A 920823-nucleotide genomic window follows, 5' to 3' on the forward strand; every position below is an offset into this window, starting at 1 on the left:
GGACGAATGCCGTCCTACCCCAACCCTGCCTCGATCGCATCACGCGCCTATCCCCTTGAGTGCGGAATCCCCATTTAAATCGTTCTAAATTTGGAATGTCAAACCGCGCTGCAACACGGCGCCGGTCACTCGCGCCAGTAGCGATCCTTCGGGCGGCGCCACTCGCGGACCCGCCGGGGACCGTTCCGGACCGGAAAATCGATGCGAACGGCACCGGTATCCGCGGTGACGACCACGTCGCCACCGGCCGCCCGGTAACGCTGCACGACCGCGGGATGCGGATGGTGGAAGCGGTTGCGATAGCCGGCCGAAGCCACGCCGAGGACCGGAGCCACCGCGGCCAGCCACGCGTCGCTCGAGCCATGACGGCTGCCGTGATGAGCGACCGTGGTCACGGTCGGGACGTCCATGGCGAGCGACGCCGGATCCATGCGTCGCTCGGCACGATCGCTGATGTCCCCGGTGAGCAACAACCGGCCCCCTTCCCCTTCGATCGACAGGACGCAGGAACGGTCGTTGCCCGGCGTCTTGCCGCTGCGCTCGCGCGGCACGACGAGGAAGCGGAAGTCCACGCCGTCCCACGACCAGGATCGATCGGGGGTACACGGCTCCGCCTCAAACGACAGCCGGCGACGCTCGCCGGACAGGCGCTCCGCGGACGGATAGCGCGCGGCGATCGATGCCGCGCCGCCGGCATGGTCGCGATCGCCATGGCTGATGACCAGTCGGTTCACCGGCGACAGACCCAGTGCCGTAACGGCGGGAAGCACCACGCCGCTACCGGCGTCCCGCCCTCCCGCCCATGCCGGGCCCGCGTCGTAGACCAGCGTATGCGAGCGTGTGCGCACCAGCACGGCCAGGCCCTGCCCCACATCCAGCACCCATGCGCGAAACGCGCCGTGCGCCGGTTCGTCTCGCGGAGGCAGCAGCAACGGAAGGCAGAGCAAGGCACCATAACCGCGCAACGGGACACCCCGGGGAATGAACAGCCACGCCGCGCCGAACGTCGCCAGCAGGACTGTCGACAGCCCCGCTTCGGAGACGCCCAGGCGCGCGGCAGGCCACTGCGCCATCACCGCCAGCCCTTGCCACAGCGCTTCCAGCAACCACGCCGCGCCGTCGAACAAGGGGCCTGCCAGCACCGGCCACGCCAGCAGCGCGCAGCCGACAAGGCACATCGGCACGACGACGAAACTCACGAGCGGCGCGGCCACCAGGTTGGCGATGAAGCCGGCCAGCGAGGCGCTGCCGAACCACCACAGCGACATCGGCAGCAGGATGAGACTCATCGCGGCTTGCGCACGCAACAGCTCGCCGACCCAGCCCCACCAGCCTTGTGCGCGCGGCGCGACACAGACCATCAGGAAGCCGACGCCCGCGAACGACATCCAGAAGCCCGCCGACAGGACGGACAGCGGCGCCACGATCAGCACCACCAGCAACGCGAGGGCAAGCATCGTCAGGCCATGGGTCCGCTGACGAAGACATGCCGCGATACCCACCACCGCGATCATCAACAGTGTGCGCGTGGTCGGCAGCCCCATCCCCGCCAGCAGGCCGTAGACACCCGCAACGGCGAGGCCTGCGACCGACTGTGCGATGGGCCGTGGCACGCGCAGCGCCAGCCACGGCAACAGCGCATAAAGCAGGCGGACCAACAGCAGACCACCGCCGGCGGCGACCCCCACATGGAAGCCGGAAATGGCGATGAGGTGGGAGACGCCCGTCGCGCGCGCGACGTCCCAGTCCGACGCGTCGAGACCTCGCGTGTCGCCGACGGTGAGTGCCCTGACGACACGGGAACCACGCGGGCCGAGCTGCCGGTCCAGCGCATCCGCGATCGCGGATCGCCATCCGTCGACGCACGTGCCTGTCGCCAGTCGTTCGTTGCCTGCCGAGGGGCGCACGTAGCCCGTCGCCACCACACCCCGTTGCAGCGCGCCGCGCTCCGCATCGTTGCCCCCGGGATTGAGCGAACCGCGTGGACGACGCAGACGTACGGTGAGTCGCCATCGCTCGCAGGCGCGCGGCGCTGCCTCGGCCCGGTACCACGTGAGACGGAGTTTGCCCCGCAAGGCCGCGTCGTTGCCGGTGGCGTCGTCAGGAACGAACACGAAGCTGGTGTCGGCATCGATGCGGCGGGGTAGCTCGATGACATGTCCGACGAGTGTGACATCGTCGCCTTCGCGCTCACGCGGCAGCCTTGCCTCGAAGGCTCGCACGCCGTGCAGTGCCGCCCATGCCGCGAAGGCCGACACGAGGGCGACATGGCATAAGGCCGGGCGTCGTCGCGCACGCAGCGCCGCGCAGAGCGATACGCACGCCGTGAGCGCACATACCGGCCACGGAGGAAGCGACCGCGCCGCTTGCACCCACGTGCAACCAAGCAGCGCGGCGACCGCCACGGTAATGAGGGAGACAGCAGGGACGCGAAACACCGTTGGTCATCGACTCGGAGAGTCGCCAGCGTAGGTGGCGACGACCTCAGCGTGGTCCGCGTTGCGGCGTCAGCGTTTACCGATCGCGATTGCCGCGGCGATCGTTACGCGCGCCATTGTCGTCCCGCATACGCTGCCCGGGAGGGTGCGCATTGGGGTTGCCGCCGGCAGGACGGTCACCGCCGTGCCAGCCGCCGGGCGGCGGCGGACGGTTACCGCCTCCGGCACCGCCGTTTTGCGGCGGACGCTGGCCCTGCCAACCGCCAGGCCGTTCGCCGCCGGGACGGCCACCTTGCCACCCCCCGGGGCGATCGCCACCGGGACGGCCACCCTGCCAGCCGCCGGGACGATTTCCCCCTTGCCAGCCGCCGGGCGGCCGGTGATCGTCATCGCCACCGTGCCAGCCGCCGGGAGGCGGTCGCCGATCGCCGCGACCCGGAGGCGGGCCGCGATGCCCGTCGCGGTCGAAGTAATTTCCATCGCGCCCGCGGTAATACCGACGACCGCCATAGTCGTACCACACCGCCCCAACCGTGACGCCCGAATAGCAGCAACCCGGACCGTAGCCATAGCCATTGTCGTAGTAGCCGTAGCCGGGATCGACGACCGTCGTCGTGGTCTCTTCACCGTAGTAGGCGTCTCCGCCCGAGCCGTTACGGACATAGCCGTAGCCCGGGTCGTAGTAGCACCCGGTGAGCGGAAGGCAGACAGCCAGGGTCAACAACAAGACGCGCGCGGTACGCATGGGGAACCTCGGCAGATGGCGCTTTGGACACTGCGCTCGCGCGATTGAATGGCCGCTAAAACGAGAAGGGCCGCACGTGGCGGCCCTTGCCTTTCATTCAGGCTGCATCTCAGCCCTTGTCTTTCTGCTGATCGCCGCGCTCGTGCGCCGCGTTGGCGTGAGTCGCTTCCGCCGATGGCGACTTCGGTGCTGGATTGGGCTCATTGCCTGGCTGCACGGCCGGCGTACCGTTGCCGTTTTCGCCCGTGGGCCATGTCGGTGGCTGACGATCGCGTTCGCGCTTGGCATCGAGCAACGCCTGGATATGCGCTACCGCTTCTTCCTGGCTGATGTGCTGAACCGGCTCGTCGGCCGAAGGCTCAGCGGCGGGTGAAGGTGCTGGAGCGGGTGTCGGAACGGGTTTCGGACGCGGCCTGGGGGCGGCCTTCGCGACGGGCGTCGGGCTGGCGCCCGACGTGGGCTTAGGCGCCGGCGCTGGCGCCGATGTCGGTGTCGCCTTCGGCTTCGCCACTGACGGGGACGCCTGACGTGCGGCCCTGGTTTCCGGTGCCCGCTGGACGGGCTTGTGCTCGACGGGGTGCGCAGCGGACGAACGCGGCGCGGACTTCCTGGACGCGGCTGCCGCCGTAGCCGACGTCGTCGGGACCGCCGCTTTCTTCGCCGGTGCCTTACGTACGACCGACTTACTCGCGGACTTCTTTACCGCCGCCTTTTTTGCCGGGCTCTTGGTGGCGGCGACGTTCCGGGCCGGCGCCTTTGTTGCGACCTTCTTCGCGGCAACGACCTTGCGGGCGGGCGCCTTCTTCGCCGCCGACTTGCGCGTCGACGGCCGGTTGGCGACCTTCTTCGCGGCGGCTTTCTTGCCTGCGACCTTACGCACAGCGGTTTTGCTGACGGCTTTCTTCGCAGCGACCTTGCGGGTCGGCGCTTTCTTCGCCGGCGATTTCTTTACGGCCGCCTTCTTCACAGCAGCCTTCTTCGCCAGCGACTTCTTGACGGCGGTTTTCCTGACCGTGCCCTTCTTCGCCACCGCTTTTTTCGCCACAGTCTTCTTAGCGGCAGTCTTCTTAGCGGCAGTCTTCTTAGCGGCAGTCGTATTAGCTGCCGTCTTCGTCGCTGCCGGACGTGCGGCACTCTTACGGGCCGTCTTCTTCGCGGCGGCGGCGACGCCGGCCTTCCTGACGGCGGTCTTCTTCGTGGCCGTCTTCTTTGCCGCGGACTTCTTCGCGGCGGACTTGCGGGTCGTAGCCATGCGTTCATTCCTCCTGCGGTAGTAGCCGACGCGAACCACCCCACCGGGGGAAACCCGCGTGCATGCCGGACGACTCAAAAGTGATAGGTCTTCGTCGCGGACAACCGCATGATGTATCAGCCGTCGCCCGAAGTCACACAAATCCGTCGGAAAGAATTCAGGTTCGGGGTGATCAGAACCGCGGATTCATCAGCGTCTGCAGGAAATACGGCAGCACGCGCGGCTCCAGTGCGATCGTAAAGATGACGCCATAAGCCGCGCCCCACAGGTGCGCGCTGTGGTTGACGTTGTCACCGCCGCGCTTGTCCATGTAGATCGAATAGACCACGAAAAGAACGGCATAGAGGATCGCCGGCATCGGCACGATGAACACGATAATGCGTGCCCAGGGCTGGACCAGGATGAACGCGAAGAGGATGGCGGAGACCGCACCCGACGCCCCCAGGCTGCGATAGCCCGCGTTGCGACGGTTGGCCATGTATGACGGCAGGATCGAGAAGACCAGCGCACCGATGTAGAAGGTGACGAAGCCCAGCGGCCCCATTTCCTGCGTGAACAGCTGCTCCATGCTGCGGCCGACGAAGTACAGCGAGAACATGTTGAAGAACAGGTGGCCCATGTCCGCGTGGACCAGGCCATAGGTCACCAGCCGGTAGTACTCACGGCTTCGCGACAAGGCCGGCGGCCAGAGGATGAGGTCGTCCAGCAGGCGCTGGTTGCGGAATGCGACGATCGAGACCACGCAGGTCACGAGGATGATGATCAGCGTAATCATGCCTGGAACAGTGTCCTTCAGGGGTCGAGCCAGCGCGCATCTTCGCGCTTGCGGGGCCCGATGTCGAATGATGCGGCTATCATGGCGCCCTCCCCCATCGATCCGGTCCCACCGATGCCTTCGACCCGTTACAAGCAGCTCGACGTCTTCGCCGCCCGTCACGGCGGCGGTAATCCTCTCGGTGTCGTCGTCGAAGCCGACGGCTGGTCGGACGCGCGCATGCAGCGCTTCGCCCACTGGACCAATCTGGTCGAAACCACGTTTCTGATGCCCGCGCGCGCCGCCGGTGCGGATTATCGTGCGCGCATCTTCACACCGACCAAGGAGATCCCCTTCGCCGGCCACCCGACGATCGGCAGCGCGCATGCCGCGCTCGATGCCGGCCTGGTGAAACCCGATGCCGCCGGCGTCATCTGGCAGGAATGCGGCGCCGGCGTGCTGCCGATCCGCGTCGAGGGCGAAGGTCCCTCGCGTGAACTCTTCGTGCAGTCGCCGAAGGCCCGCATCGTCGGTGACGCATCGCACGGCGGCGAGACCCTGTCGGCCGTTCTCTACGGCGTGCAGCCAGGCGCACTGCCTCCGGCCTGTGTCGAAGGTGGCCGTCGCTGGTGGATCGCTGAATTCGCCGACGAAGCCGCGCTGCGAAGCTGGCGCCCCGACCACGCGGCCATCCGCGGTCTCGCCCTGGCCACCGATACGCTGGGCCTGTGCGTGTTCGCACGCTCGGCCGAGGGCCTGGCCGTGCGCGCGTTCCCCGCCGGCGTCGGCATCGTCGAAGACCCCGCATCGGGCGCCGCCAACGGCCTGATCGCCGCCTACGTCGCCGAGCGCGACCGGACCGGTCAGCTGGCGAAGGGCTACATCGTCAGCCAGGGTCGCGAAGTCGGGCACGACGCACGCATCATCATCCGCATCGACGGCGAGGCCGTGTGGGTCGGTGGTCGTACCAACACCATCATCGACGGCCACGTGGACTGGATCGACGTCTGATCGTGAACATCTGGGTCGACGCCGACGCCTGCCCCAACGTCATCAAGGACATCCTGTTCCGTGCCGCCGAGCGCGAGCAGGTCGAGGTCACCCTGGTCGCCAACCAGTGGATCCGCACACCGGCCTCCCGTTTCATCAAGTCGATCCAGGTTCCGGGCGGCTTCGACGTCGCCGACGACGAGATCGTCCGCCGCGTGCATCCGGGCGACCTCGTGGTGACGCAGGACATTCCGCTGGCGGCTTTCGCGATCGAGAAGGGCGCGCTGGCGCTGCATCCGCGCGGCGAGATGTACACGAAGGACACGATCGCGGCGCGCCTCTCGATGCGTAACTTCTTGGAAGAGCTCCGCGGATCGGGCGTCGACACCGGTGGGCCCGCCGCGATGCATCCACGCGATCGGCAGAACTTCGCGAATGAACTCGATAAATGGCTGGCTCGGCGGAAGAAGAGCTGAGGAGCTTTGCGTTGTGGCACGGGTGCCGTTGGGTGCCATTCTCGTCGCTAAGTCCTCCTACGGCCTTCGCCTTCGTGCGGAAGCGCTCCGCGAACGACACCCAACGGCACCCTCCAGCCCGTGACGCCGCCGGTCGGAGAGCGTCGAGCGCAGAGCACCGATATGCCAGCATACGGTGGCGTTGCGGGGATGCCCCGAGTGCAACGCACGCTCGGCTCGGCTCGCCAAATCAACCTGCGGCAGCGCTGGAGGGGAGTCGTCGGCTGCCGTTCCTGGAGCGCTTCCGCACGAAGGCGAAGGCCGTAGGAGGACTTAGCGACAGAAACGGCAGCCGACGGCTCCCTGCCCCAACGCCGAGCCGTTAGACCCCAGTGACCTCATCCAGCCGTAAAGTCAGGCACTTGGCGGCGCCGCCAGACTTCATGAACTCATCCAGCGCCACTTCGATAAGCATGAAACCCGCGCCCTCCAGCCGCGACCGCAGATCCCGCCCCGCACGATTGAGGATCACGACCTTGCCGAGGTTCACCGCATTGCAGGCGAAATCGAGCGCATCGTGCTCGCTGACCGGAATGCGCAGATGCGGCGCGATATGCTTCTCGATCGACGCCAGGGACGCCGCATCGAAAGCATCCGGGAAGTACAACGTGTAGCCGCCCGCCAGCGGACAGAAACACGTGTCCAGGTGGTAGAAACGAGGATCCGCGAGCTTCAGCGGAATGACTTCGATATCCAGACGCGTCGCCAGTTCGGATGCTGCCAAGGGATCGGACCGATGTCCGTGCCCCATCCACAAACGACGCGACACACCGCGGTCGAACAACGCATCACCCGCCCCTTCGAAGAAGACGTCTTCAGCGATATCGACGATGTCGAATCCATGACGTGAGAACCACGCCCGGGCATGCGCTTCCTCGCCCTGCCGTTCGGCATAGCGGAAGCGACTCGGTACAAAAGCATTGCCGAACACGAGGCCCGCGTTGGCCGCGAAGCACATATCCGGGAGCCCTTCCGCCGGCGGCTGGAGAGCCACGTCTGCATGGCGCGACACGGTGTCGCGCAGCGCGTCCCACTGGCGGCGCGAGCGCTCGCTGGTGGTGTCATGCACGTGGTCGGTCATCCACGGATTGATGACGTAGCTGACCTCGAAGAATGTCGGAGCGCACATCAGCACGCGTGGAACCGTGCGCTCGATCGTCGGGGACATCGTTTCTGCCATGGACGGGATGCGCCTGTATGGGGGAACGAACCCCCATCATGGCAGAAACGGCTACCGGTCCGTCAGTGCATTTTGCCGAGAATCGCCTTGACCGATTCCGACGAGAAATGCAGTTCCTTCAATGCCTCTTCGAGCGAATCGCGCGAGTTCACCTCGCTTTCGACCTGCTCGCCGACGCTGGCCGGCGAGACGTGGACGTAGCGGTCGCCCTCCTGGTAGGCGATGCCTTCATCGTGGAAGTTCTGCTTCGTCAGTACCTTGAAGGTGTGGTCGTTGGATTCCTTGATCGTGACCGAGCGGCCTTCGTGTTCTCCCTCGTAAACCGTCTTCCAGGTTGCCGACATGACTTCGTTCCCAAGACAGCACAACAGCGTGCGAGCCCCATTGTTGCGGACCCGTCGGACTGGAGATTGTGAAGACTTGCGTAAATCGGCTCTAACGTTTCAGTCCTTGAGGTGGGCGCGGGCCGCCGCCACGCGGGCCATGCCTGCCCAGTCGATGTCGCCGTCGCCCTGTGCCAGCGACTCCAGCAGAGTGTCGTGCAAGAGGCTGGCCAGCGGCATGGGCACGCGCTCGGCGTCGGCCGCCGAACGGGCCAGACCCACGTCCTTGAATCCCAGGCTGAGCTTGAACCCCGCCGGTTCGTACGTGTTCTTCGCGATCTGGCCGCCGTAATTCTTGAAGACCGGCGCGGCGAACAGCGAATTCGACATCACGTCGAGGAAGTCGGCGGCCGAGACGCCGTGAGCGCGGGTGAGCGCCGTGGCCTCGGCCATGCTTTCGATGGCGGCGCCGATCATGAAGTTGCCGCCGATCTTGACGATGACCGAGCGGATCGGGTCGTCGCCCATCGGCCAGATCTTGCCGGCAAGCAGATCCAGCAGCGGCTGCACCGTGGCGACGGCATCCGGCTTGCCGGCGACGACGATGTTGAGCGCGCCGGCGGCAGCCACGTCGGGACGACCGAATACGGGCGCGGCGACGAAGCCCAGGCCGCGCGTCTCGTGCGCTTCGACCAGCTCACGCGCCAACGCGACGGAGATCGTCGCGTGGTTCACGTGGACCGCCCCCCTGGGCAAGGCGTCGAGCACGCCGCCGTCGATCAGCACCTGGCGCACGGCCGCGTCGTTGGCCAGCATGCAGTGAATGACCTCGGCGCCCGCGGCGGCTTCGGCCGGGGTGGCGGCGACCGTGGCGCCCTGCTCCGCCAACGGCTTCGCGGCATCGGCCGAGCGATTCCAGACGGTGACTTCGTGGCCGGCCTTGATGAGGTTGGAGGCCATGGCCGCGCCCATGGCGCCGAGGCCGAGAAAACCGATACGCATGTCGTGCTCCTGTCAGACGGCCAGGCCGGCGGCATGTCCGCAAGCCCAGGCCCATTGGAAGTTGTAGCCGCCGAGATGGCCGGTCACGTCGAGAACCTCCCCGACGAAATACAGGCCCGGATGTCTTTTCGACATCATGGTGGAGGAAGACACCTCATCGGTATCGACACCACCGAGGGTGACTTCGGCGGTCCGGTAACCTTCGGTGCCGCTGGCGACGATGGGCCAGTCGGCCAATTGTGCGCCGATATCGTTCAGCTCGGCGGCGCGGTATTGACGCATGGGCTTATTGGGCAGCCAGATCTCGCAGAGGCGCTCGGCCAGACGGCGCGGCAGCAGCGACGACAGCACTGTCTTGAGCTCGGCGGCCGGACGCTCGGCCTGCCCCTGGCGCAAGGCCTCGGCGGCGTCCACGTCCGGCAGCAGGTTGACCCGCAGGTCGGCACCGGGCTGCCAGTACGAGGAGATCTGCAGGATCGCCGGGCCACTGACGCCGCGATGGGTGATGAGCAAGGCATCACGGAACGAGGTATCGCCAACCGTCGCTTCGACGGGAAGCGCCACGCCAGCCAGGCCGTCGAAGCGTTCCTGGTGCTTGCCGCTGAGCGTCAGCGGCACGAGACCGGCGCGCAGCGGCAGCACGGCATGACCGAACTGCTTCGCCACCTCATAGCCGAAGCCGGTGGCCCCGAGGCTGGGAATCGACAGCCCGCCCGTGGCGATCACCAGCGACGGGGCGCGCACAGGGCCCAGCGGCGTGTCGCAGGCGAAGCCACCGTCGGTCGCACGCAGCCGCGATACGCCGCAGTTCGTCTCGACACGCACGCCCGCCGCGGCGCATTCGTCCAGCAGCATGCGCACGATCAGCTTGGACGATTCGTCACAGAACAGCTGGCCTGGCGACTTCTCGTGCCAGGCGATCCTGTGGCGGTCGACCATGGCGATGAAATCCCACGGCGTGTAGCGCGCCAGCGCGGACTTGCAGAAATGCGGGTTGGCCGAGAGAAAGTTGGCCGGCGTGGTGGCGGTATTCGTAAAATTGCAGCGGCCGCCGCCGGACATCAGGATCTTCTTGCCTGCCCGGTTCGCATGGTCGACCACCAGCACGCGCCGCCCACGGCCGCCCGCGACGATGGCCGTCATCAGGCCCGCCGCGCCTGCCCCGATGACGAGTACGTCGTATTCCATGCGTGGTTTCCGTGGTGCAAACGCACATGGTACCGCCGTCGCGTAAACTTGGTCATCGCCACCTTAGACAAGGACCCCGCCATGCCCTCCTTCGACATCGTTTCCGAAGTCGACAAACACGAGCTCGTCAACGCCATCGACCAGGCCAACCGCGAGGTCACCACGCGCTTCGATCTGAAGGGCACCTCGGCGAAGATCGAGCAGGAAGAGAACGTCCTGACCCTGCGTGCCGACAACGAGTTCCAGGTCGGCCAGATCATGGACATCCTGCGCGCCCGCCTCTCCGCGCGGCAGATCGACGTGCGCTCGATGGACGTCGGCAAGGTCGAGACCAACCTGGCCGAGGGCCGGCAGAAGGTCACCATCAAGCAGGGGATCGAGCAGCCGGTCGCGAAGAAGATCATCGCGAAGATCAAGGAAGCGAAGCTGAAGGTCGAGGCGCAGATCAACGGCGAGAAGATCCGCGTCACTGGCAAGAAGCGTGACGACCTGCAGACGGCGATGGCGCTGCTGCGCAAGGCGGACGTGGAAATTCCGCTGCAGTTCGAGAATTTCCGCGATTGAGGTGACGGGTGTCGCGCGCGGGGCGCGCTTCTACAGAGGCCTTGCGCGCTTCTACAGCCCCGCGATGCGGCTCCGGTTGCGGCCGTCGTTCTTGGCCTCGTACAGCGCCTCGTCCGCGCGTCCCAGCAGCGAATTGAGCGACTCGGGCGAACGCCACATGGCCACGCCCGCACTCACGGTGATGCGGATCCGGTAGTCGCCGTGCACGATCGTCATCGCGCCGAGCGCATGACGCACGCGCTCGGTGATATCCAGCGCATGCTCGGCCAGCGCGCCCGGCAGGCAGAGGATGAATTCCTCACCGCCGAAGCGTCCCGCGAGATCGTCCGCGCGGCACATCGACGAGATCACGCGCATCGTCTCGCGGATCACCGTATCGCCGGCCAGATGGCCGAACGTATCGTTGACCGACTTGAAGTCGTCGATATCGAGCAGGACCACGCTGAACGGAATCCCGTCCGTGGACGCCCCCTGGCGTACGCGCTCGGCCTGTTCGAGGAAGCGGCGACGGTTGAGCGAGCCGGTCAGTTCGTCGGTGCCGGCGAGGTGATCCAGCCGCTCGTTGGCCGCCTTCAGATCCCTTGTGCGCGCGTCGACCTGGACCTGCAGCAACTCGGCGCGACGGCGCAGGTACAGCGTGCGCAGATAGACCAGCCCGAAGAACGCGACGACGCCGAGCGCCACGCCGGCGAGCAGCGTCCACGGGCTTTCGTACCAGCGCGGCACCACCGTCACGCGAACGGACGACTCCACGGTACGCCCATCCAGCCCGCGCATGGTCGCGCGCAGTCGCAGGGTGTAGCTGCCGCTGGCGAGGTTGGTATAGATCGCACTGGGCGGCAGGCCACGGGCCACCTCGTTCCAGCCACCATCCGCATCGTCCATGCGATAGGCGTAATGGGTTTCCGACGGCGCCCGGAAGTCCAGCAGCGCGAAGTCCACACGTAACCGCCGGCCATCGCCATCGAGTGTGATGTGGCCGCCATCGTCAGGCAGGTCGGCGAGTGGCAGCGGTTTGTCGTTGGTCGACACATGCGTGATGGCGAGACGCGGCGGCGGCACATGCGGGGCCACCCAGTACGGACGGACCACGGTCAGGCCGCCCAGACCGCCGAACATCAGTTCGCCGCCCGGCGCCTCGGCGGCGGAGCGATGGATGTAGCTCGGAATACGCAGGCCGTCACGGATACCCAGGTCGGAGACGCGGCGGCTGTTCGCATCGACCATCGCTACACCGTTGGCCATCGAGGCCCAGATGCGATCGTCGTGATCGACCAGCAACGCGTTGATCTTGGTATTGACCAGACCCTCGCGCGCACCGATCACGCCGAAGCGGAACGGTCCTTCCGGCTTGAAGTCGTCGAGGTAGGCGATGCCGCCGAACGTCCCGATCCACAGGCGGTGGTGCGAATCGAACGCCAGTGAGCCGGTGTAGTCGTGCGGCAGGCTGGTCGGGTCGGCCGGGTCGTGATGCAGGTTCACGAAGCCGGGCTTGCCGTCATACGCGATGCTGATGCCGCTGATGGTGGAGAACCACCAGGCCCCGGGCATGCGCGTGATGTAACGTACCTGGTCGCCGACCAGACTCTTAGGGTCGGACGCGTCGTGGCGCATCTGCACCAGCGCGCCGGTCGCCGTGTCGTAGCGGAACAGGCCGTCATAGCAGCCGATGAGGATATCGTCACCATCGCGCTGCATCGACAGGATCAGCTTGCCGTCCAGGCTCGGGATCACCGAGCTCTTCAGCTCGAAGGTCTCAGGATCGATCCGCGAAATGCCCTGCGCACCCGCCCAGATCGACCCGTCGGGCGCCACGACGAAGGCCTGCACGTCGCGCTCGGCCTGTTCGCCACCGAGTTGCAGGTGACGCATGCTGCCCTTGCCCAGGTCGAGCAGATCGATGCGGCCCATGCCGAGACCGAGCCAGACCCTTCCGCGCGGATCGACGAACACCGAGTGCACGTTGGCGTTGGACAGCGTGTGGGTCTCCAGCGGCGACGGCAGCACGGAAAACACCTTGCGCCCGTTCGGGTCGTAGCGCGCCGCGCCGAGTTCGGTCGCGACCCAGATGTTGCCCGCGGTGTCCTGGTAAATGTCGCGGGTAATGTCGCCCGGCAGCGACGACGGCATCGCCGCGTCGTGGCTGAGCGGACGCAGGCGACCCGTGTTCATGTCGAAGGTGACGACCCCCGCGCCATCCGTCGCGGCCCAGAGTACGCCCTGCGGTGTCTCATGGAACGCGCGCACGGTGCGCCGGTGGGCGAGGCTGTTCTTGCCCGACAGGCCCGGCACCGCATGGCCCTTCCCGGCGGTGTCGATGTAGATCGCCCCGGACTGCCCGGTGCCCACCCACAGCTGCCGCTTGCTGTCGGGCAGCAGGGCCCAGACCTGATCGTGCAGGATCTCGTCGATCGCCGGGTCCGACGAGACGACGCGCTCGAAATGACCGCCGCGACGACGCACGAACAGGCCGTTATCCGCCCCGGCCCACAGATTGCCGACTGCATCCTCCGCCACCACGAAGGTGCGCGGCAGCATCTCCTTCTCGTCGCCCGGCAGCCCCGAGACGCGCTCGATGTGGCCGCTGGTCACGTCGATGCGATCGATGCCGCCTTCCGTCGCGACCCAGTACACGTTGGGCTCGCGCGACGCGGCGATCGAGAAGATCTTCGCGTGCGATGTCCCGCCGGGACCCACCGGATAAACGTGGAAGCGCATCGTCTTCGGATCGAAGCGCACGAGGCCACCGGTGTTGGTGCCGATCAGCAGGCCTCCGTCGTCCAGCGGCATCAGGGCGCGCACGTAGGCGTCGGGCAGCACGGCGCCCGCATAGGAATCGGGCTCCTGCCCGAACACCTGCGTGCGGTAGCCGTCGTAGCGGACCAGGCCACCGAACGTGCCGATCCATATCAGCCCGCGCTTGTCCTGCACGATGGCGGTTGTGGTCGAATGGGGCAAGCCATCCGCCACGCCCAGCGTGTCGAACCACGAGGTCTCGTAGACCGCCCACGGATCCACGCCCACCGTCGACGCGTTCCCCGTCGGAGTAACCTGCGCGGAGACCGCCGAAACGACGACAAAGCACAGCAGGGCCGCGAAGGCGACCAGACGTGCTCGGAGGCGCGGTGAGCGAACGGGCCGCGGTGCGCGGTCAGCCAGCATAGGCCATCGTCGGGTCGAGGTAACGACTGAAGGCATCCGCGGTCATCGGCCGGGCGAAGAAATAGCCCTGGCCGATGTCGCAGCCGAGATCGCGCAGCCAGTCGGCCTGCGCTTCGGTTTCGACGCCTTCGGCGATCGTCTGCATGTTGAGCTTCTTGGCGAGGCCGACGATCGCTTCGGTGATTTCGCGATCCGCCAGATTGAGCGAACTGCCACGCACGAACGACTGGTCGATCTTGATCGTGCCCACCGGGAGTTCCCGAAGGTGACCGAGGTTCCAGTAACCCGCGCCGAAATCGTCGATCAGCAGATCGAACCCGTGCGAACGCAGCTTGACCAGCTGGCGCATGGTCTCTTCCGGCTGGCGCATCGCCGTGGATTCGGTGAGCTCGAAACGGATACGCATCGGATCCACGCCATACGAGCGCACCACGCGATGCAGCGTTTCGACGAAGGCCGGGCGGGTCAGCTCGTGCATGGACAGGTTGATCGCCACGTAGTCGACCGCGATGCCGGCGGCATCCCAGGCCTTGACCTGCGTGAGCACCGCGCGCAGCACGTATTCGCCCAGCGCGTGGATCAGGCCGGAGCGCTCGGCCACCGCGACGAAGACGGCCGGAGGCACCTGGCCGCGCGTGGGATGGTTCCACCGGGCCAGCGCTTCGACGCCGGCCAGCGTGCCGTCGCGCAGGTGACGCTTAGGCTGGTATTCGACACCCAGGTTGCCCTGCTGCAGGGCTTCCCGCAGTTCGACGGTGAGCGCGACGCGCTCGCGGGCCTGCTCGAGCATGCCCTCCTCGTAGAAGCGAAAGTCGGCCTTGCCGGTTTCCTTTACCGCGTACATCGCTGCGTCCGCGTTGCGGATCAGCATGTCGGCCACCGTACCGTCCTTGGGCGATACCGCGACGCCGATACTCGGGCTTACCGCAACGAACTGGCCGGCCACGCTGACCGGCTGCGATACGAGATCCAGCACCTTCCGGCAGACGCGAACAAGGTTTTCCATGCCGCCATAGGCCTGCACCACCACGACGAATTCGTCGCCACCGAAGCGCGCGACCGTGTCGCGCTCACGCACACTGCTGCGCAGGCTGGTGGCGACCGCCTGAAGGAAAGCATCGCCCGCTTCATGGCCGAGCGTGTCGTTAATGGATTTGAAGCCGTCCAGGTCGATGAACATGACCGCGAGCGAGTCGTCGGAGGAGTCGGCCAGGGCCTGTTCCAGCGTCTGCAGCAGGAAGGCACGGTTCGGCAGCCCGGTCAGCGTGTCGTGATACGCGTGAAAGGCCAGCACCCGGCGAGCCTGCTCGCGCGGATCGCGCAGGCGGCTGCGCAACTGGCGGCGCTGCCCCACCAGCCAGACGATGGCGGCAGTGGCCACCGCGACGACGACGATCAGACTGACCACCCAGCCCGGTCCAGCGCCAACGGTGCCGAAATTGGCACAGCGCGTACCGTCGCCCGACCACGGAAGGGTCCAGCGGGCACACTTCGATGCGGCCAGGTGCAGGCCACTCTCGACGCTACGATGGTTCAACACACCACGCTCCGGCCCGGTATCCGGGGCACGTCTTGCTTTAAAAACGGAACGACCGCGCCCGGGAGCCTGGAAACACGCCAGGCGCGAAACGACGTCTCCCTAGGTCTAACGGCCACCACCGCCCCCGACTTTAGCCCTGCGTGAGAAAAAGAACGCCATCACTGATCGGATGATGATAGACCGGCAAAAAAACGCAATCCGCCTGAGGACCTGCCTTTCCGAAAATGTGCACTACCTGCGTACTTGTCCGGAAGCCGGCTCAGTTCCCACTGGCCGGCAGATAGCGATCGAACCAGGCCAGGGCGCGGGCCAGCACGTCACGGCGGTTCTCATCGCGCGCAAAGCCGTGACCCTCGCCCGGGTAGACCACCAGCGAAGTCGGCACGTTCTGGGCGCGCAGCGCATGCCAGAACTCGAACGACTGCGGGGCGGGCGTCTCGGCGTCACGCTCGCCGACCACGATCAGCGTCGGCGTCTTCACCTGCTTGATGAAATTGATGGCCGAACTCTTCGCATAGACAGCCGGATCGTCATACACCGACGCACCGAAGTACGGCGTCATCCACTGGTCGATGAGGTTCTGGCCGTAATAGCTCTGCCAGTTGGAGATTCCCGCGCCCGCGACCGCCGCGCGGAAACGGTTGGTCTGGGTCACTCCGAACATCGTCATGAAGCCGCCGTAGCTCCAGCCCGTGAGGCCGAGGCGCTTGTCGTCGACCGGGTGATTCTTCTCGATCGTATCGACGCCCGCGAGAATGTCGCGCATGTCGCCGTAGCCGAAATCCTTGCGGTTGGCCTGGACGAACGCCGCGCCCTGCCCGTAGCTGCCACGTGGGTTGGGCATGAACACGAAATAGCCCAGCGCGGAAAGCGGCGCACCGCCGTAGCCGACACCGGGCCAGCGCGGCGTGACCGCCGCGGCAGGACCGCCGTGCACCGAGACGATCATCCCGTAGTGCTTTTTCGGGTTGTAGCGCGCCGGATACAGCAGCCAGCCCTGCACCTCGTGGCCTTCGAAGGTCCACGAGATCGATTCGGCCTTGCCCCACGACGGCTTGAGCGCGGCGTTGAATGAGGTCACCGCCACCGGCGCGTGCGCGGCGGCGAGCGTGGCGACCTGTACCTCATAGGCCTTGTCGAACGAACTGCCGACGAACGCGGCCTTGGTGGCCTTCGCATCCAGCGACAAGGACATCGAGAGGCGACCGTCACCGATCGTCATGGGCAGATCGAACAGGCGGGTCGCCGTGGCGACGCCTTCAGCCGGCAGCGCATAACGGGACACGCGGCTCGACCCGCCCGTGTGCTCACCCACCAGCAAGGCGTCGTTCGCCGTCCAGGTGAGCCAGGCCGGCGTGGTGTGGATTTCCGGGGTGACGTCCACGGGCGCGGCACCGCCGGTGGCCGGGACCGTCCAGATGTCACCACCGGTCGAGCCCTGATCGCTCATGAGGCCGCCGATAAAGGCGATGCGTGAGCCGTCCGGCGAGAAGCGCGGCACCGCCACCTGCAGCCCCTTGAGGGGACCGCTGAGCGTTGCGGTGTCGACGACGACGTCACCCTTGCCACCTTCGGTCGACGGCTGGACGTAGAGTTTGGCAACCCACCAGTTGTTGTCTCCCGGCGGCTCGGCCGCGACGTACGCGATGCGCGCACCGTCGGCCGAGAAGCTGAACTCGTAGACGTGCAGGCCAGCGGGCGTGAGGACGTGGACGTCCCCGCCCGCCGCGTCGACGCTGGCCACCTGCTGCACTTCGATACCCTCGACGCCGACTTCGCCCAGCTGCGGCTTCGCCGCCGCGGTGGCGCTGGCGCGGCGGGTCGCGTTCGGCACGTAGAGGAAGCCAAGCTGCTTACCGTCAGCGCGCCATTCGAGGCCGCTGACGTAGCCGGTAAGGTGGGTCAGCCGCACGGGCGCGGCGCGGGTACCGGTGTCGACGGTGTAGATGTCGTTCTGCTTGCCCTCCTCCACGCCCGGGGCGCTGCCCGCGCAATCGGACAGGAAGGCGAGGTGGCGGGAGTCGGCGGCCCAGGCGACCGAGGTCTCGCTGCACCCCTTGCTCGCGGTGATGCGGTGGGCATGCTGGCCCTGCGCGTCGGCGATCTCGATCACCGGCTTGCCATCGGTCTTCACCGCCCAGGCCAGCTGCCTGCCATCGGGCGAAAGCGCGACTGACTCGATCGTGCGGACCTTGGCCAGCGACGAGAGGATGGCCGCGATACGCGGGTCATCGGCGGATTTCGTCGGGGTGTCGGCGAGGCTGGCCTGGGTGAAGGCGAGCGCGACGGCCGCGGCGATCCACTTCGTACGCATGGGGTGACCTGGTGTGTGATTGAGGTGTGAAAACTATCACGACACTCATTACTCTCGCGAGCACCCCTTCGCTGGTGGCCGTCTGGGAGATGTGACCGAAGCCCGCCTCCGGCGGGAGACAGGCTCTGGTGGGAGCCCGGCTCCGGGAGACAGGCTTCGCCGGGGCCCAACCCTGTCGGCGAGCTGGACTCCGTCAGGCCAGCAAGTGGGAAAACTCCGGATTGCGCTTGAACCAGGTCGCCGCATAGGAGCAAGCGGGCTGGACCTTCCAGCCCCTGGCTTCTGCGGCCTGCACGGCGGATTTCGTCAGGATGGAGGCAATGCCCCGCCCGCCCACGGGCGATGGCACACCGGTGTGCGTGATCGTCATCACGTTGCCGGCGAGGCGGTACTCCACCTCGCAGGTGTGACCGTCCACCACGGTCGTGAACACCTGGTTTTCGGTGTCATGCGTAATTTCCAGCGGTTTCGCGTTGTCGCTCATCGATCATCTCCATCAGAAGGACAGCCGCACCTTCGCATTCTCTGGATGGGCGGGCCGTTAAGGTCAGCCGATCATCCCCCCACCGAAGGAGAATCTCCATGCAGAAGTCAGGCTCAGCGGTCTGGAAAGGCGGCATCAAGGATGGCCAGGGCACGATCTCCACGCAGACCGGCGTACTGAAGGAAGCCCCCTACGGCTTCAAGTCGCGCTTCGAAGACGGCCCGGGCACCAATCCCGAGGAACTGATCGGCGCCGCGCACGCTGGCTGCTTCTCGATGGCGCTGTCGCTCATGCTGGGCAACGCCGGCCTCACCCCCGACAGGATCGAGACGAAGGCCGACGTCACCCTCGACAAGGACGGCGAAGGTTTCTCCATCACCAAGGTGCATCTCACCGTGAAGGCGAAGATCCCCGGTACGGACCAGGCCGGCTTTGAAGCCATCGCCAGGCAGGCGAAGGAAGGCTGCCCGGTATCCAAGGTGCTGAATGCCGCGATCAGCATGGACGCCACCCTGGAAGCGTAAACTGCTCCGGCCGCCGGCCCCGGCCGGCGGCTTCCCTGGCCGACAGGATCGAACCCAGCGTGCTGATCATTCACGAACACGGCCAAAGCCAGCCTATCCGCTGGACAGCGGACATGGGCAGGCCGAAAGCTCCCATCTGGGTCGACCTCTTCGATCCCAGCGAAGACGAGAAAAAATGTGCCGCCGAGATCTCCGGCCTGCGCATTCCGGAACGGGCGGACGTCGACAACCTCGCCCTGTCCAGCCGTATCCGCACGGACGACGACGCGATGTACCTGTCGATCCCGTATTTCGCGGATGTCGATCCCGACGCCCCCAACGGTACCGGCCATCGCCCTTCCCCCGTCGGCATCGTAGTCACCGGGCATGTCCTGATGACGCTTCGCTTCCAGACCTCGCCCGCCTTCGACCTGGCGGCGCGGAGCTGCGATGAGCAGCACTGGGATTCCAGCGCCGACGTGCTGGCGACGCTGATCGAGGCGATCGTCAATCTCGCGGCCAGGCGCATGGAGGACGTCTCCGCCGATCTGAAACAGCTGTCCGACCGCGTCTTCACCACCGAGCGTCTGGGCACGCCCGCCCTGCGCGACTGCATGCTCGAGGTCGGCCGGCTCGAGGGCGAGCAGGCACGCAACCGCTCTTCCATGCTGGGCGTGCAGCGTATCGTCTCGTTCGTCAGGGCCAAGCAACCCGAGTGGATGTCCGATCAGGTCGAGGTCCGCCTGCGCGTGGTCGATCACGACCTCCGCACCCTGGACGAGTTCGACGATCAGCTGACCAACAAGCTGCAGTTCCTGCTGGATGCGAGCCTGGGCTTCATCAGCACGGACCAGAACCACGTGATGAAGGTGCTGACGGTGACCTCCGTGGCGACCATTCCTCCGGTGATCCTGGCCGGCGTCTGGGGCATGAACTTCAAGCACATGCCCGAGCTGGACTGGACCTTCGGCTACCCGATGGCGATCGGCGCCATCCTGCTGAGCATCCTGTTGCCCGTGCTGTTCTTCAAATGGCGGGGCTGGCTCGAAGGCGACTGAGCGGCGTCTATAGCGCAGTCCTTCACGATCGTGAAGGCCTGTAAACCTGACGTACGTCGCATTTTTTTACATTGGGCCGTGTTTTCCCTAAAGTTCGCGGCTGCACTGCCGTTAGCACCCTTGAGGGTCGCCCGGTGGAAGCCGGTCGAAACGACACGGGGCTGCCATCCGGCGCGCCCGACTCGGGGGAGGAAGTGTTCGGTGCCAGTCAGTAGTCACTATCGCGTTCGCCACGCCTCGTCGTGGGGTCGTCCATGAAGACGCCGTGGCATGCCATGACGGGCGGCCTTCCCGAGACGCGACTGCTGGCGTCGGTGGCCGAGTTCACCCACCACCGCGATATCGACGCCCTGGACCACAGCCTGGTCCTTTCGCTGGCCGAGCTTATGCCGGTCAACAGCGTCACCTTGTGCAAGCGTGGCGAGAGTCTGCAACAGCCCATCGAGTCGATGGTGGTCTGCGGCCGCAAGAGCGAGGGCGGATTCGTCGTCAACGCGCTGGAACCACCGCGCGAGGGCGACCCGGTCGACACCATCGTCTGCGCGATGGAAACCCTCGAAGCGATCAGCGACGTCACCGACAACGGTGACTGCCGCCTCGTCATTCCCATTCAACGCGACGGGTCCGCGATCGGCGCCCTGATGCTCGAGGCCGACGATTCGCTCGACGCCGTCCGTGTGATGGTCGAAGGCTTCGCGCGCATCTACGGCAACTACATCGCCCTGCTGAACGAGAGCGAGCGCGACAAGCTGACCGGCCTGTACAACCGCCGCAGCTTCGAACAGCGCCTGCGCCGCCTGCTCAAGCTCAGCCGCCAGCGTGCGCGTGCCGCCGTGGGCGGCGAGGACGAACGCCGTGGCGGCGTGCGCGACGACGACAGCAAGATCTACCTCGCCATCCTCGACATCGACCACTTCAAGCGGATCAACGACACCTACGGTCACGTCTACGGCGACGAAGTCATCCTGATGCTGGCCCAGCAGATGCGCGCCAGCTTCCGCCAGAGCGACGTGCTCTTCCGCTTCGGCGGCGAAGAGTTCGTCATGCTGATCGCCGCGGAAAACGAATACGTGGCGCAACACGCGCTGGACCGCTTCCGGCAGTTCATCGCCGATCACACGTTTCCGCAGGTCGGCCACGTCACTGTCAGCATCGGCTATGCGCGGATCACCGAGAACGACTATCCCGAAATCGTGCTCGATCGCGCGGACAAGGCGCTGTACTTCGCCAAGGAGAACGGTCGCAACAGCGTCTACGGCTACGAAAGCCTGACCCAGCGTGGCGAGCTCGCCGCGCCGGTCGCCCTCGGCAGTATCGACCTCTTCTGACCACGTGATGGCCCGTTAAGCGGGCTTCGTCGGATAACGCCGCCCCGCGGACCCGCCGCGTGGGCGCACCCGGAAGGCCAGGCTGATCCTCGGCCCGACCTCGCCGCGCGACTTCGGTATGCCGTGGTCGTAATGGAACTGCGTGGCATGGCTCATCGTCAGCAGACTGCCCGCCTCCAGATCCAGGTCGAAGCTGCGCTTCGCCCCTTCGCGCTCACGCAGCGTCATCCGCCGCGTCGCACCCAACGACAGCAGCGCGATCGGCTCGCCTTCCGCGATCTCGTCGATATGGTCGTTATGCGGCGCCACGCTGTCACGGCCATCGCGATAAAGATTGAGGCCCACGGAGGTGAACCGCACGCCGGTCGCGGCGATCGCTTCGCGCGCCGCCTCGGTCAGCGGCGACGGCAGAGCCGGATCGTCCAGCGCGTAATGCTGGACCAGCCGCGGTACGTCCACTTCGCGCCCGTACATCTCACGCCGCTGCGCCTGCCACGGAATCGTAGCCATCAGGGTGTCAAACCATCGCGCCGCCATCGGGGGCGCGATAAGGCCCGGCTCGTACGCGAACCGCCCGTGCTCATCGTCGACGATCACGAGCGGTCCGGCAGCGAACAGCGAGCCCTGACTCACGTCGCCCTTACTTGATGACGCCGCACGCGATGCGCGCACCACCGCCGCCCAGCGGTTCCGGCTGGTCGGCGTAGTTGTCGCCACCGGCGTGGATCATCAGCGCATGGCCTTTCAGCGTCGCCAGCGTCTTGAGGTGCGGCGCGGTTACCGGCGTGGTGTCGGTACCATCGGCGGCAATCTCGATGCGCGGCAGGTCGCCCTCATGGCCCATGGCATCCGGACCTTCGTGCTTGCCGGTCTTGGCCGGGTCGAAGTGGCCACCGGCAGCGAGCGCGGCGCCCTTCTTGCCGTCTTTCTCGCCCGGGTCGCAGCTGGCCTTCTCGTGCAGATGGAAGCCATGCGTACCCGGCGGCAGGCCCTTGAGGTCCGGCGTGAACACGAGACCGCCGGCGCTCTCGGTGACGGTCACCTTGCCGACGGACGCGCCCGCGCCATCGGCGGTCACGGCGGTGAGCGGCACCACCACGCTCTTCTCGGCAGCCTGTGCGGCGGCGCAGACGAACAGGCCTGCGGCCACGATTGCGATCTTTCTCATCATGCACTCCTGTGGAATCGAGGGAACTCCGGGATACTGCACCCGGCGTAGACGGCACGTCCATAACCCACAGGCGACAGGCTTCCCGCTGCGGACGCCGCGAAGCAGCTGTCCCTACCTGCCAAACATCCGTGCCTTATCCGCCTCATCCAGCGCACGCCACTCACCGGAAGGCAGCCCGTCCAGCGACAACCCACCCAGCGTCGTACGCTCGAGCGTCACCACGTGATTGCCCACCGCCGCGAACATCCGCCGCACCTGGTGATAACGGCCTTCCGTCAGCGTCAGACGCACATGACGCGGCCCCAGCACCTCCAGCGTCGCCGGAAGCAGCGGTTCGGTTTCGCCGTCCAGCATCAACGTGCCGGCGGCGAACGTATCGCCCTCGTCGCCACGCAGATCCTCGGCCAGTGTCGCTTCGTAGACCTTGGCCAGCGAGGCCTTCGGCGAAATGATCCGGTGCAGCAGCGGACCGTCATCGGTGAACAGCAGCAGGCCCGACGTCTCCCGATCGAGGCGGCCGACCGTCGACAGTACGGGATTGCGCAACGCGAAGCGGGGTGGCAGCAGGTCGTAGACCAGGCGGCCGACGTCCTTGCGCGAGCAGGTGTAGCCGCTGGGTTTGTTGAGCATCAACAGCAGGCCCTGCGGCGGGTCCAGCGGTTCGCCGTCGAAGCGCACGTCGGCGTGTTCGACCTTGTCGTCGGCGTAAAGCACCTCGCCCGCGGGATCGGTGACCAGACCTTCGCGGAACATGGATGCGACTTGCTTGCGGCTGCCATAGCCTAGATTCGCCAACAGGCGGACGAGCTTCATCGACGGGGCTCCTGTGCTTCGATGACCTTGAAGCCGTCGCGTTCGACGACCGTGCGGACGCGGGCGAATGCCGCGTCGAGTGCCGCCTCGTAAGCGAGGTGGCGATTGGCGACCATCCAGAACCGGCCGGTCGGCGCCAGCGCGCTGGCGGCGGTGGCGATGAAGGCGCGGCCGAGTTCCGGCTGGTCCGCACGTCCCTGATGGAACGGCGGATTGGAAAGAATGGTGTCGTAACCGGTACCGATGCCGTGGGTCACATCGGCCCACCGCACCGACGTGGCGATACGGCGATTCGCGTGGGCGACCGCTTCGGCGAGGTTGGCCGTGGCGGGGGCGATGGCGCGACCTTCCGCTTCGTAGAGATCGGCGGCGACGATGCCCGGGCAACGCGCGATCGCCGCGCAGGCGAGATAGCCGAAGCCCGCACCAAGGTCGGCCAGGCGACCATGCAGGTCATCCGGCAGCACCTCGGCGAGCAGCGCGGACGCCGTGTCGATCCGATCCCAGGCGAACAGACCGCGGCGGCTCATGAAGCGACCGTCTTCGATCGTTTGTGGCGCATCGAAGGCGAGCCATTGCTCCATCAACGCGATGTCGGGCCCGGCACCCGCGCGCGTCCAGAACACCCGGCATTTGTGCTTGGACAGCTGACGGACACCGCCGGCCAACGCGGCGAGATCGGCCTCGGCCGTTCTGGCGCCTTCGCTGTTAGGCACACTGGCCACGACGATGCCGTCGCGTCCCACGCGACACATGGCCTGTGCGAACAGGGCCCGGCTCTCTTCGCGCTGACGGGTCGGCAGGATCATCACGACACGGAACGCGCCCTCCGGCGGGTCGGAGACGACCTCGAAGCCGGAGCGCGCCAGCGCATCGGCCGCGGGCTTGAACGATTGCTGCATCACCCAGCCGGGACGGCGCCGCTCACGGAGGACGAAGCCGTCGCGCGCACGCAGGAACAGGACGCGCCCATCGGCCGGCCACGCCAGTTCACCCGTGATGAACGGGACGAACAGGGCGTCGAGTGCGGCTTCGGATGCGGTTCCGGCGGACAACGCCATGGACCTCAATGCGACGGGATGGCCGCCGATTCTAGCGCGAGCGGGCCCCGCTCAGCTGCTGCAAGAGAGCATCGAACAGCCCACGCGGTCGCGTGCCCAGTCCGGACGGCGACCGGCGAGGTGGTCGCGACCGGGCTGTTCGTCGTAGGGGCGACGCAGTGTGTCGAGCAATTCGTGGACACCGGCGTAGTCGCCCTGCTCCGCCCGGTCGATGGCCTGCTGGGCGAGATAATTGCGCAGCACGTAGCGCGGATTGCTCGCGTGCATCAACGCCAGGCGCTCACCCGGCGTGCCTTCGTCGTTCTTCACCCGCGCCGCATAGCGCGTCAGCCAGGTCGCCAGCGCGTCGCTGACCGCCGCGCGGCCCGCCTCGGTGTAGAACGCGGCACCGACCGTGCCGACGGCCGGTTCGTCGAGGTCGAGCGCCGCCAGGTCGCGGAAGAAGATCGTCATGTCCATTTCGCCAGCCGTCAGCAGGCCACGCAGGTCGGCGACCAGCGCATCGTCACCCTCGCGGGTACCGACGAGACCCAGCTTGGCGGCCGAGAACGCGGCGTCGGTGGCCTCGAAGACCTCCACGTAGCGGTCCAGCCCGGCCTGGAGGGCCCCGGTCCCCTCGAACAGGGGCGCCAGGGCCTGGGCCAGACGCTGCAGGTTCCAGTACGCGACCCGCGGCTGGTGGCCGAAGCGGTAGCGGCGGTTGGCACGGTCGGTGGTGTTCGGCGTCCAGTCGGGGTCGAAGTTGTCCACCCAGCCGTAAGGACCGTAGTCGATCGTCAGGCCCAGAATCGACAGGTTGTCGGTGTTCATCACGCCATGGACGAAGCCCACGCGCATCCAGTGAGCCATGAGCTTCGCCGTGCGCTCGCAGACCTCGCCGAAGAAGGCGCCGTAGCGCCCGGCGTCGGGCAGCCCGGCGAACGCGGGGAAATGGGTGCGGATGGTGAAGTCGACCAGCTGGCGCAGCAGCGCCACGTCGTTGCGCGAGGTCGGCAGCTCGTACGAGCCAAAGCGCAGGAAGGACGGAGCCACGCGGCAGACGATGGCGCCCGGCTCGAGCGCGGGATGGCCGTCGTACATGACGTCCCGGAGCACCTCGTCACCGGTCGCCACCAGCGACAGCGCCCGGGTGGTCGGCACGCCCAGGTGGTGCATGGCCTCGCTGCAGAGGAACTCACGGATGGACGAGCGAAGCACGGCACGACCATCCGCGCCACGCGAATACGGTGTACGACCCGCGCCCTTCAGCTGCAGCTCCTGGCGGCCGTCGTGGGCCGTCAGGACCTCGCCCAGCCCGATCGCTCGTCCATCGCCCAGCTGGCCCGCCCAGTGACCGAACTGATGGCCGCCATAGGCCATCGCATAGCCCTGCATGCCCGGGAGTAACGCGTTGCCGCCGAACACCTCGGCGAAGTCCGCGGCGTCCGGATCGATACCCAGCATCGCGGCCACCTCGTCCGACACGGCGACCACGCGCGGGGCCGCCACCGGTGTGGGCGCCACCCATGAATAGGCGGCGCCCTCCACCTGCCGGGGAGCGTTCAGCGACGAGGGGTCGGCCGGCAACTCACGGACGAAGGCGTTGTCGAAGCGGAGGTCTGTCATCGGCGGTGAGGGGTCATGCGTTTGGGGATCTCTGAAATATCCGGCCGGACCGGCGCGAAACAAGGCGCCCATCGGTGTTCCGCCATCGGTCGCCACAATAACTTGCCGACTCGTGCAAACTAGCGCCCCCGACCACCCCGCCCTGGATGTCATGCGTCCGATCCGCACCCTGGCCAGCCTGCTCAGCGTCACCCTGGCCACCGCCGCGGGTGCCGAGCCCGTGGCCGTGCCGCGAAGTGACAAGACACTCGTCGAGATCGTCAACGCGACCATGGGCACCCTGCCGAACGCCGTCGACGCCCTGTCGCGCAAATTGCCCGGCGGCCTGCACGCCACCGCCGATGCGCCGCCGCAGATCGTCCGCAGCCAGCCCTTCGTGACCCGCGACGGTTACCGCGTCAGCGCCTTCGAGGCACGTGGTTTCAACGAGGGCGGCGACGTGCCGATGGTCCGCTTCACGTCGATCCAGCTCGAGCAGCGTCCCTGCTTCGCCCATGCCGAGGTGGCCGGAAGTTTTCATGCCACGGCGTCGGAAACGAACCTGCCGACGGCGCCATCGATGCTTCCCAACCGGTACACCGTGCTGCAGATGCCCTGGGGACGGCTGTCCTTCGGGACATCGCAGGAAAGCGGCGGCTGCGTCATCGCCATCGTCGGCGACGCGACGGGCGGCGCCATGGGTACGCGCATGCCGCTGCCGCTGCCCCAGCCGACGAGCATGCCCGGCATGCCCGACCTGCGGCGCACGTGGCCGATGCCGGCCGACGCCTACCCTCCCGATACGGCGGTGCCGGTCGAAGGCAGCAACTGAGCCACGCGTTCGATGCGATCTTCGGGCACGCCCGGGGAAAACAGATAACCCTGCAGCTCGTCGCACCCCGCCTCGCAGAGGAAGGCCCGCTGCTGTTCGGTTTCCACGCCCTCGGCGACCACGGATAACCCGAGCGCCGCGCCGAGGTTGGACACCGCACGCACGATGGCGGCCGAGTCTTCCGCGGTCGGCGCCATCTGCACGAACGAACGGTCGATCTTGACCTTGTCGACGTCGAGGTCCTTCAGCAGCGTCAGGCTGGAATAGCCGGTGCCGAAGTCGTCCAGCGAGACACGCACGCCGACGTGGCGCAATTGCTTGAGAAGGCGCACCGCCATGCCATCCGCATTGACGATGGCCGTCTCCGTGATTTCCAGCTCGAGACGGCTCGGTGGCAGACCGGTCCTCTTCAGCACACCCAGCACCATGTCGGCAAAACCGTCGTCGCGCAACTGCACGGCGCTGACGTTTACCGCGACGAAGAGGTCGTCCACCCCCACTACGCGCGCGCACGCCGTACGCAGCACCCACTCGCCCAGCCGGTCGATCAACCCGGTTTCCTCGGCTACGGGAATGAACTGCACCGGCGGTATCACACCCAGACGCGGATGCCGCCAGCGCGCCAGTGCTTCCAGACCGATGATCTTGCCGTCGCTCGCACGCACGATCGGCTGGTAGTGGCAGCTGAGGCCTTCGCCCGTGACCAGCGCGTCGTCGAGCAACCGCTCCACGTCGCGGCGATGGGCCAGTGCCGCATCGAGCTCGTCGTTGTAAAGCACATACCGGTTGCGCCGCTTCTTCGCTTCGTACAGCGCACTGTCCGCCTTGCGCGCCAGTTCGCCGCCGGCGACGGCGCTCGCGTCGGCGGTGATGACACCCACCGAGGTACCGACGAACGCCGTGGTCGACAGCACGCCAAAGGGCCTGGCCGCCAGTTTGACGAAGCTTGCGGCCATCGTCTCCGCATCGAAGTCGTCCCGTTCCTCCACGAGCACGGCAAACTCATCGCCGCCGATGCGTGCGACCGTATCCGCCGCATCGACCACCTCACGCAGACGCTTGCCGAACTGGATCAGCAGCTCGTCGCCGGCCAGGTGACCCCACGTATCGTTGACCTTCTTGAACCCGTCGAGGTCGAGGTAGAACAACACCGAACGCGCGCCACCCGAAGCCGCTTTCGCGATGGCGGATTCGATGCGGCTGAACAGCGCCGTACGATTGGACAAACCGGTCAGCGCGTCGTGGCAGGCCAGCCAGCGCACATAGGCTTCGGATTCACGCAGATCGCTGATGTCGGTCACCGAGGCGAGGACATGCGGCTCACCGTCCAGATCGATGCAGGTCTTGCGGGTGATCAGCGTGCGCACTCTCCCGTGCGGGTCGGTCACCGATTCTTCCGACTCGACCACCTCGTGGCTGCGCAGTACCGACTCGTCCCCCGCGGCCATGCGCGCCGCCTGCTCCGGCGGAAACAGTTCATCGTCGGTCCGGCCGATGACATCATCGACGCTCAGACCGAAATAGGTGCAACCCATGCGGTTGACCAGTACCCAGCGATGTTCGGCATCGCGCACGAACATCGCCGTGGGCATCAATTCAAGCACGGTCGACCAGCCCGCCAGATCGTATTGCACCGATTCCCCTCCCGATGAGCACGTGGACGAAAAATGAGACGCCGTCCGTGATGCCGGTGTGTCGGGAACCTCAGGACGCCTTCAGGGGCGCTTCGTCAGCGGCCGCAGCGATTCGAACTTGCGCTGGTACTCGTCCGTGACCTGTTTGGCCTCGTCACCGTTCGTGATGACGCGCGGCGTGATCAGCACGATCAGCTCGGTACGGTCGCGGCTGCGCGTCGTTGAGCCGAACAATCGGCCGAAAACGGGTATTCGGTTGAGTCCGGGGATGCCGGTATCGGTGGTCGCATCGTTCTGCTTGATGAGACCACCGAGCAAGACCGTCTGGCCGCTCTGCACGGCGACCTGGGTGGCGACCTCGCGCTGCTGGATGGGGAAGTTGCCCGTCGTGGTGTCGACCACGCCTGGCGAACTCACGACCTGGTTCACGTTGAGGTAGACCAGGCCACCGGGATTGACGCGCGGTCGCACATTGAGGATCACGCCGGTGTCCTTGTACTCGACCTGGCCGATCGTGTTATCCGTATTGGCCGTGGTGTTGACGTAGGTCTGCGTGATCGGAATCTGGTCGCCGACCTCGATGTGCGCCTTCTGGTTGTTCAGCACCACCAGCGACGGCGCGGACAGAACCTTGGTATTGCCGTTCTGCTCCATCGCATGCAGCGCGACGGAAACGTTGTTGTTGACGAACGAGTAGAAGAAGCTGTCATTGGTCGAGTTGTATGACGCTCCGCCGTTGCCCAGTGCCCACTGCTGCTTGTTGCCAGGCTGCGTGGGCGACCCGTTGGTGGTACCGACCAGACCCTCCAGATACCACTGCACGCCGAACTGGAACTCGCCCTTGAGTTCGACCTCGAGAATGCGGGTTTCGATCTGCACTTGCAGCGGCACGGCGTCGAGACGCTTGATCGCCTGCTCGATCTCGGCCCATTGCGCGGGACGGCAGCGCACCATGATCTGGTTGTTGGCGTCGACCGAGGTGATGCGCACGCCGTCGTCGGTGGTGGTCGCGGAATGGCTCTTTCCCGCCCCGCCGTCCGGCGATGACGAGCCGGAGTCGCCGAGGCCGCTCACGGACATCCCGCTGCCACCGCTACCGCCAGGGCCGTTCGTACCCGATGTACCCGGGCCGATACCGCTCGTGCCCGTCGACGATGAGCCGCCGTTACCGAACGAACCCGTCGTGCTGCCGAGAGCCGAGCCACCGCGATTGCCCAGATCGCTGTCGCCGCCGCCGAGCGTGCCCGGGGAAAGGCCCGGCCCGACCCTGCCACCGCGGTCGCCGGAGCCGCCGCCCTTCGAGCCGCCGCCGTAGACGTCCGAAAGATAGTCCGCCATGTCGGCGGCCTGCACGTTGCGCACGTCGTACACGTAGAGCTGCGGTTCGTTGCCACCGCCATGATCGATGCGATCGATCCAGCTGCGCACTTCGTCGAGGTATGCGGGCTGCGGACTGATCACCACCAGCGAGTTGGTGCGCTCGATAGGGATGAAGCGAAGCAGGCCCGCCATGGGCGTGTTGCCTTTCTCGCCGAAGATCGCATCGAGCTGCGGCTGCAGCTCCTTCACCTGCGCACGCTGCAGACTGAACACGCCCACCGACATGCCACGCAGCCAGTCGACGTCGAACGTCGCCACGGTGCGCTGATAGTTGTCGAGCTCGGTGGGCGTGCCCGCCATCACGATGACGTTGCGGGTGGGATCGGCCAGCAGCGTGGCATCGGGCCGTGCGAACGGTTTGATCAGCTTCTGCATCTCCGTCGCGGAGATGAAGTGCAGCGGGAACAGACGCGCCTGCAATCCGCCGGGCGGCGCGTTGGCGCCGATGCTCGGCACGAGATTCCCGGCGACGGCATCCTTCGCCGGCATCACGACGTAACGGCCGTTACTGTGCACCAGCGCGTTACCGGTCCACGACAGCAGCGTCTCGAGGATCGGCAGCGCCTGTTCGGCGGTAACGGGCTGGGAGGTCGAGAAGGACACGTTGCCCTGCACGCCGGGGGTGATCGAATAGTTCTCGTGCAGCAGGTCGCCGAGGATGGCTTTCACCACGGACTCGACCGGCTGATTCTCGAAATTGAACGTGACCGTGCCGGTGCCCTGGTCGACCGGCTTCGGTGTCGCAAGTCCTGACGATTTGACGAATTCGCCGGTGCCGGTGGTGATCTGGGGCTGCGAGATCGCCGGTGTCGTCGGGTTGGTCGAGGCAAGGATGCGTGGACCCGGCACCGGGAGCTCGGTGCCTGCCAGAGCTTCGCGTTGCAGCGCGCCGTCGTCGCGGGGCTGGGGCAGCGTGGAGCAGCCAGCGATAAGCACGGTGGCGACGATCGAGACAAGCAGATAGGTACGCATGCCTGAAGTCTCGCAGCATCTGATGACAGCGGAAAGCGGATTCGCCCCCCCGGGTCCGGCACGCTCCTCAGGGATGCAACGGCACCGTCACCGTCGGCTCCCCGTTCCCCGTCCGTGTCACGCCCGCCGGCTCCGTCGTCGTAGCCGCCTTCCCGCGATAGGGCTGCAGTGACTCGAACTTCCGCTGGTACTCGTCCGTGACCTGCTTGGCCTCGTCGCCGTTGGTGATCACGCGTGGCGTAATCAGGACGATCAGCTCCGTGCGGTTACGGCTGCGCGTGGTCGAACCGAACAGCCGGCCGAACACCGGGATGCGGTTCAGCCCCGGAATGCCGGTGTCGGTCAGCCCCTCGTCCTGCTTGATCAGACCGCCCAGCAACACGGTCTGCCCGCTCTGCACCGCGACCTGCGTGGCCACTTCACGCTGCTGAATCGGGAAATTGCCGGTCGCGGCGTCCTTCTGACCCGGCGAGCTCACGACCTGATTGATGTTGAGATAGACGAGGCCACCGGGGTTCACACGCGGCCGCACGTTCAGGATCACGCCGGTGTCCTTGTACTCCACCTGGCCGATCGTGTTATCGGTGTTCGCCGTGGTGTTCACGTAGGTCTGCGTGATGGGGATCTGGTCGCCGACCTGGATGTGCGCCTTCTGGTTGTTCAGCACCACCAGCGACGGCGCCGACAAGGTCTTCGTGTTTCCGCTCGTTTCCATGGCTTTCAAAGCCACGGAAAGATTGTTGTTGACGAAGGAGTAGAAGAAGCTCTCGCCGCCATACGTGTTGCCGCCGTTACCGAGCGCCCACTGCTGCTTGTTGCCAGGCTGGCCGACGGACCCGTTGGTGCCTCCGACGAGACCCTCGAGATACCACTGCACACCGAACTGATAGTTGCCGGTCAGCGCCACTTCGAGAATGCGGGTTTCGATCTGCACCTGCAGCGGCACGGCGTCGAGACGCTTGATCGCCTGCTCGATCTCGGTCCACTGCGACGGACGCGCGCGCACCATCAGCTGGTTGTTCGAATCCACCGAGGTGATCCGCACGCCGTCGTCCGTGGTGATCGGTCCGTTGCGCTGGCGGCGCGACGATTCGTCATCGCCAAGGCCGTTGCCACTGGATCCCATCGAACCGCCGCCACCAAAGCTGGAACCGCTGCCCGAGCCGTACGAGTTGCCACCCAGCCCGCTCGAGCCATTGTTGAGACTCGAACCGGACGACGAGGTGTTGCCGAAGGTACCCGTGGTACTGCCGAGACCGGAGCCATTACGGTTACCGGAATCGCTGTCGCCCCCCAGCGTGCCCGACGAAAGTCCCGGGCCCACCTTGCCGCCGCGGTCACTGGACCCGCCGCCGCCGGAGCCACCACCGTAGATGTCGGAAAGGTAATCGGCCAGATCGGACGCCTGCACGTTGCGCACGTCATAGACGTAGAGCTGCGGCTCGTTGCCACCACCGCGATCGATGCGATCGATCCAGCTGCGCACTTCGTCGAGATAAGCCGGTTGCGGGCTGATCACCACCAGCGAATTGGTCCGCTCGATGGGGATGAAACGCAGCAGACCGGCCATGGGCGTATTGCCCTTGTCGCCGAACAGCTTGTCCAGCATGGGCGTGAGGTCCTTGACCTCCGCGCGCTGGAGACTGAAGACGCCCACCGACATGCCGCGCAGCCAGTCGACATCGAAGGTCGACACGGTGCGCTGGTAGTTATCCAGTTCCGTGGGCGTACCGGCCATGACGATGACGTTGCGTGTCGGATCGGCGAGCAAGGTGGCGTCGGCACGCGCGAACGGCTTGATGAGCTTCTGCATCTCGGTTGCCGAGATGAAGTGCAGCGGAAACAGGCGCGCCTGCAGACCACCGGCCGGCGCACTTGCGCCAAGGCTGGGAACGAGGTTGCCGGCGACGGCATCCTTGGCCGGCATGACCACATAGCGTCCGTTGCTGTGGACCAGCGCGTTACTGGTCCATGACAGCAGCGTTTCGAGGATCGGCAGGGCCTGCTCGGCCGTCACCGGCTGCGAGGTCGAGAAGGACACATTGCCCTGCACGCCCGGCGTAATCGAGTAGTTCTCGTGCAGCAGATCGCCCAGGATGGCTTTCACCACGGACTCGACCGGCTGGTTCTCGAAATTGAAGGTCACCGTACCCGCACCTTCGGCGACCGGCTTCGGCCTGGCCAGACCCACCGGTTTGACGAATTCGCCCGTGCCGGTGCTGATCTGCGGCTGAGCGACCGCCGGGGTGGCCGGATTGGTCGACGGAGCGATGCGGGGCCGCGGCGCGGGCAATTCGGTGCCGGCCAGCGCCTCGCGCTGCAACGATCCATCGTCACGCGGCTGCGGCAGCGACTGGCATCCGGCAAGTGCGACCGCCAGCGCCGTGGCGCCGATCAGGGGCTTTCTCAGCATGGAACAACGTACTCCCTCGTTGGACGCGGCGCGCAGCACCGACCCCTGGTGCTGCACTTATTCCGCCAACTCTAAAGGGAGCATCCTACAAAGCGCCAGCGTTCCCCTACAGACCCGTGACGCCGGTCCGCTCAAAAGCCTCGCTCAGGGCGCGGAAACCCCCATGGCGCGGGGCTTCCGCCTTGAACGCGTCGTTCAGCCTTCGGCCCACTCCGCGTGAAAACTCCCTTTTTCGTCCACACGCTCGAAGGTGTGAGCACCGAAGAAGTCACGCTGAGCCTGGATGAGGTTCGCCGGAAGCGTTTCGGCCCTGTAACTGTCGTAGTAGGCCACCGCGGCCGAGAAGCCCGGCACCGGCACGCCGACACGCACCGCTTCGCCGACGACCTCGCGCAGTGCCGCCTGATACTGCTGCGCGATGTCCTTGAAGTACGGATCGAGCAGGAGGTTCTTCAGTGCCTTGTCGGTCTTGTACGCGTCGGTGATCTTCTGCAGGAAGCGCGCACGGATGATGCAACCGGCGCGGAAAATCTTCGCGATGGCGCCGTAGTCGAGGTTCCATTCGTTCTCGTCCGACGCGGCGCGCAGCTGGGCGAAGCCCTGCGCATACGAGATAATCTTGCTCAGGTACAGTGCACGGCGCACGGATTCGATAAACGCCTTGCGATCCCCACTGAATTTTTCCGCCTTCGGGCCCGCCAGCTGCTTGCTCGCCGCGACACGCTCCTCCTTCATCGACGAGAGCACGCGTGCGAATACCGACTCGGTGATCAGCGTCAGCGGCACGCCGAGATCCAGCGCACTCTGACTGGTCCACTTGCCGGTGCCCTTCTGCGCGGCGCGATCCAGAATCACGTCGACCAGCCGCTTGTCGGTCTTGTCGTCTTTCCGGGTGAAGATCCTAGAGGTGATCTCGATCAGGAAGCTGTCGAGTTCGCCCTCGTTCCATTCCCGGTAGACATCGGCCAGTTCGTCGTTGGACAAGCCAAGGACATGCTTGAGTACCGCGTAGCTCTCGGCGATCAACTGCATGTCGCCGTATTCGATGCCGTTGTGCACCATCTTGACGTAGTGCCCGGCACCGCCCGGGCCGATGTAGATCACGCAGGGTTCGCCGTCCGGCGCCTTGGCGGCGATCTCGGTGAGAATCGGGGACACCAAGTCATAGGCCTCGCGCGGGCCGCCCGGCATGATCGACGGGCCTTTCAGCGCGCCCTCCTCGCCGCCGGAGACGCCGGTGCCGATGAAATGCAGACCGTCCTTCGCCAGCTCTTCGCCGCGGCGCACCGTGTCCTTGTAGAAGGTGTTGCCGCCGTCGATGAGAATGTCGCCCTTGTCCAGCAAGGGTCGCAGCTGCTCGATCACCGCATCGGTACCCTTGCCAGCCTGGACCATCAGCAGGATGCGTCGAGGCTTCTCCAGCGAATCGACGAACTCTTCGAGACTGTACGTCGGCACGAGCTGCTTACCCTCGCTCTCGGCCATGACGTCGTCCGTCTTCTCTTTGGATCGATTGAAGATGGACACCGCGTGGCCGCGGCTCTCAATGTTCCAGGCGAGGTTGCGGCCCATGACGGCCATACCGATCACGCCGATCTTCTGTTTGCTCACGTCGGAATACTCCAGGCTCGGGTTCACAGGAAAACTGGGGGCGCACCGTAAGCCATCAAAGCGCCCGATCCTCGCGGGTTCTTGCACAATCCGATGGTGGCGTCCGCCCCGGCACCCTTGGGAGATTGACCCCCTCGCGTACCACGGAACGTGACGACCCTCGGCTATGATGGGCGGCGAACCGGCGGCGGGCCCGACCGGATGGACTCGACACGCATGAACCAGGTGAAGTCGCCTTCCCGCGACAAACGCGTCGCCACCGCCGCCGAGGCGCTGGCCGGCCTCGTGGCCGATGGACAGATCATCGCCGTGGGTGGCTTCGGCCTCTGCGGTATTCCCGAACTGCTGATCGAGGCGCTGCGCGATTCCGGCGTCAAAGGCCTGACCGCCGTTTCCAACAACGCCGGCATCGACGGCGTGGGTCTGGGCTTGTTGCTGGAGACCCGGCAGATCCGCAAGATGGTTTCGTCCTACGTGGGCGAGAACAAGGAATTCGAGCGCCAGTATCTGGCCGGCGAGCTGGAAGTCGATTTCACCCCGCAGGGCACGCTGGCCGAGAAGCTTCGCGCCGGCGGCGCCGGCATCCCCGCGTTCTTCACCCGCACCGGCTACGGCACCCAGGTGGCCGAGGGCAAGGAGACCCGCGAGTTCGACGGCAACATGTACGTGATGGAGCGCTCGATCGTCGCCGACGTCGCGCTGGTCAAGGCGTGGAAAGCGGACCCGTCGGGCAACCTCGTCTATCGCAAGACCGCGCGCAACTTCAATCCGATGGCCGCCACGGCCGGCAAGGTCTGCATCGCCGAGGTCGAGATCATGGTCGAGGTCGGCGAACTCGACCCGGACCAGATCCACACGCCGGGCATCTACGTAGATCGCATCGTGCACAACCCCGCGCCGTCCAAGCGCATCGAACAGCGCACCGTGCGCGCCTGAGGAGAACACCATGGCCTGGACCCGCGAACAGATGGCGCAGCGCGCCGCCCTGGAACTCTCTGACGGCGACTACGTCAACCTTGGTATCGGCTTGCCGACCCTGGTCGCCAACCACCTGCCCGATGGCGTGGACGTCTGGCTGCAATCGGAAAACGGCCTGCTCGGCATCGGTCCGTTTCCGACCGAAGACGAAGTCGACGCCGACCTGATCAACGCCGGCAAGCAGACCGTCACCGCCCGGCCGGGCGCGTCGTACTTCTCCAGCGCCGACTCCTTCGCGATGATTCGCGGCGGCCACGTCGACATCTCCATTCTCGGCGCGATGCAGGTCACTGCCGAGGGCGATATCGCCAACTGGATGGTGCCCGGCAAGATGGTCAAGGGCATGGGCGGCGCGATGGACCTGGTCGCCGGCGTCAAGCGCGTCGTCGTCGTGATGGAGCACACCGCGAAGGACGGCACCCCGAAGATCCTCACCGAGTGCTCGCTGCCGCTGACCGGCAAGGGCGTGGTCGACCGGATCATCACCGACCTGGCCGTGTTCGACGTCACCCCGGACGGGCTCGCGTTGATCGAGCTGGCTCCGGGTGTGGACGAGGCGAAGATCCGGGCGACGACGGAGTGCGATTTCGTGTCGCGGGTGGGATAAGAAGAGCATCGCGCGCAGGGCGCGCTCCTACAGGTAGGAGCGCGCCTGCGCGCGATTCTGCCCCATGTAGGAGCGCGCCCTGCGCGCGATTGCCACGTTCCGGCCGCACAAAGAAAGTCGCCCCGGAGCAAACGCCTCGATATGGGCCTCGGGGGGGGAGGTAGGCCAGATATCGGTGATTAGCGTCGCTACGGGGCGAGGGACCTACCGACCCAGGGGGAGGGGTTGGTGGTAGGCCGAGACGAAGCATAGATTTCCTAGGAAATTCTCGCCAATATATCTTTCAGCGATCACTTATATGAAATTCGACTATGTTCGATCTGCGGCAACTGCGCTACTTCGTTGAAGTGGCGGAAACCCTGAGCTTCACCCAGGCGGCGCAGCGACTGCATATCTCGCAGCCCCCGCTGTCCCAGCAGATCCAGGCCCTCGAGGCGGATCTGGGCGTGCGCCTGCTCGATCGCAACCGTCGCCGCGTGGCGCTGACCGAACCGGGTCGTCTCTTTCTCGTCGAGGCCAAGGCCATCCTCGCTCGCGCCGAGAGCGCGCGCACCGTGGTCAGCGAGGCGGCGGCGGGGTTCACCGGTCAGCTCCGGCTGGCCTACGCGGTCTCCGTATCGTTTCATCCCGCGCTTCCGGAAACCTTGCTGCGGTTCTCACATGAAGCGCCCGGCGTCAGCCTGCACCTCGGCGAGATGCTCACCGGTGCCCAGTACGACGCGATCCTCAGCGGCCAGATCGACGTCGGCCTGCTGCGCGCCCATCCCGAAGGCGTGGCGAACGCGCGCCAGCTGAATGTGGAAGTGATCGACCACGAGCCGTTGGTCATCGCCCTGCCCCTCGACCATCGTTTCGCCCGACGGAAGTCGGTGCGCATGGAGGAACTGGCGTCCGAGCGCTGGGTCGCGCCGCCACGTGCGCACGCGGCCACCCTTATCGATCGCCTGAACCTGTTGGCCAACAAGGCGCGCTTCCGACCGAACGTTCGACAGGAAGCGCAGCAGATCCCCTCCCTGCTGCCTCTGGTCGCTGCCGGTCTTGGCCTTGCACTGGTACCGGCATCGCTGCGCGCGGTCCACCTTGACGGTATCGCCTTCGTCCGCGTCGACGACCCGGAAGCCCACCTCTTGCTGGCGGTGGCCTCGCGCGTCGACAATACGTCCCCGGTGCTCGACAGTTTCCTGCGCACCGTCCGCCAGGCGCGCAGTAAGCTCGGCCTCGGCTGAAACCCGAATCTTTCCGAGCGCTTGCGTTAAGCAGGCCGGATGGCTACAATTCCGTTTTTCCTTGTCCTTAAAGTTTCAGGAGCTGGCCGTGAAGGTGCTTTCCTCTTTGAAGTCCGCGAAGTCGCGTCACCGTGACTGCAAAGTCGTACGCCGCCGCGGCAAAGTGTTCGTGATCTGCAAGAGCAACCCGCGTTTCAAGGCTCGTCAGCGCTGATCAGCTGTAGACGGGTTGAAAAAAGGCCGCGAAAGCGGCCTTTTTTTATGGACGTTTGCCAGGTTTGAACCGGCATCGCCGCACGCCTCCTACCCCCGCGCCTCCGTCAGATACGGCGAATCCGGAATATCCCCGGTATCTCCCATGAACACGCAATTGCGCCCCGCCCGTTTGCCCCGGTAAAGCGCAGCGTCCGCCACAACCAGCAACCGGTGCAACTCGTACCCGCATTGCAGCGTCGACCCCACACCGAAGCTGGCGGTCACCAACAGCTCCGGCCGTGAAGGCGTAGCGGCGGTAGCGGCGATCGACAGCCGCAGTTGTTCCGCGCGCGCACGCGCCTGTGCCGGACTGCAGTCGGGCAACAACACGGCGAACTCCTCGCCACCCAGACGCCCGAACACGTCGCAGGCATGCAGCGAGCGGCGGCATACGTCCACCGCTCGCTTGAGCACTTCGTCGCCCACCGCGTGGCCGTAAGTGTCATTGACGTTCTTGAAGTGATCCAGGTCGAAGAGGATCAGGCACAGTCCGCGATCGGATCGCGCACCGTAGGCGAGCACCCGCTCCGCCTGTTCGACGAAGTGCTCACGATTGCAGATCCCCGTAAGGCCGTCGCGGCGCGCTAGCTTCATGAAGCGCAGCTGCGAGCGGCGCAGCCAGAGCACCAGCCAGACGATCGCCAACAGGGCGAGACCGAGGATGAAGATGTACAAGCGTCCGGTCTCGACTTCCTTGCGGTCGAGCACCCCACTGAGGCGCAGGATTTCGTTCTGCTTGTTGAGCGCGTCGACTTCCGTCTTGCGCGCCAGCAACTGCTGATCGACGATCTGGAACGCGAGGCTGCGCGCGCTGATGTCATCCAGGTACGCCTTGTCGGCCGCCATGTACTGCTCATGAAACGTCAGCGCCTGCTGCGCGTGTCCCAGGCGCTGCTCGACCTGGTAAAGCACCAGGTATCCCGTTCGACGAGGATCGGTGAATTCGTCACGGATCGCCCCGGCCACGGCTGAAAGCCCGAAGCGACGTGCGTTCGAGAGGTCACCCAGCGCGAGGTACGCCTGCGCAAGATGCGAATCGAACTCGCCGAGCAGCTGCGAATAATTGAGGGTGCGCAGATTGTCCCGGTGCTCGGTGAGAAGCTTCACCGCTTCTTCAGGCTGACCATGGGAAAGATAAAACGCCGCGATGTCCGCGCGCATGCTGTCGGCAAAGACATCGTCGCCCCTGGCCTCGCACTGCTCGATCGCATCGAGGAACATCGGGTCGATAGTGTCGAGCCGGTTGGCTTCACGCCGCGCGCGCAGCAGGTGCTGCGCACCTTTGCATACCGTTTCGCCGGGCGGCGGCTCGGCCATCATGTCCTTGGCGTACGCTTCGGCCTGCTCGAACTGCCCTGCCGAGCTAAGCAACTGCGAAGCCTCACCCATCGCCTGGAAGCGTGCCTTCCGGTCGCGGACCGACGGCATCAGTTCCTGGAGTTCGTTGAGCCGTTTGAAGGCGTCCTCATAACGGTGACCGACACCCAGCAGATTGACGAGGGTCGACAACGCGCGAAGGCGGAGCACGGAATTCACCGACTGATCGGCGACCTTCTCCAGTTCCACCTTGGCGTTTTCGTAGTCACCCACCCACGTGGCGCGCCATCCGCGCAGGAAGTGAAACATGGCGCGCTGCTCGTCATCGAGCTTCGACTCGAAGGGCTCGACCTCGTCGAGCAACCGGGAATACCGGCCGAAATCCCGGATCTTGACCGCATCGGCCTCGTTGAGCTTGTCGGTGATCCCGGAAAGCTGGGCCGTGGTCGCGTCCTGCGCATCGTCGGCGGCACGCAACGTGCCACTGGCCATAAAGACGGCCAGCAGCACGGCGACCCAGCGACGGGTGTTCCATCTCATCGAATCAGGCCCCGGGTCCACCCAGCGGGATCTTCGAAGGACGCGGCTTGCCGTCACCCTCGTCTTCATCGCCGTCTTCGTCTTCGCCTTCTTCTTCCTCGTGATCCGGCTGGATGGGCATCAGGCTCGAAAAGTAGATCCCTTGCCCCATCACCGCGCGCAGCGCGTCGGCGTCACGCGCACCCAGGGGTTCGCGAACGTCGTCACCGAGATCTTCTTCATTCATGGCGAGCGCCAGCGTTTCCGCCGTCGCGTGCCTCAACGACGCGTCTCCCCCGACGCGCGCCAACCAGCCGACAACACTGCCCATGTGCGATTCCCTTGGGCGCAGAGGCCTTACCCCTGGCCGATGTCCGGCGATCCTCCCCTCGAGGCGCCTGGACCGGATGATATCCCTATGACAGCACGGGTTGTAGTAGGCCGCGTGGCCGGGTCACGCGGGGTGTGACGCAGGCGGCGCTGGCACGGGAACGGCAGCCTCGTCCGCATCGAGCGCCTGCAGACGCGCCCGCATCCCGGGTGCGGGATCGAGCGCACGTCCCGGGGGAATGGCGAGGGTCTCCGAGGTGCTGATAGCACTTTCGGCCAGGCGCGAAAGAGGCAGGCGCCGGATCGAGGGAGATTCGATCGGCAGCGTCGGCGCCTTGTACAGGATCACCTCATGGTCCACGGCGAAATGTTCCGACAGCACGTCGACCAGCACCCGGCGATAGCCGGGCCCGGTGCCGCGCCGGGCAAGCGACAGGTCGCCGACATGTCCCACCTGCCACAGGAACAACCAGGCCGATGGATCGATCATCCGCCGGTACAACAGGAACTGCGTCGCTTCGAAGTGCTGGCAGCCGTACGTACCGGGATCGATGCCCAGATCGGCATACATACAGTCCTCCGCGGATATCCCGGGCTCCATACGTGCGTCGAAGCCCTCGCTACGTGCGCGCTCGATCGACCGATGCGGGGCCAGGGCGAAGACGCCCGGGTGACCGTAGAACACCCCGCACACACGCCTGCCTTGTCGCACCTCGGCGAGGATGACCTCGACCATGTCGGCATAGGTGTCGCTACGGGATCGCCCCTCGGCGTAGTACGACTGCAGGCTGCGCACATCCGCATGCATCTCGCGCAGCCACATCTCCACGAAAGGATCGGACACGCCCGCGAAGACGACATCGGCGCGATCGATCTCACTGCGTGCCAACGGCGTGAGATGCGAGCCAAGCGTCATGCCCACACCCACGCAGACAAGACTGCCGCGCGACTCTTCCGTCCCTGTCATGGCTCGCCCCCCGGTATGCATCCAGACGCCCGTTATAGCAGGGCCGCCGCCTTCTGCAGCGCGATCCACACGCCGATCAGGAACGGGATCCCGACCGCCAGCCACGCGAGTACACCCAGGATGCCGAACGAACCGCGCGCCGCGGATGCCACGCTGGCGTCGGTGCTCTGCGTTTCGTGTTGCAACGCCCGCTCGTGCCTCAGTTCGTCCTCGGTCATGTGCAGCTTCGGATCCACCGGGCGAACCAGAAGGTTGCAGATGAGACCGACCAGCAGCAGCCCGGCCAGGATGTAAAGCGTACGGTCATAGACCAGGTTCTTCGCCACCCCCGCGCTCAGCTGCGCCTCACGGATCCCGGCGATCAGCACGGGACCGATGACACCGGCGACCGACCAGGCGGTGAGCAGGCGCCCATGAATGGCGCCGACCATCTGCGTACCGAAGATATCCGCCAGGTAGGCGGGCACGGTGGCGAAGCCGCCGCCGTACATCGAGAGGATCAGACAGACGGTAATGACGAACAGCGCGGCCAGCCCCATGTGCCCCAGCGTCGGCAGCGTGCAGTAAAGGATGATGCCGAGAATGAAGAACACGCAGTAGGTGTTCTTGCGGCCGAGAAAATCCGACGCCGAGGCCCAGGCCAGGCGGCCGACGGAGTTGAAAAGGCTGATCAGACCGACGAGACCGGCGGCCGCGGCGGCGATCGCCGCCTTCTGCGCCGTACTGAGTTCGGTACCGGGATCGACGCCGAGCAGCCGACCGCCGAACACGTCCTGCAGCATGGGGCTGGCCATGGAGAGCACGCCGATACCCGCCGTCACGTTCATGCACAGCACGCCCCAGATCAGCCAGAACTGCGGCGTCTTCCACGCGCGGCTGAGATGGACGTGGCCGTGCGAGATCAGGGTGGCCTTCGAGGCGACCGGCTGGTAGCCCTCAGGCTTCCAGCCACTCGGTGTGACGCGGAATCCGAACGCACCCAGGGTCATGGCTACGAAGTAGATGACGCCCATGCAGATCAGCGTCTTCGAGACGCCGGCGATGTCGCCATCCTTGAACACGCTCATCAGCTTGACGGCGATCGGCGCACCGATCATCGCGCCGCCGCCGTAGCCCATGATGGCGAAACCGGTGGCCAGACCACGACGATCCGGAAACCATTTGATCAAGGTGGACACGGGGGTGATGTACCCCAGCCCCTGCCCTACGCCGCCCAGGAACCCGCAACCGAGATAGACCAGCCACAGCTGGTGCATCGATACGCCGATGCCGCCGATGACCAGACCGCCACCCCAGCAGCACGCGGCGATGAAACCCGCCTTACGCGGACCGGCGTGCTCCAGCCAGCCGCCCCAGATCGCGGCGGCGAGGCCCAGCATGGCGATGAACGTTTCGAAGATGTGGTTGACCGAGGGCACCGTCCAGTTACAGGTCGTGGTGGTCAGCTGATCGAGGAAGCCCTGGGTCGCGCACGCGCCCGCGTCGGCACCCGGCACCAGCGTGGTCATCGGCAGCCAGAACACGGAGAACCCGTACGCCATACCGATGCACAGGTGGATGGCGAGCGCCGCGGGCGGAACCAGCCAGCGATTGAACGTCGGTCCCGCGATCGTGCGCTCCCGCGAAAGCAAGCCACCGGTTGCCATATGTGTGTCCCCTGCCGTTGAAGTAATACCGCCCCGGATCGCATCTTAAGCGGCTTTCGGGTGGCCGCCACCCTACGTTGGTCTTAGGGCCCGTCACAAAACGCATGGCGATCTCGTCTGACATGTGAAGCCGATCCGTTCGGCCTCTATCACTCACTTCAAGGATTTCGCCATGACCCAGCGTCTCGATTACCAGCAGCAGTCCCCGGAACTGACCAGAAAGCTGACCGAACTCAGCATGGCCGAGGGCAAGGGCTCGATCGAAGAATCCCTCCGCCTCCTCGTCCATATCCGCGCTTCGCAGATCAACGGCTGCGCCTTCTGCGTGGACATGCACGTGAAGCAGGCGGTCATTCACGGCGAGCACGACCTGCGCCTGCACCACGTCGCCATCTGGCGCGAGTCCAACCTCTTTACGCCTCGCGAACGGGCCAGCCTGGCCTGGACCGAAGCGCTGACCCGGATCCCCGCGCAGGGCGTGCCGGACGATCTCTACGAGCGTGTGCGCGGCCAGCTTTCCGAGAAAGAAGTTTCCGACCTGACCTTCGTGATCGCGGCGATCAACGCGTGGAACCGCCTCAACGTGGCCTTCGGCACCGTGCCGGGCACGATGGACAAGGCCTGGGGACTCGACAAGGCCGGCCTGTCCGATGCGGCGGCCGTAGCCGCCTGACGCATCCGGCGCGACTCGGCGTGCGACACTCCGGGCGATGTCACAAATGCCCGGGGTGCGCCGTCTTATGGGTATGAACCAGGCCACGACTACGTTCTCGACGCTGCGCCCTCGCCTCCACGGCATCGCCTATCGCATGCTGGGCTCCGTGGCCGAGGCGGAAGACCTCGTGCAGGATATCTGGCTGAGCTGGAATGCCGCCGACCAGGCCGCGATCGGTAACAGCGAGGCGTGGCTGGTGGCGGCAACGACCCGCCGCGCCATCGACCGCCTGCGCGCCGCACGGGTGCGTCGCGAGGAATACGTCGGCATATGGCTTCCCGAGCCGATTCTTACGGACGAGGGCACCTCGCCGGAGGATCTCCACGAGCTGGACAGCGACGTCTCAGTCGCCTTTCTGCTGGTGCTCGAACGCTTGTCTCCCGACGCGCGCGCCGCGTTCCTGCTGCGCGAGGTCTTCGACGAGGACTACCCGGAGATCGCGCGCGCCATCGGAAAGAGCGAGGCCAGCTGTCGGCAACTCGTGCACCGGGCGAAGGATCAGTTGCGTGACGCACGCCCGCGCGCCGGGTTGCCCCGCGACGAGCACCTCGACCTGATGCGCCGCTTCGCCGGTGCGCTCACGGCGGGCGACTTTCCCGCCATTCGTTCGATGCTCGCGCCGGATGCGGATCTCACCGGCGATGGCGGCGGCAAGGTCAACAGTTTCCCGAAGCCCATGCTGGGTGCGCAGCGGATCGCGCAGGTGTTTTACGCCGCCCACCTTCGTTATGGCGATCGGGTGACGGTGAAGCTTACGCGCATTAACGGCGAGTGGGCGTTGCTGCGTTACATCGAAGGGAAGCTCGAATCGGCGCAGACGTACGTCACCGACGGACGGACGATCCAGAGCATTCATGTCCAGAGGAACCCGGACAAGCTGCAGCGGATTGTGAGAGGTCAGCAGGGGTTTTGCTGAGGTGAGATGGGGCTTTGTTTGGCGGGTTCGGCTCGGGCTCGGCTTCGCCATCGCGTTTGGCTTGCCGCGCTCGCGAGGCATCGGTAAGAGCCGGCGGGTGCCACCCTCGCGTCCACGCCTGCGGCGACCCCTCAGGGAAGGCCGCTCCGCGGCCGTGTATCAATGGCCTTCGGCCGCGTCGGGCTCCGACTGGGGGTTTTCGAGTCGGCTGTCCCTGCCTCCCCGAAAACGGCCGGTCATCCCTGACCGGCCCCGCTCGCGCGGCCTCTTCCAGTCGGAGCCCTCGCCTGCGGCTACCGGACGCGAGGGTGGCACCCGCCGGCTCTTTCGGGGACTGAGGTTGCGGGTGGGACGAGCGGCGGTGCGCTTCGTTGGCTGGACCGCTCGCTTGCCTGGGGTGCATGGCCTCGTTCGCCTTAGTGAGGCTGAGGGTTCGCGAACAGGGTTCGCTCCTACCGCACGGCGACCGCAATGGTGGGATACATGGCGGCCTGTAGGAGCGCGCCCTGCGCGCGAAAAGCCAACGAAGCGAAGAAGCCACACCCCGCTCGACCACCAACCCACCTCGGTACACCAAAGAGACGGCGGGGGTGACCCTCGCGGCCGGTAGCCGCAGGCGAGGGCTTCGACTGGACAAGGCCGCGAAGCGGGGCCGGTCAGGGATGACCGGCCGTTTTCGGGGAGGCAGGGACAGCCGACTCGAAAACCCCCAGGCGAAGCCCGACCCGGCCGAAGGCCATTGATACACGGCGGCGGTAGCCGCCTTTCCTTGAGGGGTCGCCGCAGGCGTGGCCTCGAGGGTCACCCCCGCCGGCTCTCCAACGCACACGACACGCAGCGACAAAGCCAAACGCGATGGCGAAGCCGAGCCCGCAGCACCGCCCCATGTATGCCGCAAAAAAAACGCCCCGACAAAGGGGCGTTTTCAACCGCGGGCAAACGCACAAATTACTTGTAACGCACACCCTTGATCTCATACGTCTTCGTGCCATTCGGCGCGACGAAGTCGAACTCGTCGCCTTCGCTCTTGCCGATCAGCGCACGCGCGATCGGCGACGACACCGCGATTAGGTTCTTCTTGATGTCGGCTTCCAGGTCGCCAACGATCTGATACGTCACTTCCGTATCGTTATCGAGGTCGATCAGTTCGACGATGGCACCGAACACGATGCGCGAGCCCACCGTGAGGCGCTCCGTATCGATGATTTCGGAATTGGACAGCGCCGCTTCCAGCTCGTTGATACGGCCTTCGTTGAAGCCGTGCATCTCGCGTGCGGCGTGATACTCGGCGTTTTCCTTCAGATCGCCATGCGCACGCGCTTCCGCCACGGCGGCGACGATCTCGGGACGCTTCACGCGCTTGAGGTACTCGAGTTCGTCACGAAGACGGTCGGCACCGATGGCGGTCATGGGCGGACGGGTCGGGCTCATGCGTTCAGCTCCTTGTGCAGGTCCTGCAGGCTGTTCACTTCACCATCGGCGTGGAAGTCGAGCGAATGCACGAGGGCACGCGCGCCGGCCACGGTGGTGGAGTACGTGACGCGCTGCTGCAGCGCTTCGCGACGGATCGAGAACGAATCCGAGATGGCCTGCTTGCCTTCCGTCGTGTTGACGATATAGACGACTTCGCCGTTCTTGATCAGGTCGACGATGTGCGGACGGCCCTCGAGCACCTTGTTGATGCGCTCGCACTTCACGCCATGACCCTCGAGGAACGACGCGGTACCGGCCGTGGCCACGACGACGTAACCGCGCGCGGTGACATCCTGCGCGATGGGCAGCAGCCGCTCCTTGTCGGCATCGCGTACCGACATGAAGACCTTGCCCTTCGGCGGCGCCTTGATGCCGGCCGCCTCGTGACCGCGTGCGAACGCCGCGCCGAAGGTGCGACCCACACCCATCACCTCACCCGTGGAACGCATCTCCGGCCCGAGGATCGGGTCGACGTTCTGGAACTTCAGGAACGGGAAGATGGCTTCCTTGACCGAGTAGTACGACGGGATGATTTCCTTCGTCGCGCCCTGGTCGGCGAGCGTGCGGCCGGCCATGGCGCGCGCTGCGATCTTCGCCAGCGACATGCCGGTGGCCTTGCAGACGAACGGCACCGTGCGCGAAGCGCGCGGGTTCACCTCGAGGATGAACACCTCGTCACCCTGGATCGCGAACTGCGTATTCATCAGGCCGATGACCTTCAGCTCACGCGCCAGCTCGGTGACCTGGCGGCGCATTTCGTCCTGCACTTCCTGCGAGAGGGAGTACGGCGGCAGCGAGCACGACGAGTCGCCGGAATGCACGCCGGCCTCTTCGATGTGCTCCATGATGCCGCCGATCAGCACGTTGCCTTCGGCATCGGCGACGATGTCGACGTCCACTTCCACGGCGTGATCGAGGAAACGGTCGAGCAGTACCGGCGAATCGTTGGACACCTGCACGGCGTCGCGGATGTAGCGCGAGAGGTCGGCGTCGGCGTAGACGATTTCCATGGCGCGGCCACCGAGCACGTAGCTCGGGCGGACCACCAGCGGATAACCGATCTCACGGGCCAGCGCCAGCGCTTCGTCGGCGTTGCGCGCGGTGCGGTTCGGCGGCTGCTTGAGCTTGAGCTTCTCGATGAGCTGCTGGAAGCGCTCACGGTCTTCCGCCAGGTCGATCGACTCTGCCGAGGTACCGATGACCGGCACGCCGGCGGCTTCGAGCGCACGCGCCAGCTTGAGCGGGGTCTGACCGCCGTACTGCACGATGACGCCCTTGGGTTTTTCGAGGTCGACGATCTCCAGCACGTCTTCGAGCGTCAGCGGCTCGAAATACAGGCGGTCGGAGGTGTCGTAATCGGTCGAGACGGTTTCCGGGTTGCAGTTGACCATGATGGTTTCGAAACCATCCTCGCGCAGCGCGAGCGCCGCGTGCACGCAGCAGTAGTCGAACTCGATACCCTGGCCGATGCGGTTCGGACCGCCGCCCAGCACGATGATCTTGTCGCGGTTGGTCGGGTTGGCCTCGCACTCTTCCTCGTACGTGGAATACATGTACGCGGTGGTGGTGGCGAACTCGGCGGCGCAGGAGTCGACGCGCTTGTAGACCGGGCGGACGCCCAGCGTACGACGCACGTGACGCACGGCGGCTTCGTTGGTGTCGACCAGCTCGGCCAGACGCGCATCGGAGAAGCCCATGCGCTTGAGCTCGCGCATGCGCGGCTCGTCCAGCGCGGTCAGACCCTGGCGCTGCACTTCGCCTTCGGTCATCACGATGTCTTCGAACGCGGCCAGGAACCACGGATCGATACGGGTCAGCGCATAGACCTCCTCCAGCGACAGGCCGGCGCGGAAGGCATCGGCCACGTGGAACACGCGGTCCGGACGCGGCTCGCGCAATTCGCGCTTGAGCGTCTGGAAACCTTCTTCGCTACCGATGTCCAGGCCGGTCGGGTTGAGGCCGGTCTTGCCGATCTCGAGGCCACGCAGAGCCTTCTGCATCGACTCGGTGAAGGTACGACCCATCGCCATCACCTCGCCCACCGATTTCATCTGGGTGGTGAGGCGCGCGTCGGCGGCCGGGAACTTCTCGAAAGCGAAGCGCGGGATCTTGGTGACGACGTAATCGATGGACGGCTCGAACGAGGCCGGGGTGAGACCGCCGGTGATGTCGTTCTTCAGTTCGTCCAGCGTGTAACCGACAGCGAGCTTGGCGGCGACCTTCGCGATCGGAAAGCCGGTGGCCTTGGAGGCCAGTGCCGACGAACGCGACACGCGCGGGTTCATCTCGATGACGACCACGCGACCGTCTTCGGCATTGATACCGAACTGCACGTTGGAACCGCCGGTATCCACACCGATCTTACGCAGCACCGCGATGGAGGCGTTACGCAGGCGCTGATATTCCTTGTCGGTCAGCGTCTGTGCCGGCGCGACGGTGATCGAGTCGCCCGTGTGCACGCCCATCGGATCGAAGTTTTCGATCGAGCAGACGATGATGCAGTTGTCCGCCTTGTCGCGGACCACTTCCATCTCGAATTCCTTCCAGCCCAGCACCGACTCTTCGACCAGCACTTCGTGCACGGGCGAGAGTTCGAGGCCGCGGCCGACGATCTCGACGAATTCTTCCTTGTTGTATGCGATGCCGCCACCCGAACCACCCAGCGTGAAGCTGGGGCGGATGATGGTCGGGAAGCCGACCGTGGCCTGGATTTCCAGCGCCTGTTCCATCGAGCGGGCCACCTCGGCCTTCGGGCACTCCAGACCGATCTCGGCCATGGCGATGCGGAAGAGGTTGCGGTCCTCCGCCATGCGGATGGCTTCGCGCGACGCGCCGATCAGCTCGACGTTGTATTTCTCGAGCACGCCGTTGTCGGCGAGGTCGAGGGCGCAATTGAGACCGGTCTGGCCGCCCATCGTCGGCAGGATCGCATCGGGGCGCTCCTTGGCGATGATGCGCTCCACCGTCTGCCAGTTGATCGGCTCGATGTACACGGCGTGGGCCGTGTCCGGGTCGGTCATGATCGTCGCCGGGTTCGAATTGACCAGGACGACGCGATAACCCTCTTCCTTCAGCGCCTTGCAGGCCTGGGCGCCGGAATAGTCGAACTCGCAGGCCTGGCCGATGACGATCGGGCCGGCACCGATGACGAGGATGGTCTTGATGTCTGTGCGCTTGGGCATGGTATCTCTCGCAAACGAAGCGGATGGATGAGTGGAAGGGCCAGCGGCGCGTCAGGACGCGCGCTTGGCCTTGTGCTCTTCCATCGAGGCGATGAACGTGTCGAACAGGTAACCGACGTCCTCCGGACCGGGGCTGGCTTCCGGGTGTCCCTGGAAACAGAACGCGGGGCGATCCGTCAGGGCGAAGCCCTGCAGCGAGCCGTCGAACAGCGAGGTGTGGGTGACGCGCACGTTGGCCGGCAGCGTGGCCGGATCCACCGCGAAGCCGTGGTTCTGCGAGCTGATCAGCACGCGGCCGGTGTCGTGATCCTTCACCGGATGATTGGCGCCGTGGTGACCGAACTTCATCTTCAGCGTCTTCGCGCCGACGGCCAGCGCCAGGATCTGATGTCCCAGGCAGATGCCGAACAGCGGGATCTTGGTATCGAGGATCCGCTTCGTCGCTTCGATCGCGTAGTCGCACGCGGCCGGGTCGCCCGGGCCATTGGCCAGGAAGACGCCGTCCGGATTCATCGCCAGCACGTCGTCGGCGGGCGTCTGCGCCGGCACCACGGTGATGTCGACACCGCGGCCGGCGAGCAGGCGCAGGATGTTCTGCTTCACACCGAAATCGTAAGCGACGACCCTGAACTTCTTCGGCGCGTTGTAGAACGCCTGCTTGTCGAGGTCGTACACACCTTCGGACCACTGATAGGTCCGGGTGGTGCTGACGACCTTGGCGAGGTCCATGCCATTGAGGCCTTCGAAGCCGCGCGCCTTGGCGACGGCGGCATCGGCGTCGATCGCGTCACCGGCGACGATGCAGCCGCTCAGCGCGCCCTTCTCGCGAAGGATGCGTGTGAGGCGACGCGTGTCGATACCGGCGATGGCGACGATGCCGTTGCGCTCGAGATACTGCGGCAGGGGCTCGACGCTGCGCCAGTTGCTGGCAAGGCGCGGCACGTCGCGGACGATGAGGCCCGCCGCGTGGACGCGGTCGGCTTCGACGTCGACATCGTTGGTGCCGGTGTTGCCGATGTGCGGATAGGTCAGCGTGACGATCTGACGGGAGTACGAGGGGTCGGTCAGGATTTCCTGATAACCGGTCATGGCGGTGTTGAACACCACCTCACCAATCGTCTCACCACGGGCACCGACCGCGTGGCCGTGAAAAATGCTGCCGTCTTCGAGAGCAAGCAGAGCAGGAGTACGCATGGGATGGCCGCCTTCGGGTGCAGCAAAGCCCGCAAGCCTGCATTTAGCGGCTCGTGGGCCTTGGGGATATAGGGGTCGCTGGGCGGGTAAGAATGATAGGCGCCAGGGCCCGTTTTGTCCACCGCAAAACGATGAACGACCCTGCGGCGGAATATCGCTGGTGAACAGGTCCGACGCGATACAATGGCGCCCGAGCCAGACCACCGAGAACCACCGCATGCTGCTCGACCCCGCCCGCCTGGACCGTCCCGACACCGACATCCGGCACGAGCCCTTTTCGTTCATGATCGCCCACGGCCAGCTGCCGGACGAGTCGCGATCCGAACTGGACCGCGACTTCCCGCAATACACCAGCGCCGGCTTCTTCCCCTACGACGCCAGCGACTGCGGCCCGTCCGTGAACGAGCTGGTCAAGCAGATGACCTCGCGCCAGTTCTCTTCCGCGATCGGTAAACACCTCGGTATTCCCGGGCTGGAGAACTATCCGACCCTGGTCACGATCTGCCGCCTGCTCAACCGCCGGCACGGCACCATCCACACCGACAGCAAGTCCAAGATCGCCACCGCGCTGATCTACCTCAACCCCATGTGGCCGGATACCAGCGACGGCTGCCTCCGTTTCCTCAGCTCGATCAATGACATCGACGACATCGTCGCGCCGGAGCTGAAGCCGCTTTACGGGGAGTTCGCCGTGTTCCGCCGGGCCGAGAACTCCTTCCATGGTCACCTGCCCTATGAGGGCGAGCGCCGGGTCATTCAGGTCGCCTGGCTGACCTCCGAAGAGGAGAAAGCCCGCAAGACCAAGCGGGGCAAGTTCTCGCGGGTGTTCAAGAAGATCTTCGGAAAACTGGACCGGAAGGTGGGTGCCGATCGCGACCGGAACGCCTCGCATCCGGACTGAGTTTGGCTGAATTCGTCGGCGGGCGGGCTCTCGCCAGAGCCGATCTTCCGTCCCTCACCGCACCCCGAACCACCAGCCGACGAACACGGCAAACACGCCGTACAGCGCGCCGATCGGCATCAGCCAGCGCGCTTCCACCGAGCCATGCCGGAACATCGCCCACAACGCGATCACCGCCACCATCGTGACGCCGCCAGCCACGATCAGCGGCGTATCGAACAGCCACGGCGTAGCGAACAACGCCATCGAGCTGGGAATGGTCGCCTGAATCATCATGGCGCCGGAGATGTTGGCCAGCGCCAGCCGCTCCTTGCCCTGGCGCACCCAGATCAGCGCGTTCACCGTTTCGGGCAGTTCGGTCGCCACGGGGCTCAGCACCAGCGCGACGATGTGCGGCGACAGGTGGAAGAATTCACCGAAGGCTTCGAGCTGCCACACGAAGGTGCGCGACGCGATGGCGATGACGATCAACGCCAGGCTGGTTTGCAGCGCGATCCAGCCCATCGTCGGATCGGCGTCATTCGGGCGGAAGGTCAGCGGCTCGAGCTCTTCCTCCTCAGGCGCCGTGCTGTCGTCACGCATCTCGCGCCACACGTAGGCCACGTACGCGAGCAGGAAAAGCACGCCGAGCCAGGGCTTCCATGCGAACGCGACGAGACCCAGGCCGACTTTTACGACGAAGATCGCAAGGAACCACGACTGATCGCGCGCGAGACGCTGGTTATCGACACGCACCCGGAGGTCGGGGCGCTTGAGGCGCTTACGGCCCGCATACAGAGCGAATCCGACCACGGCGTACGCGATGGTCGCGAGTACCAGTGGCCCCCCGAGGGCCGCACCGACGCCGATATCCTTAGCCGCGGCATCCTTACCGAACATCACGGCGACGAACGTCACCGCGCTTTCGGGAAGCGCCGTACCGAAGGCCGCGAGGACCGTACCGGTAGCGGTGGCGCCGAGGTTGAGCTTGCGCCCGAACCATTCGACGCCGTTGACGAAGTATTCGCACGCGAAATAGATGGCCCCGGCCGAAACCAGGAAGAGAAAGCATGTCAGCAGCATGTTTTATCTAAGGCCGAGCGAGCGAGAAAATACCGATGGCTCAACGACACCGCTCGCCCGGCCTGGGTAAGCATGTCGCTGGCCAAAGGTCTCGCCGGGCCGGCAACGCACCGTGTGTGCGTCGCTGCCGTTCGCGCCATGGGGCACAAGGCCACCAAGTCTGTTGACGCGAACTCTCCTGGGTACGGAGATGGCTACTCCCCAATGACTTCGGGGCGGATGTTAACACGTGCTCTCAGATCAGGTGAGAGCGATTCTTACGCAGAGCATCAAACCTTTGCGGCGATCACGTCTTCGATCGTCCAGGTCCCCGGCGCACGCCCGGCGATCCACGCCGCGGACTCCAGCGCGCCGCGCGCAAAGATGGACCGATCCGTCGCGCGATGCCCCAGCTCGATACGCTCGCCCTGCCCCATCAGCAACGCCTGGTGCTCGCCGACGATATCGCCGCCACGTACGACGGCGAAGCCGATCGTCCCTGCCTTACGCGCGCCGGGACGGCCCTCTCTCGAATAGACGGCCAATTCATCCAGCGTCGCGCCACGCCCCGCGGCAGCGGCATGCCCCATTGCCAGCGCGGTACCCGACGGAGCGTCTTCCTTCCGGTTGTGATGGGCCTCGACGATATCGAGGTCCCAGCCAGGCAGTGCCGCGGCGGCTTCACGAAGCAGCCGCGTCAGAACGGCGACACCGAGACTGAAATTGGCGGCATGCAGCACAGCGATGCGTTCCGATGCTTTCGCGAGGCGCTCGGTCTGCTCAGGACCGAGGCCGGTACTGCCGGTCACCAGTGACGCACCACTCGTCTCACAGTAGTCCAGCGCGGAGGCGAGACCCTCCGGACCGCTGAAGTCGATGACGACGTCGATGTCGGAAGCGTCGGTCCAGTCGCTGAAGCGAAGCGCCGACACGTCGCCATAGGCCGCCTTGCCCAGACGCACGGAGTTCGACGAGACGATGGCGCGAACGAGTTCGAAGCGTTCGTCGTCGCGGACAAGACCGAGCAGCGCATGGCCCATCCGGCCGGAGGCGCCGCTGACGGCGAGACGGACGGGACGGGTCATGAAGTGACCCTGGACCAGAAGTCTTTCACCCCATCGATGAACGTCGTCGAGCGCGGCGTATGCTTCGCCGCCTCTTCGCCGACGAACGTCGCTTCGAGCTGGGTAAGCAACTCGCGCTGTTCCTTGGTCAGGCGAACCGGCGTCTCGACCACGACGGTGCACACCAGGTCACCCGTACGGCCGCCGCGAACGGACTTCACCCCCCGACCGCGCATGCGGAACTGATGTCCCGTCTGCGTCTCGGGCGGCACGTTGACGGCCACTTCGCCCTCGAGCGTCGGGACCATCAGTTCGGTACCGAGCGCGGCCTGAGCGAACCGAATCGGCACTTCGCAGTACAGATCGCTGCCATCGCGCTGGAAGATCGCGTGCTCGCGCACACGCACTTCCACGTAGAGATCACCCGACGGCGAACCGGCCGGACCGGCTTCGCCCTGCCCGGTCAGACGGATGCGGTCGCCGTTGTCGACACCGGCCGGAATCTGCACCGACAGCGTGCGTTCTTCTTCCAGACGGCCTTCGCCGTGGCATTTCTTGCAGGGCTTGTCGATCTTCTGGCCGGAGCCGTGACAGGTCGGGCAAGCCTGCTGAATCGAAAAGATGCCGTTCTGCATGCGCACGCGGCCATGGCCGGCGCAGGTGCTGCATTTGGAGACCTTGCCGTCTTCCGAACCGCTCCCGTTGCAGTGATGGCAGTTGACCTGGGTCGGAATCTCGATCTTCTTCTCGACGCCGAACACGGCTTCCTCGAGATCCAGATCCATCATGTAGCGCAGGTCGGCACCGCGACGCGCACGCTGGCGTCCGCCGCCACCGCCGAAGATATCCCCAAAGATATCGCCAAAGATATCGCCGACGTCGCCAAAACCGGCGCCGCCGCCACGACCAAAGCCACCGCCTTCGAAGGCGGCATGGCCATGCTGATCGTACGCCGCGCGCTTCTGCGCATCGGACAGCACGTCGTAGGCCTCCTTGGCTTCCTTGAATTTCTCGATCGCAGTCGGATCGTCCGGATTGCGGTCGGGGTGGTACTTCATCGCCACGCGACGGAAGGTCGTCTTGAGGTCGCCCTCGGTCACGGTGCGCTCGACACCGAGAATTTCGTAGTAGTCGCGCTTGCTGCTCATTACACGCTTGCTTTCCCTGGACGGACGAACGCGCCGAGAGGTTTCCCTTCGACGCGATCGTGCCGGTTAACCGTTGTCACACCGCGGGCGCCGGGCCCGCGGTGTGCCGTTGCTCTACAGGACGAAATTACTTCTTCTCGTCCTTGACCTCGGTGAACTCGGCGTCCACCACGTCGTCAGGCTGGGCCGAGCCACCGCCCGGTGCCGACTGCTGCGCGGTGTCCTGCGTGCCGCCACTGGACTGAGCCGCGGCGGACAGCGCCTGAGCGACCTGCTCCAGGTTGGTGATCTTCGCCTCGATGGCGTCCTTGTCTTCGCCGGTCAGCGCTTTCTCGAGTTCCGACACCGCGCCATCGATGCTGGCGAGCTGCTCGGCCGGGATCTTGCCGCCGTGCTCCTTGAGCTGGCTGCGCGTGGCATGGACGAGCTGGTCGCCCTTGTTACGCGTCTGCACCAGGTCGTGGAACTTACGGTCTTCTTCGCGGTTGGCTTCCGCGTCGGCGACCATGCGTGCGACTTCGTCATCCGACAGACCCGAACCGGCCTTGATCTCGATCTTCTGCTCCTTGCCGGTGTCCTTGTCCTTCGCGGACACGTGCAGGATGCCGTTGGCGTCGATGTCGAAGGTCACTTCGATCTGCGGCTGACCGCGCGGTGCCGAACGGATGCCGGAGAGGTCGAACTTGCCCAGCGACTTGTTCGCATTGGCACGCTCGCGCTCGCCCTGCAGCACGTGCACGGTCACGGCGGTCTGGTTGTCGTCGGCGGTCGAGAAGGTCTGCGAGGCCTTGGTCGGCACCGTGGTGTTCTTCTCGATGAGCTTGGTCATCACGCCGCCCATCGTCTCGATACCGAGCGACAGCGGGGTCACGTCGAGCAGCAGCACGTCCTTGACCGTACCGCCCAGCACGCCACCCTGAATCGCGGCGCCGACGGCGACGGCTTCATCCGGGTTGACGTCCTTGCGCGCTTCCTTGCCGAAGAAGTCCTTGACGGCTTCCTGGACCTTGGGCATGCGGGTCTGACCACCGACGAGGATCACCTCGTTGATGTCGGAGATCTTCAGGCCGGCATCGTTCAGCGCCGTGCGGCACGGATCGATGGTGCCCTTGACCAGGTCTTCCACCAGCGACTCCAGCTTGGCGCGGGTCAGCTTGATGTTCAGATGCTTCGGACCCGTCGCATCGGCCGTGACGTACGGCAGGTTAACGTCGGTCTGGTGCGCGGACGAGAGCTCGATCTTGGCGCGCTCGGCGGCGTCCTTCAGACGCTGCAGGGCGAGCTGATCCTTGCGCAGGTCGATGCCCTGCTCCTTCTTGAACTCTTCCACGAGGTAATCGATGACGCGGTTGTCGAAATCTTCGCCGCCGAGGAAGGTGTTGCCGTTGGTCGAGAGCACTTCGAACTGCTTCTCGCCGTCGACGTTGGCGATTTCGATGATGGACACGTCGAACGTGCCGCCGCCCAGATCGTACACGGCGATCTTGCGGTCGGCCGTCGAGGTCTTGTCCAGACCGTAGGCCAGCGCGGCAGCGGTGGGCTCGTTGATGATGCGCTTGACCTCGAGGCCCGCGATCTTGCCGGCGTCCTTGGTGGCCTGGCGCTGGCTGTCGTTGAAGTAGGCCGGCACGGTGATGACGGCCTCGGTCACGGCCTCGCCAAGGAAGTCCTCGGCGGTCTTCTTCATCTTCATGAGGACCTTCGCGGACACTTCCTGCGGGGCCATCTTCTTGCCATCGGCCGTCTGCACCCATGCGTCGCCGTTATCGTGCGCGACGATGCCGTAAGGAACCAGCTTGAGGTCCTTCTGGACTTCGGCGTCGGTGAACTTGCGGCCGATGAGGCGCTTCACCGCGTAGAAGGTGTTCTTGGGGTTGGTGACGCTCTGACGCTTGGCCGGCGCACCCACCAGGACTTCGTTGTCCTTGGTGAAAGCGACGATGGACGGCGTGGTGCGATCGCCCTCAGCGTTTTCGATAACGCGCGCGGTCGAACCTTCCATCACTGCGACGCAGGAGTTGGTCGTACCGAGGTCGATGCCGATGATCTTGGCCATTGAAGTTGCTCCGTATTTCTAAGCGGCCCCCGCGGCCGCGACTGGTTTGGAAAATGGGGGTGTGCCCCATCGATTCAATATCTGGTGAGACTCCCCGCGGCGCGAAACCGACGCCGGACGAGGTTTGGTTCAGTTGTCGCGAACCACCGCCACGAGAGCCGGACGCAACAGGCGGTCGTTCAGCACGAACCCCTTCTGCACCACGGCCACCACGGTGTTCGGCGCGTGCTCGTTCGATTCGACCGAGCTGATCGCCTGGTGATGCTCCGGGTTGAACGGCTGATGCAGCGGGTCGACGACCGAAAGGCCGTTGGCCTGGGTCACCTTCTCCAGCTGCTTCAGCGACATTTCCAGCCCCTCGCGCAGCGTCTTCGCGTCGGCCGTCTGATTGGCCAGGCCCAGCGCGATGCCGTCGTACACCGGCAGCAGGTCGCCCAGCAGCTTCTCGTTGGCGAAACGGCGGGCCTGGTCGAGGTCACGCTGCATGCGGCGGCGCTGGTTCTCGATCTCCGCCTTCTCGCGCAGGACCGTCTCGCGAGCCTGGGCCAGCTCGACTTCCATCGCGGCAAGCTGGGCGTTCAGCGCGTCGAGCTCGGACTGTGCGCCGTTCTCGTCGACACCGCCGTCCTGCGCCTGATCCGGCGCATGGGGATCGTTGTTCTGCATGGTCACTCCAAATGTCAGCTTCACGGCCCTCCCTCGAGGAGGGCCGAACATTCGCGGGAAATACTAAACCCGCCTCCCGTGCCGGTTTATGAGGTCGCCGCGGCGCGATTCAAGGCGTCACTGAGCAGTCCGGCCGTGGCTTGTACCACGGGAATCACCCGCTCATATGCCATACGCGTCGGTCCAATAACTCCGATCGCGCCCAGCATCCGGCCGCTGGTGCCGTAGGTGGCGGTGACGATACTGCACCCGTCGAGGGCGGAAAAACCGGATTCCTCGCCGATAAACAGGCGCACGCCGGGCGCCTGAACGCACATTTCCATCAGCTGAAGCAGATCGCGCTTCTGCTGGAAGGCGTCGAAGAGGTCGCGAAGCCGCTCGATATCGGCCAGCTCCGAGTACCCCATGAGATTGGTCTGACCGCTCACCAGCACGTCGTCCGCATCCTCGACGGGCGTGAACGACGCGGTGGCCAGCTCCACCACGCTGGCCAGCTGGCGATTGAGCTCGCCCCCGGCCTCGCGCAGTTCGGTGGCGAGGTGCGCCCGGATGTCCGCCAGACGGAAGCCGGCGAACTGAGCGTTGAGATAATTGGCCGCCTGCTCCAGCTCCGTGGCATCCAGCGGCCTGGCCAGCTGAACCACCCGGTTCTGCACCTGGTTGTCCGAGAACACCAGGATCACGAGGACCCGGGCGTCGGGCAGATTGACGAAATCGATGTGGCGCAGCGGGAAATCGCCCTGGCGCGGCACCGTGACCACGCCGGCGAAGCGGGTCATCGCCGAAAGCAGGTTCGAGACATTGCCCAGCAGGTCGCGCGTGGTCGTCTGATGCGGTGGCAGCCCGCCCTGCAGGCGGGCCATGTCGTCGCGCGGCAACGGCTTCAGTTCGAGCAGGCTGTCGACGAACAGACGAAGGCCGCGCGGCGTCGGAATACGCCCCGCCGAGGTGTGGGGCGATGCCACGAGGCCCGCTTCTTCCAGGTCCGCCATGATGTTGCGGATGGTCGCCGGACTCACTTCCAGGCCGGACGAACGCGCCAGCGTGCGTGAGCCCACCGGCTCACCGTCGGAAAGGTATTGCGATATGAGGGTCCGCAGCAGCCGGCGCGCTCGTGCATCGATGTCGTGACCGGAGAACGGATTCATGCGCCTGGCTGGTGTGGGAAAGGGGTTGGAAGCTCGCGCTATCAATAAGGTCTCGCCGCCTCGCTTGCAAGTCTCGGCTTATGCGACTCGCCTCCCGCTACAATCGGCGCGATTCCATCCGCCGCCTGGTTCTCATGCTCACGTCGCTCTACGTCCGCCAGTTCGCCGTCGTCGAAGAAGCCGAGATCGCCTTCGGTCCGGGCCTCACCGTGGTCAGCGGCGAGACCGGCGCGGGCAAGTCCCTACTGGTGGATGCCCTGATGCTGCTGGCGGGCGCCCGCGCGGACAGCGGCATGGTCCGGGCCGGCAGCGACCGCGCCGAGCTGGCCGCCGAATTCGACCTCACCGGCCTGCCCGAAGCCACCCAGTGGCTCCGCCAGGAAGAACTGGACGATGGCGAGACCTGCCAGCTGCGTCGGGTGATCCGCACGGAAGGCAGCTCGCGCGGCTGGATCAACGGCCGCCCGGCCAGCCTCGCCCAGATGTCGACGCTGGCCTCGCTGATCGTCGAGATCCACGGCCAGCACGAGCACCAGGCCCTGCTTTCGCGCCAGCATCAGATGGCTTTGCTGGACGCCTACGCGGGCAACGAGGTCTTGCAGACGAGCGTCCGCGACACGGCCAAAGCCTGGCGCGACGCCGTGGCGCGCATTCGTACGCTGTCCGGCGGCGATGACCGCGAGCGCCAGATCGAGCTGCTCGCCCACGAACTGGAAGAACTCGACCGCTGGGCCCTCGCGCCCGCCGCGCTCGAAGACCTCGAAGCCCAGCATCGCCGGCTGGCCAATGCCGGCCGGCTGGCCGAGGGCGCCAATGGCGTCGTTGAAATCCTCGACGGCGAAAGCGAATTCGCTGTCGGCCGCGCCCTGTTGCGCGCCCATGCCGAGGTGTCGCGCCTGGCCGAGCTGGACGCCTCGCTCGTCCCGACCCTGGAGCTGCTCGACAGCGCCCAGATTCAGGTCGGCGAAGCCGTCGACGGCCTCAGCCGCTACGCGCAGGATGTCGAACTGGATCCCGAACGGCTGGCCGAGGTGGACACCCACCTCACCCACCTTCACGACCTCGCCCGCCGCTACCGCCTGCCCATCGAGGAACTGACGGCCAAGGCCGAGGAAGTCCGCGAGCGCCTTGCCGAACTGGAAGGCGCCGGTGATGCGCTCGACCGCCTGGGTCGCGAGCGCGATCGTCTGCGCAAGGCATGGGATGACGCCGCGTCGTCGCTGTCGAAAGCCCGCGCCGACGCCGCCGGTCGACTCGGCGGCACGGTGGCCGCGTTGATGGGTGAGCTGGGCATGGGCGGCGGCCGTCTCGAAGTGTCACTCGAACCGGCCGAGGGCGACGACCCGGATCCGCAGGGCCGCGAGCGCTGCGAACTGCTGGTCAGCGCCAACCCCGGCCAGCCGCCACGCCCGTTGCGCAAGGTGGCCTCGGGTGGCGAACTCGCCCGCATCAGTCTGGCGATCGAAGTCGCGACGCTGGGCAACGACAACATCGGCTGCATGATCTTCGACGAAGTGGACACCGGCATCGGCGGTGCCGTCGCCGAGGTGGTCGGCCAGAAGCTGCGCGCGCTGGGCGAGAAGGTGCAGGTACTCTGCGTCACCCACCTGCCGCAGGTGGCGGCGCAAGGTCACTCACACCTGCGCGTGGCCAAGGAGAGCGACGGCGATTCGACCCGTACGCGTATCCATCCGCTGGATGCATCCGGCCGTCGTGACGAGCTGTCGCGCATGCTGGGTGGCGTCGAGATTACGAAAGAGACGCGGGCGCACGCGAAGAAAATGCTGGATCGGGCTCAGGGGTGACCGTCAGGTCCTGATGAGCCCCCTCTCCTGAGCCATCCGATAAAGGTCCAGCTCGGACCCAGCATTGAGCTTGTTCATCACCGCCGCCCGGTGGATGTAAATCGTCTTCTGCCCGATCCCCAGTTCCGCCGCGACCTGCTTCGGCGCGCGCCCGGCCGCGAGTAAGAGGAATACCTCCCGCTCACGCGCCGTCAGACGGCTGAACGGATCCAGATCCGCCGAAGGCCGTCCCGAGCGCCGCTGACGCAGATCCGAACTGAGATATTGCTCACCGCTAAGCACTGAACGCACCGCGGCGACGAGTTCTTCGGGCGCGACACCCTTGGTCACATAGCCGCGCGCACCGCGACGCAGCGCCTCGGAAACGTAAGGTTCGCCGTCGTGCATGCTCAGGACGACGATCTTCATCCCGGGCGAAATGCTCGCGAGATGCTCGATCAGCGGGAGGCCGCTACCGTCGGGAAGCGACAGATCCACCGCCACCAGGTCGGGGCGATGCTGGGTGACCGCATCGACAGCCTCGTCGGCATTGCGGGCTTCGGCAACGACGTCCAGATCGGGTTCAAGCTCGATGAGTCGCTTGAAACCCTCACGGACGATGGCATGGTCATCTACAAGAGCGATTCTTGGCATGCACAGAATGTAACAGGCAATCCCGACGCGTGCGTATGGGCGACGCCGAGCGTCGGGCCGGCACATCCGCCGTGTAACATTCGGGCATGCGACTACACGCGCCTTCCCGATTCGCCGGTCCCCTGCTAGCGCTCGCCTACGCGGCGATCTGGATCATGCTCTGGCCTACCGAGCAGCCCTACTGGGTGCTGCCGTTTGGCCTGCGCTTCGGTGCGCTGCTACTCACCCGCACCCGCAACTGGTTCTGGATCCTCGGAGCGGAACTCGCCGGCAGCATGATCTGCGAATGGCGCAGCGGCCTGCCCATCGGCGGCGCCGGCTTTCTGCTCGGCGACGCGCCGGAGCCCCTCATGGTCGCCGCGTGCCTGTGGCTGCTTCGTCGCGCCCACCTGCACGCCAGCCTGGGCACCCCGGAAGACGTCGCCCGCCTGCTGCTCTCGGCGATGGTGACGGCCACGGTCGCCACCGCCGGCAACGCCGCCATGATGGCCTCGCTGCACCCGGCCGCGCCGGTCGAGATGCTGGGCACCACCTTCGGCAGCGACCTGCTCGGTAACTACCTCGGCGTACTGCTGGTCGTGCCGGTGATGATCCTCGTCTTCCGCGAGCGCCCCACGCAGTCGTCCATGGCCGAGCTCCTGCTCGACGGCCTGCTCGTCATGCTGCCCTCGCTGGCGATCCTGATCACGCTGGCCGAGTATTCTCCGCAGCCGCAGTTCGCCCGCGTGCTGTCACTGGCACCGGTGCTCTTCTTCGCCTTCCGTCATGGCTGGCGTGGCGCGGGCCTGGCCATGCTCATCACCAGCGTGGGCCTGAATGTCACCGAAGACATGATCGGCCGCGGCGCTCCCACGGCGGCGGCCCATCTGTTCCTTGCCGTGGCCGGCACCGGCACGCTGATGCTCGGCGCAGCCACCGACGCGCTTCGCCGCAGCAGCGAGCGCGTCGCCCAGCAGAACACCCACCTCGCCGCCGCCAACCAGCGCCTGGATCAGCTGGCCCGTCAGCTGCGCGACGCCGCCCGCGGCAACCTCCAGGCGGAGGAAAACCTGCGCCGACACATGGCCGCCGAGCTTCACGACGAACTCGGACAGAACCTCACCGCGATCCAGACCCACCTGAAACTGGCCCAGGCGCGGCTAGGCAGCGCGGGCATGGAAGACATCGGTAAATCCATCAACGGCATCCTCGGGCACATGCGCAAGGCGCTGCACAAGATGCTCGACAGCCTGCGCCCCTCGGTGCTCGACGAGTTCGGATTACTGCGCGCACTGGACGAAGGCCCGATCCGCGACATGCTGACCGCTGCGGGCATCCACTACGTCACCGACCTGCGGGGCGAGCCCCGCCTTTTGGACGAGGACACGCTGACCGCGATCTACCGCGTCGTCCAGGAGAGCGCGACCAACGTCGTCCGCCACTCCGGCGCCAGCCGGATGGCCCTGCGCCTGCGCATCGGCATGCGCGACAGCGGCCCGGTCGCCATCCTCGACATTCGTGACGACGGCACCGGCCTGCCCTCCACCCCCAAACCCGCAAGAACCGACGGCGGCGGGCGCGGACTACAGGGTATGAGTGACCGAATCACCGCGCTTGGAGGCCTCTTCCGGATCCGGCCCGAGCCCGTCGGACTGCACCTCCGCGTGTTGCTCCGCAGCACAAGTATCGGAATGAGCATAGGAAATTTTCCAATACCGGGTCAGTGAACACTTCGTTACGATCCCATTATCGATGTGGGGGAGCCGCCGTCGAGAGACGGTGAGCCCAGGTCGGTCGTGGGGACGATCGACCTGATGAGGCGACAGGATGTCGGCCTCGCCGGTTCGAAGTGGGCAGACGTGAATCCAGCGAGCAACTCGCGATCCACGTTCCACAACGAAGCGGATCAAGCCGCCGGTGGACAGGAGTCCGCCGGCGGCGTTTTTTATGGGCGCCCGAAATGTCGTCGCCAACGCCCCTTGCCTGAATCACGCCCACGAAAAAGGCCCCCGAAGGGGCCCTCTCACCGCGAGCGAAAGCCTGACTCAGCGCTTCTTCTTGGGCCGCACGTACAGCACCAGGCTGTGGTCTTCGATGACGTATCCATGGCGGTCGGCGATCTCGTGCTGGAGGCGTTCGATCTCCTCGCTGATGAACTCGATCACTTTCCCGCTGTCAACGTCGATCATGTGGTCATGATGCTTGCCGCGGTCCAGCTCGTAGACGGCCTGCCCACCTTCGAAGTTGTGCTTCATCACGATGCCGGCAGCTTCGAACTGGGTCAGCACCCGATACACCGTGGCAAGCCCGATGTCCTCCTGGTGCGCAAGCAGACGCTTGTAGATGTCTTCAGCCGTGAGGTGGCGCTCGTCCGCCTCTTCGAAGATCTGCAGGATCCGCATGCGCGGATGTGTGACTTTGAGCCCCGCCCTGCGGAGCTCTTTGGTTTCCTGGTCCATATAGACCCCCTCGCGGTGCCGTCAGGCGCTTAGTGTATCATCGCAGGCTTCACGATCCGGACGTTACTACGCATGCATAAGCTCATCCGCACGCTGGGTTTGGCCATGATGGCGGTTGCCATCGCGGGCTGTGGCCTCGTCTATACCCCCGACGTGCAGCAGGGCAACCTGCTAGACAAGAAAAACGTCGACCAGCTGCAGCCGGGCATGACCAAGCGTCAGGTCCTGGTGCTGCTGGGCACCCCCTCGGTCACCTCGCCTTTTGACCAGGATCGCTGGGATTACGTGTCCACCTTCTCCCACCGCGGCCAGAAGATGACCACCCGTACGCTCACCCTGACCTTCAACAACGACACGCTGGTCCGCACCGAAGGCGATTTCTTCGCCCAGGACGCCCAGCAGCTGCTGAAGGACTCCGAGAAGTACAAGGCCAATCCGGTCGGCGGCGCCCAGGGTGACAAGAACACCAGCGCTGACGACAAGAAGGACGACGGTGGCGTGTTCGGTGGCGGCTCGTCGGACGACAAGAAGTAAGAAGCCGGCAGGTTCAGGCGCCGCGTTTCGCGCGGCGCCGCCTGGCCTCCATCGGATCCAGGATCAGCGGCCGGTAGATCTCCACCCGGTCGCCTTCCTTCAGCACACGATCCGCATCCACCTTCTTCGAGAAGATGCCCAGACGGGTAGCATCGGGCGCCACACCTTCGGGCAGCTGCGCACGGGCCAGCTCAATGGCCTGCCAGACGGTCGTCCCTGACGGCACGACGAGGCGAACCACCCGCTGCGCTTCCGGTCCCGCGTAGGCCACTTCGACGTTCAGGTCAGCCATACTCGCGGCGTGCCTCGTCGCAGAAGTCGTCGACCATCCGGTTGGCGAGTTGCTGAAACCCCATCTTCAGTACGGACCCGCCGAGGCCGGCGTAGTCGAAATCCAGTGCCAGGGCGATCTTGCAGCCCACGTCACCCAGGGCCTGGAAGGTGAACAAGCCATCGAGCGAGCGGAACGGCCCCTCCACGAACTGCATGGTCAGCCGCTCCGGCCGCACCGTGGTGTTACGGGTGGTAAAGCTCTGCCGCATGCCGGCGAACTTGAGATCCAGCCGGGCGACCAGCACATCGTCACCCCGCTCGATCACGGTGGCAGCGTCACACCACCCGAAGCGCTTTGGGTATGCTTCCACATCGTTGACCAGGTCGAACATCTGCGCGGGCGTGAAAGGCACGATCGCACTGCGGCGGATTTCAATCATGAACTGACCTCGTCTTATGTGCCGGCAAACGGACCCGCCGGCCTTGTATCAGGGACTCGAGAGACCGATTTTAGCGGACATGGCAAAAGCGAAACCGAAGGACACGGAAAAAGAAGGCGGCGGCACGATCGCGCTGAACAAGCGCGCGCGCCACGAATACCACATCGACCAGCGCTTCGAATGCGGCATGGCCCTCGAGGGCTGGGAGCTGAAGTCGCTGCGTGCCGGCCGGATCAATTTTGGCGAAGGTTGCTACGCGATCATCCAGCACGGTGAGGTCTTCCTCGTCGGGGCCCAGATCCCGCCCCTGATCAGCGCTTCCACCCATGTAATCGCCAACGATCGCCGCACCCGCAAGCTGCTGCTCCACCGCGAGGAAATCGATCGCCTGATCGGTGCGGTCGAGCGGAAGGGCTACACGCTGGTGCCCACCGCGATGTACTGGAAGCACAACAAGGTGAAGTGCGAAATCGGCCTGGCCAAGGGCAAGCAGGAGCACGACAAGCGCAACACGGACAAGGAGCGCGAATGGGCGATCGACAAGCAGCGCGTCATGCGCTCGCACAATCGCATGGGCTGACCTGAACGGTCAGGCGGCGCCCATTGTGGGTCTCCCTCCCCGCCCATATACTGAGTGATGTAGTTCCACCACGTTTTCCCCGGGGGTGTTCTGGTTTCGACGGGGGTAGTGCGATCTACTGGTGCATGCCGAGGGGGTAGCTTTCCTCGTTAAACCAGCTGCAAAACATATAGTTGCCAATGACAACTACTACGGTGACAACTCGGTGGCTCTCGCCGCCTAAGCTGTCCGGCCCCTAAAAAAGGCCAAACCCCCGACCCGCTCTTGTGCTCATGCTCGGCGGTGTAGGGTCACTATCATGAGACCGCTGAAAGGCTCTCCGTCTGTGGGCCTGACGCTAGATCAATCAGATATGTCCGCCGGTGCGCTTAGCACGCCGTGCTGTCGGTGGACGAGATCTAACGGTGAGCTAAGCATGTAGATCTGGAGATTAAACGCCTTCGGACGCGGGTTCGACTCCCGCCACCTCCACCAGTTCAGGCCGGTAAGTGATTGATTCGCTTACTGGCCTTTTTATTTTAGTTCGTCTGGATTGGTCCCCAATGGGCTCCGTTTGGTCAACATTTGGTCACCATTTCGAGTCGGGTGCGCACATACTGGGCGCCCCTCACGTGCGCGTCAGAGACCGGCGGACCGGCCGACGGCACTCCCTTCCCTTCAATTCCATGTGCCACGCGTGATCCAAGACTCCGTCGTAATGAATCGGGAAGACGTATCGCTCCGAGGCGGCGCGCTGCGCTACCTCGTGGGCCCAGTCGAGTGTTTCGTGGCGCCTCTGTCCGTATAGGTAGGTCTGCAGAAGACTGAGCAACAGCACCAGGGCGATGAGAATCCCCTCGATCCGCTCGGCGCTGGCCAATCCGTAGATCAGGAGCCACGACAGCAAAAGGTAGGGGTAAAAGAAGTACCGCGGGCCATCGGTAAAGGCTGACACCCACTGCAGCGGGGCGCGGGCCATTGAAGCGGCGACTGCGGCAAAAAGAATATATCCGAGAACCAAAAGGCCGAAATCCGGTGAACGTCGAATACCGAATAAGGCGACGACGATAATCGCTGCGCCCAGCCACGCACCAATGGCCACCCCTTCGATTCCGGGGAAGAACATGTACCAGCCTACGAACTTTGCCCGCACGTCTGGGATGGAGATGGCAGCGAGCGCGGCCGCTGGGATCGGAACCGGAGTGGTCAGGTACACCAGCGCCACCTGCACGACCGCCCAGAGGACCGCGATGATGCAGATAAGGGTCTCGCGCCGGTCTCTGAGACGCAGCGCACGGACGATGAATATGGGTGCAAGAATCACGTCATCGGTGAAGACAAACCACCGACCACCGTAAAAAGTGCCCGCAACGGCACCTGATCAATCGCATCGTCGCGCCAAAGCGCTGATAGGAAAATGGGCAGCGACCCGAACCAAAACGCGTATTCCGATACTGCGTATACCTCGGAGTTTATCGGCAAGAGCAACAGGGCGCTTGATGGAACAGACTCTGACCGATTGATCGCCGAACATATCAAGGGCTCGAAGCACGGGTGGTACTGAGGGAGGGACCGACGCCCCCCCCGCCTTGAGTAGCGGTCCGATCTTGAGTTCAGGATTAATGTAACTGTTTCGCGTAAGCGGCGGGAGTCAACCCGCCGAGTGCCTTCTTGGGTCGCTCTTCGTTGTATTCCCGTCGCCATTTTTCGATCTCGGTTCGGGCATGCAGCAGGCTGGGAAAGCAGTGTTCGTTGAGGCATTCATCGCGAAGCCTTCCGTTGAATGATTTGATGTAGGCGTTCTGATTCGGCTTGCCGGGCTCGAGCAGGCGCAGCTGTACGCCGCGTTCGTGCGCCCACGCGACCACGGCCTTGCCACAGAACTCCTTTCCGTTATCGCTGCGAATGATCTTCGGCAGGCCTCGTGTAACGGCCAGGCGGTCCATGACGCGCGTTACGCCGACGCTTGAGATCGCCCGCTCAATCTCGATGGCGACTGCCTCATGCGTGGCGTCATCGACGATCGTCAGGCACTTCAAGACACGCCCTTCGGCGGTGCGGTCGAAGACGAAATCGATGGACCAAAACTCGTTCGCGGCTGCCAGCGGAGCAGTGGCTGCCTGTCGGCCGGAGGCACCTTTTTCCGTTTGCGCCGGCGCACCTGCAGGTTCGCCTCCTGGTAAAGGCGCTCGACTCGCTTGTGATTGACCATCTGTCCGGCCTGGCGGAGTTTCAGGTAGATCATGCCGACGCCGTAGCGTTTATTGCGATTCGCCAGTGCGCAGATCATCTCGCGCAGCTCGACATTGGAGTCGGGTCGCGGTTCGTATCGGTAAGCGCTTGCGCTCATGCCAGCGATCGCCAGCGACCGGCGCTCACTCAGCTCCTGGCCGATCAGATAGCGCACCAGCTCGCGCCGGTCCGGTGCGCTCGCCATTTTTTTCGCAGCGCTTCCTTGATGACCTCATTTTCCAGAAGCTGTTCGGCCAGCAGTTTTTTGAGGCGGCCGTTCTCCGACTCCAGGTCCTTCAGCCGCTTGGCCTCGGGCACGCTCATGAGGCCGAACTTGCTTCGCCACAGTTAGTACGAGGCTTCGCTGAAGCCGTGCTTACGGCATAAGTCCTTGACCGACTTGCCGGCCTCGGCCTCACGCAGGAAACCGATGATCTGTTCTTCGGAAAAACGCTTCTTCACGTCCAATCTCCTTCTCGTGGGGGATTGAACTCGAAACCGGGGCGCTACTCAAATCTGGGGGGACGTCGGCCGACTACGATCTCGCGAAAAATATGACGCGCTCCGAAGCCAAAACGCTGGTCGACCTCGCGGTGGACGCGTTTACCAGCCGGCAGCGCGTGCGCAATACGGCAGAGGGCAGGGTCTTTTTGACCATGCTGTATCTGTGGAAGCCGCTCCAGGGTCGCTAACCCAGCGCCGCCTCCACGCTGTTCGGGCATGGCCGAACTGATCAGCAGAGGCCTCTCCTGCACGACCGTTCTGATTTTCCCCTTGGCCTTAAACAGGGTGACCACCGTGATGAATCAAGACGGCGTTGGGTGAGCTGGAACGCCTATTCCAGAATGGTTCCGGTGTAGATATGACCGAAGGTCAGGCCGGACGGCAAGATTTTCTAACCGGGCGACCTGGAACGTCGTCGATGAGTCTTCCATGCTCCTTTGACGACTCCCCCCAAGAAGCTCGAGACCCTGCCAGGGACGCTCGCTTGGGCTCTTTGCAAGGAGTCATCAGCGGATGCCAAAGGCCTGACGATTTTTCTGGATTACCGTTTCCAAGAGCGCGGCCGCGGACTCACCACTTTGTCCAAGCCTCATCAGGAGGCTGGCTCCGTGTTCTGCATCACGCTTGCTCAGCCGGTTCGCCATCGTCGCGAACATCGATTCGAGCACAGCATTCGCACGCGCGTATTCCTGATCGAGTACCAATCCCGATGCAAAGACAAGGCGCGCATGCGGATTCAACATCGCTTCTGCCCCCTCCAGATACTCAAGAAAATCACATGTCCGAGCCGGTGGCCCGGGGCGCAACACGTCGACAAGCTCTGGATGATTCACGACGTGCTCGACGATGGCTTCGTCAGACAGCTTGCCCTTGGCGATGACCCCGCCCTCCTGCAAACGATTGCTGTAAAGCAAATTCTCGCCAAAGTCATCGAATAGCGGGAAGCGAAAGTGCCAAAGGTGGACCTCTTGAGGCCGATATTCCAAAAGCACCCCATCCAGCACCAACTCCACGTTCTGACGAAAGAAGTATCCGCCAAGCTGGCTGAGCCCCTCCACGCGCTGATGCATCAGGCGAGCAATCGCACGTTTATTCATGTGTCAACGACCTACGGGGTAAATGGGTGCAACGACGGTGCCCACCGGCAGATTAGCACCGTAAGCATTTGCCTGTGCCCTGCTGATGTAGCCCCATCCGGTCTTGAGGTCATAGACGGCAATGGGCGCCGCCTTGGGACCCAGGACCACATCCGCCCTCGACGAGTCGGGATACCCATATCGGACCTCGATGTGATCGTAGTAGCTGACCTCGGTGTGATACAGCGACTGCGGGCACTGCGCATCGACGAGCCGCTTGAACTCGCTGTGAATAAGCGTACCGCGAATCCATGGCAGGCGGCACAGACCCGTGCATGACTTGTCGACCGTGTTAGCGGCTTGCGTGGCCAGCTTCGTCAAGAGTTCCTCTGCCGCCAGCATTTGAGGCGTGGGAGCTACACGTTGATACTCGTATTTTTCGCCGGCGAGCCCGAGCGAGTCCACTGCGCCCAACGGATTGGAGTCAGTGTAAGCATAGGTGCTGATTCCGCCCATTAGCCCGATGGGGTCGCTCTGCAGATACCGGCCCGTCAACGCGTCGAAGTACCGATACCCGTTATAAACGTTGCCCGACTCGCGGTCGAAATACTGGCCCGCGAACCGCAGATTCAGCACATAACCGCTGGTCGAGGTCGGCCCCTGCTCACCAAACGGATTGCCCTGGTAGGCCCACGACCACACCAAGGCGCCGGTGGCGTTGGTGACCGCGCGGGGCGTGTTCAGGCCATCGGCATGCACGAAGGCCACGGTGGTGCCGTCGACCACCGCCACCGGAGTGTCATCCATCCACACATAGTCGCGCGAGGCCGCACCGTATTCGCCCAGCAACCCACTGGGACCATACGCAAAGCGGGTGGTGGCGGAACCGACCGTTTTGGCAACCCGATGCGCCGAGGCGTCGTAGGCATAGGTCGCCACCGTCGTGCCGCCCTGCTGCAAGACGGTCAACTGCCCGCGTCCGTTGTATCCATACCCCCAGGAGGTGCCGGCACTGGCGTTGCCGGTCGTAGAGCCGTTGGCATCATAGGTGCGCGAGCCGGTGCCGATGCTGGTCAACCAATGGGTGCCAGCCTGGTAGCCATAGGCACCCGTGGCCAAGCCCGGTGCGGTTTTGGTCAGGCGATCACCGGTCTTTGAGTAGGTGTAAGCCTCCACCACCGCACCGCTGGCGTTCTTGAAGCCCGTCAGGCGATACAGCGCATCGTAGCTGTAGGTCTCAACGGCCGGAGTCGCCCCCGGCGTGCCACCCAAGGCCACAATGTTACCCACCGCATCCCGTGCCACATGGAGATTGAGCGCGGGGCTGGTGATGTCAATGGAGCGATAATTGGCATCGTACGTGCGAGTGACGGTCTGGCCATTGCCCAGGGTGTAGCTGGCGATGGGTCCGAAGGGCAAATAGGTTGCCGCGCGGACCACGGTGCTTGCCGCACCCCTGGCCGGCGTGATGGTGACCGTGGTGATCTGCCCGGCCGCGTCGCGCGCGTATTCCGTCACCAAGCCGCTGGGTGACGCAGCCGCCGCCAGACGGCCGGCCTTGGTGTAGACATAGTCGGTGCTGTCAGTGACCGTGCCTTGCGTCTGGCGCTGCTCGGTGACGCGCCCTTGGTTGTCATAGCAGTACACGGTCGTCACAACGCTTTCCACCACGCGGGTCAACCGACCGGCTGGGAAGGAACTGGCGCACCCGGTGACGCTGTTGGCCTCGTCGTAATGGAACGCCGCATTGAGCTTGGTGTCGGTGTAGCTGACGGCGGTGCGGCGGCCCAGCGCATCGAAGGCTTGTGTCGCGACTGTGGCCTTGGCGTCGGTCTGCGTCAGCGGATTGCCCGCCGCGTCGAAGGTGGACGCCTGCGTGCCCGTGTCGGGGCTGACCTGGCCGGTGGCATTGCTCAGGCCGTCGAGGCTGTAGCTCGTCACCAAGCCGTCGGGGTCGGTAACGGACTTCAGTTGATCCAGCGCGTCCAAGGTGAACACGCTGGTGGTGGCTTTGGTCGCCGCATTGGTGCCGTTGGCATCGGCGACGCTGGTGACCAAGCGGTCCAGCACATCGAAAGTATTGTTCTGCACCGTGCCGAGCGCATCCTTGGCCGACACCAAGTTGCCGTTCGCGTCGTAGCTGCCGCTCGCGGTGGCGTCGAAGACCACATGGCCGAGCCCATCAGTCACACTGACCAGTTGGCCGCGTGTGTTGTATTTGCGAGATACGCTGCGCCGAGATAGGCCTTCGGCGTCGAAGGTCTCTTCTTTGATGCGATTGCCCGAAGCGTCGAGCGTGTAATGAATGTGCTCGCCCAGTCCATTGGCCATATCGACCAAACGGTGTGCGTCGTCGTAGCTGTAGGTGATCGCCACCCCATCGGGGTCCGTTACCGACTTGAGCGCACCCACGGCGTCATAGGTCAGGGTGGTCGTGGCGTCCCCGGCTGCGGGCACCCCGGTTGCATTGGCCGCACCGTGCGGCTGGCCAACCACCCACGGGTGGTGTAGGTCACATCGGTGATGACGCCATTGGCATCCTTTTGACGCACCGGCCGCCCGTGGCGATCGTAGGCCAGCGTGGCGGTGACGTGCCCCGCTGCATCCGTGATCTGCGAAAGATCACCGGCGCGGTGGCAGGCGCCACCCACGGTGCCACAGCCGCTTTCATCGGTTGTGGGGAAATAGCCGTACTGGGTCAGATCGGTGACATCGGTGCGCGGGCCATCCACGCTGAGCAACAGACCGACCTGGGGGCACTGCGTGCCGTCCACCGCATCGCAGTAGCTATACCGGGTCTGGCGGATGCCCTTGGGCGCGTGCGCTTGGCTGCCGCATGCGTAGGTCACCGTCACGGCGGGATTCACCGCGCATTCGGCAGTCACTTGCCCGCGGGCGTTGTAGGCCCATGTGCTTTTGGCAACCACAATGCCCTTGGCGTTGGCCGTCGCGCGGGTCAACGGCACGCGGTGCACCGCATCCCACGTGGAGCTGGTGGTCCGCTGCGCATCCGTGCCGGACGCCTCAACCTGGCGGGTCAGCAATCCATTGGCGTCATAGGTGGTGGTGGTAACGGTGCCCTTGTAATCCGTGGTCGTGGCCGGGTAGCCATTGGCGTCGTAAGTGATCGCCTTATCGGGCTGGTTGCACTGATTGCCGCAATAGGTGCTCGTGCCGCTGGATTTGAGCGTCTGGGCACCATCATCGGCAAATCCCAGCGTGACCACCAGGCCGAGCGGCGTGGTGAGGTCCGCCGGCGTGCCGCCGTTCTGATAATAATTGGCGTAGCTCAGCGTGATTTTGTCGGCGCCGCCGGCAAACTGATTGCTGATGGCACGGTTGTACTCATTGAAAGTCGTCGTCTCGTAACGCACGCCCTTCTCGTCGATGATGCCGGTCAGCTCGCTGGGATAACTGGTCGGAGAGGCGGCGTAGGCGGCTTCGGCGTACAGATACTGACGACTGTTGCCGTCGGCGAAGGTCACCTTAGCGAGGTTGCCGCTGTCGGCATAGGCATACACGGCGGTCTGGCCAGTCGGGTCGATGACTTGACTCAGCCGGCTCTTGGCGTCGTAGCGCAGGTTGAGCACGCGCCCTTGCATATACCGGTCGGAATCGCCCGACGGTCTGAAACAGAGCGACCACCATAATGGTTTACGCGTCATCCGCGTGACGAGCGACACACATTCCAAATAAAGCGTCGACTGCGTCCGCTTCCACAGAGGTCGTTGACGGGCACCGGGGCCTTGTCCGGGGGCGACACCGACCAGCGGGGCCTGCGTGACCCCGACGATGCCGGCCAGCGCTGACCATCACCCCGAACGGCGAGACTTTCTTGGCAGGACCGGCAGCGGTCCTGCGCTTCACCACGATGAGCTATTCGGCCGTAGCGGTCGCCCCGCGCACCAGCGCCAGCACCGCGAGCAGTTGCCGGCGCTGATACGGCTTGGACAGGAAGACCGCGCCCGGTGGCACCCGGACCGCATCGTCCCGGTATCGGCCGGAGTGGATATTCTGGCTGGCCCTAAGCATGGTTCCGGAAATCAATGCTTATCGGAATGAAAATGCCCGTCGCCTCGCGTGACTTGCAGCACATGTTGTACAGCCACGAGCCCGAGGGCGGCAAAGCCCCGAACCCGCATCGACCCACTAAGCCTCGGGCGCCTTGAGCGAAAGCTCTCGCGGTGCATCCAACCGTTGAGTGAGATTCCACCCCGCTTGCAACGCTTCAAACGCCTGGGGCCCCACCCACGCATAGTCCACGCGTCGGAAGTGCTTCTTCAGCGCGGTCGTGGCACGGCGATACAAGGTCTTGGAGCGGTCCGTGAGTCCCATCGTCGCGAAGCGACCATAAATGATGGCATTCCCATCGAACGCGCCGGACGGAGAAAAACTGACGCTGGTCGGATTGACTCCTTCGAAGACGCCGTAACGCTCGAAGTCAGGGAACACCTTGTGCTCGAATCCGACGGCTTCTTCCGCGTCGAGCATCAGATACGAGGCGCCTCCCAGCCAATCGGGCGCCGCCGCACGGCCCAAGTCCGGAATGTCTTGATAGCTTCGATAAATGGGGAAATCGAGCGCAGGACCAAAACCGACACGCACATATTTCAACGGCTCTCCCTTCCGGTGTTCGAGGACATCCAGCACCGGAAGCAGATCGTGGTCCATCGCATAAAAGTGAAGCTGACTCATCGCTTAGGAACCAAAATGAGGACATCGCTCGGGGCTGCTTGCCGAATCGCGTCTGCTGCTGCGGCTTCGCCACGGGTCGGGGTAACCCCGTCAGCGTAGGTCGAGACGGTCTGCACACGCAAGCGCACAGGATTTGCTCCGGGCTGATTGTATTCCATCGTCATGTCCGCGTAGCGGCCACCGTTGGCGGTGGGAATGTATTCCTCAGGACCATATCCTGCCCCAGCAACCGGCGTGAACCCAAGCCCCTCCAGCTCCAATCGCAAGTCAACATTCTGCGCCCGCGTCGCCGCCCCACCCCAACGCCCACCGCTGCCGTTCAAGTAGCGCTGTTGATACTCGAAGCGACGCTGCGCCTCGCTTTCACCTGGCTTGTTTTCGCGGAACTCCGGCTCACTGCCGCACTCGCCGTTGCGCATCTCGTAGTCGAAATTGGCGCGAGCCAGGGACATGCCGGCCATGTTCGGTCCCTGACGCGGGGCCAGGAACTCCATGAACCGTTCGCGCTCCAACTCGTCTTCGTCGCGCGCTTCTTCTTCCAGGCCTGATGGGTCAACCGCGTGATTGGGGTTGCCGCTCACATAGGCGTAGGTCGAGGCACCCGCGCGGAGCCCCGCAGGGTCACTCTGAAGGTAGCGACCGGTCGCCGGGTCATAAGCGCGGTGCCCGTTGTGCACCAACTGGCTTTCGATATCGAAATACTGCCCTGGGAAGCGCAGATTGAACTTAAGCGTGCCCGTAGGCGCCGATTCCCCGAAGGGATTGGCCTTGACCGGCCACGCCCACTGCACGGTACCGGCTGCGTTGGTCAGCGCCCTCGGCGTGTCGTGGGCATCTGCATGCACATACCACACCGCTCCATCGTCCACCGCGCCGACTGGCGTGGTGCCCAGCCAGATGTAGTCCCGGCGCGTGGCGCCCAACTCGGCGAGCAAGCGACCTTCGGCGGCGTAGGCAAAACGGGTGGTGGCCGAACCGACCACCTTTGCGACGCGCTGGTCCAGCGCGTTGTACACGTACGTCGCCACGGTGCCGCCACCCTGCTGCACCACCGTCATTTGTCCACGGCCGTTGTACCCGTAGCCCCAGGCCATGCCAGCACTCGCGTTGCCGGTCGTCGACCCATTGGCATCGTAGGTGCGTGACCCGGTGCCGATGCTGGTCAGCCAATGGCTGTTGGCCTGATAGCCGTATGCACCGGTTGCCAGTCCAGGTGCTGATTTGGTCAACCTATCACCGGTGCGGTTGTAGGTGTAGGCCTCCACCGCCTTGCCGCTGGCATCGTTCACCGAGGTGAGGCGGTACAGAGGGTCGTAGGTGTAAGTTTCCGCTGCCGGGTTGGCACCGGCCACGTCGCCCAGCGCAGTCACATCGCCCGAGGCATTGCGTGCCCAATGGATGGAGAGAACGGGGCTGGTGACATCGCTTGCCTGATAGTTCGCATCGTAACTGCGGCTGACCACTTGGCCGCTGCCCAAGGTGTAAGCGGTCAAAGGCCCGAATGGCATGTAGGTCGCGCTGTTGACGACGACCGTCGCCGCACCCTTGGCCGGGGTCACCGTCACTTTGATGGGCTGGCCTGCGGCATCGCGGGCGTACTCGGTCACCAAGCCGGTCGGACTGGCGACCGCCGCCACGCGCCCGGCCTTGGTGTAAACATAATCCGTGATGTCGGTGACCGTTCCTTGTGTTTGCCGCTGCTCGGTCAAGCGACCCTGGTTGTCGTAGCAATACACCGTGGTGACGGCTGCTTCCACCAAGCGCGTCAGACGACCCACCGGGAACGAGTTGACACAGCCCGTGACGCTGTTGGCCTCGTCATAATGCAGGGCCACATTGAGCTGCGTGTCGGCATAGACCGCAGAGGTTTTCCGCCCCAGCGCGTCAAACCCCTGAGTGACGACGGTGCCCTTGGCATCCGCATGCGTTAGAGGATTGCCCGCAGCATCGAAGGTTCCGGTTTGCGTGCCGGAATCGGGACTGGTCACGCCCGTCGCGTTCTGTAGCCCGTCGAACGCGTAAGTCGTCGTGAGGCCATTGGGGTCAGCCACGGACTTGAGGTGGTCAAGCGCATCGAACGTAAACACCGTCGAAGTGGTTTTTGTGTTTGCATCTGCGCCGTTCGCGTTGGCAACACTGGTCACCAAGCGGTTCAGTGCATCGTAGGTGTCGTTGCGCGCGATGCCCAACCCGTCCTTCGCCGCGGCCAAGTTGCCGTTCGCGTCGTAGCTGCCGCTCGCGGTGGCATCGAAAACCACATGACCGAGCCCATCGGTCACGCTGAGCAGCTGGCCGCGCGTGTTGTATTTGCGAGACACGCTGCGCCGCGATACGCCCTTGGCATCGAACGTCTCTTCCTTCAGGCGATTGCCCGAAGCATCGAGCGTGTAATGAATGTGCTCGCCCAAACCGTTGGCCATATCAACCAAGCGGTGGGCATCGTCGTAGCTGTAGGTCACCGACACGCCATCGGGGTCAGTCACCGACTTGAGCGCACCCACGGCATCGTAGATCAGGGTGGTCGTGGCATCGCCGGTCGAGGCCGAGCCGTCCGCATTGGCACGCACTGTCCGACTGGCCAACCAGCCCCGCGGCGTGTAAGTCACATCGGTGATGACGCCATTGGCATCCTTTTGGCGCACCGGCCGCCCCTGGCGGTCGTAAGCCAGGGTGGCGGTGACGTGCCCGGCCGCATCCGTGACCTGCGCCAGGTCACCCGCGCGGTGGCAAGCGCCACCCACGGTGGCACACCCGCTCTCATCGGTTGTGAGGAAATAGGCGTACTGGGTCAGATCGGTGACATCGGTGCGCGGGCCATCCACGCTGAGCAACAGGCCTGCCTGTGGGCATTGCGTGCCATCCACGGCATCGCAATAGGTGTACCGGGTCTGGCGGATGCCCTTGGGCGCGTGCGCCTGGCTGCCGCAGGTGTAGGTCACCGTCACCGCAGGGTCCACGGCGCATTCTGCCGTCATTTGGCCACGCGCGTTGTACGACCAGCTGTTCTTGGATACCACGATGCCCTTGGCGTTCGAGACGGCCTGCGTCAGCGGTACGCGGTGCAGTACGTCCCAGGTGCTGCTGGTATTGCGCTGCGCATCCGTGCCGGACGCTTCGACCTGGCGGGTCAGCAATCCATTCGCGTCATAGGTGGTGGTGGTAACGGTGCCCTTGTAATCCGTGGTCGTGGCCGGGTAGCCATTGGCGTCGTAAGTGACCGCCTTATCGCTCTGGTTGCACTGATTCCCGCAATAGGTGCTCGTGCCGCTGGTCTTCAGCGTCTGGGCACCATCATCGGCAAATCCCAGCGTGACCACCAGGCCGAGCGGCGTGGTGAGGTCCGCCGGCGTGCCGCCGTTCTGATAGTAATTGGCGTAGCTCAGCGTGATTTTGTCGGCGCCGCCGGCAAACTGATTGCTGATGGCACGGTTGTACTCATTGAAAGTCGTCGTCTCGTAACGCACTCCCTTCTCGTCGATGATGCCGGTCAGCTCGCTGGGATAACTGGTCGGAGAGGCGGCGTAGGCGGCTTCGGCGTACAGATACTGACGACTGTTGCCGTCGGCGAAGGTCACCTTAGCGAGGTTGCCGCTGTCGGCATAGGCATACACGGCGGTCTGGCCAGCCGGGTCGATGACTTGACTCAGCCGGCTCTTGGCGTCGTAGCGCAGGTTGAGCACGCGCCCTTGCGGGTCGGTCACGGCAATCAACAGGCCCGCAGCCGGCGCAATCGCCGGTGCGGTGGTGGCATCGCTGTAGGTCAGCGCGGTGACCCAGCCATTGTCATCGCTGATGGTCAGCAGGCGGCCGGTCGCGTCATAACGCTCGGTCTCGTTGGTGGCCGCCAGGCGCAAGGTGTAGCCGGTGCGCACGCCTGTCGTCGCATCCTTGATGTCGGTCAGTGTCTCGGCCGCGTCGGTGTCGGCCTTCCACAGGCCGTTGGTGCTGGCAAAGCGAACCATGGACCCGTCGGGGCGGCGGGCATACAGCTGGCCGCCATCCGGACCGCTGTTCGGCATCAGGTCCAGTCGACGGTCAAACGAGTGCCGCCACTTCGGGCCCATGGTGCTGGACGGGACGAAGCTGGACGAGTTGTAGAAACGGCGGAAGGTCAGCCAAGGCGACGAACTGACATCCGTGTCCTGGCGATATTCGTTGCCATTGGCCGCGCTGATGGGGTCACCAATCAGCGGCGTGCGGTGGTCGGTTCCCTCGTGCTTGACCGTGCCGTTGCCGAAGCTACCCCGCGGGCCCAGGGAGTCTTGTTTGCCACCGTTGCCTGCCGTGCACATCGTGCGGCACCCACCGGCATTCTTCGGCTGAAAGCCGCTGCCTGTGACATCTGCCGCCCAGATGTAGGCGAAAAACTCGCTGGTGCTCGTCCCGGTGCTGCTCACATGGCTGATGGTGATGGTCGCAGCCGTGCCGCTGCTGCTGCCGTTGTAGGCCACCGAAAACGTGTGGGGCGCACAGGTCAACGTGCCGTCGGTGCAGTCGGTCTCATAGTGGCCAATGAGCGAGTTGACCGCGCCGTCCACCGACAAAAACCCGTTCTCCGAGCCCCAGGGCGTGTTGTAGTTGTAGGGCGGCCCGTAGACATACGCGGCGTGGGCTGACCAACTGCCCAACGTCATCAGTGCCAATGCCCCAAGCCGTCGCCAGAGCGACCGACTGCCATGACGCCTTGCGGAGAATTCCATGACCGCACCCCTTTGAGAAAATTCGCAGAACTTTACGTGGCACCGTTTGTAGGGGTGGGCTGATTTCCATGTAGGGGTATTCCTACATGGCCTGACCAGCGCCTTGCCACGCGAATGCTAATCGTCAACCCGCGGCCCGCACCAACGTGTTGGGCCCAAACCTACGGGTTCGCACGAGAGGGCTCTTCCATGCAGATGTCAGCGACGTGACACGCTGCGTGTGATGCACGTCACATGAGGCGATGGTGTCTTCTCGCGCAGGTCGACGTTGCGCTACCGCGCGCTTCTGCGGTGGTGCAGCGGCGGCCCGCCGAAGGCAAGGTGGTCGTAGTGCCGTGTCTGCCCTGGCTCCAGCTCACACGGCCGGTCCGGTTCTGCGTGACGGCTCCGGTATGAGCACCAACGCCGGCTTCGGCGTGCGGAGCGTGACGCTCACCTCGTCCTAAGAGGACAGTGTTTTCGGAACGGACATCCAGGCGGCCGCAAGCAGCGCCATTCTTGGCCGCCGCGTCAAGCGACTACAAACGGGAAGAGATCAGGCGAAGTGTCTCGACGCTCGCTGGAGATACGCAGGCCCGACGAAGGGGCGTTTCTAGCGTGCCTGTATGGGTCCGGCACCACTTCCGCGAGAGGAAAGAATCAGTCTGTCATGCTGCCGCAGGCATGGCGCGGTTGAGGGGTCTATTTGAGGCGGCTCGTCCTGACTGCTCGTAACGGGTCGGTCATCTTCGCCGCCCGTGCGATGCCTTCCACCGACGATTCGTCTTGCGTCGATGCGCTAAGCGATCAATGATCGGTACGGACTGAGGTACGGTTATCGTCGCCCTACCCCATGGCGAACACGTTGCTGATCAGAGGTCTGTAGCGTTTCCCGACGGGGCCCGCCACCTCCACCAACACCTGCGGCGAGACCGCGATAAATCGTTGTTTCGCCGTTTCTTTTTGCGGCAACGCCACGCCCGAAACGCCGTTCCCTCAGGTGTCGCTTTAGCTGCCGTTTGTGCCCAGACCCTTGTTTGTTCAACGTCCGTCCGGCCTCTACGTTCGCTTTCTCATGCCTGTCCACGCCGGACAGGTCTGGGGCTAACCGCTCCGGTGCACGCGAAGAGCCCGACACATGGCGACCAGCCGGAACTCACGGAGATGATCGCAAATGAACGCGTACCTGGCCCTTACCCGTTGGCAAAGCACGCGGCGGCTTTTTTGGAGATGTCACTCTCCTCGGCGACACGCTGCAGCTCAGGCTGTAGGCGTCGAACCTCGGCGCTCTGATCCAGCTCCGCACGCTTGCCGATCGTGGGCTTGGAGAAGGCCTTCTTCTAGCCATACAGGCTGTGGCTCGTAATGCCTAGCCGCTGGGCAACGTCGAGCACCGGCCGCCCGTGCTCTCGAACTGCCTTGATCTTGAACTGATCCGTATAACGCTTGCCACTCATAGAGACCTCCTCAATTGCCATAAATTATGGCTTCAAGTGGTCTACGAAAGTCTGGGCGGTCCAGCTCGCCGAAATCGGGGCTCGCTTTAGCGCAGCATTGTTCGTTAAAGCCACTCCTGACCTAGCCGTTTTAGCTACCAGCATGTCGGTTTTGAGTGGAATTTCACGAGAGTCGTCGAATGTTTTTGTGACTGTGATGGTCCCCGTCAACGCCGCCGGTTCGTTCACTGCGCCCGCAGCGTCGCGAAACAACCACGCCTGTTCGACGTCCGCTGGGGAAAGCGCCGCGGCACCGACGATGACCGCGCCCGAGAGGTCCATGTTGCCCGCTGGGTCGGTGTCAACTTTGAAGCTCCATCCGTTTGGCACGTGCACGACGCTGGCCAAGGTCAGATGTTTTCCATGCATCTCCAGGCCAACGATCCGTTCGCCCGGACGCACATCTACGCCTTTGAGTGACAGGACATATTCCCTGGCTGATGCCGCAGACGACGCGCACACCAGCGCCATGACCAACACTACCGCGCTGACACGCTGTTTCATGACTTAAATCCTTCAGGAACGGTGACCGTACCATTGTGCAAAGGGCCCTGTCACAGTTCACCTCCCGGCGGTTTGAACGCGCCCGGCGTCAATCGATGACGTCGATGGCATCCGACTGCAAAAATAGGCACGAAGGGACAATCGCCCCCCGTGCCCGCATCCGTCAGACGCTGCCCTGTACGAACAGCACGAGGTCGCGATTGAAGTCGTCCTTGTGCGTGATGACGAGGGCGTGTGGCGCGCCATCATATTCTTTCAGCACCGAGCCTGGAATCTCCCTGGCCAGGCGGCGCGCGCTGGCGTCAATCGGGATGACCTTGTCATCATCGCCGTGGATGATGAGCGTCGGGACACGGATAGATGAGATGTCCTGACGGAAGTCGGTTTTGCTGAACGCATCCACACAGTCGAGCGTGCCTTTCTTCGATGCCTGCATGGCCACCACCAGACTCGAATCAAGCGTCGCCTGGCTTACCGGATGGGACAACATGCCCTGGCCAAAAAACTGCTTGCCAAATGTTTCAAGGAACGCGGGACGTTCATCGCGGAGTTTTTCTTTCATCTCCGTGAAGACATCGCCGTCGACGCCATCGGGATTGTTGTCGCCCTTGAGCAAGTACGGTGTCACTGCCGACGCGAACACGACGCTGGCAATCCGATCGGCACCATGGCGCGACATGAAGCGCGCCACTTCACCGCCGCCCATCGAAAATCCGACGAGGGTGACGTCTCTCAAGTCGAGTGTTTCCAGCACGGCGTTCAAGTCATCGGCAAACGTGTCGTAGTCGTAGCCGGCTGCCGGATGGTCGGACCGCCCGAATCCCCGACGGTCATAGGCGATGGCACGAAAGCCGGCGTCGGCCACCGCACCCATCTGGTACTCCCACATAGCCGAGCTCAGGGGCCATCCGTGAATGAACACAACCGGGCGGCCTTCGCCCACCTCTTCATAAAAAAGCGTGGTCGGTTGAGCTGTGGATTTGATGGTCACGAATGGCATGGGCAACTCCTCTGGTTGGATGCCAACGCTCGCAAGCACCACATCAACAGCGAGAGAAAGACCTGCATGCGCTTGAACGACGTCCGTGAGTCACAATGCGACGTATCGATGTCTCATGTCATGGTAGCGTTTCGGTATCAGCGAACAGCACCCTGCCACGGAACGCCAGCATGCCTCGCGTGAAAAAGAAGGCCGACCTGCCTCACAAAACCTGCGCCGCCTGTGGGCTCCCCTTCAGCTGGCGCCGAAAGTGGGCGAAAGATTGGGAACAGGTCAGGTATTGCTCCGAGCGGTGCCGACGCTCGAAACCCGATATCAAACGGTCCGTCATTCCAAGCCTTCGGTAGTCACCCGACCTTGATCCGAAATCACCTGGCCGGTTGTGTTACATCCAAACACACAGGCAAACCGTTACGTTGACGGAAACACAGCGATGGTGCATCAACAGACATTGGATGCTCCCACTGTGCAAACCTCAGAAAAAACGACCTGCCTGCTCGTCGAAGACAACGCCTTCGTATCCGATGCGTATCAAATCGTGCTTGAAGGTGGCGGCTTTCGCGTCTGCCAGGTCGCCGTGTCCGAGCCCGATGCCATCGATGCCATCCTTACACGCAGGCCCGATGTCGCTCTGGTCGACATCGACATCGAAGGTGGCGATTCACTTGGCGTCGCCACGGCGCTCATCGCCAAGGATGTTCCGGTGGCGTTCGTGACGGGACACCCGAGGTCCGTCTTGCCAGCGCCCTTCTCCACTTTGCCCTACCTGCAAAAACCGGTCTCGCGCGCCGCATTGCTTGCGCTCGTCCACCGCCTCGAAGAGATGCGGGACAGGTGAGCCGCCCGGGCCGGTCGGCCAGCGGTTCTATTCGCGAATGATCTGCCAGGTTCCGTCGGCGCCTTCCTGACGGACCTGCACGTCGAAACCCATTTCCTCGAGCGCGCGGGCGCGATCGCACGCGGCATGCATGGCTACCAGCCCATCCTGGTACGACTCGCCGTCCCTCCCCTGCTCCGACACGTGCCAGTGGCCGCCGGGTTGCGAGGGATGCAGGATGAATATCCGAACGAGTGACATGAGCGCTTTTCCGGCAAAAAAAACTTCCGGAAGAATACTGATTGCTCCGCGCCCTCTCAACGGCAAAATTCATTCAACCGCGCAGTGGAAAGACATTGCGGGTTACTCGGGCACGGAGCGCGTTGCGAATCCTCATCTCAGGCGCGAAACGGCCATCTGACCAAGGCTCCAGATGCTCGCCCAAGCCAGCTGAAGCGTGGCATGAGCACTCCCGTCGGCACCGTTTTCGACCACCACGCCACGGTGGTCGAACACTTGAAACGAGCCCCGAAACCCTTCGCCTTGTGAGGCATGAACGGAGTACCCGCATGTCAATTGGCCAGCCATCGTACAAATGTACAACATCCGCCTGAATTTGTCGTCACGTGCCCGGTGGATAGAATTCCCGTGCCCCCTGAGGAGGGTGCGTCCGGCACCCTCAGAAGTCTCGCCAAACCGACGCGGCCATGGCGACCGTGGCCGGTGAGGAGGGCGACTGCAGGACCGGTGGGGTCGGAGTGCGGTCGGCTGGCGCAGGACGTTCGGCATAAGGAGCGGTGTCTTCCCCCGCAAAGCGGAAGACAGCGACCTGGAGCATCAGGCCTTCAGCTAGCTCGCTGGCTTGCTGACTGGCCGCACTGGCTTCTTCGACGAGGGCCGCGTTTTGCTGGGTGACCGAATCGAGCTCGGTCACCGCCATGTTGACCTGATCGATTCCGGCCGCCTGCTGGGCATTGGCCGTGGCAATGTCGGTGACGAAGCTTGCCACCTTGACCGCACCCGCTTGCATATCGGCCAGAGCGTCCGTGGTACGCGTCAGGAGCGCAGCGCCAGCTTCCACGCGCTCGCCGCTCGATGCGATCAGCACCTTCACGTCCTTGGCAGCCACAGCACTTTGCTGGGCGAGACGACGGACCTCTCCGGCCACGACCGCGAAGCCCCGCCCATGTTCTCCGGCGCGTGCGGCTTCGACGGCGGCATTCAAGGCCAGCAGGTTGGTCTGAAACGCGATCTCGTCCATCGTCGTGACAATGCCGCTGATTTCGCGACTGGCATCGCTGACCCTGATCATCGCATCCGACGTTTCCCCCGCGAGCCCGCGCGTCGTCGCGGCCTGGGACGTCAACAATTCAGCCAGCGCCCGGGCCGCCGCAGCGGAGTCGGCATTCTGACGGACCGAGGCGGTCATCTCTTCCATGGAGGCTGCCGTCTCTTCCAGACTCGATGCCTGCTCCTGGGTGCGCGAAGACAACTCATCGTTGCCGGCAGCGATGTCCCTGGCCGCGGCGTTCACCTGGCTGGCGTTGTCGCGCACTTTCCGGACGATGCCGGCCAGCGTCGTGTCCATCGCGACGAGCGATCGCAGGGTGTCGCTGACCTCGTCCTTTCCCTTGACGTCGATGGCGTGACCGAGTTCGCCGTCGCTGATCGAGGCAGCCAGTTCGCGCGCCTGAATCAGGGGTCGCATGATGGAACGCGCCAGGAAGACGCCGCACGCAACGAGGGCCGCCGCGCCCACCACGAGCCCGATGACGACCAGGACGAACGCGTGGCGCTCGATGTTCTCCGACTGGGCAAACGCCTGCGCGGCTTCGTTGACGTTTTCCTGCACGATGGCGTCGATCGCACTCGATTCGGCGGAAAAAGCGGGGCCCACAGCGGTAAGCATGTACTGCACCGCTTCGTCCCGTTTCCCGCTCGCCATCAGCGGATCGAGACGGGCGTTGAGCTCACGGGCGTGCGCCTGCGCCGCGATGAACCGGTCAGCTTCCGCTTTTTCCTCAGGCGAGGAGACCATGTTCGGGTAGTAGCTTGCCCAGAGGGCGTCTATTTTTTTCGCCGCCGCGGCGTTGTCCGCCTGCTCCGCTTTCGCCGCGTCCACCGTGCCCACCAACAACGCCCGGTTGAGCCCGGTGCGCGTGTCATTGAAAAGCGCACGAACCCCGGTGACTTCCACGATTGGCTCGAGTGACGTGCGGTAGATGGCTTCCGTCTGCGCGCCGGTCTGGCGAAGAGCCATCAGGCCCCCGACGCCGACCGAGAGGGCGATAACCACGGAAATGGCAATGAGAAGCGCGATGCGCTGGCGAACAGTCATGGAAACACTCCAGGCGGGGACATTCCGCTATCGGCGGGTGCCCACGCTGCTGAAGTAAATTTGACAAAATTGATGAAAATCGTTCATGCGCGATTAAATCGACCGAAAGGCTGGCGAAAGGAGGTCGTATTCAGTGCCGCGAGGCCCGATTTTTTTGTTTCTGCCGCCGACCGCACCCGCTACGAGTACCTTGTCTGGCGACACGGAGTACCGTACCGACCCGTCGCCACGAGCTCCATAAAAAAGGCCCCGCTTCATGCGGGGCCCTGGTGCATCATGCGGCGGCGTTATCGAGAAGTTGCCGGACGCTGTGCTCGGCCTGGGAGCCCGATGCGATGTCGATACGTCGCGGCTTCATCGCTTCGGGAACCTCGCGCTTGAGGTCGATCGTGAGCAGTCCGTTGACCAGGCGGGCGCCGGTCACCTGCACATGCTCGGCCAGTTCGAAACGACGCTGGAAGGGACGCGTGGCGATGCCGCGGTGCAGGTACTCGCCTTCCGGTTCTTCCTTGCGTTCACCCGACACGGTCAGCCAGTTGGCCTGAGCGGTGACCTCGATATCCGCTTCGCCGAAACCGGCGACCGCCATGGCGATGCGGTACTGATCATCCGCAAGCTTGATCGAGTCGAAAGGCGGGTAATTGTCGGATGTCTGGCCCCTGGCCGCCGCGGCCTCGAGCAGATCGAACACGCGATCGAAGCCGACGCTGGAACGATGTAGCGGTGCAATATTCAGAAGAGTTCGCATGACCATATCCTCTTGAGCAACATGGGATGGGTTCTCTCTGCCACCCCCCTTGGGCGAGTGGCGAGGCCGGCCCCGAAGCGGTCGGCGGGCACTAATTTATGCAGCGCCTGAAAAATTTCAAGGCCCTGAATTCAGCCTTTATTTAAGCGGTTTCGACGCAAACGCTAACCGCCTGTGCGCACCTCACGGAGGCGCGCGCGGCCGCCCCACCACAGTCCAAGCGATCCCATCGAAACGGCGCCGAGACACAGGAACGCGCCGTGGAACCCGATCGTCTCGGCAAGCCATCCGCCCAGTGCGGGACTGAGTGCCGCGCCGACGCCCTGCATCGTCATCACCGCGCCCTGCGCGACGTTGACGCGCCCGGTGCCCTGCATCAGACGCGCGACCAGCGCAGGCACGGCCACGCTCTGCAAACCCGCGCCGATACCATCGAGCACCTGTACCGGAAAGACGCCCCAGCGGTTGATGAAGAACGCGGCGAGTGCCCCGCGCAGCGGCAACGCAAGGAAGGTCACGAGGATGACCTGCCAGTAGCCACGCGTGCGGATCAACCGCATCGCCAGCAGTGAGGTTCCCACCATCACCAGTTGCGCCACGACGATAGTCAGCGCCGTGAACGAGCTGGGCTCGGCCTGGTGCGCGGCGACCACCGCCATACCGTAGAGCGGCAACATCGCCGCGTTGCCGAGGTGAAACAGCGCGAGCGCGGCGGCCAGGATCAGCAGCGGCCGGCAGGTCACCAGGATCGATACGCCCGAAGGCGCGTCGTCGTTATCCCCGTCGTCCGATTCGAGACCACGCGCGGCACGGTGATCGATCGCATCGGCCGGAATCAGCAGCGTCGACACCACCGCCAGCACGCCGAATACGGCGGCAACCAGGAATACACCACCGAAACCGAAACGCCAGCCGATGAACCCGGAAACACCGGCACCGACGACGTTGCCAGCGTGGTTGGCCACCTGGTTGCGGCCGAACTGCCGGTCGAAGCCCCGCGCGCGGGCCATGCCGAGGGTGACGCCTGCGATCGCCGGCCCGAGCAGCGCGCCGGCGATCGCCGTGGCCACCTGCGAGAGCACCACCATCGGAAAAGAATGCGCGTACCAGACGATGCACGACGCGATCACCGTGCAGATCGACGACACGACGATCGCCAGCCGCTTGTAACGCGTCGCATCGACCACGGCACCCGCCGGCGCCGTGACCAACAGGCCCGCGACGCCACCGATCGTCATCACGGTGCCGATGGCTCCGGTCCGCCAGCCGGCGGACTGCAAAAACACGCCCAGGAACGGACCGATGCCGGCCTGCACGTCGGCCACGAAGAAGTTGAGTGCTTCGAGCGGTCGTCGGCCGCGCATGGTTCGTTCCTGAGCGAGTGCCACGTGCGTCTCCCGGCGTCAGTGCTTCGGCTTCTTCGGCATCGGCTTCAGCGAGTCCGCACTCGTACCGATCGCTTCCGCATGAATGACCGCGCCATGGGCGGTATCGGTCCAGCGACCTTCCACCGCGATGGACTTGCCCGGCGCGAGCATCCGTCCGAGTTCGGTCGCCGCGTGCGGCGGAAAGCGCACGATCACCCCGTCATCGAGCAGCACGCCGTGCGCATTGCCCTTGGGACCATGCAGCAGACGCGCGATCTCGCCCTCGTACGACCAGCGGGAACCATCGTCATGCGGTTTGGGCTTTTCTTCGCCGGGTTTCGGACCCTCATCGACAATGCGCTTGCCTTTCGCGGGATCGATCGCCACCGCGACGATCACGTCGGCGCCGCGCACGGCCACGCCGCGTACTTCGAGCCGGCTACGTGGTTTGAGAGCTCGCGCCAGCGCCCGTGACAGATGGGGCGGCGTGTGGATTTCGGTGCCGTCGGTCAACAGCAGTCCATCGATATCGCCGTTCGGGTTGAGCAGGAAGCGGTCGAGCGTGCCGCGGGTAACGGGAAGGTAATCGGGATCGAGCCAATGCATGTGCTACTCCAGGGATAAAAAAATCGGCAGGAAACGCCACCGCCCATGGACGGGCGGCGGCGCCTGGATCGGGGTCAGGGCGTGGGAACGGGCGGCGTGAGCGCCGGTGCTCCGCCCAATGCGACACCCGGCTGCGGCGGTACCGGCGTCCGGGGCGCCATCGGGCCAGGCTGCGGCGGTGCGGCGACCGGCTGTTCGTTACCGGGCGTCGTGCCGAGAGCGGTCACCTGGATGGAACGGCCGTAAGGCGTGTTCACGCCGAATCCTTTGACGGCGATTCGTGCATGCGGCTGCATCAGCGCGCCGGCACGCACCGCCGCCGGAGGCGGCACGCGCAGGATCGAGCCCTCATCCAGCAGCACACCGGCCACGTCACCGCGCGGGCCGTACAGCGGCTGCTGCACCAGGCCGTGCGCCTCCATCGGCTGCAGCGCCGGTGCCGCTGGCGGAGCCGGTGGTGCGGCCGGCGGCGTGTCGGTCAGCTCCATGCCGCCCGCCGTGATCGAGTCAGCCTGAAGCAACGGCAAATCACCCACGCGGAAGCCCCGGGCGGTGAGACGATCGCCCCGATGGAGCTTGCCCGCCAGCGCGGCACCCATCGTCGGCGGCATGCCGACCTGCGTGTGATCGTCGAGCAACACGCCGTCCACGTCGCCATTGGGATTGACGAGAAAACGGGCGACGGTGCCGGTCAACTGGGTGCGATGCGCATCGGCAAGCGGTGCCGGCGGCGCGGGCGGCGGCGGCGGGATCGCAGAGGGGGACGGTCGATCCTGGGCGACGGCGCTGCCGATGGCCAGGGCGAGCGCGCAACCGAGCAAGGGAAAACGATTCATGATGAACTCCTGCATCGCGGTGGGGAGGCCGCGATGAAAACCGTTGCATCGTTCGTGCCAGCCGCGAAAGCGCTGAAAAACAGGCCTGTCGACACATCCGCGTCGATGGAAGTGTCCCCTTCGGGGACACCCGGTGTCCTCGCCACGGACACTAGTCGAGACCATAGTCCAGCAGCTTGCGGTAAAGCAGCTGACGACGGATGCCAAGTCGACGTGCGGCCTCCGCGCGATTGCCCTGGGCAGCCGCCAGCGCCTGTACGATCATCGCGCGCTCCAGCCGCGCCAGCGCGACAGGCAGCGACTCGCCCTCGCCGCCCTCACCGCTCCCGCCTTCCGCCGCCGGCAGCGCGCCGTCGGCAAGCATGCCGTCGAGGTCGGCCGCGTCGACCACCGGTCCGGGCACCAGCACCCGGCAGCGCTCCATGACATTGCGCAACTCACGCACGTTGCCGGGCCAGCGATGTCGCTCCAGCCGCGCTACCGCGGCGGTCGACAGCCGCTTTGGCCGCGACTGGCCCGCATCGAGGAACGCCGTCGCCAGCACCGCGATGTCTTCGACGCGCTCGCGCAGCGGCAACAGTTCGATCGGCAGCACGTTGAGACGGTAGTAGAGGTCCATCCGGAACTCACCGGCCGTCACGCGTTCGTCGATGTGCCGGTGCGTCGCCGCGATCACGCGCACGTCGATCGGCACCGGCTGGCTGCTTCCCAACGGGGTGACCTCGTTTTCCTGAAGCACGCGCAGCAGCTTCGCCTGCATCGCCAGAGGCATGTCGCCGATTTCGTCCAGCAGCAGCGTGCCGCCATCGGCCTCGCGGAAGTACCCCTTGCGATCCGCCGTCGCACCCGAGAACGCCCCTTTGCGATGCCCGAACAATTCGCTCTCGAGCAGGTCCGGCGGTATAGCCGCGCAGTTGACGGCGACGAACGGCCGCTCGGCACGCGCGCCGGCGCGATGCAAGGCGCGCGCGACCATCTCCTTGCCGGTTCCGGTTTCGCCCGTGATCAGCACCGGAATATCGCTGGCGGCGGCGAGGCCGATGCGCTTGTGGACCTGATGCATCGCCTGGCTGCGGCCCAGCATGTCGCCGTCGTCCGCCACGGAGGCGCCCGCCGGTTCGACCGGGCCCGCCGCCATGGCGCGTGCCACGGCGTCGGCGAGATCCTGCCTGCCGATGGGTTTGACCAGATGGTCGAACGCGCCCAGCCGCATCGCCTCGATGGTGTTCTGAGCTGACGCGAACGCGGTGAGCATGATGATCGGGACGGGTGACGCGGGCGCGTCGGCGTGACGTGAGCGCAACAGCGCAAGGCCATCCATCCCCGGCATCCGGTAATCGACGAACGCCATATGGACATCCCCGGCGCGTAGCCTGGCCAGGCCTTCCTCCGCATTGCGCGCCATGGCGACGCCGTGGCCGAGCGACGTCAGCGTCGCGGCCATGGTCGCGCGGAAATCGTCGTCGTCGTCGATGATCAGGACCTGCGCCATGGGATCTCCAGGCTAAAGGCGTGGACGCCGTCGTCGCGCTCGTAAAGCGCATGGCCGCCATGACCCTCCGCGATCTCGCGCACCAGGGCCAGGCCCAGGCCGTTACCGTCGACCCGGCCGCTTGCGAACGGTTCGAACAGGCGCTCCTCGATCTCCGGATCGAGCGACGGACCCGCATTGGTTACCGTGATGCGCAAGGTATGGCCATCGTGGACGACCGCCATCCCGACGTCGGCCGCGTGCTGAAACGCGTTGCGTAAGAGGTTTTCCACGGCGCGGCTGAGCTGCTCGCGGTCGATCGCCCAGTGAAGGTCAGGCGCATAGCGGCGCTCGACGGTGACCGGGCCGACATCTTTCCAGGTCGCCCGCTCGATCGATGCGACCCATGCCTCGATCGCGGTATCTTCCAGACGCAGGCGGATGGGCTGCACCATGCCGAGCAGGCTTTCGACCAGGTCGTCCAGTTTCCTTACCTGCGCCAGCACCATGGTCAATGGGGCGCGTTGCTCGTCGGACACGGAGGGTGCGGCGAGCGCGTTCTCCGCCGCCAGACGCATGGTCGCGATGGGGTTGCGAATCTCGTGAGCCACGGTGGCCGTCATCCGCCCGAGACCGACCAGGCGCTCGTGTCGGCGCAGCTCCGTCGACAAGGCCTCTGCCTCGCGATGGCTGGCGTCGAGCCGGGACGCATAGGCGACCACGGCATCCGCCAGACGATCCACCTCCGGCGAACCGGTCCGCGGCAACGCGGGCACACCGGAGGACCGCGTCAGCGCATCCTCCACGGCATCCAGCTTGCGCCGCCAGCGTCGCATGATCGCCACCAGGCCGATGGCCGAGGCCAGCGCCAGGGCGAACGGGAGACCGATCCCGGCGGCCAGCAGGCTCGACGACCGCCCTGGCGCGCGCGCCAGGCGGGTCATCGTCCATACCGCACGCGTCGTGTCCAACGGGCACGCGGTGATTAGGACGGTCTCGCGCTCGCCCTGACGCACATAGGACTGCTCCCGCCGCGAGCTCACGGCCGCGCTGGCGGTGGTCACGATGTTGCCGCTCTCGGCCTCGGGCACGTCGGTCTTGTCGCCCGAGCCTTCATACGTGGGATAGGCGTACGCGGTAAATCCCCGGTCCGATTGCCATGCCCCGCCCTCGACGCCGCTGGCGTCCTGCAAGACCAGTTGCAGGACGACATCGAGCAGACCGTTGGACGGCGACGAGGCACGCGCGGCGGGACTGGCACCGCGGTAACGACTGACCACCGCCGCGCAGTCGGCGGACAACGTCTGCCGGGCATGCGCGACCTGCACCGATCCGGTCTGCCGCCAGGCCACCAGCAGCAGCACGCCCATGCCGACGCAGGCCAGCGCGACGAGGGCCCAGATGACGAAGAGCTGGCGGGAAAGCGCGTTGAACACCGGCATTGGCCTGAACGGGGTGCGGCATCGTAGTCACGACATGAGCACGACGCCGTGAACGGAGCGGATGCCGCGGGTCCGTGCGAAAACATGGGTGGGCTGACAGCGCTACCATAGGCGTCTTGTCCCTGCCGCCCGGAGTCCCCGTGAACGTATCCATTGCCCCCGGCGTCGAAGTCGGCAACTCGCTTCCCTTCGTGCTTTTCGGCGGGATCAACGTCCTCGAAGACCTCGATTCCACCCTGCATGCCGCCGGTCACTACGCCGACGTGACCCGCAAGCTTGGCATCCCCTACGTCTTCAAGGCCAGCTTCGACAAGGCGAACCGCTCCTCGATCCATTCGTATCGTGGCGTTGGACTGGAAGAAGGCCTGCGGATCTTCGAACGGGTAAAGAGCGAGTTCGGCGTGCCGGTGATCACCGATGTGCACGAAGTGGCCCAGGCGTCCGTTGTCGCCGAAGTGGTCGATGTGTTGCAGATCCCCGCGTTCCTCGCCCGCCAGACCGATCTGGTCGTGGCCATCGCGAAGACCGGTCGGGCGGTCAACATCAAGAAGCCGCAGTTCATGAGCCCCACGCAGATGAAACACGTGACCGGCAAGATCGTGGAGGCGGGTAACGAACGCATCATCCTCTGCGAGCGCGGCGCGCAATTCGGTTACGACAACCTCGTGGTGGACATGCTCGGTTTCCGCGAGATGATCGAATCGACCGGAGGCTACCCAGCGATCTTCGATGTCACCCATAGTCTGCAGCGCCGTGACGCCGGCAGCGAAGCCAGTGGCGGACGTCGCCGTCAGGTGGTGGAGCTGGCCCGGGCGGGCATGGCCATTGGCATCGGTGGCCTGTTCCTGGAAGCACATGCCGATCCGGACCATGCGCGTTGCGACGGTCCCAGCGCCCTGCCGCTCACGGCGCTGGAGCCCTTCCTGGCGCAGATCAAGGCGATCGACGATCTGGTGAAGGGTTTCGCACCGCTCGATATCCACTGAAGCGCAACGCTCCGCGCTGACGGCCTCACGAGGCGCTTAAGACAACGGTGGCCGCCAAGATCGTCTGGTGGCCACCGAAAACGACCTTTCGCATTCCGCCTAGCGCGCGATGGCTTCCAGCCACGGACCTTGAGCCAGGGCAGCCTGATGTGGCGACAGCGCTCCGATGTCGCGCGCGGTATTCAGCGTCTGGCTGGCGAGTGCGACGGCTCGGCTTTCTGTATCGACCCGCTTTCCCCTTTCATCCATCCATCGATAGACGTCTGCAAGATGGAAGAGCGCTGAAGTCCCTTCGTGCACAGCACGCGGGAACGCTTCGTCCGTCTGCAGAATGCGCCTCGCGTTCTGTCGCGTCTGGCCCAACAGCGCGGCGATCTCCGTCAGACCAACGAGATCCGGCGCCGCCTCTACCAGATGAATTCCCGGAATGGCGCGGCGTACATCTGCGACTGCGCTATAAAGCGCCTCCTCCGCCGTTGCCGCTTCTCGCCCGAAGTCGAGTGCGATGCGTCCGAGCTTACCAATGCCTACGACTGCGTCGTCGCAGCCACTTTCTTCCAGCACCTGCACGTAGTCCGCTGGGTCGGTGTCCGGATGATCGAAAGCGAATTTCAGTACGAAGTTGAACTCAGGCATGTCTGCTCTGTCCTCAATGCAGTCCATCGCTAGAAGGCGCCGCGCTCATGGCGAGCCGCTTGCGCCGCCAGGCAACGATCTACGATACGTCGCAGCTTTCTTGCGTGCGTCTCGGGATTTTGGGGAGTACCCGCGATGCTCGTCATGCAGAATTCGCCACAGGCGCACAACCGATTGTTGGCTGGGCAGTACATCACCCCCCAGTGCGATCGCTGACTCTCGACTCGCCAACCGTTGCTCTCGGCATATCGCAAGGCGTCTTCGACTTGCCGCTTGCTGTGCGTATTCCGTGGCACTCCGCGCTCCCATGTAAATTAGGCTCCCGACTCCTTATTGTCAACTGACAATAAGGTCGCCAAGGCGCACGCCGACGATTTTCCGCGTGGCGCACCTGGAGAATTTGCCTCAACACACTGCGGGCGTCTGTCAGATTCGCCTGCGCGATGGCAGTGACTAACCCTTACGCGGACGCTGCCGCTCAAGCGAGCGTATGGACGCCCGGGCCATCCGACGGGTCGTAATATCTTGCTCACGTCGTGCGCGCACGCCGGAAGCCAGCAACTTTGTCACGACCATTACTGCCCTGTTTATCTTTTATTACGAATGTGGTTATCTTGACCTTCGCCTGACCCGTAACACCCGGTCAACGCGACGCTGCCTCGGCGCTTAGGGAGCCCGGGGGAGACAGAACACAACAAGGGGTACCAGACCGCACGACCCACCGACACCGGCATGCCCGGCGTCGCGGCCCCGCTTTGGCCAAAAATCACCTGCACAAGGAATGCATGTTGAATATCTCGAAGAAACTCCGACACTCGGTCCTCGGCCTGGCTATCGCCTCGTCGCTGATGAGCTTCAGCGCCTACGCACAGGACACTACGTCTGCCGATACCGGCACCGACGGTAAGAACGCCCAGAAGCTGGATGCCGTGAACGTTACCGGCTCGCTGATCCCGATCTCGCAGATCGAGACGGCGACCCCGACAATCACCATTACGTCGGAACAGATCAAGGCGAAGGGTTTCTCGACCATTGCGGAAGTACTCCAGTCCTCGTCGTTCGCTACGGGCTCGGTACAGGGTGCGCAGTTCACTCAGGGGTTCACGCCAGGCGCGCAGTCGTTGTCGATGTTCGGCCTGCCGGTCGGCTTCACCAAGTATCTGATCGACGGTCGCCCGATGGGCAACTTCCCTGCCCTCTACAACGGCAGCGACTCGTTCAACTCGATCTCCGGTATCCCGGCCGACCTGGTCGACCACATCGACATCCTGCCCGGCGGACAGTCGTCGCTCTACGGTTCGGACGCCATTGCCGGCGTCATCAACATCGTGCTCAAGAAGAAGGTCGATCATCCCACGATCGACTACCGCTACGGGTGGACGTCCGAAGGCGGCGGACAGTCGCACCGCATCTCGTTCGCCGACAGCTTCCAGTGGGACAAATTGAATGTTCTCGTCGGCGCGCAGCTCGAGAAGGTCGATCCGATCTGGGGTTCGCAGCGCAACCTGTCGAAGCAGTACAACACGGGCAACCCCGATAGTCCCGCGGCCGCCGGTCGCGACTTTCTGGTCAGCTCGCTGACCAGAACCAAAAACAGCTATATCTTCGCCGACCCCAATGATTGCGCCAACACGGAAGGCCTGATGCATGGCGGTGAGGGCAAACAGTATCGCGTCGGCCAGGCGGAACCCTACTGCGGCTCTCTGAACAGTCCGGGTTTCCGCACGATGCAGAACAAGTCGAAGAATGCCGACTTTTACACGCATGCGACCTTCGACGTCACGCCGGATACTCAGCTGTATGGCGACTTCCTGTACCACCACGGCGAACAGCAGTGGAGCTCGGGCCCGAGCTACATGTGGTGGGGCAGCCAGACGGACTTCGGTCCGATCTACGACCCGAACCTTGACGATTATGTCGCGCTCCAGCGTGGCTTTACCGACGAGGAAGTCGGTGGCTACAAGAACATCATGAACAAGCAGACGGAAAACAGTCTGATGGTCACCCTCGGCGGCAACGGCGTATGGGGTGAGAAGTGGAACTGGGACCTGGGCTTTACGCACAGCGAAGACCATCTGAACACGTCGCAGGTCGACCGCCTCGCGGACAAGATGGATGACTTCTTCATCAACAAGGCGATGGGCCCGGACCTCGGTCCCGACCCCTACGACGGCGGTTACTCCACGTATGCGGTGAACTACGACCAGTTCTATCGCCCGATCACGGCATCCGATTTCGACAGCTTTACGACGCGTGACCACACCAAGGCGAAGACCTGGGACAACATGCTCCGCTTCCAGGTGACCAACGGCGAGCTGTTCCCCCTGCCGGGCGGCGACGCAGGCATCGCCCTGGTTGCAGAAGGCGGCAATCAGGGCTGGGCGTACACCCCGTCGCAGAACATGCTCGACGGTAACGTCTGGGGAACCACCGACGTGCAGGGCGCGGGGCACCGCAGCCGTTACGCGCTCACCTCGGAGTTCCGCGCACCCGTCCTGTCGTGGCTGACGCTCGACGTGTCCGGCCGCTACGACAGCTACAAGGTCGCCCAGCAAACGATCGACCATGGCACGTACAACTTCGGGATCGAGGTGCGTCCGTTCGATACCCTCCTGCTGCGCGGCAAGTACGGCACCGCGTTCAAGGCGCCGAACATCTCCGACCAGTTCATGGGCGAATCGGGCTACTACAGCGCTGTGACCGATTATTCGAACTGCGCGCGGCTCGGCTTCGATCCCGCGCACTCCGACCAGTGCGACGGCAACTACAGCAACGCACAGTTCAGCGGCAAGCAGTCGGGTAACACCGAACTTCAGCCGATTACCGCGAAGGTCTGGAGCTACGGCTTCGTCTGGTCACCCGTGGCACGCATGAAGTTCTCGGTCGATTACCTGCACTGGGACATCTCGAACGAAGTGGCTGAGGAATCGGCGGACAAGCTGGTACTGGACGAGTACCACTGCAATACGGGCGACTACGATGCCGGCAGCCCGACCTGCCTCAACGCTTACTCGAAGATCACGCGCAACCCGGCCACGATCGACGGTCTGCTCGGGACGATCGCCACGATCAGCACGCCGAAGGTCAACGTGGCGAATGAGAAGGTGAATGCGCTCAATGCGGAATTCAGCTACATGCTGCCGACCGCGCATTTCGGCAGCTTCATGTTCGACACCAGCTACAGCGACGTGCTGAAGCACGAGTACCAGCCACTACCGGGTGACGATTACATCAACTACCTGACCTCTCCGGACTGGTCCACCGACTTCAAGTCCAAGGTCAACGGTTCGGTCACGTGGATCACCCCGAACGAGCAGTGGAGCGCCACCGTCTACTTCAACCGCTACGGTTCGACTCCGAACTACGCGGCGACACAGTCGGGCGACTATACGACCGGTAAAGCCGGCAGGCTGCGCCCGTGGGTGACGTACAACGCGTCGGTCAGCTACAAGGGCTTCAAGGATCTGGAGCTGTCGTTCCTGATGAACAACGTGTTGAACAAGATGCCGCCGAAGGATCGCTCTTATCTCGGCACCGAAACATCACCCTGGAACGAGCAGAACTACAACATCTACGGTCGCACCATGTACGTGGAGGCGAACTACACATTCTGACGCTCACCGGGACAGGGACGTCCCCCGACGTGACGTTGCGATGACCCGTTTACTTCTTAAGTAATTGCCACGAAACAGCAACACGCAAATTCGGCAAGAGTGGCCCATACGCCAATTCCGTCAAGCTTCCTGTCCCCTTCCCGCTTTTCGATCGTGTCATCCTCGCCGAAATTCTCATAACTCGGACAAGGAGCAGGGGCGTGAACGGAAGCACGGCACTAAGTCACAGGACCAGCGAGGTCTGGTACAGATGGGGTCAATACGTTGCGGTGGCCGCAGCGTACGAAGCGGTTTACGAGATCGCCTATTACCTTTCGTTTCAGCAGTTCCTGCTCACCACGGGGCTGCGGCTGGCCTGCATGCTGTTGTTACCTTCCCGCTTCTGGCCGGCGCTGGCCATAGGCGAGGCCGTTCCGCTCGTCGAGACCGCTGCATTCTGTGCAAATCAGTTCGGGATGCTGTGGGCGATCCTCGTTTCCGTTCCGACGGTTGTTCTGTGGTGGCCGTTACTCAAACCTCTCCGTAAGCGCTGGGCTCTGCACGATGCCAGTGGTCGCATAAGCATGCCGGTCATCATCGGCGCGACCGTCAGCGCCGCGCTGATCACGGCCACCATCACGACACTCGCACTGGTCGCCGCCCTGGCACACACGCCGGAAAAGTGGTCTGTCACGTCGCCCACGCCGTTCTTCTTCGGCTACCTTCTGGGCGCCTATCTGGGCGCGCTCACATTGACTCCCGTCATTCTTGCGCTGCAGGAACGCTACCGGGCACTCCGGCAACCCCTCCGGGTCAAGCTGATCTGGCGAAGCACTCTGTTTCGCGACATCCTCGCCTGGGTAGTTCCCGCTCTCGCGGTGCTGACCTGTCTTGCGATCGTGACGGACAATGAAAGCATCCGGCAGATAACCCGTCTCGCCCTGCTCTGGCCGATGGTCGGGCTGGCATCCCGACATGGATGGCATGGAACCGCTCTGGGAGGCATGGCGGCCAGCATGGCCCTGGCGCTTACGGCGACGGGACAGCTTGATGAGGGCGCACTCGTCATACAGGCGTTACTGGCGTCATCGCTGACCGCCATGTTGTTGTGGAAAGCCCGGACGCCCGCTTTGGAACAGCAAGGCGTCCGGGTAAAACGTTTCTGACGCGTGGCTCAGGGGCCGCGGATAGAGCACTTCGTCGGATCGTTGCACTCCGTGACGAGGAGCAGTGAAGCGGCACCATCAGGCTGCGGAGCCACGACCACCTTCATCGCATCATCGCTGTACACGGACGTACTTTCAGCGGGGATCGCCGCCGTCTCGCTCACCCTCTTCCAGCGTGACGCATCGACGCCGATGGGCAGATCGAGCGTTTCGCCGTCCACGACGGCAATCGCCCCACGCACCGTACCGGCCGCGTCGTTGACCTGCACATAACGAACGCCCGCACGGTCAAAGAGGTAAACGTGATACTGCGAACTTGCACTGACGTCCGTCGTATTCGGCCAGGACTGACCGAGGCCGACCGCCGTGGAAGACGGCGTGCTCGCAGCGGCCGTACCGCAGCCGATGACCAGGGCGACAGACAGGAGGGTACGGTTGTATATCGAGCGCATATGAATTCCTTGTCGAGCGTTGATGGGAGTGCCAAGACTAGCCGAATATCGTGACCGGCCGCGTGTGCTGTAGTGCAAAAAAACCGATGCACACCCAGCCGTCAGCCATGACGGCGCCGCGCGCTCACTGCAACGCTGCAAGCCACTTCGACAGCGCATGCTACAGCTCTTCACGTCGGTCCGAATATGCATGATCGGTAGAAAAGTGAAGCGTGCTCACCTTCGTATCGCCGGCCTCATGCGTCGTGGTGACGCCCTTGCGGAGATCACTCGCGCGAGGGAGGTACCGCTTCCACCGGAAACGCCGCGGCCACGCGCGCGCACCACGCCGCATAAGCTTCGTCACCTGTGGGCTTGGCGGAAGCCAGCAGGTCGCCCAGCTCGGCGTTGTTCGGGTACACCGCGGCCAGCAGTGGAAGCAGCCGGGTCGAGAAGCGCCCCGCCTGAACCAGCTCGCGCATACGTTGCACGGCCGGCTTTTCAAACTCGTCGACCAGCGGGGAGCCCATCCGGCGGCCCTTGCCCAGTGCGGTGAAATACATGAACTGCGCTGGCTCGCTGTCAGGCACTGAAACCGCAAGCGTTTGCAGCCAGCCGTAGATGTTGCGCTCGCCAAACAGCGTCTCGCGCGCTTTCGCCACACTGGCGAGGGTCAGTGCGAGGTACTGCGCCAGACCGCTGACGTATTCGTTGACGTCGGTACCGGGCAGCGCATACATCGGGACCCGGGGCTCGACGATCGCGCCTGTCGCTTCGGCCAGGGAGGCGAGCAACTCCCCCGACAAGACGACCAGCGCGTTGCCCGCCTCGCGTTCATTGAACCGCCGTTCCACCCGTTTCAACGTGACGCGGTCGCTCAGACGACGCAGGCGGCAGACGACATGGAAACCGTCCTGCCCTGCGCTGACCTCACCCTCGACCGCCAGGTCGAAATCCTGGCCGAGATAGTCGAGCTCATCGTCCGACAAAGGTTGCCCGAACAGGACGAAATTGTGCTGATCGGCGACCGGGAGATTCATGGCGACCCTCAGATCGCTGCAATAGACCAACTGCTCGAGCAGCAGGAGCGGCAGTGCGCGCGACAGCCGCCCCCGGTCGTCCTCGCGCCCGCTGCGAGCCACACCGCCTGCCGCATCGTCCACGGCCGCCAGGGGTAGCAAGACGATGCGAAGACCATCGCCGGCGCGCGGCGGCGCGGCCCACTCCATGCCGTGCATATCGAGCAGCCAGGGCGGCTGCACCATCTGGAGGAGCGAAATCTCCGGGGTGTGATCGAGTGGCTTCGACGGTTCCACCGTCATCTCGTCGAATGCCTGCGCGAAGTGCTGGAGGTTCTGGGCATACGCCGGCTGACCCAGCGCGAAAAGCTTGCCGAGCAGGAGCTGACCCCGTTCCGCGTCGCCGAGTTCGACATAGGCTTGCAACAAGTTGAAACCCACCCGGACGTCATCGCGCTGTGGATCGAACAAGGGTGCCACGCGCGTCACGAGATCGTTGAGCAGACCGTGCTGGCCCAGCGTACCGGTGACGGCGAGCATCACGTCCGTCCCGTGCGGAGCCTTCGCCAGCGCCCGGTCGAACCATGCAAGCCCGTCGTCGCGCAGGCCGGCCTGGATCGCTGTCTGACCCAGCAGCAACTGCGGCCGGAACGCATCGTCGCGCTCGGCCAGCGCCCGCAGGAAAGCGTCCGCTGCATCAGCGCCCGCGGCTTCGGTCCGCTCAGCGACGCGCCAGCCAAGGCCGTTGTCCTGATTGGGATCGAGCTGCAGCGAGCGATCGAGGATTGCCATGGCCTCGGTGTCCTTACCTTCCGCGCTGGCCACCTTCGCGAGGTTGGTCAGCAGCGTCGGCGTCTCACCGATCTTGTCGATCGCCTTGCGCAGCGTACCTTTCGCATCCCGCGTGCGCCCCAGCTTCAACTGGACGATCGCCCGCGTAACGAAGCCGCGCTCGATCATTGGATCGATCTCGAGCAGATGCGCACTGGCTGCGTCGACGTCGGATGCGAGATCGTCGCCAAGAGCCGAGATGACGAGCGAGTAAAGCGCGTCCGGCTCGTCCCACTTGGACTGGAGGTTCGGCTGCAGTACCTCCCGACGCCATTGCTCGAACGGAATCTGATAGGAGCGGCCGTATGTGTCGACGAAGGAAACCATGCGCCCGTCATTGGCCGGCGCCGCAGCGGGCGCCTCAGCGGCCTTCTTGCGCTTCCTGAAAAATCCAAACATCCCTACTGCTTCCTGTCGAAATGAATTATTGGCCGGGCGGCACGCGCCGGATGGTCTGCACGTAAATATGCAAGGTCGCGCTTCCGCCGTCGAGCGCCAGGTGGTCATGGGGTGTACTCCCATGGGCGCGCGACGCAGCGCCGATCGACAGGAGTCAAATCGCCCAAACTTGCATAACTACCCAGTTTGCCCCACGCTCTGCCCGATGCCGCATCGGGCGCCGTGGTCGACTGGAGGTGGGGATGAGTACTGTCCGTGGCCGTTACGGCCGCCGTGTATCGCGGATGCTCAGCCTCGCGGCGCTTACCCTCGGCACGCTGAATCCGCTGCCCGGCCTCGGGGTCGACGCGCCGCCCGGGCACACGGTCACCTACGACCGCTACTCCCTCATCATCGACGGCAAGCCTACCTATCTATGGTCGGGCTCCTTTCACTACTGGCGCCTGCCCTCGCCCGATCTCTGGCTCGATGTCCTGCAGAAGATGAAGGCCGCGGGCTTCAACGCGGTCGAAATCTACTTCCACTGGGGCTACCACTCGCCTGAGCGTGGGGTTTATGACTTCAGCGGCATCCGCGACGTCGACCGCCTGCTCGACATGGCCCGCGACGTCGGTATCTACGTCATCGCGCGCCCGGGCCCGTACATCAACGCCGAAACCGACGCCGGTGGATTCCCCGCCTGGCTCGTGACCACCGCCGGCAAACCGCGCACCACATCGCCGGAATACACCGCGGCGTACCGCGAGTGGATGACGCAGATCGATCGCATCGTCGCGCGGCATCAGATGACCGACGGCCGCGGGACGGTGCTGCTCTACCAGGTCGAGAACGAGCTGTATGACGAGAACCCCGATACCCGCCGTTATATGCAAAACCTCGAAGACGAGGCGCGCGCCGATGGCATCACCGTGCCGCTCACCGGCAACCACAACGGCAATTTCGTCGAGGGTCTGGGCGCCACGGACATCCCCGGCCAGGATTCGTACCCGCTCGATTTCGACTGCACACGTCCCGACCGCTGGAACGGCATCTACGACTTCAGCGAGGAGCGCCGTGAGCTGAAGCATGCGCCGCTGTTCTTCCCCGAGTATCAGGGCGGCGCGTTCGATACCTGGGGCGGACCGGGCTACGAAGCCTGCCGGAAGTTCACCGGCCCCGCCTTCGAGCGCGTGTTCTACGAGTCGATGATGGCCGCCGGCTCGACGATGCAGAACTTCTACATGACCTACGGCGGGACCAACTGGGGCTGGTTGTCGTCACCGGGCGTGTATACGTCGTACGACTACGGCGCGGCGATCACGGCAAGTCGCCAGCTGACGAGTAAGTACGACCAGCAGAAGCTCCTTGGCTTCATGACGCGTGCCGTCGCACCGCTGGCACGGACCGATGCCACCGGCACCCATGTGCCGACCAATCCGCGACTGAAGGTCGTGGCGCGGATCAATCCCGACGACGGCACACGCTTTTACATCCTGCGACACGCCGAGCCGCAGGACACCACGAACGACGCCACTCACCTGACGATCGCCACCGATCCATCGGGCGCCCACGAGACAACGATTCCCCAGCAAGCGGGAACGGCCATCCATATCGATGGCCGGGATTCGAAGATCTTGCTGGCCAACTATCGGTTCGGTCGCCAGGATCTGGCCTACTCCACCTCCGAACTGATGACCGACCTGACCATCGGCGATCGTGACATCGCGCTGCTCTACGGTCGTCACGGTGAAGACGGCGAAACCGTCCTGCGCTTCGGCTCGGAGCCGAACAGCGAGGTCATAGCGGGCAAGGTCGCCACGCACTGGGACCCTGCAACGCACACGCTCCGGCTCAACTATCGGCATGACGATCTTGCCCGCGTGCTCATACTCGATGGCGACAGATCGCTGCTGCTCCTGATCGGCGACAACGATGCGGCGAAACGCTTCTGGCAGGCAGATACGAAGGATGGCCCCGTTCTCGTGCGTGGCTCCTATCTGGTTCGCCATGCCAGGGCGGAAGGCGACCGTGTTTACCTCAACGGTGATACGGAAGAGGCGGGCGACGTCGAATTGTTTGCGCCGGCGACCACTCGCGGCCTGTCGTGGAACGGCAAAACGGTTCCGGTAACCACGACACCATCGGGCAGCCTGCTCGGCCACCTCGATGGCCCGGTACCCGTGACGCTGCCGGCACTGACCACGTGGCATGTCTCGAACGGTTCGCCGGAGATCGATCCCGGGTTCGACGATGCCGACTGGCTCCCCACCGATCGCACCAGCTCGCCCAATCCTTACTGGGCGCACACGCTGCCGGTCCTCGACAGCGACGCGTACGGTTTCCATCACGGCAACGTGTGGTACCGCGGCCATTTCCGCGCGACCGGGAAGGAAACCGCCATCCGCTTGTCCGCCAGCATGGGTGTTCACCTGGGTAACCGCGGCATCTTCACCGCCTGGCTCAATGGGCATTTCCTTGGCAACAACCCCAGTGGCGCACAGCAGTTTTCCATCGATCCCGACTGGCTCAGGAAGGACGGAGACAACGTGCTTGCCGTGCTGGTCGACAACCAGGGGCATCTTCAGGAAGAACGCAGCGGCACGTTCCGCGAGCCGCGCGGCCTGATCTCGGCGACCTTCGCCGGGCCTGCGGACGACATCCACTGGAAGATTCAGGGCAACGTCGGTGGCGAAACCCTGCCCGACCCCGTGCGCGGTCCATTCAACGCGGGCGGCCTTTACGGCGAACGGATGGGCTGGCAACTGCCCGGATTCCCTGATGGTCAATGGGCCAGGACGACACTGCCAGCGAGCACCGATAAACCTGGCGTCGACTGGTACCGGACCTCGTTCCGGCTCGATCTCCCCTCCGATCAGGACGTACCGATCGCCCTGCGCATCCACGATATCGCGCCGCATCACTACCGTGCCGTCGTCTTCATCAACGGCTGGCAGATCGGGCGCTACATCAGCGACGTAGGTCCGCAGACGGAATTCGAACTGCCCTCCGGGCTGCTCAACCAGCGCGGCGAAAACACCATCGCCATCGCGTCATGGAGCACGGCGCACGATGGCGGCCTCGGCGATGTGTCGCTCGTGATGCAGGGAAACTACCGTACATCGCTCGATTCGAAGACGGTCAAGGCGCCGGATTATCGGGACGTCATGCGGGCACAGAAGTCCGGCAAGGCGCGCTGACACCGGCGAGGTGTGATGCCGTCGGCTGAAGACGATCTACAAAAACGCAAGATATTTCGAACAAAGTACCCCGAAAATGGGACGTCGTACGCAATTCCGCACGGACGACGCATGTGACGATCCGAAGACAGAGTTCATACACAGGAGGAAACGCCAGCGGACGATACTGCGGCGCGTCCGATGGCTACAGGGGGATTCAGCCGCCCAGTCATCCAGAGGGACCAACATGCAGAACCACGGGCAGCGTGCAAAGCATCATGGCGAGCGTCGTTTGCTTGCCACTTCACTGATACTGGCTTTGAGTGTTCCATTCGCGGCAAGCGCGACGGATTCGTCGACGCAGGCATGGGCATCCACCCGCACCGAGGCGTTCCACTCCGGTGCCGCACAGTTCCAGGGTTACGCCGAAGACGGCCAGACCGTATCGATCGCGGTGTCGCTCAAGGTGCGCGATCCCGACGCCTTGAACAACTACACGCGTGAACTGTTCCGACCCAACAGCCTCGTTTACCACCGCTTCCTGACGAAGGAGCAGAGTGAGGCCACCTTCTCCCCCACCGCCGAGCAGGCTGAAGCGGTCGCGGCGTACCTCAAAAAACAGGGTTTCACCAACGTCGAAATCGCACCGAACCGCCTGATCGTCACCGCCGATGGTGACGTGGGCAAGGCACGTTCCGCCTTCCGTACGACGATCGCTCGCTTCAACGTGCAAGGCGTGAACGGCATCGCCAACGACAGCGCCGTGCAGGTACCGGCGGAACTGAGCCAGATCGACCAGGTGGTCGGCCTCGACACCACCCGGAAGATGCAGACCTATTCCCTGCCGGCCGCGCAGCTGAAACCGGCGTACGTGACCACATCCAGTGGCGGCCATGGGTACTACCCGCAGGAATTCGCGACGGTCTATCACGCGGGCACCGTGGCCCGCGCCAGCAAAACCGCTGCCGCCGTCATCGGCTGGGGCAGCATGACCAACGCGCAGGCCGACCTCGCCCACTTCATCTCGGACAAGGGCCTTCCCGCCGTCCCCAGTTCCATCGTCGCCACCGCGTCGAGCAGCGATGATTCGGGCCAGGTGGAATGGGCCATGGACGCTCAGGCGATCACCGGCGTGAGCGGCGGCGTCAAAAGCCTGACCTTCTACACGTCGGGCACCAACTCCAACTCGGCGATCCTCAAGGCGCTCAACCGCGCGGTCAGCGACAACACCGCCAAGGTGCTCAACATGTCGTGGGGTGCGGCGGAATGCGGCAGCACCACCAAGGGCTTCGCGGATTCCGTCTTCCAGCTCGGTGTCTCGCAGGGTCAGACATTCGTCGCGTCGTCGGGCGATAACGGCTCGTATCCCTGCAACGCCAGCGAAAACGGTGCCTACGGCAGCAAGACCATCCTGAGCGTGTCTTACCCTGCGAGCTCACCGTACGTTGCCGCGATCGGTGGCACGACGCTCAACACCGACACCTCCGACAACTACGTGTCGGAAACCAGCTGGCCGTACAGCGGCGGCGGAACCAGCACCGCGGAAGCGACGCCATCCTGGCAGACGGGTGCGCACCGCCAGGTGCCTGACCTTGCGTTCGATGCGGACTGGGACAACTCGCCCATCATCTTCTACCTGACCAAGAGTTCGACCTCGGGTGTGGGCACGTCCGGCTATTACGCCAACGGTGGCACGAGTCTGGCCGCGCCGCTGTTCAGCGGATCGTGGGCACGCCTCGAAAGCGCGAACGCAAACGCGATCGGGTTCGCGCCGCCGGCGATCTACGCCTATGCCAGGTCGACCACCACCCCGCTGCCGTTGCACGACGTCGCCAGCGGCACCAACGGAGGCTATTCCGCCACCAAGGGCTACGACCTGGCGACCGGCTGGGGAAGCTTCGACATCCAGGCGGTGGCTAACTTCATCGCCGCCAATCCCGGCTTCATCAACGCGAGCAATCCGTAACGTGACGGGGCGGCTCAGGCCGCCCCGTTTCCGAGCGCGCTCAGCGGTTGCGTCGACGCCACTCGGCCACGTCACCCAGGCGCAGATCTTCCGGCAACCGGCGTGGGTGTTTGGAACGGCCCAGCCGCTGCGCGTGATAAATCCCGGTATGGCCTGAAAACAGATACGCCGCCACGCACGCCAGCGCGGCGAACGGAGCGATCTGCGGACCGAAGAGCTCGATCGCCATCACGGTGGTCGCCAGCGGCGTATTGGCCGCGCCGGCGAATACGGCGACGAAACCCAGTCCCGCCAGCATGGCGAACGGCAGGTGCAGCAAAGGTGCCAGGCTGTTGCCAAGCGTGGCGCCGATGAAGAACAGCGGCGTGACCTCGCCACCCTTGAAGCCGGTGCCTAACGAGAACACGGTGTAGCCGAACTTGCTGACACTGTCCCACCAGGGCAGCGGGTGATCGAACGCGGCCACGATGGTCGGAATGCCGAGCCCTATGTAGGCCTCGGTGTGCAGCAGGTACACGGATACCGCAATGACGATGCCGCCAAAGAAAGGGCGCAAGGGCGGATACGCGATCAACGACTTCACCAGCGCACCGAAGCGATGTGTCGCGGTGGCGAACAGCATGCCAACGACGCCGAAGACGAGCCCCGCCACGAGGACGGAGAGCACGGTCCAGACGTTCAATGGCGCCACGGCGCCGACCACGTACGCCGTATGATGCACTCCCCACGCGACGCACACGCGATCGGCGACGATGCCCGCGATCATGCAGGGCAACAGCGCGTCATAGCGCAGCTTGCCGATCGCCAGAACCTCCAGGCCGAACAACGCACCCGCCAGCGGCGTACCGAAGACCGCCGCGAATCCCGCACTCATGCCGGCCATCAGCAAGACACGCCGATCCTCGTGCCGCAGGCGGAGCACGCCAGTCAACTGATCGGCGAGCGCACCGGCCATCTGCACCGCCGTGCCTTCACGCCCGACCGATGCACCGAACAGATGCGAGGCGATGGTGCCGGCAAAGACCAGAGGCACCATGCGCAAAGGCACGACTTTTCGCGGGTCGTGGATCTCGTCGATAAGCAGGTTATTGCCTGCTTCTACCGGCTTGCCCAGCCGAAAGTACACCCAGCCAATCACGAAGCCCGCGACCGGCAGCAACGCCGGCAGCCACGGCGTGATCTCACGCGTCCGCGTCGCCCACGCCAGTGCGATCAGAAACCAGGCGGACGCGGTTCCCGCGAGAACCGCGACGAACGAAGCGATCAGCAACCATTTGCCGATGTAGGGAAGCAGTTCCCACTGCTCGAGGGACCGAAAACCGCGCATGCGCTCATCCAGACGAATGAAAATCACCTGGGACGCAAGGGCGTAAGGCACATGCCTACAGCCCCGGGCAACCCAGGACATGTAGGCATCATCAGCCCCGATGGGGCGGTTCGCGGAGGCATGCCATCTCCGTAAGGCATCGAGATTAGGGGCGTCCCTCCCCCGGGTCAACCGCCTCAGGAACCCGTGACAGGCAACTCGATATACGTGCCGTCCGCTCCACCCAGCGACACCTTCTGCGTCGCCGGCTGGAAGTCCGCCGGCTGCGCGAACAGGATGTTGGGTACGAAGGTCTGCGGATTGCGGTCGTACAGGGGGAACCAGCTGGACTGTACCTGGATCATGATCCGGTGGCCGGGCTCGAACACGTGGTTGGCGTTCGGCAGACGGAAGTCATACGCCAGCGGCACGTTGGGAGTAATCGGCTTGCCGACGGTGAAGCCTTCCCGATAACGGCCACGGAAGATATCCATCGCGATGCCGAGTTCGTAGCCGCCCATCTCCGGCTGCTCGGCGACCTGATCGGGATAGACATCGATCAGCTTCACCACCCAGTCGCTGTCCGTACCGCTGGTGCTGGCCACGAGGTGAACGTTCGGCTCGCCGCTGATGCGGACCGGCGCGGTGAGCACCGGGGTCGTGAAGGTGAGCACATCGGGGCGCGATGCCGCCTCGCGCTGGTCGCTGGTCAGCCAGTGCTGCCAGCCCGTACCCGACATCGGACCGACCGGACGCGGACGGTACGGCACCGGATGTGCCGGATCGGAAACGTATTGCGCCGTAGCGGACGGCTCTCCCGTCCCTGCGCCCAGCGCCAGGGTGCCATCCGGACCAGGCACGAGCCGCGTCGGCCGTGCACCGCCCGTCGCGTCCATCGGCCATGCCGGACCGGTCTCCCAACGGTTCTCGCCGGTGACATACGCGTTGACCGGCGCTGTCGTGGCCGGCGCGTCTTTCAGGTAGTGCGCGAGGAACGGACGGAGGATCTTCTGGCGGAAGTAGAGCCCGGTGTCCGTGCCGAAGCGGACTGCGCCAAGACTGCTGCCGTCGCGTACTTCCTGGCCGTGGAACCATGGGCCCGCCACGAGGAAGAGCTTGTGCGCGTCGTCGTGCGGTTTCATCGCCTTGTAAACGGCAAAGGCACCGTAGATGTCTTCCTGATCCCACAGGCTCGCCACCAGCATCGTCGGCACCTTGACGGGTTCGCGGGCCAGCGCCTTGTCCACCGCCTGATCGGACCAGAACGCATCGTAGGCCGGATGCTGCGCCACCTTGTTCCAGAAGCCCAGCTGTTCCATCCCGTAGCGCTTCGCGATCGCGCCGGCCGACACGCCTTCCAGGAAGAACTGGTAGTCGTCCGCGTAGTTGTTCCACCACTTGTGCGTGTTCTTGCGCGAGGCGGTCTGCTCATAGATGTATTCGAGGTTCTGCTGACGGAACGCGCCGTGATGGAACCAGTCGTCGCCCATCCAGCCATCGACCATCGGGTTCATCGGCACGGCCGCCTTCAGGGCGGGATGCGGATGCACGAGCGCCATCAGCGGTTCGAAGCCGTCGTATGAAATGCCGAGAATCGCCACACGGCCGTTGCTCTCCGGCACGTGTTTCACCAGCCAGTCGATGGTGTCGTAGGCATCGGTGGAATCGTCGACCGGAGTCGGGTTCTGCGGCCCGCGCAGCGGACGATTCATCACGTAATCGCCTTCCGAACCGTACTTGCCGCGAATGTCCTGCGCGACGCGGATGTAACCGTCCTGCACGAGCACATCGCTGGCGTCGTCGTCGTGACTGACCGCGACGCCGAGGTGACCGCTCTCGACCGCGCTGGTCATTTCGGACGCGTCGTAGGGCGTGCGTGTGAACAGGATACCCGCGTTCTTCGCGCCCTTGGGCACCAGGATCACCGTGTGCAACTTGACCCCGTCACGCATGGGGATCATCACGTCGCGCGTCTCGTAGTCGAAACCGTCGTACGTCGGCTTGAAGTCGGCCGGCGTTTCGCTGGGCAATGCCGGATACGTGCCCCTGGAGGGCGGCGGAGCATCGCCGGCGAAGGTCGAGGTGGCGATGACGGTGGACAAGGCGGTGACCAGCAGGGAGTAACGGAGCGTCGTGATGGCTTTCAAGGCGATTCCTGGTTGGGCATGGACTTACTGGCACGTGGGGGGCATGCGTCCGACAGCCTCCCGGATCTGTACGGCGGCGGTGTCGGCCTCGCCGATCTGCTGGCAAAGGGCCCTCACCCGCGTTCGTCCCTGGGCCCGAAGCCCCGCGCATTGCCATGCACGGGGCGCATCGAGCGGCAGCACCGCGTAAGCCACCTTGCCACATTCGTCGTGTGCGCGGTCAGCGAGAGACCGCCCCGCGAATTCTTGCGGCGTCGCGGTCATCGCGGGATCGAAGTAACTGTCCGGAAAAGCCGCCGCGTAGCGGACCACGTCGACCCGCTGCACAAAGTCACCGACGCTCATATCGAAGGGTCCTGAGCAGGGTGCGCGCTGTGCGATGTCGCGCACGGCGGCCAGCAGATAATCACGCATATCGGTCTGCTCGCCGATCGCCTCGGTCACTCCCGCCAGCATCGGCAGCCGGGCTTGCGCCGCCATGGCGGCGAGGTCATGCGCGTGGGCAGGGTCGCAGCGGGCACGCACGGAGGCGGCTACGAGGAAGACCGTGTCCTGAGCGAACGCCTCGTTCGCCCGCAGGAGTGGACCGAGCCGGTCCGTGCCGCTGCCCTGGGCACTTACAGCGACCACCCGTGCCGTCGCGTTCGTGGTCGCGGAGGCGGTCTTCCCAACCGCCTGCCGCCTTGCCGGCGGTATGTCGGGCGGTCCCGCGATCGAAAGCAACGCCACCAGCGCCGCCGTCACGATACCCGCGACAAGCATCCACGCCCGTGGTCGTCCCGCCCATGGCACCTTCATTCGAACGCACGCCTCAGGCGCTCTTCGTCATCGTTGCGATACGGCTCGATGGTGGCGCCGTCCATCGCGTACGCGGAAGCGGCCATCGCGTTCTCGGTCACCTGGGTGTGCATCACGCCCTTCAGCGTCACCGGGTCGTACAGGCTCGGCGTATCGATGCCCTTCGCCAGGCGCACGTGCACCAGCATGTTCGGTGGCGGCGGAGGGACGTGGATACACGCGCCGTAAAACGGCACGAAGAAGAACTCGGTCATCCTGCCGTCGTCGTCCGTCTCCAGTGGCACGACATAGCCGGGCAAGCGGATCTTCCTGCCGTCGAGCGCGGCCACGGTATGCAAGGTACCGACCTGCTTCATGCGCTGATTGCCGACGTGCAGCACCGGAGGTGCGTCCTCCAGTGCCTTGAAATCCTCCGGCGGGACCATCCGGCTCCAGTCGAGATCGGCGAACCCGTTTTCGTCCGGCAGGCCGAGCAGGGGTGCGGCGGGTGCTGCGGCCACGGCCGCGTTGCCACGCGACGCCGCGAAAGCATTCGCCGCAGCGATACCGTCAGCACCCGCTCTGGCTCGTCGCGCGCGACCTTCATCGGCGGCCGCCTGCGCACGCGCGAGCTCGGATGTCGCCGCCGTCGCCGGGCCCTGCGCCGCGGTGTCGTCAGTACCGTCGCGAGCACACCCCGCAACGCACACGGCAAAGGCGAGACAGCACAGGCGCGCGATCACAGGCGCACCTGCAGGCCATCGGCCAGGGAACGTCGATACGCGATCCATCCCGGAATGCATCCCGACAACGAACCGAGCACCAGCACGCTCAGCAGCAACCACCCTTCCTGCGCCGAGGGCGTGGCATTAAGCACGATGCCCGCGTTCGCCAGCAGATAATCGTGCGCCAGCAGTGTCACCGCAAACAGCAGGACCCCGCCCGCGACCATGCCGATAAGAGTCAGCAAGGTGCTCTCCGCGACCAGCAACGCGAAGACCGTGCGTGTGGATGCCCCCACCGCGCGCAGTACCGCCATTTCACGACGTCGTTCGTTGAGCATCGCCAGCAACGCCGTCAACATGCCCGAGATGCCGACCAGCACCACCATCGCGCTGACGACGCGCAGGGCATTCTCAGCGGTACCCAGCAAGTGCCACAGCTCGCCCAGCGCGACGCCCGGCAGCACCGCGAGCAGCGCCTCGTCGGGATATTCGTTCAGCGCACGCTGCACGGCGAAGGCCGACAGGCGCGAACGCAGCCCGACCAGGCAGGCGGTGATCGCCTTGGGCGTCAGGTCCCTGTGTCGCGCCTGATCGGCGCTGGACGTCATTCCCGGCAGACGGACACCGGAGCGCCAGTCCACGTGAATAGCCTCGATCGCCTCCAGACTCACCGCGATCGTCGCATCGACCGGTGTGCCCGTCGGCGCCAGCACGCCCGAGATACGAAACGGCTTGTCAGAATGCAGCGCCGTTGCGGGGCCGCCCAGCCCGTGGGCGAGGATGATAGTGTCTCCAACGCCATAGTGCAGACGACGCGCGACCTCCGCGCCGATCACCGCGTCGTAAAGGTCGGAAAAGGCATGTCCGGCCGCGAATGCCAGCGGCTTGCGTGCCCCATAGCGGTAGTGCAGGAAAAAATCGGAGGTCGTGCCCGTGACCCGGAAACCGCGGTGCGAATCGCCCAGCGACAGCGGCACGGTCCAGGCCACTTCAGGCATCGCACGGATGTCCTGATAGGTCTTCCACGTGATGTTGTTCGTCGCCTCCCCCACATGAAATACCGCATAGAGCAGCAGATTCACGGGACCGGAGCGTGCGCCGACGAGCAGGTCGGTCCCGGAGACGGTACTGGCGAAACTCTGCCGCGCGTCGGTGCGGACGCGCTCGACGCCCAGCAGCAGAAAGACACTGAGGGCGATGGTGATCACGGTCAGCGCGACACCGGTGCGACGCTGGCGCAGGCTTTTCAACGTGATGCTGAGGACGTTCATCAGGCGACCAGCTGGTGGGAAGGAAGGTTGCCCAGCGCCAGGGCACGATCGAAATGGCGCGCCAGTGACATGTCATGGCTGACGAAGACCACGCCGGTGCCGTGCCGCGTGCACTCGCCCAGGAGGAGTTGCAAAAAGCTGTCCCGCGCGGCGGTGTCCAGCGCCGAGGTCGGCTCGTCGGCGACGATCAGTTCAGGGCCACCGATGAGGGCACGCGCGGCGGCCACGCGCTGTTGTTGTCCGACGCTGAGCTCGCTGGTTTTTCGTCGCGACAGGGTGCGCCGATCGAGGCCAAGGGCGCCGAGCAGTCGCGACGCTTCGATACGCGCATCGCCTGCGCGTGCCGTACGCGCGGGCGACCACGCGCACCCGAGCAGTACGTTTTCGACCGGATCCAGAAAGGGCAGCAGGTTGAACTGCTGGAAGATGTAACCGAGATGGTCCGCACGGAAGCGGTCCCGCGCCGAGGCGCTCAGCGACGACAACGGCGTACCCAGCACATTCACTTCACCGGCGGCTGGCGAGAGGACGCCTGCGATGAGCCCGAGCAAGGTACTTTTTCCACTGCCGCTGGGCCCGCACAGGAACAGCCGCTCGCCGGAGGCGACGTGGAAATCGTCCAGCATCAGCACCGTATCGGAGGACGGCCACGCGAAACGCAGGCCTCTGCACCGCAGCAGCACCTCATCGCCGTAAGGAATCATGGCTGCACGTCCACCCGTACGACGCCGGGGTCGAGCACCTGCTGGTGACTACCGTTCGCGGACAGCACGTTGACTACGACGGTCTGCAGCGAAGGAAACGTTTCGACCAGTCGCACATCGAGCGCGTTGAGCTTGTCCGGGTGCGCGCAAAGCAGCCGATAGTCGGCGTGCAGGTCGACGTGCGCGCCCGAGGTGTCCGTGGCATCGAAACCATGGGCGTCGACGTGTGCCTCGGCGACGTGGCAATCCGCGGCGCGTGCCGCTTCCAGCCAATGCCCCGACTGCAACACCGCCTTCGCACGAGCGAGTGCCGCCCGCTCCGGCGGTGTGCCCGGCGGATGCTCGAACCCGACGGCGTCGTGCCCGGCCAGATCGAGCTCGGCGGCGACCATGTTGTTCTCGATCGAGATATCGACCGTCGCCCGTCCGTGCACGTGCGCACCCACATGCCGGACTTCCGCGCCAGCGGCGCCAGTCACAAGCACGCTGCCCAGCAGCACCCACCAACGCACAGCCATGCCATCACCTCTTATTGTTATGTTATAACATAAGTTACATGACAAGCATCGCGTCGCGCCAGCGCTCCTCGTCACTCGATCGTTTCGCCTCTTTCTGGGCGATCGGGTGCGCTATCCACTGCCTCGCCCTGCCCCTGGTCCTGTTCGCCGTACCGTCGCTCTACCTCGCCCTGTATTCGTTCGCATCGCCCCACCGCGAGCTCGCCATGGCACTGCTGCGGCTGATCAGTCTGGAGCCCTGGTTCATTGCGACCGGCGCGTTTATCAGCACGCTCGCCGTGGTCAGGGCATGGCGGCGGCACCGGCGAGCCGGACCGCCCGCGCTGGCCGCAGCCGGCATCGCGACCTTGTTTGCCGCGTGGTACTTCGCCGCGTGGGCCGACGGGTGGATGCACACCGGCGGCGTCATGCTGGGCGGCGCGCTGCTCGTCACCGCGCATACGTGGAACGTGAAGTGCGTCCGATCGGTAAGGCGTGACGTTTTGTGAAGCCGCCGCTCCGCTCGTTACACTACGTGGATGTCGAATGCGAGCCACACACGGACACACCCTGCCCTGAGCGCGGAACCCAGGTGGATCTCCGGCAGTGCGTTTCTTGCCGTCGCGGCGGCCTACGCCGCGGTATATGAGATAGCCCGTTACATATCGCCATCCAGCCAGTGGAATCTGATGGCCGGACTCCGCCTCGCCGCGATCCTGCTGGTTCCTCGTCGCTACTGGCCCGCCCTGATCGTGGGCGAGTGGGCGCCGCTCATTCAGAAATGCGCGATCAACGCCGGACGGTTCGGCATGGAGTGGGCCATTCTCGGCGGGATTCCCCTGATGATCGTCTGTATGCCGCTGGTCATGCTGGCCAGGCGACGGGGCCCGTTTCCGTTCCGTGACGGGGAAATCCACCTTCCCAGCGTCCTGCTGGTAGCCGCGGCATGCGCACTGGGCAGCGCCGTGGTCGATACGGCCGGACTCAGCGCGGCGATCGACGCCTCCCGCGGCGCATCGCCGGCCATCTATCTGCGCGACTCCTTCTACGCCTATCTGCTGGGTGACTTCTGCGGAATGGTCCCCGTCGTGCCGGCGTTGTTCGCCTTGAAGGATGTGTTCAACGCGGGACGGTCCGGTGCCTGGCGACGCGTGCGAAACATCCCGCTCACCAGCGCGCTCGTCGCACTTTGCCTGGCCGGCTGGATCGGGATAGTGCTTATACAGGAACGTCTGCACCTGCACGGCGCGGAGCTGCAGGCACTTCGTCTGTGCGCGATGCTACCGGTGCTCGCCCTGACGCTGCGCTTCGGCTGGCAGGGCGGCGCGCTCGCCGGCGTCTTCGCCCTCGCGGCGGTGATGTCGACGGCAGGCGAGTCGACCGACGTGTCGATCATTGAGGCGCAGGTTGTCATGAGCATCGCCATGGCAGGCGCCTTGCTGATCGGCATGCCCATCGCGCGGCGTACGCGCGAACGCCACGCGGGCCGCGTCACGGCGAGGGCGGGCTGAGTGGATAGCCCCAGGGGGCCGGCGCCAACGCCTCCGCCAGCCACTCGACGAAGGCACGGGTCTTCGCCGGTGCGTGACGCGTCGACGCACGGATGACATAGATGCCTGTCTCGCCCTTCGCCCGCCACCCGTCGAGTACAGGGACGAGACATCCATCCGCAAGCTCATGCGCCACGAGCCAGTCGGCGGCCATCAGCACGCCTGCCCCGGCGACGGCGGCACTGACGAGGGCGTGTATGTCGTCCGACTCGATACGTCCCGCCACTTTCACCGCCCGTTCCTCGCGGCCGCGCTGCAGATGCCATACGGGGTGCGTGAACATCGGCGTGAAACCGAGGCAGTCGTGCCGGGTCAGATCGTCGGGCGTCGTCAACGGCGGCCGTCGCTCCAGGTACGATGGCGCAGCGCAGATCATCCGACCGGCGGGTGCGACGCGCTGGCTGATCAGTCGGCTGTCTTTCATCTCGCCGATGCGCACCGCCACGTCGAAGCCCTCCGCGACCATGTCGACATAGCGGTCGCTGAAGCTCGCCTCGATACGCACGGAGGGATGCAGCGCCAGAAACTCCGTGAGTCGCGGCGCGACCCACATGCGTCCGAAAGCCGGTGCCAGGGTGACTCGCAGCAACCCCGATGGCGCATCGGCGAAATCGCGCGCCTCGTCCTCGGCCGTCCGCACCAGGTCCATCGCCTGCCGCACGCGCTCGCGAAATTGCATGCCCGCTTCGGTCGCGCTTACCCGCCGGGTCGATCGCTCGAGCAGGCGAATGCCAAGACGTGCCTCGAGGGCAGCCACACGGCGCGATACGACGGAGGCATCCCGCTCCAGCCGGCGGGCGGCGGCCGTGAAACTCCCCGTGTCGACCACGGCAAGGAAGGTGAGTAGCTGGTCGGCCTCGAGCGCGTCCATTATTGCATCCGGTGCAGGAATGTCTTGTTTCTACCACCGATTTCGCGCACCGGGAATCCCTCAGACTGATCGCATCCCCCAACCCGGAGACGCCGCCATGCGAGCCTTTCAGCTGACATCCGCTTCCATCGACTCCCTCACCGCGAGCGAGCTGCCGACACCGCAGCCCGGCCCGGGCGACGTTCTCATCCGGCTACGCGCCGCGAGTCTCAACTTCCTGGACGTCGCGGTGGCCCGCGGCGACTTCGGCCCCGACCACTTTCCGCGGATTCCCGTGGCCGATGGCGCCGGCGAAATCGCCGGGCTGGGCGATGGCGTGGAAGGCTGGGCTGTGGGCGATCGTGTCGCGCCCGCGCTGATGGCCCGGTGGCTCGCCGGCCCGATTCAGCCTTCGTCGCACGACGCCGTTCGCGGCGTCACCGTCCCGGGTTCCCTCGCGCAATACACGGTCGCCCCGGCGTCGTCGCTTGTCCGTATCCCGGATGGACTGACGTGGGAAGAAGCCGCGACCTTGCCCGTCGCCGCGACCACGGCCTGGAACGGCCTCGTCAGAGGCCACGTGCGCCCGGGCTCGACCGTCGCCCTGCTTGGCACCGGTGGCGTGAGCCTGTTCGCGCTGCAGTTAGCGAAGGCCGCCGGGGCTCGCGTGATCATCACGTCGTCGTCCGACGACAAGCTGGAACGAGCCCGGACGCTCGGCGCCGACGAGGTCATCAACTACACCACCACGCCCGCGTGGGACGAGCGCGTGCTCGAACTGACCCATGGCAGGGGTGCGGACCTGGTGATCGAATCCGTCGGTGCGGCCACGTTCCCCCGGTCCATGAATGCCGTCGCCTTCGCAGGCACGATCTTCGTCATCGGTTTCGTCGGCGGCGCGGAACTGACGATCCCCGTGCTCCCCATCCAGCTGAAAACGATATCGATCCTCGGCAACAACACGGGATCGGTGAGCGACTTCGCCGCCGCGGTGCGGGCCATTGAGATGGCGGGGATCAAACCGGTCATCGACAAGGTATTCGCTTTCGACGACGCGAAGGCGGCCTTTCACTACCTTGCCGATGCGGGACACGTCGGCAAGGTGGTCATTCGGATCGACTAGGGAATAGGAACCCACCCTGCTTACAGAGGCTGCTCGCTCGGCTGGTGCTCAAGCGACGGCACAGCCCTCGGATCCACCCCGGCGTCAGGCTTGACCCGATACCAGAGTGCATAAAGTGCCGGCAAGAACACCAGCGTAAGCACCGTCCCGCCAATCGTCCCGCCGATCAGCGTGAACGCCAGCGAGCCCCAGAACACCGAGAACGTCAGAGGAATAAACGCGAACACCGCCGCCATCGCGGTAAGGATCACCGGTCTTGCCCGTTGTACCGTCGCCTCGACCACCGCGTGGTATGTGCCCAGCCCCTGATGCTCGTTGGCATGGATCTGCCCGATCAGAATGAGCGTATTGCGCATGATGATGCCCGCCAGTCCGATCAGGCCCAGGATCGCGTTGAAGCCGAACGGCTGGTGGAACAGGATCAGCGTCGGCACGACACCGACCAGTGCCAGCGGCGCCGTGGCCAGGATCATCAACATCCCCGAGATCGACCTCACTTCGAAAACGATCACGATCATCATCAGCAGGATCATCACCGGGAAGACCGCGCCCAGTGCCTTGTTCGCCTTACCGGCCTCCTCGAGCGCGCCTGCCGTATCGATGGCGTAGCCCGGCTGTAGCTTATCGACCAGCGGTTTGATCTCCGCGATCAGCTTCATCGAGACATCCGGCGGCTGGAATTCCTCACCGATATCCCCGCGTACCGTGATCGTGGTCATGCGGTCGCGCCGGCGCAGGATCGGATCTTCCATGCGTACTTCCTGAGTGCCGATCTGCGACAGCGGCACGCGCTGGCCTGAGGAACCGACCAGCGTGAATCCATCCAATCGCGCCGGGTCGAGCCGTGCATCGCCCGCGCTCCGCGCGACGACGTCAACGGAACGGATGTCTTCGCGTACCTGGGTCACCGTCACGCCCGTCAGCAGGAACTGCAGCTGCTGGGAGACGTCGTGCGAGCTCAGACCGATCGCGTGGAGACGATCCTGATCGAGCACGAAGTGCACTGTCGGCACGCGCTCGCCCCAGTCGCTATTGACGGTGCGCATGGCCGGGTTCTTCAGCATGGTCTGCTTGACCTGTTCCGCGAGGTCGCGGACCCTGGCCTCGTCCGGTCCGGAAACACGGAACGCCACCGGGAACGGCGAATACGGCCCGAACACGATCTGCGTCGCCCGGATGCGTGCCTCAGGTGCCAGCCCGTCCTGCACCGCATTGCGCACACGCAGCTTCAGCGCTTCGCGCGTCTTCTCGTTCTCGGTAAGCACCACGATCTTGGCGAAAGAGGGATCGGGTAGTTCAGGCGCGATGGCCAGGTAGAAGCGAGGTGCGCCCTGCCCGATGTAGCTGGTGACGATCTTTGCCTCGGGCTGTTTCTTCAGCCAGGCCTCGACCTCGCCGACCGCCTTGCTGGTCGCACCGATCGACGTGCCTTCGGGCATTTGTACCTCCACCAGCACTTCAGGGCGATCGGACGCCGGGAAGAACTGGTTGGTCACGAAGCCCATGCCGACGACCGCCACGGCGAACAGACTCACGACAGACACCGCAACGAGCAGCTTTCGCCGTACGGCCCATGCGATCAGCCCGCGCAACTGACGATAGCGCGGCGTGCCGTAGATCGCCGCATGACCACCGACGACCGGCCTGATGTCGGGCAGCAGCTTCACTCCGAGATACGGTGTGAACACCACGGCCACCACCCACGAAGTGAGCAGTGAGAACATCACCACCCAGAAGATGTTTCCGGCGTATTCACCCGCGGTGGACTTTGCAAAGCCTACCGGCATGAGGCCGATGGCGGTGACGAGCGTGCCGGCGAGCATCGGCGCCGCTGTATGACACCACGCGTACGTTGCGGCCGCGACCCGGTCACGCCCCTCCTCCATCTTCACCACGATACTTTCGATAACGATGATGGCGTCGTCGACCAACAGGCCGAGCGAGAGGATCAACGCACCCAGCGTAATGCGATCGAAGTCGCGCCCCGTGGCAAGCATGATCACGAAGACACCGGCCAGCGTCAGTGGCACGGCGGCGGCAACGACGATGCCCACGCGGAATCCGAGGCTGACCAGACTCACGGCAATCACCACCGCCAGTGCGACAAAGAACTTCAGCATGAACTCGTCGTACGCTTCGGCGATGTTGACCGCCTGGTCCGTGATCTTGGTAAACGACAGGCCCACGGGCAGTTCGCTGGAAATCGCGGATGCCTCTTTCTCGAGGGCTTTGCCGAGGTCGAGTCCGTTGTAACGCTCCTTCATGACGATGCCCAGCACCAGGGCGGGCTCGTCCTGATTGCGGATGAGGAAAGTCGGCGGGTCTTCATACCCACGACGCACCTTGGCGACATCGCCCAGGCGTAAGGTGTGCCCATTGGACACCACCGGGGTTTCTTCGATGCGACGGAGATCATCGAAGGCGCCATCCAGGCGCACCACAACCTGAGGACCGTGGGTATCGATCGATCCCGCGGGGGTGAGCAGGTTCTGGTCGTTCAACGCACCGAACAGCGCCGTGGGCGTGAGCCCCAGCGTGGCGAGACGGTCATGGGAGAACTCGACGAAAATCTTCTCCGGCCGCTCACCAATCAGGTTAACCTTTTTCACGCCCGGCACGTGCAGCAACCGCTGCCTCAACGACTCGCCTTCGCGCACCAGTGCACGGTGCGGCTCGCCGGGCGCCTTCAACGCATACAAGGCGAAGGTAACGTCCGCGTATTCGTCGTTGATGAGCGGTCCCACCACGCCGGGTGGCAACTTCGCGGCCTCATCGCCAAGCTTCTTGCGGGCCTGGTAGAACTCCTCGGGCACGTCGCCGGGAGGTGTATCGTCACGAAGCGTCAGCGTGGTGAACGCGAGGCCGGGCCGCGTAAAAGTCTCGCTGCGGTCGTACCACTTCAGTTCCTGCAGTCGTTTCTCCAGCGGCTCGGCAACCTGATCCTGCATTTCCTGCGCGGTGGCGCCCGGCCATGCCGTCACGACCGTCAGCACCTTGACCGTAAAACTCGGATCCTCCGCGCGGCCCAGATGAAGGAACGCGAAGACGCCGGCAACCGATATGGCGACAATAAGGAAAAGTGTCACCGAGCGTTCGCGCACGGCTAGCGCGGACAGGTTGAAGCCACTCATCGCACGGCACCGGCATCATCGCCGACGCGCACACGCTCGCCTTCATGAAGCTGGTGTGCGCCAAGCGCGACGAAGCGTTCGCCGGGCTTCAAGCCGGAGATTACCGCGACGCTCTCTTCGCCAAGGTCGCCGAGCGTGACCGGATGCCAGGTCACGCTGGCCTGTTTGCCATGGACGATCCACACACCCGGGCCCTTGCCGGCGTCGAAGATCGCCGCGACCGGCACCTGCATACCGGCAGCACCGGCGCGGGGGAGATGGACGACCACGGTCGCGCCGAGTGGCGCGGCAGCGGCTGCGCCCTCCAGGACATAGCGTGCCTCGAAGGTTCGTGTCGCGAGGTCGGCTGCGTCCGACAGGAGGCGCAGATGTGCGGCGCCGCCCTGCCCTTCGTCCCCGAAAATCGTGGCGCGGGCAACGGACCCGAGCGCGGGACGCATCGTCTCGGGAAGACTGACCAGTGCTTCGCGCGGCCCGGCATGGGCGAGGCGGATCACCACCTGCCCCGCCGTCACGACCTGGCCGGGCTCGGCAAGCGTATCGACCACGGTGCCGTCGGCGTCGGCCCGCAGTATCGAGTAGCTGGCGGCGTTGGAGGACACCCGCGCGTCGGCTTCCGCGGCACGAAGCCGCGCGGCGGCGGCTTCGGAAGCGGCCTTCGCCTGATCGTAGGCCGACTTCGACACTGCCCCGACGCCAACCAGTCCACGGAAGCGCTTTTCGTCCGCGTCGGTCTGCAGCGCCTGCGCGCGCGCCGCTTCGACGGCGCCCGAGGAAGCGGTAATGGCCAGCGCGAGGTCCGTGCGGTCGATGCGCATGAGCGGCTGCCCTTTCGTTACGGTTTGGCCGGCGTCAACCAGCCGCTCGGTGACCTTGCCGGACACCCGGAAACCGAGGTCGCTCTGAACTCGTGCCGTCACCACGCCGGAGAACGCCCGCTCGCTGACCGACGACGGCGAGACGGCCTGGGTGCGAACCAGGGGCGGCTCAGTGCGCGGATCGGCTTGGGTGCGGGAACAGGCAGCCAGCGCCAGAATCACGAGGGCCACCGCTGAGGCCGCGGCGGTTCCGGAGAGGAGTGAACGGGACATGGCGAACATTCCGGCGTAGGGATGGCCGTCACTGTTGTGGCTAGTGACCGATATGTCAACTGGTCACTGGCACAGAAATGTAAGTCTCACGATCCATCGAGATCACGGGTGCTCAGGGGCGTAACGCTGAAAGCTGACGCGTATGCTCGGGTGCCACGGCGACCATGGCGTCAATCAGCCAACGCGTTTCGACAGGGCCAAACTCGCCGACGTCCTTGACCAGATGGCTACGGCTGAATGCCCAGAGCAGGAAGGTACGGGGCAGCCTGGGCAGACCAGCGAGCGTACCGACGGCACGCGGGCGCAAGGTATGCCCCATGCGAATCACCAGGTCGAACGCTTCCGTCCAGGCCCGGTCGAGTTGCCTCGCCTCGCGCCAGCTCAGCTCACTTTTGCGATCCCACGTCAGCAATCCCGACAGGAACAGCGGCACCGCGAGCGCGGCGTGGCTGCGAAGAAAGGCGTCCATATCTGCTTCCCACTCACTCGGCAACCCGGCGTCCCTGAAGAGCGTCGCCAACGTACTGGTCGACAACGTCGAGACCATGCCGACGCCATCGACGCGATAGCGAAGCCGCTGGTCGACAAGAGCCGACGTCATATTCGGAAAGCCGAACGCGAAGCGCTCCGCACCGATGACCGATCGATATCGCGCCGTGCCCTCGAACGTGTTGAACATGAGCAGGATCGTCTTCGCCTGGCTGGCCGCCAACGATGGCAGCAGGTCCCCGATCTGGTGCTCCGGCAGCGTGGCGATGGCCAGGTCGTAGGGTGTGGCCGGATCGAGTTCCGCAAGCATGCTGACCGGAGCACGCCGCCCCTCGACGGTGACGATGGCACCCTCGCGCCTCAAGGCGTCGAGGCGCTTGCCTCGTGCCACTACCGTGACGTCATGGCCGGCCCGGGCGAGGTGAAAGGCCAGCACGCTGCCGATGCGCCCTGCTCCGATAAGAATGATCTTCATGCGCCGATTCTAGGCACGCGGAGCATTCCCGAATACGCAACATGGCGGTAATCTGATGCCCATCTATGGAAACACTTTCGTGGGACGACCTGCGCATTCTTCTCGCCGTGCATCGTGCGGGGAGTCTGCTGGCGGCAGGGAAGGCGCTGGGCCTGTCGACATCCACGACGGCACGGCGCCTCGACGCGCTGGAGGCCTCGCTGGGGCACGCGCTCGTCTACAGGAGCCAGTCGGGCACCGAGCTGAAACCCGACGCCTTGCAGTTGATACGCTTGGCCGAGGGGCTTGAGCACGGCCTCGACGCGCTGCGCCGCGACCGTGCCATGCTGGCGGGAACGCTCCGGATCAGCGTGCCCGATGGGATGGCGCAGACCGTCGCCCGCTCATTGCTCGCCTTCCAGAGCAAGCACCCCCGCCTTGACCTCGAAGTGGTGGGAGAAAGCCGGATGAGCGACGTCGCCGCACGCGAGGCCGATATCGCGGTACGCCTGACCCGCTCAACCTCCAGCGTGCTGGTGGAAAAACATATGGGTAGCTACCGCTTCGGGCTCTATGCATCGGAAGATTATGTCCTGCGCCATCTACCCACCCGTCGCCTCGCCAAGGGAGAGGCGGCACGCCACGTCTTCGTCGGTCTGGACGAACGCTGGAAGGGCCTGCCCCACGAGCAATGGATGCGTAAACTGGGAGCGACACGCTTCGCGTTTCGCTCGAGTTCGATGGAAGCCATCATGGAAGCGGTTCGCCATGGCCTGGGGTTGGCCGCCTTCCTCGAGCAGGATCCGCGCTGCGCCGATCTCATTCGTATCGAAACGGACATAGACGGTCCATCGCAAGCGTTTTATCTCGTGTACCACCGCGATCTGCGCCAGCTACCGCACGTACGCGCCGCCGTCGCCGCTATCGCCGACTACATGAGCGCCCGCCGCTGAGGCGCACCGCTACGGCGCAAGGCTGCGCAAGGCGAGGTTCGTGACCTGATTCAACCCTTCAGTCGCGTTGTCGAGGTTGTACTGCAGCATCACGGGATGGATGAAGGGCGAGGCGGCAAGCCAGACACCGGTGACGACATCGTCGATCGGTGTCTTGCGCTCGAAATCGCCCGCCTCGCGGCCTTCGACGACGATCTCTCGCAGCATGGCCTCGAGCCGCTCGACGTACGCCCTCGAACTGGGCCACTGCTCCGTGCAGGAATGCATCACGATATCGTAGAGCTGCCGGTCGGCGAAGAACTGCTCACGACTCTGTTCCATCACGCTGCGGAACAGCGCGCGCAGCTTCTCGTGCGCGCCCCGGGCCTGCGAGACCGCCGCGTCCACTTCGGCAACCTGGACGCCGAGGCAACGGGCGCAGATGGCCTCGCCGATCGCGCGCTTGGAATCGAAGAACTTGTAGATGTACGCCTTCGAGAAACCGATGGCTCTGGCCAGATCGGACACCGTGGTTTTCGCGTAACCGTAGCGGCTGAAATGCTCGTCGGCCGCCTCCACGATGTGATCGCGGATAGTCTCCGCGGGGGCGCCGCGGAGGTTGATCTCGGTGCGGGGGGACGAGGCGATCATGGGGTGACGGTAACCGGGCTGGCTCTCGCGGACAACGAGTGACCCGTAGGTTATATGGTCACTCGCTGGAAAAACCACCCTCACCCCAACCAGACCGCCGAATTCGCCGGCAACATGTGCCCACTGTCCAGTGGCACACTGGACACCAGAACCTCGCCGCCGGGCAACGCGACCGGATGATCATTGGTGTTCACCACCACATGCACGCCGCCGTTGGCGAAAGCCACGACACCCGGCTCCGCATCGCGCCACAGCAACTCGCCGTTACCGAGATCCCGCTGACGACGCAGCCGCAAGGCCGAGCGATACAGCTCCAGCGTCGAGCCGGCATCGCCCTCCTGCCGATCCACCGCATAGCGCGCGAACGACACGGGCTGCGGCAGCCACGTCGCCGTGCCCGGACCGAAGCCGAACGCGGGAGCCGCGCTCTGCCACGGTAGCGGCACACGGCAGCCGTCGCGGCCGATCTCCTCGCCTGAGGTCCGGAAGAATGCCGGATCCTGGCGATGCTCCGCCGCGAGCGTCGTGTGCTCGGGGAGACCGAGCTCTTCGCCCTGATAGATGTACGCCGAGCCCGGCAATGCCAGCGTCAGCAACGCCGCCGCACGCGCACGGCGCAGGCCGAGCGCCTCGTTCGGCTGCTCGCCGGCCGCGTCGATGCCCTTCGGTCGCGCACCCGGGACACTCAGGCCATAACGCGACGTATGCCGCACCGTGTCGTGGTTCGACATCACCCACGTCGTCGGTGCACCCACCTCGGCACTCACGGCCAGCGAGCGCGTGACCACGTCACGAAACGCCTGCGCATCCCAGTGGGTGAGCAGGTAGTCGAAGTTGAACGCCTGCTGCATTTCATCGGCGCGCACATAACGGGCGAGGCGTTGCGGCGGATGCACCCACGCCTCGGCCACCATCATGCGGTCGTTGTCGTATTCGTCCAGCACCTGACGCCAGCGGCGATACACGTCGTGCACGCCTTCCTGGTCCCACATCGGGCCGTTGTTGGAGTGCGCACCTTCCTCGCCTTCGACCATCGAGGTCTGCCCTGCCCAGTCGGGCAGGCCTTCGGCCTTGATCAGGCCGTGCGCCACGTCGACGCGAAAACCGTCGACGCCACGGTCCAGCCAGAAGCGCAACACGTCCTCGAAGTCGGAGCGCACTTCGGGGTGGTCCCAGTTGAGATCCGGCTGGCTGCGATCGAACAGATGCAGATACCACTGGCTGTCGCCGGGTGCGCGCGACCATGCGTTGCCACCGAAGATGCTCTGCCAGTTGTTCGGCGGCAGCTCACCGTCCTTACCCTTGCCGTCGCGGAAGATGTAGCGCTGGCGTGCCGCACTGCCCGGCAACGTCGCGACCGCCTCCCTGAACCACGCGTGCTCGGTGGACGTATGGTTGGGTACGAGGTCGACGATGATGCGCAGGCCCAGACGATGCGCCTCGGCCAGCATGTGGTCGAAGTCCGCGAGCGTGCCGAACAACGGATCGACATCGCGATAATCCGAGACGTCGTAGCCCGCATCGTGCTGCGGCGAGCGATAGAACGGCGACAGCCAGATCGCATCCACACCGAGCTTCGCCAGATACGGCAGTCGCGAGGCGATGCCGGGAAGGTCGCCGATGCCATCGCCATCGTTGTCGGCGAACGAACGGGGATACACCTGATAGATGACGGCGTGCCGCCACCACGTGGTCTCGTCCTGCGGAGCGGATCGTGCAAGATTCGTCTGCGTCATGAAGTCTCCTCTCGTGGCTGGTCGCAGTATTCGTGTAAGGACAACATCGCTCGCCGGCGGTTCACGCGGCGCGCGTTTCGCTCTTCAAGGGTAGAAAGGTGCCGTCATGCAGCGATTCTTCAACCTCTTCGAGGCTACGGCCCTTGGTTTCGGGCAGACAAACGAAGACGAAGAGAAAGCCGAGCGCATTCAGGCCCGCATAAACCCACATGGCGCCGCCCACGCCGAGCCAGTGCGTCATCGACAGCGCCGTGCCGGTCAGCAGCAGGTTCGAACCCCACAGCATCGCCGCGTGCGCGCCGGTGGCGCGATCGCGGATGCGCAGCGGATAGATTTCCGAACCCACCAGCCAGCCGATCACCTGGATGCCGCCGGAATTGAAGACCATGAAGGCGATGAGGCAGGCCACGACGAGCGCGCCGCGATGATTGCCACCGAGATTGAAATGAAACACCGCGCCCAGCAGCACCAGCGCGACGGCGGCGAACGGCATCATCCACAAGGTGAGCGTGCGGCGGCCGACATGATCGACCACCAGCTTGCCGAGTAGCGTCATCAACAGGTACGTGATGGCGACGCCCAGCGCCGCGAGCAGCGCCGATGAGTGGCCAAAACCTGCCTGCGTCAGAAACGTGGGGGTGTAATAGATCATCATTTCGATGCCGGAAAGCTGTGTGAACGCAGCGACACCCAGCCCGGCGATCACGGCCGGACGGAGCCACTTCGCACCGAGATCGCGCCAGCGCGAAGCGCCACGCGCCTTCGAGCGATCGAGCACTTTCTCGATCTGCGTGACCTCGCGGCGCACCTGCGATTCGCTGTCGCGGATGCGCATCAGCGTGTCGTGCGCTTCATCGGCACGGCCTTGTTCCACCAGCCAGCGCGGGCTGAACGGTGCAAACAGCATGCCGACGAACAGCAGGAACGCGGGAATCGCCGCGACGCCGATCATCCAGCGCCAGGTCCAGTCGTTCTGCAGCACGACGCCGACGATGGCGGCAAGAAGAATGCCGACACCGATCGACACGTTGAAGAACGTCACCAGTCGTCCCCGACGATCGGCAGGCGCCAGCTCGGCGATATAGGTCGGCACCACCTGCGTGCAGGCGCCGACGGCGATGCCGAGGAAGACACGGGAAAGCGCGAGTTCCCACGCGCCTCGCGATACCGCGGAGGCGAGCACGCCGACGACATAGAGAATCGCCACGGCAATGATCGTGCGGCGACGGCCGATGCTCACCGAGAAACGCGAACTGGCGAGGGCACCGATCACCGCGCCGAGCAGGATGGCCGCGGCGACGATTTCCTGTGCCTGCGCGTCGAGCTGGAACTCGGTCGATATCTGCAGCAGCGCACCGGAAATGATGCCGGTGTCGTAACCGTAGAGACCACCGGAAATCGCCGCGAGCATGGCCACGAGAGTCATGCGCCACGAAGCGGCCTTTGAATTTAGATCGATTGAAACTGAATTGACTTTACTGGTGTCCAAGAACTGCCCCCGTAGCGAGTGGAGTGTGGCGCGGCGAAAACACGCGCAGGAAGAATGTTCACGACCGTGGCGCGAAAGATAACGTCGAGCGCACGCGGGGAACCGATGAAACTGCAATCACCTTAGCTCAGCACGGTGGAAGGGTTCAAATTTCAGACGCGCTTTTCAGCGCTCAGGACGGGTTTAGACGTGTGGCGTTTGGTCGCGATTCGCCCCCGGAAGCGCCCACCAACTTACATGTAACTAACAAGTGAAGGCGCATGGTGGACGCACCTGTCCGGTGCGCCGGACAGCATCCCTTGCGCGTGCCTTCGCCAGGGCGGTCCCACGCCCCATCATGGAATGTCATGCCACCGCAGAAACCCGAAAATCGCTTTCCCAAGGGTGCTCCGGCCGACCGTTCGTCCGCCGCCTTCGTCTCTTACGTTTATTCGCATTCGCGTCGCGCGCCCCTGCCCGAAGTGCCCCGCGATCCGGCCAGGCCGGGCAAGGCCAAGTCGGGAGGCAACGCGTAGTCTCCCGTTAGAATCCCACCTCATCCGTACAACGCATGAGGTGGGATCCATGAGCGACCCGACGCTCGACGAACTCGCGACCGAAGAGGCGCGACTGCAGTTCGACACGCTGAGTCTCGAACAGGTATGGGACGTCGGTTGCGCGCTGCGCGAGCTGGCTGTGCAGCGATCCGCGAAAGTCGCGATCGAGATCGCGTTGCGCGACCGCGTGCTGTTCCACACCGCACTGCCCGGCACGGATATCGCCAACGCCAACTGGGTGCGACGCAAGCGCAATACCGTGCTCGCCCTCGGTACCAGTACCCTCGTCGTCGGCATGAAACTCGCCAAAGCCAGTCAGACGCTCGAGGAGCGCTACGGCCTGTCGCCCGCGGAGCACGCTTCCGACGGCGGCGGCTTTCCGCTGCGATTGCGCGGCCTCGGCGTCATCGGCGCGATAACGGCATCCGGCATGCCGTCGTTGCAGGACCACCGGCTGGTCACGGACGTTCTTGCGCGTTTTCTCAACCGTTAGGTGGACTCGCTCTCGCATAGTAGCGGACCCGATAGCCACGTCGTTCGAGGGCGGCATCGAGATGGCCTGCGTCTTTGAAATGAACCTGACGCAGGGCAAGGGCCGTTGTCATACGTGAAAGGTTCCAAAAAAGGAGCTGTTTCAGTCTAACGCGTCGAAAAGCCAACGCCCGTCACATAACCCCGTGTGCTTTGTCCCGTCCTTCGCCGTATCCTTCCCGGACAGGGGTATTTTCGGCAACCGATGGACCAGACGACGCTTCCTCCGGCCCGACCGGGGGGCGGCCCCTGCCCGACCACTTTCCGGGAACACCAGGTATGGCGCAGACGTCGACGAAAAGCATCCTGCATGTACGGCCCGCACATTTCGTGTCCGCGGTCGCCACCGGGATAGCCGTCACAGGACCCACGGACGACGGCTTCGTCCACCTGCACTTCTTCCGGGAGACGCAGCGCATCACCAACGACGATGTGCCCAGCCGCAGCAGCGCACCGAACGAGGTGGAGCTGGCCTGGGGCCATGCGGAGCCCAATATCCATCTGGTCCGCGAGGAAGTGGCCGTGATCTCCATCCCCGTGGGGCGGCTGCCGTTCGTCAGCACGGCCCTGAACAAGGCGGTCCGGTTTGTAGCGCGGGTGATGGCACCCAGCGTGGGACAACGGAGGGAGGGCCGGGGGACAGCGGAGACGATCGCCGAGTCCTCTCAGGGGACGGTGGGACCGGTGCCTACGCGGCCAGGCGTGACAGCTTGACGGGAACGACTTTCGCCAGAGGGTAGTGCCCCCGGGCCCGCGACGACTGGTCGCGGGGACCGAAGACCGCCCCGGGACCGGGCTCCCGTATGATGGTGCGCTGCATCATGCCATCCGATTGCCATGCCGAAACAGAAAACCCGCATCGTCGATCTGGCTGCCGCCGCACGTGTCAGTGCCGCGACGGTCGACCGGGTGCTCAACGGGCGCGGGGGCGTCAGCGAGCGCGCGCAGTCCCGCGTGCTCGAAGCCGCCAAGCGGCTGAAGATCAACCGCGTGATCGAGGTACCGCCGGGTCGATGGCTGCACGTGCCGATCCTGATGCAGTCGCCCACGATTCCCTTCTACGATGAGCTCGGCCGACGCTTCGAGCACCATCGTATGGCCATGCACGCGATGCGTGTGCGCAGCCAGGTGCATCACCTGTCGGAGATCGCGCCCGAAGCGGTCGCCGCCGAGATCGACCATCACGCCGAAGGCGCCGATGCGCTGATCGTGACGACCCACGACCACCCGCTGGTGCGCGATGCCGTGCGTCGCGCGGCGGATCGCTGCCCGGTCGTCACCCTCGCTTCGGACCTGCCCGATAGCGGTCGCCTCGCCTATGTCGGCACGGATACGCATGCCGCCGGTCGTCTCGCCGGCGAGCTGATGGGCCGGTTTCTCGGTCCCGCGGGCGGCTCGATCCTGCTGATCAAGGGTTACCACCACTTCCGCAGCCACGAGCAGCGCGAGCGCGGTTTCGTGGAGGCGCTGCGCGAGCACTTTCCGGACGTGCAGATCATCCACCGCGCGGACAGCCAGGAAGACCCGGAGAGCACCGGGCGCATCGTCACCGACGTGCTCAACGCGGTGCCCGGCCTGCGTGGCATCTACAACACATCGGTAGGCGACGACGGGGTCGCCAGGGTGCTGACCGAGCGCACGCGTCCACGCGAGGTGGTCTTTATCGGTCACGACCTGACGGAAAGTAATCGCCGTCTGCTAGAACTGGGCCTGATGGACGCCGTGCTCGACCAGAACCTGGCGGCGCAGGCTGCCCGTGCGCTGACCCACGTGCTCGCGCGTTTCGGTCGTGCGGCCGCGCCGCCGCCCCGTCCGCAGCCCACGGCCATCGTGATGCGCGAGAACCTTCCGGCGAGGCATCGGGACATTTGATGTAAAACCATCAACTTTTGAGGTTGAGGGTTTTACATCAAAACCGCTTTCTATAATTCGCGGCGTCGTGCCGCATGTGCCGCCGTGACGCAGCGCTCTTTTGTTTCTGCTCCAGCTCCCCGTGATGGCCGATGCGTTCGGCTGACAATGCGCTCCGCATCTGTCGACGCTTCGCTTCTCCCGCCATCGCAAGAGGAAGCAGTCCGATGTCAGATATCCACGGGTCCGATCCCCGTGCCGTTCCGCCGATCAACACCGGCCGCCGCCGGCTGCTGATCTCCGCGGGCATGATCGCCGCCGCAGGCGCCCTGCTCCCCTGGACCCGGATGGCCTATGGCCAGTCGCCCGCTCAGGCCAGCCCCGCCGAACTCGACGCGTTCCTGACCCTGGGTCGCCGCCTTACCGGCCATCCCGAGCTTCCCGCCGACGTCTCCGCACGGCTGTTCGCCGCGCTGGCCGCCGGTGACCGCAACTTCGGTCCGCAGGTGACCGCGCTCATCCGCGCCATGGATGCCGCCGGCATCGACGACATGCACAAGTTCAAGGGCTCCGCCGTCGACGCCGACCCCGCCCTCAAGGCGCTTGCCGTGTCCATCGTCAGCGGCTGGTACCTCGGTTACACCGGCGAGCCCAAGGGCACCGGCAAGGACGACGGTACGCAGTTCATCACGTACACGGGGGCCCTGATGTTCAAGCCCACGATCGACGTGACGGTGATCCCGACCTATGCCCGCGCCGGTACCGACTACTGGTCGGCCGCCCCGGCCAGCATCGCGACGGACTGACCGCGCGAACACGGCGCCACGTACGGGCGCTTGCGCCCCCACGCACACGCAGGACATACCATGAACACGCAATACGACGCCGACGTCGTCGTCATCGGCTCGGGCGCGCTCGGCAGCAACGCTGCCTATGAGCTGTCCAGACAGGGCCACTCGGTCATCATGTTGGAAGCCGGCTCGCGCATTCCGCGCTGGAAGATCCTCGAGAATTTCCGCAGTTCGTCGCGCAAGTCCAACTTCAACGATCCGTATCCGAACGAACCGTGGGCACACACCACGTTCGAGCCGGACTATATCGAGAACACCGGCTCGTTCGAATTCCGGCCGGGCATGCTGAAGCTGGTCGGCGGCACGACGTGGCACTGGGCGGCCGCCTGCTGGCGTTACCTGCCCAACGACATGAAGCTGAAGACGCTCTATGGCGTCGGTCGTGACTGGCCCATAGGCTATGAAGAGCTCGAGCCCTACTACCAGCGCGCTGAAGAAGCGCTGGGCGTGGCCGGCAACGGCGAGGAAGACCAGAGCGGCCAGGGCGGCAAGGCATGGCCGCCGCGTTCCAAGCCGTACCCGCTGCCGCCGGACGCGACGACCTACATGAATCAGGAGCTCAACAAGCGCCTGGGTCCCGCGGGTTACCACTACATCCATGAGCCCAATGGCCGCGTGACCAAGCCGTACGACGGCCGTCCCGCGTGCTGCGGCAACAACAACTGCATGCCGGTCTGCCCCATCGGCGCGATGTACAGCGGGGACATGCATGCCACGCACGCCGAGCGCGCGGGTACGAAGCTGCTCACCGAATCCACGGCGTACAAGCTCGAGAAAGGCGCGGGCGGCAAGATCGTCGCCGTGCATTACCGCAAGCCGGACGGCACCGACGCGCGTCTGACCGCGAAGTACTTCATCGTGGCCGCGCACGGTCTGGAAACGGCCAAGCTGCTGCTGATGTCCGACGTCGCCAACTCGTCCGACCAGGTCGGCCGCAACCTCATGGACCACACCGGCATCGGTCTGTTGATGATCGGCGACCAGCCCCTGTGGCCGGGACGTGGCGCCGTGCAGCAAGGTGGCATCTTCAACTGGCGCGATGGCGACTTCCGCAAGCGTCACTCGGCGGTCAAGCACTCGATGTCGAACGCCGTACCGAACCGCGTGGTCACCGAGCGGCTGCTGAAGAAGGGCGTGATCGGCCCCGAACTGGACGAGCGCATCCGTCACGACGCGTCGCGCTGGATCGACGTCGGTACCGTCTTCGAGATGCTGCCGAACCCGGCCAACCGTGTCACGCCGAGCGACAAGAAGGATGCCCTCGGCATCCCGATGCTGCGCGTGAATTACGACGTGGACGACTACGCGAAGGCCGGCAAGGTCATCGCCAAGGAGGACTATGCCCGGTTCGCCAAGCTGTTCAACGCCGAGATCGTCGAAGACGAGAGCGGCTGGCAGAACCGCGACCACATCATGGGTACGGTGATCATGGGTTCGGATGCGAAGGATTCCGTCGTCAACGGCGAATGCCGCACCTTCGACCACGACAACCTGTTCCTGGCCACCACCGGCGTGATTCCCGCCTCCGGTGTGATCAACCCGACGCTCACCGGCGTCGCGCTGTCGATCCGCATCGCCGACACGATTCACAAGGAAATCTGATGGCCACGAATTCCCTGTTTCGCGGCCTGCTGCGAGCTGCCGTCCTGGTCGGCGCCGTCGCCGTCTCCGCGCCGTCACTTGCCCAGGACGACAACGACGCGCTGATCGCCCGTGGCAAAGGCGTCGCCATCGCGGCCGACTGCGCCGCCTGCCATACCTCGTCGCCGGACAAGCCGTTCGCCGGCGGTCGCGGCATCGGTTCGCCGATGGGCAACATCTACGCATCCAACATCACGCCGTCGAAAGACGATGGTATCGGTGGCTACAGTGAGGCGCAGTTCGCCCGAGCGGTACGCGAGGGCATCAACGCAAAAGGCGACCACCTCTACCCCGCCATGCCATATACGGCATATGCGGGCATCACCGATGCCGACATGCACGCGCTGTATGTGTACTTCATGCAGGGCGTGGCGCCGGTGGACAACAAGGTGAAGGAAACCCGCCTCGCCTTCCCGTACAGCATGCGCTGGACGATGGCCGGCTGGAACCTGATGTTCCTGCACAAGCCCGCGGCCATCGACGCCACGGGCACCGAACGCGGTCGTTATCTTGTCGACGTGCTGGGTCACTGCAGCTCGTGCCACTCGCCGCGTAACCTGCTCATGGCGGAACGCCAGGACGCGTACCTCGGTGGTGCCACGATCGACGGTTGGTTCGCCCCGAACATCACCTCCGATCCGGTCAGCGGCATCGGCGGCTGGTCGGAAGACGAACTGGCGGCGTATCTCAAGAACGGTCACGTGCACGGCAAGGGCCAGGCCGGGGGCGGCATGGCGGAAGCCGTGGAGCAGAGCCTGCGCTTCCTGTCAGACGACGACATCAAGTCGATGGCGACCTACCTGAAGACGGTCAGGCCGATCCGCGATCCGGCGGACACCAAAGCTTCGTATGCATACGAAGGTGGCAGCGCCCTGCCCCCGACGACGACGCTGGAGCCGCTGCGTGGGGATGCCGCCACCGGACCGGATGTGCGCGGCGTGCATGACACCGTGGACGGTGCCGCGCTCTACAGCGGCGCGTGCGCCAGCTGCCATCAGCCGAGCGGCAAGGGGACGGAGAATCAGTATTTCCCGTCGCTGAGCCACAACCGTGCGGTAGGTCTGTCGCGTCCGGACAACCTGATCATGGCGGTGCTTCATGGCCTCGACCGTCAGGGTGCCGACATGCATGTGTCGATGCCGGCGTTCGAGTACGACATGACGGATGCGCAGGTGGCTGCGGTCGTCAACTATGTGGAAGAGCACTTCGGCAATCCGGCGGTTCACGCGACGGCCGAGGATGTCGCGACGATCCGTGCGGGTGGGCCGAAGCCGTTGCTGCTTAAGCTGACGCCGTACCTGATGGTGGCGGGTGTGGTTGTCGCTGTCCTGGTGCTTTGGCTGGTTGTGTTTCTGGTCCGGCGTCGGAAGCGTAAGTCACGTCGCTGATTTTTTGGTGATGTGGTGTTTGAGGGGTGCCGCAGTGATGCGGCGCCCTTTTTTTGTGGACTCGGGGCGAGGGAGCCGTCGGCTGCCATGCCTGTCGCTAAGTCCTCCTACGGCCTTCGCCTTCGTGCGGAAGCGCTCCAGGCACGGCAGCCGACGACTCCCTGCCAACATCTTCCGAAATGACCTGGTAGCACCTCGTCCGAGGATTCACACCGGACTCTGCCGATCATTCTCCGCAGCGATCTCCTGCAGATCCAGATCCCGCTCCAGATAATGCAGCAGATCGTCATGAATCCGCCCCGCCCGATGCAGCTTCAGCAGCTCCACGCGCCCCGCCGCGATCGCCGCCAGGATCACGTCATAATGTGATTCCCTACCGCCGGTAAAGTCCTGCGGCGCGGCAGCGAACCGCTCAGCGATCGTCGCGCGGTACGTGTACTGCTCCAGCAGACGCGGATGAATCAACGATCCATCCGCGCCATAGGCACGCGCCTTCACCGCCTCGAGCTGCGCGGCATCGATCAACGCACCTGCCTGCCCTTCGGTCAGATGCGCCATGTCGACATGCACCACACGGTCCAGGCCGAGCCAGCGAATCACCGGCCCCATCGTGCCGCCCTGCAACACCACGGTGACGAGAATCACCGCGAACGCAGCGGCCAGGGTCAGGTCGCGCCCGGGCATTTCCTCAGGCAACGACAGTGCGATGGCCAGCGTCACCACCCCACGCATCCCCGCCCAGCTCAGCAAAAACGATTCACGTGGCGACGGCGGCGCGGCTCCACGTCCGATCAGATGTGCGAGCGGCCGACGCAGATAGTCCGTGGCATACACCCAGACAAACCGGGAAAGAATCACGGCGGCCACCACCGCGAGGATGGGAAGGCCCAGCGCCTGCAGCGCATCGCCAAGGCCACCCAGCCGCTCCACCACACCGCGCAGCGAGAAGCCGATCAGGATGAAGACCAGCGCCTCAAGCAGGAAGATCATCACCGCCCAGAAGGTCGTCGCACGGACGCGGATGTTCGCCGAGAACACCTCGTGCTGGTACCAGCCGAAAATGATGCCGGTCGTCACCACCGCCATCACGCCGGACACGTGCACGGCCTCACCGCCGATGTACGCGGCCCATGGCGAGAGGCATGACGCGGTGATGGCGAGAAATACCTGATCCATCCGGCGCAGCACCAGGACGACGACCGCACCGATCAGCGCACCCACCGCGATGCCACCCAGCGCCAGGCCGGCGAAGCTAATCACCGCGCCCTGAGCGCTGAAGGCACCGGTCAGGGCGGCGGCTACCGCGAAGCGGAAAAGCACCAGCCCGGTCGCGTCGTTGAGGAGGCTCTCGCCTTCCAGCAACACCATCGGCCGACGCGGCAGCTTCACCTTGCCCAGCACCGCTTTCGCGGCGACAGCATCCGGCGGCGAAACGACGGCGCCGAGTGCGAAACATGCCGCCCATGGCAGCGACGGCAACACGGCATGCACCGTGACACCGACGGCGAAGGTGGTGAACACGACCGCCCCCACCGCCAGCCAGAGGATGCCGCCGAGGTAGCGGCGGAAGTCCGACCAGACCGTATAGAACGCTCCGTCCATCAGCAGCGGCGGCAGGAAAACGATCAGCACCAGCTCGGGATCGAAGCTCACCGCCGGTATGCCAGGCAGGAAGGCGATGCCGATGCCACCGGCCAGCAACGCCGCCGCGGTAGGCAGGCGAAGACGTCGCGCGATGAGCTCGAGCGCGACGATCGCGACCAGAAGGATCAGGACGAATTTGAACGTTTCTGTCGATGACATGGTGAGGCCGACGCGGCGGGACGTACCGCTTGTGGCAAGGATAGTCGAGGTGACCGGCCATCGGTCTTGGCCATCCGCGCGGTCAGCAACCAGCCGTTGGCATCGGCGAAGTGGCCGGTTGGCATCGCGCCTTCCAGCGTGACATGCAGGCCCAGTGCGCCGGGCACGCGACGCAGGTCGGGGAACCAGCGGCGGTCACGGTCGACGAGGATCAACAGGCCCTCGTGATCGCCCAGAGGGGCGAACAGGTCGGACGACTCGCCGAACGGTGCGATGCGGAATCGCGTCACCATGTCCCGCACAAGCGCGGGCACATCGTCCGTGGGCAGGCCCACTTCGCTGACGCAGGCGATCTCCATGCCGTGGAACGGGCCATCGACACCGTCCTCATAGGCGTCGTCGAAGGTGTCCGCCAGCGCGTCCCGCGCGATCAGCTCGAGCACCGCGTCATGCGGCCCGGCGAAGTAGACCGAATCCGACCGCCAGGCACCGCCCAGCCGGAAACGCTCCTCGTCCATAGGATCCCGCAGCAGCAGGGCTCGCTCGCGCAGCCAGGAAAAGGCGGCTTCGAAGCGGCGAGGCGATACGTTGAACGCCAGATGGACCGAGCCCGTATCGGCCGTCGCAGGCACGATCTCGAGGGTCGTCCAGCCGACCCGCACGAGCCGCCCTTCGACAGGGAGCTGCATGACGTCGCGATAAAAGGCCACACAGGCACCGACATCGACGGAAGGAAGGGTGATCCGGGTGATGCGCATGGGGGTCTCCTGCGATGTGCGAGACACCCATTGAACAACCTCAAGCGCGCTCGAGGTCAACCCCCTCCTTTACATGCGGCAGACACATCGTGGGGGTACGCTCCATCCATGACGAACCGCGATGAACTCCGCCAGATGCTCGAACGCCTCGACAGCGAGGTGACCATCGGCTTGCGCGACAACCCCGACCGCGACGCTTTCTGGCCGGAGTTCGCGATGCAGTCGAACGCCGTGCTCGAAGCCGCCGGCGACGAGCACTTCGACTGGGTCAGCGCGGAGATTGCCGACATGCTGCACCGGCACGGCATCCCGGCTCCGGAAGCCTGAGCTTCAGCCAGCGCTCCAGTCCACGTCCTTGAAGGACTCGGCGAGAAAGTCGACCAGTCGACGCACCTTCACCGGCAGGTGCTTGCGCGACGGATACACGGCGTGGATGCCGATGACGCCCGCGGCGTGCCCCGGCAACACCTCGTGCAAGCGCCCCGCGCGCACGTCGTGTCCCACGATGAAGTCCGGCTGCAACGTGATGCCCTGACCGGCCAATGCCGCAATACGGCAGGTATCGCCGTTATTGCTTCGAATCACCGGGCGCACCGTGACGCGCTCCACCGCCCCCTCGTGCACGAACTGCCAGTCATCCGGCCAGTAGCTGTAGCCGAGTACGGCGTGACGGGCCAGGTCGGCGACACGCCCGGGCGCGCCGTGGGCGGCGAGGTAAGCGGGAGACGCGCACAGGATCATCCGCGTGGTCCCCAGCGTGCGACTGACCAGGGTCGAGCTGGCCAGCGTGGAGATGCGAACGGCAAGATCGTAGCCTTCCTCGACCAGATCGACCACGCGATCCGACAACGTGATGTCCAGCGACACCTTGGGATGCGCCTGCGCGAACCGCGCCCACAATGGCGCAAGATGCAGCACACCGAAAGTCAGCGGTGCCGTGATGCGAAGCAGGCCACTGGCCTCGCCATGCCGGGCGGTAAGCTCCGACTCCGCCTCGGCGATCCCGGCCAGCAGCTCGCGCGCCCTTGCGTAGAAAAGACGCCCCTCCTCGCTCAGCGACAGCCGCCGGGTGGTCCGGTGGAGCAACCGCACCTCCAGCCGTTTTTCGAGGTCGGCGACATGGCGCGAGATGGCGGCCTTGGTGAAGCCGGTGGCCTGAGCCGCGCCCACGAAGCTCCCGGCATCGACGACCGCCACGAAGCTGCTCATTTCCTGGACCTTGTCCACGTCCTACCCCGTATGCCGTGACATCCGGAGTGTCTCATAAAGCGCAACACTGGGTCGTTCAAAACGCCGTTTATCCGCGCCGGAGGAACCAATATCGTGACGACATCCGCAGAGGAACCGCCTGCCATGTCCACCACTCCCGTTATCTTCATCTCCCACGGCGCGCCCACGTTCGCACTCGATCCCGGTCTGCTCGGGCCCGCACTGCAACGCTTTGGCGCCGGCCTGATCGATATCCGTGCGGTACTCGTCGTCTCGCCCCACTGGCAGGCCCAGGGCCTGACCGTGATGACCGGTGAGCGGCCGGCCACGTTGCACGACTTCCGCGGTTTCCCCGAGGCGCTGTATCGCATGCAATACCCGGCTCCGGGCGCGCCCGACGTCGCGAGGGAGACGGCCCTGCTGCTGCAAGAGGCAGGCTATACGGTGCACGCCGATGCGACGCGCCCGCGGGATCACGGTGCCTGGTCGCCGCTGCGCTTCCTGTTGCCCGCCGCCACGCTGCCCGTCTTCCAGCTCGCCATGCCGTACGACCTCGACGCTGCCGGTGCGCTCGCGCTGGGTCGTGCGCTGCGTCCCCTGCGCGATCGCGGCGTGCTGATCGTCGGCTCGGGCAGCCTCACGCATAATCTCTACGACATCCGCATGACGGCAGATGTCGCGCCGTATGCTCAGGCCTTCGCGGACTGGACGAGCAAACGCCTCGTCGCGCGCGATGCGGGTGCACTCGAAGACTATCGGCGGATCGCTCCGTCCGCCGAGCGCGCGCATCCGACGGAAGAACATTATCTGCCCTTGCTCGTGGCTTTCGGCGCCAGCGACGAGGCCGACCGGTTCGAGGTGCTGCACGGCGGAATGACCTACGGCGTACTGTCGATGGATTCGTATGCATGGAGCGCCGCGACGTAACCGGACTGGACACACTCGTCGATGTCGGTCGCTTCGTGCGATCGCCGGCAGCGGACGTCTGGATGGCAGACCGCCCCCTGCCGGAAGTCATGCATTGTTCTGACCGGACCGTTTTGTCAGACTCGATGAACCGTCCCTGAAATAGGCTTCGCCCGATGCGAACCCCGCGCCCTGCCCTCCACTCTGTCAGGACCGCGCTGTCGGTCGGCCTGGCGTCCTGCTGTCTGGCTCTGATCGCGGCCCCTGTTGCCGCACAGCAGACGACGCTCACGCCGGAACAGAAGGCGACCATCGCCAAGCGCATCGAGACCGAGCAGCAGCTCGAGGACATCGCCGTCGTCGACCGCAAGGTGATGGTGAAGATGCGCGACGGCAAGCGCATGGCGGCGGACGTCTATCGTCCGAAGAACGCGACCGGTAAGGTGCCGACGATCTTCGTCCGCACTCCCTACAACTTCAATTTCTGGGACGTGAAGCTCGGCGCGCCGCGCGACATGACGCGTCAGCTCGCCGCCGTGAAGCGCGGCTACGCGTATGTCGACATGAACGAGCGTGGCCACTACTTCTCCGAAGGCAATTACGACATCCTCGGCGCGCCGCTCAGTGACGGCGTCGACGCCGTGCGCTGGATGACCTCGCAGCCGTGGTCCAACGGCAAGGTCGGCACCACGGGCTGCTCGTCCACCGCGGAATGGCAGATGGCCGTGGTGGCCGAGAACGAGCCAGGTCTGGCCACGTTCAACGTCCAGGGCTTCGGTGCGGGCGTCGGTCGCGTCGGCCCCTACTACGAGCAGGGCAACTGGTACCGCGGCGGTGCGGTGCAGATGCTGTTCCAGGCCTGGATCTACGGTGAGCAGAACCAGGTGCGCCCGATGTTCCCGGCGAACACCTCGCAGGCCGATCTGATCCGTGCATCGAAGGCCTTCGACCTCGACCCGCAGATGCCGCCGGTGGACTGGGACCAGGCGTTCTGGCACCTGCCGGAAAAAGACATCCTCAAGGCGGTCGACGGCCCGAAGGGCATCTTCGCCGATGTGATGGACGTGCCGACCGGCGGCAACATGATCGCGCGCACGCCCAACAGTCCCGCCTGGTACAAGGGCGGTCTGTGGCACGAGAACATGAAGATCAACAAGCCGGGCCTGTGGTTCATGAGCTGGTTCGACGTGTCCGTGTCGCCCAACCTGGCCGCGTACAACCACGTGCGTGCCACGGCGCCGAAGGAGATCGCGGACGAGCAGTACGCGGTGATCGCGCCGGTGCTGCATTGCGCATTCAGCCGCGCGACCGAGCACACCATGATCGGCGACCTCGACGTCGGCGATGCGCGCTTCGATTACGACAGCCTGGTCTATGGCTGGTTCGACAAGTTCCTCAAGGGCGTCGACAGCCCCGTCGTCGATAAGCAGCCCAAGGTCATGTACTACGTCATGGGCGAGAACAAGTGGCACAACGCGACCATGTGGCCGCCGGCGAACGCGACCACGCGAGATCTGTTCTTTACCAGCGGAGGCAAGGCCAACACGCTTTACGGCGACGGCAAGCTGGTCACGGCGGCGGGAGGCACCGATCAGCCGGACCACTTCCTTTACGATCCGATGAACCCGGTGACGACACTGGGCGGTGGCGGTTGCTGCCAGGGCAATGCCGTGAAGTTCGGCTCGTTCGACCAGAACCCGCAGCTTACGCGTAACGACATCCTCGTCTACGACTCCGAGCCCTTCGAGGAAGGCACGGAAGTCAGCGGTCCGATCACCGTGACGCTGTATGTGTCGTCCGATGCGAAAGATACCGACTTCACCTTCAAGGTGATGGACGTCGGCACCGACGGCAAGGCCTTCAACCTGACCGAAAACATCCAGCGCATGCGTTACCGCGAGGGCTACGACAAGCCGCCCGTGTGGATGAAGGATGGCGAGGTGTACAAGGTGACGTTCCAGCCGATCGACACCAGCAATTTCTTCTATCCGGGACACAAGCTGCGTGTGGCGATTTCGAGCAGCAACTTCCCGCGCTTCGACCGCAACCTCAATACGGGCGGGAACAACTTCGATGAGACCAGCGGCGTGATCGCGCATAACGCGGTGCACCACGACGCGGCACATCCGTCGAAGATCACGTTCACGGTCGTGCCGCGGTAACCAGCGTGCCGCGATCCACGTAGGAGCGCGCCTCGCGGGCGATTGGGCACGATCAAAACGTCCAATCGCGCGCGTGTCGCGCTCCTACGATTTCAGATGGCCTTGCAGGTCGGCGACATCTTTGCCCCGTCGCGGGTCACGCACTGCGCAAATCCACCGGGCAAGCCATCCACCCGCCGCTCTTCGCGCACCGCGAGCACGAAGCTCCGCAGCGGCTTATCCCCGTCGAACACCGTGTAATGACACTGCCCCGAATCGCTCGCTTCGCAGGCGAAACGCGCGCGTCCCATGCGCACCTCCGTTCGGCTGTCCAGGTTCACGTGGCCGTTTTCCTTCGCGGTCACCACCATGACGCGGTTCTGCGAGTCCGTGCAACCGGCAAGATTCAGAAAGCAGTAAAAAATGGCGAGGAACCATCGCATGACGTTCTCCTTCGTCACATGGCCCGGAAGATGGCCATGAAGGGCTGACTGACGCTCAGCGTTTCGGGACGACCGCGCAGGCGAAGACAGCCTTTACCGCTGTCGTCTCGCTCGACCGATGCCACCTGGCGGAGATTGACGATCGTGGACCGGTGGATTTGCCGGAACGACCTGGCATCCAGCTGACGCAGCAGGTCGCGGATCGGCCTGGTAAGCAAGGCATCGCCCTCCGCGGTGGCCACCAGCGTGTATTTGTTGTCGGCGCGGAAATAGATCACGTCGTCGACGAGAATCAGACGCGTGGCCTTCCCCGCTCCTGCGGTGATCCAGGTCAGCGGCTCATCGGTGGGCTCATCGAAACGGCCGATCAGATCCTTTGCCAGATCGCCCGTGCGGCGTGAATGACGCTCCGCTTCGGCGAGCCGGCTGCGCAGGCGCCTCACGGTCTGCACCAGTCGATCCGCCACCACCGGTTTCAACAGGTAATCGACCGCGCCACGTTCGAAGGCATCGACGGCATACTGGTCATACGCGGTCACGAACACGACGAGCGTCGTCGGGCTGGCATCCGCCGCCGCCGCGGCGACTTCCATGCCGGTAAGACCCGGCATACGGATATCGAGAAAAGCGACGTCGGGACGGTGCGTCGCGATGGCATCCAGCGCTTCGCCGCCATCTTCGCAGACCGCCACGATGTCCAGATCCGGCCATGCCTGTGCCAGTTCACGCTGAAGCGCGGCGGCGAGCAGCTTCTCGTCTTCGGCCACGATGCACTTAGGCACGGTCGTTCACTCCCCGGGCCGGCAACACGATGGTCGCCGCGACGCCGTGCGGAAAATTGTTGCCGATAGCGAACGTGGCCAGGGCACCGTAGGTCAGGCGCAGCCGTTCACGCAGATTCTTCAGCCCGATACCGGTGCCCGAGCCTTCGCTGCGGAAGCCGACGCCATCGTCGGCCACGGTGAGCGACAGCGCGGGGCCATCCAGCGTCGCGCGGATCCAGATGCCGCCGCCACCGGGCTTCGGCTCGAGCCCGTGCTTGATCGCGTTTTCCACCAGCGTCTGCAGCATCATCGACGGCATCGGCGTATCCGCGATAGGTGCCGGGACATCGACATGCACGGTGAGGCGCTCGCCCATGCGCAGCTTCATGATCTCCAGCCACGCCGTGGAACGTTCGAGCTCCTGCGCCAGCGTCGAGAGCGAACCATCGGTGCGCGGAAGCGAGCGACGCAGGTAATCGATGAGATGGCCCAGCATGCGATCGGCGCGTGCCGGGTCGGTACGAACGAGCTCCTGGGCACTGGCCAACGTGTTGTAGAGGAAGTGCGGTTCGACCTGCGCCTGCAGCAGTCCCAGCTGCGCCGCGGTCAGTTCCTTCTCCATCGTGGTCTGGCGCACGTCGGCGCGTTCCCGGTTACGACGTTCGGCCAGGCGCTGGGTCAAGGCGCGCACCAGGGTTTCCACGTACTCGAGCGAGGCGCCACGGTCGGGGTTGAACCAGTCGCTCCAGGCACCGGCATCCGGCTCACAGACGAACATGACGCTGCATGATCCGTCGGCGGGCGTGATGGTCGCCGAGATGCGCGTCTGGACGTCCATCGGCAGCCGGGGCATCTGGCGCCCACGAAGACGTGGCCGCTCGTGCTCCGGTCCGCGAATGACGGCGCGCACCTGCAGGCCGCCGCGGGCCGCCGCGACCTCGTGGACGTCAGGCAGATCGCGCATCACGCTCTCGACAAGGGCGTAGGCTTCGTCGGCGGGATGAGGTACCTCGACACGACGGCGCTGACGGTTCGACAAAGTCTCCGCATCGATACGGCCGGCGATGGTCCGCACGCGGTAGAGATGCGTGACGCCCCTTCCGAGTGCGATCAGCAGACCGACGAACCACAGAAAGGTAAAGATCCACGGCAGCTCGCCATGGTTCCAGCCAAGCGCGTTCCAGACCACGAGCATGACGCACCATGCCGCGACCCACGCCACCGCGATGCGCCCCAGAAATCTGACACTCCTGCCCCATGCCATCGCAGCCACCCGCGTCCTGAAAGTGCGGCGAGCATACGACGGTCCCGGCGCCCGATGAGGGCCGATCCGACGAAACCGGCCATGGGCCGACGAAACCCCGTTCCCGCGCCGCAGCATGACCTTGGCTGCGCGATGGGCCATGCTCGGGAAACGGCCCGGCGGTGGGGATCGCCGGCCAAGACAATGACAAAGGGGTTAACGCATGGCTTTGTTGCTCGTCGTTTTCGCTGTCGCTGTTCTCGCCATTTTTCTCGGCATCAACATGCTGCCGAAGAATCACCCCGCCAACTGGCTGCTCGGCATCGTCGGAGGCGCCTGCCTCGTGCTTGCCTGGTACGCCATCTTCCGTCCGATGCTGATCGCATCCGGCGGTGGCGACCCCTCGCTCGTCGCGGTCGGACTCACCGCCGCGGGCATCGTGTCCTGCGTGCTCGGTCTGGTGTGTCTGGGCGTATGCGTGTGGCGCGACCCGGCACGCTTCTGGGTGCTGTCCATCGTTTTCATCGGTGTCATCGGCGCCACGCAGGTCACTGCGCTGGCGTGATCAGGATGGCAGGCGCGATCCGCCCGCGCAGTGGTATCCGCGGGCGGAGAGCAGCGCGTTGCCGTCGACGATGCGCAGTTCGGCAGGCGCGCCGAAGGGAAGCGTGACCTTGTCCGGCCCGTGGCCGAAATGCAGACCGCGTACGAGCGGGGTCTCGGCAATGTCCGCAAAACGCTCGAGTGCGTGTTCCATGTCGTAGCCGTTGTCGTACTCGCTGACGCGTTGGCCGCCCAGGCCACCGATCAAGATGGCCGACTGCCGGTCGATGACGCCGCTCAGCTTCAGCTCGTAGAGCATTCGCTCGATACGAAAGGCCTGTTCGCCGCTCTCCTCGATATAGAGGATGCCGCCCTCGATGTCGGGCAGATAAGCCGTACCGGTGAGGCTGCACAGGGACGAGAGGTTACCGCCCCATAACGTGCCGCTGGCGCGCAGGTCGGTCTGGGTATCCGGGCACAGCCACTCGAAATCCGCACGCGGCGAGAGCACCGTGAGCCAGAACTGCCGCCAGGTGGTCTCGCGCAGATAATCGGCGCCGAAGTCCGGCACGAGCATGGGCCCATGGAACGAGCTGATTCCGCTACAGGCCAGCAGGGCGCACTGCAGCACCGTGAACTCGCCGTGGCCGACGAAGGCGCACTGCTCGTCGGCGAAGCGCTCCCGCAACCCGGTGTAGTCGAGGCGATCCAGCAGCGGCACGGCACCGTAGCCACCACAGGTGGCCATCACGATATCCGGGAGCGCCCGCCCCGCATCGGCCAGGCGATTGATCTCCGACGCGCGCTCGGCATCGCTCCCGGCGAAACGCAGCGAGACGCGGTCGAGCACATCGGTGCCCAGAATGGTATGGCCTGCGGCCTGGAGACGTTCGATCCCGCGCTGACCAGCAGCGCGGTCTTCCGCATAACCAGAGGGTGCGATGAGCCGTATATCGAGTCGTTTCGGCATATGAAGCAAAGTATGGACGCCCATACCAATACCCCTACGCCGACCGGAAGGCAACCCGGAGTTGGACGGACCGCCTCTGTCCGACGCTTACCCCTACGTCACCAGCCGTCGTACTCCTCGGCAACTGTGAGGTCTTCCGCCGGTGCGCTTCGGGTCAGTGTCTCGCGTGGCTGCTCGCCAAAGACGCTGCGGTATTTCTCAGCGAAGCGAGACAGATCCCACATGCCGCAGCTCAATGCCACCGACTTGACCGAACGACGCCCGGCTTCCGCGGTGACCAGACTGCGATGGGCCGTACACAGCCTTAGCATCGCCAGGTAGCGGTTGGGCGGGATACCGAGCAGGTCGTCGAAGGCGTAGCGCAAGCCGCGTTCACTGGCCCCTGCCGCCTGACAGAGCTCCTGCGAGTAGATATCGCGGCGCAGGTTGGCCCGCATGAAACGTTCCGCCCGTCGCATGACCTGATAGTGCGCACGCCGCCCGCGCGAGGCCACCGGGCGGTCTTCCGGGGACGAACCGAGTGCGACACGGATGTGCTCGTCGAGGAGATCCTCGACCGGACCGAAAGCCACGTCGTCGGATTCACGCAGCCTGTCGGCGATTTGCCTGTAAGCCCGCTTGAGATGATCGGAGTTGACCGAAAACAGACGCAGTCGCTGGGCCGCCATGTCGACGTCGGCATGGTCGGAGGCGAGGAACCGGGAGCGGAACCGTGCGTACGGGGCCACGACAAGGGTAAAGCGCGTGCCTCGCTCGAACATGAAATCTGTCGGTGTTCCCCTGAGCAGGGTCACCGCCATTTCCGATTCCACGCTGATGCCCTGGCACCAGCTTCGTTCACCTGCCTCGTGCAGATATACGAGCATGCAGGCATCTTCAGGAACGGTCAGTGTCCCGCGCACGTCGAAGTCCAGGTGCGCGGTGACATAGGTGACACCGTCATGAGACTTCGAGGACAGCGCGGCGCGAGGTCGCGCCGGACTCAGAGTGAGAAGATCGACGTCGCATACACCCAGGGCGGCGCCCAGCGTCACCAGGTCGTAATCCTCGAGCCCCTGTACATCGGAAGGACGATTCATGTGCGGTCCTCCCAGCGATTCATCGTAGCCATACGTCTACACCCCCACCGTCCCGGGGACAGGCACTCTGCCTGTCCGCAGCATCTCCCTAGCCAATCGCCCTCACACATTCGAGTGAGACGACGTCAGACCGTATAACTACTCATGTAAGGCAAGAAATGCTAGTGGTGTGTGAATTTGCCGAATAGGCCTAACGTTCACTCAAGCATTTGATGAAATTGGCAAAAGTGCCGCCTGGGCCAGTCCTGCGACAACGCCCAGCGAGGGGTCCCCATGCACCACCGCCACGCCGGGGAAGCTGGCGCCCACCCGCGCGCGCACCTGTGGCGAACGCGAGGTGCCGCCGGTCAGGAAAACGCTGCGAGGCGCCTCGTCCAGATCCGCACTTGCCTCGCTCAGCAAACGCGCCATGCGATCGAGGAAGTCCTCGGAAGCCGCGTCGAAATCCGCCGACACCGCATGGATCGCCAAGCCTGGCTCGATGAAGTCCAGCGAAGCCGTTGTGGAGTCGCTGGCCGACAACCCGATCTTTACCCGTTCCGCCGACTGGTTCAGGCGCGTCGTCGAGCCCGTGCCCTGCAGTGCCTGCAGGCGCGAGCGGAACGGCTCATCGACGAAGCGGTAGTCCTGTTTGCGGAACTCGCGCTGCTTGGGCAGGTTGTGCACGCTGGCCGCTTCGACGAAGTGGTGCACGGGAACGCCGGTGGTGTCCTTGCCGAACAGAGGCATGAAGCTGTGCAGGCTCACGCCGACATCCAGATCGGTACCCCCGCGCGGCAAGCCCCAACTGCGATGCATGACCGGCGTCTCGCCCGCGCCCAGCTCGGCATAAGCCACGTCGGTGGTACCGCCGCCGATGTCGACGATGATGGCCCTCTGCCGCTCCGGCAGGGACAGGTGGTAATACATGGCCGCCGCCGCGGGCTCCTCGAGAAACGAGACCTCGTCGAAGCCGGCCATGCCCGCCGCCTCGCGCAGGATCGAGAGCGCCTGCTCGCCACCCGCCGCGCCCATCGAACTGCGGAATTCCACGGGGCGACCGATCACGGCCGCCCGTACCGGGGTGCCGAACTGGCGGGTCGCCACCAGGCGGACGTGCTCGAGAATGTGCGCCGCGATGCTGACGATCGTCTTGCGGACACGGGGATCCAGCTTGTAGCCGAACATCGACTTGGGCGATTCGATCAGGTTGCCTGTGCCTTCTTCGAGGTAGGCCTCGACCGCCTCCTCGCCGAACAGGGCGTCCTGGAAGCTGGCCACCGATGCCGAGGCCTCCCGGGTCCGCTCCTCCATCCACTGGCGGCGGACCACACGGATCGCGTCGCGGCGCAGATCGCCTTCCGGGCGAGGGGTACGCCCTGACTGGCGTTCATCCGCACGCGAGGCGCGCACGAAAGCGTCCACCTGGGCCTCGAGGGCCGGCGTCAGCACGAAGTCGTCGATATTCGGGACGACCTCGGGGAAGAACACGGCGGTGCGAAATTGCTGGGCGTCGCCGAAGCGGACCAGTTCGAGCTGGCCGTCGACGACCGCGGCGGCGGCCGAATAGCTGGTGCCGAAGTCGATGCCGATGCGCATGTAGGCGTTTCCGGACAGGAAAACCGTCCATTATGACCATGCTTGAGGCCGGGCGACAGGGCCGACGATGCGGCTACACTCGGGGACCATCTCATCCACAAGGGTATGCCCGCCGATGCGTCGACTCGCTCTCGCCTGCCTGACCGCCCTGACCCTGGCGGCCTGCCAGTCCCACGATGAAGACAAGACCGCCGCGGCACCCGCGCCGGGCCCGGCCAGGGTGTCCACCTCCCCGCCCCCGCCGTTGCCCGCCGTCGCTAACGAACACCACGATTTCAGCCCGGAGATCACGGCCGGCGACTTCGCGTCTCACCTGCGCACGATATCCTCGGACGAGTACGACGGCCGCAAGCCGGGCACGCTGGGCGAGCGCCTGACCACCAACTACATCGTCGAGCAGTTCAAGCGCATGGGCGTGGAGCCCGGCAACAAGGGCGACTGGCTGCAGACCGTGCCCGCGGTCTCCACGGCGTTGAACGACCAGGACACCCTGAAGCTCGATGTCGCCGAGGGCGGCGCCCGGGAGGACTTCGCCTTCGGCAAGGACATGGTCGTAGGCACGCTCCAGGCCAGGGCCGATGTGGAGCTGAAGGATTCGGACGTGGTTTTCGTCGGCTACGGCGTCAACGCGCCGGAGGCCCAGTGGAACGACTTCGACGGCGTCGACGTGAAGGGCAAGACCGTGGTCATCCTGGTCAACGACCCGGGCTGGAACGGCAACGACCCCAGGCTCTTCAAGGGTCGCGAGATGACCTACTACGGCCGCTGGACATACAAGTTCGAAGAGGCCGCACGTCAGGGCGCCGCCGCCGCGTTCATCGTCCACCAGACCGAGCCGGCCGCCTACGGCTGGAACGTGGTGCAGAGTGGCTGGACCATGCCGCGTCTGGATCTGCCCGAGAGCGAGGCGCCGGGCCCCCGACTGCCCGTGGCCGGCTGGCTCACGCATGAAGCGGCGCAACGACTGTTCGCGAAGGCCGGCAAGAATTTCGACGACCTGGCCAAACAGGCCGATGTACGCGGTTTCAAGGCCGTGCCGCTGGACGCGAAGGCGAACATCCACCTCAACAGCACCATCTCGCATTCGCTCAGCAACAACGTGATCGGCATGATCAAGGGCAGCGAGAAGCCCGACGAAGCCGTTGTCTACACCGCGCACTGGGATCACCTTGGCCACGATCCATCGTTGAAGGGGCACCAGATCTACAACGGCGCCGTCGATAACGGCACCGGCATCGCCGCCATGCTCGAGATCGCCGGCAAGTTCGCGCAGGATAAACCGAAGCGCACCGTCGTGTTCGCGGCGGTGACGATGGAGGAATCGGGTCTGCTGGGCTCGCAATTCTACGTCGCCCACCCGCCCTTCCCCCTCGCGAAAACGGTCGCCGACATCAACATGGACGCGCTGCCGATCACGGGAGCGACGAAGGACATGGAAGTGACCGGCCTGGGTCAGGGCACGCTGGAAGACATCTTCGCGGATGTGCTGAAAGCCGATGGCCGTGTCGTCAGTGGTGACGCCACGCCCGAGAAGGGCCACTACTTCCGCTCGGATCACTTCAACTTCGCCAAGGCCGGCGTACCCGCTCTGGCCGCCGGTGGTGGCATCGACATGGTCCAGGGCGGCAAGGCCGCGGGTGAAGCGGCCGCCGAGGATTACACGAAGAATCACTACCACCAGCCCACCGACGTGTACGACATGCGCTGGAACTTCGACGGCGTGATCCAGAACGTCAAGGCGTATTACGCGCTTGGCGAAAAGCTGGCCGACAGCGATGTATGGCCGGAGTGGAAGGAAGGCAGCGAGTTCAAGGCGATACGCGAAAAATCGCTGGCGGCGGGTAGCAAAAAGAAATAACCCGGTCCAGGCGCGCCCCTACCCCGCGCGGCAGGAGCGTCAGTAGTTGACCTGCAGCTGCACCCTCAGCAGCTGCCCGTCGATCCGCCGGTACGGCGCCGCACTCACATCGGTACGGCGCATGTTCGCCCACGCCACCGCCAGTTCCACGGCGCTCGACGGCTGCCACTCCACGCCCAGCTCCGTCTCGTCCACCGACATCTTCGGCGCGTTGTTATCGAACTTGGCCGCGCCGCGATACGTCTGCCATTTCGCGTAGGGAATCAGCGATCCATAGGCATCGCCATCGAACTTGTACATCACCTGCGCATAGCCGCCCCGCAAGGACTTCGTGCGGACGGTGCGGCTGGCCACATCGAGTTCCGGCCCCTTGCCCACCGTCCACTCCGCCTGAAAACCGAACGGCTGCGGGTAATACACGACGTGCGCGGCGACGCGACGATCCGTCGAGCCTGCTTCGGACGCGTCGACCACCGGCGTGAACGTGCGGCCATCGATCGTCGCCGACGCGGTGCTCACCTTGTAGCGACCCGAATACGCATCCGCGCCCACTTCGAGGAACTGCCCGTTGGCGAACTTGAACGGATACGAGAAGTGGATGACCGAGTGCAGCTGGTCGTTGCGATCCGGTCGGTTGGCGCCCTGCCCGTTATAGACGCCGATACCGAAGACACCGTAATCGCCGGAGCCCTTGAGTCCTGACTTGACCAGGTACGCGTAGCGCTCCTTGATCTCCTTCGGCGTCCAGTAGAAGAACACGCCCAGGTCACGCTCGTCGCGCACGCCGGAGTTGAGCGCGTCCGCGCGATCCAGCGCCAGACGATTCTGGCTCGACTGCAGGTCTTCCCAGCCGTACGGAATCTTCGACTGGCCTGCGCGGATGCGGAAGGTCTTGTCCTTGTCCAGCCAGAGGTCCGCGTAGGCATCGCGCAACTGAGCGAAGTTGCCCGTGCTCGAGCCCGACGGCGTGCTGGCGAGATCCGGCTGGATGTAGATCGACATCTTGTCGGTGACATCGCCGCTGATTACCACACGGGCCCGACGGATGCCGAAGCCCTGTTCGCGGCCGATGTAGCGATCGCCGGGCGACTTCAGGTCCTTCGCGTCATCGCCGAGCTCCTGGTTGTAGCGCATCTGCACGTAGCCGCGGATACCGATCTTGTCGTACCAGGCTTTCGACGACGAAGCCGGCTTTGCGGCACTCGCCACGCTTGCCGACGCCGACGCGGCTCCACGTGGAGCGGCGATCCCCGCGTCCGCGACAGCGGGCGCCGTGACGGCGGCAGGCGCCGGGTTGTCGCTGACCTGGGCGAACCTGCCCAGACGCGTGCGACCCGGGCCGGGTTCCGCAAAGATCTGGCGGGTCTCCGAGTCCACATACAACTCGATGGCTGCCTGAGGCACGCCCTCGGCGGCCGCGGTTCCGCACATGGTCCAGAAGGCTGCGGCAAGGGGAAGTCTCTTCATACCAGCGTGCTCCGAAAGTATTGAGAAAAACCTCAAACGTCGTCGATCATGACGTTTAATGGTTATAAACACCTACAAGGGGTCGGACGGGGCGCAAGGTATCGAGCCCTCGTTTCACTTCCGTGACAGCCCGCGATTTCGTGACGCGGCAGTAAGTTTTTGCAATGCAACGCTTTCGTCATGACAGCGTCACAGGGGATAATTTGCGGGTTCGGGCCCCGCCAGGGGATTTGGCACCGTACGAACGGTTCGTACGTTGGCGAGGCTCGTTTTCCCACCCAAGTACCCCCACCCAGGCGGAAACCAACACCATGTCCCATGCCAGCACGCGCCGCATGCCGCGTCGCCTCGCCATTGCCCTGAGTATCGCCACCGTCCTTGCGGCCGGTTCGAGCTTCGCCCAGGACGCCACGCCCACCAGCCAGGCCCCCGGCAAAACCAAGTCGGCCACACTCGAGACGATCAACGTCACCGCCGAAAAGCGCACCGAAGACCTGCAGAAGGTGCCCATCTCGATGACGGTGGTCACGGCCGAAAAACTCGAGTCGTTCGGCCAGGCCGGTGACGGCGTGCTGCAGCTCGCTTCGCGCGCGCCGAGCGTCTATGCCGAGACTTCTTACGGTCGCGAGTTCCCGCGCTTCTATATTCGCGGTCTGGGCAACAGCGACTTCGACCTCAACGCGTCGCAGCCGGTGTCGATGGTTTACGACGACATCGTCCAGGAAAACCCGATTCTCAAGGGTTTCCCGCTGTTCGATCTGGAGCAGGTCGAAGTACTGCGCGGTCCGCAGGGCACCCTGTTCGGCCGTAACTCGCCGGCTGGCGTGATCAAGTTCGAGTCGCGCAAGCCGACGCAGGAAACCGAAGGCTACGCCCGCGTGTCTTATGGCTCCTACGGCACGGCCAATGCCGAAGCCGCTCTCGGCGGCAAGCTCAGCTCCAGCTGGTCGGGCCGCGTCTCCGCACTCGCGCAGCACCGGGATGGCTGGATCGACAACGACTACAAGGGCAAGAAGGACGACCTCGGCGGTTACAACGATCGCGCGGTCCGCCTGCAGGCGCTTTACAAGGCGACCGAAGATTTCGACGCCCTGATCAACGTCCACGCCCGCTGGCTCGACGGCAGCGCGATGGTCAACCGCGCCAACGCGATCACCCCCGGCGGCGATCAGTTCGTGCCCGGCTTCGATCGCGACTCCGTCTCGCAGGACGGCAACAACAAGCAGCACCTGTTCACCTGGGGCAGCAACCTGCACCTGAACTGGCACTTCGGCGACCTCAACTTCGCGTCGATCACGGGCCTCGAGCGCGCGACCACGTACAGCCTCGGCGACGTCGACGGCGGCTACGACGCCTCCGAAACCCCGGCCCGGAGCAGCTTCACGAACCGCACCACGCCGTTCTTCTCGGAAACGGCCGACGCCCTGCCGAAGGATCGCCAGATCACTCAGGAATTCCGCCTGTCGAACGACGCGTCGGATCGCCTGAAATGGCAGGTCGGCACGTACTACTTCGACGAAGACATCGCGATCAGCAACTTCTCGTACGACACGCTCAACAACCACGTGCTCAACGGCTGGGTGGATCAGAGCCAGCGCACGAAGGCCTGGGCGGTGTTCGGCTCGGCGGACTTCAACTTCACCGATACGTTCGACGTACGCGCCGGTGCGCGCTGGTCGCACGACAAGCGTGAGTTCAAGGCGGAGCGCTTCCTCGGCTTCACGGGCCCGGTGGGTCCGCTGACCTCCGATCCGACCGATGCGCGCTGGAGCGGCGACCTGACCGGGACGTGGCAGCTGTCGAAGAACGCCAACGTTTATGCTCGCGTGGCCAACGGTTTCCGTGCGCCCAGCGTGCAGGGCCGGATCAACTTCGCCAACAGCATCTCGACGGCCAAGCCGGAGACGATCACCTCGTACGAAGTGGGCTTCAAGTCGACCACGGACGACCAGAAGCTGCGCTTCAACGCGGACGTCTACAAGTACAACATGCACAACCAGCAGCTGACGGCCGTCGGCGGCGCGACCAACGTCACGCAGCTGATCAATGCGAAAAAAACCGAAGGCTACGGTGCCGAGTTCGATCTCGAGGCTTACCTGACCCCGCAGTTCTACATGACCGCCGGCGGCAGCTATAACCACACCGAACTGAAGGACCGCGATCTCGCCATCGCACCCTGCGGTGGCGGCTGCACCGTGCTCGACCCGCTCAACCTGTCGGGCAATGCGCTGATCAACGGCAACACGCTGCCCAATGCCCCGAAGTGGATCGGCACCTGGACCGCGCGCTATGGCATCCCGTACGGCGAGAGCGGCGAGTTCTTCGTCTACACCGACTGGAACTACCGCAGCGAAGTGAACTTCTTCCTGTACGACTCGGCGGAGTTCAAGAGCAAGCCGTTCCTGGAAGGCGGTATCCGTGTCGGTTACAACTGGGACTTCGGCAAGCGCGAGGTCGCATTCTATGGCCGCAACATCACCAACAAGAAGGTGATCACCGGCGGCATCGACTTCAATAACCGTACGGCGTTCGTCAACGACCCGCGGATTATCGGTGTGGAGTTCCGCGCGGAGCTGTAAGGCTTCGGGCGGCATCGTTCGGCTGACGGCCGGCTCCCTTGGAGCCGGCCGTTTTCGTATGGGAACCGCGAGCAGGGCTCCCGCTAAACCTTTTGGGAAAACCCCGCATCAGAAGGGGTGCCTGCCGACGCACCGCACCAGCACAGCGCGGCACGGCCATTCGGCCTAGGCCATAAGTCATATGGAAATTAACGAAATTTCCGTTGACGACTGAAAATCTGGTGTTATAGTTCACTACAACACCGGTCACCCACAGCACCACAGGAGCATACGTCATGAAATCCCCGAACTACATCGCCCTCGCCGCTTCCGTCGCCATCGCCGTCGCCAGCCTGGCCGTTTTCAGCAGCACGTCGACGACCGCCGCGCCGCTGGCTGTGATCAACGGCACCAAGGTCACGAACATGGCCCCCGTCGTCGTTTACGCCGACACCGGCGCCACCGTCGCCGCCCTCTAACCTCAACACCTGCACGGCAAAGCCCGCAGCACGTCATCGGAGTCGTCCCATGAAAGCGCCGAATCTCATCGCACTGACCGCCTCTGTACTCATCGCCGGAACCAGCGTGTTCGCCCTGCGCTCCTTCGATGACCGTGCTGCCGCCATGATTGCCGCACCCCATTTCGTCAACGGCGTTCGCGTCGTCGACCTGCCCGCCCTGGAAGTCCGCCCCACCGCTGCCGATGTGCGCGAAGCGGCTCTGGGTAGCGATGCCAGCCTCGATTCGGCCGCCGCCGCGCTCAAGCGCAGCGCGGAGGATCGCGCCGCCGCCCTTATCGGCGCGCAGCTGGCCATGCCCTACTATTCGTTTGGAAATGCACTGCGCCGCACGGCGAAGGATTGAACTACATGTCCATCACCTGGAACGACAGCGTCCCGATCTACCGCCAGCTGCGCGAACGCGTGGTGGCGATGATTCTGGACGGCGCCTTGAGTGAGGGCGACCCGCTGCCGTCGGTACGCCAGGTCGCGGGGGATTTTCAGATCAACCCGCTGACCGTTTCGAAGGCGTATCAGGAGCTGGTCGACGAACAACTGGTTGAGAAACGGAGGGGTCTTGGCATGTTCGTGATTGACGGAGCGCGCGACGCGCTGCTTAAAAGTGAAAGGGAGCGCTTCCTGCGCGAAGAGTGGCCGGCGCTGTTCGCCCGCCTCCAGCGCATGGGCCTCGACCTGAAAACCCTGATGCGTGAAGCCCATGGCTCCACAGAGGATCCGTCATGACCGCGGTCGTTACCGCCACCGGCCTGACCAAGCGCTTCAAGTCGTCCCTGGCGCTGGATGGCGCCTCCTTCCAGATCGGTTCGGGCCGCATCGTCGGCCTGATCGGCCCGAACGGCGCCGGCAAGACCACGGCTCTCAAGGCGATCCTTGGCCTGACCACCTTCGACGGCGAGCTCAACGTGCTCGGCCTCGACCCCCGCAAGGATCGCGGCAAGCTGATGGAACAGGTCTGCTTCATCGCTGACGTCGCGGTGCTGCCGCGCTGGCTCAAGGTGGGTGACGCGGTGGACTTCGTCGCCAATACGCACCCCCGGTTCGACCGCAAGAAGTGCGACGCCTTCCTGGCCCGCACCAAACTGCAGCCGGGGCAGAAGGTGAAGCAGCTGTCCAAGGGCATGATCGTCCAGCTGCACCTCGCACTGGTGATGTCGATCGACGCGAAGCTGCTGGTCCTGGACGAGCCGACACTGGGCCTGGACATCCTCTATCGCAAGCAGTTCTACCAGAGCCTTCTGGAAGACTACTTCGACGAAGAGAAAACCATCCTGGTGACGACCCACCAGGTCGAGGAAATCGAACACATCCTCACCGACCTGATGTTCATCCGCGACGGCAAGATCGTGCTCGATACGGACATGGACAGCCTGGGCGAGCGCTTCGCTGAAGTTCTGGTCGGCGCCGAACACGCTCCCGCCGCACGCGCCCTGCAACCCCTGGATGAACGCCAGGTGTTCGGCAAGAGCATCTTCCTCTTCGACAACGTCAACCGGCTGAAGCTGGAAGAGCTGGGCGAGGTACGACGTCCGTCGATCGGCGACCTCTTCGTCGCCACCATGAAGGGCACTTACGCATGAAAACCTTCTACTGGATGGTCAAGCGCGAATTCTGGGAGCACAAGGGCGGGTTTTTCTGGGCCCCGGTGATCACCGGCATCGTTTTCCTCGTGCTCAACACCATGGGCATCGCCGTGGGCGAAGTGTTCGGCCGCAGCAGCAAGTGGGGCGGCTTCAAGTTCGACCAGATGCACTTCCAGGGCGGCATGGACGCCGAGCAGCTACGCAATGCGGGTGCGGCCGTCGACATCATGTTGTACGCCGTGGCTGGCATCGTGCTCGCGGTCACCGCCATCGTGATTTTCTTCTACTGCCTTGGCGCGCTGTACGACGACCGACGCGACCGCAGCATCCTGTTCTGGAAGTCGCTGCCGCTGTCCGATACGTCCACCGTGCTGTCGAAGGTGGCGAGTGCCGCGCTGGTCGCCCCGGTCATTTCCATCGTGGTCGGCGTGGTCGTGGGTCTTTGCCTGGCGATGGTGCTGGCGGTGGTCGGGTCCCTGCATGGCCTGGGCATCTGGCGCCTGCTGATGGAGGCTCACCCGATTCAGGTCGTGCTGAAGCTGGTGCTGCTGATCCCGCTGTATGCGATCTGGGCGCTGCCCACCATCGGCTGGCTGCTGCTCTGCTCCGCCTGGGCTCGTGGCAAGCCGTTCCTCTGGGCGATCGCCCTGCCCCTCGGTGCCGGCGTGATCGTCAGCTGGTTCGGCCTGATGGGCCTGGCGGGTCTGGAAAGTGGCTGGTTCTGGAAGAATATCGTGGGCCGCCTGCTGGGCAGCCTGGCTCCCGGTGGATGGGTCGGCAATGCGTCCCCCATGATCGTCCCCGGTCACGACAATCCGGCCGACCTGCTCGAAAGCCTGGATCTGGCCTACCACTACAGCGCGCTGGCCAGCCCCTCGCTCTGGATCGGAGCCGCGGCGGGTGTGGCGATGATCGCCGGTGCCATCTGGTTCCGCCGATGGCGCGACGACAGCTGATCCATGCACCAGGCAGCGGCCCCTTCGGGGGCCGTTTGCTTTCACGCGCCGCTGCTGACCGCCGCCGATGTGCGAGGCGCTTTCCGATTCGTGCGCCAGCGCACGGGAATACGCTGGATGGCGGGTTGCGAGCCATCGGCACGGACGCTACAACAACGTAACGAAGCGCCCGGCGTGGGGACCGCCGCATCGTATCGACCCAGCCAAGGGATTCGGATATGACGGCAGTGGAAACTGAAAGCGAGGCGCTGGCCCGGCGGCGCTCCGAGGCCGGCGTGGCCAGCGGCGAGCCCGTCATCGGCCTCGCGTTGTCGGGCGGCGGCATTCGCAGCGCGACGTTCTGCCTGGGCCTGCTGCGCGCGCTGGCGCGGAACAAGGTGCTGCACCGGTTCGACTATCTGTCCACTGTCTCGGGCGGCGGCTACATCGGATCGGCACTGGGCCGATTGTTTCATGCCGGCGCCCATGGCGACGCCGCCTCAGTGGAAGCCGGCGTCGCCAATGACCGGTCGTTGTTCCTGTGGTGGCTACGCAACAACGGTCGCTTTCTCGCACCAGCCGGTGCTCGCGACCTGCTGCAGGCGTTTTCAAGCCAGCTTCGCGGCTTTCTCGCCACTCAGGCGGAGGTCCTGGTGCTGATGATGCTGGTCGCCTGCGCGGTCACCCTTCCTCACCTCGCCTATTCGTGGTTCGTCCCCCTCACACAAAACATACCCCTGGCCGTCAGCCTCTGGTGGTGGCTTTTACCCGTTCCGCTGGCTGGTGTGCTTACGGCTTGCTACGGGTACTGGTTCCTCGGGAAGGAAACGGGTAGCGGTATAGCGACCGCTCTGATCGCCGCCGGCGTCGGCATGTACCTCGGACACTGGGCCTACACGGCTCAGGGCGGAGCCACTCCGGCCTCGTTCGACCAGATTCTGCTGGGCACCGCGGCCTTCCTCCTGCTACCCGCGCCACTCGCATGGCTCTGCGCACGGGTCAGTGGCCTGCGAAGAAAGGAAGAAGCCAACCGCGTGCGTTACACGACGGCGCTGGCGATGTGCCTGAGGGCGCTTGCCGCGGTCTTCGCCCTCGGCGCATTCGACATGCTCAGCTGGTACCTGAAGGTCTGGCTCGTCGCGGCACTGAGCGGGAACGCGACGGGTCACGTCGCCGCCGGCGTCGGAATCACCACGCTGCTGATGAGCCTCGCGCGCTACCTCATGCCCATGCTGCAAGACGGCGGTAAAGGCGGCATGGTGAAGATCTCGTGGGGTGTCGTGGCGAACGTGCTGGGTATCGCCCTGACGCTCGCCCTCACGCTGTTCTGGATGACGATTTTCCAGACGCTGATCTTTCCTGCGAAGGATGATCCACTCAGCATCCTCCTGCGCAATGCGTATGCGCGGTGGGCATGGGTGGCGATCGTCAGCGCCATCTACATCCTGCTCAACGGACGGGCCCTGCAACAGCTCAATCGATCGTCGCTGCACTACTTCTACCGTTCGCGCATCGCACGGGCGTATGTTTCCGTCGGCAATGTCGCGAGCGACGGGGCGCCCAGCCCGCGATTCCCGGCCAGCCCGCTCGTGGACAACACGCGCGAACTCACCGAAGAAGTGACCAAGGTCACCCGGCTGCTGGATGGCGACGACCCTGGAATGACAAGCTACACGCCGCATCGCTTCGGCGGCCCCATTCATCTGGTCAACTGTTGCATCAATCAGACGGTGGACGACCGCACGGGTACCTATAACGCGGATCGCAAAGGCGTCAGCCTGACCGTGAGCGCGCTCGGTGTGGAAACGGGAACCCACGGGCCCGTGGCCGGATCGGAGGCGCTTCTCGAGCACACCACACTGGCCGAATGGATCGCGATTTCGGGCGCGGCCGTGGGCTCGGGGATGGGATCATTGACCCGGCCTGGCACGGCGGCGATGTCCTTTCTGAGCGGCCTCCGCCTCGGCTACTGGCAGGCCAACCTCACGGTCGGTTACGTACGCGGGCGAGTATGGTTCGCCAAATACCGCGCGATGCTGGCCGAGATGTTCGCGCGCTTTCCCGGCCTGCGCAGCCGTGACTGGTATCTGTCCGACGGTGGCCAGTTCGACAACACCGGCGTCTACGCGCTGCTCAAACGACGCCTCTCGCTCATCGTGCTGGCCGACTGTGGCGCCGATCCCGATTTCCGCTTTGCGGATGTCGAGAATCTGGTGCGCAAGGCGCGCATCGACTACGACGCAACGATCGCGTTCGTGGATCCCGACCAGCTGGCGCCGGCGGCCGGCCCGCTCGCGGCGTTGTTCGGCTCGCCGAACACCCTCGAAGCCGCACCGGGCGACGCCCACCTGATGCTGGCCCGCATCACCTATGTCGATGGCACGCGTGGAACGCTGCTGGTGGTCAAACCACGCCTCCCCACCGACCTGCCGCTGGACGTCGCCGGCTACGCCGGCAGCGACAGCAGCTTCCCCCAGCAAAGTACGACCAACCTGTTCTACAGCGAAGCCCAGTGGGAGAGTTATTGCGAACTCGGTGCGCTGCTTGGCGCGCCGGTCGATGCCGCCATGCTGCGCCACGCCGGCGACTGGGCATGGAGCACACCGGTCCTCGGCGCGAACTGCGCCACGCTCTCTCCGGCGGCGACGCCAATGACCCGTGGACAGCGACTGGCCACCACCGTCGGTACCGGCATCGGCGTGGGCGCCCTGCTGACCGCCCTGCTCGCCGGATGGCAGGCGTGGGACGCCCATTCGCAGCAACGCCTGTCCCTGCAAGCGGAAAGCGCGAATCTGGCTCGCCAGCTCAACAGCGATACCCGTCTGCTCATCGATTACCTGTCCACGCCCACAGTCAAGAGCGGCGAATTCGACAGCGAGATGGACGCGCAGGTAAACATGCTCACCGCGGTGATCGGTGGCCTGACCTTATCGGACGAACAGAAGCGCGTTTTCCAGGATGTCAGCGACCTGCTGCAGCCTATATGCCTCCGCACATCGGATGCCGGACTCTCGACCCAGTGCAGCCGCCAGGCGTTCGCCCTGAGCGCCGACGGGATGGCGTCGAAAGGCGACTGGGACCGGGCCATGGACGACTATCAGGCCTGGCGTGACGCAGAGCGAGACGCGGTGTTGCAGGCCCGACGCGATGCCGACGTGCTCGCCCGCACGCCGCCGGCGACGCAAGCCTCGACGCCCGGGGCAGCCTCCGCACAACCGACGAGTGCCGTCACCGGCACGGTTGCGAGCGCGCCGCCACCGCCCGCGCCTGCGCCGTCTCCCGCTCCGCCGTCGGCCGCCCCGTCGGCGGTCGGACCCCGCGACACGGCGATCAAGGCATGCGGCAGCGCACGCCAGCCTTTCATGCTCTATACGCAGATCTACGAGGAAAGCCAGCGCGTGATCGTGCTGCGCGAACTCGCGGCGGTGCGCCAGCTCGGCATCGTGGCGGCGGGCGTCGAGAACGTCACCGAGACGGCCAGGCGTGACGGTCGCCACAGCCCGTTCGAATGGAAGACGCCAACCCTCCTCTATGCACCCGATGGCAAGGACTGCGCCACTGCACTGGTGAACTGGGCGAACGCGACCATGCCTTCGCTCGCGCACAATCCCGCGCGGGCCGTGCCGCTACCGATCGGCACGGGTAGTGCGAATGTTCTCGAACTTTGGGTGCCGCGGCCGTTGGCCGCGCGGTGATCCGTGCGAAGCTGGCCGATCGTCGAAACGTCGTGCGTCAGAAGGACAGCTCCAGCCCGACAGTCACACTGCGACTCGGAGCCGGCTGGCGGCCCCACGGGCTGGTATCGATTCCCCTGTACCAGTACCGCTTGTCAAAAAGGTTGTTTACGGCGAGCGATCCCGTCAGCACCGACGTGCCACGCGTCATCAGCACCTGCGTCCACTGCGCGTTCCATACGGCGTAGGAAGGAAGCTGACCGACCGAGGCGATAGCGTTCTCCGCGCGCGTATTGGCCGCATCGGTGTACGCGCTGCTGAAGTAATAGCCGGACAACGCGACCGTTGTATGACCACGTGTATACGAAGCGCCGAGACTGACCTGGTTGCGCGAGGTGTATGGCACACGGAGGCCTTCGTACTGACCGGATTTCTGCTCGGCGTCGAGATAGGCATAGCCTGCGGTGAGCTTCAGACCGTCCAGCACTTCAGGTGACCAGGCGACATCCGCCTCGAGGCCCTGGTGCACGGTCTTGCCGATATTGCCGTAGGTGCGCGTGGTGTTGTCGAGCTGGATCTGCTTATCGAAGTCGATCCGGTAGACGTCGGCGTGGATCGCCGTGCGCGCGGATGGGTTGAACCGCGCACCGAGCTCGTAATTCCATGCGAGTTCGGAATCGAGGTTATCGCCGAACACGATCTGGGTCACCTGCGGCGCGCGCAGGGAGCGCTGCGCATCCGCGTAGACGTACCAGCGCTCCGATGCCTTGAAGCCCAGGGTCAGGCCGGGCAGCCAGTTGCGCACGTTGTTGGTGAACGACACACCGTTGGCGCGATTGAGATAGGTCGCGTCGAGGTGCTCGTAACGCACACCCGGCGTCACGGTGAACCGATCGTCCGCGAAGCCGATGGCGTCGCTGAGGTAACCCGCCCAGGCGCGGTCGCGGAACTGCCAGTCGCGGACCAGCGTGTAGACGCCGTTATCCAGGCCCGTGTTGCCCACGAGAAAATCGATGTCCTCGTGGACGGCGCGGGCGCCCACGGTGATCTGCTGGGACACCGGTCCATCCACGTGCAGGCTGAACTGGGGTTGCGTGCCGTAGACCTTGAAGCCGCGCGGTGCACTCTGCAGCAACTGCGGCGGCAGATCGGGACGCCAGGTCTCGGTGGCGAGACGACGCATGCCCACGATGAAGTTGCGCTCGCTGTCAGCGCTGAAGTTGGTCCAGCTGAACTTCGAGCTGTCGAAGGCCCACCAGGCACCCAGATCCTGCTCATACGTCAGCGAGGCACGCGTGGTGGTGCCATGGAAGCGATCGAGCGGACGTGTGGCCTGCCGCGGGTCGTCAAGGTAATCGGCGACAGACAGCGCACCGGCCATATCCATGCGCGCCACGTAGCGCTGCACATCGGCCTTCAATACCTTGTCGTCCGCGATCCACCATTCGGTACGCAGACGTACGTTTTTCACGTCGGTGCCGCTGTGTCCGCGAAAGTATTCGCCCTTGAGGTAATCGGCGTCGAGCTGCATGCCGAAGTTCGGCGTGAGGTAGCCACCTGTCGATACCGACGTGTCGCGGAGCATCTGGCCACGGCCGTAAGCGGTGATCTTCTCGCCGACGGTCGTCGTCCAGCGCTCCGGGATCGGCTTGCTGACGAAGTTGATCACGCCACCGACGTTGTTCGGGCCGTACTGCACCGCCGCGCCGCCGCGCACGATGTCGATGCGGTCGATCTGGTTCATGGTGACCGGGAACAGCGAGAGGCTGGTCTGTCCGTAGGGCGCAAGCGAGAGCGGAATGCCATCGAGCAGCGCCTGAACGCGACCGCTGCGGCTTTCATAGAGACCACGCAGAGCGATCTGGGGCAGCACGCCGGTACCGGTCTCGTCGAAGATCTTCACACCGGGCACGCGCTGCAAGGCATCGTCAAGAGACCGGTTCACACCTGTCGACAGCGCTTCGCGGTCGATGACCTGGCGGCTGCCCGCATACGTCCTGACGTCTTCCACGCGCGACGCGCCCAGCACGCTGCCTGTCACCACGACCGGGTCGAGCTTGCGTGTCTTGTCCGTCGCCGTGTCCTGCGTGGTGTCCTGCGCCGCCGCGGCTTGCGCGGTGAGCGCGAGGGTCAGCGCGATAACGATTTGCCGCTGGCGGATGCGGTCCTTCATGTAGCGTTTCCGTCGGAGAAGAGAGAAGTCGGACGTCGCGCAGCCCGGCGACGCGGTTGTGTGAGGCGACCTCAAGCAACCCGCGGTTTTCGCCGCAGGAACCACGGACAATGCGGAGCCGGGAGCGAGCTCGGAATGCCGGTCTGACGCCTCATTGCGTCCTGTCGCATCGATGGTGAAGCGACTACGGCGAACGATAATGCGAATTATTATCGATAACAAGAGGTGGCGCTCGCACGTGCGAGGCGGGAATGAGCGATGCAGTCGCGTCGTCGGGAGAGGTGGCGATCTACCGTGCCAGACCCACGTGTAGGAGCGCGCCCTGCGCGCGATCCGGCGTCGTCCGACGTCTATCGCGCGCAGGGCGCGCTCCTACCTTAATTCCGTTGGGCTGACCTGGCGGGTCAACCGCCTCCGCCGCCACCGCCGCCGTGGATCCCGCCCTTGGTCAGCGCCGCCGGATCGAGCAGTTTGGCCAGCTCGGCTTTGCTGAGCCCCGTGGTCTCGAGCGCTACATCCATGATGGGACGCTTTTCCTTGTAAGCCTGCTTGGCGGTCGCGGCGCCCTTCTCGTAACCGATCACGGGATTAAGTGCGGTAACCAGGATCGGATTCTTGTCCAGGGCTTCGCGAATGTGCTCCTGGTTGACCTTGAAGCCGGCGATCGCCTTGTCGGCGAGCAGCGTCGTCACGTTGGCCAGGATCTCGATCGACTGCAGCAGGTTGTAGGCGATGACGGGCAGCATGACGTTGAGCTGGAAGTTGCCCGACTGACCCGCGATCGCGATGGTCGCGTCGTTGCCTATGACCTGAGCGGCGACCATCGCGGCTGCCTCGGGGATCACCGGGTTGACCTTACCCGGCATGATCGACGAACCCGGCTGCAACGCCGGCAGCTCGATTTCACCCAGCCCGGCTAACGGACCGGAATTCATCCAGCGCAGGTCGTTGGCGATCTTCATCACCGCGACGGCAAGCGTGCGCAGCTGGCCCGACAGTTCGACCGGTGCGTCCTGTGCCGCCATGCCGGCAAAGTAATTTTCCGAGGACTCGAATTTCAGCCCCGTCAGCTTCGACAGCTCCGTCGCCACGGCCGGGCCGAACTTCGGATCGGCGTTGATGCCCGTGCCCACCGCGCTGCCGCCCTGCGGCAGACGACGCGTGCGCTTCAGCGTATCGGTAATGCGCTCGGCGGCATCGCCGATCTGCGCCGACCACCCCGAAAGCTCCTGACCGAAGGTGATCGGCATCGCATCCATCAGATGCGTGCGACCGGTCTTTACCACCTTCCTCAGTTCCTTCGCCCGGCCGTCGATGACCTTGCGCAGATGCTTCAGCGCGGGCAGCAGCTTCTCGCTGGTCGCCAGCGTCGCGCTGACCAGGATGGCCGTCGGAATGACATCGTTGGAGCTCTGCCCCGCGTTGACGTGATCGTTCGGGTGAACCGTGCTCCCTGCCGCCTCGGCCAGGTGTGCGATCACCTCGTTGGCATTCATGTTCGAGCTGGTGCCCGAGCCGGTCTGGAACACGTCGATCGGGAAGTGCTCGTCGACCTCACCGGCTGCCACGCGCTCGGCGGCGGCGCGGATGGCCTTGGCGGACGCTTTGTCGAGGTGGCCCAGTTTGACGTTGGCCTCGGCGGCCGCCGATTTGATCAGGCCCAGTGCGCGGATGAACTCGCGCGGCAGGGTGAGGCCGGAGACAGGGAAATTGTCCACCGCGCGCTGGGTCTGGGCCCCGTAGAGGGCTTTGGCGGGGACCTTCAACTCACCCATGCTGTCACGTTCGGTGCGGAACCTTGTCATGCGGGAAGCTCCTGTGGGGATTCCCTTACATTAAGCCTCGCAAGCACCCATCGCCAGCCGTCCGGCTCCCGTCGGGCCGCCGCTAAGCGGTAGAGGCCCGTTCTGGCGGGAGCCCGCCTCCTGGCCGTTCGCGGTAACCGGACCCCACCACCCCGCCGGGTTATAATCTCCGGCTGCTCCCGCCAAGCCTCAGGAACACCCCATGTCCCACGCCACGCTGACCGCCCTCTCGCCGCTGGACGGCCGCTACGCCTCCAAGGTCGAGCCGCTGCGCCCGATCTTCAGCGAATTCGGCCTCATGCATCGCCGCGTACATGTGGAAATCCACTGGCTGCTGGCCCTGGCCGCGCATCCGGGCATCGTCGAGCTGCCGGCCTTTCCGGCCGACGCGGTGAAGACCCTGCTCGCCATCGCCGACGACTTCTCCATCGAAGACGGCGAGCGGATCAAGGCGATCGAGGCGACCACCAACCACGACGTGAAGGCGGTCGAGTACCTCATCAAGGAGAAGATCGGCAACGATCCCTCCCTCGCCCAGGCCAAGGAGTTCGTGCACTTCGCCTGCACCAGCGAAGACATCAACAACCTCGCCTACTCGCTGATGCTGCGCGACGCCCGTGAGTCGGTGCTGCTGCCGGCGCTGGATCAGGTCATCGCGAAACTCCGCGCACTGGCTCACGAACACGCCGGCCTGTCGCTGCTGTCGCGTACGCACGGCCAGACCGCCTCGCCCAGCACCATGGGCAAGGAAATCGCCAACGTCGTGGCGCGTCTCGAGCGCCAGCGCAAGCAGCTGGTCGCGATCGAGATCCCGGGCAAGATCAACGGCGCGGTCGGCAACTACAACGCGCACGTCATCGCGTACCCCGCGGTGGACTGGCCGGGTCTCGCCTCCCACTTCGTCGACGGTCTGGGTCTCACCTTCAATCCGTACACCACGCAGATCGAACCGCACGACGGCATCGCCGAGTTCGCCGACGTGCTGCGCCGGATCAACATCATCCTGATCGATCTCGCGCGTGACATCTGGGGTTACATCTCGCTGGGATACTTCCGCCAGGCACTGAAGGCGGGCGAAGTCGGCTCGTCCACGATGCCGCACAAGGTCAACCCCATCGACTTCGAGAACGCCGAAGGCAACTTCGGTCTCGCCAACGCCCTGCTCGGCCACTTCGCCGAGAAGCTCCCGATCAGCCGCTGGCAGCGCGACCTCACCGACTCCACCGTGCTTCGCGCGCTGGGCACGGCCTACGGTCACTCGCTGGTCGCCATCGAGTCGCTGCTCAAGGGCCTGGGCAAGCTCAACGTCAACGCCGAACGCGTCGCCGCCGACCTCGACAACAGCTGGGAAGTGCTGGCGGAGGCCGTGCAGACGGTCATGCGCCGCTTCGGCCTGCCGGAGCCGTACGAGCAGCTCAAGGCCCTGACCCGCGGCCAGGGGATTACGAAGGAGTCGATGCGCGCGTTCATCGCTGGCCTCGACCTGCCCGCCGACGCGAAGCAGGCGCTGGCTGAGCTGACGCCGGCGTCCTACATCGGTCTAGCCGACAAACTCGCGCGCGATATCTGAGTCGCAAGCACGGCACCAAGAAAAGAGCCCGGCACGTGATATGCCGGGCTCTTTCGTTTTTCAAGTGCGATTTTCAAACCGCCGATCAGTGATGATCGCGATCGTCATCGCAGCGATGGTCGCGATCATCGCAATGACGATCACGATCGTCGTGGTAACCCGGACCACCGCGGTCTCCGTAGCCACCGTGGCGATGGTCGCGAATGATGCAGCCGCTCAGGGAGAAAGCGGAAAGCAGAACCAGTGCGATAAGCAGCGGACGTTTCATCAGAACCTCTTTCGATCGCGGCTTATTGCCTTGGACGTAACGTACGCGTGCGTCAATCAATGCGGGATGAAGCGCAGGAAGCGGTGTTCTGGCTTTTCGCGCGCAGGGCGCGCTCCTGCGACGCAGGCGCCGGCTGGGCGGTGACGCAGCGCGGAGGCGGGCTGCGCGGCTACAATGCCGGCCATGGCCATCCAGACCCCCACCCGTAAGCCCCTCCCGATCGAAGTGCGCGGCAGCGCCAGCCAGCCGCTTGGCATGAGTGCCGCGCAGTTTCTGCGCGATTACTGGCAGAAGCGTCCGCTGCTGATCCGTAACGCCTTCCCGGACTTCGAAGCGCCCATCGAGCCCAACGATCTCGCCGGCCTGGCCTGCGAAGAGGGGGTGCTCGCCCGCCTCATCATTCATGACGAAAAGCGTGACCGCTGGACGGTCAGGAGCGGCCCCTTCGAGGAAGCCGAATTCGGCAAGACGCCCAAGCGTGACTGGACCCTGCTGGTCCAGGATGTCGACAAGTGGGATGCCGACGTGGCGGGCCTGCTCGAGCACTTTGCGTTTCTGCCCAGCTGGCGCGTGGACGACGTCATGGTGTCCTATGCCGAGGACGGCGGCGGCGTCGGCGCGCACGTCGACCAGTACGACGTCTTCCTCATCCAGGGCATCGGTCAGCGCCACTGGGCGATCAGCGACGACCCGGACGCACCGCTCGACTTCCGCAACGACGTCGAACTGAAGCAGCTGAAGGAATTCCTGCCGACCCACGAGTGGCTGCTCGAACCCGGCGACATGCTTTACCTTCCGCCAGGCGTGCCGCACGACGGTGTCGCCCTGGGCAACTGCATGACGTTGTCGGTCGGCATGCGCGCGCCCTCGCAGGCCGAGCTGACCGGCGACCTGGCGGACTTCCTCGCCGAACGCATGCCCGACGAGCTTCGTTACAGCGATGCCGACCTGACCCCGGTCAAGCGCATCGGCGAGATCGACACGGCTGCGCTCAACCGCCTGCGTCAGGCCCTGCCCTTCGCCGCCGCGCTCGATCGTGACCTGCTGGCCGACTGGTTCGGGCGCTTCATCACCCGCTACCGCAATGCCCAGTCCCCGGCCGCGCCCCCGAAGGCGACCACCGTCGCCGCGCTGGACAAGGCACTGGCCGGTGGCTCGGGCCTGATCCGTCATCCCTACGCGCGGCTTGCGTGGGTGCGTGGCAAGAAGGACGCCACCCTCTATGTCAGCGGCAGTGCATACGCCTGCCCGGCCGACCTGGCCGAGCGACTGGCCACCGAGCGGGACGTACGCCTGCAGCGCGCGCCCTCGGCTGCCGAACGGGAGGTTCTGCTGGCTCTGGTCAACGACGGGGCGCTGGTCGTTCGCAAGGGTCGCTCCCGGTGAGCGGCGCGGCGGACACCGCGCTGATCGTCGAAGACCGTGCCGGTCTCGAGATAGCGCATGTCCGCCTGCTGACCCAGGCCCGCTACCGGGCCGCGATCTACCTGCCGCGCATGGACGTCGGCATGCTGGACCATGAGACGATCCTCACTGAGCTTCGCCGCCTGGCCACCAGCGGGCGGCAGGCGCAGGTCCGTATCCTCACCCATGATGCCGAGCAGGCGCACCGCGAGGGTCACCGGGTGATCGCCCTCGCCCAGCGCCTCCCCACGGCGGTTTCCATCCGTGTGCCGACCGATGAAATCCACCTGGGCTACGCATCGGCGTTCATCTGCGATACGACAAGTGGCTACCTGTTCCGACCCGTCGCGAGTCGCTTCGAGGCACGCGGCGACCTCGACGCACCCGGTGAGACCTCTCGCCTGATGGCCTATTTCGAGGAAGTCTGGGAGCGGGCCGAGCCCGCGTGGCAAATAAGACCACTTGGGATCTAGCTGGCATGAGAAACGTCGATTCAAGTTGGCGTGATGCCGCAGCACGGAGCTATACTTAACGGATTCTTATGCCGCGGCACGCCCTCGTGCGGCCAGCGGCAGCCCGTCCTTTTCGTGTGTGCCGGTGGTGACGTGAGCGCAAACCTGATCCGCGAGTTTTCCGAATCCTCCCAACTCGCCGGCGGTAACGCCGACTACGTAGAGCAGATCTACGAATCCTGGCTGGCCGATCCCGGCTCCGTCACGGCCGAGTGGGATGGCTATTTCAAGACGCTGAAGGGCCGCGAGGCCGGCGACGTCGCCCACTCCGCCGTGATCGCCCGCATCGAGGCCGCGCAGAAACAGCGTCGCTCCGCGGTCGCCGCACCCGCCGTCGGTTCCGCCGACGATGCCTATGCGCAGAAACAGGCCGGCGTCCTCCGCCTGCTGACAGCCTATCGCTCGCGCGGCCACATTTCCGCGCAGGTCGACCCCCTCGGCCTGACCGTCTCGGACGTCGACACCCCGGACCTCGGTCTTGCCTTCCACGGCCTCTCCGACGCCGACCTCGGCACCGAATTCGACGCGGGCACCTTCGCCGGTGGCGGCCAGCGCATGACCCTGCGCGACCTGCTGGCGAAGCTCAAGCAGATCTACACCGGCACCATCGGCGCCGAGTTCATGTACATCTCCGACTACGACCAGCGGTCGTGGATCTATTCGCGTCTCGAGAAGGCCGCCGGTTCGCCGGGACTGCAGAACGCCGAGAAAGTCCGCATCCTCGAGGCGCTCACCGCCGCCGAGGGTCTGGAGCGTTACCTGCACACCAAGTACGTCGGCCAGAAGCGCTTCTCGCTCGAAGGTGGCGACAGCCTGATCCCGATGGTCGACGACGTCGTCCGTGCCGCCGGCGACAACGGCGTCAAGGAAGTCATCATCGGCATGGCCCACCGCGGCCGCCTCAACGTTCTGGTCAACATCCTCGGCAAGGCGCCCTCGCAGCTCTTCAACGAGTTCGAAGGCAAGTTCGAGCATGACGACAGCGCCATCCACACGGGTGACGTGAAGTACCACATGGGCTTCTCCACCGACGTCAAGACACCCAACGGCGGCGTCCACGTCGCGCTGGCGTTCAACCCGTCGCATCTGGAAATCGTCAACCCGGTGGTCGCCGGCTCGGTGCATGCGCGCCAGTCGCGTCGCCGCGATGTCGCGCGCGACAAATCGCTGGCCGTCCTGATCCACGGCGATGCCGCCTTCGCGGGCCAGGGCGTCAACATGGAGCTCCTGCAGATGTCGCAGGCGCGCGGTTTCGCCATCGGCGGCACCTTGCACATGGTGGTAAACAACCAGGTCGGCTTCACCACGTCCAAGCGCGAAGATTCGCGCTCCACGCTGTACTGCACCGATCTGGCCAAGATGGTCAACGCACCGGTGTTCCACGTGAACGGTGACGACCCGGAAGCGGTGATCCAGGTCACCCGCCTGGCTTACGAGTTCCGCAAGCAGTTCAAGAAGGACGTGGTCATCGACCTCGTCTGCTACCGCCGTCACGGCCATAACGAGGCCGACGAGCCGGCGGCGACCCAGCCGCTGATGTACCAGATCATCCGCAAGCGCCCGACCACGCGTGACCTCTACGCGCAGTCGCTGGTCAAGTCCTCGACCATCGGTGCCGACGACGGCCAGAAGATGCTCGACGATTACCGCGCCCGCCTGGAAAAGGGCGAGCCGCTGATCGCGATCGATCCGAACCCGACGCGCGACATCCCGGTGGACTGGAGCCGTTTCCAGAACAACAAGCTGTCGATGTCGGTCGACACCGGCGTGCCGCGCGAACAGCTCGGCAAGGTGCTGGATGCGCTGCTCGACATTCCGTCCGACGTCACCCTGCACCCGCGCGTCGCCAAGATCTACGAAGACCGCCGCAAGATGGCCGCCGGCGAGCTGCCGGGTGACTGGGGCTTCGCCGAGAACCTCGCTTACGGCACGCTGATCGCCGAGGGCAACGACCTCCGCGTGGTCGGCCAGGACGCCGGCCGCGGTACGTTCTTCCACCGTCATGCCGTGTTGCACGACCAGAAGAGCGACGACACCTACCTGCCGCTGTCCAAGGTGCGCGCCGACGCCCGCGTCGACGTCATCGACTCGCTGCTTTCCGAAGAAGCCGTGATGGCCTTCGAGTACGGCGAAGCCACCACCTCGCCCGATCAGCTCACCATCTGGGAAGGCCAGTTCGGCGACTTCGCCAACGGCGCCCAGGTCGTCATCGACCAGTTCATCAGCTCCGGCGAAGCCAAGTGGGACCGCCTCTGCGGCCTGTCGCTGTTCCTGCCGCACGGTTACGAGGGCCAGGGTCCGGAGCACTCCTCCGCGCGCCTCGAGCGCTTCCTCCAGCTGTGCGCGCTGGACAACATGCAGGTCTGCGTGCCGACCACCCCGGCGCAGGCGTTCCACATGATCCGTCGCCAGCAGGTGCGCCCGGTGCGCAAGCCGCTGATCGTGATGACGCCCAAGTCGCTGCTGCGCCACAAGCTGGCCGTCTCCTCGCTGGACGAACTCGCCCACGGCCAGTTCAAGCTGGTGATCGGTGAGCACCGCGAGCTGGTCGCCAGGAAGGTCCAGCGCGTCGTGCTGTGCTCTGGCAAGGTCTATTACGACCTGCTCGAAGACGCCGAGAAGCGTGGCCTGACCGATGTGGCCATCGTCCGCGTCGAGCAGCTCTACCCGTTCCCGCGCCCGGAAGTCTCGGCCGAACTGGAAAAGTATCCTTCCGCGAAGGAAGTGGTCTGGTGCCAGGAAGAACCGATGAATCAGGGCGCCTGGTTCCAGATCCGTCATCACCTGCAGGCCTGCATCGGGTCGAAGCAGAGCCTGTCCTATGCGGGACGCTCGCGCTCGCCCTCGCCGGCCGCCGGTCACCTCAACACCCATATCGCCGAACAGACGGCGCTCGTCGAGCAAGCGCTCGTCGCGCCCGTCGGCACCGATCACGCAGCGGAGTAAGACAAGCATGTCCATCGAAGTCAAAGTCCCGGTCCTGCCGGAATCGGTCTCCGACGCGCTCATCGCCACCTGGCACAAGAAGGCCGGTGATGCGGTCAAGCGCGACGAGAACCTGCTGGATCTCGAAACCGACAAGGTCGTGCTCGAAGTGCCCTCGCCCGTCGACGGCGTGCTGAAGGAAATCAAGTTCGAGGAAGGCGCCACGGTCACCAGCAGCCAGGTCATCGCCGTGATCGAGGAAGGCGCCGCCGCTGCCGCGCCCGCCCCGGCCGCCGCGCCGGCCGCCGCTGAGGCACCGAAGACTGAGAAGACCGATGCCGCCGCCGCGCCCAAGGGCGTCGATGAGCTCTCGCCCGCCGGCCGTCGCGTCGCCGTGGAAGAGAACATCGACCCGTCCAAGGTCGCCGGCACCGGCCGCGATGGCCGCGTGACCAAGGAAGACCTGGTCAACGCCGGCAAGGGTGGCTCCGCCGCTCCGGCCGCCGCCGCCGCTCCGGCCGCCAAGCCGACGCCGGGTTCGCGCCCGGAAGAGCGCGTCGCCATGACCCGCATCCGTACGCGCATCGCCGAGCGCCTGATGCAGTCGAAGAACTCCATCGCGATGCTCACCTCGTTCAACGAAGTGAACCTCGCCGAGGTGGTCAAGCTTCGTAAGTCGCTGGGCGAGCAGTTCGAGAAGGCCAACGGCGTCAAGCTGGGCTTCATGAGCTTCTTCGTGAAGGCCGCGACCGAAGCCCTCAAGCGCTACCCGGTGATCAACGCTTCGGTCGACGGGTCGGACATCATCTACCACGGCTACCAGGACATCTCCATCGCCGTCTCCACCGACAAGGGCCTCGTGACCCCGGTGCTGCGCGACGTGCAGGACATGTCGTTCGCCGACGTCGAGAAGGGCATCATCGGTTACGCCAAGAAGGCGCGTGACGGCAAGCTCGGCCTGGACGACCTCCAGGGCGGCACCTTCACGATCACCAACGGCGGCACCTTCGGTTCGCTGCTCTCCACGCCGATCGTCAACCCGCCGCAGAGCGCCATCCTGGGCATGCACACGATCAAAGAGCGCCCCATCGTCGAGAACGGCCAGGTCATCGCCGCCCCGATGATGTACATCGCCCTGTCTTACGACCACCGGATCATCGACGGCCGTGACGCCGTGCTGTTCCTGGTCGACATCAAGAACCAGCTGGAAAACCCGCAGCGGATGCTGCTCGGCCTGTAATGATCGGCTGAACGTCACACGTGAAGGCGGGAGTCGAAAGACTCCCGTTTTCGTGTTCCGACCCCATATTGGGCGGTAGCCAACTACCGCAGAAACATCCGGAGCAAGAGCTATGAGCGACAAGTTCGACGTCATCGTCATCGGTGCGGGTCCCGCAGGCTATGTGGCCGCGATCCGCGCCGCGCAGCTGGGCCTGAAGACCGCCGTGGTCGACGCGTTCGTCGGCAAGGACGGCAAGGCCGCCCTCGGCGGCACCTGCCTCAACGTCGGTTGCATCCCGTCCAAGGCGCTGCTGGATTCGTCCAAGCAGTTCCACAACCTGACGCACAACTTCAAGGACCACGGCATCACCGCCGAGAATCCGAAGATCGACATCGGCACGTTCATCGGCCGCAAGGACAAGATCGTCAAGCAGTTCACCGGCGGCGTGACCATGCTGTTCAAGGCGAACAAGGTCACCTCGTTCTTCGGCAAGGGCAAGCTGCTCAAGGGCAACGAAGTCGAAGTCACCGGGAACGACGGCACGGTCTCGACCATCTCGGCGACCAACGTCATCCTCGCCTCGGGCTCGGTGCCCATCGAACTGCCGTTCGCCAGGTTCGACGGCAAGCACATCATCGACAACGCCGGCGCGCTCGACCTGACCGACGTGCCGAAGCGCCTCGGCGTGATCGGCGCCGGCGTCATCGGCCTGGAGCTGGGCAGCGTGTGGAAGCGGCTTGGCGCCGAGGTCACCGTGCTCGAAGCGCTGCCGAAGTTCCTCGCCGTGGCCGACCAGGACATCGCCAAGATGGCCGCCCGCGAGTTCGCCAAGCAGGGCCTCGACATCAAGGTCAATGCCAAGGTCACCTCCGCCGAGGTCAAGGGCGACGAAGTGCACCTGGGCTACACCGACAAGGACGGCGCCGCGCAGTCGCTGGTCGTCGACAAGCTGCTGGTGGCCGTGGGCCGGCGCGCCTACACCGCCGGCCTGCTGGCAGACGATACGGGCGTGAAGCTCGACGAGCGTGGCCGCATCGTCGTCGATGAGCACAACCACACCGGTGTCGACGGTGTCTGGGCCATCGGCGATGCCGTGCGCGGCCCGATGCTGGCACACAAGGGCTCCGAAGAAGGCGTCATGGTCGCCGAGCTGATCGCCGGCAAGCCGGGTCACATCAACCTCGACACCGTGCCCTGGGTCATCTACACCGAGCCGGAAATCGCCTGGGTCGGCAAGACCGAAGAGCAGCTGAAGGAAGAAGGCATCCCCTACAAGACGGGCGCGTTCCCGTTCGCCGCCAACGGTCGCGCTGTCGCGATGAACGAGGGCATCGGCCAGGTCAAGATGATCGCCCACGCCGAAACCGATCGCATCCTAGGCGTCCACATGGTCGGCCCGGTCGTGTCCGAGCTGATCCATGAGTGCGTCGTGGCGATGGAGTTCAAGGGCTCGTCGGAAGACCTCGCCCGCATCGTCCACGCTCACCCGGCGCTGTCGGAAGTCGTGCACGAAGCCGCACTGTCGGTCGACAAGCGCGCTATCCACAAGGGCAACTAAGCCCGCGTGAAGCGAGCCCGCCCCTGCGAGTAGCATGGGCGGGCTTTTTCGTTCCGGAAGCGGCGCCTTTGTAGGAGCGCGCCCCGCGCGCGATGGATGTCATCGCAAGCCCCATCGCGCGCAGGGCGCGCTCCTACAAATACGTTGGAGGCTTTTTTTATGCGTGACATCAAATCGCTGTGCGTTTACTGCGGATCCAACAGCGGCTCGCACCCCGAATACACCGAGGCGGCCATCGCCTTCGGGACACGAATGGCGAAGGAAGGCATCGCCCTGGTCTACGGGGGCGGCAAGGTCGGCCTGATGGGTACCGTGGCCGATGCCGTGCTTGCCGCGGGTGGCCGCGTCATTGGCGTCATTCCGCGCCAGCTGGTCGAGAAAGAAGTCGCGCATACGGGCCTCTCGGAGCTGCAGGTGCTCGAGACCATGCACGAGCGCAAGACGCGTATGTACGAACTGTCCGATGCCTTTGTCGCCCTGCCCGGCGGCTTCGGCACGATGGACGAGATGTTCGAGATGCTGACCTGGGCGCAGCTCGGTCTGCACAGCTATCCCTGCGCCTTCCTCAATGTGCGAGGCTTCTACTCCCACGTGTCGGCGAGCATGGACCACATGGTGGCGGAAGGCTTCGTCAGGCAGAACCAGCGCGAGCAGGTCTGGTTCGGCGACAGCATCGACGCGCTGTTCGACTGGATGAAGCACTACGAGTCGACCTACACACCCAAGTGGATCACCAAAGACGCCGTGTAGGAGCGCGCCCCGCGCGCGAAAGCCCCAAGCAGCCACCGCCAGGAAAGACGCCGCCGATGCCCCTCATGAAAGCCTTCCGCATCCACAGCGACGACACCGGCTATCGCGCCGGCGTCGAAACCATGGACACCGAAGCCCTGTCACCCGGCGAGGTACTGGTCAAAGCCGAGTGGTCCTCGGTGAACTACAAGGACGCCCTCGCCGGCACCGGTAAGGGAAAAATCCTGCGCACGTTCCCATTGAACGGCGGCATCGATGTCGCCGGCACGGTCGTCGCATCCACCGACACCCGCTTCAGAGAGGGTGACAAGGTGCTTGCTACCGGCAGCGGCCTCTCCGAGACCCGCGACGGCGGCTACGGCGAATACGTCCGGCTTCCGGCCGATCTGACCATTCCCCTTCCCGCCACACTGACCACGCGCGAGGCGATGATCCTGGGCACCGCCGGCTTCACCGCCGCGCTGGCGCTGCTGCGCATGACCGACAACCGGCAGACGCCGGACCTCGGCCCGATCGCCATCACCGGTGCCACGGGCGGCGTAGGCATGCTCGGCATCGATATCTTCACCCGGGCCGGCTATCAGGTGCACGCGATCAGCGGTAAAGCCGACCGCTTCGACTTCCTGCGAGGGCTCGGGGCGGTCGATTGCCTCGATCGCCACGCACTGAGCTTCAGCGGCAAGCCCATGGAATCGGCAAAATACGGCGGCCTGCTCGACAACGTCGGCGGCAAGACCCTGGCCGGCTTCCTTCCGATGATCGCGTCCTACGGCAACGCGGCGATCTGCGGCCTTGCTGGCAGCCCCGACCTCGCGACGACGGTCATGCCTTTCATCATTCGCGGGGTCAGCGTGCTGGGCGTGGCGTCCGCGGGTACGGGCCGGGCCATTCGCGATGAGGTATGGCAACGCCTGTCCAGTGACTGGAAACCACGCCATCTCGACACCATCTGCACGAAGGAGCTGGCACTTGAAGACGTGGCGAGCGTTTTCGACACCATGCTCGAGGGCGGTTCCTTCGGTCGAACCGTGGTCAGGATTGGCGGTTAAGTCGCTGTCCCGGAAGGTTTACGCCGCCGCACCATTGATACGGGCGCAGCGGTCGGTAGAATGGCGCATCGCCAGAGGCGCAACGCGCGACAGAATTACGTCGCCGTGGTTATCGAAGACGTTCGCCCGGATGGCGCACGTCACCAAGGAAAACGCATCGGGCATCGACCCGGGGGAAAGTGAATGGCTCGCATCCTGATCGTCGACGATTCGCCGTCGCAGTTGCTGGGAATCAAGCGCATCGTCGAGAAACTGGGCCACGAGGCCATCACCGCCGAAGACGGCGCCCAGGGCGTCGAAGTGGCCAAGCGTGAAATACCCGACCTCATCCTGATGGACGTCGTCATGCCCAACCTCAATGGGTTTCAGGCCACGCGCACCATCAGCAAGGAAGAAACGACCAAACACATCCCGATCATCCTGGTGACCACTAAGGATCAGGACACCGACAAGGTGTGGGGCCTGCGCCAGGGCGCGCGTGCTTACGTCGTCAAGCCGATCAAGGAAGACGAGCTGGTCGCGGCTCTGAAAGAGCATCTGCCAGGCTGATCCAGCCTGACGGCTGTCGAGCGGGTCTGCTCAAGGAGGTTGGCTCCGTTGGGAGCCAACCTCGTTGGCGTAAAAGCAGCCCGCGAAGGTCTTACCCCTTCCGCGGATCGAACCCCGCGAACGCATCCTTGAACTCCGCGTAGGCCGCCTGCTCTTCATGAGTCTCAGGCACCGGCACGCGGATCTCCAGCACGACGATCTGGTCGCCCGGCTCCGAACCCGGCAAACCCCGACCCTTCAGCCGCAGCTTGCGGCCCGACTGCGAGCCCGAGGGAATACGCAGGTCCACGTGACCGCCCAGCGTCGGCACGGGCACCGTGGCACCCAGCGCGGCCTCCCAGGGCGTAATCGGCAGCGTATGCGTGACCGTCCGCCCGTCCAGCCGGAATCGCGCGTCGTCGCGGATGCCGATCTCCAGTAAGAGGTCGCCTGACGGGCCACCGCCCATACCCGGGTGACCCTGCCCGCCGAGCCGGATGGTCTGCCCCGGCGTGATACCCGCCGGAATCTTTACCTCGAGCACGCGCTCGCCGCCGTTGGAATCGTTGAGCACGACCCGGGTCTTGCCGCCGTTGAAGGCGGTCTGCAGATCGGTCTCGATCCGCGCCTGGATGTCACGCCCGCGACGGGCCTGACTCTGCTGCTGACCACGACCGCGACCCGCGCCGCCGAACAGGCTCTCGAAGAAGTCGCTGAAGTCGCCGTTGCCGCGGCCGCCCATGTCGCCGAAGTCGAACCCACCACCACCCTGGCCAAAGCCCGGCGGCGGACGGAACTGCTCCCCCTGGCGATAGCCGCCGGCGCGGAACTGGTCGTACTGACGACGCTTCTCGGGATCCTTCAGGGCCTCATTGGCCTCGTTGATCGCCTTGAACTTCTCTTCGGCACCCGCCTCTTTGTTCTTGTCGGGGTGGTATTTGCGGGCAAGCTTGCGGTACGCCGCCTTGATCTCGGCGTCGGTCGCGTCGGGCTTGACCCCTAATGCTTCGTAGTAATCCTTGAACTCCACAGGCTCTCCCGGGCTTGTGTCGACACCATTAAAACGAAATGCCCGCGGCGGACAGCGTCCACCGCGGGCCTGACCTGCAAGCTTAGAGCGAATCAGCCCACGGCGTTAACTACAATACGCCGAGGAGCGCTTTCCGCCTTCTTCGGGATGGCGATTTCCAGCACACCGTTGCTTCCCGACGCGGTAATACCTTCGGCATCGGCGCTTTCCGGCAGGGTGAAGCTACGCTTGAACGCACCCACGGTCCGCTCAACCCGGCTGAACTTGCCCTCGGTCTCACTGGCGAATGCCTTGCGCTCGCCCTTGATGCTGAGCACGTTCTTTTCCATCTGGATGTCGATGGCGGCCAGATCCACACCCGGCACATCAGCAAGGATCAGGAAGCGACCGGCTTCCTCACGAATGTCGACACGCGGCGCCCACGCGCTCTCGGCCTGCCTGGCCGGCGCGGGAATCTCGTTGCCGAAAAGGTGATCGAAGACGTTGCGGACATCGCTGGCGAACACCGGCGCACGACGGAACGACACCTGACGAAGCTGGTTCATCTGTTTGACTCCCAAGAAGTTTTTCGGCCCGTGGCCGTCTGGGAAGAAAGATATGACCGACCCGGCGCGATTCAAGAGGGCGACGGTTGCGGTTGCCGTCGCTTCAGGGAAATGGCCTTCACGTACACTCGGGGCTTTCCTCCACGAAGGACCTTGCCATGACCATCGCAGTTGGCGACCGCATCCCCGAGGGCACCCTTACCGTCTTCAAGGAAGGTATCGAAACCGTGACCAGCACCGACGTGCTCGGCCAGGGCAAGGTCGTCTTGTTCGCCGTCCCTGGCGCCTTTACTCCCACCTGCTCGAACAAGCACCTGCCCGGCTACATTCAGCACATGGAAGATTTCCGCGAGCGCGGGGTCAAGGTCGCCTGCCTGTCGGTCAACGACGCCTTCGTGATGCACGCCTGGGGCGAGTCGCAGGGCGTCCCCGAGGACCTGGTGATGCTGGGCGATGGCAATGCCACGTTTGCCAAAGCGCTGGGCCTTGAACTCGACGGCACGAAGAACGGCATGGGCATTCGCGCAAAGCGCTTCGCCATGTACATCGAGGATGGCGTGGTGAAGGTGCTGAATGTCGAGGCACCAGGCGAGTTTCGTGTGTCGATGGCCGAGACTGTCCTGGCTGCGATCGACGCCTGAGCGTTGTGGCGTAAGCCGCGTCCTGCGCACGGGCTCGGCTTCGCCATCGCGTTGGCTGTTCGCGCTGAGGGATGAGCGCCGTTGGGTGCCATTCTCGTCGCTAAGTCCTCCTTCGGCCTACGCCTACGTGCGGAAGCGCTCCGAGAACGACACCCAACGGCGCCCTCCACCCCATGAGGCAGCGGATAGAAAAGCAATGAGCAAAGCTACGTGACGTATCGCCGCGCGCCACTGCGCTCGCCTCCCAACCCGCCGCATCGTCGGAAGGGAGTTGTCGGCTGCCGTTTCCTGGAGCGATTCCGCACGTAGGCGAAGGCCGGAGGAGGACTTAGCGACAGGAAACGGCAGCCGACGACTCCCCCGCCTCGACGCGCGAAAAAAAACCCCGCGTCTCCGCGGGGTTCTTCTTTAGCCTTCCGTCGGCTCAGTCGGCTCGTCCGGGTCGCCCTCACCCGTCGGCCCACTCTCCACCGGCGGCAGATCGGCCGCGACGTCACCGTCAACCGTCACGTCACCCTCGCCTTCGATCTCGAGCTCTTCCTCGGCCTCGAGACGGACGATACCGATCAGGGTCTCGTCCTTCGGCAGCTTGATCAGCGTGACGCCCTGCGTGTTACGGCTGAGCTGGGAGACTTCCGAGACGCGCGTACGCACCAGCGTGCCCTGGTCGGAGATCAGCATCAGCTGTTGGGCCTCGGTGACCTGCGTGGCGGCGACCAGCTTGCCGTTACGCTCGGAGCACTGGATGCCGATGACACCTTGCGTGCCGCGGCCCTTCTTCGGGAACTCCTCGAGCACGGTCCGCTTGCCATAGCCACGCGCCGTTGCCGTGAGGATATCGCCCTCGCCCTTCGCGACGATCAGCGAGACGACTTCGGTGTCTTCGGCCAGACGCATGCCGCGCACGCCGGTGGCCGTACGGCCCATCGAGCGCACGGTGCCTTCGTCGAAACGCACGACCTTGCCGTTGGACGCGAACAGCAGAACGTCGCTTTCGCCCGAGGTCATGGCCACGTCGACCAGTGCATCGCCCTCGTCGAGGTTGATCGCGGCCTTGCCCTTCTGCAGCTGGAACGCGAATTCCGTGAGTGGCGTCTTCTTGACCGTACCGTTGCGGGTGGCAAAGAACACGAAGCAGGTCGGGTCGTAATCGCGCACCGGCAAGACGGCCTGCACCTTCTCGCCCTCACCCAGCGGCAGCAGGTTGACGATGGGCTTGCCACGCGCGCCAGGACCGGCTTCCGGCATCTGGTAGACCTTGAGCCAATAGACGCGACCGGTGCTGGTAAAGGTGAGCAGCGTGTCGTGCGTGTTGACCACCCACAGCTGCTGCACCACGTCTTCGTCTTTCAGCGCCGAGGCCGAACGACCCTTGCCGCCACGCTTCTGCGCCCGGTACAGGCTCGCAGCCTGACGCTTGATGTAGCCGGTGTGCGACAGCGTGACCACGACGTCTTCCGGCGCGATCAGGTCGAGGACGTTGAGGTCCTCCTGCGAGTGCTGGATCTCGGTGCGACGGGCGTCGCCGTAATCCGTGCGGATCTGCTCGAGCTCGCCACGAATGACTTCGAGCAGCACCGCCGGGTTTTCGAGAATCTCGATGAGGCCACGGATGGCTTCGAGGATTTCCTTGTATTCGTCGGAGAGCTTTTCCTGCTCCAGACCCGTGAGGCGATGCAGACGCATCTGCAGGATCTCCGTCGCCTGGGCTTCGGACAACTGGTAGCCGTCGTCACGCAGTCCATCGCGCGGATCCATGTCTTCCGGACGCGACGATGCCGCACCGGCGGCATCGAGCAGCGCCTTGACCAGACCCGGCTCCCAGCGACGGGCGACCATACGCTCGCGTGCTTCGGTCGAGGAAGCCGACGTGCGGATCAGTTCGATCATCTCGTCGATGTTGGCGAGCGCGACCGTCAGGCCTTCAAGGATATGCGCGCGCTGACGCGCCTTGCGCAGATCGAAGATGGTGCGACGGGTGACGACTTCGCGGCGGTGACGGATGAACGCCTCGAGGATGTCCTTGAGGTTGAGCAGCTTCGGCTGGCCATCGAGCAGCGCGACCATGTTGATGCCGAACGTGACCTGCAGCTGCGTCTGCTGGAACAGATTGTTCAGCACGACGTCGGCCATGGCGTCACGGCGGATCTCGATGACCACGCGCATGCCGTCCTTGTCGGACTCGTCGCGCAGCTCGCTGATGCCTTCGAGCTTCTTTTCCTTGACCAGCTCGGCGATCTTCTCGATCAGACGCGCCTTGTTGACCTGGTAAGGCAGCTCGTGGATCAGGATCGTCTCGCGGCCGTTGGCCTCGGTTTCGATCTCGGCGCGGGCGCGCACGAGGATGCGGCCACGGCCGGTACGGTAGGCCTCGACGATGCCCGACGAGCCGTTGATGATGCCGGCGGTCGGGAAATCCGGGCCCGGAACGAAGGTCATCAGCTCGTCCACACCGAGCGAGGGATCCTCGATCAGTGCGAGTACGGCGTTGATCACCTCGGTCATGTTGTGCGGCGGGATGTTCGTCGCCATGCCGACGGCGATACCGGCCGAACCGTTGACGAGCAGATTGGGCACGCGCGCGGGAAGGACCAGCGGCTCGCTTTCGCTTTCGTCGTAGTTAGGCCCGAAATCGACGGTCTCCTTGTCGATGTCGGCGAGCAGCTCGTGCGTGAGGCGCGACATGCGCACCTCGGTGTATCGCATGGCTGCGGCGTTGTCGCCGTCGACCGAACCGAAGTTACCCTGGCCGTCGACCAGCATGTAACGCAGCGAGAACGGCTGAGCCATACGGACGATGGCGTCGTATACCGACGAATCGCCATGAGGATGGTATTTACCGATCACGTCACCGACGACGCGCGCCGATTTCTTGTAAGCACGGTTCCAACCGTTACCGAGTTCGTTCATGGCGAACAGAACGCGTCGATGCACCGGCTTCAGGCCGTCGCGGACATCGGGGAGTGCGCGGCCGACGATGACGCTCATGGCGTAATCGAGGTAGCTCTGACGCATCTCGTCTTCGATGTTGACGCGGATGATTTCTTTGGCGAGTTCTGCCATCAAACGGCTTCCTGGATGTCCATCAAAATGCCCCCGTCGCCCGCATGTGTCGCGGTATGGCGAAGCGGTCGACCCAACCCATCGATGATATCACAACCGAAGCCGAAAAGACAGCGAAAAACGGCGTAAAAACAATGACTTACGTAAGTGTTTTCGGCGCACGGAAAACCAGGGTCCTGGCGAACAGATAATTCGCCGTCGCCCCTGCCGCGGAGCCGAACGCGATAGCCACCGCCGGCCACGGGCGAAGGCCCGGAAACGCCTGCAGCACCAGCAGATACACGCCGTTGTTGATCACCGCGCCGACGGCCATCAAAGCCATCCAGTGCAGCCATTCCGCGCGTGCGCCGCGACCGGAATCGCGATGCGCGAAGGTGTGCCGGCTGTTCCACCACCAGGTGAACGTCGCGGCGGACAGGAACGACACCACGCGCGCCGTGTAGACGTTCCAGCCGACGAAGCCGACCAGTGCCTGCGCCATGCCCGCGTCGACGCAGAGACCGAGCACACCGCCCGCCGCGAACAGAGCGACTTCGCGGCGGATGTGCTTCACGGAAACAGGATCCGCATCTGCTCTTCGTCGGGCCTCAGGATCACGCCGCGCTCGGTGACGATCGCGTCGATCAGCTCGGCGGGCGTCACGTCGAACACGGGGTTCCAGGCGTCCGCACCTTCAATGACGGTGCGCGTGCCGGACATCGACAGGAGCTCGGCCGCGTCGCGCAGTTCGATCTCGATATCGTCGCCATTGGCCGTCGCCATGTCGACCGTCGTCGACGGTGCCACCACCATGAACTTGACGCCATGATGCCGCGCCGCGATGGCCAGCTGGTAGGTACCGATCTTGTTGGCCGTGTCGCCGTTGGCCGCGATGCGGTCGGCGCCGACGATCACCCACTTCACCTTGCCGTCCTTCATCAGGTGCGACGCGGCGGAGTCGGCGATCAGACGTGCGGGGATGCCGTCCCGAACGAGTTCCCACATGGTCAGGCGGGCACCCTGCTGCCACGGCCGCGTTTCACCGGCGTAGACCTGCTCGATATGGCCGGACGCCACGCCGGCGCGAATGACGCCGAGCGCCGTGCCGTAGCCGGCCGTCGCGAGAGAACCCGTGTTGCAGTGCGTGAGTACATGCGACCCGGGCTCGATCAGCGCAGCGCCGAGTTCGCCCATGTGACGATTGGCGGCGAGATCCTCGTCCTGAATGGCTTGCGCCTCGCGTTCGAGTGCATCTGTGTCGGCCCCATCGAGGATGCACCGGTTCATGCGATCCAGCGCCCACATCAGGTTCACCGCCGTGGGCCGCGCGGCGCGCAGAGTCGCGAGGGCCGCGGGCAGGTCTTCGCCCGCCTTCGCCGCCAGTACCACGCCCCAGGCGGCCGCGATGCCGATGGCCGGCGCACCGCGCACGGCGAGGTCGCGAATGGCCGTGGTCACCTGATCGGACGTCGTGCTGTCGAACCAGATTTCCTCGGCGGGGAGGCGGCGCTGATCGAGCAGGCGCAGACGGTCGCCGTGCCACTGCACGGCGCGAATGGAGTCATGGGAGGCGGTCGTATTCATCGCAGCATTATCGCATTCCCACCGGCCGGACGGAGCCAGCGCGGAAAACCCTGCGCAGTCCCCACCCAGGCCGTGCGCCGACCGGAAGGACTCAGCGATCCGCCAGCCACTCATGAATGGCCGGGGGCACCAGCTTCTGCGCGCGGCCCGACACGTAGATACCGATGTGACCGCCCTGGAAGGCCAGCGCCGTGTAATCGGTGCTTCCGATCGCGTCCCCGAGCGGTTTCGATGCGGCAGGCGGCACGAGGTGATCCTGCTCGGCGTAGATGTTCAGCACGGGCTGAGTGATGTTTTTCAGGTCGATGCGGTGGCGCCCGACCTTCGCCTCGCCCTTGATCAGAAGGTTCTTCTGGAAGAAGTCGCGCGCGAACTCGCGGAAGGCCTCGCCCGCCTGATCCGGCGAATCGAAGATCCACTTTTCCATGCGCAGAAAATTTTCGACTTCCCTGGGATTGTCGAGGACGTCGACCAGGCCCACGTATTTCTGCTGATTGAGCCGCACGGGTTTCAGCGTCAGGTAGGCGAAGTTCATCAGGTCGGCGGGGATGTTGCCCATCGTGTCGACGAACAGGTCGATGTCGACGTTACGCGCCCAGTGCGACAGCATGTTGTCCGGCGTATGGAAGTCCACCGGCGTGACCATGGTGACGAGGTTGCGGACCTTTTCCGGATGCAGCGCGGCGTAGCAAAGAGAGAACACCCCGCCCTGGCAGATGCCGAGCAGGTTCAGCGATTCGTCGCCATGGCGGTCGCGAACCGCGTCCACGCAGCGATCGAGGTAGCCGTCGATATAGTCCTCGAGGGTGAGCCAGCGATCGGCGCCGTCGGGGTAACCCCAGTCGATGAGGTAGACGTCTTCTCCCTGATCGAGCAGGTTGCGCACCATCGAGCGGTCTTCCTGCAGGTCGACCATCCACGGCGTGTTGACCAGCGCATAGCAGATCAGCAGCGGCGTTTTCGCGGTGGGCTTCTTCTCACCCCTGAAGTGCCAGACGGTGAGCTTGTCTTCGGTATAGACGGCTTCGCGCGGCGTCGTACCCAGTTCGATGGGGCCGACATGTCTGAGCGTTTCCATGCCGGCTTCGAGCTTGCGGCGGAACGCGTCGACCTCGGCCTGTGCGCGGGCGGGATCGAACGAGAACGGGTTATCGGTCATCGGCTGCCGCCCCGGGAGGTGGCTTTCCTGGCCGTGACTTTTTTAGCGGCGGCTTTTTTAGCTGCGACTTTCCTGGGTGCGGTCTTTGAGGGTGCGGTCTTTGAGGGTGCGCCCTTCGAGGGTGCGCCCTTCGAGGGCGCCGTCTCCACGGGCACGGATGTCCTGGGCTCGGCCTTCTTCGGCTCACCACCGCGCAGCGATGCAATCTCCGCCTTCAGCGCCTCGACTTCAGCCGCCACGCCCTGCAACTGACGCAGTTCACGACGCACCGCCTGCAGCCGCTCGCCGAGACGATCGACCTCGGTTCGCGTGGGCATGCCCGTCTGTACCGCAAAGCGCTCGACCTGCTTCTGTTGCAGCAGCCTGAGGCGCATCTGCGCATTCACCAGGGACGCATAGACGTCCTTGAATTCTTCCGACAGCGCAGCCTCACCGTAACTTTCCTCGGCGAGGTTCACCCAGCGGTCGTATACCGAGCGCATGGAGTCCGCGTCCGTCGGCGGCGCCTGCTCGCGGAGCGCCGCGCCGGCGCGATCCTGCACACCCTGCAACAGCGTCTGGTAGCGCTGGTAATGTTCCGCGTAGTCGATCCAGGCGCGCAGCAAGGCCTGCTGTTCTTCCTGCTGTTCACGCGTCAGGCCGAAGGCGGGCATCGACAGCGTTTCACGCGCGACGCGTGCCCAGTCATCGAAGTTCTGCGTACCGGGCTGGGCGGAAGCCCCGGGAGGCGCGCCATAGCCGAACGGTCCCGCTCCGGCGGCGCCTGCGGCGAACGGTGGCATGCCCGGACCGCCTGCGCCGTAAGGCATGGGACCCGGTCCCGTGGCGCCGAAGGGCGGCATGCCGCCCATGGGAAACGGCGGCGCACCGGCGGGCTCGCCCGACGTGAACGAACGCATCCAGTCACCGTAGCCGCCCAGACCGCCAAACATGCGGCTCATGATGTCGGCAGGAGGCACTCCGGGAGCGGTATCGCCCTTGGGATCGAACTGACGGGACCACGCCTCCAGGCCGTCGCGCACGAGGGCCTGGTACTGGTCAATGAAATCGTGGGGTTTATCGGCCATGGGTCTATGTTACGGCACCCGTCGGGCCGCTGCGCCCCGGATCAGGGGGCGATCGTGAACACCGCCTCCTGTTCGGCCCGCGAGCTGCCACCGACCCATACCGTGTACCGGGTCGCCTCGACCACCTGCCTGCTTCTCGCATTCCAGAAGGACAGCTCCGGGAAGCCGAGCTGGAAGGACACCCGCTTCGACTCACCCGGCTGCAGGGGCACCCGTTGGAAGCCCTGCAGCCCGCGCACCGGCTGGGAAACACTGGCGCCGACGTTGCGCACGTAGAGCTGCGCCACCTCCGTCGCAGCACGACGACCCGTGTTCGTCACCGTGGCCGTCACGGTGACGAGGTTTCGCGCATCGGAGCGATTCGCCTCGGCCAACGGCACGGACGCGCGCGAGACGCGGACGTCCGAATAACTGAACGTCGTGTACGACAGGCCGTGACCGAACGGATAGAGCGCATCGTTGGGTGCGTCGATATAACGCGATACGTAGGTCGTGTCGTGCGAGGGTGGCTGATGCGTATCGATATCGCCTGCGGGGCGCCCGGTCGGGAGTGCGTTGTAATACAGCGGCTCCTGCCCTTCCGTGTACGGGAAACTCATGGTCAGCTTGCCGCTCGGTGCCACATCGCCGAACAGTACATTGGCCACCGCGTTACCCGCCTCGGCACCCGGGAACCACACCGCCATGATTGCCGGTACATGCGCGTCGGCCCAGACAAGTACGAGCGGCCGCCCGGAGAACACCAGCAGCACGACGGGCTTGCCGGTGGCGACCACCTGCTCGAGCAACTTCTGCTGATTGCCGGGCAGCCCGAGGTGCGCGCGGGCGCCGGCTTCACCACTCATGTCGGCGGCTTCACCGAGTGCCATCACGACCACGTCCGCTTGCGCGGCGGCCTTGAGCGCCTCGGCAAAACCGGCGTCGGAATCGTCGTCGATCCCGGTGCCCTTCGCGTAGATCAGCTCGCCGCCCTGCGCTTTCATCCGGCCGGCGAGCCCCTTGCGTACCGTGGTGAAGTCATCGAACGTGCGCGCCCCACCCCACGGGCCCTGCATCTCGCTGACCGCATCCGCCAACGGACCGATCAACGCGACCTTTCGCGCACCGGGACCGAGCGGAAGCAAGGGCGCGGTACCCACGCGGTCGTTCTTCAGCAACACGAACGACTCCTCCGCCGCACGGCGCGCCAATGCGTGGTTGGCCGCCGCGGGCGCCTTCAGCTCAACGGTGCGTGCATAGGGATGCTCGAAAAGACCCAGCGCGAACTTCACCCGCAGGACGCGACGCACCGCCTCGTCGACTGTCGCCATCGAGAGCTTGCCCTGCTCCAGCAAGACCGGAATCTGGGTGTCGTAGTAATGGCTCATCATGTCCATCTCCACACCCGCCTCGAGCGCTTTGCGCGTCGCGGCAGCCGCATCGGACGCGATGCCGTGGTGAGTCAGTTCCATGATCGCCGTGTAGTCGCTGACCACGAAGCCGTTGAAGCCCCACTCCTTCCGCAGCACATCGGTCATGAGGTAGGGATCGGCGGTGGCCGGCACGCCGTTCAGCGCGTTGAACGCACTCATCATCGTCGCCGCACCCGCTTCGACCGCCGCGCGATACGGCGGCAGATACACCTGGCGCAGGCGTACGTCCGACATGTCCGTCGTGTTGTATTCACGCCCCGCTTCCGCGGCACCATACGCCGCAAAGTGCTTTACCGAGGCGGCCACGCTATCCGGGCTCGCCAGGTCATCACCCTGATACCCGAGGATGTACGCGCGCGCCATGGCGGAACCCAGGTAGGCGTCCTCTCCCGAGCCTTCCGCCGAACGCCCCCAACGCGCATCGCGCGAGACATCGACCATGGGTGAGAACACCCACTTCACCCCGCCGCCGGTCGCTTCCAGCGCAGCCATCCGCGAGAGGTCCTGCACGAGCCGCGGATCCCATGTCGCCGACAGTGCGAGAGGGATGGGATAGATGGTGCGGTAGCCGTGGATGATGTCCGCGCCGAACAATAACGGGATGCCAAGACGGCTTTTCAGAGCGGCCTCCTGAAAAGGCCGCGTCTTTTCCGCGCCGACCAGATTGAGTACCGATCCCAGCTGGCCTCGGCGCGCCAATGCCATCGTGTCGACCTGCGTACGCGTTTCGGGATTGGGCGCGAAGGCGTCGTTATCGCCGCCGGCCGACGCGCCCTGGGCCGCGTACTGGACCAGCTGACCGATTTTCTCCTGCAACGTCATACGCGCGAGGAGTGCGTCGACCTTGTTCCCGATATCGGGCGAGGCGATCTGCGCATTGGACGGCCTTGCAGCCATGTCCGCAGGCAGCGCCGTGTCGGCCGCGACGGGTGCCGTGGCGGTACCGAGCAACGCGACGCAGAGAGTGAGGCGAACGGTGTAAGGCATGACGGCTCCGGAAACGATAACCGCCCGAGACTGCCAGCGAAACGTTTACATCGCCATCGGTGCGCGTCGCGGATAAGCGAATTCAGCGCGCCCCAAAACCCTCGAGAAACAGATCGACCCGATGTGCGGTCCGTGCCTTCACGGACGCATCCTGCTCGACGGCGAGCGAGATGGCCATGATCACGCAGACCAGATCGCCGATGGTCACGTCCGGGCGCATGACGCCCGTCTGCTGCGCCCAGAGGAGCAGCCGGCACCCTTCCGCCGTGCTCGCGTGGCATCCCGGCGTTTCGCTTCGCAGCACCGCGCCCAGCGTTGCCGCCAGTCCCCGGTAGTGCGTCGTATGAGCGACGAGTTCGGTGACAAACATCCGGATGGAGGCCATGGGGCCGAGCTCGTCACGCTGACGGCTGGCATCGGCGATCGCCAGAAGACGCTCGTCACTCATGGCCGCGAGAAGGTCTTCCCGGGTGGGGAATCGACGGTAGAGCGTACCGATGCCGACGTTGGCGCGCCTGGCGACCTCCTCCAGCGAAGCATCCGCACCGCGCTCCACGAAGACGGCTTCGGCGGCCTCGAGAATCCGCGCACGGTTACGGGCCGCATCCGCGCGCAGCGGCGCCTCGTCACTGACCATCTTCTTGTTCATCGACGCCCTCGATTGCAAAGCGGATGATGCCTCCATATAGTAAATGGAGCAATCCTCCACTTAGACAAGGATCAGATATGGCAACGCGGTTTGAAAACAAGGTCGTCGTCATCACGGGCGGCAGCGAAGGCATCGGTCTCGCCACGGCGCGGCAGTTCGCCGCCGAGGGCGCGAAGGTCTATATCACCGGACGCCGACAGGACCGTCTCGACGAGGCGGTGGCCACGATCGGCCACGGGGCGGTCGGCGTCCAGGGCGACGCCTCGAACCTGGACGATCTCGACCGGCTATACGACCGGGTGAAGCGGGACCACGGCACGCTGGACGTCGTTTTCGCGAACGCCGGCGTGGCGGAAGTCGAACCGCGACCCGTGGGATCGATCGACGAGGCGGGCTTCGATCACGTCTTCGGGCTCAACGTGCGCGGCCTGCTCTTCAGCGTGCAGAAGGCGCTTCCCCTGCTGCAGGACGGTGGCGCGATCGTCCTCAACGGCTCGGTTGCCGGCAGCAAGGGTTTCCCGGGCCAGTCGCTGTACAACGCGAGCAAGGCCGCCGTCCGGTCGTTTGCGCGCAGCTGGACGACAGACCTGAAGGACCGGGGCATCCGGGTGAATGTCGTGTCGCCAAGCGGCACCGAGACGAACCCGATGCGTCGCTATCTCGAGGCACGCCCCGGGGTCGAGGACATCATCAACCAGATGGTGCCGATGGGACGTCTGGGGCAGCCGGATGAGGTGGCACGGGCGGTGCTTTTCCTGGCGTCCGGCGAGAGCAGCTATATCGCCGGCACGGAATTGTTTGTAGATGGGGGGTCGATGGCGGTGTGAGGCTTGGTGACAAAAAAAAACGGCGCCTCGCGGCGCCGTTTTTTAGACGTACAAGGCGATGAATCAGCCCGTGACGTTTTCATCTTCGGTGACGGCCTTCATCGACAGGCGGATACGGCCCTGCTTGTCGACTTCGAGGACCTTGACCTTGACGATGTCGCCTTCCTTGAGCTTGTCGGAAACCTTCTCGACGCGCTCGCTGGAGATCTGCGACACGTGCACCAGACCATCCTTGCCCGGCATGATCGTGACGAATGCACCGAAGTCCATCAGCTTGGCGACCTTGCCTTCGTAGATGCGGCCCGGCTCGACGTCGGAGACGATCTGCTCGATGCGCTTGCGGGCAGCTTCGGCTGCTTCGCGGTTCACCGAGGCGATCACGACGTTGCCGTCGTCCGTGATGTCGATCGTGGTACCGGTCTCTTCCGTGATCGAACGGATGGTCGCGCCACCCTTGCCGATCACTTCGCGGATCTTGTCCGGGTGGATCTTGATCGTGAGCAGGCGCGGTGCGAACTCGCTCATTTCCGAGCGGGCTTCGGTGATGCACTTGGCCATTTCGCCGAGGATGTGCAGACGACCGCGCTTGGCCTGGGCCAGCGCCGAACGCATGATCTCTTCGGTGATGCCGTCGACCTTGATGTCCATCTGCAGCGCGGAAACGCCATCGGCGGTACCGGCCACCTTGAAGTCCATGTCACCGAGGTGATCTTCGTCACCGAGGATGTCGGACAGCACGACGAAGTCGTTGCCTTCCTTCACCAGACCCATGGCGATACCGGCGACGGCCGACTTCAGCGGAACGCCCGCGTCCATCATGGCCAGCGACGAACCGCAGACCGATGCCATCGACGAGGAACCGTTCGACTCGGTGATTTCCGAGACGACGCGGATCACGTACGGGAACTCTTCGATCGTCGGCTTGACCGCCTGCACACCGCGCTTCGCGAGACGGCCGTGGCCGATTTCGCGACGCTTCGGGCTGCCGACGCGACCGGTCTCGCCGACCGAGAACGGAGGGAAGTTGTAATGGAAGAGGAACGTGTCCTTCCACTCGCCTTCCGGCGCGTCGATGAGCTGCGAGTCACGCGTGGTGCCGAGCGTGGCAACGACCAGCGCCTGGGTTTCACCGCGGGTGAACAGCGCCGAACCGTGCGTGCGCGGCAGGACGCCGACGCGCACCGAGATCGGGCGGACGTCGTCGAGCTGTCGACCGTCGATACGGACCTTGGTGCTGAGCACGCCGTCGCGCAGGGTGCGGTACTCGACTTCGCCGAAGGCGTTGCCGATGTCGCCATCGGTCCAGCCATTGGCTTCGGCGTCGGCGGCGATGGAAGCCTTCACGTCGCTCTTGAGCGCGCTGATGACGTCACGACGCGCCAGTTTGTCGCGGATCTGGAAGGCTTCGGCGAAACGGTTGCCGACGGCGGCCTTGACCGCGTCGTACAGGGCCGTCTTGGCCGCCGGGGCTTCCCACTTGAACGTCTTGGCGCCGGCTTCGGCGACGAAGGCGTTGATCGTGTCGATCGCCGCCTGCATCTGCTGGTGGCCGAAGACCACCGAGCCGAGCATGACGTCTTCGCTGAGCAGCTTGGCTTCCGACTCGACCATCATCACGGCGCTGGACGTACCGGCCACGACGAGGTCGAGGTCCGAGGTCTTCAGCTGCGTGGCGGTCGGGTTGAGGATGTACTGGCCGTTGGCGTAGCCGACGCGCGCCGCACCGATCGGGCCCTTGAAGGGCACACCGGCGAGCGACATGGCCGCGGAGGCACCGAGCAGCGCCGGGATGTCACCGTCGACTTCCGGGTTCAGCGAGACGACCTGGGCGATGACCTGGATCTCGTTGCGGAACTCTTCCGGGAACAGCGGACGAAGCGGACGATCGATGAGGCGCGAAGTCAGCGTCTCCTTCTCGGTCGGACGGCCTTCGCGCTTGAAGAAGCCACCCGGGATGCGACCCGCGGAGTAGAACTTCTCCATGTAGTCGACCGTGAGGGGGAAGAAGTCCTGGCCTTCGCGCGCCTTGGGCGCCGCGACGACCGTCACCAGGACGACGGTGCCGCCCATGCTGACCATGACCGCACCGGAGGCCTGCCGGGCGATTTCGCCCGTCTCCAGTGTGACTTCGTGAGAACCGTACTGGAATGACTTGGTTACTTTCGCCACTTCGATCTCTCCTCGTCCTGTTCCGGTGAATTAACGGCGCAGGCCGAGGCGTTCGATCAGGGTCTGGTAGCGAGCGAGGTCGTTCGTCTTGAGATAGGCAAGCAGCTTCTTGCGCTGATTGACCATCTTCAGCAGACCGCGACGCGAGTGGTGATCCTGCTTGTGCGCCTGGAAGTGATCCTGGAGCTGGAGGATGTTGGCGGACAGCAGGGCGACCTGGACTTCGGTCGAGCCGGTGTCGTTTTCCTTGCGGCCGTAATCCTTGATGATCTGACCAGTCTGTTCGGGAGTAAGCATGTGTATCGATTCCTTAAAAGCGGATACGAGACTTGCGCAACCTCAACGGATACCGATGAAGTTGCGCAAGCCTCGCTTTTGAATGAAAGCTGTTAAACGAGCACGTAATTGTAACGTCCTGCGCGTAGCGGCAACAAGCCCGGTCAGACGGGCGGCATGTTCAGGCCCCGCACGATCCTCAGGATGCCGTCTTCGCCGGCTTCCCCGAGCGCCATCAGGCGCCCGTCGGCACCCCAGACACCGCAGCGACCGGGTGAAACGCCCTGCCCCAGCGGCACCGGCTGGCCGAAACCGAGGACACGGGTCTGTTCCGGGTCGAGTTCCACCCGGGGAATATGACTGAGTCCGGCGTCGACCGGCAAAATACAGGCTTCGAGTGGATCCGGCCCGGTTTCGGCAGCGATGCGAAGTTCGTCCAGCGTCACCATCGCCGGCGCCATGAACGGCTCGACCCAGAGCCGGCGCAAGCCCGTGAGGTGGGCGCCGCAACCGAGGTTCGCACCGAGATCCACCGCAAGGCTGCGCACGTACGTCCCCGAGCCACACTCGACCATCAGGCGCACGGTGTCGCCCTCGCGACCGATCACCTCGAGACGGTACACGTCGACCTCGCGCGCCGGCACGTCGACGTCCTCACCGCGACGGGCGCGGACATACAGCGGCACGCCGTCCTGCTTGATCGCCGAATACGCGGGAGGGATCTGCACGATGTGCCCGCGCAGGGGCGCCAGCGCGGCTTCGATGACCGCATCGTCCAGCGCGGGCACCGGGCGTGTCTCCACCACCTCGCCCTCGAGATCGGCGGTGGTCGTGGTCACACCCAGGCGAACCTCAGCCTCGTAGGCCTTGCGCGAGCCGAGCAACCAGCCGGCGAGCTTGGTCGCCTCGCCGAAGCACAGTGGCAACAGGCCCGTGGCGAGCGGATCGAGGCTGCCGGTATGGCCACCCTTGGCGGCGCCCACGAGCCGACGCGCCGTCTGCAGCGCCTGGTTGGAACTCAGGCCGAGCGGCTTGTCGAGCAGAAGGATGCCGTGCAGGTCACGGAAGGTTCGGCGATTCATCACACACGCTTACCCGCGCGCCAAGCGCGCGGTCATCAGGTTTCGTCGGACGGATCGGCCGGCGGAACGGGGTTTTCGCGCAGCAGGCGCTCGATGCGCTCGCCGGTATCGACGGATTCGTCGTACTTGAAACGCAGCTGCGGCACGCGACGCAGGATCATCGACTTCGACAGCGAATGACGGAACTCGGGGGCGAGCTCCTTCAGCGCCTTGACCACCACCGCCGACTGGTCGGGCATCAGCGCCGTCACCCACACGGTGGCCCAGTCGAGGTCACGGGTTACTTCCACATCCGACACGCTGACCGAAGGCAGCGCGTGGTCGCGCACGGCGGCGTGGACCAGTTCGCCGATTTCACGGCGAAGCTGGGCGGACACGCGGTCGGTACGCTTGAAATCACGGGACGGCATATCCGCCTCCAGCCTGAATAAGGTGCACTAACGAAAAAGCCTCCCCGGCGTATGCCGGGGAGGCGCATTGCATGCCGTTACAGCGTGCGCGGCACTTCGATACGCTCGAAGCACTCGATCTGGTCGCCGACCTTGACGTCGTTGTACTGCTTGACCGCGATACCGCATTCCATGCCGTTACGGACCTCGTCGACGAGTTCCTTGAAGCGGCGCAGCGACTCGAGTTCGCCCTGGAACACCACCACGTTGTCACGCAGCACGCGGATCGGCTTGGAGCGCTTCACCAGGCCCTCGACGATCATGCAGCCCGCGACCGCGCCGAACTTCGACGAACGGAACACGTCGCGGACCTGCGCGATACCGATGATCTCTTCGCGAATCTCGACACCGAGCAGACCCGACGCCGCCTGCTTCACCTGATCGATGACGTCGTAAATGATCGAGAAGTAGCGGACATCGAGACCGTTGGTATCGATCACCTTGCGTGCCGACGCATCCGCACGGACGTTGAAGCCGATGATCAGCGCCTTGGACGCCGCCGCCAGCGTGGCTTCCGACTCGGTGATGCCACCCACGCCGGACGAGATCACGTTCACCTTGACCAGCTCGTTGCCGATCTGGGTGAGCGAATCGCGCAGCGCCTCGACCGAACCCTGCACATCCGCCTTGACGAGGATGTTGAGGGTCTGCTGGCCCTGACCCTGACCCATCTGGGCCATGATGTCTTCCAGACGGTTGGATTTGCTGACCAGGCGGGTCTCGCGACGCTTGAGCAGACGCTCAGCCGCCACTTCGCGCGCCAGACGCTCGTCCTTCACGGCGACGAAATCGTCACCCGACTCGGGCACGCCCGACAGACCCAGGACCTGGACCGGAATCGACGGACCGGCTTCATTGACCTGCTTGCCGGTTTCGTCGACGAGCGCACGCATGCGGCCGTATTCGACACCGCAGACGACGAAGTCGCCCTTCTTCAGCGTGCCCTGCTGCACCAGCACCGTCGCCACCGGACCGCGACCGCGGTCGAGGCTGGATTCGATCACGACACCCGAAGCGCGGCCATCGGCCACTGCCTTGAGCTCCATGATTTCAGCCTGGATCGAGATGGCGTCGAGCAGCGCGTCCACGCCGTCGCCCGTCTTCGCCGAAAGCGGCACGAACGGGGTATCGCCACCCCACTCTTCAGGGATGACTTCGAGAAGGCCGAGGCCCTGCTTGACGTTGTCCGGGTTGGCGCCGGACTTGTCCATCTTGTTGACCGCGACGATCAGCGGCACCTTGGCGGCGCGCGCGTGCTTCACGGCTTCCTGCGTCTGCGGCATGACACCGTCGTCGGCGGCGACCACGAGCACCACGATATCCGTCGACTGCGCGCCGCGGGCACGCATGGACGTAAACGCCGCATGGCCCGGGGTGTCGAGGAAGGTGATGACGCCACGGCTGGTTTCGACGTGGTAAGCGCCGATGTGCTGCGTAATGCCACCCGCTTCGCCGGAGGCGACCTTGGTACGACGGATGTAATCGAGCAGCGAGGTCTTGCCGTGGTCGACGTGACCCATGATCGTGACGACCGGCGGACGCGTGACCTTGTCGCCCTCGAGCTCCGCATTCTGCGTGTGCGTCGCGAGCGCGGCTTCGGCGTCGTTCTCGGTGGCGCGAACCGGGTTGTGACCCAGTTCTTCGACCACGAGCGCGGCGGTGTCATGGTCGATCGTCTGATTGATCGTGGCCATGACGCCCATCTTGAACAGCGCCTTCACCACCTCGGCGCCCTTGACGGCCATCTTCTGGGCCAGCTCGGTCACGAGGTTGTTGTCGCCGATCACGACGTCACGGACCACGGCGGCCGTCGGACGGGTGAAGCCGTGCGGACCGCCCGACGAGGCGGCGCCACGCGACGCCGTCATGCGGCCACGGTCCTTGCCACCGCCACGACGGTTGTTGCTGGACGAGCGGCGTGCGCGGTCGGCATCGGAAAGATGCATTTCGCCACCCGCGAAGCGCTTGCCACCGGCTTCACGATCGTTACGACCGCCACCGCCGGGAGCACCGCCACCACCACCGTGCTTCGGACGCGCGTTGCCGCGCGTATCGTTGGCGGCAGCCACGGCACCGGGCGCCGGACGCGGCGCGGCCGGACGTGCGGCGGCGGGAGCCGCCGCGACAGGTGCCGGAGCCGGAGCCGGCGCGGGCGGCGGGACAGGCTTGGACACCACGCGCTCGCGCTTGCGCGGCTCGTGAATGCGCGGAAGGATCATGCCGAGCGAACGCGTATCGAGCTTGGCGGTCTGGTGCGTCGGCAGGCCATCGTCGCCCAGCGGCGCGGTGGACACCGGGGCCTCAGGGGTCGCTTCCGGCGCGGCCGCAGGCGCGGCGGCCGGCGTCGCGGCGGCTTCAGCGCTGGCGGCCGCGGCACGTGCCGCTTCGGCGCGTGCATGCTGCTCGGCAGCTTCTTCAGCCTGACGGCGTGCTTCGGCGGCGGCTTCTTCCTGACGGCGTGCTTCGGCCTCGGCTTCGCGACGGGCCGCTTCGGCCTGATCGCGACGCTCGGCTTCTTCACGGCGCTCCGATTCCTCGTGCTCGCGCTGAGCCTGCGATTCGGCCAGCTTGCGCACGGCGTCCTCGCGCTCCGGCTCGTGCGACGCATCCTCGGCGATGGCGCTGCGCTTGACGTATGTACGCTTGGCACGGACCTCGACGTTGACCGTCTTGGCCGGACCGGCACCACGACCGGAACCGGACGCCACCTTCAGCTCGCCGACCGTGCGGCGCTTCAGGGTGATCTGTCGCGGCGCGGAGGCGTCCCCTTCGGGAGCGGCCTCGTTCTTGCCGTGGGTGCGGCGCAGGAAACCCAGCAGTTTCACCTTTTCGGTGCTGCTGATGACCTGCTCCGCATCGGAGAAATTCATGCCGGCTTCGCCAAGCTGCCCGAGCAGCTTGTCGACCGGTAGGCCCAGTTGATGGGCGAGTTGTTTGATAGTGACGTCCGACATGGTTCTTTATTCTCCGCCTTTCCCGCGCGTAACCTTACGTGCCGACGATGACCCGTACGGCTGCCTCCATCCCTGGCGGGAGACCTCATGGCCTCCCTCGAGGCGTCCGTCCAGGACGCTTCCGGTCTCGCGCTTAACCACCTTTCTCCAGGCGGGCGATCATCGGAGCGCGCGCAGCCATGATCAGCTGCGATGCGCGGTCCTCCGTCATGCCTTCGATATCGATGAGCTCGTCGACGGCGAGATCGCCGAGGTCGTCGAGCGTCTTGATGCCACGGTCCGCCAGCGCGATAGCGACCGTTTCGTCCATGCCGTCCAGGCCGAGCAGTTCTTCGTCGACCGCGACTTCCTCGACGCCTTCCTCGGCGGCGAGCGCCTCGGTCAGCAGGGCGTCACGGGCACGGGCACGGAGTTCCTCGACGATGTCTTCGTCGAAGCCTTCCACCGCCAGCAGCTCGGCACTCGGCACGTAAGCAATTTCTTCGATCGACGAGAAACCTTCCTGCACCAGGATGCTGGCGATTTCTTCGTCGACTTCGAGCTTGTCCTGGAACAGCGCCAGGGCGGCGGCCTGCTCGGCCTCGCTCTTGGCGGTGACCTGATCCTGCGTCATCACGTTGAGCTGCCAGCCCGTGAGCTTGCTCGCCAGGCGGACGTTCTGACCACCGCGACCGATCGCCTGGGACAGCTTGTCCTCGGCGACGGCGATATCCATGGAGTGCTTTTCCTCGTCCATGATGATCGACTGCACTTCGGCCGGCGCCATCGCATTGATGACGTACTGAGCCTGGTTCTCGTGCCACAGGATGATATCGACGCGCTCACCGTTGAGCTCGTTGGACACGGCCTGGACGCGCGAACCGCGCATGCCGATGCAGGCGCCGATCGGATCGGTGCGGCTGTCGTGGGCGACCACGGCGATCTTGGCGCGGTCGCCCGGATCGCGGGCGCAGCCCTTGATTTCGACGAGGCCCTGACCGACTTCCGGCACCTCGAGCTTGAACAGTTCGATCATGAACTCCGGCGCGCTGCGCGAGACGAACAGCTGCGGACCACGGATTTCCGACTTCACTTCGTACAGGTAACCGCGGACGCGGTCGCCGACGCGGGCCGACTCACGGGGAATCGTCTTGTCGCGCGGAATGAACGCCTCGGCGTTGCTGCCCAGATCGAGGTAGACGTTGCCGCGCTCGACGCGCTTGACGATACCGGTGACCAGCTCGCCCACGCGATCGACGAAGGCGTCGACGACCTGCTGACGCTCGGCTTCGCGAACGCGCTGCACGATCACCTGCTTGGCGGCCTGCGCGGCGATGCGGCCGAATTCGGCGTTTTCGATCTGATGCTCGATCCAGCCACCGACTTCGGCGACTTCGCCTTCACCGGCTTCGTCTTCGGCGTCCATCAGGCGGATCTGGTAGGACGGATCCTCCATCTCGCCGTCGTTCTCGATGATCTCCCAGCGACGGAAGGTCTCGTAGTCGCCCGTATTGCGGTCGATTTCGACCCGGATGTCCGGATCTTCCTCGGGGTAGCGCTTTTTCGCGGCCGAAGCCAGCGCCGCTTCCATGGCGTCGAAAATCACTTCGCGCGGCACGCCTTTTTCATTGGCGACCGCGTCGACTACCAGCAAAAGTTCTTTGCTCATTGCCGCTACTCCCGTAAGGATGCCCCGCGGCACCCCATCAATCGTTATTTAGGTTTCTTACCGCCCGGCGTGGGCTTCGGCTGCGGCGCATAGCCGAGTGCCACCCAGTCGGGAACCACGCGGGCGCTTTCGACGTCCGCATGCTCGAATTCGAATCGGCCAGCCTCGCCCTCGACCACAATGTGCTCGCCGTTTACTTCAACGACGTTGCCCTTGAGGCGACGGCGACCGTCGACCGGGGCTTTGAGCAGCACCTTGATCTCCTGACCACTGACACGGGCGAACTGCTCCGCCGTGAAGAGGGGACGATCGATACCGGGAGAGGAGACTTCCAGTACATAGTTGCCGGGGATCGGATCTTCAACGTCCAGGTAAGCCGAGAACTCGCGGCTTGCCGCTTCGCAATCCTCGACGGCGACCTCGACGGGGAGCTCCGCGCCCTTGCGACGTTCGCGCTCGGCCTCGAGCACGTCCAGATAGACGCGCAGCGTCATCTGTCCGTCGGACGGACCGAACTCCATACCCAGCACTTCGAGGCCGAGCTCGGCCACGATGTCTGAAAAGCGTTGTGAAAGTGCGTTGGTATCCACGTTACCTGCGGTTTTTCCATTCGCCAGAAACAAAAAAAGGGCGCGAGCGGCCCATTCCATTACGTCGCCGATGTATCCGACACTTTCCTCCAGCGAACGCCGCGATGCCCTGACGGCGCTCACGAAAATGTCGCAGGACGCCTCCGTGCGCCCAACAAAAAAGCCTCACGAGGAGGCTTTCTTGTAAAAAGAAAGTTCCTGAAGCAGCCAGCGACGAAAGGCCGTAACCGATGTCAATGGCGCTTAAGATTCACTGAGTCTATCGTATTTTACCGCCGTCATGCAAGGTCGCGGACCTGAACCCGCGTCCGCCCGAGCCCGTCGGACCGCACGCGGACGGAGCGTTGCCGTCGGGAACGTCACGTAGCGCTCCGCGCGTCCGTGCTCCCGATTCGTCCATAAATTCATGCAGTTGCGTACGCCTGCCCGTTCCAGACCTGCCGCGCTGCCGGTTCCGTATCGCACGTGGCGAGACACCGACAGGCGATCCTTTCCCCATGCATGAAGAAACACCGTATCCCCGCTTCGCCTCACAAGGCCGCGCGTATGTCTACGTGCTGCCATGTCGTGACGAAGACCTGCTGAAGGTCGGCTTCTCGCGTGACCCGTTCACGCGCTTCAGCACCCTGCACCGTCGGTTCTTCGACTTTTTCGATCTGGATCGCGGGATGTTGCTCGACGCCGAACGGGTCATCCACGCACGACGTATCGAGCGACGGCTCATCGAGGCCTTCGCCGGGCAGCGCGCCAACGCCCCGCTGGTCGTACCGGTTTCCGCCGCCGGGCATACCGAATGGTATCGCGGCGTGCACGGGGAGGTCGGCACGCTGCTCGGGGAGATCGCCGCCGCGGAGAGTCTTTCGCTGGAGCGGAGTCTGAGCCCCTGGCTACGCGGCTACCTGGATGCGCGGGCCGATCTTCTGCACGACTGGTCGCTGCGCGTCGTCGATACGCTCGACTGGGCAACGCACAACGCGCCCGGGGACCCGGGAGCGCCGAAACTGCGCCGCGCACTGCTGGATACGCTGGACATGTTCTCCGCCGCTGGACTGACGATCGACGCGCTCGTACCCGATCGCGTGCTGGAGTGGTACGCCAACGGCGAGCATCGCCGCCTGTTCGGTTAACGACGCATCAAGAGGCCAGATCGCGCGACCGGCTCGGCGGCAACGCGTTCCACCGCCCCCACGCCCGACGCAGCTGCCTTGCCGACCCGAAACCGGAACGCTCGGCGACCGCCTCCATGCCCAGCTGCGAACCTGACAGCAATTCGCTGGCCAGAGCCACCCGCATGCGGTTTACGTAGTCGATGACGCTCATCCCCGCATGCTCGTTGAACAACCGGGACAGGTGTCGCGGACTGATAGCCGCTTCGCGCGCCAGCGCCGTCACCGTCCACTCGCGGGCGGGATCGCCGGCCACGGCGTCCTGTGCGCGATGGATGGAGGGATGCATGTGGTTGCGGCCCTCGAGCCACGGTGACAGTTGTGGATCGTCGCCTGCGCGCCGCAGATAAACGACGAGAAAGCGCGCCACGGCGACCGCGACGGCCGCGCCAGCGAGGCCGGCAACGACGTGCAGCATCAGGTCGATTCCAGCGGTGATACCGGCACTGGTGAGGCGCTCGCCATCCACGACATAAAGGCGGTTTTCGCGGACGTGAGCGGAAGGTGCCTCACGCGCCAGTTGATCGGTGCAACCGTGGTGGGTCGTACATGCATGCCCGTCGAGCAAGCCGGCCCGTGCCGCGAGGATCGCACCGGAACAGATCGTCGCCACGCGGATGCCAGGACGGATCGAACGGCGCAGCCAGTCGACGATGGCCTGCTCGTGCGCGGCATGCTGCGCGTCGCCGGTCACCGGCTCTCCAAGCGGCAGGTCCGCGTGGCCCGGCACCACGACCAGCGTATCGTCGGGCAGTCGCGCCGGCATGGGCCGGATGCCCGATATCGTCATACCCACCGAGCTCCCAAGTGTCCGTGCAGGCCCGATGTAGACCACATCGAAATGTACCGCTTCCTGCTCGAGGTTGGCCTTGCGCAACACCTCAATGGGCCCGGCCACGTCCAGCAGCAGCACCCGCGGCGGCACGACTACATAGACGGGGATCCGGCGAGGTGTCGTTTGCATCATGCAGCCCTGAGTGCCTGCGTCTCGAGCGCGGCATCCACCGTCACGATGCGGGCGAAGCGGTCCGCGAGAACCAGCTCCGTCCGCGCGCGGATCTCGGCCGCGCTCCACTCGCGACCCGTGACATCCACCATCGGGAACGTGAGCGTCGCCTCGCCGACGAAGTCGACGGCGTAGCCAAGGTCCGAAGCGTGGCGGGTCGTCGTCTCACAGCACTGTTCGGTGCGGATGCCCGAGACGATCAGACGACGGACAGCGTTCGTGGTCAGCCATACGTCGAGGCCGGACCCGACCAGCGCGCTGTGGCGCCGCTTACGAAAGACGGCATCGGCATCGATCCGCAAGGGCTTCAACGGCATAACCAGGCCGGATGCCTCGCTGAACGGACCGGTATCTTCGACATGGAACACCTGGACCACGCGGATGCCAGCACGCTTCGCGCCATCGATGAGAGCCTGCTGACGCTCGATATACCCGTCGACGTCGTCTGTCCGCCAGTAGGGGCGGGAACGGAACGACTCCTGGGCATCGATGACGATCAGCGCGGTTTCGGAAGCGGACATGGCGGAGCTCCTCTCGTGGGAATGAGGACAGTTTCCGCGCATGAACGCAAGCGCGCGAGTCACGACCCGGACCGCTGGCGGACAAATCACGCCACGAAGGCGGCATCCTGGTAATCGATCTCTACATGGCCGATCCACCGCGCGGCGCGCCGGGTCAGCCGGTCGGCCTCCCCCTCACCGTCGAAGCTCACCGTCTCCGTGGTGAGTCGACTGCGCTCGAAGTCATCGAAGGTATTGACGTTCACTACGGCGTAGCGCGCGCCGTCGATATCGCTGGTGGCCACCGGCACGGCCCCGCATCGCGTACACACATGAAACGCCGCGGTCCCGGTTCCGAACGCATACGACGACGTCCTGTCCGCACCGGCGATCCTGATCCTGAGCCTTGCATCGGAATGCGCAGTCCATACACCACCGTGCTTCACGCAGAACGAGCAGGTGCAGGCACGCGCGGGCACGGAAGCGCCCTCGCCGGGCCAGTCCAGTTCAAATGCGATGTTTCCGCAGTGACAACTACCCTGAATGAGCATCGAGTCGATTCCTGATTACGTGCCGCCGCCGAGAGGCACCCGTGAGTGCATTTGCCAGCCCTCGTCGCTGCGCGTCATGACATGGACATCGGCGCAGTGACACACCACGCCATGCGCCGACCCAAGCCGGTCTTCGAGCGTCGCCACCACCGCATCGCGATCGCCAAGGATGTTTCGCGCAACCGAAAGATGCGGCACGAAGCGCTCGAAGACGCGCCCTGCGGTCGGACGGTCGGGGAATGCGGATTCGAGCGCGGCGGCTAGCGAGACGATGGCCTCGGCAGATCGGGGGGCCAGCCAGACAGTAGAGGGAAACGTACCCACCTCGTCGAGCGCGAACGAAACGGGCGCATGCTGCCTCGCGACATCGCGCAACCGCTCCGCGACATCGTCGTCGATCGCCTCGCTATCGAGAAAGGGATAGACCAGCGTAATGTGCGCACCGAGCCCCAGCCGGGCGGCGGGGTCCAGTCGTGCACGAAGGTCGCCGACCAGTGGCTCGGCATCGGGCACCAACAGGGCGAGCAGGGTTCGACTCATGCCGGCCACGTTATCACCGCTCACCAGTCCCGCGACAGCGCTAGCGCGACGGCCAGTACCACGCCGGCTCATCGAGCATGCCCTGCCCCACCATTCCCGCTGGCGACAATCCGGTGCCTCTCCCTCAGGAAAGGCACCGGACCCCACAGCATCACTCACGTCGGATCAGTTAGTCCACGTAGCCTTCAGCGACACGCCCGAGAACGCGGCATAGCCATTGAGCAGCACGTAGTACGTCCCCGTCTGCGGCGAGGCAAACGAGCAGCTTTCGGTGTTACCGGTCACGTACGGACGGCAGTCGTAGCTCGACGTCGTCGGCGCCGAACCGAACTTCACGTAAAGATCCGCATCGCCCGTGCCACCCGAGATCGCGATCTTCAGGCTCTTCGCGCCCGACGGGATCGCCACGGAGTACTTCAGCTGGCCGTTCTTCGCCGCCGACAATCCGGTCGCCGCGACGCCGTTCTGCAGCACGGTGCCACCACCGGTGCCGCCCGACGAGCTCACGGTCACCGACGAGGTCTTCGTGCTGGTGGCGCCCGCATTATCCGTCACGGTTTCAGCGACGCTGTACGTGCCTGCGGCGCTGTACGTGTGGCTCGGGCTGGTAGCCGTCGAGGTGCTGCCATCGCCGAAAGTCCAGGCATGCGACGCGATGCTGCCGTCGCTGTCGGTGGAACTGTCGGTAAAGGTGGCGACGAGCCCGTTGGTCGCGACACTGAAGTTCGCAACCGGCGGCGCGTTGGTGCTGCCACCGCCGCCTCCGGTCACCCAGTTGGCCTGCGCGTACGTGTTGAGCTTACCGATATCGAAGCTGCCGAAACCGGTCGCTTCGTCGAAGCCCGTCGCCGCGGTGTAACCGTGGCTCTGGTAACCGTTGTTACCGGAGGTCACGTCATGCAGCAGCGAGGTCTGCGTCGGGAACGCCTGATAGAACTTCGACGCCGGGAAGCCGATCGCATTGTTCGCCGCGGATTCGATGCGCGCAAACGCACCGACGAACAGCGGGGAGGCAAGGCTGGTTCCGCCCACCTGTTCGGTCGATCCATTGACGACGATCAGCGCACCCGAGGACGAAGCCGCATCGAACGCCAGGTCCGGACCGACGCGCTTGGTCGAGCTGGATACCGACGACTGCCATGACGGTGCCGCCTCGTAGAGGCTGACGCCGCCACCCGTCGCCCACAGGCGCTGGTTGTTGTCGCCCTGGCTCGGCGCGATCGCCGAGAGGCCTTCGTTCCACACCGTTTCGCCCGACCACGTCGTGCCGCTGGTGGACAGCGTCGTACCACCGACCTGGATGACGTACGGCGAACTCGCCGGTTCACTCACCGAATAGTGGGTCAGGTCGATCTTCACCGTACCGGCGGAATTCGCCACGTAGCCTGGCGAGCCCGAGGTGGGATCGGTCGACCACTGGTAGACACCCGCGTCGCCGGAAGCGATCGAGAAGGTCTGACCCTGAGCCACGGCCTGCTGGAAAATCGCGTCGTCGGCCGCCTGGGTACCCGACTGCTGCGCGGCAGTTTCGTCTTCGCCGAGCGACACGTTGATGAGCTTGGCGATGTTGTCGGTGACGGCACGGTTATACGAGGCGGTGATACCCGCGTCGGTGATGCCCGACGAACTGGAATCGCCGTTGGCCGAGGTATAGAAGATCAGTTGCTTCACGCCTCCGGCGATACCGACGATGTCCTGGCTGTCCAGCGACCATTCGCCGTTGGAATCCGGATCGTTGGCGAACGTGCCGCTCCCCACCTTGGTGATCGTGGAGTTCACCGTAGCCAGACCTGCGCCCGAGGTGAAGCTGTTCAGATCGGTCACCGTCTGCGTGATCGATCCCCAGGTGATGATGCCCACCGCGGTATTCGTGGCGGCCGGCAGACCGCTGCCACCGTAGATAGCGGCGAAATCCTGAGGATGATGCGCAGCGACGGCGGCGGCAGCCTGCGTGCCGACGTTCGGTCCGGGAACCGTGACGTCCTCGGGGTGATATACGTGGTGCAGCGTGTGCTTGACGGACACGTTCTGCAGACCGAGCACGGCGTTGACACTGTCACCAAGCGACGCCGGGACCAGTGCGGGTGCATCGTTGGCGAAGAACTCACGGCCATTGGCGCTGAAGCGCTTGATCGACGTGCGGAACCCGTTCGTCACGGCACCCGCCGTACCATCGGCAGAGATCAGCAGACGGTTCGGTGCGACTTCGATGTTGGTGAAGCCGGCCTGCTGCAGGTGGGCTACGACGGCGTCGACCTGCGACTGCGTCGGCCCGAAGCGTTCGGTGAACTGCGACGGCGTAAGGAACTTGCCGAAGCGTGCGCTACCCGGCGTGGTCAAGTCGGCAAGGAAGGTCTGCAACGCATCGGGATTGCGCAACTTCAGCGCGACCTCCACATGCAGCGGATGATCGGCTTCCAGTGCCGTGACCGCGGCGCCGTCGATCCGCGGTGAGCCCGTCATGTTCAACGTATAAGCATTGCCGGTCGTCGTCGCGCTGGTCGAACTCGCCGCCAGCACCTGGGTGCTGGCGGGCGGTGACATCGCCGCCTGTGTATGCGTCGAGACCCAGGCGTCTTCCGCATGCGCTGAAAGGGAGGACATCGCCAGGGCGATGGCAACCGTCAATGCGGTCTTCTCAATCTTCATGGATGGTCCTTCGTCTGCCCGTAAGTGGCCTGCCGTGAAGCGACAGGCCTGACACGTCCGGCTTTGCGGCGGCACCTCGGATTCCCTGCCCCGAATCGCGAATACGCAGGAAAATACGAATACCCCACCGCTCCACCGGGTCTTTCCCCTGTCCCTGAAGCCATGACGGGTTCAGGCTTTCGCGAAGCTTTCGTGCCGGGTGAAGTCAGAAACTCATGACGGCGTGACGTGACGGACCACGCAGAATAAGGCACGGCGGCGGGGCGCCACGCCTCTGAGCAGGCGTGCAGGACCGATGTGTTACGACCGACCCGTTCGCACGATCTTGCGTCTTTGCCGAAAACGGGACGACCGCATGCGCCCTCAGGTGGATCGACGCGCACGCACCTGATCGAGCAGCGCGGCAACGACAGCGCGCCCTTGCGCGAGATCCATGAACTGCAGGGGCGCACGATGTTCGAGTTCAGCGTGAGGGGTTCGCAGCCATCGTCCCAGCCAGGCCGCGGCGTCGAGGTTCACGTCGGGACCGCCTTCGACGGCCGCCCCGAGACCGAGCAGCGTTTCGCCCAGGAAGACCGCGAGTGCCATGACGCCTTCGGATTCGCGGGGCGACAGTCGATCTTCGTCCACCACCTTCTGGCGAACGCGTACCCGATGCAGGCCCAGGTAGAGCATGAGGTTGTCTTCGGACAGGCGCAGATCGTAGGCGAGGTCCATGACCAGCTCAGGCGGCAATCCGCGGCGAATCATCTCGACGCGCTCCAGCGGGGTCGCGCGTGCCATGTCGGCGTAGACCGGTGAAACGCCTTTGCGGCGCGGGGAAACTACCATGTCGTCACTCTCCGGGTAACCAGTGGCCCGCTAACGTGCCACAGCGCATAGCGTCATGACTTGAGAATCGGGACCGGTTTCCGCTTGCAGTCGCGGAACGAGCCTGTGTACCGTCGGGCGATTCCACCCGCCGGAGTCACGCGTGAAGCCACTGTCCCTGCTGCTTTCGACCTGCCTCGCCGCCTCGGCCGCCCTGCCCCTTGCCGCCGTCGCGGCGCCCGCCCACTTCGCGGTGGAGAACGGGCAGTTCCTGCTCGACGGCAAGCCCTACGTGATTCGCTCCGGCGAGATGCACTACCCGCGCATCCCCCATGCCGAGTGGCGTGACCGCCTGCGCAAGGCCCGGGCGATGGGTCTGAATACCATCACCACCTACGCTTTCTGGAATGTGAGCGAGCCGGAGCCCGGTAAATTCGACTTCACCGGCGACAACGACGTTGCGACCTTCGTGCGCACGGCGCAGGAAGAAGGCCTCAACGTGATTGTCCGGCCAGGTCCGTTCGTCTGCGCGGAGTGGGAATTCGGCGGCTTCCCGGCGTGGCTGCTGCGCACGCCGGGTCTCCGCGTGCGTTCGTACGACGCGCGTTTCCTCAGCGCCAGCGCCGCATGGTTCAAACGACTGGGACAGGAACTGGCTCCGCTGCAATCCACCCGTGGCGGTCCCATCCTGATGATGCAGGTGGAGAACGAATACGGTTACGTGGGTAACGATCGCGATTACATGGCTGCCATCCGCCAGCAGATGCTCGATGCCGGCTTCGACGTTCCCTTCTTCATGTCCAACGGACCGGGCCCCACCTGGATGAGTCGCGGCACGCTGCCCGGCATGCTTTCGGTCATCAACTTCACCGGCGACGCCACGAAAACCGAGCGCGCCTTCAGGCGGTCGGCAGCACAGATGGAAGGCATGCCGAAGATGGCTGGCGAATACTGGAGTGGCTGGTACGACCGCTGGGGCGAGGAGCACAAGACGCGCTCGACCGAAGAAGTCGCCGGCTCGCTCGGCTGGATGCTCGACCACGACATCTCATTCAACCTGTACATGGTGGACGGCGGGACCAACTTCGGCTGGATGAACGGCGCCAACAACGACGATGCGCATTACCTGCCCGTCACCACGAGTTACGACTACGACTCGCCCATCGATGAAGCGGGCAGGCTCACGCCCAAATACGATGCGCTGCGCAAGGTGATCGCCGCGCATCTGCCCAAGGGCGAGCATCTGCCGAAGCCGCCGGCTTCGTCGCCCACGACCGCCACGGCGCGCGTCGAACTGCGTGAGTCGGTCGGCCTGCTCGATGCCCTGCCGACGCTTTCGGCACAGCCCAGGACCTCAGTGACACCGCAGGGGATGGAAAGCTTCGGGCAGAACTACGGCCTGATCCTCTACCGCAAGAAGCTCGACAACGACGCAAAGGGCAAGCTGGACGTGAACGATGTCCACGACTACGCCACCGTGCTGACGGACGGCCATGCGATCGGAACGCTGGACCGGCGCAAGGACGAACACAGCCTGCCCGTCGACCTGAAGAAAGGCAGCACACTCGACCTGATCGTCGAGAACATGGGCCGTATCAACATCGGCCCCGGCATGGAGGACGACTACAAGGGGATCACGTTCTCGGTCCAGCTGGCTGGAGAGGATCTGACGCAGTGGACGGTCTATCCGCTGCCGCTGAACGATCTTTCCGGCCTGAAGTACGGCTCGGGTGCGGCTCCCGGTGGCCCGGCGTTCTGGCATGGCACGCTCGAGGTTCCCACCGTGGCCGGCACGTTCCTCGACATGCGCGGCTGGCATAAGGGCAACGTCTGGATCAACGGGCACCATCTGGGCCGCTTCTGGGAAATCGGGCCACAACAATCGTTGTACGTGCCGGCATCGTGGTTGCACAAGGGCAGGAACGACGTGGTCGTTCTCGAGATGCAGGGCGGCGGTTCGCACAGCGTCGCTGGCATGGCGAACCCGGTTTTCTCTACCAAACCAGCACCGTGAGAGGGTTCCCTACCGAATACGTGTAGGACAGCGCTGACAGACGGGCGTCCGAATACCGCTTATTGTTCATCCGCGCACGGCCCTCCCGGAGCCGTGTGTCACGCAACACGTCACTGACCGCCCCCCACTTGGTCAGTGATTTTGAGCGGCGCTCGATGCGCCGCTTTTTTTATCTCCGGCTTCCGCCACCGTCTCGTTCCATGAAGCCTTCAGCGAAGCGTCGGCAAAGTTCTTCGTCGCCAGGATACGGGCGTAATAAGGACCGGCGCGCGGTGCATCGAAGGTGCAGCGAGCGGCACCGTCGGTCAGCGCCACATGGCAGTCATAGCTGCTGTCGGTGGGTACCGATCCGAACTTCACGTAGAGCTCGGCCAACCCCGCCGGCCCCGTCAATTCGATGTCCAGGTGAGACGCCCCCAGGGGCGGACGAGCGAAGTAATGCAGCTCGTAGGTCGCAACGGCCGACAGGCCCGGTCGCGCCGTTCCGTTGCGCAACTCCGGCGGGAAAGGCATGACGCGAACCGGCAACGTCCGGTCGAACGTCTTGCCCTCGCCATCCGCGATGGTCTCGCGCACCTCGTAGACGCCGACGCGCGAATACGCGTGGATGGGCGCGGCGGCCACGGACGTGGCGCCGTCGCCGAAGTCCCATGTCCGATTCAGGACCGTGCCCTCGGATTCATCGGTGAAGGAGGCCGTCAGCCCCTCCGCCACGACCGAGAAGGCCACGGGTCCGCTATAAGGCTTGAGGTGCGGCGCCACCTCGGCAGCCGGCATCGTAGTGCTTCCCGTCACTTCCGGGGGCACAGAAGCCTCCTTCCCCACGTTTCCGCAGGCGGAAATCGCGACGAGTGCCCCCAGAACGAAGCCCGACCGGCCGCCCATCCGTGCGTTGCTGTCCATTCGCCTCTCCCCTCGGCCGTCTCCGGCCGGATCATCGGTATAACCCACTCGCGCCACCTCGGCCTGCCCGCTGCCGATTCGGCGTGACGCTAGCGCGGCAGACCGGAAGAAGGCGTCAACAGCGGTTTTTCCCTCGAAGATCCCCGGCGACGCCGACAGGTGTCGTCGCCACGAGTCGCCGCGCATGGAGGTCGCTCCTACGCATGTCGTGCTCGTTTATCACAAGGGCTCGGGGGGAACCGTCGAAGATAAACGCCGGCGGCGCAGCAGGAAGAGCACGGCGCCCAGTGGAAACGAGATTCCGATGACCCATGGGTCGTAGCCGTCTCTGAACGCGGAAGCGCTGAAGAACTGGAAAGACAACGGATAGAGACGGATGTCACCGGTGGCCCAGTTCATCCGGAGCGTCATCGCGCCAACCAGGGTAAAGACGGCCCAGGTCCGCTTCCAGCGAAATTTTGGCGTACGCACGCAGATGACGAAAACAACCAGGCAGAACAACGGAAGCACGATAGCCAGAAACAGCATCGCCAGTTGTGCCGGCCCTTTCCCCGTCAACGTGAACGCACCGGCTCGCTCCTGCTCAGCCGTGATCATCCACGCATGCAAGCCGACCACCGCGGTCTTGCCGTCACGGGTCATCAGAGTCGCCGTAGCGAGCATGCGCCGCTCGGCGAATCGATACTCGTAGGTGATGTCGTAGCGGGTCTGTCCATCCCGCGAGAAGAACTTCGACCCGACCAGCTTGCTCTCATCCGGCTCGCCTTTCGGCAGCTGATCCGTCATCCGGGTCAGCGCATTGTCGCTCGCCTGATCGCGGAAGGCCGGGTCCATCTCGGCACGCAATGCGTCATTGCGTCCCGCGTGCCAGTCGTCCAGCGCTTTCTTCGCCATTTCAGACTGCGGGTGGGGCGCGAACTTCGCGACCAACGCATCCTGATTGCATCCCACCATGCACAGCGCCAGCAGCGCGGCGCCCATCCAACGCATCATCCGAACCATGTCGTCCCCGTCCTGAGTCCCTGATGGCGGAGAGTATTCGCACGAAGGACGCCGGGCGCAAGCCGCCGGTTCAGCGGAAGCCGCGCATCCCGAGTACGGAAGCCTCCGCCTGCACACGCCTCGATGCATCGGCTACTTCAATACTGACCACTGTCTTACCGATGGGCGCTAGCGCGATGCCCGCGAGCTTCAGGTGCTGGATGGCAAACGGAATGCCGATGATCGTGACGAAGCAGGCAATCGCGGACATCACATGTCCGATGGCCAGCCAGACGCCGGCGAACAGAAACCAGATGATGTTGCCGATCGTGCCGAGGCCGCTGGTGCCGATGTCGCCGCGCCCAGTGAGGTCACGCCGGTTGACCGCCTCCTTGCCGAACGGGAAGAAGGCGAACGTTCCGATGACGAAACACGCACGCGCCCAGGGAATGCCGACGATGGTGATGAATGCGATCAGGCCGGCCAGCCACCAGCCCAGCCCCATGACGAAGCCGCCGAGGATGAACCAGAGAAAGTTGAAGATGGTGCGCATGTCGTCTTCCTTGTGAATGTACGGGAGTAACCTAGGACGTGGGCCGAGGGTGAGCAAGTGTCACTCGTCATAGCCCGCGTGCCTCGCGACGGTCAAAGCCACTCGCACGCCTCACCGGGCGCAACCCAGCCCGGCATCCGGAAGCCGGTGTCGGTCACTTCGCCGGGGACATGGCATCGATCCACGCAACGACCTGCACCCAATGTCGCCCGACAGCATATTTCCGAAACGAGGCGGGTCCACCGTTCATGGCCGAAAGGTCCGTACCTTTTTCAAGGAGGAGCATGGCGATATTTTCGCGGTCGACGCCACCAAGTGCGGGCAGCCCATAACGTCCCGGCGTCGATGGGGCGATGCCGACCGAGAGTGCATACCGCACCATGCCGATGTCCCCGGCACTCGCCGCGATGTGCAGCAGCGTATTGCCATCGGCTGCCGCGGCCCTGGGATCGCAACCGCGCTCGACGAGCCAGCGCGCAATCGCTTCACCCTGCCAGCGCCGCTTGTCGGTACTGAAGTGGTTGAGCAGCAATGTCACAGGCACTCGCCGTGCCTCCGCGTCGTGATCCGCGTCGTCACTGAAGGTCAGCGAGGGATGCGGCTCGGTCGCATGCTCTTCCCAGATGCGTTTGACGGACGCGAGGTCGCCACTGCGGATCGCGGCGCGAAACGCACTGTCGATCTTCGCCTGATCCCGTCGCCCTGCCGTGTCCAGAAGACCCCGGGCGATCAATGGATCCACCAGAGTGATTCGGCCGTAACGCAAGGCCTCCTCCAGCAAGGAACCCAGATACGGTCGAAAACCAAGCGTTTCGTCGGGAAGCGTATGCGTGACCGGCGCACCGAGTTCGATCATGCGACGCATGGCTGCGTCATCATGCGATCCCTCATTGGACACGGCTCGAAAAAGGATCTCTCCGGCCTCGGCTGAGTCGAAACGGAAGCCCTCCGCCGCCATCGTCGTGACCGCTTCCTGGGAGAGATGAATCCACCTGTCCGCCCTCCCGACCTCGTCGATGGCGCGCTCGAACTCGACCACTTCCGGCGGCATGCCCACGTAACTCCCCAGAAAGTCCTCGACCGTATGAACGTCGTGACCCACGGCGATCGTGACCTTATAGACCGGAAGGTCGGTCACCGGTGCATGATAGACCGGTCGTAACGACCACAGGTTCGTCGTTTCGATGCGGCGCGCGAGCGCGGCCGCGGCGGCAGGTGACACGCGATACGCGTGGCGCCCAGAGACGTCGGCGTAATCGGCGCCTTCGTAGATGACGCTTCCATCACCCCGGACTTCGATCCGATAGGAAGGGCACGCGCCATAGCACTGCCCACGCGACAGCGACATTCGAATGTCCGCGAGTGGCGCTTTCGGAGCCGGAACGCGACGGGCAGGACGTTCCACCTCGGCCACCATCTCCGAAACGATGGCGGTCACCGGTGCACCATCGACTTCGAAGGGCGCATACCGCCAGTGGGCCAGTCGCCCCAGGAGCGCGCGCCGGGAAACCGCCATCGGCGATTCGCCATCCAGATTCGCTCCCGTACTGAAGCAAGTTACGCGCCCTTCCGTGTCTATCCGGAGCAACAGATCAAATCCCCATCGCTCCGCTTTCGTGTCGAAGGGATAGTCGATCAGGGGCGCGGGAAACCTGCGATGGGATGCAGTGTCTGACTCATCGACTGGGTGGCCAAGCAGTTGCTCGGGCGAACACGGACCAGGCGCCGCGGCCCTGACCGTGGCCGACATGAAAAGGAAACTCAGAACCGCCGCGTACCGCATCCGTCCGTGCATTCGTTGTTCTCCCGCGCCGCGCGTGGCGCACCTGCCGATCTTCGCACGATCCTGCGAGCATGCGCAGGCCACGCTTGCACGGTTTTACGGCCAGGTGCTAGCATTTTCCCCGCTACCCCGTCGGGCGTAGCCGTAAGCGTTTACGTCAACCAACGCGCATATCTGGACAGACCGGCTCTCCGTGAGCGGCTGTTCGCTGCGCGGAGTGTGTGACGTGAATATGTTTACCCAACGCTTCACCGGGAACCTCTCGTTCCTGTCTGTTGTAAAGCGGCCGGCATCGATCGCCCTGCTTCTTTTCCTTCTCGTTGGATTCGCCGATGGCGCCATGCTGCCGTTCTTCGCCTTATGGGCGCAGGGCGAAGCCGGTATTCCCGTGGCGTGGATCGGCGTGCTCTTCGGCTGCTACGCGGGCGGAGAGATTCTCGCGACACCTTTTATCGGCGGCATCGCCGACCATATAGGGCGACGGCCTGTACTGCTTTGCTCGACACTGGGCGTCGGACTTGGATTTGCGATGCTTTATTTTTCGCATGGGGTTTTCCAGGCCGCGTGTGTCCTGCTCTTCATCGGCGTAAGCGAGAGCGTCCTGCATCCGACGATTGCCACCGTTATCGCGGACACCATTCCCGGCGAGAAAACACGTTCCTACTTCTCCCTGGCGCGAGTGATGTCGAACATCGGGCGCGCCGCCGGCCCGGCCGTCGGGGCCGTTCTGGTCCTGCATTCCCTCGGAACCGTGTTTCTCGGATCCGCAGTTGCCCTGTTCGCGTGCGCCTGCCTTGTCGCCCTGGCGTTGCCGGAGACGCGCCGCGCCGGTTCGTTGGCGGACGATGACGATGAAGAGGGGCTCGCCTCGCTGCTTCCCGCTTTCCGCGATCGTCGCCTCGCCGGTCTGCTGGCCTGGGTCGTCCTGTTGGAGATGTCGAGCAGCTGGATCGAGGCCGTGCTTCCTCTCTATGCGCACGGCGGGCACACGCTTACGCCATCCGGTGTCGGCAGCCTGTTCACCTACGGCGCGCTGCTCGTGGTCGTCTTCCAGTTTCCGCTTACCCGAGTGACGCGGAACGCGTCGGAATCGACACTGATCGTCGCCAGTGGCGTCGTGCTGGCGATGGCGTTCGTGGCGCTCATGCTGTCGTCCGGTTTGACCACACTGATCGTCGCGATGACCGGCTTCGCTTTCGCCGACATGTTATTCGGGCCGCTCGTTCCCGCCGCGGTCAATGCCATGGCCCAGGACGGCAACCGTGCGACCTACATGGCCGCTATGTCGGTTGCGAACGACATCAAGGACACCGTCGGGCCCGCGACCGGCACCGCGCTGTTTGCTGTCGGGGTGCATGTGCCCTGGGTGGGAGGGATGGTGATCGCGGCGCTGGCGGCGTGGGGACTTGCTTCATCGATGAGACGCTCCCGGGGTCAAGACCGTCGTATCCCATAGCGATCCCTCGCCCGCTCGAGCGCCCCGTCGATTCCCTCCCGACGCCATCGTGCACAGACCAGGGCATAGGTGTGGACGAGCAGACCGGTCAGCGCTCCCACGCACAGAGCGAGAAACGCGAGATCAATCCAGCGGTCCAGTTCGATCGCCCACTGCGGTGGGTGGGCGTGACGTGCGATTACGTGAAGGGTGCCGGGATGCACAGAAGAGACCTGCCCTGCTTCGCCACCCCGATAGTGGGCCGCGACGCCCGGCATGGTTACGCGAATCCGGCCACCCGCCCGTCCCTGCCACCCCGCGATTCGTCCCCGGACCGGCGATATTCATCCCAACAGGCGCGACAGCACGGGCCACGCGGCGCACGATCGACGGCAACCAAAGGAGACCGACCATGGACCGCCGCACCCTGCTGAAGACCGCTCTCATCCTGCCCCTGCTGCCCCTCGCGGCCAAGGTGGACGCCTTCGTCACCGGCGGCGGTCGCTGGCTGAAACCCGGAGCATCCGGCTGGCCGACCGATGCCGACTGGGACGCGCTGAACCGTCAGGTGGGTGGCCGTCTCTCGATACCGAAGAACCCGTTGCTGGATCCTGCCACCCGCGCAGACGCGCTCGCCCACATCGGCAACCAGTTCTACGTCGGCGATCAGCCGGGCCTCACGCAGACCGGCGCCTACTTCCGGGCATGGACGTCGACGCCCAGCGCCCGCGTCCTGGCAGCCGAGAGCGCCCAGGACATCGCCACGGCCATCGCCTGGGCTCGTCGGCGCCGGGTGCGCCTGGTCGTTCGTGGCGGCGGCCACAGCTACCTCGGTGCGTCCAACGCACCGGACTCCCTGCTCATCTGGACCCGCCGGATGAACACCGTCGAGATGATCGACAGCTTCGTTCCCCAGGGGGCTGCCTCCGGATCTATCGGCGTACCCGCAGCCCACGTCGGTGCGGGCGCCATGTGGATCGACGCGTACCACGCGGTGACCACGGTAGGCGGTCGCTACATCCAGGGCGGCGGCTGCACGACAGTCGGGTGCGCCGGTTTCACCAACGGCGGCGGCTTTGGCAGTCTCTCGAAGGGCTTCGGCACCGGTGCGTCAAACCTGCTGGAGGCGGAGGTCGTCACGGCGGACGGAAAGATCCGCATCGTCAACGCCTTTCAGGATCCCGAGCTGTTCTGGGCATTGAAAGGCGGTGGCGGTGGCAGCTTCGGCGTCATCACCCGCCTCACCTTCCGCACGCACGATTTGCCCGAACAGATCGGCGGGGTCCACGGACGCATCGAGGCGGATAGCGATGCGAGCTTCGTCGCGCTCGTCGCGCACGTACTTCGACACTTTCGCGAGAACCTCTGCAATCCCCACTGGGGTGAGCAGATCGAATTCCATGGCGACCGCCACATCGATCTCTCGATGTTGTTCCAGGGACTCAGCGAAGACGAGGCGAAGGCGGCGTGGCAACTCTTCCTGCAGTGGGTTGCGGGCCGACCGGCTTACACGTGGGTCAAGCCGTTCTGGCTGAAGGCGATGCCGGCGCGGCACTTCTGGGACCTCGCTTTCTACCAGAAGTACGGCCTGACCTTCGCTGTGCCGGACGACAGGCCGGGCGCGCCCGCTCATCACATGATGTGGGCGGGCGATAAGGAACAGGTGGGAACGTACATCCATGCGTATACGTCGGCATGGCTGCCTTCGCGTCTGCTTCAGGACAATCAGGTGGAGACACTGGCCACGGCGATCGTCGAGGCATCACGCGAGCTGGGCTTCTCGCTGCATTTCAACAAGGGGTTGTTCGGTGCTTCCGCGGAGACGCTGGCGCAGGCACGCGACACTGCGATGAATCCCGACGTGCTGGACGCCTTCGCCCTGGCCATCATTGCGAACGGTGGTCCGGCGGTTTTCGAGGGGCTGCCCGGCATGCATCGGGACGATGCGAAGGCGCAGCAAGGTGAAGACGCGACGCGGAAATCGTATGCGCGCCTGACGCGCGTCGCGCCGGGTGCGGGCGCGTATTTTTCCGAAAGCGATTTCTTCCAGAAGGACTATAAAAAAGCGTACTGGGGGACGAACGTACCTCGACTCGCGGCGGCCAAGCGGAAGTACGATCCCGAAGGAATATTCGCGGTGAGAAACGGGATCGGCTGAGGCAGGTGCTATCCCGCCGCGCGCGGATCAGTCGCCTCACGAGTTCCGCGCAATTCGCACGCGAGCTCATGCGTGTGCGCCTACCGCCATTCGAGCAAGGCGCTTAGGCGCCCATCAAAAATGGGTCGATTACCGGAGTACTCTCCTAGCTGACCTGAACCGATGGCGTCGAGAACCATCGGTCAAATCGCCGTCTTTATAAAGCGATGCAGACTCAATCTCGGAGGCTGGGATCACCTTCAGCCATTCTGTAGCATCGAAGGATTGAAGTGCACCGTACCGAGCCAGATTTTCCACGAGATCGGTACGCTCCCGAATCAATTGGCGACCATAATTCTTCACCCCCGCGATAGTCGGCTCATCCGGGGATGCCTCCGACATCGACCTCACCGCCCTCAGCACGCGCACGAGTCTGGCTATGTCTCTGATCTCACTATCCAACGACGCTTTTCGATCAAACGCGCGCTTTAATGAGAATGCCCTGTATTCCGTTCGAGTCTCCGGCAAGAACTTCAGCGAATCTTTGTCTCGTGTTATGGAGAACGCCGGAATTAACTGGATGTGCACCATAGCGGATTCATGCACCCCACGAATTCCGGAGATCAGACCGCAGTAGACCTTCCTCGATTTGAGGCAAATCATGACGAGTGAGTCATCAGAGACAGCACGGCGAACCAGCTCATCGAGAGCGGTGACGTGCTCGGACATCTCGCGCCAGTAAGTCCACACGCTTACACGCCTGCTATCAGCTGGTGCCTTAAGGCGTTTCCGCCACCACAAGTACCCATTCGCCGCATGCCCAAAAAACGCTGCGAGCATGATCGCCCCGAGGAACGTCATGCTGTAGGGAACGGGAATTGCCTGGTGGAACCAGTCCATCAATTCGCGAAACGGGCCCTCTGAGGGAAGGTGTCGCCGTAGCGACGCGGCTATGGCAAACGCGATGCAGCCGATGCTGAAGCCTGCGATCACGCATGAGAAAAACTGCCGCTGTCCATCTGCGCGCGCCAGTCGAAAGCGCGTTCGATAGAAAATTGAGTTAAAAATGAAACCCGCCGCGAGCAGCGGCAAAATCCCTACTAGTGAAGCGCCACTAGATGTGCCCAAGTTCGCGCTTCCCTGTGAAAAACTTGCCGCCGATATAAATGCCTACTTTTTTCGGAGACGCTCTATCGATTGCATCGCCTTTTTGCCCTCAGCCTCTGAGGTGTACAGGCCAGCATTGCCACGCACGTACAGGGCATCGCCCGAGACACGCATGGCCCGATCGCGTGCGGTGGCGACCTCTTCTCGCGCGAAACTCTGAGCAAGTTTGACCAAGCTATCGACTCGCTGCTGGGTGCTCAACCCGAGACCAGCCTTCGACTGAGAGTCGAGTAACTTGAGTGTCGCTTTCTTAAACGTTTTGAACGTCGCCATCGATGCTCCTCCCAGCGACACTTTGCGCGCCGCCACTTGGTATTCAATAGGCTGGGGGCTCCACCGGCAGCAAGGATTCTCTGACAGTACCGTCGCCGCATAGAAAAAAGGCGCTGACCAGAGTCAGCGCCTTTTTAGAAAACTGGTAGCGGGGGTAGGATTCGAACCTACGACCTTCGGGTTATGAGCCCGACGAGCTGCCAGACTGCTCCACCCCGCATCAGAGTCAGCAAGTATACGGACATGGCCGGATTCTTGCAAGCGTTCTGCAACAAATAATCGGGAAAGTTCGCATCGGCTCAGAACCAGGGCGTCACCCCGCCCTTATTCGCCACCCTCCCCGCCCGATACGCCACTACGGTCCCAGCCCATGGAACCGATCCTGTGGGCGAAAGACGCATAAAAAAAGGCGCGGACCGAGGTCCGCGCCTTTTCCGTCATTCATCGGGCGACGTCAGCCTCAGCTGGCGAACGCCTTCTGGCACCAGGCCAGCAGCGGCGACCAGGTGAAGCCCAGCACGAGCAGCGCGAGCGCGTTGATCGAGAGTACCCAGCGCGACGGCGCGTCGGCGACGGCACGCACGTCGGTGCCTTCCACCGGTGCGTCGAAGTACATGATCTTCACCACGCGCAGGTAGTAGTACAGGCCGATGATGGCGAACACGGCGCCGACCAGGGCCAGCCAGAGGAAGCCCGCGTCGACGGCGGCCTTCAGCACCAGCAGCTTGCCGAAGAAACCGAACAGCGGCGGCACACCAGCCAGCGAGAACATCACCAGAAGCATGAGGAACGCATACCACGGCGAACGCTGATTGAGCCCCTTGAGGTCGTCGATCTCTTCGCACTCGAAGCCCGAACGCGACAGAACGATGATCATGCCGAAGGCCGCGGCGCTGGTGAGCGCATAGCTGACCGCATAGAACATCGAGGCCGAGTAGCCTTCCGGACCGGCGTTGACCAGACCTAGCAGCAGGTAGCCCATGTGCGAGATGGTCGAATAGGCCAGCAGGCGCTTGAGGTTGGTCTGCACGATGGCGACGAGGTTACCGATCGCCAGCGAAAGCACCGCCAGCGTTGCCAGCATCATCTGCCACTGCGGCGCCAGGCCGGTCGCGCCACCGGCGATATCGCCCATGCCGGTGGACAGCAGACGATAGGCCATACCGAACGCCGCCAGCTTCTGCGCCGAACCGATGAAGATGGTCACGGCGGTCGGCGAACCCTGGTACACGTCCGGGATCCACATGTGGAACGGAGCCGCGCCCAGCTTGAAGCCGATGCCGACGATCATGAAGACCAGGCCGAACAGCAGCAGAGTCTTCCACTCGGTGTTGACGATGGCGGCGTGGATCGTGTGCAGGTCGAGGCTGTGGGTCGCACCGTAGACCATCGACATGCCGTACAGCAGCATGCCCGAGGCCAGCGCACCCAGCACGAAGTACTTGATCGCCGCTTCCGACGACAGCTGCGAATCGCGGTTCAGCGCGACCAGCGCATACGACGAGAGCGTCAGCAGTTCGAGACCGAGGTACACCGTCACCAGGCTACCGGCGGACACCAGGAACATGATGCCCACCGTGGCGAAGATGGTCAGCGTATAAAACTCGCCGAACGGAATCGCCCGCGCCTTAAGGTAAGGACGCGCATAGACGAAGATCACCGCGGTGATCAGCAGCGAAAACACCTTCAGCACTTCGGCCACGCCGTCGCGGATGAACATGCCGCTGAAGGCGGTGATGCTGGTGTCCGGCTGACCGCTGACGACGAGGTACGCGCCGATCACCAGGACGAGGATGGAAAGCCAGTGGACTGCGCCCTTCTGTGCCGGCGAGAGCCACGCGTCCATGAGAAGCAGGACGCAGGCCGCCAGCACGAGGTAAACCTCGGGAAGCAGGATCAGGATGTCGTTGATACCAGGCATGGATAGTTCCCGCTCAGACTTTGGTGATGGCCAGCTGCTCGACGATCCGAGCAACCGAGGCATCCATCAGGTGGACCAGCGGCTCCGGCCAGATACCGAAGACCAGCACACCGGCGGCGAACGCGCTCAGCATGAAGATCTCGCGACCGTTGACGTCCGTCAGTTCCGCGACGTGCTTGTTCTTGACGTCGCCCCAGAGGACGCGCTTGACCATCCACAGCGTGTAGGCCGCGCCGATGATCAGCGTGAACGCGGCGAACAGCGCGATCCACGGGTTGGCACTGAACGAGGCCAGGATGACCATGAACTCGCCGACGAAACCGCTGGTGCCCGGCAGGCCGCTGTTGGCCATGGCGAACAGCACGTAGAACGGGGCGAAGATCGGCATCACGTTGATGACGCCGCCGTAGTCCTTGATCTGGCGGGTATGCATGCGGTCGTACAGCACGCCGATGCAGCTGAACATCGCGCCGGAGATGAAGCCGTGCGAAATCATCTGGACCATGGCGCCCTGCATGCCCAGGCGCGCGGCCTCGACATTGTTCGACTCACGCACCAGCAGGAAGGCGATGAAGATACCCAGAGTGACGAAACCCATGTGGGCGATCGACGAGTACGCCACCAGCTTCTTCATGTCCTGCTGCACGAGCGCGATGTAGCCGATGTAGCAGACCGCGATCAGGCTGAGGACGATGACCAGCCAGGCGAAGTGATGCGACGCGTCCGGCACCATCGGCAGGCTGAAGCGGAGGAAGCCGTAGCCACCGATCTTCAGCATGACCGCCGCCAGCACCACCGAACCGCCGGTAGGTGCTTCGACGTGGGCATCGGGCAGCCAGGTGTGTACCGGCACCATCGGCACCTTGATAGCGAAGCCCAGCAGGAAGGCGAAGAACAGCCAGCTCTGCTCGGTCATCGTCAGGTGCACGTTGGCCATGTCGGCCATGGCGAAGCTGCCGCCGGTCTTGTGATACAGGTAGATCAGGCCGATCAGCATGAAGATCGAGCCGAAGAACGTGTAGATGAAGAACTTCAGCGTGGCATACACACGGCGCGGACCACCCCAGATACCGATGAGGATGAACATCGGGATCAGCATGGCTTCGAAGAACACGTAGAACAGCAACGCGTCCGTCGCGCAGAACACGCCGATCATCATGCCTTCGAGGATCAGCATGGCCGCCATGTACTGGTGCGGCTTGTTCTGGATGACTTCCCAGGCACCGACGATCACGAGGATCTGGGTGAAGGTGGTCAGTACGATGAGCGCGACGGAAATACCGTCGACGGCCAGCGAGTAGTTGATGCCCAGTGACGGAATCCAGCTGAACGATTCGTTGAGCTGAAGCGTACCGGTGGAGGCATCGTAGGCAGGCAGGAGGGCAAGGCTGGCGGCGAAGGTGGCAACCGCGACCAGCAGCGAGATCCAGCGGGCGAGACCCGGACGACCGGCGCCGGCCAACAGCACCGGAATGGCGCCGACGACCGGAAGCCAGATCAGCAGGCTGAGCAAGTGATTCGACATATAGCTCGTTTCCCTTATTGCCCGATCAGCCAGTACCCGCCGAGGAGCAGGATAAGACCGAGGATCATGGCGAACGCGTAGTGGAAGAGGAATCCGGATTGCAGGCGACGGGTGCCGCTCGCGATGCGCTGTACGAGGCCGGCCGAGCCGTTGACGATGGCGCCGTCGATGATGGCGGTATCGCCCACCTTCGAAAGACCTTCGCCCAGCTTGACGCCGCCCTTCGCGAACACCGCGAAGTAGAGTTCATCGATCCAGTACTTGTGGTCGAGCAGGTTGAACACCGGCTTCAACGCGTTCTTCGCCTTGTCGGCAACGGACGGGTTGAACAGGTAGACGTAGGTGGCGACGACGAAGCCCGCGAACGCGATCCAGAACGGCGGCTGCAGGAACCCATGCAGGCCGGCCGCCAGCGCACCGTGGAACTCGTGACCGAGTTCGCCGAGCACGTTGTTGGCTTCGTTGACGTGGATCGCCTTGCCGAACCAGTCGCCGAACAGCATCGGACCGACCGTGAAAGCACCGATCAGGATGGACGGAATGGCCAGGAGCACCAGCGGTACGGTGACGACCCACGGCGACTCGTGCGGTGCATGCTCGAGAACGCCCGGCGTGTGATGGCCGTGATCGTCGTGCGCGTCGTCGTGGTGGTCGGCATGGGCGTCATGACCGTGGCCATGCGCCTTGTGCTCGACGGTGAAGCGCTCCTTGCCATGGAAGGTCATGTACAGCAGGCGGAAGCTGTACAGCGAGGTCACGAAGACGCCGCCCATCACGCAGAAGTAAGCGTACGTCGCGCCCCAGCGATGCGACTCGCCGACGGCCTCGATGATCGCGTCCTTCGAATAGAAGCCCGAGAAGAACGGCGTACCGGCCAGGGCCAGCGAGCCGATCCACATCGTGATCCACGTCACCGGCATGTACTTGCGCAGGCCGCCCATGTAGCGCATGTCCTGCTCATGGTGCATGCCCATGATCACCGAACCCGCGCCGAGGAACAGCAGCGCCTTGAAGAAGGCGTGGGTCATCAGGTGGAACACGGCGCCGCTATAGGCGGACACGCCGAGCGCGACGGTCATGTAGCCGAGCTGCGAGAGCGTCGAGTACGCGATAACGCGCTTGATGTCGTTCTGCACGATACCGATCAGGCCGGTGAAGAAGGCCGTGGTCGAACCGATCACCAGGATGAAGGAAAGCGCACCCTCGGTCAGTTCGAAGATCGGCGACATGCGCGCGACCATGAAGATACCGGCGGTCACCATCGTCGCCGCATGGATCAGCGCGGAGATGGGGGTCGGGCCTTCCATCGAGTCCGGCAGCCACACGTGCAGCGGCACCTGGGCCGACTTGCCCATGGCACCGATGAACAGCAGGATGCCGATCACGGTCGCGGCGTCCCACGCATGGTTCTGCGTGATCTGCAGCGTCTTGCCGACCAGCTCGGGAGCGTGGTCGAAGGCGGTCTGGTAGTCCAGCGTCCCCATGAAGTACAGGATGGCCGAGATACCGAGCAGGAAACCGAAGTCACCCACGCGGTTGACCAGGAATGCCTTGAGGTTCGCGAAGATCGCGGTCGGACGCTTGTACCAGAAGCCGATCAGCAGGTACGACACCAGGCCCACCGCTTCCCAGCCGAAGAACAGCTGCATGAAGTTGTTGCTCATGACGAGCATCAGCATCGAGAAGGTGAACAGGGAGATGTAGCTGAAGAAGCGCGTATAGCCCGGGTCTTCTTCCATGTAGCCGATGGTGTACAGATGCACCAGCAGCGACACGAAGGTCACCACCACCATCATCATGGCGGTGAGACGGTCGACCATGAAGCCGACCGACGCGTGGTACTTGCCGATCTCGAACCAGGTGTAGATGTCCTGGTTGAAGTTCTGCGCACCGGCGAAGACCAGCTGGTAAAGCACGTAGAACGAAAGGGCACAGGAGATGCCGACACCGAGGATGGTCGCGGTGTGCGCCCCTGCCCGGCCGATCACCCGACCGAACAGGCCGGCCAGGATCGAGCCCACCAGCGGCGCCAGTGCGATCGTCAGCAGGATTGAAAGCGAGAGACTCATCGGATCAACCCTTCATGCTGTCGATTTCGGCGACATTGATCGTGCTGCGGTTACGGAACAGCAGGACCAGGATCGCCAGGCCGATGGCGGATTCCGCCGCGGCCACGGTGAGGATGAAGAACACGAAGACCTGGCCGCCGACATCGCCGAAAAAGCGCGAGAAGGCGACGAAGTTGGTGTTCACCGCCAGGAGCATGAGCTCGATCGCCATGAGCAGCACGATCACGTTCTTGCGGTTGATGAACAGTCCGGCGACCGCGATGCAGAAGAGGATCGCGCCGAGGACGATGTAATGGGAAAGCGTGATCACTTGGCGTTCTCCTGCGTCGGATCGACAACCGGGGCCGGAGCCGGGCTGACGGAAGCCATGGTTTCGCTGGCGACCTTGACCACGCGGACGCGGTCGGTGGCCTGGACCACCACCTGCTGCGAGGCGGTCTGGTGCTTCACGCCCAGACGCTGGCGGAGAGTCAGGGCCACGGCGGCCACCACGCCCACGGTCAGGATCAGTGCGGCGATCTCGAACGGAAGCAGGAAGTCGGTGTACAGGGCCTTGCCCAGCCAGGCGACGTTGGACTCACCCGCCGGGTTGGGACCGAGCGTATGGGCGTGCATGGCCTTGACGCCGATCATCGCCAGCATTTCGACCAGCATGACCAGGGCGACGATGATGCCGACCGGCAGGTAGCGGATGAAGCCCTCGCGGACGACCTCCTGCTTGATGTCGAGCATCATGACGACGAAGAGGAACAGCACCATCACCGCGCCGACATAGACGACGACGAGGGCGATGGCGAGGAACTCCGCTTCGGCCAGCAGCCAGACGCAGGCCATGCTGAAGAAGGTCAGCACCAGCGAGAGCACGGCATGGACCGAGTTCTTCACGGTGATGACCATCAGCGCGGCAATCACGGATATGCCGGCGAAGAGGTAGAAACAGATGAGTTGGAGCAGATCGGTATTCATCGCTTGTTCTCCGGGCGCCTCAGCGGTAAGCCGCGTCTTGCGCGCGGGCGGCAGCGATGTCCTGCTCGAAGCGGTCACCGATGGCCAGCAGCTGGCCCTTGGTCACCACGTTCTCGCCGCGATGTTCGAAGTGGTACTCGTGCACGTGCGTTTCGACGATGGAGTCGACCGGGCAGCTCTCTTCGCAGAAACCGCAGAAGATGCACTTGAACAGGTCGATGTCGTAACGCGTGGTGCGGCGCTGGCCGTCTTCCGGCCGCGGAGCCGAGTCGATCGTGATGGCCAGGGCCGGGCACACCGCCTCGCACAGCTTGCACGCGATGCAGCGCTCTTCACCGTTGGCGTAACGGCGCAGGGCGTGCAGGCCACGGAAGCGGTTCGACTTGGGGATGTGCTCGAACGGGTAGCGCATCGTGTACTTCGGGCTGAACATGTAGCGCATGGTCAGGCCCATGCCGGCGAACAGCTCGAGGAGCAGGAGGCTCTTCAGGTAATGGATAACGCGGGTCATGGCGATCAGGCTCCCGTGCCGAGATGGACCCAGCCGAAATACTTCAAGCAGCCGGCGACGAGGACCCAGACGATAGTGATGGGGATGAAGACCTTCCAGCCGAGGCGCATGATCTGGTCATAGCGGTAGCGCGGGAAGCTCGCGCGGAACCACAGGAACAGGAAGGCGAAGATGAAGGCCTTGATGAACAGCCAGTGGAAACCGCCGTGACCGAGCAGGCCCCACGATTCCGGGAACGGCGACAGCCAGCCACCCATGAAGAAGATCGAGGTCAGGAAGCTGACCAGGATCATGTTGGCGTATTCCGCGAGGAAGAACAGCGCGAACGGCGAGCCGGAGTATTCGACGTGGAAGCCCGCGACGATTTCCGATTCGCCTTCCGCCACGTCGAACGGTGCGCGGTTCGTTTCCGCCACGCCCGAGACAAAGTAGACGACGAACACCGGCAGCAGCGGCAGCCAGTACCAGGTGAAGAAGTTGCCCGCCTGCGCGTTGACGATAGCCGAGAGGTTCAGGCTACCGGTGAGCACCAGCACGCAGACGATCGACATGCCCATGGCCAGCTCGTACGAGATGACCTGAGCCGCCGCGCGCATGGCGCCGAGCATCGCGTAACGCGAGTTGGACGACCAGCCGGCGAGGATGATGCCGTACACGCCCATCGAGGTCATGGCCAGCAGGTAGAGCACGCCGGCGTTGACGTTGGCGAGCACGACTTCCGGACCGAACGGCACCACCGCCCACGCGGCAAGTGCCGGCACCAGCGCCAGCAGGGGCGCAAGGTAATAGAGCACGCGGTTGGCGTTGGTCGGAAGGATGACTTCCTTCAGCAGCAGCTTGACGACGTCGGCGAAGGCCTGAAGCAGACCGGCGGGACCGACCTTGTTCGGCCCCATGCGGACGTGCATCCAGCCCAGCACCTTGCGCTCCCACCAGACGTACAGTGCGACGCCGATGACCAGCGGCAGCACGATCGCCAGGATGAAGAGGATCGGCAGCAACAGGTGGTCGAAGAGTTGATCGGCCATGGTTTACGCCTTGCTCACGGTAATGGCCGCGCCGTATGGGGGCAGCATGGCGGTTTCGGAATGCGCGGCTTCGATCCAGACGGCGCCGGCAGGCACCGCCGCGTCGAAAGCCACCGGCAGGACGACGTCGCCGATGCGCGCGTTGGCGCCATCGGTGAGACCGAGCTTGCCGGCCTCTTCCGCACCGATGCGGATGGCGGCGGGACGGTTCAGCGGATGCGCATTGAGCGCACCGGCACGACGAAGCACGGCGTCGCCGCGATAGATCGGCGTGGTGGCCAGACGCGAGAGCGAGACGCCGTTGCTGCGCGAACCCAGCACCTGGCGGACGTCCGAAGCGCGTTCGGTGAACCCTTCACGCAGACCGGCGAGGTCGTCGAACTCGAAGCCCGCCACGTTGAGCATCCCGCCCAGCGCGCGCAGCACCTTCCAGCCCGGACGGGCGTCGCCCGGTGCCTTCGCACCGGCGACGACGGTCTGCGCCGTACCTTCGACGTTGACCAGGGTCGCGTCGATTTCCGGCGTCAGACCGATCGGCAGGATCACGTCCGCCGAGTCCTTCAGGGCGTCGCTGGCGTAAGCCGCGAAGGCCACGACCGTCTGCGCCGAATGCATCGCCCGCTGCGCGAGTGCGCCATCGGCGAAATCGTGCGGCGGCTCGACGTTGTACAGGATGTAACCCTTACGGGCCTGGGCGAGCATGCCGCGCGCGTCCAGACCGCCAGCGGTCGGCAGGACGCCGACCGACGACAGGCCCAGCGCGTTGGCGCCGACCGGGATTTCGTTGAAGGCCGCACCGGCCGCCTGCGCGATGAAGCGAGCGATGGCACGCAGCCACGAGGCTTCCGGATGGGTGACCGCGGCGTGGCCGAAGATGACCACCGCGTTCTCGCCGAGCGCCTTGAAGGCGTCGCGGTGCGCGTCGGTCGTCTCCACGCCGTTCAGCGCGGACGCCAGCGACTCCGGCACCGAAGCGCCGTTCTCGCCGGCCGCCTTGGCCAGGATCAGCAGTTCGTTCACCAGCGCGTGCGGCGCGGCGACCGATTCACCGGCCAGCGGGTAGTTGAAGTTGAAGTGGGCCGGATTGACCGCGTACACCCTGGCGCCCTTCTTCACCGCCTGACGCAGGCGATGGTTGAGGAGCGGCACTTCGTGGCGCAGGTCCGAACCGACCAGCAGCGCGGCCTTGACCTTGTCGATCGAAGCGATCGGCGAGGCGAACGGCTTCGCGAACGCGTTATCCGCAAAGTCGAGCTGACGCAGGCGGTGATCGACATGAGCACTTCCCAGACCGCGTGCGAGACGGACGATCAGCTCGCCCTCCTCGTTCGACGTGGCGCCGTTGACCAGCACGCCGAGCTCGGCGCCGGAGATGCTCCTGAGCGCTTCGGCGGCGACAGCCAGCGCGTCTTCCCAGGTCGTCGCCGACCACTGGCCGTTGCGCTTGACCATCGGGGTCTTGACGCGGTCCGCCGCGTACAGGCCCTGATGGCTGTAACGGTCACGGTCCGAGAGCCAGCACTCGTTGATCGTCTCATTGTCGCGCGGCACGTTGCGCAGCACTTCGCCGCGGCGCGTATGCATCCACAGGTTGGAGCCGAGTGCATCGTGGTAGGCGATGGACGGACGCGCGATCAGCTCCCACGCGCGGGCCTGGAACTGGAACGGCTTGTTGGTCAGCGCGCCGACCGGGCAGACGTCGATGATGTTGCCCGACAGTTCGCTCTCGATGGTCTTGCCGATGTAGGTGCCGATCTCGAGGTTTTCACCACGGCTCATGCCACCCAGTTCGTACGTGCCGGCGATCTCGCTGGTGAAGCGGACGCAGCGCGTGCACTGGATGCAGCGGGTCATCTCGGTCGCGATCAGCGGGCCGATGTTTTCGTCGGCGACGGTGCGCTTGCGCTCGTTGTAACGCGACACCGAGCGGCCGTAACCCAGCGAGACGTCCTGCAGCTCGCACTCGCCGCCCTGATCGCAGATCGGGCAGTCGAGCGGATGGTTGATCAGCAGGAATTCCATCACGTTGCGCTGCGACTTCAGCGCCTTGTCCGAGCGCGTGAAGACCTTCATGCCCTCACCCACCGGCGTGGCGCAGGCAGGCGCGGGTTTCGGCATCTTCTCGATTTCCACCAGGCACATGCGGCAGTTGGCGGCGATCGGGAGCTTGCGGTGGTAGCAGAAGCGCGGGATGGCGATACCGACGGCGTCGGCCGCCTGGATGATCATCGACCCCTTGGCTACCTGCACCGGAACGCCGTCGATCTCGACGTTGACGAGGTCCGGCGCGGCATTGGCTACGGGCTGCGCACTCATGCAGCGACTCCAGTGGTGACCGTGTCAGCCGGACCGTCGACGATCGAACGGCCATGCTTCACGTAGTATTCGAATTCGTGCCAGAAGTGGAACAGAAAGCCCTGCACCGGCCACGCCGCGGCTTCGCCGAAGGCGCAGATGGTGTGACCTTCGATCTGACCGGCGATCGCCTTCAGGCGATGCAGGTCGTCTTCCGTGCCCTTGCCTTCGACGATGCGCGACAGCACGCGGTGCATCCAGCCGGTGCCTTCGCGGCACGGGGTGCACTGACCGCACGACTCCGCCATGTAGAAACGCGAGATGCGGTGGCAGGCGCGGACCATGCAGGTGGTCTCGTCCATGACGATCACGGCACCGGAGCCCAGACCCGAACCCGCCTTCTGCAGCGAGTCGTAGTCCATGGTGCATTCCATGATCTTCTCGGCCGGCAGCACCTTCATCGAGGAGCCGCCCGGGATCACCGCCTTGAGCTTGTTGCCGTTGCGCACACCACCTGCCAGCTGCAGCAGGTCGGCGAACGACGTGCCCAGCTTGATCTCGAAGTTGCCCGGGTTGGCCACGTGGCCGGACACCGAGAAGATCTTCGGGCCGCCGTTGTTCGGCTTGCCGATGTTGAGGAACCACTCCGCGCCGTTGCGCAGGATGGCCGGCACCGAGGCGTAGGTCTCGGTGTTGTTGATCGTGGTCGGACGACCGTACAGGCCGAAGCCGGCCGGGAACGGCGGTTTGAAGCGCGGCTGGCCCTTCTTGCCTTCGAGCGATTCCATCAGCGCGGTTTCTTCGCCGCAGATGTACGCGCCGGCGCCGAGCGCGTTGAAGATGTCGACATCGATGCCGGAGCCGGCGATGTCCTTACCCAGCAGGCCAGCCGCGTAGGCTTCCTTCAGGGCTTCTTCGATGTGCTCGAACGGCTCGTGATGGAACTCGCCGCGCAGGTAGTTGTAGGCGACGGTCGAGCCGGTGCAGTAGCAGGCGATGGCCAGGCCTTCGAGCACCGCATGCGGGTTGAAGCGCAGGATGTCGCGGTCCTTGCAGGTACCCGGCTCGGATTCGTCCGAGTTGCACAGGATGTACTTCTGGCCGGGTGCCGTGCGCGGCATGAACGACCACTTCAGGCCGGTCGGGAAGCCCGCGCCACCGCGACCGCGCAGCGCGCTCTTCTTCAGTTCTTCGATCAGCGCGGCGGGATCCGGCTTCTCGGCCAGGATCTTGCGCCAGGCCTTCCAGCCATCCATCTTCTCGTAGCTTTCGAGCGCCCACGGCTTCTCGAAATGCAACGTCGTATAGACGACCTGGTGTTCCTGCGGTGCGGGTCCGACCGGACCAGTGGTGCTAGCCATTGCCCTTACCTCACTTCAGACCGTCGAGAATGGCGTCGACCGATTCGGCCGTCAGCTTCTCGTGGTAATGACCATTGACCACCATCATCGGCGCGCCGGCACACGCGGCCAGGCATTCCTCTTCCTGCTTGAGGTAGATGCGGCCGTCGGCGGTGCTCTCGCCCGTCTTGATGCCCAGCTTCTTCTCGCACTGACGCACGATGCCTTCGGCACCGTTCAACCAGCAGGAGATGTTGGTGCAGATGGCGACGTTGTTACGACCGACGGGAGTCGTCTCGAACATCGAGTAGAAGCTCGCGACTTCGTACGCCCAGATCGGCGGCAGGTCGAGGTACTTGGCGACGGCGGTGATCAGCTCGTCGGTGAGGTAACCGACGTTCTGCTCCTGCGCCGCCATCAGCGACTGGATCAGCGCGGAACGCTTGCGATCCGGCGGGAACTTGGACACCCAGTGATCGATGTGCTGACGGGTGTGATCGTTGAGCACGGCGAGGGGATCGACGTCCTTGACCTGCTCGAATTGACCGGTGGCTTTCATGATTCAGTTCACTCCGTCGACTTAGCGGTCGACTTCGCCGAAAACGAGATCGTAGGTGCCGATCATCGCGACGACGTCGGCGAGCATATGGCCCCTCACGATCGCGTCCATGGAGGACAGATGCGCAAAGCCGGGCGCGCGCAGATGCACGCGGAAGGGCTTGTTGGCACCGTCGGACACGAGGTAGCAGCCGAATTCGCCCTTCGGCGCTTCGACGGCGGCATAGGTTTCACCGGCCGGCACACCATAGCCCTCGGTGAAGAGCTTGAAGTGGTGAATCAGCGCTTCCATGTCGTTTTTCATCTCTTCACGACTGGGCGGAGCGACCTTGTAGTTCTGCACCATCACCGGACCCGGGTTGGCCTTCAGCCACGCCACGCACTGCTTGATGATGGCGTTCGACTGGCGCATCTCCTCGACGCGGACCAGGTAGCGGTCGTAGCAGTCGCCGTTGACGCCGACGGGGATGTCGAAGTCCATGTCCGCGTACGCGGCATACGGCTGCTTCTTGCGCAGATCCCAGGCGATGCCCGAACCGCGCAGCATGGCGCCGGTCATGCCCCAGGCCTGGGCCTTCTCGGGCGGAATCACACCGATGCCGACCGTACGCTGCTTCCAGATACGGTTGTTGGTCAGCAGCGACTCGTATTCGTCGACGCGCGCCGGGAAGTCGTTGGTGAACTCGGTGAGGTAGTCGAGCATCGAGCCTTCGCGCCAGGCATTGAGGCGCTTGAGGTCGCCGCCCTTGTGCCACGGCGACTCGCGATACTTCGACATCTGCTCCGGCAGGTCGCGATAGACGCCACCCGGACGGTAATACGTGGCGTGCATGCGCGCGCCCGACACCGCCTCGTAGACGTCCATCAGCTCTTCGCGCTCACGGAACGCGTAGAGGAAGACGGCCATGGCGCCGAGATCGAGTGCGTTCGAACCCACCCACATGAGGTGATTGAGGATGCGGGTGATCTCGTCGAACATCGTGCGGATGTACTGCGCGCGAACCGGCGCCTCGATACCTAGGAGGTTCTCGATGGCGCGCACGTAGGCGTGCTCGTTGCACATCATCGACACGTAGTCGAGGCGGTCCATGTAACCGATGGACTGGTTGAACGGCTTGGACTCGGCGAGCTTCTCGGTGCCACGGTGCAGCAGGCCGATGTGCGGATCGGCGCGGACGATCGTCTCGCCGTCCATCTCCAGCACGAGGCGCAGCACGCCGTGCGCAGCGGGATGCTGCGGGCCGAAGTTCATCGTGTAATTGCGAATTTCTTCCACGGCTTAATTCTCCCGCCAGTGATCGGCGGATTCCGCCCTGGCCTGATCGAGATCGGCGTCATTACGGATCGTGCGCGGAACGAGCACGCGCGGTTCGATCGAGACCGGTTCGTAGACGACACGCTTCTGTTCGGGGTCGTAGCGAACCTCGACGTTGCCGATGAGCGGGAAGTCCTTGCGGAACGGATGGCCGACGAAGCCGTAATCGGTGAGGATGCGGCGCAGATCGGGGTGACCATCGAAGATGATGCCGAACAGATCGAACGTCTCACGCTCGAACCAGTCCGCGCCCGGGAAGATCGGCGTGATGGACGGAACGACCGGGAACGCGTCGTCTTCGCAGAACGCGCGCAGGCGAATGCGCTGGTTCAGCTCGATCGACAGCAGGTGGATGATCGCGGCGTAGCGGCGCGGCTGCTCGACGTTGCGCGGACGCTCCGCCCACGTGAAGCGGCCGGCGCTCTGGCCTTCGACGCCGCGCGAGAAGCTTTCGCCGTGCGCGGTGTCCGTGTCCCACTCGGTCTGGCCGTAGCTGAGGTAGTCGACACCGCACACGTCGATGACGATGGTGAAGCGAAAGCCGGCTTCGTCGCGCAGCGCGGTGGCGACGGCGGTCATGTCGCGCGGAGACACCTCGGCGGTGACCTCGTTGCGCTCGACCTTCACCGTCAGCATGTCACCGAAACGCGCGGCGAGCCGTTCGACCAGCGAGGTCTCGTTAGTAACACTCATGTTCGAAGCCCTGTTCAGCGCGCGATCGTGTGGGTGCGGCGGATCTTCTTCTGCAACTGCAGGATGCCGTGGATCAGCGCTTCGGCCGTCGGCGGGCAACCCGGCACGTAGATGTCGACCGGCACGATGCGATCGCAGCCACGAACGACCGAATACGAATAGTGGTAATAGCCGCCGCCATTGGCGCAGGAGCCCATCGAGATGACCCACTTCGGCTCGGGCATCTGGTCGTAGACCTTGCGCAGCGCGGGGGCCATCTTGTTGACCAGCGTACCGGCGACGATCATCACGTCGGACTGGCGCGGGCTGGGACGGAAGACGACGCCGAAGCGATCGAGATCGAGGCGCGCGGCACCCGCGTGCATCATCTCGACGGCGCAGCAGGCCAGACCGAAGGTCATCGGCCACATGGAACCGGTGCGGGCCCAGTTCATCAGCGCATCGATGCTGGTCACGCCGAAACCGCGGTTGACGACCGGTGCGTCACCATTGGGGCGCAGGATGTCGTCGACGAGGTTGAGCGGCGCCGGGTTGTGCATCACCCGGTCGATGGTGGTCATCACTCCCATTCGAGTGCTCCCTTCTTCCAGACGTAAGCAAAGCCGACGACAAGCAGCGCGAGGAACAGCGCCATCTCGACCAGGGCGATCAGGCCGATCTTGTCGAACACCACCGCCCACGGGAACAGGAAGGCGATTTCGAGATCGAAAATGATGAAGAGGATGGCGATGAGGTAGTAGCGCACGTCGAACTTCATGCGCGCATCTTCAAAGGCCTCGAAGCCGCACTCGTAGGGCGAGAGCTTCTCCGCGTCGGGACGGCGGGGACCGGCAAGCATGCCGAGCGCCATCAGGACGATACCTAGGCCAACGGCCACGGCAATGAACAACAGGACGGGCCAATATTGGGCAAGCACGATGCTGCGTACCTCCGCGCCTCACTGGGCGCATCAGTGACCGTCGGCGGGGACGAGCGGTCCGGCTAGGGTCGCCGGAGTTTTTTTCGGATCGATCCAAATGGATCGATCCGAGCCGACGCGACGGGCGCGCCAACGACTCCGGATATCCACAATCTCACGTTGGGGAACCGAACTATTGTACCAGTGCGTGCAGGTATACCTACAAGCCTTAATGCGGGAAAAACATCACCGCGTGAGGCAAAAACCTCACCCCATGCATGCAATCGCAGCGTTTTGCGGCGGGAAGACCTCGGAAGGGCGCCGGATGCGCCCTCCTCTCACATGGTCTGGGTCGGACGCTCGGAGGCGAGGCTACCGGCGAGAAGGGCCTCGATACGCTGACGGGCGGCTTCGCTCTCAGACGATTCGTTGAACTGGATCCCGACGCCGGCCGTACGATTGCCCTGCGCGCCGACGGGGGTGATCCAGACGACCTTGCCCGCGACCGAAAGGCGCTCGTTTTCGTCGATCAGGGTGACCAGCAGGGCCACTTCGTCGCCCAGGCTGTAGCGCTGCGCCGTGGGCGCGAACAGGCCGCCGGTCTTGAGGAACGGCATGTAGGCGACGTAGAGCGCGTTCACATCCTTGATCTTCAGCGAAAGGATGCCCTGACGCGGCGAGGAGACGTTGGCGTTCATGCAAGCGGTTTCCCTGTAATAGCGGCCATCCTAGCTAGCCGATGGGCCGGGCCACAAGCCCGACTGGCTCCGGATCCTGGCATGCCCAGCCATAGTGGTCGTAGATCCAGGGCGTGGACAAGTCGGCGGTGAGCTTCACGAAAGCCGGACCCGGCGCATCGCGCAGCCGCAGCAGCCAGCCGTCACCCGAGGATTCCAGCGGCGCCTCGCGCCACGGCCACGCGACGACACCCTGCCCGTCCGCCAGCACGACGCGCAACCGGCGGCGCGCCAGCACGCCCGGCCGCCACGGCAGGAGCAGGGATCCGACACCGGGCGCCGCGGCAGGCCGGTCGAAGCGCTCGGGCCGCGACGCCACGCCGAGCATGCGTTCGCGACTGAGCGCCATCTGAGTGTGGTGTTCGAGCACGGCGGCCAGCTTGGTGGCCTGCCGCTCGGCATCGAGGTCGGGCACCCACAGGTCGTCGGGCGCACTGCGCTCCGTGCCGTGCACCATATAAGTGAGTACGTCCGCCATTGAACCGGCCGCCGACAGCGCCAGCCGGGCAAGAACGTGGGCGGAGCCGTGATCCGGGTGGGTATCGCCCAGATCGGGAATCACCACCAGGGTCGGCCGGACCCGCTCGATCACCCGCCGGACGGCGGTCACGGCGGCGGTATGCCGCCGCCTGAGCTCATCGGTTACCTGCATGTCATGCCAGCCCAGCGCATGCAACTGGTCAGGCGGTACACCCAGGCGCCCCAGGGCCCCGGCCACTTCGAGACGACGTCGCGCACCCCAGCGGGCACGCGCCGGTGCATCGATGATCACGCGCCGCTCGACCCAGCGCTGCGGCCAGGGGTTGTCGTCGCCATCGGTCAGCAGGAGCACGTCGGCCCGCCCGCCCATGGCCAGGGTGCGCTGGATCAGCATGCCCGCGGCGAGCGACTCATCGTCGGGGTGAGGCGCAACCACCAGAAGCCGGGTGGCGCCGTCGATGACGGGGTCACGATACAAAGGGTCTTTCCTCACACAAGTGACGGGCACGACCATTAGGACCGAATGGCCGGTAAGGCCGCGTCAACGCCAGGCGGCAAGCAGTTCGAGAAGAATGAGGTCGACACGCAGCGGACCGCGCAGGGCGTCGCGGGCCCGGTTGACCCGCCCGTACCAGTGGTCCAGTGCCTCGTCGTCGAGCTGACTCTCGAGCGGCGCGGGCTTTCCGGCCGTACGCGCACGCAGCTCGTCGGTCACCGCCTGCGCGGCGAACCAGAGATAGCGCGCCGGCTGCGCGGCCTGCCAACGCTTGATGACCTCCATGGCGTCGCCTCGGCCCGCGGCAAGCGCCTTCAGATCGTTGCGTACCTCGGAGCGCTGTTTGAGCGCACCGTCGGCGGACCACTCGCGCGCCATGCCGGGGTTACCGCCGGCCGCCTCGAGCGCGGCCGGCGCGTCGGAGACGCCTTCGGCGCGTAGCCAGGCCAGCGACACCTCGCGCGAGGGAACCAGGAAATCGATGCGCTGGCAGCGGCTGCGGATCGTCGCCGGAAGCCGCGCGGGCTCGTCAGCCACCAGGATCAGCAGCGTTGCCGGCGTGGGTTCTTCCAGCGTCTTCAGCAGGGCGTTGGCGGCGGCGGCGTTCATCGCGTCGGCCGGATCGACCGTGGCGATCTGCCAGCCGCCGAACTGACTCGACATCGCCAGCCGGGCCGACAGGTCGCGGATCTGGTCGACCACGATCTCGCTTCGGGTGACGCCGTCCTTGCGCAGGCCGAACGTCAGCGTCACGACATCCGGATGGGTGCCGGCGGCCACCAGGTGGCAGCTGCGGCAGATACCGCAAGGTACGCCATCGACCGGTTGCTGACAGAGCAGGCCCTTGACGAATGCCGCCAGAAAATCGCGCTTGCCCAGCCCCGCGGGCCCGGCCAGCAGCAGCGCGTGCGGCAGCGCATCCCGCTCGCGGCGGGCCTGCATGCGAGCCCAGGCGTCCTCGTGCCAGGGGCGCGACGTCACGCGGTCACCGCCGCGATGACGTTCATGGCCCGGATCCGGCTGCGCTGGAGTGTCGTCACTGGCATCGCTTCAACTGGTAGCAGGCCACGGCCCGGTTATGTTCTTCGAGGGACGACGAGAAGACGTGGCTGCCGTCGCCTTTAGCGACGAAATACAGCTCCTTGCCGTCCGCCGGATGCACCGCCGCCAGGATCGCCGCGCGCCCTGGCAGCGCGATCGGCGTCGGCGGCAGACCTGTCCGCGTGTACGTATTGTAGGGGGTGTCGGTCGTGAGGTCGCTCTTGTGGATGCTGCCGGCGTACGACGCGCCCATGCCATAGATCACCGTCGGATCCGTCTGCAGCAGCATCCGGCCTTCGAGACGACGCACGAAGACGCCTGCGATTCGCGGACGCTCATCCGCCCTGCCCGTTTCCTTCTCGACGATCGAGGCGAGGATCAGCGCCTCGTAGGCGCTGGCCAGCGGGAGATCTTTCGCGCGACCGGCCCAGGCGGCATCGAGCGTCTTGCCCATCGCCACATACGCTCGCTTGAGGATGCTCGACTCCTTGTCGTCTTTCACATAGGCATAGGTCTCGGGGAGGAAGCGCCCTTCCGGGTTGTCGCCCTCCGGGGCGCCGATCAGGCGCATGATCGCCGCATCGTCGAGGTCCGCGGTGTCGTGGGTCAGCGTCGGCACCGCCGCGAGCGTGCGACGCAGGTCGGCAAAGCTCCAGCCATCCACGATGGTCAGGTTGCGCTGCAGGACACGGCCATTGGCCATGTCGCCGATGAGATCGCGCGGCGTCATCCCGGGACGCAGGGCGAACTCGCCCGCGTGCAGGCGGCCCGAGGCGTGCATCTCCATGGAGAGCACGCGCCAGTACAACGAGGGCGCCGCGGTCGCATGGCGGTCGCGCAGGTCACGCACGATGTCCCTGAATGACGCACCGCGTGCTACGTCGATGCTCTGCCCGGCGGCGGGAATCGCCAGCGGGGTACGGGCGAAACGCGCCCAGTCGAACCACAGCCAGGACCCGGCGGCGATCGCCGCGACCAGCACCACCAGCAAAATGACACGCCAGAGGGCGATGCCGCGCACTTTCATCGATCGGAATCCTCGAAGCCGACAGGCAACGGCAGGCCCAGACGTCCCCAGTGCGCCTGAAGCGCACGCGTGACGGGACCGGGCTGCCACGACCGGGTCGCGAAGACCCGAACGGGAAGCATGCCCCGAACGGCCGACGTGAGGAAGACCTCGTCGGCTTCGGCAAGTCGCAAGGGGCTGATCGGAGCTACCTCGACGTTGCGAATGGCGAGCACTTCGGCACGCGCCACACCGGCGACACCGCAGCGATCCACCGGTGGCGTCACCAGTCGCCCATCGAAGACAGCAAACACGTTGGCGGCGGTGGCACAGACAACGTCGCCGCGATCGTCGAGCATGAGACCCTCGGTCCAGGTGGCATCGGACCATTCGGCACGGGCCAGCACCTGCTCCAGACGATTGAGATGCTTCATCCCGGCCAGCAGAGGCTGCGTGGCGAGGCGGGTGTCGCAAAGACGGACGGAAACACCCTCCGCGTAGGCGCCGGCATCCAGCGACAGCGGAGCGACCTGCACGACCACGCGTGGCCGTTGCGGCTGTGGCGGCGCATACCCGCGCATGCCATCGCCACGGCTGAGCGTGACGCGGACCACCGCATCGCTCAGGTCCGTGGCAAGGCGCTCCACTTCAGCGAGGATCGCATCCACGTCCGGCACGGGCATGCGCAGGCGCGTGCAACCATCGCGCAGCCGGGCCACGTGCCGCGGCCACAGCGGGACGCGCCCGTCGACCATGCGTAATGTTTCAAACACCCCGTCGCCGTAAGTGAAACCCCGGTCGGCCGCCGGGATACGGTCGCCATCGACGAAATCCACGGAAACGCGCGCGCTCATCCGGCGCCGAACACCCGCAGCAAGCCGCGCGCCTTGGCCCGCGTCTCGTCGAGTTCCTTCTCCGGCACGGAGTCGGTCACGATGCCCGCGCCCGCACGGAACGAGACCTCGGTCCCTTCGACGGTCAGGGTACGGATCAGGATGTTGAGATCCATGTCGCCCTGGTCATCCAGATAGCCCAGCGCGCCCGTGTACGCACCACGCGCCTCCTGCTCCAGTGCGCCGATGATCTCCATGCACCGAACCTTCGGACAACCGGTGATCGTTCCGCCAGGGAACGTCGCCGCGATGATCTGTCCGGGCGTGATCCCCTCGCGTGCGCGACCCGACACGTTGCTGACGATGTGATGCACGTGAGCGTAGCTCTCCACCACCATCAGCTCGTCGACGCGGACGCTGCCCGGCACGCAGACACGCCCGAGATCGTTGCGCTCGAGGTCGATCAGCATGACGTGCTCGGCACGCTCCTTCGGATGCGAGGTGAGTTCGCGAATTTTCTCCACGTCGTCATCGCCGGCGACACGCGGTCGCGTACCGGCGATCGGCCGCGTCTGCAGCACGCCGCCGCGCGACTCGACCAGGCGCTCGGGTGACGAACTGACGATGGCCCAGCCCGGTTGCTGCAGCAGCCCGGCGAACGGCGCCGGATTGGCCTTGCGCAGCGCGAGCATCAGGCTGGCCGGTAACGGCGCCTGGGCGAAACGCGCACACCAGCGCCGTGAGAGATTCACCTGAAAAACGTCGCCCGCACGCAGGTGCTCGTGGATACGCGTGACGCCATCGAGGAAACGTCGTGGCTCGTCTTCGTCGACGGCGAGCGGCGTCGCCAGCGCCATCGACGGGGCGTCAAGCGCGAGATCGCTCTCAAGACGATCGAGCCACTCCGGGGCCGTTTCTTCCGCGACGAGAACGGTGCGCCGCTCGATGTGGTCGACCACCGCGGCGGCTGGCGCACGCAAGGCGATGGCCACCGGTGCCGCACCGTTCGATGCCGGCAGATGCAGGCCCGGCTCGATCTGCCCCACCAGTTCGTATGCCAGATATACGACCCAGCCGCCGTGAAACGGCAGGCCGTCATCGACACGCGGCCTGCGACGTCGCGACCACGCCGCATCGAGCGCGTCGAGAAAGCTTCCCTCGATGACATCGCCGCGTGCATCGCGAACGACACCGTCCGCGTACAGCGTGAGGGATTCGGTGCCGGCGGCAAACAGGATGTCGAAACGCGATTGCGGCGTTCCGGTGACGGCACTGGCCAGCAACGCCGGATAGCGCGCCGGATACGACGCGGCCGGCGCGAGGAGATCGCGCCGGCCGGCCAGGGTTCGCGTGACGAAAGCCAACGCGTCAGACGCGACGGAAGACGAGCGTACCGTTGGTTCCGCCGAAGCCGAACGAGTTCGATACGACGACGTCGATGTCGGCCTTCTCCGCTTTGTTCGGCACCAGATCCATGCCGAGCGCGGCGACTTCCGGATCCACGTTCTCGAGGTTCATCGTCGGCGGCATGATGCCGTCGCGAATCGCCATGATCGAGAAGATGGCTTCGACACCACCCGCGGCACCCAGCAGATGACCGGTGACGGACTTGGTCGAGCTGACCGAGAACGCGCCCTGCTTCGTGGCGTGTTCGCCGAACACGTTGCGGATGGCCCTGGCTTCGCCCAGATCGCCCACCGGCGTGGAGGTACCGTGCGCGTTGACGTAGCGCACGTCTTCGGCGGTCAGGCCGGCGTCGTGCAGTGCGTTGCGCATGGCCAGTTCCGCACCGTCGCCGCTCGGCGCGGTGATGTGGTACGCGTCGCCGCTCATACCGAAGCCGACGAGCTCGGCCAGGATGGTGGCACCGCGCGCCATGGCGTGCTCGTATTCCTCGAGCATCAGCATGCCAGCGCCATTGGACAGCAGGAAGCCGTCGCGACCGGTGTCCCAAGGACGGCTGGCGTGCGCCGGGTCGTCGTTGCGCGTGGACATGGCCTTGGCCGAGCAGAAGCCCGCCATCGCCGTCGGCGTCGTGGCGAATTCCGCACCGCCGGCGATCATCGCATCGGCATCGCCGTACTGGATCAGACGCATGGCCATGCCGATGTTGTGCGCGGCGGTGGTGCATGCCGACACGAGCGCGATGTTCGGGCCCTTGAGGCCGTGGTAGATCGACAGGTTGCCGGCCACCATGTTGATGATGGAGCTGGGCACGTAGAACGGCGACACCTTACGGGGACCCTTCTCGTGAAGCTCGAGCGCCGTGCCTTCGATCGTGTGCAGGCCACCGATACCGGCGCCTGCCGCGACACCGATGCGGCCCGCGTTTTCATCGGTCACCACGAGACCCGACTGACGGAACGCATGCGTGCCGGCGACGATGCCGTAGTGGATGAACGGATCCATCCGCTTGAAATCCTTGGCGACCGAACGACGCTCGTCGTCCGGCGTATCGGTACCGACGAAGAAGGCGTCGACAGGATCGAACCCCTTGACCTCGCCCGCGATACGGGTGCTATAGGCGCTGGCGTCGAATTCACTCACCGGACCGATGCCGGTATTGCCTTCGACCACATTCTTCCAGGCGGTGGCGACATCGTTGCCGACCGGCGAGATGATGCCCATACCGGTCACTACCACACGTCGTTTACTCATGCGTTCTCATCCTCAACTGTTCCCGCGCAAACCATACGCGGGCGCAGGTTGCGTTTGCCGCAAACGAAAACTGCGCCGTAAGGCGCAGCTTCCATGTCGCTCGGAGATCGACGGGAGGCGACGCCTCCGATCGACAACCAGCCGGTAGATGTGGATCAGGCCTTGACGTGGGCCTTGACGTAATCGACCGCCTGCTGAACCGTAGTGATCTTCTCAGCTTCTTCGTCCGGGATCTCGCACTCGAACTCTTCTTCGAGGGCCATCACGAGCTCAACGGTGTCGAGCGAATCGGCGCCGAGATCGTCCACGAACGAAGCGTTGGTGGTGACTTCGTCTTCCTTAACGCCCAGCTGTTCAACGACGATTTTCTTGACGCGCTCTTCGATGGTGCTCATGTTGCCTTTACCTCCCGAGGGAAAAATCCGGCGGCATTGTAGTGGCTAAGGACCAGGCCCGCCAACACACCGCCGCCACGTGAATAACGTCCGACTTTTCTGAGCCGGACGCGAAAAAGAGATTGTCTCTCAAAAACGGGCCGGTGGCGACTGCCGCCGGCCCTGCCCCATCAGGGCATGTACATGCCGCCGTTGACATGGAGCGTCTCGCCGGTGATGTATTTCGCCGCGGGCGAGGCCAGGAAGGCCACGGCTTCGGCGATATCCTCCGATTCACCCAGGTGCCCCAGGGCGATGCCGGCCAGCAGCGCCGTGCGCTGCTCCTCCGGCAGGGCGCGGGTCATGTCGGTGTCGATGAAACCCGGCGCCACCACGTTGACCGTGATGCCACGTGAGCCGATCTCGCGGGCCAGCGACTTGGAGAACGCGATGATGCCCGCCTTGGCGGCCGCGTAATTGGCCTGACCGGGGTTGCCGGTGACGCCCACGACCGAGGCGATGCTGATGATGCGACCCTTGCGTGCCTTCATCATGCCGCGCATGACGGCCTTGGACGTACGGAACACCGAGGTCAGATTGGTCTCGATGATCGCGCTCCAGTCGTCTTCCTTCATGCGCATGAGCAGCTGGTCGCGCGTTATGCCGGCGTTATTCACCAGGATGGAAACAGCACCGGCCTCCCTGGCGATCGCGTCGATCAGCGCCTCGATCGCGGCAGGGTCCGTGACGTTGAGCACGCGGCCGTGGCCGCCGTGCGGCGCGAGGCGCTCGCTGATGGCCTGCGCACCGGCCTCGCTGGTGGCCGTACCGAAAACGGTCGCGCCGAGCGCGGCGAGCCGATCGGCGATCGCCGCGCCGATACCGCGACTGGCGCCGGTGACGAGGGCGACTTCACCCTTCAGGGACTGGGTCATGGAATGCGTGTCCTGTCGTACTTAAGAAAGAAGAAGGGCCGGATCAGGCCTGCACGGCCGCCAGGGCGGCATCGAGGTCGGCAGGCGCGCCGATGGGCTTCGCCTCCACCGACTTGTCGATACGCTTGATAAGACCCGCCAGAACCTTGCCCGGACCGCACTCGAGCGCCTGAGTCACCCCGGCGGCGGCCAGCGCCTGGACACATTCGGTCCAGCGTACCGGCAGGTAGAGCTGGCGCATCAGCGCCCCACGAATGTCCTCGACCGAGGTGTGCGCCGCGGCGTCGGCGTTCTGAATCACCGGAATCGACGGCATCGACCACTCGATGGCGGCCATCTTTTCGCCGAGGCGATCGGCGGCATCGCGCATCAGCATGCAATGCGACGGCACGGAAACGGCCAGTTTCACCGCCTTCTTCACGCCGAGCTCGGCAAGACGCGCCAGAGCGCGGTCCACGGCCTCGGCGTGACCCGCGATCACCAGCTGGCCCGGCGAGTTGAAGTTGGCCGGAGCGACGACCTGCCCCTGGGCCACTTCTGCACAGACCTCGGCGATCTGGGCGTCGTCGCCACCGATGATCGCAGCCATGGCGCCCACGCCAGCCGGCACGGCGGCCTGCATCAGGCGGCCACGCTCGGCGACCAGCCCGGCGGCATCCTTCAGGGACAAGGCGCCCGCGGCGACCAGCGCGCTGTACTCGCCGAGGCTATGGCCGGAGAGGAAGGCCGGCATGACACCGCCCTGCTTCACCCAGACACGCCAGACGGCAACGCTGGCGGCCAGGAGTGCCGGCTGCGTGTTCTCGGTGCTGTTGAGCTTTTCTTCCGGGCCGTTCTGGCTGATGTCCCACAGATCGACACCGGCGCCCGCGGAAGCTTCGTCAAAGGTGGCACGGACTTCAGGGTGCGCGGCGGCGAGGTCGGCAAGCATGCCGACGGACTGCGAACCCTGGCCAGGGAAAACGAAGGCGAGCGAGGCGCTGGATGAGGTCATTCGAGACGATTCCGGGACTTCAAACCGCGAATGGTGCAGCAACCCGGGGGCGATTGCACCATTCGCAGGCGTGTGGTGACGTCGGAATCAGTCGTTGCCGCGTCATCGCGCTGTTGGCTATTCGCGCGCGGGGCGCGCTCCTACAGCGCGGTTGTCGTAGGAGCGCGCCCCGCGCGCGATACGCCAACAAGGCGCGGATGCGACAACCCGGTCAATACCTCAGAAGCGCGGACGCCCAGGTAAACCCGCCGCCGAACGCCTCGAGCAGCAGATTCTGCCCGCGCTTCACCTTGCCCGACCGGACGGCGTAATCGAGCGCCAGCGGCACCGAACCCGACGAGGTGTTGGCGTGCTTGTCGACCGTGACGATCACGCGGTCCATCGACATGTTCAGCCGCTTGGCCGTTGCCTCGATGATCCGCAGGTTGGCCTGGTGAGGGATCAGCCAGTCGACCTGGTCCTCGGTCATGCCCGCGTCGGCGAGCGTCTCACCGACCAGCGCGTCGAGCGTCTTCACCGCGACCTTGAACACCTCGCGGCCAAGCATGGTGATCTTCACCCCATGGTTGGGCGCGTCGGTGAAGCCGACGGATACGCCGACCGGGTTGAACAACAGATGCTTGAATCCACCGTCGGCGCGCATGCGCGTCGTGTAGATGCCCGGTTCGTCGGACGCATCGAGAACGACCGCGCCGGCGCCGTCGCCGAAGAGAACGCAACTCTCGCGCTCGGTCCAGTCGACCATGCGCGTCAGCGTCTCGGCACCGATCACCAGCGCGCGTTTCGACTGTCCGCTGCGAATGAACGCATTGGCCACGCCCAGGGCGTAAACGAAGCCCGAGCAGGCCGCATTGACGTCGAACGCGGCACAGCCGTTGGCACCCAGCCGGTGCTGAACCAGACAGGCGGTGGACGGAAAGATGAGATCCGGCGTCGTCGTACCGACGACGATCAGGTCGATGTCGCTGGCCTTGACGCCAGCCGCCTCGAGCGCACGCTGCGCGGCAAGGAAGGCGAGATCGCTGGTGGTTTCGCCGTCCGCGGCGATGTGGCGCTCGGTGATACCCGTGCGCGTGCGAATCCATTCGTCGCTGGTGTCGACGATCTTTTCGAGGTCGGCATTGGTGACCACCCTGTCGGGAAGTGCGCTGCCGGTGCCTATGATGCGGGCGTATTTCAGAACCGTATCCCCATCGTGATGGTGTTTCGGAAACGCAAAACGGCGCGTTGCCGCGCCGCCTGCGTTCTGATCATCCCTGGCGGGACGGATCAGTCTTCGACTTCAACCGCGCCGCGGGTGTCGATGACCTTCTTACCACGGTAGAAGCCGTCCTTGGTCACGTGGTGACGCAGGTGGACTTCGCCGCTCGTCGGGTCGGTCGACAGCTGAACGGTGGTCAGCGCATCGTGCGAACGACGCATGCCGCGGGTGGACGGGGTCTTGCGGCTCTTGGCAACGGCCATGGCGAATCTCCAGCGAAATTACTTAATGAGTCCGCGGAGTGCCGCGAACGGGTTTTCGGTCTTTTCCGGTAAGGGTTCTTCTTCCTCACCGGCTCCAAGCATGTCGTCGGGCAACTCATAGTCCGGATTGACCGGGACCAGGGGCAGCACCAACAGCAGTTCATCTTCGATCGTCGCGATGGGATTGAGCTTGCCGTCGTCTTCGACCAGCAAAGCCTCGTAACCCGGCGGAAGCCCGGCTTCGTCACTCTCACGCACGATCAGTCCGAGACGCGTATCGACTTCGACCGGCAGCACGAACGGCTCGAGCGACCGCTGACAGATGAGTGTCAAGGGTGCTGTCGCACGGACGGCTACGTACTTCGTGCCGAAGTCGTCGGTGCCGAAGTCCAGCTCGTAGGTCACGTCACCTTCGGTGGACGCGATGACTTCTCCGAGACGGGTGAAGACCGACACGGGAAGCTGACCCTGGAACGAACGCCGCGCACGAACTTCGCGCCAAGCGTCCACGGACGATGGCAAAGTCACGGACATAATCGGGGAATGATAGGCATCAACACCCTTGAAGTCAACCGGTTAGGCGGTCGAATGTGGGACACAGGGCGGTTTTGCGCAGTCGCGGGGCTTTCGTGCAGACTGCCATGCCTGGTTCCCGATTGCCGCCACCAGCCCCCAGGAAGGAAGAGGTCGCGTGTTTTCCGTTGCATATTATGCACTTGCCATCGTCTTTGCGCTAGCGGTCGGGCTCTCCGGATGGGTGCTCCGCCATCAGCGGACCCGTCGACGCCACGGCGCCCTGCAGAGCCTGATGGACAACGCCGACCGGCTGGAGGCGGATCTGAAGGATTGCCGGGATCGCCTTCAGCGTGCCCATGCGGTGATGTCGGTCAGCCCCGACCAGCCCGCGGCAGGCGAGATCGAGGCTCAGCAGGCCGTGGACTCCGGACTGCGCGCCCTGCTCCAGCAGCGGCTGTGGATCCGCGACCGCGGGCCTGACGCCAGCCAGCGCGAGCTCGATGAGGCGGTGGATGCCCTGGTCCGCGCCCGCCAGCAGCTGGAGCCTCGCCTGCGTGCCCTCGATGACGCCCAGACCGCACTCGACACGGCCGTGCGCGAACACATTCACAAGGAATTCTGACGTGCCCTCCCCGATGGTCGTCCTCGCATCGACCTCCCACTACCGTGCCGGCCTGCTGCGGCGCCTGCTCGATGACTTCGGGCAAGTTTCGCCCGGTACGGACGAAGCAGCCCTTCCCGGCGAAGCCCCCGCCTCCCGCGCAGCCCGCCTGGCGGAGGCGAAAGCGCGCGCGGTCGCCGCCCTCCGCCCCGGCAGCGTCGTGGTCGGTTCCGATCAGGTCGCCGATCTCGACGGCACCGTGCTGGACAAGCCCGGCACCGTCCATCAGGCCCACCGGCAGCTCGCCGCGAGCTCGGGCCATGACGTGGTCTTTCACACGGCCGTCTGCGTCATCGATGCGCAAGGCGACGCACTGACCCACGTCGACGAAACCCGGGTGACGTTCCGAACCCTCACCCAGGCGGACATCGAACGCTACGTGGAGCGCGAGCGGCCACTCGACTGCGCGGGGAGCTTCAAGTGTGAAGGACTGGGTATCGCCCTGTTCGAGCGCATCGTCAACGAAGACCCTACGGCGCTGGTCGGTCTGCCGCTGATCGCGACGTCACGCCTGCTGCGTGCCGCGGGCGTCGAACTCCCCTGAGGCCTCAGCCGCCGGCGCGCGCGACAGCGGTCCAAACCCGGCAGGCGTCGGGGTCCGCGACACCCGGCTCCGACGTCGGCGGCGCCGGCCCGGCACGATACAAGGCAAAACGACGCCGTTTGTCGAACAGGTCAAGACGAGTCACCGACTCACCCAGCGCCACACGCGAACACACCGATCCCAGCCAGTCGCGCCGCTCACGCTCACGCAGCGCGGTTTCGTCGACCACGAGCAGCAACCGCGCGCCCTCATGCAGGGACAGTCCTCTTTCATCCAGACCCCAGTCGGCGAGCTGTCTTGCGCGACCATGCTTCGTGTTCAGCGGACTGTCGAGCGCATAGATCTCGCGCCCGCCGCCGAGTGCGAAACGCAGTTCCGCCGCCAGCATGAAGTTGTCGGCCACCACGACCAGGGATGGGTCCGCGCGCAATACCCTCGCCACCGCTGCCGAGGACTCCCGCCAGCCCGTGAAATTCGCCGGAAACGCCTTGGCTCCCGAAAGCATGCGGGCGCCCGACGGCGACGCGGCAAGACCGAGATAGGCCAGCCCGATGACCAGCCCCAGCGCCGCGAGCGCAAATCCACCGCGCGCCGCCCTGCGCCATCCGCGCGCGGCATCCTCGAGCAGTAACGGTAGTGCGGCGCACAGCAGCGTGTAAGCGGGCAGTGGCCAGTGCGCACGAAAACGCACGTCGTCCGCGAACAGGCCAAGCACGAAGTAAGCAAGGACGAACGTGCCCGCGATAGCCGCAACGACGTCGAAGGGCGCCTCCGCGCGACGGCGCCAGCTTCGCCACAGCGCCCAGAGCATCACCACCCATGCGACGGGTGTGCAGGCCACGGCCTGCTCCAGCGGCTGCACCAGCGCATCCGCATGAAACTGCCAGGGATTCCGGTCGACCAGCTGAAACGCCACACCGGCGCCGCGCGACGCCATGTTGTAGAGCACGATGGGCACGAGACCGATCGACGCCAGAGCCAGCGCGAGCCAGATGCCGGGACGCCGCCACTGCGCTCTGCCGCGCGCGGTGGCGACCAAGAACACGAGGCCGCCGAGCATCGGCATGGCGGCGCGATAGTGAGTCATCCAGGCGATCGCCAGCGCCACGCCGAGCAGCGTCCAGTCGCGATACAGATTTTTCTCAAGCGCGGCGATCAAACCCTGCGAGGCAAGCACGATGGCGAAGGTCAGCGGTACATCGGGCAACGCCAGCACACCCAGCGATCCGACCAGCGGAAGGCTCAGGGCGAAGGTCGCCGCCTGCCAGCGCGCGATCTCACCACCGTAGCGTCCTGCGATCGCGCCTACCTGCCACGGGATACAGGCGCCGACCAGCAGAAATGGCAGGCGCATCGACAGAAGGCCGTGACCGAAGCACGCCTCCGATACCGCGATCAGCCACGCCGTGAGGGGCGGAAGGTCGCTGTAGCCCCATGCGGGCGCGAGGCTCTCCTGCCAGTAGAACGCTTCGTCACCGAAGGGCGACAAGGTGCATGCGATGAAAAGCTTGCCCAGCTGCGTCAGCGCGAACAGGACGAGAAACGTGCCTCGCCAGGATCGCGCGCGCGCCGCTACACTCGAACGATCTCGCATCGACATGGCCAGGACGGGGAGCTCACGCATCGATCATGTCCGCAACGAATCCACTCAACGATGAAATGCTGCGCCATCGACTCGATGGCGCCCTCGCACAGGTCAACGGCGTACTTCTGGGCAAGCCACGACAGGTCAAGCTGGCGTTTGCCTGCCTGATCGCCGGAGGACACCTGCTACTCGAAGACGTGCCGGGTGTCGGCAAGACCACGCTCGCTCATGCGCTGGCAGCCACCTTCGACCTCGAGTTCCAGCGCATCCAGTTCACCAGTGACCTGCTGCCTTCGGACATTATCGGGGTCAGCGTGTACGAGCGCGAGACCGGCGAGTTCCGTTTCCATCCCGGCCCGATCTTCACCAGCCTCCTGCTGGCGGACGAGATCAACCGCGCCACGCCGAAATCGCAGAGCGCCCTGCTCGAGGCCATGGCCGAGGGACAGGTCACCGTGGACGGTGTGACGCACGAACTGCCTCGCCCCTTCTTCGTCGTCGCGACGCAGAATCCGCTGGATCTCGCCGGCACGTTCCCTCTGCCTGATTCGCAGCTCGATCGCTTCATGCTGCGCCTGAGCCTCGACTACCCCGACCCCGCCGCCGAACGCGCACTGCTGATCGGCGAGGACCGCCGCGACATGATGGCCTCGCTCAGTCCGCGCCTCGACATTGCGGCGATCGACCAGTTGCATACGGCATCCCAGGCGGTGAAGGTCACCGGCACCCTGCTCGACTATCTGCAGGCCCTGCTCACGGCCAGCCGTAAACACAACGAGGTGCGGGTCGGCCTGTCGCCCCGCGCCGGACTCGCCCTGCTTGCGGCATCGCGCGCGTGGGCGTTGCTGAGCGGACGTGACTACGTCATTCCCGAGGACGTCCAGACCGTGTTCGTCCCCACCGCCGCGCACCGACTGGTGCCCGGACGGGGAAGCCAGCGCGAGGTCATTGCCCGGGCGATTCTCGCCGAGACCGCGGTGCCCTGATGCCCGACGCGGTGCAGCGACTCACCGCCTGGGCGGAGCGACGACTGCCGTCACTCACCCGCATGCGCCAGCGCGAGCCGATGCCCATCGTGCTGCACCGGCGGCGCATCTATATCGTGCCGACGGGCTTCGGCCTGGGGTTCACCGTGCTGCTGGCCGTCATGCTGATCGGCGCGCTGAACTACGCCAATAACGCCGCCCTGCTCCTCACCTGTCTGGTCGGCTCGGTGAGTGCCGGCAGCATGCTGGTGGCGTTTCGCGTGCTCAACGGCATCACCGTGGGCGGTCTGCGGATGGGCACGGCGCGCGCCGGCGAGAACGTTCGTGTCTTCCTCGATATCGGCGCATCGCAGCGCGAGCGCATGGCTGTGCGCCTGGATGTCGAAGGCAGGGAACACGTGGTGGTCGTACCGGCAGGCGGAGCGGCGACGGTGGAGTTCGACCTGCCCACCGAGTTTCGCGGCTGGTTGCCGCTGCCGCGCATGCGACTGCACAGCCGCTGGCCTCTGGGCATGTTCCGTGTCTGGAGCTGGCTCAATCCCGATCGGGCCGTGCTCGTGTATCCGCGCCCCGAAGGCATGGGTCCGACACCTTTCGAACCGCAGGGCGATGCGGACCGCGGTCGCCCCCGCCCCGGCGACGAACTCGCTTCGCTGCGCGAATATCGTGCCGGCGATCCGCGCCGGCTGATCGCCTGGAAACTGAGTGCCCGGCACCACTCCCTGCTGGTCAAGGATCTGGAACAGCCCGCGCCACAGGAAGACTGGCGACTGGACTGGGACAGCATGCACGGACTCGACGACGAGTCGCGGATCTCCCGACTGGCCCGCTGGGTGGACGAGGCTCGCGAATCCGGCCGTCGCTGGAGCCTTCGCCTGCCGGACGGATATTTCGACGTGGCACAGGGTGACGAGCATTACCACCGCTGCATGACCGCCCTGGCGCTGCGCCCATGACCGGCTTCCGCCCTTCGCTGCGTGCACGCCCGTCGGACGAGCCCCGCCTCGCGCCCCGATCGTTCGACCTGCTCTGCCTCACCATGGCGTTCGTCGTCGGCATCCACGCGCCGCACCTGCCCTGGTGGCTGACGGCTGGCCTCGCTGTGGTTTTGGTGGCCCGCTGGCAGCAACGTCGCCGAGGCGGTCGTCATCCACCGGTCTGGATCAAGGTCCCGCTGATCGGACTGCTGCTCGCGCTCATCGTTTCCACCTACGGCACCCTGTTCGGACGCGAGCCCGGCAGCGCGTTCGCGGTGGGCCTGCTGGTGCTCAAACTGATGGAGAGCGAGCGATTGCGCGACGCGCGCGTCGGCGTGGCTTTCGCCGCGTTCGCGCTGATGAGCGCATTGCTGTTCGACCAGAGCATCGTCGCGACGCTGATCGTCGCCCTGGGCATCGTGCCCGCCGTGATGACGCTGCGCTCGGTGGAGGAAGTGGAGCCCGCACGCATGCACCTGCGCGTCGAGGTCATGCCGGTGCTTCTGGCTCTGGTCGTGTCGATCCCCCTCGCCCTGTTCGCCTTCCTTTTCATTCCCCGCCTGAGTTCACCCCTCTGGGGGGCGCCGACGATGGACCGGGCCACGACCGGACTGTCGGACCGTATGGCACCCGGCGACATGGCCGAGGTGCTTACCGACGACACACCCGCGATGCGCGTCAGCTTCGATGGGCCCGTCCCGATTGCCAGCTCGCGTTACTTCCGCGCCTTCACGATGACGCGCTTCGACGGACAGGCATGGAGTCCGGGATTTCTCCGCCGCGATGACAGCGTCCTCGAGGGATCGGCGCGGTTCCACTATCGGGTCACGCTGGAGCCGACGCGCGAGCGGGTGCTGCCCATGCTCGATATGCCCGTGACCGCGCCCACCGATGCGAGCATGCGTAGCGATCGGACCGCGCTCGCGAATCAGCGACTCGACAAGACCTATACGTATGACGCGACGGCAACCGGCGAATACCGTCTCGATGCGACGCTGGACCCGCAGACCCGTCGCGCCAACCTGCAGCTTCCGGCGAACGTCGGGCCACGTGCGCGGGCGCAGGCGGCCGCGTGGGTCGCGGAATTCGGCGGCAACCCCACCGCGATCGCCCAGGCCGCCCTGGCGATGTTTCACGACGGCGGCTTCCGCTACACGCTGGCCGCGGCGCCACTGGGACGCGACCGCATCGACGATTTCCTGTTCGGCACCCGCGAGGGTTACTGCGAGCACTATTCGTCGACCTTCACCTTTCTGATGCGCGCAGCGGGCATCCCCGCGCGCGTGGTCACCGGCTATCAGGGCGGCTACTGGAATGCGCTCGGACACTACCTCCTGATTCGTCGGGCCGACGCACACGCGTGGACGGAACTCTGGCTCGAAGGACGCGGCTGGGTTCGTTTCGATCCGACCGGCGCCGTACGCCCCGAACGCGTCACGCTGGGTGCCGCGGCCGCCGCGGCCGTAGGTGACGGCGGCGACAGTTTCTTCAACGCGGCGTGGTGGCGAAGCGCGCGAGATCGCTGGGATGTGGTCAACCAATGGTGGAACCAGGCCGTTAACGGATTCGACTCGCTCCGTCAGCAGGGCCTGCTGCAGCCGTTCGGCATTCGCCGGGCGGAAGTCGGCGACCTGGCGATCGTCCTCGCCATCGGTTGCTCCCTGCTGGTCGTGGTCGCCCTGGGATGGGCGCTGTTTCAGCGACGTGAAGGCGATGAGTTGGATGTGTGGATGCGCCGGCTACAGAGGAAACTCGAAAAGGCCGGCGTGACACGACGGGCAGGCGAAGGACCGAAGCATTTCATGGCTCGCGCGGCCCGCGCGCTGCCCGACCATCGAAATGCATTGGAAAGGTTGAGCGAGGTCTACTTGCGGTCGCGTTATGCCAATGACGAACCGCCGCCTGAATCAGTAAGTGAATTCAGTCGTGCGGTGAAGGAATTAAGGCCGCGCCGCGTGGTCAAATAGGTCATGGCGCCGACTGTGTCCGGCGCTTCCAGGAGATGTGTCATGTCCATGTACAAACCGCTGGCCATCGCGGCCGCGACTCTGGCTCTCGGCGCTTGCGCCACGGTGCCGCAGCCGCTGCAGGGTCAGTTCAACGACGTATCCACTTCGGGCGCCCAGCAGGGCGGCGCACCGGGCGCGAAAGTGCGCTGGGGCGGCGAGATCATCAAGACGGAGCCGGGTCCGCAGCAGACGTGCTTCTTCGTGCTTTCCGAGCCGCTCGACAGCGAAGCCCGGCCGACGGCCAGCAAGTCCGATAGCCAGGGCCGCTTCGTCGCCTGCCGCGACGGCTTCTACGACCCCGAGGTGTTCACCCGCGGTCGCGAAATCACCGTCACCGGCACGCTGCATGGCGCCGTCTCGCAGAAGGTGGGCGACTTCGATTACGCCTATCCCCGCGTCGAGGCAGACGTCGTCTACCTCTGGCCGAAGCGCGTGCCGATCAACCGTGGCTACGGTCCGGGGTTCTACGACCCGTTCTGGGGTCCGGGCTGGGGCCCGGGTTTTGGCCCGTACGGCTACGGTCCGTGGGGCGATCCGTTCTATTACCGCCCGCGCACGATCATCGTGCGGCCCCCGCCGCCGCCGCGCGCTCGCTGAGTATCGCGACCCACAAAAAAGCCGGCCATGTGCCGGCTTTTTTGTACCTGCCGTTCTGCTTAGCCCGGCGGCCAGTGCATCTGGCGGCCGGCGAGCAGGTGGACGTGGATGTGGAAGACCGTCTGGCCGCCGTGCGTGTTGGTGTTGATGACGGTGCGATAGCCGTCCTTCGACAGGCCCTGGTCGCGGGCGTAGGACGCCGCGGCGAGCAGCAGTTTTCCGAGCAACTCGGCGTCGCCCGCGGTCGCATCGTCCAGCGTGGCGATGGCGCGCTTCGGGATGAAGAGCACGTGCACCGGCGCCTGCGGGTTGAGGTCACGGAAGGCCAGCACGTCATCGTCTTCGAAGACGATATCGGCGGGGATTTCGCGGCGGACGATCTTGGCGAAAATGGTGTCGGTCATCGGGTTTCCCTGGATATCAGCCGAGCGACTGCCGGCTGCCGAATGCGTGAGCGAGCGTGCCACGGTCGACGAACTCCAGTTCACCACCCAGCGGCACGCCATGAGCCAGGCGCGTGGCACGAATACCCGCGGCTTTCGCCAGCTGCCCGATGTAATGGGCGGTCGCTTCGCCTTCCACGGTCGGGTTGGTCGCGATGATCATTTCTTCGATCTCGCCCTCCCCCAGCCGCTCGGCGAGCAACGGCAGCCCGAGCTCGTCGGGACCCAGCCCGTCGAGGGGTGACAGCCGTCCCAGCAATACGAAGTAGTGACCGCGAAAGCCGGTGGCCTGTTCGATGGCCGCGAGATCGGACGGCGACTCGACAATGCACAGTACCTGCTTGTCGCGCGTGGCGCTGGCGCACAGCGAGCAGACCGGCGTCTCGCTGAAATTGCGGCAGCGCGTGCAGTTGCCCACATCGCGCATCGCCGACTCCAGCGCGGACGAAAGGCGCAGGCCACCCTGCCGCTCGCGTTCGAGCAGGTGGAAGGCCATGCGCTGGGCGCTCTTCGCACCGACGCCCGGCAGGCAGCGCAGCGCGTCGATCAGTTCGCCGAGAAGGCGGGAGCCGTTACTCATCGTGTCGTCGGACGATCCGTCAGAACGGGAGCTTCATGCCCGGAGGCAGGTTCAGGCCGGCGGTGACGCCACCCAAACGCGTGCGGCTCATCTCGGCGATCTTGTTGACCGCGTCGTTGACGGCGGCGGCGACCAGATCCTCGGCCATCTCCGGATCGTCAGCGAACGTCTGGCGATCGATATGGACGGCGCGCACTTCGTGACCACCGGTCATCGTGACGGTGACGAGGCCGCCACCCGCGGAGCCGGTGACTTCCGTCTTGGCGAGTTCGTCCTGTGCACGCTTCATTTCGTCCTGCATGCGCTGCGCTTGCTGCATCAGCTGACCAATTTGACCTTTCACGTTCCTGGCTCCACGGGTTTGATCGATTGCGGAATGACGCGCGCGTCGAAGTCGCGCTTGAGCGCCTGTACAAGGGGGTCGGCATCCATCGAGGCTTCCGCCCTGGCCTGCGCGTCGCTGGCCGCCTGCGCCCTGCGCTCCGCCGGCGTGCCCAGGTTGCCCCGGTCGGCGACGAAGCGGAAGCGCACGCGGCGATCGAGCGCGCGCGAGACCTTTTCTTCCATCTGGCTGGTCAGTGGCTCGACCGCCAGATGCATGTGCTGGGGCTGCAGCGCGAGCACCATGCTCTCGCCGTCCACCTCACGCAGTGAGCAGTTTTGCGCCAGCTGGCCGATCGGACCACGCAGGTTCGCCCGCTCGACGATGTCGTGCCAGTCCGGCAGACCATCGGCGCCGATGCTGATCGGCCGGGGGGGCGCGGCGAGTTCCGGCGTCGGAGGCGCTGGCGCTGCGGCCGGACGCGACGGAGCCCGCGCGGTGGCCGGAGCGGCAGCCGGAGGCACCGGAGCCGCAGGGCGTGCCGCTCCCGCTGCCGCCGCTGGTGCGGACGGGCGCGCCGCGGGCGCGGAAACGGGTGCACGTGCCATGGCGGCCGCCGCCACGGTTCCACCGCCGTCGGTCGGACGGAAGGCGAACATGCGCAGCAAGGCCATCTCGAAACCGATGCGCGCGTCGGGCGCCATCGGCAACTCGCGGCGACTGGTGGTGGCGATCTGGTAATACAGCTGGACGTCTTCAGGCGCGAGGCGCGAGGCGATATCGGCGAGGCCGGCATCGCTCTCTTCTTCGCGATAACCAGGCACCAGCTGGATCAGCTGAATGCGATGAAGCACCGTCGCCAGATCGTCGAGCACGCCGGCGAAATCCGGAGAGAACGACGCGATGCGCTCGGCTTCGCCCATCAACGCGGCGCCGTCGCCGGCCGCCAGCGCTTCGAGGACACCCAGCACCTGGCCGCGCTCGACGCTGCCGAGCATGGCGCGCACATCGTCCGCACGCACCGCGCCGCCGCCGTAGGCGATCGCCTGGTCGAGCAGCGACAGACCGTCGCGCAGCGAGCCGTCCGCGCCGTGCGCGAGTTCGCCGATGGCTTCGTCGTCGTACTCGATACCTTCGGCACCGAGGATGTGGCGCATCTGGCCCGTGATCTGATCCGGCAGCAGCCGCTTCAGGTTGAACTTGAGGCAGCGGGACAGCACGGTCACCGGCAGCTTCTGCGGATCCGTGGTCGCGAGCAGGAATTTGACGTGCGGGGGCGGTTCTTCCAGCGTTTTCAGCAGCGCATTGAACGCCGGCTTCGAGAGCATGTGCACCTCGTCCACCAGGTACACCTTGAAGCGCCCCCGGGACGGTGCGTACTGCGCGTTCTCGATCACCTCGCGGACATCGTCCACGCCGGTGTTGCTGGCCGCGTCGATCTCGAGCAGGTCGACGAAGCGACCCGCATCCACCGCCGTGCAGACCGCGCATTCGCCGCACGGGTCTGCCGACTCGCCGCGCTCGCAGTTGAGCGACTTGGCGAAGATGCGGGCGATCGTGGTCTTGCCGACACCACGGGTGCCGGTGAACAGATAGGCGTGATGCATGCGACCGGAGTCGAGCGCGTTGGTAAGCGCGCGGACCACGTGCTCCTGTCCCACGAGTTCAGCGAACTTGCGCGGGCGCCACTTGCGTGCGAGGACCTGATAGGACATGCGTATTACCTTGGGGCGACAGTGGATTGTGCCAAGGACACGCGTCGGGCGCACCCCAGCCCCGAAAAGGCGATGACCCTGCCAGCCACACCCCGGCACCCGAGTCGTCCGCTACCGTTGCTTCCTTCCGGACCTGGCGGAGTTTACGGACTATCGTCGCGGGGGGACCGACAGGGTCACCATAAAGACGGTAAATCAATTTAAAAGCAGGGTGTTGCAACCGTGCGGGCGGGATTGTTCGGGCTCCTGCCCTCACCCCTCCGCTTCGCTACGGGGCCGACGCTACGCGCCGTCCAAATTTGTTCCAGACAAATTTGTCGAACCCGCGCGGGTTCAAATCCCGCTCCCACGGTGTCGCTTCGTTTGTCTCTGCGCCACCTTTAACGGTGTCGCATTTCAGATTTGGCGGAGAGAGCGGGATTCGAACCCGCGATACCTTATTAGGGTATACACACTTTCCAGGCGTGCTCCTTCAACCACTCGGACACCTCTCCGCACTTGCACATCCTCTTCCCCGGCGTCCTGTCCGGCAAAGAAGCGGAAGGATAACGTTCCCGCCGCGGCGGGGCAAGCCTCAGCCGGCACCGGGACGCGGCGGCTCCGGTTCGGGCAGAGCCAGGCGTTCTCCCGGATGAGCGATCCGGTAGCCGCGTGAGACCAGCGTTTCACCGTCTTCGGCGCTGCCGTAGTGGTACAGGGCCATGCGCGCGGTGACCTCGGGCGCGTACTCGCGCTCCAGATCGTCCACGCCGGTATGCGACGGGTTGCCGATGACGCCGCAGTCGTGGGCGATCAGTTCGCCAGCCGCACCGTGGAGCGCCAGGGCCTCCGGCACCGGCCGCGTATCGCCCGTGTAGACGAAGCTGCCACGCAGCGCCAGGCCGTACGAGGTGCCCTGCACATGATGCCGGGTGGGAAAGACGTCGAACCAATGGCCTTCGTGCCAGAACCCACGGGTGCAGGGCAGCAGATGGAAGGCCTCCCAGTAATTCACGCCGCCCTCGGCCAGTGCGCCCGGGTAGTCGGCCACCCTTCCCTGCAACCACGGCAAAAGTGCGGCGTGCAGGTAAACCCGGGTGCGGCCGCGCAGGGCTTCGTCGAACCACAGGCGGAAGAACAACCTTTCCATGCCCGCGACATGGTCCATATGCACATGCGTGACGTAGAGCGCCGGTGGCGGCGTGCCGTAGGCGGCGACGTAGCGATCGAGGGTATCGGGGCCGCAGTCGACCAGCAGCAGCGGTTTGCCGTCCCGCTCGACGACCACGGCCGACGAACCCAGCTCGACCGCGTGCGCCGCGCCGGTTCCGAGGAAATGCAGGTCCCAGGTCATGCGCGCAGGCTCCGTTCGTAGTGTTCGATCAGGGCCGGCCATAGCTCGGCGTCGAAGGTGTCCCCGGCCGCGTCGCGCGCGCCGAGCTTCACCAGCGAGCGCTTCAGGCGGGACAGATTGGCATGGCGCCAGCCGCGGGACGGACGGCGCAGACGCCCCCGGTCAAAATCGATCAGGTAGAGACCATCGGCATTGACCAGGATGTTGTGCGCGTTGAGGTCGGCATGCCAGGCGCCCTCCCGGTGGAACCGGGCGATCAGCTCGCCGACCCGTCCCGCCAGCGCCGCATTGAAGGCGCCATCCTGAAGGCGCTCGGCCAGCGTGGCGGCGGCAGGAATGCGCAAGGTGATCAGGTCAGCCGAGTAACGGAAGCCCTGACGAACGAAGCGTGAGGCCACCGGCGGCGACACGGGCAGGCCCCGGCGCTCCAGTTCGGCCAGCAGACGGAACTCGCGGTCACTGCGTGTGCGGCGGCGGCCGGTAAAGAGGTAGCGATCGCCGAGCAGACGGGCGACCATACCACCGCGGCGATAATGCCGAAGCACGGCTTCGCCGGCCGGGGTATCGATTACCGCGACACCGCCCCGCCCACCCGATTGCGTGCGCAGCGCACCCCGCTCGCGCCAGTAGTCGGGCGAGAACCAGGGTGCGTCGACTTGAGATACACGGGTGGCGTCGAACAGAATCGTCCCGCCCGCGCTCTCCTTGACTCGTTGCTCTGTCATTCGTCGGCCGCCCTTACGCAGCCACTCATCCGGTACTCCGATCGTGTCCAGTCTACCAAGCCGCCCACTCCCGTCGGGAGATTCCAGCCTCTGCATCCTGCGTACCTCCGCCATCGGCGACGTGACGCACGTGATTCCGCTGGTCCGCACACTGCAGGAAAAGTCGCCCGGCACGCGCCTGACGTGGCTCGTCGGCAAGCTCGAGCGCAAGCTCGTGGGCGATTTTCCGGGCGTCGAGTTCATTACCTTCGATAAGGGCAAGGGCCGGGAAGGCATGCGCGAGGTACGCCAGGCGCTGGCCGGACGCCGGTTCGACGCCCTGCTGCACATGCAGGTGGCATTGCGCTCGAATCTGCTGAGCCTGGCCGTAAAAGCCGATCGCCGCATCGGCTACGACCACGCCCGCTCCAAGGACCTGCACGGGCTCTTCGTCAACGAACGCATCGAAGCCCGCACGGGGGAGCACGTCCTGGACGCCATGGCCAGCTTCATCGAGCCGCTGGGCCTGAAGCAGACGGAGGTGCGCTGGGACATTCCCGTGCCCGCCGACGCCCACGAGTGGGCCGCCGAACAGCTGCCCGGCGACGCGCCGACCCTGCTGGTCAGTCCGATGTCGAGCCACACGGTGCGTAACTGGCGGGTCGACCGCTACGCGGCCCTGATCGACCACGCGATGGCGCGCGGCATGCGTGTCGCACTGGTCGGCGGTCCGTCGGACCCCGAGCGCGCGCTGGCGGACAGCATCCTGGCGGCGACCGAGGCGGCCCCGCTGGACCTGACCGGCAAGGACACGCTGAAGCGTTTCATGGCCCTGCTGGCACGCAGCGCCATGATCCTCACGCCGGATTCGGGCCCGATGCACATGGCCAACGCGGTGGGCACGAAGGTCCTGGGGTTGCACGCCGCCAGCAACCCGCACCGCTCCGGCCCCTACTCGGACCGTCGCTGGTGCGTGGACAGATACGACGCGGCGTCGCGCAAGTTCCTCGGCAAGCCGGCGTCCGAAATACCCTGGGGCACCAAGATCGAGAAAGCCGGCGTCATGGACCTGGTCGAGGTCGCCGACATGAAAGACCGCTTCGAGGCCTGCGCGGCGTTCCTGAAACTGCCGCTCGCCTGATCAGGCCTGCGGCGCGCGGTAGTCCTGATACGACTTCTCTTCGACCAGCGTCGAGCCCAGCTTCGTGTTGATCTCGCGCTTGATCGCCGCGCGCTCGTCGTTTTCGATGTACACCGAACGGGCGAGCTGGATGAATTCGTCGTCGAACGCCTGAGCACGCTCCTTCATGCGGATGTCGTCTTCGATCTTCCACAGGCGCTGGTTGACGGCCAGCAGGCGCGACGTCTCGTCGGCGATGTCGGTCCCGGAGGCCCTGTCGTTCTTCCACGTGGCCTCGAGCAGTTCGAGCTCGTTTCGCACATTGGCCAGCTTGGCCGCGTCCTTGATCTGCTGCAGTTTGATCTGGAGGATCGTGATCTTGTCGATCAGCTCACCGTAAGAAACGGGGGTCTGGATAAGGCTCATGGCAAATCTCCGGTCGGTCAGGCGCCGGAGGTTAGCAGTTTTGCATCCGCAGGGCCGCCCCCGAAGGCGGCGAGGCTGGCGGCGAGATGATCGAATACGGCCCGGACACGACGGCTCTTGCGCTGGTCCTCGTGCATGACGACCCAGATCGGGAGGCGCACCTCGAGCTCGTCGGGCAGTAGGCGTACCAGGCCCATGCGGTGCGCCAACGGCACCTGACAGAAGCCGATACCGAAGCCGGCGCGGATCGCCGCCATCGCGGCCAGATCGTTATCCGTGCGCAGCGCGAAATGCTCGCGCGAATACGGGACACCGGCCGGCCGCAATGCGCGGATGTACGGTTTTTCCTCGTCGTAACCGATCAGCGCGTGCGTGACGATATCGGCGACGCGTTCGGGCGCGCCAGCCACAGCGAGGTAGTCAGGGTGACCGTATAAGCCCAGCGGTATGTCGCAGACATGCCTGGCGACCATCGCGTCCTGCTCGGGCATCGCGCTGCGAACGGCGATATCGGCGTCCCGACGCAGCAGATTTTCGATGCGATTGGTGGTCGACAGCTCGATGACGATGCCGGGATGCGCGCGCCGGAACGTTGCAAGCATCGGCGGCAGGATCTCGACGCCGACCACCTCACTGGCCGTGATGCGCACCACGCCGTGCAATGCCTCACGCGTGCCCGAAGCGACCCGGAGCACGGAGGCGGCCGCGGAAGCCATGGCCTCCGCATGAGGCTGCAACTCCAGCGCCGCATCGGTCGGAATGAGTCCGTGGGATGCGCGGGAGAACAGCGGAACGCCAAGCGACGCCTCCAGCTCCCGCACATGCCGGCCGAGGCTCGGCTGGGTCATGTCCAGCGACCGCGCGGCGCCGGACAGGCTGCCTTCGCGCAATACGGCGAGAAAGGACCGGAAAAGATCCCAGGCGGGCTCGGTGTTGGCCATACATAAACGTATAGCAGATGTTCACTGATACGCAATTCCCGAACAGGGGCACACCCATCAGACTTTGCCCATCCCAACGGAGCACCGCCATGACCCAGCACCCGCGCACTGCCCTCGTCCTCGGCGCGACCGGCGGGGTCGGCGGCGAAACGGCCCGCGCCCTGATCGCCGCGGGCTGGAACGTCAACGCCCTGACCCGCCACATGGGAAAGACCGGAGATGGCATCCGGTGGATCGAAGGCGACGCCATGGTCGCCGCCGACGTGCTTCGCGCGGCCGACGGAGTGCAAGTCATCGTCCATGCCGTGAACCCGCCCGGCTACAAGGACTGGGAGCGCGTCGTTCTGCCGATGATCGACAACACCATCGCGGCGGCGCATGCCGTCGGAGCGCGCATCGTGCTGCCCGGCTCGGTCTACAACTACGGGCCCGACGTGTATCCCATGATCGCCGAGGACGCCGCGCAGCATCCGCCGTCACGCAAAGGAGAGATCCGCGTCGACGTCGAACGACACCTGCAACGCGCGGCCCGCGACGGCGTACGCAGCCTCGTGCTTCGTTGCGGTGACTTCTATGGGCCGGGTGGCGGCAACAACTGGCTGGCTCAGGGCATCGTGACGCCCGGCAAACCGCTGCGCGCGATCCGCTATCCCGGTCCGCCGGCGCTGCGGCATGCGTGGGCCTATCTGCCCGACGTCGCATCGACCCTGGTGGCGTTGCTGGATCGCGAGGACGAACTCGAGACCTTTGCACGCTTCCACTTCGGGGGACACACCCTCACCGGTGACGAGCTGCACGCCGCTATCCGTCGTGCGTCCGGTAAGCCGTCGCTGCGGATGCGTCCGTTTGCCTGGTGGATGGTGAACCTCATCGCACCGTTTCACGAGACGATGCGCGAGGTGCGCAAGATGCGCTACCTGTGGAATGAGGAAGTGCTGATGGACGGTAAGCGCCTGCGCGCCTTCCTGCCGGAACACCGTGACACGCCGCCCGATGTGGCGATGAAGGTCACGCTCGACGCGCTCGGTGTTCTGACGCGCTGATTCGGACCGCCGATTCAGAGCGAGACGGCGCCGAACGCGTCCATAAGCAGCAGTACGTTGAGCCCGAGCACCACCAGTGCGGCGAGCGCGGCGAGACCCACCACGAGCATCCCGTTGCGGAAGGCACCCATGACGTCGCGCCGACTGGTGAACCACACCAGTGCGATCATCGGGAACGGCAACGCGATGCTCAGCGCGACCTGACTGAGCACGAGCGCGCGCGTCGCATCGACGCCGGCCAGCACCACCGCGAAGCTGGGCAACATCGTGATCGCCCGTCGCAGCCAGATCGGGATGCGAAAATCGACGAAGCCCTGCATGATCATCTGCCCCGCCATGGTGCCGACGACGGAGCTGGAGAATCCGGAGGCGACCAGCGAGACCAGGAAGATCGTCGCGGCAGCGCCGCCAAGCAGCGGTACCAGTGTCTGATAAGCGGTTTCGATCTTCGCCACATCCGGATGGCTTCCGTGGAACGCGCCGGCCGCCATCACCACCATGGCGAGGTTGATCAGGCCCGCGACGGCCAGCGCCAGGATCACCTCGAGGTTGGACAGGCGGATGATCCGCCGGCGCTCGCTGTCGTTCTTCGGCTGCGCCCGACGCTCGGTCAGCCCCGAGTGGAGAAACAGCGCATGCGGCATCACCGTGGCGCCGATGATGCCCACGGCGATGGCGATGGCGGCGCTGTCCGGAATGTTCGGCACGAAAATCTGCTGGCCCAGCGACTTCCAGCCCACCGGCGCGATGAACAGCTCCACGAGATACGACAGTCCGACCACGCCGACCAGCGCACCGATGGTCAGTTCGAGCCGTCGGTAGCCTTTGCCTTCCAGCATCAGCAGCGCGTACGTGACGATCCCGGTGATTCCCATGCCCACCAGCAGCGGCATGTGGAACAACAGGCTCAGGCCGATCGCCCCGCCGAGGAATTCGGCGAGATCGGTAGCCATCGCCGCCAGTTCGCTCACCACCCACATCAGATAGACCAGCGGTCTCGGCAGGCGATCCCGACAGAGCTCCGCGAGATTGCGGCCCGTGACGATTCCCAGCCGGGCGGAGAGGCTCTGGAACAACATCGCGACCAGATTGGCCAGGAGCACCACCCAGAGCAACGCATAGCCGTAGCGAGCGCCCGCCTGGATATTCGTGGCGAAGTTGCCCGGATCGATATACGCGACCGAGACCACCATCGCCGGCCCCGCGAACGGCAGCAGCGCGGACAGGCCACGGCGGCGTCCGGAAAGGACGTCGACCATCGCCGGGTCGGGATTCTGCTGTCTTACCTGATCAAGCATGCGATGAATCCGCGGGACTTACGACAAAAAGAGAGCGCCGCGCGGTGAACGCGCGGCGAGGCTGCGTGGGATGCATGCCCCGTTATACGCCGCGGCCGCGCGCCTTGCGACGCGAGCCCGGTGCGAAGACGAGTCCGGCGATCACACCGGCCGCGATAAGCGAGCCCGCGACGGCGGGCGAGGAGACCTTCAGCGTCCGGACCTGGCGCACCGGCCGCTTCGGCCCGTGCTGCACCTCGGCCGGCGCCGCCTCGATCTCGACCGCGTGCGTGCTGGGCCGGATCGGCTTGCCGCGGGCATCGGCAACGCCACGGGTCAGCTCCGCGCCGAGCAGGACGATGATCGATGAGTAATAGGTCCACGTGAGCAACACCACGAAGGCACCGGCCGGTCCGTACGCGCCGCCGACATCCGAATACTGGATATAGAGGCCGATAGCGTACTTGCCAACCATGAACAGCACCGTGGTGAGCACCGCGCCGATCAGCGCCTCGCTCCAGTCGATCACCGCATCGGGGAGCACCTTGTACATCGCGCCGAAGGCCACCACGAAAACCACCACGGAGATACCGAATTCCACCGCCTTCCAGGCAGTGGAGTCACCGCGGATCATGGTCTGGATGATCGCGCTGACGATGAACGAAACGATCATCATGAAGGCCATGCCGCCGAGCAGCGCGAAGGCGCGGCCGCGCGCGCGCAGCCAGGCACCCACGGCCTCGCCCGGCCGGGCCTTCACCCGCCACACCCGATCGAGGGTGCCCTGCAACTGGGCGAACACCGCCGAAGCCGCGAACAGGGTCACGCCGATGCCGATAACGCCCGCGATGTCGCCGATCCGCGGATGCGCCCTGGCGCTGTTGATCACCGAATCGATCGCGCCAGCCGCGCGGCTGCCGACGACCGCCGACAGGGCCTCGGTCAGCTGGTCACGCCATTCGGGGTGAAGCAGCGAAATGACCCAGACCAGCAGGAGCAGGAGCGGCGCGAACGACAGCGCCGCGTAGAACGCCAGCGCCGCGGCGCGCGTCATCAGCTCATCGTCGCTGAAACCGTCCACCGCCGAGACGATGGTTCGTTTGAGAGCGCCGCCGGTCATGCCCTTCTCCTGATCGTTCTACGCGTTTCCACCAGAGACATACCTTCAGGGAGGGCGAGCGCACGTGATGTGAACGTGGAAGCAAGGCCCTAGAATCGGCGTATGCCTCTGACCCTGCTGATCGCCGACGACCACCCGATGTTCCGCGGCGCCCTGCTGCACGCGCTGGCCGAACCCCTCCGCGGCGGCCGTGCGCTGGAAGCTGCCAGCCACAGCGCCATGGAGACCGTGCTCGCCTCCGGGGAATCCGTCGACCTGGTCCTGCTCGACCTGACCATGCCGGGCGCCATGGGGTTCTCCTCCCTGCTCTGGTTGCGCGGCGAGCACCCCGACGTCCCCGTGCTGGTGGTTTCCTCGAACGACCACCCGCGCAACGTGCGCCGGGCCCAGCAGTTCGGCGCGGCGGGATTCGTCTCCAAGTCCGCACCCGCCGAGGTATTGCGCGAGGCGGTGGCCGAGGTCATGCAGGGCGGCACGGCTTTCGTGGGTGCGCGCGCCGAGCGCAGCGACGACGACGCGCAACTGGCCGCGCGGCTGGCGCGGCTCACGCCCGCGCAGTTCCGCGTGCTCATGCTGATGGCCGAAGGTCTGCTCAACAAGCAGATCGCCGCAGAGCTCGGCCTCGCCGAGAACACCGTGAAGATTCACGTCACGGCCGTGCTGTCCAAGCTCGAATGCCGCTCGCGCACGCAGGCCGCTGTGCTGGTGAAGTCGCTCGACATCGACGAGGGTGTCGATGGCTCGCATCCCGGCTGACGCGACCCGCTAGCCGGCGAGCATCAGCAGCCGGCTCATCACCGCACGCAGACGTGCGGGCGCCAGCGGCTTGGTCAGGTAGCGCAGCCCGGCCGCCGCGGCGCGCTCGACATCCGATGCCGAGGGCGCCTCCGCGATGAGCACGACCGGCGGCAGGCTGCCCCATCGCGAACCGAGCGCTACGCGAAGCTCTTCGGTAGCCATGCCATCGATCGGATCCTCGAGCAACACGATCGACGGTGCCTCGTCGGTCTCGGCATAACGCATGGCTGCGCTGGCCCCGGGGACGGCCACGACATCGCAGCCCCACGAAGACAACAGCCGGGCCGTCGCCTGTCGCGTGACGGCGTCGGCATCGACGAGCATCACACGCGCCCCCGTAAAGGGCGACTCGTCTTCGGCACTCGCACCCGGCGCGACCGCATCGGCATCGCCGCGATACACCGGAACGGCGATGGAGAACACGCTGCCGCGCCCCAGCCGGGAGCGCACGCCGACACGCGCTCCAAGCAGCCGACCGATGCGATCGACAATGGAGAGACCGAGCCCCGAACTGCGGCGATCGCGATCCATCCCGTTATCGAGGCGAAGAAACTCGTCGAAGATCGCGCGTGTTTTCGCCTCCGGAATACCGAGCCCCGTATCCCAGACCTCGATGCGCACCGCATCGTCCTGCCGCCGCGCACCAATCAGCACGCCACCGCGCGGTGTGTAGTGGATCGCGTTGGAGAGGAAGTTCTGTAGCACGCGGCGAAGCAGCAAGGCATCGGCACGCACGACGAAAGCACTGTCGACCCAACGCAGGCGCAGGCCCCGCGAATCGGCCAGCACGGCAAACTGGCGGGCCAGATCGGCAAGCATCGGGCCCAGGGCCACCGCCGTGAAACGGGGCTCGACCGCACCGCCCTCCAGACGGGACACGTCCAGCAAGCTGGCAAGCAGTTCGTCCTGCGTGTCGAGGGCGCTGCGCACACGCTCTGCCAGCTCGCGCTCGTTCGCGTCGAGCCGGCCCTCCGCCAGCGTACCTATGAAAAGACGCGCGGCATTCAACGGCTGGAGAAGGTCATGCACGGCGGCGGCGATGAAACGCGTCTTGGATCGGTTGGCGCGCTCGGCCTCCGCCTTGGCCTCGTGGAGATCGCGCGTGCGCTCGTCGACGCGTTGCTCGAGGCTCGTCGCCAGCGAGCGCAACTCGCGCGCCGCCGCCTTGTACGCGGTGATGTCGGCATAACTGGTAACGAAGCCACCATCCGGCAGCGGGTTGCCACGAATCTCGAACGTCGTGCCGTCCGGACGCTCGCGCTCATACATGTGCGGGCTACCCGCACGCAGGTAGGCGAGACGACGCTGAATCGCTTCCTCGGGATCGCCCGGACCCAGAAGGCCTCGACGTGCGTTGAAGCGGAACATGTCCTCGATGGGCCGCCCCACCCGCATGTAGTCGTCGGGAAAACCGAAAATCTGCTGGTAACGCGAATTCCACGCCACCAGACGCAGCGAGGCATCGACGACGCTCACGCCTTGCGGCAGGTGCTCCAGGTTGCCGTGCACCCCCTGGGTCGCCTCATGCGCGGCGGCTACGATGCTGTCCTGCGCCGACCGCAGCGCGGCGGCATGATGCGCCACCATGCGCTCCAGTTCCTCGCGGCTGCGCAGACGCAGACGTGCAAGGCGGATCCGCTGTTGCAGGAACAGACCGAAGAGGATCACAGGCAGCCAGCCTGCCAGTACGATCAGCGCCGCGTTACGTGCCGCCACGGTCGCCGGGCGCGCATCGGCCAGCAGGTGCAGTGTCCAGGCCTGCTGCGGTAATGGCAGGCTGCGCCAGATGACCTCATGAGGCAGCTCGGGCGACGACACCCTCACCTGATCCGCACCGTCCCCGGCGGTTCCCACCCGGGTGCGTACGATCAGGGGAAGCGTGCGACCGCCGTACTGGCGCGTGCGATCGATGGACAAGGCGTCCCGTGGATCGAGCGCATGCAAGGCGCGGTACATCCATTCGGGGCCACGGTTGGCCAGGAAGACCACGCCGTGCCGGTCGGCCAGCAACACGATGTCCTCTTCGCGCGCCCAGTCTTGGCGCACATCGTCCAGCGTGATCTTGACCACGACCACACCGATATGACGGCCCGTATCGTCGTCGACCGTGCGGGTGATGAAGTAGCCAGGCACGTTGGTGGATACGCCCAGCGCGTAGAACGTGGAGTGGCCGTCACGCATCGCGTCCTGAAAGTACGGCCGGAAACGGTAATCCAGACCGACGTTACTTTCCGGCGTGTTCCAGTTGTTGGCGGCCACGGCGTGGCCGTCACGGTCCAGCAGAGTCAGCGTCGAAGCATGCACCGCGCCGTTGGCCTGTTCCAGTTTGCGGTTGAGCGCCGGCGTATCGATGGATGCGGTCGGACCGGACAACGCGGCCCTGAGCTCGGGATCCAGCGCCAGCACGTCAGGCAGCACGGTAAAGCGATCGATCAGGCGCTGCACCGCCAGCGCATGCAGATTGAGCCGGTCAGCCGACTGCGCGGCGATGCCGCCGAGCGCCCGCCGCCAGGCCCACCAGCCGCCCAGCGCCACGCTCCCGGCCATGGCCAGCAACAGGATCAGCAGGGTAACGAGGCGGGCAAGACGCGATCGGGGCATGCGACATGCTCGCACAGGCGCGGGACCTCTAGCCGGAATGTGCTATGGGTCGTTCCGGCCGCAGGGAGTACAAAACGGCACCCGCCCTCAAAAGGGCAGCTGCCGTTGTCGTGCCATGTCCCTGCGCTCCGCCTCGCCCGTCGTACCTGTCCCCTTCTATCGCCAGACCTACGTCCAGGTGCTGCTGGCCATCGCACTCGGCGCCCTGCTCGGCCACTTCTGGCCGACGTTCGGCCAGTCGCTGAAGCCTCTGGGCGATGCCTTCATCAAGCTGGTGAAGATGATCATCGCGCCCGTGATCTTCCTCACCGTGGTCACCGGCATCGCCGGCATGCCGCACCTCAACGCCGTCGGCCGCGTCGTGCTGAAGGCGATGATCTACTTTCTGGTCTTCTCGACCCTCGCGCTGATCGTCGGCCTGATCGTGGCCAACGTGGTGCAGCCGGGTGCGGGTCTGAACATCGATCCCGCGACCCTGTCGACGAAGGAAATCGCGACCTATGCGTCCAAGGCGCACGATATCTCGCTGACCGGCTTCCTGCTCGACATCATTCCGGACACGGTGGTCGGCGCGTTCACCTCGGGCAATATCCTGCAGGTGCTGCTGTTCGCGGTGCTGTTCGGCATCTCGCTGACGATGGCCGGCGAGCGCGCGAAGCCGGTCGTCTCCTTCTTCGAGTCGCTGACCGCGCCGGTGTTCACGCTGGTGCATCTGCTGATGAAGGCCGCACCCATCGGTGCCTTCGGTGCCATCGCGTTCACCATCGGGCGCTATGGCATCGAGTCGCTGTCGAACCTGTTGTTTCTGGTCGCCACGTTCTACGGCACGGCGATCCTGTTCATCGTGGTGGTGCTGGGCACGGTCGCCAGGCTGGCCGGATTCTCGATTTTCCGGCTGCTGCGCTATCTCAAGGCGGAGCTGTTGCTGGTACTCGGCACCTCGTCGTCGGAGGCCGCACTTCCCTCGCTGATGGAGAAGATGGAGCGTGCCGGTTGCGACAAGTCCGTCGTCGGCCTGGTCGTGCCCACCGGTTACTCGTTCAATCTGGATGGCACCAACATCTACATGACCCTGGCCGCGTTGTTCATCGCGCAGGCGACCAACACACCGCTGACGCTCGGTGAACAGGTCGCCCTGTTGCTGGTGGCGATGGTCAGCTCGAAGGGCGCGGCGGGCGTCACCGGTGCGGGATTCGTCACGCTCGCGGCGACCCTGTCCGTGGTGCCCTCGCTGCCGGTTGCGGGCATGGCGCTGATCCTCGGCGTCGATCGGTTCATGAGCGAGTGCCGCTCGCTCACCAATTTCATCGGCAACGCCGTGGCTACCGTGGTCGTCGCACGCTGGGAAGGCGCGCTGGATCGCAAGGCTCTGGACGCTGCCCTGTCGTCTCGCGCGGAGAACCGCGCGCCCACGCTCGTCGCTTCACAGGGGAAACAGTCATGAGCTTGCTTCGCGTCGCGCTACTCGCCGCGGCCATCGGTCTCGCGTGCACCGGCCAGGTGGCCGCGCAGGCCGCGCCGGATGCCGGTAAACCTACCTCCATCGATCTGTGGCCCGGCAGTCCGCCGGGCGGCGGCAGCGGTCCGAAGGGGCCGGAGCGTATCGGCCAGAGCGGTACCGGTGTCGGCGCGGTCTCCAACGTCAGCCGCCCGCGTATCGAGGTATATCGCCCCGCCCGCCCAAATGGCGCGGCGGTGATCCTCATCGGCGGCGGCGGCTATTTCCGTATCGGGATCGGGCATGAGGTGATCCCGACGGCGAAATGGCTGGCGGCGCTGGGCGTCACACCGGTGGTGCTTTATTACCGCCTGCCCACCGATCACTGGCCGGCCGTCGCGCCATTCCAGGATGCGCAGCGCGCGATCCGCGTTTTGCGTGCGCATGCCAGCGAGCTCGGCATCGATCCGAAGCGCGTGGGTGTGGTCGGGTTCTCGGCGGGTGGCAATCTTGCCGGTATCGCCGAGACGCGCTTTGCCGATGCGTTCTATCCCGCCGTCGACGCGGCGGACCAACAGTCGGCACGACCGGATTTCGCCGGGCTGATCTACCCAGTGATCTCGTTGCAGAAGCCCTTCGATACCACACGGTCCAGCCGCGAACTGTCCACGCAGTCCGATGCGGTGCAGGCCTATTCGGTCGAGCTCCACGTGACGCACGACACGCCTCCGACCTTTCTCGCGCAGGCCGCCGACGACCCGATCGCCAACATCGGTAACAGCCTGGTGATGTTCGACGCCCTGCACAAGAACGATGTCGACACCGAAATGCATGTGTTCGACAAGGGTGGTCATGGGTGGGGTCTCGGCGATCCCGGCTCGGCGCCGGCGCAATGGCCTCGCTTGTTCGCCGCCTGGGCACGTCGCGCAGGCTTCTTCAACGCCGTCGACACCGCCCCGTTCGCCGTGCCCGCCACATCGCCGTCGAATGCCGCGCCCGCGGCCAGCGATGCGATTCCGGACGACAACTGATCGCCACCGACGACGAGACGCATGCCATGAAGACAAGCCAGTCCCGCCTCTATCCGGCGATCGCCGCCGTACTCTTTGCCAGCGGCATGTCCGCGCCGTCGATGGCCGCCGACAAGGTGACCAACGCCGAGTTGTTGAAACTGATCCAACAGCAGGCCGCGCAGATCGATGCGTTGAAGCAGCGCCTTGCCGTGGTGGAAGGCCAGACGCATGCTCCCGCCGTGGCCTCCGCCGGTGTCGGTACTCCCGTCACGCCCACCAACACGCAGCCAGTTGCCAGCGAGGACGACCGCCGCCAGGCGCAGGTCGACGCGGCCATCGCCGATACGCGCGAGAGCGAGATCGCCGTCGCCATGGCGCGCGGTGGCGCAACGAAATCCTCCGGTGGCAGCACGCGCTGGGGCCTCGGTGGCGAAGCCGGCCCACTGTTTCGCAGCGACGATGGCTTCTTCACCTTCAAGCCCGACGGTCGCCTCCTGATCGACTTCACCCGTACCAGCGGATCGAATTACGACACACGCAACATCAACGGGGCGCAGATCACCAGCGCGCGCCTCGGCGGCGAAGGCACCGTCGGCGCACTCGGTTACCACGTCGAAGCGGACTTCGCCGATAACGTCGTCGCCCTGCGCCAGACCTACCTCACGTACACCGCGAAGCTGTTCGGCAACACGACGAAGTTCTATCTCGGCAACTTCCTCAAGGATCTCGGCACCGAAGGCTCGTCCGAATTAGCGCGCGTGCCCTTCATGCTGCGCAACGCCGCGACCGCGGTGGGCCAGCCCGTCGTCAGCTACTTCGGCATGGGCGCACAGATGCGGATGTACGGCAACAACTGGCATTACAGCCTGTCGATCAACGGCAACGCCCCGAACAGTTCCACGTCGGGCACGCGCACCGACTCGACCACGTACCTCACCCGCGCGCACTGGAATCCGTGGAAGACCGAAAACGGCTTCCTGCATGTGGGTGGCTGGTACTACTACGAGAAGATCAGCGACGGCGTCACCAGCATCAACAACACGCCGGCCATCGCGCTCGACTACAATGACAACCTCGCGGTATCGGCCAGCTCCATCGCCAATCCCACGCAGGATCGTGGCAAGGGCTATGAACTGGGCGGGGTACTGCGCAACTTCTGGCTGATGACCGAGTACGGCAAGCGAACCATCGATTCGAGCACCGCCGACTCGGTCACGCGGCACGGGTCCAGTTTCGCCGCCGGCTGGATGATTACCGGCGAAGCGCCAGGGTTCTCCAGCCGTTCGGGCAGCTGGAAAGCGGTGAAGGTGAACAACCCGGTGACGTCGGGCGGCTGGGGTGCCTTCGAGCTCGCCGGGCGTGTCGACCATTACGACTACGCGGACGCACCGCGCGGCGGTATCGGCAAGAGCTATACGCTCGGCGTGAACTGGTACCTCAACGACTGGTCGCGGCTGATGCTCAACTATGTCCACTGGAATACGGATAACCAGGTGGGCAGTTTTACCGGGCCTGACGCCGGTAATTCGGTGGCGGTGCGGGCTCAGGTCGTCTTCTGAGCCGGCACCTGTTGCAGGACGGGCCGGAAAGATCGCGGCGCCGAGGCTACGAACAGCGCCACGCAGCCGACGACGGTGATGTCGACCTTGTCGAAACGCTTCGTGAGTTCGGCCCGCAGATCATCCAGGCTGTCCGTCGCGTTACCGAAGATACCCTTGCGGTTATAGAACGCCATCAGCCGCACGGCCGCACCGCTACGCACCACACCTTCCGCCAGGATGGTCGCACCGAAGATCACGCCACCCGGAGCGAGCAACGGCAGCATGTGGTCGAAAACACGGGCCTTCCCGGGCATGTTGCCCGGCAGGCAGTGCAGCAGATAGGTCAGGCCGATGGACGCGAACGGCTCGCCGACCGGTCGCACCGGCTGCAACACGTCGGCCACGTGGCTCTCGGGCGCGTAGCGCTCCACCCGCTTCGCCGCCGAGCGCAGGGCATTGTGGTTGAGGTCCATCAGCGCCAGCCGCGGCGCGGCCGGGAAGCGGCAATGATCCAGGTACCACCCCGTGCCGACACCTACATCCAGATGGTTAGAACTTACGTAACTGTCGTAGATCCCGAGGATCCGTGAGGTCGGACAGCGCCACACGGCGGGGTTGGAGATACGCAGGACGAGCGTGTCGTAAATGGCCAGGGTCAACGGGGAATAGACGGACTGGCTGTCGTAATCCTTGTCTTCTTGCAATGTCATGGGCGGGTTCCGGGCGCGGATGGGTGCGATGTGAGGGGATCGATACCGCAATCCGTGCGCAGGGTAGCGGAACGTCGGCGCCACCTCTTTCACAATTGCACCCTAAAGCCTGGCCGACCCGCGCCGATTCACTAACAAACACGCTGAGCCGACCAACCATGCCCGTCCAGCACGCCCGCCACACCAATCTGACTGCCGTCCTCGCCCAGCTCGAACGCGAGGGTATCGTTGGCTATGCCGAACAGGCCGAGCACCTCGGCAACGTCACCGAGCACCGTCTCGCCTCGATGCACCAGGGCGGCACCATCGATGTGCTGTTCTCCCAGCATGTCGAGTGGGTGCTGCACCGACGAAAAGGCTGGATGGACGAACTGCATGAGGACGATCCGCTAGAGGCGTGAGCGAAATCCGTCTCGTCGATCTAGTGCCGCTGACTGAGCCAGCGTGCCTGATCGACCGCGTCGATCACGACTTGTGGCTTGTCGTACTGGATGTAGTGCCCGGCGTCCGGGACGATGATGTTGATACCACGCGTGGACATCGCCGCGACGCGCGTGTGCATCCCCTCCCATGAAAGGGTCCGGCGATAGCGTTCCTCCTGCGTTTCGTCATCGCGCTTCGGATACGGCGAATGCGTCAGCACGATGAGAGGCATGTCGCCGAAGTCCTTCCGGGTAGCCCGGGTCTCGTCGGCGCTGGTGTAGTAGACGTTTTCCCGCTCCGACGCGATCGCTGCCTGCCAGCGCTCGGTGCTTCCATACGCTGCCTGAGCGTTGTCGATTGCCGGGCTGAAGCGTGGATCGTCGGTCGTGCCGACGCACTTCGCATACTCCGGCGTTCCTTTCTTAAGACCTTTTCGAGCGGCGTCGATGCATCCGTGTGCGTCCTTCAGATAGGCGTCGTATTTCGCCTTCTGATCCGGCGCACCGATGGCCCAGCCCTCCTCTGACTGATCCTCGTGCGAGCCTTCCACGATGACCAAGGCGATCACCTGGTCGCGATACTTGTCCGCGTAGACACGCACGTTCAAGCCAGCCAGCGAGTGGCCCACCAGGATGAACGGCGGTTTCTCACCTGCGGCATTTAGCAGAGCGTGCAGATCTTCCGAGGCGTTCACTGGCGTGCCAGGCCGACGCGCGGCATCGCTGAACCCGAGGCCGGCGCGATCGAAGGAACATACCCGGCCGCGCTTCGACAGCTCAGGCTGCACCAGCGCCCAGGACACCGTCGAGTCGCCCATCCCGGCATCCATCACCACAGTGGGCGAGCCCTGCCCGGTGCAGTATAGGTTCAGCCTCTGGCCGCTGCCGATGTCCACAAGACGCGCGGCATGGGTGTAGACGGGGTCGGTGATGACACTCCCCGCAGCTGTGCCCGACGCTGCGCACCCCATCGCCGCAGCCACGCACAGAAGCCCTGCTAGCATTTTCGTCACTGAATATCCCCCTCGGATCAGGGACAAGTGTCGCATGCTCGAAGCGCGAGGGTTACACGGCTCGCCTCGCTTCGCGCACGACTGACCGCAAAGCCGCGCTGGCCAGCTCCACGCATCGTCGCCTGCCGTTAGGTCAACGACGCTCCCCGTATCGAATTTGGATGAAGCACCCTGCTGGTACCGTATCGACGACCTCGCGAAATCCTGCGACGTTTGTTAGCCTCGCCGGCCCATCGAAAGATCGTCCCCATAGTGAACTCCGTGAAAAAAAGACTTATCCCGTTGCTCCTCGTTGCCCTTCTCGCCGGTTGCGGCGACCGCAGCGCCAGCTACTCCATCGACAACCCGACGGATAAGCCGCTATCGCTGACCATCGACGGTAAGGCATACGAGGTCCCCGCGAATGACGCCGAGAGCGTGTCGCTCAGCGCGGGAGAACACACCATGAAAGGGGACGTCGTCGGCGACATCCGGTTCATCTCGTACTATCGCGGTCGGGGCGGCATCATCAACCCGACGCTGAGTGACTATGTGATTTATCGCCAGAGCTTCGAGAAGGTGAATACCAAGTCGCCTGGCTACCAGGGCAAGCTCGACACCATCGTACTCGACGGCGTGACGTTCGAAGGCACCATGAAGCAGTCGAACGCTCTTTTCATCGACAAGGACTGGACGTATGGCGTGGACGAAGAGCTTCCCGACAGTGTGACCGAGCACGACAACGGTCTGAATAACACGGTGCATAACAAGGTCTTTCGTGCGAAGGACTTCATCGCATTCTTCGAAAAGAATGCGGACGCGAAAGGCTACTTCGAAGCGAATCGTCCGAAGAACCCGTCGCCTGTCGTTCACAAGCTGACCGTCCTCTCCCCGACTCTGCCGCCGATCGACGATCCGGCTCTGGAGAAGCTGGCGGAACCGCTGCGCGAAAACTACGCGAAGTATCTGAAGGCCAAAGATGCGTCAGACCAGGAAGCCCTGCAGAAAGAAAATTTCACGCTGAGCATGGCGTTCTCCAGAGGCGCGATGGCGATCAACGACAAGACGCGCCTCTCGCCGGAGTCGTCCAGTCAGATCGATGCGTTTCAGCGTGCTATCGGCGAGGCATATGGGTCGACGGCGCTGGTCGAGCCTTAAGCGCCATCACAGCAAACGTGCCGGACACAGGAGAGTGTCCGGCCTTTGCGCTGATCGCTTCCAGTGCGAGTGCAACGCGCTGGCAAACCGGGTAAACGCTAAAAAACAACTTGCGGTTGGCTGTAGGGCTAGGCCTTGTACGTTTCCCAGCAGCCATCCTGGCGCTCGACCTTGACCACTACCGTGCCACCGGCGCGCTCGACCATCCGCGCGTAATTGCCGGCAAGCTCGATCGCTTCACGTTCGGAGCGGACCTCGTCGACCGGACGATGATCCGAGCGGACACGCCATGGGCCTCGCGCCGTCGACGGCGGCGAGATGTAGATCAGCACTTCTTCCGTCATGCCTTGCCCAATGCCTTCCGGACATCGTCCGTCATGATGCCGACGCGCTTCACTGTCTCCCGAAGCTTGTCTTCCGACACGCCGAGAATCCGGGTCCAGTATTCGACCTCGTAATCCTCATGGACATTAATGCGCTGCGCATCGCCGGGGCCGCGCTTGCTGGTGTCGTCGCTCATAGCCTGCGCCTCGTTGAAGGTGGCCAAACGTGGCAGACGAAACGTCGAGCGTTTGTGGATCTGGCGCGAAAGTTCAGCGGATGAAGGCAAGGAGATCGGTCGCTTCCTCTTCCGTCAGCGCTTCGGCCTCGACGTCGAAAAGCAGGGATTTTCCGGTTGTTTCGTTGTTGAGACGGCTGCAGCCAAACGTGCGCAGGTCGCCTGACAGGACGTCGCCCGGCGAAATAAGGCCTTCTTCCAGCGTACCTACGGTAAACCCCGCGATTCGCTCGATGAGTGCGACACGAAGCTCGTGGTGGTACCAGGCAACCATACCTCGCATGTGCGACCCTCCCTTCAGACGTGATACTGCTCTGTTGGGACGGCGATTGTGTGAAGGGGCGTGGTGCCACCCACGACTCTCGGAAGGTTTCCACCCCTTTCGCTTCGTCCAGGACGGTACCGGCGCCCTCGCCAGCGGATGCGGAGATACAATCCCCCGGCATTTCAGATGGTGGAATACACGGAGGTACGATGAGCGACACGACCGAGTTTCGCGTTACTTACGATGGCCCGGCTCTCGAAAACCATGAGATGGATCCGCGCGAACTCGCGCCGGCACTTCTTGCCATGGCGGACCTGCTGGATGCCTCGGCCAAGGTTCTCTATGGCGACAAGGCCAAGGTGAACGTCAACGTCAAAGGTTCGTTCAAGACGGGCAGCTTCAACGTCGACTTCGTAACAGGCGTCAAGTGGCTGCAGTCGGTTCGCGACATCTTCGCGGGCTCCGAGGCAACCGCCATCGCGAATGCTTCGGCGATTCTTGGCGCACTGGGCGTGCTCGGAAAGACGGGGCTCATTCCATTGCTGAAATGGCTGCGAGCCAGGCCAATCACTCGAGTTGAACTGACCGATCCTGCGGGCCGGGACCGCCCGCGGGCTCGCATCTATGTCGGGAACGATTTCTACGACACCGAGGGCGCGACCGTGGATCTGTTGAGAGATGTCGGCGTGCGAAAAGCCATGGAGCGGGTACTCGCCCCGCTCGAAACATCGGGCATCGACGTTGTCGCGCTCGGCCAGGGGTCGTCGGTAAATATCACCGTGGACGCGGGCGACCTCCCATCCTTCGTTTCGCCTGTCGCTGAGAATCTTCGCCACCCGCCCGGCAGCGAAGCTCGGCGGTCTGCCCGGCTCTGGGCTTGACGCCACCTCCGTTCCTGCCAAAATGACCTGAAAGTCATTAATCGGTCGAGGTGTGCCATGTCGGACGTTCTTATCGTTGGTGCAGGCCCCACTGGCCTGGCGCATGCACTCTGGCTGACGGCCCAGGGTGTGAAGGTCCGAATCATCGACCGAACAGCCGGGCCAGGGACCACGTCCCGGGCCATGGCCGTGCAGGCCCGGACACTGGAGCTCTACCGGCAGCTGGATCTCAGCGACGAAGTGGTTGCCGCGGGTTTCCAGAACCGGGCCATGAATATCTGGGCGCGCGGAAAGCGTCGCGCCCGGGTTGCATTGCAAGACATCGGCAGCGGTCTGTCCCCCTACCCCTACATCCTCGTCTATCCCCAGGACCTCCACGAAAAGACGCTGGTGGCCAAGCTCGCCTCCCTCGGCGTAAACGTCGAACGGGAGACTGAGCTGGTCGACTTTCAGGACAAGGGAGACCACGTCGAAGCGCGTCTTCGTAGCGCAGACGGTACGGAGGAAACGGCATCGGCCATGTATCTGTCAGCCTGCGACGGGGCAAGCTCCACCGTCCGCAAACAGCTCGGCATAGGTTTCGAGGGGGGCACGTACCGGCAGGTTTTTTATGTTGCCGACGTCGAGTTGTCAGGCCTCGAACACATGGGCGAGGCGCATATCGCGCTCAACGGATCGGACTTCGTTGCGGTGCTCTCCTACAGCGATGACGGGAAGGCGCGGCTCATTGGGACCGTTCAGGACGAGCGCGCACAGCACCCGGAAAGCCTGACCTTCGAAGATGTCGGGCAAGAGGCCATCGCGAGCGTCGGTATCAAGGTCGAGAAGGTCAACTGGTTTTCTCATTACCGCGTACATCACCGTGTTGCCGACCGTTTCCGCGAAGGCCGCGTGTTTCTGATGGGCGACGCGGGTCACGTCCATAGCCCGGCGGGTGGACAGGGCATGAATACCGGAATTCTCGATGCCATCAACCTCGCCTGGAAACTCGCCGAGGTCATCCACGGCCGGGCGCCGGACGCGCTGCTCGACACGTACGCCGACGAGCGGCAGGCCTTTGCACGCGAGCTGGTCAAGACCACCGACCGAGTCTTCAGCCTGATCACGGCGGATGGTGGGCTTGCCGACATCATGCGCAGCTACGGCGTGCCGTTGATTGCCAGTGCTGTGTACAAGGTCGGCCCTGCACGCGAACTCCTGTTCAAGATGGTGTCGCAGACGGCCCTGACCTACAAAGACAGCACGCTAAGCGAGGGGACGGCAGGAGACGTCGACGCCGGCGAGCGCCTCCCCTGGGTCAGCATCGATGGACGCGATAATTTCGAATCATTGGCCAGGATTGGATGGCAGGTGCACGTGTACGGCACCGCGAAGGAAGACCTCAAAGCATGGTGTGGCGAGCGCGGGGTCGTGCTACGGGAATTCACCTGGACATCCGCGTATGAAAAAGCGGGTCTCCGGCAGGACGCGCTCTATCTGCTCCGTCCCGACACCTGGGTTGCCCTCGCCGACCCCACAGGCTCGGTCGAAACGCTGGACTCCTACTTCGCTTCGCGTTCTTATCGTCCAGGAGTAACCGACAGGCAGGATTTGTGACAGAACAGGAACCTAAATGGAGCCGGCGCAAAGACGCCCGCCCACAGGAAATCATCGAAGCCGCTATTGATGAGTTCGTGGCCAAGGGTTACGCCAATGCAAAGCTGGCCGACGTAGCCCGACGCGCCGGCGTGGTGAAAGGGACGATTTACCGATATTTCGAAACGAAAGCGGATGTCTTCCGGGCGGTCGCCCGGCATCTCGTGACGGAGCACCTCAGCACCATCGAAAACGCGTCCAGCAGCGCCGACAACGACGTCAACACCGTCCTGCCAATGATCCTCTCGCAGGTCGCCGCCAGGATGAGCGATCCGCGCGTTCCCGGTATCGTGCGCATGGTTCTGGTCGAGGGCCGGACGTTTCCCGACCTTGCGGCGGTTTGGCATGACGAGGTCATCGGCAAGGTCGCAGCGTTTTTGACGGCGAACATCCAGCGGGGCCAGTCGACCGGAAGCATCCGGGAAGGAGATCCTGCGCTGATGCTCTTTTCCATCATGGGCCCGATGCTGCTCGGCGTCCTGTTCAGGGATACGTTTCCGGACAGTCCCTTAGCCCCCGATCTCAACGCGCTGGCCGCTCAGCACGCTGACTTGCTGAGGCACGGTATGGGTCAAGGGCGGACGTGAATCCGTCGGCCGAATCGGATCCGAACCCAGCGAGATCATGCCCGTCGACGTCTTCATCGACGTAGCCAAGGCAGCCTTAAAAGACCTCGGAAACGACTAGAGCGAAGATCGCTGTCCGGTCGGGACGTATCGGAAAGTCTCGGATATAGTCACAGGTTTCCTGGATGGACCGAGCCGCGTAGGCGGCCGCATTCTCGCCGGGTCTTGGATTGCTGCACCAGTTGGCGTAGGCCAGCTCGAAGCCTTGCGCCGTCCGAAAGAATACATCTCCGCCCAGGACCGCTACCCCGGTGTCGGCGAGCAACTGCGCTGCTTCGATGGCGTCCTCGGCATCGAGAGCGACGTCCTCCGTGCCGAACGCGTCCATCATGGAAACGCCGCGGTGCCTAACCCAATTAAGAAACGGTGATGGAAGACTCATTGCGGGTTATCCGGAATGAAAAGGCGATGGTTGTCTCGTTCTGATCGCCCTTGATGAACTGAAAGATGCCGTTGTAACTGTTGTTCTTATGATGGAGCAGATGGTGGGTAGACGCATGGCTTCTGACCTACCCCAGTGCCCTAACGAAAAACGCCCAGTAACCACGAGGGTCCTGGGCGTTCAACGACTTACTTTACTGGCGGAGAGGGAGGGATTCGAACCCTCGGTACGCTTACACGTACGCCTGATTTCGAGTCAGGTACATTCGACCACTCTGCCACCTCTCCGTGAACGGTCGACGGCAGGGCTTTCGCTCTGCCGGGCCCGCAATGATAGTGGCTCTTCCCCGCCGTGACAACAGCCTTTTCATGCGGCATCCTGCCTGAGAAACCTGGGCCCCCAAGGCCCCCTCCTCCGCTTTCCCAAGGCCCACATGATCGAGTTTGGACACGGCACCCACACGGGACTGCGCCGCACGCGCAACGAGGACACCTATTACGCCGATGCCGGCCTGGGGTTGTTCCTGGTCGTGGATGGCATGGGCGGTCATCAGCATGGCGAGGTGGCGTCGGCCACGGCGCGCGATGGCGTGGTCGCTCAGGTGACGGCCGGTCAGTCGCTGGTCGACGCGATCCAGCGGGTGAATGAGGCGCTGATCGCTCGCTCCAGCGGGCTGTCGGAGTCGCGGCCGATGGGGACGACCATCGCCGCGATCAGGATCGTCGGGCGGTCCTATGAGGCCGCCTGGGTCGGCGACAGCCGGATCTATCGCTGGCAGCACGGCTCGCTGGAGCGCCTCTCGCATGACCATTCCATCGTCGAAGCGCTGGTCGAGGCGGGCGAGCTGACCGAGGCGCAGGCGCGGACACATCCGCAGCGCAGCGTGCTGACGCAGGCGCTGGGAATTACGGCGCCGGAGCAGTTGCATATCGGACTGGCTCGCGGCGAGCTTTCGTCGGGGGCGCGGTTGCTGCTGTGTACCGACGGCCTGACTGACGAAGTCGTCGACGCGCGGATCGGAGGGATCGTCGGGCGGACGGATATCGCGGCTCAGGAGGCGGTGGATCACCTGATTCTCGAGGCGCTGGGTGGGACGGGGCGGGACAATGTGACGGCTATTTTGTTGCGGGCTGCCGGGTAGAGCTCGCACCTTGGGCGCTGAGGGGGCGGGTTTGTCGCGCGCGGGGCGCGCTCCTACCCAGCGCGCCTGACGTGGCTTGACTGTTTAGTGGATCGTTTCGGACTCTAGTTTGCGCCAGACGCTTTGGCCGCCGGCGGCTTTGTCGAGGGCGTCGAGGCGGCTGGTGTGCAGCTCGAGTTCTTCGGCGGTGGCGCGGCGGACGACCGGGCGACGGGTGATCACGATGTCGCCGAGGACGTTGGTGCGGCCGTGATCGGCGGAAGCGTCGAAGGCGAGATCGAGCACGACCTGGCCGGAGGTCATCGCGACGTAGACGTCGGCGAGCAGCTGGGCATCGAGCAGGCCGCCGTGGACATCGCGGCGCGAGTTGTCGACGCCGAGGCGCTTACACAGCGCATCGAGGCTGTTGCGCTGGCCCGGGTACATGGTGCGCGCCATGGTCAGCGTATCGAGCACACTGGCGTAGTCAGTGGTGCTGCCGTAATTCGGCCCGAGGCGCTTCAGCTCCGCGTCGATGAATCCGACGTCGAACACCGCGTTGTGGATGATCAGTTCCGCGCCGCGGATGAATTCCAAAAACTCGTCCACCTTGTCGCGGAAGAGCGGCTGGTCGACGAGATCTTCGTCCTTGATGCCCGTGACCTTGCTCGCCTCTTCGTCGATCTTCCGCTCAGGGTTGAGATACGTATGGAAGTTGCGACCGGTCGGGCGGCGGCCGATCATCTCGACCGCACCGATTTCCACCAGGCGGTGACCGAGGTGGGCTTCGAGGCCGGTGGTTTCCGTATCGAGAACGACCTGCCTCATGCGACCTTCCCTTCCTTGTAGAGAATGGCCTGATCGCGGGCGGCGACGTCGACGCGCTCGTTTTCCACATGGCCGTTATGCCCCTTCACCCATTCCCAGGTGACGTTGTGCGCGGCGGCGGCGGCGTCCAGACGAATCCAGAGATCCTGGTTTTTCACCGGCTTCTTGTCGGCGGTTTTCCAGCCGTTGCGGCGCCACTTCGGCACCCACTCCTGTACGCCCTGCATGACGTACTTGGAGTCCGTCATCAGGTGCACGTTGCAACGACGGGTCAGCGCTTCGAACGCGGCGATCGCGCCCATCATTTCCATGCGGTTGTTGGTGGTGTCGCGCTCGCCGCCGGAAAGCATCTTCTCGATGCCCTTGGCGCGCAGCAGCGCGGCCCAGCCACCCGGGCCGGGATTACCCAGGCAGGCGCCATCGGTGAAGGCTTCAACTCTGTCGATGTCGGTCACGGTATCGGTCATGGAACTCAGCTTATGGATTCACGGGCGTTGCGACGCGCGCCGGAGGCGAGCGTGCCAGGCATCGGTGCGGGCACCGCCGCCATGCGGGGGCGCAAGGGTACAGCCGACGGCCGCTTTTTGCGCGCCACCAGGAAATATCCGCCGCCGACGAACGAGCCGTGCGCGGGGGCGCCGCCAGCACGTGGCCAGGCGCTGCCGAGGCGGCGTGGCATCGACAGCTCGAACTCGTCGCGTACCAGACGCTGGCTCCACCACCACGGCCAGGTGAGGCGCGGCCTGGGGCCGCGGCTCTGCCGGGCCACCCATGGCGACCACAGTCCCAGCGGATGGATGCCGGTGATCGCCAGCATGCCGCCCGGGGCGAGGACGCGGATCGCTTCGTCGAGCAGGTTGTCCTGCCGGGCGGTGGTCTCGAGGGCATGGCGCAGCAGCACCACCCCGAATGCCTCGTCGGCGAACGGGAGGGCCTCCAGGCCGCTCGCGCGGATGTCCCCACCCAGTTCCGCCCCGGCGACCCGCACGGTCGCCCAGTGGCCCAGCAGGGGGATCGCGGGCGGCTCGGCCTTCGCCGAGGTCGTCAGGTGCAGCCCGTGGTCGCCCGTGCAGCGCGCCAGCAGGGGCGCCAGCACGCGCGCTTCGTCGGCCAGCAGCTTGCGGACCTGCGGCGTCGCGTAGATGTCGGGGGCGAATGGAGCCATGGGTATCGAGTGTAGTGGGGTTGTTCGAGGCTCGCACCGGTTAACAAATGGCTAACGAGCAGGATATACCCGGCTGATATATTCCGGCCTCCCCGCCCGACAGTCCATCGCCCGGGCGGCCATTTTCTGGGAGTTCGCCCGATGCATTGGGTTCCCGTCGCGGCTCTGAGCGACAACTACATCTGGCTGGTCGCCGATGACGAGGGCAATGCCTTCGTCGTGGATCCCGGTGAAGCCGCCCCCGTCGAAGCCGCGCTGAAAGAGCGAGGCTGGACGCTGACGGCCATCCTGCTGACCCACCACCATAACGATCACATCGGCGGCGTATCGGACCTCGTGCGCAATCACGACGTGGAGGTGTACGCCACGGCGGATCCCCGCATCCAGCCGAAGAACCACTTCGTGGAAGACGGCGACACCATCACTTTGGATGCGCCGAAGGCGACCTTCAAGGTCATCGCCGTGCCGGGGCACACCAGCTCGCACGTGGCGTACTTCGGTGAGGGCTTTCTGTTCTGTGGCGACACCCTCTTCAGCGTCGGCTGCGGCCGGCTGTTCGAAGGCACGCCGGAGCAGATGCTCGCGTCGCTGGACAAGTTCGCCGATCTGCCGCCGGAGACCCTGGTCTGCTGCGCGCATGAGTACACCGCGTCCAATATCCGTTTCGCCCTCACGGTGGAACCGGACAACACACCCTTGCGCCTCCGTCGTGACGAGGTAGCGCGCCTGCGCGAGGAAGGCCGGCCGAGTGTGCCGAGCCGCCTCGCCGACGAGTACGCCACCAATCCCTTCCTGCGCGTGGACAGCGAGGCCGTCGCCCGCTGGTCCGAAGCGCAAGGTGGGGCCCACGACACACGGATAGAGCGGTTCGCCGCTCTGAGACGTGCCAAGGACAGCTTCTGAGCATGAATTCCCTACGCCGGCGCCTGTTACCTTCGCTCATGCCCTTGTTTCTCACGGCATGCGCATCGACCATGACGCCGCGTGTGCCGACCACGCCACTGGCGGCGGCACCGCAGACGGCGCCGGTGAATGACGTGACGATGTCGCCGAAGCTGATGCGCCCCGCCCCGCCCGCGGACTTCTGGGGCAGCATGCGCGACAGCTTCGCCATGCCCGGCTGTGAAGCGGACCCGCAGGTGATGGCCTGGGCTCGCACGTATACGAAAATGCCCAACCGCTTCGAGCAGCAGGTCAACGAAGTGCTGCCGCTGATCGTATACGCACACAAGTCGGCGATGCAGCACAGCGTGGCCGGCGAGTTCGCGCTGCTGCCCTGGGTCGAGAGCCAGTATCGCCACGTGCCCGGCGCGAAGAACCGCCCGGCTGGCATGTGGCAGATCATGCCGCAGACGGCGCATACGCTGGGCCTGCGCGTGGACAAGAATTACGACGAGCGACTGGACATCACCAAGTCCACCGAGTCGGTGATGTCGATGATGCGCCGCTACTACGACGACCTGGGCGACTGGCGTCTCGTGGATGTCGCTTACAACGCCGGCGAGTTCGGTCTGAAGAAGACCATCGACAAGCACGGCGGCCCGAGCGATGACGACGGTATCCCCGACGTCCCGATGAAGGCGAACACGCGCGAGCATCTGGTCAAGCTGATGGCGATCGCGTGCATCGTGCGTGACCCGGCGCGCTTCAACGTGCAGTTGCCCAGGCAGGACAACCAGGACAGCTTGCAGGTCGTCCAGGTATCGAACCCGCAATCCCTCGCGCAGGCGGCGAAGCAGTCCGGGCTGTCGATGGGCGATCTGCGCGACTTCAATCCGGCGTTCCGCACGACGAAGGCTACGGTGTCGTCGTCGCTGCTGCTGCCGAAATCGGCGGCGGATCAGTACAAGCTAGGCCCGGTGGATCCGGTGGCCGATGTGCCGGACCCGACAGCGGATGACGCGGACGTGGCTGCGGCGGATGCGCCGGCGAAAAGCTCACGCAAGGGCAAGGCGGCGGCGAAAGTGTCGAAAACGGCTACGGCGAAGGCTTCGAAGAACACGAAGACGAAGGCACCGTCCGATGCATCCGCAAAGAACGATGTCGTGATCCACAAAGTGGATAACGGCGAGTCGCTCTGGACGATCGCGCGCCGTCATCAGGTGAGCGTCGACCAGCTGATGAAGTGGAACGGGCTGCAGACGCAGGCCGTGAAGCCGGGCCAGGTGTTGCGGCTTACGGCTTCCAAATAAACCGGACGGAGAGCGGACCTCGGACTCAGACAAGCCCGAGGTCCCGGCCAGACCTCAAAGCTGCACGACATCCCACTGCACGTCCGGATGGGTCTCGGCGTCGTAATCGACACCCTTCACCTCGAAGCCGAACAGCTTGATGAAGTCGTGCTTGTAACCGGCATAGTCGGTCACCTCACGCAGATTCTCGGTCGTGACGTTCGGCCAGAGCGCCTTGCACTCGGTCTGCACGTCATCGCGCAGTTCCCAGTCGTCCAGACGCAGACGACCCTCGGCATCCGTCTCCGCCGCCTGACCATCCGCGCGGTACAGACGGTCGTGAAACAAACGGTTGATCTGTTCGATCGTGCCTTCGTGAATGCCCTTCGCCTTCATGATCTTGAAGACCATCGACACGTAGAGCGGAATCACCGGAATTGCCGAACTCGCCTGCGTTACCACCGACTTCATCACACCGACGTACGAACGCAGCCCCTTCGACGCATAGCGCGTGCCGAGCTCCTTCGCCGTGCGATCGAGATGCTGCTTGGCCTGACCCAGCGTGCCGTGCCAGTAGATCGGCCAGGTGATCTCGGTGCCCACATAGCTGTATGCCACCGTGGTGGCGTTGTCGGCGAGCACGCCGGCTTCGCTCAGTGCATCGATCCAGAGCGCCCAGTCCTCGCCACCCATGACCGTGACCGTGTCCTTGATCTCCTGCTCGGTGGCGGGCTCGACGGATGCCTGGATCACGGCGTCCTTATTGGTATCCACTGACGAGGCGGTGAACGTCTCGCCGATGGTCTTCAACGCGGAGCGCACCACTTCACCGGTCTTCGGCAGCTTGCGCACGGGCGACGCGAGCGAATAGACGACAAGGTCGACGGTGCCGCCCATCTCGGCCCGGATCAGCTCGATGACCTTCGCGCGGGTTTCGTCAGCGAAGGCGTCACCGTTGACCGAGCGGCTGTAAAGGCCTGCATCGGCGGCGAGCTTGTCGAACGCGGCCGAGTTGTACCAGCCGGCGGTGCCGGTCTTGGTGTCGCTCGACGGCTTTTCGAAAAACACACCCAGCGTGGCGGCGCCATGACCGAAGGCCGCGGTGATCCGCGAGGCCAGGCCATAACCGGTGGAAGCACCGATGACCAGCACACGCTTCGGGCCGTCGGCGAACGCGCCGCTGGCCCTGGTGATGGCGATTTGCTCTTCCACATTCTTCGCACAGCCGACCGGGTGGGCGGTAGTGCAGATGAAGCCACGAACCTTGGGTTGAATGATCACGGGTTGTCCCTTTGACGCGATAAGGCGCCCATTGTAAATCGGGCGACCCACCATGCGCTTCCGCATGGACGGCAGCCAGCCCGGTCGGCGAGAAACAAAAAAAAAGGCCTCTCCGGAGAGAGGCCTTCCTTGGGATAGCCGTAAGCGTTACATCCGGTCGGTGGCGACCTTGATCTCGCCCTTCGCCTTCAGGGCGTCGATGTATTCGATCGTGGCGGCCTGAGCCATCGCGTCCATCATCTGACCGCGCAGCGCGACGCGCTGTGCCTTCTCGACCTTGGACGGGTCGCCATCGGTGACCTTGTCGACCGCTACGAGCGCGTAGGTGCCGTTACCGGTCGCCACGCTGCTCCAGGCGCTCTTGCCATCGACCGGATGCGGCAGCGAAAACGCCTGTTGCAGAACGGCCGGCGGCGCGTCCTTGATCGTCGCGAGCTTGCTGCGCTCCAGCCCGGTCAGGGTCTGCACCGGTGCCTTCACGAGGCTGGAGGCATCGCCACCCTTGCTCAGCTGCGCGGCGAGGTCATCGGCCTGCTTCTTCGCGGCGGCATCGACGCGCTCGTCGAGGATGCGCTGACGCACCGCATCGGTCACGTCGGCCAGCGCCCTGGGCGCCGCTGCCGCATGCTTGTCCAGATGCATGACGACCGCATCGCCCTGCTGCACCTGTACCAGCGAGGAGTTGTTGCCCTGGTTCACCACGTCGTCGCCGAAGGCGGCCGTGACGAACTTCGGGTCCGCGGCGACGCCTTCACCACCCTGGCGACCGAACATCGGGGTCGTCTTGATCTCGACGCCGAGTTCCTTCGCGGCCGGCTCGAGCGAACCCGGGTTGCGCTCAGCCAGATCGGCCAGCTTACCCGCGCGCTCATTGTAGAGGCGCTCGCCTTCGCTCTTGGCCCAGTCGCCGGCCAGCTGCCCGCGAACCTCGGCGAACGGCTTGGCATCACCCTCGCGCGCATCGCGCACCCAGATGATGTGATAGCCCTCTTCCGGTGAGAGAATCGGCTCTTTGGTGATCTCGCCCTTCTTCAGGCCGAACAGGGCGGTATCGAACGCCGCGTTGGCGACGCCCTTTTCCAGCCAGCCCAGATCGCCACCGGTGCGCTTCGAGCCCAGATCGTCCGAGTTCTCTGCGGCAAGCCTGGCGAAGTTTTCCGGGGTGGCTTCGGCGGCGATCTTCTTCGCCTTGTCGAGCGCGGCCTTCTGCTGCTCGGGCGTGGCGTTCTTCGGGACGTCGATGAGAATGTGCGACGCTTCGCGCTGCTCCGGCTGCGCGTAACGCTGCTTGTTCTTGTCGTACTGCTCGTGAAGCTGCTCGTCGGTCGGCTCGCCGATCTTGAGGTCGGCCTGCTTCACTTCGATGTACTGCACCGAGACCTGCTCGGGCGTGGTGTAGTCGGCGATGTGCGACTTGTAGAACGCGTCGATGTCCGCATCCGCGACGGTGGCGTCGGTCAGGGAAGGACGCGGCAGTACGGCGTAGCGCAGATCGCGCTGCTGGCCGTGCAGACGGAAGAAGTTGTCGACGTCGGCTTCGCTGACGATCGTGGTTGCCGAAATCGCTTCCGGGATCATCTGCGTGGCGAGCGACGTACGGACCTTGGTCTCGTACATGGCGGGGCTCATGCCCTGCATGGAGAGGATCGCGCGATAGGCTTCGGGACTGAACTGCCCGTTGACCTGAAAGCCGGGATCGGTGGCGATGGTGGTGCGCACGGCGGCGTCGGAGACCGTCAGACCGAGATCGGTGTTGGACTGCTGCAGCAGCGCCTGACTGATCATGCCGTCGAGCACCTTCTGCTTGAGCTCGGGCTTCTCGAGATCCGCTGCGGTGAACGGCGAGTTCGGATCCTGTGCGGCCTGCTGGCGAAGACCATTGAGGCGGTCCTGCCACTCCTGCTGCGAGATCTCGTGGTCACCGACCTTCGCGACGTACGTATCGACGCGCGAGACGAAGTACGACTCGATACCGAAGAACGCGACGGCGAAGACGCAGACACCGAGGACGATGGCGGCGGGCCAGCCATGGATCTTGTTACGGAGGGCTTGCAGCATGATGCGACTCGCAAGGTTTACGCCGGAAAAGTCCTCACCGGCGGATAGATAAAGCAAAGGCGCCACGCGGGCGCCTTTGCGGACAATGGCGGAGTGGACGGGACTCGAACCCGCGACCTCCGGCGTGACAGGCCAGCATTCTAACCGACTGAACTACCACTCCACTTCCCGTTGGTGGGTGCTGAGGGGATCGAACCCCCGACCAGCGCCGTGTAAAGGCGACGCTCTACCGCTGAGCTAAGCACCCCCTTACGGGGAAGACTGCTTAGTTTACGTGATCCTTGAGCGCCTTGCCAGCGGTGAAGGCCGGGACCTTCGACGCCGGGATCTTGATCTCTTCGTTCGTGCGCGGGTTGCGGCCCGTGCGAGCGGCGCGGCTGCGCAGCTTGAAGGTGCCGAAGCCGACGAGGGCAACGTCTTCACCCTTCTTGAGGGTGTCCTTTACCGCTTCGATCAGGCCTTCGAGCGCCTTGCCGGCGTCGGCCTTCGACAGTTCAGCCTTTTCAGCAATGGCGGCGATCAGGTCGGTTTTATTCATTACGTAACTCCCTTCAAAGGTAATTCGAATCGCCGGACGGCGATCCTTGGCGAGAAGACGTCAGGTTACGAATCTCACCATGTGGCATGACTCAGCAACCCCGCGATCCAGGGCGCCCTTGCGGCGCGGGCGATGGCGGAGCGGACTTTATACCAGTGCCCTACCCCTACCGCAATACGAGCAATACCAACGCTTTCAGCGGGTATGCATAAAAAAGATTATCGCGAAGCGATCGTGACAGGACGACGAAAACGAAAAGGGAGCACGGTGACCCGCGCCCCCTTTTCGTACGCGATGAAACACTCCGGCGATCAGTGAGTAAGCGACGGCGAACCCTTGCCCTTACCCTTGCGACCCGGCGCGGGCGCCACGTCGACACCGGCCTCGCCCGCGCCCTTCTTGCTGGGCCCGATCGGACGCTCGAGTGCGAGATCGAGCACTTCGTCGATCCACTTGACGGCGTGAATGTCCAGCGAGCTCGTGATGTTTTCCGGCAGGTCGACAAGATCTTTCTTGTTCTCGTCCGGAATGATCACCGTGGTGATACCGCCGCGATGCGCCGCAAGCAGTTTCTCCTTGAGTCCACCGATGGGCAGCACGCGACCGCGCAGCGTGATCTCACCGGTCATCGCCACTTCGGAGCGCACAGGCACCTTGGTCAGCGCCGATACGAGCGACGTGGCCATGGCGATACCCGCACTCGGACCGTCCTTGGGCGTCGCGCCTTCGGGAACGTGGATGTGGATGTCGAGCTTCTCGTGGAAGTCGGGTTCGATGCCGAGACCCGCGACGCGTGCGCGCACGACGCTGAGCGCGGCCTGGATCGATTCCTTCATCACGTCACCGAGCTGACCGGTATGGACCAGACGGCCCTTACCCGGCACCACGGATGCTTCGATGCTGAGCAGGTCGCCGCCTACCTGCGTCCAGGCCAGACCCGTGACCAGACCGACTTCGTTCTGCTGTTCGGCGCGACCGAAGTCGAAGCGACGCACACCGAGGTAATGGTCGAGGTTTTCTGCATCGACGCAGACCAGATCCGGCGCGAGCGCCTTACCCTTCGCCGCCTTGCCGGCCGCCTTCTGCACCTTGGCCTTCGCCTTGGCCGGGACCGTACCCAGCGCGATTTCCTTCACCACCTTGCGGCAGATCTTGGAGATCTCTCTCTCCAGATTACGCACGCCCGACTCGCGCGTGTAGTAACGCACGATGCCGCGCAGTGCGCTTTCATCGATACCCAGCTCCTCGGACTTCAGGCCGTTCGCCTTCAGCTGCTTCGGCAGCAGGTACTTCTGCGCGATGTTGAGCTTCTCGTCTTCGGTGTAACCGGGAATACGGATCACCTCCATACGATCGAGCAGCGGACCCGGGATATTCAGCGAGTTCGCGGTCGCGATCCACATGACTTCCGAGAGGTCGAGATCGACTTCGAGGTAGTGATCGTTGAACGCGCTGTTCTGCTCCGGATCGAGCACTTCGAGCAACGCCGACGACGGATCGCCGCGGAAGTCCATCGACATCTTGTCGATTTCGTCGAGGACGAACAGCGGATTCTTCGTGCCGACCTTGTTGAGGTTCTGCACGATGCGCCCCGGCATCGAACCGATGTACGTACGACGATGGCCGCGAATCTCGGCTTCGTCGCGAACGCCACCCAGGCTCATGCGCACGAACTTGCGGTTCGTCGCCTTGGCGATGGACTGGCCGAGCGAGGTCTTGCCGACGCCGGGCGGACCGACGAGGCAGAGAATCGGGCCCTTCATCGTGTTCACGCGCTGCTGCACCGCGAGATACTCGAGGATGCGGTCCTTGACCTTCTCCAGACCGAAGTGATCGGCGTCGAGCGTTTCCTGCGCGAGCGCCAGATCCTTGAGGACCTTGCTGCGCTTCTTCCACGGCACGCCCACCACCCAGTCGAGGTAGTTGCGCACCACGGTGGCCTCGGCCGACATCGGCGACATCTGTTTGAGCTTGTTGAATTCCTGGCGCGCTTTCGCGAGCACGGCCTTGGGCATGCCCGCCGCGTCGATCTTCTTCTGCAGCTCTTCGATTTCGTTGACGCCCTCGTCGCCTTCACCCAGTTCCTTCTGGATGGCCTTCATCTGTTCGTTGAGGTAGTACTCGCGCTGGCTCTTTTCCATCTGCGACTTGACGCGACCGCGGATGCGCTTTTCGACCTGCTGCAAGTCCATCTCACCATCGACGAGGCCGATGAGGAGTTCGAGACGCTCACCGACATCGGACGTTTCGAGCACACGCTGCTTGTCCGCCATGCGCACGGAAAGATGCGCGGCGATGGAGTCGGCCAGACGCGACGGATCGTCGATGCCCGAGAGCGTCGCCAGAATCTCCGGCGGCAGCTTGCGGCTCTGTTTGACCAGCTGTTCGAACAGCGAGACCAGCGAGCGCGACACGACGTCGAGCTCGCGCTCGTTCTTGCTGTAGATCGGCTCGATGACGCGGGCGCGGCCGCTCATCATCCCGGCCTCGTCCTCGAAGGCGTCGATCTGCACGCGCGACTGCCCTTCGACCAGCACCTTCACGGTGCCGTCGGGGAGCTTCAGCAGCTGCAGGACGCCCGCGAGCGTACCGACCTGATGCAGGTCGCCGATCGAGGGATCGTCGATGTCGGGGCTCTTCTGGGCGACGAGCAGGATCTGCCGCTCGCCTTCCATTGCCCGCTCGAGCGCACGCATCGATTTGTCGCGTCCCACGAAGAGCGGGATGACCATGTGCGGGTAGACGACAACGTCACGCAAGGGCAGGACCGGCAATAGGTCCAGCTCGGATCCGCTCGTGGTCTGGTTGCGATTCTTCGCCATGTGCTTAGGGTTTCCCTCAGAGTTTTTTGGGCTCGCCCCGACACTGCGCCGGAGCCGCCATACACGTCAAGTGGTGGTTCGCGAAGGACCGATCAAGAGCGGCACGCCGAAAGAAAAACGGCCCCGGCGTCAGTGACGCCGGGGCCGTCGGTATACGTAACGCCCGTTACGTCAGGCGGCGTCGCCACCCTCGCCCGCGATCCTCTGCTGCTGCAGGTTCCCGCGGTAGATAAGGTACGGCTCGGCCTGGCCATCGATCACGGCGTCGTCGACCACCACCTTGCTGACGTGCTCCAGCGACGGCAGTTCGAACATCGTGTCGAGCAGCACCTGTTCGAGAATGGTTCGCAGTCCACGTGCGCCGGTCTTGCGCTTGAGCGCGCGACGAGCAATGGCGGACAAGGCTTCCGGGCGGAACTCGAGCTCGGCGCCTTCCATGTCGAACAGCTTGCGGAACTGCTTGGTGACCGCGTTCTTCGGCTCGGTGAGAATCTGCACCAGGGCAGCCTCATCGAGTTCGTCGAGCGTTGCCACGACCGGAAGGCGACCGACGAATTCGGGAATCAGACCGAAACGGACCAGATCCGCCGGCTCGACTTCCGACAGCGTCTTGCCGACGTTCTCGGTGCGCTCCTTGGAGCGGACTTCGGCCTTGAAGCCGATGCCCGTGGTCTCCGAACGCTGCTGGATCACCTTGTCCAGCCCGGCGAAGGCGCCGCCGCAGATGAACAGGATATTGCGCGTGTCGACCTGCAGGAATTCCTGCTGCGGATGCTTGCGACCACCCTGCGGCGGCACCGAGGCGAGCGTGCCCTCGATGAGCTTGAGCAGAGCCTGCTGGACGCCCTCGCCGGACACGTCGCGGGTGATCGACGGGTTCTCGCTCTTACGCGAGATCTTGTCGATTTCGTCGATGTAGACGATACCGCTCTGCGCCTTTTCGACGTCGTAATCGCACTTCTGCAGGAGCTTCTGGATGATGTTTTCGACATCTTCACCGACATAGCCGGCTTCGGTCAGCGTCGTGGCATCCGCGATGGTGAACGGCACGTTGAGCAGGCGAGCCAGCGTTTCCGCCAGCAGCGTCTTGCCCGAACCGGTCGGACCGATCAGGAGGATGTTGGACTTGCCCAGCTCGACATCGTCGTTCTTCTGGCGCGATTCCATGCGCTTGTAGTGGTTGTAAACCGCGACGGAGAGCGCTTTCTTGGCGCGCGTCTGGCCGACCACGTACTGGTCGAGGGCTTCCATGATTTCGCGGGGCTTGGGAAGCTGGGTCCGGCCGGAGGCCGCCTTTTCTTCCAGTTCCTCGCGAATGATGTCGTTGCACAGCTCAACGCATTCGTCGCAGATGAACACGCTGGGGCCGGCGATCAACTTGCGCACTTCATGCTGGCTCTTTCCGCAGAAGGAGCAATAAAGAATCTTTCCGCCGTCGTTGGAACGGCTCTGCCGCTCGTCGCTCATGCTTGGGGCCCTACTGAGAATCCAGGTGCGCTTTGAGAATAGCACAGCACTCCGCCCCTGGAATCAGGGGCGAAGTGCCGGTTTTCACAAGCGTATACGTTCAAATCAAGCCGAACGGACGGTGTCGACGGTACGCTTATCGGGCACCGAGTCGATCAGGCCATAGGCCTGGGCTTCGGCGCCGCTCATGAAGCGGTCGCGCTCGGTGTCGCGGGCGATCTCTTCGACCGTCTTGCCACTGTGGTGGGCAAGGATGGCGTTGAGACGCTCGCGCATGGTCAGGATTTCACGGGCGTGAATCTCGATGTCCGTGGCCTGCCCCGAGATGCCGCCAGCCCAGGGCTGGTGGATCATGATGCGCGAATGCGGCAGCGAGTAACGCTTGCCCGCCGCGCCCGCCGCCAGCAACAGGGCGCCCATGGAGGCGGCCTGGCCGATGCACATGGTGCTGACGTCCGGCTTCACGAACTGCATCGTGTCGTAGATCGCCATACCCGCGGTGACAGAGCCACCGGGGCTGTTGATGTACAGGTTGATGTCCTTGTCCGGGTTTTCGGACTCCAGGAACAGCAACTGGGCGACGATGACATTGGCCATGTAGTCGTCGACCGGGCCGACCGCGAAGATGATGCGCTCCTTGAGGAGACGCGAATAGATGTCGTACGAACGCTCGCCACGCGAGGTCTGCTCGACAACGATGGGCACCAGGTTGAGATTCTGGATCGGAGCCATGGACATGTGGTCTCTCCTAACGTGTGGGGCCCGGCTGTTGCAAGAAGATCGGTGCTTACGCGCCGATCGGTCGCATCACCTCGTCGAAGCTCAGTTCCTGGTCGGTGGACTTGGCGTTGTCAGCCACCCACTCGGCCACCTGATCTTCCATCACGCGGTTCTGCAGTCCCGACATCAGTTGGGGATCACCGTTATACAGTTCAATGACCTTTTCCGGTTCTTCATAGGTCGAGGCAATCGCCGTGAGCATTTCAGCCATGCGCTTGCGATCGATCCGGATCTCGTTCTTGCGTGCGATTTCGCCCATGAGCAGGGCGGCGGCGACGCGCTTGCGGGCAAACGGAGTGGCCTCGGCGACCATCTGCGGGCTCGGCTCCTGGCCACGCGGCAGGTTGCCGGCGGCGAGGCTGCGGGCTTCGGCGTCGGACATCAGTTCCGGCACGTCGAGGTCCGGATAGGCGCCGGCCAGCTTCTCGGCCACTTCGGACTTGAGGCGGGCCATGAGCGTGGCCTTGAGCTCGCGCTCGAGGTTGGCGCGAACTTCCTTGCGGAAGGTTTCCAGGTCGCCGTCGGCCACGCCGAACAGCTTGACGAAGTCGGCGTCGACGGCCGGCAGGTTGGCTTCCTGCACCTTGATGATCTTGAAGGTGACCTTCGCGGTCTTGCCAGCGAGTTCCGGGTTGCGGAAGTCTTCCGGGAAGGCGACGTCCTGGACCAGCTCTTCGTCAGCCGAACGGCCGGTCAGCGCTTCGTCGAGCGCCTTGAACAGGGTGCCCGAGCCCAGCACGCTGCCGGCACGCTCGAGACCTTCGGCCGGGAAGCGGTAGTCACCGGCTTCGGCGGCGTATTCGAACATCACGAAGTCGCCGTCTTTCGAGGCGCGCGATACTTCGTCGAAGCTGCGACGCTGGGTGCGCAGGGTTTCGATCATCTTGTCGATGTCGGCGTCCTTGACCTCCGCCTTGGGGCGGGCGATTTCGATCGTCGAGACGTCGATGGCCGGGAACTCCGGCATCACTTCGAACGTGGCCGTGTAGGCGATCTCGCCGTTCTCGGGGTTGCCCGTGGTGTCGACCGACGGATTGGCGATCGGCTGGAGCTTCTCCTGCTCGACGGCCTGGCGCAGGGTGCTGCCGATCAGCTCGGACAGCGCCTCACCACGGACCTGCGCGCCGAAGCGCTGCTTGATCACGTTGGTGGGCACCTTGCCCGGACGGAAGCCCTTCAGACGCACCGTGCGACCCATCTCCGCGATGCGCTCGCTGACCTGCGACTCGAGGCGCTCCGCCGGGAACTTCACCGTGAGCTTGCGCCCGAGCTTGCCGACATTCTCAACCGAAACCTGCATGACCTCTCCTGAAACCACTAAAACGATATGGGATTCACCGCGAATGTCGGGCTCGTCGCCGCGACCTTGATCCCCGGCGGCGAAAAACCCCGCAAATGACTGCCCATTCTACGTTTTGCCCTTACACCGCCGCAACCTGCATCAGCCGGGGCTCCAGCGCCTCGGGCCGCCGCCTTCGGAGGCGAGCGAGTCTCCCGGATTGGCGAGAGCGCATGCCGTCAGCGAAAGACAGCCGCAGCCGATACAGTCCGCCAGTTTGTCTTTCAGATTAAGCAGTTGCGAGATTCTTCCCTCCAGCTCCTCACGCCAGGCCGCCGACATCGTCGCCCACTCGTCGCGCGTCGGCGTTCGCTCATCCGGGAGTGTCGCAAAGGCCTGACGGACGGCCTCCAGGGGGATGCCTACCCGCTGGGCGACCCGGATGACCGCGATCCGGCGCAGGACGTCCGCGGAAAACCGGCGCTGGTTGCCTGAGGTACGCAGGCTCCGGATCAGCCCTTTCCGCTCATAGAAATGCAGGGCCGACACCGCGACACCGCCGCGCCTGGCCACCTCCCCCACACTCAGCTCGCGCATCCACTTGACCTAAACGTTAGTTGAGGTCGCATCCTGCGCCTCTCCGGGACCGCCGCGCAAGCATGCGACACTCCCCACCCCCAAGGAAGCCAGCATGCACGTGGGAACCTCCGACCCCCATCTCACTCCCGCCGAAACCCTTCCCCAGGTCGACGGCATCCTCAGCCCGCGATACCGCGCCGCCACGCTCGGCATGGTCTGTCTGATTTCGCTGATCGCCTTCGAGGCGCTGGCCGTCACCACCGCGATGCCGACTGTCGCCCGCGAACTGGACGGACTGCGCGCCTATGCCCTCGCCTTCGGTGGCGTTCTGGCGACCAGCGTCATCGGCATGACGCTGTCGGGCCGCTGGAGCGATCGGCGTGGGCCGGCGCCCGCCATGTGGACGGGACTGGTCGGCTTCGTGATCGGGCTGCTTATCGCCGGATCGGCGCAGAACATGCCGATGCTCCTCGTCGGACGACTCGTCCAGGGCCTGGGTGCCGGCTGCCTGTCCCCTGCCCTCTACGTCATCGTCGGCCGCCTTTACCCGGAGTCTATGCGGCCGCAGGTGTTTGCCTCGTTCTCAGCTGGCTGGGTCGTGCCTGCGCTCATCGGTCCGGCGGTGAGCGGAGCGATCGTCGAGCACATCGGCTGGCGCTGGGTGTTCCTCGCCGTGCCGCTGCTCGCGTTACCGGCCGCCCTCGGGTTACGCGGTGCCTTGCGCTCGCTGCCGGCGCCGTCCGGCACACCGTCGGATACCTCGGGACGCATGCTCAATGCGGTCGGGGCGTCCCTGGGAGCGTGCCTGCTGTTCGTGTCGGGTCAGGAGCACGGCCTGCTCGCTGTCGCGCTGATGTTGCCGTCACTCGCACTGCTCTTCTTCTGCGGGCGCCGGTTGCTGCCACCCGGCACCTTGTGGGCTGCGAGAGGGTTGCCTGCGGTCGTCGCCTTGCGTGGCATTGCCGCTTCGGCGTTCTTCGGCGCCGAGGCATTTCTTCCGCTCGTGTTCTCGCAGCAGCATGGGCTGTCACCGATGTGGTCCGGGCTTGCGATCAGTGTCGGCGCGATCGGCTGGTTTTCCGGATCGTGGTACCAGGGCCACTACGCGAAGATTGCACGGCAGACTTTACTCACTCGCGGCACTGCGCTGATGGTGATCGGCAGCATCGTCGCGTCGCTCGGTATCTTCGAATGGATGCCTGTGCCTGCCGCCGTTGCCGGCTGGCTGATTACCGGGCTGGGCATGGGAATGCTTTACGGGACGGTTTCCGTACTCGCGTTGTCGATGTCCGCGGAGCACGAGCAGGGAAAGAACAGTTCGGCGTTGCAACTGTGCGAGTCGTTGATGGTGGCGACGACGCTGGCGGTCGGAGGTACGCTGTTCGCGGCGCTGCTCAACGTCTCGCACGTGGCGGCGTTTGCGGCGAACTTCGCGATGACGGTGGTGTTGGCGATGCTGGGAACGGTGGTTGCGCGGCGTACGCGCGCCGACGCGTGAACCCGGGCGTCATTGATCGGTGCGGAACCATCGCCCATCATCGTGCCAGCCGGTGAATCAACGAATTTCGGACTGGTGCGAGAGGGGGGACTCGAACCCCCACGGGTTACCCCGTCAGAACCTAAATCTGGTGCGTCTACCAATTCCGCCACTCTCGCTCGCGGCGCCATTCTAGGCGCCCGCAGGACGCAGGTCTACCGACTCAGCCACGGCAGCCGGCAAGCAGGTCGAGCTCCGGCTTGTACACCGACGTGCGCGTGCCGAAGAAGCCCAGCAAGGTATGGAACAGGTTGTCCTGACTTGCCGGCTGCACGCGTCGCTGGTTGAGGCACTCCAGCCGCATGCCCGTGTCGCTTACCCAGCCGGGTGAGAACCACATCAGCATCGGGATGTGCTTCTGCTGTGTGGGGGCCGTATCCCAGTCCGCGCCATGGAGATAGATGTCGTGCTCACCCAGCGACTCGCCGTGATCGGACAGGTACATCATCGCGCTGTCGATGTCGGGCGCGGCTTTCAGCGTGTCCACGACCCGGCCAAGGATATGGTCGGTGTAGAGAATGGTGTTGTCGTAGCTGGCCACGGTCTGCGCATAGGTGCACGTCTGCACTTCGGCGGTCTCGCAGCCGGGTTTGAAGACATTGAACGCGGCCGGATAACGCTGGAAGTAAGACGGTCCGTGGCTACCCTTGATGTGCAGCACCAGCAACGCGGGTGAGCGCATCTTCGCCAGACGCTCAGGCAGGTCCGCCAGCAACACTTCGTCGACGCAACCATCCGCGTCGCACAGACCCGCGACCCTGGCATTGGTCAGGTCATCGTTGGGCACTCGGGCGCAGACGTCCTTGCAGCCTTCATCGTTGTCGCGCCAGAACACGTCCACGCCGGCATGCTGCAGCACATCCAGCGCGTTCCAGTGCGACTTGGCGACCGGCTTATCGAACTTCGCGCGCGTCATGTCCGAGAACATGCAGGGGACCGACACTGTCGTCGCCGTGCCGCACGACCACGCATCGCTGAAATAGATCGCGCCCGCCCGCTTCATCTCGGGATTGGTGTCGCGCGCATAACCCTGCAGCGACTGATTCTCCGCGCGCGCCGTCTCACCCACCACCAGCACGACAACACGCTTGCGCGGAGCGACGGACGCATCCGTTGGCGGCAGCGTCGCGTCGGTGCCGATCGGCACCATCACCCTCTTGCGACGGAACACATCGCGCTGCAGGTAGTGAAACGTGCCGCTGAGTGCCGCGTAGGGATTGAAGACCTCGTACATCGTGCGGTGATTACGCTCGAAGTAGACGTAGGTGCGACCCATCAACATGGGCGGCACGAGCATCAGCGCGGCGGCGACCAGCACGATGACGGCACGCCAGCTGAGGCTTCGCCAGACTGGCATGAAACGCACGGGCACGAGCAGAACGAGGACGGCGGGCAGCACGCCGAACAGCGCGATCCATGTCACCGATCCAGTTGTGATCATCGCCATCGCTTCGGCGCGCTGCGTCTCGAAAATGCTTTGGATGATTTCTTCGTTGAGCCGCACGCCGAAGGTGTCGGCGTAAAAGGCGCTCGCGGCGGAGATAACGATCAGCAGCGCAAGCAGCGCTTTACCGATACGCGGCCACATGACCAGGGCGAGCGTCAGAACCAGATTGCCAACCAGCCGACAGCAAACTGTCACACTGAGACCCCAGAATCCTTGTATGCCCTGCGATGCTGCCAGAGCCGCGTGCAGCTCCGTCCACAAGCCACGATTCAGCACGGCGAGGATGTACACGGCGACCACGGCGCCGAGCGCCCATGCCGGTAGCGCTCGCCGAGCCCGGCGCTGAGACGGCTGGTCTTGAATGATCATCGGGTATCCATCCTGGCCCGAGACAGTCGCGAGCACATGAAATATCGCACATAAGAAAAAGGCACCTAGATTTCTCTAAGTGCCTGATTCAAATTGGTGGGCCGTGTAAGATTCGAACTTACGACCAATTGATTAAGAGTCAACTGCTCTACCAACTGAGCTAACGGCCCGTTTTAAACTTGCAAACCACACTAAAAGTGGGGTGGACGATGGGACTCGAACCCACGACATCCGGAATCACAATCCGGTACTCTAACCAGCTGAGCTACGCCCACCATAAAACACGATCTGGCGCGCCCGACAGGAATCGAACCTGCAACCGTCGGCTTAGAAGGCCGATGCTCTATCCGGTTGAGCTACAGGCGCAGGCACTGTACGTAGAACGCCAATTGGTCGGGGCAGAGGGATTCGAACCCCCGACATCCAGCTCCCAAAGCTGGCGCTCTACCAGACTGAGCTATACCCCGAACTTCTAAGCTGCATCCCGATGACCCGGGGTGAAGCCTTCAAATGTTACGGGTCTAACTCAAGCCCGTCAATCCGTATGAACACACCACACTTTCAACTACCGCTACCGTCGCGCATGTACCGCGCCGGCTTACCGCTTAAAGATGGTGCGCCCGGAGAGATTCGAACTCCCGACCACCAAGTTCGTAGCCTGGTACTCTATCCAACTGAGCTACGGGCGCACACTTTAAACCTTTAACCCGGCGACTTCCGCTGCGAAGCGTTGGCGCCGTGTCGAGAAGCGGAATTATTCAGATATCGGAGCTGTGCGTCAACCCTTTTCTGCATCTTTTTTTCTCGAATCGGTAACACGCAGTTCAAATAGCCGTCCGAATGAAGAAGGGCGGCCATGGGCCGCCCTTCTCTTTTACAGCTGCGTCGCCGGTTTACCGACTTTGTCCGGTGCCGGACCCGCGTCGCGCGGCGGTGGCGGCGGGGTCGAACCCGGCTTCTGCCAGTCGGCCGGCGGACCCGGCTCACGACCATTCATGATGTCGTCGATCTGGCGCGCATCGATGGTCTCGTAGAGCAACAGTGCTTCGGCCATACGGTGCAGCTTGTCGATGTTCGTCGTCAGGAGGTCCTTGCTGCGCGCGTAAGCGCGATCCAGGATCGTCCTGACCACTTCGTCGATCTTGCGCGCGGTCTCGTTGGAGACGCTCTTGTGCTGCGTGACGGAGCGACCGATGAAGACCTCGTCCTCTTCCTCGCCGTACATCACCGGACCGAGTTCGTCCGACAAGCCCCACTTGGTGGCCATGTTGCGGGCCATCTTGGTGGCGCGTTCGATGTCGTTGGAAGCACCGGTGGTGATCTTGTCGTGGCCGAAGATGACCTCTTCCGCGACGCGACCGCCGTACAGAGAGCAGAGCTGCGATTCGATCGCGACCTTGTTCATGCTGTAGCGATCGCCTTCCGGCAGATACATGGTCACACCGAGCGCGCGACCGCGCGGAATGATGGTGACCTTGTAGACAGGATCGTGCTCGGGCACCAGGCGGCCGATGATGGCGTGGCCGGCCTCGTGGTAAGCGGTCAGCTTCTTCTCTTCGTCGTTCATGGCCATCGAGCGGCGCTCGGAGCCCATGAGGATCTTGTCGCGCGCACGATCGAGGTGGCTCATGCGGACTTCGCGGGCATTCTCGCGCGCCGCGAACAGGGCGGCCTCGTTGACCAGGTTGGCCAGGTCCGCGCCGGAGAACCCGGGCGTGCCGCGCGCGATGACCATCGCTTCGACATCGGCCGCTGTCGGCACCTTGCGCATGTGGACCTTGAGGATCTGCTCACGACCCTTCACGTCCGGCAGGCCGACCACCACCTGGCGGTCGAAACGGCCCGGACGCAGCAGCGCGGGATCGAGGACGTCGGGACGGTTCGTGGCGGCGATGACGATGATGCCTTCGGTACCCTCGAAGCCGTCCATCTCGACAAGCAGCTGGTTGAGGGTCTGCTCGCGCTCGTCGTGACCGCCGCCCATGCCGGCGCCGCGATGGCGACCGACGGCGTCGATTTCGTCGATGAAGATGATGCAGGGAGCGTGCTTCTTCGCCTGCTCGAACATGTCGCGCACGCGGCTCGCGCCCACGCCGACGAACATCTCGACGAAGTCCGAACCGGAAATCGAGAAGAACGGCACCTTGGCTTCGCCCGCGATGGCCTTGGCCAGCAACGTCTTACCGGTACCGGGCGGACCCACCATCAGCACGCCGCGGGGGATCTTGCCGCCCAGCTTCTGGAACTTGCCGGGGTCGCGGAGGAACTCGACCAGCTCGCCCACCTCTTCTTTTGCCTCGTCGCAGCCAGCGACGTCGGTGAAGTTGACCTTGACCTGGTCCTCGCCCTGAAGCTTGGCGCGGGAGCGTCCGAAGCTCATGGCACCGCGACCGCCCGAGCCGGCCTGCATCTGTCGCATGAACCAGATCAGGACGGCGACGAAGATGATGATGGGCAGCCAGTTGAAGACCAGCCCCAGAAGGGAGAAGCCGTTATCGGCTGGCTCCTGGCGCAGCTCGACGCCCTTGTCGCGCATCTGCTTGACCAGGTCGCTGGTCGACAGGCCGACCACCGGCACGACGGTGCGGTAGGAACCGCCGTCTTTCAGTTTGCCGGTGATGGTCGGAGGTGCCGTCGACGTAATGGTGCCGCTGGCGACGTTCCCGTTATCGACCTGCTGGGCGAAGGTCGTGTAGGACATGTCCTGTGACGATCCGCCGTGCGGGTTGAAGGTCTGGAACACGGTCAGGAGGACCACCGCGATGATCAGCCAGAGCAACAGATTTTTTGCCATCTCATTCATGCGCGGTTCTCGCCTGGTTGCCGGGTCGCGGACTTCAGTCCGGTCGCCAGTGCATACACCTCCGGCGAACGTGCGCGGGAGGCTTTCGGTTTACGCATCGTCACGCGACTGAAGTCAGCGCGCAAGGTCTTGAGGTACTCGTCGAATCCCACGCCCTGGAACAGCTTCACGAGAAACGACCCGCCCGGCTTCAGCCATTCGAGGCTGAACTCACGGGCGAGATCGCAAAGGTCCATCGCGCGGATCTGATCCGCCAGTGCCACACCGGACATATTGGGGGCCATGTCCGACAGGACAAGATCGACCTTCTGGCCGCCAAGCATGGATTCCAACTCGCGCAGGACCGATTCCTCACGGAAATCGCCCTGCATGAACTCGACCCCGGCCAGGCTGGCCATCGGCAGGATGTCCATGGCGATGACCTTGCCGGTGTCGCCCAGGCGCTGCCGGGCCAGCTGCGACCAGCCGCCCGGGGCGGCGCCCAGATCGACCACGGTCATGCCGGGCTTGATCAGGCGGTCGCGCTCGATCAGTTCTTCGAGCTTGTAGATGGCGCGCGAACGCGCCCCCTCGGCCTGAGCCTTCTTGACGTAAGGATCGTCGAAGTGCTCTTTAAGCCAACGGGAGCTGGTCTTGCTGCGTGCCATGGGCTTTTGCCGGATTCTTAATAAGGAGCGGGCCTTGCATGATACCCTTTGCCGCCTATCCGCCGCACATCGAACCTGAACGCAATGTCGCTTTCCCCTACACAGCGCCGATATCTCCGTAGCCTCGCCCACGACCTGCGGCCGGTCATCCTGCTCGGCAACAAGGGCGCGACCGAAGCCGTCGCCAAGGAGCTCGCCCAGGCCCTGGATATCCACGAGCTCGTGAAAGTGAAGCTTTCCGGCGGCGACAAGGACGAGCGCCAGGCTCAGATCGCCTTCCTGTCGGGCCAGACTGGCGCCGAGAACGTCCAGGAAATCGGCCACATCGTCGTCCTGTTCCGCCGTAACGAACAGGATCCGAAGCTCGCCCTGCCCCGGTAAAGCCCATGGATCTCTCGTTCGAACACCCGGGTGAGTACCTGTTCGTGCGCCGGGTTGGCCCCGGCACGGTCACCGTGGTCGACCGCGACTTCCGTACGAGCCTCCTGCTGACGCCAGAACGGGTGGTCGAGGACTGGGCCGTGAGCGACGCGAGCCAGCTCACCGCCGACGATGTCGAGACCTTCGTCGCCCTCGGCCCCGAACTCGTCCTGCTCGGTACCGGCGAGCGGCAGGTGTTTCCGCCGGCCGCCTTCATGGCGGGACTGCTGAAGAAAGGTATCGGCGTCGAAGCCATGACCAACGGATCGGCCGCCCGAACTTACAGCCTGCTGGCTGGCGAGGGCCGCAAGGTCCTGGCCGCCTTCATCCTTCCCAAGGTCTGAACCCCATGCGACTCCTGGTCCTCGGCGCCGGCGGGACCGGCGGTTACTTCGGGGGCCGGCTCGCACAGGCCGGCGCCGATGTCACTTTTCTCGTCCGCCCCGAGCGCGAGCGCGTACTGGGCGAACAGGGACTGGTGATTCGCAGCCCGCTCGGCGACGCGACGGTGAACGTCGCAACGGTCACCGCCGAAACGGTCGGCAACGCGGGCGCGTTCGATATCGTCCTGCTTTCCTGCAAGGCGTACGACCTGCATTCCGCCATCGAGGCCATCGATCCGGCCGTGGGTCCCCGGACCGCCCTCCTTCCGATCCTGAACGGTCTGGCGCATTACCCGACGCTCGACCGGCGCTTCGGGCCGGACGCCGTCATTGGCGGACTTTGCTTCATCAGCGCGGCGAAGGGTCCGCACGGCGAGGTTCTGCACTTCGGCAACGCCGCCTCGGTCACATTCGGCGAACGTGACGGCCAGGCGCATGACAACCGTTGCGCGGCCCTGGCACAGGCCTTTACCGCGGCCGGGGTCGACCACGCTCACTCGACGGACATCCACCGTGACATGTGGGCGAAGTTCTCCTTCCTGACGACGCTCGCCGGCGCGACCTGTCTGTTCCGCGCAAGCATCGGCGACATCGTCGCCACCAACGACGGCCGCCAGCTGATCGAGCGCATGTACGAGGAGTGCCTGATGGTGGCGCGCGCCTCGGGCCATGCCGTGCCCGACACCGCACGCTCGTTCGCCTGGAAGACGCTCACGCAGGAGGGCTCACCGCTGACGGCCTCGATGCTGCGCGACCTGGAGTCGGGGCAGCAGGTGGAAGCCGATCACATCGTCGGCGACATGCTGACGCGGGCGCGGGATGCGGGTATCGCCGCGCCGATGCTGGAGGTGGCGTTCGCGCACCTCCAGGCGTACGAGGTAAGGCGCCCTACTTAGCCGGCAGATACTGCAACGGATCGACCGGATTGCCATCCCGCCGGATCTGGAACTGCAGTTCGTCGCGCGTCGCACCCGACGAGCCCATCTCGGCCACCGACTGCCCCGCCTTCACCTTCTCGCCTTCCTTCACCAACCGCTTCCGGTTGTGCCCATAGGCGGAGAGGAAGCTGTCGCTGTGTTTGATGATGACGAGCTCGCCGTAACCGACCAGTCCGTTGCCGCTATACACCACGACACCGTCGGCGGCCGCGCGCACCGGATCGCCCGACTTGCCGGCGACCTCGATGCCGGGGATGGCATCGCCCGACGCGAATTTCTTGATCAGCGTACCGTCGGCCGGCCAGCGCCAGTTGATGCCGCCCGCACTGCGCGTCGCGCCGCTGGTGACGATCGGCGTGGCCGCCGGCGGGTTTTCGACCGGCGCCGGAGCGGCAGCGGGAGCGGAAGGCGTCGGCGCCGGAGGCACGAGCGACTCACCAGGCTTACCCGCCACGACCACCGGCGTATTGGTGGTCGTCGCCGGCGCCGGCACGGACGGCGGAGCCGACTCGGCGGCGGTCACATTCTCGAAGGCGGGCCTGGTCGGCTGCACGGGCGGTGGCGGTGAAGCCGGCGCCGGATGCCCGGCAGGCGGCGGCACGGCAACGACCACCGGCGGAGCGGCGTGCGACGGAGCCGGTGCATTCTCATGGCCTGGCGGCGACAGGCGAAGATCCTGCCCCGGCCAGATGGTGTACGGCGAGGCGATACCGTTCCAGCCGGCCAGATCGCGGAAATCGACCTTGTTCCGGAATGCGATGCTGTAAAGCGTATCGCCCTTGACGACGCGGTAGCTCCCACCCGGAGGCGGCGACGGCGACGTGGCGGCGTGCGCCGGACCGTAACCACCCGGTGAGCGGGTCACGACCACGGTACGGGTCGGCGCGCAGGCGGAAAGAGCCACAGCCATGCCCAGCACGACGGCCAGGGCCAGCGGACGGGTCATGAGCATCGCGGATTTCCTTTCTCGGTCACTCATCGCAACAGGAACCACCAGACGGCCAGGAGGACGACCGCCACGATAACAGCCCAACCTATCCACTCGATGTGTTTGCGGAGCATCTTTTCGGCACGCTCGCCGAAGATGCGGATCAGCAGCGCCAGCAGCCAGACGCGCTTGCCGCGACCGATCAGCATGCACAGCAGAAAAGGCAGCAGGGGCACGCCGACGATGCCCGAGGCCCAGGTGACGAACTTCATCGGCACCACGGGCTGCAACGCGGCCATGGCGAGCACGATGTACAGCCCGAACGAGTGCGCCTCCATGTCCTTCTGCAGGTTGCCCACGCCCGTCATGATGGGCGCCAGGAGGTGCATCGACTCGAGCAGCGGCTTCAGCGCTTCGAAGGCGTAGTGGCCGAGCATGTAGCCGACCAGCGAACCCAGCAGCGAAAACAGCAGGCTCCAGTTAGCGAGGCGGAAAGCCTTGCGCGGCTCGGCCAGCATCATCGGCGCGAGCATCACCTCGGGCATCACCGGAAAGATGAAGGCCTCGACGAACGAAAGTCCCGCGAGGTAGCGGACCGCGTGACGATGGCGTGCCCAGACGATGGCGCGCTCGTAGAGCGATGAAAACATCCGCATTCAGCGGTTTCCCTTATGGTGTGAGGGCATCAGCCGATGCCGCCGAGCAGCGGAACGAAACTCACCGCGCCGAGTTCTTCGCGCACGACCTCACCGTCGTCGCCCTTGCGCAGGCGGAGCAGCAGCTGCTGGCTCGGACTACCGACCGGCGCGACCAGTACCCCGCCCGGCTTGAGCTGATCGAGCAGCTTCGCCGGTACGCGATCGCCCGCGGCGGTCAGGATGATGGCGTCGAACGGTGCGTCGGACTCCCAGCCCAGCTTGCCGTCGTCGTGGCGCGAGCGGAGGTTCTCGATACCCAGCTGGCGGAACCGGCGGCGCGCCTGACGCAGCAGCTCTTCGATCCGCTCGACGGTGTAAACGGTCGGCACGATGCCGGCGAGCACGGCGGCCTGGTAACCCGAGCCGGTGCCGATCTCGAGCACGCGTTCGGGGACGCCGTGCTCGATCAGCGCTTCCGTCATGCGCGCGACGATCCACGGCTGCGAAATCGTCTGGCCGTGGCCGATGGGCAGCGCGGTGTTCTCATAGGCGCGCGAGTGCAAGGCCTGATCGATGAAGTGATGACGCGGGAGCTGGCGGATTACTTCCAGGACGCGCTCGTCGCGAATGCCCTCCTCCACCAGCCTGGCGACGAGGCGATCGCGCGCCCGTTGCGAGGTCATGCCTTCGCCGCGCAGCGCGGAAGGAGGAAGGGCGTGCAGGTTCACCATCAGGCCGCCTCCTCGCTGTCCATCACCGAGGAGAGCGACAGCATCCAGCTGCTCACTTTCTCCAGTGCCTGAAAGCGCGTCAGGTCGGTGTGGATCGGCGTCACCGAAACGAAGCCCCGGCGCACGGCGTCGAAATCGGTGCCCGGACCGGCATCGTCGATTTCTCCCGGCGGACCGATCCACCACAGGGTGCGACCACGCGGATCCTCGCTGCGGATCGCCGGAGCGGCGCGATGGCGACGGCCGAGGCGGGTCACTTCGAAACCCCGGATGGCTTCCCAGGGGAGATCGGGGACGTTGACGTTGAGAATGGTGTCGGCAGGCAGCGGATCGACGATCAGGCGCTGCATCAGCATGAGCACGGCGCTCGCGGCCGAATCGAAATGCCGGCCGGTGCCCTCGCCCGTCACCAGGGAGACCGCGATGGCGGGCAAGCCAAGGAAGCGCCCCTCCATCGCCGCGGAGACGGTACCGGAGTAGATGACGTCGTCGCCCAGATTGGCGACGTTGTTGATGCCCGAGACGACGATGTCGGTCTCATGATCGAGCAGACCCGAGAGCGCCAGATGCACGCAATCGGTCGGCGTGCCGGCGACACGGTAAAAGCCATTTTCGAGACGCTGCGCACGGATCGGCGCATCGAGGGTGAGCGAATTGCTCGCCCCGGAGCGATCGCGGTCGGGCGCGACGACCGTCACCGCGCCGAACTCGCCCAGACGCCCGGCGAGGACCCGGATGCCCGGAGCCTCCACGCCGTCGTCGTTGCTAACCAGAACTTGCATGCTGATCCAGATCGAAAAACGGGTACGGCGGCCACAGCTGAAACGAGAGCCGCCCGACCGCCCAAGTCTACCGGACCGGGCAGCGGGATTCACGAAAGGCCGCTAGGATGTGAGGCATGAAGCGACGCTCGCCCACGGTCAATGAGGACGACAGCCAGCTGTTTCGCGAGGCGATCGGCGACGTTCGGCCCATGGCGCCCGTCGAGCCCGTGCCGGAGCGCCCCCGGCCGGCGCCGCACCCGCACATGCGCGACGCGGACGAAGCCGCGGTGCCCGCGGATTCGATGCTGTTCGATTACGACCCGGCGGACCTGGAGGTGGGTGAGGAACTCTCCTACCTTCGCGACGGCTATCCGCCGAAACTGCTGAAGCAACTGAAGCGCGGGCAATTCAGCATCCAGGCGGAGGTGGACCTGCACCAGATGAACGCCGCCGCCGCGCAGCTGACCATTGCCGAGTTTCTGGCCGAGTGCCGGCATGACGGAATCCGCTGTGTGCGGATCATTCATGGGAAGGGACTGCGGTCGAAGGCGGCGGGGCCGGTGCTCAAAGGGCTGACCGACCGGCTGCTGCGGCGACGGGACGATGTGGTGGCGTTCGCTTCGGCGAGGCCGGCACAGGGTGGGACCGGCGCGGTGGTGGTGTTGTTGAAGGGGTGACCCGGGTTACGAGGTCACCGCCACTTCCCGAAGCACGGTGGTCGCATACGCCCCGGCCGGCAGCCCGAACGACACTTCCAGCGCGCCGTCGTCCAGCCAGCGCCACGCCAGGTCGCGCGGCATCAGACGCAGCGCCCGGCGCTCCTGGTCCATGCGCGCACCCGCAAGTCCCCTGACGAGGACGTCATCCCGCGCGGCGACCGAACGCTCCAGCTCACCGACCGCCTCGGTGGTCGGCGGCTCACCATCGCCCCACAACGGTCCGGACGGATGGATGTCGAAACGGCCCAACCGCTCGGCCAGCGTCTCGTTGAACGGCTCCGGCCCGAACCACGAGCGCGAGCCATCGAGGGACCAGATCTCGCCGTCCATCGGCGTGTCCCACTGCCCGTTGCGGACACGCTCGGCGAGCACGCCGTTATAGATGTGCGAGCGTGCGGCGGAAAGCAGGATCGACCGTTTGTCGCGATCCACGCGGCGACCGCCGAACATCGCCTTCGCCTGCTCGACGTTGTTGCCACCCAGGCCGAAACGCTGCTCACCGAAGTAATTGGGCACGCCACGCGCGGCGATCTCCGTCAGACGCGCATCGGCGGCCGCGCGATCGCCCTCGATCTCGCGCAGCACCAGGACGAAGCGGTTTCCACGCAGGGCACCGCGCTTGATCTTGCGCGAGTGACGCGCGGCCGAGACGATCGTCACGTCCTCGTGCGGAAACGCCGACCAGTCCGGATCGGCCTTGCCCGGCAGATGTGCCGTGAACACCTGGCGCGTCACGGCGTGACGGTCCTTCATGCCCGCATAGCCGACGTTCATCGCCTGGATACCGGCGAACTTCGCCAGCTCGCGGGCCACCCACTCGGTGTTCTGACCGCGTTTCTCGACGACGAGAAACGCATGCTCGCCCGCACCGTCGGCTTCGTAACCGAGGATTTCCTCGACGAAGAAATCCTCGGGCGCGGAGCGCAGGCGACCGCGCAACGGCGGTTCGCCGTAGGCGTAGGGAAGTTCGTTATGGTCTGTCATGTTCGGGCCTTCAGAGCAGGAAAATCGTCGCCAGCCCCAGGAAAATGAAAAAGCCGCCGCTGTCGGTCACCGCCGTGATCAGCACGCTGGAGCCCAGCGCCGGATCGCGGCCGAGCTTGGTCATGAGCATCGGAATACCGACTCCCATGAACGCGGCGAGAAGAAGATTGAGTGTCATGGCCGAGGTCATCACCAGACCGAGCGACACGCTGCCGTAGAGCAGCCATGCGACCACGCCGATGCAACCGCCCCAGACGACACCATTGATCAGCGAGACGCCGAGCTCCTTGCGCCACAGACGCTTGGCCTGAGACGGACCCACCTGCTCCAGCGCCATGGCGCGGACGATCATGGTGATGGTCTGGTTGCCGGAATTGCCGCCGATGCCCGCGACGATCGGCATCAGTGCCGCGAGCGCGACGAGCTTTTCGATCGAGTGTTCGAACAGGCCGATCACCCGGGAGGCGATGAAGGCCGTGATCAGGTTGATCGCCAGCCACGCCCAGCGATTGCGCACGGACTTCCATACCGAGGCGAAGATGTCTTCTTCTTCGCGCAGACCGCCACGCGACAGGGCTTCGGTCTCGCTTTCCTCGCGGATGAAGTCGAGCATCGCGTCAACGGCGATACGGCCGATCAGGCGCTGCTGGTGATCGATCACGGGCGCCGTGACGAGGTCGTAGCGCTCGAACGCCTGGGCGACGTCGTAAGCGTCGTCTTCCGGACGGAACGTATTGACGTCGGGCGCCATGATCTCGTGAACCATCTTGTCCGGCGAGTTCACCAGCAGCCAGTGCAAGGGCAGCACGCCGGTGAGCACGTTCTCCGAATTGACGACGAACAGCTTGTCCGTCTGCGCGGGCAGTTCTTCGAACCGACGCAGGTAGCGCAGCACCACCTCGAGGCTGATGTCCTCGCGGATGGTGACCATGTCGAAGTCCATCAACGCGCCGACCTGGTCGTCCTCGAAGGACATGGCAGCCTGCACGCGTTCGCGCTCCTGCGCGTCGAGGCTGGCCATGAGCTCGGGCAGCACGTCGGTCGGCAGGTCGTCGACGAGGTCGGCGAGCTCGTCCGCGTCGAGCGGCTCGACGGCGGCGAGAATCTCGCTGTCGTCCATGTCCGCGATCAGCGCTTCGCGCACCGAGTCGGAGACTTCCAGCAGGATCTCGCCATCCCGGTCCGAACGCACGCGCTGCCAGACCGCGAGGCGATCTTCCAGCGGCAGCGATTCGAGCACGTCGGCGAGATCCGCCGGATGCAGTTCATCCAGGCGTGACTGGAGCTCCGCATCGGTCGCGCCGAGCGCGGTCTCGTCGTCGTTGGGTGCCGCACCCGCGTACTCGAGCAGGCCTTCCCGGCGCCGCAGCAACTCGGTGATCGCCTCGAGCCTGTCGTGCAGGCGCGGCGTCGAGGTGCGCGGTTCGGCCTCGCTCATGCGCGCAGCACCAGCACGGTGGCCAGCGCCGCGATGCCTTCGCGACGACCGGTGAAACCGAGGGTTTCCGTCGTCGTCGCCTTGATGCTGATGCGGTCGATGTCGACACCGAGATCCTCGGCAATGATCGCCCGCATGGCCTGCGCGTGCGGACCGACCTTCGGCGCCTCGCAGATCACGGTCATGTCGGCGTTCCCGAGCTCGTAGCCGCGCTCGGCGAGAAGATCGCGTACGGCGCGGACGAACGAACGGCTGTCCGCGCCCCGCCACTTCTCGTCGGACGGCGGAAAATGCTTACCGATATCGCCGAGCGCCAGCGCACCGAGCAAGGCATCGCAGAGCGCATGCAGCACGACATCGCCATCGGAATGCGCAAGCACGCCCTGGCTATGCGGCACGCGCACGCCACCGAGCATCACATGGTCGCCGTCGCCAAACGCGTGGACGTCGAAGCCCTGGCCAATACGCATCACCGAGTTCTCCCTGACAGGAATTCCGCCAGGGCGAAGTCGGCCGGCGTCGTTACCTTGATATTGTCTTCCGAACCTTCGACCAACAGCGGCGAAACACCGGTCCGCTCCATCGCCATCGCCTCATCGCTGACGACGATACCCGCGTCGGCGGCAAGGCGAAGTGCACGCGCCAGCGCGCCGCGCCGGAACATCTGCGGGGTGAACGCACGCCAGCGGCCGTCGCGCGGTTCGGTCGCCACGCTGCGATCCTGTCCATCCGCCCGTTTCAGCGTGTCACGCAGGGGGGCGGCAAGCAGGCCACCCTCACCCGTCGAGGCGAGCTCGATCAGGCGGGAGATGTCGGTGGCGCGCACGCACGGCCGGGCCGCGTCATGCACGAGCACGAAGTCACCCTCACCGACCGACGGCGGCAAGGCCAGCAGGCCCGCGAGGACGGAATCGCTGCGTTCGCCGCCACCCGTGGCCACGATCAGCGGCTTGCCGCCCACCGTGTCCACGGAAGAAAAGTGCCCATCGCCGGCTGCGATGACCACCACGAAGCCAGCGATGCGCGGATGCGCAGCGAGGCGTTCGAGGGTGCGGTCGAGCATCGGTCTGCCGGCGATAGGCTGGTATTGCTTGGGTCGATCACCGCCGGCCCGGACGCCCTTACCGGCGGCGGGAATCACACACCACAGCGCGTCCATTACTGGCCGCCAGGCGCGACGGGCGGCGGAGCCGGCGGCGCGCTGGTCGCGGCCCCCGGCTCGACGACCTGGTAGAACGTTTCGCCCGGCTTGACCAGACCCAGTTCCTGACGCGCACGCGCCTCGGTGGCCTGCTCGCCGTGCTTGAGGTCTTCCACGTCCGCCGCCAGCGCCTGGTTGCGCTTCTGCAAGGCGGCATTGTCTTCGGTCTGTTTGGCGACCGACGCGCGCAGTGAATCGACCTCGGCCATCCCCCCACCGCCGACCCACAGCTTCAGCTGCAGCGCGATGAGGATGATGACGAGGATCAGGCCGATCCACCGCAGGATTGCCGCATTGCTCAAGTGACGACTCAGCCCGGCAGCTTGGACAGGCTCGGGAACGCATGGCGACCCGCGTACTTCGCCGATGCGCCGAGGGCTTCCTCGATACGCAGCAGCTGGTTGTACTTGGCCACGCGATCCGTGCGGCACAGCGAACCGGTCTTGATCTGCGTCGCCGTGGTGGCCACGGCGATGTCGGAGATCGTGGTGTCTTCGGTTTCACCCGAACGGTGCGAGACGATGGCCGCATACTTCGCGCGGTCGGCCATGGCGATGGCTTCGAGCGTCTCGGACAGCGTACCGATCTGGTTGACCTTGATCAGGATGGCGTTGGCGATCTTCTTGTCGATGCCTTCCTGGAAGATCTTCGGGTTGGTCACGAACAGGTCGTCACCGACCAGCTGGATGCCCTCTCCGATCGCGCGCGTCAGGTGTGCCCAGCCTTCCCAGTCGCCTTCACCCATGCCGTCTTCGATGGTGACGATCGGGTACTGCTTCGACCACGAGGCCAGCGTGTCGACCCACTGCTCCGGCGTGAACACCTTGCCTTCGCCTTCGAGGTCGTATTTGCCGTTCTTGAAGAACTCCGAGCTGGCGACGTCGAGGCCGAGGAGGATCTCGCTGCCGACCTTGAAGCCGGTCTTGTTGACGGCTTCCAGGATCGTGTCGAGCGCTTCGACGTTGGACTTGAGGTTCGGCGCGAAGCCACCCTCGTCGCCCACCGACGTGTTCAGGCCGCGACCCTTCAGCACCGACTTCAGCGCGTGGAAGATCTCGGCGCCGTAACGCAGGGCTTCGGCGAAGCTGGGCGCGCCGACCGGCAGAACCATGAACTCCTGCACGTCGACGTTGTTGTCGGCGTGGGCGCCACCGTTGATGATGTTCATCATCGGCACCGGCAGCGTGCCGCCGCCGTCGACCATCAGGTACTGCCACAGGGCCTGCTTCTTCGAGGCGGCAGCGGCGTGAGCGGCGGCCATGGAAACGCCGAGCAGCGCGTTGGCGCCCAGCTTGCCCTTGTTGTCGGTACCGTCGAGTGCGATCAGCTTGTCGTCGAGACCTTTCTGGTCGAGCGCGTCGTAGCCAGCCAGCGCCCTGGCGATGTCGCCATTGACGTTGGCGACGGCCTTCGTGACGCCTTTGCCGCCGTAACGGGAGGTGTCGCCGTCACGCAGTTCCACGGCTTCGCGGGTGCCGGTGGAGGCGCCGCTGGGCACGGCCGCGCGGCCGAACGAACCGTCGGCCAGGGTGACTTCGGCTTCGAGGGTCGGGTTGCCGCGGGAGTCGAGGATTTCGCGGGCGTGAATTTTGGTGATCGAAGTGCTCATGCTGTTCCCGTTACGAGTTGGAATGACGCAGGACAGTACCGAGCAGCATGAGGCCGCCGGTACCGATCAGGATGAAAACGTTGAGTCCGAGCCCGATCGCGCCGAACGTGCGGCGGCGGTCCTGGCGGCGCAAGGCGATGAAGCCGAGCACGACGCCGACGAGGGCGAGGACGAGAAAGGCGATGAGGATGAAGCCGATGGTGCCGAACACCGCGAGGTGCTCTTCCGGGTTACCGGCCATCATCAGGGAGGCGGCGAGCGAGATGCCGAAAGCGATGGCAAGACCGGAGACGATGGCTAGGACGAACGAGGCGATGCCGTGACCCGACTGCGGCAGACGTGCCGCACGCTGGCGACCTTCACCGGCGGTAGGGATCCCGTTGTCCTCAGTCATCCAGCCTGTCTCCCCGGACCCTTTGCGGCCCCAGCGTTGGCATCGCCGGCGCACCTCGCGCCGGCATCCCGTCAATCATACCGTTTCAGGGAAACGATCAGGCGTGGCTCGATGCCGCCGGCGCCTCGGAACGGACGGCGAGCTTTTCACCCTCACGGACAGCCTTGTACTCGCGGGCGGCGCGGACGAATCCGATGAACAGCGGATGGCCTTCGCGCGGCGTCGAGGTGAATTCCGGGTGCGCCTGGCAGCCCAGGAACCACGGATGCACATGGCGCGGAAGCTCGACGATTTCGACCAGGAGATCGTCCATCGACTTGCCCGAGATCACCAGGCCGAGGTCTTCGAACGACTGGCGGTAGCGGTTGTTGAACTCGTAACGGTGACGATGGCGCTCGCGCACCACGTCTTCGCCATAGAGTTCGCGGGCCAGCGTTCCGGCCTTGAGGCGGCACTCCTGCGCGCCCAGGCGCATGGTGCCGCCCAGGTCGGAGCGCTCGCTGCGCTGCTCGATTTCGCCGGTGGCGGTGGTCCACTCGGTAATCAGCCCGATGACCGGATCCGGCGTGTTGCGGTCGTTCTCGCTGGAGTCGGCCTGGGTGAGGCCCGCCGTATTACGGGCGAACTCGACCACCGCCGCATGCATGCCGTAGCAGATGCCGAAGTACGGCACACCGGCTTCGCGGGCGAACTGCGCGGCCAGGATCTTGCCCTCGAACCCGCGCTTGCCGAAGCCGCCGGGCACGAGGATGGCGTCCGAGTCGCCCAGCACGGTGCGCGCGCCACGCGCTTCCACGTCTTCGGAATCGACCCAGTGCAGGTTGACCCGCGTGGACTGGTTGATGCCGCCGTGACGCAGCGCTTCGGCCAGGGACTTGTAGGCGTCCTTGTGCTCGACGTACTTGCCGACGATGGCGATGTTGATCTCGTCGCGCGGGTGCTCGACGGCTTCGACCGTGCGCACCCAGCTGGAGAGGTCCGCCGGGCCGGCGTCGAGGCCGAGCCGCTTGATGACCAGTTCGTCCAGACCCTGCTCGTGCAGCCACATCGGCAGCTTGTAGATGACGTCGACGTCGATCGTGCTGATGACGGCGTTCTTCGGCACGTTGGTGAACAGGGCGATCTTGTGGCGCTCGGCGTCCGGCAGCGGCTCCTCGCAGCGGCACAGCAGCACGTCGGCCTGGATACCGATGGAGCGAAGCTCCTTCACCGAGTGCTGGGTCGGCTTGGTTTTGATCTCGCCCGCGGCCTTGATATACGGCACCAGCGTGAGATGCACGAACATGCACTTCTCGGCGCCGTGCTCGATACGCAGCTGGCGGATGGCCTCGAGGAACGGCAGGGATTCGATATCGCCCACGGTGCCGCCGACTTCCACGAGCGCCACGTCGTAACCGCGCGTCGCTTCGTGGATGGAGTGCTTGATCTCGTCGGTGATGTGCGGGATGACCTGCACGGTGGCGCCGAGGTAGTCGCCGCGGCGCTCCTTGCGGATCACCGACTCGTAGATCTTGCCGGCGGTGATCGAATTTTTGCCGGTGAGGCGCGTGCGGACGAAGCGCTCGTAATGGCCCAGGTCGAGGTCGGTCTCGGCACCGTCGTCGGTGACGTAGACCTCGCCGTGCTGGAAGGGACTCATGGTGCCCGGATCCACGTTGATGTACGGATCGAGCTTCATCATGGTGACGGAGAGACCCCGCGCCTCGAGAATGGACGCGAGCGACGCCGCTGCGATGCCCTTCCCGAGGGAAGACACCACACCGCCGGTGACGAAAATCAGGGGAGTCATGCGAGCAGCCAGTGCTGGAAATCGGTATTTTACCCGAGTGCATCCCTACTCGCGAGGGGCATGATGAACGTGCCGGACGGGCGCCTTCGTTTTACCATGGTGAAATGACCGCTACCTCCATCCCCGCCCGTCTCCAGGCCCTTCGCGCCGCCATGGCCCGCGAAGGCATCGCCGCCGTCGTCGTTCCCACGGCCGATCCCCACCTTTCCGAGTACCTGCCGCCCCGCTGGCAGGGCCGCGAGTGGTTTTCCGGCTTCACCGGCTCGTCCGGCACGCTGATCGTGACGGCGACCGGCGGCGGGCTGTGGACCGATTCCCGCTACTTCTCGCAGGCGGAAACCGAGCTCGCGGGCAGTGGCCTGCCCCTGATGAAACTGAACGTCGCGCACACGGCGGAGCACGTCAGCTGGCTGGTCGGCCAGGTCGGTGAAGGCGATACCGTCGCCGTCGCCGGCGACAGCGTGTCGCTCTCGGGTGCCGAAAGCCTGGGCAAACGGCTGGCCGCCGCCGGCGCCTCGCTGCGCACCGACCTCGACCTTCCCGCCGCCGCCTGGCCGGATCGTCCGGGCAGGCCCGATGCACCGGTGTTCGCCCATCTGGCTCCGTTTGCCGCGGTCGATCGCGCGGACAAGCTGCGCCATGTGCGCACGGCGATGCGCCGCGCGGGCGCCACGCACCACTTCCTGTCCAGCCTGGACGACATCGCCTGGCTGACCAACCTCCGCGGTGCGGACGTCGACTACAACCCGGTGTTCCTGGCGCATCTGCTGATCGCGGAGGATCGGGCCACCCTGTTCGTCGATGCGGCCAAGGTGCCGGGCGAGGTCAAAGCGGCGCTCGCCGCGGATGGCATTTCAATCGCCGATTACGCCACGGCCGCCTCCGCGCTGGCCGCCCTGCCCGACGAGGCCGTGCTGCTGATCGATCCGGCCCGTGTCGTCGTCTCCGTTCTGGAGGGTCTGCCCCCGACGGTGAAGCAGGTTCATGCCGCCGCGCCGTCCACGGCGCAGAAAGCGCGCAAGACACCCGAGGAACTCGACCACATCCGCGACGTCATGCGTCGCGACGGTGCCGCGCTGGCCCGTGCCTTCCGCCGTATCGAGACCGGTCTCGCCGCCGGTGAGCCGCTGACTGAACTCGATGTCGACACGATCGTCCGCGACGCACGCAGCGCCCAGACCGGCTTCGTCGGCGAGAGCTTCTCGACCATCGCCGGGTATCAGGCCAACGGCGCCCTGCCCCATTACCGGGCCACCGAAGACCAGTTCAGCCCGCTGGCCGCCAAAGGCCTCCTGCTGATCGATTCCGGCGGCCAGTACCTGGGCGGCACGACCGACATCACCCGCGTCATTGCGCTGGGACCCGTGACCGACGAGCAGCGTCGCGACTCGACCCTCGTGCTAAAGGGGATGATCGGCCTGTCCCGCGCCCGTTTCCCCAAAGGCGCCAGCGGCCCGCAGCTGGACGCACTCGCCCGTGCGCCGCTGTGGGCAGCCGGCATGGACTTCGGGCACGGCACCGGCCACGGCGTCGGGTATTTCCTGAATGTGCACGAGGGCCCGCACGGTATCCGCCCACCGGTGACCGGTGGCGCGCTGGTACCGCTGGAGACCGGGATGATCACCTCGATCGAGCCGGGCCTTTACAAGCCCGGCCGTTACGGTATCCGCCACGAAAACCTGGCGGTGGTGACGCAGGCGGACAGCACCGAGTTCGGCGAATTCTTCGCCTTCGAGACGCTGACACTCTGTCCGTTCGATCGTCGGGGGCTGGAACCGCGCCTGCTGGAGCCCTCGGAGCGCGCCTGGCTCGACGACTATCACGCCACCGTACGCGCGGCGCTGTCACCGTTGCTGGACGGGGCGGATCGCGAATGGCTGGAGTGGCATTGCGCGCCGTTGTGAGTCATCGCCCACAGCGTGTGCTTTCGCAAGGCCGATCTCATGCTCTGATACACGGCGGTCCCACGCTTGACCATTCCGGGGCACTCACCCCATCCTGCCCGGCTACGAACGGCCTCGATACCTAATGAATACTCGCTACAACGCCTCAGACATCGAAGTCCTCAGCGGTCTCGATCCCGTCAAGCGCCGTCCCGGCATGTACACCGACACCTCGCGGCCGAATCATCTGGCCCAGGAAGTCATCGACAACTCGGTCGACGAAGCCCTCGCCGGCCATGCGAAAACCATCGATGTCACCGTCTTCGAGGACGGCTCGGTCGAAGTCACCGACGACGGCCGCGGTATGCCCGTGGACATCCACCCGGAAGAGAAGGTGCCGGGTATCGAACTGATCCTTACCCGCCTCCATGCGGGCGGCAAGTTCTCGAACAAGAATTACGCGTTCTCGGGCGGCCTGCATGGCGTGGGCGTGTCGGTGGTCAATGCGCTGTCGACGCGCGTGGACGTCACGATCCGCCGCGAGGGTCAGGAATACCGCATGAGCTTCGCCGACGGCGACCGTGCGAGCGACCTCGAAGTCATCGGCACGGTGCCCAAGAAGAAGACCGGCACGACGCTGCGCTTCTGGCCCGACCCGAAGTACTTCGACACGCCGAAGATCCTCGTTTCCAAGCTCAAGCACCTGCTGCGCGCCAAGGCGGTGCTGTGCGCCGGCCTTACCGTGCGCCTGACGGACGAAAGCTCCGGCGAAACCACCGAGTGGTACTTCGAGGATGGCCTGTCCGATTACCTGCGCGCCGAACTGCAGGGCGCCGAAGCGCTGCCGTCGGAGCTGTTCGTCAAGCATTTCTCACGCGAGACCGATGCACTCGACGTCGCCCTGGCCTGGCTGCCGGAAGGCGACCTCGTGCAGGAAAGCTACGTCAACCTGATTCCGACCGCGCAGGGCGGCACGCACGTCAACGGTCTGCGTTCGGGCCTGACCAACGCCATCCGCGAGTTCTGCGACCTGCGCAACCTGCTGCCGCGTGGCGTCAAGCTGGCACCGGAAGACGTCTGGGAGCGGCTGGCCTTCGTGCTCAGCGTCAAGCTGCAGGACGCCCAGTTCGCCGGCCAGACCAAGGAGCGCCTGTCCTCGCGTGCCGCCGCCGGCATCGTCGAAGGTGTAGTGCACGACGCTTTCAGTCTCTGGCTGAACCAGCATGTGGACCTCGGCGAGAAGATCGCCCAGCTCGCCATCGAACGCGCCAGCGCGCGCCTCAAGGCGGCCAAGCAGGTCGTCCGCAAGAAGATCACCGCAGGTCCCGCCCTGCCCGGCAAGCTGGCCGACTGCGCCTCCACCGACCTCACCCGCACCGAGATCTTCCTGGTCGAGGGTGACTCGGCGGGTGGCTCGGCCAAGCAGGCGCGCGACAAGGACTTCCAGGCGATCATGCCGTTGCGCGGCAAGATCCTGAACACCTGGGAAGTCGAGTCGACCGCCGTGCTCGCCTCGCAGGAAGTGCACGACCTGGCGGTCGCCATCGGTTGCGATCCCGGCAAGGACGACCTGTCCGGCCTGCGCTACGGCAAGGTGGTGATCCTGGCCGACGCGGATTCCGACGGCCTGCACATCGCCACCCTGCTCGCCGCCCTGTTCCTGCGTCACTTTCCAACCCTGGTCAGCCAGGGCCACGTCTTCGTCGCCATGCCGCCGCTGTTCCGTGTCGACGTGGGCAAGCAGGTGTTCTATTGCCTGGACGAGGAAGAGAAGCGTCTGATGCTGGAGAAGGTCGAGCGCGAGAAGATGAAGGGTGCCGTCAGCGTGACGCGCTTCAAGGGCCTGGGCGAGATGAACCCGGCGCAGCTGCGCGAGTCGACCGTGCATCCCGATACGCGTCGTCTGGTGCAGCTGACCATCGAAGCGGAAGACGGGACGGCGAAGCTGATGGATATGCTGCTGGCCAAGAAGCGTGCGAGCGATCGCAAGCAGTGGCTGGAAGAAAAGGGTGATATGGCGACGCTCGAGGTTTGAGCGTCGCCTTGCTTCAGTTGAGGATGGCCTGGTCGGCCGCGTTGTACGCAAAGGTCGCGCGGCCACCGATCGACGTCGCGGGTGTCCACCGGATCACCGGAACCCAGCGACCCGCTGTCGTCCTGAAATCCTGCTGATCCAGCTTCGCGCTGGCGAGGCCGGATGCATTCCCTGAGATATAGAAAAACGCCTCGAGGGGCATGTTTGCGTAGGTGTTCTGGGGCCATGCCTCCACCAGGATTTCGTTCCACGTAAAGATGCTCAGCGCCTTGCGGACCTCGACGATCTGCATCCATGCGACGGCGGCATCCGGAGCGGCGTCCCCGGGGGCGATCTTGAATGCACAGCCATAAGACCCCGCGCCGTACTTTGCCTGCCACTGGGCGGCGGTGTACACCTTTTGCGCGTGACACGGCGACCGGCACTTGTCGGCGAGGCCGTTCGTTCCCGCGTTAATGACGTAGCCGCAGTTCACCGTCAGCTGGTAGAAGTTGGGTGTGTCCGAGTAGAAATGCGGATACACGATAAACCCGTTCGGATAGGCCGAGAGGCCGAAATTCGAGTCCTGCCGCAGCCACGAGAAGGACACGCCACCATTCGCGTTTGCCGGGTTCGGAATCCACGAATGGTAGCCCGTGGACCATACCGTCCCACGCATCAGGACGCCCGTGCACAGCACCGCGGGCGTATAGCTGGGCCGACATTCCGTGTAGAGCTGGTCGTACCGATCCTGGATGTGCTGCGCCACCGTGGCACCGTCTTCCTGCGTCGAGGCATGTGGCGTGAGTCGGCGGGGCGACTCCGTGGCGCAGCCGGCAAGCAACAGCAGAAGGGCGAAAACCTTCCACATTCCAGTGTGTCGTGTCGTCATGACGCGTCTCCATCCCTGGGAACTTCGCGCTCACTGTGCGCCCGATGGCAACAGCACCGCGATAGGCCATTGGCTGTAGGCGCGACCTGTGTTTTTCCGGCATGTAAAAACGAAAAGCCCGGCATATGCCGGGCTCTTCGTGTGTTAGCGATGCTCGTTACCGACGCCCGCGAATCGCCCCGATCAATGCACGTGTCGCGCCATCGAACTGCGACAGATCACCGACGTCCTTATCGCTGGCGAGCGACGGATAGATCTGCTTCGCAATCACCTTGCCCAGCTCCACGCCCCACTGGTCGAACGCGTTGACGCCCCACAGGTGGCCGAGCAGGAACACCTTGTGCTCGTACAGCGCGATCAGCGCACCCAGCGAATGCGGGGTGAGCGAGTCGAGCATGAACACGGTGCTCGGACGGTCTCCCTTGAAGGTGCGCTGCGCAGCCAGCGCGCGACGCTCTTCTTCCGTGCCGGTCTTCGCTTCGGCCAGGGCCTCTTCGAAGGTCTTGCCCAGCGACAGCGCAGCGGCCTGCGCCAGCAGGTTGGACAGCAGCACGTCGTGGTTCTCGCGCAGCGGGTGCGCCGGCTTGACCAGACCGATGAACTCCAGCGGCACGATATCGGTGCCCTGGTGCAGCGCCTGGAAATAGGCGTGCTGCGCGTTGGTGCCGATGCTGCCCCAGACCACCGGGACGGTCTTGCCCGTCACTTCGCTGCCGTCGCCCGGATGCACGTGCTTGCCGAGGCTTTCCATCTCGAGCTGCTGCAGGTAGGACGGCAGGTCGGCGAGGGAATCCACGTACGGCACGACGGCACGGCTAGTGCGGCCGAGGACGTTGCGGTTCCAGACTTCGGCGATGGTCAGCAGGACCGGAAGGTTGTCCTTCCAATCCGCGCTGCGGAAATGATCGTCGGCCTCGGCAGCGCCCGCGAGCAAATCGCGGAAGCCCTTCATGCCGATGGCGAAGGCAATCGACGCGCCGACCGCAGACCAGAGCGAGAAACGGCCGCCGACGTAGTCCCACATCGGGAGCACCTGAGAGGCACCCCACTTGTGCACGGCTTCGTCGTTGGAACTCACGGCGATGAAGTGCCTGGTGGTCTTCGCCTCGTCGCCGTTGTTGGCCTTGAGAATCCAGTTGCGGAACACGCCACCGTTGAGCAGCGTCTCCTGCGTGTTGAAGCTCTTGGAGACGAGAATCACCAGCGTGTGCGCCGGGTCCAGCACCTTCATCAGGTCCGTCGCTGCCTGGCCGTCGACATTGGTCAGGAAGTGGCTGCGGATGCCGTCGACATGGAACTGCTCCAGCGCGTGCACGGCCAGACGGGGACCGAGGTCCGAACCGCCGATACCGATGTTGACCACGTCGGTGACGCGACCGATCAGGCCGACCGACTCGCCTTCGCCCTTGTGGACGGCATTGACCAGGGTTTCCATCTTGTCGAGCGCGTCGGCGACTTCCTTGCGCACGTCGGCGGGCGCCGCAGGATGTCGCGAGGCACCGCCGCGCAACGCGGTATGCAGCACCGCGCGGTCTTCGGAGGTGTTGATGTGTTTGCCTTCGTACATCGCGTCGCGCGCGGCTTTCCAGCCGGTGCTTTCGATGTACTCGCCGACGGCGTCGAGCGCCGCGACGTCGAGCTTCTGGCGGGACACGTCGAGAAGGATGGGGCCCATGCGGCGACGCAGGCGCTCACCGCGGGCATCGTCCTGGACGAGTTCGCGAAGCGTGGTCCTGGCAAGGCGGGAGGCGTGCTCCTCGAACGAGGGCAGACGGTCGTGCTGTGATTCCATGGCTTCCACTTGGCTGCAACGGATAGGGAATCCCGATGTTACCGCAGTGCAGCGTAAGTGGATTGTATGGATGTCGCTCCGGGGACTCGCGAGATCGTGTGGCCAGCCCGATGATGTGGCCGCCCCGCGGCTGCGGCCACCCCGCTGATGTAGGAGCGCGCCCTGCGCGCGAAAAGCCTGCAGGGCGATGATGGGGTGCCGCTTCATCGCTTTGTTGGCTTTTCGCGCGCGGGGCGCGCTCCTACCCAGCAGGCGGCTACGCCGCCTGCTTCGGAATCGAATGATTCGTATGCGTGATGCGGTTGTTCGCGTCGACGTACACCAGGTCCGGCTGATACTTGGCCATCTCGGCCTCGGAGAGGGTGGCGAACGCGGCGATGATCACGAGGTCGCCTACGGAGACGCGACGGGCGGCGCTGCCGTTGACGGAAATGATGCCCGAGCCCTCATCCGCGCGCAGCGCGTAGGTGACGAAGCGTTCGCCGTTGCTGATGTTCCAGGCATGGATCTGCTCGTACTCGCGGATACCCGCGGCGTCGAGCAGGTTGCCGTCGATGGCGATCGAACCTTCGTAGTTCAGCTCGGCGTGAGTCACCGTGGCGCGGTGGATCTTGCACTTGAGCATGTTGAGCTGCATGGCGGTCTCTGGGTATTGGCGGTTACAAAAACGCCCATTCTAACGGAGGGTTGCCCGTCCGTCGCGTGGGCTTCCTCTGTCGGTGCGCTTTATGGGGGACAGCGCCTCGAAACGCAAGTCCCCGTTTGTGAAGGGATTCAGTCGAACGGCAGGTTGTCGATCAGGCGGGTATTGCCCAGCCGGGCAGCCACGAGGGCGACGAGGCCGTCGCGCTGCTCCGCCGTCGGCTCCGTAAGGTCGTCCGCACGGCGAATCGCCACGTAGTCGGGCACGAAGCCGGCCCGCTCCAGACGCGCCCTGGCGGCCTGTTCCAGCGCCTGCCAGCTGTGACCCTGACCGAACAAATCGCGCATCTGGGTCAGGGTGGCGTAGATCTGCGGCGCGCGGGCGCGCTCCTGGGTCGACAGATACTGGTTGCGCGAGCTCTTGGCCAGGCCGTCCTCGTCACGCAGGGTCGGCGCGGACATGACCTTCACCGACAGCGAGAGGTCGGCGACCATCCGCTCGATCACCTTGAGCTGCTGAAAGTCTTTCTGGCCGAACACGGCGAGATCCGGCTGGACCAGGCTGAACAGCTTGGCCACCACGGTGGCGACGCCGTCGAAGTGCCCCGGGCGATGCGCACCCTCGAGCGTGTCGGTGATGACCGGCACGTGGATGCTGACACTGGCGGCCGGGCCGAACGGATACATCGTCGACACCTCGGGGGCGAAGAGGATGTCGCACCCTGCCTCGGCCAGGCCAGCCTGATCCTGAGCCAGGGTACGCGGGTAGCGCTCGAAGTCCTCGCCCGGACCGAACTGGGTCGGGTTGACGAACACGCTGGCGACCACGCGGTCAGCGCGGGCACGCGCCAGCTTCAGCAGCGAATGGTGGCCGGCGTGCAGGTTGCCCATCGTGGGCACGAAGCCGACGTTGTGGCCGGCGGCGCGCCAGCCACGGACGGTGGCGCGGAGCGCGGCGGCATCGGTAACGGTCTGCATCGGGTGGTCCTCAGGTGAAGCTGTGTTCGGCGCCGGGGAAGCGCTGTTCGCGCACGTCCTCGACATAGGCGGCGATCGCGCCCTGAATGGAATCACGGCCGGCGAGGAAGTCCTTCGAGAATTTCGGGCGCTTGCCTGGGGTGAGGCCGAGCAGGTCGTAGACGACCAGTACCTGACCGTCGCAATCGACGCCCGCGCCGATCCCGATCACGGGAATGGACAGCTCGGCGGTGATGCGTTTTGCCAGCGCGGACGGCACGCACTCGAGCACCAGCAGGTCGGCACCGGCGGCTTCCACCGCCTTCGCGTCGGCCAGCAGCTTGTCGGCGGCGTCCTGCGTCTTGCCCTGCACCTTGTAGCCGCCGAACTTGTTGACCGACTGCGGCGTCAGACCCAGATGGCTGCAGACCGGAATGTCGCGTTCGGCCAGCGCGGCGATGACCTCGCAGATACGCCCGGCGCCCTCGATCTTGACCATGGCGGCACCCGCCTGCCCCACCAGTCGCGCGGCGGCGTCCATGGCGGTCGCCACGTCGCGATCGCTCATGAACGGCAGGTCGGCCACCAGCAGGGTCGCCGACAGCCCGCGCGCGGTCGCGGCGGTGTGATAGACCATCTCGTCGACCGTGACCGGCAGCGTGCTGGAACGACCCTGCACCACCATGCCCAGCGAATCGCCGACCAGAGCGATGTCGACCCCGGCGAACTCCAGCTGCGCGGCGAAACTCGCATCGTAGGCGGTGAGCATCACGATCTTCCGGCCGTCGGCTTTCATCGCCTTGAGGCCCGGCACGGTCACCGGCTTACGCGCCGGCGCACTCGTTTTTTCGACGTACACGCTCTTCTCGCCAGATTGGGTGAAACGGGAATTGTCCGCCTACACGAGCGGCATCTCAAGGAGATGACATCAGCCCAGCAAGACGCAGCCGGCCGCGTCGACGTGACCAAGCAACGCGTCGACCCGTCCGATCCCGGGCAGGGTCAGCGTGGGAGCGATGTCCGCGAGGGGCAACAGCACGAAGGCTCGTTCAGCGATGCGGGGATGTGGCACGGTAAGCCGCTCGTCGTCGATCGTGCGATCGCCGTAAGCCAGCAGGTCCAGATCGAGCGTGCGCGGCCCCCAGCGCTCGCCATCGCGAACACGCCCGAAGTCGCGCTCGGTGGCGAGCAGGACATCGAGGAGGTCATGCGGGCCCATGGCGGTATCGACCGCGACCGCCGCATTGACGAAGTCCGGCTGGTCGACGTTGCCCCAGGGCGGCGTACGGTAAAACCGCGAGCGAGCCCCCACCGAAACGCCCGGCACCCGGCCGAGCGCGTCGATCGCGGCCGCGAGCCGCGCACGCACGTCACCCAGGTTGCCACCCAGGCCGATCAGCGCGGTCACGCTCACGCGTCGCCCGAACCGCCCTTACCGCGACCCGTCGGCTTGCGGCGACGGCGACGCTTGCGCGCGGGCGCCGACGACGAGGTGGAAGGCTCGTGCACCGGCACGCCACCGCCACCGAGGGCGGCGGCGAGCATCTCGGGCGGCAACTGCTGGGCATGCGCCCACCACTCGCCCAGCTCGCGCATGCCATCCGATTCCGGGGCACGCAGGAGAAGGAAATCGAACGCGGCCCGGAAGCGCGGGTGCGACATCAGACGGAACACCCGCTTGCGGTGGATCTGCTCGAACCGTGGCTGCAGCGACCAGATCTCTTCCATCGTGAAGGTGAAACGACGCGGGATCGCCACACGCTGGCACTGCTCGCCGACGACACGCACCGCGGCGTGCTGCCATGCTTCGTTGACGTCATAGCCCTGGGCGATCCAGCCCTGGGCCTGGTCGCGCACTTCGCCCCACAGCAGCACCGCATACAGGAAGGCCGGCGTAACCGACTTACCCTCGGCGATGCGTGCATCGGTGTTGGCGAGCCCCTGCTCGACGAGCGCACGCAGGGCGTTGTCGCCCCGCTCGAGCGCCCGCGCCGTGGCGGGAAAGAGGAATTTCAGCAGGCCGCACGCCTCGAGCATCTTGAAGCTCTTCAGGCCGTGACCGCCCAGGAAAAGCTTGAGCGACTCGTCGAACAGGCGGGCGGGTGCCGCCTCGGTCAGCAGATGGCCCAGCGTCGCGAAGGGCGCGGACGCGGCGGCATCGATGGTGAAGCCGAGCTTCGCGGCAAGGCGGGCGGCGCGCAGCATGCGCACCGGGTCTTCGCGATAGCGCTGATCGGGGTCGCCGATCAGCCGCATGGTGCGGTCTTCGAGGTCCTGCATGCCGCCGACGAAATCGCGCACGCTGAAATCGGCGATGTCGTAATAAAGCGCGTTGACCCTGAAGTCGCGGCGCACGGCGTCTTCCTCGATCGTGCCCCATATGTTGTCGCGGACGATGCGGCCGTCGGTGGCGATGTGCCTGTCGCCCTCGCCGCCTTCCTCGCCCGTGCCACGGAAGGTCGCTACCTCGATGATCTCGGGGCCGAACACGACGTGGGCCAGACGGAAGCGTCGGCCGATCAGGCGGCAGTTGCGGAACAGCGCCTTGACTTCGTCGGGGGTGGCGTCCGTCGCCACGTCGAAGTCCTTGGGATGGCCGCCCAGCAGCAGGTCGCGTACCGCGCCCCCGACCAGGTAGGCGGCGAAGCCGGCGTCGTGCAGCCGGTACAGCACGCGCAGGGCGGCTTTACTGATGTTCTTGCGGGAAATGGAGTGCTGTTCGCGCGGGATGACGCGGAGCGTCGGCGGAACCTCATTCCTGGTTTCGGGATTCAAGCGGTCTTGGTCCTGGCGGGCGCGTCCGCGTCCGTTCAAGTGGCTGCCCCCACCGGCAGCCGGTGTCGGGATGAATGGGTCAAATGTAACGAATCTGACCCGATCCGACGAGCGGGCAAAAAAAGCGTTGCTGGCCACCGGATTTTGGCTATACTAGCGCGCTTCGTACCCCGGGTACGACCTGCTCCCTTCGTCTAGTGGTCTAGGACACTGCCCTCTCAAGGCGGGAACACGAGTTCGAACCTCGTAGGGAGCACCACTTTCCTCTTCGGCGCATAAATAGTCCGCATGACCTTTGTCGTTACCGACAACTGCATCAAGTGCAAGTATACGGACTGCGTCGAAGTCTGCCCCGTGGATGCCTTCCATGAGGGCCCGAATTTCCTCGTGATCAATCCGGACGAGTGCATCGACTGCACCCTCTGCGAGCCGGAATGCCCGATCAACGCCATCTACCCCGAGGACGACGTCCCCGCGGGCCAGGAAGCGTTCGTGGCGCTGAATGCCGAACTCTCGAAAGAGTGGAAGGTGATCACCGAGCGCAAGGACGGCCTCCCCGACGCGAAGGACTGGGAAGGTAAGCCGGGCAAGATCGATCTGATCGAGCGCTGAGTCTCCTGGCAAGGGACGGGCGGACGTGTCCGTCCCGCCCCGCCAGAACTGTCAGAAGACGTTATACGTTCCGCATGCCTTGCAGTAGATTCCGCCACCTCCTGGCGGGGTCGGTGCCGGACCTGGCGGTGGCGGCGGCGGAGGCGGGGGCGTCCCTCCCCCAGGCCCTGGAGGGATGACACGAAGAGGCTCAATGCCACCCTCCGACGCAACCGGCTGCTGAAGCAGCTCGATCAGCTTCACCACCTCTGCCAGCTTCGTCGCCAGCTCGCTCCATCGATCACTCATATCCGCTCTCCCGCGTTGATGCGCGGAGTCTCCCGATGAGACCTCCGTCGCAGTGATCCCACGCCCGCCTCAGGGCGTGTAGACGAATGAGGCCGGACCATTCGGACTGGTCGGCAGGGTCAACTGAATGACCGGCACCCAATGCCCGGTGGCGGCCTGGAAGTCGGCCTGATTCGCGCGCGCCTCCGCCAGACCGGCCGCGCTGCCAGCAAGAAAGAAGAACGCTTCGACAGGAACGCGGGGGTCGTTCTGACCCCACGTGGCGACCATCAGCTCGTCATGCAGCCACATCTCGTTCGGCAGCTTCGCTCGTATCGCTGGCAGCGCCATGAAAACGGCAGCCGCGTTCGGCGTGCCGGCGCTGACCCGGAAGCCGCATTGCATGGTGTAGCGATTGGCGGCGTATTCAAACCGGCGGAGCCACTGGTCGGCATTGAAAATGTCCTGCGACTGGCACGGCGCCGTGTTGGTGCTTGTCTCAGTGTCATGGGGCGAGCATCCGTCGCGCAGGCCGGTTGTGCGGTTGTACGTATCGGCGTCATAGGCATAGACGCACTGCACTTCCAGTGCCGTGTATCGGCCTGGCAAACCCAGGGCCGTCTGATAGGGCACCACGATGAAGCCGTTGGTGTAATTGAAGACCATCCCGCTGAACGCCGCGTCCCGGCGCAGCCAGGAGAAAGGCACTCCCCGCGGCGTGCGGCTTACCGGATTGGGATTCCAGACGCGATAGGCACCGCGCACCGTCGCCCGCATCAGCACACCGGAACATGACACGGCCGGCAGGCCGCCAGGACACGCCGTGACGGCGCTGGCGTAGCGCGCCTGCAGGGCCGCCGCCACCGAGGGTCCGTCAGCGTCCTGGACACCGACGGAGTACGTCGTCCCGGGCCCGGCTCCCTGATTGTCATGAGCACCCAGCGGCGAGACGTCCGCCGGACGTGACGCGACCAGTGTCGCCTGCTCAGGGGAGGCCGGACGAGTGCTGGGGACACTGGAGCAGGCGGCCAACATCGCGATCGCGAAAGCCACACCCCACGCGTGGTAGCGTCGAATCCATACATGCTTCATGACTCACCTTCCTTGGCTGAATAGCTCCGATCAGGGAATGGCCTGATCCTGCGGGCGATACGTGAACGTGGCTCGGTCTCCCGCCGACGCCGCCAGCGTCAGGCGAATCACTGGCACCCAACGGCCCGCGACTGCCTGAAAATCACGCTGGTAGGCCATCGCCCCGCGCGGACCGTCCTGCCCCGAGATGTAAAAGAACGCCTCGATCGGCAACCGGGCGTCATCGCCAAACGACCACTCCTCCACAACCAGTTCGTTCTGCTCACGGAACGACTGCTGCTTGATGACACGCATGGCGCCGAGAACTTCCTGAAAGATGGCCGACGAGTTCGGTGTGGCGGACATCACGGCAAAGCCGCACTGATGGTTGCGCTGCTCGTATTCGCCCGACACCTTGACGTAGTGAAGCAGCCACGCCGCTGCCGTCACGACGCCTTGCGACTGGCACGGTCCACTGTCGGAAAGGTACTTGCGGTGGGCCCCACACCCGCGACTGGCGCGCTCATCGGACGCACCGTCGATGGCATACGCACAGAGGACTTCCATGTTCCGGAACGGCCGTCCGTCATAAAGCAGCACGGGAATCAGCACGAAACCCTGCGTGTACCCGTGTGCCACTTTGTTGAACTGCGCGTCACGTCGCATCCAGGAGAACGAGATACCCCCCGGCTTGGGATTCGTTGCGCCCTTGGGGTCCCAGGCGTGACCGCTGGCCGGGTAGCTCGTACTGCGGAGCATGACGCCGGAGCAGAGAAACGAGGGAGCGGTGGCCGAACCGTTGCAGCGGACATTCGTCGAGTCGTCGTACCTGGCCTGGATAGCGCGGGCGACCCTGAGACCGTCGCCGTCATGCGCCATCGGCGCAGGATGGCGAACGGTGTGACTACAGGAGGCCAGGAGGCAACACAGCCCCAGCCCACCGGCACGCAACCCTTCCGAAACACGCCGCTCCATGACGAATCCTTCCCTGACAACCCGGAACCGCTAAAGGCGACACCGCACAAACCGCAAAAACCGCGGATCGCTGTGCGGTGCCGCGCTACCTCATAACGCGTTACCGCAGTCCATGCAGTAACGCGCACCCTGAGGATTTACCGTGCTCCCACACGTCCTGCAGGCGCTCCCACCTCCCGGCGGCGGTGGCGGCGGTGGCGGCGGTGACGGAGGCGGAGGATACGGCCCCGGGGGCGGCGGCACCGGCACAGGAGGAGGCGGTGGCGGTGGCGGTGGCGGTGGCGATGGCGGTGGCGGTGGCGGTGGCGGTGGCGGTGGCGGTGGCGGAGGCGGAGGCGGTGGCGGTGGCGGTGGCGGCACCGTCCCAAAACACGGACACGGGATCCAGACCTGATTGGTCGAGATGCCACCGGAAAAATGCTCGATCTGCCCCTCCAGGATCGTCTGGAGGTATTCCGATGCCAACAAGGCATGCCGCCGCGCAAGCGGGCCGCGAGCCTCATCGACCACGTTCCGGTCCCGCGACGTGGCGAGCAGATCGTGCTGCCTTTTCAGAAGATACTGCCCCCAACGGGCGGCACTGACCTCCGGATGCGATTCCGCATCGGCGTCCTCCCCCACTTCGTCGTTTACCGGTCCGGCAGCACTGACCTGCGCGCCACCCACATCCGTTCGCGCATCCAGCTCATCGAGCAGGCCTAACAGCGCTACCCGCAACCGCTCGGTCGCATCGCTTCCTTGGGTCATGACGGTCTCCTTCCCGACGATCCGTTATCCATGGCGGCCGACTCGCTCCGCCTCGTTTTGACTACACCCCCAAGGCTCAGGGAATCTGCTGATCGGCAACCACGTACGTGAATGCAGCCGGCCCATTGACGGCCGTCGGCATCGTTACCTTGATGATCGGCACCCACCGACGAGTGGCGGCCTGGAAGTCCCATTGATTCAGTCGCGCACTGGCCAGCCCTGCGCCCCGGTCGTCGTAAAAGAAGGCCTCTAGAGGGATGTGTGCATCGTTTTGCGCCCACCTCTCCACCATGACTTCGTTATGTATCCCGAAGAACTGCGTCAGCTGTGTCCGAATGCTCGCCTGCGCCTGAAACGAGAGAGAAGCGCCAGGCGTCCCGGCCGTCAGCGTGAAGCCGCATTGATCGCGATAGCGGTTTGGCGCCGCGCCAAACTTAGCCAGCCATTGGGCCGCTGTTTCAATCTTCTGCGCCTGGCAGGGACCCGTACCCGCCGTCGTCCCATGCTGACCGCAGCCGTCGTTTTTATCCCCTATCCGATTCAGCGTATCCGCGTCAAAAGGAAAGATGCACAACACGGCGAGCTGGGTATAACCATCCGACGGCGAATCCGCGAAGAAGTGCGGCAGGATGATGAAGCCGTTGTCGTAGTTGAAAACCAGGCCGCCGAACGCGGAGTCCCTGCGTAGCCAGGAGAACGATACCCCGTACTTCAGAGGCGACCCGAGGTTGGGATTCCAGACATCGTAGTTCCCGCGCACGGTGGTGCGCAGCAGAATGCCCGAGCAGAGCACCGCTGGAAGCGGATTGGGATCGCTCGCGTTTTTGCGGCAGTCCGCCGCCGTGTCGTCGTAGCGGTCTTGCAGATGGCGCGCGACGGCCTGCCCGTCGCTGTCATGCGCTCCCTGGACCACCATGCCCGCACGGGTCCGGGACGCCTCCGGCGGCGGAGGCTGCCGCACGGCCGGTGCACACGCGAGGAGCAGGACCAGCCAACTCGTCACCAAAACTGTACGCAGCAACGTTTTCCCGTGCTTCATGTCCCCGTCCTTCCCTGGATCGATCGCCATCGTGGCGGGCTGCCTCGCCCTCACCCGATACGCTAATGCGGGTGTCGATCCGGGGCCATCCGCCTTTCGCTGTAGGCGCGGTGAGGCCATTTTCGGCACGTCGACGGATAACAGGTGCCGCCCCAACGCAAAACGCCGCCCGAAGGCGGCGTTTTGCGGAATACGCTGATGAGCGAGGTTATTTGCTGCCCATCCGCGATTTCAGCGAGTCGACCACGCGGCGAACGCCACCGGCGTCGCCCTGCGCGCGGACTTCGCTGCCGGTGCCGCTGGCGGTCACCGCCAGCACGACCGTGTGGCTACCACCCTGCGCCGACGCCGGAGCGTCCTGCGCGTCGTCCTTCTTGCCGCCACCGAACATGCGCTTGAACAGACCCGGGCGGTTCTCCGGGGCGCTGGTGGTCGCGGCGATCTGATAGGTGTGGTTCGCATCGTCATGCGACACGACCTTGCCCAGGTCACCCACGCTCAGCAGCTCGCCGATGCGGCGGTAGGCGGCTTCCGGATCATCCGAGAGGATGAAGCCGTCGGAGACCGGTGCGGCGATCGCGGCCGCCTTGGCATCCGCAGCGCCCGAACCGACGTCCGGCACAACCAGCGCAGCGCTCGTCGACGGCGTATCGAGACCCGGCGGGATCTCGAGCGGGGCTTCCTGCTGGGCCTTCTGCCACTCCTTGGTGGAGCGGAACGCGCCACAGCCCGATACCAGCAGGGCGGACAGGAGCAGTGCCGGGACGACCAGCGCGTACGAGGTTTTCTTCATGAATCGGGGTTCCGTTGAAATGAGATGCTTCAGGCGGCAGACGCCAATGGTGCCAGAGCGGAGAGCGTTTCGCGCAGCTTCGCCAGTTCGGGGCCGGATTCCAGCTCGACCAGCGGGAGCCGCGGCGCGGCGGAACCGAGCCCCAGCGCGCTCAGCCCCGCCTTGACCGGGATCGGGTTCGGTGCGCAGTTAAGCGCGTCGATCAGTGGTGCCAGACGCGCGGTTTCTTTCGCGGCCCGCGTGGCATCGCCCGAACGGGCGGCGTCGCAGAAGGCACGGAAAGCGTCCGGCACGAGGTTCGCCACGACCGAGATCGTCCCCGCGGCGCCCGCCAGCATGGCCTCGTGAGCCGAACCGTCGTCGCCGCTGAGGTAGACGAAATCCGGGCGGATAAGTTCCGCCAGCGCGCGAATGCGTTCCGCATCGCCCCGGGCTTCCTTGATCCCGATGATGCCCGGGTGGTCGCGCAGCACCGCCACGGTGGCCGGCGCGATATCGCAGCCGGTGCGCGGCGGCACGTTGTAAAGGATGACCGGCAGGCCGCCCTGATCGGCTACCGCAAGGAAATGCTGACGGAGGCCTTCCTGGGTGGGCCGCACGTAGAACGGCGCCACGACCAGCGCCGCGTCCGCGCCCAGCGCCTTCGCGCGGCGCGTGGTGGCGATGGTTCTGGCCGTACCCGCTTCGCCGGTGCCGGCGATGACGGGGATGCGTTTGTCGACGTGTTTCACCGCGAAGGCGAGCAGGCGCTCGAATTCGTCATGCTCGAGGAAATGCGACTCGCCCGTGGAGCCGGCCACGACCACGCCCTGCGTGCCGCCCGCGATCTGCTGGTCGAGCAGGCGACCGAAAGCGTCGAGGTCGAGGGAACCGTCGGCGGCAAAGGGCGTCGCCAGCGCGGTGATGCTTCCTGAGATGTCCAAGGTGGAACCCGTTGAGTAATCAGCCCTTCGCATGTTACCGGGGCGTTTCCGGCGAGTCCATTCAGCCAATCCCCGCCTGAACGACGCAGCGTGTCTTGCTAGCGTGCGACAGGGCCAAGTAAGCTGCTCCCAAAGCGATGGTTCCGCGCCCCGCGGGACGCGCCACGGGTAAATTCCGCCTTGAATCGTTCCGCAGCACGTAGCGCCACCACCGATAACCAGCTCCTCATCTCGACGCTGTCGCCGGCGCACCGCGCCCCGATCCTCGCGCTGGCCAAGCGCATCGCGGATTCCGGCTGCAATCTCGCCGACGCCCGCGTCTCCACGATCGGCAACGACACCTCCGTCATGCTGCTGGCTTCGGGCGCCTGGGACGCCGTGGCCAAGCTGGAGACCTCGCTGGGCAAGCTGGCCCGCGACGAAGAACTGCAGATCGTCCATTACCGCACCACGCCGCGCGAACCGACGGCGCACCTGCTGCCCTACCTGGTCGAAGTGATCGCCGCCGATCGTCCGGGCATCCTGGTCAAGATCATCGAGTTCTTCTCCAGGCGCGACATCAGCGTCGAGCAGCTGTCCTCCATGCGCTACCAGGCGATGCAGACCGGCGCCGAGATGTTCCAGGCCCAGATCACCATCGGCATTCCGTCCGAAACCCACATCGCCGCCCTGCGCGACGACTTCCTCGAGTTGTGCGATGGCCTCAATCTCGACGCCATCATGGATCCCGTGAAGTTCTGACCGAAGGATTGAAGACCCACGCATGACTGGCAAGACCACGAAACTTCCCAGACTCGAAGGCACCCTCGGCGACGGCTCGTCGCTCTCGCTGGCCTCGTTGAAAGGCAAGTGGGTCGTGGTGTTCTTCTACCCGAAGGACAGCACGCCCGGCTGCACCAACGAAGCGAAAGACTTCCGCGACCTTTACAGCGAATTCCAGGCACGCGGCGCCGAAGTGATCGGCGTATCCCGCGACTCGGTGCGCTCGCACGCGAACTTCGCGGCCAGGCAGGAACTGCCCTACCCCCTCGTTTCCGACGCCGACGAAACCTGGTGCAACGCGTTCGACGTCATCCACGAAAAGGTGCTTTACGGTAAGCGCTATCTCGGCGTGGTCCGCAGCACCTTCCTGATCGATCCCAACGGCAAGATCGCGGCCGAGTGGCGCGGGGTGAAAATCCCGGGTCATGCGCAGGCCGTGCTAGAGCGTGTTCCCACCGCGTGACGGATTCCGCGTCACGCGGCTCCCATCCCCGGCCGTCGCCGTGCGGCCGGTCTTCGCAACCTCCACATGAGGTGACTTCCGTATGACCGGAAGCAAGCGCATCTACGCCCTCGACACCAACGTGCTGCTGCACGATCCAACCTCGCTGTTCCGCTTCGAGGAACACGATGTCTTCATACCGATGACGGTGCTGGAGGAACTGGACGAGAAAAAGAAAGGCGGTTCGGAAGTCTCGCGTAACGGACGGCAGGTCAGTCGATTCATCAACGAGCTCATCGAACGCGGCGGCGGCGAAGGCATCCGCGGAGGCATCGAGCTTTCCAATCCTCAGGGCGTCAAGCTCAAGCGCACCGCGGTCGGCCGGCTGTTCTTCCAGCAGCGCGCCGGGCACGGGAACGGCAAGGCCGACAACCAGATCCTCGCCGCGGTGCTCGACCTGCGCGATCAGTACCCCGATCGCCCGGTCATTCTCGTCAGCAAGGACATCAACCTCCGGATCAAGGCGTCGATCTACGGGATCGACGCGGAAGACTACGAGAACGACCGTGCGCTGGACGATTTCGCCCTGCTCTTCACGGGCTCCGACGCACTGCCGGAAGACTTCTGGAGCCGGCACCCGGAGCTTCGTTCGTGGAACGAGCGCGGTCGCACGTTCTACGAAGTGAGCATGCACGAGGACGAGGCGTGGTACGCCAACGAATGCCTCTACATGCCGGGTGAGAACGACGTCGAACTGCGCGTCCTGGAAATCACCGGCGACGAGGACGATCGCAAGGCAAAGCTCGTACTGCTGGACGACCACACGCATGCCGCGCATGGCGTCTGGGGCATCGCGGCCCGCAACCGTGAGCAGAACTTCGCGCTCAACCTGCTGATGGATCCGGACGTCGACTTCGTCACCCTGCTCGGCACCGCCGGTACGGGTAAGACGCTCCTCGCGCTTGCCGCCGGCCTGGCCCAGGTCATGGACCAGCAGCGCTACCGCGAGATCATCATGACCCGCGCGACGGTTTCCGTCGGCGAGGACATCGGCTTCCTTCCCGGTACGGAGGAGGAGAAGATGACCCCGTGGATGGGTGCACTGACCGATAACCTCGAGGTGCTGGCCAATCCTGAGGAGGGTGGGTCGTGGGGACGTCAGGCCACTAACGATCTGCTCGCGTCGCGCGTGAAGATCCGCTCGCTGAACTTCATGCGCGGTCGTACGTTTCTCAGCCGCTATCTGATCATCGACGAGGCGCAGAATCTGACGCCGAAGCAGATGAAGACGTTGATTACGCGTGCGGGGCCGGGGACGAAGATCGTCTGCCTGGGTAACGTCGAGCAGATCGATACGCCGTATCTGACGGAGACGACGTCGGGACTTACTTATGCCGTTGACCGGTTCAAGATGTGGGCTCATTCGGGGCACATCACGCTGAAACGCGGTGAGAGGTCGAGGTTGGCTGACTTCGCTTCTGAAGCGCTTTAAGCGCGCTGCTATGAAGAAAAGGCGCGGGCTTGTACCGCGCCTTTTTTCGTTTGGGCCTGGTGGTGGGCTCGGCTTCGCCATCGCGGGCTCTTGCCGCGTTTCGGCAGGGGAGCCGCCGGTTGCCATTCTTGTCGCTAAGTCCTCCTTCGGCCGTCGCCTACGTGCGGAAGCGCTCCAATAATGGCAACCGGCGGCTCCCCACGAACGTGACGTCGGGTTGTGGGCCGAGCGATACCCGCAAGCCTGGATGCGCCGCTATCCTTCGGTTATGACGATGCGTCCTAACACTCTCACCATTGCTGGCTCCGACTCCGGGGGTGGCGCTGGCATTCAGGCTGACCTGAAGACATTCCACGCGCGGGGTACGCACGGCCTGACGGCGATTACCGCGGTGACGTCGCAGAACACGCGTGGGGTGACGGCGGTGCACACGTTGCCGTTGGCGCATGTGCGTAGCCAGATCGATGCGGTGTTCGACGACTTTGACATCGCGGCGGTGAAGACCGGGATGCTGGGTAGTGCGGCCGTGACACGGCTGGTGGCAAAGGAGATGCGGCGGCGTCAGCCGGCGTGGCTGGTGGTGGATCCGGTGATGATTGCCACCAGCGGGGCACGACTGCTGGATGAGGATGCGCTTGAGGCGCTGGTGACGCGGCTGATTCCTCTTGCCGACGTGCTGACGCCGAATCTTCCTGAGGCCGAGGCCCTGCTGGGTCGGCCGCTGGGGCGCGATATGGACGCGGTGGGGGCCGACTTGTTGGCCCTGGGAGCTGCTGGGGTGCTGCTCAAAGGCGGCCACGGCAAGGGCCGCGAAGTCGTCGATCGCTATTACGACGCCAGTGGGGTTATCGAGGTCCGGAATCCGCGCCTCCCCTTCGAGGGGCATGGGAGCGGCTGCACGCTGGCTTCGGCGGTGGCGGCGGGGCTGGCTCGGGGCAAATCGCCGCAATCGGCTGTCCGCGAGGCAATTGCATGGGTAAACAAGGCCTTCCAGCGGTCCTGGCGACCGGGCCGGGGCACTGTCCACGTGCTGGGGCACTGAGGGCGGAGTATCCTATGCGCGTTGATACGGGCCGCTCCGGCCGCATGTATCGCTCGTCCTTGTCGAGTCCACGCGCATGAATTTCCTCGGGCCACGCTTCATCGTCCTGTACCTCCTGATCCTGTTCACGCTGTGCGTGCTGCTGGTGCATCTGCGCGGCCGTTCGCGCCTGCGCTTCGATCGCCAGCTGGTGGATCACTCGGCGATCTTCGCGCCGTACAACCTGCTGATGTACGCCTTCTCGGCCGTGCCGGCGCGGCCGATCCTCGATCGTCGCGGCTTTCCGCAGCTCGACCTGCTGCAGAACAACTGGCAGGCGATCCGCGCGGAGGCGATGCATCTGTTCGACGAGGGCTTCATCCGCTCGGCGGAGAAGCACAACGACGCTTCGTTCAACTCGTTCTTCAAGCAGGGCTGGAAGCGTTTCTACCTCAAGTGGTACGGCGAGCCGCTGTCCTCGGCCGAGGCGCTCTGCCCCGAGACGGTCAAGCTGCTCAACTCGATCCCGAGCGTCAAGGCCGCGATGTTCGCCCTGCTCCCGCCGGGCAGCAAGCTCAATGCGCACCGCGACCCGTTCGCGGGTTCGCTGCGCTACCACCTCGGCCTGATCACGCCCAACTCCGACGACTGCCGCATCTTCGTCGACGGTGAAATGCACGCCTGGCGCGACGGCAAGGACGTCGTCTTCGACGAGACTTACGTGCACTGGGCCGAGAACCGCACGGACCAGACCCGCGTGATCCTCTTCGCCGACGTCGAGCGTCCGCTGAAGAGCCGCCTGATGACGGGCATCAACAAGCGCGTCGGCGCTTTCATGGGTTCGATCACCGCCTCGCCCAACAGCGACGACGGCAACGAGCAGGTCGGCTTCGTCAATCGCATGTTCGCCCTGAACAAGCGTGGCCGCGAGCGCACGCGCAAATTCAAGAAGGCGAACCCGAAGCTGTTCCGCCTGATCAAGTACATCGGCATCGTGCTGATGATCTGGCTGATCTTCCTGGCGCCCTACCCGTTCTACCGCTGATCGGGTCTTAACATCGCGCCGCGCGCGTGGCGCGATACTCCGGGCGGGGTGAGCCTGAACGGAGTACAGGTTATGAGCCAGCGAGCGTTCTGCCTTGCGTTATTGATGCCCATCGCCGCGGCGGCCTCTGCCGCGCCACCGCCCGCGCCCGACCTGGCGCCTCTGGTCTCCAGGCTCGTGGACGACACGGCAAGGGATTCGGACAGCGAACGTCGTGCGTTCGATGCGCTGATGAATCTCGGCAGCGCGGGCGTGCCGTATATCGTCAGTCACCTGGGCGACGGTCGTCGCCTTCCCGAGCAGTCGATCTGGGTGCGCCGTCAGGGCTCACGCGATCGGCAAGGGCAGCCCTGGTACGTCCATGACGGGCTCGAGTTCGTGCTGAAGGTGGTGACGGGACGTGCGTTCGGTCCGCAGAACGGGCATCTGTTGCCGAGTCAGCGTGAGAAGAACACACGCAAGTGGGTGGCGTGGTGTGTCGATCATTATCCGGCGCAGGCTTCGGTTTGCCGGAGCGGCTCACGCGACTAATCGACGGCGTTCGCTGCTCAGGTCAAAGCGCCGCGTCCGGGCTCGGCTTCGCCATCGCATTTGTCTTGAAGCCTCGCCTCGGGGCAAGGGCGCCGCCGCCTGCCATTCCTGTCGCTAAGTCCTCCTCCGGCCTTCGCCTCCGTGCGGAATCGCTCCAGGAACGCCAGACGCCGACGCCCCTCCGGAACGCTGACGCCACCTGGCTCATGTAGGAGCGAGCCTGCTCGCGACCCCTCAGCGCTCAACAAGGCGAACGAAGCACTGCATCCACCGACGCCGGCGGTTCCAACATCAAACCTTGTCCCACTCCATCTTCGCATGCGCCCGCGCCGCGCACTGCACACCCATCGTAATCAATGCACCGACACCTCCCAGCGCAAGTAACGTGCGCTGACGCTCGGGAATTTCGTCTTCCTGCAGCGACTCCACGAGCAAATCGGTGATGCTCCGCGCGTATTGCAACAACTCGGTAGCGTCATTCAACAACACATTGACGCTCGCTTCGGGGTCGATACAAAAACTCCCGTCGCCAACCGTTCCAAACTTTTCCATAGTCATCTCCATGCGTGCCGCACGTAGCCCCGCTCTCGTAGGGGCCAGCCCTGCGGGCGATTCACTCCGCCCCGAGTTGTGGCACGCCAAAACGCAAAGGCGTGCCACCATCGCTCGCACGATGAGCCTCATCGGCCTGTCCGTGACCGGACGCCGGGCGGTGTGTTCAAGAAGTGGTTCGCAACGCCAGTCGCTGTCTTGCGGCCACACGGCAACGCGCCGGATAGCTACGGCAAGAAAAAACTCAACTGACAACGGCCAGCGCCGCGGTTCTTCAACCGTGTCTGCGAGATCGGCAGACGGCCCGGTAACCGTTGAGTGGAGTGTCGCCGGGAAGCGACACGCGTGAGAATGCCTTAGTATTTGGCATAGCCATGGTCAACCTTCGTCGTTGATTAGGGTCAGCGGACCTTGTGGTGCGTCAACACCCCTGGTCCGCGCTTCTCACCGCTTTGAGCGATGGTTGCCTGCGATGCGTGGAATGCGATCCCGCAGGCAACGAACACAAGCTAGCAAAAAACGTGACGTCGTGTCATGAGAATCTGCGTCAATTCGCGACCCATTCGCGCGTCACCGCAAGCTTACCCAGACGCCGCTCCCGCTCTGCTCTCCGCTCTCCACACAACGAACCGCACCGTCCGAAGGGAGCCGTCGGCTGCCGTGCATGGAGCGCTTCCGCACGAAGGCGAAGGCCGTAGGAGGACTTAGCGACAGGCATGGCAGCCGACGGCTCCCTCGCTACGACGCCCAAGAACAAAAGCGATGGCGCAGCCGAGCCCTCCAACGCCACCACAAAGAAAAAGACCCCACGATCACTCGCGAGGTCTTTCTAAAAGCGACAATCAGATCGAACCGTAACGCTTAAGCCGTAGCGCGAATCCGCTCGACGATCGCATCGCCAAACGTATCCGTCGTGCCCGTACCACCGACATCCGGCGTCGTACGATCACGCGCGTTCATCACGTCGCTGATGGCGGCGCGCAGACGCGTCGCCTTGGCGACCATGTCGAGGTGATCGAGCATGTCGGCCGCCGCGAGCAGCAGCGCACACGGGTTGGCCTTCTTCTGACCCGCGATATCCGGCGCCGAACCGTGGACGGCTTCGAAGATCGCCGCGTCCTTGCCGATGTTCGCACCCGGGGCGAGGCCCAGGCCGCCGACGAGGCCTGCGCACAGGTCGGACAGGATGTCACCGAAGAGATTGGTGGTGACGATCACATCGAACTGGTACGGGTTCATCACCAGCTGCATGCAGGCGTTGTCGACGATCATTTCCTGGAATTCGAGCTCCGGGTAATCCTTCGCGACTTCACGCGCCACGTCGAGGAACAGGCCCGACGAAGTCTTCATGATGTTGGCCTTGTGCACGGCCGTGACCTTCTTGCGGCCCTTCTGCTTCGCCATCTCGAAGCCGTAGCGGCAGATCCGCTCCATGCCCGGACGCGTGTTGCGGATGACCGAGACAGCGACCTCGTTCTCGCCGGTGCCTTCGCGCGTCTGGCCTTCGGCCATGTACGCACCCATGGTGTTTTCACGCACCGTGATGATGTCGATGTTCTCGAAGCGCGCCTTGGTGCCCGGGAAGCTGATCGCCGGACGCACGTTGGCGTACAGGTCGAACTTGCGACGCAGGGTGACGTTGATCGAGGTGAAGCCACCGCCGATCGGGGTGGTCAGCGGACCCTTCAGAGCGACCTTGTGCTTCTCGATCGCATCCAGCGTGGCCTGCGGGAGCAGATCGCCGTGCTTCTCGAGCGCGACCACGCCCGCGTCCACGTAGTCGTAGGACAGACCGCAGTCGAGAGCATCGAGGACGCGGATGGTCGCGTCCATGATCTCGGGGCCGATGCCGTCGCCGGGGATCACGGCAATCGTCTTGCTCATGGGGTTACTCCTGAAGGATGCGTCGCATGACACACGCACGAGGGCGCGTGTGGGGAGAAAAATCGCCCAATTATCGGCGATCTCGCCCTCTTCCTTCAAGTTTGGCGCCCCGGGTGGGGCGCCATGCCCTCGTCAGGCCGCGGGATGGTCCGCGCAGGCCTCCGCCTCGGCCGGGGCCTCGGTCTCGAGCGAGTCGAGGAAGTCCACGGCGCGGCGCAGGTGCGGAATCACGATGGAGCCGCCGACAACGAGGCCGACGCTGAAGACCTCGAAGAACTCGTCGCGATTGACCCCGGCTTCCTTGCACTGGGCGACGTGATAGCTGATGCAGTCGTCGCAGCGCAGCACCATCGAGGCGACCAGGCCAAGCATTTCCTTGGTCTTCACATCCAGCGCGCCAGCTCGGTAGGTCTGGGTGTCCAGCGCGAAAAAGCGACGGACGACCTGGTTGTCCTCGCCGAGGATGCGCTCGTTCATCCGCTTGCGGAACGCGGCGAACTCCTCGACGCGGTTACCTTCGGTCGGCGTGCCGGACATCAGTTCGTCGCCCCGAGGATGTCGGCCAGCCGGCCGCTGCGGTCGGCGGCGGCGAGGTCGTCGAAACCACCCACGTGGGTGCCGTTGATGAAGATCTGCGGGACCGTGCGGCGACCGCCGCTCTTCTCCAGCATGATGTCGCGCTGCGCCGGATCGGTGTCGATGCGCACCTCTTCCCACGCCAGGCCCTTGGCCTTGAGCAGGTTCTTGGCGGCGACGCAGTACGGGCAGACGGCGGTCGAGTAGATGGTGATATCGGGGGTGGACATGGGAGGTTGGGCTCCGAACCGGAATGACTACAAAATGGCGATCTGGCGCCCATTTTACAAGGCAATCGAACCCCGCGCGGTCTCCGGGGTCAAACCGGCCCCACCGCGCGCGGCGTGGCGGGTCCTTCGTCGTTTGGTGATGGTATCGTCCTCGCACTTATGCGCACCCCATTTCTCCGCCTGTCCCTGATCGCCGCCAGCGCCCTCGCCACCTTCGCCGTGGGCGCGCAGGACAACGTCCGCCTGCCGGATCTGGGCAGCTCGGCCAACGCCCTGATCAGCCCGCGCGAGGCCGACGAGTACGGGGCCATGATGCTGCGCCAGATGCATGCGCTCGACCTCACGGTGGACGACGCCCTGCTGGACCAGTACATCAACGACCTCGGCTACCGCCTGGTGGCGGCCAGCGACCGGCCGAAGGACCACTTCCAGTTCTTCATCGTGCGCGACACGCAGATCAACGCGTTCGCGGCCCCCGGCGGCTACATCGGCGTCAACGCCGGCCTGATCAACATCACCGACAACGAGAGCGAACTCGCGGGCGTCATGGCCCACGAGATCGGCCACATCACCCAGAACCACCTGTACCGCGCCTTCGAGGATTCGAAGAAGAACGCCCCGCTGATGGCGCTCGTGCTGCTGGGCGCGATCGCCGCCGGTGCCGGTGGCGGCGCGGGCGACGCCGCGCCCGCCGTGCTCATGGGTGGCCAGGGGCTGCTCATGCAGCGGCAGATCAACTTCACCCGTAAGGACGAGGTCGAAGCCGACCGCGTCGGCATCCAGACCCTGTCGCGGGCCGGTTACGACCCCGAGGCGATGGGCGATTTCTTCGGCCGCATGCAGGACACGCTGCGCGTCGGCCAGGGCGAAGAGGCGCTGCCCGCCCTCCTGCAGACCCACCCCGTGACCCTGGCCCGCATCAGCGAGGCCAAGGCGCGCGCCCGTACGCTCGAGGAGGCCCAGGCCAACAAGCCGCGCCAGCCCACGCTGGACAAAGCCAGCTGGGAGAAGAGCACGGCGCCGGTGCTCTACGTGAAGGACCCCACCGCGCTGATCACCCCCGCCGGCAAGGTCGCTAAGGACAGCGTCAGCGACACCTATGCGCTGATGCGCGAACGGGTGCGCGTCCTCTCCGGGGATGCCCGTCAGCTGACGTCCTTCTATGCCACGAACCTCAAGCGCAAGGATTTCGACACCGCGGCCAACCGGTACGGCTACGCGCTGTGCCTGCTGCGCACGGACCACGGCGCCCAGGCGGTCGAGCAACTGCAGCCCCTGCTGGCCAGCCTGCCCTCCAGCGTGGTGCTGCGCCTGGCCATGGCCGACGCCTACGAGAACGCCGGCCGTCACGGCGACGCCATGGCGATCTACAAGGCCCTGCACGACAACTCGCCGCGCAACCGCGCCGTGGCTCTGGGCTACGCGCGGGCGCTGGCCAACAGCGGGCGCGTGGAGGACGCCCGGATGGCGTCGACCATGTTGAAGCCGATGCTCGACGACAGCGACGATCCGGACATCTTCCTTACCTTCGCACGGGCCAGCGAGCGGTCCGGCGACGGGATCCGGGCCGCGGAGGCGTACGCGGACAGCGCCTACCTCGCCGGCCGGCCGTTCGACGCCATGGAGCAGCTCAAGCGGCTGCTGAAACGGGACGACCTCGATTATTACCAGCGGTCGCGCATCCAGGCCCGGATCGGCGACCTCACCCCACTGCTGCTGGAATTGCGTAAACGACGCATCACGACCGACGACAATCCGGACGGACGCAGTCAATACGTGCGGTCTCAGTTCGGTCTGAGAACCGAATTGTGACCGTTGTCATTAGCGTGTAACACAGCATGGCTGCAATATGACCGTCATAGCCAACGAGCGGCCCACGCGTGCATAAGCGCATTCTCATCGTAGAAGACGAAGCATCGATCCGCGACATGGTCGCATTCGCGCTTCGTAAGGCGGGTATGGACGCGGCTCACGCCGCCGACGCCCGCGCCGCACAGATGGCGATCTCGGAGCGGGTACCGGACCTGATCCTGCTCGACTGGATGCTCCCGGGCACCAGTGGACTGGAACTGGCCCGTCGCCTCCGCCGGGAAGAGCTCTCGCGCGAGATCCCGATCATCATGCTCACCGCGCGCGGTGAGGAGATGGACCGGGTCAACGGGCTCGAGGCCGGCGTGGACGACTACGTCATCAAGCCGTTCTCCACCCGTGAGCTGATCGCCCGGATCAAGGCGGTGCTCCGCCGCAGTCAGGGCGACGACGGCTCCGGCGTGGTGGAACTCGGCGGCCTGCGCATCGATGGGCCCGCGCATCGCGTGTTCGCCGGCGAGGAAGCCGTGCCGATCGGCCCGACCGAATACCGCCTGCTGTTCTTCTTCATGACCCATCCTGAGCGCGTCTACTCGCGCGCCCAGCTGCTGGACCATGTCTGGGGCGGCAGCGTGTACGTGGAGGAGCGCACGGTCGACGTGCATATCCGCCGCCTGCGCAAGACACTGGAGCCGTGGAAGCTCGACGACATGGTGCAGACCGTGCGCGGCGCGGGCTACCGCTTCTCCGCGAATACCTAGGCTTGCGTGGGTAGCCGCGCTATGGTCCCTTCCTGAGACCGACACCGGCCGTGCCCGCCATGCCACAACGCTTCCTGACTTCCTGGCGATTGCCTGCCAGCTGCGCCGCCCTGCTTCTGCTGGGTGGCGCGGTGGGCTGGCTGACGGGTGCGGTATGGCCTTGCGTGACGGTGGTCGCGCTGGGGGAAACCGTCGTGCTGTTGTCGCTGTTCCGTCACAAGTCGGGGCCAATGTTGCAATCGTCCGCCACGCCCCATCCTGACCATGACCGTCTCATGACTCGCACCCGCCGAATCGCCTCCCGCCTGCGTGACCTGCGCAGCGCGGCGGGAACCCTGCCCGACGCCGTGGTCCTGCTGGATCACTCGCACCATGTGCGCTGGTTCAATCACGCGGCGGAGGATCTGCTCGGTCTGAAGCGACCGCGCGATCGTGGCCGCGTGCTGGCCGATCTGATGCGCAACACCGACCTGTCGGACTGGCTGGCCGAGGGCGCCCGCGAGCCGCTCAACGACGTGACCGCACCGGGCCACCCTAACCGCCATGTCACGGCGACGCTGCTGCCGTTCGGCAGCCGCCAGCGCCTGCTGCTGGCCCGCGACACCAGCCACCTCACCCGCCTCGAACAGATCCGTCGCGATTTCGTGGCCAACGTCTCGCACGAGTTGCGCACGCCGTTGACGGTGATCCACGGCTACCTCGAATTGCTCGATCCGGAAGATGTGCCCGAACTCGCGCCGGTGCTGGACGAGATGCGAGCGCAGTCCAAGCGCATGGGCCAGATCGTGGAAGACCTGCTGACCCTGTCGCGCCTGGAAACCCAGGAGCATGTGGCCGACGAGCAGGTGCAGATGGCCCCGCTGCTCGCCAGCCTGCGCAAGGAAGCCGAGGCCCTGAGCCAGGGTCGCCATACCATCTCCCTGGACGTCGCCACGGCACACGACCTGCTGGGCTCGCCCAAGGATCTGCACAGCGCGTTCTCCAATCTGGTCAGCAACGCGGTTCGCTATACGCCCACGGGCGGCAAGATCGCCATCCGCTGGGCCGACACGGAAGACGGCGCGCGCTTCTCGGTGCACGACTCCGGCTTCGGTATTCCCGCCGCGCACATCGCACGGCTGACCGAACGCTTCTACCGCGTATCGTCGAGCCGCTCGCGCGACTCCGGCGGCACCGGCCTGGGCCTGTCGATCGTCAAGCACGTGCTCAACCTGCACCAGGCGCGCCTGGTGATCGAGAGTGAGACGGGCAAGGGCTCCGTGTTCGCGTGTGTGTTCGTCAGCGACCGGCTGCTGGACAGCACCCGTGTGCACGAAACGGCCGGCCTGCACGGCTGATCGATGGCAGGCAAGCGTAGACGGGTTGCTGCGACGCCGCTTTCCGGCATGATCGTCCATGCGCCACCATCGGACGTCATGAAAGGATTACCGGAACGAATGAGCGATCCCGTCGACCTCGGCAACCCCGACCTCTACATCAACCGCGAGCTGGCGGCGCTGGAGTTCAACTTCCGCGTGCTCGCCCAGGCCCGCGACCCGGACGTTCCGGCTTTGGAGCGACTGCGCTACCTGACCATCGTCAGCAACAACCTCGACGAATACTTCGAGGTTCGCGTCGCCGTGCTCAAGCATAAGCACGCGCTGGGCGCGGCGATGCCGGGCGCCGATGGGCTGTCGTCGACCGAGATCCTCGCGCGGATCCGCCAGCGCACGCTCGAGCTGGTCAGCGAGCTCTACGCCATCTGGCACGAAGAACTGCTGCCATCGCTGGAAGCCGAAGGCATCCGCTTCCTGACCCGCGGCGCCTGGAGCGATCGCCAGCGACGCTGGCTGCAGGGGTATTTCCAGAACGAGATCATGCCGGTGCTGTCGCCGCTGGGTCTCGACCCCGCGCACCCCTTCCCGCGCATCCTCAACAAGACCCTCAACCTCGCCGTCGTGCTCGAAGGCCGCGACGCCTTCGGTCGCGAAGGCCACATGGCGCTGGTGCGTGCGCCCCGTTCCCTGCCGCGCATCATCCATATCCCGGGCGAGGTGGACGGCACCGAGGGCGACTTCGTCTTCCTGGCCGAGGTACTCCAGGCCTTCGCGGACGAGATCTTCCCGGGCTTTCGCGTGTGTGCGGCGTATCAGTTCCGCGTCACGCGCAACAGCGAGCTGGTGGTCGAGGAAGCGGAGGTCGAGAACCTCGCCCGCGCCCTGAGCGAAGAGCTGGTCGGTCGCGGTTATGCCCGGCCCGTGCGCCTCGAAGTCGGCGCGGACTGTCCGCGCGCGATCACGGAAATGCTGATCGCGAACTTCCAGCTCGAGGATGCCGACGTGTACCGTTGCGACGGTCCGGTCAACATCATCCGCTCGGGCCTGATCTACGATCAGGTCGACCGTCCGGAGCTGAAATTTCCGCGCTTCACACCGCGCCTTTCGCCGGCCTTCGGCAAGGGCGTCAACGAATTCGACGTCCTCGGTGTGCGCGACGTGCTGCTGCATCACCCGTACGAATCGTTCGCCGCCGTGGTCGAACTGCTTCGCCGCGCCTCCCAGGATGCGGGCGTACTGGCGATCAAGCAGACGCTTTACCGGGCCGGCAAGGATTCCCCGCTGGTCGACCTGCTGGTCGAGGCGGCACGCAACGGCAAGGACGTCACCGTGGTGATCGAGCTCCGCGCGCGTTTCGACGAGGAAGCCAACATCGGCCTCGCGACGCGTCTTCAGGAAGCGGGTGTGCAGGTCGTTTACGGCGTGGTCGGCTACAAGACGCACGCCAAGATGCTGTTGATCGTGCGGCGCGAAGCCGGCGGCTTGCGTCGTTACGTGCATCTTTCCACCGGTAACTACCACCAGGGCAACAGCCGCGGCTACACCGACATCGGCCTGATGACCTCGAACGCGGACATCGGCGAAGACATCCACAAGGTCTTCCAGCAGTTGTCCGGTCTGGGGCCGATGATCCAGCTGAAGCGTCTGCTGCATTCGCCGTTCACGCTGTACAGCAGCGTCATGGGCAAGATCGAGCGCGAAATCGAGCACGCGCGCAACGGCCGTCCCGCACGCATCGTCGCCAAACTCAACGCGCTCAACGAAGCGCATGTGGTCGAGGCGCTGTATCGCGCCTCGATCGCCGGCGTCAGCATCGACCTGATCATCCGCGGCGCCTGCACGTTGCGTCCGGGCATCCCGGGCGTGTCGGAGAACATCCGCGTGCGCTCGATCATCGGCCGTTTCCTCGAGCACAGCCGCGTGTACTGGTTCGGTAACGATGGCGAGCCGGAGCTCTACTGCGCCAGCGCGGACTGGATGGAACGCAACCTCATGCGCCGCATCGAAGTCGCCGTGCCGATCATGGAACCCGACCTCGCCTCGCGTGTCTATGCCGAGACACTGGACAATTATCTGCGCGACAACACGCAGGCGTGGCTGCTCGGCACCGATGGCCGCTACACGCGCAGCCACCCGTCGCAGGGCGAAGCGCCGCACAGCGCGCAGCAGGCGCTGCTCTCGGCGTATTGCGGGTGACGCGGCGCGTCCTGCTCCTGTCGGTGTCCGCGGGAGCGGGACATGTGCGCGCCGCGGAGGCGCTCGAAGCCACGGTGGCCGCGTTCGCCGCCGAGGGACACGATGTCGAGGCGAAGCACCTCGATGTCATGAACTACGTGCCGTCCACGTTCCGGCGGATCTACGCGGACTTCTATCTCAGCCTGATCACCCGCTACCCGCGGCTGTGGGGCATGCTCTATCGCATCACCGACGACACCCATCCCGACGCGGTGACCGAGCGCATGCGGCGTACGATCGAGCGCCTGAATACGCGACGGCTGCGTGCGGCCATCACGGCATTCGCGCCCGACGCCATCGTGTGTACGCATTTCCTCCCGGCCGAGATGCTGGCACGACAGATCCGCAAGGGTCGCGTCAGCGTGCCCGTCTGGCTGCAGGTGACCGACTTCGACCTGCACCGGCTCTGGGTGGTGCAGGGCATGGCCGGCTATTTCGCCGCCAGTCCGGAAATCGCGCATCGCATGCGCGCTGTCGGCCTGCCGGCGTCGCGCGTGCATACGACCGGTATCCCGATCATGCCCGCCTTTGCGCGCGCGCACGACAGACAGGCCCTGAGTGCCACGCTCGGTATCGACCCCGACCGGCCGGCCTACCTGGTGATGGGTGGCGGTGCCGGAGTCGGCGATCTGGACCAGCTGGCCGACACGCTGCTGTCCACCGGTGGCGACTTCCAGCTGGTGGTGCTCGCCGGCCGCAACGCCGTGACACTGGAGCGGCTGCGCGGCATCGCGGCATCGAAGCACGCCGGGCGCCTCATTCCGCTGGGTTTCACGCGTCAGGTCGAGGACGTCATGGCCTGCTGCGATCTCGCGATTACCAAACCCGGGGGACTGACCAGCTCGGAGTGCCTGGCCATGGGCCTGCCGATGATCGTGAATGCGCCCATCCCCGGTCAGGAAGAACGCAATGCCGATTACCTGCTCGAACAGGGCGCCGCGTGGAAGGCGATCGACGCCGTCGCGCTCGCGTGGCGTGTCCGCCTGCTGAGTGACGAGCCAGATCGTCTCGCCGCCATGGCGGCTTCCGCACGCGCCATCGGACGCCCGCATGCGGCGCGCGACGTGATCGCCGCCGTGCTCTCCCATCCGGACGATCCATGAGTCATTCGCCCCGCCGTCGCGTCGTCGCCGTGCTGACGACCGCGCTGTTCACCCTTCTGCTCGCCTTTCTGTTCGCCCATGTCGAGATCGAAATCGAAGGCTCGCATGGCTGGGCGACCAGCCTGCCCACGTGGCGCATCGAGAACCACTGGTTGCTCGACCTGTTCTGGGGCGGCCGCGCGATGACGGGTTACCACGCTTACGTGTTTCCGTTCATCGCGTTGTTCTTTCATTTTCCGATGATCTTCCAGGGGTACTGGAGCTGGCGTGCGCAGGTGCGGACGATCGCCTGTGTGATGCTGTTCTGGGTGGCCGAGGACGGCCTCTGGTTCGTGCTGAACCCCGCGTTCGGTCTGGCGCGCTTCGACCCCGTGGACGTGCCGTGGCACCGGCATTGGTGGGGCCCCGCGCCAACCGACTACTGGGTGTTCGGTTTTCTCTGCGTTGTGCTGTTCATCCTCTCCGCGCTGCCGAAATCGCGTGAGGCGAAAACCGCGTAGGAGCGCGGTCTGCGCGCGATTTCCATGTCGCGCGCAGGGCGCGCTCCTACCCTCGCGCGCAGCACCATGCCAGAATCCACCGATACGCCACTGCGGAATGCACCTTTGGCCTCTACAGGTAAATCGCAGATCAACGACGGTGAACTGCTTGCCGCCGTCGACCTGGGCTCCAACAGCTTCCACATGGTGGTAGCGCGGTACGAACACGGTGAGCCCCGCGTGATCGACCGCCTGCGCGATTCCGTGCGCATGGCGATCGGCCTGCGTCCGGACGGCACGCTCGACGCGGGACACCGCGCCGCCGCGCTCGCCAGCCTGGCGCGCTTCGGTCAGCGCATCGCCGGCATTCCGGCGCTGCATGTGCGCGCGGTCGCCACCAACACCGTGCGTCGTCTCGCGTCGCCGCACGCGTTCCTGTCGGCGGCGGAAGCCGCACTCGGGCATCCGGTGGAGATCGTTTCGGGCCGTGAAGAAGGTCGCCTGATTTTTCTTGGCGCCTCCCACGATCTGCCGGCATCGCGCGACCACCGGCTGGTGATCGATATCGGCGGTGGCAGTACGGAGTTCATCATCGGCCGGGGCAACGCGCCGCTGCTGACCGAGAGCGTGCAGGTTGGCTGTATCGCGAGCACGCTGCGGTTTTTCCCCGGCGGCAAGATCACCCGCAAGCGCTGGCAGAAGGCGCGCCGTGAAATCGGCGTCCTCCTTCAGCAGTTTTCCGAGGATTACCGCGAAGCCGGCTGGGCCGACGCCTATGGCTCGTCGGGCACCTCCAAAGCCATCGGTTCCGTCGTGCGCGCGATGAAACTCTCCGACGACGGCGTCACGCCGGAGGCCCTGGCCGCCGTGCGCGAGGCGATCATCGAGCAAGGCTCCTCGGCCACGCTCAAGCTGCCCGGCCTGGCCGACGACCGTGCGGAAGTGTTCGCCGGCGGCGTCGCCATCTTCGAAGCCGCCTTCGAGGCTCTGGGTATCGAACGCCTGCGCGTATCGGAAAGCTCGATGCGCGAGGGCCTGCTCTGGGACCTGATCGGCCGTTCGGCCGGTACCGATCCCCGCATGGCGAGCATCGATTCGCTGGCCGCGCGCTATGGTGTCGACAAGGCGCAGTCGCGTCGCGTGGAAACCACCGCGCTGAGCCTGTTCGATCAGCTGGCCAAGGTCTGGAAGCTGGACGACGATGCCCGCGAATGGCTGTCGTGGGCGGCCCGTGTGCACGAGCTGGGTCTCGCCATCGCCCACAGCCAGCATCAGCGCCACGGCGCTTACATCCTGCGCCATGCCGACCTGGCGGGTTTCTCGCGCCAGGAGCAGCAGTTGCTGGCGGCCATCGTCGAATCGCACCGGCGCAAGCCGGAGAAGTCCGTCATCACGGCGCTCCCGGTGCGTTACCGGGTTCTCGCGCGGCACATCACCGCCATCCTCCGCCTGGGCGTGCTGTTCCGACGCGCCCGGCGTGCCGAGGCCCTGCCGCGCATCCGCGCCGTCGCCACGCGCCAGCGCCTCCGTCTCACCCTGCCCGCCGACTGGCTGGACCAGCATCCACTGACCGAGGCCGATCTCGACCAGGAGCGGGAGCCGCTGGCCGAGCTCGGCCTCGAACTGGAAATCGTGACGGAATGACCAAGGGGCGTATCATGACCAGCTTGTTCCACCGCCACGACCGGTCACCCATGCTCAAAGCCGTCCTCGCCAGCGTCCTTCTCGCCCTGCCCGTCGCGGCGCTGGCCCAGCAGCCTGCCAAACCGTCGGCTCCGCCCGCCGGCTCGGCGGAGCATCCCAGGGTCGTGATGCACACGACGCAAGGTGACTTCACACTCGAGCTGTATCCGGAAAAGGCGCCCAAGAGCGTCGCCAACTTCCTGCAGTACGTGCGTGACGGCTTCTATGACGGCACCGTGTTCCATCGCGTGGTCAACGGCTATCTGATCCAGGGCGGCCTTTACAGCCGCGACCTGACCCAGCGTCGCACGCGCGCGGCCATTCCCAGCGAGGCCGACAACGGTCTGTCCAATCTGCGCGGCACCGTCGCGGTCGCCCGCGGTGCGGACGCCAATTCGGGTACGTCGCAGTTCTTCGTCAACCTGGTCGACAATCGCCGGCTCGACTACGTCAGCAACCAGAGCGGCCTGACCTGGGGCTTCGCCGTGTTCGGCAAGATCGTGAGCGGCATGGACGTCGTCGACAAGATCGCCGGACTGCCTACCCGCGCGCAGGGCCCCTTCGTCGGCGACGTGCCCAACCCGCTGGTGATCATCGATACGGCCAGCGTGGTGGGCGAGGAGAAAGCCGCCCCGGCCGCGTCGTCATCGGCTCCCGCCGCGGCGGCAGCCAAGCCTGCCGCCGCTGAGCCGGCCAGGCCCGCGACGAAGAAAACCGAAAAGAAGTCCGCAACGCCGAAGGCCGCATGAGCACGCTGTTCATCGCCGACCTGCATCTGGACGACGCACGCCCCGGTATCACCACCCTTTTCGAACAGTTTCTGGCGTCGGACGAAGCGCGATCGGCGTCGGCCTTCTACATCCTCGGGGATCTGGTCGAGGCTTGGATCGGCGACGACGACGATGCCGGGCTCCCGGACCGCATCGCCAACGCCACCCGCGCGCTGCGCGACGCCGGTGTGCCCGTCTATTTCATGGCGGGCAATCGCGATTTCCTGCTGGGAGAGACCTTCGCGGCGCGTGCAGGCATGACCCTGCTCGAGGATGGCACCGTTCACGACATCGAAGGTACGCGGACGCTGCTGATGCACGGTGACGTGCTGTGCACCGACGACGTCGAATACCAGACGGTGCGTGCGCAGGTTCGTACGGAGGCGTGGAAGGCCCAGGTGCTGTCGATGCCGCTTGCCGCACGCCGTGCGTTCGCCGCGCAGGCGCGCAGCGACAGCAAGTCACGCACGGGACGTATCGACGAGACGATCATGGACGTGAATCAGAACGCCGTGGAAAGCGCGATGCGCGACGCCGGCGTGCGTCGGCTCGTGCATGGACATACGCATCGTCCCGCCGTTCACGACTTCACGCTCGATGGAGACGCCGCGCAGCGGATTGTGCTGGGCGACTGGTACGACCATGGGTCGGTGCTGGCGATCGATGGGGATCGCATCGAACTCCGCGGCTTGTCGGCGGGTTGAATCGCCAAGGGGGCTGACTGCCGAAAATCGGTCAGCCCAGCGTCACCAGCCAGACCAGCTCGCTCTCGGAAAACCCCGCCGCTCGCCGCGCATCCAGATTGAACGGCCCGCGCAGTGACCCGTTCATGTAGTCATCGAGCAACCGCGCGAACGTCGCCTCCGGCTCGATACCGTCGCGCTCGCAGCACCAGTGAAACCAACGCGTGCCGGCAGCGACGTGCGCCACTTCCTCGCGAAGGATGACCTCGAGGATGGCGACGGTGCGTTCGTCCTGCTGCCGACGAAGACGCTCCATCATCCCCGGCGTGACGTCGAGCCCACGCGCCTCGAGCACACGCGGTACAAGAGCCATGCGCGCCGTATCGCTGTGGGCGGTCTTCTCCGCCATTTCCCACAAACCGTTGTGCGCGTCGAAATCGCCGTAGGCGTAGCCGAGTTCGGCCAGACGACCCGACAGCATCGTGAAATGACGTGCCTCGTCGTTGGCGCAGGACGCCCAGTCGCGGTAGTACGCGTCGGGTTTGCCACGAAAGCGATAGACCGCGTCCCAGGCGAGATCGATCGCATTGAACTCGATGTGCGCGATGGCGTGAACCAGCGCGGCGCGTCCTTCCGCGGAACCCAGGCCACGCTGTGAAAGCTCGCGCGACGGGACGAGGCGCGGACGCTCGGGACGCCCGGGCAGGCCGATGGGCAGCGGCGGCGGCGATCCCGCATCAGGACGCAGTTCACCGCGATCGAGCGCGGCGAACGTCTCGAAGCTGAGTCGCAACTTTTCCGCGGGGGCGGCGGCGTCAAGGCAGCGCCGCGCGGCAGCGTGCAGATCGTGGGCGTCGTTCATCGCGGGACTGGCGGCACGATCCCGTGCCGCCATCAGTCGTCAGGCGGTACGGCGTTCGTTCTTGGCCGAGTCCGAGCGCATCGCTTCCTGCTGCTCGAGGAAGCCCTCGTCCACGCCGGTCACGTACTCGCCCGAGAAGCACGACGTGTCGAACTGCTTGAGGTCTTCGTTGCCGTCGTTGACCGCCCAGACGAGGTCTTCGAGGTCCTGATAGATCAACCAGTCGGCACCCAGTGCCTTCTCGACTTCCTCCACCGTACGGCCGGCGGCGACCAGCTCGGAAGCGGCCGGCATGTCGATGCCATAGATGTTCGGGTAACGCACGGGCGGCGCCGCGGACGCGAAATAGACGTTCTTCGCCCCGGCGTCGCGCGCCATCTGGATGATCTGGCGCGAGGTCGTACCGCGGACGATCGAGTCATCCACCAGCAGCACGTTCTTCTTGCGGAATTCGAGCTCGACCGTATTGAGCTTGCGGCGCACGGATTTCACGCGCTCGCCCTGGCCCGGCATGATGAAGGTGCGGCCGATGTAGTGGTTTTTGACCAGGCCTTCGCGCATCGGCACGCCCAGCGCCTGCGCCAGCGAGCTGGCCGCCGTGCGCGAGGTGTCGGGAATCGGGATGACCGCGTCGATACCGTGATCCGGGCCGCGCTCGCGCAGGATCTTCTCGGCGAGTTTCTCGCCCATGCGCAGGCGCGCCTTGTAGACCGAGACGTCTTCGATCATCGAGTCCGGACGGGCCAGATAGACGTACTCGAAGATGCACGGGGCATGCACCGCGCCCTCAGCGCAACGCTGGGCGTGGAGTTCACCGCCCTCGGTGATGATGACGGCTTCGCCCGGCTCGATATCGCGCACGCGCTTGAAACCGAGCACGTCGAGCGCGACCGACTCGGAAGCGACCGCGTATTCGCGGCCTTCCGCCGAGACGCGCTCGCCGAGAACGAGCGGACGGATGCCGTTGGGGTCGCGGAAGGCGATCAGGCCGTAGCCCAGCACCAGCGCGATACAGGCGTAACCACCGCGCGCACGGGCGTGCACGTTGGTGATCGCCTTGAACACATGCTCCGGCGTGAGCGCGCCGCGGTCGTCGACCTGCAGCTCGTGGGCGAGGACGTTGAGCAGAACCTCGGAGTCGGAGTCCGTGTCGATGTGACGGCGGTCGTCTTCGAACATTTCCTTGCGCAGCGCCTCGGTGTTGACGAGGTTACCGTTGTGCGCGAAGGCGATGCCGTAAGGCGAATTCACGTAGAAAGGCTGCGCCTCCTCCGTGCCTTCGGAGCCGGCGGTGGGGTAACGGCAGTGGCCGATCCCGATACGGCCGCGCAGCTTGCTGACGCCGGCGGAGTTGAAGACATCGCGCACCAGGCCGTTGCCCTTGTGCAGGCGCAGGCGCGCGCCGTCCACGGTGGCGATACCGGCGGCATCCTGCCCGCGATGTTGCAGGACGGTCAGGCCGTCATACAGGGCCGATGCCACTTCCGTGGTACCGACGATGCCGATGATTCCGCACATGGTGTTGCCTTCTACTGAGTGGCCGTCGTGGTCGCGGCGGCAGGGTGAGCATTATCGTTCTTCGAGGCCTGCCCTGGCATCGTCAGGTCGCGAAGTTTCATCAGTTCATCCTTGCTCGGCAAGGAGACGTTGGGCATTTTCATGTCCTGCAGCGCCGCTGGCGGATGCAGGTACTGACGGACATTGGCCGGCACCTGCTGACCGAGCCATGCGGCAGGCGCGGCGAACTGCGGCAGCAGGGCCGATTCCCGCCAGATGGGTTCGTTCGGCAGCGGCGTGAAACCGAGCGCGAACACCACCAGGCTGACAATCAGCACGCCGCGCACGGCGCCGAACACCATGCCGAACAGCCGATCCGGTCCACCCACGCCGGTGCTGGCGACCAGTCGGGAAATCAGGAAGCGAAAGATCCCGCCCACGAGCAGGACCCCCATGAAACACACGCCGTAACCGATGCCGATCCGCGCCATCGGCAGCGAAATGCTGCTTTCGAGCCGCTGTGCGATAAGCGGCCCGAACGTCCAGGCCGCCCAGAACGCGCAAACCCACACCACGAGCGACAACACCTCGGAAATGAGGCCGCGCACCAGGCCGATCAAGGCCGAGATGAACAGCACGCCGATGATGACGTAGTCCACCCAGCTCACCGGCCGCCCCCTGCTGTCGTGGTCATCCGGGAGTGCCCGTTACGGGGCCGGTACGATGACGCCATCGAGGCCGACCTTGGCCTTGATCTGATCTTTGAGACGCGCCGCATCGTCACGCTGCGTCTGCGGGCCAGCGCGCACGCGCCAGAGCTTCGCACCCGAGCTGGAGGCGACGCTGTCGATGTAGCCGGCGATGCCCGCACCACGCAGCTTGTCGCGCAGTCGCGTGGCTTCCGCCTCGCTGCTGACCGCGGCAACCTGAACGGCGAAACCGCCGGCTCGTGGCGACGGGGTCGGCACAGCGGCCGGCACGGCGGCGGGTGCGGCGGGCGCGGGAGCGGCGGCAGCCCGCACCGGGGCGGGTGCGTCAGCCGTCTGCGTCTCCGGCCTGGAGGACAGCGACGCGGGAGCGCCCGGTACGGCGGCCGTGATCTTGAGACGAGCGGCCTCGGCGGCGGCGCGCGTCTCGAACGGGCCGGCGGAGACGCGCGTCAGCGCCTTGCCCGCCTGATTGGACGCGGATGTGCTGACCGGGTAACCCAGGGCCTTCACCTTCTGGACCAGGGCGTCGGCCTTGGCATGATCGGCGTAGGCACTGAGGTTGATCGTGTAGCTGCCACGCCCGGCCGTACCGGCGGGCAGGGCCTCGGCGGCAGGCGGCGCGGTCGCGGCCACCGGCTTCGGTGGCCGGGTGGCCGGCGCGGGAGCGGCCGGGGTGGTCGCGGGCTTGCTCGCTGGCGCGAAGTCTTCGGGCAGTGCATCGGCAGGCTTGCGCGAGGCGATGTCCACCGAAGCCAGCTTGCTTCCGCCACCCGGCGTGACCGCGGCGGGGCTGGGCGCGGGAGCAGCGACAGCCGACGGCGTGCCCGAGGCCGGGGCGCCGACGGCGGGCTGCGAGCCGCTGGCGGACGCCGGCGAGCCATTCGGCGCCACATCGAGCGTACGGGTCTGCAGCTCGCGATCCGGGGCCGGCGGAATCTCGAGGCTGACCGTCTGGTCGGCGTCGGACTTCGGCGGCGCGCTGGAGAACATCATCGGCACGAACAGGACCAGCAACGCGATCAGTACCGCGGCACCCAGCAGGCGTGTTTTCAAGGAAGGCTCCATACGACCGGCGCAAAGCGAATCGCGGCGATTATAACCGGCAAAGGGGTGCCCCCGACGCCCTTCCCCTCGCGGCGTTCACCTCGCGGCGGCCAGGGCGACGCTCGCGACGAAGAACGAGCCGAATAACAGCACGATGTCGTCTTCACCCGCATCGGCGCGCGCCGCGGCCCAGGCCGCTTCCACGCTGGCGAAACTGGCATGTACCGCGCCCGGCAAAGTCGCGACAAGGCTCGCCGCCAGTGCGTCGGCTGTCAGCCCGCGAGGCGTATCGCGGTCCAGTCCGGCGACGTACCAACGGTTGACGCGATCCCCCAGTGCAGCGATCACCCCATGGGTGTCCTTGTCCGACAGCGCGCCGTAGACAGCGAGCACCCTCACGCGACCCGGCTGCGCGTCGATCCACTCGGCCAGCGCCCTGGCCGCCTGTGGATTGTGTCCGACGTCGACCAGCGTCGCAGGTCGGTCGGCGATTTTCTGCAAGCGCCCCGGTACCCGCACACTGGCCAGCGCGTGGCGTATCGCTCCGGGCGGGACATCCCGTGTGGGGCCGAGGGCGTGAATGGCCGCGATAGCGGTGGCCGCGTTATCGATCTGGACGGGCGCATCCAGTGCGGGAAGCGGCAGATCGAGGACGGTGCCGTCGGCGTGGGTCCAGGTCCAGCCGCGTGTCCCGGCGCCCGGGTGCCGGCTGACCCGGAAGCTGTCGCCGGCTCGCATCACGCGCGCGCCGAGGCCTGCCAGGGCGGTGAGCAGGCCCTCGGGAGGTGCGTACTCGCCCACGATCGCCGGGCGCCCGGCGCGGGCGATCCCCGCCTTTTCGCGGCCGATGCTGTCGCGGTCCCCGCCCAGCCAGTCCTGGTGATCGAGATCGATCGTGGTGATCGCCGCCACATCGGCGTCGATGATGTTCACGGCATCCAGTCGTCCGCCGAGCCCGACTTCGAGCACCGCGACATCCAGCGACGCGCGGGACATCAGGTCGATCGCCGCCAGCGTGCCGAACTCGAAGTACGTCTGCGGGATGGTGCCTCGCGCGCGTTCGATCCGCTCGAAAGATGCGACGATGGCCTCGTCGCCGGCGTCGATGCCATCGATGCGGATGCGCTCGTTGTAGCGGATGAGATGCGGCGACGTGTAGCAACCCACGCGATAGCCGGCGGCCCGGAGCATGCCCTCGATGAGTGCGACCGTCGAGCCTTTGCCGTTGGTGCCCCCCACGGTGATCACCTTCGGCGCGGGGCGCGGCGAGCCCATCGCGGTCCAGACGGCGCGGACGCGATCGAGTCCCAGTGCGATGTCACGCGGGTGCGTGCTTTCCTGATAGGTGAGCCAGTCGGCGAGCGAACGAGTCATTGGGAAACCTTTGCACGATCGAGTTCGCGCATCCAGAAGTCGAGAGTGTGCGGTGTCGCGACGTCATCGCCCCGCTCCTTCCACGAGAGCGTGCAGAACATAGCGTCCACAGGCGCGTAGCCGCGACCCCGCCAGAACGCCTCATTGCCGCGGTGGTCATCCGGCGCACGCGGATCGGTCGCCTCGCGCCGGACCGAACAGAAGGCCGTCCAGCGAAATTCGCCGACGGTCCGGGCATGCGCCTCACGAGCGTCGAAGAATGCGTGCCCGATCCCACGCCCGCGCCACGGTGACAGCAAAACGGACTCACCGAAATAGAAAACATCGTCGAGCGGAATGCCACGCGCCAGGAAAGCCGAATGAAACGCTTCGCCATCATCGGCGAGCGGCACCCCGGTTGACGCACCGATCACCCGCCCCGACGCCTCGCGAGCCACGACGCACACACTGCGCGGCGACGCGGCGTACGAGGCAAGGTAGCCACGCTCGTAATCGCGGTCGCCCTCGTACAGATAGGGCCAGTCACGAAACACGGCGATACGGAGGCCGGCCAGCTCGTCCACGACTGGCAGGATGCCCTGCCCCACATGGACGTCGAGACGGATACCGGGAATGTCACGCATGCGGAAAGCCCGACGAAAGAGGCGTGAAGCTTAATGGCCCGATCGGCCGCGTGCACCTCCGCGGCACCGGCGAAGGTAGGCGGCATGTTCGCGCTTTGGTCCTCACTGGTCGACTGGACGAGTCTCCACGCCATCGTCCCGTTCCTGACCTTTCTCCATCTGAACGGCCTGGCCGGCGACCCGCGTGAGATCGCCGAGGCCATCCTCATATCCATCCTGCAAGTGGCGATCATCGGCTTCCTGTTCCGTCCGCTGGAGTCGGTGATTCCGGCCGAGCGCTGGACGGACCGCAGGCTGACACGGGTCGACCGGCAGTACACGCTGATGATGCTGCTCGGCATCTTCCCGATGTTCAGCTATCTGGTGCTGACACCGATCGGCAATGCCTTCGGCGGTTCGGACAACGGTCAGGCAGGCGACGACTCACTGCTGGGCATCACGCACTGGATCCCGGCACTCGACGGACATCCGCTGGCGCTGTTCCTGGTCTATTACGTCATCTACGACCTGGTCTATTACTGGATGCATCGCCTGCAGCACGCGCTGCCCTGGTGGTGGGCGCTGCACAGCATGCATCACAGCACCCGACAGATGAGCTGCTGGACCAACGATCGCGGCAGCCTCGTCGACGGTTTTCTGCAGTCGATGGTACTGGCCGGTGTCGGCCTGGTGATCGGCGTGGCGCCGACCGATTTCGCCTGGCTGATGCTGCTGGGTGAGCTCGTGCAGAATTTTTCGCATGCGAATGTGCGCGTGCGCTTCGGGCCGGTGTTCGACCGGCTGTTCGTGTCACCGGTGTTCCATCGCCTGCATCACATGCTGGTGGATCCGGATCGGCCGACGCTGCATAACTGCAACTTCGGGCAGGTGTTTTCAGTATGGGACGTGGTGTTTGGCACGGCCCTGTACGGCGAGCCGATCCGGCCGACCGGCGTGGGCGATCCGATGGTGGATGCCGATAACGGGAAGGGCCTCGTGGGGCTGCACTGGAACGCCTTCCGGCGGTTCTGGGGCGCGGTGCGCTGCAAGGCCGGATGGACGCTGGGCGATGTGGCGTTCGATGAGCGGTATCGGCCGGTGTCGGTGAAGGACATCGATCTGCATGCCCTGGAAGCGGGGCGCCCGGGCGAGCATCGGTAGCCGTCCACGAAAAACGCCAGCCTCACGGCTGGCGTTTTTCGTATCGCATCACTGCATCGGATCAGCAGTTGTCGGCACCGCCGAACGGGTCGTCGAGGATGATCGTGTCATCGCGATCGGCGCCCGTGGCGACCAGCGCCAGCTTGCAGCCCGAGAGTTCCTCGACCGCGCGCAGGTAGGCGCGAGCGGCGGGCGGCAGCTTGTTCCAGTCGCGGATACCCGCGGTGGACTCTTCCCAGCCCGGGAACTCGAGGTAGACCGGCTTGCACTCGGCCCAGCCGTCCGCGTCCAGCGGTGCGAGCTCGCGGCGCTTGCCGCGGTATTCGTACGCGATGCAGACCTTGATGCTTTCCAGGCCGTCGAGCACGTCGAGCTTGGTGATCGCCAGGCCGTCGATGCCGTTGATCTGCACGGCGCGCTTGAGCGCGACCAGATCGATCCAGCCGCAGCGACGCGGACGACCCGTGCTGGCGCCGAACTCGTTGCCCTTCTTGCGCAGCAACTCGCCCATCTCGTCGTTGAGCTCGGTCGGGAACGGACCGCCGCCGACGCGCGTGGCGTAGGCCTTGCAGATACCGAGCACGTAATCGATGTCACGTGCGCCGACGCCGGTGCCGGCGAGCGCGCCGCCCACCGTCGTGTTCGACGAAGTGACGTACGGATAGGTGCCATGGTCGATGTCGAGCAACGCGCCCTGCGCACCTTCGAACAGGATATTGCCGCCTTCCTTACGCACGTCGTGCAGGATGGTGGCGACGTCGTCGACCATCGGACGCAGGTATTCGCCCCACGTCAGGGCTTCGTCGAGGACGGTCTGATAGTCGACCGGCTCGGCCTTCAGCCACTGGGTCAGCACGAAGTTGTGATACTCGACGGCGGCCTGCACTTTCTCCGGCAGCTCGTGCGGGTACATCAGATCGGCGACGCGGATGGAGCGACGCGCGACCTTGTCCTCGTACGCGGGGCCGATGCCACGACCGGTCGTGCCGATGGCCTTGGCGCCGGAGGCGACTTCGCGCGCCTTATCGACGGCGATGTGGTACGGCATGATCAGCGGGGTCGCCGGCGAGATCTTCAGGCGCGGACGCACGTCGACGCCCTGAGCCTCGAGCTCGGCGACTTCGCTCATCAGCGCGGCCGGCGACAGCACGACGCCGTTACCGATCAGGCAGAGCGCGTCGTCGCGCAGGATGCCCGAGGGGATCAGGTGAAGGACGGTCTTCTTGCCCTTGATCACCAGCGTATGGCCGGCGTTGTGGCCACCCTGGAAACGTGCGACGGCACCGACGCGCTCGGTGAGAAGATCGACGATCTTGCCCTTGCCCTCGTCGCCCCATTGCGCGCCCAGAATAACGACTGACTTACCCATGTTGACGGTTCTCTCTAAGTGACGTTGCCCGGATGGGCGATGTGTATAGGGATCAGCGCTGACGGCCGGGGCCGTCGTTGAGATAGCGCAGGAATTCGGAATCGGGCTTGAGGACGAGCACGCCCTTGCCATCGGCGAACGACTTACGATAAGCCGCCAGGCTGCGATAGAAAGCGAAGAACTCGGGATCCTGGCTGTACGCCTGGGCGTAGATAGCGGCTGCCTGAGCGTCGCCATCACCCTTGACCTTGGTCGCGTCACGCTCCGCATCGGCCACCAGCACCGACTTCTGACGGTCGGCGTCGGCGCGGATCTTCGCCGCGCTTTCCTGGCCGGTATAACGGAGCTCGTTGGCCAGCTGCAGGCGCTCGGCGCGCATACGCTTGTAGACCGAGCCACTGACTTCGTCGGGAAGGTCGATGCGCTTGATGCGTACGTCGACCACCGAAATGCCGAGGTTCTGGCGTGCGGCGGCGTCGGTGTCCTTACGCACCTGGCCGGTGATGTCTTCACGGCCGCCGGCGATCAGGTCTTCCAGCTTGCGCGAGTTGAACTCGTGACGCAGGGCGTCCTTGACGATGGGCGTGAGGCGCTGGATCGCCTGGGTGTCGTCGCCCGACGTGGCGCGGTAATACGCCGCGTTATCGGCGATACGCCACTTCACGTAGAAGTCGACGTTGACACTCTTCTTCTCGAGCGTGAAATAACGCTCGGGCTGGGCATCGAGCCCCAGGATGCGGTTATCGAAACGCATGACCTGCTGCACGACGGGAATCTTGAAGTGCAGACCCGGCTGGTAATCCGCGCGGACGATACGGCCGAACTGCAACAGCAAGGCGTTTTCGCCTTCCCTGACGACAAAGGCGCTGTTGAAGCCCAGCAGGACGATGAGGACGACGATGAGGCCGGAAACGATCTTCACTGGGCGCTCCCCTGCTGCGGCTGGTTCGGCGTCGGGTTGGCGTCGGTGGTGGCCGACTGCACGACAGTACCGACACCGGGTACGTTGCGAATCGAGCTGTTCGGCGCTTCCACCGGCAACTGGATGATGTTCTTGCCGTTGCTGCCGTCGACGATCTTGGGATTGCCGGCCATGACCTCTTCGACCGTTTCCAGCCACAGGCGGCGGCGCGTCACTTCGGGAGCGGCGCGGTATTCCTTGAGCAACAGATTGAAGCGCTCGGCCTCGCCGTTGGCGCGTGCGATGCGCTCCACGCGATCGCCTTCCGCGACGGCCGAGATACGACCGGCGTCGCCACGGGCCAGTGGCACGACGCGGCTCTCGTAGGCGCGGGCGTTGTTCTCTTCGCTCTGCTTGTCTTCGCGCGCGGCGTTGACGTCGTCGAAGGCGTCCTTCACTTCCTTGGGCGGCGAAACGTTCTGGAAGCTGACCCCCGTCACCAGGATGCCGGCGTCGTACTTGTCGAGCGTGGCCTGGAGGATGTCGCGGGTCTGCTGCTGCAGGGTTTCCTTCGCGGCGGGCGCGACACCGGCGGCCGGCGCCTGATCCGGCGCTGGCGTGTCGACGCCCGGCGTGGTCAGGATGTTATCCATGATGTTGGCGCCGACCACGGAACGCACGGCCGCCTCGGCCGCGTTGTGGATGGTGTTTTCTTCGCGATCAGCGTTCGAATACAGGAACTTGCGCGCATCGGAGACCTGATACTGCACGTTGAAGTCGATCGCGATGATGTTCTCGTCCCGCGTCAGCATCGACACATTGTCCGAGACCGAGCGGATCTGGGTCGTCTCGACCTTGGTCACCGTCTCGACCGGGCTGGGCGCCTTCAGATGAAAGCCGGGCGGCAGAATGCGCGAGAACTGGCCGAAGCGCAGCACCACGCCGACCTGACGCGCATCGATGACCGTGTAGCTGCTGACCAGCAGCCAGGCCACGATGAACACCAGCACGATGGCGGTTACGCCGCCGCTGCCGGCGCCGAACTTGCCAAAGCGTGCCTTCAGGCTCTTCAGCGCACCGTCGAGATCGGGCTTCCGCCCGCTCGACCGGTTGCGGTTCCAGGGATCCTTCTGGCCGTTACCGGGTTCGTTCCAAGCCATGGGCGACAGTCTCCTTCGGGGACCGAGGGTGGGCGGCTGGCAAGCCATGAGGTGGCCCGGGCGGTGGGGAAGCGGCGCCGGGCACGCGAAGGCCCGTCGCCACGCCGATCGGGCACGCAAACGACGTGAATTCTATCAGATAGGGTAAGGCGGGTGCTCGCTCAGAACGCGGGATGCGGCGGATCGATCAGCTCGCGGAGCGGCCCGGCATGCACATCGTCGCCCAGCAACGGCGCCAGAACGGATCGCGGCGCGTCGATATCCAGATGCCAGCCATGCTCGTCGATGGCCTCGCCGGCGATCGCGCCCGCCGCCTTGAGGCGGGCATGCAGCCGGCCCGCCGTGAGCGGAAGCTCAAGACCCGTGCGGATGCGGTCGCCGCCGAGCAGTTCGCCCAACGCCTCTCGCAGCCCTTCGATACCCTGCCCCGTGGCGGCGGAGAGCCAGACCTGACGCGGCTTGCCGTCGTCCCCGCGATCCACCCGTGGCTCGACGTCGATCAGGTCGACCTTGTTCATCACCGACAGCTGGGGCACATCCCCGGCCCCGATCTCGTCCAGCACCTCGTCGACGACGCGACGGAGCAGCTCGCGCTCTTCGTCCGCGGCGTCACTTAGGTGAATGAGCAGGTCGGCGTCGCGCGCCTCGGCCAGCGTGGCGCGGAAAGCCGCCACGAGGTCATGCGGGAGCTCGCGGATGAAACCCACCGTGTCGGCGATCACCGCGGGCCCGCACGCGAGGCCGTCGATCTTGCGCACCGTCGGGTCCAGCGTGGCGAACAGCTGATCCGCCGCGTAGACGCCCCCGGTGGTCAGCGCGTTGAACAGCGTGGATTTGCCGGCGTTGGTATAGCCCACCAGGGCGACCCGGGGCACCGTATTTCGCAGCCGCGAGCGGCGCTGCTGGTCGCGCTGGGTCCCTACTTTCTCGAGACGCTTGCTCAGCATCTTCACGCGCTCGGCCAGCAGCCGGCGATCGGTCTCGAGCTGGGTTTCACCCGGGCCGCGGTTGCCGATGGCACCGCCACGCTGGGCGTCAAGATGGGTCCAGCCCCGGACCAGCCGGGTCGCCAGATGCTTGAGCTGAGCCAGCTCGACCTCGAGCTTGCCTTCGTGGGAGCGGGCACGCTGGGCGAAGATGTCCAGGATCAGGCCGGCGCGGTCGACCACGCGGGTCTGCAGCTGTTTTTCGAGGTTGCGCTCCTGCACCGGGGTCAGCTCGTGGTCGACGAGGACCACGTCCGCCTCCAGCGCGCGCACGGCTTCGGCGACCTCTTCGGCCTTACCGGTACCGATATAGAAACGGGGGTTGGGCTTCTCTACGCGGGCGGAGATGGTCGCAAGGACCTCGGCACCGGCGGAAGCCACCAGCTCGGCGAATTCCTCGCCGCGACGAATGGCGTCGCCTTCGCCGCGGGAATGCGGCAGCACCAGCACCGCGCGATCGCCTTTCTTTTGCCTGTCGAACACTTAGGGGGATGACCTCATCAAAAAAGGAAGGGGTGCGCGTACCCCAAGGATACGCGCACCCGCTCTTTTACATATGGGTCGCCGACGGGGGCCCCTCAACCCTCGACGTCGCCCGCGCCGGCTTCCGCGTGGTTCTCGTGGCCACCGACCCGCACGTTGCGGCTGGGCACGACCGTGGAGATGGCGTGCTTGTACACCATCTGGCTCACCTGATTGCGCAGCAGCACCACGAACTGATCGAACGACTCGATCGTGCCCTGCAGCTTGATGCCGTTCACCAGATAGATGGCGACCGGCACACGTTCGCGACGAAGCGCATTGAGAAACGGATCCTGCAACGATTGCCCTTTGGACATTTCTTCTTCTCCCCTACGCCTTCGTACGGGACCGGGTAAAAAGAACGCCTGACGGCGCCCCGGTCCAAGTGATTTGAATCTTAACTGCTTTTAAATACCGGCTGGAAGCGCCGTGCGTGAAGCCCGCGGCATCCCCAGGAACTGCTGAAGTGCCACGTCGGCCCCCGGCAGCGGATCCCCCCGGTCCGGGTCGAACGTGCGTGCGTCGAGCTCGCCGCGCAACCAGGTGATCTGGCGCTTGGCGAGTTGCCGCGTTGCATAGATACCACGGTCACGGAAGTTCGTGGCGTCTCCCTGACCATCGAGGTACTCCCAGGCCTGGCGGTAACCCACCGCACGGATGGCCGGAAGCTCGGCATGCAGGTCGCCGCGGGCGCGGAGCCGCTTCACCTCATCGAGAAAACCACCCGCGATCATGGTGTCGAAGCGGGCGGCTATCCGCTCGTGAAGCAGCTTGCGGTCATCCGGCAGCAACGCCAGCTTGAGCACCCGCCAGGGAAACGGCTCGCGGCTACCGCCCTGCTGGAGCTCGGTGAGTGTCCGGCCGGTCAGCTCCATGACCTCGAGGGCGCGCTGGACGCGCTGGGCATCGCCCGGCCGGATACGTGCACCGGCCACCGGGTCGCGTTCCGCCATCCGCTCGTGCATGGTGGCCCAGCCGACCCGCGCCGCCTCGGCGCCGATCCGCTCCCGCACGGCCGGATCGGCCTCGGGCAGATCCGACAGCCCCTGCTGCAGCGCCCGGAAGTAAAGGCCCGTGCCGCCGACGAGCAGCGGCACCCTGCCCGCTTTTCGCACCCGGTCCATCGCCGCCAGGGCGTCGGAGCGAAAGTCTGCCGCGGAATACGGCTGAGCCGGATCGCGAATGTCGACGAGCTCGTGCGGGTAACGCGCCAGCGTCGCCGCGTCGGGTTTCGCCGAACCGATATCCAGCCCGCGGTAGACGAGGGCCGAATCGACGCTGATCAGGCCCATCGGGTAGCGGTCGGCCAGCGAACAGGCAAGCGCCGTCTTGCCCGAGGCGGTCGGGCCCATCAGAAAAACGGCGAGAGGACGGTGATCGAGGGTCATGCCAGGGTACGACGAAGCAAACGATCGCAAGGGTACCGCAGCCGGTAAGATCGGCGGGCACTCAAAGGGAGAACGGAAGCATGTTGCGTGTTGCGCTGGCGCTTGCCGCCATGATGGGGGTTATCACTGCGGCGGATGCCGCGACGGTTGTGCCCACAACATATGAAGCCGGCCATTTTGTTGCCACACCCACGCTGGCCGACGGAACAAAGCTGCGCTTGCTGGTGGACACGGGCGGCGGCGGCGTCAGTTATTGGTTGCTCAAGGACGTCACCACCCGCCTGGGCCTGAAACCCATCAGTTGTCCATCGGCCCCAGACGCGGCGCTGGTGACGCCTCCGGTCTATGCGCCAGGGCACGGCCTTCCCCGGCCCACCAGGTATTGTGGCGGCGTGGGGGCCATCGCTCCAGAGGAGGGCCGCCTCGGGTACGACGGCATGATCGGCTCATCGTTCTTCCCCGAATACGTGTGGACATTCGACTACCCGGCAGAAACGCTGACGATCCAGGGAGCTGACTGGAAGCCCGCCCGGGACGCACACCCGTTAGTCATGGGACTGCCTGCCCGAAGGAAGGGCGCCGTCTACCAGGCCTTCCCGCGAGTGACCATCGGTGTCCCGGGCGAAACCGTGGATCTGCTCCTCGATACGGGAGCTACAGCCCACCCGACAAAGAAAGGTCTTGCGGAAATGCACACGCCTGTCGTCAATGGCGAAGGGGTGACCAGCTACGTCGATCACCTGGTTTTCGAGGCCTGGCACGATAGCCACCCTGACTGGCCAGTCGTCGCCGGCGCCGATGATCTGTTCGGCCCCAAGCAAACCACGCGCGCCATCCGCGTCCCCGAGATCACGATCGGCTCCTTTATCGTAGGCCCCATCTGGTTCACGGAACGCCCGGACAGCGCGTTCACGTGGATGTCCGACATGATGGACAGGCCCGTTCATGGCGCACTCGGCGGAAACGCGCTCTCGCCGTTTCGCATGACCCTGGACTACGGCAACGGAACCGCATGGCTCGAGTGCATCGGGCGATGCAAGGCGTCGCCACCGGCTGTTTATTGACCAGCGCAAGACAAGTGACTGTCGCGCAACACCAAACGCGACTTATCCACACGGTTATGCATGCGGTATCCACATTGGCTGTGGATATCGCGAGTGGCTTCCGGCGGCGGTGAGCAACGATTGACCAGCACAACCCAAGTCGTTGCTATGTAAGCCTGAATCAGACTTGTCCACACGGTTATGCAGTCGGTATCCACACAAGGTGTGGATAAGACTGCATTGAGAATCGGGAACATCCGACCTGGCTTTCTTCGCAGGGTGGGCTAGGCTCTTCAACCAGGCATCAGCACCTCAGACGAAAAAGCAGCATCGACGGTGGAGCACTGAGCACCGCGCTGATCATTAAGTGATCAGACAAACCGAAGTGTTTGTCGGCAAAGCGATATGCCGACTTATCCACACGGTTATGCAACCCGTATCCACATACCCTGTGGACAACCCATGCCGCCCCCGTCCCCAAAGAAAGCCGAGACCGGAAGCATGTCACCCGACGAGCTGGAAAAAGTCCGCGCCGAGATCGGCAAGCTCATGGCCGAGTCCGCGAAGATCAACGCTGAGGCACGGTGGTATCCCTTCGTTACAGCGGCGGGTGTTTTCGCAGCGGCTCTCGGCCTGCTGAAGCTTCTCGCCTGAAGCGACGAACCGCCGACGTCACTTCGCCGGCACGCCCATCTCCTTGAGCAGATTGTCGGCATGGTCCAGGTGATGCATTACCCACAGCATGTAGCGCACATCCACCTGGATGGAGCGATTGAGTTTCGGGTTGAACAGCCAGTCGCCACTCACCGACTCCCAGTTACCGTCAAACGCGAGGCCCACGAGCTGGCCCTTCGCATCCAGTGCCGGTGAACCCGAATTGCCACCGGTGATGTCGAGATCGGCGAGAAAGTCGACTGGCAACGTACCCAGCTTCTTCGACGCGTAGCCGTCGTAGGCCTTTGCCCTGATCGCGTCGGTCTCAGCCTTGGGCGCATTGAACGGCTCGATACCCGTATCCTTCTGCACGATGCCCTCGGCGGTGGTGAACGGCGCGTAGCTCACGCCGTCGCGCGGCGCGACGCCCTGCACATTGCCGAAGGTGACGCGAAGCGAGCTGTTGGCATCGGGATACACCGGCAGGCCCTGCGATTCCTTCCACGCGATGATCGCCTGCATGTAGCGCGGACGAAGCTTCGCCAGTTCACCGTCGCGGGCATCGTCCTGATCCTGATTCGCCTTCAGTTCCGGCAGCAGGGCATGCGCCAGCTTGAGCATGCTGTCGTCGCTGGCGGCGACGGCCTTCGCATCGACCTTGAACCATTTCATCCGCTCTGCGGTGTCGCCCAGCTTGCTGCCCTTGTAGAGCGAAGCGACCTTCGCCTGGATGGCCGGTCGCGTGTTCGCGCCAGCGAGCCAGGTGTCGAGACCGGCGAGATGCTGATCCTTCGGCAGCGCGGCATAACGGACGAGGGCGTTCGTCAGCAGATCCTGATCGGTCTGCGCGTCGTAGCGACGCTCCATCTGCTTCAGCGCGCCTTCGATACGCACCTCGTCACGCTGCTGGAAGCCGGTCTCACGCTCCATGTCCGGCTTGGCGCGCTCCTCGGCGAGGCGCGCAAGACGCACGCCTGCGGAAAACAGCTGTGTCCGCTGGATCAGCATCAGGTCGAGATCGCGCTCGCGCGTGGCCTGGTATTCGGCGAGCTTTGCTTTGAGCTGGGCGATGTCTCCGGCGAGCACCTGATTTTCCGCGCCGCCCTGCTTTGCGAGCCAGGCGGTGAGATCGGCTTCCTGCTTCTGCTTCACCGCTACCGCGTCCGCACGACGCAGCCCTTCGAGCTGGCCACCGAAGTTCTTCAGATAGTTGTTGAGGCCTGCGACGAGACTGGCGTACTTCACCGTGACCTCGGGATCGCGCTTGCCGTTGGCGGCGATCGTGTCGAGCTGCTCCTGATAAAGCTTGATCTGCGTCGGGTAGCTCCAGTCGATGGCACTCTGCACCTCCTGGGCCAGCCGATAACGGTTGGTACGACCCGGGTAGCCGACGACCATCACGTAGTCGCCCTCCTCCACACCCTGCGGATTCACCTTGATCACGTGCTTCGGGTGGTACGGCACGTTGTCCTTCGAATACGTGGCCGACTTACCGTCCTTCGACACATACGCACGCAGGTAGCTGAAGTCGCCGGTGTGGCGCGGCCACATCCAGTTGTCGACGTCACCGCCGAACTTACCGATCGACTCGGGCGGCGCGTAAACCAGACGTACGTCCTTGATCTCGAGCTGTCGGATCAGCTGATAGCTGTAGCCGCCGTGGAAGGTATAGACGTCGCAGCGATACCCGTCGGTCTCGCACGCCTTCACCAGCTCCTTCTTCGCGCGGTCGATCGCGTCGTAGCGCTGCTGGCCGGTCATCGTCGCCGTCAGCTTGCCCGTGACATCCTTCGTGACATCCCGGATCTCCTCGGTGACGAAGACGCGCATGTCGGGCGAGCCCGGCAGCTCTTCGCCGAAGTTCTTCGCCAGGAAGCCCTGCTCGATGAGGTTCTTGTCCTTGGTCGAGTTGTACTGGAGCGCGCCGTAACCACAGTGGTGGTTGGTCACGACCAGGCCGTCCGTCGACACGAATGACGCCGTGCAGCCGCCGAGACTGACGATGGCGCCCATCGGATAAGCGGTCAGATCCGTCAGCGAGGCCGGATCGAGCTTGAGCCCGTGCTGCTTGAGGATGCCTGCGATCTTCGGCAGCTGGGCCGGCTGCCACATGCCTTCGACGGCGTGAGCGGCGGGGACGAAACCGGCCGCGAGGGCGGCAGCAAGGGCGAGACGACGCATGAGGTGATGCTCCCTGAAGATGTTATAAAGTAACAATGACCGAGGCGACCTCCGGCGGTATGTGCCGGAGGTCATGGAACGCCTTACTTTGCGGGAACGCCGAGTTCACGCAGCAGGGCGTGCGACGGATAGACCTTGTCCATCAGCCAGCGCATGTAGCGCATGTCCACATGGATGGCCCGCTTGTAGCGGGGGTCGTACATCCAGCTGGCGCTGACGGCCTCCCAGTTGCTGTCGAAGTTGAGGCCGACGAGTTCGCCCCTGGCGTTAAGCACCGGCGAGCCCGAGTTACCGCCGGTCGTATCCAGATTGCTAAGGAAGTCGACCGGCATCGCGCCGGTCTTCGCATCGGTGTAGCCCGCGAAGTCGCCCTTGTGGATCGCATCGATCAGCGGTACGGGCGCATCGAACGGGAACGCCCCCGTGTTCTTCTCGACGATGCCCTGCACCGTGGTCAGTGGCGCGTAGCTGACCGCGTCGCGTGCGGCCAGTGGCGTGACCTTGCCGTAGCTGACACGCAGCGTGGAGTTCGCGTCGGGATAGACCGCCTTTCCCTGCTTTTCGCGGTAAGCGATCAGCGCCTGCATGTAAGCCGGGCGCAGGCGAAGGAGATCGCCTTCCCGCGCCTTCTTTTCTTCCTCGATGCGCAGCAGCGCAGGCCGAAGCATGCGGGCGGCGACCAGCAGGGCGTCGTTGCTTTTCGCAACGTCGGCAGGCGCGGCGGCGAACAGACGCGTGCGTTCCGCCTCCCCGGCGAACGTCGTCGCGCCGTAGATGCCGTCGAGCGCCCTGGTCAGCTCGGCCGGTGTACGACCGAACACCTTGTCGACTTCCGGCAGACGCTGCGCGTCTGGCAACTGCTGGTAGCGCGTGAGCACCGAGGTCACCAGCGCTTTCTCCACGCGCGGGTCGTAGCGGCGCTGAATCTGTTTCAGCTGACTCTGGATCAGTTCCTCGTCACGTTTCTGGTAGCCGGATTCGCGCTCGGCGTCGGCCTTCAGGCGTTCCACCGACAGACGATCGATCGACAGCGCGCCGCGCATCAGCTGAGTCTGCGACGTCAGGAGGCCCACGAGCAGGTCGCGGTCGCGCACGTCCTTGCCCTGCGCGATCAGTGCCATGGCCTGATCGATCGACGGTTTGAGCGCAGCGGCGTCGGACTGGGTCGCCAGCCACGCCAGCATTGCCGCCTCGTCCTCACGGCGAACCGCCACGGCGTCGCTGCGCTTCAGACCTTCCAGCTCACCGCTGAACCGTTTGATGTTGTTTTTGAGCGACTGCAGCTGCGAGGCGTAGCGGATGCCGGCTTCCTTGTCCGCCTTGCCCTGGGCCTCGATCACGTCCTGCAAGCCCTTGAGCACGGCGACCGACGTCGGCAGGCGCCACTCGATCTGGTCGGCGAACTCCGCCGCCGTGCGATGACGGTAGGTGGTGCCCGGGTAACCGGCCAACATGACGAAGTCGCCCTCGGCCACGCCTTCCGTCGCCAGCTTCAGATGCGAAGGCGGGTGATAGGGCACGTTGTCCGGTGAGAAGTCGGCCGGCTTGCCGTCCTTGCCGACATAGGCGCGAAGGATGGTGAAGTCACCCGCGTGGCGCGGCCAGACGAAGTTGTCGATTTCGTCGCCGTAGTTACCGATCGCCCGGGGCGGTGCATACACCAGACGGATGTCGCGCAGTTCCAGCTGACGCACCAGGTAGAAGTCGCGACCGTAGAACATGTTGGCGACACTGCACCGGATGCCGGGCTCCTTCTCGCACTCCGCGACCAGTGCCTTGCTCGCCGCATCGACGGCATCGTAGTAAGCCCTTCCCGTCTTGCCCCTCGCGTCCGCCAGGATGCGGTCGGTGACCTTGTCGAAACCTACGGTCACGCGCAGGCGGTAATCCGGGTTGGCCGGCAGCTCGCCAGCGCGGTCCGGCGCCACGAAGCCCTCGTTGATGAGATCGCGGTCCGGCCGGGTGTTGTACTGGATGACACCGAAGGCGACGTGGTGATTGGTCACCACGAGACCATCGGATGACACGAACGAGCCCGTGCCACCGCCAATGCGGACGACCGCATTCAGGGGCGCTTTCGTCAGGTCGGCGAGGTCCTTGGGATCGCCCCCAAAGCCGGCATCCTTGAGATTCTTCGCAATCGAAGGCAGCTGCGACGGCAGCCACATGCCTTCGTCGGCCTTCGCATCCAGCGCCAGCGCCATGGCGGCTCCCAGCATCATCGATCGGATTCGCATTTTCGTTGCCCCTGTCGGTCTTGCAAAGCGGTCCCGACCATAGAGGCCCCGGGCCCTCGCTGGCAATGCCGCGCCGCATCACGAACGGGGGATGGACGGGCCTATAATGGCGGTTTGGGTCCAGCCCCGGACCTTCCCCGCACGGAACCTTTGAGCCCATGCAGCAGACGATGAAAGCGCTCGTGAAGCGCAAGCCCGAGCAAGGCATCTGGATGGAAGAAGTGCCGGTGCCGCAGGTCGGCCCGAACGAAGTCCTGATCAAGATCGAAAAGACAGCCATCTGCGGAACGGACCTGCACATCTACAAGTGGGACGAGTGGTCCCAGCGCACCATCACGCCTGGCCTCACCATCGGCCACGAGTTCGTCGGTCGCATCGCCGAGATCGGCCCGGGCGTCACCGGCTACAACATCGGCGACCGCGTCTCGGCCGAAGGCCACATCGTCTGCGGCCATTGCCGCAACTGTCGCGCCGGCCGTCAGCACCTGTGCCCGAACACCACGGGTATCGGCGTGAACCGCAACGGTGCCTTCGCCGAATACATGACCATGCCGGCCTCCAACCTGTGGCCGATCCCGGACCAGATTCCGTCCGAGCTGGCCGCTTTCTTCGACCCTTATGGCAACGCCGCGCACTGCGCACTCGAGTTCGACCTGATCGGTGAAGATGTCCTGATCACCGGCGCCGGTCCGATCGGCATCATCGCCGCAGGTATCGCCAAGCACGTCGGTGCGCGCAACGTGGTCGTCACCGATGTCAACGACTACCGCCTGAAGCTCGCCGCCGACATGGGCGCCACGCGCGTGGTCAACGTGTCCAAGCAGTCGCTCAAGGACACCGTGAAGGACCTGCACATCGAAGGCTTCGACGTAGGTCTGGAGATGAGCGGCAACCCCCGCGCCTTCGGCGACATGCTCGACTGTATGTACCACGGCGGCAAGATCGCCATGCTCGGCATCATGCCGCGTGGCGCCGGTATCGACTGGGACAAGGTCATCTTCAAGGGGCTCACCCTGCAGGGCATCTACGGCCGGAAGATGTACGAGACCTGGTACAAGATGACCCAGATGGTGCTCACCGGCTTCCCGTTGCAGAAGGTGCTGACGCATCAGATCGCGATCGACGATTTCCAGAAGGGCTTCGACCTGATGGACGCCGGTCACTGCGGCAAGGTGGTCTGCTCATGGACGTGACCTACCCCGGCCAGACCCGTTTCGCCAGCGAGCTCGACGCCATCCGCGAACAGGGTCTGTTCAAGAAGGAGCGCATCATCGTCTCGCCGCAGTCGGCCGAGATCGAACTGGAAGGTGGCCGCAAGGTCCTCAATTTCTGTGCGAACAACTACCTCGGCCTGGCCGATCACCCCGACGTGATCCAGGCGGCCAAGGACGCGCTCGACACGCACGGCTTCGGCATGGCCAGTGTGCGCTTCATCTGCGGCACGCAGGATCTGCACAAGGAACTGGAGGCGAAGATCGCCACGTTCTTCGGCAAGGAGGACACGATCCTCTACGCCGCCTGCTTCGACGCCAACGGCGGTCTGTTCGAGCCGCTGCTGGGCGAGGAAGACGCGGTCATTTCCGACTCGCTCAACCACGCCTCGATCATCGATGGCATCCGCCTGTGCAAGGCAAAGCGTTTCCGCTACGCCAACTGCGACATGGCCGATCTCGAGGCCCAGCTGCAGGCCGCCGATGCGGCGGGCGCACGCACCAAGCTGATCACCACCGACGGCGCGTTTTCGATGGACGGCTTCGTCGCCCCGCTGGCCGAGATCACCGCCCTGGCGAAGAAGTACGACGCGCTGGTCCACATCGACGAGTGCCACTGCACCGGCTTCCTGGGCGATACCGGCCGCGGCTCGGCCGAACTGCACGGCGTGCTCGACAAGATCGACATCATCACCGGCACGCTGGGCAAGGCACTCGGTGGCGCCCTGGGCGGTTTCACCACCGGCCGCCGTGAAGTCATCGAACTGCTGCGCCAGCGCTCGCGTCCGTACCTGTTCTCCAACTCGTTGCCGCCGCACGTCGTCGCCGCCGGTACCAAGGTCTTCGACATGCTGGATGCCGCCGGCGACCTGCGCGAGAAGGTAAAGGAAAACACCCGCTATTTCCGCGAGAAGATGACCGAAGCCGGTTTCGACATCCGTCCGGGTCAGCATCCGATCGTGCCGGTGATGATTTACGACGCGAAGCAGGCGCAGGCCATGGCTACGGAGTTGCTGGAGGAAGGCATCTACGTCACGGGCTTCTTCTTCCCCGTCGTGCCGCAAGGCAAGGCACGTATCCGCACCCAGATGAGCGCGGCGCATACAAGGGAACATCTGGATCACGCGATCACGGCGTTCACCCGGGTGGGAAAGAAGCTGGGCGTGTTGAAGGGCTGAGGGTCTTCCTCAACCGGTGAGAGCCAGCCCGCTCACGATGGGCGCTGGCCTCACCGCCTCCGCAGGCCGGACACCTCAGCCTCACTCAAATGCCGCCACTGCCCCTTGGCCAGTTCGCCAAGGAGCAAGTCACCGATCGCCACCCGCACCAGTCGCTGCACCTCGAACCCCAGCGCCGCCATCAACCGGCGGATATGCCGGTTGCGTCCCTCGTCGAGCGTGACCTCGAGCCAGGCCGTCTTCTCGCCCTGCCGCAACAACGCCGCCGCACCCGCACGCAGCGGCTCGCCTTCATCGATGACGCCGCCGAGCATCGCCGCGATGGTCGACGCGTCCGGTTGTCCCGCCACCTGCACGTGATAGGTCTTCGGCACGTGCGTCGCCGGCTCGGTGATACCAGCCGCCCAGACGGTGTCGTTCGACAGAAGCAGCAAGCCTTCGCTCGCCTTGTCGAGCCGACCCACCGGCCCGACCCAGGGCAACCCGGCACCTTCGAGCAGCCCATAGACCGTATCCCGCCCGCGATCGTCGGACGCGGAGACCACCACGCCTCGGGGCTTGTTCATGACGAGATACACGGGCGCGGCGGCGACCGCCCCCGCACCATCCAGCTCGATCCGCTCGCTCCCCGTGATCCGGAACTCGGGATCGCGCACGATCTTTCCATCCACTTTAACCCGCCCCTCGCGCGCGGCCTTTTCCGCCTGGCTACGCGAGCAGACACCGCGTTTGGACAACACGCGCGCGACCCCGAAGGTGGGCTGAGATGGCCGTCTGGCGCGCAGCGGCGTCGGCGTTCTGACAGGAGGGCGAGGCATATGTCTAGGATAGTGGAAGCGGTTCTTCTGGCGGGAGGATCGCCTTGGCGGGCTCGGCTTGCGCCATCGCACCTTGGCTTTGTCGCGGCGTGTCGTGGCGCGTTGAAGAGCCGGCGGGTGCCACCCTCGCGTCCACGCCTGCGGCGACCCCTCAGGGAAGGGCCGCTCCGCGGCCGTATTTCAATGGCCTTCGGCCGGGTCGGGCTCCGACTGGGGGTTTTCGAGTCGGCTGTCCCTGCCTCCCCGAAAACGGCCGGTCATCCCTGACCGGCCCCCTGCGGGCCTCTTCCAGTCGGAGCCCTCGCCTGCGGCTACCGGACGCGAGGGTGGCACCCGCCGGCTCTTTCGGGGACTGAGGCAGCGTGGGGTCGAGCGGCGGTGCGCTTCGTTGGCTGGGACCGCTCGCTTGCCTGGGGTGCATGGCCTCGTTCGCCTTAGTGGGGCTGAGGGTTCGCGAACGGGGTTCGCTCCTACCGCACGGCGACCGCAATGGGGGGATACATGGCGGCCTGTAGGAGCGCGCCCTGCGCGCGAAAAGCCAACGGAGCGAAGAAGCCACACCCCGCTCGACCACCAACCCACCTCGGTACACCAAAGAGACGGCGGGGGTGACCCTCGCGGCCGGTAGCCGCAGGCGAGGGCTTCGACTGGACAAGGCCGCGCAGGCGGGGCCGGTCAGGGATGACCGGCCGTTTTCGGGGAGGCAGGGACAGCCGACTCGAAAACCCCCAGGCGAAGCCCGACCCCGCCCGTAGGGCAATAAGCATACGGCCGCGATAGCGGCCCTTCCTTGAGGGGTCGCCGCAGGCGTGGCCGCGAGGGTCACCCCCGCCGGCTCTCCAACACGACACGACACGCCGCGACAAAACCAAACGCGATGGCGCAGCCGAGCCCAACACCTCCCCAAAAAACGCAAAAAAAACGGCATGCCGGAGCATGCCGTTTCGGAAAATACGTTGAAGGGTTCCCGTCAGATCTTCGCGATACCTTCGGGGCGCTTGGCGCCGGCGAAGTGCTTGGACCAGTAAGCCTCGTTGAGGTTATCCACGCGCACCGTCTTGCCTGCCGACGGAGAATGGATGAACTGGCCGTTGTCGATGTAGATGCCGACGTGCGAGATGGCCTTGCCGCGGGTGCGGAAGAAGACCAGGTCACCCGTCTTCATCTCGTTGCGCTTGACCTTCAGGCCGGCGAGGAACTGGCTGGCCGAGTTGGTCGGGAGGTCGAGGCCGATGCTGTGCGAGAAGACGTAGCGGACAAAACCGCTGCAGTCGAAGCCGGTGGACGGGGCGCGGCCACCGCGGTGGTAACGGATATCGCGGAGCTTCATGGCGAAGGCCAGGAGGGCCTCGCGGGCATGACCGTCGACGTGACCGGCCAGCTTGTCGGTGGCGGCGGCGACGAGGCTGTCGTCGTCATCGTCACCCAGTGTGTCGTCGTCGCTGGCGGCCGGAGCGGCAACCTTGGCGGCGGCAACCGGCGCCTTAGGGGCAACCAGGGAAGCGACGTCAGGGATGGCCGACTGGGCCAGGGCATTCGCCGGGGCGAAGACCGGAAGATCAGTGAGAAGAAGCGTCGCGGACTGGTCAAGACCCTGTGGAGCGGTGACCGTGTCGGCGATAACGGGTGTGACAGCAGCGAAACAGCAGGAGGCTAACGCGAGAGCGGTCAGTCGCTTTAAATGCATGAGCGAGAAGGCCTATTCATCGTGAAGTTAAGCCGCCGTGAAGGTGAGACGACCGTGAACGAGTGGTGAAGTTACCAAACCCCCTCGCCCTAGTTGTTGGCATAAAGTTAAAAAACGCCTGTCCTAGGAAACATTCATACAAGTCGCAGGAAAGCGCGGAAAACAGGCCGGAAACCTGAACCGATATAAGCACTTGGATTCACATATGTGATGGCCCGGACGGCCCCTCGCGGGCGGCGGGGAGCCGAAAACGTGCATCCGGTCACGTCAGGCGTTGTACGCCCTGGCGCCAAACAAGGCGCTGCCTACCCTCACCTCAGTGCTGCCCTCGGCGATGGCCAGGGCGAAGTCACCGCTCATGCCCATCGACAGGCGATCGACCTTGTGGCCGGCCTCGCGGGCGGTGTTACGACATTGATACAGGGTCCGGAAGCAGCCGCTGACGATGCCCTCGTCTTCGGATGCCTCAGCCAGCGTCATCAACCCACGCACCCGCAGCGACGAGAACGCACGGAGCTGATCGAGGAACGCGGGAAGCATGTCCGGGGCGAGCCCGAACTTGCTGTCCTCGCGGGAGGTCTTGACCTGGATGAGGACATCGATCGCCCTGCCTTCGGCCTGCAGCGCCTTGTCCAGCGCGACGGCCAGATCCAGGCGGTCCAGCGACTGGACCTCGGACGCGAGCCGGGCAACGGGCCTGGCCTTGTTCGTCTGCAGGTGCCCGATGACCACCCAGTCCAGCGCCTCGGCCGCCAGGTCGGCGGCCTTGGCCTGAATCTCCTGCACCTTGTTCTCGCCGAAACGTCGCAGGCCGAGGCCGACGGCCTCACGGACCACGTCACTGCCGAAGGTCTTGCTGACCGGTAACAACGTCACTTCGGAGGGATCGCGCCCCACGCTGACGCAGGCCGCGGCGATCCGGCCCCGCACGATCGCGAGGCGACCGGCGAGCGTATCGGCACCTGCGGTCGTACCGGCACCAGCGGTCATGCCCTGGACGCTTCCTGAAAGTGCCGGGCGACGACGTCGGCCACCACCATGCTTACGCGCTTGCCCGTCGGGATGTGCAGGAACTCATTCGGGCCGTGCGCGTTGGAATGCGGCCCCAGCACGCCGGTGATGAGGAACTGGGCCTGCGGGAATTTCTCGCCCAGCATGCCCATGAAAGGAATGCTGCCGCCCTCACCCATGTAGGCGGCCGGAGCACCGAAGTAGTGCTCGGATGCCTTCGCGACGGCCTCTTCCAGCCACGGCGAGAGCGCTGGCGCGTTCCAGCCGCTACCATCCTTCTCGAGCGCAAAGCTGACCTTCGCGCCGTACGGGGGATCCTTCTCGAGCAGTTCCTTGAGGAACTTGCCGGCTTCGGCACCCGACAGTGTCGGCGGTACGCGCAGGCTGAGCTTGACCGCGGTCTTCGGGCGCAGCACGTTGCCGGCGCTGTCCAGCGGCGGCATGCCGCCCACACCGGTCACGGCCAGCTGCGGACGCCAGGTGCGGTTGAGCACGAGCTCGGTCAGATCGCTGGTGGTGGGCTTCATGCCTTCGACAAACGGGAACTTGTCGTAAATGTCCGTGCCGAGCACGTCGGCCGAGCGACGCGCCTGCTCGATACGCTGCGCGGGGATATCGGCGTACAGCTCCTTCGGCACGATCTCACCGGTCTGCGGGTTCTCCAGACGGCTGAGGATGTCGCGCAAAATACGGAAGCTGGAAGGCACGACGCCCGACGCGTCGCCGGAATGCACACCCTCTTCGAGCACCTGTACGGTCAGGTTACCGCCGGTCATGCCGCGCAGCGACGTGGTCAGCCAGAGCTGGTCGTAGTTGCCGCAACCGGAGTCGAGGCAGACCACGAGGGCCGGGTTGCCGATGCGGTCGGCCAGGTGGTCCACGTAGTAAGGCAGGTCGTAGCTGCCCGACTCTTCGCAGGCCTCGATCATGATCACGCAGCGCGCGTGCGGCACGCCCTGCTCGCGCAGCGCCAGCAGCGCCGCCAGCGAGCCGAAGATCGCGTAGCCGTCATCCGCGCCGCCACGACCGTAAAGCTTGTCGCCCTTGAGCACCGGCGTCCACGGGCCGAGGTCCTCGGCCCAGCCCGTCATCTCCGGCTGCTTGTCGAGGTGGCCGTAGAGCACGACGGTCTCGTCCGTGCCCTTGCCGGTCACGCCCTGCGCGGGCACGTCGATGTAGATCAGCGGCGTACGGCCCTCGAGGCGGACCACCTCGAGCGTGGCGCCCTCGAACGCCGGCAGCTTGGAGCGCGCCCACGTTTCCATCAGTGTCACGGCCTGATCCATGTACCCGTGCTCGCGCCACTGCGCATCGAACATGGGCGACTTGTTCGGAATGCGGATGTACTCGACCAGCTGCGGGACGATTTCCGCGTCCCAGAGGCCGCTGACGAAGGAAGAAATGCGCGAGGTATCCATGGCGGGCACGACTCTGTGGGACAAAGGACGATTGTAACAGCGCCGACAGGGGTGACCTTCACACCGTGGTCCGGCTCCGTCGCGCCGTGATGCGGGCGACGCACGCTGACAACGCCGCCGCGCCGGTATGCGACGCCGGTTGCGCAGCGCAGAGTGCCCGGGCGTCATCCGACGCGCCTACCCAGGAGATTTCACCGTGAACTACCGTCTGTTCGCCCTCGCCGGCCTTCTCGCCTGCCTGCCCGCCTTCGCCTCCACCCCCGTCAACGTGAACACGGCCGATGCCTCTACGCTCGCGCAGTCACTCGATGGCGTCGGCCTCGCCAAGGCTCAGGCGATCGTGGCGTGGCGGGAAGCCAATGGCAGCTTCGAATCCGCCGACCAGCTCGTCGAGGTCAAGGGCATCGGCCAGTCCCTCGTCGACCGCAACCGGGACGCCATCCAGGTGGACGGAGGTGCCAAAACCGCAAAGAGCGCCAAGCCGCCCCGCGCCGCCAAAGCGAAGGCCAGGGCGAAGGCGGCCGACGCGGACGAGTGACCCCTCCCCCTTTCGCCGCCGGCGGAACGCGCTACACTCGCGCCCCATGCCGGCGGCGCTTCTGCCCTGCCGACGTGACCAGGGGCCAGACGAAAGCAATGATCCTGCCGCGTTACCGCATCGCCGCTTCCGCCATCCCCGGCGCAGGCAAAGGTCTGTTCGTCGATGAATTCGTCGCCGCGGGCCGTATCGTCACCGCGCCTGACGCGATCGACCAGACGCACCGCTGGGACGACATCATGGCGTCCCCCGCCCTGTCCGCCGACCTTCACGCCGCCGCGCGCTGGTTCGAGGACCGCTACACGGTGTCGCCCGACTGGCCGGACGAGTGCTACGTGAATCACAGCTTCGAGCCCACCGGCCTCTGGCACCTGGGCTTCATCTTTGCGGCGAAGGATCTCGCGCAAGGCACTGAAATCACTGTCGATTACCGACACCTTCTCGCGCCGGGCCAGGAAGAGAGCTTTAATGACGCGGCAAGTGGTGAGAAAATAACCGGCTTGCCCTGGCAGGAAAGCCTCGCGCAGTCCACGCGCGCCCTGGCAGCTCTGCTCGGCTGAACCCTTGGTCACCTCGATGTCACTATCCGATATCCCCGTTCTGGAAACGCCGCGCCTGCGGCTCACCGCTCTTACCGAACATCACTTCGACGACTACGCGAGGATGCTCGCGGACGCGGAGAGCACGCGCTGGATCGGTGACGGCCAGCCGCTCGACCGCATGAATGCCTGGCGATCCATGGCCATGCTGCTTGGCCACTGGGCGTTACGTGGCTGCGGCATGTGGGCCATGGAACTGAAGGACACCGGTGAATTCATCGGCCGTGCCGGCCTCATGAAACCCGAGGGCTGGCCCGACCTCGAACTGGGCTGGATGCTGAAGCCCGAACACCGCCACCACGGTTATGCCACCGAAGCCGGTGAGGCCATCCTCGCCTTCGCCTGGAAAGAGATGCACGCGCAGCGTGTGATCAGTCTCGTGCGCATCGGCAACGAAGCCTCCGACCACGTTGCCGAGCGCCTGGGCGGCGAGCACATCGACAACATCGACTTCCTTGGCGGCGCGACGCATCTGTTCGCCTATTACCCGCCGCACCGCGAAGTCCGCCGGGCGGGCTGACTCACAGGGCTTACATCGCCGGCGCGAAATCCGAGCGGCGCCGGCGCTGCTGTGTCGCGCCGCTGAGACCGGCGAGCGCCAGCAGCCGTGCGGTGCGCATCCATGCCACGATCGCCACGCCAAGCTGCACGATCAGAAACGCGGCGAACCATTCGCCGCCGACCGCGACCGAATGACCGCGCCAGGATGCGATCAACACGGTCAGACCCAGGCCGACCGCCGTAATGACGACATAGGCGAACAGGCTGGCGACGGGTCGACGCACCACCTGCACCACGCCGCGTCCGAACGCACGCCATGCCGAGCGCAAGGTGATGTCCGCGATGAACTGTGCACGCGCCGACTCCACGATCGCCTGGGCGACGACGAAGCACAGTGCGATCACCACGAGCGACCCATGCTGGTACATGTCGGCGGTCGACGGCAGCAAGGCGGCGTCGACCTTATCGTCGACGAGGGACGAAACACCTTTCGCGGCAAGGACGACGAGGCCGTAGGGAATCAGCGAGAGCGGGAGCAGGCGCAGCATGCGTCCGTACTCGGTCGCGCCGCCTTGCAACAGCCCGCCAAAGCTCAGGGCGCGATTCGCCCGGCCGCCGGCAACGGCCATGCCGGAAAGAAACGGCGAGATGGCAAGCGTCAGCACCGCCCCCGCGACGAAGGCCGAACCGATCCACGGGCTGGCTTGCAACGCGGACGACACATCGCCCAGGAAAAGACCGTTGAAGTGACGCGCCCATTCCTCCGCGTGCACGGAGTGACCCAAAAGGCCGTCGAGCACGCGCCAGAGCGGCAACGCCACGACGAGGGTCGGCAGCAGCGTGATGAACACCCACAGCAGCATCAGCCGCCATTGCAGGCCTCCGAGCATGCCGAGACCCAGAGCCGAAGCGGCCGAACGTTTGGTGCGCGCGTTCATAGCGTCCCCAGGAAAGCGTAGATACCCTGGATCAGCGCAGCGAAGTCGGCGCCCCAGCGATTGGAAGCGGCGTGATTCGACTCGACGGTGCGACTGTCGTTGAGCTTGTTCGCATCCAGATAAATCTTCTGCGCCGGATCGAGTTCGGCGGAAACGCCCTTCGCAGGCTTCGTGAACGCGAAGCGCGCCCAGCGTCGCTGGTCGTCCCAGCGCACGGTTTCCGTTGAGCCGTCGGCGAAGCTCACCTTCAGCGTCTGCGGCACCGACGAACCATCACGCCAGATCGTGACCACGGTCTTCCACGGAAACGGCCCCGTACCTTTCTTCGCATCCGGATGCGCCTTGTTCCAGGCCTCACGTTGCTTGTCGATCGCCGCCTCGTTCTCGTCGCTGCTCGTCTCGACCCGCCTGCCGTCCTTCATGACGCTACCGGCCAGCGGCAGCACTTCGTCACTGGTTATGTCGCTGACACGGTCATCGATACGATCGGTGCCGAAGACGTATTGGTTGAACACCTGCGCGACGACGTCAGGCTTGCCGGACGATTCGGAAAGCGAGGCCTGAAGGTCGGCAATGGACGGATGACGGAAGTGCCACCGGGCGTAGTAGTCCTTGAAGGCCTTTTCCATCACTTCCTTGCCGAGACGCTCCTCCAGATCGTGCATCGCCGTCGCGGTACGCGTATAGACCGTCACGTAATCGCCGCTCGACAGGCGATCCCATGCGTTTTGTCCGAGCGGGTCGGATGGACGGGAAAGCGTGGCGAACATGCGTTCGAGCATGAAGACAGGCATCGCCGGTTGCACGCCAAAGAACTGCCAGAGCGGCTGCGTGAGATACAACGGCTGGCCGCGCTCGCGCAGCATGCGTTCGTCCCAGTACTCGTTGAGGCCCTCGTCCAGCATGGGCTCTTCAAACTCGTTCGAGGCCAGCAGTCCGTAGAAATAACCATGGCCGAATTCGTGGATCGTGACGAAGTCGAGCATGTACTCGTCCATCGTCTTCGGCTTGACGCTGTCGTATGCCTCGGCCGTGAAGAACGTCGGGTACTCCATCCCGCCGGCTTCGGACGCGTTGAACGGCGGCACGACCGCGGTCACCGTCTTATACGGGTACGGACCCAGCGTGTCGGAAAAGTAGCGCAGCGAATCGAGCGTCGCCTTGAGCACGGGCTTCGCGCTGGCCGCGTATTCGGGCGGATAGATCACCCGCACCCTGACCTTCGGGCTGCCGGGCCCGTTCCAGTCACTGTCCAGTGTCTTGTAGCCGGGGGCGGCCATCCACGCAAAATCGTGTACGTCACCCTGGATGAAATGCCAGGTCAGCTCATTTCCTTCCGGAACCGGCTCACCCTGCTGCTCGCCGACCGCGCCGACGACGTAGCCTTTCGGCACGGTCATGCGCACGTCGTACTCGGCGAAGTCGGCATAGAACTCGCTGCTGAAGTGGAACTCGTGCACGTTCCACCGCGGCTCGGTCGCACCGCGCTCACCCGGAAGCTCGAGCACGCCGATCTTCGGGAACCACTGGGCGACCAGATGGAACTGGCCCACGTAGCCCGTGCGCTCGATCACGCGCGGTAGCTGGCTGTGAAAATTCATATCCAGGGTCACGTTGCCGCCGGCCGGCACGGGCTGCGCCAGATCCACGCGAATCACGGTGTGATCCGTCGCAGGGCCGCCGTCGGGATGGACGTAACTCCACTTCAGGGCGGCGCCGTCCTGCTCGACGTTACCAAGGTCGATGTAGCCCCATTCGCCCTTCTTCACCTCGGCGGTGCCGCGTGCGCCACCGGCGGCGGCGAGCAGCGCGCGCTCGGTGAAAAAGGTGCTGCCCTCGCCTTCGAACGCGTTGAGGTACATGTGCAGGAAGACCGCCGACACGGGACGGTCGCTGCGGTTATGCCAGGTCAGCTGCTGCTGGCCGTCCACGGTGTGCTTGTCGGGATCGAGGCGCGCCTGGATGCGATACGACACCACGCGATCCGAGAGGGTCGCTTCCTGACCGTTACGCGGGCCGCCCCAGGCGTCCGGCGCACTGGGTGTGCGTACCGAGCCGGCATGCGGCGAGGCGAAGGGGATTTCGACAGGGACCACAGGCGGTGCCACGGTGCTGGCCCCTGCCGGTGCGGGAAGAGCGGGCGCGACCGCTTGCCCCCACACACTACCGACGCAAAGCAGCAACCCCGCGGCGACGAAACGAACCATCCTGCCTGCCTCTCGGCGCATCGAACCCCCTCCCCCTGTCATCCGGCGATGATTGCTGGCTCAGACTTCACGCCGATATAGGCCAGAGGTCACGTCCCGCCTGCCATGACTTATCCCACGAAGGATCGCTGGCGCATCCATTTCGTGACAATCCACTTCTCACCCTGGGTGACGGGCGCCCCGCCATGCAGAGAAAGCACGTCCAGCGAGCCGTCGGCGTCGGTGTATTCGAAGTACAGCGCCTGCCCCTTGCGCGGCACGTAGCTGAAATCGATGCGGGGAAAGATGGTTTCGCCGCCGGCCTCGACATCGGCCAGGTACATGATCAGCGTGGAGACACGCTGACCGCCCTGGGCCAGATGGGGCTCGCTGCCTTTCTGGTCGGGCGGGAAGTAATCGAAGTGCGGTACGTACTCGCCGCCGACGCCATAGCGCATCACCTGCAGGCCTTCGCCGTGCTCATGGGGTAACCGCATGATCTCGGCGGCCCGCCGGTCGATGCGTAGTACGAGCGGGTTCTCGCCCCGCTGGAAAAACGCGCCTTCGCTCGTACGGATACCCATGACGGTATTGGCGCCCGACTCGGGCGACACCACGGCCGAGCGTGCCAGTCGCGATCTGGCCTGCTCGATCATACCCTCGCACTCGGCGTCGTCGAGGACACCATCGAGAACGGCGATCGTCGGCCTGGCGATACGCAGAAGAACGCGGACGTCACGGTCGGAGGTCCGCAGTACATGCCCCTCCGCCAGGCGGGAGCCCGGGGTATGCCAGGCTGGCGCGGCGCGGGTCGCGGGCCCGCCGAACAGCGCATCGGCGATGGCCGTACGCGCGGCGGCCTCGTCGAAATCGTTTTCCCGCATCGTGGTGAGCAGCTTGGCCGGCGCCGACCCTGCCGCCAGCGCCTCACCGATCCACGTGTGCCATTCGGGGGTGATCCTGGTATGCCGTCGCGTATCCATATGCGCTAGCCTCGCTCCGGGGCATTGAACCGTACTAATTGACATCCTACACCGACACGGTGAGTCACTGAAACGCCCGGGGAGGCCGCATGACGCAGCACGCACATGGCAGTTTCGAAGTAAAGATCGCTCCCGACGGGGCCGTTGACGCGGATGATGGTTCGGCACTCGGCCGGATGAGTCTGGAGAAGACGTTTTACGGAGGGATGGAGGGTACCTCCAAAGGAACCATGCTCACCGCCGGAAGTACGAGCGTGCAGGGTTCGGCTGCCTACGCGGCCGTGGAGCGATTCACGGGCTCGGTCAACGGGCGAGCCGGCAGCTTTGCGCTCGTCCACCGGGGAGTGATGTCCGCGGCCGGACAGGAACTGCTCATCACGATCGTCCCGGATACCGGCAGCCGCGAACTAACGGGCATCACCGGAACCTTTTCGATCACGATCGATAACGCGGGTGGGCACGCCTACGACCTGGCGTATACGCTGCCTTAGGTGGCCAACAACCACGCCAGCTTCTTCGCCTTAGGCAGCCGCTTCACCGCCCACTCGGCCCGCGACGCCTCCGACCGGTCCGCGAATGGCCGTGAGCCCAGCAACCGTACCGGCGGATTGGCCCGCGTATAGCGCGCCCCCTTCCCCGCCACATGAGCCGCATAGCGTGCGTCGAGGTCGTTGGTGATCCCCGCGTACCAGGCGCCGTTCCGACATTCGATGAGATAGACGCACCACATGGACGTAGCGTAACCCGCCGCCCCGTGACGGGCGACACGCAGGATCAGCCCGCCTTTGCTAGCGCCGTCAGTTTTTCGAGTGCCTTACCCACGGCGGCGAACGCGAACGCGCCGGTGACGTGCGTGGCCGCACCAAGCCCACCGCCGCAGTCGAGCTTGAGCGCATCGCTACCGGGCGGGCGCACGCCACACACGCTGCCGTCCGCCTGCGGGTACTGGACGTTCTGCAACGAGTACACCGCCGAAACGCCGAAGAAGCGATCGGGGTTGCGGGGAAAACCGTGCTCCTGGCGAAGCTTTTTCCGGATCATGCTGAGCATGGCGTCGTGCTCGGTACGCGACAGGTCGCGCACGCGGACCTGAGTCGGATCGGTGCGACCGCCCGCCGCGCCTACCGTGACCAGCGGGACCTTTCGCCGACGACACCAGACGATCGTCTCCAGCTTGACCTTGAGCGCGTCGCACGCGTCGATCACCACATCGTAGTTGCGGTCGAGCAGTTCATCGAGCGTGGACGGCGTAAGGAAGCGTTCCATGGCCTCGAGCCGGATGGTCGGACTGATCGCATGAGCCCGCTCGGCGATGACGCCGACCTTGGGTTTGCCGTACTGACCGTCGAGTGCATGCAGCTGACGGTTGGTATTGGACAGGCAGACGTCGTCGCCATCGATCAGGGTCAGGCGCCCCACACCGCTGCGCGCCAGGGCTTCCGCCGCCCACGAGCCGACGCCACCGACGCCGATGACGCAGACATGCGCATGGGCGAGGCGGTCCAGGCTGCCGCGCCCGTACAGGCGCTCGATACCGGCGAAGCGTTCCGCCTGTGCGGTGCTCACATGACTCTCGGAGGAAAGGACTGTGCTCATTGTCTCATATTGAAAGAATGGGGCCGTCCGCTATGCTGACGGCCGTGCCAAGCCATGGAACACCAATGCGTGCGCTGCTCTTCGTCATCCTCGGCCTCGCGGTCGGCGCGATGGGCGCGACTTTCGCGCTGTCCGCCCTGCGTCAGGGCACGCCGTTCCATGACGGCGTGATGGCCGTGATGCAGCACCACATGGGCGCGCTGCGAGCCAACGTGCGGGCGAAACAGTGCGATGCCAAGGTCTCGGCCGAGCGGCTAACGCGCCTGCGCCTGACGGCCGGCGACATTCGTGAGGCGTTCCCGGATATGGACGCGGGGTTCGCCAGAGCCGGCGCCACGCTGGATGCCGCACTGGATGCGGCCGTCGCGGCGGCGCCCGCCAGCTGCGACGCCCTTGCCGTCGCGCTGAAACCCGTAGGCGATGCCTGCCAGTCCTGCCATCAGCAGTACCGCTGACCCATGAACGACGCCGGCCCCTCTGTCGCCTCGCCTTCGGACAAGCCCACCGGTCCGCTCGGCTTCCTGCGCATGCGCTGGTGGCTGCTGGTGCGCGCCATGGCGCGCTTTGAAACGACCATGTTCCTGCGCACGCGCTACTCGCAGCCGAAGATGGTGGCGATCGGCGTCGTCGGCAGCTTCTGCCTGGCGGTGTATTACCCGGTCTGGGCCTACCTGTTCCCGCAGCCCTACGAGAACCTGCCCATGCGGCTGGTCTGTAGCGCGACCTTCATCCCGCTCGCCCTGCTGCCCTGGTGGCCGCGCCGCCTGCGGACGCATCTGCCGACATACTGGTATTTCGCGATGACGGTCGCGATGCCGTTTTTCGTCGGCTACATGACCTTACGCAACGCCACGCCCGCGTGGCTGATGACCCATCTTGCCTGCGTCATGCTGCTGATGATGCTGTTCGACCTGGTCAGCTTCCTGCTGGTGTTCTCGCTGGGCAGCCTGCTCGCGGGTCTGGTGTTCGTGCTGTCCCCGGAAGCCCACCTGCATACCCGGACGATGCTGGAGTACATCCCCTTGTTGATGTTCGGCATGGTCGGTGGCGCCACCTGCACGGTGTCGTCGAACATGGCCGAGCAATCGCGGATCGACGCCCTGACCGCGGCATCCAACAACATCGCCCACGAACTGCGCACGCCACTGGGGTCGCTGCGCATCGCCGCGCGCGCCGTCGCCCGCTTCATGCCCGATCTGATCCGCAGTCACCGGCTCGCCGAAAGCGAGGGCCTGGCCGTCCCCGAAATGCGCGCGCAGAACCTGCATGCCCTGGAGCGCAGCATCGGTGTGATGGAGCGCGAGGTCACCTACGCCAACACGATCATCGACATGCTGCTGCTCTCGGCGCGTCCGATCGGCGAGGTGCCGCTCTCCCTGCTCCAGGCCCGCGAGTGCGTGGAGCAGGCGCTACGCCGCTTTCCCTATGGCTCGCGCGCCGAACGAGACCGCATCACCCTGTCACCGACCGGCGACTTTTCGCTCATGGGCGAGGAAAGCCTGGTGGTCCACGTGCTGTTCAATCTTCTGCGCAATGCACTTTTTCATACAGATCGCGCGGGCAAGGGCGAGATCCGGGTCTTCATCGAGCCCGCCGACGGTGGCAACCGGATCCGGGTCCACGACACCGGTCCGGGCATTCCCGCGGATGTCCTGCCCCGCATTTTCAACCGGTTTTATTCCTATTCCAGCGACAGCGCCGGCACCGGCACCATCACCGGACTGGGAATAGGACTCGCTTTTTGCCGCGCGGCGATGGAGCATATGGGCGGTGGCATCGCATGCCGTACCGACCTGGGTGAATTCACCGAATTCACTCTGACCTTCCCGCATTCGAACACCGGGGGCCGGCAGTGACGACGTTGAACGCGCAGGGCGACATCCAGCCTTTCCACTTCCCGACCACCACGGTACTGGTCGACGACCACGAGGAATACCTCGACGTCGTCCCGTTGCTGCTCGATCCCATGGTCCGGGTCCGCACCTTCAGTTCACCGCGCAGCGCGCTGGCCACGCTGGGCAACAACGGCAGCCGTCCGGTGCCGGGCGGCGGCTGGCTCTACCGCTGGAAAGACCGCCCCTCGGAGACTCAGGAGCTGGTGGCCCTCGATATCGATTCGATCCATCGGGTGGTCTACGACCCGGAGCGCTTCGCGGAGATTTCGGTGGTGGTGGTGGATCAGGCCATGCCCGAGATGGACGGCATCACGTTCTGCAAGCGCCTGCCGAATCCGCATATCGGCAAGATCCTGCTGACCGGCCGGGCCGATGACGCCACGGCGATCGATGCCTTCAATTCGGGCGTGATCGACCGCTTCATCCGCAAGAACGACCCGCTGGCCATCGAGAAACTGCAGACCGCCATCTCCGAGCTGCAGCGCCGGTACTTCGACCGCGCCAGCGCTTTCGTCGCCGAAACGCTGGCCCTGGGCAACTTCCGCTTCCTGCGCGACCCCGCCTTCCGCGAGGTCCTGCAGAGCGTCACCGCCACGTTCCAGCCCGTGGAGTGCTACGTGCACTGCAATCCGACGGGCCTGTTGCTGGTCGACGCCTGGGGGATCGGCCGGTTCCTGCTGGTCCAGACGGACGAGGACCTGCGCACCCACTATGAAATTGCGGCAGATCTGGGGGCGCCCGGCGCCGTTCTGGAGTCCCTGCGGAGTGGCGAAGCCCTGCCCTGGTTCAACTCGCGTGACGGCTTCTATCACAAAGGCGTGGAGCGGCCTGAAGAACACATGTATGCCGCCACCGCCGTTTCCGGCGAGCAGTGGTACTACTACGCCCTGATCGACGACGTTGAGCGCTTCCGGCTTCAGCACGTCAAGTCGTACCGCACCTGGCTCCGGGAGCAGGATCTGAGTCTGGCCGCCGACAGCCGACCACGATTCATCTAAACGGGTTACCTTCGCCCTTCCGGAAACGCCATCGCGCCCGGCACCCGGCGCGTGGCGTTGTATTGCCCAAAACATGCGGTGCGCTCGCGGGTCTTCCGACCCGCCGACGCTTCTCTCCAGGTATTGCGTAAGGCCGCAGGGTCGTTCGCGACCCACCCCTGGCCTTTCCCGTTTTCGCGCCCGCCCGGGCGAGGTTGGCGCGCGCGTGCCGTTCGTGGTGAACGGCAACGTGTCCATCGCCCATGCCATCGAGAGAGAGATGTCCATGGAAAACGTTTCCGTTCTGCACCGTGTCGTTACCGCCCCTGCGCTGCCTGGCTTCGTCGCGACCCGCGTCGATCGATTCCACAACGAACGCGTGGCGATCGACTGGGGTGGCCGTCACATTTTGCGCGGGCGTCGCCCCGCCGGCGGCGACCTGATGCTCCAGAGCAACGATTACCTTGCGATCGCGGGACATCCCGCCATCGTCGAAGCACAGCGTGAGGCACTGGCCGAAGGCGGCCTTGGCATGATGATGTCGGCGCTGTTTCAGCAGGACGCGGATCAGCCGCTGCATCGTGTGGAGGCCGAGCTGGCGCGCGCGGTAGGGAGTGAGGACGGCATCCTCGCGCAATCCGGTTTCGCCGCCAACGTCGGCCTCATCCAGTCCATCGCCGGCGATCGCATCCCCGTCTACGTCGACATGCTCGCGCACGCGTCGTTATGGGAAGGCATTCGCAGCGCCGGGGCCAGAGCGGTGTCCGTATTGCACAACGACGTGACGCATCTGGAGCGACAGGTGCTGCGCAACGGCCCGGGCGTGATCGTCGTGGATGCGGTCTACAGCACCAACGGCAGCCTCGCTCCCCTCGAGGCCATCGCCAACCTGTCCCGGGAGCACGGCTGCGTCCTCGTTGTCGACGAGTCGCACTCGCTGGGTACGCACGGCGTGCGCGGGGAAGGACTGGTTGCCAGCCTGGGCCTCAACGACCGCGTGCATTTCATCACGGCGAGCCTGGCCAAGGCGTATTGCTCGCGCGCGGGCTTCATCGCGTGCACCACACGTTTCAAGGATTATTTCGGTTGCGAAGCCCTGCCCGCCATCTTCAGCTCGTCCTTGCTGCCACACGAACTCGCGGGCATGTCGGCGGCCCATCGGGTCATCCAGACCGAGGGCTGGAGGCGCCAGCGCCTGCGCCAGGTGACGCGCCGGGTACGCGCGGAACTGACGGAACTGGGCTACCCGATCGCGGATGGGACCGAGCAGATCATCGCCTTCGAAGCCGGCCAGGAGATCCTCACCGGCAAGGTACGTGACGTGATGGAACAGCACGGCGTCTTCGGTTCCGTGTTCAGCGCACCTGCCACCACGGTCAACCGCTCGTTGCTGCGCCTGACACTGAACGCGGGCATGAGCGACGATGACGTGACACGACTGATCGACGTGTGCCGCGTCGCGCGTGACGCCATGGCGTTGCCGTCATGGAGCGCCACGCGTCGGGCGCGCCGCGATGGCGAGCGGGAATCGGAGGCCGCCGAAGTGGCGTGAGGGCTCCGGCTCAGTAGGACGGCAGCGGGATTCGCTCGCTTTCGTCCCCCGGTACGAGTGGGAAACGTCCTTCGGCCCACTCGACCTTTGCCGCTTCGATCAGCTCTTTCGAACTGGCGACGAAATTCCACCAGAGGTGGCGCTCCCCATCGAGTGGGGCGCCGCCGAACAACATGATCAACGACGGTTGCGTGGCCTCGAGTACCGGAGCTTCGCCTTCGTGGGCCACGGCCATGTCCAGCGCCCCCAGCGGAAGGTCGCCGAAGCGCGCGGCGCCTTCCACCACGTAGGCGCCCCACTCCGCGTGCTGCTCAGGCATCGTCACACGTGCGCCCGCTTCCAGCCGCGCCTCGACGAAAAACATGGGTGCGAACACGCGTACGGGCGACGACACACCGAAAGCCTCACCGGCGATGACGACCAGTCGCGCACCGTCGCGCTCCACCACGGGCAACGTGCTCGCCGGATGGTGGTGAAATTCGGGATCGATGCGTTCATGGGTCTTCGGCAACGCCACCCAGACCTGTATGCCGTGGAGATCCTGTCCGCTGTGACGTTCGTCCGGCGGGGTGCGTTCGGAATGCGCGATACCGCGCCCGGCCGTCATCCAGTTGACGTCACCGGGATGGATATCCACCGCGCTGCCGAGACTGTCGCGATGGCGGATCGCCCCCTGAAACAGCCAGGTCACCGTGGCGAGGCCGATGTGCGGATGCGGGCGGACATCCATGCCCTTGTCCTCACCGAAGGAGGCAGGTCCCATCTGATCGAAGAAGACGAAGGGGCCGACGTGTCGGGCCTTGAGATGCGGCAGCATGCGCCGTACGACGAATCCGTCGCCGAGGTCGCGCTGCTTGCCGTCGATGGGCGTGATGGTCATGGCGCACAGACTAGCGCGCGTGCACCCAATCCGCGATGCGTCTGGCGATTGCGCCGGGCGCTTTCATCCACGCGAAATGATCCGCGGGCGCCCCGTCGAGGTCGTCAGGCACGACGACCGAGACCTCGCGCGGCGCGTCGGGCATCTTATCCAGCAGGAATGCCAGCGAAGGCGCGGGCCCCAACCAGTCGTCCCGTAGACGCTGGGCCAGGACGGGTGCTTTCTGGTGGCGCAGTGCGGCCTCCAGGTCGACGTCCATGCCACGGGCGGCGTAACGCCCGGTGCGACCGCTGCGCGACCAGTCGGCGATCACGCCACGGGCCTCATTGCCACCGAAGCCGATCCGGCGACCGGGAAGCCGACCGGCCACAGCCGCGAGTAACGGAGCCACCACATAGGCGAGACCGACCCAGGGACTGAAGCGGCGCCAGTACGGTGCCCCACTGGCGACCAGCACCAGACCGGAAACCGGAATCGCCGTCGTCGCCGCGAGCAAGGAGGCGAGTTGTCCGCCGAGACTGTGCCCTCCGATATACAGGGGGGCGTCTGGCGCGGCCTCACGAAGGCGGTGAAGGCTGACCGGGAGGTCGTCATGCAGGAGTTCGCGATAACCCCAGTTGAGTCGACGCGATGCGCGCCGGTCGCTGGAGCCGATGCCTCGCCATTCATGGATGGCGACGGCGATACCTTGCGCGCTCAGCGCGAGAGCAAGCGATTCATAGTGACGGGCGCCGACGCCCATGGCGGGCAGCCAGAGCAGTGTGGCGGCGATCTCGCCCGCCGGCAGGTAAAGCAGCAGATCCGACGATGCCCCGTCCGCCATGCGCAGTGGCGCTGCGCTGCGCACGATCGCATCGCGCGTGGGTTCCGTCATCGATTCAGCTTCCCCGAAACGCAAAAACCCTCCCGGCACAGGGCGCCGGGAGGGCTAAAGTCATGCAAAACGGGCGGCGCGAGCCAGCCCTGGGGCATTACTTCGGAACGACGTTGTCAGCCTGCGGACCTTTCTGGCCCTGGGTCACGGTGTATTCCACCTTCTGACCCTCGGCAAGCGACTTGAAGCCGTTGCCCTGGATGGAACGGAAATGCACGAACACGTCCGGACCACCCTCATCCTGAGTGATGAAGCCAAAGCCCTTGGCGTCGTTGAACCACTTCACAGTACCAGTTGCCATCACACACACCTCTATCCAACACACTAAAAACCCGGCTCGACGAGCCGGCGACTTACTGAGCTTGCAGGACCGGGTGAGGCGATGGAGCGTTAACTTCGCGCTTACATCGGGTCACTCGCGTGACCGCGCAGACACAGTAGGGTCGATCATAACCGTATTTTCCGGAAGTTCTGTAGGGGATCCCCTACATCAGCCGTTTTTTTGACACGGATCACGCGATTCGGACAGAAAAATCGGAAATGACGAGCAAAAAAAAAGGCCGGGCGTCGCCGCCCGGCCTTTTCGAAGCTCGGTCAGTCCGAAGGCTTAGGCCTTCTGGACTTCCTCAGCCTGCAGGCCCTTCTGGCCGTTCACGACCTTGAAGGAGACCTTCTCGCCTTCGGCGAGCGACTTGAAGCCGTTGCCCTGGATGGCGCGGAAGTGCACGAACACGTCCGGGCCATTCTCGCGCGAGATGAAGCCAAAGCCCTTGGCGTCGTTGAACCACTTGACGGTGCCGATTTCACGATCCGACATAGAAACACTCCAATACGATTTTTTACGAATAAAACCAGCAACTTAAATAGTTGCCGCCTAACTGGTGTGCAAGGAAACGCGAGGAGCGAAGCGATGTTGCGGATACGTGATCAGCTGCATCGGGTCAAACTAACTCTATGACCCCGGCAAACACAGTCCGGCGACTATACAGGCCCGGAAACCAAATTGCGATGGCGCGATACGCCGCCTCGCCCCGTCGCCACTGACGCCGCGTTCACTCAGTCCGCGCACATGCTTGCGCCCCGTCGCAACGTTCATGCGAATTGACCTACCATCCGATCCACGCTCAGCCCAAGGGGGACCGCCTCATGAACCGCTCCAGCTTCCGACTCGTTCCGCTTCTCATGGGCGCCCTCGCCCTCGCCGCGTGCGCGGACCACAACACCAAGCCGCAGCCCAGCACCACCCGGACGACGAGTTCTTCCACGGCGACGGGCAAGAGCGTCGTCAAGCAGCGCACCGCGACCACGACCGTGACCAATGTTCCCGCGAGCAAGGCGGGCAGCCGCGCCGCCGCTGCCGCGGGCCCGCTGCCGGACAGCACCGGCATCGCGGCATGCGATGAATACCTGGCGAGCTACAAGAGCTGCCACCTCGCGGCGGGTATCTTCGCCCGCGACCAGATCGACAGCCGCTACGACATGATGCGCACCAGTCTGCTCCGCCAGTCGCAGGATCCGGATATGCGTGGCCAGCTCGGCGCCCGTTGCGCGTCGCTTGCGGGTCAGCTGAAGGATGCGTTGCACGGAAAGTCGTGTGCCGATACCCCGGCACCGGCATCCACGCGCTGATCAATCCGCGAGCGCTTCGCGCAGCAGACCGGCCAGCCCTCGCGGCTGGCCTTTTTCTATGACGATACGCGGCGTGCCATGCCACGCCGCGCACTCATGCAGGGCCTCCGCCAGGTCCCCGACCAGCGCCGGAGACAGGACGACACCCTCCTCCAGCCAGACGCCGAGTACCTGGAAAAACCCTTCCTGACGATGAGCCTTGGCGTCGAGCCGGCCGACCAGGCGACCGCGATGCAGGATCGGCAGCGCGTAGTAGCCGTACTTTCGTCGGGGCGCGGGCGTGTAGCACTCGATGGTGTATTCGAAACCGAACAGTTCCAGCGCGCGTGCCCGATCCCAGACGACGGGATCGAAAGGCGACAGGAGAACGGTACGCGTGGCCCTCAAACCGTTGCGTGCGGCGTCGGCGAGCGATCCCGCGTGCTCGCGGTGGACGTATGCCCTGTCGCTCCACCCGGTGACGGCAACCTCGATGAGCACTCCCTCCGCCACCAGCGACGCCAGCTCCTCGTCGGTCACGCGCGGACGCAGGCGGTAGTAGTCGGCGATCCAGCGCGCGCGGGCGATGCCCAGCGCCGCCACGCTGCGCAGGATGAAATGACGGCGCACCGCCGATTCGTCGAGGGAGTCCGCTGGCGGCGGCTCCGACCAGCGTGCCGTGACCCGCTCGGCGAGATCGTAGACGCGCTGGAAACGATCGCGCCGGGCGATCATCAGGTCGCCGAGGGCAAACCACGCCTCCAGCCAGCGCTTTTCGGGTTTCCAGCCCCACCAGCCCTTCGTTCCGGTCGCTTCACGCTCGAAGTCCGCCGCGCGCAAGGGGCCTTCCTTACGGATGCGGTCGATCAGAGCATCCATGTCGCCACGGGCCTCGGCGTGTACGCGCAGCGCGTTTTTATGCGCCCAGTGCCCCGCCCGCCCACTGCGATAGTCGCGGTGGAAGCGATAGTCCTGCGCTGGCACGAAACAGGCCTCGTGCGCCCAGCATTCGGCGAGCAGGCCGTCGGCAAGCGATTCGTCGAGCCACTCGGTGCGATAGGCACCCAGTCGCGAGAAAAGCACCATGTAAGGGCTTCGCGCGACGACGCTGATCGTATCGATCTGCAGCATGCCCATACGTGAGATCGCGGTCAGGACGTCCGCCTTGCGCGCTCGCCGCGTCACACGTTTAGCGAGGCCCTGCGCGGCCAGATGCAGCAGCTGCGCCGAGCGATGGGACAGCTCCATCACGGCGTCCGTGGAGGACCTGTCGGATACGCGTGACGGCACGGTAAAGGCCTTTCCGCAGTTGGGCCGCCATTAAATCGTGCCTTGCTAGCGTCGGCAACGATGTCGCAAGCCGAGGGCTTGCGACCCCTGCCACCCCCGACCACGGAGGCTTACATGAAGAAGCACATTCGCGCTGCCGCGCTTGGCGCATCCCTGCTGCTGGCTGGCGCCGCATTCGCCCAGGACGTTCCACCGCCCGCTCGCGTCCCGCCTCCGCCGCCGGGTGAGGCCACGCCTCCGCCGCCTCCGCCGCCGTCGGACACGGCACCGGGTTCGATGCAGCAGGCGCCGGATCCGGCCATGCCGCCGCCGGCCGCCGATGCACCGCCTCCGCCCCCGCCGCCGGGTGGCGCACCGGGGATGCCGGGCGCATCGACGCCAGCCCCGGGTGGTCACGTCACGGTCAACAGCGGCCCGGCCCCGGCCAAGCCGTCCGGTCCCGCACCGGATTTCACGACGCTCTCGGGCGGTAAGAAGTCGATCACGCCGGAACAGGCCTCGGCGTTTCCGCTGCTGGCGAACGACTTCCAGTACGCCGACTCGAACCGCGATGGCCATATTTCGAAGGCCGAGTACCAGAAGTGGGTGACCAAGTCCGGCGCCAGCGGTCAGTAAGGCGTTCGCTCCGATGTCTCTCGACGGCCCGCATTCGCGGGCCGTCTTTTTTTAGCGCGACCTTACCCGGATCCCGGCGTCATGCGCGAACCGCCCCACTCCCCGGGGAGGACGACGAGATCGTGCATACGTTCGCAAGTTTCCATGCAGGGTCTTCACATTTGTCACGGATACACTTCGCGCCTGCCGGACAGTCGCCGGCTCAGGGAGTGTCCGTGCCATGAAACGAATCCACGCCGCCGGCGCCTTCGGCGTCTACGCCTGTCTGCATGCGGGCCTCGCGCTCGCGCAGAATCCGAGCCCGATCGACATCCGTGCCTGCTCGGCGATCGAAACCGACTCGCAGCGACTGCTTTGCTATGACAAGGCCGTCGGTCGCCCGAACATGATGACGGCGGCGAAGAAAGAAGACCCGAAGGGCAATTCGCTCAGCGTCGATCTGGCGACCCGCAACTCGGCCGACGTGGGGCGTCCGCTGTCGCTGCTCGACAGCCGCTGGGAGCTCTCGCCCGAGAGCAAACTCGGTACGTTCAATCTGCGCGGTTACAAGCCGACCTACGTATTGCCGTTCTTCGGCACCAACAAACAGAACACGACGCCGCACACGCCCGCGCCGGACCACACCGTCACGACGCCGCAGGATCTCGACAACGTCGAGGCGAAGTTCCAGATCAGCCTGAAGACGAAGGTCGCCGAGAACCTCTTCGGCGACAACGGCGACGTGTGGGTCGGCTATACGCAGTCGTCCCGCTGGCAGGTGTACAACAAGGACAACTCGCGTCCGTTCCGCGAGACCAACTACGAGCCGGAAGCGTTGCTGGTGTTCAACACCAACTACAACATCTTCGGCTGGAACGGCCGTCTGGCCAGCATCGGCATCAACCATCAGTCCAATGGACGCGCCGATCCCCTGTCGCGCAGCTGGAACCGCGTGGTCGCGGATATCGGCCTGGAACGCGAAGGCTGGACCATCATGCTGCGTCCGTGGTGGCGTATCCCGGAAGCGCGGAAGGACGACGACAATCCGGACATCAAGGACTATATGGGCCGTGGCGAAATCACGGTCGTGCACGAAGTGGGGCGCCAGGAGTTCTCACTGACGGGGCGTCATTCGTTCCGTACGGGTGACCGCTCGCATGGCTCGCTGCGTGGCACCTGGAGCTTCCCGGTGGTCAACAACCTGCGTGGCTACGTGGAAGCGTTCAACGGTTATGGCGAGAGCATGATCGACTACAACCACCGTGCAACGTATCTGGGCATCGGTGTGTCGTTGCTGGATTGGTATTGATCTCTTAGGAACCTGCGCAGCACCATCACCGCTGCGTTGGCTTTTCGCGCGCGGGGCGCGCTCCTACCACAGCGGCGTCGTAGGAGCGCGCCCTGCGCGCGAATAAGGTCACGTCGGCGAAGCCGAACGCTTAATGATGATGACCGCCGGCGCCGTGCACGTGGCCGTGCGCCAGCTCTTCTTCGGTGGCGTCACGCACGTCGGTAATCTCGACGGCGAAGTGCAGGGTCTGACCGGCCAGCGGGTGGTTGCCGTCGACGGTGACGTTGTCGCCTTCGATCTTGCTGACGGTGACGTTGATGCTGCCCTGGTCGTTACGACCTTGGAACTGCATGCCCGGCTGGAGGTCTTCCACGCCCTGGAACGCGGCGCGCGGCACCACCTGGATCAGTTCTTCGTGACGCGGGCCGTAGCCCTCTTCGGCGGCGACGTCGACCTTGAACTGGTCACCCACCGAGCGGCCTTCGAGCGCCTTCTCCAGACCCGGGACGATGTGGCCTTCGCCATGGATGTAAGCCAGCGGCTCGCGACCGTCCGAGCTGTCGATGACGTTGCCCTGGTCGTCGGTCAGCGTGTAATGGAAGGAAACGGCGTGGCGGTTGGCGATCTGCATGAAATTCTCTCGCTGGGAGGGGGAATGGAAAGACATGAAGGCGCCTTCCCGGACCCACAAGGCTAGGCGACACGCCGCCGCGGTGCAAATCGGCGGAACCGGGCATGCTGCGCCGCAACCCTCCGGGTCGTCGCGATCTGCTAGTTTTTCGGGTTTTCCCCACCCCATCCAGACCCCGCCGGGAGCCGCATGTTCGACTGCATTCTGATCGCCAACCGTGGTGAGATCGCCTGCCGCGTGATCCGGACCTGCCGCCGTCTGGGCATCCGCACGGTCGCCGTCTACTCCAGCGCGGACGCCGACGCCCAGCACGTACGCCTGGCCGACGAAGCCTGGCCCATCGGCGGCCCACGCCCGGCCGAGTCCTATCTGCGTGGCGACGCGATCATCGAAGTGGCCCGGCGCAGCGGCGCCCAGGCGATCCACCCGGGTTACGGCTTCCTCTCCGAAAATACGGATTTCGCGCGCGCCTGCGCCGCGGCCGGCATCGTCTTCATCGGGCCGCGCCCGGAAAGCATCGACGCGATGGGCTCCAAAGCGGCCGCCAAGGCGCTGATGGAGCGCCATGCGGTCCCGTTGGTGCCCGGCTATCACGGCGCCGACCAGGATCCCACCCATCTGGCAACCGAAGCCACCCGCACGGGCTTTCCGCTGATGATCAAGGCGGCCTCGGGCGGCGGCGGCAAGGGCATGCGTATCGTGCGCGACGCGGGCGCCTTTGCCGAAGCCCTGGCTTCCGCGCAACGGGAGGCCGCGAATGCCTTCGGCGATACGCGGGTGATCCTCGAGCGTTACGTCGAGCATCCGCGCCATATCGAGTTCCAGGTCTTCGGCGACACCCACGGCAACATCATCCATCTGAACGAGCGCGAGTGTTCCGCGCAGCGTCGTTACCAGAAGGTGCTGGAAGAAACGCCCTCCCCCTTCCTCGACGAGGCCCGACGCGCCCGCATGGGCGCCGCAGCCGTCGCTGCCGCGCGCGCCGTGGATTACGTCGGTGCGGGCACCGTGGAATTCATCGTCGCCCAGGACGGCGAATTCTTCTTCATGGAGATGAACACGCGCCTGCAGGTCGAGCACCCGGTCACCGAAGAGACGCTCGGACTGGATCTGGTCGAGTGGCAGCTGCGGGTGGCCAGTGGCGAGACCTTGCCTCTGACACAGGACGACATCCGCGCCACCGGTCACGCCATCGAGGTCCGCCTGTATGCGGAAGATCCGGAGGCGAACTTCCTGCCGGGTTCCGGCAAGCTGGTGTCGCTGACCTTGCCGCCGCCGTCCCGGCATGTCCGCCTCGACGGCGGTGTGATTGCCGGCGACACCGTGACCATCTTCTACGATCCGATGATCGCCAAGCTCATCGTCCACGACCGGAACCGCGCGCAGGCGCTGGAGCGGTTGCGCGAAGCCCTGGCGCGGACCGATATCGTCGGCCCGAAATCCAATGTCGCGTTTCTCGAACGCCTCGCACGCCACCCGGCGGTGGTGGAAGGCCGCATCGATACGGGCTACCTCGATCGTCACCTTGACGAGTTTCTGGCCGGCGACACGCAGGCGGGCCACGTGGAGCGCTTCGCCGCCGCCGTGGCGGTGCTTCTCGCCGATGAAGCGCAGGACCGTGGCGTGCCCGGCGACCCGCATTCACCCTGGGCCGGTGCCGACGCGTGGCGCATCGGTCATCACGGCAAACGCGTCGTCGCGCTGATGCAGGGCGACGTCCGCCATGAGATCGATGCGCATGGACACGGCGGCGCCTACGTTCTCCGCGAAGGTGACATGTCCTGCACCGTGGCCGGGGCGCGTCTCGTCGACGGCGCGTTGTCCGCCCGTGTCGACGACGAGGCACGCCGCTTGCCGCTGGCGATCGACGGGCGGTTCGTCCGTGTACACGACGCTCTGGGACGTCGCTGGTCGTTCACCCGCGCTCCCGCTTACGCGTGGGCCGGCGTCGAGTCGGGCAACGCACGTCACCTCGCCGCCCCCATGCCGGGCCGCGTCGTGCTGGTGCGCGTTGCGGCGGGCGATGTGGTCGAAGAAGGGCAGGAACTGATGGTGATGGAAGCGATGAAGATGGAGCTCGCCTTGAAGGCACCTCGCGGCGGCACCATCGAGAGCGTATCCGCGGTACAGGGCGATTTCGTCGACGCGGATGCGATCCTCGTCCGCTTCGCCGAAACCGCCTGACCGGAGCTTCCATGAACGCATCGAACCACGTTCGCATCGTCGAGGTCGGCCCACGCGACGGCTTGCAGAACGAGAAGGCCATGCTCCCCGCCGTCGTGAAGATCGAACTGATCGACCGGCTGTCGGCGACCGGCCTGGCGACGATCGAAGCGACCAGCTTCGTCAGCCCGAAATGGGTACCGCAGCTCGCCGATGCCGCCGAGGTCTTCCTCGGTATCCGCAAGGCGGCCGGCGTGGTCTACCCCGTGCTGGTGCCCAACCTGCAGGGCTACGAGCGTGCGCGCGAGGTCGGCGCCACCGAGGTCGCCGTGTTCACGGCCGCGTCGGAAGCGTTCAACCAGAAGAACATCAATGCCTCCATCGACGCGTCGATCGATCGTTTCGTGCCGGTGATGGAACGTGCGCGGGCCGATGGCGTCGCGGTACGCGGCTATGTGTCGACCGTGCTCGGATGCCCTTATCAGGGCGAGGTGCCGGTGGCCGACGTGGTGCGTGTCGCCCGCCGCCTGCATGAACTGGGCTGTCACGAGATTTCGCTTGGCGACACGATCGGGGTCGGTACGCCCGCGAAGGCGCGCGCGATGCTCCGCGCCGTCGCGTCGGAAGTGCCGATGCCTGCGCTGGCCGTGCATTTCCACGACACGTACGGCCAGGCGCTGGCGAACATCCTCGCCTGTCTGGAAGAAGGCGTCCGCGTCGTCGACAGCGCCGTCTCGGGGACGGGTGGCTGCCCGTATGCCACGGGGGCCACGGGCAACGTGGCCAGCGAGGACGTGGTGTACATGTTGCACGGCATGGGCATGGAGACCGGCGTCGATCTGGACCGTCTGGTGGAGACGGGAGCCTGGCTGGCCGGGCAGTTGGGGAAGGAAACGGCAAGCCGGGTGACGCGGGCGCGTATGGCGGGCTGAGGCGGCTCCCATCGCCAGCAGGGCTGGCTCCTGCCCGGGCAGTTGGCCATTCCCCATCCAAGCTGGCAGCATCAGGCGTATGCCTGCCGATTATCTGATCCGCCCCATCGAGCCCCGCGACGATGCCCACATCGCCGCGGTCATACGCCATGTGATGCCGGAGTTCGGCGCCGACGGCCCGGGCTTCGCGATCCACGACGCCGAAGTCGACGCCATGTCATCGGCCTACGCCCGCCCACGCGCGGCGTATTTCGTCGTCGAGAAGGACGGCCGCGCCATCGGCGGGGCGGGCATCGCGCCGCTGGACGGCGGCGACGACGAGACCTGCGAACTTCGCAAGATGTATTTCCTGCCCGAGGCCCGTGGCATCGGCGCCGCCTCGAAGGTGATGCGTGCCTGTCTGTACGCGGCCCGGCGCGCCGGTTTCTCACGTTGCTACCTGGAGACGCTGACGGGGATGGACGCGGCGCAGGCCGTGTACTTCCGGCATGGCTTCACCCGGATCGACGCTCCGATGGGTGGCACGGGCCATTTCAGCTGCGATCGCTTTTTCCTGCGCAGCCTCAATGACGGCGACCTGATCGTCGCGCCCAAACCGCCCTCGCTGGTGTTCGGCATCGACGACCCCGGCAAGGAAGACGTCCTGCCGCTGATCGAGCAGCTGCACGGGTACCTGTCCGACCTCTACCGCCATCCCCTGCCGCAGGCGATCGGCGTGGAGAACCTGCGCCGATCCGACACCACCTTCATGACGGCCCGTGTGGACGGCCAGCCGCTGGCCTGCGGTGCCGGTGTCGACCACGGCGATTACGTCGAGCTGAAATACATGTACGTCGTGCCCGCCTGCCGCGGCATGGGCCTGGGCAAGCAGATGCTGGAGGCCCTCGAACGCCAGGTGCGCGCGGGCGGTGGGACGAAGGTGAGACTGGAGACCGGCACCGCACAGACGGAGTCGATCGAACTCTACGAGCGATCGGGCTACCACCGCTGCCCGCCCTTCGGCGATCATCACGCCAATCCGTCCAGCATCTTCATGGAAAAACCCCTGTGATCCGTATCGCCGTCGAGGCCGACGCCGCCGCCTGCCACGCCATCTACGCGCCCGTGGTGAAAACCAGCGCGATCACCTTCGAGACCGACCTGCCGGGTGACGACGTCATGCGTGAGCGCATCGTCGCGCGCATGGCGCACCATCCGTGGCTGGTGTGGGAAGAAAACGGCGACGTTCTGGCGTATGCGTATGCGGGGCGCTTCCGCGAGCGCGCCGCGTATGACTGGGTCGCCGAGACGTCGATCTACGTGCACGAAAAAGCGCGCCGTCGCGGCATCGCCCGGCGACTCTATGGCGTACTGCTGGAGGCGCTGCGTCTGCAGGGAATCAATCAGGCGGTCGGCGTCATCACGCTGCCGGGCGCGACCAGCGTCGCCATGCACGAAGCCATGGGCTTCCGGGCCGCCGGCGTGTGGCCCAAGGCCGGCTACAAACTGGGCGAGTGGTGGGACGTCGGCGTCTTCAGCCGGTTCCTGAGTGAGCCGCAGAATCCACCGACCGCCGTCATTCCGTTCGCGCAGCTGGTCGCGTCCGGTCGTATTCAGGCCTTCCTCGCCGAGGCCTGAGCGTCGGCGACGCGGGAGCGTGTGCTCCCGCACAAAGCCAATCCCCGATGCCTCGGCTAAGATGGGCCTCTTTGCCAGTCGCACCGCGGAGTTTCCATGCAGCTCGAACAGGTCAGGGCCGTCATCACCGGCGGCGCATCCGGTCTCGGTCACGCCGTCGCCGGGCGACTCGTCGCCGCCGGCGCGAAAGTCGCGCTCTTCGACGTCAACGAAGAGAAGGGCCAGGCCGCCGTGGCCGCCCTCGGCTCGCACGCTTCGTTTTACCGCACCGACGTCACTTCCGAAGAAGGCGTGACCGCCAACGTCACCGCCGCGCAGGACGCCATGGGTGGCCTCAACGCCGTGATCAACTGCGCCGGCATCCTTGGCGCGGGTCGCGTGCTGGGCAAGGAAGGCCCGATGCCGCTGGCCAACTTCAGCACCACCGTGCTGGTCAACCTGGTCGGCAGCTTCAACGTCGCCAAGGCCGGTGCCCAGCTGATGCAGGGCAACGCCGCGGGCGAGGACGGCGAGCGCGGCGTCATCATCAACACCGCATCGGTCGCCGCCTATGAAGGCCAGATCGGACAGGCCGCCTACTCCGCGTCCAAGGGCGGCGTGGTCGGCATGACGCTGCCGATGGCGCGCGAGCTCGCGCGCTTCGGCATCCGCGTGAACACGATCGCGCCGGGCATCTTCTGGACGCCGATGGTCGACGGCATGCCACCGCAGGTTCAGGAATCGCTGTCCGCGTCGATTCCCTTCCCGTCGCGCCTGGGCAAGCCCGAGGAGTTCGCCGACACGGTGGCCTTCCTCCTCACCAGCCGATATATCAACGGCGAGACGATCCGCCTCGACGGCGGCGTCCGTCTCGCTCCCAAGTAATCCAAGCCACGACACCGAACGCCATGAAAGCATCCGAAGTCAAAAAGGGTAACGTCGTCGAAAACGACGGCACCGTCTACCAGGTCCGCGATATCGAACGCAGCGCGCCTTCCGCGCGCGGCGGCAACGTCACCTATCGTTTCACCCTGTACTCGATCCCGGGCAACCGCAAGTTCGATCTCAGCGTGCGCGCCGATGACGAAATCAAGGAAGTGGCCCTCGAGCGCCGCCAGGCGAAGTTTTCGTACATGGACGGCGACGCGTTCGTCTTCATGGACGACGAGGACTACACCCAGTACACGCTGGACGCGAGCGTGGTCGGCGACAACGCCGGCTACGTCGTGGAGGACCTCGAGGGTTACTACATCCAGGTGATCGACGATGCACCGGTCGGCCTGCAGGTGCCCACGTCGGTCGTGCTGACCGTCACGGACACCGCCCCTGAAATGAAGGGCGCCAGCGCGACCAAGCGGTCGAAGCCCGCCACGCTGCAGACCGGCATCGAGATCCAGGTGCCCGAGTACATCACGACGGGCGAAAAGGTCACCGTCAACACGCTGACCGGCGAATTCGCCGGCCGCGCTTAATGCGCGTCGCGGAGCGGCATCGCGCGGTATCGATGCCGTTCCGCGTTTTCGCTCGCCGTCCAGTCAGCAAGGCTGCGGCACAATCGCCCGCTCAACGGATGAGCAAACCCACCCCATGAACAACGGCTACTCGCTTCGCGCCAGCGTCATCGACACGCTGATCCGGACGAAGCGACCCGACGTGCCCGTGCGCGTCGCCCTGCGCAATACCGCGGCCGTGGTGCTGCCGATGGCGCTCGGCATTTTGCTGGGCTATCCGCAGATCGGCCTCGGCATCGCGGCCGGCGCGCTCGACACGATGTTCTCCGACCAGCCCGGGCCCTATCAGCAGCGACTCAGCCGTTTGTTTCTCGCCGCGCTGGCCGCCGGTGCCGCATCGCTCGTCGGGTTCCTTATCGGCGACTGGATCCTGCCGATGTGCGTCGCCTGCCTGGTCTGCGGTTTCTTCGGCGGCATGCTCGTGGTGTTCGGCCCCGATATCGCGCGCGTGGGCATGACCAGCATGCTGCTGCTCGTGATTACGGCGGCGACGCCGAAAGGGCTGGTCGACGCCCTGAGCGGTGGCGCCCTCATCTTTGCCGGCGGCATGCTGCTGGCCGCCTTCTCGGTCGCGGCGTGGCCGCTGCAACGTTATCGCCCGGAGCGCCTGGCGCTCGCGGTCGTCTACCGCGGGCTGGCGGACCTCGCACGCAAGCCGCAGAAGGATGGCGAAGCCCCCGGCCTCGCCGACGCGATGAACACGTTGCAGATCACCCTGCTCGGCCGTCATCACGCGCGTGGCCGCGCCATGGAAGCGTTCCGCGTGTTGCTCGAACTGGCCGAACGACTGCGTCTCGAACTGATCGCCATGGCCGAGCTCGACACACGGAAGGACGGCATGAGCGAGATGTTCCGCGCCGATGCCGCGCGCGTGCTCGATGCGACGGCCGACGCACTCGACGCCGCCGAACCGCCGCAGCGGGCCGAGCGTGCGCTGGCCACCTTGCAGGCCAGCGAGCGCGCGTTGCTTGCCGGCTCCAGTGGCATGGGCCTGAGCGGTCATATCCGCGCCCTGTCCGGTCAGCTGGCGGCCGTCGTCCGCAACACGAACTGGGCCGGCTCGCGCGGTGAAGAACGCGCCCAGCGCGCCGAAACCGCGCTGCCCGAAACGCTGCGCAGCAGCTCCGCGCTGTCCACCCTTCGCGCCAACCTGACGCCTGGCTCGGTCGCGTTCCGCCACGCGGTGCGCTGCGCCGTCGTCCTCACCCTCGCCTTCGCGCTCTCGCGCTACTTCGCCCTGCCCCACGGTTACTGGCTGCCGATGACGGCGGCGATCGTGCTGCGCCCCGACTTCGCCGCCACGTTCAATTTCGGTTTGTTACGCGTGGTCGGTACCGTGCTCGGCCTGTTGCTGACGACCTTCGTGCTGCGCCTGACGCCCGACGTGCCGTGGGCGCACCTGGCCGTGATGGGCGTGCTGTGCGTCGCCTTCCGTTACCTCGCCGTGGCGCACTACGGTATCGCCGTCGCCGCACTGACCGGCACGGTCGTCGTCCTGCTGTCGTTCGAGGGCGTGGACCCGAACGCGGCCATGACCGACCGCGTGCTCAACACGGCGCTGGGCAGCGGGCTCGCCCTGCTGGCGTATCTGCTATGGCCGTCGTGGGAACGCCACCAGGCACGCAACGCCCTGTCCACGATGCTCTGCGCGTACGCGGATTACCTCGATGCCCTGGTCGCGCCGGCCGACCGTCGCACGCGACACGAGGTACGCACCGCCACGCGTACGGCGCGGACCAACGCGCAGGCCTCGGTCGACCGCATGCGCGCCGAACCGGGCACGCCCGCCATCCTCCTCGAGCTCGCGGAGACCCTGTTCGCCAACGGCAACCGCCTAGCCCGCACGGCGATGGCGCTGGAGTCGTTGATCGATGTCGATGAGGTGCCTCAGGCATGGACGCACGTGGGACCGTTCATTCACGAGGCGGCGGTCGCGTTGCGGGCCCAGGCCGAGGCACTCACCCGGACCGAAGGCATCGCCGTACCGCCGTTGCTGCGCGACCACCAGCGCGGCTTGATGGCGTCGCTGGCGCGGTCGACCGATCGCGAGCTGGCCGAGGCGGTGGAGCGCCTGACCGACCGCCTGACCGACAACGTGGATACGATCGCGCACGTGGTGACGAGACGGTCGGTGACGCCCGCCTGACCCCACACCGCCTGTAGGAGCGCGCCCTGCGCGCGAAAAGCCTGCAGCGGGCAACACCTCTCCTTTCCGCGTCGCCGCTCCATAGGCTTTTCGCGCGCAGGGCGCGCTCCTACCGCGCGGCAGCGCGGCACCCTTGCTGCACCGCCAGAAGCCCCGGAGAACGCCCGGCGCTACACTCGGGCCATGCTCAAGATCGACACGCACGCGCATATCCTGCCTCGTGACTGGCCCGATCTGGCGGCCCGCTACGGCGATGACCGTTTCCCGGTCATGACCCATAGCAGCGGCCACCACCGCATCTACAAAGACGGCAAATTCTTCCGCGAAGTCTGGGACTCGGCTTTCGACCCCGAGGTACGCATCGCCGACTACGCCCGCTTCGGCGTCGGTGTGCAGGTCGTCTCCACCGTGCCGGTGATGTTCTCGTACTGGGCCAAGGGGCATCAGGCGCTGGAGCTGCATACCCACCTGAACGACGACATGGCACGCGTGTGCGAAACCCATCGTCGCCACTACGCCGGCATCGGTACCGTCCCCCTGCAAGCGCCCGACCTGGCGGTACGTGAACTCGAACGCTGCATCGACGAACTCGGCCTTCAGGGCGTGCAGATCGGCTCGCACTGCAACGCCTGGAATCTCGACGCCCCGGAACTGTTCCCGTTTTTCGAGGCCGCCGCCGACCTCGGCGCCGCCGTGCTGGTGCACCCCTGGGACATGATGGGCAGCGAGAGCATGCCCAAGTACTGGCTGCCCTGGCTGGTCGGCATGCCGGCCGAGCAGGCGCGCGCGGCCTGCGCCCTGATCTTCGGCGGAGTGCTCGAACGACTGCCCGCGTTAAGGGTAATGCTGGCGCACGGTGGCGGCAGCTTTCCCTACTCCATCGGTCGTATCGAGCACGGCTTCCGCATGCGCCCGGACCTTGTCGCGACCGACAACGCGCGAAACCCGCGCGAATACCTCTCCCGTCTGTTCTTCGATTCCTGCGTGCACGACGACGCGGCACTCCGCTATCTGCTGGCAACCGCAGGCACGGACCGCGTCATGCTAGGCACGGACTACCCGTTCCCCCTGGGAGAGCAGGAACCCGGCAGCGGCATCGACGCGCTTGGCCTCGGCGACACCGAGCGGGCACGCCTGTTCCACGGTACGGCCTTGGAATGGCTCGGCGTGCCGCTGTCCCGTTTCCAGGCGGTCGCTGCCGTGGCGTGACGTGACGCAGCGCACAGCGGCCCTCGTCATAAGCGCACCGGCACTGTGCAAAAATGGCGGGATAGCGCGGCACCGCCGCTGGACCAGGGGAATCCGAATCGTGAACCGCTCTGTGCATGCCTTTCTGCTCGGCCTTCTGCTGGCCAGCCCTGTCGCTGGCGCTGCCGATATTTCCATGGCCGATGGCGCGATCCGCTTCCCGGTGCCCGACAACTGGGTGCCGATCATGCAGTCGCAGGGCGAAACGGAAACGCAGATCTTTCAGGTACCGGGCGCCAACGCGGCCAATGCCACCCTCGCCCGCGTATCCGTCACGCTGCAGAAAGTGCCCAATCTCAACGGCTTCCAGCAGTTCTCCGGCAACATGCGCAGCCGCGCTTCGGGCCTGACGGAATACGCGGCCGGCAAGGCGAACAGCCCGACCGAAAACGTCTACAAGGCCAAGGAAGGTACGGTAACGCTCGACTACTACGAGCGTTATTTCTACAGTGGCGGGTATGCGATCCAGCTGCGCTGCATCCGCCCCGGCGGTGACGCGAAGTGGAGCGCGGCGTTCGACAAGGGCTGCGCGGATCTGGCGGCCCGCATGCCCTCCTGATTTCGCAAGGCTCTATGTATGACCGGTTTCGAAGCGACGCGCGCATGGGCCGAAGCTCAGGACGCCGTGGATCCGCTGCGCGCGTTCCGCAATGCATTCCACATCCCCCCGCACGGGGGCCGTGACAGCCTGTATTTCTGCGGTAACTCGCTCGGCCTGCAACCGACGAGCGTGCGCGCGGCGATCGAAGCCGAACTGGCCGACTGGTCCGACCTCGCGGTGGAGGCCCACTTCCGCGGCCGCTCACCATGGATGCACTACCACGAGTACGTCCGGGACGCGATGGCGCTGGTCGTCGGCGCCGAGCCGCACGAAGTGGTGGCGATGAACACGCTGGGCGTGAACCTGCACCTGATGATGGTCAGCTTCTACCGCCCGACCGCCGAGCGCCCGGCCATCCTGATGGAAGCCGGCGCCTTTCCCACCGACCGTTATGCCCTCGAGTCGCAGGTGCGTTTCCATGGCTTCGATCCGGCGACCGATTTGATCGAACTTCAGCCGGACGGTCCGGGCGGCACGTTGTCGATGGCTGCCATCGAACGGGCCATCGCCGAACACGGCCATCGCCTGGCGCTGATCATGCTGCCGGGCGTGCAATACCGCACCGGACAAGTGTTCGACCTGGCGGAGATCGTCCGTCTCGGCCATGCGCAGGGCTCCCTGGTCGGCTTCGACCTCGCCCACGCCGTCGGCAACCTGCCTCTCGCGCTGCACGACAGCGGCGCGGACTTCGCGGTCTGGTGCACATACAAATATCTCAATGCCGGCCCTGGCGCCGTTGCCGGTTGTTTCGTGCACGACCGTCACGCGCGCGCCGACGTGCCGCGCTTCGCCGGCTGGTGGGGCCACGACAAGAGCACGCGGTTTCAGATGGGTCCGGAGTTCGTGCCGACGCCCGGCGCGGATGGCTGGCAGCTTTCCAATCCGCCGATCCTCGCGCTGGCTCCGTTACGTGCGTCGCTCGATATCTTTACCCAGGCTGGCATGCCTTCTCTCGTGGCGAAGAGCCGCCGCCTTACCGGCTATCTCGACTGGCTGATCCGCACGCGGCTCGACGACGCACTGGATATCGTCACGCCCAACGATCCGCTACAACGTGGCGCGCAGTTGTCGATCCGCGTGCGCGCCGGTCGCGATGCGGGGCGCGCGCTGTTCGCTCATCTGGAGCAGCACGGCGTGATCGGCGACTGGCGCGAGCCCGATGTGATCCGCCTTTCGCCGACGCCGCTCTACAACCGCTTCGCCGATTGTTTCGGTGCCGTCGAGGCGATCGAAACCTGGCCCGGGGCGCAGGCATGAGCACGCAGGAGCTATTTCCCGTGCCGTATAGCGAACGCGGCGACGGGTTCGTCGTGCAGGCCGTTACGCACTGGCTGCGGACCGCGCCGGGCCGCGTGATGTTCGGCCTCAAGGCTGGCGGACTGCCTGTGGTCCTGCCCGATCGCCCGGCGACCGTTTCGCATCGTGGTGTCGAAGCAAGAACCGATGGGCACGTTACGGCGGTTGAGGATGTCAGCAGTGTGTGGCTGCGTGAGCATCCGGAGGTCACATCGCGCTATGTCGCCTCGTTGCGCGACGTGCTGAAGAATCCGCGTGCCCGTCTCGATGGCTACGCTACGCAGGTCATTTTTACGGGTTCTGTTGAGCTGTATGCGGGGCCTGCGATGGACGCCGTGGATTTCGAACTCGATGATGAGGACGGGTCTTACGAGCGGGTGATCGAGCTACTTCGTCACGCGCCGCGCGATGGCCGCACGCCGTTCGCGATGCCACCCGAGCCGGGGATGGGAAGTTTTGAGGATCCTCTCTTCCTTGCAGGAAACCAGGCCTGGATCGACGGGAACCGGGTGTTGATCGAGTACGAACCGGACGAAGGCGGCCGAAGCGAAACCGTCGCGCTGGGCCGGGACGCGCTCGCCGATGCGATCGAACGCGCGTGGTACGCGATGATCCACGTGGCCGAGGAAATCCGCAGGGGACTCGCGCGGCCAGCTTGACTCGAACCTAATTGCGTACCTGCTCACAATTGACCGGATCGACTTACTCTGCCGACTCGTACCGACAAGTCACTCGGGCCTGAGCGATGTAGCGCCCGCTCGCCCTCTTGGTCTAAAAGTCCACGTCGGCGACTTCACCACCCTCCTCCTCGCATGTGGACCTGTAGCCGGCGCGCACGACTGACTCCGCGACGGATCGGCTGGTGTGTTCGTGCGCGCAGGTATAGGTGAACGAAAACCGGGTAGACGTTGCCGCCGCTATAGAGCAGGAACAAGCGGCGAGCATGGCAGCAGCAACGAAAGTCAGGAACTTCATCGGACATCTTTATCCTGCCAGGAAAGAGCCCTGCATGATCCATGCGAAAATGCCGCGCCGGAGTAGGTTCTCTCCGACGCAGTCGTAGTCCTTCGCAACGTGTCTAGACTAGACCCCAGCCGTCCGGGTTCGCGGAATACTCCACCGGCACGTCCGGCCTAAAGATCGGTCAAGTACCAAACACTCTCCCACCGCCGTTCGCGCAACTCGGATCGTGATGCAGGGATAACGACCACTTCCCGGATGCCAGCCGCTCGGATCGGATCAAGCCGCATGCCAGTCGCGTGACGTATGCCATCGCCTTCGGCTCGCGTCGGCATAACCTGACGGGACCTAGCGCACAGAGTGCCTTCTTACCTCACTCGGCGTACGTCAATATGCGGACCTTCCAACCGACAGGCTAGATATCAATGAAGACCCTCAACATGAGCGAAGCCGCCAAGGTGATCGGCGGCCGGCAAAAAGTTCCCGGAGCATGCTCCGTACAGAGAATGGTGGGCGCTATTGGCTTCGGCGCACTTGCCGGCATTCCCGGGTTCGCCGGCGGACCGATTGTCGGCGCATCGACCGTACTGTTCGGCGGATCCGTCGGCGGAATGTCTGCGCTTTGGAACTGCGCACAAGAACTTCGAGGAAACTGAAACGAACCAGGTAGATAAGGAAGCAATCTATGCGTCAATTAAGAAAAGTCATGCAATGGTATTTCTTACCTACAAACGGCATAGCTTCTTTTACCACGCGTTTCGGCATACTCTGGTTCGCACCCATCATGTTCGCAGGCAACTGCATCATGGATTCTCAGTTAGGCCGCCGAGAAGATTACTCGCTGACCACGTCACTAATCACCGCCCTATCGTTTGGCTTGCTAGCTGGATTGGCGGGATACCCGATCGTACGTGGGGCGATGAAATACGAGGCTGAGCGATCGGGAAGAACCAAGCCTAATCAAGCTTGAAAAGCACCTATTCCCATCGAAATAGCTAGCCAATCTTTGAGTTAAGCCATCGGTTGCATCGCTTTTTTGAAGCGGTGCAACTCGACCACCGCGACTTAGTAAAGATCAAGCAGAGCCGATCATGGACGACGAATGCCTGTTCAGGCCGGAAACGATGTCATGTGCGCTGCGACATAGTCGCGAACCAAAACTAAGCTTACCGCAACTTCACTGGTGGACCGGTTTCGCCGCACTCGCAATATCAGCACTCGCCATCACTTACCTGTGCACAGGGACCTATACGCGCACCGTAACCATATACGGAAAAATTGAACCCCGGCGTGGATATCTCGTCATCAATGCGCCGACGGATGGAACGCTCACGGATTCACCCGTGAAAGAAGGAGACTTGGTTCGCGAAGGAGACGTACTCTTTCACGTCCAGCCGCGAGATAGATCCCCAGAACTTGAAAGCAGAAGTCGCTTAACCGCGGACCTCCTCGCCACTGATCTTTTTCGAACTGAGATGGCGTTGATTCGCCTACGAAAGACGCATGAACAAGACATTTTGAGCTCCAACCGTCAGATTAGTACGCATATCAAAGCGGCAAGTCATATCTCTAAGCGACTAATTCTCGCGCGCGCGCGAACCGAAGAACTAAAAGCCACGATTCACTCCCTCGGTGCCGCCGAAAGAAAAGGTCTAATAAGCCGCGTCTACCTTCAAGATAAAAGAGATGACCTTCTTCGACTCAGCGATGAAAGAGAGGCACTCGCAGAGAGGCAAACCGCGCACGCACAAATCCTCGACGATGCGCGGGCCCGACGAAAGCGCCTGCCAGATGATTTCCAAAACAAGGAAGACGACTTACTGAATGAACTATCTCGGCTGAATCGATTACTTGCTGGCCGCGAATCCAGCCCGACTTCGATAGTTTCATCTCCTGCAACTGGAATCGTCACCAACGTGCTAAGCAGCATGGGAAGCGACGTCAGTGCATCTCAGCATGTATTGATAATGGCTCCGTCTGAAGGTGGAATACATGCGAAAGCCCGCTTCGGAAGCACGGCTGCGGGCCTCATCAAGCTTGGGTCCGAGGTTCGCATTCGCTACGCCTCGTTCCCATACCAAAAATTTGGAACTCACGTCGGGAAAGTCGCCCGCGTACCTAGCGCGAGCGCGCACGACGTAACAAATTTTTCGCGATCAAATGCTGGGGGTGAACAATCGAAATTCGAGATCGATATCGAACTACCATCGCAGAGCTTCGTCGCTGAAGGCATCGACCACCCGCTCGTAACCGGCATGGATTTCACCGCGGACGTCCAGGTCGACACCAGAACCTTAATTGAATGGATCCTTGAGCCACTGATCGCCTATATAAGGAAGGCCGCTCCGGCGGAAAACAAGGAAGAAATCGCAAAATGAGCAGACTATGGAGTGACTGGGTAGCAAAAACGAAGACACCGATCCTTCGACAAATGGAAAAAGATGAGTGTGGGCTGGCATGCCTGGCGATGATCGCAAGCTATCACGGATATCACACGGCGATCCGCGATCTTCGCGATAGGTTCCACGTTGGCCAGGACGGCCTTTCTGCAGCGGACATGATTCGTTATGGATCGGGACTGAAACTTTCGTGCAGAGCTGTTCGCCTTGACATGAATGAGCTGAGCCAGCTATCCCTTCCTTGCATCTTACATTGGTCGCTGGATCACTTTGTCGTACTTGTTAGCGTCGGCCGCCGCTCGATAACAATTATCGACCCGGCTAGTGACCGGACTAAAATTTCCATGATTGAAGCATCTTCACTTTTCACCGGAGTGGCTATCGAAGCCTATCCAGAAAAGGGATTTGAAAGAAAATCGTCAACCACCAAAAGCCTCCCTTATCTTCGAAGAATTAAACAGTATTGGCCAGCTTTGGGCCTCGCGGCTGCGATCTCACTGTTAATTGAAATCACTTCTCTCTTCATACCTCAAACCGTCCAAATCGTAGTGGATCAGGTTGCAAGCACTGCCGATACCAACCTTCTTGTGGTCATCTGCATAGGCTTCGCATTGATCACATGCTTCAACGCCGCACTGACATCGCTTCGAGCACTGATCGTCGGGTTGATACGCTCACACGGGATAGTGATGTGGTCGGGGACGATATATCGAAAAATCATGAGATTACAGAGTTCCTACTTTGAGAAACGAACGGTAGGTGACGTCCTTTCAAAATCCACATCTGTCCACGATATACATCAAGCGCTCACGTCGGACGCCATTGCCTTCTTTCTTGACGGCGTCATGGGAATAGCCGTCCTAACCATCATGTGCACCTACGACCCCCTCCTCACATGTTTCGCAGTAGGCGGACTGCTGATCTACCTAACCGTCAAATCGCTGTCAATCGGACATATGCGCTCTTTAGAGCGCACCTCGGTTGCGGCAGAGGCTGAAATTCACTCAGACCTCATCGAATCAATAAAGGGCATAACATCCATCCGCTTGAATGGTCTTGAGGAGATCCGTATAGCGCGATCGATCGGGCTATCACGGGCATGGTCGGCGGTCGACCTCCGCATGGGGAATTTCCGAATCCTACTCAGCGCACTTAGCGAAACACTTCTAGGCGCCCAGAAAATATCAATACTTTTCTTCGGCGCAAATCTCGTACTGCGTAACGAGTTATCACTCGGCATGCTGATGGCATTTTGCGCATATGCGGATCAATTCGCACAGAGAGGTGTGTCCTTAGTTGATTTCGTCGCGCGACTTCGTCTCCTACGAGTACAGCTGGATAGAATCAGTGACATCATGGAGTCGCCCAATGAACCTAACAATCACCGCGACTTTCAGGGACCAATCGTCGGAAATCAACTTGCGTTAGAGAGCATCAGCTTTCGCCATGGACCAAACGACGCGTGGCTGATCAAGAATGCCTCGCTCAGCGTGGGCAAGGGCGAGTGTGTTGCCATCGTCGGCCCGTCCGGCTGCGGAAAAAGTACGCTTCTTAAAATTATTCTTGGCCTGATACCGCCTAACTCCGGCACCGTCCGGATCGGCGGGTATGATTTGGCAGCAATTGGTCACCCTGCCCTTCGCGACCAGGTTGGAGTAGTTCTGCAGGGAGATATGATGTTCTCGGGAACAATTCTCGATAACATATGCATGGGAAACGACGAGATACCAATGGCGCGAATTTACGACTCCGCCCGGGCTGCAGACATCCACGAGGACATTTTGTCGTTACCGTTTGGGTACCAAAGCCGTATCGGTGACGGCGGAATTTCACTGTCCGGAGGCCAAATACAAAGGATTGCTATAGCCCGTGCGCTATGCCGACACCCCCAGATCTTGATCATGGACGAGGCGACAAGTCATCTTGATGCGGCTTGTGAAGAGCGCATCGCGAAAAATTTGAGAACGCTCTCCTTAACTCGATTATTCATTGCGCATCGTCCAGCAACTGTCGCCACTGCTGACCGAATCTTCAATCTTGCGGATGGCTCGCTTCGTGAATTATCTGGAGATGAGATTACACGCAAAGACATCTATTGACCGCGACTATCAATCTCGGAATATCGCTACGACACTGCACACGCAAGACTTTCGGATTCCGAGCGACTCTCATCGTGAACGAGCGATAACGGCGCTCTATCAGCTATCACTTACCGAGAGGATGACGCACCTGACCGTCGCCACGCACGACGAAGCGCTCCACCGTCAGCGACTCGGCGCCCATCGGCCCGTAGGCATGCAGTCGCGTCGTCGATATCCCGATTTCAGTGCCAAGACCCAGTTCACCGCCATCGCTGAAGCGCGATGAGGCATTCACCATGACCACGGCGGAGCGGATCGCGCGGATGAACCGATCCGCAGCAGCCGCGTCACGCGTCGCGATGACCTCAGTATGGTCAGAACCAAACCGCCGAATATGAGCAATTGCCACGTCGATGTCGTGGACCACGCGCACCGCGATCACAAGATCGAGAAACTCCGCCGCATAGTCATCTTCACTCGCAAGCGTCACATCACCGACCAGCGCACGCGTCCCTTCATCACCGCGCACGTCGACCCCAAGTTCTCGCAGGCGTGCAATGGCCCGTGGAAGAAAGGCGGCTGAAGCATCCCGATGAACAAGCAACGTCTCGAGCGCATTGCACACACCCGGACGACTGGTCTTGCCGTCGATCAGCAGGCGCAACGCGAGATCATGATCGGCGTCACGATCCACGTAGAGGTGGCAGACACCCTTGTAGTGTTTGATCACCGGCACGCGCGCATTTTCAGTGACAAAGCGAATCAGCCCCTCCCCGCCGCGAGGAATGGCTAGATCGACGATATCGACCAGCTGCAGCAGCTCGACCATCGTGTCGCGACGCGGATCGTCGATCAGCGTCAACGCCGCTTCGGGCACGCCCTGCTCACGCATCGCACGACGCAGCGCCGTCGCGATGGCAACGTTCGAATGCATAGCATCGGAACCTCCACGCAGGATCACGGCATTGCCGGCCATCAGACACAACGCAGCCGCATCGGCGGTGACGTTCGGGCGTGCCTCGTAGATCATCGCGATGACGCCGAGCGGGATGCGTACGCGCTCCACGTCGATGCCGTTGGGCCGGACCTCGCGCCGCGTAACGATGCCCACGGGATCCGGCAACGTGGCGACCTCGCGGATGGCGTTGGCGATCGCCGCGACACGCGCGTCGTCCAGACGAAGGCGGTCGAGCATGGCGGCGCTGGTGCCGTTATCCCGCGCTGCCGCCATATCGACGGCGTTCGCTTCGAGCACAGCGGAGACGTCGGCATCCAGCGCGTCGGCCATGGCACGCAGCAGGCGTTGCTTCGCCGCTGTATCGAGAGAGGACACGGCCGCCGATGCGTCGCGGCAGGCCAGGGCACGTTCGCGCAGGGTAACCGTCATCGTGGCCTCGTTTATTCGGGAAGGACGACCAGGTCGTCGCGGTGGACGACGTTTTCGCCATAACTGTAGCCCAGCGCCGCCTCGATATCGCGCGTATGACGGCGCGCTATCCGGCGGACGTCGACGGCGGCGTATTGCGCGATGCCTCGTGCGAAGACGGCGTCGCCATCGGCGATCTCGATGACGTCGCCGCGGGCGAAGTCGCCTTCGGCCGCCGACACGCCGCCGGGAAGCAGCGAGGCACCCTTGCCGCGCACCGCGTTGGCGGCGCCGTCGTCGACGACGATGCGGCCTGCCGGCGGCGCGTGTCGGAGCCAGTACTTACGGGCGGCGAGGCGCGTGCTGGGGGCCTTGAGGCGCGTGCCGGTCAGGCCGCCCTCGCCCAACCGGGCGACGCAGGCGCTGTCGCGACCGTCGAACAGTACGGTTTCGATACCCGCGGCGGCCGCCTTGCTTGCCGCTTCGAGCTTCGTGCGCATGCCGCCCGTGCCGGCGGCGGTGCCCGCCCCGCCCGCGCTGGCCAGATGTTCGGGCGTGACGACATCGACGGTATCGAGGGGCCGTGCCTGCGGATCGGTACGCGGATTGGCCGTATAGAGGCCCCCGATATCCGAGGCGATGAACAGAACGTCGGCATCGACCACCGCCGCGACGATGGCGGCGAGGTTGTCGTTGTCGCCGAGCTTCAGTTCGTCGACGGCGACGGTGTCGTTTTCGTTGATGACCGGGATGGCACCGAGTGCCAGCAGCTCTCGCAGCGTCGAGCGTGCGTTGAGGTAGCGACGGCGGTTGCGGAGGTCGTCGTGGGTGAGCAGCACCTGGGCGACCGGGGAGTCGAAGAAGCTCTGCCAGAGGGCGATGAGACGGGTCTGGCCGAGCGCGGCGAGGGCCTGGCGACCGGTGAGGCCGGCGGCGCGCTCGGGGGCGGCGAAGCCCCTGCCGGCGGCGACGGCGCCCGAGGAAACGATGATGACTTCACGGCCGGCGCTGCGGCTCGCGCGGACGAAGGCGGCGAGGCCATCGGCGTGTTCGTCGGTCAGGGCGCCTGTGGCGGTAGTGAGGAGGCTGCTGCCGACTTTGAGGACGGCGCGGTGCCAGTCTGGGAGCGGTTGGGGCGTGAAGTGCATTGGTGTTACCCCTGGCTTTCGTGCATCTGGGGTCGCCAGCAGGGCTGGCTCCTACAGGAGCGGAAGCATTACGGTGTCCGCACTCGTGTAGGAGCCAGCCTTGCCGGCGATGGTCAGGTCAGGGCTGTGAGCCTGGCCCGCAACGTATCCAGCATCAGATCGTGGCCCGATCCCGGCGATGTACGAGCAGCCAGGCTCGACTCCGGCGAACGCCCCTCACCCGCCGAGGCCGCCGTCTCCGCCGCCGCACGGTACGCGTCACGGAACGGCACGCCCGCGACGGCCTGCTCGATCGCCACGTCCGTGGCATACATCGCCGGCTCGATGGCGGCGCGCATCTTCTCGGCCTTCCACTCGAAACGGGCGAGCATGTCAGGCAGCAGTTCAAGCGCACCGAGACCCATGGAGAAGCCATGGAACAGCGAACCCTTCGAGAACTGCAGATCGCGCTGATAACCCGACGGCAGCGACAGCAGCTGCTCGATCTCGGTGCGCGCGGCGGCGACACTGGCGTAGCTCGCGCGGAGCAACTCGACGACGTCCGGGTTGCGCTTGTTCGGCATGATCGACGAACCGGTGGTGTACTCCGCCGGCAGCTTCACGAAGTCGAATTCGGCCGTGGTGAACAACGAGAGATCCCACGCCAGACGACGCGTATCGAGCAGCGCGGTACCGACGGCATCCAGCGCCGCCATCTCGAACTTGCCGCGCGACAGCTGCGCGTAGATCGGCGATACCTGCATGCGCGAAAAGCCGAGTGCCGCTGTCGTATGCGCACGGTCGAGTGGGATATTGACGCCATAGCCCGCGGCCGTACCGAGCGGATTCGCATCGATCAGCTCGAGCGCCTGGCGCGCACGCAGCGTGTTGTCGATGAAGGCCTCGGCGAACGCCGCGAACCACATGCCCGTCGAGGACACGACGGCACGCTGAATGTGCGTGTAGCCCGGCATCGGCAATGCGTCGCTGGCCGCACGCTGCAGGCAGACCTCGGCAATCTCGCGGCACAGCGTCTCGAGCGTCGAAAGCTTTTCCTTCAGCCACAGACGCGTCGCCACGAGGATCTGGTCGTTGCGGCTACGCCCCGTGTGCACGCGACGACCGGCATCGCCGAGACGCTCGGTGAGACGTGCTTCGATCGCCGAGTGGCCATCTTCGAAGCGATCGTCGAGCACGAACGCACCGGCCGAAAAGTCAGCGGCCAGCGCATCGAGTTCGCGCAACAGCGCGTCGCGCTCATCGATGGACACCACGCCGATATTGGCGAGGCCTTCGACGTGCGCCTTGCTGGCGGTGATGTCGTGCAGGAAGAATTCGCGGTCGAGCACCACGTCGTTCCCGGCGAGGAAACGCATGATTTTCGCGTCGACCTGAATACCGGATTTCTGCCAGAGCGGCTGGGTCATCGTCAGGTCCTTAAAGCGGGATGGCGGTCAGCTCGTCGAAGCCGAGCGCACGGTTGACGTTCTGCATGGCCTGGGTGGCCGCGCCCTTAAGCAGGTTGTCCAGCGTAGCGACAACCACCACGCGACGACCGTCCACGGACAGCGCGAAGCCACCCACGTCCAGATGATGCTGGTTGGCGATCTGGCTGACCCACGGCGCTTCGTCCACGACATGGATGAGCTTCTCTTTCTCGAAGCGGGCTTCAAAGCGACGGACGATGTCCTCGCGCTTCGCCTGCTTGGCCAGATAGAGATTCGTGGTCACCGTCAGGCCACGGAAATGCGGCGCGACATGCGGCATGAATTCCACGGGCATGCCCAGATGACGGCTGGCTTCCTTCTCGTGCATATGCCCGGTGAGGGAATACGGCATGAGGTTGTCGCGCAGCTTTTCCGGGTTGTTGCGGTCGGACGGCGTCGTGCCCGCGCCCGAGTAACCGGACACACCGAACGACACCGGCGGCGCCGCCAGCAGGTCCTTGATCGGCGCGATCGACACCTGGATGGCCGTCGCATAGCAGCCCGGATTGCTGATGCGCTTCTCACCGCGCCAGCGATCGCGATAGAGCTCGGGCAGGCCGTAGTACCAGCGCTCGTCGAAACGGTAGTCGGCCGAGAGGTCGACGATCACCGTCGATCCGGCCGCCTTGTCGATCGCTTCGACGTACGGTGCCGCCTTGCCGTTGGGCAAGGCGAGGATCACGACGTCGGCACCCTGCTCCGCCACGGCGGACGGATCGAGGTTGCTGTACGTCAGGTCGCCGCTGTACGCGTCGCTGTGATCGGCCAGTCGCTGGCCGTCGAGCTCACGCGACGAAACGAACGCCAGTTCCAGGTCCGGATGACCGGCGATGAGTTTGATCAGTTCGGCGCCCGTGTGTCCACGTGCGCCGACGATGCCGATGGTCTTGCTTGCCATGACCGCTCAGTCCTGCAGGGTGGGAAAGCGCGACGCGCTATGCGTGACGCAGCGTTCGATATCCGCGAAGTTGTCCAGGCCGTACCAGAACACCTTCCAGAGCGACTGCTTGAAGCAGCCGTCCGACTCCGCGTAATAGAAATGATTGATGACGTTGCCGTGGCGCGACCGCCAGAACAGTTTCGGATTCTCGTCGCGCATCACCTGCCACACCGCACGCCCGAGGCCTTCGCCCTGGGCGTCGTCCAGCACGGCGAACTTGTCGAGGTACGCGAAGCCTTCTTCCTGCGTGAGCACCATCGCGGCACGATAGTTCTCCGACACGTACAAGCGATAAAGGTCGGTACGGTCGAAGTAGTCCGGTACGGTCTTGCGGCCGAAGCTGGACTCGATCAGCTCACGCAGGCGCTCCTTGTCGACGCCTTCCCACGAATCGAACCGCAGCACGCGCTCGCCGCGACGAACGAGCGTGCCCGAACCCTTGTGGGTAAACAGCTCCTTGGCAAGTTCCGAAGGGCGCGTGATCGAGACCGACGAAGTGAGCGGCAGGTCGTCCAGCAGATCCTTGATCTGCTCGATTTTCAGCCGCATGCCCGAATGCAGCCACGGCTGCTTAAGCAGCTGGTCGAACTCGGTCGACAGGTTGATCGAGTCGATGACCTTGCCGTCGCCATCGAGCAGACCGCCCGTGCCGGTAAGGAACACGATCTTGTACGGCTGCAGCACGCGAACCAGTTCGTTCGCGGCGAAGTCGGCGTTGATGTTGAGGATCTGACCCGAGTCGGTCTCGCCCAGGCTGGCGATGACCGGGATCGATCCCGCGCGCAGGCTGGCTTCGATCGGAGCGAGGTTGATTTCGCGCACGCGGCCGACGAGACCGAAGACTTCCTGATCGAGGAATTCGGCGGTGAACACGCCCGAGGGCACCGACGTGGCACGCGTATCGGCTTCCTGCAGGGCTTCGACCAGACGCAGGTTCTGTGCCTGGAACACCTTGCGGACGATCGCCAGGGCTTCCGGCGAGGTCACGCGCAGGCCGTTCACCGTCTTCTTCTCGATACCGGCGGCCGAGAGCTCTTCGTCCAACTGCGGACCCGCGCCGTGCAGCACGATGGGCGTCAGGCCGACCTGCTGCAGGAAAGATAGCGACGAGGTCAGTGCCGGCAGGTCGTCGCGCAGCACGGCGCCGCCGACCTTGACCACGGCGAAGCGCGCGGCGTCGAGCTGCGAGAAGCGCTTGAGGTATTGCTGAATTTCGCGCGCGCTGCCCATCGAAGACAGCAGTCGCACGATGGTCTTGCGGGTGTGCTTGTTAGATTCCACTGTCGACGATCCGATGGATGGTCCTGGCGTAATCCGCCAGTTGTTCGAGAAGGACCCACTCGTCGGCGCTGTGCGCCTGAGCGATGTCACCGGGGCCGTAGACGAAGGTGTTGTAGCCCGCCTTGGAGAACAGCGCCGCTTCGGTCCAGAAGTCCACGGCGTTGCCCACCGGGATACCGAGTTCATCGGCGAGGTCGCGCGCGGCAAGGCGACGCGTTTCCGCCGTGGCGGTGTCGCCCGCCGGCAGCGAATCGCCACGGAAGGTTTCGCCGTACTCGACCGGTGCCGGCTCGACCAGCGTGCGGAACGTCTCCAGCAGCTGATCCGCGTCCATCGACGGCAGCGGACGGAAGCCGAAACGGACATCCGCGGTGGGCGCGACCATGTTGGCCTTGATCCCGCCTTCGACCTTGCCGATGTTGAAGCGCAGACCGGTCAGACCACCGAAACGCTCATGCGACAGCGCCTGCACGTGATCGAGCGCCGCGGCACCCCAGCGAATGGACTGGTGCACCGCGCTGTCGGACGGCTTCTGCTCACCCGAGGCATGCCCTGCCCGGCCAAGGAAACGCATCTGCACCGAGTGGATGCCGCGATGCGCCAGCACCGCCTCACCCCTGGTCGGCTCGGCGACGATGATCGCCTCGTAGTCGCGCGGCGTCTTGAGAAAACCGTCGATGCAACGCGCGTCGTTGGCCTCTTCGTCGGTCGACAGCAGCAACGCCATGTCGCCCTGCGTCGCATTGGCCACGGCGACGAGCGCCGCCGCGGCACCCTTGATGTCGCAGGCACCGAGGCCGATCGCACGGTCTTCCGTCACCCGCAGTTCGTGCGGGTTGGCGGTCCAGTGCGGGGAATCGGGCACGGTGTCGATGTGCACGTTGAACAGGTACTTCGGCTTACCGCGCACGGCGTACAGATTGACGGCACCGGCGCCGAAGTCGGTCACCTGCACGTCGAACCCGGGAAGGTTCGCGCGCAGGTAATCAAAAATACCGTCGGTACCGATGGTTCGTGGCGGATTGCGCGTGTCGAAACCGACCAGCGCACGCAGATGGGTCAGGGTGTCTTCGAGAAGCTTTTCCATGAGCCTGGATCAGTTCCCGTTGGCGCGGTCGACTTCCGCCCAGATCGTCGAGCTCATGCCGTAGAGCTTGATGAAGCCCTCGGCTTCGGCGACGCCCCAGTCGGCAGCCTGCGCGTACGTCGCCTTGGACGAATGCAGCAGGTTCTTCGATTCGACCTTCACGGCGTAGATGGAACCGCCGCGGGTCTCGACGATGACCTTGCCGTCGACCTTGCGCTGCGTCGACACGAGGTAGGCCTCGAGGTCGGCCTTGATCGGATCGTTGAAGAAGCCTTCATAGGCGACTTCCGTCCACTTGCGACCGATCTCCGGCTTGAAGCGGTTCTGCTGCTTCGACAGCACGGTTTCTTCCAGCGCGCGGTGCGCGGTGAGCAGCGCGGTCAGTGCCGGCGCCTCGAACACGATGCGGCCCTTCAGGCCGATGTTGGTGTCGCCGGTGTACAGGCTCCGACCCACGCCGTACTTCGCCAGTTCGCGATTGAGGAAGGCGAGGATCTCGGGACCGGTGGCGGCCTTACCGTTGAGCGAGGTGGCTATACCCTTCTCGAAGCCGAGTTCGATACGCAGCGGTTCGGACGGCCATTCGGCACGCGGCGCGCACCAGCCGATCGCGCCTTCGCCAGGAATTTCCCAGGCGTCGATCTCGCCGCCGGAGATGGTGACGCCCAGCACGTTCTCGTTGATCGTGTAGTGCTTGGTCTTGGCGCGGACTTCGAAGCCCTTGTCTTCCAGGTACTTCTGCTCGTAAGCGCGGACCTGGGTGTGCTCGCGCTGGATCTCGCGGATCGGCGCGACGATCGTGTAATCGCCAAGGGCGCGAACGGTCAGGTCGAAGCGCACCTGGTCGTTGCCCATACCCGTGCAGCCGTGGGCGAACAGCTTGGTGCCGAGCTCGTCGCAACGCTCCAGCGAGGCCTTCACGATGAGGTAGCGATCGGACACCAGCAGCGGGTACTGGCCCTGATAGAACTCGCCGGCCCAGATCAGCGGGGTGACGAAGGTGTCCCAGATCGCCTGCGAGGCGTCGACGGTGCGGTGCGAGGCGGCGCCCAGTTCGGTCGCACGCTGCTCGATGTACTCACGCTCTTCCGCCGAAACGCCGCCGGTGTCGACGAACACGGTGTGCACGGCATAGCCGCGCTCCATCAGGTACGGGACGCAGAAGCTGGTGTCGAGGCCGCCGGAAAACGCGAGAACGATATCTTTGCTGGACATGCTGGCTCCAAAATAAGGGAAAAGGGAAAGAGCGAATCAGAAACCGAGGCCGGACTTCGCGCCCGACGCGTGCGAGATGAGCGAAGCCATCACCGCCTTCTGCACGTGCAGGCGGTTTTCGGCTTCGTCGATGGCGATGCACGCCGGCGAGTCCATCACCGCGTCCGTCGCCTTGATGTTCCGGCGCAGCGGGAGGCAGTGACTGAACAGGCCGTTGTCGGTGAGCGCCATCTTGGCCTCGTCGACGATGAAGTGCTTGTTGGCGTCACGAATGGCCTTTTCTTCGTCCCAGCGACCGAAGTAAGGAATCGCGCCCCAGCTCTTCGCGTAGATCACGTGCGCGCCGCTGTACGCCGATTCGATGTCATGGGACACCTGCAGCGAGCCGCCGTTCTCGGCCGCGTTCCGCTTCGCGAACTCCATGTAGCGCTCGTCGAGAATGTATTCCGGGGTCGGGCACAGCAGGGTCACGTCCATGCCCATCCTGGTCGCGATCATCAGCGCCGAGTTGGCCACCGCCGTGTTCAGCGGCTTCGGATGATAGGTCCAGGTCAGCACGTATTTCTTGTTCTGGAGATCCCCCAGATGCTCCTTCATGGCCAGCGCATGGGCCAGCTCCTGGCAGGGGTGGGTGATCGTCTCCATATTGATCACCGGCACGGAGGCGTAGCGCGCGAACGCCTTAAGGACGATGTCCTGACGATCCACCTGCCAGTCGACGAATTTGGGGAAGGCGCGCACGGCGATGATGTCCGCGTAGCGCGACAGCACCTGGGCGACCTCGGCGATGTGCTCTTCCGTATCGCCGTCCATCACCGTACCGACCTCGAACTCGATCGGCCACGCGTCCTTGCCCGGGGACAGCACCACGGCGTGCCCGCCCAGCTGGAACGCGCCCAGCTCGAAGCTGGTCCGGGTCCGCATGGATGGGTTGAAGAACATCAGCGCGATCGACTTGCCAGCCAGCTGCTGACCCTGCGGCGAGCGCTTGAATTCGGCGGCCTGCTCGAGCAGGGCGTCGATCTCGGCGCGGCTGTAGTCCTGGGTATTGAGGAAGTGGCGAACGGTCATGGCGGTCCAGATCGGTCGGTGGCCCGGGGGCCGTGGGTGGAATATCAGGAATCGGAAACGAAAAAACCCGGCACGGGGCCGGGTTTTTTAGTCGATGCGAATGAAATGCGCGCGACAGCCTACCCGGCCGAATGTCCGATGTACGGTCGACGAGCACGCGACGTCATCCCAGCGGCCATACGGGCGCTAGTGAAGACAACGGCGGTGTAGACAGTATGGGACACGGCAGGGTCGGCAAAGGTGGAACCCCGATCATGCCGGGATTTGGTGCGTTGCGCAACATGGGCTCGGGCTCCGGCTCGGGCTCGGCTTCGCCATCGCATGGGGGTGCTTGCGCTGAGGCACGGGAGCGGTCGGCTGCCATTCTTGTCGCTAAGTCCTCCTACGGCCTTCGCCTTCGTGCGGAAGCGCTCCAAGAACGGCAGCCGACCACTCCCTTCCAACGCGACGGGGCACGTGGAAGACGAGCAAATCGCGGAACCTGCGCGCGCCGCGGTGATCGACATCGTGGGCAGCACCGCACGCACGGATCACACCTCATGCCGCTCGCCGCTTTCCCCACCCGCAACCTCTTGGTTGGGAGGGCGGGGGCGGGTGTCGTTCTCGGAGCGCTTCCGCACGTAGGCGAAGGCCGAAGGAGGACTTAGCGACGAGAATGGCACCCGCCCCCGCCCCCGCCCCAGCCCCCCGCCCGTGCCCCGACGCGCGCCCAAAAAAAGGCCGCGATCGCTCGCGGCCTTTCTCGACATCATGGCGAGGCGGTCAGTCCGCTGGCGCCACGTTGACGCGGACCCGCAGGCGCTCGCCCGGGTCGTAGTTCAGGCGCGAGACGTAGACCTCACCGCGGTAGCGGTATTCGACATCGTAGCCGGCGATGCGGCGCTGCTCGGAGACCGAGCTCACGTCGCGGCAGCGGGTTTCGGTGCTCTCGTAAGTGCGGTCGCCGTTGTGGGAGATGTTGTTGCCCACGGCGCCGCCGGCCACCGCGCCGACCACGGTGGCGGCCTTGCGGCCGTCGCCCTTGCCGACGGTGTTGCCCAGGACACCACCGACCACTGCGCCGAGGATGGTGCCGGCGGTGCTGTTGCCACTGGACTCACGACGGACGACTGGCTGGTCGTAGCACTCCTGACGCGGCGTCTCGACACGGGCGACGCCGTAGACGGGGTCCACGCGCAGCACGTCGGCCCAGCCGAAATGGGTGTTGTCATCCGGACCCACGGCACCCGGGGGTGGCGGCGGTGGCGCATAGCGGCCGTCCTGGGCGCTGGCGCCAGAGGCGAAAACGGCGAGGATGAGCGCAGGGATAAGCAGGCGAGACATGTAGGAAAACCTCCAGCCAGGCGCACGGGCGCGCCTACTGGTACGCATTTCATCAAGTTCACGCTGAATCCACGCTTAGAACCTCGCGCGGGCGAATTCACGCACGATGTCAACCGATTCGCGGCACGTGCGTGCGCCCGGGAAGGCGGCGGGCTTGTTACTATCTGCGACCGGCCGCCCGCCGCGCCCGTCCACGGATCCAAGATGCCGATCTCGCTCTACAACACCTTGTCGCGCCGCACGGAGGCGTTCACCCCGATCGATCCGAACCGGGTGACGATGTACGTCTGTGGGCCGACCGTCTACAACTACATCCATATCGGCAATGCCCGGCCGCCGGTCGTGTTCGACGTGCTGGCGCGGCTGATCCGCCGCCACTACCCGAATCTCGTGTACGCGCGGAACATCACCGACGTCGACGACAAGATCAACGCCGCCGCGTCCGCCGCGGGCGTGCCGATCGGTCAGATCACCGAGCGATTCACTCAGGCCTATCGTGAGGACATGGCCCGGCTGGGCGTCGCGGCGCCGGACGTCGAACCCCACGCCACGGACCACATTCCACAGATCGTGGCGATGATCGAGCGCCTGATCGCCTCCGGCCACGCCTACGAGGCCGAGGGCCATGTCCTCTTCCATGTGGAGTCGTATGCCGAGTATGGCGCCCTTTCCGGTCGCGACCCGGAGGACCTGATCGCCGGCGCCCGCGTCGAGGTGGCCCCTTACAAGAAGAGCCCCGGTGACTTCGTGCTCTGGAAGCCCTCCGACGCTACCCTGCCCGGCTGGGACAGTCCCTGGGGCCGTGGCCGTCCGGGCTGGCACATCGAGTGCTCGGCCATGAGCGAAGCCCATCTGGGTGAGACCATCGACATCCATGCCGGCGGCGTCGACCTGACGTTCCCGCACCACGAAAACGAAATCGCCCAGAGCGTCTGCGCGCACGGCGGCAAGACCTTTGCGCGCTACTGGCTGCATAACGGCATGCTGACCTTCGACGGTCGCAAGATGTCGAAGTCGCTGGGTAACGTGCTTCAGCTACACGAACTGCTGGGCAGACACCCCGGCGAAGCGCTGCGCCTGATGCTCCTGCGCGGGCACTACCGCCAGCCGCTGGACTGGTCGGAAAGCGCACTCACCCAGTCCGTGCGTACGCTGGACGGCTGGTACGGCGCCCTGCGCGACATGGCGGATGTCGACGCCGGCGATGCGGTCGTGCCGGCGGCCGTCGAAGCGGCCCTGTGCGACGACCTCAACACCCCGCAGGCCCTGGCCGAGATCTCCCAGCTGGCCGACGCGGCGCGCCGCGCCACGGGCGGCGAGCGTGCCGCCGCCAAGGCGGCGCTGCTGGGCGGCGCCGGCCTGCTCGGCTTGCTGCAGGAAGACCCGGAAACCTGGTTCCGTCAGGGCAACCCGGGTGAATGCATCGACGAGGCCGCCATCGAGGCCTTGCTCGAGGAGCGCCGGGCGGCTCGTGCCGCGAAGGACTTCGCGCGCTCGGACGCCATCCGCGACCAGCTCAGGGAGCTGGGCATCGCCATTGAAGACGGCGCACAGGGCACGCGCTGGAGTGTGGTGAAAGCATGAGCGAGCCGATCGAATCCACCGCCCTCGAGGCCCAGGCGGCCATCGCCGAAGAGTTCGCCTTTTTCAGCGACTGGACGGAACGCTACCAGTACCTGATCGACCTCGGTCGCCAGCTGCCCGCCTTTCCCGATGAGCGCAAGACGGAAGAGAACCGGGTCCACGGCTGCCAGTCCATGGTCTGGCTGATTCCCTCGGGCGATGCCTCGAAGATGCATTTCGACGCCGCCAGCGATTCGGCGATCGTCTCGGGCCTCATCGCGCTGGTGCTGCGCGTGTACTCCGACCGGTCGGCCCGCGAGATCGTGGACACCGAGCCGAGCTTCATCCAGGACATCGGGCTGGCCAAGCATCTGTCGCCCACCCGGTCGAATGGCCTGGCGGCGATGCTGGTCAAACTGAAGGCCTACGCGGCCGCAACGCTGGGGTGACCTGTACGCGTCCGCGCGACGCTGACGTGACTTGCACGCGGCCGCGCGGCGCTGACGTCACCGGAAGGAGCGCGCCCTGCGCGCGATGCCTTTCACGCGCAGGGCGCGCTCCTACGACAGCAGGCAAGAAAAAACCCTCGCGATCGCTCGCGAGGGTTTTTTTAGACCGCGGCAAAACAGGCGATCAGTCGCCCATCTGCTTCTGCAGGTGCTCGCGGCGCTCCTGTGCATCGAGCGTCAGCGTGGCGATCGGGCGGGCGTCGAGACGCTCCACGCCGATTTCCTCGTCGGTCTCTTCGCAGAAACCGTAGCGGCCTTCCTCGATCCGGCGCAGGGCCTTGTCGATCTTGGAGATCAGCTTGCGGTAGCGGTCGCGGGTGCGCAGCTCGAGCGAGTTCTCGGTCTCGCGCGTGGCGCGCTCCGCTTCGTCACCCACGTCGCGGACTTCCTCACGGAGGTTGTCCATGGTCTGGCGGGATTCTTCGACCAGCTGGTCGCGCCAGTCCTTCAGCTTGTTGCGGAAATAGGCCAGGTGACGAGGACTCATGTACTCCTCGTCGGGACCCGGCTTGTAACCCTTCGGAAGGTCGATGACAGTCGAAGCCGGCAGCGCATAGCGGCCGTCTTCGCGCGTGATGCCGTTGTCGGCGGTGTGGGAAGTGGTGCTGTTCATGCTGGAGTGCGTGGAATTCTCGTTACTGGATGAGGTAGCGCTACCCACCGCGGAGGCACTCCGCGGCGGTGTAGCGGCAACGGCCGATGCCGTCCTGCCCTGGGCGGGCGTCGGTACATCGTGGGCCGGGGCGGATGACTTCGCCGCCGGCGTTGGAGCGGGAGCCGGCGCGGCCTTGGCCGGCGTCGGCTTGGTCTTGGCCGCTGCCGCCTTACTTACGGCGGGAGCGGTGGATTTCGTCGCGGCGGGAGCCGCATGGGAAGCCGCTGGTTTTGTCGCCGTTTTAACGGGCGCCTTTGCCGCCGGCTTGGCGTTATTGACGGGCGCGGCCTTGGCGGGTGTCTTCGCCACGGCCTTTTTCGCGGGCGCGGCGGATTTCACCGGCGCGGCCTTGACCGCTGCCTTCTTCGCCGGCGCCTTGGCCGCCTTTACCCCGGCCACAACCGTTTTGGCCGTCTTCACGTCGCCCGCGCCGCCCTTCTTGGCGGCGCCCTTGGCGGCTGCGGAACTGCTAGCGTTTTTCGCCATAATCCTTCACCTCGGTGGCCGTGGCGGCGGGGTGTTATAGCCCAGAAGCGTTACCCCAGCAACCTCTCTTCTGGGATACTGTCTTCTGGCTTACGCCGGTCGACACCGGACTCATAGTGACCCGCCTCCTCTTAATCCTGATTTCCTTCTACAAACGGTGGCTCAGTCCCCTCCTTGGGGCCCGATGCCGCTTCCATCCATCCTGTTCCGATTATGCCCGCGTCGCCATAGCCCGTTTCGGGCCGGCACGTGGCACGGTTCTGGGAACCTGGCGCATCCTGCGCTGCCAGCCGCTGTGTGAAGGCGGCCACGACCCCGTCCCCGACCAATTCGTCCTGCGCCGATGTGGCGCCCAAGGAGCTGATACCCATGACTGATGCCTGGCTCATCAAGAACGCCGAACTGATCAACGAAGGCCGCCGGTTCACCGCCGACTTACGTGTCCGTGACGGAAAAATCGCGACGATTGCGCAGCATCTGGCAACGGAACGTGACGAACAGGTTATCGACGCCACGGGCCTCTGGCTGCTGCCCGGAATGATCGACGATCAGGTGCACTTCCGTGAGCCGGGTCTCACGCAGAAGGCTGACCTGGCGCACGAGTCGCGCGCCTGCGCGGCAGGCGGCATCACCAGCTTCATGGAAATGCCCAATACCAAGCCGCCCGCACTGGACCGCGATTCGCTGGAATACAAGTACGAGCTCGCCGCCAAGTCCTCCGTGGTCAACTACGCCTTCTACATGGGCGCCAGTAACGACAACCTCGAGGCGATCCGCGCGCTCGATCCGAAGGCCGCACCCGGCGTGAAGGTTTTCATGGGTGCGTCGACCGGCAACATGCTGGTGGATAACCCGGAGACCCTCGACGGTATCTTTCGCGACACCCCGGTGCCGATCATCACGCACTGCGAAGACACGCCGATGATCGACGAGAACCTCGCCATGGCGCACGAACAGTACGGCGACGATATCCCGATGTGGGAGCACCCGCACATCCGCTCGCGTGAGGCTTGCATCAAGTCCACCCGTCTGGCGATTTCCCTGGCGAAAAAGCACAACACCCGCCTGCACGTGCTGCATATCTCCACGGCCGACGAACTGGCGCTGTTCGAGCCGGGCCCGATCGAGGGCAAGCGCATCACGGCGGAAACCTGCGTGCACTTCCTGCACTTCGGCGGCAAGGCCGACTATGACGCGAAGGGTTCTTTCATCAAGTGCAACCCCGCGATCAAGGACGAGGCCGATCGCGACGCGATTACCAAAGCTCTCGCCGAAGGCCGACTCGACGTCCTGGCCACCGACCACGCGCCGCATCTGCTGGAAGAAAAGGCACAGAAGTACGACAAGGCGCCGTCGGGCCTGCCGCTCGTGCAGTTCGCGCTGCAGGCCGCTCTCGAGCGCGTGCATGAAGGCAAGCTCACGCTCGAGCGTGTGGTCGAGGCGGTTTGTCACGCACCGGCCAAGCTGTTCGACGTCGAGAAGCGCGGCTTCCTGCGCGAGGGCTACGCGGCCGATCTGGTCCTGGTCGACCCGAAGAAAAAGCACACGGTGACACGCGAGGAAGTTCTCTCGAAGTGCGGCTGGTCGCCGTTCGAGGGTGAGACGTTCTCGAGCAGCATCGTGTCGACCTTCGTCAATGGACAGCGTGTTTTCGACGGCAAGACCGTCGACGGCGATGTCCGTGGCCAGCGCCTGACGTTCGACCGACCGGCGAGTGGTGCGGCCAAGGCATGAGGAAAATCGCAAGCGCTGCACTCGCTCTGTGGATGACCGCGGCCGCCGCGGCCGCGGTCCCCGACCTGCCCTCGACGGTGTCGCAGGGCGGGCTGGTCATCGGCCACGCGCCCCGGGGCTCTCACGTCACCGTCGCCGGCAAGCCCGTGCATGTCGGCGACGACGGCATCTTCGTCTTCGGTGCCGGACGGGATGAGAAAGGTCCCATCGTCGTCACTGTCGGCACGGAGAAACGGGTGGTCGAGGTCACCCCTCGCGACTGGCCGATCGAGCGCGTCGAGGGTGTGCCGCCGAAGACGGTGAACCCGCCGCCGGACATCGCGGCGCGCATCGAACGCGAGCAGGCCGGGGTGGTCGCGGCACGTAACCGTGACGATACGCGCGAGGACTTCGCCCACGGCTTCATCTGGCCGGTGACGGGTCGTATCAGCGGGCGTTTCGGCAATCAGCGCATCTACAACGGCGACCCGAAGGCGCCGCACTCGGGCATGGACATCGCCGTACCTGAAGGCACGCCGGTGAAAGCACCCGCGGACGGCATCATCACGTTCGCCAGCCCGGATCTCTATCTCACCGGCGGCACCGTGCTGCTCGACCACGGCTTCGGCCTGTCGTCGAACTTCCTGCACCTGTCACGGATCGACGTGCGGGTCGGTGAGCATGTGCGTCAGGGGCAGATCATCGGTGCGGCCGGGAAGACCGGACGCGCGACGGGACCCCATGTGCACTGGGGCTTCAACTGGTTCGGGACGCGGCTGGATCCGTTGCTGCTGCCTGGGATTCACTGACAGGTCGCCTGTAGCCGCGTCCATTGTAGGAGCGAGCCCTGCTCGCGACCGACGTTCGCGCGCGTCTGCGCGGGCGGGGCAAAGAGCTTCGCGAGCAGGGCTCGCTCCTACAACGCAAGGCGCTAGCGCGCCTTGCTGGCAAACGCCACGGCGTCGTGCGGGTGCAGGCTCTCATGATGGGCCACGCGGACGTGGAAGTCGGCGACATTGCGGTCGGCCTCCAGCGTCTTCTGGATACGACGGGCGGCGTCTTCGCAGAACATCAGGTTCTGGCCATTGGCCAGTGCGAACGCCTGCTCGTCCGCACGCTTGACCGCCGTCTGGACGGGAGTCCCGAGCGCGGCCTCCACGTTGTCGATCAGCGTGATCAGCGGGAAGACGCCGTCGCCGGTGGGACGCACGCGGATCGTAGCCGTGCTGCGCTGGGCATGCGGGGTCGCCACGATGCCCTTCTCCGTGCCCAGCCAGGCGAGGATCGTTTCCCGGTCCAGCGGCTGACCGGCCGCGAACGTGCTGGCGAAATTGTCCTGGATAAGCTGGCGTGACAGCGCGGCGGAGGCGGGACAGGTCGACGAGTAGACCACGTCGGTGACGATCTCGAGGCGGAAGGTCTCTCCCGTGAGCGTCGCATCGATCGTGATCGGATAGGAGCGCCAGCCGCTGTTGTCGCTGCGCAACGCATGGCGACGGACGAGGTGGTCGAAGCCGATCGTGATCCGCGCGTGGTCCGACAGCCCCTCATGCGAACTCAGGAAGTCGTTCAGCAGACGCCTGATGCCGTCGATCGTCAGCGGTCCGGCCGATAGCGCCTCGGAGACCAGCAGGTAGAGGCGTGACATGTGGATGCCGCGCGCCTCCGCTTTGGTGAGATTGACGAAGGCACCGACGCGGGCGCCGGTGGACCGCACGTCGCCGTCGCCGGCATCGAACGCGACCGGCATTTCCATGCCGTCCATACCCACCCAGTCGAGCGTACCGAGGGCGAGCGCGTGTTCCTGAGAGGCGACGTCAGGCAGCAGGCGAGTGGGGGAATCGTGGATGTACATCGGGGAATATCCTAGGGGGCCAGTCGTATCCGGCCTACCGTGCCGAGATGGGGGCCCGACTCACGGGCTCAATGGTGGGTGCCGGGAAACGGTGCGTTCAGCCCAACCGACCTGCGCGACGGGCCGAGCGCCAGGCCCGCAGAGCCGTCGCCGGTCCCGTGCGCGACTGCCGACGGTGCAGTTCGGCGAACGGTTCGGCGGCTTTGGCCGCGCCTCGGGCCGTCGCCAGGGCCGTACGGCCCTCGAGTCCGCGGAAGGTGCTCAGCGGCTGATTCAGCGCCAGCGCGGCCTTCAGACCGGCGGCGAGTTCGGTCAGCTGGGCGCGGATGGCGTCGCGCCGGGCCGGCGTATCGGCTTTCAGCTGACCTCGCGACAGGCTGTGCCGCGCCAGGCGCGACATCGGCAACGGCAGGCGCTCGCGCTCCGCATCGAGTTCCAGGCGCGAGAGCGCGAAGACCAGGTGCGACAGCGTGGCCACCCGTGACGCCGCCTCGGCAGATGCATCAGGGCCGAACCACCACGCGGTTTCGAGCGTCGCCAGCGCGCCATGCAGACCGCTGGCCGCCGTCACCTGGGCGCCGAAGTCCGACGAGGTGCCCTGCTCGAGCTGGGCCATCGCGGCCAGCACGGGAGCAATCCAGACCGACGCAGGTATACGACGCGCGCGCTCGCTCGCAAACAGTTGCTTGGTCAGCGGATGCCGGCCGCCACTGGCGGGCGCGCCGGAGAGTTCTTCGGCCCACCACTGCAGCTTGGCCGCAGCCACCTGCGGCTCGCGGATGCCGTAAGCGGACGCGATCAGTTCCTGTTCGAAGGCGGCAAGCGCCACGTGCTCATCCCGCACGCGCTCGTCGACGAAACCGAGCGCGATGCGCTGCTGCGGCTGCACCGCCAGCCACTTGTCGATATAGCTCTGGGTCGCGCCGTCGCTCACGCCACCGCCTCCCCGACGCCCAGCAGCGCGGCCAGTTCGCCCGGGTGATCGATGACCGCGTCCGCACCCCAGCTGTCGGGATCGCCACCATCGAGGTAGCCCCAGCGCACCGCCACGGTGAACGACCCGGCCGCCCTGCCGGCGAGGATGTCGCGACGATCGTCGCCGACGAACACCGAACGGGCGGGATCGCAGCCGGCGATCGCATACGCGTGCAATACGGGCGCCGGGTCGGGCTTCTTCACCGGCAGCGTATCGCCGGAGACCACCGCGGCGGGCTTCCAGTGCGGTACCGCCTGAGGCAGCAGCGCATCCGTCAGGAACCCGGGCTTGTTGGTCACGACGCCCCAGCGGATACCGGCCGCGTCGATACCGGCGAGCAGCGGTTCGACGCCGTCGAACGGAATCGTGTGGCGGGCCATGTTCGCTTCGTAGATCGCGAGGTAACGCGGCACGAGCCGCATGATCGCGTCGGCGTCGAGCTCCGGAAAAGCCACCGCGATGATCGCGCGCGATCCACGCGACACCACCGGGCGGACGTCGTCGTAAGACGGTGGCGTCACGCCCTGCTCCGCACACAGATCGACGGCGGCGGCGTACAGATCGCGCGCGCTGTCGAGCAAGGTGCCATCCAGATCGAAGAACACACCTTCCGGCTTGAACGGCAGTCCGCTCACGCGACCTTCCTCGCCGCCAGCACGTAGTTCACCGACGTATTGGACGACAGGCTCGCGTTGCGCGTGAGCGGGTTGTAAGCGAGGCCACGCAGGTCTTCGAGCTCGAGGTCGAAGCGGCGCAGCATGCCCGCGACTTCCGACGGCTTGAGGAACTGCGCGTAGTGATGCGTACCGCGCGGCAGCAGACGCATGAGGTATTCCGCGCCGACGATCGCCGCGCCGAATGCGGCCGGCGTGCGATTGAGCGTCGACAGAAAGAGCTGGCCGCCCGGCTTGAGCATGCCGGCGAGGTCCCGGATCAGCACCAGCGGATCGGGCACGTGCTCGATCATCTCCATGCAGCAGACCACGTCGAACGAGGCAGGTTCGGCCGCGGCCAGGGCATCGGACGACTGCACGCGATAATCGACCTGAAGGTTGGACTCGAAGAGGTGCAGCTTCGCAATCTCGATCAGCTTCGCGCCGAGATCGATCGCGGTGACATGGGCTCCCGCGCGCGCCAGCGCTTCGCTGAGCAATCCGCCACCGCAGCCCACGTCGGCGACCTTAGCGCCGCGCAGGTTCGCACGGCCACCGACATACGCGGCACGCACCGGGTTGAGGTCGTGCAGCGGGCGCGATTCACCATCGGGATCCCACCAGCGCGCAGCGAGCTTTTCGAAGCGGGCGATCTCTTCCGGACTGACGTTGGCGGTGGTTTCGGTTTGCATGATTCAAGCCTCCGGAAAACGGCGGAAACGCCATTCGTGGACGGTGAGCGTGGAAGAACCGGTGATGTGCAACGGGTCGGCGTGCGCGATGCGTGTCGCCTCGTCGAGGCTGGCGGCACGCAGCAGGTAGGCTCCGCCGGACCCGTCCGTGAACGGGCCGGTCATGTCGAGTTCGCCGCGCTCGATCAGTCCGGCGAGGAACGTCTGGTGCGCCTGCCCCGCCTCGGCCTGGAAGGTCGGGTTGCGCATCGCCATCACGAGGTAGAGGTGGGTCGCCTCACTCATCGGGCTGATCCCCGGCGGCGATACGCTGGCGCCAGAAACGCGCTTTTTCGCGGATCGCGGCGGTATCGATGCCGACGAGCTCGCCGGCGACGAGCTTGCGCTGGCCGTCGATCCACACGTCGCTCACCTGATGACGGCCGGTGGCGTACACGAGCTGCGAGGCCACGTGGTAGAGCGGCTGCGTCTCGAGGGCATCCAGGCGAACCGCGGTCAGGTCGGCGCGCTTGCCCGGCTCGATGGAGCCGACGCGGTCGCCGAGGCCGATGGCCTTTGCGCCGTTGAGCGTCGCGGCGCGAAGCGCGAAGGCGGCGTCGAACGCCGCGGCGTCCTGCGCGACGGCCTTGGCCAGCATCGCCGCCGTGCGCATCTCGCCGAACATGTCGAGATCGTTGTTGGACGCGCAGCCATCGGTGCCGATGCAGACGTTGACGCCCGCGGTGCGCAGCTTCTCCGCCGGGCAGAAGCCGGATGCCAGCTTGAGGTTGGACTCCGGACAATGCACGACCGACACGCCCGCCGCGGCACACGCCGCGATCTCGCCATCGGTGAGCTGGGTCATGTGCACGGCGACCAGCCGCTCGTTGACGATGCCGAGCTTACGCAGGCGTTCGAACGGACGCATGCCGTCCTTCGCGACGGCCTCCTCCACTTCCTGCGCGGTCTCGTGCGTATGCAGATGCACCGGAATATCGAGTTGGTCGGACAGCACGCGGATGCGCTCGAAATTCTCGTCCGACACCGTATACGGCGCGTGCGGCACGAAGGCCGTGGTCAGCAGCGGCTCGCCTTGCAGGGAATCGTGGACCTCGACCGCGCGACTGAAGTATTCATCGGAGGTCTTCGCCCAGGGCGTCGGGAAATCGATGACCGGCAGGCCGATGACGGCGCGAAAGCCCATCTTGCGATAGGTCGCGGCGATCACGTCGGGGAAGAAATAGTTTTCGTTGGCGCAGGTGGTGCCGCCGCGGATCATCTCGGCCACGGCCAGTTCCACGCCGTCACGGATGAAGTCGTGTCCCATCACGCGCGCTTCGGCCGGCCAGATGTGCTCCTGCAGCCAGGTCATCAGCGGCAGGTCGTCGGCCAGACCGCGCAGCAGAGTCATGGGGTTGTGCGTGTGGGCGTTGATCAGGCCGGGGATCAGCGCGTGTTCTTCGAGGATGACGCGCTCTTCGGGCGCGTACGCCGCGCGGGCCTCGTCGGCAGGTAGGATCGCGACGATCTCGCCGCCGTGCACTGCGACGGCATGGTCGTCGAGGACCACGCCATGCGGCTCGATGGGAACGACCCAGCGGGCTTCGATAAGAAGGTCGATCGGTGTGGGGCTGGAAGTCATTTCTGCCTCAGGGATGCGGGGTACCAGGACTCTTGGAACATATCGGGCGCAAACCCCATAAACAAATCGGCACGGCGCCTGGAAGGCAGCCGTGCCGATTCGACCAACAGACGCCGTGCCTTACTTGACGCGGCTGTCGTACTCGCCGGTGCGGGTATCGACCTTGATGATTTCGTCCTGATTGACGAACAGCGGCACGCGGACCACGGCACCGGTCTCGAGCGTGGCCGGCTTGCCGCCGCCGCCCGAGGTATCGCCACGGACGCCCGGATCGGTCTCGGTGATCTTCAGCTCGACGAACTTCGGCGCCTGCACGGCGATGATATTGCCGTTGAAGAGGGTGATGACGCACTCTTCGTCGCCCTTGAGCCACTTCCACGCGTCGCCCATCGCCGCCAGGCTGGCGCGGTGCTGGTCGTAGGTCTCGCTCTGCATGAAGATCCATTCGCGATCGTTGCCGGTGCCCTCGACGTACGAGAAGCTGGCATCCGTATCGACGGCATCGGCCTCTTCGTACGAGTCGCTCGACTTGAGCGTCTGCTCGGTCGTGCGACCGTCCTTGAGGTTGCGGATACGGATACGGGTAAACGCCTGGCCCTTACCCGGCTTGATGAAGTCCGCTTCGGTGATGATCCAGGGATCGCCGTTGTGGATGATCTTCTTGCCCGTTTTGACGTCGTTGAGGCCCAGCATGCCCATCTGTATCTGCTCCAGAGTTATATCCGCCCCGCTGGGCGGCTAAAATAGGGTCTGTCACGGGCCACAGCGCCCGATCCAAGGTCCACAATGATAACCGCAAGCCCCACTTCCCGCCTATCGTCGCCTTCCCCGGGCTGGCGCGAGCTGTGGCGGGACGCCATCACGGACGCCGGCGAGCTCCTGCGGGCCGTCGGCCTGGACGCACGCACCGACCTCCTGCCCCCCGACGACGCCGGGTTTCCCCTGCGTGTGCCCCGCGGTTTCGCGGCCCGGATGCGTCAGGGGGACGCCAGCGACCCCCTCCTGCTCCAGGTGCTCCCGCGCCGCGCCGAGCACGATATGGCCGAGGGCTTTACCGTGGACGCCGTGGGCGACATGGCCTCGCGGACGGGCCACGGGGTGCTGCACAAGTACGATGGACGGGCCCTGCTGATCGCCAGCGGCAGCTGCGCGGTCAATTGCCGGTACTGCTTTCGCCGGCACTTCCCGTACGGAGAAGAAATCGCCGCCGCCGCCCAGTGGCGGGAGGCGCTCACGCATGTGAAGGCCGACCCGTCGATCCGGGAGCTGATCCTGTCCGGCGGCGATCCCCTGTCACTGGCCACGCACAAGCTCGCCGAACTCACCCGGGGCCTGGCGGAAATGCCTCACGTCATCCGCCTGCGCATCCACACGCGCCTGCCGGTCGTGTTGCCGGAGCGGGTGGACGACGAGTTCACGACCTGGCTGTCCAGCCTGCCGCTACAGAAGGTCGTGGTCCTGCACGCCAACCACGCCAACGAGTTCGACGCCTCGGTCGATGCCGCCTGCGCGCGCCTTCGCGATGCTGGCACCACCCTGCTCAACCAGTCGGTCCTGCTTCGCGGCATCAATGACGATGCGGATATTCTCACTGACCTGTGTGAGCGGTCCTTCGCCGCCGGGGTGCTGCCCTATTACCTGCACCAGCTGGACAAGGTGGCGGGGGCCGCCCATTTCGAGGTCGACGATGAGACGGCTCTGCGCCTCGTCGACGCCCTGCGTGCAAGGCTCCCCGGGTACCTCGTCCCAAAACTCGTGCGTGAATTGCAGGGCGACCCTTCGAAGCGCCCCATTGCCGATTTCGCGCGCTAGTATGTCCCCTACCCGGTACGAGAGTGACCGGGCCGCGACAAGGGGGGAGCGGGCCGGTTCACGGGTTCGTCGGGTGGAACAGCGGTAAGCGGAACGGCATGAAACACGACAACGTCATCAGGATCCTCTTCATCGAAGACTCGGTGGAAGACGCCGAGCTTTTGATCAACGTACTGCGCAATGGCGGCATCGCCGTGCGCCCCGCCCGGGCGGTCGACGCGGCGGGCATCCAGGCCTCGCTCGACGAGCTCGTGCCCGACCTGGTGCTTCTGAATCCGAACGTGCCCGGCATCGATGCCGGTGCCGTCATGCGCCAGCTCGATGCCAGCGGCCGCGACCTCGCGCTCATCGCCATCGTCGATGGCCTGCAGGACGATGCGGTCGCCGATCTCTTCGCCAACGGCTGCCGCGGCGTGGCGTTGCGCAAGCGCCCGGACCAGATCCTTGCGATCGTCCTGCGCGAGTTCGAGTCGCTCTCGACGCGGCGCCAGGTGCGTCGCCTCGAGACGTCGCTGCGCGAGACCGAGCGACGCTGCGACTCCCTGCTCGATTCGTCGCGCGATGCCATCGCCTACGTGCACGAAGGCATGCACGTGCGTGTGAATCAGGCCTACCTCGATGCCTTCGGCTTTGCCGACTTCGACGATATCCTGGGCCTGCCCATCCTCGACCTGATCGCCGGTACGCACGCGGACGACTTCAAGACGACGCTGCGCGGCCTTTCCAGGGGCGACAAGTCGCCCCCGCCGATCGAACTGCTGGCGCGCCGCGATGACGGCAGCACCTTCACCGCGATGGTGGAATTCGCCCACGCCACCTTCGAAAGCGAAGCCTGCCTGCAGATCGTCTTCCGTCAGCAGATCGTCGACGCCGCACTGGTCGCCCAGCTGCAACGCGACCCGGTCACCGGCCTGTTCAATCGCGCGCGCACCCTGGAGCACGTGGATGAAGCCGTGGCTGCCGCGGCCGCCGGCCGCGAGGGCCAGGCCGTCCTGCTCATCGAGCCGGACAACTGGAAGGACATCGTCACCAGCGCCGGCATCGGCAACGCGGATTCCCTGCTGGCGGCCATCGCCACGCGCATCGCGGAATCCATCGACGACGAGGATGTCGCCGGCGTCCTTGGCGACCATACGCTCGGCCTGATCCTCGGGCCGCGCGGCGATCTGGAACACGCGGCTCTCACCGAGCGCCTGCGCACCGCGATCTCCGAGCACATCTTCGATGCGGGCTCCCGCTCGCTGACCGTCACGATCACCATCGGCGGCACCCTGCTGGCCGAGAAGAACGCCAACAGCGACACCGTGCTCGACCAGGCCAGCGCAGCGCTTCGCAACGCCCAGAACCAGGGCGGCAACCGGGTCGAACTGCACGACCCGAGCGCACGCGAGAAGGCCGACGCCGAGCGCGAGCAGTACTGGCTGGACCTCGTCCGCGACGCGCTGGCGAAAGACGGCCTGCGCCTCTATCACCAGCAGATCATCAGCCTGCAGGATGCCGCCGGCGAGTTCTACGAGATCCTGGTCCGCATGCGCGGGCCCAAGGGCGATGTCCTGCCGTCGTATTTCTTCCCGGTGGCGGAGCGTAACGGCCTGCTGCCCGCGATCGACCGCTGGGTTCTGGGGCACGCGATCGACGCGCTGGTGCATCGCGAAAACGACGGTCTGACGACCACGTATTTCGTGAAGATGACCCAGCAGTCGCTGGAAGACCGCGATCTGCTGCCCTGGCTCTGTCGGCGTCTGGATACGGCCAGGCTACGTCGCAGCACGCTGGTCATCGAGATGCCGGAATCCAAGGTGCTCACCAGCCTGCGCCCGACCCAGGAATTCGTCTCGACGTGGCGCAAGGCGGGCGGCAAGTTCGGCATCGAACAGTTCGGCTCCGGCCTCAACTCATTCCAGATGCTCAATCACATCGAAGCCGACTTCCTCAAGATCGACCGCAGCTTCATGACGGATCTCCCGCAGCATCCGGAAAATCAGAAGAAGATCGCGGAGATCTGCAAGGAAGGCCACACTTCGGGCAAGCAGACCATCGCCGAATGGGTCGAGGACGCGGTGAGCACCTCACTGCTGTTCGCCTGCGGCGTGGACTTCGTGCAGGGCAACTTCCTGCAGGAGCCCGCCAAGGTGCTGGCCGAGGAATACATGCCGGTCTGACAACGAAAAAGCCCGCGATCGCTCGCGGGCTTTTTCGTGTGCCTTGCGGCAGCCGATTACTCGGCGGCGGCAGCGGCGGCAGCGGCCTTCTTGGCGACCTTCGCAGCGGCGGCGGCGGCGATGTCTTCCTTGATGCGGGCAGCCTTACCTTCGAGACCACGCAGGTAGTACAGCTTGGCGCCGCGGACCTTACCCTTGCGCTTCACTTCGACCGAGTCGATGGCGCGGCTGTGCGACTGGAACACGCGCTCCACGCCGGTGCCGTGCGAGATCTTGCGCACGGTGAAGGCGGAGTGCAGGCCGCGGCTGCGCTTGGCGATGACGATACCTTCGAACGCCTGTACGCGCTCGCGGTTACCTTCCTTCACCTTGACGTTGACGATCACGGTGTCGCCAGGACCGAAATCCGGCAGCTGGCGGGTGATCTGCTCGGCTTCGAACTGTTGGAGGAGTTTGTTCATGGCACACCTGTCAATTTTTGTTACGGCGGTCGTTTCCGGCCGCACCGTTTGGCCGTTCGTATTCACGGCGGAATTCATCAAGCAATGCCCTCGATTCATCATCGAGCGCACGCTGCGTTAGCAGATCCGGCCGGCGCAGCCAGGTACGACCCAGCGACTGTTTTCGACGCCAGCGGCGAATAGCCGCGTGATCGCCGGAAAGCAGCACCTCCGGCACGCCGCCCCAGGCATCGTGATGCTCGGGACGGGTGTAATGCGGGCAATCCAGCAGACCATCCGAGAAGGAGTCCTGCTGGGCGGATTGCGCGTCGTTCAACGCACCTTCCTGAAGACGACCCACCGCGTCGATAACCACCGCTGCGGCAAGCTCCCCGCCAGACAGCACATAATCGCCGATTGAAAGCTCTTCGTCGACCTCGTGCTCCAGCAGGCGCTCGTCCACGCCCTCGTAACGTCCGCAGATCAGGGCGATTCGCGGCATGTTTGCCAGCGCCTCGGTCCTCTTCTGCGTCAGCCGCGCACCTTGCGGGCTGAGATAAATCACGTGCACCGGTTCCGGTGCCGCCTCACGAACCGCTGCGAGCGCCGCTCGCAAAGGATCGATCAGCATCACCATGCCCGGCCCACCGCCAAAAGGGCGGCCGTCCACGGTGCGATGCCTGTCGGGAGCGAAATCGCGGGGGTTCCAGGTTTCCACCTGTAACAACTCGCGTTGCTGCGCCCTTCCGACCACCCCGACCGCGGCCGACTGGCGGACGAAATCGGGAAACAACGAAACCACATCGATACGCATGACCTGGATTCGTCGCCTTAGAACTCGGGGTCCCAGTCCACCACGATGCGGGCGCTGTCGAAGTCGATAGCGTGCACGTAGGGGCCCTGGACGAACGGAATCAGGCGTTCCTTGTCACCATCCTTCACCACCATGACGTCGTTGGCGCCGGTGGCGAACAGATGATTCACCCGACCGAGAACGACGTTTTCCGTGGTAACGACCTCGAGGCCTTCGAGGTCGGTCCAGTAGAACTCGCCCGGAGCGGGAGGCGGCAGCACATCGCGCGAGACCGTGATCTCACAACCGATGAGGGCTGTCGCCTGATCGCGATCCTCGACGCCCGGAAGGCTGGCCACGAGACCTTTGCCCTGCGCGCGTCCACGGACTCCGCCGATTTCCTTTTCCACACCCGGCGCGGTGAGCAGCCATGGCTGGTAGCGGAAGATCTGGATGCGGGGCTCGGTCCAGCTTTCGAGCTTGACCTGGCCCTGCACACCGTAGAGCCCGACAATGCGCCCCAGACGGACGCGCTTACCGGACTCCGTCGACATCAAGCAGCCAGCTTGCCGGCTTCCTTCACGAGGGCACGGACCTTGTCGGTCAGCTGCGCACCCTTGCCGACCCAGGCCTGGACCTTGGCGACGTCGAGCTCGAGACGCTTATCAGCGCCCGAGGCGACCGGGTTGTAGTAGCCGACACGCTCGATGTTACGACCGTCGCGCGGGCTGCGCTGGTCGGTCACAACGATGTGATAAAACGGACGGCCCTTGGCGCCACCGCGCGAAAGACGAATCTTAACCATATTACGAGCTCCAGAATGCCGTGTGCCGGCAAGGCGCGCGCGAGAAGCGGGCGCGGTAAACCCGGCATTTTAGCGAAAGTTGTAGAAAATGGAAGGGGCTTAGCGCATCGGCGGCAAACCGCCGCCCATACCGCCCATACCCTTCATCGCCCCACGCATCTGACGGAGGAGACCCTTGCTGCCGCCCTTGGACAGCTTGGACATCATCTTTTCCATCTGCATGTACTGCTTCAGCAGGCGGTTGACGTCCGCCGGCTGCGTGCCCGAACCACGCGCCACACGGGCTTTGCGCGATCCGTTCAGGAGATCGGGGTGCCGACGCTCCTTCTTCGTCATCGAGCCGATGATAGCGACCATGCGCTTCAGCTCGTTGTCGTTGACCTTGGACTTGACGCTGTCCGGGATGTTGCCCATGCCGGGCAGTTTGTCCATGAGACCGGCCAGGCCGCCCATGTTCGACATCTGCTCGAGCTGGTCGCGCATGTCGTTCAGATCGAAACGCTTGCCCTTGATGACCTTCTCGGCCAGCTTCTGGGCTTTTTCCTGGTCGACCTTGCGCTCGACTTCCTCGACCAGCGACAGGACGTCGCCCATGCCGAGGATACGCTGCGCGAGGCGATCGGGATGGAACGGCTCGAGGGCGTCGGACTTCTCGCCCGCACCGAGGAACTTGATCGGGCGACCCGTGATGTAGCGCACCGACAGGGCGGCGCCGCCACGGGCGTCACCGTCCGTTTTGGTCAGGATCACACCGGTCAGCGGCAAGGCGTCCGAGAACGCCTTGGCCACATTGGCCGCATCCTGACCGGTCATCGAGTCGACCACGAACAGGGTCTCGATGGGGTTCAGGGCACCGTGCAGCGCCGTGATCTCGTCCATCATCGCGTCGTCGATATGCAGACGGCCCGCGGTATCGACCAGCAGCACGTCCATCACTTCGCGACGGGCGGCGGCAACCGCGGCCTTCGCGATATCGACCGGATTCTGGCCGGCTTCCGACGGGAAGAAGGTGACGTCGACCTGCTCGGCCAGCGTGCGCAGCTGCTCGATGGCGGCGGGACGATACACGTCGCAGCTGACCACCATGACGCGCTTCTTCTTCCGCTCCCTGAGGAAACGGGCCAGCTTGCCGACCGTGGTGGTCTTACCCGCACCCTGCAGACCGGCCATCAGAACGATGGCGGGAGGCGTGGCGGCGAGATTCAGCTCGGTGTTGGCCTGACCCATGACCGCGGTCAGTTCGTCGCTGACGACCTTGATCAGCGCCTGGCCCGGCGACAGGCTCTTCAGAACGTCCTGCCCGACGGCGCGGACCTTTACCCGCTCGATCAGCGCCTTCACCACCGGCAGGGCCACGTCGGCCTCGAGCAGGGCGATGCGGACTTCGCGCAGGGTTTCGCGAATGTTTTCCTCGGTCAGCCGGCCGCGACCACGCAGGCGGTTGACGGTATCGGAGAGGCGATTACTGAGCGATTCGAACATGGCGAGTCGGGTCGGCGATTCTGTAAACGACGAATTATAGCTGACGCGGGACGCGCAAAGGGCTTGGACGAGCAAATGCCACTGTGTCGCATTCACGACCCCGGGCGGCTATGCCACACTCCGCAGTCATGATCGTCACCGCCCTTACGCTGGCCGCCATCGCCCTCTACCTGTCCGCCGCCGGTGTCCTCGCGCGGCCACTGGTCACGGGCGGGCAGCCGCTCGCCCGTGCGGGCGCCCTGCTGGCGACCGTCGCCGCCCTCGCCCACGGCGCCGTCCTGCTCAGTGCCCACCGCGGCACGCTGGATCTGCATTTCTTCGCCGCCCTGTCGCTGGTCGCCTGGATCGCCTCGGCACTGACGCTGGCGGTCAACCTGTCCCGGCCGGTCGCGGGGCTGGGCATCCTGATCTTCCCGCTCTCCGCGATCTTCCTGGCGGTCGATACGTTTCTGGCGCCTCACACCGCGCCCGGCATCATGACCTGGCAGATCGAGCTGCACGTCACCATCGCCGTGCTGGCCTTCGGCATCCTGTCGATCGCCGCCGCCCTGGCCATCCTGCTGGCGATTCAGGAGCGCGCACTGCGCCGGAGCAAGTTCGGCCACTGGCTGCGCGCCCTGCCCCCGCTCACGCTGACCGAAGTACTGCTGTTCCGTCTGATCGCGGTCGGCTTCGTGCTGCTCACGCTGACCCTGGTGACCGGCGCCCTGTTCGTCGGCGACCTGTTCGGGCAGCACCTCGTCCATAAGACGGTGCTCTCGATCATCGCCTGGATCGTCTTCGGGGTCCTGCTCTGGGGACGGTGGCGCTACGGCTGGCGCGGCATTCGTGCCGTGTACTGGACGCTGGCCGGCATGGCGTTCCTGCTGCTGGCGTTCTTCGGCACCAAGGCGGTGCTGGAGCTCATCCTGCACCGCACGGCATAAGCGCGCGCGTCCTTGCGCCCTCGCGGCTTACGCGTCCCGGCTCGCGTCCAGCGCCTGTGACAACCGCTCAACCCCGATGACTTCCATGTCGCCCACGCGACCGCGCCTGGGCGCGTTGGCGGCCGGCACGATGGCACGACGAAAACCGTGCGTCGCCGCTTCCTTCAGCCGCTCCTCGCCATTGGGCACCGGGCGGATCTCACCGGACAGACCGACTTCACCAAAGGCGATGGTCTTTTCGGGCAGGGGACGATCGCGCAGGCTGGACAGCACCGCCATGATCACCGGAACATCGGATGCCGTCTCCTGAACACGAATACCGCCAACCACGTTGACGAAGACGTCCTGGTCATATGCCGCCACACCGCCGTGGCGATGAAGGACGGCGAGCAACATGGCCAGACGGTTCTGCTCCAGCCCCAGCACCACGCGCCGGGGGTTACCCAGCGACGACTGATCGACCAGCGCCTGGACCTCGACCAGCAACGGCCGTGTGCCTTCGCGGGTCACCATGACCGCACTGCCGGGCGTGGGGCCCGCATGGGAGGAAAGAAAAATGGCCGAGGGGTTCGGGACTTCGCGCAGACCTTTCTCGGACATGGCGAACACGCCCAGCTCGTTGACGGCGCCGAAGCGGTTCTTGAACGCGCGCAGCACGCGGAAACGGCTGCCCGACTCGCCTTCGAAATACAGGACGGCGTCGACCATATGCTCAAGCACGCGCGGTCCGGCGATGCCGCCCTCTTTCGTCACATGGCCGACCAGAAAGACCGAGGTGCCGGTTTCCTTGGCGAACCGCGTGAGCTTAGCGGCGGACTCGCGCACCTGGCTGACGGACCCCGGTGCGGCGGTGAGCATCTCGGTCCAGATCGTCTGGATCGAGTCGATCACCAGGACGCGCGGCCGCGCAGTCACCGCCTGCTCGAGAATCCGCTCGATGCAGGTTTCCGCCAGCGCATGCAAAGGCGCCAGCGGTAAATCGAGGCGCTGCGCGCGGCTCGCCACCTGACTCAGCGATTCTTCGCCCGTGACATACAGGCTTGGCAACACGGCACCCAGCGTGCCGAGCATCTGCAGCAGCAGGGTCGACTTGCCGATCCCCGGATCGCCGCCGATAAGCACCACCGAGCCATCGACCAGACCGCCGCCGAGCACGCGATCGAGCTCGCCTATGCCGGTATTCGTGCGGGCTTCGGCCGTCAGCAGGACCTCGGTGAGTGGCGTGATCCTCGGCGCGCCCGCGGCATCCCCCGCATAACCGCCGCGCCGGGCACCCGGCGATGACACCGCCGCGGGCTTGGCGGGCTGCACGACGAATTCGGTGAGGACGTTCCATTCGTTGCATTCAGCGCACTGGCCCTGCCATTTGCTGTGCTCGGCACCGCACTGGGTGCACACGTAAGCGGTCTTGGCCTTGGCCATCGTCGGGGAATTCCGTGAAGTGGATGAGGCTGTATCGCACAGCGCTGTCGCAGGGACCGATACGCGGGTGACGCTCGCTCAGGTTTCGTCTTCGACGAACAGTACCCGACGGGTCATGCCACAGGTCAGGTCATACGAGATCGTACCCGCCGACGCCGCCACCGTCTCGACCGGAAGCTCGTCACCCCACAACGTCACGCGGTCGCCGGTACGCGCTTCGGGTATGCCGCGCAGGTCGATCGTGATGAGATCCATGGAGACCCGGCCGATCAGCGGCGCCAGGCGGCCATGGATCGACACCGGCGTGCCGGGGGCGGCACTGCGTGGATAACCATCCCCGTAGCCGATGGCGGCCACGCCGACCGGCATGTCTTCAGGGCACTCGTAGGTGCCGTTGTAGCCGACACGCTCCCCCTTTGCGAGGCGATTGATCGCTACGAGACGGGTGGCGAGGGTCATGACGGGACGGAAGCCGAAATCGCTACCGGATTTGCCCTCGACCACGGAAAGTCCGTAGAGCAGGCCGCCTGTGCGAACCCAGTCGGCGCGCGCATCCGGCCAGCCGAGCACCGCGGCGGAGTTGGACAGCGCTCGCGGGCCGTCGAGTCCTTCGGTCGCCGCGCGGAACCGGGCGATCTGCAAGGCGGTCTCGCGCCCCTCGAATTCCTCCGACGACGCGAAATGCGTCATCAGTCCCAGCTCAGGGTCGATGGCTGGCATGGCCGACAAAGCCGCATGCACCTCACGTGCACGCACCGGATCGAAACCGAGCCGGTGCATGCCCGTGTCGACCTTGATCCAGACCCGCAGCGGACCTCGCGAAGGATCGGCCTTCGCCAGCCAGGGCAGCTGGGCATCGTGATGGATCAGCGCGTCCAGCCGGAGGCGCTGCATTTCCGCGATATCGGACGAGGTGTCGGGGCCGGAGAGAACGACGATGCGCTGCCGGTGACCGGCCGCGCGAAGCCGCAGACCATCCGCAATGGCCGCGACCGCAAAGGCCTCGGCTTCGCCGTCCAGTGCGCGGGCCACGCGCTCGAGGCCATGCCCGTACGCGTCGGCCTTCACCACCGCCATGACTTTCGCGGTACCCGCCAGCGACCTCACGCGAGCGAGGTTATGGCGCAAGGCACCGAGATGGATAGTGGCGACGGTGGTACGGCTCATGGGCTTGAATGCGGCAACGCTGACGAAGAAGACTGCCCAGTCTAGCCGGATCGACCGGGCAGCCGTGTGGCGCGAGGGTGGCGGTTACCGGCCGGTCAGCGCGCCAGGTCGAAGTTTTCCGACGAGATCCAGCCACGGTTGCCGTGCTCGTCCTCGACCTCCCAGATGACTCCGACCTTGTCGCCCGTCGGATAGACCGTCATGCCGGGCTCGAGCGAGCGCACGGCCTTGCCCTTCATGCTGGAGGTGGCGAACATGCGCGTCGCCACGCGAACCGTGCCGGACTGCCGCGCATTCGCTGCGGACGCGTTGCCCGGCATGCCGCCCATTTCGTTGACCAGCTTGGTGTAGGCATCGAGATAGGCCATGGTGATGACCTGGCCGATCGTGGTGTTGGCGTAGCCACCGATGCCGGCGCCGCCCATACCCTGACTGCCGAAGAACGAGCCGCGGGCCCCGAGGCCGATGTCATTCTTCTCGCCATGGCCTTCCGCCATCGCGACCTGCTCGGACGAGCGCACATCGGTGACGGTGAGCACCACGTCCGACGTCTTGGAACTGATGTTGATGGAACCGACGAGGCGCCCGGCACCACCTCCGATAAGACCACCTGCCAGCGCGCCGAGCGCGCTGCCGCCGGCATTGCCGTTGGCCGAGACCAGATCGGGGACCATGACATAGTCCGCCGCCTTGACCTGCCCCTTGCCGACGTTGGCGCCACCACGGAGTTCACCTCCGGCCGCAAGCGCACGCTCGCGCATCGCCGCGCTCATGCCCGTGCCGCGATCCACCAGTGTGAAGCAGCCGGACTTGTTGACGAACACCTTGATGAGTTTGGTCGGCGACGGCAGCTGCTGCTGCGTCCACCAGTGCACGTCGCCCTCGGGCTCGAGCACCGAGATGCTTCCGAGCTTGCGTGCGCATTTGGGAATGGCGGCGACCTTTGCTTCGTGCTCCTTCTGCGTTTTGGCGACGAGCGGGTTGGTGGCGGCGCACGCGGAAAGCGTAAGGGTGAGGCCAAGCGCAAGCGACGCCACACCGGCGTGCCTGAAGGTAATTTCCATGATGGATTCTGTCCTGATGCGTCCGGCCCTGAACGACCTTGACCCTGCCCGGACGCACGCGGGAAAAGGCCGTCGAATGAGCGGACGATGCTAGCGATCAGGCAGGCGTGCGTCTGTTGGGCGTTGTCCTAAAATGCTGTAGGAATTTGCCAACGCGTTAATCAATCGCCGCCGCCAAAGCGGCATCGACGGCTTTCTGAGCAAGCGGCGCCATCACGGCATAGCCCTTCGCGTTCGGATGCAACCCATCGTCCGTCAAGTCGACCTTCAGGGCGCCCGCGCCGTCCGACATCGCTGGCGCGTAATCGAGCAACACGAGATGCTCCGCTCCCGCGTACTGACGGATCCATGCATTCAGGGCACGAATCGCCGAGGGCGGCCGGCGCACCGTCTGATCCTTGATGACCGCATCGCTGACGGGCAGCAACGAAGCGAGGACGACATGGATACCATGCGCCCGGGCCAGCTCGGTCATCGACGACAGATTGTCCTCGATCATGCCCAGCGACGACGCGCCGGTGTTTCCCGCGATGTCGTTCGTCCCGGCGAGGATCACCACGACCGCCGGCTTCAGGGCGATCACGTCGGCGCGAAAGCGAACCAGCATCTGCGCCGTCGTCTGGCCGCTGATCCCGCGGTTGATGTAGCCACGGCCCGGGAAAAACTCGCCGATGGGCCGCCCCCAGAAATCGGTGATCGAGTCGCCGAAGAAGATGACGCGCTTCTCCCCGGCCCGGGGCGGCGGATAAGTTGCGTTGTCCTTCGCGAACCGCGCCAGCAGCGGCCAGTCGTTGAGGCGCTGCTCGATGTCCGCGCGCTGGTCGGCCGTGGGGTGGTCGGGCAGTGCGATACGTTCGGCCGCCGACACGTCGGTGGCGAGCATGAGCAGCGACATTCCCCACAACCTGAGCCTCATGACCCCACCCCGACGCATGAAAGACAACCAAAGCAGCAAGCTAGTCGAACGACCCCACGTAGGATTCCGGCGTCCAGTTCTCGAACTTGGTGTAGTGACCGAGGAAGGCCAGCTTCACCGTGTCCGTCGGACCGTTACGCTGCTTGCCGATGATGATTTCGGCCAGGCCCTTATCGGGCGATTCCTTGTTGTAGTACTCGTCGCGGTAGATGAACATGATGACGTCCGCATCCTGCTCGATAGCGCCGGACTCGCGAAGATCGGACATCATCGGACGCTTGTCGGCGCGCTGCTCCAATGAGCGGTTCAGCTGCGACAACGCGATCACCGGCACGTTGAGTTCCTTCGCCAGCGCCTTGAGGCCGCGGGAAATTTCCGAGATTTCCGTCGCGCGGTTTTCGCTGTTGCCGGGCACCTGCATCAGCTGCAGGTAATCGATCACGATCAGGCCCAGCCCGTGTTCGCGCTGCAGACGACGCGAACGCGAGCGCATTTCCACCGGCGACATGGCTGGCGTGTCGTCGATGAAGATCTTCGCATCGGAGAGCATGGTGATCGCCGACGTGACGCGCGGCCAGTCTTCTTCGGCCAGATCGCCGTTTCGCAGGTGCTGCGCGTGCACGCGACCGAGCGACGAGATCAGACGGAAGGCCAGCTGTGAGGCCGACATTTCCATCGAGAACACCGCGACGGCCTTCTTGCCGCGCATCGCCGCCGCTTCGGCGAGGTTGAGTGCGAACGCCGTCTTACCCATCGACGGACGAGCCGCGATGATGACCAGGTCGGACGGCTGCAAGCCCGAGGTCAGTTCGTCGAGATCGGTGAAACCAGTGGACAGACCGGTGAGCTGGCCGCGCTTTTCATAGCGCTCGGTCAGCATGCGGAAGGCCTCGCCCACGGCTTCGCGTACGGAGACGATGTCTTTCTTGCCGCGCGCGCCCGATTCCGCGATACGGAACACGCGCTGCTCGGCGAGCTCCATCACCTCCTGAACGCTTTTGCCTTCGGGACGGAAACCGTCCTCGGTGATCGACGTACCCGCGTCGATCAGCATGCGCAGTACCGACTTTTCGCGCACGATATCGCCATAAGCGGCGATATTGGCTGCGCTGGGCGTGGAGTTGGCCAGTTCCATCAGGTAGCTGGCACCGCCGACCATCTCGGCCATTTCGTTGGCGACGAACCAGTCGCCCAGCGTGATGGCGTCGCAGGGCATGCCCTTGTTGGCCAGCTCGTTGATGGCGCGCCAGATCAGACGATGGTCCTTGCGGTAGAAGTCGTCGTCGGTCAGCTTGTCGGCCACCTTGTCCAGCGAGTCCGGAGACAACATCAGGCCGCCCAGGACGGCCTGTTCCGCCTCGATGGAGTGTGGCGGGATGCGAAGGGACTCGAAAGCGCTGGGCTCGCGCTCGCGGCGGCGCTTGCGGTCGCCGCGCTCACCGCGCTCGCCACGCTCTGGATTGAAGGACATCGTTTACCTCGTCATGCCGTCGGCTGATGACCCGGGCCCGGGTCGCCGTGACGCCATGATACGCGCCCCGGTCGCAAACCTTGAGAGGATAAGTCTGTGGATAACTTGTGGGTTATCCGATCAGCGCGGCGCCTGGCCAAAGCGGTATTCACCGATGAGCCAGAGTTTTCGCTCGTCGACGCCGTGCGTCGCGGCACGGTAGTCGCCGTATTGGATGTCCAGCGTCAGGCCCCTGGCCAGCCCCACCAGCACGCCCGCATCCAGTTCACGGCCCAGCAGCGCACCGCCCTTCTCTGCCCGGAAATGGCGCGACGTGACCTGCCAGCTTATCCGGCGGCCCGCATCGACGCTGCCGAGAACACCGACGTAGCGTTCGCGTAAGCCGGTGCGGGGAATGCGGAAGGCCACCACCCAGCCGTTGAAGGCGCGAGCCGCGCCGTAGGCGACGTTGACCGCGTTGCGCCCGTTGCCGTCAAGCTTCTCCTCACCGGCGCGCCCGGAAAGTGCTGGCCGGCCGTAGCTCACCTCGAACAGGTGGTAGCCCAGACTGAACCGCGCGGGGTTATTCGCGTAGTCGTACTGACGGGCCACGTCCACTGTCCAGCCCAGTTTCGCCGCGCTGGCAGCGGGCTGGTAGGAGCCCGTCCAGCGCGCGCCGACCGTCTTCGTGGAGTTGGCGGCCACCGTGTCGTTGCGGATGAAATAACCGTAGGCGGCCAGCTTACCTACCGGCAACGCCTGATCCAGGTGCAGCAGGTGCGCTGCGAGCTTCCACCGACGCTGGTCACGGTCGTGAAAATCGAACCCAGGCGTACGGTTCGCGCGGCCGAGCCAGTAGTAGCGCAGGTCGGCTCCCTGCCACGCTTTCCAGGACAGCTGCACACCGTCGTAGGATTGCAGGTTCTGCCGCCATGGGTTGTTGCTTATGAAACGGCCGGCATCGAGAAGCACGTACTGGCGTCCAGCGCGCGCGGCGAAAGCATCGTCGCGGTACTCCGCCCACGCATTGGACACGCCGGTGGAGGCGGGATCCGCTTCGGTGGGATAGGGGGTGATACGGGCCGAGCCATCATCGTATTGCTGACCGAACAGCGCCCACGTGCGGGTGCCTTCGCCGTAAACGCTCCAGCCGTTGCCGATCACCCAGTGATAGCCAAGCTGCGTGCGCAACGTGTTGGCGTGACCTCGCTTAGGCGCACCGTCGGAATGGAGATTGCTGTAACGGTAGCGTGCCTCGATGTAGGGCGCGCTTTCCGCCTCGACCGGCGCATCGGCAGCCCAGGCCGACATTCCCATGATCGAACCGCCAGCCACGCCCATGCATGACCGCCACCACCACTTGCCCATGACCGCTCGCTTGCTGACTGCGCAAAAGGCGTGACTTTAGGTGGGGGAGTTGGCGGGAGCCAATGGGAGGCGGACGGGATTTGACGGAAGCCGCGCTGGGTGGGGCTTTGGCTGGGGGAGGCGGACGCCTGGCGATGACGGATGCTGCGTTGGCTTGTGAGATGTTACGCAAATTGAGGGTTGCCGCTTCGCCGCTTCGTTGGCTGTCGCCAGCAGGGCTGGCTCCTACCGGAGCAAGGAACGGCGGCTCCTGCCGGAGCACGGAAGGGCTGGCTCCTGCCGGAGCGCGGAAGGGCTGGCTCCTGCCGGAGCGCGGCATGTCCGAGTCCATCGGCGCGAGGCAAAAAAAACGGGCGCCACAAGGGCGCCCGCTTCGGTGTTGCCGGTAGCCGGTGCTTACGCGCCGACGACCTTGACCTTGACCGTCTGCTGGATATCGGCGTGGAGCACGATGGTGACATCGTATTCGCCGGTGTTGCGGAACGGGCCTTCGGCCTGGATCACTTCGCTCTTGTCGACTTCGTAGCCCTTGGCGACAAATGCCTCGGCCACGTCACGCGGGGTCACCGAGCCGAACAGCTTGCCTTCCGGCGAAGCGTTGACTTCGATGGTGACTTCCGCGCCGTCGAGCTTGGCGGCACGACCCTCGGCGCCGGCCAGCTGTTCCTTGGCCTTGGCTTCGTACTCGGCACGACGTGCTTCGAACGCTTCGAGGTTGGCGGCGGTCGCGCGAGCGGCCTTGCCGGTCGGGAGGAGGAAGTTACGACCGTAACCCGGCTTGACGCTGACCTTGTCGCCGAGGTTGCCGAGGTTCTTCACCTTCTCGAGGAGAATGAGTTCCATAAATATTCCTTACTTTCGTTAGCACGGGTTGGGCCCCATGCAGCCAGGACGGTTGTCCGAAATGAGACGCCTGAAAAATCAGACGTCGTGGTTGTCGGTGTACGGCAGCAGCGAGAGGAAGCGAGCGCGCTTGATCGCGGTCGCCAGCTGACGCTGGTAGCGGGCCTTCGTGCCGGTGATGCGGCTCGGGACGATCTTGCCGTTCTCGGTCACGTACTGACGCAGGGTGTTGAGATCCTTGTAATCGATCTCTTTCACGCCTTCAGCGGTGAAGCGGCAGAACTTACGGCGGCGGAAGAACTTGGACATGTCTGTGATCCCCGATTAGTCGTCGCTGTCGCGATCGTTGTCGTTGTCGCGACCACCACGGCGGTCGTCGCCGTCGCTGTCGTCGTCACGGCGACGCGAACCCTTCTGCTCATCCTTTTCCTTGCTCTTCAGGATGAAGGACGGCTCGGTGTCGGCTTCGTCGCGGCGGACCACGAGGTGGCGCAGGACAGCGTCGTTGAAACGGAAGCCCGTCTCGAGCTCGTTCAGGGCGTTCTGCGAAACCTCGATGTTCAGCATCACGTAGTGAGCCTTGGCGAGGTTGGCGATCGGGTAAGCCAGCTGACGGCGGCCCCAGTCTTCCAGACGGTGGATCGTGCCGTTGTCGCCTTCGATCAGCGCCTTGTAGCGCTCGATCATGGCGGGCACCTGTTCGCTCTGGTCCGGATGGACCAGGAACACGACTTCGTAATGACGCATGGTGACTCCTTGTGGATGCACCCCTTCCGGGGATGGCAGCCTCCCGCGACGTGCGGTGAGGCAAGAAGACCCTCCTTTGGGGAGGGCCAGCCGCGCATTGTAAGGAGATTCAGGGGGCTACCGCAAGCGGAGGCGCAGCCGCCGCTGGGCAGGAGCGAGCCCTGCTCGCGAAAATCCCGTCCCCGGGCCCGGGAGCTGGCGCGGACGGCTTGGCATGAGGCATCGCGCGCGGGGCGCGCTCCTACCGGCGAGGCTTACGAGACGGTGAAGCTTTCGCCGCAGCCGCATTCGCCGGTGGCGTTGGGGTTGTGGAAGACGAACGAGGCGTTCAGGCCCTGGCGCTGGAAGTCGATCAGAGTGCCGTCGACCAGGGGCAGGCTCTTCGGGTCGACCACGACGCGGATCCCATCGATATCGAGCACCTGGTCCTCGGCGGCGATGGCGCCGGCCAGGTCGACCACGTAGCCGAAGCCCGAGCAGCCCATTCGCTTGACGGAAAAACGCACGCCCGCGGCCTCAGGCGCCCGGGACAGGAAGGCTCGCATGCGGTCGGAGGCGGCGGGAGTGATCTGGATGCTCATGAAATCGTTTTATTACCGTGATATACCCGGGAACGGTGCCGTTCACGTGACCCTTACATTATCATGCAAGGTCGCGTCCCACGCGCCCTCCCTATGTGCGGCGCCTTTTCTGGAGTTTCAATCGATGACGGTGGTAAGCGTCAAGCAGGCCCTCGCCGGCGGTACGACCGCAGGCGAACACGAAGTCACGGTCCGCGGCTGGGTGCGCACCCTGCGCGAGTCCAAGGGTGGCCTCTCCTTCGTTAACGTGAGCGATGGCTCCTGCTTCGCCCCCATCCAGGTGGTCGCCACCTCGGATCTCGCCAACTACGAGACCGACGTTAAGCATCTTTCCGCCGGCGCCGGCGTGATCGCCACCGGCAGGCTCGTGCCTTCGCAGGGCAAGGGCCAGGCGTTCGAGATCCAGGCCACCCGCATCGAGGTCACCGGTTTCGTCGAGAACCCGCTCACCTACCCCATTCAGCCAAAGCAGCACTCGATGGAGTTCCTGCGCGAGGTCGCCCACCTGCGCCCGCGCACCAACCTGTTCGGGGCCGTCACCCGCGTCCGCCACACCATGATGATGGCGATCCACCGGATCCTGACGGAGCAGGGCTTCTTCTGGATCAACACGCCGATCATCACCACCTCCGACGCCGAAGGCGCCGGTGACATGTTCCGCCTTTCCACGCTCGACCTGGCCAACCTGCCGCGCGACGACAAGGGCGGCATCGACTGGAAGAAGGACTTCTTCGGTCGCGAGGCCTTCCTCACCGTGTCCGGCCAGCTCAACGTCGAAGGCTATGCCATGGCGATGAGCAAGGTGTACACGTTCGGCCCCACCTTCCGCGCCGAAAACTCCAACACCACGCGCCATCTGGCCGAGTTCTGGATGGTCGAGCCCGAAGTGGCCTTCGCCGACCTGAACGACAACGCCGATCTGGCCGAGCTGTTCCTCAAGGGCATCTTCAAGGCCGTGCTGGACGAGCGCCAGGACGATATGGCGTTCTTCGCCGAGCGCGTGCAGCCGGACGCCATCACGCGCCTGGAAGCGTTCATCGCCAAGCCGTTCGAGCGCATCCAGTACACCGAGGCCGTCGAGATCCTGCAGAAGTCCGGAAAAAAATTCGAACACCCGGTCGCCTGGGGTATCGACCTGCAGACCGAGCACGAGCGCTACCTCGCCGAGGAACATATCGGCCGTCCCGTGGTCGTCATGAACTACCCCGAAGAGATCAAGGCGTTCTATATGCGCCTCAACGACGACGGCAAGACCGTGGCGGCCATGGACGTCCTCGCACCCGGCATCGGCGAGATCATCGGCGGTGCTCAGCGCGAGGAACGCCTGGACTACCTCGACCGCCGCATGGACCAGTTCAAGCTCGATAAGGACACCTACAACTGGTACCGCGACCTGCGCCGCTACGGCACCGTGCCGCATGCCGGCTTCGGTCTGGGCTTCGAGCGCCTGCTGGTCTACGTCTGCGGTCTGGCCAACATCCGTGACGCCATCCCCTACCCTCGCGCGGCAGGGAGCGCCGAGTTCTGATCATTCCCCGACTGAAGACCATGCCCCCACACGTCGTACGTCCCCTGTTGATCGCCGTGGCCCTGCTGGGCCTCGCCGCCTGCCATACGATGGGCGCGATCGTGCCGCCGAACTTCCGTCCGCCGGAAAAAACGACGGCCGCGATCGACGCCGCACGCAAGTCGCTCGAAGACGCCTCGCCGTGCTGTGGCAGCTTCGCCGACCTCTCCTACCAGGACATGCTGCCCTGGCAGCCGCAGCGGTTCGAACTGACGAAGGACAGCCCGGTCGCCAATCTCAACGGCGACCGCAGCTACTTCCTCGCGTTCCGCCTGCCGGCGGGCGCGCAGATTCCGTACACGATCGCGCTGAAAGCCGAACTCAACGGCCGCTGGCTCAGCTCCAGCTACCTCTTCGCCCCGACCATGGTGCTGCTGGACGACGCCTTCCAGCCGCTGCACGCGGAAGACATCCAGCTCTGCGAATACATGGGCTGGACCAACGAGACGACGGGCGCCTTCGGCAAGTTCAAGGTCGAAGACGACAAGGCGCGCTACCTGGTCGTGTATTCGTCGGCCAAGCAGCAGAAGAGCCAGACCTACTGGGAGCAGTCGCCCAGCAGCTTCTCGGCGGAAGCGCCCGTCAAGATGAGCTCGGCGGGAAGCTTCAAGATCCCGCACGGCCCGGACGGCGTGCTGTTCCTGGGCATGCAGAACGATACGTACAAGAAGGCGATCGGCAACGCCGTCTGCTCGAAGGCGTCGCAGGGTAACGGCGTCATATCGACCATTCGCGATGTGGTGACCACCGATCTTCTCGGCACCGACGCGAAGAAAAAAGACAAGGACAGCTGACCCGATCATGCAGACCGCGGTTCTCTTCTATCTTCTTCTCTTGCTGGGCGCCGTCGCGTTCTTTGTCCTGCACATCGTTGCGCAGTGGCGCTTCACGGCGACACTGCGCAAGCGCTATCCGGACCAGTGGAAAACCATCGTCGAGGCCGACTCCGGTCGCCCGAACGGCTTGTCCAACTGGCTGCGCGTGCGCCGCGTCCTGCGCTCGGACGCTCCCGCCCTGTTCAACGATGACCAGCTCAACCGCTGGCAGGCCTTGTGGCGACGTGCCCCCTGGCTCGCGTGGCCGTGCTGGTTGGCCGCGATGGCGTTACAGTGGTGGGCGATGAAGCAACACTAATTCCCTTCACCCGCCGCAGGGAGTTCGCATGGATCTTCGCCTCACCGGTCGACACGCGCTGATCTGCGGCGCATCGCAAGGCATCGGCCGCGCCACCGCCTTCGAGCTGGCCGAACTGGGCGCCAGCGTCACCCTGCTCTCCCGCTCCGCGGATGCGCTCGCCGCCCTCGCCCGCGAGCTGCCCGCCCGGTATGCCGGCCAGTCCCACGACCACCTCGCCGTCGACATGCTCGACACCGCCGGCCTGACCACGGCTATCGCGCGAGTGGTCAGCCTGCATGCCGTGCATATCGTGGTGAACAACAGTGGCGGGCCACCGCCAGGCCCCGCATGGTCCGCCGCGCCGGACGACTACCTGACGGCCTTTCGCCAGCACGTGCTGGCGGCCCAGGTCATTACCCAGGCCTGCCTGCCCGGCATGCGCGAGGCGCACTACGGCCGCGTGATCAATGTCGTCTCCACCTCGGTCAAGGCGCCGATCCCGAACCTGGGCGTGTCCAATACCGTACGTGCCGCCACGGCCGGCTGGGCCAAGACGCTCGCATCGGAAGTGGCCGCCGACGGCATCACGGTGAACAACGTGCTGCCGGGCTATACGCGCACCTCGCGCACCGAGGAACTGATCGAGGCCAGGCGCGGGAACGGTCGCAGCCGCGAGGACGTGGAGCGCGATCTGCTCGCCAGCGTTCCCGCGGCGCGCTTCGGCGAACCGGCCGAGGTGGCCGCCGCGATCGCCTTCCTGGCCAGTCCGGCCGCCGGCTACGTCAATGGCGTGAGCCTGGCTGTCGACGGCGGGCGCACCCGAAACCTCAACTGAGGCAGCCATGATCGTTCTCGCCAACCTCATCGACGGGAAGGCACGCGCGCCGCGGGGCGATCGCTATCTCGACGTCATCGACCCGGCCACGAGCCACGTCTTTGCCCGGTGCCCCGATTCCGATGCGGCCGACGTCGCGGACGCCGTGAGCGCCGCCTCACAGGCCGCCGCCGGATGGGCGTCGACCCCGGCCGACGCGCGCGCCGCGTGCCTGTCCCGTCTTGCCGATCGGATCGAAGCGCGCCTCGCCGCCTTCGCCGCGGCGGAGTCGCAAGACAGCGGCAAGCCGGTCGCTCTCGCACGCACACTGGATATCCCTCGTGCGATCGCCAACCTTCGTTTCTTCGCGGCCGCCGCGACGCAATGGAGCAGCGAGTCGCACGCGATGGAGCGCGGCGCCATCAATTACACGCTACGGCTTCCCCTGGGCGTCGTCGGCTGCATCAGTCCGTGGAATCTTCCGCTCTATCTGTTCACGTGGAAGATCGCCCCCGCGCTGGCCGCCGGCAACACCGTGGTGGCCAAGCCTTCGGAAGTGACGCCGTATACCGCGTGGCTGCTCGGCACACTTGCCTGCGACGCGGGCTTCCCGCCTGGCGTCCTCAACATCGTCCACGGAACGGGGCCCGCCGTCGGCGAGGCGGTCGTCACGCACGAGGGCGTCAAGGCCGTCTCGTTCACGGGCAGCACGCGCACCGGTGTCGCCATCGCCTCCGCGGCGGCGGCGCAGCTCAAGAAGGTGTCGCTGGAGCTCGGCGGCAAGAATCCCACCGTCGTCTTCGACGATTTCGATTTCTCCGACGCGGCGATGAGCACGATCGTCCGCTCGGGCTTCGCGAACCAGGGTGAAATCTGCCTCTGCGGATCGCGCCTGCTGGTGCAGCGAAGCATCTACGAGCGTTTTCGCTCGGCCTACCTGGAGCGTGTCGGCGCACTGCGTACCGGCGATCCGAACGACGCGACGAGCGATCTCGGCGCACTGGTCTCGCGGGCGCACTTCGACAAGGTCATGGGATGCATCGAACGTGCGCGCCAGGAAGGCGGACGTCTGCTGACAGGGGGAGAGCGCGTGCAGGTGGACGGTCGCTGCGCAGAGGGCTGGTTCGTCGCACCCACGGTCATCGAAGGGCTGGCGCCGGAGGCGGCGACCAACCAGGACGAAATCTTCGGCCCGGTCGTCACGCTGATCCCCTTCGACAGCGAGGACGACGCCCTGGCGATCGCCAACGGTACGCCTTATGGGCTGGCCGCCTCGGTGTGGACGCAGGATGTTTCGCGGGCACACCGGTTTTCGGCGCGGCTGCGGTTCGGCATCGTCTGGGTCAACTGCTGGATGCTGCGCGATCTGCGCACGCCTTTCGGCGGCTCGGGTCAGTCGGGTATCGGCCGCGAAGGCGGCATCGAAGCCATGCGTTTTTTCACCGAGGCCAGAAATGTCTGCATCGACCATGGGTCATGACGTCATCCGTGTCGGGGGCGCACCGAAGCCCGTCGGCGCTTATCCGCACGCCCGGCGTGTGGGCTCGCTGCTGTTCCTCTCAGGCATCGGCCCGCGTGTACCCGCGGACAATTCGATCCCCGGCAACGTGGTCGATGCGGACGGAACGCTCGTCAGCCACGACATCGAAGCGCAGTGCCGCCAGGTGTTCGCCAATGTTCGCGCGGTGCTCGAAGCCAGCGGCGCCCGGTTCGAGGACCTGGTCGATGTGACGGTTTACCTGACCGATATGGCGGGCGATTTTGAAACGTATAACCGGCTTTACGCGGAGGCGTTCGAGGGAGTGGAAGCGTGTCGCACCACCGTGGAGGTGAATGCGCTGCCTACGGCGATCGCGATCGAGCTGAAGTGTGTGGCCGCATTCGCTTCGTAGGCGCTCGCCAAAAGGCTCAGGAAACCACCGGAACCGAAGCCAGACACACCTTCAGCATGTCGCCGATCAACGCCTGCACCCCGGCCGCCTTCCTGGGCAGATACTCGAACGACTCCTCGTCCATGTAGTTGATCTGCGACAGCTCGAGCTGGATCGCGTCGATACCCTTGTCGGGTCGTCCGTAATGACGGGTGATGTGCCCACCCTTGAAGCGCCCGTTGACGGCAAAGCTGTAGTCGCCCTGCCCCTCGAGCACGCCGACCAGCGCCTCCTGCAACCCGGGCGAGCAACTGGCGCCATCCGCCGTACCGATGTTGAAATCCGGCAGACGCCCGTCGAACAGCATCGGCACTTCACTGCGGATCGAATGGCCTTCCCACAGCACGACACGTCCGAACTGCTTGCGCAGGCGGGCGATCTCGTCGCCCAGAGCCTGGTGATAGGGCTTCCACCAACGCGTCACGCGATCGGCGATCTCGGCCGCGTCGGGCTCGGCACCCGGCCGGTAGATCGGGCTGCCGTCGAACATGACCGTCGGCGCCAGGCCGGTCTCGGCCTGCCCGGGATACAGGGCATGCCCGTCAGAAGGACGGTTGAGATCGACCACGTAGCGGGACGCGAAGGGCTTGATGACGCTGGCGCCCATGCTCCGGGCGAAGTCATAAAGCTCGGCCACGTGCCAGTCGGTGTCCACCGAACGGCGTGCCCGGCGCTTCATGCGGGCGCCGATATCGTCGGGAATGGCGCTGCCGTTGTGCGGCAGGCTGATCAGGAGCGGCGCGTTGCCGCGATGAAGGGTGTACGGAATCATGGGCTCAGTGTAGCGCTCAACCGGGCACGCGATCGCCCATGGTCACCATCTCTTCGGCCGAGGTCGGATGGACGGCCAGGGTCGCGTCGAAATCGTCCTTGGTGGCGCCCATCTTGATGGCCACGGCGAAGCCCTGGAGGATCTCGTCCACGCCGGGACCCAGCATCTGCATGCCGACGATGCGCGAGTCCTCGCCGGTGCAGATCAGCTTGAAGCGGACCTTCATCGGCCGCTGCGCCAGGGCGAGCTGCATGGGCACGAACGATTGCTTGTACAGGTGCACGTCCGCGCCATAGGCCTCCCGGGCCTGTTCCTCGGACATGCCGACGGTGCCCAGTGGCGGATGCGAGAACACGACGGTAGGTACGTTCCGGTAGTCGAGACGCGCGTTCGGTTTTCCTCCAAACAACCGGTCGGCCAGCTTGCGCCCGGCGGACACGGCCACCGGGGTCAGCGCCAGCCGCTGGGTCACGTCGCCGACCGCATAGATCCCGGGTACGTTGGTGTTCTGGAAATCGTCGACTTCGATGTGACCCTCGTCATCGGTCGCCAGACCGATGACGCCGATATCGAGCGACTCGGTATTCGCCTCGCGACCCACCGCCCAGACCAGCAGATCGTAGGGACCGGGATGACTGCCCTTGTCGCAGTCGAGCAAAAGAACGCCGTCCTTTTCATGCACGGCGTCGATCTGGCACGTGTAATGGATACCGATGCCATGCTTCTGCATCTCCTCACCCAGCTGGTACGAGATTTCCTCATCGAAGCCACTCATCAGCCTCCCGCGGACGAACAGGTCGACCTCGCTGCCCAGGGCGCGAAGCACACCCGCGAGCTCGACGGCGACATAGCCACCGCCGACGATCGCCGTGCGTTTCGGGCATTCGCGCAGCTGGAAGAACCCGTCCGATGTCACACCGAGGTCGAAGCCGGGCTTATCGAGCTTCTTCGGTGTCGAGCCTGTGGCGATAACGATGTGCGGCGCGGTGAGTTCCCGTTCGCCCGCGCGGACGCGATCCGGCGCGACGAAGCGTGCGCGCTCGTGGACCAGCGTGACGTGTGCCTTGTCGAGCGACTGACGGTAACTGGCGTGGATATGCTCGATATAGTCATCGCGTCGGTCGATGAAGCGAGGCCAGTCGAGACTGCCGGGCCTCTCATGGAAGCCGTAGTCCACAGCGATGTACTGGGCCTCGGACATCTGCGCCGCGTACCACATGGCCTTTTTGGGCACGCAGCCCGCATTAACGCACGTGCCGCCCAGTTCCGACGGCTCGACGAGCGCCACCTTCGCGCCATGTTTCGCCGCGCGTATCGCCGCCGCGAGGCCGCCCGATCCGCCGCCGATCACGATGAGGTCGAAGGCTTCCACAGTCATAAGAGCTCCCAGAAATCAAACGGCGAGGCTAGCGCCGCGGGAGTGAAGTTGACGACTGCGCGTCGGTTCACAGGTCGAAACGCGAGGGCGCATAGGGGGTCGGATCGAGTGACGGCGCGGGCCCGGAAAGGAGGTTCGCCACCAGCTCGCCTGTGGCGGCCGACATGCTGATTCCAAGCATGCCGTGCCCCGTGGCGTAAACCAGATTGGACCAGCGCGAGCTCGGACCGATGATCGGCAGCTCGTCGACGCTCATGGGCCGCCAGCCCCACCAGGGGGTGACTTCGCCGCGCCCTTCTGGCTCGCGCAGGTAGGTGGCCGCGCCACGACGCAGGGCGTCGAGGCGAACCGGATTGAGCCCTTCGTCGAAGCCCGAAAACTCCATGGTGCTGCCGAGCCGGAAACCGGTCGCCCAGGGGGTGACGCACACCGCCGCCTCACGTAGCACGAGCGAATGCGTGGGCGACTGCGCGGGCGGCGTGTCCCAGGTCAGCGAGTATCCCTTGCCGGGCTGCATCGGCAGACGGATGTCGAGCAGTCTGCCGAGCAACGGCGACCACGCGCCCAGCGCCATCACCACGCGATCCGCGTAGAAAACACCACGCGTGGTCCTGACGTGTGAAATGCGGGCCCCATCGAAGCCGAACTCGTCCACGCGCGCGCCCGTCTCGATCGCGCCGCCGAGTTCGCGCACGCGCCGTGCGAGTTCGGCGACGAAGCGGTCGGGTCGCAGACGCGCATCGCCCGGATGCAGCAGGCCGCCCACCACGCCGTCACGCAGGGAAGGCTCCAGCGCAAGCACGTCGTCACCCAACAGCACGCGGACGTCCATGCCCAGGCGCCGCAGCAGTTCCACATGGGGCCGGTCAGCCTGCACGCTCCGCTCGTGGCGATAGACATAGAGCTCACCGACCTCTTCGAACTCGCAGGCCATGCCGTCGCCTGCGACCAGATCGGCCAGCAGGGCGCGCGATCGGGCCAGGATGGCGCCACGCGCTTCGCCGGCCTGCTGATAGTCACGCCACGTGCAGCGCCGCGCGAAGCCCAGCAGCCACCGCGCGCGCGCGATGTCCGGCCGGGGGCTCACGTAGAGCGGCGCATCGCGGTGCCAGAGCGAACGCAACGCGGTGCCGACCATGCCCGGCATGGTCAAAGGGCCCGCATGGCTGGGGGTGATCGTGCCGCAGTTGCCGTGGGAGCTGCCGTTGCCCGGCAGCCCCTGTTCCAGCACCCGCACGCTGGCTCCGGCCTTCAGCAGGTACAGCGCGCAGGCCAGGCCGATCACGCCGCCGCCCATGACCAGCACATCGCTTCGGGATCTATCCATGCACGTAGTTTAACGGTGTGAATGGCCGCGGCCGGCCTGTCCGGAACATAAACTCGTGCGCTTTAACAGGTATTCCCTGTAACCCATTGGTTTTGCTAGTCTGATCCATGCCGATCCTTACAGGGGATATGCCCGTGCATCCCGCTTTACCTACATCACCTCGCCTGTCGCGCTTTCTTGGCCCGGTCGTGCTTGGCGTTTGCCTCAGCCTGCTGGCCGCGTGCGGCAGCGCCCCGCCGAAGCGCTCGTCCTCCCAGCAGCGCAATCCCGCGTCGGCGGTTCCGCTGGCGAAGAACCTCGAATGGTCGACGCGTCCCGCCGATGCGCCGCCGGCCGATGCCGCCAACGATGTGCTGTTCCGTGCGATCGGGCTCGTCGGCACGCCTTACCGCTGGGGCGGAAACACCCCGCAGGGCGGCTTCGACTGCAGCGGACTGATCAACTACATCTATCTGACCTCGACCGGCCTTCGCCTGCCACGCACCTCCCAGGAAATGGCGGCGCTGGACAAGCCCAAGGTCGATGAGTCGGCTCTCGCAAGCGGTGACCTCGTGTTCTTCGGCCGTGGCCATGTCACCCATGTGGGCGTCTACGTCGGCAAGGGGCGTTTCGTCCACGCACCGAACTCCGGCGGCACCGTGCGGTTGGACGACCTGGACGGCACTTACTGGAAGCAGAACTTCGTCTACGGACGCCGCGTCCTTAACTGAACGAACGACAACAAGCCTGGCAAAGCCGCATCAATTAGATTGCGCACGATTTAATTGCGTGCTTATATACGTTCCACGCCCGGCAACCCCGGGCACCCGATTCCCTTACACGACAAAGGAACACGCCATGAGCAACCTCTCGAAAGTGCAGAAGATCGTCTACACCGCCCATGCCAAGGTCGCCGGCGGCCGCGAAGGCCACGTCGAGAGCGACGATGGCCTGATCAAGCTCGACCTCCGCCTGCCGAAGGAAATGGGCGGCAGCGGTGGTGGCAGCAATCCGGAGCAGCTGTTCGCAGCCGGCTATGCCGCCTGCTTCGAGGGCGCGGTCCGCTTCGTCGCCGGCCAGAAGAAGGTCAAGGTCGACGGCGCGTCGGTCGCCAGCAGCGTCGGTATCGGCCCGCGTGAAGGCTCCGGCTTCGCCATCCAGGTCAAGCTCGAGGTCACCCTGCCCGGTGTCGACGACGCCACCGCGCAGGACATCGTGAAGACCGCGCACGAAGATGTCTGCCCGTACTCCCACGCTACGCGCGGCAACGTCGATGTGGACGTGTCGGTGAATGGCAAGTCGCTGGCGTAATCGCCGCGCGGACGTGATCGAGAAAAGACGGCGCCTCCAGAGGGCGCCGTCTTTTTTTGTTCTCCGGCTGATCCGGCCTTGCCCCGGGGGCAAGAAAAAAGCGCCCGAAGGCGCTTTCGTCGTAACGCACTGAAGCAAAAGCTCAGTGCTCGCCGTCACCCTTCGGGTGGGCGTGGCCATGGGCCAGTTCTTCTTCGGTCGCGTCACGGACGACCTGCACGTCGACGTTGAAGGTCAGGTGCTTGCCGGCCATCGGATGGTTGAGGTCGATGTCGACCACGCTGGAGCCGATCTTCTGCACCACGACAACGCGGTTGCCGCCTTCCTTGAGGGAGAGCACGGTCGAGTCGCCGACCTTGAGGCCCTTGCCCTGCTGAGGGAAGTACTTCTTCGGCACGCGCTGGGTCATGCCTTCCTGACGCGGGCCGTAACCCTGCTCCGGGGCGATTTCGATGTCGAACGTATCACCCACCGACTTGCCCTCGAGGCCCGCTTCCAGGCCCGGGATGAGCTGGCCATGGCCCAGCAGGATCCACAACGGTTCGCCGCCCTCGACCGAGCTTTCGACTTTCTCGCCGTCGACGGTGAGCGTGTAGTGGAACGAGATGACCTTGTCCTTACCAGCCTGCATGTTGGTTTCTACCGGATGAAAACGCGGCATTTTACCGGCCGCGGGCCCCGGCGTCACGCGGCGTCACGGTCCTTGCCGAAGCCGACACCGCGCGCTTCGGGTCCCAGCCAGGTCAGCAGGGCCAGCACGGCCGCCACGACGGCGATCCAGGTCGACATGGCGAAGGCGAAATCGCCCCCGCGCTGCTCGGCCAGCCAGGTCTGCGCGGTGGCGGTGATCGCCGCGAGCAGGTTGCCCATCTGATAGGCGAAGCCCGGCAAGGTCCCGCGGACGGCGTCGGGCGAGAGCTCGTTGAGATGAGTCGGAACGACACCCCAGGCGCCCTGCACCATCACCTGGATAAGGAACGCGCCGAGGCCGAGCAGCAGCAACGAGCCGCCGTAGGTCCACAACGGAATGACCGGGATGGCCAGCACCGCCGCGATGATGATCGCCTTGCGCCGCCCGATCCGCTCCGAGAGCGAGCCAAAGGTCAGACCGCCAAACAAAGCGCCGAGGTTGAGCAGCGCCGTGAGCATGAAGGCGGTGCCGGAGCCGGCCGGAATCCTCAGCGTCTCCTGCACGAAGGTCGGATACATGTCCTGCGAGCCGTGGCTGAACATGTTGAACGCCGCCATCAGCAGCATCAGATAGATGAAGAGCTTCCAGTGACCGCGCATCGAGACGAACACGCTCTCCCTGGCCTTGGACCGGCGACCTTCCCAGACCGGGGACTCGGGCACCTTGCGGCGGATGTACAGCACGAGGAAAGCCGGGAGGGCACCTACGATGAACAGCCCGCGCCAGCCGATATGGTCGACCAGCAGCCAGTTGACCAGAGCGGCGAGAAAGAACCCGCACGGGTAGCCACTTTGCAGCAGCCCTGACACGAAGCCTCGCGACCTGGCGGGAATGGACTCCATGGCCAGCGAGGCGCCGATGCCCCACTCACCGCCCATGGCGATTCCGAACAGAAAGCGCAGGCCAAGCAGGATGCCCAGACTGGGCGCGAAGGCGCAGGCGACCTCGAGCACCGAAAACAGGACGATGTCGAACATCAGGACAGGACGGCGACCGTAACGGTCGGCCAGTCGTCCGAAGATCAGAGCGCCGATCGGACGCGCGGCCAGCGTAAGGAACAAGCCGTACGTGACCTCCTGCTTGGGCACGTTGAACTCGTGAGCCACGGCAAGGATCACGAAGGTCAGCAGGAAATAATCGAACGCATCGAGCGTCCAGCCCAGGAAGCTGGCCAACACGGTGTGTCGCTGTGTATGGTCCAGATCGCGCAGGGCGGCGGGGAGCAGCATGAGAATTTCCTCAACGAGATTCGGGCCGCGCCGAGGCTAGCACAGCGCGAAAATCCAACGGGCACCTCACGATCCGGCGACGGGTCATCGCTAAAACTGGTGCTCTCGCCACGACAGACGGAGGACTCATGAAGTACTCGCGATCCATCGTTTCATTTGCCGTTCTGACCGCGTTCTGTGCCGGTACCGCCATGGCCCAGAGCGACAGCGGCGCGCCCTCGTTCGCCGATCTCTCGAAAGACGGCAAATCCATCAAACGCAGCGACCTGCCCAAGGACAACGATGCGCTGAAGGAAATGCGCGCCCATTTCAACGAGGCCGACACCAACCATGACGGCAAGGTCGATAAGGGCGAGTACGACGCCTACATCGCCAAGGGCAGCCAGCGACCTCAGCAGAACTAGCCGTCACGACCGGGTGCCGCGTATGGTGCCCGGTCCTCCTTCAGGAAAGGACACCTCGCCGCATGAGTTCCGACACCCGGATCCGACGCCGGATCGCTTCACGCTTCAGCCGCCGTGGCGACCGCCTCTACATCCACGGCAAGCTGGCCAGCGATCCCGTCTATGCGGCCACCGCCCAGGCCATTTCGGGACGTCGCCTGCCGTTGCTGGATATCGGTTGCGGGCTCGGTCTCCTCGGCCACTATCTCCATGCCTGTGACGCGCTCGATGGTTATGTCGGCATCGACCACGACCCGCGCAAGATCGCCACGGGTCGGGACGCGGCGGAACGGGCCGGACTTGGCGACGCCATCGCGCTGCGCGAAGCCGACGCCACGGCGGCACATCCCCTGCGCGGACATGTCGCCATGCTCGACGTGCTGCACTACCTGCCCAGGGAACGTCAGGCGGACCTTTTGTCGTTCGCCGTCGACCACCTCGCCGAAGATGGCGTGCTGATCCTGCGCAACGTCATCCGGGACGGTACGTGGCGGTACCGGGCTACCGTGCTGGAGGAAAAATTCATCAAGGCGGTCGGCTGGATTCCCGGTGGGGCTCAGTACTTCCCGACCGAGGCGGATATTCGCGGGGTGCTGGAGCCCAGGGGGATCCGGGTGGATTTCCGCCCCTTGTTCGGGCGGACGCCCTACAACAGCTACCTGATGACGGCCTCGCGGCGGAGCTGAATCGCCGATCCCCATTTGTGCACCGCAATAAGGTATACTGCGCGAGTCGAGAAGCGCTCCGACTCCCTTGCGGACCCCCGGCGTGGAGATTCTCCCGCCCGTTCCCCCACCCCCGGAAGCGCGCTCGACACCGGCCAGCCTGCTGTCTTCGTCATGGTTAGCGGCCGCCAATCCATAACTCGCAGCGCGGTTCCAGGGAACGCTCGAGTCAAGCAGGAGCTCCACCCCATGTCTTTCGATTCGCTGGGCCTTGCGCCCGCGTTGCTGCGTGCCCTTTCCGAAGCCGGCTACGAGAAGCCGACGCCGATCCAGGCGGCCGCCATTCCCCAGGTCATCGCCGGCCACGACCTCATGGCCGCCGCCCAGACGGGTACCGGCAAGACCGCCGCGTTCGCTCTGCCGCTTCTGCAGCGCATCGCCAACGAAGTGCGTGGCGAGAAGGCGCGCCCGATCCGCGCGCTGATCCTCACCCCGACCCGCGAGCTGGCCGCCCAGGTGCAGGACAACCTGCGTGACTACGGCAAATATCTTCCGCTCTCCAGCACCGTCATCTTCGGCGGCGTCGGCATGGGCAACCAGCTGCACGCCCTGCGTCGCGGCGTCGACATCGTCGTGGCCACGCCCGGCCGCCTGATCGACCACATGCAGCAGCGCTCGGTGAACCTGTCCAAGGTCGACGTGCTGGTGCTCGACGAAGCCGACCGCATGCTCGACATGGGCTTCCTGCCGGCGCTCAAGCGCATCCTCGCCGCCGTGCCGAAGGAGCGTCAGACGCTGCTGTTCTCGGCCACCTTCGCGCCGGAGATCAAGGCGCTCGCCCAGCAGTTCATGCGCAACCCGCGCGAGATTTCGACCGCTCCGGCCAACACCGTCGCCAACACGGTCACGCACCGTGTGCACCCGGTCGACGCCGCGAAGAAGCGCGACCTGCTCCTGCACATCCTCTCGCAGGACAGCCGTCGACAGACGCTGGTCTTCAGCCGCACCAAGCACGGCGCCGACAAGCTGGTCCGTCACCTGGAGCAGTTCGGCATCAAGTCCGCCGCGATCCACGGCAACAAGAGCCAGAATGCCCGCACCCGCGCCCTGTCCGACTTCAAGACCAACCGCATCACGGTGCTGGTCGCGACGGACATCGCCGCCCGCGGTATCGACATCGATCAGTTGCCGGTCGTGATCAACTTCGACCTGCCCATGGTCGCCGAGGATTACGTGCACCGCATCGGCCGTACCGGCCGCGCCGGCGCGACGGGCGAAGCCATCTCGCTGGTGAGCCACGATGAGTCGGGCCTGCTGCGCGATATCGGTCGCCTGCTCAAGACGGATCTCGAGATCGCCAATATCGCCGGCTTCGAGCCGAGCACCCCGCTTCGCCTCGACGCCGGTGCGCCGCGTCCGAAGCAGGGTGGCGGCCAGCAGCGCCAGCCGCGTGCGCAGAGCGGCGGCAACGGTAATGGTCGCCCGGCCGGCAACGGCCAGGCACGTCAGGGCGGCGGCGGTACGGGTGGTGGCAACGGTGGCGGTCGTCCGCCGTCGCATCGTCCGCATGGTCATTCGGCTGCCGGCACCGGTGAGAACACCGGCAGCCACAAGCGTCGCCGTCAGGGCCGCGGTGGCCGTCCGGCGACCAACAAGGCCTGACCGGTCGCGCGGGGATAAGCCTGGCCGGACAGCCGGTTCTGCTTATCCCTGCGCCCTGACCTTCGCGGTCAGGACATGGTCTTCCCACAGGCCATCGATCTTCAGGTAACGCTTCGCATAACCCTCTTTCTCGAAACCCAGGCGCTGCAGAAGGCGTCCGCTTCGCTCGTTGCGCGGCATGTGGTTGGCCATCACCCGATGGAAGTCCAGAGGGCCAAACGCATAGCGGATAGCCGCATCCAGCGCTTCGAACATCAGGCCCTGCCCCTCGTGGCGCCGGGCGATGCCATACCCCAGGTGACACGCCTGAAACACGCCACGGACGACGTTCGCGAACGTGAAACTCGCGATCATCTCCGCGCTATCCGGGGTCAGTACCGCGAAGGGATAACCGCGGTCGGCACGGGCCGCTTCCAGTCCGGCTTCGATCGCCAGCCGGCATCCGTCGAGCGTGTAATGCGACTCCGTGCGCAGGGGCTCCCAGGGAGCCAGGTGCTCGCGGTTCTCGGTCCGGTAACGTCGCAAGACGTCAGCCTCCTCGACATCGAGCAGGCGGATCACCGTACGCGACGTGCGCATGCGGATCGGCTCGCTCATGCGGTCAGTGCTTTCGCGTGGTGACGGAGGTGGTCTTCGACGAAGCTCTGAATGAAGTAGTAGCTGTGGTCGTAACCCGGCTGCATGCGCAGCTTCAGTTTCTGACCGGCCTCTTCGCACGCGGCTTCAAAGCGCTGCGGCTGGAGCTGGCTGACGAGGAAGCCATCGGCTTCACCCTGGTCGATGAGGATCGTGCCGTCGATGCGCGCGCCGGCGGCGACCAGTTCGGTGGCATCGTGCTTCGCCCAGGCCTTGCAGTCGGCGCCGAGGTAGCGAGGAAACGCCTTCTCACCCCAGGGCACGGAGCCCGGGGCGACGATCGGAGCGAATGCGGAAACCGAGCGATAACGGCCCGGATTGCGCAGCGCGATGGTCAGCGCGCCGTGACCACCCATGGAATGACCGAAGATGCCTTGCCTGCCCATGTCGAATGCGAATCGTTCCGCCAGAAGGCGCGGCAATTCGTCCACGACATAGGTGTACATGCGGAAGCGGGACGACCAGGGCGCCTCCGTCGCATCGAGATAGAAGCCTGCGCCTTCGCCGAACTCCCAGTCGCCGGTGGCGCCGGCGATGCCGGTATCGCGCGGACTGGTATCGGGCATGACCAGCGCAAGGCCGAGTTCCGCGGCGATGCGCTGGGCGCCGGCCTTGATCGTGAAGGTTTCGGCCGTGCACGTGAGCCCGGCAAGAAAACAGACCACCGGCACCGGCCCGTTTTCCGCAGCCGGCGGCAGATACACCGCAAAGCGCATGGGGCCGCCGCACGCCTCGGATTCATGCGAATAGAAGCCCTGCAATCCACCGAAGCAGCGCTGCTCCGACACCGTTTCGATCGCCGACATGCATCTCTCCTATCCGAAAACTGACCGGGAAGTGTAACGCCGGCGTGACAAGTGGCCACATACCACAACGAACAGCGCACATCGCTGCTACAATAACGCTACTGCCGGCGCGCGAATGTCGCCGTCGCGCCCCCTCTTCGAGGTCGCCATGTCATCCCCTGAAACAGACAACGCTCCGGCATCGCCCGGCTTCAGCGCGCTCGCGCTCGACGCTAACGTCGTGCGCGCCCTGACCGAGGTGGGTTATGAAACCCCCTCCCCCATCCAGGCCGCGACCATTCCGGCCCTGCTCGAAGGCCGCGATGTCATCGGCCAGGCACAGACCGGTACCGGCAAGACCGCGGCGTTCGCGCTGCCGGTGCTGTCGCGCATCGATCTGCGGGCGGGCAACAAGCCGCAGGCCCTGGTGCTCGCGCCCACGCGCGAGCTGGCCATCCAGGTGGCCGAGGCGTTCCAGAAGTACGCCACCTACCTGCCTGGCTTCCAGGTCCTGCCGATCTACGGCGGCCAGAGCTACGGGCCGCAGCTGCAGGGTCTCAAGCGCGGTGCCCAGATCGTCGTCGGTACCCCCGGCCGCGTCATCGACCATCTCGACAAGGGCACGCTGGATCTTTCCGCGCTGCGCTTCCTCGTGCTGGACGAAGCGGACGAAATGCTCCGCATGGGCTTCATCGACGACGTCGAGAAGCTGCTCCAGGCGACCCCGGAGGGCCGTCAGGTAGCCCTGTTCTCCGCGACCATGCCGGCGCCCATCCGCCGCATCGCGCAGACCTATCTGAAAGACCCGGTCGAAGTCACGATCAAGAACAAGACCACCACCGCGGCCAACATCCGCCAGCGTTACTGGTGGGTCAGCGGCGTGCACAAGCTGGATGCGCTCACCCGCATCCTCGAAGCCGAAAGCTTCGACGCCATGATCGTGTTCACCCGTACCAAGTCGGCCACCGAAGAACTCGCCAGCAAGCTGCAGGCGCGTGGCTTCGCCGCGGCGGCGATCAACGGCGATATCGCGCAGGCCCAGCGTGAGCGCGTGATCGACCAGCTCAAGACCGGCAAGCTCGACATCCTCATCGCGACCGACGTCGCGGCGCGCGGTCTCGACGTCGAACGCATCAGCCACGTGCTGAACTACGACATCCCGCACGACACCGAGTCGTACGTGCACCGCATCGGCCGCACCGGCCGTGCCGGTCGCAGCGGCGAGGCGATCCTGTTCGTCACCCCCCGTGAGAAGAACCTGCTCCGCCAGATCGAGCGCGCCACGCGCCAGCCGATCGAGCAGATGCAGCTTCCGACCATCGAGGCGGTCAACGACACGCGCGTCAACAAGTTCAACCAGAAGATCTCCGACACGCTGGCCACCGGCGACCTCGGCCTGTTTCAGCAGCTCGTAGAAAAATACGAGCAGGAGCACAACGTGCCGGCGATCGAGATCGCCGCCGCGCTGGCCAAGATCGCCCAGGGCGACCAGCCGCTGCTGCTCGAGCCGCCCGCCAAACGCGAATACACCGAGCGCCCGCCCCGCGACTTCGATCGTGAGCGTCCCTCGCGCGACGATCGTCCGCCCCGCGACGGCGGCGACTTCAGCGACCGTCGCCCGGTCCGCGAAGGCATGCGCCAGCCACGTCCGCATACCACGGAAGCCGGCAAGCGTACGTACCGCATCGAAGTGGGCCACGAGCACGGCGTGAAGCCGGGCAACATCGTCGGTGCCATCGCCAACGAGGGTGGTGTCGAGGCCAGGTTCATCGGCCGCGTCAGCATCCGTGACGACTACAGCCTGATCGACCTCCCGGACGGCATGCCGGCCGAGACCTTCACGCACCTCAAGAAGGTGTGGGTCGCCCAGCAGCAGCTGAAGATCGCCGAGTGGGACGGCAAGGAAACCCCGCAGAGCGGCGCCGGCGCCGGCGCCGGTGGCGCTTCGCGCCCGCCGCCGCGTGGTGGCAACTTCCGTCCGCAGGGCAACCGGCCCAGCGGCGGTAAGCCGCCACGGAAGAAGCGCGATTTCTGATGAATGGAAAAAAGGCCCCGGAGACGGGGCCTTTTTTATGGTGTTTCTCCAGCGACTGCTTCAGCGAATCGTTCAGTGCCCGAAGTCCGCGGGCGTCAGCGGCGACATCCCGTGCTTCACCCGTGCCTTGTCGCATTGCGGACTGGGCTGTCCGTTTTCCCACGCCGGCTGCAGGTCGTGGCATGGCGAGGGGCGAACTTCGTATACACCGCAATGCGCGGCAATGCCGACCTCACCCACGAGCGATTTGCAGCGCGGCTCGTACGCGTTCGTGCCGTGCATGTTCACCCGGTGCGGATCGAGATGCTCGGTCAGCGCCGACGGCACGATGCCGCCGGCGAGATCGGTTTCCATCCAATGGAAGGCCACGCGGAAGGTCGCGCAGCAGGCGCCGCAGAGAAGACAGGGGTGCGTCATGTGAGGACGGTCAGATCGTTCCGGAGAAGGTGTTGCACTTGCCGATGTCACCGGATTCGAGGCCCGTCCTGAACCACTTCACACGCTGCGCCGAGGTGCCGTGCGTGAACGAATCGGGCACGACGCGCCCCTGCGACTGTTCCTGCAAGGTGTCGTCACCGATGGCCGAGGCCGCGTTGATCGCCGACTCCACATCGCCCGGCTGCAGCCACTGCTGACGCTGGTTGGACCGGTTCGCCCAGACACCGGCGAAGCAATCGGCCTGCAGCTCCTGACGAACGGACAGGCCGTTGGCCCCTTCCATGGCAGCACCGCGGCGGCGTGCGTCGCTGACCTTGTCGAACACGCCCACGAGGTTCTGCACGTGGTGGCCGACTTCGTGCGCGATGACATAGGCCCGGGCGAAGTCGCCGGCCGAATGAAAGCGCTGTTGCATCGTCTGGAAGAACCCGAGATCCAGATAGACCTTATGGTCACCGGGGCAATAGAACGGTCCCACCGCCGATGACGCCGAACCGCAGGCCGTGCGCACGCCATCGCGGAACAGCACCAGCTTCGGCCGCTCGTACTGCTGACCGTTGGCGGCGAAAACCTCGCCCCAGGTGTCCTCGGTCTCGCCCAGAATGGCGCGGACGAAGTCCACCTGCGGGTCATTGGCCGCGGCCTGGTCGCCCACCTGACGGGCCGGTTCCTGCCGGGTCTGCTGCTGCGACGTCGTCCCCGGGTCGCCCTGGCCGCCGAGCAAGGCCGTCGGATCCTTGAAGAACACCATGCCGATGATGGCCAGGATGATGATGCCGCCGATACCCAGGCCGCGGCCTCCGAAGCCACCTCCACCGCCACCACTGCCCTGGCCAGCGTCTTCCACGTTGTCGCTTCTACGGCCTTTTTGCCAGAGCATGGGCATCTCCTCGGTTGAAAGCGTCTCCAGCGAGACGCGGTCGGCATGATCGCATGGACCATTGCCGGTAAACTTGCGGGTTATTCAGTCCCCGGATCGCTTCATGACAAGCCAGCTTCCTGCCGTCGTCACCCTGCTCACCCTGCTACTGATGTTCTATACGGTATGGATGGTAGGCCGTGCGCGTGAACGCTATGGCATCAAGGCGCCGTCCATCTCCGGCGACCCGGCGTTCGAGCGGGCCTGGCGGGTCCAGATGAACACGCTCGAGAACGCCGTGATGTTCATCCCGGCGCTGTGGCTTGCCGCCCAGTACGTCGATCCGCTGTGGGCGGGCATCGCCGGCCTGGTCTGGCTCGCGGGGCGTGTGTGGTATGCGCTGGCTTACGTACGCGATGCCTCGCGCCGCGGCCCGGGATACCTGGTCTCGATGGTCGCCTGGGCCGCGCTGATGCTGATGGCGGCCGGTGGCATGGGCATGGCGATCATGGAAAACAACGCGTCGCCGCCGGTGAACGATACGACGGGCGCATAAACGGCAAATCCGGGAAGGGACGATCCGTCCCCGGACGCGCTGCTCAGTCTTCGTCGTCCCGCGCCAGCGCCAGCACCCGGACGCGCTGGATGCGGGCACCTTCCATCGCGGTCACCTCGAACTCGAAGCCGTCGACCTCGAAGCGGTCGCCGGCGGCCGGCAGGCGGCCCAGCTGCGACAGCACGAAGCCGGCCAGCGTGGAGAAGTTGCCGTCGGCCGAGCCCGGCAAGCGATGGCTGAGCAGGTGCTCGACCCGACGCACGTCGAGACTGGCATCGAGCAGCCACGCCCCGTCCGGCTCGCTCACCGCGGAAGGATCGCCCTCGCGGGTCTCGTCCGGGAATTCACCGGCGATCACCTCGAGGACGTCGGCCGGGGTCACGAGGCCGAGGATGCTGCCGTACTCATCGACCACCAGCGCCATCTGGAGCGGCGCGCGACGGAACTCGTCGATCAGGCGGAGCACGCTCAGCGATTCCAGCACCGTGATCGGCTTGCGGACGAACTGCGCCGTCTCCAGTCGCCCGTGATCGGCCAGGCTGGCCAGCAGGTCGCGGGATGAAACCACGCCCACGAGCTGGTCGAGATCGCCCTCCGCCACCAGCATCCAGTGGTGCGCGGACTCGCGCGCCTCGGTCAGCAGTGTCGTCAGGTCTTCGCCCGGGTCGACCCAGACGATCTCGGTGCGCGGCGTCATGATCGAACGCACCGGTCGCTGGGACAGGTCGAGTACCCCCTGGACCATTTCCAGTTCGTCCTGACCGAACACCGCCGCCTCGGACGCCTCCGTGCGCGCCTCGTGCTTGCCGTTCTCGCCCTCCTCGTCCGACCGGCCCCCGAGCAGGCGCAGGACGGCCTTGGCGGTACGGTCGCGCATGGCGCGCCCGCCGACCAGGAGGGAACGATGACGATTACGCCGCATCGTCTGGTTGAACACCTCGATCATGATCGAGAAGCCGATCGCGGCGTACAGGTAACCCTTGGGGATGTGGAAGCCGAAACCTTCCGCGATCAGGCTGAAACCGATCATCAACAGGAAGGACAGGCACAGGATCACCACCGTCGGACGCGCGTTGACGAAGGTGGTCAGCGGCTTGCTGGCGGTGATCATCAGGGCCATGGCGATGACCACGCCGACCATCATGATCGACAGATGGTCGACCATGCCGACGGCGGTGATCACGGAATCCAGTGAGAACACGGCGTCGAGGATGACGATCTGCGCCACGACCAGCCAGAAGCTCGCCCGGCGGCCGGCCTTGCCGCCATCGTCGTCGTCGGCTTCGAGCCGTTCATGCAGCTCCAGCGTCGCCTTGAACAACAGGAAGGCGCCGCCGATCACCAGGATCAGATCCCGCCAGGACAGGCCGAAACCGTTCCAGTTGAAGAGGGGTGTCGTCAGCGTCACCAGCCAGGACATGGCGGCGAGCAGGCACAGGCGCATCACCAGCGCGAGGCCAAGACCCAACAGCCGCGCGTGGTCGCGCTGGCGGGCGGGCAGTTTGTCGGCGAGGATCGCGACAAAGACGAGGTTGTCGATACCGAGCACGATCTCCAGCACGATCAACGTGAGAAGACCCGCCCAGGCCGAAGGGTCGGCAAGCCAGTCGAATGCGAACATGGGACGGCGCGTCGAGGCGCCAGTTTTCCTCCTTTAGGGACGAAACACTATACAGGTGCCACGTGACGGTCTGTGCCGGAAGCGCCGTTGCTTTTGTCGCGGGGCGTCCGCTAGGGTGCCGCATGCCTCACGACTCCCCCTCGTCCGCCGCCCCGGCCGTCCTTCCCGCCAGTCCCGCCCAGGCCCCCGGCCTGCTTGAGGCGGTTCTCACGATCCTCGGTTATTTCATCCTGCAGCTGGGCTTCGGGATGGGCTTCAAGCTGCTGTCCGATGCCCTGGCCCGCTGGTTCCCGGACGGCGTCCCCGACGCTGCCGACCGGATCATCGTGGTGGTGATGCTCACCGTCGTCGCCTCGGCCTGGCTGACGATTCATGTGGTGGTACGCCGCTGGGGCAGCCTCACGCGATCAGGCGGTGTACTCGGGCTGGGCTTCACCGAGCCAGCCGGGCGCTTTATCGCCGCGGGCACCGTACTGGGCCTCGTCGCGCCGCTGCTGGGCGGGCTGCTCACCCAGTGGCTGGCAGGCGATCATGCCGTCTCGCAGACCGTTTCCGAGATCGCGGACAAGGCGCACTTCGGCATGCGCGTCGCCCTCGTTCCCGTCGCGGTCCTTGTCGGCCCTCTGGTCGAGGAAGTGCTGTTCCGTGGCGCATTGCTTGCCCGGCTGCGCCACCTGACAGGCGACGGCTGGGCTATCGGCATCTCCGGTGTCCTTTTCGGCGCCGTGCACCTGCCCGACCTGGGCTGGCTCTGGTATGCCGTGCCCAACCTCGTGCTCGTGGGCATTTTCTGCGCGTGGCTGCGCGTGCGCAGCGGCTCGATCTGGCCGTCCTATATCGCGCATGCGGCCAACAACGGGCTGGCCGTCATGGCCTGGTTTTCGGCCTCGACCGGTAGTTAAAGCGTCTCCAGAGCCGCCACGTGCCGGGCCAGACGCGGGCTGGCGTAGCACTGCGAGCCGACCGGAATCAGCCCGACCTCGTTGAACGCCTCCCTGTAGAAGCGGGCGGGACGCCCATGGAAGCCGACCCGGTCACCGCCGGGATCGTCCTCGCGGGTATAGACCTCGAGGAAGACGAGCCCTTCGGCCATCTCACCGATGCCGGTCAGCCCCGCGCGGATCTCGGCGGGCTTCAGGTAGTGCAGCACGTCGGTGCAGACGATCAGGTCGAAACGCGTGTCGAAGCGCAACTCGGCAAGCTGGCCGAATCGCGCCAGCCCGATATTGCGGGTCCGGCCATAACGGGCCACGGCGTATTCGCTGGCCTCCAGCCCCCGGTACTCGATGCCTGGACGCAGGCGCCGCAGGACCGCCCGCCAGGGGGCCTCGCCGCAACCGACGTCGAGGACGTTGCGCACCGGCCGCCCCAGGTAGAACTCCGCCTGCCCCAGCACCATCGACACCTTGCGCGTGAGCTCGGCCGGCGAGCGCACGGCGTGCTCCGCGCTGCGGTACCACTTGTCGAAATAGGCCTGGTCGTAGGTCTTGGTCATGGGCGAGGCGCCGCGGAAAACGCCCATGGTAGCCCGCCGTACACTTCGGGCATACATGCCTCACCGCAGCATCGGACCTTATCGAAAAGGAGACTCTCATGCCCCGTATCCAGCTTCGCATTACCGGCGACCGCGACATCTTCGACGACGTGATGAACGCCATCCATGGCGTCGACCGCGTCGAGCGCGTCGAGGAAATCGACGACCTGATGATGGGCGTCCGCGATGATTCCAGTTCCAGCGAGTTGTCGGACGACGTCGGCTCGCGCACCTTCACTCTGGAAGTGGAAGTGCCCAATGAGAAGGTCGGTGAGCGCGTGCGTGAGATCGCCGAAGAAACCGCGGGAACCCGCGAAGCGGCCATCGAGTTCATCGGTCCGGACGAAAGCGAGATCTGAATCACGAACATGAACGTTGCACGACACCGCGACGTTCATGCGTAAACCCCATGAAAGGCTCGCCGTTTAAGGTGACATGCGCACCGAGAACGGAGGTTTCATGCGATCCATGGCCGCGGCCGCCCTGCTCGCTCTCGTCACGCTGCCTGCCATGGCACGTGACGACACGCTCTCGAAGGACGATGTCGCCTGGCTGAACCGGGTGACCTTCGGCGTGGATTCCGCGACGGTGGCGCACTTTCGCGATGTCGGCAGACGCCGCTTCCTCGACGAACAACTACATCCGAAGGCCGATAGTCTGCCGCCCGCCATCGCGGCGCAGATCGCCTCATTCGACGTCATGAAAACCCCTGCCCCCGCGCTGCTGGCGCAGGTTCGCGATCAGTATCGCGATATCAAGGACCTGCCCGATGGCGATGCGAAGGAGACCGCCAAGAAAGCGCTCCAGAAGCAGGGTAACCAGTACGCCCAGCAGGCCCAGGCCGCCGAGTTGCTGCGCGCGGTCTATGACGAAAACCAGCTGCGCGAGCAACTCGTGTGGTTCTGGATGAACCACTTCAGCGTATTCCAGAACAAGGGACGCGTGCGCTGGCTGGTGGCCAGCTATGAACAGGACACGATCCGTCCGCATGCGCTGGGCAAGTTCCGCGATCTGGTCATTGCCACACTGAAGAGCCCGGCGATGCTCGAATACCTCGACAATGCGCAGAACGCCCGCGACAAGATCAACGAGAACTATGCGCGCGAGCTGATGGAGCTGCATACCCTGGGTGTGGGTTCGGGGTACACGCAGGACGACGTACAGAACCTCGCCCGCGTCCTGACCGGCGTGGGTGTCAATTTCGACGGACAGCCGCGCAAGATAAAGCAGGACCTGCAGCGGTATTACGTCCAGGACGGTGTGTTCGAATTCAATCCAAACCGACACGACCTCAGCGACCAGAGGCTGCTCGGCAGGAACATAGCGGGCGGCGGTTTCGACGAAGTGGAGAGAGCCGTCGACCTGATCGTCAGCCAGCCGGCCTGCGCGACCTTTGTATCGACGAAGCTGGCCAGATATTTCGTCGCCGACGACCCGCCGCCCGCGCTGGTCAAGGCCATGGCGAAGACGTTCAGCCATACCGATGGCGACATTGCCGCGGTGATGAAAACCATGCTCGAGTCGAAGGAGTTCAACGCGTCGCTGGGCAAACGCTACAAGGACCCCACACAGTTCCTCGTCTCCACGATGCGTCTCGCCTATGACGGAAAACCGGTGGCCAATCCGCGCCCGCTGGTGAACTGGATCACCCAGCTGGGCCAGGCACCGTTCGGCCGCATCACCCCCGATGGCTGGCCCACCTCGGATTCCGAATGGTCCAGTTCCGGTCAGCTGGCGAAGCGTTTCGAGATCGCGCGTTCGATCGGCAGTGGCGCCAACCATCTGTTCGACGTCGACGAGGATGGCAAGGTGCAGCGCGGTGGCTTCCCCCAGCTGACGACGCCGACGTACTACGCCACGATTGAGCCGTGGCTCGGTCAGAAGACACGCGACGCGCTGGCCCAGGCCACCTCGCAACAGGAGTGGAATACCTTCCTGCTCTCCTCCCCCGATTTCAACTACCGCTGAGGCCTCCCATGGATCGCCGCCAGTTCCTCCTCGCTCTCGCCGCCACCGCGCCCGCGCTTACGCTGGGCGGCAAGGTTTTCGCGGCTCCGGCCAGTTCACCACGCTTTCTGCTCGTGTTTCTACGCGGCGGGTACGACGCCAACAATCTTCTCGTGCCGTATTGCAGCGACTTTTACTACGAGTCGCGCGCGACCATCGCGCTGGCACGACCCACGGCGGGCGATCCGAAGTCGGTGCGTGCCCTGGACGCGAACTGGGGCCTCGCACCCGCTGTCGCGCAGAGCATGGGACCGCTGTGGGACCAGCGCCAGCTGGCTTTCATTCCGTTCGCCGGCACCGACGATCTTTCGCGAAGCCACTTTGAAACGCAGGACAACATCGAATCCGGCGAATCGGGCGACGCCCGGGACTACGGCTCCGGATTCATGGGCCGGCTCTCGTCCGTCCTGCGCGGCGTACCGCCCATCGCGTTCACTGACGCCCTTCCCCTGTCGTTCCGCGGCGCGGGCGACGTGCCCAACATCTCGCTCAAGGGCGACAGCAAGGCGGTGTTCGACGACAGGCAGTCGAAGATCCTCGCCGGCATGTATCAGGGCACACCTCTGCAAGCCGCCGCGACGGACGGGCTGCAGCTGCGCCAGCAGGTGGCCCAGGACCTGCAATCGGAGATGGTCGCGGCGAGCCGGGGCGCCGTGAACGCACGCGGGTTCGCGCAGCAGGGCCAGCGAATGGCCACGCTGATGCGTGACCGCTACCGACTCGGCTTCGTCGATGTCGGCGGCTGGGACACGCATGTCAACCAGGGCGGCGCGGATGGCCAGCTCGCCAACAATCTCGACAACCTGGGCCAGGGTCTGGCGGCATTCGCCGAGGGACTGGGCGAGGCGGAATGGAACAACACCGTCGTCGTGGTCGTGTCGGAGTTCGGCCGCACGTTTCGCGAGAACGGCAACAAGGGTACCGATCACGGCCACGGTACGACGTACTGGGTGCTTGGCGGAAAGGTGCACGGTGGCCGGATCACCGGCCAGCAAGTGGCGGTCAATGCGCAGAACCTCCTGCAGAATCGCGACTACCCGGTGCTCAACAACTATCGCGACGTACTCGGCGGCATGCTGCGTCGCATGTACGCCTTATCCGACGCCGACCTCGCACGGGTCTTCCCCGGTGCGAAGCCGCGCGATCTGCAGCTGGTCTAAGGCTGCCAGACCTGCCCCTCCGGATCGGTCAGCTGGCGATCGAGATAATAAGCCGCGCTGATGAAGGCCAGATGCGTGAGCGCCTGAGGAAAATTGCCCAGCTGCTCCGCGCGGAGGCTCAGTTCTTCCGAGAACAGTCCGAGGTGATTCGAGTACAGCACCCCGCGCGCCATGACCTCGCGCGCTTCGTGCAGACGGCCGGCACGTGCGAGGCACTCGACGTACCAGAACGTGCAGGTCGTGAAGGCGCCCTCGCCGCCTTCCAGGCCATCGGCATTGCGATAGCGGAAGACCAGACCATCGTCGGTCAGCTGATCGCGAATCGCATCCAGTGTCGCCAGCCATACCGGGTCCGTCGCCGAGACGAAGCGGACCAGCGGCATCATCAGTAGCGCCGCATCGAGATCCTTACCGCCCTTGGTCTGCACGAAGTAGCCATGCTCGGGATGCCGGAAATTGTTCCAGATATCCTCGGCGATACGGTCCCGCTCCGTCGCCCATTCGACCATGGGCCCTGGCAGGGATCGTTTACCGGCAAGGCGCACCGCGCGATCCAGCGCCACCCAGCACATCAGCCGCGAGTGCAGGAAATGCTGCTTGCCGCCACGCATTTCCCAGATGCCCTCGTCGGCATCCTTCCAGTGACGACTGACATGGTCGACCATGCGGACGACGTGCAGCCAGCCGGCACGGCTGATGGCTCGGCCGTACTTGTTGGCCAGATACAGGCTGTCCATCAGCTCGCCGAAGATATCCAGCTGGGTCTGCGTGCGCGCGGCGTTGCCGATGCGCACCGGTTGCGACCCCGCATACCCCGCGAGGTGGTCGAGCACGTCCTCGTCCTCGGCTTCCTCACCGTCGATGGCATACATGATGCGCAACGCCGAATGCCGATCCAGATCGGCCAGCCGCGCTTCCATCCAGCGGCGGAAGTGTTCGGCCTCGTCGATGTAGCCGAGACGCATGAAGGCGTACACGGTGAAAGACGCGTCGCGTATCCACGTCGCGCGGTAGTCCCAGTTGCGCCCGGCGCCGGTGGCTTCCGGCAGACCGAACGTGGCCGCGGCGGCAACGGAACCATGCCGGTGCGACGTCAGCAACTTGAGCACCAGCGCTGAACGGTCGACACGCTCGCGCCAGCGGCCGCGATAGGTCGAGCGACGCGTCCATCGGCGCCAGGCCTCCGCCGTGCTGTCGAAGGCGGCGCGGCACTCGGCTTCATCGTAGGGGTCATGGGCTTCGTCGCCCAGCATGAACCAGACTTCTTCGCCGGGGTTCAGCTCGAACTCGGCGTGCACGGCGCCCTCGCCTTCTTCGATCAGAAGCGGCACGCTCGCGGCGAGGCGCAGCGACTGAGGCCCATCGTGAAATACCACCGAATCACCGTATTCCGAGACCTCCGGGACATGCCTCGCATACGCAAGGCGCGGCCGGCAGCGCACACGGATCACTACCTTGCCCCGAGGCACACGGACGCATCGGAGGAGGCAGTTGGCCACGCGCGGTTGCGTGTCCGGGTGCGGCATGAAATCCGTAAGCTCGACGCTTCCCGCTTCCGCCATCCAGCGCGTAATAAGGATGTTCGTTTCCGGGACATAGAGCTGAATCGTGCGCGCATCGGAAAGGTCGGGCGTCACGGTGAACTCGCCACCTTTCTCCGGATCGAGCAGTCCGGCGAACACCGTGGGACTGTCCATATGCGGCCAGCACATGAAGTCGATGGTGCCGTCGCTGGCGACCAGCGCGGTGGTATCGAGGTTCCCGACGATACCGTGCTCGCCGATGGTCCGGCCGGGCACGGGATTGAGTGACTCGGATGGGGTCGTGTGTCGTGGCATAGCAGGAGGAGGCCACAACCCATGTGAAGGCGAGGCTCAGAACTCGAGGCGGTAAGCCACCTTGATCAGCCCTTCCTCGACGTCCTTGAGGCCAAAACCACGACGAAACTGCCCGTCGAGTTCGTCATCCGTATCCTCGGCGTAGCCGCCGCGGTTATAGACGACGTAGAGGTTCGACAGCGGCGCGATCTCGTAGCGATAGCGGATCTGGAAGCCGAGGTTGGCCACGCCGAGACCGTCGACCGGTTCATCACTGTCGACCGCCGCGCCGGTGGGCGTGATCTCCAGGCGACGACGAAGCTTGGCGCCCACCGCCAGGGTCTGCAGTTTGACGCGGAGCTCCTGCTTGTTACCGAGATTCCAGTTGAGGCCGCTGTCGAGGCCGACGGTACGGCCGTCATACGCGCCGACGAGGTTGTCGTGTTGCCAGATCAGCCAGTTCGGGTCCCATTCGTAACTCGCGCCCGCGAAGACGCTGAACGCATCGGTGACGAAGTACGTCGACGTGAACTTGAAGTAATAGCCCAGCCGGTGATAGCCGGTGAGCTGGTTGCCGCTGACGAAGCCCTCCGCTTCCCACGCCCAGCGGCCGATACGCGGGCGGGTGCGATCGTAGGTCAGCTTCGCGGTCGGTGGCGTGTGCTGGTTGTTGCCACCGCGGGTAAGCAGGTCGTCATACGCGGCCGTGAAGGCATCGAGCCGCCACAGTTCGTCGCCGCCATCGCGACGCTGGCTGTTGCGCTGAATGCGAAGACGCTGCCGCACGACCACGCCCTCGGTGTTTTTCTGCTCGGAGATGCGATACCGCCACAGATGCGAGGCGTAGGCCGAGTCGGCCGGCAGATTGGCCTGACGCTGCCTCACTTCCCAATGCAGATACTCCATGTCGCTGCGAGGCAGGTAGCCGAAGTCGTCGATGTCCAGTCGCTTGCCGAAGTACATACCGAGCCACTGCTGGCTCCAGACATCGTTCATTTCCCAGAACGCGATACTGGTCGCGCCCAGGCCGTCGCTGTTGTTGCGCGGCTGGTCGATCTTGCTGCCGACCACGTTGCTGGTGATGGTGAAACGCTCGTTCGGCTGCCAGCGATGATCCAGGCCAAGCACGTTGGCGTCGCGGTCGAGATACGGGTGGTTGACTCGCGTGGCGAGCAGACCGAATGACTGGGTGCCCGCGTTCTGCAGCAGACGGAAAGCACCGAACGTGCGGCCCGCGTCGCCTTTTTCCTGCGCGGCGAGGATGCCGTAACTGGTCGAACCCACGCTGCCGTTCACCTTCACCGCCGTGGAAATATCGGCCGCACCGTTGCCGTCATCCGCCGCACCACCCACCCGGCGCGTGTAGACCAACTGCGAATAGTCGTCGAGCAGGCTGAAGTCGAAGATGCCCTGGTTCTCGGTGAAGAACGGGCGTTTGTCGGTAAAGAAGGTTTCTTCGGGCGAGAAGTTGACCACCAGGTCGTCGCTCTCGACCTGGCCGAAATCGGGGTTGATCGTGGCCGTGAGCTGCGTCTGCCCATTGGGTTTCCAGAGGATGTCCGCGCCCTGCTCGAACGACGTGCCGCCGTGCGCGCGATCCACCTTGCCGACCACGTAAGGCGTGATGGCGAACAGCGACTGCGAATATGCCGGCACCTCGATGCGCTGAAAACTGGAGAGGAACCTGCCGCGATCGAACGCGATCGCCGGCCATGCCATGCGCTCTCCCGTGGCGGCGATCACACGGTCGACATACAGACCGATCGTGCGCGTATCGCCGCTCGCCTTGCGCATCGGCGCGATGTACCAGGGGATGAGGATCTCCACCGAATAACCGTCCGCGTCCTCACTGACCGCGTGATCCCAGCGCCCGTCCCAGTCGTAACTGAAATCGGATTCGTTGGTGATCACCTCGTCGGCCACGCCGCCCTGCGACCGCACCTCGAAGTCGTAACCGACACGGCCGTCCGCGTCGAAGTCGACCATGACATTGACGCGATCGACCATCGCATCCTCGTCGCGCCGGGTCTGCTGACGCGAGCGTGGGATGTCGGCGGACTGGGTGACCCGGATAGCCACGGCCAGTCCTTTGGGCGTCGACATCACCCAGGCCTCGGTCGGCTGGCTACCCGGCTTGCCGTTCATCGGCTGGGTGTCGCGGAAATCCGTGATCCGCTTCGCCCCCGCCCATTCGGCCGGGTCGATATGACCGTCGATCGTCACCTCGGCATGGGCGGCCGCCGCAGCGAAGAGGAGCGTGGCAAACAGGGCGAGGCGACGGTGCATGCGGGGTCCGGATCGTGACATCTTGCGGCATAGGATGCCGCCCGCGTCGCAAACGTTTGCCGTGACCCCTGGCCCATGCGCTCAGCCGGTTTCCCTGATGAGGTCGATCAGCGCGCGCAGCGCGCCGGGTACGTGGCGCCTGCCGGAGTAATACAGGCACAGCCGGTCGAACGGCGGGGTCCAGTCCTCGAGCACCCTCACCAGGCTGCCGGACGCAAGATCTTCCGCCACGTTGAACTCGGTGAGGTAGGTCAGGCCCAGGCCGGCGCGGGCCGCTTCGAGCATCAGGTTCGGCTCGTCGAGCGTCAGCACGCCCGGCACGTCGACCTCGATCACTTCACCGTGCCGCTCGAATTCCCAGTGGTAGATATGGCCGGAGCGCATACGCGCCCGGATACAGCGGTGGCGGGCGAGATCCGACGGATTGCGCGGCGTGCCGTTCGCCGCGAGGTAGCCGGGTGAGCCGACCACGGCGAACCGGATCGGCTCACCGAAAGGGACGGCGATCATGTCGGCCGGCACGATGTCCGCGGTGCGGAAGCCCGCATCGAACCCATCACGCACGATGTCGACAAGCCTGTCGTCGGTGACCAGATCGAGCCGCACGTCGGGATAGCGCGTCAGATAGGGCACCAGCAGCGGCGCCATCACACGCCGGGCGGCCCCGGTAGACGTATTGATCCTCAGCGTCCCGCGCGGTGCATCGCCCTCGTCGCTGGCCCGCTCGATCGCCACACCGAGGCTTGCGATGGCGGGGGCCACATCGGCCACGAAGCGCTCGCCGGCTTCGGTCAGCCGGACGCTGCGTGTCGTCCGGTGAAAAAGCCGCGTGCCGAGCCGGGCCTCCAGCGAGGCGACGGACTGGCTAAGGGCTGAGGTGGAGAGATTCAGCTCACCCGCCGCGGCGCGAAAGCTACCGTGCCGCGCGACCGCCAGCACGGCTTCGAATTCCGTAAGACCGGTACGCATTGTCCTCTCCCGCTTAATGACCCGTCCACCGTTGTCCGTCTTATCAGACTAATGGGTCAGGCGCATGCTGGGAACCGTCCCTACGACGGAAGCCTCTCATGCACACGATCGACCACATTTATATCGATGGCGCGTTTGTCACTCCCCACGGTGAGGAACGTTTCGACCTGTTCAATCCGGCGACCGAGGAAGTCATCGGGACGGTACGTCTGGCCGATGCCGAAGACGCCCGACAGGCCATTGCGGCGGCGAAGCGGGCTTTCCCCGCGTTCTCGCGGACGACGATCGAGGAGCGCATCGCCCTGCTTCAGCGCATGCATGACGCGATCGTGGCGCGGGAGGACGACCTCTTCGCCGCGATCGTCGAGGAGTACGGCGCACCCGTATCGCGCGGACGCTGGATGACCGGGCACGCGTCCGGCGTCTTTCTGGACGTCATTGCGACGCTCCGGGAGTATGACTTCGAACCGCGCATGGGCAGCGCCACCGTGCGCATGCAGCCTGTCGGTGTGGCGGGACTGATCACGCCCTGGAACAGCAATGCGGGTTTCATCTGCGGCAAGCTGGCGTCTGCGCTCGCCGCAGGTTGCACCGCCGTCATCAAACCCAGCGAGATGAGCGCGCTGCAGACACGCATCGTCACCGAAGCGCTGCATGAAGCCGGCGCGCCAGCGGGCGTGTTCAACATCGTCACGGGACGCGGCGACACGGTCGGCGCCGAGATCGTCGGCAGCCCGGATATCGCCAAGGTGTCGTTCACCGGTTCGACCGCCGTCGGCAAAGGCATCGTCCGGGCGGCGGCGGATACGCTGAAGCGCGTCACGCTGGAACTCGGTGGCAAGTCGCCGTCGATCTTCCTCGATGACGCGGACTTCGCGGTCGCGTTGCCGCTCGCCGTCATGGCGGGTTTCAACAACAGCGGGCAGGCGTGTATCGCTGGTACACGTCTGCTGGTGCCCCGGGCGCGTCTTGCCGAGTTTGAAGCAATGGTCGTAGCGGCAATCGACGATATCGTGTCAGGCGATCCGTCCGATCCGGCCACGACGGTCGGACCCATGGTCAGCCGCAAGCAGTGGGATCGTGTGCAAGGCTATATACGCCGCGGTATCGACGACGGTGCGCGCCTGATCGCCGGCGGTGAGGGACGGCCGGACGGCTACGCGCGTGGCTGGCTGGTGAAACCGACCGTGTTCGCCGGTGTCCGCAACGACATGGCCATTGCCCGCGAGGAGATCTTCGGACCGGTGCTCTCGATCATCTCGTATGACGGCGACGAGGACGCAATCGCCATCGCCAATGACACGCCGTATGGATTGCAGGCATACGTCTTTTCCGCGGATGAGGCACGCGCACGCCGCGTGGCGGAACGCATCGACGCGGGTCGTGTCGCGATCAATTCGCTGAAGCACGATCCGAAGGCGCCGTTCGGTGGGTTCAAGCAATCGGGCTGGGGACGGGAATACGGCGTGCTCGGACTGGAGGCCTATCTGGAGCCGAAGGCCCTGTTGGGATTGTCGGGCTAAAGCCCTTTTCCCCGATATCGACGGCGATAAGCGGAACTCGCCGGGCTCTGCTACTTTCACCCCGTTAGCATTCACTGACGGGGAACCCATGCTCGCTCGTACCTGCCTCGCGCTCGCCCTCACCATCGCCCTGCCCGCGATGGCTGCCGATGAGGCCAAGAAGGCCCATACCCCCACGCCGAAGGAGCTCCTGGCGAAGTCCACCCCGGCGGAATGGCGCACGCCCGACCCCGAGAATCTGGTCTACATGGACCTGCCGCAGGGCCGCGTGGTCATTGAACTGGCCCAGGACTGGTCGCCGCTGCATGCCGCGAACATCCGCACGCTGATTCGCGAACACTATTTCGACGGCACCCAGGTGATCCGCGTTCAGGACAACTTCGTCACCCAGTGGGGCGATCCCGACGGCGACGACAAGAAGAAGGCCAAATCGCTCGGTACGGCGAAGGAAACCCTGCCACCCGAGTTCACCCGCAAGGACGGCAAGGCGTTTCCGTTTACGAAGCTTCCCGATGGCGATGTCTACGCACCGGAAGTCGGTTTCTCCGAAGGCTTCCCGGTCGCTCGCGACAAGGGCGAGGCATGGATCACGCACTGCTACGGCACCGTGGGCGTCGCACGCGACGTCGGCGCCGAGACGGGTAACGGCAGCTCGCTCTACGCGATCATCGGCCAGGCCCCGCGCAACCTCGACCGCAACCTCGCGGTAGCGGGCAAGGTCATCAAGGGAATGGATCTGCTGGCCGCCTACCCGCGTGGCGGCGAGCCGATGGGCTTCTACGACAAGCCCGGGCAGCGCGTGACCATCAAGAGCGTTCGCCTCGCGGCGGACGTTCCCGAAGCCGAGCGCACGCCGATCCAGGTGCTGCGTACCGACAGCAAGACGTTCTCGGCGGTGATCGAGGCCAAGCGCAATCGTAAGGACGATTTCTACACGCGCCCGGCGGGGAAGATCGATCTCTGCAATATCAGCGTGCCGGTGCGGGATCCGACGCAGAAGGCGCCTTGACCGATCTGCAGGTCTGATCGACGAGCATCGCCGAGAGGGTTGGCTCCCACTCGAGCAGGCAGGGCTGGCTCGGGTACGAGCCAGCCTGCTGGCGATTCAACCCGCCTCAGTCCTGAGCGGCCGAATCCCTCGCCTCGTCCTTCTGACTCACCACTTCAGCTCGCAACGCCCGCAGCTTAGCCTTCAACTTCGCCTCATTCTCCGGGCCGACGCGAATCATGAACTTCTGTCCGACCGACAGCTGCTCCAGCGCGGGATTGGCGTAGACATACCCCACCTTCTCCGGAAGCAGCTGCTGATTGCCCTTCGGCTCCCGCGCGGCCAACAGGTGGTCAATCACCTCGACGAGGCGATCGTTGAAATAGCCGCCCGTTCCGAGATCGCGATACGCCTGCTGGAATAACGGGTAGTTGCGTTTGTACCAGGCGGCAGCGGCCTTCGGGCTCACACGGTCGGCCACATACATGTAGGTCGCATAGCGATCCGCATTCTTTTTCGACGCGACGAAATTGCCGTCGTCGGAAACGACCTGAAACCGGCCTGTCGGCGTACGCAAGGGAAGGACGTTCATACCGACAGTCTGCTTCGGTAACGCATCGATGGTGGACACCATCCGCGACACGATCGCATCCGACTTCAGCAGCGACTTCAACGCTTCGTCGCCGGTGAGCGCGAGCAACCCGGCCAGCACCTCGTCGTCGCTCTGATCGAGCGCTGGAAGCGCGGACGTCGAACCACGGGCGGGATCGATCGGATGCTCCGGCAGCGCGGCGTCGTGCACGGACGTAGCGGGAGCGGATGCCGTCGAGGACGCGGAGGCGAAAGGTGGCGCGGTGACGGCATCGCGCGCCTGCTTCTCGCGCCAGACGAAAATACCCGCTACCACGAGGATCGCGACGATCAACAAACCTGCGACCCACTTCGAACCCGACGACTGACTGCTCAACGTAACGCTCCCACGAAAAAACGTCTCCATGGGACTACGAACGGTGCGGTTGGTTCAAGCCTCGAACCGGAATGGCGGCGATCGTCGGCGATCCGGCCATCATGAACCCGACGGCGGTCTTGTGGGAAGCCCCATCCGACACCTAGTCTGGCCCTGCCGGGCATCCCCCTATGGCCCGGCACCAGGGCACACCCACATCGATAACGTTTGGAGGAAGAACCATGGCTTTCTCTGCAAGGAACGACGCCGCCCCGATTTCGGGCATCAATGTCACCCCGCTCGTCGACGTGCTTCTCGTACTGCTGATCATTTTCATGATCTCCGCGCCAGTGGTCGCGCATAAGGCACGGGTCGACCTCCCCGCTCCCGGGTCATCGACGGACGTCGAGCCCGACCCGGCACGCGTCGCGATCGACGCCGACGGTTCGATTTTCTGGAACGGGGCCCTCGTCACCGATGCGGCACTCGAAAGGCAGATCGATATCGCCGCCGCCTCGGCGCAGCCGCCCCGCCTTGTCATCGCCGCGGCTGACAACGCAAGCTACGAGGACGTCACCAAGGTACTGACGGAAGCAAAAGTTCGTGGTCTTACGAAGATCGACTTCGGAAGCCGCCAGGCGACGGACTAGTTATCCATCGGCGGATACGCCCAGCGCAACGCCTGCGCCTCCGACTCGCGGTAGATCGTATCGTGATGCGCTGAAGGACGAGGCACGTATTCGATCGTCGCCGCGCGCCTGGGCAAGCTGGAACGCAACGTCCTGACGAGTTGCTCCACACCGGGAGCGATGTTTTCCTCGTCGGCTGACGTCAGGTAGATGCGGTGGGGCGATGGATCGCCCTCCGCCATCGCAACCGGCAGATCACGAATCAAGGCACCCGCGTTCCACCATACACTGGGGCTGATGGCGATCACCGTGTCGAACAGCTTCGGCTCCCGCTGAAGCGACTCCAGCGCGAAAAGTCCGGCCAGCGATTCACCGATGACACCTCTGTGGCCGTCGACGCGATATCGCTTGCCGACTTCGGACACCAGCTTCGTCGCGATGAAGGCTCGAAAGCCGGCCGATCCACCCACGCGGGGTGCGATCCGCCTGTCCGACGCGACCGAGGTCGGTCCGGTCATGTCGCGGCGACGTTCGGTGTTTTCGATGCCGACGAGGATCAGCGGCTGGATCTCGCCCTTGCGGATACCCTCGTCGAGTGCCCTGGCCACGTGCGGAAAATCTTCTTCCAGGCCACCATCGGGCATGTAGAGAACGGGGTAGCGGGCTTTCGAGGTGCCGTAGCCGGGAGGCGTGTAGACGTTGATGTGTCGCGTTTCGGCGGCAGTTACGCCGGGCATGGTGAAACTGTCGTGCGGAGGGACATCGTCCGCCGCGCGCGCCTGGAAGGCGAGTACGACCAGACTGAGAAAGAAGAGGATCCGACGCATGAAAAGCTCCCTGGGAGAACCCGGAGCTTAACCGCAGAGCGGCTCGGGTGGGAGCCGATCCGGTTGGCGATGGGTGCCCGCCTTACATATTCCGCCGATACTCGCCGCCCACGTCGTACAACGCGTGGCTGATCTGGCCAAGGGAGTTGTTCTTCACCGCGTCCATCAACTGTTCGAAGACGTTACGGCGATCGCGGGCGGTCTTCTGCAAGGTGGTCAGGCTGTCCGGGGCCAGGCCGTTGCGGGCCTTGCCGTAGAGCAGCACGTTGTCGATCTGCTGGCCCTTTTCTTCTTCCGTCGAGCGGATGAGTTCAATCTCCGTGGCGATCTCGCCGCCGTGATCCCGGGGCAGAAAGGTGTTGACGCCGATGAGGGGAAGCGAGCCGTCGTGCTTCTTGTGCTCGTAGTACATCGATTCTTCCTGAATCTTCCCGCGCTGGTACATCGTGTCCATCGCGCCAAGCACGCCGCCGCGTTCGCTGATCGCCTCGAATTCCTTGTAGACCGCCTCTTCCACCAGATCGGTGAGCTCGTCCACGACGTAGCTGCCCTGCCACGGATTTTCGTTGAAGTTGAGGCCGAGCTCGCGGTTGATGATCAACTGGATGGCGACCGCCCGACGAACGCTCTCTTCCGTCGGTGTGGTGATCGCCTCGTCGTACGCATTGGTATGCAGGCTGTTGCAGTTGTCGAACAGCGCATACAGCGCCTGCAAAGTCGTGCGAATGTCGTTGAACTGGATCTCCTGCGCGTGCAGCGAACGCCCCGACGTCTGAATGTGATACTTCAGCATCTGGCTGCGCGCACTTGCACCGTAACGCTCGCGCATCGCGCGGGCCCAGATGCGACGGGCGACGCGGCCGATCACCGTGTATTCCGGGTCCATGCCGTTGGAGAAGAAAAACGACAGGTTGGGCGCGAAGTCATCGATCTTCATACCACGGGCGAGGTAGTACTCGACGATGGTGAAGCCGTTGGACAGCGTGAAGGCGAGCTGGCTGATCGGGTTCGCACCCGCTTCCGCGATGTGGTACCCGGAGATCGACACCGAGTAGAAATTGCGCACCTTGTGATCGACGAAGTATTGCTGGATGTCGCCCATCATGCGCAGGGCGAACTCCGTGCTGAAGATGCAGGTGTTCTGGGCCTGGTCCTCCTTGAGGATGTCCGCCTGCACGGTGCCGCGCACGTTGGCCAGGGTCCAGGCCTTGATCCGCGCGTAGGTCTCGGCATCGACCACTTCTTCGCCGGACACGCCAAGCAGGCCGAGACCGAGGCCGTCGTTACCCTGGGGCAGCTCGCCGTGGTACCGCGGCCGGTCGCCGTCCGGATACAGCCGGGCGATGTGCGCGTTGGCGGCCTCCCAGCGGGAGACGTCCTCGTTGAGGTACTTCTCGATGTTCTGGTCGATCGCCGTGTTCATGAACATGGCGAGGATGATCGGGGCCGGACCGTTGATCGTCATCGACACCGACGTCGAAGGCGCGGACAGGTCGAAGCCGGAATAAAGCTTCTTCATGTCGTCGAGCGTGGCGATGGAGACGCCGGAATTGCCGATCTTGCCGTAGATATCGGGACGCGGCGCGGGATCTTCACCATACAGCGTCACCGAGTCGAAGGCGGTCGAAAGACGCGCGGCCGCGCCACCCAGCGAGAGGTAGTGGAAGCGACGATTGGTGCGCTCCGGCGTACCCTCGCCCGCGAACATGCGGGTCGGATCCTCGCCGGCGCGCCGGTATGGGAACACGCCCCCCGTGTACGGATAGTGCCCCGGCAGGTTCTCGCGCATGAGGAACGAAAGCAGCTCGCCCCAGTCTTTCGTCTTCGGCGGAGAGACCTTCGGAATCTTCTGGTGGCTGAGCGACTCGCGGTAGTTCTCGACGCGAATGACCTTGTCGCGCACCTGGTATTCGTTGAACTCCGCGGTGACGGCTTCAAAGCGCGACGGCCACTCGCGCAGCAGGTGGATCGCTTCGCTGGTGAGCTCGCGCACGGCCTCGTTGTAGCGCTGACGCAGGGTGGCCAGCGAACGGTCGCCGTCGACCGCGAGCAAGGCATGGTCGTAAAGATCGAACGCACGCGGCAGGGCGTCGTCGCCGATATCCTTCAGCGATTCATAGTAGTGCTGCGCTTTGCTGGCCGCCTCGGCCTGCTTCGCGATGCCGTCGTTGACGCCTCTCCCCTGCTCCGCGATCTCCGCCAGATAACGCACGCGATTCCCCGGAATCAGCACCGTGGCACGCGGTTCGCGCAATGTCGTGTCGACATCGGGCATCCAGACCGCGTCGGGCAACGAGAGCTTCTCGCGCAGCAGACGGCACAGGTTGTCGAACATCCAGGTGACGCCCGGATCGTTGAACTGGCTGGCGATGGTCGGATAGACCGGCACGTTCTCGTCGGCCATCTGGAACGCGGTGCGGTTGCGCTTCCACTGCTTGCGCACGTCGCGCAGGGCGTCCTCGGCACCGCGCTTGTCGTATTTGTTGAGCACGACCAGTTCGGCGAAGTCCAGCATGTCGATCTTCTCCAGCTGGCTGGCGGCGCCGTATTCGCTGGTCATCACGTAGACCGGGAAATCGACGAGGTCGACGATCTCGGAGTCGCTCTGGCCGATACCCGCCGTTTCGACGATCACCAGGTCGTAAGCCTGGGCCTTGAGAAAGTCGATGCAGTCGTGCAGCACGATCGAGGTGGCGGCGTGCTGGCGACGCGTGGCCATCGAGCGCATATACACGCGCGGGCTGCGCAGCGAGTTCATTCGGATGCGGTCGCCCAGCAACGCGCCGCCGCTGCGGCGACGGGTCGGATCGACCGCGAGCACGGCGATCCGCATCTGCGGAAACGCGTGCAGGAACCGCAGCAACAGTTCGTCCACCACGGACGACTTACCCGCGCCGCCCGTACCGGTCAGGCCAAGCACCGGGGTCTTGTTACCCGCCAGCTGCCATTCCTTGCGCAGGCGGGCGAGTTCGGCTTCGGGAAGCGAATCTTCTTCGATGGCCGAAAGCATCGCGCCGATGGAAATCTCGTTCTCGACGGCAACGTCGGCCGGCGCCGCTTCGACGCGCGACTGAACGGCGCTGCGCGTTCGCGCCATCACGTCCTCGATCATCTCGGTGAGACCGAGCTTCATACCGTCGTTCGGGTGATAGATGCGCTCGACGCCGTAATCCTGCAGCTCGCGGATCTCTTCCGGCGTGATCGTCCCGCCACCGCCGCCGAACACGCGTACATGACCCGCGCCACGCTCGCGCAGCATGTCGACCATGTATTTGAAATACTCGACGTGCCCGCCCTGGTAAGAGGACAGCGCGATGGCATCCGCGTCTTCCTGCAGAGCGGCCCGCACCACGTCTTCCACCGAGCGGTTGTGGCCGAGATGAATCACCTCGGCGCCCTGGCTCTGGATGATCCGGCGCATGATGTTGATCGCCGCGTCATGGCCGTCGAACAGGCTGGCCGCCGTGACGAAGCGCAGCGGCGTGGCCTCCGCGTCGGTGTGGCTGGCGGGGATGTGCTTGGGCTGCGAGCTCATGAAAACTCCGGGAAAACGCGACGTCTGGGGAGGGAACCGGTCGATTCTATCCCCGCCCGTGCCGGGACCTCTGACGCAGTGCAGCGATACGCCGCCGCACTGCGTAACGCCTCACGCCGCCCTGAGTCCGACCGAGTATTCGCTCGCCCGGTGCGCGCTGATGCCGTGCCGCTGCTCGGCACCCAGCGAATACGTCGCGTCACGCACGAACACCTGGGGGCGTGTCTTCGGTCCCGTGAGCTGCAGCAGCAAGGCCTGCCCGAGGCTTTCCGGATGCAGACGCACCTCGTTCGCCAGGGTCGCCGACATGGGAGGCTCGGCCCCCTGACCCGGGTCGGTCCAGAGTTTGCCGATCCGGTCGAAGTCGGAAGAAGCGACTTCGACCCAGACACCGATCTGGTAATTTCCGTTACGTCCGTTAACCGGCAGCGGCAACGTCGCGCGGACGAAAAAACGCTTCGCATCGATGACACAGAGGTCGTCGTTCTCGAATACGCCCGCGGCTCGCGTCGCGGCATCGAGATCGATCACGGCGTCCGGCCGGCGGTAGCCCAGTTCCAGTGCCTCTTCGTCGTGCTCCGTTCCACACACCGCACAGGTGGTCGTCATGGCTCGCTCCTCGAAGGGGGGACTATGTGGCGGGCTCAGCGAAGCTCCACGCCATCCAGAAAGGCTATCGCCGCGGTCATGACGCTTTCGTCATCGACGATCCGGCGATGGCCCAGCCGGCGGGTTTTCAGCAAGGTGGCATCGGGCCACAGCCGCGCGTAGAGCTCCCCCTCTTCCACCGGGACATCGCGGTCGAAGAAGTCGTGGAAGATCAATGCGGGCTGGGTCCGCTTCGGCGCGTGATGCGCGATATGCAGATCGTCGATAAGTATGCCGGTGCGCTCGGTCAGCGCCGCATGCAGCGACGGACGCAGATGCTCGGCGAGGCGGACGAAGCGCGAGAAGCGCCGCGTGGCGCCCTGGGGGTCCGCCGCGGGAGCGATCAGCACCACCCGCTTCGCCGTCCACCCGTCCTCCAGCGCCAGCGTCGCGGCCGCGCCGCCCAGTGAATGGGCGACGACGCCGTGCGCGTCACCGTAGTGACAGCCCACCGCAGCCAGCGTCCGGACGAAATCGGGCAGCGTGCACAGATCGCCGCCGCTGTGACCGTGACCGGGCTGGTCGAAGGACACCGCGGCCCAGCCCTTGGCGAGGAGCCACGGTGCCCAGGACTCCCAGCGCAAGCCCAGACTCGACCAGCCATGAGCCAGCAGGATGTAAGGCTGCGTCGCAGGGTCGCCCCAGATGTAGGTTTCGATCGACTCCCCGCCCAGTCGCACCGTCTCACGCCGCGCCGACATCGTGGTCGCGGCGTAGGCGGCGCGAACCCGGCTGCTCGGCAGCGGCGTCTGGAAGGTCCGCGCCGCGTGGGCCACCGTGCGCGCAGGTGCCAGGCGACTGCCCAGCCGGTATGCGAAACGGATGCCCAGCAGGGTCGCGATGGTGCGCACGCCAAAACGGCGGGGAGGCTTCATGGGCGGGAACGGGCCGGTGGCGGTAAGAGTGGGCATGTGGGTCTTGGAGCAGCGGAGCGTCGCAAGGTTCCCCCACGGGAAGCTTTCGCGAAGCTGAACATTACGCGCCCCGGCGGGTCAACCCGCTCGAAGGAACCCGCGTTCTGGCCCCCGAATCCGCATCCGCGGAACCTCGCGAAGGAGAACACCGATGACCAAGCTGACCCGTACCCTCGCCGCCGTCGCCGTCATGGGCCTGGCCGCCGGCGCCGCAAGCTACACCCCGCCGGTCGCGGCACGGGAATATGTCGAGGTCACCGTCGGCACCCGTCCGCCGCCGCCGCGCTTCGAGCGCGTCCCGCCCCCGCGCGCCGGCTATGTCTGGGCGCCTGGCTACTGGAACTGGTACGGCGGCCGCTACGTCTGGGTCGGCGGCCGCTGGGCCACGGTACGTCCCGGCTACGTCTACCGCCCGCCGGTGTGGCACCCCTACGGCCGGGGCTGGCGCGTCGAGCGTGAGACCTGGGTCCGCGACCCTCACTGGCACCGCTGAGCCTCATCTGCTGCGCCGCACCTACACGGACGCTCACAACGGTTTAAACTAGGCACCTGACACGACAGATCGCCCCCGCCCTTCCAGGCCGGGGCGATTTTTTTGGAACGTCATTATCGACCGGTGGTCCCCGCCGCCGGTCATCACCTAGAGGCGGTGCTGCTGCCGCTTGTCACTGGAGTTTGCGTTCGATGATTTTCGAAACCATCGCCAACACGGGCCACGAAGAAGTCGTCTTCTGCCATAACAAGGACGCGGGCCTGAAGGCCATCATCGCGATCCACAATACCGTGCTGGGTCCTTCCCTCGGCGGCCTGCGCATGTGGCCGTACAAGACCGAGCAGGATGCCGTCAACGACGTGCTGCGCCTGTCGCGCGGCATGACGTACAAGAATGCCGTGGCCGGCCTGAACCTCGGCGGCGGCAAGGCCGTGATCATCGGCGATCCCTCCAGGGACAAGTCCGAAGCGCTGTTCCGCGCCTTCGGCCGCTTCGTCAACTCGCTCAACGGTCGCTACATCACGGCCGAAGACGTGGGCATCGACGTCAACGACATGGAATACGTCTACCGTGAAACCGAGTACGTCACCGGCGTGCATCAGGTGCACGGCGGTTCGGGCGACCCTTCGCCGTTCACCGCGTTCGGTACGCTGCAGGGCCTGATGGCCGCGCTGCAGTCCAAGCACGGCAACGAAGACGTGGGTAAGTACAGCTACGCCGTGCAGGGCTGCGGCCACGTCGGCAGCGAGTTCATCAAGCTGCTCCGCGAGCAGGGCGCCAAGGTGTTCGTCACCGACATCAACAAGGATGCCGTGCAGCGTTGCGTCGACGAACTGGGCTGCGAAGCCGTGGGTCTCGACGAGATCTACGACGTCGACGCCGACGTGTACAGCCCCTGCGCGCTGGGCGGCACGGTCAACGAGCAGACCATCGACCGCATCAAGGCGAAGATCATCTGCGGCGCGGCCAACAACCAGCTGGCAACCGACGCGATCGGTGACGAACTCGCCCGTCGCGGTATCGTCTACGCACCGGACTACGCGGTCAACGCCGGCGGCGTGATGAACGTCTCGCTCGAGATCGACGGTTACAACCGCGAGCGCGCCATGCGCATGATGCGCACGATCTACTACAACGTCGGTCGCATCTTCGAAATCTCCTCGCGCGACAACATCCCGACCTACAAGGCCGCGGACCGCATGGCGGAAGAGCGCATCAGCGCCATCGGCAAGATCCGTCTGCCCCACATGGGCAACGGCGCGCCGCGTTTCCAGGGCCGCATGCGCGGTCAGTAAGCGTTTATCTGCGAGCCCAAGAAAGCCACCGCGAGCAATCCGGTGGCTTTTTTTTGCGGACTACGACCTTGCGACGATTCCACACGTCGCCGGTCGGACGACGTTGGACCCTGCGACATTTGCGTGGTGCAGACGCCCTGAGGGAGCGATGCCCGGGCATCAGCGCCCAGTGGCCACCAGCGTCGGGCTGGCGATCGGGGTGCTGGTGCCGACCATGGCGCCGAAGGTCAGCAGGCAGGTCAGGACGGCGGCGACAAAAAAGCCCTTGAGCAGGATCGTTTCGAATTTCATGGTCGTTCTCCTTGGACGATGGGAAGTGCTTTCACCAGGGAGAGTGCATCGGTCGTGCCAACGGCCGATTTACCTGCCAGACCGCCCTGCGGCGCCATTCCGCGCGATGTGACGGAAAAATTTCCGTGTCCGCGGACGCGTGGTGTCCGCCGGCGCCGTGTCCGGGCGGACGCGGCGGACGCCACCCGCCTATACGTCGCGAAGGGCCTGCGCCAACGGCTGCCGGGGAATCGGCGCGACGCGCCCGCCGATTCCCACGATTTCACACGATCGGCCTTGGCTCAGGGGCGCGATCTGTTACACTTTTGTCGCCCCTGGGGATCTTGTAAGGCTTTGCCTACACGGCGCTTTTGGGGCCCAGGGGATGCCGTCCGAGAGACGGCGACAACCAGAGACTTCCGATCACCTTCATCGCCTCGGTGATGGCGCCGCCTCCCGCTTGCCCGCGCAACCGGTGGATCGCCCGTCCGGGGATGAAATGGACTTACCGAGCTATGAGCGCGATCCCAGCTGAAACCTTCACCTTCGACGATGTACTCGATCGCCTGCGCACCGTGCTGCAGGAGACGTTCGAGATCGACCCGGCCAAGGTGACGCCCGACGCCAACCTCTTCACCGACCTGGAACTGGACAGCATCGACGCGATCGATCTGGCGATCCAGGTGCAGGACATGACCGGCACCCGGATCAAGCCCGAGGACTTCAAGAGCGTGCGTACGGTCGGCGACGTGGTCGCCACCGTGCAGACGCTGGTCGCTCGCTGAGCCGACCGATGGGGGGCAGGCCCGGACCGCGCGACGACGCGGCGCGATCCTTCGCGCCCTGCGCGGTCGTACCGATCTACAACCACGGCCACACCATCGCCGCGACGGCCAATGCGCTCGCGGCCCATGGCGTGCCCGTGCTGATCGTGGACGATGGTTCGAACGAAGAGACGCGGATCATCCTCGACGCGCTTGTCGGCGGTCGCGACGACCTTCGCCTCATCCGCCTGCCGGAGAACGGCGGCAAAGGCGCCGCATTGACGGCGGGTTTCGTTGCCGCGTACGACGCGGGCTACAGCCATGTGCTGCAGATCGACGCCGACGGTCAGCACGACACGGCCGATGTGCCTCGTTTTCTCGCGGCGGCGGAAGCCGCACCCGAAGCCATGATCTGCGGCAAGCCGATCTACGACGATTCGGTGCCCCGCGCGCGCCTTTACGGTCGATACCTCACACACGTCTGTGTCTGGGCGGAAACGCTGTCCTTCGACATTCAGGACTCGATGTGCGGCTACCGCCTGTATCCGCTTGCCGAGACGCGTGCCGAAATCGCCCGCAAGCCGCTGCCGACGCGGATGGACTTCGATACCGAGATCGCGGTGCGCCTGTACTGGCGGGGCGTGCCGGTACGCAACCTGCCAACGCGGGTAATCTACCCCGAGAACGGACTCTCGCATTTCCGCATGTGGCGCGACAACGCGCGTATCACGGCGATGCACACGCGACTCCTTCTCGGCATGCTGCCACGTGCACCGCGCCTCCTCATTCGCAAGTTCCGCCACGGATTCCCCTGATGCACCGTCTGCTTACCCTGATCGCCCTGCTCTTCGTCACCTCCGTCCATGCCCAGGCGCCATCGCTCGCCAACGAGATCCTCGGCAGTCTGGCCAAACACCCCCAGGTGCGCGCCGAATTCAGCCAGAGCCGCGAAAACCCCGCCCTTGCGGAGCCGCAGGTCAGCAAGGGCGACCTGCTGTTCGTCATCGGACACGGCATGGTCTGGCACACGCGCGATCCGTTCGAGGACACCCTGGTACTCACGTCCGGCGATACGCGCCGCCTGAACGCGCAGGGCAAGCTGGAGCGGGTCCGTGACGGCAACCGTGGCGTGAGCCAGGTCTCGGGCATGCTGCAGTCGCTGCTCGCCGGTAAGTCCGAGGAAGCCGCTCGCCAGTTCACCATCACGGCCGACGGCAGCATCGACCGCTGGACCCTGACCTTCGTGCCGCGGCAGGCACGCGTGGCACGCGTCCTGGCCGGCATCACACTGAAGGGCGACGCGTTCCTCGAGTCCATCGAAGTGAACCTCGCGAGCGGCGAGCGCACCCTGATCACGTTCACGAATACGCGGGACGCCGACTCGCTGACCCCGGTCGAAGCGAAGGTCCTCGGCGTTCCATGAGGCCGTCCCCGACAACGCTGCGGGCCGGGCTCTTCACGCTCGTAGCGCTGGGCATCTGCCTGTTCTGCGCGTGGCTCCTCTTCGGTCGCGGCACCTCGCCGCTGCAGACCGACATCATGACGATCCTGCCCGCGACGGAACGCCACCCGCTGGCGGAGGACGCCGTCGAGCGACTGGCCCGCGCCAGCGGCGACCGCATGATCCTGCTGGTGTCGAACGATGACGACGACGCGGCCAAGACCGCGGCGCGCGAACTCGGTGAGGCGCTGGGCAAGGATCCGGTATTCGCCTCGGTGATCGCCGAACTGCCGCCGTTCGATCTCGATCAGCTGGTCACGCCGTTCCTCCCGTTCCGCTTCCACCTGCTCACCCCCGAAGACCGGGCCGCCCTTACCAGCCCGGGCTTCGATGCGGTCGCCGCGCTCAGGCGCCGGCTCAACGAGCCGTTCGGCGCGAACGTCGGCGCGAAACTGACCGACGATCCGTTCGGCTGGATGCAGCACTGGCTCGATCGCCAGCCGTGGAACCGCTCCACCCTCGTCCCCGAGGACGACATGCTCACGGCACACCAGGGTGACACCACCTATGTGCTGGTGATTGCCACGCTGAAGGGCTCCTCGTACGACGACGTGGTGCAGCGGAAGGCCCTGGCCACGCTGGCGACGGCGGAGTCCGCCATGCTCGCGAAGCACCCCGGCACCACGCTGCAGCGCACGGGTGCGATCTTCTACGCCGCCGCCGCCCGTGCGGGGGCCGAGCGCGACACGCACGTGGTCGGCATCGCCTCGTCGGTGGGCATCGCGGTGCTGTTGCTGCTCGTGTTCCGCTCGCTGCGTCCGCTGCTGATCGCCTTTCTTTCCACCGCGCTGGGCGTGGTCGGTGCGATCGTCGCCACCGTGCTGGTGTTCGGTCAGCTGCACCTGCTGACGCTGGTCTTCGGCGCCGCTTTGCTGGGTGAGGCCGTCGATTATTCGATCCAGTACCTGTGTGCGCGGGCCAACACCGGCGCCGCGTGGAACGCGGAGCGTGGCGTGCGCCAGGTGCGCCCTGCGTTGTTGCTCGCGCTGGCCACGTCGCTGCTGGGCTATGCCTTGCTCGGCATCGTGCCCTTCCCTGCCCTGCAACAGATGGCCGTGTTCGCCATGGCCGGTATGGCGGTGGCATGCGCCAGCGTCTTCTGGCTGCTTCCCGCGCTGGCGCAGAAACCCGCGCGTGCGCCGCTGTCGCCCGCGCTGGTCCGGCTGGCACTGGGCTGGCAGCGCGCCGCGTCCGGCCGGCGCGCCCTGGTCGTGCTCGCGGTGCTCGCTGTCGCGGCGATACCCGGCTGGCTGCGCCTCGGCCACGACGACGATATCCATCTGCTGATCTCCCCGCCGAAGACACTCGAAGCACAGACGGCCTCGATCCGTGACGTCGCCGGCTTCGGCGGCGGGACGCAGTTCTGGCTGGTCGAGGGTGCGAGCGCCGAGGAAGTACTCCAGCGCGAAGAAGCGCTGACCGATCGACTGCGGACATGGATCGCGGACGGCAAGCTCACCGGCTTCACGGGCATCACCGCCATGCTGCCGTCGGCCAAGCGGCAGGCCGAGAACATCGCGGCGCTCGCCCCGCTGTTCACACCGGCCGACCGTATGAACGCGTGGCTCGCCGCTGCCGGGTTCAGGCCCCAGGGCATGGCATCGTTCGTCACCGCGTACCCCGGACGCGCCTTCACGCTCGATGACTGGCTTGCGATGCCGGCGTACACACCCTTCCGCTACCTGTGGCTGAGCGGCTCACACGGCACCGGCAGTATCGTCGTGCCGCAAGGCCAGGACGACGTCACGCTGCTGCGCCAGGCGTCCGAGGGCCTGCCCGGCGTGTCGCTGGTCGACAAGCCGGCCAGCATTTCCGCCCTGTTCGGTCGCTACCGTGGTTATGCGGACGTGTGGCTCGGGGGCGCGCTCGCCCTCGTCGGTCTCGCTTTCCTGTGGCGCTACGGGCCACGCGCGGTCGGCCGCGTCTTGCTGCCGCCGCTGGCCGGCATCGTCTTCAGCGTCGCGGCACTGGGCTACCTGGGCCAGCCGCTGACGCTGTTCCACATCATGGCGCTGATGCTCGTCCTCGGCGTCGGTGCCAACTACGCGGTGTTCCTGCGCGAAGGCGAACCGCATGCCGCGCACATCCCCGGCGCCGCCTATGCCGGTGTCCTGCTGTCCGCCGTGACCGCCCTGCTCTCGTTCGGTCTGCTCGCGCTCAGCACGATGCCGGCGCTGCAACATTTCGGCCTCACCCTGCTCCTCGGGATCGGCTTCACGGCGTTGATCGCGCCGGTGAGCGTCCCCGCACCGAAGAAGTCATCCGCATGAACACCGCCGCACACGCACCGGTAGCGCGCACCCTCAAACGCGTCGTCGTCACCGGTTTCGGTGGCATCACGCCGCTGGGCCACGACTGGCATGCCATCGAGGCGCGGCTTCGCGGTTTCCACAATGCCGTTCGCCGCATGGGCGAATGGGATTATTTCGACGCGCTCAACGGTCGTCTGGGTTGCCCGGTCGATGACTTCGCGATGCCCGTGCACTGGTCGCGCAAGCACGTGCGCTCGATGGGCCGCGTGGCCCAGCTGGCCGTCGCCGCCAGCGAGCGCGCACTGATCGACGCGGGACTGATCAACGATCCCTCCATCACCGACGGCCGCATGGGTGTGGCGTATGGCTCGTCGGGCGGCAGCATCGCGCCGGCCAAGACCATCGGGCGCATGCTCGAGACCGGTTCGATGCAGGGCGTCACCGCGACCAGCTACATCCAGATGATGGCGCACACCACCGCGGTCAACGTGGGCGTGTTCTTCGGCCTGCGCGGTCGCATCATCACCACCTCCAGCGCATGCACCTCCGGCAGCCAGGCCATCGGCTACGGTTACGAGGCGATCCAGCAGGGCAAGCAGACGCTGATGCTCTGTGGCGGTGCCGAGGAACTCTCCGGCCCCGGGGCGGCGGTGTTCGACACCCTGTTCGCGACGAGCACGCGCAACGATTCACCCGAACTCACGCCTCGCCCGTTCGATGCCAAGCGCGACGGCCTGGTGGTCGGTGAAGGTGCGACGACGCTGATCCTCGAAGAATACGAACACGCGATGGCTCGCGGCGCGACGATCTACGCCGAGGTGGTCGGCTTCGGCACCAATTCCGACGGCCAGCACATCACGCAGCCCACGCGCGAAACGATGGCCGCCGCCATGCGCATGGCACTGGCCGATGCGGGCCTCACGCCCGACGCGATCGGCTACGTCAGCGCGCACGGCACCGCCACCGATCGCGGCGACGTGGCCGAAACCCATGCCACCGCCGACGTGCTGGGCGGCGGCGTGCCGATCAGCTCGATGAAGAGCTATGTCGGCCACACGCTCGGCGCGTGCGGCGCGCTCGAATCCTGGTGGGCGATCGAGATGATGCGTCGCGGCTGGTTCGCGCCGACCATCAATCTCGACACCCCGGACCCCGACTGCGCGGCGCTCGATTTCGTCACGGGCCAGGGTCGCGAGATCCGCACGGGTTACGTGATGAACAACAACTTTGCCTTCGGCGGCATCAACACCTCGCTGATCTTCAGGGCGGTCGATTGATGAGACGCGTCGTCGTCACCGGCATGGGCGCGGTGTCCTGTCTGGGACCGGACCGTCGCGCGCTGTTCGACGGGTTGCGCGCGCAGCGCGCGGGTTTCCGCGAGATGCCCGACTTCGCGACGCTGGGCATGCGCTGTCGGGTGGCCGCGCCGGCGGATATCGCCGCGCTGGAACCACCGCACCGCAAGCTGCGTCGTTATCTGCCGCAAGCGGCCGAGTACGCGTGGCATGCGGCGCGCGAAGCCCTTGCCGAAGCCGGCCTCGACGAGGACCGGCTGCGCGAACGCGATGTCGGTATCGTCATGGGCGGCTCCGCCGCGCTGAGCGAATACGAAGCCGGTCTCGACATGTTCCACGCGCGCGGCATCTCGCGTCTGTCGCCCTTCATCGTTCCGCGCAGCATGGGCAGCGCGGTCGCGGCAACCCTCACGCACGCGTTCGGGTTCGGCGGTCGTGCCTTTACCGTCAGCTCGGCGTGCACCAGCGCCACGCATGCGATCGGCCAGGCGATGGAGTTGATTCAGCTGGGCCGGCAGGACGTCGTCATCTGCGGTGGCGCGGAAGAACTGCACGACAAAGCCGCGATGTGCTTCGACGTCATGAATGCGCTGTCGACGACGAGTGCTCCGGGCGAGCGCGTGTCCGCCCCTTACGAGGCCGACCGCGACGGCATCCTGCTGGGTGGTGGCGCGGGTGTACTCGTGCTCGAATCGCTGGAGCATGCGCAGGCGCGTGGCGCCACGATCCTCGCCGAAATGGCGGGCTACGGTGCCGCCTCCGATCCTGACGGGATGATCAGCCCGGAGGCCGGTGGCATGGCCGAGGCCATGCACCAGGCCATCGACCTGGCGGGAACGATCCCCGACTACATCAACACCCATGCCTGTGCCACGATCCAGGGCGACCTCGCCGAATGGCACGCGCTGTGCCGCGTGTTCGGCGACCGCGGGTTCGCCGTGCCGTGGATGTCCTCGATCAAGGGGCTGATCGGGCACGCGCCGGCCGCGGCGGGTGCGCTCGACACGATCGCGGGCATCGCGATGATGGAAGCCGGCGTGTTGCTGGGCGGCGCTCCCGTGCGCGAACTCGACGAGGCCTTCGCCGACGCGCCCCTGATCGAAGGAGAGCGCCCCGCGCGCATCGGCAGCTTCCTGTCGAACACGTTCGGCTTCGGCGGCAGCTGTGCGGCGCTGGTCGTGCGCCGGTTCGACGGGGCTGGCGCATGATCGCCCTGCGCATCGACGACTGGCGCGCGTGGGCGCCCGGCATCGAGGATGCCGATGCGTGGGCGCACTGGGCCTCGGCCCCGCATGTGCCCGCCGATACGGGCCAGCAGCCCGCCTGCGATTTCGTGCCGCCGATGCAGCGCCGGCGACTCAGCCGCCTTGCGCGCATCGTCATGCACACCGCGTGGCCGTTATGCGCCGAGGACGAGCAGCTGCCCTTCGTCTACGCCTCGCGGCACGGCGAAACCACGCATACCTTCGCCATGCTCGAGGAGATCGGCCGCGACGCCCCCCTGTCACCGACCCGCTTCGGACTTTCCGTCCACAACGCGATCGCCGGGCAGTGGTCGATCCTGCGCGGCCAGCGCGACGAATCCGTCGCCATCGCGGGTGAGGGCGATACCTTCGAGCACGCCATGGTGGAAGCCGCGGCGCTGCTCGATGACGGTGCCCCGACGGTCATCGTCGTCGTCGCGGAGGAGCGGCCGCCGGTCGCTTACGACGGCTGGATCGACGACGTGCCGTTCTCATACGCCGTCGCGTTGCGCGTGTCCCGGGCGGGTATGCCCGGGGACGGCGCGCGCTGGCAGCTGTCCCTGCGCGGCAACACCGACGCGACCGCGCCAGTGGACGGCCAGCATGCCCTGCGCTTTATCCGTGCGCTGCACCATGGCGCTTCCCTCGACCACCCGTGGAAGACACGACGATGGACCTGGCAGCCCATAGCGTGAAACGACGCCGCGACGCCTGGGCCTGGCGCTTCATCGGCACCGCGCTCAGCTTCGCGTTGTTCGGCATCGGCGGCCTCCTGCTCCGCGGGATCGTCCTGCCCGTGGTTCTGCGCTGGCCCGGCGAAGCATCGGTGCGACGCCGTCGTGCGCGGCGTGCCGTCGGCCGCGCCTTCTGGCTCCACTCGCGGTTCATGTGCCGCATGGGCGTCGTCGATTTGCACTTCGAGGGCTGCGAGCGGCTGGGGAAGCCCGGCCAGATGATCGTCGCCAACCATCCATCGCTGATCGACGTCGTGTATCTGCTCGGTCACGTGCCCGATGCCAACTGCATCGTGAAACACAGCTTGTGGAAGAACCCGTACATGCGCGGACCGGTGACGGTTGCCCAGTACATCAGCAACGACGGCAGCGCCGAGATGCTGGAAAGGGCGGCGGGCGTGTTACGTGAGGGCCAGACGCTCATCGTCTTTCCCGAGGGCACGCGTACCACGCCCGGGCAGGATCCGGTCTTCCATCGCGGCGCGGCGGCCATCGCCGTACGTGGCGCGCGGATCGTCACGCCCGTCTACATCACCGTCGAGCCGACCACGCTGACCAAGGCGGATCGCTGGTATCACGTGCCGGACCGGCGCGTGCACGTGCGTATACGCGTCGGTGACGACCTCGATGTGCGAGCCTTCAGCGAAGGCACCCCGGCGCCGATAGCCTCGCGCCGTCTCAACGAACACCTCCACAGCCTCTACGCCAGGGAACGGAAGCCATGAACGACCTGGAGCGGGATATCGCCCGCCTCATCATCGAGACACTCGCACTCGATCACCTGACGGTGGACGACATCGCAGCGGACCAGCCCCTGTTCGGGCAAGGGCTCGGCCTGGATTCCGTCGATGCGCTCGAACTCGCACTCGCCCTGCAGACCCGATATGGACTGAAGATCGCCTCGGAATCGCGCGATGCACGCCGACATTTCGAAACGGTCCACCGTCTGGCCCTCTACGTCAAAGCGAACGGCGAGTCATGCGTAAACTGAGCGACATGGTGCTGGTCATCGTCGGCATCCTCTTTCCGTTCATCGTCTATTTCGGCATGGACCACGTGTCCACACCGGTATTCGGCCTGATCCTGGGCGGCTTGTGGCTGATCCGCGCGCCTGCGCTCCTGCGTCAGCCCGGCGGCGGATGGATGCTCGGCATCACGCTGATCTATTGCACCGTCCTCGCCTTCGGAGGCGAAGAGCGCCTGCTCCGCTGGTACCCGAGCCTGATCTGCGCGCTGCTCTTCGGCGCGTTCGGCCTCAGCCTGAAGTTCGGGCCGCCGATGATCGAGCGGATCGCGCGCGTCACCGAGCCCGACCTGCCTCCGGTGGCTGTCGCGTATACACGCAAGGTCACCTGGGTGTGGGTGGGTTTTTTCTTTCTCAATGGCACCGCCTCCGCGCTGCTGGCGGGATGGGGGCCGCTGTCGTGGTGGACCTTCTACAACGGCATCCTGGCTTACTCGGTCATGGGCGTGCTTTTCCTCGGCGAGTGGATCCTGCGCCAGCGTCTGCGTCGGCGGATCAACAAGGCGCCCATGGACGCCGCCGCCTCACGGCTGCGTTCCCATCCCTGGGTTGCCGGTGCGGCGGGTGGCTACGCCGGCAAGAAGGGCCCGGGCATGGTTGTCGCGCTGAGTGCCGCGGGCCGCACCGCCCTGCTTCGCCACGGACGCACCGGCCTGCTCAACGAACTGGGCCAACAGGCCGCCGGCGACGACGCCCTGTCGACGCCGCTGGTCTGGCGTTTCGTCGCCGACTTGCCGGGCACGCAGCACATCGACGACGCACTGCGGGCCGAGCTTCCGACGGAGCCCGTCGTGCTCGGCGAGCATCGCGACGATGAGGGCGTAGTCATCGATCTGGAGCTGCCGCTCGATCTGGCCTGCTTCGCCGAGCACTTTCCCGAGGCGCCGGTCGTGCCGGGCGTGCTGCAGGTCGGCTGGGCATTGTCTTTCGCCGCTGTCCGTCTGGGTACGCCGACGACGTGTCGTGGCATGGACGCACTGAAGTTCCAGCGGCTGCTTCGACCGGGCGACCGGCCACAACTGCTGCTCCGCCACGATAAGGAGCGCGGTCGCCTGCAGTTCGTGTATCGCATGAACGGGGAGCCCGTCTCATCCGCGTATCTGCGCCTGGACGGCGCGCATGTCTGATTCAGCTGCGAGCGGACACTGGACCGCGCAGAAGGAGCGCGGCAGTTTCCTCGGCCTCAAGCTCACCGCGATCGCGGTGCGCCTGCTGGGTCGTGGCCTCGCCACGCCGGTCATCTGGCTGGTGGTGCTTTATTTCTACGTGACGGGGCGAACCACGCGACGCAACGTGGCCGACTACCAGCGGCGCCTCGCCGCCTGGAGCGGTCGTACGGATCTCTTCCCGCGTCGACGCGCGGCCTTCGCACAGTACCGTGCTTTCGGCGACTGCATGCTCGACCGTTTCGACGTCTGGCGCGGCAAGCTCCGCCTGTCATCCGTGGACATGGACGATCCGGACGGCGTACGCAACGCGCTGATCGGCGGCGGGCGCGGCCAGATCCTCATCTGCACCCATCTGGGCAACCTCGACGTGTGCCGCGCCATGGCCGAGATCGGAGAGGGCGTGGCGCTCAACGTGCTGATGTACCTGCCCAACGCGGCGCACTTCAACCGGCTGCTCGGTGAGTCCGGCGATCGGCGACTGCGGCTGATGCATGTGGGCGACCTGGACACCGCCACCATGATGGATCTGTCGCAACGGCTGGATCGCGGTGAGTGGATCGCCATCGCCGGCGACCGCGTGCCCCCACACGGTGCCCGCACGGTCGAGGCCGATTTCCTCGGCGCGCCAGCCCGCTTTCCTCAGGGCCCGTGGCTGATGGCCGCCATGCTGCGCTGCCCGGTCAACGTGGTCTGCTGTCTCAAGCACGGCTCGCGTTATCGCATTCATCTGCGTCGCTTCGAGGATGCCGCCGCTTGGGATCGTACCCGCCGCGCCGGCCTCATTCAGGAGGCGGTCGCGCGCTATGCCGACTGGCTGGCCGCCCGTTGCCTCGATGCGCCGCTTCAATGGTTCAATTTTCACCCGTACTGGCAAGGTACGAACGGAGCTCCCCATGCGCGCTAACGGTGTGCTCGCGACCGAGATCGAGGTCATCGTGCCCTTCTTCGACGTCGATTCGATGGAAGTGGTCTGGCACGGCCACTACGTGAAGTACCTCGAGGTGGCGCGCTGCGCCCTGCTCGACGACGTCGGCCACAATTACGTGCGCATGAAGGAAACAGGCTTCGCCTGGCCCATCATCGACCTCCAGCTGCGCTACGCGCAGGCCGCACGCTTCGGCCAGAAGCTCACCGTGCGCGCCGACCTGATCGAGTGGCAGAACCGGCTCAAGATCCACTACACGCTCAGCGACGCCATCACCGGCGCACGGCTCACACGCGCCAGCACCATCCAGGTCGCGGTCAGCGTCCCCGATGGCGAAATGCAGCTCGTCTCGCCCCGCGTCTTCACCGACGACGTCGAACGCCGGCTGGCCCGCACGTCGTCACCCTGATCGAATGGAATGCCTGTCATGAAATACGCCAGCGCCACGTACGTCGAAGAAACCCGGATCGGTTTCGTCTTCCTGCGCACCCATACCTGGCAGCACCACGTGCTGCGTGTCGCCATCAACGACCACAAGCGCCTGATCGGTGAGCCGCTGCCGCAAGGCGGCACATTGCTCGACGTCGGCTGCGGCCAGGGGCGCTCGTTCCGATATCTGCGCGACGCGTTCCGCCCGGCGCGCATGCTGGGCCTCGACGCCGACCCGCACAGCATCGAGCTGTCGAGGGCGGAGGCCCGACGCGAAGACATCGACGTCACGCTGATGGTCGCCGACTGCGCGCGCATCGATCTGCCCGACGCCAGCGTGGACGTGCTGTTCTGTCATCAGACGTTTCATCACCTGGTGGAGCAGGAACGCGCCCTCGATGAATTCTGGCGCGTACTGAAGCCCGGCGGCCTGCTGCTGTTCGCGGAGTCGACCAAGGCGTACATCGATACGTGGGTGATTCGCTGGTTCTTCCGCCACCCGATGCACGTGCAGAAAACCGCCGACGAATACCTTGCGATGATCCGCGGGCGCGGCTTCCGCTTCGAGCCGCGCAACGTCTCTCTGCCGTATCTGTGGTGGAGCCGGTCGAAGGACTTCGGCCTGCTGGAGCGCTGGGGTATCAGGAATCCGCCACCGCCGGGCAAGCGCGAGGAAACGCTGGTCAACGTGGCCGCGTGGAAGCCGCTCGACGCCGTATGAAGACCTATCTCAACGCACTGGGCGTGACCTGCTCGCTGGGCGCGGGCAAGGCCGCCGTCGCGGAGGCGCTGTTTGCCGGAGACACGCGCGGGCTGCGCGATATCGATGGCTGGGCGCCCGGCCGGACGCTTCCCCTCGGCGAGGTCGTCGATCCTCTGCCGTCGATGCCGCAGGGCATGGGAGCGCGTGACACGCGCAACAATCGCCTTCTGCTGCTCGCCGCACATGAAATCGAAACCGAACTGCGTGACGCGATCGCCCGCTACGGTGCCGACCGCGTGGGCGTCGTGATCGGCACCAGTACCACGGGGATCGAGGAGGCGACCGGCCATATCGCCACCCGCGCGCAGACCGGCACATGGCCGCACGCTTACCGTTATTCCGATCAGGAACTGGGCGCACCCGCGGCCTTTCTCGCCGAATGGCTCGGCATCGCCGGTCCCGCCTACGGCATTTCGACGGCATGTACGTCAGGCGCCCGCGCGCTGCTCAGCGCGCGACGTCTGTTGCGCCTCGGCCTGTGCGACGCCGTGATCTGCGGCGGTGCCGACACGCTGTGCCGTCTGGCGACGCACGGCTTCCATGCGCTCGAAGCCACCGACGGACAGCGTTGCGTGCCCTTCTCGCTTTCACGGCGCGGTATCAACATCGGTGAGGCCGCCGCGCTGTTTCTCATGACCCGGGACGCCGCCGAGGTCGAATTCGTCGGCGGTGGCGCGAGCTCGGATGCATACCACATGTCCTCACCGGCACCTGACGGCCGTGGCGCGGCCGAAGCGATGCGTCGCGCGCTCGCGTCGGCCGGCATCGAGGCGAGCGCCATCGATTACGTCAACCTGCACGGCACGGCGACAGAACATAACGACGCGATGGAGAGCCACGCCGTCGCGCATACCTTCGCGCGGCCGGTTCCGTGTTCCTCGACCAAAGCCCTGACCGGCCACACGCTCGGCGCGGCCGGCGCCCTGGAAGCCGCCTTCTGCTGGCTGGCGCTCACCGATGCGGGACGCCGGCTGCCACCGCACGTATGGGATGGCGGGACGGATCCCGCCCTGCCCCCGTTGCATTTCACAACGGTCGGTGACCGGTCACCCACGGGCACACGTCACCTGATGAGCAACTCCTTCGCGTTCGGCGGTAACAACGCGAGCCTGATCCTGGCGGACGCGACATGACGATCTGGCCTGTCGAAACCCTGCTGCCGCATGCCGGTCGCATGATCCTGCTCGACCGTGTCGTGGAATGGGATGCCGATCGTGTCGTCTGCGAACGTCTCGTCCGACGCGGGGATGCCTTTGTCGAAGCGACCGGTCTCCCCGCGTGGGCGGGCGTCGAGTTGATGGCCCAGACCATCGCCGCGTGGAACGGCTGCCAGGTGCTGACGGCGGGCGGTCAGGTCAGGCCCGGCTTTCTCCTGGGCACACGGGCCTACCGCGCGGATGTCGATACGTTCGCGACCGGGGCACTGCTGCGCATCGAAGCCGTACGCCACTTTCATGATGAGGAAGGCATGGGTGCGTTCGCCTGCCGTATCGACGCGGAAGGTCTGCATGCCGAGGCACGCCTGACCGTGTTCAGCCCGCCGGACCCGACACCCTTTCTCGATCCTCGCCATAATCGTCTCGACTCCAGAGGTGCTCCACCATGACCGACACCATCTTCGTCACAGGCTCCAGCCGTGGCATCGGCCGCGCGATCGCGTTGAATCTCGCGGACGCCGGTTACGACCTCGTGGTGCATTGCCGCTCACGCCGCGAGGAAGCCGACGCCGTCGTCGCGGAGATCGTCGCCAGGGGCCGCAACGCCCGCGTCGTGCAGTTCGACATCTCGGACCGCGCGGCATCCGCCGCCGCTCTCGAGGCGGACGTCGCCGGAAACGGTGCGTATTACGGCGTGGTCTGCAACGCCGGCCTCACCCGTGACGGCGCGTTCCCCGGACTGACCTCCGACGACTGGGACCAGGTGCTGCGGACCAACCTCGATGGCTTCTACAACGTGTTGCACCCGCTGGTGATGCCGATGATCCGTCGGCGCAAGCCGGGCCGTATCGTCTGCATCACGTCGGTCTCGGGCATCATCGGCAACCGGGGACAGGTGAACTACAGCGCGTCCAAGGCCGGTGTCATCGGCGCGGCGAAGGCACTGGCCGTCGAGCTGGCCAAGCGCAAGATCACGGTGAACTGTGTGGCGCCGGGCCTGATCGACACGGACATGCTCGACCCCGAGGTGCCGGTGGAGCAGATTCTCAAGGTGATTCCCATGGAGCGTACGGGTACGCCGGAAGAAGTGGCGGCGGCGGTACGCTTTCTGGTCAGTCCGGAAGCGGGTTACATCACGCGACAGGTGCTGGCGGTGAATGGCGGGCTTTGCTGAGGAGCTCCGCGACAAAATATCGCCAGGAGGACCGGCTCGCGCCGGCGCGGTAGCGGGCTAAGCTAAGGCCATGCTCTCCTTACGTCACCTGGCAGAATCCGACCGCTTCGCCGATGTCATGCGGGTGCTCCTCGCACTGACCGGCATCGCCTTATGGTGCACGCTCGCCGGCCCGGCCGAGGCGATCGTCCCCGCGCTGCTCGGCGCCATCGCCTGCGCTCTGGCCGAAACCGATGACGCCTGGCGGGGCCGCCTGCGCGGGCTGATCGTGACCTTGCTGTGCTTCGCGCTCGCCGCGGCCGCGGTGAAGGCCTGCATCGGCACGCCACCGCTGTTCGCGATACTACTGCCGGTGGGCACGTTTCTTCTGGTCATGCTCGGTGCCGCCAGCGGGCGATACGCCACGATCGCCACGGCCACGCTGATCCTCTCGGTCTACACCATGATCGCCACCGACAGCGCAGGCGCGGCAGCTGGCGGCTGGCATGGCACGCTGGCGATCCTCGCCGGCGCGGCATGGTACGGATCGCTCTCACTGCTGTGGAGTGCGCTCGCACCTCAGCGTGCGGTCCGTCATGCACTCGCCCGGCTGTTCGAATCGCTGGCCGCGTTGATCGAGGCGAAGGCGGCGCTGTTCGAACCCGTACGCGGCCTCGATCGCGACGCGCTGCACATCGAGTTCTCGAAGCGCAACCTGCGCACGGTGGAAGCGCTGACCGCTGCGCGCATCGCGCTGCTCGATCGCATCGGACGCCGCCAGCCACGCGGGCGTTCCGCGGCTCGTCTGGGCATGTTCTTCGTCGCCCAGGACATCCACGAGCGGATCAGCTCGTCGCACTACCCGTACGACGAACTGGCAGGCGCGCTCTACCACAGCGACCTCATGTTCCGCTTCGGACGACTTCTGCGATTGCAGGCCATCGCCTGTCGCGAGCGCGCCGATGCGATTCGCGAGGTCGCTCCGCTGCGATCCATCGCCCTGCCGCGCGCCGCACTGGACGACCTGCGCGAGGCGCTGGCGTACCGCCGCCGCAGCGACCCGCCGGACGAAGCGATCGACGACGCGTTGTCGGCCTTGCTGAGCAACATGGACCGTCTCCAAGCCGGCATCGAAGACGAAGGCAGCCTGCGCGAGGACGCCGACATTTCGTTGCAGGGCAACGAGCCCGCGTCGATCCGCGAAGCATTGGCCAGGGTGCGCCTCCGTCTGAACCGCCGCTCGATGCATTTTCGTCATGCCATGCGCCTGGCGATCGGTATGCTCGCAGGTTACGCGTTGATGCTTGGCCTGCACCCGACCCACGGCTACTGGATTCTCCTGACGACGCTGTTCGTCTGCCAGCCCAGCTATGGCGCCACGCGACGTCGCATGGTCCAGCGTATCGCCGGCACCACGGCCGGGCTGGTCGTCGGCTGGGCGCTGCTGCGTCTGTTGCCGCCGGGCGACTGGCGACTGCCGGTGCTCGTCGCGACAGGTGCCGCGTTCTTCGCCTTCCGGCTGCGCCGTTATGCGCTGGCGACCGGCGTCATCACGCTGTTCGTGCTGCTCTGCTTCGATCGCGTCGGTGCCGGGTACGACGCCATCGGTCCGCGACTGCTCGATACCCTGCTCGGCGCGGTGGTCGCCGCCGCGGCCATTCGCTTCGTGCTGCCCGACTGGCGGGTGCGCCGGCTCGACGACATCGTGGCCGATGCCTTGCTGGCCTATGGACGCTACCTGGAGCGGATCGCCGACCAGTACGCTCACGGCAAGGTGGACGACCTGCCCTATCGCATCGCCCGACGGGATGCGCACGCGGCACAGGCCGCCGTGGCCGGGAATGTCACGGAACTACTGGGCGAACCCGGCCATTCGCGCGATCTCGGTGAGCGTGCCCTTCGCCTGCTCACGGCACTTCAGGCGGGACTGTCCCACCTGTCGACCCTGGGTGCACACCGGCAATCCCTGCCGGCGGACGACGCGCTGGCGCTGCAGGCGCTGGCTCGCCACATTACCCACGGCTTCGACGCCCTGGCGGGGCACATCCGCACCGGCACGGTCGCACCGCCGCTGGGCACGCCAGCGCTCCTGGTCGGCACGTCGATGCGGGTCACGTTGGGCGCCGAAACGGTACGCCTGGTCGATCGCCAGTGCCTGCTGCTGATCCGAGTACACGACCGTATCGCGGCCATTCCGAAGGCTTGATTGCTGCGTCGCGCCGTGGCTTGACGGCGTGCGCACGCTACGATGGGCAGGTTTCCCCATCCCTTTTCCGGAGTTGCACCATGCGCCCGTTCTCCCTCGGCGACGACCTCGACCTCCTGCGTGAAAGCGTCCGCGCGTTCGCCGACAAGGAAATCGCACCGCGCGCGGATCGCATCGATCGCGAAAACGTGTTTCCGGAAGACCTCTGGCGCAAGTTCGGCGAGATGGGCCTGCTCGGTATCACCATTCCCGAGGAATACGGCGGCTCCGGCCTGGGCTTTCTTGCGCACATGATCGCGATGGAGGAGATCTCGCGCGCGTCGGCCTCGGTCGGTCTGTCCTACGGTGCGCATTCCAATCTCTGCGTGCAGAACATCTACCACAACGGCAACGACGAACAGCGTCGCAAGTACCTTCCGAAACTTGCGAGCGGCGAGTGGGTCGGCGCGCTGGCGATGAGCGAGCCGGGCGCCGGTTCGGACGTCGTCGGCTCGATGAGCTGCAAGGCCGAACTGATCGACGGCAAGTGGGTGGCCAACGGCACCAAGATGTGGATCACCAACGGTCCCGACGCCGACGTGTTGCTGGTCCACATGCGCACCGCCCCGCGCCCCGCGGGCAGCCGCTGCATGACCGCGTTCATCGTCGAGAAGGGCATGAAGGGTTTCTCGACGGCGCAGAAACTCGACAAGCTGGGCATGCGCGGTTCCAACACCTGCGAACTGGTGTTCGACAACTGCGAGATTCCCGCGGAAAACATCGTCGGCGAAGTAAACGAAGGCGTGCGCGTGCTGATGGGCGGCCTGGACACCGAGCGCCTGGTGCTGTCCGGCGGTCCCATCGGCATCATGCAGGCGGCGGTCGATCTCGTGCTGCCCTATGTCCGCGAGCGCAAGCAGTTCAACGCGCCCATCGGTACGTTCGGCATGATGCAGGGCAAGGTCGCGGACATGTACACCGCGCTGCAGTCGTCACGCGGGTTCGCTTACATGGTGGCCCAGCAGTTCGATAACGGGGTGAAGTCGCGCATCGACCCCGCCGCCTGCCTGCTCAACGCCTCGACCAACGCGGTGAAGGTCGCGCTGGAAGCGATCCAGTCACTGGGCGGAAACGGCTACATCAACGAATTCCCGGCGGGCCGGTTGCTGCGCGACGCCAAGCTCTACGAGATCGGCGCCGGCACCAACGAGATCCGTCGCATGCTGATCGGCCGTGAACTGTTCCACGGCAAGTCGTAATCCGCCGGCCTACCAGTTCATCCGGAAACTCGCGTTCGCCGAACGCGAGTGATCGCGGTCCGCGAACCGCTGGTCGACGTTGAAGCCCAGCTGGGTGCTGGCCGTCATGTCCCAGCCGAGTGACACGCCTGCCGTGCCGGCCCGGCGCGACAGGCCGATGCCGTCGACCGGCGCCCACTGCGAAAAGCCCGTGTAGCGTGCCGCGAAGACCTCGCCCTTGGTCGCGAACGCATTCTGCCAACCCAGCTTCGCATCCAGGTGCAGCGCACCGCGCGTGGTGAGCCACGAACCGCCCGCGCGAAGCCCGAACCCCGCCTGCCAGCGCGAGGTGGTGTGGCCATCGGCGGTCAGTCCAAAGCCGTCGCCACCGGTTTCCGAGAAACCATCGCGGCGGATGCTCGCGTACTCGACGTTGGCGAACGGCGTGAGCGCGAACGCGCCCGCATGGCTGCGGAAGCCGACCTCGCCGTAAGCGGACTGGTAGCTGCCGTTCTGGTCGCTGCCCGCGAACGCGGCCTGGTCGCCGAAACGCAGCAGGCGGCGCATGTCGCCACGGAAACTGCCGAAGCCGAACTGCCCCACCCCGTACCAGTTGGCGCCACGCGAGCCGGCATAGAACATGCCGGCGGTGGAACGGCTGCGCTGGTGATCGAAGCTGCCGTCGAGCTGGCCGTGGCTCGACATCTGCGCGACGGCGACGCCGGCGAAGCCGTTGAGGCCGAGACGGATGTCGTTGCCGACCAGGCCACCGTTGAGGTTGAAACCGACGTTGCCGAACCCGCCGCGGCTCATGCCCCCGCGTGAATCGAGGGACTGCGTCCACGCACCGGAGCCTTGCTGGTCCAGGTGTGAGATCAGCGCATCGTTGCTGGCGTCGATACCGGCGAGCGTCACGGCGGTGCCCGCGGCATACAGCTGGCCGGAGAGCGACTCCAGCGAGGCCCTCGCCACCGCGTCCGTGCGCGACTGCTGGATCTGGCCGGCGGCGACCAGCGTCGTCACGGGCGGCGCGGATGCCGCCGCGACCGGGCCAGCCAGCGAGCCCTCGATCTGCTGGAAGGCTCCGTCAAGGCGCGTCGCCGAGGTCGTCGCCGCGGCCGAGCGCGCCATCACCGCATTCGAGTTCGCCACGGCGGTCACGCTCAGGCTGGTCGTGTCGAGCCAGATTTCCTTGGGTGCGTACTGGACCGTCGACGACAGGAAGACGCCTTGCGCGAACGTCGTGCTGGTGAACGTGCCGGTCACCGAATCAGCGGTGACCAGTGACTGGTGACTGGTCACCGTGTAGCCGGGCACGGCGCCGGCGATGTACAGGTCGCCGCCAAAAATCCGTACGGCGCCGGCGACGTTCACGGGAGCGCCGAGGAGCAGCGAAAGACGCGATGGCCCGTAAAGCCCGAGATCCGCCTTTATCTGGGTGGGATGCGCCGTCAGCTCCAGAGTGCCGTTGACGTCCACGCTGTCGCGGAGGCCGTTGGTCTGACCCTGCCCGAGATCGCCGTGAACGATGAGCTTCGCTCCCACGTCCTGCACGATGATTCGCGCCGCGGGAAGGTCTTTCATGACCTCTACGGTCGTCGTGTCTTCGGCGTTCAACGCGGAGAACGTATTCGTGCCGGTAATCGTCAGCTTGCCGCTACCGTAGACGTTGAGGCCATCGCCGGAGATGTCGTTCGAAAACGTCACGTTGGCCGAGCCGATGTCCGCGCGGAACGCATGATCGAGCCTCGCCGGGCCAAGCATCGCCTTGCCGAGGTTGAGCCGGCCGTGCCCATAAATGGCGTCGACACCGGGATCGCCCAGATCGTCGGCCGTGCTGAACATGAGGTCGGCCAGCGCTTCGTTGTCGAAATGCGGAAAGGTCTGCAAGAGGACGGCCGCCGCGCCGGCGACCTGGGGGGCGGCGAGCGACGTACCGGTCCACACCTGGTAGGCCGGCTTGGCGGCCGTCGACGACGCGGCCAGTGTCAGCACCTCACCCGGCGCCGCGATGCAGAACGCCTTCGCGTCTCCGCAACGGTTCGAATACGAGGCGATCTGGCTCGTGTCGTGGCTGTTCAGAGCGACGACGGCGATCCAGCCGCCCGCCACGGAAGGCGCGCGAAGCGGCAGCGCCGCGATATCGGACGGATTCGCCGCGCCATCGTTTCCGGCCGCGAATACGTAGACCGTTCCGCTGGAGGAAAGCGCAGCGTGTTTATACGCATCGGCAAAGCTGGCCGTGGTGGCCGCATCGGACGCGTCCCAGTACAAGCCGCCCCACGAGTTGTTGGAGATACGCGCTCCCGCCTGGAACACGGCTTCGTTGACCGTGCCGAGCGGATCCGCCGAAGTCACCTTGTTGCCCTTGCCCGAACCGTCGTCCTTCGGCGTCGTATCGCTGACGATACGCGCGGAGACGATCGTCGCATCGGGAGCGATGCCCCCGGCGAACTGGCCGAACGGCTTGCCCGCGGCGATTTCGGCCACGGCGGTGCCGTGTCCGACAACATCGTCGACCTTGAGGTTGTTGGTGCCCGGATCGACGTAAGTGAACTTGTTGGTCACCCGGCCGGAAAGCGCCGGGCTCGCCGCCGTGACGCCGCTGTCGACGATGCCGATGGCGACGCCCGAACCGGTCAGGCCCGCGGCATGCGCGGCGTTCGCACCTGTCGCGGTCAGCTGGATATCCACCGGTGGCTGGTCGACCGGAGGGCTTGGCGTCTGCGGCGTCTGGGGCGCCACCACCTGTGGAATGTTGCGGCTCGGCGCACTGCTGCCGCCGCCACCGCAGGCGGTCAAACCCAGGCTCACGCACACGGCCAGCGCAAGCTCGCGCTGACGCAGCAGATTCGTCGTATTCACGTTATACCCCTGATTTCAGACGTCAATGTCCCACGCCGACTCTGGCGGACGTGTGGCACGGATGGTGCCACACGACTTTGCGAAAAATCTCATCCAGTCGGCAAAATGTTGAACCCGTCCGTGAAAACTGCCGCCGGCACGGCATCGCGGGGCCGCCCAGGGGCGTGTCGCAGCGCAGATTGCCCCTCCCCTGCCGCCACTGCGATACTCGACCGGTTTCCGTCCTCCCCAGGGCGGCCATACGATGTCCCACGGAGTCCCCATGTCTGAGATCGTCATCGCGGGTGCCAAGCGCACCGCCATCGGTTCTTTCCTCGGTCAGTTCACCGGCGTCCCCTCGCCCACGCTCGGCTCGGTCGCCATCAAGGCGGCGCTCGAACAGTCCGGCATCGCGCCGGCCGATGTCAGTGAAGTGATCATGGGCTGCGTGCTGCCCGCGAATCTCGGCCAGGCGCCCGCGCGCCAGGCGTCTCTCCAGGCCGGCCTGCCGACCTCGGCGGGCTGCACCACCATCAACAAGGTGTGCGGTTCCGGCATGAAGGCCATGATGCTGGCCCACGACCTGATCAAGGCCGGGTCGGCTTCCATCGTCGTCGCGGGTGGCATGGAGTCCATGACCAACGCGCCGCACATGGTCAACGCGCGCACAGGCATCCGCTATGGCGACGGTCAGCTGGTCGACCACATGGCGTGGGACGGGCTGACCAACCCGTACGACGGTCAGTCGATGGGCGTGTTCGGCGAACGGTGCGCGGACAAGTACCACTTCACCCGCGAAGAGCAGGACGCCTTCGCGATCGCTTCGGTCGAGCGCGCGCAGGCGGCGCAGAAGGCCGACGCGTTCGCTGGCGAGATCGTTCCGGTCACCGTGCAGGGTCGCAAGGGCCCGCAGGACTTCGCCGAGGACGAACAGCCGGGCCGCTCCGATACCGCTAAAATCCCGACCCTGCGCGCCGCCTTCCGCAAGGAAAACGGTACGATCACCGCCGCCAGCTCCTCCAGCATCTCCGACGGCGCCGCCGCGCTCGTGCTGCTTTCCGCCGATGAGGCAAAGGCGCGTGGCGTCACCGCGCTGGCTCGTATCGTCGCCCACGCCACGCATTCGCAGGAGCCGGAGTGGTTCACCACGGCGCCGGTCGGCGCCATTTCGAAGGTGCTCGCGAAGGCGGGCTGGTCCGTCGGCGACGTCGATCTGTTTGAAATCAACGAGGCGTTCGCCGTGGTGCCGATGGCGGTCATGCGCGAGCTGGACGTGCCGCACGACAAGGTCAACGTCCACGGCGGCGCATGCGCACTGGGCCACCCGATCGGCGCAAGCGGCGCCCGCATCGTGGTCACCCTTCTCAATGCGTTGACGGCCCGTGGCGCAAAAAGGGGTGTCGCCGCGCTGTGTATCGGTGGCGGCGAGGCAACGGCAATCGCCATCGAACTGGTGTGAAACCGGGGTCGAAGGGATAAAGCTGGTACCGGAACGTGATCACGCCAAATACATGGGCTTTAATGCCCACTGAAGCGGCACGATGAGGTTTATAGCTATGTCACGACAACTAGGCTATTAATACGCCCGCCTCACGGCATTCCACGGCTAAGGAGAAACACAATGAATTTTACGCGTACCCTTCTCGCCTCTGCGCTCGTCGCGCTTCTGGCAGCTTGCAGCAACGGCGCGCAGGATTCCGCGCAGGACGCCCAGAAGTCGGCTTCCGACGCCCAGCAGCAGGCTGACAAGGCCCAGCAGGCCGCCGACCAGTCGGCCAATGCCGCCACGTCGCAGGCTGCCGACCAGGCTCAGCAGTCCGCTGACCAGGCCAAGGACGCTGCTGCTCAGGCTTCGCAGGCCGCTTCGGCCTCGACCGCCGGTGGCGCTTCCGAGGCTGCCAAGGACGCCGCTTCCAACGCTGCTGATCAGGCCGACAAGTCGGCTGACCAGGCGAAGGACGCTGCTTCCAACGCTGACAGCGCTAAGGACGACAGCACCAAGAAGTAAGCCTCACGGCTTACGGACGAAAGAGGGTCGCCTTCGGGCGGCCCTTTTTTCTTGGCGCGTTGCAGCGTTTTCCTTCGGGTCCGCCCCGTTATGATGTTCGTTTAGTCCTCGCGCGAATGTCCCCATGCCTATTCTCGATTCGCAGCTCGATACCCGTTCTTCCGAGTTCCAGGCGGCAAGCCTTCGCCTGCGCGCACTCACCGACGACCTGCGTGACACGCTGAAGCGGACGGCGGAAGGCGGCGGCGCGAAGGCGCGCGAAAAACACGTGGCGCGCGGCAAACTGCTGCCCCGGGAGCGCATCCGCGCCCTGCTCGACCCCGGCTCTCCGTTTCTCGAAATCGCTCCGCTCGCGGCGCACGGCATGTACGACGATGCCGCACCGGCGGCGGGCGTCATCGCAGGTATCGGCCGGGTCATGGGACAGGAAGTCGTCGTACTGGCCAACGACGCTACGGTCAAAGGCGGCACGTACTTCCCGATGACGGTGAAAAAACACCTGCGCGCCCAGGAAATCGCGATGGAGAATCGCCTTCCATGCATTTACCTCGTCGATTCCGGCGGCGCGTTCCTGCCGCTGCAGGACGAAGTCTTTCCCGACCGCGAGCACTTCGGCCGCATCTTCTACAACCAGGCGCGCATGAGCGCGCAGGGTATCCCGCAGATCGCCGTCGTCATGGGCTCATGCACCGCGGGTGGCGCCTACGTGCCCGCGATGAGCGACGAGACCATCATCGTTCGCGAGCAGGGCACCATCTTCCTCGGCGGCCCGCCGCTGGTCAAAGCCGCCACCGGTGAAGTGGTCGACGCCGAGGCGCTGGGCGGCGCGGACGTACACACCGCGGTGTCCGGCGTCGCGGATCACTTCGCGGAGAACGACGCGCACGCCCTGGCTATCGCCCGCGACATCGTCGGATCGCTGAACCGGGTCAAGAAGCAGCCGCTGGCCGTGCGCGCGCCTGTCGAACCGCGCTTCGCCGCGGACGAACTGTATGGGGTCATTCCGGAGGACACGCGGCGCCCGTTCGATATCCATGAAGTTATCGCACGCATCGTGGACGATTCCGAATTCCACGAATTCAAGGCACGCTACGGCAAGACGCTCGTCACGGGCTTCGCACATATCCACGGTTATCCCGTGGGCATCATCGCCAACAACGGCATTCTGTTCGGCGAGTCCGCGCAGAAGGGTGCGCACTTCATCGAACTGTGCAACCAACGCAACATACCTCTCGTGTTCCTGCAGAACATCACCGGATTCATGGTGGGCCGCAAGTACGAGAACGCAGGTATCGCCAAAGACGGCGCGAAGATGGTGACCGCGGTGGCCTGCTCGCACGTGCCCAAGTTCACCGTGGTCATCGGCGGCAGCTTCGGCGCGGGCAATTACGCGATGTGCGGTCGCGCGTACGGCGCGCGTTTCCTCTGGATGTGGCCGAACGCGCGCATCAGCGTGATGGGTGGCGAACAGGCGGCGTCCGTGCTCGCCACCGTGCGCCGCGATGGCATCGAGGCCGGCGGTGGCTCGTGGAGCGCCGACGACGAAGAGGCGTTCAAGGCGCCCGTGCGTGACCAGTACGAACGTCAGGGTCACCCGTATTACGCCAGCGCGCGGCTCTGGGACGACGGCATCATCGATCCGGCCGACACCCGTCGGGTACTGGGCCTGGCCATCTCCGCCTCGCTCAATGCGCCGATCGAACAGGGCCGGTTCGGCGTGTTCCGCATGTAATGGGTTAACCGTTACACGTAAGGCGCTAACCGAAAAGGCATTCCTGTTCACGATTCCGGGTTTACGGGTGGCCCGTTACGCTTTACGCTTCCCGGTCCATGCCCGCCTTCGACGACCGCTCCCCTCCCGAGATATTCACGCCCTCCGGCCTGAACCGGCTGGTGCGCGATCTGCTGGAAGACGCCCTGCCCATGGGCGTCTGGATCGAGGGCGAGCTGTCGAATGTCGCGCGCCCCGCGTCGGGCCATGTCTATTTCACGCTGAAAGACGCGGGCGCCCAGGTGCGCTGCGCCATGTTCCGCACGGCCGCATCGCGGCTCCGCTTTCGTCCCACGGACGGCATGCACGTGCTGATGCGGGCCAAGGTCGGGCTGTATGAGGCGCGCGGCGAGTTCCAGCTGGTGGCCGACCACATGGAGCCGGCAGGCGAAGGCGCCCTGCAGCGTGAGTTCGAGCAGCTGAAGGCGCGTCTCGGCGCCGAAGGTCTGTTCGACGCGGAGCGCAAGCGCGCGCTGCCTGCCTATCCGAAGCGTATCGGCGTCATCACCTCGCCCTCGGGCGCGGCGGTCCGCGACGTCCTCAGCGTACTCGGCCGTCGCTTCGGCCTCGCCGACGTGGACGTGTTGCCCGTGCCCGTGCAGGGCCGTGAAGCACCGCCCGCCATTGCCGCCATGCTGCGGCGGGCGTCGGCCAGCGGACGCTACGATGTGCTGCTGGTGACCCGTGGCGGCGGTTCGCTGGAGGATCTCTGGGCCTTCAATGACGAAGCCGTGGCTCGCGCCATCCATGCCAGTGCCGTTCCGGTCGTTTCGGCCGTCGGCCACGAGGTGGACTTCACCATCGCGGACTTCGTCGCCGATCTGCGCGCCGCCACGCCATCGGCTGCCGCCGAGCTCCTGGTACCGGACGCCGGCGACCTCGAACGTCGGCTCGATCGCCTGCGCCAGCGCATGGCCACGTTGATCGCTCGTCGCCTTCAGGCGGCCGCCCAGCGTGCGGATCACTGGCAGGCACGCCTCAATGCGCAACGTCCGCAGGCGCGCCTCGCGCGGGATGGCCAGCGGCTCGAGGCACTTCGTCGCCGCCTCGTCACGGCGACCGCCCAGTCGAACGCGCTTCGCCGTGCCCGCCTCGACCGCCTGCAGGCGCGCCTGGCCGCCCAGCATCCGCGGCTTCGCCTCGCCCCCTCGCAGCGCCGCATCGCGGATCTGCGCCTGCGCCTGAGGACATCGATGGCACGTCGCATCGAACGCGATCGCGCACGCGTCACCGAGCAGGCGCGCACGCTGCACGCGGTCAGTCCTCTGGCGACGCTCGAACGTGGCTACGCGATCGTCTTCGACGAGCGCGACGCGGTGGTGCGCCGCGCGGGAGACGTCGCCGTCGGCGACCGTCTGCGCGTGATGCTCGGCGATGGCGAGCTCAAAGTCCGTCGCGAGGACTGATTCGCCCGGCGACCCCGGCTATGCTCAGCTGATCCGGTAATCGAGGAACGGGGCATGAGCGCGCTGGTTTTCGTGCATGGCTGGAGCGTTACCAACACGTCCACCTACGGCAGCCTGCCGAAGGCACTGGCTGACCGCGCCGCCCAGGCGGGGTCGACGCTCCGCGTTCTCGACATTTACCTGTCCGAATACGTCACGTTCGACGACAGCGTGACGATGGACGATATCGTCCGCGCCTTCGATCACGCGTTACGCGGGCTTTCCCTGCCTGACGGCACGTTCGACTGCATCACCCATTCCACCGGTGGGCCGGTCGCCATGGCCTGGCTGCATGCCCAGCGTGACCGCCCGACCCTGTTCGCTCCGATCCGGTTGCGGCATCTGGTGATGCTGGCGCCGGCACACTTCGGGTCCGCGCTGGCAACGCTGGGGAAGAGCGTCGTCGGCCACCTCAAGGCCTGGTTCGACGGTGTCGAGCCGGGGCAGCGCATCCTCGACTGGCTGGAGCACGGCAGTCCGGAATCCGTAGCGCAGGCGCTCGACGTAATCCATGGTCCGGACCCGGCCGCGCACGGCACGTGGTTGTTCAACCTGACAGGCGATCGACCGGACCGCAAGTTCTACGACTTCGTCAACTCATACACCGGAGAAGACGGGTCGGACGGTGTGGTGCGCATGGCGGCGGCCAATCTCAACGCGCGGCACTGCGTGCTTACGCAGCGAGGCCACACGGCGACGCTCGACATGACGATCAGCAAGGCGCCGCGCAGTGCGTTCAAGCTGTTGCCCGGGCTCGCTCATTCCGGCGACGAGCACGGCATCATGGCGTCGGAGCCGCCTTCCGCCGTGACGATCGACGCGATCCTGCGCTGTCTCGCCGTCAGTTCGGCGGCATCGTACGCGGCATTGTGCGACGCCTTCGCCACGGAGAACGCGCAGCGCGACCGCGACAAGGTCGAGACGGAAAAAAAGCTTCTCACCTCGCGCACGCACATCCACGATCCGCGGAGCCTGCTCATATTCCGCCTGCTGGACGATCGCGGTGAACCGCTGCGCGATGCGCGGTTCCTCCTGACCGCCGGGCCCACCGCGTCGCCAAACGATCTGCCACCGGGCTTCTCGACCGACCGCCAGGCCAGTTCGCGCAGCGCGGCGACGGTCACGATGTTCCTCAATTACGCCTTGTTCGCCGGTGACGCCCCCGTGCCCGATCCGCGCCAGCCCGGCGGCGTCCTGCGCCCGGCGCAGCCGTCGCACCGGCCCTATGGCGTGCGCATCCAGCCCGCCGATGTCACCGGGCTGATCCGGCACATCGTCGCCGCCACGGCGTCTGACGACGACCTGCTCGACGCGCTGGGGCCGCATGAGACGACGATCCTCGATGTGGTGCTGTCGCGCCGCGTGGCGGAAGGCGTGTTTCGGCTGACGCAGAATCTGCAGGCTGTGGATTTCAGCCAGCCGGTATCCGGCATGGATATCGTGTAAGCGCCTCAGTCCGCCGCCTTGAGATCCCCGATCAGGGTCGGAATCAATTCCGACACCGTCGGATGAATCGGCACGGCCCACCGATAGGTACCGATGTCCGCCTTCGCATTCATCATGTCCAGCACACCGTGCACCACCTCATCCCCGCCGACGCCGAGGATCGCCGCGCCAAGGATCTGCTTCGTTTCAGCATCGGCGACGATCTTCATGAAGCCGCGCGTTTCGCCCTTCTCCACGGCACGCCCGACGCGGGTCATCATGCGTTTCGACACCAGCAAGGGCCGGCCCGACTGACGGGCCTGCGTCTCCGTCATACCCACCCGACCCAGCGGCGGATCGACGTAGAGCGCATATCCGGGGATGCGGTCGCTGACCTTGCGCTCTTCCCCGTCAAGCAGATTCGCGGCGACGATCTCGTAATCGTTCCATGCCGTGTGGGTAAAGGCGCCCTTGCCATTGCAGTCGCCCATCGCCCAGACGCCGTCGGCGCTGGTTTTCAGGTGATCGTCGACCTCGATGTAGCCGTGCTCATCCGTTGCGATGCCCGCCGCATCGAGACCGAGATCGTCGGTGTTGGGGCGACGACCCACGGCGAGCAGCACGTGGCTGCCGACGACCTGAGGCGCGCCTTCCGAACAGTCGACGCCCACGCGCACGCCGGCGGGGTCCTTATGCACGGTGATGCAGCATGCGCCCGTGCGCACCGTGATGCCTTCGTCCTCCAGGAACGACCGGACTTCAGCCGAAACGTCTTCGTCTTCGCGACCGATCAACCGCGGGCCCATCTCGACGACCGTCACCTCGCAACCGAAGCGACGGTACATCTGCGCGAACTCCAGACCGATGTAGCTGCCGCCGACCACGACCAGGTGGCTCGGCAGCGATTCCAGCGGGATGATCGTGCTGTTGGTCAGGTAGTCGACCTCGTCCAGACCGGGGAAGTCAGGCACCCTTGCCCGACCGCCGACGTTGAGGAAAACCTGGGGCGCTTCGAGGGTTTCACCGTTGACCTCGATCCGGCGCGGCCCGACAAAACGTGCGTGCCCACGGATGAGTTCGAGCCCCGGCATGGAGGCCAGCCAGTCCTCGTTGCCTTTGCGCGAGTCCAGGATCACCTTGCGCGCCCGTGCCGCGACCACCGGCATGTCGATGCTGACCTGGCCCACGCCCACGCCCACGCCATATTCGGCACCGCGACGCGCCAGATGCGCGGCATAGGCGCTGGCGACGAGGGTCTTGGTCGGTTTGCAGCCGGTATTGACGCAGGTTCCGCCGACCAGATGCCGTTCGATGATGGCGACGGTCTTGCCGGCGGCGGTCAGGCGGGCGGCGAGCGCGGGTCCGGCCTGACCGGCCCCCACGATGATGGCGTCGAAGGAACGGCTCATGGGGAACTCCGGGGGCGCTGAGAATGATGGTGACCCCGGCCCGATTCGAACGGGCGACCTTCCCCTTAGGAGGGGGACGCTCTATCCAGCTGAGCTACGGGGCCAACATTCGTCAGGATACCTGAGGCCGCCCTTCCAGCGAAAGCGCCCGCACGCCCACACCGAAACACCGTATCGGAAGAACGATGTGCGCCCCACCTGCCGATTAGGTGCCACATGCGCCTACGACACACGTCCTATCGACATCAGGAGGGCCAGGTCGTTGAATGTGACCGAAGCACGCAGCTCTGCACAAGGATGTGCCATGAAACGCAGCAAAGCCACCTCGACCACCGCTGCTCCCGACTGGAAAGTCACCCGTGTCGCCCTCTACGTCGATCACGATCTGCTCTATGCCAACGAGCACCAGCAGGTGCGTGTTCGCGCCTATATCGAGGCAAAAAACAACGGCAATCCCGTGCCCCTCACCCCCGCCGAAATAGCGAGCGTCAGTCTCATCGATTACAACTCGCCGCGGAACGCCATACCGTTCTCGACGCAGGCTCGTGCCACGGCCTGGAAAGGCTGGTCGGCGCAGCGCGTCTACAATAAATACGCCTATCACCCGGCCGCCGCGCGGAACGGCCATTCGCCTTCCACGCCCAGCGCGGGAGGCGATTACGTCGAACTCTATCTTTCGGCTGACGCCGAAGCACTGGCCGGCCCACTGATGCTTGGCTTCACCATCACCGGGGATAATGGCTGGCGGTATCGCACGGACGGTTATGTCTTCGAGCCCGGCAGTGACGAAGGCGCATTCAACACCCTTTACGACACCGGACCGGATAAGGCCGTTCGCGCCGAGCCGCCGATCGTTTACGCGACTTCGGAATTCGTCCTCGACAGACAGGCGGGCTACCGACACGGCGACGCGCCCGATGTCACCATTTTCGACGACATCGTCACCGTGTCCATCGTCAACGGTGGGCGCGTCGTGGAGTTGCGCAGCATGCAATGTAAGCGGGCGGGGATGATCCACTGGATCGATGAGCTTCCGGACACCCACAACCCATGCTACACGGGCTATGCCGAGCCGGGCAGCACCGCGATCACATGGGATGACAAGGTACCTGTGGGCAGCCTCCCGAGGCCGACACTCAGCGTCGCCATACCCGGCAAGGGAACGATCATGCTGTGTGGCCGGAACGACATCCGGCGCGCCGACCATGGCGGCGCGCCGCAGGAGCCCGTCAAGGTGACGCTGCGCGATACCTACGGCAGCGAACAACATTGCCATATCGGGTTCGTCGCCGGCGAGCGCGACACGTTGAAGGTCAGCTGAAAGCGCGGCGGCACGCTCGGCACTTGCGCGGCACGTTCAACAGGAAGTCTCGTCATGCAGGAAGGGAACGGAACCAACCGCGATGCCTCGCCGTTCGCCAGCGGTGACTTCTACTCCAGCGCCTTCAGCTTCTACAGCCATGTCAGCGGGGATGTCGATCCCCGCACCGGCATGTACTCGGCCGCGATCGATCTGCCCACCGGTAAGGGCAACCTCCTGCGCGGCCCGCATTTCGAATTTCGTCTCCACTACGACGCGCTCGGCACGAACGACGATGGCTTCGGTGTCGGCTGGCGGCTGGCTATCACCGAGCTCGATACGGACAGCGGCATACTGACGCTGGGCAGCGGCGACAGTCACCGCATCGAATGGTATTACCCTGGGCATGAGACCACCTTTCCCGACCGCAAACTCGACAGTTTCCGGCTGACCCCGGCCTGGGACGGCTCGGCCGTGCTCGAACACGCGACCGGCGTGGTGGAGTACCTCAGGCCACTGGACGACCGCCCGTCGGTCCTGCGTCCCGCCCACATCGTCAATCCTGGCGGCAACGCCATCCATTTCGTCTGGCTACTCGGACCCAACGGCACGCCCGTACTGTCCCGGGTCGTCGACGACGATGGTGTCGACCTGCTTCGTCTGATCTATCCGGATCCCTCGCGCGTCCAGCTCGTTATCGCTACCGGACCCTCGGCGCCGCTGGAGATGAACTTCGAGCGCACCGGCAGCCAGCTGGATCGCGTTCGCATTCCCGCACTCATGGAGTTGAACGCGACGCCTGTCCGTGAGGAGGAAGAGCCGGTCTGGGCGTTCGAGTATCGCAACAGTCTCGATCCGCCCTACCTGCCCCTGCTCGCCGCGGTGACCTCGCCCGATGGCGTACGCGATCAGGTGGCATATACGGAAACCGCGCTGCGCCTGCCGACAGGCGCACCCATGACTTATATGCCCGCTGTCTCCGAACGCAGCCGCGTGCTCGACGCCGATCGCAGCCGCGTGTTGCAGACCAGTCGCTACACCTACGACGTGCATGGCGACAAAAATTTTTACGGCTTCGGGCTGGTGTCGGTATGGGAGAACCGTAACGACCAGCTACTGCACCATGGCGCTGCCAGTTCCTTCTTTTACGGCTCGAAGGAAACGCAACTGGACGATCATGGCGTTGCCCTGTGTACCATCGAGCGCACCTATAACCATTTCCACCTGTTAGTAAACGAGGTGACCACCCGGGGCCATGTGGTGCAGGACGTTGCCACGGAATACGGCGAGGTCCCGGGCGAGCCGTTCGCGCGCCAGCCCAAAAGCTTTCAGCTGCCGCACAAGGTCGTCACCACGCTTTACGACGCGCGCCACGATGACGTCCGCCGGACCGTCGCTGTCGAAAGCCGTTACGACACCGAAGGCGACGTCGTTTACCGTCATGACGATGGCACGGGCGTTACGGAGCGATTCGAGTATTACCCGCTCGACGGCGATGGCGACCGTTGTCCACCCGATCCCTTACGGCTCACGCGCCGGATCGCGAGCGAGGTCGCGATACCTGGGCCGGGCGCCGGCCCCACGCTGATCACGCGATACCGGTATACGGCGCTGCCCGTCCGCCGAAGGAACGCCGTGCCGGCGTACACGCCAGAGGTCTACGTGCAAGCGTGCGCCGAAGCCGTGCATATCGAGGGCGTCGCCGAGCCGCTATGGGAAAGCGAGCAGGCGTTCATTGTCGACCAGGGCGAACAGCATGGCGCAATCCTCTGGGAAACGCGCGTTCAGGACAACCTGATGGCACGCGTCGACTACAGCTATGAACTCGACACGGCCATGAGGACGCTGACCACCCAGACGAAGCGGACCACACACGACGGCATCGTCCAGATCGAGCGGGAAACCCGCATGCTGCTCAGCGGCTTCGTTGTGAGCAACATGGAAGGCAACGGCATCTACACGAACTTCCGCTACGACCGGCTGGGACGCATGACCGAAGCGCTCCGATACCGGGACAGGTCCAACGAATTCTCGGTGACGCGCTGGCGGTTCCAGCTGTCGACGCGGGAGCGCTGGGTTGAGCGCATCGGCACCACCGACCTGCCGCACAGGTCGTGGCTGGACGAGCTGGGGCGCGTCGTCAGAGAAGACGAACCGCTGGCCGACGATCAGCTGGTGACGGTGCGCACGCTGACCTACGACCCCCTCGGCGAGGTCGCCGGGGAGACACGTTTCGATCGCCTCGCGGACGACAGGACGCTGAAGCTGACCACGTGCTACGCCTACGACGACTGGGGCCAGTGCGCCAGGGTGACATCCCCCGATGGCAGTCATGTCCGGAGCGAGACCGTACTGGTCCGGCTCGACGGCGAGGTATTCACCCGGACAACCGTGTGGCGGGAAGCGAACGGCGAGCGCATAGGTGGCTGGCAGTCGACCGACACCGACGCCGCCGGGCGGCAACGCCGTAGCCAGGTCGGCGAGTGGGACGGGCTCGGCAACGCCGTCGAGGGGCCCTTCGCGCAATGGCAGTATGACGGCCTGGGCCGCTGTGTCCGGACGGTCGACGCGCTCGGCCGGATCACCGGGCAAAGCTGGGATGCCTTCGACCGCCAGCTCGACACCACGCTGCCCGATGGCGCGGTCGTCCGGCGCACCTATGCTCCCGGGCACGAGGGTGAATTGCTCGCCACGATCGGCCTCGTACCTGCCGGGGGCGGCGATACGATCCCGCTGGGCAGCCGGTACTGGGACGGATGGGGTCGGCTCACCCACGAAACCGCCGGCAGCCTGACCCGTCGGTATGCCTATGTGCCGGGTCAGTTCAACCCCGAGCGGGAGTACCTGCCAGCCGGCGGCGAGATCCAGCGTACCTACGAACCCTGGCTCAACGAGGCCCTGCTGACCGAAACGCTCCTGACCGATCCACCCGTGCCGCTGAAAAAGGCCAATTACCATCCACGCGTCGGCGTGCCGGTGTCGCTCAGCAGCGACATCGGCGTCATGGACATCCGGACTGACTATCTCGGTCGCATGACCGGACAGGACATACGCATGGACGACTCCACGCGTTTCTGCAACGTCGAGGTATCCCCGGGTGGCCTGGAGCTGGCCAGGACCGGCGTCGACGGCGTGCGTCGGGTGTCCGTCTACGACGATCTGGGGCGCGTCGTCCGCGTGGACCACCTTGCCGACGACGACCTGCGGATCGTCGGAATCACCTTCGACTACGACGCGCTGTCACGACCGTCGACGTGCACGATCGCCGATGCCCGCGGCTCGCTGACCGAGCGCGTGACCTACGACGGACGCGGCCGCGTGTCGGGCACGACCTGGCTCATCGACAACGAGGCCGGAGCGACGCGACGAGCGCTCACCCTGCACTGGCGCGACGACGACAAACTGGCGGGCCGACGGTGGTACGACGCCGAGGATCGACTGCTGCGCGAGGAAACCATGGACTATGACCTCCGGGGCCGGCTCGAGACCCATACCATCGCCATGGCCCTCGCCGGTGAATACCCGGTCGACGAGGCAGGCAACGCGTATCGCACCCAACGTTTCACTCACGACGACATCGACAACCTGCTTGCGGTGGAGACCACGCTCGTCGACGGACGCGTCAACCGCACCGGTTACGCTTACGACACGATCGACCGCGATCGTCTGGTCGGTGTCCACAGCACGCTCGCCGGGTATCCCGGATACGGCACGGCGCTCCGCCTTGGCTACGACGCCAACGGTCACCTCGTCGACGATGGCATGGGGCGCAGCATCGACTGGGATGGCGCCGGCCGGCTGATCGGCGTACGCCAGGCCGACGGCGTCCGGACCGACTACGGCTATGGGCCTGACGCCCGGATCGGGCGGATACGACGGGCGGGGCAAACCACCTACCGGTACTTCGACGACGGCCTGGTCTATGGCGAGTTCAATGACACGGATCAACGTCGCTACCTGCGTGCCGGAGGTACCGTGGTCGCCGAGAGCGTGCTCGCGGGTGCCCTGCGCACCACCTGGCTCGTCGGCAGCGATCCGCAAGGCTCGGCCATCGTCGAGAGCGGCGCGAACGCGACGACGATGCGTACCTATGGCGCGTTTGGCTATCGGGATACGACCGACGACGGTGCGCGCACCGGCTTCGCGGGCGAAGCCCGCGACGATGACATCGACGGGTACATGCTCGGCGACCGACCGTATTCGCCCAGGCTGCAACGCTTCCTCTGCCCCGACCGGGCCAGCCCCTTCGGCGCCGGCGGCCTCAATCGCTACGCCTATTGCGCGGGTGACCCGGTCAACCGGATCGATCCCGGTGGCAACGCCTGGTGGGACTGGCTGGGCGCGGCCCTGGGTATCATCGGCGCGGTCGTAGCCACCGTCGCCACCGGCGGCGCACTGCTAGGCGTGGTCGGAGCAGCCGCCGCCGGAAGCCTCACCGCTGCCGTGTCCACCCCAACGATGGTCGTCATGGCCACCGCCACGATCCTGGAGGTTACCTCGGCCGCTGTCGAGATCGCCTCGCTCGCCGCGGTCGCCGCCGGCGACGAGGAAACCGCCTCCATTCTGGGCTGGGTCGCCTTCGGCACCGGCGTGGCCTCCGGCGCAATGTCCGTGGGACCTGCGGCGGGACGCGCCGCGACTCGATTTGTCGGCACGAAGCATGCCGCGGGAGCGCCAGGCGCACGTCGCTTGCCTCTCCCCACATGGCGAAGGAGCGGCGCCGGGCACTCGACCTTTCAATTCGATTACGGTGGACGCTCGGTCACGCTTCACCACGCAAAAAAAGGACCCAGGGGCCAGTTGCCTGACGGTCGAGTCATCCGGAGGGGCTATAAAGGACGCCCTGAAGTCGTACCTCGATGGTCGAGCAGACCGAACGGCAACGGTGGCATCGTGCATTTCAACGACACCCCCATTGATGGCGACGACCTCGTCGATGGCGTCATACGGGACATCGGCAAACTGAACGACTCGAAGAAAATCATCGTATTGACCGGAGTCCATGGCGACTTCGCGGGATTCAACTGGCTCGCCGGCTGGCGCCTCTGGAGGGAAAAGAAATTTTTTTTGCACGACAGAGCCAGCATACCGAGAATGTCGCTTTACTCGAGAAAAAACCAGAGCAACATCTCGGTCGTCGATATATCGGGGATGTCGAAATCCGAAGTCGAAAAGTACTGGAACATGAAAGATGCACACATCATCAACGCGTACTGCTTCAGCGGCGCCGACCGGCACCTGATGAAGCGGTTCAACATCTTTTCAATCACCCTCTACGCCGTGTGAGGGTGTACCTCGCGCTCCGTGGATACCACTGACGCCATGCCGACGGCGACTTGCATCGATCCTGCCGGTTAAGCGCCGGGCAGGCTTACAACCCATGCCATATCGACAACACGGCCAGTAAGCCGTCAACTGTGACAAGGCACTCGCTCGTTACCGTATGACGCGACCACCAGGGATTGAATTGCAAAGGGAGTAGCAATGAACGCGCAGACACCCAACGCCGCGGATGACAGCTGGAGAATCGCCCGGGTTTCGCTCCATGTCGACAGCCTTGTCTACACCAACGGCCGGCAACAAGCCTACGTCCGTCTCTACATCGAGGCCGAGTACAATTTCGAACCGGTGAAGCTGACGCAGAGCGAAAAGGACAGCGTACGCCTGATCGATTACGCGAAGCCGGAAGTCGAAATCCCCATCTCGGAAGATGGCGGCGAGCGACATCGGGGCTGGTCAGCACAACGCGATTTCCGAGGCTACGAGCCTCACCCCGGTCTTGGTCGCCGACCCGACACGACATTCGCGGGCGGGGACTACCTGGAATTCTACGTCGATGCGGCGGCCGACGCCTTGCGCGCGCCTCTTGCACCCGCTTTCCGCGTTACCGGCGACAACAAGTGGACGTATCGGACCGATGGCTACGTGTTGGACCCGGACGGCCAGGAAGGCCCGTACAACAGCAGACTCGACACGGGTGCGGACAAGCTGGTCCGAGCCGTGACCCCACCCGTTTATACGCCAGCCGAGTTCCGCCTCGGCCCGTCCGGTACCCGTGGGACCGGGTCCTCGCGGGCGGGCATCTTCAATGAGGTCCACCTGCTGTTCCTGCAGCCCACCGCCTCGCCTGGTCCGACCATCAGGTCCATGCGTTGCAGCCCGGCGGGAATGATCCACTGGAAAAACGAACTCCCTTTCACGGAGAACCCGTGTTTCACCGGCTATGCAAGTCCGGGAGAAAGCGAAATTCACTGGGACGACAGAGTACCTGTGGGAGGCCAGCCGCTTCCCCTGCTCGATAAGGTGTATCCCGAACAAGGGGTCATCATGCTTTGTGGACGCATCGATATCCCGCAACCCAGCGACGACGATGTGCCGCAAGCCGACGACGAGCTCGTGCCGCGTGGCCCGGTGGACATAGAGGTGACCGACATGTACGGCAACAAGCATACGTGCCGACTCGGATTCGTCACGGGAACGCGCGATCAACTGAGGTTCCTCTGACGCGAAGGAGTGCACGCTCATGACCGGTCGGTCTCCCGAAACACAAGGCGCCCTCGCCAATGACGACTTCTACTCCGGTGCCTTCAGCTTCTACAGTCACGTCAGTGGTGACGTCGATCCTCGCACCGGGATGTACTCGGCAGGCATCGATCTGACCACCGGCAAGGGCAACCAGCTACGCGGTCCCTCGTTCGAGTTCCGCCTGAACTACGATGCGCTGAGCAGCAATGATGATGGTTTCGGCACGGGCTGGCATCTGGGTGTCACCCGGCTGGAACGCGACGTCGGCATGCTGGTGCTCGGCAGCGGCGACAGTCACCGTTTCGACCGTCTGTTCCCCGGCACTCCTTCGGGCTTTCCCGACCGTAAGCTAAAGAGCTTTCGGCTCACCGCTGGCGATAACAGTACCGCGGTACTCGAGCACGCCACGGGTGTCATCGAATATCTCGCCCCCGCCGCCGGCTCCTCCAGTAGTCTGCGTCCCCAGCGTATCGCCAACCCCAGTGGCGACGCCATTCACCTGACATGGGAAAGCGGGCCACACGGCACGCCTGTTCTGACACGGGTCGTGGATGACGAGGGTCAGCCCTTGCTCATACTCTCCTACCCGGATCGCGGCAACATCCACCTGACCATCTTCACCGGGCTGACAGCGCCGGTGGAACTGCATTTTTCGCGCGTGGGCGACACCTTGCAGCGCGTTCGCATCCCCGCGCTCACGGAACTCAACGCTGAGCCCGTTCGCGACGAAGAAGAAGCCGTGTGGGCTTTCGGTTACAAGAACAGCCTGGAACCGCCCTATCTCGCACTGCTGCGTTCGGTCACATCGCCCGATGGCATCCTCGATGTCGTGGAGTATGCGGAGGAGTCCATTCAGCTTCCACCGGGGGCGGGGCGACGCTACATGCCCGCCGTCGCCGAACGCCGCCGCGTACTCGACGCCGATCGCACGACGGTGCTGCAAACCAGCCGGTATGCCTACAACACGCATGGTGCCAACAATTACCTCGGCCATCCCCTGGTCACGGCATGGGAAAACCGAAACGATCAGTTGCTGCATCACGGCGACGCCGAAGGATTCGTATACGGGTCGCGGGAAACCCAGGTCGCCAGTAACGGCGACACGCTTTGCACGATCGAACGAACCTACAACCATTTCCATCTGATCGTCCGCGAAACCACGACCCGGGGCACGGTGGTCCAGGAGGTGAAGACGGTCTATGGCGAGGAGCGCGGCGTCCCGTTCGTCCGACAGAAGACGAGCTTCCAGCTACCGCATTCGATCACTACCACGCTGTACGACAAGCGCAACCCGACCGTAAAACAAGTGACCATCGCCGATAACACCTACGATGACGACGGCAACCTGATCGCGCACCGGGACGGCGCCACCGGTATCGTGGAGCGCTCGGCGTATTTCCCCCTGGCCGGTGAGAGCGGTCTCTGCCCACCGGATCCGCTCGGACTGGCGTATCGGCTGAAGAGCGAAACCGTCGAGCCGGGACCGGGCGGCGGTCCGGTGCTCACGACGCGTTACCGGTACCGTGACGTGCCTGTACGGGTCGCGGCCGGCGCAGCGCGCGCCGTGGCATCCCCTCGCGCGCCGACGTTCTACGTGCAGGCTTGCGAGGAAACCCTCGTTGAAAAAGACCGCGACGACCCGCTGACCCGCAGCGAGCAGCATTTCATCCTGGATCACAGCGATCGTCACGGCGCGTTGTCGAAGGAATCGCGCACGCAGGACGGCCTGACCCTGACCCGCGAGTTCACATACCGAACCGACACAGGCAGGCAGACCATCGTCACAACGGTCACCGAAACCACCTTTGACGGCGTGACCAGTACCACGGAAGAAGAGGTCGCCCTTGTCGGCGGTCAGCTGCGGGGCAGCATGGACGCGCTGGGCAATCACACCTACACCATCTACGACAACCTCTCCCGGCCGAAAACACAAAGCCGCGCACGCGGTCGGGAACAGGAAGTGATCACAAGCGAGTGGCAATACCATGTGTCGACGACCAGCCGCTGGGTGCAACGCAGGGGAGTGACCGGCCTGCCACACCGGACGAGGCTGGACGAACAGGGACGGGTCACCACCGAGGAAGAGCCGCTGCCCGACGGGAGCATGATGACCGTCCGCGAGGTGAGTTACGACCACTTCGGTCAGGTGCTGGCCGAGGTCCTTTACGATCGTCTGGCGAGCGATGCGCCACTACGGCTTCGCACGGAATTCAAGTACGACGACTGGGGCCGATGCAGCGACCGGACGGCACCGGACGGAAGTCATGCCCGGAGCGAAACGGCTCTCGTCGAGGTGAACGGTGAGGTCGTCACCCGCACGACAGCGTGGCAGGAGGCCGATGAACGGCGCATCGGTGGCTGGCAGTCGACCGACACCGACGCGGCCGGCCGACAACGGCGGGCGGCATCCGGTATCTGGGACGACGAAGGCGCGGCCCGCGAAGTGGCCATGACCCAATGGCGCTACGACGGCCTGGGTCGTTGCATCGAGATCGTCGATCCGCTGGGCCAGGTGACGGCGCAGCACTGGGACGTTCTCGGAAGGTTGACCGAGGTGACGCTTCCCGACGGAACGGCGGTCGCGTACACCTTCGCGGCCGGGCACGAAGAGGCACTACCGACCAGCATGTCCGTGACGCCCGCGGACGGGGCCCCTGCCCTGCGCCTCGGCCGCCAGGACTGGGACGGCGTGGGCCGTCTCCTCAGCGAAACCTCCGGCAGCCTGACGCGACGTTACGACTACGGGCCCGACCAGTTCAACGCCGCCAGCGAGCACTTGCCCGCGGGCGGAGAGATCCGCCGGACTTACGAGCCCTGGCTCAACGAGGCGGTAGTGACGGAAACGCTCGCATCCGACCCGCCGGTCGTGCTGAGAACGGCTGCCTACTATCCGATCGGCGGCATGCCTAAGTCGATCAAGAGCGACAGCGGCGAGATGGGGATTGAGACCGACTACCTGGGCCGGATGACCAAGCAGACGGTGACCATGGGCGGCACGTCCCGCTCGAGCGAAGTGATCGTTTCACCGTGTGGGGTCGAACTGGTCAAAAGCGGGATCGACGGAGCCACCCAGGTTTTTCACTATGACAAATGCGGGCGTACCGAGCGCCTCGAGCACGTGACAAAAGAAGGTCTTGGGCTCGTCGATGTGACCTTTGCCTACGACGGTCTTTCACGCCCGACCTCACGCACCGCGACGACCGACGCGGGCGGGTCGGTGACCGAGAGCCTTGAATACGACGATCTCGGCCGTGTGGCCGGCACTACCTGGCTGGCCGAGCGCGCCGGCAAGCGCACACGGCGGAAACTGGTCCTGGAGTGGCGCAGGGACGGCAAGGTGACCGGCAAGCGGTGGTTCGGTAACGACGATGTGTCGCCCCTGCGCGAAGAAAGCATGGAATACGACACCCGGGGCCGGCTCGTCGTCCACACTATCGACGCCATCGACGGGGAATATCCCGTCGACGAAGCAGGTCATGCCTATCGCACGCAACGCTTCGACTACGACAGCATCGACAATCTGCTCAGCGTCGAGACCACGCTCGTCGATGGCCGCTTCAACCGGACCGCCTACGGCTACGACGCCATCGACCTCGACCGCCTCGTCAGCGTGGAAAGCAGCCTCGCGAGTTACCCGGGCTACGGCACCCCGCTGGTCGTCCGCTACGACGACAACGGCAACGTGATCGAAGACGGGCTGGGCAATGTGCTGACGTGGGATGCGGCGAGTCGGCTCGCCTCGGTCACATCGGCCAGCAACGTTCGCACCGACTACGCCTACGGTCCCGACGGCCGGATAGGACAGGTCGTCCAGCAGGAACGCAGCACCCTCCGCTATCACGACGACGGACAACTTTACGGCGAATTCGACGACGATGAGCAGAGGCGTTTCCTGCGATCCGGCGGCACGGTCGTCGCCGAGTCCGTCCTCAGCCGTGACCTGCGCAGGACATGGCTGCTGGGTAACGACCCGCAGGGTTCGGTGATTCTCGAGGCCGGCGATGCCGTCGCGACGCGCACCTACGGGGCCTACGGCGATCGCAAGACGACCTCCGACGCGGCGCGGTCCGGTTTCGCCGGGGAGGTCTGCGACGCGGATACCGGCTGGTATCTGCTGGGTGAGCGCCCGTATTCGCCAGCACTGCGGCGTTTCCTCAGCCCCGACCGCGCGAGCCCCTTCGGCGCGGGCGGCGTCAATCGCTACGCCTATTGCGCGGGCGATCCGATCAACCGCATCGATCCCACGGGGGGCGCGTGGTGGGACTGGCTCGGCCTCGCGCTGGGCGCCATCGGTGCCGCCGTCGCGGTGGTTGCGACCGGCGGCGCCCTGCTCGGCGTCGTCGCCGCGGCTGCCGCTGGAAGCCTTACCGCGGCGGTATCGACACCGACCATGATGGTCATGGCTGCCGCCGCGGTACTCGAGGTCACGTCCGTGGCCGTGGAGGTCGGCGCCCTGGCCTCGGCGGCGACCGGCGACGAAGAGACGGCCGGCATCCTGGGATGGATAGCGTTCGGAACGGGGCTGGCGTCGGGTGCGATGTCGGCAGCACCAAAAATGGGAGCGCCGCGTGGGAGATTCGTGGGCGCCCGGCGGTCAGCGACGCAAGGGGCGACCGGGCGAACACCGACCGTGACAGCGACCACCCTTCATCCAGGAACTACCGACTCAGGCTTGATTGAGGCCGTCCATCCCTCGGGGAGAAAGGTTAACCACTACGTGGGCGCGCCCGCAGTAAGTGCTCAAATACCGAACCGGATCATGCCTGTCGATCCGGCCAAAATAAACATCACCCCCCGCTGGTTCTCATTTACGAACGCCGCTGGGGGCACTGTTCATGTCACGGACACCATGACGACCGGCTCAATCGTCGCCGACCGGTTACGCGTGGTCGCGAAACAAAGAGCAGCGCAAAAGGGCCCTCATAAAATACGCATGCTGGATGGCGGTCACGGAGACGCGCTCGGGGACAACTATAAAAATGGAATCAGGGTCCATGATGACAGCCGTTTTCAACCGGAAGACAACTTCGCGGCAGCTAAAACTTCCTTCGAATTTCAGGGCGCCGGCCTGAAAATTCGAACCAAAAATTTCGCTGGCAGAAGCCCAGGTACGATTCGAAAGTGGCTTAACAAGGAGGGCGACACCATCGTCGCGCACTGCTACTCCATCGCTGACCCGCTTGTTATGGACGCGCTCAACTTGCGGAGCGTCGATGTCTTTACCTACTAGCGGTTTTCGGATGCATATGGATCACCGGGCCGGCTGCAACCCGCTCGGCTTTGCCACCACAACAGGAGTGTTCCGATGAAAAAACACGTCACGACACCAGAGGCGGGTCGCTGGGTGGAGCTCGTGCTGTTCAGGATTTACAAGGATACGTTTAACGACACAGGCCCCACACTGAAGCTGTTCAACAATACGCGACAGCAATGCGCCGTGAGGGTCATGCTGCAGGCGGTCGACAGCGACCGCAAGCCGGTCGATCTCACGCAAGCGGACCTCGATACGATCGAACTGATCGACTACAGCAGCGGCGAACCCCTGCCCCGACGCGATGCGGGCCAGCCGCACCCTGACTGGGCGTTTTCGACCCACGATGACGGCTACCTCTGGGACGAGTCGCTTATCGGCGCGGTGCAGCACGACACGGCTGCGTCCCCGGAGAGCACCCGTCCGCCATCGGCGGACGTCCAGCACCCCGCGCCTCACCAGAGTGTCGTCACACTTTATGTGTCCACCTCGGCGCTGTCGTCGCGCCAGATCGCCGCGCGCATTCCGATCCCGTCATCGGACACACGCACCGCGACGCCGGTCTACATCACCACGAACAGCATCGGGGCCGACGACCCGGTGGGCGAAGGCGAAGATGGCCAGTTCAATTCCTGGGTGAACGTCAGGCCTTCCGCTTTTCCGACGCTGCCCATCACCAGCTACGGGGCCACCTCGGGCGACGGCCGCCTTGCGCCGGTGAAAGTCGGCAGCTCGGATTACTTCTACTGGGTCAACGAGCATTACATTTACGTCTCTTACAACGGCCGCGAACTGGGCCTCCGATCCGTCAGCAGAAGCGCCGGTAAGCAAGAGGGTTTTTCGATCTACGGTAACGGCAGCCTCAACGACCATGTGCAATGGAGCGTCGCCTATTACGCCCAGCCTGGCGCCGACAAACCGGAAAACTTTCCGCTTCCTCCCCTTGCGACCATCGAGGTACCGTCGCCTTCCGTCGAAAGCGGCGGGAATGCAGAGCCGCCCGCGTCGTACACGCCTCTGGAGATGTTCAACCGATGCGTGGGCAGGATCGAAGGCGCATCGCCGGCGCGCGTGGTCGTCGGGCTACTCATGGGCAATTTGGCAGGCCGACTCCTTGACAAGGAGAAGAAGCCAGTCGCCCCCGTGAGAAGCACGCCGATCCACATCGTGGACGCTTACGGCAACGATCACGCACTTACCCTGTCGTTCGTTGCGAAGGTCAATGAACTCACCATTGCCAAAATGTAGGGGAAGTGCCATGAAATATAACAACACGACGTTGCTCGCCCGCTTGCCGATCGCTTTGTCGATGCTTTTAGCCGCGAGTGCCGGTTGTGCGGATCCAGTCCAACAGGCCAGAAGGTTCGTGTCAGCGCAACAGGAAGCCGACGGCACGGGCGACACCAGGGTCATGCCGCCTTACGTTCGACTTTACGAGGGACACAAGCTCACGCAGGATACCGTTTGTTCCGTCCCACTCACCATGGGGACACACGCGCAGTACCACTTCCAGAATAAGGAAGGCCATTGCGCCAACGATGAAGCGAAGTCGATCGAGTTCGAACACGTGCCCGCCGGAACCGTTGTCGAACTGTACGACGACCCGAAGTGCGGCAAAGGCGACGACTGGGTGTCCTTCACTTTCCGGCAGCTGGTACCCCGCACCTGGGCCTGGGGTTTCGAATACAGCCTAGAGGACACGGACTTCGGTAACGGCCAGGTGGTCTACTCGAAGGTCTACCACAAAGACAACGGTCTCGACGGCAAGGTGTCGTGCATGATCATCAACGTACCTCCCGAGCACTGAAGCCGCGCAGGTCATCGCACGGCGAAAAGATGCCTCTGGGTCGGCAGTCTGGGGATCGTTACGGGGCGTTTGAAATCGGCTCCGAACGGTCGCCAGATGCCGTCGGCCCCCTCCACGGCGATGGCGGTGTCGCCACCGTCGGCCGACGCGTGATCGACCGCCGCCCGCAGGGCCTCAACGCGCGAGTTGAAGCGCTCCATGACGCGCCCATGGGTGCGGAGGGTCCAGGCACCGGACGCGTCGGGCAGATAGGGAACCTCATAAATATGCGGCATGTGCGGCCTCCGACCCTTAAAGGATTGTGAGAGAGACCATAGACTTGCCGGTGTCTTTGCAGGGTGCTCGCAAGTTCGGACGACCGTGACGCGCCCGCGACATCCGTCCCGCGCCGCACAACAGGGTGTGAAGGACTCGTTTGCTAGAATCGCGGTTTTAGCTCCCGGAGTTCGTCATGTCCTCGAAGATCCTCGCAGCGCTCGATCTCAACGCCACGGAATCGGGCACCTACCTCGGTCGCGGCGAGTGGGCCGCCACCACGGATGCCGGCACCATCACGCCGGTGAACCCGGCCACCGGCGAGCGGATTGCGACGGTACAGGCCACGAGCGCCACGGATTACGAGACGATCGTGCAGCGCGCGCAGGAAGCCTTCGCGATCTGGCGGACCACGCCGGCCCCGCGCCGTGGCGAGGCCGTGCGCCTTTGCGGCGAGGCCCTGCGCCAGCATAAAGACGCCCTGGGTTCGCTGGTCGCACTCGAGATGGGCAAGATCAAGCCGGAAGGCGACGGCGAAGTTCAGGAAATGATCGACATCGCCGATTTCGCGGTGGGTCAGAGCCGCATGCTCTACGGCTACACGATGCATTCGGAGCGCCCGGGCCATCGCATGTACGAGCAGTGGCACCCGATCGGCCTGGTCGGCATCGTCAGCGCGTTCAACTTTCCGGTGGCCGTCTGGGCCTGGAACGCCTTCCTGGCGGCTATCTGCGGCGACATCAGCATCTGGAAGCCGTCGCCGAAGACGCCGCTCTCGGCCATCGCCACCATGAAGATCTGCAACGCGGCGCTCAAGGAAGCCGGCTTCCCGGACATTTTCTTCCTGTTCAACGATGCGGGCACCGATCTGGCGCAGACTTTCGTCGACGACAAGCGCGTTCCGCTGATCAGCTTCACCGGTTCGACCCGGGTCGGTCGCATGGTCGGCGAGCGCGTCGCGAAGCGCATGGGCCGCAGCCTGCTGGAACTGGGCGGAAACAACGCCATCATCCTCGACCAGTCGGCCGATCTGAAGCTGGCCATTCCCGGCATCGTCTTCGGCGCCGTGGGCACCGCCGGTCAGCGCTGCACCAGCACGCGCCGGGTCCTGGTGCATCGTTCCATCCACGACCAGGTCGTCGACACCCTCGTCAAGGCCTACGGCCAGGTCGAGCAGAAGATCGGCGACCCCACGCTGGCGACCACCCTGATGGGTCCGCTGAACAGCCCCGAGGCCGTGCAGACCTTCGTCGCCGCGGTCGAGAAGGCCAAAGCCTCCGGCGGCACGGTGCGTACGGGCGGCAAGGCACTCACCGACCGCAAGGGCAACTTCGTCCTGCCGACGATCATCACCGGCCTGAGCAATACCGACGAGGTCGTGCAGACCGAGACCTTCGCGCCGATCCTCTACGTGATGCCGTTCGACACGCTGGACGAGGCGATCGCGGAGCAGAACGCCGTGCCGCAGGGCCTGTCCTCGGCGCTGTTCACGCAGGATTTGAAAGCCGCCGAACAGTATCTGTCGGCCGCCGGCTCGGATTGCGGCATCGCCAACATCAACATCGGCACCTCCGGCGCGGAAATCGGCGGCGCCTTCGGTGGTGAGAAGGAGACCGGCGGCGGTCGCGAGTCGGGTTCGGATGCCTGGAAGGTCTATATGCGCCGCCAGACCAACACCATCAACTACTCCGATTCGCTGCCGCTGGCCCAGGGCATCAAGTTCGAGTTCTGACCCACGGACAACGACATGACCGACCTGCGCTCCACGGATCGCTTCTCCGACCGCGTGGCGGACTATGTCCGCTTCCGGCCGGACTACCCCCGGGCGCTCGTCAGCTGGCTTCACGAGCAGGGCGTGCGGCCGGACTGGACCGTCGCCGATATCGGCGCCGGTACCGGCATCTCCAGCAAGCTGTTCCTCGACGCCGGGCACCGCGTGACCGGCGTCGAACCGAACGCACCCATGCGCGCCGCGGCCGAGCAATGGCTGGGCACCAAAGGGCGCTTCCGGTCGCATGACGGGGCCGCGGAAGCGACCGGCCTGCCCGACGGGTCGGTCGACCTGATCATCGCCGGGCAGGCGTTTCACTGGTTCGACAAGGAAAAGGTACGCACCGAGTTCACCCGCGTGCTCAGTGACCGCGGTCTGGTGGCGGTGTTCTGGAACACGCGCCGGCTCACCGGCACGCCGTTCCTCGAAGGCTACGAGCGTCTGCTGCACGAGTACGGCATCGACTATGTCAGCGTGGCCGGGCGCTACGCCGATGACGAAGCCATGGCGCAGTGGTTCGGTCATGGCTATCGCGGCATGGCGTCGTTTCCGCACGGCCAGAAGCTGGACTACGAGGCGTTGCTCGGCCGGACCATGTCGTCGTCGTACATGCCGAAACCCGGCCACCCCAACCACGAACCGCTGTTGTTCGCCCTGCGCTCGCTGTTCGACGCCACGCAGGACGGCGGTACCATCGATTTCGATTACGACACCCGTATTTTCGCGGGACACCCGGACGCCTCATGTACGACCTGATCCGCCCCCTGCTCTTCGCCCTCGACGCCGAGACCGCGCACGGCCTTACGCTCTACGCGTCCGATGTCGCGCAACGCAGCGGCTTTTCCGGCCTGATAGCCAAGCCGCCGGCTGACTTGCCGGTGAAGGTGTTCGGTATCGACTTCCCGAACCCCGTCGGTCTCGCGGCCGGCCTCGACAAGAACGGCGAGCACCTCGACGGCCTTGCGGCCATGGGCTTCGGCTTCGTCGAGATCGGCACCGTGACGCCACGTCCGCAGGCCGGCAACGACAAGCCGCGCATGTTCCGGCTGCCGAATCACGAGGCGGTGATCAACCGGCTCGGCTTCAACAACGGCGGCATCGATGCGCTGGTGCGCAACGTACGGAAGGCATCCTTCCGCGGCGTGCTCGGCATCAACATCGGCAAGAACAAGGACACGCCCAACGAGCGTGCCATCGACGATTACCTGATCTGCCTCGATCGCGCCTACCCGCTGGCCAGCTACATCACGGTCAACATTTCCTCCCCGAATACACAGGGCCTGCGCGACCTTCAGGAGGAAGAGACGCTGCGCCGATTCATCGGCACGCTGCGCGAGTCGCAGGAGAGCCTTGCCGCGAGACACGGGGCCCGTAAGCCGATGCTGCTGAAGATCGCTCCCGATCTCTCGGAAGGCGAACTCGACGCCATCGCCGACGTATTGCTCGCTTCCGGTATCGACGGCGTCATCTGCACCAACACCACGATCGACCGCGACACCGTCGCCGGCGATCCGCATGCCGGCGAAGTGGGCGGCCTGTCGGGGCGGCCTTTGTTCGAGAAGTCCACGCGCGTCCTGCGCGGCATGAAGGCCCGCGTGGGAGACCGGCTGCCCATCATCGGCGTGGGCGGCATTCTCGACGGCGACACCGCCGCCGAAAAGATCGAGGCCGGCGCATCCCTGGTGCAGGTCTATTCGGGCCTGGTCTACCGCGGCCCGAAGCTGATCGCCGAAGCCGTCACCGAAATCCGTCGCCGCGGGATCGTGGCATGAACAACGATCCCATCGACATGGGTGGCTTCCTGCTCACCAGCGACGCACCGCTCGCCGGACGGAACACGCTACGCGTGGATGCCCGGGCGCGGCTGCTGGCCGAGGTGCACGACGTCGGCAAGCTGCCCGGGCTGCTCGCCTACCCTGCCATTCGCGACGGCAAGGTGCTGGTCCTGGGCGAGGGCAGCAACATGCTGATCAGGGGCGACATCGACGCGACCGTCGTTGCCATCGCCAACCGCGGCGTCGAAACGTTTCAGCGCGACGATCGCGTACTGATCCGTGTCGCCGCCGGTGAACGCTGGGATGACTTCGTGCGGTGGTCGCTGGGCCAGGGCTACGCCGGCCTCGAGAATCTGATCCTGATCCCCGGCACCGTGGGTGCGTCGCCCATTCAGAATATCGGTGCGTACGGCGTCGAAGTGGCGGAGTTCATCGACACGGTCGAGGCCTGGGATACGCACAAGGGCGAGTTCGTCCTGCTCGACAAGGCCGCCTGCGCGTTCTCCTACCGCGACTCCGCGTTCAAGCGGCAACCGGGACGCTGGATCGTCGTGGCAGTGACCTTCGATCTCCCGCGTGAAAGGCCGCTGTCGCTCGACTACGCGGGCATCCGCGAAGAAATGGAAAAGATGGTCGCGCAGCGCGCAACCCCGTATCACGTGGCCGAGGCCGTCGTCAGGCTGCGCTCGCGCAAACTTCCCGACCCGGCCGTGATCGGCAATGCGGGCAGCTTCTTCAAGAACCCCATCGTCGGCGCCCATCAGGCCGACGCTCTGGCGCTCGCCCACCCAGGCCTGCCGGTGTGGCCGCATGCGGGCGGCACGGCCAAGCTTTCCGCCGGATGGCTGATCGAAGCGGCTGGCTTCAAGGGCGCACGCGATGGCGATGCCGGCATGTCCAACCGCCACGCACTGGTTCTCGTGAATCACGGCAAGGCCAGCGGCCCCCAGCTGTGGAGCTTCGCGCAGAAAGTGATCGCAGGCGTCGAGGCGATGTTCGGCGTCACCCTCGAGCCCGAGCCGCTCGTGATCTGACCTCGTGTCACGGTGATGTAAGAGCCCGGTCATATCCTTCCCGGGCGGCGTACCATGGGGTCGTCGTAATTCGCGACGAGGACGACGCCCTGGACACGATGACGCCACCCAACGAGACGCCGACGGCACCCAAGAGCCCCGCCAGCAAAGCGGTGGCGCCGCCGGATCTGCCGGAAGTCGACCTCGGCGACAGCAGCCTCTATGTCCATCGCGAACTGTCGCAGCTGCATTTCAACATCCGCGTCCTCGATCAGGCGCTGGACGAATCCAAACCGCTGATCGAACGCCTCAAGTTCCTGCTGATCTTTTCGTCCAACATGGACGAGTTCTTCGAGATCCGCGTCGCCGGCCTGAAGCAGCAGATCGCGTTCGACCACGAAGTGATCGGCGCCGACGGCATTCCGCCACGGCGCGTGCTCGCCGAGATCGCCGAGGTCGCTCACCGCCAGATCGACCGGCAGTACCAGATCCTCAACGAGAAGATCCTTCCGGCCCTGGCCGCCGAGGGCATCGCCATCGTCCGGCGCAACCAGTGGACGCATAAGCAGAAGCTCTGGGTACGCCGCTATTTCCGCCATGAAGTGGCGCCTCTGGTCACGCCGATCGGCCTCGATCCGACCCATCCGTTCCCCCGGCTGGTCAACAAGAGCCTCAACTTCATCGTGCAGCTGGAAGGCACCGATGCGTTCGGCCGGGATTCGGGCCTCGCCATCGTTCCCGCCCCGCGTATCCTTCCGCGTCTGATCCGCATGCCCCCGGAGATCTGTGAGGGCGGCGACAACTACGTCCTGCTCTCCTCGATCATCCATGCGCACGCGGACGATCTTTTCCCCGGCATGCGCGTTCTGGGCTCGTATCAGTTCCGTCTGACCCGCAACGCGGATCTCACGATCGATCCGGAAGACGTGGAAGATCTCGCGCGCACGCTGCGCGGTGAGCTCTTTTCGCGGCGCTACGGCGACGCCGTGCGTCTGGAAGTCGCGGATAACTGTCCCAAGCCGCTGGTCGACTATCTGCTGAAACAGTATTCGCTCGAGGCTGACTCCCTTTACGAAGTCAACGGCCCGGTCAACCTGGCTCGCCTTTTCGAGATGACCCTGCAGCCGCAGTACGCGCGCCTGCAGTTCCCGACTTTCATCCCGGCACTGCCCAAGGTGCTGGCCGAGGCCGAAGACATGTTCGCGGTCATCGGCAAACAGGACGTATTGCTGCACCACCCGTTCGAGTCGTTCTCGCCCGTCGTCGACTTCCTGCGCCAGGCGGCGAAGGACCCGCAGGTGCTGACGATCAAGCAGACGCTGTACCGGAGCGGAGCCAATTCGGAAATCGTCGACGCGCTGGTGGAAGCCGCGCGCTCAGGCAAGGAGGTCACCGCCGTGGTCGAGCTGCGTGCGCGCTTCGACGAGGAATCCAACCTCAGCCTCGCTTCGCGCCTGCAGCAGGCCGGTGCGGTGGTGACCTATGGCGTCGTCGGCGTGAAGACACATGCCAAGCTCATGCTCGTGCAGCGTCGCGAGAACGGAAAACTGGTGAGCTACGCCCACCTCGGCACGGGCAACTATCACTCGGGCAACGCGCGCCTCTACACCGACTACAGCCTGCTGACCTCGGACGAGGCCTTGTGCGACGACGTGCATCGCCTGTTCCGTCTGCTCACGGGCATGGGCAAGGCACTGAAGATGAAGCGCATGCTGTATGCGCCGTTCACCCTGAAGAAGGGCCTGCTCGACCTGATCGCCCGCGAGGCGACGAACGCCGCCGCCGGTAAAAAGGCGGAGCTCGTCTTCAAGATCAACGCGGTCACGGACCCCAAGCTCATTCGCGCGCTGTACCGGGCGAGCCAGGCGGGCGTCCGCGTCGAGCTCATCGTTCGCGGCATGTGCTGCCTGAGGCCCGGCATTCCGGGTGTGTCGCAGAACATCCGCGTGCGCTCGGTGGTCGGCCGGTTCCTGGAACACAGCCGCGTCTACTGGTTCCACAACGATGGCGAGCCCGAACTTTTCCTGGCCAGTGCCGACCTGATGGAGCGCAATCTCGACCGCCGCGTCGAGACGTGCTTCCCCATCGAGGGCAAGAAGCTGCGCCAGCGTGTGCGCCGCGAGCTCGACCTCTACCTGACCGACAACCATTCGGCGTGGGTCCAGCAGGCCGATGGCGGTTACACGCTGCTCCAGCCGGCAACCGGGCAGCCGGTGCGGGACGCGCAGACCCAGCTGCTCGAGCGATTCGGCGGTCTGGCCGCTCCGGCGGCCGCCTAGGCCCTTCACCTACCCCCAACGGCCAAGGCGACATGCTTGCCGAATAGCGGCACAATGTGGCTGCTGGTAAGGGAGACGGGCTTTCCTTGGAATGCCGCCGGATCCACGTCGCGCGCCCGGCTGGCGCGCCGCCGTACGTCGGATGCAGGACTGGCATGAGCTCGAGGGAAAGACAGTGGCAGTGGTTACATCGCCTGATCCAGGCGGTCGTCACCTGCCTGCTCTTCACCGTCATGGCGACACCCGCGGCCACCCTCACCGGTAACTGGCGTGAGGCCCATCCCGGCGATGTCCCGTCGGACGTCCTGCTCGAAGCCTACAACCGGCCGCTCGCCTCGTTCGACCCGGCGCGCATGCAGGTCTTCCCGGCCTCGGCCAACGGCACCTGGGTCATTCTGCGGCAACTTCCGCCCTGGACCGCCGGCGAACGCGTGCTCAGCATCAACACGCCCGGGCTCGGCGCCGTGTCCCTCTACGACGAACACGGGCGGGCGGTGTCCACTTCGCTCGAAGACTTCGGCCCCGGCGTGCATGGACATGGGCGCCTGATGTTCAGCCTGCCCGCGTCGATGCCCGCGTCGCACACGATCCTGCTCAAGTTCGAACCGACGACGATGCCCGCCGGAGCGGTCACCATGTCGACCAGCTCGTGGGCCGACTATCTTCGCGAAGACAGTGGCTGGGTCGCTTTCGCGACGGCCTGTTTCGCGGTCATCCTGACCATGGCACTGATGGCGATGTGCTTCGCCGCCATCCTGCGTGACATGACTTTCGGCTGGTACGCGGCTTATCTCGTCTGCTACGCGCTCATCCAGGGCGTAAAGACGGGCTACATCTTCCATCCCCTGGAGTTCGAGTCGCTGGCGGGCATGGGCGATACGCTCGGCGCCGCGGCGACGTCGCTCTCCGTCTCGTTCTCGGCGCTGTTCGTGCTTCGCTTCGCCAAGATCGATGACTACGCACCGCTGTTGCGCATGCCGGTACTGGCGTTCGCCGTCGGCATGCCCGTGCTGATCGTGCTGCGTGCGACGAGTATCGACGTGCTCGTGCAGACGGCGGCCTTGCTGCTACAGCCGTTGCTTCTGATCGGCGCATCGTTGCTGCTGGTCGCCGGCGCCATCGCCGCGGCCCGCGGCTCGCGACACGCATGGTTCTTCCTCGTGGGCTGGACACCGTTGCTGTTGCTGACCGCGTTATGCGGCGCGCAGGCACAGGGCATGCTTGCCGACGCGCCGTGGCTGCCCAACGCGGCGATCGCCTTCGGGGCCTTCGAGGCCATCGTGCTGTCGATCGGCTTGTCGGACCGCGCACTCACCATCCGCCACGATCGCGATCGCGCGCGGCAGCTGGCCGACAGCGATCCGCTGACCGGGGTGCACAACCGCCGCGCCTGGACGGATGCCGCGCTGGAGCGTCTGGAGCAAGGCATGTCGCGTCCGATCGCCCTGCTCTTCCTCGACCTGGACCATTTCAAGGAACTCAACGACCGCTTCGGTCACGCCGCGGGCGACCGCGCGCTCGTGGCGGTGGCGGCGGCATTGCGAGACGAACTGAGGCCTTCGGATCTGCTGGGTCGCTTCGGCGGTGAGGAGTTCGTCGCCATGCTGCAGGGCGTGGATCGCGAGAACGCCATGCAGGTTGCCACACGGTTGTGCCGCCGCATCACACGACTGGATGCTCACCTGGGCGAGAACAGCGAACCGCTCACGGTGTCCATCGGCGTGGCTTTGCGCACGCCGGCGGATACGTTGCAGTCGTTGATCGAACGTGCCGACGCGGCGATGTATGCGGCCAAGCTGGCGGGCCGCAACCGGGTGGTGTGCTCGGGGCCGGCGGGGCCGGCCCTGGTGCGGCGCGAGGGTAAGGTCGCCAACTAGGCCGCGCTGCGGTCTACGTGCGCTCCCGCATCGATTCCGCCGCGGCCACGATATCGTCGTCCCCCGGCAATACCAGAAACGCCGCCCCCGCCAGCGGTGTGAACGTGTCCGCACCCACGACCCGGCGCAACGGCACGTGTCCGAGGCCTGCCTCGACGATCGCCGTGATCACTCCCTCGCCGACGCCCGCGCTCTTGCGCCCCTCGTCCACGACGAGGATGCGCTTCGCCTTCGCCGCCTGCGTCGCGATGAAGCCATCGTTCAGCGGCACCAGCCAGCGCAGATCGACCACGCGTACCTTCCAGCCCTGCTCCGCCTCGATACGCTTCGCGGCACGCAGACTCATCGGCACGCCGTTGCCGAACGTGAACACCACGAGGTCGTCGGCGTCGTCGCCATAAACCCGCCCCTCGCCCAGCGGCATGGCCTCACCGGGTGCCGGGTAGGAAAACTGCCACCGACCGTCGCCAGCCTCGTGGAGGTCCTTGGTCATGTACAGCGCGATCGGTTCGAGGAAGGCCGTCACGCGGCCATCCACCTTCGCCAGCGCCGCCATCGTGCGCAGCATCGTCGCGGCATCGTCCCCGCGACTCGGGCAGCCTACGACAAGGCCGGGGATGTCGCGCAGCGCGGTGATCGAATTGTCGTTGTGGAAGTGACCGCCGAAACCGCGCTGATAACCCAGCGAGGCCACGCGCATCAACATCGGGTTCCGGTACTGGTCGTTCGAGAAGAACTGCAGGGAAGCCGCTTCACCGCGGATCTGATCGCAGGCGTTATGGAAGTACGCCAGGTACTGGATCTCCGGCAGCGGCAGCATGCCCATGTTGGCATAGCCCTGCGCGAGGCCGAGGATCATCGTTTCGTCGAGCAGCGTGTTGAACACCCGCGTGTTGCGGAACGCCTTATGAAGACCCTTGGTGACCGTGTACACACCACCCTTCTGCGCGACGTCCTCGCCGAACAGCAGGCTTTCCGGATACTTCGCCATGAGATCGTGCAGGGCCTGACCGATCTGGACGGCCAGATGCTTCGGCGGCTGCGCCTCGGGGAGCTTGTCGGCGCCGCCGAACACACGCTCCCGCTCGGCGGCATCGGCGGCGCGTTCCGCTTCCGCACGAACCGCGTCCGGCGTGTACGGCGCCAGCGGCGCCATGACTTCCTCGAGCGACGCGAGCCGCGGGCGGCTATCGGCGTCCTCGGCCGCTTCGAAACAGCGGTTGCGCGTGGCGTTGTAAAGATTGAGCAAGCTGTCTTTGTCGTACAGACCCGAGGCCAGCGCGATCGCCGCGCTGCGTAGCAACGGATCGGTCGCTTCGAGAGCCACCAGCTCGTCGATCGAGCGCCACTCGATCTCGAAGTCGGTGCCGGCATGGCCCATGACGCGCGTGGTGGTCAGGTGCAGGAAGGTCGGACGCCGCGTGCGTCGGCAGTGTTCGACGGCGCGCTGGACATCGGCGTAACCGCCCGCCAGGTCCAGCCCGTCGGCATGGAAGTAATCCAGGTCGGGGCGGTGACGGAAGTTGTTGGCGACCCAGCCGCCCGGCGTCTTCACCGAGATGCCGATGCCGTTGTCCTCGCAGACGAACAGCACCGGGGCGGGCAGCTTCTGGTACGCGGTCCACGCCGCCGCATTGAAGGCCGTCTGCGCGGTCGCGTGGTTCGAGGATGCATCGCCGAACGAACACACCGCGATCGAATCCTGAGGGATCGGCAGGGCATGCCCGATGCGGCGTCCTTGCTCGATCGCAATGGCCGTACCCAGCGCCTTGGGCAGGTGCGATGCGATGGTGGAGGTCTGCGGCAACACCCATAACGGCTTGCTGCCCCACACCTTGTGCCGCCCACCCGAGGCGGGGTCTTCGCGGCTCGCCGCGAACGACAACGCGGAATCCATCACCGGATCCATGCCCGGCAGCTTGCGGAACCGCTCAGCCATGAAACCACCGCTGCGGTAATGCAGAAAGGCCGGATCGGTGTGCCGCGTCAGCCGCGCCACCATCGCGTTACCCTCGTGCCCCGACGAGCCGATCGTATAGAACACCTTGTTCTGCACGCGCAGCACGCGCGCCATCAGATCGAGATGCCGGCTGATCAGCTGCGACTCGAGCAGTTCGCGAAAACCGCGTGCATCCAGCGCGCTGCCCGGCAATACCGGTTCATCGTCCTGCGGCGCGCGCGCGACGTCGCCCTGCCAGAACTGCACGTACTCGACGAAGTTCTGGTCGACGATCTCGGCGCGGTTGAAGCCCTTGTGCCGGGCGGGGATGGGATGTGGGACGGACATGGCGAAATACTCGTAAGAGAGAGAGCCGGGCGAGGCCACACACGAGCCCGCCCGGCGTATACGTCAGCGACGCCTGGCGAGCCACTGCTCGCGCGTCTGGCCCCAGAGGTCGACGACAACGTCCGTGGACGGCGCCGGCAGCGCGCCGGGCCCCTGCCAGTGAGAACCGAGCTTCTTCGCCACGGCGATGGACGCGATATTCGTCGGCGCGATCGAATGAATCACCTGGCTCCAGCCGAGATGGTCGAACGCCCAGTCCATCGACGCGGCGGCGCCTTCGGTCGCGTAGCCCTTGCCCCAGGTATCCCGCGCCATGCCCCAGCCGATCTCATGGCCCGGCCAGCCCTCGGGCTGCCAGGGACCCAGACGACCGATCCAGCGACCGCTCGCGCGCTCGATGACGGAGAACATGCCGAAGCCGTTGATGCTCCAGCAGCCGGCCATGGTCATGAAGTTGCGCCAGGCCACGGCGCGTGGCTGCGGGCCGCCCAGGAAGCGATTCACTTCCGGATCGCCCATGCATGCGGCCCACGCCTCGAAATCCTCCGCCGCGGTGGGGCGCAGGATCAGCCGATCGGTCTCGATACGCGGGCCGTGCATGGCACGTGCCTCAGAATGCGTTGATGCCGGTGAGCTCCCGACCGACCACCAGCTGGTGAACGGTCTCGGTGCCTTCATAGGTGATGACCGATTCCAGGTTCAGCGCGTGGCGGATTGCCGAATGCTCGGTCGTGATACCCGCGCCACCGAGGATGTCGCGGCAGTCACGCGCGATATCGATCGCCATGCGCACGTTGTTCCACTTCGCCAGCGACACCTGCGTCGGCTGAAGCCGGCCGGCATCTTTCAGGCGACCGAGCTGCAACGAAAGCAGCTGCGCCGTCGTGATGCGGCGTGCCATGTCGGAGACGCGGATCTGCACGGCCTGGTTGGCCGCCAGCGGGCGGCCGAACAGAATGCGCTGCGAGGCGTAGTCGAGCACTTCCTTCAGGCAGGCCTGCGCGGCGCCGATCGGGCCCCAGGTGATGCCGTAGCGCGCCTGGTTGAGGCAGCCCAACGGGCCCTTCAGACCCTTGACGTTGGGCAGCCGCGCGCTATCGGGAACACGTACGTCGTCGAAGAACAGGCCCGACGTCACCGAGGCGCGCAGACTCATCTTCTTGTGGACTTCCTGCGCGGCGAAACCCCTGGTGTCCGTCGGCACGATGAAGCCCTGGATGCCGTCGTCGGTCTGCGCCCAGACGATGGCGATGTGCGCCAGGTTGCCGTTGGTGATCCACATCTTGGCACCGTTGATCACCCAGTCGCCGCCGTCCTGGCGGGCCACGGTTTTCATGTTGGCAGGGTCCGACCCGCCGTGCGGCTCGGTCAGACCGAAGCACCCGATCACCTCGCCCGCGGCCATGCGCGGCAGGTACTCGCGTTTCTGTTCCTCGGAACCGTAGGCGAAGATCGGATACATGCACAGCGAGCTCTGCACCGAGGCGAAGCTGCGCAGACCGGAATCGCCTCGCTCCAGCTCCTGGCAGATCAGGCCATAGCTCACGGCGTTCATGCCGGCGCAGCCGTATTCCTCGGGCAGCGTGGCGCCGAGCAGGCCCAGCGAGGCGATCTCGGAGACCAGTTCCGCCGGGAAACGCCCCTGCTCGAACGCGTCGCCGATGATCGGCAACACCTTTTCGTCGACAAAACGGCCAACGGCGTCCTGCACGGCCCGCTCCTCATCGGTAAGCAGCGAGCGGACGTCGTAAAGATCGAGCGGGTCGAGACGGTGAGCCATGCGGGTACTCGTACGTGGGCAGCCGGAAAGCCCTCGATTGTAGACCCGCGCGGGGTCGGGGTCATGGCGTCCCGCAACATGCATACAAGGGCTGCAAACGTTTGCATAATGGGATGCCCCCGCCTTCAGGATTTTCCCCATGTTCAAAGGCGTCCTGCTCGGTTTCGCCTGCTACGCGGCCTACGCGTGGAGCGATGCCTTCGTGAAGTCCCTCGAGGGCTCCCTGCCGCCGTACGAAGCGGTGTTCTTCGGCGCCGTGCTCGCCATGGCGGCGTTTCCGTTCCTGAAGAAGCCGGGGGACCGCTGGAGCGAGGTCGTGGTGTCGAAGATGCCCGGCCTCTGGCTGCTGCGCGCCATGGCCGGCGCCATCGGCAACATCACCGCCGTCATGGCTTTTACGGCCCTGCCGATGGCCGAGGCGTTCTCGCTGATCTTCCTGCTGCCAATCTTCGTGACGATTCTCTCGGTGGTCTTCCTCCGCGAGCACGTGGGCTGGCGACGCTGGTCCGCGGTGGTCGTGGGATTTCTCGGCGTGCTGGTCGTTCTGCGGCCCGGCTTCCGTCACCTGGGCCAGGGCCACGTCGCGGCGATCATCTGCGGAATCACCGGCGCCTTGTCGATCATCGCGTTACGCATGGCCGGAGCCACCGAGAAGCGCATCACCCTCTACGGCGCGGGCGTGATCGGGCCGATGATCGCCGGCTTCATCATGATGCTGCCGCACTTCGTTTGGCCGGACCTGCACCAGTGGTTCCTGGTGCTTGGCTACGGGCTGCTCGCGGCGGCGGGCGCGGTCCTGCTGATGCTTGCCACGCAGAACGCCCCGGCGGCGCGCGTGGCACCGACCCAGTACAGCCAGATGTTGTGGGCGATCCTGTTCGGGTATCTGATCTTCCACGATCATCTCGACTGGCCGATGCTCGTGGGCATCGTGCTGATTCTCGGCGCGGGGCTTTTCACCTTCGTGCGCGAAGAGAAGAAGACCGACTGGTGGCGGTGGACGAACATCGTCTGAGTCGCCTCGGCAGGTTGGCCGTGGCCGCACCCATGCGATAATTCGACCCGGAAAACAATCACCAAGGAATGGCATGGAGCCATGGTTCTGGCGCGTCGGCGCGGCTGCTTCGGCCCTCGGCGCGTGTGCGATCGCCCCCTCCCTCGCGAGCGGATTGATCCTTTTCTCACTAGGCCTGCCGATGTCGGCCTTCGCACCCGGCCTGTGGCACGACTATTGGCAGGTGCTCGATCAGCCGGCTTACCGGCCGGATGCAACGCGCATCGCGATCTGCGCGGGCGCGGGGCTGGTGCTGCCGCTATTGCTGTGGTGCCTGGGTATCGTGTTTTTGCGGCGCCGGGCTCCCTCGGTCCCGGTGTCCGGCCCATTCGACCGCTTATCAGCCTCGTCCCTCCCGCTTACCGCGATCAAGCCCGGTGTAATTCACGTAACGAAAGAGCGTGGGCGCACGCTGGGCGCACCCGATGCCGCGTCAGTCATCGTATCCGCTCCGTATTACCCTGAGGCGCACGCCGTCGTCCTTGCGTCGCTGCGACACGCAGACGGGTCCACCCTCGTCATCGACTGCGGCTCCCGCAGCCTTGCCTTCGCACACGCGGCACCCGGGAGGACCGTCCTTCGGCTGAACCCTTTCGGAGGCGGCCCTGCCTGGAATCCGTTGGCCGGCGCGTGGGGACCGCAAGGTTTGTCGGCCGATGAGCTTCGACACCTTGCTGCGGCGTGGTTCCCCGAAGCGAACCGACACGAACGATTCATCGTCAGTCACACGCGCAACGCATTCGTCAGCCTGGCGCATGTGGTCGCCGACGTGCTGCGGTCTGCGCACAACGAGGCGCCGCCCGCCGCCCCGGGCGATATCCACCGGCTTTGCGCACAGGCCGTCCACTACGTATCCCGACGCGCCTTCCTGCAGACGCTGGCAGAGCGTCCTGAAGTCGGTTTCCAGGCCAGGGGAGGACTTCGTGGGTGGCTGGGGCTTGATGATGCCGGTATCGATATCGTCTGGAAGCGTGTCTCCGACGTTCTGGCGCCTTTTGCGGACCCGATCGTGGATGCCGCCACGCGGAGCGAAAGGCTGGCACCGGCATCCTGGCGGCGAGCGACTGTGTACCTGGATGTGCCCGATCGGTGGCGCACCGCGTCCGGCCCCTTTATCGAATCGGCCATACGCCAGTGGCAGGCGGCGCTGGACGAGGGCGAGTCGTCGTTACTGCTGGCCCATGCCCTCGACACGCTGCCGCCCATCGCCGCGCTGACCGACGCGGAATCGCCGTGGCGATGTCTTGCCACGACGCGGGGCCTGAGCGCCCTGCACGACCGCTACGGCAACAACGCCATCACGCTCGACCGCCGTTTCACGGCTTGCGTCGTCCATGCGCCACGCGATGAAGCGCTGGCAAGGCGTGAGTCCGACGCATTGAAGCAGTTCGTTGCCGCCCATCGCTACGACGGCCACCTCGCGTCGACACCCGCATCGCCGACCAGCCTCATGTCCCTGCGGGCGGGCGAGCAGATCGTGGTGACCCCGTCGGTGCCGACACCCGTCATTTGCCGTACCTTGACCTCATCGCGGAAGCCGAACACGCCGCCGCCCCAGACGATCGACCAAGGAGAGGCCATGCCTGTTTCCAAGTCTTTGATTGCGTTTTTCTCGGCGCTGGCGGCGGGAGCGCCAAATGCCGAGTCCATCTCAGGCACATCCGCCCCCCCACCCGTTTCCACGGCGGCAAGTCCAGCGGCGCACGTACCGCTGGTCGAGGCGAAGATCGGGAAGCATCGCTTCATGTTTCCAAAAAACATGTATTACCAACAAGCCGGTCCCGACCGGGATGGAGGGGTGATGCTCATCGTGCGATGGCCCACTCTGCGGCCTTATCCGCCAGGCGTGGACTACCACCACGACAACCTCGACTTCATCAGCCATATCAGCATCGATATCTCCGAGCCAAACCTGTCCGATGCCGAATATCGAACGCTGCTGCGGCGGTATATCGAACCGTTGAATCCGGACGACAAAGCAGCCCGCGCTGACCCAAGCCGGAACCTCGACTTGCGAATCAAAGGTGAACCCAGGTTCGGACTCATTCCCTACTTTGCCGACTTCGACAAACTGAAGCCGTATTTCGACAACCTTTACAAACCAGGAAGTCCTGCAAGCAGGCCCGAGCACAACGATGATTGGTTTGTCAGATGGGGAACCGATGGGGTCCCCACGACGGTCATTACCTGCTCATCGCGACTCATACCAGACGGGGCAAGCATTCAGAGCGGGGTGATTGTCGACGGTACTGACGCCCGCCGATCGAGTTGCCAGCACTCCTTTCTCGTTCCTGAGCTTCGGCTGGTTGTGCACGCCACGTATCTACGCGTGATTATTTATGACTGGCAGCGCATAGAAAGTGAGGTGCGCGCCATGCTCGAAACACGGAGAGTCAAATGACGGATGCCGCCCCTGGAAAACTGCTAAGTCGAGATATCGAAGTACTCAGATACTATGCCAGTACCGAGAACCGCGAACTTTATTGGAATTATCTGGCCGAGCTTCCCGGAAATGACGGGTACGGACGGCTGGCACTTGGTGTTGTGAGGAATGACAACATGCCCGGCGCCACAGCGAACGCATATGCGCAAAGCTACGTTCGCGATCATAACGGTCGGGTGCTCACCGAAAGGGAGTGGGACAAGTTCGGGGTCGACCTTATCGTGCAGGACCTTGCCATGCGCGAGACCGCCCTCGCCGACGGTCACGCTGATCGCGCTCTGAATCTGCCTGGAAAGATGGTGCAAATGGCGCACGACGAGGCATTCAATCATCTGAAAGTGGATCCCAACGCCTGGACGCCCCGAAAACTTCTCGAAGCCGCTCGCCATCACGGCGCGAATGGGCCGGAAGAGTCCGAGAAGATCTGGAAGACCATGCTGGACAACGATCTCATGGGGACCCGCCGTGGCGCAGCCACACTAGGTGACATGGCGCGCGCGGCAGGCATGTCAACAGCGGAGCGCGCCTCATACGGCGCAGACATGGCCGCTGCCTGGACCTCGGCCATCGGCGACAGGTCTCACATGGACCCCAACGTCATCGGGCGAAACGATCATTTCTTCGGGCGCGACCGCAACGGCGACTGGAGCGAATTCACCAGTGCGCAACCGACCACGACCGTGTCGTTTACCGAGATGAAGGACGTTACCGATCCCAGGCTGCTGCGGGAGCTGGAGGATACGCGGAGTCTTCGCCTGGAAAGGGAGGCCGCTCGTAAGGACTTCCATCCCGACGACCCCGGCCGGCTGATCGGATCGCCTCATCCGATGGCAGACGCCCACCCGCGAACGAGTCTACCGAGCGCCCACTCGGACCCGCTCTACGCGTCACTTCGCATGCAGCTCCCCATGGAGATTTCAAACGATAAAGCGGCACAGATGGCGCTTGTCGCGCGTCAATCGAACATACGCGACGCAAGTGAGTTGTGTGACGTCGAGGTTCAGGGGCGGAGCATCGTGTGCACGGGGATCCGCCCGGGGTCCGTCGCCACACTCGACCTGGCCTCACCCGCACCGCCTATGGAGCGGAGTCTCGCCCAAGGACAGCAAAGGGATGCCGCCTTACAACAGCAAGCCCGCGATGCCTCCATGCAGCAAGCGAGTCAGCAAACGTCCGTTACCCGGACAGGGCCCGTGATGGGTTTCTGATCCCGGCATCGCGGGAGAAGCGGACTCAGTTGTTCGACACGCCGTGCGGCACATGCCCCGTCGCTACGTGCCGACGCGCCGACTCCACATTGGCCGGGGAATCGTCGAAAAAGATATCGGCGCCAAAGGCATCGAGGAACGGCCCCTTGTCACGCCCACCGAGGAACAACGCCTCGTCGATACGCACACCCCAGCGGCGAAGCGTAAGAATCACGCGCTTATGCGCCGGTGCGGAACGCGCCGTCACCAGCGCCGTACGAATCGGCGAGGTCTCCGCGGGGAACGCCGCCTGCAGGCGATGCAGCGCGGCCAGGAAACCACGGAACGGGCCGCCCGACAGTGGCTCGGCCCAAAGCTCCGACTCACTGCGATGAAACGCATCCAGGCCCTGCTCTTTCGAGACACGCTCACCTTCATCGCCGAAGATCACGGCGTCACCATCGAAGGCAATGCGAAGCTGTTCGCTGGAGCGCTGCGGCGCCGTCGACGGGAGGATCGTCGCGGCGGCGACGCCCGCCCGCAACGCGCGGCCCACATCTTCCGCATTGGCTGAGAGGAACAGATCGGCCCGGAACGGGGCGATGTAATCGGACGTCGGCGCTCCGCTGGTGAACGCCGCCCGCGAGATACCCAGCTTGTAATGCTGTATCGCGTTGAAGATCCGCAGACCCGTGTCGCCGGAGTTGCGCGACAGGAGGATCACCTCGACCGGCGGGACGTCGCCGGACAATGCGTTCAGGCCCAGCAGTTTCTGCACCAGCGGAAAGGCGACGCCGGGCTTCAGCAGGTCGTTTTCGTGCTCGATCTGGAAGGCACGGTAGGCATCGAGGCCGTCGCGCTCGAACAGGTCGTGGCTGTCTTCCATGTCGAAGAGCGCGCGCGAGGAGATGGCGACGACGAGGCGGTTGTCGCTGACTGAGGCGTCGTTGTGGGCGTTCTGGCTTTCTTCGGGGGCGTTCATGGGATGGAGGTTGGGGCTAAAGACCATCGCGCGCAAGGCGCGCTCCTACAGGTTCGCCTCCGGTTAGGGGGCGAACTGCTCGTCGAGGATGCGTTGCTGGAGATTGTGCTCCGGATCGAACAGGAGGCGGACCGCGTTCCGGCGCGACTGCTTGATCTCGACCGAGCGGACGTCGCGCACTTCGTGGAAATCCGCGGTGGCGCTGATCGGCCGCTTGTTCGGATCCTTGGTGTGCAACGTGACGCGGGTGGCGTGGGGCAGGATCGCGCCGCGCCAGCGCCGCGGACGGAACGGGCTGATCGGCGTCATGGCCAGCACGTTGGCGTCCAGGGGGAGGATGGGACCATGGGCGGACAGGTTATACGCGGTGGAGCCGGCCGGGGTGCAAACCAGGACGCCATCGCAGACGAGCTCGTCGAGTTTCATCTCGCCGTTGAGGCTGACCGTCAGATGAGCCGCCTGGTTGCTCTGGCGCAGCAGGGCGACTTCGTTGAAGGCCAGCGCGCGATGCTCGACGCCATCGCAGCAGACGCTGTGCATCTCCAGCGGATGCAAAACGGCTGGGTGGGCCCGCTCGATACGCTCGGGCAGGTGGTCGAGGTCGTGCTGGTTCATCAGGAAACCCAGGCGACCCAGCTTCATGCCGTAGAACGGCAGGCCGAGGGTGCGGTGGGCGTGGAGGGTGCGAAGCATGAAGCCGTCGCCCCCGAGCGACACGACGATCTCGGCGTCTTCGGGTTCGACGCCCTTGTAGCGTTTGACGAGCGCCGCACGGGCGCGCTGGGCCACTTCGGTTTCGCTGGCGACAAAGGCTAGGCGCATGAGGTGTGGGCTTCCGGATCCAGTCCGGAGCTTAGTCCTTAAATGGCGGGGTCGGATAGGCTGAAGTTGCCGCAGGTTCCTGTGGGGTTTCCCGCTGCCGCGGGATCGCCAGCAGGCGGGCTCCCACCGGACCGGGGTTGTCCCCCGGCGATGTGGCTCCCACCAGGAAGGCGATGCCTCGCCCCGATGGGAGCCCGCCTTTTTACACCGGAATCTGCGCCAGCTGCGCCAGACGACGAACCGCAACGGAGGCGATCGGGTAGTCCGCATTCTGGGTCAGGATCTCGGCCAGCATCGCGCGGGTGTACTTCAGCGTGGCATCGTCCCGCTCCAGCCAGGCCTTGACCGGGCTGATGTCCGTGCGGTCGCCGGCGACCGAAAGCACCTGCAGGGCGAGGGCACGATGCTGGGCGTTGAGCTCGTCCAGCAGCGAACCACGCGCCTGCGCGTGCCAGGCACCTTCTACCGGCAGGGCCTCGATCTGCCCACGCAGCCAGTCGAGGTCCAGTGCCTCGGCCAGCTCGTAGAACACACGGGCGACCGTCGCCATGTCCTTGCCGCTCTGCTTCGACACTTCGACCATGTCCAGCGCCGCACGCAGCACCGGTACGCGGGCAAGACGAACCGCCAGCTCACCGGGGACGCCGAGGCCTTCCCACTTCTCCTGGCTCGCGCCGAAGTCGCCACGGCCGGTATCGGTCAGGGCATCGGGCAGCGCCTTGCGCAAGACGGTCACTTCGCTGGCGAAACGATCGACGTTGGCGGCGATGTCGAGTGTGCCGCCCGGACGGTTGAGCAGCCAGCGGGTCAGGTGACGCAGCAACGACCAGATCTGCAGGATCGCGTCGATCTGGGTGTCTTCCGCGACCTTGCCGTCGAGCTTCTCAATCTCGGCCCACAGTTCGCGCGCATCGAGGATCTCGCGTGCGGCGGTGTACGCCTTGGCGATCGACGCCGGGCCGTGGCCCGTGTCCTCCTGCATGCGCATCATGAACGTCGCGCCCATGCGGTTGATCGTCGAGTTGGTCACCGCGGTGGCGATGATCTCGCGCTTCAGGCGATGGCGCTGCATGTGCTCGGCGTACTTCTCGTGCAGCGGCACGGGGAAGTAGCGGACCAGTTCGCGCGACAGATACGGATCTTCCGGCACGTCCGAATCCAGCAGCTGCTGGAACAGCCGGATCTTGTCGTACGACAGCAGCACGGACAGTTCCGGGCGGGTCAGGCCCTGACCGCGCAGCTTGCGCTCCGCCAGTTCGGCGGCCGTCGGCAGCGATTCCACCGCACGGTCGAGCATGCCTTCGGCTTCGAGCGTGCTGATGAAGTGAGCCATCGAACCGAGACGACGCACCGACTGGTGCTCCATCACGGTGATGGCCTGGTTCTGACGATAGTTATCCCACAGCACGAGGCGGCCGACTTCATCGGTCATCTCGGCCAGCTGCTTGTTGCGGCCCTCGAAGGTCAGCTCGCCGCGCTGGACGGCGTCGTTGAGCAGGATCTTGATGTTGACCTCGTGATCCGAGGTATCCACGCCGGCGGAGTTGTCGATGAAATCGGTATTGAGGAGCACCCCGGCCTGGCCGGCTTCGATGCGACCCTTCTGCGTCATACCAAGGTTGCCGCCCTCGCCCACCACCTTGCAGCGCAGCTCGTTGCCGTTCACGCGCAGCGCGTTGTTGGCGCGGTCACCGACGTCCGCGTGCGTCTCGCTGGTCGCCTTGACGTACGTGCCGATACCGCCGTTCCAGAGCAGATCCACCGGCGCCTTAAGGATCGCCGAGAGGAGGTCGGTCGGCGCCATGTGCGTGGCGTCGCTGCGAATACCCAGCACGGCCTTGATTTCCGGCGACACCGGGATCGACTTCGCCGTACGCGGCCAGATGCCGCCACCGGCCGAGATCAGCGACTTGTCATAGTCCTCCCACGATGAGCGCGGCAGCGCGAACATGCGCGCACGCTCGACGAAGGACGTCGCCGAGTCCGGGTTGGGGTCGAGGAAGATATGGCGATGGTCGAAGGCGGCCAGCAGGCGGATCTTTTCCGAGAGCAGCATACCGTTGCCGAACACGTCGCCCGACATGTCGCCCACGCCGACCACCGTGAAATCTTCGGTCTGGCAGTCACGACCCAGCGCACGGAAGTGGCGCTTGACCGACTCCCACGCACCCTTCGCCGTGATGCCCATGCCTTTGTGGTCATAGCCGTTGGAGCCGCCCGAGGCGAAGGCGTCATCGAGCCAGAAGCCGTGTTCGGTCGAGATCGCGTTGGCGATATCGGAGAACGTGGCCGTGCCCTTGTCCGCGGCGACGACCAGATACGGATCGTCGTTGTCGTGGCGGATCACGTCATGCGGCGGTACCACCGCACCCTCGACGAGGTTGTCGGTGATGTCGAGCAGGCCGTTGATGAACATGCGATAGCACGCGATGCCCTCGGCGAGCTGCGCATCGCGATCGCCACCGACGGGCGGACGCTTCACGAAGAAGCCACCCTTGGAACCCACCGGCACGATGACCGTGTTCTTCACCATCTGGGCTTTCACCAGACCGAGGACTTCGGTACGGAAATCCTCGCGACGGTCGGACCAGCGCAGGCCACCACGTGCCACCGCACCGAAGCGCAGATGGATACCCTCGACACGCGGCGCGTAGACGAAGATCTCGCGGAACGGCACCGGCTTGGGCAGATCGGGCACCTGGTGCGAATCGAACTTGAAGCTGATGTACGGGCGGAACACGCCATCCCAGGCCTGGAAAAAGCTGGTACGCAGCGTGGCGTGCACCAGCGCGATGTAACTGCGCAGGATGCGGTCTTCGTCGAGGCTGGACACGTTGTCGAGCAGCGCGTTGATCGCTTCTTCGACCGCCGCCACCTGCTCGTCGCGCGGACGCGACAGCGATGCGATGAGGTTGCCGATGAGACCTGGCTGGGCCGACAGGATCTCCGCGCCGATCAGCGTGTGCATCTCGTGCGACAACATGCTCTCGGCCCACGCGCGCTCCGTGGCGTCGAGGCTTTCGCGGCGTGGGTCGAAGCGTGCGTTGAACAGCTCGACGATCAGGCCCGCGATGGCTGGATAGCGATTGAGTGCGTCTTCCATGTACGCCTGCGAGAACGCGACACCCGCCTGCTGGAGGTACTTGGTGTAGCTGCGCAGCACCGCGACCTGACGCCAGCCGAGCTTCGCGCCCAGGACGAGACGGTTGAAGCCGTCGTTCTCCGCGTTGCCGCGCCAGATCTGTTCGAAGGCGTCTTCGAACAAGGTGCCGACCTGCTCGACCTCGAAGGCGAGACGACCCACCGGCTGCACTTCGAAATCCTGGATGTAGAGGCGGCTGTCGCCGGCCTTCACTTCATACATGTGCTCGGTGAGCACGCGCAGGCCGAGGTTTTCCAGCTGCGGGAGGACCTCCGACAGCGCGATATCCGAACCCGAGCGATACACCTTGAAACGGAGTTCTTCCGGACGGTGCGACGGATGGTAGAACGACATGCTGATGGCATCGGGGCCGTCGAGGCCGGCCAGGGCGCGCACGTCGGCGGCGGCGACCTGCGGCGACACCTCGTCCACGTACCCGGCCGGCAGCAGCTTGCCGTAACGGTTGGCCAGGATGATCCCTTCCTGCTCGCCCACCGTCGCGATCAGACGATCGCGCAGGTCGTCGTACCAGTTGCGCGCGATCGACGCGATCTGCGACTCGATGCTCACGGCGTCGTAAACCGGGTGGTCGCCGATGCGCGGACGAACCACCACGTGCAGGCGAACCAGCGCGGCTTCACCCATGAGTACGGCGGAATCCACGTGTTCGCCGTGGAACGCGTCGCGCAGGACGTTCTCGACACGTTCGCGAACCGTCGTGTTGAACCGGTCGCGCGGGATGAACACCAGGCACGAGAAGAACCGGCCGTAGCTGTCGCGGCGGATGAAGAGGCGCGTGCGCGTGCGCTGTGCCAGCTCGAGCAGCCCGGTGGCCAACGCGTAGAGCTCGTCCGTGCTGCACTGGAAAAGCTCCTCGCGCGGCAGGGTATCGAGGATGTGCCGCAGCGCCTTGCCCGAATGCGAATCGCGCTTCAGGCCCGAACGGTTCATCACCGCTTCGCACTTGTCGCGCACCAGGGGCACATGCTGCGGGTGGGCCATGTACGCGTTGGACGAGAACAGACCGAGGAAACGCTGCTCGGCGACCGGGCGCCCCTTGTCGTCGAACTTGAGGACGCCGATGTAATCCATGTAGCCCGCGCGATGAATCGGCGAACGGGCATTGGTCTTGGTCAGGATGATGGCGTCGGTGGAACCCGAGCGCGGCAGTTCGCTGGCCACCAGAGTGCGCAGCGATCGCGGCGCCAGCGAGCGCTCCGCGGCACGAAGAATGCCCAGGCCCGAGCCCTCGACGGTCTTGAGCACCTCGTCGCCCTGCCCCGGCGCCACTTCGTACTCGCGGTAGCCCATGAAGGTGAAATGGTCGTCGGCGACCCAGCGCAGGAAGTCGCTGGCCTCGCGGACCTCCTCGGCGGTGTACGGCAGGGAGCGCCTGCCAAGATCGTCGGCGATCTCGTTCATCTTGCCGCGCATGGCACGCCAGTCGTCGACGGCCTCGCGCACGTCGTGGAGCGCGGTCTCTACGTTGGCCCTGAGGTTCTCCAGTTCGGTGTCGTCGATGCGGTCGATTTCGAAACGCATGAGCGACTCGGTCTTCTCACCGGCGCCGATCGACTCCAGCACGCCGGCGGCGGACCGGACGACCGGCACGACCGGGTGGATGATCGCGTGCACGTCGGCGTGCGCGGCGGCCACCATCGAGACGGTGTCGACCAGAAAGGGCATGTCGTCGGTGACGACCTCGACCACGGCGCGGGTGCCGGACAGGCCCGGGTTGTAGACGCGGACCTTCGCTTTGCCCGGCGTGCGCTCACGCGCGAAGGTCAGCAGGTCGGCGATCAGGGCGGCCCAGCGGTCGGGGGCGTGCAGCGCGTGATCGGCCGGCGCGATGCGCTCGAAGAAGGCCTGGATAAAAAAGCGCGCCTCGTTGAGGCGCTCCGCGGGGTAGTCGATCTTTTTCAGTTCATCGAAGACGAGGGCTTCGAACTGGCCGCTTTCGGCGGTGCGAATCGCATTCATGGGCGGATATCGATGTGGGGACGGGAAAGAAATCCGTGAAAGCATAGCTCCCACACGTGGCATGTAGCCACACCGTCAGACATAACGGATAAGGTGCTTTTTCACTGCGCCGCGACATTATCCGTGCACTGTTTCGGGAAACGGACAGCATGGCTTCGGACTCGGGCCAAGCTGCAACGCAACAATTCGCGTGCGAATGGCGCTATTGCCCGTTGACGCTGGTCCGAGGGAGATTCTAAACCGGACGGTATAGTCCAGCAGGTAAAGTTAATGTCGCACCTGGAGTCACGCCCCGCTTCGGATCACCAGCAGCGGGTGCTTCAGGCGGCGTGCGCCCTTTTCCTGCGCGACGGTTACCGCGTCAGCATGGTGGCGGTGGCACGCGAGGCGGGCGTGTCCAAGCAGACCGTGTACGCGCATTTCGAGAACAAGGACACCCTGTTTCACGCCGCCGTCCAACAACTCGCCCACCCTTTGCACGCGAGCCTCGCACCCGAGAGCCGCGGTCTGGCCGACACGCTGTATGCGTTGGCAAAGGCGCACCATACCTACGTGATGGATCACGAGCACGTCGCGCTGGGCCGGATGCTGATCGCGGAAGCACCGCGCTTCCCGGCCGCTGCGAAGACGTTCTTCCGCACGGCGATCGGCACGGTCGCGGTGCGTTTGTCGCGTTGCATGGCTGAAGCGATGGATGCGGGAGAGATGCGCCGGGACGACCCGGAGGTGGCCGCCGAGCTGTTCCTGGCCATGTTGCATGGGCTCGAGGGGGATCGTCGCCTCTTCGGCATGCGGGCGAGGAGCCAGAAGGCACAGGACGACTGGGCGAGACATGCGGTAACCGTATTTATGCACGCGTACGACATCCCCACGGATGGCCGGCCGCGAAAGATTAAGAAACCTGGAATAGGAACGGAGTTTTCATGAATCCCCTGCCTCTGCGCACGTCCCTGATGGCCCTCGGCCTCACCGCGGCGCTTGCCGCCTGCCACAAGCAGGAGGCGCCCCAGCAGCCGCCTCCGCCCGAAGTCGGCGTCATCACCGTCCAGCCTCAGGACGTTCCCCTCGTCCAGGATCAGGTCGGTCGCGTCTCGTCCTTCCGCACCGCCGATGTGCGCGCTCGCGTGCCGGGCATCCTGCTGAAGCGTCTGTATGACGAGGGCACGGACGTGAAGGCCGGCCAGAAGCTGTTTCAGATCGATCCGCAGCCGCTGACCGCCGAACTCAACGCCCAGCTTGCCGCCCTGGCTTCCGCCAAGGCCGCCGCGGCCAACTACAAGGCCACGGCCGACCGTTCGCGCGGGCTGATCGGCAAGAACTACATCTCCCGCCAGGATCTGGATACGGCCGAAGCCAACGAGCGCACCGGTAACGCCTCGGTCAAGCAGGCCGAAGCCAACGTCCAGTCGGCCCGGATCAACCTCGGCTTCACCGATGTGGTCTCCCCGATCGACGGTCGTGCCGGCCGCCAGCAGGTCACGGAAGGCGCACTCGTCGGCCAGAGCGATACCACGCTGCTGACCCAGGTCGACGAAATCGACAAGGTCTACGTGAATTTCAACATGTCCGTCAGCGACCTGGACACCATGCGCGGGGCCGCCGCCAAGGGCAATGTCACGCTCAGCGACACCAGCCAGTCCACGGTCCGCATCCAGCTCCCGGACGGTTCCGATTTCGGCGAGCAGGGCGCGATGGACTTCTCGTCCGCCACCGTGAACCCGCAGACCGGCACCGTCGACCTGCGCGCTCTGGTCAACAACACCGGCACGCGCCTGCTCCCGGGCCAGTTCGTGACGGTCAAGGCCAACCTCGGCAGCCTGCACAACGTCTACCTGGTGCCTCAGGCCGGCGTGTTGCGCGACGCCAATTCGGCCTATGTGATGGTCGTCGACAAGGCCACGGTGAAGGACGCGAACGGCAAGGAGCAGACCATCGACTCCGCCGCCGTCCGTCGCCCGGTCCAGACCGATCGCATCTCGGGCAGCAACTGGGTCGTCACCGGCGGACTGAAGCCGGGTGACAGGATCATCGTTCAGGGCGTGCCGAAGGCGAAGGAAAACTCGCCCGTGAAGGCCAGCCCCGCCCAGCAAGCTGCTGCACCGGCTCAGGCAGGCGCCCCCGCCGCGCCGGCCGGCCAGCAGTAAGGGAGTTTCGTCATGCCGAGTTTCTTCATCGACCGCCCCATTTTCGCATGGGTGCTGGCGATCCTGATCAGCCTTTGCGGCACGATCTCCCTGTTGAACATGGGTATCGAGTCGTATCCGAACATCGCACCGCCGCAGGTCACCGTCACGGCGACCTACCCGGGTGCGAGCGCGGATACGACCGAAAAAACCGTGACGCAGGTGATCGAGCAGCAGCTGACGGGTATCGACCACCTGATCTACTTCAGCTCGCAGTCCAGCTCGTCGGGCACCGCCACGGTCACGCTGACCTTCGACACCGGTACCGACCCTGACATCGCGCAGGTCCAGGTGCAGAACAAGGTGTCGCTGGCGACGCCGCGCCTCCCGTCGGAAGTGACACAGCAGGGTGTCGTGGTGGCCAAGGCCAACCCCGACTTCCTGATGTTCATCGCCCTGACCTCGACCAACAAGGCCATCGACAGCCATCGCCTGATGGATATCGTGTCCTCGCAGGTGCTCGACCAGGTCGCTCGTATTCCCGGCGTGGGCAGCACCCGCCAGCTGGGTGCCGAGTACGGCATGCGCGTCTGGCTCAACCCCGACAAGCTCCGCGGCTACGGCATGTCGGCCACCGACCTGCAGTCGGCACTGGCCGCGCAGAACGTGCAGTTCGCGGCGGGTTCGCTCGGTACCGATCCGGCGACCGACGGTCAGGGCTTCAGTGCCACCGTCTCGGCGGAAGGCCGTTTCACCTCGGCCGAAGAGTTCTCCAACGTCATCCTCCGTGCGAACAACGACGGTACCGTCGTCCGCCTGAAGGACGTGGCGCGCGTGGAGCTCGGACCGCAGACCTACGGATTCGCCACCGACTACAACGGCATCCCCACCGGCGCCTTCGGTGTGCAGCTGCTGCCCGGCGCCAACGCGCTGGACGTCGCCAAGGCGGTTCGCGCGAAGATGGACGACCTGTCCAAGAGCTTCCCGGACGGCGTGACGTGGTTCGCCCCGTACGAGTCCACCAAGTTCGTGGTGATCTCGATCGAGGAAGTCGTGCATACCCTGGTCGAGGCGATCATCCTCGTCTTCCTGGTGATGCTGATCTTCCTGCAGAACTTCCGCGCGACGATCATCCCCACCCTGGTCATCCCGGTCGCCCTGCTCGGTACGTTCATCGGCCTCTCGCCGCTGGGCTTCACGATCAACCAGCTGACCCTGTTCGGCATGGTGCTGGCCATCGGCATCGTGGTCGACGACGCGATCGTCGTGATCGAGAACGTCGAGCGCATCATGACGGAGGAGCACCTGCCTCCGAAGGAAGCCACGCGCAAGGCGATGGGCCAGATCACCGGCGCCATCGTGGCGATCACCGTGGTGCTGGCGGCGGTGTTCATTCCGTCCGCGCTGCAGCCCGGCGCTTCCGGCATCATCTACAAGCAGTTCGCACTGACCATCGCGGTCTCGATGGGCTTCTCGGCGTTCCTCGCCGTCACCTTCACGCCGGCCCTCTGCGCCACCCTGCTCAAGCATGAGCCGGACAAGCGCAAGAACGTCGTCTACCGCAAGTTCAACCAGGTCTTCGACTGGACCACGCATACGTACTCGGGTCACATCGACTCCGCCGTACGCCATGGTCCGCGCTGGATGATCGTGTTCGTGCTGATCGCGGCGCTGGCCGGCTTCCTGTTCACCAGGCTGCCGTCGAGCTTCGTCCCCGACGAAGACCAGGGTTATGCGCTGGCGATCGTGCAGCTCCCGCCGGGCTCGAGTCTTGCCCGTACGCAGAAGGTGCAGGAGCAGATCCGCAACATCATGCTGAAGAACCCGGAAGTCGAGGGTGTCTTCCAGATTTCCGGCTTCAGCTTCGTGGGTCAGGGTGAAAACGTCGGCATGGTCTTCATTCGCATGAAGGACTGGGCCGATCGCGACATCACCGTGCCGGAGTTCCTCGGCAAGGCGAACGGCCAGATGCAGGCGGTGAGCGATGCCACGATCTTCGTGGTCAACCTGCCCACCATCCGCGGTCTGTCGCAGTTCGGCGGCGTCGACATGTTCCTGCAGGCCCGTGCCGGTCAGGATCGTGCCGAGCTGACCCAGGCGCGTAACCAGCTGCTCGGTGCCGCGGCGCAGGACAAATCCCTGGTGGGTGTCCGTCCGAACACGCTGGAAGACGCTCCGCTGCTGCAGCTCAACGTGGACCGTACGCAGGCTCAGACGATGGGTCTGTCGGTCAGCGACATCTACACGGCCATCCAGCTCACGCTGGCGCCGGTCTATGTCAACGACTTCCAGTACGGCGGCCGCGTGAAGCGCGTGATGATGCAGGCCGACGCCCCCTACCGCATGGGTACGGACGCGTTCGCACACATCTACACCCCGAGCACGCTGACCTCCTCCACCAGCAGCACGTCCTCGACGACGAGCACGGTCGCCAGCGCATCGACGGCCACCGACAGCAGGATGATCCCGCTGTCCACCGTGGTTCATTCGAAGTGGACGATGGCCGCACCGACGCTGACCCGCTACAACGGGTACTCGGCCGTGGAAATCGTAGGTAACAACGCGCCGGGCTCGTCGACGGGTCAGGCCATGGCGACCATGGAGAAAATCGTCAACGACAAGCTCGGCAAGGGCATCGGTTACGACTGGAGCGGCCAGTCCTACCAGGAAATCCTGGCGGGTAATTCGGCCACCGCGCTGATGGTGCTGTCCATCGTCATCGTGTTCCTCTGCCTTGCCGCCCTGTACGAAAGCTGGTCCATTCCGGTGGCCGTGCTGCTGGTGGTGCCGCTTGGCCTTCTGGGTGTGGTGGTATTCTCGATGTTGCGCGGCCTGCCGAACGACATCTTCTTCAAGATCGGCATGATCACCGTGATCGGCCTGGCCGCGAAGAACGCCATCCTGATCGTCGAGTTCGCGGTCGAACAGCAGCAGGCCGGCAAGACGCTTCGCGACGCGGTGGTGGAAGCCTCCCGCCTGCGACTGCGCCCCATCCTGATGACCTCGCTGGCCTTCATCCTCGGCGTGTTGCCGCTGGCCATTTCCACCGGTGCGGGCGCCAACTCCCGCCACGCCATCGGTACCGGCGTGATCGGCGGCATGCTGTTCGCCACCATCCTCGGCCTGCTGCTGATCCCGGTGTTCTACACCTCGGTTCGCCGCATGCTGGGTGACAAGCTGGATGAGGTGTCCCACAAGATGCCGCACGTCGGTCATGACGACGACCACGATCCGCACGGCGGTGGCAACGGTGGTGGCGACGGCCCGAACGGCCCGACCAACCTCCATCCGCATGCTCCGAACGTCGGCGATGTCCGGGCCTTCGATTCGGATCCGCGACGCGGCACCGATCGACCTTAAGGTCGGAAGGCAAGTACGAAAGAAAAAGCCCGGCGAAAGCCGGGCTTTTTTTCGTCGCCGCAGCGGCCTCAACAAAAAGGCCCCGGCATAACCGGGGCCCGTTCGTGTCCGCTCGAGTCGATGATTGCTCAGCGCAACCCCGTCTCCGAGCGCGCAATCACCAGCCGCTGAATCTCACTCGTACCCTCGTAGATTTCCGTGATCTTGGCATCGCGGAAATAACGCTCCAGCGGCATTTCTTTCGAGTAGCCCATGCCACCGTGGATCTGCACGGCCTGGTGCGTGATCCACATCGCCGCCTCCGACGCCACCAGCTTGGCCATAGAAGCCTCGGTACCGAAACGGCCGCCGTTCTTATCGGTCTGGGCCTTGGTCCACGCGGCACGCAGGGTCAGCAGCAGCGCCGCATCCAGCTTGCACTTCATGTCGGCGATCTTGGCCTGAGTCATCTGGAACGTGCCGATCGGGTGACCGAACGCCTTGCGGTCCCGCGACCACTGAAGCGTGGCTTCGTAGGCGGCACGCGCGATGCCCACCGCCTGCGACGCGATACCGATACGACCGGCATCCAGCACGCCCATGGCGATACCGAAACCCTTGCCCTCTTCACCGAGAATGTCTTCCTGCGGACAGATGTAGTCGTGGAACTCGATCTCGCAGGTGGCCGAGGCGCGGATGCCGAGCTTCGGCTCCGTCTTGCCGGCGAGAAAACCCGTCCGCTTCGTGTCGATGATGAAGGCCGACACGCCACGCGCACCCATGCCGGGCGTCGTCACCGCGAACAGCACGATGTAGCGAGCGACCGGACCGGAGGTGATCCAGCTCTTCTTGCCGTTGATGACCCAGTCGCCGTCGGCATTCTTCACCGCGCGCGTGTGCATGTTGGACGCGTCGGAGCCGGACTGCGGTTCGGTCAGGGCATAGGCGCCAATGGCCTCGCCGGAGGCGATGGCGCGCACGTACTTCTGCTTCTGGTCTTCCGTGCCGTTCTTGAGGATGCCGTTGCAGAACAGCGAATTGTTCACCGACATGATCGTCGAGGTGGCGGCATCGGCCGCGGCGATCTCCACCATGGCCAGCACGTAGGACACGGGATCCATGCCTGCGCCGCCGTATTCCTCGGGCACTTCGATGCCCATCAGGCCCAGCTGACCCATTTCCTGGATGTTTTCCAGGGGAAACTCACCCTTCGCGTCGAACTCGGCGGCGACCGGGGCGATGCGCTTCTGGGCGAAGTCGCGGGCAATGGACTGAATCGACAGCTGGTCGTCGGTAAAGCGGAAATCCATGGATATTCCTCGCGCCGGCCGGAAGGACGGCAAGTCTTGGGGTGGGGACTAGCCGGTCATTCTAACGGTCGTTCGAGAGCTTGCCGCTCTGCACTGCAACATGCGGCCTTGACGCTGGCCGGGGCGGGCCTCATCCTTACGCATCTTTCTATCGCGATATAAGGATGCAGGATGGACCTGTCGACGGCCTCCACGGTGCTCCGACTCCTGGCCGACCCGACCCGCGTCCGCCTGCTCGCCCTTCTGGACCGCGAGGAACTGACCGTCGCCGAGCTGGCGGCCGTGCTGCATCTGGCCCAGCCGCGCGTGTCGACCCATCTGGCCAAGCTCAAGGAGGCCGAGCTGGTGCGCGATCGCCGGGCCGGCGTGTCGGCCTATTATCGGGCCAACGCCGAGGCGGATCCTACGCTCGCCGCCCTGGTGGCCTCCCTGCGTGACACGCTCAGCGACGCCCTGCTCAAGGAGGATGCCGAACGGCTTCCCGCGGTTCTCGCCCAACGGGCCCGGGCCGAGGGCTGGGCGGATACCGTCGCCGGCGACATGGAGCGTCATTATTCGCCGGGTCGCACCTGGGAAACGCTGGCGCGCTCGCTGTTGCAGTTGCTGGCGACCGGCGATGTCCTGGATATCGCCTCCGGCGATGGCGTTACGGCGGAACTGCTCGCACCGCATGCCCACTCGATCGTCTGCATCGACAGTTCGGAACGCGTCGTCGACGCGGCGCGGCAGCGGCTGAGCACCTTCCGCAATGTCGACGTACGTACGGGCGACATGCACGCGCTGGACCTCGAGGACGGCCGTTTCGACCTTGTCCTGCTGCTGCACGCCCTCACGTATTCGGAGCGTCCCGAAGCCGTGTTCAGCGAGGTGGCGCGGGTGCTGAAGCCCGGAGGTCGCGTGCTGGCGTCCACCCTTGGCGAACACGACCACCGCGCGGTGGTCGAGCCGTTCGATCATCGCAACCTCGGCTTCACCTGCGATGCCCTGACCGCCCTGGCGCGGAACGCCGGTCTGGACGTGGTCAGCTGCGAGCGCCTGAGCCGCGAGCGCCGTTCACCCCATTTCGAAGTCATCAGTCTGCTTGCCCGCAAGCCCGGAGGCACCCCATGAGCACCCTGCCCTGGCTCCATCCCGATCGTGTCGCCCTGATCCAGAAGGGACTCGCCGAACGCATCATGATCCTCGACGGCGGCATGGGCACCATGTTGCAGGGCCACCGGCTCGACGAGGCCGGCTATCGCGGCGATCGCTTCGCCGGCGGCCTCGACAGCACGCACACGCACGAGCACGACCACCCGGGCGAATGCGATCTGAAGGGCAACAACGACCTGCTCCTGCTGACGCAGCCGGACATCATCCGCGGCGTACACACCGCGTATCTCGAAGCGGGAGCGGACTTCGTCGAGACCAACACGTTCAACGCCACGCGCGTGAGTCAGGCCGACTATCATCTCGAACACCTCGTGCCCGAACTGAACCGCGAGGGCGCGCGGATCGCCCGCGAAGCATGCGACGCGATGACCGCGATCACGCCGGACCGTCCGCGCTTCGTCATCGGCGTACTCGGGCCGACCAGCCGTACCGCGTCGATCTCTCCCGACGTGAACGACCCGGGCTTTCGCAACATCGACTTCGAGTCGCTCAAGGCCAACTACGTGGAAGCCGCGCGCGCGCTCATCGAAGGCGGCGCCGATACGATCATGGTCGAGACGATCTTCGACACGCTCAACGCGAAAGCCGCGCTGTTCGCCCTGAGCGAATTGTTCGACACGCTCGGCGCGCGCGTCCCCGTCATGATCTCGGGCACCATCACCGACCGCTCCGGCCGCACGCTGTCGGGACAGACGGCGGAGGCGTTCTTCTACTCGGTCGAACACATCCAGCCGCTGTCCGTCGGCCTGAACTGCGCACTCGGCGCGGAAGATCTGCGCCCGCATGTGCAGATGCTCTCGCGCATTGCCGGCAGCGCCATCAGCACCCACCCGAACGCGGGCCTGCCCAATGCCTTCGGCGAGTACGACGAAAGCCCCGAGAGCATGGCCGAGACGATCCGCGGGTTCGCCGAGGAAGGCCTGATCAACATCGTCGGTGGCTGTTGTGGCACCACGCCGGCGCATATCGCCGCCATCGCAGCCGCTGTCGCGCCGTATCCGCCGCGTCAGCCCAGGGACACCGCGCAAGCCGCATGAGCATTCGATACACCCGCCTTTCCGGCCTCGAACCGCTGGTCCTCACGCCGGACCTGAACTTCATCAACGTCGGTGAACGTACCAACGTCACCGGTTCGGCGCAGTTTCGCAAGCTGATCAAGGAGGGCCGCTACGAAGAAGCGGTGGATGTCGCGCGCCAGCAGGTCGAAAACGGTGCGCAGATCATCGACATCAACATGGACGAAGGCCTGATCGATTCCGAAGCCGCGATGACGCGCTTCGTGAACCTGATCTCTTCCGAGCCGGACATCGCACGCGTACCGATCATGGTCGACTCCTCCAAGTGGAGCGTCATCGAGGCCGGCCTGCGCTGCATGCAGGGCAAGGGCATCGTCAATTCCATCTCGATGAAGGAAGGTGTCGACGCGTTTCTCGAGCATGCGCGCAAGGTGCGCCAGTACGGCGCCGCCGTGGTGGTCATGGCTTTCGACGAAGTCGGCCAGGCCGATACGAAGGAGCGCAAGATCGAGATCTGCTCGCGCGCCTACGAGTTGCTGGTGAACGAGGTGAACTTCCCGCCGGAAGACATCATTTTCGATCCCAATATCTTCGCCGTGGCGACCGGCATCGAGGAACACAACAACTACGCGGTGGACTTCATCGAGGCCACGCGCGAACTGAAAAAACGGTTTCCCGCGTCGCATATTTCCGGCGGCGTCTCCAATGTCTCGTTCTCGTTCCGCGGCAACAACCCGGTCCGTGAAGCCATCCACTCCGTGTTCCTGTATCACGCGATCGCCGCGGGCATGGACATGGGTATCGTCAACGCCGGCGGCCTGTCGATCTACGACGACCTGCCGGAAGAGTTGCGTGAGCGCGTCGAGGACGTCGTACTCAATCGCCGCGCCGATGCCACGGAGCGCCTGCTCGAGGTTGCCGACAAGTACAAGGGCGGCAAGGGGGAAGTCGCCGTGGAGACGGCAGCCTGGCGCGAAAAGCCCGTCATCGAACGCCTGACCCATGCCCTCGTGCATGGCATCGACCAGTACGTCGTGGAGGACACCGAAGAGGCGCGGCAGCTGTCGGCACGTCCGCTCGACGTCATCGAAGGTCCCCTGATGACCGGCATGAACGTCGTCGGCGACCTGTTCGGTGCGGGCAAGATGTTCCTGCCCCAGGTCGTGAAGTCGGCCCGTGTCATGAAGCGCGCGGTGGCTCACCTCATCCCGTACATCGAAGAAGAAAAGAAGATCTCGGGGAACGCGACGAAGAACAACGGCAAGATCGTGCTGGCGACGGTCAAGGGCGATGTCCACGACATCGGCAAGAACATCGTCGGCGTGGTGCTCCAGTGCAACAACTTCGAGGTCATCGACCTTGGCGTGATGGTGCCGACGCAGAAAATTCTCGACGTCGCGCGTGCCGAGAATGCCGACATCATCGGCCTCTCAGGACTGATTACGCCGTCGCTTGAAGAGATGAGCCAGGTCGCGCGCGAGATGCAGCGCCAGGATTTTCATGTGCCGCTGATGATCGGCGGTGCCACGACCTCGCGCGCCCACACGGCGTTGCGTATCGAGCCGCACTACAAATCGCCCACCGTGTGGGTGAAAGACGCCTCGCGCGCCGTCGGCGTCGCGCAGTCGCTGGTCAGCAAGGACCTCGTCGACGATTTCATGGCCAAGGTGCGCTCCGAATACGCCGAGGTGCGTGAGCGCCACAGGGGCCGTGGGACGGGTAAGCAGCTGGTACCCCTGACCAAGGCACGCGCGCAACGCTTTCAGGGCGACTGGGAGGCGTACACGCCACCGACGCCGCGTGCGCCCGGTATCACCGTCTTCGACGACTACGACCTGGCCGAGTTGCGTCGCTACATCGACTGGTCGCCGTTCTTCAACGCATGGGAACTCGCCGGCAAGTTCCCCGCCATCCTCACCGACGAGATCGTCGGCACCCAGGCGACGGAGCTCTACGAAGACGCGCAGGCGATGCTCGATAGGCTCATCGCTGAGAAATGGCTCACCGCCAAGGGCGTCATCGGTTTCTGGCCGGCGGCGCAGAGCGGCGACAGCATCGAGGTTTACGCCGATCCCGGCGTGGGCAAGCGCAAGCCGGTAGCGATGCTGCACCACCTGCGCCAGCAGGTCGACAAGCCGGTGGAGCGTCCCGACTTCTGTCTGGCCGACTTCGTCGCACCGAAGGACAGCGGCGTACAGGACTGGGTCGGCGGCTTCGCCGTCACGGCCGGCATCGGCATCGATGAGCACGTGGCGCGCTTCGAGGCCAGTCACGACGACTATTCGTCGATCCTGCTCAAGGCGCTGGCCGACCGGCTGGCGGAAGCCTTCGCCGAACGCCTGCATGAACGCGTCCGCAAGGAGTTCTGGGGCTACGAGCCCGAGGAGTCGCTGGACAACGACTCCCTGATCGCCGAAGCCTACCGGGGCATCCGCCCTGCCCCCGGCTATCCCGCGTGCCCCGAGCACAGCGAGAAGCGCACCCTGTTCGACCTGCTGGACGCGACGACGCACACCACCGTGCAGCTCACCGACAGCTTTGCGATGTATCCCACCGCGGCGGTATCGGGCTGGTACTTCTCGCATCCGGCCAGCCAGTACTTCGTGGTGGGCCGCCTGACCCGCGAGCAGGTCGACGACTATGCGAAGCGCAAGGGCTGGGACCGGACCGAAGCGGAGCGCTGGCTGGCCCCGTACCTGGACTACGACCCCGACTGAAAGGGCGGCGCGACCGCCGCCGCGTCAGTTGTCCTCGGCGCCGCCGGGCTTGACCCGTTCCTTCGTATCGCGGTTCCTGAGATGCGCGAAGACGTTGTAGAACGAGACGAGCATGGGGAACGCGGTCTGGATGATACCGACGGAGTCGTTTTTGCCCCAGATGAAGTACGCCAGGGTAAGGATGCTGCCGCTGACCGACAGGTACCAGAAGGACATGGGCACGGTGACCTGCTTGTTCTTCCTGGTGGCGTAAAACTGGACGAACCACCGGGCCGTGAACAGGATCGTGCCCAGAAGGCCGATGATCTTCCAGGGCGTCAGGGTCAGCAGGTGCAGATCGGCGAGGGCTTCGTGCATGGCGGGATCCAGGGGCGGCAACCGGCGCATTGTACCGGCGGGAAGCACATAGAAAGCCAAAAAAAACCCGGCGCGAGGCCGGGTTTTTCAGTATCCGATGGTGGGCGGTACAAGGATCGAACTTGTGACACCTGCCGTGTGAAGGCAGTGCTCTACCGCTGAGCTAACCGCCCATCGAGCGCGGCATTCTACGTGTTGCCTCCCGGCGGGTCAAGCCGGATTAGGGAACGCAGGACGATCCCACCGGTAGCGGGTTGACGATGATCGATCCCGACGCCCGCAGTGTCATTGTGGTGCCTTGGGTGCCCGAATCGCTTGTTCCCGCTGCGCTGTCGACAGTCTCGCTCCCCTTCGGCCGGCTACACGCCACGAACGTGAGCTGGGTACGGGTGGCGCCCGTGGTAACGAAGCCACCTGTCTGGTTGAAGGTAATGACAGCGGTGTCGGTAGCCCGCAGCGATACGCCTTTCAACGCTGCCTGGGTGCGCAGAATGTCCATATTGCCTGAGGTAGCCGAGTAAACCTGATTGGCTCCCGCGGCGGTCACATCGTAGGAGTACACAATCCAGCCAACGTCGTAGTTGTACGGCGACGTGCTGGTCACGGCGCAAGTCGCGCCATCGGCGCTCCGGCACAGCGAGACGAAACGATGCTGGCTTGCGGCCTGCCCGCGAGCAAACTGCATGTCCCCCGAGATCGTATTCATCGCATTAGCGACACTTCCTCGACGCATGGTGGAACGGAAGCTCGGCACCGCGACGGCCAGAAGAATAGCCAGCACCAGTACGGTCACCATTAGTTCGACCACGGTAAAACCCACCACCCGCCGCGGCATTGGTACCCTTTCCGCATGATTCGCCATCACCAGCAGTTCCCGTTGCTGTTTTTTGCAGTATCGGATGCCGCCGGCAGTTTATTGCCGCGCGAGTCGATACTGAGCGCACCACAAACATCCCTCTGCTGGGCGTTGGTCGGGTTCACCGTGGCCGTATAGTTTTTTGTCAGGTCGGTCGAGGTGATGACCACCGTGTAGTAACCCTTCTCCGATGTCACCGAGCCCAGTTTCAGGTCACCCGTCACCGGCTCACCGCCGTAGGTATTGAATGTCGAGTAGTAGCGCTCCTGCGCGTTGGCGACGCGCATGAGCAGCTGCTGGCCGTCGGATCGGCGTGCACGATACGCGTAACGCGTATAGGACGGGATGGCGATCATTGCGAGGACCGCGATGACAGCCACTACGATCATCAGCTCGATCAGCGTATAGCCCGCATAACGTCGCGAGTTACTGGTCATTGAGAATCCTCCAGGAGCGTCGACGCCAGATCGGCGAGCCCACGGTGAAGGGGGTGCCCGTCTTGGACACCGTGGTGCCCGGGATGATGACACTGCCACCACCGATGACCGTGGCGGCCGGCAGGCCACCAGATGCTGGCGGATTCTTCACGCGTGCGCCCACGGTAGTGAAACCGGTACCTACGGAACCGAAACCTACGTTAACGCCCGCACCCGCGCCACCGGAAGCCGCGTCGACGACCATGATCGCACCATCGCGGCCGGGATCGCACGGATCAGCCGTGGTGGGAATGAGCGTAGAGACGATCACGCGATTGGTATCGAACAATGCCGTTGGCGTCGCGACGACACGCTCACCCTTGATCCCCGAAATGTTGAGGTCGAAGTACCAGCCCTTCTGCGTATTGGAGATCGCGTTGCTGGTGAGCGAACGCGCCCCGCTGGCATCCTCGGCCAAGGTCTGTGCCAGCAGAGACGCGCGCACCACAGGGAGGCCGGTCGGCGTGGGACCCGGATCGCGGATGCCGTAAACCGACTGCGTCACGGCACCTGTCGTGGTGCGATCTTCCAGGCCAAGGAACTTGCCCGTACCGAAGACCACCATGAAATACTGCGATGTCGGATCCGGAAGCAGGCGCGGCATCACCGTGATCGGCTGAGCCTCGTTGGTCGCCGGCTTGAACAGCAGATCCACCTGCCCCGTCGAAAGATCTCTCAGGTCGAAACGCCACATATTGCCGACAAGGTCACCCGCAAAGGCGACATCGTCGATCTGGTCATTGTTGTAATCGCCCAGCACGGGCGATGCCAGGCCGTAACTCGTGATGGTCTGGCCGGCGTAGCTGGTCGGCGTCTTGAACTCCTTTAAAAGCGCACCAGTCTGCGCGTCGAGCACGAAAAGCGAACTATAGGTGTTCTTCGATGCGGCGGGAGGGCTCGTGTTTGAACTCGGAAAATACCCGGCCGGGACCAGCACCACCCAACGCCCGTTGGAAAGGCGGCCCACGTTAGGCGTACCGTAGGTGAAGCCGAGATTGGTGCCGACGGCGTTACCCATCGAATCCTTGCTGTCGCTGGTAAACTCCCAGAGCACTTTCGACGCCACGCCCGCAGCGGTCGTCGCCGTGGGGTCGGTGATGTCGAGGGCGTAGACCCCGCGACCGCCCAGACGCAGGCCACCGACGAGGATGGTGTGCCAGCCTTGCACCGATGCCGCGCCCTGACTGAAATACACATCGCGATAGATCGGCGTCGCATCGACGGTCGGCGCGTACTGGAAGTTGTCCTTCTTACTCATCTGGTAGAGGTTGGACATGACCGCTGACGGGATGAACGCCCAGCGCTCACGCCCCGGCGAATCCAAACCCGACGTCACCGTGGTTGCATCGAACGCGTGGAGCATGCCGTCATTGCCGCCTACGTAGACCGTGGGCTTGCGCGCCTTATTGTCGGCGACGTACTGGGAATATGACTTGGCCGGGTTTGCCGCATATGCGGCGGTTTCCGGTGCCGTCGTGCCAGCCGCCGACTTGGGGAAGGCGTCGCGATAGCCGCTGCTCGGGTAGCTGACGTAAACCGGCTGCGAATTGATGATCGCCCCCAGCGTCGTTAAACGCGTGCGCAACAGGGCGCCTTCATCCGTACGATTGCCGGCCACCCAGTTGATGCGGGCCGTCGCGTTGGTATCCGTTGATTCCTGCGCCGCGGCGCTACCGCTCCCATCCGACGAATGCATAATCGCCCAGCTCGCCGACGCCGATGCTTTCAATGCCGTTGGCGAGAAGACGATACCCGTCGACTGGCCTGGGCCCGACGTGGTGGCGATGAAGCGATCGGTATAGGCCCGCGCGTCCAGCAGCGAGTTGGCGGACCACAGCTTCGTACCTGTCGCACCGGTCGTGGTGATGGGGTAAGCGTCGAGCGTGCCAGTCCAGTCGGACGATGTGAAACCGGGGATGTAGGTGATCGACCCGTCGTTGAGTACACCGCTGCTGAGCGCGGCGGACACTGAACTCGACGACGCTGTGACCACCGAATTGATGATGTTGACCAGCCCGTTGACCAGCGTCTGCGGGTCCGATGCGTTGAAGAAGCCGCCGCGGCTGTTGATTGCACCGTGCCAGGTGTCGTCGACGGCCTGGCGAGAATTGTTGACCGGATACGGCCATGCCTTTGTGCCGGCACGCAGCGCGGACAGGTCGCCGGGATAGTCGAGTGTGCCTGCCACACCCAGCGTCACGAAGAACTGCGAGACATGCTGCCACGTGGCGGGGTCATTGGCGGGATTCCAATAAACGGACGGCGTGGCGCCCGGATTTGCCGGATCGACCTTGACCCCGGTCGGTGCGGACAAATCCGCCCAATACGGCTTGACACCGTTTTTGAGCGTCGGCTGCATATCGTTCGACCAGTAATACCAAGCGATATTCGCCATGGACGTAAGGTACTCACCACCGGTGACGTTGCCGAAAATCCTCGACACCGCCGCGGTCGGGCTGTAAACGGTCGCATCGGGTAAGGTCTGCCCCGTGTCGCTTACGTTGCTGTCGGTCAGCGGCGGTACGCTGTTGCTGCCTGCGGGAGCGGCGGGATCGCCCTCGTTCCAGTAGCCGTCGGTAATCAGCATATGGAAGTTCTTTCGACAGACGAGGTCGGCCGAATCCGCGGCCGCGGTGTTGCCATTCCAGTAAGGATCGAGCTGATCCTTACTAAGCGCCCGGCGGAAGATGTTATTGGCTCGGATGGTCGCAGCACGTGCGGGTGTGCTGTAGCCTCCCGCGGTCTGGAAAATCCAGTCATACATGGCACGACGAACATCGCTGTCGAGATTGCCGAGGTCCTGCATGTAGCTCTTCGCCGTAATGACCACACCCGGAGATCCGCTGCGATTCATACTCTGCCACACCACACGGATCGAGTTGCCGATCTTCGCGAAAGCCTGCGACATCGTAGTACGTGTCATCAAATTACGGGTGCGGTAGTAGGCGAACCAGTTGGCGAAATTCTGGTATTGCGTAGTGGGAACCTGGATGGCTTCCCAGTTGTTGGCGGTGTAGAGCGTCGAGGTGTTCACCGTCCCGTCGGTATTCGTAATGGACACGCCGGCCTTGAGGCGGTAATAGAACGGTCCACCATTACGGATAAGGCCGTTCGGATCCGCGGTCGTACCCGTATACGCGCTGCGCAGGTTGGTTGTGCAAGACCACCGGTTGTCGGTGGTCGTGGTCGTCACGTTACCCTTCTTGTCCGTTGTCGTCGTCTGGGACCAGGTCCCCGTCATGTCCGTAACGCGCGAATCGTCGGCGTCGGTTTCGCCGTTTCGGTTGCCGAGGTAACTCGCGCTGCTGGCAGGCGTGGTGGGGTTGGCGGAGGAAGGGCGATTCACGTCGACGCCATCGAGCCAGACGTATTTCAGTGTCGCGTCGGCGTTCGGAAAGGACGTGCCGTCGGCGTATACCGGCGGTGTGTACACGATATTAGGGTTGTAGTAGACGCCGTTCATGGCCCCCGAGCGGCGATCGCTCGCGTCGGTAACGCGGGGATCGATTACGCCCGCGCACATCCACGGCTGCCCGGTATTCCAGCCGCCGCCATCGAAAGGACGGGAGTCGCCCATGAAATAGCTGGCCATTGAACCGGAGTCATCGAATGTCACCGCGAGGTTGGGCGGCACGCTGGTCGTCAGATCCGGCGGCGTTGTTACCAGGTCGGTCGTCTTCGCGGTCGCGAGGCCGGACCATCCGCCGAAGCCAGTAAGAAGCATGGCAGCCAGCAGGCTGCAGGTGCGAGAAGTCGTATTCACGAAAGTCATCGTCATGCTTCCCGTCAATTGGCCTTGGCCGCAAACGTGGTCTCGATCACCCGGACCGTGTTGTCGTTGGAACCGGTCGAGCGCGCGGTGATGCGATAGATATGGCTGTCGGTGCTCGTATTCCCCGTGCCTGGCGCGGTCTGCCCCGATTCGTGTTGCGAGCCGAACCCGGACGGCAACTCCACGCCGAGGTCCTCAATCACGTACACCGGATCTTTGCTGAGCCTGAAGCTCTTGTCCGAACTTGCCGCGGTGAGGACACCGGCGGCATACGTCGTGGCCCCGGTCGCCAGCCAGCCGGGAGCGGCACGGAAGGCGTCCACGGTCGTGTTCGGCGTGGTCGCGTCGTACATGTAGCAATCCGGTCCGGAAGAGGTGCAGGTCATCGGCGTGCCGTTGCTGGCGGTCCACAACTTCCACTCCGCGCCACGCAGGGCCGATTCCGCACCGAAGTCGGCTATCTGCGAACTGCGCAGGCCTCCGACCAGCCTCAGCTGGATCAGCGATGTGCCAGAGGCCGCGATCGCGAGCACAGTCATCAGCAGGAGAAAAATCAGCGCGAGGACGAGAACGACGCCGCCCTGTCGCCCGCGGGTAGCCGTGAAACGTCGCATGGAAGAAGTACGCATGGTCACGGGTCTCACGGGTTGTAGTTGCGAAGCATGACGAGCGCCGTGAACTGGCGGCGTAACCGCTTGTCCTGGAAGCCCTGCGTCGTCGGGCGGATCGACAGCTTCGATGTGTCCGTAACGCTTGGATCTACCGGCGCGTAGACACCGCTGGATGCGTCGGGCGTGTACACGAACGACAGCTCAGGCGTGGTCAGCGTCGGCATTACGTCCTGGCCGGCGAGCAGGATCGATACCTCGATGCTCTTCACGGCGCGCCAGAGGCAGCCCGCATCGCTGGTGGTCAGGCCGGCCGCGGTCGGCGGACAGGTGATGCTGCCGGAGGAGGATTTCGCGGCATCGACCTCATCGGCGGTCAGGAAGCGAATCCCGCCGCTGGCATCTTCCACGCCGTAACGGAAAGTCAGGCGCTCGACGCCACGGATCAGTTCCTGGTCAGGTACGGTGGACGAAGGGCCATTCACGCGACGCATCAGCGCGCCGGTCTTCACGCCACTAGCCGTGCCGTTGTCACTGACGACCTGCACGTAGTAGGTGACGTTGCGCATGTCGTTGGTAAAGTCGAAGATCCGCGGCGCCGACTGCGGCTGCAGCGCAAGCGGTGCACTGAAGTTGTTGGTACTGTCGGGCACGACCGTGGAGGTCCCGAAACCCGTGACCGCGAACACCTGCGCGCTTGAACAATCCGACAGAAGAGCCAGGTTCCCCTTGAAGTCCGTGACCGGCGGCTCCTTCAGCGTAGCGTCCGGCACGATCGACACCGATGCGATGGTGCCGTCGGGGTTCGCCGTGACCTGACTCGTCTTGCCGATGCGCCACCCGCGCGAAGAATCGAGATAACGCACAGTCAGCACGTCGGTACCGATAACGCGGTTGCCGATGGCGGTTCCCGCAGTGGCCGCATTGCCGGCCAGGAAGGTCGGTTGGATCGGGGTGCAGGCGGCGGAGCCCGTACAGTTGTACCCGCGCATGAACATGAATGACGGCATCTGATACGTCGCCGTCGGTTCGGTCGGATAGGTCACCGTACCCGAGGTGGTGCCCCAGGCGCTGGTGTTATCGAACAGACCCGTGATGAATTTCTTAGCGTAGATCTTGGGCGTACGCAGCCCGTCAAGATACACGCCCAGCGTGCTCTGGTTGGCAATGCCGCCCGTGTTGTTGCAGTACACGCCATTGGCCATCGACAGGTCGTCGGTCAGCTGTCCGATCGCGAAACGGCCATCTTCCTGCATGTGCGCCATCTGCGTCTGCACGCGATTGCTGCTGGAGGTCGAGAGAAACACGGTGATGATGCCGCCCGCTACGAGCAGGCCAAGCACCATGGCGACCATCAACTCAACCAGGGTCACACCTCGCTGAAACGCACGCCGGAATGACTGCCGCATCATGGCTCGAATACCCAGGTAAAGGATTGCAGGCTGCTCGAATCGGTGTTGTCGTCCGACCCGGAGGCACTCAGACCTCGCTCGGCATACGTGACGGTCATCGTGCAGCGACCGCCATAAGGGGGCCGCATATTGAACTGGGCGGTCGGGTCGTACCCTGCAGACGAGGTGTCGCAAGCTATCTTGGAAGCGCCCAGGCCGGGCAGGAAAGCCGCCAGCTGGGTGCTCCAGATGATCTTGTCGCGCAGCGCCACATCGGCCGGCGAACAGGCCGCAGTCTTATTGCAGGTCGGCACCGTGCCGGTCACGGGATAGGCCGCGTCGTAACTCTTGTTCCAGATTCCGACCGGGTTGGCGCGCATCCGGTCGGCCATGCTGCTGGCCAGGAAGGTGAGCTGGGTCCGGACGAAAGCCGTCTGGTTGGAGCGCGTAGACATGACCAGCAAACCGGCCAGACCGATCAGTCCGATCGAGAAGATCAGGACTGCCATCAATACTTCCACTAGCGACACGCCGCGCTGCGCGCGGCGGCGATATACCTGGGCCACGTGTTCTCCCCCATTGCCGACTGTCGCAGGCTACGGCGATCCCTGACACAGAGCCAGATTCTGCCGACAAGCGGTCACACTTTCCTGACAAGCGGCCTGTTCCTGAGTGCGGGTCTGGGGCACCATCTGTTTTGCCGTACCCGGCCGCTGCCGGAGTCATTCGCTATGCAAGGGGAAGTCGTATGCGTCTCGCCACCATCCTGCTAGCCGCGCTAATCGCGGCTCCCTCCGCCACCTTGGCGCAGTCGGACGGGTTACCGGGTCACACTCTGGGCGAAGCAGGCGAGGCATCGGTGATCGGAGTTTTCGTCTGTGGTCTGCCGCCCTCTTCCATTGACGAGATGAAGACCAACGTCGATCGCTTCGTCGCCGGCGGAAGCACGAGTGCGGATTTCGCCAAGGGACAGGCGCAGGCCACCCGTTCGATCCAGGACATCCGGGACTCGTCCGTACCTGATTTCAGCGAAATGCGGGCCGGCCGTTGCCCGGAGGTGACGGCCTTGCTCAAGGACATCTCCGTCACGCGATAGCGTCGCCACAGAACACGAACTTCTCCTTCACGCCTGCCGAGGCTCCATGGCACTCACTTACCGGAGATTCGCCATGACCCACGACCGCCAGGACGTCACCCATCCCGACCACGGCCAGCCTGACCACAAGGAAACCGCGGCGGAAAAGCAGTCGCGCAAGGACAAGGCCAGCGACAACCTCGACCACGCCCTCGAGGAAAGTATGGATGGCAGCGATCCGGTTTCCCCGTTCGTCCCCGCGAAGGCACCGAAGTAGGCCCGACCAGGGTTCACAACGGGGTGCGCGCCGACACCGCGACGTAGCCTCGGGATAACAAAGCGGTCACGGACCGGCGGCCACAATAGCGCCGGTCCACCTGGAGTGTTCCTGTGCTCGCGCAATACGTATTTACCGCCGCCAATGCCGTCTTTCGCATCGTCCGCCATGGACACCGTTGGCGTGCCCTGCGCGATACGACGGAAATCGGTCGCTTCGACACGGCGGAGGCGGCCGCGCTCAGCCTGCGAGACGCCTGGCGGGACGCACGCCTGCCCCGCCGCCTGACGGACTGGCGTTTCCTCCCGCCTGCCGCCCTGGGCCACCTCGCGCCCCCCAGCGCCGCCGTGCTGGCTCGCCTGGCCGCTGCCTGAGTCATCCGCCGCGTCATGAGAGCCCACGGCGCCCGAAAGTGCATATCGCACTGCCGTTTGGGCGCAAAAATGCATGGCCTCCGGCTATAGAACGGTAGACGCGCGGCCCGCCCAGGGACCAAAACGACCTGCTCGGCCTCATGCGCGACTGAGCGCCGGGTCAGGGACGTCCGGACCACTCGCGCGCCAGCAGCGCATAGATGACGTCGTCGACCCACTCGCCGCGGAAACGGTAGCTCTCCACGTGATGGGCCTCCTGGCGGAATCCCAGTGACCGCAGCAAGGCAATGCTGCTGACGTTACGGGGATCGACCGAGCCGACGGCACGGCGGTAGCCCCACTCCCGGAAAGCACGATCGAGGGCGGCCGCCATGGCTTCGCGTGCGTAGCCCATGCCCTGTTTCTCGGGCCGGAGCGATATACCGAACTCGATCGGATCGTCCGTTCCCGCGGGAAAATGCACGCCGAGGTCGCCAAGAAGCTCCCGGGTGACACGATCGCGGATGGCCAGCTGGCACCAGCTGCCGGGCTCACCGAACACCTGAGCCGCTTGCCTGCGGATGAAGTCCGCCGCCTCGGCTTCGTCCGCAGGCCGCCAGCCCTGGTAACGCGCGACGGCCTCGTCGCCCCGGTAGGCAAACAGTAGGGCGGCATCGCCGGATGTCAGGCCATCGACGTACAACCGCGCGGTTTCGAACCTGCCTTCCATGACTCACTCCCTGTGTGGAAAGCCAAGCGTAGCCGATCAGTCGTCCGATTCGCGCGCCTGGAAAGCGGCGCGCGACGCGACGATCGCGTCGTGATGCTCTTCGGCCCATAACCAGACGCTGCAGAACGCGGCGCCCAGGCTCAGACCGATCGGCGTCAGCTCGTATTCGACGCGTGGCGGCACGACGGGGTAGACGGTGCGGGTTACCAAGCCATCGGCCTCCATCTGGCGCAAGGTCTTGGTCAGCATTTTCTGGCTGACGTCACCCATGAGGTCGGCCAGCCGGCCAAACCGCAGGCGGCCATGGTCCGCCAGCACCTCGAGGCAGACCATGGTCCAGCGGTCGGCGACCCGACCGATGATGTCCCTCACCAATGCATCGAGTTCGGGCTCGGTGCGCTCTTCACCCAACGCACGACAGGGCTCGTCGTAGCGTGGCTTCGATTTCGATGTCGCGGACATGGCGCCATTCCTCATGGTTACCGGATGGTAAGTATGGAACTTTCGGGAGCCTACTTTCCATTGGTTCGTAACGAGTCTAGCCTGCCAACTCCCTTCCCACCAGCGAGAAACTCATGGACATCAAGGGCAATACGATCCTCATCACCGGCGGCGGCTCGGGCATTGGCCGAGCGCTGGCGGAGGCGTTCCACGCGCATGGCAATCAGGTCATCATCGCCGGGCGGCGCCAGTCGGTACTCGACGAGACCACGGCGGCGAACCCGGGCATGGCATCCGCCCTGCTCGACATCGAGGACCCCGCGGCGATCGTGCGTTTCGCCGAACAGGTGAAGCGCGAGCATCCGGCCCTCAATGTCGTCATCCACAACGCCGGCATCATGCGTCCCGAGGACACGAAGTCCGGTGCGACGGATACCGCCGAGTCGACGATCGCCACCAACCTGCTCGGGCCCATCCGGCTCAACGCCGCGCTGATCGACCACCTGCTGGCGCAGCCGAAAGCGACCGTCGTCACCGTGTCGTCGGGCCTCGCGTTCATGCCCCTGTCGCTGACGCCGACGTACTGCGCCACGAAGGCCGCGATCCATTCGTATACGAATTCCTTGCGATATCAGCTGAAAGACACGAGCGTGAAGGTGCTGGAGATCGTGCCGCCTTATGTCCAGACCGAACTAATGGGCGAACACCAGAAGAACGACCCGCACGCGATGCCGCTGGACGAATTCATCGCCGAAGTCATGACGCTGATCGAATCGCAGCCGGAGGCGCACGAGATCCTGGTCGAGCGGGTCAAGCCGTTGCGGTTCGCTGAAGCAAGCGGCAAGTTCGACGGCTTCTTCAAGCAGTTCAACGACGAGATGGTCAGGCAGCGGACGTAATATTTACGACGTCGTTACCCGAAAAGCGCCCCGCTCGCGCAGCGTTTTTACGCACGACGCCCGGATACTGGCTTCCCCTCCATGGAGTCGCCACCGATGTCGATCGTCGTGATCACCGCACCGCGTCACGGGCCCACCAACGCCACATGCGCCGAGCACGCCATGTGGCGTTTGTGGGAGCGTGCTCAGGCATCGGGCGTCGACCTTCTGTGGCGTCCGTGCAGTGACTTTCCCGAGCTGACGGGTCATATCGGGCGATCGTCGTCCGACCATGCGGACCTCGTGCTGATCGATGTCGACGCCAACGATGTACCCGACGGCGATGTCGCTCAGCTGCGCGATGCGCTCGCCGCGTTGCCCGTGCCCTACATCGAAGTGCACGACGACAGCGATGCATCGGACGCGTCGGAACTCGTCCCCGGCCATCCCTGCCTGGCAAGTGTCGTGGTACCGGGCGACACCATGGCCAGCTATGACATGGCGCTGGCGATCGGTCTGCGCTATCTCTCGAACGAATCGCGCCTCGCCGCATAGGCCCCGCGCAGGCGACGCGGGTCACGCAGGCACAAAAAAACCCGCATCAGCGGGTTTTTTGCTGTCCCCGGAACCGCTCGGCGGCAGTTCGGGAGAAATCATGGTGCCGGAAATAGGAATCGAACCTACGACCTCATCATTACGAATGACGCGCTCTACCAACTGAGCTATTCCGGCGAGAAGCGGAATTCTAGGGAAGCTTGGCCCGAGGCGCAAGCCCTCAACTGGCCAGACGCAGTTCCTTCGGCAGCGCGAAGGTGATGTTTTCGGCTTCACCGTCCAGCTCACGCACGCTGCCCGCGCCCCACGACTGCAGCCGCGCGATCACTTCCTGCACCAGTTTCTCGGGCGCGGACGCGCCCGCGGTGACACCGATGCGGGTCGTGCCCTCGAGCCACTGGCGATCGATGTGCTCGGCGCCGTCGATCAGGTAGGAGGTGACGCCCTGCTTCTCCGCCAGCTCTTTCAGCCGATTGGAGTTGGAGCTGTTGATCGAACCGACCACCAGCACCAGGTCCACGGCGTCGGCGAGACGGCGCACGGCGTCCTGCCGGTTCTGCGTCGCGTAACAGATGTCGTCCTTGCGCGGACCTTCGATGGCGACGAACTTCGCACGCAGCGCCGCGATGATGGCGATGGTGTCGTCCACCGACAGCGTGGTCTGCGTGACGAAGGCGAGCTTGTCGGGCTGCGACGGCGAGAGATCGGCGACGTCCTCGACCGATTCGACCAGATAGATACGACCCGCGTTTGCGCGGTTCCACTGACCCATCGTGCCCTGCACTTCCGGGTGACCGGCGTGACCGATCAGGATGACGTCGTGACCGGCACGGCCGAGCCGGGCGACCTCCATATGCACCTTGGTAACCAGGGGGCATGTGGCGTCGAAGACATTCAGGGCGCGGCGGTCGGCTTCCTCGCGGACGGCCTTGGGCACGCCGTGCGCGCTGAAGATCACCGTGGAGCCGTCGGGCACTTCGTCCAGCTCTTCCACGAACACGGCGCCATCGGCGCGCAGGCGCTCGACCACGAACCGATTGTGGACGACTTCATGGCGGACGTAGATCGGGGCGCCGTATGACTCCAGGGCGCGCTCCACGATCGCGATGGCACGGTCGACGCCGGCGCAGAAACCACGGGGATTGGCGAGAAGGATGTCCAAGGGGACCTCGAGATGAGCGGTGGCGGCCGAAGCCGCCGGACCCCGCGATTATCGCACGTCGGGCTTCTGCGGACCGCTGAACAGGCTGAACACGATCAGGGCCGCCGCGCCCACGCAGATGGACGAATCCGCGACGTTGAAGACCGGAAAGGGGTAGCTGCCGATGAATACCTGGATGAAATCGGTGACCTTGGCCGCATGGAGGCGGTCGATGACGTTACCGAGCGCCCCACCGACGATCAGGGCCAGCGGCAGCGCCGTGCGCCAGTCGTTCCGCGGCGTACGCGACAACCAGACCCCCAGCGTGCCGCTGATGACGGCGGCCAGGACGACGAAGAACCAGCGTTGCCACCCGGCGCTGTCCGCCAGGAAACTGAACGCGGCGCCGGTGTTGAAGGTCAGCGTCCAGTTCAGGATGCCGGGGATCACCGGATGCGGCGTCTCGGCCGGCTGCAGGGCCGTCAGGGCCCACCACTTGCTCAGCTGGTCGAGCACGATCATGGCGGCGGCGAGCCAGAGCCAGGACAAGGCGTTCGGTTTGGGACGTACAGTCATGCATTCAGCCATGTGAAACGGAGCGTCCCGTGCCGCCGGAGCGGCGGCACGGGTGGTTCGGGTCGGGCGGACTCGTCAGAACCAGCGGCGGTCTTCGCCCTGCCCCGTGACGTTCTCGACGCAGCGACCGCAGATCTCGGGGTGAGCCGGGTCGACTCCGACGTCGGGACGATGGTGCCAGCAACGGATGCACTTCACGTCCTCGCTGACGGCGGCGGCGACGTACACCTCCGCCCCCTCGAGCTCGACGCGCTCGGCCGAGGCCGGCCGACCCTCGAGGTCCGCCAGCGTGACCGCCGAGGTGATGAAGAAGAACCGCAGCTCCGGAGCGGACGCGGCCAGAGCGACCTGGGTTTCCTTGTCCGCGTGCAGCGTCAGGGTCGCGTCCAGCGACGCGCCGATCTGGCCGGCTTTACGCATGCCCTCGAGCGCGCGCGACGCGGTCTCGCGAATGGCGAGCAGCTTGCCCCACCAGCCGCGCGTTTCACCGTCCTGATGCGTGTCCAGACCCTCGTACCAGGTCTCGAACAGCGGCGATTCGTCACGCGTGCCGGGCAGCAGGACCCACGCCTCTTCCGCCGTGAAGGTCATTATCGGTGCCAGCCAGCGGACCATCGCCTCGGCGATGCGATACATCGCACTCTGCGCGCTGCGGCGACCGCGGCTGTCGGTCGGCATCGTGTAGAGCCGGTCCTTGGTGATGTCCAGATAAAGCGCGCCCAGTTCGGTGGTGCAGAAGTTCTGCACGCGCTGCACGATCTCCGGGAAGTCGTAGCGCTCGTACGCGGCGACGATCGCCGCCTGCGTATCGGCCGCCTGCTGCACCGCCCAGCGATCCAGATCGAGGCACGCGTCCGTGGCAAGCAGGTGCTTGTCCGGATCGAAGCCATCGAGGTTGCCGAGCAGAAAACGGACCGTGTTGCGGATGCGACGATACGTGTCCGCCACGCGCTTCAGGATCTCGTCCGACAGCGACATCTCGTTGCGGTAATCGGTCGAGCAGATCCACAGACGCAGGATGTCCGCGCCGAGGGTCTTCATGATGTCCTGTGGCTCGATGCCGTTGCCCAGCGACTTGGACATCTTGCGGCCCTGCGCGTCCACGGTGAAGCCGTGGGTGAGCACATGGTCGTATGGCGCGCGGCCGTGGATGGCGGCCGACGTGAGCAGCGACGACTGGAACCAGCCGCGATGCTGATCCGAGCCCTCGAGATACATGACCTTGTATTCGCTCGCGTCACCCGCCTGCAGTTCGGGACGCGCGCCGATCACGGCGAAGTGGCTCGTACCCGAGTCGAACCAGACGTCGAGCACGTCGGTCACTTTCTCGTAGTTGTCCGCGTCGTCGCCGATCAGCTCGCGCGGATCCAGCGTGAACCAGCAGTCGATGCCCTCCTGCGCGACCTTCTTCGCGACTTTCTCCATCAGCGCGACGGAGTCCGGATGCGGCTCATGCGTGTTCTTGTCGATGAACAGCGTGATCGGCACGCCCCACGTGCGCTGACGGGAGATGCACCAGTCGGGACGCCCATCGACCATACCGGCGATGCGCTCTTCGCCCCAGCCCGGCACCCAGCGCACGGACTTGATCGAGCTCAGCGCGGTCTTGCGCAGGCCGGCCGTTTCCATGCCGATGAACCACTGCGGAGTGGCGCGATAGATCACCGGCGTCTTGTGGCGCCAGCAATGCGGATAGCTGTGCGTGAGTTTGGCGAAAGCGAGCAGGACGCCATGGCCGCGCAGCAGCTCGACGATCTGGTCGTTGGCCTTCCAGATGTGCGTGCCGGCGAGCGACACGTCGCCGATCAGCGGCAGGTCGGCGCGATAGACGCCGCGACCGTCGACGTAATTGAGCGTACCGATGCCGTAGTTCTGGCCAACGGCGAAATCCTCCGCGCCGTGATCGGGCGAGGTGTGCACCGCACCGGTACCGTCTTCGTCCGACACGTGATCGCCGAGGATGACCGGCACCTGCTTGTCATAGAACGGATGACGCAGCGGCTTGTTCTCGAGCACGGCGCCCTGGACGTGGCCGAGCACGGTGGCGGTTTCGACGCCATAACGGGCGAGCGCCTTCGCGGCGAGCGCCGAGGCGATCACCAGCAGCACACGCTTGCCATCGCGCGACGGGCCTTCGACCAGCGAGTATTCGATCTCACCACCCAGCGACACGGCCTGGCTGGACGGCAGCGTCCACGGCGTCGTCGTCCAGATGGGCACGGCGACGATGGCGTCGCCCACGTCGACGCCAAACTCGGCACCGAGGTCTTTCGGATACACGGCGTCGTAGGCGACATCGACGGCCGGCGACGTGCGCTCGGCGTATTCGATCTCCGCCTCGGCCAGTGCGGAACCGCAGTCGAAGCACCAGTACACGGGCTTGGCGCCGCGCACGACATGGCCGTTATCGACGATCCGCGCCAGCGCGCGGATCATGTCGGCCTCATAGGTGAAGTCGAGGGTGCGATAGGGCTTTTCCCAGTCGCCGAGCACACCGAGACGCTTGAAGTCGGCGCGCTGCAGGTCGATCTGCGCCATCGCGTACTCGCGGCATTTCTGCCGGAACGCGGCGGCGTCGAGCTTGTCGCCCGCCTTGCCGAACTTCTTTTCGATGGCGATTTCGATCGGCAGGCCGTGGCAATCCCAGCCCGGCACGTACGGGGCGCGGTAACCGGCCATCAGCTTCGACTTGACGACGACGTCCTTCAGCACCTTGTTGACCGCGTGGCCCAGGTGAATGGCGCCGTTGGCATAGGGCGGGCCGTCGTGCAGCACGAACACCTTGTCGCGACCCGCGGCCTTCGCCTGGATCTGCGCATAGCGGCCCACACGCTCCCACGTGGCGAGCCAGGTCGGCTCGCGCTTGGGAAGGTCGCCGCGCATCGGGAAGTCCGTCTGCGGCAGATTGATGGTGTTTTTGTAATCCTGGGTCATCGCTGGCAACCGTGGGTTTCGGGGCGGACGCGCGTCAGGCGCGTTCCGTCATGCATCGACAAGTATGGGGTTCATGCCAAGGGCCTGCCGGGCGGCGATCTCGTCCTGGCGCATTTGCGCGATCAGGGCGTCAAGGCCGTCGAATTTTTCTTCGTCACGCAGTTTCCGGACGAACTCCACCGCGATGCGCATACCGTAGAGGTCGCCGGAAAAGTCGAACAGATGCGCTTCGAGCAACGGCTCCGCCACCTCGTTCACGGTCGGGCGGACACCCAGGCTGGCCACGCCGGGCCAGCTGCAAGGGCCCTCGCCCACCCCGATACGCACGGCAAAAATGCCGCGCACGGGACTGACCCGCTCGGGCAGGTGCACGTTGGCGGTGGGATAACCGAGCGTACGGCCCAGCTGCTTACCGTGCTCGACATGGCCTTCGATGATGAAGGGCCGTCCGAGCAGAGTCGCGGCGTCGGCGAAGCGGCTTTCCGCCAGCAGGGTGCGCACCTTGCTGGAAGACACGCGTTCGCCCTCGACCATCACCGGCGAGACCGCGTGCGCGGTAAAGCCGAGTTCGTCACCCATCGACCGCAGGAGGGCGAAGTCGCCGCCGCGGCGGTGACCGAAGCGGAAGTCTTCGCCCACCCAGACTTCACGGGCAGCCAGCCGGCCGACGATGACGCGGCGGACAAAATCCTCGGCGGACATCTGGGTCAGCGCTTCGTCAAAGCGAAGGGACAGAAGTTCGGCGATGCCGGCGGCGGTCATGCCCTCCGCTTTTTCGCGGACGCCGGACAGACGTGGCACCGGCTCCTTCGAAAAGAAGGCGCGCGGCAGCGGCTCGAACGAGATGACGGCTGGCGTGAGGCCCTTCGCCTCCGCCCGTGTCCGGACCTCGGCGAGAATGGCCTGGTGGCCCAGATGAAGGCCGTCGAACGCGCCGATCGCCACCACGCTGCCCTGGGGGGCGAGGCACGGTCCGTCGACGTCGCGGTGCAGTCGCAGCGTCATGCGTGAGCGCCCTGGAATCGATGCGGAATAAAAGCCATCGGGCCAGTATAGCGGCCCCATTGCGCCGCACAATGCGACGCGGAGACCCCGGACGAACCGCTCAACGCGCGCGCAGGTCGCGCAGACGGAATCCGAGGGCGAACAAGGCCGCCACGTAGGCCCCGCCCCCTGCCACCACCAGGATGGCCAGGCGCCAGACGCGCACCCACTTCTCCACGCCACTCCATTCCGGCCAGATATGCAGGCCGGTCAGCAGCACCGCGATCATCACCCCGCAGGCGAGGGCCAGCCGCGCGATATGCCGGCCCCATCCCGACTGGCGGGTGTATACGCCGGCCTTACCCAGCCAGCGCCAGAGCAGCGCAAGGTTGAGGTAGCTGGCCAGAGCGCTGGCCATGCCCAGCGCCATGTGCAGACCCGGGATGGCGGCGAGCGCCGCCATCCACGACCCGGCCTTCTGCTCCGGCGTGGCCCAGAGGAAGAACAGGAGGGCCAGGAAGCCGACATTGAAGACCATGTTGGCAACGAGCGACGCGACGCCCGCGCGGACGGGTGTCTTCGTGTCCTTGCGCGCGTAGAACGCGGGCAGCACCACCTTGACCAGCGCGAAGGCCGGCAGGCCGAAGCTCAGCGCGGTGATCGACATCGAGGCCATCTTGGTGTCGAAGGCGGTGAAACGGCCGTTCTGGAACAGCGTCGCCACGAGTGGGAACGACAGGAGCATCAACGCGAACATGGCCGGCACCGCGATCAGCAGCGTCGTACGCAGACCCCAGTCCAGTGCCCGGGAGAAGCCATCCTTGTCGGTGGCCACATGGTGGCGTGACAGCGAAGGCAGGATGACCGTGCCCAGCGCCACGCCGAAAACGCCCAGGGGAAGCTCGAGAAACCGGTCGGCCTGGGACAGCCAGCTCTGCGAACCGGCGATCAGCAGCGACGCGATCACGGTGTCCAGCAGAAGATTGATCTGCGCCACCGACGAGCCGAACAGCGTCGGCACCATCAGGGTCATGATCCGGCGCACATCCGGCGACTTCCAGCCCCACCGCGGCATGGACAACAGATTCAGGCGGCGCAGCGTCGGCAACTGGAACACCAGCTGCAGGAAGCCCGCGATCAGAATAGCCCAGCCCATCGCCATGATCGGCGTATGCAGATGCGGCGCCAGCCAGAGGGCGCCGCCGATCATGCACAGGTTGAGGATCACCGGCGTCAGGGCCGGCAGGCCGAAGCGATGGAAGCTGTTGAGCGCGCCGCCGCTCAACGCCGTCAGCGAGACGAACAGGAGAAACGGAAACGTCAGCCGCAGGAGGTCGACGGTGAGGCCGAATTTCGCGGGGTCATCCACCGCGCCCGGCGAAAACAGCGCCGTCACCTGGGGCGCGAAGATCACACCCAGCGCCACCACGATGAGCAGGATGCCGCCCAGCGTGCCGGAGGTTTTCGCCATAAGGTCTTTCAGGTCCTCATGCGTACGTGTTTCCTTGACCTCGGTGAAAACCGGCACGAACGCGGTCGAGAAGGAGCCCTCGGCGAACAGGCGGCGCATGAAGTTCGGAATGCGAAATGCGACCCAGAAGGCGTCGGTCGCGGCATTGGCACCGAAGGAGTGGCTGATCGCCATGTCCCGCACCAGGCCGAGCACGCGGGACACCATGGTCATGCTGCTGAAGGAGAGCATGCCGCGAAGAAGGCTGGGGGTTTTCATCCGGGGAGGGGCTGCCTTGGAGGCTGGATCAAACCCCTAGTTTGACAGCGAGCCCCCGGCGGAGGACAGTCCGCCATCTGGAAATTCCCGGGCCCTCGCCCGATCAACCGTCGGGTACGCCCGTGCGGGCTCTAAGCTATTGACGCGCCCGGCGTTTGGCATCAAAATGGGCGTCTTTCTTAAAACCAACCGAACTCTGGAGCTTCACCTTGGCCAACATCAAGTCCGCGAAGAAGCGTGCGCGTCAGTCGGAGCAGCGCCGTCTGCGCAACGTCAGCGCGCGTTCCATGGTGCGTTCCGCACTGAAGAAGGTCGTCAAGGCGATCGACGCCAAGGATAAGGCTGGCGCAGTCAGCGCGTACGCCATCGCCGTGCCGGTGATGGATCGTTACGCTGCCCGCGGCCTGATCCACAAGAACAAGGCTGCTCGCCACAAGAGCCGCCTGAACGCGAAGATCCGCGACCTGGCGTAAAGCCTGCGCGACATCGCTGTTTGCAGAAAAGCCGGCTTACGCCGGCTTTTTTGTTTCCCCGTTTCTTGCTTCCTGTAGGAGCGCGCCCCGCGCGCGACATCTTTTGAGGCCGAGCGCCGGGCGCTGGCGTGCAATCTTCCGGCGCCCGGTGAAGAGCTCGCGCGCAGGGCGCGCCCCTACAGGTCGGGCGGGCTCATGAGCCCGCATGCCTTTTATTCCCCGCGCAGCCTCACGTCATCGCGCTCTTCGCTGCGATCGCGCTGCTTCGCCCGCTCGGCATCGAAGAACTGCTGCACCTGCAGGCACACATCACGCGTACCGATCTCGCCAGCTGCCGAGACCACGAACCACGGCGCCGTCCATTCCAGACGCGCGATGATCTCATCGACTTTCGCCTTCAGCTCGTCCTCGTCATCAATGACGTCCGACTTGTTGATCACCAGCCAGCGCGGACGCTCGACCAGCTCGGCATCGAAATTGGCGAGTTCTTTTTCGATCGTACGCACCTGCTCCACCGGATCCGAGCCGTCGATCGGCTGGATGTCGACCACATGCAGGAGCAGGCTGGTACGCGATACGTGACGCAGGAACTGGATACCGAGGCCGGCGCCGTCGGCCGCACCCTCGATGATGCCGGGAATATCGGCGATCACGAAGCTCTGGTCGGTGCCGATGCGCACGACACCCAGGTTCGGGTGCAGCGTCGTGAACGGATAATCCGCCACGCGCGGCGTAGCCGCCGATACCGCACGGATGAAGGTGCTCTTGCCTGCGTTGGGGAAGCCCAGCAGGCCGACATCCGCGAGCAGACGCAGCTCGAGCTTGATGTCGCGAACCTCACCCGGCGTACCCGGCGTGAACTTGCGCGGAGCACGGTTGACCGAGCTCTTGAAATGGATATTGCCCAGACCGCCACGACCACCCTGCGCCACCTTCAGACGCTGGCCATGAGCCGTAAGATCGCCAATGACTTCGTCGGTGTCGACGTTGATGATGATGGTGCCGACAGGCACGCGGACATCGACATCGTCGGCGCCCTTACCGTACATCTGACTACCCATGCCCGCCTGGCCGCGCTTGGCCTTGAACGAACGCATGTGACGGAAGTCGACCAGGGTGTTGAGGCCCTCGTCGGCCACCAGCCAGACGGAACCACCGCTGCCACCGTCACCGCCATCCGGCCCACCGAAGGGAATGAATTTCTCTCGACGGAAGCTGACGCAGCCGTTGCCGCCGTCACCGGCCGAGACTCTGATTTGCGCTTCGTCGACAAATTTCATGGAAGGGGAACCTGGGTGAAGAAGTGATGCCGCTTTACAAACGAAAAGCCCCGCCGTGGGCGGGGCCTTCGTTATCGCGTCGGGGAAGGCTTACGCCTGGACGACGTCGACGAACTTGCGACCCTTATCGCCACGGGTCTTGAAGGCAACCGTGCCATCGACCAGCGCGAACAGGGTGTGGTCGCGGCCGAGGCCGACGCCCACGCCAGCGTGGAACTTGGTGCCGCGCTGACGAACGATGATGTTGCCGGCTTCAACAGCCTGGCCGCCATAGATCTTCACACCGAGATACTTCGGGTTCGAATCGCGACCGTTACGGCTGGAACCTACGCCTTTTTTATGTGCCATGACTCATATCCTCCGGCAGATCAGGCGTTGATGCCCGTGATCTCGATTTCGGTGTAATGCTGACGATGTCCCTGCGTACGCTTGTAGTGCTTACGACGACGGAACTTGACGATGCGGATCTTATCCGCGCGGCCGTGGGCGCGAATCTTCGCGCTGACGGTGGCACCGGCGACCAGCGGGGCGCCGACGGTGATCGACTCGCCTTCGCCCACCAGGAGGACCTGGTCGAACTGGACGGTGGAATCGACTTCAGCGGTGAGCAGTTCGACGCGCAGGATTTCGCCCGCCATCACACGATACTGCTTGCCACCGGTCTTGATGACTGCGTAGCTCATGGTTATTTCCTGTTGCTGTTTATGTAGTTCTTTTTAGGGTGTTACGGGTCGTGCGAACTGCGAATTATAGCCAAGGGGAAAAGGCAAGGTCAATCAGGTGGTTAAGGGAGAAAGGGTGCCGCAGGGCCTGATCGGCAGCAAAATCGAAAAAACCTTGCCTGGCATAGACTTACTGTAGGAGCGCACCCCGTGCGCGACCCGCCGGGAACGTCCGGCTCGAAGCCTGAGCCGCTTCGTGAGACCGGACAGCCGGCTTGATGGTGTGCAAGGCATCGTTCGCCGGGGTGGGGCTGAGGGTTCGCGCGCGGGGCGCGCTCCTACCGCTTAGCGGGGCGCGCTCCGACGGCTTAGGGGGGCGCGCTCCGACGGCTTAGCGGGGCGCGCTCCGACGGCTTAGGGCGGTTATTTTTTCTTTGTGGCGGCGGGCGGTGCGGGAGCCGGCTTGGCCGCCGCACCGCTGGCCGGGCACTGACCCTGCGGATTCAGGGTGCCCTGCGTCTGCAGCTGGGCGATCATCTGCTGACCGCGCTCCTGACCCCACTGCTTACCGATCTGCATACCCTCGGCCATGGTCGCCGGCATCTGCGTGATCACCTTCTGGCCAAGCGGCGAACGGTAGAACTTCAACAGGCCGTCGATATCTTCGGACGTGAAGTGCTTCTGATAGACCGGCACCATGCGGCCGATCAGCTGGTTGGTCGCGTTGGCGTCGACAAAGCCCTGCCAGTAGCTGGCCGGCACGCACGGAAGGGCGCTCTGCATCACGCCCGCCATCTGGCTGTTCATCTGGCTGAGCATCCGGCCCATGCCGACCACGTCCATCAGCTGGCGCACCTGCTGCTCGGTCGGCGCCGCGGCGAACGCCTGACCCGTACAAGCCGCCAGCATCAGGCCGGCCGCGATCCCTGTCCACTTACGCATGCGTGTTTCCTCTTCGGATGGGTGACTCGCCCCTCCCCGGGGTGGCGGCCATGGTAGCCGACCTCCGCCATCGTGCAGACCCACCTTCGGCAGCCCCGACCCGTTGGGAACAACAAATGTGATGAACCGTCAAAAGTCGACGCGGAATGAAGGCGAAAAACCCTTGGTATAGTCGGGGGCTTCCCCCATTTATGTCGGCACATGGACAGCATACGCATCCGCGGCGCCCGCACGCACAATCTCAAGAACATCGACCTCGACCTGCCCCGTGACAAGCTCATTGTCATTACGGGGCTGTCCGGTTCGGGCAAATCCTCGCTGGCTTTCGACACGATCTATGCCGAAGGCCAGCGTCGCTACGTCGAGTCACTGTCCGCCTACGCGCGGCAGTTCCTCTCGATGATGGAAAAGCCCGACGTGGACACGATCGAAGGCCTCTCTCCGGCCATCTCGATCGAGCAGAAGTCGACCTCCCACAACCCCCGATCCACCGTCGGTACGATCACCGAGGTATACGACTATCTGCGCCTGCTCTACGCGCGGGTCGGCACGCCCCGTTGTCCGAATCACGGCATTCCGCTGGAGGCCCAGACGGTCAGCCAGATGGTGGACACGGCCATGGCGCTCGATCCCGAGAAGCGCTGGATGTTGCTGGCGCCGGTCATCCGCGAGCGCAAGGGCGAGCATGTGCAGGTCTTCGACCAGTTGCGCGCCCAGGGCTTCGTCCGTGCCCGCGTGGACGGCGAGGTCTATGACCTCGACGCCGTGCCGCCGCTGACGCTGCGCCAGAAGCACACCATCGAAGCCGTGATCGACCGCTTCCGTCCGCGCGACGACATCAAGCAGCGCCTCGCGGAGTCGTTCGAGACCGCCCTGCGCCTCGGCGATGGCATCGTCGTCCTCGTCGACATGGACGACAAGAAAGCCGACGAGCAGCTGTTCTCGTCGCGCTTCTCCTGCCCGATGTGCGACTACTCGCTGCCGGAGCTCGAGCCACGCCTGTTCTCGTTCAATTCGCCCGTCGGCGCCTGCCCGACCTGCGACGGCCTGGGCGTGACCCAGGTGTTCGACGGCACGCGCGTGGTCGGCCATCCGGAGCTCAGCCTGGCCGGCGGCGCCGTGCGCGGCTGGGACCGCCGCAATGCGCATTATTTTCAGCTGATCGTCTCGCTCGCCAAGCACTACGGTTTCGATCCCGAAACGCCGTGGCGCGAGCTGCCGAAGTCGGTGCAGAACGCCGTACTCAACGGCTCGGGCAAGGAAGTCATTCCGTTCCGCTATATCACCGAGCGTGGCGGCAAGGTCACCCGCGAGCACAAGTTCGAGGGCATCCTGCCGAATCTCGAGCGCCGTTATCGCGAGACCGAGTCCGCCGCCGTCCGCGAGGAACTGGCGCGTTACATCGCCGATCACCCCTGCCCGGATTGCGGCGGACAGCGTCTGAATCCGTCGGCGCGCAACGTGTTCGTCGCGGACCACGCCATTCCCGAGCTGACCTCGCTCGCGATCGACCGTGCGCTGGCCTTTTTCGAAGGCCTCAAGCTGCCCGGCTGGCGCGGCGAGATCGCGGTCAAGATCGTGAAGGAAATCCGTGAGCGGCTGACCTTCCTCAACGATGTCGGGCTCAATTACCTCACGCTCGACCGTCAGGCCGATTCCCTGTCCGGCGGTGAAGCCCAGCGCATCCGACTGGCCAGCCAGATCGGCGCCGGTCTCGTGGGCGTGATGTACGTGCTCGACGAGCCGTCGATCGGTCTGCATCAGCGCGACAACGAACGCCTGCTGGGCACCCTGACCCGCCTCCGCGACCTGGGCAATACCGTGATCGTCGTCGAACATGACGAGGACGCGATCCGCGCGGCCGACCACCTGCTCGACATCGGCCCCGGTGCCGGCGTGCATGGCGGTCACATCGTCGCCGAAGGCACGCTCGAGCAGGTGCTCGCCAACCCGGCGTCGGTGACGGCGAAGTACCTCACGGGCGAGCGCGGTATCGACGTCCCTAAGAAGCGCCGCGAAGCGCGCGACGACAAGTGGCTCGAACTCAAGGGCGCGACCGGTAACAACCTCAAGGACGTGGATGTGCGCATCCCCGTCGGTACGTTTACGTGCGTTACAGGCGTGTCCGGCTCGGGCAAGTCGACGCTGATCAACGACACGCTCTATCGCCTTGCCGCGATGGAACTCAACGGTGCGGGCGAGCAGCCGGCAGCGCACGAGTCCATCGAGGGCCTGGAGCTGTTCGACAAGGTCGTCGATATCGACCAGTCACCGATCGGCCGCACGCCGCGGTCCAACCCGGCGACGTATACCGGGCTGTTCACGCCGCTGCGCGAGCTCTATGCGCAGGTGCCGGAGTCGCGTCAGCGCGGTTACCAGGCGGGCCGTTTCAGCTTCAATGTCCGCGGTGGCCGCTGCGAAGCCTGCGAAGGCGACGGCATGATCAAGGTCGAGATGCACTTCCTGCCGGACGTGTATGTGCCCTGCGACGTCTGCCACGGCAAGCGCTACAACCGCGAGACGCTGGAGGTCCTCTACAAGGGCCACACCATCGCCGACGTTCTCGGCATGACGGTGGAAGACGCGTTCAAGCTGTTCGAGAACGTGCCGGTGATCGCGCGCAAGCTCGAAACCCTGCGCGCGGTGGGCCTGGATTACATCAAGCTCGGCCAGAGCGCGACCACGCTCTCCGGCGGCGAAGCGCAGCGCGTCAAACTGTCGAAGGAGCTGTCCAAGCGCGACACGGGCAGCACGCTGTACATCCTCGACGAACCGACCACGGGCCTGCATTTCCACGACATCGAACAGCTGCTCGACGTGCTGCACAAGCTGGTCGACCACGGCAACACCGTGGTGGTCATCGAGCACAACCTCGACGTGATCAAGACGGCCGACTGGCTGGTTGACCTCGGTCCCGAAGGGGGTGCCGGCGGTGGACGCATCCTGGTGAGCGGCACGCCTGAAACGGTGGCCGCGACAGCGGAGTCGCACACGGGACGGTTCCTCAAGACACACCTCAAACCGGCGCGCACCACGGCGAAACCAGCCACGGCGAAGCCAACGGCCGGCAAGGTTCCTGCCGGCAAGGCGCCCGCCAAGGCCCCTGCGAAAACCGCCGCCACGAAAGCACCTGCCAAGACCTCTACGGCAAAGACCGCCCCGGCCGCGAAAAAGAAGAAACGCGCATGACCACCGAAGCCTCGAACCCGCCCGCACCGACGCCACTCTTCATCACACCGATGGAAGTCCGTTGGCAGGATCTGGACGCGTACAACCACGTCAACAACGCCAATTATCTGGTCTATCTGCAGGAGGCCCGCATCAAGTGGCTGCAGCAGCTCCCTGATAAGTGGTACGGCGAGGACGGCGCGCCGGTGATGGCACACAGCGAACTCAACTACCGCCTGCCGATCGAATGGCCGGCGGACATCCAGGTCGAGCTGTACGTCAACCGGATCGGTACCAGTTCCATGACGGTGGGGCACCGCATCGTGACCAGCGACGACGCGACGAAGATCCATTGCGACGGCAGCGTCACCATGGTCTGGATCAATCCGAAGACCGGTCGGCCCGTGCCGATTCCGCAGACGGTCCGGGATGCCGCGGGGTGATGTAGCAGCCCTGGTTCACTTCTCCCCGGTATGATCCGCGTGGGCAATCATGGAGAGAATGAATCATGTCGCGTCGCATCCTTGTCCTGGCGATCGCCAGTGCTGTCGCCTTCCCCGCCTTCGCCGCGGGTGAGCGCACCTCGCTCACGCTGTACCGCGCCGATGGCGACCAGCTGTTCGCGACCAACGGCGATGCCGTGTCCGCCGAAGGCTATGCCGTCGTCCACGAACGTCGCGTCTTCGACCTGAAGGGTGGCACGCAGGATCTCGCCATCGACGGGCTGCCCTCCGCCCTCGACAGCGAAGCGCTTTCCCTGCGCTTCCCCGACAAGGACACCCGCGTGGTCTCGCAGCGCCTGCTCCTGGGTCAGGGTTTCGACGGTGCGGTCGCCGGCCTCGTGGGACGCAACGTCACCGCCATCGGTGACGGCGGCCAGACCATCGCCAGCGGCGTCCTCGTCCGCGGCGGCGATCCGCTGGTCATCCGCGAAGCCAGCGGGCAGGCCAGCCTGATCCGGAACTACGCCGCACTGCGCGCCGCCGACGCTACCGACTTCGCCCGCGGCTCGACCCTGCAGGTGCGCGTTGCGGGGTCGGCGGCGGGCAGCAGCACCGCCCATCTCGACTACCCCACCTCCGGACTGGGCTGGCGCGGCGCCTATGTCGCGACCCTGGCACCGGGCGACACCTGCAAGATGACTTTCGACGCCGCCGCCAGCATCGCGAACCGAAGCGGACGCGACTGGAAGGACGTCTCGCTCAAGCTCGTCGCCGGCGACGCCAACCGGGCGAAATCCGCGCCTCAGCCGAAGATGTTCATGGCCCGCGCCGCCGCGGCACCGGCCCCCATGGCCATGAAGGATGCCGCGCCCCAGCAGGCTACGCTCGGCGATCTGCGCACGTACACGCTGCAGGCGACGGTGGATCTGCCCGATGGCAGCGTCACGCAGACCCCGCTCTACAACAGTCGCACGCTGGCGTGCGAGCGCAAGGCGGTCTACGACACGGGCATCCGCTACTACAACTCGCGTCCTCGCCTGGAACGCGATATCGGCCAGCCGCCGGAAGGCACGCCGATCGTATCAACCGTGGGCTTCAAGGCCTTCGACGCGCTGCCGGCCGGCTATGTGCGCGTGCTGACCGTCGACCGCGACGGCAACGCCGAGCTGCTTGGCGAAGGTCGTCTGGATGACACGCCAAAGAACAAGGACGCGACGATCACGCTAGGCAATGCCTTCGACCTGACGGCAAAGCGCGAACAGACCTCCTTCACCGCGAGTGACACGGAGCGTCGGATCGACGAGGGCACACGGATTGTCCTGACCAATGCGGGCGATACGAAACGCACCGTGACTCTGCGCGAGCACCCCGCCCGCTGGCGCGCATGGACGGTCGTATCGTCGTCCGTCAAGCCGACGAAGAACACGCCCGACGGGCTCGAGTTCGACGTGGACGTGCCGGCGAACGGTTCAGCCACGCTCGATTACACGCTGCGCTACACCTGGTCGCCCGGCGACGTGAAGTAAGAGGAGATACGACGATGCTCGATATTCTTCCGCACGACGGCGGTATCCACGAGATCCGCCTGGCGCGCGCGCCGGTCAATGCGCTCGACACCGGCCTCGTGCAGGCCTTGCACGAGGCCGTCGCCGCCGCGCCCGGCAACGGTGCGCGCGGCATCGTGCTGTCCGGCGCGCAGGGCATCTTTTCGGCGGGCGTCGACGTCCCTTCCCTGCTTCAGCGCGATCGCGCGGGTGTCACCGATTTCTGGAACGCGTTTTTCGCCCTCTGCGGCGCCATCGCGTCCTCGCCGGTGCCGACCGTGGCGGCGATCACCGGCCACAGCCCGGCGGGCGGCGCGGTGCTCGCGCTGTTCTGCGACTACCGGATCATGGCGCATGGCATCTACAAGATCGGTCTGAACGAGGTTCAGGTCGGCCTGTCCGTGCCCGAGCCGATTCAGTTCGCGATGCGGCGCATCGTCGGCACGTATCGTGCGGAGCGCTTGCTGGTATCCGGCACGATGGTGGATGCGGAGCAGGCCCATGCGATCGGCCTGGTGGACGAGCTTTCCGCGGTCGAGCAGGTCGTGCAGCGTGCCGTGATCTGGCTTGGCGAGCTATTGAAGCTGCCACCAAAGGCGATGCTGCGCACGCGTGCCATTGCGCGGGCGGATCTGCTGGAGGTATGGGGCGACACCACCGATCTGCTCGATCCGGGGTTTATCGACGACTTCTTCGGTGATGAGACGCAGGCGGTGCTGCAGGCCCTGGTGGCTCGGCTGAAGTCGAAATGACCGCATCGCGCGCAGGGCGCGCTCCTACCTGTAGGAGCGCGCCCTGCGCGCGATGCGGTGGCATGTACAAACGCGCGATGCCGCGATCACAAAAACCCGCGAATCCCCGCTACACCCTGCCCCGCATGCATCCGCGCGTCGGCCACATCATCCGGCCCCAGCCCACCCAAGGCATAAACCGGTAACGAAGCGGCTTCCGCGAGCCGCGCAAACCGCGGCCAGCCCATCGGTTCGGCATCCGGATGACTGCGCGTCGGCAAGACCGGCGACAGCGTCGCGAAGTCGCATCCCAGCCGGGAGGCCAGCGTCAGCTCTTCGGCGTCGTGGCAGGAAGCACCGACCGCCTGCCCGAGCGGCAACGGTCGCTCGGGCAGCGAGCGCAACTGGGCGGACGAGAGGTGTACACCCACGCCCGATCCCAGCCCTAGCGCACCCTCGATATCGCGGTTGAGCAGCAGCGTGGCGCCGAAGCGGCGCAGATCGTCCTGTATCGATGCAGCCAGCCCGCGCGTCACCTCGACAGACTCGTCTGGCAACCGGAGCTGCAACAGCCGCTCTCCGCGCGCTAGGGCGGCATGCAGCGCCGCGGACGCGACGGCCGCCGATGCATCCGCCGACGTGATCGGATAGTGGGCGGGCAACCGGACGGCCGCGAGGATAGGACGATCGGCGGGCGCCAGACGCGCCTCGTCCAGCCGATGCGGATCGACCCACTCGATCGCGGAGGCATCCAGCGCCTGCGGCTCACCCGTCCAGGCGTAAACGCAAATCGCTTCCAGCAGCATGTCTCGATCGCCATAGCGCCAGGGAACGCGGATCAGCGCCTCGAAGGACAGCGGATCCGCCGCGATACCCAGCTCCTCGTCCAGCTCCCGCGCCAGGGCGACCGCGGGCGTTTCGCCGGCTTCCAGCTTGCCGCCGGGAAACTCCCACATGCCCGCCAGATGCTTACCCGGCGGACGCTGGGCGATGAGGATCCGTCCGGCGCCATCGACGAGGACGCCGGCAACGACGTGCATCAGACGTTCCTGACGTATTCGACCATGTCGAAGGGGAACGCATGCTCCTTGTCCGCGGCGTGGTGCACGCGGGACACTTCAGCCCATTCCTTGAAATCGATACCCGGGAAGAACACATCGGCGCCGTCCACGGCGGCGTAGACCCAGGTCAGGTACAGCGTGCGCGCGTACGGCAGCGCCTCGCGGAACACTTCACCGCCGCCGATCACCATCAGACCGGAATGGTTGCAGCTGGCCTGGGCTTCGGCGACGGAGCGCACGGTGATCTGGCCGGGGAACGGCGCCTCGCCCTTGCGCGACAGCACGTAATTGACGCGATCCGGCAGCGCCTTGCCGATGGATTCCGCCGTCTTGCGACCCATCAGGACAGCCTTGTCCGTCGTCAGCTTCTTGAAATAGCGCAGGTCGTCGGGGAGGTGCCAGGGAAGGCCTCCCTGCTTGCCGATGGCAAAGTTTTCGTCGAGCGCGGCAACCAGGTGAACAGCCATGGAGCATCCTTCAAAAATGGGGAAACGGCGGGCGACGGCGCCCGTGCGGTGCGAATGGTAGTCCTCCCCGGCGAAGGGGGGAACTAACGCTCGTTTGATTCCGCGAGGCTAACGGCGCCGGGACGTGGCCCGGGGCCGCAGCGCGTCGAGGGCGCCTTCGTTGGCCCGGGCCCAGTCGTAGATCATTTCGATCGGCTCGACCAGCCGCTGGCCAAGCGGCGTCAGCGAATACATCACACTGGGCGGCACGACCGCCTCCTCAACCTCACGGTTGACCAGCCCACTATCGGCCAGCTCGCGCAACGTTTGCGTGAGCATCTTCTTCGAGATGCCGGGCAGGCTGCGCAGCAACACCCCCGAACGTGCGCTGCCGCCGTGCCTTGCGTGCAGCGCATGCAGAATCATACTGGTCCACTTGGTCGCGAAAAGCTCCAGTACGCGCCGGGGCGCGCAGTCTTCGAGCCACTCACTGTCGGGGGAGCCGGGTTTCATCAGCGGGTTACCTTTTGGTGCCTTCTTGGAAGGGGACATCCGCGCCTTTATGGTTGGGGGATGTCCCTGCATAGAGTAACCCCATGAACCATGCACTCGTCGTCGGCGCCAGCGGCATCATCGGCAGCGCCCTGACCGAACTCCTCGTGGCGAACGGCTGGAAGGTCTCCGCCCTCGCCCGCCGCCCGGGCGCTCGCGACGGTGTCACGCCCATCGCGGCCGACCTGACCGATGCGGACGCGACGCGCGCCGCGCTGGAAGGCGTGACACCCACGCATGTATTCATCGCCACCTGGGCACGTCAGGCCAACGAACTGGAGAACATCCGGGTCAACAGCGCGATGGTCCGCCATCTGCTCGACGGACTGCGTCCGGCCGGAAGCGTGAAGCACGTCGCCCTCGTGACCGGCCTGAAGCACTATCTCGGACCGTTCGAGGCCTACGGCAAGGGCGTGCTGCCCGAGACGCCGTTCCGTGAGGAGCAGGGCCGTCTCGATGTCGACAATTTCTACTACGCCCAGGAAGACGAGGTATTTACCGCCGCGAAGCGCGACGGCTTCCACTGGAGCGTGCACCGTCCACATACCGTGATCGGCGTCGCCGTCGGCAATGCCATGAACATGGCCACCACGCTTGCCGTCTACGCGTCGATCTGCAAAGCCACCGGTCGCCCGTTCCGCTTCCCCGGCTCGGCCGCGCAGTGGCAGAGCCTCACCGACATGACCGACGCGCGCCAGTTGGCCCGGCACCTGCGGTGGGCGTCGACGACGCCTGCCGCCGCCGACGAAGCCTTCAACGTGGTCAACGGCGACGTGTTCCGCTGGAGCTGGATGTGGTCGCGGATCGCGGCATGGTTCGGCATCGAGGCGGCACCGTTCGACGGCACCGTCGTTCCGCTCGAACAGCAGATGGAAGCGGATGCGCCGGACTGGGAGCGCATCGTGGCTGAGCACGGCCTCGCCGAACCGGACATGCATCGTCTCGTGTCCGCGTGGCACAGCGACGCCGACCTGGGTCGTCCCATCGAAGTGGTCACGGATATGTCGAAGAGCCGACGCATGGGCTTTCTGGACTATCAGCCGACCGACGACGCGTTCTTCGATGCGTTCGCGCGGTTACGGGCGGAGCGGTTCATTCCCTGAGCCCCGTGTGCGACGGCCCTCAACCTCCCGCGTCGACGGTGGCGATACATCGTCGCATCGCCGCGCGGGAGGATCGTATGACGACAGAAGTAACGTGAGCAGGGCTCGCTCAGGAACCGCGCACCTTCTTCAGCGCGCCCGGTTTATGCGCCGCCTTCGCACCCGTTTTGTCGCTTGCTACCAGGTATTCCGGATTATCGGGTGAGGCGGCAACTTTATGCCCCTTGATGGTCGAGGGGCTCGTCAGTTTGCGAACGATTTTGCCTTTTGTCTTACCCTGCGAGGTGTCCCACTGCACGTTGTCGCCACGCTTGAGAGAAGCCATGCGCCACTCCTGATCGGTTGGGTGCGACAACGATCCCCGCGGCCGTGTGGATTGCGCGTCATCACGCCATGATTTATGCCTGAAACGTCAGAACCGATAGCCCACATTGAACATCGTGCTGCGGTCGTCGCCCAGCGCGACCGCGGCCGCAAGACCGCCGGCGTAATAATGCTTGTCGAAGACGTTCTTCAGCGACAAGGCGAGATGCCAGCGCTGCGCATCCCAGGCGATGCCGGCATCGGCAACGACATAGCCCGGCAGCGTGTACGAGTAGGCGAACCGTGAGCTTTCACCCCGGAAGCCTCCGTTGAAGGACCAGGGCGAGCCGGGCGACTGGTACCGCGCGAACAACGTGGCGCTATGACGGGGCACATTGTTGATGCGCTGCCCGTCGGTCGAAGGCACTTCGCCGCCGTCGTCCGTAATCAGCCCCTGCGTATACGCATATCCGCCGTTGAGGCTGAGGCCACCGCCCAGATCGGCCGTGACGCCGAGTTCAGCGCCGCGCGTGCGCTGCTCCCCGATGGCGATGGAATAGCCTTCGTTCACCGGGTCGTCCTGCAGGACATTCTGGCGGCGGAGATCGTATAGCGCCGTCGTCACGAGCATCCGGCCCTGCATCAGGTCGAACTTCAGGCCCAGCTCCCACTGCTTGCCTTTCTCAGGAGCGAAGGGCCGAGCCTGCACGTTCGTGCCGGTGTTCGGATAAAACGACGTGGCGTAGCTCAGATACGGATGGACGGACGAGGCCAGGTCATACATCACGGCGAGTGAGCCGGTGTTGGCACTCGCGGGGTCGTTCTCGTGCGTACCGGTGAGATGGTTGTCGGTCGCCGTCCATGTGCGGTCGCGACGCAGACCCGCGGTAACGTGCCACGCCTCGCCCACCGTGAGCTGATCCCGTGCATACACGCCGACCATGTTGACGTCGGTACGCGTGTCGGTACGCGGTTTCGCCGGGCAGACGATGGCGGCACCGTAGACAGGCAGGTAGGCATCGAGGGCGGCGACCGTGCAGGTGCGCGATACAGCGTCCTCGCGAGAGTCCATGTAATCCACGCCCAGAGTGACCTCGTGCGACACATGTGCCGTTTCGAAGGACCGCATCAGACGGGAATCGACCACGAGTGTCCTGCCGCTGTAATGCTGGTCCGTGCCCGTCCGTTTCACCGAGCGCTGGTCGGCGTTCATCGCGCCGTTGGCCACGAGCTGGCCATCAAGCGTGAAGTCCTGCACGCGCAGGTTGTTGGTCAATGTCCATCCGTCGCTGAAGCGGTGCGTCAATGCGTAGCCGACCCGCGTCTGACGCCCGTCGTAAGGCTCCTGACCGGGCTCGCCCATGAAGGTGTCGCGCGGGATGGCGCCGTACTTATCGGCCTTTATCGAGCCCACGAGCGGAAGCCCCTGCTGCCGGACATAATGGCGCTCCTGCAGACTCGTCAGAAGCACGAAGTCGGTGTCCTCGCCCAGATCGAGAGACAGCGATGGCGCGATCCATCGATTCCGGAACCACACATGCTGCGTGGCATCGTCGGAGTTCATCGCAAGGCCATTCACGCGCACGGCGCTACGTCCGTTGGCGGATAGTGGCGCTCCGACGTCGAAGCTGGCCTGCCGCAGCCCGTCGCTCCCTGCGGTGACGTCGACGCTGCCAAAGGCATCCGGCTGCGGTCGTCTGCTGACCATGTTCACCACGCCGCCGGGAAGCACGAGGCCATACATCAGCGATGCGGGGCCTTTGAGGACTTCAACCTGTTCGTACCCGAACAGCTGCTCGGCCACGCGATTGGAGGCCGCCGTGCGCAGCCCGTCGACGAACAGGGAGTCCGACGCGGTCTGGCCACGAATGATCAGGTCGTCCCAGCCCCGGCGACCGAAGTTGTTGCTGACGACACCGGGAACGTTGTGAAGCGCGTCGGCCAGCGTCTGCGCCTGTTGTACGTCGAGCAGTTCGCGCGTGACGACCGTCACCGTACGCGGCGTCTGCTCGATGGTGAGCGACGATTTGTCGATCCCGGGCGGCAATTGGTTGCGAAAGCCCCCTGACTGGCCCACGACGCTCACGGCGGTGAGTTGGGTGGTCGTCTTGTCTGAAGACGTATCTGGCGTGTCCTTGTCCGGCGCGGCGCTTGCCTGAAACGCCGTGGTGAGGCAAAACGCGCCCAGCAGGAAACGGGCGCGACGGGGCGCCAGGCGGTAACAAGTCACGGCAATCTCTAAATGCGAATAAGTCGCAATAGCATATGTAAACCGTGGCGTCAGGGCAACCGCTGCGGTGCAGCACCGCTACACAGGAACGAGCGGCGTATAAATGCAGGCACCCTTGCCCGAGACATCCACCATGTCGCAGTCGTCCGCACTGTCCCAACGGGGTCAGTTCCGCCAGATGTACATGGGACTCAAGGCCCAGCATCGCCTCGACAGGATCCCGGTCATCCTGTGCGAGGGAGACTCCTGGTTTTCCACGCCGCTGGCCATGAATCTGCTGGACTGGATCGTCTCACCGGCCCCGGCGGACGCAGAGAATGGCGTACCGCTGCTGGGCCGGGGCGGCCTGTTCTTCCGGGTGGAGCGCAGTGGCGATCAGGCGGCACCGCAGACGGCGCATCCAGGACGCTCGATGTTCACCGAGGACAACGTCAGCGATCTGCTCGGATGGTTCAGGCACTATGAATTCGACATGGTGCTGCTCAGCGCGGGAGGCAACGACTTCGTCGACACCTGGCTGCATGCCGCGCTCGCCGGCAAGAGCAACCTGACCGCCGAAGCCGCGTTCGACGTCATCGTACAGACCGGCCGTTTCGAGGAGGTGCGCAAGGCCTATGCGTACTTCGTCGGAGCGTTCCACGCCGCACGCCCGAACATTCCGATCCTCGCGCACACCTACGATTACCCGATAAAAATCGGCGTCGAGGCCAGGCTCGGACTGGATATCGGCGCGGCGGGCGTCCTGAAGAAATCGATCGGACCGTGGATCGGGCCGAACGTCGCCAACGTCATCGTCGGTGGATTACCCGCATGGCAGCAGTTCGCGCGATTGCTGATCGACGGCTTCGTCGAGCAGGTACTGGAGCCGGTGAAACAGGATGCGGCGCTGGGCGGCGCCTTCGACTATGTAGACCTGCGAGGCAACCTGACGGATCCCGCGTTGTGGCACGACGAAATGCATCCGACCGAGGCCGGCTTTCACCGGCTCGCCGGAATCTTCCGCGCCAGGCTGATCGCGAAGCTACCGCCCGCGAAGCGCTAGACCCCTGCGGCGACACGCGATCGGCAAACCGCTCAGACCGCCACAGGCGCCTTGATCGCCGGATGCGGATCGTAATCCGCAATCGCGACATCCTCGAAGCGAAAGTCGAAGATCGACTTCACCTCCGGGTTCAGCACCAGCTTCGGCAACGCACGCGGCTCACGCGCCAGCTGCGTCGTCGCCTGCTCCAGATGATTCGAATACAGATGCGCGTCGCCCAGCGTATGCACGAAGTCGCCCACTTCCAGCCCGGTGACCTGGGCGATCATGTGCGTCAGCAACGCATAGCTCGCGATATTGAACGGGATACCAAGAAAGATATCGCCCGAACGCTGATACAGCTGGCACGACAACCTGCCATTGGCCACGTAGAACTGAAACATCGTGTGGCACGGCATCAGCGCCATATTCGGCAATTCGCCGACGTTCCACGCCGAGACGATCAGCCGGCGCGAGTCGGGATTGCGCTTGATCTCTTCCACGACCCAGGCGATCTGGTCGACCACCGTGCCGTCGGCCGTCGGCCACGCGCGCCACTGGCGTCCGTAGACGGGACCGAGGTCGCCGTTGGCATCCGCCCATTCGTCCCAGATGCGGACGCCGTTGTCCTTCAGGTAACCGATATTGGTATCGCCCTGCAGGAACCAGATCAGCTCGTGGACGATCGACTTGATGTGCAGTTTCTTCGTCGTGACGAGGGGAAAGCCCTTCGACAGGTCGTAGCGCATCTGCCAGCCGAACACGCTGCGCGTGCCTGTGCCGGTACGGTCGGCTTTCTCGGCGCCGTGGTCGAGGACATGGCGGAGGAGTTCGAGGTAAGGCTGCATGGCGTCGAGGGTATCAGGTGGCTGTCGCCGCCACCGGCGCGACAGGCGCGTACGGTGCGCGGCGCGAGAGCGCCAGCAGCAGGATGCCGAGCGCGATCAGCGGCAGCGAGAGGATCTGGCCCATGGTCACCCAGCCGAAGGCGAGGTAACCCAGCTGTGCGTCCGGTACGCGCACGAATTCGATGATGAAGCGGAAGCAACCGTAAAGCAGGCCGAACATGCCGGAGACCGCGTAGCGCGGGCGCGGCTTCATCGAGAAGATCCACAGCACCACGAACATCACCACGCCCTCGAGCGCGAATTCGTACAGCGGATTCGGATGCCGCGGCAAGGCGTCGGGCGCATGCGGGAAGATCATGCCGATCGGCAGGTCGGTCGGCTTGCCCCACAACTCACCGTTGATGAAGTTGCCCAGGCGGCCGAGACCCAGACCCAGCGGCACCAGCGGCGCCACGAAGTCGATGGTGTCGAAGAGCTTGATGCCGTTGCGTCGCGACCAGAAAAGACCGGCCAGCACTACACCGATCAGACCGCCGTGGAACGACATACCGCCGTCCCAGACGCGGAACAGCGCCACCGGATCGGTCCAGATCCAGTTGATCGGCGTGTAGAACAGCATGTAGCCGACGCGCCCGCCCAGCACCACGCCCATCATCAGATAGAACATGAGGTCGCCCAGGCGCTCCGAGCTGACCGGCAGACGGCCCTGGCGACGGCGGTACTCACCCAGCGACCAGCCACCGAGAAAGCCTCCCAGGTACATCAGGCCGTACCAGTGGACCTGAAGAGGGCCCAGCGAGAGGGCGACGGGATCGAAATTGACGACGAACGGAGTGCTCATGGACGGCCTGGGTCAAACGCAGACGCCAAGTGTACCGCCTTGCCGTACCGGCGCGAATGGGCTATATCCCGGCGCGGGGCATCGTCCGGGGGGATGGTGCCGACATGGATGCATCACCAGGGGAGATTCCGATGAACCACCGTTTCGTGCGGCCGCTGCTGGCCGCGCTTTGCCTCGCCACGACCGCCGCCAGCGCCGCGAATCTGATTCCGGTAGCGGACTTCGCGCGCCGCATGCCGCTGACCGAGCCCAGCCTGTCTCCGGACGGGCAGTATGTCTCGATGGCGTATCACGATCCCGATGGCAAGAATCATGGCCTGGCGATCTATCGCGTGGGCGAGATGGGCAAGCCCGTCACGCTGATCCGCATGCCGCCGTACGAAATGCCCGCCGGCATGATCTGGGCAAGCAACACCCGGCTCGTGGTGGCGCGGGGCAAGGTCGACGGTTCCATCGGCGCCGCCTCGTACACGGGCGAACTGATGGCGATCGACGTCGACGGCAAGAACGCCGACTATCTGTTCGGCTACGAGAATTACGGAAAGCGCGCCGGCACGCGCTCGCTGGATCGCGGCTGGGGCACCATCGAAGGTGCGCCCATCGAAGCGAACGGCCATTTCTACATGCGCGCCACCCTCTGGAACGATCAGGGCCACAGCACGCTTTACGACGTGGACGCGCAATCGAGCGCACGCCGGCTGATGGCCGACATCGGCGACCGCGACATGCGTTTCATGATCGCGCCCGATGGCACGGCACACTACGCCTTCGGCACGGGCGACGACTTCAAGTGGACCGTGTATCACCGCGAGGGCACGGGCTGGGCGAAAGTGGCCCGTAACCCGGACCATCACGCGTTCCTGCCCGTCGCATCCGTCGCGAACAGCAGCAACCGCATCTATGCCGAGTACAGCCCCGGTGGCCAGGGCGGTGAATTCGTCGAGCAGGACGAGGACGGCGGCAACCTGAAGGTGATCCGCAAGGACGACTTCGGCTGGGTCTCCGCCAATGGCCTGTGGACGCCCGCCCCGCTCCGCCCCTTCGGTACCGTGACCGACACCGGCATCCCGAAGGCCGAATACATCGATCCGCAGGCGCCCATCGCCAAGCTCCATCTGGCCCTGTCGCAGAAATTCCCCGGCAGCTTCGTCAAGTTCGTCGACTTCAGCCGCGACGGCGGCCAGCTGATGTTTGCCGTCGTCAGCGATCGCGAGCCCGGCCGCTACATGCTGATCGACACGAAGACGTACAAGGTCAGCAAGCTGTTCGACGCCAAGCCGTGGATCGATCCCGCGCAGATGGCGGAACGCCGCCCGTTGCGCTTCAAGGCCAGCGACGGCATGGAACTCGAGGCGATCCTCACCTTTCCCAAGGGCCGCCCGGAAGCGAACCTGCCGATGGTCCTGCTGCCCCACGGCGGCCCGCACGGCATCTCGGACGACTGGTATTACGATACGGACGCGCAGTTTCTCGCCAACCGGGGCTACCTGGTCCTGCAGGTCAACTATCGCGGCTCGGGCGGGCGCGGCAGCGACTTCGAAAAAGCCGGCTTCCTGAAGTGGGGCACCCGCATTCAGGAAGATCTGATCGACGGCGTGAAGTGGGCGATCGGCCAGCACTTCGCCGACCCCGCCCGCGTCTGCGTGTTCGGCGCCAGCTTCGGCGGCTATTCGGCCCTGATGACGCCCATACGCGCGCCGGGGGTCTTCAAGTGCGCGGTCGCCTACGACGGCGTCTACGACCTCGACATGATGTACAACAAGGGCGACATCAAAACCGAAAAATCCGGCCGCAGCTACCTCACCACGGTGATCGGCCGCGATCAGGCCGACCTTGCCGCCAATTCGCCGACGCACCTGGCCGACAAGATCGACGTGCCCGTCTTCCTCGTCCACGGCGAAGACGACGAACGCGCGCCTTTCGCCCAGTTCAAGGCCATGAAGGCCGCCCTCGACGCGGCACACAAACCGTATGAAACGCTGACCAAGCCGGACGAGAAGCATGGTTTCGTCAAGCCCGAGAACATCGAGGAGTTCTACAACCGCCTGCAGGCGTTCCTGGCGAAGAACATAGGGCCGTGACTTCCGCCGGTTGCCCCCGTCACGTCGCACGCGTTATCTTCGCGTGATCGTCCGGCCCGAGTGGGGTGTGACGGGGGCTTGGGAGGCTTCAGGGTATGCAAGTGAGTTCCGGGCAGAGGCGCCACGTCGCAGGTCGACACGCGGCGCTCGCCATCGCGCTCGGGGCCTGCCTGCTCGCTCCGGCCGCCAGCGCACAACAAAGCTCGCCGTCCTCGGCGGAACTGCTGGCACCGGTCAATGTGACGGTGACCGGCTCGCGTATCCGCGGTACCGACGTCGAGACCGCGCAACCTGTCTTCACCCTCGACCGCCAGGCCATCCGTGCCACGGGGCTCACCAGCCTCAGCGACATCATCGCCCGGCTGCCCTCGGCGGGCACCCCCGAAGTCACCCCGCAGGACACCCTGTCCTCCAGCGGTGACGCCGGTGGTCGCTATGCAAACCTGCGCAACCTCGGCGCCGTGCGCACCCTGGTGCTCGTCAACGGCCGGCGCTGGACGACCAGCCTCGGTGGCCTCACCGACATCTCCACCATCCCGGTGTCGATCGTCGAGCGCATCGAAGTGCTCAAGGACGGCGCGTCGTCGATCTACGGGTCCGACGCGATCGGTGGCGTGGTCAACATCATCACCACGGACCGCTTCGAAGGCGCCACGGCCGACGTGCAGTACGGCGTCAACGGTCATGGCGACGGCGCGCAGAAGAACGGCACCTTCACCTGGGGCAAGAGCACGCAGAACGCTTCGATCATCCTCGGCGCCAGCTACGAAGACGGCGACGATCTCAGAGATGCCAAGCGTTCGCTCACCGCCTCGCCGGACGGCCCCCGCCATGCCGACAGCGGCTTCGGCATGGGTCCCTATGGAGGCGTGATCGACCCGCGTTCGCCCGGCACCGCGTATGTGATCAACCACGCCGGCGGCGTGGTCGGCGATACCGCGAACCTGGCCAACTACCATCCGTACGACGTCGACAGCAATGCGGACAAATACGCCACCACGCGCGACATGACGTTCCGGGCCGGCAGCAAGTTGCGCAACCTGTTCGGCACGGGTCGATACAACCTGACCGACGACATCACCCTGCGCGGCATGGCCAGCTACGGCGTGCGCGACACGCATTGGCAGGCTGCGGGCTATCCGCTGGAAAGCGGCTCGGGACGCGGCGACCCGCTGGTGATCGACGCGAACAACGCCTATAACCCGTTTCCGGGCTACGACACGTCTTTCTTTCGCCGCCTGACGGAAATTCCCCGGATCACCTGGGCGAAAAGCAAGACGATGCACCTGGACGGTGGCGCCGAAGGCACGTTCCAATGGGGTGAGCACACCTGGAACTGGGACGTGACCTATGCCTATTCCGAAGCGCGTGCCAGCCGGACCACCAGCGGCAACATCGACCTCGACCATGCGCGCAAGGCACTCGGCGCGACGACGACGGTCGATGGTCGGCTCGCCTGCGCGGACGCCGCCGATCGCGCGGCCGGCTGCGTGCCCTGGAACATTCTGGCAGGGCCCGGCGGCACACCGGACGCCGTATGGAACTACGTAACCTCCACCGGCACGTCACACCAGACCACTCGCACCAACGACGTCATCGCCAACCTCACCGGTGGCGTACTCGACCTTCCGGCAGGCACGCTGCGTGTCGCGGGCGGCATCGAGCACCGCAACGAGACCGGCCGGTACACGCCCTACCCCGCCGACTCCGCCGGGCTGACCACGCAACTGGCCAGCGCTCCCACGGCGGGCGGCTACATCGCCAACGAAGCCTACGTCGAGCTCGACGTGCCGCTGCTCGCCGACCTGCCGCTTGCCCATGAGCTGGCGATTAACGTGTCGTCGCGCTACTCGCATTACTCCGCGTTCGGCGGCCGGACCAACGACAAGTACAGCTTCCGCTGGAAGCCGTTCGACGATCTCCTGCTGCGCGGGACGTATGCGGAAGGATTCCGTGCGCCGACGGTGGCCGATCTCTACGCCGGCACCAGCGAGAGCTTCGAGAGCTTCCTCGATCCGTGCGACAGCGCGTACGGTGCCGCCGCGGGCAACGCCGCCGTCGCCGCGCGTTGTGTCGCCTCGGGCGTCCCGGCCAGCTATCGCCAGACCGATCAGTCAGGCGCGCAGATCAACTCGGCGACCGGCGGGCAGAACCCGAACGCGTTCAGCGCTGGCGCCAATCCCGCGCTCAAGCCCGAGTCGTCGATCACCCGCACCGCCGGACTGGTCTACAGCCCCAGCCAGATCGACGGTCTGGATGTCACGCTCGATTACTACAAGGTCGACATCGAGGACGTCATCACCCCGATCCTGGCCGGTGACATCCTCAATTTCTGCTACGTCGGTAACGACCCGGCGTACTGCGGCCGCTTCACGAGGGCGACGAACGGGACCATCACCTCGCTCGACGAAAGCCTGGCCAACCTCGGCTCGCTGCGCACGGAAGGCTACGATCTGGGCCTGCACTACCGGTTCCCCGTCACCCACTTTGGCGAATTCGCACTGCTTTCGGACAGCACCTATCTGAAGGACTACACGCAGGTCAGCAGCCCCGGCGCCGCGCCGCGCCACCTGGCCGGGTACATGAATGGGGTGCAGGGCCTGTACCGTGTGCGTTCCAACCTGTCGCTGGACTGGTCGCTGAAGCGCTTCGGCGCCACGTGGACGGTGCGATATTTCTCCGGACTCAACGACAGTTGCTGGTCGGCCGATGTCGAGTGCAATCACCCCGAGAAGGTCAACGCACTGACGGGCGCCACCGGAATCAGCCATAAGGGCGGCGTCGCGTTCCACGATGCGCAGCTACGCTGGCAGGCACCGTGGAATGGCAGTTTCCGCGTCGGCATCAATAACGTTTTCGCCCGCAAGGGACCGTTGTTCTACAACGTCTCCGCGGCCGGCGGCGGCAGCCCGCCGTACAACCCGGCATACGATGTCGACCGTTATTTCTACGTGGGTTACCAGCAGCGGTTCTGAGCCACTCGCAAGATCCACCGCATTTCGAACGATCCAATCGCATCCGTAATTTCGGATAGGAATCGTTCTCAAATCCTTGCGGTCATATGACAGCCGCGTTATGTTCCCGTTACGTCGCATAGCGCCCAGGGTCGGCGCGACGTGAGTGTCCCCACACTCCAGGCCCTTCGATACCCCCATCAACGAGTGCCGTCAGCGGCGCTTCTACAAGCTGTTCAGCCTTGCCGCAAAGCAGGGCCAGGGAGAGTTTTACCTCATGAAAAGCAACACCCTGTTCGCGCGCTCCGGCGTGCTGAAGCGCACGGCGCTTGTCTCGGCGCTCGGCGCCTGCCTGCTGGCCGGTTCGGTCCACGCGCAGAGCACCGTCGGCGACATCTACGGCAGCGCCGCGGCCTCGCAGACCATCCAGATCCAGAACCTCGGCTCCGGTGCCTCGCGCACCGTCGTCGTGGGCGAAGACGGCCGCTATCGCGCGTCGTCGCTGCCGATCGGCAGCTACCGTATCAACGTGCAGCAGAACGGCCAGACCGTTTCGACGCGCGACATCAACGTCGTCGCCGGCCAGTCCGCGCAGGTGAACTTCAACGCGCCGTCGGCCGACACCAGCGCCGCCGCGCTGGACACGGTCACCGTGTCCGCTAACGCCCTGTCGGCCATCGACGTGGCCTCGGTCGAGTCGCGCACCAGCTTCACGGCCGACCAGCTGAACTCGCTCCCGGTCCCGCGCAACGTCGTCGACGTGGCCGCGCTGACCCCGGGCACCGTCAAGGGCGACTCCGCGTTCGGCAACCTGCCGTCGTTCGGCGGCGCCTCGGTCGCCGAGAACAGCTACTACGTCAACGGCTTCAACGTCACCAACCTGTACAACAACCTGTCGTTCTCGGAAGTGCCGTTCCAGGCCATCCAGCAGCTCGACGTGCAGACCGGTGGCTACGGCGCGCAGTACGGCTTCTCGACCGGCGGCGTCACCTCGGTGATCACCAAGCGTGGCACCAACGAGTGGAAGGGCGGCGCCAGCTGGGTTTACACACCCGCGTTCGGCCGCGAGCAGCAGCCGACCACGTACACCAAGGACGGTGCGCTGTATCGCACGTACCAGAAGAACAGCGACAACGACAACGTCTACTCGGCATGGCTGGGCGGCGCGCTGATCAAGGACAAGCTGTTCTTCTACGGCATTTTCCAGTCGCATCGCGAGACGGAAACCAATTACCAGGCGACCACCTCGACCAAGCCCGCCGAGCGCAACACGTACAGCGATCCGTTCTATCTGATCAAGATGGACTGGAACATCAATGATTCGAACATCCTCGAGTGGACGGGGATGAACAACACGAAGCACACGACGAACCAGTACTACAACCAGGCCATCGGTGACGACGGCAAGCCGTCCACCACGGATTTCCTCGGTCGTCGCAACGTCAAGACCGGCGGTGCGGTCAACGTCTTCAAGTACACCAGCTACCTCACCGACGACCTGACGCTGTCCGCGCAGTGGGGCAAGATGAAGAGCAAGAACTCTTCGGACTATGTCAGCGCCGACGGCACCCGCACCACCTATGACGGCAACATCAACGGCGCCAATACCGGCTGCCCGTACGTCATCGACCGTCGCACCAGCACAGCCAGCGGCGTCACCGATCCGTACGCGTCGTGCTATCTGTCCAGCACCATCGACCGGTTCAACGGCGAAGACCAGCGCACGGCCTATCGCGTCGACCTCGACTGGAAGATCGGCGACCACGACCTTTCCGGCGGTTTCTCGCGCGAGAAGTGGAAGTCCGACTCCGGCCAGAGCTACGCGGGCGGCGCGCTGTACTACTACCGCACCGACACCGCCGGCAACCTCGGCCCGGCCGGTAACGACTACGTCTCGGTGTACAACTACCGCACCGGCGGTTCCGTCGCGATCGACCAGAAGTCCTGGTTCCTGCAGGACAACTGGCAGGTGAGCGACAAGGTCCTCGCGTACATCGGCGTGCGCAACGACTCGTTCAACAACAAGAACGGCGCCGGTGAAAACTTCGTCCGTCAGGGCAACATCTGGCAGCCGCGCCTCGGCTTCTCGTGGGACGTCTTCGGCGATTCGACCACCAAGGTGTTCGGTACCGCCGGTCGCTACTCGCTGCCGATCGCCGCCAACGTCGCCCTGCGCGCCGCTACCGCCTCGTACTACACCTCGCAGCCGTTCGCTTATTCGGGTGTCGACAGCGTGACGGGTGTGCCGACCCTGGGTGCCGCCCTCGGCCCGCAGCAGATCGTCAATGGCGAGAACGGCAGCACGCCGGACCCGCGCTCGGTCGCCACGAAGGACCTGAAGCCGTACTCGCAGGATGAGTACATCCTCGGCTTCCAGCACCGCATCACCAGCGACAACGACTTCTTCAACGACTGGGTGGTCGGCGCGAAGGCGACGTGGCGCAAGCTCAACAACGCGATCGACGACACGTGCGACTGGCGTCCGTTCTACGCGTACGGTCAGTCGCTCGGCCTGAACATGGACGCCAACGGCGACCAGTTCACCCCGCCGTCGACGATGCCGGGCTGCTTCATCTACAACCCGGGCAGCAAGGTCTCCGTGGACGTCGATCTCGACGGCAGCGGCCAGCTGCGTAACGTCACGCTCCCGGGCACGGCGTTCGGCACGAAGGCGAAGCGCACGTACGAGTCGGTGACCCTGTCGGCCGAGAAGGCGTCGGACAAGTGGTACGTCAACGCGTCGTACACCTGGTCGAAGAACCGTGGCAACACCGAAGGTCTGGTTAACTCGGACAACGGCCAGATGGACACGGGCACGACCAGCGCGTTCGATTACCCGGAACTGATGACCGGCGCCACCGGTTACCTGCCGAACGATCGTCGCCACAGCTTCAAGATCTACGGCGGCTACAAGATCACCCCGGAATGGTCGGTGGGCGTGAACGGTCTGCTCGAGTCCGGTCGTCCGACCAGCTGCTTCGGCGGCGGCGATGAAACCGTCGGCGGCATCCCGGGCTACAACTCCGAGTTCTTCTACTGCGAAGGCAAGATCTCGGGCCGCGGCCGCGCCAAGCGTCTGCCGTGGACCTGGACGCTCAGCCCGAACGTCGTCTACACCCCGGCCGCGGCCAAGGGTCTGACGGTTCAGCTGGACATGATCAACCTGCTCAACAACGACAAGCCGACGGCGATCAACGAGATCGGCGAGAGCGCGGGTCAGACGTTCTATTCGTCGACCTATCGTGTGCCGAGCTACTACCAGACGCCGCGTTACTTCCGTCTGATGGTGCAGTACGACTTCAGCCTGTAAGGGTTGGGTTGCGTCGCCGCTTCGGTGACGCGTTATGAAGAAGGGCCGTCCGGTTGGGCGGCCCTTTTTTTGTGGTCTGGCGGGCTCGGCTTCGCCGTCGCTTTTGCTTTTGCGCGCTGTAGCGAGGGAGCCGTCGGCTGCCATGCCTGTCGCTAGGTCCTCCTACGGCCTTCGCCTTCGTGCGGAAACGCTCCAGGCACGGCAGCCGACGGCTCCCTTCCGACGGTGCGCTGGGTTCACGGAAGAGCGGAAGCACGGCTCGAACGAGACGTGAGGTGACCGAAGTGCGCAGCATGACCGATAGATATTTTGGTAGCTTGTGTTGGTTGCTGGCGGAAACGAGTTCCACATTTCGAAGAACACGGAGAGGGGCGATAGCTGGATGAATGCGAACACGATGATCGCTGGCGCGCTCGCGCTGGGCATGCTCGTTGTTGAGGTACCCGCGTCGGCACAGGCGACTCGCGACGACGTCGATGGCCTGGTCAAAGCCGTGATGAATGAAACCTATGGCCAGACCTATGACGCACAGAGCAACTGTTGGGCATTTGCGTGGAAGAACGATCAGGGTGAATCAACGGACTACTGCATGCGTCCCGGCACGCCGCAGATCGTCGATGGCCCTCGTGGAAAGACCCTGTACCTGAATGCGTTCAGCGTTATCGTCATGCAAGGCGACAGCCCGTACCGCTACGCCCATGTCCAACCCGGCCTGATGGGCGCTTTCAAGATCCATGTCGGAGGTGCTCAGGGATGGACGTATGAGGCCTACGACAGCGGAACCGATTACGGCAGCATGGGTGATTGCGGGTGCTCACAGGCGCGACTGATCAAGCTGAGCAATGCGGGTGATTACGGCTGGATTTTCGTCAGCGGTGGCACGTGGCAGGACATGACTGTGGGGTTCTACAGCATCGTTACTGCCATCAAGGGTCGTATGACCGATGTCAGCAAGATTCCGCAGGTGACCGAAGACGCGCAAGGTGTCAGATACGACGTCAGCGTGAAGGAAGATCCGGCCGCAAAAGGCTTCTTTCCGCTGCATGTCGTCAAGACCACGAAAGGTGCGAAGGTCGAGGCATTCGACGTGCCCTTCAATACCACCCGATCATCGTACGCCTTGCCCGCCGGCCGCTGACGCGGCAGTAAATTGGCCGATATTCTCATGACGCAACGTCGATTTTTTTGCTAGCTTGTATCTGTTGCCTGCGGGATCGCAATCCACGCATCGCAGGCAACCATCGCTCAAAGCGGTGAGCGCGGACCAGGGGTGTACCACCACCACAAGGTCCGCTGACCCTAATCAACGCAGAAGGTTGACCATGGCTATGCCAAATACTAAGGCATTCTCACGCGTGCCGCTTCCCGGCGGCACTCCCCTCAACGGTTACCGGGCCGTCTGCCGATCTCGCAGACACGGTTGAAGAACCGCGGCGCCGGCCGTTGCTGGTTGAGTTTTTTCTTGCCGTAGCTATCCGGCGCGTTGCCGTGTGGCCGCAAGACAGCGACTGGCGTTGCGAACCACTTCTTGAACACACCGCCCGGCGTCCGGTCACGGACAGGCCGATGAGGCTCATCGTGCGAGCGATGGTGGCACGCCTTTGCGTTTTGGCGTGCCACAACTCGGGGCGGGGTGAATCGCCAACAGGGCTGGCTCCTACCAGAGCGGGGCTTTGTGCGGCATGCATGGAGATGACTATGGAAAAGTTTGGAACGGTAGGCGAAGGAAGTTTTTGTATCGACCCCGAGGCGAGCGTCAACGCATTGTTGAATGACGCTAACGAGTTGTTGCAGTACGCGCGGGGCATCACGGATTTGCTCGTGGAGTCGCTGCAGGAGGACGAAATTCCCGAGCGTCAGCGCACGTTGCTTGCGCTGGGAGGTGTCGGTGCGTTGATTACGATGGGTGTGCAGTGCGCTGCGCGGGCGCACGCGAAGATGGCGTGGGACAAGGTGTGATGTTGGAACCGCCGGCGCGGGTGGATGCAACGCTTCGTTCGCCATGTTGAGCGCTGAGGGTTCGCGAGCGGGCTCGCTCCTACAACGAGCCGGGGTGCGTCAGCGTTCGGAGGGGCGTTGGCGTCTGGCGTTCCTGGAGCGATTCCGCACGGAGGCGAAGGCCGGAGGAGGACTTAGCGACAGGAATGGCAGGCGGCGACGCCCCCTGCCGCGAGGCAAGCTTTTCGCCCGCAGGGCGGGCTCCTACAAGTACGGCGTTCCCAACCGTTTGGATCACAGAAACGGCGGCTGGAATGGGACAAGGTGCGAGGACGTACCCGCGGTTGCCCTTCGCTCGAACGACCTCACCGATGGGAGGGGCGTCGGCGTCTGGCGTTCCTGGAGCGTTTCCGCACGAAGGCGAAGGCCGTAGGAGGACCTAGCGACAGGAATGGCAGGCGGCGACGCCCCCTGCCGCGAGGCCGGGCTTTGAAGCGAACGCGAAGGCGGAGCCGAGCCAGCCCGTAGGCACCCTCTCGTCGCTTCGTTGGCTATTCGCCCGCAGGGCGGGCTCCTACAGGTACGGCATCTTCGAACGTTTGGTCACAGGACCAACGGGCGGTCGGGGAGCTGGTTTTCGCGGGGTTTGCCGTCGCTGGGAAAGTGACGGGTGAGGAGTGCGCCGGCTTCGGCGACGCCGGTTTGTACGGCTTCGCGGTAGTGGCCGTTGGCGAACTCGTCGCGCATGTGCGCGGTGATGGCGTCCCATTCGGCCGGAGCGACGACGCGCGAGATACCACGGTCGGCGACGATCTCGATGCGGTGTTCCGCCAGCAGCACGTAAAGCAGCACGCCCGAATTGTCCTCGGTGTCCCACACACGCAGATGCGAAAACAACATCGCGGCACGATGGCGCGCGGTGACGCCCGAGGCGACTGCGGAAACCGGCAAACGCGACTCGATCACCACGCGCAACTCACCGCGATGCGTGCCCTCACCTGCCGCGACCGTCTTAGCGATCGCATCCAGTGCCGACGCCGGAAACTGCCGCCCGATCTGGAACCACGCGCCGAAGAGGTTGGTAACGATACGTTGCATGTCCATCACCAACTCCCCGATGAGCCGCCGCCACCGAAACTGCCGCCGCCTCCGCTGAAGCCGCCTCCGCCGCCACCCCCGCCGAAGCCGCCACCGCCAAATCCACCGCCACCGCCCCAGCCGCCGAAACCGCCCCACCCACCGCCGCCGATGTCACGGCCGCCACCGAGGGGCACGGCCATGAACAGCGCGCCGGCGACGAGACCGATGACGCCGCCAAGGAGTGAGCCAAGCAACAGCCACGCGAGGCCACCCGTGATCACGCCGCCCACCGGTGCGCGCACGCCGATTGACGCGCGGCCCAGGATGCCGCGAAGAAACAGTACGCCGAACAGCAATGGCAGCAACAAGCTGCCGCCTCCGCCGCGACGTCGCTCGTGGCTTTCGTCCGGCGCGACCGGCGCGGGCAACGCTTCGCCCTGCACGATCTGCGTGATCGCGTTGAGCGCTTCGGTGATGCCACCGTAGTAATCGTTCGTGCGCAACTTCGGCGCCATGTACTCGCGGATGATCCGCGATGCGATGGCATCGGGCAGCGCGCCCTCGAGGCCGTAGCCGACTTCGATGCGCACGCGCCGGTCGTTCTTGGCGAGCAGGAGCAGGACGCCGTCGTCGGTGCCCTTGCGACCGACCTTGTTCGTCTCGGCGACCTTGAGCGAATAACTCTCGAGGTCGTCCGGCTGGGTCGTCGGCACCATCAGCACGACGACCTGCGCGCCCTTCTGTTTTTCGAGGTCGGTCAGACGCGCATCGAGTTGCGAGACCTGATCGGCGGAAAGTGTGCCAGTCAGGTCCGTGACGTGCTTCGACAGGGTAGGCACCGCGGGGTCGTCCGCCGCCAGTGCCGCGACAGCCGGCGCCAGCAGGGAGACGGCGAGCAGGAGCCGCGCCGCGAACCGCCGCATCAGTGAGCGGCCGAGGCTGCCGGGGCCGGGTTCTGCTGGGCGGGCGTGGGAGCCGGTGCCGCGTTGAAGTCGACCGTCGGCGCTGTGGAAATGGCCTTCTCGTTCTCGACGCTGAAGTTCGGCTTGACCTTGTAACCCATGACCTTGGCCGTGAGGTTGTTCGGGAACGAACGGATCAGCACGTTATAGGACTGCACCGCCTGCACGTAGCGGTTGCGCGCCACGGTGATCCGGTTCTCGGTGCCTTCCAGCTGGGCCTGCAGATCGCGGAACGAACCGTCCGCCTTGAGCTGCGGGTAGTTTTCGCTGACGACCATCAGGCGCGAGAGCGCGCCGGAGAGCTGGCCCTGCGCCGCCTGGAACTTGGCCAGAGCTTCCGGATCGTTGGCCAGTTCGGGCGTGATCTGGGTCGAGCCGACCTTCGCGCGGGCGTTGGTCACCTCGGTGAGTACGCGTTCTTCGTGCTGGGCGTAGCCCTTCACGGTGTTGACGAGGTTGGGGACGAGGTCGGCGCGACGCTGGTACTGGTTGAGTACCTCGGACCAGGCCGCCTTGACGCCTTCGTCTTCACGCTGGATAGCGTTGTAGCCGCACCCGGACAGGAATCCGGCCAGGGTGACGAGGGCGAAAGCGCGGAGGATGTTTTTCATGGCGGTGGATTCCTTGGGGTGTGCGGGGCACAACTTAACCCAAAGCCGCAAGAAAAAGCGTGGACGAGTCAGCCCAGGTAGCGCGGTACCAGGACCAGAGCCCAGCTGACGGCGACCATGACCAGCAGCAGGAACACGGCCGCCGACCCCATATCCTTGGCTCGCCCGGCCAGTTCGTGGAATTCCGGGCTGACCTTGTCGACCACGGCCTCGATCGCCGAATTGAGCAGCTCCGCCGACAGGACGAGGATCGGGAAGGTGATCAGGACGATCTTTTCCACGCCGCCCTGCCCCAGCCACAGGCCCAGCGGGATGACCACGACGGCGAGAAAAACCTCAAGCCGAAACGAAGCCTCGTGCTTGTAGCAGGCTTTCAGGCCTTTCATGGACCACTGGAAAGCCGCGAAGATCTGCCGCGGCCCGCGCGGGACGGTGGTCGCCATGACGGGTCAGGCTCCGAAAACGGACGGAAGGATGAGGGTCGGGAGCACGGAGCCGGCCTGGGGCTGTGAGTCAGTCCCATATGATGCCACAGCCCGGCTTCGGCCCGACTTAGATGGGGCGGGGGCCGACTTGTCCGTGGCGAATCGCCGCGCCCCTCTGGCGCTGCAACACAACGGGGCGGACCATTTGTATTACGCTTGAACGGTTGTGACTCCGTTCAGGGTCACGGCGATGGGAGCGGGCTTACGGGCCCGTTCGCTGTTTCCAATGCGTCCGGAAAATACATGGCAACCCAGAACCCGCCCGTTTCACAGACCAAGTCTTTCAGCACGGTCTTCCTCATCGAGATGTGGGAGCGCTTCGGCTTCTACGGCATGCAGGTGCTGATGGTCACCTACATGGTGAAGAAGCTCGGCTTCCCCGATGTCGACGCCAATCTCGTCTGGGGCGCGGCTTCCGCCCTGATCTACGCGACCCCCGCCATCGGCGGCTGGATCGGCGACAAATTCCTCGGCACCCGCCGCACCATGCTGACCGGTGCCGTCGTGCTCATGGTCGGCTACGCGCTGCTGTGGATTCCGACCAACAACACCTATTTCCTGTACGTCGCTCTCGGCGTGATCATCCTCGGCAACGGCCTGTTCAAGCCCAACGCCGGCAACCTCGTGCGCAAGATCTACGAAGGCGACGAGGTCAAGATCGACAGCGCGTTCACCATCTACTACATGGCGGTGAACGTCGGCTCGACCATCTCCATGATCCTGACGCCCTGGATCCGCGACTACGTCGGCGAGCACTACGGCGACGCACTGGGCTGGCACACCGCGTTCGGCGTCTGCTCCATCGGCCTGATCCTCGGTCTGATCAATTACTTCTTCATGCGCCGCACCCTGGCCCACGTCGGCTCGGCACCGGACGAACACCCGCCGGTGGCGAAGAACGTGCTCGGCATCATCGGCGCGGGCATCCTGATCATCGCCGCGTCGTCGTACATCCTGCAGAACCAGAGCGTCGCGCAGGCCTGTGTCTATATCGCGGGCGTCGTCATCCTCGGCATTTTCGCGTACCTCATCTACGCCAGCGAAACCGGCGAGCGCGCCGGCCTCATCGCCGCACTGGTGCTGACCATTCAGACGATTTTCTTCTTCATCTTCTACCAGCAGATGTCGACCTCGCTGAACCTGTTCGCGCAGCGCAACGTCGACCTCGACTTCAGCCTGTTCGGCCTGCACATCCTCACGTGGATCCCCGAGCAGTTCCAGTCGCTCAACGCCATCTGGATCGTGGTTCTGTCGCCGATCCTGGTCTGGATCTACAACGCCCTCGGTCGTCGCGGGAAGGACTTTCCGGTCGCCGCCAAGTTCGCCCTGGGTTTCGTCGCCGTGGCCGTCGGCTTCTTCATGTACGGTCTGGGCGCCACCACCGCGATCGCCGGCAAGATCTCGTCCTGGTACATGGTGTGGGGCTACGGCTTCTATTCGCTGGGCGAGATCCTGGTCAGCGGCCTCGGCCTCGCCATGATCGCGCGCTACGTGCCGGCACGCATGGGCGGTTTCATGATGGGCGCCTACTACGTCGCCTCCGGCGTGGCCCAGTACATGGGCAGCGTGGTGGCCAACTATGCCGCCATCCCGGACAACATCACCGACCCACTGGAATCGCTGCGCATCTACACCAGCCTGTTCAACAAGCTGGGCTTCGTAGGCGTGGGTTGCGTCGCCATCGCCGTGGCCATGCTGCCGCTGATGAAAAAGCTGTCGTTGAACCACGCGCTGGCCAACGTGCCGCCGGTTCCGCCGGTTCACAACGAAGACCTGTAAAACGGTGAGGGCCGCCCCACGCGGGCGGCCCTCCTTCCTGCAACGAGATCGATAACCCGTGAGCGACACCCTGCATTCGCCATCGTCCCGCTCCGGTCCCTTCGCACTAGCGCGTACGCTCGCCTGGCTCCGCCTTTGCGCCATCGCGGGTCAGAGCGTAGCCATCCTCTCCTGCGTCACCCTGCTCCGCCTCGACGTGCCGCTGCTGCCGCTGATGATCGGTGTCTGCATTCTGGCCGTCTTCGCCGCCACCGCCGCGTTCCGCCTCGGTATGCCGTGGAAGGTGAGCGAGGGCGAGGCCATCGTGCACATCGCCGCCGATACGCTGGTGCTGGGTTACCTGCTCTTTTTCACCGGTGGCGCCTCGAATCCGTTCGTCGCGCTGCTGCTGGTACCGATCGCGCTGTCCGCGGCCGCCCTGTCCATCGCCGGCGTGTCGCTGGTGGCGATCCTGACCGGTGTAGCCTATGTGCTGCTGGTGCCCTATCACCTGCCGCTGCCGACGCTGGGCGATAAAGCCCAGGATTTCGACCTGTACGTCGCGGGTATGGGCGTCAACTTCGTGATCATGGCGGTCCTGCTCGGCGTCTTCATCAGCAATCTGGCCAAGGCGATCCGCGTGCAGCAAGGCGAAGTGCAGCGCGTGCGCGAACGTGCCCTGCGCGACGAGGGCATCCTCGCCATCGCCACGCAGGCCGCGGGTGCCGCGCACGAACTCAATACGCCGCTGTCGACCATGCGCACCCTGCTTCCCGAGATCCGCCGCGAGCATGCGGGCGACAACGCGCTGGGTGACGACCTCGACCTGCTCGACGGCCAGGTAGAACGCTGCCGTACCATCCTTCGCGAAATGGTCGCTTTCGGCCAGGCGCAGCTGTCCCAGGTGCCCGAACGGATCACCCTCGACCAGTTCATCCACGGCGTCATGGAGCGTTTTCAGCTGCTCCGGCCGGAGGCCGAAGTCAGCCTGTCCGTCGAACCCGGGGCCGGACGTGTCGCGCTGCGCTCGCCGCCCGGGCTGCGCCACGCCCTGATCAACCTGCTCAACAACGCCGCGGACGCCTCCGCCATGAACGAGAGTACGGCGGTCTCGCTGGCGATCGGCATCGTCGGCCCCTGGCTGGAGCTGGTCGTCACGGACGAGGGTCCGGGATTTGACGAGTTCGACGAACTGGGTACGCTCGGCCTGTCGCAGAAGGATACCGGCCTCGGCATCGGGCTCGCGCTGGCGGAAGCCACCGCGGAACGCCTCGACGGCGAGCTTGCCGCAAGCAACACTGGCCACGGCGCGCAGATGCGCCTGCGCCTTCCCCTTTCGGTCATCGGAGACCATACATGAACGACATCGCCCAACCCGGCGGCCGCCCCCTGCTGATCGTCGATGACGACGCGACGTTCGCCCGCGTGCTCGGGCGTGCGCTCACCTCGCGCGGCTTCGAGGTCATCGCCACGGACAACGTGGACGATGCGCGCGCGCTCACCCGCCGCCACCAGCCTCGCTACTGCGTTCTCGACCTCAAGCTGGGTGACGAGAACGGCCTGCGCCTGATTCCCGAACTGCAGTCGCTGGTTCCGGACATCCGCGTGCTGTTGCTGACCGGCTACGCGTCCATCGCCACGGCGGTCGAGGCGATCAAGCGGGGCGCGCACGACTACCTTGCCAAGCCGGTGGATGCGGACGCCGTCGTTCGCGCGTTGCTGGACGGTGATTCGGGTCCGATGGATGCCGACGATCTGGTCGACGCGCCGGACGCGCCGCTGCCGCTGCGTCGTCTGGAGTGGGAACACATCCAGCGCGTGCTGACCGAATGCGAAGGCAACATCTCTGAAACGGCGCGTCGTCTGGGCATGCATCGACGCACGCTGCAGCGCAAGCTGAGCAAACACCCCGTGCGCGAGCGGCCGGACGAGACGTGATTTAACGCGGGACGATCGTGGCGCGGCAGGAACGCGTGCCGACGCCTTACGCTTCGACCGCTTGTGGATTAGGGAAGCGGACACTCGAGACACGGCTCGCACCCGGCAACGATCGGGTTTCGAGGGGCCATTCGAAGCGGTCGGAAAGACGCCGGGCGATCGCCAGGTCGAAACCGTGCGGATTCACCGAAGCATGTCGACGCGTACCCGGATCGGGCGTCGTGTCGACGGCGGGGTTGATCACGCTGACGCTGCCCGGCATGACGGTGACCACGATCGTGCCCTGGTCGGTCTGCTGAAGCGCATGCCGGATCAGCTGTCCGCAGAGCACCGCGAATACCCGCGGCGACGCATGCAGGGCGAACGTCGCCGGTTCGTCGAGGATCAGCTCCACCGGACGGCCCGCGATGAGCTCCCGCGCGTAGTCCACTTCCTGGCGAAGCACGGTGTTGACGATGAAGTCTTCCTCGGCCAGACCCTGATCCGACTCACGCGAGAGGATCAGGAAAGCCTCGACCAGCGCTTCGAGTTCGCGGGTCGAACGGCGGATGCGTTCCAGTGACCGGTGGCCGAAATCCGACAGATCGGTTTCGTCGGCCAGCATGTCCGAGGACATCTTGATGACGGTCAGCGGGCTGCGCAGTTCGTGGCTGGCGTCACGGGTGAAGTTGCGCTCGCGTTCACTGTAGCCTTCGAGCCGTGAAGCAAGACCGTGCAGTCCGCGCAGGAGCTTGGAGACGTCGCCGTCCGACTTCCTGCCCTTCTGCTCATCCAGCGCCGCCATGTCGGGCCGTTCCGAATCCCAGCCATCGAGCAGTTTGGCAAGGGCCGCGACCGGAAGCCATTCGCGGGACACGGCCAGCCACGCCAGGCCGCCCGAAGAGAGCATGATGGCGATCGCGGCGCCGATCGGCGCGACGTTGTTCGCAGCCATCACCGAAGCGATGACCACGACGAGGGTCTGCAGAGTGAAGACCACCGCGATACGGGCCTTGAACGAGCCCCGCCGGGTGGTCCCCCGCGATTTGCTGCCTTCCATCGACTATGCCTGGTCCTGCACGTTCCTCATGCCGTCTGCGACGCGGCGACTTCGGAATCCAGGTCGGCCAGGCGGTAGCCAGCCGAATGGATCGTGTGCAGCAGAGGACGGTCGAACGGTTTGTCGATCACGCGGCGCAGGTTGTACAGGTGCGAACGCAGGGTGTCGGAATCGGGCAGCGTGTCGCCCCTGATCTCGCGCTCGATATCACGGCGGCTGACCACGCGCGGCGATTCGCGCATGAGGATGGCGAGCAGCTTGAGGCCGATCGGAGAGACGGTCAGTTCCTGCCCGCCGCGGGTAAGGCGCAGCGTGGCCGTGTCCAGTGTCATGTCGCCCACGTTGAGCACCTCGGACGAGACCTGACGGCGGTCGCGACGGATCAGTGCGCGAAGGCGGGCCTCCAGTTCGCGAACCTCGAACGGCTTGACCAGATAATCGTCCGCGCCAGCCTCGAGGCCGACCAGCTTGTCTTCCAGGGTATCGCGTGCCGTCAGCATCAGGACCGGCGTCGACTTCTTGCCGTCCTTGCGCAATTTACGGCACACATCCAGACCGTCCATGCCCGGGAGCATCAGGTCCAGCACGATGACGTCGTAGCTGTTCGAAACAGCGAGGTGCAGGCCACTGACGCCATCCGCGGCGTAGTCGACCGAATAGCCCCTGCGCTCGAGGAACTCGCCGACCATCTCGGCGATCTGGCGGTTGTCTTCGACCAGAAGGATCAGGCCTGCCTGTTCATCGCGGTTGCTCATCGCTCCACTCCTACGCTGATTCACAAATGTGAAGAGTTAACGGCCGGACCAGTGAGTACCGTGTGAAGACCGAAAATGAGCATTCATTTTGCGTACGAGGACGTGCACGTGGCGTCGTCTACCTAAGTAGCGGCGTAAGCATTTTCCACACATTCTCCGCGACGCGAGGCTCGCCCTTCGCCGTCGGATGAAGGCCATCGTCCTGCATCAGGCCGGGGTCCAGCGCCACGCCGTCGAGCAGGAAGGGAAGCAGAGGCACTTTGTGCTTCGCCGCGGCGTCCGCATACACCTTGCGCAAGCCGTCGCGGTATTGCGGGCCATAGTTGACCGGCAGTTCGATCCCCAGCAGGAGGACTTTGGCGCCCGCCCCCTTCGCCGCATCGATCATGGCGTCGAGGTTGGCCGCCAGCTGCCCCAGGGGTAAGCCCTGCAGTCCATCGTTCGCGCCCAGTTCGATCACCACCACGCCGGGATGCTGCGCCTTGAGCAGGCCAGGCAGGCGATTCCGGCCGCTCAGTGAGGTTTCGCCGCTGATGCTGGCATTGACCATCGTCCACGGCGTCGCCATCTTCGATGTGCGAGCGTCGAGGAGGCGCACCCATCCGGCATCCACCGGAATGTTGTGTGCCGCCGACAACGAGTCCCCGAGCACCAGCACCTTACGTGGCGCATCCGCCGCGGAGGCGATGGCGCAGCAAACCCATAGCAACAGGACCAGGCAACGACGCATGAGCGATTCTTCCCGTGTTCTTCTCGAAGTGGCCGATGTTAGCAAGTCGGTTTTCGGCCCGGAGGGACGACTCGACATCCTCTCCGGGGTCAACCTCCGCGTGGCCGCCGGTGAGAGCTTCGCCATCGTGGGCGCATCCGGTTCCGGAAAGACAACCCTGCTCGGCCTGCTGGCCGGTCTCGATGTGGCGACATCCGGCAGTGTGAGGATCGACGGGCAGGCACTGGAGGCGGTCGACGAAGAAGCTCGCGCCGCCATCCGCCGACGTCTGGTCGGTTTCGTGTTCCAGTCGTTCCATCTGCTCCCGGCGCTGACGGCCGAAGAGAACGTGATGCTGCCGCTGGAGCTCGAAGGCGACGACTCGGCGCGGGAACGCGCCCACGCCGCACTCGACTCGGTCGGCCTGGCCGCACGGCGCCGGCACTATCCCGCGCAGCTGTCAGGTGGCGAGCAGCAGCGCGTGGCGCTCGCACGCGCGTTCGTCCACCGGCCGCGAATCCTGTTTGCCGACGAGCCTACCGGCAATCTCGACCAGCACACGGGCGAACACATCGGCGACCTGCTCTTCGAAATGAACCGGCAGCATGCGACCACGCTCATCCTGGTCACCCACGACCCCCGCCTGGCGGCGCGCTGCGCCCGCTCGGCGGAACTGCATGAAGGCCGCCTCGGAGTTCCTGCATGAACGTCGCACGGCTCGCCCTGCGTACGCTGCGCCGCGAGTGGCATCTGGTCGAACTGCGCACGCTCGCCGCGTCGCTGGTGCTTGCCGTCATCGCGCTCGGCGTGGTCGCCACGCTGTCCACCCGCATCGAGCGGGGCATCCTCGCGAGCGCCGCCGAACTGATCGGTGGCGATCTGGGCGTATCCGCGCCGGCGCCATTGCCTGAGCCCATGCTCCGTTCGGCGCAGGACGATGGCCTCACGGCATCGCGCGGCGCGGCCTTTCGCAGCGTGGCTTTTGTGGGCGAACACAGCCAGTTGCTCGATGTCCAGGCGACGGATGCGGCTTACCCGCTGCGCGGCACGCTGGAAGTCCGTGGTGCCGACGGCAAGGGCCGCAGTGCCCACGGCCCCGGACGCGGCGAACTCTTCCTCGATCACCGGGCCATGGTCGGCCTCGGCATCCACGCCGGCCAGACCGTCCAGGTGGGCGGACGCGACCTTCGCGTCAGCGCCGAACTCGTCCGCCAGCCCGACGGCGGTGAACTGTTCGCTCTCGCGCCGCGTGCGCTGATGAATCTCGACGACGCGACGGAGGCCGGGCTCCTGTCCGTCGGCAGTCGCGCCCGTCACCGGCTGCTGGTCTCGGGTCCGCCGGCGGCGGTCGCCACATGGCGCACATCGCTGGAAGCGAACGCCCTGCCCCAGGGCGCCGACCTGATCACACCGGAGAAAATGCAGGAGCGCATGCGCTCGGCATTCGATCGCGCCAGCGCCTTCCTGCGCCTGACCGCCCTGCTCTCCGCCCTGCTCGCGGGTGTCGCTATCGCGCTGGCATCGTCGCGCTATGCACGACGCAAGGCGTCCGAAGTCGCGCTGTTGCGCGCGCTCGGCACGCCGCGCCGACGCGTGGTCGCGCTGCTGGTCAGCACGCTGACCGCGCTGGCGCTGCCCGCCGCCGCCGTGGGCATGCTGATTGCGGTCGGCCTCGCCCAGGGCGCGTGGTACTTCGCGCGCCAGCTGTTCGACAACATTCCGACCACCCTGCCGCTGGGACCGGTCTTTGCCGCCGCCGCGATGGGCCTGGCCGTGCTCGCCGGCTTCGCGCTGCCGCCGCTCGTGCGCCTCGCTGAAGTGCCGCCGGTCGCCGTGTTCCGCGAGTCGATGCAGCGACGCGTCCGCCGCTTCGACGTGCTGTACCTCATCCCGCTGCTGACCGCGATCGCGCTGGTGTGGGTGCAAAGCGATTCGGCCAGACTGGCCGGCATCCTCGCGGCGAGCCTGAGCGGCGTCGCCGTCGTCGCCGCGCTGCTTTCGGCCTTGCTGCTGGTCATCGCACGCCGCGTCGCCCCCGGCGCGCACCCCGCGCTTCGTCTGGGCCTTGCGGCGCTGGCACGCCGACGCGGGCTGTCGCTGATCCAGGCCACCGCGCTGTCGCTCGGCCTGTGCGCCCTCCTCCTGCTCGCCGTGATCGCTCCGTCGCTGCTCGACGGCTGGCGACGCGAACTGCCTGCCGATACACCCAACTGGTTCGCGCTCAACCTGCAGGACGACCAGCGAGACGCTTTCACCAACGCGCTGACTCACATGGGTGCGAGCCGGACCAACATGATGCCGCTCGCCGTGGGCAAGCTCACCGCGATCAACGGCAAGTCGATCGACACACTCACCTTCGACGACCAGCAGGGCCGCGATTCGGCCGATCAGCAGTTGCGCCTCTCGTGGAGCGCGGAGCTCCCGCCGTCGAATCAGATCGTCGCTGGCGCATGGCCCGGCGCCTCGCCGGCGCAGGCCGAAGTGTCCGTCGATACGTCGTGGCGTGACCGTTTCCAGCTGAAGCTCGGCGACACCCTTCGTTTCGAGGTGGGCGAAGGCAGCCTCGACGCGCGCATCACCAGCATCCGCAAGGTCGACTGGAGCTCGTTCCGGGTCAACTTCTTCCTGATGCTCGATCCGGCCCACGCGGCCGATCTTCCGCACACGTGGCTGACCAGTTTCTATCTGCCCCGCGGCCACGCGGATGAGTTGTCGAAGCTGTCGCGCGACTACGGCAACCTCAGCCTGATCGACGTGGATGCGCTGCTCGACCGCGTCCGCGAGATCGTCGACCGCGTCGGTGGTGCCGTGCGCTGGGTACTCGGTTTCAGCCTGCTGGCGGGCGCGCTCGTGCTGACGGCCGCCTTGGCGGCGAGCGCACAGGAGCGGCGGAAGGAAGCCGCTCTGCTGCGCACGCTCGGCGCCACCCGCCTGCAACTGAGGGCGGCCGCGGCCTGCGAGTTCGCGTTGCTGGGTCTGGTCGCCGGCCTGACGGCGGCGCTGGGTGCCACGGGCGCGGGCATCTGGCTCGGCCAGGCGGTGTTCCGTATCGAAAACTTCGTGCCGCCGCTGTGGCCGCTCATCGGCGCCGCCGCGCTGGCGGCGCTGGTGGTCATGCTGATCGGCCTGTACGGGACGCGACGCGTGCTCAACACATCGCCGATGGCGCTGCTGCGGGAAGGCTGAGTCGGCTCAGTCCGGGCGGTGCATGTCGAAGGCCATCACGATGGCCTCTTCGCGCCCGTTTTCCGCAGGGTAGTAACCGGGCCGACGTCCGATCTCGTGGAAATCCAGCGAGTCGTAAAGCGCCCTGGCGACGGGGTTGGAGGGGCGTACCTCGAGGAACACTCGCTCCACGCCGTACCAGCGGGCCAGATCGAGCAGCCGTCGCATCATGCGGCGGCCGTAACCGAGGCCGCGCCAGGCGTCACCGATGCAGACGTTGAGTACATGCGCTTCGCCTGCGGCCACCGAGAGAATGCCGTACCCGGCGATGTCGCCCTCGTGGACGATCACCCAGCAGTTATGACCGGCCTGCAGGCAGTCGCGGAAGATGCCCGCACTCCAGGGAAAGGGGTAGGACGCGTGCTCGATCGCCACGACGGCATCGAGGTCGTCGCGACGCATCGCGCGGACTTCGGTGGACGGGCGGGCGACGGCGACCATGGCGGGCTCAGCTCCGTGCGAACGCGCGGCCCAGAGCGCGCAGGCCGTTCCAGAGACGGCGTTTGGCGGCCGCATCGGACACGATGGCTGACGGTGGGTCGACGAGGACGATCTGTGCCGCGGCGAGCGCGGCGGCCGGCAACTGATGGCCCAGGGCTCGCGCCTGAGCATCGCCGAAAACAAGATACGCGGAGGCGACCGGCACGTGCTCGAGGCCGTTGGGCCCGACCTCCAGCCGCGCCGCACGCGCGGTAACGGCGCCGAAGGCGCGCAGGGCGCGACCGAGCAGTTCCATTTCGCGCTCGCTGCATCCCGCCGGCAGGACGACGACGCAGGCCACGCGCCCACCATCGACCGGGTCGTTGGCCGGCTCGAACGGCGACGGCTCCACGGCTTCCGTGACACGCAGGCGCCATGGGGTCACACCCATGACCTTGAGCAGTCGCGCGTGACGGGCGGGCATCGCGGCCATCAGCTGCCTCCCGGCGCCCGGGCATGGCGACCCACCCGACGACGGTGGGCCGCACGGCCCCACAGCGTCATCACCGGACCCGATATCGTGTAGATCACCGCGACGGCGAAGAGCACGCGCGCGGTGTCGATGAGCAACAGCACCACGATGAGCACCGCGGCGATCAGCCAGATGAAGGGCACGCGGTCACCCTTGGGCCACGCCTTGAAGCTGTAATAGCGCACGTTGCTGACCATCAGCAGTCCGGCGATCACCGCCATGGGCAACGCGAAGAACGCTACCGTCGGCCCCGGCACGTCGAACTTGACCATGGTCCAGACGAAGGACATGCACAGGGCGGCCGCCGCCGGGCTGGCCAGTCCCTGGAAGTAGAGCTTGTCCGCCACGCCCACCTGGGTATTGAAGCGGGCAAGACGCAGCGCCGCGCAGACGGCGTAAATGAAGGCACCGGCCCAGCCGATCTTGCCCCAGACCTGTCCGTAATCAGCCAGGGATGACAATGACCAGGTATACAGCACCAGCGCGGGCGCCAGCCCGAAGCTGACGAGATCGGACAGCGAGTCGTACTGCACGCCGAACTCGCTCTGCGTGTTGGTCATGCGGGCGACGCGGCCGTCCATGCCGTCGAGGATCGCCGCGACGAACACGGCCAGAGCGGCCGTCTGGTAGTCCCCGCCGATCGCGGAGACGATCGCGTAGAACCCCGAGAACATCGCGCCCGTGGTGAAAAGGTTCGGCAGCAGATAGATGCCGCGGTGACGCGGCCCCCGGGGTTGGATCGGATCGCTCATGGGCCATTCCGTGACATGGGCCGCCAGTGTAGCCCAGGCGCCGTGATGCGTCAGGCCGCCGCCGGTGCCGCGGTGCGTGAAACCGGGACAGGGGTCGCTTGCGTGGCACGGGGCCCGGTGATACTTCTTGCGCCTTCCAACCACCTGCCGGAATCACGCATGCGCCGCTGCCTTGTCCTCGCACTCCTCGTCACGGCCTGCCCCCTCGCGCTGGCCCAGGCATACAAGTGGAAGGACGCTCAGGGCGTCACCCATTACGCGGACACGCCGCCGCCGAACAACGCCAGATACGAGAAGGTGAAGACCAGCGGCACGGTCGAGGCACCGGCACCGGCCCCCGCCGCACCGGCGAAGCCGGAAGCCGCGCCTCCCGCACCCGGCACCCAGGTCGCCGACAACCCGGCCAACCGCGCCAGGCTCTGCGACCAGCTGCGGAAGAACATGGACGTGCTGGGCAAGGAACAGGTCATCTCCGTCGATGACGGCAAGGGCGGTTCCCAGCAGCTCGACGACGCCGGGAAGAAACGCCAGATCGAAACCACGCAGGCGCAGATGACGCTTTACTGCAAGTGATCGGCGCTGGCTGGGGCTTGCACCTATAATCGACGTCTTACTCCCGACGAATCGCCCGCATGCGCCTCAGCCAGTTTCATCTCGCCACCGTCAAGGAAGTCCCCGCCGACGCGGAAATCGCCAGCCATCAGCTGATGCTGCGCGCGGGCATGATCCGCAAGCTGGCGTCCGGCCTTTACACCTGGTCGCCGCTGGGCCTGCGCGTGATGCGCAAGGTCGAGGCCGTGGTCCGCGAGGAAATGGTCCGCGCCGGCGCGATCGAAGTGCTCATGCCTTCGGTGCAGCCGCGCGAGCTGTGGGAAGAAACCGGCCGCTGGGAGAAATTCGGCGGCCAGTTGCTGAAGATCAAGGATCGCAAGGAGCAGGAGTTCTGCTACGGCCCCACGCACGAAGAAGTCATCACCGACTTCGCGCGTAACGAGCTGAAGAGCTACAAGCAGCTGCCGCTCAACTTCTTCCAGATCCAGACCAAGTTCCGCGACGAGATCCGCCCGCGCTTCGGCGTGATGCGTGCGCGCGAGTTCCTGATGAAGGACGCCTACTCGTTCCACCTGACCCCGGAATCGCTTGGCGAAACCTACCAGGTCATGTATGACGCGTATTCGCGCATCTTCACCCGCCTGGGCCTGGAATTCCGCGCCGTCGACGCCGACACCGGCGCCATCGGCGGCAGCGCCAGCCACGAGTTCCAGGTCATCGCCGACTCGGGCGAAGACGCCATCGCGTTCTCCGACGGTTCGTCGTACGCGGCCAACATCGAAAAAGCCGAAGCGCTGGCACCGGCCATCGAGCGTCCCGCGCCGTCGGCCGAGCTCACCCGCGTGGATACGCCCACGCAGCGCACGATCGACGAGATCACCGCATTCCTCGGCGTGCCCGCTTCGCAGACGGTGAAGACCATCCTCGTTCGCGGCCTGGAAGGCCTGGTCGCGCTCGTCGTGCGCGGCGATCACGACATCAATGAAGTGAAGGCCGCCCACCTGCCGGAGCTGCCGGACGATTCCGAACTGGCCAGCGAAGCGGAGATTCTCGCCGCCACCGGCACACGCCCGGGCTTCATCGGCCCTGTCGGCCTGCCCGACTCCATTCCGGTCATCGTCGACCGCAGCGCCGCCGTGCTCGCCGACTTCGTGTGCGGTGGCAATCAGGACGGCACCCATTTCACCGGCGCCAACTGGCAGCGCGATGCCCGCATCAACCGCGTAGCCGACATCCGCAAGGTGGTGGAAGGCGACGCATCCCCGGACGGCAAGGGCACGATCCGTCTGGCCCGCGGCATCGAGGTCGGTCATATCTTCCAGCTCGGCCAGAAGTACGCGGAAGCCATGGGCGCGCGCGTGCTCGACAACAACGGCAAGATGGCCACCATGTACATGGGTTGCTACGGCGTCGGCGTCAGCCGCATCGTCGCCGCCGCCATCGAGCAGCGCCACGACGACGCCGGCATGATCTGGACCGACGCCATGGCGCCGTGGCGCGTGGTGGTCTGCGTCATCAATCCGAAGAACGATCCCGTCGTCACCGAGGCGGCCGAGTCGCTTTATCAGGAACTGTCGCAGGCCGGCATCGACACCGCATTCGACGACCGCGGTCTCCGTACCGGTCCGATGCTTGCCGACATGGAACTGATCGGTATTCCGCACCGCATCGTCGTGAGCGGCCGCGGCCTCGAGGCCGGGACGTTCGAGTATCGCGCCCGCACAGAAGCCGAATCGCGCAACATCACGCGCGAAGAACTGCTCGCCCTGCTCGAGGCGTGATGGTCCCTGCGTGACAGGCGCGACGGGAGCGCACGAGCCGCGCTCCCGTCGCGGTTACCGGCCGCCTCTACTGGACGGCGGCATTGATCGCGTTGGCGTAGTCCGCCGTCGTACGGCCCGGCGCCGAGCATTTCTGGATATCGTCGTACAGCCACATGAAGCCGCCCGGGATACCGGCGCTCTGTTTCCAGGCAGTCATCTTCGACTGCACGGTCGCCGGCGAATCGCCAGTGCTGCAGCCCGTGCCGTTCTTCGACCAGAGCCCCGGAATCACCGGCATGCCGAGCGCGCTCGTCCACTGCGCCGGATCGTTGCCCGTGCCACCCGCGTAGTCCTGCAGGTAGATCTTGTCCACGGCACTGCCCAGGTTGGCTTTGAGCGAAACCCAGAAGCTGCGATTGGTATAAGGCGCGAACGTGATCTTGTAACCGAGCCCCGCCAGCATCTGACCGAAGGCTGTCGCCGACGCCAGATCGTAGGCGCTCTCATCGTCGAAATTCGCCGCGTCCGCGCCCGTGATCTGTTTCAGCAACTGGAAGTTACGGTAAAGGATGCTGTCCGGCCCCGTACCCGCTCCCGCTCCGGTACCGTTGACCAGCGCCTGGATACTCTCGAAGTCCGTCGTACCACCGGCACCGATCGACACCTCGATCCGGTTCACCGACGTCGGCGCCTGCTTGAGCGTCGCCAGCTCGGCTGACCAGCCCGTGTTCGGGCCAACGTAGTTGCCGTCACTGATGAGGGGCTCATCGTTGAGGTGCAGGTCGCCGTTGGTATCCACATGCACGCTCCACAGCATGACTGTCGTGAATCCCGATGCCCGGAGATCATCCATGACGGGCGTACCGCCGCTGTAAAACGGGCCGCCGCCGTACACGGCGGATTCCGCCATACCCGGCGCGGAAAGGCTCATACCGCCGGCCAGGGCGACCGCGAGGGCAACACGTCGTACGCCAATGCTAATGATGGACATGAGTTATTCCATTCCAGTGAACGGCGCCGCTGTAGGGTTATTCCGATAATCGGCTCCGATTGCGCTGAGAGTCCCACGGTAAGCTGCCATTATTCCGCCACTTGGTTCACAATTCCGACCCGAGCGTGTGTGAAATTAATCGCATCGATTAATACGTCGATTTACTGTGAAACCAGAACAGGGAGAATGCCCATGGCCGTCGATATCAAGAACCTCAGCCACAATCAGCTCAACGAGCTGATCGCCAAGGCCCAGTCCCGCCAAACCGAGCTGCGCAGGGAAAAAGTTTCCGCACTGCGCGACAAAATCAATGAATTGATCCGCGCCGAAGGTTTCACCTTCGACGACGTCTTCGGCGCCCGCGCCCCGAAATCCAAACGCGCCGGCACGGTGGTTGCTGCCAAATACCGTAATCCGGATAACGAGGAACAGACCTGGTCGGGACGCGGCAAGCGTCCGCGCTGGTTCAATGACGCGCTGAAGGCCGGTAAAAAGGAAAGCGATCTGCTGGTGTGATTTACATGCCGACATAAACCAGAAAAATGGCCTTGCGAATGCGAGGCCTTTTTTTTGGCGAGTTGGCGAGATGTTTGTTGGAGCGGGGGCTCGGCTTGCGCCTTCGCGTTTGGTTTTGTCGCGGCGTGTAGTGTCGCGTTGAAGAGCCGGCGGGCGCCACCCTCGCGTCCACGCCTGCGGCGACCCCTCAAGGAAGGGCCGCTCCGCGGCCGTCTTTCAATGGCCTTCGGCCGGGTCGGGCTCCGACTGGGGGTTTTCGAGTCGGCTGTCCCTGCCTCCCCGAAAACGGCCGGTCATCCCTGACCGGCCCCGCTCTCGCGGCCTCTTCCAGTCGGAGCCCTCGCCTGCGGCTACCGGACGCGAGGGTGGCACCCGCCGGCTCTTTCGGGGACTGAGGCAGCGTGGGGTCGAGCCGCGGCTCGCTTCGTGGCTGGGACCGCTCGCCTGCCTGTTTCCGATGGCCTCGTTCGCCTTAGCCGGGGTGAGGGTTCGCGAACAGGGTTCGCTCCTACCGCACGGCGACCGCAATGGGGGGATACATGGCGGCCTGTAGGAGCGCGCCCTGCGCGCGAAAAGCCAACGAAGCGAAGAAGCCACACCCCGCTCGACCACCAACCCACCTCGGTACACCAAAGAGACGGCGGGGGTGACCCTCGAGGCCGGTAGCCGCAGGCGAGGGCTTCGACTGGACAAGGCCGCGCACGCGGGGCCGGTCAGGGATGACCGGCCGTTTTCGGGGAGGCAGGGACAGCCGACTCGAAAACCCCCAGTCGGAGCCCGACCCGGCCGAAGGCCATTGATACACGGCCGCGGAGCGGCCCTTCCCTGAGGGGTCGCCGCAGGCGTGGCCTCGAGGGTCACCCCCGCCGGCTCTCCAACGCGACACAACACGCTCGCGACAAAGCCAAACGCGATGGCGCAAGCCGAGCCGAGCCGAGCCCGCGAGATCGAAAGCGCACCCTTGACGCTCCCCCGCCCCGGGCGTAAACCGGGCGGATTATCCTCGGAGTCAACCACATGCCCCTCGTCCGAATCGATGTCCGCCGTGGCAAGGATGCCGCCTATCGCAGCGCGCTCGGCAAAGCCGTTCATGACGCTCTGGTCAGCATCGGCGTGCCGCACGATGACCGTTTCCAGGTCATCGCCGAACACGATGCGGAAGGTCTCGTCTACGACGCGCACTACCTCGGTATCGAGCGCACCGACGACATCGTCATCGTGCAGATCACCTTCAACGACACGCGCACCCTCGACCAGAAGAAAGCGCTGTATCAGGCGATCGCGGAAAACCTGGGCAAGTCACCAGGCGTGAAAGCGGGCGACGTTTTCGTCAGTCTCGTCGAGGTGAAGAAGGAAAACTGGTCGTTTGGCAACGGCGTGGCGCAGTACGCCAGCTGACGGCTCAGAGAGAACGGCGCGGCGCGACGATCAGGTCGCCGAACAACAGGCCCGCCACCAGTGACACCAGCAGCGTGACGCCGAGCAGACCCGTATCCATGCCCAGTGAGGCATCGCGATCCAGCAGATAGGACACGCTGCGGAAGCTTACCGAGCCCGGCACCAGCAAAATGATGCCGGGCTCGCGTACGACGGCGCCCGGTTGCTGGGCGTAGCGCGCATAGACATTGCTGAGCGAGCCCAGCAGAAGACCGCCGACAAACACGCCGAACGGCGCGCCCGGCAATGAGCCCGAAATGCTGCCGCCCCAGCGTGTGGCGAGGTAACCGAGAATGACGGCCCCCATCACGACCAGCCAGTCGCGCCGGGCGGTGCGGAACAGGATGGCGAACGAGAACGCGCCGACCGCGAGCATCGGCCAGTCGGCCCAGCCGGGAAGTGGCGGCAGCGAATAATCGCGCGACACGATACCGAAGGCCTCGCACAGCTGGCTGGCGGCCACGGTACCGAAGGTCAGCTTCAGCAGCGTGGCTACCGCGCCACCCATGCGCGCGACACCGGCCACGAGATGTTGACTGGAAATTTCGCGCACGGCCGTGGTCAGCGCCATGCCGGGCATCAGCACGATCATGCTGCCGAGGATCACCGACTTGACCGCCAGCGGCACCAGGTAAGCGCTGACGACGATCGCGATGGCTGTGGCCACCATGGCGCTGATCGCATCGCTGGCGGCGGCAAGCCGCGGTCGGCTGCCCGACGCGACGGTAATCGAGCCTATGAGAACGCCGATGAAACCCGCGGTGACCAGATCGGGCCACGCACTGTGCAACAGCAGGCCGACGACGGTGGCCGCGCAGAGGCCATAGCTCGCGATCACGCCGAGCTCGGCACGGAAGGTTTCCGGCGCACCCAGCTTACGTAACAGGTGAAAGCCTTCGCGCAGTTCCATCCGGCCATCGATCACGACGTCGGCGATGCGGTCGGCCTCGCAGAGGCGCGCGAGGTTGACGTCGCCGGGCGGCAGGCGCATGACCTGCGTGACCTGGGCGACGCCGTCGTCGCCCTGCCCCAGATCGGCGAACGACACGATGATCGCGGTGGGGCTGGACCAGACCTCGGCGGAGAGCCCCAGACGCTGCGCGGAGCGACCGATGGCGGTCTCCAGGCGTGGTGCGGTGGTGCCGTACTGGTGCAGGCGACGCGCCAGCTCGGTGAGGAACGCAATGCGGGTGTTGATCGCCGTGGTGGCGAAGCTCACCGGAACGGTCAGCGGTGCGACCTCAGGCAACGTCCACCGCCTTCACGCGCAGGGTGGTGCCGTCGATGCCGATGACCTCGACGGTGGCACCCAGGGGGAGATCCGGCCCGGTGACCAGCCACATGCCGTCGCCCACCCTCGCCTTGCCGCGCCCCTGCACGATCGGCTCGCACAGCGTGTAGCGCTGACCGATCAGCTGTTCGCCACGACGGTTGAGGCGTTCGTTGCCTGCCGGAACGTGGTTGAGCCGCGGCCGCACCCATTTCCAGTAAAGGAAGCAGGACGCGAATGCGAGGACGACGAAAATCACGGCCTGCGCAAGCGCGGTCAGACCGGGGACGGCCAGGAGCACGACGCCCATGACCGCCGCGGCGAGACCGATCCACAGCATGAAGTAACCCGGCAACAGCACCTGGCCGCCGAGCAGCAGCAAGGCGGCGATCCACCACAGGTAATGCAGCGCGATCTGGCTCATGGCGTCAGCGCGGCAGTGGCGGGGTGCGGTTGACGGTGCCGTCGCCCTGCGGCGGACGCGACTGTTGCTGCGTGGCCAGCGAGGATTTGGCCAGCTCGGCGATGCCCGCCAGCGAACCGAGGATGCCCGTGGCTTCCATCGGCAACAGCAACGTCTTCTGGTTGGGCGACTTGGCCATTTCCTTCAGTGCCTCGACGTAGTTGTTGGCCACGAAGTAATTCAGCGCGTTGACGTCGCCATGCGAGATGGCGTTGGAGACCATCGTCGTCGCCTTGGCTTCGGCCTCGGCGAGGCGCTCGCGTGCTTCGGCTTCGCGGAAAGCGGCCTCTTTTTTGCCCTCGGCGCTCAGGATGGCGGACTGCTTTTCGCCTTCCGCCTTGAGGATGGCCGCCTGACGGAAGCCCTCGGCATCGAGGATGTTGGCGCGCTTCTCGCGCTCGGCCTTCATCTGCCGGGCCATCGCGTCGACCAGATCGCGCGGCGGCGAGATGTCCTTGATTTCGATACGGGTGACCTTGACGCCCCACGGATGCGTGGCCTCGTCGATCACGCCCAGCAGCTTGGCATTGATCGCGTCGCGCTGGCTGAGGCTCTCGTCGAGATCCATCGAACCGAGCACGGTACGGATATTGGTCATGATCAGCGCCAGCGCCGCGCCTTCGAGGTTCGCGACTTCATACGCGGCCTTGGCGGCATCCAGCACCTGGTAGAAGACGACGCCATCCACGCGGACCACCGCGTTGTCCTTGGTGATGACGTCCTGCGAGGGAACCTCGAGGACCTGCTCCATCATGTTCATCTTGCGACCGATCGCGTAGACGAAGGGAATCAGAAAATGCAGACCCGGTGTCAGCGTGCCGGTGTACTTGCCGAACATCTCGACCGTCCACTCGTAGCCCTGAGGCACGATGCGGATCAGCTTCGCCAGCACGGTGACGGCAACCACCACGACGACGAACGCGACGACGATATTTCCCATGGCCCTTCGCTCCCTATTTCCGGTGTCTTGCCCGGAGTATAGGCGAAGCGACTCAGGCCGGACCGGCGGGAAGCAACAGGGTGACGCGAAGGCCGCCGCCGTCGCGGTTGGACAGCGCGATACGGCCGCCATGGGCTTCCGAAATTTCTCGGGCAAGCGCCAGCCCAAGACCGGTACCCGAGCGCTTGGTCGAATAAAAAGGCAATAACGCCTGCGCCAGGACGGTATCGCTCATGCCCGGGCCGCGGTCGGCCACCTCGATCAGGGTCTCGCGGCCGATGTGGTGGACCGCCAGGCTGACCTCCGTGGCCTCCCCGCCGGCCTCGTGCGCGTTCTTGATCAGATTGATCAGCACCTGCTCGACCTGGGTGCGATCGAACCACCCCGGATGCTCGGGCAAGGGCGCCGCAAGGCGAAATTCTGCGTGCAGAGCCAGATCGTCGAGAAACGGCGCCCAGGGGACCTCGCGCGCTTGCGGCGCAGGCAGTTTGGCGAAGCTGGCGTAGCCGGCAATGAAACTGTGCAGGTGTTTCGCACGGTCGCCGATGGAGGCGAATACGCCGGGCAAGCGGGCGAGATCGCCGCGACGTGCGAGTTCGGCACCGGAATGCGACAGCGACGAGATGGGCGCCAGGGAATTGTTGAGTTCGTGACTGATGACGCGGATGACCCGTTTCCACGTGTGTACTTCCTGGCGGGAAAGCTCACGCGTCATGCGACGGTACAGCTGAAGCCGGTGAGGCCGTCCCTGCAGACGGAAGCCCCGCTGCGAAAGGTGGAAGGTCTCTTCGCTGCCATCCATCTCGACGTTGAACAACGCGTCCTCCCCGGCGCCGGCGGCATCGCGAAGGTTGGCGGGCATGGCTTCGAGCACCGTCGCGAAGTCGAGACCCGCCAACGCCCGGCCTTCGTTGAAGAGATGCCTCGCCGCGATGTTCGCGTAGGTGACCTTGCCTGTCGCATCGGTCAACACGAGGGCGACGGGCGTGTTCTGTACCACGGTGTCCAGCAGCAACTCGCGCTGGGCGAGATGCTGGCGTTGTTCGCGCAGCGTCTGGCCAAGCGCGTTGTGCATGTGGATCAGGTCGCCGAGTTCGTCGTTGCGCCCGGATCCGATCGAGATGCTGAAGTCGCCATCGCGATAACTGGCCAGTGCGCTTTCCAGGGCACGCATCAGGCGACGCAGGGGCTCGACCAGAAGGTGCGCCACCCAGGCCGACAGCGGCAGCAACACGAGAAGACAGATGACCAGGGCCGTGGTGCCGTCGAAGGCCTCGATCGGCCCCGGCGCGGGCAATTTACCAGTCTTGTCAGGCACCGCGCGCATCCACGCCAGCACCTGCGGGAAAGGCCAGATGGAGACGCCCGCGAACACCAGCGCGCCGACGATGGCCGATGCGGCCACCACGATCGTCATCCGTCCCTCTAGCGTGAGCGTCCTCATCGGCGGCGCGTCAGACAGCCAGCCCGTATCGCTCCATCCGCCGGTAGAGCGCTTGCCGTGACAGGCCCAGGCTGTTCGCGGCGCGACTGATGACCCCGCCCGCCGAGGCCAGGGCTGCTTCGACCGACTCGCGGCTGGGTTCGTCGAGGTTGCGCGTGGCGTTCGCCGACGGCGGCGGCAGGTTGAGGTGTACCGGCTCGATGCGACCGTCCGGTGCCAGCAGCGCCGCACGCGCGATGGCGTTTTTCAGCTCACGTACGTTGCCCGGCCATGTGTGTGCCAGCAGCGCTTCGCGAGCGTCTTCGGTCAATGTGGCCTTGCCGTCCAGGAAATGCCCGGCCAGCGGCAGGATATCGTCGCTGCGCTCGGAGAGCGGCGGCAGGTTCACGTCGATGACGTTGAGGCGGTAATAGAGGTCTTCGCGGAACGTGCCCGCGGCGATCATCGCCTTGAGGTCGGCATTGGTCGCGCTGACCAGGCGCACCTTCACCTGTCGCGTCCGCCCCGAACCCAGTCGCTCGAACTGGCCCGTCTCGAGCACGCGCAGCAGCTTCATCTGCCCCGGCAGCGGCAGGTTGCCGATCTCGTCGAGGAACAACGTGCCGCCATGAGCCATCTCGAAGCGGCCCTCGCGCGCCTTGTTGGCGCCCGTATACGCGCCGGCGTCGGCACCGAACAGCTCGGCCTCGATCAGCTCCCCGGGAAGCGCACCGCAATTGACCGCGACGAACGGCCCATGCCGCACGGCGGAATTGGCGTGCACGATCGCGGCTATGCGTTCCTTGCCGGCACCGTTGGGGCCGGTCACCAGCACGGATACGTCGGAACGCGCGACCTGACATGCGAGCTCGATCGTGCGGCTCATGGCCTCGGAAGCGAATACCAGCCCATCGAGTTCGTAGCGGCTTTCCAGAGCTTCACGCCGGCGACGGCGTTCGACATGGACGCGCGTGGCCTCGCGGTTGGCTTCGGCCAGTTCCAGCAGGTTTTCCACCGTCGCCAGCAGCTTGTTGTCATCCCACGGCTTGGCCAGATAATCGGAAGCGCCGGCCTTGACCAGTTCCACCGCGGCTTCGAGGTGCGTCCACGCCGTGAGCAGGATCACCGGCAGGTCGGTGTAACGCGCGCGGATGGCCTTGAACAGCGCGATGCCCTCCTCCCCCGACGTGGTGTCGGCGGTGAAGTTCATGTCCTGAATGACGACATCGATCCGTTCACGGCCAAGCATCGCCAGGCCTTCTTCGGGTGTGAGCGCGACAAGGGGCCGGATCTCGCGCAGGCTGAGAGCCAGGGAAAGGGCCTCGCCGACGGCGGGGTTGTCGTCAATGATCAGTACGCAGCGCATGTGAACCTTTGGCATGCAGGCATGGATGCTTCTCGATGACCAAAAGGTTGAAAGCCTTTCGCATGAATCTTCATTCTAACCACGTGTCGCGACCACCGGGGGGACGGCCGCCGCGCGCAGGGCCGGTGCCAGCACGGCGACCTGCCCGAGCAGCCAGAGGATGATCGCCCCGGCCGGCAGATAGACCAGCGGAAGTCTCGGCACTTCGTATTGCCACATCAGCAGCAGGTTCATCCCGTAAGCCATCACCATGCCTAGGCCGATCCCGATGCTGGCCAGCAGGAAGTTTTCGGTCTGAAAGTAACGCAGCACGTCGACCCGGCGCGCGCCCAGTGCCCGCCGTACGCCGATCTGCCGACGCCGCTGGCCCACCCAGAAGCTGGCTAGACCGACGATGCCCAGCGCGGTCACCGTGAGCAGTGCGATACACACACCGACCAGCAAGACGGCCATGGCACGATCGCTGGCGAAATACGCGTCGCGGATGTCGCCGTAACGCTGTTTGCCGGTGACCACCCGTCGCGGGTCGAGCTGGCGAAGTTTGGCCGCGGCGGCCGTCAGTACGCGGTCCGCCTCCCCCGGTTTCACTCGCAGTAAGAAGGCCGCGCCCATCGCCGGATATTCCCGGAGCGGCACCATCGTGCTGAAGGCGGCCTGCCCACGGTCGCCGCCCCCGGCGCGCGACAGGCGTTTCACGACACCGACCACACGCATATCGTTATCGCCGACGAACACGCTTCGACCGATCGGATGCCCGTCGGGGAAAAGCCGGTCGGCGGCGTCTTTCGAAAGGATGATCGACGGGGCCACCTTGACCTTCGCGCTGACGACATCGTCCATCCAGCGATACTCGTCAGGGCGGAACCACCGGCCTTCGGCCAGCTGCACACCCATGATCTCGCCGATGCGCTCGCCGTAGAAATTGCCGGTATTCAGGCTCGACACATGCTGATCGCGCTGAAGACCGAGACCACTGTTCCAGCTACGGTCGCCGAAAGGCACCGAGTTGGCCACGGTGGCGTCTTCCACACCCGGGATCTCGCGAAGAGCGGCCAGATCCGCGAGGGTGCGTGCATGCATGTCGGTGTGGATACCGATGTCACCCACTTCGATACGCACCAGACGGTCTTCGTCGACACCACTGGGCGTGTCCATCCACGCCAGCCGGTCGCGCACCAGGAAAACCGCGTTGCAGACGATCGCGCACGTCAGCGCGATCTGCAGGATGAGCAGCGTGCAGGTGAAGCGATGGCGTCGCAGTGTCGAGAGGATAGGTCCGATCTGCATGTTCATGTCATTGACTCTTCAGCTGCAGCGCGGGCGTGATGCTGCACGCGCGCCAGGCGGGAAGCAGGCCGGCGATCAACGTAGCGATCACCGAAAGCAGCAACGTGGCGACGAGCATGGCCAGATCGAGGTGAGCCAGCCGGGCGAACGCATCGGGCTGCCTTCGCACCAGGGCGAGTCCGGCCCACGCGAGGATCAGTCCGCCCACCCCTCCGGCCACACCGATCAGGCCGGCCTCGGTAAGCAATTGCGCAAACACGCTGCGCCGTGACGCGCCCAGTGCCCGCCGCACACCGACTTCGCCGGCGCGTCGCATGAACTTGGCCAGCATCAGCCCCACGGTGTTGACCAGGCACACGACAAAAAAGCCGAGGGCAAGCCACACCTGCAGGCGGACATCACTCGGAACGACCTTCTGCTCTTCCAGGAAAGCGAGCAGGCCAATCACCTCCGGGTGCTGGGGACGCTGAAAACGGCCAAGCGCCGCCTGCTCGTGCGCGTAGCCGTCGAGGTAGCGACGATACGCTTCGAGGTGCGCCGCACTGTCGAGCTGTACCCAGTACTGCAGCCAGGTGCACGAGGCACGTTCCATCTCGTTTTCGGCGGTCGATCCCTCGCCCCAGCAGCTGATCCCACCGTCGCGGCCCATCTCCAGCGCACGGGCCGTCGAGAGCGGGACGAACACGCCTTCGCTGCCTGAAAAGCTGCCGGTGTAGATATCGTAGAAATGCGGCACGGGTCGCCAGACATCGAGCACGCCGATGATGCGAAGATCCGCCCCGTTAGCGCGTATCGTCCGGCCGACGCTGTTGGTGCCGCCGAACAGCCGGTCGTTCAGATCGGCTCCGATCACGGCCACGTGTGCCCTGGACTCGTCCTCCGCATCGCTCCACGGCTGCCCGTAGCGGAATGGCACAGCGAACATCGGGAAGAAGTCCGCCGTCGTATAGCGCGCGTGCTCGATAAACGGATCCATGGCCTGGTCGTCGGACTGGACCGGTACCGTGCCACCCACCATCAGGGCTTGCCGGTCCGCCCGACGGTCCTTCAGCAAGCGCATGCCGTCGATCCAGGTCACCTGCACGGGGAGCTTCGTATCCTCCGCGTGGCTCAGATCGCGAGGGTCCATCCGGGGCATGTAGATCGATCCACTGCGTTCCGGCAGCGGATCCCCCGACAGCACGTGCAGGACGGTCAGGGTGGTCATGCTCGCGCCGATCCCCAGCGCGACGGCGAGAATCATGAGCGCCGTCAGCGCCCTGCTCCGCCTCAGGCTGCGAAAGGCGAGTTCCAGATAGTAGGCGAACATCGATACACCCACGCGTCATACGCTCCGCGTCGCTTCGACGGGCGACACCCGCGAGGCGCGCAACGCCGGCGCGAACACCGCCGCCTGACCGAGGCCGAGCAGCGCGACCACACCGACCATGACGTACGTGAACGAAAGCCGCTTCATCTCGAAATGCGTGAACATCCACTGGCTCAGCCCCAGCGCGAGCATCGTGCCGACGACCACGCCGGCGAGCGCGATCAGGAAGTTCTCGGTCATGAAGTAACTGAGGATATCGCTGCGCTTCGCCCCCAATGCGCGCCGCACACCGATCTGCTTACGCCGCTGCCCGACCCAGAAGCTGGACAGGCCCACGATGCCCGCCGCCGTGATGGCCAGCAGCACGCCGCAGACGACGCTCATCAGGATCGCCATGCCGCGATCCGCCTCATAGGCGTTCGCACGTACCGTTTCGAAGGTACGGATGCCGTATTTTTCGGGAAGGACACGCATGCGGTTGACGTCGAACAGGACTTTGGGAACGCTCTTGAATACGGCGTCCTGCTGACCCGGCTTGGTACGGATCATGAAACTCTGTCCGCCGTCGTTGAACGTCAGCGGCATGATCGTCACGCTGTCCATGAAGTCCATGTCGATCCACGGAACGGTCAGCTTCGCCACGATGCCAATGATGGTCGACGGCTTCCCGCCGCGGTAATAGATAACCTTGCCCAGCGCATCGCCGTTGGGGAAAAGTTTGTCGGCCAGCGTCTTGGTCACGATCACCTGCGGCGGGGACGGCGACTCCTGGCGCTCGAACGAGCCGATCTCGGAAGCCGTGAAATTCCGGCCGGCGATGAGCTGCACGCCCAGCGTCTTGAGCGTGTGCTCGTCGCCGAAGTAGAGCGCGGTCTGCGCGCCGCCCTTGGTCGCATCCGGTGCCGTGCGCGCCGTCAATGACCAGCCACCCCGGCGCAGCGGATACGTATTGGTGACATACGCATCTTCCACGCCGGGCATGGCGCGAATGGCCTGGATGTCCGTCCTGATGATCGGAAGGTAGGTCGAGGGCGCGCCTACATACCGGTTCTGCACGGCGATCAGGTTCGACTCGTTCATGCCTGTCGGACGGTTCGCCCGCTCGACGCGCTCATGCACGATGAACAGGGCATTGCAGACGATGGCCAGGGTCAACGCGATCTGCAGCGCGATGAGGATGGTGCCGGCCTTATGCCGACGCAGCGCGGCGAGGATGGGAAGTATCTGCACGATGAAATCCTCAGTTCGACTTCAGCTGCCAGGCGGGCTGCACTTGAGCGGCGCGCCAGGTCGGATAGAAAGCGGCGATGATCGACGCGGCGATCGACACCACGAGCGTGAGCAACACGAGCATCGGGTCCAGTGTCGCCAGCCGTGCGATGGGCTCGGGGAAGACCAGCCCCACGCCGAGCACGCCCAGCCCGGTAAGGATCAGACCCAGGACGCCCCCTGCGACGCCGATCGTGCCCGCCTCGATCAGGAACTGCGCGTAGATATGCAGCCGTGACGCGCCCAGCGCCCGGCGAACGCCGATTTCAGGTGCCCGACGCATGAACTTCGCCAGCAGCAGGCCGACCGTGTTGACCAGGCAGATCACCAGGAAGCCCAGCGATACGACCAGCGACACCTGCGACTCCGGCGGAACGACGTTCTGCACCGACAACCAGTCCATCACGTCACGCACGCGCCCGTTGGGTGCCCAGCGAAAACGGCCAGCACGTTGTTGTTCGGCGCCATAGCCGGCGATGTACTGACGGTAGGACTCCGCCGCGGCACGGGTCGGCAGCTCCGCCCAGAGCGACAGCCAGATGCACTCGGAACGCAGATAGTTGTCCCAGCCTTCACCGGGATCGGCGACACAGTTGTTGTTGCCACTATTGGGCAGTTTGAGATCGACAGCCCGGTTGAACGGCACATACACCGAGGCGCCATCGTTGAACCCGCTCGTATTGGGCACGTCGAAGAACAGCGGCTGCGGCGCCCAGTCCTGGATCACGCCGCTGATGCGGAACAGATGGCCATCGATGTTGATCTGCTTGCCGACGCTCTGGCCGCCGTCGAACAGCTTGTCGTTCAGCGTCTTCGAGATCACAGCGACGCTGGCATGGCGCTCGTCGTCGTCCGGCGTCCATGCCTGTCCCTGGATGAAGGGCACATCGAACATCGGGAAGAAGTCGGCACCTGTCGCGTACGCACCTTCGCGCACCGGTAAACGGCTCGGGTCTTCCGGAATCACGGAAATGCCGATCGGATAGGTCACCGTCTGCCGTTCGGCCTTGTGTGCCCGCAGCAGCGCCATCGCGTCCTGGTACGACAATGCCGGGGGTGGCTCGCCCTTCTCCGTATTCTCGGGACCCCAGTTGTCGACCTGCACGTTGTAGAGCACGGCCGACTTCTGTGGAATCGGATCCCGCGACGTCGCGCGGAACACCGAGTACGTCGTCATCGACGCGGCCACGCCGAAGCCGATGGCCATCACCATCAGTGCGGTGAGGACCGGGTTGCGCCGCAGGCTGCGCATACCGAGATGGAGGTAGTAACTGAACATGGACGGATTCCCCCGGAGAAGCGGCGGTACGATCAGGAGTGGGCGACGTTGGGATGCGAGTGGAAGCGCGGTTCTTCAGCGAGGTCGACCACCTGGCCGTCGATCACGTGGACGTTGCGCTGCGCGCGTGCGGCGAGTTCCGGATCGTGAGTCACCATGACGATGGTGGCACCTTCACGGTGGATCTCTTCCAGCAGTTCCATCACGCCGCGGGCCATCTGCGTATCGAGGTTACCGGTCGGTTCGTCGGCCAGAAGAAGACGCGGTGAGCCGGCGAGTGCGCGGGCGATGGCGACACGCTGCTGCTGACCGCCGGAGAGTTCGGCCGGGTAATGCCTCGCGCGCGAGGCCAGGCCGACACGCTCGAGCGCATCCATGATGCGCTGCTTGCGCTCGGCGGCTTTCATCCCGCGATAGCGCAGCGGCACTTCGACGTTGTCGAACACGTTGAGATCGGGGATCAGGTTGAACGCCTGGAAGATGAAGCCGATCTTCTCGTTGCGGATCTTCGAGCGGGCGTTATCGTCGAGCTTGCTCACTTCGACGCCGTCCAGGTGGTATTCGCCACCGGTGAACGTCTCGAGCAGGCCGGCGATGGTGAGGAAGGTGGTCTTGCCCGAGCCGGACGGTCCGGTGACGGCCACGAACTCGCCTTCCTTCACATCGATGTTGAAGTCGCGCAGGGCGTAGGTCTCGACGACTTCCGTGCGGTAGACCTTGGCGAGATGGTTCATCTTGAGCATGACGTTTCCCTCGGTGGATGAATGGTTGGAACGGTTAACGGCTGATGGCGATGTGCTTGGCGGTGCCAAAGGTGTCCGCCCCGGAGATGACGATCTTGTCGCCCTCCTTCAGGCCGTCCAGAATCTCGACCTTGTCGATGCTGCTGGCACCGACACGGATGTCGCGACGATCGGCCATGCCGTCGGCCACGACGTAAGCGTAGCGGCCGGCGCTTTCGTCCACGAACGAGCCGCGCTCGACGGTCAGTACGTTGTCGCGTTTGTCGAGCAGGATACGCACGGACATGCGCTGGCTCTGGCGCAGCTGCTTGGGTGTATCGCCGTCGAAACGCAGTCGCGCCGCGACTTCGCCATTGACCACCTCGGGCGAGATCGCGCTCACCTTCCCGTCCCACACCTTGCCGTTACCGGTGATCTCACCGGGCATGCCGATCGCGAGGTCGCGCGCGAAGCTCTCCGGCACTTTCATCTCGACTTCGAGGGCGGAAAGATCGATGACGCTCAGCAGCTGGGCATCCTTGGCGACCGTCGCGCGCTCGGCGATGAACAGCTGACCGACCTGCCCGTCGACGGGCGACTTCACGTTCAGGTCGTCGACCTGGCGCTCGAGGTCTTTCACCAGCAGCAGCTGACGGTCGTGGGCCAGCTTCTTCGACTGCACGTCGAAGGTCAGGCTGTCGTTATCCGTCGCCAGATCGGACTTCGCGTGCTTCGTGGTGATCGCCGCCTTGTCCAGCGTGGACTTGGCCTTCTCCACTTCGGCGGCCGGCACGGCACCCTTGTCGAACGCGCTCTGGTAGCGCTTGAGATCGCGCTCGGCGGCGGTCTGATCGATGGTCGCGTTATCGAACGCCTTCTGAAGCTCGGAGCGCTTCTTCGTCGCGTCGATCTGCGCGCGCAGGAACTCCACTTCCATCGCATCCGCCGCCGACTGCTCCTGCGCGAGCTTGCTGGTGAGTTCGGGGCTGGTGATGACGGCGAGCGGCTGATTCTTCGTCACCACGTCGCCCGCATGCACTTTCAGCACGACCGCACCGGCGGACGCGGCATACATCGTCGGGCTCACGGCGGCGACCACTTTGCCTTCCGCCGCGATGTCGCGAACGAACGGTCCACGGGTGACCGTACCGAACGAGAGGCGCGAGGCGCTGACCGAGGAATCCGCCGAAAACATCGTCGCGACCTTCGGCGCCGCGAAAACGAGTGCGACCAGGACCACCACGCCCGCGCCACCGAGCAGCAGTTTGCGCCGATGGCTCGGGCGGACTTCGACGAGGCGGTCCTGTGCGGAGGTGTCGCGGATCATGTTGGGTATCCCTGGTGATTTCCAGGGAGTAGCAGCAAGCAGCGTGCCAACAGGAAATACTAAATCAGATCATAGCCTTGCAAGGAATCCGGCGTGTGAGACGTGTGTCCGCGGACAAAGTGTCCGGACACCCGCGGGTGGCGGACACGTCCGCGCGAGGCATCAGCCAGCGATGCCCACGGATTCGGACATCGCGATATCCCGCGCCACGCCGTGGCCCAGCGTGGATATGCATGCGTCGCGCGCACCAAGCACCGTGAAGCCACTCATCCGTCGGCGGGTGAAGGTGAGCACGCGCGCACGCGATGCACGCAACCATTCGCGGTTCGGCGATCGCCGCGCCGGCGCCGCGATCGGTGAGGCGTCGGCGAACAGGCCATCCCAGGCGAGGTAGTCCGTGTCGGGCAGCAGATAGATGCGGGCGACGGTGTCGCCTTCGGCGCTGACGCAGTCGATCCACTCGCGCGGCCCTTCCGCCGTGATGGCGCAGGTCAGGCCCACGTAGCGGGCGACCAGCAGTGGCGCCAGATCGGCCGATTCCACGAGGCAGCCGTCGGCGGCCGGCGCGCTGAGCGCACAGCCGGACAGCGGCGGTGCCAGGTACAGCACACCGCCCAGCTGCCCCAGGCCCTCGAACAGGGTCCGCGGTGCCAGCGCCAGCCAGCGCGTGGTCGAGGTGGTACGGGCGCGCGAGAGCACGCCGAAGGACGATAGCCAGCCGAACATGTCGCCTCCCGGTCTGGGACGAGGAACGGAGGCCTGGCTTGCGCGGTCCGGGGAGGTCCCGCGTGGCTTGGCGTCGGGGAGAAGTGCGCTTACTTGGTAAGGATCAGCTTGTCGTTGCGAGTCAGGCGCAGGTGGTACTCGCTGCCCTGGTGCTCGATGACGAGCTCACGCGAACCGTCGAGGAGGTTCTTGCTCTCGATGCGCCGCGTCGCGACGGGGGTCGCCATGCGAAGGGGTACGACCTTGTCTCGGCCGCCGTTGTCGGTCAGGGGAAGCGTTCTCAGCAACATGGTCAGCTCCGCGGTTGAGGGTGCGGAGTTGATGATAATGATTCTCAATTACCTGTCAACAGGCAATGGGGTCTCTGCTGAGAAAACGCCGCCCGACGGCGGCGTCGTTTCAGCCCTCGCCGGCCAGCCGCGGGGCGTCGGCAAGCATCCCGGCCAGCGTCCGCTCCAGTTCTTCGAGGTCCGGAATGATCGCGGTGTCGTCCCGGACGAGCACCCGCGCACGCACACCGAACGGCAGGTCATGCCCGTCGTGGGTCGGCAACAGAAGCTCGGCATTGAGCGTGGTCAGGCGCGGGAAGCCGTGGGTCACCACGGCGATGTACGGCAGCCCCGCCGTATTGCCGAGCGCCTTCAGCACGGCGACGCGGGCCGCCTGCGGCGGTGCGTCGTCGGGCAGCCGGGCCACATGGTCGAAGCGCACCAGCGGAATGCTCCAGCCACGCCAGGCGATGCGCCCCAGCAGCCAATCGGGCGCATCGGCGACCGGCTCGACGCCGGCCAGGGTAATGACTTCCGCCACCGCGGCGTTCGGCAGCAGCAGGCGCACGCCCGCGCTGGGGATCAGAACGCAGCGGATCTCTCGCGGTAACGGCTCACTCATGGGAATTCCTCGATCAGTTTCTGCGCCAGCGCCGCGACGTCGCCGGCATAGGCCGCCACACGCTCTTCGCGGATGCCCGCGACCATGTGGCCATGCGCCTCTTCCACCGGCACGCTTTCCACCCAGACGCGACCGCCGGCGTCATAAACCGCCTGCGCTCCCGCCACGGCATCGTTCCCGCGACCGGCGAACACGATGGCCAGCGCGTCGCCACCGAACCCGCCGGCCAGCGTGCTCAGGACACCGTCGATCGACGGGCCCGCACTGCCGGTCGCGCTGGCGTCCTCGCGCACCGTGACGCTGCCGTCGCGGCGGATCTGTACGTGCGACCCGCGCGGCACCACCAGGCGCTCGCCGTGGGCCGTATGGTCCTGCTCGCCGGCGATTCGCAGATCGCCCAGGCGACGCGCGAATGCCTGGGTGTCGTCATGATGCGCGACGACGAGAAGCACCGCGGGAAGACGTGCGGGGACCGCGGCCAGGAACGCGGCGATCGATGCTTCGCTTTCGCCTGCGCCGCCGAGGGCGATCACCCGGCGCACGGCACGCGAGCTGCCTTCGAGGAACATCTCGTGAGAGAACTCGCCGTCGGTGCGCGGCGCGATGGCTTCTTCCATCGAGACCAGTTCGAGCGTGAAGCCAGCCTCGATGCCGTGCGTCCCGTCGTCGACGATGTCCTGTGCGAGGTATTCCGCGGCCGTCAGCGTTTCGATACCGAACTCCGAAGCGGGCGGGCGAGCCACCGTTTCGGGCACGACGGCGTCGTGGTCGATCAGGTCCCATTCGGGCGCCGGCGGCGGTACGTATTCGGTAGCGCGGCCTTCGATCTCGAGCTTCGGCGTGCCCGCCTGCGCGGTACCCGGCGGCGCATCGTCCTCAGATGCGAGCGAGAACTGGCTCAGGTCGAATTCGCGTTCCGGTGCGGGCGGTGGCGGCGGCGTTTCGTCGATGACCTCGAAGCCGGACAGATCGAGCGACGCCAGCTCGGTCAGTTCGACCGGTGCGGACGGCACCTCGTCCAGACCGTCCGTGCTGATCGCGGAGGCATCGGTGTCGGCCAGCAGGGCTTCGAGTTCGGCGGCGAGCTCCGTCGGATCGGCCCCCTCACCATCGTGTTCGCCGGTGGCGGACAGCGTGGTCGAAAACGCCAGTTCGTCGGGCACATCGTGCTCGACACCCGGCACGGCATCCATCGACACAGGCGCAGGCTTGTCGATGGATGCCATCGGCTCCTCGGGATAACCGTGCGTACCCGTGATGGCCAGGTCATCGACCAGGGGTTCGTTGAAGGTCTCTTCGGCCGGTGCGGCAACGCCGGCCATCGCGACCACACGCGGTTCGATGGCTCGGGCGTCTTCGGGGCGTGGCGGATCCATCGGTGACACGCCGACCAGCTTTGCCGCGAGATGCCGGGCCCAGCGGGCGCGGTCCCAGCCTTCCAGCGTGCGGCTCACGTCCGCATCGTTGAACACCAGGCGCGGATGTCCGCCTTCGACCGTGTCGTACAGACGGTCGAGGTCGTCATCGCTGGGGTCGTCGAGGTCGACCACGACCACATCGGCCGACGAACCGACCAGTTCGGCGGGCGCGAAGGCACGAAGGTCCGATTCATAGACGATCGTCGCGCCCTGCTCGACCAGCGCGTCGCGCAGGTGTCCGGACAGCGCTGAGTCGTCGAACAGTAACGCCACCAGGGGCGCACGATCACCCATGGTGAACTCCGAGCACATCGTTGATCTGGATGACCAGATCGTTTTCCTGATACGGCTTGCCGATGTAACGGTCCACGCCGATGTCGAACGCGCGCTGTCGATGTTTGTCGCCGGTACGCGAGGTGATCATGATGATGGGCACGCCCGCCAGACGCTCATCGGCCTTCATCTGCGTCGCCAGTTCATAGCCGTCCATGCGTGGCATCTCGATGTCGAGCAGCATCAGGTCGGGCACGCGCTCATTGAGCTTTTCGAGCGCGTCGATACCGTCCTTCGCCGTCATCACCTCGAACTCGTGACGCTCCAGCACGCGGCCGGTGACCTTGCGCATGGTGATCGAATCGTCGACCACCATGACCAGCGGCTTCACGCGGATCTCGTCCTGCGCGCGCGGTGCGTGCGGGATGGCCGCTTCGGCTTCGAAGGCGCGGCGAGCCATGCCATGACGCACCAGGGGCGCGAGGTCGAGAATCATCAGCACCGAACCGTCGCCCATGATCGTCGCGCCGAGGATACCCGGCACCGAGCTGACCTGCGGACCGACCGGCTTGACCACGATTTCGCGCGAGCCGAGCACGGCATCGACACGGATCGCGGCACGCAGGTCGCCCGAGCGAGCGAGCAGCAGCGGAATATCGCCCTCGTCCGGCGACGCGACGATATGCACGCCCAGCAGCTGCGGCAGGTCGTGGATGGCGAACTCTTCACCCAGATAGTCGAACGCGGGCTGCTCGTCGGCCATGCGGTGGGCAAGCTCGTTCGGCTCCACACGCGCCACGCCGTTGACCGAGGTCATCGGGATGGCGAAGTTCGTTTCACCGATACGCACGATCAGGGCCTGGGTCACCGCGAGGGTGAACGGCAGGCGCATCACGAAGGTCGTGCCGCTGCCCTTCTCCGATTCGATCGCCAGCGTGCCGCCGAGCTGCTTGATCTCGTTGGCGACGACGTCCATACCGACGCCACGACCGGCTACCTGGGTGACCTTCTCCGCGGTGGAAAAGCCCGGTACCTGGGTGAGCTGAAGGATCTGGTCGTCGGAGACGCGGGCATCCGGACGCAGCAGGCCGCGCTCGATCGCCTTGGCGCGAATGGCGTCGCGGTCCATGCCGGCACCGTCGTCGGACAGGCGTACCACGACCTCGGTGGCTTCGCGCGCCACCTGGATACGCACCGTGCCTTCCGGATGCTTACCGTTGGCTTCGCGAGTGTCCGGTGTCTCGATACCGTGGGCGACCGCGTTACGCAGCATGTGCTCGAACGGCGCCTTGATACGGTCGAGCATGTTGCGGTCCATTTCGCCGTTGGCGCCTTCCACGACCAGCTGCGCCCGCTTGCCAACGTCGTTGGCGGCCTGGCGGAGCGTGCGGCGAAGGTTGGGCACCATCGCGTCGAACGGCAACATGCGCGTCTGCATGAGACCTTCCTGCAGTTCCGCGTTGACCCGCTGCTGCTGGAGCAGGAGGTTTTCGGACTGACGGGTCAGCTCATCGAGGATCGTCTGCAGCGAGACCAGATCGGATACCGACTCGGCCAGCGCTCGCGAGTACTGCTGAAGCTGCGAGAAGCGATCGAGTTCGAGCGGATCGAACGTCGCTGATCCGGTATCGCGGTGTTCCTGGTGGTAACGCGCGATGATCTGCGCTTCGGTTTCGATTTCGAGCATGCGCAGCTGGCTGCGCAGACGGCTGACCGTCTGCTCGTGCTCGGTGAGCGTCGAGCGGAAGCTGGCCGTCTGCTGTTCCAGGCGCGAGCGGTAGATCGACACTTCGCCGGCGTGGTTCACCAGCGTGTCGAGCATGTCCGCGCGGACACGGATCTGTTCCTGCGACGCGCGCTGCAGTTCTTCTTCCTCGAATTCCGGCAGCAGGTCCGGCAGTTCGTGGTCGAGGACAGGAATGACTTCCGGTTCCGGCAGGGGCTCGGTCGCCGGGATGTACTCGGCGGCCTCGCGCTCTTCGCGGTACGCCTCGGCGGTCAGCGTATCCGGTGCGATGGGCGCGCCGGCCAGGCGTGCGAACGGCTCGATGTCGGCATCGCTGAGCGCGATCGCGCGGTTCTGCGCGATGCTCTGGATCATGCCGTGCAGACGATCGAAACCGACTTCCATCGCTTCGATGGAGGCGCGGTCGCTGTCGCGCTGGCCCGTGGCCACCGCGTCGAGCAGGGCTTCCATCGCATGCGCGAAATCGCCGACCGGCGCCAGGCCAGCCATGCGCGCACTGCCCTTCAGCGTGTGCAGATCGCGCTGCAGCGAGGTGACGTGTTCCGCCACCTGCGGCTCGATGCGCCATGCGGCGAGCGCGCCGTCGGCGTGATCCAGAATCTCGCGGCCTTCCTCGACGAACACCTCGAGCAGATCGGGATCGATATCGGCATACGGCGAAAGCTCCGGCACCAGGGCCGGTGCCGGCTCGTCCACCGGCGTATGCACCGGCGCGGCGACCGGTTCATGCGACTGGTCTTCGATGAGAACGGGCTCGTCCACGGCGGGCTCGGCCACGTCTTCCGGCTGAGCCACGTCTTCCGGCTCGGCCACTTCGTCCGGCTCGGCCACTGCTCGCGGGTCAGCGGCTTCTTCCGGCTCAGCCAGCTCGAACGATGCTTCGGACTCCGCCATGTCAGCGGCGTACGGCGCTACTTCCGGAGCCTCGGCCTGGTCGACAGGTATTTCCTCGGCCACCGGCTCGAAGACGGGCTCGGTGGGAGCCGACTCTGCCGGCGCTTCGGGACCCACCGACGCCAGCGGATCGGGATCGACAAACGAATCCTCTTCCGACGGCGTCTCGTCGATGACTTCGTCGTCGGCGGAAACGATCTCATCGACACGCGAATCCTCGACCCGCGGTTCGACGAGGCCATCGTCGGTATGCAGCACGTCACCATCGTGCGACATCGGCTGCGGCAATGCTTCGGCTTCGGCTTCGGCTTCGGCTTCGGCTTCGGCTTCGGCTTCGGCGTTGGCTTCGGCGTTGGCTTCCGCTGCCGCGTCGACCGACGGGCCGGCCGGCGTCGTCGCGGCGGCATCGAAACCCTCCACCAGAGCGCGCCAGGCAGCCGCTTCGTCCACGTCGTACTTCGCGATCGGCTCGACCACGCCTTCCGGTTTGTCGACCTCGAAACGTTCGAACGAAGCGAGCAGCTCGGCCGTGAGATCGTCAGTGCTGTCGATCGGCTCGACGGGCGCCAGCTCGATCCCGGGAATGGCCTGACTGTCCGTCTCGGCGTCGATTTCGGCCTGAAGCTCGGCGAGCGTCGGCTCCTGCTCTTCGGACGTTTCGGATTCAGGCGCCACGTCGGCGACGACGTCGGCTTTCGTTTCGACCGCGGGCGGAGCGGCAGCCTCGAGCTCGGCCAGCTCACGGGCCAGCATCGCTTCCAGCTCGGCTTCAAGATCGCCCGGCGCGGCAGCATCCTCTTCCACGCTGTCGTCGGCGAGGGTTTCCGTGTCGAACGACGACACGGGGGCCGCGTCGTCTTCCGGCAAGACCTCGTCCACGGCCGGCGACGGGACGTCGTCGACGACGTTCGCAACGTGGGGCACGACGTTGTCGATGTCGGCGACGAACGGCGTCGAGGACGCCACGTCGAGCGGCGCCTCGTCCAGCGGCAGCGGATCGGGCTCGTACAGAATGTGCGCGACCGTCGCTTCGGGCTGTTCGTCGCGCATGGCGATGATATGTGCCGCCAGCGCGGCCACGTCCGGTACGCGCGGATCCGGGGTGTCGAACTGGTCCATCACGTGATCGACGAGATCGGCCGTATCGGTCAGCGCGTCCACGCCTTCGACACGCAGCGGCAGGCCGCTGGCACGAACGCGCTTGATCAGGCCTTCCAGCGGTGCGAGCACCTGGATGAGCACCGGGATGTCGACCATACCGATGGCACCGTGCAACGTATGCACGGCACGCAGCAGCGCGTCGTCGACAAACAGTTCGCCGTCGCCGGCGCGGGCCAGGTTGGCACGAATGATCGTGAGGTACTGGGCCACCTCGGTACGCAGGATGTCGAGCAGCACGGCGTCGACCGGCGGCAGCGGCGGCGCGACATACACCGGCTCGCTCGGCGCGGCTTCGACGGGCTCGGCGGGCGTCTGCCCGTAGCTGGCGAAAGCGGCGGTCGGCACGGCGGCGATGGTGTCGCGGGGCACGCGACGCTTCACCTTGGTGCGGACCTTCTGTACGGAGCTCTTCGCGACATCTTCCACGAAGGCCATGTCGCCCATCGCGAGGCGATCCGCGGTTTCCATGATCGCGGCGATCGGCGCACCCGGCGTGCTCTCGCCTTCGAGAGCGGCCTTCAGCTGCGGCAGCGCATCGATGGCATGACGGACCAGCGCCTGCACGCCCGGATGCGGTTCGATGCTCTTGTCGAGCACGCGGTTGAGCGTGTTCTCGACCTTCCAGGCGAACTCGCCCAGAAGACGGGCGCCGACCAGACGACCGGAGCCCTTCAGCGTATGGAACGAGCGACGGATCGGAACGAGCGACTCGCTTCTTTCCGGATTGGCCAGCCACGCGCTCTGCGCGGCACGGAGATTGTTGATCTCTTCCTCGGTTTCTTCGAGGAAGATCTCGCGGATTTCGTCGTCGATACCGTCGACCGTGATCTGGAAGCCGGCGAACTCGGCATGGCCTGCGCCGCCCACTTCCTGCTCGATTTCTTCCTCGATCTCGACCCAGTCTTCCTCGCCCGCGGCAGCGGCGGGCTCCGCAGCGGCCGCGACCGGCGACGTCGCTTCAGGCGCCGTCGCTTCGGGCGCGGCGGCCGCGGCGATTTCCGCCTCGGTCGGAGGCTCGTCGACCAGATCGAACGATTCCGCAAACGTCGATACCGTTTCGCCCGCATCGACGCTGGTCGACGGCACGGCGATGTGCTCGATCGCCTCGCTTTCGATGCGCTCGATCGCGGCTTCGCCCAGCGGCTCGGCTACGTCTTCCTCAGCGGTCGGCAGCGGCCAGTAGCCGAGCTCGGCCAGGCTCTGCTGCGTCACGTCCAGTATGTGCTCGAGGCCACCGCGGTGTTCGCGGGCGGCTTCGAGGTAATACTCGAGCGCCGCCAGTGCATCGGCAAGGCGATCCATCTGCGCGCCGTTCGGCACGCGGCGGTCGCCGAGCAGTTCACGATGAATGAACAGGCCAATGCCGTCGGCGAGTTCGCCGGGGCGCGGAGCGCCCAGCATGCGCATCGCGCCGCCGATTTCGGCCATCAGCTCCGGCGTACCGTCCAGCTGGGCGTGATCCCAGGACGACTCGACGAAGGCGACGATCGCGTCCTTGACCTTCGACGTGTTGCCCGTGGCTTCGCGCATCAGCGTGGCGAGAATGTGGCGTGCTTCGCTGCGCGGAAGCGGCGACGGACCGAGGTCGGAAACGACCTGCTCCTCACCCTCGGCACCGAGGCGTTCGATGTGGTCGTCGAGCGAGGCTTCGACGTAGAGCAGCGCACCCGCGACATCGAGCAACGACTCTTCGTCGGGATCGCGCGCACCGGTGGCGATTTCGCCGAGGATCCGGCGCTGTTCGCCCACCACGCGGCGCGGCACACCGAGCGCAAGCATGCCCAGCGTGTCACCGACACGATCGAGTACGTCAGCCTGCGGGCCGAGCTGAGCGGGATCGCCATCGGGGCGACGGAGGAACAGGTCGAGCGATTCCTTCACCCGCAGCAGGTCTTCCTTGATCGCCACCGACACGGTGTCGAGCAGCGCGCGGTTGTGACCGGACATCGAGCCACGGGCATGCTCGACCTCGGCCGCCTGCGGCAGCAAGCCGTCGAGCCGGTAGGTCTGGCGCAGTTCTTCGAGGCGTTCGCTGCCCGGTTTGGCCTGGGCGACGTAGTACAGCAGCTTGCGTGCGAGCTCGTCCGCATCGCCGTTGAGCAACGCGTCTTCGCCACCCTCCACCAGTTCACGGATGGAACGGTCGACGCGGCCGATCAGCTGGCGCACGTCCTTTTCGTGGGCGCGAAGCACGCCACGCTCGAGGCCTTCGAGGACACCGGCGGCGATCCACCACAGGCGACGGCCGGCGATGGTGTAGCAACGCGCGGCGATGCCGTCGAGCGTCGCACGCATGCCGAGCAGCTGACGTTCGTTGCCCTGCCCGCGGAACCAGGCCAGCAACTGCTGCTGGAAACGCACGCGCAGTTCCGCGATCTCGGCGCGATGGCTTTCGGCTGCCGCGGGATCGTTTGCACCCGGCGCAATGGCCGGCAGCATGGTGTCGAGGTTGGGCGTGAACAGTGCCGACTCGTGCAGCGACTGCTCGCCACGGCTCGAGCGAAGGTCGTTGAGCAGCGGCAGGAGCACGATGGGCACGTCGCGGTGGCCACTCTGCAGACGCTCGAGGTAGTCGGGCATCTGCATCATGCCGCGCATGAGCGCGGCATAGGCGTCGTCGCGATGGGCCACGCGATCGTCGATCAGCGCGGCGACCAGCTGCTCCATTTCGCCGACGACCATCGCGGCGCCGTACAACTCGACCATACGCAGCGTGCCGTGGACCTGGTGAAGGTCCGCGGCACAGGTGTGCATGACGTAGGCGTCGCGGGAGTCCTCGACGTAGGACTCGAGGGCCTGGCGTGCCTTGGACAAGGCGTCGTCGAGCTCCGCCTTGACCCAGTGCAGCGTAGTGAAATCGGTATGGTCTTGAAGTCTCACTGCATTAGCCCGGCAGCTTGAAGTTCGCGACGGACAGTCGCAGGTCGTTCGCCAGCTGTGCCAGGTTTCCGATCGACTCGGCCGTCTGACTTGCACCCAGCGAGGTCTGCGAGGTGATCTCCTGAATGACGTTCATCGTCGCCGAGGTGTCCGTTGCCGCGGCCGACTGCTGGCGGGCAGCGGCGGAGATGTTCTGAATCAGTGCGGACAGATCGTTCGAGACGCGCTCGATGTCGCCCAGCGCGGTACCCGCGTCCTCGGCCAGTCGTGCACCGGCCACCACCTCGGCGGTGGTCTGCTCCATGGAGCTGACCGCCTCGTTGGTATCGGACTGAATGGTCTGGACCAGGGTTTCGATTCGCTTCGTGGCGCTGGCGGAACGTTCGGCGAGGCGCTGGACTTCGTCCGCGACGACCGCGAAACCGCGACCCGCTTCACCGGCCGACGCCGCCTGGATGGCTGCGTTCAACGCGAGGATGTTGGTCTGCTCGGCAATGTCGTTGATCAGTTCGACGATCGAGCCGATTTCCTGCGAAGACTCGCCCAGTCGCTTGATTCGCTTCGAGGTTTCCTGAATCTGGTCACGGATCGAGTCCATGCCCTGAATCGTTTCCCGCACCACTTCCGCGCCACGCGATGCGATCTGCACCGAGCGCTGCGCCACGTCGGCCGACTCGGCCGAGTCCTTCGACACCGTATCCATCGAGGTGGCGATCTGGTTGATGGCGGAGGTCGCCGAGGTGATCTGCTGCGCCTGCTGTTCCGCCGCGTCGGCGAGGTGCATCGCGGTGGCCTGGGTTTCCTGCGCTGCCGCCGAGACCCGCACCGCCGTTTCGTTAATCGTGGTGACGAGGTTGCGCATCTCGTCGACCGCGGAGTTCATGGCGTCCGCGATGGCGCCCGTGATGTCCTCGGTCACCGTGGCCTTGATGGTCAGGTCGCCTTCGGCGAGCGAGCCCATCTCGTCCAGCAGCCGCATAATCGCGGTCTGGTTACGCTGATTGAGTTCGGACGTGGTTTCCAGGCGGCGACGCTGATCGCGCACGAGGTTGTAGACCAGCAACAGGGCGAACGCCACCGCGCCGATGGCGCCGATCAGGCCCCACCATACGTTCGGGAACAGGCGGGTCAGCGGCAACCTGGCGATCTGGTCGGCGGACTCGTTCGCACGCAGCAACACGGTCTGCGAATCCAGCGACGCCTGGTTACCGGCGCGCTTCACGTCCTGCAGGTTCGGCGACGCCGAGACCAGCTGGGTGACGGGATCGACCAGGTCGCCCCACGACGTCTGCATGTCGGTCAGGATCTTGTGTGCATTGCTGTCGGAGATGGCACGGACACCGCCGTCCGGGTTGCCATCGATCAGGCCCTTGAGCACCGAACCGTACAGCTGCGCATCGCGCGACAGGCCGTCAGCGGCGGACTGCGCACCGTCGCCACCCTGCAGGATTTCCTGCACGCGGCGGATCATGCGGTCAGCCATGAGCATCCAGCGCGCGATGGTGAAAGTCTGCTCCACCGAGGCGTTTTTCTGCTGGACGATGTTGAGCACCTCGTCGGTACGCGCGTTCAGCAGCGGCATCTGCCTGGAGAACAGATCGGCGCGCTCACCCGACGACAGGACGAGGTCTTTATTGGAGAGAATCTTGCCGATGTCCGCGTCGAGCTGGTGCCAGGCGTTGGCCAGCGCGCCCACCGAGCGACCGGCCTGCGAGCCGTTGTCGTCCGCGTAAGCCGGCATGCCGGTCTTGTCGTCGCCCTTGACCAGGCGTTGCACCGCCGAATCGATCGTATTCCGGGTGGCCGACAGTTCGCGGAAGGAGTCGCGGTTGCCGTCGGATGCCTCGAGCGCGTACTTCGCGGTCTGCTGCGAAAGCACCTGAACCTGGGTCGTCAACGCGATGGCTTCGCGATCCTCACCGTTCCTGGTGTTCAGCCACCAGAAGTCGACCGACGCCAAACCGATCGCCAGGAGAAGAAACACGATAACGATCGTGTAGCCACGTTCCCGGCCTGCGCCGCCTGCTGTCGTGCTCATATCTACCTCACCCAAACCTGGCAAAGCTAGCCACCGGCGCCTCGAGGCTGCCGGCAAGACGAAGCGACCGAAGTGATCGCCCCCCCGTTCCCAATGCGAAAGCGGCCAAGCCACCTCCGCCCATCCTGTAACGGGCCGGCCAAGAGGCCGCCCCGTCCCCCTGGAGACGCCTTACAGCGCCGCCTGCCGGAAATCCGGCGCACGAACCAGACGGCTCATGCTGAACAGCCCGAACGATTGCTCGCCAAGTGTCACGTTTTCAGCCACGAACCGCGTCAGGCGCGGATCGCGTTCGTCTTCGCCCGAACCGCGCTGGGCGTCGTCCATCGTCCGCTGGCCGAAAACCTCGTCGACCAGCAGCCCCACCGTGCCGCCGTGCTGGCGTACGAGAAGCAGACGCGTACGTTCGGAAGACGGCGTACGTTCGTCGAACAGGAACCGGCCCAGATCGATCGCCGGCACCAGGTTGCCTCGCACGTTCGCCACGCCCATCAGCCAGGGCTGCGTGCCCGGGACGTTGGTCAGCGAGGGAACCGCCAGCAGTTCGTTGATTTCCTCGATGCCGCTGACGAAGGCGCGCCGACCCACGCGGAACCCGATGCCACGCCACAGGCCCGTCGAGTCGACGTGCGCCGGCGCATCGGCCGAATGCGCCAGACAGGCGCGTTCGTAGAAGGCGAGCAGTTCGAAGGGCGACGTTGCAACGTTCTCGCTCATATCGCCCTCAGTGCGTCTTGTTCGGGAGCAGGCTGGCGATGGTCGAGAGAAGCTCCTTCTCGTTTACCGGCTTGGTGATGAAGGCCTTCGCGCCCTGGCGCAGGCCCCACACGCGGTCGGTCTCCATCGATTTGGTCGTGATCATCACCACGGGCACGTCCGCCGTGGCCGGGTCGCGGCTCAGCGAACGGGTGGCCTGGAAGCCGTTCATGCCGGGCATGATGACGTCCATGATGACCAGATCGGGCTTGTTCTCCTGGATCCGCGCGATGCCTGCTTCGGCATTGTCCACGCTGGAAACGGAAAAACCCGCCTTTTCGAGCAGCGTGGTGAACACGCGTACGTCGGTGGGCGAGTCGTCGATGATTAGGATATTTGCCACACGTCCCCCTGGACGTCGTTAAGCGAGATCAGGTCGGTCAGCTCGCCGTCGCATAGCGGTGAATCGCGCCGAGAAGTTCGTCGCGGGTGAATGGCTTGGTGAGGTACTGCTCGGCCCCGACGATCCGGCCTCGCGCCTTGTCGAACAGACCGTCCTTGGAGGACAGCATGATTACCGGCGTACCGCGGAACTGGGCGTTGTTCTTGATCAGCGCGCAGGTCTGATACCCGTCCAGGCGCGGCATCATGATGTCGACGAAGATGATGTTCGGCTTCTGGTCCGAGATTTTCGCCAGCGCCTCGAAGCCGTCGACGGCGGTGAGGACGTCGCAGCCTTCCTTCTTCAACAGCGTTTCCGCCGTGCGCCGGATGGTTTTCGAATCGTCGATGACCATGACCTTCAAACCGGTCAGGTCGGTACCGCGTCCGCTTTCGTTCACTGCGCCCCCGTGCCACGCAAAAAAAACCGCAAATCCCCGCGCAGGATAGCCCCTTTCCGGGGCGTGTTCCGTGCGCTGGGTCGTCGTCCGGAAACCTGCGTCCCGGCGGCCCGCTCTTCGGCGTTCCTCCCGACCGCTGTTTAATGGTTGGTGAGAGTTACGTCAAGATGAATTGTTCTTAAAAGGGGGACGGGCTTGTGAAATGGACCCTCCCGCTCCACTAGACTTGGCACCTTTCCTGCTCGCCGGACCCGCCATGTCCCTCACCGTCGCCGTCCTGATGGACCCGATCCGCGCCATCAAGATCGCCAAGGACTCCACCTTCGCCATGTTGCTGGAGGCTTCCCGCCGCGGCCACACGCTGTTTTACATGGAGCAGGGCGACCTGGCCCTGCGCGACGGCGAGGCCTGGGCACGCCTGCGGCCGCTCACCGTGAAAGACGATCCCGCCGGTTGGTACACGCTGGGCGAAGCCGCCTGGCGCCCCCTTGGCGAGATAGACATCGTGCTGGCCCGCAAGGATCCGCCGGTCGATGCCCAGTTCGTCTACGACACCATGGTGCTGGAGCGCGCCCAGCGGGCGGGCGCCAGGGTCGTCAACGACCCGCGCAGCCTGCGCGACTGCAACGAGAAGCTGTTCGCGCTGGATTTCCCGCAGTGCATCGCCCCGACGCTGGTCTCGCGCGACCGTGGCGACCTCAAGGCCTTCGTCGCCCTTCACGGCGAGGCGGTCCTGAAGCCGCTGGACGGGATGGGCGGTCGCGGGATCTTCCGCGTCCGGGCCGGCGACAGCAATCTCAACTCGATGCTGGAGACCCTCCTGGGTCCGGCAGGGCACGACTTCGTCATCGCGCAGAAGTACATCCCGGAGATCACGTCGGGCGACAAGCGCATCCTGCTGATCGACGGCGAACCGGTGCCTTATGCCCTCGCACGCATTCCCCAGGGCGACGAATTCCGCGGCAACCTGGCGGCCGGTGGCCGTGGCGAAGGCGTGCCGCTGTCCGAGCGTGACCGCTGGATCGCCGCCCAGGTGGCGCCCGAGTTGCTGCGTCGCGGCCTCCGCTTCGTCGGTCTGGACGTCATCGGCGACTACCTGACCGAGATCAACGTCACATCTCCGACCTGTATCCGGGAACTGGATGCCCAGTTCGGCATTAACATCGCGGGGCTGATGTTCGACGCAATCGAGGCCCGATGACGACCCGCACCACCGGCGCCGACCTGTTCGGCGCGACCCTGCTGTTCTCGCTGCTGCTGCACGGTGTCGTCATCCTCGGCATCACCTTCGACGCGGAGAAGCCCAAACCGAGCGTTCCCACGCTCGACGTCACCCTCGTGGACGTCGCCAACCAGGAGCCGCCTGACAAGGCCGACTTCCTGGCCCAGGCGAACAACGCGGGCGGCGGTGACAAGGACAAGGCGGCGCGTCCGTCGGAACCGGTGTCCGGCCCGCTGCCGACTCCCGTGCGCGGCGTCACGCCCGAGCCGAAAGAAGCGCAGGCACCCGCGCCTCAGGACCGCACGCCGCAGCAGTTGCTGACCAGTTCCGGTGAAACCGCGTTCGCGGTCGATACGACGAAACAGCAGACCGAGCACCAGGAGCACCCGCTGCCCGTGTCGGACGAGGAGATCCAGCGCAAGCTGGAGATGGCTCGCCTGTCGGCCGAGGTGCGCGAACAGTCGCAGGCCTACGCCAAGCGACCGAAGAAGAAATTCATTTCGTCCAACACGCGCGAGTACGTCTACGCCGCTTACATGAAGGGCTGGGTGGGACGCGTGGAGCGGGTGGGCAACCTCAACTACCCGGACGAGGCCCGCCGCCAGGGGCTGTATGGCGAGCTGGTCCTCACCGTCGGTCTGAACAAGGACGGCTCGATCAAGAGCATGGACGTGATCAAGAGTTCAGGCCATAAGCTGCTCGATGACGCCGCCCAGCGCATCGTCCGGCTGGCGGCACCCTTCCCCTCGCTGCCGGCTGACAAGACGAGGGTGGATGAGTTGTACATCACCCGGACCTGGCAGTTTTTGCCGGGGAACGTTTTGAGGAATTATTGAGGCGGGGGGCCGGGCTGACGCCCGGGTCGCGCGCGGGGCGCGCTCCTACAGGGACCTTATCGCGCGCAGGGCGCGCTCCTACAGGGGCCGGGTCGCGCGCGGGACGCGCTGCTACGGGGCGAGGCGCCTTGTAGGAGCGCGCCCTGCGCGCGATTCACGCCAACGCGATTCACGATGCCGGCAGCAGCTGATCCGCCTCACTCACGTAGGCCTTCTGCGCCTTCCTGTCCCAGACACACAGCTCCCGCCCCGGCCGGTTCTTCATGTGCTTCTGCGGATAACGCCCCGCCAGCACCAGCGCCGTCACCGGCACCCGGTCGTCATACGCGATAGGCCGCCCCACCGGCTTCACATCCTTCAGGCCGCTTGCCGCGACGCAGGCCTGCGTCAGCCGCTGGTCATAGTCCTTCCACGCCGACGGCGTCGAAGCCTGCGTCAGCGAAGCGGCGAGCGCGCCGGTCGCCGCTATAAAACCCTTTGCGAACATCATCTTCTTCACGAGTTTGCCTCCTTGTGACCGCGCGCACACGGTACCTCCGGCGCGCTGAACCCATCCGCACGCCCGGGCTAACAGCGGCTACAATGCGGCCATGACGATCGCCAACACATTCGCGGGTCAATTCCTCATCGCGATGCCCTCGCTGGCCGAACCGCCGTTCGCGCGCGGCGTCGCCTTTCTTTGCCAGCACGGCGAAGACGGAGCGGTCGGGCTGCTGATCAACCAGATCTCCGAATACCGCCTGGGCGACGTGCTCGCGCAGATGAAGCTGGAGTGCGAGGACCCCGAGATTGCCGACTACCCGGTACTCATCGGCGGGCCGGTGCAGCAGGAACGCGGATTCGTCCTCCATCGCGAGCCGGGCAACTGGGACTCCAGCTACCGCGTCAACGAGGACTGGTCCGTCACCACCTCGCGCGACATCCTGGTCGCCATGGCCAAAGGCGAAGGCCCCCGCCGCGCGGTGGTCACGCTTGGCTACGCGGGCTGGGAAGCCGGCCAGCTCGAACAGGAAGTCATGGACAACGCCTGGCTCACCACGCGCGCTGACGAGCACATCATTTTCGACACACCGCTCGACGAGCGCTGGGTCGCCGCGGCCCGCAAGCTGGGCATGCAGGACCCCTCCCAGCTGACCGGCTACGCCGGTCACGCCTGAGCATCCGTTCGCGATGAGTTGCCTGTTCGGTTTCGATGTCGGCACCAAGGTCGTCGGCGTCGCCGTCGGCAACCGCCTTACCGGAACGGCCCGCGGCATCGCCGCGGTGCCGGTGCGCGACGGCCAGCCCGACTGGCAGGCGCTCGACACGCTTCGCCGCGAGTGGCTGCCCGAGGCGCTGATCGTCGGCCTGCCACTCGACAACGAGGGCAAGGAACAACCGATGACCCGCACTGCCCGCCGTTTCGCCGAGCGCATCGGCGAGCGCTACGCCCTGCCCGTGACCTTCGCCGACGAGCGCATGAGCTCGCAGGAGGCCGCGCGCCGCTTCGCCGCCGGACGCGCCGCGGGCACGCGCAAGCGCTCCGATGTCCGCTCGATCGATGCCGAGGCCGCCGCGGTCATCCTCGAGTCTTATCTTCTGCAGTCATGATCCATCCCCCACCTTGAGGCCGTCATGTCCCAACGCCTGCGCCATCTGACCACCCTCGAGAACCTGCCGCGCGAAACGATCGAGCGCCTGCTCGACCGCGCGAACGCCATGCGCGACGCCAGCGCCCATGGCACGCGCAAGCTGGACCTGCTCGGCGGTCGTACCGTGCTCAACCTGTTCTTCGAGCCCTCGACGCGCACGCGTACGTCGTTCGAACTGGCCGCGCGTCGCCTCGGCGCCGATGTCGTCAATTTCGACATCGGGCTGTCCTCGACCAGCAAGGGCGAAGAACTGTTCGACACCCTGCACACGCTCGAAGCCATGCATCTCGACGCCATCGTCGTCCGCCACAAGGTCTCCGGAACGCCCGAGGAACTGGTCAGGCACGCGATGAGCGGCGTGTCCGTGGTGAATGCCGGCGACGGCAACCGCGCCCACCCGACGCAGGGCCTGCTAGATGCGCTGACCATCCGCAACCACCACCCGGACATGCGCAAGGTCAAGGTTGCCATCTGCGGCGACGTGCGCCACTCGCGTGTCGCCCGCTCCGACGTCCATGTGCTGAGCGCACTCGGCGTGAAGGACGTCCGTATCGTGGGGCCGACCGCGCTGCTGCCCACCGAAGGCGAGTTGAACGGCGTCACGTACCACGAGGATTTCGACGAGGCGATCGCCGGTGTCGACGCCGTGATCATGCTGCGCCTGCAGAAAGAGCGCATGGCCTCGACGGACCTCCCGGACGAAGCGGCCTACTTCGAGCGCTATGGCCTTGACACCAGGCGCCTCGCCCGGGCGGCGAAGGGGTGCCTGGTGATGCACCCGGGCCCGATCAACCGTGGCATCGAGATCGCCTCCGACGTCGCCGATGGCGCCCAGTCGCGGATCCTCGAGCAGGTCGGCAACGGGGTGTTCGTGCGGATGGCGGTTCTTTGCGAAGTGCTCGGCCGCTAACCGGCACCGCGCCTTGCGTTCCGGCATAATGCCGGGACCTAGGGACCAAACAATGGGATACAGAATGCGACCGACCAAGCGACTTCTCGCGCTCGGCGTCGCCAGCTTGCTGCTGGCGGCCTGCGGCCACAAAGACAAGGATGCCCCTCTGGCCTTCGTGCCGGCGGATACGCCGTACGTGGTCGCAAGCCTCGACAAGCTCGACGACGACGCCTACGAGGCGATGCTGGCCCAGGCCAACAGCGAGCTGCCGGGCCAGGTGGGTCAGATGAAGGCCTTCGCCTCGGACCTCGAGAGCAAGGGCAACAAGGACGGCGCCAACCTCGTCAATGCGCTGGCCGCCGAGTTCGACGGCAAGACCGCCGAGGCCGCCCTGAAGAACATGGGCCTGGATGCGAAGAACGGCACGGCCTTCTACGGCCTCGGTCTCGCTCCGGTCGCGCGCATCACGCTGGCCGATACCGCCGCGTGGGACGCCTTCGTCGGTCGCCTGGAAACCGCCTATGGCAAGAAGCTCGAGACCGCCGATGCCGGTGGCCAGCCGTACCGCCACGTCGCCCTGTCCGACTCGGGCATCCAGCTGATCATCGCCACCGTCGGCAAGCAGGCCGTCGTTTCGCTGCTGCCGGCCGACGCGGCCCAGCCGCTGATCCGTCAGGCGCTCGGTGCCGATCGCCCGGAAAAGAGCATCCAGGAAGACGGCCGCCTTGCCGATCTGGCCAAGGACAAGGGTTACAAGGACTACGCCGTCGGCCAGGTCGACCTGACCCGTCTGCTGCCCCTGATCGCCACGGGCAAGGATCCGCTGTTCGCGACCTTCCTCAAGCACCAGTCGGCCAAGACCGGCGAGCCTGTGCCCACGCTGCCGCCGAGCTGCCAGAGCGAAGCGTCGCGCATCGCCGCGCGCGTGCCCTCCGTCAGCTTCGGCTACACCCGCCTCGACCTGCACCACCAGGAGCAGCGCGTGGACATCGCGCTGGCCGACGACATCACCAAGGCCTTCTCCGGTCTCAAGGTCGAAGTCCCGGGCCTGGGTAGCGACGCGACCGGCGCGTTCGACATCAGCCTCGCGCTGCCCGTCGAACAGCTGCGCACGTTCTTCACCGCGCAGGCGGAAGCCGTAGCGGCCAAGCCGTTCGAATGCCCGGCCTTCGCCAGCATGAACGACAGCTTCGCCAAAATGGGTTCGACCATGCAGCAGGCGGCCATCCCGCCGATCGGCGACCTGCGCGGGCTTCGCGTGCTCATCGACTCGTTCAAGCCTGCCGCCAACGCGCAGCAGATGCCGCAGCTCACCGGCCGTGTCGTGATCGCGACGCGTAACCCGGCGGGCCTGCTGGCCATGGGTCAGGCGATGCTCGGCGGCGACTTCAAGCTGGCCGGCGACGGCAAGCCGGTCGCTCTGCCGCCGAACATCAGCGGCATGCTCGGTATGCCGGGCTGGGCCGCCATGAACGGCCAGGCCATCGCCATCGGCCTGGGTGCCGGCGAAGACGCCAAGCTCGACGACGTCCTCATGGGCAGCACGGGTGACGCGGGCCGCGTCTCCCGCCTGCATCTCAACGGCGACATGTACCGCTCGTGGGTCGACGTGATGGCCGATAAGGCTCAGGCCTTCGCCAGCAACATGACCGAAGCCGCCGGTGCCGATGGCGCTCCGGACGGCCAGGCCGACACCGCCGCGGCGGCTCAGCGCTCCAAGGCCCAGTTCGATGCGATGAAGGCTCAGGCCGCCCGCGTCGTGCAGGTCTCGGGCGAGTCGCATGTCGACGAGAAGGGCCTGGTGATCTCGGGCGCGGTCGAATACAAGTAAGCCGCGTTACGGCGCCAAAGATGAAGGCGGCCCTCCGGGGCCGCCTTTTTTATGCGCTGAGCAGACACTGATCACCCTTTCGGCAAAGCTGAACGGAGCGGTTTTTCGGGCACGAATCGTTCACGGATGCGCTGTTTCCATAGGCCCCGCGACACGGCAGCCACAGTGCGCGGCGCCGTCGCCAGTCCCATCACAGATTCGTATAAAGGAGTTCCCCATGAACCATTCGAACCTCCGTAAGGCCCTGTTCGCCGCCGCTCTCGTTGCCGGTCTCGGCACGGTCCCGTTCGCTCAGGTCAATGCACAGGACTCCGCGGCGGCCACGAGCAAGGGCGACAACCAGACGGTCGCCGGCAAGGCGGACGACACGTGGATCACCACCAAGGTGAAGTCCGAATTCGCCGCCAACAAGAGCGTCAAGGCCACCGACATTTCGGTCTCGACCGCTGACGGCGTCGTCACCCTGACCGGTACGGTCGCCACGGCGAAGGAAAAGAGCCACGCCGAGATGATCGCCAAGAAGATCAAGGGCGTGAAGAGCGTCGACGCGAGCGGCCTGACCGTGTCGGCTGCCGCACAGTAAGACTTCGCTTCGGCGGGATCGAAAAGGGAGCCGAAAGGCTCCCTTTTTTTATGCAGTCCCGGGCAGCCTTCGCGCTCGCCTGATCCGATGGCCGCCAGCCAGTCCTGCTGGCGACGCGCCCCCCTACCGGCTCAGCATCCCGCCGAACGTCTGCTTGTCGTTCGTCGAGTCGATCTCGACACCTTCCAGCCCCTGCGACAGCGTATGCGCATCGCCGCCCTGGGCCAGCTTGATTCGCAGGCGCACTTCGTTCGAGCTGTCCGCGTGACGCAGCGCGTCTTCGTAAGAGATCTCACCAGCGTGGTACAGCTCGACCAGGCTCTGGTCGAACGTCCGCATGCCGAGCTGATTCGAGTCGCGCATCAGCTCCTTGAGCTTATGCACCTCACCCTGGCGGATGTAATCCTGCGCGAGCGGCGTGCCCAGAAGCACTTCCACCGCGACGCGGCGCGACTTGCCGTCCGGTGTCGGGATCAGCTGCTGCGCGACGATGCCCTTGAGGTTCAGCGAGAGATCCATGAACAACGCGCTGCGACGATCCTCCGGGAAGAAGTGGAGGATACGGTCCAGCGCCTGGTTGGCATTGTTCGCATGCAGCGTGCACAGGCACAGGTGGCCCGTTTCCGAGAAGTTGATCGCGTGCTCCATCGTCTCGCGCGTACGCACTTCGCCGATCATGATGACGTCGGGCGCCTGACGCAGCGTGTTTTTCAGCGCGTTATCCCAGTTGTCGGTATCGATGCCGAGTTCGCGCTGGGTGATGATGCAGCCTTCGTGCTTGTGCACGTATTCGATCGGGTCCTCGATCGTGATGATGTGACCCGTGGAGTTCTGGTTGCGGTAGCCGATCATCGACGCGAGCGACGTGGACTTACCGGTACCGGTACCACCGACGAAGATGATGATGCCGCGCTTGGTCATCGCCAGCTGCTTGATGATCGGCGGCAGACTCAGTTCTTCCGGCGTGGGGATCTTCGACTCGATCCGGCGCAGCACCATACCGACGCAGTTGCGCTGGTAGAAGCACGACACGCGGAAACGTCCGACACCCGAGGCGCTGATGGCGAACTGGCACTCGTGGGTCTTTTCGAACTCTTCGCGCTGGGCGGGCGTCATCACGTTCAGCACCATGTCTCGCGACTGCTGCGCGGACAGCGGGCTCTGCGTGATGGGAACGATGCGTCCCTGGACCTTCATGGAAGGTGCGACGCCGGCGGTGATGAACAGGTCGGATGCCTGCTTATGCACCATCAGCTTCAGAAAAGAGGTGAAATCGAATTCGCTCATGGCGGTCTGGTCCCCGTGTGCCGGACCGGGCCGGCGCCCCTGTCGCGATCATATACCGGCGACGGGGGCGCTTGCAGCGGACTGTTTCACGCCTTAGCGGAACGATTCCTTGTTCTTGGCGTACATCATGCCTTCCTGGCGGGTGATCTGGCCGCGCTTGACCAGATCGAGCAGGTTCTGGTCGAGGGTCTGCATGCCGTACTGCTGACCGGTCTGGATCGCCGAGTACATCTGGGCGACCTTATCCTCGCGGATCAGGTTACGGATGGCCGGGATGCCGACCATGATCTCGTGGGCCGCCAGACGACCGCCACCCACCTTCTTCAGCAGGGACTGCGAAATGACCGCGCGCAACGACTCGGACAGCATCGAGCGGACCATCGGCTTTTCGCCTGCCGGGAACACGTCGATGATGCGGTCGATGGTCTTGGCGGCCGACGAGGTATGCAGCGTACCGAACACCAGATGGCCGGTTTCCGCGGCGGTCAGCGCCAGGCGGATGGTCTCCAGATCGCGAAGCTCGCCGACCAGGATGTAGTCGGGATCCTCACGCAGTGCCGAACGCAGGGCCTCGTTGAAGCCATGGGTGTCGCGGTGCACTTCACGCTGGTTCACCAGGCACTTCTGCGAGGTATGCACGAACTCGATCGGATCCTCGACGGTGAGCAGGTGACCGTATTCGTTCTTGTTGATGTGATCGACCATCGCCGCCAGCGTCGTGGACTTGCCCGAACCGGTCGGCCCGGTGACCAGGATCAGGCCCTGCGGCTGTTCGATCAGCTCGCGGAAGATCTTCGGTGCGCCGAGGTCTTCCAGCGTGAGCACCTCGGAAGGAATGGTACGGAACACCGCGCCGGCACCACGGTTGTGGTTGAAGGCGTTGACGCGGAAGCGCGCCAGCCCGGGGATCTCGAACGAGAAGTCGGTCTCGAGGAACTCTTCGAAGTCGCGGCGCTGCTTGTCCGACATGATGTCGTAGATCAGCGAATGGACCTGCTTGTGCTCCAGCGCGGGGATATTGATACGCCGCACGTCACCATCGACGCGGATCATGGGCGGCAGGCCCGCGGAGAGGTGCAGGTCGGAGGCCTTGTTCTTCACTGAGAAGGCAAGGAGTTCGGCGATATCCATGAGGGTCCCCTTTCGATGTGGGGCATAGGTAAACACGCCGGAGGGTCGGCGGCAAGGCGCGGCACCATATATGCTTCGGTGACTGTGAAAACCATCGCGAACGGAGCGGACCACCCCATGAATCGGATCGCCTTTATCGGCGGCGGCAACATGGCCACGGCCTTGATCGCCGGCATGCTTCGCCACGGCGCCCAGCCCGGCGGCATCGCGGTGGCCGAGCCCCGCGCCGAGGCACTGCAGGAGCTCTCCCGCGAATACGGCGTGGCCACCTACACCGACAACCTCGACGCCGCCGAAGGCGCGTCGATCCTCGTGCTGGCGGTCAAGCCGCAGATGATGGCCGAGGTCTGCCGTGGCCTCCGTCCGGCGGTACAAAAATACCGGCCGGTGATCATCTCCATCGCGGCGGGCATCCGCATCGCCCAGCTCGAGCGCTGGTTCGATGCCGCCCTGCCCGTGGTGCGCTGCATGCCCAATACGCCCGCCATGTTCGGCGCCGGCGCCACCGGGCTGTTCGCCAACGGGCGGGTGAGCGCACCGCAGCGGGCCGAGGCGCAGCACGTGCTGGACGCGGGCGGCCTGACCGTGTGGGTGCCTGACGAGGACCAGCTGGATATCGTCACCGCGCTCTCCGGCTCGGGCCCGGCGTATTTCTTCCTGATGGTCGAGGCACTGGAAAACGCGGCATTTTCTCAAGGGCTGTCCCGTGAGACGGCCCGGGCCCTCGCGGCGCAGACGGCGTTCGGCGCCGGGCGCATGCTGGTCGAATCCGGCGAGAGCGCCGCCACGCTGCGGCAACGCGTCACCTCCCCCAACGGCACCACCCAGGCTGCGCTGGAGAGCTTTCGCGACGATCATTTCCCTGCCATCGTGGCGCGGGCGGTCGACGCGGCGCGCCGACGCGGCTTTCAACTATCCGAAGACATGGAATCGAACACGTGAACTACCTGACCAACGCCGGCGGCCTGCTCCTTGAAGTCGCTTTCGGTGCACTCGTCACGCTCTTCATCCTGCGCATCCTCGCCGAAGCGTACCGGGCCGACTTCCACAACCCGATCTGCCAGTTCCTCTACCGGTTCACCAACCCGGTGCTGCGACCGCTGCGCAAGGTGCTGCCGCCCGTGCGACGGGTGAACACCGGCGGCATCGTGATCGTGTACCTGCTCGAGTGCGTCAAGTGGCTGCTGATCGCCGCCATGGCGGGCATCGCGCCGAACGTCCTCGGCCTGGCGATCACCGGCCTGGGCGAGACGCTGGATATCTTCCTGCTGACCTGGGTGGTTCTGGTCTTCGCCTGGTCGATCATGAGCATGCTATCGACCGATCGCTACCACCCGGTGGCGCGTCTGGTCACGAGCCTGGCCGAGCCACTGGTGAGGCCGCTGCGTGGGCGCATGACGATCGGCGGGCTGGATTTCTCGCCGACCGTGGTGATTCTCGGCCTGATCCTGGCGCGGATGCTGATTGCCGCACCGATCAAGGACTGGGGCGTGTCCATGATGATGGGGGCGGCAGGCTGAAGGCAGGAGCGCGCCCGGCGCGCTCCTACCTGCCTCCCACCCTCCGCGCATCCGTCACGTTGGACAGCGCGCTCAACCGACCGAGCAGCGTCGAGAGCTGCTCATAGTCCTTCACTCGCAGCGTAAAGCGCATGTCGACCTCGCCCGTCCGCACATGCACGCGGCTGGAGGACGCGACGATATGCGGTCCGGTGTTGCTGATCGTGGTGGCGACATCCTTCTGCAGACCCTTCCGGTCGTAACCGCGCAGCTCGATGTCGATCTCGTAACTCTGCACCTCCACGCGGCCCCAGCTCACGTCGATGACGCGTTCGGGGCTGCGGCGTGCGAGCCGTGCCAGGCTGGCGCAATCGGAGCGATGAACCGATACGCCACGTCCGCGGGTGATGAAGCCACGCACCGGGTCGCCCGGCAGCGGCTGGCAGCAGCGCGCAAGCGTCGTGAGCAGATTGCCCAGGCCCTCGATCGACAGCGCCCCGCGGTCGTGCTGGGCGGCGCGCGACGCGACGGGGTTGCCCGACTGCGTGATCTCCGGTTCCACCGGCTCCTGCAGTGAACGCGCCACCTGCCCCAGCGTGACCTCGCCGAGTGCGATGGTGACGTAGAGCTCGTCGACCGACTTCAGGCGGAAGTGCGTCGCCAGCTTGGCCAGATCGACGTCGTCGAGCGCCAGCCGGCGCAGCTCCTTCTCGAGAGTGATCTTGCCCGTCACGATGTTGGCGTCGTGCGCCTCGCGCCGGAACCAGCCGCGCACCTTTTCCTTCGCGCGCGACGTATGCAGGTAACCGTGATGGGCCGAGAGCCAGTCACGGCTCGGCTCCGACACCTTGGTGGTGAGGATCTCGATGCGGTCGCCGCTACGCGGCTGCGTGGTCAGCGGCACGATGCGGCCGTTGAGCTTCGCGCCACGGCAGCGATGACCGACCTCGGTATGGATGTGGTACGCGAAATCGAGCACGGTCGCACCCCGCGGCATGTCGATGACCTCGCCCTTGGGCGACAGCACATACACGCGGTCTTCCATCAGCTCGGTTTCGAAGCCCGCGGCGAGTTCGGCCTCGTCTTCACCGCGCGGCTCGAGCAGCTTGCGCATCCAGGCGATCTTCGCCTCGAATTCCGCATCGGCACCGCCGCCTTCCTTGTACCGCCAGTGGGCGGCCACGCCGAGCTCGTTCGCCCGGTGCATCTCGTGCGTCCGGATCTGCACTTCGAGTGTCTTGCCCTGCGGGCCCAGCACGGCGGTGTGCAGCGACCGGTAACCGTTGCCCTTGGGTCGCGCGACGTAGTCGTCGAACTCGCCCGGCAGATGCGGCCACAGGCTGTGGACGAGACCCAGCGCCGCGTAACAGTCGGCGACGCTGTCGACGAGGATGCGCACCGCGCGGATGTCGTAGAGGTCGGAGAACTCCAGCCCCTTCTTCTTCATCTTCTTCCAGATGGAGAAAATGTGCTTCGGACGACCGGCGAGATCGGCATGCACGCCGGCACCGTCGAGCGTCTCGCGCAGCGTCGTCAGGCTCGCGGCGATAAACGTCTCGCGATCGGTGCGGCGCTCGTCGAGCAGCCGCGCGATACGGCGGTAGGTGTCCGGCTCCAGGTAACGGAAGGCGAGATCCTCCAGCTCCCATTTCAGCTGCCAGATACCGAGGCGATTGGCGAGCGGCGCATGGATGTCGGACGTGAGCTGGGCCAGTTCACGACGTTCGTGATCCGGCAAGGCCATGGCGGTGCGCATCGCGGCGAGCTGGCGCGCGAGCAGGACGAAGACGACGCGGAGATCGCGGATGATCGCCAGCAACAGGCGGCGCAGGCCTTCCGCGCCGCTGGCCGGACCGCGCTGCGCATGCAGTGCCCAGACCTTTTCCGCTTCGCCCTGCCCTTCGACCAGGCGGCGCAGTGTGGGCGCCCATGTCTTCGCCGCCTCGTCGGCCGCGCCGGGCAGCCCGTTGACCAGCGAGAACCACAGTGCCGAGGCGCAGGTTTCGTCATCGCAGCCGAGCAGGCGCAACAGCTCGATGACGGTCTCGCCTTCGGCCCGCGCCGCCACGGGCAGCACGGCACAGGCCTCGCGGGCACGCTCGGTCAGCGGCATCGCGTTGCCTTTCGCCTCCGGGGAGCGCATCTCGCTCATGGCTTCATCCTCGCGGGTTTTCATCGTGACGCCGCCTGCGCGGTTTCCAGTGCCTTCGCCAGCCGTTTGGCTGAAACCGGCTCGGCCGTTTTCAGCTCCTGGGCAAACAGGGACACGCGCCATTCTTCGAGCAACCAGCGTAGCTCGCTCCAGTCCGTCGCATCCAGCGCGGTGCCGCCGCCCTGCAGCAGCGCGCGCCAGTACGGCAGCACCTGCAGCATACGCGACTGGTCACGCGCCGGATCCTGGCGGAGACGCTCGCCACGCAGACGCATGGCTTTCAGGTACCTAGGGATATGCGCGAGCCGGGTGGTCGGCAGTTCCCGCAGAAACCCTGGCTGCAACAAGGCCGCGAGTTGCTCGCGCAGGTCGTCGTAGCTGGCCCTGGCGAAGCCCATCAGTGGCGGCTCCATCCACGGCTTGAGTTCGGCCTGTGCCTCGATAATCGGCTCGGCGAGCTTCTGCCGCGCCATCGCGGCGCCGAACAGTTTCTGGGCGAATTCCGTGCGCAAGGCTTCGAAGGCACCCTGGGTGCGCATGTCGAGCCTGCGACCTTCGAGTAAGTCGCTGAAGCCACCCTCCACGAGGTCCTCGCGCAGACCGTCGACACTGCCCATCGGCGCGTATTTGAGCGACAGCGGATTGGCGATCGGCAACTGCCGTTTCGCGCGCTTGAATTCAGGCCCGAGCGCTTCACGCAGCAGCCGCTCCACACCACCCGCATGCGCTTCAGCGGCCTCGTCGGCGCGCTCGAAGACACGCAACGCCACCGCCTCGCCAAGGTCGACCAGCGCGGGGTAGGCCTTCAGGCCGGCTTCGGACGTCACTTCCGCAGGGATCGATTCGAAGTCCCACGTGACGATGTCCTCGCGCGTGAGTTCGATGTCGGTCTTGCGCGAGAACGCTTCGCGCGCCTTGCCTTCCCACTGGGCACGAATCGCCGCGAGGTCACGGCCTTCGGCCACGGTGCGACCGTTTTCGTCGTGCACGCGGTAGCGCATGAGCAGGTGCGGCGGAAGCTCCGCATCGGCGAACGCCGCGGCGTCGACGTCGACACCCGTGGTTTTCTTCAGAAAACGGGCCAGCGCCAGCGGCAGGGATTCGTCACGCGGCGACTCGGCTTCGGCGAACGCGCGTGCGAAATCCGGCGCGGGCACGAAGTTGCGCCGCAGCGCCTTCGGCAATGCACGGATCAGCTCGGCCACCTTGTCGGCGAGCAGGCCAGCGACCAGCCACTCGCCCCGCGCCGTCGGCAACGCATTGAGGAAAGCCAGCGGCACATTCACGGTGACGCCATCGGCGTGATCGCCGGGGACGAAGCGGTATTCGAGCCGGTAGCGGTGCTGACCGATATCGAGGGAGGCGGGGAACGCCTTCGGATCGAGCCCGCTGCCCGTGTCCATCACATCGGCGAGCGTCCAGCGCAAGGCGGCCTGTTCACCCGGCGATGCCTTCCGGTACCACGCGTCGAGCGCGCGTACGTCGGCGATCTCCTCAGGCAGCTTACCGTCGAAGAAGGCGACGAGGTCGTCGTCGGAACGCAGCAGCCCGGCGCGGCGCTGCTTGGCTTCGATGTCATGCGCCTGCTCGAGCACGCGCGCATTGGCACGGACGAAGTCGGCGCGACTGTCGATATCCGCACGCACCAGCGCCTCGCGCAGAAAGATCTCGTGCGCCAGCCTGGGATCCTGCCGGTGGAAGGTCACCGGACGACGCTCGACCAGCACCAGGCCGAACAGCGTGACCTGTTCGTACGCCACGACGGTACCGCGCTTGCGCGACCAGTGGGCGTCGCGCGCCGTGGCGCGGACGAGGTGACTGGCCTGTGTTTCGATCCACGCCGGATCGACCCGCGCGTTCATCATCGCCCAGATGCGCCCCCCGATATCCAGGATCTGCGCGGCGAAGATCCATGCCGGCGGCGACTTGGCCAGCGCGGAACCGGGGAAGACCTGGAAGCGGCGCTCGCGCGTCCCGCGGAAGATGCCCTTCTCGTCCTTGTGGCCGACCTGGGTCGGCAGGCCCGCGAGGAGGCTGCGGTGCACGGCTTCGAAGAGCGCGTCCGCGCTGCCCTCTCCCTGGTGGGAGCCAACCCTGTTGGCGATCTCCCCGCTTTGGTGGGAGCTGACCCTGTTGGCGACCGCACGGTTGCGGCGGCGCTTATCGCCAGCAGGGCTGGCTCCTGCCACAGCCGGCTTGCCCTGGCCTGCCTTGTCCTCGGACTTATCCCGGTCCGACCAGCCGAGGTCGCGCGTCACCAGCACGAGCTGCCGGTGCAGCTCGCGCCACTCGCGCATGCGCATGAAGCTCAGAAAGTGACGTGAGCACCAGTCGCGCAGCTTCGACGAGGTGAGTTCCTCGGCCGCGGACAGATAGCCGCGCCACAGATTCAGCACGCCGACGAAGTCGGATTTCGGATCGGCAAACTGTGCATGAGCCGCATCGGCCTGGCCGCGCGCTTCCGGCGGACGCTCGCGTGGGTCCTGGATGCTGAGGAACGCGACGATCGTGGTCAGTTCGGCCAGCGAACCAAGCCGACGCGCTTCCACCAGCATGCGCGCCAGCTGCACATCGATCGGCAGACGCGCGACGGTACGCCCGGTCGCCGTAAGACGGCGGTCGTTGTCGATCGCACCGATCTCGGCGAGGCGGCGGTAGCCATCGGCCACGATGCGGGGATCCGGCGCTTCGAGGAACGGAAAGTCCTCCACCTCGCCCAGATCCAGCGCCAGCATGCGCAGGATCACGTTGGCGAGCGAGGATCGGAGCAGTTCCGGGTCCGTGAATTCCGGGCGGAGACTGAAGTCGGCTTCTTCGTAAAGCCGATAGCAGATGCCCGGTCCCACGCGTCCGCAGCGGCCCTTGCGCTGGTTGGCGGCGGCCTGCGAAATGGGCTCGATATGCAGCCGCTCCAGCTGTCCCCGCTGGCTGTAGCGTTTGACGCGCGCCGTACCGGGATCCACGACGTACCTGATGCGCGGCACGGTCAACGAGGTTTCGGCCACGTTGGTCGCCAGCACGATGCGCCGCTTCGGCCCGGGGCGGAACACACGATCCTGCTCGCTGGCGGAGAGTCGCGCGTAGAGCGCCACCACCTCGGTCTCACGGTACTGCTTGCGCGACAACAACAGATGGGTGTCGCGAATTTCGCGCTCGCCGGGCAGGAATACCAGCACGTCACCACGCGGATCCTCACGCGTGATGTCGTCCATCGCGTCCGCGATCTGCTGCGCGACATTGCCTTCGCCGCGCTCACCGGGCGGCCGGTAGCGAACCTCGACCGGGTAGGTACGCCCCTCGACCTCGACCACCGGCGCATTGCCGAAATGCGTGGCGAAGCGCTCGGTGTCGATCGTCGCCGAGGTCACGATGATCTTCAGGTCCGGCCGGCGCTCGGCCAGCCGCCGGAGGTAGCCCAACAGAAAGTCGATGTTGAGGCTGCGCTCGTGCGCCTCGTCGATGATGATCGTGTCGTAGGCGGACAGCCAGGGATCCGACTGGGTCTCGGCCAGGAGGATGCCGTCGGTCATGAACTTGACCAGCGCCTGATCGGACACCTTCTCGGTGAAGCGCACCTGGAAGCCGACCTTGTCGCCTAGCGGCGTGCCCAGCTCCTCGGCGACGCGCGTGGCGACCGAACGTGCGGCAAGACGCCGCGGCTGCGTGCAACCGATCAGCCCCGCCTCGCCGCGCCCGGCCGCAAGGCACAGCTTCGGCAACTGCGTGGTCTTGCCCGAGCCGGTCTCACCGGCCAGCACGACGACCTGGTTTTCGCGAATCAGCTTGATGATGTCTTCCGCGCGCGCCGCGATGGGCAGCGAGGCATCCACCGTGATCGCCGGCTTGGACGCGGCTCGTGCCGCGCGCCGCGCGCGCGACACCTCGATATCGGCGGCGAGGGCGTCCACGCGGGACGGATCCGGCTTGCGCTGGAGACCGCGCCAGCGCCCGAGCAGGCGACCGAAATCGCGGCTGGCCACGTGATTGAGCGCATCGCGCATCGCGCGCAGGCGCGGATCGGGCGACGGGGAACGGGCGGGAGGTGTGGTTGTACTCATGGGGACGCCAATAATAGCGTGCGCCTATGGACGGCATCGGAACGTTTCATTTCACCTCGTCCGGTCCGAACGTTAAGATTTCAATCCAAAGCAAGATCATTCCAAGGAGAGTCGTAAGATGGCCATCGATATCGGTATTGCCAAGAAAGACCGTGAAGCGGTCGCGAAGCACCTGTCCAAGCTGCTGGCGGACACGTATTCGCTGTATCTGAAGACCCACAACTTCCATTGGAACGTGACCGGGCCGCAGTTCAACAGCCTCCACGCCATGTTCGAGGTGCAGTACAACGCCCTGTGGCTGGCCGCCGACGAGGTCGCCGAGCGGATCCGCATCCTCGACGTGTTCGCTCCGGGCTCCTACAGCCAGTTCGGCAAGCTCACCTCGATCAAGGAAGAATCGGGCGTGCCCGAGTGGAAGGACATGGTGGCCCAGCTGGTCGAAGGTCACGAGATCGCCGCCGCCACCTCGCGTGACACGATCAAGGCTGCCGAGGCCGCAGGTGACGAAGGCACCGCCGACATGGTCACCGGGCGCCTCAAGGAACACGAGAAGACCGCCTGGATGCTGCGCTCCCTCCTGAAATAAGCGGCACACCCCTGTAGGAGCGCGCCTTGCGCGCGATGGGTTTTCCGCATCCCCGCCCTGTTGGCTTTTCGCGCGCGGGGTGCGCTCCTACCCGCTTGCGGCCCCCGGTTTCGGCTTTTTCTCTGAGGCCAGCCTGACCGGCTTTGCTGCAATGCGTTGAGCCGGTCCCTCGCGTTGGTTAAGCTCCCCCGGTTACCTTCTGACTCCATTTGGGGGCCGACCGGTCCGGGGATTGTTTTGAGCTCAGCCACCAAGACCGAACGAAGCCATCCGATTCTCGCCGCGCTGATCCTCGCGATCCTCGTCGCGGGCCTTAACTTCGGCCTCTGGCTGGTAGCCAATCTGCCCAACGGGCCGACCGACTGGCACGGCCCGATCCCGGGCTTCGCGTTCACCGCCTACCAGCGCTACCAGAACCCGATGAAGGGCGACTTCGCCACGGATCCGGAGATCGACAGCGATCTAAGGCTGGTCCGGAAGTATTCGCCCCGCATCCGCACCTACTCGATGCTGGAGAACCCGCAGACGGTTCGCCTGGCCGCGAAGGAAGGTCTGGACGTCATGGCGGGTGCCAACATCGACACGCGCCTCGAAAACAACGAGCGCGAGATCGAAGCGCTGATCGCCCAGGCCAACCGCTATCCCAAGACGATCACCCGGGTCATCGTGGGCAACGAGTCGCTGTTCCGTGGCGACATGAAGCCCGAGCAGATCATGGCGTACCTCGACCGGGTCCGTGCCGCGGTGCACCAACCGGTTTCCGTGGCCGAGCCGTTCCACGTCTGGATCCAGAACCCGGAGCTGGCCAACCACGTCGACTTCATCACGGTCCACCTTTTCCCCTACTGGAACGGCATCGAGACCCGTGCCGGCGTCGCCGACTCCATCGGCACCCGCAACGAGGACGGCAGCAACAACACCGACGGCAGCTACCAGGCCCTGCAGAAGACCTTCCCCGGCAAGCACATCGTCATCGGCGAGATCGGCTGGCCGTCCAACGGCGATCGCAACAAGTACGCGTACCCCAGCGTCTCCAACGAGGCGATCTTCCTCCGTGAATTCTTCAACGTGGCCAAGCGCAAGGGCATCGACGACTACTACGTCCTCGAAGCCATCGATCAGCCGTGGAAGGAAAACCTGGGCGAAGGCCGCACCGGCGCCTACTGGGGCATGTTCAACGCCGACCGCCAGCTGAAGTTCCCCTTCACCGGCCCGGTCACCGAGGACGTGGGCTGGCCCTGGAAGGCGCTCGCCGCGTCGGTCATCGCGTTCTTCCCGATGCTGTGGTTCGGCCTGCGCTTCAGCCGCTTCAAGCTGATGGGGCGCCTGTTCTTCATGGCGCTGATCCAGCTGGCCTGCGGCCTGATCGTCTGGTCGGCGACCCTGCCGTTCAATTTCTACCTCAGCCCGTTCGACTGGGCGATGCTGATCCTGCTGTTCCCCGCGCAGATCGCCATCCTCGGCATCCTGCTGATCAACGGCTTCGAGTTCACCGAGGTCCTCTGGGCCCGCAGCTGGATCCGTCATGCGGGCATGCTGCCCAAGGACCCGGTCGAGCGTCAGCCCTTCGTTTCCATCCACCTGGCCTGCCACAACGAGCCGCCGGAGATGGTCCAGATGACCCTGGACTCGCTGGCCGCGCTGGACTACGAGAACTACGAAGTCCTGGTGCTGGACAACAACACCAAGGACCCGGCGGTCTGGGAGCCGGTCAAGGCGTACTGCGAGCAGCTCGGCCCGAAGTTCCGCTTCTTCCACCTCGAACCGTGGCCCGGCTACAAGGCCGGCGCGCTGAACTTCGGCCTGACCGCGACCGACGAGCGCGCCGATGTGGTGGCCGTCATCGATGCCGATTACGTGGTGCGTGAAGACTGGCTCGCCTCCCTCACAGGTTACTTCCACGACTCGAAGGTCGCCGTGGTGCAGTGCCCGCAGGCCCACCGCGACTTCGAGAAGAACCGCTTCCGCCGCATGACCGCCTGGGAATTCGACGGCTTCTTCCGCATCGGCATGCACCACCGCAACGAGCGCAACGCGATCATCCAGCATGGCACCATGACCATGGTCCGTCGCTCGGCGCTGGAAGGCACCGGCGGCTGGTCCGAATGGACCATCTGCGAAGACGCCGAACTCGGCCTGCGCCTGATGCATTCGGGTTACGAGCTGGTCTACGTCGACGAGCTGATGGGCAAGGGCCTCACCCCGGCGGACTTCAAGGCGTACAAGAGCCAGCGCTACCGCTGGGCGTTCGGCGCCATGCAGATCCTCAAGGGCCGCTGGAACTGGATGACCCGCAAGGGTCCGCTCTCCGCCGGTCAGCGTTTCCACTTCCTCACCGGCTGGTTCAGCTGGTTCGCCGACGCGCTGCATTTCATCTTCACGATGATGGGTCTGCTCTGGACCGCGGGCATGATCTACGCGCCGGAGTACTTCAACCTGCCGATGCAGCTGTTCATGATCCCCGTGATCGGCTTCTTCTTCGCCAAGGCCATCTTCGGTGTGGTGCTGTACCGGGCACGTGTCCCGTGCGGCTGGTACGACACCATCATGGCATCGGTGGCCAGCATGGGCCTGTCGCACGCCATCGCGCGCGGCATCCTGCATGGCCTGACGCGTGAGAAGACCGCATTCGTGGTGACGGCCAAGAGCCGGCGCATGGGTGGCAGCAGCTTCGCCGCCTTCGCACCGGTGCGCGAAGAAGGCCTCATGGCCATCGCCCTGCTCTGCGCCGTGATCGGCATGGCCATGCATTACGGCACGGCCTATACGGAAAGCGAGCTGTGGATGTTCATCCTGGCTGCGCAGTCGATTCCGTACGTGTCCGCTCTGGTCGGCGCGTGGATCGCGCATACCTCGGGTGACGAGGCCGGTTGATTCAGCCTCGTTCACGTTTGTGTATCGACCTTACACGCCCGTCGCGGTAAGTTACGCCAAGACCTGACGTCAGGGGACGCTGGATGCGACCCCGCCTGGCTGCCGTCCTCGCGACGGCGTTTGTGAATCACGATCGGAACAGGACGCTCATGCGCCTTACCAGACGCCATGGACTGCTGCTTCTGCCGTGGTTCCTCCTGCCCACGCTCGCGCATGCCGGCATCGTTCTCCGTGTCGACGGTGTCGACGAGAACCTGAAGAACGCCGTGGTCGCCGGCGTCGACCTCTCCCAGTACGCCAAACGCGACGTCACCGCCGCGCAGGTTCGCCGCCTTTACGAGAAGGCGCCCGACCAGGTGCAGACCGCGCTTCGCCCCTACGGCTACTACGAAGCGACGGCGACGGGCGACCTCAACCAGGTCGGCAACGACTGGCAGGTGACGCTGCATGTGGTCCCCGGTACGCCGGTGAAGATCACGAAGGTGAATGTCACGGTCGATGACGACGCGAAGAAGGTGCCGACGATCCGTCGCGCCGTCCGCGGTGTCGAAAACCTCAAAGACCAGCCCATGAACGACGGCGCCTACGACGGCGCGCGCGACGCGGTCAGCGGCGCGCTGACCGCCACGGGTTACCTGGACGCCAGGCTCGTCACGCACAGCGTGGAAGTGAACCGGGCCGAGCACAGCGCCACGGTTAACCTGAAGTGGGAAGCCGGCCAGCGGTATCGGTACGGCCACGTCGTCTTCAAGAACTCGCAGTTCCGCGACGGTTTCCTCGATCGCTACGTGCCCTTCAAGAGCGGCGACTACTTCTCGCAGAGCCAGCTGCTGGAACTGCAGCAGGCGTTGAACGGCGCCGACTATTTCGCCGTCGTCAACGTCATCCCCGATACGGACAACGCGAAGGAAGGCACGATCGACATCGACGTCGAACTGGCGCCGGCCAAGCGGACCATCTACACCGGCGGTCCGTTCTTCGGCACGGATACCGGCCCCGGCCTGCGCGGCGGTATCGAGAAGCGCTGGATCAACGATCGCGGTCACAAGTGGAAGAATGAGCTGGTCGTCGCCACACGCCTGAAGACGATCTCCACGCTGTACCAGATCCCCATGCCCGGCCCCAACCAGCGCAGCTTCAACTTCGGCGCGAATTACCGCGACGCCAACACCGTGACCTCGCAGTCGCGCACGTTGCAGCTGGTCGCCAACGAGACGCGCCTGTGGCATGGCTGGACGCGCACGCTCGGCGTCAGCGCCTTGTCCGGCACCTTCACCGTCGGCAAGCGTGGCGATGAAGCCGACAGCGCCGCGGGCCTCGAACACGGTCGCAGCACCCTGCTCTACCCCGAGGTGACGCTGAGCAGGAAGAAGGGCGACAACCCGACCTTCGTGCGCAGCGGCTGGTCGATCACCGTCACCGGACGCAGCACCGTGGGCGGTCTGCTCTCCGACGCCAGCTTCTCGCAGGTGATCGGCGACGTGAAATGGATTCAGTCGTTCTGGGGCCGCAACCGTCTGATCCTGCGCGGCACCGCCGGCAAGATCTGGACCGACAACTTCAGCGACCTGCCGCCGCAGCTGCGCTTCTTCGCCGGTGGCGATCGCTCCGTGCGCGGTTACGACTTCGAGAGCATCGGTCCGCGTAACAGCTACGGTCGCGTGATCGGTGGCGAAGGTCTGCTGGTCGGCAGCACCGAGGTCGAGCACTACTTCACCCGCAACTGGGGCATGGCCGCCTTCGTCGATGCCGGCAATGCGTTCACGGGCACCGATTACAGCCCGCGCATCGGTGCCGGCCTGGGCGTTCGCTGGCTGTCACCGGTCGGCATGATCCGCGCGGATGTCGGCGTGCCGGTCGGCGACAAGAACGAACACGGCATTCACCTTCACGTCGTCATCGGGCCCGACCTGTGAGCAGCACCGGCATGAAATGGTTTCTCCGTATCGGTATCGCGCTCGGTGCGCTGCTGCTCGTCGTCGTGCTGGCCGTGTGGTGGCTGGTCGGCACGGCATCCGGCCTGCGCTTTGCGCTGGCCCGTGCACAGGGTTTCACCGACAACGCCCTGACCGTCGACAAAGCCGAAGGTCGTCTCGCCGGCCCGCTCGATCTCGCTGGCGTCCGCTACCGCGACGGCAAGGGCATGGACGTGCGCGTCGCGTCGGCGCACCTCGACTTCTCGTTTGGCGCACTGCTGCGCAAGACGGCGCACGTGTACACGCTGACCGCCGACGGGATCGACGTGGCGCTCGGGCCCAGCGAGCCCGACACGCAGCCGTCCGAACCGTTCTCGCTCGAGCCGCCGCTCGACATCGTGCTGGACAAGGTCAAGGTCGGGCACGTCCACGTGACCCGGCAGGGCCAGCCGCTGTTCGAGTCCAACTCGCTTGATCTCGCCGGCTCCTGGACCGCGAAAGGCATTGCGCTGAAGACGCTCGCGCTGCGCGCGCCGGATGGTCAGGCCGACCTCGGTGGCACGCTGGCGGTAGGCAAGAACTATCAGGGTGACGGCAAGGCCAGCTTCCGCTGGAAAGTCGGCGATATCGATTACGCGGGCAATGTCGAAGCGCATAGCGACGGCGACAAGGCCCACACCATCGTCAAGCTCACGCTCCCGCTCGTCGCGCAGGTCGATGCAAATCTGACGCAGAGCGGCGACTTCCCGTGGACCGCGTCCATCGACGCACCCCGCTTCGATCCCAAGCCGCTGATCGGTGACAGCAGCCTGACCTCGCTCGGCCTGGCCGTGAAAGGCAGCGGCGACCGCTACGGCGCCAACCTCACCGGCGATCTCGACCTCAACGATTACAGGGTGCATCTCGCCCCGCTGAAGGCCGCGTTCGACCACGAGTACAAGCGCCTGACGCTGGACGAGCTCACGGTCGGCTCGCCGCAGGTCAAGGGGTCGCTCACGGCAAAGGGCACCGTGGAAATTGCCGCCACGCCGTTGTCGGCGGATCTCGCGCTCAACTGGAAGGACGCACTGGTCCCGGCCAGCGTCGCCGGCCAGGATCTCGCCAGCACCGGCCAGCTCGGGTTCAAGGGCAGCGCCGAGGCGTACCACGCCGCGGGCGATATCGACATCGGCCCGCCCGGTCACGTCGGCAAGTTCACGCTCGATGTCGACGGCAAGCCCGACCTCATCACGATGCATACCGTGCAGCTCAAGCAGGCCAACGGCAGCCTCGGCGCCAGCGGCACGCTGACGCTGCAGCCCGCGCTCGCGTGGAAACTCGACGTCAAGGGCGACCGCTTCGACCCCGGCCAGTTGCTTGCCGAATGGCCGGGTGCGCTGAATCTCGACATGTCGACCGAAGGTCGTCTGGTCGACAACCAGCCGCTGGGCACGCTCACGCTGCGCAAGCTCGACGGCACACTGCGCCAGCGTCCGCTGCGCGGCAACGGCGAGCTCACACTGAAACCCAGCGAAGTCGTCAACGGCACGCTCGACGTTGCCTCCGGCGGCAGCACGATCCGTCTGGATGCCAGGGGCGACACTTCGAACGACGCGACGCTGAAGCTCGCCATCGCCTCGCTCGGGGACTGGCTGCCTGACGCGGGTGGACGCGTGCAGGGTGACATTTCGGCGAAGGGCAATGTGCCGAAGCTTGCGGTGAAAGCGAACGTGCGCGGCAGCGCCATCGTCTACGCGGGGCAGAAGATCGACGCGCTGACCGTCGATGCCGATGTGCCCGACGTGAGCGCGCCGGGCGGCAAGCTCGCCGTTGTCGGTACCGGCGTCAATGCGGGTGGGTTGCTGTTCGAGCGCCTTGCCGTCAACGCCAACGGCACGCAAGAGAAGCACCAGCTCAGCATCGACGCGAAGGGTCGCCCGCTCACCGCCGACCTGCAGCTGTCGGGAGGCCTGCGCGACGGTGCCTGGAACGGCACGCTGTCCACGCTCAATATCGACTACCAGAATCTGCCGCGCTGGCGCCTGCAGAACGCGAGCCAGCTCGCGTACGAGGACGGCGCGATGAGCATGAGCGATCTGTGCCTCACGGCCGGCGATCCGCTCCTCTGTGTGGCTGCCAAGCAGGACAAGGGTGGCAACCTCGACGCCAGCTATCGCCTGCGTCAGGTGCCGCTGGCCTTGCTGATGACCGCCGCCGAGGCGTCGGACAGCCCGATGCGTGCCGACGGCATCATCGAAGGTGACGGCAGCATTCGGCGCACCGCCGCCGGCGCCCTGTCAGGCCAGGCGAATGTTCACTCCGCGCATGGCACGGTCGCTTATGCCGACCACGCCGACCAGCCTCTGCTGGTATACGACAACCTGACGGCCAATGCGCAGCTTGCGCCCGATAATCAGCGTTTGACGCTCAGCGCAAACCTCAATGACGGCGGTACGCTGGCCGGCAACGTATCGCTCACCGGCGCGCAGCAGGCGCTCGGCGGCCACGTTGCGCTGCATCTGAAGAACCTTGGCCTCATCGAGCTGTTCACGACGGAACTCGCCGAAGTGAAGGGCGGCCTCGATGCGAACTTCAACCTCGGCGGCACCGTTGCCAATCCTGCCGTCACCGGCCAGGCCGTGGTCGATAGCTTCGCGGCGGAAGTACCGAGCGCCGGCCTCAAGCTGAAGGACGGCCGCTTCAGCGTAAACACCACCGATGCGAAGAACTTCGCTGTCGACGGTACGGTGCGCTCCGGCGACGGCACGCTCGGCATCAAGGGCACCGCGCTGATCGGTACCGGCGCGACAATGCGCATCGGCGTGGAAGGCTCCAAATTCACCGCCGTCGACATCCCCGCGGCGAAGGCGATCATTTCGCCCAACCTGACGATCGTGCAGGATGCGAAGGGCATGAACGTCACCGGCAAGGTCGGTATCGATCTGGCGGACGTCAACGTCGAGCGACTGCCCGGTTCCGGCGCGACCAAGGCGTCGGCCGACGTCGTGGTCGTCGATGACAAACAGCAGGAGGCCGCCGCTGAAGCGACGCCGATCAGCGCGGATATCCGCGTCGATCTGGGGCAGAAGGTTCACCTGGTCGGTTTCGGCATCGATGGTCGTATCACCGGTCAGCTCGATGTACGTGAGCGCCCGGGTCGTGCGACGACGGGTCAGGGCCAGATCGGCGTCGACGGTACCTATAAGGCCTACGGTCAGGACCTGAAGATCGAACAGGGCCAGCTGTTGTTCGCCAGCACGCCCATCGACAATCCCGGCCTCAATATCCGCGCGGCGCGTACGCTCAACCCCAATGCCACGATCGACGACGGGCAGAAGGTCGGCCTGTACGTCTCCGGCACCGCGCAGCGTCCCATCCTCACGGTCTTCTCGAATCCCGTGATGGAACAGTCCGACGCCCTCTCCTACCTCGTCACCGGCAAGCCGCTGTCGCAGGTGAAAGGTGGCGAAGGGAACATGGTCGGCGCGGCGGCACAGGCACTTGGATCAGCCGCTGGCGACCTGCTGGCGAAGAGTGTCGGCTCGAAGATCGGCGTCGACGACATCGGCGTATCGAACAACGATGCGCTAGGTGGCACCTCGGCATTCACCGTGGGCAAGTACCTCTCGCCCCGGCTCTACCTCAGCTACGGCGTGGGCCTGTTCGACCCGGGTCAGGTCATCACCCTGCGCTACCTCTTCAGCCACCGCTGGAACTTCGAAGCGCAGAACGCGACAGACTTCAGCCGCGCCAGCCTCAACTACCGCCTCGAACGCTGACTCATGGTGCCGCGTCCCCCAGGCCGCGGCACCCAAAGGTAGGAGCCAGCCTGCTGGCGAAGCCTCAACGCCGCTAAAGCCGACGAGGCGATGCCTCACACGTGGTTCCCACCCCCATCACGATCCACATGATTCCCTCGTCCCGATAGATACAGATATCGGAGACGAGTCATGACATCCCGCAAAGCCGAAGAGATCCAGCACGAAGGCGCTTCCGGTGGCTGGGGCTCCGTCTCCGGTATGGCCAAGGTGCTCCTGCGAGAAAAGCCAACGCCGGCCTCCCTCGACACCCTGCTTCACCAGAACAAACCCCACGGCTTCATGTGTACGTCGTGCGCCTGGGGCAAGCCAAAACATCCGCACAAATTCGAATTCTGCGAGAACGGCGCCAAGTCGACCCTATGGGAGCTGACATCGGATCGCTGCACGCCCGACTTCTTCGCCGCCCATACGGTTACGGAGTTGCTCGGCTGGCAGGACTACGACCTCGAAATGCAGGGTCGCCTGACGGAGCCCATGCGCTACGACGCGGCGACGGATAAATACCTCGCCTGCACCTGGGACGAAGCTTTCACAGGCATCGGAGCGACACTCAGGACGCTGGACCCGAAGTCCGTTATTTTCTACGCCTCCGGCAAGTCCGCACTCGAACAGTCCTACCTCTACGGACTTACCGCGCGCTTCTACGGCAACAACAACCTGCCCGACAGCTCGAACATGTGTCACGAAACGACCTCGGTCGGCCTGAAGCAGGTCATCGGGTCGCCGGTCGGGACCTGCGTACTCGAAGACTTCGAGACGTGCGACGTGATCCTCTACTTCGGCCAGAACCCGGGTACCAACAGCCCGCGCTTTCTCCACCCGTTGCAGGAAGCCGTTAAGCGGGGCTGCAAGATCCTCACGTTCAATCCCGTACGCGAACAAGGCTTGGTTCGCTTCATCAATCCGCAGAACCCTATGCAGATGCTGAGCGGCCACGCCACCGAGCTGTCGCACATGTATCTGCAGGTGCGCCCGGGCGGCGACATCGCGGCAATGATGGGTATGTGCAAGCATGCGTTCGCCCTCGATGCGGCCCGTCGCGAAGGCGGCGAAGACGGTGTCTTCGACCGTGACTTCATCGCCCAGCACACCAGCGAGTTCGACGACTTCGCCGCGAAGGTGCATGCGACCACGTGGCACGATATCGAGCGCGAATCCGGTCTTACGCGTGCGGACCTCGAAGCCGCCGCGGACATCTACGCCACCGCGAAGAACGTCATCGCCGTCTACGGCATGGGACTGACGCAGCATGTCCACGGAACTCAGTCGATCGGCATGCTGGTGAACATGCTGCTGCTTGGCGGTCATATCGGCCGCGACGGGGCGGGCGCATGCCCGGTGCGTGGTCATTCCAACGTTCAGGGCCAGCGTACGGTCGGCATCTCCGAGAAGCCGGAACTGGTACCGCTCGATGTCCTCGCCAGGCAGTTCGACTTCGAGCCGCCGCGCGACAAGGGTATGGGTACGGTGGAAACCTGCGAAGGCATTCTCGCCGGCACGGTGAAAGGATTTATCAGCCTTGGGGGCAATTTCGTCCGAGCCATTCCCGACCAGGAGGTCGTGGAGACCGCGTGGTCCGCGCAGGCGATCACGGTCTATATCGCGACCAAGCTCAATCGCAGCCATCTCGTGCATGGCAAGGCCTCCTATCTCCTGCCCTGCCTCGCGCGTTCCGAGGACGACGTGCAGGCGTCGGGAAGCCAGTCCGTATCGATGGAGGACAGCTTCAGCCACATCCATGGCTCCGTCGGCAAGCGGAAACCGGCCAGTGAGCACCTGCGATCCGAGGTCGCCATCGTCGCCGGCATCGCCAAGGCGACGCTGCCTCCCAACCCGACATGGCGCTGGGATGAGTGGACCGCTGACTACGGCAAGATCCGCGATCTGATCGAGGCGACGTACCCGGACCAGTTCAAGGATTACAACGCGCGCATGTTCGATGCCGGCGGCTTCTATCGCGGGAATCCGGCGCGTGAACGTGACTGGAAAACAGAGACCGGCAAGGCAAGGTTCACCACGCCGACCGTTCTCTCGGCCGTCGGCGTCGGTGACGCGCCTGGCCGGTATCACCTGATCACGATGCGGTCCAACGATCAGTTCAACACGACGATCTACGGACATAGTGACCGGTTGCGCGGTCTCGAGGGCTCACGAGCCGTGTTGCTGATGAATCCGCAGGATATCGAGCGCGATGGCCTTCACGTAGGCGATGTGGTGTCGCTGGTTGGCGATGCTGGCGATGGCGCCGAACGGTCGGTGGGAGGCCTCACCGTTACGGCGTTCAATCTGCCTTCGGGCTGCGTCGGCGGGTACTACCCGGAGATGAACCCGCTTATGCCCTTGTGGTACCACGACGTGGATTCGAAGACGCCCGCGGCGAAGGGCGTGCCGGTGCGAATCTCCGCCGGAAAAAAACCCACATGAGCGGAGGACGCGGGATCAGCGCACGCGTGCGTCTCCGTCCTTATTGAAATGCCGATGGGTGGACGAACGCGGAAAATGTGCGGGTCAAGCGTGCCGAGAAAAATACTCTTTCGCCCGCCGGTTGACGTAGAAATAGAGAGCAATCGCCGTCAGCTGCGCTACGCCAAACAATAGAGATGAAACGACTTCCCACTCATCGAAGGGAATCTTGTTGATGGCCTGCACAGCGAACGCGCATGGGTACAGAAGCAAAAATCCCAGCAGGTAGCACTCTCGGCTGAACCGGGCACGCTTGAGGATCATCACTCCGGATCCGACCAAGGTGCTGATCGCCAGTGTGAACAGCTCGCCGCTTCCGTTCGTCCACCACTCATGAGCACTTATCCTTCGATCTGCTATCACGGCACCCCCGGGCAGAATCGTGGCGATCACGAAAGCGCCCGACGCCAAGGAGATAGCCGTCAGGAATCTCAAAATGCCAGGCATCGATTTGAGCTCACTCAAGTTGGGTCACATCGCAGAAGAGGCTGTCGTTCAAGTATCACGCAACGCCTCCGGCTGCGAGAGCAATATGCCGGCGGTGAATTGTTTTACAGCCGCATCTGCAAGGTTCGCAGATCGCCCGGTGACGCGATTGAAATCAGCGCCCCGAATGCAACCGATGCAGCAACTCAGCCTCAGTCAACGAAATCCCACATGTCTCCGCAATGTCCTTCGGCGAAGCCCCCTGCCGGGCAAGGCGCTGCGCGAGTGCCAGCGAGCGGTCACTCGTGCTACCCGGCTCGGAAGCAATCGTCACCGTCGGCGCACGACGCACCTGCTCTTCAATATCGCCAAGGCGGTTCTCGAGGCGACGAAGCATCGTGTTGAGTGCCGTCGGATCGATGGCGGGTTCGGCGAGCGGTGCGGGCGTCTGCTCGGGTTCGGCGACGGGCGCGGGTGCCGGTTTCGCGGGCGCGTTACCGAGGCGGCGGAACACCAGCAGCAGGCCGACCAGGTTCAGGGCGGCGAGTGCGATGAGGATGTATCCGACGATCGGGTTCATGCGGGGTGGCTTCCGGGGTTAGCGGGGACACGGTAACTCAGTGGGGGGGAATTCTGAAGATGCAGGTTGGTGCGGGTGGGATCGCCAGCAGGGCTGGCTCCTACACAGAGCGGGGGCGGTAACCTCTGCCGCTGTCAGGCGCGGCAGAGGCGGGGGACGTCGACGAGGGCGATGAAGCCGTCGTCGCGGGTGATGACGCCGGTGACGGGGTCGTCGCGGCGGTTCGCGCGGCCGGGCGGTGGCGGGTCGACTTCGTCGGCGTCGAACTGAAGCATCTCTCCGATCACGTCGATGAGCATGCCGACCGCCGTTCCGCTGTCTTCGAAGACGATGACGCGGCGCGCGTCTTCCGCGCCCGGTTCGAGTGCGCCGTCGAGGCCGAAGCGGCGACGGCCGTCCAGCACGGGTACGATCTGACCGCGCAGGTTGACGATGCCGAGAACGTCTTCAGGACCACCCGGTACCGGCGTGATGTCACCCGGACGGATGACTTCGCGCACGCTGTTCAGCGCCACGGCGTAACGCTGCCCCTTGAGTGAAAAGCCCAGCCAGGCGCCCTGCGCGTTGTGTTGCGAGTCGGTCACGGACCCAGCTCCTTTTCCAGCCATTCGATCAGCGCCGTGGTGTTGACCACGCCGCACTTGGGTTCTTGCGACATGCCGGCCAGCCAGGGCCGCGTGGTCGCGCCGGTGCGCCACTGGATGGCGTCGGCATCGAGTTCCACCGGTTCGTCGACGACGATGCAGGCGATCGCCCAGCGGCGATGGCCGAGCAGAACGACCGATGACGACAGCGCTCCCGCCATATCCGGCGAGATGATCGCCGCCAGATCCGCGACCCGCGCTTCACCGCTGGGATGACGCCAGCGCCCGAGGCATACCGGGTTCGGTACATTGGGCGGCGACAAAGGCGGTATCGGCAGGACGTGACTCACGTCGGCCATCGGCACGGCCAGCTTGACGCCGGCGGCAACGCAAAGCAGGTAACGGTTGTCGACGGCCGGCGCAGCGGACTCGGACGGCGCGTTGCGCCAGGTCTCGATGGCCACCACTTTGACTTCGTTCGGGGTCACCACGGCCGGCACCGCCGCAGGAGTCAGCAGCTCGGCAAGATAGTCGGCGACGATCTGCTCGGCGTCCTGCATGGCGCGCATCACGCGGCGGCATCCGTCGCGGGCGCGGTGGCCGACGCAACGGTGGAAGCGGCATCAACCGCGGGAGGCGCCAGCAATTCATCGAGCAACTGGCGATACGCCAGACCGCCGCGACGTGCGGCCGGCCACGAGGCGAGCGGCACACCGGCCGCACTGGCTTCGCGGATCTGCGTATCGGTAGGAATGACGGCCTGACTGACGCTGTCGCCGTATTGCTCGCGCAACTGATCCAGGCAGACGCGCGAGGCGTGCGTCCGCGAATCGAACATCGTCGGCACAATCGTGCGTGGCAGCGGACGACCGCGCGAGCGCTCGATCATCGACAGGCTGCGCAGCATGCGCTCGAGACCGGCCAGCGCCAATGCTTCGGTCTGTGTCGGCACCAGCAGACGATCGCTCGCCGCCAGTGCGTTGACCATCAGCACGCCGAGCGTGGGCGGGCAATCGAGCAGCACATGGTCGAAGTCGGGCGCGAGCTCGGCGAGCGCCTGGGTAAGCACCAGCCCCATACCCGGACGCGTACCCAGCTGACGGTCCAGCGTGATCATCGCGGGCGACGCAGGCAGCACACTCAACCGGTCCCACTGCGTGGCGTGCACCAGCGTGCGCACCGGCAGCGGCATCGCACTGTTACCGATGCCGAACAGATCGTAGACGCTGCCATGCGCCCCGCCTTCGACGCCGATGTAACCGGACAGCGAGGCATGCGGATCCATGTCGATGAGCAGCGTGCGCTTGCCGGACGCGGCGAGCAGACTGCCCAGCGCGACCGTGGTCGTGGTTTTTCCGACGCCGCCCTTCTGGTTGGAGACCGCCCAGGTGATCATCAGCGATTTCCCCCGGCCGGCGCGGCCGCGGCATCGCTGTAGAAACGCGACGGGGCCGCCTTGTCGCTCATCACGACAATCAGCACGCGGCGGTTCCGGTTGCGTCCGTCGTCGGTATCGTTCGCCACGATCGGACGAAACTCGCCCCAGCCGACGATACCCACGCGATGCGGATCCACACCCGTCGTCGTCAGCAGACGCGCCACGGTAGCGGCGCGTGCCGCGGACAGCTCCCAGTTGGACGGGAACGTCGGCGTGGCGATCGGCGTGTTATCCGTATAGCCCTCGATACGCATCGGGTTCGGAAACGGCGCGAGGATGCCGGCCAGCTTGCGCAGCACGTCATCGGCCGGCGCCTGCAGTCTGGCGACACCGACCGGGAACAGCATGTCGGTCTTGACCTCGATCTCGAGCCAGTCCGGCGTCTGCCGCACGTTGACCAGACTCTTGTCGATCAGCGGCTTCATCGCCCGCTTCACTTCGTCGGAAATCTGGCTGAGGCTGGCGTCCTCGGTCTTGCCGACCGTGGTGTTCGCCGCCGTCGCGGTATTCGTGCTGGCCGCTTCCTGACGCTCGGCGGCGGCGCCTTCGTGACCGGGCAACGGCAGGTTGCGCGGCGGAACGGGCACGTCGATGCGGGCGATGGGCGCGGCGGCCGGCGCACGCGACTGATTCGGCAGCGGCACCTGCGCGGCGGGCGTCGCCTCGCGGATCGGCTCGATCACCTTGCCCGTGCCGTTGAAGGCTTCGTTGATGGACTGCGCCATCACCTTGAACTTGGTTTCGTTGACGGCCGATACCGCGTACATCACCACGAACAACGCGAGCAGCAACGTGATCAGATCGCCATAGGGGATCGCCCAGCGCTCGTGATTGATGTGCTCTTCGTGGTGGCGGCGCTTCACGAGAGAAACCCCTGCAGCTTGCTCTCGATGTGCCGCGGGTTGTCGCCCTGAGCGATCGAGACGAGGCCTTCGACGAGGATCTCGCGCATCTGCGAACGCTGGCGGGCCAGGCCTTTCAGGCGTGACGCCATGGGCAGCGCCAGCAGGTTGGCCAGGCCGATACCGTAAATGGTGGCGACGAAGGCGGCCGCGATGCCGTGGCCGAGCTTGCTGGGCTCGGCAAGGTTCTGCATGACCGACATGAGGCCCATGACGGCACCGATGATGCCCATCGTCGGCGAGTACGCACCGGCGTTTTCGTAGACCTTGGCGGCTTCGATGTCGTTGTGCTCGCGTGCGAGCACTTCCACTTCGAGCACGGAGCGCATGGCGTCCGGCTCGGTGCCATCCACCAAAAGCTGAAGCCCCTTACGGATGAAGGGGTCCGATTCGCGCTCGATGGCGGGTTCCAGCCCGAGCAGGCCGGTGCGCCGGGATATCTCGCTCCAGCCGACGATGCGGCTGACGAGGTTTTCCGATTCGATATCCGGCGGGCGATACACCCACGGCAGCATGCTCCACGCACGCTTGAGTACCGGCCCCGGCGTCTGCACCAGTAGCGCGGCCAGGGTGCCGAGGAAGACGATGACGAACGCCGCCGGGTTCCACAGGGCATCGAGACTCGAGCCTTTGAGGATGGTCCCCACGATGATGACCACGAAGGCCAGGATCGTGCCGACGACGCTCACGATATCCATGTCAGACAGCCATCCTCAATGAAGGCAGCACCTGCCCACTGTCATCGGCCAGACCGGCAAGGTCGAGCACGAGGGAGATACGCCCGTCACCGGTGATGGTCGCGCCGGCGACACCTGGAACGTCCTTGAGGAACGGGCCCAGCGGCTTGGCCATGACGTCTTCGCGGCCGAGCACTTCGTCGACCAGACAACCCAGCGTCTGGTGACCGATCTGCACGACGACGACATGGCCGCCCTTCCCGCTCACCCCGGCCCAGTGACCGAGGTCGGCGAGCGGCAAGGCGCGCTGACGGTGCGACGCGACGATGCGGCCGTCGAGCTCCTGGATCTGACCGGGAACGAGCTCGAACACTTCGGTGACATTGGACAGCGGGAGCGAAAGCAGACGATGACCGACGCGAACCATCAGCACGCGCATGATCGCCAGCGTCAGCGGCACTGACAGGCGTACCGTGCTGCCATGACCGACACGCGAGTCGATGGACAGCGTGCCGCCCAGTTCGACGATCTTGGTCTTGACCACGTCCATGCCGACGCCGCGGCCGGAAATGTCGGACACCGTGCTGGCGGTCGAGAAGCCCGGGCGGAAGACGATTTCGTAGCATTCGCGCTCGTCCAGACGCGCGGCCTGCTCGGCGTCCATCAGGCCCTTTTCGACGGCCTTGCGGCGCAGGACCTCGGGATCCATGCCCTTGCCGTCGTCGGTGACGGTAATGACGATGCGGTCGCCGTACTGGCCAGCGGCGAGGCGCACCGTGCCCAGACGCGACTTGCCTTCGGCCGCGCGCACGTCAGGCATCTCGATGCCGTGATCCACCGCGTTACGCAGCAAATGCACGAGCGGATCGGCGAGCGCCTCGACCACGGTGCGATCGATATCGGTTTCTTCGCCTTCCGTGACGAGCTCGATCTCTTTACCGAGCTGGCGGGCGAGGTCACGAATGATGCGTGGGAAACGGGAGAACAGTTTGCCGACGGGCTGCATGCGCATGCGCAGCACGGCGTTCTGCAAGTCTTCCGCGACGCGCTCCAGCTCGCCGATGGCACGTTCCATCGGATCGTTGCCGCCGCGCGGTGCGAGGCTGGTGAGGCGGTTGCGTACGAGCACGAGCTCGCCCGCGGCGTCGACCAGGCTGTCGAGACGATGCGTGTCGACGCGAACCGTCGTGTCGGCGGCGGACGCGGCGCGCTTTTCGCCAGCCGCGGCGGGCGCGGCCTTCGCTGCGGGAGCAGCCACTGCCGGCGGTGCGGGTGCAGCGACGGGAACCACGGCGAGCGCAGGCGTGGATGCGACAACAGGCGCCGCACCACCGACCGCACCCGGCGCTGCCGTGCCGTGAAGGGAATCCAGCAAGGCTTCGAATTCGTCGTCGCTGATCGCGTCGTTGTTCGACGGCAACGGTGCGGCAGCGACCACGGGTGCGGGCGTCGGTGCCGATGCGGAAACAGCTGCGCTGTCCGCGCCTGGCGCCCCCGTGCCGTACAACGAATCGAGCAGCGCTTCGAACTCGTCATCGTTGATCGTCGCGGACGAGGCCGGTGCCGGCGCACGGTCGGTGCGCGCGGCGTCGAGCATCGCCTCGAATTCATCTTCGATCGGGTCGTACGCTTTCGGCGCGGAAGGTGCCGCGACCGGCGAAGAGATCGGTACCGCCAAGGCAACGGGAGCCGCGGATACGGCACGACCGGGAATCAGCAGCCGGTCGAGCAGCGAACGCGGCGCGGGCTCGATCGGCACGCCGCCATCGGCGGCGCGCATCATGTCGTTGAGCAGGTCGAGCGACTCGAGCAGCGCATCCATGAAGGCGGCGTTGAGCACGATCGTGCCGTTACGCGCTTCGTTCAGAAGATCTTCGCCACGGTGGCACAGCTCCACCATGGGATTGAGCCCAAGAAAGCCCGCACCGCCCTTCACGGTGTGGAACGCACGGAAGACCGCGTTCAGCAGCTCCGTGTCGTTCGGCGACGCTTCGAGATCCACGAGCTGCTCGCCCAGGCTCTCGAGCAGTTCGCGCGCTTCGATCAGGAAGACGTTGAGCAGCTCGTTGTCCAGCTCCACGCTCATAGCGGGCTCAGAATCCGAATTCGCTGAGGAGGCGATCCACCTCGTCCTGGCTGACCTTGTCCGCGGCCGGCGCATTGCCGCCCGCGAGCGAGCCGGTCAGACGGACCAGCTCGACCAGCGACGACTCGACCTTGGCCATGAACGCTTCGACCTGCGCCACGCGCTGACCGGAAAGATCCTGCCACGACTGGGCTTCGACCATTTCGCCCAGGCCGATGTCGCAGCTCTGCGCGAAATCGCCCACGCGCACGGCAAGCGCCGTGGCATTGGCGCCGAACGCCGGATCGGCGTGATCGAGCACGAGCACTTCGTCGGCCTGCTTCGCCAGCGCCTGGGCCTGCGGACGCAGCTTTTCGCTGAAGTCCAGCGTGCGGTGCGCGGCGGTCGAGCTCATTTCCAGCACGTCACGCAGATGCTTGCGCGCATCGCTCATGTTGCCCGGCACGCCGTCGGTCGAAATGTCGGAAGCGAGGCGGCGCACGGATTCGTGCAGGTCGCGCGCAAGGTGGCCCAGCGCCAGGAACAGGTGCTGCTCGCGGCTGCGGATCAGGTTGTCGAGTGCCTTTTCGAAGGCGGCGCCGTCGTCGGCCTCGAGCAGCTCGCGCAGTTCGGGGACGACCTCTTGGCCGGGGGAGAGCATCGTATTCATCGTTATTCCCTTAGCCCGCAGCCGCGGCGAGTCGTTCGAAGATCTTGTCGAGCTTTTCCTTCAGCGTGACCGCCGTGAAAGGCTTGACGACGTAGCCGTTAACACCGCTCTGCGCGGCGGCGATGATCTGATCGCGGTTGTTTTCCGCGGTCACCATCAGCACCGGCAAGGACTTCAGACCGGCATCGGCGCGGATAGCGCGAAGCAGGTCGATGCCCGTCATGTTGGGCATGTTCCAGTCGGTGACGACGAGGTCGATCGGCTGCGAGCGCAGCAACGCGAGCGCCGCGTTACCGTCTTCGGCTTCCTGGATGAGCGTGTTGGTGAAACCCAACTCGACCAGGAGATTCCTGACGATGCGCCGCATGGTGGAAAAGTCGTCCACCACGAGGATCTTCATGTTCTTGTCCAAAACTGCTCTCCGCCACGTGCTTTTTCTTTACCGGCGACGGCACCGCGATGCCGTCACTGCTTGTCTTTCCAACCCGTCATGCGTGCACGCAGGCGAATCAGGGCCTGACCATGGATCTGGCACACGCGCGACTCGCTCACACCCAGTACCACACCGATTTCTTTCAGGTTGAGCTCTTCATCGTAGTACAGCGACATCACCAGCTTCTCGCGTTCCGGCAGGCCGTCGATCGATTGCGCCAGCGCGTCGCGCAGGCCGTTCTTCTCGAAGTTGCCTTCCGGGCCCGAGGCGTCGGGGTCCGCGACGTCGATCGCCGCGCCTTCGTCGCCTTCCGGCGCCGTGAGGCTCAGCAACCGCGCGCTCGCCGCGTCGGCCAGAATCTGGTTGTACTCCATGGCGTCGATGCCCAGCCGCTTCATCACTTCCGCGTCTTCGGCGTCGCCACCCGTTTCGTTCTCGATCTGCCTCGTTACTTCAGCCACCTCGCGCAACTTCCGGTGGACGGAGCGCGGGGTCCAGTCCGTCTTGCGCAGTTCGTCCAGCATGGCGCCACGAATGCGGATGCCCGCATAGGTCTCGAAGCTGGCCGCGCGAGTCGGCGAGTAATTTCTTGCGGCCTCGAGCAGTCCGATCATTCCGGCCTGCATGAGGTCATTCGCGTCCACGCTTGGCGGCAGGCGGCCCATCAGGTGATAGGCGATCCGGCGCACCAGGGGTGCATGCGTTTTAACCAGTTGATCCGCTGGAACTCTAGTGATTTCAAGGTATTCGCTAGCGACACTCACAGCGGCAGCCCTCCCCCCATGTGGTTCCGTTCGGCGAAAAAGCCGATGCGACCCTGCACCCGGGGTTCGGGTTCACCCCATGTATCGACCGACCGGGCCAGATTCTTGAATCCCACCGCCGAGCGGCTGCTCGGCCAGGCGTCGACCACGGCCGCCTGACGGCGGATGGCCTGACGCAGGTACTCGTCGTGCGGAACCATGCCCATGAAATCCAGGGACACGTCCAGGAAGCGGTTGGTCACGCGGGCCAGCTTCTCGAACAGCTGACGGCCTTCCTGCGCATGGCGGACCATGTTGGCGACGATGCGGAAGCGGTTCACGTCGAACTCGCGGCTCATCACCTTGATCAGCGCGTAGGCGTCGGTCAGCGAGGCCGGCTCGTCGCAGACCACGACCACCACTTCGTCGGAGGCTGCCGCGAACATCGACACGCTGTCGGAGATGCCGGCGGCGGTGTCGACGATCAGATATTCGGGGGCGACCGGGTATTCGTCGAAGGCGCGGATCACGGCGGCGTGCTCGATATTCGGCAGCTGCGCCATGCGGCGCGCGCCCGAGGTCGCCGGGATCACCTTCAGGCCGTGGTTGGCGTGGAGGATCAGGTCCTCGATGCGGCACTCGCCTTCGAGCATGTGGCCCAGATGGCGCGTGGGCTGCAGGCCCAGCAGCACGTCGATGTTCGCCATGGCCAGATCCGCGTCCAGCAGGACCACGTCACGGCCACCCATCGCGAGCGCCATGCCGAGGTTGACCGCCACCGTGGTCTTGCCCACGCCGCCCTTGCCGCCCGCCACCGCGATGCTGCGCGTGGGACGACGGTCGGCGAGCCAGTTGAGCCCAGCAGCCTGGGTGGAATCGACGTGTGTGTTCATGAAGGAATTCACTGCCGTGAAGGGGTGTGCGGATGCGGATGCCGTGGTCACGTTACTTCAGTTCCCGGTGTCAGGCGATGGCTGGCGCGGTGGAGAAGCCGAAACGGTCGGCGAGAATCGCGTCGTCCGGTTCGTCGGTGCGCTGCTTGACGAGTTGAGCGGCCAGGCAGACGAGTTTGCGCGCATCCGCGGAGGCGATGTCTTCCGGCACGCGCTGGCCATCCGTGGTGTAGTCCAGCGGCAGTCCGTGGCGGATGACGGCCGACAGGGCACCGCCGATCAGCGGGGCCTCGTCGAGCTTGGTCAGAATCGCGGTCTGCGGCGCCAGCGGCGCGTAGGCACGGATCGCGTTGTCGATGGCCTGCGCCTGCGCGTTCGCGGCAAGCACGAGGCAGACACGCACCTCGGTCATCGCGCGCAGGGTGTCGAACTGCTGCTGGAGCTTGGGGTCGTTACCGGCCAGGCCGGCGGTGTCGATCAGCACGGTGTGCTTGCCACGCAGCTGGAGCAGCACGTTGCGGAGGCTCTGTGCATCGTGGGCGTTGTAGACGCGCACGCCGAGCAGGCGGCCGTAATGTTCCAGCTGGGCGCCCGCACCGATGCGGTACTGGTCGGCACTGATCAGCGCGACGTTCGAGGCGCCGTGGCGGAGCACCGCACGCGCCGCGAGCTTGGCGATGGTGGTGGTCTTGCCAACGCCCGTCGTGCCGACCAGAGCGGTGACGGCGCTACCGGCGGTATCGGCGTTGCGGCCGCTGGTACGGATGTTGCGCGAGAGGATGCCCAGCGGCAGGTAGCGGGCCTGCTCGGCGGTCATGCCCGGCGGCAGCTCGGCGCAGAGCGCGCGAGCCACGTCGCCGTCGATGCCCAGGCGGGTCATCTCGCGGAGCACGCGGGCGCGCAGCGGCTGGTCGCGGTCCATCTGATTCCAGGCGAGCGTGGACAACTGCACTTCCAGCATCTCACGCAGGCTGTTGATCTCGGCACGCACGCCATTGACGGCGGCGTCGCTGTTCGCGTTGTGGTTCGGGGCGACCGTCGCGGCGCGCACCACATCGGCGACGCTGGCGGCGAGCGCGGCGCTCGACTGACGCTGTGGCGCATTCGGATTCGCGACCTGCGGAGCGGCGGGCGCCGGAGCACCGCGCGTCACACGTTCGACAGCGGCGGCGGTCGCGGCCTTGGCCTGATCGATGCGGGCGGCGAAGTCGTTGTCGCGGCGCGCGCGGATCGGCGCTTCCTCGCGCTCGCGCGGCGGAAGATCGACACCGAAGCCGGCTTCACGCACCAGCGCTTCGTCGTAATCCAGCGCCGCGATGATCTCGATACCGTCGTCCAGCCGACGGGTCGACAGGATCACGGCATCCGGGCCCTGCTCGTCGCGCACCTGGCGCATGGCCTGGCGCATGTCGGGGGCTACGAAGCGTTTGATTTTCATGCGTTCGATCCTGTGTCCATGTTCATTCCCCACTTACCTGCCGAGCGCCGTCACCAGCTTGACGCGTCGGTTATCCGGAACTTCGTTGTAAGCGAGTACATGCAGGTTTTGGGCCACATGACGCGTGAAGCGCGAAAGCCATGGACGAAGCGCGGGAGAGACCAGCAATACCGCCGGTTCGCCGGCCGCTTCCTGACGTCGTGCGGCCTCGGCGACGTTCTGCTGAAGACGATCGGCCAGACCCGGCTCCACGGCCGCGCCGGTCGGACCGCCACCCTGCAGCGACTGCAGCAGGATCTGCTCGAGTTCCGGCGCCAAAGTAATGACGGGCACTTCCGAACCCAGGCCGGCGATCTCCTGCACGATCTGACGACCGAGCGTGACGCGTACGGCGGCGGCGAGCACGCCGGGATCCTGACTCTGACCCGCGTGCTCCGCCAGCGACTCGACGATGCCGCGGAAGTTGCGGATGGGCACGCGCTCGGCGAGCAGGTTCTGCAGCACCTTGACCACCGCGCCCAGCGACAGCCGCTTGGGCACGAGATCTTCGACCAGCTTCGGCGTCTGCTGGGCCAGACGGTCGAGCAGCTGCTGTACGTCCTGGTGGCCGATGAGTTCGTGGGCGTGGTTCTGCAGAATGTGCGACAGGTGCGTGGCGATGACGGTGGCCGGGTCGACCACGGTGTAGCCCAGCGTCTGCGCGTGCTCGCGCATGCCCGGCTCGATCCACACGGCATCGAGGCCGAAGGCGGGATCGCGCGTGGCGATGCCATTGATCGTCCCGTGCACGCGGCCCGGATCGATCGCGAGCATGCGCTCGGTATGGATTTCGGCCTCGCCCATCGGCACGCCCATCAGCGAAATGCGATAGCCGTGCGGTGCGAGATCGAGGTTGTCGCGAATGTGGACGGACGGGACGAGAAAGCCGAGCTCCTGCGACAGCTTGCGACGCACGGATTTGATCCGCGCCATGAGCTCGCCGCCCTGCGCCTTGTCCACCAGCGGAATCAGGCGATAGCCGACTTCCAGGCCGATGGTGTCGACCTGCGCCACGTCTTCCCACGAGAGTTCGAGACGCTCGGCCGGCGGCGCGGACTCCAGCGCCAGATCGGTACCCGGGGCGCCCGGCGTGCCGGTGGCGCCACCCTCGGCAACGAGGTTCTTGCGCTGCTGCAGCTTCCACGCGGCAAAGCCGGCGCCACCGGCCAGCAGAAGGAACGGAATGTTCGGCATCCCGGGGATCAGACCCATCGTGCCGAGCACGGCGGCGGCCACGCCCAGCGCCTTGGGCTGACCGAACAGCTGGCCCATCACGTGCTTGCCCATCTCCTGCGACTTGGACACGCGGGTGACGATGACCGCCGTGGCGATCGAGAGCATCAGGCCGGGGACCTGGGCGACGAGGCCGTCACCAATGGTCAGCAGCGTGTAGGTACGCGCGGCTTCGCCGGCCGACAGGCCATGCTGGAACATGCCGATGAAGAAACCACCCAGCATGTTGATGGCGAGGATGAGCATGCCCGCCGTGGCATCGCCGCGGACGAACTTGGACGCACCGTCCATCGAGCCGTAGAAGTCGGCTTCCTCACGCACTTCCTGGCGGCGCTCGCGCGCCTGTTCCTGGGTCAGCAGACCGGCGTTGAGATCGGCGTCGATCGCCATCTGCTTGCCGGGCATGGCGTCGAGGGTGAAGCGGGCGGTCACTTCGGACACGCGGGTGGCGCCCTTGGTGACGACCACGAAGTTGATGATGGTGAGGATGGCGAAGACGACGAAACCGACGGCGAAGTTGCCGCCGATGACGAACTCGGCGAAGGCCTCGATGACCTTGCCCGCGGCGCCCGGGCCGTTATGACCGTGCAGCAGCACCACGCGGGTGGAAGCGATGTTCAGCGCCAGGCGCAGCAAGGTGGCGAACAGCACCACCGTCGGGAACGAGGCCAGCTCCAGCGGGCGCATCACGTACATGGTGGCGAGCAGGATCACCAGCGACAACGCGATGTTGAAGGTGAACAGCAGGTCCAGCATGAAGGGCGGCAGCGGCAGCATCATCATGCCGAGCATGATCAGCATGGCGACCGGCGCCGCCACGCCTCGGCGGCCGATCTGCCGGAACGTACCCATCAGGTTGGTGGAAGCGGCCATTCGTCAGTTATCCATGCGGTAGGGGCCGAGCAGGTCCGGGTCGATCTCCTGCTTCGGTAGCTCCGGCGGGAGATCGCCCATGGCGATCGCCTGCTTCAGCCGGAACACGTAGGCCAGAATCTGGGCCACCGCGACATACAGCGCCGACGGGATTTCGCGTCCGATTTCCGTAGTTGCATACAAGGCTCGTGCCAACGGAGGCGCTTCCACCACAGGAATCTTCGCCCCACCCGCCACATCGCGGATCTGCTGGGCCAGGACGTCGACACCCTTGGCCACCACGCGGGGCGCTCCCATGCGGTTTTCGTCGTATTTCAGGGCCACGGCGAAGTGCGTCGGGTTGGTCACGATGACGTCCGCGGTGGGCACGTCTTCCATCATCCGGCGGCGTGCCATCTGATGCTGCATCTGCCGGACTTTTGACTTCAGCTCGGGACTTCCCTCGCTTTCCTTGTGCTCGTCCTTCACCTCCTGCTTGGTCATCTTCATCTTCTTGGTGAAGCTGTACTTCTGCCAGGGCGCGTCGACCAGGGCCACGGCGCCCAGCGCCACCGCGAAGATCAGCGAGGCGTGGCCGAAAATCCCGAAGGCGCGGGCGATGCCTTCGGCCACCGGACCCGTGCCGCCCATGTACATCTCGGTCGTGCTTTTCCGCAGGAACCAGACCAGCGTGCCGCCGATCAGGATGAGCTTGAGCACCGACTTGCCCAGCTCGACCAGGCCGTTGAGGGACACCAGCCGGCCGAAGCCCTTGATCGGGTCCAGACGGTCGAACTTCGGAACGAGCGCCTCGAAGGAAAAGTTCAGGCCGCCCATGAGGGTCGGCGCGGCTACCGACGCGATCATCGTCGCGATGAACACGGGCGCCAGCATCCAGAAACCTTCCATCACGGCGGTCATCAGCGCGTGGTACAGGCCATTGGCGGCGAACAGGTCGTCGCGCCCGTAACGCAGGCCGACATGCATGATGTTGGCCGCGTGCATGGACATCTGGTCGCGCGAGGCGATCAGCGTGGCGACACCCGCCAGCACCACCACGGCGGTCGACAGGTCGCGCGAGCGCGGCAGATCGCCCTTTTCGCGGGCTTCGCGAAGGCGTTTGTCACTGGGTGATTCGGTTTTGTCCTCGTTGTCGGCGCCCTCGGCCATGGCCGGTTACCTCCCGATCAACTGGCGCATGGTGTCCCACGCGGCCGTCTGCAACGAGTCGAACGCACCGGGAAGGGCGCGCAGCGAGAGCCATACGGCGAGGACGCCGAGGCAGATCGTGATCGGAAAGCCGACCGCGAAGAGATTCATCGATGGCGCCGACCGGCTGATGGCGCCGAAACCGAGGTTGACCACCAGCACCGCGGTCAGGGCCGGCAGGGCGACGCGCACGGCGCCGGAGAACAGATGCGACGCGAAGCTCAGGACGCCCCACAGGCCATCGGCGCCGATGCCAACGTCGCCCACGGGCATGCTGCGAAAGCTGTCGGCCAGCAGCGAGATGAGCTGGAGATGGCCGTTCATCACCAGGAACATCAGGGTGACGAGCATCGTGTAGAACTGGCTGATGACCGGCGTGGTGCCGCCGACACCCGGGTTCACCGTCTCGGCGAAACCCAGGCTCATGGCCTGTGAAAGGAACTGGCCGCCAAACGCCACGGCCTCGAAGACCAGCTTGAGAATGAAGCCCAGCGCCGCGCCGATCAGCACCTGCTGCGACAGCACGGCCACGCCCGCGGCCGACAGCGGCCGGATATCCAGCGGCGCCAGCGGGGCCAGCACCATGGTCAGCAGCACGGTCAGACCGAGGCGGATACGCATCGGGATCATCGTCGAGCCAAGTACCGGCGCGACCAGCATGAGCCCGGAGATGCGGGCCAGCGCCCACATGGCGCCGCCGACCCACCCCTCGAGCTGGCCCAGGTCGATCGGCATCAGCGCACCGCCTGAGGCAGGCTCTCGATGAGCGTGCGGGTGAACTGCACCAGCGTACGCAGCATCCACGGGCCGGTGATGATCATCACCAGCGCCATGCAGATCAGCTTCGGGATGAAGCTCAGGGTCTGCTCGTTGATCTGGGTCGCGGCCTGGATCATGCCCACCAGCAAGCCCACCGCCAGCGCGGTGAGCAACAGCGGGGCACCGATCAGCATGGCGACGTGCAGCGCCTGCTGGCCGAACGCGATGACCGATTCCGGCGTCACTGGAAGAAGCTCCCCGCCAGCGTGCCGAGCAGCAGTGTCCAGCCGTCGACCAGCACGAACAGCATGATCTTGAACGGCAGCGAGATGATCATCGGCGAGACCATCATCATGCCCATCGACATCAGGACGGAGGCCACGACGAGGTCGATGATCAGGAACGGGATGAACAGCAGGAAGCCCATCTGGAAGGCGGTTTTCAGCTCGCTGGTGACGAAGGCGGGCAGCGCCACGCGATACGGCACGGCGTCCTTGTCGGCGTACGGCTGCTCGCCGGCCAGCCTGGTGAACAGCTGCAGGTCGGGCTCACGCGTCTGCTCGAGCATGAAGTGACGGAACGGTGCGGCGGCCAGCGGCAGCGCGTCCTGCACGGTCATCTGACCGTCCATGTACGGCCTGATCCCGGCGTCATACGCCTTGTTGATCACCGGCGTCATCACGAACAGGGTGAGGAACAGCGACAGCCCCAGGATCACCTGGTTGGGTGGCGTGCTGTTGGTACCCAGCGCCTGGCGCAGGAAACCCAGGACGATGATGATCCGCGTAAACGAGGTCATCATCAGCAGGATCGCCGGCAGCGCGGTGAGCGCCGTCATCAGCGCCAGCATCTGGATCGACAGCGACCAGGTCTGGCCGCCATTGGCGCCCGGCTGCACGTTCAGCAGCTGAATGCCCGGCGGATCCGCCGCGAACGAAGCCAGCGGCAACAGCAGCGACACAAAAAAAGCCATCCACAGGCAGCAGCGCCTGAAGGAGCCCGCCCCGCGGGCGACGCGAGCCCCCCTCACGACCGCTTCCACTGAGCAAGCACGTCCCGAAACCCACGCATCGCAGGGGCCGCGGGCACGGAAGGATCGTCCGACACCGGCGTCTCCAGCACATGCAACGTACGCAGCCCGCCCGCAGGCGACGCACCCACCAGGATCTGCGTGCCGCCAACCTCCAGCAACATCACTTTTTCCTTGATGCCCACGGGCATCGATTCGATGACGCGGATCTTCCGGCCACCCGGACTCACCCGTGCCTGAGCACGACGAGCCATCCAGCCGACGAAGAAAATGAGCGCCACGACGCCGAGCAGGCTGATCAGGACGCGGACCAGTTCCGCGCCCGAATCGACCGCCGGAGCGGCGACCGGAGCCGCCATCAGGGCGCAGGGAAGGGAGCCACCGGCGAAGGCGGCGACAGTACGGCGCATGGGAATCACCGCAGCTTGCGGACGCGCTCGGCCGGGCTGATCACGTCGGTCAGCCGGATACCGAACTTCTCGTTGATGACCACGACTTCGCCGTGGGCGACCAGCGTACCGTTGACGAAGACGTCCAGCGGCTCACCGGCGGCGCGGTCGAGCTCGACGACGGAGCCCTGGTTGAGCTGCAGCAGGTTGCGGATGCTGATCCTGGTCCGGCCCACTTCCATGGCCATGGTGACCGGCACATCGAGAATGACGTCGAGGTTGACCTCGCTGCCGAGCCCCATGGTCCGGGCCAGGGCGGCATCGGTGCCTTCGATATTGTCGAGCGTGGATTCGTTCATGTCCGTTCCAGAGTGTCGTTACCGGGTTACGGGAGCTATGAAGCAATCCGCGTGCCACGCTGTCGAAACGCTGGAGACTGTAAATTTACCGTGTTTTTTCAGTGCTTTGAACGACGCTTTCCGGTCACGTCTCGCGCCCGGAAAGTGACGCTCGGCGGAAACCTGACGCTCGACGGCAGTTAGTCACCGAGCCGGTCCATTGACGGCACTTCACGCCAGTACGGGCATCGGCTCCGTCGTGGTCACCGGCATCGCCCTGCCCTCGCCGCGCTTGCGCATCAGAGAATCGAACTGCACCGCCTTGTTGCCGCCGGAGTTGGCCATGCGGCCCCGGAAAATAGGCACGTCTTCGGCAAAGACCGTTGCCGTTTCGGGCAGGCTGATCGGGATGATGTCGCCCTTGCGCAGGTGCAGGAAGTCGCCGATGGTCAGGCGCGCTTCGGCCAGCATCGAGGTGATCTCCACTTCCGCATCGAGAATTTCCTCGTGCAGGTTCTGGATCCAGCGCTCATCGCGCTCGGCCCGGTCGCTCTGCACGCCAGCATCGAGCAGTTCACGGATCGGCTCGACCATGGAATACGGCAGCGTGAGATGGACTTCACCGCCGCCGCCGTCGAGCTCGATATGGAAGCGCGACACCACCACCGTCTCGGTCGGGCTGACGATGTTGGCGAACTGCGGGTTGATCTCGGAATTGAGGAACTCGAACTGCATCTTGAGGACCGGCGCCCATGCTTCCGCCATGGCCGAAAAGGCCTCCGCCAGCACGATCTGGATCACGCGGTTCTCGGTCGGCGTGAAGTCTCGGCCCTCGATACGCGCGTGGTACCGGCCGTCACCACCGAAGAAGTTGTCGATCACCGTGAACACCAGGCGCGGCTCGAACACCATCAGCGCGGTACCGCGCAGCGGCTTGATGCGAATGAGGTTGAGATTGCTCGGCACCGCCAGCGAGTGAACGTACTCGTTGAACTTGGTCATCTTCACGCCAAGCACCGACACTTCGCAGGACTTGCGCAGGACGTTGAACAGGTTGGCACGGAAATACCGGGCGAAACGGTCGTTGACCATCTCCAGCGTGGGCAGCCGCCCGCGCACGATACGGTCCTGCTGGGTGAAATCGTAGTCGTGAACACCGCCCGGTGGCGGCAGCTCGACCTCGGTTTCGACGGCACCGCCTTCCACACCCGCGAGCAGGGCGTCGATTTCTTCTTGGGTGAGAATGTCGCTCATGGCTGCGGGTGTCCCGTCACTGCATGATGAAGCTGGTGAAATAGACCGCGTCCACCCCGGGGCGACCGATCTTTTCCTTCAGCACGCGCTGAATCTCGGCGAGCGCGGCGGCCTGCAGCTTCTGCTTGCCCTTGACGTCGGACAGGGACTTCACGTCCTGCGCGGAGAACAGCATCAGCAAGGCATTGCGGATCTCGGGATCGGCTTCCTTCGCCGCGGCGATCGCCTCCGGGTCGTGAGACATGACGTTCACACCGACCTGAAGGAAACGCAGCGCCGCCTCGTCCTGGAAATTGACCACGAAGGCCGGATCCAGCTGCAGATAAACCGCCGGTTTGGCCTTGGCCGCCGCGGCGGCATCGGCCGCACTCGTCTTGCCGTGGCCGCCCTTCATCAGAAACCAGCCGCCCGCACCGCCCACCGCCAGCACGATGACCGCGCCGATGATCAGCAACTTGCCCTTGCCCTTCTTCTTTAGGGGAGCGCCTTCGGGCGCGTCCATCTGTGCTGCGGCCATGCGTGAAAAACCTCTGTGATGCGAATGCGATATCGTCGTTGCCCGATGGGCTCACGGGTATTGTTGCAAGCGACGTGCCATCTGCGTACATGTAGCGCGATGCGCATCCCGCCTCGCGTCGCACCGTCGTCGCCCCGAATACGCGTTGTCGCCGCGACGACGAATTGACGCGCGCCAATTCGTCGTCACCCAATCGATCGTCAGGCCACTTCGTCGACCAGACCGCGGGATACGCGCGAGGTCGCCAGTGTGACCGTCGCGCCCTGTGCATCGTCCGCGCCACCCTGCCCCGCGCCGCCGTTGCCGGCATGCCCGTCATCCTGCCCGTTCTGGCGCTGACCCACGTCGGTCTGGCCGAGCGACAGGCCGTGATGCGCCAGCATCGTGTCGAGCTGCGAGAGCGTCTGCTGGACGGCATGCACCGCTGCCGGGTGCTGCGCCATGATCGCGACATTGACCTTGCCGCCGTCGACATTCACGCGGACGTCCATGCTGCCCAGCTCTTCGGGGTGCAACTTGATCCGCGCTTCCTTGACGTCACCACCGCCCATCCAGGCGATCTGCTCGCCCAGTTCCTGGGCGAACTGCGGCGAGGTGGCGGCCTGTGTGGCCTGTACCTGCAAGGCCGCGCCGTCCACCGGTGCCAGACCGGGCGTGTGGGTCAGCGGCATCGGGCTGGTCGTCGGATCGGAAGGCGACGCCGCGTCCTCCTTTCCCGTGCCCACGGTCACCGTGCGCGCGGCCAGAAGCGCAGCCAGCGGGGATCCGGCGGCCGTCGACGCGGTCGCATCGGCAAGGGCACCGGCGCCCTCGGTAGACGCCAGCATCGCACCCTTGCCGTCGCCACCGGTCACGGCGGCAGCGTTCGGCAGACCCATGGCCAACGCGCCAGCGCTGAGATCGCCCGTCTTCCCGGCGGCGCCCTTCAGGGCACCCAGCGTCTTCGACGCCAGTTCGGTCACCTTGGGCGGTACGCCGATCAGGGCGAGCATCGTGCTGGCAATGGGCGTGTCGTCGTTGTCGGACGTGTCGTCCTTCTTCGCGTCATCCTGATTGGCGGTCTTATCCGCTTTCGTGCTCGTAACCTTGCCGTCATCGGCTTTGGCAGACGTCGTGCTCTTGTCGTCGCGATTGTCGGCGCTGTCGTCCTTCGCCTTGTGCGTGTCGGACGGTGCGTTGCCGCGGCTGCTGGCATGGGCGTCAGCCGCATGCGGCCTGACCGTGCCGCCGGCGCCGGCGTGCGCCTGGGCATGCGCGCTGTCGAGCACCGCGTCGAAGCGCTTCGACGGGGTCGTGTCGTCGTTCGCCCTGGCCGTCGCGTTCGACGCGGACGTGGGTGCCTGGCTGACCGGGCGGGCGAGGTTGAGGGCGACAGTAGCGTTATTCATGCGGTGCTTCCGGTGAGATCATGCCGAACCCCTCGGGTTACGGCGGTACTGCGAGCGCTCGTCGGCCTGTTCCTGCTCCCGACGATCCTGTGACTTACGTTCCTGGTCGCGATACCTGGTGGTCACCGACTCGAGCGCCTTGGCACGGCCGCGGGCCTCCGCCCACGACTGGCGCGCTCGTTCGAGCCCCTGCTCACGACGCTGGACTTCGCTCATCTGCTGCACGATGGCCATGTCGATCTTCTGCAGGAACTGCTGCCGGTTGAGCAACGCGCTGACGCCGATGCCATCGGGCATCGCCGCGTACTCGTTGCGATAGCGACGTAGCTCGGCCAGCTGCTGTTCGCTCTCGGCAAGCGTCCGCTGGTGCGTGGCGAGCGCACGCGTCGCGTCCTCCGCCTTCTCGGCGGCGATATCGACAACGGGTTGCAGGCGGTCGGCACGCGAGGCCATCAGTTAGTCCTCGCGACATCGACGAGGCCGGCTTCCGCATCGGCCAGATCCACCGGCACATCGGTTTCCTGCTGCAGGAAGGCCGAAAGACGCGGATACAAGGCAATCGCTTCGTCCGTACGCGGATCGCTGCCCTTCTGGTACGCCCCCACCGCGATGAGGTCGCGCTGCTGGCGATACGCCGAATACACCTGGCGGAAGCGCTGGGCGGAACGCATGTGATCCTTGCTGACGACCGCCGGCATGACGCGGCTGATCGACGCTTCGATGTCGATCGCCGGGTAATGACCGGCTTCCGCCATGTCGCGCGACAAGACGATATGACCGTCGAGAATGGCGCGCGCGGAGTCGGCGATCGGATCGTGGCGGTAATCGTCGCCTTCGGTGAGCACGGTGTAGAACGCCGTGATCGAGCCGCGACCTTCCGCGTCGTTGCCCGCGCGCTCCACCAGCGCCGGCAACATCGCGAATACGGACGGCGGATAACCCTTGGTGGCCGGCGGTTCGCCGATCGCGAGCGCGATCTCGCGCTGCGCCTGGGCATAACGGGTGAGCGAATCCATCAGCAGCAGGACGCGTTTGCCCTGGTCCCGAAAATGCTCGGCCACGGCGGTCGCGACCTGAGCGCCGCGCAGGCGACTGAGCGGCGGCGCGTCCGCGGGTGCGGCGACGACCACCGCGCGACGGCGACCTTCCTCGCCCAGCGTATGGTCGACGAATTCCTTTACTTCGCGGCCTCGTTCGCCGATCAGGCCGACCACGACGACGTCGGCGTCGGTGAAACGGGTCATCATGCCCATCAGCGTCGACTTGCCGACGCCGGAACCGGCGAACAGGCCGATACGCTGGCCGCGACCGACGGTCAACAACGAATTGATCGCACGCACGCCGACATCGAGCGGCGTATCGATCGGCTGGCGCAGCATCGGGTTGATCGGGTCGCGGCGCAGCGGTACCCGTTCGCGCGCCAGCAACGGACCCTGACCGTCGAGCGGGACGCCGTCGGGGCCGATGACACGACCGAGCAGCGAATCGCCGACGGGAATGCCCGACACGGCGGCCACCGGCGTGACGCGCGCATTGGGCAGCACACCGTGCATTTCACCGGTGGGCATCAGCAGAAGCCGGCCATCGGAAAAGCCGACCACTTCCGTTTCGAGCTGTTTGCCGTTCGCCGAGGTCACCATGCAGCGGGCACCGACCGGCGCTTCGCAGCCGACGGCCTCGAGCGTAAGCCCGACGACGCGGCGAAGCTTGCCTTCGGCCTGCATCGGGCTGACGCCCTCGGCGCTTGCGCGCTGCGCCGCCAGCGATTGACGCCAGTGCGCGACGCGTCCGGCGGTATGCGATTCGGCGTTCATGCCGGTTCGTCCAGCGCATCGGCTTCCGCCTCTTCGACACGGCCTTCCAGCACGCTGTCGATCACCGCGGCCAGTCGCGTCCGGAGGCGCGCGTCCAGGCGCGAGTGCTCGCTCTCCAGGCGCACGTCACCGCGCTCGAGCGCGGCGTCGTCGACGATCGAACCCTCGTGATCGACCGACGACCGGTGCTCACGCACGATCGCCGCATCCGCCGGGTTGAGGTGAATCTTCAGCTGACGGCTGCCAGCCGGCAGCACGTCGACGGCCTGACGAACCACGTCGACGATCTTTTCGGGGCGCGTCGCGATCTCATATCCCAGCACGCGCTCGGCGATGACGGTGGCGAGCACGGCGAGGTCGCCGGCCACGTCGGCGTCGAGATCCGCGAACGGGCGCTCCACGGCGGCGAACAAGGCGTCGAGACGCGCGACCTGTGCATCCAGTTCGCGCTTCGCCATCGCACGACCTTCGCTCAGGCCGGCATGGAAACCCTCTTCGCGAGCCTGGCGCTCGATCGCTTCGATCTCGGCCACGGTGGGCCGGTGCGGACCATCGTCCTCCTGCTCGACGACCTCGCGCGGATCGGGACCACCCACGACGGGCAGCTCCCAGCGTTCGAACTGGTCGACGCGCTCGCGGGCGAGGATCGAGGTAAGGCTCATCAGACGAACTCTTCCCCGCCACCGGCGAGATTGATCTGGCCCGCGTCAGCCAGGCGGCGCGCGGTAGCCAGCACTTCCTTCTGTGCCGCATCCACCTCGGAGAGACGGACCGGACCCTTGACCTCCAGGTCGTCGCGCAGCATGTCGGCCGCACGCTTGGACATGTTGGCGAAGATCTTCTCGCGAATGGCCACCTCGGCACCCTTGAGGGCCGTGATGAGGCGCGCCGAAGGTACTTCGCGCAGCAGCGTCTGCATGCTGCGATCGTCGAGGTCGGCGAGGTCGTCGAAGACGAACATCAGTTCTTCGATGCGCTCACCCAGGCCCGAATCGATGCCGCGGATCGACGCCATGAGTTCGGCCTCACGCGAGGTTTCCATCGCGTTGAGGATATCCGCGGCCGCCTTGAGGCCACCGACGGTCGCCGACTTCAGCTTGTTGGAATTGCCGGAGAACTGGCGTTCCATGATTTCGTCGAGTTCGTTGAGCGCGTGCGGCTGCACACCGTCGAGTGTGGCGATACGCATCACCACGTCGCTGCGCGTACGGCCTGGCAGGTAGCCGATGACTTCGGCGGCCTGATCGGACTCGAGATGCGCCATCACCAGCGCGATGATCTGCGGATGTTCCTGCCCGATCATCTCGGCGATGGCACGGCTTTCCATCCACTTCAGCGATTCGAGACCCTTGCTGCTGCGACCGAGCAGGATGCGGTCGATGAGACCGCCGGCCTTGTTCTCACCCAGTGCGTTGACGAGGATGCGGCGGATGTATTCCTCGGTGCCCACGCCGATCGACGTATGCTGACCGACGTCTTCCTGAAGCTTGGTGAGCACCAGCTCGACCTGCTCCTTGCTGACGTTCTTCAGCGCGGCCATCGCCGAGCCCACGGCCTGCACGTCGCGTGCGCCGAGGTGTTTGAGGATGGACGCGGCGTCTTCTTCACCCAGGGTGAGAAGCAGGATCGCCGCTTTTTGTGCGCCCGTCAGGGCCTCTTTCGACTCAGCTGCCATCGTCGGATACCCAGCTCTTCACGACCTGCGCGATCTGCTTCGGATTTTCGGCGGCCATACGCTTGGCGAGACCCACCTTCTGTTCGTAAGCCAGCAGCGCGGGCGAGCCCAGCTGCGGCGAGGACGTGCTGACACGATCCGGCGACATGTCGTCGTCGTCCACCATGACCGACACCGAAGGCATCGGACCGGCGAGCGCGACGTTGTTCATGGCGATCGGCGCGGGCTTGAGCAGCCCCTTGAGAATCGGGCGCAGGACGAAGAAGCCGACGATCAGCGCGATCATCACGCCCAGCCCCTGCTTGATCAGATCGAGCATGCCGGGACGCTCGTAGAACGGCATGCCCTGCGGCTCTTCCTCGGCGACGGCGGCACGGAACGGCTCGTTGATGACACTGACGCTGTCGCCCCGGTCCGCGCTGAAACCCACCGCGTTCTTGGTCAGTTCGGTCAGGCGGGTCAGCTCTTCCGGCGTGAACGACACGCTCTTCATCTTGCCGTCTTTGTCCGGCACCTGCTTGTTGTCCACGACCACGGCCACCGACAGACGCGCCACCTTGCCGGCGGGGTCCGTGACATGGCTGACGGTGCGATCGAGTTCGTAGTTGCGCGTCGCGTTCTGCGACTGCTGCGTCGGCGTGGCGGCGGTCTGCGTGCTGGCGTTCTGGCCGGCGGCGGGCTTGCCGTTGCCGGCGGCCGGGTTGGCCGCCGTCGGATTACCGCCGGTGTTCGGCGGCTGGTTGCTCAGCGCACCAGGGACACCCGCGTTGCCGTTCGGCTCCGTACGCGTGTCGCTGCTGGTCTGTTCGCTGCGCAGCGCCGGGTTCTCGTGGTTGAACACCTCGCTGGCCTTCTCCGTCTGCGAGAAGTCCAGGTCGGCGAAGACCTGGGCACGCACCTTACCCGCACCGACGAGCGGCGTGAGCAGGTCCTCGACGCGCTGCGTGTAGGTGGCTTCGATGCGATTGGACAGGCGAAGGCGGCTGTCGCCGATCGCGGAGGCGCTGTCCGGGTCGCTGACGGTGAGCAGGTTGCCGGTCTGATCGATCACCGACACCTGGCGCGTATCGAGGTCCGGCACGCTGGCAGCCACGAGATGAACGATGGCGGCCACCTGGCCCTGATCCAGCTGGCGACCGGGATAGAGCGACACGACCACCGACGCCGAAGCCGGCTTGTTGTCGCGCACGAAGGCGGAAGGCTTCGGCAGCGCGAGGTGCACGCGCGCGCCACGTACCGACTGCAGGCCCGCGATGGTGTTGGAGAGATCCGTTTCGAGCAGCGACTGGTAGCGCGAGCGCTCAGCCATATCGCTCATGCCGAACGGCGAATCGGCCTGCGGCAGCGCGGCGGCGGCACTGCCCTGCGGAAGACCCTGGCCCGCCAGCTTGAGGCGCACGCCGGCGACGTCGGCGGCCGGGACGAAGATGGAACTGCCGTCCGTGCTGAGCGTGTAAGGGGTATTGCCGGCCTGCAGCGCCTGCGTGACCGCGGCGGCGTCCTTCTGCTCGAGGCCGCCGTAAAGCAGACCGTAGTTCGGTGCGCGCGACCACATGACCGCAGCGATACCGATCGCCACCGCACCCGCGATACCGGCAAGCATGAAGAGCTGACGGGCGGCCGGCGTCTGCGACAGGGACTTCAAAGAGTCCATGCGCGAGGCCGTGCTGCTATCCGTGGTGGCGACGCCGTTATCTGCCATGGGGAAACTCGAATCCTGTGAGGTTGCTCATGCCGGATCGGATCAACGCGATCAGATCGACATGTTCATGATTTCTTTGTACGCATCGACCATCTTGTTGCGCACTTCGGTCATGGCACGGAAGGAGAGATCCGCCTTCTGGCCCTGAATCATCACTTGCGCCAGATCGATACCCGGGTCCCCGCGCTCGAATGCCGACGCCATCTGCGATGCCTTGGCCTGCGACTGCGCGACACCGTCGATCGACTGTTTGAGCACGTCACCGAAGGAACCTTTCGCCGCCTGCCCCGTTTCACCGACACCCCGGATCGCGGGCATCTCGGTCTGCGCGCTGATGCGGCGCATCTGGAGCAGCAGGCTGTTCACATCGATCGTGGTCATGACGGTTTTCCAACGCGTTATCGGCTTACCGACACCCGATGCACGAGGTGTGCCAAACCGACGCGACTCAACCGGCCTGCACGGTTTCCGACAGGCCGTACTTGCGCAGCTTCTCGACCAGCGTGGTGCGCTGGACGCGCAGCAGCTTGGCCGCATGGGCGACGACACCGTTGGCCGAGTTCAGCGCCTGACGGATCAGGCCGATCTCGATACCCGCCAGGTGGTCCTTCAGGTCGAGGCCACCGAGCGGCAGCACCGCCGGATCGCTGTCGTTGGAGAAACCGAAGGTCTCGACCACCGGCTCCGGCTCGGCTTCCATCATCGCGATGAGTGCCGCACCCGATACTTCCTCGATCGGAAGTGCGCCCCGGTACTTTTCCGGCAGGTCGGCCGCACGGACCTCGCCCTGCGGCATGAGGATGGCCATACGCTCGACCAGATTGGACAGCTCACGCACGTTGCCCGGCCACGGGTGACGGCACAACGCGGTCATGGCGCTCGGCGCGAAGCGCACCGAGGTCAGACCACGCTGCAGCAGGCGCTGGTTGAACTCGGCGATCAGCGCAGGCAGGTCTTCGAGACGCTGGCGCAGGGCCGGCATTTCCAGCGGGAACACGCTCAGGCGATAGAACAGGTCTTCGCGGAAACCGCCGCGCTCGATGGCACCTTCGAGGTCGCGATGGGTCGCGGCGATGATGCGCACGTCGCAGCGCTGCGGGCGGTTACCGCCGACGCGCTCGAAAACGCGCTCCTGCAGGACGCGCAACAGCTTCACCTGCATCGGAAGGCTCATGTCGCCGATTTCGTCGAGGAACAGCGTGCCGCCCTCGGCCATTTCGAAACGACCCTTGCGGGTGCTGATCGCGCCGGTGAACGCGCCCTTCTCGTGACCGAACAGTTCGCTTTCGAGCAGTTCCGCCGGAATGGCGCCGCAGTTGATCGCGACGAACGGCTTGTCGCGACGCGGCGAGCAGTCGTGAATGGTGCGGGCGACCAGCTCCTTACCGCTGCCGGACTCACCCAGCACGAGGACGCTCGAATCGAACGGCGCCACCTGGCGGATCAGCGCGTTGACGCGCTGCATGGGACCGGACTGGCCGACGAAGCGCAGGTGGTTCTGAACCGGCTGCATGCGCGACTGCAGGGTGCGCAGGGCCTCGGACAGACGCTCGTAGCGGAGCGGCATGTCGATCAGCTCGACGTTGAGGCTCTGCGCGTCGTCGCCGGCGATCAGCGCGCTGGCGACCGGGGAATCGGCCGAGACCAGGAGCGGCAGGTTGCGGCCGTGGCGACCCAGGGCGGCCAGATAGCCTTCGAGTTCGGCTTCGTCTTCCACCGTACCGACATAAGCGGCGCGCCAGCCTTCGGCGGCGTCCGCAGCCTGCATGCGATGAGCGAGCACGGGACGGTAACCCAGGAAAGCCAGCGCGGAAGCGACGGTTTCAGCGCGCGATGCGTCGGATTCGACGACGAGAAAGTTGGAAGACTTCATCCTGAGATACCTCACGTTGCGTGTGATCGAAGGCCCGTGAGCGGGTTCGCGATGGAATCCCGTCGCCTTCGTTGCAAGGTATCAATCAAGGAGCGTGCCAACGCCGGAATTCTGGCGCCACAAGGCCGAGAGTCACGTAAGTACGGGGCTTGCGGAGGTGTGAGGAAAACCTTTTCGGCAAGTGATGACGGCGTGAGGGCGCCCCTTGGTGTCAGCACTGACAACACGCGTCACGAATGTGACGCAGGACGCCACGCGACGTTCCTACGTCACGTGACGTAAAAGGTCACTTCACTCGCCCGAGCCGTCCTGAGGCCGTGCGTGAGCTCGTGCTTCGGCGACCTGGCGGCGGTGCTGGCGGAACACCAGTCGCTCGATACCGTCGCGGACGGACTCCGTCAGGCCCTCGAAGGCGATGAAGCCCTTGCCGTCCGTGGGACCGGCGAGGCGAACGCCCGGCAGCTCCAGCGGGAGGGCCCGGCACACGTCGAAATGCAGCTTCAGCATCACCGGGGTGCCCACGGCGGGCAGGCCGTCCCATGGCAAGGCGGCGCCGGCGGCGTTCACGCGGACCGGAATGCGGGGTGGCAGGACGGACTGAGGCAGAAGGAGCCGGTTGACGATCTCCATCAGGACGTTGAGCTTGGCGTCCAGACGGGCCACTTCCTGGGTCAGGGGGCTGTCGTCCTCGCCAGTGTCGCTGCGCCGGTCCATGAGGGCGGACACGGCGACCAGGACATTGGTGTTGCGGTCGTTGATCAAGGCCAGGCCGGCCGGATCGGGACGCTCGGTGATCTCACAGGTGGCGTGAAACCGGGAATCCCAGGCTACGCGATCGGAGAATGCCTTCCACGCTTCGTCAGTCATCCGTCCGTCCCCGCCAAAGGATGTGTCGATCAGAACGAATTATACGCGGCGACGGCGCGGCGAACCCGACGGGACGTGTCCCACTGCGCCGCGGTCTCGTCGCGAGCGGCCGAGACGAGATCCTTGATCAGGCCATCCAGCAACATGATGGACTTCAGCGACTCGAGCGTTTCGGGGGCCGGACGCATGCTGCCCTGCCGCAGGACAGGCTCGCGCTGGGCTTCGAGTTCAGTGAGCTCATCCCAGCGACCTTCGCTGGCGGCCGCATGCATGGACTCGGTCAGGTCGAGGACGCGCGGGAGGTCGCACCAGAGGGTGTCGTTCATGCGCCTGCTCCGGCGAGCTGACGAGCCTCGACCGGGATGGCCACCCAGCTGTCGCGGATCTGCCCGAGCAGGCGCGCGACTTCTTCGAGGGCTTCGGCGTCGTTATGCAGATTGGCGTGTACGAGACGGCGGCTCATATAGTCGTACAGGGCGTCCAGCTGGGAAACCAGCGGCGTGGCCACGTCGTGATTGAGGCCCGACTGGAGACCGCCGACGATTTCGATCGTCTTCGAGATGGCCTCGCCCTTGCCCGCGACGTTGCCCGTAGCCATGCACGCCAGCGCCAGGCGAATGCGTTCCAGACCGCCATCCATGAGCATGGTGATGAGACCGTGCGAGTCGGCCTGCTCGAGGCCGCCACCGGTGCGGACCTGCTGGTAGGCGCCAGCGCCGCGGGAGTATCCAAGTGCCATGTGGGTTTCCTGTCCTGCGATCAGGACGATTTGGTCAGCGCGTCGAACTGCTGCGTGAGGTAGCTGCTGGTGCTGCTGAGTTTGGTCATCATGGTGTCGAGCGCCGTGTACTGCGTGGTCAGGCGCTTCGTGTAGTCGGTCATGGTCGAGTCCCAGGCGGTCTGCTGATCGGCCAGGTCCTTGAGCTTGGCATTCAGATTGGTGGTGCGCTGGGTCAGGATGCCGCTGGACGAGGTCCAGCCGGTGACCAGCTTGTCGAGTTTCGGCGCGATACCGTTGGTGCCGCTCAGCAGGTCCTTCACGCCACTCGGGTTCGAGCTCAGCGCGGAGGTCAGCTTCGTGGTGTCGAACTTCAGCGTGCCGTCGACCTGGAAAGACACACCCAGGTCGCTGAGCGAGCGCGGGCTGGCGGTGGCGCCGGTCAGTTGCGAACCCAGCAGCTGGGAGACCTGACTCTTGATCGAATTGACCGTGGCATCGCCGATCAGGGCGCCGACCTGCTGGTTGGTCGCGTCGTACTTGGTCAGCGTGCTGTAGGTCGAAACGAAGGAGTTATAGGCGGTGACCAGCGACTGCATCGCCGTGCTGACCGAGCTGGTGTCGTTGCTGATGGTGATGCTGCTCGAGCCGGTCTTGGCAAGCGACAGTGTCACGCCGTCGATCGCCGTCGAGGTCGTATTGGTGGGGCTGCTGGCCGCCGTGCCGTCGACCGTGAACAAGGCGTCCTGCGCCTTGATGGTCGGGGTATCCGTCGCGGGATCGAAATCCAGCTGCGCCAGGCCGCCGTCGCCGCCACTGGAGGTGACCGTGAACGCGTTGGCCGCGCCGGTGGTCTGCGAGGTCAGCACCAGATGCGCGCCGTCGGTACCGGTGACGATGCTGGCGGTGACGCCGGGATTGGACTTTGAGTTGTTGATCGCGTCGCGCACGTCCTGCAGCGTGTTCGCCGGCGAGGCGATATCGACGCTCATGGACTTGTCACCCACCGCGATGCTCAGGGTGCCCGTGCCGACCTCGGTCGTCTTCGCGCTGGCGAACGCACCCGAGGTGGTCTTCTGCGAGGTAGCGAGCTGGGTAACGGCGATGTTGTAGACGTTGGCCTTGGCCGTGGAATCCGTCGTCGCCGAGAGGACGGTGGAGTCGCCGATCGAGGTCTTCAGCGTGGAGAACGCGGTGCCGTCGGTCAGGGACTTGATGGCGGCCTGCAAGCTCGTCAGGGACGAGGTGAAATTGCCGATCGCCGAAATCTGCGTGCTGGTGCTGGTCTGAGCCGTCGAGATCTGACTGTCCTTCGCCGCACGCTTGTTGTTCACAAGGTTCGTAACGATGGATGCGACGTCGATGGAGCTGGATCCGAGCGTAACGGTGCTGCTACTGGTGGCCATGAGACTCTCCGTGAAGACGCCTCACTGCCCGGGGCGCCAATTTGTCGACGGCTGGCCCCCAGTGGGAGCCAGCCGTGGACAACTAAGCAATTACCCTGCCAACCCGGGCAAGCCCTGGGATGGCGGTGTCACCATTACTGGAGGAGCTTGGTGACGATCTGCTGGCTCTGGTTGGCCTGGGCGAGGACCGAGACGCCGGCCTGCTGCAGGATCTGAGCCGAGGACATGTTCGCCGTTTCCTGAGCGAAGTCGGCGTCGGTGATGGCCGACTTCGACGAGGTCAGGTTCTGCGAGATGTTCTGCAGGTTGGAGATGGTGGACTCGAAGCGGTTCTGCACCGCGCCGAGGGTGGAGCGCAGGTCGGAGACCGACTGCAGGGCGGCATCGATACGGTTGATCGTGTCGTTGGCGCCATCGACCGTCTTCACGCTGGAATCTGCCAGGGTGGAAGTGGTGGATACAGCGATCGCACCAGCGGTGAAGCCCGACGCCGCCGCCTTGGTGCCGCCGACCGTGATGGCCGAAGACGACGAGAACTTCAGCGAGCCGTCGGTGGCGACATAGGCGTTGATGCCTTCGCCCGACTTAGCATTGATGGCGTCGGCCATGTCCTGCGTGGTCTTGAAGGTACCGGTGACGCTGAAAGCGGCATTGCTGCCGACCTGCAGGGTCAGGTCGCCCGCAGCCAGCGTGATCGGCGTGGCGTCGCCGACGGCGACGTCGGCCGTACCGGCCGTCGACGTCGTGGTACCGAACAGCGCGGCCGCGCCTGCGCCGCCGACGGTCGGCGAGGTTGCACCGTTGGCCGAGTTGGTGAAGGTGAACGTGCCAGCGTTCTGCGTCACCGAGGCGCCGGCGCCGTTGGCCGACAGCTGGTTGTTGATCGCGGTGGCGAGGCCAGCGGCGTTGGTGTAGTTCTGGTCCAGCGTGACCGTCTGGCCGTTGACCGTGAACGACGACGCGGTGGTCGAGAAGTCGAAGTTGGTCGTAGCCTGACCGGCGACCGTCGTGCCCTTGCTGCCGGCAACGGCGGCCGTAGCGACGAGGGACGGGGTGGCGGAACCGGTGGCGAGCTGACCGACCTGGTTGGACTTCATGCCCTGGTTCAGGCTGACGTTGATGACTTCACCGACGTTTGCACCGACCTGGAAGCTGAGGTTCTGGGCGGAACCGTCCAGGACCTTCATGCCGTTGAAGTTGGTCTGCGTGGCGATACGGGTGACTTCCGACAGACGCTGCTGAACTTCGGCGTCGAGCGCGGCGCGGTCCGAAGAAGAGTTGGAGGCGTTGGTCGACTGAACGGCCAGTTCGCGGATGCGCTGAAGGTTGTTCGTGACTTCGTCGAGGGCCGACTCGGTCGTCTGCGACAGCGAGATGCCGTCGTTGGCGTTCTGAACCGCGCGGTTCAGGCCGTTGATCTGGGTGGTCATGCGGGTCGAGATCGCGAGGCCGGCGGCGTCGTCCTTCGCGCTGTTGATGCGGTTACCCGACGACAGGCGCTCGATCGCGGACGAGAGCTTCGTCTGCGAGGTGCTCAGGTTACGCTGAGCATTCAGCGACATGATGTTGGTGTTGATGGTCAGTGCCATGGGATTGATCCTTTTTAAGCGGAACCGAAATGCCGGAGGTTGTGCGGCGTAGTCCGGCGGGGTTCCGTGAAGGAAGCCTTCCGCCTCAGAGAGGTTTACGGCACGCCGGGAGGAAACTTGAGAACTTTTTCTACCTGTCAACAACTTTCTTGATCGAAACCGTGTAGGCGGTGACGCCCAGGCTCCGTCAGTCAATTTATCGGCAGGGTCGGCTCCGGGTTTAGGGTCAATTTCATAACGCCAGATACGTCGATTCGGCAGCGGAAGTACGCGCCCCGGCGGACTCGCGGGGGCGCCTGAGCCTGTGCCGTCTGGCCGTGGAATTACTCCAGCAATTTGAGGATGAGCTGTTGAGACGAATTGGCCTGTGCGAGCACCGAGACACCCGATTGCTGAAGGATCATGGCCATCGTCTTCTTTGCGGTCTCCTCCGCGATGTCCGAGTCCATGATGGTGCTGCGTGACTCCGTCATGTTCTGCCGGATGCTGTCGAGGTTGCGAATGGTGGACTCCAGGCGATTCTGCACGGCACCCAGCGTGGACCGGGTCGAGCTGACCGATTCCAGTGACGCGTCGACGCGTGCCACCAGGGCGTATGCCGCATCTCGCGTAAGCACCGAGCCATCGGCCAGGGATGTCGCGGTGTCCATGGCGTAATCACTGGAAAATCCGAGCTTGCCTGCCAGAGCCCCCGACACGCTGACGGCCGACCGCGAATCGAAGCGTAACGATCCGTTTTCACCGACAAAGGCCGAGAGACCGCTTCGTCCGTTGGCATTGATGGCATCGGCGACGCTTTGCGTGTCCCGGAACGATCCGATGATGTCGACGCTCTCGCCGCTGCCATTGGTAAATGAAAGATCGCCTTTAGCCAGGCTGAGGCGGTCGCCCCCTACCCTCACGATGTCGAGTTTGTCGCCGTTGGCGGCAACCCTGAAGTCACGACCGAGCTTGCCTTCGAGAAAGCCACGCGCAGTGTCGACGGTGTCGCCTTTATAGAGCGACCAGTCCACCCTGACGCCATCGTAGTCCACCGTACCCAGGCTCTTCCCGTTGGCATTGCTCCAGTCCTTCGCAGGATCCTGCGTGAACGCGTAAGGCTTGGAGACGAACGCCGACGCGATATCCACCGAGCCACACGCCACCTGACCGACCTGATCCGCACGCATACCCTGCCCAAGGCCCACCTGAATCACTTCGCCCACGTTGGCGCCGACCTGGAAGGTGAAGCGCGAGCCGCTTCCGTCCAGTACTTTCATGCCATTGAAATTGGTTTGCGTGGCGATGCGGGTGATTTCTTCGAGGCGCTCGACCACCTCGTTGTTCAGGGCGCGCCGGTCCACACCGGAGTTGGAGCCGTTGGCCGACTGCAACGCCAGTTCGCGGATGCGCTGCCGGTTGGCCGTTACCTCGTCGAGCGCCGCCTCACTGGTCTGCGACAGCGAGATGCCGTCGCTGGCGTTACGACGGGCTTGTGCGAGACCGTTGATCTGCGTGGTGAAGCGTGTCGCGATAGCGAGACCGGCGGCGTCGTCCTTTGCGCTGTTGATGCGTTTGCCCGAGGTGATGCGCTGCATGGCCTCGGCCAGCCTGCTCTGGGTCATGCCGAGGTGTCGCTGCGCGTTGAGCGACGCCATGTTGGTACTGATAGTGAGAGCCATGAGAATGTCCTTCTCTCGTGGCGGGCACGCCGCTTACGCGACGGCGTCGCGTGCCCGCTAAAAGGGAATTCGCCGTAAGAGGTGATCGGCGGTTCGCTGGCGGGCTAGTGACGGCGGTGGATGAGTTCCACGTGGGGCCCGGAGGAAGATGGGGCCGGATTTCACGCACAAAAAAGGCGACCTTGCGGCCGCCTTGAAATGTCGCGAATGCGAACGTCGAGGCGCGTTCTATTTCAGGTAATTGAAGAGCGACAGATTCTGCATCTTCACGTAGGCCTGCTGTGCGGCATCGAGCGCCGTCTGCTGCTGGGTGTATTTACTGGCTGCGCTCGCGTAGTCCAGCTCGGTCAGATCCGACAAGGTGCTGTCATAAGAGAGCTTCACGTCGGAACCGATGTCCGACTGCTGATCGAGCGTGTTCATGCGTGCGCCGATCTTGGTACGCGTATTCAGCAGGCTGGTGGCCGCCTGGTCGAGATTCTGCAGCTGGGCGTTGACCTGGTTGTTCATGGCCGCGCCGCCGCCGGGCGCTTCGAAAGCATTGATGATGCCGGCGATGGTCGAGAACACGTCCTGTGACGATGACGGACCCACGCTGAACGAATCGCCCGCCGCAGGGGTACCGGTGACATTGAGCTGCGCGCCCTTGAAGCTGATCGTGCCGCTGGTACCGGTATACGTGCCGGTCGACAGAGGCGTGCCCGTCGGGTCGGCCGCGTCGTGAATCTCGTAGGTGGTCGCCGAGGTGAAGTTGACGGTGTAATTGCCGCCGTCCCACTGCGTGGCATCCGTGACCGAGGTTCCGCCGACAACGGCGCTACCCGTGTTCGTTGCACCCGCGGTCGTCACGAACGTGCCATTGCCGCCACGGATCGACATGAAGACGTCATCGCCACTGTCGCCCGTCGCAACCTGGAGGCCGGCGGCCGCTGCGACCATCCGCTGGGTCTGGTCGCCACCGTAGCTCACCGACAGGCCGTCGATCGTGAACGGCTGCGTGGTGGTGCGGCTACCGGCGAAGATGTATTCGCCCTGGCCGTCCTTGCTGTTGCCGAGCGCGACAAGCTGATTCAGCGTCTGTCGCAGCTCGGTGGCGATGGACTGGCGGGATTCGTCGGTCTGCGTGCCGTTCACGCCTTCCAGCGTGATGGACCGGATCCGGTCGAGGATATTGCCGGCCGAGGTGAGTGCGGTTTCTTCCGTCGACAGTCGCGTCGTCGCCGAGTTGATGTTGCGCGTGTACTGATCGTTCTGCGTGCTGGCCGAGCTGACGTCGACGGCGCGCGCGGCGGCCGCCGGATTGTCGGACGGTGTCTGGATGGCCTTGCCGTTGCCCAGGGCAAGCTGGGTCTGCGACAGCTGATACTGGCGGTCCAGCATCTGGTTGACCGCTTGCTGTGCACCCCATGAAGTCGAAATACGCATGAGTTATCCGTGTACCGCGCTCAGGAGGGACTGAAAGATGGTGTTCGCCGTGGTGATGACCTGGGCGGATGCCGAGTAGGCCTGCTGAAAACGCAACAGATTGGCCGCTTCTTCATCCATGTTCACACCGGACAGGCTTTGCTGCGCCGCCGTGGCCTGGTCGAGGATGCTCTGCTGCGCATCGAGTGCCGTGTTGGCCTGCGCGCCCGCCGTACCCACTTGCGCGATCAGCTGGCTGTACGACTTGCCCACCGTGGTCACACCGTTGTCGAGCACGCCCTTGCTGGCCACGTTGGCCAGCGCCAGCGCATTTCCGTTGTCACCGCTGGCGGTGCCGGCGGGTTTCACGGTGAATGTGTCGTTAGCGGCCGGCACGCCGGAAAGCTTTAATGTCCAGCCGTTGCCGGTGATGGTGTCGCCATCGGCGTAGGTATTCGGACCCACCCCATTGATCGTGTAGGTCGTCGGGGACGTGAAGACGATGCTGGCCGGCGTATTGAAAGCGGGATCGGCCACGTTGGTGACGGTAAGGCCGCCCAGCGTGGCCTTACCCGTGTTCGCCGAGCCCTTCGTGGCCGCCAGCGGACCCGACGCGGCGATCTTGTTGGTATCGCTGATCGCAACGCTCATGGACGATGCCGCGTTGCGCGTCGCCTGGATCTGGAACGAGTCGCCCGCCACCGCGCCCGCGCTCACCACCATGGACAGACCGCCGACCTTGAACGGGTCCGTGGCGGTGCCCGTACCGGTCATCGGTACGGTGACACCGGCCGTGGTCGTCGCGCTCCAGTTCGTGCCATCGAAGCGCATGACGTAGTCGGATGCATCGAGCCTGGAGACGTCGGACACCGTGGCCGCGATCGAACCCGTGCCTTTGTTGGCCGTGCTGTTGAACACGGCGGGGTTGGCGATAGTGAAGAAGTTTCCGCCCGCGTCGCCGTTGAGGTCGATACCCTGTGCGTGCTGCTGATTGAACGCGTCCGTCATCGCGATCGCGGCGCGACCCAGCTGGTTGCGTGCCGGATCGAGCACGTTGGTGCGGAAATCGAACGTCGCGCCGAGCGAACCCGATCCCAGCTGGCTGCTGATGACCGAGCCACCGGGGCCGGTCACTTCGAGCCGGGACGAATCGTACTGATTGGGGGCCGTCGAAAGCTTCGCCGAATCGGTGCCATTGACGAGCGAAAGGCCATTGCCCACCGTGACGGTGACCATGTGATTGTCGTTCTGGGTGACGTTGACGCCGACCAGCTGCGAAAGCTGCGAGATCGCCTGATCGCGCGAGTCGAGCAGGTCGTTCGGCACCGCCCCGCCCGCGTAACCCTGCTGGATCTGTCCGTTGAGGTCGGAGATCGTCTTGGTCAGCGCATTGATCGAATCGACCGCGGTGCTGATCTGCGTGTTGGTGGACTGGTCCAGCTGCTGAAACTGCGATGACAGCGACTTGAAGGTCGACACCAGCGTACTGGCCTTGCCCAGCAGGGCCTGACGACTGGCGGTATCCACGGGAGCGTTGGCCACGTCGCTGACCGCCCCGAAGAAACCGTCGAGCGCCGTCTGCAGATTGGCCGACCCGCTCACGATGTTATTCACCGACGCCGTCAGCGTGGCGTACTGCGACGCGCGCGACTGTCCCGAGTTGGCCGACCACATCGACTGCGTGAGGAACTGACTGTACGCCCGCTGCACGCTGACCGCATCGGCACCCTGACCGACGTAGTAGCCGCCGTTGTATTCAGGCGTGCGCGCATTGAACGTCGTCGTCTGCCGCGTATACCCCGCGGTGTTGACGTTGCTGATGTTGTGTCCGACGGTGGACAGACCCACTTGCGAGGCAAGCAGACCCGAGACACCTGTAGAGAGCAGATCGGCCATCGTTACGTTCCTTCTGTCCTTTCGTCAGCCCGTGGATTACAGGTCGGCCGCGACGCGTTCGAGCGCGGCCAGCGCCTGTTTCATCACCGGACCATTGGCGATGTCGGCCAGCTTCTGTGCGTAGCTGGGATCGGTGGCGTAACCACCGTTGACCAGCGCCTTGGCGAAACCCTTCACGTCATCACCGCGACCCACCGCATCCGCGTAGCGTGGGCTACTCGCGACCATGTCGGCGTAGTCCTTGAACGAGTCGGACGGTGAGTCATAAGCGCGGAAGCTGTCCTTCTTGCGCACGGCGACCCCGTTTTCGTATTCGAGAGTCGGTACGTTGACGCGCTTGCCGTCCCAGCTGCTGCCGGCCTTGATGCCGAACATGTTGAAACTGGTGGTGCTGCCCTGCGCCGGCATGTGCTTGCCCCAGCCGGTCTCCAGTGCCGCCTGAGCGAGCAACGCGCGCACCGAGACGCCAAGCTTCTTCGCTGCTTCGATCGCGTGCGGCGCCAGCTTCTGGACGAATTCCTCAGGGGAGGAGATCGACAGCTTGCCGACCGCGCTCGCCACGGCATTGGCGCCGTCACCGACGGCCTGCCCGGCGCGACCGAGCATGCGCTCGAGCGAATCCATCAGCCCGCTGTCCTGGTCCGACTTGGACGAGACCGCGTCTACCGTACTCGCATCGCCCGTGACGCCGGCGAAGAGGCCGTTGCCGGACGAAGCGCCCTGCGCCGACGACGCGCCGCCAAGCTGGCGGATGAGCATATCGGCGATGCCGATACCCTTGCCCTGCGACAACGTCACGGAGAGCTGTTTGTCGAACATGTCGCGGTAGGCGTTCGACGCCTGCGAACCCATGATGTCGTCACCCATGGCGGCGCTGGCGTCACGCATGGACTTCAGCATCATCTGCGTGAAGATCGATTCGAACTGCTTGGCGACGGCGGGAAGGGCGGACGCCTGGTCCTTTTGCGCGGCCGAACGCAGGCCGGCGAACCCGGACATGTCCGTGTAGGTGCCAAGCTTCTGGTTGTCGACCGCGGTCACCATGTCAGATCACCACCAGTTCGGCGCGCAGGGCGCCCGACTGCTTCAGCGCCTGCAGAATGGAGATCAGGTCGCTCGGAGAGGCGCCCACCTGGTTTACGGCGCGCACGATGGCGTCGAGGCTGGTGCCCGGACCGAACTTGAACATGTGGCCGCCCTCTTCGCTCACGGCGACCTGGCTGCTCGGCACGACGGCCGTCTGGCCGCGGCTGAACGCGCCCGGCTGACTCACCTGCGGCTGCTCGCTGATCGTGACCTGGATCGCGCCGTGTGCCACCGCGGCGGCGCCGACCTTGACGTCGGAACCGATCACCACGGTGCCGGTGCGCGAGTTGACGATGATGCGTGCCGGGGCATCGCCCGGCGTGACATCCAGTGCCTGGATGGTCGACAGCCAGGCCACACGCTGGGACGGGTCGAGCGGCGCGCGGACCGCTACCGAGCCGGAATCCAGGGCGTTGGCCGTGCCGGCGCCGAAGTTCTGGTTGACGGCCTGCGCGATACGGTTGGCCGTCGTGAAATCGGCGGTGTTGAGGTTGAGCATCAGATCGCCGCCCTTGTCGAACGACGTCGCGACGCTGCGCTCGATGCTCGCGCCGCCAGGGATGCGGCCGCTCGAGGAAATATTCACCTGCACGCTCGAACCGCTCTTACCCTGCGCGCTGACACCACCGACGATGACGCTGCCCTGGGCGATGGCGTAGACCTGCCCGTCCGCACCCTTGAGCGGCGACATCAGCAACTCGCCACCGCGAATGCTCTTGGCATTGGCGATCGAGGCGACCGTCACGTCGATGCGCTGACCCGGCTTCGCGAACGGCGGAATCTCGGCGGTGATCGTGACCGCGGCCGCGTTCTTCAGCTGCGGACGCACGTTGGCCGGCACGTTGACGCCGAACTGCTGAAGCATGTTCTCCAGGCTCTGCGTGGTGAACGGTGCCTGGCTGGTCTGGTCACCGCTGCCGTCGAGACCGACGACCAGGCCGTAACCGATCAGCTGGTTGCTGCGGACACCGCCGACCTGCGCGAGGTCGCGGATGCGATCCGCGTGCGCCGGAAGGACGGCGGCGACCGCGAAGACGGCCACGGCGGCGTGAAAAAGAGTGCGAAAACGAAGCGAGACGTTCATCAGAACGGCATCCACTTGGAATCGAAGAAGCGCGAGAGCCAGCCACGCGTGTTCGAATCCGCGAGCGTACCCTTGCCCACGTACTCGATGCGCGCGTCGGCGACGCGGCTCGAGGCGACGATGTTGTCGTTACCGATATCCTGCGGACGGACGATGCCCGAGATGCGGACCAGCTCGTCGCCCTGGTTGATCGTCAGCCATTTTTCGCCACGCACCACCAGCGCACCGTTGGACAGGCGCTGCGCGACGGTGACGGTGATCTCGCCGGAAAGCTGATTGCTCTGCTGGCTCGAACCGTCGCCGTCGAAAGCGTTGTTGCTGGCCAGCGAGCTGTCGGCGGTCTTTCCGCCGATGCGCAGGCCCTGACCGAGCACCGTGGGCGAGGTGATGGTGTTGCCGTTCTTCTTGCTGGTGCTGGTCGCCGCTTTCTTGCTGGCCTGGGTCGACTCGACCAGGGTGATCGTCAAAATGTCGCCGACGCGATGCGCGCGCGGGTCCGCGAAGAGCTCCAGCGACTGCTGATCGGCATAGAGCGACCCGGTGGCGCGCGCCTGCTGCGTCGGTTCTTCCGGCAGCGTGGCGGTATACATCGGCCTGGGCGTAGGCGGCACCATCGCGCAACCGTTGAGGAGCGCGAACGGCAGCACAGCGAGAACAGCACGGGCGTAAATGCGATTCATGACGTGTCTCAGGTCTTGTTGGTGATGGTCTGGAGCATCTGATCGGACGCCGTGATCGCCTTCGAATTCATCTCGTAGGCGCGCTGCGTTTCGATCATGTTGACCATTTCCTCGACCACGTTGACGTTCGACGTTTCGAGGCTGTTCTGGTTGAGGGTGCCGAGACCGTTGAGGCCGGCGGTGCCCGTCTGCGGAGCGCCGCTCGAGGCGGTCTCCAGGTAAAGGTTGTCGCCCTTCGGCTGGAGGCCGGCGGGATTGACGAAGTCGGCCAGCTGGATCGTGCCGACGTTCTGCGCGGCGGCCGAACCCTGCACGGTAACGCTGACGGTGCCATCGGTACCGATGGTGACCGTCGACGCGTTGGCGGGAATGGTGATCGACGGTTCCAGCGGGTAGCCGTCGTTGGTGACCATCTGGCCATCCTGGTCACGCTTGAGCGAGCCGTCACGCGTGTAGCCGACGGTGCCGTCCGGCATGGTCACCTGGAGGAAGCCGCGACCGTCGATGCGCACATCGAGCGGATTGTCGGTCTGCTGCACGCCGCCCTGCTCGAACATCTTCTGCGTGCCGACCACGCGGACGCCGGTACCCATCATGAAGCCGGTGGGCGACTGCGTCTGCTCGGTGGTCTGGGCGCCCGCCTGCCCACGGTTCTGGTAGGACAGGTCCTCGAACTCGGCGCGGGCGCGTTTGAAGCCCGTGGTGTTCGTGTTGGCCAGGTTGTTCGAGACGACGTCCATGCGCGTCTGCTGCGCATCGAGGCCGGTCTTGGCGATCCAGAGGGACGTGAACATCGTTGACTCCTGCGCGTTGGCGCTTTACGAGCCCGCGACGGTTTTGCGTCGCGCGGCGGTGGTTATCCCACCTGTAGCAATTTCGATGCCGACTGGGCGTTTTCGTCCGCGGCTTTGATCGAACGGACCTGCATTTCGAATTCGCGGGACAGCGAAATCATCTTCACGAGCACGTCGGAAGGGTTGACGTTGCTGGATTCCAGGGTGCCGTTGACCACTTTCACGTCCGCGTCGGCCGGCGCCTGGGATCCGTCTTTCATGTGCATCAGACCGTCGCTGGCATACGTCAGCTGGTCGTTGCCGGGGTTGACCAGCTTGATCCGGTCGGTGGTGGCCACGGTGGCCGGACTTTCACCCAGCGGAACGGTGGAAATCGTGCCGTCCTCGCCGATCTTCACGCTGGTCGACTGCGGGATCGTGATCGGACCGCCGCCGCCGAGCACGGCATTGCCACGCATGTCCGTCAACAAACCGTCGGCGTCGACGCGCAGGTTACCGGCACGCGTGTAGCCTTCGGTGCCGTCGGGAGTCTGCACCGCGATCCAGCCGTCACCCTGCACGGAGATATCGAGGTCGTTGCCGGTATGCATCTGCTGACCGGACGTCGTGTCCCAGCCGGTCCCCTGCGCGACACCGTTGATACGCGTCTGCAGGCCGTCGCCCTGAACCGGCATGCTCTGAAACGCCGACAGCTCGGCCTTGAAGCCGGCCGTGTTGGCGTTGGCGAGGTTGTGTGCCACTTCGGCCTGCGCCCGCATGATCTGCGAGGCGCCGGTCATGGCGACATATACGGAACGGTCCATGGCTTCGGTCCTTAGCGGCCGGTCGCGGGTGCGGCCCGAGCCGCACCCGCGTCAGGCTTAGTTGCGGATGTTGATGATCGTCTGGGTCAGCGTGTTGTCGGTCGAGATGACCTGCGCGTTGGCCTGGTAGTTACGCTGCGCCTTGATCATGTTGACCAGCTGGGCGGTGAGGTCGGCCGTGTTGGACGCCTCCAGCGAGCCGGCCTGCACCGTGCCGACCTCACCCGAGCCCGCCACGCCACGGATCGGCTGACCCGAATCCGTCGAGGCCACCCAGTTGGTGTCGTTCTGCTGGCGCAGACCCTGGTTGTTGGCGAACGTCGCGATGGCCAGCTGCCCCAGCGGCGTCGACACGCCGTTGGTGTAGACCGCCGACACCGTGCCGTCCGTCGAGACGTCGATCTTGGAGAACTTACCGGCTGCAAAGCCGTCATTGGTCACGGCCGAGGTGGTGTACGAGTCGCCGAACTGGGTCACCTTGGTCATGTCGACCGTGAGGTTGATCGGCGCGGCGCCGGGGTTGGGCGACGCGGCACCGAAGTTGAGCTTGCCGTTGGCCGGCGTGGTGAGCGAGCCGCCCGAGCTGAACACCATCTGCTGAGCGGTACCCACCTGGGTGCCGTCCACCGTCATGTACGCGTTCCACGTATTGGGATTGGTCGCGTCCTTGGCGTAGTAGACGTTGGTGGTGTGCGTGGCACCCAGCGAGTCGTACGACTGGAAGGTCGACACGTAGTTGTAGCTCTGGTCGTTGGTCGGATCGAAGGCGACCGTCTTGGCCGTGTCCGACGAGGACAGGTTGGCGGTCAGGCCGATCGTGCCGCTGGCCTTGGCCGCGCTGGTACCCGTGCTGATCTTCAGGTCCTTCAGGGCGCTGATGTCGAAGCCGCCGGTCGCGGTCGGCGGGTACACCTGCAGGTTCTGACCGGTCGCGTTGACGATGTTTCCGTTGTCGTCGGGGTGAAAGTTGCCGGCGCGCGAGTACGAATAACCCGAAGAATCACGCAAGGTGAAGAAGCCCGCGCCGCTGAGGGCGAAGTCGTAGGAGTTACCGGTCTGGGTGACGTTGCCGTCGCCGAACTGCTGCGCGATGTTGGTCAGGCGGACGCCGCTGCCAGCCGCCGTGGCGGACAGGTTTTCACCGGCCACGGAATACACCTGCGAGAACTCGGCGCGCGAGCCCTTGAAGCCGACCGTGTTGACGTTGGCGATGTTGTTGGCGGTGACTTCCAGGTCGGAAGACGCCGCGTTGATGCCGCTGAGGGCGATATCGAAAGGCATGGGTGTGTTTCCTCGCTGGAATTACATGATTTGCGCGATCTGGCTCAGCAGGGCGCCGCCGTAGCCGGCCACCTGCACATAGGTTCCGTCCGTGCCCGAGGCACCGACGCCTTCCACCTTTCCGCGAACGAACGTATCGATCGCGTTGCCGCCGGAAGTAGCGGTCATCTGGTAGACACCGTCGGTCAGCTGCGTGCCGTCGTCGGATTTACCGTCCCAGGAAAACTTGGTGAGGCCCGCATCGGGCTGGCCCAGGGAAATCGTGCGGACAACGTTGCCGGAGGCGTCCTTGATCTGCACGTTGACGTAGGTGCCGGAAGTACCGACGTTGACGGCGCCATCCATCTCGCTGTTGGTCAGCTGTCCCGCGGTGGACGGCACGAGCACCTCCTGGCCGACCAGACTGGCGGCACGGACGAACTGATCGCCGGTGAGGTTGGTCGCCAGCGTGTCGAACGAGCTCTGCAGCTCCTGCGTCGCGGCCACCTGAGAAAACTGCGCCATCTGCGCCACCATCTGGGTGGAATCCATCGGCTTGGTCGGGTCCTGGTTGGTCATCTGGGTGACCATGAGTTTCAGGAAATCCGACTGGCTGAGGGTCTGTTCCTTCAGCTGGCTGCTGGAAGACGTCGAGGACGTGGAACTGGTAGTGCTGACGGAAGCGACCATGGGAGTGCCTTATTTGCCGAGGTCCAGCGTCTTCTGCATGAGCTGCTTGGCGCTGTTCATGACTTCGACGTTGTTCTGGTAGGAGCGCGACGCGGAGATCATGTTGACCAGCTCGTCGACCGGATTGACGTTGCTCGAATAGACGTAGCCGTTCGTGTCGGCGAGCGGATTGGCCGGCTCGTAACGCGACTGGATCGGTGCCTGGCTCTCGGTCACGCCGAGCGCGCGAACACCGCCGTTTTCCATCTGGCCGTCCACCTGCTGCTGCACGGCCGCGAAGGTCGGCTGCCTGGCGCGGTAGGCGGTGGCCTCGCTGCTGGACAGGCTGTCCGCGTTGGCCATGTTGCTGGCGGTGGTGTTCAGTCGCGCGGACTGCGCGGCCATGCCGGAACCGGCGACGTCGAAAATCTTCAGGAGACTCATGAGGCGGTCCCGGTGATGGCGAGGCGCATGGTGTGGATCTGCGCGTTGATGAAGCTGAGCGATGCCTGGTAATGGATCGCGTTGGCGGCGAACTGCGACTGCTCGACCTGGGTGTCGACGGTGTTGCCATCCATGGTCGGCTGGGTCTCGGCGCGGTAGGCCAGCTTGTTGGCCTGGTCGAGCGCCACGGCGGGGTTGCCGCCGATGTGACCGTCTTCGGTCGACGCCATCTGCAAGGTGTGGCCATCGGTGGCCCCGGTCGCGGCGGTCATCGCTTTCTTGAAATCGAGGTCGCGGGCGAGGAAGCCCGGGGTGTCGGCGTTGGCGAGGTTGGATGAAATGACCTCGGCACGGCGCTGCCACAGGCCAAGGGCCTGGGCGTGTACGCCGAACAGCTTGTCGGATGAATCGATCATGGGCTCGTCCCCTCTCGTGACCTTGGCCCGAGGGGTTGAGCAAGAGCCGTGCCACGGCTGGGGACTAACGACGAAACGGCGCCGCAGCGCCGTTTGCAAGGTCTTGCGATGATCCCCAAGCCGCCAGCGCCGGAATTCCGACGCGCCTGCCGGGGTGCCGCGTCAGGGCGACGTCAGGCCGGGAGCAGCTCGAGCACCGCCGTAGCAAGCACGTCGGGCTGGAACTTGGCGATGAACCGGTCGGCGCCTACGCGCTCGACCATCGCCTCGTTGAACACACCGCTCAGCGAGCTGTGCAGCAGGACCTTGTGATGACGCAGGCCGGCCTCTTCACGGATGGCACGCGTCAACGCGTAACCGTCCATCAGCGGCATCTCGATATCGGACACGACCAGGGCGACCCGGTCGGCGACCGGACCTGCCGCGAGTTCGCGCAGCTTTTCCAGGCCTTCCTTGCCGTCTTTGGCCACGACACATTCCAGGTCCATCTTGCGGAACAGGTCGACGATCTGCGTGCGGGCGACCAGCGAGTCGTCCACCACGAGGACACGGCGACTGCCGGCGTGCTGGACATGGGCGGCCTGCTGCACGCGGTCGGACAGCTCCACCGCCCGGGGATCCACATGGGCCAGCACCTGCTCGACGTCGACCACGGCGAGCAGGTCGCCGTCGAGACGCGTCACGGCGTTGACCCGCGCCCCATAGCCGAGCGCCGGCGGCGGCGCGGCCATATTCGTGCCGTCGACGTGGACGATCCGATCCACGTCGGATACCAGGAAACCCTGCACGGAGCGGTTGAACTCGGTCACGATGAGGTGCGCGCTGTCCACGGTGGCCAGCGGCGGGTAGCCCATGGCGGCGGCCAGGTCGATCACGGGGATGGTGCTGCCCCGGTAGTCGAAGCTGCCCGACACCAGCGCGTGCATGCTGGGCATACGCTCCAGACGCGGCCGGCGGAGCACCTCACGTACCTTGAAGACATTGATGCCGAACGCCTGGCGGTCGCCGAGACGGAACAGCAGCATGGCCACGCGGTTGTGTCCCGCCAGGCGGGTGAAGGTTTCCACGGTGTCGAGCAACGGGCGGGCCATGTCGTGCCTGGGCATCTGCATAAGGTGTCGCGGAACGTATCGGCGCGGTCACCCATACCTTGAGGTACCCGACTGGCACACGGATTGCTTGGCTCAAGAACGACGGCTCCTGGACGATTACTAGGGGCGACCATCCGAACAAGCGAAAGCGAAATCATGACCCTCCTCTGGAGCCAGCACGTACGCCTTCTCGCCAGCGCCGCCGCCACCGGTGACGCCGCACGAGTCCGCGCCCTCTCCGCGCAGTACCCGGCGGCCGCCAGCGCCCTGGGCGCACTGCTCAAGCCTGCGGAGGCGCCGCGCACCGCACCGGCGACGACGATCCAGGCCATCGAGCAGCAAGGCATGGTCCTGACCAATGCGCAGGCGCTCGGCGTCAGCCTGCAGGAACTGGTCGGCAACCTCGAAGGCGCGCGCGATACCGCCGGTCGATTGACGGAAGCCAGCGCCAGGATCTCGACGGCGATCGACCATGCCCACGGCAGCGTCACCGGCATGGCGGAATCCGGCAGTCAGGGCCAGGCGACCGCGGGCGACCTCGACGGCCAGCTGCGCCTCCTGCGCAGCGCCCTCTCGGGCATGAGCCGCAACCACGCTCAGTTCTCCGAATATTTCACGGCGATCCGCAAGCTCACCGCGGCCGTGCAGGACATCGCCCATCAGACCAATCTCGTCGCGCTCAACGCCGCGATCGAAGCCGCGCGCGCCGGCGAAGCCGGTCGCGGTTTCGCCGTCGTCGCCGACGAAGTGAAGCAGCTGGCCGAGAAGACCACCCAGGCCACCGCGGAAATCGACCAGGTCACGCAGACGGTCGGTGAATTCTCGGGCCAGCTCGACGACGCCGTGCAGAACAGCCTGCGTCGCCTCGACCAGACCCAGTCCGGCATCGCCGGTATGCAGGCATCGCTGGGTCGCGTGGATGACGCCGTGCGCGGCGCCCGCGGCAGCCTCGACGCGGCACGCGAAGGCATGACCGCGCTGGCCGGTCGGATCACCGCGATCCAGACCACGCAGACCTCGCTCGGCCGCATCGGCAATGAATCGCGCCGCCAGGCCGATGCCGCCGCGCGCGCCGCCGTGCTCGCTCACCGCCTCAGCCTGGCGCGCCTGGAGACCGAGGGCGCGCTCGACGCGGCCAGCCTCAGCCAGATGATCCGCGAAGCTTGCCAGGGCCTGCGCTACGCCGTCGAACTGGCGTCGCGCGATCCGGCCAGCCTCGATCGCCGCTGGCTCGACACGACGCCACTCATGCGCTGCATCGACCAGTTCCGCGAACGCCGCCCCGATGCGGCCGCCGACGGTATCCGCGCGGCGGGCGAGCGTTTCACCGCGCTGGCCTCGACGTATGCCATCACCCTTGGCGAAGGCCGTCACGCCGACGCCAGCCACATGGTCCCTGGGCTCAACAAGGAACTCGACGCCGTCACGCAGGGCCTCTCGGCGTCCCTCGCGGAGCGCGCTGCATGATTCACCGGTTCGTCGCTGGCGGACTCGCCCTCGCGGCCCTGCTCGGCTGCCCGCTTCCGGCGGCGGCCACGCAGTCCGTCGACGGGGTGCGCGACGCCGCGGTGAACTGGTTGCGGGCGAACCGCGCCCCGCCGGGCTCCCGCATGGTGCTCGAGGCCGTGCCGCTCGACAGCCGCCTGAAGCTGGCCGACTGTGCCGCGCCACTCGATGCGTCGTTGCCGGGTAACCGGGCTCTGGGCGCGCGCGTCAGCGTGACGGTCCATTGCCCCATGCCGGGGGGCTGGACGGTGCGGGTACCGGTCAAGGTCCAGCTCTTCGCGCCCGTGCTGGTCACCAGCCGGCCGCTGACTCGCGGCGACGGCCTCGGCCCCGCGGATGTCCACACGGAAGAACGCGACGTCGCCACCCTCGCCTACGGCTACATCGCCGCCCTGGACCAGGTCGGAGGCCGTGCGCTGGCCCGGCCGCTCAACGCAGGTACCGTACTCACCCCAGGCATGCTCGCCGGGCGACAGGCCGTGCGCATCGGCGATGCCGTGAGCATGGAAGCCAGCGTCGACGGCGTGGTCATCCGTGCGGACGGGGTGGCCATGGGCGCCGGTGACATGGGATCACGCCTCAAGGTCCGCAATGCGTCTTCCGGGAAGGTGCTGGACGCCGTGGTACGCGGGCCGGGGGTCGTCGCGGTGCTTCCGTGAACGAAATACCAATCGCGTCACATTTCTGGCGCCGCGCCAGTTAAAGTTCCCCGATGGACCGCCGATAAGGATTCTGAAGGACATCAGATCCGAGGAAAGATCATGACCACGACCATCAAGCCCGGTATTCCGAACCAGCAGCCGCCGGTGCAGCTTCGCACCCAGAACGCGGCCGCCGGCTCGACCGCCTCGACGCAGACCGCCAGCCCGGTCCGCGCCAGCGACGACAGCGTCAATATCACCGACTCGGCCAAGGCGCTCGACGCCGCCAGCCGCGCCGACGATCCTGGCCGCGCCGCGAAGCTCGAGAAGCTGCGTGCGGACATCGAGTCCGGTACCTACAAGCCGGACTCGCAGGCGATCGCCAGCAAATTTCTTTCGATGGAAAGCCAGATCGGAGGCGCAGGCAGCGCATGACCGCGGCATCCGCCTCCGACTTCGACGCGGCGCTCGGCGCCGTCATGGGCGACCTCGCCCGTGACGTCGATGCGCTGCACGCCAGCCTGATCGACGAGCGCATGGCGCTCGATCAGGCGAACATGCCCGCACTGGAAGTCGCAGGCCGGACCAAGAGCAGGCTGCTCGATCGCATCGAGAAACTCGATGTCGAGCGCCGTCAGCTCAGCGATGCCGCGGGCGTCGACAGCCTGCAGGACGAACGCTGGTCGCCGACCATCGAGCGCCTGCTCGAATGCCGTCGGCTCAACGACGTCAACGGGCGCATCGTGGCGCAGCGCATGAATCATGTGCGTCACGCGCTCTCGCTCCTTTCGGGCGATGCGCCGGGCGGCTCCACTTACGGACCGAACGGCGTTTCAAAAGTAAGACTCCGTTCCGGGACGCTTGCACAGGTCTGACGCAACGGAACACGCGATACTGCAGGCTCACCCAGACGGCGTAAGAGAAAGCAATGGCAGCATCCCCCCAGCCGACAGCGGTGAACGACGACGGCATCCTCCCCATCGTCCGCGTCCCCATCCTCGACAAGAAACAGTCGCTGTTCGCTTACGAACTGATTTTTCCGCGGCCGGTCGGTACCGATATCGAAGCGGCCGCCGTGGCGCATACGCAGGCCACGCTCAGCGCGATCGCGGATGGCAGCCTCAAGCGCCTCGTGCGCGACAACCGTGCCTTCCTGCACATGTCGCGCGAGCTGCTGCTCGAACATGCCGACATCCTGCGTCACAACGCACGCCTGGGCGCGAGCATCAGCGCCGACGTGGGCAGCGACGAACAACTGCTGATCAAGCTGCGTGAGCTCAAGAGCCACGGCTGCCTGTTCATGCTCGAAGACTTCAACCTCCCCGCCGATCCGGAACACCGCGCCGGCGTCGACGCCTTGCTGCGCATCGTCCAGTTCGCCAAGGTCGCCGTCGATCATCGCCATCCGGTCGCCGCCCGCGCGCACATGGACTACGTCCAGGCGTTCGGGGTCAAAGTCATCGTCACCGGCATCGATACCCACGAAACCTTCGTGGATTACGCCGATCAGGACGTCGACGGCTTCCAGGGTAAATACCTGCTCCGCCCCGAGCGCGTCGACATGCCGCGACTCACCCCCAGCAAACTCGGCGTGCTGCGCCTGATGGGCGCGCTGCAGGATCCGGAAAACGGCCCCGTCGAGCTCGGCAAGATCGTCCGCGACGACGCCATCCTCAGCTACAAGCTGCTGGGTTGCGTGAATTCCGCTTATTTCGCCCTGCCCCGCCAGCTGAAGTCGGTGGAACAGGCCGCGGTGTTCTTCGGCGTCAACCGCATGCGCAACTGGATCTTCACCATGGCCGTATCGGGCATGGATGAGCGTCCGCCGGAGCTGCTGCGTCTTGCGCTGGTCCGTGCGCACATGTGCGAGAAGCTTGCGCGCAGCATCAAGCCGGAGTTGCAGGAGATGGCGTTCACCGCCGGCCTGTTCTCGCTACTGGACACGCTGATGAACGTGTCGATGGCGTACGTGCTCGAGCATCTGCCCCTGGCTATCGAAATCCGCGAAGCGCTGCTCGACGGAACCGGTCCGTTCGCCGGCATCCTGGATCAGGTGCGCCACTGGGAACAGGGCGAAGTGGAAAGCGATAACGCGCTGCACGACCAGCACATGGCGACCATGGCCACGATGTACGTCGAAGCCACGAGCTGGGCCGATCACGTCTACGCCTTCGCCGATGGGTCCGCCGCGGCCTGAGCCAGCCCGCCCTCAGACCAGCGAGGGCGCGATCACGTGAATCACCACGTATTGCCAGATGAGCATCGCCGCCATCGCGGCGATCACCAGCAAGGTCAGCCCGGCGCCGAAAAGACGCCCGGGCGATGTCCCGGGTGTCTTCGACAGCCCGATCGCATGCAGCACGCGCGCGATCACCAGCACGATGCCGAACACGTGTAGCAGCATCGGCAACGTCTGGTTGAGTTCCAGTATCAGCAGCAGGATCAACGCGATCGGCACGTACTCCGTCGCGTTGCCGTGTGCCCGCGCGGCGCAGGCCACGGCACGGTTGCCGCCGTCGCCCAGTCCGATGCTCGTACGACGACGTAAGAGCATCACGCGCGCGCCGAGGAAGATCATCAGCAGCGCGACCAGGGCCGCATATAGTCCAGTAATACGCATGGCGCGATTTCCCGCTTCAGTTCGATGCCGATGAAGTTCGTTGCTGCACGCGCCAGATGGCCAGGCCTGCCCCCAGCACAGCGACGAGCAACCATACGCTTGCCGCCATCGCGTCGCCAGCCATCCACATCACCCCGGCGACCGCCGCGATGATGACCGCGCCGGTGCCGGCGGCGAAGAGAACGTCGCGCCGCAGGCGGCTGGTCCAGGCGAGCAAAAGCGCACCCAGCGAAGCGGCAAGGAACGCCGCGATGCGCACCGGCAACACCGCGCCCGGAGGTTCGGGGAGCGCGGGCATGACGTCCAGCAAGCTACGGTCGCCTACCTGCACATCGAAACCGGCGTCGCCCTCGCGCGCGGGCGTGCCCGGCACCAGCGTGTCGCCCTCGATCCGGGCAAGTACGGTCATCGCCTGCAACGGCACGGCCTGCCATGTGATGCGGAGGTCGCCCAGTCGCGGATTGGACGGCTTCGCACTGGTCACCAGCGCGTCGCCGACACGCTGGAAGGTCGCCGCGAAATTGGAGGGCAACGCTTTTTCGTCCGGCGTGACGTCGACCTGCCCCGGGAACGCGCGCAGGATGGGTGCCGACAGCTTGAAGTTACCGAGCTTGACCTCGCCGGCCTCGAACTGCCGCCCCTGGATCGGAAACGCACCCGGGTTCACGTGGCCCGCGGGCCTGGCGAAATTCGTCGCATCGATCGGCCGGTCGACCCAGTCCACCTCATAGTGCGTGTTGCCGCCCACGGTGATCTCGCGCCACTGGTACATCTCGACATGGCGAATGAGGACGGGCGATTCGGCGCGGACGTTGAATTCGCGGTCGCGCGGCGCATCCATGATCTTCGGCATGCCACTGACGCGGGTCAGCGCACCGAACTGGCCCGCCGCGGGCCGGCCTTCGGCGCCGAGATCGAGCACAGGTGAGCCACCGTGACGCGCAAGGGCGGCGCCGTAATCCATCACACGGCGCTCGTTCCAGGCGATCAGGCCGAGCCCGACCAGAAGCAGGACCGCACCGGACAGACGCGTTCCCCAGGCCATCCCGGTGTGTTTCACTTTTTGCTTCGACCTCATCCTGCCCCCGTAACGCAACTTACTGCACCTTGCCGAGACCGGACGGACGACGCGGATCGCTGGCGGCGTCAAGCTTACCGGTACGGTGATCCCAGGTGACGACGTTCATGAAACCCCACGGCGAGCGATTCTTCAACACGTGGCCCATGTCGGTCAGCGCCCTGGCCGTGGCATCGTCGAAGACGCCGGCTTCCACGTCGACGCGGTCCGGCAGGTACTGGTGGTGGTAACGCTTCTGCGCGGTGATTTCCGAGGCGCTCTTGCCATCGATAAAGGCGAGGATGCCCTCGAGGACCTGCGTGATGATGGTCGAACCACCCGGCGAACCGAGCACCGCCGTGCGATCCGCACCGAACACGAAGCTCGGCGACATCGATGAAAGCATGCGCTTGCCCGGCTCCGGCGCATTGGCCAGCGCCCCACGCAGGCCAAACGCATTCGGCTGTCCCGGCACCAGGGCGAAGTCATCCATCTCGTCGTTGAGCACGACGCCGGTACCCTTCGCCACGAAGGCCGAACCGAACTCGAGGTTCACCGTCAGGGTGGACGCCACCATGTTGCCGTCCGCGTCGATCACCGAGAAATGCGTGGTGTGCATGCCCGGCTCGGGCGCCATCGAGGTGGGCAGCAGATCCGACGGGGTGGCCTTGTCGGGCGAGATCGTCGCGCGCAGGCCGTCCGCGTAGTACTTCGACAGAAGCATGTCGAGCGGCATCTTCACGAAGTCCGGGTCACCCAGGTATTCGTTGTGATCGCGGAACGCCCGACGCATGGCCTCGATGGTGAGATGCGTCGAATGAGCCAGGTCCGCCTTGCTCAGGTCGAAGCCGGAGAGGATGTTCAGCACCTCGGCGATCGCGACACCTCCCGACGACGGCGGCGGCGCGGTCACGATGCGGTAGCCCTTGTAGTCGACGCTGAGCGGCTCGCGCTCCTTGACCTTGTAGGCGTCCAGATCGGCGGCGGTCCAGTTGCCGCCGGCGGCACGCGATGCCGAAACCATCAGCTTCGCGGTCTCGCCTTTGTAAAAGCCGTCGTGACCCCTGGCGGCGATGCGTTCCAGCGTCTTCGCCAGGTCGGGCTGGCGCAGCGTCCAGCCGGGAGAGGGGACCTTGCCGCCGGGCAGGAAGATGGCCGACGAGGCGGGATAGCGCGCCAGCACGTCCTTGCGATCCTCGATGGTGCCGAGAAACCGCGAATCGGGCTGAAAGCCCTCTTTCGCGATGCGGATGGCAGGCGCCAGCGATACCGACAAAGGCAGTTTGCCGTAATGCTCCGCCATCCAGACGATACCGGCGGGCTCGCCGGGAATGCCGGACGAGAGCGGGCCGTTGGTCGACGTGTCGCGGTTGGGCTTGCCGTCCTTGCCGACGTAGACCTTCATGTCGACGGCCTTCGGCGCGGTTTCGCGCGCGTCGATGAAGACATCGCGGTTGTCCGATGCACGATGCAGCAGGGCCATGAAGCCACCGCCGATGCCTGAACTCTGCTGCTCGACCACGGCGAGCGTGGACGACACGGCCACCGCGGCGTCGAAGGCGTTACCGCCCTTGCCCAGGACCTCGAAGCCCGCGTTGGTCGCCATGAAATTGGCACTGGCGATGGCGGCGTGTCCGGGGCCACCGGGAGCGGCCGGGGCGTTCTGCGCGTTGAGCGCGCCGGCACTGAAGACAACGACAAGGCTCGCGGCGAGCACGCGCCACGACGGGGCATGGACCATGAAATTTCTCCGGGTGGGAATATCGCTACCCGCGAGATTAACCCATGGACGCGCGCGGGGCGCTTACGAGGCCGCGCGGGCCATCAGATGCTCGTACTTCAGCATCAGCTGATCGTGCGTTTCCACGCGGTCGGGATCGTGCGGGATGCACTCCACCGGGCAGACCTCCACGCACTGCGGGTTGTCGAAATGGCCGACACACTCGGTGCAGAGGGCGGGATCGATCACGTAGTACTGCTCGCCGAGCGAAATGGCCTTGTTCGGGCACACCGGTTCGCAGACGTCGCAGTTGACGCAGGTGTCGAGGATGATCAGGGACATGCGCGCATTTTAGCGCGTTTACGAGAAGGGCGCCCTGAGGCGCCCTTCGTTTACGCGATTCGCGTCCGAAACGATTACATCGCGACGAAGCGGACCGTGGCGCCGGTCGGCGTCAGGGCGTCGGTGACGCGCTGCTGGTCGGCCTGGTCGCCGATGAACAGGATGATCACGCCCTTGAACGAACCCGCGTTGGCGCTCTTGAAGGCTTCGACGATGAGGTCGGCGGTCTTGGCCGACTCCGGGCCACCGAAGACGAGCATGTTGCCCGGCGTGACGCCGCGGGCGACGGTGCCCTGCACGTTCTCGAGCTGACGCGCGCGACCGTCCTGGCCGTTCTGGTCGTCACCGGCCGGAACGAAGTACGGGAACGGACGGTCAGCCGTCATGCCCTGCATGTTCTTCCGCACGATCTGGCCGAAATACTGGCTCCAGGCCTTGGTGTCGGTCGGGTTGGACGGCTTGGCGACGGCAGCTTCCTGAGTCGTGGCGGCCTGATCGGCATCTTCGGACTTGTTGCAGGCCGAGAGGGCCAGGGCGGCGGTCAGGGCCACGGACGCGGCGAGGACGAACTTACGCATGATGATCACCTTTGATTTCAAGAGTTGCGCCAGCGTTGGCGCATGGCCTGCTGCACCGCCGGATGCACGAAGCCGGAGATATCGCCACCCAGGCGACCGATTTCACGCACGAGCGAGGAAGAGATAAAGCTGTATTGCTCCGCCGGGGTCAGGAACAGCGTCTCGGCCTGAGGAATCAGGTGACGGTTCATGCTGGCGAGCTGGAATTCGTATTCGAAGTCCGACACGGCGCGCAGGCCGCGAAGGATCACACCCGCGCCGATTTCCGTCACGAAGTGGGCGAGCAGGCAGTCGAAACCGCGCACTTCCACGTTCGGCAGGTCGGCCAGCGCCAGACGGGCCAGCGCGATGCGCTCGCCCAGGCTGAAACCGGGGCCCTTGTTACGACTCTCCGCCACCGCGACCACGATCCGGTCGAACAGCGGCGCGGCACGCGACACGAGGTCGGCGTGACCGTTCGTGATGGGATCGAACGTGCCCGGATAAACGGCAAGTCGGGGATTGGCCGGCGGATGAGTCATGGACACTGGGGTCAGGGAAAACGCGGGCTAGCTTAGCGGATCGGCCGGGGCGCGGCGATAGAGGGTGTACGTCACCTCTCCCGCCTGTCCCTGCCGGTGCGCGAGCCAGGTCGGGGGCAAGGTGAAGACCGCGCCACGCGGCGACTCCACGTAGATCCAGGCCGTCGGCGTCAGCCAGCCCCCGCTTTCGAGCTGTGCGGCGATCCCGGCCCAGGCATCCAGCGCGAAAGGCGGATCGAGAAAAACCAGATCGAACGGCTTGCCGGACCCATTCAGCCAGCGAGCCGCGTCATCGCCGACCACCTCTCCGTCGGTCTTCAGCCGCGACAGGTTCGCCTTGAGCGCCGCCGCCAGCCGGGGCTCCCGCTCGACGAAGGTGACGCTGCCCGCGCCGCGCGACAGGGCCTCGATGCCGAGGGCACCGGTGCCGGCGAAGGCGTCGAGGCAGCGGGAGCCCGCCACCACCGGCTGCAGCCAGTTGAACAGGGTTTCCCGCACGCGCTCGGCCGTGGGCCGCAGCCCCGGCAGATCGGGCACGTCGAGCCGGGAGTTGCGCAGGTTTCCGCCGATGACGCGGATGCGGCCGGAGGCGGTCATCGCTCAGCGGCCAGTGTGGGCGGGAGTGCTAGCATTCGCCTATTGTCTTTGAATCCCTCCCGCAATGCTCAAGTTCTGGAAGAAGAAGCCCGCCGAACCGGCGACGACCGAGGCCCCGGCAACGGACGAGCGCATCGATCGCGCCGCCGACCCCGCCGCCACCGACCTGGGCAGCCTGGTCGCCGAGGCACTGGCGGAAACGGTAGCCCCCGAGCCCGAGGCTCCCGAGGTCGAGCCCGAGGCGGAAGACACCCTCGTGGCCGAGGCCGCGCATGAGGCCACACCCGCGCCCGAGGCGTCCGCAAAGCGCAGCTGGCGCGACCGGCTGTCCGGCAGTGGCTTCGCCAGGAGTCTGGGCGCGCTGTTTGTCCGCCACCCCAAGCTCGACGACGATCTGCTCGACGAGCTGGAAACCGCCCTGATCACCGCCGATGTCGGCGTCGAAGCCAGCACCCAGCTGGTCGAGGGCCTGCGCAAACGCATGCACAAGCGCGAGTTCGCCGACGCCGGCGCGATGCTCAAGGTGCTGCGCGACGAACTGGTCGCGCTGCTCAAGCCGGTGGAAAAGCCGCTCGACGTCTCGACGCACAGCCCGTTCGTCATCCTCACCGTCGGCATCAACGGTGTGGGCAAGACCACGACCATCGGCAAGCTCGCGCGCCGCTACGTCGACGAAGGCCGCGGCGTAATGCTCGCGGCGGGCGACACCTTCCGCGCCGCCGCCGTCGAACAGCTGAAAACCTGGGGCGAGCGCAACAAGGTCCCGGTCGTCTCGCAGGGCCAGGACGCCGACTCCGCCAGCGTCATCTTCGATGCCCTGCAGGCGGCGCGCTCGCGCGGCACGCAGGTGCTTATCGCCGACACCGCCGGTCGTCTGCACACGCAGGGCGGGCTGATGGATGAACTGGGCAAGATCGTCCGCGTTATGAAGAAGCTCGACGCCGCTGCGCCACATGAAGTCCTCATGGTGATCGACGGCACCACCGGTCAGAACGCCATCAGCCAGCTCCGCCAGTTCCGCGATACGGCGGGTGTCACGGGACTCGTGGTGACCAAGCTCGACGGCACGGCCAAGGGCGGCGTGATGTTCGCTCTCGCCCGCGAGTTTAACTTGCCGATCCGCTACGTCGGACTGGGCGAAACCGCGACCGATCTGCGCGTGTTCGACGCCGCCGCTTTCGTGGACGGCCTGCTCCCTGCCAACCTTGGCGGCTGAGTGACGCGCATGCCTGACAGGTCGCTGCCGTGAACCGGCGACTACGCATCGGATTGCTCGCCGTCGGCGGGCTGCTCATGGGCATCCTCGTCGCGGCACTGGTCGCCACTTATGTGGTTCTGCAGCCGGAGCGGTTCACGGCGATGCTGCAATCGCGTGCCGAGGAGGCGGGTCTCGACCTCGGGCTGGCCAGCCCGGCCAGTCCGACGCTCTGGCCCAAGCCGGCGCTCGAGCTCGAGGGACTGACCTTGCGCGCCCGTGGCTCGGGCACACCTCTGATCGTCGCTTCGCGCGGCAAGCTGGTACTGCCGTGGCGCACGTTGCTCGGTCAGGACACCACGGTGTCGCGACTCGAAGTGGAAGGCGCGCGCATCGACATGGACGCCGTGTCCGCGTATATCGACACGCTCCCCTCGCGACCGTCGACCGCGGGCGCGATCCTGCCGGGTATCGACGCGGGGTTCCGCGTCACCCGTGGCACCCTGACCCGGGGCAACCGTCTTCTCCTGTCCAACGTGGACATCGATGCGGGCCGCCTGGCCGATGGCCGTGTGTTCGACCTCAGACTCGCGGCATCGTCCAGCGAAAAGCCGTACTCGATGACGCTTCGCACGCGCCCGGTCCTTTCGCGTGGCGTGCTCACGCTCAACGAGCTCACGCTCGATCTCGCCAGCCAGGATCGCTTCGCCGCGAGCCTGCGCGGCGAAGCCACCTGGCGCGGCGGTGCGGACGTCGGTGCCTCACTGGCCGGGCGCATGACACGGCACGATGCGTCGCCTTTCGACGTGGTCCTCAACGTCACACCCGCGAATCAGCAGGATCCCCTGTTCGTCGCGCTGAAGCTCGACGGTCCGACCGACCATGCCGACCTGCGTGTGCCACCGCTGGCCGTAGCCGAATGGTGGAGCGGCATCAACGCGGGCGGCGCACCGACGCTTCCGCCCCTGCTTGGCAGCGTCGACGCGGCGGCCATCGACACCGACAGCGTGCACATCAAGGGCTTGCGTATCCGCGCGACGCCGGACGTCACGCCGGCAACCGCGCCAGCGTCAGCGAGCACCGCTTCGCGCCCGGCCACCGGGCTCACGCCGTGAATCCGTTCGCCCGTGAACTGCTGCGCTGGTACGACCACCACGGGCGCAAGGACCTGCCCTGGCAGCATCCGCGCGATGCCTACCGCGTGTGGCTGTCCGAGATCATGCTGCAGCAGACCCAGGTGATCACCGTCATCGGTTACTTCCAGCGGTTCGTCGAGCGGCTGCCTACGCTGACCTCACTTGCCGAAGCCGACGAGGACACCGTCCTCGCACTCTGGTCGGGGCTCGGCTACTACCGGCGAGCACGGTTTCTGCACCGTGCCGCGCAGCTGTGCGTCGAACGTCACGCCGGTGAGCTGCCGCGCGATCTCGATGCGCTGATCGCCCTGCCCGGCATCGGCCGCTCCACCGCCGGCGCGATCCTGGCGCAGGCCTATGGGCTGCGCTTCCCCATCCTCGATGGCAACGTCAAGCGCGTGCTGACCCGCTATCACGGCATCGCCGGGCACCCGGGCGAAAGCGCGGTCGAGAAGCGCCTGTGGATTCATGCGGATGAGCACACACCGGCGACCCGTACCGCCGACTACACGCAGGCGATCATGGATCTCGGCGCCACCGTCTGTGTGCGCAGCAAGCCGGCCTGCATGCTCTGCCCGCAGGCGGCCACCTGCGTCGCGCATCGTGACGGACTGACCGCCGTACTGCCCACCGCCAAGCCCGGCAAAAAGGTACCCACGCGCGCCCTAGCGATGCTGTTGTTGCGCGACGCGCAGGGCCGGGTGCTGCTGGAGAAGCGTGGCCCGCAGGGCGTGTGGTCCGGCCTGTGGAGTCTGCCCGAGGCACCCGATGTTGACGCCGCACCCACGGTCGCGCTCAGTCTGGCACGCGTCGGCTCCGCCGATCCCCTGCCCGCCTTTACCCACGTCTTCAGCCACTACCGGCTGGACGTTTCGCCCATCCTGTTCGACCATGCGGCCCCGCTGACGGCCGTCGCAGATCGCGACGATCAGCGCTGGTGCGCACGCGACGAGCTCACCACGCTCGGCCTGCCGGCGCCCGTCCGCACGCTGCTCGACAACCTTCCGGAGATATCCCCATGACGCGCATGGTCCACTGCGTAAAGCTCGGCCGCGACGCCGAAGGCCTCGACTTCGCCCCCTGGCCCGGCGACCTGGGCAAACGCGTCTACGACAGCGTCTCGAAAGAAGCGTGGGCCCAGTGGCTGTCCCACCAGACCATGCTGATCAACGAGATGCGCCTGTCGCCCCTCGACCCGAAGACGCGCACGTTCCTCAGCGGCGAAATGGAGAAGTATTTCTTCGGCGGCGATGTGGTTCAGCCCGCCGGTTACGTCCCGCCTGAACAAGAGGCTTGACGCCGGAGCCCGCACCCGATTTAATACGCGGCTCCACTCGCCGCAACGATCGTTGCAGGCACCTGTGGCTCGGTAGCTCAGTTGGTAGAGCAGGGGATTGAAAATCCCCGTGTCGGCGGTTCGATTCCGTCCCGAGCCACCATTTATTCAGTGACTTAGGCCACCTTCCGGGTGGCCTTTTTCGTTTATGGCCGCTCTGCGGCCGCAGGCGCCGCGTGGGACGACACGGTGCGCTGGCTGCTGGTCGAAGACGCCGCCTCCCTCGGCGGCATGTGCGCCCGACTGGACGCCCAGCCCTTTTCCGGACGCCCGCCAGTGCGCCTCTTTGGTCATCGCCCAGCGCAATCCTGCCCTCGTAGCCCGTCACTCCTGCGCAAGGCGGGCAGGCCTGTGGGAAGGCCGGGAAGCAGGCTCCGAGTGGGGCCTTCTTTTTCACTTTACGCGGAAGGTTTGCCAATTCGGACCGATGATCGGATCGCCATCCGGCCGAAGCGATCGGTCTCAACGCTGTAAAAGGCTCGTCTTATCCAACGAATAATTCATGAAAGACTTTGCATGGGAAGCCGCCTCGTCGACCGATGCAAACATCTGAAACCCGGCCGTAGACGCGAACCGCTGCTGCTCCGCTTCCAAGGTGAAACCGAAAATGGCAAGGTCCGCATCCCTGTCGCCCATCCACAACCAGGAGCGGTCATCGGGCACGATAATGAAACGATGAGAGATGTCGTACAAAGACAGGGATGGCCCGGTGTGACCGGTTTGCATCAGAAACGACTCTATACCATCTCCTTTGTCGGCCCCTGTTGCCACGAGCCCGCTGAAAGACACACCCCAATCCGAGCAGTCGTTGGCGTCGGGAATCGTGAAGAACATAGCGAACGGCCGAGCGTCATACCTTGTCGACCAGTCGCATGCTTCCCGAATGGTTTCCGGCAAAAAAAGCGACGTGTAGTCGGAAAAAGAAAAATAGTGGCACGCGCGCCCCACCGTGCGCTCAAATGGCTGCTCCGGGTCGTCCCCTGACAAGGTCGTCCAGCCCAACAATTCTGGATCCCTCATTACCAACGGTTTGAGCATCGTCACGGCCCCGGGTTTTGATCGAAACGAAATTTTGCGACGGGAGAGTCCTGTCCGCTGTGAAAGAGCTCGCCCGTGGGACCACCGCTCTTTGAAAAGTCGCGCGTTGTGAAAACTTTGACCCCGCTCCTGTCCGACCACAATGTCACGGGACCAGCGGCCCTGGAAGTATATCCGTTGGCCTGCAAATGGCCCTCGAATTGCCCCTTCGTCCAGTTCATCGCGTAGTTTTGCATGCGGGCCCCCTTTGCTGTGACGTCCGTCAGCCTCATGCGCGGAAGGGCTGCCACTTCCGACCCACCTGCCAACGCGCTCCGCGTCGCAGACGCCAGCATGCCGGCTCCCCTCGTCAGCGCCCCGGCAGCAAGGAATTCTCCGGGGAACCCGCTGGAGGCGACTGCACCGCTTCCGCTTCCGGCTGGCGCAACATCCAAAACATCCGACTGCGTTATCATCGACACGACAAACGCGGCGTTGCCATTTTGCTGCGTAAACAGGTCATTCGCTGGTGCGGAGGACCAATATTGCGAATACGCATCCCTCGGCACCGTCTGTCGGCCGTCCGGGTCAATGTTTGATACCGGATTGTTTTTGGCATAAGCGAAGCGGTTGAACTGGTCGAGGCTGCCTTCACCGGTTCTCGCCGGGTCCGTACTCAGAAACCGCCCAATGGACGGGTCGTAGTACCGGGCTTGCATGTAGACAAGCCCGGAATCCGGGTCATTAACGTGGCCCGTGTAACCAGGACCCGGTGAAGGAGTCCCGAGCGCCTGCGTGCCGTAGGGGCGGTAATCGATCGCGCGGGCGACATTTCCGGCCGCATCCGATGTGGCAAGCACCGTACCATTGGGGTCGGTGTAGTAGTAAGTTACGGTCTCGGTTTGCCCTGCCGCATTGGCTTGGGTGGCGATAAGAAAAATAAGTGCGAGGGTGCCCCACCAGCGTTGGAATCTGGACGCGCCTTTCATCATCGTCCCCTGATTATTGCGTTGCCCGATTGTCACCCTGCCGCGACGCCCCGTCTGTAGGCGAACCCCTACAGGAAGGGGCCCTCGCGGGGCCGGAATACCTCCTTGGGTGGCTGTGGGGAATCAAAAATCGACGGTGAGGGTTAAGCTGCCGCGGTAGTCCCCATCCGGGAGCCTGTGGCCTCCCGCGATGGATGCCGTCATCGGGACAAGAATTGGGCTGAGTGCCGTGGCCGACGTGAAGGACGGCCCCTGTGTGGCATCGATGAGCTGACCGTTGGCGTCAGTGACGGTGTAGACAAAACCTGGTGGCCCATGGCTTCGTCGAGAAGTCGACACCATCGGAGATCGGCGGCATCGATTGAGTTAATTTCGTCAGGAACGACGTCTGGCTCACCGTTACCGGCCGTGATGTAGTGCGGGGCCGAGGTGAGCGCTTGTGCATTATGAGCCTGCAGACCGACGATAGTCTCTAAGAGAACAGGAGCTTTCCTTGGGCACGCCAACGTCGGCCCTCGAAGCGGCCGTGAGCCGCTTTGCTCTAAACAACCGGGCGTCACGTGAGCGGCAGAGAACCAGTGATGGCGCCGCCCTCTCACGCGCCTTCGCCACCCAACGCAAACAAAAAAAGCCGCCCGTGGGAGCGGGCGGCGATCCGAGGATTTGCAGCGGGTCCTTCCCTGGACCGTTTGTCTGGTTACGCGATCACTGAAGTGGCGCTGATCAGAAGTCGTATGTCGCCGTGAGGCGGGCATAACGCGGCGTCTGGTAGTACTGACCCAGGTCGTAATTGTTGTTGACCGTGGTCGGTGCCGACTCGTACGTCGAGAAGCTGTTCAGCGGCTTGCGTTCGTTGGTCACGTTGAACACGCTCAGGCCGAACGCCATCTTGCCGTCGAAGTAGCCCGGACGATAGGTAACGGCCAGATCGACCTGGCGGTACCACGGGTTGCGCTTCTCGCCGGGATGCGACGGCTGACCGTTGCAGTTGTGATAAGCCGAGCCGTAGCCGATCGGATCCGGATCTTCCTCACCGTCTTCATAACCAAGGCACGACTTCGGCGCACCGGAAGCGAGACGAAGGTTGCCCGAGACCAGCCATTCCGGCGTCAGCTGATACGCGCCGTAAGCCTTGATCTGATGGGTACGGTCATTCGACAGCAGACCATTGGCGTAACGCATCAGCTCAGCCGAATCCCAGTCTTCCGTCTTCGAGATATCGGTCTGGCCGATGTCGGACTTGGTCTGGCCTTCGGTGTTGCCATAGCTGCGCGAGAACGTGTAGTCCAGGCGCCCCTGCCACTTACCGTCGAACGGGTGCTCGAGGTACATGTCGAGCGCGTAGTAGGCACGCTTGGCGCCGGTGGAGAAGCCCCAGTCGTCCTTGCTCATCTTGACTTCGGTGCGACCCGAACCGTCGACGTTGGCGAGGCTGAAGGTGTTGGATGAGCCCGGGTTGAAGATCACGCAGCCAGGAATGACCACGGAGTTGGGATCGCCACCCTGCGCGGTGATCTTGTCTGCCAGCAGGCCGGTGTCGCAGACGTCGTCGATGGCGGTACGCAGCCTGCGCAACGTCACCTTGGCACCGGTGACCCAGCCGTCACCCAGGGTCTTGTCGAAGCCGATGATGCCTTCGTCCTGATACTGTGATTTCAGGTCACGCGCGCTGACCGCGATCGGGTCGACCGCCTGCCCGTACTCGCCGTCCGACGACACGGCGCCCGGCGAGATCTCGGTCAGACCCGTGGGACGACCGAGCTGATCGATGCCGGTGTAGGTGTAGTAGATGTCGGTATAGGTCGAGGGCGAGGCACCGCGCACGGCCACGTTGTTCGGCAGCGCGAGGTAGTAGCGGCCGAAGTTGGCGTACAGCTTCAGCGACGAGTCGCCGTAGACGTCCCAGCTGGCGCCCAGACGCGGTGCCCACTGCGCCGCATTGTTGACGTACGGACGGTTCTTGTCGTTGAAGTTCTTGAAGCGGTCGTTGCGTACGCCGAGGCTAAGCAGCCAGCGGTCGGTCACCTGCCAGCGGTCTTCCAGGTACTGAGCCCTCTGGTCCACGGACATGCTGGTGACGGTGCTGAACACTCGCTGGGTGACGTAGTAGCCGTCACCACCCGGAGCGCCGACGCCGAGCGACGTGCTGATCGGAATGTTCTCGTTGCCAGCCGCCACCTTGCGATAGCGCAGGTAGTAACCCGGACCGCTGGTCGACGAGCCTTCATTGCTCGCGTCGTAGCTCATGTTGTCGATACCGCCGGCGAGATGGTGATCGCCGACCTGCCACTCGAGGTCGAGGCGAAGGCCGTGCGTCTTGCTGCCGGCGTTCGGATCCTGCGCGGTCGACGACGAGTTGAGATTGGTGATCGGCGTGCCGCCGTTCAGAGCCGGGTTCTGCAGGTACGGGCTGTCGATATACGGCTGCTGCGCAAGCCCCGGTGTCGGGTTCTGCAGATAGTCGTCGGTCCAGCCCTTGCCGTAGGTCGCGGTCAGCGTGATGTCGTCGGTGATGTAGCTGGTGTACTTGGCGATGGCGTACTTCGTGGTGATCTTGCTGGTGTCGGCATCCGAACCGAGCGGGCCACCCACAGTGCGCGTGTCGTAGTCGTAGCCGTAATACTTGCCGCGCTGCTCGTCGGTGGAATGGATACCCGTCAACTCGAGGATGTTCGAGTCGTTGATGTTCCAGTCGAGCTTGGCGTAGTACTTCGGCAGGTTGTACGTGTAGTGGTTGTTGGCCACCGGGTTGGCTTCGACCGACGCCGTGCTCGTGCCTTCGGACTTCTCGGCTTCCGCGGCCACGAAGAAGAACAGCTTGTCCTTAATCAGCGGACCACCGACGTACGCGCTGTAAGTGGTCGTCCACTTGGTGTTGTCCTGACGATTGCGGTAGATCGAGCCCGGAAGGGTGTCGTCGGCGTAGCCGTAACCGGCCGGGAGGGCTTTGTTCGAGTAATAGATGCTGCCCGGCGTCGACGAGGCGAACTTCGGCTCCCACAGCACCTGTGCGCCGAAGTGCCAGTCGTTGGTACCGCGCTTGCCGACCTGGCTGATGACGCCGCCATCCGAGCGACCGTACTTGGCGCTGTAACCGCCCGTATAGACTTCCTGCTGATCGATCGCGCCGTACGGCAGACCGACGCCGCCAAGGTTGCGGTACGGGTCGGACGAGTTGTAGCCGTTGATGTAGTAGGCGTTCTCGGAGGCACCGGAGCCGCCGAACGACACGGTGCGGTAGCGACCGTTACCCAGGTTGCTCGAGCCCGGGACGGCACCCGGCGCCAGCAGGGCGATCGCCTCGGCATTGCGTCCCAGCGGAAGACGCGCCAGCGTCTGCGCGGTGACGACGGTGCGCGAATCGACCGCGGTGGTGTCGATGGGCGGCAGGCTGTTGGCCGTCACCGTCACCGAGTCCAGTGCCTGAGCGCTGGCTGCGGTGGCCGGGGCCTGGAACGACACATCGGTGGCGCCACCGACCTTCAGCGCAACATCTTTGCGCGAATCGACGACGGCGCCATCGCGCTTGAGGCTGACGGTGTACGACCCGAGGGGAAGGTTGCCGATGCGATACCGGCCCTGTGCGTCGACCGGCACTTCGCGTGTAAAACCCGTGCTGCCGGTGACCGATACGGTTTCGCCTGCGGCCGCGGGTACCTGACCGAAGATGTCACCGGTCGTGGACTGTGCAAACGCCGGTGCGGTCACACCCACGCCAAGGGCGAGCGCTAGCGCCAGCGAGGACGGCCGAAGGCCTCCGCGACGGCGGATGATCTGGTGCTGCATTGGTGTCTCCCCGAAAAAACGACCCTGAGCAAGGGCCATTAAAAAGTTGCGCTTCGCGCGAACCCGCAAATAAAGAAACCTGGTACGTCCCGCCAGTCGCGCATGCTCCCCCGAGCCGACGCGACTTCAAGCTTTCCCATCGCGAGTCCGTGCGACGCGTTCACCTCGCCGCCGATGAAATGACGGTGTTTCATACATGAGGCACGTATGAACTTAGGGACTGGCAGCAGCCCTGTCAAACAAAAATTTGAGATTTTTCGTAAGAAATATTCCTAGACAGGTATTTCTCCGAAAGCGGGACCCGGTCAAGGACTTGGCAAGCGAAACCTGCCTCCCCTCCTCTGGTCCCCACCCGTCTCAGATGTTGACGTCAGCGCCCTGCTCGCTGGCACAGCGCTTCAGGCTCTCTTCGAGGGCGCGCCTCTCGTCGATCCGCGCCTCCGGTACGGTTTCCTTCGCCAGCACGCGCCGCAGGTACAGTACGCGCGTGTCGACCGACGCCCGGAGTGCATCACGGGCGTCGTGGCCGCACGGGGTACGCGCCTTCCACGACGCAAGCTGGTCGATACGCGGCTTCAGCGCCTCGAGGCGAGCGGGCTGTGCGTCGACGGGGGCGTGTGCGAGGTCGTCGACGCGCGCGGTCCAGTCCGCGGCCATGCCGCGAAGATCGCTGACATCGGCGCTGAGGGCGGCCGCATCGGATTTGCGGGCCCGGTGCGATTCACTGATCGCCAGGATCGCTGTCGTCGCCGACGCCACAAACGCCACCAGAATGACGATGAGTGCCGTGCGGCGCCCGTTCGCCTTCGAAGGCTCCGCCTGGGGATCGAGCTCGGTCATGTCGGTTTCCGGATGGCTGTCGATGACAGCGCCGTAGTTTGCCCCATTGCCGGCACCGCTGCGTCACGACGCAATGTCGCGCCTCGACCCTGTGACCCGGTCACGGCAATGACGTGTTTACGTGGCTATAGTCGGGTGCTCATTCCGAACCGAAGGACCCCGCCCGCCATGCCTCGTTTCCGTCAACTCGCGCTGATTGCCGGCCTCGCTGCCATCCTTGCCACACCCGCCATGGCGGAAGACCTCAAGGTCATGTCCTTCAACGTGCGCACCATGACCGGCAACGATGGCCTCAATGGATGGACGCATCGCCGCGACCTCTTCGCCGACACCATCCGTCAGCTGCATCCCGACGTGATCGGCACCCAGGAGCTGTATAAGGCGCAAGGCGACGACACGATCGAACGCCTGCCGGAGTACACGTGGTTCGGCCGCGATCGCTATGGCGATCATCGCGACGAGCACATGGGCATCTTCTATCGCAAGGATCGCCTGAAGATCGTCGAATCGGGCGACTTCTGGCTTTCCGACACTCCGGACAAAGTGGCCAGCATCACGTGGGGCAATATCTTCCCGCGCATGGTCAACTGGGCGCTTTTCGAGCGGACCTCCGATCACAAGCGGTTCTATCTGCTCGACACGCACTTCCCTTACCGCGATCAGGATGAAGATGCGCGTTCGCGCAGCGCGCATGAGATCGCCGCGTGGATCGCGAAGCTCCCGGCGAATGTTCCCATCATTCTCACCGGCGACTTCAACACGGGCCCGGACAGCGAAACGCATAAGGCGTTGACCGCCACGTTCAAGGACGCATGGATCGCGGCGCCGAAGCACGAGGGTCCGGCCGAGACCTTCCACGACTTCACCGGCAAGGCGACCAAGCGGATCGACTGGATCCTTTATCGCGGTGTCGAGGCGAACTCGGTACGGACGATTACGGTGTCGAAGGACGGCCGTTATCCCTCGGATCACTTCCCGGTGCAGGCCGACTTCACCCTCTGACTTAGGCACGACTTGACGTCGTTTCGTTTCATGTAATAGTTTTTGTTACATGAAACGAAACGAGCGCCTTTCCGTCGCCCTGCACGTCCTGCTGCACATGGTCGAGCGCGACGGCGAGCCCATGACGTCCGCCGAAATGGCGGCGTGTGTGGATACCAACCCCGTCGTCATCCGGCGAAGCTTCGCCGGCCTGCGTGAAGCCGGTATCGTCCAGTCGGACAAAGGCCACGGTGGCGGCTGGCGGCTGGCGCGAGCACCGCGCGAGGTCTCGCTCATGGACGTACAGCAGGCACTCGGCGGCCACATCGTAGCCGTCGCCGCCCGCGAGGAATCGCCCGGCTGCCTGGTCGAACGCGGGGTAGTCGACGCGGTCGACGATGCGTTGCTCGAAGCAGAGCGCGTCGTTGAAGCCCGTCTGGCGAAGATCACCCTGGCCGACCTGGCAAAAGATGTCCGGCGAATCGCCAAAGCCACCGGCCACTCATTCGGAGCCAACCACCATGTCGTATGACGTGATCGTTATCGGCGGCAGCTTTGCGGGGCAAGCCGCTGCCATCCAGCTCGCACGCGCACGCCGTCGGGTACTTGTCATTGACGCGGCAAAGCCAAGAAACCGTTTTGCAAAGGCCGCGCACGGTATCGTCGGCCACGATGGCAAGCCACCGCGCGCCATCGTTCAGGAGGCGACGCGCCAGCTCCTGACCTACCCTACGGCCGGTTTCGTCGACGGCGAAGCCGTGAGCGCCAGGCGCATCGGTGACATCTTCGAGATCGCGCTTGCCGATGGGACCTGCGAAACGGCTAAGTGGCTGATCCTCGCCACCGGCGTCATCGATGAACTGCCTCCGCTGAGGGGCTTGTGGGAACGCTGGGGTAGCACAGTGATTCATTGCCCTTATTGCCACGGCTATGAGGTAGGCGACCGCCTGCTCGGCTCATTGGCAACGTCGCCGCTGTCCGCTCATCAAGCCGCCATGCTGCCCGACTGGGGCCCCACCACGTACTTCACCCAGGGTGAGTTCGAGCCCGACGAAGATCAGCTCACTCGCCTGCAGGCGCGAGGTGTCACGATCGAGCGCAGCCCCGTCGTCGCCCTGCACGGGGACGCGCCGGGCCTGACCGCGGTGGATCTGGCAGACGGAAGACGGCTGCCGATCGGGGCGTTGTTCGTCGCACCGCGCGTGCGGCCGTCGAGCCCGATGTTCGAGCAACTGGGCTGCGCGACGGAGGAAGGCCCGCTTGGACCTTACGTGCGCGTCGACGAGTGGAAGCAGACGTCGGTCCCGGGCGTCTATTCCGCTGGCGACGTATCGACCGCCATGCACAACGCCAGCTTTGCGGTCGCCTCCGGTGTCACCGCGGGCGTCGGCGCGCACCAGTCACTGATGGCCTGAGTGACGCGACACGTCTTTTTCAATCACGCGACGACGGTGGTAGCGAACGCGACGGCGGAAACCGTCGACACTCCGAAGCGCCACCGTCTTCGCGGACGAGCGCGGTGCCCGAAAGACGCGGCCTGCCAGCTGGATGCCCCAGCGATCGAACGTGCGATCGAACACCATCGCGGCGGCGATGACGACCGCGAAGGTCGCCGGGACGGTGAGCATCGCCGCGGTGACCGGATCGAGGGCCAGCCGCCCCGCCATGACGGTGAAAAACCAGGCCGAGAAGCTCAGCAGAATCGGCAGGTGGACAAGGTAGAACGCATAAGAGATGCGCCCCATGAACTGCGCGGGCCGACTCTGCAAGACACGGTCGAAGCTGCCGCACCGGACGACGTATAGCAACAGAATCCCGCCGACGACGTTGAAGAGTGCTTTGCGCTCGTTGTCCGCAAGCGGCAGCGCGTGCGTCCAGTCGTACCAGGGCGATACGTCGAAGCCACCGCAGATAATCGCTCCGACGACGGCCAGGGCCAGCAGCGGTTTCGACGTCGTGAGGCGTGCCTCGCCAACATGGCTGCCGGCAAGAAACGCCGTGTAGTACGGCCAGTCATGGGGAAAGAACCACGCGAGCAATGCCACCGCGAACGCGAAGTTGAGCGGCGCCGCACGCCCCGGCAGCGTCAATGAGCGATAGGCGAAGACGAACATCGAGCCGAGCAGCTCGATCTTCATCGTCCAGAGGGTCGGATTGAAACGCGACCATCCACCGAGAATCGTGCCGTAAGTGCCATCGCGCAGCGCCTCGATGAAGTCCGGCGGCTTCTTCCAGAAATCGGCCAGCCAGGTCGATCCGGACAGGTGGCCCGCCTCGACCGCGTGACTCCACCCCATCGCCATGACGAACCAGGCGAACATCACCGACCCGAAGATCGGTACGCCGAGGCGCAGGTAGCGACGCGACGCGCGCAACCGGAACGAGCCCGTATCGCCGGTCTCGATGAACGACTTGGTCAGCACATACCCGCTGAGCACGAAGAAGATGCATACCGCGAACTGGCCGTTCCAAAGCACCGAAAGCGGCTGGAAGGCGATCACATGATCGACCACGCCACGCATGGCGTCCGGCGTGGTGGTATCCGGGTAGATCCAGGCAAAGCCGCCCGGCAGGAAAGCCAGGAAGAGATGGCACAAGAGCACGTTCACCGCGGCGAGACCGCGCAGGCCGTCGGCTGAGATGTCTTTACGCATCGACCTTCCCGCTGCAAAAAGGTCATGGAAACAAGCCCCGGTTGGCCGTACGGTGAACGCAGGTTCTTCCGTTCGGGCTGGCTTTGGGAAGATGACGGTCGCGTGAGGACTTGCGGAGCAGGCCGACGCCCGGCAAGAATCGGCCATCGATGCCGGGGGATAGACCATGCGCCGCCTGATAGCCGCCGTGACTTTCACGTTTGCCGCGCTCTTCGCCTGTGCCGACTCGCCGGCCTCACAGACCGCGCCAGCTTCGTATTTCGACAACACCGGACGCGACGACGTGCTCTCGGGCGGTCAGAAGTCGATCGTCATCGATACGCCCAAAGGCAAGTTCAAGGTCTGGACCAAGCGCGTCGGCAACAATCCGACGATCAAGGTTCTGCTCCTGCACGGCGGGCCGGGCGCCACGCACGAGTATTTCGAGGCGTTCGACAGCTACTTCCCCGGCGCCGGCATCGAGTATTACTACTACGACCAGCTGGGTTCGGCCTTCAGCGACAAACCCACCGATGAATCACTGTGGGAAATTCCCCGTTTCGTCGACGAAGTGGAGCAGGTCCGCCGGGCGCTTCACCTGGACAAGGATAACTTCTACCTCCTCGGCCATTCCTGGGGCGGCGTGCTCGCGATCGAGTACGCGCTGAAGTACCCGCAGCACCTCAAGGGCCTGATCATCTCCAACATGGTCGACAGCATCCCCGCTTACAACGAGTACGCGAACAAGGTGCTCATGCCCGCCATGGACCAGAAGAAGCTCGCCCAGGTCAAGCGCATGGAGGCGGAGAAGAAGACCGCCGACCCCGCCTACATGGCACTGCTGATGCCGATGCACTATGAGCAGCACATGCTGCGCATGCCGGCCGACCAGTGGCCCGAGCCCGTGGAGCGCGCGTTCGGCCACATCAACGAGCAGATCTACGTGTCGATGCAGGGCCCCAGCGAACTCGGTGCCAGTGGCAAGCTGCTGCACTGGGACCGCAGCAAGGACCTGAAGAACATCAGGGTGCCCACGCTGGTCATCGGCGCCCGTTACGACACGATGGACCCCAGGTACATGGAAGCCATGGCGAAGAAGATGCCGGACGCGCGCTTCCTCCTCTGCCCCAGGGGCGCGCATATGGCGATGTACGACGACCAGACCACGTACTTCACGGGGCTGATCGGATTCCTGAAGGACGTGGACGCGGGTAAACCCCTTCGCTGAGGACCTGGTCCTTCCGCAGTCTTCGCTCCTGAGACGGCTTTCTGGCAACATCACCCGGTTAACGACGCGCTGATGCGCGCCAGCCGGACAGCCAAACCCATGAATCTGCAAGCCAATTACGAACAGATCCCGCTCAAGGACTACGCCGAGCGGGCCTATCTCGACTATTCCATGTATGTGGTGCTGGATCGCGCCCTGCCCTTCGTGGGCGACGGCCTGAAGCCGGTCCAGCGCCGCATCATCTACGCCATGAGCGAACTGGCGCTGGGCGCCACCGCCAAGCCGAAGAAGTCGGCCCGCACCATCGGCGACGTCATCGGCAAGTTCCATCCCCATGGCGACTCGGCGTGCTACGAGGCGATGGTCCTCATGGCCCAGCCGTTCTCGTATCGCTACCCGCTGGTCGACGGCCACGGCAACTTCGGCTCGCCGGACGATCCGAAGAGCTTCGCCGCCATGCGGTACACGGAGTCGCGCCTGACGCCTATCGCCGAGGTCCTGCTCTCCGAGCTGGGCCACGGCACAGTCGACTGGGTACCGAACTTCGACGGCACCATGAACGAGCCCTCGTGGCTCCCGGCTCGCGTCCCGCACGTGCTGCTCAACGGCTCCATGGGCATCGCGGTCGGCATGGCCACCGACATCCCTCCGCACAACCTGCGCGAGGTAGCCAGCGCCTGTATCCGCCTGCTCGACGACCCCGACGCGACGATTGCCGACCTCTGCGAGCACGTACAGGGGCCGGACTACCCGACCGACGCCGAGATCATTACGCCACGCCGTGAACTCGCCGCCATGTACCAGAACGGTACCGGCTCGGTGCGCGCGCGTGCCGTCTACGTGCGTGACGAGGGCAACATCGTCATCACGGCGCTGCCGCACCAGGTGTCGCCTTCCAAGATCCTCGAGCAGATCGCCGCGCAGATGCGCGCGAAGAAACTGCCGATGATCGAAGACCTGCGCGACGAGTCCGATCACGAGAACCCGATCCGCCTCGTCCTCGTGCCGCGCTCCAGCCGTGTCGACGTCGAAGAAATGATGCAGCACCTCTTCGCCACGACGGATCTGGAGAAGAGCTTCCGCGTCAACATGAACATGATCGGCCTCGACGGCCGGCCGCAGGTGAAGGATCTGAAAATGATCCTGAGCGAGTGGCTGCGTTTCCGTACCGATACGGTCACGCGCCGGCTCACTCATCGTCTGGGCCGCGTCGAGCGTCGCCTTCACCTGCTCGAAGCGCTGCGCATCGCTTATCTCAACATCGACGAAGTCATCCGCATCGTCCGTACGGAGGACGAGCCGAAGCCGGTGCTCATGGAGCGCTTCCGTCTCGATGACGAACAGGCCGACTACATCCTCGAAACCAAGCTGCGCCAGCTGGCCCGCCTGGAAGAATTCAAACTCAACGAAGAGCGCGACAAGCTCGAAGAAGAGCGCGCGCGCATCAACGTGCTGCTGAAGTCGCCGGCCAAGCTGAAGAGCCTGATCAAGGAAGAACTGCGCGGCGACGCCGAGAAGTTCGGCGATGAGCGCCGCTCGCCCCTGATCGAGCGCAGCGTGGCCCAGGCCCTGGACGAGAGCGCGCTGGTCGCCTCCGAGCCGGTCACCGTCGTCCTGTCGCAGAAGGGCTGGGTACGTGCCGGCAAGGGCCACGAGATCGATGGCGAAGCGTTGTCCTACCGTGACGGCGACAGCCTGCTGGCGATCTCGCGTGCGCGCACCACGCAGCAGGTCGCCTTCATCGACTCGACCGGTCGCGCTTACGCCACGGCGGCACATACGCTGCCTTCCGCACGCGGAAACGGCGAGCCGCTGACCGGCCGTTTCAGTCCACCTGCCGGCGCCCGCTTCGACGCGGTGATCACCGCCGACAACGACACCCGCATCGTCCTTGCCACGGACTTCGGCTACGGCTTCGTGACGCGTTTCGAGGCGCTCACGGGTCGCCAGAAGGCGGGCAAGCAGATCATCAGCCTGAGCGATGGCGCGCGCGTGCTCGCCCCGGCGATCACTGCGGACCCGTCGCGCGACCGTATCGTGGTCGTCACCGGCGAAGGCCACCTGCTCATGTTCTCGGTGGCCGAGCTGCCGGAACTGGACAAGGGCAAGGGCAACAAGCTGATCGAGATTCCGAAGGCCAAGCTGGCCTCGGGCGAGGAGCGCGTCGTTGGCGTGGCCGTCGTCACCGAAGGCAAGGGCGAGGTCACTCTGTATGCGGGACAACGCAAGCTGACGCTGAAGTGGGCCGATCTGGTCGAGTACGGCGGCAGCCGTGCCACTCGCGGCGGCGTGCTGCCGCGCGGGTTGCGTCGCGTGGAGCGGATCGAAACCACCGGTTGATCGGTTGATTTCGTGAACCCGGCAGGCCGCGCTTGAATGCCGCCCTGCCGGGGCCATCGCCGTCAGGGCCGGCGATACGGCTCTACAGCCGGGTGACGCTCCAGGACACCATCCGCCCGTCCTTGTACGGCATCACCCCGTGAAACGGCCTCGGGTCGCCATCGAAGACCAGTGGCAGGAAGTGACGGTCGCCTTCCCACATCGGCAGGGCGTCCAGCCCATCCACCGGCACCCACTCGAGCGCACCCTCGGGGTTGGACTCCATCGGCGTGCCGCTGTAACGGTCGATGATGAAGATGAAACCCAGCCAGTCCTCACCATGCTTGCCGAAGCCCGGCCAGTTCAGCGTGCCGCGCAGACGCATTTCCAGGCACTCGATGCCCGCCTCCTCGAGGATTTCGCGGCGCATGCAGGCGGCGATATCCTCGCCGGGTTCCATCTTTCCGCCGAGGCCGTTGTACTTGCCCAGGTGGTGATCGTCCTTGCGGGCATTGCGATGGATCATGAGCACACGCTGGCCGTCTGGCGAGAGCACGTAGCCGAGCGTGGCGACGATGGGCGTATAGGGCATGGCGATGACGCTACCGGGGAAAAACCCGGGAGTTTACGCCCTCCAGGCGCGAAGACGCCGTCTGGCCCCTTGCGCCGCCCGTCCGACCCGGCGACCATCGGCGCATGCCCCACCCGCCTCTTCCCCGCGTGACCCCCGCTTTCCTCCTCCGCGCCATGGTCGCCGCCGCCGTCACCGCGTCAGCCATGGGCTGTGCGCCGGCCGCCGATGCCGTCGACAGCCGCGAGGTGGTGTTCGACAGCCAGTCGTACTTCGCCGTCACCGTCGACACCCGGCAGGAAGACATCGAACTGCACTGGCGCAACCCCGACACCGCCCAGCCCTTCGGCAGCATCGAGGCACTGAAGACCTGGACCACGAGTAAGGGCCGGCCGCTGTCGTTCGCGACCAACGCGGGCATCTACGATCGCGACTACAAGCCGCTGGGCCTCTACGTCGAAGACGGCAAGGCGCTGGTCCCGCTCAACCTCGCTCATGGCAATCCGCGCTCCGGCAACTTTTCGCTGCTGCCCAACGGTGTCTTCGCCGTCTATGACGACGGCAGTGTCGAGGTGCGCACGACGGAAGCCTTCAGGGCCGCCGCGCGCAAACCGCGCTGGGCGACGCAGTCGGGACCGATGCTGGTGATCGACGGCGAGGTCAACACGCAGTTCGACAACGGATCGGACAGCATGAAGTGGCGTAGCGGCGTCTGCGCGAAGTCATCGCATGAGGCCGTCTTCGTCGTCAGCCGGGCGCCCGTGAACTTCCACAGTTTCGCCCGGCTGTTCCGCGACGAACTGGGCTGCCGGGACGCGCTGTTTTTCGATGGAACCATCTCGCAGGCGTTCACCCCGGATGACGGCTACGCCGGCGCGCCCGCCTTCATGACCAAGCCCTACGCGGGCATGGTCGCGGTGTTCCCCAAGGGCCGATAACCCTAGCGATAAGGCAGACTGACGGTCATGCCGTCCGACCACCCGACACGCGCCTTCGCACGGTAGGTCGGGTCGTACGACAGCTGATACGAGGTGCAGGCCGGCCCATTGGCGCAGGTGTTCAGTCCGGCCTCGTACACCACGTGGTACGGGAGCTGGCGCCCTTCGTTGCCGGTCAGCGGAATCTCCCAGACGATTTCGTGCCGGGGATTGAGCGTCGAGGCCAGAGCGGTGACGTCGGCCAGGCTTCCATGGTATCGGCGCGCCAGTATCCACTGGAACAGCGCCGGTACGTCGGGCGTCCACCACGTGCTGCGATAGGACTCGTTGACGGCGCTGCTCCGCACGCGTACGAGAGGCAGGTCGATGCCCGCCGACGTGGCTTCGGTCCGCATCAGGTTGAAACCGAAGGTCATGGAGATGCCCTGCTTGCCCTCCGAATCCATCGAGCGCGAGAATTTGACCTCGCCGCCGAATGCCCAGCTTTCGCCGAAGGACACGTTGACGTTACCGCCCGACGAATCCTGCGGATAAAGCTTGCGGAGTACCGGAGACACCGGGCAGTCGTCCGGCCGGAAGGCGCGTGGCGCGTCACACCGGAAGACATGGGTATCGCCGGTCGCCGGAAACGTCGAGTTCAGCGGCCATGCGGTGACGACATCGCGGTGTTCGATGCTGCCCCAGCCCGAATGGATCGCCACGTCCATCAGGTAACGGAGTTCGTTCCGCGACGGGTCGAGGAAGGCGTGGAAACCGTCGCGCCGGGTGAACCCGGTTCCGGCGCCATCGCCCAGCGTCTTGGCCCATAGCAGGTAGCTTGCCGTGCCGCCCTGCGTCTGATCCTCACGACGGATCAGCGCCCATTCGGTCGCCAGCGTCAGACGGGGCACATCGGACGAGGCGAACGGTTCGATGGTGAACTGCGGTGCCTCCGCACGGTGCAGCGACAACGTCCCGTACTGGCACCAGCGACGGACCTCGCGGCGGAAATCGTGACGCTCCTCCGAGCTGGGCAGGCGCCCGTCGAACAGGACGCGCAGCATTTCGCGACTGAAGCTGCGGCACACCGATGAAGGCGATGTGGCGAGGACGCGGAAGTCGACGTGTCGTCCTTCGCGCGGGGCGGCAGCGAGCGGGGCGGCAGCGCGCGGGGTCCGACGGGCGGCAGGCAGGGGATCGTCCCACGGCCAGCGCGAGAGTGCGGCCTTGCGCGCCGCATCGTCCTCACTGTTCAGACCGAAGATGCCCAGCCCCGTGGCGGCGTCGAGGAGGATCGTGTTCGTTTCCGGCCATACGCGGACGAACGATGGCCGCATGAGCGCGAGGACGTCCGGAGACCCGGCCAGCGCGATCCGACCGCCCTCGCCGACGAGCCTGTCCAGGTGACCTCGCACGACGTCCGGCGTATCGGTCGCCTCGACGGTCAGGATCGTCACGGATGGAACGCTGACCTCATCGACCGAGAGGGCGAATCCGGGGAGTGGCGCCAGGGCGCATAGCAGCGCGGATGCCACGAAGCAGTGCCTCATGCTGTTCTTCCTTGAACGGTTGGGTGGCGAATGCTCGCACCCGAAAGGCGCACACGCTGCCCGCGACCGACACATCCGGGTGTCGGCGAGAGGCCTCAGCTTACGAAAGCATACGTGCGCAAATGGCCTCGTAGAGGTCCGGCAAACGCTCCAGGTCCGTCACCGACACGCACTCGTCGACCTTGTGGATCGTCGCGTTCACCGGGCCGAGCTCGATCACCTCCGCACCCATCGGCGCGACGAACCGGCCGTCGCTGGTACCGCCGCCCGTGCTCTGCTCGGGATCGATGCCGCACACATCGCGACAGACGCCGACGACGACCTCACGCAAGCGCCCTCCCGGCGTGGCCAGAAACGGATGCCCCGAGAGCTGCCAGTCGATGGAGAAGTCGACGCCATGGGCGCGCAGGATCGTTTCCGCCCGCTCGCGCAGGCCGTCAGCGGTACTCGCCGTGGAAAAGCGAAAGTTGACGAGGGCCACAAGCTCGCCGGGGATGACGTTGTTCGCCCCCGTACCCGCGTTGATGTTGGAAACCTGGAACGAGGTCGGCGGGAAGTCGGCGTTGCCTTCGTCCCAGCGTTCCGCCGCCAGAGCGGCGAGTGCGGGTGCGAAGACATGGATCGGATTCTTCGCCTTCTCGGGATAGGCCACGTGGCCTTGCACGCCACGCACCGTAAGCGTCCCCGACAACGAACCCCGGCGACCGACGCGGATGAGATCGCCCAGGCGCTCTTTCGCCGAAGGCTCGCCCACGACGCACGCATCGATCCGCTGCCCGGTTCTCCCGAAGTGCTCGACCACCTCACGGACGCCGTGCAAGGCCACACCTTCCTCGTCGCTGGTCAGCAGCAAGCCGACCGTGCCGGCGTGCGCGGGATGCGCCGACACGAAGCGCTCGAGCGCGACCACCATCGCCGCGACCGAGCCCTTCATGTCCGCGGCGCCACGACCGTAGAGAACGCCGTCGCGTTCCGTCGGCTCGAACGGTGGCGATGCCCATGCGCCTTCCGGACCGGTCGGCACGACGTCGGTGTGGCCGAGAAAGGCCAGCACCGGACCGCCGTCGCCATGCGTCGCCCAGAGATTGTCGACATCGCCAAAACGCAGATGCTCGATGCGAAAACCCACAGCCGCAAGACGCCCGGCGATCAGCGGCAGACAGCCGGCATCGTCCGGCGTGACCGAACGGCGATGGATGAGGTCACAGGTCAGGTCGAGGACGGCGGACATTTATTTTCCGAAGCGTTTTTTGAAGGCATTGTCCGTGAAGCCGACGCTGACCTCGTCGCCGTCGACCACCACGGGACGCTTGATCAACGCCGGATATTCCTTGAGCAGCAGCGTCCACTCCGGGTCGCTGCGCGGATCCTTGCGCTGCGGCAACAACGTGCGCCACGTGGTCGACGCCTTGTTGATCAGCTTGTCCCAGCCACCGAGCTTCTCCGACCACGCTTTCAGCGTCGACGCAGGCACCGGGTTAGCCCGGTAATCGACGAACTCGTGCTCCACCTCGAACCGGCTGAGCCAGTTGCGCGCTTTCTTGCACGTATCGCAGTTGGGCAAGCCGTAAACGATGATCGCCATGACTCAGTCGCCGCTGCGCAGGAGTTCGTTGATGCCGGTCTTCGAACGGGTCTTTTCATCGACCTGCTTGACGATGATCGCCGCATACAGGCTATGGCTCCCGTCCTTCGACGGCAGACTGCCGGAGACGACGACGCTGCCCGCCGGCACGCGGCCGTAGGAAATCTCGCCCGTGGCGCGGTTGTAGATACGCGTCGACTGGCCGAGGAACACGCCCATGCCGATCACCGAGCCCTTCTCGACCACGACACCCTCGACGACTTCGGAGCGGGCACCGATGAAGCAGTTGTCTTCGATGATGGTCGGATTGGCCTGCAGTGGCTCGAGCACGCCACCGATGCCGACGCCGCCGGACAGGTGTACACCCGCGCCGATCTGCGCGCACGATCCGACCGTCGCCCACGTATCGACCATGGTGCCGGCACCGACGAAGGCGCCGATGTTGGTGTAGCTGGGCATGAGCACGACGTCTTTCGCGATGTGCGCGCCGCGACGGACCAGCGCACCGGGCACCACGCGCGCACCGAGCCGTCCGTATTCAGTGGCATCGCCATCGGTGAAACGCAACGGCACCTTGTCGAACGCGCTGGACGGACCGCCGTCGACGACGACGTTGCCGTTCATGCGGAAATACAGCAGCACGGCTTTTTTCAGCCACTGGTTGACCTTCCAGCCGCCGTTGCCGTCGGGCTCGGCGACGCGGTGCTCACCCGATTCGAGCAGATCGAGCACCTGGCTCACGGTGTCGCGGAGGCCACCCTCGATTTCGTTCTGGGTGAGGTCGGCGCGACGCTCGAAGGCGTCATCGATTACGGATTCAAGCGTCTGCATCTGCATTTACGACAGTCCTGGGGGTTTCGAAACCGATATGGCGAAGCAGGCAGGCGCGCAGGATCTCCCGGTGCTCGGAAGACAACGGCGCATTGCCGCGATCGGTAAGTTGGAAGAAATCTTCGACGCGCTCACCGAAGGTCGCAATCCGCGCATCATGCACGCGCACCTCGGCTTCGGCCAGCGCCTGCGCCACGGCGGCGAGCAGGCCGGGGCGATCGGTGCATACCAGCGCGAGCTGGGTGCGCTCGCCCGCATCGACGAACTCGATGCGTGGCGTCATCTGGAAATGGCGAAGGTGGCGGGAGATGCTCCGCTTGGGCGGCCCCTGCCCGGCAGGTTGCTCAAGCGCGTGACGCAGGCGCGCGCGCAACTCTTCCGCGCGCTGCAGCGATGCCGGCGCCTGCGAGTCCGACTCCAGCAACAGGAAGGTATCCAGCGCCATGCCCGTGTTCGACACGAGCACGCGCGCCTCGACGACCGAGAAGCGGAGACGATCGAGGACCGCGGTGACGGTGGCGAACAGGCCGTCCCTGTCGCTGGTGTAGATGAACAGCTCGGTGCTGCCGCGGACGGAGAACGGATGCACCTCCACCAGCGGCGTGGCTCCGCGCGATCGCAGGATGGCCGAGGTCTGCCAGGCGATCTGCTCCGGGCGGTGTCGAAGGAAACTGCTATCCGGGAATTCGGACCAGATCCGCGCGACCTCGTCGGCGGCGACATGTTCGCCCACCAGAATGCCCAGCGCACGCTCGCGGCACTCACGCACGCGCATGCCCGAGTGCGACGGCGGTGTGAGATCGCTGCGCAAGGCAAAACGGGTCGCCGTGTACAGGTCGGCCAGCAGGCGATCCTTCCAGGCATTCCACAGTTTCGGGCTGGTGCCGATGATGTCGGCGATGGTCAGCAGGTAAAGATGATCGAGATGCTCCCAGTCGCCGACCGTTGCCGCGAATCGATGCACGACATCGGGATCGGTAATGTCCTGACGCTGCGCCGTCGTGCTCATCAGCAGGTGATGGCGCACCAGCCAGGCGACGAGATCGATGTCGTCGCCCGGAAGACCGAGGCGTGCGCAGAAGGCGCGGGCATCTTCCTCACCGAGAACGGAGTGATCGCCGCCGCGCCCCTTGGCGATGTCATGGAACAACGCCGCCAGCAACATGAGTTCGGGCTTGTCGATGTGCGGCCAGATCTCGCACGCGATCGGGAAGTCGCGGCGCGCCGCCGGATCCGCGAAGCGCGCGACGTTGCGCAGGACGCGCAGCGTGTGTTCGTCGACCGTGTACACGTGGAACAGGTCGTATTGCATGCGCCCGACCACCTTGCCGAACGCGGGAAGAATCGCCGCGAGCAGGCCATGGCGATTCATCCGCCAGAGCGCCTCGACGGCCGGCGCCCCGCGCTTCAGCAGCGTGAGGAACGCTTCGAGCACCCTCGGATCATCGGCAAGCAGTTCGCCATGCGACGATACCGCGTGCTGGATACGCCGCATCGTTTCGGCGGTGAATCCCGTGATACCCGGCTCGTCGAGCCGCGCGATGAAAATCTCCACCAGAGCCGCCGGGCGGCGGACGAACAGCTCGGGATCGCGCACGGTGATGCGTGAACCGTAGCGCAGGTAGTCGGTGCCCACGCTCTCGGGCTCGCTCTGCGGATCCAGCATTTCCTCGAAACGTTCGACCAGCTGCGTGCCCGAGCGCTCGATCTGCGTGGCGGCGCGGTAATAGCCCTGCATGAACTGCTCGACGCCGAGGTTCTTCGCGTGCTCGTCCTCGAAGCCAAGCCGGGTAGCGAGCGCCCGCTGGTAATCGAACAGGAGGCGCTCTTCGGCACGCCCTGCCTCCAGATGCAGCGCATAGCGATAACGACGCAGGGTTTCCTCGGCGCGGGTCAGCCGGGCAGCCTCCACGGGTTCCAGCAGACCCTCGGCGACCATGGCATCGAAGTCCGGGGCATCGGCCAGCCGACGGCCAAGCCAGCGCAACGAGTCGAGCGTGCGCAGACCACCCGGCCCGTCCTTGAGGTTCGGCTCGAGATTCTGGGCGGTATCGTCGTAGCGCGCATGACGCGCGTCGCGCTCCGCCAGGCGCGCGGCCAGGTAGGCGCGCGGTGACCACAGGGCGGGATCGTCGAGGATGCCGCGGAGCTCCTGGCCCAGGATCGGCCAGCCGGCCAGACGCTTCGCGTCGAGCAGGCTGGTGAAGACGCTGGCGTCCTGCGCGGCCAGTTCGCGGCATTGCGCGACCGTCCGCACGGCGTGGCCCGGCTTCAGGCCGATATCCCACAGGCAGCTGAAGAAGTTTTCCAGCGCGCGGTAGAGGGCCGGCGAGCTCTCGCCGACCAGAGCCAGAAGGTCGACATCGGACGCGGGAAACAGCATGCCCCGACCGAACCCGCCCACCGCGAACAGCGCGGCGGCGGCGATATCGCCCAGGCAGGCGCCCCATGCGTGGACGACCACGCGCTCCACGATCTCGGCCCGGCGACGGGCCAGCGCGGAAGCATCCTCACCGTCGTTGAAGGCGACGGTGAGCGCACGATCGACGTCGCCCATCAACTGACGGAGGGCGCGCCGCGCGTCGGGCGACACGCCCGAGCGGGGGACCACGGCGGGCAGGCGTGGAAGCGGTGGAAGCGTCACGTCGAAGCCCTCGGTGGAGTAAAACGAAAAACGTGTGTCAGGCGGCGTCCGGCCAGGGCGTCAGGATCTCGAAACCGTCGTCGGTCACGGCGATCGTGTGCTCCCACTGCGCGGACAGCGAATGATCCTTCGTGACCACGGTCCAGCCGTCCGGCAGCGACTTGGTCTGCGGTTTGCCAGCGTTGATCATCGGTTCGATGGTGAAGGTCATGCCCGGCTTCAGTTCCAGCCCGGTGCCGTTGCGGCCGTAATGCAGCACCTGCGGCTCGTCGTGATAGACCTTGCCGATGCCGTGGCCGCAGTACTCGCGGACCACCGAGAAACCGGCGGCCTCGGCGTGCTTCTGGATGGCCGCACCGACGTCGCCCAGCGTGGCGCCCGGCCTGACCGCCTCGATGCCCTTCATCATGGCCTCGAAGGTGGTATCGACCAGCCGTCTGGCCAGCACGCTGGGCGTGCCGACGAAATACATGCGGCTGGTATCGCCGTGCCAGCCATCCTTGATGACCGTGACGTCGATATTGACGATGTCGCCGTCCTTGAGGACCTTGGTTTCGGTCGGAATACCGTGGCAGATCACATGGTTGACCGAGGTGCAGACCGTTTTCGGGAAGCCCCGGTAGCCGACGTTGGCGGGGATCGCCTTCTGGACGTTCACGATGTGGTCGTGGGCCAGGCGATCCAGGTGCTCGGTGGTCACACCCGGTTTCACGTGCGGCACCAGCATGGCCAGAACCTCGGCGGCCAGACGGCCCGCCTCGCGCATGCTCTGGATCTCTTCAGGGGTCTTCGGTACGACTGCCATGGCGGTTCTCTCTGTTCCTTTGCCCTCGGGGTGTAGGGCCTGCCAGGAAAATGGCGGCGTCCCCGATGGAATTCCACCCCGATCTTGCGGCTGGGCGGTTCCGAAGGCTACAATTAGCGAGTTTTGCTGTCCGGCGAAGCCACTTATCCGTGGCCACGGCGGCGATACGAAGCGCGATTGTAACCGCATGGAGCCATCCTTGGCCCGGCCAAACCGTCGCATTTAACGCCACACACGCATCGGCACCGCCTTCGGGGTGCCTGGTCCGACAGGACCGGGTCGAAGCCGGGGATGCGTGGAGGTCCCAACCCCCATAGAACCGCTCGATGCGGTTCGCCCAGGAGTAATTCCATGGCACAAGTCACCATGCGCGAGATGCTGGAAGCCGGCGTCCATTTCGGCCACCAGACCCGTTACTGGAACCCCAAGATGGCTCCGTACATCTTCGGCGCCCGCGGCAAGATCCACATCATCAACCTCGAGAAGACCCTTCCGCTCTTCACCGACGCGATGAACTTCCTCTCGGGCCTGGCCCAGAAGGGCGGCACCATCCTGTTCGTCGGCACCAAGCGTTCGGCTCGTGAGTCGCTCGCCGAAGAAGCTTCGCGCGCCGGCCAGCCGTTCGTCACCGCCCGCTGGCTCGGCGGCATGCTGACCAACTTCCGCACGGTCAAGCAGTCGGTCGCCCGCCTGAAGGAACTCGAAGCCGCCGAAACCGACGGTTCGTTCGAGAAGCTGGTCAAGCACGAAGTGCTCGCCCGTCGCCGTGAGCGCGAGAAGCTGCAGAACTCGCTGGGCGGCATCAAGGACATGAACCGTCTGCCGGACGCCCTGTTCATCGTCGACATCGGTCACGAAGACATCGCCGTCCAGGAAGCCCGCAAGCTCGGCATCCCGGTCGTCGCCGTCGTCGATACCAACTACGACCCGGCCCTCGTCGACTACGCCATCCCGGGTAACGACGACGCCATCCGCGCCATCCAGCTCTACGCCCGCGCCGCTGCCGACTCCATCCTGGAAGGCAAGGCCGCCGCTCCGAACGCCGCCCGTGGCGACGCGAACGAGTTCGTCGAGATGGACGAGGAAGGCAACCCGGTCGCCAAGGACGAGGCCGCTCGCGGCGATCGTCGCGGCGCCCCGGCGAAGAAGGGTGCTCCGCGTCGCGAAGGCGGCCGTGACGGTGGTCGTGGCCGCGCGTAAGCGCCCCACCCCGTCCAGCTCTTCCGTTTCATCCGGCGCCGCGGCATGTCCGCCGCGGCGCCCATCAAAACTTTGAGGAACTACCATGGCTGAGATTTCCGCCAAGCTCGTCAATGAACTGCGTCAGCGTTCCGGCGTCGGCATGATGGAGTGCAAGAAGGCGCTCGTCGAAAACAATGGCGACATCGAAGTGGCGATGGAGTGGCTGCGCAAGAACGGCATGGCCAAGGCTGACAAGAAGGCTGACCGCGTCGCTGCCGAAGGCCTCGTCGCCATCGCGCAGAAGCCCGGCGTCGCCGCCCTGATCGAAGTCAACAGCGAAACCGACTTCTCCTCGCGCAACGAGCAGTTCATCCAGTTCACCAAGGACGTCGCCAACGCCGCCCTCGAGTCGGGCGTCAACGACATCACGGCCCTCAAGGCCGCGAAGCTCGGCGACACCACGGTCGAGGAAGGCGCCAAGGCACTGACGCTCACCATCGGTGAGAAGTTCGACGTCCGTCGCATGGCTAAGATCGAGAGCACCGACACCATCGGCGCCTACTCGCACAGCGGCCGCATCGGCGTGCTGGTCAACCTGAAGGGCGGCTCGGAAGAGCTGGCCAAGGGTATCGCCATGCACGTTGCTGCGATGAACCCGAAGTTCGTCAAGGTCGAAGACGTCCCGGCCGATTTCCTCGAGAAGGAAAAGGAAATCGAGCTGTCCAAGATGACTGACAAGGACAAGGCCAAGCCGGCCGACATCCTCGACAAGATCGTCTCCGGCAAGGTCAACAAGATCCTCGCCGAAGTGACCCTCGTCGGCCAGCCGTACGTGCTGGACGGTGACGTCACGGTCGCTGAAGCCCTCAAGAAGGCCGGTGCCGAGATCATCTCGGTCCAGCGTCTGGCCGTTGGCGAAGGCATCGAGAAGGTCGTCGACGACTTCGCCGCCGAAGTCATGAAGCAGGCCGGTCTGGCGTAAGCCTCACCTCCTGGCAGGACCTGAAAGAGCCGCGAGCGATCGCGGCTCTTTTTTTGTTTCCACGACCCTGAACGAACGCAGGAGCGAAAACGCGAAACCCGGAAAACGTGACCTCGGCGCAGGAATTCACATAGCTGTAACAACCGCCCACGCGTTAAACTACGGCCGTTTTGCCCCACACAAACTGGAGATCCCCGAATGAGCAATCCGCTGAAACACCGCCGCATCCTGCTCAAACTCTCCGGTGAAGCCCTGATGGGAACCGAGGACTACGGTATCGATCCCAAGGTGATCGGCCGCCTCGCCAAGGAGATCCTCGAAGTGCGCGATGCCGGAGTACAGATCGGCGTCGTCATCGGCGGCGGCAACATCTTCCGCGGCGCCGGCCTGGCTGCCTCGGGCATGGATCGCGTCACCGGCGATCACATGGGCATGCTGGCCACCGTGATGAATGCGCTCGCCATGCAGGACGCCATCGAGAAGCTGGGTGGCGAAGCCCGCACGATGAGCGCCATCAAGATCAACGAAGTCTGCGAAGACTTCATTCGTCGCCGCGCCATTCGCCACCTCGAGAAGGGCCGCGTCGCCCTGTTCGCCGCGGGTATCGGCAACCCGTTCTTCACGACGGACTCCGCGGCCGCCCTGCGCGCTGTCGAAGTCGGTGCGGACCTGTTGCTCAAGGCGACCAAGGTCGACGGCATCTACTCGGCCGATCCGAAGCGCGACCCGACCGCCGAGCGCTATGACCACCTGACCTACAACCAGGTGATCGAGCGCCGTCTCGAGGTCATGGACACCGCCGCCATCGCGCTGTGCCGCGAGAACAAGCTGCCCCTCCGCATCTACGACATGACCCAGCCGGGAAGCCTCATGCGCATCATGCAGGGCGAGCCCGTAGGCACGCTCGTCAACGCCGGCTGAATCCGCCGCTATCCGGCGCCCTGAGGGGCGCCGACGATCCTTGGCGCGCTGCGGCACGGCCGCACGCGCCCTCACTGCTATACTCGTCTGCTGACCAGTTCGACCGGAAACCAGCCCATGATCAACGACATCAAGAAAGATGCTGAGACCCGCATGGGCAAGAGCATCGACTCCCTCAAGCACGACCTTAAGACGATCCGGACCGGCCGCGCCAACGCGTCGATCCTCGACAATATCGTCGTTCCCTATTACGGCTCGCCCACCCCGCTGTCGCAGGTCGCCAACGTGAGCACGCCCGACGCGCGCTCGCTGTCGGTCAAGCCGTTCGACAAGAGCATGATCGGCCCGATCGAGAAGGCCATCATGGCTTCCGACCTCGGCATCACGCCGACGACGATGGGCATGGACATCCGCCTCAACTTCCCGCCGCCGACCGAGGAGCGCCGCAAGGAGCTCGCCAAGAGCGTCGCGAAGGAAGGCGAAGCCGCCAAGATCGCCATCCGCAACGTGCGCCGCGACGCCGTGCAGCATGTCGGCAAGCTGCTCAAGGACAAGGAAATCACGGAAGACGACCAGAAGCGTGCGGACGACGACATCCAGAAGCTGACGGACAAGTTCGTCAAGGAAGTCGACGACGTCGTCAAGGAAAAGGAAAAGGAGCTGATGGCGCTCTGACGCGCCATCAGACCGCATCCATGACCGCGAGGCCCGACGAAGGCAGGGTTCCCCGCCATCTCGCCATCGTGATGGATGGCAACGGGCGCTGGGCCAAACGGCGCCTTCGCCCGCGCACGTTCGGCCACCACGCCGGGCAGAAAGCCGTGCGCAAGGCCGTCGAGTTCTGCCTCCAGCGCGGCATCGCCTCGCTCACCCTGTTCGCCTTCTCCAGCGAAAACTGGAATCGCCCCGCCACCGAGGTGTCGGCGCTGATGGAGCTCTTCCTGAAGGCGATCGACAAGGAAGTGGACGAGCTGCATGGCCACGGGGTCCGCATTCGCTTCGTCGGCGACCTGGACGGTTTCGCGCCGGAACTCCGCCAGCGGATGCTCGACGCCATGGAGCGGACCGGCGGCAACCAGGCGCTCAACCTGAACATCGCCGTCAACTACGGCGGCCGCTGGGATATCGCCAACGCCGCACGACTGGCCGCCGAAGCGGCAAGCCGTGGCGAGTTCGCCCCCGGCGACATCGACGAGACCCGCCTCGCCACGTATACCTGTCTCGCCGATCAGCCGCCGCTGGATCTGTTCATCCGCACCGGCGGCGAACGTCGCGTCAGCAATTTCCTGCTCTGGCAGATCGCCTACGCCGAGCTCTATTTCACAGACACCCTGTGGCCCGACGTCGACCAGGCCTGCCTCGCCGAGGCTCTCGACGACTATGCCCGCCGGGAGCGCCGCTATGGCCGCACCGGCGAACAGGTCGCCCAAGGCTGACGCCGGACCGCCATGCTGAAACAACGCATCACCACCGCCCTGATCCTGCTTCCACTGGTTCTCGCGCTGATCCTCCTGCCGCCCACCGTGTACTTCGCCGCGGTGATCGCGCTGGTGTTCGTCGGTGCCGCGTGGGAGTGGAGCCTTCTGGCGGGCTGCCGCACCGCCGTCGGCCGCGGCATCGTCGTGGCGGGTGCCGCCGCGCTGCTGCTCGCCGTTCTGCTCATCGCCACGCCGGGCCTGCTCACCGTACTGACTCTCGTGGGCGTGGCCTGGTGGATCGGCTGCTGCTTCTGGTTGCGACACTTCACCTTCGCCGCGGCGCCCAACGCCGAGAACCGCCTGCTGAAGATCGGCACGGGCGTCCTGGTCATCGTGCCGACCTTCGCCGCCGCCATGGCCCTGCACGGCAGCGACCGTGGCCACTGGTGGACCCTGCTTTCCCTCATGATCGTCTGGGCCGCCGACACCGGCGCCTATTTCAGCGGCCGCCAGTTCGGCCGCCGCAAGCTCGCTCCACGTATCAGCCCGGGGAAGACCTGGGCGGGCGTCTATGGCGCCGTGCTCGGCGGCGCCCTGGTCGCCGTGCTCGGCGGCTGGATGCTTGGCGTGAGTGACGCCGCCCACCTGATCGGGCTGGGCGTGCTGGGCGTGCTGACCGTCGCGATCGCCGTCGTCGGGGATCTTTTCGAGAGCCTCATGAAGCGCCACGCCGAGGTCAAGGATTCGGGCAACCTCTTCCCGGGCCACGGCGGACTGCTGGACCGCCTAGACAGCGTCTTCGCCGCCCTGCCGATCTTCGTGGCGGGCAAGATGCTGCTGGGCCTGTAGGCCATGGCTATCCGCAACGTCGCCGTCCTCGGTGCCACGGGCTCGATCGGGGGCAGCACGCTCGACGTCGTCGCACGGCACCCGGATCGCTTCCGCGCCACCGTCCTCGTCGCCAACCGGGGCACCGAAGCGCTGGCCGCCCTCTGCGCGCGCTTCCGTCCCGACCTCGCCATCGTCGCGGACCCTTCGATGGAAGCGGACCTCGCCCGTCGCCTCGCGGCGCTTGGCGTCCGCTGCGACGTCGCATCCGGCGCCGACGCGGTCAGTGCGGCGGCCGCGGGTCCGCTCTGCGACACGGTCGTGGCCGCCATCGTCGGTGCCGCGGGACTCGACTCGACGCTGGCCGCCGCACGTGCGGGCAAACGCCTGCTCCTGGCCAACAAGGAATCGATCGTCATGGGGGGCGCCCTGCTGCTCGAGGCGCTGCGCGCCGGTGGCGGCGATCTGATTCCGGTCGACTCCGAGCACAACGCCATTTTCCAGTGCCTGCCCGGCGGCCGGCCCGAACTGGCACGCGCCGGCGTGCGCCGGCTGGTGCTCACCGCCTCGGGCGGCCCGTTCCGCGGCCGTACCCGGGCGGAACTGGGCGGCATCACGCCCGATGAAGCCTGTGCGCACCCCAAGTGGTCGATGGGCCGGAAGATCTCGGTCGACTCCGCCACCCTGATGAACAAGGGCCTGGAGGTGATCGAAGCGCATCATCTGTTCGGCGCACCCGCGGACGCCATCGACGTGGTGGTGCATCCGCAGAGCCTGGTTCACTCGATGGTCGACTACGTCGACGGGTCGATGCTCGCCCAGCTGGGCAACCCCGACATGCGCACGGCCATCGCCTGCGCCCTCGCCTATCCGGAGCGGATCGAGGCCGGCGTCGCACCGCTCGATCTCGCCACGCATGCCCGTCTCGACTTCGAAAAACCCGACACGGACACCTTCCGCTGCCTGGCCCTGGCCTTCGACGCCCTCCGGGCCGGAGGCGACGCCACCGCCATCCTCAATGCCGCCAACGAGGTCGCGGTAGACGCGTTCCTGGCCGGAACGCTGCCCTTCCTCGGTATTTCCGAGGTGGTCGAACGCGTTCTTGAGGAACTGCCGGCCAAACCCGTGGTCGATGTCCAGACGCTTGTGGAGCGTGATGGGGAAGCTCGCCGGGCGGCACGGGGCGTGCTCCACCGCGCTTACTGCTAAACTCGCTCCACTCCAACGTTTTTTATCTTCGAGACCCTCTTTTCCTGATGAGCCCCTTCCTCGGTTCCGTGTTCTGGCTGCTGGTCACGCTTGGCGTGCTGGTGACCTTCCACGAATTCGGCCACTACTGGGTCGCACGCCGCTGTGGCGTTCGCGTGCTCCGCTTTTCCGTGGGCTTCGGCCGGCCGCTGTGGCGTCGCGTCGCGAAGGACGGCACCGAATACCAGGTGGCGGCCATTCCGCTCGGCGGCTACGTCAAGATGCTCGATGCCCGCGAGGGTGACGTCGATCCGGCCTGGCGCGACCAGGAGTTCACCGGCAAGTCCGTGTGGAAACGCATCGCCATCGTCGCCGCCGGTCCGGCATTCAATCTGATTTTCACCATCGCCGCCTTCTGGGCGATGTATATGATCGGCAAGCCCGACTTCGCTCCCATCGTGGCCGCCGAGAAGGGCAGCATCGCCGAACAGGCCGGCATTCGCCCCGGCGATCGCCTTCTCGCCGTCAACGGCGAGGCCGTCGGCACCTGGAGCGACGCGCTGAACGGCGTGGTCAACGGCCTGCTCGGCAACGAACCACTGCCTGTCCACGTGAAGGGCACCGACGGCTCGCAGCGCGACGTCGTCCTGCCGATCCAGAAACTCGCCGACAGCGACGACATCGGCAAGCGCCTGACCCAGCTTGGCCTCGGCCTGCAGGCGCCGCCCGTGGTCGGCCAGGTGGTTCCGGGCGATCCGGCCTCCGCCGCCGGCATTCATAGCGGCGACCGCATCGTCAGCGTCAACGGCAAGCCGGTCGCCGACTTCTCCGACTTCACCACGCTGGTCCCCGAGCAGGCCGCCATCTCGCCGAAGCTGGCCATCGGTATCGTGCGCGACGGCCAGGCGAAGACGTTCGACGTCACCGCACGCATGCGCTCCGAACAGGGCCAGCCCAGCCGCTGGCTGATCGGCGTCAGCAGCCAGGCCATGGAAGCCGCCACGCTCCGCTACGGCCCCGTACGGGCTTTCAGCGAGTCGCTCCGGGCAACCTGGGCGGGCACCACCTCCACCTTCAACCTGATCGGCAAGATGTTGTCGGGTCAGGCGTCCACCAAGAACCTGTCCGGCGTCATCGGCATCGCGCAGGTCGCCAACGATTCCGCCAACCGCGGCCTGGGCTGGTTCCTCAGCTTCCTGGCCCTGGTCTCGCTGAGTCTTGCGATCTTGAACCTCCTGCCCATCCCGGTCTTGGACGGTGGACACCTGCTGTATTACCTTATCGAGTTGGTCAAAGGCAGCCCGGTCAGCGAGCGCACCATGATCGCTGGCCAGTACGTAGGCATCGCCCTGTTGTTCACCATGATGGGGCTGGCGTTCTTCAACGACATCCAGCGACTGCTTGTTTCTTGACACATCCGTATCACCCAGGCCCCGGACGCTCCCGCGCCCGTAGCCGAACGACGCCGGGCACGAGTCCGGCGCGTGCTCCTCTTCGGTCACCGGCCTCGTCCGCCGGCGACTGGAATTAACCCAACGGAATCGACGATGAAGCGTATCGCCGCCCTGATCTTGCTCGCCTCCCTGTCCGCCAATGCGCTTGCCGCTTTCGAGCCGTTCGTCGTTTCCGACATTCGTATCGATGGCCTTACGCGTATCGCGCAAGGCACGGTGCTGAGCTACCTGCCGATCGAAAAGGGTGAAACCCTTAGCGACGACAAGGCCCAGGCCGCCATCCGCGCCCTGTACCAGACCAAATTCTTCAGCGACGTCGAACTCGACCGCCAGGGCGACATCCTGGTGATCAAGGTCGTCGAACGCCCGGCTATCGCCAAGCTCACGCTGCGCGGTAACAAGGACATCAAGGAAGACGACCTGCGCAAGGGTCTGAAGGAGATCGGCCTGGCCGAAGGCGAGACCTTCGACCGCCTGTCGCTCGACCGTGTCCAGCAGGAACTCATCCGTCAGTACTACAACCGCGGCAAGTACAACGTGTCGGTCGATCCGCACGTGACCCAGCTCGACCGCAACCGCGTGGCGATCGACATCGAAATCCGCGAAGGCAAGGCGGCGAAGATCAAGGAGATCAACGTCGTCGGCAACAAGGCCTTCACCGATAAGGCCATCCGCGAAGGTTTCGAGTCCAACACCAGCAACTGGCTGTCCTGGTACTCCAAGGACGACCAGTACTCGCGCGAAAAGCTCTCCGGCGATCTGGAGAAGCTCAGCAACTACTACATGAATCGCGGTTACGCCGACTTCGGTATCGATTCGACCCAGGTCGCGATCAGCCCCGACAAGCGCGCGATGTACGTCGATGCGTCGGTGAAGGAAGGCGAGGTCTATACCGTCTCCGACGTGAAGCTCCTCGGCGAACTGATCCTTCCGGAAGAAACCCTGCGCAAGCTGGTCTTCATCAAGAAGGGCGACACCTTCAACCGCGGCGCGATCGAAGCCAGCGATGACGCCATCAAGGGCATCCTCGCGAACATCGGTTACGCGTTCGCCAAGGTCACCCCGATTCCCAAGCTCGACAAGGACAAGCGCACCGCCGACCTCACGCTCTTCATCGAGCCGGGCAAGCGCGTGTACGTCCGCCGCGTGGTCTTCCAGGGCAACACCCGCACGGAAGACGAGGTCCTGCGTCGTGAAATGCGTCAGCTCGAAGGCGCGTGGTATTCGCAGGGCGCCATCGATCGTTCGAAGACCCGTCTGCAGCGCCTCGGCTACTTCAAGACCGTCGACATCGACAAGGCACTCGTGCCGGGCACCGTCGATCAGGTCGATCTGACCGCCAAGGTCGAGGAGCAGTCCGCCGGCTCGCTGATGTTCGGCGTCGGTTACTCGCAGTACTCGGGCATCATCCTCTCGGCCTCCGTGTCGCAGAACAACTTCCTGGGCACCGGCGACCGCTTCTCGATCGGCGCGGAAACCAGCACGTACTACAAGCGCGTCAACGCCAGCTACACCAATCCGTACCTCACGGATTCCGGCATCCAGCTCGGCTACAACCTCGGTTACAGCAAGCTGGATTACGGCGATACCGATCTGGCGAACTACACGTACAGCACCAAGTCGTTCGAAACGACCCTGTCGTTCCCGATCACCGACTTCGACTCCGTGTCGACGAGCCTGGGTGTCAGTTCCAACCTGATCAACACGTCGTATTACACGCCGGAAGCGCTGGTCGGCTACCAGAACGCGCTGGGCAACAAGACGATCCATTCGTGGACGTCCAGCCTCGGCTACACGCATGACACGCGTAACAGCTACTGGGCTCCGACCCGCGGCGGCCAGCTGACGGCCTCGGTGTCCGGCGCGCTGCCGGGTTCGACCGTGCAGTACTACAAGCTGTTCGGCGAAGCCAACCACTACTGGCCGATCGGTAAGGGCTTCGTGCTCTACCTCGACGGTCAGGTCGGTTACGGCAAGACCTACGGCACGACCTACAGCAACACGTCGTACCAGATGAATGCCGACGGCACCATCGCGAAGGATGCCAGCGGCAACCCGATCGTCGAGTACCAGAAGGGCGACAAGGTGGCGTTCCCGTTCTGGGAGAACTACTACGCCGGCGGTGTGCGTGACGTCCGCGGCTTCCAGGACAACACCCTGGGTCCCCGCCTGTGCGACGGCGGGAGCACCTCCTCCACGCCGGACAGCAAGGGCAAGTGCACGGGCGGCTATTACAGCTACGGCCAGCCGGTCGGTGGCGCGTTCAAGGTGCTCGGCACGGCGCAGATGTTCCTGCCGCTGCCGTTCCTCAAGGACGTGAACACCGCCCGCGTCTCCTGGTTCGTCGACGTCGGTAACGTCTACAAGGACTACGGCTCGTTCGACGCCAGCGAGCTGCGCGCCTCGACCGGTCTGTCCCTGCAGTGGCAGGCGCCGATCGGCCCGCTGATCATCAACTTCGCCGTGCCGTTCCGTAAGAAGGACGCCGACAACCGCTTCGTCGAACGCATCCAGTTCACGTTCGGCAACACGTTCTAAGCGACACCGCAGGACCGCGCCCCGCGCGCGAAAAGCCAACGAAGCGGCATCGCCGTTTCGTACGATAATAAGAGGGGTGGCCGGTGCAAACCCGGCCACCCCTTTTCTTTGGGAGCCCCCCGTGAGCGGAAATCCGCAGTACACCCTGGCCGAGCTGGCCGAGCGCTTCGGCCTCGAGGCCCACGGCGATCCGACCACGACGGTCGACGGCGTCGGCACGCTGGCCGCGGCTACGGCCAGCCAGTTCACCTTCCTGTCCAACCCGAAATACACCTCGCAGCTGGCCGAATCGCAGGCCGGCATCGTCGTGCTCGGCGCGGATCAGCTGCCACTGCGCAACGGTGCCGCGCTCGTCGCGAAAGACCCCTACGTGGCCTATGCGAAGATCGCCGCCCTCTTCGAAAAACACCCGGCGTCACCGCGCGGCATTCACCCCAGCGCGGTGGTGGCACCGTCCGCCCGCGTTCACCCCACCGCATCGGTGGGTCCGTGCTGCGTGGTCGAGGACAACGCCGTCATCGAGGAGAACGCGATCCTGGGCCCGCATTGCACGATCGGGCCGGGCTGCGTGGTCGGCGCGGGTTCGCGCCTCGTCGCCCGGGTCACCCTGGTGATCCGCGTGACCCTGGGCAGGCGCGTCCTGATCCACCCGGGCGCGGTGATCGGCTCCGACGGCTTCGGCCTGGCCTTCGACCGCGACCACTGGATCAAGCTTCCCCAGCTCGGCGGGGTCCGGATCGGGGACGACTGCGAGATCGGCAGCAACACCACGATCGATCGCGGCGCGCTGGAAGATACGGTGCTGGAGGAGGATGTCCGCCTCGACAACCAGATCCAGATCGCCCATAACGTGCATATCGGTGCCCACACGGCCATGGCCGGGTGCTCGGCGGTCGCCGGCAGCGCGAAGATCGGCCGTTACTGCCTGATCGGCGGTAACGCGGGGGTGCTGGGCCACCTCGAACTGGCCGACCGGGTTACCATCACGGCGAAGAGCCTGGTCACGTCATCGATCAGGGAAGCCGGCGAGTACTCCTCCGGCACCCCGCTGCAGGAAAACCGCCAATGGCGGCGGAACGCGGCGCGCATGAAACATCTCGACGAATACGTGCGCCGCATCGCGGCGCTGGAAAAGGAAAAAGGGCAATGACCGAATCGAAAGCCGCCGTGACGCTCCCCGTCGACGTGGAGCAGATCCAGCGACTCCTGCCGCATCGCTATCCGTTTCTGCTGGTCGATCGCGTCATCGAGATCGAGCCGGGCAAGTCGATCGTGGCGATCAAGAACGTCTCGATCAACGAGCCGTTCTTTCAGGGTCATTTCCCGGGTCATCCGGTCATGCCCGGCGTCCTGATCGTCGAGGCCCTGGCACAGACCGCCGGCCTGCTGACGCAGATCACCAGCCAGATGGATGGCCAGAGCGGCAGCCCGTTGTTCTACCTGGTCAAGGTGGACAACGCGCGCTTCTCCGCCGTGGTCGCCCCGGGCGACCAGCTGCGTATGGAAGTCTCGCTGAAGCGCCTCATCCGCGGCATGGGCCTGTTCGAAGCCAGGGCCCTCGTCGATGGCAAGGTCGTCGCCTGCTGCGAGCTGATGTGCGCAGCGAGGAACGACAAATGATTCATCCCTCCGCGCAGATCGATCCGTCGGCGCGCATCGCGGATAACGTCAGCATCGGTGCGTTCAGCGTGATCGGTGCGGACGTCGTCGTCGGCGAGGGAACCACCATCGGTCCTCACGTGGTGATCGAAGGCCCCACCGTCATCGGTCGCGACAACCGCATCTCGCAGTTCGCCTCCATCGGCGGCGCACCGCAGGACAAGAAGTGGCAGGGTGAGCGCACCGAGGTCATCATCGGCGACCGCAACCTCATCCGCGAATTCGTCACGATCAACCGCGGTACCGGCGACGGTGGCGGCATCACGCGCATCGGTAACGACAACTGGCTGCTCGCCTACGTGCACATCGCGCACGATTGCCAGGTCGGCAATCACGTGGTGTTTTCCAACTATTCGGCGCTGGCCGGACATGCGGAAATCGGCGACTGGACCATCATGTCGGGCTATTCGGGCGTGCACCAGTTCTGCAAGGTGGGCGCGCACGCGTTCATCGGGATGGGCTGCCTCGTAGGCTCGGACGTTCCGCCGTTCGTCATGATGGCCAACGAGACCCGTGGCCGTCCGCGCGGCATCAACAGCGAAGGCCTCAAGCGTCGTGGCTTCGACACGGCCCGCATCGCCGCCATCAAGCGCGCCTACCGCACGCTGTACATGGCCGGCCTGCCTCTGGCCGAAGCGCGTGAGCAGTTGCTCTCGCAAGCCGAGAACAGCGAAGACGTCCGCCAGATGCTCGAGTTCCTGGATCGCAGCGAGCGCTCGCTCGCCCGGTAATGCCCGTCGGCGCCAGGGGGCGCCGACACTTCGCCAGGCCGGCACGCCGGTCGAGGGAGACCCGTACACCATGCAGCACACCCCCTCCTCCACCGACGCCCCGGTCATCGCGCTCATCGCGGGCGAAGACTCCGGCGACCAGCTCGGTGCCGAGCTCATCGAGGCGCTTCGTACGCGCTATCCCGGTGCCCGCTTCGTCGGCATCGGCGGCCGGCGCATGCTCGCCCAGGGTTTCGAGTCCTGGTACGACATCCGCGAACTCTCCGTCATGGGCTTTGCCGAGGTAGTGAAACACCTGCCCCGCCTGCTCGGCCTTCGCAAGGCGCTGCTCGGTAAACTCCTTTCCCTGCGTCCCGCTGTCGTCGTCGGCATCGACGCGCCGGACTTCAATCTTGGGGTGGAGCGCAAGCTCAAGGCGGCCGGTCTGCGCACCGTGCATTACGTCAGCCCTTCGGTCTGGGCCTGGCGCGAAAAGCGTGCCGAGAAAATCGGTCGCTCCGCCGACCGCGTGCTCTGCCTGTTCCCCATGGAGCCGCCGATCTATGCGAAGCATGGCATCGACGCGCGCTTCGTGGGCCATCCGCTGGCCGATCGCTTCCCGATGGTTTCCGACCGTGCCGCTGCCCGCGAGACGCTGGGTCTGCCACACGACGCCCCGGTGCTTGCCGTGCTTCCGGGAAGTCGCCCCAGCGAGATCGAACGCGTCGGCGCGATCTTCATCGCGGCCGCGCGCCGTGTCGCCGAAGCCATGCCAGCTGTGCGGATCGTCGTGCCGTCGGCCAACGAGCGCGTCCACGCGCAGCTGCAAGCCCTGCTCGCGAACTTCCCGGGTACCCCACCGATACTCACCGATGGCCAGGCACACGACGTCATGCTGGCCGCGGACGCGGTCCTGCTGGCCTCCGGCACGGCCACGCTCGAAGCGATGCTGGCAAAACGCCCGATGGTGGTCGGCTACCGCGTCTCGCCCACCAGCTACCGGATCGCCGTCGCGCTGCGCATGCTGAAAACGGACGTCTACAGCCTGCCCAACATTCTTGCGCGAGCCTGTGGCCTCGGCAAACGCCTGCTGGTCCCCGAGTTCATGCAGGATGAGTGCACCCCCGACAACCTGTCCCGCGCGACGCTGGAGCTCCTCGGCGACAGCGAACGCCGCGGCGCCATCGTCGCCGCGTTCGAGTTCCTGCACCAGGAACTGCGCGGCGGCCTCGAAGGCCGCGCCGCCGATCATGCGGCGGACGCCATTGCCGACCTGATCGCGGTACCGGACTTGCCGACGGCCAGCGCCGGACACTAGGCTTCGCATCATGCCCCGCAAGCGCAACGTCAGCTCCCAGCTCGCCCGCGACCTCGTCGTTGCGGGCGTGGACGAGGCCGGCCGCGGTCCGCTGGCCGGGCCGGTCGTCGTATCCGCCGTCATCCTGGATCCGGCCCGCCCGATCCGTGGCCTCAACGACTCCAAGCAGCTGAACGAGGACGTCCGCGAGAAGCTCTACGGGCGCATCATCGAACGCGCGATCGCCTGGTCCGTGATCTTCGTCGAGCGCGAGGAAATCGACCGGATCAACATTTTCCAGGCGACGATGGTCGGCATGACGCGTTCCCTGATGGGCTTGTCGCACACTCCCCACATCGCGCTGATCGACGGCAACCGCCTGCCGCGCACCCTGCCCTGCGAAGGCCGCGCGGTCATCGGCGGCGACGCCACCGAGCCGGCCATCAGCGCCGCCTCGATCCTGGCCAAGGTCAGCCGCGACCGGCACATGCATGCGCTGGATGCGATGCATCCTGGCTATGGCTTTGCGAAGCACAAGGGTTACGGCGTACCCGAGCATCTCGATGCGCTTTCCCGTCTGGGGCCGTGCGATGCCCATCGCCGCAGTTTTGCGCCGGTGAAGCGGTGGTTCGAGCCTGAGGTCCAGCCGATCGCCGATTTGTTCGCCGTTGCTGGGTAGGCTGTCGGGCGGCTCGGCTTCGCCATCGCGTTTGGCTTTGTCGCGGCGTGCGGTGTGTTCGGGAAGAGCCGGCGGGTGCCACCCTCGCGTCCACGCCTGCGGCGACCCCTCAATGAAAGGCCGCTACCGCGGCCGTGTATCAATGGCCTTCGGCCGGGTCGGGCTCCAACTGGGGGTTTTCGAGTCGGCTGTCCCTGCCTCCCCGAAAACGGCCGGTCATCCCTGACCGGCCCCACTCTCGCGGCCTCTTCCAGTCGGAGCCCTCGCCTGCGGCTACCGGACGCGAGGGTGGCACCCGCCGGCTCTTTGGGGGACTGAGGCATCGTGCGGCCGAGCCGCGGCTCGCTTCGTGGCTGGGACCGCTCGCCTGCCTGTTTCGGATGGCCTCGTTCGCCTTAGCCGGGGTGAGGGTTCGCGAACAGGGTTCGCTCCTACCGCACGGCGACCGCAATGGGGGGATACATGGCGGCCTGTAGGAGCGCGCCCTGCGCGCGAAAAGCCAACGAAGCGAAGAAGCCACACCCCGCTCGACCACCAACCCACCTCGGCACACCAAAGAGACGGCGGGGGTGACCCTCGAGGCCGGTAGCCGCAGGCGAGGGCTTCGACTGGACAAGGCCGCGCACGCGGGGCCGGTCAGGGATGACCGGCCGTTTTCGGGGAGGCAGGGACAGCCGACTCGAAAACCCCCAGGCGAAGCCCGACCCGGCCGAAGGCCATTGATATACGGCCGCGGTAGCGGCCTTTCCCTGAGGGGTCGCCGAAGGCGTGGCCTCGAGGGTCACCCCCGCCAGCTCTCCAACGCGACACAACACGCTCGCGACAAAGCCAAACGCGATGGCGCAAGCCGAGCCAAAAAAACCCCTGTCATATTTCGCCTAAAGTCCCCCTGCGACCTGCCGATACGTCAGCTAACGCCCTCTCTCACGAGCGGCGCAGCCTTTCCCCTATCGACAGGTAATGTCACCCATGAAGAAGATCGCCATCGCCGTCGCGCTGTTCGTCGCAGCCCCGTTGTCCGCCCACGCCGCCTGTGCCGCCAAGGACTTCGCCGTCGAAGGTTTCGGCGTCAAGCTCCAGCAGGGTTCGGGCCAGCCGCGCTTCAGCATGAAGGGCAACCTGGTCAACAAGTGCGCCGAAGCCGCCGCCGCGCAGATCCGCATCGACGCGAAGGATGCCTCGGGCAAGGTCGTCGCCAGCAAGCAGGGCTGGCCGGCAGGCACGTCCAATATCGAACCGGGCAAGAGCGTCGATTTCGACCTCGGCCGCCTCTTCCGCTACTCGCCGGACATGACCGACTACACGGTCGTCGTGTCGGACGTGAAGGCCTGGTAAGAACGAAGGGCCCGGTCATACCGGGCCCTTGTCGCATCAAGGTCACAACGGGATCCACGCCACGCGCTCCCCCGCGACGAACGCCTCCGAGCGTGACGGTAACCACACCAGCGCGTGCGCGGACGCCAGATTGCTGAGCATGTGCGACTCCTGTCGCGGCAACACGTCGAGCGACGCCACACCGTCGCTCATGTCCAGACGCATCCGGACGAGGCGATCGCGCTCCGCATCGGCCTCGACAGGCGCCCCGAGCCGACCCTGCCGCCACGCCGGCTGATCGACGGCCTCGCCCTCGAGCTGCGCCAGCACGGCGCGTGCATGCACCGACAGGCACACCAGCACGGCCGCCGGATTGCCCGGCATACCCAGCAGCGCTCTTCCCTCACGCGTGCCGAACCACAGCGGCTTGCCGGGCTTCTGCGCGACCTTCCAGAACACCTTGCGCACCCCCAGACGGTCGGCCACCGCTGGTACGAAGTCGCGGTCGCCGACGGAGACACCACCGCTGGTCACCACGAGGTCGGCGCTGTCCAGCGCGGCGCTCATGGCTTCTTCCAGCGCCGCCTCGTCGTCGCGCACGTAAGCGACCACCGGCTCACCGTACCCGTGCTCGACGAACCACGCACGAAGCAACGGACCGTTCGCGTCATACACCAGGCCAGGGCCGAGCGGCTCGCCGGCGCGCACCACTTCATCGCCCGTCACCAGGACGGCGACGCGTGGGCGACGATAGACCTCCACCGTCTCCACGCCGGCCATGGCCAGCGCCGCGATGAGGCCGGCGGTGACACGCTGCCCCGCCTCGGCGATGGTCGCACCGGCAGCGAGTTCCTCACCCTCGTGGCGAATGGCGTCGCCCACGCGCACCGCCTCGGTGAGTGCGATGCCGGAGCCGGTACGCTGGACGATCTCCTGCCGCGCCACGGCGTCGGCGCCTTGCGGGAGCACGCCTCCGGTAAGGATGCGGACGGCCTGACCCGACCCGACGACGACATCGGCGGGATCGCCCGCGGCCGAGGTACCGACCAGCGAACGCTCAGCCTGCCCGTCGGCGGTGCGCAACGCGTAGCCGTCCACCGCACTCTGCGTGAAGCGAGGCAGGGCGATGCGCGCGATGGCGGACTCCGCAAGCACCGCGCCCAGCGCGAGTTCGAGTGCGACATGATGCGTCGGGAGTCGCTCCACGTGCCGACGGTAGTGCTCGAAGGTTTCCCCAAGAGGAAGGAGCGCCATCAGTGCGGCTCCCCGTAACCGCCTGCGTGCTTTCCGCCGGTACGGCCGGTTTCGAGGAGATGCACGATGCCGGGCAAGGTCGCCGCCAGGGACTCGCTGGCACCCCCCCGGCTGCCCGGGAAGGTCAGCACCAGCGATTCACCGACGTAACCCGCGACGCCGCGCGACAGCATGGCGAACGGCATGCGTTGCTGGCCGAAGGCTCGCGCCGTTTCCATGATGCCGGGGATCTCGATATCGAGCATCGGCTTGACGGTGTCCACCGTGATATCGCGCGGACTCAGGCCGGTGCCACCGACGGTGACCACCAGCGCCGTGCCGGCGGCGACCAGCGAACGCAGCAGATCGCCCAGCACGGCCGCGTCGTCGGCGATGACCGCGTATTCCACCGGATCGAAGTTCGCGCGGATCAGGGCGTCGCGCACGTAGGCGCCAGCCGTGTCCGCCTTCGCGCCGCTGGCCACCGTGTCGGAAAGCACGACAACGGCGGCGCTCCGGGACGTCAGCAGCGCGCGGCGGTAATGTGACTTGCCGCCGACCTTGCGCTCGAGCCGGCAATCCTCGATGTGCAGCTCTTCGGGCTCCGCATAAGGCTTGAGCATGTCGTAGATGGTCAGGGCGGCCAGGCTGGCCGCGGTCAGCGCTTCCATCTCGACACCGGTCGGGCCGATGGTCTGCACCTCGGCCACGATGCGGACACTGGTGTCCGACAGTTCGTAGTGCACGTCCGCGCGATGGATCGGCAGCGGGTGGCACAGCGGAATCAGTTCATCCGTGCGCTTCGCGGCGAGAATGCCGGCGACCCGCGCGGTTTTCAGCGGGTCGCCTTTCTCGGTTTCGCCCGTGCGCAACAGGTCGATGCATGCCGCCGGCGCGTGGAGCGTGGCGGTGGCGCGCGCGATACGCAGGGAGTCGGGTTTCTGGCTGACGTCTTTCATCCGTGGCTCGTATGCGAATGGTGGTGATGCGAACGGGGCGCCTCTTCGTCGAGGTCGTCGCGGATGCAACAACCTTCCACGAAAGCACTGCTTCCGTCCGTGTAGAACTCTTCTTTCCAGATGGGCGCGCCATGCTTTACCGCATCGACCGCATAGCGGCACGCGTCGAAGGCTTCAGCGCGATGAGGGGCCCGCACGACGCAGACGATGGCGATATCGCCTATGGACAGATCGCCGAGCCGGTGGACGATCCGCACATACGGCACGCCGTAGCGCTCGCGGGTCGCCTGCTCCACCTCACGGATGATCTTCGCGGCGAGCGGCTCGTGCGCGGTATACGCCAGGTGCCTGACGGAACGGCCTTCGTGGTGATCGCGGACCGTCCCGACGAACAGCGCGAGGCCACCGCATTCGGGGTGCGCCTCGAGTTCGAGCAAGGGTTCGACCGCTACGGGAAGATGCGAGAGAACGTCACGGTTCATGACTCAGCCTCCCGCGACCGGCGGCAACAGGGCGATCCGGCCATCGGCCGGCAAGGCGTCCGCACGGCGGACGATGGTGTCGCCAGACACGCAGGCGCAGCGATCCAGCGGTCCCGCAAGCTCGGGACGCGCCGATGCCAGGCGCGCCACCGCGTCGCCCACCGTGCCGACATCGTCGGTGACCTCGATGACGCACTCATGCTGGCCGGCCAGACGCTCGAGGTTGGCGAAGAGTTCGAAAACGACTTGTTTCATGACAGATCCGAAAAAATGACTTACTTATCCACCCATCGCATGCATGGTCACCGGCCGGTCCACGGGCCCCGGCCGTGCGGCGTAGCCCGCATCCTTGAGCCAGACGGCGCGGCGCACCTGCTCACCCAGAACTTCGTCAGTGACGCCTTCGCGCATGCGCGCACCCAGCGGTGTACCGAGCGGCGAGAACAGGCAGGTGAACAGCTCGCCCGTCGCCGTGAGGCGCAGGCGATCGCAGGTGGAGCAGAAAGGGTTGGAAACGGTGGAGATGATGCCTAACGGGTAATGCCCGTCGACAAGGTACGGTGTCGCCGGATCGCTGCTCCGGGGCTGGTGGTCGACACGATGGCTGACGCCGATCGCGGCCAGCATGTCCGCCTCGGACACCACGGCATCGCGTTTCCAGTGTCCCGGTGCATCCAGCGGCATGTATTCGATGTACCGCAAGGGAATGCCGCGAGCCATCGCCCACTCCAGCAGCGGCACGATGTCCTTTTCGTTGTCTCCGCGGATGACGACCGCGTTGAGCTTGATGTTGGCGCCGGCGTCGGTCAGTGCGTCGATACCGTCCAGCACCGGTGCGATCTCTCGCAGGGTAAGCCGACGGAACGTGTCCGGGTCGATGGCATCCAGGCTCACGTTGAAATCGTCGATGCCAGCGGCCACGAGTTCACGCGCCTTCGGTGCGATGCGCGAGGCGTTCGTGGTCATCGACAGGCGGCGCAGGCCGCGTTCGCGCAGGGCGCCGATCTCCCGGACACACTCGAGCAGGTCGCGGCGCAACAGCGGTTCACCGCCGGTCAGACGGATCTGATCGATGCCGCTGTCGACGAACAATCCCGCAAGGCGCACCACCTCGCCCCGGTCGAGCAGGCTGCTTCGGGGCAACCAGTCGGGGTGCTCGGGCATACAGTAAGTGCAGCGGAAATTGCAGCGGTCGGTCAGCGAGATCCGCAGCTTGCGTTTGGTACGGCCGTGACGATCGATGAGTGGGGACATATCGGCTCAGGAAAGCACAATGGGCGTAAGCGGGACGTATGCGGCCGCGCCGGGCCCTTCACACGCAATCGTGCCAGACTTCCGCGATGAACGCCTTGAACCCATCCGCCGCGCCGGTCTGGCCAGCCTGGCCCGACTACGCCCTGATCGCCGACCTGCTGCCTTCCCTGCGCGACTTCGCCCATGCCGGCCGTGTCGCCCTCGCGACGCTGGTCTCCACCGACGGCCCATCCCCGCGGCCGCTATATAGCGAAATGCTGATCGCTGCGGACGGGCGCGTCGCGGGCTATGTTTCCGGTGGATGCGTCGAGGCCGCCGTCGCCAGCGAGGCCGCGATGGTGTTGGCCGACGGGCGCCCGCGCCTGCTGGATTACGGTGTCGGCAGTCCGGTCCTGGACATCCAGCTTACCTGCGGCGGGCGCATCGGCATCTTCGTCCGGGAGCTGCGCGAACCGTCGGCTTACGCCAACACGCTGGGCATCGCCCGCCGCGAGCGGCGTACCGTGACGGTACTGACCGACCGCGATAGCGGCGCGTGGAATATCGTGGAAGGCCACGTCCCGCCCGACGATCATCATTACGCCTGCGTCCACATGCCGCCCCTGCGCCTCGTCGCCGTCGGCGGCGACCCGGTGACGCTCGCCGTCGCGCAGCTTGCGCCGACGATGGGCGTGGAAGTCGTCCTGTTGCGGCCGCATGGGCCGGCCGAACCGCCGCCCGGCATCGCGTTGACCGGCTACGACTCGCGCAGCCTGGCGGTGTCGCTGGGCGAACTCGCCCTCGACGAACGCACCGCCGTGTACTCGCTCAGCCACGACGCCGAGATCGACCACGCGGTCGCCACGCATGCGCTGCGCTCCCCGGCGTTCGCCGTCGGTATCCTTGGCAGCCGCAACAAGATCGGCACCCGCGTCGAGCGACTGAAGGACGATGGTGTGGACGACGACGATCTGACCCGGCTGCATCTTCCCGCGGGCCTGCCCATCGGCGCACAAACCCCGCACGGCATCGCCCTGTCCATCCTCGCTCAGGTCTGCCAGCGCGATCGCGCGCGGGCATCGTGATCGGCGGCCACGATGCCGTGATCCTGGCAGCGGGCGGCAGCCAGCGGCTGGGGCGACCGAAACAGCTTCTGACCCTCGACGGCGAAAGCCTCATCGCCCGTGTATCGCGTCTGGTCGATGCCACCGGCCCGGGCAAGACGATTGCCGTGCTTGGCGCTTATGCCGAACGCCTGTGCGGCCAGCTGAACGGCGCCATGGCCGTATTCAATCCGGAATGGGCCACGGGCATGGCATCGTCACTCCGACTGGCGGCCGATGCGCTAGCCGGACGCCACGACCCGGTGCTCGTCGTGGTCGTGGATCAGCTGGCGCTCGACGAAGCACATCTCGTCAGGCTGCTCGCCGCACACGACGGCGCGCGCGATACGGTAACCGCGTACGGCGAGACCCTGGGCGTACCCGCCGTGCTGCGTGCGGCCACGCTGGCGCGCGCCGCGCACCTCCGCGGCGACACCGGTTTTCGCGCCCTCTGGTCGGATGAGGCGCCGCTCGCGATCCGCGCCGACGCACTCGCTGTCGACGTAGATACCGAAGACGATGTCGCACGCGCCATCGCTGCCGGGCTTCTCGATCGCGACTGACCGCGTCGACATGTAAAGAGCATGGGAACCCGAACGGCGCGTTCCGCCGCGCGCCGTTCACGGCACGAGCGATAAAACCGTGGCTTCACCCAGGCAGCGACGCATATTCGTCGCCCACCCACGGAGACAGCGGCATGCAGCCGAAGACCAACACCTCGTCCATCGACGCGGCGCGCCACGGCGCAGAAGCCAGCGGCGTCATGAACCACACTTCCGAACGCGTCGACGGTATCGACACGGTCCAGGCCCGCCTGCGGATCAATGGCACGACTCACGTGCTCGACCTCGACCCCAGGGTGACCCTCCTCGATGCGCTGCGCGAACATCTCGGGCTCACCGGCTCGAAGAAGGGCTGCGATCACGGCCAGTGCGGCGCATGTACGGTGCTGGTCGAAGGCCGTCGTATCAATGCCTGCCTGACCCTGGCGGTCATGCACGACGGCGAATCAGTCACCACCGTCGAAGGCCTGGCCACGGGGGATGTGCTGAGTCCGCTGCAGGCCGCCTTCGTCCGGCACGATGGCTTCCAGTGCGGCTATTGCACGCCGGGCCAGCTCTGCTCCGCGACCGGCATGCTGGAGGAAGTGCGCGCCGGATGGCCCAGCGTGGTCACCACGGACGTCGCCGGCTCGCCGACGCTGACCGACGAGGAGATTCGTGAACGCATGAGCGGCAACCTCTGTCGCTGCAGTGCGTATCCCAACATCGTCGCCGCAATTGCCGACGCCGCGGAGACCGACGCATGAAACAGTTCACCTACGCACGCGCGACCACGCCGACCGATGCCGCCTCGTCCGCGGCGGCCCATCGCCGCACGCGCTTCATCGCCGGCGGCACGAACCTGCTTGATCTGATGAAGCTGGAAGTGGAGACGCCCGAACATCTGATCGACATCAACCGTCTCGGTCTCGACGCTATCGAAGAAACCGCGGACGGCGGCCTGCGCATCGGCACGCTGGTGCGCAACAGCGACCTGGCCGCCGATCCCCGCGTGCGCGAACGCTATCCCGTCCTGTCGCGTGCCTTGCTCGCCGGTGCGTCGGGGCAGCTGCGCAACAAGGCCACGACGGGCGGCAATCTGCTGCAACGTACCCGCTGCTACTACTTCTATGACACCGCCATGCCGTGCAACAAGCGCCATCCTGACAGCGGCTGCGCAGCTATCGGCGGGTACAACCGCATCCATGCCATCGTCGGCGCGAGTGACTCATGCATCGCGACCCATCCGTCCGATATGGCGGTGGCGATGCGCGTGCTGGACGCCGTGATTCACACGGTAGCCGCCGATGGCAATGTGCGTGAAATTCCGATCGGCGAGTTCTATCGCCTGCCCGGCGACACGCCTCAGGTGGAAAACGTGCTGGCGGACGGTGAGCTGATCACGCACGTCACCCTGCCCCCTCCGCCGCCGGGACGGCAGGTGTATCGCAAGGTGCGCGATCGCGCGTCGTATGCGTTCGCACTGATCTCGGTAGCGGCCATCGTGAATTTCGAGGATGGCCGGATTGCCGACGCTCGCATCGCCTTCGGCGGCGTCGGCCCCATGCCATGGCGCGACGATGAGCTCGAGCGCGCCGCCGCGGGTGTCGGCAGCGACGAAGTGTCGCTGCGCACCCTCGCGGAGAACGCGCTGGCCGATGCGCGTGGTCAGGGGCACAACGATTTCAAACCAGTGCTTGCCCGCCGCACCCTGGGTGCGGTGCTGGTCGAAGCCAGCGGGAGGACCGACGCATGACGATTCGCATGGACACGGTGGTGGGGCACACGCCGCTGGACGATAACCCGGGCGGCTTCACCGGCAAGCCGGTCGACCGCGTGGATGGTCCGCTGAAGGTTCAGGGCAAGGCTGCGTACGCCGCGGAACACGGTGGCGTCGGCGATGTGGCGTACGCGTTCCCCGTGCTCGCGACGATCGCGCTCGGACGCGTTATCCGGATGGATACGTCGGCGGCCGAGCGTGCGCCGGGCGTCATCCACGTGATCACCGCGAAGAACGTACCGCCGCAGGACACGTCGTCGGACGATGCCATTCCTCAGCTCGTCGGCGATGAGATCAGGCACTACGGCCAACCCGTCGCGCTGGTCGTTGCAAAGTCTTATGAACAGGCGCGTCACGCCGCCGGACTGATCCGGCCGGAATACGAAGGGAAGGCTGGACGCTTCGATCTCGCAGCCGGTATCGACGGTGCGCGCAAGCCGGAGGATCTGTCCTTCGCGAAAGCCGATACCAGCAAGGGCGACTTCGACGCCGCCTACGCCAAGTCGCCTCACCAGCTGGACGTGACGTACACCACGCCGTTTCAGTTCCATGCCGCGATGGAGCCGCACGCCACGATCGCCAGCTGGGACGGCGACCGGCTGGTGGTCCAGACGTCGAACCAGATGCCTACGCCGGGGCGCAAGGCGCTCGCGGCCACGCTCGGTATCGAGCCCGAAAAGGTCAGGCTTCTCTCGGCGTATATCGGTGGCGGCTTCGGTAGCAAGCTCGATGTACAGCCCGACGCCGTGCTGGCCGCGCTGGCCGCCAGGGCCACGGGCCGCAAGGTCAAGCTTGCCCTCACCCGCCAGCAGCTCTTTCACGTCGTGGGGCACCGTACCAACACCGTGCAGCGCGTTCGCCTGGGCACGGATGCACAGGGCCATATCCTCGCCGAGGCGCATGAAGCGTGGTCGGGTAACGAGCCCGGCAACGATGAATTCGAACCGACGGTGCTCGGCACGCGTTCCCGCTATGCGGGCGAGCACCGGAGGAATACGCATCGCCATGTCGATCTGGACCTGCCGCCCGCCATTTCGATGCGCGCGCCGGGCGAGGCGGTCGGCCTCCTCGCGCTCGAAGGCGCCATGGATGAGCTGGCTGTCTCGCTGGACATCGACCCGATCGAACTGCGCGTTCGCAATGAGCCCGCCGTGGATCCCGAACTCGGCGTTCCGTTTTCGTCCCGCCAGGTCGTCGAATGCATGCGTGAAGGCGCACGTCGCTTCGGCTGGGATAAACGCATCGCCAAACCCGGGCAGGCCCGTGACGGACGCTGGCTGATCGGCATGGGCATGTCGTCCGCCGTACGCGGAAACATGCTTCAGGCGTCGAAAGCGCACGTCCATCTGGATGGCACCGGTCAGCTCACCGCCCGGATGGCCATGACGGATATCGGCACGGGCTCATATACGGTATTCACGCAGATCGCCGCGGACCTGCTCGGCTTGCCGATGGAGCGCGTCACCATTTTGCTCGGCGACTCGGATTTTCCCGAGACGCCCGGGTCAGGCGGTTCATTCGGCGCCGCCAGCGCCGGGTCAGGTCTGTATGACGCGTGCATGCAGCTCCGCACCCGGCTTTGCCAGTCGGCAGGCATCGATCCCGCGCATGCACGCTTCGAAGACGGACACGTCTCCCATGGCGACAAGCGCGTGAACTACTCGGCCATTGCGGGCGTCGACGGCCTGTCCGCCGATGGCGGCATCGAGCCCGGCAGCAACAACAAGAAGTACAACCAGAACTCGTATGGAGCCTTCTTCGCCGAAGTGGGCGTCGACATGGATACGGGCGAGATCCGTCTGCGCCGCATGCTCGGCGTGTTTGCCGCCGGCCGCATACTCAATGCGAAAACCGCGCGGTCGCAGGCATTGGGGGGCATGATCTTCGGCGTCGGCTCCGCACTGTCCGAGGAGATCGTGCTCGATCCGCGTCACGGCGCTTTCGTCAATCACGATCTCGCGGAATACCACGTGCCGGTCAACGCGGACATCGGCCCGATGGAGGCGATCTTCCTGCCTGAACTGGATGACAAGGCCAATCCCCTGAAGATCAAGGGACTCGGCGAGGTCGGTATCTCGGGAGCGGGCGCTTGCATCGCCAATGCGGTGTACAACGCGTGCGGCGTGCGCATCCGCGACTATCCGCTGACGCTGGACAAGGTTCTAGCAGGCATGGCGGAGACATCCTCCTGACGGGGGATTTTCCGCACTGCGTCACACGGAACCTGAAAAAAAGGGCTCGAAATGCAAAAAAACTTCGCGGACCCTATTTTCAGCGGACGAAAGCAACGCTAGAGTGAGTCGCCCGCTGGGCACCGGCCGGAAAGGCCGCCTCATTCGATTCAAGTGACAAGGATAACCATGGCCACGACCAAAAAAACGGCGGCGAAGAAGGCTGCCAAGGCTCCCGCCAAGGCCGCCGTGAAGGCTGCTAAGGCCCCGGCTGCTCTCAAGCCGATCAAGGATCCGCTTTCGAAGTCCACGCTCGTCTCGCACATCGTCGAGCAGAGCGGCGTCGACAGCAAGAGCGTCAAGGCTGTTCTGGCCTCGCTCGAAGGCGCGATCAACGCGTCGGTTCACAAGAAGGGCGCTGGCACGTTCACGCTGCCCGGCCTGCTGAAGATCACCTCCGTCGCCGTTGCGGCCAAGCCGAAGCGCAAGGGTAAGGACCCGTTCACGGGTGAAGAGCGCTGGTTCGCCGCCAAGCCCGCCTCGGTCAAGGTCAAGGTCCGTCCGCTCAAGAAGCTCAAGGACGCGGCCGCCTGATCTCTCGCGGAGGCCTTCGCCTTCGCGACCGACGAGGTACCCGAAAGCCTCCGCCCTAACGGCGGAGGTTTTTTTCATGGGTCCGTGCCGAAGGTCATGCTTGACTACACGTGTCGTCAGGCGCAGGCTGATTACATCTGTAGTCAGGAGCGGTGGCATGCGCAACAAGACCGTGGGCGATCAGGAACTCGCCCTTCTCCAGCACATCGAGGAAACACCGAAATCGTCGGTCGCGGAGGTGTGTGCCGCCTTCGGGGAGAGCCGTGGCCTGGCTCGCTCCACGGTGCTGACGATGATGGAACGCCTGCGTGCGAAGGGGTATCTCACGCGCCGGCACGTCGACGGCATGTACCGTTACAGCGTGACCAACGGCAGCGGAGAAGTGATGACCGGCGCCGTGGCCCGCTTCGTCGAGAAGACGCTGCAGGGTTCGGTGTCGCCCTTCGTCGCCTGGATGTCCGAACGCGGCCAGGTCAGCGACAGCGAACTGGCGGAACTCGAAGCGCTCGTCGATACCCTGCAGTCGCGACGCAAGGGGCGCTGACATGGAGGCTCTCTTCGATACGCTGCTCTCGCGCCTCGTCCATGCCTCGGTGCAGGCCGTGCTGCTGGCCGGCGTGGTGTACGCCGTGTGCCGCCTCGTTCCCACGATGTCGGCCTCGGCGAAGGCGACCTTGTGGTGGTTGCTCGGCGCCCAGCTGATCGCAGGCATCGTGTCGCCGACGCTGCTCGGCCTCCCGCTGTTGCCCGCGGCGACGATCGCCCCCGTCGAGCCCGTGACGACCATCGCGCCGCTCACCCTGCCCGGCGCCATGGATACGATGCCCGCCGGCGATGGCACCGTCTCGTGGACGGCCACGTTGCTGTTCATCTGGCTGCTGGCCGTCGCGGTTCAAGCCGCTGTCGCCACCCTGCGCTGGCGCAGGCTGGCGGGGGTGGTGCATCGCGCGATGCCTCACGACGACGTCCGCATCGAAACGCTTTGCGCCCGTCGCGCCCGCGAGACGGGCCTTCACCGGTCACCCCGACTCGCGGTATCGCCCGAAGTGGATTCGCCTCAGGTCGTCGGCCTGCGGCACCCGACCATCCTCCTGCCGCTCGAGGTACGCCTCAGCGACGAAGATCTCGATCTCGCGCTGATGCACGAACTCGCGCACGTGCGCCGTGGCGATCTGATGCTCGGCTGGATCCCCGCGATCGCCCGCGCCCTGTTCTTCTTCCACCCCGTGGTTCACTTCGCCGTACGCGAGTACGCCCTTTGCCGTGAAGCCGCGTGCGACGCGCTGGTCGTATCGCGGGGCGGCACGATCACGAAAACGTACGGCCGCCTGCTGCTGCGGCTCGGCGTGACTCCGCCTCCGCATCACGCGCTGCCCGGTGCCTCGCCCACCTTTCATTCGCTGAAGAGGAGACTGCTCATGCTCGCTCAGGCCAACGATAGTCATCCCCGTGTGCTGACCTGGTGCCTCGTCGCCGCGATCGCCGCCGTGGGTGTGTTCCCGTGGCGCGTGGTGGCGGCGGACCAGAGCAAGACGACGGTGTCGCGCTTCTACATGCCGCCACCGCCCACGCCACCGGCGCCGGCACCCGCCGCCACACCCGCGCCAGCGGCTGCGCCCGCACCGATGTCCGCCACGTCGCTGGTCGCGCCCGTGGCACCTGTCGCGCCAGTGGCACCCGTTGCGCCCGTTCAGGCCTCGGTACCGCCGGCACCGCCAGCCCCGCCGGCGCCCGCGGTATGGTCGGAAGACGTTCATGGTGAGCCCACCAACGGCTTCTTCTACTTCTCCAACGACATTCACGTCGCCAGTGGCAGCAGCAGCGATTTTCAGCGCGCGGAGGCCGCTTACCGGGATGTCGGCAAAGACTTTGTGTGGTTCCGTCAAGGCAGGCAGGCCTGGGTGATCCGCGACCCCGCGTACGTGAAACGCATTCACCAGGCCTACGCGGCGCCGTCAAAGCCCGCCGACATGGCCGCGATCATGGCGGACCAGCAGGCCGGACTGGACCGGAAGCAGGAAGTGCTCAGCGAGCAGATGGCGAAGCTGAGCGCGAAACAGAGTGAGCTGATCTCGAAACAGATGACGTCGACCGGTCCGCGCGATGAAGCCGCTTATGTGGCCGGTAACGACGCCATCGGCCGCGAGCAGGCCGCCATCGCGCGGCAGATGGCACAGATCGGGCAGCAGCGCGCACTGCAAGGCAAGACGATGGCCGAATGGGGCCGCAGGCAGGCCGACGCATCGCGCAAGGCCTCCGAGGAAGTGAGCACGATCCTGGCCGAGGCGATCCGCAACCACGCCGCCCAGGCCGCACGCTGACGTATCCGCACACCTCCGGTATGGTGAAGGAATTTCCCCTACCGGAGGCACCATGCGACTTGAATCGGACACGGTCATCCAGACCCGCGCGTTGCTCTTCGACATGGACGGCACGCTGATCGACTCACGCGTCCTCGTCGAGAAGATCTGGAAACGCTGGTGTGACGAGAACGGTCTGGACTGGCATTACGTCCTCCCCCGTCTGCACGGCGTGCGCATGCTGGATTCGGTGCGCCGTTTCGCCCCGCCGGGTGTGGACGTGAATGCCGCGTACGAGCGCCTGTACAACGAGGAAGTGAACGACGTCGAAGGGATCGTGCCGATTCCGGGCGCACTCGAACTGCTCGCCGCGCTGCCTCAGGAAACGTGGACCATCGTGACCTCGGCCGACACCACCCTGGCCACCGGGCGTCTGGCCGCGGCCGGGATCGTGCCGCCGCCGCTCATGGTCACCGGTGAAATCGTCACCGACGGCAAGCCGCATCCCGAGGGCTACCTGCTCGGCGCAAAACGCATGGGTGCGGCGCCTGAGGACTGCCTGGTCTTCGAAGACGCGAAAGCGGGCATCGATGCGGGACGGGCGGCGGGCTCGCGCGTGATCGCTATCGCGGGCGATCATCCGGAAGAAATCGCGGAAGACGTCGAGTGGATCGCCGACCTGACCGCGCTGCGTTTCGAAAGCTACAAAGAAGGCGTCGTGACGCTGCGCGTGGTCTGAGCGTCAGTAGACATCGCGGCGATAGCGGCCGTCGGCGAGCATGTCGTCGACGGCCCGCTCGCCGAGGATGTCTCGCAAGGCCGCATCCACACCGGGAGCCATCCCCGCGAGGCTGCCGCAGACATAGATCGCGGCGCCGTCGTCGACGTAGCTGCGCACGTCATCGGCCGCGGCACGCAGACGGTCCTGTACGTAACGCGGGCCCTGCGTCTCGCGCGACCAGACCAGGTCCAGCCGTTCCACCCGGCCGTCCTCTCGCCATCGCTCCAGCTCGTCCACGTGGAGACGATCGACGCTGGCGTGCCGCTCACCGAAGATCAGCCAGTTGCGCACGTGTCCGCGTACCACACGTTCTTTCAGCAAGGCACGCAAACCCGCGATCCCCGTGCCATTGCCGATCAGCAGCATCGGACGGTCGTCGCCCGGCGCATGGAAGCCTTCGTTACGGCGGACGCGCAGATCGACCGCGTCACCGATATCGGCAAGTGCGGTCAGCCAGCCCGAGCCGAGTCCCAGCGACCCCGTGGCGTTCCGCTGCTGACGGACCACCAGATGCAGGGTTTTATCGGAGGGCAGCGAGGCGATGGAATACTCGCGGTGAGGATGTATCTGTTCATCATCGCGCCCACGACGCGGTCCGATTTCGACAACGTCCCCCGCATCCCAACGCAGATGCGCCGCGTCCACCGGTGCCAGGGCGATGTGGAAGCATGGGCCGCCGGCACTGCCGGGATTGAGCAACCGGCGTTCGACCAGCCGCCACGACTGATAAGCCGGACGCACCCAGTCGGGCGCCTCGGGTGAACCGGCCCACTCGGCGACGTGGTGTTGCCAGTGACGCAGCGCGCCCGGATCGCCGTTATCCACTTCGACAAGATCGAAAGCCCGTGCGGCGCCACTGCTGCGCAACCAGCGATCGAGGTCGTGCCCGAAGGCGCAGAAGTCCTCGTAATCGTGGTCGCCCAGCGCCAGCAAGCCGTACGACAGGCCTTGCAGAGCCAGCGCACCGGCCATGACGTCCCGGCGGAAACCCGTAGCGGGATCGGGCGCGTCGCCTTCGCCCGTCGTGCTGGCGATGAAAAGCATGCGTTTCGCCCCCTGCAACGTCGCCGGGGTCAGTGTGTCGATCGACTGCAAGGCGACGGCATCGCCGCCGTGACGCAAGGTGGCCACCGTGAGGTTCGCGAGTTCGGCCGCATAGCCGGTCTGCGTGGCGTACACGACGTGGATGTTGTCCGAACCGGTGTCGACAGCGACGGGAGCTCGTCGCCGGTGCAGCGTCACGGTGAGGACAGCCCACCCGACGACCATCGCGGAAGCCAGCCCCGTGCGCGGCCAGTCCGACGCCTGCGTGCCGGTAAAATCGTGCAGGGTCGCGAACCACGTGGCCACGGCGGCCAGCGCGATACCGATCGCGATCTGTCCGATCGGCACCCTCACGCATCGCTCCGCAAGAATCGGTCCCGCTTCGTCACGGATGCAGCGCCTTCGAAAAACCCGGCGACATCCGCTCGATGAATTTTCCATCCTCGCCGTAGAGGATGAAGAGCACGGCGATGTCGTGGCGCCTGGCGTACGCCATGCCTTCGTCCGGCCCCAGCACGGTCATCGTGGTGCCCAGCGAATCGGCATGCATGCAGTCGTCCGCGATGATGCTGACCGAGGCGATGCGATGCGCCACGGGAAAGCCCGTACGCGGATCGATATGGTGCGAGTAGAACTTGCCGCCCGTTTCGAAATAGTGGCGGTAATCGCCCGAGGTGGCGATCGCACGATCGGTCAGCGAAACGATCCGCTCGACCTCGTCCGGTGAATCGAGCGCGCCGGAAGCCGCGCCCGGACGCTCGATACCGACGTGCCAGGGCGTACCGTCGGGTTTGCGGCCGTGCGCGCGCAACTCCCCGCCGACCTCGACCAGATAGGCCGCGACTCCGGATGCATCGAGAAAACGCGCCACCTGATCGACACCGAAGCCCTTGGCCACCGACGACAGATCCACATAGATGCCACCCGGCTGCCACGCGCGATGGCCCGCGTCATCGAGACGGATGCGGTCCCATCCGACGCGTGCCCGCGCTGCCGCGATCTCCGCGGCGGTCGGCGCCTCGCGGGGGCGTTTGTCCGGGCCGAATCCCCACAGGTTCACCAGCGGGCCCACCGTCGGGTCGTACGCGCCACCGGAATCCTTCGCCAGCCCGAGCGCGTAGCGCAGCACGCCGTAGAACTCCGGCGGCAACGTCTGCCACGTGCCCGCCGGTGCGCGGTTGAACCGGCTGAGGTCGGAGTCGTGCTCGTACGTACTCATCTGCGCGACGACGCGATCCACCTCGGCCTGGATGCCCGCCTCGATGGCGCGATCGTCCGCGCCATCGGGCAAGACGGCATTCACCGACCAGGTCGTCCCCATCGTGTCGCCTTCGAAGCGGCGCACATCCTTCGCGCCCGCCCCGGACGAGACCATCAGCGCCAGCAGCACTAAAACGGCCGGGACGACAAACGCCGGTCGGGCGACCGCCCTGCGGGCGACCGCCCGGATCACTGCGGCAACACCTCGAGCGTCGCCGTATAGCCCAGGCGACGCTGTTTCGCTTCCTTCGTCGAGGTCTTCTTGTCCTCGGCCGAAGCATTCACCCAGTACATCCCGGCGGCAGGCCAGGTGAACGAGAATTTCCCGTCCTTGTCCGTCGTCGTATCCATCTCATCCTGCGCATTGCGATAGCGCGTCGCACCGTCGATGGCGACGACCTTTACATCCGCGGCCGGCTTACCGTCCACCAGCAACTGGAAGGTCGCTTTTTCACCGGACACGAGATCGTTGGGCGCGGTCACCGGGACCAGTTCCATGCCCTTGCCCGTCGGCTTCAGCGCGCCCGTGCTCGGCGAACCCTGGGTCACGAAGGTCTCGACACGCGAGGCCATTTCGTTGACTTCGACGTTCTTCGCGTTCGCGGGCAGGCCCGCCTTGAGGTCCGTGGCGTTACCGCGCCAGCGCTTCTTCTGGCCGTCCAGTTCGTACGTGGCGAACACGCCCTGGTTGACCAGCGCGATGCGATACGTGCCCTTCTGCGGCACGGCAAGATCGAACGTGCTGCGGTACTTGCCCTTGTTTTCGTTCTCCGCCTGCACGGTGCTGCCATCCGGTGCGGTAATCACCAGCTGGTCGAGCTGTGCCGGGAAATGATCGGGGTAGTACAAATCGTTGGAGACAGCGGCATCGACGGTGACCCAGGCGTCGTCACCGGAAACCACCGTGGCGGACGGCACCATCCACATCTTGTGCGCCTGGGCGGCCATCGGAAGAGCGAGAGCCAGGGCGGCACCGAGCGCGGCGCGAACGAATGCGTGCTTCATCATCGGGTAACTCCGTTACGGGTTGAGGTCGAGGTTGATCTGACCGAGTTCGGCGCTGCCCTTCGCGGACAGATGCGTGCTGGCCTTCGCGGGCCAGTCGAATGCGATGCGCTGGGTTTCGTGACCGCCGACTTCGCGCGCGGCTTCCACGACGATTTCGTAGTGTCCCGGGGCGAGCGTGCCCAGCGGCGGCTTGCCGTCGGTGAAGCGCAGCTGGTGCTGGCCCGCCGGGCGCGTCGCACCGGATACGCCGTCGATCGGCATGGTCTGATCGCGGCCGGTACGACGCCACCACTGGCGCATGTCCTTCAGCCACTTGGTGCCTTCGCCGTCCTTCTTCCTGACGTCGTACCAGACGGCGAGATTGGCGGCGACCGTGTGGTCCTCGCGCTCGATCCACACGGCGACATAAGGCCGGTGGTATTCGGCGACCTTGAGCTCCGGGATCTCCACCGTCAGGTTCATGTCGGCGGCGAAGGCCGGCGCGGCGACGGTGAGGCAGAAGGCGAACGGCAATAAGCGACGCATACGAAATTCCGTCAGTGAATGAAAAGGAGGGCGATGACCACGGGAAGGACGAAGCCAAGGGCGACCATCGGCCAGGTCATGCGGCGCTGACCCGCATGCAACTTGAGCAGCAGCAGGCCGGTCAGCGCGAAGACGACGCAGGCCAGCGCGAAAACATCGATGAACCAGCTCCAGACCGGACCGGTGTTGCGGCCCTTGTGCAGGTCGTTGGCATACGCCAGCCAGCCGCGATCGGTAGTTTCGGACTGCACCTCGCCGGTTTCCCGGTCGATGCTCACCCAGCCGTCGCCACCGGGACGCGGCAGCGCGACCTCGACTTCGTCCTCGCTCCAGTCGCCGTCGCGACCATCGATGCGCATACCCGTCTTCGATTCGACAAAGGCGGCCACCGCGGGCGCCACCGGTGCCGACCTGCGACCGGGGTCGACCAGTTTCGCCCTCAATCCGGGCGGCAAGGTCGCCGTGTGTCGCACCACCCGGGGCGATGCTTCGATCGCGCCGGCATGGTTGAGCGTGAACCCGGTGACCGAAAAGAGCAGGAGCACGACCAGCGAGATCGCGGAGCTGATCCAGTGCCAGCGATGCAGGTGCTTGAGCCAGAACGCGCGGCTTTGCCGGTCGACGGTATCGCGCATGTGGTGGATCGCCCCTGAAACGCCGATAGCGGCCCGGGATGGTAAACCACAATGCGAATCGTTCGCAATTGGGACAGGAAAGCGATCCGAAAGCCTGCCGCGACAACATGCGCCCGAACCACTCCGGAGCGTATCCTTGTCCACCATGCGCATCCTCCTAGCCGAAGACGACGCCGCCATCGCCGCGGCCGTGCGAGCCTCCCTTGAACAGGGTGGCCACGCTGTAGACCACGTAACCGACGGTGCCAGCGCCGACCACGCGTTGCGCGACCACGACTACGACCTGCTGGTACTCGACCTCGGCCTGCCGCTGCTCGACGGCAGCGACGTGCTGGCGCGTGCCCGCAAACGTGGCGCCAGCCTTCCCGTGCTCGTGGTGACCGCACGCGAGGGCCTGAAAGAGCGCGTGCGCGTGCTCGACCTGGGCGCCGACGATTACCTCGTGAAACCGTTCGCACTGGCCGAGTTCGACGCCCGCGTCCGCGCCCTGCTCCGTCGCCGGACCAGTCAGGGTGCGCCGGAATTCCGCATCGGTCGTCTGCGTCTGGACATCCCCGGCCATCGCGCCTGGATCGACGACACGCCGCTGGACCTCACGGCGCGCGAGTTCGGCCTGATCGAAGCCCTAGCCTCACGTGCGGACAAGGTGACCAGCCGCGCGCAGCTGGTGGAAGCTCTGTGCAACTGGGACGAGGACCTGACCGACAACGGCCTGGACATCGCCTTGCACCGCCTGCGCCGCAAGTTGCAGGGTTCGGGCACCAACGTCCGCACCATCCGCGGACTGGGCTACCTGCTCGAAGAAGCCGCGGATGCCTGAACGGCGCCACGCGGCGCAGCGCTCCGCCCGACCGAGCCTGCGTCGGCGCCTGCTGACCTTCCTGCTCGTCCCGGTGCTCGGCGTGCTGCTGCTGGACGCCGTGGTCGTCTACTTTGCCGCGCTGGCCTATTCCAACCGCGTACACGATTCCGATCTCTCCGACTCGGCGCTGACGCTGTCTGAGATGATCGGCAACGATGCGCTGCGCGGCGAACTCACGGCACAGGCCCGCTTCCTGCTCGAATACGACCCTGACGGTCGCAACTACTACACGGTGGTCAGCGACCGGCACGGGCGCATGATCGGCAACGCCGAGCTCGCCGGGCCGGGCGAGCCCGTCGCCACGGACTCGCCACCCCTGCTTTACGACACCTCGCTGGGCCATCGCCCGCTGCGCGGCGCGATCATGCGCGTGCCCAATCACCACGAAGACGGCGACGTGCTGACCATCACGGTGGCCGAGAACCTGCGCGACCGGCATGCCCGGGCCCGCGAGATCCTGCTGCTCACCCTGCCGATCGAAGCGCTGCTAATCGTCGCCGTGCTCTCGCTGGTCTGGTTCGGCGTGAGCCACGGTCTGGGCGTGCTCGAGCCGCTGACGGCGAGACTGAGTCGCCGCGGCCACGATCTGGGACCCATCGGCGAGGAAGACGTGCCGGTGGAGATCCTGCCGCTGACTCGCACCATCGACGACCTCTTCGCACGCATGCGCAACATGCTGGGTCTGCAGGAGCGCTTCATCGCGGATGCCGCGCACCAGTTGCGGACACCGCTGGCCGGCATCCAGCTCCACGTCGAGCGCTACGAGGTCATCGCCGACCCCAGCCAGCGCGAGGAAGCCCTGCGCCACGTGCACCGCCTCGCCGCCCGCGCCGCCCGTACCTCGGCGCAGCTGCTGGCGCTGACCCGTACGCAGTCGCCCGACCTTCCGGATCACGACGGGATGGCGGTGATCGATCTGTCGACCGTCGTGCCCGAGGCGGTCGCCATGCGCGTACACCAGGCGCTGGGACTGGGCATGGACCTTGGCTACGAAGGACTGGAGACGCCCTGCCTCGTGCGAGGCGACGCGCTGCAGGTCCAGGAGGTCATCGACAACCTGATCGACAACGCTTTCCACTACGCCGGGCGCGGTCACAGCGTCACCGTCTCGGTCGCCTGCGATGGCGGCGATGCCGTACTGGCCGTGGAGGACGATGGTCCCGGCGTGGAGGACGTCTTCCTCACCCAGCTGGGCGAGCGGTTCTTTCGCGTGCCCGGGGTGGACGAGGACGGCACCGGTCTCGGCCTGGCCATCGTCGAAAGCATCGCCGAACGGCATGCGGCACGGGTCACCTTCCTGCATGCAACGGCCGGTGGCCTCCGTGTGGAACTGCGTTTCCCCCTTCAGTCAGGCCAGAAAGCCGGCTGAAACCACGCCACGGCACCATGCCTCCCTCAGAAACCAGTCAGTGAGGTCCGGCGTGAGCCACCCGACGGAATTCCAGTTCGAAGGCGGTCGCGACGGCGTCCTGCTGATCCACGGCCTCACCGGTACGCCGGCCGAGATGCGCATGGTCGGCAAGGGACTCAACCGCGCCGGCTTCACGGTCGTCGGTGTTCGCCTCGCCGGTCACTGCGGCACGGAAGAAGACCTGGTCGCCACCTCGTGGGAGGACTGGTACGCCAGCGTCGAATCCGCCGCCGAAGAGCTTCGCGGCCGGGTCGATCGCCTGTTCGTCGCCGGGCTGTCCATGGGTGCCGTACTCGCGCTGCGTCTGGCGGCCGTGCAGCCCGGCTGGGTCGACGGCGTCGGCGTGTTCGGTGCCACCTTCCGTTATGACGGCTGGTCCATCGGCTGGACCGGCAAGCTGTCGTTCCTGCTGCCGCTGTTCAAGCGTCTCGGTATCGGCCGTCATCGCAGCTTTATCGAGCAGCCGCCTTTCGGCATCCGCGACGAGCGGCTGCGCGCGCAGATCAGCCAGGCGATGTTCTCCGGGGACAGCGCCGCGGCCGGCCTGCCTGGCAACCCGTGGCACGCGCTGGCCGAAATGGTGAAGCTGGCGCGCGACGTGCGCCGTCGCCTGCCCGATGTCGTCGCGCCGTGCTTCGTCGCGCACGCCACCGACGACGATGTGGCCAGCGTCGCCAATGCGGACATGGTCGCGCGTCGCGTACGCGGCCCGATCGAAATGCTGCTGCTGGGCGACAGCTACCACATGATCACGATCGACCGCGAACGCCGCATGCTGATCGAGCGGACGGCCGACTTCTTCGGCCGCATCGCCCGCGACGCACGCCCCACACGCATGGCGGCCTGATCGATGCACGGGCTGGTGCTCGCGCTGTGGATCGCCAATGTCGTGCTCGACACGGGCGGCCAGCTTGCGTTCAAAGCCGCCGCCGGTGATGAGCGTGCAGGCGATGGCCTCGCCCGCTGGAAGTACATGCTGGCGCGGCCCTGGATCTGGACCGGCATCGGCTGTTATGTCGCCGAGTTTCTGGTCTGGATCGCCTTCCTGTCGCTGGTGCCGCTGTCCGAAGGCGTGCTGCTCGGTTCGATCAATATCGTGGCGATCATGATCGCCGGGCGTTTCCTGTTCAGGGAACGCCTCAGCCCGCTGCGCGTCACCGGCATCCTGCTCGTCGCCGCGGGCGTCGCCATCGTGGGAGCCGGCTCGTGAAGCGTTTCTATCTCATCGGCTTCGGTCTGCTGCTCGCGTTCGACACGCTCAACCTCGTCTGCTTCAAGATCGCCGGCACGCATGCGCTGCCGGTGGAAATGAGCACGGCGTGGCTGGCGCGCGTGTTTTCGCATCCATGGATCTACGGCGCCATCGTCGGTTACATCGGCGCCTTCCTCACCTGGATGAGCCTGCTCAAGCATGCACCCATCGGTCCCGCCTTCGCCGCCTCCCATCTCGAAGTGGTGAGCGTGATGCTGCTTTCCTGGTGGGTCTTCGCCGAGCCGGTGACGCTCACCCAGATACTCGGTGCCGCCGCGATCGTCGCCGGCATCGTCTGCCTCGCCTTCGCCGAACGCGGCGATGAGACGGTGAGCGATGTGGTTCCGGCCTGAGCCCGAATCGCCGCCCACCGCCGGCCTGCCGCTGGGCATCGCCGACCTGGGTGGCGATGTCCGCGCGCCGCTCACCGCGCTCGCCGCGTCGTGGCTCGGTGTGGAAGAAACGCAGCTGGAGTGTTCCGGCACCGCCGCGCTGACCGTCGCGCTGACGGCGCTCTCCGAGTACGCCCGCTCGCGGCGCGAAGTCGCCATCCCCGCCTTTACCTGCCCGCTGGTGCCGCTGGCCATCCGCCGCGCCGGACTCGTGCCGCGACTGGTGGATCTGCTGCCTGGCAGCTTCGACATGGATCCGCAACGACTCGAAGACGCCTGCGGTCCGCAGACACTGGCGGTCGTACCGACTCATCTGGGCGGGCGAACCGCCGATGTCGCCAGCGCGAATGCCATCGCGCATTCCGCTGGCGCGCTGACCATCGAAGACGCGGCGCAGGCACTCGGTGCGCGCATCGACGGTCGCTTTGCAGGAACCCTTGGCGACATCGGTTTCTACAGTCTCGCGGCAGGCAAGGGCCTGTCGATCTTCGAGGGCGGTCTGCTGGTGGCCCAGGACGACGTCTGGCGCGAGCGCTTCCGCCGCGCCTCGCACCGCGTGGTGCGCTGGCATCCGGGGTGGGAAATCCGTCGCTCGCTCGAACTCGCGGGCTACGCGGCGTTGTACCGACCGTCGGGGCTTGGCTTCGCCTACGGCAATTCGCTGCGGCGCGCGCTGCGGCGCGGCGACCTGATCGGTGCGGCGGGCGAGGATTTCAGCGCTGACTTTCCGTTGCACCGCGTGGGGCGATGGAGGCGCGCAGTGGGGGCGCGCGCGTTCGGACGTTTGTCCGGGTTTATCGAGGCCACGCGCGCGCAGGCCGCCGCACGTGTGCCCGCGCTGGCATCGATTCCCGGCGTCCACGTCTTCACCGACGAGGGCGGAACGTGGCCCTATCTGATGCTTCGTTTGCCCGACGAAGCCATGCGCGACGCGGTGCTGAAACGCCTGTGGTCATCGCGGCATGGCGTGGCGCGCATGTTCGTCCACGCCCTGCCCGACTACGAATACCTCGAGGCCATGCCGGGCGGCGACGATGTACCGAACGCGCGCGATTTCGCCGCGCGCACGCTGACGATCACCAACAGTCTGTGGCTGGACGACGCGTGCTTCGAGCACGTGTGTGCGGTGATCGAGGCGGTGATCGTTTCGCGCTGACGATCCGGCGAGCCTCAGGCCCGCCCCTGCTCCACCAGGGTCAGCGCCACCTTGTCCCGCAGATAGACCGGCAAGGCCAGCTCCGGCGCGACGGCCTGACCGTCACGGAACATGCGCGCCGCGACTTCCGCGACATGCCGCGCCTGCGGGAACAGCGCACCGTCCGCCGAGCGGACCGGTGCCTTGATCCGCTCGCGCAGCACGGCTTCGTATGTCGCCCAGCCCGTACCGACGACGTGCCATGCGGATGCGTCAGGCAACACCAGCGCGGCCGCCGTGTCCACACGCTCACGATCCATCAGGCTCACGCTGCCATCGTTCTCGCGACGCCACGCCGCGACATAAATTTCGCCCATGCGCGCGTCGATGACAGACAGAATGGCCGCATCGTCTTCCGGCGCTTCCAGTGCGAGCGCCTGCAACGACGACACGGTGACGACTGGAACATCCAGCGCCATCGCCATGCCCTGTGCCAGCGATACGCCCAGGCGCACCCCGGTGAACGCACCGGGGCCACGGCCGACGGCGATGCCATCGAGCGCCTCGCGCTTCAGGCCCGCTTCGGCGAGCAGCTCGTCGGCCATCGGCAGAACGAGTTCCGCATGCCTGCGCGGCGCGATCTCGCTGCGCTCGATCACCTCGTCGCCGTGGACGAGGGCGACCGAGCAGGCTTCCGTGGAGGTTTCGATGGCGAGGAAGTTCATGGCGTATCCGGCGTGGGGTTGAACGGTGTTCCCTGGGCGTACCAGTCGATCCGGCGGGTCAGGTACATCAGCAGCCCGACTACCGCCACGAGCACGACCGCGCCGATCAGCAGCGCGTACTGCTCGGCGCCGATCAGGCCGTACAGTATGGCGTAAACCAGCGCGAGGACGCCGCCGAGGGTGAACCCGGCCCGTCGGGCGCGCAGCGCCGCCACGGCGTAACCGCCCACGATCGACACCACCGCGCCCGCCGCGACTGCATAGGCCGGCCCGAAGCCGATCTGCTCGGAAAGAGCCAGCAGCAGGACGTAAAAGCTCGTCATGGCGGCGCCCACCAGCAGGTACTGCACGGGATGCAGGCGCAGGCCCTTGAGTACTTCGAACAGGAAGAAGGCGACGAAGGTCAGCGCGATGAACAGCAGACCGTATTTACCGGCACGGTCGTTCTGCTGGTATACCCCGCCAGGCTGGTAAAGCTTCACGCCGAACGCCGACGACTCGAGCCGCCCCTCGACATCCTTGTCGTCGGCACGCCAGTGCTGCCCGTAGGCCCGATTGAGATCCAGCACCTGCCACGAAGCGTCGAAGCCCTTCGCGGTCACGCTGCGCGTTCCCGGTAGCAGGGCGCCGGTAAAGCTCGGATCGGGCCACGGCGAACGGACCCGCACGCTGTTGTTGCGGGCCAGCGGCAACGCGGAAAACGATTCGGTGCCCGCAATGCGCAGGGTCATCACATAGTCCAGCGGCGTGTCGCGGGCCGGGTCGACGGCGATGGGTGTGGACAACACCGTGTACGGCCCCATGCGTGCCGTCGACGACGCCAGGCGCACGGGCTTGCCGTCGACCGTGACCGAGGTGATGTGTTGCAGGCCGCGCGTATCGGCGATCAGCAGACGCAGTTCCGCTTTGCCGGGAAACCAGGTCGAACCGCTGTCCGCGGCGAAACGACGGATGTCTTCGGGCAGGATACGACCGCGCAACGTGACGTCGCCGGTGTACACCGGTACCTCGTACATGCCGAACCGGCGCTTTTCGACGCTGAGGTCGGCGACAGTGCTCTGGTCGTCCGCCAGTACGATTTCGGTGCCGTCATGGCTGGCGACCAGCTTGCCGTCCGCGTCGTGGGTTTCGCTGCGCGTGGGAACGGCGAGCACGAGGCCGCCGATAGTCTGCTCACCGCCCCATCCATCGGCGACGCGTGCCGACGCGGTGTCGCGCATCGACTGCCGCTCGCGCACGAGGCCGTCGGCCTGGGTCAGTGGGATCAACATGAGCAGGGCCAGTAGCCCGATGCCAAGCACCTTGGCGGTAATCGTCTGAGTCCAGCGGAACATCGGGGGTCTCCCTCGTCGATAGTGAGGGCGATGGTGGGCTCCGCGTGAGGTGACCCACCGTCTGGCGTGTGGCTTCGACGGGGCGAGTTCTGGCGAAATACTGCGCGGGGTGTTGGGGCTGGCCGTCGCGGGCTCGGCTTGCGCCCTCGCCTTTGTTTTGTCGCGGCGTGTGGTGTCGCGTCGTTGGCTGGGACCGGTCGCTTGCCTGGGGTGCATGGCCTCGTTCGCCTTAGTGAGGCTGAGGGTTCGCGAACAGGGTTCGCTCCTACCGCACGGCGACCGCAATGGGGGGATACATGGCGGCCTGTAGGAGCGCGCCCTGCGCGCGAAAAGCCAACGAAGCGAAGAAGCCACACCCCGCTCGACCACCAACCCACCTCGGTACACCAAAGAGACGGCGGGGGTGACACTCGGGGCCGGTAGCCGCAGGCGAGGGCTTCGACTGGACAAGGCCGCGAAGCGGGGCCGGTCAGGGATGACCGGCCAATTCGCCCTGAGCGAAAAATGCCGTCACATCCGACAGCTCACGCGTACGCGGCATCGGCGGCAAGCTGGCGAGGAAAAGTCGGCCGTAGCCCTTCGTGCTGAGGCGCGGATCGCAAAGCACCAGAACGCCTCGATCGTTCACGTCGCGGATCAACCGCCCCGCGCCCTGCTTCAGCGCGATCACCGCCGTCGGCACCTGCCAGCCCATGAAAGGATTGATGCCCGCTTCCTCGAGCGCCTCGAGTCGCGCCTGCAGGACGGGATCGTCCGGCATCGCGAACGGCAGCTTGTCGATGACGACGACACTCAATGCTTCGCCGGCCACGTCCACGCCTTCCCAGAAGCTTGCCGCGCCGAGCAATACGCCACGACCGCTGGCGCGGAATTCTTCCAGCAGGCGATGGCGCGGCGCGCTGCCTTGCACGAACAGCGGCCAGGGCACGCGCCCTTCCAGCAACTCGGCGGCACGCCGCAGGGCGCGGTGCGAGGTGAACAACAGGAACGCGCGGCCGTCCGACGCGTCCAGTACGGGACGGATCGCCGCGATCACCTTGTCGGTGAAGTCACGCGCGGAGGGATCCGGCAGATCCTTCGGCAGATAGGCCAGCGCCTGGCGCTTGTAATCGAAGGGACTCTCGACGTGCAGGGTCTGCGGATCCTCGATACCCAGCTGGCGGGCGAAATGACCGAAGTCGCCCGCGATCGACAGCGTGGCCGAGGTGTGGATCCACGCGGCATCCGTGGCCATGCGCATGGCGCGCAGCGGCGAAGCGAGGTCCAGCGGCGTCGCGTGCAACGCGAAGCCACGCGGGAATGTTTCGTACCAGCGCACGTCGCTGGCCGAATGTTCCTCCGCGATGCGGTCGAGACGCAGGCTAAGCATCTGCGCGCGTTCGAAAGCATTGGCCAGACCGCGCGAGCGCTCCCCCAGCGAACCGAGCAGATCGGACAGCGCGGCCATGACATCGCGCAATTCGGTCAACAGATCGTGGACGGTGCTGTCGCGATCCAGGGCGCCGAAAGGCCCCTTCGGCGGCAACGAGTCCATGGCAAGGCGCAGCCTCCTGACCAGGTCCTGCACCACCTCGACCGGTTCCAGCAGCTGACTGGTCGCACCGGTGACCCCCTGCGCTTCGGCCAGCGCGTCGTGGGCCAGGTCGGTCATCTGCCGTGCGCTGACGCTTTGCGAAAAGAACTGGCCGGCCAGTTCGGGGATCTGGTGCGCCTCGTCGAGAATGAAGGCGTCGGCACCGGGCAGGATTTCACCGAAGCCTTCCTGCTTCAGCGCCAGATCGGCCATCAGCAGGTGATGGTTGACCACCACAATGTCGGCTTCCATCGCATCGCGGCGGGCTTTCACCACATGGCAGTCGTCGAAGAACGCACACTCCGCGCCAAGGCAGTTTTCCGGCGTGGAGGTGACCCGCGGCCAGACCGGCGAATCTTCCGGGATATCGACCATCTCCATACGATCGCCACGGCGGGTGCGGGCCGACCAGGCACGGATCGCCGAGAGCTGGGAGGCCAGCTGCCGGTCCGGGTTGCCCTCGCGGACGGACTGGTCGAGCCGGTACAGGCACAGATAGTTGGCCCGGCCCTTCAGCAGGCTGGTTCTGGCCCGGCTGCCCAGCACGGCGTGCACGCGCGGCAGATCGCGGAAGAACAGCTGATCCTGCAGCGCCTTGGTGCCGGTGGAAACGATCACCTTGCGCCCCGACATCAAGGCGGGAACGAGGTAAGCGAACGTTTTGCCGGTGCCGGTGCCGGCCTCGGCGATCAGGATGTCGCGCTCGGCGATGGCTTCGGCCACGGCCTCCGCCATGCGCTGCTGGGCCTCGCGCGGGGCGAATCCCGGTACTTCACGGGCGAAAGGCCCTTCGGCGCCGAGGATCGCGGCCACTTCAGGTTCAGTCATCCGGCAAGTATCGCCTACAATGGCCGTCTTTTCGTCTTCCAAAGAGCGCCCCTTCACGGCGCGATCCGAGAGCCCACGCATGGACAAGAGTTTCGAGCCCAGCCAGATCGAGTCGAAGTGGTACGCCCAGTGGGAGGCCAACGGCTATTTCAAGCCGTCGGGCAAGGGCACGCCGTACACGATCATGCTGCCGCCGCCCAACGTCACGGGCACCCTGCACATGGGCCATGCCTTCCAGCACACCATCATGGACACGCTGGTGCGCTACCACCGCATGCGTGGCTTCGACACGCTGTGGCAGCTGGGTACCGACCATGCGGGCATCGCCACCGAGATGGTGGTCACCCGCCAGCTCAATGCCGAAGGCAAGCAGCGCGCCGATTTCGACCGTGAGTCGTTCATCGCCCGCATCTGGGAGTGGAAGGCGGAATCCGGCGACATCATCGGCCGCCAGATGCGCCGCCTGGGCGTGTCAGGCGACTGGTCGCGCGAACGTTTCACCATGGACGAGGGCATGTCCGAGGCCGTGATCGAGACCTTCGTCCGCCTGTCGGAGGAAGGCCTGATCTACCGTGGCCAGAAGCTGGTCAACTGGGATCCGGTGCTGAAGACCGCGATTTCCGACCTCGAAGTGGTCAGCGAGGAAGAAGACGGTTCGATGTGGTCGATCCGCTACCCGCTGTCCGACGGCTCGGGTGAACTGATCGTCGCCACCACACGTCCGGAGACGATGCTGGGCGACGTGGCCGTGGCCGTGCATCCGGAAGACGAGCGCTACGCGCATCTCATCGGCAGGATGCTCGACCTGCCGCTGTCCGACCGGCAGATTCCGATCATCGCCGACGACTACGTCGAGAAGGACTTCGGCACCGGTTGCGTGAAGATCACCCCGGCGCACGACTTCAACGACTATGCCATCGGCCTGCGCCACAACCTGCCGATGATCAACATCCTCACCGACGAAGCGAAGATCAACGACGCCGCGCCGGAGAAGTACCGCGGACTGGACCGCTATGTCGCGCGCAAGGCGGTGCTCGCCGATCTCGAAGCGGCCGAGCTGCTGGTCGAGACGAAGAAGCACAAGCTGCAGGTGCCGCGCGGCGATCGCAGCGGCCAGGTCATCGAGCCATATCTCACGTGGCAGTGGTTCGTGAAGATGGACACCCTGGCGGCGCGCGGCCTCGAACTGGTCGAGCACGGCCACGTGAAGTTCGTGCCCGAAAACTGGATCAGCACGTACCGCCACTGGCTCGGCAACATCCAGGACTGGTGCATCAGCCGCCAGCTGACCTGGGGCCATCGCATCCCGGCGTGGTACACCGACAACGGCAGCGTGATCGTCGCACGCGACGAGGCCGAGGCCGCCGCCAAGGCGGTTGCGCAGGGCTACGAGGGTGCACTGCGCCGCGACGACGACGTGCTGGAAACCTGGTTCTCGTCCGGCCTCTGGAGCCACTCCACGCTGGGGTGGCCGAACCCGGAGCGCCAGGCCGAGCTCGGTTTCGACCGTTACCTGCCGTCGAGCGTGCTGGTCACCGGCTTCGACATCATCTTCTTCTGGGTCGCCCGCATGATCATGCTGACCGACCACTTCACGGGCGAAGTCCCGTTCAAGGACGTCTACGTCACGGGCCTGATCCGCGACAAGGACGGCCAGAAGATGTCCAAGTCCAAGGGCAACGTACTCGACCCGCTCGACATCATCGACGGCATCAGCCTCGACGACCTGCTGGCCAAGCGCACGCGCGGCCTGATGCAGCCGAAGATGGCGGAGAAGATCGAGAAGTCGACGCGCAAGGAATTCGGCGACGGCATTCCCGCGTTCGGTGCGGACGCGCTGCGCTTCACCTTCGCCTCGCTGGCGACGCACGGTCGTGACATCAAGTTCGACCTGGAGCGTGCCGGCGGCTACAAGGCCTTCGTCAACAAACTCTGGAACGCGTCGCGCTTCGTGCTGATGAACCTCGGTGAAGAAGCGCGCATCGCACCGGTCAAGCCCACGACCGAAGCCGAACGCTGGATCCTCACCCGCCTGCGCGACACGCTGGGCACGGTCAAGGAACAGCTCGCGGCCTATCGCTTCGACCTCGCTTCGCAGGCGCTGTACGAGTTCACCTGGAACGAGTTCTGCGACTGGTTCCTCGAGTTGTCCAAGCCCGCATTGAACGGCAACGACGAAGCCGCCATCGCATCCACCCGCTACACCCTGGTGCACGTCCTGGAGACGCTGCTGCGTGCGCTGCATCCGCTGATTCCCTTCGTCACCGAAGAGATCTGGCAGAACGTGCGCCCGCTGCTTGGCATCGACGGCGAAACGATCATGCTGCGCCCCTACCCGGAAGCCGCGGACGTCGAAGGCGACGACGCCGCGACCGCCGAGATCGAATGGGTCAAGGACGTGCTGACCGGCGTGCGTCGTATCCGCGCCGAGATGAACATCGCGCCGGGCAAAGTCATTCCGCTGCTGTTCGCCGACGGCGACGCGGCCGATCGTGCACGTGCGGCCAAGTTCGCCGCGCAGATCGCGTTCCTCGGCCGCGTCGAAACGCCGGTGTGGGTCGAAGGCGAAGAGCCTGCCGCCGCTGCCGCCGTGATCGGTGGCATGCGAGCGTTGATTCCGCTGGAGGGGCTGATCGACGTCGGCGCCGAGAAGGCACGCCTCGCGAAGGAAATCGCCCGCATCGAGGGTGAAGTGCGCAAATGCGAAGGCAAGCTGAGCAACGCCAACTTCGTCGCCAACGCACCGGCTGAAGTGGTCGAGCAGGAGCGCCAGCGCATTGCTGACTGGACGCGCCAGGCGGATGCGATGCGGGAGCAGGCGAAAAAGCTGGGCGCGTAGCGCCCAGCTTTGTAGGAGCGCGCCCTGCGCGCGAAAAGCCAACGAAGCGATGAAGCGGCACCCCGATGAGGGGGCGCCCCATTACCGCCTTGTAGGCTTTTCGCGCGCGGGGCGCGCTCCTACATGAGACGTCACCGATAAAAAAACCCGCCATCCGGCGGGTTTCTTCTTTTACATGTCGTGTTTGTTCACTTCAAACCCGGCTTTCTTGTATTCCGACCACCGCGCCCGTGACCCCTCGCGCTCGGCGGGATCCGCCGCCACGACTTCCAGCACGCGGTCGAAGTGCCCCGGGGCGCAGACATCGCGCAGGTTGATCACCATCGGCCGGTCCGCGGCCTCGACGCCCGGCGGCACGATCAGAACCGCCGTGTTGGCGTCGTCGTCATCCCCCGCGAGCTGATGGGGGATGAAGGCATCCTCGTCGAAAGCCCAGAGGTATTCGTCGATCGCCTCGGCCTGTTCGAAGTCCCGCGTGAGGATCAGGGTCGGCTGCTGGGCGCCGAACGCGCGCTTGGCGAGTTCGCAGACCAGCAGCAGGGGATCCTCGCGGAAGCGCGGCTTGTCGATCAGGTAGAAGTCGGCGCGCGGCATCGTCGCGGGATCAGCCGGCCGACGCGACGCGGTCGAGCAGCCACTGGGTCAGCAGCGGCACGGGACGGCCGGTGGCCATGCCCTTGCGGCCTTCGTCCCACGCGGTGCCGGCGATGTCGAGGTGCGCCCAGCGACGGCCTTCGGTGAAGCGCGCCAGGAAGCAGCCCGCCGTGATCGCACCGGCGTACTTGCCGCCGATGTTCGCCACGTCGGCGAAGCCCGACTCGAGCTGGCTCTGGTAATCGTCCCAGAGCGGCAGGCGCCAGGCGCGGTCGAGGGTGGACTCACCCGCGGCGAGCAGCTCGGCCGAGAGCGACTCGTCCTTGGTCATCAGGCCGCTGGCATGCTTGCCCAGCGCGACGACGCAGGCGCCGGTGAGGGTGGCGGCATCGATCATGGTATGCGGGTCGAAGCGCTTGCCGGTGTAGGTCAACGCGTCGCAGAGGATCAGGCGACCCTCGGCATCCGTGTTGAGCACTTCGATGGTGATGCCGGCGAGGCTGGTCAGCACGTCGCCCGGGCGATAGCTGTCACCGTCCGGCATGTTTTCGACGGCCGGGACGACGCAGACGAGGTTGACCGCGAGCTTGAGCTTCACCGCGGCGACGAAGGCGCCGAGCACGCCGGCGGCGCCGCCCATGTCGAACTTCATTTCTTCCATGCCCGGACCCGGCTTGAGACTGATACCACCGGTGTCGAAGGTGATGCCCTTGCCGACGAAGGCATACGGCTTGTCGCCGTCCTTGCCGCCGTTCCACTGCAGGATGATCAGGCGCGGCTGATTGGCCGAGCCGCGGGCAACGGCCAGCAGCGAGCCGAAGCCTTCCCGTTCCATGTCGGCGCGGTCGAGGGCCTCGAAGGTGACGCCTTCATGAGCCTCGGCAAACGCCCTCGCCTGATCCGCGATGTAGACCGGGTTGCAGATGTTGGGCGGCAGGTTGGCCAGTTCCTTGGCGTAGCGAACGCCTTCGGCGATCGCGCGGGCTTCGGCCAGGCCGGTCTCGCCATCGGCCGGGCCGACCAGGTTCACCGTGCCGAGCTCCGGCAGCGCCTTGTCGCGCGGCTTGACGGTGGCGGTATAGCGGTAGGCGGCATGGTCGGTGGCCAGGGCGGCGACACGGACGCGCCAGGCGGCGTCGCGACCCGGCACGTCGATTTCGGGCAGCCAGCTGGTGGCCTCGGTGACCGGCAGGCGACCGACGGCGCGGGCGGCTTCCAGGGTGACGCGCTGGTAGCGGGCGGCGTCGAACGTCTTCTGGGCGCCCAGGCCCACCACCAGCACGCGGGCGGCGGCGACACCGGCCGGGTGCAGCAGCGTGACAAGGTTGCCGACCTTGCCGGTGATGTCGCCAGCCTCGACCAGGCGTTTGATGGCGCCCTGACCGGCGGTGTCGATCCGCGCCGCGGCGCTGGTCAGGACACCGTTCTCGTAGACACCGACGACCGCGACCGGGGTGGCGGTCGATTCGGGAGCGCTGGAACCGAGGCTGAACTGAACTGACATATCTGATGGTCCTGCAAAAGCCCGCCGGGGCCCGGACAGGCTAGACTTGTGGTTTGCCGGCCAGGACTGACGCGGCACGAACCGCCAATTCTACCAAATGCTCAGCATCCTCGACCGCTATTTCCTGCGCGAACTTGCCTACGGTGTCATTGCGACGGCCGTGGTCCTGCTCGTCATCTTCTCCGGCGGCGCCTTTGCCAACGTCCTGCAGAAGGTCGCCAACGGCAGCATCCAGCCCTCCGTCATGTTCGAGGTGCTCGGCCTGCAGATGGTGGACCTGCTCTCCACGCTGCTACCGATGTCCGCCTTCCTGGGCACCCTGATAGCCCTGGGTCGCATGTACCGCGAGAGCGAGATGCACGTCCTGGCCTCGTCCGGCATGGGTCCGCGCGGCATGCTGCGCCCGGTCACCCTGCTGGCGGTCGTCGCCACCATCGTGGTCGGCCTGGTCTCGCTCTGGCTGGGGCCGCTGTCGGCACGCACCGCCGACCAGGTCATCGCGGCGGCGAACAAGTCCGTGATCGCCGCCGGCCTCGACGCCGGTCGCTTCACCGAACTGCCCGGCAAGGGCGGCATCATCTTCGTCGACACCCTGAGCCGTGACGGCACGGTACTGGGCAAGACCTTCCTGGCTACCGACCGCACCGACAGCGACGGCAACCCGCAGGTCCGTGTGGTCAGCGCCAAGAGCGGTCGCATGTACCAGGAGAGCGACGGCCAGAACCGTTTCCTCGCCCTGTACGACGGCTGGCAGTTCGAGGTGCCGCTGGCGGCCGACAACTGGCGCCGCATGAAATACGAGCGTAACGACGCCTCGCTGTCGTCCATCGTCGACGACGACGAGGACACCGATCCCGCTCACGAATCCACCATGTCGCAGCTGATCAAGGCGGGCACGCCGGACGCCCTCGGCGAGATCGTCTCCCGCTTCGCCGCGCCGGTCAGCACCCTCGTCCTGATGATGATGGTGCTGCCGATGTCGAAGCAGGCCCCGCGCGACGCCCGCTACGGCCGCCTGCTGATCGCCGTGCTCACCTACTTCCTCTACGTCATCTGGCAGCTGATCGCCCGCGCCCAGATCATCAAGGGCCACCTGCACACCTCCGTTCCCGTGTGGATCCTGCACCTGGTCGTATTCGGTGTGGCCGCCTGGTACTTCTGGAAGCAGAACACGCCGCGTCGCGTGAAGGGAGCCGCGTAATGGCCACCCTCACCGTCAAGCGCGCCGACCGCCTGATCGCCATGAGCGTGCTCGGCACGCTGCTGCTGGTCTGGCTGGTGCTGGCCGGTTTCGATTCGCTGCTGCAGTTCGTGCGCCAGCTGGGCAACATCGGCAAGAACGGCTTCTCGCTGTACGACGCCATCGCCTACATCATGCTGACGCTGCCGCGCCGGCTCTATCAGATGTTCAGCAACGCCGCACTGATCGGCGGCCTGCTCGGCCTGGGCGGACTTGCCGCCACCGGTGAGCTGACCGCCCTGCGCGCGGCCGGCATGTCCAAGCTGCGTATCGCCGGATCGGCGGCGGGCGTCATCGCCGTGCTGACTCTCGCCGTCGTGGTGATGGGCGAAACCGCCGCCCCCTACGGCGACCAGCATGCGCAGGCCATCCAGGTACGCATGCGCTCGAGCAATCTCGGCTCGACCAGCAGCGGCCTGTGGGCGCGTGACGGCGGCAGGATCATCAACGCCAAGTCGGCCATCGCCGTGCAGGACGGTGACCGCACCACGGTGAAACTCGTCGACGTACGCGTCTACAGCTTCACGCCGGACGGGCAGCTGTCGGTCTTCTCGCATGGCGACAGCGCCACGCATGACGGCAACAAGTGGATCATGAGCAAGGTCCGCACGACGACGCTCGACGACCAGGGTACGCACTCGACCAACCAGGACACGCAGACCTGGGCCTCGCGCCTGAATCCGCATGTGCTGGAGCAGTCGGTGATCCACCCCGAGTACCTGTCCATGGCCGATCTGCGGCGCAACATCCGCTACCTCGACAACAACGGCCAGAACTCGGGCGTGTACGCCGTCGCGTTCTGGGGTCGCGCGCTGTTCGCCCTCAACACGCTGGTGCTGGTGTTGTGCGCCATGCCGTTCGCCTTCGGCTCGCTGCGTTCCGGTGGCCTCGGCAAGCGCCTCTTCATCGGCATCATCCTCGCGATCGGCTGGTACTTCCTGCAGGGTGCGATGGTCAACTTCGGCACCGTCTACGGCATGCCGCCGCTGCTGGCCAACCTGTTACCGACGACGCTGCTGGTCGCAGGCGCCCTCGCCTACTTCAGACGATTCGGCTAGCGCACCACACCTCAGGACGCCGCCGCGAGCGGCGTCCTGCACACACGCTCGAGCACGGCGTCCATCTCATCGCCACTCATGGGTTTGCGTAGGAGCGCATCCATGCCCGCCTCGCGTATCGCGCTGACCTCGTCCCCCGCCGAACGTGCCGTCACGGCGACGATCGGCAGGCTCGCCATCGCTTCGATGCGGCGGACCATCCGGGCGATCTGAAAGCCATCGACCAGCGGGAGGTCGAGATCGAGCAGAAGGACGTCGTAGCGGCCGGCCGACAATTCGCTCATCGCGGCGAGGCCATCGCTCACCGCGGCGACCAGATGGCCGCGCGCCCGGAGCAGGTTCGCGATCACTTCCGAAACCACGGGGTCGTCCTCGACGAGCAGCACGCGCCACCCGCCCGGCGTTCCGATCGACGAGGGCGCGGGCATGCAGGTGTGACCCGCGCAGGCGCACGGCTGCATCGGCAGGCTCACCGTGAAACGGGTGCCGCAGCCCGGTTCGCTCGCCACCTCGATCGATCCACCCATCAGCGCGACCAGCTCCTGGCAGATGGCGAGGCCGAGTCCCGATCCTTCCGCGCGCCGCGGGGAGGCACCCTGCTCGAACCGGGAATACAGCCGGGCGCGAAGTTCAGCCGACATGCCCGGCCCGGTGTCGGACACCGTCATGATGAGCGAGCCGGCGCATGCGGACAGCGCGACGGATACCCCACCCGCTTCCGTGAACTTCACCGCGTTGTTCACCAGATTCTGCAGTACCTGACGCAGGCGGACCGCGTCGCCGCGCAGCGTCGCGGGCACGGCGGCGTCCACACTGACGGTCAGTGCGAGTCCTTTCTCACGCGCTCTCGTCGCGGCGAGGGCCACCACCTCGTCCGCGACCGATCGCATGGACACGCAGTCCGACTCGAGCACCAGTCGCCGCGATTCGATGCGGGCGATGTCGAGCGCATCGTTGACCAGACGCAACAACGTGTCGCCCGAGCGCCGCACCGCATCGACATAGCCGCGCTGCGCGTCATCGAGCGGCGTACGCGCCAGCAGCTCGGCCATGCCGAGCACGCCGGTCATGGGAGTGCGTATTTCATGACCCAGGGTCGCCATGAATTCCGTCTTCGCCGCGCTCGCCTCCTCGGCCATGCGTCGCTGATGTTCGGCAAGCCGCATGCGCATCGCCTGACGCACACGCCTCCGGGTCCCGCGCAGCACCGCGACGACCGCGGCCGTCGCGAGCAGCGCGTATCCGACCCATGCCCACCAGCGCTGCCATGGCGGCGCTTCCATCACCACGACAAAGGCGGCGGGAAGCGCCGGGCTGAGCTCGTCGCGGCCGGCGCCCGTGATCGACATGGCATACCTGCCTGCCGGCAAACCCTCGAAAACGCGCTCCCCGTCGCTGGCCACCCGAACGGGCGAGGCGTCATCGTCGCGGCGAACCTCGAACCTGACGTGGTTGCGATCCGGGTGGACGAACGAGAGGACGCGCGCGGAGAGACGCGGCTCGCGATCGTCCCACGCCAGGTTCAGGGTGCCGTTTTCGATGGGCAGGACTTCACGTCGACCGTGACGCGACACCGTCGCGCCCAGTACGGTGATGGTCGGGCGGCGGACGTGATCGCGCTGCGCGTCGGGACGAAACCCGACGAGGCCGGCGAGCGTCCCGCCATACATGCTGCCGTCGTCGAGCAGCACCGTGGTGGCGTGAGTGAACTCCCCGCTTGCAAGGCCGTCGGCCATGCCGAACGAGCGGAAGCGGCCATGCTCGGGGTCGAAACGCCACACGCCTGTCTGACCGTACAACCAGAGCCGTCCGCCACGGTCACGACGCAGGTTGAGGATCTCGGTGGAGGGGAAGCCTTCGGCGCCACCGATGTGTCTGTCGCGTACGGCGCTCGCGCCCTGCCAGTGGAACCGCTCGAGCGCGTCGGGCCGGACCACCCAGAAGCCGTCGCCGTCAGGTTCGAACGCGTTGATCCTCCCGCGCGCGACGCCTTCGATGAAACGCATCTCTCCCGTCGCGCGGTCCTGCCTGGCCAGGCCGGCCAGGCTCGCCTGCCAGAGGTCGCCGTCGACCATTTCGATCTGGCGCGTATCGGCCCAGCCCCTCGGCGTCTCGGCGAAGCGAACGCGCGCTGCATGGCCGAGGTCGGCATCGACCCGGAACAGGCCGGCATCCAGTGCGGCGACGAACACGTCACCGCCCGGCCCGGAAGCCATGGTCGTGACCGGGCGATCGATCGTGCTGCGCAGAACGGGCTGGGCGGTTCGTCCGCGGCCGACGGTGAGACCGTCCACGGTACCGATCAGCAGCCGCTGCCCCGGCAGCGCGAGCAGCGACTGGATGCGCGGCGCACCGAGTTCAAATCCGGGCGATGTGTGCCCGGTCGCCGGATCGAACCCGCGGATCCACCCACGCAAGCCGCCCACCCACAGGCCTCCCCCTTCGCGCGCCGCGACCGCGGTCACCGTGCGGCCGGGGAAGGTGTGCGGGTCGGTGGCGACATGGGAAAAACGGGTGAAGTCGTCCCACGAGGGACCCAGATACGCCAGTCCGCCATCGCTCAGCGCGAACCAGAGGCCGTGCTCCCGATCCTCCAGCATGCCGCGCACGGTGCGGCCAGGGAGACCGCCTGCGGCGGTCCAGGAACCAGCCACGTCATGCATCCGGTCGAATCGGTCGAGCATCGAGAGACCCTGCGCCGATGCGATCCAGAGAATGCCGTGACTGTCGGCCAGCGTGCCGAACACTCTGCCTGCGGCGACACGGCGTTCGCGCACGGGACGCGCGTCGGCGGTCAGACGAAACAGGCCGCGATCGGTGGCGATCCGCAGTTCCGCCGGGCCGCCCCCGATACCCTGCACGCGCACCGGGCTGCCGTCCGTGAACGCGCGTGGCGACACCCTGCCGTCGCTGTCCGCCACGAACAGGCCGGTATCTGCGCCAATCCACAGGCGCCCGTCGTCGGCGACATGCAATGCGTTGACCGCGCCGCCCCGGAGGTCGCCCACTCGCTCCGGGGCGCTTCCGTCGGCGCGCATGCGATCGAGACCTTTCGCCGAACCGACCCAGATAGCGCCATCGGGCGTCTGCGCGATCGCGCGGACGTCGTCGCTGGTCAACCCGTCGCGCCACTGCACGAAGACGCCGGTGTCGGGATCGTAGCGGCCCAGACCCGTCTCGGCTCCGCCCATCCAGATCCTGTCGTCATGGTCGACGAAGAGCACCGACAAGCCGCCCGTCGGCATCGCGTGTTCCCGGCGAGGCCCGATGCGCGGGACGGTGAATTCCACGCCGTCGAACCGCGACAACCCGGCGGCGGTGGCCACCCAGATGAATCCGCGCGCATCCTGCACCACGGCCTGCACCTTGCTGCTGGGCAAGCCCTCGTGCAAGCCGTAACTGCGGAACTGGGGGGTGGGGATCGGCGCCGTCGTGAGGGCTGCCGATGTGGGGATGGCCACGCCCATGAGGATCGTGACCACGAGAATCCATCTCGCGAAGAGCGTGTGGTGCATACGCCGGGTTCCTGGTTCGAACCCGATCATGGCATGCGGCTGAAGCTTTCCGCACGACTTGACGTCCCGACGGACTGTAGGCATGAACCGCTGCGCTTGCCCGTAGAATGGCCGCATGTCACGCCGCCTGCGCCTCCTCATCGCCGCCATCGGCTTCGCCGCCCTCGCCTGGTTGCTGCTGGCGGCGATCGACCGCGGACTGGCGCTGGCCCAGCGTTTCATGGGTTTGCCGGAGGGCATGCGCTGGCTGCTGGGCATCGCCATCGCGATCCTCGCGGGCGGCGGCATCGCGGTCGGCTTCTGGTGGCTGCGTCCCCGCAGACCTCGTGGACCGGTGGTCGCACCGGACCGTGCATCGCTGGAAGCGCGCCTGCAGACGCTTCGTGAATCCGGCTCCGAGGTTGAGGAAATTCGCAGCGAACTCGGCGAACTCGACCGGCGTCGCGCCAGCGAGAAACTCTACGTCGCGGTCTTCGGCGAGATATCCACGGGCAAGTCGTCGCTCATCGCCGCGCTGATACCGGACGCGCGCCCGGACAGCGACGTGCGCGGCGGCACGACACGTGAGGTGACGCACTTCGAGGGGGCCATGCCTCGCGGTGGGGAATGGACGCTCGCGGACGTCCCCGGTTCGGCCGAAGCGGACGGCGACGCACGCGAACGCATGGCACGCGACGAGGCGTTGCGTGCGCACGCCGTCGTGTACGTCTGCGCCGGCGACCTCACGCGCACGCAGGGCGACGAACTGCGCTGGCTGGGCGACTTCGGCAAGCCGCTGGTGCTTGCGATCAACAAGGCGGACCAGTGGTCGCCGGAAGACCGTGAGCGCATCGTGCGGCAGGTGCGCAGCCAGACGACCGGAATTCCCGACGCCGTCGTCGCGATCAGTGCGGGGGGCGAGGAGCGTTTCACCCGCCGTCTCGCCGATGGCACGACCGAGGACGTCACACGCCGACGCAAGCCTGACGTCGATGCCCTCGTGGACGCCATCGCGCGGCTTGTCGCGCCGGGTGCGCAGGGCCTCGAGGCGCTTCGCGAAAACGCGGTGCTCGCACGTGTCCACGAACGTACCGGTGAGTACGAAAAAGCCCACCGAGCCGCGGAAGCCGATCGTATCGTCGCGCGCTACGCGCGACGCGCCATCGTCGGCGCGATGGCCGCCGTCGCACCCGGCACCGACCTCGTGATTCAGGGCGCTCTGGCGGCAAGCCTCGTGCGGGCCCTGGCGGACCTGTACGGCGTCAACGTCACCGACGTCGACGTCGACAATCTCCTGCGACAGGCCCGCATAACCTTGCGAACCGGCACATCGATCGTGCTTGCGGTGGCCGGAAACGCGCTCAAGGCGTTTCCGGGGCTGGGAACGCTGGGCGGTGGCGTGCTGCACGCCTTCGCCTATGCCCTGATCTTCGACAGCCTCGGCCGTGCGCTGGCCGCCACGCTTGCCGAACGCCATACCCTCGACCAGGCCGATGCGGGAGAGCGCATGCGTGAGTTGCTCGGCGACGCCAGCGGCTCGCGGCTCCGCCGGCTGGCCGAACTCACCGGCGACGCCTTGCGGGATCGTTAAGTGAACGATGCGTTCGCGACGGGCGGGCTGACAAGCGACGCCCGCTCGGCCACACTGCCTCGTATCGGCCGCGGCGCGGCCCTCGTCCGGAACCGGCTCCCCTCATGCGAAACGCCCGCGTCCTGCCAGCTGTCCTCTTCGCGATCGCGCCCCTGTATGCGCATGGCGCGACCACGGCTTACCGGATCGATCCGGTGCACAGCCAGGTCGTGTTCAACGTCGAGCACAACGGCTTCTCGCGATCCTTTGGCCGACTGAAAGTCACCGAGGGCACCGTGCGCTTCGATCCGGACGACTGGTCGAAGTCCTCGGTCGACGCGACCATCGATCTCGCCTCCGTCGACATGGGCGACGCCGAGTGGAACAAGGCGGTACGTGGTGCGTCACTGCTCGACAGCGACCGCGCGAAAACCGCGCATTACGTCAGTGACTCGGTCGAAAAGAAAACCGACGACGATGGCATCGTCCACGGCAAGCTCACCCTGCGTGGCAAGACGCTGCCCCTCGACCTTCCGTTCCGGGTGAACCGTATCGGCAAGACCATTTACGGCTTGCACACCGTGGCCGGCTTCTCGTCCACCGTGACGCTCGATCGCGCGGCGTACGGAATGACTTCGAACAAGAATTCCATCGGCAACGACGTCAGTGTATGGCTCGAGATCGAAGCCATCCGTGGCGGCGACGCCCAGACCCGCTCCGACAAGGAAACCCCCGATGCCCCTGCGCAGTGACACCTCCCGTTGGAGCACCGTCGCCAAGACCTTTCACTGGGTCATGGCGCTGCTGATCCTCGGCAACGGCGCGTTCGCTTTCTGGATGGACGGCCTGAAGCCGTCGCTGCAGAAGATCAATATGTTCGCCCTGCACAAGTCGATCGGACTCACCGTGCTGGCGTTGTTCCTGCTCCGCCTGATGTGGCGCGCGGTGGACCGTCGCCCACCCGATGAGCCGGCACCGCACTGGCAGCAGATCGCCGCGCATGCGGTACATGGCTTGCTCTACCTGCTCATCGTCGCCATCCCGCTGTCGGGCTGGGCGTTCAATTCGGCGCACGGTTTTCCGTTGCAGTATTTCAAGCAGTTCAACCTGCCGGCGCTGGTGGAAAAGAATCCCGGACTGTCCGACACGCTCGGCACCGTCCACGTCTGGTTGTTCTGGTTCCTGCTGGCCGTGCTCGTCGCCCATGTCGGCGGAGCGCTCAAGCACCATCTCATCGACCGCGACGACACACTCCGCCGCATGCTGCCGTTCGGCCGTGCAAAGCGGAACACCTCTACCCCTCCCGGAGAAACCCCATGAACCCGATGATCCGCCGCCTGTCCGCCCTCACCGTCGCGCTGGCCCTGCCGTTCGCCGCGTCCGCCGCGGATTACAAGGTCGGCCCCGGCAGCACGCTCGGTTTCAGCGGCAAGTTCCAGGGCCAGCAGTTCGACGGCACGTTCGGCAAGTTCGATGCGGCGATCAGCTACGACGCCGCGAATCTCGCCGCGTCGAAATTCGACGTGACCGTCGATACCGCCACGGCGAAGACAGGCGACAGCGACCGCGACAACGCGCTGCCGGGGTCCGATTTCCTGGACGTCAAGAAGTTCGCCACGGCGCACTACGTCACGACCGGCTTCAGCAAGGACGCCAAGGGCAACGTCATCGCCAACGGCAACCTGACGCTGCACGGCGTGACGAAGCCGGTCGCACTGAAGGTCGTGTTCTCGCCCAACGCCGGCGGCGCACGTCTTTCGGTCACCGGTACCCTGAAGCGCCTGGACTTCGGCGTGGGCAGCGGCGATTACAAGGACACCTCGACCATCGCCGACGAGGTACTGGTCAACGGTTCGCTCAACCTGCTGCCGAAGTAAGGCGACGGTGGGCGGCTTCCGCGACCGCTTGCGCGGTCTCTCCGACCGCTTCCGTCGCGGCGTGCCTCGCGCTGCCACGACGGACGAGCGCGGCGGCGCCGTCGCGGCCAGTCTGCGCGGACTGCTCGACGATCCGTCGATCCCATCAGGCGTGCGCGATGCGATGGCGGCGGACTTCCGCCGCATCGAAAGCATGCTGGATCGTCTGGAACGCGACGAACTGCATGTCGCCGTGTTCGGCCGCGTTTCCGCGGGAAAGTCGGCGCTGGGCAACGCACTGCTTGGCCGCGAGGCGTTTACCGTCGGCGTGCTGCACGGTACGACGACGGAAGCCGACGCGGCCCGCCTCGACGAAGCCGCCAATGCGGGACTCGTTCTCATCGACACGCCCGGCATCAACGAGCTGGGCGGCGAGGCGCGCGAGAAACTCGCCTTTGAAGTCGCCGAGGTCAGCGACCTCATCGTCTTCGTTGTCGACGGCGACCTCACACGGGACGAACGGGATGCCTTGCGCACGCTCGCGACCACCCGTCGTCCGCTGCTGGTCGCACTGAACAAGGTCGATCGCTACAGCGACGACGAGCGCGACGGCCTGCTGGAGAGACTGCGCCAGCACACCGCGACACTGGTCCGGCGCGAGGACGTGATCGCCGTGGCGGCCCAGCCGTCCTCCCGGTCGGTCGTCGAACTCGACGCCAGCGGCCACGAGCGACTGTCGTCCGAGCCGCGCCCGCCCGATGTCACGGCGTTGAAATCACGCTTGTTGGCCATCGCCGAACGGGAAGGCAAGACGCTCTCGGCGATCAACGCCGGGCTGTTCGCCGGGCGGCTCACCGACCAGATCAGCGAGCGCGTCGCCGCGACGCGTCGTGAGGTCGCGTCCGGGGTCATCCGCCAGTATTGCGTCGCCAAGGCGGTGGCCGTGGCCCTGAATCCGGTGCCGGTGGCCGACCTTCTGCTGGCGGGTGGCCTGGACGCGGCCATGGTCGTGCAGCTCGGCCGGGTCTACGGCCTGCCGCTGACCCGGAGCGAATCCGGAAAACTCGTCGCGACCATTTCGGTGCAGCTGGCCGCACTGATGGGGGCCGTCTGGGGCATGCAGCTGGTCGCCTCGGCACTCAAGGGCCTCAGCGGCGGCGTGTCCGTCGTGGTCACCGCCGCGGCGCAGGGCGCGCTCGGCTGGTACGCGACGGTACTGATCGGCCGGGCGGCTGAGCATTACCTCATCGCGGGGAAATCATGGGGTGAGCACGGGGCGAAGCGCGCCGTCGCGGATATCGTGGCCGGACTCGACCGCGATTCCATCCTGCGCGAGGCGCGCGAGGAAATTCTCAGGCGCCTGCACCGGTAGGAGCCAGCCCCGCTGGCGATTCAACCCGCGAAAGCCCTGACTCGCGCCACATCGAACGGCCAGTCCAGCTCCATCCCGTCGCCCCGGCGCAATACGGGCACACGCGTCCCATACCTGCTCTCCAGCGCCTCGTCCTCATCGATCCACACCGACGAAAAATCCGGTAACCGCGCCTGCGCCAACACCTCCAGCGCCTGATCGCAGAGGTGGCAGTCATCTCGCTGGAACAAGGTGAAGTCGGACATGCGCAGGTGTATGGGGCCAGGGGCGTCGCGGCGTAGAATAACCGGCTATCCCCATAGCCAACCTCCCCCAGCCATGGCAGTCAGCGTTTTCGACCTTTTCAAGATCGGCATCGGCCCGTCCTCCTCGCACACGGTGGGCCCCATGCGCGCCGGTGCGCGTTTCGCCGAACACTGGCTGGAGGAAAAGGGCGTACTGGAGCGCGTAGCGCGCGTGCGTTGCGAGCTGTTCGGCTCGCTGGCCATGACCGGACGCGGTCACGGCACCGATAAGGCGGTATTGCTCGGTTTCGAGGGCGAGTGGCCCGATCGCGTCGATCCGGACACCATCCCGGCGACCCTCGAGCGCATCCGCGGAACCCGGCGCATCCGGATCCTCGGTCGCCATGAGATTCCCTTCGACGAAAAGGTCGATCTGGTCTTCAACAAGCGCCAGAAACTGCCGTTCCACACCAACGGCATGCGCTTCTCGGCCTACGATGCGGACGGCAACGAACTGGCCACACGCGACTACTACTCGGTCGGTGGCGGTTTCGTGGTCAATCCGGACGAAGCCGCGGAAGACCGCATCGTCGCCGACACCAGTGAGCAACCGTTCGCCTATTCCACCGGCGACCAGCTGCTCTCGCTGTGCAAGGAGCACAACCTCACGATCGCCCAGTTGGTCATGCGCAACGAGGGCATCTGGCGTCCCGAGGCGGAGACCCGCGCGGGCCTGCTGACCATCTGGAAGGCCATGCAGGACTGCGTCTCCCGCGGCCTGCGTTCGCCCGGTGTGCTTCCGGGCGGTCTGAAGGTCAATCGCCGCGCCCCCGCCATGGCCGCCGAGCTCCGCGCGCAGCCGGAAGCCGCGCTGCGCGATCCGCTCACCATCCTCGACTGGGTCAACCTGTACGCACTGGCGGTCAACGAAGAAAATGCGGCCGGCGGCAGCGTGGTGACGGCGCCGACGAATGGCGCCGCGGGCATCGTCCCGGCGGTGCTGCATTACTACCGCCACTTCTGCCCCAACGCATCGGAAGACGGCGTCATCCAGTTCCTGCTCACCGCAGGCGCCATCGGCATCCTCTATAAGGAAAACGCGTCGATTTCCGGCGCCGAAGTGGGCTGCCAGGGCGAAGTGGGCGTGGCCTGTTCCATGGCGGCAGGCGGCCTGACGGCCGCGCTGGGCGGCAGCGTGACCCAGGTCGAGAATGCCGCGGAGATCGGCATGGAGCACAACCTCGGCCTGACCTGCGACCCGATCGGCGGCCTCGTCCAGATCCCCTGCATCGAGCGCAACGCCATGGGCGCGGTGAAGGCGATCAACGCCAGCCGTATGGCGCTCAAGAGCGACGGCAAGCATCACGTTTCGCTGGACAAGGTGATCGCGACCATGCGCGACACGGGACGCGACATGAAGGACAAATACAAGGAAACATCGCGCGGCGGTCTGGCCGTCAACGTCATCGAATGCTGATCGGCCCCCGTAGGAGCGCGCCCCGCGCGCGAAAAGCCAACGAAGCGATAATGCGGAAAGGCCCCTAGCGAACCGGACAATCCCGCGGCAGCCGGTCGACCGTTTCGACTCTCACCGGCTCGTCTTCGCCCCACCAGTTGGCGACGGCGGTGTAGCAAATTCTCAATTTTCCGCGGCGCGTATCGAAGCGCTGTTTGCTCGTGTACGCAAAGCACGACACCGACGCCAGATGACCCAGTTCGCGCATGGTCATGGCGCAGCGCCGCACGGACTCCACCGGGTCTTCACCGGGGTACAGCGTGAAGTAAAAACCCTTGGCGGTGCGGTCGTAGGACTCGGAATCGATCAGCCGGCCTTTGTCGGTCCACGCCTCATCGGCTGCGGCAATGCCACATACCGTCAAGGCAAAGAACAACATGCCGCTGGCGACCACCTTCGAACGCATCCGAACCCCTTTAGCCCTACCGCGTCGGCCAGTGTATATCGATGCGGCGCCCCGTGTACGTAGGGGAACGATGGCTGACAGTTGCGGCCCGGGCTGTCATTATCCGGCCCTTGTGCCGCCCCGGGGTGGATTCTCGCCGCCCCGTCCGACCGGAGTCTGTATGTCACATCACCATATCCGCCGCGATGTCGGCGCCTTCGCCCTGATGCTTACCGGCCTGGGCTCGATCATCGGCTCGGGCTGGCTCTTCGGCGCCTGGCACGCCGCCCAGCTCGCCGGCCCTGGCGCCGTCTACGCCTGGATCATCGGCGCCGTCATCATTCTCTTCATCGCCCTGACCTACGCGGAACTGGGTGCGATGTTCCCCGAATCCGGCGGTATGGTTCGCTATGGCCACTACTCGCACGGCTCGCTGGTCGGCTTCATCGCCGGCTGGGCCAACTGGATCGCCATCGTCTCGGTCATTCCGGTCGAAGCCGAAGCCTCGGTCCAGTACATGGCGTCATGGCCCTGGGAATGGGCGCAGTGGACCAAGGGCCTGTACGTGGTCACCGCCGGTCACGGTGAGCTGACACCGCCTGGCCTGGCGATCGCCGCTGTACTGGTGATGGTTTACTTCTTCCTCAACTTCTGGAGCGTGAAGCTGTTTGCCAAGAGCAACACGGCGATCACGGTATTCAAGCTCGTCGTCCCGGCCGCGACCGGTATCGCGCTGATCGCCACGAGCTACAACCCCGGCAACTTCGACATCGGCGCGCATGGCGGCACTCACGCGATCGACATCTCCTCGATCCTGACCGCCGTGGCCATCTCCGGCATCGTCTTCAGCTTCAACGGTTTCCAGAGCCCCGTGAACCTGGCGGGTGAAGCCCGCAATCCCGGCCGCAGTGTGCCGTTCGCGGTGATCGGCTCGATCCTCCTGGCCACCGTGGTCTACGTGCTGTTGCAGGTCGCCTTCATCGGCGCGGTACCGCCCGATCAGCTCGGCAAGGGCTGGGCGGGTCTGGAATACGCTTCGCCGTTCGCCCAGCTCGCCACGGCGCTGATGATCAACTGGATGGCTATCCTGCTGTACGCCGATGCGTTCGTCAGCCCCAGCGGCACCGGCGCCACGTACACCGCCACCACCGCACGCATGATCTACGCAATGGAGCGCAACGGTCAGCTGCCGAAGATCTTCGGCCATATCAACCCGCGCTTCGGTATCCCGCGCCCGGCGATGTGGCTCAACCTCGTCGTGAGCTTCATCTTCCTGTTCTTCTTCCGCGGCTGGGGCACTCTGGCCGCGGTGATCTCGGTGTCGACGATCATTTCGTACCTCACCGGTCCGGTCAGCGTCATGACCCTGCGCCGCACCGCGCCTGAACTGAAGCGTCCGCTGCGCATCGCCGGCCTGCCCATCCTCGCCGCGCTGGCCTTCATCTTCGCGACCGAGCTGCTGTACTGGGCCAAGTGGCCGCTCACCGGCGAGATCATCCTGCTGATGGTCGTGGCCCTGCCGATCTACTTCTACTACACCGCCAAATCGGGCTGGGAAGATTTCAGCCGCCACCTCAGGGGTGCCTGGTGGCTCATCGTCTACCTGCCGGTCCTGGCGCTGGTGTCCTGGGCGGGCAGCAAGACCTTCGGCGGCCGCGACTTCATTCCCTACGGCTACGACCTGGCCGTGGTCGCCGTCATCGGTGTGATCTTCTACTTCTGGGGCGTCGCCTCCGGCTGGCGCACCCCGATGGTCGAAGCCGCGCGCTTCCACCATGACGAGGACTCCGGCGGCGGCCCCGTCCTTCCGCCCAGCGCGGATGAGGCCGAAGCAGTCACCGGTCGCCGGTAACGAAAAAACGCCCCTCGGGGCGTTTTTTTTGATCCCGACTACCGGGCGGAGAAAAACGATCCGACGGGATTAAAGTGCCAGCACATCGCCCAGCAGCGCCTGCGCCGTGATTTCGGGGCCGGCGCCCGGACCCTGGATCACCAGAGGCGTCGCGTGATAGCGCGTTGTCGTCAGCGCGAACTGGTTGTCGGTGCCGGACAGGCGGGACGCGGGATGCTCCGGGCCCACTTCCACGAGGCCTACGCGCGCCCGACCGCGTTGGTTGAGGCGTGCCAGGTAACGCAGCACCTTGCCGTTGGCTTTCGCCTGCTCGTGCCGGATGCGCAGCGGTTCATCGAGCTCGCCGAGCCGCTCGAGGAACGTGGCGGTATCGAGATCGCGGAGCGCCTCGGGCACGAGGCTCTCAACCTCCACTTCTTCCGTACCCAATGCGAATCCCGCGTTGCGCGCGATGATCAGCAGCTTGCGCGCGACATCCTCGCCCGAAAGGTCCGAGCGGGGGTCGGGCTCGGTAAAGCCCAGCCGCCGCGCGTCCGACAACAACGCCGAAAAAGGGCGGCTGCCGTCGTACTGGTTGAACAGCCAGGACAGCGAACCGGAAAACACGCCTTCCAGTGTCAGCAGGCTGTCGCCGCAGTTGCGCAGGCGCCTTAGCGTGGACAGCACCGGAAGACCGGCGCCCACCGTCGCAGCGTCGCCATAAACGCTGCCGTTCTCGGTTGCGCCCTGAAGCGCACGCCAACCGGACAGATGGCCCCCGGCCAGCGCCTTGTTGGCGGTGACGACGTGGTAACCCGCCGCCAGCCACTCGGCGTGGCGGCTGGCCTCGATCGAACACGCCGTCGCGTCGATGACCACCTTGCGTTCGGCGCCCGTGGCGTCGAGCGCGGCCAGAAGTGGCGCGTTTTCGCGACCATCCCTGCCCTTGGCGAGAAACGCCGCGACATCGGCAGGGACCAGGCCGTCAGCATGCGTGTGCTGACGCTTCGAGTTCGCGGCGCCAACGAGGCGCAGGGAACGCGCCGCCGGTGTCGCGAGCAGGGTCAGCAAGGCACGCCCCACCACGCCGGTGCCGAGCAGGACGACCGCCGTGCGCGGAGCCGTGTCCACGAGGGGAGCGGCGACCACGGCGCTCACGCGCCGACCTTGCGTTTCGAGGTGACCGACGCCACCGCCGCCGCGCGCGCCAGCGCGGCTTCGAGATCCGCCAGCAGGTCGTCACCATCTTCGATGCCGACCGAGAGACGCAGCAGGCTGTCGGAAATACCGGCGACCTTGCGCGCTTCCGGCGCCATCGACGCGTGCGTCATGGAGGCGGGATGAGCGACCAGGCTCTCGACGCCACCCAGCGACTCCGCCAGCGAGAAATAGCGCAGGCCATCGACGAAGGCTTCGATCGCGTCGGTACCGCCGGCGATCTCGAAGCTGAGCATCGCGCCGAAACCTTTCTGCTGGCGCTGTGCCAGCGCGTGGCCGGGGTGCGACGCGAGACCGGGATAGAACACACGCGACACGGTGTCGTGTGCGTCGAGGCGGTCGGCGATACGGCGAGCATTTTCTTCGTGGGCACGAAGGCGTACGGCCAGCGTCCGCACACCACGCAGCGTGAGGAAGCTGTCGAACGGCGACCCCGTGAGCCCGTTGCAGTTGCCCCACCACTTCAGCTGCTCGGCGACCGCCTGGTCCGCGGCGATCACCGCACCGCCGACCACGTCGCTATGTCCGTTGATGTACTTGGTGGTCGAGTGAACGACGATGTCGGCGCCGAGTGTCAACGGCTGCTGCAGGGCGGGCGACAGGAAGGTGTTATCGACGACGACGAGTGCGCCGACGGCATGCGCGGCCTGCGCGACGTGACGCACGTCGGTGATACGCAGCAGCGGGTTGGACGGCGTTTCCACCCAGACCAGTGCCGGCTTCTCCGCGAGGCCATCCGCAAGCGCGGTCGGATCGGTGAAGTCGACGAAACGCACACGGAAGCGCCCCTTCTTCGCCCAGGCATCGAGCAGGCGCCACGTGCCGCCATAGCAATCGTGCGCGGCAAGCACGAGGGCACCGGAGGGTACGAGCTCCAGCGCCAGCGCCACGGCGGACATCCCACTGCCGGTGACGACCGCGCCCGCCCCCTCTTCCAGCTCCGTCAGTGCTTCGCCGAGCAGGTCGCGGGTGGGATTGCCGCTACGTGAGTAGTCATAGGCGCGCTTGCGGCCGAAGCCCTCGAACGCATAGTTGGTCGACAGGTGCAGCGGCGGCACGACGGCGCCGTGCTGAGTGTCGGATTCGATGCCGGCGCGGACGGCGCGGGTACACAGACGGGATTCGTGGGTGGTCATGATTCAGCGGTCTCCGCGACAGTCGTTGAGTGCGTGACGCAGCACGGGAGCGAGCTGCACGGTTTCTTTGAGGAAGGCGTCGTGGCCGTACGGCGAGTCCACGACTTCGAGGGTGGCGGTGCCGCCGAGACGGCGCTGCAGTTCGCACAGGTCCGACAGCGGAACGAGGCGATCGGAAGGGAAGCCGACCAGCGTCGTCGGTGCGGAAACCCGTTCCGGCGAGATGTCATGCAGGTCGATGGACTCGGAAAGGGCGAGAAAACGCGACGGGTCGAAACGTTCGACGAAGCGACGGCCGGCATGCTCCAGGTAATCCTCCACGGGGAAGTGGAAGCGGCCGTCGCGCAGTTCGGGGCCGGCGGCGAAACGGCGCGAGAATTCCTCGCTGCCGCGGTACGTCGTCATCGCCAGCTGACGGGCCAGGGCGAGCGCTTCATCCACCCGGCCGGACTCGATGCCGAGGCGGACGATGCCGCGCTGCACGGAGCGCTGCGCCGTGGACAGCGGGTGCGGACGGTGCGCCCCGGCGAGCAGTACCAGCGAACGCAGCTTGTCCGGATGGGCGGCCGCGAAGGCCAGGCCGGTCATCGCGCCGTATGAGGAGCCCACGAAGGCCTGAACGCGACCGATGCCCAGTTCATCCACCAGCGCGGCCAGCGCGGATGCCTGATCCTCGCTGGAAACCGAGGCCACGTCGTCGCCCAGGTCGCCCGGGACCAGCCAGTCGATCGACAGCACGCGGCATTCGGCGAGGTCGATCGCGGCGCCCTGCCCCACCAGCTCCTGCCACCAGCCAGTCGCTCGGTCGCGTCCGGCGCAGACGTCACGGTCGGCGGAGATGCCGCCCTGCACGATCACCGTCGGCGCATGAGGCGCGCCGCACCACAGGTAACGGACGTCCACATTGGCCGTTTCGCTGCCGTACTTCGGGACGAAGGAGACGCGGCGCACGCCACGCTGCTCGGTGAGGTCGGCGGCGCAACGCGGCGCGGCAACGCAGGCCGTTTCGGGGAGGGAAATCACGGTGAGGGGCTCGGCTGACATATCCAGATTCCTGCGTTCGGGATCGAGCCCTGCGGGAACACCGGTATGCGGATTGCCGGTCACGGGTACGCGAATGCGTGCCCGCAACGGACATCCCATCTATCGGCTGACGTGCGAAAGCACGACCCGCAGGAGTTGGCACCGTCGCGGAAATCCGCAGGTTGCCCCGGCTTCAAAGGGCCTGTCCCTCAGCCGGTCTCGATGAGTGAAACCGACGATACGCCTCGATCCAAAACGTGTCAACAGCCGTTTAGACGTCCAGATGTCCAGATGTCCGAATGTGTGAGATGCGCGAATCATCGTGGAAACCGTTGGCACAGGCGGGCTGTGGCCTTCGGACTGCAAGCGCATGACGGATGGCGACGGCAACGGGACCGGTCCGAGGCCGTGGGATCGTGCACACGCGGAAGAGCGTCGCCGGCAGGGCCGGACCCCATCGGACCCGGGTCGATGGCCTTGCTCTGGCGTCCGGCAGGGCCGGGTCACCGGTGGGGAGAGGTGTCGGGCCGCCTCAGCCAAGCCTCCTAACCCCTGCTAGAATAGGGGGTTAGCCTTCACAGCGACCCTGCCCATGTCCTCACACCTCACCGAAACCCGCCGGCGGCGCAGTTTTGCCATCGTCAGCCACCCCGACGCGGGCAAAACGACCCTGACCGAGAAGATCCTGCTGTTCGGCGGCGCGATCCAGATGGCCGGCTCGGTGAAGAGCCGCAAGGCCGCCCGCCACGCGACGTCCGACTGGATGGCGCTGGAAAAGGAGCGCGGCATCTCGGTGACCTCGTCGGTCATGCAGTTCCCCTATGACGACGCCATCGTCAACCTGCTGGACACACCCGGCCACGCGGACTTCTCCGAGGACACCTACCGCGTGCTCACGGCGGTCGACTCGGCGCTGATGGTGATCGACTGCGCCAAGGGCGTCGAGGAGCGCACGATCAAGCTCATGGAAGTCTGTCGCCTGCGCGACACGCCGATCATGACCTTCATCAACAAGCTCGACCGTGAAGGCCGCTCGCCGATCGAGCTGCTCGACGAAGTCGAGTCCGTACTCGGGATCGCCTGCGCGCCGGTGACCTGGCCGATCGGCATGGGTTCCCGCCTGAAGGGCGTTTACCACGTGGTGCTCGACGAAGTGCACGTATTCGAGCCGGGCAAGAACTTCACCCGCCAGGACTCGACGATCTTCAAGGGCCTGGACGATCCCGCACTCGCCACGATGATCGGACAGGCCGCGCTCGACGAACTGCGCGAAGAGCTCGAACTGGTTCTCGGCGCATCGAATCCCTTCGACATCGACGCCTACCTCGCCGGTAAACAGACACCGGTGTTCTTCGGTTCGGCGGTCAACAACTTCGGCGTACAACTGCTGCTCGACTTCTTCGTCGAGCACGCACCCTCGCCGCGCAGCCGCGAGACGCTGACGCGTGAAGTCAAGCCGGAAGAAGAGAAGCTCACCGGCTTCGTTTTCAAGATCCAGGCGAACATGGACCCGGCGCATCGTGACCGCGTCGCTTTCATGCGTGTCTGCTCGGGCACCTACACCGCCGGCATGAAAATGCAGCAGACGCGTACCGGCAAGGAAGTGCGCATCGCCAACGCGCTTACCTTCATGGCGTCCGATCGCGAAATCGTGGAGCGGGCGTACCCGGGCGATGTCATCGGCCTGCATAACCATGGCACGATCACCATCGGCGATACCTTCACCGAAGGGGAGCCACTGTCGTTCACCGGCATCCCGAACTTCGCGCCGGAGCTCTTCCGTCGTGCGCGTCTGCGTGACCCGATGAAGATGAAAGCGCTGCAGAAGGGTCTCGCGCAGCTGTCGGAAGAAGGCGCGACGCAGTTCTTCCGCCCGCTGATGTCGAACGACCTGATTCTCGGCGCGGTCGGCGTGCTGCAGTTCGATGTGGTCGCCTATCGTCTGAAGGACGAGTACAACGTCGACTCGAGTTTCGAGCAGGTCGGCGTGGCGACGGCGCGCTGGATCCATTGCGACGACGCGAAAAAGCTCGAGGAATTCCGCGAGAAGAACGCGGGGAACCTGGCGATCGATGCGGCGGGCGAGCTGGTTTACCTCGCCCCGACGCGAGTCAATCTGCAGCTGGCACAGGAGCGCTGGCCGGGAGTCCGGTTCTCGGCGACGCGCGAGCATGCGGCGTCGGTCGACGTCTGAGGCTCAATAAAGCTTAGGCTCAATGAAAAAGTCCGGCCTGGCCGGACTTTTTTTTATGGCGCGAAAAGGAGGCGTGCGTTCATCCGGCCTCAGACCGGCGACGGATGCAGATACCGGTGAATCGCCTGCACCACGACCGACCCCTCCCCCACCCCGGAAGCCACACGCTTGATCGATCCCGACCGCACATCGCCCACCGCGAACACGCCGCGCAGGGTCGTTGCGAACGGCGAAGGCGTCGCGTAACCATCGGCATCGCGGCCGGTAAGCACGAAACCCTTTCGATCCAGATCCAGGCAGCCGTCCAGCCAGGCCGTATTCGGCTCCGCGCCGATCATCACGAAGAGCGCACCGATCTTCTTGCGCGTCTGTGTGCCGTCGTTGCAGATCCAGCCCACCTCACGCAGATAGGCATCGCCGTCGAGGTGATCCACCTTGCAGTGCGTATGCAGCGTAATGCGCGGCGACTGGTCGATACGCTGCACCAGGTAATCCGACATGGTCGCGGCGAGCCCGCTGCCACGCACGAGGATATGTACGTGCGCCACGGTGCGCGCGAGGAAAACCGCCGCCTGACCCGCGCTGTTGCCGCCGCCGACGATCACCACTTCCTCGCCGGCACAGAGCGTCGCTTCCATCGCCGTCGCCGCGTAATGGATGCCCTGGCCCTCGAAGCGCTCGTAGTCGACGTGATCGAGCTTGCGATAGCGCGCACCCGTCGCGATGACCACGGACTTCGCCGTGACGACGGTGCCGTTGTCGAGCTTGAGACGGAACGGGTGCGCCGAGCAGTCCAGGCCCTGCACTTCACGCGCGATGGCCATGTGCGCACCGAACTTCATGGCCTGTACCTGGGCGCGGCCGGCCAGGGCCTGCCCCGAAATACCGGTGGGAAAGCCGAGGTAGTTTTCGATCTTCGAGCTGGTGCCGGCCTGACCACCCGGCGCCAGCGATTCCAGCACCAGCGTGTCCAGTCCCTCCGACGCGGCGTACACGGCCGCGGCGAGTCCCGCGGGCCCGGCGCCGATGACCGCGACGTCGTGCACGTGATCGGTATCGAGCAGGATGGAGATGCCCAGTTCGTCGGCCAGCTGGGAAGTCGTCGGGCACTTGAGTACCGTTCGATCGGGCAGGATGACGACCGGACACTCCTCCGGATCGAGGCCGAACCCGTCGATCAGGTGGCGCGCGTCTTCATCGATATCCGTGTCCAGCAAGCGGTACGGGTAGCCATTGCGAATCAGGAAGCTGCGCAGGCGCACCGTGTCCGCCGCGTGGGCGGAGCCTGCCAGGATCACGCCGCCCTGCCCGCTCTGAATGAGACCCACGCGGCGCAGGATGAAGGCACGCATGATGATTTCGCCGATATCCGGCTCACCGGACACCAGCTTACGGAACTGCAGGGGATTGAGCCGGACAAGACGCGTATCGACGGCCGTCCGGCCATTGACCATCACCTGGCGCTCGCTGAAGAGGTCGACCTCACCGGTGAACTGGTTCGGACCGTGGACGACGAAGATGTTGGGCGCGCCGTTCTCGTGGAAGTCGTAGACCTCGATACTGCCCTCCAGCACGAAGAAATAATCCACGCGCCGCTGCCCACGCTCGAACAGCAGCGTACCGGCCGGGACCGTCTCTTCCACTCCGTACCTCACCAGCCGCGCCGCCATCTCTTCGCTAAGGTGGGGGAAGGTCTGCTCACGACGGTTCATCGGGCTCGACGGATCGTTTTCTGACGGTATGGCCATGCAGCGGATTCCAGGGGTTTGGGCCGTATGCCCTCGTGGGAAGATAGCCGAAGTGGCACGGGACGATCTTGTATCGGAGCACCATCATGCCTGCGTAGACTCTGCCCGCAAGCCCATCAGGATACTGTTCATGTCCGCGCCGCCCACTGTCGTTACCCGTCCCTCGCTGCCTGTGCGCCTCCTGCGCTCACCGGTCGGTCGCATTCTGGTTTTCGCCGTGACGCTCAGTGCACTGGGCTTCATCGCCGGCCGCATCTACAACGGCATCGGTCTGCCCCGGGGCAGCCTGCCATTCGATCAGGTCACACCCCTGATCGAGGCCTTCCGGCTGCTGCCCATCGTGATCGCCTACTGGCTGCTGGTGCGGACGATCGAGCGACGGCGGATCGACGAGCTCGCGCCACGCAAGGCTGTCCCGCATCTGGCCCTCGGCCTGATCGGCGGCGCCGCGTTGTTTTCGCTGGTCGTGGGAACCCTCTACGCCCTGGGCGTCTTCGTCGTCGACGGCGTGAACCACGACGTGGCCTGGCTCGGTCCCATCCTGGTCACGGGAGTCGGTGCCGGCGTGGGAGAGGAAATCATCAGCCGCGGCGTGCTCTTCCGCATCGTCGAAGAAGGCCTGGGGACCTGGGCTTCGCTGATCATCTCCGCGGCCTTCTTCGGCGGCGTGCACATCTGGAACCCCGGCGCCACCGCCTGGAGCGCCATCGCCATTGCGCTGGAAGCCGGGCTCCTGTTCGGGCTGCTCTACAACGTGACCCGCTCCCTCTGGCTCTGCATGGGCGTCCACGCCGCGTGGAACATGGCCCAGGGGCCGTTCTACGGCATTCCGGTGTCGGGCTTCGAACAGCACGGCCTGCTGGCCTCACATATGCAGGGGCCCGAATGGCTCACCGGCGGCGCGTTCGGCGCCGAGGCCTCCGTCGCGGCCCTTTGCATCTGCTCGATGGCGACGGCCGTATGTCTTGCCGTGGCGATCCGCCGCGGCACACTGGTCCCGCCGCCGTGGCGTCGCGTCCCGCAGGCTCCAGTCGTGTGACGTATCGCCGATAATCAGTATGACGCCATGGAAGCCCGGCCCGGTTTGGGTGTAGTACCTGAACGGGCCAGACGCGGCACCCTTGTCCCACTACCGGTCTTCGCATGTCCTCTCACGAAAAGAAGCGCAACTGGCTGGCCGACCAGCCCCTCCAGCGCAAGATCGTCTTCGCCATCGGCGCCCTTCTCGCCCTTTTCGTGGCGGCCTGTGTCGCCAACCTGGTGTCGCTCTACCGGGAGAACGACACGCGGGCCTGGTCGACGCATACCTACGTCGTCCTGCTGACCCTGGCCAATACGAGCGACGACGCGCAGGCCCGGCAGGTGGCGGCGCGTGGTTACCTGCTCAACCAGGCGGAAACCGAGTGGGCCGACTTCGACCGGGCCGACCGCAAGATAACCCAGGACATCGCCCAGATCCGCCAGCTGACGGTCGACAACCCGCTGCAGCAGGCGCGCCTGGACCGTGCCCAGGAAATGCTCGACCGGTGGAAGACCGAAGTCACCAAAGCCGGACTGGAGCCGATGCGCGCCATCGGCAACGCGGCCACCCCCGAGGCGTCGTTCGCCCGGGACCGCGTTCGTCACGACTACCTCGACCATCGCACGGTGCTGATGACCGACATTCGCAAGCTGATCGACGAGATGTCGGCCAGCGAGCGGGTTTTGCTGGAGGAGCGGACCAGGGCCCTGGACCACGTACTCGCGGCAACCCAGTACATCGATGTCATCTCGCTGGTGGTGTGCCTTGTGTTCGGCATCGCCGTGATCCTCATGACCTCCCAGCTGATCACCCGGCCCATCGTGCGGATGACCGAGCTGATGACGCGACTGGCCGGTCATGACCACACCATCGAGGTTCGGCAGCTGAGCCGCCGCGACGAGATCGGCGAGATCGCCCGCGCGCTGCAGGTGTTCAAGGAGATGGCGATCGAAACGGCGGGACAGAACTGGCTGAAGTCGACCGTCACCGCGGTATCGAACCGCCTGCAGGGCGCGACGACCTACCGCGAGTTCGCCGACACGCTGCTCTCCGAGCTGGTTCCCACCCTCAAGGCGGGCGTCGGGGTGTTCTACGTGTTGCGGGAAGAAACCTCGACGCTGGAGATGCTGGGCAGCTACGGCTTCCGCCAGCGACGCCACGTCACCACGTCCTATGCTCTTGGCGAGGGCCTTGTCGGCCAGGCCGCCATCGAGCGCCGGCCCATCGTGCTGCAGGACGTGCCGGACGATTACACGCGCATCCACTCGGGCACCGGCGAAGCGTCGCCGCGCAGCGTGATCCTGGTGCCCGTGCTCTCACGCGACACGTTGCTCGGCGTCCTCGAGATCGCCAGCTTCGATCACCTGTCGTCGGTCCAGGAACGCCTGCTCGACGAACTGATGCCGATCGTCGCCCTGTCGCTGGAAAATCTCTCGCGAGCGCTGCGCACGAGCACGCTCCTCGAGCAGACGCAGAGCCAGGCCGACGAACTGCGCGCCTCGGAAGAAGCGCTGCGCTCGCAGCAGGAGGACCTGCGTTCGACCAACGAAGAACTCAAGAACCGGACGAACGAGCTGCAGGAGCAGTCGCAGCGGCTGGTCGCCTCCGAGGAAGAACTGCGCGTGCAGACGGAAGAACTGCATGCGTCGAACGAGGAACTCCGCGAGAAGAGCCTCACCCTCAACCAGCAGAAGGACTCGCTGCAGGCCCTGCAGAACGAAACCCAGGAAAAGGCCGAAGAGCTCGCGCGCGCCAGCCAGTACAAGTCCGAGTTCCTGGCGAACATGTCGCACGAGCTGCGTACGCCGCTGAACAGCCTGCTGATCCTCTCGCGCAGTCTTGCCGACAACGACGAAGAAAACCTCACCGGCGAGCAGGTCGAGTCGGCCCGGATCATCCACGACGCGGGCTCCAATCTGCTCCGGCTGATCAACGACATCCTCGACCTGTCCAAGGTCGAGGCCGGCAAGATGGAACTGATGGTCGATACGTTCCCGCTGGCCGATCTCTCACGCACCCTGAGCCGGACGTTCAACCATGTCGCGCAGGAGAAGAAGCTCGGCTTCGAGGTGACCGTCGCCCCCGGGCTTCCCGTGTCCATCCGCACCGATGGCGCCAAGCTCGAACAGGTCGCCAACAACCTGCTCAGCAACGCGTTCAAGTTCACCTCCAGCGGCACCGTGGCCCTGCGCATCTCTCGGCCCGCCGCCGGGGCGGCGCTGCCGGACGGTCTCGATCCGGCCCACACCATCGCGATCGCCGTCATCGACTCGGGCATCGGCATCCCGGCCGACAAGTTCCAGCGTGTGTTCCACGCTTTCGAGCAGGTCGACGCCAGCACCAGCCGCCAGTACGGCGGCACCGGCCTGGGCCTCGCCATCTCCCGGCGCATCGCGATGCTCCTGGGCGGCGACATCACCCTCGTCAGCGAACCCGGCAAGGGCAGTACCTTCACCATTTTCCTGCCGGAGACGGCGCCCGAGAGCGATTCGATCGCGGAGCCGATCCCGCTCCAGCAGGCGGCTGCCGAAGCGACGCTCCCGCTGTCGCCCGGCCTGCTCGTGGACAGCATCGATGACGACCGCGGCTCGCTCAATCCGGGCGATACGATCATTCTCGTCGTCGAGGACGACCCGGCCTTCGCGCGCATTCTGGCGGACATGATTCATCGCAAGGGCCACCGTGTGCTGGCGGCCGCGGATGGCGAGACCGGCCTGGCCCTGGCCAATCGTTACCGCCCCACCGGCATCCTGCTCGACGTGATGCTGCCGGGCATGGACGGCTGGACGGTGATCGAGCGCCTCAAGGGCGATGCCGCCACGCGGCACATCCCCGTGCACTTCATCTCGGCCACGGACGATTCCACCCGCGGCCTCGAGCTGGGTGCGGTGGGCTTCCTGACCAAGCCGGTCAGCCGCGAATCCATCTCGGACGCTTTCGAGCGCCTGCTGCATTTCGCGGAAGGACGCACGCGCCACCTGCTGGTCGTGGACGACGATGCCAGCGCGCGCGCCGCCGTGCGCACGCTGCTGAAGGACGACTCGGTCGTCATCGACGAAGCTTCCTCCGGCGAGGAAGCACTCGCCATGACCGGCGATACGCCGTACGACTGCATCGTGCTCGATCTCGGCCTGCCCGGCATGTCGGGCATCGAGTTGCTCGAGCGGCTCGCGCGCGGTGGTCATACGCCGCCGGTGGTGGTCTATTCGGGTCGCGACCTCAGTCGCGAGGAAAGCATGAAGATCCGCCAGTACACCGACAGCATCGTGGTCAAGGGCGCCCGCTCGCCCGACCGCCTGCTCGACGAGGTGAGCCTGTTCCTGCACTCGATCCGTCATGGCGGCGGCGCGCGCGACGAAGCGATCACTCCTGCCGGCGGCATGGACGAGGCGGACCTCCGCGGCCGTCGCCTGCTGCTGGTGGACGACGACATGCGCAATCTGTTCGCCCTGTCCAAGGTGCTCCGGGCGAAGGGCGTCGACGTCGTGATGGCACAGGATGGCCAGAAAGCACTCGACACCCTGGACAAGGACGCGGACATCGAACTCGTGCTGATGGACATCATGATGCCGGTGATGGACGGCTACGAGACCATGCGCGCGATCCGCGCGAAGCCGGCGGTCGCGAAGGTGCCGATCATCGCGTTGACCGCGAAGGCCATGCGCGGCGATCGTGAAAAGTGCCTGGAGGCGGGTGCCAACGATTACCTGTCCAAGCCGATCGACGTGGACCGCCTGCTCTCGCTGATTCGCGTGTGGCTGCCGCAGCGCGGCTGATATGGATATCGAAGACATCGAAATCCAGTTGTTCGTGCGCGCGATGCAGCTGCGCCACGGGCACGATTTCAGTGAATACGCGCCCGCCTCGCTCAAGCGGCGGGTGCAGCAGCTCGTGCGCACGCACGATGCGGGCAGCGTCAGCGAGCTTACCCGGCGCTTGCTGCACGAGCCGGGCTTCGTCGCCAGGATCATCGAAGGTCTGTCGGTACCGGTGTCGGAAATGTTCCGGGACCCCGCGGTCTTTCGCGTCCTGCGCGACAAGGTCTTTCCGGTACTGGCCTCCTATCCGGAGATCAACATCTGGCAGGCCGGCTGCGCGCATGGACAGGAGGTCTATTCGCTGGCCATCCTGCTCGAGGAAGCCGGACTCTACGAGCGCTCGCGCATCTACGCCACGGATTTCAACGACGCGGCGCTGGCGATCGCGGGCGAAGGCATCTACGCGACCCGCGAAGCGCGGGACTGGTCCCGTAACTATCTCGAAGGCGGCGGGCAGCGCTCGCTCAGCGACTACTACAGCGCGCGCTACGACTTCATCAAGCTGGACACCCGCCTGCGCCGCAACGTCACCTTCTTCAATCACAACCTGGTGACGGACGAGGTGTTCTGCGAGGCGCATCTGATCCTTTGTCGCAACGTCCTGATCTACTTCACCAACACCTTGCAGGACCGCACGCTGGGCTTGTTCCGCGACAGTCTCGTGCGCGGCGGTTTTCTCTGCCTCGGCACCCGGGAGAACATCGATTTCTCGCCCGCGGCGGCGGGCTTTTCGGACGTCGACAACGCGCTGCGCGTTTACCAGGTGGGCGGTTCCGGTGCGAGGCCGCTGACGCGATGAGCACGCATCAGGCGATCGTGATGGGTTGCAGCGCCGGTGGCCTGTCGGCGCTGCAACGTGTCCTCCCCGGACTGGACAGACGGCTCGCCGTGCCTGTCGTCATCTGCTGCCATACCGGCTCGGCCGACGTATCGCTTCTGGTCGAATTGCTGGCGCGCGTCAGCCCGCTGCCGGTCGTCGAAGCCCAGGAGCGCGCACCCGTCGATCCGGGCGTGATCCACGTCGCTCCCGCCGGCTACCACCTGCTGATCGAACCGAACCTGCACTTCTCCCTGAGCATCGACGCCAAGGTCGCCTATGCACGGCCATCGATCGACGTACTTTTCGAAACCGCCGCGGATGCCTGGCACGATGCCCTCGTCGCCGTGCTGATGACCGGCGCCAACTCGGACGGCGCCAACGGCCTCGTCGCCGTACGCCACGCCGGCGGCTATGCCGTGATCCAGGATCCCCAGACCGCCGAAGCGAAGGTGATGCCGTTGACTGGCCTCGAACGCGCGGGAGCGGACGCCTGCCTGCCCCTCGACGCCATCGCCGCGCGACTCAACGAACTATGCCTGACATGAATCCGATCCGACCCAAGATCCTCGTCGTCGACGACACGCCCGCCAACCTCGTCGCCATGCGCCGCTTGCTGGCCCGTGCCGACGCGGACATTTTCGAAGCATCCAGTGGCAACGAGGCGCTTGCGCTGTGTCTCGATCACCAGTTCGCACTGGTGCTGCTCGACGTCAACATGCCCGAGATGGACGGCTTCGAGGTGGCGGAATTCATCTCGGAAAACGACCACCTGAACGAGACGCCGATTATCTTCGTGACCGCCGCCTACGCCGATGACGTCAACCGCATCAAGGGCTATACGGCCGGCGCGGTCGATTACATCGCCAAGCCGATCAACGACGTCATCCTGCAGTCGAAGGTCAAGATCTTCCTCGAGCTTTATCGCGCCCGCGCTTTGCTACAGAGCGCGCTCGACGAACTGTCGACGCGAAACGAGCAGCTGACCAACGAGGTGGCCGAACGCACGCGGATGGAGCAGCTGGTTCGCCATCAGGCGACGCATGATGCGCTTACCGGGCTGCCGAACCGGTTGTTGTTCCGCGAACGCCTCGAAGGCGCCATCACGCTCGGTAACGGGGGCGGCGCGACCTTCGCGCTGGCCTATATCGACATCGATGGATTCAAGGGCGTCAATGACGCCAGCGGACACGCCGCCGGCGACGAGCTGCTCAAGGCGATCGCGCTGCGCATCGACGCCCGCACGCGTGGTACGGATACGGTGGCCCGCCTGGGCGGCGACGAGTTCGCCGTGCTGCTGCACGATACGGCGGACGCCGCGGGTGCGCTGACGCGCTGCCAGGCACTGTGCGATGCCGTGGCTGAACCCTATACGCTGACGATCGGGGATATTCGCGTACCCGCCCGCGTTGGCGCCAGCATCGGTGTGACGATGTTCCATCACGGCATGGCGTACGACGAGATCGTGGCGATTGCCGATGGGGCGATGTATGAGGCGAAGCGCAGCGGCAAGAACCGCTGCGTTCTGGCCTGACCGTATCGCCGGCAGGCTGGCTCCCGCTCTCCTGGCGGGAGCAAACCTCGCCGGCGATGCTTTTATCGGCCCAGCCCGGCCAGAAACGCTTCCAGCACCGCCCCGCGATACCGCTGCCGGTGCGACAACACCGACAACACCCGCCTGAGATCCAGGAAAGGGGTTGGCAGAACCACCAGCCGCCCCGTCGCCCTCGCGTCCCCGATCGCCACCTCCGGGAGACACGCGATACCCAGCCCGGCGATCACCGCCTGCTTGATCGACTCGGACTGATCGAGTTCCAGCACGGTTCTTCCTTCGGGCAACTCGGCCAACGCCCGCTCGCTCAGCGCCCGCGTCGCCGAGCCTCGCTCGCGCAGCACCCAGCGTTCGCCGGCGAAATCCTCGCGGCGCAATCGCTTCTTTCCGGCCAGTACGTGATCCGGCCGTGCGCAGACCACCAGCCGGTCGTCGCGCCACGGGCGCGATTCGATCGACGGGTGCGTCACCGGCCCCTCGACGCAACCAATATCGAAGTCATGGTCGAGCACGCCCTGGGCGATCCGCGCCGTATTGGCGACACCCAGGCGCAAGGAAACGCCCGGATGCGCGGACGCGAACGTCCCCAGCAGATCGCCCACCAGGTAATTGCCGACGGTATTGCTGGCGCCGACACGAATTTCCCCGGCAAGCTCGGCCGGTTCACCGGCGGCCCTGCGACCGAACTCGGCATGCCGCTCGATCAGTTCCTGCGCCAGCGGCAGCAGCTCGCGCCCCCGGTCGTTGATCCGCAACCGCCCCCGCTCGCGAGCAAACAGTTCGGCACCGAGCTGCCGCTCCAGTTCGGCGAGGGCCATGCTCGCGGCCGGTTGACTGAGGAACAGTCGTTCGCTCGCCGCGCGGACACTTCCGGTGGTGGCGATGGCGACGAAAATCTCTAGCTGACGAGGGCTGATGGCATGCATAAGTTCGACTTATACACCCGATAAGGGATTTTCAATATGCTTATACGTGGTCGATCAGGACAATAGGGACGTTGCCAGGAACCCCGCCATGTCCTCCGTCGTCGCTTCGCCCATCGCTCCCTCACGTCTTCCCGGTTTCCTGCTCGCCCTCGCGGTGGCGGCCGTGGCCTTCGCGCTCGGTCGCGCCGTACCGCTCATCGGCGGCGCCGTCTTCGGCATCGTGCTCGGCATCCTGGTCCGCCATTTTGCGCCGCCGGCGGCGCGCTTCCAGCCGGGCATCCGCTTCGCCTCGAAGCAGGTACTGCAGTGGTCGATCATTGCGCTGGGCTTCGGCCTGAGCCTGACCCAGGTCGCCCATACCGGCCTGGAATCGCTCTCGGTGACGTTGGCCACCGTCGCCGTGGCAGGCCTCTCGGCGTGGCTGCTCGGTCGCATGCTGCATGTCCATGACAAGCTTCAGGTACTGATCGGCATCGGCACCGCGATCTGCGGCGGCTCCGCCATTGCCGCCGTGGTGCCGATCATCAGGCCGGACGAACACGACACCGCCTTCGCCATCTCGACGATCTTCCTGTTCAATCTGGTCGCCGTGCTGCTCTTCCCCCTTCTGGGCCATCTGCTGGGCCTGACGGATCTGGGCTTCGGCCTCTGGGCAGGCACCGCGATCAACGACACCTCGTCCGTCGTCGCCGCCGGCTACAGCTTCAGTCATGCGGCTGGTGACTACGCCACCATCGTCAAGCTAACGCGCGCTACCCTGATCATTCCCATCAGTCTCGGCATCGCCCTCATCGTGGCGTGGCGTCAGAAACGCTCGGGCGCCAGCGACTTCAGTCTCGCGAAGATCTTTCCCTGGTTCATTCTCTGGTTTCTGGTCGCCTCGGGTATCCGCACCGCGGGTCTCGTTCCCGAGGTCGCCCTGCCGGTGATCCACTTCATCGCGGAATGCCTGATCGTGGTCGCCCTCACCGCCATCGGCCTGTCGGCCGACCTGCGTCGCATGGCATCCACCGGCCCCCGCCCGATCCTTCTCGGACTCGGCGTCTGGGCCGCCGTGGCGCTCACCAGCCTGCTCGTGCAGCACATGATCGGCCGTTGGTAATCACCTGTGCCGGAAAATCAACTTTCTCAAAGTCGCACTGGACGTCGCCACCGTCGTCGCCCGCCCCGTTCCGCAAAGCACTATCCAACTCATTCGCATTCGGCGCGCTCGATACGTGCTGGCGCCTCGTCGGATCGAATGACTGCCAAGATGTAGCCAATCCCGCTACATTCGTAGCAACATTGGCTACATGAATGCCGCACTCAATGCCCTGTTCGACGGCCAGCGCCAGAAAGCGCTCGGTTGGCTCCTGCTAAATCCCGATTGCGACGTCCACGTGCGAGACCTCGCGCGCCGGACAGGGGCGCACGCGGGCTCCCTGCACAGGGAGCTCGCCAGCCTTGCATCGGCCGGTCTGATCACAAGGACGCTCGTCGGAAACCAGGTGCGCTATCAAGCGAACCGGGCGTCTCCGATTTTCAACGAACTCGCTTCGATTTTTCGCAAAACATCCGGACTGTGTGGTGTATTGCGCGAGGCATTGCTGCCACTTGAGGAACGAGTCGACACGGCATTCGTGTATGGGTCTATGGCCAAAGGCACCGCGACCTTGACCAGCGACGTCGATCTGTTTGTCATCGGCCAGCTCGCGTTCTCCGAACTCGTCGTTGCCCTTCATCCCTATCAGGCAAGCCTCCAGCGCGAAATCAATCCCTGCCTCTACAGCCGTGACGAGTACATGCGGAAGCTCTCGTTACGCGATGCATTCATTCAGGACGTCATCGCCCAACCGAAGATCTTCATAACAGGTAGCGACGATGACCTTGGACAACCTGGTGGCCATAGGGAGACTCGTCCCTGCTCACTCTGACAGGGATGCCATAAACCGACTTTTAATCGCGGCTGAGCGCAATCTTGTCGATGCCGTGAACCCTCAGATCTGCGCGGACACACGCTTCGATGTCGCCTACAAGGCAATCATGCAGTGTGCGATCGCAGCGCTTGCGGCAAACGGGTATCGAACTGCCCATAGCCAGCCGGGACATCACCAAACGGCCATTCAGTCTCTCGGGAAGACGCTTGACACTGACAGCAGCCTCATCGTTCTTCTCGATGCATTCCGCAAGAAACGAAATCTGAGTGACTACTCGGGCGATCCCATTGAGGAAACTACCGCCGACGAATGCACCAAGGTCGCTCGCACCCTGCTTACGAAAACGCGTATCGGAATCGAGGAAATCCTTTGCAAGCGATCATGCCGGTGAGAACGAGGGACACATCGCTGCAAGGATCCTCAGATTCAACGCATGCTGCTGCGCCTGCCACACCGCCAGCCTTCCGGCGTCGATTTCATCCTGACCATCCATGGCGCTGAGCTTGCGCTTCCACCAGCTCCGGTACCTATAGCGCGAGATCTCGCCGGTCACGTCGCTGGCTATGACGCGCCCGCGCACCACCCGGATGATGGCCTCGCCGCCCGCTTCACTGAGCGTGCCCTGGTCCCAGTTCGTCATGGCGACATCGGGCGCATACGCATCCTTGTCGATCGACAGATACACAGGCTCGCTGCTGCTCGCCTGCATTTTTACGAACGCGTCGACCATGCCTTCGCTGGTCAGGAATGAACGAAAACGCGCACCGAGCCCGAGCTTCAGCGCCCAGCTCGTGTCCACGCCCGTCGACCAGTACGTCAGCTTGCCCGCGCGCAGCGGCCCGAGGTAGTTCTCCCAGGCATGTCCGCGTCCGATATCGCCCGACGTGATCCCGATCACATGGACATGGCTGACCCGCCGCATCATCGCGACGCGGCGTACCCAGGATCCGCAGTGGACACCGAACGCAAAACGCATGTTGTCCGGATGGTTGTCGAGCACGACGACCTGAAAACTTTCCTTACCGGGGACGCGCTCGACCAGCGGCCAGGTCAGATGATGGAAATCGCCGCTGCCCATGAAGACCGTGCCGTGCTCACGCGGGAGGGTTTCCACCAGGTCGGCCGAGAAGCGACGAAGGCTGGATACCGAACAGCCAAAGCGGATCGGCTCTTCCCACTCCCTCAGCGGAAGCACGAGGCGACCCGGCAATGCGCCGACCGACCCATCGAGGTCAAGTACGATGGGCGTCCGCATCGGAGGCCTCCCATACGCTGTCGGATTCGAAACGATGGGCGAAACGCCGAAGCACGGCGCGCAGCAGCGGATGACGGATGTACACGGCATGCCGGGTCAGGTGGAAACGCGCACCCAACGACGCCTTGACCGCGGGATCCGTCCAGCCGGCGACATAGAACCGGAGGCCGCGCGCCAGGGCGAATTCGAGATTGACGAACCAGCTGACGAAGTACAGATCGAACTCGCGCGCCTGGGGGTACGCGAAGCCTACGTACTTGTCGAGCAACTTGCCATCGTGTTCGTAGCAGAGGTTCCAGCCGATGAGACGGCCGTCGACGCGGTAGGTGAACACCTGTCCGCCCGGATCGCGCAGCACGGCGGCGAAGAAATCGCGTGACAGCTTGTCGAAGTGGACTTCGCTCTGCGCATGCACGTTTTCGAACAGCGCATAGTACCCGTCGACCACCTCGTCTGAAGCGAAGGCATCGCCGGTGGGGATCACCGCGATGTCGAGCTTGTCGCGCGAACGAAGCTTGCGACGGAGATTCTTTCGCCGCGACGCGGAGAGCCGGCCGAGGTATTCGTCGACCGAGCCGAAGTCGATCGGCACATAGGCGAGTGCCTGCCCTTCGACGATGATGTAACCGCGATCGCGCGCGGCATCGACGAAACGCGCGGTCCAGGCACGATCGCGCACGCTGGTCAGCGGCGAATCCACCGCGAGATCCTTCACGATCAGCAGCGGATGGCTGGCACCGAACGAGCGCGCCCACGAGGCGGCCACCGCGGCAGGGTCGTTGCATGCATCGAACAGCGAATATTCGGAGACCGTCGTCCCCGCAAAGCAGGTACGCGGCGTCAACAGACGCTTCAGCAGCGACTGAAACGGAAAACTGGCCACACGCCGGCGAAGCTCGTCGTCGGCGGTGGTCAGCAGGTCGAACGGAGCCACGAAAAGTGGCGAACCATCCACCGCACGGGTCGGGGTGAACCCGTGCGGTGGATGGCGTTCAAAATGCCCGAGCAAGGCATCCGGCTCGAGCTGGTTCACGAACGCCATCGCGTGGCTGCCGGGTATCAGCCGCGCTTGGCCAGCGTGAGGCACTGGTCGAGCAACGCGATAGCGAGGTCGATTTCTTCGTGGCTGATGTCGAGCGACGGGGCGAACGTGATTACGTTCTTGTACCAGCCACCGACATCGAGCACGAGACCGATCTTCTTGCCTTCGTGAGTGAGACCGCCGGCCAGACCGATGTCGACCATGCGGTCGAGCAGCGCCTTGTTCGGCGTGAAACCGTCGTCCGTACAGATCTCGGCGCGCAGGGCGAGGCCGAGGCCGTCGACGTCGCCGATCTCCTTGTGACGCTTCTGCAGGTCGCGCAGGCCGTCCAGGAAGTGCTTGCCCTTCTCGGCGACGCGGGTACCGTAGTCGAGCTCATAGCCCATCTTGATCACTTCCAGACCCAGCGCGGTACCGAGCGGGTTGGAGTTGAACGTCGAGTGCGTCGAACCCGGCGGGAAGATCTCGGGGTTGATCAGTTCTTCGCGCGCCCAGATGCCGGACAGCGGATTGAGGCCGTTGGTCAGCGCCTTGCCGAAGACCAGCACGTCGGGGTTGACGCCGAAATGCTCGATCGACCACAGCTTGCCCGTGCGCCAGAAACCCATCTGGATTTCGTCGACGACCATCAGGATGCCGTACTTGTCGAGCACCTTCTTGAGATCGATGAAGAAGTTCTTCGGCGGGATGACGTAACCGCCGGTGCCCTGGATCGGCTCGACGTAGAACGCGGCGTATTCGGCCTCGCCCACCTTCGGATCCCACACGCCGTTGTATTCGGTTTCGAACAGGCGCTCGAACTGACGCACGCACGCATCGGAATATTCTTCCGGCGTCATGCCCTTCGGGCGACGGAACGGGTACGGGAACGGGATGAACTGCGCGCGCTCGCCGAAGTGACCGAAGCGACGACGGTACCGGTAGCTGGAGGTGATCGACGAAGCGCCGAGCGTGCGACCGTGGTAACCGCCTTCGAAGGCGAACATCAGGCTCTTGCCGCCGCGCGCGTTACGCACGAGCTTCAGCGAGTCTTCGACCGCCTGCGCGCCACCCACGTTGAAGTGGCAACGACCGTCGAGGCCGAATTTCTGCCTGGCGTCGACGGCGATGGTCTTGGCGAGCTCGATCTTGCCCTGATGGAGGTACTGGCTGGCCACCTGCGGCAGCAGGTCGATCTGCGCCTTCAGTGTGTCGTTCAGGCGCTTGTTGCCGTAGCCGAAGTTGACGGCCGAATACCACATCTGCAGATCGAGGAACGGAATGTTCTCGCTGTCGTAGATGTAGCTGCCTTCCGCGTGACGGAAGATCTTCGGCGGATCCACGTAGTGCACGGTGTCGCCGAACGAGCAGTACTTCGCTTCGTCGGCCAGCAGGGTCGCGTCGTCGATGACGAGCTGCGGGTTCTTGGAAAGGATGTTCATGCAGGCAGTTCCTGGGAGCTCGTCGCGTGAAGGGGAATGACGGTCTGTGCCGGCAGACGGCCGGCAAGCAGTTCGGGAAGCAGTTCGCGCGCCTCGTCGAAACTGGCGATGGGCGCATACGGGATACCGGCGGCGCGGCAGTGTTCGATCAGGCGGTTCTTGGCAAAGACGAAGTCGACGCGATCGGCGGCGCAGAAGTCGGACGCGCCGTCGCCGATGAGCAGGGTCTTGCCGCCACGGGTATTCGCCGCTTCGACGCGTGCGCACTTGCAGGTACCCGCACGGCAACCGGATACGCTGAACGGCGAGGTGAGGCTCCAGTCGCGCGGACCGCTCTGCAGCAGATGGTTGGCGACGGTCGGCAGCGTATCGATGCCGTGATTGGCCAGGATCGCGTAGATCGCATGGTCCAGGCCGTCGCTGACGATTTCCATCGGAACGCCGTACTCGATGGTGGCCCTCACGAAGGATGCGAAGCCATGGTCGATGTGAAGACCGTTCAGATGACGAGCGAGCTCGTCACGGCTCATGTCGAGCAGGGCGACCTGCCCCGCCATGCACACGGCGGATCCGATGACGCCGGCGCGCCAGTCGCGTTCGAGAATCTCCCAACCCGGACGGCCGTACCGGTCCAGTAGGGAGTCGATCACGTCCTCGACGGCAATCGTTCCGTCGAAGTCGCAGAGGATGTTCCAGGAGGAAGGGCTCGACACGTGGATGGGCCGGTGATCAGGTTGCAGCGCAGGCTAATCGCACATCCTTTCGAAGCCCTTTCCCGGGCGCAAAGCATGCCGTAAGGTGTCGGCCGATATCCTGCGCACGTCCACCGCGGAACGGCATCCCCCCATGCGTCGAACCTGTCTCACCCTCCTCGTCACGTTGCTGGCGGCCGCTTCCGCGCATGCGCAGGACGACGACGGCCCGACCTACGCCTTCGGCGCAGGCGTTCAGCGCATGCCCGCGTGGATGGGCTCAAAAGACCGACGCAACCAGCCGATTCCGTACATCGACATCGATTTGCCCGGCAAGGGCGAGCTTTCGACCGCCGATGGCCTGACCATCGATCTGCTGGCCGGCGAGCACTGGCATGGCGGGATCTACGGGAACTGGCTATGGGGACGTACGCATGACGATCTCGGTCCGCTCGGCGGTAAGGTCGCCTCGCTCTCCCCGCGATTCCAGGGCGGCGGATACCTCGAATACGCGTTCGACAAACACTTCAGCGTCGGCGGGCATGTCGCGCACGACACCGATGGTGCCGGCGCTTATGTCGCGCTGTATGCCGACTACCAGCTACCGGATGTCTGGTACATCCAGCACTCGGTCGAACTGCAGGTCGAAGGCATGAACGGGCCGGCGATGCGACGATTCTTCGGTGTCACGCCCTCCGAAGCGGCCGGCATCGGCACGCGATCGTGGCGTCCCGGGGCCGGCGGGCAGTCGGCCAACCTGGAGTACGACGCCTTCATTCCTACGTCGAAACAGACGGGTTTCGCACTGGCGATATCGTATGGACGGCTATTTGGCGATGCGGCGGCGAGTCCGCTGGTGAAGTCGTACGGATCGCCTCGTCAGGTCACCGAAACACTGGCCTTCGTGTATCACTTCTGAGCCTTCAGGCTCATGCCGGATCCGCGTTGAAATCTTCCCGCTCGATCTGTGTCGGGATGGCGAACAACACACCGAACATGACCAGGTGCGCGCCTGCGGACAGGAGTGCCGACCAGCCCGGTGCCAACGTCTCGTACGGCAGGATGTCGCCCACCAGCACATAGGCGAGATTCCAGCCCCAGTGCACGCCGACCGCGAGCCAGAGCGAGCCCGTGCGGGCCACGGCCATCGCATAGGCCAGACCGAAACAGATCAGCCGCAGCCATTCGACCGGACCCTGATCGAGTGTGTACAGGTGATTGAGCGTCTGCAGCAGCGTGGATGCAAGGACGAAAACCCACGGCGCCCACGCCATACGCAGCGCACGGAACAGAAACCCGCGGGTGAGGATGTCGCCTGCCAGCGCCGGCACGAACGTCGCCACGAGCGCCCAGGGAATCGACGACAGGAACGAAACGGCGGCTACGGCAGGTGCCTGCGGTGCCCTGGCCGCATAGACGTTCAGCGCCATGCCGACACAGACAGCGAGGTACTTGGTGAGCAGCGCCAACGCCAGTCCACCGACCAGGAGCACCGGGGCGGTACGGCGCCATTCCAGCGCATACGCGTCATATCCGCGGAACCCCAGCCAGCGGCCGAGCGGCCACGCCGCCAGCACCACGCCCACCGTGAAGGCGGCCTGGACCGGTAAGCTGCCGAGCAGGCGCGCGCCGATGCCTTCAGCGCCCTGGTACAGAACGAACAGGAGCGCGAACGCGATCGCGGCACGCCGACGTTCGTTGAGTGACATGGACCCCCCGGATGATCGGTGACGCAGGGCGGAAGCTTAGGGCCGGAAAGCGTTGCACGCCATAGTCTTTTTGGTTTGCCCTTACGCGTCTCGCTCAGCGGTCGTCGCGGGTCCAGATGGCTGCGTCGGCTTCCGTGACCGGAAAGACGGTGACCGGCTCGTACGCCGGCGGGCAGGTCACCTCGCCGGTGCGCACGTCGAAACGGGCTCCATGGCGAATGCATTCGACCTCGAAGCCGATGACGGGGCCGCCGGCGAGCTCCCCGCCGTCGTGCGTACATACGTCCTCGATGGCATAGAGCTGGCCGTCGATGTTGTATACGGCAATGGCCGTATCGCCGTCCCAGACGACCTTGTGTTCACCCGGCAAAAGCTCGGAGCGGGAGCCGACGCGTACCCAGCCGTTCATGCGCGAAGCTCCTTCACCAGGTATTCGAAACGGAGGTCGTCGCGCTGCGGGACGCCGAAGCGCTCGTCGCCATAGGGGAAGGGCCTGGTCTTGCCGGTACGCACGTAGCCACGTCGCTCGTACCAGGCGATGAGCTCGGCACGGATGTCGATCACGGTCATTTCGATCCGCTCACTGGCCCATTCGTCGCGGGCGAAACGCTCGACTTCTTCGATGACCAGACGGCCGATGCCGGTGCCCTGCGCCGGCGGGTGCACCGAGAACATGCCGAAATAGCAGACCGGGCCCTGGCGCTCGATGTAGCAGGAGGCAAGCACCTGCTCAGCGCGCTCGAACAGCACGAAGCGGCCGTTGGAACCGGTGAGCAGCGCCTCGATCTCGGTCACGTCCGTACGGCGGCCGTGAAGGAAATCGGCTTCGGTGGTCCACCCCGCGCGGCTGGCTTCGCCGCGATAGGCGGACTCGACCAGCGAGGCGATCAGGGCCGCGTCGGCGGGGGTGGCGGTGCGGAAGGTATGGGAGATCATCGCGGGATTGTAATCGCGCGCGGGGCGCGCTCCTACATCAGGAGCTTGCGGACCCTGGCGATCGCCTCGATAAACCCATCCACTTCCGCCTTCGTGTTGTAGAAAGCCAGCGACGCGCGCAACGTGGCCGGCACGCCGAAGAAGTGCATCAGCGGGTGAGCGCAGTGGTGACCTGAGCGCACGGCGACACCCTGCAGATCGAGCAACGTGGCCATGTCGTTGGCATGCGCCCCTTCGATCAGGAACGAGATGACCGGCTCCTTTTCCTTCGCATTGCCGAAGATCCGCACGCCTGGCACGGTTTCCAGTGCGTCGACGGCATAGGCCAGCAAGTCCTGCTCATAGGCCTTCAGACGGTCGAAGCCGATGTTTTCGATGTACTCGATAGCTGCCGTAACGCCCGCAAAACCCGCGATATTCGGCGTACCCGCTTCGAAGCGGTGCGGCGGATCGGCGAACACGGTGCCTTCGAAACGCACCTCGCGGATCATCTCGCCACCGCCGAAAAACGGCGGCATCGCCATCAGGTGCTCGCGCTTCGCCCACAGCGCGCCGGTGCCGGTGGGCGCCAGCATCTTGTGGCCGGTAACCGCGTAGAAATCGCAGCCCAGCGCCTGCACGTCGATCGGACGATGCGGTGCCGCCTGCGAGCCGTCGACCAGCAGCGGGATGCCGCGCTTACGACATTCACGGGCGATCTCGCGGATCGGATTGACCGTGCCCAGCACGTTGGACACATGGGTGACGCAGGCCAGCTTCACCTCGGGGGTGAGCAGGTCGAAAAACTTCTCGAGGATGAGCTCGCCGCTGGCATCGATCGGCGCGGCCTTCACCGTCGCCCCGGTGCGCTCGGCGACCAGCTGCCACGGCACGATGTTGGCGTGATGCTCCATCACCGTGGTGACGATGGCGTCGCCCGGCTTCATGCGCGGCATGGCGTAGCTGTACGCCACCAGGTTGATCGCCTGCGTGGTGCCCGAGGTCAGGATGACTTCGTCGCGCGACGGCGCGTTGATGAAACGTGCGAGTGCGTCGCGTGCCGCCTCGTAAGACGCCGTGGCTTCCTCGCCCAGCGCGTGCACGGAGCGCGACACATTGGCGTTGTGCTCGCGGTAGTGACGATCGACCGCCTCGATCACCGACACCGGCTTCTGCCCGGTGTTGGCGTTGTCGAAATAGATCAGCGGCTTGCCGTGGACGGTGCGCGACAGCAGCGGGAAGTCGGCGCGGATGCGCTCGACGTCGAGCGGCAGAATGGCTGACTCGGGCTTGGCGTTCATGGCTGGCTCCGTACTTCGTTAGCCGGCGGACGGACCGGTCGGCAGATGCGCCACCAGCAGGTCGCCGAGGTGTTCGCGCAGGGCCTCGTTCGGCAGCGATTCCAGTGCCGCGCGGCAGAAAGCCAGCGTCAGCAGGCTGCGCGCCTGGGCGAGCGGGATACCGCGCGAACGGAGATAGAAAAGCGAGCGCTCGTCGAGCTGGCCGATGGTCGCGCCATGCGCGGCCTTGACCTCGTCGGCGTAGATCTCGAGCTCCGGCTTGGTGTCGATCTCGGCCGAGCCAGAGAGCAGAAGGTTCTTGTTGCTGAGCGAGGCATCGCTGCCGTCGGCGCCTTCGGCGACGACGATGGCACCGCGGAATACGCCGCGCGAGCGACCGTTGGCTATACCGCGCCACAAGGCGTCCGACGCCGTATCGCGTGCGTTATGACGGACTTCCAGCTGAGTATCGATATGCTGGCGACCGTCGAGTGCGAACACACCGCGCGAATCGAAGCGTGCGTGGTCGCCCGCCAGTTCGGCCGTGAGTTCATGACGCACCAGAGCACCACCCACTTCCAGCGCATGGACGGTTGCGCTCGCGTTCGCGTCAAGACGGACGTGACCGCGACGTACGAGCGTGGTCGCCGTCGACGCCGCCTGCAGCAGCACCACGCCGAGCCGGGCACTCTCACGAACGACGTAGTCGGCGACGACGGTACCGAGCTGATTGGCTTCACCCGCCGAGACGAACTGCTCGACGATGTCGGCCCGGGAACCCTTCCCTGCCTCCACCAGCACGCGAACGTGCCAGGCCGTGTCGGGCTGACCGCCACTGCAGACATGGACGATATGCAGCGGTTTCGCCACGTCGATGCCATCGGCGATCCGCAGCACCACGCCATCGGTGGCGAATGCGGCATTCAGATGCGCGAATGCGTCGGCGGCACCACGGCGGTAACGGCTGGCCAGCGCGAAGCGAAGCGGTTCCGGCTGCTCCGCCAGGGCGGCCGCCAGCGGCGCGAGCGATACACCGTCAACGCGGTCCAGAGCGGACAGGTCGGCACGGAAGACGCCGTCGACGAAGACGATGCGCGCACTGTCGACACCCGGCAGCGCAAACGACGCCGCATCGATGGCTACGTCGCGCGCCACCGCCGCGTCGGCGACGGCGAACGCACGCTGCGAAAGCGCACGCAGCGGAGTGTACTTCCAGGCCTCGTTGCGCCCTTCCGGCATACCGGCTTCGGCGAACGCCTGCAGGTTGTCGCGGCGCGCGGCATCGAGCCAAGCGATGCCGCTCTCAGGCAGCGCGCTGGCGGCATCCAGCGCCGCCCGCACGAACGGGGACGGCGCCTGGGTCATGCCGGCGCTCCGGTCAGGTCGACCTTGCGCAATTCCGGATGCGTGTCGGCGAGCCAGGCGTAGCCCTGCTCTTCCAGCTTCAGCGCGAGGTTCTTGTCGCCACTCTCGACGATGCGGCCACCGGCCAGCACGTGCACGAAGTCCGGCTCGATGTAGTCGAGCAGGCGCTGGTAGTGCGTCACGACGAGGAAGGAGCGATCCGGCGAACGCAGCGCATTGACGCCTTCGGCGACCTGCTTGAGCGCGTCGATGTCGAGACCCGAATCCGTTTCATCGAGAATCGCCAGCTTCGGCTCGAGCACGGCCATCTGGAAGATCTCGTTGCGCTTCTTCTCGCCACCGGAGAAGCCTTCGTTGACGGCGCGGTGGAGCAGTTCGTCGGAGATCTGCATCACTTTCAGCTTCTCGCGTACCAGCTTGAGGAAGCGCATCGAATCCAGCTCATCCTCACCCCGGAACTTCCGCTGCGCATTGAGCGCGGCACGCAGGAAGTAAGTGTTGTTCACACCCGGGATCTCGACGGGATACTGGAACGCCAGGAACACACCGGTCGCGGCGCGCTCTTCCGGCTCGAGTGCCAGCAGGTCGACACCGTTGAACAGCACCGAGCCTGCGGTCACTTCGTAACCTTCGCGGCCGGCCAGCACGTTGCCGAGCGTGGATTTGCCCGCACCGTTCGGACCCATGATGGCGTGCACTTCGCCGGGCTTCACCTCGAGCGAAAGGCCTTTGAGGATCTCCTTGCCTTCGACGCGGGCATGGAGGTTGTCGATCTTGAGCATGTGCATGGCGTGGCTGTCCATCAGGGCGTGAGGTGCGAGAGCGCATCGAGCGCATCGTCGCGGCGTTCCCAGGGCACGAAGATATGATCGTGCAGGAACGCGGAAACCGGGTTGCAGGGAATGCCGCGCTTTGCCAGCGCGGCGGATACGGCGGCCATCATGCCGACCGCGGTGAGGCTGGACTGCACGCGCAGCGTGATCCGGGCCCAGAGCATGCGTTCGTTGCCCGCGCTGTCCTCGTCGACATCGACGATCAGCGTGGTGCCTTCGGCTTCGCGGAACATCATCAGGGCGTCGGCCATGCGCTCGCGCGCCTTCTCGTGCGAGACGTGAAGGAAGCGCTTGGGAATCGGGTCGATATCCGGATCCAGCGCGGCGAGCAGCGCGCGCAGATCGGTCAGGCCCGGAGCGGAACCGGCGATGCCCATCGTCAGCCCACCGCGCCTTCGAGGGAAACCTCGAGCAGCTTCTTGGCTTCCACGGCGAATTCCATCGGCAGTTCGCGGAAGACCTGCTTGCAGAAGCCGTCGACGATCATCGACACGGCATCTTCTTCACCGATGCCGCGCGACAGGCAGTAGAACAGCTGGTCGTCCGAAATCTTCGAGGTGGTGGCCTCGTGCTCGACGATGGCCGAGGGATTCTTCACTTCCATGTACGGAAAAGTGTGCGCGCCGCACTGCTTGCCGATCAGCAGGGAATCGCACTGCGTGTAATTGCGCGCGCCGTCGGCACCTTTCTCGATCTTTACGAGGCCGCGGTAGCTGTTGGAGCTGCGGCCCGCACTGATGCCCTTGGCGACGATCTTCGACTTGGTACCTTTGCCGATGTGAATCATCTTGGTACCGGTATCGGCCTGCTGGCGATGGTGCGTGAGCGCCACCGAGTAGAACTCGCCCACCGAACGGTCGCCGCGCAGCACGCAGCTCGGGTACTTCCAGGTGATCGCCGAGCCGGTCTCCACCTGGGTCCAGGAGATCTTGGAATCCGCGCCGCGGCAGTCGCCGCGCTTGGTCACGAAGTTGTAGATACCGCCCACGCCGTTCTCGTCGCCGGGATACCAGTTCTGCACGGTGGAGTACTTGATCTGTGCGCGCTCGAGCGCGACCAGTTCGACCACCGCCGCGTGCAGCTGGTTCTCGTCGCGCATGGGCGCGGTACAGCCTTCGAGGTACGAGACATAGGCGTCGTCCTCGACCACGATCAGCGTGCGCTCGAACTGCCCGGTGTTGATCGCGTTGATGCGGAAGTACGTCGACAGCTCCATGGGGCAACGCACGCCCTTGGGAATGAAGACGAAACTGCCGTCGGAGAACACCGCGGAATTGAGCGCCGCGAAATAGTTGTCGGCCGTCGGCACCACGCTGCCCAGGTACTGGCGCACCAGGTCGCCGTGCTCGCGGATGGCCTCGGACATCGAGCAGAAGATCACGCCGGCTTCGGCCAGCTCCTTGCGGAAGGTGGTGCCGACCGATACGGAATCGAACACCGCATCCACGGCTACGCCGGCGAGCTTCGCCCGCTCATGCAACGGGACGCCGAGCTTCTCGTAGGTCTCGAGCAACTTCGGATCGACTTCGTCCAGCGACCTGGGGCCCGCCTTGGGCGCCGAGTAGTAGCTGACCGACTGGTAGTCGATCGGCGCGATGTCGAGCTTGGCCCATTCCGGCTCGGGCATGGTCAGCCAGTGCCGGTAAGCGGACAGCCGCCACTCGGTCATCCACTCCGGTTCGCCCTTGATCGCGGAGAGCTGACGGACGATGTCCTCGCTCAGGCCCGGCGGGAGGCTGTCGGATTCGATATCGGTGACGAAACCGGCTTCGTAGCGGCGGTTGAGCGCCTCCACGACTTCGGCGTTGTCGCGCACGGGGTCTGCCACGTCGCGTGTCATGTTCTCACTCTCGTTCATGCGTTCGCCTGCGCGACGGTGGTCGCGTTCTTCGCCGACGCCATGGAGCGGTCGGCCAGCATCTGGGCCAGGGTCAGGGCGCGCAGCACGCCACCGATCGCCCCGGAAACGGAGCGCCAGCTGTCGCTGACGCCGCACTGGGACTGACGTTCGCACTGGCCCTGGGCCACGCTGCACTCCGTCATCCCGATCGGCCCTTCCATCGCTTCGACGATGTCGGCCAGGCTGATCGCCTCGGCCGGCCGCGCCAGACGGTAGCCGCCGTTGACGCCGCGAAACGATTCCACCAGCCCGGCGTGTCCCAGCAGCTTGAGCAGCTTGGACACCGTGGGCAACTCCAGGCGCGCCTCCTCCGCGATCTGAGCGGTGCTCAGAACGTCGGCAGGATGGGCGGCGATGCAAGTCATCACCACCGTCGCGTAGTCGGTCAATCGGCTGACACGGAGCATGGGGGAAGGGGCACAGTCAATACCGGACCAAAATGGTACTGTTTTCCGGCCTTCGATGCAACGAGGCGTGGCTTAAAAGCCCCTCTCATGCGCCCGGATCGCCCGGATCATGGCAATCAGCCTCGACGTCTCCCCCGCCTCCACCACATCCTCCGCGGTCCGATAGCCGAGTTCGGCGATCGGATCCTCCACGAACCAGGCCCGCCGCCGGGCCCGGTCGGGCTCGACGTGACGGGCCTCAGCGAGCACCCTGGCCGTATCGCTAAGCAGTCGGACGGACATCGTCAGGCCCTCAGGGGTTGACCGGCAATCCCGTGGCGGCTCGCCCCTCGTCTGGCGAGACAGCCTCGCGCACCGCCCCTTCACGCCCATCGGCGACCAGGGCCACGCGGCGTGCGGCCGCACTGTCCCGTAACGCCGCGTAGTAGTCCGGCGACTGCTCCAGCCGGTCGGTCAGTGGCAGCGCACGAGCCCGTCCATCCACGATGCCGCCCACTGTCCTGATCGTATCCAGCGTCTGGACGGTGTCCGAGTTGTCGCCCAGGCGGTCGAACGACATCGTCAGGATGCGACCGACCGAATCGCGGACGTTGGAGGAACCGAAGATCGGCAGCTCCACGGTGTGTCCCGGACCCATGCCCCATACCCCGAAGGTCTGGCCCAGATCCGCGTCATGGTGCGGCATGCCCCAATGGTTGGCCACGTCGAAAAGACCGACCACGCCCACCGTGCTGTTCACGACGAAGCGTCCCGCCGTATTCAGCGAACGAAGCAGGTTGGCCTGAAGCAGGTCGTTGGCGAAAACCAGCGGCTCGCGCATGTTCTGGGCGAAGTTGCGCACGCCGTTGCGAACCGGGCGCGGCAGGTGCGAGTAGCCGCGAGCCACGGGGCGGATCACCGCATGGTCGACCACCTTGTTGAAGGCGAAAACCTTGCGGTTGATCGGCTCATCGTGGCCGGGCTGCGCCGTGGCGTCCGCGCCGGCCTTCTTCACACCGTGCGAGCAGGCCGAGAGGGCAAGTGCCGCGGTTACGGCCATACCCGCCTTCCAGTGCGTCGAACGGCGGTCTCCGTGACGCCTTGCGGCAGGTGAAGCGGACAGGTTGGGACGACGAATAGCGGTCATGAGGCTCTCTCGGCGGGGGACTGACGCCGAGAGTGCGGCGCGTTTACGTATACCGTTTTTCCACTTCGCTTCCGGCGGGAAACAATGTTTCGGGCTGGAAACATATGACACGGCCGGGGACCGAACCGCTATAAATAGCGCCACGCAGTACGGATGCCGGCCTCACATGCAACACCTTCTCATCGTGGATGACGACGAAGAGATCCGCGCGCTTCTGCAGCGGTTCTTCCAGCGTCACGGCTTCGAGACCGACACGGCCGCCTCGGGTGCGGAGATGGACGCGCGTCTCGCAAAAGCGTCGTACGACATGGTCATCCTCGACGTCATGCTCCCCGACGAGGACGGGTTCAGCCTCTGCAAGCGACTGCGGGCCACCGGCCGCACGGCCATCATCATGGTCACAGGCGTCGTCGAGCCGACCGACCGCATTGTCGGCCTCGAACTGGGTGCGGACGATTACGTCACCAAACCGTTCGACGCGCGCGAACTGCTGGCACGCGTCCGCGCCGTCCTCCGCCGCAGCGACGCGCAAGCGGCTGTGCCGCCCACCAGCCACTCACCCATGCTCAGCTTCGCGGGCTGGCGTCTCGACATCGTGCGGCGTGAACTTCGCTCGTCGGATTTCACACTCACACCGCTGTCCGGTGGCGAGTTCGAATTGCTCGTCGTCTTCGCCCAGCACCCGCAACGCATCCTCACCCGCGAGCAGCTGATCGACATGTCGCGCGGGCCGACACACGAGGCCTTCGACCGCAGCATCGACGTGCAGGTCAGTCGTCTTCGCCGCAAGATCGAGGAAGATCCCGGCGATCCGGAAATCATCCGCACCGTGCGCAACGTCGGCTACATGTTCAACGCGCGCGTGGAGCGACTGTGATGCGCGGGCGGCGCTGGTCCGCCGACACGATCGGACGCTGGTTCGCGATCAACATCGTCGTCACCGTGATCATCGCGGCCGCCATGAACGCTACCTTCGCCGCCTTCGCCGGGGTGTGGGCCAGGCCAGGCATCGAAGAAAGCGGCGTGGTGGACGAAGCCGTGGCCGTGGCCCGCACCCTCGACGGGTCGCCTCGCGCCTGGCGCTCCAGGCTGGCCGCCGCGGCAAGCAACGACGGCTATCAGGCACGCTGGTACCCGGACGACGACGCCCTGCCCGTCCCGATCGCCAATGCGACCTTCCACGCCGGCCGTGCGAAGGTACGCGCCCTCCTCGACCGGCCATCCGCACGCGTACTCGCCTACGAGCCGGGCGACCTCGACCGCCAGGGTCGCGCTGAAACCACCTACGGTCTCGCCATCGCGCTATCGGACGGCTCGTGGGTCCACTTCATGACGCCCGAGCGAAGCTGGGGTCTGCACGCATCGACGCGCAACCTGCTGACACTGGGCTTCGCGTTGATCTGCAGCTTGTTTGTCGCCGCGCTCGCCAGCCGCCGGCTCGCACGTCCGATGGAGCGTTTCGCCCGGCAGGCGCAGCGCTTCGGCGCAGACGTGAACGCACCGCCCATGGAGGCCACCGGCCCCGTGGAAATCCGGCTCGCCGGACAGGCGTTCAACGAGATGCAGGCGCGTGTGCAGCGCTATGTCGAGGATCGAACGACCATGCTGGCAGCCATCTCGCACGACCTCCGCGCACCGCTGACCCGCATGCGTCTGCGCGGCGAGTTCATCGAGGATGAAGAACAGCAGCGCAAGCTGTTCCGCGATGTCGACGAGATGCAGACGATGGTGGATGCATCGCTCAATTTCTTCCGCGACGACAGTCAGCATGAGCCGTCGACGCGATTCAATCTGTCGGAGCTGGTGAATACGGTGCTCGACGACTTCCGCGACGCCGGCCACGACGTGAGCTTTGAGTCGTCGGAAAGCGTGGCTTATGTCGGCCGCCCGCTCACGCTGCGTCGCGCCGTCGCCAATCTCGTCGACAACGCCGTCAAATACGGCGGACGCGCGATCGTACGATTGTCGTCGAACGACGAATGGGTCGAGATAGCCGTCGAGGACGACGGCCCGGGCATCCCCCGGCATCTGCACGAGGAAGTCTTCAAACCCTTTTTTCGCATCGAGAGTTCACGCAACCGACAGACCGGCGGCGTCGGCCTGGGATTGCCGGCCGTACGGTCGGCGGTGCGCGGGCACGGTGGAGACATCGCACTGGAGCAGGGAACGCAGGGCGGACTGAAGGCCCGCGTCAGGCTGCCTGTGCTGGACGCTCAGATGCCATAAGGCACCCATCTGGTGCAAATCACTTCCCCCGATTGAGGCAAAGCGTTTCGACTGTGACCTCCCATGTGACTGAATGGGCTGCGGCCCAACGGGTTGGCGGTTCGATTCAAGCTGGCACGCATCCTGCTCTTCTCTCCCCAGCCAAACCAAAGGGGAACCGCGGCACATGAAGTGGATCAACGCCATCATCAAGCCGTTTACGCTGGACGACGTCCGCGAAGCGCTCGCCGAGGTCGGCGTACAGGGCATGACTGTCACGGAGGTCAAAGGCTTCGGCCGCCAGCACGGCCACACCGAACTCTACCGCGGCGCCGAATACGTCGTGGACTTCCTGCCCAAGCTGAAGATCGAGATCGCCGTCACCGACGAGCAGCTCGAGCGCGCCGTCGAGGCCATCAGCACCGCGGCACGCACGGGAAAGATCGGCGACGGCAAGATCTTCGTCATCGACCTCGAGCAGGCCATCCGTATCCGCACGCAGGAGGTCGACGGCGATGCGCTTTAAGCTCCCACGCGCGCTCGCCGCGAGCGCCCTCCTTCTTCCCGGCCTGGCCTTTGCGCAGGCCGCCGCCGCACCGGCGAAGCTCGACTCCGGCGATACCGCCTGGATGCTCACGGCGACGATGCTGGTGCTGCTGATGACCATCCCCGGCCTCGCCCTGTTCTACGGCGGCATGGTCCGTGCGAAGAACCTGCTCTCGGTTCTGATGCAGTGCTTCGCCATCACGGCGCTGGTCACCGTGCTCTGGGTCGTCTATGGCTACTCCGTGGCCTTCGACAACTCGGGCATGGCGGCGGGCTCCACGAACATCCACTCCTTCATCGGCGGCTTCGGCCACGCGATGCTGGCGGGGCTCAAGCCGGACGGTCTGTACCTCACGATCCCCGAAGGGGTTTTCGTGATGTTCCAGATGACATTCGCGATCATCACTCCCGCGCTCATCGTCGGCGCGATCGCCGAGCGCATGAAGTTCTCCGCGCTGCTGGTCTTCACCGCCCTGTGGTTCACGCTGGTCTATCTGCCGGTCGCGCACATGGTCTGGGGTGGCCCCGGTTCGTTCCTCGGCGACCTCGGCGTGCTCGACTTCGCCGGTGGCACGGTGGTCCACATCAACGCGGGTATCGCCGGTCTCGTCGGCTGCCTGGTGATCGGCAAGCGCCGCGGTTACCCGAACACGCCCATGCCGCCGCACAACCTCGGCTACACCCTGATCGGCGCGAGCATGCTCTGGCTGGGCTGGTTCGGCTTCAACGCCGGCTCGGCTGTCGCGGCTAACGGCAGCGCGGGCATGGCGATGCTGGTGACGCAGATCGCCACCGCCGCCGCGGCGATCGGCTGGACCGCGATCGAATGGCTGACCCATCGCCGTCCAAGCGTGCTGGGTATCGCCTCGGGTGCCGTGGCCGGCCTCGTCGCCATCACGCCCGCCGCCGGTACGTGCGGTCCGGGTGGCGCGCTGGTACTCGGTCTCGTCGCCGGCGTGGTGTGTTTCTTCTGCGCGACCAGGCTGAAGCGTAAGTTCGGCTACGACGATTCGCTGGACGTATTCGGCGTGCATGCCATCGCCGGCATCATCGGTGCGCTGCTTACCGGTCCGCTGGCGGCGCCGGTGCTGGGTGGCTTCGGCACGGTCACCGACCTCGGTGGCCAGTTCTGGATCCAGTGCAAGGGCGTCGGCTTCACCGTCGTCTACAGCGCGGTGTTGAGCTATGTCATCTTCAAGGGCATCGCCGTGACGATGGGTCTGCGCGTGGATGAAGAACAGGAACAGGTGGGCCTGGACATCGCGCTGCACGAGGAGCGTGGTTACAACCTCTCCTGAGCGGTTCTGTCCGTCCGGTGGATGAAGAAAGGCCAGGCAATCGCCTGGCCTTTCCATTTCCACATCCGTGAGCGATCAGTTCACCCAGTGGCAGCGACGCTCGGTGTGATAGTGGTGATGATGATCGTACACGCGTACCGGCTTGCAGACCTGGTGGCGATGATGCGCCGGGCGATGCGGCGGAACCGGATGATGGTCATAAGCGTTGGCGGCCAGAGGCGCCATGAAGGCGGCAGCCATCACGAGAATGCCGAGGGCCCGCGAACGCTTGCGGTTGGTGCTTCCGGTGGTGAGCGTCATGTTGCGTTCCTGTTCCAGTGGGCGGGAACACAACGTCGCCGTTCCGGCTGAGCGAGTCAATACGTTCGTAAAAACTGCCATGACGGCATTCAGCAAGGTTGATGCGAAGCGAAGAACCGCAAGTTCTTTCGCTCACTCACAGGCGCCCGTCGACGCTGTTCTGAGGCAGCACGGACTTCACGTCGTACACCACCGCACCCACCTTACCGAACGCGCGAATCTTCTCCGGACCGAACGCACGGAACTCGTCATGCGCCACGGCGACGATGACCGCATCGTACACGCCCTCTTCGATCGCCTCGATCGTACGCACGCCGTATTCGCGGGCGCACTCTTCGTTATCGACCCACGGATCGTAGACATCGACCCGGGCCATCGACTGCTCCAGATCGCGAACGATGTCGATCACCCGCGTATTGCGCAGGTCCGGGCAGTTTTCCTTGAAGGCGAACCCCAGCACCAGCACACGTGCATCGACAATGTGCAGGCGCCGCTCGCTCATCAGGCGGATGACGCGGTCGGCCACGTATGTGCCCATGCGGCTGTTGATCCGCCGCGCGGCGAGGATCAGTTCCGGGTGATATCCCGTGACCTCCGCCTTGTGCGTGAGGTAGTACGGGTCGACGCCGATGCAATGCCCGCCGACCAGACCCGGACGAAACGGCAGGAAGTTCCACTTCGTCCCCGCCGCCTCGAGCACTTCGCCCGTGTCGATGCCCAGACGATTGAAGATCAGGGCGAGTTCGTTGACCAGCGCGATGTTGACGTCGCGCTGCACGTTCTCGATCACCTTGGCCGCTTCCGCGATGCGTACCGACGAGGTCTTGTGCGTGCCGGCGGTGATGATCGTGCGGTACAGCGCATCCACGCGGTCGGCGGCTTCCGGCGTCGAGCCCGAGGTGAGCTTGCGGATATCCACCACACGACGGGCGTGGTCGCCGGGATTGATGCGCTCGGGGCTGTAGCCGCAGTGAAAGTCCACGTTGAAGGTGAGCCCGGAACCCTCCTCCAGAATCGGCACGCAGATTTCTTCGGTCGTACCCGGATAGACGGTGGATTCGAAGATGACCAGGTCGCCTCGCGTGAGCAGTCCACCGAGCATGCGGCAGGCTTTCTCCAGCGGCTCGAGGTCCGGCCGCTGCGCCTCGTCGATCGGCGTGGGCACGGTGACGATATAGACGTTGCGGTCGGCCAGATCGTTCACGTCACCGGTATAGCGGAGCCGCGCGGCGGCGCTCAGGGCTTCGCCGGTGACTTCCAGGGTGTGGTCGTGGCCAGCGCGCAGCTCGGCGAGGCGTGCCGGTGCGATGTCGAAACCGAGGGTATCGAAGTGCCGGCCGAATTCGACGGCAAGCGGCAGTCCAACGTAACCGAGACCGATGATGCCGATCCGCGGATCAGGAGTAAGAGCCATGAGGCGCCCGGGCTTCCAAAAGAAACGAAGCGTACACGGCGGAGCGGCGGCTTAGTACCACCGCCCCGTCAGGTGCGTCACGGACGAACGGCGGTGACCTCGATTTCGACAAGGAAACTGGGGTTGGCGAGGGCCGCCACCTGCACCGCCGAACGCGACGGCAGGTTGGGCTGGGCCGCCGTGCCGAAGAACTGCGTGTAGCCCGCCATGAAACCGGTGAAGTCCATCTTGCCGCCCTTGGCCGGGTCACCGACCAGGAACGCCTGCATCTTGACCACGTCGCCCATGGTCAGGCCCATGCCCTTGAGCTGCTTCTCGATCGAGGTCAGCACGCCCACCGTCTGCGTCTTGGTGTCGCCATAGGCCTGCGGGCTGTCCTTGGGCGCGCTCGCGTCGGCGACCGGCGCCACCGCGCCGCTGAGGAAGACCAGCGTCTTGCCCGCCGGGATCTCCACGGCGGCCGAAATCGGAAAGGTGCTGTTGGGGATCTTGTGCCGGACCACGTCGGCGGCGAAAGCGGGCGTCGTGGCAAGAAGGGCCAGGATCGGCAGGAAACGGCTTGTCTTGGTCATGCGTCAGTCTTCCTCGGAGTTGTCGGCGGGTGGACGGAATGGCTTCACGTCTTCCGGCTTAAGGGTATCGGCGTAGTGATTGCCGAAGTGCGTGCGCACGTAGTTGACCACGTCGGCGACCTGGGCGTCCGACAGCTGCTTCCCGAACGCGGGCATGCCACCTCGCCCGTTCACGACCATAACGGTGGGATACGCGGCGGCGGCGAGTTTCGGATTGTCAGCCAGCGCCGGGTAGTGCCCGGCACCGACCGCGCCCTTGCCGTCGGGCATGTGGCAGCCCTGGCAGATGTGCGTGAAGATCTGCTGACCGGTGACGTGCGAGATGTCTTTCGCATCGAGAAAATCGGCATCGGTCGTCTGCGCTGCCTGCGCGATACCGGCGGACAACAAGGCCGCGACGGCGGTGGTCAGAGCGAAGCCTCTCATGCGCGACCTCCCGCCATCGCCTTGCGATGCAGCTGATCGATGGCCGAGAGCGACGACAGGATCGCGCCCTCCTGCCAGGCAGGAAGATAGGACGCGTGCTCACCGGCGAGCACGATGCGACCGTCGAGCGAACAGAGATCGGCGAAGTGCTTTTCGCGCGTCGCGTCGGTCCAGCCGCCAAAGCAGCCGAGCGTGAACGGCACCCGGTGCCAGGCGACCGACATGCCGTTCTCGAATGACGTCTTGTACTGCGGATGGATCTGCGAGCCGTACTCGACGGCCTTGCGGATACGCGCGGCGGGATCGAGCGCGGTGAATTCGAAGGCCTCCATCGCGAACGTATACGAGCCGAGCAGCACGCCCTTCTTCGTGCCGATGCCATGGCTCGGATAGGAAATCATGCCGATCGGCGTGTCGGTGACACTGATGCCGCCGTAGATCGCCTCGTCCTCTTCCCAGAATCGACGATCGAACTGCAGACCGATCTTCGACGACGACCAGTACGGCACGGCCGAGATGGCGGCGGCCTTGGCCGGCGATACCTGCACGGGAATCTGACTGAGGATCGACAAAGGAATCGTGCACACGCACCAGTCCGCTTTCGCCTGACGGGGCTGACCGGGCTTCCGCGCATCCTCGTAGGTCACGGTGACGCCGTGCTCGTCCTGAGCGATGGCGGTGACCCTGGCGTTGTACTCGATGTGCTCGCCGACGCGCTGCGTAAAGGCCTTGCCGATCGCATCCATGCCGCCGACCGGCTGCATCATCGTCGTCTGGTATTCGTACTGCGCATTCATCCCCAGACCGGCCCAGAGCTTTGCCTGAAGCACTTCGGAGAGGCCATTGGGTGTCGAAAACTCAGGCTTGCCGTCGACACCACCACCGGCGTGCTTCGCGTAACCGCGATGCTCGCTGCTCGCACGGCCGGCGACGTAACGGAAGTCCTTGTCGAGGCCGCCGAACTCACGCATGGCCTCGAGCAGGATCTCGCGATCCTCCTTCGTTACCATGTCGTCCAGGCGCCCTTTCCCGGTCGCCTTGGCAAGCAGCTCGGCGATGCCGCCGTGCAGGTCGGCCTGGACTTCGCGCAGCCGTTGCGGCTTGCCGCCGTAGGCTTTCGTACTGTGCAGATAAGCGTTGTGATTCACCTGCACGAATGGTTCGAGCGCAACGCCGAACTGTCGGCAGTAGTCGAGCACGCCATGGTGATGGTAGGGAATGCGCCAGGGACCGGGATTGAAGTACTGGTCCTTGTCGAACCCGCAGGTCTGCATATGGCCACCCAGTTCGGTGTAGACATCACCGCCGCGGATCGTCCAGTTACGACCGCCCGCACGTCCGTTGTACTCGAGCACCTGAACCTTGTAGCCCGCCTTGCCCAGCTCGTATGCCGCCACCAGGCCCGCGAGTCCGGCACCGAGAATCAGCACCGTCCCCTTGCCCGAACCCTGCAGTGGCGAAGGTCGCCGATACGGCGATTCCTTCGCAAAACCCAGCTGAGTCATGGACTGGTACATCAGTGCGCCGCCCCCGGCCACACCGATCATTCGCAAGAGATCTCGCCGCGTCATGGACGTCGGCCGACAGTCACCTTCCATCAAGTTTCACCCCCGAGCAGGAACCCCGTTCACGCAGAATAACCACATGTTGCGACGCACAACAACTGGTCAAACGTCACGCACCAATGCGGTGCAATGACACGTGTGCACAAAGGCTCTAAGCTGCCCGCACAGTCCACTGCAAAGATCATCCATGACCGTCTCCGATGACCGTTCCGCAGCCCGCCTTACCTGGGCGCGCCACGTTACCGGCCAAGCCACGCTCGTGCTCGAACCCGCTTCCGCCGATGCCAGCTTTCGCAGTTACTGGCGCGGTTATGTCGACGGACAACCGGTGATCGTGATGGACTCCCCACCGGAAAAAGAGAACCCCGCACCATGGGTGGAGATCGGTAAACGTCTTGCCGACGCGGGCCTGCACGTGCCCACGGTGATGGTCGCGGACCTCGCGCAAGGCTTCCTGCTCATCGAAGATCTCGGCACGCGTACGTATCTGCCCGAACTCGGCGACGCGACCGTCGACGCGCTCTACGGGGATGCGCTGGACGCACTGCTCCGCATGCAGTCGCATGTCGATACATCGGGACTGCCGTCGTTCGATCACGCGTGGCAGACGATGGAAATGGAAATCATGCCGACGTGGCTGCTCGAGCGGCACCTGGGTGTCACGCTGGCCTGTGAGGAATGGGACGTCGTCGAGGGAGCCTTCACCGCGATCCTGCGCACGCTGGCCGAACAGCCTCGCGCATTCATGCATCGGGACTATCACAGCCGTAACCTGCTGGTCACCACGGAACGCTCGCCCGGCATTATCGATTTTCAGGGCGCCATGTCCGGGCCGATCACCTACGACCTGGCATCGCTGCTGCGCGATGCCTACATCGTCTGGGACAACGAACGCGTGGAGGGCTGGGTCGAGGCGTACCGCCTTCGTCTGCTCGATGCTCGCCTGCTCGATGAGACCGTCGACACCGATCGCTTCCGCCGCTGGTTCGATCTCGCCGGACTGCAGCGCCACATCAAGATCCTGGGCCTGTTCTGCCGCCTCTGCTACCGCGATGGCAAACCGGGCTATCTCGACGACCTGCCCCGCGTCCTGCGCTACGTGCTGGACACCGCACGCCGACATGCGGATGTCGCTCCCCTCGCAGACCTGATCGAAGCGAAGATCGGCGGACGTGACCTGCGTCAGGCGAATCCCGCGTGAGGCACGCACTCATCCTCGCCGCCGGCCTCGGCGAGCGCATGCGGCCACTGACCGATCACACGCCGAAGCCCCTGCTCGACGTACATGGCAAACCGCTGATCGTGCACCATATCGAGAAGCTGGCGGCGGCGGATGTCCGCTACATCGTGATCAACACCTCCCATCTGGCGGATCGATTCCCCGAGGCACTCGGCGACGGTTCACGGTGGGGCGTGCGGCTTCGCTATTCGTATGAAGGCCCGACGCCGCTGGAGACTGGCGGTGGCATGCTCAAAGCGCTGCCCTTACTCGGCACCGCGCCGTTTATCGTCGTCAGTGCGGATATCTGGAGCGATATCGACTACGCGGCATTGCCGGCCGAACCGGAAGGCGTCGCGCATCTGGTGATGGTGCCCAACCCGGACTTCCATCCGGCGGGCGATTTCGCCCTCGGGGATGGACGTCTATATGACGATGACGCGCCCGCGTCGGCGCAGCGCCTGACGTTCGGTAACGTAGGTGTCTACCGGCGGGAGATCGTCGAAGACGAGACACCGGGCAGGTTCAAACTGCTTCCGATGTACCGGCGCGCGATCGCACAGGGACGCCTTTCTGGCGAAAAATTCGAGGGATTCTGGCGAAATGTCGGCACACCGGCGCAACTCGACGAACTGCGCACGCTACGTTGACCGACCGACGATGCCGGCGAACGAAGAGGGCCATCGCCACCCTCTTCGTCGCGGACGACGTTATTGAACGGTGACGGTGTTCAGTTCACGCAATCGCTCGTGACCCATCGCGAACGCCTGATTGAAGGCGCTGGTGATATCGACGAAGTCATGCGTGCCGGTATTGGCTTCTATTTCTTCACCGACGTGATCGAGAATCCGGTAGCTCGCGCGGTAGACCTGCTCACCGCCGATGCCATTGTGTTTCACCGCTTTCGCAACCACTCGGAACTTGCTCTGGTTTTCCACTGCAACTCCTCCCCCCTGTCACGTCTCCGATACTGACCGGGGAAGATGACTGTTGCAAGTGACTTCGGTTTCGTCCCGAAGGCACCCGGTCAACCGCCTGGCGCAGCCGGCGCCGCCGCAGGCGCAGGCGCGACGTTGCCCGCGACCGCTGCCTGCGGTGCCGGCGGCGCCGCAGCGGCAGCGCCGCCGGCGGTGTGCTCTTCCTCGGCCGAGTGCAGCGTCGCCGCCTGCGGCAGTGTGGCTGGCGGCACCGATGCGACCTCAGGCGACAGCGCGGCCTTGGCCGCGTCATGCGTCATGACCACGATGCTGATGCGCCGGTTGATCGGCGAGGACGGATCGTTCTTGTCGAACGGCACGGATGCCGCGAGGCCGACGACACGCGCTACCTTGTCGGCCTGCATACCGCCATCCGTGAGCGTGCGACGCGCGGCATTGGCACGGTCGGCCGAAAGCTCCCAGTTACCGTAAGCCTGACTCGCGCGCACGTAAGGCGAATTATCCGTGTGGCCGGAGATGCTGATCTGGTTCGGCACCTGGTTCACGAAGCCGGCCAGTTCGTGCAGGATCTGCACGGTGTACGGTTTCAGCGCACCGCTGCCCGTGTCGAACATCGGTCGATTCTGTTTGTCGACGATCTGAATGCGCAGGCCTTCCGACGTGATATCGAGCAACAGCTGGTCCTTGTACGGGGCCATCGCCTGACTCCTGGCGATCGCCTCGTTGAGGTCCTTCATCAGCTGTTCGAGGCGGCGCTTTTCCTGCGCTTTCGCCAGCTTCTCGGCGTCGGCGGCCGTGGCCGGCCTGGCGAACGCCTGCTGGTCACCCGGACCCTTGGGCAGGTCCATCGCGCCACCGAGCTTGATCATGCTGGTGCTGGCGCCGCCGGGCCCCATCTTGCCCGACGGCGCCATGGTGGACTGCCCCGCCGTCATGCTCGGATTCTTGAAGTATTCCGAGATGGCGGCACGCTGCTGTTTCGTCCCCGCACCGACGAGCCACATCACGAGGAAGAAGGCCATCATCGCGGTCACGAAGTCCGCGTACGCGACCTTCCACGCTCCACCGTGGTGGCCGTGGCCGCCCGCCTTTTTCTTGCGGACAATGATGACCTGCTTCAACTCGCTCATCGGGACTTACCGTGCGGCCTTCAGGTGCGCTTCCAGATCCTGGAAGGTCGGACGGGTGCCGGACTGCAGCGACTTGCGGGCGAACTCCACCGAGACCATCGGGTTGTAACCGCGAAGGTTGGCGAGCAGCGCCACCTTGACGCACTCGAACGCCTTGCCATCGGTGTTGACGCGCGCTTCCATCGCCGCCGCCAGCGGGCCGATGAAGCCATAGCACAGCAGGATGCCGAGGAACGTGCCCACCAGCGCGCCGGCGATATGCTCACCGATAACCGCCGCGTCGCCGTCGATCGACTTCATGGTGATGACGATGCCGAGCACCGCCGCCACGATACCGAAGCCAGGCAGCGCATCGGCCATTTTCTGCACGGCATGCGCCGGAGCGGCCGCTTCGTGATGATGCGTCTCCAGCTCGACGTCGAGCAGTTGCTCGAGTTCGTGCGGATCCATGCTGCCGCCGACGATGAGGCGCAGGCAGTCGGTGATGAAGTCGATGAGGTGATGTTCCGCGATGAGACGCGGATAGGCCGAGAACAGCGAACTGTTCGCCGGATCCTCGATATGCGCTTCCATGCCGAGCTGCCCTTCCTTACGCATCTTGATGAAGATGTCGTAGAGCAGCGACAGCAGATCGACATAGTCCTGACGGCGGTACTTCGGGCCCTTGAGCAGCGCGATGCCGTCACGGACCGAACCCTTGACGATGTCCATCGAGTTGGCGCTGATGAAGGCGCCGATGGCGCCGCCGAAGATGATGAGCAGTTCGTACGGCTGCCAGAGCGCACCGATCGAGCCGTGTGAAAGAACGTAGCCGCCCAGTACGGAGACGAGGACGACGATGGACCCGATAATGACCAGCATGACTTGCTTCCTCCTAACCCTGTGCGTATCGGCCGGACCGGCCGATAGTTGAGGAATTCCGTCACAATTACCGCACGTTTTACCCGCCGGATTCGAGTGGTCCGGCGTAGTGCGGAAAGACCAGCCGAATGCGCGTACCGATGCCGGCGTCGCTCTCGATCTCCACCCCGCCGCCGGCCTGCGCCACCGTGCCGTATACCTGCGCCAGGCCCAGGCCTGAGCCACCGGGCTTCGTCGTAAAATACGGCTCGAACAGGCGATGCCGGACTTCCTCCGACATCCCTCCCCCTGTATCGGCCACGGTGATGAAGACCTGACGCAGGGTGTCGTTATCGCGCATCGCGCTGGCAAAAGCCGCGTCGCCCTGCCGCTCGCCCACTTCGATGACCACGGTGCCGAACCCTTCCATGGCGTCGCGGGCATTGAGGCAGACATTCATCAGGGCCTGTTCCAGCCCCTGCCGGTCGAGCAACGCGGGCAAGGGGGCCGGCTGGCGAAGCACCTCGATACCGACCCGGCCGCCAAGGGCGTGGCGGGCGAAGTCCGCGAAGCCCTCCACCAGCACACCGATGTCGACCGGTTCCGCCTGGTAGGGGTGGTTGCGTGCGAAGGCGAGCAGACGGCGCGTGAGCGCCGTCGCATGGCGCGCACCCTCCATCGCATAAGTCAGCATGCGGCGGTGCCTGGGCAGCAGGTCAGCGGCATCGTCCTCCAGCCCCGAGAGGCTGACGATCACCGTCTGCAGCATGTTGTTGAAGTCGTGCGCGATGCCGCTGACCAGCTGGCCGACCGCCTGCTGTTTCTGCGCCTGACGAGCGCTCGCCTCGGCGAGGTCACGGGCATGGGTCGCCATAGCGAGTTGCTCGCTCACGCCGGCGAGCCGGTTTTCGGCGTCGCGGCGGGCCCCGTGCTCGGACTCGAATCGCTCCAGCAAGGTGCCATACCGGCTCGACGCGGTGGCCGAGCGGGCGACTGTCTCGTTGAGACGTTCCTGAAGCAGTTCGTTGATGGACTCGATCGCGGCCTGCAGTTCGACCCTCTCGGTCACGTCCCGACTGATCACAATCAGATGGTCGAGCCGATCGTCGGCCACGACCCCGGCGACCGTCACTTCCCACCAGCGCGACGTCCCGGTCGCCGAGGGACGCGGCGCGACGAAGTCGACGCGCTCGCCGGACAGGGCGCGTTCGAGTACCCGGGATACCATCGCGTGCGCTTCCGGCGGCCACAGATCGACCCAGCGCGTGCCGATCAGGCGCTCCGGCTCCTCGGATGTCAGCGCCGAGCTGCCCATGCCGGCGATAAAGCGGATCACGCCGTGCCGATCCAGTTCCTTCATGCAGTCGGCGGACGCCTCGACGAATTGCCTGTACAGCCCGTCTTCGCTTGTCATGGCCCGCTCGTTATCCCCTGATCACATTGCCCCGCCGCCCCTATGACGCACCGCGGCGCCGGGGCGTGTCAAGCGAATTGAGAGCAGGAGCGGTCACCCGTGCGCATGCGAGCCGGCGAATCAGTCGTCCGCGTCGTCCGTCCGGTCGTCATCGAAGCCGGTCTCGCCTTCGGCAAACGCAGGCGCGCCGTCGTCGTCCACGCCCAGCACCAGGCCGAGGGCCTTCTCCGCCGCCTCAGCGGCGCTGTCTTCGTAGCGGAAGCTGCGATTCTCGTAGACCGCGAAGTACGACGGGAAGCTGCCGTCCGCCGGATGGGAAGCGATCAGGGCCGTGTAGCGCGAGCCTTCACGGATCGCACTGCTCTTCAGGGTGAAGCCGGGGAATTCGCGCTGTGCCATGTACCGTGACCTCGATGGGGCGGAAAGTCTAACGTAGCCGGAGGGTTGCCGGTTCTCTTGCATCGAAACCCTCAGCAAATCCGACCGATTGTTCAGAAAAAGTCACTTGCCTTGCGGAATTTTGTAGGGTATTTCCTACATCAAGCGTCCTCACATAGACTTCACGAAGGGCGCGAAACAGGGGAACAGGGGCAGCACCGCATGAATCTCACCACCACCACGTCGCCGTCGCGGCGCCTTGCGTGGGCCGTCGCAGCCGTACTCGCCATTGCCGGCATCGCCGGCCTGGCACTCGCGCCCATGGTCGCCGCCGCGATCCCGCGCACGGCTATCCAGATGGTTTACGCATGGCTCTGTGCTTCCCTCGTGGGCTCCGCTTACGTCGTCGTCACGCTTGCGAACGATGCCGAAGGCGCCACCGAGGATAGGGACGACTTCTGATCTCAAGGATGGGGTGAAAACTGAGGGCTCGCCGGTTGGCGGGCCTTTTTTTGTGGTCGTCTTTTTTTGGGGGAGGGCTCGGCTTGCGCCCTCGCCTTTGTGTTGCCGCGGCGTGTGGTGTCGCGTCGAAGAGCCGGCGGGTGCCACCCTCGCGTCCACGCCTGCGGCGACCCCATAAGGAAAGGCCGCTACCGCGGCCGTGTATCAATGGCCTTCGGCCGGGTCGGGCTCCAACTGGGGGTTTTCGAGTCGGCTGTCCCTGCCTCCCCGAAAACGGCCGGTCATCCCTGACCGGCCCCTTGCGGGCCTCTTCCAGTCGGCGCCCTCGCCTGCGGCTACCGGACGCGAGGGTGGCACCCGCCGGCTCTTTCGGGGACTGAGGTTGCGGGTGGGACGAGCGGCGGTGCGCTTCGTTGGCTGGACCGCTCGCTTGCCTGGGGTGCATGGCCTCGTTCGCCTTAGTGAGGCTGAGGGTTCGCGAACAGGGTTCGCTCCTACCGCACGGCGACCGCAATGGTGGGATACATGGCGGCCTGTAGGAGCGCGCCCTGCGCGCGAAAAGCCAACGAAGCGAAGAAGCCACACCCCGCTCGACCACCAACCCACCTCGGTACACCAAAGAGACGGCGGGGGTGACCCTCGCGGCCGGTAGCCGCAGGCGAGGGCTTCGACTGGACAAGGCCGCGAAGCGGGGCCGGTCAGGGATGACCGGCCGTTTTCGGGGAGGCAGGGACAGCCGACTCGAAAACCCCCAGGCGAAGCCCGACCCGGCCGAAGGCCATTGATACACGGCGGCGGTAGCCGCCTTTCCTTGAGGGGTCGCCGCAGGCGTGGCCTCGAGGGTCACCCCCGCCGTCTCTCCAACACGACACGACACACCGCGACAAAGCCAAACGCGATGGCGCAAGCCGAGCCCTCACACCATTTGCAAAGGCAAAAAAAACCCGGCGACCGAAGCCCCCGGGTTTCCGAAGCGGAACGGCGCAGCCTTACGGACGGCGCGCCAGTTCCGGGTCTTCCTTGCTGACGGGCATCAGGTCCTGCTTCGACACGCCGAGCCAGAGAAGGATCGGGCTGGCGACGAAGATCGAGGACAGCGTGCCGACCACGATACCGATCAGCATGGTGATCGCGAAGGCATGGACGACGGGACCGCCGATGAAGAACAGCGCGGCCATGGTGATGCCGGTGAACAGCGAGGTGATGATCGTTCGCGACAGCGTGCTGTTGATCGAACGGTTGAGCACTTCTTCCGGCGTGGCGTTACGGCTGGAGCGGAACAGCTCGCGGACACGGTCGAAGACGACGACCTTATCGTTGATCGAGTAACCGACCACCGCCAGCACTGAGGCGAGCACCGTCAGGTCGAACTCACGCTGGGTCAGCGCGAAGATACCCAGGGTCACGAGAACGTCGTGGACTTCGGTGGCGAGCGCGGCGATGGCGAAGCGCTTCTCGAAGCGGATCCACAGGTAACCCATGATGCCGATGATGACGAAGGCGACGGCGACGATACCGTCGCTGCGGAGCTCCTCACCCACCTGCGGGCCGACGAAGGACTTGCTCTTCATCGTCACATCGGGGCGGGTGGTCTTCAGGGCGGCGATGATGTCTGAGGAGACCTTGGTTGCCGCCTCCTCACCGACCAGCGTGACCGAGCCCTTGTCGTCCTTGGGCAACATGCGCACGTTGAACTCGCGCGTGCCGCCGACCGACTGCACCAGCGGGTTTTCGATGCCGGCCTTTTCGAGCGTGGCGCGGACCTCGTTGACCTCGATCGGCTGCGCGTAGTCGACGATGACCGAGACGCCGCCCAGGAAGTCCTGGCCGTAGTTGAAACCCTTGGTCAGGATCAGGCCGATCGAGCCCAGCATAAGCAGCACGGCGAGGCCGATGCTGTACTTGCGCAGACCGAGGAAGTTGAAGTTCGAGTTGTGATTGAAGATTTCCATGGCGTCCTCCCGTCAGACCGACAGGGTCTTGAGCTTGCGGCCGCCGTGGATCAGCGCCGTGATGGCATGGGTCACCGTCACCGACGTGAACATCGAGGTCAGGATACCGATGAAGAGCGTGACACCGAAGCCCTTGATCGGACCCGAACCCATGGTCATCAGACCGAGCGCGGCGAGCAGGTGGGTCACGTTGGCGTCGAGAATCGTCGCCCACGCCTTGTCGTAACCGGTGCGGATAGCCGCGAGCGGGGACGAGCCGTTGCGGAGTTCCTCGCGGATACGTTCGCAGATCAGCACGTTGGCATCGATCGCCATACCCAGCGTCAGCACGATACCGGCGATGCCGGGCATCGTCAGCGTCACGTGGATCAGCGACATCACCGCGACGAGCAGGACGAGGTTGAAGAACAGGGCGATGTCCGCGACGATGCCGAACAGCTTGTAGTAGATGGCCGCCGCGATCAGCACCAGGCCGAGGCCGAGCATCACCGCCTTGAAACCGCGGTCGATGTTGTCCGCGCCGAGGCTGGGACCGATGACGCTTTCGCCGACGATGTCGACCGGCGCCGCGAGCGAACCGCCGCGCAGCAACAGGGCGAGATCGGAGGCTTCGGCGTCGCTGGGCAGGCCGTTGGTCGAGAACTGCTTGCCGAACGGCGAGCTGATGTTCGCGTAGTTGATGACTTCCTCGGTCGTCTTCGGCGTCTTCACTTCCTTGCCGTCGACCATCTTGATGTCGTTGGTACGCGTGATGTACAGCACGGCCATCGGCTTGCCGACGTTACCGTTGGTGAAGTCCTGCATCTTGCGGGCGGCGGCGCTGTTCAGCGTGACGCTGACGTTCGGCGTGCCGTTCTGCTGGTCGCGACCCGAGACGGCCGAGGTCAGCTGATCGCCCGTGGCGATGACGGTCTTGCTGAGCAGGTACGGGCGACGATCGCGGCCGTAATACAGCTTGGCGTCGGGCGGAACGCTGCCACTGCGGGCGGCATCCATGGCCTGCTGCGGGGTGTACAGGCCGGCGCGGTATTCCAGGGTGGCGGTCGCGCCGATCAGACGCTTGGCCTCGGCCGTGTCCTGCACGCCGGCCAGCTCGACGATGATCTGGCTCTGGCCCTGCTGCTGGATCAGCGGCTCGGACACGCCCAGTTCGTTCACACGCTGGCGCAGCGTGGTGACGTTCTGGGTGATGGCGCTCTGAGCGAGCTCGCGCAGCTTGGCCGGCTTGACCACGGCATTGAGCGTGAAGCGGTTGCCCGTGGACGGACCATCGGAAACGGTCAGATCGGTGAACTCGGTAGCGATGAGCGACGCGGCGGCCTGGCGATCGGCGTCGCTGCGCAGGATGATGCCGATGCCCTGACCGCGCGGATTGCGCGCCACCGAGTCGTACGAGATCTTCCTGTCACGCAGCAGCGAGCGGACGTCGTCCGCGTAGCGGGTTTCCTGACCGTCGATCACGGCGTTCTGGTCGACTTCCATCAGGAAGTGCACACCGCCCTGCAGGTCGAGACCCAGCGGCATCGAGAACGCGTTGATCGAACGCAGCCACGACGGCACGGTCGAGGCGAGGTTGAGCGCGACCGTGTAATCGTCACCGAGCGCACCGCGAAGCGCGTCGGACGCCTTCGCCTGCGCGTCGGCACTGGCGAAGCGCGCCAGCAGGCGGCTGCCTTTCTCGGACGACGTCACGTCGACGCTCGCTGCCGGAACGTGGGCCGTGGCAAGAATGCTCTCGACCTTGGTCTTCAGCGTGGCGTCGACGGCGCTGCCGTGGTTACCCGAGATCTGCACGGCGGGCTGCGGCGTATAGACGTTCGGCAGCGCGTAGACGATGCCGAACAGCAATACGATCACAACCAGCGCGTATTTCCAGCGTGGAAAATCACTCATGCCTTACATTCCGTGGAGGCGGCCGGGTGCCGGCCGCAGCTGACGCGATGAGATGAAGCTCAGGACTTCTTGAGGCTGCCCTTCGGCAGCACCTGGGTGATCGAGCTCTTCTGGACCTGGACGACGGTGCCCGGAGCGATCTCGACACGGACGAAGGCCTCACCCACGTCTTCGATACGGCCGGCCATGCCGCCGCTCATCACGACCTCGTCGCCCTTGCTCAGCGCCGAGAGCAGGTTGCGGTGCTCCTTCTGACGCTTCATCTGCGGGCGGATCATCATGAAATAGAAGATACCGAACAGCACCGCCATCATGATCAGCGGCGAGAAGCTCAGAGCGCCCTGGGGTGCGGCAGCGGGGGCAGTGGCCTGGGCAATGGCGGCGAACGTCGGAAGGCTCATCGGATATCTCGCAAGTCATGGAACAGCCAAGGAAAAGCGGCTGCTCACGTAAAAAGATCGTGGATTATGCCACGCGCCCCGGTGCTTATGTACCGGACTCGTCAAGGCTTCTGGGGGCGCCGGACAGCGCCCTCAAGCCCGGTCAGCCGTCGACGACAGCCTTTTGGCGGGCCGCATAGAAGGCGGTGACGAAGTCGTCGAGGGTACCCGTCTCGATCGCGCCGCGCAGCCCGGCCATCAAGCGCTGGTAGTGCCGCAGGTTGTGCATCGTCGCCAGCTGGCTGGCCAGGATCTCGTTGCAGCGATCGAGATGTCGCAGGTAGGCGCGCGAGAAGCCGTTGGCGCAGGCGTAGCAGTCGCAACCTTCTTCGATCACGCGGGTATCGGTAGCGAACTTCGCGTTCCGGATGCGCAACGTGCCTTCATACGTGAAGAGGAAACCGTTGCGCGCGTTGCGCGTAGGCATCACGCAATCGAACATGTCGATGCCGCGACGGACGGCCTCGACGATGTCTTCGGGGCGTCCCACCCCCATCAGATAACGGGGTCGATCCTTTGGCAGCATCGGCAGGGTCAGGTCGAGCGTGTGATTGCGCTCCGCCTCCGGCTCGCCGACGGCCAGACCACCCACGGCGTAACCGTCGAAGCCTATCTCCACCAGCCGCTCCGCCGAACGGTGGCGCAGCTTTTCGTACGTACTGCCCTGGACGATGCCGAACAGCGCGTTGGGGTTTTTCAGGTCGTCGAAAGCCTGGCGGGAACGCTCGGCCCAGCGCAGACTGAGCTCCATCGAGTCAGAGGCGACCTTTTCGGTCGCCGGATACGGCGTGCATTCGTCGAAAATCATCGCGACGTCGGCGTCCAGCACCTTCTGGATCCGCATCGACTCCTCGGGCGAGAGGAACACCTTCGACCCATCCACCGGGGAGGCGAAGGTCACCCCCTCTTCGGTGATCTTGCGCTTGTGCGCCAGCGAGAAGACCTGAAAACCGCCGGAGTCCGTAAGGATCGGCTTGTTCCAGCCGATGAACTTATGCAGCCCGCCGAATTCGCCGACGATCTCGAGGCCAGGCCGCAGAAACAGGTGGAAGGTATTGCCGAGGATGATCTCCGCGCCGGTGTCGAGGACATCGCGCGGGGTCATGGCTTTCACGGAGCCGTAGGTGCCCACCGGCATGAAGGCCGGGGTTTCGACGGTGCCGCGGCCGAATCGGAGACGGCCACGCCGGGCCGCGCCATCGGTGGCGAGGAGTTCGAAGGGAAGCTGGGTCATCCGCGTAGTGTACCGGGAGTCGGCCCTTCGGACCTGCAGGTCGGGCGCTGCGCGGACGGAGAGCCTTACCTTGCCGGGGCGGAGGCCCACCGCGCTCGCCGTTTACGCGTACAGGTGTCCGCAAGCGCCTAACTAAAGTTCCGCACGTTTCCGCCGATTCCTATGCCACAGGAGCGAGCCCAGACCGGGGTCCGCCCAGGCCCTCGGAGGACCTGCCCTTTGATCATCCAGCCGACCAGTATCGCCGCCCAGCTATGGGCCGGCGCGGCAGCGGGCACCACCGCGGCCGTTGACGCCTGGCGGGTGGGTACGCTGCTGACGGCACGCGTCATGGGGCAGAACGACATCGGCAAGCTGCTGCTGGACATCGGCGGTATCACGGTGGAGGCCGACACCACGGGCACCCAGCTTCCCCAGCAGTTTCAGGTGCGCGTCCTGACCCAGGGCGCACAGCCCCAGCTCGAAGTCCTCGTCGCCCACCCCGAGGAAGGCGTCACGATGCAGGGACTGCGCGAACGGCTCCCGCTGCAGAATGGTTACGCGCCGCTGCTCGGCGCACTGGCCTCACTGGCACGCAGCCCGGTGGCCCGCTCGCTGCCTGCACCCCTTCGAGCCGCACTCGCCACGCTCGAGGCTTCGATCAGCGGACCCGATGACGTCAGCACGCCGATGGGCATGAAGGAAGCCATCGCCAAAAGCGGCAGCTTCCTCGAATCCCATCTTGCCGAGCCGACGAAAGAGACGCCGGCGGCCGACGATTTCAAGGCGGCATTGATGGCGCTCCGCCGCACGCTGGCCGATCTTCCGCCGACACGAAGCGCATCGGGCGTCAGCACCGGCCCCGGACTTCCGCGCCAGCTTGGTGACACACCCCCGCCGCTCGCCCAGCGCGCACTGATTGCCCAGCCGCGCGTGGCGGAATTCGCCATCACCGAAGACGACGTCGACGCGCTGGTCGGCCAGTTACGGACCGACACGCGTGCCGCACTGTCCCGTGTCGAGATCGGTCAGCTGGAATCCCATCCGCAGGCCGGACTATGGATGATCGAAGTGCCGCTGGCGAACGCGCGCGGTTACGACGTGCTCCAGTTGCGGATCGAGGAAGGCAAGCCAGGCCCTGGCGAGCCGGATGGCTTGTGGACGGTCGGCTTCGCCATCGACCCGCCCTCGCTGGGCGCCGTACAGGGTGAGATCCAGCTGCGCATACCGCGCGTGTCGGTGCGGCTGTGGGTACAACAGGCCGACACCGTGTCGCGCCTGGAAACCGAATTCGTCTCGCTGCGGCGCGTGCTCGAGAAAAGCGGCCTGCAGCTCGATCATTTCTCCTGCATGCACGGCCTGCCCGTGCCGACCAGCGCGTATAGCGCGGTCCTCCTCGAAGCCCGCGCATGAATCCGTCCCTGCCCTCCCCGCGCCGCAGTGTCACGCTGCGGCTCGCGACGCCTACCAGCAATGGGAAAACCCAGCGTGTCGACGCCGACAGCGTCAAAAACATGCTGGAGCGCGCGCAGGCGCTGGGGCTTGCACCGCAACTGGATCCGCAGATCGCCACCTTGCTGGCGGCCGTGCGGTTGCGCGACGACGTGCCGCCGGAGCTGTATGCGGCACTGGCGGCGGTGGTGGGGACCTTGCTCGGGGCTGTCGAGGCCTGATGCGCCGCGGCTCACGTCAGCCTGTCGGCGACGGCGTCAGCTGACGCCCAGCCCCTGAATACGGGCCGCGCCGGCTTCAAACCCCGCCAGCTCGGCAAAGCGTTTGCCACGCTCCGCATAATCCCTGAACTGGTCGAAGCTCGGCGCACCCGGCGACAGCACGACGACGCCCTCGCCGCTCAGGGCGTTACGCGCGGCACCGACGGCGGCGGCGAGATCCGCTGCCCGATACACATTCGCGACACCCGCCGCCTCCAGCGCATCCGCGATACGCGAACCGCTGGCGCCCTGGCACACGATCGCCTCAGGCGCATGCAGGCGCATCGCTTCCACAAACGGCGTCCAGTCGAGACCGCGATCGTGCCCGCCGACGATCAGCGCGACACGTTCGACTCCCACGCTTTCGAGCGCGGCAAGACTCGCCAGCGGCGTAGTGCTGATCGAATCGTTGATCCAGCGCAGGCCATGGATCTCGCCCAGCGGCTGCAACCGATGCGGCAGAGGCACAAAGGTAGACAACGCAGGCGCGGCGGCACGCGCATCGAGGCCGGCGATCTCCAGTGCGGCAAGGGCGGCACACGCGTTGATCGCGTTGTGCAGACCCGGCGCGGACACGGCGGACGCCGCGATCACATCCTCGCTGCCACGACGGATCCAGCCATCGGCAACATGCCAGTGCGCCTCGTCGCCAAACGTATGCAGACCCGGATGGCCCGCCGCTCGCGCCATCAGCGCAGGCTGCATCGCATTGACCAGCACCTGCGCGGATGACGCCAGCAACTTCAGTTTGTCGCTGACGTAACGCTCGCGCGAGCCGTGCCAGTCGAGGTGCTCTTCGTAGAGACTGGTGACGACGCCAAGCCCGACACCAAACGCTTCGCCGGTCTGGAAACTCGACAGTTCGATCACCCACAGATCGGCGCTCTCGCCATCGAGTTCGAGCATTGGCAAGCCAATGTTGCCGGCCACTGCCGTGCGCACACCCAACGAACGCGCAAGATGCGCGATCAAAGCGGATGTGGTGCTTTTGCCCTTGGTACCGGTCACTGCGATGGTCTTCGCCGTTACATGGGCGGCGAACCAGAGCGCGGTGCCCGATGTAAAACGCGTGCCGCGCGACTGCGCATCGAGCAGTTCGGGCTTGTACGCGGAGATACCGGGGGACTTGATGACGATGTCGTACGACGCGAGCGCATCGGCATCGGGGGCCACGTCATGCACGTGCGCCCATGGAAACGAAGCACGTGCCGCGGCCGCTTCGTCGGACGAACAGTAGACATCGACCAGCTGACCCGGCAGATGCCGGGCCAGCGCGTCGAGGGCCGCACGCCCTTCGCGACCGAAACCCCAGACGGCGACGCGGCGCCCCTCGAGATCAGCCCAGCGCATCCAGCGCTCCGAGCAGACGCGATGGCACGAGGTGCGACGCACCCGGCTTCAGCCAGGGCTCGAGTGCGAGCTCGGACGAGTCAAGTTGCGGAAGAATCTCGCGACGGAAACGCGACACCAGCGCGTCTTCGCGCCACTCCGGACGCTCCGCCAGCGACGCGAGCGCGGCGCGCGCTTCGGCGCCCTCGCCGACGCACTCGAACGGCTTGTGGTTCTTGTATTCGAGCAATGCGTCGAACGCGTCGGCCAGCGAGTCGTCGTCGAGCAGGTTGCGCCCGAAGATCGACACCAACCGCGGTTTGGCCATGAAGGGCGCGAGCGCGAGAAACACGAAATGGCATTTCGGGCACTGACCGCACCAGCGATCCGCCGGCTTGGGGCCGAGGATACGGAAGTTCCGGTTGCAACTGGAGAACGCATCGAAATACGCCGCGCCAAGGCGCGCGAATGCGCTGGTCACCGCCAGCTCCGACCACGGCCGCAGGAGCGAGCAGTAGTCGAGATCGGCGGCGACATGCGAATGCAGGTAGTCGTGGAAGGTCTTCTCGAAACCGAAGCCCTTGCTCCACTGGTGATTCACTTCCTGACCTTCGTATTCCAGCGTGGCGACCGATGCCGAACGTTCATTGGCGAATACGATGGAGTCGTAGCCGTACAACAGAGCCGCCAGCGTCAGAATGGCCGAGTTGATCGCCGTCACGGGGATATGCCCGTTCCACGCGCCCAGGCGGTTCAGTTCGAACAGACCCGGCGCCAGCTCGCGCGAAATGTTCAGCGTCGACAGACCGGTTCGCGCCGCACATTCGGCGATGAGCGGTGAATTGCCGACCCACGCCGCCGTCGCGTCACCACCGATCGACTTCACGGCCTCGACGGCGACCACGGAATCCTTGCCGCCACCGATCGGCAGCAACGAGCGTGCCGGCAAACCGATCGCGGGGGCCGTGACGCGATCACGACTTTCGAACGGAAACGCGATACGCCCACGCAGATCCAGCCGGTTGCGATAGGCGAACTCGGCCAGACCATGCAGATACAGCGCGTCGGCAAGCGTCGCCGTCTCTTCGTCGAGCGGCTCGCCGTCGATCACGATCGACGGCGGGATGCCCGCCTTGTAGTAGCTGACACCGGCGACGATATGCAGCAGCCGGAGCGCCGACGCGAACGCCGCCTCGCGCTCCGGCGGGACCGTCGGCGCCCCCGGAAACGTAACGCGCTCGGTCAGCTCGAGGCCGTCGTCGAAGGCGTAGACCAGCTCGGCGACACCATCGACGAAGGTGTGACGGACGAAGCGGAAGCGCTCGCTTCCGCGTGGATCGGTGAGGTTGGCGGTCACGGCAGCAGCACCTCGTCGGCTTCGTCACGAAGGTTGTAGCGCGACGACATGACGGCACCGTATGCGCCGCCCTGCGCCACGAGGATCACATCGTCCTCTTTCGATTCCGGCAGGCGCCGGTCCGAACCGAGGATGTCACCGGACTCGCAGATGGGGCCGACCACCTGGTACATCGTGGTCGCCGCTTCACCGTGGCGCGTGAGGTTCACGATCTCGTGCCAGGCATCGTAGAGCGCGGGACGGATCAGGCTGTTCATGCCCGTGTCGAGACCGAGGTAACGCACGTTGGCGCCCTTCTCCTTTTCCTGCGTGACACGCGCCAGCAGCACGCCGGCATCGGCCACCAGATAGCGGCCGGGCTCCATCCACAGCTGGAACTGCGGATAGGCCTGACGTACCGAGGTCAGCACGCGATCGAGCGCGGGCATGTCGAGCGCGGTCTCGCCCGGATGCGACGGCACACCCAGGCCTCCGCCGATGTTCAGCACGGTGATGGTGCCGATACGCTCCGCGAGCGCCGCCAGCTGCGAGTAGACCTCGCCCCAGTGCGCGGCATCGAGAATGCCCGAGCCCAGATGCGCATGCAGGCCGATCACCCGTGCGCCCGCGGCATCGGCCAGACGCAGGAAACGGTCGATCTGCTCGATCGGCACACCGAACTTGCTGCCGGTACCGCCCGTTTTCACCTTGTCGTGGTGCCCCAGCCCGCGACCGAGGTCCACGCGTAGAATGATCTCGCGACCGGCGAACAGATCGCTCCAGTGCTCGATCGGATACAGCGCGTCGATGGTGATGGTCGCGCGCGTCCGCAACGCGGCTTCGAAATCCCGACGCGCGGCGAAGTTCGGAGTGAACAGCAGCGGCGTGCTCTCGGGCACCGCCGCCGAGACGGCGGCGAGCTCGCCCGGCGAGACGCACTCGAAGGCAAAGCCTTCTTCCGCCAGCACCTTGAGGATGCCCGGATGCGTATTGGCCTTGACCGCGTAATGCGCGCGGTCCACCGCCTGCAGCGATTTCACCCGGCGTGCCTGCGCACGCACGGTCGGCAGATGATAGACGTAGCGCGGCGTGCGCTCTTTCGCGAGGTCGACGAGCTTCACGCGCTCGCCCTGCCACCATGCGGCGGCCGGCAGCACCTGTTCGCCCGCACCGTACAAGGCCTGCCACGACGGCCCGAACACCACGCTGTCGTCCGTGCGCAGAGCGCCCGCACCGATCAGGAGTTCGTGCAGACGCGGCAGCATGTCGTCCACCACGTCCTCGTCGACGACGAAGGTCAGGTTGAGGTTGTTGGACGACTGCGAGATCAGGTGGACGCGAAGCTGGCCGAACTCGGCCAGCACACCCGACAGCTTGTGCAGCATCGAGCGCATGCCGCGGCCGACCAGCGTGATCGCCGCGCACGGCGCGATCACCTTCACTCTGCAGACGCGCGCCAGATCCGCGGCAAGCGCGGCGATGGCGTCGGAATCGAGCAGGTTTTCGGTCGGGTCGAGCGAGACCGTGACATTGGTTTCCGCCGAGCCGATCAGGTCGACGGAGAGGCCATGCCGGCGGAAGGCATCGAACACGTCGGCCAGGAAGCCGACCTGCTGCCACATGCCCACCGACTCCATCGAGACCAGCGTGATGCCCTTGCGCGCACTGATCGCCTTGATGCTGGGTGCGTGTTCGCGGATCTCGGGACCGATGAAGGTGCCTTCCAGCTCGGGCCGGTTGGTGTCCTTGATCAGCAGGGGGACGCGGGGCTCGCGCAGCGGAGACAGGCAGCGCGGGTGCAGCACCTTGGCGCCAGTGGAGGCGATTTCCTGGGCTTCTTCGTAGTCCAGGCGCTGGAGCAGGCGCGCGCCGGCGACCTGGCGCGGGTTGGCACTGAACATGCCCGCCACGTCGGTCCAGATCTCCACGCGGGATGCGGCCAGCAGCGCGCCGAAATAAGCCGCCGACGTATCCGAACCGCCGCGACCGAGCAGCACCGTGCGGCCTTCCTCGTCGCAGGCGATGAAGCCCTGGGTGATGAAGACCTCACCGCGCTCGGCCAGCGAGGCCGTCAGGGCGGCATCGTGATGCGGCTCGACCATCGCCGAGAGCAGGCGGGTCCGCTCGTTCTGGTTTGGCAGGGCCACCGAATGCAGGCACTCGCGCGCGTCGACCCACGTGGTGGGCAGACCGTTCGCGCTGAGGAATGCCGCACCGAGCGCGCTGGACATCAGCTCGCCATGCGCCTGAACACGGGCCTGCCAGGCCAGTTCACCGAGCTCGCCGGCACCGCTGTCGGCAAGACCGGCCAGATCGGCCAGGCGCGCGCCGAGCGTCTCCGGCATGGCGAGCGACATCTCGGCGAGCAGGGCGTGGTGGCGATCGGCCAGGGCGGCGGCCGCGTCCGAGCGGCGTTTCGATTCCGTGTGCGTGCAAAGCTGTTTCAGGCCGTCCGTAATGCCGGACAGGGCCGAGACCACGATCAGCACGCGCGCGCCTTCGGCGCGGCGGCTGGCGGCCAGCTCGAGGATATTGCGCCAGCGTGCGGCGGTGGCCACCGAAGTGCCGCCGAACTTCATGACGATCCAGGGCGCGTTGAGAGGCAACGGCGCGTTTGCGTTTTCGCTCACGGGACTCTTTTGTTGGCTGGGGAAAGAAGCGGTCAGCCAGGGCTGACTATCCCCCGAAGTGTTGCGCCGCAACGGAGAAAACGCAATCTGGGCTATTCTCCGTCCTTTATCCCGATCACGACCCACGTCTCATGGAAAATCCCGGCTACGCCCGCCGTCTCACCCTCATGGATGCCGCACTCATCGTCGTCGGCGGCATCATCGGGGGCGGCATCTTTCTCAACCCGGGCATCGTCGCGCAACGCACGTCCTCGGGCTGGGTACTGCTGGCGTTGTGGGTGGGCGGGGGCCTGCTGACCCTGATCGGCTGCCTCTGCTACGCCGAACTCGGCGCCCGGCGCCCGGAAGCGGGCGGCAGCTACGTCTACCTGCGTGAGGCGTTCGGCCGTCTGGCCGGCTTCCTGTTCGGCTGGACCATGCTGCTGGTGATCTACAGCGGCAGCAGCGCCGCGGTGGCGACGATCTTCGGCAGCTACGCCACGTCGGTGTTCGGTCTGTCGCCCGGCCTGGTCAAGCCGCTGGCCGTGGGCGCGCTGATTTTCGTGACCGGGCTGAATCTTTTCGGGATCCGCTTCGGCGCCCAGGTACAGAATCTCTTCGCCATCCTGAAGCTGCTCGCCATCGCCGCCCTGGTGGTGACCGGCCTGGCCTTCGCCGGCGTCGGCACCACTCATGCACTGGCACCGGGCGTCGCGCCGACGAGCGGCAGCCTCGCCGGCGCCCTGCTGCCGGTGCTGTTCGCCTTTTCCGGCTTCAGCTACCTCAACAATCTCGCGGGCGAAGTACGTGACCCGCAGCGAACGCTGCCACGCGCGCTGGTACTGGGCATGCTGGTGGTCATCGCGGCCTACGTGCTCACCAACTACGCTTATATGGCCGTGCTGGGTCACGATGGCCTCGCCGCCAGCCAGGCACCCGCCGCCGACGTCATGAGCCGTGTGTTCGGTGCGGCCGGCGCCAAAGTCATAGCCATCGGCATCGCCGTTTCCACACTGGGTTTCTGCAACATCACCCTCGTGGCGGGCGCCCGCGTGCTCCAGGTGATGGGCGAGGATGGTCTGTTCTTCTCCAGCGTAGCGCGACTTCATCCGCGTTACCGCACGCCCAACATCGCCCTGATGGCGCTCGCGGCGTGGGCCATTGTGCTGGTCCTGTCGGCCAATTACGGGCAGTTGCTGGATTTCGCGGCGTTCGGCGACTGGGTCGCGTACGCCGTGACCATCGCCACGCTGTTCTGGTATCGCCGCCACGGCGGCAGCCGGCCGGCGTTCGCCACACCGGCGTATCCGTTGCTTCCGATGATTTTCCTCGGCACCGTGATCGCGGTGGTCGTCGCCTACGCCTGGGACAAGCCGCTGAGCGCCGGCGTGGTGTGCCTAGTGGTGCTCGCCGGACTGCCTGTGTATGCGGTCTGGCGACATCTGTTCAGTAAAGTGGCTCGCTGATCATGGGCACGGATGCCACAATGAACCGGTTCAGCTGAGGAAAGCAGATGGCACAGCAAGGCCCGACGTCTCCCGTACCCGTTCCGACCCGACAGGACGCCTCGCAACCGGCGCCCAAGCCCGTACGCGAAGGCATCGACCTCATCATCAACGACAAGCGGTACCGGCACTCGGGCGACAAGACCATGCCCCTGCTCTGGTACCTGCGCGACGTCCTGCGCCTGACCGGCGCCAAATACGGCTGCGATCAGGGTGATTGCGGCTTCTGCACGGTCATCGTCGACGGTAAGGCCGTGGCCTCGTGTCAGACGCCGATGGAGAAGCTCACCGGCAAGCGTGTCACCACCGTCGAAGGTCTGGCCGGCGCCGACGGCAAGCTGCATCCGGTACAGCAGGCGTGGATCGACGAGGACGCGATCATGTGCGGCTTCTGCCAGCCCGGCCAGATCATGGCGGCGGTGGAGCTGCTCTCGCGGCAGAAAAATCCGTCAGACGCCGACATCGACAAGATAGGCAACCTCTGCCGCTGCGGAAGCTATGGCCGCATCCGCAAGGCGATCAAACGCGCCGCGGGCAACATGAAGGACGGCAAGGCATGAGTGGCGAAGTCCGACTCTCCCGCCGCCGCTTTCTCAAGTACGCCGCGGGCACCGCGGGGGCACTGGTCATCGGTATCGGCAGCGCCGAAGCCCTCGACCGACCGCCGCCGGTCGGCCTGCTGGGCGACGCCTGGGCCCAGGTCGGCTCGTACCTGCGCGTCGCAGCCGATGGTCGCATCTACATCGGCGTGCGCGATCCGGACAACGGCGAGGGCACCGCGACGTCGCTGGCGCGCATCATCGCCGAAGAACTCGATGCCGACTGGTCGCGTGTCATCGTCGAGCCGCTCGGGCTTGGCATCCAGGCAGGCAACGGCGAACCCAGATTCACCTATGGCCGGCAGCGCAGCGGCGACGCGACGAGCATTCCCGCCGCCTGGGCCGACCTGCGCCAGGCAGGCGCCCTCGGTCGCTGGCTGATCCTGCAGGCGGCCGCGCGTCGCCTCGGCCTGCCTGCCGACCAGCTGCACACGGAGAACGGCGTCGTCATCGCGAGCGATGGGCGTCGTCTTTCTTATGCCGATCTCGCATCGGCCGCTGCCTCGATCGACGCGCCGTCGACGGCGCCGCCGCTGAAGGCCACCGACGCCTACCGCCTGATCGGTCAGCCTGCCGGTGACGTGGACGCCCGCGCGGCGGTGACCGGACAGCTTCGTTATGCCGGTGACGACAGTATCGGCGACGCCGTGGTCGCCGTGCTCGCGCGCTGCCCCTACCCGGGCGGCTCGCTGGATACCGCCGATCGCGAAGCGGCCAGGAAGATTGCCGGCGTCTACGACGTCATCGACATCACACCCGAACAGGGCCAGCTTGCCGGCACCGCCGTACAGGTGCCTTCGATAGCCGTGCTCGCCACGGATACCTGGAGCGCTCTCGCCGGTCGTGCCGCGTTGAAGGCCACCTGGAAGCAGGGCCCCAGCGTCGAACCTTCCGCGTACACGCTCGAGCAGAAGGCACTGGAGCTGTTTGGCGACGAGGCCGGGGCGGCGGAACCTTCCACCGTTCGCAACGACGGCGACGTCGCCGCCGCGCGCAAGAAGGCCGCACGCGCGCTCGAAGCCACCTATTTCCAGCCCTGGATCGCCCATGCCACGGCGGAGACACCGAATTGTGTGGTTCGCCTGGATGCCGATACCAGCATCACGGTGATCGCGGCTACCCAATCTCCGCGCGCGGCCTACGCCGTCGTGCAGCGCATGACCGGATTCAAGCCGGAACAGATCGATATCCAGGTGCCCCGCGGTGGCGGCGGCTTTGGCCGTCGTCTCGAGCAGGATTACATCGCCGAGGCTGTCGCCGTCGCTCTGGCGAAGAAGGCCGACACCGTTCGCAACCGGCCGATCAAGCTGCTGTGGACCCGTGACGACGATCTCGCACACGACTATTACCGCCCTCTGGCGGTGCATCGACTGAACGCGTCCATCGACCGGAAGAAAGCGATCGTGGGCTGGCACCAGCGGATGGCCAGCCCGTCGATGCTGGTCGGCCGCGCCACGCCGGACAACCGCCTGTGGCAGTCCGAGCTGGTCCCCGACGCGCTTCCCGCCGGACTTGTACCGAACTTCCGCAGCGACTGGTACCCCCTGGAATCGCAGCTGGCACGCGGTGAATGGCGCGGCTCGCCGCATGTCACACCCGCGTTCGCCACGGAAAGCTTCATCGACGAGATCGCCCATTCGCTGAAGCTGAACCCGCTCGATTTCCGGCTCGCCATGCTCGGCGAAGGGCGCCAGCTGCCATACAACGGCCGTGGCGGCCCCCTCGACACGGCCCGCCTCGCCAACGTGCTGAAACTGGCTGCCGAGAAGATCGACTGGAGCCGCTGGCTGCGCAGCGAAAACGGCCTCGGCATCGCCTGCTCGTATGTATTCGGCGCCTACGTGGCGCACGCCATCGAAGTGGCGCCCACGGCGGACGGCATCGATATCCGCCGCGCGGTCTGCGTCGCGGATGTGGGCCGGGCGATCAACCCGCTGGGCCTGGAAGCGCAGTTGCAGGGCGCCACCATGGATGCCCTGTCGACCGCCCTCAACCTCGCCATCACGGTGAAGGACGGCAAGGTGCAGCAGACGGGATTCCGTGACTACCCGGTCTCGGCGACGCAGCCGCTGCCCTACGAGGTAGAAACGGTGATCGTGCCCTCCACGGCCGAACCCACCGGCGCCAGCGTCATCGGTGTACCCTCGGCGGCACCCGCGCTCGCCAACGCCGTGTTCCGCGCCACCGCGGTTCGCGTCCGCCGCCTGCCCCTGTTGCGTGAGCTTTCCCGCCTGCGCTGATGTTTCGTCCCGCCCGAGGTAACGTATGTCCACTGCATCAGTCACCTCGGGCTCGACGGCCTCGCGGACCGACGCCGACCTGATCGGCAGCAATAAGCGTTTCTACGACGCGCTGTGGTCCGAAGCGAAGCTGTTTTCACCGAAGCGCTTCAATACCTGGCCGCTGGTTTCCGAACTGGCGGCCCAGACGTCGCGCCGCCTCGAAGTCGCGCCGGGCCTGCGTCCGCGCCTGCCGCTCGAAGGCACCCAGTTCGTCGATCTCAGCGTTCCCGCGCTGGCGGAGCTCGGCCGCAACGGTGCCAGGGTCGCCAACGCCATGATCGGCGCCCTGCCGTTCCGCGACGCCAGCTTCGATTTCGTCTGCGCTTTCGACATCCTCGAGCACGTGGTGGACGATGAAGGCGCGCTCGGTGAACTCGCGCGTGTCGCCGAGCCGGGTGCCCGCCTGCTGATTTCCGTGCCGCTGCATCCCGACGCCTGGACCGCCTTCGACGATTTCGTCGGGCATTACCGCCGCTACGAGCCGGACGCCATCCGCGACCTGCTCGCCCGCCACGGATTCACCATCGAGCGCAGCGCCGTCTACGGCATGCAGCCCAAATCCTCGAAGCTGCTCGACCTCGGCCAGTGGTACCTGACCCACCAGCGCGCCCGCGCCATGTGGTGGTACAACCGCGTGTTCATGCCGCTCGGCGTGCGTTTCCAGAAGGCCCTGGACTTCAGGCCGGGCTTCGAGCCGGGCCCGGGCGTGGACGAGGTCCTGCTGGTCTGCCGCAAGGCCGCCGTTTAAATCGAGCAAAAACAGGGGCTTTACATATGGCGCGGCGCAACTGGTTATGATGCGCCACCCTCCCCGCCCCTTCCGGAACCTGCATGCTCTATCTCATGCACGAATGGCAACGCTCGATGCTCAGCCCTCTGACCTACTGGGCCGAGGCGAGCGCGAAGATGTTTGGCGACGTTGCCAGCCCGTTTGCCCGCATGCCCGGCGCCGATCGCGCCGCGGCGGGGTACGAGCTCATGTTCCGCCTGGGCAAGGCTTACGAAAAGCCTGAATTCGATATCCACAGTGTGCACGCGCACGGGCACGACGTCGCCATCGTCGAGCAGGTGGCGCTGGCCAAGCCGTTCTGCACACTGAAGCGTTTCAAACGCTTTTCCGACGATCAGTCGACCGTCGACAAGATGAAGAACGATCCGGCGGTGCTGGTCGTGGCTCCGTTGTCGGGCCATCACTCGACCCTGCTGCGCGACACCGTGCGCACCCTGCTACGCGACCACAAGGTGTACATCACCGACTGGGTCGACGCGCGCATGATCCCGCTGGACGAAGGCTCGTTCTCGCTGGCCGACTACGTCGCCTACGTCGAGGAATTCATCCGTCACGTCGGCGTGCATCGCGCGCACGTCGTCTCGGTCTGCCAGCCGACCGTGCCGGTGCTCGCCGCCGTCTCGCTGATGGCTGCGCGCGGTGAGGCGACGCCCGCCACGCTCACCCTCATGGGCGGCCCGATCGACACGCGCAAGAGTCCCACCAGTGTCGACAACCTGGCCACCACGCGGCCGCTGTCGTGGTTCCGCAATCAGCTGATCCACAAGGTGCCGTACCAGTATCCCGGTGCCGGCCGCGAGGTCTACCCGGGCTTTCTGCAGCACGCGGGCTTCCTGGCGATGAACCCGAGCCGCCATGTCATGTCGCACTGGGACTTCTACGAGAACCTGCGCAAGGGCGACCTCGACGACGCCGAGCAGCACCGCAAGTTCTACGACGAATACAACGCCGTGCTCGACATGCCGGCCGAGTACTACCTCGACACGATCGAGACGGTGTTCCAGGAGCACCGCCTGCCCAAGGGTACGTGGGAGATCCACGGCGAACTGGTGCAGCCGGACAAAATCAAGGACACCGCCCTGCTCACCATCGAAGGTGAACTCGACGACATCTCCGGCCCCGGTCAGACCGAGGTCGCGCATAGCCTTTGCAAGGGCATCGCGAAGAAGCGCAAGAAGCACATCACCGTGGAAGGCGCCGGTCATTACGGCATCTTCAGCGGTCGTCGCTGGCGCGACATCGTTTACCCGGACGTGCGCGATTTCATCAAGGCGCATGACCGAGGCAATAGCAACACGGGCGCCAAGGGCAACCGGAAGGTCTGAGAGCGCTCCGCGCGTGGCCCTGCAGGACCGCGCGGAGCACGCTCTTACAACAACGCCCAGCCGATCAGACCGACCAGGATAAAAAACGGCACCGACCAGAGATGGAACGTGCCCCAGGCCTTGCGCTCCCCCAGCAGCCGCAACGCGATCAGGTTGGCCAGCGACCCCAGCACGAAACCGAAGCCACCCACGTTCACGCCGAACGCGATGGTGCGCCAGTCATGCGAATACTCCGCCAGCAGAATCGCCGCCGGTACGTTGCTGACCACCTGCGACGCCAGCGCGCCCGTCGCATAGAGATGCAGCGGCGTGTCCAGCCCCAACCCGCCGATAAACGACCTGATCGCTTCGAGCCCCGCGAGCATGCGCAGGTCGATGAACATGAGTACGAAGGTAAGCAGCAGGCCCCAGTCGATCGCGGCGACGATGCGGCGGCGGTACGCGAGAAACACGACGAGCACGCCCGCCAGGGCCCAGATTTCGTGGTGCAGATCGGCCAGCACCAGAAAGGGAACGTAGAGGGCCGCGGCAACGATGAGCATGCCGCGATCGACACGATCGTCCGTGTCTTCGTGAACTTCGAGCGCCGTGGAGGGGAATGCGACCGCGGTCAGGCCGAGCAGCAAGACCAGTACGATCGCGACCAGGGGCAGCATCGCCCACACGAAGCCGCCGAATCCGTTGTTCCACTGCTGCCACAGGAACAGGTTCTGCGGATTGCCGATCGGCGTGAGCATCGAGCCCGCGTTGACCGCAAGGGCCTCGAAGATGACCAGACGCGTCGCGGGCATGCGTGCGATGCGACACATGCTCAGCGTCAGCGGCACCATGACGAACAGCGACACGTCGTTGGTCAGCAGCATCGACAACAGCGCGGTGAGCGCGATCAGCCCCAGCGCGGCAATGCGGCGTGTGGAAGTGCGATCGATCAGCCAGCGCCCCGCGACGTTGAGCGCACCGCTGTTCTCGACGGCCTTGGTCAGAACCAGCAACCCGGTGAGGGTCGCGATCGTCGGCCAGTCGACCAGGCCAGGCCACGCCTTCAGATGCGCCGGTTTCGCCACCGCGAAGACCACGGCCACGGCCAGCAGTACGAGAAAAAGTACATCGCGGCGAAGGTTGCGCAACGATTCGGGTAGCCACGCCATCTGAAAAAATCCCGCCGGTGAGGGCGGGATCATATCGTCAGACGATGTCGCCGGAACGTGTGGACTCAGCGGTCCGAATTCGGGACGTCAACCTTGCCGCTCACGCCGTGCTCCTCGATGTCGCCGCTGCCCTTGGTCCGGACGGTGAGGTTGCCTTTCACGCCGTCGACCTCGAGGTCACCCGAACCGATGGTGCCGACTTCAACGTTGCCGTCGACGTCGACCAGTTTGGCGTCGCCCGACCCGACAGTGCCGATGCGAACGTCGCCATGGACATGGCGAGCCTTGAAATCACCCGAGCCGACGGAGTCGACCTCGATCGAGCCGGTACCGTCGCTGGTGAAGTCACCCGAACCGATGCGTGTCTTGACGGCACCCTTCACGTCGTAGACCTCGATATCGCCGGAACCTGCCTTGCTGTCCAGCGAAGCGACGCCGCGCACCTTCGCGTCGCCCGAACCGACTTCAACCGTCACCGGCAGCGTCACGGGGATACTGGCGTCGACCTTGAGGTAGCTGTAATTGCTTCCCCAGCCGCCCGACCAGCCCTTGCGCTTGGTGGTGAGTTCGACCACGAGCGTATCGCCGCGCTTTTCCTGGGTCACGACGAGGTTATCGGCCAGTTCCTGGCTCGAACCGCATGCCTTGCCACGGATGGCCCCCTTGCCGGCGGCCGCGCCACCTTCGACCGAGAGGTCGTAAGCATTGACGATGAAATGTACGGAACGCACGCCCGACAGGTCGAGATCGAGGTTGCGGTCCGCATGAAATTGGCAGGAAGGCACATCATCGGCAAGAGCGATGGCGGGAAGAAGCAGGAGTGACGCGAAGATCAGGTGCCGCATGGGGGAAACCCTCCGGAGTGATTCGGTGTACCGGTGATGGATGCCGGCCGGACGGAAAAGGTTGCAAGCGACCCGCACGGAATGCTGACTGGATCACAACGGGTCGGTCAACCGGTCGCGCGGCGGCACGTTTTTCACCGTGCAAGTCCAACCGGGAGATAACCTATGCAACGCAAGACCCTTCTCGCCAGTGCCGCTTCCCTCCTCCTCGCCGGCTCGGCTGCCTTCGCGTATGCGCAGGATGCCGCTCCCAAGACCCCCGCCGCTCCGGCCACCTCGTCCGCCCAGGCCGGCGGCCCGCAGCGTGGCCCGGGCCCGCAGGGTCCCGACGGTCCGAAATGGGGCCACGGTGGCGATCATGGGCACGGCCGCGGCGAGCGTGGCGGCTGGGGCCAGCATGGCCATGGCGGTCCGGAAGACGGTGGCGTGATCGGCGACCTTCGTTCGCTCGAGCGCCTTTACGTGACCACCGGTCGCCAGAAGGAACTGCCGGCTCTGTACAACGAGGTACTCGCCAAGTCGCAGAACCCGCGCGTGCGTGACTATGCGTACCGTCACCTGGCACGTGCGCAGATGGAGCCGCAGAACGTCGATGCCGCGATCGCGACACTGCGCAAGAGCCTCGACGAGAACCTCGCGCAGGACCAGAAGCGTCATCAGGACATGGAGGCTTTCAGGCAGCGCATGCAGGCACGGGCCGCTTCGAAGTCGGCTGACGGCAAATAAGACACGACGGGGTCGCAAGGCCCCGTTTCTTGCCTGTAGGAGCGCGCCTTGCGCGCGATGTTCTGGGTTCGCGCGCGAGGCGCGCTCCTACATGGCGGTGTCGCGCTTGACGCGAACCCAGAGCGCTTCCTGCTCCTCCAGCGAATACGACGACAACGTACGGCCCTCGGCCGCGGCCATGGCTTCCATCCCGCGAAAGCGTCGCTCGAATTTCTCATTCGCCCCGCGCAACGCGCGCGATACGTCGACCTTCGCATGCCGCGCCAGATTCGCCGCGACAAACAGCACGTCGCCAATCTCGTCGGCCAGCCGATCTTCATCGGCACCGTTTTCGAACTCGTGGCGGACCTCCTCGATCTCTTCCGCCATCTTGTCCAGCACCGGCGTGTGATCCGGCCAGTCGAAGCCGACGTTAGCCGCGCGCTTCTGTAATTTCACCGCACGCTGCCACTCCGGCAGTCCGGAAGAGATACCGGCCAGCGCACTGGTGTCTTCCACGCCACGCGCCTTACGCTCTTCCGCCTTCAGACGATCCCAGTCACGCGAACGTGCCGTGTCATTCGCGTGCGTCACATCCTCGAACACGTGCGGATGGCGGCGCACCATCTTGTCGCAGATCGCGTCGACCACATCGCCGAATGCGAAGTGCCCGGCCTCTTCCGCCATGCGCGAATGAAAGACCACCTGAAGGAGAAGGTCGCCCAGTTCATCACGAAGATCGCGCATGTCGTTGCGATCGATCGCGTCGGCGACTTCGTAAGCTTCCTCGATCGTGTATGGCGCGATCGTGGCGAAGTTCTGTTTCACATCCCAGGGGCAACCGTTCTCCGGATCGCGCAAGCGCGCCATGATCGCGATGAGGTCGTCGACAGGTCGTGTCACGCGGGATTCTCCGGGTCGATCAGCCGCGCTGTCCAGTCGACGCCGGTGTCGCCGCAGGCAATGAACTCGGGATTGATCAACGAGTCGCGCGTGTTGTACCGGAACGGACGACCAGCCAGATCGAGCACCGCGCCGCCCGCTTCTTCGAGCACGCACTGAGCCGCCGCAGTGTCCCACTCGGACGTGGCGCCCAGGCGCAGATAGATGTCCGCTTCACCGCGAGCGATCACGCAAAACTTGAGCGAAGAGCCCAGCGCAAAGGTCTCGTGCTTACCGAGGCGTTCGAGCAAGGTCATCGTGCGACCACCGGTGCCGTAAGAGCGACTACCGGTGACCATCAGCAGACTGTCGGCGGAACGCGTGCGAATGGCTTCGCGTGGTGCATCGACCGAGCGCTGGCGCCACGCGCCACCGCCAGCCACCGCGGCGTAGAGATCGCCCGTAACCGGCGCCAGCACGACACCCAGCACCGAGCGATGGTCCTCGATCAGTGCGATGTTCACGGTGAACTCGCCGTTGCGCTTCACGAACTCACGCGTACCGTCGAGTGGGTCGACCAGCCAGTAACGGCGCCAGGTGCGACGCTCCGCCCAGGGCGCGGCGAGCGCCTCCTCGGAAATCACCGGCACGCCCGGCGCGAGCTTCCGCAGGCCTTCCGCGATGACACGCTGCGCGGCGAGGTCGGCGGCGGTCACCGGTGAATTGTCGTCCTTGCAGACGACTTCGAAATCCTGCGCGTAGATGGCGAGGATGGCCTCGGCCGCTTCGCGCGCGATCGCGCAGACCGGGTCGAGCCAGGCGGCGTGCGCGCCGCTCATGCCGGCGTATAGCGCCCGGCGAGGAACTCGCGGGCCATGAAGAGTGCGGCGATGGAACGTCCGTCGGTCACGTCGTCGCGCGCGATGAGCTCGTGGAGATTATCCATGCGCCATGGCAGGACTTCCAGTTCCTCGGGCTCGTCACCCGCGAGGCGTTCCGGGTACAGATCCTCGGCCAGCACGATGTGGATCTGGTGGGTCATATACGCGGGCGACAGCGACAGAGTGCCGAGGAAGGTGAGCTTGCGCGCACCGAAGCCGACTTCCTCCTTCAGCTCCCGGTTCGCGCCCTCTTCCGCGGTTTCGCCGGCATCCATGCGGCCTTTCGGTGCGCCGAGCTCGTAGCGCTCGACGCCGACGCTGTATTCGCGCACCAGCAGCACGGTGTCCGCATCCCGCATCGGAACGATGAGCACGGCGCCGTGGCCGCCGCTCTTCAGCCGTTGAAACGTGCGGCGTTCTCCGTTGGAGAATTCGAGGTCGACTTCTTCCGCATGGCGGAAGTAGCTGCTGGACGCGTCGCGCGTCGCGAGGATCGTCGGGCGTTTGTTCATCGGTCGATTGTAGCCCCGGTAAGCCGGGCGAGCGCCTCGGCGTGGATCGCGGGGGTGCCGGCCAGTACGCTGCGCGTCTCCAGGCCAGGCGCGGCGCCGGACAGGTCGGTGAAGACGCCACCGGCTTCGCTGACGATCACGGCCAGTGCGGCGATATCCAGAATGTTGACGTCGGACTCGACCACCAGATCGAGGCCACCGCGCGCCAGCAGGTGGTAGTGGCAGAAATCGCCGTAGCCGCGGATGCGGTTACTGTCGCGGATCATCGCGCCCAGCGCATCCCAGCGGGCATCGCTCGTCAACGTTTTTACGTTACCGGTGGAGATCGATGCCTGGGACATGGCCTCGGTGGCCGCCACGCGCACCGGCTCACCGTCGAGGAAGGCCCCGCGCCCGCGTACGGCCCACATCCGCTCGTCATACACCGGGGCGGAGGAGACGCCGAGCACCAGCTCGCCCCGGTGCATCAGCGCGATCTGCGTGGAGAAGAACGGTGTGCGGCGGACAAAGCTCTTCGTGCCGTCCAGCGGATCTACCAGCCACAGGTAGTCGCGCGTCGTGTCGTCGGCGCCGTACTCCTCGCCGTAGATACCGGCCTCCGGCAATGCCTTGGAGAGGATCGCACGGATGGCCAGCTCGGCCTCGCGGTCGGCGACGGTCACGGGGGTGTCGTCGCCCTTGACGATCACGTCGACGCCCGAGCGCCAGTAGTGAAGGATGATCTCCGCGGCGGCGCCGGCGGCGTCACGGGCGGCGGCAAGCGCCTTGTCGAGGGTGTCGGTCATGGCGTGTTCGCGGGCGCTAACCCGGCCTTGCGTTGCAGATTGACGGAGCCGTTGCGCCCGATGGGGCCGAAACGTGCGATGAGGTGCGACAGCGCACTGTCCGCGACCCGCGGGACCAGCTTGCCGTCCAGACGCCAGCCAAGCGGCGACGCGGCGAGCGCGGCGTCGACCGCCAGCGAGCCCTTGCCGTCGTCCGCGAGCGTGGCGCGAAGCACGCCGCCGACGCTGGCCGCCTTCAGAGCGAGACCTCCCAGGGCGACGTAGCCCTCCGGCGTGCGTATGGCCGCGGCGCGCCAGTGGATATCGGCGTCGAGCGCGACAGGCCAGTTACCCTGCAGGTCGGCGCGCGGGATCTGGCCGTCGACGACGCCCATCGGGATCAGTTCGGGTGGCAGAGCCGGGCCGGCCAGCGCTGCGGCGTCGAGCCGGAAGTCGATGCCGGTCCAGTGCATGGCGTCGGGATCGGTCCGTTCGAGATGGCCGTCGAAGCGGCCGGCGCGCCCCTCGAGATGAAGATCGAGATGAATGCGGCCGAGGATGGCGTCGCGACCGAGGCGCCACGTGGCACTGCCCAGTTCGCGGCCGTCACGGCCCGTGACACGCCCTGCCCGCCCATCCCACAAGGTGCCCGAGAGATCGTCCAGCACCAGCCCTTTCGCGCGGGACGCGGCGAACGGCACGGCCAGACTGGCCGGCAGGAACCAGTACAGCAGGCCAGAGACCAGCAGCAGCACGACAACGATCAGGGCGACCCGGCGAAGCCATTTCAAACCATCACCTCAACATCCTCACTTGAGCCACGAAGGACCGGGGGCGATCATGGGCGGATGACCGACACCCTTATCGCACGCGATCTCTCCGTCCTCTGGCACCCGTGCACCCAGATGCACGACCACGAAACCCTGCCCATGGTACCCGTCGTACGCGGCGAAGGGGCATGGCTGGTGGGTGCGGATGGGAAACGCTACCTCGATGCCGTCAGTTCCTGGTGGACGAATCTCTTCGGCCACGCCGAGCCGCGCATCGCCGGGGCACTGAAGGACCAGCTCGACCGGCTGGAGCACGTGATCTTCGCCGGCTTCACCCACGAGCCCGCCGTGGAACTGGCCGAGGAACTGGTCCGGATCACGCCGAAGGGCCTCGACCGGGTATTCCTCGCCGACAACGGCTCCGCCGCCATCGAAGTCGCGCTGAAGATGAGCTTCCATTACTGGCTGAATCAGGGCCACGGCGAGAAGACCCGCTTCATCGCCCTTACCGGCAGCTACCACGGTGAGACGCTGGGCGCTCTGTCGGTGAGCGACGTGGCGCTTTACCGCAAGACCTACGCGCCGCTGCTGCTCACACCGGAACTGGCGCCCTCCGCGGATACGTTTGAAGGCGAGCCAGGCGAGACTCCCCGGGAGATAGCCACCCGGCGTCTCGGCGAGATGCGCACGATCCTCGAACGCCACGCGCACGAAACCTGTGCAGTGATCGTCGAGCCGCTGGTCCAGTGCGCCGGCGGTATGCGTATGTACGACCCTTCATACCTCACCGGGCTGCGCGCCCTGTGCGACGAGTTCAACGTGCACTTCATCGCTGACGAGATCGCCGTGGGTTTTGGCCGTACCGGCACGTTGTTTGCCTGCGAGCAGGCAGTCGTGTCGCCGGATTTCATGTGCCTGTCGAAGGGCCTCACCGGCGGGTTCCTGCCGCTGTCCGCCGTGGTCACGACGAACGACGTGTATCAGGCGTTCTATGCGGAATATGCGGCGGGCAAGGCCTTCCTGCATTCGCACAGCTACACCGGCAATCCTTTGGCCTGCCGCGCCGCAACCGCGACGCTCAAGATCTTCCGTGACGATCCGGTGCTGGAGCGCAATCGCGTGCTTGCAGCTCACATGGCTAAGCGTATCGCTCCGCTGGTGGATCATCCTCATGTGGCGCAGGTGCGTCAGACCGGCATGATCGCGGCGATCGAACTGGTCGCCGACAAAGCCTCGCGCACGCCGTTCCCGGCCGCCGATCGACGTGGTCTGCGGGTGTATCGCCACGGACTGGAGAACGGAGCATTGCTGCGGCCGCTCGGCAACATCGTTTACTTCATGCCGCCGTATTGCATCACGGAAGACGAGATCGACTTCATGGTGGATACGGCGATCGCGGGAATCGAAAAAGCGGCTGCCTAACTGCGCGAAAGCCCGACAGGCAAATTGCCCAGCCGCGCCATCTCACTGTCATCGAACAGCTCGGGATGAGCGAGGTAATCCATCGCAAACGCATGCGCATCCGCGCCCCAGAACAGCTCGTTGCCGATCGCCAGCGTCGGCACACCGTAGACCTGATCGCGCATCGCTTGTTCGAAATTCGCCTGCAGGGCGGCTTTGACGTCGGGCGCGGAGAGCGCGGCGCTGACGTCGCCGATGCCCAGCGACGTCGCCAGTGGCTGGATCGTCTCGGGCGTATCCGCCGCACGGCCATGCACCCATATCCACTCGAAGATGGCACCGACGGCCTCGGGCGTCGACCCGGCGGCAACACACAGGCGCAGCGCCGCCAGCGGATTGAACGGATGGGTCGGGGGAAACTTCAGCGGCACGTTCGCCTGCCGTGCCCGCCACAGCGCGTACCGATAGGTGAACTCGCGCTTGCGCGGGATCTCCGCCGGGCCGCGCTGCCCCATCTGCTTCAGCAGGCCGCCGAACAGGATCGGCCGCAGCACGACCTCCCGCTCCTGAGCCAGTTCGCGCACCGCCGGCCACTGCAGCCAGCTGAACATGGAGACGAAATCGAAGTACCAGGCGATCGGCATTACGCGGCTCCTTCGTCGATGGGACGACGATAGCCGTCCGCATCGCTGGCTACAATGCATGTTCCGTGACAGAAGGCCCCACCATGCGCACCATCCGCATCCATGTCGACATGCCGCTGACCAGCGGAGTTGACATCACCCTGCCCGCCCAGGCGGGCGAGCACGTCGCCCGCGTCCTGCGCATGGAGGCCGGCTCGCCGGTCGTGCTGTTTTCAGGCCACGACGACACGGAGTTCGATGCCACGCTGACCAGCGTGGGCAAACGCGAAGTGGTGGCGAGCGTGGGCGAAGGGCGGCAGCTCCAGAACGAATCCCCGCTGTCGCTCACCCTGGTACAGGGCGTGGCGCGCGGCGAGAAAATGGACCTGATCGTGCAGAAGGCCACCGAACTGGGCATCGCCCGCATCGTGCCGATCCTGACCGAGCGTTCCGAAGTGAAGCTGGACGCGGCGCGCTCCGAGAAACGCCTGCTCCACTGGCGCGCGGTCGCCGCCAGCGCATGCGAGCAGTCGGGACGCGCCCGGGTGCCGCAGGTGGAAGCCGCCGTACCGATGGCGACCTGGCTTTCCTCGCTGGGCGAAGGCGGCCCGATGCGGCTCGCGCTACTGCCCGAAGGAACGAAGCGCGCCGGCGAACTCGGACTGACGGGTGCGGCGATGTTGGCTATTGGCCCCGAAGGCGGGTTCGGAGACAGGGACCGTGTGGCGCTGGCGGCGCACGGGTTTGCGGGACTGAAGCTGGGACCACGAATCCTGCGGACGGAAACAGCGGGTCTGGCGGCGATTGCAGCCTTGCAGGCGCTTTACGGCGACATTTGAGCATTATCGCCGTGACGGGCGCAGCCGCACGTTTGCACAGCACGCGCTGACGAAGGGGTACTGTTGGGTGCCCTTCTCGTCGCTAAGTCCTCCTTCGGCCTTCGCCTACGTGCGGAAGCGCTCCGAGAACGGCACCCAACAGCACCCTCCGACTCCTGAGGTTGCAGGCAGGAAAGCGGAGAGTGCTCTGCTCGCACCCCACTGCAACGTAACGCTGCAAGGGAGTCGCCGGCTGGCGTTCTTGGAGCGCTTCCGCACGAAGGCGAAGGCCGTAGGAGGACCTAGCGACAAGAATGTCAGCCGGCGACTCCCCGCCTCAGCGCGACAGCTCTGCTTCGATACGGCGCATGACCCCATCGTCGAGCAACTTCACAGCGTCCAGCGCCTTGAGGTTTTCTTCGAGCTGAGAGGTGCGGCTTGCACCGAGGATCACGGTCGAAACGTTCGGGTTTTTCAGACACCAGGCAAGCGACAACCGCGCCAGCGGAATGCCGAGATCAGCCGAAATCGGGGCGAGCGAACGCACCATTTCCAGTCGCGCGCCGTCGTTACCGAGCAGCGACTCACGCAGCCATGCGTAGTCGGCGTGGCCCATGCGTGAGTCGTCAGGGATACCGTCGTTGTACTTGCCCGTGAGCAGCCCCGACGCCAGTGGCGACCAGATCGTGGTGCCCATGCCGTAGCGCTCGTACAGCGGTGCGTACTCCTGCTCGAAGCGCTCGCGATGCAACAGGTTGTACTGCGGCTGCTCCATCGACGGCGCGATGAGATGATGTTCGCGCGCAAGCCGGTGCGCTTCCTCGATCTCGCTGGCGGCCCATTCGCTGGTGCCCCAGTACATGACCTTGCCCTGCCGGACCAGCGTGTCCATCGCCAGCACCGTCTCGAGGATCGGCGTATCCGGATCGGCGCGGTGGCAGAAATACAGGTCGAGGTAATCGACGCGTAGGCGATCGAGCGCCTGATGACAGGCGTCGAACACGTGCTTGCGCGAGAGGCCGCGCTGCGTCGGCTTCGGATCTTTCACCGCGCCGAAGAACACCTTGCTCGACACCGTGTACGCGTCGCGCGGCAGACGCAGGTCGGCGATCACGTCGCCCATCAGGCGCTCGGCATCGCCCGCGTTGTACGTCTCGGCGTTGTCGAAGAAATTCACGCCATGGTCGTAGGCCAGCGCGATCAGCTCACGCGCTTCCGACCGGCCGACCTGGCGACCGAACGTGACCCACGCGCCGTACGACAGCGCCGAAACCTTGAGACCGGTCGAACCGAGGCGACGGTATTCCATGGCGAGTTCCTAGCGAACGAAGTGAAGAATCGACAACAGCACGATACCGGCGAAGATACCGGCGATGACGTCATCGAGCATGACACCGAAGCCGCCTTTCACGCGACGGTCGAACCAGGCGATCGGCCAAGGTTTCCACACGTCGAACAGACGGAACAGGAGGAATCCGGCAGCCACGGCCCACCACGGTGCAAGCAGCGCAGGCAGCAAGGCGATCCATTGCCCGACGAATTCATCCCAGACGAGGCTGCGATGATCGGCCACGCCAAGGAGGCGCCCGGCGACTTCGCAGGCCCATACGCCCAGCGCGAACGACAGGGCGATGATGACGAGCCAGGCCGGCACGGACAGCTCCCGCAGCAACAGCCACGGAACGATCGCCGCCAGCGACCCGAACGTCCCCTGCGCCTTCGGCGTCAGTCCGGAGCCGAAGCCGCACGCGATCCAGCCCCAGGGCGAGGCCAGCAGGCGACGACGATCGGCAGGATCGAGGACGTACTTCGTGCTCATGCCGCGAAGTGATTCCAGCCGCTGCGAGCGGGCATGAGGGTTTCACCTGCCGCATCGACCACGCGCACACCGGCACCTTCGACTATGCGGCCGATGCGTGTCGCGCCACAACCCAGCCGCGACAGCACGGCGCCGACTTCGGCCGCCTTGTCGGCTGGTACGGTGAAACACAGCTCGTAGTCGTCGCCACCGCTCAGAGCGAAATCCTGTGCGTCGGCCTCGGCGAAGTGCGTCAGCAGCGCCGACGAACGGGGCAGCAGGGCGGCATCGATGGACGCGCCCACGTTGCTCGCCGTGCAGATGTGGCCAAGGTCGGCGACCAGGCCGTCCGAGACGTCGATGCACGCCGTTGCCACGCCACGCAGCGCCTGCCCTGCCGCGACACGCGGCACAGGGCGATTCAGTCGCTCGATCATGGCGGCGTAAGGCGTCGTGTCGGCTTCATCGAGGCAACGCAGACCCGCGGCGGCGTCACCGAGCGTCCCGGTGACCATCACCACGTCGCCGACGCGCGCGCCCGACCGGAGCAGCGCCTCGCCAGGTGCGGTAAAGCCATGCACGGCAACGGTGACGGTAAGCGGGCCGCGCGTGGTGTCGCCACCGATCAGGGCGAGCCGATAAGGCGTCGCCAGTTCGGCGAAGCCCTGCGCGAGGCCGTCGAAAAAGGCTTCATCGCCATCGGGCGTCGTCAGCGCGAGCAACGCCCACGCGGGCGTGGCACCCATGGCCGCCAGATCCGACAGATTGACCGCCAGCGCTTTCCAGCCGATATCGGATGCGGACGTGCCGACGGGAAAGTGGACACCCTCGACGAGGGTGTCCACGGCGATCGCGAGCTCACGTCCGGCCGGTACCGCCACCACGGCGGCATCGTCACCGATGCCGGTCACCACATCGTCGCGATGGACGCTTGTGTGGCGACGGATACGATCGATCAGGTCGAATTCCATGCAGGTTCCTTGTCCCGCGAGGATTCGCGGTCCGCTCAGGATCGCTTCTCGGCCGTACGCCAGTGCGTCGCGAGTTTGTCGAGAACACCGTTCACATAGCTGTGGCCGTGATCGGCGCCGAACCGCTTGGTGGCTTCCACGGCCTCATTGATCACCACGCGATACGGCACGTCCGGGCGGTATTTCAGCTCGTAGGCACCCATGCGCAGGGCCGACAGCTCGATGGGGTCGATCTGCGACACCTCACGGTCGACGAAGGGCTTGATGCCGTCGTCCAGTTCCTTCACGTGCTTCTCGACGCCGCGCAGGATGTCCTCGAAGTATTCGAGATCGGCGACGACCATGTCCTGCTCGTGGCGGAACTGCTCGATCACGCTGCCCATTTTCGAGCCACCCACCTGCCAGGCATATAGCGCCTGCAGCGCGCGGCGGCGTGCGCGCGAACGCGCGGCGAGGTCGATACCGTGAGGAGGAGTGTTCATTTACCCAGCTTCGTGTAGAGGTTGGCCATTTCGATCGCAACCATGGCCGCGTCGCTGCCCTTGTTTCCGGCCTTGGTGCCGGCGCGCTCGATGGCCTGCTCGATGCTGTCGGTGGTCAGCACGCCGAACGACACCGGTACGCCGGACGCGTAGGCGGCCTGACCGAGACCCTTGGCGGCTTCGCCGGCCACGTAGTCGAAGTGTGGCGTGGAACCGCGGATGACCGCGCCCAGGCCGATCACCGCGGCGTAGTTGCCGGCGCCGGCTACCTTATAAGCGGCCTGAGCGATTTCCCAGGCGCCAGGAACGCGGATGAGGTCGATCGCGTCGTCGTTCACGCCATGACGGACGAGGGTGTCACGCGCGCCCTGGATCAGCGGCTCGACGACGAAGCTGTTGAAACGGCCCGCGACGATGGCGAAACGGCCCTTGGGGGTGGCGAAATCGCCTTCGATGATCTTCATGTTCGGTTGTCCTGTGGCGGATCGGCCGCCGCGCGGCCGGGTATTTTACGGGGTTTTCGGCCGGGGGTGGCCGGTAAACGTGAGAGCGGCCTCGCCGGCGGCGACGCGAAGCCGTGCCGGGGCGCCGAAAGGCAGGGTGAACTTGCTCGGCCCATGGCCGAAAGGCAGGCCGCGCACCACTGGTATGCCGCTGGCAGCGGCGATCCGGTCGAAGGCGACATCGACGTCATAGCCGTTGTCGTATTCGGTCACGCGGTAGTTGATGAAGTCGCCCATGACCAGGGCGGCCTGTCGACGCAGGACACCGGCATGGAGCAGCTGATAAAGCATGCGCTCCACGCGATAAGGCGGCTCGGCCAGATCCTCGACCACCAGAATGCCGCCTTCGATGGCGGGAAAGTAAGGCGTGCCCGCCAAGCCGGCGAGCATCGCAAGGTTGCCGCCCCAGACCGGACCTTCGACGGCGAGGTCGACGGTTGCCGGCGCGGCCCACGTCGCCGAGCCCTCCGCCGAGGAGAGCGTCTGCCAGAAGCTTTTCCAGGTCAGTTCGTCGAGATGCAACGCCCCGAAATCGCCGCCGAGCATGGGGCCGCCGAGCGTGATCAGGCCGGACTTCGCATACAGAGCGCATTGCACGGCGGTGAAATCGCTCTGCCCCACCAGGGCGATCGGTGCATCGCGCAGCCGCTTTGCCAGGCCGTCGTAGTCGAGCAGGGGAAGGATGGGATGCGCACCGTAGCCGCCACGGATGGCAAGCGCGATATCCGGCAGCTCCCGCGACGGATCGGCGAGCGCGTTGATGTCCGCGGCGCGCTGGGCGTCGCTGCCCGCGAACCGGAGTTCGCGTCGCGAGAGGACCTCCAGACCACTCACCCGATGGCCTGCGGCCTCGAGGCGGGCGATGCCTCGCTGCATGGCTTCAGCGGATTGCGGGTAGCCGGACGGGGCGATGAGACGGATGTCGTAGGTCTGGGGCATGGAGTCTGCGTGGTCTGCCAGGGACTGCCTAGCAATAAGGGGTAGGCGGCGGGATGGCAACCCGCCGGGCTCAGCCTGCCTGTTCCACCACCTCGAGCCCGAAACCCGCGATGCCGACGAAGCGACGCGGGGTCCCCATGACACGCAGTTGTCTGACCCCCAGGTCCGCCAGGATCTGCGCACCGAGGCCCAGTTGTCGCCATTCCTGATCGTCCCCGGGGACGGGCGTCGCCGCGACGTCCCGCTTGAGCCGGCCGAGCAAGGACTCGGCCGTGTCGCCACCGGAAAGGACCACGAGGACGCCACGGTCCGCCTCGTCGATGCGACGCAAGGCATCGGTGACCGTCTGGCCGAGGTCGTCCCGCTTCAGGTGAAGCACATCCGACAAGGTGTTGCGGACGTGGACCCGGGTCAGCACCGGCTCGCCATCGGCGACGTCGCCGCGCACCAGCGCGAAGTGCAGACCGTCACGAATCGCATCGCGGAAAGCGACCAGGCGGAAAGCACCGAACTCCGTGTCGACATCTTCTTCGTGCACACGCTCGACCGTCTTCTCGGTTTCAAGGCGGTAGCGGATGAGGTCGGCGATGGTGCCGATCTTCAGCCCGTGCTTCGCGGCGAAGATCTCCAGCTCGGGACGGCGCGCCATCGAACCGTCGTCGTGGAGGATCTCGATCAGCACCGACGATGGCTCGAGTCCGGCCAGCGCGGCGAGATCGCAACCCGCTTCGGTGTGGCCCGCGCGGCTCAGGACACCACCGGCCTGTGCCGTGAGCGGAAAGATGTGGCCGGGCATGGTGATATCGGCCGGTTTGGCATCCTTCGCGGCGGCCACGCGGATCGTGTGCGCGCGGTCCTGCGCCGAGATGCCGGTGGTGACGCCTTCCGCGGCCTCGATCGAGACGGTGAAGTTGGTGTGGTAGGGCGACGTGTTGTCGCTGACCATCGGCTTCAGCCCCAGCTGGCGGGTATGCCGCTCCGTGAGGGTGAGGCAGAGCAGCCCACGGGCCTCGCGGACCATGAAGTTGACGTCCTCGGGACGGACCTTCTCGGCGGCCATCACGATATCGCCTTCGTTCTCACGGTCTTCGTCGTCGAGGATGACGACCATGCGCCCCTGACGAAGATCCTCGAGGATCTCGGGAATGGTATGGAAAGACATGCCGGGATTCCTCAGGCGAAACCGTGCTGTTTCAGAAAGGCCTCGTCGAGGCGCGGGGCATCGCCACTGGCGAGCAGGCGCTCGACGTAACGGGCGACCACGTCGACCTCGATGTTCACGGCGTCGCCGGGACGGCGATCCGAGAACGCCGTATGTTCGACGGTATGGGGGATGAGGTTCACCCCGAAACGGTGACCGCTCACTTCATTCACCGTGAGGCTGGTGCCATCGATGCAAACCGAACCCTTGTGCGCGATGTAGCGAGCGAGGTCGGCCGGCACTTCGAAGGTCCAGCGCTGAGAACGCCCGTCCGGGACGACGGAGACGACCTTGCCGGCGCCATCCACGTGACCGGAGACCAGGTGACCGCCGAGGCGGTCGGCCAGGCGCAGCGCCTTCTCGAGGTTCACCGGGTCGCCGGCCTTGTGCTGGCCCAGCGTGGTGTGTGCGAGGGTCTCGTTGGAGACGTCGGCGGCAAAGTGCGTCGCGTCGAACTCGATCACGGTGAGGCACACGCCGGACACGGCGATGCTGTCGCCGAGGGCGACATCGGACATGTCGAGGGAAGCGGTATCGACGACGAGACGGACGTCACCGCCACGCGGCTCCAGCCGCGCGATGCGGCCGACGGCCTGGATGATGCCGGTGAACATGTCAGCGACCTCCGTGGATGGAGGCGGCGATGGAGAGTCGGTTTTTCATGAAACGTTTCCCGCGGTGGTGAGCGAAAAACGCCCCAAGGCGCATGGCGCCGCTCGCTCCCTGGGGAACGTGCGACCGCCGTCTTCTTTCATCCGGACTGTAACCGTCGGCTCCGGCATCGAACCGGATCTGCTGACCTCCCGGCATGACACCGGGAGCGCTCGCGGGCTCGTTTCCTTACGGAAACCTACCGCCGGTGGGGAGTTTCGCCCCGCCCTGAAGACGCTGTGGAGGCGAGAGAATAGCATGCCGCCATCCCTCGCCCTGAGCGAGATGGGCATCGAACGCAGCGAATACAAGCTTCCGCCGGGCCGGATCAGCCGCGAGCGGGTCGGAGCACCTGATCCATGACCCAGCTGGTGCGCGCGCCGCTCTCCGCGGTGGACGGGCAGACGCCCTTCCCCGTCAGCTCCGCCACGATCGATGCGATCAGTGGCTGCTGGATGTGTTCGGGATTGTCGACGTGGATGTCTTCGCGGCGCCCGTCCGACTCGAGCACGACCGGCCCGTCGCCGAAGGTGGCGAAGATCAGGCGACCGCGGTCGCCGACGATCTCGACGCGGTCCTCGCGGCGATCGGCACAGAAATTCCACACGCCCGTGCCGAGCACCCCGCTGTCGAAACGGAACGCCATGGCGACGGTGTCTTCCGCGGCATAAGCGTTCGCCTGATTCGTGGCCATGCCCCGGGCGTCGACGATGGGGCCGAGCAGGAAGTCGAGGATGTCCAGCGTATGGCAGCCGATATCGACGAACACGCCACCCCCGGAAATTTCAGGACGCACTGTCCACGGCAGATTCTCGGGATCGCGGTAGCGCGCTTCGAGCGGATGGTGCAGGACCACGTTGACCAGCCGCGGCGTGCCGATGGCGCCTTCACGCAGCAGCCCGGCGATACGCCGGAAGCGCGGAAGAGCGCGGCGGTAATAGGCGACGAACACCGGCACGCCGGCCGCCCTGCCCGCATCGATGATCGCGTCGCATTCGGTGCGATCGATCGCCATCGGCTTCTCGACGTACACCGGTTTGCCCGCCGCGATCGCCATCAACGCATAGTCGCGATGACTCGACGGCGGTGTCGCCACGTAAACCGCGTCGACGTCGGGATCGGCGACGAGCGCCGCGGCGTCGTCATACCAGCGAGGAACAGCGTGGCGCTGCGCATAA

Annotated in this window: 827 protein-coding genes, 16 tRNA genes, 2 other RNA genes, 4 pseudogenes and 4 riboswitches (1 of these 853 running past the window's edge); of the genes and pseudogenes, 341 read left to right on the forward strand and 508 right to left on the reverse strand. The window is 65.3% G+C overall.

All coding sequences use genetic code 11. The features are described from left to right. Positions 1 to 125: 125 nt before the first annotated feature. The 4 genes from FA87_RS10660 to FA87_RS10675 form a co-directional block, all read right to left on the reverse strand. Positions 126 to 2438, reverse strand: a complete 2313-nt coding sequence (locus tag FA87_RS10660; RefSeq protein WP_156128533.1) for a DNA internalization-related competence protein ComEC/Rec2 — start codon at positions 2436 to 2438, stop codon at positions 126 to 128. A gap of 76 nt (positions 2439 to 2514) precedes the next feature. Beyond that, positions 2515 to 3183, reverse strand: coding sequence for a hypothetical protein (locus tag FA87_RS20750; protein WP_051943535.1), 669 nt, complete (start codon positions 3181 to 3183; stop codon positions 2515 to 2517). Positions 3184 to 3292: 109 nt separating this feature from the next. Further along, positions 3293 to 4435, reverse strand: a complete 1143-nt coding sequence (locus tag FA87_RS21310) for a histone H1-like repetitive region-containing protein (protein ID WP_275041274.1) — start codon at positions 4433 to 4435, stop codon at positions 3293 to 3295. A 172-nt stretch (positions 4436 to 4607) separates the two neighbouring features. Next, the gene (locus tag FA87_RS10675) at positions 4608 to 5210 is read right to left on the reverse strand and encodes a rhomboid family intramembrane serine protease (protein ID WP_043694507.1); all 603 of its coding nucleotides are present in this window, start codon (positions 5208 to 5210) and stop codon (positions 4608 to 4610) included. A gap of 114 nt (positions 5211 to 5324) precedes the next feature. Here FA87_RS10675 and FA87_RS10680 point away from each other — a divergent pair, with 114 nt between their 5' ends. After that, on the forward strand, positions 5325 to 6200 hold the full coding sequence (locus FA87_RS10680; RefSeq protein WP_043697928.1) for a PhzF family phenazine biosynthesis protein: 876 nt from the start codon (positions 5325 to 5327) through the stop codon (positions 6198 to 6200). After that, positions 6200 to 6655: a YaiI/YqxD family protein gene (locus FA87_RS10685; RefSeq protein ID WP_342633162.1), complete on the forward strand. Its 456-nt coding sequence runs from the start codon at positions 6200 to 6202 to the stop codon at positions 6653 to 6655. The genes FA87_RS10680 and FA87_RS10685 overlap by 1 nt, the downstream gene beginning before the upstream one ends. A 361-nt stretch (positions 6656 to 7016) precedes the next feature. On the opposite strand, the gene FA87_RS10690 is transcribed toward FA87_RS10685, so the two are convergent. The 4 genes from FA87_RS10690 to FA87_RS10705 form a co-directional block, all read right to left on the reverse strand. Further along, the gene (locus FA87_RS10690; protein ID WP_043697934.1) at positions 7017 to 7862 is read right to left on the reverse strand and encodes an arginine deiminase-related protein; all 846 of its coding nucleotides are present in this window, start codon (positions 7860 to 7862) and stop codon (positions 7017 to 7019) included. Positions 7863 to 7936: 74 nt separating this feature from the next. After that, entirely contained in the window at positions 7937 to 8218 is a 282-nt protein-coding gene (locus FA87_RS10695) for a hypothetical protein (RefSeq protein WP_036112584.1), read from the reverse strand. Between the two features lie 99 nt (positions 8219 to 8317). Next, the gene (locus FA87_RS10700) at positions 8318 to 9199 is read right to left on the reverse strand and encodes an NAD(P)-dependent oxidoreductase (protein ID WP_043694510.1); all 882 of its coding nucleotides are present in this window, start codon (positions 9197 to 9199) and stop codon (positions 8318 to 8320) included. 12 nt (positions 9200 to 9211) lie between these two features. Further along, the gene (locus FA87_RS10705) at positions 9212 to 10387 is read right to left on the reverse strand and encodes an NAD(P)/FAD-dependent oxidoreductase (protein ID WP_043694513.1); all 1176 of its coding nucleotides are present in this window, start codon (positions 10385 to 10387) and stop codon (positions 9212 to 9214) included. Between the two features lie 81 nt (positions 10388 to 10468). Here FA87_RS10705 and FA87_RS10710 point away from each other — a divergent pair, with 81 nt between their 5' ends. After that, the gene (locus tag FA87_RS10710) at positions 10469 to 10951 is read left to right on the forward strand and encodes a YajQ family cyclic di-GMP-binding protein (protein WP_043694515.1); all 483 of its coding nucleotides are present in this window, start codon (positions 10469 to 10471) and stop codon (positions 10949 to 10951) included. Between the two features lie 51 nt (positions 10952 to 11002). Here the strand turns inward: FA87_RS10710 and FA87_RS10715 are convergent, their stop codons facing one another. From FA87_RS10715 to FA87_RS10730, 4 genes are all read right to left on the reverse strand, one after another. Further along, positions 11003 to 14113: a ligand-binding sensor domain-containing diguanylate cyclase gene (locus tag FA87_RS10715; protein ID WP_081996566.1), complete on the reverse strand. Its 3111-nt coding sequence runs from the start codon at positions 14111 to 14113 to the stop codon at positions 11003 to 11005. Continuing rightward, on the reverse strand, positions 14103 to 15650 hold the full coding sequence (locus FA87_RS10720) for an EAL domain-containing protein (protein ID WP_156128534.1): 1548 nt from the start codon (positions 15648 to 15650) through the stop codon (positions 14103 to 14105). Before FA87_RS10720 ends, FA87_RS10715 begins: the two co-directional genes overlap by 11 nt. Positions 15651 to 15912: 262 nt before the next feature. Further along, a complete protein-coding gene (locus FA87_RS10725) occupies positions 15913 to 17967 on the reverse strand; it encodes a S9 family peptidase (protein WP_043694517.1) in 2055 nt (684 codons plus the stop codon). A gap of 193 nt (positions 17968 to 18160) precedes the next feature. Beyond that, positions 18161 to 18451 (reverse strand): GNAT family N-acetyltransferase, encoded by a 291-nt coding sequence (locus tag FA87_RS10730; RefSeq protein WP_036112569.1) that lies wholly within the window; start codon positions 18449 to 18451, stop codon positions 18161 to 18163. Positions 18452 to 18549: 98 nt separating this feature from the next. Here FA87_RS10730 and FA87_RS10735 point away from each other — a divergent pair, with 98 nt between their 5' ends. The 3 genes from FA87_RS10735 (at position 18550) to FA87_RS10745 (ending at position 21340) form a co-directional block, all read left to right on the forward strand. Further along, positions 18550 to 18975, forward strand: coding sequence for an OsmC family protein (locus FA87_RS10735; RefSeq protein ID WP_043694519.1), 426 nt, complete (start codon positions 18550 to 18552; stop codon positions 18973 to 18975). Between the two features lie 59 nt (positions 18976 to 19034). Continuing rightward, positions 19035 to 20012, forward strand: a complete 978-nt coding sequence (locus tag FA87_RS10740; protein WP_156128535.1) for a CorA family divalent cation transporter — start codon at positions 19035 to 19037, stop codon at positions 20010 to 20012. 254 nt (positions 20013 to 20266) lie between these two features. Then, a complete protein-coding gene (locus FA87_RS10745) occupies positions 20267 to 21340 on the forward strand; it encodes a GGDEF domain-containing protein (protein WP_051943524.1) in 1074 nt (357 codons plus the stop codon). Between the two features lie 15 nt (positions 21341 to 21355). Here the strand turns inward: FA87_RS10745 and FA87_RS10750 are convergent, their stop codons facing one another. The 5 genes from FA87_RS10750 to FA87_RS10770 all read right to left on the reverse strand — a co-directional run bounded on the left by FA87_RS10750 (position 21356) and on the right by FA87_RS10770 (position 25990). Further along, positions 21356 to 21937: an alpha-ketoglutarate-dependent dioxygenase AlkB gene (locus FA87_RS10750; protein ID WP_052191509.1), complete on the reverse strand. Its 582-nt coding sequence runs from the start codon at positions 21935 to 21937 to the stop codon at positions 21356 to 21358. Between the two features lie 43 nt (positions 21938 to 21980). Beyond that, complete coding sequence (sodC, locus tag FA87_RS10755) at positions 21981 to 22508, reverse strand: superoxide dismutase family protein (RefSeq protein ID WP_036112562.1); 528 nt, start codon at positions 22506 to 22508, stop codon at positions 21981 to 21983. Between the two features lie 114 nt (positions 22509 to 22622). Next, complete coding sequence (locus tag FA87_RS10760) at positions 22623 to 23324, reverse strand: 16S rRNA pseudouridine(516) synthase (protein ID WP_036112560.1); 702 nt, start codon at positions 23322 to 23324, stop codon at positions 22623 to 22625. Then, on the reverse strand, positions 23321 to 24385 hold the full coding sequence (locus FA87_RS10765; protein WP_156128536.1) for a methyltransferase: 1065 nt from the start codon (positions 24383 to 24385) through the stop codon (positions 23321 to 23323). The genes FA87_RS10760 and FA87_RS10765 overlap by 4 nt, the downstream gene beginning before the upstream one ends. Positions 24386 to 24436: 51 nt before the next feature. Then, a complete protein-coding gene (locus FA87_RS10770) occupies positions 24437 to 25990 on the reverse strand; it encodes a YdiU family protein (protein ID WP_043694522.1) in 1554 nt (517 codons plus the stop codon). Positions 25991 to 26141: 151 nt separating this feature from the next. Here FA87_RS10770 and FA87_RS10775 point away from each other — a divergent pair, with 151 nt between their 5' ends. Then, a complete protein-coding gene (locus FA87_RS10775; protein WP_036112555.1) occupies positions 26142 to 26801 on the forward strand; it encodes a hypothetical protein in 660 nt (219 codons plus the stop codon). On the opposite strand, the gene FA87_RS10780 is transcribed toward FA87_RS10775, so the two are convergent. From FA87_RS10780 to gndA, 4 genes are all read right to left on the reverse strand, one after another. Next, on the reverse strand, positions 26759 to 28435 hold the full coding sequence (locus FA87_RS10780; RefSeq protein ID WP_052191302.1) for a GGDEF domain-containing phosphodiesterase: 1677 nt from the start codon (positions 28433 to 28435) through the stop codon (positions 26759 to 26761). The two genes, FA87_RS10775 and FA87_RS10780, sit on opposite strands and share 43 nt — an antisense overlap. An 81-nt stretch (positions 28436 to 28516) precedes the next feature. Further along, positions 28517 to 30787 carry a type II secretion system secretin GspD gene (gspD, locus tag FA87_RS10785; protein ID WP_043694524.1) on the reverse strand — a complete coding sequence of 757 codons (2271 nt, stop codon included), beginning with the start codon at positions 30785 to 30787 and terminating at the stop codon, positions 28517 to 28519. Positions 30788 to 30854: 67 nt separating this feature from the next. Further along, positions 30855 to 33200 (reverse strand): type II secretion system secretin GspD, encoded by a 2346-nt coding sequence (gene gspD / locus FA87_RS10790; protein WP_052191303.1) that lies wholly within the window; start codon positions 33198 to 33200, stop codon positions 30855 to 30857. Between the two features lie 195 nt (positions 33201 to 33395). Continuing rightward, entirely contained in the window at positions 33396 to 34811 is a 1416-nt protein-coding gene (gene gndA / locus FA87_RS10795) for an NADP-dependent phosphogluconate dehydrogenase (protein ID WP_043694527.1), read from the reverse strand. 216 nt (positions 34812 to 35027) lie between these two features. On the opposite strand from gndA, the gene FA87_RS10800 reads away from it, so the two are divergent. The 4 genes from FA87_RS10800 to ykgO all read left to right on the forward strand — a co-directional run bounded on the left by FA87_RS10800 (position 35028) and on the right by ykgO (position 37836). Next, positions 35028 to 35747, forward strand: a complete 720-nt coding sequence (locus tag FA87_RS10800; RefSeq protein ID WP_036112547.1) for a CoA transferase subunit A — start codon at positions 35028 to 35030, stop codon at positions 35745 to 35747. A 10-nt stretch (positions 35748 to 35757) separates the two neighbouring features. Next, positions 35758 to 36396, forward strand: coding sequence for a CoA transferase subunit B (locus tag FA87_RS10805; RefSeq protein ID WP_036112544.1), 639 nt, complete (start codon positions 35758 to 35760; stop codon positions 36394 to 36396). Positions 36397 to 36707: 311 nt separating this feature from the next. Continuing rightward, complete coding sequence (locus tag FA87_RS10810; protein WP_043694530.1) at positions 36708 to 37622, forward strand: LysR family transcriptional regulator; 915 nt, start codon at positions 36708 to 36710, stop codon at positions 37620 to 37622. 88 nt (positions 37623 to 37710) lie between these two features. After that, positions 37711 to 37836 (forward strand): type B 50S ribosomal protein L36, encoded by a 126-nt coding sequence (gene ykgO, locus FA87_RS10815; RefSeq protein WP_029213509.1) that lies wholly within the window; start codon positions 37711 to 37713, stop codon positions 37834 to 37836. A gap of 89 nt (positions 37837 to 37925) precedes the next feature. Here the strand turns inward: ykgO and FA87_RS10820 are convergent, their stop codons facing one another. The 4 genes from FA87_RS10820 to FA87_RS10835 all read right to left on the reverse strand — a co-directional run bounded on the left by FA87_RS10820 (position 37926) and on the right by FA87_RS10835 (position 42656). Beyond that, positions 37926 to 39734 carry a GGDEF domain-containing protein gene (locus FA87_RS10820; RefSeq protein ID WP_052191304.1) on the reverse strand — a complete coding sequence of 603 codons (1809 nt, stop codon included), beginning with the start codon at positions 39732 to 39734 and terminating at the stop codon, positions 37926 to 37928. 4 nt (positions 39735 to 39738) lie between these two features. Then, positions 39739 to 40044 carry a hypothetical protein gene (locus FA87_RS10825; RefSeq protein WP_036112537.1) on the reverse strand — a complete coding sequence of 102 codons (306 nt, stop codon included), beginning with the start codon at positions 40042 to 40044 and terminating at the stop codon, positions 39739 to 39741. A gap of 123 nt (positions 40045 to 40167) precedes the next feature. Beyond that, positions 40168 to 41010 carry an SAM-dependent methyltransferase gene (locus FA87_RS10830; protein WP_197062406.1) on the reverse strand — a complete coding sequence of 281 codons (843 nt, stop codon included), beginning with the start codon at positions 41008 to 41010 and terminating at the stop codon, positions 40168 to 40170. Positions 41011 to 41042: 32 nt separating this feature from the next. After that, complete coding sequence (locus FA87_RS10835) at positions 41043 to 42656, reverse strand: OFA family MFS transporter (RefSeq protein WP_052191306.1); 1614 nt, start codon at positions 42654 to 42656, stop codon at positions 41043 to 41045. Between the two features lie 172 nt (positions 42657 to 42828). On the opposite strand from FA87_RS10835, the gene FA87_RS10840 reads away from it, so the two are divergent. Beyond that, positions 42829 to 43329, forward strand: coding sequence for a carboxymuconolactone decarboxylase family protein (locus FA87_RS10840; RefSeq protein ID WP_043694537.1), 501 nt, complete (start codon positions 42829 to 42831; stop codon positions 43327 to 43329). Positions 43330 to 43396: 67 nt separating this feature from the next. Beyond that, complete coding sequence (locus tag FA87_RS10845) at positions 43397 to 44287, forward strand: RNA polymerase sigma-70 factor (RefSeq protein ID WP_342633154.1); 891 nt, start codon at positions 43397 to 43399, stop codon at positions 44285 to 44287. Positions 44288 to 45235: 948 nt separating this feature from the next. Here FA87_RS10845 and greA read toward each other — a convergent pair. From greA to carA, 3 genes are read right to left on the reverse strand one after another with little or no spacing between them, the layout of a single operon-like run. Further along, positions 45236 to 45718: a transcription elongation factor GreA gene (gene greA / locus FA87_RS10850; RefSeq protein ID WP_036112526.1), complete on the reverse strand. Its 483-nt coding sequence runs from the start codon at positions 45716 to 45718 to the stop codon at positions 45236 to 45238. Beyond that, positions 45715 to 48942 (reverse strand): carbamoyl-phosphate synthase large subunit, encoded by a 3228-nt coding sequence (carB, locus tag FA87_RS10855; RefSeq protein ID WP_036112523.1) that lies wholly within the window; start codon positions 48940 to 48942, stop codon positions 45715 to 45717. The genes greA and carB overlap by 4 nt, the downstream gene beginning before the upstream one ends. 51 nt (positions 48943 to 48993) lie before the next feature. Beyond that, positions 48994 to 50136: a glutamine-hydrolyzing carbamoyl-phosphate synthase small subunit gene (gene carA, locus FA87_RS10860; RefSeq protein ID WP_036112519.1), complete on the reverse strand. Its 1143-nt coding sequence runs from the start codon at positions 50134 to 50136 to the stop codon at positions 48994 to 48996. Positions 50137 to 50353: 217 nt separating this feature from the next. Here carA and FA87_RS10865 point away from each other — a divergent pair, with 217 nt between their 5' ends. Then, a complete protein-coding gene (locus tag FA87_RS10865) occupies positions 50354 to 51037 on the forward strand; it encodes a 2OG-Fe(II) oxygenase (RefSeq protein WP_036112516.1) in 684 nt (227 codons plus the stop codon). 54 nt (positions 51038 to 51091) lie between these two features. Here the strand turns inward: FA87_RS10865 and FA87_RS10870 are convergent, their stop codons facing one another. The 6 genes from FA87_RS10870 to hrcA form a co-directional block, all read right to left on the reverse strand. After that, entirely contained in the window at positions 51092 to 52099 is a 1008-nt protein-coding gene (locus FA87_RS10870) for a sodium:calcium antiporter (protein WP_036112512.1), read from the reverse strand. 16 nt (positions 52100 to 52115) lie between these two features. Beyond that, positions 52116 to 52314, reverse strand: a riboswitch (yybP-ykoY riboswitch). Positions 52315 to 52368: 54 nt separating this feature from the next. After that, positions 52369 to 53163 (reverse strand): 4-hydroxy-tetrahydrodipicolinate reductase, encoded by a 795-nt coding sequence (gene dapB, locus FA87_RS10875; RefSeq protein WP_036112509.1) that lies wholly within the window; start codon positions 53161 to 53163, stop codon positions 52369 to 52371. Then, positions 53160 to 54290: a molecular chaperone DnaJ gene (dnaJ, locus tag FA87_RS10880; RefSeq protein ID WP_036112506.1), complete on the reverse strand. Its 1131-nt coding sequence runs from the start codon at positions 54288 to 54290 to the stop codon at positions 53160 to 53162. Before dnaJ ends, dapB begins: the two co-directional genes overlap by 4 nt. 127 nt (positions 54291 to 54417) lie before the next feature. Then, positions 54418 to 56346, reverse strand: a complete 1929-nt coding sequence (gene dnaK, locus FA87_RS10885; protein WP_036112503.1) for a molecular chaperone DnaK — start codon at positions 56344 to 56346, stop codon at positions 54418 to 54420. Between the two features lie 129 nt (positions 56347 to 56475). After that, a complete protein-coding gene (gene grpE, locus FA87_RS10890; RefSeq protein ID WP_036112500.1) occupies positions 56476 to 57012 on the reverse strand; it encodes a nucleotide exchange factor GrpE in 537 nt (178 codons plus the stop codon). Positions 57013 to 57098: 86 nt separating this feature from the next. After that, positions 57099 to 58160 carry a heat-inducible transcriptional repressor HrcA gene (gene hrcA, locus FA87_RS10895; RefSeq protein WP_036112496.1) on the reverse strand — a complete coding sequence of 354 codons (1062 nt, stop codon included), beginning with the start codon at positions 58158 to 58160 and terminating at the stop codon, positions 57099 to 57101. A gap of 134 nt (positions 58161 to 58294) precedes the next feature. Here hrcA and recN point away from each other — a divergent pair, with 134 nt between their 5' ends. Further along, the gene (gene recN, locus FA87_RS10900; RefSeq protein WP_043697958.1) at positions 58295 to 59965 is read left to right on the forward strand and encodes a DNA repair protein RecN; all 1671 of its coding nucleotides are present in this window, start codon (positions 58295 to 58297) and stop codon (positions 59963 to 59965) included. A 3-nt stretch (positions 59966 to 59968) separates the two neighbouring features. Here recN and FA87_RS10905 read toward each other — a convergent pair whose 3' ends face one another. Then, the gene (locus FA87_RS10905; RefSeq protein ID WP_036112494.1) at positions 59969 to 60598 is read right to left on the reverse strand and encodes a response regulator transcription factor; all 630 of its coding nucleotides are present in this window, start codon (positions 60596 to 60598) and stop codon (positions 59969 to 59971) included. Between the two features lie 86 nt (positions 60599 to 60684). On the opposite strand from FA87_RS10905, the gene FA87_RS10910 reads away from it, so the two are divergent. Continuing rightward, on the forward strand, positions 60685 to 62304 hold the full coding sequence (locus FA87_RS10910; RefSeq protein WP_051943514.1) for an MASE1 domain-containing protein: 1620 nt from the start codon (positions 60685 to 60687) through the stop codon (positions 62302 to 62304). 318 nt (positions 62305 to 62622) lie between these two features. On the opposite strand, the gene fur is transcribed toward FA87_RS10910, so the two are convergent. Beyond that, complete coding sequence (gene fur / locus FA87_RS10915) at positions 62623 to 63036, reverse strand: ferric iron uptake transcriptional regulator (protein ID WP_036112492.1); 414 nt, start codon at positions 63034 to 63036, stop codon at positions 62623 to 62625. Positions 63037 to 63108: 72 nt separating this feature from the next. On the opposite strand from fur, the gene bamE reads away from it, so the two are divergent. Continuing rightward, on the forward strand, positions 63109 to 63570 hold the full coding sequence (gene bamE / locus FA87_RS10920) for an outer membrane protein assembly factor BamE (protein WP_036112489.1): 462 nt from the start codon (positions 63109 to 63111) through the stop codon (positions 63568 to 63570). A 13-nt stretch (positions 63571 to 63583) separates the two neighbouring features. Here the strand turns inward: bamE and FA87_RS10925 are convergent, their stop codons facing one another. Both FA87_RS10925 and FA87_RS10930 read right to left on the reverse strand, forming a co-directional pair. Further along, positions 63584 to 63862, reverse strand: a complete 279-nt coding sequence (locus FA87_RS10925; RefSeq protein ID WP_176167862.1) for an RnfH family protein — start codon at positions 63860 to 63862, stop codon at positions 63584 to 63586. Continuing rightward, on the reverse strand, positions 63855 to 64283 hold the full coding sequence (locus FA87_RS10930; protein WP_036112485.1) for a type II toxin-antitoxin system RatA family toxin: 429 nt from the start codon (positions 64281 to 64283) through the stop codon (positions 63855 to 63857). Before FA87_RS10930 ends, FA87_RS10925 begins: the two co-directional genes overlap by 8 nt. 79 nt (positions 64284 to 64362) lie before the next feature. Here FA87_RS10930 and smpB point away from each other — a divergent pair, with 79 nt between their 5' ends. Both smpB and ssrA read left to right on the forward strand, forming a co-directional pair. Beyond that, on the forward strand, positions 64363 to 64863 hold the full coding sequence (gene smpB / locus FA87_RS10935) for an SsrA-binding protein SmpB (RefSeq protein ID WP_036112483.1): 501 nt from the start codon (positions 64363 to 64365) through the stop codon (positions 64861 to 64863). Between the two features lie 81 nt (positions 64864 to 64944). Beyond that, positions 64945 to 65337: a transfer-messenger RNA gene (ssrA, locus tag FA87_RS20380) on the forward strand. A gap of 133 nt (positions 65338 to 65470) precedes the next feature. On the opposite strand, the gene FA87_RS10940 is transcribed toward ssrA, so the two are convergent. Together FA87_RS10940 and FA87_RS20755 are read right to left on the reverse strand one after the other, a co-directional pair. Beyond that, the gene (locus FA87_RS10940) at positions 65471 to 66166 is read right to left on the reverse strand and encodes a hypothetical protein (protein WP_043694540.1); all 696 of its coding nucleotides are present in this window, start codon (positions 66164 to 66166) and stop codon (positions 65471 to 65473) included. Between the two features lie 295 nt (positions 66167 to 66461). Next, a pseudogene (locus FA87_RS20755) lies at positions 66462 to 67536 on the reverse strand (IS3 family transposase). Positions 67537 to 67628: 92 nt separating this feature from the next. Here FA87_RS20755 and FA87_RS20760 point away from each other — a divergent pair. Then, positions 67629 to 67766: a hypothetical protein gene (locus FA87_RS20760; protein WP_156128537.1), complete on the forward strand. Its 138-nt coding sequence runs from the start codon at positions 67629 to 67631 to the stop codon at positions 67764 to 67766. Positions 67767 to 68084: 318 nt separating this feature from the next. Here FA87_RS20760 and FA87_RS10955 read toward each other — a convergent pair whose 3' ends face one another. The 9 genes and pseudogenes from FA87_RS10955 to FA87_RS10985 all read right to left on the reverse strand — a co-directional run bounded on the left by FA87_RS10955 (position 68085) and on the right by FA87_RS10985 (position 81028). Then, positions 68085 to 68675, reverse strand: coding sequence for a hypothetical protein (locus FA87_RS10955; RefSeq protein ID WP_156128538.1), 591 nt, complete (start codon positions 68673 to 68675; stop codon positions 68085 to 68087). Positions 68676 to 68678: 3 nt separating this feature from the next. Further along, positions 68679 to 71150 (reverse strand): RHS repeat-associated core domain-containing protein, encoded by a 2472-nt coding sequence (locus FA87_RS10960; protein WP_081996570.1) that lies wholly within the window; start codon positions 71148 to 71150, stop codon positions 68679 to 68681. Further along, entirely contained in the window at positions 71078 to 72244 is a 1167-nt protein-coding gene (locus tag FA87_RS19945; protein ID WP_197062407.1) for an RHS repeat protein, read from the reverse strand. Before FA87_RS19945 ends, FA87_RS10960 begins: the two co-directional genes overlap by 73 nt. Positions 72245 to 72530: 286 nt before the next feature. Beyond that, a complete protein-coding gene (locus FA87_RS20765; protein ID WP_156108711.1) occupies positions 72531 to 72686 on the reverse strand; it encodes a hypothetical protein in 156 nt (51 codons plus the stop codon). 117 nt (positions 72687 to 72803) lie between these two features. After that, positions 72804 to 73349 carry a hypothetical protein gene (locus tag FA87_RS10965; RefSeq protein ID WP_036112470.1) on the reverse strand — a complete coding sequence of 182 codons (546 nt, stop codon included), beginning with the start codon at positions 73347 to 73349 and terminating at the stop codon, positions 72804 to 72806. Then, complete coding sequence (locus FA87_RS10970) at positions 73346 to 78049, reverse strand: RHS repeat-associated core domain-containing protein (RefSeq protein WP_081996572.1); 4704 nt, start codon at positions 78047 to 78049, stop codon at positions 73346 to 73348. Before FA87_RS10970 ends, FA87_RS10965 begins: the two co-directional genes overlap by 4 nt. Before the next feature lie 1086 nt (positions 78050 to 79135). Beyond that, a pseudogene (locus FA87_RS21175) lies at positions 79136 to 79485 on the reverse strand (transposase); the annotation flags it as partial. 24 nt (positions 79486 to 79509) lie between these two features. After that, positions 79510 to 80028 (reverse strand): hypothetical protein, encoded by a 519-nt coding sequence (locus FA87_RS10980; RefSeq protein WP_043694544.1) that lies wholly within the window; start codon positions 80026 to 80028, stop codon positions 79510 to 79512. Positions 80029 to 80191: 163 nt separating this feature from the next. Continuing rightward, positions 80192 to 81028 carry an alpha/beta hydrolase gene (locus tag FA87_RS10985; RefSeq protein ID WP_043694547.1) on the reverse strand — a complete coding sequence of 279 codons (837 nt, stop codon included), beginning with the start codon at positions 81026 to 81028 and terminating at the stop codon, positions 80192 to 80194. Between the two features lie 170 nt (positions 81029 to 81198). Between FA87_RS10985 and FA87_RS20400 the strand changes: the two genes are divergently transcribed. Both FA87_RS20400 and FA87_RS19950 read left to right on the forward strand, forming a co-directional pair. Continuing rightward, positions 81199 to 81375, forward strand: a complete 177-nt coding sequence (locus FA87_RS20400) for a DUF2256 domain-containing protein (protein WP_081996574.1) — start codon at positions 81199 to 81201, stop codon at positions 81373 to 81375. A gap of 86 nt (positions 81376 to 81461) precedes the next feature. After that, positions 81462 to 81866, forward strand: coding sequence for a response regulator (locus tag FA87_RS19950; RefSeq protein ID WP_052191310.1), 405 nt, complete (start codon positions 81462 to 81464; stop codon positions 81864 to 81866). Between the two features lie 27 nt (positions 81867 to 81893). Here FA87_RS19950 and FA87_RS10995 read toward each other — a convergent pair whose 3' ends face one another. Then, positions 81894 to 82106 carry a hypothetical protein gene (locus FA87_RS10995; RefSeq protein WP_036112458.1) on the reverse strand — a complete coding sequence of 71 codons (213 nt, stop codon included), beginning with the start codon at positions 82104 to 82106 and terminating at the stop codon, positions 81894 to 81896. Here FA87_RS10995 and FA87_RS20770 point away from each other — a divergent pair. Next, positions 82105 to 82266 (forward strand): hypothetical protein, encoded by a 162-nt coding sequence (locus FA87_RS20770; protein WP_156128540.1) that lies wholly within the window; start codon positions 82105 to 82107, stop codon positions 82264 to 82266. The genes FA87_RS10995 and FA87_RS20770 overlap by 2 nt on opposite strands. A gap of 258 nt (positions 82267 to 82524) precedes the next feature. Here FA87_RS20770 and FA87_RS11000 read toward each other — a convergent pair whose 3' ends face one another. The 7 genes from FA87_RS11000 to FA87_RS11030 all read right to left on the reverse strand — a co-directional run bounded on the left by FA87_RS11000 (position 82525) and on the right by FA87_RS11030 (position 90653). Continuing rightward, positions 82525 to 84183, reverse strand: a complete 1659-nt coding sequence (locus tag FA87_RS11000; protein ID WP_052191311.1) for a methyl-accepting chemotaxis protein — start codon at positions 84181 to 84183, stop codon at positions 82525 to 82527. Between the two features lie 274 nt (positions 84184 to 84457). Further along, a complete protein-coding gene (locus FA87_RS11005) occupies positions 84458 to 84931 on the reverse strand; it encodes an Hsp20 family protein (protein WP_036112455.1) in 474 nt (157 codons plus the stop codon). A gap of 164 nt (positions 84932 to 85095) precedes the next feature. Then, positions 85096 to 86295 (reverse strand): MFS transporter, encoded by a 1200-nt coding sequence (locus FA87_RS11010; RefSeq protein ID WP_052191312.1) that lies wholly within the window; start codon positions 86293 to 86295, stop codon positions 85096 to 85098. A gap of 39 nt (positions 86296 to 86334) precedes the next feature. Next, on the reverse strand, positions 86335 to 86904 hold the full coding sequence (locus FA87_RS11015; protein WP_043694553.1) for a hypothetical protein: 570 nt from the start codon (positions 86902 to 86904) through the stop codon (positions 86335 to 86337). A gap of 74 nt (positions 86905 to 86978) precedes the next feature. Continuing rightward, complete coding sequence (locus FA87_RS11020) at positions 86979 to 87740, reverse strand: hypothetical protein (RefSeq protein WP_156128541.1); 762 nt, start codon at positions 87738 to 87740, stop codon at positions 86979 to 86981. Between the two features lie 151 nt (positions 87741 to 87891). Further along, complete coding sequence (locus tag FA87_RS11025; RefSeq protein ID WP_043694556.1) at positions 87892 to 89232, reverse strand: sigma-54 dependent transcriptional regulator; 1341 nt, start codon at positions 89230 to 89232, stop codon at positions 87892 to 87894. Further along, the gene (locus FA87_RS11030) at positions 89217 to 90653 is read right to left on the reverse strand and encodes a HAMP domain-containing sensor histidine kinase (RefSeq protein ID WP_043694560.1); all 1437 of its coding nucleotides are present in this window, start codon (positions 90651 to 90653) and stop codon (positions 89217 to 89219) included. Before FA87_RS11030 ends, FA87_RS11025 begins: the two co-directional genes overlap by 16 nt. Positions 90654 to 90793: 140 nt before the next feature. Between FA87_RS11030 and kdsA the strand changes: the two genes are divergently transcribed. Then, positions 90794 to 91639, forward strand: a complete 846-nt coding sequence (kdsA, locus tag FA87_RS11035; RefSeq protein ID WP_043694563.1) for a 3-deoxy-8-phosphooctulonate synthase — start codon at positions 90794 to 90796, stop codon at positions 91637 to 91639. 99 nt (positions 91640 to 91738) lie between these two features. Here the strand turns inward: kdsA and FA87_RS11040 are convergent, their stop codons facing one another. Continuing rightward, positions 91739 to 92275 carry a hypothetical protein gene (locus FA87_RS11040; RefSeq protein WP_052191314.1) on the reverse strand — a complete coding sequence of 179 codons (537 nt, stop codon included), beginning with the start codon at positions 92273 to 92275 and terminating at the stop codon, positions 91739 to 91741. Positions 92276 to 93060: 785 nt separating this feature from the next. Here FA87_RS11040 and FA87_RS11045 point away from each other — a divergent pair. Together FA87_RS11045 and FA87_RS11050 are read left to right on the forward strand one after the other, a co-directional pair. Next, entirely contained in the window at positions 93061 to 95889 is a 2829-nt protein-coding gene (locus FA87_RS11045) for a TonB-dependent receptor (protein WP_052191315.1), read from the forward strand. A 200-nt stretch (positions 95890 to 96089) separates the two neighbouring features. Further along, the gene (locus tag FA87_RS11050) at positions 96090 to 97034 is read left to right on the forward strand and encodes an MASE1 domain-containing protein (protein ID WP_043694566.1); all 945 of its coding nucleotides are present in this window, start codon (positions 96090 to 96092) and stop codon (positions 97032 to 97034) included. An 8-nt stretch (positions 97035 to 97042) separates the two neighbouring features. On the opposite strand, the gene FA87_RS11055 is transcribed toward FA87_RS11050, so the two are convergent. Both FA87_RS11055 and FA87_RS11060 read right to left on the reverse strand, forming a co-directional pair. Further along, on the reverse strand, positions 97043 to 97486 hold the full coding sequence (locus FA87_RS11055) for a hypothetical protein (RefSeq protein WP_036112429.1): 444 nt from the start codon (positions 97484 to 97486) through the stop codon (positions 97043 to 97045). Between the two features lie 266 nt (positions 97487 to 97752). Further along, positions 97753 to 99714, reverse strand: a complete 1962-nt coding sequence (locus FA87_RS11060; RefSeq protein WP_043694569.1) for a hypothetical protein — start codon at positions 99712 to 99714, stop codon at positions 97753 to 97755. 242 nt (positions 99715 to 99956) lie between these two features. Here FA87_RS11060 and FA87_RS11065 point away from each other — a divergent pair, with 242 nt between their 5' ends. Both FA87_RS11065 and FA87_RS11070 read left to right on the forward strand, forming a co-directional pair. Beyond that, a complete protein-coding gene (locus tag FA87_RS11065; RefSeq protein ID WP_052191316.1) occupies positions 99957 to 102890 on the forward strand; it encodes a beta-galactosidase in 2934 nt (977 codons plus the stop codon). A 298-nt stretch (positions 102891 to 103188) separates the two neighbouring features. Continuing rightward, the gene (locus FA87_RS11070) at positions 103189 to 104835 is read left to right on the forward strand and encodes a S53 family peptidase (protein ID WP_197056473.1); all 1647 of its coding nucleotides are present in this window, start codon (positions 103189 to 103191) and stop codon (positions 104833 to 104835) included. A gap of 40 nt (positions 104836 to 104875) precedes the next feature. Here the strand turns inward: FA87_RS11070 and FA87_RS11075 are convergent, their stop codons facing one another. The 7 genes from FA87_RS11075 to FA87_RS11105 form a co-directional block, all read right to left on the reverse strand. Next, positions 104876 to 106162 carry a voltage-gated chloride channel family protein gene (locus FA87_RS11075; RefSeq protein ID WP_043694570.1) on the reverse strand — a complete coding sequence of 429 codons (1287 nt, stop codon included), beginning with the start codon at positions 106160 to 106162 and terminating at the stop codon, positions 104876 to 104878. A 75-nt stretch (positions 106163 to 106237) separates the two neighbouring features. Next, a riboswitch (Fluoride riboswitch) is annotated at positions 106238 to 106302 on the reverse strand. A gap of 36 nt (positions 106303 to 106338) precedes the next feature. Further along, a complete protein-coding gene (locus tag FA87_RS11080; RefSeq protein WP_239709067.1) occupies positions 106339 to 108288 on the reverse strand; it encodes a CocE/NonD family hydrolase in 1950 nt (649 codons plus the stop codon). 24 nt (positions 108289 to 108312) lie between these two features. After that, a complete protein-coding gene (locus FA87_RS11085; RefSeq protein ID WP_156128542.1) occupies positions 108313 to 109086 on the reverse strand; it encodes a hypothetical protein in 774 nt (257 codons plus the stop codon). Beyond that, on the reverse strand, positions 109083 to 109808 hold the full coding sequence (locus tag FA87_RS20775; protein ID WP_197056474.1) for a DUF3299 domain-containing protein: 726 nt from the start codon (positions 109806 to 109808) through the stop codon (positions 109083 to 109085). The genes FA87_RS11085 and FA87_RS20775 overlap by 4 nt, the downstream gene beginning before the upstream one ends. Continuing rightward, on the reverse strand, positions 109805 to 111061 hold the full coding sequence (locus FA87_RS11095) for an ABC transporter permease (RefSeq protein ID WP_043694572.1): 1257 nt from the start codon (positions 111059 to 111061) through the stop codon (positions 109805 to 109807). The genes FA87_RS20775 and FA87_RS11095 overlap by 4 nt, the downstream gene beginning before the upstream one ends. Further along, positions 111061 to 111765, reverse strand: coding sequence for an ABC transporter ATP-binding protein (locus tag FA87_RS11100; protein WP_043694574.1), 705 nt, complete (start codon positions 111763 to 111765; stop codon positions 111061 to 111063). Before FA87_RS11100 ends, FA87_RS11095 begins: the two co-directional genes overlap by 1 nt. Continuing rightward, positions 111762 to 112283, reverse strand: a complete 522-nt coding sequence (locus FA87_RS11105; protein WP_043694576.1) for a DUF2796 domain-containing protein — start codon at positions 112281 to 112283, stop codon at positions 111762 to 111764. Before FA87_RS11105 ends, FA87_RS11100 begins: the two co-directional genes overlap by 4 nt. A gap of 38 nt (positions 112284 to 112321) precedes the next feature. Here FA87_RS11105 and FA87_RS11110 point away from each other — a divergent pair, with 38 nt between their 5' ends. Together FA87_RS11110 and FA87_RS11115 are read left to right on the forward strand one after the other, a co-directional pair. Beyond that, positions 112322 to 112771 (forward strand): MerC domain-containing protein, encoded by a 450-nt coding sequence (locus FA87_RS11110; RefSeq protein WP_043694578.1) that lies wholly within the window; start codon positions 112322 to 112324, stop codon positions 112769 to 112771. 30 nt (positions 112772 to 112801) lie between these two features. Continuing rightward, positions 112802 to 113773 carry an MASE1 domain-containing protein gene (locus FA87_RS11115; RefSeq protein ID WP_081996576.1) on the forward strand — a complete coding sequence of 324 codons (972 nt, stop codon included), beginning with the start codon at positions 112802 to 112804 and terminating at the stop codon, positions 113771 to 113773. On the opposite strand, the gene FA87_RS11120 is transcribed toward FA87_RS11115, so the two are convergent. Further along, positions 113754 to 114683, reverse strand: coding sequence for a LysR family transcriptional regulator (locus tag FA87_RS11120; RefSeq protein WP_043694582.1), 930 nt, complete (start codon positions 114681 to 114683; stop codon positions 113754 to 113756). The two genes, FA87_RS11115 and FA87_RS11120, sit on opposite strands and share 20 nt — an antisense overlap. 97 nt (positions 114684 to 114780) lie before the next feature. Between FA87_RS11120 and FA87_RS11125 the strand changes: the two genes are divergently transcribed. Further along, positions 114781 to 115785 carry an NAD(P)-dependent alcohol dehydrogenase gene (locus FA87_RS11125; RefSeq protein ID WP_043694584.1) on the forward strand — a complete coding sequence of 335 codons (1005 nt, stop codon included), beginning with the start codon at positions 114781 to 114783 and terminating at the stop codon, positions 115783 to 115785. A 20-nt stretch (positions 115786 to 115805) separates the two neighbouring features. Here the strand turns inward: FA87_RS11125 and FA87_RS11130 are convergent, their stop codons facing one another. From FA87_RS11130 to FA87_RS11140, 3 genes are all read right to left on the reverse strand, one after another. Further along, entirely contained in the window at positions 115806 to 118916 is a 3111-nt protein-coding gene (locus FA87_RS11130; RefSeq protein ID WP_043694587.1) for an efflux RND transporter permease subunit, read from the reverse strand. After that, positions 118913 to 120007 carry an efflux RND transporter periplasmic adaptor subunit gene (locus tag FA87_RS11135; protein ID WP_043694589.1) on the reverse strand — a complete coding sequence of 365 codons (1095 nt, stop codon included), beginning with the start codon at positions 120005 to 120007 and terminating at the stop codon, positions 118913 to 118915. The genes FA87_RS11130 and FA87_RS11135 overlap by 4 nt, the downstream gene beginning before the upstream one ends. Before the next feature lie 112 nt (positions 120008 to 120119). Beyond that, positions 120120 to 120971, reverse strand: a complete 852-nt coding sequence (locus FA87_RS11140) for a 2-dehydropantoate 2-reductase N-terminal domain-containing protein (RefSeq protein ID WP_043694591.1) — start codon at positions 120969 to 120971, stop codon at positions 120120 to 120122. 65 nt (positions 120972 to 121036) lie between these two features. Between FA87_RS11140 and FA87_RS11145 the strand changes: the two genes are divergently transcribed. After that, complete coding sequence (locus FA87_RS11145) at positions 121037 to 121903, forward strand: LysR family transcriptional regulator (RefSeq protein WP_036112393.1); 867 nt, start codon at positions 121037 to 121039, stop codon at positions 121901 to 121903. Positions 121904 to 121912: 9 nt separating this feature from the next. On the opposite strand, the gene FA87_RS11150 is transcribed toward FA87_RS11145, so the two are convergent. From FA87_RS11150 to FA87_RS11160, 3 genes are all read right to left on the reverse strand, one after another. Further along, positions 121913 to 122533, reverse strand: a complete 621-nt coding sequence (locus FA87_RS11150) for a TetR/AcrR family transcriptional regulator (protein WP_052191318.1) — start codon at positions 122531 to 122533, stop codon at positions 121913 to 121915. 80 nt (positions 122534 to 122613) lie between these two features. Then, on the reverse strand, positions 122614 to 124269 hold the full coding sequence (locus FA87_RS11155; RefSeq protein WP_043694594.1) for a glycoside hydrolase family 13 protein: 1656 nt from the start codon (positions 124267 to 124269) through the stop codon (positions 122614 to 122616). 61 nt (positions 124270 to 124330) lie between these two features. Then, positions 124331 to 125758, reverse strand: coding sequence for a sugar porter family MFS transporter (locus FA87_RS11160; RefSeq protein ID WP_275041275.1), 1428 nt, complete (start codon positions 125756 to 125758; stop codon positions 124331 to 124333). A gap of 347 nt (positions 125759 to 126105) precedes the next feature. On the opposite strand from FA87_RS11160, the gene FA87_RS20780 reads away from it, so the two are divergent. The 7 genes from FA87_RS20780 (at position 126106) to FA87_RS11190 (ending at position 132556) form a co-directional block, all read left to right on the forward strand. Continuing rightward, positions 126106 to 126273 (forward strand): hypothetical protein, encoded by a 168-nt coding sequence (locus tag FA87_RS20780; RefSeq protein ID WP_156108705.1) that lies wholly within the window; start codon positions 126106 to 126108, stop codon positions 126271 to 126273. 49 nt (positions 126274 to 126322) lie between these two features. Continuing rightward, positions 126323 to 126787: a heme-degrading domain-containing protein gene (locus FA87_RS11165; protein ID WP_043694597.1), complete on the forward strand. Its 465-nt coding sequence runs from the start codon at positions 126323 to 126325 to the stop codon at positions 126785 to 126787. Positions 126788 to 127104: 317 nt separating this feature from the next. Next, complete coding sequence (locus tag FA87_RS11170; protein WP_043694600.1) at positions 127105 to 127539, forward strand: hypothetical protein; 435 nt, start codon at positions 127105 to 127107, stop codon at positions 127537 to 127539. A 123-nt stretch (positions 127540 to 127662) separates the two neighbouring features. After that, a complete protein-coding gene (locus FA87_RS11175) occupies positions 127663 to 128697 on the forward strand; it encodes a LacI family DNA-binding transcriptional regulator (RefSeq protein ID WP_036112380.1) in 1035 nt (344 codons plus the stop codon). A 206-nt stretch (positions 128698 to 128903) separates the two neighbouring features. Further along, complete coding sequence (locus FA87_RS11180) at positions 128904 to 129482, forward strand: sugar dehydrogenase complex small subunit (RefSeq protein ID WP_052191320.1); 579 nt, start codon at positions 128904 to 128906, stop codon at positions 129480 to 129482. A 60-nt stretch (positions 129483 to 129542) separates the two neighbouring features. After that, positions 129543 to 131129 carry a GMC family oxidoreductase gene (locus FA87_RS11185; protein ID WP_036112378.1) on the forward strand — a complete coding sequence of 529 codons (1587 nt, stop codon included), beginning with the start codon at positions 129543 to 129545 and terminating at the stop codon, positions 131127 to 131129. Beyond that, complete coding sequence (locus FA87_RS11190) at positions 131129 to 132556, forward strand: c-type cytochrome (RefSeq protein ID WP_043694603.1); 1428 nt, start codon at positions 131129 to 131131, stop codon at positions 132554 to 132556. The genes FA87_RS11185 and FA87_RS11190 overlap by 1 nt, the downstream gene beginning before the upstream one ends. Positions 132557 to 132763: 207 nt before the next feature. Here the strand turns inward: FA87_RS11190 and FA87_RS11195 are convergent, their stop codons facing one another. Together FA87_RS11195 and FA87_RS11200 are read right to left on the reverse strand one after the other, a co-directional pair. After that, positions 132764 to 134359 (reverse strand): Na+/H+ antiporter, encoded by a 1596-nt coding sequence (locus tag FA87_RS11195; RefSeq protein ID WP_043694606.1) that lies wholly within the window; start codon positions 134357 to 134359, stop codon positions 132764 to 132766. Then, complete coding sequence (locus tag FA87_RS11200; RefSeq protein WP_239709068.1) at positions 134326 to 135117, reverse strand: hypothetical protein; 792 nt, start codon at positions 135115 to 135117, stop codon at positions 134326 to 134328. Before FA87_RS11200 ends, FA87_RS11195 begins: the two co-directional genes overlap by 34 nt. Before the next feature lie 108 nt (positions 135118 to 135225). Here FA87_RS11200 and FA87_RS11205 point away from each other — a divergent pair, with 108 nt between their 5' ends. Then, positions 135226 to 135444, forward strand: coding sequence for a hypothetical protein (locus FA87_RS11205; protein WP_043694609.1), 219 nt, complete (start codon positions 135226 to 135228; stop codon positions 135442 to 135444). Between the two features lie 3 nt (positions 135445 to 135447). Here FA87_RS11205 and FA87_RS11210 read toward each other — a convergent pair whose 3' ends face one another. After that, a complete protein-coding gene (locus tag FA87_RS11210; RefSeq protein ID WP_239709069.1) occupies positions 135448 to 136326 on the reverse strand; it encodes a LysR family transcriptional regulator in 879 nt (292 codons plus the stop codon). 144 nt (positions 136327 to 136470) lie between these two features. On the opposite strand from FA87_RS11210, the gene FA87_RS11215 reads away from it, so the two are divergent. Together FA87_RS11215 and FA87_RS11220 are read left to right on the forward strand one after the other, a co-directional pair. Then, positions 136471 to 137253, forward strand: a complete 783-nt coding sequence (locus tag FA87_RS11215; RefSeq protein WP_043694611.1) for a class III extradiol ring-cleavage dioxygenase — start codon at positions 136471 to 136473, stop codon at positions 137251 to 137253. Positions 137254 to 137408: 155 nt separating this feature from the next. After that, a complete protein-coding gene (locus FA87_RS11220; protein WP_081996577.1) occupies positions 137409 to 139394 on the forward strand; it encodes a CocE/NonD family hydrolase in 1986 nt (661 codons plus the stop codon). Between the two features lie 92 nt (positions 139395 to 139486). Here the strand turns inward: FA87_RS11220 and FA87_RS11225 are convergent, their stop codons facing one another. The 3 genes from FA87_RS11225 to FA87_RS11235 are packed head-to-tail and all read right to left on the reverse strand — an operon-like array spanning position 139487 to position 141844. Continuing rightward, on the reverse strand, positions 139487 to 139816 hold the full coding sequence (locus FA87_RS11225) for a hypothetical protein (RefSeq protein WP_051943485.1): 330 nt from the start codon (positions 139814 to 139816) through the stop codon (positions 139487 to 139489). Between the two features lie 14 nt (positions 139817 to 139830). Next, positions 139831 to 140598 (reverse strand): LytTR family DNA-binding domain-containing protein, encoded by a 768-nt coding sequence (locus FA87_RS11230; protein WP_043694614.1) that lies wholly within the window; start codon positions 140596 to 140598, stop codon positions 139831 to 139833. After that, positions 140591 to 141844 carry a histidine kinase gene (locus FA87_RS11235; RefSeq protein ID WP_043694616.1) on the reverse strand — a complete coding sequence of 418 codons (1254 nt, stop codon included), beginning with the start codon at positions 141842 to 141844 and terminating at the stop codon, positions 140591 to 140593. The genes FA87_RS11230 and FA87_RS11235 overlap by 8 nt, the downstream gene beginning before the upstream one ends. A gap of 202 nt (positions 141845 to 142046) precedes the next feature. Here FA87_RS11235 and FA87_RS11240 point away from each other — a divergent pair, with 202 nt between their 5' ends. Further along, a complete protein-coding gene (locus tag FA87_RS11240; RefSeq protein ID WP_036112357.1) occupies positions 142047 to 142388 on the forward strand; it encodes a hypothetical protein in 342 nt (113 codons plus the stop codon). Here FA87_RS11240 and FA87_RS11245 read toward each other — a convergent pair whose 3' ends face one another. From FA87_RS11245 to FA87_RS11255, 3 genes are all read right to left on the reverse strand, one after another. Then, complete coding sequence (locus FA87_RS11245; protein WP_239709071.1) at positions 142389 to 143360, reverse strand: LD-carboxypeptidase; 972 nt, start codon at positions 143358 to 143360, stop codon at positions 142389 to 142391. 74 nt (positions 143361 to 143434) lie between these two features. After that, complete coding sequence (locus FA87_RS11250) at positions 143435 to 144415, reverse strand: helix-turn-helix domain-containing protein (protein WP_036112354.1); 981 nt, start codon at positions 144413 to 144415, stop codon at positions 143435 to 143437. A gap of 201 nt (positions 144416 to 144616) precedes the next feature. After that, positions 144617 to 145993, reverse strand: coding sequence for an Hsp70 family protein (locus FA87_RS11255; RefSeq protein ID WP_043694619.1), 1377 nt, complete (start codon positions 145991 to 145993; stop codon positions 144617 to 144619). A 115-nt stretch (positions 145994 to 146108) separates the two neighbouring features. Here FA87_RS11255 and FA87_RS11260 point away from each other — a divergent pair, with 115 nt between their 5' ends. After that, positions 146109 to 147851, forward strand: coding sequence for a M28 family metallopeptidase (locus FA87_RS11260; RefSeq protein ID WP_081996578.1), 1743 nt, complete (start codon positions 146109 to 146111; stop codon positions 147849 to 147851). 39 nt (positions 147852 to 147890) lie between these two features. Here the strand turns inward: FA87_RS11260 and FA87_RS11265 are convergent, their stop codons facing one another. Continuing rightward, complete coding sequence (locus FA87_RS11265; protein WP_197062471.1) at positions 147891 to 149282, reverse strand: porin; 1392 nt, start codon at positions 149280 to 149282, stop codon at positions 147891 to 147893. Between the two features lie 347 nt (positions 149283 to 149629). Between FA87_RS11265 and FA87_RS11270 the strand changes: the two genes are divergently transcribed. The 7 genes from FA87_RS11270 (at position 149630) to FA87_RS11300 (ending at position 158607) form a co-directional block, all read left to right on the forward strand. After that, positions 149630 to 151897, forward strand: a complete 2268-nt coding sequence (locus FA87_RS11270) for a TonB-dependent receptor (protein WP_239709072.1) — start codon at positions 149630 to 149632, stop codon at positions 151895 to 151897. A gap of 275 nt (positions 151898 to 152172) precedes the next feature. Then, positions 152173 to 152355, forward strand: coding sequence for a hypothetical protein (locus FA87_RS11275; protein WP_036112346.1), 183 nt, complete (start codon positions 152173 to 152175; stop codon positions 152353 to 152355). Positions 152356 to 152404: 49 nt separating this feature from the next. Further along, positions 152405 to 152740: a hypothetical protein gene (locus FA87_RS11280; RefSeq protein ID WP_036112344.1), complete on the forward strand. Its 336-nt coding sequence runs from the start codon at positions 152405 to 152407 to the stop codon at positions 152738 to 152740. Between the two features lie 5 nt (positions 152741 to 152745). Beyond that, entirely contained in the window at positions 152746 to 153120 is a 375-nt protein-coding gene (locus tag FA87_RS11285) for a GntR family transcriptional regulator (protein WP_036112341.1), read from the forward strand. Then, complete coding sequence (locus tag FA87_RS11290) at positions 153117 to 153974, forward strand: ABC transporter ATP-binding protein (RefSeq protein WP_036112339.1); 858 nt, start codon at positions 153117 to 153119, stop codon at positions 153972 to 153974. The genes FA87_RS11285 and FA87_RS11290 overlap by 4 nt, the downstream gene beginning before the upstream one ends. Further along, a complete protein-coding gene (locus FA87_RS11295) occupies positions 153971 to 154933 on the forward strand; it encodes a hypothetical protein (protein WP_036112336.1) in 963 nt (320 codons plus the stop codon). Before FA87_RS11290 ends, FA87_RS11295 begins: the two co-directional genes overlap by 4 nt. A 218-nt stretch (positions 154934 to 155151) precedes the next feature. Continuing rightward, entirely contained in the window at positions 155152 to 158607 is a 3456-nt protein-coding gene (locus FA87_RS11300) for a patatin-like phospholipase family protein (protein WP_043694624.1), read from the forward strand. A gap of 37 nt (positions 158608 to 158644) precedes the next feature. On the opposite strand, the gene FA87_RS11305 is transcribed toward FA87_RS11300, so the two are convergent. Together FA87_RS11305 and FA87_RS11310 are read right to left on the reverse strand one after the other, a co-directional pair. Then, entirely contained in the window at positions 158645 to 160759 is a 2115-nt protein-coding gene (locus FA87_RS11305; RefSeq protein WP_043694627.1) for a TonB-dependent siderophore receptor, read from the reverse strand. Between the two features lie 404 nt (positions 160760 to 161163). Next, entirely contained in the window at positions 161164 to 162564 is a 1401-nt protein-coding gene (locus FA87_RS11310; RefSeq protein ID WP_043694630.1) for a class II fumarate hydratase, read from the reverse strand. Positions 162565 to 162766: 202 nt separating this feature from the next. Here FA87_RS11310 and purB point away from each other — a divergent pair, with 202 nt between their 5' ends. The 10 genes from purB (at position 162767) to pilH (ending at position 174371) form a co-directional block, all read left to right on the forward strand. Then, the gene (purB, locus tag FA87_RS11315) at positions 162767 to 164134 is read left to right on the forward strand and encodes an adenylosuccinate lyase (RefSeq protein ID WP_043694633.1); all 1368 of its coding nucleotides are present in this window, start codon (positions 162767 to 162769) and stop codon (positions 164132 to 164134) included. Positions 164135 to 164225: 91 nt separating this feature from the next. Further along, positions 164226 to 164546 carry a hypothetical protein gene (locus tag FA87_RS20785; RefSeq protein ID WP_156128543.1) on the forward strand — a complete coding sequence of 107 codons (321 nt, stop codon included), beginning with the start codon at positions 164226 to 164228 and terminating at the stop codon, positions 164544 to 164546. Positions 164547 to 164585: 39 nt separating this feature from the next. Continuing rightward, positions 164586 to 165788, forward strand: coding sequence for a cupin domain-containing protein (locus FA87_RS11325; RefSeq protein WP_043698009.1), 1203 nt, complete (start codon positions 164586 to 164588; stop codon positions 165786 to 165788). Continuing rightward, on the forward strand, positions 165785 to 166279 hold the full coding sequence (locus tag FA87_RS11330) for a hypothetical protein (RefSeq protein ID WP_052191321.1): 495 nt from the start codon (positions 165785 to 165787) through the stop codon (positions 166277 to 166279). The genes FA87_RS11325 and FA87_RS11330 overlap by 4 nt, the downstream gene beginning before the upstream one ends. Positions 166280 to 166411: 132 nt before the next feature. Next, a complete protein-coding gene (locus tag FA87_RS11335) occupies positions 166412 to 169264 on the forward strand; it encodes a 2-oxoglutarate dehydrogenase E1 component (protein ID WP_036112319.1) in 2853 nt (950 codons plus the stop codon). A gap of 7 nt (positions 169265 to 169271) precedes the next feature. Beyond that, a complete protein-coding gene (gene odhB, locus FA87_RS11340; protein ID WP_043694636.1) occupies positions 169272 to 170483 on the forward strand; it encodes a 2-oxoglutarate dehydrogenase complex dihydrolipoyllysine-residue succinyltransferase in 1212 nt (403 codons plus the stop codon). A 112-nt stretch (positions 170484 to 170595) separates the two neighbouring features. Continuing rightward, positions 170596 to 172023, forward strand: coding sequence for a dihydrolipoyl dehydrogenase (lpdA, locus tag FA87_RS11345; protein WP_043694639.1), 1428 nt, complete (start codon positions 170596 to 170598; stop codon positions 172021 to 172023). 159 nt (positions 172024 to 172182) lie between these two features. Further along, complete coding sequence (locus tag FA87_RS11350; protein ID WP_043694642.1) at positions 172183 to 172773, forward strand: TIGR00730 family Rossman fold protein; 591 nt, start codon at positions 172183 to 172185, stop codon at positions 172771 to 172773. A gap of 56 nt (positions 172774 to 172829) precedes the next feature. After that, the gene (locus tag FA87_RS11355; protein WP_043694645.1) at positions 172830 to 173822 is read left to right on the forward strand and encodes an acryloyl-CoA reductase; all 993 of its coding nucleotides are present in this window, start codon (positions 172830 to 172832) and stop codon (positions 173820 to 173822) included. A gap of 183 nt (positions 173823 to 174005) precedes the next feature. Beyond that, a complete protein-coding gene (gene pilH, locus FA87_RS11360) occupies positions 174006 to 174371 on the forward strand; it encodes a twitching motility response regulator PilH (protein WP_036112304.1) in 366 nt (121 codons plus the stop codon). A gap of 91 nt (positions 174372 to 174462) precedes the next feature. Here the strand turns inward: pilH and FA87_RS11365 are convergent, their stop codons facing one another. Further along, positions 174463 to 175380 carry a DnaJ C-terminal domain-containing protein gene (locus FA87_RS11365; protein ID WP_036112301.1) on the reverse strand — a complete coding sequence of 306 codons (918 nt, stop codon included), beginning with the start codon at positions 175378 to 175380 and terminating at the stop codon, positions 174463 to 174465. Positions 175381 to 175472: 92 nt separating this feature from the next. Then, positions 175473 to 175925 (reverse strand): Hsp20/alpha crystallin family protein, encoded by a 453-nt coding sequence (locus tag FA87_RS11370; RefSeq protein ID WP_043694648.1) that lies wholly within the window; start codon positions 175923 to 175925, stop codon positions 175473 to 175475. 158 nt (positions 175926 to 176083) lie between these two features. On the opposite strand from FA87_RS11370, the gene FA87_RS11375 reads away from it, so the two are divergent. Beyond that, positions 176084 to 176566 carry a peroxiredoxin gene (locus FA87_RS11375; RefSeq protein WP_036112295.1) on the forward strand — a complete coding sequence of 161 codons (483 nt, stop codon included), beginning with the start codon at positions 176084 to 176086 and terminating at the stop codon, positions 176564 to 176566. A gap of 408 nt (positions 176567 to 176974) precedes the next feature. On the opposite strand, the gene gyrA is transcribed toward FA87_RS11375, so the two are convergent. The 7 genes from gyrA to FA87_RS11410 all read right to left on the reverse strand — a co-directional run bounded on the left by gyrA (position 176975) and on the right by FA87_RS11410 (position 186466). Then, complete coding sequence (gene gyrA / locus FA87_RS11380; protein ID WP_036112292.1) at positions 176975 to 179629, reverse strand: DNA gyrase subunit A; 2655 nt, start codon at positions 179627 to 179629, stop codon at positions 176975 to 176977. Positions 179630 to 179768: 139 nt separating this feature from the next. Then, on the reverse strand, positions 179769 to 180182 hold the full coding sequence (locus FA87_RS11385; protein ID WP_239709074.1) for a GtrA family protein: 414 nt from the start codon (positions 180180 to 180182) through the stop codon (positions 179769 to 179771). Next, positions 180179 to 181192 (reverse strand): S-methyl-5-thioribose-1-phosphate isomerase, encoded by a 1014-nt coding sequence (gene mtnA / locus FA87_RS11390; RefSeq protein WP_043694651.1) that lies wholly within the window; start codon positions 181190 to 181192, stop codon positions 180179 to 180181. Before mtnA ends, FA87_RS11385 begins: the two co-directional genes overlap by 4 nt. Before the next feature lie 91 nt (positions 181193 to 181283). Then, positions 181284 to 182351, reverse strand: a complete 1068-nt coding sequence (locus FA87_RS11395; protein WP_036112288.1) for a class III poly(R)-hydroxyalkanoic acid synthase subunit PhaC — start codon at positions 182349 to 182351, stop codon at positions 181284 to 181286. Next, on the reverse strand, positions 182348 to 183418 hold the full coding sequence (locus tag FA87_RS21315) for a poly(R)-hydroxyalkanoic acid synthase subunit PhaE (RefSeq protein WP_052191322.1): 1071 nt from the start codon (positions 183416 to 183418) through the stop codon (positions 182348 to 182350). Before FA87_RS21315 ends, FA87_RS11395 begins: the two co-directional genes overlap by 4 nt. Positions 183419 to 183459: 41 nt before the next feature. Beyond that, positions 183460 to 185817: a glycoside hydrolase family 3 N-terminal domain-containing protein gene (locus FA87_RS11405; protein ID WP_052191323.1), complete on the reverse strand. Its 2358-nt coding sequence runs from the start codon at positions 185815 to 185817 to the stop codon at positions 183460 to 183462. Positions 185818 to 185899: 82 nt separating this feature from the next. Further along, positions 185900 to 186466, reverse strand: coding sequence for a TetR/AcrR family transcriptional regulator (locus FA87_RS11410; RefSeq protein WP_043694654.1), 567 nt, complete (start codon positions 186464 to 186466; stop codon positions 185900 to 185902). A 77-nt stretch (positions 186467 to 186543) separates the two neighbouring features. On the opposite strand from FA87_RS11410, the gene FA87_RS11415 reads away from it, so the two are divergent. Next, entirely contained in the window at positions 186544 to 187293 is a 750-nt protein-coding gene (locus tag FA87_RS11415; protein WP_043694656.1) for a glucose 1-dehydrogenase, read from the forward strand. Between the two features lie 63 nt (positions 187294 to 187356). Here the strand turns inward: FA87_RS11415 and pnp are convergent, their stop codons facing one another. The 7 genes from pnp to rimP form a co-directional block, all read right to left on the reverse strand. Beyond that, positions 187357 to 189462, reverse strand: a complete 2106-nt coding sequence (pnp, locus tag FA87_RS11420; protein WP_036112279.1) for a polyribonucleotide nucleotidyltransferase — start codon at positions 189460 to 189462, stop codon at positions 187357 to 187359. 30 nt (positions 189463 to 189492) lie between these two features. After that, the gene (gene rpsO / locus FA87_RS11425) at positions 189493 to 189759 is read right to left on the reverse strand and encodes a 30S ribosomal protein S15 (protein ID WP_036112276.1); all 267 of its coding nucleotides are present in this window, start codon (positions 189757 to 189759) and stop codon (positions 189493 to 189495) included. A gap of 143 nt (positions 189760 to 189902) precedes the next feature. Next, complete coding sequence (gene truB, locus FA87_RS11430) at positions 189903 to 190820, reverse strand: tRNA pseudouridine(55) synthase TruB (protein ID WP_043694659.1); 918 nt, start codon at positions 190818 to 190820, stop codon at positions 189903 to 189905. 35 nt (positions 190821 to 190855) lie between these two features. Next, positions 190856 to 191230 (reverse strand): 30S ribosome-binding factor RbfA, encoded by a 375-nt coding sequence (gene rbfA, locus FA87_RS11435; protein ID WP_036112272.1) that lies wholly within the window; start codon positions 191228 to 191230, stop codon positions 190856 to 190858. A gap of 77 nt (positions 191231 to 191307) precedes the next feature. After that, the gene (gene infB, locus FA87_RS11440) at positions 191308 to 194223 is read right to left on the reverse strand and encodes a translation initiation factor IF-2 (RefSeq protein ID WP_043694662.1); all 2916 of its coding nucleotides are present in this window, start codon (positions 194221 to 194223) and stop codon (positions 191308 to 191310) included. Between the two features lie 133 nt (positions 194224 to 194356). Further along, complete coding sequence (gene nusA, locus FA87_RS11445) at positions 194357 to 195871, reverse strand: transcription termination factor NusA (protein ID WP_036112267.1); 1515 nt, start codon at positions 195869 to 195871, stop codon at positions 194357 to 194359. A gap of 44 nt (positions 195872 to 195915) precedes the next feature. Beyond that, positions 195916 to 196461 carry a ribosome maturation factor RimP gene (gene rimP / locus FA87_RS11450; protein ID WP_036117358.1) on the reverse strand — a complete coding sequence of 182 codons (546 nt, stop codon included), beginning with the start codon at positions 196459 to 196461 and terminating at the stop codon, positions 195916 to 195918. Positions 196462 to 196958: 497 nt separating this feature from the next. Between rimP and FA87_RS11455 the strand changes: the two genes are divergently transcribed. Then, positions 196959 to 197588, forward strand: coding sequence for a GIY-YIG nuclease family protein (locus FA87_RS11455; RefSeq protein ID WP_052191324.1), 630 nt, complete (start codon positions 196959 to 196961; stop codon positions 197586 to 197588). A 7-nt stretch (positions 197589 to 197595) separates the two neighbouring features. Here FA87_RS11455 and FA87_RS11460 read toward each other — a convergent pair whose 3' ends face one another. The 6 genes from FA87_RS11460 to FA87_RS11485 form a co-directional block, all read right to left on the reverse strand. Continuing rightward, entirely contained in the window at positions 197596 to 198591 is a 996-nt protein-coding gene (locus FA87_RS11460) for a helix-turn-helix domain-containing protein (protein ID WP_081996690.1), read from the reverse strand. Then, entirely contained in the window at positions 198591 to 199154 is a 564-nt protein-coding gene (locus tag FA87_RS11465) for an isochorismatase family protein (RefSeq protein ID WP_043694666.1), read from the reverse strand. The genes FA87_RS11460 and FA87_RS11465 overlap by 1 nt, the downstream gene beginning before the upstream one ends. Positions 199155 to 199240: 86 nt before the next feature. Further along, a complete protein-coding gene (locus tag FA87_RS11470; RefSeq protein ID WP_043694668.1) occupies positions 199241 to 199684 on the reverse strand; it encodes a hypothetical protein in 444 nt (147 codons plus the stop codon). Between the two features lie 15 nt (positions 199685 to 199699). Beyond that, positions 199700 to 200224, reverse strand: a complete 525-nt coding sequence (locus FA87_RS11475) for a 2'-5' RNA ligase family protein (protein WP_052191325.1) — start codon at positions 200222 to 200224, stop codon at positions 199700 to 199702. 165 nt (positions 200225 to 200389) lie between these two features. Then, positions 200390 to 202873, reverse strand: coding sequence for a protease pro-enzyme activation domain-containing protein (locus tag FA87_RS11480; RefSeq protein WP_043694671.1), 2484 nt, complete (start codon positions 202871 to 202873; stop codon positions 200390 to 200392). A 363-nt stretch (positions 202874 to 203236) separates the two neighbouring features. Further along, positions 203237 to 203704, reverse strand: a complete 468-nt coding sequence (locus FA87_RS11485; RefSeq protein ID WP_036112250.1) for an antitoxin Xre/MbcA/ParS toxin-binding domain-containing protein — start codon at positions 203702 to 203704, stop codon at positions 203237 to 203239. A 142-nt stretch (positions 203705 to 203846) separates the two neighbouring features. On the opposite strand from FA87_RS11485, the gene FA87_RS11490 reads away from it, so the two are divergent. Then, the gene (locus FA87_RS11490; RefSeq protein ID WP_043694674.1) at positions 203847 to 205697 is read left to right on the forward strand and encodes a beta-galactosidase; all 1851 of its coding nucleotides are present in this window, start codon (positions 203847 to 203849) and stop codon (positions 205695 to 205697) included. Positions 205698 to 205829: 132 nt separating this feature from the next. Here FA87_RS11490 and FA87_RS11495 read toward each other — a convergent pair whose 3' ends face one another. The 4 genes from FA87_RS11495 to FA87_RS11510 all read right to left on the reverse strand — a co-directional run bounded on the left by FA87_RS11495 (position 205830) and on the right by FA87_RS11510 (position 209650). After that, positions 205830 to 206786, reverse strand: coding sequence for a PKD domain-containing protein (locus FA87_RS11495; RefSeq protein ID WP_081996580.1), 957 nt, complete (start codon positions 206784 to 206786; stop codon positions 205830 to 205832). Between the two features lie 33 nt (positions 206787 to 206819). Next, a complete protein-coding gene (locus tag FA87_RS11500; RefSeq protein ID WP_156128544.1) occupies positions 206820 to 207581 on the reverse strand; it encodes a hypothetical protein in 762 nt (253 codons plus the stop codon). A gap of 91 nt (positions 207582 to 207672) precedes the next feature. Further along, a complete protein-coding gene (locus tag FA87_RS11505; RefSeq protein ID WP_036112241.1) occupies positions 207673 to 208134 on the reverse strand; it encodes a YccF domain-containing protein in 462 nt (153 codons plus the stop codon). Between the two features lie 154 nt (positions 208135 to 208288). After that, positions 208289 to 209650 (reverse strand): ankyrin repeat domain-containing protein, encoded by a 1362-nt coding sequence (locus FA87_RS11510; protein WP_043694682.1) that lies wholly within the window; start codon positions 209648 to 209650, stop codon positions 208289 to 208291. Between the two features lie 499 nt (positions 209651 to 210149). Between FA87_RS11510 and FA87_RS11515 the strand changes: the two genes are divergently transcribed. Together FA87_RS11515 and FA87_RS11520 are read left to right on the forward strand one after the other, a co-directional pair. Then, a complete protein-coding gene (locus FA87_RS11515) occupies positions 210150 to 211373 on the forward strand; it encodes an MFS transporter (protein WP_052191326.1) in 1224 nt (407 codons plus the stop codon). A gap of 391 nt (positions 211374 to 211764) precedes the next feature. Then, entirely contained in the window at positions 211765 to 213510 is a 1746-nt protein-coding gene (locus FA87_RS11520; protein WP_043698031.1) for an FAD-binding protein, read from the forward strand. A 129-nt stretch (positions 213511 to 213639) separates the two neighbouring features. Here the strand turns inward: FA87_RS11520 and FA87_RS11525 are convergent, their stop codons facing one another. From FA87_RS11525 to FA87_RS11670, 30 genes are all read right to left on the reverse strand, one after another. Further along, complete coding sequence (locus FA87_RS11525) at positions 213640 to 214617, reverse strand: DUF6338 family protein (protein WP_156128545.1); 978 nt, start codon at positions 214615 to 214617, stop codon at positions 213640 to 213642. A gap of 42 nt (positions 214618 to 214659) precedes the next feature. Next, a complete protein-coding gene (locus FA87_RS11530; protein ID WP_036112231.1) occupies positions 214660 to 214929 on the reverse strand; it encodes a hypothetical protein in 270 nt (89 codons plus the stop codon). 143 nt (positions 214930 to 215072) lie between these two features. Continuing rightward, a tRNA-Met gene (locus FA87_RS11535) sits at positions 215073 to 215149 on the reverse strand. Positions 215150 to 215389: 240 nt separating this feature from the next. Then, positions 215390 to 216850: an NADH-quinone oxidoreductase subunit NuoN gene (gene nuoN / locus FA87_RS11540; protein ID WP_036112228.1), complete on the reverse strand. Its 1461-nt coding sequence runs from the start codon at positions 216848 to 216850 to the stop codon at positions 215390 to 215392. Positions 216851 to 216863: 13 nt separating this feature from the next. Next, entirely contained in the window at positions 216864 to 218375 is a 1512-nt protein-coding gene (locus tag FA87_RS11545; RefSeq protein WP_036112225.1) for an NADH-quinone oxidoreductase subunit M, read from the reverse strand. Positions 218376 to 218389: 14 nt separating this feature from the next. Next, entirely contained in the window at positions 218390 to 220444 is a 2055-nt protein-coding gene (gene nuoL, locus FA87_RS11550; RefSeq protein ID WP_036112222.1) for an NADH-quinone oxidoreductase subunit L, read from the reverse strand. Positions 220445 to 220448: 4 nt separating this feature from the next. Next, positions 220449 to 220754, reverse strand: a complete 306-nt coding sequence (nuoK, locus tag FA87_RS11555) for an NADH-quinone oxidoreductase subunit NuoK (protein ID WP_036112219.1) — start codon at positions 220752 to 220754, stop codon at positions 220449 to 220451. Then, on the reverse strand, positions 220751 to 221410 hold the full coding sequence (locus FA87_RS11560; protein WP_036112216.1) for an NADH-quinone oxidoreductase subunit J: 660 nt from the start codon (positions 221408 to 221410) through the stop codon (positions 220751 to 220753). Before FA87_RS11560 ends, nuoK begins: the two co-directional genes overlap by 4 nt. A 19-nt stretch (positions 221411 to 221429) precedes the next feature. After that, a complete protein-coding gene (gene nuoI, locus FA87_RS11565; protein ID WP_036112213.1) occupies positions 221430 to 221921 on the reverse strand; it encodes an NADH-quinone oxidoreductase subunit NuoI in 492 nt (163 codons plus the stop codon). A 5-nt stretch (positions 221922 to 221926) separates the two neighbouring features. Further along, positions 221927 to 222949, reverse strand: coding sequence for an NADH-quinone oxidoreductase subunit NuoH (nuoH, locus tag FA87_RS11570; protein ID WP_036112211.1), 1023 nt, complete (start codon positions 222947 to 222949; stop codon positions 221927 to 221929). Positions 222950 to 222952: 3 nt separating this feature from the next. Next, positions 222953 to 225265 (reverse strand): NADH-quinone oxidoreductase subunit NuoG, encoded by a 2313-nt coding sequence (nuoG, locus tag FA87_RS11575; RefSeq protein ID WP_043694688.1) that lies wholly within the window; start codon positions 225263 to 225265, stop codon positions 222953 to 222955. Continuing rightward, the gene (gene nuoF, locus FA87_RS11580) at positions 225262 to 226605 is read right to left on the reverse strand and encodes an NADH-quinone oxidoreductase subunit NuoF (protein ID WP_036112206.1); all 1344 of its coding nucleotides are present in this window, start codon (positions 226603 to 226605) and stop codon (positions 225262 to 225264) included. The genes nuoG and nuoF overlap by 4 nt, the downstream gene beginning before the upstream one ends. Before the next feature lie 10 nt (positions 226606 to 226615). Then, positions 226616 to 227143: an NADH-quinone oxidoreductase subunit NuoE gene (gene nuoE / locus FA87_RS11585; RefSeq protein ID WP_036112204.1), complete on the reverse strand. Its 528-nt coding sequence runs from the start codon at positions 227141 to 227143 to the stop codon at positions 226616 to 226618. 21 nt (positions 227144 to 227164) lie between these two features. After that, on the reverse strand, positions 227165 to 228394 hold the full coding sequence (locus FA87_RS11590) for an NADH-quinone oxidoreductase subunit D (RefSeq protein WP_239709167.1): 1230 nt from the start codon (positions 228392 to 228394) through the stop codon (positions 227165 to 227167). Between the two features lie 27 nt (positions 228395 to 228421). Then, positions 228422 to 229150 carry an NADH-quinone oxidoreductase subunit C gene (locus tag FA87_RS11595; RefSeq protein ID WP_036112199.1) on the reverse strand — a complete coding sequence of 243 codons (729 nt, stop codon included), beginning with the start codon at positions 229148 to 229150 and terminating at the stop codon, positions 228422 to 228424. 14 nt (positions 229151 to 229164) lie between these two features. Next, on the reverse strand, positions 229165 to 229719 hold the full coding sequence (locus FA87_RS11600) for an NADH-quinone oxidoreductase subunit B (protein ID WP_036112197.1): 555 nt from the start codon (positions 229717 to 229719) through the stop codon (positions 229165 to 229167). Beyond that, positions 229710 to 230066, reverse strand: a complete 357-nt coding sequence (locus tag FA87_RS11605) for an NADH-quinone oxidoreductase subunit A (protein WP_036112196.1) — start codon at positions 230064 to 230066, stop codon at positions 229710 to 229712. Before FA87_RS11605 ends, FA87_RS11600 begins: the two co-directional genes overlap by 10 nt. Before the next feature lie 320 nt (positions 230067 to 230386). Beyond that, on the reverse strand, positions 230387 to 230746 hold the full coding sequence (locus FA87_RS11610) for a PilZ domain-containing protein (protein ID WP_036112194.1): 360 nt from the start codon (positions 230744 to 230746) through the stop codon (positions 230387 to 230389). 34 nt (positions 230747 to 230780) lie between these two features. Further along, positions 230781 to 231743: a PIG-L family deacetylase gene (locus FA87_RS11615; RefSeq protein ID WP_051943472.1), complete on the reverse strand. Its 963-nt coding sequence runs from the start codon at positions 231741 to 231743 to the stop codon at positions 230781 to 230783. A gap of 63 nt (positions 231744 to 231806) precedes the next feature. Then, a complete protein-coding gene (gene holB / locus FA87_RS11620; protein WP_036112192.1) occupies positions 231807 to 232742 on the reverse strand; it encodes a DNA polymerase III subunit delta' in 936 nt (311 codons plus the stop codon). A 55-nt stretch (positions 232743 to 232797) separates the two neighbouring features. Continuing rightward, positions 232798 to 233829: an endolytic transglycosylase MltG gene (gene mltG, locus FA87_RS11625; protein ID WP_036112189.1), complete on the reverse strand. Its 1032-nt coding sequence runs from the start codon at positions 233827 to 233829 to the stop codon at positions 232798 to 232800. Then, positions 233826 to 234662, reverse strand: a complete 837-nt coding sequence (gene pabC / locus FA87_RS11630; protein WP_036112186.1) for an aminodeoxychorismate lyase — start codon at positions 234660 to 234662, stop codon at positions 233826 to 233828. The genes mltG and pabC overlap by 4 nt, the downstream gene beginning before the upstream one ends. Further along, complete coding sequence (locus tag FA87_RS11635; RefSeq protein WP_036117348.1) at positions 234659 to 235984, reverse strand: aminodeoxychorismate synthase component I; 1326 nt, start codon at positions 235982 to 235984, stop codon at positions 234659 to 234661. Before FA87_RS11635 ends, pabC begins: the two co-directional genes overlap by 4 nt. 25 nt (positions 235985 to 236009) lie before the next feature. After that, positions 236010 to 237299, reverse strand: a complete 1290-nt coding sequence (gene fabF / locus FA87_RS11640) for a beta-ketoacyl-ACP synthase II (protein ID WP_036112182.1) — start codon at positions 237297 to 237299, stop codon at positions 236010 to 236012. A 155-nt stretch (positions 237300 to 237454) separates the two neighbouring features. Further along, on the reverse strand, positions 237455 to 237694 hold the full coding sequence (acpP, locus tag FA87_RS11645) for an acyl carrier protein (protein WP_029213434.1): 240 nt from the start codon (positions 237692 to 237694) through the stop codon (positions 237455 to 237457). A 170-nt stretch (positions 237695 to 237864) separates the two neighbouring features. Beyond that, positions 237865 to 238608 carry a 3-oxoacyl-ACP reductase FabG gene (fabG, locus tag FA87_RS11650; protein ID WP_043694692.1) on the reverse strand — a complete coding sequence of 248 codons (744 nt, stop codon included), beginning with the start codon at positions 238606 to 238608 and terminating at the stop codon, positions 237865 to 237867. Between the two features lie 43 nt (positions 238609 to 238651). After that, positions 238652 to 239602, reverse strand: coding sequence for an ACP S-malonyltransferase (gene fabD / locus FA87_RS11655; RefSeq protein ID WP_043694695.1), 951 nt, complete (start codon positions 239600 to 239602; stop codon positions 238652 to 238654). 211 nt (positions 239603 to 239813) lie between these two features. Then, entirely contained in the window at positions 239814 to 240782 is a 969-nt protein-coding gene (locus FA87_RS11660) for a beta-ketoacyl-ACP synthase III (protein WP_036112171.1), read from the reverse strand. Positions 240783 to 240871: 89 nt separating this feature from the next. Next, positions 240872 to 241066 (reverse strand): 50S ribosomal protein L32, encoded by a 195-nt coding sequence (gene rpmF / locus FA87_RS11665; protein WP_036112167.1) that lies wholly within the window; start codon positions 241064 to 241066, stop codon positions 240872 to 240874. Positions 241067 to 241084: 18 nt separating this feature from the next. Next, complete coding sequence (locus FA87_RS11670) at positions 241085 to 241522, reverse strand: YceD family protein (protein WP_342633155.1); 438 nt, start codon at positions 241520 to 241522, stop codon at positions 241085 to 241087. A gap of 235 nt (positions 241523 to 241757) precedes the next feature. Here FA87_RS11670 and FA87_RS11675 point away from each other — a divergent pair, with 235 nt between their 5' ends. Then, on the forward strand, positions 241758 to 242204 hold the full coding sequence (locus tag FA87_RS11675; RefSeq protein WP_043694703.1) for a hypothetical protein: 447 nt from the start codon (positions 241758 to 241760) through the stop codon (positions 242202 to 242204). Positions 242205 to 242217: 13 nt separating this feature from the next. Beyond that, positions 242218 to 242787: a Maf family protein gene (locus FA87_RS11680; RefSeq protein ID WP_043694707.1), complete on the forward strand. Its 570-nt coding sequence runs from the start codon at positions 242218 to 242220 to the stop codon at positions 242785 to 242787. 4 nt (positions 242788 to 242791) lie between these two features. Here the strand turns inward: FA87_RS11680 and FA87_RS11685 are convergent, their stop codons facing one another. After that, complete coding sequence (locus FA87_RS11685; RefSeq protein WP_239709077.1) at positions 242792 to 244411, reverse strand: glycosyltransferase family 39 protein; 1620 nt, start codon at positions 244409 to 244411, stop codon at positions 242792 to 242794. A gap of 5 nt (positions 244412 to 244416) precedes the next feature. Between FA87_RS11685 and FA87_RS11690 the strand changes: the two genes are divergently transcribed. Genes FA87_RS11690 through FA87_RS11705 form a run of 4 tightly spaced genes read left to right on the forward strand, consistent with a single transcriptional unit; the run spans position 244417 to position 248941 of the window. After that, positions 244417 to 245358 carry a MoxR family ATPase gene (locus FA87_RS11690; protein ID WP_043694710.1) on the forward strand — a complete coding sequence of 314 codons (942 nt, stop codon included), beginning with the start codon at positions 244417 to 244419 and terminating at the stop codon, positions 245356 to 245358. Next, a complete protein-coding gene (locus FA87_RS11695) occupies positions 245358 to 246314 on the forward strand; it encodes a DUF58 domain-containing protein (RefSeq protein ID WP_043694713.1) in 957 nt (318 codons plus the stop codon). Before FA87_RS11690 ends, FA87_RS11695 begins: the two co-directional genes overlap by 1 nt. Next, complete coding sequence (locus FA87_RS11700; protein ID WP_043694716.1) at positions 246311 to 248302, forward strand: DUF3488 and transglutaminase-like domain-containing protein; 1992 nt, start codon at positions 246311 to 246313, stop codon at positions 248300 to 248302. Before FA87_RS11695 ends, FA87_RS11700 begins: the two co-directional genes overlap by 4 nt. A 42-nt stretch (positions 248303 to 248344) precedes the next feature. Continuing rightward, entirely contained in the window at positions 248345 to 248941 is a 597-nt protein-coding gene (locus FA87_RS11705) for a Slp/YeaY family lipoprotein (protein ID WP_043694719.1), read from the forward strand. Positions 248942 to 249000: 59 nt separating this feature from the next. Here the strand turns inward: FA87_RS11705 and FA87_RS11710 are convergent, their stop codons facing one another. From FA87_RS11710 to FA87_RS11740, 8 genes are all read right to left on the reverse strand, one after another. Then, on the reverse strand, positions 249001 to 249345 hold the full coding sequence (locus FA87_RS11710; protein WP_036112147.1) for a histidine triad nucleotide-binding protein: 345 nt from the start codon (positions 249343 to 249345) through the stop codon (positions 249001 to 249003). A 16-nt stretch (positions 249346 to 249361) separates the two neighbouring features. Further along, positions 249362 to 249964, reverse strand: a complete 603-nt coding sequence (recR, locus tag FA87_RS11715) for a recombination mediator RecR (RefSeq protein ID WP_036112145.1) — start codon at positions 249962 to 249964, stop codon at positions 249362 to 249364. Between the two features lie 19 nt (positions 249965 to 249983). Further along, positions 249984 to 250307 (reverse strand): YbaB/EbfC family nucleoid-associated protein, encoded by a 324-nt coding sequence (locus tag FA87_RS11720; RefSeq protein ID WP_036112141.1) that lies wholly within the window; start codon positions 250305 to 250307, stop codon positions 249984 to 249986. Further along, positions 250304 to 252001, reverse strand: coding sequence for a DNA polymerase III subunit gamma/tau (gene dnaX / locus FA87_RS11725; protein WP_043694722.1), 1698 nt, complete (start codon positions 251999 to 252001; stop codon positions 250304 to 250306). The genes FA87_RS11720 and dnaX overlap by 4 nt, the downstream gene beginning before the upstream one ends. 76 nt (positions 252002 to 252077) lie before the next feature. Continuing rightward, positions 252078 to 252174: signal recognition particle sRNA small type (gene ffs, locus FA87_RS20410), an RNA gene on the reverse strand. A 230-nt stretch (positions 252175 to 252404) separates the two neighbouring features. Further along, positions 252405 to 252495 (reverse strand) — tRNA-Ser (locus FA87_RS11730). A gap of 80 nt (positions 252496 to 252575) precedes the next feature. Then, positions 252576 to 253334, reverse strand: coding sequence for an MBL fold metallo-hydrolase (locus FA87_RS11735; RefSeq protein ID WP_043694724.1), 759 nt, complete (start codon positions 253332 to 253334; stop codon positions 252576 to 252578). Next, positions 253331 to 254059: a 3-deoxy-D-manno-octulosonic acid kinase gene (locus FA87_RS11740; RefSeq protein WP_043694727.1), complete on the reverse strand. Its 729-nt coding sequence runs from the start codon at positions 254057 to 254059 to the stop codon at positions 253331 to 253333. The genes FA87_RS11735 and FA87_RS11740 overlap by 4 nt, the downstream gene beginning before the upstream one ends. A 43-nt stretch (positions 254060 to 254102) precedes the next feature. Between FA87_RS11740 and FA87_RS11745 the strand changes: the two genes are divergently transcribed. Beyond that, positions 254103 to 255179, forward strand: a complete 1077-nt coding sequence (locus FA87_RS11745; RefSeq protein ID WP_239709079.1) for a glycosyltransferase family 9 protein — start codon at positions 254103 to 254105, stop codon at positions 255177 to 255179. Here the strand turns inward: FA87_RS11745 and FA87_RS11750 are convergent, their stop codons facing one another. Then, entirely contained in the window at positions 255180 to 255584 is a 405-nt protein-coding gene (locus tag FA87_RS11750; protein ID WP_036112131.1) for a DUF6165 family protein, read from the reverse strand. A 17-nt stretch (positions 255585 to 255601) separates the two neighbouring features. Then, on the reverse strand, positions 255602 to 256525 hold the full coding sequence (locus FA87_RS11755) for a LysR family transcriptional regulator (RefSeq protein WP_043694730.1): 924 nt from the start codon (positions 256523 to 256525) through the stop codon (positions 255602 to 255604). Positions 256526 to 256614: 89 nt separating this feature from the next. Between FA87_RS11755 and FA87_RS11760 the strand changes: the two genes are divergently transcribed. Continuing rightward, a complete protein-coding gene (locus tag FA87_RS11760; protein ID WP_043694733.1) occupies positions 256615 to 257568 on the forward strand; it encodes an NAD-dependent epimerase/dehydratase family protein in 954 nt (317 codons plus the stop codon). A gap of 14 nt (positions 257569 to 257582) precedes the next feature. Here FA87_RS11760 and FA87_RS11765 read toward each other — a convergent pair whose 3' ends face one another. Together FA87_RS11765 and FA87_RS11770 are read right to left on the reverse strand one after the other, a co-directional pair. Further along, complete coding sequence (locus FA87_RS11765; RefSeq protein WP_043694737.1) at positions 257583 to 258866, reverse strand: Nramp family divalent metal transporter; 1284 nt, start codon at positions 258864 to 258866, stop codon at positions 257583 to 257585. Positions 258867 to 258948: 82 nt separating this feature from the next. Beyond that, on the reverse strand, positions 258949 to 259965 hold the full coding sequence (locus FA87_RS11770) for a YihY/virulence factor BrkB family protein (protein ID WP_079521009.1): 1017 nt from the start codon (positions 259963 to 259965) through the stop codon (positions 258949 to 258951). A 102-nt stretch (positions 259966 to 260067) separates the two neighbouring features. Here FA87_RS11770 and FA87_RS11775 point away from each other — a divergent pair, with 102 nt between their 5' ends. Then, positions 260068 to 260721, forward strand: a complete 654-nt coding sequence (locus tag FA87_RS11775) for a response regulator transcription factor (protein ID WP_043694740.1) — start codon at positions 260068 to 260070, stop codon at positions 260719 to 260721. 9 nt (positions 260722 to 260730) lie between these two features. Here FA87_RS11775 and FA87_RS11780 read toward each other — a convergent pair whose 3' ends face one another. After that, positions 260731 to 263364, reverse strand: coding sequence for a PAS-domain containing protein (locus tag FA87_RS11780; protein ID WP_043694743.1), 2634 nt, complete (start codon positions 263362 to 263364; stop codon positions 260731 to 260733). 115 nt (positions 263365 to 263479) lie between these two features. Here FA87_RS11780 and FA87_RS11785 point away from each other — a divergent pair, with 115 nt between their 5' ends. From FA87_RS11785 to FA87_RS11795, 3 genes are read left to right on the forward strand one after another with little or no spacing between them, the layout of a single operon-like run. After that, positions 263480 to 264808 (forward strand): dicarboxylate/amino acid:cation symporter, encoded by a 1329-nt coding sequence (locus FA87_RS11785; protein ID WP_036112112.1) that lies wholly within the window; start codon positions 263480 to 263482, stop codon positions 264806 to 264808. Further along, positions 264805 to 265833: an alpha/beta hydrolase gene (locus tag FA87_RS11790; RefSeq protein ID WP_043694746.1), complete on the forward strand. Its 1029-nt coding sequence runs from the start codon at positions 264805 to 264807 to the stop codon at positions 265831 to 265833. Before FA87_RS11785 ends, FA87_RS11790 begins: the two co-directional genes overlap by 4 nt. A gap of 26 nt (positions 265834 to 265859) precedes the next feature. Then, on the forward strand, positions 265860 to 267374 hold the full coding sequence (locus FA87_RS11795) for a porin (protein ID WP_043694749.1): 1515 nt from the start codon (positions 265860 to 265862) through the stop codon (positions 267372 to 267374). On the opposite strand, the gene FA87_RS11800 is transcribed toward FA87_RS11795, so the two are convergent. Then, positions 267359 to 268066: a class I SAM-dependent methyltransferase gene (locus FA87_RS11800; protein WP_052191327.1), complete on the reverse strand. Its 708-nt coding sequence runs from the start codon at positions 268064 to 268066 to the stop codon at positions 267359 to 267361. The two genes, FA87_RS11795 and FA87_RS11800, sit on opposite strands and share 16 nt — an antisense overlap. A gap of 158 nt (positions 268067 to 268224) precedes the next feature. Here FA87_RS11800 and FA87_RS11805 point away from each other — a divergent pair, with 158 nt between their 5' ends. Further along, positions 268225 to 268467, forward strand: coding sequence for a hypothetical protein (locus tag FA87_RS11805; protein WP_036112106.1), 243 nt, complete (start codon positions 268225 to 268227; stop codon positions 268465 to 268467). 20 nt (positions 268468 to 268487) lie between these two features. On the opposite strand, the gene FA87_RS19960 is transcribed toward FA87_RS11805, so the two are convergent. Further along, entirely contained in the window at positions 268488 to 269471 is a 984-nt protein-coding gene (locus FA87_RS19960) for an alpha/beta hydrolase (protein ID WP_197056478.1), read from the reverse strand. Between the two features lie 291 nt (positions 269472 to 269762). On the opposite strand from FA87_RS19960, the gene FA87_RS11815 reads away from it, so the two are divergent. Continuing rightward, positions 269763 to 270638, forward strand: a complete 876-nt coding sequence (locus tag FA87_RS11815) for a hypothetical protein (RefSeq protein WP_156108702.1) — start codon at positions 269763 to 269765, stop codon at positions 270636 to 270638. A gap of 128 nt (positions 270639 to 270766) precedes the next feature. Here FA87_RS11815 and FA87_RS11820 read toward each other — a convergent pair whose 3' ends face one another. The 3 genes from FA87_RS11820 to FA87_RS11830 form a co-directional block, all read right to left on the reverse strand. Beyond that, positions 270767 to 270982, reverse strand: coding sequence for a hypothetical protein (locus FA87_RS11820; RefSeq protein ID WP_036112102.1), 216 nt, complete (start codon positions 270980 to 270982; stop codon positions 270767 to 270769). After that, positions 270979 to 271158: a DUF3606 domain-containing protein gene (locus FA87_RS11825; protein ID WP_036112099.1), complete on the reverse strand. Its 180-nt coding sequence runs from the start codon at positions 271156 to 271158 to the stop codon at positions 270979 to 270981. The genes FA87_RS11820 and FA87_RS11825 overlap by 4 nt, the downstream gene beginning before the upstream one ends. 73 nt (positions 271159 to 271231) lie before the next feature. Next, entirely contained in the window at positions 271232 to 271480 is a 249-nt protein-coding gene (locus FA87_RS11830) for a hypothetical protein (RefSeq protein ID WP_139382678.1), read from the reverse strand. A gap of 191 nt (positions 271481 to 271671) precedes the next feature. Between FA87_RS11830 and FA87_RS11835 the strand changes: the two genes are divergently transcribed. From FA87_RS11835 to FA87_RS11845, 3 genes are read left to right on the forward strand one after another with little or no spacing between them, the layout of a single operon-like run. After that, the gene (locus FA87_RS11835; RefSeq protein WP_052191328.1) at positions 271672 to 272343 is read left to right on the forward strand and encodes a hypothetical protein; all 672 of its coding nucleotides are present in this window, start codon (positions 271672 to 271674) and stop codon (positions 272341 to 272343) included. Positions 272344 to 272400: 57 nt separating this feature from the next. Beyond that, positions 272401 to 273939: an FAD-dependent oxidoreductase gene (locus tag FA87_RS11840; RefSeq protein WP_043694752.1), complete on the forward strand. Its 1539-nt coding sequence runs from the start codon at positions 272401 to 272403 to the stop codon at positions 273937 to 273939. Continuing rightward, on the forward strand, positions 273936 to 274565 hold the full coding sequence (locus FA87_RS11845; RefSeq protein ID WP_043694755.1) for a TetR/AcrR family transcriptional regulator: 630 nt from the start codon (positions 273936 to 273938) through the stop codon (positions 274563 to 274565). The genes FA87_RS11840 and FA87_RS11845 overlap by 4 nt, the downstream gene beginning before the upstream one ends. A 76-nt stretch (positions 274566 to 274641) precedes the next feature. On the opposite strand, the gene imm40 is transcribed toward FA87_RS11845, so the two are convergent. Together imm40 and FA87_RS11855 are read right to left on the reverse strand one after the other, a co-directional pair. Beyond that, positions 274642 to 274935: an Imm40 family immunity protein gene (imm40, locus tag FA87_RS11850; RefSeq protein ID WP_043694758.1), complete on the reverse strand. Its 294-nt coding sequence runs from the start codon at positions 274933 to 274935 to the stop codon at positions 274642 to 274644. A gap of 248 nt (positions 274936 to 275183) precedes the next feature. After that, a tRNA-Ser gene (locus FA87_RS11855) sits at positions 275184 to 275273 on the reverse strand. A 146-nt stretch (positions 275274 to 275419) separates the two neighbouring features. Here FA87_RS11855 and FA87_RS11860 point away from each other — a divergent pair. Continuing rightward, entirely contained in the window at positions 275420 to 276127 is a 708-nt protein-coding gene (locus FA87_RS11860; RefSeq protein ID WP_043694761.1) for a protein phosphatase 2C domain-containing protein, read from the forward strand. An 84-nt stretch (positions 276128 to 276211) separates the two neighbouring features. Here FA87_RS11860 and dnaQ read toward each other — a convergent pair whose 3' ends face one another. Genes dnaQ through FA87_RS11875 form a run of 3 tightly spaced genes read right to left on the reverse strand, consistent with a single transcriptional unit; the run spans position 276212 to position 278099 of the window. Then, a complete protein-coding gene (gene dnaQ / locus FA87_RS11865) occupies positions 276212 to 276934 on the reverse strand; it encodes a DNA polymerase III subunit epsilon (RefSeq protein ID WP_036112072.1) in 723 nt (240 codons plus the stop codon). Next, positions 276931 to 277380: a ribonuclease HI gene (gene rnhA, locus FA87_RS11870; protein WP_090352504.1), complete on the reverse strand. Its 450-nt coding sequence runs from the start codon at positions 277378 to 277380 to the stop codon at positions 276931 to 276933. The genes dnaQ and rnhA overlap by 4 nt, the downstream gene beginning before the upstream one ends. A gap of 26 nt (positions 277381 to 277406) precedes the next feature. Continuing rightward, positions 277407 to 278099 carry a methyltransferase domain-containing protein gene (locus tag FA87_RS11875; protein ID WP_036112069.1) on the reverse strand — a complete coding sequence of 231 codons (693 nt, stop codon included), beginning with the start codon at positions 278097 to 278099 and terminating at the stop codon, positions 277407 to 277409. A 141-nt stretch (positions 278100 to 278240) separates the two neighbouring features. Between FA87_RS11875 and gloB the strand changes: the two genes are divergently transcribed. Further along, positions 278241 to 279002 carry a hydroxyacylglutathione hydrolase gene (gene gloB / locus FA87_RS11880; RefSeq protein ID WP_043694766.1) on the forward strand — a complete coding sequence of 254 codons (762 nt, stop codon included), beginning with the start codon at positions 278241 to 278243 and terminating at the stop codon, positions 279000 to 279002. A gap of 2 nt (positions 279003 to 279004) precedes the next feature. Continuing rightward, the gene (locus FA87_RS11885) at positions 279005 to 280291 is read left to right on the forward strand and encodes a transglycosylase SLT domain-containing protein (protein ID WP_081996584.1); all 1287 of its coding nucleotides are present in this window, start codon (positions 279005 to 279007) and stop codon (positions 280289 to 280291) included. A 54-nt stretch (positions 280292 to 280345) separates the two neighbouring features. Here the strand turns inward: FA87_RS11885 and fabV are convergent, their stop codons facing one another. From fabV to soxR, 10 genes are all read right to left on the reverse strand, one after another. Then, positions 280346 to 281551: an enoyl-ACP reductase FabV gene (gene fabV, locus FA87_RS11890; protein ID WP_036112063.1), complete on the reverse strand. Its 1206-nt coding sequence runs from the start codon at positions 281549 to 281551 to the stop codon at positions 280346 to 280348. A gap of 147 nt (positions 281552 to 281698) precedes the next feature. Next, positions 281699 to 283609 (reverse strand): SurA N-terminal domain-containing protein, encoded by a 1911-nt coding sequence (locus FA87_RS11895; protein ID WP_043698047.1) that lies wholly within the window; start codon positions 283607 to 283609, stop codon positions 281699 to 281701. 86 nt (positions 283610 to 283695) lie between these two features. Beyond that, positions 283696 to 283772 (reverse strand) — tRNA-Asp (locus FA87_RS11900). A gap of 9 nt (positions 283773 to 283781) precedes the next feature. Further along, a tRNA-Val gene (locus FA87_RS11905) sits at positions 283782 to 283856 on the reverse strand. 18 nt (positions 283857 to 283874) lie between these two features. Then, entirely contained in the window at positions 283875 to 284147 is a 273-nt protein-coding gene (locus FA87_RS11910) for an HU family DNA-binding protein (RefSeq protein ID WP_036112061.1), read from the reverse strand. A 311-nt stretch (positions 284148 to 284458) separates the two neighbouring features. Continuing rightward, a complete protein-coding gene (gene lon, locus FA87_RS11915) occupies positions 284459 to 286969 on the reverse strand; it encodes an endopeptidase La (RefSeq protein ID WP_043694768.1) in 2511 nt (836 codons plus the stop codon). A 171-nt stretch (positions 286970 to 287140) separates the two neighbouring features. Then, positions 287141 to 288436, reverse strand: coding sequence for an ATP-dependent Clp protease ATP-binding subunit ClpX (gene clpX, locus FA87_RS11920; RefSeq protein WP_036112057.1), 1296 nt, complete (start codon positions 288434 to 288436; stop codon positions 287141 to 287143). Positions 288437 to 288541: 105 nt separating this feature from the next. Then, a complete protein-coding gene (gene clpP, locus FA87_RS11925) occupies positions 288542 to 289174 on the reverse strand; it encodes an ATP-dependent Clp endopeptidase proteolytic subunit ClpP (RefSeq protein ID WP_036112054.1) in 633 nt (210 codons plus the stop codon). A 49-nt stretch (positions 289175 to 289223) separates the two neighbouring features. Then, a complete protein-coding gene (gene tig, locus FA87_RS11930) occupies positions 289224 to 290516 on the reverse strand; it encodes a trigger factor (protein ID WP_036112052.1) in 1293 nt (430 codons plus the stop codon). A gap of 141 nt (positions 290517 to 290657) precedes the next feature. Further along, the gene (gene soxR, locus FA87_RS11935; RefSeq protein WP_036112049.1) at positions 290658 to 291092 is read right to left on the reverse strand and encodes a redox-sensitive transcriptional activator SoxR; all 435 of its coding nucleotides are present in this window, start codon (positions 291090 to 291092) and stop codon (positions 290658 to 290660) included. A 193-nt stretch (positions 291093 to 291285) separates the two neighbouring features. On the opposite strand from soxR, the gene FA87_RS11940 reads away from it, so the two are divergent. Continuing rightward, complete coding sequence (locus tag FA87_RS11940) at positions 291286 to 292572, forward strand: MFS transporter (RefSeq protein ID WP_239709168.1); 1287 nt, start codon at positions 291286 to 291288, stop codon at positions 292570 to 292572. A 73-nt stretch (positions 292573 to 292645) separates the two neighbouring features. Here the strand turns inward: FA87_RS11940 and FA87_RS11945 are convergent. From FA87_RS11945 to rlmE, 9 genes are all read right to left on the reverse strand, one after another. After that, positions 292646 to 292730: transfer RNA gene (locus FA87_RS11945), tRNA-Leu, on the reverse strand. Between the two features lie 44 nt (positions 292731 to 292774). After that, positions 292775 to 294427 carry a phosphoethanolamine--lipid A transferase gene (locus FA87_RS11950; protein ID WP_052191330.1) on the reverse strand — a complete coding sequence of 551 codons (1653 nt, stop codon included), beginning with the start codon at positions 294425 to 294427 and terminating at the stop codon, positions 292775 to 292777. A gap of 94 nt (positions 294428 to 294521) precedes the next feature. Beyond that, positions 294522 to 294597, reverse strand: a tRNA-Lys gene (locus FA87_RS11955). Positions 294598 to 294625: 28 nt separating this feature from the next. After that, positions 294626 to 294702: transfer RNA gene (locus FA87_RS11960), tRNA-His, on the reverse strand. Positions 294703 to 294716: 14 nt separating this feature from the next. Further along, a tRNA-Arg gene (locus tag FA87_RS11965) sits at positions 294717 to 294793 on the reverse strand. A 24-nt stretch (positions 294794 to 294817) separates the two neighbouring features. Beyond that, a tRNA-Pro gene (locus FA87_RS11970) sits at positions 294818 to 294894 on the reverse strand. A gap of 145 nt (positions 294895 to 295039) precedes the next feature. After that, positions 295040 to 295116: transfer RNA gene (locus FA87_RS11975), tRNA-Arg, on the reverse strand. Positions 295117 to 295301: 185 nt separating this feature from the next. Beyond that, entirely contained in the window at positions 295302 to 297230 is a 1929-nt protein-coding gene (gene ftsH / locus FA87_RS11980) for an ATP-dependent zinc metalloprotease FtsH (protein ID WP_197056479.1), read from the reverse strand. After that, entirely contained in the window at positions 297227 to 297877 is a 651-nt protein-coding gene (gene rlmE / locus FA87_RS11985; protein WP_036112043.1) for a 23S rRNA (uridine(2552)-2'-O)-methyltransferase RlmE, read from the reverse strand. The genes ftsH and rlmE overlap by 4 nt, the downstream gene beginning before the upstream one ends. Before the next feature lie 84 nt (positions 297878 to 297961). On the opposite strand from rlmE, the gene FA87_RS11990 reads away from it, so the two are divergent. Genes FA87_RS11990 through panE form a run of 3 tightly spaced genes read left to right on the forward strand, consistent with a single transcriptional unit; the run spans position 297962 to position 299576 of the window. Further along, positions 297962 to 298258, forward strand: a complete 297-nt coding sequence (locus FA87_RS11990; RefSeq protein ID WP_036112039.1) for a YhbY family RNA-binding protein — start codon at positions 297962 to 297964, stop codon at positions 298256 to 298258. A 5-nt stretch (positions 298259 to 298263) separates the two neighbouring features. After that, positions 298264 to 298641, forward strand: coding sequence for an Mth938-like domain-containing protein (locus FA87_RS11995; RefSeq protein ID WP_043694775.1), 378 nt, complete (start codon positions 298264 to 298266; stop codon positions 298639 to 298641). A gap of 5 nt (positions 298642 to 298646) precedes the next feature. Next, positions 298647 to 299576, forward strand: coding sequence for a 2-dehydropantoate 2-reductase (gene panE, locus FA87_RS12000; protein WP_043694778.1), 930 nt, complete (start codon positions 298647 to 298649; stop codon positions 299574 to 299576). Here panE and FA87_RS12005 read toward each other — a convergent pair. The 4 genes from FA87_RS12005 to surE are packed head-to-tail and all read right to left on the reverse strand — an operon-like array spanning position 299569 to position 302697. After that, the gene (locus FA87_RS12005) at positions 299569 to 300564 is read right to left on the reverse strand and encodes a peptidoglycan DD-metalloendopeptidase family protein (RefSeq protein ID WP_043698053.1); all 996 of its coding nucleotides are present in this window, start codon (positions 300562 to 300564) and stop codon (positions 299569 to 299571) included. The two genes, panE and FA87_RS12005, sit on opposite strands and share 8 nt — an antisense overlap. A 29-nt stretch (positions 300565 to 300593) precedes the next feature. Further along, complete coding sequence (locus FA87_RS12010; RefSeq protein ID WP_036112032.1) at positions 300594 to 301202, reverse strand: DedA family protein; 609 nt, start codon at positions 301200 to 301202, stop codon at positions 300594 to 300596. Between the two features lie 29 nt (positions 301203 to 301231). Next, positions 301232 to 301915, reverse strand: a complete 684-nt coding sequence (locus FA87_RS12015) for a protein-L-isoaspartate(D-aspartate) O-methyltransferase (protein ID WP_036112029.1) — start codon at positions 301913 to 301915, stop codon at positions 301232 to 301234. Beyond that, entirely contained in the window at positions 301915 to 302697 is a 783-nt protein-coding gene (gene surE / locus FA87_RS12020) for a 5'/3'-nucleotidase SurE (protein WP_043694781.1), read from the reverse strand. Before surE ends, FA87_RS12015 begins: the two co-directional genes overlap by 1 nt. 116 nt (positions 302698 to 302813) lie before the next feature. Here surE and FA87_RS12025 point away from each other — a divergent pair, with 116 nt between their 5' ends. Next, on the forward strand, positions 302814 to 303356 hold the full coding sequence (locus FA87_RS12025; RefSeq protein ID WP_036112024.1) for a Smr/MutS family protein: 543 nt from the start codon (positions 302814 to 302816) through the stop codon (positions 303354 to 303356). 6 nt (positions 303357 to 303362) lie between these two features. On the opposite strand, the gene truD is transcribed toward FA87_RS12025, so the two are convergent. From truD to FA87_RS12065, 8 genes are all read right to left on the reverse strand, one after another. Continuing rightward, a complete protein-coding gene (truD, locus tag FA87_RS12030; protein ID WP_043694784.1) occupies positions 303363 to 304382 on the reverse strand; it encodes a tRNA pseudouridine(13) synthase TruD in 1020 nt (339 codons plus the stop codon). A 10-nt stretch (positions 304383 to 304392) separates the two neighbouring features. Then, positions 304393 to 305820, reverse strand: coding sequence for a magnesium transporter (gene mgtE / locus FA87_RS12035; protein WP_043694787.1), 1428 nt, complete (start codon positions 305818 to 305820; stop codon positions 304393 to 304395). Further along, a complete protein-coding gene (gene ispF / locus FA87_RS12040; RefSeq protein WP_036112013.1) occupies positions 305817 to 306290 on the reverse strand; it encodes a 2-C-methyl-D-erythritol 2,4-cyclodiphosphate synthase in 474 nt (157 codons plus the stop codon). Before ispF ends, mgtE begins: the two co-directional genes overlap by 4 nt. Next, the gene (gene ispD, locus FA87_RS12045) at positions 306290 to 306979 is read right to left on the reverse strand and encodes a 2-C-methyl-D-erythritol 4-phosphate cytidylyltransferase (RefSeq protein WP_043694790.1); all 690 of its coding nucleotides are present in this window, start codon (positions 306977 to 306979) and stop codon (positions 306290 to 306292) included. The genes ispF and ispD overlap by 1 nt, the downstream gene beginning before the upstream one ends. After that, positions 306979 to 307308 carry a cell division protein FtsB gene (ftsB, locus tag FA87_RS12050; RefSeq protein ID WP_036117324.1) on the reverse strand — a complete coding sequence of 110 codons (330 nt, stop codon included), beginning with the start codon at positions 307306 to 307308 and terminating at the stop codon, positions 306979 to 306981. Before ftsB ends, ispD begins: the two co-directional genes overlap by 1 nt. A gap of 23 nt (positions 307309 to 307331) precedes the next feature. Next, positions 307332 to 308630, reverse strand: a complete 1299-nt coding sequence (gene eno, locus FA87_RS12055) for a phosphopyruvate hydratase (protein WP_043694793.1) — start codon at positions 308628 to 308630, stop codon at positions 307332 to 307334. Between the two features lie 10 nt (positions 308631 to 308640). Further along, positions 308641 to 309024 carry a hypothetical protein gene (locus FA87_RS12060; RefSeq protein ID WP_036111998.1) on the reverse strand — a complete coding sequence of 128 codons (384 nt, stop codon included), beginning with the start codon at positions 309022 to 309024 and terminating at the stop codon, positions 308641 to 308643. A gap of 97 nt (positions 309025 to 309121) precedes the next feature. Further along, positions 309122 to 310813, reverse strand: a complete 1692-nt coding sequence (locus tag FA87_RS12065) for a CTP synthase (RefSeq protein WP_036111996.1) — start codon at positions 310811 to 310813, stop codon at positions 309122 to 309124. Between the two features lie 104 nt (positions 310814 to 310917). Here FA87_RS12065 and FA87_RS12070 point away from each other — a divergent pair, with 104 nt between their 5' ends. Both FA87_RS12070 and parE read left to right on the forward strand, forming a co-directional pair. Beyond that, entirely contained in the window at positions 310918 to 312717 is a 1800-nt protein-coding gene (locus tag FA87_RS12070; RefSeq protein WP_043694796.1) for an aminopeptidase P family protein, read from the forward strand. Positions 312718 to 312841: 124 nt separating this feature from the next. Beyond that, positions 312842 to 314731 carry a DNA topoisomerase IV subunit B gene (gene parE / locus FA87_RS12075; protein WP_036111990.1) on the forward strand — a complete coding sequence of 630 codons (1890 nt, stop codon included), beginning with the start codon at positions 312842 to 312844 and terminating at the stop codon, positions 314729 to 314731. A 13-nt stretch (positions 314732 to 314744) separates the two neighbouring features. Here the strand turns inward: parE and FA87_RS12080 are convergent, their stop codons facing one another. The 7 genes from FA87_RS12080 to pcnB form a co-directional block, all read right to left on the reverse strand. Further along, the gene (locus FA87_RS12080; protein WP_156128546.1) at positions 314745 to 315602 is read right to left on the reverse strand and encodes a hypothetical protein; all 858 of its coding nucleotides are present in this window, start codon (positions 315600 to 315602) and stop codon (positions 314745 to 314747) included. 157 nt (positions 315603 to 315759) lie between these two features. Next, entirely contained in the window at positions 315760 to 317394 is a 1635-nt protein-coding gene (pgi, locus tag FA87_RS12085) for a glucose-6-phosphate isomerase (protein ID WP_043694803.1), read from the reverse strand. A gap of 256 nt (positions 317395 to 317650) precedes the next feature. After that, the gene (gene panD / locus FA87_RS12090) at positions 317651 to 318031 is read right to left on the reverse strand and encodes an aspartate 1-decarboxylase (protein WP_036111981.1); all 381 of its coding nucleotides are present in this window, start codon (positions 318029 to 318031) and stop codon (positions 317651 to 317653) included. A gap of 137 nt (positions 318032 to 318168) precedes the next feature. Beyond that, complete coding sequence (gene panC, locus FA87_RS12095; RefSeq protein WP_036111978.1) at positions 318169 to 319014, reverse strand: pantoate--beta-alanine ligase; 846 nt, start codon at positions 319012 to 319014, stop codon at positions 318169 to 318171. Between the two features lie 10 nt (positions 319015 to 319024). Then, positions 319025 to 319852, reverse strand: a complete 828-nt coding sequence (gene panB / locus FA87_RS12100) for a 3-methyl-2-oxobutanoate hydroxymethyltransferase (RefSeq protein ID WP_043694806.1) — start codon at positions 319850 to 319852, stop codon at positions 319025 to 319027. Positions 319853 to 319921: 69 nt separating this feature from the next. Then, positions 319922 to 320407, reverse strand: coding sequence for a 2-amino-4-hydroxy-6-hydroxymethyldihydropteridine diphosphokinase (folK, locus tag FA87_RS12105; protein ID WP_239709081.1), 486 nt, complete (start codon positions 320405 to 320407; stop codon positions 319922 to 319924). Then, on the reverse strand, positions 320404 to 321768 hold the full coding sequence (pcnB, locus tag FA87_RS12110) for a polynucleotide adenylyltransferase PcnB (RefSeq protein ID WP_043694809.1): 1365 nt from the start codon (positions 321766 to 321768) through the stop codon (positions 320404 to 320406). Before pcnB ends, folK begins: the two co-directional genes overlap by 4 nt. A gap of 183 nt (positions 321769 to 321951) precedes the next feature. Here pcnB and FA87_RS12115 point away from each other — a divergent pair. Continuing rightward, a tRNA-Glu gene (locus FA87_RS12115) sits at positions 321952 to 322027 on the forward strand. A 29-nt stretch (positions 322028 to 322056) separates the two neighbouring features. Next, positions 322057 to 322380 (forward strand): ferredoxin FdxA, encoded by a 324-nt coding sequence (fdxA, locus tag FA87_RS12120; RefSeq protein ID WP_036111970.1) that lies wholly within the window; start codon positions 322057 to 322059, stop codon positions 322378 to 322380. 357 nt (positions 322381 to 322737) lie between these two features. On the opposite strand, the gene FA87_RS12125 is transcribed toward fdxA, so the two are convergent. From FA87_RS12125 to FA87_RS20995, 3 genes are all read right to left on the reverse strand, one after another. Then, entirely contained in the window at positions 322738 to 323739 is a 1002-nt protein-coding gene (locus FA87_RS12125) for a hypothetical protein (protein ID WP_052191332.1), read from the reverse strand. Positions 323740 to 323769: 30 nt separating this feature from the next. Then, positions 323770 to 324693 carry a hypothetical protein gene (locus FA87_RS12130; protein ID WP_156128547.1) on the reverse strand — a complete coding sequence of 308 codons (924 nt, stop codon included), beginning with the start codon at positions 324691 to 324693 and terminating at the stop codon, positions 323770 to 323772. Positions 324694 to 324793: 100 nt separating this feature from the next. Continuing rightward, positions 324794 to 325072: a hypothetical protein gene (locus FA87_RS20995; protein WP_197062409.1), complete on the reverse strand. Its 279-nt coding sequence runs from the start codon at positions 325070 to 325072 to the stop codon at positions 324794 to 324796. A gap of 38 nt (positions 325073 to 325110) precedes the next feature. Here FA87_RS20995 and FA87_RS21000 point away from each other — a divergent pair, with 38 nt between their 5' ends. After that, positions 325111 to 325395, forward strand: coding sequence for a hypothetical protein (locus tag FA87_RS21000; protein WP_036111962.1), 285 nt, complete (start codon positions 325111 to 325113; stop codon positions 325393 to 325395). Positions 325396 to 325516: 121 nt separating this feature from the next. On the opposite strand, the gene FA87_RS12145 is transcribed toward FA87_RS21000, so the two are convergent. From FA87_RS12145 to dapA, 3 genes are all read right to left on the reverse strand, one after another. Beyond that, entirely contained in the window at positions 325517 to 326479 is a 963-nt protein-coding gene (locus FA87_RS12145; protein ID WP_156128549.1) for a hypothetical protein, read from the reverse strand. 208 nt (positions 326480 to 326687) lie between these two features. Continuing rightward, entirely contained in the window at positions 326688 to 327272 is a 585-nt protein-coding gene (locus tag FA87_RS12150; protein ID WP_043694813.1) for a hypothetical protein, read from the reverse strand. A gap of 29 nt (positions 327273 to 327301) precedes the next feature. Next, on the reverse strand, positions 327302 to 328195 hold the full coding sequence (gene dapA / locus FA87_RS12155; protein WP_043694816.1) for a 4-hydroxy-tetrahydrodipicolinate synthase: 894 nt from the start codon (positions 328193 to 328195) through the stop codon (positions 327302 to 327304). A 180-nt stretch (positions 328196 to 328375) separates the two neighbouring features. Between dapA and FA87_RS12160 the strand changes: the two genes are divergently transcribed. The 6 genes from FA87_RS12160 to FA87_RS12185 all read left to right on the forward strand — a co-directional run bounded on the left by FA87_RS12160 (position 328376) and on the right by FA87_RS12185 (position 333488). Next, positions 328376 to 328936 (forward strand): ACT domain-containing protein, encoded by a 561-nt coding sequence (locus tag FA87_RS12160; RefSeq protein WP_036111955.1) that lies wholly within the window; start codon positions 328376 to 328378, stop codon positions 328934 to 328936. A gap of 22 nt (positions 328937 to 328958) precedes the next feature. Further along, positions 328959 to 329420, forward strand: coding sequence for a peroxiredoxin (locus tag FA87_RS12165; RefSeq protein ID WP_036111952.1), 462 nt, complete (start codon positions 328959 to 328961; stop codon positions 329418 to 329420). A gap of 82 nt (positions 329421 to 329502) precedes the next feature. After that, entirely contained in the window at positions 329503 to 330891 is a 1389-nt protein-coding gene (locus tag FA87_RS12170) for a PhoH family protein (RefSeq protein ID WP_043694819.1), read from the forward strand. Between the two features lie 247 nt (positions 330892 to 331138). Continuing rightward, the gene (thiD, locus tag FA87_RS12175) at positions 331139 to 331933 is read left to right on the forward strand and encodes a bifunctional hydroxymethylpyrimidine kinase/phosphomethylpyrimidine kinase (RefSeq protein ID WP_043698066.1); all 795 of its coding nucleotides are present in this window, start codon (positions 331139 to 331141) and stop codon (positions 331931 to 331933) included. A gap of 100 nt (positions 331934 to 332033) precedes the next feature. Beyond that, the gene (locus tag FA87_RS12180; RefSeq protein ID WP_275041283.1) at positions 332034 to 332957 is read left to right on the forward strand and encodes an aspartyl/asparaginyl beta-hydroxylase domain-containing protein; all 924 of its coding nucleotides are present in this window, start codon (positions 332034 to 332036) and stop codon (positions 332955 to 332957) included. Between the two features lie 72 nt (positions 332958 to 333029). Next, positions 333030 to 333488: a hypothetical protein gene (locus FA87_RS12185; RefSeq protein WP_036129116.1), complete on the forward strand. Its 459-nt coding sequence runs from the start codon at positions 333030 to 333032 to the stop codon at positions 333486 to 333488. A 291-nt stretch (positions 333489 to 333779) separates the two neighbouring features. Here the strand turns inward: FA87_RS12185 and FA87_RS12190 are convergent, their stop codons facing one another. The 4 genes from FA87_RS12190 to grxC all read right to left on the reverse strand — a co-directional run bounded on the left by FA87_RS12190 (position 333780) and on the right by grxC (position 336730). Next, positions 333780 to 334040, reverse strand: a complete 261-nt coding sequence (locus FA87_RS12190) for a hypothetical protein (protein WP_156128550.1) — start codon at positions 334038 to 334040, stop codon at positions 333780 to 333782. Between the two features lie 861 nt (positions 334041 to 334901). Further along, complete coding sequence (locus FA87_RS12195; protein WP_036111939.1) at positions 334902 to 335924, reverse strand: isocitrate dehydrogenase; 1023 nt, start codon at positions 335922 to 335924, stop codon at positions 334902 to 334904. A 132-nt stretch (positions 335925 to 336056) separates the two neighbouring features. After that, positions 336057 to 336461 carry a carboxymuconolactone decarboxylase family protein gene (locus FA87_RS12200; protein WP_043694828.1) on the reverse strand — a complete coding sequence of 135 codons (405 nt, stop codon included), beginning with the start codon at positions 336459 to 336461 and terminating at the stop codon, positions 336057 to 336059. Then, on the reverse strand, positions 336461 to 336730 hold the full coding sequence (grxC, locus tag FA87_RS12205; protein ID WP_043694831.1) for a glutaredoxin 3: 270 nt from the start codon (positions 336728 to 336730) through the stop codon (positions 336461 to 336463). The genes FA87_RS12200 and grxC overlap by 1 nt, the downstream gene beginning before the upstream one ends. 159 nt (positions 336731 to 336889) lie before the next feature. On the opposite strand from grxC, the gene FA87_RS12210 reads away from it, so the two are divergent. From FA87_RS12210 to FA87_RS12250, 9 genes are all read left to right on the forward strand, one after another. Further along, positions 336890 to 338542 (forward strand): M48 family metalloprotease, encoded by a 1653-nt coding sequence (locus tag FA87_RS12210; RefSeq protein WP_043694834.1) that lies wholly within the window; start codon positions 336890 to 336892, stop codon positions 338540 to 338542. 68 nt (positions 338543 to 338610) lie between these two features. Further along, positions 338611 to 339300 (forward strand): phosphate regulon transcriptional regulator PhoB, encoded by a 690-nt coding sequence (gene phoB, locus FA87_RS12215; RefSeq protein ID WP_036111931.1) that lies wholly within the window; start codon positions 338611 to 338613, stop codon positions 339298 to 339300. Positions 339301 to 339359: 59 nt separating this feature from the next. Further along, positions 339360 to 340637, forward strand: coding sequence for a phosphate regulon sensor histidine kinase PhoR (gene phoR / locus FA87_RS12220; RefSeq protein WP_043694837.1), 1278 nt, complete (start codon positions 339360 to 339362; stop codon positions 340635 to 340637). Between the two features lie 99 nt (positions 340638 to 340736). Beyond that, positions 340737 to 342812, forward strand: a complete 2076-nt coding sequence (gene ppk1, locus FA87_RS12225) for a polyphosphate kinase 1 (protein ID WP_342633156.1) — start codon at positions 340737 to 340739, stop codon at positions 342810 to 342812. Then, positions 342809 to 343954 carry a glycosyltransferase gene (locus FA87_RS12230; protein WP_197062410.1) on the forward strand — a complete coding sequence of 382 codons (1146 nt, stop codon included), beginning with the start codon at positions 342809 to 342811 and terminating at the stop codon, positions 343952 to 343954. The genes ppk1 (FA87_RS12225) and FA87_RS12230 overlap by 4 nt, the downstream gene beginning before the upstream one ends. Further along, positions 343951 to 344454: a hypothetical protein gene (locus FA87_RS12235; RefSeq protein WP_036111920.1), complete on the forward strand. Its 504-nt coding sequence runs from the start codon at positions 343951 to 343953 to the stop codon at positions 344452 to 344454. The genes FA87_RS12230 and FA87_RS12235 overlap by 4 nt, the downstream gene beginning before the upstream one ends. 66 nt (positions 344455 to 344520) lie before the next feature. Next, positions 344521 to 346077: a Ppx/GppA phosphatase family protein gene (locus FA87_RS12240; RefSeq protein ID WP_197062411.1), complete on the forward strand. Its 1557-nt coding sequence runs from the start codon at positions 344521 to 344523 to the stop codon at positions 346075 to 346077. Between the two features lie 50 nt (positions 346078 to 346127). Next, entirely contained in the window at positions 346128 to 346865 is a 738-nt protein-coding gene (locus tag FA87_RS12245) for a peptidylprolyl isomerase (protein ID WP_043698074.1), read from the forward strand. After that, positions 346862 to 347590, forward strand: a complete 729-nt coding sequence (locus tag FA87_RS12250; protein WP_043694843.1) for a UDP-2,3-diacylglucosamine diphosphatase — start codon at positions 346862 to 346864, stop codon at positions 347588 to 347590. Before FA87_RS12245 ends, FA87_RS12250 begins: the two co-directional genes overlap by 4 nt. Positions 347591 to 347621: 31 nt before the next feature. Here the strand turns inward: FA87_RS12250 and FA87_RS12255 are convergent, their stop codons facing one another. The 6 genes from FA87_RS12255 to FA87_RS12280 form a co-directional block, all read right to left on the reverse strand. Beyond that, positions 347622 to 348464, reverse strand: coding sequence for a ferritin-like domain-containing protein (locus FA87_RS12255; RefSeq protein ID WP_239709083.1), 843 nt, complete (start codon positions 348462 to 348464; stop codon positions 347622 to 347624). A 6-nt stretch (positions 348465 to 348470) separates the two neighbouring features. Beyond that, positions 348471 to 349949 carry an amidophosphoribosyltransferase gene (gene purF / locus FA87_RS12260; protein WP_036111911.1) on the reverse strand — a complete coding sequence of 493 codons (1479 nt, stop codon included), beginning with the start codon at positions 349947 to 349949 and terminating at the stop codon, positions 348471 to 348473. An 11-nt stretch (positions 349950 to 349960) separates the two neighbouring features. Continuing rightward, positions 349961 to 350587, reverse strand: coding sequence for a CvpA family protein (locus FA87_RS12265; protein ID WP_239709085.1), 627 nt, complete (start codon positions 350585 to 350587; stop codon positions 349961 to 349963). 48 nt (positions 350588 to 350635) lie between these two features. Then, a complete protein-coding gene (locus tag FA87_RS12270) occupies positions 350636 to 351691 on the reverse strand; it encodes an SPOR domain-containing protein (RefSeq protein WP_043694845.1) in 1056 nt (351 codons plus the stop codon). A gap of 87 nt (positions 351692 to 351778) precedes the next feature. Beyond that, complete coding sequence (folC, locus tag FA87_RS12275; RefSeq protein WP_043694848.1) at positions 351779 to 353056, reverse strand: bifunctional tetrahydrofolate synthase/dihydrofolate synthase; 1278 nt, start codon at positions 353054 to 353056, stop codon at positions 351779 to 351781. Then, positions 353053 to 353679, reverse strand: coding sequence for a hypothetical protein (locus tag FA87_RS12280; protein WP_052191337.1), 627 nt, complete (start codon positions 353677 to 353679; stop codon positions 353053 to 353055). The genes folC and FA87_RS12280 overlap by 4 nt, the downstream gene beginning before the upstream one ends. An 84-nt stretch (positions 353680 to 353763) precedes the next feature. Between FA87_RS12280 and FA87_RS12285 the strand changes: the two genes are divergently transcribed. Then, positions 353764 to 354819, forward strand: a complete 1056-nt coding sequence (locus tag FA87_RS12285) for a sterol desaturase family protein (protein WP_043694851.1) — start codon at positions 353764 to 353766, stop codon at positions 354817 to 354819. A gap of 61 nt (positions 354820 to 354880) precedes the next feature. Here FA87_RS12285 and FA87_RS12290 read toward each other — a convergent pair whose 3' ends face one another. From FA87_RS12290 to miaA, 6 genes are all read right to left on the reverse strand, one after another. After that, positions 354881 to 356188, reverse strand: coding sequence for an adenylosuccinate synthase (locus tag FA87_RS12290; protein ID WP_036111897.1), 1308 nt, complete (start codon positions 356186 to 356188; stop codon positions 354881 to 354883). A 52-nt stretch (positions 356189 to 356240) separates the two neighbouring features. Then, complete coding sequence (gene hflC, locus FA87_RS12295) at positions 356241 to 357110, reverse strand: protease modulator HflC (RefSeq protein ID WP_036111893.1); 870 nt, start codon at positions 357108 to 357110, stop codon at positions 356241 to 356243. Continuing rightward, the gene (locus FA87_RS12300) at positions 357107 to 358249 is read right to left on the reverse strand and encodes a protease modulator HflK (protein WP_052191338.1); all 1143 of its coding nucleotides are present in this window, start codon (positions 358247 to 358249) and stop codon (positions 357107 to 357109) included. Before FA87_RS12300 ends, hflC begins: the two co-directional genes overlap by 4 nt. Before the next feature lie 161 nt (positions 358250 to 358410). Beyond that, positions 358411 to 359718, reverse strand: a complete 1308-nt coding sequence (gene hflX / locus FA87_RS12305) for a ribosome rescue GTPase HflX (protein ID WP_043694853.1) — start codon at positions 359716 to 359718, stop codon at positions 358411 to 358413. A 95-nt stretch (positions 359719 to 359813) separates the two neighbouring features. Continuing rightward, entirely contained in the window at positions 359814 to 360074 is a 261-nt protein-coding gene (gene hfq / locus FA87_RS12310; protein ID WP_036111888.1) for an RNA chaperone Hfq, read from the reverse strand. A 90-nt stretch (positions 360075 to 360164) separates the two neighbouring features. Further along, a complete protein-coding gene (miaA, locus tag FA87_RS12315) occupies positions 360165 to 361145 on the reverse strand; it encodes a tRNA (adenosine(37)-N6)-dimethylallyltransferase MiaA (RefSeq protein ID WP_051943441.1) in 981 nt (326 codons plus the stop codon). An 80-nt stretch (positions 361146 to 361225) separates the two neighbouring features. Here miaA and FA87_RS12320 point away from each other — a divergent pair, with 80 nt between their 5' ends. Together FA87_RS12320 and FA87_RS21005 are read left to right on the forward strand one after the other, a co-directional pair. Next, on the forward strand, positions 361226 to 362209 hold the full coding sequence (locus FA87_RS12320; protein ID WP_043694856.1) for a hypothetical protein: 984 nt from the start codon (positions 361226 to 361228) through the stop codon (positions 362207 to 362209). A 480-nt stretch (positions 362210 to 362689) separates the two neighbouring features. Further along, positions 362690 to 362842, forward strand: coding sequence for a hypothetical protein (locus FA87_RS21005; protein ID WP_043694859.1), 153 nt, complete (start codon positions 362690 to 362692; stop codon positions 362840 to 362842). Between the two features lie 18 nt (positions 362843 to 362860). Here FA87_RS21005 and FA87_RS12330 read toward each other — a convergent pair whose 3' ends face one another. Both FA87_RS12330 and FA87_RS12335 read right to left on the reverse strand, forming a co-directional pair. After that, a complete protein-coding gene (locus tag FA87_RS12330; RefSeq protein ID WP_043694862.1) occupies positions 362861 to 365023 on the reverse strand; it encodes a S46 family peptidase in 2163 nt (720 codons plus the stop codon). An 83-nt stretch (positions 365024 to 365106) separates the two neighbouring features. Continuing rightward, positions 365107 to 367260 (reverse strand): S46 family peptidase, encoded by a 2154-nt coding sequence (locus FA87_RS12335; protein WP_043694863.1) that lies wholly within the window; start codon positions 367258 to 367260, stop codon positions 365107 to 365109. A 170-nt stretch (positions 367261 to 367430) separates the two neighbouring features. On the opposite strand from FA87_RS12335, the gene tdh reads away from it, so the two are divergent. After that, the gene (gene tdh, locus FA87_RS12340; RefSeq protein ID WP_043698085.1) at positions 367431 to 368453 is read left to right on the forward strand and encodes an L-threonine 3-dehydrogenase; all 1023 of its coding nucleotides are present in this window, start codon (positions 367431 to 367433) and stop codon (positions 368451 to 368453) included. Continuing rightward, positions 368444 to 369649 (forward strand): glycine C-acetyltransferase, encoded by a 1206-nt coding sequence (gene kbl, locus FA87_RS12345; RefSeq protein WP_197062412.1) that lies wholly within the window; start codon positions 368444 to 368446, stop codon positions 369647 to 369649. Before tdh ends, kbl begins: the two co-directional genes overlap by 10 nt. Positions 369650 to 369699: 50 nt before the next feature. On the opposite strand, the gene FA87_RS12350 is transcribed toward kbl, so the two are convergent. The 4 genes from FA87_RS12350 to FA87_RS12365 all read right to left on the reverse strand — a co-directional run bounded on the left by FA87_RS12350 (position 369700) and on the right by FA87_RS12365 (position 374583). Then, positions 369700 to 370389, reverse strand: a complete 690-nt coding sequence (locus tag FA87_RS12350; protein WP_239709087.1) for a pseudouridine synthase — start codon at positions 370387 to 370389, stop codon at positions 369700 to 369702. A gap of 1048 nt (positions 370390 to 371437) precedes the next feature. Further along, positions 371438 to 372154 carry a C40 family peptidase gene (locus FA87_RS12355; protein WP_043694865.1) on the reverse strand — a complete coding sequence of 239 codons (717 nt, stop codon included), beginning with the start codon at positions 372152 to 372154 and terminating at the stop codon, positions 371438 to 371440. A gap of 267 nt (positions 372155 to 372421) precedes the next feature. Further along, the gene (locus FA87_RS12360) at positions 372422 to 373144 is read right to left on the reverse strand and encodes a YggS family pyridoxal phosphate-dependent enzyme (protein ID WP_043694868.1); all 723 of its coding nucleotides are present in this window, start codon (positions 373142 to 373144) and stop codon (positions 372422 to 372424) included. Then, positions 373141 to 374583: a M20 family metallopeptidase gene (locus tag FA87_RS12365; protein WP_043694871.1), complete on the reverse strand. Its 1443-nt coding sequence runs from the start codon at positions 374581 to 374583 to the stop codon at positions 373141 to 373143. Before FA87_RS12365 ends, FA87_RS12360 begins: the two co-directional genes overlap by 4 nt. A 196-nt stretch (positions 374584 to 374779) precedes the next feature. Here FA87_RS12365 and FA87_RS12370 point away from each other — a divergent pair, with 196 nt between their 5' ends. The 3 genes from FA87_RS12370 to FA87_RS12380 all read left to right on the forward strand — a co-directional run bounded on the left by FA87_RS12370 (position 374780) and on the right by FA87_RS12380 (position 376240). After that, the gene (locus tag FA87_RS12370; RefSeq protein ID WP_043694874.1) at positions 374780 to 375121 is read left to right on the forward strand and encodes a helix-hairpin-helix domain-containing protein; all 342 of its coding nucleotides are present in this window, start codon (positions 374780 to 374782) and stop codon (positions 375119 to 375121) included. 98 nt (positions 375122 to 375219) lie between these two features. Further along, entirely contained in the window at positions 375220 to 375681 is a 462-nt protein-coding gene (locus tag FA87_RS12375) for an SET domain-containing protein (RefSeq protein ID WP_043694877.1), read from the forward strand. A 16-nt stretch (positions 375682 to 375697) separates the two neighbouring features. After that, a complete protein-coding gene (locus FA87_RS12380) occupies positions 375698 to 376240 on the forward strand; it encodes a GNAT family N-acetyltransferase (RefSeq protein WP_036111861.1) in 543 nt (180 codons plus the stop codon). Positions 376241 to 376250: 10 nt separating this feature from the next. Here FA87_RS12380 and FA87_RS12385 read toward each other — a convergent pair whose 3' ends face one another. The 3 genes from FA87_RS12385 to FA87_RS12395 all read right to left on the reverse strand — a co-directional run bounded on the left by FA87_RS12385 (position 376251) and on the right by FA87_RS12395 (position 380328). Next, positions 376251 to 377159: a hypothetical protein gene (locus FA87_RS12385; RefSeq protein WP_043694880.1), complete on the reverse strand. Its 909-nt coding sequence runs from the start codon at positions 377157 to 377159 to the stop codon at positions 376251 to 376253. Then, complete coding sequence (locus tag FA87_RS12390; protein ID WP_052191340.1) at positions 377156 to 379366, reverse strand: M1 family metallopeptidase; 2211 nt, start codon at positions 379364 to 379366, stop codon at positions 377156 to 377158. The genes FA87_RS12385 and FA87_RS12390 overlap by 4 nt, the downstream gene beginning before the upstream one ends. A 110-nt stretch (positions 379367 to 379476) precedes the next feature. Further along, complete coding sequence (locus FA87_RS12395) at positions 379477 to 380328, reverse strand: 2OG-Fe(II) oxygenase (RefSeq protein ID WP_043694883.1); 852 nt, start codon at positions 380326 to 380328, stop codon at positions 379477 to 379479. Between the two features lie 89 nt (positions 380329 to 380417). Here FA87_RS12395 and FA87_RS12400 point away from each other — a divergent pair, with 89 nt between their 5' ends. Beyond that, positions 380418 to 380819 carry a DUF3224 domain-containing protein gene (locus FA87_RS12400; protein WP_043694886.1) on the forward strand — a complete coding sequence of 134 codons (402 nt, stop codon included), beginning with the start codon at positions 380418 to 380420 and terminating at the stop codon, positions 380817 to 380819. Here the strand turns inward: FA87_RS12400 and FA87_RS12405 are convergent. Beyond that, the gene (locus FA87_RS12405) at positions 380816 to 381058 is read right to left on the reverse strand and encodes a GIY-YIG nuclease family protein (protein WP_036111852.1); all 243 of its coding nucleotides are present in this window, start codon (positions 381056 to 381058) and stop codon (positions 380816 to 380818) included. The two genes, FA87_RS12400 and FA87_RS12405, sit on opposite strands and share 4 nt — an antisense overlap. A 44-nt stretch (positions 381059 to 381102) precedes the next feature. After that, positions 381103 to 381924 (reverse strand): tRNA threonylcarbamoyladenosine dehydratase, encoded by an 822-nt coding sequence (locus FA87_RS12410; RefSeq protein WP_052191341.1) that lies wholly within the window; start codon positions 381922 to 381924, stop codon positions 381103 to 381105. Positions 381925 to 381989: 65 nt separating this feature from the next. Here FA87_RS12410 and FA87_RS12415 point away from each other — a divergent pair, with 65 nt between their 5' ends. The 4 genes from FA87_RS12415 to cqsA all read left to right on the forward strand — a co-directional run bounded on the left by FA87_RS12415 (position 381990) and on the right by cqsA (position 386348). Further along, positions 381990 to 382379, forward strand: a complete 390-nt coding sequence (locus FA87_RS12415) for a cytochrome c (RefSeq protein ID WP_036111846.1) — start codon at positions 381990 to 381992, stop codon at positions 382377 to 382379. A 3-nt stretch (positions 382380 to 382382) separates the two neighbouring features. Continuing rightward, on the forward strand, positions 382383 to 383780 hold the full coding sequence (locus tag FA87_RS12420; RefSeq protein ID WP_051943433.1) for a HAMP domain-containing sensor histidine kinase: 1398 nt from the start codon (positions 382383 to 382385) through the stop codon (positions 383778 to 383780). Further along, positions 383777 to 384817: a response regulator gene (locus FA87_RS12425; RefSeq protein ID WP_051943431.1), complete on the forward strand. Its 1041-nt coding sequence runs from the start codon at positions 383777 to 383779 to the stop codon at positions 384815 to 384817. Before FA87_RS12420 ends, FA87_RS12425 begins: the two co-directional genes overlap by 4 nt. Before the next feature lie 205 nt (positions 384818 to 385022). Then, positions 385023 to 386348, forward strand: coding sequence for an alpha-hydroxyketone-type quorum-sensing autoinducer synthase (gene cqsA, locus FA87_RS12430; protein WP_197062413.1), 1326 nt, complete (start codon positions 385023 to 385025; stop codon positions 386346 to 386348). A gap of 10 nt (positions 386349 to 386358) precedes the next feature. Here cqsA and FA87_RS12435 read toward each other — a convergent pair whose 3' ends face one another. The 4 genes from FA87_RS12435 to FA87_RS12450 all read right to left on the reverse strand — a co-directional run bounded on the left by FA87_RS12435 (position 386359) and on the right by FA87_RS12450 (position 388919). Beyond that, entirely contained in the window at positions 386359 to 387228 is an 870-nt protein-coding gene (locus FA87_RS12435) for a pirin family protein (RefSeq protein WP_043694890.1), read from the reverse strand. Between the two features lie 10 nt (positions 387229 to 387238). Further along, entirely contained in the window at positions 387239 to 388102 is an 864-nt protein-coding gene (locus tag FA87_RS12440) for an alpha/beta fold hydrolase (protein WP_043694893.1), read from the reverse strand. 97 nt (positions 388103 to 388199) lie between these two features. Then, entirely contained in the window at positions 388200 to 388403 is a 204-nt protein-coding gene (locus FA87_RS12445; protein ID WP_036111837.1) for a cold-shock protein, read from the reverse strand. A 306-nt stretch (positions 388404 to 388709) separates the two neighbouring features. Then, the gene (locus FA87_RS12450) at positions 388710 to 388919 is read right to left on the reverse strand and encodes a cold-shock protein (protein ID WP_036111834.1); all 210 of its coding nucleotides are present in this window, start codon (positions 388917 to 388919) and stop codon (positions 388710 to 388712) included. 329 nt (positions 388920 to 389248) lie between these two features. Between FA87_RS12450 and FA87_RS12455 the strand changes: the two genes are divergently transcribed. Continuing rightward, positions 389249 to 389731: a hypothetical protein gene (locus tag FA87_RS12455; RefSeq protein ID WP_043694896.1), complete on the forward strand. Its 483-nt coding sequence runs from the start codon at positions 389249 to 389251 to the stop codon at positions 389729 to 389731. Here the strand turns inward: FA87_RS12455 and FA87_RS12460 are convergent, their stop codons facing one another. Continuing rightward, complete coding sequence (locus FA87_RS12460; RefSeq protein WP_043694899.1) at positions 389732 to 390958, reverse strand: crosslink repair DNA glycosylase YcaQ family protein; 1227 nt, start codon at positions 390956 to 390958, stop codon at positions 389732 to 389734. A 156-nt stretch (positions 390959 to 391114) separates the two neighbouring features. Between FA87_RS12460 and FA87_RS21010 the strand changes: the two genes are divergently transcribed. Together FA87_RS21010 and FA87_RS12470 are read left to right on the forward strand one after the other, a co-directional pair. Beyond that, positions 391115 to 391615, forward strand: coding sequence for an EF-hand domain-containing protein (locus FA87_RS21010; RefSeq protein WP_043694902.1), 501 nt, complete (start codon positions 391115 to 391117; stop codon positions 391613 to 391615). A gap of 220 nt (positions 391616 to 391835) precedes the next feature. Then, on the forward strand, positions 391836 to 392903 hold the full coding sequence (locus tag FA87_RS12470; RefSeq protein ID WP_036111825.1) for a phospholipase A: 1068 nt from the start codon (positions 391836 to 391838) through the stop codon (positions 392901 to 392903). Between the two features lie 130 nt (positions 392904 to 393033). Here the strand turns inward: FA87_RS12470 and FA87_RS12475 are convergent, their stop codons facing one another. Then, entirely contained in the window at positions 393034 to 393516 is a 483-nt protein-coding gene (locus FA87_RS12475) for a peptidylprolyl isomerase (RefSeq protein WP_036111821.1), read from the reverse strand. Between the two features lie 189 nt (positions 393517 to 393705). Between FA87_RS12475 and FA87_RS12480 the strand changes: the two genes are divergently transcribed. From FA87_RS12480 to FA87_RS19970, 15 genes and pseudogenes are all read left to right on the forward strand, one after another. Then, positions 393706 to 395700: a biotin carboxylase N-terminal domain-containing protein gene (locus FA87_RS12480; RefSeq protein ID WP_043694905.1), complete on the forward strand. Its 1995-nt coding sequence runs from the start codon at positions 393706 to 393708 to the stop codon at positions 395698 to 395700. Between the two features lie 11 nt (positions 395701 to 395711). Then, on the forward strand, positions 395712 to 396611 hold the full coding sequence (locus FA87_RS12485; RefSeq protein ID WP_043694908.1) for a hydroxymethylglutaryl-CoA lyase: 900 nt from the start codon (positions 395712 to 395714) through the stop codon (positions 396609 to 396611). 79 nt (positions 396612 to 396690) lie between these two features. Beyond that, positions 396691 to 397176: pseudogene (locus FA87_RS21190) on the forward strand (GNAT family N-acetyltransferase); the annotation flags it as partial. A 150-nt stretch (positions 397177 to 397326) separates the two neighbouring features. Next, on the forward strand, positions 397327 to 397662 hold the full coding sequence (locus tag FA87_RS21195) for a GNAT family N-acetyltransferase (protein ID WP_255349737.1): 336 nt from the start codon (positions 397327 to 397329) through the stop codon (positions 397660 to 397662). Further along, on the forward strand, positions 397659 to 398228 hold the full coding sequence (locus FA87_RS12495; protein WP_043694910.1) for a GNAT family N-acetyltransferase: 570 nt from the start codon (positions 397659 to 397661) through the stop codon (positions 398226 to 398228). The genes FA87_RS21195 and FA87_RS12495 overlap by 4 nt, the downstream gene beginning before the upstream one ends. A 96-nt stretch (positions 398229 to 398324) precedes the next feature. Then, entirely contained in the window at positions 398325 to 399092 is a 768-nt protein-coding gene (locus FA87_RS12500; RefSeq protein WP_036111813.1) for an SDR family oxidoreductase, read from the forward strand. 23 nt (positions 399093 to 399115) lie between these two features. Then, positions 399116 to 399679 carry an elongation factor P-like protein YeiP gene (gene yeiP, locus FA87_RS12505; protein WP_043694912.1) on the forward strand — a complete coding sequence of 188 codons (564 nt, stop codon included), beginning with the start codon at positions 399116 to 399118 and terminating at the stop codon, positions 399677 to 399679. A 115-nt stretch (positions 399680 to 399794) separates the two neighbouring features. Further along, positions 399795 to 401864, forward strand: coding sequence for an FUSC family protein (locus FA87_RS12510; protein WP_036111807.1), 2070 nt, complete (start codon positions 399795 to 399797; stop codon positions 401862 to 401864). Positions 401865 to 402047: 183 nt separating this feature from the next. Further along, positions 402048 to 403073: an amidohydrolase family protein gene (locus FA87_RS12515; RefSeq protein ID WP_036111806.1), complete on the forward strand. Its 1026-nt coding sequence runs from the start codon at positions 402048 to 402050 to the stop codon at positions 403071 to 403073. A gap of 100 nt (positions 403074 to 403173) precedes the next feature. After that, complete coding sequence (locus FA87_RS12520) at positions 403174 to 403671, forward strand: hypothetical protein (protein WP_139382846.1); 498 nt, start codon at positions 403174 to 403176, stop codon at positions 403669 to 403671. An 18-nt stretch (positions 403672 to 403689) separates the two neighbouring features. Beyond that, complete coding sequence (gene kynU, locus FA87_RS12525) at positions 403690 to 404970, forward strand: kynureninase (RefSeq protein WP_043694917.1); 1281 nt, start codon at positions 403690 to 403692, stop codon at positions 404968 to 404970. A gap of 98 nt (positions 404971 to 405068) precedes the next feature. Further along, positions 405069 to 405668, forward strand: a complete 600-nt coding sequence (locus FA87_RS12530) for a hypothetical protein (RefSeq protein ID WP_156128551.1) — start codon at positions 405069 to 405071, stop codon at positions 405666 to 405668. Positions 405669 to 406394: 726 nt separating this feature from the next. Further along, positions 406395 to 406625, forward strand: a complete 231-nt coding sequence (locus tag FA87_RS20800) for a hypothetical protein (RefSeq protein WP_156128552.1) — start codon at positions 406395 to 406397, stop codon at positions 406623 to 406625. Positions 406626 to 407060: 435 nt separating this feature from the next. Next, positions 407061 to 408347 (forward strand): biotin/lipoyl-binding protein, encoded by a 1287-nt coding sequence (locus FA87_RS20805; RefSeq protein WP_156128553.1) that lies wholly within the window; start codon positions 407061 to 407063, stop codon positions 408345 to 408347. Continuing rightward, positions 408344 to 410467: a peptidase domain-containing ABC transporter gene (locus tag FA87_RS19970; protein WP_081996587.1), complete on the forward strand. Its 2124-nt coding sequence runs from the start codon at positions 408344 to 408346 to the stop codon at positions 410465 to 410467. Before FA87_RS20805 ends, FA87_RS19970 begins: the two co-directional genes overlap by 4 nt. Before the next feature lie 106 nt (positions 410468 to 410573). On the opposite strand, the gene FA87_RS12545 is transcribed toward FA87_RS19970, so the two are convergent. The 9 genes from FA87_RS12545 to FA87_RS12585 all read right to left on the reverse strand — a co-directional run bounded on the left by FA87_RS12545 (position 410574) and on the right by FA87_RS12585 (position 421346). Further along, positions 410574 to 411836 carry a glutamate-5-semialdehyde dehydrogenase gene (locus tag FA87_RS12545; protein WP_043694928.1) on the reverse strand — a complete coding sequence of 421 codons (1263 nt, stop codon included), beginning with the start codon at positions 411834 to 411836 and terminating at the stop codon, positions 410574 to 410576. An 11-nt stretch (positions 411837 to 411847) separates the two neighbouring features. Beyond that, positions 411848 to 412963, reverse strand: coding sequence for a glutamate 5-kinase (proB, locus tag FA87_RS12550; protein ID WP_043694931.1), 1116 nt, complete (start codon positions 412961 to 412963; stop codon positions 411848 to 411850). Between the two features lie 113 nt (positions 412964 to 413076). Then, a complete protein-coding gene (locus tag FA87_RS12555; RefSeq protein WP_043694933.1) occupies positions 413077 to 414369 on the reverse strand; it encodes an argininosuccinate lyase in 1293 nt (430 codons plus the stop codon). Positions 414370 to 414379: 10 nt separating this feature from the next. After that, the gene (gene argC / locus FA87_RS12560) at positions 414380 to 415327 is read right to left on the reverse strand and encodes an N-acetyl-gamma-glutamyl-phosphate reductase (protein ID WP_043694936.1); all 948 of its coding nucleotides are present in this window, start codon (positions 415325 to 415327) and stop codon (positions 414380 to 414382) included. A gap of 6 nt (positions 415328 to 415333) precedes the next feature. Beyond that, complete coding sequence (locus FA87_RS12565; protein WP_043694938.1) at positions 415334 to 416650, reverse strand: acetylglutamate kinase; 1317 nt, start codon at positions 416648 to 416650, stop codon at positions 415334 to 415336. Next, the gene (locus FA87_RS12570) at positions 416640 to 417737 is read right to left on the reverse strand and encodes an acetylornithine deacetylase (protein WP_043694941.1); all 1098 of its coding nucleotides are present in this window, start codon (positions 417735 to 417737) and stop codon (positions 416640 to 416642) included. The genes FA87_RS12565 and FA87_RS12570 overlap by 11 nt, the downstream gene beginning before the upstream one ends. Positions 417738 to 417746: 9 nt before the next feature. After that, positions 417747 to 418952, reverse strand: coding sequence for an argininosuccinate synthase (locus FA87_RS12575; RefSeq protein WP_043694944.1), 1206 nt, complete (start codon positions 418950 to 418952; stop codon positions 417747 to 417749). Positions 418953 to 418988: 36 nt separating this feature from the next. After that, the gene (locus tag FA87_RS12580) at positions 418989 to 420023 is read right to left on the reverse strand and encodes an N-acetylornithine carbamoyltransferase (protein ID WP_043694947.1); all 1035 of its coding nucleotides are present in this window, start codon (positions 420021 to 420023) and stop codon (positions 418989 to 418991) included. 762 nt (positions 420024 to 420785) lie between these two features. Beyond that, complete coding sequence (locus FA87_RS12585; protein ID WP_036111763.1) at positions 420786 to 421346, reverse strand: glycine zipper 2TM domain-containing protein; 561 nt, start codon at positions 421344 to 421346, stop codon at positions 420786 to 420788. Positions 421347 to 421550: 204 nt separating this feature from the next. Here FA87_RS12585 and cysS point away from each other — a divergent pair, with 204 nt between their 5' ends. Together cysS and FA87_RS12595 are read left to right on the forward strand one after the other, a co-directional pair. Further along, the gene (gene cysS / locus FA87_RS12590) at positions 421551 to 422930 is read left to right on the forward strand and encodes a cysteine--tRNA ligase (protein ID WP_043694950.1); all 1380 of its coding nucleotides are present in this window, start codon (positions 421551 to 421553) and stop codon (positions 422928 to 422930) included. Beyond that, the gene (locus tag FA87_RS12595; RefSeq protein WP_043694953.1) at positions 422927 to 423358 is read left to right on the forward strand and encodes a SufE family protein; all 432 of its coding nucleotides are present in this window, start codon (positions 422927 to 422929) and stop codon (positions 423356 to 423358) included. Before cysS ends, FA87_RS12595 begins: the two co-directional genes overlap by 4 nt. A 184-nt stretch (positions 423359 to 423542) precedes the next feature. On the opposite strand, the gene dksA is transcribed toward FA87_RS12595, so the two are convergent. Then, positions 423543 to 424031 carry an RNA polymerase-binding protein DksA gene (dksA, locus tag FA87_RS12600; RefSeq protein ID WP_079522918.1) on the reverse strand — a complete coding sequence of 163 codons (489 nt, stop codon included), beginning with the start codon at positions 424029 to 424031 and terminating at the stop codon, positions 423543 to 423545. Between dksA and FA87_RS19975 the strand changes: the two genes are divergently transcribed. From FA87_RS19975 to FA87_RS12620, 4 genes and pseudogenes are all read left to right on the forward strand, one after another. Continuing rightward, positions 424018 to 424599, forward strand: a complete 582-nt coding sequence (locus tag FA87_RS19975; protein WP_156128554.1) for a hypothetical protein — start codon at positions 424018 to 424020, stop codon at positions 424597 to 424599. The genes dksA and FA87_RS19975 overlap by 14 nt on opposite strands. Positions 424600 to 424672: 73 nt before the next feature. Further along, entirely contained in the window at positions 424673 to 424936 is a 264-nt protein-coding gene (gene yidD / locus FA87_RS20420) for a membrane protein insertion efficiency factor YidD (RefSeq protein WP_239709171.1), read from the forward strand. Further along, the gene (locus tag FA87_RS12615; RefSeq protein WP_036111748.1) at positions 424929 to 426293 is read left to right on the forward strand and encodes a dihydroorotase; all 1365 of its coding nucleotides are present in this window, start codon (positions 424929 to 424931) and stop codon (positions 426291 to 426293) included. The genes yidD and FA87_RS12615 overlap by 8 nt, the downstream gene beginning before the upstream one ends. Before the next feature lie 38 nt (positions 426294 to 426331). Beyond that, positions 426332 to 427081 (forward strand): annotated as a pseudogene (locus tag FA87_RS12620) (M23 family metallopeptidase); the annotation flags it as partial. A gap of 122 nt (positions 427082 to 427203) precedes the next feature. On the opposite strand, the gene folE2 reads toward FA87_RS12620, so the two are convergent. The 7 genes from folE2 to efp form a co-directional block, all read right to left on the reverse strand. Continuing rightward, positions 427204 to 428127 (reverse strand): GTP cyclohydrolase FolE2, encoded by a 924-nt coding sequence (gene folE2, locus FA87_RS12625; protein ID WP_043694959.1) that lies wholly within the window; start codon positions 428125 to 428127, stop codon positions 427204 to 427206. A 97-nt stretch (positions 428128 to 428224) separates the two neighbouring features. Next, on the reverse strand, positions 428225 to 429061 hold the full coding sequence (locus tag FA87_RS12630; RefSeq protein ID WP_043694962.1) for a squalene/phytoene synthase family protein: 837 nt from the start codon (positions 429059 to 429061) through the stop codon (positions 428225 to 428227). After that, positions 429058 to 429738 carry an HAD hydrolase-like protein gene (locus FA87_RS12635; RefSeq protein ID WP_043694965.1) on the reverse strand — a complete coding sequence of 227 codons (681 nt, stop codon included), beginning with the start codon at positions 429736 to 429738 and terminating at the stop codon, positions 429058 to 429060. The genes FA87_RS12630 and FA87_RS12635 overlap by 4 nt, the downstream gene beginning before the upstream one ends. Beyond that, positions 429735 to 430448, reverse strand: coding sequence for a bifunctional 2-polyprenyl-6-hydroxyphenol methylase/3-demethylubiquinol 3-O-methyltransferase UbiG (gene ubiG / locus FA87_RS12640; protein ID WP_036111733.1), 714 nt, complete (start codon positions 430446 to 430448; stop codon positions 429735 to 429737). Before ubiG ends, FA87_RS12635 begins: the two co-directional genes overlap by 4 nt. A 3-nt stretch (positions 430449 to 430451) precedes the next feature. Next, positions 430452 to 430733 (reverse strand): YciI family protein, encoded by a 282-nt coding sequence (locus tag FA87_RS12645; protein ID WP_036111730.1) that lies wholly within the window; start codon positions 430731 to 430733, stop codon positions 430452 to 430454. Next, the gene (locus FA87_RS12650; RefSeq protein ID WP_036111728.1) at positions 430726 to 432069 is read right to left on the reverse strand and encodes a TRZ/ATZ family hydrolase; all 1344 of its coding nucleotides are present in this window, start codon (positions 432067 to 432069) and stop codon (positions 430726 to 430728) included. The genes FA87_RS12645 and FA87_RS12650 overlap by 8 nt, the downstream gene beginning before the upstream one ends. Before the next feature lie 120 nt (positions 432070 to 432189). Beyond that, complete coding sequence (gene efp, locus FA87_RS12655; protein ID WP_036111726.1) at positions 432190 to 432768, reverse strand: elongation factor P; 579 nt, start codon at positions 432766 to 432768, stop codon at positions 432190 to 432192. 87 nt (positions 432769 to 432855) lie between these two features. On the opposite strand from efp, the gene epmB reads away from it, so the two are divergent. After that, a complete protein-coding gene (epmB, locus tag FA87_RS12660) occupies positions 432856 to 433881 on the forward strand; it encodes an EF-P beta-lysylation protein EpmB (RefSeq protein ID WP_043694968.1) in 1026 nt (341 codons plus the stop codon). Positions 433882 to 433979: 98 nt separating this feature from the next. After that, on the forward strand, positions 433980 to 436043 hold the full coding sequence (locus FA87_RS12665) for an EAL domain-containing protein (RefSeq protein WP_043694971.1): 2064 nt from the start codon (positions 433980 to 433982) through the stop codon (positions 436041 to 436043). Positions 436044 to 436099: 56 nt separating this feature from the next. On the opposite strand, the gene rplS is transcribed toward FA87_RS12665, so the two are convergent. The 5 genes from rplS to ffh form a co-directional block, all read right to left on the reverse strand. Next, positions 436100 to 436504: a 50S ribosomal protein L19 gene (rplS, locus tag FA87_RS12670; protein ID WP_036111719.1), complete on the reverse strand. Its 405-nt coding sequence runs from the start codon at positions 436502 to 436504 to the stop codon at positions 436100 to 436102. A 10-nt stretch (positions 436505 to 436514) separates the two neighbouring features. Then, a complete protein-coding gene (gene trmD, locus FA87_RS12675; RefSeq protein WP_036111718.1) occupies positions 436515 to 437297 on the reverse strand; it encodes a tRNA (guanosine(37)-N1)-methyltransferase TrmD in 783 nt (260 codons plus the stop codon). Between the two features lie 17 nt (positions 437298 to 437314). Beyond that, positions 437315 to 437830 (reverse strand): ribosome maturation factor RimM, encoded by a 516-nt coding sequence (rimM, locus tag FA87_RS12680; protein WP_036111715.1) that lies wholly within the window; start codon positions 437828 to 437830, stop codon positions 437315 to 437317. Continuing rightward, positions 437830 to 438081 (reverse strand): 30S ribosomal protein S16, encoded by a 252-nt coding sequence (rpsP, locus tag FA87_RS12685; protein WP_036111712.1) that lies wholly within the window; start codon positions 438079 to 438081, stop codon positions 437830 to 437832. Before rpsP ends, rimM begins: the two co-directional genes overlap by 1 nt. Before the next feature lie 99 nt (positions 438082 to 438180). Beyond that, positions 438181 to 439563 (reverse strand): signal recognition particle protein, encoded by a 1383-nt coding sequence (ffh, locus tag FA87_RS12690; RefSeq protein ID WP_043694974.1) that lies wholly within the window; start codon positions 439561 to 439563, stop codon positions 438181 to 438183. Positions 439564 to 439691: 128 nt separating this feature from the next. Here ffh and ccsA point away from each other — a divergent pair, with 128 nt between their 5' ends. After that, entirely contained in the window at positions 439692 to 440489 is a 798-nt protein-coding gene (gene ccsA / locus FA87_RS12695) for a cytochrome c biogenesis protein CcsA (RefSeq protein WP_036111707.1), read from the forward strand. Between the two features lie 27 nt (positions 440490 to 440516). Here the strand turns inward: ccsA and radA are convergent, their stop codons facing one another. The 10 genes from radA to FA87_RS12745 form a co-directional block, all read right to left on the reverse strand. After that, complete coding sequence (radA, locus tag FA87_RS12700; RefSeq protein WP_043694976.1) at positions 440517 to 441911, reverse strand: DNA repair protein RadA; 1395 nt, start codon at positions 441909 to 441911, stop codon at positions 440517 to 440519. Positions 441912 to 441989: 78 nt separating this feature from the next. Beyond that, a complete protein-coding gene (alr, locus tag FA87_RS12705; RefSeq protein WP_043694979.1) occupies positions 441990 to 443078 on the reverse strand; it encodes an alanine racemase in 1089 nt (362 codons plus the stop codon). Positions 443079 to 443173: 95 nt separating this feature from the next. Then, the gene (locus FA87_RS12710; RefSeq protein ID WP_043694981.1) at positions 443174 to 444142 is read right to left on the reverse strand and encodes a CsgG/HfaB family protein; all 969 of its coding nucleotides are present in this window, start codon (positions 444140 to 444142) and stop codon (positions 443174 to 443176) included. A gap of 157 nt (positions 444143 to 444299) precedes the next feature. Next, positions 444300 to 445037 carry an SGNH/GDSL hydrolase family protein gene (locus tag FA87_RS12715; protein WP_239709089.1) on the reverse strand — a complete coding sequence of 246 codons (738 nt, stop codon included), beginning with the start codon at positions 445035 to 445037 and terminating at the stop codon, positions 444300 to 444302. A gap of 61 nt (positions 445038 to 445098) precedes the next feature. Further along, on the reverse strand, positions 445099 to 446529 hold the full coding sequence (locus FA87_RS12720) for a replicative DNA helicase (RefSeq protein ID WP_036111694.1): 1431 nt from the start codon (positions 446527 to 446529) through the stop codon (positions 445099 to 445101). Positions 446530 to 446649: 120 nt separating this feature from the next. Beyond that, positions 446650 to 447876, reverse strand: a complete 1227-nt coding sequence (locus FA87_RS12725) for an alginate export family protein (protein WP_156128555.1) — start codon at positions 447874 to 447876, stop codon at positions 446650 to 446652. A 396-nt stretch (positions 447877 to 448272) separates the two neighbouring features. Then, positions 448273 to 448719, reverse strand: a complete 447-nt coding sequence (rplI, locus tag FA87_RS12730) for a 50S ribosomal protein L9 (protein ID WP_036111689.1) — start codon at positions 448717 to 448719, stop codon at positions 448273 to 448275. Between the two features lie 78 nt (positions 448720 to 448797). Beyond that, positions 448798 to 449028 carry a 30S ribosomal protein S18 gene (rpsR, locus tag FA87_RS12735; protein WP_029214018.1) on the reverse strand — a complete coding sequence of 77 codons (231 nt, stop codon included), beginning with the start codon at positions 449026 to 449028 and terminating at the stop codon, positions 448798 to 448800. Between the two features lie 15 nt (positions 449029 to 449043). Further along, positions 449044 to 449466: a 30S ribosomal protein S6 gene (gene rpsF, locus FA87_RS12740; protein ID WP_036111682.1), complete on the reverse strand. Its 423-nt coding sequence runs from the start codon at positions 449464 to 449466 to the stop codon at positions 449044 to 449046. Between the two features lie 254 nt (positions 449467 to 449720). After that, the gene (locus tag FA87_RS12745) at positions 449721 to 450047 is read right to left on the reverse strand and encodes an iron-sulfur cluster assembly accessory protein (protein WP_036111679.1); all 327 of its coding nucleotides are present in this window, start codon (positions 450045 to 450047) and stop codon (positions 449721 to 449723) included. A gap of 124 nt (positions 450048 to 450171) precedes the next feature. Between FA87_RS12745 and asnS the strand changes: the two genes are divergently transcribed. The 6 genes from asnS to FA87_RS12775 are packed head-to-tail and all read left to right on the forward strand — an operon-like array spanning position 450172 to position 455436. Further along, positions 450172 to 451575 carry an asparagine--tRNA ligase gene (gene asnS / locus FA87_RS12750; RefSeq protein ID WP_043694993.1) on the forward strand — a complete coding sequence of 468 codons (1404 nt, stop codon included), beginning with the start codon at positions 450172 to 450174 and terminating at the stop codon, positions 451573 to 451575. A 20-nt stretch (positions 451576 to 451595) separates the two neighbouring features. Beyond that, positions 451596 to 452408: a MalM family protein gene (locus tag FA87_RS12755; RefSeq protein WP_052191345.1), complete on the forward strand. Its 813-nt coding sequence runs from the start codon at positions 451596 to 451598 to the stop codon at positions 452406 to 452408. A 7-nt stretch (positions 452409 to 452415) separates the two neighbouring features. Further along, a complete protein-coding gene (locus tag FA87_RS12760; RefSeq protein ID WP_036111675.1) occupies positions 452416 to 452748 on the forward strand; it encodes a hypothetical protein in 333 nt (110 codons plus the stop codon). A 28-nt stretch (positions 452749 to 452776) separates the two neighbouring features. Then, positions 452777 to 453565 (forward strand): SDR family oxidoreductase, encoded by a 789-nt coding sequence (locus FA87_RS12765; protein WP_036111673.1) that lies wholly within the window; start codon positions 452777 to 452779, stop codon positions 453563 to 453565. Between the two features lie 7 nt (positions 453566 to 453572). Then, the gene (locus tag FA87_RS12770) at positions 453573 to 455024 is read left to right on the forward strand and encodes an aldehyde dehydrogenase (RefSeq protein WP_043694996.1); all 1452 of its coding nucleotides are present in this window, start codon (positions 453573 to 453575) and stop codon (positions 455022 to 455024) included. Further along, on the forward strand, positions 455014 to 455436 hold the full coding sequence (locus FA87_RS12775) for a RidA family protein (protein ID WP_043694999.1): 423 nt from the start codon (positions 455014 to 455016) through the stop codon (positions 455434 to 455436). The genes FA87_RS12770 and FA87_RS12775 overlap by 11 nt, the downstream gene beginning before the upstream one ends. Before the next feature lie 16 nt (positions 455437 to 455452). On the opposite strand, the gene hutG is transcribed toward FA87_RS12775, so the two are convergent. The 3 genes from hutG to FA87_RS12790 form a co-directional block, all read right to left on the reverse strand. Next, on the reverse strand, positions 455453 to 456247 hold the full coding sequence (gene hutG, locus FA87_RS12780) for an N-formylglutamate deformylase (RefSeq protein WP_043695001.1): 795 nt from the start codon (positions 456245 to 456247) through the stop codon (positions 455453 to 455455). Between the two features lie 16 nt (positions 456248 to 456263). Then, entirely contained in the window at positions 456264 to 457625 is a 1362-nt protein-coding gene (gorA, locus tag FA87_RS12785; protein WP_197062414.1) for a glutathione-disulfide reductase, read from the reverse strand. Between the two features lie 67 nt (positions 457626 to 457692). Continuing rightward, a complete protein-coding gene (locus FA87_RS12790) occupies positions 457693 to 458952 on the reverse strand; it encodes an FAD-dependent oxidoreductase (RefSeq protein ID WP_043695004.1) in 1260 nt (419 codons plus the stop codon). 128 nt (positions 458953 to 459080) lie between these two features. Between FA87_RS12790 and FA87_RS12795 the strand changes: the two genes are divergently transcribed. Together FA87_RS12795 and FA87_RS12800 are read left to right on the forward strand one after the other, a co-directional pair. Next, the gene (locus FA87_RS12795; protein WP_052191346.1) at positions 459081 to 459662 is read left to right on the forward strand and encodes a C40 family peptidase; all 582 of its coding nucleotides are present in this window, start codon (positions 459081 to 459083) and stop codon (positions 459660 to 459662) included. Between the two features lie 127 nt (positions 459663 to 459789). Beyond that, on the forward strand, positions 459790 to 460242 hold the full coding sequence (locus FA87_RS12800; protein WP_043695007.1) for an organic hydroperoxide resistance protein: 453 nt from the start codon (positions 459790 to 459792) through the stop codon (positions 460240 to 460242). A 142-nt stretch (positions 460243 to 460384) separates the two neighbouring features. Here FA87_RS12800 and FA87_RS12805 read toward each other — a convergent pair whose 3' ends face one another. Both FA87_RS12805 and FA87_RS12810 read right to left on the reverse strand, forming a co-directional pair. Then, complete coding sequence (locus tag FA87_RS12805) at positions 460385 to 460873, reverse strand: peptidylprolyl isomerase (protein WP_036117288.1); 489 nt, start codon at positions 460871 to 460873, stop codon at positions 460385 to 460387. A 53-nt stretch (positions 460874 to 460926) separates the two neighbouring features. Further along, positions 460927 to 462162 carry an MFS transporter gene (locus FA87_RS12810; protein WP_043695010.1) on the reverse strand — a complete coding sequence of 412 codons (1236 nt, stop codon included), beginning with the start codon at positions 462160 to 462162 and terminating at the stop codon, positions 460927 to 460929. A 128-nt stretch (positions 462163 to 462290) separates the two neighbouring features. On the opposite strand from FA87_RS12810, the gene FA87_RS12815 reads away from it, so the two are divergent. The 3 genes from FA87_RS12815 to FA87_RS12825 all read left to right on the forward strand — a co-directional run bounded on the left by FA87_RS12815 (position 462291) and on the right by FA87_RS12825 (position 464932). Next, on the forward strand, positions 462291 to 462566 hold the full coding sequence (locus tag FA87_RS12815) for a hypothetical protein (protein ID WP_036111659.1): 276 nt from the start codon (positions 462291 to 462293) through the stop codon (positions 462564 to 462566). 62 nt (positions 462567 to 462628) lie between these two features. Continuing rightward, complete coding sequence (locus FA87_RS12820) at positions 462629 to 463291, forward strand: class I SAM-dependent methyltransferase (protein WP_036111657.1); 663 nt, start codon at positions 462629 to 462631, stop codon at positions 463289 to 463291. A gap of 228 nt (positions 463292 to 463519) precedes the next feature. Next, complete coding sequence (locus tag FA87_RS12825) at positions 463520 to 464932, forward strand: DEAD/DEAH box helicase (protein WP_043695013.1); 1413 nt, start codon at positions 463520 to 463522, stop codon at positions 464930 to 464932. 42 nt (positions 464933 to 464974) lie between these two features. Here FA87_RS12825 and rimJ read toward each other — a convergent pair whose 3' ends face one another. Both rimJ and fghA read right to left on the reverse strand, forming a co-directional pair. Further along, the gene (gene rimJ / locus FA87_RS12830) at positions 464975 to 465529 is read right to left on the reverse strand and encodes a ribosomal protein S5-alanine N-acetyltransferase (RefSeq protein WP_036111652.1); all 555 of its coding nucleotides are present in this window, start codon (positions 465527 to 465529) and stop codon (positions 464975 to 464977) included. Continuing rightward, positions 465526 to 466374, reverse strand: a complete 849-nt coding sequence (gene fghA, locus FA87_RS12835; protein ID WP_043695014.1) for an S-formylglutathione hydrolase — start codon at positions 466372 to 466374, stop codon at positions 465526 to 465528. The genes rimJ and fghA overlap by 4 nt, the downstream gene beginning before the upstream one ends. A 148-nt stretch (positions 466375 to 466522) precedes the next feature. On the opposite strand from fghA, the gene FA87_RS12840 reads away from it, so the two are divergent. Next, positions 466523 to 468388, forward strand: coding sequence for a DEAD/DEAH box helicase (locus FA87_RS12840; protein ID WP_043698114.1), 1866 nt, complete (start codon positions 466523 to 466525; stop codon positions 468386 to 468388). Positions 468389 to 468460: 72 nt separating this feature from the next. Here FA87_RS12840 and FA87_RS12845 read toward each other — a convergent pair whose 3' ends face one another. Further along, complete coding sequence (locus tag FA87_RS12845) at positions 468461 to 468805, reverse strand: YkgJ family cysteine cluster protein (RefSeq protein ID WP_036111645.1); 345 nt, start codon at positions 468803 to 468805, stop codon at positions 468461 to 468463. Positions 468806 to 468815: 10 nt separating this feature from the next. Continuing rightward, entirely contained in the window at positions 468816 to 469706 is an 891-nt protein-coding gene (locus FA87_RS12850) for a neutral zinc metallopeptidase (RefSeq protein ID WP_036111642.1), read from the reverse strand. 103 nt (positions 469707 to 469809) lie between these two features. On the opposite strand from FA87_RS12850, the gene FA87_RS12855 reads away from it, so the two are divergent. Continuing rightward, positions 469810 to 470241 carry an MAPEG family protein gene (locus tag FA87_RS12855; RefSeq protein ID WP_052191347.1) on the forward strand — a complete coding sequence of 144 codons (432 nt, stop codon included), beginning with the start codon at positions 469810 to 469812 and terminating at the stop codon, positions 470239 to 470241. Positions 470242 to 470284: 43 nt separating this feature from the next. On the opposite strand, the gene FA87_RS12860 is transcribed toward FA87_RS12855, so the two are convergent. Continuing rightward, positions 470285 to 471862, reverse strand: coding sequence for a TerC family protein (locus tag FA87_RS12860; protein ID WP_036111640.1), 1578 nt, complete (start codon positions 471860 to 471862; stop codon positions 470285 to 470287). A 122-nt stretch (positions 471863 to 471984) separates the two neighbouring features. Between FA87_RS12860 and FA87_RS12865 the strand changes: the two genes are divergently transcribed. Then, the gene (locus tag FA87_RS12865) at positions 471985 to 472764 is read left to right on the forward strand and encodes a CPBP family intramembrane glutamic endopeptidase (RefSeq protein WP_043695017.1); all 780 of its coding nucleotides are present in this window, start codon (positions 471985 to 471987) and stop codon (positions 472762 to 472764) included. Here FA87_RS12865 and FA87_RS12870 read toward each other — a convergent pair. Further along, on the reverse strand, positions 472761 to 473357 hold the full coding sequence (locus FA87_RS12870) for a class I SAM-dependent methyltransferase (protein ID WP_043698117.1): 597 nt from the start codon (positions 473355 to 473357) through the stop codon (positions 472761 to 472763). The two genes, FA87_RS12865 and FA87_RS12870, sit on opposite strands and share 4 nt — an antisense overlap. A 98-nt stretch (positions 473358 to 473455) precedes the next feature. Between FA87_RS12870 and FA87_RS12875 the strand changes: the two genes are divergently transcribed. The 3 genes from FA87_RS12875 (at position 473456) to FA87_RS12885 (ending at position 476563) form a co-directional block, all read left to right on the forward strand. Beyond that, entirely contained in the window at positions 473456 to 473755 is a 300-nt protein-coding gene (locus tag FA87_RS12875) for a hypothetical protein (RefSeq protein ID WP_036111635.1), read from the forward strand. A gap of 100 nt (positions 473756 to 473855) precedes the next feature. Continuing rightward, positions 473856 to 475364: a DUF1800 domain-containing protein gene (locus tag FA87_RS12880; protein ID WP_043698120.1), complete on the forward strand. Its 1509-nt coding sequence runs from the start codon at positions 473856 to 473858 to the stop codon at positions 475362 to 475364. A gap of 8 nt (positions 475365 to 475372) precedes the next feature. Beyond that, positions 475373 to 476563 (forward strand): DUF1501 domain-containing protein, encoded by a 1191-nt coding sequence (locus FA87_RS12885; RefSeq protein WP_043695020.1) that lies wholly within the window; start codon positions 475373 to 475375, stop codon positions 476561 to 476563. On the opposite strand, the gene FA87_RS12890 is transcribed toward FA87_RS12885, so the two are convergent. The 3 genes from FA87_RS12890 to FA87_RS12900 all read right to left on the reverse strand — a co-directional run bounded on the left by FA87_RS12890 (position 476560) and on the right by FA87_RS12900 (position 481635). Next, positions 476560 to 478362 carry a glycoside hydrolase family 15 protein gene (locus FA87_RS12890; RefSeq protein ID WP_043695022.1) on the reverse strand — a complete coding sequence of 601 codons (1803 nt, stop codon included), beginning with the start codon at positions 478360 to 478362 and terminating at the stop codon, positions 476560 to 476562. The genes FA87_RS12885 and FA87_RS12890 overlap by 4 nt on opposite strands. A 75-nt stretch (positions 478363 to 478437) precedes the next feature. After that, on the reverse strand, positions 478438 to 480666 hold the full coding sequence (locus FA87_RS12895) for a DUF5916 domain-containing protein (protein WP_043695025.1): 2229 nt from the start codon (positions 480664 to 480666) through the stop codon (positions 478438 to 478440). 81 nt (positions 480667 to 480747) lie between these two features. Beyond that, positions 480748 to 481635: a LysR family transcriptional regulator gene (locus FA87_RS12900; RefSeq protein WP_043695028.1), complete on the reverse strand. Its 888-nt coding sequence runs from the start codon at positions 481633 to 481635 to the stop codon at positions 480748 to 480750. A gap of 98 nt (positions 481636 to 481733) precedes the next feature. Between FA87_RS12900 and FA87_RS12905 the strand changes: the two genes are divergently transcribed. Together FA87_RS12905 and FA87_RS12910 are read left to right on the forward strand one after the other, a co-directional pair. Then, positions 481734 to 483158, forward strand: coding sequence for an aldehyde dehydrogenase family protein (locus FA87_RS12905; RefSeq protein WP_043695031.1), 1425 nt, complete (start codon positions 481734 to 481736; stop codon positions 483156 to 483158). Between the two features lie 88 nt (positions 483159 to 483246). Continuing rightward, positions 483247 to 484167 carry a peptidylprolyl isomerase gene (locus FA87_RS12910; protein WP_043695034.1) on the forward strand — a complete coding sequence of 307 codons (921 nt, stop codon included), beginning with the start codon at positions 483247 to 483249 and terminating at the stop codon, positions 484165 to 484167. A gap of 106 nt (positions 484168 to 484273) precedes the next feature. Here the strand turns inward: FA87_RS12910 and FA87_RS12915 are convergent, their stop codons facing one another. After that, the gene (locus tag FA87_RS12915; RefSeq protein WP_043698123.1) at positions 484274 to 485113 is read right to left on the reverse strand and encodes a DUF3014 domain-containing protein; all 840 of its coding nucleotides are present in this window, start codon (positions 485111 to 485113) and stop codon (positions 484274 to 484276) included. A gap of 221 nt (positions 485114 to 485334) precedes the next feature. Between FA87_RS12915 and FA87_RS12920 the strand changes: the two genes are divergently transcribed. Next, a complete protein-coding gene (locus FA87_RS12920) occupies positions 485335 to 485742 on the forward strand; it encodes a biopolymer transporter ExbD (RefSeq protein ID WP_043695037.1) in 408 nt (135 codons plus the stop codon). On the opposite strand, the gene FA87_RS12925 is transcribed toward FA87_RS12920, so the two are convergent. From FA87_RS12925 to FA87_RS12940, 4 genes are all read right to left on the reverse strand, one after another. Continuing rightward, positions 485739 to 486548, reverse strand: a complete 810-nt coding sequence (locus FA87_RS12925) for an alpha/beta hydrolase-fold protein (protein ID WP_043695040.1) — start codon at positions 486546 to 486548, stop codon at positions 485739 to 485741. The genes FA87_RS12920 and FA87_RS12925 overlap by 4 nt on opposite strands. Before the next feature lie 82 nt (positions 486549 to 486630). Next, entirely contained in the window at positions 486631 to 490083 is a 3453-nt protein-coding gene (locus FA87_RS12930) for a methylmalonyl-CoA mutase family protein (protein WP_043695043.1), read from the reverse strand. A gap of 111 nt (positions 490084 to 490194) precedes the next feature. Next, on the reverse strand, positions 490195 to 490692 hold the full coding sequence (locus FA87_RS12935) for a DUF2199 domain-containing protein (protein WP_043695046.1): 498 nt from the start codon (positions 490690 to 490692) through the stop codon (positions 490195 to 490197). Positions 490693 to 490727: 35 nt separating this feature from the next. Beyond that, positions 490728 to 491642 carry an alpha/beta fold hydrolase gene (locus FA87_RS12940; protein ID WP_081996589.1) on the reverse strand — a complete coding sequence of 305 codons (915 nt, stop codon included), beginning with the start codon at positions 491640 to 491642 and terminating at the stop codon, positions 490728 to 490730. 154 nt (positions 491643 to 491796) lie between these two features. On the opposite strand from FA87_RS12940, the gene FA87_RS12945 reads away from it, so the two are divergent. Further along, entirely contained in the window at positions 491797 to 492138 is a 342-nt protein-coding gene (locus tag FA87_RS12945) for a YXWGXW repeat-containing protein (RefSeq protein ID WP_051943411.1), read from the forward strand. A gap of 191 nt (positions 492139 to 492329) precedes the next feature. Beyond that, on the forward strand, positions 492330 to 493433 hold the full coding sequence (locus FA87_RS12950; protein ID WP_036111602.1) for a Glu/Leu/Phe/Val dehydrogenase dimerization domain-containing protein: 1104 nt from the start codon (positions 492330 to 492332) through the stop codon (positions 493431 to 493433). A gap of 159 nt (positions 493434 to 493592) precedes the next feature. Here FA87_RS12950 and FA87_RS21320 read toward each other — a convergent pair whose 3' ends face one another. Further along, positions 493593 to 493724, reverse strand: a complete 132-nt coding sequence (locus tag FA87_RS21320) for a hypothetical protein (protein ID WP_275041276.1) — start codon at positions 493722 to 493724, stop codon at positions 493593 to 493595. 494 nt (positions 493725 to 494218) lie between these two features. Between FA87_RS21320 and FA87_RS12955 the strand changes: the two genes are divergently transcribed. The 18 genes from FA87_RS12955 to FA87_RS13040 all read left to right on the forward strand — a co-directional run bounded on the left by FA87_RS12955 (position 494219) and on the right by FA87_RS13040 (position 511557). Then, positions 494219 to 494488 (forward strand): acyl carrier protein, encoded by a 270-nt coding sequence (locus FA87_RS12955; RefSeq protein ID WP_051943409.1) that lies wholly within the window; start codon positions 494219 to 494221, stop codon positions 494486 to 494488. Between the two features lie 8 nt (positions 494489 to 494496). Beyond that, positions 494497 to 495282, forward strand: a complete 786-nt coding sequence (locus FA87_RS12960; protein ID WP_043695048.1) for a glycosyltransferase family 2 protein — start codon at positions 494497 to 494499, stop codon at positions 495280 to 495282. Continuing rightward, positions 495282 to 495890, forward strand: coding sequence for an outer membrane lipoprotein carrier protein LolA (locus FA87_RS12965; protein WP_043695050.1), 609 nt, complete (start codon positions 495282 to 495284; stop codon positions 495888 to 495890). The genes FA87_RS12960 and FA87_RS12965 overlap by 1 nt, the downstream gene beginning before the upstream one ends. Beyond that, positions 495887 to 498238 (forward strand): MMPL family transporter, encoded by a 2352-nt coding sequence (locus FA87_RS12970; RefSeq protein WP_043695053.1) that lies wholly within the window; start codon positions 495887 to 495889, stop codon positions 498236 to 498238. Before FA87_RS12965 ends, FA87_RS12970 begins: the two co-directional genes overlap by 4 nt. Further along, positions 498235 to 499497: a beta-ketoacyl-ACP synthase gene (locus FA87_RS12975; RefSeq protein ID WP_052191351.1), complete on the forward strand. Its 1263-nt coding sequence runs from the start codon at positions 498235 to 498237 to the stop codon at positions 499495 to 499497. Before FA87_RS12970 ends, FA87_RS12975 begins: the two co-directional genes overlap by 4 nt. After that, positions 499497 to 500723, forward strand: a complete 1227-nt coding sequence (locus FA87_RS12980) for a beta-ketoacyl-[acyl-carrier-protein] synthase family protein (RefSeq protein WP_043695055.1) — start codon at positions 499497 to 499499, stop codon at positions 500721 to 500723. Before FA87_RS12975 ends, FA87_RS12980 begins: the two co-directional genes overlap by 1 nt. Continuing rightward, positions 500720 to 501454 (forward strand): beta-ketoacyl synthase chain length factor, encoded by a 735-nt coding sequence (locus FA87_RS12985; RefSeq protein WP_043695057.1) that lies wholly within the window; start codon positions 500720 to 500722, stop codon positions 501452 to 501454. Before FA87_RS12980 ends, FA87_RS12985 begins: the two co-directional genes overlap by 4 nt. Beyond that, positions 501451 to 502218, forward strand: a complete 768-nt coding sequence (locus FA87_RS12990; RefSeq protein ID WP_342633157.1) for a lysophospholipid acyltransferase family protein — start codon at positions 501451 to 501453, stop codon at positions 502216 to 502218. The genes FA87_RS12985 and FA87_RS12990 overlap by 4 nt, the downstream gene beginning before the upstream one ends. Next, positions 502215 to 502484, forward strand: coding sequence for a phosphopantetheine-binding protein (locus tag FA87_RS12995; protein ID WP_043695060.1), 270 nt, complete (start codon positions 502215 to 502217; stop codon positions 502482 to 502484). Before FA87_RS12990 ends, FA87_RS12995 begins: the two co-directional genes overlap by 4 nt. Continuing rightward, complete coding sequence (locus FA87_RS21200; protein ID WP_239709092.1) at positions 502472 to 503644, forward strand: hypothetical protein; 1173 nt, start codon at positions 502472 to 502474, stop codon at positions 503642 to 503644. The genes FA87_RS12995 and FA87_RS21200 overlap by 13 nt, the downstream gene beginning before the upstream one ends. After that, positions 503637 to 504590, forward strand: coding sequence for a glycosyl transferase (locus FA87_RS13005; RefSeq protein WP_043695063.1), 954 nt, complete (start codon positions 503637 to 503639; stop codon positions 504588 to 504590). Before FA87_RS21200 ends, FA87_RS13005 begins: the two co-directional genes overlap by 8 nt. After that, the gene (locus FA87_RS13010) at positions 504580 to 505020 is read left to right on the forward strand and encodes an acyl-CoA thioesterase (protein WP_036111577.1); all 441 of its coding nucleotides are present in this window, start codon (positions 504580 to 504582) and stop codon (positions 505018 to 505020) included. Before FA87_RS13005 ends, FA87_RS13010 begins: the two co-directional genes overlap by 11 nt. Positions 505021 to 505038: 18 nt before the next feature. Continuing rightward, positions 505039 to 505761, forward strand: a complete 723-nt coding sequence (locus FA87_RS13015; RefSeq protein WP_036111575.1) for a class I SAM-dependent methyltransferase — start codon at positions 505039 to 505041, stop codon at positions 505759 to 505761. Continuing rightward, complete coding sequence (locus FA87_RS13020) at positions 505758 to 506936, forward strand: beta-ketoacyl-ACP synthase (protein WP_043695065.1); 1179 nt, start codon at positions 505758 to 505760, stop codon at positions 506934 to 506936. The genes FA87_RS13015 and FA87_RS13020 overlap by 4 nt, the downstream gene beginning before the upstream one ends. Continuing rightward, positions 506933 to 507409, forward strand: coding sequence for a hotdog family protein (locus FA87_RS13025; RefSeq protein WP_043695068.1), 477 nt, complete (start codon positions 506933 to 506935; stop codon positions 507407 to 507409). The genes FA87_RS13020 and FA87_RS13025 overlap by 4 nt, the downstream gene beginning before the upstream one ends. Further along, positions 507406 to 508134, forward strand: a complete 729-nt coding sequence (fabG, locus tag FA87_RS13030) for a 3-oxoacyl-ACP reductase FabG (protein ID WP_043695071.1) — start codon at positions 507406 to 507408, stop codon at positions 508132 to 508134. The genes FA87_RS13025 and fabG (FA87_RS13030) overlap by 4 nt, the downstream gene beginning before the upstream one ends. 70 nt (positions 508135 to 508204) lie before the next feature. Beyond that, positions 508205 to 510319, forward strand: a complete 2115-nt coding sequence (gene yccS, locus FA87_RS13035) for a YccS family putative transporter (RefSeq protein WP_052191352.1) — start codon at positions 508205 to 508207, stop codon at positions 510317 to 510319. Positions 510320 to 510399: 80 nt separating this feature from the next. Beyond that, complete coding sequence (locus FA87_RS13040; protein ID WP_043695074.1) at positions 510400 to 511557, forward strand: isovaleryl-CoA dehydrogenase; 1158 nt, start codon at positions 510400 to 510402, stop codon at positions 511555 to 511557. 9 nt (positions 511558 to 511566) lie between these two features. On the opposite strand, the gene FA87_RS13045 is transcribed toward FA87_RS13040, so the two are convergent. Next, positions 511567 to 514401, reverse strand: coding sequence for an autotransporter serine protease (locus FA87_RS13045; RefSeq protein WP_043695077.1), 2835 nt, complete (start codon positions 514399 to 514401; stop codon positions 511567 to 511569). 262 nt (positions 514402 to 514663) lie between these two features. On the opposite strand from FA87_RS13045, the gene FA87_RS13050 reads away from it, so the two are divergent. The 5 genes from FA87_RS13050 to FA87_RS13070 all read left to right on the forward strand — a co-directional run bounded on the left by FA87_RS13050 (position 514664) and on the right by FA87_RS13070 (position 521050). Further along, a complete protein-coding gene (locus FA87_RS13050) occupies positions 514664 to 515839 on the forward strand; it encodes an acetyl-CoA C-acyltransferase (protein ID WP_036111556.1) in 1176 nt (391 codons plus the stop codon). A 162-nt stretch (positions 515840 to 516001) separates the two neighbouring features. After that, positions 516002 to 516388, forward strand: a complete 387-nt coding sequence (locus FA87_RS13055) for a hypothetical protein (RefSeq protein ID WP_036111552.1) — start codon at positions 516002 to 516004, stop codon at positions 516386 to 516388. A gap of 124 nt (positions 516389 to 516512) precedes the next feature. Continuing rightward, positions 516513 to 518120, forward strand: coding sequence for a carboxyl transferase domain-containing protein (locus FA87_RS13060; protein ID WP_043695080.1), 1608 nt, complete (start codon positions 516513 to 516515; stop codon positions 518118 to 518120). Between the two features lie 98 nt (positions 518121 to 518218). After that, positions 518219 to 519565: an exodeoxyribonuclease VII large subunit gene (gene xseA / locus FA87_RS13065; protein WP_036111547.1), complete on the forward strand. Its 1347-nt coding sequence runs from the start codon at positions 518219 to 518221 to the stop codon at positions 519563 to 519565. 54 nt (positions 519566 to 519619) lie between these two features. After that, the gene (locus FA87_RS13070) at positions 519620 to 521050 is read left to right on the forward strand and encodes a phospholipase (protein WP_043695083.1); all 1431 of its coding nucleotides are present in this window, start codon (positions 519620 to 519622) and stop codon (positions 521048 to 521050) included. A 5-nt stretch (positions 521051 to 521055) separates the two neighbouring features. Here FA87_RS13070 and FA87_RS13075 read toward each other — a convergent pair whose 3' ends face one another. Together FA87_RS13075 and FA87_RS13080 are read right to left on the reverse strand one after the other, a co-directional pair. Next, entirely contained in the window at positions 521056 to 522438 is a 1383-nt protein-coding gene (locus FA87_RS13075; RefSeq protein WP_043695087.1) for an FAD-containing oxidoreductase, read from the reverse strand. A gap of 27 nt (positions 522439 to 522465) precedes the next feature. Continuing rightward, positions 522466 to 522542, reverse strand: a tRNA-Arg gene (locus FA87_RS13080). Positions 522543 to 522742: 200 nt separating this feature from the next. Between FA87_RS13080 and FA87_RS13085 the strand changes: the two genes are divergently transcribed. The 6 genes from FA87_RS13085 to FA87_RS13110 all read left to right on the forward strand — a co-directional run bounded on the left by FA87_RS13085 (position 522743) and on the right by FA87_RS13110 (position 537321). After that, positions 522743 to 523759 carry a hypothetical protein gene (locus tag FA87_RS13085; RefSeq protein ID WP_043695090.1) on the forward strand — a complete coding sequence of 339 codons (1017 nt, stop codon included), beginning with the start codon at positions 522743 to 522745 and terminating at the stop codon, positions 523757 to 523759. Between the two features lie 54 nt (positions 523760 to 523813). Next, on the forward strand, positions 523814 to 529024 hold the full coding sequence (locus tag FA87_RS13090; RefSeq protein ID WP_043695093.1) for an RHS repeat-associated core domain-containing protein: 5211 nt from the start codon (positions 523814 to 523816) through the stop codon (positions 529022 to 529024). A 198-nt stretch (positions 529025 to 529222) separates the two neighbouring features. Continuing rightward, complete coding sequence (locus FA87_RS13095) at positions 529223 to 530242, forward strand: hypothetical protein (protein WP_043695096.1); 1020 nt, start codon at positions 529223 to 529225, stop codon at positions 530240 to 530242. Positions 530243 to 530531: 289 nt separating this feature from the next. Next, a complete protein-coding gene (locus tag FA87_RS13100) occupies positions 530532 to 535493 on the forward strand; it encodes an RHS repeat-associated core domain-containing protein (protein WP_197062416.1) in 4962 nt (1653 codons plus the stop codon). Between the two features lie 75 nt (positions 535494 to 535568). Further along, positions 535569 to 536762, forward strand: a complete 1194-nt coding sequence (locus FA87_RS13105; RefSeq protein ID WP_043695102.1) for a hypothetical protein — start codon at positions 535569 to 535571, stop codon at positions 536760 to 536762. A gap of 118 nt (positions 536763 to 536880) precedes the next feature. After that, complete coding sequence (locus tag FA87_RS13110; protein ID WP_156128556.1) at positions 536881 to 537321, forward strand: hypothetical protein; 441 nt, start codon at positions 536881 to 536883, stop codon at positions 537319 to 537321. A gap of 11 nt (positions 537322 to 537332) precedes the next feature. Here FA87_RS13110 and FA87_RS13115 read toward each other — a convergent pair whose 3' ends face one another. Beyond that, positions 537333 to 537596, reverse strand: a complete 264-nt coding sequence (locus tag FA87_RS13115) for a DUF2188 domain-containing protein (protein ID WP_043695107.1) — start codon at positions 537594 to 537596, stop codon at positions 537333 to 537335. 176 nt (positions 537597 to 537772) lie between these two features. Between FA87_RS13115 and FA87_RS13120 the strand changes: the two genes are divergently transcribed. The 6 genes from FA87_RS13120 (at position 537773) to FA87_RS13145 (ending at position 546291) form a co-directional block, all read left to right on the forward strand. Then, positions 537773 to 539308, forward strand: a complete 1536-nt coding sequence (locus FA87_RS13120; protein ID WP_043695110.1) for an aldehyde dehydrogenase family protein — start codon at positions 537773 to 537775, stop codon at positions 539306 to 539308. A 15-nt stretch (positions 539309 to 539323) separates the two neighbouring features. Further along, positions 539324 to 540103, forward strand: a complete 780-nt coding sequence (locus FA87_RS13125; RefSeq protein WP_043695115.1) for a class I SAM-dependent methyltransferase — start codon at positions 539324 to 539326, stop codon at positions 540101 to 540103. Continuing rightward, positions 540091 to 541119, forward strand: a complete 1029-nt coding sequence (locus tag FA87_RS13130; protein ID WP_043695118.1) for a quinone-dependent dihydroorotate dehydrogenase — start codon at positions 540091 to 540093, stop codon at positions 541117 to 541119. Before FA87_RS13125 ends, FA87_RS13130 begins: the two co-directional genes overlap by 13 nt. Further along, positions 541116 to 542156 carry a UDP-N-acetylmuramate dehydrogenase gene (gene murB / locus FA87_RS13135; protein ID WP_239709094.1) on the forward strand — a complete coding sequence of 347 codons (1041 nt, stop codon included), beginning with the start codon at positions 541116 to 541118 and terminating at the stop codon, positions 542154 to 542156. Before FA87_RS13130 ends, murB begins: the two co-directional genes overlap by 4 nt. Before the next feature lie 98 nt (positions 542157 to 542254). Next, positions 542255 to 544414: a polyphosphate kinase 1 gene (ppk1, locus tag FA87_RS13140; protein ID WP_043695120.1), complete on the forward strand. Its 2160-nt coding sequence runs from the start codon at positions 542255 to 542257 to the stop codon at positions 544412 to 544414. Between the two features lie 155 nt (positions 544415 to 544569). Further along, positions 544570 to 546291: a diguanylate cyclase gene (locus FA87_RS13145; protein ID WP_081996590.1), complete on the forward strand. Its 1722-nt coding sequence runs from the start codon at positions 544570 to 544572 to the stop codon at positions 546289 to 546291. 13 nt (positions 546292 to 546304) lie between these two features. Here FA87_RS13145 and FA87_RS13150 read toward each other — a convergent pair whose 3' ends face one another. The 3 genes from FA87_RS13150 to FA87_RS13160 form a co-directional block, all read right to left on the reverse strand. Continuing rightward, positions 546305 to 548578, reverse strand: coding sequence for a thiamine pyrophosphate-dependent enzyme (locus FA87_RS13150; protein WP_043695123.1), 2274 nt, complete (start codon positions 548576 to 548578; stop codon positions 546305 to 546307). 63 nt (positions 548579 to 548641) lie between these two features. Beyond that, on the reverse strand, positions 548642 to 549178 hold the full coding sequence (locus FA87_RS13155; protein ID WP_043695126.1) for a GNAT family N-acetyltransferase: 537 nt from the start codon (positions 549176 to 549178) through the stop codon (positions 548642 to 548644). Positions 549179 to 549188: 10 nt separating this feature from the next. Beyond that, positions 549189 to 550358 (reverse strand): acyl-CoA dehydrogenase family protein, encoded by a 1170-nt coding sequence (locus FA87_RS13160; RefSeq protein ID WP_043695130.1) that lies wholly within the window; start codon positions 550356 to 550358, stop codon positions 549189 to 549191. 139 nt (positions 550359 to 550497) lie between these two features. On the opposite strand from FA87_RS13160, the gene FA87_RS13165 reads away from it, so the two are divergent. The 3 genes from FA87_RS13165 (at position 550498) to FA87_RS13175 (ending at position 555063) form a co-directional block, all read left to right on the forward strand. Continuing rightward, positions 550498 to 551373 carry a DMT family transporter gene (locus FA87_RS13165; RefSeq protein WP_036111503.1) on the forward strand — a complete coding sequence of 292 codons (876 nt, stop codon included), beginning with the start codon at positions 550498 to 550500 and terminating at the stop codon, positions 551371 to 551373. A gap of 73 nt (positions 551374 to 551446) precedes the next feature. Continuing rightward, on the forward strand, positions 551447 to 553813 hold the full coding sequence (locus FA87_RS13170; RefSeq protein WP_043695134.1) for a type IV secretory system conjugative DNA transfer family protein: 2367 nt from the start codon (positions 551447 to 551449) through the stop codon (positions 553811 to 553813). After that, complete coding sequence (locus tag FA87_RS13175; RefSeq protein WP_052191353.1) at positions 553810 to 555063, forward strand: hypothetical protein; 1254 nt, start codon at positions 553810 to 553812, stop codon at positions 555061 to 555063. Before FA87_RS13170 ends, FA87_RS13175 begins: the two co-directional genes overlap by 4 nt. A gap of 25 nt (positions 555064 to 555088) precedes the next feature. Here FA87_RS13175 and FA87_RS13180 read toward each other — a convergent pair whose 3' ends face one another. From FA87_RS13180 to FA87_RS13190, 3 genes are all read right to left on the reverse strand, one after another. Beyond that, positions 555089 to 556024, reverse strand: coding sequence for a 5'-nucleotidase (locus tag FA87_RS13180; RefSeq protein WP_036117261.1), 936 nt, complete (start codon positions 556022 to 556024; stop codon positions 555089 to 555091). A 63-nt stretch (positions 556025 to 556087) separates the two neighbouring features. After that, on the reverse strand, positions 556088 to 556846 hold the full coding sequence (locus FA87_RS13185; RefSeq protein ID WP_036111490.1) for an NAD kinase: 759 nt from the start codon (positions 556844 to 556846) through the stop codon (positions 556088 to 556090). A 202-nt stretch (positions 556847 to 557048) separates the two neighbouring features. Beyond that, positions 557049 to 561968 carry an NAD-glutamate dehydrogenase domain-containing protein gene (locus tag FA87_RS13190; RefSeq protein WP_043695138.1) on the reverse strand — a complete coding sequence of 1640 codons (4920 nt, stop codon included), beginning with the start codon at positions 561966 to 561968 and terminating at the stop codon, positions 557049 to 557051. A 270-nt stretch (positions 561969 to 562238) separates the two neighbouring features. On the opposite strand from FA87_RS13190, the gene FA87_RS13195 reads away from it, so the two are divergent. From FA87_RS13195 to FA87_RS13205, 3 genes are read left to right on the forward strand one after another with little or no spacing between them, the layout of a single operon-like run. Next, the gene (locus tag FA87_RS13195) at positions 562239 to 562895 is read left to right on the forward strand and encodes a TetR/AcrR family transcriptional regulator (RefSeq protein WP_043695141.1); all 657 of its coding nucleotides are present in this window, start codon (positions 562239 to 562241) and stop codon (positions 562893 to 562895) included. Further along, entirely contained in the window at positions 562892 to 564112 is a 1221-nt protein-coding gene (locus tag FA87_RS13200; RefSeq protein WP_036111486.1) for an efflux RND transporter periplasmic adaptor subunit, read from the forward strand. Before FA87_RS13195 ends, FA87_RS13200 begins: the two co-directional genes overlap by 4 nt. A gap of 12 nt (positions 564113 to 564124) precedes the next feature. Further along, positions 564125 to 567451, forward strand: a complete 3327-nt coding sequence (locus FA87_RS13205) for a multidrug efflux RND transporter permease subunit (RefSeq protein WP_081996591.1) — start codon at positions 564125 to 564127, stop codon at positions 567449 to 567451. Between the two features lie 128 nt (positions 567452 to 567579). Here the strand turns inward: FA87_RS13205 and FA87_RS13210 are convergent, their stop codons facing one another. Beyond that, the gene (locus FA87_RS13210) at positions 567580 to 568740 is read right to left on the reverse strand and encodes an acyl-CoA dehydrogenase family protein (RefSeq protein ID WP_043695144.1); all 1161 of its coding nucleotides are present in this window, start codon (positions 568738 to 568740) and stop codon (positions 567580 to 567582) included. A gap of 171 nt (positions 568741 to 568911) precedes the next feature. On the opposite strand from FA87_RS13210, the gene FA87_RS13215 reads away from it, so the two are divergent. Genes FA87_RS13215 through metH form a run of 3 tightly spaced genes read left to right on the forward strand, consistent with a single transcriptional unit; the run spans position 568912 to position 573625 of the window. Continuing rightward, positions 568912 to 569850, forward strand: a complete 939-nt coding sequence (locus tag FA87_RS13215) for a metalloregulator ArsR/SmtB family transcription factor (RefSeq protein ID WP_036111480.1) — start codon at positions 568912 to 568914, stop codon at positions 569848 to 569850. Beyond that, positions 569847 to 570929 (forward strand): homocysteine S-methyltransferase family protein, encoded by a 1083-nt coding sequence (locus tag FA87_RS13220; protein ID WP_043695147.1) that lies wholly within the window; start codon positions 569847 to 569849, stop codon positions 570927 to 570929. Before FA87_RS13215 ends, FA87_RS13220 begins: the two co-directional genes overlap by 4 nt. Beyond that, the gene (gene metH, locus FA87_RS13225) at positions 570926 to 573625 is read left to right on the forward strand and encodes a methionine synthase (RefSeq protein ID WP_043695150.1); all 2700 of its coding nucleotides are present in this window, start codon (positions 570926 to 570928) and stop codon (positions 573623 to 573625) included. Before FA87_RS13220 ends, metH begins: the two co-directional genes overlap by 4 nt. Before the next feature lie 24 nt (positions 573626 to 573649). Here metH and FA87_RS13230 read toward each other — a convergent pair whose 3' ends face one another. From FA87_RS13230 to pilV, 8 genes are all read right to left on the reverse strand, one after another. Continuing rightward, positions 573650 to 573982, reverse strand: coding sequence for a lipid-A-disaccharide synthase N-terminal domain-containing protein (locus FA87_RS13230; protein WP_036111467.1), 333 nt, complete (start codon positions 573980 to 573982; stop codon positions 573650 to 573652). 98 nt (positions 573983 to 574080) lie between these two features. Beyond that, a tRNA-Val gene (locus FA87_RS13235) sits at positions 574081 to 574155 on the reverse strand. 47 nt (positions 574156 to 574202) lie between these two features. Beyond that, on the reverse strand, positions 574203 to 574844 hold the full coding sequence (locus FA87_RS13240) for a GspH/FimT family pseudopilin (RefSeq protein WP_081996592.1): 642 nt from the start codon (positions 574842 to 574844) through the stop codon (positions 574203 to 574205). Further along, the gene (locus FA87_RS13245) at positions 574844 to 575275 is read right to left on the reverse strand and encodes a type IV pilin protein (protein WP_043695153.1); all 432 of its coding nucleotides are present in this window, start codon (positions 575273 to 575275) and stop codon (positions 574844 to 574846) included. Before FA87_RS13245 ends, FA87_RS13240 begins: the two co-directional genes overlap by 1 nt. Continuing rightward, positions 575265 to 579077, reverse strand: a complete 3813-nt coding sequence (locus FA87_RS13250) for a PilC/PilY family type IV pilus protein (protein ID WP_197062417.1) — start codon at positions 579075 to 579077, stop codon at positions 575265 to 575267. The genes FA87_RS13245 and FA87_RS13250 overlap by 11 nt, the downstream gene beginning before the upstream one ends. Positions 579078 to 579100: 23 nt before the next feature. Then, positions 579101 to 579715, reverse strand: coding sequence for a PilX N-terminal domain-containing pilus assembly protein (locus FA87_RS13255; protein ID WP_081996593.1), 615 nt, complete (start codon positions 579713 to 579715; stop codon positions 579101 to 579103). A gap of 11 nt (positions 579716 to 579726) precedes the next feature. Continuing rightward, complete coding sequence (locus tag FA87_RS13260; RefSeq protein ID WP_081996594.1) at positions 579727 to 581106, reverse strand: PilW family protein; 1380 nt, start codon at positions 581104 to 581106, stop codon at positions 579727 to 579729. After that, positions 581103 to 581651: a type IV pilus modification protein PilV gene (gene pilV, locus FA87_RS19980; protein WP_275041277.1), complete on the reverse strand. Its 549-nt coding sequence runs from the start codon at positions 581649 to 581651 to the stop codon at positions 581103 to 581105. The genes FA87_RS13260 and pilV overlap by 4 nt, the downstream gene beginning before the upstream one ends. Before the next feature lie 182 nt (positions 581652 to 581833). Here pilV and FA87_RS13270 point away from each other — a divergent pair, with 182 nt between their 5' ends. The 3 genes from FA87_RS13270 (at position 581834) to FA87_RS13280 (ending at position 582811) form a co-directional block, all read left to right on the forward strand. After that, the gene (locus FA87_RS13270) at positions 581834 to 582181 is read left to right on the forward strand and encodes a hypothetical protein (RefSeq protein WP_043695164.1); all 348 of its coding nucleotides are present in this window, start codon (positions 581834 to 581836) and stop codon (positions 582179 to 582181) included. Between the two features lie 73 nt (positions 582182 to 582254). After that, positions 582255 to 582437, forward strand: a complete 183-nt coding sequence (locus tag FA87_RS13275; protein WP_036111460.1) for a hypothetical protein — start codon at positions 582255 to 582257, stop codon at positions 582435 to 582437. 113 nt (positions 582438 to 582550) lie between these two features. Then, on the forward strand, positions 582551 to 582811 hold the full coding sequence (locus FA87_RS13280; RefSeq protein WP_051943396.1) for a hypothetical protein: 261 nt from the start codon (positions 582551 to 582553) through the stop codon (positions 582809 to 582811). Positions 582812 to 582971: 160 nt separating this feature from the next. Here FA87_RS13280 and FA87_RS13285 read toward each other — a convergent pair whose 3' ends face one another. Continuing rightward, a complete protein-coding gene (locus FA87_RS13285; RefSeq protein ID WP_043695167.1) occupies positions 582972 to 583520 on the reverse strand; it encodes a GNAT family protein in 549 nt (182 codons plus the stop codon). A gap of 36 nt (positions 583521 to 583556) precedes the next feature. After that, positions 583557 to 583982 (reverse strand): helix-turn-helix domain-containing protein, encoded by a 426-nt coding sequence (locus FA87_RS13290; protein ID WP_079522215.1) that lies wholly within the window; start codon positions 583980 to 583982, stop codon positions 583557 to 583559. A gap of 113 nt (positions 583983 to 584095) precedes the next feature. Between FA87_RS13290 and FA87_RS13295 the strand changes: the two genes are divergently transcribed. After that, entirely contained in the window at positions 584096 to 584860 is a 765-nt protein-coding gene (locus FA87_RS13295; RefSeq protein ID WP_043695170.1) for an SDR family oxidoreductase, read from the forward strand. Positions 584861 to 584956: 96 nt separating this feature from the next. Further along, positions 584957 to 585394, forward strand: a complete 438-nt coding sequence (locus FA87_RS19985) for a hypothetical protein (RefSeq protein ID WP_052191356.1) — start codon at positions 584957 to 584959, stop codon at positions 585392 to 585394. A gap of 101 nt (positions 585395 to 585495) precedes the next feature. Here FA87_RS19985 and FA87_RS13305 read toward each other — a convergent pair. From FA87_RS13305 to murJ, 6 genes are all read right to left on the reverse strand, one after another. Continuing rightward, a tRNA-Thr gene (locus tag FA87_RS13305) sits at positions 585496 to 585571 on the reverse strand. Between the two features lie 43 nt (positions 585572 to 585614). Continuing rightward, on the reverse strand, positions 585615 to 586556 hold the full coding sequence (ispH, locus tag FA87_RS13310) for a 4-hydroxy-3-methylbut-2-enyl diphosphate reductase (protein ID WP_036111451.1): 942 nt from the start codon (positions 586554 to 586556) through the stop codon (positions 585615 to 585617). 48 nt (positions 586557 to 586604) lie between these two features. Next, entirely contained in the window at positions 586605 to 587111 is a 507-nt protein-coding gene (lspA, locus tag FA87_RS13315) for a signal peptidase II (RefSeq protein ID WP_036111449.1), read from the reverse strand. Between the two features lie 75 nt (positions 587112 to 587186). Beyond that, positions 587187 to 590045: an isoleucine--tRNA ligase gene (gene ileS / locus FA87_RS13320; RefSeq protein ID WP_043695174.1), complete on the reverse strand. Its 2859-nt coding sequence runs from the start codon at positions 590043 to 590045 to the stop codon at positions 587187 to 587189. 48 nt (positions 590046 to 590093) lie between these two features. Beyond that, positions 590094 to 591050, reverse strand: coding sequence for a bifunctional riboflavin kinase/FAD synthetase (locus FA87_RS13325; RefSeq protein ID WP_043695177.1), 957 nt, complete (start codon positions 591048 to 591050; stop codon positions 590094 to 590096). Positions 591051 to 591150: 100 nt separating this feature from the next. Next, the gene (gene murJ, locus FA87_RS13330; RefSeq protein ID WP_036111446.1) at positions 591151 to 592758 is read right to left on the reverse strand and encodes a murein biosynthesis integral membrane protein MurJ; all 1608 of its coding nucleotides are present in this window, start codon (positions 592756 to 592758) and stop codon (positions 591151 to 591153) included. Positions 592759 to 592967: 209 nt separating this feature from the next. Here murJ and rpsT point away from each other — a divergent pair, with 209 nt between their 5' ends. Next, positions 592968 to 593231 carry a 30S ribosomal protein S20 gene (gene rpsT / locus FA87_RS13335; RefSeq protein ID WP_036111443.1) on the forward strand — a complete coding sequence of 88 codons (264 nt, stop codon included), beginning with the start codon at positions 592968 to 592970 and terminating at the stop codon, positions 593229 to 593231. Between the two features lie 212 nt (positions 593232 to 593443). On the opposite strand, the gene cgtA is transcribed toward rpsT, so the two are convergent. The 4 genes from cgtA to FA87_RS13355 all read right to left on the reverse strand — a co-directional run bounded on the left by cgtA (position 593444) and on the right by FA87_RS13355 (position 596115). Further along, complete coding sequence (cgtA, locus tag FA87_RS13340; RefSeq protein WP_036111440.1) at positions 593444 to 594511, reverse strand: Obg family GTPase CgtA; 1068 nt, start codon at positions 594509 to 594511, stop codon at positions 593444 to 593446. A 90-nt stretch (positions 594512 to 594601) separates the two neighbouring features. Next, complete coding sequence (rpmA, locus tag FA87_RS13345) at positions 594602 to 594859, reverse strand: 50S ribosomal protein L27 (protein ID WP_036111438.1); 258 nt, start codon at positions 594857 to 594859, stop codon at positions 594602 to 594604. Positions 594860 to 594879: 20 nt separating this feature from the next. Further along, entirely contained in the window at positions 594880 to 595194 is a 315-nt protein-coding gene (rplU, locus tag FA87_RS13350) for a 50S ribosomal protein L21 (protein ID WP_036111437.1), read from the reverse strand. Positions 595195 to 595596: 402 nt separating this feature from the next. After that, a complete protein-coding gene (locus FA87_RS13355) occupies positions 595597 to 596115 on the reverse strand; it encodes a DUF2059 domain-containing protein (RefSeq protein ID WP_036111435.1) in 519 nt (172 codons plus the stop codon). Between the two features lie 201 nt (positions 596116 to 596316). Between FA87_RS13355 and uvrA the strand changes: the two genes are divergently transcribed. The 4 genes from uvrA (at position 596317) to FA87_RS13375 (ending at position 602022) form a co-directional block, all read left to right on the forward strand. Beyond that, on the forward strand, positions 596317 to 599304 hold the full coding sequence (gene uvrA / locus FA87_RS13360) for an excinuclease ABC subunit UvrA (protein WP_043695181.1): 2988 nt from the start codon (positions 596317 to 596319) through the stop codon (positions 599302 to 599304). Next, positions 599301 to 599726, forward strand: a complete 426-nt coding sequence (locus tag FA87_RS13365; protein WP_043695185.1) for a thioesterase family protein — start codon at positions 599301 to 599303, stop codon at positions 599724 to 599726. The genes uvrA and FA87_RS13365 overlap by 4 nt, the downstream gene beginning before the upstream one ends. A 65-nt stretch (positions 599727 to 599791) precedes the next feature. After that, entirely contained in the window at positions 599792 to 601252 is a 1461-nt protein-coding gene (locus FA87_RS13370; protein WP_043695188.1) for a DUF4139 domain-containing protein, read from the forward strand. 14 nt (positions 601253 to 601266) lie between these two features. Beyond that, positions 601267 to 602022: an enoyl-CoA hydratase/isomerase family protein gene (locus FA87_RS13375; RefSeq protein WP_036111420.1), complete on the forward strand. Its 756-nt coding sequence runs from the start codon at positions 601267 to 601269 to the stop codon at positions 602020 to 602022. 86 nt (positions 602023 to 602108) lie between these two features. Here FA87_RS13375 and FA87_RS13380 read toward each other — a convergent pair whose 3' ends face one another. From FA87_RS13380 to FA87_RS13390, 3 genes are all read right to left on the reverse strand, one after another. Next, positions 602109 to 603041, reverse strand: a complete 933-nt coding sequence (locus FA87_RS13380; protein ID WP_036111417.1) for a Nudix family hydrolase — start codon at positions 603039 to 603041, stop codon at positions 602109 to 602111. After that, positions 603041 to 603529, reverse strand: a complete 489-nt coding sequence (locus FA87_RS13385) for a dihydrofolate reductase (RefSeq protein WP_036111413.1) — start codon at positions 603527 to 603529, stop codon at positions 603041 to 603043. The genes FA87_RS13380 and FA87_RS13385 overlap by 1 nt, the downstream gene beginning before the upstream one ends. A 108-nt stretch (positions 603530 to 603637) precedes the next feature. Continuing rightward, the gene (locus FA87_RS13390) at positions 603638 to 604021 is read right to left on the reverse strand and encodes a helix-turn-helix domain-containing protein (RefSeq protein WP_036111412.1); all 384 of its coding nucleotides are present in this window, start codon (positions 604019 to 604021) and stop codon (positions 603638 to 603640) included. Between the two features lie 83 nt (positions 604022 to 604104). On the opposite strand from FA87_RS13390, the gene FA87_RS13395 reads away from it, so the two are divergent. Further along, positions 604105 to 605163, forward strand: coding sequence for an SDR family oxidoreductase (locus FA87_RS13395; RefSeq protein ID WP_043695192.1), 1059 nt, complete (start codon positions 604105 to 604107; stop codon positions 605161 to 605163). A gap of 109 nt (positions 605164 to 605272) precedes the next feature. Here FA87_RS13395 and FA87_RS13400 read toward each other — a convergent pair whose 3' ends face one another. Beyond that, positions 605273 to 605488 (reverse strand): DUF2945 domain-containing protein, encoded by a 216-nt coding sequence (locus FA87_RS13400; protein WP_036111405.1) that lies wholly within the window; start codon positions 605486 to 605488, stop codon positions 605273 to 605275. A gap of 87 nt (positions 605489 to 605575) precedes the next feature. Beyond that, positions 605576 to 607696, reverse strand: coding sequence for a TonB-dependent siderophore receptor (locus tag FA87_RS13405; RefSeq protein WP_197062418.1), 2121 nt, complete (start codon positions 607694 to 607696; stop codon positions 605576 to 605578). Between the two features lie 133 nt (positions 607697 to 607829). Between FA87_RS13405 and FA87_RS13410 the strand changes: the two genes are divergently transcribed. Continuing rightward, entirely contained in the window at positions 607830 to 608738 is a 909-nt protein-coding gene (locus FA87_RS13410) for a hypothetical protein (protein ID WP_156128558.1), read from the forward strand. Between the two features lie 32 nt (positions 608739 to 608770). Here the strand turns inward: FA87_RS13410 and FA87_RS13415 are convergent, their stop codons facing one another. Further along, positions 608771 to 609565: a thymidylate synthase gene (locus tag FA87_RS13415; protein WP_043695201.1), complete on the reverse strand. Its 795-nt coding sequence runs from the start codon at positions 609563 to 609565 to the stop codon at positions 608771 to 608773. A gap of 13 nt (positions 609566 to 609578) precedes the next feature. Further along, positions 609579 to 610406 carry a prolipoprotein diacylglyceryl transferase gene (gene lgt, locus FA87_RS13420; RefSeq protein WP_036111397.1) on the reverse strand — a complete coding sequence of 276 codons (828 nt, stop codon included), beginning with the start codon at positions 610404 to 610406 and terminating at the stop codon, positions 609579 to 609581. Positions 610407 to 610537: 131 nt separating this feature from the next. On the opposite strand from lgt, the gene FA87_RS13425 reads away from it, so the two are divergent. From FA87_RS13425 to FA87_RS13445, 5 genes are all read left to right on the forward strand, one after another. After that, positions 610538 to 612487 (forward strand): prolyl oligopeptidase family serine peptidase, encoded by a 1950-nt coding sequence (locus tag FA87_RS13425; protein ID WP_052191357.1) that lies wholly within the window; start codon positions 610538 to 610540, stop codon positions 612485 to 612487. Between the two features lie 95 nt (positions 612488 to 612582). Beyond that, complete coding sequence (locus FA87_RS21325; RefSeq protein ID WP_043695204.1) at positions 612583 to 615462, forward strand: TonB-dependent receptor; 2880 nt, start codon at positions 612583 to 612585, stop codon at positions 615460 to 615462. Between the two features lie 256 nt (positions 615463 to 615718). Further along, entirely contained in the window at positions 615719 to 618751 is a 3033-nt protein-coding gene (locus FA87_RS13435; RefSeq protein WP_043695207.1) for a TonB-dependent receptor, read from the forward strand. Between the two features lie 397 nt (positions 618752 to 619148). Continuing rightward, entirely contained in the window at positions 619149 to 619889 is a 741-nt protein-coding gene (locus FA87_RS13440) for a hypothetical protein (RefSeq protein WP_156128559.1), read from the forward strand. A gap of 560 nt (positions 619890 to 620449) precedes the next feature. Further along, a complete protein-coding gene (locus tag FA87_RS13445; protein ID WP_043695213.1) occupies positions 620450 to 620710 on the forward strand; it encodes a hypothetical protein in 261 nt (86 codons plus the stop codon). A 582-nt stretch (positions 620711 to 621292) separates the two neighbouring features. On the opposite strand, the gene FA87_RS13450 is transcribed toward FA87_RS13445, so the two are convergent. The 4 genes from FA87_RS13450 to FA87_RS13465 all read right to left on the reverse strand — a co-directional run bounded on the left by FA87_RS13450 (position 621293) and on the right by FA87_RS13465 (position 623785). Then, the gene (locus tag FA87_RS13450) at positions 621293 to 621787 is read right to left on the reverse strand and encodes a TPM domain-containing protein (RefSeq protein ID WP_342633158.1); all 495 of its coding nucleotides are present in this window, start codon (positions 621785 to 621787) and stop codon (positions 621293 to 621295) included. Positions 621788 to 621792: 5 nt separating this feature from the next. Next, entirely contained in the window at positions 621793 to 622692 is a 900-nt protein-coding gene (locus FA87_RS13455; RefSeq protein WP_043695218.1) for a YgcG family protein, read from the reverse strand. Beyond that, on the reverse strand, positions 622692 to 623342 hold the full coding sequence (locus FA87_RS13460; RefSeq protein ID WP_036111381.1) for a LemA family protein: 651 nt from the start codon (positions 623340 to 623342) through the stop codon (positions 622692 to 622694). The genes FA87_RS13455 and FA87_RS13460 overlap by 1 nt, the downstream gene beginning before the upstream one ends. A 68-nt stretch (positions 623343 to 623410) precedes the next feature. Then, positions 623411 to 623785 (reverse strand): diacylglycerol kinase, encoded by a 375-nt coding sequence (locus tag FA87_RS13465; protein ID WP_036111379.1) that lies wholly within the window; start codon positions 623783 to 623785, stop codon positions 623411 to 623413. Positions 623786 to 624070: 285 nt separating this feature from the next. On the opposite strand from FA87_RS13465, the gene FA87_RS13470 reads away from it, so the two are divergent. The 3 genes from FA87_RS13470 to FA87_RS13480 are packed head-to-tail and all read left to right on the forward strand — an operon-like array spanning position 624071 to position 627523. Continuing rightward, complete coding sequence (locus FA87_RS13470) at positions 624071 to 625606, forward strand: oligopeptide:H+ symporter (protein ID WP_036111376.1); 1536 nt, start codon at positions 624071 to 624073, stop codon at positions 625604 to 625606. Between the two features lie 58 nt (positions 625607 to 625664). After that, positions 625665 to 626945 (forward strand): ATP-binding protein, encoded by a 1281-nt coding sequence (locus tag FA87_RS13475; protein ID WP_239709097.1) that lies wholly within the window; start codon positions 625665 to 625667, stop codon positions 626943 to 626945. Continuing rightward, on the forward strand, positions 626942 to 627523 hold the full coding sequence (locus FA87_RS13480) for a response regulator transcription factor (protein WP_043695221.1): 582 nt from the start codon (positions 626942 to 626944) through the stop codon (positions 627521 to 627523). The genes FA87_RS13475 and FA87_RS13480 overlap by 4 nt, the downstream gene beginning before the upstream one ends. Positions 627524 to 627569: 46 nt before the next feature. On the opposite strand, the gene FA87_RS13485 is transcribed toward FA87_RS13480, so the two are convergent. The 3 genes from FA87_RS13485 to FA87_RS13495 all read right to left on the reverse strand — a co-directional run bounded on the left by FA87_RS13485 (position 627570) and on the right by FA87_RS13495 (position 630047). Next, positions 627570 to 628562 (reverse strand): HAMP domain-containing sensor histidine kinase, encoded by a 993-nt coding sequence (locus FA87_RS13485; RefSeq protein WP_036111369.1) that lies wholly within the window; start codon positions 628560 to 628562, stop codon positions 627570 to 627572. A 26-nt stretch (positions 628563 to 628588) separates the two neighbouring features. Next, positions 628589 to 629317 carry a response regulator transcription factor gene (locus FA87_RS13490; RefSeq protein ID WP_043695224.1) on the reverse strand — a complete coding sequence of 243 codons (729 nt, stop codon included), beginning with the start codon at positions 629315 to 629317 and terminating at the stop codon, positions 628589 to 628591. Between the two features lie 118 nt (positions 629318 to 629435). After that, positions 629436 to 630047, reverse strand: coding sequence for an arylesterase (locus FA87_RS13495; protein ID WP_043695227.1), 612 nt, complete (start codon positions 630045 to 630047; stop codon positions 629436 to 629438). Here FA87_RS13495 and FA87_RS13500 point away from each other — a divergent pair. After that, positions 630046 to 630732, forward strand: a complete 687-nt coding sequence (locus tag FA87_RS13500) for an ATP-binding cassette domain-containing protein (RefSeq protein WP_036111359.1) — start codon at positions 630046 to 630048, stop codon at positions 630730 to 630732. The two genes, FA87_RS13495 and FA87_RS13500, sit on opposite strands and share 2 nt — an antisense overlap. Then, positions 630729 to 633212, forward strand: coding sequence for an FtsX-like permease family protein (locus FA87_RS13505; RefSeq protein ID WP_043695230.1), 2484 nt, complete (start codon positions 630729 to 630731; stop codon positions 633210 to 633212). The genes FA87_RS13500 and FA87_RS13505 overlap by 4 nt, the downstream gene beginning before the upstream one ends. 6 nt (positions 633213 to 633218) lie before the next feature. On the opposite strand, the gene rimI is transcribed toward FA87_RS13505, so the two are convergent. Genes rimI through pssA form a run of 3 tightly spaced genes read right to left on the reverse strand, consistent with a single transcriptional unit; the run spans position 633219 to position 634955 of the window. Continuing rightward, positions 633219 to 633692: a ribosomal protein S18-alanine N-acetyltransferase gene (gene rimI, locus FA87_RS13510; protein WP_036111354.1), complete on the reverse strand. Its 474-nt coding sequence runs from the start codon at positions 633690 to 633692 to the stop codon at positions 633219 to 633221. Positions 633693 to 633699: 7 nt separating this feature from the next. Continuing rightward, positions 633700 to 634164 carry a hypothetical protein gene (locus tag FA87_RS13515; protein WP_043695233.1) on the reverse strand — a complete coding sequence of 155 codons (465 nt, stop codon included), beginning with the start codon at positions 634162 to 634164 and terminating at the stop codon, positions 633700 to 633702. Continuing rightward, positions 634164 to 634955, reverse strand: a complete 792-nt coding sequence (pssA, locus tag FA87_RS13520) for a CDP-diacylglycerol--serine O-phosphatidyltransferase (RefSeq protein ID WP_043695236.1) — start codon at positions 634953 to 634955, stop codon at positions 634164 to 634166. The genes FA87_RS13515 and pssA overlap by 1 nt, the downstream gene beginning before the upstream one ends. A 159-nt stretch (positions 634956 to 635114) precedes the next feature. On the opposite strand from pssA, the gene FA87_RS13525 reads away from it, so the two are divergent. After that, positions 635115 to 635528 (forward strand): DUF4124 domain-containing protein, encoded by a 414-nt coding sequence (locus FA87_RS13525; RefSeq protein ID WP_043695238.1) that lies wholly within the window; start codon positions 635115 to 635117, stop codon positions 635526 to 635528. 59 nt (positions 635529 to 635587) lie between these two features. Further along, on the forward strand, positions 635588 to 637288 hold the full coding sequence (locus FA87_RS13530) for a proline--tRNA ligase (protein ID WP_036111345.1): 1701 nt from the start codon (positions 635588 to 635590) through the stop codon (positions 637286 to 637288). A 67-nt stretch (positions 637289 to 637355) separates the two neighbouring features. Here the strand turns inward: FA87_RS13530 and FA87_RS13535 are convergent, their stop codons facing one another. Further along, positions 637356 to 638261, reverse strand: coding sequence for a hypothetical protein (locus FA87_RS13535; protein WP_052191358.1), 906 nt, complete (start codon positions 638259 to 638261; stop codon positions 637356 to 637358). Between the two features lie 192 nt (positions 638262 to 638453). Here FA87_RS13535 and FA87_RS13540 point away from each other — a divergent pair, with 192 nt between their 5' ends. Continuing rightward, on the forward strand, positions 638454 to 638777 hold the full coding sequence (locus FA87_RS13540; RefSeq protein ID WP_036111342.1) for an H-NS histone family protein: 324 nt from the start codon (positions 638454 to 638456) through the stop codon (positions 638775 to 638777). Between the two features lie 1017 nt (positions 638778 to 639794). Beyond that, complete coding sequence (locus FA87_RS13545; protein WP_043695242.1) at positions 639795 to 640175, forward strand: tautomerase family protein; 381 nt, start codon at positions 639795 to 639797, stop codon at positions 640173 to 640175. 4 nt (positions 640176 to 640179) lie between these two features. Here FA87_RS13545 and FA87_RS13550 read toward each other — a convergent pair whose 3' ends face one another. The 20 genes from FA87_RS13550 to pilG all read right to left on the reverse strand — a co-directional run bounded on the left by FA87_RS13550 (position 640180) and on the right by pilG (position 666390). Then, positions 640180 to 641463 (reverse strand): threonine/serine exporter family protein, encoded by a 1284-nt coding sequence (locus FA87_RS13550; RefSeq protein ID WP_081996596.1) that lies wholly within the window; start codon positions 641461 to 641463, stop codon positions 640180 to 640182. Then, the gene (locus FA87_RS13555) at positions 641456 to 641908 is read right to left on the reverse strand and encodes an NfeD family protein (protein ID WP_043695244.1); all 453 of its coding nucleotides are present in this window, start codon (positions 641906 to 641908) and stop codon (positions 641456 to 641458) included. The genes FA87_RS13550 and FA87_RS13555 overlap by 8 nt, the downstream gene beginning before the upstream one ends. Positions 641909 to 641912: 4 nt before the next feature. Beyond that, entirely contained in the window at positions 641913 to 642887 is a 975-nt protein-coding gene (locus FA87_RS13560; RefSeq protein WP_043695246.1) for an SPFH domain-containing protein, read from the reverse strand. 52 nt (positions 642888 to 642939) lie between these two features. Beyond that, positions 642940 to 644304, reverse strand: coding sequence for an ATP-binding protein (locus tag FA87_RS13565; protein WP_308847340.1), 1365 nt, complete (start codon positions 644302 to 644304; stop codon positions 642940 to 642942). A 37-nt stretch (positions 644305 to 644341) separates the two neighbouring features. Further along, positions 644342 to 645676: a sigma-54 dependent transcriptional regulator gene (locus tag FA87_RS13570; RefSeq protein WP_043695251.1), complete on the reverse strand. Its 1335-nt coding sequence runs from the start codon at positions 645674 to 645676 to the stop codon at positions 644342 to 644344. Positions 645677 to 645751: 75 nt separating this feature from the next. Then, positions 645752 to 646963 (reverse strand): ABC transporter permease, encoded by a 1212-nt coding sequence (locus tag FA87_RS13575; protein ID WP_043698167.1) that lies wholly within the window; start codon positions 646961 to 646963, stop codon positions 645752 to 645754. A 7-nt stretch (positions 646964 to 646970) separates the two neighbouring features. Next, positions 646971 to 648272: an ABC transporter permease gene (locus FA87_RS13580; RefSeq protein ID WP_043695254.1), complete on the reverse strand. Its 1302-nt coding sequence runs from the start codon at positions 648270 to 648272 to the stop codon at positions 646971 to 646973. A gap of 15 nt (positions 648273 to 648287) precedes the next feature. After that, entirely contained in the window at positions 648288 to 649502 is a 1215-nt protein-coding gene (locus tag FA87_RS13585) for an FtsX-like permease family protein (protein WP_043695257.1), read from the reverse strand. 10 nt (positions 649503 to 649512) lie between these two features. Further along, positions 649513 to 650820, reverse strand: coding sequence for an ABC transporter permease (locus tag FA87_RS13590; protein WP_043695260.1), 1308 nt, complete (start codon positions 650818 to 650820; stop codon positions 649513 to 649515). A 32-nt stretch (positions 650821 to 650852) separates the two neighbouring features. Beyond that, positions 650853 to 651563: an ABC transporter ATP-binding protein gene (locus FA87_RS13595; RefSeq protein WP_036111317.1), complete on the reverse strand. Its 711-nt coding sequence runs from the start codon at positions 651561 to 651563 to the stop codon at positions 650853 to 650855. A gap of 34 nt (positions 651564 to 651597) precedes the next feature. After that, the gene (locus FA87_RS13600) at positions 651598 to 652869 is read right to left on the reverse strand and encodes an efflux RND transporter periplasmic adaptor subunit (protein WP_043695263.1); all 1272 of its coding nucleotides are present in this window, start codon (positions 652867 to 652869) and stop codon (positions 651598 to 651600) included. 162 nt (positions 652870 to 653031) lie between these two features. Then, a complete protein-coding gene (locus FA87_RS13605; protein ID WP_051943389.1) occupies positions 653032 to 653595 on the reverse strand; it encodes a hypothetical protein in 564 nt (187 codons plus the stop codon). 89 nt (positions 653596 to 653684) lie between these two features. Continuing rightward, complete coding sequence (locus tag FA87_RS13610) at positions 653685 to 653822, reverse strand: hemin uptake protein HemP (RefSeq protein ID WP_051944201.1); 138 nt, start codon at positions 653820 to 653822, stop codon at positions 653685 to 653687. Between the two features lie 172 nt (positions 653823 to 653994). After that, a complete protein-coding gene (locus tag FA87_RS13615) occupies positions 653995 to 654486 on the reverse strand; it encodes a chemotaxis protein CheW (protein WP_036111313.1) in 492 nt (163 codons plus the stop codon). Next, positions 654483 to 656198, reverse strand: coding sequence for a chemotaxis protein CheB (locus FA87_RS13620; protein ID WP_043698170.1), 1716 nt, complete (start codon positions 656196 to 656198; stop codon positions 654483 to 654485). Before FA87_RS13620 ends, FA87_RS13615 begins: the two co-directional genes overlap by 4 nt. Then, positions 656191 to 662859, reverse strand: a complete 6669-nt coding sequence (locus FA87_RS13625) for an Hpt domain-containing protein (protein ID WP_043695266.1) — start codon at positions 662857 to 662859, stop codon at positions 656191 to 656193. The genes FA87_RS13620 and FA87_RS13625 overlap by 8 nt, the downstream gene beginning before the upstream one ends. Before the next feature lie 4 nt (positions 662860 to 662863). After that, positions 662864 to 664897, reverse strand: coding sequence for a methyl-accepting chemotaxis protein (locus FA87_RS13630; protein ID WP_036111308.1), 2034 nt, complete (start codon positions 664895 to 664897; stop codon positions 662864 to 662866). Positions 664898 to 665068: 171 nt separating this feature from the next. Then, positions 665069 to 665614, reverse strand: a complete 546-nt coding sequence (locus tag FA87_RS13635; RefSeq protein WP_036111305.1) for a chemotaxis protein CheW — start codon at positions 665612 to 665614, stop codon at positions 665069 to 665071. Positions 665615 to 665621: 7 nt separating this feature from the next. Continuing rightward, entirely contained in the window at positions 665622 to 665996 is a 375-nt protein-coding gene (locus FA87_RS13640) for a response regulator (RefSeq protein WP_036111303.1), read from the reverse strand. 37 nt (positions 665997 to 666033) lie between these two features. Further along, positions 666034 to 666390, reverse strand: a complete 357-nt coding sequence (gene pilG / locus FA87_RS13645; RefSeq protein WP_051944199.1) for a twitching motility response regulator PilG — start codon at positions 666388 to 666390, stop codon at positions 666034 to 666036. Positions 666391 to 666691: 301 nt separating this feature from the next. Here pilG and gshB point away from each other — a divergent pair, with 301 nt between their 5' ends. Together gshB and FA87_RS13655 are read left to right on the forward strand one after the other, a co-directional pair. Further along, the gene (gene gshB, locus FA87_RS13650; protein ID WP_036111299.1) at positions 666692 to 667636 is read left to right on the forward strand and encodes a glutathione synthase; all 945 of its coding nucleotides are present in this window, start codon (positions 666692 to 666694) and stop codon (positions 667634 to 667636) included. Then, on the forward strand, positions 667633 to 668493 hold the full coding sequence (locus FA87_RS13655) for an energy transducer TonB (protein ID WP_043695270.1): 861 nt from the start codon (positions 667633 to 667635) through the stop codon (positions 668491 to 668493). The genes gshB and FA87_RS13655 overlap by 4 nt, the downstream gene beginning before the upstream one ends. 169 nt (positions 668494 to 668662) lie before the next feature. Here the strand turns inward: FA87_RS13655 and FA87_RS13660 are convergent, their stop codons facing one another. After that, positions 668663 to 668992, reverse strand: a complete 330-nt coding sequence (locus tag FA87_RS13660) for a hypothetical protein (protein ID WP_197062419.1) — start codon at positions 668990 to 668992, stop codon at positions 668663 to 668665. A 91-nt stretch (positions 668993 to 669083) separates the two neighbouring features. Between FA87_RS13660 and FA87_RS13665 the strand changes: the two genes are divergently transcribed. From FA87_RS13665 to FA87_RS13685, 5 genes are all read left to right on the forward strand, one after another. Next, positions 669084 to 669650: a YqgE/AlgH family protein gene (locus tag FA87_RS13665; protein WP_036111294.1), complete on the forward strand. Its 567-nt coding sequence runs from the start codon at positions 669084 to 669086 to the stop codon at positions 669648 to 669650. 13 nt (positions 669651 to 669663) lie between these two features. After that, positions 669664 to 670083, forward strand: coding sequence for a Holliday junction resolvase RuvX (gene ruvX, locus FA87_RS13670; RefSeq protein WP_036111291.1), 420 nt, complete (start codon positions 669664 to 669666; stop codon positions 670081 to 670083). Between the two features lie 24 nt (positions 670084 to 670107). Then, the gene (locus tag FA87_RS13675; protein ID WP_043695273.1) at positions 670108 to 671034 is read left to right on the forward strand and encodes an aspartate carbamoyltransferase catalytic subunit; all 927 of its coding nucleotides are present in this window, start codon (positions 670108 to 670110) and stop codon (positions 671032 to 671034) included. Positions 671035 to 671098: 64 nt separating this feature from the next. Continuing rightward, the gene (locus FA87_RS13680; RefSeq protein ID WP_036111285.1) at positions 671099 to 672847 is read left to right on the forward strand and encodes a hypothetical protein; all 1749 of its coding nucleotides are present in this window, start codon (positions 671099 to 671101) and stop codon (positions 672845 to 672847) included. 217 nt (positions 672848 to 673064) lie between these two features. After that, positions 673065 to 673430 (forward strand): BON domain-containing protein, encoded by a 366-nt coding sequence (locus tag FA87_RS13685; RefSeq protein WP_036111283.1) that lies wholly within the window; start codon positions 673065 to 673067, stop codon positions 673428 to 673430. 123 nt (positions 673431 to 673553) lie between these two features. Here FA87_RS13685 and FA87_RS13690 read toward each other — a convergent pair whose 3' ends face one another. Beyond that, positions 673554 to 674717 (reverse strand): PilT/PilU family type 4a pilus ATPase, encoded by a 1164-nt coding sequence (locus FA87_RS13690; protein WP_043695276.1) that lies wholly within the window; start codon positions 674715 to 674717, stop codon positions 673554 to 673556. Positions 674718 to 674810: 93 nt separating this feature from the next. Then, on the reverse strand, positions 674811 to 675848 hold the full coding sequence (locus tag FA87_RS13695; protein WP_036111278.1) for a type IV pilus twitching motility protein PilT: 1038 nt from the start codon (positions 675846 to 675848) through the stop codon (positions 674811 to 674813). A gap of 117 nt (positions 675849 to 675965) precedes the next feature. On the opposite strand from FA87_RS13695, the gene proC reads away from it, so the two are divergent. Both proC and FA87_RS13705 read left to right on the forward strand, forming a co-directional pair. Then, positions 675966 to 676790, forward strand: coding sequence for a pyrroline-5-carboxylate reductase (gene proC, locus FA87_RS13700; RefSeq protein WP_043695279.1), 825 nt, complete (start codon positions 675966 to 675968; stop codon positions 676788 to 676790). Further along, positions 676787 to 677368, forward strand: coding sequence for a YggT family protein (locus FA87_RS13705; RefSeq protein WP_043695281.1), 582 nt, complete (start codon positions 676787 to 676789; stop codon positions 677366 to 677368). Before proC ends, FA87_RS13705 begins: the two co-directional genes overlap by 4 nt. A 25-nt stretch (positions 677369 to 677393) precedes the next feature. Here the strand turns inward: FA87_RS13705 and FA87_RS13710 are convergent, their stop codons facing one another. Then, the gene (locus FA87_RS13710; protein WP_051944196.1) at positions 677394 to 679499 is read right to left on the reverse strand and encodes a bifunctional (p)ppGpp synthetase/guanosine-3',5'-bis(diphosphate) 3'-pyrophosphohydrolase; all 2106 of its coding nucleotides are present in this window, start codon (positions 679497 to 679499) and stop codon (positions 677394 to 677396) included. 20 nt (positions 679500 to 679519) lie between these two features. Continuing rightward, complete coding sequence (hrpA, locus tag FA87_RS13715; protein ID WP_043695284.1) at positions 679520 to 683557, reverse strand: ATP-dependent RNA helicase HrpA; 4038 nt, start codon at positions 683555 to 683557, stop codon at positions 679520 to 679522. Positions 683558 to 683675: 118 nt separating this feature from the next. Between hrpA and FA87_RS13720 the strand changes: the two genes are divergently transcribed. The 5 genes from FA87_RS13720 (at position 683676) to FA87_RS13740 (ending at position 695157) form a co-directional block, all read left to right on the forward strand. Further along, a complete protein-coding gene (locus tag FA87_RS13720; RefSeq protein WP_043695287.1) occupies positions 683676 to 684143 on the forward strand; it encodes a Dps family protein in 468 nt (155 codons plus the stop codon). A gap of 231 nt (positions 684144 to 684374) precedes the next feature. After that, positions 684375 to 687017, forward strand: a complete 2643-nt coding sequence (locus FA87_RS13725; RefSeq protein WP_239709174.1) for a glycosyltransferase — start codon at positions 684375 to 684377, stop codon at positions 687015 to 687017. Between the two features lie 149 nt (positions 687018 to 687166). Beyond that, the gene (locus FA87_RS13730) at positions 687167 to 688933 is read left to right on the forward strand and encodes an autotransporter assembly complex family protein (protein ID WP_043698176.1); all 1767 of its coding nucleotides are present in this window, start codon (positions 687167 to 687169) and stop codon (positions 688931 to 688933) included. A gap of 11 nt (positions 688934 to 688944) precedes the next feature. Then, entirely contained in the window at positions 688945 to 692691 is a 3747-nt protein-coding gene (locus tag FA87_RS13735) for a translocation/assembly module TamB domain-containing protein (RefSeq protein WP_043698179.1), read from the forward strand. Between the two features lie 171 nt (positions 692692 to 692862). Beyond that, on the forward strand, positions 692863 to 695157 hold the full coding sequence (locus tag FA87_RS13740; RefSeq protein WP_052191360.1) for an FdhF/YdeP family oxidoreductase: 2295 nt from the start codon (positions 692863 to 692865) through the stop codon (positions 695155 to 695157). 84 nt (positions 695158 to 695241) lie between these two features. Here the strand turns inward: FA87_RS13740 and FA87_RS13745 are convergent, their stop codons facing one another. From FA87_RS13745 to FA87_RS13980, 48 genes are all read right to left on the reverse strand, one after another. Continuing rightward, positions 695242 to 695661, reverse strand: coding sequence for a hypothetical protein (locus FA87_RS13745; RefSeq protein WP_156128561.1), 420 nt, complete (start codon positions 695659 to 695661; stop codon positions 695242 to 695244). A 136-nt stretch (positions 695662 to 695797) separates the two neighbouring features. Further along, positions 695798 to 696202, reverse strand: coding sequence for a DUF2802 domain-containing protein (locus FA87_RS13750; RefSeq protein ID WP_043695293.1), 405 nt, complete (start codon positions 696200 to 696202; stop codon positions 695798 to 695800). Positions 696203 to 696336: 134 nt separating this feature from the next. After that, positions 696337 to 696786 (reverse strand): chemotaxis protein CheW, encoded by a 450-nt coding sequence (locus tag FA87_RS13755; protein WP_239709099.1) that lies wholly within the window; start codon positions 696784 to 696786, stop codon positions 696337 to 696339. Further along, the gene (locus tag FA87_RS13760) at positions 696783 to 697355 is read right to left on the reverse strand and encodes a hypothetical protein (protein ID WP_043695296.1); all 573 of its coding nucleotides are present in this window, start codon (positions 697353 to 697355) and stop codon (positions 696783 to 696785) included. Before FA87_RS13760 ends, FA87_RS13755 begins: the two co-directional genes overlap by 4 nt. Beyond that, the gene (locus tag FA87_RS13765; RefSeq protein ID WP_081907393.1) at positions 697355 to 698182 is read right to left on the reverse strand and encodes a ParA family protein; all 828 of its coding nucleotides are present in this window, start codon (positions 698180 to 698182) and stop codon (positions 697355 to 697357) included. Before FA87_RS13765 ends, FA87_RS13760 begins: the two co-directional genes overlap by 1 nt. Continuing rightward, positions 698182 to 699087, reverse strand: a complete 906-nt coding sequence (gene motD / locus FA87_RS13770; RefSeq protein ID WP_051943384.1) for a flagellar motor protein MotD — start codon at positions 699085 to 699087, stop codon at positions 698182 to 698184. Before motD ends, FA87_RS13765 begins: the two co-directional genes overlap by 1 nt. Further along, positions 699084 to 699824 (reverse strand): flagellar motor protein, encoded by a 741-nt coding sequence (locus tag FA87_RS13775; protein WP_036111245.1) that lies wholly within the window; start codon positions 699822 to 699824, stop codon positions 699084 to 699086. Before FA87_RS13775 ends, motD begins: the two co-directional genes overlap by 4 nt. Position 699825: 1 nt before the next feature. Further along, positions 699826 to 701889, reverse strand: a complete 2064-nt coding sequence (locus FA87_RS13780) for a chemotaxis protein CheA (RefSeq protein WP_043695300.1) — start codon at positions 701887 to 701889, stop codon at positions 699826 to 699828. A gap of 7 nt (positions 701890 to 701896) precedes the next feature. Continuing rightward, on the reverse strand, positions 701897 to 702538 hold the full coding sequence (locus tag FA87_RS13785) for a protein phosphatase CheZ (protein WP_176809059.1): 642 nt from the start codon (positions 702536 to 702538) through the stop codon (positions 701897 to 701899). A 10-nt stretch (positions 702539 to 702548) separates the two neighbouring features. Beyond that, complete coding sequence (gene cheY, locus FA87_RS13790) at positions 702549 to 702950, reverse strand: chemotaxis response regulator CheY (RefSeq protein ID WP_036111237.1); 402 nt, start codon at positions 702948 to 702950, stop codon at positions 702549 to 702551. Positions 702951 to 703003: 53 nt separating this feature from the next. Then, positions 703004 to 703735 carry an RNA polymerase sigma factor FliA gene (locus FA87_RS13795; protein ID WP_036111235.1) on the reverse strand — a complete coding sequence of 244 codons (732 nt, stop codon included), beginning with the start codon at positions 703733 to 703735 and terminating at the stop codon, positions 703004 to 703006. Continuing rightward, on the reverse strand, positions 703732 to 704607 hold the full coding sequence (locus FA87_RS13800; protein ID WP_036111233.1) for a P-loop NTPase: 876 nt from the start codon (positions 704605 to 704607) through the stop codon (positions 703732 to 703734). Before FA87_RS13800 ends, FA87_RS13795 begins: the two co-directional genes overlap by 4 nt. Before the next feature lie 70 nt (positions 704608 to 704677). Next, positions 704678 to 706045 (reverse strand): flagellar biosynthesis protein FlhF, encoded by a 1368-nt coding sequence (gene flhF / locus FA87_RS13805; RefSeq protein ID WP_043695304.1) that lies wholly within the window; start codon positions 706043 to 706045, stop codon positions 704678 to 704680. 33 nt (positions 706046 to 706078) lie between these two features. Beyond that, entirely contained in the window at positions 706079 to 708190 is a 2112-nt protein-coding gene (gene flhA, locus FA87_RS13810) for a flagellar biosynthesis protein FlhA (protein WP_036111227.1), read from the reverse strand. A gap of 3 nt (positions 708191 to 708193) precedes the next feature. Beyond that, positions 708194 to 709339 (reverse strand): flagellar biosynthesis protein FlhB, encoded by a 1146-nt coding sequence (flhB, locus tag FA87_RS13815; RefSeq protein ID WP_043695307.1) that lies wholly within the window; start codon positions 709337 to 709339, stop codon positions 708194 to 708196. 6 nt (positions 709340 to 709345) lie between these two features. Then, a complete protein-coding gene (gene fliR, locus FA87_RS13820) occupies positions 709346 to 710113 on the reverse strand; it encodes a flagellar biosynthetic protein FliR (RefSeq protein WP_043695310.1) in 768 nt (255 codons plus the stop codon). Beyond that, on the reverse strand, positions 710113 to 710382 hold the full coding sequence (fliQ, locus tag FA87_RS13825) for a flagellar biosynthesis protein FliQ (protein WP_036111221.1): 270 nt from the start codon (positions 710380 to 710382) through the stop codon (positions 710113 to 710115). The genes fliR and fliQ overlap by 1 nt, the downstream gene beginning before the upstream one ends. Next, on the reverse strand, positions 710379 to 711110 hold the full coding sequence (gene fliP / locus FA87_RS13830; protein ID WP_043695314.1) for a flagellar type III secretion system pore protein FliP: 732 nt from the start codon (positions 711108 to 711110) through the stop codon (positions 710379 to 710381). Before fliP ends, fliQ begins: the two co-directional genes overlap by 4 nt. A 53-nt stretch (positions 711111 to 711163) precedes the next feature. After that, complete coding sequence (gene fliO, locus FA87_RS13835; protein ID WP_239709101.1) at positions 711164 to 711577, reverse strand: flagellar biosynthetic protein FliO; 414 nt, start codon at positions 711575 to 711577, stop codon at positions 711164 to 711166. Between the two features lie 5 nt (positions 711578 to 711582). Next, positions 711583 to 711915, reverse strand: coding sequence for a flagellar motor switch protein FliN (gene fliN, locus FA87_RS13840; RefSeq protein WP_051943380.1), 333 nt, complete (start codon positions 711913 to 711915; stop codon positions 711583 to 711585). A 210-nt stretch (positions 711916 to 712125) separates the two neighbouring features. Further along, positions 712126 to 713148: a flagellar motor switch protein FliM gene (gene fliM, locus FA87_RS13845; RefSeq protein ID WP_051943379.1), complete on the reverse strand. Its 1023-nt coding sequence runs from the start codon at positions 713146 to 713148 to the stop codon at positions 712126 to 712128. A gap of 16 nt (positions 713149 to 713164) precedes the next feature. Next, the gene (locus tag FA87_RS13850) at positions 713165 to 713665 is read right to left on the reverse strand and encodes a flagellar basal body-associated FliL family protein (protein WP_043695318.1); all 501 of its coding nucleotides are present in this window, start codon (positions 713663 to 713665) and stop codon (positions 713165 to 713167) included. A gap of 200 nt (positions 713666 to 713865) precedes the next feature. Continuing rightward, positions 713866 to 715053 (reverse strand): flagellar hook-length control protein FliK, encoded by a 1188-nt coding sequence (locus FA87_RS13855; RefSeq protein WP_043695320.1) that lies wholly within the window; start codon positions 715051 to 715053, stop codon positions 713866 to 713868. Between the two features lie 18 nt (positions 715054 to 715071). Next, entirely contained in the window at positions 715072 to 715506 is a 435-nt protein-coding gene (gene fliJ / locus FA87_RS13860) for a flagellar export protein FliJ (RefSeq protein ID WP_036111212.1), read from the reverse strand. Beyond that, positions 715506 to 716867: a flagellar protein export ATPase FliI gene (gene fliI / locus FA87_RS13865; RefSeq protein WP_036111209.1), complete on the reverse strand. Its 1362-nt coding sequence runs from the start codon at positions 716865 to 716867 to the stop codon at positions 715506 to 715508. The genes fliJ and fliI overlap by 1 nt, the downstream gene beginning before the upstream one ends. After that, complete coding sequence (locus FA87_RS13870; protein WP_052191361.1) at positions 716864 to 717529, reverse strand: FliH/SctL family protein; 666 nt, start codon at positions 717527 to 717529, stop codon at positions 716864 to 716866. The genes fliI and FA87_RS13870 overlap by 4 nt, the downstream gene beginning before the upstream one ends. Next, a complete protein-coding gene (gene fliG, locus FA87_RS13875; protein WP_239709175.1) occupies positions 717529 to 718518 on the reverse strand; it encodes a flagellar motor switch protein FliG in 990 nt (329 codons plus the stop codon). The genes FA87_RS13870 and fliG overlap by 1 nt, the downstream gene beginning before the upstream one ends. Before the next feature lie 13 nt (positions 718519 to 718531). Then, complete coding sequence (gene fliF / locus FA87_RS13880; protein ID WP_036111204.1) at positions 718532 to 720244, reverse strand: flagellar basal-body MS-ring/collar protein FliF; 1713 nt, start codon at positions 720242 to 720244, stop codon at positions 718532 to 718534. Positions 720245 to 720295: 51 nt separating this feature from the next. After that, positions 720296 to 720625 (reverse strand): flagellar hook-basal body complex protein FliE, encoded by a 330-nt coding sequence (fliE, locus tag FA87_RS13885; RefSeq protein WP_036111201.1) that lies wholly within the window; start codon positions 720623 to 720625, stop codon positions 720296 to 720298. Between the two features lie 67 nt (positions 720626 to 720692). Continuing rightward, positions 720693 to 722117 (reverse strand): sigma-54 dependent transcriptional regulator, encoded by a 1425-nt coding sequence (locus tag FA87_RS13890; RefSeq protein WP_036111196.1) that lies wholly within the window; start codon positions 722115 to 722117, stop codon positions 720693 to 720695. A 291-nt stretch (positions 722118 to 722408) separates the two neighbouring features. Continuing rightward, entirely contained in the window at positions 722409 to 722984 is a 576-nt protein-coding gene (locus FA87_RS13895) for a PilZ domain-containing protein (protein WP_051943375.1), read from the reverse strand. Between the two features lie 29 nt (positions 722985 to 723013). Beyond that, the gene (locus FA87_RS13900; RefSeq protein ID WP_051943373.1) at positions 723014 to 723310 is read right to left on the reverse strand and encodes a flagellar protein FliT; all 297 of its coding nucleotides are present in this window, start codon (positions 723308 to 723310) and stop codon (positions 723014 to 723016) included. Continuing rightward, positions 723307 to 723723 (reverse strand): flagellar export chaperone FliS, encoded by a 417-nt coding sequence (fliS, locus tag FA87_RS13905; RefSeq protein WP_036111193.1) that lies wholly within the window; start codon positions 723721 to 723723, stop codon positions 723307 to 723309. Before fliS ends, FA87_RS13900 begins: the two co-directional genes overlap by 4 nt. Before the next feature lie 20 nt (positions 723724 to 723743). Further along, positions 723744 to 725108 (reverse strand): flagellar filament capping protein FliD, encoded by a 1365-nt coding sequence (fliD, locus tag FA87_RS13910; protein ID WP_036111191.1) that lies wholly within the window; start codon positions 725106 to 725108, stop codon positions 723744 to 723746. A gap of 134 nt (positions 725109 to 725242) precedes the next feature. Next, positions 725243 to 726697 carry a flagellin gene (locus FA87_RS13915; RefSeq protein WP_036111189.1) on the reverse strand — a complete coding sequence of 485 codons (1455 nt, stop codon included), beginning with the start codon at positions 726695 to 726697 and terminating at the stop codon, positions 725243 to 725245. A 323-nt stretch (positions 726698 to 727020) separates the two neighbouring features. Next, positions 727021 to 728358 carry a flagellin gene (locus FA87_RS13920; RefSeq protein ID WP_043695325.1) on the reverse strand — a complete coding sequence of 446 codons (1338 nt, stop codon included), beginning with the start codon at positions 728356 to 728358 and terminating at the stop codon, positions 727021 to 727023. 228 nt (positions 728359 to 728586) lie between these two features. Next, positions 728587 to 729783 carry a flagellar hook-associated protein FlgL gene (flgL, locus tag FA87_RS13925; protein WP_043695328.1) on the reverse strand — a complete coding sequence of 399 codons (1197 nt, stop codon included), beginning with the start codon at positions 729781 to 729783 and terminating at the stop codon, positions 728587 to 728589. Between the two features lie 3 nt (positions 729784 to 729786). Further along, complete coding sequence (flgK, locus tag FA87_RS13930) at positions 729787 to 731658, reverse strand: flagellar hook-associated protein FlgK (protein ID WP_036111180.1); 1872 nt, start codon at positions 731656 to 731658, stop codon at positions 729787 to 729789. Positions 731659 to 731694: 36 nt separating this feature from the next. Beyond that, complete coding sequence (flgJ, locus tag FA87_RS13935) at positions 731695 to 732702, reverse strand: flagellar assembly peptidoglycan hydrolase FlgJ (protein WP_090350645.1); 1008 nt, start codon at positions 732700 to 732702, stop codon at positions 731695 to 731697. A 1-nt stretch (position 732703) separates the two neighbouring features. Further along, positions 732704 to 733828, reverse strand: a complete 1125-nt coding sequence (locus tag FA87_RS13940; protein WP_043695331.1) for a flagellar basal body P-ring protein FlgI — start codon at positions 733826 to 733828, stop codon at positions 732704 to 732706. Beyond that, a complete protein-coding gene (gene flgH, locus FA87_RS13945) occupies positions 733828 to 734508 on the reverse strand; it encodes a flagellar basal body L-ring protein FlgH (protein WP_043695334.1) in 681 nt (226 codons plus the stop codon). The genes FA87_RS13940 and flgH overlap by 1 nt, the downstream gene beginning before the upstream one ends. Before the next feature lie 8 nt (positions 734509 to 734516). Continuing rightward, positions 734517 to 735302, reverse strand: a complete 786-nt coding sequence (gene flgG / locus FA87_RS13950; RefSeq protein WP_036111173.1) for a flagellar basal-body rod protein FlgG — start codon at positions 735300 to 735302, stop codon at positions 734517 to 734519. A gap of 62 nt (positions 735303 to 735364) precedes the next feature. Then, positions 735365 to 736105 (reverse strand): flagellar basal-body rod protein FlgF, encoded by a 741-nt coding sequence (gene flgF, locus FA87_RS13955; RefSeq protein WP_043695337.1) that lies wholly within the window; start codon positions 736103 to 736105, stop codon positions 735365 to 735367. Positions 736106 to 736162: 57 nt separating this feature from the next. After that, positions 736163 to 737386, reverse strand: coding sequence for a flagellar hook protein FlgE (gene flgE, locus FA87_RS13960; protein ID WP_036111170.1), 1224 nt, complete (start codon positions 737384 to 737386; stop codon positions 736163 to 736165). A gap of 21 nt (positions 737387 to 737407) precedes the next feature. Next, a complete protein-coding gene (locus FA87_RS13965) occupies positions 737408 to 738055 on the reverse strand; it encodes a flagellar hook capping FlgD N-terminal domain-containing protein (protein WP_036111168.1) in 648 nt (215 codons plus the stop codon). Between the two features lie 9 nt (positions 738056 to 738064). Beyond that, the gene (gene flgC, locus FA87_RS13970; RefSeq protein ID WP_036111164.1) at positions 738065 to 738478 is read right to left on the reverse strand and encodes a flagellar basal body rod protein FlgC; all 414 of its coding nucleotides are present in this window, start codon (positions 738476 to 738478) and stop codon (positions 738065 to 738067) included. After that, complete coding sequence (gene flgB, locus FA87_RS13975; protein ID WP_036111161.1) at positions 738475 to 738894, reverse strand: flagellar basal body rod protein FlgB; 420 nt, start codon at positions 738892 to 738894, stop codon at positions 738475 to 738477. The genes flgC and flgB overlap by 4 nt, the downstream gene beginning before the upstream one ends. A 173-nt stretch (positions 738895 to 739067) precedes the next feature. Continuing rightward, on the reverse strand, positions 739068 to 739985 hold the full coding sequence (locus FA87_RS13980) for a chemotaxis protein (protein WP_036117211.1): 918 nt from the start codon (positions 739983 to 739985) through the stop codon (positions 739068 to 739070). Positions 739986 to 740141: 156 nt separating this feature from the next. On the opposite strand from FA87_RS13980, the gene FA87_RS13985 reads away from it, so the two are divergent. The 5 genes from FA87_RS13985 (at position 740142) to FA87_RS14005 (ending at position 744329) form a co-directional block, all read left to right on the forward strand. Further along, a complete protein-coding gene (locus FA87_RS13985) occupies positions 740142 to 741452 on the forward strand; it encodes a methyl-accepting chemotaxis protein (protein ID WP_036111160.1) in 1311 nt (436 codons plus the stop codon). Beyond that, entirely contained in the window at positions 741449 to 742150 is a 702-nt protein-coding gene (gene flgA / locus FA87_RS13990; protein ID WP_036111157.1) for a flagellar basal body P-ring formation chaperone FlgA, read from the forward strand. The genes FA87_RS13985 and flgA overlap by 4 nt, the downstream gene beginning before the upstream one ends. A 102-nt stretch (positions 742151 to 742252) precedes the next feature. Further along, on the forward strand, positions 742253 to 742567 hold the full coding sequence (flgM, locus tag FA87_RS13995; protein ID WP_043695341.1) for a flagellar biosynthesis anti-sigma factor FlgM: 315 nt from the start codon (positions 742253 to 742255) through the stop codon (positions 742565 to 742567). Next, the gene (locus FA87_RS14000) at positions 742564 to 743007 is read left to right on the forward strand and encodes a flagellar protein FlgN (protein WP_036111154.1); all 444 of its coding nucleotides are present in this window, start codon (positions 742564 to 742566) and stop codon (positions 743005 to 743007) included. The genes flgM and FA87_RS14000 overlap by 4 nt, the downstream gene beginning before the upstream one ends. 53 nt (positions 743008 to 743060) lie before the next feature. After that, on the forward strand, positions 743061 to 744329 hold the full coding sequence (locus FA87_RS14005; protein ID WP_043695344.1) for an HDOD domain-containing protein: 1269 nt from the start codon (positions 743061 to 743063) through the stop codon (positions 744327 to 744329). A gap of 12 nt (positions 744330 to 744341) precedes the next feature. Here the strand turns inward: FA87_RS14005 and FA87_RS14010 are convergent, their stop codons facing one another. The 7 genes from FA87_RS14010 to rsmD all read right to left on the reverse strand — a co-directional run bounded on the left by FA87_RS14010 (position 744342) and on the right by rsmD (position 749567). Further along, entirely contained in the window at positions 744342 to 744752 is a 411-nt protein-coding gene (locus FA87_RS14010) for an MAPEG family protein (RefSeq protein ID WP_036111149.1), read from the reverse strand. 16 nt (positions 744753 to 744768) lie between these two features. Then, positions 744769 to 745812, reverse strand: coding sequence for a TMEM43 family protein (locus FA87_RS14015; RefSeq protein ID WP_239709103.1), 1044 nt, complete (start codon positions 745810 to 745812; stop codon positions 744769 to 744771). Between the two features lie 37 nt (positions 745813 to 745849). Beyond that, positions 745850 to 747550, reverse strand: a complete 1701-nt coding sequence (ggt, locus tag FA87_RS14020; protein WP_043695350.1) for a gamma-glutamyltransferase — start codon at positions 747548 to 747550, stop codon at positions 745850 to 745852. 63 nt (positions 747551 to 747613) lie between these two features. Beyond that, entirely contained in the window at positions 747614 to 747871 is a 258-nt protein-coding gene (locus tag FA87_RS14025; protein ID WP_036111140.1) for a YfhL family 4Fe-4S dicluster ferredoxin, read from the reverse strand. A 74-nt stretch (positions 747872 to 747945) separates the two neighbouring features. Continuing rightward, positions 747946 to 748449, reverse strand: a complete 504-nt coding sequence (locus FA87_RS14030) for a hypothetical protein (protein WP_036111138.1) — start codon at positions 748447 to 748449, stop codon at positions 747946 to 747948. Between the two features lie 17 nt (positions 748450 to 748466). Next, positions 748467 to 748970, reverse strand: coding sequence for a pantetheine-phosphate adenylyltransferase (coaD, locus tag FA87_RS14035; protein ID WP_036111135.1), 504 nt, complete (start codon positions 748968 to 748970; stop codon positions 748467 to 748469). Positions 748971 to 748997: 27 nt separating this feature from the next. Continuing rightward, positions 748998 to 749567 (reverse strand): 16S rRNA (guanine(966)-N(2))-methyltransferase RsmD, encoded by a 570-nt coding sequence (gene rsmD, locus FA87_RS14040; protein WP_043695353.1) that lies wholly within the window; start codon positions 749565 to 749567, stop codon positions 748998 to 749000. 64 nt (positions 749568 to 749631) lie between these two features. On the opposite strand from rsmD, the gene ftsY reads away from it, so the two are divergent. The 5 genes from ftsY to FA87_RS14065 all read left to right on the forward strand — a co-directional run bounded on the left by ftsY (position 749632) and on the right by FA87_RS14065 (position 753337). Next, positions 749632 to 750783 (forward strand): signal recognition particle-docking protein FtsY, encoded by a 1152-nt coding sequence (gene ftsY, locus FA87_RS14045; protein WP_043695357.1) that lies wholly within the window; start codon positions 749632 to 749634, stop codon positions 750781 to 750783. A 29-nt stretch (positions 750784 to 750812) separates the two neighbouring features. After that, positions 750813 to 751877, forward strand: coding sequence for a hypothetical protein (locus FA87_RS21215; protein WP_043695359.1), 1065 nt, complete (start codon positions 750813 to 750815; stop codon positions 751875 to 751877). Then, positions 751874 to 752920, forward strand: coding sequence for an A/G-specific adenine glycosylase (gene mutY / locus FA87_RS14055; protein ID WP_036111123.1), 1047 nt, complete (start codon positions 751874 to 751876; stop codon positions 752918 to 752920). Before FA87_RS21215 ends, mutY begins: the two co-directional genes overlap by 4 nt. Next, positions 752917 to 753195, forward strand: coding sequence for an oxidative damage protection protein (locus FA87_RS14060; protein ID WP_036111120.1), 279 nt, complete (start codon positions 752917 to 752919; stop codon positions 753193 to 753195). Before mutY ends, FA87_RS14060 begins: the two co-directional genes overlap by 4 nt. 66 nt (positions 753196 to 753261) lie before the next feature. Next, positions 753262 to 753337: transfer RNA gene (locus FA87_RS14065), tRNA-Phe, on the forward strand. 359 nt (positions 753338 to 753696) lie between these two features. Here the strand turns inward: FA87_RS14065 and FA87_RS14070 are convergent. The 4 genes from FA87_RS14070 to FA87_RS14085 form a co-directional block, all read right to left on the reverse strand. Next, on the reverse strand, positions 753697 to 754272 hold the full coding sequence (locus FA87_RS14070) for a hypothetical protein (RefSeq protein ID WP_036111116.1): 576 nt from the start codon (positions 754270 to 754272) through the stop codon (positions 753697 to 753699). A 2-nt stretch (positions 754273 to 754274) separates the two neighbouring features. Next, on the reverse strand, positions 754275 to 755240 hold the full coding sequence (locus FA87_RS19990) for an RHS repeat-associated core domain-containing protein (protein WP_051943367.1): 966 nt from the start codon (positions 755238 to 755240) through the stop codon (positions 754275 to 754277). A 723-nt stretch (positions 755241 to 755963) separates the two neighbouring features. Next, positions 755964 to 759026, reverse strand: coding sequence for a TonB-dependent receptor (locus FA87_RS14080; protein WP_043695361.1), 3063 nt, complete (start codon positions 759024 to 759026; stop codon positions 755964 to 755966). 357 nt (positions 759027 to 759383) lie between these two features. Continuing rightward, the gene (locus FA87_RS14085) at positions 759384 to 759866 is read right to left on the reverse strand and encodes a hypothetical protein (protein ID WP_043695363.1); all 483 of its coding nucleotides are present in this window, start codon (positions 759864 to 759866) and stop codon (positions 759384 to 759386) included. Between the two features lie 168 nt (positions 759867 to 760034). Between FA87_RS14085 and FA87_RS14090 the strand changes: the two genes are divergently transcribed. From FA87_RS14090 to FA87_RS14100, 3 genes are read left to right on the forward strand one after another with little or no spacing between them, the layout of a single operon-like run. Continuing rightward, positions 760035 to 760868: an endonuclease/exonuclease/phosphatase family protein gene (locus FA87_RS14090; protein WP_043695364.1), complete on the forward strand. Its 834-nt coding sequence runs from the start codon at positions 760035 to 760037 to the stop codon at positions 760866 to 760868. A gap of 49 nt (positions 760869 to 760917) precedes the next feature. Beyond that, positions 760918 to 761379: an Rrf2 family transcriptional regulator gene (locus FA87_RS14095; protein ID WP_043695366.1), complete on the forward strand. Its 462-nt coding sequence runs from the start codon at positions 760918 to 760920 to the stop codon at positions 761377 to 761379. Next, the gene (locus FA87_RS14100; RefSeq protein WP_043695368.1) at positions 761369 to 762262 is read left to right on the forward strand and encodes an NAD(P)/FAD-dependent oxidoreductase; all 894 of its coding nucleotides are present in this window, start codon (positions 761369 to 761371) and stop codon (positions 762260 to 762262) included. The genes FA87_RS14095 and FA87_RS14100 overlap by 11 nt, the downstream gene beginning before the upstream one ends. Here the strand turns inward: FA87_RS14100 and FA87_RS19995 are convergent. Then, positions 762248 to 763501, reverse strand: coding sequence for an acyltransferase (locus FA87_RS19995; RefSeq protein ID WP_052191363.1), 1254 nt, complete (start codon positions 763499 to 763501; stop codon positions 762248 to 762250). The two genes, FA87_RS14100 and FA87_RS19995, sit on opposite strands and share 15 nt — an antisense overlap. A 166-nt stretch (positions 763502 to 763667) precedes the next feature. Between FA87_RS19995 and FA87_RS14110 the strand changes: the two genes are divergently transcribed. Together FA87_RS14110 and parC are read left to right on the forward strand one after the other, a co-directional pair. Continuing rightward, entirely contained in the window at positions 763668 to 764708 is a 1041-nt protein-coding gene (locus FA87_RS14110) for a proline iminopeptidase-family hydrolase (RefSeq protein ID WP_043695370.1), read from the forward strand. A gap of 99 nt (positions 764709 to 764807) precedes the next feature. Further along, positions 764808 to 767048 carry a DNA topoisomerase IV subunit A gene (parC, locus tag FA87_RS14115; RefSeq protein ID WP_043695373.1) on the forward strand — a complete coding sequence of 747 codons (2241 nt, stop codon included), beginning with the start codon at positions 764808 to 764810 and terminating at the stop codon, positions 767046 to 767048. An 82-nt stretch (positions 767049 to 767130) separates the two neighbouring features. Here parC and FA87_RS14120 read toward each other — a convergent pair whose 3' ends face one another. Beyond that, positions 767131 to 767619: an 8-oxo-dGTP diphosphatase gene (locus tag FA87_RS14120; protein WP_043695375.1), complete on the reverse strand. Its 489-nt coding sequence runs from the start codon at positions 767617 to 767619 to the stop codon at positions 767131 to 767133. A 104-nt stretch (positions 767620 to 767723) separates the two neighbouring features. Between FA87_RS14120 and FA87_RS14125 the strand changes: the two genes are divergently transcribed. After that, complete coding sequence (locus FA87_RS14125) at positions 767724 to 768536, forward strand: phosphodiester glycosidase family protein (RefSeq protein ID WP_081996600.1); 813 nt, start codon at positions 767724 to 767726, stop codon at positions 768534 to 768536. A 2-nt stretch (positions 768537 to 768538) separates the two neighbouring features. Here the strand turns inward: FA87_RS14125 and FA87_RS14130 are convergent, their stop codons facing one another. The 6 genes from FA87_RS14130 to map all read right to left on the reverse strand — a co-directional run bounded on the left by FA87_RS14130 (position 768539) and on the right by map (position 775930). Further along, positions 768539 to 770065, reverse strand: a complete 1527-nt coding sequence (locus FA87_RS14130; protein ID WP_043695381.1) for a hypothetical protein — start codon at positions 770063 to 770065, stop codon at positions 768539 to 768541. Positions 770066 to 770165: 100 nt separating this feature from the next. Continuing rightward, complete coding sequence (gene dapE, locus FA87_RS14135) at positions 770166 to 771296, reverse strand: succinyl-diaminopimelate desuccinylase (protein ID WP_043695384.1); 1131 nt, start codon at positions 771294 to 771296, stop codon at positions 770166 to 770168. Then, the gene (locus tag FA87_RS14140) at positions 771297 to 771650 is read right to left on the reverse strand and encodes a Spx/MgsR family RNA polymerase-binding regulatory protein (RefSeq protein ID WP_043695386.1); all 354 of its coding nucleotides are present in this window, start codon (positions 771648 to 771650) and stop codon (positions 771297 to 771299) included. Positions 771651 to 771653: 3 nt separating this feature from the next. Next, positions 771654 to 772481: a 2,3,4,5-tetrahydropyridine-2,6-dicarboxylate N-succinyltransferase gene (gene dapD / locus FA87_RS14145; RefSeq protein ID WP_043698193.1), complete on the reverse strand. Its 828-nt coding sequence runs from the start codon at positions 772479 to 772481 to the stop codon at positions 771654 to 771656. Then, complete coding sequence (gene glnD, locus FA87_RS14150; protein WP_081996695.1) at positions 772468 to 775038, reverse strand: [protein-PII] uridylyltransferase; 2571 nt, start codon at positions 775036 to 775038, stop codon at positions 772468 to 772470. The genes dapD and glnD overlap by 14 nt, the downstream gene beginning before the upstream one ends. Positions 775039 to 775162: 124 nt before the next feature. Continuing rightward, positions 775163 to 775930, reverse strand: a complete 768-nt coding sequence (map, locus tag FA87_RS14155; protein ID WP_036111076.1) for a type I methionyl aminopeptidase — start codon at positions 775928 to 775930, stop codon at positions 775163 to 775165. Between the two features lie 351 nt (positions 775931 to 776281). On the opposite strand from map, the gene rpsB reads away from it, so the two are divergent. The 15 genes from rpsB (at position 776282) to FA87_RS14230 (ending at position 792121) form a co-directional block, all read left to right on the forward strand. Continuing rightward, positions 776282 to 777130 carry a 30S ribosomal protein S2 gene (gene rpsB, locus FA87_RS14160; protein ID WP_036111073.1) on the forward strand — a complete coding sequence of 283 codons (849 nt, stop codon included), beginning with the start codon at positions 776282 to 776284 and terminating at the stop codon, positions 777128 to 777130. A gap of 85 nt (positions 777131 to 777215) precedes the next feature. Then, positions 777216 to 778094, forward strand: a complete 879-nt coding sequence (tsf, locus tag FA87_RS14165; RefSeq protein WP_036111071.1) for a translation elongation factor Ts — start codon at positions 777216 to 777218, stop codon at positions 778092 to 778094. Positions 778095 to 778292: 198 nt separating this feature from the next. Then, positions 778293 to 779015, forward strand: a complete 723-nt coding sequence (pyrH, locus tag FA87_RS14170) for a UMP kinase (protein WP_036111068.1) — start codon at positions 778293 to 778295, stop codon at positions 779013 to 779015. Between the two features lie 117 nt (positions 779016 to 779132). Beyond that, positions 779133 to 779690 (forward strand): ribosome recycling factor, encoded by a 558-nt coding sequence (gene frr, locus FA87_RS14175; RefSeq protein ID WP_036111065.1) that lies wholly within the window; start codon positions 779133 to 779135, stop codon positions 779688 to 779690. Positions 779691 to 779710: 20 nt separating this feature from the next. Beyond that, the gene (uppS, locus tag FA87_RS14180; protein ID WP_043695391.1) at positions 779711 to 780451 is read left to right on the forward strand and encodes a polyprenyl diphosphate synthase; all 741 of its coding nucleotides are present in this window, start codon (positions 779711 to 779713) and stop codon (positions 780449 to 780451) included. Between the two features lie 12 nt (positions 780452 to 780463). Next, positions 780464 to 781282, forward strand: coding sequence for a CDP-archaeol synthase (locus tag FA87_RS14185; protein WP_036111061.1), 819 nt, complete (start codon positions 780464 to 780466; stop codon positions 781280 to 781282). A gap of 9 nt (positions 781283 to 781291) precedes the next feature. Then, the gene (locus tag FA87_RS14190) at positions 781292 to 782470 is read left to right on the forward strand and encodes a 1-deoxy-D-xylulose-5-phosphate reductoisomerase (protein WP_081996696.1); all 1179 of its coding nucleotides are present in this window, start codon (positions 781292 to 781294) and stop codon (positions 782468 to 782470) included. 47 nt (positions 782471 to 782517) lie between these two features. Continuing rightward, positions 782518 to 783861 (forward strand): RIP metalloprotease RseP, encoded by a 1344-nt coding sequence (gene rseP, locus FA87_RS14195; RefSeq protein ID WP_043695397.1) that lies wholly within the window; start codon positions 782518 to 782520, stop codon positions 783859 to 783861. A gap of 135 nt (positions 783862 to 783996) precedes the next feature. Next, a complete protein-coding gene (gene bamA / locus FA87_RS14200) occupies positions 783997 to 786441 on the forward strand; it encodes an outer membrane protein assembly factor BamA (protein ID WP_036111052.1) in 2445 nt (814 codons plus the stop codon). 121 nt (positions 786442 to 786562) lie between these two features. Beyond that, positions 786563 to 787591 (forward strand): UDP-3-O-(3-hydroxymyristoyl)glucosamine N-acyltransferase, encoded by a 1029-nt coding sequence (lpxD, locus tag FA87_RS14205; RefSeq protein WP_036111050.1) that lies wholly within the window; start codon positions 786563 to 786565, stop codon positions 787589 to 787591. Next, positions 787588 to 788061: a 3-hydroxyacyl-ACP dehydratase FabZ gene (gene fabZ, locus FA87_RS14210; RefSeq protein WP_036111046.1), complete on the forward strand. Its 474-nt coding sequence runs from the start codon at positions 787588 to 787590 to the stop codon at positions 788059 to 788061. The genes lpxD and fabZ overlap by 4 nt, the downstream gene beginning before the upstream one ends. Then, on the forward strand, positions 788058 to 788831 hold the full coding sequence (gene lpxA / locus FA87_RS14215) for an acyl-ACP--UDP-N-acetylglucosamine O-acyltransferase (RefSeq protein ID WP_036111044.1): 774 nt from the start codon (positions 788058 to 788060) through the stop codon (positions 788829 to 788831). The genes fabZ and lpxA overlap by 4 nt, the downstream gene beginning before the upstream one ends. Before the next feature lie 70 nt (positions 788832 to 788901). Then, a complete protein-coding gene (gene lpxB / locus FA87_RS14220) occupies positions 788902 to 790128 on the forward strand; it encodes a lipid-A-disaccharide synthase (protein ID WP_043695400.1) in 1227 nt (408 codons plus the stop codon). A 10-nt stretch (positions 790129 to 790138) separates the two neighbouring features. After that, a complete protein-coding gene (gene rnhB / locus FA87_RS14225) occupies positions 790139 to 790786 on the forward strand; it encodes a ribonuclease HII (RefSeq protein WP_051943363.1) in 648 nt (215 codons plus the stop codon). A gap of 969 nt (positions 790787 to 791755) precedes the next feature. Beyond that, positions 791756 to 792121 carry a hypothetical protein gene (locus tag FA87_RS14230; RefSeq protein ID WP_036111039.1) on the forward strand — a complete coding sequence of 122 codons (366 nt, stop codon included), beginning with the start codon at positions 791756 to 791758 and terminating at the stop codon, positions 792119 to 792121. 42 nt (positions 792122 to 792163) lie between these two features. Here FA87_RS14230 and FA87_RS14235 read toward each other — a convergent pair whose 3' ends face one another. The 5 genes from FA87_RS14235 to moaA are packed head-to-tail and all read right to left on the reverse strand — an operon-like array spanning position 792164 to position 796028. Continuing rightward, positions 792164 to 793354: a molybdopterin molybdotransferase MoeA gene (locus FA87_RS14235; RefSeq protein WP_043695404.1), complete on the reverse strand. Its 1191-nt coding sequence runs from the start codon at positions 793352 to 793354 to the stop codon at positions 792164 to 792166. Then, positions 793354 to 794292 (reverse strand): bifunctional molybdenum cofactor biosynthesis protein MoaC/MoaB, encoded by a 939-nt coding sequence (gene moaCB, locus FA87_RS14240; RefSeq protein ID WP_036111034.1) that lies wholly within the window; start codon positions 794290 to 794292, stop codon positions 793354 to 793356. The genes FA87_RS14235 and moaCB overlap by 1 nt, the downstream gene beginning before the upstream one ends. Further along, positions 794289 to 794774 (reverse strand): molybdenum cofactor biosynthesis protein MoaE, encoded by a 486-nt coding sequence (locus FA87_RS14245; protein ID WP_043695407.1) that lies wholly within the window; start codon positions 794772 to 794774, stop codon positions 794289 to 794291. Before FA87_RS14245 ends, moaCB begins: the two co-directional genes overlap by 4 nt. Positions 794775 to 794777: 3 nt before the next feature. After that, on the reverse strand, positions 794778 to 795029 hold the full coding sequence (locus tag FA87_RS14250) for a MoaD/ThiS family protein (protein ID WP_036111031.1): 252 nt from the start codon (positions 795027 to 795029) through the stop codon (positions 794778 to 794780). Positions 795030 to 795053: 24 nt separating this feature from the next. Then, positions 795054 to 796028, reverse strand: a complete 975-nt coding sequence (gene moaA, locus FA87_RS14255) for a GTP 3',8-cyclase MoaA (RefSeq protein ID WP_043695409.1) — start codon at positions 796026 to 796028, stop codon at positions 795054 to 795056. An 86-nt stretch (positions 796029 to 796114) separates the two neighbouring features. Here moaA and FA87_RS14260 point away from each other — a divergent pair, with 86 nt between their 5' ends. From FA87_RS14260 to FA87_RS14300, 9 genes are all read left to right on the forward strand, one after another. After that, positions 796115 to 797092 (forward strand): XdhC family protein, encoded by a 978-nt coding sequence (locus FA87_RS14260; RefSeq protein WP_052191364.1) that lies wholly within the window; start codon positions 796115 to 796117, stop codon positions 797090 to 797092. After that, entirely contained in the window at positions 797089 to 797673 is a 585-nt protein-coding gene (locus FA87_RS14265) for a nucleotidyltransferase family protein (RefSeq protein WP_043695411.1), read from the forward strand. The genes FA87_RS14260 and FA87_RS14265 overlap by 4 nt, the downstream gene beginning before the upstream one ends. Positions 797674 to 797807: 134 nt before the next feature. Continuing rightward, positions 797808 to 798419, forward strand: a complete 612-nt coding sequence (locus FA87_RS14270) for a 2Fe-2S iron-sulfur cluster-binding protein (RefSeq protein ID WP_081996601.1) — start codon at positions 797808 to 797810, stop codon at positions 798417 to 798419. Then, complete coding sequence (locus FA87_RS14275) at positions 798416 to 799408, forward strand: xanthine dehydrogenase family protein subunit M (RefSeq protein ID WP_043695414.1); 993 nt, start codon at positions 798416 to 798418, stop codon at positions 799406 to 799408. The genes FA87_RS14270 and FA87_RS14275 overlap by 4 nt, the downstream gene beginning before the upstream one ends. A gap of 8 nt (positions 799409 to 799416) precedes the next feature. After that, positions 799417 to 801624, forward strand: a complete 2208-nt coding sequence (locus tag FA87_RS14280; RefSeq protein ID WP_197062475.1) for a xanthine dehydrogenase family protein molybdopterin-binding subunit — start codon at positions 799417 to 799419, stop codon at positions 801622 to 801624. A 168-nt stretch (positions 801625 to 801792) separates the two neighbouring features. After that, positions 801793 to 802197, forward strand: coding sequence for an HU family DNA-binding protein (locus FA87_RS14285; RefSeq protein ID WP_036111016.1), 405 nt, complete (start codon positions 801793 to 801795; stop codon positions 802195 to 802197). A gap of 157 nt (positions 802198 to 802354) precedes the next feature. Then, positions 802355 to 802741 (forward strand): BlaI/MecI/CopY family transcriptional regulator, encoded by a 387-nt coding sequence (locus tag FA87_RS14290; protein ID WP_036111013.1) that lies wholly within the window; start codon positions 802355 to 802357, stop codon positions 802739 to 802741. Position 802742: 1 nt separating this feature from the next. Continuing rightward, the gene (locus FA87_RS14295; RefSeq protein ID WP_043695417.1) at positions 802743 to 804518 is read left to right on the forward strand and encodes a M56 family metallopeptidase; all 1776 of its coding nucleotides are present in this window, start codon (positions 802743 to 802745) and stop codon (positions 804516 to 804518) included. A gap of 52 nt (positions 804519 to 804570) precedes the next feature. Next, positions 804571 to 805236, forward strand: coding sequence for an HAD-IA family hydrolase (locus tag FA87_RS14300; RefSeq protein WP_036111007.1), 666 nt, complete (start codon positions 804571 to 804573; stop codon positions 805234 to 805236). 3 nt (positions 805237 to 805239) lie between these two features. Here the strand turns inward: FA87_RS14300 and FA87_RS14305 are convergent, their stop codons facing one another. From FA87_RS14305 to FA87_RS14325, 5 genes are read right to left on the reverse strand one after another with little or no spacing between them, the layout of a single operon-like run. After that, positions 805240 to 806676, reverse strand: coding sequence for a sulfite reductase subunit alpha (locus tag FA87_RS14305; RefSeq protein WP_197062420.1), 1437 nt, complete (start codon positions 806674 to 806676; stop codon positions 805240 to 805242). Positions 806677 to 806707: 31 nt separating this feature from the next. After that, on the reverse strand, positions 806708 to 807775 hold the full coding sequence (locus tag FA87_RS14310; RefSeq protein WP_239709105.1) for an FAD:protein FMN transferase: 1068 nt from the start codon (positions 807773 to 807775) through the stop codon (positions 806708 to 806710). Next, entirely contained in the window at positions 807772 to 808587 is an 816-nt protein-coding gene (locus FA87_RS14315) for a DUF4198 domain-containing protein (RefSeq protein ID WP_043698210.1), read from the reverse strand. The genes FA87_RS14310 and FA87_RS14315 overlap by 4 nt, the downstream gene beginning before the upstream one ends. 15 nt (positions 808588 to 808602) lie before the next feature. Continuing rightward, positions 808603 to 809115, reverse strand: coding sequence for a DUF2271 domain-containing protein (locus FA87_RS14320; protein ID WP_043695422.1), 513 nt, complete (start codon positions 809113 to 809115; stop codon positions 808603 to 808605). Positions 809116 to 809126: 11 nt separating this feature from the next. Next, on the reverse strand, positions 809127 to 809750 hold the full coding sequence (locus FA87_RS14325) for a PepSY-associated TM helix domain-containing protein (RefSeq protein ID WP_036111000.1): 624 nt from the start codon (positions 809748 to 809750) through the stop codon (positions 809127 to 809129). 145 nt (positions 809751 to 809895) lie between these two features. Here FA87_RS14325 and FA87_RS14330 point away from each other — a divergent pair, with 145 nt between their 5' ends. From FA87_RS14330 to FA87_RS14355, 6 genes are read left to right on the forward strand one after another with little or no spacing between them, the layout of a single operon-like run. Then, positions 809896 to 810570: a response regulator gene (locus tag FA87_RS14330; RefSeq protein WP_036110998.1), complete on the forward strand. Its 675-nt coding sequence runs from the start codon at positions 809896 to 809898 to the stop codon at positions 810568 to 810570. After that, entirely contained in the window at positions 810563 to 811981 is a 1419-nt protein-coding gene (locus tag FA87_RS14335; protein WP_052191365.1) for a sensor histidine kinase, read from the forward strand. Before FA87_RS14330 ends, FA87_RS14335 begins: the two co-directional genes overlap by 8 nt. Before the next feature lie 52 nt (positions 811982 to 812033). Next, positions 812034 to 812870 carry an alpha/beta fold hydrolase gene (locus tag FA87_RS14340; protein ID WP_036110995.1) on the forward strand — a complete coding sequence of 279 codons (837 nt, stop codon included), beginning with the start codon at positions 812034 to 812036 and terminating at the stop codon, positions 812868 to 812870. A 3-nt stretch (positions 812871 to 812873) separates the two neighbouring features. Next, positions 812874 to 813233, forward strand: coding sequence for an EamA family transporter (locus FA87_RS14345; protein WP_043695425.1), 360 nt, complete (start codon positions 812874 to 812876; stop codon positions 813231 to 813233). Then, on the forward strand, positions 813230 to 813628 hold the full coding sequence (locus FA87_RS14350; RefSeq protein WP_036110988.1) for an EamA family transporter: 399 nt from the start codon (positions 813230 to 813232) through the stop codon (positions 813626 to 813628). The genes FA87_RS14345 and FA87_RS14350 overlap by 4 nt, the downstream gene beginning before the upstream one ends. After that, positions 813612 to 814823 (forward strand): DegT/DnrJ/EryC1/StrS family aminotransferase, encoded by a 1212-nt coding sequence (locus FA87_RS14355; RefSeq protein ID WP_043695428.1) that lies wholly within the window; start codon positions 813612 to 813614, stop codon positions 814821 to 814823. The genes FA87_RS14350 and FA87_RS14355 overlap by 17 nt, the downstream gene beginning before the upstream one ends. A gap of 14 nt (positions 814824 to 814837) precedes the next feature. On the opposite strand, the gene tsaB is transcribed toward FA87_RS14355, so the two are convergent. The 3 genes from tsaB to FA87_RS14370 form a co-directional block, all read right to left on the reverse strand. After that, complete coding sequence (gene tsaB / locus FA87_RS14360; protein ID WP_043695431.1) at positions 814838 to 815527, reverse strand: tRNA (adenosine(37)-N6)-threonylcarbamoyltransferase complex dimerization subunit type 1 TsaB; 690 nt, start codon at positions 815525 to 815527, stop codon at positions 814838 to 814840. Next, on the reverse strand, positions 815524 to 816861 hold the full coding sequence (creD, locus tag FA87_RS14365) for a cell envelope integrity protein CreD (RefSeq protein ID WP_036110979.1): 1338 nt from the start codon (positions 816859 to 816861) through the stop codon (positions 815524 to 815526). The genes tsaB and creD overlap by 4 nt, the downstream gene beginning before the upstream one ends. 469 nt (positions 816862 to 817330) lie before the next feature. After that, positions 817331 to 819262 carry an ATP-dependent DNA helicase gene (locus tag FA87_RS14370; RefSeq protein ID WP_043695435.1) on the reverse strand — a complete coding sequence of 644 codons (1932 nt, stop codon included), beginning with the start codon at positions 819260 to 819262 and terminating at the stop codon, positions 817331 to 817333. A 79-nt stretch (positions 819263 to 819341) separates the two neighbouring features. Here FA87_RS14370 and FA87_RS14375 point away from each other — a divergent pair, with 79 nt between their 5' ends. Beyond that, positions 819342 to 822101, forward strand: a complete 2760-nt coding sequence (locus FA87_RS14375; RefSeq protein ID WP_043695438.1) for a valine--tRNA ligase — start codon at positions 819342 to 819344, stop codon at positions 822099 to 822101. Between the two features lie 171 nt (positions 822102 to 822272). Here FA87_RS14375 and FA87_RS14380 read toward each other — a convergent pair whose 3' ends face one another. Both FA87_RS14380 and FA87_RS14385 read right to left on the reverse strand, forming a co-directional pair. Then, positions 822273 to 822695 (reverse strand): DNA polymerase III subunit chi, encoded by a 423-nt coding sequence (locus FA87_RS14380; protein ID WP_036110972.1) that lies wholly within the window; start codon positions 822693 to 822695, stop codon positions 822273 to 822275. A 10-nt stretch (positions 822696 to 822705) separates the two neighbouring features. Further along, on the reverse strand, positions 822706 to 824199 hold the full coding sequence (locus FA87_RS14385) for a leucyl aminopeptidase (RefSeq protein ID WP_036110969.1): 1494 nt from the start codon (positions 824197 to 824199) through the stop codon (positions 822706 to 822708). A gap of 97 nt (positions 824200 to 824296) precedes the next feature. On the opposite strand from FA87_RS14385, the gene lptF reads away from it, so the two are divergent. Together lptF and lptG are read left to right on the forward strand one after the other, a co-directional pair. Then, a complete protein-coding gene (gene lptF / locus FA87_RS14390) occupies positions 824297 to 825400 on the forward strand; it encodes an LPS export ABC transporter permease LptF (RefSeq protein ID WP_043695441.1) in 1104 nt (367 codons plus the stop codon). Beyond that, positions 825400 to 826497, forward strand: coding sequence for an LPS export ABC transporter permease LptG (lptG, locus tag FA87_RS14395; RefSeq protein WP_036110964.1), 1098 nt, complete (start codon positions 825400 to 825402; stop codon positions 826495 to 826497). Before lptF ends, lptG begins: the two co-directional genes overlap by 1 nt. 11 nt (positions 826498 to 826508) lie before the next feature. Here the strand turns inward: lptG and FA87_RS14400 are convergent, their stop codons facing one another. Beyond that, complete coding sequence (locus tag FA87_RS14400) at positions 826509 to 830012, reverse strand: ATP-binding protein (protein WP_036110960.1); 3504 nt, start codon at positions 830010 to 830012, stop codon at positions 826509 to 826511. 115 nt (positions 830013 to 830127) lie between these two features. On the opposite strand from FA87_RS14400, the gene FA87_RS14405 reads away from it, so the two are divergent. The 5 genes from FA87_RS14405 (at position 830128) to FA87_RS14425 (ending at position 834789) form a co-directional block, all read left to right on the forward strand. Continuing rightward, positions 830128 to 831582 carry a GTPase gene (locus FA87_RS14405; RefSeq protein WP_043695444.1) on the forward strand — a complete coding sequence of 485 codons (1455 nt, stop codon included), beginning with the start codon at positions 830128 to 830130 and terminating at the stop codon, positions 831580 to 831582. Between the two features lie 104 nt (positions 831583 to 831686). Continuing rightward, positions 831687 to 832313: a YceI family protein gene (locus FA87_RS14410; protein WP_043695447.1), complete on the forward strand. Its 627-nt coding sequence runs from the start codon at positions 831687 to 831689 to the stop codon at positions 832311 to 832313. After that, positions 832297 to 832881 (forward strand): cytochrome b, encoded by a 585-nt coding sequence (locus tag FA87_RS14415; RefSeq protein ID WP_043695449.1) that lies wholly within the window; start codon positions 832297 to 832299, stop codon positions 832879 to 832881. The genes FA87_RS14410 and FA87_RS14415 overlap by 17 nt, the downstream gene beginning before the upstream one ends. 5 nt (positions 832882 to 832886) lie before the next feature. Next, complete coding sequence (locus FA87_RS14420) at positions 832887 to 833438, forward strand: YceI family protein (protein ID WP_043698215.1); 552 nt, start codon at positions 832887 to 832889, stop codon at positions 833436 to 833438. A gap of 61 nt (positions 833439 to 833499) precedes the next feature. Then, positions 833500 to 834789: a GTP-binding protein gene (locus tag FA87_RS14425; protein ID WP_239709176.1), complete on the forward strand. Its 1290-nt coding sequence runs from the start codon at positions 833500 to 833502 to the stop codon at positions 834787 to 834789. A gap of 20 nt (positions 834790 to 834809) precedes the next feature. Here FA87_RS14425 and FA87_RS14430 read toward each other — a convergent pair whose 3' ends face one another. Beyond that, entirely contained in the window at positions 834810 to 835034 is a 225-nt protein-coding gene (locus FA87_RS14430; protein ID WP_036110948.1) for a glutaredoxin family protein, read from the reverse strand. Positions 835035 to 835107: 73 nt separating this feature from the next. Here FA87_RS14430 and FA87_RS14435 point away from each other — a divergent pair, with 73 nt between their 5' ends. Then, positions 835108 to 836490: an L-serine ammonia-lyase gene (locus FA87_RS14435; RefSeq protein WP_043695454.1), complete on the forward strand. Its 1383-nt coding sequence runs from the start codon at positions 835108 to 835110 to the stop codon at positions 836488 to 836490. A 64-nt stretch (positions 836491 to 836554) separates the two neighbouring features. Here the strand turns inward: FA87_RS14435 and FA87_RS14440 are convergent, their stop codons facing one another. Then, positions 836555 to 836908 carry a hypothetical protein gene (locus FA87_RS14440; protein WP_156108687.1) on the reverse strand — a complete coding sequence of 118 codons (354 nt, stop codon included), beginning with the start codon at positions 836906 to 836908 and terminating at the stop codon, positions 836555 to 836557. Between the two features lie 187 nt (positions 836909 to 837095). On the opposite strand from FA87_RS14440, the gene FA87_RS14445 reads away from it, so the two are divergent. Next, positions 837096 to 838766, forward strand: coding sequence for an APC family permease (locus tag FA87_RS14445; RefSeq protein WP_036110943.1), 1671 nt, complete (start codon positions 837096 to 837098; stop codon positions 838764 to 838766). 69 nt (positions 838767 to 838835) lie between these two features. On the opposite strand, the gene FA87_RS14450 is transcribed toward FA87_RS14445, so the two are convergent. The 3 genes from FA87_RS14450 to FA87_RS14460 are packed head-to-tail and all read right to left on the reverse strand — an operon-like array spanning position 838836 to position 842143. Beyond that, positions 838836 to 839903 (reverse strand): homoserine dehydrogenase, encoded by a 1068-nt coding sequence (locus tag FA87_RS14450; RefSeq protein ID WP_043695457.1) that lies wholly within the window; start codon positions 839901 to 839903, stop codon positions 838836 to 838838. Beyond that, on the reverse strand, positions 839900 to 841099 hold the full coding sequence (gene metB, locus FA87_RS14455) for a cystathionine gamma-synthase (RefSeq protein ID WP_043695459.1): 1200 nt from the start codon (positions 841097 to 841099) through the stop codon (positions 839900 to 839902). The genes FA87_RS14450 and metB overlap by 4 nt, the downstream gene beginning before the upstream one ends. Positions 841100 to 841102: 3 nt before the next feature. Continuing rightward, the gene (locus tag FA87_RS14460; protein ID WP_052191366.1) at positions 841103 to 842143 is read right to left on the reverse strand and encodes a homoserine O-succinyltransferase; all 1041 of its coding nucleotides are present in this window, start codon (positions 842141 to 842143) and stop codon (positions 841103 to 841105) included. Between the two features lie 92 nt (positions 842144 to 842235). Next, positions 842236 to 842351, reverse strand: a riboswitch (SAM riboswitch). 363 nt (positions 842352 to 842714) lie between these two features. Between FA87_RS14460 and FA87_RS14465 the strand changes: the two genes are divergently transcribed. After that, positions 842715 to 844316, forward strand: coding sequence for a peptide chain release factor 3 (locus FA87_RS14465; protein WP_036110937.1), 1602 nt, complete (start codon positions 842715 to 842717; stop codon positions 844314 to 844316). A gap of 89 nt (positions 844317 to 844405) precedes the next feature. Here FA87_RS14465 and FA87_RS14470 read toward each other — a convergent pair whose 3' ends face one another. Beyond that, a complete protein-coding gene (locus FA87_RS14470) occupies positions 844406 to 846064 on the reverse strand; it encodes an FAD-dependent oxidoreductase (protein ID WP_043695462.1) in 1659 nt (552 codons plus the stop codon). Between the two features lie 130 nt (positions 846065 to 846194). On the opposite strand from FA87_RS14470, the gene FA87_RS14475 reads away from it, so the two are divergent. From FA87_RS14475 to FA87_RS14495, 5 genes are all read left to right on the forward strand, one after another. After that, the gene (locus tag FA87_RS14475) at positions 846195 to 847103 is read left to right on the forward strand and encodes a type II CAAX endopeptidase family protein (protein WP_036110934.1); all 909 of its coding nucleotides are present in this window, start codon (positions 846195 to 846197) and stop codon (positions 847101 to 847103) included. Between the two features lie 104 nt (positions 847104 to 847207). Further along, complete coding sequence (locus FA87_RS14480; protein WP_043695465.1) at positions 847208 to 850861, forward strand: response regulator; 3654 nt, start codon at positions 847208 to 847210, stop codon at positions 850859 to 850861. A gap of 1 nt (position 850862) precedes the next feature. Beyond that, the gene (locus tag FA87_RS14485) at positions 850863 to 851702 is read left to right on the forward strand and encodes a CheR family methyltransferase (protein WP_043695468.1); all 840 of its coding nucleotides are present in this window, start codon (positions 850863 to 850865) and stop codon (positions 851700 to 851702) included. Continuing rightward, the gene (locus tag FA87_RS14490) at positions 851699 to 852268 is read left to right on the forward strand and encodes a chemotaxis protein CheB (RefSeq protein ID WP_036110928.1); all 570 of its coding nucleotides are present in this window, start codon (positions 851699 to 851701) and stop codon (positions 852266 to 852268) included. Before FA87_RS14485 ends, FA87_RS14490 begins: the two co-directional genes overlap by 4 nt. Further along, positions 852265 to 853254: a diguanylate cyclase gene (locus FA87_RS14495; RefSeq protein ID WP_176167894.1), complete on the forward strand. Its 990-nt coding sequence runs from the start codon at positions 852265 to 852267 to the stop codon at positions 853252 to 853254. The genes FA87_RS14490 and FA87_RS14495 overlap by 4 nt, the downstream gene beginning before the upstream one ends. A gap of 62 nt (positions 853255 to 853316) precedes the next feature. Here FA87_RS14495 and FA87_RS14500 read toward each other — a convergent pair whose 3' ends face one another. Continuing rightward, the gene (locus tag FA87_RS14500; protein WP_043695471.1) at positions 853317 to 854198 is read right to left on the reverse strand and encodes a LysR substrate-binding domain-containing protein; all 882 of its coding nucleotides are present in this window, start codon (positions 854196 to 854198) and stop codon (positions 853317 to 853319) included. A gap of 88 nt (positions 854199 to 854286) precedes the next feature. Between FA87_RS14500 and FA87_RS14505 the strand changes: the two genes are divergently transcribed. From FA87_RS14505 to FA87_RS14515, 3 genes are all read left to right on the forward strand, one after another. Beyond that, positions 854287 to 855300: a putative sulfate exporter family transporter gene (locus FA87_RS14505; protein WP_043695474.1), complete on the forward strand. Its 1014-nt coding sequence runs from the start codon at positions 854287 to 854289 to the stop codon at positions 855298 to 855300. A gap of 190 nt (positions 855301 to 855490) precedes the next feature. Further along, positions 855491 to 856111, forward strand: a complete 621-nt coding sequence (locus FA87_RS14510; protein ID WP_043695477.1) for a nucleotidyltransferase domain-containing protein — start codon at positions 855491 to 855493, stop codon at positions 856109 to 856111. Then, entirely contained in the window at positions 856059 to 856505 is a 447-nt protein-coding gene (locus FA87_RS14515; protein ID WP_043695480.1) for a hypothetical protein, read from the forward strand. The genes FA87_RS14510 and FA87_RS14515 overlap by 53 nt, the downstream gene beginning before the upstream one ends. On the opposite strand, the gene FA87_RS14520 is transcribed toward FA87_RS14515, so the two are convergent. From FA87_RS14520 to FA87_RS14535, 4 genes are read right to left on the reverse strand one after another with little or no spacing between them, the layout of a single operon-like run. Next, on the reverse strand, positions 856494 to 857369 hold the full coding sequence (locus FA87_RS14520; RefSeq protein WP_043695483.1) for a hypothetical protein: 876 nt from the start codon (positions 857367 to 857369) through the stop codon (positions 856494 to 856496). The genes FA87_RS14515 and FA87_RS14520 overlap by 12 nt on opposite strands. Then, positions 857347 to 858411 carry a GNAT family N-acetyltransferase gene (locus FA87_RS14525; protein ID WP_043695486.1) on the reverse strand — a complete coding sequence of 355 codons (1065 nt, stop codon included), beginning with the start codon at positions 858409 to 858411 and terminating at the stop codon, positions 857347 to 857349. Before FA87_RS14525 ends, FA87_RS14520 begins: the two co-directional genes overlap by 23 nt. A 17-nt stretch (positions 858412 to 858428) precedes the next feature. After that, the gene (locus FA87_RS14530) at positions 858429 to 859832 is read right to left on the reverse strand and encodes an aminotransferase class III-fold pyridoxal phosphate-dependent enzyme (RefSeq protein WP_043695487.1); all 1404 of its coding nucleotides are present in this window, start codon (positions 859830 to 859832) and stop codon (positions 858429 to 858431) included. Beyond that, the gene (locus FA87_RS14535) at positions 859829 to 860545 is read right to left on the reverse strand and encodes an MtnX-like HAD-IB family phosphatase (protein WP_043695489.1); all 717 of its coding nucleotides are present in this window, start codon (positions 860543 to 860545) and stop codon (positions 859829 to 859831) included. The genes FA87_RS14530 and FA87_RS14535 overlap by 4 nt, the downstream gene beginning before the upstream one ends. 133 nt (positions 860546 to 860678) lie before the next feature. On the opposite strand from FA87_RS14535, the gene FA87_RS14540 reads away from it, so the two are divergent. Next, on the forward strand, positions 860679 to 861443 hold the full coding sequence (locus FA87_RS14540) for a MipA/OmpV family protein (protein WP_036110915.1): 765 nt from the start codon (positions 860679 to 860681) through the stop codon (positions 861441 to 861443). A 10-nt stretch (positions 861444 to 861453) separates the two neighbouring features. Here FA87_RS14540 and FA87_RS14545 read toward each other — a convergent pair whose 3' ends face one another. From FA87_RS14545 to FA87_RS14595, 11 genes are all read right to left on the reverse strand, one after another. Beyond that, positions 861454 to 862233, reverse strand: a complete 780-nt coding sequence (locus FA87_RS14545) for a CPBP family intramembrane glutamic endopeptidase (RefSeq protein WP_043695491.1) — start codon at positions 862231 to 862233, stop codon at positions 861454 to 861456. A 94-nt stretch (positions 862234 to 862327) separates the two neighbouring features. Beyond that, the gene (locus FA87_RS14550; RefSeq protein WP_043695494.1) at positions 862328 to 862642 is read right to left on the reverse strand and encodes a non-heme iron oxygenase ferredoxin subunit; all 315 of its coding nucleotides are present in this window, start codon (positions 862640 to 862642) and stop codon (positions 862328 to 862330) included. Next, positions 862639 to 863169, reverse strand: a complete 531-nt coding sequence (locus tag FA87_RS14555; RefSeq protein WP_036110910.1) for a GNAT family N-acetyltransferase — start codon at positions 863167 to 863169, stop codon at positions 862639 to 862641. Before FA87_RS14555 ends, FA87_RS14550 begins: the two co-directional genes overlap by 4 nt. A gap of 32 nt (positions 863170 to 863201) precedes the next feature. Then, a complete protein-coding gene (locus FA87_RS14560) occupies positions 863202 to 864449 on the reverse strand; it encodes a cysteine desulfurase (protein ID WP_043695497.1) in 1248 nt (415 codons plus the stop codon). Between the two features lie 18 nt (positions 864450 to 864467). After that, a complete protein-coding gene (gene sufD / locus FA87_RS14565) occupies positions 864468 to 865793 on the reverse strand; it encodes a Fe-S cluster assembly protein SufD (protein ID WP_043695500.1) in 1326 nt (441 codons plus the stop codon). Further along, entirely contained in the window at positions 865790 to 866575 is a 786-nt protein-coding gene (sufC, locus tag FA87_RS14570; RefSeq protein ID WP_043698219.1) for a Fe-S cluster assembly ATPase SufC, read from the reverse strand. The genes sufD and sufC overlap by 4 nt, the downstream gene beginning before the upstream one ends. Positions 866576 to 866595: 20 nt before the next feature. Beyond that, entirely contained in the window at positions 866596 to 867003 is a 408-nt protein-coding gene (locus tag FA87_RS14575; RefSeq protein WP_036110905.1) for an ACT domain-containing protein, read from the reverse strand. Between the two features lie 2 nt (positions 867004 to 867005). Then, positions 867006 to 868466 carry a Fe-S cluster assembly protein SufB gene (gene sufB / locus FA87_RS14580; RefSeq protein WP_043698221.1) on the reverse strand — a complete coding sequence of 487 codons (1461 nt, stop codon included), beginning with the start codon at positions 868464 to 868466 and terminating at the stop codon, positions 867006 to 867008. Between the two features lie 14 nt (positions 868467 to 868480). Next, the gene (locus FA87_RS14585; RefSeq protein WP_052191368.1) at positions 868481 to 868933 is read right to left on the reverse strand and encodes an SUF system Fe-S cluster assembly regulator; all 453 of its coding nucleotides are present in this window, start codon (positions 868931 to 868933) and stop codon (positions 868481 to 868483) included. Between the two features lie 72 nt (positions 868934 to 869005). Further along, entirely contained in the window at positions 869006 to 869215 is a 210-nt protein-coding gene (locus FA87_RS14590; protein ID WP_036110902.1) for a hypothetical protein, read from the reverse strand. A gap of 10 nt (positions 869216 to 869225) precedes the next feature. Further along, positions 869226 to 870059, reverse strand: coding sequence for a VacJ family lipoprotein (locus FA87_RS14595; RefSeq protein WP_197062421.1), 834 nt, complete (start codon positions 870057 to 870059; stop codon positions 869226 to 869228). A 166-nt stretch (positions 870060 to 870225) separates the two neighbouring features. Between FA87_RS14595 and FA87_RS14600 the strand changes: the two genes are divergently transcribed. The 4 genes from FA87_RS14600 (at position 870226) to FA87_RS14615 (ending at position 874108) form a co-directional block, all read left to right on the forward strand. Beyond that, positions 870226 to 870936, forward strand: coding sequence for a response regulator (locus FA87_RS14600; RefSeq protein WP_036110900.1), 711 nt, complete (start codon positions 870226 to 870228; stop codon positions 870934 to 870936). Beyond that, a complete protein-coding gene (locus tag FA87_RS14605) occupies positions 870936 to 872285 on the forward strand; it encodes an ATP-binding protein (protein ID WP_043695503.1) in 1350 nt (449 codons plus the stop codon). Before FA87_RS14600 ends, FA87_RS14605 begins: the two co-directional genes overlap by 1 nt. A gap of 166 nt (positions 872286 to 872451) precedes the next feature. Continuing rightward, positions 872452 to 872790 carry a P-II family nitrogen regulator gene (locus FA87_RS14610; protein ID WP_036110894.1) on the forward strand — a complete coding sequence of 113 codons (339 nt, stop codon included), beginning with the start codon at positions 872452 to 872454 and terminating at the stop codon, positions 872788 to 872790. After that, positions 872780 to 874108 (forward strand): ammonium transporter, encoded by a 1329-nt coding sequence (locus FA87_RS14615; RefSeq protein WP_043695506.1) that lies wholly within the window; start codon positions 872780 to 872782, stop codon positions 874106 to 874108. The genes FA87_RS14610 and FA87_RS14615 overlap by 11 nt, the downstream gene beginning before the upstream one ends. Before the next feature lie 75 nt (positions 874109 to 874183). Here FA87_RS14615 and FA87_RS14620 read toward each other — a convergent pair whose 3' ends face one another. The 5 genes from FA87_RS14620 to FA87_RS14640 form a co-directional block, all read right to left on the reverse strand. Then, complete coding sequence (locus tag FA87_RS14620; RefSeq protein ID WP_043695509.1) at positions 874184 to 874408, reverse strand: hypothetical protein; 225 nt, start codon at positions 874406 to 874408, stop codon at positions 874184 to 874186. Positions 874409 to 874544: 136 nt separating this feature from the next. Beyond that, the gene (locus FA87_RS14625) at positions 874545 to 875822 is read right to left on the reverse strand and encodes a nucleotide sugar dehydrogenase (protein ID WP_043695512.1); all 1278 of its coding nucleotides are present in this window, start codon (positions 875820 to 875822) and stop codon (positions 874545 to 874547) included. 77 nt (positions 875823 to 875899) lie between these two features. Next, entirely contained in the window at positions 875900 to 876394 is a 495-nt protein-coding gene (locus tag FA87_RS14630; RefSeq protein WP_043695515.1) for a RidA family protein, read from the reverse strand. Between the two features lie 3 nt (positions 876395 to 876397). Further along, entirely contained in the window at positions 876398 to 876820 is a 423-nt protein-coding gene (locus FA87_RS14635; protein ID WP_043695517.1) for a cytochrome c, read from the reverse strand. Beyond that, the gene (locus tag FA87_RS14640) at positions 876817 to 878418 is read right to left on the reverse strand and encodes a flavin monoamine oxidase family protein (protein WP_197062422.1); all 1602 of its coding nucleotides are present in this window, start codon (positions 878416 to 878418) and stop codon (positions 876817 to 876819) included. The genes FA87_RS14635 and FA87_RS14640 overlap by 4 nt, the downstream gene beginning before the upstream one ends. A 154-nt stretch (positions 878419 to 878572) precedes the next feature. Between FA87_RS14640 and FA87_RS14645 the strand changes: the two genes are divergently transcribed. Together FA87_RS14645 and murU are read left to right on the forward strand one after the other, a co-directional pair. After that, on the forward strand, positions 878573 to 879586 hold the full coding sequence (locus FA87_RS14645) for a phosphotransferase (protein WP_043695522.1): 1014 nt from the start codon (positions 878573 to 878575) through the stop codon (positions 879584 to 879586). Next, entirely contained in the window at positions 879583 to 880254 is a 672-nt protein-coding gene (gene murU / locus FA87_RS14650; protein ID WP_043695525.1) for an N-acetylmuramate alpha-1-phosphate uridylyltransferase MurU, read from the forward strand. Before FA87_RS14645 ends, murU begins: the two co-directional genes overlap by 4 nt. Positions 880255 to 880314: 60 nt before the next feature. Here murU and FA87_RS14655 read toward each other — a convergent pair whose 3' ends face one another. The 5 genes from FA87_RS14655 to FA87_RS14675 form a co-directional block, all read right to left on the reverse strand. Then, on the reverse strand, positions 880315 to 880542 hold the full coding sequence (locus tag FA87_RS14655) for a hypothetical protein (protein ID WP_036110866.1): 228 nt from the start codon (positions 880540 to 880542) through the stop codon (positions 880315 to 880317). 89 nt (positions 880543 to 880631) lie between these two features. Then, positions 880632 to 881672: a flagellar motor protein MotB gene (motB, locus tag FA87_RS14660; protein WP_043695528.1), complete on the reverse strand. Its 1041-nt coding sequence runs from the start codon at positions 881670 to 881672 to the stop codon at positions 880632 to 880634. A gap of 6 nt (positions 881673 to 881678) precedes the next feature. Further along, positions 881679 to 882533 carry a flagellar motor stator protein MotA gene (gene motA / locus FA87_RS14665; RefSeq protein WP_036110862.1) on the reverse strand — a complete coding sequence of 285 codons (855 nt, stop codon included), beginning with the start codon at positions 882531 to 882533 and terminating at the stop codon, positions 881679 to 881681. A gap of 79 nt (positions 882534 to 882612) precedes the next feature. Beyond that, the gene (locus FA87_RS14670; protein ID WP_052191369.1) at positions 882613 to 883926 is read right to left on the reverse strand and encodes a PAS domain-containing sensor histidine kinase; all 1314 of its coding nucleotides are present in this window, start codon (positions 883924 to 883926) and stop codon (positions 882613 to 882615) included. Between the two features lie 120 nt (positions 883927 to 884046). Continuing rightward, positions 884047 to 884325: a hypothetical protein gene (locus FA87_RS14675; protein WP_043695531.1), complete on the reverse strand. Its 279-nt coding sequence runs from the start codon at positions 884323 to 884325 to the stop codon at positions 884047 to 884049. 201 nt (positions 884326 to 884526) lie between these two features. Here FA87_RS14675 and FA87_RS14680 point away from each other — a divergent pair, with 201 nt between their 5' ends. Beyond that, positions 884527 to 884766: a hypothetical protein gene (locus FA87_RS14680; protein WP_036110855.1), complete on the forward strand. Its 240-nt coding sequence runs from the start codon at positions 884527 to 884529 to the stop codon at positions 884764 to 884766. Positions 884767 to 885755: 989 nt separating this feature from the next. Here the strand turns inward: FA87_RS14680 and secF are convergent. The 4 genes from secF to tgt form a co-directional block, all read right to left on the reverse strand. After that, entirely contained in the window at positions 885756 to 886718 is a 963-nt protein-coding gene (secF, locus tag FA87_RS14685) for a protein translocase subunit SecF (protein ID WP_036110852.1), read from the reverse strand. A 12-nt stretch (positions 886719 to 886730) separates the two neighbouring features. After that, entirely contained in the window at positions 886731 to 888611 is a 1881-nt protein-coding gene (gene secD / locus FA87_RS14690; protein WP_036110850.1) for a protein translocase subunit SecD, read from the reverse strand. Between the two features lie 59 nt (positions 888612 to 888670). Beyond that, complete coding sequence (yajC, locus tag FA87_RS14695; RefSeq protein ID WP_036110847.1) at positions 888671 to 889012, reverse strand: preprotein translocase subunit YajC; 342 nt, start codon at positions 889010 to 889012, stop codon at positions 888671 to 888673. Between the two features lie 142 nt (positions 889013 to 889154). Then, a complete protein-coding gene (gene tgt / locus FA87_RS14700) occupies positions 889155 to 890285 on the reverse strand; it encodes a tRNA guanosine(34) transglycosylase Tgt (RefSeq protein WP_043695534.1) in 1131 nt (376 codons plus the stop codon). Between the two features lie 219 nt (positions 890286 to 890504). Here tgt and FA87_RS14705 point away from each other — a divergent pair, with 219 nt between their 5' ends. Together FA87_RS14705 and FA87_RS14710 are read left to right on the forward strand one after the other, a co-directional pair. After that, entirely contained in the window at positions 890505 to 891677 is a 1173-nt protein-coding gene (locus FA87_RS14705) for a flagellar hook-length control protein FliK (protein WP_043695539.1), read from the forward strand. Continuing rightward, entirely contained in the window at positions 891674 to 891937 is a 264-nt protein-coding gene (locus FA87_RS14710) for a hypothetical protein (RefSeq protein ID WP_036110839.1), read from the forward strand. Before FA87_RS14705 ends, FA87_RS14710 begins: the two co-directional genes overlap by 4 nt. 36 nt (positions 891938 to 891973) lie before the next feature. On the opposite strand, the gene murD is transcribed toward FA87_RS14710, so the two are convergent. The 3 genes from murD to FA87_RS14725 are packed head-to-tail and all read right to left on the reverse strand — an operon-like array spanning position 891974 to position 897271. Further along, positions 891974 to 893326, reverse strand: coding sequence for a UDP-N-acetylmuramoyl-L-alanine--D-glutamate ligase (gene murD, locus FA87_RS14715; protein ID WP_043695542.1), 1353 nt, complete (start codon positions 893324 to 893326; stop codon positions 891974 to 891976). Further along, positions 893313 to 894662, reverse strand: a complete 1350-nt coding sequence (gene murL / locus FA87_RS14720) for a UDP-N-acetyl-alpha-D-muramoyl-L-alanyl-L-glutamate epimerase (protein ID WP_043695545.1) — start codon at positions 894660 to 894662, stop codon at positions 893313 to 893315. The genes murD and murL overlap by 14 nt, the downstream gene beginning before the upstream one ends. Further along, positions 894659 to 897271 carry a bifunctional aspartate kinase/diaminopimelate decarboxylase gene (locus tag FA87_RS14725; RefSeq protein WP_255349723.1) on the reverse strand — a complete coding sequence of 871 codons (2613 nt, stop codon included), beginning with the start codon at positions 897269 to 897271 and terminating at the stop codon, positions 894659 to 894661. Before FA87_RS14725 ends, murL begins: the two co-directional genes overlap by 4 nt. A gap of 131 nt (positions 897272 to 897402) precedes the next feature. Here FA87_RS14725 and FA87_RS14730 point away from each other — a divergent pair, with 131 nt between their 5' ends. The 5 genes from FA87_RS14730 to phaZ all read left to right on the forward strand — a co-directional run bounded on the left by FA87_RS14730 (position 897403) and on the right by phaZ (position 903751). Beyond that, positions 897403 to 898716 carry an amino acid permease gene (locus tag FA87_RS14730; protein ID WP_043695548.1) on the forward strand — a complete coding sequence of 438 codons (1314 nt, stop codon included), beginning with the start codon at positions 897403 to 897405 and terminating at the stop codon, positions 898714 to 898716. A 47-nt stretch (positions 898717 to 898763) separates the two neighbouring features. Then, positions 898764 to 899315, forward strand: a complete 552-nt coding sequence (locus FA87_RS14735) for a (2Fe-2S)-binding protein (protein ID WP_079522592.1) — start codon at positions 898764 to 898766, stop codon at positions 899313 to 899315. Then, positions 899312 to 901594, forward strand: coding sequence for a molybdopterin cofactor-binding domain-containing protein (locus FA87_RS14740; RefSeq protein ID WP_043695551.1), 2283 nt, complete (start codon positions 899312 to 899314; stop codon positions 901592 to 901594). The genes FA87_RS14735 and FA87_RS14740 overlap by 4 nt, the downstream gene beginning before the upstream one ends. Before the next feature lie 25 nt (positions 901595 to 901619). Next, positions 901620 to 902384 carry a class I SAM-dependent methyltransferase gene (locus tag FA87_RS14745; RefSeq protein WP_036110825.1) on the forward strand — a complete coding sequence of 255 codons (765 nt, stop codon included), beginning with the start codon at positions 901620 to 901622 and terminating at the stop codon, positions 902382 to 902384. A gap of 83 nt (positions 902385 to 902467) precedes the next feature. Continuing rightward, a complete protein-coding gene (phaZ, locus tag FA87_RS14750; protein ID WP_052191370.1) occupies positions 902468 to 903751 on the forward strand; it encodes a polyhydroxyalkanoate depolymerase in 1284 nt (427 codons plus the stop codon). 44 nt (positions 903752 to 903795) lie between these two features. Here phaZ and FA87_RS14755 read toward each other — a convergent pair whose 3' ends face one another. Both FA87_RS14755 and FA87_RS14760 read right to left on the reverse strand, forming a co-directional pair. Continuing rightward, on the reverse strand, positions 903796 to 904899 hold the full coding sequence (locus FA87_RS14755; protein WP_036110824.1) for an SLC13 family permease: 1104 nt from the start codon (positions 904897 to 904899) through the stop codon (positions 903796 to 903798). Positions 904900 to 904964: 65 nt separating this feature from the next. Next, positions 904965 to 905744, reverse strand: coding sequence for a DUF4097 family beta strand repeat-containing protein (locus tag FA87_RS14760; RefSeq protein ID WP_043695554.1), 780 nt, complete (start codon positions 905742 to 905744; stop codon positions 904965 to 904967). A 165-nt stretch (positions 905745 to 905909) separates the two neighbouring features. Between FA87_RS14760 and FA87_RS14765 the strand changes: the two genes are divergently transcribed. Beyond that, positions 905910 to 906470 carry a hypothetical protein gene (locus FA87_RS14765; protein ID WP_043695556.1) on the forward strand — a complete coding sequence of 187 codons (561 nt, stop codon included), beginning with the start codon at positions 905910 to 905912 and terminating at the stop codon, positions 906468 to 906470. Between the two features lie 87 nt (positions 906471 to 906557). On the opposite strand, the gene mazG is transcribed toward FA87_RS14765, so the two are convergent. From mazG to gspN, 5 genes are read right to left on the reverse strand one after another with little or no spacing between them, the layout of a single operon-like run. Beyond that, a complete protein-coding gene (gene mazG / locus FA87_RS14770) occupies positions 906558 to 907352 on the reverse strand; it encodes a nucleoside triphosphate pyrophosphohydrolase (protein WP_043695559.1) in 795 nt (264 codons plus the stop codon). Further along, on the reverse strand, positions 907349 to 908170 hold the full coding sequence (cysQ, locus tag FA87_RS14775) for a 3'(2'),5'-bisphosphate nucleotidase CysQ (RefSeq protein ID WP_043695561.1): 822 nt from the start codon (positions 908168 to 908170) through the stop codon (positions 907349 to 907351). The genes mazG and cysQ overlap by 4 nt, the downstream gene beginning before the upstream one ends. Continuing rightward, positions 908167 to 908724: an ADP compounds hydrolase NudE gene (nudE, locus tag FA87_RS14780; protein ID WP_043695564.1), complete on the reverse strand. Its 558-nt coding sequence runs from the start codon at positions 908722 to 908724 to the stop codon at positions 908167 to 908169. Before nudE ends, cysQ begins: the two co-directional genes overlap by 4 nt. Beyond that, entirely contained in the window at positions 908721 to 909509 is a 789-nt protein-coding gene (locus FA87_RS14785) for an inositol monophosphatase family protein (RefSeq protein WP_043695567.1), read from the reverse strand. The genes nudE and FA87_RS14785 overlap by 4 nt, the downstream gene beginning before the upstream one ends. Continuing rightward, positions 909506 to 910279 (reverse strand): type II secretion system protein N, encoded by a 774-nt coding sequence (gene gspN, locus FA87_RS14790; protein ID WP_036110802.1) that lies wholly within the window; start codon positions 910277 to 910279, stop codon positions 909506 to 909508. Before gspN ends, FA87_RS14785 begins: the two co-directional genes overlap by 4 nt. A 57-nt stretch (positions 910280 to 910336) precedes the next feature. Between gspN and FA87_RS14795 the strand changes: the two genes are divergently transcribed. Beyond that, positions 910337 to 911680: an adenosylmethionine--8-amino-7-oxononanoate transaminase gene (locus tag FA87_RS14795; RefSeq protein WP_043695570.1), complete on the forward strand. Its 1344-nt coding sequence runs from the start codon at positions 910337 to 910339 to the stop codon at positions 911678 to 911680. On the opposite strand, the gene FA87_RS14800 is transcribed toward FA87_RS14795, so the two are convergent. Next, complete coding sequence (locus tag FA87_RS14800) at positions 911677 to 912303, reverse strand: 2-hydroxychromene-2-carboxylate isomerase (protein WP_043695573.1); 627 nt, start codon at positions 912301 to 912303, stop codon at positions 911677 to 911679. The genes FA87_RS14795 and FA87_RS14800 overlap by 4 nt on opposite strands. An 83-nt stretch (positions 912304 to 912386) precedes the next feature. Between FA87_RS14800 and FA87_RS14805 the strand changes: the two genes are divergently transcribed. Further along, complete coding sequence (locus FA87_RS14805; RefSeq protein ID WP_043695576.1) at positions 912387 to 913121, forward strand: 16S rRNA (uracil(1498)-N(3))-methyltransferase; 735 nt, start codon at positions 912387 to 912389, stop codon at positions 913119 to 913121. Between the two features lie 316 nt (positions 913122 to 913437). Here the strand turns inward: FA87_RS14805 and FA87_RS14810 are convergent, their stop codons facing one another. The 9 genes from FA87_RS14810 to FA87_RS14850 form a co-directional block, all read right to left on the reverse strand. Continuing rightward, a complete protein-coding gene (locus FA87_RS14810; protein ID WP_043695579.1) occupies positions 913438 to 914409 on the reverse strand; it encodes an aldo/keto reductase in 972 nt (323 codons plus the stop codon). A gap of 9 nt (positions 914410 to 914418) precedes the next feature. Beyond that, positions 914419 to 914919 carry a phosphatidylglycerophosphatase A gene (locus FA87_RS14815; RefSeq protein WP_043695581.1) on the reverse strand — a complete coding sequence of 167 codons (501 nt, stop codon included), beginning with the start codon at positions 914917 to 914919 and terminating at the stop codon, positions 914419 to 914421. After that, on the reverse strand, positions 914916 to 915869 hold the full coding sequence (gene thiL / locus FA87_RS14820; protein ID WP_036110786.1) for a thiamine-phosphate kinase: 954 nt from the start codon (positions 915867 to 915869) through the stop codon (positions 914916 to 914918). Before thiL ends, FA87_RS14815 begins: the two co-directional genes overlap by 4 nt. 35 nt (positions 915870 to 915904) lie before the next feature. After that, a complete protein-coding gene (nusB, locus tag FA87_RS14825; protein WP_036110783.1) occupies positions 915905 to 916351 on the reverse strand; it encodes a transcription antitermination factor NusB in 447 nt (148 codons plus the stop codon). Beyond that, positions 916348 to 916815, reverse strand: coding sequence for a 6,7-dimethyl-8-ribityllumazine synthase (gene ribE / locus FA87_RS14830; protein ID WP_036110782.1), 468 nt, complete (start codon positions 916813 to 916815; stop codon positions 916348 to 916350). Before ribE ends, nusB begins: the two co-directional genes overlap by 4 nt. Before the next feature lie 45 nt (positions 916816 to 916860). Continuing rightward, positions 916861 to 917793 carry a muramoyltetrapeptide carboxypeptidase gene (ldcA, locus tag FA87_RS14835; protein ID WP_043695584.1) on the reverse strand — a complete coding sequence of 311 codons (933 nt, stop codon included), beginning with the start codon at positions 917791 to 917793 and terminating at the stop codon, positions 916861 to 916863. A gap of 70 nt (positions 917794 to 917863) precedes the next feature. Next, on the reverse strand, positions 917864 to 918955 hold the full coding sequence (ribB, locus tag FA87_RS14840) for a 3,4-dihydroxy-2-butanone-4-phosphate synthase (RefSeq protein ID WP_043695587.1): 1092 nt from the start codon (positions 918953 to 918955) through the stop codon (positions 917864 to 917866). An 11-nt stretch (positions 918956 to 918966) separates the two neighbouring features. Next, positions 918967 to 919608 carry a riboflavin synthase gene (locus FA87_RS14845; protein ID WP_043695590.1) on the reverse strand — a complete coding sequence of 214 codons (642 nt, stop codon included), beginning with the start codon at positions 919606 to 919608 and terminating at the stop codon, positions 918967 to 918969. Between the two features lie 125 nt (positions 919609 to 919733). Next, positions 919734 to 919885, reverse strand: a riboswitch (FMN riboswitch). Positions 919886 to 919973: 88 nt separating this feature from the next. Continuing rightward, positions 919974 to 920823: the 3' portion of a Gfo/Idh/MocA family oxidoreductase gene (locus FA87_RS14850; RefSeq protein WP_043695593.1), read on the reverse strand. The gene runs 137 nt beyond the window's last position; only the last 850 of its 987 coding nucleotides appear in the window; its start codon lies off the right edge, out of view; its stop codon occupies positions 919974 to 919976.

Source organism: Luteibacter sp. 9133 (genome assembly GCF_000800155.1).
In the GTDB taxonomy this organism is placed as follows: Bacteria; Pseudomonadota; Gammaproteobacteria; order Xanthomonadales; family Rhodanobacteraceae; genus Luteibacter; species Luteibacter mycovicinus.

What these genes read in the sequence shown, in the direction of transcription:
- fabD (WP_043694695.1), bottom strand. Translation starts at nt 239,602, where the DNA reads ATGACCTCATCCAGCGCCTCGCTCGCCTTCGTTTTCCCTGGCCAGGGT.
- dapB (WP_036112509.1), bottom strand. Translation starts at nt 53,163, where the DNA reads ATGACCCGTCCCGTCCGTCTCGCCGTCAGCGGCGCCTCCGGCCGGATG.
- FA87_RS14585 (WP_052191368.1), bottom strand. Translation starts at nt 868,933, where the DNA reads ATGCTCCGTGTCAGCCGATTGACCGACTACGCGACGGTGGTGATGACT.
- FA87_RS11155 (WP_043694594.1), bottom strand. Translation starts at nt 124,269, where the DNA reads ATGACGCAGACGAATCTTGCACGATCCGCTCCGCAGGACGAGACCACG.
- FA87_RS12955 (WP_051943409.1), top strand. Translation starts at nt 494,219, where the DNA reads ATGAGCGCGATCCCAGCTGAAACCTTCACCTTCGACGATGTACTCGAT.
- FA87_RS21320 (WP_275041276.1), bottom strand. Translation starts at nt 493,724, where the DNA reads ATGAAATTCGAAACGATCCTGCTCAAGGGCTTTTTTGTCGCCGCCGTC.
- FA87_RS13170 (WP_043695134.1), top strand. Translation starts at nt 551,447, where the DNA reads ATGGAGCCATGGTTCTGGCGCGTCGGCGCGGCTGCTTCGGCCCTCGGC.
- FA87_RS14785 (WP_043695567.1), bottom strand. Translation starts at nt 909,509, where the DNA reads ATGACCGACACCCTCGACAAGGCGCTTGCCGCCGCCCGTGACGCCGCC.
- FA87_RS13205 (WP_081996591.1), top strand. Translation starts at nt 564,125, where the DNA reads ATGCCGAGTTTCTTCATCGACCGCCCCATTTTCGCATGGGTGCTGGCG.
- panD (WP_036111981.1), bottom strand. Translation starts at nt 318,031, where the DNA reads ATGCAGCTCAACATGCTCAAGTGCAAGATCCACCGCGCCACGGTGACT.
- FA87_RS13185 (WP_036111490.1), bottom strand. Translation starts at nt 556,846, where the DNA reads ATGCGCCTAGCCTTTGTCGCCAGCGAAACCGAAGTGGCCCAGCGCGCC.
- FA87_RS14330 (WP_036110998.1), top strand. Translation starts at nt 809,896, where the DNA reads ATGCGCATCCTCCTAGCCGAAGACGACGCCGCCATCGCCGCGGCCGTG.
- FA87_RS11165 (WP_043694597.1), top strand. Translation starts at nt 126,323, where the DNA reads ATGAGCGACCCGACGCTCGACGAACTCGCGACCGAAGAGGCGCGACTG.
- FA87_RS12070 (WP_043694796.1), top strand. Translation starts at nt 310,918, where the DNA reads ATGACCGCTACCTCCATCCCCGCCCGTCTCCAGGCCCTTCGCGCCGCC.
- FA87_RS13595 (WP_036111317.1), bottom strand. Translation starts at nt 651,563, where the DNA reads ATGCTCAAGATGAACCATCTCGCCAAGGTCTACCGCACGGAAGTCGTC.
- surE (WP_043694781.1), bottom strand. Translation starts at nt 302,697, where the DNA reads ATGCAAGTTCTGGTTAGCAACGACGACGGCGTGGAGGCTCCGGGCATC.
- gspD (WP_052191303.1), bottom strand. Translation starts at nt 33,200, where the DNA reads ATGCTGAGAAAGCCCCTGATCGGCGCCACGGCGCTGGCGGTCGCACTT.
- FA87_RS12165 (WP_036111952.1), top strand. Translation starts at nt 328,959, where the DNA reads ATGACTGGCAAGACCACGAAACTTCCCAGACTCGAAGGCACCCTCGGC.
- FA87_RS13965 (WP_036111168.1), bottom strand. Translation starts at nt 738,055, where the DNA reads ATGGTCGCTTCCGTCAGCACTACCAGTTCCACGTCCTCGACGTCTTCC.
- FA87_RS10925 (WP_176167862.1), bottom strand. Translation starts at nt 63,862, where the DNA reads ATGGCTGACCTGAACGTCGAAGTGGCCTACGCGGGACCGGAAGCGCAG.
- FA87_RS12935 (WP_043695046.1), bottom strand. Translation starts at nt 490,692, where the DNA reads ATGACGACCACCTGTGCGGTGTGTGGAACGGAGCACGACGAAGAGGCA.
- FA87_RS14070 (WP_036111116.1), bottom strand. Translation starts at nt 754,272, where the DNA reads ATGCTCAAACCGTTGGTAATGAGGGATCCAGAATTGTTGGGCTGGACG.
- FA87_RS11990 (WP_036112039.1), top strand. Translation starts at nt 297,962, where the DNA reads ATGTCGCTTTCCCCTACACAGCGCCGATATCTCCGTAGCCTCGCCCAC.
- FA87_RS13275 (WP_036111460.1), top strand. Translation starts at nt 582,255, where the DNA reads ATGACCCACGACCGCCAGGACGTCACCCATCCCGACCACGGCCAGCCT.
- ribB (WP_043695587.1), bottom strand. Translation starts at nt 918,955, where the DNA reads ATGTCTTTCCATACCATTCCCGAGATCCTCGAGGATCTTCGTCAGGGG.
- FA87_RS11025 (WP_043694556.1), bottom strand. Translation starts at nt 89,232, where the DNA reads ATGGCGCAGGTCCTGATCATCGACGACGACGACGATTTCCGCGCGACC.
- FA87_RS12650 (WP_036111728.1), bottom strand. Translation starts at nt 432,069, where the DNA reads ATGACTTCCAGCCCCACACCGATCGACCTTCTTATCGAAGCCCGCTGG.
- FA87_RS11290 (WP_036112339.1), top strand. Translation starts at nt 153,117, where the DNA reads ATGACCGCGGTCGTTACCGCCACCGGCCTGACCAAGCGCTTCAAGTCG.
- FA87_RS14085 (WP_043695363.1), bottom strand. Translation starts at nt 759,866, where the DNA reads ATGACCGAGCTCGATCCCCAGGCGGAGCCTTCGAAGGCGAACGGGCGC.
- pilG (WP_051944199.1), bottom strand. Translation starts at nt 666,390, where the DNA reads ATGGTCATCGACGATTCGAAAACCATCCGGCGCACGGCGGAAACGCTG.
- ubiG (WP_036111733.1), bottom strand. Translation starts at nt 430,448, where the DNA reads ATGCAAACCGAAACCACCGCCAACGTCAGTCCGGAAGAGATCGCCCGC.
- FA87_RS10810 (WP_043694530.1), top strand. Translation starts at nt 36,708, where the DNA reads ATGTTCGATCTGCGGCAACTGCGCTACTTCGTTGAAGTGGCGGAAACC.
- FA87_RS13515 (WP_043695233.1), bottom strand. Translation starts at nt 634,164, where the DNA reads ATGGCCGCGATGCCCGCCCGTCACGCGCGACTGCTCAAGGTCATGGGT.
- FA87_RS11200 (WP_239709068.1), bottom strand. Translation starts at nt 135,117, where the DNA reads ATGCGCATCACCCGGATCACCCTTCCTTCCGTCGATGTCGGTGCCTGT.
- flgC (WP_036111164.1), bottom strand. Translation starts at nt 738,478, where the DNA reads ATGAGTCTCCTGAAGATTTTCGACGTCGCCGGTTCCGGCATGGCCGCG.
- FA87_RS11875 (WP_036112069.1), bottom strand. Translation starts at nt 278,099, where the DNA reads ATGGCTCCATTCGCCCCCGACATCTACGCGACGCCGCAGGTCCGCAAG.
- FA87_RS13050 (WP_036111556.1), top strand. Translation starts at nt 514,664, where the DNA reads ATGTCTGAGATCGTCATCGCGGGTGCCAAGCGCACCGCCATCGGTTCT.
- tsaB (WP_043695431.1), bottom strand. Translation starts at nt 815,527, where the DNA reads ATGAACTTCCTCGCCATCGAAACCTCCACGGAAGCCTGCTCGGTCGCC.
- FA87_RS12870 (WP_043698117.1), bottom strand. Translation starts at nt 473,357, where the DNA reads ATGACCAAGACCTACGACCAGGCCTATTTCGACAAGTGGTACCGCAGC.
- flgK (WP_036111180.1), bottom strand. Translation starts at nt 731,658, where the DNA reads ATGGCCGATCTGCTCTCTACAGGTGTCTCGGGTCTGCTTGCCTCGCAA.
- FA87_RS12440 (WP_043694893.1), bottom strand. Translation starts at nt 388,102, where the DNA reads ATGACGGAACCCACGCGCGATGCGATCGTGCGCAGCGCAGCGCCACTG.
- gorA (WP_197062414.1), bottom strand. Translation starts at nt 457,625, where the DNA reads ATGACTGTGGAAGCCTTCGACCTCATCGTGATCGGCGGCGGATCGGGC.
- FA87_RS11860 (WP_043694761.1), top strand. Translation starts at nt 275,420, where the DNA reads ATGATCGAGTTTGGACACGGCACCCACACGGGACTGCGCCGCACGCGC.
- FA87_RS11235 (WP_043694616.1), bottom strand. Translation starts at nt 141,844, where the DNA reads ATGGCATGGGGCAGGAGTGTCAGATTTCTGGGGCGCATCGCGGTGGCG.
- FA87_RS14675 (WP_043695531.1), bottom strand. Translation starts at nt 884,325, where the DNA reads ATGGCACAGCGCGAATTCCCCGGCTTCACCCTGAAGAGCAGTGCGATC.
- FA87_RS13675 (WP_043695273.1), top strand. Translation starts at nt 670,108, where the DNA reads ATGTCCCAACGCCTGCGCCATCTGACCACCCTCGAGAACCTGCCGCGC.
- FA87_RS12980 (WP_043695055.1), top strand. Translation starts at nt 499,497, where the DNA reads ATGAGACGCGTCGTCGTCACCGGCATGGGCGCGGTGTCCTGTCTGGGA.
- FA87_RS12405 (WP_036111852.1), bottom strand. Translation starts at nt 381,058, where the DNA reads ATGTGGTGCGTCTATCTCATCGAATGTCGGAACGGCGCCTGGTACGCG.
- FA87_RS13325 (WP_043695177.1), bottom strand. Translation starts at nt 591,050, where the DNA reads ATGACGCTGCGACTGCACCGCGACGTCGACGGACCGTGCCTCGCCCCC.
- FA87_RS13160 (WP_043695130.1), bottom strand. Translation starts at nt 550,358, where the DNA reads ATGGCTCACCGTCTCGACCCGCTCGATCTTTACGACGTCCGCTCGCTG.
- FA87_RS13295 (WP_043695170.1), top strand. Translation starts at nt 584,096, where the DNA reads ATGGACATCAAGGGCAATACGATCCTCATCACCGGCGGCGGCTCGGGC.
- FA87_RS11010 (WP_052191312.1), bottom strand. Translation starts at nt 86,295, where the DNA reads ATGCGCGGCCGACGACCGCTCGAAGCACTCAACTTCTTCGTGGCCGAC.
- FA87_RS12855 (WP_052191347.1), top strand. Translation starts at nt 469,810, where the DNA reads ATGACAAGCCAGCTTCCTGCCGTCGTCACCCTGCTCACCCTGCTACTG.
- FA87_RS12210 (WP_043694834.1), top strand. Translation starts at nt 336,890, where the DNA reads ATGCGCACCCCATTTCTCCGCCTGTCCCTGATCGCCGCCAGCGCCCTC.
- flgL (WP_043695328.1), bottom strand. Translation starts at nt 729,783, where the DNA reads ATGCGTATTTCGACTTCATGGGGTGCACAGCAAGCGGTCAACCAGATG.
- FA87_RS21310 (WP_275041274.1), bottom strand. Translation starts at nt 4,435, where the DNA reads ATGGCTACGACCCGCAAGTCCGCCGCGAAGAAGTCCGCGGCAAAGAAG.
- FA87_RS21000 (WP_036111962.1), top strand. Translation starts at nt 325,111, where the DNA reads ATGCTCGATCTGCCCCTCCAGGATCGTCTGGAGGTATTCCGATGCCAA.
- FA87_RS12060 (WP_036111998.1), bottom strand. Translation starts at nt 309,024, where the DNA reads ATGACTGAGGACAACGGGATCCCTACCGCCGGTGAAGGTCGCCAGCGT.
- panC (WP_036111978.1), bottom strand. Translation starts at nt 319,014, where the DNA reads ATGCAGACCGTTACCGATGCCGCCGCGCTCCGCGCCACCGTCCGTGGC.
- carB (WP_036112523.1), bottom strand. Translation starts at nt 48,942, where the DNA reads ATGCCCAAGCGCACAGACATCAAGACCATCCTCGTCATCGGTGCCGGC.
- truB (WP_043694659.1), bottom strand. Translation starts at nt 190,820, where the DNA reads ATGAATCGCCGAACCTTCCGTGACCTGCACGGCATCCTTCTGCTCGAC.
- FA87_RS13530 (WP_036111345.1), top strand. Translation starts at nt 635,588, where the DNA reads ATGCGCCTCAGCCAGTTTCATCTCGCCACCGTCAAGGAAGTCCCCGCC.
- FA87_RS10765 (WP_156128536.1), bottom strand. Translation starts at nt 24,385, where the DNA reads ATGGCGTTGTCCGCCGGAACCGCATCCGAAGCCGCACTCGACGCCCTG.
- FA87_RS10770 (WP_043694522.1), bottom strand. Translation starts at nt 25,990, where the DNA reads ATGACAGACCTCCGCTTCGACAACGCCTTCGTCCGTGAGTTGCCGGCC.
- infB (WP_043694662.1), bottom strand. Translation starts at nt 194,223, where the DNA reads ATGTCGGACGTCACTATCAAACAACTCGCCCATCAACTGGGCCTACCG.
- FA87_RS11100 (WP_043694574.1), bottom strand. Translation starts at nt 111,765, where the DNA reads ATGATTCCTTACGGCGATGAGGTGCTGCTGCGGTGCAGAGGCCTGCGT.
- FA87_RS11685 (WP_239709077.1), bottom strand. Translation starts at nt 244,411, where the DNA reads ATGCGTGAGCTCCCCGTCCTGGCCATGTCGATGCGAGATCGTTCGAGT.
- FA87_RS10805 (WP_036112544.1), top strand. Translation starts at nt 35,758, where the DNA reads ATGGCCTGGACCCGCGAACAGATGGCGCAGCGCGCCGCCCTGGAACTC.
- FA87_RS13410 (WP_156128558.1), top strand. Translation starts at nt 607,830, where the DNA reads ATGTCGCAGTCGTCCGCACTGTCCCAACGGGGTCAGTTCCGCCAGATG.
- FA87_RS13355 (WP_036111435.1), bottom strand. Translation starts at nt 596,115, where the DNA reads ATGCGTAAGTGGACAGGGATCGCGGCCGGCCTGATGCTGGCGGCTTGT.
- FA87_RS11785 (WP_036112112.1), top strand. Translation starts at nt 263,480, where the DNA reads ATGTCCCTGCGCTCCGCCTCGCCCGTCGTACCTGTCCCCTTCTATCGC.
- FA87_RS12320 (WP_043694856.1), top strand. Translation starts at nt 361,226, where the DNA reads ATGTTGCGTGTTGCGCTGGCGCTTGCCGCCATGATGGGGGTTATCACT.
- FA87_RS13485 (WP_036111369.1), bottom strand. Translation starts at nt 628,562, where the DNA reads ATGGAAGGCAGCAAATCGCGGGGGACCACCCGGCGGGGCTCGTTCAAG.
- FA87_RS14575 (WP_036110905.1), bottom strand. Translation starts at nt 867,003, where the DNA reads ATGGGCATCGCCGGTTCCGCTCCGGGCCTGACCGATCTGCGCGCGCTG.
- FA87_RS13255 (WP_081996593.1), bottom strand. Translation starts at nt 579,715, where the DNA reads ATGCGTACTTCTTCCATGCGACGTTTCACGGCTACCCGCGGGCGACAG.
- FA87_RS11060 (WP_043694569.1), bottom strand. Translation starts at nt 99,714, where the DNA reads ATGTTTGGATTTTTCAGGAAGCGCAAGAAGGCCGCTGAGGCGCCCGCT.
- FA87_RS13735 (WP_043698179.1), top strand. Translation starts at nt 688,945, where the DNA reads ATGAAATGGTTTCTCCGTATCGGTATCGCGCTCGGTGCGCTGCTGCTC.
- FA87_RS13690 (WP_043695276.1), bottom strand. Translation starts at nt 674,717, where the DNA reads ATGAGCGAATTCGATTTCACCTCTTTTCTGAAGCTGATGGTGCATAAG.
- trmD (WP_036111718.1), bottom strand. Translation starts at nt 437,297, where the DNA reads ATGCGTATCGATGTGGTTTCGTTGTTTCCCGATTTCGTCCGCCAGTCG.
- FA87_RS12475 (WP_036111821.1), bottom strand. Translation starts at nt 393,516, where the DNA reads ATGCAGATCGCCAACCGCCACGCCGTTTCCTTCCATTACACGCTGACC.
- dnaX (WP_043694722.1), bottom strand. Translation starts at nt 252,001, where the DNA reads ATGTCCTATCAGGTCCTCGCACGCAAGTGGCGCCCGCGCAAGTTCGCT.
- FA87_RS12575 (WP_043694944.1), bottom strand. Translation starts at nt 418,952, where the DNA reads ATGTCCAGCAAAGATATCGTTCTCGCGTTTTCCGGCGGCCTCGACACC.
- FA87_RS13850 (WP_043695318.1), bottom strand. Translation starts at nt 713,665, where the DNA reads ATGGCCGCAGCACAGATGGACGCGCCCGAAGGCGCTCCCCTAAAGAAG.
- FA87_RS12500 (WP_036111813.1), top strand. Translation starts at nt 398,325, where the DNA reads ATGCAGCTCGAACAGGTCAGGGCCGTCATCACCGGCGGCGCATCCGGT.
- FA87_RS12450 (WP_036111834.1), bottom strand. Translation starts at nt 388,919, where the DNA reads ATGTCGGATCGTGAAATCGGCACCGTCAAGTGGTTCAACGACGCCAAG.
- flhB (WP_043695307.1), bottom strand. Translation starts at nt 709,339, where the DNA reads ATGGCCGAGGGCGCCGACAACGAGGACAAAACCGAATCACCCAGTGAC.
- rplU (WP_036111437.1), bottom strand. Translation starts at nt 595,194, where the DNA reads ATGAGCTACGCAGTCATCAAGACCGGTGGCAAGCAGTATCGTGTGATG.
- ftsH (WP_197056479.1), bottom strand. Translation starts at nt 297,230, where the DNA reads ATGAATGAGATGGCAAAAAATCTGTTGCTCTGGCTGATCATCGCGGTG.
- FA87_RS14765 (WP_043695556.1), top strand. Translation starts at nt 905,910, where the DNA reads ATGCAACGCAAGACCCTTCTCGCCAGTGCCGCTTCCCTCCTCCTCGCC.
- FA87_RS10745 (WP_051943524.1), top strand. Translation starts at nt 20,267, where the DNA reads ATGAAGACGCCGTGGCATGCCATGACGGGCGGCCTTCCCGAGACGCGA.
- FA87_RS12960 (WP_043695048.1), top strand. Translation starts at nt 494,497, where the DNA reads ATGGGGGGCAGGCCCGGACCGCGCGACGACGCGGCGCGATCCTTCGCG.
- FA87_RS13285 (WP_043695167.1), bottom strand. Translation starts at nt 583,520, where the DNA reads ATGGAAGGCAGGTTCGAAACCGCGCGGTTGTACGTCGATGGCCTGACA.
- murJ (WP_036111446.1), bottom strand. Translation starts at nt 592,758, where the DNA reads ATGAAAACCCCCAGCCTTCTTCGCGGCATGCTCTCCTTCAGCAGCATG.
- FA87_RS11515 (WP_052191326.1), top strand. Translation starts at nt 210,150, where the DNA reads ATGTTTACCCAACGCTTCACCGGGAACCTCTCGTTCCTGTCTGTTGTA.
- FA87_RS12865 (WP_043695017.1), top strand. Translation starts at nt 471,985, where the DNA reads ATGCCTCACGACTCCCCCTCGTCCGCCGCCCCGGCCGTCCTTCCCGCC.
- FA87_RS12895 (WP_043695025.1), bottom strand. Translation starts at nt 480,666, where the DNA reads ATGCACCGTCGCCTCGCCCTGTTTGCCACGCTCCTCTTCGCTGCGGCG.
- rlmE (WP_036112043.1), bottom strand. Translation starts at nt 297,877, where the DNA reads ATGGCACGCAGCAAGACCAGCTCCCGTTGGCTTAAAGAGCACTTCGAC.
- FA87_RS11135 (WP_043694589.1), bottom strand. Translation starts at nt 120,007, where the DNA reads ATGTCCCGTTCACTCCTCTCCGGAACCGCCGCGGCCTCAGCGGTGGCC.
- FA87_RS11005 (WP_036112455.1), bottom strand. Translation starts at nt 84,931, where the DNA reads ATGCGAACTCTTCTGAATATTGCACCGCTACATCGTTCCAGCGTCGGC.
- FA87_RS14545 (WP_043695491.1), bottom strand. Translation starts at nt 862,233, where the DNA reads ATGTCACTCAACGAACGTCGGCGTGCCGCGATCGCGTTCGCGCTCCTG.
- FA87_RS11255 (WP_043694619.1), bottom strand. Translation starts at nt 145,993, where the DNA reads ATGCGCATCGGCATCGACTTCGGCACCAGCTATTCGGCCGCCGCCGCG.
- FA87_RS12875 (WP_036111635.1), top strand. Translation starts at nt 473,456, where the DNA reads ATGCCCCGTATCCAGCTTCGCATTACCGGCGACCGCGACATCTTCGAC.
- FA87_RS11245 (WP_239709071.1), bottom strand. Translation starts at nt 143,360, where the DNA reads ATGGGCGTCCATACTTTGCTTCATATGCCGAAACGACTCGATATACGG.
- FA87_RS11765 (WP_043694737.1), bottom strand. Translation starts at nt 258,866, where the DNA reads ATGCTTGATCAGGTAAGACAGCAGAATCCCGACCCGGCGATGGTCGAC.
- tdh (WP_043698085.1), top strand. Translation starts at nt 367,431, where the DNA reads ATGAAAGCGCTCGTGAAGCGCAAGCCCGAGCAAGGCATCTGGATGGAA.
- FA87_RS12255 (WP_239709083.1), bottom strand. Translation starts at nt 348,464, where the DNA reads ATGGCGGCACGGGATCGTGCCGCCAGTCCCGCGATGAACGACGCCCAC.
- FA87_RS11310 (WP_043694630.1), bottom strand. Translation starts at nt 162,564, where the DNA reads ATGACAAGGTTCCGCACCGAACGTGACAGCATGGGTGAGTTGAAGGTC.
- FA87_RS13095 (WP_043695096.1), top strand. Translation starts at nt 529,223, where the DNA reads ATGAACGCGCAGACACCCAACGCCGCGGATGACAGCTGGAGAATCGCC.
- dapD (WP_043698193.1), bottom strand. Translation starts at nt 772,481, where the DNA reads ATGCAGACGCTTGAATCCGTAATCGATGACGCCTTCGAGCGTCGCGCC.
- FA87_RS11000 (WP_052191311.1), bottom strand. Translation starts at nt 84,183, where the DNA reads ATGACTGTTCGCCAGCGCATCGCGCTTCTCATTGCCATTTCCGTGGTT.
- rpsF (WP_036111682.1), bottom strand. Translation starts at nt 449,466, where the DNA reads ATGCGTCATTACGAAGTCGTGTTCCTGGTCCATCCGGACCAGAGCGAA.
- FA87_RS11405 (WP_052191323.1), bottom strand. Translation starts at nt 185,817, where the DNA reads ATGCCTTACACCGTTCGCCTCACTCTCTGCGTCGCGTTGCTCGGTACC.
- FA87_RS14740 (WP_043695551.1), top strand. Translation starts at nt 899,312, where the DNA reads ATGAGTGGCGAAGTCCGACTCTCCCGCCGCCGCTTTCTCAAGTACGCC.
- FA87_RS21200 (WP_239709092.1), top strand. Translation starts at nt 502,472, where the DNA reads ATGCGTAAACTGAGCGACATGGTGCTGGTCATCGTCGGCATCCTCTTT.
- FA87_RS14270 (WP_081996601.1), top strand. Translation starts at nt 797,808, where the DNA reads ATGCAGCCGAAGACCAACACCTCGTCCATCGACGCGGCGCGCCACGGC.
- FA87_RS10730 (WP_036112569.1), bottom strand. Translation starts at nt 18,451, where the DNA reads ATGAGCGACAACGCGAAACCGCTGGAAATTACGCATGACACCGAAAAC.
- rpsB (WP_036111073.1), top strand. Translation starts at nt 776,282, where the DNA reads ATGGCACAAGTCACCATGCGCGAGATGCTGGAAGCCGGCGTCCATTTC.
- FA87_RS11790 (WP_043694746.1), top strand. Translation starts at nt 264,805, where the DNA reads ATGAGCTTGCTTCGCGTCGCGCTACTCGCCGCGGCCATCGGTCTCGCG.
- FA87_RS14520 (WP_043695483.1), bottom strand. Translation starts at nt 857,369, where the DNA reads ATGCGGACGCCCATCGTACTTGACCTCGATGGGTCGGTCGGCGCATTG.
- FA87_RS12380 (WP_036111861.1), top strand. Translation starts at nt 375,698, where the DNA reads ATGTCACTATCCGATATCCCCGTTCTGGAAACGCCGCGCCTGCGGCTC.
- fliM (WP_051943379.1), bottom strand. Translation starts at nt 713,148, where the DNA reads ATGAGCGACATTCTCACCCAAGAAGAAATCGACGCCCTGCTCGCGGGT.
- FA87_RS10700 (WP_043694510.1), bottom strand. Translation starts at nt 9,199, where the DNA reads ATGCGTATCGGTTTTCTCGGCCTCGGCGCCATGGGCGCGGCCATGGCC.
- mgtE (WP_043694787.1), bottom strand. Translation starts at nt 305,820, where the DNA reads ATGAGCGAGGCCGAACCGCGCACCTCGACGCCGCGCCTGCACGACAGG.
- dapE (WP_043695384.1), bottom strand. Translation starts at nt 771,296, where the DNA reads ATGTCCGCCGTCCTCGACCTGACCTGTGACCTCATCCATCGCCGTTCG.
- FA87_RS14480 (WP_043695465.1), top strand. Translation starts at nt 847,208, where the DNA reads ATGTCCTCTCACGAAAAGAAGCGCAACTGGCTGGCCGACCAGCCCCTC.
- FA87_RS14610 (WP_036110894.1), top strand. Translation starts at nt 872,452, where the DNA reads ATGAAGTGGATCAACGCCATCATCAAGCCGTTTACGCTGGACGACGTC.
- FA87_RS14100 (WP_043695368.1), top strand. Translation starts at nt 761,369, where the DNA reads ATGTCGTATGACGTGATCGTTATCGGCGGCAGCTTTGCGGGGCAAGCC.
- flgH (WP_043695334.1), bottom strand. Translation starts at nt 734,508, where the DNA reads ATGAATCGCATTTACGCCCGTGCTGTTCTCGCTGTGCTGCCGTTCGCG.
- FA87_RS12435 (WP_043694890.1), bottom strand. Translation starts at nt 387,228, where the DNA reads ATGACCATCACGCCCATCGACGGCAAGCAGCGCGACCTCGGCGACGGA.
- rpmA (WP_036111438.1), bottom strand. Translation starts at nt 594,859, where the DNA reads ATGGCACATAAAAAAGGCGTAGGTTCCAGCCGTAACGGTCGCGATTCG.
- FA87_RS10800 (WP_036112547.1), top strand. Translation starts at nt 35,028, where the DNA reads ATGAACCAGGTGAAGTCGCCTTCCCGCGACAAACGCGTCGCCACCGCC.
- FA87_RS12725 (WP_156128555.1), bottom strand. Translation starts at nt 447,876, where the DNA reads ATGGGCAAGTGGTGGTGGCGGTCATGCATGGGCGTGGCTGGCGGTTCG.
- FA87_RS11475 (WP_052191325.1), bottom strand. Translation starts at nt 200,224, where the DNA reads ATGAGTCGAACCCTGCTCGCCCTGTTGGTGCCCGATGCCGAGCCACTG.
- FA87_RS14345 (WP_043695425.1), top strand. Translation starts at nt 812,874, where the DNA reads ATGCACGGGCTGGTGCTCGCGCTGTGGATCGCCAATGTCGTGCTCGAC.
- FA87_RS12285 (WP_043694851.1), top strand. Translation starts at nt 353,764, where the DNA reads ATGTTCGCGCTTTGGTCCTCACTGGTCGACTGGACGAGTCTCCACGCC.
- FA87_RS14625 (WP_043695512.1), bottom strand. Translation starts at nt 875,822, where the DNA reads ATGGCTCTTACTCCTGATCCGCGGATCGGCATCATCGGTCTCGGTTAC.
- FA87_RS14745 (WP_036110825.1), top strand. Translation starts at nt 901,620, where the DNA reads ATGTCCACTGCATCAGTCACCTCGGGCTCGACGGCCTCGCGGACCGAC.
- FA87_RS14280 (WP_197062475.1), top strand. Translation starts at nt 799,417, where the DNA reads ATGGACACGGTGGTGGGGCACACGCCGCTGGACGATAACCCGGGCGGC.
- FA87_RS13025 (WP_043695068.1), top strand. Translation starts at nt 506,933, where the DNA reads ATGACGATCTGGCCTGTCGAAACCCTGCTGCCGCATGCCGGTCGCATG.
- FA87_RS11835 (WP_052191328.1), top strand. Translation starts at nt 271,672, where the DNA reads ATGAGCGACACGACCGAGTTTCGCGTTACTTACGATGGCCCGGCTCTC.
- FA87_RS14235 (WP_043695404.1), bottom strand. Translation starts at nt 793,354, where the DNA reads ATGGCGCTCCTTCCTCTTGGGGAAACCTTCGAGCACTACCGTCGGCAC.
- FA87_RS11120 (WP_043694582.1), bottom strand. Translation starts at nt 114,683, where the DNA reads ATGGACGCGCTCGAGGCCGACCAGCTACTCACCTTCCTTGCCGTGGTC.
- FA87_RS14645 (WP_043695522.1), top strand. Translation starts at nt 878,573, where the DNA reads ATGACCGTCTCCGATGACCGTTCCGCAGCCCGCCTTACCTGGGCGCGC.
- FA87_RS20760 (WP_156128537.1), top strand. Translation starts at nt 67,629, where the DNA reads ATGACGCGCTCCGAAGCCAAAACGCTGGTCGACCTCGCGGTGGACGCG.
- FA87_RS10865 (WP_036112516.1), top strand. Translation starts at nt 50,354, where the DNA reads ATGCTGCTCGACCCCGCCCGCCTGGACCGTCCCGACACCGACATCCGG.
- FA87_RS14710 (WP_036110839.1), top strand. Translation starts at nt 891,674, where the DNA reads ATGAATCCGTCCCTGCCCTCCCCGCGCCGCAGTGTCACGCTGCGGCTC.
- FA87_RS14805 (WP_043695576.1), top strand. Translation starts at nt 912,387, where the DNA reads ATGCGCACCATCCGCATCCATGTCGACATGCCGCTGACCAGCGGAGTT.
- FA87_RS12445 (WP_036111837.1), bottom strand. Translation starts at nt 388,403, where the DNA reads ATGGCAACTGGTACTGTGAAGTGGTTCAACGACGCCAAGGGCTTTGGC.
- FA87_RS13210 (WP_043695144.1), bottom strand. Translation starts at nt 568,740, where the DNA reads ATGGATTTCCGCTTTACCGACGACCAGCTGTCGATTCAGTCCATTGCC.
- alr (WP_043694979.1), bottom strand. Translation starts at nt 443,078, where the DNA reads ATGAGCCGTACCACCGTCGCCACTATCCATCTCGGTGCCTTGCGCCAT.
- FA87_RS12080 (WP_156128546.1), bottom strand. Translation starts at nt 315,602, where the DNA reads ATGACGACACGACACACTGGAATGTGGAAGGTTTTCGCCCTTCTGCTG.
- FA87_RS14370 (WP_043695435.1), bottom strand. Translation starts at nt 819,262, where the DNA reads ATGACTGAACCTGAAGTGGCCGCGATCCTCGGCGCCGAAGGGCCTTTC.
- flgB (WP_036111161.1), bottom strand. Translation starts at nt 738,894, where the DNA reads ATGATCGATTCATCCGACAAGCTGTTCGGCGTACACGCCCAGGCCCTT.
- FA87_RS11740 (WP_043694727.1), bottom strand. Translation starts at nt 254,059, where the DNA reads ATGACAGAGCAACGAGTCAAGGAGAGCGCGGGCGGGACGATTCTGTTC.
- FA87_RS13870 (WP_052191361.1), bottom strand. Translation starts at nt 717,529, where the DNA reads ATGAGCCTTACCTCGATCCTCGCCCGCGAGCGCGTCGACCAGTTCGAA.
- FA87_RS20750 (WP_051943535.1), bottom strand. Translation starts at nt 3,183, where the DNA reads ATGCGTACCGCGCGCGTCTTGTTGTTGACCCTGGCTGTCTGCCTTCCG.
- FA87_RS11505 (WP_036112241.1), bottom strand. Translation starts at nt 208,134, where the DNA reads ATGCGCACCATCTTCAACTTTCTCTGGTTCATCCTCGGCGGCTTCGTC.
- panE (WP_043694778.1), top strand. Translation starts at nt 298,647, where the DNA reads ATGCGACTCCTGGTCCTCGGCGCCGGCGGGACCGGCGGTTACTTCGGG.
- flgG (WP_036111173.1), bottom strand. Translation starts at nt 735,302, where the DNA reads ATGTTCACGTCCCTCTGGATCGCCAAGACCGGCCTCGATGCGCAGCAG.
- FA87_RS14800 (WP_043695573.1), bottom strand. Translation starts at nt 912,303, where the DNA reads ATGCCGATCGCCTGGTACTTCGATTTCGTCTCCATGTTCAGCTGGCTG.
- FA87_RS13455 (WP_043695218.1), bottom strand. Translation starts at nt 622,692, where the DNA reads ATGCGGCGGTTCGCGGCGCGGCTCCTGCTCGCCGTCTCCCTGCTGGCG.
- FA87_RS12335 (WP_043694863.1), bottom strand. Translation starts at nt 367,260, where the DNA reads ATGCGAATCCGATCGATGATGCTGGGAGCCGCCATGGCGCTGGCGCTG.
- FA87_RS13180 (WP_036117261.1), bottom strand. Translation starts at nt 556,024, where the DNA reads ATGAACGCCCCCGAAGAAAGCCAGAACGCCCACAACGACGCCTCAGTC.
- FA87_RS12125 (WP_052191332.1), bottom strand. Translation starts at nt 323,739, where the DNA reads ATGAAGCATGTATGGATTCGACGCTACCACGCGTGGGGTGTGGCTTTC.
- ggt (WP_043695350.1), bottom strand. Translation starts at nt 747,550, where the DNA reads ATGGTCCATGCCCCGTCGTGGCGCGTGCTCGCCGCGAGCCTTGTCGTT.
- FA87_RS13720 (WP_043695287.1), top strand. Translation starts at nt 683,676, where the DNA reads ATGGCCATCGATATCGGTATTGCCAAGAAAGACCGTGAAGCGGTCGCG.
- FA87_RS14470 (WP_043695462.1), bottom strand. Translation starts at nt 846,064, where the DNA reads ATGGCCATACCGTCAGAAAACGATCCGTCGAGCCCGATGAACCGTCGT.
- miaA (WP_051943441.1), bottom strand. Translation starts at nt 361,145, where the DNA reads ATGACCCTCGATCACCGTCCTCTCGCCGTTTTTCTGATGGGCCCGACC.
- FA87_RS14030 (WP_036111138.1), bottom strand. Translation starts at nt 748,449, where the DNA reads ATGCGTAAGTTCGTCCTCGCCGCGTCCGTGGCCCTGACCGCCGCCCTG.
- nudE (WP_043695564.1), bottom strand. Translation starts at nt 908,724, where the DNA reads ATGAACAAACGCCCGACGATCCTCGCGACGCGCGACGCGTCCAGCAGC.
- moaA (WP_043695409.1), bottom strand. Translation starts at nt 796,028, where the DNA reads ATGTCCCCACTCATCGATCGTCACGGCCGTACCAAACGCAAGCTGCGG.
- FA87_RS11220 (WP_081996577.1), top strand. Translation starts at nt 137,409, where the DNA reads ATGCGAACCCCGCGCCCTGCCCTCCACTCTGTCAGGACCGCGCTGTCG.
- glnD (WP_081996695.1), bottom strand. Translation starts at nt 775,038, where the DNA reads ATGGGCGACGTCGATCGTGCGCTCACCGTCGCCTTCAACGACGGTGAG.
- FA87_RS10695 (WP_036112584.1), bottom strand. Translation starts at nt 8,218, where the DNA reads ATGTCGGCAACCTGGAAGACGGTTTACGAGGGAGAACACGAAGGCCGC.
- FA87_RS13165 (WP_036111503.1), top strand. Translation starts at nt 550,498, where the DNA reads ATGTTCAAAGGCGTCCTGCTCGGTTTCGCCTGCTACGCGGCCTACGCG.
- FA87_RS10725 (WP_043694517.1), bottom strand. Translation starts at nt 17,967, where the DNA reads ATGCGTACGAAGTGGATCGCCGCGGCCGTCGCGCTCGCCTTCACCCAG.
- FA87_RS11215 (WP_043694611.1), top strand. Translation starts at nt 136,471, where the DNA reads ATGTCCACCACTCCCGTTATCTTCATCTCCCACGGCGCGCCCACGTTC.
- FA87_RS14380 (WP_036110972.1), bottom strand. Translation starts at nt 822,695, where the DNA reads ATGCCGCGCGCCGACTTCTACCTGATCGACAAGCCGCGCTTCCGCGAG.
- secD (WP_036110850.1), bottom strand. Translation starts at nt 888,611, where the DNA reads ATGAGTGATTTTCCACGCTGGAAATACGCGCTGGTTGTGATCGTATTG.
- fabF (WP_036112182.1), bottom strand. Translation starts at nt 237,299, where the DNA reads ATGAGTAAACGACGTGTGGTAGTGACCGGTATGGGCATCATCTCGCCG.
- FA87_RS12410 (WP_052191341.1), bottom strand. Translation starts at nt 381,924, where the DNA reads ATGAGCACAGTCCTTTCCTCCGAGAGTCATGTGAGCACCGCACAGGCG.
- fur (WP_036112492.1), bottom strand. Translation starts at nt 63,036, where the DNA reads ATGGACCAGGAAACCAAAGAGCTCCGCAGGGCGGGGCTCAAAGTCACA.
- FA87_RS12880 (WP_043698120.1), top strand. Translation starts at nt 473,856, where the DNA reads ATGCGATCCATGGCCGCGGCCGCCCTGCTCGCTCTCGTCACGCTGCCT.
- FA87_RS11265 (WP_197062471.1), bottom strand. Translation starts at nt 149,282, where the DNA reads ATGTGCGGAACCGCGGCCGCCGAGGGCGTGCCTCAGGCAGCCATCGAG.
- dnaJ (WP_036112506.1), bottom strand. Translation starts at nt 54,290, where the DNA reads ATGAGCAGCAAGCGCGACTACTACGAAATTCTCGGTGTCGAGCGCACC.
- FA87_RS14260 (WP_052191364.1), top strand. Translation starts at nt 796,115, where the DNA reads ATGAACGCCTTGAACCCATCCGCCGCGCCGGTCTGGCCAGCCTGGCCC.
- FA87_RS14300 (WP_036111007.1), top strand. Translation starts at nt 804,571, where the DNA reads ATGCGACTTGAATCGGACACGGTCATCCAGACCCGCGCGTTGCTCTTC.
- FA87_RS12815 (WP_036111659.1), top strand. Translation starts at nt 462,291, where the DNA reads ATGAAGTACTCGCGATCCATCGTTTCATTTGCCGTTCTGACCGCGTTC.
- FA87_RS11355 (WP_043694645.1), top strand. Translation starts at nt 172,830, where the DNA reads ATGCCCCTCATGAAAGCCTTCCGCATCCACAGCGACGACACCGGCTAT.
- ppk1 (WP_342633156.1), top strand. Translation starts at nt 340,737, where the DNA reads ATGAGCGATCCCGTCGACCTCGGCAACCCCGACCTCTACATCAACCGC.
- xseA (WP_036111547.1), top strand. Translation starts at nt 518,219, where the DNA reads ATGCCCGCCTTCGACGACCGCTCCCCTCCCGAGATATTCACGCCCTCC.
- FA87_RS11460 (WP_081996690.1), bottom strand. Translation starts at nt 198,591, where the DNA reads ATGCAAACGACACCTCGCCGGATCCCCGTCTATGTAGTCGTGCCGCCG.
- FA87_RS11055 (WP_036112429.1), bottom strand. Translation starts at nt 97,486, where the DNA reads ATGCGCTCGATATACAACCGTACCCTCCTGTCTGTCGCCCTGGTCATC.
- FA87_RS13615 (WP_036111313.1), bottom strand. Translation starts at nt 654,486, where the DNA reads ATGAGTGAGCCGTTACCGCGAGAGATCCGCTGCGTTCTGATCCCCAGC.
- FA87_RS14590 (WP_036110902.1), bottom strand. Translation starts at nt 869,215, where the DNA reads ATGTCCGTCCGACTGCTTAGCGATACGGCCAGGGTGCTCGCTGAGGCC.
- FA87_RS14125 (WP_081996600.1), top strand. Translation starts at nt 767,724, where the DNA reads ATGCCCCACCCGCCTCTTCCCCGCGTGACCCCCGCTTTCCTCCTCCGC.
- FA87_RS19985 (WP_052191356.1), top strand. Translation starts at nt 584,957, where the DNA reads ATGTCGATCGTCGTGATCACCGCACCGCGTCACGGGCCCACCAACGCC.
- FA87_RS12005 (WP_043698053.1), bottom strand. Translation starts at nt 300,564, where the DNA reads ATGACCCGTCCGCTGGCCCTGGCCGTCGTGCTGGGCATGGCTGTGGCT.
- FA87_RS13750 (WP_043695293.1), bottom strand. Translation starts at nt 696,202, where the DNA reads ATGAACCCGATCGTCGGATACATCCTCATCGCACTCGCCGCCCTGAAC.
- FA87_RS12595 (WP_043694953.1), top strand. Translation starts at nt 422,927, where the DNA reads ATGAGCGAGCCGATCGAATCCACCGCCCTCGAGGCCCAGGCGGCCATC.
- FA87_RS12840 (WP_043698114.1), top strand. Translation starts at nt 466,523, where the DNA reads ATGTCATCCCCTGAAACAGACAACGCTCCGGCATCGCCCGGCTTCAGC.
- FA87_RS14025 (WP_036111140.1), bottom strand. Translation starts at nt 747,871, where the DNA reads ATGTCCCTGATCATCCTCGACACCTGCGTCAACTGCGACGTCTGCGAA.
- flgA (WP_036111157.1), top strand. Translation starts at nt 741,449, where the DNA reads ATGATTCACCGGTTCGTCGCTGGCGGACTCGCCCTCGCGGCCCTGCTC.
- sufB (WP_043698221.1), bottom strand. Translation starts at nt 868,466, where the DNA reads ATGACACGCGACGTGGCAGACCCCGTGCGCGACAACGCCGAAGTCGTG.
- FA87_RS11145 (WP_036112393.1), top strand. Translation starts at nt 121,037, where the DNA reads ATGGAAACACTTTCGTGGGACGACCTGCGCATTCTTCTCGCCGTGCAT.
- pabC (WP_036112186.1), bottom strand. Translation starts at nt 234,662, where the DNA reads ATGAGCGCGCGCGTTTCCGTGGATTTCGTCGATGGCGACCGTATCCCG.
- FA87_RS14460 (WP_052191366.1), bottom strand. Translation starts at nt 842,143, where the DNA reads ATGTCAGCCGAGCCCCTCACCGTGATTTCCCTCCCCGAAACGGCCTGC.
- FA87_RS11705 (WP_043694719.1), top strand. Translation starts at nt 248,345, where the DNA reads ATGTCCATGTACAAACCGCTGGCCATCGCGGCCGCGACTCTGGCTCTC.
- FA87_RS11775 (WP_043694740.1), top strand. Translation starts at nt 260,068, where the DNA reads ATGCCTCTGACCCTGCTGATCGCCGACGACCACCCGATGTTCCGCGGC.
- nuoL (WP_036112222.1), bottom strand. Translation starts at nt 220,444, where the DNA reads ATGAGTCTCTCGCTTTCAATCCTGCTGACGATCGCACTGGCGCCGCTG.
- FA87_RS14600 (WP_036110900.1), top strand. Translation starts at nt 870,226, where the DNA reads ATGCAACACCTTCTCATCGTGGATGACGACGAAGAGATCCGCGCGCTT.
- nuoN (WP_036112228.1), bottom strand. Translation starts at nt 216,850, where the DNA reads ATGCCTGGTATCAACGACATCCTGATCCTGCTTCCCGAGGTTTACCTC.
- sodC (WP_036112562.1), bottom strand. Translation starts at nt 22,508, where the DNA reads ATGAGAAAGATCGCAATCGTGGCCGCAGGCCTGTTCGTCTGCGCCGCC.
- FA87_RS10845 (WP_342633154.1), top strand. Translation starts at nt 43,397, where the DNA reads ATGGGTATGAACCAGGCCACGACTACGTTCTCGACGCTGCGCCCTCGC.
- nuoI (WP_036112213.1), bottom strand. Translation starts at nt 221,921, where the DNA reads ATGACCCGCGTTATCCATTACCTGAAGAGCCTCCTGCTCCTCGAGCTG.
- FA87_RS13785 (WP_176809059.1), bottom strand. Translation starts at nt 702,538, where the DNA reads ATGAATACGATGCTCTCCCCCGGCCAAGAGGTCGTCCCCGAACTGCGC.
- FA87_RS14290 (WP_036111013.1), top strand. Translation starts at nt 802,355, where the DNA reads ATGCGCAACAAGACCGTGGGCGATCAGGAACTCGCCCTTCTCCAGCAC.
- FA87_RS11225 (WP_051943485.1), bottom strand. Translation starts at nt 139,816, where the DNA reads ATGCGATGGTTCCTCGCCATTTTTTACTGCTTTCTGAATCTTGCCGGT.
- FA87_RS11825 (WP_036112099.1), bottom strand. Translation starts at nt 271,158, where the DNA reads ATGAGCGACGACACCAGCAAGCGCGGCCCCGGCGATGCGCAGCGCATT.
- FA87_RS14540 (WP_036110915.1), top strand. Translation starts at nt 860,679, where the DNA reads ATGCGTCGAACCTGTCTCACCCTCCTCGTCACGTTGCTGGCGGCCGCT.
- pssA (WP_043695236.1), bottom strand. Translation starts at nt 634,955, where the DNA reads ATGAGCGATCCGATCCAACCCCGGGGGCCGCGTCACCGCGGCATCTAT.
- FA87_RS12850 (WP_036111642.1), bottom strand. Translation starts at nt 469,706, where the DNA reads ATGCTCTGGCAAAAAGGCCGTAGAAGCGACAACGTGGAAGACGCTGGC.
- tig (WP_036112052.1), bottom strand. Translation starts at nt 290,516, where the DNA reads ATGCAGGTTTCGGTTGAGAATGTCGGCAAGCTCGGGCGCAAGCTCACG.
- yajC (WP_036110847.1), bottom strand. Translation starts at nt 889,012, where the DNA reads ATGAGCCTTCCGACGTTCGCCGCCATTGCCCAGGCCACTGCCCCCGCT.
- FA87_RS12280 (WP_052191337.1), bottom strand. Translation starts at nt 353,679, where the DNA reads ATGCGTGACATTCCCGGTATCCGTCTCGACGTCCATGTGGGGCAGGGC.
- flhA (WP_036111227.1), bottom strand. Translation starts at nt 708,190, where the DNA reads ATGGCCGCTTCCACCAACCTGATGGGTACGTTCCGGCAGATCGGCCGC.
- FA87_RS13240 (WP_081996592.1), bottom strand. Translation starts at nt 574,844, where the DNA reads ATGGCGAATCATGCGGAAAGGGTACCAATGCCGCGGCGGGTGGTGGGT.
- FA87_RS12805 (WP_036117288.1), bottom strand. Translation starts at nt 460,873, where the DNA reads ATGCAGGCTGGTAAGGACAAGGTCATCTCGTTCCACTACACGCTCACC.
- FA87_RS13525 (WP_043695238.1), top strand. Translation starts at nt 635,115, where the DNA reads ATGCGCCGCTGCCTTGTCCTCGCACTCCTCGTCACGGCCTGCCCCCTC.
- FA87_RS11910 (WP_036112061.1), bottom strand. Translation starts at nt 284,147, where the DNA reads ATGAATAAAACCGACCTGATCGCCGCCATTGCTGAAAAGGCTGAACTG.
- FA87_RS14595 (WP_197062421.1), bottom strand. Translation starts at nt 870,059, where the DNA reads ATGACCGCTATTCGTCGTCCCAACCTGTCCGCTTCACCTGCCGCAAGG.
- FA87_RS20780 (WP_156108705.1), top strand. Translation starts at nt 126,106, where the DNA reads ATGCCACCGCAGAAACCCGAAAATCGCTTTCCCAAGGGTGCTCCGGCC.
- FA87_RS10930 (WP_036112485.1), bottom strand. Translation starts at nt 64,283, where the DNA reads ATGATTGAAATCCGCCGCAGTGCGATCGTGCCTTTCACGCCCGCGCAG.
- FA87_RS12720 (WP_036111694.1), bottom strand. Translation starts at nt 446,529, where the DNA reads ATGTCCTTCAATCCAGAGCGTGGCGAGCGCGGTGAGCGCGGCGACCGC.
- FA87_RS12365 (WP_043694871.1), bottom strand. Translation starts at nt 374,583, where the DNA reads ATGGATACCTCGCGCATTTCTTCCTTCGTCAGCGGCCTCTGGGACGCG.
- FA87_RS12920 (WP_043695037.1), top strand. Translation starts at nt 485,335, where the DNA reads ATGGCTTTCTCTGCAAGGAACGACGCCGCCCCGATTTCGGGCATCAAT.
- rimI (WP_036111354.1), bottom strand. Translation starts at nt 633,692, where the DNA reads ATGGTCGCCGTCGCCCGCCCGTCCACCGAAGTCCGCGCGATGCGTCGC.
- nuoE (WP_036112204.1), bottom strand. Translation starts at nt 227,143, where the DNA reads ATGAAAGCCACCGGTCAATTCGAGCAGGTCAAGGACGTCGATCCCCTC.
- purF (WP_036111911.1), bottom strand. Translation starts at nt 349,949, where the DNA reads ATGTGCGGAATCATCGGCATCGTCGGTACCACGGAAGTGGCATCGGCC.
- purB (WP_043694633.1), top strand. Translation starts at nt 162,767, where the DNA reads ATGTCCCACGCCACGCTGACCGCCCTCTCGCCGCTGGACGGCCGCTAC.
- FA87_RS11285 (WP_036112341.1), top strand. Translation starts at nt 152,746, where the DNA reads ATGTCCATCACCTGGAACGACAGCGTCCCGATCTACCGCCAGCTGCGC.
- FA87_RS13230 (WP_036111467.1), bottom strand. Translation starts at nt 573,982, where the DNA reads ATGCACGAAGCCCTCGCCGATCTGCACCTGCTGACCCTGACGCCCTGG.
- FA87_RS11840 (WP_043694752.1), top strand. Translation starts at nt 272,401, where the DNA reads ATGTCGGACGTTCTTATCGTTGGTGCAGGCCCCACTGGCCTGGCGCAT.
- FA87_RS14465 (WP_036110937.1), top strand. Translation starts at nt 842,715, where the DNA reads ATGTCCTCACACCTCACCGAAACCCGCCGGCGGCGCAGTTTTGCCATC.
- FA87_RS13175 (WP_052191353.1), top strand. Translation starts at nt 553,810, where the DNA reads ATGACGGATGCCGCCCCTGGAAAACTGCTAAGTCGAGATATCGAAGTA.
- FA87_RS12065 (WP_036111996.1), bottom strand. Translation starts at nt 310,813, where the DNA reads ATGACTCCCCTGATTTTCGTCACCGGCGGTGTGGTGTCTTCCCTCGGG.
- FA87_RS12800 (WP_043695007.1), top strand. Translation starts at nt 459,790, where the DNA reads ATGAGCAACCTCTCGAAAGTGCAGAAGATCGTCTACACCGCCCATGCC.
- FA87_RS12970 (WP_043695053.1), top strand. Translation starts at nt 495,887, where the DNA reads ATGAGGCCGTCCCCGACAACGCTGCGGGCCGGGCTCTTCACGCTCGTA.
- FA87_RS14620 (WP_043695509.1), bottom strand. Translation starts at nt 874,408, where the DNA reads ATGACGCTCACCACCGGAAGCACCAACCGCAAGCGTTCGCGGGCCCTC.
- hrpA (WP_043695284.1), bottom strand. Translation starts at nt 683,557, where the DNA reads ATGAGTACAACCACACCTCCCGCCCGTTCCCCGTCGCCCGATCCGCGC.
- FA87_RS11105 (WP_043694576.1), bottom strand. Translation starts at nt 112,283, where the DNA reads ATGGCTGTGCGTTGGTGGGTGCTGCTGGGCAGCGTGCTTGTGACTGGC.
- FA87_RS11680 (WP_043694707.1), top strand. Translation starts at nt 242,218, where the DNA reads ATGGTCGTCCTCGCATCGACCTCCCACTACCGTGCCGGCCTGCTGCGG.
- FA87_RS14010 (WP_036111149.1), bottom strand. Translation starts at nt 744,752, where the DNA reads ATGCGTATTACTGGACTATATGCGGCCCTGGTCGCGCTGCTGATGATC.
- uppS (WP_043695391.1), top strand. Translation starts at nt 779,711, where the DNA reads ATGACCGCGAGGCCCGACGAAGGCAGGGTTCCCCGCCATCTCGCCATC.
- nuoG (WP_043694688.1), bottom strand. Translation starts at nt 225,265, where the DNA reads ATGAGTGCGCAGCCCGTAGCCAATGCCGCGCCGGACCTCGTCAACGTC.
- rsmD (WP_043695353.1), bottom strand. Translation starts at nt 749,567, where the DNA reads ATGACCGCCTCCGGCCGCATCCGCGTCATCGGCGGAAACCTGCGCAAC.
- FA87_RS11110 (WP_043694578.1), top strand. Translation starts at nt 112,322, where the DNA reads ATGACAAGCATCGCGTCGCGCCAGCGCTCCTCGTCACTCGATCGTTTC.
- FA87_RS14095 (WP_043695366.1), top strand. Translation starts at nt 760,918, where the DNA reads ATGAAACGAAACGAGCGCCTTTCCGTCGCCCTGCACGTCCTGCTGCAC.
- rimJ (WP_036111652.1), bottom strand. Translation starts at nt 465,529, where the DNA reads ATGAGCGAGCCGATCCGCATGCGCACGTCGCGTACGGTGATCCGCCTG.
- FA87_RS12150 (WP_043694813.1), bottom strand. Translation starts at nt 327,272, where the DNA reads ATGAAGAAAACCTCGTACGCGCTGGTCGTCCCGGCACTGCTCCTGTCC.
- FA87_RS20400 (WP_081996574.1), top strand. Translation starts at nt 81,199, where the DNA reads ATGCCTCGCGTGAAAAAGAAGGCCGACCTGCCTCACAAAACCTGCGCC.
- FA87_RS12940 (WP_081996589.1), bottom strand. Translation starts at nt 491,642, where the DNA reads ATGCCCACTCTTACCGCCACCGGCCCGTTCCCGCCCATGAAGCCTCCC.
- FA87_RS21010 (WP_043694902.1), top strand. Translation starts at nt 391,115, where the DNA reads ATGAAGAAGCACATTCGCGCTGCCGCGCTTGGCGCATCCCTGCTGCTG.
- FA87_RS13775 (WP_036111245.1), bottom strand. Translation starts at nt 699,824, where the DNA reads ATGGATATCGTGAGCGTCGTCGGCACGATCCTGGCCTTCGTGGTCATC.
- FA87_RS14335 (WP_052191365.1), top strand. Translation starts at nt 810,563, where the DNA reads ATGCCTGAACGGCGCCACGCGGCGCAGCGCTCCGCCCGACCGAGCCTG.
- FA87_RS14515 (WP_043695480.1), top strand. Translation starts at nt 856,059, where the DNA reads ATGACCTTGGACAACCTGGTGGCCATAGGGAGACTCGTCCCTGCTCAC.
- FA87_RS14635 (WP_043695517.1), bottom strand. Translation starts at nt 876,820, where the DNA reads ATGAGAGGCTTCGCTCTGACCACCGCCGTCGCGGCCTTGTTGTCCGCC.
- FA87_RS11750 (WP_036112131.1), bottom strand. Translation starts at nt 255,584, where the DNA reads ATGAGCCTTATCCAGACCCCCGTTTCTTACGGTGAGCTGATCGACAAG.
- FA87_RS19950 (WP_052191310.1), top strand. Translation starts at nt 81,462, where the DNA reads ATGGTGCATCAACAGACATTGGATGCTCCCACTGTGCAAACCTCAGAA.
- FA87_RS13015 (WP_036111575.1), top strand. Translation starts at nt 505,039, where the DNA reads ATGAAATACGCCAGCGCCACGTACGTCGAAGAAACCCGGATCGGTTTC.
- FA87_RS12480 (WP_043694905.1), top strand. Translation starts at nt 393,706, where the DNA reads ATGTTCGACTGCATTCTGATCGCCAACCGTGGTGAGATCGCCTGCCGC.
- FA87_RS11375 (WP_036112295.1), top strand. Translation starts at nt 176,084, where the DNA reads ATGACCATCGCAGTTGGCGACCGCATCCCCGAGGGCACCCTTACCGTC.
- FA87_RS14530 (WP_043695487.1), bottom strand. Translation starts at nt 859,832, where the DNA reads ATGAACATCCTTTCCAAGAACCCGCAGCTCGTCATCGACGACGCGACC.
- FA87_RS14185 (WP_036111061.1), top strand. Translation starts at nt 780,464, where the DNA reads ATGCTGAAACAACGCATCACCACCGCCCTGATCCTGCTTCCACTGGTT.
- FA87_RS11510 (WP_043694682.1), bottom strand. Translation starts at nt 209,650, where the DNA reads ATGGCGGTTTCCCGGCGCGCGCTCCTGGGGCGACTGGCCCACTGGCGG.
- grpE (WP_036112500.1), bottom strand. Translation starts at nt 57,012, where the DNA reads ATGCAGAACAACGATCCCCATGCGCCGGATCAGGCGCAGGACGGCGGT.
- flhF (WP_043695304.1), bottom strand. Translation starts at nt 706,045, where the DNA reads ATGAAAATCAAACGCTTCGTAGCCCCCGACATGCGCCAGGCCATGCGC.
- proC (WP_043695279.1), top strand. Translation starts at nt 675,966, where the DNA reads ATGAATCGGATCGCCTTTATCGGCGGCGGCAACATGGCCACGGCCTTG.
- FA87_RS11830 (WP_139382678.1), bottom strand. Translation starts at nt 271,480, where the DNA reads ATGCGAGGTATGGTTGCCTGGTACCACCACGAGCTTCGTGTCGCACTC.
- rseP (WP_043695397.1), top strand. Translation starts at nt 782,518, where the DNA reads ATGAGCCCCTTCCTCGGTTCCGTGTTCTGGCTGCTGGTCACGCTTGGC.
- lptG (WP_036110964.1), top strand. Translation starts at nt 825,400, where the DNA reads ATGGCCACCCTCACCGTCAAGCGCGCCGACCGCCTGATCGCCATGAGC.
- FA87_RS13125 (WP_043695115.1), top strand. Translation starts at nt 539,324, where the DNA reads ATGACCGACCTGCGCTCCACGGATCGCTTCTCCGACCGCGTGGCGGAC.
- creD (WP_036110979.1), bottom strand. Translation starts at nt 816,861, where the DNA reads ATGTTCCGCTGGACTCAGACGATTACCGCCAAGGTGCTTGGCATCGGG.
- FA87_RS14605 (WP_043695503.1), top strand. Translation starts at nt 870,936, where the DNA reads ATGCGCGGGCGGCGCTGGTCCGCCGACACGATCGGACGCTGGTTCGCG.
- FA87_RS13060 (WP_043695080.1), top strand. Translation starts at nt 516,513, where the DNA reads ATGCCTATTCTCGATTCGCAGCTCGATACCCGTTCTTCCGAGTTCCAG.
- FA87_RS10735 (WP_043694519.1), top strand. Translation starts at nt 18,550, where the DNA reads ATGCAGAAGTCAGGCTCAGCGGTCTGGAAAGGCGGCATCAAGGATGGC.
- FA87_RS13460 (WP_036111381.1), bottom strand. Translation starts at nt 623,342, where the DNA reads ATGAAAAACATCCTCCGCGCTTTCGCCCTCGTCACCCTGGCCGGATTC.
- FA87_RS13150 (WP_043695123.1), bottom strand. Translation starts at nt 548,578, where the DNA reads ATGTCCGTCCCACATCCCATCCCCGCCCGGCACAAGGGCTTCAACCGC.
- bamE (WP_036112489.1), top strand. Translation starts at nt 63,109, where the DNA reads ATGCATAAGCTCATCCGCACGCTGGGTTTGGCCATGATGGCGGTTGCC.
- argC (WP_043694936.1), bottom strand. Translation starts at nt 415,327, where the DNA reads ATGGCAAGCAAGACCATCGGCATCGTCGGCGCACGTGGACACACGGGC.
- FA87_RS11770 (WP_079521009.1), bottom strand. Translation starts at nt 259,965, where the DNA reads ATGACCGGCGGCGCTCTCAAACGAACCATCGTCTCGGCGGTGGACGGT.
- rbfA (WP_036112272.1), bottom strand. Translation starts at nt 191,230, where the DNA reads ATGCCGTCCCGTGATTTCAAGCGTACCGACCGCGTGTCCGCCCAGCTT.
- FA87_RS11495 (WP_081996580.1), bottom strand. Translation starts at nt 206,786, where the DNA reads ATGCGCGGCGACTCGTGGCGACGACACCTGTCGGCGTCGCCGGGGATC.
- FA87_RS10680 (WP_043697928.1), top strand. Translation starts at nt 5,325, where the DNA reads ATGCCTTCGACCCGTTACAAGCAGCTCGACGTCTTCGCCGCCCGTCAC.
- FA87_RS13655 (WP_043695270.1), top strand. Translation starts at nt 667,633, where the DNA reads ATGACGACCCGCACCACCGGCGCCGACCTGTTCGGCGCGACCCTGCTG.
- FA87_RS12825 (WP_043695013.1), top strand. Translation starts at nt 463,520, where the DNA reads ATGTCTTTCGATTCGCTGGGCCTTGCGCCCGCGTTGCTGCGTGCCCTT.
- FA87_RS12775 (WP_043694999.1), top strand. Translation starts at nt 455,014, where the DNA reads ATGGGTCATGACGTCATCCGTGTCGGGGGCGCACCGAAGCCCGTCGGC.
- FA87_RS13190 (WP_043695138.1), bottom strand. Translation starts at nt 561,968, where the DNA reads ATGAATGCGATTCGCACCGCCGAAAGCGGCCAGTTCGAAGCCCTCGTC.
- FA87_RS13155 (WP_043695126.1), bottom strand. Translation starts at nt 549,178, where the DNA reads ATGCACGGCCCGCGTATCGAGACCGATCGGCTGATCCTGCGCCCCACC.
- FA87_RS12585 (WP_036111763.1), bottom strand. Translation starts at nt 421,346, where the DNA reads ATGTCTCGCCTGCTTATCCCTGCGCTCATCCTCGCCGTTTTCGCCTCT.
- FA87_RS11610 (WP_036112194.1), bottom strand. Translation starts at nt 230,746, where the DNA reads ATGAACGCCAACGTCTCCTCGCCGCGTCAGGGCATCCTTTCGCTGAAG.
- metB (WP_043695459.1), bottom strand. Translation starts at nt 841,099, where the DNA reads ATGACCACCCACGAATCCCGTCTGTGTACCCGCGCCGTCCGCGCCGGC.
- FA87_RS12820 (WP_036111657.1), top strand. Translation starts at nt 462,629, where the DNA reads ATGAGTTCCGACACCCGGATCCGACGCCGGATCGCTTCACGCTTCAGC.
- FA87_RS13730 (WP_043698176.1), top strand. Translation starts at nt 687,167, where the DNA reads ATGCGCCTTACCAGACGCCATGGACTGCTGCTTCTGCCGTGGTTCCTC.
- FA87_RS12200 (WP_043694828.1), bottom strand. Translation starts at nt 336,461, where the DNA reads ATGTCCGGCACGCCGACCGAAGGTAACCGCGTCGAGGAGTTCGCCGCG.
- FA87_RS14090 (WP_043695364.1), top strand. Translation starts at nt 760,035, where the DNA reads ATGCCTCGTTTCCGTCAACTCGCGCTGATTGCCGGCCTCGCTGCCATC.
- imm40 (WP_043694758.1), bottom strand. Translation starts at nt 274,935, where the DNA reads ATGATGGACGCGTTCGGCACGGAGGACGTCGCTCTCGATGCCGAGGAC.
- FA87_RS14505 (WP_043695474.1), top strand. Translation starts at nt 854,287, where the DNA reads ATGTCCTCCGTCGTCGCTTCGCCCATCGCTCCCTCACGTCTTCCCGGT.
- murB (WP_239709094.1), top strand. Translation starts at nt 541,116, where the DNA reads ATGAACAACGATCCCATCGACATGGGTGGCTTCCTGCTCACCAGCGAC.
- flgF (WP_043695337.1), bottom strand. Translation starts at nt 736,105, where the DNA reads ATGGACCGTTCCGTATATGTCGCCATGACCGGCGCCTCGCAGATCATG.
- FA87_RS11500 (WP_156128544.1), bottom strand. Translation starts at nt 207,581, where the DNA reads ATGGGCGCCGCGCTGCTGGCGCTGTGCATGGTGGGATGCAATCAGGAT.
- FA87_RS11755 (WP_043694730.1), bottom strand. Translation starts at nt 256,525, where the DNA reads ATGGCCAACACCGAGCCCGCCTGGGATCTTTTCCGGTCCTTTCTCGCC.
- lpxB (WP_043695400.1), top strand. Translation starts at nt 788,902, where the DNA reads ATGCAGCACACCCCCTCCTCCACCGACGCCCCGGTCATCGCGCTCATC.
- FA87_RS11180 (WP_052191320.1), top strand. Translation starts at nt 128,904, where the DNA reads ATGTCAGATATCCACGGGTCCGATCCCCGTGCCGTTCCGCCGATCAAC.
- FA87_RS14490 (WP_036110928.1), top strand. Translation starts at nt 851,699, where the DNA reads ATGAGCACGCATCAGGCGATCGTGATGGGTTGCAGCGCCGGTGGCCTG.
- FA87_RS13985 (WP_036111160.1), top strand. Translation starts at nt 740,142, where the DNA reads ATGACCCTCCTCTGGAGCCAGCACGTACGCCTTCTCGCCAGCGCCGCC.
- FA87_RS12330 (WP_043694862.1), bottom strand. Translation starts at nt 365,023, where the DNA reads ATGCGTCGTCTCGCCCTTGCTGCCGCCCTCGCGGCCGGTTTCGTCCCC.
- FA87_RS12515 (WP_036111806.1), top strand. Translation starts at nt 402,048, where the DNA reads ATGCTCAAGATCGACACGCACGCGCATATCCTGCCTCGTGACTGGCCC.
- rpsP (WP_036111712.1), bottom strand. Translation starts at nt 438,081, where the DNA reads ATGGTTAAGATTCGTCTTTCGCGCGGTGGCGCCAAGGGCCGTCCGTTT.
- FA87_RS12570 (WP_043694941.1), bottom strand. Translation starts at nt 417,737, where the DNA reads ATGGAAAAGCTTCTCGAAGACACCCTGACCCATCTGCGTGCGCTGGTC.
- motB (WP_043695528.1), bottom strand. Translation starts at nt 881,672, where the DNA reads ATGAGCGAGTTGAAGCAGGTCATCATTGTCCGCAAGAAAAAGGCGGGC.
- ruvX (WP_036111291.1), top strand. Translation starts at nt 669,664, where the DNA reads ATGAGTTGCCTGTTCGGTTTCGATGTCGGCACCAAGGTCGTCGGCGTC.
- FA87_RS12300 (WP_052191338.1), bottom strand. Translation starts at nt 358,249, where the DNA reads ATGGCTTGGAACGAACCCGGTAACGGCCAGAAGGATCCCTGGAACCGC.
- FA87_RS13635 (WP_036111305.1), bottom strand. Translation starts at nt 665,614, where the DNA reads ATGAGCGAGAACGTTGCAACGTCGCCCTTCGAACTGCTCGCCTTCTAC.
- FA87_RS21325 (WP_043695204.1), top strand. Translation starts at nt 612,583, where the DNA reads ATGCAAGTGAGTTCCGGGCAGAGGCGCCACGTCGCAGGTCGACACGCG.
- fliI (WP_036111209.1), bottom strand. Translation starts at nt 716,867, where the DNA reads ATGAACGCCGAATCGCATACCGCCGGACGCGTCGCGCACTGGCGTCAA.
- FA87_RS12190 (WP_156128550.1), bottom strand. Translation starts at nt 334,040, where the DNA reads ATGGAAAAGTTTGGAACGGTTGGCGACGGGAGTTTTTGTATCGACCCC.
- FA87_RS11170 (WP_043694600.1), top strand. Translation starts at nt 127,105, where the DNA reads ATGGCGCAGACGTCGACGAAAAGCATCCTGCATGTACGGCCCGCACAT.
- murD (WP_043695542.1), bottom strand. Translation starts at nt 893,326, where the DNA reads ATGCGCTGGGCTGATCTCGAGGGGCGCCGCGTCGCCGTCTGGGGTTTC.
- FA87_RS11410 (WP_043694654.1), bottom strand. Translation starts at nt 186,466, where the DNA reads ATGAACAAGAAGATGGTCAGTGACGAGGCGCCGCTGCGCGCGGATGCG.
- FA87_RS11885 (WP_081996584.1), top strand. Translation starts at nt 279,005, where the DNA reads ATGAATTCCCTACGCCGGCGCCTGTTACCTTCGCTCATGCCCTTGTTT.
- FA87_RS12395 (WP_043694883.1), bottom strand. Translation starts at nt 380,328, where the DNA reads ATGGATACGCGACGGCATACCAGGATCACCCCCGAATGGCACACGTGG.
- phoR (WP_043694837.1), top strand. Translation starts at nt 339,360, where the DNA reads ATGCCACAACGCTTCCTGACTTCCTGGCGATTGCCTGCCAGCTGCGCC.
- FA87_RS14500 (WP_043695471.1), bottom strand. Translation starts at nt 854,198, where the DNA reads ATGCATGCCATCAGCCCTCGTCAGCTAGAGATTTTCGTCGCCATCGCC.
- FA87_RS12770 (WP_043694996.1), top strand. Translation starts at nt 453,573, where the DNA reads ATGATCGTTCTCGCCAACCTCATCGACGGGAAGGCACGCGCGCCGCGG.
- FA87_RS11735 (WP_043694724.1), bottom strand. Translation starts at nt 253,334, where the DNA reads ATGACCTGGGACCTGCATTTCCTCGGAACCGGCGCGGCGCACGCGGTC.
- FA87_RS12845 (WP_036111645.1), bottom strand. Translation starts at nt 468,805, where the DNA reads ATGACGCACCCCTGTCTTCTCTGCGGCGCCTGCTGCGCGACCTTCCGC.
- FA87_RS12985 (WP_043695057.1), top strand. Translation starts at nt 500,720, where the DNA reads ATGATCGCCCTGCGCATCGACGACTGGCGCGCGTGGGCGCCCGGCATC.
- FA87_RS12375 (WP_043694877.1), top strand. Translation starts at nt 375,220, where the DNA reads ATGATCCTGCCGCGTTACCGCATCGCCGCTTCCGCCATCCCCGGCGCA.
- FA87_RS14110 (WP_043695370.1), top strand. Translation starts at nt 763,668, where the DNA reads ATGCGCCGCCTGATAGCCGCCGTGACTTTCACGTTTGCCGCGCTCTTC.
- ribE (WP_036110782.1), bottom strand. Translation starts at nt 916,815, where the DNA reads ATGAAGATCATCGAAGGCGATTTCGCCACCCCCAAGGGCCGTTTCGCC.
- sufC (WP_043698219.1), bottom strand. Translation starts at nt 866,575, where the DNA reads ATGCTCAAGATCGACAACCTCCATGCCCGCGTCGAAGGCAAGGAGATC.
- FA87_RS12765 (WP_036111673.1), top strand. Translation starts at nt 452,777, where the DNA reads ATGGATCTTCGCCTCACCGGTCGACACGCGCTGATCTGCGGCGCATCG.
- ftsY (WP_043695357.1), top strand. Translation starts at nt 749,632, where the DNA reads ATGCTCAAGTTCTGGAAGAAGAAGCCCGCCGAACCGGCGACGACCGAG.
- FA87_RS11690 (WP_043694710.1), top strand. Translation starts at nt 244,417, where the DNA reads ATGTCCGCAACGAATCCACTCAACGATGAAATGCTGCGCCATCGACTC.
- cgtA (WP_036111440.1), bottom strand. Translation starts at nt 594,511, where the DNA reads ATGAAATTTGTCGACGAAGCGCAAATCAGAGTCTCGGCCGGTGACGGC.
- FA87_RS13480 (WP_043695221.1), top strand. Translation starts at nt 626,942, where the DNA reads ATGAACGACATCGCCCAACCCGGCGGCCGCCCCCTGCTGATCGTCGAT.
- FA87_RS13040 (WP_043695074.1), top strand. Translation starts at nt 510,400, where the DNA reads ATGCGCCCGTTCTCCCTCGGCGACGACCTCGACCTCCTGCGTGAAAGC.
- fliP (WP_043695314.1), bottom strand. Translation starts at nt 711,110, where the DNA reads ATGGCTTTTTTTGTGTCGCTGCTGTTGCCGCTGGCTTCGTTCGCGGCG.
- FA87_RS11805 (WP_036112106.1), top strand. Translation starts at nt 268,225, where the DNA reads ATGCCCGTCCAGCACGCCCGCCACACCAATCTGACTGCCGTCCTCGCC.
- FA87_RS13105 (WP_043695102.1), top strand. Translation starts at nt 535,569, where the DNA reads ATGAAAAAACACGTCACGACACCAGAGGCGGGTCGCTGGGTGGAGCTC.
- hfq (WP_036111888.1), bottom strand. Translation starts at nt 360,074, where the DNA reads ATGTCCAAAGGGCAATCGTTGCAGGATCCGTTTCTCAATGCGCTTCGT.
- FA87_RS12530 (WP_156128551.1), top strand. Translation starts at nt 405,069, where the DNA reads ATGTTCGGCCTCAAGGCTGGCGGACTGCCTGTGGTCCTGCCCGATCGC.
- FA87_RS13915 (WP_036111189.1), bottom strand. Translation starts at nt 726,697, where the DNA reads ATGGCACTGACCATCAACACCAACATCATGTCGCTGAATGCTCAGCGT.
- fabZ (WP_036111046.1), top strand. Translation starts at nt 787,588, where the DNA reads ATGACCGAATCGAAAGCCGCCGTGACGCTCCCCGTCGACGTGGAGCAG.
- FA87_RS11140 (WP_043694591.1), bottom strand. Translation starts at nt 120,971, where the DNA reads ATGAAGATCATTCTTATCGGAGCAGGGCGCATCGGCAGCGTGCTGGCC.
- clpP (WP_036112054.1), bottom strand. Translation starts at nt 289,174, where the DNA reads ATGTCCATGGCTCCGATCCAGAATCTCAACCTGGTGCCCATCGTTGTC.
- FA87_RS11045 (WP_052191315.1), top strand. Translation starts at nt 93,061, where the DNA reads ATGTTGAATATCTCGAAGAAACTCCGACACTCGGTCCTCGGCCTGGCT.
- FA87_RS11590 (WP_239709167.1), bottom strand. Translation starts at nt 228,394, where the DNA reads ATGAACTTCGGCCCGCAGCATCCCGCTGCGCACGGCGTGCTGCGCCTC.
- rpsO (WP_036112276.1), bottom strand. Translation starts at nt 189,759, where the DNA reads ATGCTTACTCCCGAACAGACTGGTCAGATCATCAAGGATTACGGCCGC.
- FA87_RS14400 (WP_036110960.1), bottom strand. Translation starts at nt 830,012, where the DNA reads ATGCACCACACGCTCTTCGCGAGATGGATTCTCGTGGTCACGATCCTC.
- lon (WP_043694768.1), bottom strand. Translation starts at nt 286,969, where the DNA reads ATGGCGAAGAATCGCAACCAGACCACGAGCGGATCCGAGCTGGACCTA.
- fabG (WP_043695071.1), top strand. Translation starts at nt 507,406, where the DNA reads ATGACCGACACCATCTTCGTCACAGGCTCCAGCCGTGGCATCGGCCGC.
- fdxA (WP_036111970.1), top strand. Translation starts at nt 322,057, where the DNA reads ATGACCTTTGTCGTTACCGACAACTGCATCAAGTGCAAGTATACGGAC.
- fliE (WP_036111201.1), bottom strand. Translation starts at nt 720,625, where the DNA reads ATGACCACGATCGATGTGAACAGCCTGCTGCTCCAGATGCGCCGCATC.
- FA87_RS14420 (WP_043698215.1), top strand. Translation starts at nt 832,887, where the DNA reads ATGATCCGCCGCCTGTCCGCCCTCACCGTCGCGCTGGCCCTGCCGTTC.
- FA87_RS11040 (WP_052191314.1), bottom strand. Translation starts at nt 92,275, where the DNA reads ATGCCTGAGTTCAACTTCGTACTGAAATTCGCTTTCGATCATCCGGAC.
- soxR (WP_036112049.1), bottom strand. Translation starts at nt 291,092, where the DNA reads ATGCGCGAGCTGAGTGTGGGGGAGGTGGCCAGGCGCGGCGGTGTCGCG.
- FA87_RS14060 (WP_036111120.1), top strand. Translation starts at nt 752,917, where the DNA reads ATGACGCGCATGGTCCACTGCGTAAAGCTCGGCCGCGACGCCGAAGGC.
- smpB (WP_036112483.1), top strand. Translation starts at nt 64,363, where the DNA reads ATGGCAAAAGCGAAACCGAAGGACACGGAAAAAGAAGGCGGCGGCACG.
- FA87_RS11480 (WP_043694671.1), bottom strand. Translation starts at nt 202,873, where the DNA reads ATGAAGATTGAGAAGACCGCATTGACGGTTGCCATCGCCCTGGCGATG.
- FA87_RS13440 (WP_156128559.1), top strand. Translation starts at nt 619,149, where the DNA reads ATGATCGCTGGCGCGCTCGCGCTGGGCATGCTCGTTGTTGAGGTACCC.
- FA87_RS12995 (WP_043695060.1), top strand. Translation starts at nt 502,215, where the DNA reads ATGAACGACCTGGAGCGGGATATCGCCCGCCTCATCATCGAGACACTC.
- FA87_RS14140 (WP_043695386.1), bottom strand. Translation starts at nt 771,650, where the DNA reads ATGGCGATCATCGTTTACGGCTTGCCCAACTGCGATACGTGCAAGAAA.
- pyrH (WP_036111068.1), top strand. Translation starts at nt 778,293, where the DNA reads ATGAGCAATCCGCTGAAACACCGCCGCATCCTGCTCAAACTCTCCGGT.
- lptF (WP_043695441.1), top strand. Translation starts at nt 824,297, where the DNA reads ATGCTCAGCATCCTCGACCGCTATTTCCTGCGCGAACTTGCCTACGGT.
- FA87_RS13200 (WP_036111486.1), top strand. Translation starts at nt 562,892, where the DNA reads ATGAATCCCCTGCCTCTGCGCACGTCCCTGATGGCCCTCGGCCTCACC.
- FA87_RS11030 (WP_043694560.1), bottom strand. Translation starts at nt 90,653, where the DNA reads ATGCCGGTGTTCAACGCGCTTTCCCGCCAGCTCTTCGTCATCTGGGCC.
- FA87_RS10835 (WP_052191306.1), bottom strand. Translation starts at nt 42,656, where the DNA reads ATGGCAACCGGTGGCTTGCTTTCGCGGGAGCGCACGATCGCGGGACCG.
- gyrA (WP_036112292.1), bottom strand. Translation starts at nt 179,629, where the DNA reads ATGGCAGAACTCGCCAAAGAAATCATCCGCGTCAACATCGAAGACGAG.
- FA87_RS11595 (WP_036112199.1), bottom strand. Translation starts at nt 229,150, where the DNA reads ATGAGTGTTACTAACGAGACCTCGCTGGTCGAACGGCTCGCCGCGCGT.
- nusA (WP_036112267.1), bottom strand. Translation starts at nt 195,871, where the DNA reads ATGAGCAAAGAACTTTTGCTGGTAGTCGACGCGGTCGCCAATGAAAAA.
- FA87_RS10955 (WP_156128538.1), bottom strand. Translation starts at nt 68,675, where the DNA reads ATGAATAAACGTGCGATTGCTCGCCTGATGCATCAGCGCGTGGAGGGG.
- FA87_RS12715 (WP_239709089.1), bottom strand. Translation starts at nt 445,037, where the DNA reads ATGTCGCTGCTCATGCTCGCCACCGACGTGTCGGCGGCCGAACGTATC.
- FA87_RS14630 (WP_043695515.1), bottom strand. Translation starts at nt 876,394, where the DNA reads ATGACCAAGACAAGCCGTTTCCTGCCGATCCTGGCCCTTCTTGCCACG.
- FA87_RS14445 (WP_036110943.1), top strand. Translation starts at nt 837,096, where the DNA reads ATGTCACATCACCATATCCGCCGCGATGTCGGCGCCTTCGCCCTGATG.
- dnaK (WP_036112503.1), bottom strand. Translation starts at nt 56,346, where the DNA reads ATGGCCAAGATCATCGGCATCGACCTCGGTACGACCAACTCCTGCGTC.
- fliR (WP_043695310.1), bottom strand. Translation starts at nt 710,113, where the DNA reads ATGCCGATCGACCTGGGCCAGCTCGAGGGGTGGGTCGGCGGCGCCATG.
- FA87_RS12790 (WP_043695004.1), bottom strand. Translation starts at nt 458,952, where the DNA reads ATGGATAGATCCCGAAGCGATGTGCTGGTCATGGGCGGCGGCGTGATC.
- asnS (WP_043694993.1), top strand. Translation starts at nt 450,172, where the DNA reads ATGACGGTGGTAAGCGTCAAGCAGGCCCTCGCCGGCGGTACGACCGCA.
- FA87_RS10995 (WP_036112458.1), bottom strand. Translation starts at nt 82,106, where the DNA reads ATGTCACTCGTTCGGATATTCATCCTGCATCCCTCGCAACCCGGCGGC.
- coaD (WP_036111135.1), bottom strand. Translation starts at nt 748,970, where the DNA reads ATGACTCATCCGCCGGCCAATCCCCGACTTGCCGTTTATCCGGGCACG.
- FA87_RS13545 (WP_043695242.1), top strand. Translation starts at nt 639,795, where the DNA reads ATGCCCCTCGTCCGAATCGATGTCCGCCGTGGCAAGGATGCCGCCTAT.
- FA87_RS13780 (WP_043695300.1), bottom strand. Translation starts at nt 701,889, where the DNA reads ATGAGCGTGGAGCTGGACAACGAGCTGCTCAACGTCTTCCTGATCGAA.
- ccsA (WP_036111707.1), top strand. Translation starts at nt 439,692, where the DNA reads ATGATCGTCACCGCCCTTACGCTGGCCGCCATCGCCCTCTACCTGTCC.
- FA87_RS12885 (WP_043695020.1), top strand. Translation starts at nt 475,373, where the DNA reads ATGGATCGCCGCCAGTTCCTCCTCGCTCTCGCCGCCACCGCGCCCGCG.
- uvrA (WP_043695181.1), top strand. Translation starts at nt 596,317, where the DNA reads ATGGACAGCATACGCATCCGCGGCGCCCGCACGCACAATCTCAAGAAC.
- rplS (WP_036111719.1), bottom strand. Translation starts at nt 436,504, where the DNA reads ATGAACAAACTCCTCCAACAGTTCGAAGCCGAGCAGATCACCCGCCAG.
- FA87_RS14080 (WP_043695361.1), bottom strand. Translation starts at nt 759,026, where the DNA reads ATGCAGCACCAGATCATCCGCCGTCGCGGAGGCCTTCGGCCGTCCTCG.
- grxC (WP_043694831.1), bottom strand. Translation starts at nt 336,730, where the DNA reads ATGTCCACCCCCGATATCACCATCTACTCGACCGCCGTCTGCCCGTAC.
- FA87_RS14410 (WP_043695447.1), top strand. Translation starts at nt 831,687, where the DNA reads ATGCGAAACGCCCGCGTCCTGCCAGCTGTCCTCTTCGCGATCGCGCCC.
- parC (WP_043695373.1), top strand. Translation starts at nt 764,808, where the DNA reads ATGAATCTGCAAGCCAATTACGAACAGATCCCGCTCAAGGACTACGCC.
- lpxA (WP_036111044.1), top strand. Translation starts at nt 788,058, where the DNA reads ATGATTCATCCCTCCGCGCAGATCGATCCGTCGGCGCGCATCGCGGAT.
- nuoH (WP_036112211.1), bottom strand. Translation starts at nt 222,949, where the DNA reads ATGGCCGATCAACTCTTCGACCACCTGTTGCTGCCGATCCTCTTCATC.
- tgt (WP_043695534.1), bottom strand. Translation starts at nt 890,285, where the DNA reads ATGACCCAGCTTCCCTTCGAACTCCTCGCCACCGATGGCGCGGCCCGG.
- FA87_RS14510 (WP_043695477.1), top strand. Translation starts at nt 855,491, where the DNA reads ATGAATGCCGCACTCAATGCCCTGTTCGACGGCCAGCGCCAGAAAGCG.
- FA87_RS13680 (WP_036111285.1), top strand. Translation starts at nt 671,099, where the DNA reads ATGCGACCGACCAAGCGACTTCTCGCGCTCGGCGTCGCCAGCTTGCTG.
- FA87_RS13600 (WP_043695263.1), bottom strand. Translation starts at nt 652,869, where the DNA reads ATGATCCGCGACACCTCCGCACAGGACCGCCTCGTCGAAGTCCGCCCG.
- FA87_RS10965 (WP_036112470.1), bottom strand. Translation starts at nt 73,349, where the DNA reads ATGAGTCAGCTTCACTTTTATGCGATGGACCACGATCTGCTTCCGGTG.
- FA87_RS14005 (WP_043695344.1), top strand. Translation starts at nt 743,061, where the DNA reads ATGGCAGCATCCCCCCAGCCGACAGCGGTGAACGACGACGGCATCCTC.
- FA87_RS10910 (WP_051943514.1), top strand. Translation starts at nt 60,685, where the DNA reads ATGCGACTACACGCGCCTTCCCGATTCGCCGGTCCCCTGCTAGCGCTC.
- FA87_RS14845 (WP_043695590.1), bottom strand. Translation starts at nt 919,608, where the DNA reads ATGTTCACCGGCATCATCCAGGCCGTCGGCCGCATCGCGCGGCTGGAG.
- FA87_RS12250 (WP_043694843.1), top strand. Translation starts at nt 346,862, where the DNA reads ATGAGCACGCTGTTCATCGCCGACCTGCATCTGGACGACGCACGCCCC.
- fabG (WP_043694692.1), bottom strand. Translation starts at nt 238,608, where the DNA reads ATGACCCAGTCCCTGAAGGGTGAAGTCGCCCTCGTCACCGGCGCCAGT.
- rpsR (WP_029214018.1), bottom strand. Translation starts at nt 449,028, where the DNA reads ATGTCCAAGTTCTTCCGCCGCCGTAAGTTCTGCCGCTTCACCGCTGAA.
- ispD (WP_043694790.1), bottom strand. Translation starts at nt 306,979, where the DNA reads ATGGACGCGCTGTGGTGTGTGATTCCCGCCGCCGGTAAGGGCGTCCGG.
- recR (WP_036112145.1), bottom strand. Translation starts at nt 249,964, where the DNA reads ATGAGTAACGGCTCCCGCCTTCTCGGCGAACTGATCGACGCGCTGCGC.
- ldcA (WP_043695584.1), bottom strand. Translation starts at nt 917,793, where the DNA reads ATGCCCCAGACCTACGACATCCGTCTCATCGCCCCGTCCGGCTACCCG.
- FA87_RS11075 (WP_043694570.1), bottom strand. Translation starts at nt 106,162, where the DNA reads ATGCGCGGTTTTCGGTCCCTCGAGCAGTGGGAACTGCTTCCCTACATC.
- FA87_RS13465 (WP_036111379.1), bottom strand. Translation starts at nt 623,785, where the DNA reads ATGGCGACCACCGTCCCGCGCGGGCCGCGGCAGATCTTCGCGGCTTTC.
- fghA (WP_043695014.1), bottom strand. Translation starts at nt 466,374, where the DNA reads ATGTCGGCGATCGAAACGGTGTCGGAGCAGCGCTGCTTCGGTGGATTG.
- FA87_RS13695 (WP_036111278.1), bottom strand. Translation starts at nt 675,848, where the DNA reads ATGGATATCGCCGAACTCCTTGCCTTCTCAGTGAAGAACAAGGCCTCC.
- FA87_RS13070 (WP_043695083.1), top strand. Translation starts at nt 519,620, where the DNA reads ATGAGCGCGCTGGTTTTCGTGCATGGCTGGAGCGTTACCAACACGTCC.
- clpX (WP_036112057.1), bottom strand. Translation starts at nt 288,436, where the DNA reads ATGAGCGACGAGCGGCAGAGCCGTTCCAACGACGGCGGAAAGATTCTT.
- FA87_RS12645 (WP_036111730.1), bottom strand. Translation starts at nt 430,733, where the DNA reads ATGAGTGAGGCGACCCACCTCTACCTCGTGATGGCGATGCGCAACCCG.
- FA87_RS12390 (WP_052191340.1), bottom strand. Translation starts at nt 379,366, where the DNA reads ATGGTTCGTTTCGTCGCCGCGGGGTTGCTGCTTTGCGTCGGTAGTGTG.
- FA87_RS14555 (WP_036110910.1), bottom strand. Translation starts at nt 863,169, where the DNA reads ATGATCTCCCATACCTTCCGCACCGCCACCCCCGCCGACGCGGCCCTG.
- FA87_RS14550 (WP_043695494.1), bottom strand. Translation starts at nt 862,642, where the DNA reads ATGAACGGCTGGGTACGCGTCGGCTCCCGCTCCGAGCTTTTGCCGGGT.
- FA87_RS11150 (WP_052191318.1), bottom strand. Translation starts at nt 122,533, where the DNA reads ATGATCGCCTCGTCCCCCCGCACCGAGATCAACCTCCGCGGCGCCCCC.
- FA87_RS21005 (WP_043694859.1), top strand. Translation starts at nt 362,690, where the DNA reads ATGTCACCCGACGAGCTGGAAAAAGTCCGCGCCGAGATCGGCAAGCTC.
- FA87_RS11700 (WP_043694716.1), top strand. Translation starts at nt 246,311, where the DNA reads ATGACCGGCTTCCGCCCTTCGCTGCGTGCACGCCCGTCGGACGAGCCC.
- FA87_RS13620 (WP_043698170.1), bottom strand. Translation starts at nt 656,198, where the DNA reads ATGGGTGATCGTGCGCCCCTGGTGGCGTTACTGTTCGACGACTCAGCG.
- FA87_RS11470 (WP_043694668.1), bottom strand. Translation starts at nt 199,684, where the DNA reads ATGCTCATTCAGGGTAGTTGTCACTGCGGAAACATCGCATTTGAACTG.
- moaCB (WP_036111034.1), bottom strand. Translation starts at nt 794,292, where the DNA reads ATGAAAGACGTCAGCCAGAAACCCGACTCCCTGCGTATCGCGCGCGCC.
- FA87_RS13590 (WP_043695260.1), bottom strand. Translation starts at nt 650,820, where the DNA reads ATGTTCAGTTACTACCTCCATCTCGGTATGCGCAGCCTGCGGCGCAAC.
- FA87_RS10710 (WP_043694515.1), top strand. Translation starts at nt 10,469, where the DNA reads ATGCCCTCCTTCGACATCGTTTCCGAAGTCGACAAACACGAGCTCGTC.
- FA87_RS20800 (WP_156128552.1), top strand. Translation starts at nt 406,395, where the DNA reads ATGAAGACCCTCAACATGAGCGAAGCCGCCAAGGTGATCGGCGGCCGG.
- FA87_RS20805 (WP_156128553.1), top strand. Translation starts at nt 407,061, where the DNA reads ATGGACGACGAATGCCTGTTCAGGCCGGAAACGATGTCATGTGCGCTG.
- frr (WP_036111065.1), top strand. Translation starts at nt 779,133, where the DNA reads ATGATCAACGACATCAAGAAAGATGCTGAGACCCGCATGGGCAAGAGC.
- FA87_RS13020 (WP_043695065.1), top strand. Translation starts at nt 505,758, where the DNA reads ATGAAGACCTATCTCAACGCACTGGGCGTGACCTGCTCGCTGGGCGCG.
- FA87_RS11950 (WP_052191330.1), bottom strand. Translation starts at nt 294,427, where the DNA reads ATGATCATTCAAGACCAGCCGTCTCAGCGCCGGGCTCGGCGAGCGCTA.
- FA87_RS14130 (WP_043695381.1), bottom strand. Translation starts at nt 770,065, where the DNA reads ATGAGGCACTGCTTCGTGGCATCCGCGCTGCTATGCGCCCTGGCGCCA.
- FA87_RS14815 (WP_043695581.1), bottom strand. Translation starts at nt 914,919, where the DNA reads ATGAGCACGAAGTACGTCCTCGATCCTGCCGATCGTCGTCGCCTGCTG.
- FA87_RS13245 (WP_043695153.1), bottom strand. Translation starts at nt 575,275, where the DNA reads ATGACCAGTAACTCGCGACGTTATGCGGGCTATACGCTGATCGAGCTG.
- FA87_RS21315 (WP_052191322.1), bottom strand. Translation starts at nt 183,418, where the DNA reads ATGGCCGATAAACCCCACGATTTCATTGACCAGTACCAGGCCCTCGTG.
- FA87_RS10985 (WP_043694547.1), bottom strand. Translation starts at nt 81,028, where the DNA reads ATGCCATTCGTGACCATCAAATCCACAGCTCAACCGACCACGCTTTTT.
- FA87_RS13765 (WP_081907393.1), bottom strand. Translation starts at nt 698,182, where the DNA reads ATGATCACCTGGGCGGTCTCCAACCAGAAGGGCGGCGTCGGAAAAACC.
- FA87_RS13555 (WP_043695244.1), bottom strand. Translation starts at nt 641,908, where the DNA reads ATGAGCCAGATCGCGCTGCATTACCTGTGGTGGATCGCCGCCTTGCTG.
- FA87_RS11240 (WP_036112357.1), top strand. Translation starts at nt 142,047, where the DNA reads ATGGCTTTGTTGCTCGTCGTTTTCGCTGTCGCTGTTCTCGCCATTTTT.
- FA87_RS11780 (WP_043694743.1), bottom strand. Translation starts at nt 263,364, where the DNA reads ATGCCCCGATCGCGTCTTGCCCGCCTCGTTACCCTGCTGATCCTGTTG.
- FA87_RS13920 (WP_043695325.1), bottom strand. Translation starts at nt 728,358, where the DNA reads ATGGCTCTCACTATCAGTACCAACATGGCGTCGCTCAACGCGCAGCGA.
- FA87_RS14680 (WP_036110855.1), top strand. Translation starts at nt 884,527, where the DNA reads ATGAATCTCACCACCACCACGTCGCCGTCGCGGCGCCTTGCGTGGGCC.
- FA87_RS13130 (WP_043695118.1), top strand. Translation starts at nt 540,091, where the DNA reads ATGTACGACCTGATCCGCCCCCTGCTCTTCGCCCTCGACGCCGAGACC.
- mtnA (WP_043694651.1), bottom strand. Translation starts at nt 181,192, where the DNA reads ATGAATACGACCGCCTCCCATGACTCCATTCGCGCCGTGCAGTGGCAC.
- FA87_RS11250 (WP_036112354.1), bottom strand. Translation starts at nt 144,415, where the DNA reads ATGAATCGTCCTTCCGATGTACAGGGGCTCGAGGATTACGACCTGGTG.
- FA87_RS14430 (WP_036110948.1), bottom strand. Translation starts at nt 835,034, where the DNA reads ATGTCCGACTTCACCTTGTTCCAGCGAGATGACTGCCACCTCTGCGAT.
- FA87_RS13575 (WP_043698167.1), bottom strand. Translation starts at nt 646,963, where the DNA reads ATGCAGATCGGACCTATCCTCTCGACACTGCGACGCCATCGCTTCACC.
- flgM (WP_043695341.1), top strand. Translation starts at nt 742,253, where the DNA reads ATGACCACGACCATCAAGCCCGGTATTCCGAACCAGCAGCCGCCGGTG.
- FA87_RS20785 (WP_156128543.1), top strand. Translation starts at nt 164,226, where the DNA reads ATGATCGCGATCGTCATCGCAGCGATGGTCGCGATCATCGCAATGACG.
- cysS (WP_043694950.1), top strand. Translation starts at nt 421,551, where the DNA reads ATGCCGATCTCGCTCTACAACACCTTGTCGCGCCGCACGGAGGCGTTC.
- FA87_RS13270 (WP_043695164.1), top strand. Translation starts at nt 581,834, where the DNA reads ATGCGTCTCGCCACCATCCTGCTAGCCGCGCTAATCGCGGCTCCCTCC.
- FA87_RS13570 (WP_043695251.1), bottom strand. Translation starts at nt 645,676, where the DNA reads ATGCGCTGCGTACTGATCATTGACGACAACCCCGCCGTCGGCGAGGCC.
- FA87_RS11210 (WP_239709069.1), bottom strand. Translation starts at nt 136,326, where the DNA reads ATGAGCAGCTTCGTGGCGGTCGTCGATGCCGGGAGCTTCGTGGGCGCG.
- FA87_RS11190 (WP_043694603.1), top strand. Translation starts at nt 131,129, where the DNA reads ATGGCCACGAATTCCCTGTTTCGCGGCCTGCTGCGAGCTGCCGTCCTG.
- FA87_RS13450 (WP_342633158.1), bottom strand. Translation starts at nt 621,787, where the DNA reads ATGCAACGTATCGTTACCAACCTCTTCGGCGCGTGGTTCCAGATCGGG.
- fliF (WP_036111204.1), bottom strand. Translation starts at nt 720,244, where the DNA reads ATGGCAGATAACGGCGTCGCCACCACGGATAGCAGCACGGCCTCGCGC.
- FA87_RS13855 (WP_043695320.1), bottom strand. Translation starts at nt 715,053, where the DNA reads ATGAATAACGCTACTGTCGCCCTCAACCTCGCCCGCCCGGTCAGCCAG.
- FA87_RS13085 (WP_043695090.1), top strand. Translation starts at nt 522,743, where the DNA reads ATGAAACGCAGCAAAGCCACCTCGACCACCGCTGCTCCCGACTGGAAA.
- FA87_RS12545 (WP_043694928.1), bottom strand. Translation starts at nt 411,836, where the DNA reads ATGACGGTTACCCTGCGCGAACGTGCCCTGGCCTGCCGCGACGCATCG.
- FA87_RS13760 (WP_043695296.1), bottom strand. Translation starts at nt 697,355, where the DNA reads ATGCGCGCCATGCAGGACGCCGAGCAGATCGTCGCCGACTATCTTGCC.
- FA87_RS13425 (WP_052191357.1), top strand. Translation starts at nt 610,538, where the DNA reads ATGAACCACCGTTTCGTGCGGCCGCTGCTGGCCGCGCTTTGCCTCGCC.
- thiL (WP_036110786.1), bottom strand. Translation starts at nt 915,869, where the DNA reads ATGGAATTCGACCTGATCGATCGTATCCGTCGCCACACAAGCGTCCAT.
- FA87_RS13605 (WP_051943389.1), bottom strand. Translation starts at nt 653,595, where the DNA reads ATGTTCGGCTGGCTATCGTCCTTCGGCGTGCTCTCGCGCGCCCGTACC.
- phaZ (WP_052191370.1), top strand. Translation starts at nt 902,468, where the DNA reads ATGCTCTATCTCATGCACGAATGGCAACGCTCGATGCTCAGCCCTCTG.
- FA87_RS11325 (WP_043698009.1), top strand. Translation starts at nt 164,586, where the DNA reads ATGGCCATCCAGACCCCCACCCGTAAGCCCCTCCCGATCGAAGTGCGC.
- FA87_RS11130 (WP_043694587.1), bottom strand. Translation starts at nt 118,916, where the DNA reads ATGAGTGGCTTCAACCTGTCCGCGCTAGCCGTGCGCGAACGCTCGGTG.
- FA87_RS14385 (WP_036110969.1), bottom strand. Translation starts at nt 824,199, where the DNA reads ATGTCAGTTCAGTTCAGCCTCGGTTCCAGCGCTCCCGAATCGACCGCC.
- FA87_RS11260 (WP_081996578.1), top strand. Translation starts at nt 146,109, where the DNA reads ATGCGTCGACTCGCTCTCGCCTGCCTGACCGCCCTGACCCTGGCGGCC.
- rnhB (WP_051943363.1), top strand. Translation starts at nt 790,139, where the DNA reads ATGCCCCGCAAGCGCAACGTCAGCTCCCAGCTCGCCCGCGACCTCGTC.
- FA87_RS14355 (WP_043695428.1), top strand. Translation starts at nt 813,612, where the DNA reads ATGTGGTTCCGGCCTGAGCCCGAATCGCCGCCCACCGCCGGCCTGCCG.
- folE2 (WP_043694959.1), bottom strand. Translation starts at nt 428,127, where the DNA reads ATGTACATCCACGATTCCCCCACTCGCCTGCTGCCTGACGTCGCCTCT.
- efp (WP_036111726.1), bottom strand. Translation starts at nt 432,768, where the DNA reads ATGGGCATGCTGGGCCTCAACGACGTCAAAACGGGCAAGAAGATCATC.
- FA87_RS13685 (WP_036111283.1), top strand. Translation starts at nt 673,065, where the DNA reads ATGAACCATTCGAACCTCCGTAAGGCCCTGTTCGCCGCCGCTCTCGTT.
- FA87_RS13800 (WP_036111233.1), bottom strand. Translation starts at nt 704,607, where the DNA reads ATGAACACACACGTCGATTCCACCCAGGCTGCTGGGCTCAACTGGCTC.
- FA87_RS19970 (WP_081996587.1), top strand. Translation starts at nt 408,344, where the DNA reads ATGAGCAGACTATGGAGTGACTGGGTAGCAAAAACGAAGACACCGATC.
- FA87_RS13610 (WP_051944201.1), bottom strand. Translation starts at nt 653,822, where the DNA reads ATGGCGACCCCCGTCGCGACGCGGCGCATCGAGAGCAAGAACCTCCTC.
- acpP (WP_029213434.1), bottom strand. Translation starts at nt 237,694, where the DNA reads ATGAGCACCATCGAAGAGCGCGTCAAGAAAATCGTCGTTGAACAGCTG.
- ispF (WP_036112013.1), bottom strand. Translation starts at nt 306,290, where the DNA reads ATGCGTATTGGCCAGGGCTTCGACGTCCACGCGTTTGGCGACGGCGAC.
- mltG (WP_036112189.1), bottom strand. Translation starts at nt 233,829, where the DNA reads ATGAAAGTGCGCGGCATCGCCCTCTGGCGTGTCATTTTGCTGGTGGTG.
- FA87_RS12810 (WP_043695010.1), bottom strand. Translation starts at nt 462,162, where the DNA reads ATGCTGCTCCCCGCCGCCCTGCGCGATCTGGACCATACACAGCGACAC.
- FA87_RS20765 (WP_156108711.1), bottom strand. Translation starts at nt 72,686, where the DNA reads ATGCTTAGGGCCAGCCAGAATATCCACTCCGGCCGATACCGGGACGAT.
- FA87_RS11465 (WP_043694666.1), bottom strand. Translation starts at nt 199,154, where the DNA reads ATGTCCGCTTCCGAAACCGCGCTGATCGTCATCGATGCCCAGGAGTCG.
- FA87_RS13010 (WP_036111577.1), top strand. Translation starts at nt 504,580, where the DNA reads ATGCGCGCTAACGGTGTGCTCGCGACCGAGATCGAGGTCATCGTGCCC.
- lspA (WP_036111449.1), bottom strand. Translation starts at nt 587,111, where the DNA reads ATGACTGTACGTCCCAAACCGAACGCCTTGTCCTGGCTCTGGCTCGCC.
- FA87_RS11125 (WP_043694584.1), top strand. Translation starts at nt 114,781, where the DNA reads ATGCGAGCCTTTCAGCTGACATCCGCTTCCATCGACTCCCTCACCGCG.
- dnaQ (WP_036112072.1), bottom strand. Translation starts at nt 276,934, where the DNA reads ATGAGGCAGGTCGTTCTCGATACGGAAACCACCGGCCTCGAAGCCCAC.
- FA87_RS13375 (WP_036111420.1), top strand. Translation starts at nt 601,267, where the DNA reads ATGCTCGATATTCTTCCGCACGACGGCGGTATCCACGAGATCCGCCTG.
- FA87_RS12240 (WP_197062411.1), top strand. Translation starts at nt 344,521, where the DNA reads ATGCCAGAATCCACCGATACGCCACTGCGGAATGCACCTTTGGCCTCT.
- FA87_RS11350 (WP_043694642.1), top strand. Translation starts at nt 172,183, where the DNA reads ATGCGTGACATCAAATCGCTGTGCGTTTACTGCGGATCCAACAGCGGC.
- eno (WP_043694793.1), bottom strand. Translation starts at nt 308,630, where the DNA reads ATGAGCACTTCGATCACCAAAATTCACGCCCGCGAAATCCTCGACTCC.
- FA87_RS12485 (WP_043694908.1), top strand. Translation starts at nt 395,712, where the DNA reads ATGAACGCATCGAACCACGTTCGCATCGTCGAGGTCGGCCCACGCGAC.
- FA87_RS12950 (WP_036111602.1), top strand. Translation starts at nt 492,330, where the DNA reads ATGATTTTCGAAACCATCGCCAACACGGGCCACGAAGAAGTCGTCTTC.
- FA87_RS12455 (WP_043694896.1), top strand. Translation starts at nt 389,249, where the DNA reads ATGAACCGCTCCAGCTTCCGACTCGTTCCGCTTCTCATGGGCGCCCTC.
- parE (WP_036111990.1), top strand. Translation starts at nt 312,842, where the DNA reads ATGAATACTCGCTACAACGCCTCAGACATCGAAGTCCTCAGCGGTCTC.
- FA87_RS14795 (WP_043695570.1), top strand. Translation starts at nt 910,337, where the DNA reads ATGACCGACACCCTTATCGCACGCGATCTCTCCGTCCTCTGGCACCCG.
- FA87_RS11545 (WP_036112225.1), bottom strand. Translation starts at nt 218,375, where the DNA reads ATGTCGAATCACTTGCTCAGCCTGCTGATCTGGCTTCCGGTCGTCGGC.
- FA87_RS11600 (WP_036112197.1), bottom strand. Translation starts at nt 229,719, where the DNA reads ATGGGAGTGATGACCACCATCGACCGGGTGATGCACAACCCGGCGCCG.
- FA87_RS13090 (WP_043695093.1), top strand. Translation starts at nt 523,814, where the DNA reads ATGCAGGAAGGGAACGGAACCAACCGCGATGCCTCGCCGTTCGCCAGC.
- FA87_RS11295 (WP_036112336.1), top strand. Translation starts at nt 153,971, where the DNA reads ATGAAAACCTTCTACTGGATGGTCAAGCGCGAATTCTGGGAGCACAAG.
- FA87_RS12925 (WP_043695040.1), bottom strand. Translation starts at nt 486,548, where the DNA reads ATGCGTCGGATCCTCTTCTTTCTCAGTCTGGTCGTACTCGCCTTCCAG.
- FA87_RS10840 (WP_043694537.1), top strand. Translation starts at nt 42,829, where the DNA reads ATGACCCAGCGTCTCGATTACCAGCAGCAGTCCCCGGAACTGACCAGA.
- yeiP (WP_043694912.1), top strand. Translation starts at nt 399,116, where the DNA reads ATGAAAGCATCCGAAGTCAAAAAGGGTAACGTCGTCGAAAACGACGGC.
- FA87_RS13395 (WP_043695192.1), top strand. Translation starts at nt 604,105, where the DNA reads ATGAACCATGCACTCGTCGTCGGCGCCAGCGGCATCATCGGCAGCGCC.
- FA87_RS12010 (WP_036112032.1), bottom strand. Translation starts at nt 301,202, where the DNA reads ATGCGGATGTTTTCATCGCTCTACGAGCGCGCCATCGTCTGGGCACGC.
- FA87_RS12710 (WP_043694981.1), bottom strand. Translation starts at nt 444,142, where the DNA reads ATGGAAATTACCTTCAGGCACGCCGGTGTGGCGTCGCTTGCGCTTGGC.
- epmB (WP_043694968.1), top strand. Translation starts at nt 432,856, where the DNA reads ATGATAACCGCAAGCCCCACTTCCCGCCTATCGTCGCCTTCCCCGGGC.
- FA87_RS10870 (WP_036112512.1), bottom strand. Translation starts at nt 52,099, where the DNA reads ATGCTGCTGACATGCTTTCTCTTCCTGGTTTCGGCCGGGGCCATCTAT.
- FA87_RS11015 (WP_043694553.1), bottom strand. Translation starts at nt 86,904, where the DNA reads ATGCATTGGCTCGATCCCGATTACCTTCCCGTTACCCGCGGCACGCTC.
- FA87_RS11940 (WP_239709168.1), top strand. Translation starts at nt 291,286, where the DNA reads ATGGTCTGTCTGATTTCGCTGATCGCCTTCGAGGCGCTGGCCGTCACC.
- FA87_RS12245 (WP_043698074.1), top strand. Translation starts at nt 346,128, where the DNA reads ATGCTCAAAGCCGTCCTCGCCAGCGTCCTTCTCGCCCTGCCCGTCGCG.
- FA87_RS13415 (WP_043695201.1), bottom strand. Translation starts at nt 609,565, where the DNA reads ATGCAGCCTTACCTCGAACTCCTCCGCCATGTCCTCGACCACGGCGCC.
- FA87_RS13195 (WP_043695141.1), top strand. Translation starts at nt 562,239, where the DNA reads ATGTCGCACCTGGAGTCACGCCCCGCTTCGGATCACCAGCAGCGGGTG.
- FA87_RS11995 (WP_043694775.1), top strand. Translation starts at nt 298,264, where the DNA reads ATGGATCTCTCGTTCGAACACCCGGGTGAGTACCTGTTCGTGCGCCGG.
- FA87_RS10980 (WP_043694544.1), bottom strand. Translation starts at nt 80,028, where the DNA reads ATGAAACAGCGTGTCAGCGCGGTAGTGTTGGTCATGGCGCTGGTGTGC.
- FA87_RS13380 (WP_036111417.1), bottom strand. Translation starts at nt 603,041, where the DNA reads ATGCACGTCGTTGCCGGCGTCCTCGTCGATGGCGCCGGACGGATCCTC.
- FA87_RS11065 (WP_052191316.1), top strand. Translation starts at nt 99,957, where the DNA reads ATGAGTACTGTCCGTGGCCGTTACGGCCGCCGTGTATCGCGGATGCTC.
- FA87_RS10825 (WP_036112537.1), bottom strand. Translation starts at nt 40,044, where the DNA reads ATGGGCAGTGTTGTCGGCTGGTTGGCGCGCGTCGGGGGAGACGCGTCG.
- FA87_RS11195 (WP_043694606.1), bottom strand. Translation starts at nt 134,359, where the DNA reads ATGTCATCGACAGAAACGTTCAAATTCGTCCTGATCCTTCTGGTCGCG.
- FA87_RS14560 (WP_043695497.1), bottom strand. Translation starts at nt 864,449, where the DNA reads ATGAACGCCAAGCCCGAGTCAGCCATTCTGCCGCTCGACGTCGAGCGC.
- FA87_RS14415 (WP_043695449.1), top strand. Translation starts at nt 832,297, where the DNA reads ATGCCCCTGCGCAGTGACACCTCCCGTTGGAGCACCGTCGCCAAGACC.
- FA87_RS11305 (WP_043694627.1), bottom strand. Translation starts at nt 160,759, where the DNA reads ATGAAGGACCGCATCCGCCAGCGGCAAATCGTTATCGCGCTGACCCTC.
- tsf (WP_036111071.1), top strand. Translation starts at nt 777,216, where the DNA reads ATGGCTGAGATTTCCGCCAAGCTCGTCAATGAACTGCGTCAGCGTTCC.
- FA87_RS13435 (WP_043695207.1), top strand. Translation starts at nt 615,719, where the DNA reads ATGAAAAGCAACACCCTGTTCGCGCGCTCCGGCGTGCTGAAGCGCACG.
- FA87_RS13390 (WP_036111412.1), bottom strand. Translation starts at nt 604,021, where the DNA reads ATGAAACCCGGCTCCCCCGACAGTGAGTGGCTCGAAGACTGCGCGCCC.
- ileS (WP_043695174.1), bottom strand. Translation starts at nt 590,045, where the DNA reads ATGACCCAGGATTACAAAAACACCATCAATCTGCCGCAGACGGACTTC.
- lgt (WP_036111397.1), bottom strand. Translation starts at nt 610,406, where the DNA reads ATGAGCACTCCGTTCGTCGTCAATTTCGATCCCGTCGCCCTCTCGCTG.
- sufD (WP_043695500.1), bottom strand. Translation starts at nt 865,793, where the DNA reads ATGACCCAGGCGCCGTCCCCGTTCGTGCGGGCGGCGCTGGATGCCGCC.
- FA87_RS13895 (WP_051943375.1), bottom strand. Translation starts at nt 722,984, where the DNA reads ATGACTGACGAAGCGTGGAAGGCATTCTCCGATCGCGTAGCCTGGGAT.
- pgi (WP_043694803.1), bottom strand. Translation starts at nt 317,394, where the DNA reads ATGGAATCACAGCACGACCGTCTGCCCTCGTTCGAGGAGCACGCCTCC.
- FA87_RS12235 (WP_036111920.1), top strand. Translation starts at nt 343,951, where the DNA reads ATGAGTCATTCGCCCCGCCGTCGCGTCGTCGCCGTGCTGACGACCGCG.
- FA87_RS13890 (WP_036111196.1), bottom strand. Translation starts at nt 722,117, where the DNA reads ATGAAGTCTTCCAACTTTCTCGTCGTCGAATCCGACGCATCGCGCGCT.
- FA87_RS11520 (WP_043698031.1), top strand. Translation starts at nt 211,765, where the DNA reads ATGGACCGCCGCACCCTGCTGAAGACCGCTCTCATCCTGCCCCTGCTG.
- FA87_RS12975 (WP_052191351.1), top strand. Translation starts at nt 498,235, where the DNA reads ATGAACACCGCCGCACACGCACCGGTAGCGCGCACCCTCAAACGCGTC.
- FA87_RS13495 (WP_043695227.1), bottom strand. Translation starts at nt 630,047, where the DNA reads ATGCGTCGTTGCCTGGTCCTGTTGCTATGGGTTTGCTGCGCCATCGCC.
- ffh (WP_043694974.1), bottom strand. Translation starts at nt 439,563, where the DNA reads ATGTTCGAATCGCTCAGTAATCGCCTCTCCGATACCGTCAACCGCCTG.
- kbl (WP_197062412.1), top strand. Translation starts at nt 368,444, where the DNA reads ATGGACGTGACCTACCCCGGCCAGACCCGTTTCGCCAGCGAGCTCGAC.
- gshB (WP_036111299.1), top strand. Translation starts at nt 666,692, where the DNA reads ATGTCCCTCACCGTCGCCGTCCTGATGGACCCGATCCGCGCCATCAAG.
- nuoF (WP_036112206.1), bottom strand. Translation starts at nt 226,605, where the DNA reads ATGGCTAGCACCACTGGTCCGGTCGGACCCGCACCGCAGGAACACCAG.
- fliN (WP_051943380.1), bottom strand. Translation starts at nt 711,915, where the DNA reads ATGAACGAATCCACGCTCGACAATATCGAAGGCACCGATGCCGCCCTG.
- odhB (WP_043694636.1), top strand. Translation starts at nt 169,272, where the DNA reads ATGTCCATCGAAGTCAAAGTCCCGGTCCTGCCGGAATCGGTCTCCGAC.
- rplI (WP_036111689.1), bottom strand. Translation starts at nt 448,719, where the DNA reads ATGGAACTCATTCTCCTCGAGAAGGTGAAGAACCTCGGCAACCTCGGC.
- FA87_RS14670 (WP_052191369.1), bottom strand. Translation starts at nt 883,926, where the DNA reads ATGACAAGCGAAGACGGGCTGTACAGGCAATTCGTCGAGGCGTCCGCC.
- metH (WP_043695150.1), top strand. Translation starts at nt 570,926, where the DNA reads ATGAGCATTCGATACACCCGCCTTTCCGGCCTCGAACCGCTGGTCCTC.
- FA87_RS11300 (WP_043694624.1), top strand. Translation starts at nt 155,152, where the DNA reads ATGACGGCAGTGGAAACTGAAAGCGAGGCGCTGGCCCGGCGGCGCTCC.
- FA87_RS12185 (WP_036129116.1), top strand. Translation starts at nt 333,030, where the DNA reads ATGAGCCAGCGAGCGTTCTGCCTTGCGTTATTGATGCCCATCGCCGCG.
- FA87_RS11710 (WP_036112147.1), bottom strand. Translation starts at nt 249,345, where the DNA reads ATGACCGACACCATTTTCGCCAAGATCGTCCGCCGCGAAATCCCCGCC.
- kynU (WP_043694917.1), top strand. Translation starts at nt 403,690, where the DNA reads ATGACCGGTTTCGAAGCGACGCGCGCATGGGCCGAAGCTCAGGACGCC.
- FA87_RS12460 (WP_043694899.1), bottom strand. Translation starts at nt 390,958, where the DNA reads ATGGAGCTGTCCCATCGCTCGGCGCAGCTGCTGCATCTGGCCGCGCAG.
- FA87_RS10830 (WP_197062406.1), bottom strand. Translation starts at nt 41,010, where the DNA reads ATGACAGGGACGGAAGAGTCGCGCGGCAGTCTTGTCTGCGTGGGTGTG.
- FA87_RS14000 (WP_036111154.1), top strand. Translation starts at nt 742,564, where the DNA reads ATGACCGCGGCATCCGCCTCCGACTTCGACGCGGCGCTCGGCGCCGTC.
- FA87_RS13115 (WP_043695107.1), bottom strand. Translation starts at nt 537,596, where the DNA reads ATGCCGCATATTTATGAGGTTCCCTATCTGCCCGACGCGTCCGGTGCC.
- FA87_RS13005 (WP_043695063.1), top strand. Translation starts at nt 503,637, where the DNA reads ATGTCTGATTCAGCTGCGAGCGGACACTGGACCGCGCAGAAGGAGCGC.
- FA87_RS11455 (WP_052191324.1), top strand. Translation starts at nt 196,959, where the DNA reads ATGCATGAAGAAACACCGTATCCCCGCTTCGCCTCACAAGGCCGCGCG.
- FA87_RS13630 (WP_036111308.1), bottom strand. Translation starts at nt 664,897, where the DNA reads ATGAGCACGACAGCAGGCGGCGCAGGCCGGGAACGTGGCTACACGATC.
- hutG (WP_043695001.1), bottom strand. Translation starts at nt 456,247, where the DNA reads ATGATTCCGTACACCCTTCATCGCGGCAACGCGCCGCTCCTGATCAGC.
- FA87_RS11020 (WP_156128541.1), bottom strand. Translation starts at nt 87,740, where the DNA reads ATGAATCGTTTTCCCTTGCTCGGTTGCGCGCTCGCCCTGGCCATCGGC.
- FA87_RS12360 (WP_043694868.1), bottom strand. Translation starts at nt 373,144, where the DNA reads ATGACCGCTGGTGCCGGTACGACCGCAGGTGCCGATACGCTCGCCGGT.
- FA87_RS13215 (WP_036111480.1), top strand. Translation starts at nt 568,912, where the DNA reads ATGGACCTGTCGACGGCCTCCACGGTGCTCCGACTCCTGGCCGACCCG.
- FA87_RS12420 (WP_051943433.1), top strand. Translation starts at nt 382,383, where the DNA reads ATGAACGACGCCGGCCCCTCTGTCGCCTCGCCTTCGGACAAGCCCACC.
- FA87_RS13220 (WP_043695147.1), top strand. Translation starts at nt 569,847, where the DNA reads ATGAGCACCCTGCCCTGGCTCCATCCCGATCGTGTCGCCCTGATCCAG.
- FA87_RS14230 (WP_036111039.1), top strand. Translation starts at nt 791,756, where the DNA reads ATGAAGAAGATCGCCATCGCCGTCGCGCTGTTCGTCGCAGCCCCGTTG.
- dksA (WP_079522918.1), bottom strand. Translation starts at nt 424,031, where the DNA reads ATGAACAGCACCACTTCCCACACCGCCGACAACGGCATCACGCGCGAA.
- FA87_RS13290 (WP_079522215.1), bottom strand. Translation starts at nt 583,982, where the DNA reads ATGTCCGCGACATCGAAATCGAAGCCACGCTACGACGAGCCCTGTCGT.
- FA87_RS11695 (WP_043694713.1), top strand. Translation starts at nt 245,358, where the DNA reads ATGCCCGACGCGGTGCAGCGACTCACCGCCTGGGCGGAGCGACGACTG.
- FA87_RS13100 (WP_197062416.1), top strand. Translation starts at nt 530,532, where the DNA reads ATGCTGGTGCTCGGCAGCGGCGACAGTCACCGTTTCGACCGTCTGTTC.
- FA87_RS14275 (WP_043695414.1), top strand. Translation starts at nt 798,416, where the DNA reads ATGAAACAGTTCACCTACGCACGCGCGACCACGCCGACCGATGCCGCC.
- recN (WP_043697958.1), top strand. Translation starts at nt 58,295, where the DNA reads ATGCTCACGTCGCTCTACGTCCGCCAGTTCGCCGTCGTCGAAGAAGCC.
- FA87_RS14760 (WP_043695554.1), bottom strand. Translation starts at nt 905,744, where the DNA reads ATGCGGCACCTGATCTTCGCGTCACTCCTGCTTCTTCCCGCCATCGCT.
- FA87_RS10775 (WP_036112555.1), top strand. Translation starts at nt 26,142, where the DNA reads ATGCGTCCGATCCGCACCCTGGCCAGCCTGCTCAGCGTCACCCTGGCC.
- FA87_RS12860 (WP_036111640.1), bottom strand. Translation starts at nt 471,862, where the DNA reads ATGTTCGCATTCGACTGGCTTGCCGACCCTTCGGCCTGGGCGGGTCTT.
- radA (WP_043694976.1), bottom strand. Translation starts at nt 441,911, where the DNA reads ATGGCCAAGGCCAAGACCGCTTACGTGTGCACCCAGTGCGGTGCCGAG.
- FA87_RS14315 (WP_043698210.1), bottom strand. Translation starts at nt 808,587, where the DNA reads ATGAAGCACGCATTCGTTCGCGCCGCGCTCGGTGCCGCCCTGGCTCTC.
- FA87_RS14440 (WP_156108687.1), bottom strand. Translation starts at nt 836,908, where the DNA reads ATGTTGTTCTTTGCCTTGACGGTATGTGGCATTGCCGCAGCCGATGAG.
- nusB (WP_036110783.1), bottom strand. Translation starts at nt 916,351, where the DNA reads ATGAACACTCCTCCTCACGGTATCGACCTCGCCGCGCGTTCGCGCGCA.
- ppk1 (WP_043695120.1), top strand. Translation starts at nt 542,255, where the DNA reads ATGACGCCACCCAACGAGACGCCGACGGCACCCAAGAGCCCCGCCAGC.
- FA87_RS12945 (WP_051943411.1), top strand. Translation starts at nt 491,797, where the DNA reads ATGACCAAGCTGACCCGTACCCTCGCCGCCGTCGCCGTCATGGGCCTG.
- FA87_RS14485 (WP_043695468.1), top strand. Translation starts at nt 850,863, where the DNA reads ATGGATATCGAAGACATCGAAATCCAGTTGTTCGTGCGCGCGATGCAG.
- FA87_RS13580 (WP_043695254.1), bottom strand. Translation starts at nt 648,272, where the DNA reads ATGTTCGCCTACTATCTGGAACTCGCCTTTCGCAGCCTGAGGCGGAGC.
- motA (WP_036110862.1), bottom strand. Translation starts at nt 882,533, where the DNA reads ATGCTGGTCATTATCGGGTCCATCGTCGTCCTCGTCTCCGTACTGGGC.
- FA87_RS12755 (WP_052191345.1), top strand. Translation starts at nt 451,596, where the DNA reads ATGCCCCCACACGTCGTACGTCCCCTGTTGATCGCCGTGGCCCTGCTG.
- FA87_RS12555 (WP_043694933.1), bottom strand. Translation starts at nt 414,369, where the DNA reads ATGACCCAGCCGCTCTGGCAGAAATCCGGTATTCAGGTCGACGCGAAA.
- FA87_RS13560 (WP_043695246.1), bottom strand. Translation starts at nt 642,887, where the DNA reads ATGGGAAATATCGTCGTCGCGTTCGTCGTCGTGGTGGTTGCCGTCACC.
- FA87_RS14405 (WP_043695444.1), top strand. Translation starts at nt 830,128, where the DNA reads ATGTCACGCCGCCTGCGCCTCCTCATCGCCGCCATCGGCTTCGCCGCC.
- FA87_RS12470 (WP_036111825.1), top strand. Translation starts at nt 391,836, where the DNA reads ATGAAACGAATCCACGCCGCCGGCGCCTTCGGCGTCTACGCCTGTCTG.
- FA87_RS14495 (WP_176167894.1), top strand. Translation starts at nt 852,265, where the DNA reads ATGAATCCGATCCGACCCAAGATCCTCGTCGTCGACGACACGCCCGCC.
- FA87_RS11185 (WP_036112378.1), top strand. Translation starts at nt 129,543, where the DNA reads ATGAACACGCAATACGACGCCGACGTCGTCGTCATCGGCTCGGGCGCG.
- FA87_RS13940 (WP_043695331.1), bottom strand. Translation starts at nt 733,828, where the DNA reads ATGAACGTCTCGCTTCGTTTTCGCACTCTTTTTCACGCCGCCGTGGCC.
- truD (WP_043694784.1), bottom strand. Translation starts at nt 304,382, where the DNA reads ATGACAGACCATAACGAACTTCCCTACGCCTACGGCGAACCGCCGTTG.
- proB (WP_043694931.1), bottom strand. Translation starts at nt 412,963, where the DNA reads ATGCACTTCACGCCCCAACCGCTCCCAGACTGGCACCGCGCCGTCCTC.
- FA87_RS11760 (WP_043694733.1), top strand. Translation starts at nt 256,615, where the DNA reads ATGACCCAGCACCCGCGCACTGCCCTCGTCCTCGGCGCGACCGGCGGG.
- FA87_RS10690 (WP_043697934.1), bottom strand. Translation starts at nt 7,862, where the DNA reads ATGTCCCCGACGATCGAGCGCACGGTTCCACGCGTGCTGATGTGCGCT.
- FA87_RS14375 (WP_043695438.1), top strand. Translation starts at nt 819,342, where the DNA reads ATGGACAAGAGTTTCGAGCCCAGCCAGATCGAGTCGAAGTGGTACGCC.
- FA87_RS12400 (WP_043694886.1), top strand. Translation starts at nt 380,418, where the DNA reads ATGACGCAGCACGCACATGGCAGTTTCGAAGTAAAGATCGCTCCCGAC.
- FA87_RS13075 (WP_043695087.1), bottom strand. Translation starts at nt 522,438, where the DNA reads ATGAGCCGTTCCTTCGACGCCATCATCGTGGGGGCCGGTCAGGCCGGA.
- FA87_RS12015 (WP_036112029.1), bottom strand. Translation starts at nt 301,915, where the DNA reads ATGGTGAACCTGCACGCCCTTCCTCCTTCCGCGCTGCGCGGCGAAGGC.
- flgJ (WP_090350645.1), bottom strand. Translation starts at nt 732,702, where the DNA reads ATGGTGACCGCGGTCGACAACCAGAAGCTTGGCACCTACACGGACATG.
- FA87_RS10675 (WP_043694507.1), bottom strand. Translation starts at nt 5,210, where the DNA reads ATGATTACGCTGATCATCATCCTCGTGACCTGCGTGGTCTCGATCGTC.
- FA87_RS13505 (WP_043695230.1), top strand. Translation starts at nt 630,729, where the DNA reads ATGAACGTCGCACGGCTCGCCCTGCGTACGCTGCGCCGCGAGTGGCAT.
- FA87_RS13665 (WP_036111294.1), top strand. Translation starts at nt 669,084, where the DNA reads ATGACGATCGCCAACACATTCGCGGGTCAATTCCTCATCGCGATGCCC.
- FA87_RS14475 (WP_036110934.1), top strand. Translation starts at nt 846,195, where the DNA reads ATGTCCGCGCCGCCCACTGTCGTTACCCGTCCCTCGCTGCCTGTGCGC.
- FA87_RS12665 (WP_043694971.1), top strand. Translation starts at nt 433,980, where the DNA reads ATGAAACACGACAACGTCATCAGGATCCTCTTCATCGAAGACTCGGTG.
- FA87_RS11205 (WP_043694609.1), top strand. Translation starts at nt 135,226, where the DNA reads ATGACGAACCGCGATGAACTCCGCCAGATGCTCGAACGCCTCGACAGC.
- FA87_RS12965 (WP_043695050.1), top strand. Translation starts at nt 495,282, where the DNA reads ATGCACCGTCTGCTTACCCTGATCGCCCTGCTCTTCGTCACCTCCGTC.
- pilH (WP_036112304.1), top strand. Translation starts at nt 174,006, where the DNA reads ATGGCTCGCATCCTGATCGTCGACGATTCGCCGTCGCAGTTGCTGGGA.
- FA87_RS13980 (WP_036117211.1), bottom strand. Translation starts at nt 739,985, where the DNA reads ATGGCCCGCCCGTTGCTCGACACCGTGGAAACCTTCACCCGCCTGGCG.
- folC (WP_043694848.1), bottom strand. Translation starts at nt 353,056, where the DNA reads ATGACTCGTTCGCTCGCCGACTGGCTCACCTATCAGGAAAGCACGCAC.
- FA87_RS12290 (WP_036111897.1), bottom strand. Translation starts at nt 356,188, where the DNA reads ATGGGTAAGTCAGTCGTTATTCTGGGCGCGCAATGGGGCGACGAGGGC.
- FA87_RS12910 (WP_043695034.1), top strand. Translation starts at nt 483,247, where the DNA reads ATGCTCGCTCGTACCTGCCTCGCGCTCGCCCTCACCATCGCCCTGCCC.
- FA87_RS14120 (WP_043695375.1), bottom strand. Translation starts at nt 767,619, where the DNA reads ATGCCCTATACGCCCATCGTCGCCACGCTCGGCTACGTGCTCTCGCCA.
- yccS (WP_052191352.1), top strand. Translation starts at nt 508,205, where the DNA reads ATGCTCTCCTTACGTCACCTGGCAGAATCCGACCGCTTCGCCGATGTC.
- FA87_RS11115 (WP_081996576.1), top strand. Translation starts at nt 112,802, where the DNA reads ATGTCGAATGCGAGCCACACACGGACACACCCTGCCCTGAGCGCGGAA.
- FA87_RS12580 (WP_043694947.1), bottom strand. Translation starts at nt 420,023, where the DNA reads ATGACCGTTCGCCACTTCCTCAATACCCAGGACTACAGCCGCGCCGAG.
- FA87_RS10705 (WP_043694513.1), bottom strand. Translation starts at nt 10,387, where the DNA reads ATGGAATACGACGTACTCGTCATCGGGGCAGGCGCGGCGGGCCTGATG.
- fliD (WP_036111191.1), bottom strand. Translation starts at nt 725,108, where the DNA reads ATGGCCACCAGTAGCAGCACCGTTACGCTCGGATCCAGCTCCATCGAC.
- FA87_RS12385 (WP_043694880.1), bottom strand. Translation starts at nt 377,159, where the DNA reads ATGAACGCGCGCACCAAACGTTCGGCCGCTTCGGCTCTGGGTCTCGGC.
- FA87_RS11370 (WP_043694648.1), bottom strand. Translation starts at nt 175,925, where the DNA reads ATGAACCAGCTTCGTCAGGTGTCGTTCCGTCGTGCGCCGGTGTTCGCC.
- FA87_RS14755 (WP_036110824.1), bottom strand. Translation starts at nt 904,899, where the DNA reads ATGGCGTGGCTACCCGAATCGTTGCGCAACCTTCGCCGCGATGTACTT.
- FA87_RS13740 (WP_052191360.1), top strand. Translation starts at nt 692,863, where the DNA reads ATGACATCCCGCAAAGCCGAAGAGATCCAGCACGAAGGCGCTTCCGGT.
- FA87_RS10905 (WP_036112494.1), bottom strand. Translation starts at nt 60,598, where the DNA reads ATGCCAAGAATCGCTCTTGTAGATGACCATGCCATCGTCCGTGAGGGT.
- FA87_RS11175 (WP_036112380.1), top strand. Translation starts at nt 127,663, where the DNA reads ATGCCGAAACAGAAAACCCGCATCGTCGATCTGGCTGCCGCCGCACGT.
- secF (WP_036110852.1), bottom strand. Translation starts at nt 886,718, where the DNA reads ATGGAAATCTTCAATCACAACTCGAACTTCAACTTCCTCGGTCTGCGC.
- FA87_RS14295 (WP_043695417.1), top strand. Translation starts at nt 802,743, where the DNA reads ATGGAGGCTCTCTTCGATACGCTGCTCTCGCGCCTCGTCCATGCCTCG.
- fliJ (WP_036111212.1), bottom strand. Translation starts at nt 715,506, where the DNA reads ATGGCCTCGCGTGCCGACCGCCTGCAACCCGTTGTCGATATCGCCGCC.
- FA87_RS13535 (WP_052191358.1), bottom strand. Translation starts at nt 638,261, where the DNA reads ATGTCCATCATTAGCATTGGCGTACGACGTGTTGCCCTCGCGGTCGCC.
- flgE (WP_036111170.1), bottom strand. Translation starts at nt 737,386, where the DNA reads ATGCCTTTCGATATCGCCCTCAGCGGCATCAACGCGGCGTCTTCCGAC.
- FA87_RS12930 (WP_043695043.1), bottom strand. Translation starts at nt 490,083, where the DNA reads ATGAGCTCGCAGCCCAAGCACATCCCCGCCAGCCACACCGACGCGGAG.
- fliO (WP_239709101.1), bottom strand. Translation starts at nt 711,577, where the DNA reads ATGCGCCGTACTGTCGCCGCCTTCGCCGGTGGCTCCCTTCCCTGCGCC.
- map (WP_036111076.1), bottom strand. Translation starts at nt 775,930, where the DNA reads ATGGCAGTCGTACCGAAGACCCCTGAAGAGATCCAGAGCATGCGCGAG.
- FA87_RS14320 (WP_043695422.1), bottom strand. Translation starts at nt 809,115, where the DNA reads ATGCGTCGCTTATTGCCGTTCGCCTTCTGCCTCACCGTCGCCGCGCCG.
- FA87_RS12905 (WP_043695031.1), top strand. Translation starts at nt 481,734, where the DNA reads ATGCACACGATCGACCACATTTATATCGATGGCGCGTTTGTCACTCCC.
- FA87_RS13710 (WP_051944196.1), bottom strand. Translation starts at nt 679,499, where the DNA reads ATGAGCGAGATGCGCTCCCCGGAGGCGAAAGGCAACGCGATGCCGCTG.
- FA87_RS14525 (WP_043695486.1), bottom strand. Translation starts at nt 858,411, where the DNA reads ATGGCGTTCGTGAACCAGCTCGAGCCGGATGCCTTGCTCGGGCATTTT.
- FA87_RS13370 (WP_043695188.1), top strand. Translation starts at nt 599,792, where the DNA reads ATGTCGCGTCGCATCCTTGTCCTGGCGATCGCCAGTGCTGTCGCCTTC.
- FA87_RS11530 (WP_036112231.1), bottom strand. Translation starts at nt 214,929, where the DNA reads ATGGCGACGTTCAAAACGTTTAAGAAAGCGACACTCAAGTTACTCGAC.
- FA87_RS12510 (WP_036111807.1), top strand. Translation starts at nt 399,795, where the DNA reads ATGAACAACGGCTACTCGCTTCGCGCCAGCGTCATCGACACGCTGATC.
- FA87_RS13445 (WP_043695213.1), top strand. Translation starts at nt 620,450, where the DNA reads ATGGAAAAGTTTGGAACGGTAGGCGAAGGAAGTTTTTGTATCGACCCC.
- fliS (WP_036111193.1), bottom strand. Translation starts at nt 723,723, where the DNA reads ATGGCACTTGGATACTCCCGCGGCGCTGGCGCCTACCAGCAGGTCCGC.
- FA87_RS12355 (WP_043694865.1), bottom strand. Translation starts at nt 372,154, where the DNA reads ATGCATTTAAAGCGACTGACCGCTCTCGCGTTAGCCTCCTGCTGTTTC.
- rpmF (WP_036112167.1), bottom strand. Translation starts at nt 241,066, where the DNA reads ATGGCCGTTGCCAAGAGCCGCAAGACCCCGTCCACCCGCGGCATGCGT.
- FA87_RS11395 (WP_036112288.1), bottom strand. Translation starts at nt 182,351, where the DNA reads ATGACCGATAACCCGTTCTCGTTCGATCCCGCCCGCGCACAGGCCGAG.
- FA87_RS19995 (WP_052191363.1), bottom strand. Translation starts at nt 763,501, where the DNA reads ATGCGTAAAGACATCTCAGCCGACGGCCTGCGCGGTCTCGCCGCGGTG.
- FA87_RS14640 (WP_197062422.1), bottom strand. Translation starts at nt 878,418, where the DNA reads ATGGAAGGTGACTGTCGGCCGACGTCCATGACGCGGCGAGATCTCTTG.
- FA87_RS11820 (WP_036112102.1), bottom strand. Translation starts at nt 270,982, where the DNA reads ATGACGGAAGAAGTGCTGATCTACATCTCGCCGCCGTCGACGGCGCGA.
- FA87_RS11485 (WP_036112250.1), bottom strand. Translation starts at nt 203,704, where the DNA reads ATGGTAGTTTCCCCGCGCCGCAAAGGCGTTTCACCGGTCTACGCCGAC.
- FA87_RS12760 (WP_036111675.1), top strand. Translation starts at nt 452,416, where the DNA reads ATGCAGACCGCGGTTCTCTTCTATCTTCTTCTCTTGCTGGGCGCCGTC.
- FA87_RS12795 (WP_052191346.1), top strand. Translation starts at nt 459,081, where the DNA reads ATGCCCGTGCATCCCGCTTTACCTACATCACCTCGCCTGTCGCGCTTT.
- FA87_RS14245 (WP_043695407.1), bottom strand. Translation starts at nt 794,774, where the DNA reads ATGAACCGTGACGTTCTCTCGCATCTTCCCGTAGCGGTCGAACCCTTG.
- FA87_RS13500 (WP_036111359.1), top strand. Translation starts at nt 630,046, where the DNA reads ATGAGCGATTCTTCCCGTGTTCTTCTCGAAGTGGCCGATGTTAGCAAG.
- gloB (WP_043694766.1), top strand. Translation starts at nt 278,241, where the DNA reads ATGCATTGGGTTCCCGTCGCGGCTCTGAGCGACAACTACATCTGGCTG.
- carA (WP_036112519.1), bottom strand. Translation starts at nt 50,136, where the DNA reads ATGCGTACTCCTGCTCTGCTTGCTCTCGAAGACGGCAGCATTTTTCAC.
- FA87_RS11800 (WP_052191327.1), bottom strand. Translation starts at nt 268,066, where the DNA reads ATGACATTGCAAGAAGACAAGGATTACGACAGCCAGTCCGTCTATTCC.
- FA87_RS11795 (WP_043694749.1), top strand. Translation starts at nt 265,860, where the DNA reads ATGAAGACAAGCCAGTCCCGCCTCTATCCGGCGATCGCCGCCGTACTC.
- FA87_RS12145 (WP_156128549.1), bottom strand. Translation starts at nt 326,479, where the DNA reads ATGAAGCACGGGAAAACGTTGCTGCGTACAGTTTTGGTGACGAGTTGG.
- hrcA (WP_036112496.1), bottom strand. Translation starts at nt 58,160, where the DNA reads ATGAATCCGTTCTCCGGTCACGACATCGATGCACGAGCGCGCCGGCTG.
- FA87_RS10970 (WP_081996572.1), bottom strand. Translation starts at nt 78,049, where the DNA reads ATGGAATTCTCCGCAAGGCGTCATGGCAGTCGGTCGCTCTGGCGACGG.
- FA87_RS13120 (WP_043695110.1), top strand. Translation starts at nt 537,773, where the DNA reads ATGTCCTCGAAGATCCTCGCAGCGCTCGATCTCAACGCCACGGAATCG.
- FA87_RS10715 (WP_081996566.1), bottom strand. Translation starts at nt 14,113, where the DNA reads ATGCTGGCTGACCGCGCACCGCGGCCCGTTCGCTCACCGCGCCTCCGA.
- FA87_RS12195 (WP_036111939.1), bottom strand. Translation starts at nt 335,924, where the DNA reads ATGAGCAAGACGATTGCCGTGATCCCCGGCGACGGCATCGGCCCCGAG.
- FA87_RS11095 (WP_043694572.1), bottom strand. Translation starts at nt 111,061, where the DNA reads ATGAACGTCCTCAGCATCACGTTGAAAAGCCTGCGCCAGCGTCGCACC.
- FA87_RS13490 (WP_043695224.1), bottom strand. Translation starts at nt 629,317, where the DNA reads ATGAGCAACCGCGATGAACAGGCAGGCCTGATCCTTCTGGTCGAAGAC.
- FA87_RS12415 (WP_036111846.1), top strand. Translation starts at nt 381,990, where the DNA reads ATGCGTGCGCTGCTCTTCGTCATCCTCGGCCTCGCGGTCGGCGCGATG.
- FA87_RS11280 (WP_036112344.1), top strand. Translation starts at nt 152,405, where the DNA reads ATGAAAGCGCCGAATCTCATCGCACTGACCGCCTCTGTACTCATCGCC.
- FA87_RS11895 (WP_043698047.1), bottom strand. Translation starts at nt 283,609, where the DNA reads ATGCTGCAAGCCCTCCGTAACAAGATCCATGGCTGGCCCGCCGCCATC.
- bamA (WP_036111052.1), top strand. Translation starts at nt 783,997, where the DNA reads ATGAAGCGTATCGCCGCCCTGATCTTGCTCGCCTCCCTGTCCGCCAAT.
- FA87_RS11085 (WP_156128542.1), bottom strand. Translation starts at nt 109,086, where the DNA reads ATGAAGGTGCCATGGGCGGGACGACCACGGGCGTGGATGCTTGTCGCG.
- FA87_RS19990 (WP_051943367.1), bottom strand. Translation starts at nt 755,240, where the DNA reads ATGAAAGGCGCGTCCAGATTCCAACGCTGGTGGGGCACCCTCGCACTT.
- FA87_RS12170 (WP_043694819.1), top strand. Translation starts at nt 329,503, where the DNA reads ATGACCGGAAGCAAGCGCATCTACGCCCTCGACACCAACGTGCTGCTG.
- FA87_RS13400 (WP_036111405.1), bottom strand. Translation starts at nt 605,488, where the DNA reads ATGGCTTCTCTCAAGCGTGGCGACAACGTGCAGTGGGACACCTCGCAG.
- FA87_RS13470 (WP_036111376.1), top strand. Translation starts at nt 624,071, where the DNA reads ATGGCAACCCAGAACCCGCCCGTTTCACAGACCAAGTCTTTCAGCACG.
- FA87_RS11415 (WP_043694656.1), top strand. Translation starts at nt 186,544, where the DNA reads ATGGCAACGCGGTTTGAAAACAAGGTCGTCGTCATCACGGGCGGCAGC.
- FA87_RS13365 (WP_043695185.1), top strand. Translation starts at nt 599,301, where the DNA reads ATGACCACCGAAGCCTCGAACCCGCCCGCACCGACGCCACTCTTCATC.
- greA (WP_036112526.1), bottom strand. Translation starts at nt 45,718, where the DNA reads ATGAGCCCGACCCGTCCGCCCATGACCGCCATCGGTGCCGACCGTCTT.
- FA87_RS14325 (WP_036111000.1), bottom strand. Translation starts at nt 809,750, where the DNA reads ATGCGCGATACCGTCGACCGGCAAAGCCGCGCGTTCTGGCTCAAGCAC.
- FA87_RS12615 (WP_036111748.1), top strand. Translation starts at nt 424,929, where the DNA reads ATGACTGATGCCTGGCTCATCAAGAACGCCGAACTGATCAACGAAGGC.
- FA87_RS11270 (WP_239709072.1), top strand. Translation starts at nt 149,630, where the DNA reads ATGTCCCATGCCAGCACGCGCCGCATGCCGCGTCGCCTCGCCATTGCC.
- FA87_RS11275 (WP_036112346.1), top strand. Translation starts at nt 152,173, where the DNA reads ATGAAATCCCCGAACTACATCGCCCTCGCCGCTTCCGTCGCCATCGCC.
- FA87_RS13260 (WP_081996594.1), bottom strand. Translation starts at nt 581,106, where the DNA reads ATGATGCGGCAGTCATTCCGGCGTGCGTTTCAGCGAGGTGTGACCCTG.
- cysQ (WP_043695561.1), bottom strand. Translation starts at nt 908,170, where the DNA reads ATGAGCGGCGCGCACGCCGCCTGGCTCGACCCGGTCTGCGCGATCGCG.
- thiD (WP_043698066.1), top strand. Translation starts at nt 331,139, where the DNA reads ATGCGCCGCTATCCTTCGGTTATGACGATGCGTCCTAACACTCTCACC.
- FA87_RS10820 (WP_052191304.1), bottom strand. Translation starts at nt 39,734, where the DNA reads ATGAGATGGAACACCCGTCGCTGGGTCGCCGTGCTGCTGGCCGTCTTT.
- FA87_RS12025 (WP_036112024.1), top strand. Translation starts at nt 302,814, where the DNA reads ATGAAGCGACGCTCGCCCACGGTCAATGAGGACGACAGCCAGCTGTTT.
- FA87_RS12130 (WP_156128547.1), bottom strand. Translation starts at nt 324,693, where the DNA reads ATGGAGCGGCGTGTTTCGGAAGGGTTGCGTGCCGGTGGGCTGGGGCTG.
- FA87_RS10760 (WP_036112560.1), bottom strand. Translation starts at nt 23,324, where the DNA reads ATGAAGCTCGTCCGCCTGTTGGCGAATCTAGGCTATGGCAGCCGCAAG.
- FA87_RS13900 (WP_051943373.1), bottom strand. Translation starts at nt 723,310, where the DNA reads ATGAACGACACCCTCTGGTGCGACCTCCCGCGCGTCCTCGACCTGACC.
- FA87_RS13145 (WP_081996590.1), top strand. Translation starts at nt 544,570, where the DNA reads ATGAGCTCGAGGGAAAGACAGTGGCAGTGGTTACATCGCCTGATCCAG.
- lpdA (WP_043694639.1), top strand. Translation starts at nt 170,596, where the DNA reads ATGAGCGACAAGTTCGACGTCATCGTCATCGGTGCGGGTCCCGCAGGC.
- FA87_RS14285 (WP_036111016.1), top strand. Translation starts at nt 801,793, where the DNA reads ATGGCCACGACCAAAAAAACGGCGGCGAAGAAGGCTGCCAAGGCTCCC.
- rimM (WP_036111715.1), bottom strand. Translation starts at nt 437,830, where the DNA reads ATGTCGACGGAGTCCGGTAAGCGCGTCCGTCTGGGGCGCATTGTCGGG.
- FA87_RS13565 (WP_308847340.1), bottom strand. Translation starts at nt 644,304, where the DNA reads ATGACGATCGTGGTGGCCGCATCGGCCATCGTCGGCGCGCTGGTGTTC.
- FA87_RS14615 (WP_043695506.1), top strand. Translation starts at nt 872,780, where the DNA reads ATGCGCTTTAAGCTCCCACGCGCGCTCGCCGCGAGCGCCCTCCTTCTT.
- FA87_RS14730 (WP_043695548.1), top strand. Translation starts at nt 897,403, where the DNA reads ATGGAAAATCCCGGCTACGCCCGCCGTCTCACCCTCATGGATGCCGCA.
- FA87_RS11560 (WP_036112216.1), bottom strand. Translation starts at nt 221,410, where the DNA reads ATGAATACCGATCTGCTCCAACTCATCTGTTTCTACCTCTTCGCCGGC.
- FA87_RS14250 (WP_036111031.1), bottom strand. Translation starts at nt 795,029, where the DNA reads ATGAAACAAGTCGTTTTCGAACTCTTCGCCAACCTCGAGCGTCTGGCC.
- FA87_RS20770 (WP_156128540.1), top strand. Translation starts at nt 82,105, where the DNA reads ATGAGCGCTTTTCCGGCAAAAAAAACTTCCGGAAGAATACTGATTGCT.
- FA87_RS13385 (WP_036111413.1), bottom strand. Translation starts at nt 603,529, where the DNA reads ATGGCTGTTCACCTGGTTGCCGCGCTCGACGAAAACTTTGCCATCGGC.
- FA87_RS13055 (WP_036111552.1), top strand. Translation starts at nt 516,002, where the DNA reads ATGAATTTTACGCGTACCCTTCTCGCCTCTGCGCTCGTCGCGCTTCTG.
- FA87_RS14735 (WP_079522592.1), top strand. Translation starts at nt 898,764, where the DNA reads ATGGCACAGCAAGGCCCGACGTCTCCCGTACCCGTTCCGACCCGACAG.
- FA87_RS12745 (WP_036111679.1), bottom strand. Translation starts at nt 450,047, where the DNA reads ATGAGCATCCAGATCACTCCCGCCGCCTCCGACCGCATGCGAGCCTTC.
- FA87_RS14435 (WP_043695454.1), top strand. Translation starts at nt 835,108, where the DNA reads ATGGCAGTCAGCGTTTTCGACCTTTTCAAGATCGGCATCGGCCCGTCC.
- FA87_RS13540 (WP_036111342.1), top strand. Translation starts at nt 638,454, where the DNA reads ATGGCCGTCGATATCAAGAACCTCAGCCACAATCAGCTCAACGAGCTG.
- gspD (WP_043694524.1), bottom strand. Translation starts at nt 30,787, where the DNA reads ATGCGTACCTATCTGCTTGTCTCGATCGTCGCCACCGTGCTTATCGCT.
- FA87_RS14810 (WP_043695579.1), bottom strand. Translation starts at nt 914,409, where the DNA reads ATGGAATACCGTCGCCTCGGTTCGACCGGTCTCAAGGTTTCGGCGCTG.
- FA87_RS12900 (WP_043695028.1), bottom strand. Translation starts at nt 481,635, where the DNA reads ATGCGTACCGGTCTTACGGAATTCGAAGCCGTGCTGGCGGTCGCGCGG.